At 45.6% G+C, this 922,746-nt stretch carries 826 protein-coding genes, 20 tRNA genes, 6 rRNA genes, 1 other RNA gene, 13 pseudogenes, 1 CRISPR repeat array and 1 riboswitch (2 of these 868 cut by a window edge); of the genes and pseudogenes, 395 read left to right on the top strand and 471 right to left on the bottom strand.

Annotation, left to right across the window (positions count from 1 at the left end):
• From U0021_RS08375 to U0021_RS08340, 8 genes are all read right to left on the bottom strand, one after another.
• A protein-coding gene (locus U0021_RS08375) for a phenol hydroxylase subunit P4 (protein ID WP_114800174.1) crosses the window boundary here: on the bottom strand, positions 1-244 show its 5' portion. The gene continues 119 nt to the left of window position 1, outside the view; 244 of the gene's 363 nt are visible here — the first part of the coding sequence; its start codon is at positions 242-244; the stop codon falls past the left edge of the window.
• Positions 245-316: 72 nt separating this feature from the next.
• Positions 317-1,837 (bottom strand): aromatic/alkene/methane monooxygenase hydroxylase/oxygenase subunit alpha, encoded by a 1,521-nt coding sequence (locus U0021_RS08370; RefSeq protein WP_114800173.1) that lies wholly within the window; start codon positions 1,835-1,837, stop codon positions 317-319.
• Between the two features lie 20 nt (positions 1,838-1,857).
• Positions 1,858-2,124, bottom strand: coding sequence for an MmoB/DmpM family protein (locus tag U0021_RS08365; RefSeq protein WP_114800172.1), 267 nt, complete (start codon positions 2,122-2,124; stop codon positions 1,858-1,860).
• A 13-nt stretch (positions 2,125-2,137) separates the two neighbouring features.
• Entirely contained in the window at positions 2,138-3,124 is a 987-nt protein-coding gene (locus U0021_RS08360; protein WP_114800171.1) for an aromatic/alkene monooxygenase hydroxylase subunit beta, read from the bottom strand.
• 24 nt (positions 3,125-3,148) lie between these two features.
• Complete coding sequence (locus tag U0021_RS08355) at positions 3,149-3,397, bottom strand: phenol hydroxylase subunit (protein ID WP_114800170.1); 249 nt, start codon at positions 3,395-3,397, stop codon at positions 3,149-3,151.
• A gap of 118 nt (positions 3,398-3,515) precedes the next feature.
• Positions 3,516-4,439: a catechol 1,2-dioxygenase gene (gene catA / locus U0021_RS08350; RefSeq protein WP_114800169.1), complete on the bottom strand. Its 924-nt coding sequence runs from the start codon at positions 4,437-4,439 to the stop codon at positions 3,516-3,518.
• Positions 4,440-4,568: 129 nt separating this feature from the next.
• On the bottom strand, positions 4,569-4,859 hold the full coding sequence (gene catC / locus U0021_RS08345; RefSeq protein ID WP_114800168.1) for a muconolactone Delta-isomerase: 291 nt from the start codon (positions 4,857-4,859) through the stop codon (positions 4,569-4,571).
• Positions 4,860-4,897: 38 nt separating this feature from the next.
• Positions 4,898-6,007: a muconate/chloromuconate family cycloisomerase gene (locus tag U0021_RS08340; protein ID WP_114800167.1), complete on the bottom strand. Its 1,110-nt coding sequence runs from the start codon at positions 6,005-6,007 to the stop codon at positions 4,898-4,900.
• Between the two features lie 148 nt (positions 6,008-6,155).
• Between U0021_RS08340 and U0021_RS08330 the strand changes: the two genes are divergently transcribed.
• On the top strand, positions 6,156-7,085 hold the full coding sequence (locus U0021_RS08330) for a LysR substrate-binding domain-containing protein (RefSeq protein WP_114800166.1): 930 nt from the start codon (positions 6,156-6,158) through the stop codon (positions 7,083-7,085).
• Positions 7,086-7,295: 210 nt separating this feature from the next.
• On the opposite strand, the gene U0021_RS08325 is transcribed toward U0021_RS08330, so the two are convergent.
• The 3 genes from U0021_RS08325 to U0021_RS08315 form a co-directional block, all read right to left on the bottom strand.
• A complete protein-coding gene (locus tag U0021_RS08325) occupies positions 7,296-8,384 on the bottom strand; it encodes a type I glyceraldehyde-3-phosphate dehydrogenase (protein ID WP_114800165.1) in 1,089 nt (362 codons plus the stop codon).
• The gene (locus tag U0021_RS08320) at positions 8,371-10,245 is read right to left on the bottom strand and encodes a helix-turn-helix domain-containing protein (RefSeq protein ID WP_264756295.1); all 1,875 of its coding nucleotides are present in this window, start codon (positions 10,243-10,245) and stop codon (positions 8,371-8,373) included. Before U0021_RS08320 ends, U0021_RS08325 begins: the two co-directional genes overlap by 14 nt.
• Positions 10,246-10,361: 116 nt before the next feature.
• Positions 10,362-12,113 carry a glutamine--tRNA ligase/YqeY domain fusion protein gene (locus tag U0021_RS08315; RefSeq protein WP_114800163.1) on the bottom strand — a complete coding sequence of 584 codons (1,752 nt, stop codon included), beginning with the start codon at positions 12,111-12,113 and terminating at the stop codon, positions 10,362-10,364.
• A 203-nt stretch (positions 12,114-12,316) separates the two neighbouring features.
• On the opposite strand from U0021_RS08315, the gene U0021_RS08310 reads away from it, so the two are divergent.
• Together U0021_RS08310 and U0021_RS08305 are read left to right on the top strand one after the other, a co-directional pair.
• Positions 12,317-12,826 carry a peptidylprolyl isomerase gene (locus tag U0021_RS08310; RefSeq protein WP_078255124.1) on the top strand — a complete coding sequence of 170 codons (510 nt, stop codon included), beginning with the start codon at positions 12,317-12,319 and terminating at the stop codon, positions 12,824-12,826.
• The gene (locus tag U0021_RS08305) at positions 12,774-13,625 is read left to right on the top strand and encodes a UDP-2,3-diacylglucosamine diphosphatase (protein WP_227538680.1); all 852 of its coding nucleotides are present in this window, start codon (positions 12,774-12,776) and stop codon (positions 13,623-13,625) included. The genes U0021_RS08310 and U0021_RS08305 overlap by 53 nt, the downstream gene beginning before the upstream one ends.
• Positions 13,626-13,686: 61 nt before the next feature.
• On the opposite strand, the gene U0021_RS08300 is transcribed toward U0021_RS08305, so the two are convergent.
• Complete coding sequence (locus U0021_RS08300; RefSeq protein WP_049236190.1) at positions 13,687-14,265, bottom strand: YceI family protein; 579 nt, start codon at positions 14,263-14,265, stop codon at positions 13,687-13,689.
• A 269-nt stretch (positions 14,266-14,534) separates the two neighbouring features.
• Positions 14,535-15,122 (bottom strand): oligoribonuclease, encoded by a 588-nt coding sequence (gene orn / locus U0021_RS08295; protein WP_078255127.1) that lies wholly within the window; start codon positions 15,120-15,122, stop codon positions 14,535-14,537.
• 152 nt (positions 15,123-15,274) lie between these two features.
• On the opposite strand from orn, the gene U0021_RS08290 reads away from it, so the two are divergent.
• From U0021_RS08290 to U0021_RS08280, 3 genes are all read left to right on the top strand, one after another.
• Positions 15,275-15,952 carry a DUF2062 domain-containing protein gene (locus U0021_RS08290; protein WP_114800161.1) on the top strand — a complete coding sequence of 226 codons (678 nt, stop codon included), beginning with the start codon at positions 15,275-15,277 and terminating at the stop codon, positions 15,950-15,952.
• 337 nt (positions 15,953-16,289) lie between these two features.
• Positions 16,290-17,450, top strand: a complete 1,161-nt coding sequence (gene metK, locus U0021_RS08285) for a methionine adenosyltransferase (protein ID WP_114800160.1) — start codon at positions 16,290-16,292, stop codon at positions 17,448-17,450.
• 90 nt (positions 17,451-17,540) lie between these two features.
• Entirely contained in the window at positions 17,541-17,876 is a 336-nt protein-coding gene (locus U0021_RS08280; RefSeq protein ID WP_078255130.1) for a DUF3144 domain-containing protein, read from the top strand.
• Positions 17,877-17,919: 43 nt separating this feature from the next.
• On the opposite strand, the gene lolD is transcribed toward U0021_RS08280, so the two are convergent.
• Complete coding sequence (lolD, locus tag U0021_RS08275) at positions 17,920-18,597, bottom strand: lipoprotein-releasing ABC transporter ATP-binding protein LolD (protein WP_114800159.1); 678 nt, start codon at positions 18,595-18,597, stop codon at positions 17,920-17,922.
• An 8-nt stretch (positions 18,598-18,605) separates the two neighbouring features.
• Entirely contained in the window at positions 18,606-19,847 is a 1,242-nt protein-coding gene (locus U0021_RS08270; protein ID WP_114800158.1) for a lipoprotein-releasing ABC transporter permease subunit, read from the bottom strand.
• A gap of 184 nt (positions 19,848-20,031) precedes the next feature.
• Here U0021_RS08270 and U0021_RS08265 point away from each other — a divergent pair, with 184 nt between their 5' ends.
• Entirely contained in the window at positions 20,032-21,006 is a 975-nt protein-coding gene (locus U0021_RS08265) for a hypothetical protein (protein WP_114800157.1), read from the top strand.
• 78 nt (positions 21,007-21,084) lie between these two features.
• On the opposite strand, the gene U0021_RS08260 is transcribed toward U0021_RS08265, so the two are convergent.
• Complete coding sequence (locus U0021_RS08260; protein ID WP_114800156.1) at positions 21,085-21,753, bottom strand: alpha/beta hydrolase; 669 nt, start codon at positions 21,751-21,753, stop codon at positions 21,085-21,087.
• Between the two features lie 264 nt (positions 21,754-22,017).
• Between U0021_RS08260 and ypfJ the strand changes: the two genes are divergently transcribed.
• Entirely contained in the window at positions 22,018-22,911 is an 894-nt protein-coding gene (gene ypfJ, locus U0021_RS08255) for a KPN_02809 family neutral zinc metallopeptidase (protein WP_114800155.1), read from the top strand.
• A gap of 16 nt (positions 22,912-22,927) precedes the next feature.
• Positions 22,928-23,797: an ATP-binding protein gene (locus tag U0021_RS08250; RefSeq protein ID WP_114800154.1), complete on the top strand. Its 870-nt coding sequence runs from the start codon at positions 22,928-22,930 to the stop codon at positions 23,795-23,797.
• Positions 23,798-23,823: 26 nt separating this feature from the next.
• On the opposite strand, the gene U0021_RS08245 is transcribed toward U0021_RS08250, so the two are convergent.
• The 5 genes from U0021_RS08245 to U0021_RS08225 all read right to left on the bottom strand — a co-directional run bounded on the left by U0021_RS08245 (position 23,824) and on the right by U0021_RS08225 (position 27,267).
• Positions 23,824-24,873, bottom strand: coding sequence for a ribonuclease Z (locus U0021_RS08245; RefSeq protein ID WP_114800153.1), 1,050 nt, complete (start codon positions 24,871-24,873; stop codon positions 23,824-23,826).
• A 114-nt stretch (positions 24,874-24,987) separates the two neighbouring features.
• A complete protein-coding gene (locus U0021_RS08240) occupies positions 24,988-25,236 on the bottom strand; it encodes a hypothetical protein (RefSeq protein WP_114800152.1) in 249 nt (82 codons plus the stop codon).
• Entirely contained in the window at positions 25,236-25,535 is a 300-nt protein-coding gene (locus U0021_RS08235; RefSeq protein ID WP_114800151.1) for a hypothetical protein, read from the bottom strand. Before U0021_RS08235 ends, U0021_RS08240 begins: the two co-directional genes overlap by 1 nt.
• Positions 25,536-25,752: 217 nt before the next feature.
• Positions 25,753-26,520: an alpha-ketoglutarate-dependent dioxygenase AlkB family protein gene (locus tag U0021_RS08230; RefSeq protein WP_114800150.1), complete on the bottom strand. Its 768-nt coding sequence runs from the start codon at positions 26,518-26,520 to the stop codon at positions 25,753-25,755.
• 129 nt (positions 26,521-26,649) lie between these two features.
• A complete protein-coding gene (locus tag U0021_RS08225) occupies positions 26,650-27,267 on the bottom strand; it encodes a Fe-Mn family superoxide dismutase (protein ID WP_078255138.1) in 618 nt (205 codons plus the stop codon).
• A 278-nt stretch (positions 27,268-27,545) separates the two neighbouring features.
• On the opposite strand from U0021_RS08225, the gene U0021_RS08220 reads away from it, so the two are divergent.
• The 5 genes from U0021_RS08220 to U0021_RS08200 all read left to right on the top strand — a co-directional run bounded on the left by U0021_RS08220 (position 27,546) and on the right by U0021_RS08200 (position 32,095).
• On the top strand, positions 27,546-28,256 hold the full coding sequence (locus U0021_RS08220; protein ID WP_114800149.1) for an FFLEELY motif protein: 711 nt from the start codon (positions 27,546-27,548) through the stop codon (positions 28,254-28,256).
• A gap of 148 nt (positions 28,257-28,404) precedes the next feature.
• Complete coding sequence (gene ubiE, locus U0021_RS08215) at positions 28,405-29,262, top strand: bifunctional demethylmenaquinone methyltransferase/2-methoxy-6-polyprenyl-1,4-benzoquinol methylase UbiE (RefSeq protein ID WP_049236218.1); 858 nt, start codon at positions 28,405-28,407, stop codon at positions 29,260-29,262.
• Complete coding sequence (locus U0021_RS08210; protein WP_227538679.1) at positions 29,259-29,906, top strand: hypothetical protein; 648 nt, start codon at positions 29,259-29,261, stop codon at positions 29,904-29,906. Before ubiE ends, U0021_RS08210 begins: the two co-directional genes overlap by 4 nt.
• 12 nt (positions 29,907-29,918) lie before the next feature.
• A complete protein-coding gene (locus U0021_RS08205; protein WP_114800148.1) occupies positions 29,919-31,559 on the top strand; it encodes an ABC1 kinase family protein in 1,641 nt (546 codons plus the stop codon).
• 29 nt (positions 31,560-31,588) lie between these two features.
• Positions 31,589-32,095 (top strand): adenine phosphoribosyltransferase, encoded by a 507-nt coding sequence (locus U0021_RS08200; protein ID WP_114800147.1) that lies wholly within the window; start codon positions 31,589-31,591, stop codon positions 32,093-32,095.
• Positions 32,096-32,204: 109 nt separating this feature from the next.
• On the opposite strand, the gene U0021_RS08195 is transcribed toward U0021_RS08200, so the two are convergent.
• Positions 32,205-32,495 carry a YeaC family protein gene (locus tag U0021_RS08195; protein ID WP_049236223.1) on the bottom strand — a complete coding sequence of 97 codons (291 nt, stop codon included), beginning with the start codon at positions 32,493-32,495 and terminating at the stop codon, positions 32,205-32,207.
• 15 nt (positions 32,496-32,510) lie between these two features.
• Complete coding sequence (locus U0021_RS08190; protein ID WP_049236224.1) at positions 32,511-33,485, bottom strand: NAD(+) kinase; 975 nt, start codon at positions 33,483-33,485, stop codon at positions 32,511-32,513.
• A 183-nt stretch (positions 33,486-33,668) separates the two neighbouring features.
• Between U0021_RS08190 and U0021_RS08185 the strand changes: the two genes are divergently transcribed.
• Positions 33,669-34,391: a Bax inhibitor-1/YccA family protein gene (locus U0021_RS08185; RefSeq protein WP_114800146.1), complete on the top strand. Its 723-nt coding sequence runs from the start codon at positions 33,669-33,671 to the stop codon at positions 34,389-34,391.
• Positions 34,392-34,455: 64 nt separating this feature from the next.
• Here the strand turns inward: U0021_RS08185 and U0021_RS08180 are convergent, their stop codons facing one another.
• Positions 34,456-35,001: a hemerythrin domain-containing protein gene (locus tag U0021_RS08180; RefSeq protein WP_162816797.1), complete on the bottom strand. Its 546-nt coding sequence runs from the start codon at positions 34,999-35,001 to the stop codon at positions 34,456-34,458.
• 39 nt (positions 35,002-35,040) lie between these two features.
• The gene (locus U0021_RS08175; RefSeq protein WP_114800144.1) at positions 35,041-35,274 is read right to left on the bottom strand and encodes a DUF896 domain-containing protein; all 234 of its coding nucleotides are present in this window, start codon (positions 35,272-35,274) and stop codon (positions 35,041-35,043) included.
• Between the two features lie 136 nt (positions 35,275-35,410).
• Here U0021_RS08175 and U0021_RS08170 point away from each other — a divergent pair, with 136 nt between their 5' ends.
• Complete coding sequence (locus U0021_RS08170; RefSeq protein ID WP_114800143.1) at positions 35,411-35,761, top strand: winged helix-turn-helix transcriptional regulator; 351 nt, start codon at positions 35,411-35,413, stop codon at positions 35,759-35,761.
• A gap of 55 nt (positions 35,762-35,816) precedes the next feature.
• On the opposite strand, the gene U0021_RS08165 is transcribed toward U0021_RS08170, so the two are convergent.
• Complete coding sequence (locus U0021_RS08165; RefSeq protein ID WP_114800142.1) at positions 35,817-38,435, bottom strand: heavy metal translocating P-type ATPase; 2,619 nt, start codon at positions 38,433-38,435, stop codon at positions 35,817-35,819.
• Between the two features lie 215 nt (positions 38,436-38,650).
• Between U0021_RS08165 and mrcB the strand changes: the two are divergent.
• Positions 38,651-41,066: pseudogene (gene mrcB / locus U0021_RS08160) on the top strand (penicillin-binding protein 1B).
• 68 nt (positions 41,067-41,134) lie between these two features.
• Here mrcB and U0021_RS08155 read toward each other — a convergent pair.
• On the bottom strand, positions 41,135-43,957 hold the full coding sequence (locus tag U0021_RS08155) for a phosphatase PAP2 family protein (RefSeq protein ID WP_114800140.1): 2,823 nt from the start codon (positions 43,955-43,957) through the stop codon (positions 41,135-41,137).
• A gap of 236 nt (positions 43,958-44,193) precedes the next feature.
• Between U0021_RS08155 and prmA the strand changes: the two genes are divergently transcribed.
• From prmA to U0021_RS08130, 5 genes are all read left to right on the top strand, one after another.
• A complete protein-coding gene (gene prmA, locus U0021_RS08150; RefSeq protein WP_078255148.1) occupies positions 44,194-45,120 on the top strand; it encodes a 50S ribosomal protein L11 methyltransferase in 927 nt (308 codons plus the stop codon).
• Positions 45,121-45,207: 87 nt separating this feature from the next.
• Entirely contained in the window at positions 45,208-45,465 is a 258-nt protein-coding gene (locus U0021_RS08145; protein WP_114800139.1) for a helix-turn-helix domain-containing protein, read from the top strand.
• A gap of 183 nt (positions 45,466-45,648) precedes the next feature.
• Complete coding sequence (gene purH / locus U0021_RS08140) at positions 45,649-47,247, top strand: bifunctional phosphoribosylaminoimidazolecarboxamide formyltransferase/IMP cyclohydrolase (protein WP_114800138.1); 1,599 nt, start codon at positions 45,649-45,651, stop codon at positions 47,245-47,247.
• A 280-nt stretch (positions 47,248-47,527) separates the two neighbouring features.
• On the top strand, positions 47,528-48,331 hold the full coding sequence (gene phhA / locus U0021_RS08135) for a phenylalanine 4-monooxygenase (protein WP_114800137.1): 804 nt from the start codon (positions 47,528-47,530) through the stop codon (positions 48,329-48,331).
• Between the two features lie 9 nt (positions 48,332-48,340).
• Positions 48,341-48,679, top strand: coding sequence for a 4a-hydroxytetrahydrobiopterin dehydratase (locus tag U0021_RS08130; RefSeq protein WP_114800136.1), 339 nt, complete (start codon positions 48,341-48,343; stop codon positions 48,677-48,679).
• Positions 48,680-48,750: 71 nt separating this feature from the next.
• On the opposite strand, the gene U0021_RS08125 is transcribed toward U0021_RS08130, so the two are convergent.
• Positions 48,751-50,610 (bottom strand): SurA N-terminal domain-containing protein, encoded by a 1,860-nt coding sequence (locus U0021_RS08125; RefSeq protein ID WP_114800135.1) that lies wholly within the window; start codon positions 50,608-50,610, stop codon positions 48,751-48,753.
• A gap of 202 nt (positions 50,611-50,812) precedes the next feature.
• Positions 50,813-51,085 carry an HU family DNA-binding protein gene (locus U0021_RS08120; RefSeq protein WP_078255154.1) on the bottom strand — a complete coding sequence of 91 codons (273 nt, stop codon included), beginning with the start codon at positions 51,083-51,085 and terminating at the stop codon, positions 50,813-50,815.
• A 512-nt stretch (positions 51,086-51,597) separates the two neighbouring features.
• On the opposite strand from U0021_RS08120, the gene U0021_RS08115 reads away from it, so the two are divergent.
• The 9 genes from U0021_RS08115 to U0021_RS08075 all read left to right on the top strand — a co-directional run bounded on the left by U0021_RS08115 (position 51,598) and on the right by U0021_RS08075 (position 60,561).
• Positions 51,598-52,275: a phage tail tape measure protein gene (locus U0021_RS08115; protein ID WP_114800134.1), complete on the top strand. Its 678-nt coding sequence runs from the start codon at positions 51,598-51,600 to the stop codon at positions 52,273-52,275.
• A 194-nt stretch (positions 52,276-52,469) separates the two neighbouring features.
• Entirely contained in the window at positions 52,470-52,976 is a 507-nt protein-coding gene (locus U0021_RS08110) for an Rrf2 family transcriptional regulator (RefSeq protein WP_114800133.1), read from the top strand.
• A complete protein-coding gene (locus tag U0021_RS08105) occupies positions 52,973-54,196 on the top strand; it encodes an IscS subfamily cysteine desulfurase (protein WP_114800132.1) in 1,224 nt (407 codons plus the stop codon). The genes U0021_RS08110 and U0021_RS08105 overlap by 4 nt, the downstream gene beginning before the upstream one ends.
• 120 nt (positions 54,197-54,316) lie before the next feature.
• On the top strand, positions 54,317-54,700 hold the full coding sequence (gene iscU / locus U0021_RS08100; RefSeq protein ID WP_049236252.1) for a Fe-S cluster assembly scaffold IscU: 384 nt from the start codon (positions 54,317-54,319) through the stop codon (positions 54,698-54,700).
• 64 nt (positions 54,701-54,764) lie between these two features.
• A complete protein-coding gene (iscA, locus tag U0021_RS08095; RefSeq protein WP_049236253.1) occupies positions 54,765-55,085 on the top strand; it encodes an iron-sulfur cluster assembly protein IscA in 321 nt (106 codons plus the stop codon).
• Between the two features lie 26 nt (positions 55,086-55,111).
• On the top strand, positions 55,112-55,636 hold the full coding sequence (hscB, locus tag U0021_RS08090) for a Fe-S protein assembly co-chaperone HscB (protein ID WP_114800131.1): 525 nt from the start codon (positions 55,112-55,114) through the stop codon (positions 55,634-55,636).
• Between the two features lie 150 nt (positions 55,637-55,786).
• On the top strand, positions 55,787-57,646 hold the full coding sequence (gene hscA, locus U0021_RS08085; protein WP_114800130.1) for a Fe-S protein assembly chaperone HscA: 1,860 nt from the start codon (positions 55,787-55,789) through the stop codon (positions 57,644-57,646).
• Between the two features lie 54 nt (positions 57,647-57,700).
• Positions 57,701-58,039: an ISC system 2Fe-2S type ferredoxin gene (fdx, locus tag U0021_RS08080; protein WP_114800129.1), complete on the top strand. Its 339-nt coding sequence runs from the start codon at positions 57,701-57,703 to the stop codon at positions 58,037-58,039.
• Between the two features lie 200 nt (positions 58,040-58,239).
• Positions 58,240-60,561, top strand: a complete 2,322-nt coding sequence (locus U0021_RS08075) for a YgiQ family radical SAM protein (RefSeq protein WP_114800128.1) — start codon at positions 58,240-58,242, stop codon at positions 60,559-60,561.
• A 76-nt stretch (positions 60,562-60,637) separates the two neighbouring features.
• Here U0021_RS08075 and U0021_RS08070 read toward each other — a convergent pair whose 3' ends face one another.
• From U0021_RS08070 to ispF, 5 genes are all read right to left on the bottom strand, one after another.
• Entirely contained in the window at positions 60,638-60,988 is a 351-nt protein-coding gene (locus U0021_RS08070) for a hypothetical protein (RefSeq protein ID WP_162816796.1), read from the bottom strand.
• 63 nt (positions 60,989-61,051) lie between these two features.
• Positions 61,052-62,827 (bottom strand): gamma-glutamyltransferase, encoded by a 1,776-nt coding sequence (gene ggt / locus U0021_RS08065; protein ID WP_114800127.1) that lies wholly within the window; start codon positions 62,825-62,827, stop codon positions 61,052-61,054.
• Between the two features lie 137 nt (positions 62,828-62,964).
• Positions 62,965-63,300: a Grx4 family monothiol glutaredoxin gene (gene grxD, locus U0021_RS08060; protein WP_049236267.1), complete on the bottom strand. Its 336-nt coding sequence runs from the start codon at positions 63,298-63,300 to the stop codon at positions 62,965-62,967.
• Positions 63,301-63,335: 35 nt separating this feature from the next.
• Entirely contained in the window at positions 63,336-63,920 is a 585-nt protein-coding gene (locus U0021_RS08055; RefSeq protein ID WP_264756294.1) for a cysteine hydrolase family protein, read from the bottom strand.
• Positions 63,913-64,404, bottom strand: a complete 492-nt coding sequence (gene ispF / locus U0021_RS08050) for a 2-C-methyl-D-erythritol 2,4-cyclodiphosphate synthase (protein WP_114800125.1) — start codon at positions 64,402-64,404, stop codon at positions 63,913-63,915. The genes U0021_RS08055 and ispF overlap by 8 nt, the downstream gene beginning before the upstream one ends.
• Before the next feature lie 152 nt (positions 64,405-64,556).
• Here ispF and mnmA point away from each other — a divergent pair, with 152 nt between their 5' ends.
• Together mnmA and U0021_RS08040 are read left to right on the top strand one after the other, a co-directional pair.
• Complete coding sequence (gene mnmA, locus U0021_RS08045) at positions 64,557-65,717, top strand: tRNA 2-thiouridine(34) synthase MnmA (RefSeq protein ID WP_114800124.1); 1,161 nt, start codon at positions 64,557-64,559, stop codon at positions 65,715-65,717.
• A gap of 18 nt (positions 65,718-65,735) precedes the next feature.
• Positions 65,736-65,948: a hypothetical protein gene (locus U0021_RS08040; RefSeq protein WP_114800123.1), complete on the top strand. Its 213-nt coding sequence runs from the start codon at positions 65,736-65,738 to the stop codon at positions 65,946-65,948.
• A gap of 24 nt (positions 65,949-65,972) precedes the next feature.
• Here the strand turns inward: U0021_RS08040 and U0021_RS08035 are convergent, their stop codons facing one another.
• Positions 65,973-66,407 carry a hypothetical protein gene (locus U0021_RS08035; protein WP_114800122.1) on the bottom strand — a complete coding sequence of 145 codons (435 nt, stop codon included), beginning with the start codon at positions 66,405-66,407 and terminating at the stop codon, positions 65,973-65,975.
• A gap of 176 nt (positions 66,408-66,583) precedes the next feature.
• Between U0021_RS08035 and purB the strand changes: the two genes are divergently transcribed.
• Complete coding sequence (purB, locus tag U0021_RS08030; protein ID WP_114800121.1) at positions 66,584-67,972, top strand: adenylosuccinate lyase; 1,389 nt, start codon at positions 66,584-66,586, stop codon at positions 67,970-67,972.
• Positions 67,973-68,070: 98 nt separating this feature from the next.
• Here purB and U0021_RS08025 read toward each other — a convergent pair whose 3' ends face one another.
• Positions 68,071-68,286: a hypothetical protein gene (locus U0021_RS08025; RefSeq protein ID WP_078255169.1), complete on the bottom strand. Its 216-nt coding sequence runs from the start codon at positions 68,284-68,286 to the stop codon at positions 68,071-68,073.
• 301 nt (positions 68,287-68,587) lie between these two features.
• Between U0021_RS08025 and alaS the strand changes: the two genes are divergently transcribed.
• The 11 genes and pseudogenes from alaS (at position 68,588) to U0021_RS07970 (ending at position 79,456) form a co-directional block, all read left to right on the top strand.
• Positions 68,588-71,239: an alanine--tRNA ligase gene (alaS, locus tag U0021_RS08020; protein ID WP_114800120.1), complete on the top strand. Its 2,652-nt coding sequence runs from the start codon at positions 68,588-68,590 to the stop codon at positions 71,237-71,239.
• A gap of 62 nt (positions 71,240-71,301) precedes the next feature.
• A complete protein-coding gene (locus U0021_RS08015; RefSeq protein ID WP_327037448.1) occupies positions 71,302-71,658 on the top strand; it encodes a PT domain-containing protein in 357 nt (118 codons plus the stop codon).
• Positions 71,552-73,114, top strand: a complete 1,563-nt coding sequence (locus tag U0021_RS08010; RefSeq protein WP_327037562.1) for a DNA methyltransferase — start codon at positions 71,552-71,554, stop codon at positions 73,112-73,114. The genes U0021_RS08015 and U0021_RS08010 overlap by 107 nt, the downstream gene beginning before the upstream one ends.
• A 2-nt stretch (positions 73,115-73,116) precedes the next feature.
• A complete protein-coding gene (locus U0021_RS08005) occupies positions 73,117-75,894 on the top strand; it encodes a DEAD/DEAH box helicase family protein (protein WP_114800118.1) in 2,778 nt (925 codons plus the stop codon).
• Positions 75,895-76,103: 209 nt separating this feature from the next.
• Entirely contained in the window at positions 76,104-77,387 is a 1,284-nt protein-coding gene (locus U0021_RS08000; protein WP_114800117.1) for an aspartate kinase, read from the top strand.
• Between the two features lie 212 nt (positions 77,388-77,599).
• Positions 77,600-77,767: pseudogene (gene csrA / locus U0021_RS07995) on the top strand (carbon storage regulator CsrA); the annotation flags it as partial.
• 98 nt (positions 77,768-77,865) lie between these two features.
• Positions 77,866-78,213 carry a HopJ type III effector protein gene (locus tag U0021_RS07990; RefSeq protein WP_078255179.1) on the top strand — a complete coding sequence of 116 codons (348 nt, stop codon included), beginning with the start codon at positions 77,866-77,868 and terminating at the stop codon, positions 78,211-78,213.
• Positions 78,214-78,463: 250 nt separating this feature from the next.
• Entirely contained in the window at positions 78,464-78,700 is a 237-nt protein-coding gene (gene rpmB, locus U0021_RS07985; protein ID WP_049236285.1) for a 50S ribosomal protein L28, read from the top strand.
• Between the two features lie 40 nt (positions 78,701-78,740).
• A complete protein-coding gene (gene rpmG, locus U0021_RS07980) occupies positions 78,741-78,896 on the top strand; it encodes a 50S ribosomal protein L33 (protein ID WP_049236287.1) in 156 nt (51 codons plus the stop codon).
• Positions 78,897-79,071: 175 nt separating this feature from the next.
• A non-coding RNA gene (gene ssrS, locus U0021_RS07975) (6S RNA) lies at positions 79,072-79,264 on the top strand.
• A gap of 116 nt (positions 79,265-79,380) precedes the next feature.
• Positions 79,381-79,456: transfer RNA gene (locus tag U0021_RS07970), tRNA-Asn, on the top strand.
• A 143-nt stretch (positions 79,457-79,599) separates the two neighbouring features.
• Here U0021_RS07970 and purN read toward each other — a convergent pair.
• On the bottom strand, positions 79,600-80,268 hold the full coding sequence (gene purN / locus U0021_RS07965; protein WP_114800116.1) for a phosphoribosylglycinamide formyltransferase: 669 nt from the start codon (positions 80,266-80,268) through the stop codon (positions 79,600-79,602).
• A complete protein-coding gene (gene purM, locus U0021_RS07960; protein ID WP_114800115.1) occupies positions 80,268-81,314 on the bottom strand; it encodes a phosphoribosylformylglycinamidine cyclo-ligase in 1,047 nt (348 codons plus the stop codon). Before purM ends, purN begins: the two co-directional genes overlap by 1 nt.
• Positions 81,315-81,574: 260 nt before the next feature.
• Between purM and U0021_RS07955 the strand changes: the two genes are divergently transcribed.
• The 3 genes from U0021_RS07955 (at position 81,575) to U0021_RS07945 (ending at position 84,351) form a co-directional block, all read left to right on the top strand.
• On the top strand, positions 81,575-82,684 hold the full coding sequence (locus tag U0021_RS07955) for an AI-2E family transporter (protein WP_327037447.1): 1,110 nt from the start codon (positions 81,575-81,577) through the stop codon (positions 82,682-82,684).
• 161 nt (positions 82,685-82,845) lie between these two features.
• Complete coding sequence (locus tag U0021_RS07950; protein ID WP_114800114.1) at positions 82,846-83,625, top strand: DnaA ATPase domain-containing protein; 780 nt, start codon at positions 82,846-82,848, stop codon at positions 83,623-83,625.
• Positions 83,626-83,703: 78 nt separating this feature from the next.
• The gene (locus U0021_RS07945) at positions 83,704-84,351 is read left to right on the top strand and encodes a DUF2057 domain-containing protein (protein ID WP_114800113.1); all 648 of its coding nucleotides are present in this window, start codon (positions 83,704-83,706) and stop codon (positions 84,349-84,351) included.
• 47 nt (positions 84,352-84,398) lie between these two features.
• On the opposite strand, the gene zupT is transcribed toward U0021_RS07945, so the two are convergent.
• From zupT to U0021_RS07905, 8 genes are all read right to left on the bottom strand, one after another.
• Positions 84,399-85,205, bottom strand: a complete 807-nt coding sequence (gene zupT, locus U0021_RS07940) for a zinc transporter ZupT (RefSeq protein ID WP_205276503.1) — start codon at positions 85,203-85,205, stop codon at positions 84,399-84,401.
• 145 nt (positions 85,206-85,350) lie between these two features.
• The gene (gene rpmA, locus U0021_RS07935; RefSeq protein WP_003659274.1) at positions 85,351-85,608 is read right to left on the bottom strand and encodes a 50S ribosomal protein L27; all 258 of its coding nucleotides are present in this window, start codon (positions 85,606-85,608) and stop codon (positions 85,351-85,353) included.
• 64 nt (positions 85,609-85,672) lie between these two features.
• Positions 85,673-85,984: a 50S ribosomal protein L21 gene (rplU, locus tag U0021_RS07930; protein WP_049236325.1), complete on the bottom strand. Its 312-nt coding sequence runs from the start codon at positions 85,982-85,984 to the stop codon at positions 85,673-85,675.
• Positions 85,985-86,163: 179 nt separating this feature from the next.
• Positions 86,164-86,562 (bottom strand): hypothetical protein, encoded by a 399-nt coding sequence (locus U0021_RS07925; protein WP_114800112.1) that lies wholly within the window; start codon positions 86,560-86,562, stop codon positions 86,164-86,166.
• A gap of 133 nt (positions 86,563-86,695) precedes the next feature.
• Positions 86,696-87,799 carry an RNA-guided endonuclease InsQ/TnpB family protein gene (locus U0021_RS07920; RefSeq protein WP_327037442.1) on the bottom strand — a complete coding sequence of 368 codons (1,104 nt, stop codon included), beginning with the start codon at positions 87,797-87,799 and terminating at the stop codon, positions 86,696-86,698.
• A 104-nt stretch (positions 87,800-87,903) separates the two neighbouring features.
• Positions 87,904-88,422 (bottom strand): TPM domain-containing protein, encoded by a 519-nt coding sequence (locus tag U0021_RS07915; RefSeq protein ID WP_114800300.1) that lies wholly within the window; start codon positions 88,420-88,422, stop codon positions 87,904-87,906.
• Complete coding sequence (locus U0021_RS07910) at positions 88,422-89,540, bottom strand: TPM domain-containing protein (protein ID WP_114800301.1); 1,119 nt, start codon at positions 89,538-89,540, stop codon at positions 88,422-88,424. Before U0021_RS07910 ends, U0021_RS07915 begins: the two co-directional genes overlap by 1 nt.
• A gap of 22 nt (positions 89,541-89,562) precedes the next feature.
• Positions 89,563-90,207 carry a LemA family protein gene (locus U0021_RS07905; protein ID WP_049236332.1) on the bottom strand — a complete coding sequence of 215 codons (645 nt, stop codon included), beginning with the start codon at positions 90,205-90,207 and terminating at the stop codon, positions 89,563-89,565.
• Positions 90,208-90,240: 33 nt separating this feature from the next.
• On the opposite strand from U0021_RS07905, the gene U0021_RS07900 reads away from it, so the two are divergent.
• Together U0021_RS07900 and U0021_RS07895 are read left to right on the top strand one after the other, a co-directional pair.
• Positions 90,241-90,651 (top strand): hypothetical protein, encoded by a 411-nt coding sequence (locus U0021_RS07900; RefSeq protein WP_162816801.1) that lies wholly within the window; start codon positions 90,241-90,243, stop codon positions 90,649-90,651.
• Between the two features lie 135 nt (positions 90,652-90,786).
• Positions 90,787-92,298, top strand: coding sequence for an alanine/glycine:cation symporter family protein (locus tag U0021_RS07895; RefSeq protein ID WP_407666557.1), 1,512 nt, complete (start codon positions 90,787-90,789; stop codon positions 92,296-92,298).
• Positions 92,299-92,484: 186 nt separating this feature from the next.
• Here U0021_RS07895 and exaC read toward each other — a convergent pair whose 3' ends face one another.
• The 20 genes from exaC to serS all read right to left on the bottom strand — a co-directional run bounded on the left by exaC (position 92,485) and on the right by serS (position 116,572).
• Positions 92,485-93,996 (bottom strand): acetaldehyde dehydrogenase ExaC, encoded by a 1,512-nt coding sequence (gene exaC, locus U0021_RS07890; protein ID WP_114800304.1) that lies wholly within the window; start codon positions 93,994-93,996, stop codon positions 92,485-92,487.
• Positions 93,997-94,226: 230 nt separating this feature from the next.
• The gene (gene dsbD, locus U0021_RS07885) at positions 94,227-96,224 is read right to left on the bottom strand and encodes a protein-disulfide reductase DsbD (protein ID WP_205276513.1); all 1,998 of its coding nucleotides are present in this window, start codon (positions 96,222-96,224) and stop codon (positions 94,227-94,229) included.
• Between the two features lie 162 nt (positions 96,225-96,386).
• Entirely contained in the window at positions 96,387-96,512 is a 126-nt protein-coding gene (cydX, locus tag U0021_RS07880; RefSeq protein ID WP_049236336.1) for a cytochrome bd-I oxidase subunit CydX, read from the bottom strand.
• An 11-nt stretch (positions 96,513-96,523) separates the two neighbouring features.
• Positions 96,524-97,660 carry a cytochrome d ubiquinol oxidase subunit II gene (cydB, locus tag U0021_RS07875; RefSeq protein WP_264756298.1) on the bottom strand — a complete coding sequence of 379 codons (1,137 nt, stop codon included), beginning with the start codon at positions 97,658-97,660 and terminating at the stop codon, positions 96,524-96,526.
• A 14-nt stretch (positions 97,661-97,674) separates the two neighbouring features.
• Positions 97,675-99,279: a cytochrome ubiquinol oxidase subunit I gene (locus tag U0021_RS07870; protein ID WP_114800306.1), complete on the bottom strand. Its 1,605-nt coding sequence runs from the start codon at positions 99,277-99,279 to the stop codon at positions 97,675-97,677.
• Between the two features lie 246 nt (positions 99,280-99,525).
• Positions 99,526-99,654 carry a methionine/alanine import family NSS transporter small subunit gene (locus tag U0021_RS07865; RefSeq protein ID WP_078255201.1) on the bottom strand — a complete coding sequence of 43 codons (129 nt, stop codon included), beginning with the start codon at positions 99,652-99,654 and terminating at the stop codon, positions 99,526-99,528.
• 12 nt (positions 99,655-99,666) lie between these two features.
• Complete coding sequence (locus tag U0021_RS07860; RefSeq protein WP_114800307.1) at positions 99,667-101,157, bottom strand: sodium-dependent transporter; 1,491 nt, start codon at positions 101,155-101,157, stop codon at positions 99,667-99,669.
• A 339-nt stretch (positions 101,158-101,496) separates the two neighbouring features.
• A complete protein-coding gene (gene lpxA, locus U0021_RS07855; protein WP_114800308.1) occupies positions 101,497-102,270 on the bottom strand; it encodes an acyl-ACP--UDP-N-acetylglucosamine O-acyltransferase in 774 nt (257 codons plus the stop codon).
• A gap of 41 nt (positions 102,271-102,311) precedes the next feature.
• On the bottom strand, positions 102,312-102,839 hold the full coding sequence (fabZ, locus tag U0021_RS07850) for a 3-hydroxyacyl-ACP dehydratase FabZ (RefSeq protein ID WP_078255205.1): 528 nt from the start codon (positions 102,837-102,839) through the stop codon (positions 102,312-102,314).
• A 70-nt stretch (positions 102,840-102,909) separates the two neighbouring features.
• Positions 102,910-103,923: a UDP-3-O-(3-hydroxymyristoyl)glucosamine N-acyltransferase gene (gene lpxD / locus U0021_RS07845; RefSeq protein ID WP_114800309.1), complete on the bottom strand. Its 1,014-nt coding sequence runs from the start codon at positions 103,921-103,923 to the stop codon at positions 102,910-102,912.
• Entirely contained in the window at positions 103,923-106,364 is a 2,442-nt protein-coding gene (gene bamA / locus U0021_RS07840) for an outer membrane protein assembly factor BamA (RefSeq protein ID WP_114800310.1), read from the bottom strand. Before bamA ends, lpxD begins: the two co-directional genes overlap by 1 nt.
• A gap of 173 nt (positions 106,365-106,537) precedes the next feature.
• Positions 106,538-107,914, bottom strand: coding sequence for an RIP metalloprotease RseP (gene rseP, locus U0021_RS07835; RefSeq protein ID WP_114800311.1), 1,377 nt, complete (start codon positions 107,912-107,914; stop codon positions 106,538-106,540).
• Positions 107,911-109,155 (bottom strand): 1-deoxy-D-xylulose-5-phosphate reductoisomerase, encoded by a 1,245-nt coding sequence (dxr, locus tag U0021_RS07830; RefSeq protein WP_114800312.1) that lies wholly within the window; start codon positions 109,153-109,155, stop codon positions 107,911-107,913. The genes rseP and dxr overlap by 4 nt, the downstream gene beginning before the upstream one ends.
• 51 nt (positions 109,156-109,206) lie before the next feature.
• Positions 109,207-110,055 (bottom strand): phosphatidate cytidylyltransferase, encoded by an 849-nt coding sequence (locus tag U0021_RS07825; protein WP_114800313.1) that lies wholly within the window; start codon positions 110,053-110,055, stop codon positions 109,207-109,209.
• A gap of 59 nt (positions 110,056-110,114) precedes the next feature.
• On the bottom strand, positions 110,115-110,867 hold the full coding sequence (gene uppS / locus U0021_RS07820) for a polyprenyl diphosphate synthase (RefSeq protein ID WP_114800314.1): 753 nt from the start codon (positions 110,865-110,867) through the stop codon (positions 110,115-110,117).
• Between the two features lie 102 nt (positions 110,868-110,969).
• Positions 110,970-111,524, bottom strand: a complete 555-nt coding sequence (gene frr, locus U0021_RS07815; RefSeq protein WP_049236355.1) for a ribosome recycling factor — start codon at positions 111,522-111,524, stop codon at positions 110,970-110,972.
• Positions 111,525-111,572: 48 nt separating this feature from the next.
• Complete coding sequence (gene pyrH / locus U0021_RS07810) at positions 111,573-112,298, bottom strand: UMP kinase (protein WP_078255212.1); 726 nt, start codon at positions 112,296-112,298, stop codon at positions 111,573-111,575.
• A gap of 202 nt (positions 112,299-112,500) precedes the next feature.
• Complete coding sequence (tkt, locus tag U0021_RS07805; protein WP_114800315.1) at positions 112,501-114,489, bottom strand: transketolase; 1,989 nt, start codon at positions 114,487-114,489, stop codon at positions 112,501-112,503.
• Positions 114,490-114,556: 67 nt separating this feature from the next.
• The gene (locus U0021_RS07800) at positions 114,557-115,213 is read right to left on the bottom strand and encodes an NAD(P)H-binding protein (protein WP_114800316.1); all 657 of its coding nucleotides are present in this window, start codon (positions 115,211-115,213) and stop codon (positions 114,557-114,559) included.
• Positions 115,214-115,303: 90 nt separating this feature from the next.
• On the bottom strand, positions 115,304-116,572 hold the full coding sequence (serS, locus tag U0021_RS07795) for a serine--tRNA ligase (protein ID WP_114800317.1): 1,269 nt from the start codon (positions 116,570-116,572) through the stop codon (positions 115,304-115,306).
• 224 nt (positions 116,573-116,796) lie between these two features.
• On the opposite strand from serS, the gene U0021_RS07790 reads away from it, so the two are divergent.
• Complete coding sequence (locus U0021_RS07790) at positions 116,797-117,450, top strand: YcxB family protein (protein WP_049236363.1); 654 nt, start codon at positions 116,797-116,799, stop codon at positions 117,448-117,450.
• 96 nt (positions 117,451-117,546) lie between these two features.
• Here U0021_RS07790 and U0021_RS07785 read toward each other — a convergent pair whose 3' ends face one another.
• Positions 117,547-119,055: a M48 family metalloprotease gene (locus U0021_RS07785; protein ID WP_114800318.1), complete on the bottom strand. Its 1,509-nt coding sequence runs from the start codon at positions 119,053-119,055 to the stop codon at positions 117,547-117,549.
• Positions 119,056-119,269: 214 nt separating this feature from the next.
• Between U0021_RS07785 and U0021_RS07780 the strand changes: the two genes are divergently transcribed.
• From U0021_RS07780 to oppF, 6 genes are all read left to right on the top strand, one after another.
• Entirely contained in the window at positions 119,270-120,949 is a 1,680-nt protein-coding gene (locus U0021_RS07780) for an ABC transporter substrate-binding protein (protein WP_264756296.1), read from the top strand.
• A gap of 172 nt (positions 120,950-121,121) precedes the next feature.
• Positions 121,122-122,702, top strand: a complete 1,581-nt coding sequence (locus U0021_RS07775; RefSeq protein WP_264756297.1) for an ABC transporter substrate-binding protein — start codon at positions 121,122-121,124, stop codon at positions 122,700-122,702.
• Positions 122,703-122,896: 194 nt separating this feature from the next.
• Entirely contained in the window at positions 122,897-123,817 is a 921-nt protein-coding gene (gene oppB / locus U0021_RS07770; RefSeq protein WP_049236371.1) for an oligopeptide ABC transporter permease OppB, read from the top strand.
• A gap of 13 nt (positions 123,818-123,830) precedes the next feature.
• On the top strand, positions 123,831-124,730 hold the full coding sequence (gene oppC, locus U0021_RS07765) for an oligopeptide ABC transporter permease OppC (protein ID WP_049236373.1): 900 nt from the start codon (positions 123,831-123,833) through the stop codon (positions 124,728-124,730).
• A 45-nt stretch (positions 124,731-124,775) separates the two neighbouring features.
• Positions 124,776-125,753 carry an oligopeptide ABC transporter ATP-binding protein OppD gene (gene oppD, locus U0021_RS07760; RefSeq protein ID WP_064620133.1) on the top strand — a complete coding sequence of 326 codons (978 nt, stop codon included), beginning with the start codon at positions 124,776-124,778 and terminating at the stop codon, positions 125,751-125,753.
• Positions 125,754-125,756: 3 nt separating this feature from the next.
• A complete protein-coding gene (gene oppF, locus U0021_RS07755; RefSeq protein WP_114800320.1) occupies positions 125,757-126,740 on the top strand; it encodes a murein tripeptide/oligopeptide ABC transporter ATP binding protein OppF in 984 nt (327 codons plus the stop codon).
• A gap of 86 nt (positions 126,741-126,826) precedes the next feature.
• Here oppF and U0021_RS07750 read toward each other — a convergent pair whose 3' ends face one another.
• From U0021_RS07750 to U0021_RS07740, 3 genes are all read right to left on the bottom strand, one after another.
• On the bottom strand, positions 126,827-128,314 hold the full coding sequence (locus U0021_RS07750) for a porin family protein (RefSeq protein WP_114800321.1): 1,488 nt from the start codon (positions 128,312-128,314) through the stop codon (positions 126,827-126,829).
• A gap of 65 nt (positions 128,315-128,379) precedes the next feature.
• Positions 128,380-131,223, bottom strand: coding sequence for a lactoferrin/transferrin family TonB-dependent receptor (locus U0021_RS07745; protein ID WP_327037441.1), 2,844 nt, complete (start codon positions 131,221-131,223; stop codon positions 128,380-128,382).
• A 16-nt stretch (positions 131,224-131,239) separates the two neighbouring features.
• Positions 131,240-133,060, bottom strand: coding sequence for a transferrin-binding protein-like solute binding protein (locus tag U0021_RS07740; protein WP_114800323.1), 1,821 nt, complete (start codon positions 133,058-133,060; stop codon positions 131,240-131,242).
• A 311-nt stretch (positions 133,061-133,371) separates the two neighbouring features.
• Between U0021_RS07740 and U0021_RS07735 the strand changes: the two genes are divergently transcribed.
• From U0021_RS07735 to U0021_RS07715, 5 genes are all read left to right on the top strand, one after another.
• Positions 133,372-133,713, top strand: a complete 342-nt coding sequence (locus U0021_RS07735; RefSeq protein WP_114800324.1) for a sulfurtransferase TusA family protein — start codon at positions 133,372-133,374, stop codon at positions 133,711-133,713.
• A gap of 425 nt (positions 133,714-134,138) precedes the next feature.
• Positions 134,139-134,993: an RNA polymerase sigma factor RpoH gene (rpoH, locus tag U0021_RS07730; RefSeq protein WP_205276515.1), complete on the top strand. Its 855-nt coding sequence runs from the start codon at positions 134,139-134,141 to the stop codon at positions 134,991-134,993.
• A gap of 70 nt (positions 134,994-135,063) precedes the next feature.
• Positions 135,064-135,447: a DUF423 domain-containing protein gene (locus tag U0021_RS07725; protein WP_114800326.1), complete on the top strand. Its 384-nt coding sequence runs from the start codon at positions 135,064-135,066 to the stop codon at positions 135,445-135,447.
• A 24-nt stretch (positions 135,448-135,471) separates the two neighbouring features.
• The gene (thiS, locus tag U0021_RS07720; RefSeq protein ID WP_114800327.1) at positions 135,472-135,672 is read left to right on the top strand and encodes a sulfur carrier protein ThiS; all 201 of its coding nucleotides are present in this window, start codon (positions 135,472-135,474) and stop codon (positions 135,670-135,672) included.
• A gap of 242 nt (positions 135,673-135,914) precedes the next feature.
• On the top strand, positions 135,915-136,769 hold the full coding sequence (locus U0021_RS07715; RefSeq protein ID WP_114800340.1) for a carbon-nitrogen hydrolase family protein: 855 nt from the start codon (positions 135,915-135,917) through the stop codon (positions 136,767-136,769).
• Between the two features lie 39 nt (positions 136,770-136,808).
• Here U0021_RS07715 and U0021_RS07710 read toward each other — a convergent pair whose 3' ends face one another.
• Both U0021_RS07710 and ccmA read right to left on the bottom strand, forming a co-directional pair.
• Positions 136,809-137,483, bottom strand: a complete 675-nt coding sequence (locus tag U0021_RS07710; protein WP_049236386.1) for a heme exporter protein CcmB — start codon at positions 137,481-137,483, stop codon at positions 136,809-136,811.
• Positions 137,480-138,133, bottom strand: a complete 654-nt coding sequence (gene ccmA / locus U0021_RS07705) for a heme ABC exporter ATP-binding protein CcmA (RefSeq protein WP_227538687.1) — start codon at positions 138,131-138,133, stop codon at positions 137,480-137,482. Before ccmA ends, U0021_RS07710 begins: the two co-directional genes overlap by 4 nt.
• A 194-nt stretch (positions 138,134-138,327) precedes the next feature.
• Here ccmA and U0021_RS07700 point away from each other — a divergent pair, with 194 nt between their 5' ends.
• The 3 genes from U0021_RS07700 to U0021_RS07690 all read left to right on the top strand — a co-directional run bounded on the left by U0021_RS07700 (position 138,328) and on the right by U0021_RS07690 (position 140,712).
• Positions 138,328-138,891: a lipocalin family protein gene (locus U0021_RS07700; protein WP_114800328.1), complete on the top strand. Its 564-nt coding sequence runs from the start codon at positions 138,328-138,330 to the stop codon at positions 138,889-138,891.
• Between the two features lie 243 nt (positions 138,892-139,134).
• Positions 139,135-139,773 (top strand): type III secretion system chaperone family protein, encoded by a 639-nt coding sequence (locus U0021_RS07695; protein ID WP_114800329.1) that lies wholly within the window; start codon positions 139,135-139,137, stop codon positions 139,771-139,773.
• A 36-nt stretch (positions 139,774-139,809) separates the two neighbouring features.
• Positions 139,810-140,712 (top strand): histone deacetylase family protein, encoded by a 903-nt coding sequence (locus U0021_RS07690; RefSeq protein ID WP_114800330.1) that lies wholly within the window; start codon positions 139,810-139,812, stop codon positions 140,710-140,712.
• On the opposite strand, the gene U0021_RS07685 is transcribed toward U0021_RS07690, so the two are convergent.
• From U0021_RS07685 to U0021_RS07670, 4 genes are all read right to left on the bottom strand, one after another.
• A complete protein-coding gene (locus U0021_RS07685) occupies positions 140,702-141,568 on the bottom strand; it encodes a hypothetical protein (RefSeq protein WP_078255231.1) in 867 nt (288 codons plus the stop codon). The two genes, U0021_RS07690 and U0021_RS07685, sit on opposite strands and share 11 nt — an antisense overlap.
• A complete protein-coding gene (locus tag U0021_RS07680; RefSeq protein ID WP_227538688.1) occupies positions 141,565-142,239 on the bottom strand; it encodes an OmpA/MotB family protein in 675 nt (224 codons plus the stop codon). The genes U0021_RS07685 and U0021_RS07680 overlap by 4 nt, the downstream gene beginning before the upstream one ends.
• 1 nt (position 142,240) lies before the next feature.
• Complete coding sequence (locus tag U0021_RS07675) at positions 142,241-143,347, bottom strand: hypothetical protein (RefSeq protein ID WP_078255232.1); 1,107 nt, start codon at positions 143,345-143,347, stop codon at positions 142,241-142,243.
• Positions 143,348-143,433: 86 nt separating this feature from the next.
• Positions 143,434-146,316, bottom strand: a complete 2,883-nt coding sequence (locus U0021_RS07670) for a valine--tRNA ligase (RefSeq protein WP_114800331.1) — start codon at positions 146,314-146,316, stop codon at positions 143,434-143,436.
• A 292-nt stretch (positions 146,317-146,608) separates the two neighbouring features.
• On the opposite strand from U0021_RS07670, the gene U0021_RS07665 reads away from it, so the two are divergent.
• Positions 146,609-148,066 (top strand): DASS family sodium-coupled anion symporter, encoded by a 1,458-nt coding sequence (locus U0021_RS07665; RefSeq protein ID WP_205276520.1) that lies wholly within the window; start codon positions 146,609-146,611, stop codon positions 148,064-148,066.
• Between the two features lie 104 nt (positions 148,067-148,170).
• On the opposite strand, the gene U0021_RS07660 is transcribed toward U0021_RS07665, so the two are convergent.
• Positions 148,171-149,022, bottom strand: a complete 852-nt coding sequence (locus tag U0021_RS07660; protein ID WP_114800332.1) for an NAD-dependent epimerase/dehydratase family protein — start codon at positions 149,020-149,022, stop codon at positions 148,171-148,173.
• A 1-nt stretch (position 149,023) separates the two neighbouring features.
• Positions 149,024-150,871 (bottom strand): Lnb N-terminal periplasmic domain-containing protein, encoded by a 1,848-nt coding sequence (locus tag U0021_RS07655; RefSeq protein ID WP_114800342.1) that lies wholly within the window; start codon positions 150,869-150,871, stop codon positions 149,024-149,026.
• A gap of 123 nt (positions 150,872-150,994) precedes the next feature.
• On the opposite strand from U0021_RS07655, the gene ampD reads away from it, so the two are divergent.
• From ampD to U0021_RS07630, 5 genes are all read left to right on the top strand, one after another.
• Positions 150,995-151,612 (top strand): 1,6-anhydro-N-acetylmuramyl-L-alanine amidase AmpD, encoded by a 618-nt coding sequence (ampD, locus tag U0021_RS07650; protein ID WP_114800333.1) that lies wholly within the window; start codon positions 150,995-150,997, stop codon positions 151,610-151,612.
• 150 nt (positions 151,613-151,762) lie between these two features.
• Positions 151,763-153,313, top strand: coding sequence for a murein biosynthesis integral membrane protein MurJ (gene murJ, locus U0021_RS07645; protein ID WP_114800334.1), 1,551 nt, complete (start codon positions 151,763-151,765; stop codon positions 153,311-153,313).
• 276 nt (positions 153,314-153,589) lie between these two features.
• Positions 153,590-154,093: a hypothetical protein gene (locus U0021_RS07640; RefSeq protein ID WP_078255238.1), complete on the top strand. Its 504-nt coding sequence runs from the start codon at positions 153,590-153,592 to the stop codon at positions 154,091-154,093.
• 254 nt (positions 154,094-154,347) lie between these two features.
• A complete protein-coding gene (fdxA, locus tag U0021_RS07635; RefSeq protein ID WP_049236408.1) occupies positions 154,348-154,671 on the top strand; it encodes a ferredoxin FdxA in 324 nt (107 codons plus the stop codon).
• Between the two features lie 52 nt (positions 154,672-154,723).
• Positions 154,724-155,233 carry a protein disulfide oxidoreductase gene (locus U0021_RS07630; protein WP_162816803.1) on the top strand — a complete coding sequence of 170 codons (510 nt, stop codon included), beginning with the start codon at positions 154,724-154,726 and terminating at the stop codon, positions 155,231-155,233.
• A 76-nt stretch (positions 155,234-155,309) separates the two neighbouring features.
• On the opposite strand, the gene U0021_RS07625 is transcribed toward U0021_RS07630, so the two are convergent.
• The 4 genes from U0021_RS07625 to U0021_RS07610 form a co-directional block, all read right to left on the bottom strand.
• On the bottom strand, positions 155,310-156,659 hold the full coding sequence (locus tag U0021_RS07625) for an MFS transporter (protein ID WP_114800336.1): 1,350 nt from the start codon (positions 156,657-156,659) through the stop codon (positions 155,310-155,312).
• Between the two features lie 63 nt (positions 156,660-156,722).
• On the bottom strand, positions 156,723-157,544 hold the full coding sequence (locus U0021_RS07620; protein ID WP_114800337.1) for a thioesterase family protein: 822 nt from the start codon (positions 157,542-157,544) through the stop codon (positions 156,723-156,725).
• 78 nt (positions 157,545-157,622) lie between these two features.
• Positions 157,623-159,323 (bottom strand): AMP-binding protein, encoded by a 1,701-nt coding sequence (locus tag U0021_RS07615; protein WP_327037440.1) that lies wholly within the window; start codon positions 159,321-159,323, stop codon positions 157,623-157,625.
• Positions 159,324-159,399: 76 nt separating this feature from the next.
• On the bottom strand, positions 159,400-160,050 hold the full coding sequence (locus U0021_RS07610; protein ID WP_049236415.1) for a TetR/AcrR family transcriptional regulator: 651 nt from the start codon (positions 160,048-160,050) through the stop codon (positions 159,400-159,402).
• A gap of 292 nt (positions 160,051-160,342) precedes the next feature.
• On the opposite strand from U0021_RS07610, the gene U0021_RS07605 reads away from it, so the two are divergent.
• The 5 genes from U0021_RS07605 (at position 160,343) to U0021_RS07585 (ending at position 167,011) form a co-directional block, all read left to right on the top strand.
• A complete protein-coding gene (locus U0021_RS07605; protein ID WP_064620927.1) occupies positions 160,343-161,515 on the top strand; it encodes an isovaleryl-CoA dehydrogenase in 1,173 nt (390 codons plus the stop codon).
• 151 nt (positions 161,516-161,666) lie between these two features.
• Positions 161,667-163,268 carry a carboxyl transferase domain-containing protein gene (locus tag U0021_RS07600; protein ID WP_114801218.1) on the top strand — a complete coding sequence of 534 codons (1,602 nt, stop codon included), beginning with the start codon at positions 161,667-161,669 and terminating at the stop codon, positions 163,266-163,268.
• 26 nt (positions 163,269-163,294) lie between these two features.
• A complete protein-coding gene (locus tag U0021_RS07595; RefSeq protein WP_327037439.1) occupies positions 163,295-164,083 on the top strand; it encodes an enoyl-CoA hydratase/isomerase family protein in 789 nt (262 codons plus the stop codon).
• 35 nt (positions 164,084-164,118) lie between these two features.
• Positions 164,119-166,095, top strand: coding sequence for an acetyl/propionyl/methylcrotonyl-CoA carboxylase subunit alpha (locus U0021_RS07590; RefSeq protein ID WP_114801186.1), 1,977 nt, complete (start codon positions 164,119-164,121; stop codon positions 166,093-166,095).
• Between the two features lie 13 nt (positions 166,096-166,108).
• Complete coding sequence (locus U0021_RS07585) at positions 166,109-167,011, top strand: hydroxymethylglutaryl-CoA lyase (protein ID WP_114801187.1); 903 nt, start codon at positions 166,109-166,111, stop codon at positions 167,009-167,011.
• Positions 167,012-167,062: 51 nt separating this feature from the next.
• On the opposite strand, the gene U0021_RS07580 is transcribed toward U0021_RS07585, so the two are convergent.
• Both U0021_RS07580 and U0021_RS07575 read right to left on the bottom strand, forming a co-directional pair.
• Entirely contained in the window at positions 167,063-168,565 is a 1,503-nt protein-coding gene (locus U0021_RS07580) for an alanine/glycine:cation symporter family protein (RefSeq protein WP_114801188.1), read from the bottom strand.
• A 145-nt stretch (positions 168,566-168,710) separates the two neighbouring features.
• Positions 168,711-170,021, bottom strand: a complete 1,311-nt coding sequence (locus tag U0021_RS07575; RefSeq protein WP_114801189.1) for a solute carrier family 23 protein — start codon at positions 170,019-170,021, stop codon at positions 168,711-168,713.
• A 203-nt stretch (positions 170,022-170,224) separates the two neighbouring features.
• On the opposite strand from U0021_RS07575, the gene U0021_RS07570 reads away from it, so the two are divergent.
• From U0021_RS07570 to U0021_RS07540, 7 genes are all read left to right on the top strand, one after another.
• Positions 170,225-170,821: a class I SAM-dependent methyltransferase gene (locus tag U0021_RS07570; RefSeq protein WP_114801190.1), complete on the top strand. Its 597-nt coding sequence runs from the start codon at positions 170,225-170,227 to the stop codon at positions 170,819-170,821.
• A 196-nt stretch (positions 170,822-171,017) separates the two neighbouring features.
• Entirely contained in the window at positions 171,018-173,801 is a 2,784-nt protein-coding gene (gene ileS / locus U0021_RS07565) for an isoleucine--tRNA ligase (RefSeq protein ID WP_114800949.1), read from the top strand.
• Positions 173,794-174,315, top strand: a complete 522-nt coding sequence (gene lspA / locus U0021_RS07560) for a signal peptidase II (protein WP_114800948.1) — start codon at positions 173,794-173,796, stop codon at positions 174,313-174,315. The genes ileS and lspA overlap by 8 nt, the downstream gene beginning before the upstream one ends.
• A gap of 205 nt (positions 174,316-174,520) precedes the next feature.
• Positions 174,521-175,012 carry an FKBP-type peptidyl-prolyl cis-trans isomerase gene (locus U0021_RS07555; protein WP_114800947.1) on the top strand — a complete coding sequence of 164 codons (492 nt, stop codon included), beginning with the start codon at positions 174,521-174,523 and terminating at the stop codon, positions 175,010-175,012.
• Between the two features lie 68 nt (positions 175,013-175,080).
• A complete protein-coding gene (gene metX, locus U0021_RS07550; RefSeq protein ID WP_114800946.1) occupies positions 175,081-176,316 on the top strand; it encodes a homoserine O-succinyltransferase MetX in 1,236 nt (411 codons plus the stop codon).
• Positions 176,317-176,371: 55 nt separating this feature from the next.
• A complete protein-coding gene (gene metW, locus U0021_RS07545) occupies positions 176,372-176,989 on the top strand; it encodes a methionine biosynthesis protein MetW (protein ID WP_114800945.1) in 618 nt (205 codons plus the stop codon).
• 259 nt (positions 176,990-177,248) lie between these two features.
• Positions 177,249-177,818, top strand: a complete 570-nt coding sequence (locus tag U0021_RS07540) for a tetratricopeptide repeat protein (protein ID WP_049236434.1) — start codon at positions 177,249-177,251, stop codon at positions 177,816-177,818.
• Positions 177,819-177,917: 99 nt separating this feature from the next.
• Here U0021_RS07540 and U0021_RS07535 read toward each other — a convergent pair whose 3' ends face one another.
• Together U0021_RS07535 and guaB are read right to left on the bottom strand one after the other, a co-directional pair.
• Positions 177,918-180,053, bottom strand: coding sequence for a TonB-dependent siderophore receptor (locus U0021_RS07535; protein ID WP_114800944.1), 2,136 nt, complete (start codon positions 180,051-180,053; stop codon positions 177,918-177,920).
• A gap of 290 nt (positions 180,054-180,343) precedes the next feature.
• Positions 180,344-181,816 carry an IMP dehydrogenase gene (guaB, locus tag U0021_RS07530; RefSeq protein WP_049236437.1) on the bottom strand — a complete coding sequence of 491 codons (1,473 nt, stop codon included), beginning with the start codon at positions 181,814-181,816 and terminating at the stop codon, positions 180,344-180,346.
• Positions 181,817-182,043: 227 nt separating this feature from the next.
• Between guaB and U0021_RS07525 the strand changes: the two genes are divergently transcribed.
• The 5 genes from U0021_RS07525 (at position 182,044) to U0021_RS07505 (ending at position 186,604) form a co-directional block, all read left to right on the top strand.
• Positions 182,044-182,820 (top strand): DsbC family protein, encoded by a 777-nt coding sequence (locus tag U0021_RS07525; RefSeq protein WP_114800943.1) that lies wholly within the window; start codon positions 182,044-182,046, stop codon positions 182,818-182,820.
• A 330-nt stretch (positions 182,821-183,150) separates the two neighbouring features.
• Positions 183,151-184,452 carry a homoserine dehydrogenase gene (locus tag U0021_RS07520; RefSeq protein WP_049236440.1) on the top strand — a complete coding sequence of 434 codons (1,302 nt, stop codon included), beginning with the start codon at positions 183,151-183,153 and terminating at the stop codon, positions 184,450-184,452.
• 156 nt (positions 184,453-184,608) lie between these two features.
• Positions 184,609-185,295: a ribosome biogenesis GTP-binding protein YihA/YsxC gene (yihA, locus tag U0021_RS07515; RefSeq protein ID WP_114800942.1), complete on the top strand. Its 687-nt coding sequence runs from the start codon at positions 184,609-184,611 to the stop codon at positions 185,293-185,295.
• Positions 185,292-186,137, top strand: coding sequence for a 16S rRNA (cytidine(1402)-2'-O)-methyltransferase (rsmI, locus tag U0021_RS07510; RefSeq protein ID WP_114800941.1), 846 nt, complete (start codon positions 185,292-185,294; stop codon positions 186,135-186,137). The genes yihA and rsmI overlap by 4 nt, the downstream gene beginning before the upstream one ends.
• 20 nt (positions 186,138-186,157) lie before the next feature.
• Complete coding sequence (locus U0021_RS07505; RefSeq protein WP_114800940.1) at positions 186,158-186,604, top strand: GatB/YqeY domain-containing protein; 447 nt, start codon at positions 186,158-186,160, stop codon at positions 186,602-186,604.
• Between the two features lie 37 nt (positions 186,605-186,641).
• Here the strand turns inward: U0021_RS07505 and U0021_RS07500 are convergent, their stop codons facing one another.
• From U0021_RS07500 to trhP, 3 genes are read right to left on the bottom strand one after another with little or no spacing between them, the layout of a single operon-like run.
• The gene (locus tag U0021_RS07500; protein WP_114800939.1) at positions 186,642-186,899 is read right to left on the bottom strand and encodes a YfhL family 4Fe-4S dicluster ferredoxin; all 258 of its coding nucleotides are present in this window, start codon (positions 186,897-186,899) and stop codon (positions 186,642-186,644) included.
• 4 nt (positions 186,900-186,903) lie between these two features.
• Positions 186,904-187,635 carry an NYN domain-containing protein gene (locus tag U0021_RS07495; protein ID WP_114800938.1) on the bottom strand — a complete coding sequence of 244 codons (732 nt, stop codon included), beginning with the start codon at positions 187,633-187,635 and terminating at the stop codon, positions 186,904-186,906.
• A 9-nt stretch (positions 187,636-187,644) separates the two neighbouring features.
• Positions 187,645-189,066, bottom strand: coding sequence for a prephenate-dependent tRNA uridine(34) hydroxylase TrhP (gene trhP / locus U0021_RS07490; RefSeq protein WP_114800937.1), 1,422 nt, complete (start codon positions 189,064-189,066; stop codon positions 187,645-187,647).
• 204 nt (positions 189,067-189,270) lie between these two features.
• On the opposite strand from trhP, the gene U0021_RS07485 reads away from it, so the two are divergent.
• From U0021_RS07485 to U0021_RS07475, 3 genes are all read left to right on the top strand, one after another.
• Positions 189,271-190,665, top strand: coding sequence for an FAD-binding oxidoreductase (locus U0021_RS07485; protein ID WP_114800936.1), 1,395 nt, complete (start codon positions 189,271-189,273; stop codon positions 190,663-190,665).
• A gap of 176 nt (positions 190,666-190,841) precedes the next feature.
• Positions 190,842-191,510: a TerD family protein gene (locus U0021_RS07480; RefSeq protein WP_114800935.1), complete on the top strand. Its 669-nt coding sequence runs from the start codon at positions 190,842-190,844 to the stop codon at positions 191,508-191,510.
• Positions 191,511-191,601: 91 nt separating this feature from the next.
• On the top strand, positions 191,602-192,201 hold the full coding sequence (locus U0021_RS07475) for a DUF2939 domain-containing protein (RefSeq protein ID WP_114800934.1): 600 nt from the start codon (positions 191,602-191,604) through the stop codon (positions 192,199-192,201).
• A 46-nt stretch (positions 192,202-192,247) separates the two neighbouring features.
• On the opposite strand, the gene U0021_RS07470 is transcribed toward U0021_RS07475, so the two are convergent.
• From U0021_RS07470 to U0021_RS07455, 4 genes are all read right to left on the bottom strand, one after another.
• Positions 192,248-194,398, bottom strand: coding sequence for a M3 family metallopeptidase (locus U0021_RS07470; RefSeq protein ID WP_205276569.1), 2,151 nt, complete (start codon positions 194,396-194,398; stop codon positions 192,248-192,250).
• Positions 194,399-194,497: 99 nt separating this feature from the next.
• Positions 194,498-196,102 carry an efflux transporter outer membrane subunit gene (locus tag U0021_RS07465; RefSeq protein WP_327037438.1) on the bottom strand — a complete coding sequence of 535 codons (1,605 nt, stop codon included), beginning with the start codon at positions 196,100-196,102 and terminating at the stop codon, positions 194,498-194,500.
• A gap of 9 nt (positions 196,103-196,111) precedes the next feature.
• Positions 196,112-199,267, bottom strand: a complete 3,156-nt coding sequence (locus U0021_RS07460; RefSeq protein WP_114800639.1) for an efflux RND transporter permease subunit — start codon at positions 199,265-199,267, stop codon at positions 196,112-196,114.
• 13 nt (positions 199,268-199,280) lie between these two features.
• On the bottom strand, positions 199,281-200,696 hold the full coding sequence (locus U0021_RS07455; RefSeq protein WP_114800641.1) for an efflux RND transporter periplasmic adaptor subunit: 1,416 nt from the start codon (positions 200,694-200,696) through the stop codon (positions 199,281-199,283).
• A 363-nt stretch (positions 200,697-201,059) separates the two neighbouring features.
• Between U0021_RS07455 and U0021_RS07450 the strand changes: the two genes are divergently transcribed.
• Positions 201,060-201,133, top strand: a tRNA-Cys gene (locus tag U0021_RS07450).
• A 9-nt stretch (positions 201,134-201,142) separates the two neighbouring features.
• Positions 201,143-201,229 (top strand) — tRNA-Leu (locus tag U0021_RS07445).
• A 100-nt stretch (positions 201,230-201,329) separates the two neighbouring features.
• On the opposite strand, the gene tsaA is transcribed toward U0021_RS07445, so the two are convergent.
• Positions 201,330-202,055 carry a tRNA (N6-threonylcarbamoyladenosine(37)-N6)-methyltransferase TrmO gene (gene tsaA, locus U0021_RS07440; RefSeq protein ID WP_114800638.1) on the bottom strand — a complete coding sequence of 242 codons (726 nt, stop codon included), beginning with the start codon at positions 202,053-202,055 and terminating at the stop codon, positions 201,330-201,332.
• 146 nt (positions 202,056-202,201) lie between these two features.
• On the opposite strand from tsaA, the gene U0021_RS07435 reads away from it, so the two are divergent.
• Positions 202,202-202,975, top strand: a complete 774-nt coding sequence (locus U0021_RS07435) for a ferredoxin--NADP reductase (protein ID WP_078255265.1) — start codon at positions 202,202-202,204, stop codon at positions 202,973-202,975.
• A gap of 51 nt (positions 202,976-203,026) precedes the next feature.
• Here the strand turns inward: U0021_RS07435 and U0021_RS07430 are convergent, their stop codons facing one another.
• Positions 203,027-203,452: an HIT family protein gene (locus U0021_RS07430; protein WP_064618640.1), complete on the bottom strand. Its 426-nt coding sequence runs from the start codon at positions 203,450-203,452 to the stop codon at positions 203,027-203,029.
• Between the two features lie 116 nt (positions 203,453-203,568).
• Here U0021_RS07430 and U0021_RS07425 point away from each other — a divergent pair, with 116 nt between their 5' ends.
• A complete protein-coding gene (locus U0021_RS07425; protein ID WP_114800637.1) occupies positions 203,569-204,213 on the top strand; it encodes a hypothetical protein in 645 nt (214 codons plus the stop codon).
• 4 nt (positions 204,214-204,217) lie between these two features.
• Here U0021_RS07425 and U0021_RS07420 read toward each other — a convergent pair whose 3' ends face one another.
• Positions 204,218-205,459: an AI-2E family transporter gene (locus U0021_RS07420; RefSeq protein ID WP_114800636.1), complete on the bottom strand. Its 1,242-nt coding sequence runs from the start codon at positions 205,457-205,459 to the stop codon at positions 204,218-204,220.
• A gap of 136 nt (positions 205,460-205,595) precedes the next feature.
• Complete coding sequence (locus U0021_RS07415; protein WP_114800635.1) at positions 205,596-207,299, bottom strand: BCCT family transporter; 1,704 nt, start codon at positions 207,297-207,299, stop codon at positions 205,596-205,598.
• 589 nt (positions 207,300-207,888) lie between these two features.
• Here U0021_RS07415 and ilvD point away from each other — a divergent pair.
• Together ilvD and U0021_RS07405 are read left to right on the top strand one after the other, a co-directional pair.
• Entirely contained in the window at positions 207,889-209,787 is a 1,899-nt protein-coding gene (gene ilvD / locus U0021_RS07410) for a dihydroxy-acid dehydratase (RefSeq protein WP_078255270.1), read from the top strand.
• A 136-nt stretch (positions 209,788-209,923) separates the two neighbouring features.
• Entirely contained in the window at positions 209,924-210,325 is a 402-nt protein-coding gene (locus U0021_RS07405; protein WP_114800634.1) for a hypothetical protein, read from the top strand.
• 59 nt (positions 210,326-210,384) lie between these two features.
• Here the strand turns inward: U0021_RS07405 and hpt are convergent, their stop codons facing one another.
• From hpt to U0021_RS07385, 4 genes are all read right to left on the bottom strand, one after another.
• The gene (hpt, locus tag U0021_RS07400) at positions 210,385-210,921 is read right to left on the bottom strand and encodes a hypoxanthine phosphoribosyltransferase (RefSeq protein WP_114800633.1); all 537 of its coding nucleotides are present in this window, start codon (positions 210,919-210,921) and stop codon (positions 210,385-210,387) included.
• Between the two features lie 88 nt (positions 210,922-211,009).
• Positions 211,010-212,269 carry a serine hydrolase domain-containing protein gene (locus U0021_RS07395; protein WP_114800632.1) on the bottom strand — a complete coding sequence of 420 codons (1,260 nt, stop codon included), beginning with the start codon at positions 212,267-212,269 and terminating at the stop codon, positions 211,010-211,012.
• A gap of 76 nt (positions 212,270-212,345) precedes the next feature.
• A complete protein-coding gene (locus tag U0021_RS07390; protein WP_114800631.1) occupies positions 212,346-213,242 on the bottom strand; it encodes a MaoC family dehydratase in 897 nt (298 codons plus the stop codon).
• A 94-nt stretch (positions 213,243-213,336) separates the two neighbouring features.
• Positions 213,337-214,704 carry a 3-oxoacyl-ACP reductase gene (locus tag U0021_RS07385; RefSeq protein ID WP_114800630.1) on the bottom strand — a complete coding sequence of 456 codons (1,368 nt, stop codon included), beginning with the start codon at positions 214,702-214,704 and terminating at the stop codon, positions 213,337-213,339.
• A 328-nt stretch (positions 214,705-215,032) separates the two neighbouring features.
• On the opposite strand from U0021_RS07385, the gene U0021_RS07380 reads away from it, so the two are divergent.
• A complete protein-coding gene (locus U0021_RS07380; protein WP_114800629.1) occupies positions 215,033-216,316 on the top strand; it encodes an acetyl-CoA C-acetyltransferase in 1,284 nt (427 codons plus the stop codon).
• Positions 216,317-216,423: 107 nt separating this feature from the next.
• On the opposite strand, the gene ruvB is transcribed toward U0021_RS07380, so the two are convergent.
• On the bottom strand, positions 216,424-217,413 hold the full coding sequence (gene ruvB / locus U0021_RS07375) for a Holliday junction branch migration DNA helicase RuvB (RefSeq protein ID WP_114800628.1): 990 nt from the start codon (positions 217,411-217,413) through the stop codon (positions 216,424-216,426).
• Between the two features lie 298 nt (positions 217,414-217,711).
• Between ruvB and U0021_RS07370 the strand changes: the two genes are divergently transcribed.
• The 6 genes from U0021_RS07370 to U0021_RS07345 all read left to right on the top strand — a co-directional run bounded on the left by U0021_RS07370 (position 217,712) and on the right by U0021_RS07345 (position 225,613).
• Complete coding sequence (locus U0021_RS07370) at positions 217,712-218,197, top strand: MCR_0457 family protein (RefSeq protein WP_227538711.1); 486 nt, start codon at positions 217,712-217,714, stop codon at positions 218,195-218,197.
• A 64-nt stretch (positions 218,198-218,261) separates the two neighbouring features.
• On the top strand, positions 218,262-219,260 hold the full coding sequence (gene hemB / locus U0021_RS07365) for a porphobilinogen synthase (RefSeq protein WP_114800626.1): 999 nt from the start codon (positions 218,262-218,264) through the stop codon (positions 219,258-219,260).
• A gap of 268 nt (positions 219,261-219,528) precedes the next feature.
• The gene (locus U0021_RS07360) at positions 219,529-221,859 is read left to right on the top strand and encodes an NADP-dependent malic enzyme (RefSeq protein ID WP_114800625.1); all 2,331 of its coding nucleotides are present in this window, start codon (positions 219,529-219,531) and stop codon (positions 221,857-221,859) included.
• Between the two features lie 102 nt (positions 221,860-221,961).
• Positions 221,962-223,134, top strand: coding sequence for a tRNA nucleotidyltransferase (locus U0021_RS07355; RefSeq protein WP_114800624.1), 1,173 nt, complete (start codon positions 221,962-221,964; stop codon positions 223,132-223,134).
• Between the two features lie 25 nt (positions 223,135-223,159).
• The gene (locus tag U0021_RS07350; RefSeq protein ID WP_114800623.1) at positions 223,160-223,927 is read left to right on the top strand and encodes a pteridine reductase; all 768 of its coding nucleotides are present in this window, start codon (positions 223,160-223,162) and stop codon (positions 223,925-223,927) included.
• Between the two features lie 297 nt (positions 223,928-224,224).
• On the top strand, positions 224,225-225,613 hold the full coding sequence (locus tag U0021_RS07345) for an APC family permease (RefSeq protein ID WP_114800622.1): 1,389 nt from the start codon (positions 224,225-224,227) through the stop codon (positions 225,611-225,613).
• Positions 225,614-225,730: 117 nt separating this feature from the next.
• On the opposite strand, the gene U0021_RS07340 is transcribed toward U0021_RS07345, so the two are convergent.
• The gene (locus tag U0021_RS07340; RefSeq protein WP_167366897.1) at positions 225,731-226,444 is read right to left on the bottom strand and encodes a TetR/AcrR family transcriptional regulator; all 714 of its coding nucleotides are present in this window, start codon (positions 226,442-226,444) and stop codon (positions 225,731-225,733) included.
• Between the two features lie 388 nt (positions 226,445-226,832).
• Between U0021_RS07340 and U0021_RS07335 the strand changes: the two genes are divergently transcribed.
• From U0021_RS07335 to U0021_RS07320, 4 genes are all read left to right on the top strand, one after another.
• Entirely contained in the window at positions 226,833-228,011 is a 1,179-nt protein-coding gene (locus U0021_RS07335) for an acyl-CoA desaturase (protein WP_114800621.1), read from the top strand.
• Between the two features lie 90 nt (positions 228,012-228,101).
• The gene (locus U0021_RS07330; protein ID WP_114800620.1) at positions 228,102-229,598 is read left to right on the top strand and encodes a protein adenylyltransferase SelO; all 1,497 of its coding nucleotides are present in this window, start codon (positions 228,102-228,104) and stop codon (positions 229,596-229,598) included.
• A gap of 98 nt (positions 229,599-229,696) precedes the next feature.
• Complete coding sequence (gene ccoS / locus U0021_RS07325) at positions 229,697-229,873, top strand: cbb3-type cytochrome oxidase assembly protein CcoS (RefSeq protein ID WP_078255285.1); 177 nt, start codon at positions 229,697-229,699, stop codon at positions 229,871-229,873.
• Positions 229,870-230,700 (top strand): sulfite exporter TauE/SafE family protein, encoded by an 831-nt coding sequence (locus tag U0021_RS07320; RefSeq protein WP_114800619.1) that lies wholly within the window; start codon positions 229,870-229,872, stop codon positions 230,698-230,700. Before ccoS ends, U0021_RS07320 begins: the two co-directional genes overlap by 4 nt.
• Here the strand turns inward: U0021_RS07320 and U0021_RS07315 are convergent.
• From U0021_RS07315 to U0021_RS07295, 5 genes are all read right to left on the bottom strand, one after another.
• On the bottom strand, positions 230,683-232,467 hold the full coding sequence (locus U0021_RS07315; protein WP_114800618.1) for a zinc ribbon domain-containing protein: 1,785 nt from the start codon (positions 232,465-232,467) through the stop codon (positions 230,683-230,685). The two genes, U0021_RS07320 and U0021_RS07315, sit on opposite strands and share 18 nt — an antisense overlap.
• Positions 232,468-232,522: 55 nt before the next feature.
• Positions 232,523-233,179 (bottom strand): IS607 family transposase, encoded by a 657-nt coding sequence (locus U0021_RS07310; protein ID WP_114800617.1) that lies wholly within the window; start codon positions 233,177-233,179, stop codon positions 232,523-232,525.
• A 172-nt stretch (positions 233,180-233,351) separates the two neighbouring features.
• Entirely contained in the window at positions 233,352-234,191 is an 840-nt protein-coding gene (gene fghA / locus U0021_RS07305; protein WP_114800616.1) for an S-formylglutathione hydrolase, read from the bottom strand.
• 12 nt (positions 234,192-234,203) lie between these two features.
• The gene (locus U0021_RS07300; RefSeq protein ID WP_456152524.1) at positions 234,204-235,313 is read right to left on the bottom strand and encodes an S-(hydroxymethyl)glutathione dehydrogenase/class III alcohol dehydrogenase; all 1,110 of its coding nucleotides are present in this window, start codon (positions 235,311-235,313) and stop codon (positions 234,204-234,206) included.
• 97 nt (positions 235,314-235,410) lie between these two features.
• Complete coding sequence (locus tag U0021_RS07295; protein ID WP_327037437.1) at positions 235,411-236,514, bottom strand: RNA-guided endonuclease InsQ/TnpB family protein; 1,104 nt, start codon at positions 236,512-236,514, stop codon at positions 235,411-235,413.
• Positions 236,515-236,558: 44 nt separating this feature from the next.
• Here U0021_RS07295 and tnpA (U0021_RS07290) point away from each other — a divergent pair, with 44 nt between their 5' ends.
• A complete protein-coding gene (gene tnpA / locus U0021_RS07290) occupies positions 236,559-236,984 on the top strand; it encodes an IS200/IS605 family transposase (RefSeq protein WP_114799900.1) in 426 nt (141 codons plus the stop codon).
• 180 nt (positions 236,985-237,164) lie between these two features.
• Here the strand turns inward: tnpA (U0021_RS07290) and gdhA are convergent, their stop codons facing one another.
• The 4 genes from gdhA to U0021_RS07270 form a co-directional block, all read right to left on the bottom strand.
• Positions 237,165-238,505 carry an NADP-specific glutamate dehydrogenase gene (gene gdhA, locus U0021_RS07285; protein ID WP_114799899.1) on the bottom strand — a complete coding sequence of 447 codons (1,341 nt, stop codon included), beginning with the start codon at positions 238,503-238,505 and terminating at the stop codon, positions 237,165-237,167.
• A gap of 305 nt (positions 238,506-238,810) precedes the next feature.
• Positions 238,811-240,241 carry a C13 family peptidase gene (locus U0021_RS07280; RefSeq protein WP_227538662.1) on the bottom strand — a complete coding sequence of 477 codons (1,431 nt, stop codon included), beginning with the start codon at positions 240,239-240,241 and terminating at the stop codon, positions 238,811-238,813.
• Positions 240,242-240,422: 181 nt separating this feature from the next.
• Complete coding sequence (gene htpG, locus U0021_RS07275) at positions 240,423-242,357, bottom strand: molecular chaperone HtpG (RefSeq protein ID WP_114799897.1); 1,935 nt, start codon at positions 242,355-242,357, stop codon at positions 240,423-240,425.
• Between the two features lie 98 nt (positions 242,358-242,455).
• On the bottom strand, positions 242,456-242,920 hold the full coding sequence (locus U0021_RS07270; protein ID WP_114799908.1) for a pyrimidine dimer DNA glycosylase/endonuclease V: 465 nt from the start codon (positions 242,918-242,920) through the stop codon (positions 242,456-242,458).
• Positions 242,921-243,093: 173 nt separating this feature from the next.
• Here U0021_RS07270 and U0021_RS07265 point away from each other — a divergent pair, with 173 nt between their 5' ends.
• Entirely contained in the window at positions 243,094-245,454 is a 2,361-nt protein-coding gene (locus tag U0021_RS07265; RefSeq protein ID WP_114799896.1) for a penicillin-binding protein 1A, read from the top strand.
• Between the two features lie 43 nt (positions 245,455-245,497).
• On the opposite strand, the gene U0021_RS07260 is transcribed toward U0021_RS07265, so the two are convergent.
• The 3 genes from U0021_RS07260 to U0021_RS07250 form a co-directional block, all read right to left on the bottom strand.
• A complete protein-coding gene (locus U0021_RS07260) occupies positions 245,498-246,274 on the bottom strand; it encodes a lysophospholipid acyltransferase family protein (RefSeq protein WP_114799895.1) in 777 nt (258 codons plus the stop codon).
• 173 nt (positions 246,275-246,447) lie between these two features.
• Positions 246,448-248,346, bottom strand: coding sequence for an ATP-dependent zinc metalloprotease FtsH (gene ftsH / locus U0021_RS07255; RefSeq protein WP_114799894.1), 1,899 nt, complete (start codon positions 248,344-248,346; stop codon positions 246,448-246,450).
• Between the two features lie 119 nt (positions 248,347-248,465).
• Complete coding sequence (locus U0021_RS07250) at positions 248,466-249,098, bottom strand: RlmE family RNA methyltransferase (RefSeq protein WP_114799893.1); 633 nt, start codon at positions 249,096-249,098, stop codon at positions 248,466-248,468.
• A gap of 140 nt (positions 249,099-249,238) precedes the next feature.
• Here U0021_RS07250 and U0021_RS07245 point away from each other — a divergent pair, with 140 nt between their 5' ends.
• From U0021_RS07245 to U0021_RS07235, 3 genes are all read left to right on the top strand, one after another.
• A complete protein-coding gene (locus tag U0021_RS07245) occupies positions 249,239-249,556 on the top strand; it encodes a YhbY family RNA-binding protein (RefSeq protein WP_114799892.1) in 318 nt (105 codons plus the stop codon).
• Positions 249,557-249,603: 47 nt separating this feature from the next.
• Positions 249,604-250,209 carry a DOMON domain-containing protein gene (locus tag U0021_RS07240; RefSeq protein WP_227538661.1) on the top strand — a complete coding sequence of 202 codons (606 nt, stop codon included), beginning with the start codon at positions 249,604-249,606 and terminating at the stop codon, positions 250,207-250,209.
• 138 nt (positions 250,210-250,347) lie between these two features.
• Entirely contained in the window at positions 250,348-250,833 is a 486-nt protein-coding gene (locus tag U0021_RS07235; protein ID WP_114799890.1) for a hypothetical protein, read from the top strand.
• An 87-nt stretch (positions 250,834-250,920) separates the two neighbouring features.
• On the opposite strand, the gene U0021_RS07230 is transcribed toward U0021_RS07235, so the two are convergent.
• Entirely contained in the window at positions 250,921-251,598 is a 678-nt protein-coding gene (locus U0021_RS07230; protein ID WP_114799889.1) for a CHAP domain-containing protein, read from the bottom strand.
• 277 nt (positions 251,599-251,875) lie between these two features.
• Between U0021_RS07230 and U0021_RS07225 the strand changes: the two genes are divergently transcribed.
• On the top strand, positions 251,876-252,424 hold the full coding sequence (locus tag U0021_RS07225; RefSeq protein WP_114799888.1) for a hypothetical protein: 549 nt from the start codon (positions 251,876-251,878) through the stop codon (positions 252,422-252,424).
• Positions 252,425-252,801: 377 nt separating this feature from the next.
• On the opposite strand, the gene lpxC is transcribed toward U0021_RS07225, so the two are convergent.
• Both lpxC and efp read right to left on the bottom strand, forming a co-directional pair.
• Positions 252,802-253,707 (bottom strand): UDP-3-O-acyl-N-acetylglucosamine deacetylase, encoded by a 906-nt coding sequence (gene lpxC, locus U0021_RS07220; RefSeq protein WP_114799887.1) that lies wholly within the window; start codon positions 253,705-253,707, stop codon positions 252,802-252,804.
• A 265-nt stretch (positions 253,708-253,972) separates the two neighbouring features.
• A complete protein-coding gene (gene efp, locus U0021_RS07215) occupies positions 253,973-254,548 on the bottom strand; it encodes an elongation factor P (RefSeq protein WP_049236523.1) in 576 nt (191 codons plus the stop codon).
• A 129-nt stretch (positions 254,549-254,677) separates the two neighbouring features.
• Here efp and epmB point away from each other — a divergent pair, with 129 nt between their 5' ends.
• The 6 genes from epmB to fic all read left to right on the top strand — a co-directional run bounded on the left by epmB (position 254,678) and on the right by fic (position 258,507).
• The gene (gene epmB / locus U0021_RS07210; RefSeq protein WP_114799885.1) at positions 254,678-255,718 is read left to right on the top strand and encodes an EF-P beta-lysylation protein EpmB; all 1,041 of its coding nucleotides are present in this window, start codon (positions 254,678-254,680) and stop codon (positions 255,716-255,718) included.
• A 61-nt stretch (positions 255,719-255,779) separates the two neighbouring features.
• Positions 255,780-255,856, top strand: a tRNA-Val gene (locus U0021_RS07205).
• Positions 255,857-256,009: 153 nt separating this feature from the next.
• Positions 256,010-256,456 (top strand): Arm DNA-binding domain-containing protein, encoded by a 447-nt coding sequence (locus U0021_RS07200; protein WP_114799884.1) that lies wholly within the window; start codon positions 256,010-256,012, stop codon positions 256,454-256,456.
• Between the two features lie 244 nt (positions 256,457-256,700).
• A complete protein-coding gene (locus U0021_RS07195) occupies positions 256,701-256,937 on the top strand; it encodes an antitoxin (RefSeq protein ID WP_078255307.1) in 237 nt (78 codons plus the stop codon).
• 56 nt (positions 256,938-256,993) lie between these two features.
• The gene (locus U0021_RS07190) at positions 256,994-257,311 is read left to right on the top strand and encodes a type II toxin-antitoxin system VapC family toxin (protein WP_327037436.1); all 318 of its coding nucleotides are present in this window, start codon (positions 256,994-256,996) and stop codon (positions 257,309-257,311) included.
• A gap of 122 nt (positions 257,312-257,433) precedes the next feature.
• Entirely contained in the window at positions 257,434-258,507 is a 1,074-nt protein-coding gene (gene fic / locus U0021_RS07185) for a protein adenylyltransferase Fic (protein WP_114799882.1), read from the top strand.
• 319 nt (positions 258,508-258,826) lie between these two features.
• Here the strand turns inward: fic and U0021_RS07180 are convergent, their stop codons facing one another.
• From U0021_RS07180 to U0021_RS07160, 5 genes are all read right to left on the bottom strand, one after another.
• Positions 258,827-259,270, bottom strand: a complete 444-nt coding sequence (locus U0021_RS07180) for a YbjQ family protein (protein ID WP_407666551.1) — start codon at positions 259,268-259,270, stop codon at positions 258,827-258,829.
• 6 nt (positions 259,271-259,276) lie between these two features.
• The gene (locus U0021_RS07175) at positions 259,277-259,639 is read right to left on the bottom strand and encodes a YbjQ family protein (protein WP_114799881.1); all 363 of its coding nucleotides are present in this window, start codon (positions 259,637-259,639) and stop codon (positions 259,277-259,279) included.
• A 104-nt stretch (positions 259,640-259,743) separates the two neighbouring features.
• The gene (locus U0021_RS07170; RefSeq protein WP_049236527.1) at positions 259,744-260,265 is read right to left on the bottom strand and encodes a UPF0149 family protein; all 522 of its coding nucleotides are present in this window, start codon (positions 260,263-260,265) and stop codon (positions 259,744-259,746) included.
• Positions 260,266-260,357: 92 nt separating this feature from the next.
• Positions 260,358-260,585, bottom strand: a complete 228-nt coding sequence (locus tag U0021_RS07165; RefSeq protein ID WP_049236529.1) for a PA3496 family putative envelope integrity protein — start codon at positions 260,583-260,585, stop codon at positions 260,358-260,360.
• Between the two features lie 95 nt (positions 260,586-260,680).
• Complete coding sequence (locus U0021_RS07160; RefSeq protein ID WP_114799880.1) at positions 260,681-261,931, bottom strand: hypothetical protein; 1,251 nt, start codon at positions 261,929-261,931, stop codon at positions 260,681-260,683.
• A 288-nt stretch (positions 261,932-262,219) separates the two neighbouring features.
• On the opposite strand from U0021_RS07160, the gene serB reads away from it, so the two are divergent.
• From serB to hemJ, 5 genes are all read left to right on the top strand, one after another.
• Positions 262,220-263,335, top strand: a complete 1,116-nt coding sequence (gene serB, locus U0021_RS07155) for a phosphoserine phosphatase SerB (protein WP_114799879.1) — start codon at positions 262,220-262,222, stop codon at positions 263,333-263,335.
• 28 nt (positions 263,336-263,363) lie between these two features.
• Positions 263,364-263,873: a hypothetical protein gene (locus U0021_RS07150; protein ID WP_114799878.1), complete on the top strand. Its 510-nt coding sequence runs from the start codon at positions 263,364-263,366 to the stop codon at positions 263,871-263,873.
• Positions 263,874-263,952: 79 nt separating this feature from the next.
• Complete coding sequence (gene bioB, locus U0021_RS07145) at positions 263,953-264,993, top strand: biotin synthase BioB (protein ID WP_114799877.1); 1,041 nt, start codon at positions 263,953-263,955, stop codon at positions 264,991-264,993.
• A 115-nt stretch (positions 264,994-265,108) separates the two neighbouring features.
• Positions 265,109-266,986 (top strand): autotransporter domain-containing protein, encoded by a 1,878-nt coding sequence (locus U0021_RS07140; protein WP_114799876.1) that lies wholly within the window; start codon positions 265,109-265,111, stop codon positions 266,984-266,986.
• Positions 266,987-267,091: 105 nt separating this feature from the next.
• Entirely contained in the window at positions 267,092-267,517 is a 426-nt protein-coding gene (hemJ, locus tag U0021_RS07135; protein WP_114799875.1) for a protoporphyrinogen oxidase HemJ, read from the top strand.
• Between the two features lie 20 nt (positions 267,518-267,537).
• Here the strand turns inward: hemJ and truC are convergent, their stop codons facing one another.
• Positions 267,538-268,272, bottom strand: a complete 735-nt coding sequence (gene truC / locus U0021_RS07130) for a tRNA pseudouridine(65) synthase TruC (RefSeq protein WP_114799874.1) — start codon at positions 268,270-268,272, stop codon at positions 267,538-267,540.
• A gap of 175 nt (positions 268,273-268,447) precedes the next feature.
• Between truC and U0021_RS07125 the strand changes: the two genes are divergently transcribed.
• The 7 genes from U0021_RS07125 (at position 268,448) to epmA (ending at position 275,216) form a co-directional block, all read left to right on the top strand.
• Entirely contained in the window at positions 268,448-269,404 is a 957-nt protein-coding gene (locus U0021_RS07125; RefSeq protein WP_114799873.1) for a metallophosphoesterase, read from the top strand.
• A gap of 66 nt (positions 269,405-269,470) precedes the next feature.
• Positions 269,471-270,010 carry a 5-(carboxyamino)imidazole ribonucleotide mutase gene (gene purE, locus U0021_RS07120; RefSeq protein ID WP_114799872.1) on the top strand — a complete coding sequence of 180 codons (540 nt, stop codon included), beginning with the start codon at positions 269,471-269,473 and terminating at the stop codon, positions 270,008-270,010.
• A gap of 91 nt (positions 270,011-270,101) precedes the next feature.
• Positions 270,102-271,223, top strand: coding sequence for a 5-(carboxyamino)imidazole ribonucleotide synthase (locus U0021_RS07115; RefSeq protein ID WP_114799871.1), 1,122 nt, complete (start codon positions 270,102-270,104; stop codon positions 271,221-271,223).
• A 39-nt stretch (positions 271,224-271,262) separates the two neighbouring features.
• Positions 271,263-271,712, top strand: coding sequence for a YaiI/YqxD family protein (locus U0021_RS07110; RefSeq protein WP_114799870.1), 450 nt, complete (start codon positions 271,263-271,265; stop codon positions 271,710-271,712).
• Between the two features lie 256 nt (positions 271,713-271,968).
• Complete coding sequence (locus U0021_RS07105) at positions 271,969-273,159, top strand: AI-2E family transporter (protein ID WP_114799869.1); 1,191 nt, start codon at positions 271,969-271,971, stop codon at positions 273,157-273,159.
• Positions 273,159-274,223: a 4-phosphoerythronate dehydrogenase gene (locus U0021_RS07100; RefSeq protein WP_114799868.1), complete on the top strand. Its 1,065-nt coding sequence runs from the start codon at positions 273,159-273,161 to the stop codon at positions 274,221-274,223. Before U0021_RS07105 ends, U0021_RS07100 begins: the two co-directional genes overlap by 1 nt.
• A 27-nt stretch (positions 274,224-274,250) precedes the next feature.
• Entirely contained in the window at positions 274,251-275,216 is a 966-nt protein-coding gene (epmA, locus tag U0021_RS07095; RefSeq protein WP_114799906.1) for an EF-P lysine aminoacylase EpmA, read from the top strand.
• Between the two features lie 10 nt (positions 275,217-275,226).
• Here the strand turns inward: epmA and U0021_RS07090 are convergent, their stop codons facing one another.
• From U0021_RS07090 to U0021_RS07075, 4 genes are all read right to left on the bottom strand, one after another.
• A complete protein-coding gene (locus U0021_RS07090) occupies positions 275,227-276,039 on the bottom strand; it encodes an HpcH/HpaI aldolase/citrate lyase family protein (protein WP_114799867.1) in 813 nt (270 codons plus the stop codon).
• 99 nt (positions 276,040-276,138) lie between these two features.
• Positions 276,139-277,296, bottom strand: a complete 1,158-nt coding sequence (locus tag U0021_RS07085; protein ID WP_114799866.1) for a dihydroorotase — start codon at positions 277,294-277,296, stop codon at positions 276,139-276,141.
• 50 nt (positions 277,297-277,346) lie between these two features.
• Entirely contained in the window at positions 277,347-278,021 is a 675-nt protein-coding gene (locus U0021_RS07080) for a tetratricopeptide repeat protein (protein ID WP_114799865.1), read from the bottom strand.
• Positions 278,022-278,074: 53 nt separating this feature from the next.
• The gene (locus U0021_RS07075; RefSeq protein WP_049236561.1) at positions 278,075-279,076 is read right to left on the bottom strand and encodes an aspartate carbamoyltransferase catalytic subunit; all 1,002 of its coding nucleotides are present in this window, start codon (positions 279,074-279,076) and stop codon (positions 278,075-278,077) included.
• Positions 279,077-279,410: 334 nt separating this feature from the next.
• Here U0021_RS07075 and U0021_RS07070 point away from each other — a divergent pair, with 334 nt between their 5' ends.
• From U0021_RS07070 to U0021_RS07055, 4 genes are all read left to right on the top strand, one after another.
• On the top strand, positions 279,411-280,409 hold the full coding sequence (locus U0021_RS07070) for a class 1 fructose-bisphosphatase (protein ID WP_114799864.1): 999 nt from the start codon (positions 279,411-279,413) through the stop codon (positions 280,407-280,409).
• A 127-nt stretch (positions 280,410-280,536) separates the two neighbouring features.
• The gene (locus U0021_RS07065; RefSeq protein ID WP_205276489.1) at positions 280,537-281,391 is read left to right on the top strand and encodes a hypothetical protein; all 855 of its coding nucleotides are present in this window, start codon (positions 280,537-280,539) and stop codon (positions 281,389-281,391) included.
• 26 nt (positions 281,392-281,417) lie between these two features.
• A complete protein-coding gene (locus U0021_RS07060) occupies positions 281,418-282,197 on the top strand; it encodes a TrmH family RNA methyltransferase (protein ID WP_114799863.1) in 780 nt (259 codons plus the stop codon).
• A 56-nt stretch (positions 282,198-282,253) separates the two neighbouring features.
• On the top strand, positions 282,254-283,039 hold the full coding sequence (locus U0021_RS07055) for a metallophosphoesterase (RefSeq protein ID WP_162816781.1): 786 nt from the start codon (positions 282,254-282,256) through the stop codon (positions 283,037-283,039).
• A 70-nt stretch (positions 283,040-283,109) separates the two neighbouring features.
• Here the strand turns inward: U0021_RS07055 and U0021_RS07050 are convergent, their stop codons facing one another.
• Together U0021_RS07050 and U0021_RS07045 are read right to left on the bottom strand one after the other, a co-directional pair.
• A complete protein-coding gene (locus tag U0021_RS07050) occupies positions 283,110-284,039 on the bottom strand; it encodes an electron transfer flavoprotein subunit alpha/FixB family protein (protein ID WP_114799861.1) in 930 nt (309 codons plus the stop codon).
• Positions 284,040-284,070: 31 nt separating this feature from the next.
• A complete protein-coding gene (locus tag U0021_RS07045) occupies positions 284,071-284,820 on the bottom strand; it encodes an electron transfer flavoprotein subunit beta/FixA family protein (protein ID WP_049236567.1) in 750 nt (249 codons plus the stop codon).
• A 217-nt stretch (positions 284,821-285,037) separates the two neighbouring features.
• Here U0021_RS07045 and U0021_RS07040 point away from each other — a divergent pair, with 217 nt between their 5' ends.
• Positions 285,038-285,958: a DMT family transporter gene (locus tag U0021_RS07040; RefSeq protein ID WP_114799860.1), complete on the top strand. Its 921-nt coding sequence runs from the start codon at positions 285,038-285,040 to the stop codon at positions 285,956-285,958.
• On the opposite strand, the gene hutI is transcribed toward U0021_RS07040, so the two are convergent.
• The 6 genes from hutI to U0021_RS07010 form a co-directional block, all read right to left on the bottom strand.
• Positions 285,945-287,183 (bottom strand): imidazolonepropionase, encoded by a 1,239-nt coding sequence (gene hutI / locus U0021_RS07035; protein WP_205276488.1) that lies wholly within the window; start codon positions 287,181-287,183, stop codon positions 285,945-285,947. The genes U0021_RS07040 and hutI overlap by 14 nt on opposite strands.
• Positions 287,184-287,291: 108 nt before the next feature.
• Complete coding sequence (hutG, locus tag U0021_RS07030; protein WP_114799858.1) at positions 287,292-288,296, bottom strand: formimidoylglutamase; 1,005 nt, start codon at positions 288,294-288,296, stop codon at positions 287,292-287,294.
• Between the two features lie 46 nt (positions 288,297-288,342).
• Positions 288,343-289,899 (bottom strand): histidine ammonia-lyase, encoded by a 1,557-nt coding sequence (gene hutH / locus U0021_RS07025; protein WP_114799857.1) that lies wholly within the window; start codon positions 289,897-289,899, stop codon positions 288,343-288,345.
• A gap of 18 nt (positions 289,900-289,917) precedes the next feature.
• Positions 289,918-291,237, bottom strand: coding sequence for a YjiH family protein (locus tag U0021_RS07020; protein WP_114799856.1), 1,320 nt, complete (start codon positions 291,235-291,237; stop codon positions 289,918-289,920).
• A 114-nt stretch (positions 291,238-291,351) separates the two neighbouring features.
• The gene (hutU, locus tag U0021_RS07015) at positions 291,352-293,079 is read right to left on the bottom strand and encodes a urocanate hydratase (protein ID WP_114799855.1); all 1,728 of its coding nucleotides are present in this window, start codon (positions 293,077-293,079) and stop codon (positions 291,352-291,354) included.
• A 162-nt stretch (positions 293,080-293,241) separates the two neighbouring features.
• Positions 293,242-295,866, bottom strand: a complete 2,625-nt coding sequence (locus tag U0021_RS07010) for a bifunctional aconitate hydratase 2/2-methylisocitrate dehydratase (protein ID WP_114799854.1) — start codon at positions 295,864-295,866, stop codon at positions 293,242-293,244.
• Positions 295,867-296,279: 413 nt separating this feature from the next.
• On the opposite strand from U0021_RS07010, the gene U0021_RS07005 reads away from it, so the two are divergent.
• On the top strand, positions 296,280-296,702 hold the full coding sequence (locus U0021_RS07005) for a pilin (protein WP_114799905.1): 423 nt from the start codon (positions 296,280-296,282) through the stop codon (positions 296,700-296,702).
• Positions 296,703-296,803: 101 nt separating this feature from the next.
• Here U0021_RS07005 and rplS read toward each other — a convergent pair whose 3' ends face one another.
• From rplS to rpsP, 4 genes are all read right to left on the bottom strand, one after another.
• The gene (rplS, locus tag U0021_RS07000) at positions 296,804-297,175 is read right to left on the bottom strand and encodes a 50S ribosomal protein L19 (protein WP_049236582.1); all 372 of its coding nucleotides are present in this window, start codon (positions 297,173-297,175) and stop codon (positions 296,804-296,806) included.
• 124 nt (positions 297,176-297,299) lie between these two features.
• Positions 297,300-298,052, bottom strand: a complete 753-nt coding sequence (gene trmD / locus U0021_RS06995) for a tRNA (guanosine(37)-N1)-methyltransferase TrmD (RefSeq protein ID WP_114799904.1) — start codon at positions 298,050-298,052, stop codon at positions 297,300-297,302.
• A 60-nt stretch (positions 298,053-298,112) separates the two neighbouring features.
• Positions 298,113-298,664: a ribosome maturation factor RimM gene (rimM, locus tag U0021_RS06990; RefSeq protein ID WP_114799903.1), complete on the bottom strand. Its 552-nt coding sequence runs from the start codon at positions 298,662-298,664 to the stop codon at positions 298,113-298,115.
• Positions 298,665-298,760: 96 nt separating this feature from the next.
• A complete protein-coding gene (gene rpsP / locus U0021_RS06985; protein WP_049236583.1) occupies positions 298,761-299,009 on the bottom strand; it encodes a 30S ribosomal protein S16 in 249 nt (82 codons plus the stop codon).
• Between the two features lie 232 nt (positions 299,010-299,241).
• Between rpsP and U0021_RS06980 the strand changes: the two genes are divergently transcribed.
• On the top strand, positions 299,242-300,660 hold the full coding sequence (locus U0021_RS06980) for an ATP-binding protein (protein WP_114799853.1): 1,419 nt from the start codon (positions 299,242-299,244) through the stop codon (positions 300,658-300,660).
• On the opposite strand, the gene U0021_RS06975 is transcribed toward U0021_RS06980, so the two are convergent.
• The 12 genes from U0021_RS06975 to U0021_RS06920 all read right to left on the bottom strand — a co-directional run bounded on the left by U0021_RS06975 (position 300,647) and on the right by U0021_RS06920 (position 311,890).
• Positions 300,647-302,347 (bottom strand): ATP-binding protein, encoded by a 1,701-nt coding sequence (locus U0021_RS06975; protein ID WP_205276487.1) that lies wholly within the window; start codon positions 302,345-302,347, stop codon positions 300,647-300,649. The two genes, U0021_RS06980 and U0021_RS06975, sit on opposite strands and share 14 nt — an antisense overlap.
• Before the next feature lie 80 nt (positions 302,348-302,427).
• Positions 302,428-303,120, bottom strand: coding sequence for a response regulator (locus tag U0021_RS06970; RefSeq protein ID WP_407666588.1), 693 nt, complete (start codon positions 303,118-303,120; stop codon positions 302,428-302,430).
• 107 nt (positions 303,121-303,227) lie between these two features.
• The gene (locus U0021_RS06965) at positions 303,228-303,647 is read right to left on the bottom strand and encodes a F0F1 ATP synthase subunit epsilon (protein WP_078255360.1); all 420 of its coding nucleotides are present in this window, start codon (positions 303,645-303,647) and stop codon (positions 303,228-303,230) included.
• A 75-nt stretch (positions 303,648-303,722) separates the two neighbouring features.
• Positions 303,723-305,144, bottom strand: a complete 1,422-nt coding sequence (gene atpD, locus U0021_RS06960) for a F0F1 ATP synthase subunit beta (RefSeq protein ID WP_114799851.1) — start codon at positions 305,142-305,144, stop codon at positions 303,723-303,725.
• 30 nt (positions 305,145-305,174) lie between these two features.
• A complete protein-coding gene (gene atpG, locus U0021_RS06955; RefSeq protein WP_114799850.1) occupies positions 305,175-306,047 on the bottom strand; it encodes a F0F1 ATP synthase subunit gamma in 873 nt (290 codons plus the stop codon).
• Between the two features lie 84 nt (positions 306,048-306,131).
• Entirely contained in the window at positions 306,132-307,676 is a 1,545-nt protein-coding gene (atpA, locus tag U0021_RS06950; RefSeq protein WP_049236596.1) for a F0F1 ATP synthase subunit alpha, read from the bottom strand.
• Between the two features lie 34 nt (positions 307,677-307,710).
• Positions 307,711-308,259 carry a F0F1 ATP synthase subunit delta gene (locus U0021_RS06945; RefSeq protein WP_078255362.1) on the bottom strand — a complete coding sequence of 183 codons (549 nt, stop codon included), beginning with the start codon at positions 308,257-308,259 and terminating at the stop codon, positions 307,711-307,713.
• A gap of 12 nt (positions 308,260-308,271) precedes the next feature.
• A complete protein-coding gene (locus U0021_RS06940; RefSeq protein ID WP_049236599.1) occupies positions 308,272-308,739 on the bottom strand; it encodes a F0F1 ATP synthase subunit B in 468 nt (155 codons plus the stop codon).
• A gap of 87 nt (positions 308,740-308,826) precedes the next feature.
• Positions 308,827-309,072 carry a F0F1 ATP synthase subunit C gene (gene atpE / locus U0021_RS06935; RefSeq protein WP_003658962.1) on the bottom strand — a complete coding sequence of 82 codons (246 nt, stop codon included), beginning with the start codon at positions 309,070-309,072 and terminating at the stop codon, positions 308,827-308,829.
• 48 nt (positions 309,073-309,120) lie between these two features.
• Entirely contained in the window at positions 309,121-309,990 is an 870-nt protein-coding gene (gene atpB, locus U0021_RS06930) for a F0F1 ATP synthase subunit A (protein ID WP_114799849.1), read from the bottom strand.
• 549 nt (positions 309,991-310,539) lie between these two features.
• Positions 310,540-310,938, bottom strand: a complete 399-nt coding sequence (locus U0021_RS06925) for an ATP synthase subunit I (protein WP_078255364.1) — start codon at positions 310,936-310,938, stop codon at positions 310,540-310,542.
• 61 nt (positions 310,939-310,999) lie between these two features.
• A complete protein-coding gene (locus tag U0021_RS06920; RefSeq protein WP_114799848.1) occupies positions 311,000-311,890 on the bottom strand; it encodes a metal ABC transporter solute-binding protein, Zn/Mn family in 891 nt (296 codons plus the stop codon).
• 311 nt (positions 311,891-312,201) lie between these two features.
• Between U0021_RS06920 and U0021_RS06915 the strand changes: the two genes are divergently transcribed.
• The 6 genes and pseudogenes from U0021_RS06915 (at position 312,202) to gluQRS (ending at position 316,560) form a co-directional block, all read left to right on the top strand.
• Positions 312,202-312,717, top strand: a complete 516-nt coding sequence (locus U0021_RS06915; protein WP_049236605.1) for a transcriptional repressor — start codon at positions 312,202-312,204, stop codon at positions 312,715-312,717.
• Positions 312,695-313,471, top strand: coding sequence for a metal ABC transporter ATP-binding protein (locus tag U0021_RS06910; RefSeq protein ID WP_114799847.1), 777 nt, complete (start codon positions 312,695-312,697; stop codon positions 313,469-313,471). Before U0021_RS06915 ends, U0021_RS06910 begins: the two co-directional genes overlap by 23 nt.
• Positions 313,468-314,271, top strand: coding sequence for a metal ABC transporter permease (locus U0021_RS06905; protein ID WP_078255368.1), 804 nt, complete (start codon positions 313,468-313,470; stop codon positions 314,269-314,271). Before U0021_RS06910 ends, U0021_RS06905 begins: the two co-directional genes overlap by 4 nt.
• Positions 314,264-315,123 (top strand): annotated as a pseudogene (locus tag U0021_RS06900) (metallophosphoesterase). Before U0021_RS06905 ends, U0021_RS06900 begins: the two are co-directional and overlap by 8 nt.
• A 95-nt stretch (positions 315,124-315,218) precedes the next feature.
• Positions 315,219-315,638 carry an RNA polymerase-binding protein DksA gene (gene dksA, locus U0021_RS06895; protein WP_049236611.1) on the top strand — a complete coding sequence of 140 codons (420 nt, stop codon included), beginning with the start codon at positions 315,219-315,221 and terminating at the stop codon, positions 315,636-315,638.
• Between the two features lie 4 nt (positions 315,639-315,642).
• Positions 315,643-316,560: a tRNA glutamyl-Q(34) synthetase GluQRS gene (gene gluQRS / locus U0021_RS06890; RefSeq protein ID WP_114799845.1), complete on the top strand. Its 918-nt coding sequence runs from the start codon at positions 315,643-315,645 to the stop codon at positions 316,558-316,560.
• A gap of 107 nt (positions 316,561-316,667) precedes the next feature.
• On the opposite strand, the gene U0021_RS06885 is transcribed toward gluQRS, so the two are convergent.
• Entirely contained in the window at positions 316,668-317,213 is a 546-nt protein-coding gene (locus U0021_RS06885; protein WP_114799844.1) for an outer membrane protein, read from the bottom strand.
• A 526-nt stretch (positions 317,214-317,739) separates the two neighbouring features.
• On the opposite strand from U0021_RS06885, the gene U0021_RS06880 reads away from it, so the two are divergent.
• Positions 317,740-318,423 (top strand): phosphoglycolate phosphatase, encoded by a 684-nt coding sequence (locus U0021_RS06880; protein WP_114799902.1) that lies wholly within the window; start codon positions 317,740-317,742, stop codon positions 318,421-318,423.
• A 37-nt stretch (positions 318,424-318,460) separates the two neighbouring features.
• Here U0021_RS06880 and U0021_RS06875 read toward each other — a convergent pair whose 3' ends face one another.
• Positions 318,461-318,970, bottom strand: a complete 510-nt coding sequence (locus U0021_RS06875) for a DUF4442 domain-containing protein (RefSeq protein WP_162816780.1) — start codon at positions 318,968-318,970, stop codon at positions 318,461-318,463.
• Positions 318,971-319,063: 93 nt separating this feature from the next.
• Here U0021_RS06875 and uvrC point away from each other — a divergent pair, with 93 nt between their 5' ends.
• Positions 319,064-320,914 carry an excinuclease ABC subunit UvrC gene (uvrC, locus tag U0021_RS06870; protein WP_114799842.1) on the top strand — a complete coding sequence of 617 codons (1,851 nt, stop codon included), beginning with the start codon at positions 319,064-319,066 and terminating at the stop codon, positions 320,912-320,914.
• A 68-nt stretch (positions 320,915-320,982) separates the two neighbouring features.
• Here uvrC and U0021_RS06865 read toward each other — a convergent pair whose 3' ends face one another.
• The 8 genes from U0021_RS06865 to U0021_RS06830 all read right to left on the bottom strand — a co-directional run bounded on the left by U0021_RS06865 (position 320,983) and on the right by U0021_RS06830 (position 332,445).
• Positions 320,983-322,527 carry a pyridoxal phosphate-dependent decarboxylase family protein gene (locus U0021_RS06865; RefSeq protein ID WP_114799841.1) on the bottom strand — a complete coding sequence of 515 codons (1,545 nt, stop codon included), beginning with the start codon at positions 322,525-322,527 and terminating at the stop codon, positions 320,983-320,985.
• A 66-nt stretch (positions 322,528-322,593) separates the two neighbouring features.
• Positions 322,594-323,175: a restriction endonuclease subunit S gene (locus U0021_RS06860; RefSeq protein ID WP_114799840.1), complete on the bottom strand. Its 582-nt coding sequence runs from the start codon at positions 323,173-323,175 to the stop codon at positions 322,594-322,596.
• Between the two features lie 34 nt (positions 323,176-323,209).
• Positions 323,210-323,821 (bottom strand): restriction endonuclease subunit S, encoded by a 612-nt coding sequence (locus U0021_RS06855; RefSeq protein ID WP_114799839.1) that lies wholly within the window; start codon positions 323,819-323,821, stop codon positions 323,210-323,212.
• Entirely contained in the window at positions 323,821-326,976 is a 3,156-nt protein-coding gene (locus U0021_RS06850) for a type I restriction endonuclease subunit R (RefSeq protein WP_114799838.1), read from the bottom strand. The genes U0021_RS06855 and U0021_RS06850 overlap by 1 nt, the downstream gene beginning before the upstream one ends.
• Positions 326,977-327,012: 36 nt before the next feature.
• Entirely contained in the window at positions 327,013-328,137 is a 1,125-nt protein-coding gene (locus tag U0021_RS06845; protein WP_114799837.1) for a Fic family protein, read from the bottom strand.
• Positions 328,138-328,307: 170 nt separating this feature from the next.
• The gene (locus U0021_RS06840) at positions 328,308-329,420 is read right to left on the bottom strand and encodes a restriction endonuclease subunit S (RefSeq protein WP_114799836.1); all 1,113 of its coding nucleotides are present in this window, start codon (positions 329,418-329,420) and stop codon (positions 328,308-328,310) included.
• 7 nt (positions 329,421-329,427) lie between these two features.
• On the bottom strand, positions 329,428-330,966 hold the full coding sequence (locus U0021_RS06835) for a type I restriction-modification system subunit M (protein WP_114799835.1): 1,539 nt from the start codon (positions 330,964-330,966) through the stop codon (positions 329,428-329,430).
• Positions 330,967-331,080: 114 nt separating this feature from the next.
• Entirely contained in the window at positions 331,081-332,445 is a 1,365-nt protein-coding gene (locus U0021_RS06830) for a diaminobutyrate--2-oxoglutarate transaminase (protein ID WP_114799834.1), read from the bottom strand.
• A gap of 587 nt (positions 332,446-333,032) precedes the next feature.
• Here U0021_RS06830 and queE point away from each other — a divergent pair.
• From queE to U0021_RS06815, 3 genes and pseudogenes are all read left to right on the top strand, one after another.
• Positions 333,033-333,752, top strand: coding sequence for a 7-carboxy-7-deazaguanine synthase QueE (queE, locus tag U0021_RS06825; RefSeq protein ID WP_114799901.1), 720 nt, complete (start codon positions 333,033-333,035; stop codon positions 333,750-333,752).
• 103 nt (positions 333,753-333,855) lie between these two features.
• Positions 333,856-334,821: pseudogene (locus U0021_RS06820) on the top strand (multidrug resistance efflux transporter family protein).
• Positions 334,818-335,462 carry a trimeric intracellular cation channel family protein gene (locus U0021_RS06815; protein WP_114799833.1) on the top strand — a complete coding sequence of 215 codons (645 nt, stop codon included), beginning with the start codon at positions 334,818-334,820 and terminating at the stop codon, positions 335,460-335,462. Before U0021_RS06820 ends, U0021_RS06815 begins: the two are co-directional and overlap by 4 nt.
• 3 nt (positions 335,463-335,465) lie before the next feature.
• On the opposite strand, the gene recJ is transcribed toward U0021_RS06815, so the two are convergent.
• Together recJ and ispH are read right to left on the bottom strand one after the other, a co-directional pair.
• Positions 335,466-337,217, bottom strand: a complete 1,752-nt coding sequence (gene recJ / locus U0021_RS06810; protein ID WP_114799832.1) for a single-stranded-DNA-specific exonuclease RecJ — start codon at positions 337,215-337,217, stop codon at positions 335,466-335,468.
• Positions 337,217-338,158, bottom strand: a complete 942-nt coding sequence (gene ispH / locus U0021_RS06805) for a 4-hydroxy-3-methylbut-2-enyl diphosphate reductase (RefSeq protein WP_078255383.1) — start codon at positions 338,156-338,158, stop codon at positions 337,217-337,219. Before ispH ends, recJ begins: the two co-directional genes overlap by 1 nt.
• Positions 338,159-338,330: 172 nt before the next feature.
• On the opposite strand from ispH, the gene gmk reads away from it, so the two are divergent.
• The 7 genes from gmk to U0021_RS06770 all read left to right on the top strand — a co-directional run bounded on the left by gmk (position 338,331) and on the right by U0021_RS06770 (position 345,786).
• Positions 338,331-338,960 carry a guanylate kinase gene (gene gmk / locus U0021_RS06800; protein ID WP_114799831.1) on the top strand — a complete coding sequence of 210 codons (630 nt, stop codon included), beginning with the start codon at positions 338,331-338,333 and terminating at the stop codon, positions 338,958-338,960.
• A gap of 87 nt (positions 338,961-339,047) precedes the next feature.
• Positions 339,048-339,320 (top strand): DNA-directed RNA polymerase subunit omega, encoded by a 273-nt coding sequence (gene rpoZ / locus U0021_RS06795; RefSeq protein WP_049236634.1) that lies wholly within the window; start codon positions 339,048-339,050, stop codon positions 339,318-339,320.
• Positions 339,321-339,569: 249 nt separating this feature from the next.
• Positions 339,570-341,759, top strand: coding sequence for a RelA/SpoT family protein (locus U0021_RS06790; RefSeq protein WP_114799830.1), 2,190 nt, complete (start codon positions 339,570-339,572; stop codon positions 341,757-341,759).
• 83 nt (positions 341,760-341,842) lie between these two features.
• On the top strand, positions 341,843-342,022 hold the full coding sequence (locus U0021_RS06785; RefSeq protein WP_049236638.1) for a hypothetical protein: 180 nt from the start codon (positions 341,843-341,845) through the stop codon (positions 342,020-342,022).
• 28 nt (positions 342,023-342,050) lie between these two features.
• The gene (locus U0021_RS06780) at positions 342,051-342,431 is read left to right on the top strand and encodes a RidA family protein (protein ID WP_049236639.1); all 381 of its coding nucleotides are present in this window, start codon (positions 342,051-342,053) and stop codon (positions 342,429-342,431) included.
• Positions 342,432-342,581: 150 nt separating this feature from the next.
• Complete coding sequence (locus tag U0021_RS06775) at positions 342,582-343,487, top strand: Dyp-type peroxidase (protein WP_049236640.1); 906 nt, start codon at positions 342,582-342,584, stop codon at positions 343,485-343,487.
• A gap of 10 nt (positions 343,488-343,497) precedes the next feature.
• Entirely contained in the window at positions 343,498-345,786 is a 2,289-nt protein-coding gene (locus tag U0021_RS06770) for a primosomal protein N' (protein WP_114799829.1), read from the top strand.
• A 20-nt stretch (positions 345,787-345,806) separates the two neighbouring features.
• Here the strand turns inward: U0021_RS06770 and U0021_RS06765 are convergent, their stop codons facing one another.
• The gene (locus U0021_RS06765) at positions 345,807-346,535 is read right to left on the bottom strand and encodes a TraX family protein (RefSeq protein WP_114799828.1); all 729 of its coding nucleotides are present in this window, start codon (positions 346,533-346,535) and stop codon (positions 345,807-345,809) included.
• A 51-nt stretch (positions 346,536-346,586) separates the two neighbouring features.
• The gene (locus U0021_RS06760) at positions 346,587-347,525 is read right to left on the bottom strand and encodes a DUF2628 domain-containing protein (RefSeq protein WP_114799827.1); all 939 of its coding nucleotides are present in this window, start codon (positions 347,523-347,525) and stop codon (positions 346,587-346,589) included.
• 119 nt (positions 347,526-347,644) lie between these two features.
• Between U0021_RS06760 and trmB the strand changes: the two genes are divergently transcribed.
• Complete coding sequence (trmB, locus tag U0021_RS06755; protein ID WP_114799826.1) at positions 347,645-348,475, top strand: tRNA (guanosine(46)-N7)-methyltransferase TrmB; 831 nt, start codon at positions 347,645-347,647, stop codon at positions 348,473-348,475.
• 72 nt (positions 348,476-348,547) lie between these two features.
• On the opposite strand, the gene ribF is transcribed toward trmB, so the two are convergent.
• Positions 348,548-349,534, bottom strand: coding sequence for a riboflavin biosynthesis protein RibF (gene ribF, locus U0021_RS06750; RefSeq protein ID WP_114799825.1), 987 nt, complete (start codon positions 349,532-349,534; stop codon positions 348,548-348,550).
• Between the two features lie 14 nt (positions 349,535-349,548).
• The gene (locus U0021_RS06745) at positions 349,549-350,187 is read right to left on the bottom strand and encodes a UPF0149 family protein (RefSeq protein ID WP_114799824.1); all 639 of its coding nucleotides are present in this window, start codon (positions 350,185-350,187) and stop codon (positions 349,549-349,551) included.
• A gap of 280 nt (positions 350,188-350,467) precedes the next feature.
• Here U0021_RS06745 and U0021_RS06740 point away from each other — a divergent pair, with 280 nt between their 5' ends.
• Positions 350,468-350,827, top strand: a complete 360-nt coding sequence (locus U0021_RS06740; protein WP_049236648.1) for a hypothetical protein — start codon at positions 350,468-350,470, stop codon at positions 350,825-350,827.
• Between the two features lie 36 nt (positions 350,828-350,863).
• Positions 350,864-351,211 (top strand): cell division protein ZapA, encoded by a 348-nt coding sequence (locus U0021_RS06735; RefSeq protein ID WP_049236649.1) that lies wholly within the window; start codon positions 350,864-350,866, stop codon positions 351,209-351,211.
• 61 nt (positions 351,212-351,272) lie between these two features.
• On the opposite strand, the gene U0021_RS06730 is transcribed toward U0021_RS06735, so the two are convergent.
• A complete protein-coding gene (locus U0021_RS06730) occupies positions 351,273-351,548 on the bottom strand; it encodes a hypothetical protein (protein WP_049236651.1) in 276 nt (91 codons plus the stop codon).
• 249 nt (positions 351,549-351,797) lie between these two features.
• Between U0021_RS06730 and U0021_RS06725 the strand changes: the two genes are divergently transcribed.
• From U0021_RS06725 to U0021_RS06710, 4 genes and pseudogenes are all read left to right on the top strand, one after another.
• A complete protein-coding gene (locus tag U0021_RS06725; protein WP_114799823.1) occupies positions 351,798-353,489 on the top strand; it encodes an NAD+ synthase in 1,692 nt (563 codons plus the stop codon).
• Between the two features lie 162 nt (positions 353,490-353,651).
• Positions 353,652-354,047: a hypothetical protein gene (locus U0021_RS06720; RefSeq protein ID WP_114799822.1), complete on the top strand. Its 396-nt coding sequence runs from the start codon at positions 353,652-353,654 to the stop codon at positions 354,045-354,047.
• Positions 354,048-354,205: 158 nt separating this feature from the next.
• Positions 354,206-354,738 (top strand): annotated as a pseudogene (locus U0021_RS06715) (IS1595 family transposase).
• Positions 354,739-355,195: 457 nt separating this feature from the next.
• Positions 355,196-355,897: pseudogene (locus tag U0021_RS06710) on the top strand (IS1 family transposase).
• A 299-nt stretch (positions 355,898-356,196) separates the two neighbouring features.
• Here U0021_RS06710 and U0021_RS06705 read toward each other — a convergent pair.
• Entirely contained in the window at positions 356,197-356,907 is a 711-nt protein-coding gene (locus U0021_RS06705) for a YggS family pyridoxal phosphate-dependent enzyme (RefSeq protein ID WP_114801250.1), read from the bottom strand.
• Between the two features lie 117 nt (positions 356,908-357,024).
• Between U0021_RS06705 and U0021_RS06700 the strand changes: the two genes are divergently transcribed.
• The gene (locus U0021_RS06700; RefSeq protein WP_327037435.1) at positions 357,025-358,071 is read left to right on the top strand and encodes a type IV pilus twitching motility protein PilT; all 1,047 of its coding nucleotides are present in this window, start codon (positions 357,025-357,027) and stop codon (positions 358,069-358,071) included.
• A 69-nt stretch (positions 358,072-358,140) separates the two neighbouring features.
• Here U0021_RS06700 and fur read toward each other — a convergent pair whose 3' ends face one another.
• Positions 358,141-358,581: a ferric iron uptake transcriptional regulator gene (gene fur, locus U0021_RS06695; protein ID WP_049236655.1), complete on the bottom strand. Its 441-nt coding sequence runs from the start codon at positions 358,579-358,581 to the stop codon at positions 358,141-358,143.
• 224 nt (positions 358,582-358,805) lie between these two features.
• Between fur and U0021_RS06690 the strand changes: the two genes are divergently transcribed.
• Positions 358,806-359,180, top strand: a complete 375-nt coding sequence (locus U0021_RS06690) for an outer membrane protein assembly factor BamE (protein WP_114800869.1) — start codon at positions 358,806-358,808, stop codon at positions 359,178-359,180.
• Positions 359,181-359,265: 85 nt separating this feature from the next.
• On the opposite strand, the gene U0021_RS06685 is transcribed toward U0021_RS06690, so the two are convergent.
• On the bottom strand, positions 359,266-359,898 hold the full coding sequence (locus U0021_RS06685) for a DedA family protein (protein ID WP_114800870.1): 633 nt from the start codon (positions 359,896-359,898) through the stop codon (positions 359,266-359,268).
• Between the two features lie 221 nt (positions 359,899-360,119).
• Here U0021_RS06685 and U0021_RS06680 point away from each other — a divergent pair, with 221 nt between their 5' ends.
• Positions 360,120-361,007 (top strand): LysR family transcriptional regulator, encoded by an 888-nt coding sequence (locus U0021_RS06680; protein WP_078255453.1) that lies wholly within the window; start codon positions 360,120-360,122, stop codon positions 361,005-361,007.
• Positions 361,008-361,047: 40 nt separating this feature from the next.
• Here U0021_RS06680 and cobS read toward each other — a convergent pair whose 3' ends face one another.
• From cobS to tsaD, 6 genes are all read right to left on the bottom strand, one after another.
• A complete protein-coding gene (gene cobS / locus U0021_RS06675) occupies positions 361,048-361,776 on the bottom strand; it encodes an adenosylcobinamide-GDP ribazoletransferase (protein WP_114800891.1) in 729 nt (242 codons plus the stop codon).
• Between the two features lie 8 nt (positions 361,777-361,784).
• Positions 361,785-362,372 (bottom strand): histidine phosphatase family protein, encoded by a 588-nt coding sequence (locus U0021_RS06670; RefSeq protein WP_114800871.1) that lies wholly within the window; start codon positions 362,370-362,372, stop codon positions 361,785-361,787.
• A complete protein-coding gene (cobT, locus tag U0021_RS06665; RefSeq protein WP_114800872.1) occupies positions 362,369-363,406 on the bottom strand; it encodes a nicotinate-nucleotide--dimethylbenzimidazole phosphoribosyltransferase in 1,038 nt (345 codons plus the stop codon). The genes U0021_RS06670 and cobT overlap by 4 nt, the downstream gene beginning before the upstream one ends.
• A gap of 82 nt (positions 363,407-363,488) precedes the next feature.
• Complete coding sequence (gene cobU, locus U0021_RS06660; RefSeq protein WP_114800873.1) at positions 363,489-364,004, bottom strand: bifunctional adenosylcobinamide kinase/adenosylcobinamide-phosphate guanylyltransferase; 516 nt, start codon at positions 364,002-364,004, stop codon at positions 363,489-363,491.
• Positions 363,998-364,642 (bottom strand): 2'-5' RNA ligase family protein, encoded by a 645-nt coding sequence (locus U0021_RS06655; protein ID WP_114800874.1) that lies wholly within the window; start codon positions 364,640-364,642, stop codon positions 363,998-364,000. Before U0021_RS06655 ends, cobU begins: the two co-directional genes overlap by 7 nt.
• Positions 364,643-364,646: 4 nt before the next feature.
• Complete coding sequence (tsaD, locus tag U0021_RS06650; protein ID WP_114800875.1) at positions 364,647-365,681, bottom strand: tRNA (adenosine(37)-N6)-threonylcarbamoyltransferase complex transferase subunit TsaD; 1,035 nt, start codon at positions 365,679-365,681, stop codon at positions 364,647-364,649.
• A 644-nt stretch (positions 365,682-366,325) separates the two neighbouring features.
• Between tsaD and U0021_RS06645 the strand changes: the two genes are divergently transcribed.
• Positions 366,326-368,551: an NADP-dependent isocitrate dehydrogenase gene (locus U0021_RS06645; RefSeq protein ID WP_114800877.1), complete on the top strand. Its 2,226-nt coding sequence runs from the start codon at positions 366,326-366,328 to the stop codon at positions 368,549-368,551.
• Positions 368,552-368,681: 130 nt separating this feature from the next.
• On the opposite strand, the gene U0021_RS06640 is transcribed toward U0021_RS06645, so the two are convergent.
• The 8 genes from U0021_RS06640 to U0021_RS06610 form a co-directional block, all read right to left on the bottom strand.
• On the bottom strand, positions 368,682-369,791 hold the full coding sequence (locus U0021_RS06640; protein WP_114800878.1) for an AOC03_06830 family ribosome hibernation factor: 1,110 nt from the start codon (positions 369,789-369,791) through the stop codon (positions 368,682-368,684).
• A 369-nt stretch (positions 369,792-370,160) separates the two neighbouring features.
• Entirely contained in the window at positions 370,161-371,126 is a 966-nt protein-coding gene (hemH, locus tag U0021_RS06635; protein ID WP_114800879.1) for a ferrochelatase, read from the bottom strand.
• 86 nt (positions 371,127-371,212) lie between these two features.
• Positions 371,213-371,458 (bottom strand): zf-HC2 domain-containing protein, encoded by a 246-nt coding sequence (locus U0021_RS09980; protein ID WP_162816819.1) that lies wholly within the window; start codon positions 371,456-371,458, stop codon positions 371,213-371,215.
• A gap of 45 nt (positions 371,459-371,503) precedes the next feature.
• Entirely contained in the window at positions 371,504-372,097 is a 594-nt protein-coding gene (locus tag U0021_RS06630; protein WP_114800881.1) for a sigma-70 family RNA polymerase sigma factor, read from the bottom strand.
• A 3-nt stretch (positions 372,098-372,100) separates the two neighbouring features.
• A complete protein-coding gene (locus U0021_RS06625; RefSeq protein WP_227538729.1) occupies positions 372,101-372,733 on the bottom strand; it encodes an HvfX family Cu-binding RiPP maturation protein in 633 nt (210 codons plus the stop codon).
• Between the two features lie 8 nt (positions 372,734-372,741).
• Complete coding sequence (locus tag U0021_RS06620) at positions 372,742-373,488, bottom strand: HvfC family RiPP maturation protein (protein ID WP_114800883.1); 747 nt, start codon at positions 373,486-373,488, stop codon at positions 372,742-372,744.
• 5 nt (positions 373,489-373,493) lie between these two features.
• Positions 373,494-374,414 (bottom strand): HvfB family MNIO-type RiPP peptide maturase, encoded by a 921-nt coding sequence (locus U0021_RS06615; RefSeq protein WP_078255414.1) that lies wholly within the window; start codon positions 374,412-374,414, stop codon positions 373,494-373,496.
• Between the two features lie 81 nt (positions 374,415-374,495).
• Positions 374,496-374,819, bottom strand: coding sequence for an HvfA family oxazolone/thioamide-modified RiPP metallophore (locus U0021_RS06610; protein ID WP_114800884.1), 324 nt, complete (start codon positions 374,817-374,819; stop codon positions 374,496-374,498).
• Between the two features lie 189 nt (positions 374,820-375,008).
• On the opposite strand from U0021_RS06610, the gene U0021_RS06605 reads away from it, so the two are divergent.
• The gene (locus U0021_RS06605; protein WP_114800885.1) at positions 375,009-376,550 is read left to right on the top strand and encodes an alpha/beta hydrolase; all 1,542 of its coding nucleotides are present in this window, start codon (positions 375,009-375,011) and stop codon (positions 376,548-376,550) included.
• A 205-nt stretch (positions 376,551-376,755) separates the two neighbouring features.
• Here the strand turns inward: U0021_RS06605 and U0021_RS06600 are convergent, their stop codons facing one another.
• Genes U0021_RS06600 through U0021_RS06590 form a run of 3 tightly spaced genes read right to left on the bottom strand, consistent with a single transcriptional unit; the run spans position 376,756 to position 377,378 of the window.
• Complete coding sequence (locus U0021_RS06600) at positions 376,756-376,953, bottom strand: hypothetical protein (RefSeq protein WP_078255417.1); 198 nt, start codon at positions 376,951-376,953, stop codon at positions 376,756-376,758.
• Positions 376,954-376,993: 40 nt separating this feature from the next.
• Entirely contained in the window at positions 376,994-377,185 is a 192-nt protein-coding gene (locus U0021_RS06595) for a zinc ribbon domain-containing protein (protein WP_114800886.1), read from the bottom strand.
• 19 nt (positions 377,186-377,204) lie between these two features.
• Complete coding sequence (locus tag U0021_RS06590) at positions 377,205-377,378, bottom strand: hypothetical protein (RefSeq protein ID WP_162816820.1); 174 nt, start codon at positions 377,376-377,378, stop codon at positions 377,205-377,207.
• Between the two features lie 302 nt (positions 377,379-377,680).
• Between U0021_RS06590 and lipA the strand changes: the two genes are divergently transcribed.
• The 3 genes from lipA (at position 377,681) to dapD (ending at position 380,763) form a co-directional block, all read left to right on the top strand.
• Positions 377,681-378,745, top strand: a complete 1,065-nt coding sequence (gene lipA, locus U0021_RS06585; RefSeq protein WP_049236677.1) for a lipoyl synthase — start codon at positions 377,681-377,683, stop codon at positions 378,743-378,745.
• Positions 378,746-378,898: 153 nt separating this feature from the next.
• On the top strand, positions 378,899-379,831 hold the full coding sequence (locus tag U0021_RS06580; RefSeq protein ID WP_114800892.1) for an alpha/beta fold hydrolase: 933 nt from the start codon (positions 378,899-378,901) through the stop codon (positions 379,829-379,831).
• 110 nt (positions 379,832-379,941) lie between these two features.
• Positions 379,942-380,763 (top strand): 2,3,4,5-tetrahydropyridine-2,6-dicarboxylate N-succinyltransferase, encoded by an 822-nt coding sequence (gene dapD, locus U0021_RS06575; protein WP_049236679.1) that lies wholly within the window; start codon positions 379,942-379,944, stop codon positions 380,761-380,763.
• A gap of 128 nt (positions 380,764-380,891) precedes the next feature.
• Here the strand turns inward: dapD and U0021_RS06570 are convergent, their stop codons facing one another.
• The 6 genes from U0021_RS06570 to U0021_RS06545 all read right to left on the bottom strand — a co-directional run bounded on the left by U0021_RS06570 (position 380,892) and on the right by U0021_RS06545 (position 385,693).
• On the bottom strand, positions 380,892-381,674 hold the full coding sequence (locus U0021_RS06570) for a tRNA threonylcarbamoyladenosine dehydratase (protein ID WP_114800887.1): 783 nt from the start codon (positions 381,672-381,674) through the stop codon (positions 380,892-380,894).
• Positions 381,667-382,506, bottom strand: coding sequence for a TatD family hydrolase (locus U0021_RS06565; protein WP_114800888.1), 840 nt, complete (start codon positions 382,504-382,506; stop codon positions 381,667-381,669). Before U0021_RS06565 ends, U0021_RS06570 begins: the two co-directional genes overlap by 8 nt.
• Positions 382,490-382,621, bottom strand: a complete 132-nt coding sequence (locus U0021_RS06560; RefSeq protein ID WP_264756307.1) for a hypothetical protein — start codon at positions 382,619-382,621, stop codon at positions 382,490-382,492. The genes U0021_RS06565 and U0021_RS06560 overlap by 17 nt, the downstream gene beginning before the upstream one ends.
• Positions 382,618-383,667 carry a 5'-nucleotidase gene (locus U0021_RS06555; protein WP_114800889.1) on the bottom strand — a complete coding sequence of 350 codons (1,050 nt, stop codon included), beginning with the start codon at positions 383,665-383,667 and terminating at the stop codon, positions 382,618-382,620. The genes U0021_RS06560 and U0021_RS06555 overlap by 4 nt, the downstream gene beginning before the upstream one ends.
• 81 nt (positions 383,668-383,748) lie before the next feature.
• Positions 383,749-384,291, bottom strand: a complete 543-nt coding sequence (locus U0021_RS06550) for a GspH/FimT family pseudopilin (RefSeq protein WP_114800890.1) — start codon at positions 384,289-384,291, stop codon at positions 383,749-383,751.
• Positions 384,275-385,693, bottom strand: a complete 1,419-nt coding sequence (locus U0021_RS06545) for an FAD-binding oxidoreductase (protein WP_327037434.1) — start codon at positions 385,691-385,693, stop codon at positions 384,275-384,277. Before U0021_RS06545 ends, U0021_RS06550 begins: the two co-directional genes overlap by 17 nt.
• A gap of 833 nt (positions 385,694-386,526) precedes the next feature.
• Between U0021_RS06545 and recA the strand changes: the two genes are divergently transcribed.
• Entirely contained in the window at positions 386,527-387,576 is a 1,050-nt protein-coding gene (gene recA, locus U0021_RS06540) for a recombinase RecA (protein ID WP_049236691.1), read from the top strand.
• Positions 387,577-387,585: 9 nt separating this feature from the next.
• Positions 387,586-388,560, top strand: a complete 975-nt coding sequence (locus U0021_RS06535) for a regulatory protein RecX (RefSeq protein WP_227538753.1) — start codon at positions 387,586-387,588, stop codon at positions 388,558-388,560.
• 61 nt (positions 388,561-388,621) lie between these two features.
• Here the strand turns inward: U0021_RS06535 and U0021_RS06530 are convergent, their stop codons facing one another.
• From U0021_RS06530 to U0021_RS06515, 4 genes are all read right to left on the bottom strand, one after another.
• Positions 388,622-389,524, bottom strand: a complete 903-nt coding sequence (locus U0021_RS06530) for a PHP domain-containing protein (RefSeq protein WP_114801167.1) — start codon at positions 389,522-389,524, stop codon at positions 388,622-388,624.
• 87 nt (positions 389,525-389,611) lie between these two features.
• Positions 389,612-390,733, bottom strand: a complete 1,122-nt coding sequence (ftsZ, locus tag U0021_RS06525; RefSeq protein ID WP_049236694.1) for a cell division protein FtsZ — start codon at positions 390,731-390,733, stop codon at positions 389,612-389,614.
• Positions 390,734-390,926: 193 nt separating this feature from the next.
• On the bottom strand, positions 390,927-392,225 hold the full coding sequence (gene ftsA, locus U0021_RS06520; RefSeq protein ID WP_114801168.1) for a cell division protein FtsA: 1,299 nt from the start codon (positions 392,223-392,225) through the stop codon (positions 390,927-390,929).
• Positions 392,226-392,286: 61 nt separating this feature from the next.
• The gene (locus tag U0021_RS06515) at positions 392,287-393,009 is read right to left on the bottom strand and encodes a cell division protein FtsQ/DivIB (RefSeq protein WP_227538754.1); all 723 of its coding nucleotides are present in this window, start codon (positions 393,007-393,009) and stop codon (positions 392,287-392,289) included.
• Positions 393,010-393,379: 370 nt separating this feature from the next.
• Between U0021_RS06515 and U0021_RS06510 the strand changes: the two genes are divergently transcribed.
• Positions 393,380-394,006, top strand: a complete 627-nt coding sequence (locus tag U0021_RS06510; protein WP_114801169.1) for a DedA family protein — start codon at positions 393,380-393,382, stop codon at positions 394,004-394,006.
• Positions 393,996-394,799, top strand: coding sequence for a Cof-type HAD-IIB family hydrolase (locus U0021_RS06505; protein WP_114801170.1), 804 nt, complete (start codon positions 393,996-393,998; stop codon positions 394,797-394,799). Before U0021_RS06510 ends, U0021_RS06505 begins: the two co-directional genes overlap by 11 nt.
• Before the next feature lie 143 nt (positions 394,800-394,942).
• Here the strand turns inward: U0021_RS06505 and rrf (U0021_RS06500) are convergent.
• The 7 genes from rrf (U0021_RS06500) to U0021_RS06470 form a co-directional block, all read right to left on the bottom strand.
• Positions 394,943-395,056, bottom strand: a 5S ribosomal RNA gene (rrf, locus tag U0021_RS06500).
• Between the two features lie 145 nt (positions 395,057-395,201).
• Positions 395,202-398,055 (bottom strand): 23S ribosomal RNA (locus U0021_RS06495).
• A gap of 245 nt (positions 398,056-398,300) precedes the next feature.
• Positions 398,301-398,376 (bottom strand) — tRNA-Ala (locus U0021_RS06490).
• 4 nt (positions 398,377-398,380) lie between these two features.
• Positions 398,381-398,457, bottom strand: a tRNA-Ile gene (locus U0021_RS06485).
• Positions 398,458-398,518: 61 nt separating this feature from the next.
• A 16S ribosomal RNA gene (locus tag U0021_RS06480) occupies positions 398,519-400,047 on the bottom strand.
• A 424-nt stretch (positions 400,048-400,471) separates the two neighbouring features.
• On the bottom strand, positions 400,472-401,281 hold the full coding sequence (pssA, locus tag U0021_RS06475; protein ID WP_049237884.1) for a CDP-diacylglycerol--serine O-phosphatidyltransferase: 810 nt from the start codon (positions 401,279-401,281) through the stop codon (positions 400,472-400,474).
• Positions 401,282-401,346: 65 nt separating this feature from the next.
• On the bottom strand, positions 401,347-402,234 hold the full coding sequence (locus U0021_RS06470) for a 23S rRNA (adenine(2030)-N(6))-methyltransferase RlmJ (RefSeq protein ID WP_114801022.1): 888 nt from the start codon (positions 402,232-402,234) through the stop codon (positions 401,347-401,349).
• 156 nt (positions 402,235-402,390) lie between these two features.
• Here U0021_RS06470 and U0021_RS06465 point away from each other — a divergent pair, with 156 nt between their 5' ends.
• The 3 genes from U0021_RS06465 to dapE all read left to right on the top strand — a co-directional run bounded on the left by U0021_RS06465 (position 402,391) and on the right by dapE (position 405,157).
• On the top strand, positions 402,391-402,996 hold the full coding sequence (locus tag U0021_RS06465; protein WP_227538738.1) for a 2OG-Fe(II) oxygenase: 606 nt from the start codon (positions 402,391-402,393) through the stop codon (positions 402,994-402,996).
• A 19-nt stretch (positions 402,997-403,015) separates the two neighbouring features.
• Positions 403,016-403,894 carry a DUF4300 family protein gene (locus tag U0021_RS06460; RefSeq protein WP_114801020.1) on the top strand — a complete coding sequence of 293 codons (879 nt, stop codon included), beginning with the start codon at positions 403,016-403,018 and terminating at the stop codon, positions 403,892-403,894.
• Positions 403,895-403,975: 81 nt separating this feature from the next.
• Positions 403,976-405,157, top strand: a complete 1,182-nt coding sequence (gene dapE, locus U0021_RS06455; protein ID WP_114801019.1) for a succinyl-diaminopimelate desuccinylase — start codon at positions 403,976-403,978, stop codon at positions 405,155-405,157.
• Between the two features lie 75 nt (positions 405,158-405,232).
• Here dapE and U0021_RS06450 read toward each other — a convergent pair whose 3' ends face one another.
• Positions 405,233-406,228, bottom strand: coding sequence for a Fe(3+) ABC transporter substrate-binding protein (locus U0021_RS06450; protein ID WP_114801018.1), 996 nt, complete (start codon positions 406,226-406,228; stop codon positions 405,233-405,235).
• Positions 406,229-406,449: 221 nt separating this feature from the next.
• On the opposite strand from U0021_RS06450, the gene U0021_RS06445 reads away from it, so the two are divergent.
• Positions 406,450-408,051 (top strand): ABC transporter permease, encoded by a 1,602-nt coding sequence (locus tag U0021_RS06445; RefSeq protein WP_114801017.1) that lies wholly within the window; start codon positions 406,450-406,452, stop codon positions 408,049-408,051.
• A gap of 28 nt (positions 408,052-408,079) precedes the next feature.
• The gene (locus U0021_RS06440; RefSeq protein ID WP_114801016.1) at positions 408,080-409,114 is read left to right on the top strand and encodes an ABC transporter ATP-binding protein; all 1,035 of its coding nucleotides are present in this window, start codon (positions 408,080-408,082) and stop codon (positions 409,112-409,114) included.
• Between the two features lie 46 nt (positions 409,115-409,160).
• Here U0021_RS06440 and iscX read toward each other — a convergent pair whose 3' ends face one another.
• From iscX to ahpF, 3 genes are all read right to left on the bottom strand, one after another.
• Positions 409,161-409,358 carry a Fe-S cluster assembly protein IscX gene (iscX, locus tag U0021_RS06435; RefSeq protein WP_114801015.1) on the bottom strand — a complete coding sequence of 66 codons (198 nt, stop codon included), beginning with the start codon at positions 409,356-409,358 and terminating at the stop codon, positions 409,161-409,163.
• 51 nt (positions 409,359-409,409) lie between these two features.
• Complete coding sequence (locus U0021_RS06430) at positions 409,410-409,880, bottom strand: DMT family transporter (RefSeq protein WP_114801014.1); 471 nt, start codon at positions 409,878-409,880, stop codon at positions 409,410-409,412.
• A 115-nt stretch (positions 409,881-409,995) separates the two neighbouring features.
• The gene (gene ahpF / locus U0021_RS06425; RefSeq protein WP_114801013.1) at positions 409,996-411,552 is read right to left on the bottom strand and encodes an alkyl hydroperoxide reductase subunit F; all 1,557 of its coding nucleotides are present in this window, start codon (positions 411,550-411,552) and stop codon (positions 409,996-409,998) included.
• Positions 411,553-411,787: 235 nt separating this feature from the next.
• Between ahpF and U0021_RS06420 the strand changes: the two genes are divergently transcribed.
• Complete coding sequence (locus U0021_RS06420; protein ID WP_078256662.1) at positions 411,788-412,021, top strand: YdcH family protein; 234 nt, start codon at positions 411,788-411,790, stop codon at positions 412,019-412,021.
• A gap of 167 nt (positions 412,022-412,188) precedes the next feature.
• Here U0021_RS06420 and ahpC read toward each other — a convergent pair whose 3' ends face one another.
• Complete coding sequence (ahpC, locus tag U0021_RS06415) at positions 412,189-412,755, bottom strand: alkyl hydroperoxide reductase subunit C (RefSeq protein WP_049237867.1); 567 nt, start codon at positions 412,753-412,755, stop codon at positions 412,189-412,191.
• A 224-nt stretch (positions 412,756-412,979) separates the two neighbouring features.
• Between ahpC and U0021_RS06410 the strand changes: the two genes are divergently transcribed.
• A complete protein-coding gene (locus U0021_RS06410) occupies positions 412,980-413,885 on the top strand; it encodes a hydrogen peroxide-inducible genes activator (protein ID WP_064618527.1) in 906 nt (301 codons plus the stop codon).
• Between the two features lies 1 nt (position 413,886).
• Here U0021_RS06410 and U0021_RS06405 read toward each other — a convergent pair whose 3' ends face one another.
• From U0021_RS06405 to U0021_RS06360, 10 genes are all read right to left on the bottom strand, one after another.
• On the bottom strand, positions 413,887-414,609 hold the full coding sequence (locus U0021_RS06405; RefSeq protein ID WP_227538737.1) for a M48 family metallopeptidase: 723 nt from the start codon (positions 414,607-414,609) through the stop codon (positions 413,887-413,889).
• A complete protein-coding gene (locus U0021_RS06400; protein WP_114801012.1) occupies positions 414,576-415,499 on the bottom strand; it encodes a D-alanine--D-alanine ligase in 924 nt (307 codons plus the stop codon). Before U0021_RS06400 ends, U0021_RS06405 begins: the two co-directional genes overlap by 34 nt.
• Positions 415,500-415,537: 38 nt before the next feature.
• Positions 415,538-416,983 carry a UDP-N-acetylmuramate--L-alanine ligase gene (murC, locus tag U0021_RS06395; protein ID WP_114801011.1) on the bottom strand — a complete coding sequence of 482 codons (1,446 nt, stop codon included), beginning with the start codon at positions 416,981-416,983 and terminating at the stop codon, positions 415,538-415,540.
• 32 nt (positions 416,984-417,015) lie between these two features.
• Complete coding sequence (murG, locus tag U0021_RS06390; RefSeq protein ID WP_327037433.1) at positions 417,016-418,104, bottom strand: undecaprenyldiphospho-muramoylpentapeptide beta-N-acetylglucosaminyltransferase; 1,089 nt, start codon at positions 418,102-418,104, stop codon at positions 417,016-417,018.
• Between the two features lie 134 nt (positions 418,105-418,238).
• The gene (gene gshB, locus U0021_RS06385; protein ID WP_114800824.1) at positions 418,239-419,213 is read right to left on the bottom strand and encodes a glutathione synthase; all 975 of its coding nucleotides are present in this window, start codon (positions 419,211-419,213) and stop codon (positions 418,239-418,241) included.
• Positions 419,214-419,278: 65 nt separating this feature from the next.
• Complete coding sequence (gene pyrE / locus U0021_RS06380) at positions 419,279-419,926, bottom strand: orotate phosphoribosyltransferase (protein ID WP_114800823.1); 648 nt, start codon at positions 419,924-419,926, stop codon at positions 419,279-419,281.
• A 143-nt stretch (positions 419,927-420,069) separates the two neighbouring features.
• On the bottom strand, positions 420,070-420,948 hold the full coding sequence (tsf, locus tag U0021_RS06375; RefSeq protein WP_049237855.1) for a translation elongation factor Ts: 879 nt from the start codon (positions 420,946-420,948) through the stop codon (positions 420,070-420,072).
• Between the two features lie 77 nt (positions 420,949-421,025).
• On the bottom strand, positions 421,026-421,841 hold the full coding sequence (gene rpsB / locus U0021_RS06370) for a 30S ribosomal protein S2 (protein WP_049237853.1): 816 nt from the start codon (positions 421,839-421,841) through the stop codon (positions 421,026-421,028).
• 238 nt (positions 421,842-422,079) lie between these two features.
• Complete coding sequence (gene smc / locus U0021_RS06365; protein ID WP_114800822.1) at positions 422,080-425,706, bottom strand: chromosome segregation protein SMC; 3,627 nt, start codon at positions 425,704-425,706, stop codon at positions 422,080-422,082.
• A gap of 130 nt (positions 425,707-425,836) precedes the next feature.
• Positions 425,837-426,334, bottom strand: a complete 498-nt coding sequence (locus U0021_RS06360) for an RNA pyrophosphohydrolase (RefSeq protein WP_049237851.1) — start codon at positions 426,332-426,334, stop codon at positions 425,837-425,839.
• Positions 426,335-426,645: 311 nt separating this feature from the next.
• Between U0021_RS06360 and U0021_RS06355 the strand changes: the two genes are divergently transcribed.
• Together U0021_RS06355 and U0021_RS06350 are read left to right on the top strand one after the other, a co-directional pair.
• Positions 426,646-427,059, top strand: a complete 414-nt coding sequence (locus tag U0021_RS06355; RefSeq protein WP_114800821.1) for an OsmC family protein — start codon at positions 426,646-426,648, stop codon at positions 427,057-427,059.
• Positions 427,056-427,478: an MAPEG family protein gene (locus U0021_RS06350; RefSeq protein ID WP_114800820.1), complete on the top strand. Its 423-nt coding sequence runs from the start codon at positions 427,056-427,058 to the stop codon at positions 427,476-427,478. The genes U0021_RS06355 and U0021_RS06350 overlap by 4 nt, the downstream gene beginning before the upstream one ends.
• A 17-nt stretch (positions 427,479-427,495) precedes the next feature.
• Here the strand turns inward: U0021_RS06350 and U0021_RS06345 are convergent, their stop codons facing one another.
• Both U0021_RS06345 and U0021_RS06340 read right to left on the bottom strand, forming a co-directional pair.
• Positions 427,496-428,206 carry a pantothenate kinase gene (locus tag U0021_RS06345; protein ID WP_114800825.1) on the bottom strand — a complete coding sequence of 237 codons (711 nt, stop codon included), beginning with the start codon at positions 428,204-428,206 and terminating at the stop codon, positions 427,496-427,498.
• A gap of 30 nt (positions 428,207-428,236) precedes the next feature.
• Positions 428,237-429,127: a biotin--[acetyl-CoA-carboxylase] ligase gene (locus U0021_RS06340; RefSeq protein WP_114800819.1), complete on the bottom strand. Its 891-nt coding sequence runs from the start codon at positions 429,125-429,127 to the stop codon at positions 428,237-428,239.
• A 77-nt stretch (positions 429,128-429,204) separates the two neighbouring features.
• Here U0021_RS06340 and U0021_RS06335 point away from each other — a divergent pair, with 77 nt between their 5' ends.
• Complete coding sequence (locus U0021_RS06335) at positions 429,205-430,005, top strand: sulfite exporter TauE/SafE family protein (protein ID WP_078256650.1); 801 nt, start codon at positions 429,205-429,207, stop codon at positions 430,003-430,005.
• Between the two features lie 92 nt (positions 430,006-430,097).
• Here U0021_RS06335 and U0021_RS06330 read toward each other — a convergent pair.
• A tRNA-Phe gene (locus tag U0021_RS06330) sits at positions 430,098-430,173 on the bottom strand.
• Between the two features lie 291 nt (positions 430,174-430,464).
• Here U0021_RS06330 and U0021_RS06325 point away from each other — a divergent pair.
• Positions 430,465-430,623: a DUF1328 family protein gene (locus U0021_RS06325; RefSeq protein WP_049237842.1), complete on the top strand. Its 159-nt coding sequence runs from the start codon at positions 430,465-430,467 to the stop codon at positions 430,621-430,623.
• Between the two features lie 138 nt (positions 430,624-430,761).
• On the opposite strand, the gene U0021_RS06320 is transcribed toward U0021_RS06325, so the two are convergent.
• The gene (locus U0021_RS06320) at positions 430,762-432,936 is read right to left on the bottom strand and encodes a carboxy terminal-processing peptidase (protein ID WP_114800818.1); all 2,175 of its coding nucleotides are present in this window, start codon (positions 432,934-432,936) and stop codon (positions 430,762-430,764) included.
• A gap of 234 nt (positions 432,937-433,170) precedes the next feature.
• Here U0021_RS06320 and nagZ point away from each other — a divergent pair, with 234 nt between their 5' ends.
• Positions 433,171-434,247: a beta-N-acetylhexosaminidase gene (gene nagZ / locus U0021_RS06315; protein WP_114800817.1), complete on the top strand. Its 1,077-nt coding sequence runs from the start codon at positions 433,171-433,173 to the stop codon at positions 434,245-434,247.
• 149 nt (positions 434,248-434,396) lie between these two features.
• On the opposite strand, the gene gorA is transcribed toward nagZ, so the two are convergent.
• From gorA to U0021_RS06215, 20 genes are all read right to left on the bottom strand, one after another.
• Positions 434,397-435,767, bottom strand: coding sequence for a glutathione-disulfide reductase (gorA, locus tag U0021_RS06310; RefSeq protein ID WP_114800816.1), 1,371 nt, complete (start codon positions 435,765-435,767; stop codon positions 434,397-434,399).
• A 106-nt stretch (positions 435,768-435,873) separates the two neighbouring features.
• On the bottom strand, positions 435,874-437,106 hold the full coding sequence (gene serA, locus U0021_RS06305; RefSeq protein ID WP_227538725.1) for a phosphoglycerate dehydrogenase: 1,233 nt from the start codon (positions 437,104-437,106) through the stop codon (positions 435,874-435,876).
• A 209-nt stretch (positions 437,107-437,315) separates the two neighbouring features.
• The gene (gene rpoC / locus U0021_RS06300) at positions 437,316-441,554 is read right to left on the bottom strand and encodes a DNA-directed RNA polymerase subunit beta' (RefSeq protein WP_114800814.1); all 4,239 of its coding nucleotides are present in this window, start codon (positions 441,552-441,554) and stop codon (positions 437,316-437,318) included.
• 81 nt (positions 441,555-441,635) lie between these two features.
• A complete protein-coding gene (gene rpoB, locus U0021_RS06295; RefSeq protein WP_114800813.1) occupies positions 441,636-445,727 on the bottom strand; it encodes a DNA-directed RNA polymerase subunit beta in 4,092 nt (1,363 codons plus the stop codon).
• Positions 445,728-446,148: 421 nt separating this feature from the next.
• Entirely contained in the window at positions 446,149-446,523 is a 375-nt protein-coding gene (rplL, locus tag U0021_RS06290; RefSeq protein WP_049237832.1) for a 50S ribosomal protein L7/L12, read from the bottom strand.
• A gap of 57 nt (positions 446,524-446,580) precedes the next feature.
• Positions 446,581-447,084: a 50S ribosomal protein L10 gene (rplJ, locus tag U0021_RS06285; protein ID WP_049237830.1), complete on the bottom strand. Its 504-nt coding sequence runs from the start codon at positions 447,082-447,084 to the stop codon at positions 446,581-446,583.
• 309 nt (positions 447,085-447,393) lie between these two features.
• The gene (rplA, locus tag U0021_RS06280) at positions 447,394-448,095 is read right to left on the bottom strand and encodes a 50S ribosomal protein L1 (RefSeq protein WP_327037432.1); all 702 of its coding nucleotides are present in this window, start codon (positions 448,093-448,095) and stop codon (positions 447,394-447,396) included.
• Positions 448,095-448,526, bottom strand: coding sequence for a 50S ribosomal protein L11 (gene rplK / locus U0021_RS06275; RefSeq protein ID WP_049237827.1), 432 nt, complete (start codon positions 448,524-448,526; stop codon positions 448,095-448,097). The genes rplA and rplK overlap by 1 nt, the downstream gene beginning before the upstream one ends.
• 101 nt (positions 448,527-448,627) lie before the next feature.
• Positions 448,628-449,158 carry a transcription termination/antitermination protein NusG gene (gene nusG / locus U0021_RS06270; protein ID WP_064618493.1) on the bottom strand — a complete coding sequence of 177 codons (531 nt, stop codon included), beginning with the start codon at positions 449,156-449,158 and terminating at the stop codon, positions 448,628-448,630.
• A gap of 21 nt (positions 449,159-449,179) precedes the next feature.
• A complete protein-coding gene (gene secE / locus U0021_RS06265) occupies positions 449,180-449,653 on the bottom strand; it encodes a preprotein translocase subunit SecE (protein ID WP_114801243.1) in 474 nt (157 codons plus the stop codon).
• Positions 449,654-449,716: 63 nt separating this feature from the next.
• A tRNA-Trp gene (locus U0021_RS06260) sits at positions 449,717-449,792 on the bottom strand.
• 148 nt (positions 449,793-449,940) lie between these two features.
• Positions 449,941-451,131 carry an elongation factor Tu gene (gene tuf, locus U0021_RS06255; RefSeq protein WP_049237885.1) on the bottom strand — a complete coding sequence of 397 codons (1,191 nt, stop codon included), beginning with the start codon at positions 451,129-451,131 and terminating at the stop codon, positions 449,941-449,943.
• A 290-nt stretch (positions 451,132-451,421) separates the two neighbouring features.
• Positions 451,422-451,496: transfer RNA gene (locus U0021_RS06250), tRNA-Thr, on the bottom strand.
• A gap of 14 nt (positions 451,497-451,510) precedes the next feature.
• A tRNA-Gly gene (locus tag U0021_RS06245) sits at positions 451,511-451,584 on the bottom strand.
• A gap of 27 nt (positions 451,585-451,611) precedes the next feature.
• Positions 451,612-451,695, bottom strand: a tRNA-Tyr gene (locus U0021_RS06240).
• A 78-nt stretch (positions 451,696-451,773) separates the two neighbouring features.
• Positions 451,774-451,849, bottom strand: a tRNA-Thr gene (locus U0021_RS06235).
• Positions 451,850-452,104: 255 nt separating this feature from the next.
• The gene (locus U0021_RS06230; RefSeq protein WP_264756311.1) at positions 452,105-452,653 is read right to left on the bottom strand and encodes an RNA-guided endonuclease TnpB family protein; all 549 of its coding nucleotides are present in this window, start codon (positions 452,651-452,653) and stop codon (positions 452,105-452,107) included.
• Between the two features lie 40 nt (positions 452,654-452,693).
• Complete coding sequence (locus U0021_RS06225; protein ID WP_162816823.1) at positions 452,694-453,338, bottom strand: transposase; 645 nt, start codon at positions 453,336-453,338, stop codon at positions 452,694-452,696.
• A gap of 57 nt (positions 453,339-453,395) precedes the next feature.
• Entirely contained in the window at positions 453,396-453,965 is a 570-nt protein-coding gene (locus U0021_RS06220) for an IS607 family transposase (RefSeq protein WP_114800987.1), read from the bottom strand.
• 281 nt (positions 453,966-454,246) lie between these two features.
• Positions 454,247-455,758, bottom strand: coding sequence for an anthranilate synthase component I family protein (locus tag U0021_RS06215; protein WP_078255469.1), 1,512 nt, complete (start codon positions 455,756-455,758; stop codon positions 454,247-454,249).
• A 167-nt stretch (positions 455,759-455,925) separates the two neighbouring features.
• Here U0021_RS06215 and U0021_RS06210 point away from each other — a divergent pair, with 167 nt between their 5' ends.
• Positions 455,926-457,677 carry an alpha/beta-hydrolase family protein gene (locus U0021_RS06210; protein ID WP_162816824.1) on the top strand — a complete coding sequence of 584 codons (1,752 nt, stop codon included), beginning with the start codon at positions 455,926-455,928 and terminating at the stop codon, positions 457,675-457,677.
• A 78-nt stretch (positions 457,678-457,755) separates the two neighbouring features.
• On the opposite strand, the gene U0021_RS06205 is transcribed toward U0021_RS06210, so the two are convergent.
• The 9 genes from U0021_RS06205 to U0021_RS06165 form a co-directional block, all read right to left on the bottom strand.
• A complete protein-coding gene (locus tag U0021_RS06205; protein WP_049237912.1) occupies positions 457,756-458,076 on the bottom strand; it encodes an NGG1p interacting factor 3 protein, NIF3 in 321 nt (106 codons plus the stop codon).
• 39 nt (positions 458,077-458,115) lie between these two features.
• Entirely contained in the window at positions 458,116-458,826 is a 711-nt protein-coding gene (purC, locus tag U0021_RS06200) for a phosphoribosylaminoimidazolesuccinocarboxamide synthase (RefSeq protein WP_064611342.1), read from the bottom strand.
• A 51-nt stretch (positions 458,827-458,877) separates the two neighbouring features.
• Positions 458,878-459,150 carry a hypothetical protein gene (locus tag U0021_RS06195; protein WP_114800989.1) on the bottom strand — a complete coding sequence of 91 codons (273 nt, stop codon included), beginning with the start codon at positions 459,148-459,150 and terminating at the stop codon, positions 458,878-458,880.
• 72 nt (positions 459,151-459,222) lie between these two features.
• Positions 459,223-460,128, bottom strand: coding sequence for a 4-hydroxy-tetrahydrodipicolinate synthase (dapA, locus tag U0021_RS06190; protein WP_078255472.1), 906 nt, complete (start codon positions 460,126-460,128; stop codon positions 459,223-459,225).
• Between the two features lie 181 nt (positions 460,129-460,309).
• Positions 460,310-461,713, bottom strand: coding sequence for a Do family serine endopeptidase (locus U0021_RS06185; RefSeq protein WP_227538734.1), 1,404 nt, complete (start codon positions 461,711-461,713; stop codon positions 460,310-460,312).
• 160 nt (positions 461,714-461,873) lie between these two features.
• Positions 461,874-462,494: a dTMP kinase gene (gene tmk, locus U0021_RS06180; RefSeq protein ID WP_114800990.1), complete on the bottom strand. Its 621-nt coding sequence runs from the start codon at positions 462,492-462,494 to the stop codon at positions 461,874-461,876.
• Between the two features lie 11 nt (positions 462,495-462,505).
• A complete protein-coding gene (mltG, locus tag U0021_RS06175; RefSeq protein WP_114800991.1) occupies positions 462,506-463,645 on the bottom strand; it encodes an endolytic transglycosylase MltG in 1,140 nt (379 codons plus the stop codon).
• Between the two features lie 106 nt (positions 463,646-463,751).
• Positions 463,752-464,576, bottom strand: a complete 825-nt coding sequence (locus U0021_RS06170; RefSeq protein WP_114800992.1) for an aminotransferase class IV — start codon at positions 464,574-464,576, stop codon at positions 463,752-463,754.
• A 6-nt stretch (positions 464,577-464,582) separates the two neighbouring features.
• Entirely contained in the window at positions 464,583-465,182 is a 600-nt protein-coding gene (locus U0021_RS06165; RefSeq protein WP_114800996.1) for a hypothetical protein, read from the bottom strand.
• Between the two features lie 123 nt (positions 465,183-465,305).
• Between U0021_RS06165 and aroE the strand changes: the two genes are divergently transcribed.
• The 4 genes from aroE to trxB all read left to right on the top strand — a co-directional run bounded on the left by aroE (position 465,306) and on the right by trxB (position 469,412).
• On the top strand, positions 465,306-466,097 hold the full coding sequence (gene aroE, locus U0021_RS06160) for a shikimate dehydrogenase (RefSeq protein WP_114800993.1): 792 nt from the start codon (positions 465,306-465,308) through the stop codon (positions 466,095-466,097).
• Between the two features lie 36 nt (positions 466,098-466,133).
• Entirely contained in the window at positions 466,134-466,277 is a 144-nt protein-coding gene (locus tag U0021_RS06155; protein ID WP_205276573.1) for a hypothetical protein, read from the top strand.
• 232 nt (positions 466,278-466,509) lie between these two features.
• The gene (locus U0021_RS06150) at positions 466,510-468,330 is read left to right on the top strand and encodes an acyl-CoA dehydrogenase C-terminal domain-containing protein (protein ID WP_049237893.1); all 1,821 of its coding nucleotides are present in this window, start codon (positions 466,510-466,512) and stop codon (positions 468,328-468,330) included.
• Between the two features lie 131 nt (positions 468,331-468,461).
• Positions 468,462-469,412, top strand: coding sequence for a thioredoxin-disulfide reductase (gene trxB, locus U0021_RS06145; RefSeq protein ID WP_114800994.1), 951 nt, complete (start codon positions 468,462-468,464; stop codon positions 469,410-469,412).
• 157 nt (positions 469,413-469,569) lie between these two features.
• Here trxB and tuf (U0021_RS06140) read toward each other — a convergent pair whose 3' ends face one another.
• The 5 genes from tuf (U0021_RS06140) to U0021_RS06120 form a co-directional block, all read right to left on the bottom strand.
• Positions 469,570-470,760 carry an elongation factor Tu gene (gene tuf, locus U0021_RS06140; protein ID WP_078256771.1) on the bottom strand — a complete coding sequence of 397 codons (1,191 nt, stop codon included), beginning with the start codon at positions 470,758-470,760 and terminating at the stop codon, positions 469,570-469,572.
• A gap of 122 nt (positions 470,761-470,882) precedes the next feature.
• Positions 470,883-473,009, bottom strand: a complete 2,127-nt coding sequence (gene fusA / locus U0021_RS06135; RefSeq protein ID WP_114801179.1) for an elongation factor G — start codon at positions 473,007-473,009, stop codon at positions 470,883-470,885.
• A 151-nt stretch (positions 473,010-473,160) separates the two neighbouring features.
• Entirely contained in the window at positions 473,161-473,634 is a 474-nt protein-coding gene (rpsG, locus tag U0021_RS06130; protein WP_003656378.1) for a 30S ribosomal protein S7, read from the bottom strand.
• A 119-nt stretch (positions 473,635-473,753) separates the two neighbouring features.
• Positions 473,754-474,128: a 30S ribosomal protein S12 gene (rpsL, locus tag U0021_RS06125; RefSeq protein ID WP_003656377.1), complete on the bottom strand. Its 375-nt coding sequence runs from the start codon at positions 474,126-474,128 to the stop codon at positions 473,754-473,756.
• A 216-nt stretch (positions 474,129-474,344) separates the two neighbouring features.
• Positions 474,345-476,582 (bottom strand): EcsC family protein, encoded by a 2,238-nt coding sequence (locus tag U0021_RS06120; protein WP_114801178.1) that lies wholly within the window; start codon positions 476,580-476,582, stop codon positions 474,345-474,347.
• Between the two features lie 359 nt (positions 476,583-476,941).
• On the opposite strand from U0021_RS06120, the gene U0021_RS06115 reads away from it, so the two are divergent.
• Both U0021_RS06115 and U0021_RS06110 read left to right on the top strand, forming a co-directional pair.
• Positions 476,942-478,174: a beta-ketoacyl synthase N-terminal-like domain-containing protein gene (locus tag U0021_RS06115; protein WP_114801177.1), complete on the top strand. Its 1,233-nt coding sequence runs from the start codon at positions 476,942-476,944 to the stop codon at positions 478,172-478,174.
• A 186-nt stretch (positions 478,175-478,360) separates the two neighbouring features.
• Positions 478,361-479,743, top strand: coding sequence for an anthranilate synthase component I family protein (locus U0021_RS06110; RefSeq protein ID WP_327037431.1), 1,383 nt, complete (start codon positions 478,361-478,363; stop codon positions 479,741-479,743).
• 15 nt (positions 479,744-479,758) lie between these two features.
• Here U0021_RS06110 and U0021_RS06105 read toward each other — a convergent pair whose 3' ends face one another.
• The 9 genes from U0021_RS06105 to U0021_RS06065 all read right to left on the bottom strand — a co-directional run bounded on the left by U0021_RS06105 (position 479,759) and on the right by U0021_RS06065 (position 491,274).
• Positions 479,759-481,555, bottom strand: a complete 1,797-nt coding sequence (locus tag U0021_RS06105; RefSeq protein ID WP_327037430.1) for an aminopeptidase P family protein — start codon at positions 481,553-481,555, stop codon at positions 479,759-479,761.
• Between the two features lie 182 nt (positions 481,556-481,737).
• Positions 481,738-482,121: a hypothetical protein gene (locus tag U0021_RS06100; RefSeq protein WP_114801242.1), complete on the bottom strand. Its 384-nt coding sequence runs from the start codon at positions 482,119-482,121 to the stop codon at positions 481,738-481,740.
• 182 nt (positions 482,122-482,303) lie between these two features.
• Entirely contained in the window at positions 482,304-483,659 is a 1,356-nt protein-coding gene (locus U0021_RS06095) for an RNA-guided endonuclease InsQ/TnpB family protein (protein WP_327037429.1), read from the bottom strand.
• Positions 483,652-484,290 (bottom strand): IS607 family transposase, encoded by a 639-nt coding sequence (locus U0021_RS06090; protein WP_162816818.1) that lies wholly within the window; start codon positions 484,288-484,290, stop codon positions 483,652-483,654. Before U0021_RS06090 ends, U0021_RS06095 begins: the two co-directional genes overlap by 8 nt.
• 74 nt (positions 484,291-484,364) lie before the next feature.
• Entirely contained in the window at positions 484,365-485,966 is a 1,602-nt protein-coding gene (gene lnt, locus U0021_RS06085; protein WP_227538727.1) for an apolipoprotein N-acyltransferase, read from the bottom strand.
• 263 nt (positions 485,967-486,229) lie between these two features.
• On the bottom strand, positions 486,230-486,526 hold the full coding sequence (locus U0021_RS06080; protein ID WP_114800847.1) for a hypothetical protein: 297 nt from the start codon (positions 486,524-486,526) through the stop codon (positions 486,230-486,232).
• A gap of 170 nt (positions 486,527-486,696) precedes the next feature.
• Entirely contained in the window at positions 486,697-489,501 is a 2,805-nt protein-coding gene (gene secA / locus U0021_RS06075; RefSeq protein ID WP_114800846.1) for a preprotein translocase subunit SecA, read from the bottom strand.
• 102 nt (positions 489,502-489,603) lie between these two features.
• Positions 489,604-490,896 carry a glutamate-1-semialdehyde 2,1-aminomutase gene (gene hemL, locus U0021_RS06070; protein ID WP_114800845.1) on the bottom strand — a complete coding sequence of 431 codons (1,293 nt, stop codon included), beginning with the start codon at positions 490,894-490,896 and terminating at the stop codon, positions 489,604-489,606.
• A gap of 39 nt (positions 490,897-490,935) precedes the next feature.
• Positions 490,936-491,274 carry a zinc ribbon domain-containing protein YjdM gene (locus U0021_RS06065; protein ID WP_049238225.1) on the bottom strand — a complete coding sequence of 113 codons (339 nt, stop codon included), beginning with the start codon at positions 491,272-491,274 and terminating at the stop codon, positions 490,936-490,938.
• 184 nt (positions 491,275-491,458) lie between these two features.
• On the opposite strand from U0021_RS06065, the gene ygfZ reads away from it, so the two are divergent.
• Entirely contained in the window at positions 491,459-492,163 is a 705-nt protein-coding gene (gene ygfZ, locus U0021_RS06060; RefSeq protein WP_114800844.1) for a CAF17-like 4Fe-4S cluster assembly/insertion protein YgfZ, read from the top strand.
• Between the two features lie 53 nt (positions 492,164-492,216).
• Here the strand turns inward: ygfZ and U0021_RS06055 are convergent, their stop codons facing one another.
• Together U0021_RS06055 and U0021_RS06050 are read right to left on the bottom strand one after the other, a co-directional pair.
• Positions 492,217-493,086: a CBS domain-containing protein gene (locus tag U0021_RS06055; RefSeq protein WP_049238222.1), complete on the bottom strand. Its 870-nt coding sequence runs from the start codon at positions 493,084-493,086 to the stop codon at positions 492,217-492,219.
• A gap of 159 nt (positions 493,087-493,245) precedes the next feature.
• Positions 493,246-493,710 carry a YcgN family cysteine cluster protein gene (locus U0021_RS06050; RefSeq protein ID WP_114800843.1) on the bottom strand — a complete coding sequence of 155 codons (465 nt, stop codon included), beginning with the start codon at positions 493,708-493,710 and terminating at the stop codon, positions 493,246-493,248.
• Positions 493,711-493,896: 186 nt separating this feature from the next.
• On the opposite strand from U0021_RS06050, the gene U0021_RS06045 reads away from it, so the two are divergent.
• Entirely contained in the window at positions 493,897-494,634 is a 738-nt protein-coding gene (locus tag U0021_RS06045) for a dienelactone hydrolase family protein (protein ID WP_114800842.1), read from the top strand.
• A 79-nt stretch (positions 494,635-494,713) separates the two neighbouring features.
• Here the strand turns inward: U0021_RS06045 and U0021_RS06040 are convergent, their stop codons facing one another.
• The 4 genes from U0021_RS06040 to U0021_RS06025 form a co-directional block, all read right to left on the bottom strand.
• Positions 494,714-496,219, bottom strand: a complete 1,506-nt coding sequence (locus tag U0021_RS06040) for an aminoacyl-histidine dipeptidase (protein WP_114800841.1) — start codon at positions 496,217-496,219, stop codon at positions 494,714-494,716.
• Positions 496,220-496,338: 119 nt separating this feature from the next.
• Positions 496,339-497,463, bottom strand: coding sequence for an aminotransferase class V-fold PLP-dependent enzyme (locus U0021_RS06035; protein WP_114800840.1), 1,125 nt, complete (start codon positions 497,461-497,463; stop codon positions 496,339-496,341).
• 256 nt (positions 497,464-497,719) lie between these two features.
• Positions 497,720-498,058 (bottom strand): hypothetical protein, encoded by a 339-nt coding sequence (locus U0021_RS06030; protein ID WP_114800839.1) that lies wholly within the window; start codon positions 498,056-498,058, stop codon positions 497,720-497,722.
• Positions 498,059-498,131: 73 nt separating this feature from the next.
• Positions 498,132-498,368, bottom strand: coding sequence for a DUF2788 domain-containing protein (locus U0021_RS06025; protein ID WP_049238211.1), 237 nt, complete (start codon positions 498,366-498,368; stop codon positions 498,132-498,134).
• 196 nt (positions 498,369-498,564) lie between these two features.
• Between U0021_RS06025 and U0021_RS06020 the strand changes: the two genes are divergently transcribed.
• Entirely contained in the window at positions 498,565-499,287 is a 723-nt protein-coding gene (locus U0021_RS06020; RefSeq protein ID WP_114800838.1) for an SPOR domain-containing protein, read from the top strand.
• Between the two features lie 71 nt (positions 499,288-499,358).
• On the opposite strand, the gene U0021_RS06015 is transcribed toward U0021_RS06020, so the two are convergent.
• The 3 genes from U0021_RS06015 to cmoA all read right to left on the bottom strand — a co-directional run bounded on the left by U0021_RS06015 (position 499,359) and on the right by cmoA (position 502,230).
• Complete coding sequence (locus U0021_RS06015; RefSeq protein WP_114800837.1) at positions 499,359-500,276, bottom strand: DUF808 domain-containing protein; 918 nt, start codon at positions 500,274-500,276, stop codon at positions 499,359-499,361.
• Positions 500,277-500,361: 85 nt separating this feature from the next.
• Positions 500,362-501,399 carry a tRNA 5-methoxyuridine(34)/uridine 5-oxyacetic acid(34) synthase CmoB gene (cmoB, locus tag U0021_RS06010; protein ID WP_114800836.1) on the bottom strand — a complete coding sequence of 346 codons (1,038 nt, stop codon included), beginning with the start codon at positions 501,397-501,399 and terminating at the stop codon, positions 500,362-500,364.
• A gap of 69 nt (positions 501,400-501,468) precedes the next feature.
• A complete protein-coding gene (gene cmoA / locus U0021_RS06005; protein WP_114800835.1) occupies positions 501,469-502,230 on the bottom strand; it encodes a carboxy-S-adenosyl-L-methionine synthase CmoA in 762 nt (253 codons plus the stop codon).
• Between the two features lie 55 nt (positions 502,231-502,285).
• Here cmoA and msrA point away from each other — a divergent pair, with 55 nt between their 5' ends.
• Both msrA and U0021_RS05995 read left to right on the top strand, forming a co-directional pair.
• Positions 502,286-502,819, top strand: a complete 534-nt coding sequence (gene msrA / locus U0021_RS06000) for a peptide-methionine (S)-S-oxide reductase MsrA (protein WP_114800834.1) — start codon at positions 502,286-502,288, stop codon at positions 502,817-502,819.
• Between the two features lie 88 nt (positions 502,820-502,907).
• Positions 502,908-504,332 (top strand): lytic murein transglycosylase, encoded by a 1,425-nt coding sequence (locus U0021_RS05995; RefSeq protein ID WP_114800833.1) that lies wholly within the window; start codon positions 502,908-502,910, stop codon positions 504,330-504,332.
• A 74-nt stretch (positions 504,333-504,406) separates the two neighbouring features.
• On the opposite strand, the gene U0021_RS05990 is transcribed toward U0021_RS05995, so the two are convergent.
• From U0021_RS05990 to U0021_RS05980, 3 genes are all read right to left on the bottom strand, one after another.
• Positions 504,407-504,592, bottom strand: a complete 186-nt coding sequence (locus U0021_RS05990) for a hypothetical protein (protein WP_227538726.1) — start codon at positions 504,590-504,592, stop codon at positions 504,407-504,409.
• Between the two features lie 149 nt (positions 504,593-504,741).
• A complete protein-coding gene (gene murI / locus U0021_RS05985) occupies positions 504,742-505,599 on the bottom strand; it encodes a glutamate racemase (RefSeq protein WP_114800832.1) in 858 nt (285 codons plus the stop codon).
• Between the two features lie 58 nt (positions 505,600-505,657).
• Positions 505,658-506,293 carry a DUF1285 domain-containing protein gene (locus U0021_RS05980; RefSeq protein WP_114800831.1) on the bottom strand — a complete coding sequence of 212 codons (636 nt, stop codon included), beginning with the start codon at positions 506,291-506,293 and terminating at the stop codon, positions 505,658-505,660.
• Positions 506,294-506,663: 370 nt separating this feature from the next.
• Here U0021_RS05980 and U0021_RS05975 point away from each other — a divergent pair, with 370 nt between their 5' ends.
• Complete coding sequence (locus U0021_RS05975) at positions 506,664-508,325, top strand: electron transfer flavoprotein-ubiquinone oxidoreductase (RefSeq protein WP_114800830.1); 1,662 nt, start codon at positions 506,664-506,666, stop codon at positions 508,323-508,325.
• A 99-nt stretch (positions 508,326-508,424) separates the two neighbouring features.
• Here the strand turns inward: U0021_RS05975 and hemA are convergent, their stop codons facing one another.
• Entirely contained in the window at positions 508,425-509,768 is a 1,344-nt protein-coding gene (gene hemA, locus U0021_RS05970) for a glutamyl-tRNA reductase (RefSeq protein ID WP_114800829.1), read from the bottom strand.
• 330 nt (positions 509,769-510,098) lie between these two features.
• Between hemA and U0021_RS05965 the strand changes: the two genes are divergently transcribed.
• The 6 genes from U0021_RS05965 (at position 510,099) to U0021_RS05940 (ending at position 515,117) form a co-directional block, all read left to right on the top strand.
• A complete protein-coding gene (locus U0021_RS05965; protein ID WP_114800828.1) occupies positions 510,099-512,090 on the top strand; it encodes a tetratricopeptide repeat protein in 1,992 nt (663 codons plus the stop codon).
• Positions 512,091-512,160: 70 nt separating this feature from the next.
• Positions 512,161-512,736 (top strand): lipoprotein insertase outer membrane protein LolB, encoded by a 576-nt coding sequence (gene lolB / locus U0021_RS05960; protein ID WP_114800827.1) that lies wholly within the window; start codon positions 512,161-512,163, stop codon positions 512,734-512,736.
• 3 nt (positions 512,737-512,739) lie between these two features.
• Complete coding sequence (gene ispE / locus U0021_RS05955; RefSeq protein ID WP_114800826.1) at positions 512,740-513,612, top strand: 4-(cytidine 5'-diphospho)-2-C-methyl-D-erythritol kinase; 873 nt, start codon at positions 512,740-512,742, stop codon at positions 513,610-513,612.
• Positions 513,613-513,710: 98 nt separating this feature from the next.
• Positions 513,711-513,786: transfer RNA gene (locus U0021_RS05950), tRNA-Gln, on the top strand.
• 100 nt (positions 513,787-513,886) lie between these two features.
• Positions 513,887-513,962: transfer RNA gene (locus U0021_RS05945), tRNA-Gln, on the top strand.
• Positions 513,963-514,163: 201 nt separating this feature from the next.
• Positions 514,164-515,117, top strand: a complete 954-nt coding sequence (locus U0021_RS05940) for a ribose-phosphate pyrophosphokinase (protein WP_078255801.1) — start codon at positions 514,164-514,166, stop codon at positions 515,115-515,117.
• A 47-nt stretch (positions 515,118-515,164) separates the two neighbouring features.
• On the opposite strand, the gene U0021_RS05935 is transcribed toward U0021_RS05940, so the two are convergent.
• The gene (locus U0021_RS05935; protein WP_114801176.1) at positions 515,165-515,680 is read right to left on the bottom strand and encodes a cytochrome b; all 516 of its coding nucleotides are present in this window, start codon (positions 515,678-515,680) and stop codon (positions 515,165-515,167) included.
• Positions 515,681-515,988: 308 nt separating this feature from the next.
• Between U0021_RS05935 and U0021_RS05930 the strand changes: the two genes are divergently transcribed.
• The 6 genes from U0021_RS05930 (at position 515,989) to U0021_RS05905 (ending at position 522,535) form a co-directional block, all read left to right on the top strand.
• On the top strand, positions 515,989-516,993 hold the full coding sequence (locus U0021_RS05930) for an HlyD family efflux transporter periplasmic adaptor subunit (protein WP_078255803.1): 1,005 nt from the start codon (positions 515,989-515,991) through the stop codon (positions 516,991-516,993).
• A 194-nt stretch (positions 516,994-517,187) separates the two neighbouring features.
• Positions 517,188-517,910 carry a response regulator transcription factor gene (locus U0021_RS05925; protein ID WP_049238189.1) on the top strand — a complete coding sequence of 241 codons (723 nt, stop codon included), beginning with the start codon at positions 517,188-517,190 and terminating at the stop codon, positions 517,908-517,910.
• 132 nt (positions 517,911-518,042) lie between these two features.
• Positions 518,043-519,641, top strand: coding sequence for a sensor histidine kinase (locus tag U0021_RS05920; protein ID WP_327037428.1), 1,599 nt, complete (start codon positions 518,043-518,045; stop codon positions 519,639-519,641).
• Positions 519,642-519,791: 150 nt separating this feature from the next.
• Positions 519,792-520,838, top strand: a complete 1,047-nt coding sequence (metN, locus tag U0021_RS05915) for a methionine ABC transporter ATP-binding protein MetN (protein WP_114801174.1) — start codon at positions 519,792-519,794, stop codon at positions 520,836-520,838.
• Entirely contained in the window at positions 520,828-521,517 is a 690-nt protein-coding gene (locus U0021_RS05910; protein WP_114801173.1) for a methionine ABC transporter permease, read from the top strand. Before metN ends, U0021_RS05910 begins: the two co-directional genes overlap by 11 nt.
• Before the next feature lie 187 nt (positions 521,518-521,704).
• Positions 521,705-522,535: a MetQ/NlpA family lipoprotein gene (locus U0021_RS05905; RefSeq protein ID WP_078255806.1), complete on the top strand. Its 831-nt coding sequence runs from the start codon at positions 521,705-521,707 to the stop codon at positions 522,533-522,535.
• A gap of 61 nt (positions 522,536-522,596) precedes the next feature.
• Here the strand turns inward: U0021_RS05905 and ccmE are convergent, their stop codons facing one another.
• The 3 genes from ccmE to U0021_RS05890 all read right to left on the bottom strand — a co-directional run bounded on the left by ccmE (position 522,597) and on the right by U0021_RS05890 (position 524,195).
• The gene (gene ccmE, locus U0021_RS05900) at positions 522,597-523,118 is read right to left on the bottom strand and encodes a cytochrome c maturation protein CcmE (RefSeq protein WP_114801244.1); all 522 of its coding nucleotides are present in this window, start codon (positions 523,116-523,118) and stop codon (positions 522,597-522,599) included.
• Positions 523,119-523,185: 67 nt separating this feature from the next.
• The gene (gene ccmD / locus U0021_RS05895) at positions 523,186-523,386 is read right to left on the bottom strand and encodes a heme exporter protein CcmD (RefSeq protein WP_049238179.1); all 201 of its coding nucleotides are present in this window, start codon (positions 523,384-523,386) and stop codon (positions 523,186-523,188) included.
• Positions 523,386-524,195 carry a heme ABC transporter permease gene (locus U0021_RS05890; protein WP_114801245.1) on the bottom strand — a complete coding sequence of 270 codons (810 nt, stop codon included), beginning with the start codon at positions 524,193-524,195 and terminating at the stop codon, positions 523,386-523,388. The genes ccmD and U0021_RS05890 overlap by 1 nt, the downstream gene beginning before the upstream one ends.
• 196 nt (positions 524,196-524,391) lie before the next feature.
• On the opposite strand from U0021_RS05890, the gene U0021_RS05885 reads away from it, so the two are divergent.
• Both U0021_RS05885 and U0021_RS05880 read left to right on the top strand, forming a co-directional pair.
• The gene (locus tag U0021_RS05885) at positions 524,392-524,949 is read left to right on the top strand and encodes a hypothetical protein (RefSeq protein ID WP_327037427.1); all 558 of its coding nucleotides are present in this window, start codon (positions 524,392-524,394) and stop codon (positions 524,947-524,949) included.
• The gene (locus U0021_RS05880; protein ID WP_114801077.1) at positions 524,946-526,097 is read left to right on the top strand and encodes a glutathionylspermidine synthase family protein; all 1,152 of its coding nucleotides are present in this window, start codon (positions 524,946-524,948) and stop codon (positions 526,095-526,097) included. Before U0021_RS05885 ends, U0021_RS05880 begins: the two co-directional genes overlap by 4 nt.
• A gap of 303 nt (positions 526,098-526,400) precedes the next feature.
• Here U0021_RS05880 and U0021_RS05875 read toward each other — a convergent pair whose 3' ends face one another.
• The 3 genes from U0021_RS05875 to U0021_RS09975 form a co-directional block, all read right to left on the bottom strand.
• Positions 526,401-526,601 (bottom strand): Rossmann-fold NAD(P)-binding domain-containing protein, encoded by a 201-nt coding sequence (locus U0021_RS05875; protein ID WP_078255810.1) that lies wholly within the window; start codon positions 526,599-526,601, stop codon positions 526,401-526,403.
• Between the two features lie 305 nt (positions 526,602-526,906).
• A complete protein-coding gene (locus U0021_RS05870; RefSeq protein ID WP_205276583.1) occupies positions 526,907-527,383 on the bottom strand; it encodes a DUF4405 domain-containing protein in 477 nt (158 codons plus the stop codon).
• Positions 527,384-527,555: 172 nt separating this feature from the next.
• Positions 527,556-527,666 (bottom strand): hypothetical protein, encoded by a 111-nt coding sequence (locus tag U0021_RS09975; RefSeq protein ID WP_407666587.1) that lies wholly within the window; start codon positions 527,664-527,666, stop codon positions 527,556-527,558.
• A 77-nt stretch (positions 527,667-527,743) separates the two neighbouring features.
• Between U0021_RS09975 and U0021_RS05865 the strand changes: the two genes are divergently transcribed.
• From U0021_RS05865 to U0021_RS05850, 4 genes are all read left to right on the top strand, one after another.
• Positions 527,744-528,028, top strand: a complete 285-nt coding sequence (locus U0021_RS05865; protein WP_005612104.1) for an IS1 family transposase — start codon at positions 527,744-527,746, stop codon at positions 528,026-528,028.
• 83 nt (positions 528,029-528,111) lie between these two features.
• Positions 528,112-528,297, top strand: coding sequence for a chromosome partitioning protein ParB (locus U0021_RS05860; protein WP_227538741.1), 186 nt, complete (start codon positions 528,112-528,114; stop codon positions 528,295-528,297).
• A gap of 674 nt (positions 528,298-528,971) precedes the next feature.
• Complete coding sequence (locus U0021_RS05855; protein WP_114801078.1) at positions 528,972-529,427, top strand: DUF411 domain-containing protein; 456 nt, start codon at positions 528,972-528,974, stop codon at positions 529,425-529,427.
• Positions 529,428-529,441: 14 nt separating this feature from the next.
• Positions 529,442-530,998, top strand: coding sequence for a multicopper oxidase family protein (locus tag U0021_RS05850; RefSeq protein WP_114801079.1), 1,557 nt, complete (start codon positions 529,442-529,444; stop codon positions 530,996-530,998).
• 320 nt (positions 530,999-531,318) lie between these two features.
• Here U0021_RS05850 and U0021_RS05845 read toward each other — a convergent pair.
• From U0021_RS05845 to U0021_RS05810, 9 genes and pseudogenes are all read right to left on the bottom strand, one after another.
• Positions 531,319-532,652: pseudogene (locus U0021_RS05845) on the bottom strand (IS3 family transposase).
• 53 nt (positions 532,653-532,705) lie between these two features.
• Positions 532,706-532,870 carry an alcohol dehydrogenase catalytic domain-containing protein gene (locus U0021_RS05840; protein ID WP_013746103.1) on the bottom strand — a complete coding sequence of 55 codons (165 nt, stop codon included), beginning with the start codon at positions 532,868-532,870 and terminating at the stop codon, positions 532,706-532,708.
• Between the two features lie 453 nt (positions 532,871-533,323).
• A pseudogene (locus U0021_RS05835) lies at positions 533,324-535,420 on the bottom strand (copper-transporting P-type ATPase); the annotation flags it as partial.
• 99 nt (positions 535,421-535,519) lie between these two features.
• Positions 535,520-535,570: pseudogene (locus U0021_RS09995) on the bottom strand (hypothetical protein); the annotation flags it as partial.
• Between the two features lie 90 nt (positions 535,571-535,660).
• Positions 535,661-535,777, bottom strand: a pseudogene (locus U0021_RS09970) (DUF2933 domain-containing protein); the annotation flags it as partial.
• Between the two features lie 63 nt (positions 535,778-535,840).
• Positions 535,841-536,053, bottom strand: a pseudogene (locus U0021_RS05825) (heavy metal-binding domain-containing protein); the annotation flags it as partial.
• A 301-nt stretch (positions 536,054-536,354) separates the two neighbouring features.
• Entirely contained in the window at positions 536,355-537,839 is a 1,485-nt protein-coding gene (locus tag U0021_RS05820; RefSeq protein WP_327037426.1) for a multicopper oxidase family protein, read from the bottom strand.
• A 135-nt stretch (positions 537,840-537,974) separates the two neighbouring features.
• Entirely contained in the window at positions 537,975-538,460 is a 486-nt protein-coding gene (locus tag U0021_RS05815) for a DUF411 domain-containing protein (protein WP_078255814.1), read from the bottom strand.
• A 70-nt stretch (positions 538,461-538,530) separates the two neighbouring features.
• The gene (locus U0021_RS05810) at positions 538,531-538,677 is read right to left on the bottom strand and encodes a hypothetical protein (protein ID WP_005612067.1); all 147 of its coding nucleotides are present in this window, start codon (positions 538,675-538,677) and stop codon (positions 538,531-538,533) included.
• Positions 538,678-538,867: 190 nt separating this feature from the next.
• Between U0021_RS05810 and cueR the strand changes: the two genes are divergently transcribed.
• Complete coding sequence (gene cueR / locus U0021_RS05805) at positions 538,868-539,257, top strand: Cu(I)-responsive transcriptional regulator (RefSeq protein WP_078255815.1); 390 nt, start codon at positions 538,868-538,870, stop codon at positions 539,255-539,257.
• Positions 539,258-539,421: 164 nt separating this feature from the next.
• Positions 539,422-539,478, top strand: coding sequence for a hypothetical protein (locus U0021_RS09965; protein WP_407666586.1), 57 nt, complete (start codon positions 539,422-539,424; stop codon positions 539,476-539,478).
• On the opposite strand, the gene U0021_RS05800 is transcribed toward U0021_RS09965, so the two are convergent.
• On the bottom strand, positions 539,463-539,633 hold the full coding sequence (locus U0021_RS05800) for a hypothetical protein (RefSeq protein ID WP_208609382.1): 171 nt from the start codon (positions 539,631-539,633) through the stop codon (positions 539,463-539,465). The genes U0021_RS09965 and U0021_RS05800 overlap by 16 nt on opposite strands.
• A gap of 172 nt (positions 539,634-539,805) precedes the next feature.
• Between U0021_RS05800 and U0021_RS05795 the strand changes: the two genes are divergently transcribed.
• From U0021_RS05795 to arsB, 3 genes are all read left to right on the top strand, one after another.
• Complete coding sequence (locus tag U0021_RS05795) at positions 539,806-540,108, top strand: ArsR/SmtB family transcription factor (RefSeq protein WP_014550505.1); 303 nt, start codon at positions 539,806-539,808, stop codon at positions 540,106-540,108.
• A 64-nt stretch (positions 540,109-540,172) separates the two neighbouring features.
• Positions 540,173-540,577 carry an arsenate reductase (glutaredoxin) gene (arsC, locus tag U0021_RS05790; protein WP_114801247.1) on the top strand — a complete coding sequence of 135 codons (405 nt, stop codon included), beginning with the start codon at positions 540,173-540,175 and terminating at the stop codon, positions 540,575-540,577.
• 3 nt (positions 540,578-540,580) lie between these two features.
• The gene (arsB, locus tag U0021_RS05785) at positions 540,581-541,597 is read left to right on the top strand and encodes an ACR3 family arsenite efflux transporter (protein ID WP_078255816.1); all 1,017 of its coding nucleotides are present in this window, start codon (positions 540,581-540,583) and stop codon (positions 541,595-541,597) included.
• 83 nt (positions 541,598-541,680) lie between these two features.
• Here arsB and U0021_RS05780 read toward each other — a convergent pair whose 3' ends face one another.
• Positions 541,681-542,295: a cation diffusion facilitator family transporter gene (locus tag U0021_RS05780; RefSeq protein WP_114801249.1), complete on the bottom strand. Its 615-nt coding sequence runs from the start codon at positions 542,293-542,295 to the stop codon at positions 541,681-541,683.
• Positions 542,296-542,367: 72 nt separating this feature from the next.
• Here U0021_RS05780 and U0021_RS05775 point away from each other — a divergent pair, with 72 nt between their 5' ends.
• Complete coding sequence (locus U0021_RS05775) at positions 542,368-542,766, top strand: Cd(II)/Pb(II)-responsive transcriptional regulator (protein ID WP_078255818.1); 399 nt, start codon at positions 542,368-542,370, stop codon at positions 542,764-542,766.
• Positions 542,767-542,816: 50 nt separating this feature from the next.
• Positions 542,817-542,951 carry a hypothetical protein gene (locus U0021_RS09990; RefSeq protein ID WP_327037425.1) on the top strand — a complete coding sequence of 45 codons (135 nt, stop codon included), beginning with the start codon at positions 542,817-542,819 and terminating at the stop codon, positions 542,949-542,951.
• 247 nt (positions 542,952-543,198) lie between these two features.
• On the opposite strand, the gene U0021_RS05765 is transcribed toward U0021_RS09990, so the two are convergent.
• Positions 543,199-544,020: a zinc-dependent alcohol dehydrogenase family protein gene (locus tag U0021_RS05765; RefSeq protein ID WP_114800911.1), complete on the bottom strand. Its 822-nt coding sequence runs from the start codon at positions 544,018-544,020 to the stop codon at positions 543,199-543,201.
• On the opposite strand from U0021_RS05765, the gene U0021_RS09955 reads away from it, so the two are divergent.
• Positions 543,926-544,171: an efflux RND transporter permease subunit gene (locus tag U0021_RS09955; RefSeq protein ID WP_005653491.1), complete on the top strand. Its 246-nt coding sequence runs from the start codon at positions 543,926-543,928 to the stop codon at positions 544,169-544,171. The genes U0021_RS05765 and U0021_RS09955 overlap by 95 nt on opposite strands.
• A 49-nt stretch (positions 544,172-544,220) precedes the next feature.
• Here U0021_RS09955 and U0021_RS05760 read toward each other — a convergent pair whose 3' ends face one another.
• The 7 genes from U0021_RS05760 to uvrA form a co-directional block, all read right to left on the bottom strand.
• Complete coding sequence (locus U0021_RS05760) at positions 544,221-544,631, bottom strand: hypothetical protein (RefSeq protein ID WP_078255820.1); 411 nt, start codon at positions 544,629-544,631, stop codon at positions 544,221-544,223.
• A 1-nt stretch (position 544,632) separates the two neighbouring features.
• A complete protein-coding gene (locus U0021_RS05755; RefSeq protein ID WP_114800910.1) occupies positions 544,633-546,669 on the bottom strand; it encodes an integrase in 2,037 nt (678 codons plus the stop codon).
• A 2-nt stretch (positions 546,670-546,671) separates the two neighbouring features.
• Positions 546,672-547,448 carry a tyrosine-type recombinase/integrase gene (locus tag U0021_RS05750; RefSeq protein WP_205276568.1) on the bottom strand — a complete coding sequence of 259 codons (777 nt, stop codon included), beginning with the start codon at positions 547,446-547,448 and terminating at the stop codon, positions 546,672-546,674.
• Between the two features lie 14 nt (positions 547,449-547,462).
• Positions 547,463-548,191, bottom strand: a complete 729-nt coding sequence (locus U0021_RS05745; RefSeq protein WP_205276566.1) for a hypothetical protein — start codon at positions 548,189-548,191, stop codon at positions 547,463-547,465.
• The gene (locus U0021_RS05740; protein WP_205276564.1) at positions 548,178-549,464 is read right to left on the bottom strand and encodes a site-specific integrase; all 1,287 of its coding nucleotides are present in this window, start codon (positions 549,462-549,464) and stop codon (positions 548,178-548,180) included. Before U0021_RS05740 ends, U0021_RS05745 begins: the two co-directional genes overlap by 14 nt.
• A 142-nt stretch (positions 549,465-549,606) precedes the next feature.
• Entirely contained in the window at positions 549,607-550,314 is a 708-nt protein-coding gene (gene ssb, locus U0021_RS05735) for a single-stranded DNA-binding protein (RefSeq protein ID WP_114800909.1), read from the bottom strand.
• Between the two features lie 138 nt (positions 550,315-550,452).
• Positions 550,453-553,350, bottom strand: a complete 2,898-nt coding sequence (gene uvrA, locus U0021_RS05730) for an excinuclease ABC subunit UvrA (RefSeq protein ID WP_114800908.1) — start codon at positions 553,348-553,350, stop codon at positions 550,453-550,455.
• A 300-nt stretch (positions 553,351-553,650) separates the two neighbouring features.
• Here uvrA and U0021_RS05725 point away from each other — a divergent pair, with 300 nt between their 5' ends.
• The 3 genes from U0021_RS05725 to rsfS are packed head-to-tail and all read left to right on the top strand — an operon-like array spanning position 553,651 to position 555,063.
• Positions 553,651-554,001: a hypothetical protein gene (locus U0021_RS05725; protein ID WP_114800907.1), complete on the top strand. Its 351-nt coding sequence runs from the start codon at positions 553,651-553,653 to the stop codon at positions 553,999-554,001.
• Between the two features lies 1 nt (position 554,002).
• Positions 554,003-554,665 carry a nicotinate (nicotinamide) nucleotide adenylyltransferase gene (nadD, locus tag U0021_RS05720; protein WP_227538730.1) on the top strand — a complete coding sequence of 221 codons (663 nt, stop codon included), beginning with the start codon at positions 554,003-554,005 and terminating at the stop codon, positions 554,663-554,665.
• A 32-nt stretch (positions 554,666-554,697) separates the two neighbouring features.
• Positions 554,698-555,063, top strand: a complete 366-nt coding sequence (gene rsfS, locus U0021_RS05715) for a ribosome silencing factor (RefSeq protein WP_049238169.1) — start codon at positions 554,698-554,700, stop codon at positions 555,061-555,063.
• 10 nt (positions 555,064-555,073) lie between these two features.
• On the opposite strand, the gene U0021_RS05710 is transcribed toward rsfS, so the two are convergent.
• Positions 555,074-555,856 (bottom strand): NUDIX hydrolase, encoded by a 783-nt coding sequence (locus U0021_RS05710; protein WP_114800905.1) that lies wholly within the window; start codon positions 555,854-555,856, stop codon positions 555,074-555,076.
• 128 nt (positions 555,857-555,984) lie between these two features.
• Between U0021_RS05710 and U0021_RS05705 the strand changes: the two genes are divergently transcribed.
• The gene (locus tag U0021_RS05705; protein WP_114800904.1) at positions 555,985-556,560 is read left to right on the top strand and encodes an NUDIX hydrolase; all 576 of its coding nucleotides are present in this window, start codon (positions 555,985-555,987) and stop codon (positions 556,558-556,560) included.
• A 35-nt stretch (positions 556,561-556,595) separates the two neighbouring features.
• Here the strand turns inward: U0021_RS05705 and dtd are convergent, their stop codons facing one another.
• From dtd to U0021_RS05675, 6 genes are all read right to left on the bottom strand, one after another.
• The gene (gene dtd, locus U0021_RS05700; RefSeq protein ID WP_114800903.1) at positions 556,596-557,048 is read right to left on the bottom strand and encodes a D-aminoacyl-tRNA deacylase; all 453 of its coding nucleotides are present in this window, start codon (positions 557,046-557,048) and stop codon (positions 556,596-556,598) included.
• Positions 557,049-557,060: 12 nt separating this feature from the next.
• Positions 557,061-557,765 (bottom strand): dethiobiotin synthase, encoded by a 705-nt coding sequence (bioD, locus tag U0021_RS05695; RefSeq protein WP_114800902.1) that lies wholly within the window; start codon positions 557,763-557,765, stop codon positions 557,061-557,063.
• Positions 557,762-558,550 carry a methyltransferase domain-containing protein gene (locus U0021_RS05690; RefSeq protein WP_114800901.1) on the bottom strand — a complete coding sequence of 263 codons (789 nt, stop codon included), beginning with the start codon at positions 558,548-558,550 and terminating at the stop codon, positions 557,762-557,764. Before U0021_RS05690 ends, bioD begins: the two co-directional genes overlap by 4 nt.
• Entirely contained in the window at positions 558,547-559,740 is a 1,194-nt protein-coding gene (locus tag U0021_RS05685; protein WP_114800900.1) for an aminotransferase class I/II-fold pyridoxal phosphate-dependent enzyme, read from the bottom strand. Before U0021_RS05685 ends, U0021_RS05690 begins: the two co-directional genes overlap by 4 nt.
• Complete coding sequence (gene bioA, locus U0021_RS05680; RefSeq protein WP_114800899.1) at positions 559,733-561,043, bottom strand: adenosylmethionine--8-amino-7-oxononanoate transaminase; 1,311 nt, start codon at positions 561,041-561,043, stop codon at positions 559,733-559,735. Before bioA ends, U0021_RS05685 begins: the two co-directional genes overlap by 8 nt.
• A 105-nt stretch (positions 561,044-561,148) precedes the next feature.
• Positions 561,149-561,574, bottom strand: coding sequence for a YbaN family protein (locus U0021_RS05675; RefSeq protein WP_114800898.1), 426 nt, complete (start codon positions 561,572-561,574; stop codon positions 561,149-561,151).
• Positions 561,575-561,743: 169 nt separating this feature from the next.
• Between U0021_RS05675 and asd the strand changes: the two genes are divergently transcribed.
• Complete coding sequence (gene asd / locus U0021_RS05670; protein WP_114800897.1) at positions 561,744-562,577, top strand: archaetidylserine decarboxylase; 834 nt, start codon at positions 561,744-561,746, stop codon at positions 562,575-562,577.
• A gap of 170 nt (positions 562,578-562,747) precedes the next feature.
• Here the strand turns inward: asd and U0021_RS05665 are convergent, their stop codons facing one another.
• Positions 562,748-565,723, bottom strand: coding sequence for a hybrid sensor histidine kinase/response regulator (locus tag U0021_RS05665; RefSeq protein ID WP_114800896.1), 2,976 nt, complete (start codon positions 565,721-565,723; stop codon positions 562,748-562,750).
• Positions 565,724-565,840: 117 nt separating this feature from the next.
• Between U0021_RS05665 and cysM the strand changes: the two genes are divergently transcribed.
• A complete protein-coding gene (cysM, locus tag U0021_RS05660; RefSeq protein WP_114800895.1) occupies positions 565,841-566,770 on the top strand; it encodes a cysteine synthase CysM in 930 nt (309 codons plus the stop codon).
• 8 nt (positions 566,771-566,778) lie between these two features.
• Complete coding sequence (locus U0021_RS05655; RefSeq protein WP_114800894.1) at positions 566,779-567,552, top strand: 3'-5' exonuclease; 774 nt, start codon at positions 566,779-566,781, stop codon at positions 567,550-567,552.
• A gap of 45 nt (positions 567,553-567,597) precedes the next feature.
• Here U0021_RS05655 and U0021_RS05650 read toward each other — a convergent pair whose 3' ends face one another.
• Positions 567,598-568,320 carry a sulfite exporter TauE/SafE family protein gene (locus U0021_RS05650; RefSeq protein ID WP_049238145.1) on the bottom strand — a complete coding sequence of 241 codons (723 nt, stop codon included), beginning with the start codon at positions 568,318-568,320 and terminating at the stop codon, positions 567,598-567,600.
• 218 nt (positions 568,321-568,538) lie between these two features.
• Here U0021_RS05650 and rlmD point away from each other — a divergent pair, with 218 nt between their 5' ends.
• Entirely contained in the window at positions 568,539-570,029 is a 1,491-nt protein-coding gene (gene rlmD, locus U0021_RS05645) for a 23S rRNA (uracil(1939)-C(5))-methyltransferase RlmD (RefSeq protein WP_114800893.1), read from the top strand.
• 52 nt (positions 570,030-570,081) lie between these two features.
• On the opposite strand, the gene U0021_RS05640 is transcribed toward rlmD, so the two are convergent.
• On the bottom strand, positions 570,082-571,899 hold the full coding sequence (locus tag U0021_RS05640) for a DEAD/DEAH box helicase (RefSeq protein WP_114801217.1): 1,818 nt from the start codon (positions 571,897-571,899) through the stop codon (positions 570,082-570,084).
• A gap of 683 nt (positions 571,900-572,582) precedes the next feature.
• On the opposite strand from U0021_RS05640, the gene U0021_RS05635 reads away from it, so the two are divergent.
• Both U0021_RS05635 and mutM read left to right on the top strand, forming a co-directional pair.
• The gene (locus tag U0021_RS05635) at positions 572,583-574,949 is read left to right on the top strand and encodes a RelA/SpoT family protein (protein ID WP_327037424.1); all 2,367 of its coding nucleotides are present in this window, start codon (positions 572,583-572,585) and stop codon (positions 574,947-574,949) included.
• A gap of 7 nt (positions 574,950-574,956) precedes the next feature.
• On the top strand, positions 574,957-575,862 hold the full coding sequence (gene mutM / locus U0021_RS05630; RefSeq protein WP_114801075.1) for a bifunctional DNA-formamidopyrimidine glycosylase/DNA-(apurinic or apyrimidinic site) lyase: 906 nt from the start codon (positions 574,957-574,959) through the stop codon (positions 575,860-575,862).
• Positions 575,863-575,904: 42 nt separating this feature from the next.
• Here mutM and U0021_RS05625 read toward each other — a convergent pair whose 3' ends face one another.
• From U0021_RS05625 to pheS, 5 genes are all read right to left on the bottom strand, one after another.
• Positions 575,905-576,867 (bottom strand): cell division protein ZipA C-terminal FtsZ-binding domain-containing protein, encoded by a 963-nt coding sequence (locus U0021_RS05625; protein WP_114801074.1) that lies wholly within the window; start codon positions 576,865-576,867, stop codon positions 575,905-575,907.
• A gap of 333 nt (positions 576,868-577,200) precedes the next feature.
• Positions 577,201-577,461 carry a type B 50S ribosomal protein L31 gene (locus U0021_RS05620; RefSeq protein ID WP_049238136.1) on the bottom strand — a complete coding sequence of 87 codons (261 nt, stop codon included), beginning with the start codon at positions 577,459-577,461 and terminating at the stop codon, positions 577,201-577,203.
• Between the two features lie 212 nt (positions 577,462-577,673).
• Positions 577,674-577,970, bottom strand: a complete 297-nt coding sequence (locus tag U0021_RS05615; protein WP_049238135.1) for an integration host factor subunit alpha — start codon at positions 577,968-577,970, stop codon at positions 577,674-577,676.
• 152 nt (positions 577,971-578,122) lie between these two features.
• Positions 578,123-580,519, bottom strand: coding sequence for a phenylalanine--tRNA ligase subunit beta (gene pheT / locus U0021_RS05610; protein ID WP_114801073.1), 2,397 nt, complete (start codon positions 580,517-580,519; stop codon positions 578,123-578,125).
• A 54-nt stretch (positions 580,520-580,573) separates the two neighbouring features.
• Entirely contained in the window at positions 580,574-581,605 is a 1,032-nt protein-coding gene (pheS, locus tag U0021_RS05605) for a phenylalanine--tRNA ligase subunit alpha (RefSeq protein ID WP_114801072.1), read from the bottom strand.
• Positions 581,606-581,993: 388 nt separating this feature from the next.
• On the opposite strand from pheS, the gene U0021_RS05600 reads away from it, so the two are divergent.
• A complete protein-coding gene (locus tag U0021_RS05600) occupies positions 581,994-583,046 on the top strand; it encodes a porin (protein WP_162816835.1) in 1,053 nt (350 codons plus the stop codon).
• 162 nt (positions 583,047-583,208) lie between these two features.
• Here the strand turns inward: U0021_RS05600 and rplT are convergent, their stop codons facing one another.
• Together rplT and rpmI are read right to left on the bottom strand one after the other, a co-directional pair.
• The gene (gene rplT / locus U0021_RS05595; RefSeq protein WP_114801070.1) at positions 583,209-583,565 is read right to left on the bottom strand and encodes a 50S ribosomal protein L20; all 357 of its coding nucleotides are present in this window, start codon (positions 583,563-583,565) and stop codon (positions 583,209-583,211) included.
• Between the two features lie 30 nt (positions 583,566-583,595).
• Complete coding sequence (rpmI, locus tag U0021_RS05590; RefSeq protein WP_049238129.1) at positions 583,596-583,790, bottom strand: 50S ribosomal protein L35; 195 nt, start codon at positions 583,788-583,790, stop codon at positions 583,596-583,598.
• Positions 583,791-584,106: 316 nt separating this feature from the next.
• On the opposite strand from rpmI, the gene hisIE reads away from it, so the two are divergent.
• Genes hisIE through U0021_RS05565 form a run of 5 tightly spaced genes read left to right on the top strand, consistent with a single transcriptional unit; the run spans position 584,107 to position 586,829 of the window.
• Positions 584,107-584,895 (top strand): bifunctional phosphoribosyl-AMP cyclohydrolase/phosphoribosyl-ATP diphosphatase HisIE, encoded by a 789-nt coding sequence (gene hisIE, locus U0021_RS05585; RefSeq protein ID WP_114801069.1) that lies wholly within the window; start codon positions 584,107-584,109, stop codon positions 584,893-584,895.
• 54 nt (positions 584,896-584,949) lie between these two features.
• Positions 584,950-585,171 carry a Sec-independent protein translocase subunit TatA gene (gene tatA / locus U0021_RS05580; RefSeq protein ID WP_114801068.1) on the top strand — a complete coding sequence of 74 codons (222 nt, stop codon included), beginning with the start codon at positions 584,950-584,952 and terminating at the stop codon, positions 585,169-585,171.
• Positions 585,172-585,179: 8 nt separating this feature from the next.
• Positions 585,180-585,728 (top strand): Sec-independent protein translocase protein TatB, encoded by a 549-nt coding sequence (gene tatB / locus U0021_RS05575; RefSeq protein ID WP_114801067.1) that lies wholly within the window; start codon positions 585,180-585,182, stop codon positions 585,726-585,728.
• Positions 585,725-586,486 (top strand): twin-arginine translocase subunit TatC, encoded by a 762-nt coding sequence (gene tatC, locus U0021_RS05570; protein WP_078255847.1) that lies wholly within the window; start codon positions 585,725-585,727, stop codon positions 586,484-586,486. The genes tatB and tatC overlap by 4 nt, the downstream gene beginning before the upstream one ends.
• A 19-nt stretch (positions 586,487-586,505) precedes the next feature.
• Positions 586,506-586,829: a DUF4298 domain-containing protein gene (locus tag U0021_RS05565; protein WP_114801066.1), complete on the top strand. Its 324-nt coding sequence runs from the start codon at positions 586,506-586,508 to the stop codon at positions 586,827-586,829.
• A gap of 64 nt (positions 586,830-586,893) precedes the next feature.
• On the opposite strand, the gene U0021_RS05560 is transcribed toward U0021_RS05565, so the two are convergent.
• A complete protein-coding gene (locus U0021_RS05560; RefSeq protein ID WP_327037423.1) occupies positions 586,894-588,594 on the bottom strand; it encodes an FMN-binding glutamate synthase family protein in 1,701 nt (566 codons plus the stop codon).
• A gap of 306 nt (positions 588,595-588,900) precedes the next feature.
• Here U0021_RS05560 and U0021_RS05555 point away from each other — a divergent pair, with 306 nt between their 5' ends.
• The 3 genes from U0021_RS05555 to U0021_RS05545 all read left to right on the top strand — a co-directional run bounded on the left by U0021_RS05555 (position 588,901) and on the right by U0021_RS05545 (position 592,341).
• Positions 588,901-589,632, top strand: coding sequence for a UTRA domain-containing protein (locus U0021_RS05555; RefSeq protein ID WP_114801229.1), 732 nt, complete (start codon positions 588,901-588,903; stop codon positions 589,630-589,632).
• A 210-nt stretch (positions 589,633-589,842) separates the two neighbouring features.
• On the top strand, positions 589,843-591,363 hold the full coding sequence (locus U0021_RS05550) for a UvrD-helicase domain-containing protein (protein WP_114801230.1): 1,521 nt from the start codon (positions 589,843-589,845) through the stop codon (positions 591,361-591,363).
• A 3-nt stretch (positions 591,364-591,366) separates the two neighbouring features.
• Positions 591,367-592,341 carry a tRNA dihydrouridine synthase gene (locus U0021_RS05545; protein WP_327037422.1) on the top strand — a complete coding sequence of 325 codons (975 nt, stop codon included), beginning with the start codon at positions 591,367-591,369 and terminating at the stop codon, positions 592,339-592,341.
• On the opposite strand, the gene U0021_RS05540 is transcribed toward U0021_RS05545, so the two are convergent.
• From U0021_RS05540 to U0021_RS05520, 5 genes are all read right to left on the bottom strand, one after another.
• Positions 592,338-593,096 carry an iron ABC transporter ATP-binding protein gene (locus U0021_RS05540; protein ID WP_114800380.1) on the bottom strand — a complete coding sequence of 253 codons (759 nt, stop codon included), beginning with the start codon at positions 593,094-593,096 and terminating at the stop codon, positions 592,338-592,340. The genes U0021_RS05545 and U0021_RS05540 overlap by 4 nt on opposite strands.
• 9 nt (positions 593,097-593,105) lie before the next feature.
• Positions 593,106-594,113, bottom strand: coding sequence for an iron chelate uptake ABC transporter family permease subunit (locus tag U0021_RS05535; RefSeq protein WP_114800379.1), 1,008 nt, complete (start codon positions 594,111-594,113; stop codon positions 593,106-593,108).
• A 3-nt stretch (positions 594,114-594,116) separates the two neighbouring features.
• Positions 594,117-595,121: an ABC transporter permease gene (locus tag U0021_RS05530; RefSeq protein ID WP_114800378.1), complete on the bottom strand. Its 1,005-nt coding sequence runs from the start codon at positions 595,119-595,121 to the stop codon at positions 594,117-594,119.
• 60 nt (positions 595,122-595,181) lie between these two features.
• Positions 595,182-596,189 carry a siderophore ABC transporter substrate-binding protein gene (locus tag U0021_RS05525; protein ID WP_227538691.1) on the bottom strand — a complete coding sequence of 336 codons (1,008 nt, stop codon included), beginning with the start codon at positions 596,187-596,189 and terminating at the stop codon, positions 595,182-595,184.
• 264 nt (positions 596,190-596,453) lie between these two features.
• Positions 596,454-597,002: a DUF11 domain-containing protein gene (locus tag U0021_RS05520; RefSeq protein WP_227538690.1), complete on the bottom strand. Its 549-nt coding sequence runs from the start codon at positions 597,000-597,002 to the stop codon at positions 596,454-596,456.
• Between the two features lie 309 nt (positions 597,003-597,311).
• Here U0021_RS05520 and argA point away from each other — a divergent pair, with 309 nt between their 5' ends.
• Positions 597,312-598,643 (top strand): amino-acid N-acetyltransferase, encoded by a 1,332-nt coding sequence (gene argA, locus U0021_RS05515; RefSeq protein ID WP_114800376.1) that lies wholly within the window; start codon positions 597,312-597,314, stop codon positions 598,641-598,643.
• A gap of 66 nt (positions 598,644-598,709) precedes the next feature.
• Here argA and U0021_RS05510 read toward each other — a convergent pair whose 3' ends face one another.
• The 3 genes from U0021_RS05510 to U0021_RS05500 form a co-directional block, all read right to left on the bottom strand.
• Entirely contained in the window at positions 598,710-599,981 is a 1,272-nt protein-coding gene (locus U0021_RS05510; RefSeq protein WP_114800375.1) for a sodium/glutamate symporter, read from the bottom strand.
• Between the two features lie 362 nt (positions 599,982-600,343).
• Positions 600,344-604,288, bottom strand: a complete 3,945-nt coding sequence (gene purL, locus U0021_RS05505; RefSeq protein WP_114800374.1) for a phosphoribosylformylglycinamidine synthase — start codon at positions 604,286-604,288, stop codon at positions 600,344-600,346.
• 214 nt (positions 604,289-604,502) lie between these two features.
• Entirely contained in the window at positions 604,503-605,726 is a 1,224-nt protein-coding gene (locus tag U0021_RS05500) for a multidrug effflux MFS transporter (protein ID WP_114800373.1), read from the bottom strand.
• Between the two features lie 156 nt (positions 605,727-605,882).
• Here U0021_RS05500 and pilB point away from each other — a divergent pair, with 156 nt between their 5' ends.
• The 4 genes from pilB to coaE all read left to right on the top strand — a co-directional run bounded on the left by pilB (position 605,883) and on the right by coaE (position 610,413).
• Positions 605,883-607,580 carry a type IV-A pilus assembly ATPase PilB gene (pilB, locus tag U0021_RS05495; RefSeq protein WP_114800372.1) on the top strand — a complete coding sequence of 566 codons (1,698 nt, stop codon included), beginning with the start codon at positions 605,883-605,885 and terminating at the stop codon, positions 607,578-607,580.
• Positions 607,581-607,586: 6 nt separating this feature from the next.
• A complete protein-coding gene (locus U0021_RS05490; protein WP_114800371.1) occupies positions 607,587-608,873 on the top strand; it encodes a type II secretion system F family protein in 1,287 nt (428 codons plus the stop codon).
• Positions 608,873-609,643 carry a prepilin peptidase gene (locus U0021_RS05485; protein WP_114800383.1) on the top strand — a complete coding sequence of 257 codons (771 nt, stop codon included), beginning with the start codon at positions 608,873-608,875 and terminating at the stop codon, positions 609,641-609,643. The genes U0021_RS05490 and U0021_RS05485 overlap by 1 nt, the downstream gene beginning before the upstream one ends.
• Before the next feature lie 134 nt (positions 609,644-609,777).
• Entirely contained in the window at positions 609,778-610,413 is a 636-nt protein-coding gene (gene coaE / locus U0021_RS05480; protein WP_114800370.1) for a dephospho-CoA kinase, read from the top strand.
• Here the strand turns inward: coaE and U0021_RS05475 are convergent.
• The 3 genes from U0021_RS05475 to U0021_RS05465 all read right to left on the bottom strand — a co-directional run bounded on the left by U0021_RS05475 (position 610,405) and on the right by U0021_RS05465 (position 611,955).
• Entirely contained in the window at positions 610,405-610,950 is a 546-nt protein-coding gene (locus U0021_RS05475; RefSeq protein ID WP_114800369.1) for a DUF924 family protein, read from the bottom strand. The genes coaE and U0021_RS05475 overlap by 9 nt on opposite strands.
• Before the next feature lie 129 nt (positions 610,951-611,079).
• Positions 611,080-611,322: a DUF2789 family protein gene (locus tag U0021_RS05470; protein ID WP_049238104.1), complete on the bottom strand. Its 243-nt coding sequence runs from the start codon at positions 611,320-611,322 to the stop codon at positions 611,080-611,082.
• A 30-nt stretch (positions 611,323-611,352) separates the two neighbouring features.
• Positions 611,353-611,955: a glutathione S-transferase family protein gene (locus tag U0021_RS05465; RefSeq protein WP_114800368.1), complete on the bottom strand. Its 603-nt coding sequence runs from the start codon at positions 611,953-611,955 to the stop codon at positions 611,353-611,355.
• A gap of 291 nt (positions 611,956-612,246) precedes the next feature.
• On the opposite strand from U0021_RS05465, the gene U0021_RS05460 reads away from it, so the two are divergent.
• From U0021_RS05460 to U0021_RS05450, 3 genes are all read left to right on the top strand, one after another.
• Complete coding sequence (locus U0021_RS05460; protein WP_114800367.1) at positions 612,247-614,385, top strand: circularly permuted type 2 ATP-grasp protein; 2,139 nt, start codon at positions 612,247-612,249, stop codon at positions 614,383-614,385.
• 3 nt (positions 614,386-614,388) lie between these two features.
• On the top strand, positions 614,389-615,219 hold the full coding sequence (locus U0021_RS05455) for a transglutaminase family protein (RefSeq protein WP_078255864.1): 831 nt from the start codon (positions 614,389-614,391) through the stop codon (positions 615,217-615,219).
• Positions 615,220-615,334: 115 nt separating this feature from the next.
• The gene (locus U0021_RS05450; protein ID WP_114800366.1) at positions 615,335-616,069 is read left to right on the top strand and encodes a peptidase; all 735 of its coding nucleotides are present in this window, start codon (positions 615,335-615,337) and stop codon (positions 616,067-616,069) included.
• A gap of 15 nt (positions 616,070-616,084) precedes the next feature.
• Here U0021_RS05450 and U0021_RS05445 read toward each other — a convergent pair whose 3' ends face one another.
• From U0021_RS05445 to U0021_RS05415, 7 genes are all read right to left on the bottom strand, one after another.
• Positions 616,085-619,144, bottom strand: coding sequence for an efflux RND transporter permease subunit (locus U0021_RS05445; RefSeq protein WP_114800365.1), 3,060 nt, complete (start codon positions 619,142-619,144; stop codon positions 616,085-616,087).
• Positions 619,145-619,153: 9 nt separating this feature from the next.
• The gene (locus U0021_RS05440; RefSeq protein ID WP_162816806.1) at positions 619,154-620,359 is read right to left on the bottom strand and encodes an efflux RND transporter periplasmic adaptor subunit; all 1,206 of its coding nucleotides are present in this window, start codon (positions 620,357-620,359) and stop codon (positions 619,154-619,156) included.
• Positions 620,360-620,424: 65 nt separating this feature from the next.
• Positions 620,425-621,072 carry a Crp/Fnr family transcriptional regulator gene (locus U0021_RS05435; RefSeq protein WP_078255868.1) on the bottom strand — a complete coding sequence of 216 codons (648 nt, stop codon included), beginning with the start codon at positions 621,070-621,072 and terminating at the stop codon, positions 620,425-620,427.
• Positions 621,065-623,161: an ATP-dependent DNA helicase RecG gene (gene recG / locus U0021_RS05430; protein WP_114800363.1), complete on the bottom strand. Its 2,097-nt coding sequence runs from the start codon at positions 623,159-623,161 to the stop codon at positions 621,065-621,067. The genes U0021_RS05435 and recG overlap by 8 nt, the downstream gene beginning before the upstream one ends.
• A 110-nt stretch (positions 623,162-623,271) precedes the next feature.
• Positions 623,272-624,573: a sulfate adenylyltransferase subunit 1 gene (locus U0021_RS05425; protein WP_114800362.1), complete on the bottom strand. Its 1,302-nt coding sequence runs from the start codon at positions 624,571-624,573 to the stop codon at positions 623,272-623,274.
• 114 nt (positions 624,574-624,687) lie between these two features.
• Complete coding sequence (gene cysD / locus U0021_RS05420) at positions 624,688-625,611, bottom strand: sulfate adenylyltransferase subunit CysD (protein WP_114800361.1); 924 nt, start codon at positions 625,609-625,611, stop codon at positions 624,688-624,690.
• 87 nt (positions 625,612-625,698) lie between these two features.
• Complete coding sequence (locus U0021_RS05415) at positions 625,699-626,430, bottom strand: phosphoadenylyl-sulfate reductase (protein ID WP_114800382.1); 732 nt, start codon at positions 626,428-626,430, stop codon at positions 625,699-625,701.
• A 338-nt stretch (positions 626,431-626,768) separates the two neighbouring features.
• Between U0021_RS05415 and U0021_RS05410 the strand changes: the two genes are divergently transcribed.
• Positions 626,769-627,920: a patatin-like phospholipase family protein gene (locus tag U0021_RS05410; protein ID WP_114800360.1), complete on the top strand. Its 1,152-nt coding sequence runs from the start codon at positions 626,769-626,771 to the stop codon at positions 627,918-627,920.
• Positions 627,921-627,970: 50 nt separating this feature from the next.
• Here U0021_RS05410 and U0021_RS05405 read toward each other — a convergent pair whose 3' ends face one another.
• The 3 genes from U0021_RS05405 to fadB all read right to left on the bottom strand — a co-directional run bounded on the left by U0021_RS05405 (position 627,971) and on the right by fadB (position 631,887).
• Entirely contained in the window at positions 627,971-628,432 is a 462-nt protein-coding gene (locus tag U0021_RS05405; RefSeq protein WP_114800359.1) for a hypothetical protein, read from the bottom strand.
• Between the two features lie 100 nt (positions 628,433-628,532).
• Positions 628,533-629,705, bottom strand: coding sequence for an acetyl-CoA C-acyltransferase FadA (gene fadA, locus U0021_RS05400; protein WP_078255874.1), 1,173 nt, complete (start codon positions 629,703-629,705; stop codon positions 628,533-628,535).
• A 28-nt stretch (positions 629,706-629,733) separates the two neighbouring features.
• Positions 629,734-631,887, bottom strand: coding sequence for a fatty acid oxidation complex subunit alpha FadB (gene fadB / locus U0021_RS05395; protein ID WP_114800358.1), 2,154 nt, complete (start codon positions 631,885-631,887; stop codon positions 629,734-629,736).
• 276 nt (positions 631,888-632,163) lie between these two features.
• On the opposite strand from fadB, the gene U0021_RS05390 reads away from it, so the two are divergent.
• From U0021_RS05390 to U0021_RS05380, 3 genes are all read left to right on the top strand, one after another.
• On the top strand, positions 632,164-633,285 hold the full coding sequence (locus U0021_RS05390; RefSeq protein WP_114800357.1) for a J domain-containing protein: 1,122 nt from the start codon (positions 632,164-632,166) through the stop codon (positions 633,283-633,285).
• A 25-nt stretch (positions 633,286-633,310) separates the two neighbouring features.
• Complete coding sequence (locus U0021_RS05385; protein ID WP_114800356.1) at positions 633,311-633,760, top strand: surface-adhesin E family protein; 450 nt, start codon at positions 633,311-633,313, stop codon at positions 633,758-633,760.
• Positions 633,761-633,825: 65 nt separating this feature from the next.
• Positions 633,826-634,383: an acyl-CoA thioesterase gene (locus tag U0021_RS05380; RefSeq protein WP_114800355.1), complete on the top strand. Its 558-nt coding sequence runs from the start codon at positions 633,826-633,828 to the stop codon at positions 634,381-634,383.
• A gap of 21 nt (positions 634,384-634,404) precedes the next feature.
• On the opposite strand, the gene clpX is transcribed toward U0021_RS05380, so the two are convergent.
• The 5 genes from clpX to U0021_RS05355 form a co-directional block, all read right to left on the bottom strand.
• A complete protein-coding gene (clpX, locus tag U0021_RS05375) occupies positions 634,405-635,706 on the bottom strand; it encodes an ATP-dependent protease ATP-binding subunit ClpX (RefSeq protein WP_114800354.1) in 1,302 nt (433 codons plus the stop codon).
• Between the two features lie 9 nt (positions 635,707-635,715).
• On the bottom strand, positions 635,716-636,369 hold the full coding sequence (gene clpP, locus U0021_RS05370) for an ATP-dependent Clp endopeptidase proteolytic subunit ClpP (RefSeq protein WP_049238075.1): 654 nt from the start codon (positions 636,367-636,369) through the stop codon (positions 635,716-635,718).
• Between the two features lie 88 nt (positions 636,370-636,457).
• Positions 636,458-637,792 (bottom strand): trigger factor, encoded by a 1,335-nt coding sequence (gene tig, locus U0021_RS05365; protein ID WP_049238073.1) that lies wholly within the window; start codon positions 637,790-637,792, stop codon positions 636,458-636,460.
• Between the two features lie 192 nt (positions 637,793-637,984).
• Positions 637,985-638,587: an RdgB/HAM1 family non-canonical purine NTP pyrophosphatase gene (rdgB, locus tag U0021_RS05360; RefSeq protein ID WP_114800353.1), complete on the bottom strand. Its 603-nt coding sequence runs from the start codon at positions 638,585-638,587 to the stop codon at positions 637,985-637,987.
• Between the two features lie 40 nt (positions 638,588-638,627).
• A complete protein-coding gene (locus U0021_RS05355; RefSeq protein WP_114800352.1) occupies positions 638,628-639,380 on the bottom strand; it encodes an endonuclease/exonuclease/phosphatase family protein in 753 nt (250 codons plus the stop codon).
• A 152-nt stretch (positions 639,381-639,532) separates the two neighbouring features.
• Between U0021_RS05355 and U0021_RS05350 the strand changes: the two genes are divergently transcribed.
• From U0021_RS05350 to U0021_RS05340, 3 genes are all read left to right on the top strand, one after another.
• Positions 639,533-641,659: a M3 family metallopeptidase gene (locus U0021_RS05350; RefSeq protein WP_114800351.1), complete on the top strand. Its 2,127-nt coding sequence runs from the start codon at positions 639,533-639,535 to the stop codon at positions 641,657-641,659.
• Positions 641,660-641,661: 2 nt separating this feature from the next.
• Entirely contained in the window at positions 641,662-641,895 is a 234-nt protein-coding gene (locus tag U0021_RS05345; protein ID WP_078255884.1) for a YheV family putative metal-binding protein, read from the top strand.
• Positions 641,896-642,016: 121 nt separating this feature from the next.
• The gene (locus U0021_RS05340; protein WP_114800350.1) at positions 642,017-642,661 is read left to right on the top strand and encodes a hypothetical protein; all 645 of its coding nucleotides are present in this window, start codon (positions 642,017-642,019) and stop codon (positions 642,659-642,661) included.
• Positions 642,662-642,705: 44 nt separating this feature from the next.
• Here the strand turns inward: U0021_RS05340 and lpdA are convergent, their stop codons facing one another.
• The 7 genes from lpdA to sdhC form a co-directional block, all read right to left on the bottom strand.
• Complete coding sequence (lpdA, locus tag U0021_RS05335; protein WP_078255885.1) at positions 642,706-644,154, bottom strand: dihydrolipoyl dehydrogenase; 1,449 nt, start codon at positions 644,152-644,154, stop codon at positions 642,706-642,708.
• 96 nt (positions 644,155-644,250) lie between these two features.
• Positions 644,251-645,483 carry a 2-oxoglutarate dehydrogenase complex dihydrolipoyllysine-residue succinyltransferase gene (odhB, locus tag U0021_RS05330; protein WP_049238065.1) on the bottom strand — a complete coding sequence of 411 codons (1,233 nt, stop codon included), beginning with the start codon at positions 645,481-645,483 and terminating at the stop codon, positions 644,251-644,253.
• Between the two features lie 95 nt (positions 645,484-645,578).
• Positions 645,579-648,425, bottom strand: coding sequence for a 2-oxoglutarate dehydrogenase E1 component (locus tag U0021_RS05325; protein ID WP_049238063.1), 2,847 nt, complete (start codon positions 648,423-648,425; stop codon positions 645,579-645,581).
• Between the two features lie 567 nt (positions 648,426-648,992).
• The gene (locus U0021_RS05320; RefSeq protein ID WP_078255890.1) at positions 648,993-649,703 is read right to left on the bottom strand and encodes a succinate dehydrogenase iron-sulfur subunit; all 711 of its coding nucleotides are present in this window, start codon (positions 649,701-649,703) and stop codon (positions 648,993-648,995) included.
• Between the two features lie 65 nt (positions 649,704-649,768).
• The gene (gene sdhA, locus U0021_RS05315; protein WP_114800348.1) at positions 649,769-651,619 is read right to left on the bottom strand and encodes a succinate dehydrogenase flavoprotein subunit; all 1,851 of its coding nucleotides are present in this window, start codon (positions 651,617-651,619) and stop codon (positions 649,769-649,771) included.
• Positions 651,620-651,685: 66 nt separating this feature from the next.
• The gene (gene sdhD / locus U0021_RS05310) at positions 651,686-652,021 is read right to left on the bottom strand and encodes a succinate dehydrogenase, hydrophobic membrane anchor protein (RefSeq protein ID WP_192831320.1); all 336 of its coding nucleotides are present in this window, start codon (positions 652,019-652,021) and stop codon (positions 651,686-651,688) included.
• Between the two features lie 17 nt (positions 652,022-652,038).
• Entirely contained in the window at positions 652,039-652,428 is a 390-nt protein-coding gene (sdhC, locus tag U0021_RS05305) for a succinate dehydrogenase, cytochrome b556 subunit (RefSeq protein ID WP_078255892.1), read from the bottom strand.
• 724 nt (positions 652,429-653,152) lie between these two features.
• Here sdhC and gltA point away from each other — a divergent pair.
• Both gltA and copM read left to right on the top strand, forming a co-directional pair.
• Positions 653,153-654,442, top strand: coding sequence for a citrate synthase (gene gltA, locus U0021_RS05300; RefSeq protein WP_114800346.1), 1,290 nt, complete (start codon positions 653,153-653,155; stop codon positions 654,440-654,442).
• 207 nt (positions 654,443-654,649) lie between these two features.
• Entirely contained in the window at positions 654,650-655,348 is a 699-nt protein-coding gene (gene copM / locus U0021_RS05295) for a CopM family metallochaperone (protein ID WP_049238052.1), read from the top strand.
• 60 nt (positions 655,349-655,408) lie between these two features.
• Here the strand turns inward: copM and U0021_RS05290 are convergent, their stop codons facing one another.
• The gene (locus U0021_RS05290; protein WP_114800345.1) at positions 655,409-657,775 is read right to left on the bottom strand and encodes a Tex family protein; all 2,367 of its coding nucleotides are present in this window, start codon (positions 657,773-657,775) and stop codon (positions 655,409-655,411) included.
• 265 nt (positions 657,776-658,040) lie between these two features.
• Between U0021_RS05290 and ompR the strand changes: the two genes are divergently transcribed.
• Together ompR and U0021_RS05280 are read left to right on the top strand one after the other, a co-directional pair.
• Positions 658,041-658,775, top strand: a complete 735-nt coding sequence (gene ompR / locus U0021_RS05285; protein ID WP_078255896.1) for an osmolarity response regulator transcription factor OmpR — start codon at positions 658,041-658,043, stop codon at positions 658,773-658,775.
• Between the two features lie 63 nt (positions 658,776-658,838).
• A complete protein-coding gene (locus tag U0021_RS05280) occupies positions 658,839-659,864 on the top strand; it encodes a CobW family GTP-binding protein (protein WP_114800381.1) in 1,026 nt (341 codons plus the stop codon).
• 52 nt (positions 659,865-659,916) lie between these two features.
• On the opposite strand, the gene sstT is transcribed toward U0021_RS05280, so the two are convergent.
• The 13 genes and pseudogenes from sstT to U0021_RS05215 form a co-directional block, all read right to left on the bottom strand.
• Positions 659,917-661,128, bottom strand: a complete 1,212-nt coding sequence (gene sstT / locus U0021_RS05275) for a serine/threonine transporter SstT (RefSeq protein WP_078255897.1) — start codon at positions 661,126-661,128, stop codon at positions 659,917-659,919.
• A 713-nt stretch (positions 661,129-661,841) separates the two neighbouring features.
• A complete protein-coding gene (locus tag U0021_RS05270) occupies positions 661,842-661,991 on the bottom strand; it encodes a DUF7336 domain-containing protein (protein WP_167366919.1) in 150 nt (49 codons plus the stop codon).
• Between the two features lie 76 nt (positions 661,992-662,067).
• A complete protein-coding gene (locus U0021_RS05265; protein WP_114800343.1) occupies positions 662,068-662,325 on the bottom strand; it encodes a type IV secretion protein Rhs in 258 nt (85 codons plus the stop codon).
• Between the two features lie 62 nt (positions 662,326-662,387).
• Positions 662,388-663,043 (bottom strand): annotated as a pseudogene (locus U0021_RS05260) (IS1595 family transposase).
• Between the two features lie 103 nt (positions 663,044-663,146).
• A complete protein-coding gene (locus U0021_RS05255) occupies positions 663,147-664,352 on the bottom strand; it encodes an MFS transporter (protein WP_162816839.1) in 1,206 nt (401 codons plus the stop codon).
• A 23-nt stretch (positions 664,353-664,375) separates the two neighbouring features.
• Positions 664,376-664,885, bottom strand: coding sequence for a hypothetical protein (locus tag U0021_RS05250; protein ID WP_114801119.1), 510 nt, complete (start codon positions 664,883-664,885; stop codon positions 664,376-664,378).
• Positions 664,886-664,926: 41 nt separating this feature from the next.
• Positions 664,927-665,679: a helix-turn-helix transcriptional regulator gene (locus U0021_RS05245; RefSeq protein WP_078255902.1), complete on the bottom strand. Its 753-nt coding sequence runs from the start codon at positions 665,677-665,679 to the stop codon at positions 664,927-664,929.
• Positions 665,676-666,263: a DMT family transporter gene (locus tag U0021_RS05240; RefSeq protein ID WP_114801118.1), complete on the bottom strand. Its 588-nt coding sequence runs from the start codon at positions 666,261-666,263 to the stop codon at positions 665,676-665,678. Before U0021_RS05240 ends, U0021_RS05245 begins: the two co-directional genes overlap by 4 nt.
• A gap of 336 nt (positions 666,264-666,599) precedes the next feature.
• Entirely contained in the window at positions 666,600-667,475 is an 876-nt protein-coding gene (locus tag U0021_RS05235; protein ID WP_227538748.1) for a 2OG-Fe dioxygenase family protein, read from the bottom strand.
• A gap of 282 nt (positions 667,476-667,757) precedes the next feature.
• A complete protein-coding gene (gene rraA, locus U0021_RS05230; RefSeq protein WP_049238040.1) occupies positions 667,758-668,261 on the bottom strand; it encodes a ribonuclease E activity regulator RraA in 504 nt (167 codons plus the stop codon).
• A 152-nt stretch (positions 668,262-668,413) separates the two neighbouring features.
• Positions 668,414-669,310 (bottom strand): pseudouridine synthase, encoded by an 897-nt coding sequence (locus U0021_RS05225; RefSeq protein WP_114801116.1) that lies wholly within the window; start codon positions 669,308-669,310, stop codon positions 668,414-668,416.
• The gene (locus tag U0021_RS05220) at positions 669,310-669,636 is read right to left on the bottom strand and encodes a TraR/DksA family transcriptional regulator (RefSeq protein ID WP_049238037.1); all 327 of its coding nucleotides are present in this window, start codon (positions 669,634-669,636) and stop codon (positions 669,310-669,312) included. The genes U0021_RS05225 and U0021_RS05220 overlap by 1 nt, the downstream gene beginning before the upstream one ends.
• Before the next feature lie 414 nt (positions 669,637-670,050).
• Positions 670,051-670,641: a YigZ family protein gene (locus U0021_RS05215; RefSeq protein WP_114801122.1), complete on the bottom strand. Its 591-nt coding sequence runs from the start codon at positions 670,639-670,641 to the stop codon at positions 670,051-670,053.
• Between the two features lie 162 nt (positions 670,642-670,803).
• Here U0021_RS05215 and U0021_RS05210 point away from each other — a divergent pair, with 162 nt between their 5' ends.
• From U0021_RS05210 to U0021_RS05195, 4 genes are all read left to right on the top strand, one after another.
• Positions 670,804-671,508: a pseudouridine synthase gene (locus tag U0021_RS05210; protein ID WP_049238036.1), complete on the top strand. Its 705-nt coding sequence runs from the start codon at positions 670,804-670,806 to the stop codon at positions 671,506-671,508.
• 17 nt (positions 671,509-671,525) lie between these two features.
• Positions 671,526-672,515 carry a thioredoxin fold domain-containing protein gene (locus U0021_RS05205; RefSeq protein ID WP_114801114.1) on the top strand — a complete coding sequence of 330 codons (990 nt, stop codon included), beginning with the start codon at positions 671,526-671,528 and terminating at the stop codon, positions 672,513-672,515.
• A gap of 210 nt (positions 672,516-672,725) precedes the next feature.
• Positions 672,726-673,883: a molecular chaperone DnaJ gene (dnaJ, locus tag U0021_RS05200; protein WP_114801113.1), complete on the top strand. Its 1,158-nt coding sequence runs from the start codon at positions 672,726-672,728 to the stop codon at positions 673,881-673,883.
• A 143-nt stretch (positions 673,884-674,026) separates the two neighbouring features.
• Positions 674,027-674,974 (top strand): bile acid:sodium symporter family protein, encoded by a 948-nt coding sequence (locus U0021_RS05195; protein WP_114801121.1) that lies wholly within the window; start codon positions 674,027-674,029, stop codon positions 674,972-674,974.
• 13 nt (positions 674,975-674,987) lie between these two features.
• On the opposite strand, the gene U0021_RS05190 is transcribed toward U0021_RS05195, so the two are convergent.
• Complete coding sequence (locus U0021_RS05190; protein WP_327037421.1) at positions 674,988-676,091, bottom strand: RNA-guided endonuclease InsQ/TnpB family protein; 1,104 nt, start codon at positions 676,089-676,091, stop codon at positions 674,988-674,990.
• 245 nt (positions 676,092-676,336) lie between these two features.
• Between U0021_RS05190 and U0021_RS05185 the strand changes: the two genes are divergently transcribed.
• Together U0021_RS05185 and dapB are read left to right on the top strand one after the other, a co-directional pair.
• Complete coding sequence (locus U0021_RS05185; protein WP_114800695.1) at positions 676,337-677,530, top strand: PLP-dependent transferase; 1,194 nt, start codon at positions 676,337-676,339, stop codon at positions 677,528-677,530.
• A 44-nt stretch (positions 677,531-677,574) separates the two neighbouring features.
• Positions 677,575-678,372: a 4-hydroxy-tetrahydrodipicolinate reductase gene (gene dapB, locus U0021_RS05180; RefSeq protein ID WP_114800696.1), complete on the top strand. Its 798-nt coding sequence runs from the start codon at positions 677,575-677,577 to the stop codon at positions 678,370-678,372.
• Between the two features lie 117 nt (positions 678,373-678,489).
• Here the strand turns inward: dapB and U0021_RS05175 are convergent, their stop codons facing one another.
• From U0021_RS05175 to U0021_RS05155, 5 genes are all read right to left on the bottom strand, one after another.
• Complete coding sequence (locus U0021_RS05175; protein WP_114800697.1) at positions 678,490-679,344, bottom strand: alpha/beta hydrolase family protein; 855 nt, start codon at positions 679,342-679,344, stop codon at positions 678,490-678,492.
• 94 nt (positions 679,345-679,438) lie between these two features.
• Positions 679,439-680,542 carry a metallophosphoesterase gene (locus U0021_RS05170; RefSeq protein ID WP_162816814.1) on the bottom strand — a complete coding sequence of 368 codons (1,104 nt, stop codon included), beginning with the start codon at positions 680,540-680,542 and terminating at the stop codon, positions 679,439-679,441.
• A 2-nt stretch (positions 680,543-680,544) separates the two neighbouring features.
• Positions 680,545-681,531 (bottom strand): YheT family hydrolase, encoded by a 987-nt coding sequence (locus U0021_RS05165; protein ID WP_114800714.1) that lies wholly within the window; start codon positions 681,529-681,531, stop codon positions 680,545-680,547.
• Between the two features lie 93 nt (positions 681,532-681,624).
• Entirely contained in the window at positions 681,625-682,464 is an 840-nt protein-coding gene (locus U0021_RS05160) for a J domain-containing protein (protein ID WP_114800715.1), read from the bottom strand.
• 7 nt (positions 682,465-682,471) lie between these two features.
• The gene (locus U0021_RS05155) at positions 682,472-684,412 is read right to left on the bottom strand and encodes an ATP-binding cassette domain-containing protein (protein ID WP_114800699.1); all 1,941 of its coding nucleotides are present in this window, start codon (positions 684,410-684,412) and stop codon (positions 682,472-682,474) included.
• A 186-nt stretch (positions 684,413-684,598) separates the two neighbouring features.
• Here U0021_RS05155 and U0021_RS05150 point away from each other — a divergent pair, with 186 nt between their 5' ends.
• On the top strand, positions 684,599-685,144 hold the full coding sequence (locus U0021_RS05150) for a carboxymuconolactone decarboxylase family protein (protein WP_078255916.1): 546 nt from the start codon (positions 684,599-684,601) through the stop codon (positions 685,142-685,144).
• 103 nt (positions 685,145-685,247) lie between these two features.
• Here U0021_RS05150 and ggt (U0021_RS05145) read toward each other — a convergent pair whose 3' ends face one another.
• Positions 685,248-686,993 carry a gamma-glutamyltransferase gene (gene ggt, locus U0021_RS05145; protein WP_114800700.1) on the bottom strand — a complete coding sequence of 582 codons (1,746 nt, stop codon included), beginning with the start codon at positions 686,991-686,993 and terminating at the stop codon, positions 685,248-685,250.
• Between the two features lie 593 nt (positions 686,994-687,586).
• On the opposite strand from ggt (U0021_RS05145), the gene U0021_RS05140 reads away from it, so the two are divergent.
• From U0021_RS05140 to U0021_RS05120, 5 genes are all read left to right on the top strand, one after another.
• Complete coding sequence (locus U0021_RS05140) at positions 687,587-688,756, top strand: acyl-CoA dehydrogenase family protein (protein ID WP_114800701.1); 1,170 nt, start codon at positions 687,587-687,589, stop codon at positions 688,754-688,756.
• Entirely contained in the window at positions 688,753-690,132 is a 1,380-nt protein-coding gene (locus tag U0021_RS05135) for an FAD-dependent oxidoreductase (protein ID WP_114800702.1), read from the top strand. Before U0021_RS05140 ends, U0021_RS05135 begins: the two co-directional genes overlap by 4 nt.
• An 84-nt stretch (positions 690,133-690,216) precedes the next feature.
• Positions 690,217-691,629 carry a CmpA/NrtA family ABC transporter substrate-binding protein gene (locus U0021_RS05130; protein WP_114800703.1) on the top strand — a complete coding sequence of 471 codons (1,413 nt, stop codon included), beginning with the start codon at positions 690,217-690,219 and terminating at the stop codon, positions 691,627-691,629.
• A 1-nt stretch (position 691,630) separates the two neighbouring features.
• Positions 691,631-692,515, top strand: a complete 885-nt coding sequence (gene ntrB / locus U0021_RS05125) for a nitrate ABC transporter permease (protein WP_049238018.1) — start codon at positions 691,631-691,633, stop codon at positions 692,513-692,515.
• Positions 692,505-693,365: an ABC transporter ATP-binding protein gene (locus U0021_RS05120; protein ID WP_049238017.1), complete on the top strand. Its 861-nt coding sequence runs from the start codon at positions 692,505-692,507 to the stop codon at positions 693,363-693,365. Before ntrB ends, U0021_RS05120 begins: the two co-directional genes overlap by 11 nt.
• A 237-nt stretch (positions 693,366-693,602) precedes the next feature.
• Here the strand turns inward: U0021_RS05120 and U0021_RS05115 are convergent, their stop codons facing one another.
• Positions 693,603-694,721: an RNA-guided endonuclease InsQ/TnpB family protein gene (locus tag U0021_RS05115; protein WP_114800704.1), complete on the bottom strand. Its 1,119-nt coding sequence runs from the start codon at positions 694,719-694,721 to the stop codon at positions 693,603-693,605.
• 97 nt (positions 694,722-694,818) lie between these two features.
• Between U0021_RS05115 and erpA the strand changes: the two genes are divergently transcribed.
• The 4 genes from erpA to mpl all read left to right on the top strand — a co-directional run bounded on the left by erpA (position 694,819) and on the right by mpl (position 698,983).
• Positions 694,819-695,151 (top strand): iron-sulfur cluster insertion protein ErpA, encoded by a 333-nt coding sequence (erpA, locus tag U0021_RS05110; RefSeq protein WP_049238016.1) that lies wholly within the window; start codon positions 694,819-694,821, stop codon positions 695,149-695,151.
• 161 nt (positions 695,152-695,312) lie between these two features.
• Entirely contained in the window at positions 695,313-696,863 is a 1,551-nt protein-coding gene (gshA, locus tag U0021_RS05105; RefSeq protein ID WP_049238257.1) for a glutamate--cysteine ligase, read from the top strand.
• Positions 696,864-696,977: 114 nt separating this feature from the next.
• Positions 696,978-697,487 carry a disulfide bond formation protein B gene (locus tag U0021_RS05100; protein WP_114800705.1) on the top strand — a complete coding sequence of 170 codons (510 nt, stop codon included), beginning with the start codon at positions 696,978-696,980 and terminating at the stop codon, positions 697,485-697,487.
• Between the two features lie 95 nt (positions 697,488-697,582).
• Positions 697,583-698,983, top strand: coding sequence for a UDP-N-acetylmuramate:L-alanyl-gamma-D-glutamyl-meso-diaminopimelate ligase (mpl, locus tag U0021_RS05095; protein ID WP_114800706.1), 1,401 nt, complete (start codon positions 697,583-697,585; stop codon positions 698,981-698,983).
• A gap of 89 nt (positions 698,984-699,072) precedes the next feature.
• Here mpl and U0021_RS05090 read toward each other — a convergent pair whose 3' ends face one another.
• Positions 699,073-699,555 carry an acyl-CoA thioesterase gene (locus U0021_RS05090; protein WP_114800707.1) on the bottom strand — a complete coding sequence of 161 codons (483 nt, stop codon included), beginning with the start codon at positions 699,553-699,555 and terminating at the stop codon, positions 699,073-699,075.
• 70 nt (positions 699,556-699,625) lie between these two features.
• Positions 699,626-699,916 carry an oxidative damage protection protein gene (locus U0021_RS05085; RefSeq protein ID WP_078255927.1) on the bottom strand — a complete coding sequence of 97 codons (291 nt, stop codon included), beginning with the start codon at positions 699,914-699,916 and terminating at the stop codon, positions 699,626-699,628.
• 120 nt (positions 699,917-700,036) lie between these two features.
• Here U0021_RS05085 and U0021_RS05080 point away from each other — a divergent pair, with 120 nt between their 5' ends.
• A complete protein-coding gene (locus U0021_RS05080; protein ID WP_114800716.1) occupies positions 700,037-700,600 on the top strand; it encodes a cob(I)yrinic acid a,c-diamide adenosyltransferase in 564 nt (187 codons plus the stop codon).
• On the opposite strand, the gene cas6f is transcribed toward U0021_RS05080, so the two are convergent.
• The 7 genes from cas6f to U0021_RS05045 all read right to left on the bottom strand — a co-directional run bounded on the left by cas6f (position 700,601) and on the right by U0021_RS05045 (position 720,210).
• Positions 700,601-701,191 carry a type I-F CRISPR-associated endoribonuclease Cas6/Csy4 gene (gene cas6f / locus U0021_RS05075; RefSeq protein ID WP_114800708.1) on the bottom strand — a complete coding sequence of 197 codons (591 nt, stop codon included), beginning with the start codon at positions 701,189-701,191 and terminating at the stop codon, positions 700,601-700,603.
• Positions 701,191-702,195, bottom strand: coding sequence for a type I-F CRISPR-associated protein Csy3 (csy3, locus tag U0021_RS05070; protein WP_114800709.1), 1,005 nt, complete (start codon positions 702,193-702,195; stop codon positions 701,191-701,193). Before csy3 ends, cas6f begins: the two co-directional genes overlap by 1 nt.
• 33 nt (positions 702,196-702,228) lie before the next feature.
• Complete coding sequence (gene csy2 / locus U0021_RS05065; protein WP_114800710.1) at positions 702,229-703,164, bottom strand: type I-F CRISPR-associated protein Csy2; 936 nt, start codon at positions 703,162-703,164, stop codon at positions 702,229-702,231.
• On the bottom strand, positions 703,161-704,531 hold the full coding sequence (gene csy1 / locus U0021_RS05060) for a type I-F CRISPR-associated protein Csy1 (protein WP_114800711.1): 1,371 nt from the start codon (positions 704,529-704,531) through the stop codon (positions 703,161-703,163). Before csy1 ends, csy2 begins: the two co-directional genes overlap by 4 nt.
• A gap of 186 nt (positions 704,532-704,717) precedes the next feature.
• Positions 704,718-708,119 (bottom strand): type I-F CRISPR-associated helicase Cas3f, encoded by a 3,402-nt coding sequence (gene cas3f, locus U0021_RS05055; protein WP_114800712.1) that lies wholly within the window; start codon positions 708,117-708,119, stop codon positions 704,718-704,720.
• Position 708,120: 1 nt separating this feature from the next.
• Positions 708,121-709,074: a type I-F CRISPR-associated endonuclease Cas1f gene (gene cas1f / locus U0021_RS05050; RefSeq protein ID WP_114800713.1), complete on the bottom strand. Its 954-nt coding sequence runs from the start codon at positions 709,072-709,074 to the stop codon at positions 708,121-708,123.
• A gap of 284 nt (positions 709,075-709,358) precedes the next feature.
• A CRISPR array of direct repeats spans positions 709,359-719,599; the repeat unit is 28 nt; unit sequence CTTCACGACCGCATAGGTCGCTTAGAAA.
• An 11-nt stretch (positions 719,600-719,610) separates the two neighbouring features.
• The gene (locus U0021_RS05045; protein ID WP_162816841.1) at positions 719,611-720,210 is read right to left on the bottom strand and encodes a helix-turn-helix domain-containing protein; all 600 of its coding nucleotides are present in this window, start codon (positions 720,208-720,210) and stop codon (positions 719,611-719,613) included.
• 380 nt (positions 720,211-720,590) lie between these two features.
• On the opposite strand from U0021_RS05045, the gene U0021_RS05040 reads away from it, so the two are divergent.
• The 5 genes from U0021_RS05040 to nqrM all read left to right on the top strand — a co-directional run bounded on the left by U0021_RS05040 (position 720,591) and on the right by nqrM (position 725,806).
• Entirely contained in the window at positions 720,591-721,844 is a 1,254-nt protein-coding gene (locus U0021_RS05040; protein ID WP_114801131.1) for a putative DNA modification/repair radical SAM protein, read from the top strand.
• A gap of 14 nt (positions 721,845-721,858) precedes the next feature.
• Positions 721,859-722,659 (top strand): TIGR03915 family putative DNA repair protein, encoded by an 801-nt coding sequence (locus tag U0021_RS05035; RefSeq protein ID WP_162816842.1) that lies wholly within the window; start codon positions 721,859-721,861, stop codon positions 722,657-722,659.
• 99 nt (positions 722,660-722,758) lie between these two features.
• Positions 722,759-723,283, top strand: a complete 525-nt coding sequence (grpE, locus tag U0021_RS05030; protein ID WP_114801133.1) for a nucleotide exchange factor GrpE — start codon at positions 722,759-722,761, stop codon at positions 723,281-723,283.
• A 203-nt stretch (positions 723,284-723,486) separates the two neighbouring features.
• The gene (gene dnaK / locus U0021_RS05025) at positions 723,487-725,394 is read left to right on the top strand and encodes a molecular chaperone DnaK (RefSeq protein ID WP_114801134.1); all 1,908 of its coding nucleotides are present in this window, start codon (positions 723,487-723,489) and stop codon (positions 725,392-725,394) included.
• A gap of 154 nt (positions 725,395-725,548) precedes the next feature.
• Entirely contained in the window at positions 725,549-725,806 is a 258-nt protein-coding gene (gene nqrM, locus U0021_RS05020) for a (Na+)-NQR maturation NqrM (RefSeq protein WP_049238003.1), read from the top strand.
• Between the two features lie 83 nt (positions 725,807-725,889).
• Here the strand turns inward: nqrM and rlmB are convergent, their stop codons facing one another.
• The 3 genes from rlmB to hemC form a co-directional block, all read right to left on the bottom strand.
• Positions 725,890-726,747 (bottom strand): 23S rRNA (guanosine(2251)-2'-O)-methyltransferase RlmB, encoded by an 858-nt coding sequence (gene rlmB, locus U0021_RS05015; protein ID WP_114801135.1) that lies wholly within the window; start codon positions 726,745-726,747, stop codon positions 725,890-725,892.
• Positions 726,748-726,811: 64 nt separating this feature from the next.
• Positions 726,812-727,576: a uroporphyrinogen-III synthase gene (locus U0021_RS05010; protein ID WP_114801136.1), complete on the bottom strand. Its 765-nt coding sequence runs from the start codon at positions 727,574-727,576 to the stop codon at positions 726,812-726,814.
• 3 nt (positions 727,577-727,579) lie between these two features.
• Positions 727,580-728,539, bottom strand: coding sequence for a hydroxymethylbilane synthase (gene hemC, locus U0021_RS05005; protein ID WP_114801137.1), 960 nt, complete (start codon positions 728,537-728,539; stop codon positions 727,580-727,582).
• Positions 728,540-728,765: 226 nt separating this feature from the next.
• On the opposite strand from hemC, the gene argH reads away from it, so the two are divergent.
• Positions 728,766-730,169, top strand: a complete 1,404-nt coding sequence (argH, locus tag U0021_RS05000; protein WP_114801138.1) for an argininosuccinate lyase — start codon at positions 728,766-728,768, stop codon at positions 730,167-730,169.
• An 80-nt stretch (positions 730,170-730,249) separates the two neighbouring features.
• Here argH and U0021_RS04995 read toward each other — a convergent pair whose 3' ends face one another.
• The 3 genes from U0021_RS04995 to thiC form a co-directional block, all read right to left on the bottom strand.
• Positions 730,250-730,624, bottom strand: a complete 375-nt coding sequence (locus U0021_RS04995; protein ID WP_114801139.1) for a NirD/YgiW/YdeI family stress tolerance protein — start codon at positions 730,622-730,624, stop codon at positions 730,250-730,252.
• Positions 730,625-730,759: 135 nt separating this feature from the next.
• Positions 730,760-732,598, bottom strand: a complete 1,839-nt coding sequence (locus U0021_RS04990) for an ABC transporter ATP-binding protein (protein ID WP_327037420.1) — start codon at positions 732,596-732,598, stop codon at positions 730,760-730,762.
• A 109-nt stretch (positions 732,599-732,707) separates the two neighbouring features.
• Entirely contained in the window at positions 732,708-734,576 is a 1,869-nt protein-coding gene (thiC, locus tag U0021_RS04985; protein WP_327037419.1) for a phosphomethylpyrimidine synthase ThiC, read from the bottom strand.
• Between the two features lie 59 nt (positions 734,577-734,635).
• Positions 734,636-734,769: riboswitch (TPP riboswitch) on the bottom strand.
• Positions 734,770-734,895: 126 nt separating this feature from the next.
• Here thiC and U0021_RS04980 point away from each other — a divergent pair.
• Both U0021_RS04980 and U0021_RS04975 read left to right on the top strand, forming a co-directional pair.
• Positions 734,896-736,152: a D-amino acid dehydrogenase gene (locus tag U0021_RS04980; protein ID WP_114801222.1), complete on the top strand. Its 1,257-nt coding sequence runs from the start codon at positions 734,896-734,898 to the stop codon at positions 736,150-736,152.
• 13 nt (positions 736,153-736,165) lie between these two features.
• Entirely contained in the window at positions 736,166-736,519 is a 354-nt protein-coding gene (locus U0021_RS04975; RefSeq protein WP_078256125.1) for a RidA family protein, read from the top strand.
• A gap of 38 nt (positions 736,520-736,557) precedes the next feature.
• Here U0021_RS04975 and U0021_RS04970 read toward each other — a convergent pair whose 3' ends face one another.
• From U0021_RS04970 to dnaA, 10 genes and pseudogenes are all read right to left on the bottom strand, one after another.
• Entirely contained in the window at positions 736,558-737,838 is a 1,281-nt protein-coding gene (locus U0021_RS04970) for a valine--pyruvate transaminase (RefSeq protein ID WP_114801162.1), read from the bottom strand.
• A gap of 39 nt (positions 737,839-737,877) precedes the next feature.
• The gene (locus U0021_RS04965; protein ID WP_049237981.1) at positions 737,878-739,053 is read right to left on the bottom strand and encodes a type III PLP-dependent enzyme; all 1,176 of its coding nucleotides are present in this window, start codon (positions 739,051-739,053) and stop codon (positions 737,878-737,880) included.
• A 141-nt stretch (positions 739,054-739,194) separates the two neighbouring features.
• Positions 739,195-739,554 (bottom strand): FKBP-type peptidyl-prolyl cis-trans isomerase, encoded by a 360-nt coding sequence (locus U0021_RS04960; protein WP_114801161.1) that lies wholly within the window; start codon positions 739,552-739,554, stop codon positions 739,195-739,197.
• Between the two features lie 13 nt (positions 739,555-739,567).
• Positions 739,568-740,062 (bottom strand): septal ring lytic transglycosylase RlpA family protein, encoded by a 495-nt coding sequence (locus U0021_RS04955; RefSeq protein ID WP_078256121.1) that lies wholly within the window; start codon positions 740,060-740,062, stop codon positions 739,568-739,570.
• 266 nt (positions 740,063-740,328) lie between these two features.
• A pseudogene (locus tag U0021_RS04950) lies at positions 740,329-741,462 on the bottom strand (esterase-like activity of phytase family protein); the annotation flags it as partial.
• A 224-nt stretch (positions 741,463-741,686) separates the two neighbouring features.
• Positions 741,687-743,246, bottom strand: coding sequence for a glutamine-hydrolyzing GMP synthase (guaA, locus tag U0021_RS04945; RefSeq protein ID WP_114801159.1), 1,560 nt, complete (start codon positions 743,244-743,246; stop codon positions 741,687-741,689).
• A 173-nt stretch (positions 743,247-743,419) separates the two neighbouring features.
• The gene (gene gyrB / locus U0021_RS04940) at positions 743,420-745,879 is read right to left on the bottom strand and encodes a DNA topoisomerase (ATP-hydrolyzing) subunit B (protein WP_114801158.1); all 2,460 of its coding nucleotides are present in this window, start codon (positions 745,877-745,879) and stop codon (positions 743,420-743,422) included.
• Positions 745,880-746,015: 136 nt separating this feature from the next.
• On the bottom strand, positions 746,016-747,224 hold the full coding sequence (gene recF, locus U0021_RS04935; protein ID WP_327037559.1) for a DNA replication/repair protein RecF: 1,209 nt from the start codon (positions 747,222-747,224) through the stop codon (positions 746,016-746,018).
• Positions 747,225-747,227: 3 nt separating this feature from the next.
• Positions 747,228-748,385 (bottom strand): DNA polymerase III subunit beta, encoded by a 1,158-nt coding sequence (gene dnaN, locus U0021_RS04930; RefSeq protein WP_114801008.1) that lies wholly within the window; start codon positions 748,383-748,385, stop codon positions 747,228-747,230.
• A 37-nt stretch (positions 748,386-748,422) separates the two neighbouring features.
• Positions 748,423-749,826, bottom strand: coding sequence for a chromosomal replication initiator protein DnaA (gene dnaA, locus U0021_RS04925; protein ID WP_114801007.1), 1,404 nt, complete (start codon positions 749,824-749,826; stop codon positions 748,423-748,425).
• A 602-nt stretch (positions 749,827-750,428) separates the two neighbouring features.
• Here dnaA and rpmH point away from each other — a divergent pair.
• The 13 genes from rpmH to U0021_RS04860 all read left to right on the top strand — a co-directional run bounded on the left by rpmH (position 750,429) and on the right by U0021_RS04860 (position 763,454).
• A complete protein-coding gene (rpmH, locus tag U0021_RS04920; RefSeq protein WP_003662232.1) occupies positions 750,429-750,563 on the top strand; it encodes a 50S ribosomal protein L34 in 135 nt (44 codons plus the stop codon).
• A gap of 85 nt (positions 750,564-750,648) precedes the next feature.
• On the top strand, positions 750,649-751,089 hold the full coding sequence (gene rnpA, locus U0021_RS04915) for a ribonuclease P protein component (RefSeq protein WP_227538736.1): 441 nt from the start codon (positions 750,649-750,651) through the stop codon (positions 751,087-751,089).
• A gap of 17 nt (positions 751,090-751,106) precedes the next feature.
• Positions 751,107-751,427: a membrane protein insertion efficiency factor YidD gene (yidD, locus tag U0021_RS04910; RefSeq protein WP_114801006.1), complete on the top strand. Its 321-nt coding sequence runs from the start codon at positions 751,107-751,109 to the stop codon at positions 751,425-751,427.
• A 169-nt stretch (positions 751,428-751,596) separates the two neighbouring features.
• Positions 751,597-753,240 (top strand): membrane protein insertase YidC, encoded by a 1,644-nt coding sequence (yidC, locus tag U0021_RS04905; RefSeq protein ID WP_114801005.1) that lies wholly within the window; start codon positions 751,597-751,599, stop codon positions 753,238-753,240.
• Between the two features lie 165 nt (positions 753,241-753,405).
• On the top strand, positions 753,406-754,806 hold the full coding sequence (gene mnmE / locus U0021_RS04900; protein ID WP_114801004.1) for a tRNA uridine-5-carboxymethylaminomethyl(34) synthesis GTPase MnmE: 1,401 nt from the start codon (positions 753,406-753,408) through the stop codon (positions 754,804-754,806).
• Positions 754,807-754,905: 99 nt separating this feature from the next.
• Positions 754,906-755,376 carry a transcriptional regulator NrdR gene (gene nrdR, locus U0021_RS04895; RefSeq protein ID WP_049237963.1) on the top strand — a complete coding sequence of 157 codons (471 nt, stop codon included), beginning with the start codon at positions 754,906-754,908 and terminating at the stop codon, positions 755,374-755,376.
• Positions 755,373-756,425: a bifunctional diaminohydroxyphosphoribosylaminopyrimidine deaminase/5-amino-6-(5-phosphoribosylamino)uracil reductase RibD gene (gene ribD, locus U0021_RS04890; protein ID WP_114801003.1), complete on the top strand. Its 1,053-nt coding sequence runs from the start codon at positions 755,373-755,375 to the stop codon at positions 756,423-756,425. The genes nrdR and ribD overlap by 4 nt, the downstream gene beginning before the upstream one ends.
• A gap of 286 nt (positions 756,426-756,711) precedes the next feature.
• Positions 756,712-757,380: a riboflavin synthase gene (locus U0021_RS04885; protein ID WP_114801002.1), complete on the top strand. Its 669-nt coding sequence runs from the start codon at positions 756,712-756,714 to the stop codon at positions 757,378-757,380.
• Positions 757,381-757,511: 131 nt separating this feature from the next.
• Positions 757,512-758,537, top strand: coding sequence for a methionyl-tRNA formyltransferase (gene fmt, locus U0021_RS04880; protein ID WP_114801001.1), 1,026 nt, complete (start codon positions 757,512-757,514; stop codon positions 758,535-758,537).
• Positions 758,527-759,870: a 16S rRNA (cytosine(967)-C(5))-methyltransferase RsmB gene (gene rsmB / locus U0021_RS04875; RefSeq protein WP_114801000.1), complete on the top strand. Its 1,344-nt coding sequence runs from the start codon at positions 758,527-758,529 to the stop codon at positions 759,868-759,870. Before fmt ends, rsmB begins: the two co-directional genes overlap by 11 nt.
• A gap of 319 nt (positions 759,871-760,189) precedes the next feature.
• Positions 760,190-761,605: a threonine synthase gene (gene thrC, locus U0021_RS04870; RefSeq protein ID WP_114800999.1), complete on the top strand. Its 1,416-nt coding sequence runs from the start codon at positions 760,190-760,192 to the stop codon at positions 761,603-761,605.
• A gap of 3 nt (positions 761,606-761,608) precedes the next feature.
• Positions 761,609-762,853 carry a DNA-processing protein DprA gene (gene dprA, locus U0021_RS04865; RefSeq protein ID WP_114800998.1) on the top strand — a complete coding sequence of 415 codons (1,245 nt, stop codon included), beginning with the start codon at positions 761,609-761,611 and terminating at the stop codon, positions 762,851-762,853.
• Complete coding sequence (locus U0021_RS04860) at positions 762,840-763,454, top strand: L-threonylcarbamoyladenylate synthase (protein WP_114800997.1); 615 nt, start codon at positions 762,840-762,842, stop codon at positions 763,452-763,454. The genes dprA and U0021_RS04860 overlap by 14 nt, the downstream gene beginning before the upstream one ends.
• A gap of 68 nt (positions 763,455-763,522) precedes the next feature.
• On the opposite strand, the gene U0021_RS04855 is transcribed toward U0021_RS04860, so the two are convergent.
• The 3 genes from U0021_RS04855 to U0021_RS04845 all read right to left on the bottom strand — a co-directional run bounded on the left by U0021_RS04855 (position 763,523) and on the right by U0021_RS04845 (position 766,380).
• Positions 763,523-763,783: a GlsB/YeaQ/YmgE family stress response membrane protein gene (locus U0021_RS04855; protein ID WP_049237950.1), complete on the bottom strand. Its 261-nt coding sequence runs from the start codon at positions 763,781-763,783 to the stop codon at positions 763,523-763,525.
• 154 nt (positions 763,784-763,937) lie between these two features.
• Complete coding sequence (gene ribBA, locus U0021_RS04850; RefSeq protein WP_114801209.1) at positions 763,938-765,032, bottom strand: bifunctional 3,4-dihydroxy-2-butanone-4-phosphate synthase/GTP cyclohydrolase II; 1,095 nt, start codon at positions 765,030-765,032, stop codon at positions 763,938-763,940.
• A 109-nt stretch (positions 765,033-765,141) separates the two neighbouring features.
• Positions 765,142-766,380, bottom strand: a complete 1,239-nt coding sequence (locus U0021_RS04845; protein ID WP_114801210.1) for a replication-associated recombination protein A — start codon at positions 766,378-766,380, stop codon at positions 765,142-765,144.
• A 78-nt stretch (positions 766,381-766,458) separates the two neighbouring features.
• Here U0021_RS04845 and U0021_RS04840 point away from each other — a divergent pair, with 78 nt between their 5' ends.
• Positions 766,459-766,956: a type IV secretion protein Rhs gene (locus U0021_RS04840; protein WP_205276601.1), complete on the top strand. Its 498-nt coding sequence runs from the start codon at positions 766,459-766,461 to the stop codon at positions 766,954-766,956.
• A gap of 18 nt (positions 766,957-766,974) precedes the next feature.
• On the opposite strand, the gene U0021_RS04835 is transcribed toward U0021_RS04840, so the two are convergent.
• From U0021_RS04835 to U0021_RS04805, 7 genes are all read right to left on the bottom strand, one after another.
• Positions 766,975-768,345: a deoxyguanosinetriphosphate triphosphohydrolase gene (locus tag U0021_RS04835; RefSeq protein WP_114801211.1), complete on the bottom strand. Its 1,371-nt coding sequence runs from the start codon at positions 768,343-768,345 to the stop codon at positions 766,975-766,977.
• Between the two features lie 13 nt (positions 768,346-768,358).
• Positions 768,359-768,964: a class I SAM-dependent methyltransferase gene (locus U0021_RS04830; RefSeq protein WP_114801212.1), complete on the bottom strand. Its 606-nt coding sequence runs from the start codon at positions 768,962-768,964 to the stop codon at positions 768,359-768,361.
• Between the two features lie 43 nt (positions 768,965-769,007).
• Positions 769,008-770,114: an RNA-guided endonuclease InsQ/TnpB family protein gene (locus U0021_RS04825; RefSeq protein ID WP_327037558.1), complete on the bottom strand. Its 1,107-nt coding sequence runs from the start codon at positions 770,112-770,114 to the stop codon at positions 769,008-769,010.
• A 341-nt stretch (positions 770,115-770,455) separates the two neighbouring features.
• Entirely contained in the window at positions 770,456-771,622 is a 1,167-nt protein-coding gene (prpF, locus tag U0021_RS04820; protein ID WP_114801232.1) for a 2-methylaconitate cis-trans isomerase PrpF, read from the bottom strand.
• A 26-nt stretch (positions 771,623-771,648) separates the two neighbouring features.
• Positions 771,649-772,449 (bottom strand): cation transporter, encoded by an 801-nt coding sequence (locus tag U0021_RS04815; protein WP_064602420.1) that lies wholly within the window; start codon positions 772,447-772,449, stop codon positions 771,649-771,651.
• A gap of 157 nt (positions 772,450-772,606) precedes the next feature.
• Positions 772,607-772,939 carry a type II toxin-antitoxin system RelE family toxin gene (locus U0021_RS04810; protein ID WP_114801231.1) on the bottom strand — a complete coding sequence of 111 codons (333 nt, stop codon included), beginning with the start codon at positions 772,937-772,939 and terminating at the stop codon, positions 772,607-772,609.
• Positions 772,929-773,195, bottom strand: coding sequence for a type II toxin-antitoxin system Phd/YefM family antitoxin (locus tag U0021_RS04805; protein ID WP_078256726.1), 267 nt, complete (start codon positions 773,193-773,195; stop codon positions 772,929-772,931). Before U0021_RS04805 ends, U0021_RS04810 begins: the two co-directional genes overlap by 11 nt.
• Positions 773,196-773,443: 248 nt before the next feature.
• Here U0021_RS04805 and U0021_RS04800 point away from each other — a divergent pair, with 248 nt between their 5' ends.
• Positions 773,444-774,619, top strand: coding sequence for a S1 family peptidase (locus U0021_RS04800; protein WP_114801239.1), 1,176 nt, complete (start codon positions 773,444-773,446; stop codon positions 774,617-774,619).
• A complete protein-coding gene (locus tag U0021_RS04795; RefSeq protein WP_114801238.1) occupies positions 774,609-775,085 on the top strand; it encodes a hypothetical protein in 477 nt (158 codons plus the stop codon). Before U0021_RS04800 ends, U0021_RS04795 begins: the two co-directional genes overlap by 11 nt.
• Before the next feature lie 105 nt (positions 775,086-775,190).
• Here U0021_RS04795 and U0021_RS09950 read toward each other — a convergent pair whose 3' ends face one another.
• The 18 genes from U0021_RS09950 to U0021_RS04715 form a co-directional block, all read right to left on the bottom strand.
• Entirely contained in the window at positions 775,191-775,478 is a 288-nt protein-coding gene (locus tag U0021_RS09950; protein ID WP_407666582.1) for a DUF1810 family protein, read from the bottom strand.
• On the bottom strand, positions 775,454-775,603 hold the full coding sequence (locus U0021_RS04790) for a hypothetical protein (protein WP_327037557.1): 150 nt from the start codon (positions 775,601-775,603) through the stop codon (positions 775,454-775,456). The genes U0021_RS09950 and U0021_RS04790 overlap by 25 nt, the downstream gene beginning before the upstream one ends.
• 149 nt (positions 775,604-775,752) lie before the next feature.
• Entirely contained in the window at positions 775,753-776,673 is a 921-nt protein-coding gene (locus tag U0021_RS04785; RefSeq protein ID WP_114800968.1) for a DMT family transporter, read from the bottom strand.
• The gene (locus U0021_RS09945) at positions 776,666-776,860 is read right to left on the bottom strand and encodes a fatty acid desaturase (protein ID WP_407666581.1); all 195 of its coding nucleotides are present in this window, start codon (positions 776,858-776,860) and stop codon (positions 776,666-776,668) included. The genes U0021_RS04785 and U0021_RS09945 overlap by 8 nt, the downstream gene beginning before the upstream one ends.
• Positions 776,766-777,611 (bottom strand): fatty acid desaturase, encoded by an 846-nt coding sequence (locus tag U0021_RS04780; protein ID WP_264756310.1) that lies wholly within the window; start codon positions 777,609-777,611, stop codon positions 776,766-776,768. The genes U0021_RS09945 and U0021_RS04780 overlap by 95 nt, the downstream gene beginning before the upstream one ends.
• Positions 777,612-777,718: 107 nt before the next feature.
• Positions 777,719-780,304, bottom strand: coding sequence for a Fe/S-dependent 2-methylisocitrate dehydratase AcnD (gene acnD, locus U0021_RS04775; protein ID WP_205276571.1), 2,586 nt, complete (start codon positions 780,302-780,304; stop codon positions 777,719-777,721).
• A gap of 33 nt (positions 780,305-780,337) precedes the next feature.
• Entirely contained in the window at positions 780,338-780,832 is a 495-nt protein-coding gene (locus U0021_RS04770) for a hypothetical protein (RefSeq protein WP_114800966.1), read from the bottom strand.
• Positions 780,816-781,442, bottom strand: coding sequence for an O-methyltransferase (locus tag U0021_RS04765; protein WP_114800965.1), 627 nt, complete (start codon positions 781,440-781,442; stop codon positions 780,816-780,818). Before U0021_RS04765 ends, U0021_RS04770 begins: the two co-directional genes overlap by 17 nt.
• A 30-nt stretch (positions 781,443-781,472) precedes the next feature.
• Entirely contained in the window at positions 781,473-782,243 is a 771-nt protein-coding gene (gene tam, locus U0021_RS04760; RefSeq protein WP_114800964.1) for a trans-aconitate 2-methyltransferase, read from the bottom strand.
• A gap of 11 nt (positions 782,244-782,254) precedes the next feature.
• Positions 782,255-782,710: a DMT family transporter gene (locus U0021_RS04755; protein ID WP_049237931.1), complete on the bottom strand. Its 456-nt coding sequence runs from the start codon at positions 782,708-782,710 to the stop codon at positions 782,255-782,257.
• 34 nt (positions 782,711-782,744) lie between these two features.
• Positions 782,745-783,338: an RICIN domain-containing protein gene (locus U0021_RS04750; protein WP_114800963.1), complete on the bottom strand. Its 594-nt coding sequence runs from the start codon at positions 783,336-783,338 to the stop codon at positions 782,745-782,747.
• Positions 783,339-783,419: 81 nt separating this feature from the next.
• Complete coding sequence (locus U0021_RS04745) at positions 783,420-784,283, bottom strand: DMT family transporter (RefSeq protein ID WP_114800962.1); 864 nt, start codon at positions 784,281-784,283, stop codon at positions 783,420-783,422.
• 47 nt (positions 784,284-784,330) lie between these two features.
• Positions 784,331-784,771, bottom strand: coding sequence for a thioesterase family protein (locus U0021_RS04740; RefSeq protein WP_114800961.1), 441 nt, complete (start codon positions 784,769-784,771; stop codon positions 784,331-784,333).
• A 79-nt stretch (positions 784,772-784,850) separates the two neighbouring features.
• Entirely contained in the window at positions 784,851-786,002 is a 1,152-nt protein-coding gene (prpC, locus tag U0021_RS04735; protein WP_114800960.1) for a bifunctional 2-methylcitrate synthase/citrate synthase, read from the bottom strand.
• A 125-nt stretch (positions 786,003-786,127) separates the two neighbouring features.
• Positions 786,128-786,901, bottom strand: a complete 774-nt coding sequence (locus U0021_RS04730) for a sulfite exporter TauE/SafE family protein (RefSeq protein ID WP_114800959.1) — start codon at positions 786,899-786,901, stop codon at positions 786,128-786,130.
• Positions 786,902-787,040: 139 nt separating this feature from the next.
• On the bottom strand, positions 787,041-787,931 hold the full coding sequence (gene prpB / locus U0021_RS04725; protein WP_064610757.1) for a methylisocitrate lyase: 891 nt from the start codon (positions 787,929-787,931) through the stop codon (positions 787,041-787,043).
• A gap of 260 nt (positions 787,932-788,191) precedes the next feature.
• Positions 788,192-789,145, bottom strand: coding sequence for a LysR family transcriptional regulator (locus tag U0021_RS04720; RefSeq protein WP_114800958.1), 954 nt, complete (start codon positions 789,143-789,145; stop codon positions 788,192-788,194).
• Positions 789,146-789,259: 114 nt separating this feature from the next.
• Positions 789,260-790,495: an anhydro-N-acetylmuramic acid kinase gene (locus U0021_RS04715; RefSeq protein ID WP_114800957.1), complete on the bottom strand. Its 1,236-nt coding sequence runs from the start codon at positions 790,493-790,495 to the stop codon at positions 789,260-789,262.
• Between the two features lie 163 nt (positions 790,496-790,658).
• Here U0021_RS04715 and tyrS point away from each other — a divergent pair, with 163 nt between their 5' ends.
• From tyrS to yczE, 3 genes are read left to right on the top strand one after another with little or no spacing between them, the layout of a single operon-like run.
• Positions 790,659-791,867 (top strand): tyrosine--tRNA ligase, encoded by a 1,209-nt coding sequence (gene tyrS / locus U0021_RS04710; RefSeq protein WP_114800956.1) that lies wholly within the window; start codon positions 790,659-790,661, stop codon positions 791,865-791,867.
• Positions 791,868-791,886: 19 nt separating this feature from the next.
• The gene (locus tag U0021_RS04705) at positions 791,887-792,720 is read left to right on the top strand and encodes a Holliday junction resolvase-like protein (RefSeq protein ID WP_114800955.1); all 834 of its coding nucleotides are present in this window, start codon (positions 791,887-791,889) and stop codon (positions 792,718-792,720) included.
• Between the two features lie 42 nt (positions 792,721-792,762).
• Positions 792,763-793,425: a membrane protein YczE gene (gene yczE, locus U0021_RS04700; protein ID WP_114800969.1), complete on the top strand. Its 663-nt coding sequence runs from the start codon at positions 792,763-792,765 to the stop codon at positions 793,423-793,425.
• Here the strand turns inward: yczE and U0021_RS04695 are convergent.
• From U0021_RS04695 to U0021_RS04680, 4 genes are read right to left on the bottom strand one after another with little or no spacing between them, the layout of a single operon-like run.
• Positions 793,411-794,253, bottom strand: a complete 843-nt coding sequence (locus tag U0021_RS04695) for a metal ABC transporter permease (RefSeq protein ID WP_227538732.1) — start codon at positions 794,251-794,253, stop codon at positions 793,411-793,413. The two genes, yczE and U0021_RS04695, sit on opposite strands and share 15 nt — an antisense overlap.
• Before the next feature lie 3 nt (positions 794,254-794,256).
• Positions 794,257-795,114, bottom strand: coding sequence for a metal ABC transporter permease (locus U0021_RS04690; protein WP_114800953.1), 858 nt, complete (start codon positions 795,112-795,114; stop codon positions 794,257-794,259).
• Complete coding sequence (locus U0021_RS04685) at positions 795,111-796,025, bottom strand: metal ABC transporter ATP-binding protein (protein ID WP_114800952.1); 915 nt, start codon at positions 796,023-796,025, stop codon at positions 795,111-795,113. Before U0021_RS04685 ends, U0021_RS04690 begins: the two co-directional genes overlap by 4 nt.
• Positions 796,025-796,954: a metal ABC transporter substrate-binding protein gene (locus U0021_RS04680; RefSeq protein WP_114800951.1), complete on the bottom strand. Its 930-nt coding sequence runs from the start codon at positions 796,952-796,954 to the stop codon at positions 796,025-796,027. The genes U0021_RS04685 and U0021_RS04680 overlap by 1 nt, the downstream gene beginning before the upstream one ends.
• Before the next feature lie 665 nt (positions 796,955-797,619).
• Between U0021_RS04680 and U0021_RS04675 the strand changes: the two genes are divergently transcribed.
• From U0021_RS04675 to U0021_RS04645, 7 genes are all read left to right on the top strand, one after another.
• Positions 797,620-799,148, top strand: a 16S ribosomal RNA gene (locus U0021_RS04675).
• Positions 799,149-799,209: 61 nt separating this feature from the next.
• Positions 799,210-799,286 (top strand) — tRNA-Ile (locus U0021_RS04670).
• A gap of 4 nt (positions 799,287-799,290) precedes the next feature.
• Positions 799,291-799,366 (top strand) — tRNA-Ala (locus tag U0021_RS04665).
• Positions 799,367-799,611: 245 nt separating this feature from the next.
• Positions 799,612-802,465, top strand: a 23S ribosomal RNA gene (locus tag U0021_RS04660).
• Positions 802,466-802,610: 145 nt separating this feature from the next.
• A 5S ribosomal RNA gene (rrf, locus tag U0021_RS04655) occupies positions 802,611-802,724 on the top strand.
• Between the two features lie 72 nt (positions 802,725-802,796).
• Positions 802,797-803,054 (top strand): DUF6804 family protein, encoded by a 258-nt coding sequence (locus U0021_RS04650; protein WP_114800613.1) that lies wholly within the window; start codon positions 802,797-802,799, stop codon positions 803,052-803,054.
• A gap of 184 nt (positions 803,055-803,238) precedes the next feature.
• Positions 803,239-804,303: a hypothetical protein gene (locus U0021_RS04645; protein ID WP_114800612.1), complete on the top strand. Its 1,065-nt coding sequence runs from the start codon at positions 803,239-803,241 to the stop codon at positions 804,301-804,303.
• A gap of 75 nt (positions 804,304-804,378) precedes the next feature.
• Here U0021_RS04645 and U0021_RS04640 read toward each other — a convergent pair whose 3' ends face one another.
• The gene (locus tag U0021_RS04640; protein WP_407666584.1) at positions 804,379-804,648 is read right to left on the bottom strand and encodes a DUF1289 domain-containing protein; all 270 of its coding nucleotides are present in this window, start codon (positions 804,646-804,648) and stop codon (positions 804,379-804,381) included.
• Between the two features lie 146 nt (positions 804,649-804,794).
• Here U0021_RS04640 and U0021_RS04635 point away from each other — a divergent pair, with 146 nt between their 5' ends.
• Together U0021_RS04635 and parE are read left to right on the top strand one after the other, a co-directional pair.
• Complete coding sequence (locus U0021_RS04635) at positions 804,795-805,415, top strand: YqiA/YcfP family alpha/beta fold hydrolase (protein WP_114800610.1); 621 nt, start codon at positions 804,795-804,797, stop codon at positions 805,413-805,415.
• A gap of 184 nt (positions 805,416-805,599) precedes the next feature.
• Entirely contained in the window at positions 805,600-807,489 is a 1,890-nt protein-coding gene (parE, locus tag U0021_RS04630; RefSeq protein ID WP_114800609.1) for a DNA topoisomerase IV subunit B, read from the top strand.
• A 25-nt stretch (positions 807,490-807,514) separates the two neighbouring features.
• Here parE and U0021_RS04625 read toward each other — a convergent pair whose 3' ends face one another.
• Genes U0021_RS04625 through hisB form a run of 3 tightly spaced genes read right to left on the bottom strand, consistent with a single transcriptional unit; the run spans position 807,515 to position 809,126 of the window.
• Positions 807,515-807,880, bottom strand: a complete 366-nt coding sequence (locus U0021_RS04625) for a hypothetical protein (protein WP_114800608.1) — start codon at positions 807,878-807,880, stop codon at positions 807,515-807,517.
• A gap of 19 nt (positions 807,881-807,899) precedes the next feature.
• A complete protein-coding gene (hisH, locus tag U0021_RS04620) occupies positions 807,900-808,526 on the bottom strand; it encodes an imidazole glycerol phosphate synthase subunit HisH (protein WP_114800607.1) in 627 nt (208 codons plus the stop codon).
• A gap of 9 nt (positions 808,527-808,535) precedes the next feature.
• Complete coding sequence (hisB, locus tag U0021_RS04615; RefSeq protein WP_049235602.1) at positions 808,536-809,126, bottom strand: imidazoleglycerol-phosphate dehydratase HisB; 591 nt, start codon at positions 809,124-809,126, stop codon at positions 808,536-808,538.
• A 230-nt stretch (positions 809,127-809,356) separates the two neighbouring features.
• Between hisB and def the strand changes: the two genes are divergently transcribed.
• The 11 genes from def (at position 809,357) to U0021_RS04560 (ending at position 818,907) form a co-directional block, all read left to right on the top strand.
• Positions 809,357-809,878, top strand: a complete 522-nt coding sequence (def, locus tag U0021_RS04610; RefSeq protein ID WP_114800606.1) for a peptide deformylase — start codon at positions 809,357-809,359, stop codon at positions 809,876-809,878.
• Between the two features lie 90 nt (positions 809,879-809,968).
• The gene (recN, locus tag U0021_RS04605) at positions 809,969-811,702 is read left to right on the top strand and encodes a DNA repair protein RecN (protein ID WP_114800605.1); all 1,734 of its coding nucleotides are present in this window, start codon (positions 809,969-809,971) and stop codon (positions 811,700-811,702) included.
• Positions 811,699-812,256 (top strand): YqgE/AlgH family protein, encoded by a 558-nt coding sequence (locus U0021_RS04600; RefSeq protein ID WP_114800604.1) that lies wholly within the window; start codon positions 811,699-811,701, stop codon positions 812,254-812,256. The genes recN and U0021_RS04600 overlap by 4 nt, the downstream gene beginning before the upstream one ends.
• Positions 812,256-812,732, top strand: coding sequence for a Holliday junction resolvase RuvX (gene ruvX, locus U0021_RS04595; protein WP_049235606.1), 477 nt, complete (start codon positions 812,256-812,258; stop codon positions 812,730-812,732). The genes U0021_RS04600 and ruvX overlap by 1 nt, the downstream gene beginning before the upstream one ends.
• Before the next feature lie 17 nt (positions 812,733-812,749).
• Entirely contained in the window at positions 812,750-813,205 is a 456-nt protein-coding gene (locus U0021_RS04590) for a hypothetical protein (RefSeq protein ID WP_114800603.1), read from the top strand.
• Positions 813,206-813,320: 115 nt separating this feature from the next.
• Positions 813,321-813,560, top strand: coding sequence for a sulfurtransferase TusA (gene tusA / locus U0021_RS04585; protein ID WP_114800602.1), 240 nt, complete (start codon positions 813,321-813,323; stop codon positions 813,558-813,560).
• A 22-nt stretch (positions 813,561-813,582) separates the two neighbouring features.
• Entirely contained in the window at positions 813,583-814,506 is a 924-nt protein-coding gene (gene xerD / locus U0021_RS04580) for a site-specific tyrosine recombinase XerD (protein WP_049235609.1), read from the top strand.
• 132 nt (positions 814,507-814,638) lie between these two features.
• The gene (fabF, locus tag U0021_RS04575) at positions 814,639-815,958 is read left to right on the top strand and encodes a beta-ketoacyl-ACP synthase II (RefSeq protein ID WP_114800601.1); all 1,320 of its coding nucleotides are present in this window, start codon (positions 814,639-814,641) and stop codon (positions 815,956-815,958) included.
• Between the two features lie 147 nt (positions 815,959-816,105).
• The gene (locus U0021_RS04570; protein ID WP_114800600.1) at positions 816,106-817,341 is read left to right on the top strand and encodes an MFS transporter; all 1,236 of its coding nucleotides are present in this window, start codon (positions 816,106-816,108) and stop codon (positions 817,339-817,341) included.
• 222 nt (positions 817,342-817,563) lie between these two features.
• Positions 817,564-818,013: an NfeD family protein gene (locus tag U0021_RS04565; RefSeq protein WP_114800599.1), complete on the top strand. Its 450-nt coding sequence runs from the start codon at positions 817,564-817,566 to the stop codon at positions 818,011-818,013.
• A gap of 36 nt (positions 818,014-818,049) precedes the next feature.
• The gene (locus tag U0021_RS04560) at positions 818,050-818,907 is read left to right on the top strand and encodes an SPFH domain-containing protein (RefSeq protein WP_078255965.1); all 858 of its coding nucleotides are present in this window, start codon (positions 818,050-818,052) and stop codon (positions 818,905-818,907) included.
• A 68-nt stretch (positions 818,908-818,975) separates the two neighbouring features.
• On the opposite strand, the gene U0021_RS04555 is transcribed toward U0021_RS04560, so the two are convergent.
• Positions 818,976-820,394, bottom strand: a complete 1,419-nt coding sequence (locus U0021_RS04555; RefSeq protein WP_227538709.1) for a phosphohexomutase domain-containing protein — start codon at positions 820,392-820,394, stop codon at positions 818,976-818,978.
• Positions 820,395-820,602: 208 nt separating this feature from the next.
• On the opposite strand from U0021_RS04555, the gene cysK reads away from it, so the two are divergent.
• From cysK to yjgA, 9 genes are all read left to right on the top strand, one after another.
• Positions 820,603-821,532: a cysteine synthase A gene (gene cysK, locus U0021_RS04550; RefSeq protein ID WP_078255967.1), complete on the top strand. Its 930-nt coding sequence runs from the start codon at positions 820,603-820,605 to the stop codon at positions 821,530-821,532.
• A 68-nt stretch (positions 821,533-821,600) separates the two neighbouring features.
• On the top strand, positions 821,601-822,440 hold the full coding sequence (mazG, locus tag U0021_RS04545; RefSeq protein ID WP_114800598.1) for a nucleoside triphosphate pyrophosphohydrolase: 840 nt from the start codon (positions 821,601-821,603) through the stop codon (positions 822,438-822,440).
• Positions 822,430-822,768 (top strand): ComEA family DNA-binding protein, encoded by a 339-nt coding sequence (locus U0021_RS04540; protein WP_114800597.1) that lies wholly within the window; start codon positions 822,430-822,432, stop codon positions 822,766-822,768. Before mazG ends, U0021_RS04540 begins: the two co-directional genes overlap by 11 nt.
• A gap of 202 nt (positions 822,769-822,970) precedes the next feature.
• Positions 822,971-824,782, top strand: coding sequence for a polynucleotide adenylyltransferase PcnB (pcnB, locus tag U0021_RS04535; RefSeq protein ID WP_114800596.1), 1,812 nt, complete (start codon positions 822,971-822,973; stop codon positions 824,780-824,782).
• Positions 824,779-825,273 carry a 2-amino-4-hydroxy-6-hydroxymethyldihydropteridine diphosphokinase gene (gene folK / locus U0021_RS04530; RefSeq protein WP_114800595.1) on the top strand — a complete coding sequence of 165 codons (495 nt, stop codon included), beginning with the start codon at positions 824,779-824,781 and terminating at the stop codon, positions 825,271-825,273. The genes pcnB and folK overlap by 4 nt, the downstream gene beginning before the upstream one ends.
• Positions 825,274-825,488: 215 nt before the next feature.
• Complete coding sequence (gene panB, locus U0021_RS04525) at positions 825,489-826,319, top strand: 3-methyl-2-oxobutanoate hydroxymethyltransferase (RefSeq protein WP_049235620.1); 831 nt, start codon at positions 825,489-825,491, stop codon at positions 826,317-826,319.
• 95 nt (positions 826,320-826,414) lie between these two features.
• Positions 826,415-827,275, top strand: coding sequence for a pantoate--beta-alanine ligase (gene panC / locus U0021_RS04520; RefSeq protein WP_114800594.1), 861 nt, complete (start codon positions 826,415-826,417; stop codon positions 827,273-827,275).
• A 28-nt stretch (positions 827,276-827,303) separates the two neighbouring features.
• Positions 827,304-828,209, top strand: coding sequence for an RNase adapter RapZ (gene rapZ / locus U0021_RS04515; protein ID WP_114800593.1), 906 nt, complete (start codon positions 827,304-827,306; stop codon positions 828,207-828,209).
• Between the two features lie 16 nt (positions 828,210-828,225).
• Entirely contained in the window at positions 828,226-828,729 is a 504-nt protein-coding gene (yjgA, locus tag U0021_RS04510) for a ribosome biogenesis factor YjgA (RefSeq protein WP_049235623.1), read from the top strand.
• Positions 828,730-828,879: 150 nt separating this feature from the next.
• Here yjgA and tnpA (U0021_RS04505) read toward each other — a convergent pair whose 3' ends face one another.
• Positions 828,880-829,290 (bottom strand): IS200/IS605 family transposase, encoded by a 411-nt coding sequence (gene tnpA, locus U0021_RS04505; protein ID WP_114800592.1) that lies wholly within the window; start codon positions 829,288-829,290, stop codon positions 828,880-828,882.
• A 60-nt stretch (positions 829,291-829,350) separates the two neighbouring features.
• Here tnpA (U0021_RS04505) and U0021_RS04500 point away from each other — a divergent pair, with 60 nt between their 5' ends.
• From U0021_RS04500 to U0021_RS04490, 3 genes are all read left to right on the top strand, one after another.
• Positions 829,351-830,478, top strand: a complete 1,128-nt coding sequence (locus U0021_RS04500; protein WP_114800591.1) for an RNA-guided endonuclease TnpB family protein — start codon at positions 829,351-829,353, stop codon at positions 830,476-830,478.
• A 164-nt stretch (positions 830,479-830,642) separates the two neighbouring features.
• Positions 830,643-831,854 (top strand): low temperature requirement protein A, encoded by a 1,212-nt coding sequence (locus tag U0021_RS04495; RefSeq protein ID WP_114800590.1) that lies wholly within the window; start codon positions 830,643-830,645, stop codon positions 831,852-831,854.
• 375 nt (positions 831,855-832,229) lie between these two features.
• Positions 832,230-832,667 (top strand): acyl-CoA thioesterase, encoded by a 438-nt coding sequence (locus U0021_RS04490; protein WP_114800589.1) that lies wholly within the window; start codon positions 832,230-832,232, stop codon positions 832,665-832,667.
• Between the two features lie 17 nt (positions 832,668-832,684).
• On the opposite strand, the gene U0021_RS04485 is transcribed toward U0021_RS04490, so the two are convergent.
• The 4 genes from U0021_RS04485 to U0021_RS04470 all read right to left on the bottom strand — a co-directional run bounded on the left by U0021_RS04485 (position 832,685) and on the right by U0021_RS04470 (position 837,136).
• Entirely contained in the window at positions 832,685-834,676 is a 1,992-nt protein-coding gene (locus U0021_RS04485; protein ID WP_114800588.1) for a TRAP transporter permease, read from the bottom strand.
• Entirely contained in the window at positions 834,642-835,163 is a 522-nt protein-coding gene (locus tag U0021_RS04480; protein WP_114800587.1) for a DUF1850 domain-containing protein, read from the bottom strand. Before U0021_RS04480 ends, U0021_RS04485 begins: the two co-directional genes overlap by 35 nt.
• Before the next feature lie 73 nt (positions 835,164-835,236).
• A complete protein-coding gene (locus U0021_RS04475) occupies positions 835,237-836,247 on the bottom strand; it encodes a TAXI family TRAP transporter solute-binding subunit (protein ID WP_049235627.1) in 1,011 nt (336 codons plus the stop codon).
• 268 nt (positions 836,248-836,515) lie between these two features.
• Entirely contained in the window at positions 836,516-837,136 is a 621-nt protein-coding gene (locus tag U0021_RS04470) for a thiol:disulfide interchange protein DsbA/DsbL (RefSeq protein ID WP_049235628.1), read from the bottom strand.
• A gap of 350 nt (positions 837,137-837,486) precedes the next feature.
• On the opposite strand from U0021_RS04470, the gene ubiG reads away from it, so the two are divergent.
• From ubiG to U0021_RS04435, 7 genes are all read left to right on the top strand, one after another.
• On the top strand, positions 837,487-838,281 hold the full coding sequence (ubiG, locus tag U0021_RS04465) for a bifunctional 2-polyprenyl-6-hydroxyphenol methylase/3-demethylubiquinol 3-O-methyltransferase UbiG (protein WP_114800586.1): 795 nt from the start codon (positions 837,487-837,489) through the stop codon (positions 838,279-838,281).
• 9 nt (positions 838,282-838,290) lie between these two features.
• Entirely contained in the window at positions 838,291-838,986 is a 696-nt protein-coding gene (gph, locus tag U0021_RS04460) for a phosphoglycolate phosphatase (protein WP_114800585.1), read from the top strand.
• 44 nt (positions 838,987-839,030) lie between these two features.
• Positions 839,031-839,804 carry a YciK family oxidoreductase gene (locus U0021_RS04455; RefSeq protein ID WP_078255985.1) on the top strand — a complete coding sequence of 258 codons (774 nt, stop codon included), beginning with the start codon at positions 839,031-839,033 and terminating at the stop codon, positions 839,802-839,804.
• A 157-nt stretch (positions 839,805-839,961) separates the two neighbouring features.
• The gene (locus U0021_RS04450) at positions 839,962-841,278 is read left to right on the top strand and encodes a hemolysin family protein (protein WP_114800584.1); all 1,317 of its coding nucleotides are present in this window, start codon (positions 839,962-839,964) and stop codon (positions 841,276-841,278) included.
• Positions 841,279-841,338: 60 nt separating this feature from the next.
• Positions 841,339-842,418, top strand: a complete 1,080-nt coding sequence (locus tag U0021_RS04445) for a calcium:proton antiporter (RefSeq protein WP_049235633.1) — start codon at positions 841,339-841,341, stop codon at positions 842,416-842,418.
• A gap of 133 nt (positions 842,419-842,551) precedes the next feature.
• Positions 842,552-843,475 (top strand): LysR family transcriptional regulator, encoded by a 924-nt coding sequence (locus tag U0021_RS04440; RefSeq protein ID WP_114800583.1) that lies wholly within the window; start codon positions 842,552-842,554, stop codon positions 843,473-843,475.
• 141 nt (positions 843,476-843,616) lie between these two features.
• The gene (locus U0021_RS04435; RefSeq protein WP_114800582.1) at positions 843,617-844,813 is read left to right on the top strand and encodes an amino acid aminotransferase; all 1,197 of its coding nucleotides are present in this window, start codon (positions 843,617-843,619) and stop codon (positions 844,811-844,813) included.
• 156 nt (positions 844,814-844,969) lie between these two features.
• On the opposite strand, the gene U0021_RS04430 is transcribed toward U0021_RS04435, so the two are convergent.
• Positions 844,970-846,481 carry a leucyl aminopeptidase gene (locus tag U0021_RS04430; protein WP_078255989.1) on the bottom strand — a complete coding sequence of 504 codons (1,512 nt, stop codon included), beginning with the start codon at positions 846,479-846,481 and terminating at the stop codon, positions 844,970-844,972.
• Between the two features lie 221 nt (positions 846,482-846,702).
• Here U0021_RS04430 and lptF point away from each other — a divergent pair, with 221 nt between their 5' ends.
• Together lptF and lptG are read left to right on the top strand one after the other, a co-directional pair.
• Positions 846,703-847,902 (top strand): LPS export ABC transporter permease LptF, encoded by a 1,200-nt coding sequence (gene lptF / locus U0021_RS04425; RefSeq protein WP_114800580.1) that lies wholly within the window; start codon positions 846,703-846,705, stop codon positions 847,900-847,902.
• The gene (lptG, locus tag U0021_RS04420; protein WP_114800579.1) at positions 847,899-849,011 is read left to right on the top strand and encodes an LPS export ABC transporter permease LptG; all 1,113 of its coding nucleotides are present in this window, start codon (positions 847,899-847,901) and stop codon (positions 849,009-849,011) included. Before lptF ends, lptG begins: the two co-directional genes overlap by 4 nt.
• Before the next feature lie 80 nt (positions 849,012-849,091).
• Here lptG and U0021_RS04415 read toward each other — a convergent pair whose 3' ends face one another.
• The 4 genes from U0021_RS04415 to U0021_RS04400 form a co-directional block, all read right to left on the bottom strand.
• Positions 849,092-850,255: a DUF1615 domain-containing protein gene (locus U0021_RS04415; RefSeq protein WP_114800578.1), complete on the bottom strand. Its 1,164-nt coding sequence runs from the start codon at positions 850,253-850,255 to the stop codon at positions 849,092-849,094.
• A 191-nt stretch (positions 850,256-850,446) separates the two neighbouring features.
• Positions 850,447-851,802 carry an RNA-guided endonuclease InsQ/TnpB family protein gene (locus U0021_RS04410; RefSeq protein ID WP_327037429.1) on the bottom strand — a complete coding sequence of 452 codons (1,356 nt, stop codon included), beginning with the start codon at positions 851,800-851,802 and terminating at the stop codon, positions 850,447-850,449.
• Complete coding sequence (locus tag U0021_RS04405; protein ID WP_162816818.1) at positions 851,795-852,433, bottom strand: IS607 family transposase; 639 nt, start codon at positions 852,431-852,433, stop codon at positions 851,795-851,797. The genes U0021_RS04410 and U0021_RS04405 overlap by 8 nt, the downstream gene beginning before the upstream one ends.
• 146 nt (positions 852,434-852,579) lie before the next feature.
• The gene (locus tag U0021_RS04400; protein ID WP_114800717.1) at positions 852,580-853,542 is read right to left on the bottom strand and encodes an acyl-CoA thioesterase; all 963 of its coding nucleotides are present in this window, start codon (positions 853,540-853,542) and stop codon (positions 852,580-852,582) included.
• Between the two features lie 219 nt (positions 853,543-853,761).
• Here U0021_RS04400 and plsB point away from each other — a divergent pair, with 219 nt between their 5' ends.
• The 12 genes from plsB (at position 853,762) to galE (ending at position 872,421) form a co-directional block, all read left to right on the top strand.
• Positions 853,762-856,335 carry a glycerol-3-phosphate 1-O-acyltransferase PlsB gene (gene plsB, locus U0021_RS04395; protein WP_114800718.1) on the top strand — a complete coding sequence of 858 codons (2,574 nt, stop codon included), beginning with the start codon at positions 853,762-853,764 and terminating at the stop codon, positions 856,333-856,335.
• Between the two features lie 155 nt (positions 856,336-856,490).
• Complete coding sequence (gene wecB, locus U0021_RS04390) at positions 856,491-857,609, top strand: non-hydrolyzing UDP-N-acetylglucosamine 2-epimerase (RefSeq protein ID WP_114800719.1); 1,119 nt, start codon at positions 856,491-856,493, stop codon at positions 857,607-857,609.
• Positions 857,610-857,624: 15 nt separating this feature from the next.
• Positions 857,625-858,887 carry a UDP-N-acetyl-D-mannosamine dehydrogenase gene (gene wecC, locus U0021_RS04385; RefSeq protein WP_114800720.1) on the top strand — a complete coding sequence of 421 codons (1,263 nt, stop codon included), beginning with the start codon at positions 857,625-857,627 and terminating at the stop codon, positions 858,885-858,887.
• Between the two features lie 85 nt (positions 858,888-858,972).
• Positions 858,973-861,879 (top strand): DUF6270 domain-containing protein, encoded by a 2,907-nt coding sequence (locus U0021_RS04380; protein ID WP_114800721.1) that lies wholly within the window; start codon positions 858,973-858,975, stop codon positions 861,877-861,879.
• A gap of 64 nt (positions 861,880-861,943) precedes the next feature.
• Positions 861,944-863,932: a hypothetical protein gene (locus U0021_RS04375; protein WP_114800722.1), complete on the top strand. Its 1,989-nt coding sequence runs from the start codon at positions 861,944-861,946 to the stop codon at positions 863,930-863,932.
• 4 nt (positions 863,933-863,936) lie between these two features.
• On the top strand, positions 863,937-864,914 hold the full coding sequence (locus U0021_RS04370; RefSeq protein ID WP_114800723.1) for a CgeB family protein: 978 nt from the start codon (positions 863,937-863,939) through the stop codon (positions 864,912-864,914).
• Complete coding sequence (locus U0021_RS04365) at positions 864,915-866,084, top strand: nucleotide sugar dehydrogenase (RefSeq protein WP_114800724.1); 1,170 nt, start codon at positions 864,915-864,917, stop codon at positions 866,082-866,084.
• Between the two features lie 86 nt (positions 866,085-866,170).
• Complete coding sequence (locus U0021_RS04360; RefSeq protein ID WP_114800725.1) at positions 866,171-867,565, top strand: glycosyltransferase family 2 protein; 1,395 nt, start codon at positions 866,171-866,173, stop codon at positions 867,563-867,565.
• The gene (locus tag U0021_RS04355; protein ID WP_114800726.1) at positions 867,562-868,428 is read left to right on the top strand and encodes a UTP--glucose-1-phosphate uridylyltransferase; all 867 of its coding nucleotides are present in this window, start codon (positions 867,562-867,564) and stop codon (positions 868,426-868,428) included. Before U0021_RS04360 ends, U0021_RS04355 begins: the two co-directional genes overlap by 4 nt.
• A 32-nt stretch (positions 868,429-868,460) precedes the next feature.
• Positions 868,461-870,080 carry a glucose-6-phosphate isomerase gene (pgi, locus tag U0021_RS04350; protein WP_114800727.1) on the top strand — a complete coding sequence of 540 codons (1,620 nt, stop codon included), beginning with the start codon at positions 868,461-868,463 and terminating at the stop codon, positions 870,078-870,080.
• Between the two features lie 3 nt (positions 870,081-870,083).
• On the top strand, positions 870,084-871,349 hold the full coding sequence (locus U0021_RS04345) for a UDP-glucose/GDP-mannose dehydrogenase family protein (protein WP_114800728.1): 1,266 nt from the start codon (positions 870,084-870,086) through the stop codon (positions 871,347-871,349).
• A 22-nt stretch (positions 871,350-871,371) separates the two neighbouring features.
• On the top strand, positions 871,372-872,421 hold the full coding sequence (gene galE / locus U0021_RS04340) for a UDP-glucose 4-epimerase GalE (protein ID WP_114800729.1): 1,050 nt from the start codon (positions 871,372-871,374) through the stop codon (positions 872,419-872,421).
• Positions 872,422-872,445: 24 nt separating this feature from the next.
• Here galE and U0021_RS04335 read toward each other — a convergent pair whose 3' ends face one another.
• The 3 genes from U0021_RS04335 to glmS form a co-directional block, all read right to left on the bottom strand.
• On the bottom strand, positions 872,446-873,447 hold the full coding sequence (locus tag U0021_RS04335; protein ID WP_162816815.1) for a M48 family metallopeptidase: 1,002 nt from the start codon (positions 873,445-873,447) through the stop codon (positions 872,446-872,448).
• 8 nt (positions 873,448-873,455) lie between these two features.
• Positions 873,456-874,529 carry a YjgN family protein gene (locus U0021_RS04330; RefSeq protein ID WP_327037555.1) on the bottom strand — a complete coding sequence of 358 codons (1,074 nt, stop codon included), beginning with the start codon at positions 874,527-874,529 and terminating at the stop codon, positions 873,456-873,458.
• A gap of 367 nt (positions 874,530-874,896) precedes the next feature.
• The gene (gene glmS / locus U0021_RS04325) at positions 874,897-876,735 is read right to left on the bottom strand and encodes a glutamine--fructose-6-phosphate transaminase (isomerizing) (RefSeq protein ID WP_114800732.1); all 1,839 of its coding nucleotides are present in this window, start codon (positions 876,733-876,735) and stop codon (positions 874,897-874,899) included.
• Positions 876,736-876,984: 249 nt separating this feature from the next.
• Between glmS and hslO the strand changes: the two genes are divergently transcribed.
• Positions 876,985-877,893 carry an Hsp33 family molecular chaperone HslO gene (gene hslO, locus U0021_RS04320; protein ID WP_114800733.1) on the top strand — a complete coding sequence of 303 codons (909 nt, stop codon included), beginning with the start codon at positions 876,985-876,987 and terminating at the stop codon, positions 877,891-877,893.
• Positions 877,894-877,948: 55 nt separating this feature from the next.
• On the opposite strand, the gene U0021_RS04315 is transcribed toward hslO, so the two are convergent.
• The 5 genes from U0021_RS04315 to hisF form a co-directional block, all read right to left on the bottom strand.
• Complete coding sequence (locus U0021_RS04315) at positions 877,949-878,524, bottom strand: phosphatidylglycerophosphatase A family protein (protein WP_114800734.1); 576 nt, start codon at positions 878,522-878,524, stop codon at positions 877,949-877,951.
• 51 nt (positions 878,525-878,575) lie between these two features.
• Complete coding sequence (thiL, locus tag U0021_RS04310) at positions 878,576-879,514, bottom strand: thiamine-phosphate kinase (RefSeq protein ID WP_114800735.1); 939 nt, start codon at positions 879,512-879,514, stop codon at positions 878,576-878,578.
• 6 nt (positions 879,515-879,520) lie between these two features.
• Positions 879,521-880,063, bottom strand: coding sequence for a transcription antitermination factor NusB (nusB, locus tag U0021_RS04305; RefSeq protein ID WP_114800736.1), 543 nt, complete (start codon positions 880,061-880,063; stop codon positions 879,521-879,523).
• A 186-nt stretch (positions 880,064-880,249) separates the two neighbouring features.
• Complete coding sequence (gene ribH / locus U0021_RS04300; RefSeq protein ID WP_049235667.1) at positions 880,250-880,744, bottom strand: 6,7-dimethyl-8-ribityllumazine synthase; 495 nt, start codon at positions 880,742-880,744, stop codon at positions 880,250-880,252.
• Between the two features lie 113 nt (positions 880,745-880,857).
• Positions 880,858-881,631: an imidazole glycerol phosphate synthase subunit HisF gene (gene hisF / locus U0021_RS04295; RefSeq protein WP_064611063.1), complete on the bottom strand. Its 774-nt coding sequence runs from the start codon at positions 881,629-881,631 to the stop codon at positions 880,858-880,860.
• Positions 881,632-881,830: 199 nt separating this feature from the next.
• On the opposite strand from hisF, the gene U0021_RS04290 reads away from it, so the two are divergent.
• The 4 genes from U0021_RS04290 to U0021_RS04275 are packed head-to-tail and all read left to right on the top strand — an operon-like array spanning position 881,831 to position 885,598.
• Positions 881,831-882,832, top strand: a complete 1,002-nt coding sequence (locus tag U0021_RS04290) for a homoserine kinase (protein ID WP_114800737.1) — start codon at positions 881,831-881,833, stop codon at positions 882,830-882,832.
• 46 nt (positions 882,833-882,878) lie between these two features.
• Complete coding sequence (locus U0021_RS04285; RefSeq protein WP_114800738.1) at positions 882,879-883,787, top strand: AEC family transporter; 909 nt, start codon at positions 882,879-882,881, stop codon at positions 883,785-883,787.
• A 39-nt stretch (positions 883,788-883,826) separates the two neighbouring features.
• The gene (locus tag U0021_RS04280) at positions 883,827-884,711 is read left to right on the top strand and encodes a class II glutamine amidotransferase (protein WP_114800739.1); all 885 of its coding nucleotides are present in this window, start codon (positions 883,827-883,829) and stop codon (positions 884,709-884,711) included.
• The gene (locus tag U0021_RS04275) at positions 884,708-885,598 is read left to right on the top strand and encodes a DUF3025 domain-containing protein (RefSeq protein WP_114800740.1); all 891 of its coding nucleotides are present in this window, start codon (positions 884,708-884,710) and stop codon (positions 885,596-885,598) included. The genes U0021_RS04280 and U0021_RS04275 overlap by 4 nt, the downstream gene beginning before the upstream one ends.
• Before the next feature lie 39 nt (positions 885,599-885,637).
• Here U0021_RS04275 and U0021_RS04270 read toward each other — a convergent pair whose 3' ends face one another.
• From U0021_RS04270 to gltX, 4 genes are all read right to left on the bottom strand, one after another.
• Positions 885,638-886,318: a metal-dependent hydrolase gene (locus U0021_RS04270; protein ID WP_078256018.1), complete on the bottom strand. Its 681-nt coding sequence runs from the start codon at positions 886,316-886,318 to the stop codon at positions 885,638-885,640.
• A gap of 109 nt (positions 886,319-886,427) precedes the next feature.
• Positions 886,428-886,503 (bottom strand) — tRNA-Glu (locus U0021_RS04265).
• Positions 886,504-886,599: 96 nt separating this feature from the next.
• A tRNA-Ala gene (locus tag U0021_RS04260) sits at positions 886,600-886,675 on the bottom strand.
• Positions 886,676-886,810: 135 nt separating this feature from the next.
• Positions 886,811-888,307, bottom strand: coding sequence for a glutamate--tRNA ligase (gene gltX, locus U0021_RS04255; protein WP_114800667.1), 1,497 nt, complete (start codon positions 888,305-888,307; stop codon positions 886,811-886,813).
• Positions 888,308-888,607: 300 nt separating this feature from the next.
• On the opposite strand from gltX, the gene rsmH reads away from it, so the two are divergent.
• From rsmH to infB, 13 genes are all read left to right on the top strand, one after another.
• Positions 888,608-889,609, top strand: a complete 1,002-nt coding sequence (gene rsmH, locus U0021_RS04250) for a 16S rRNA (cytosine(1402)-N(4))-methyltransferase RsmH (protein ID WP_114800666.1) — start codon at positions 888,608-888,610, stop codon at positions 889,607-889,609.
• A 30-nt stretch (positions 889,610-889,639) separates the two neighbouring features.
• Positions 889,640-889,990 carry a cell division protein FtsL gene (ftsL, locus tag U0021_RS04245; RefSeq protein ID WP_114800665.1) on the top strand — a complete coding sequence of 117 codons (351 nt, stop codon included), beginning with the start codon at positions 889,640-889,642 and terminating at the stop codon, positions 889,988-889,990.
• A gap of 3 nt (positions 889,991-889,993) precedes the next feature.
• Positions 889,994-891,952: a peptidoglycan D,D-transpeptidase FtsI family protein gene (locus U0021_RS04240; protein ID WP_114800664.1), complete on the top strand. Its 1,959-nt coding sequence runs from the start codon at positions 889,994-889,996 to the stop codon at positions 891,950-891,952.
• A 35-nt stretch (positions 891,953-891,987) separates the two neighbouring features.
• Positions 891,988-893,550, top strand: coding sequence for a UDP-N-acetylmuramoyl-L-alanyl-D-glutamate--2,6-diaminopimelate ligase (locus U0021_RS04235; protein WP_114800663.1), 1,563 nt, complete (start codon positions 891,988-891,990; stop codon positions 893,548-893,550).
• Positions 893,551-893,572: 22 nt separating this feature from the next.
• Positions 893,573-895,057, top strand: coding sequence for a UDP-N-acetylmuramoyl-tripeptide--D-alanyl-D-alanine ligase (locus U0021_RS04230; protein WP_114800662.1), 1,485 nt, complete (start codon positions 893,573-893,575; stop codon positions 895,055-895,057).
• A gap of 16 nt (positions 895,058-895,073) precedes the next feature.
• Entirely contained in the window at positions 895,074-896,171 is a 1,098-nt protein-coding gene (gene mraY, locus U0021_RS04225; protein ID WP_114800661.1) for a phospho-N-acetylmuramoyl-pentapeptide-transferase, read from the top strand.
• A gap of 187 nt (positions 896,172-896,358) precedes the next feature.
• A complete protein-coding gene (gene tpiA / locus U0021_RS04220) occupies positions 896,359-897,111 on the top strand; it encodes a triose-phosphate isomerase (RefSeq protein ID WP_114800660.1) in 753 nt (250 codons plus the stop codon).
• Positions 897,112-897,150: 39 nt separating this feature from the next.
• Complete coding sequence (gene secG, locus U0021_RS04215) at positions 897,151-897,450, top strand: preprotein translocase subunit SecG (RefSeq protein WP_049237214.1); 300 nt, start codon at positions 897,151-897,153, stop codon at positions 897,448-897,450.
• A 55-nt stretch (positions 897,451-897,505) separates the two neighbouring features.
• Positions 897,506-897,590 (top strand) — tRNA-Leu (locus U0021_RS04210).
• Positions 897,591-897,766: 176 nt separating this feature from the next.
• Positions 897,767-897,843: transfer RNA gene (locus tag U0021_RS04205), tRNA-Met, on the top strand.
• Between the two features lie 254 nt (positions 897,844-898,097).
• A complete protein-coding gene (rimP, locus tag U0021_RS04200) occupies positions 898,098-898,595 on the top strand; it encodes a ribosome maturation factor RimP (protein ID WP_114800659.1) in 498 nt (165 codons plus the stop codon).
• A gap of 98 nt (positions 898,596-898,693) precedes the next feature.
• Complete coding sequence (gene nusA, locus U0021_RS04195) at positions 898,694-900,175, top strand: transcription termination factor NusA (protein WP_114800658.1); 1,482 nt, start codon at positions 898,694-898,696, stop codon at positions 900,173-900,175.
• A gap of 156 nt (positions 900,176-900,331) precedes the next feature.
• Complete coding sequence (gene infB, locus U0021_RS04190; RefSeq protein ID WP_114800657.1) at positions 900,332-903,070, top strand: translation initiation factor IF-2; 2,739 nt, start codon at positions 900,332-900,334, stop codon at positions 903,068-903,070.
• A 234-nt stretch (positions 903,071-903,304) separates the two neighbouring features.
• Here infB and U0021_RS04185 read toward each other — a convergent pair whose 3' ends face one another.
• Complete coding sequence (locus U0021_RS04185; RefSeq protein WP_227538714.1) at positions 903,305-903,802, bottom strand: YsnF/AvaK domain-containing protein; 498 nt, start codon at positions 903,800-903,802, stop codon at positions 903,305-903,307.
• A gap of 133 nt (positions 903,803-903,935) precedes the next feature.
• Positions 903,936-904,784, bottom strand: coding sequence for a DUF2382 domain-containing protein (locus U0021_RS04180; protein ID WP_205276545.1), 849 nt, complete (start codon positions 904,782-904,784; stop codon positions 903,936-903,938).
• 477 nt (positions 904,785-905,261) lie between these two features.
• Between U0021_RS04180 and U0021_RS04175 the strand changes: the two genes are divergently transcribed.
• The 4 genes from U0021_RS04175 to pnp all read left to right on the top strand — a co-directional run bounded on the left by U0021_RS04175 (position 905,262) and on the right by pnp (position 909,384).
• The gene (locus tag U0021_RS04175) at positions 905,262-905,669 is read left to right on the top strand and encodes a ribosome-binding factor A (protein WP_114800655.1); all 408 of its coding nucleotides are present in this window, start codon (positions 905,262-905,264) and stop codon (positions 905,667-905,669) included.
• On the top strand, positions 905,669-906,601 hold the full coding sequence (gene truB, locus U0021_RS04170; protein ID WP_114800654.1) for a tRNA pseudouridine(55) synthase TruB: 933 nt from the start codon (positions 905,669-905,671) through the stop codon (positions 906,599-906,601). Before U0021_RS04175 ends, truB begins: the two co-directional genes overlap by 1 nt.
• 217 nt (positions 906,602-906,818) lie before the next feature.
• Positions 906,819-907,085, top strand: coding sequence for a 30S ribosomal protein S15 (gene rpsO / locus U0021_RS04165; RefSeq protein ID WP_049237758.1), 267 nt, complete (start codon positions 906,819-906,821; stop codon positions 907,083-907,085).
• Between the two features lie 202 nt (positions 907,086-907,287).
• Positions 907,288-909,384, top strand: a complete 2,097-nt coding sequence (pnp, locus tag U0021_RS04160; RefSeq protein ID WP_227538715.1) for a polyribonucleotide nucleotidyltransferase — start codon at positions 907,288-907,290, stop codon at positions 909,382-909,384.
• Positions 909,385-909,487: 103 nt separating this feature from the next.
• On the opposite strand, the gene rlmH is transcribed toward pnp, so the two are convergent.
• Entirely contained in the window at positions 909,488-909,970 is a 483-nt protein-coding gene (rlmH, locus tag U0021_RS04155) for a 23S rRNA (pseudouridine(1915)-N(3))-methyltransferase RlmH (RefSeq protein WP_114800669.1), read from the bottom strand.
• A gap of 142 nt (positions 909,971-910,112) precedes the next feature.
• Between rlmH and U0021_RS04150 the strand changes: the two genes are divergently transcribed.
• From U0021_RS04150 to U0021_RS04105, 10 genes are all read left to right on the top strand, one after another.
• Positions 910,113-910,586, top strand: coding sequence for an RDD family protein (locus U0021_RS04150; protein WP_227538713.1), 474 nt, complete (start codon positions 910,113-910,115; stop codon positions 910,584-910,586).
• A complete protein-coding gene (locus U0021_RS04145; protein ID WP_227538712.1) occupies positions 910,586-911,005 on the top strand; it encodes a YraN family protein in 420 nt (139 codons plus the stop codon). Before U0021_RS04150 ends, U0021_RS04145 begins: the two co-directional genes overlap by 1 nt.
• Positions 911,006-911,072: 67 nt before the next feature.
• The gene (locus U0021_RS04140) at positions 911,073-911,825 is read left to right on the top strand and encodes a BON domain-containing protein (RefSeq protein ID WP_114800651.1); all 753 of its coding nucleotides are present in this window, start codon (positions 911,073-911,075) and stop codon (positions 911,823-911,825) included.
• A gap of 131 nt (positions 911,826-911,956) precedes the next feature.
• Positions 911,957-912,199, top strand: coding sequence for a BolA family protein (locus U0021_RS04135; protein WP_049237754.1), 243 nt, complete (start codon positions 911,957-911,959; stop codon positions 912,197-912,199).
• A gap of 15 nt (positions 912,200-912,214) precedes the next feature.
• The gene (murA, locus tag U0021_RS04130) at positions 912,215-913,477 is read left to right on the top strand and encodes a UDP-N-acetylglucosamine 1-carboxyvinyltransferase (protein WP_114800650.1); all 1,263 of its coding nucleotides are present in this window, start codon (positions 912,215-912,217) and stop codon (positions 913,475-913,477) included.
• A 77-nt stretch (positions 913,478-913,554) separates the two neighbouring features.
• Positions 913,555-914,211, top strand: a complete 657-nt coding sequence (gene hisG / locus U0021_RS04125) for an ATP phosphoribosyltransferase (protein WP_078256064.1) — start codon at positions 913,555-913,557, stop codon at positions 914,209-914,211.
• Positions 914,212-914,216: 5 nt separating this feature from the next.
• Positions 914,217-914,561 carry a gamma-glutamylcyclotransferase family protein gene (locus tag U0021_RS04120; RefSeq protein ID WP_114800649.1) on the top strand — a complete coding sequence of 115 codons (345 nt, stop codon included), beginning with the start codon at positions 914,217-914,219 and terminating at the stop codon, positions 914,559-914,561.
• Positions 914,562-914,759: 198 nt separating this feature from the next.
• Entirely contained in the window at positions 914,760-916,067 is a 1,308-nt protein-coding gene (hisD, locus tag U0021_RS04115; protein WP_114800648.1) for a histidinol dehydrogenase, read from the top strand.
• 83 nt (positions 916,068-916,150) lie between these two features.
• Positions 916,151-917,248, top strand: coding sequence for a histidinol-phosphate transaminase (gene hisC, locus U0021_RS04110; RefSeq protein ID WP_114800647.1), 1,098 nt, complete (start codon positions 916,151-916,153; stop codon positions 917,246-917,248).
• Positions 917,249-917,380: 132 nt separating this feature from the next.
• Positions 917,381-918,907 carry a fumarate hydratase gene (locus U0021_RS04105; RefSeq protein WP_114800646.1) on the top strand — a complete coding sequence of 509 codons (1,527 nt, stop codon included), beginning with the start codon at positions 917,381-917,383 and terminating at the stop codon, positions 918,905-918,907.
• Between the two features lie 145 nt (positions 918,908-919,052).
• Here U0021_RS04105 and U0021_RS04100 read toward each other — a convergent pair whose 3' ends face one another.
• The 4 genes from U0021_RS04100 to trxA all read right to left on the bottom strand — a co-directional run bounded on the left by U0021_RS04100 (position 919,053) and on the right by trxA (position 922,233).
• On the bottom strand, positions 919,053-919,466 hold the full coding sequence (locus U0021_RS04100) for an Ohr family peroxiredoxin (RefSeq protein ID WP_078256068.1): 414 nt from the start codon (positions 919,464-919,466) through the stop codon (positions 919,053-919,055).
• Between the two features lie 211 nt (positions 919,467-919,677).
• Complete coding sequence (locus tag U0021_RS04095) at positions 919,678-920,046, bottom strand: hypothetical protein (protein ID WP_114800645.1); 369 nt, start codon at positions 920,044-920,046, stop codon at positions 919,678-919,680.
• Positions 920,047-920,409: 363 nt separating this feature from the next.
• Positions 920,410-921,678: a transcription termination factor Rho gene (gene rho, locus U0021_RS04090; protein WP_078256070.1), complete on the bottom strand. Its 1,269-nt coding sequence runs from the start codon at positions 921,676-921,678 to the stop codon at positions 920,410-920,412.
• A 234-nt stretch (positions 921,679-921,912) separates the two neighbouring features.
• Complete coding sequence (trxA, locus tag U0021_RS04085) at positions 921,913-922,233, bottom strand: thioredoxin (RefSeq protein ID WP_049237741.1); 321 nt, start codon at positions 922,231-922,233, stop codon at positions 921,913-921,915.
• 181 nt (positions 922,234-922,414) lie between these two features.
• Here trxA and U0021_RS04080 point away from each other — a divergent pair, with 181 nt between their 5' ends.
• A protein-coding gene (locus U0021_RS04080; protein WP_114800644.1) for an RluA family pseudouridine synthase crosses the window boundary here: on the top strand, positions 922,415-922,746 show its beginning. Its footprint extends 397 nt past the window's final position; 332 of the gene's 729 nt are visible here — the first part of the coding sequence; it begins with the start codon at positions 922,415-922,417; its stop codon lies off the right edge, out of view.

Raw genomic sequence — 922,746 nt, 5'->3', positions numbered from 1 at the left:
CCAACATAAATTTCGCCGCTGCCCAATCAATATTAGCAAAATCCGGATGTTGAGAAAATCCTGCTGGCATAAGTGTATCTAGCAACTCCTGAAAAGTAGCTTTTGGGGAAATTAAAAATGCTTTAGCTGAACAAAATAACAAATGATGATCCCAACCGATATAAATCAGTAAATTATCACCGTAATTAGCTTGTGTATCTCTCGGGGTGAACCGATAATTATCATTAATAGCTTTAACTGGCATAACAAATTCCTTCTGTCTATTAGAGGCTAGCATTGACTAGCCCTTTTATATTTTTATGTAATTAACCTAAAATTAGGCATATCCCTTATATTGTCTCCATAGTTTTTGATCTGGTGAATCATTAATATCAAAGTTATCAATACCAGGTTTAATATGAAAATACTCAGCAAGAATAGTTTCCAAATCAGGGCCCCCACAATTACCTTGCAGAATTTGATTGACAGGTAGCCATGCTTGTGAAAATTTTTCAGGCTCTCGATTAAATATGTCACAACAACCATCCGAGCAGAAATGGTAACGTTCACCATTATAAATTGCATCTCGATAGCTGAAGGTTGTTGGATCGCCATCCATTTCAGTAAAAGTCATTGGAATTTGGCAAACTTGGCATAATTGTGGCAAACCATCAGAGTAAAAGCGCTTACCTTCCGCCTCCATCTTTTTCGCCATCTCCCACCGTGGGCGATAATATTTATCAAAAGTATCTGGATATTTTTCGGACAGCCAATCCATCTCTTCATCAGTTGGTATCCATGTATGGAAACCTGCAGCATGGCCAAAATTATAAAAAATCCACCATGCCTGATGAGAGACATGCTCTTTTTCTTTTAAGATGACATCACTGTATTTTGGCATACGGATACCATAACGAGATAAATCTTTAAACAATGCGCCACCCGCTTGCTCAAAATACACCTCCCAGGCCTCCTTCCAAGACATGACTTTATTTGGAAGCATATAGTCCATCATCATGCCGACAATTGACAGCAGACGAGTCCCACGCCAAAACCATTTGTCAATCCATTCTTGAACGATTGGCACATTATCTTCATGTTGTTCCAGGAGAAATTTTACAATTTCAAGCCCTAAGGTCATGTGACGAGCTTCATCAGATTGGGCGCTAAAACCAAATGTAACGGTTGCCATATCGCCATTATGTGCTGCGCCTGACATGAAAGGCACAAATAATAAATTCGTTAAAACATACTCAAATGCAAAGCTAATCGCCAACAAAAACTCAAAAGGACCAGCAGAACGAGCATCCTCAAAAAAAGACTTTGGTACGGATAAATACCAGACGCGGTCATGCATATGTGACCAATCGCTAAAACCATTAAAAAATTTATTATAATGACTCATGGCATGAATTTGAGTCTGTACATGACGCAGCTCATCTATAGACTGCATTTGTGATGCAATGCGAGCACCAATACCGCTAAATTGTCTTCCCACATGAGCATAGCCTTGAAAGGCTTGATATTCTAATGGCGTTACTGCAGTCAAAAATAGCTTGATGGCATTTAAATATCGTTCATTACTAACATTCATCTGGCCATTATTTTGGGCAAAAGCATCAAAAATCGCATAGAGCTTCTTCTCTTTTTCAGCCTGATATTTCCAATAGGCGTCCATTGTGAGACGAAATGGATCCTCCCATTTTGACCAGTCCGTAATTTTAATACCTTCAAATTCTTCATAAGGAAATGCTTTTTTGCGATCAACATATGAAAACTCCCAATCTAAATCTCGAGTTAATAAGCGATAGCGCTCCTTGGCATTCATTTTTTTATTAGTAGCTTGGACATTTGCCATGATTTTACTCCTTGTTTTATTTAGTTCCAACATAATGTAAAGGTGTCGTCATCTTCATCTACATTACCACCTAAAGTAATCAGATTGAGCTGCAGCTCCTGAATATCCCAATCTTGTCCCATTTTCTCTGAGACGGTTTCGGCTCGCACTACAAGCCTGCTCTGGCTTTCTATACGGATCATCGCTGGTTGATAAATAATAGTTACTTCTGGATTATCTTCCTCAATAGCTTCAACAATATAACGAGAAGTATCATTATCCTGCAAAGCTAAATATACGTTTGACATACCAACTCCTTTTTTAAACTGTTAATCCAATACGTTTGGCTCTTTCTTCAATAAGCGCTACACCAATATCACTATTATCTACTCCCATTGCCATAGTAGACCAAGCACCAAAAGCTTCTTTAACTTGTGGTAGATATTCATCCAAGCAAGATTGTGCAAAAACTTTATTTTTCTCATTATCAGCAACAATTGATTTTAAGACGCTATCAGACCATTTGCGCAAATCAGAGAGACATTCACTCATAAATTCTGTAAGCATAGCAATATCTCGAACCCCTCTATCCCCCAAATGGCTATCAAAACACTGATAAACCAAAGCAATCATCATGCTATCTATCAACAAATTTTGATACAAGAACAACTTAAACCAATCATCTTCAGTCAAACTAAATTCACACAAACGACGAAGAGGCTGCCAGGCTTCATCATTTAACCAAACTTCTTTGGCGGTATTGAGTGATTTGGCGGTATTGGCATCTAGCAATAAGCCTATTCTGGACAGATACTGCGCCATACCTAATCTATCCATCGCTCCAAAAATGCAGGCTTGAGTCAATGTTGTACCATAGCCATAAGCACTGCCAGACATCATATGTAGATTTGCGGTCTGCTCCACATAGCGAAACGGCACTAAAGCTTTAATGATAGTCTGTTTGACATCTTCATTAATATTATCTACCAAATGACGTTTTTCGAAAAAAGCATAACTATTTTCTGCCAAGTCCTGCATTTTGGCACGATTTTGTACATACGCGCCATAATAAAACTGACGCGGATCCTTTAGCGCATACCAGTCTTGCATACCAATCTGGCTATGCGTGGGGTCATTTAAGGTTTTTTCTGGCTTCCATAATGGACGGTAATGAAAATTCGTGGTTCCTTGTATATCAAAGCTAGCCTCTTGATAACGCGTTGCTGGCTTTGGACCAAAACGTCTTTCTATATAAGCATAAGTGTGACGAACAGGTTCTAATGTGGCGGTTTTAATTTCTAAAGACATGACAATTCCCTTATAGCAAAATTATTATTCCTTGAGAGCTTGACGAACAATTGTGGGCTCTATACCATAACGCCATTTATCTTCTAAGGCATCATTGATTTGTTCTTGCTCTTTGGTCATATGAATGACCTGATTATTCTTACAGAATGCTTCAAAGGCCTCCTTAGGCAAAACTAGCTCAACGAACAACGTAGGATCGCCGATAGCAAAATCAAACTCCACAAATCTATCATCAATCCCACCCGTGACTCGGATATATTTGTTTAATTGCATTGTTCATCCCTGCAATGATTTAATCAAACTGAATGCGATATGAAATATCAATATTTAGTGTTCTTACATAGGATAAGGAAATATTTTGTAAAAACACTAAATATTTTATGTTTTAAACTCAGCCCTGAGCTCGTCTTCTCTCAACTTGCGTATCAGGTGAAGTTGAGGTATCTTTAGTGAGTTTAAAATCAAAATTGATATATTTAAATGGCTTATCTAAATTATACTCTGCTAAATCTTCAGGGCTAGACTTATCAGCAACAGTCGCAATCAAACCTTCTCGTGTCGCAAATGCAAAATCATCCCATAAATATTCATCGCCTTCGATATTAAACTGAGTTGTCAGTTTGCGAAAACCGTCTGCAGTAATAAAGTAATGAACATGTGACGGACGTTGACCATGACGACCTAACAAGGTTAACAATTTTTGAGTTGGTCCATCTGGAGGGCAGCCATAACCTACTGGCATAGTGGTTAAGGCTCTATAACGACCATTTTCATCCGTATAGATGGTACGACGCAAATTAAACTCTGATTGTGTTTTGTCAAAGAATGAATAGTTGCCCTGACCATTAGCATGCCATATTTCTACCTTAGCGTTGGGCAGAACATTACCATCAACATCACTTACCACGCCTTCAATGATCAGCGTATCCATAATACCCTCTTCTGCACCGTCATCCATACGGGCAAAACCAACAGATTCTGGTGCTCCTGCTACATACAATGGACCTTCAATGGTACGTGGCGTACCACCTTGCTCCACACCCGCTTGCGCATCTTTAGCATCCTCTAGCAGGTCCATAAAGTGCTCCAAGCCAAGGCCTGGCACAAGCAACCCTACTTCATTTGCTTGTCCTAAATCAGCGATATACTCTAGACCCTTCCAAAGCTCGTTTTGGGTGATATTCAAATCGACAATTGCTTCAAATAAATCACCCAACAGCCGCACAACAATCTCTTGCACACGGGTATTTACCTCGCCTGTGGCATTGTCCACATTCATTTTCTTAACTAGGGCATCAATTTCTTGACGATTCATACATAACTCCTTTTATACCGACGGGGACTTATAGCTAGCTTTTAGCTAGCTATGATTGATAGAACGACAATCTTGTCGTTTGCTATGTAAGTGCATAGCCACATTGTTTTTACAACAATTTTTCTATTCCTAGCTATCATCATCACGAATGGATGATGGATGGCGATTAAGAGGCATCACCTCAATATTCATAAAAGGGTAAAGTGGCAGTCCCTGCAAAATGGAGTGTAACTCCTCATTATTCTCTACATCAAAAATGCTAATGTTGGAGTATTGACCGGAGATTCTCCACAAATGTCTCCATTTACCCTGTTTTTGCAGTTCCTGAGAATAGGCTTTCTCGGTCGCCTTGATTTCCTCTGCTTTTTGCTTGTCAATATCAAGAGGTATATTTACATCCATTCTGACATGGTAAAGCATAATATCTCCTTATTTTTTGGTTGCACAAAATCTAATGATCATCGAGTGAGCGCTAAAACCTTTTCTTCGTCCAGTGCGATACCAAGCCCTGCGCTTTTCGGAACCTTTAATTCAAAGCTCTCATAAACCAAAGGCTCTTTTAAAATCTCCTCTGTCAAAAGTAGCGGCGCAAAAAGCTCTGTTCCATAAGCCAAACTCTCAAAAGTACTAAAGACATGGGCAGATGCAATCGTCCCTACTGCACCCTCTAGCATGGTACCACCATACAAGTCAATTCCTGCAAGGCTGGCGATTTTACCAATGTCACAAGCTTCCATTAATCCACCTGCTTGTTCAATCTTCACTGCAAACACATCAGCACTATGTTTTTTGGCAAGTTGATACGCATTTTTAGGATACATGACCGCTTCATCTGCCATGATTGCCACATCAAAACGACTGGTAAGTTCGGCAAGCAACTCAGTATTATCAATAGCACAAGGTTGTTCGATCAGATCAATATTACCATCTTGCAGAGCCTTAATGCCTTTCATACATTGCATCTTACTCCACGCACGATTAACATCCACTCGGATACTAGCATCTTTGCCTAACGCTTTTTTGATCGCAATCACATGTTCTACATCTTCCTCTACAGAGCGAGAGCCGATTTTTAATTTAAAAGCATTGTGACGCTTCAACTCAATCATTTTTTTCGCTTCAGTGATATCTTTTTGTGTATCACCCGACGCCAATACCCAAAGTACAGGCAAACTATCACGTAAGCGACCACCTATTAACTCACTGATAGGCAAATCCAGTTTTTTACCCAAAATATCAAACAATGCTGTTTGCACCGCACACTTAGCAAAACGATTGCCAACGATATTTTTGTTCAGCATTTGCATGATTTGGGCAATATTCATCTCGCTTCTAATATTAGTCAATAAGGGGGCGAAATAGGCATCTAAATTAGCCTTGATACTCTCTGGACTTTCCTCTCCATAAGATAGTCCACCAATAGTAGTTGCCTCACCCCAACCAACAATCCCTTCTGCAGATGTTATCTTAACTAAAACAAGGGTTTGTTTTTGCATGGTAGCCACCGACATCTTATGTGGTCGAATGGTTGGTATATCCAAAATAAAGGTTTCAAGCGATTTATACACAATATTTCCCAAATGTCTTTATAAATGTACTGTTTTATAATTCGGTGTATTTATACTTTAAAAGAATGTTAATAAAAAAACAAATATTATTTTTGCATCTTTTTATACTTTTAAGGTATAATTATTTCAAATCAAGAGTGGGGGAACTATGGATCTTCGTCATCTTAAATATTTCATCGCTGTGGTAGAAGAGCAAAGTTTTACCAAAGCATCCAAACGCTTATTTATCGCTCAGCCGCCTCTCAGCCGGCAAATTCAAAGCTTGGAAGATGAACTGGGCTTGCCTTTATTGGAGCGTGGCAGCCGACCCATCCAGACCACTGAAGCAGGTCAGTTTTTTTATCAATATGCCAAGCGGATTTTAAGCAGCATGGAACAGATGGTTTTGATGACAAAGAGAGTGGGTCAAACAGCTCAGACATTAAAAGTGGGGTTTGTAGGCTCACTGCTTTTGGGATTGCTGCCACAAATTATTTATGAATTTAGAAAACTACTTCCAGGCATCAATATTGAGCTCATTGAAATGGGTACTTTGGAACAGCTAGAGGCTCTTAAATCAGGCAAGATCGATGTTGGTTTTGGTCGGTTAAAGTTTAGCGACCCTGCGATTACACGTATATTGCTTAGAGATGAACCTTTGGTACTGGCAGTGCATGAACATGATCCGCGTTTTATGGGATTTGATGGGGTGTATTTAAGTGATATTGTTGATGAAGCACTTTGGTGTTATCCAAATACTGGTCAGCAAACTTTTGCCAATTACATTAAAAATATCTTTGCCGAGCATGGTCTTAACCCAAAAAACATTAAGTATGTCTCTAACATTCAACTTGCGCTTGGCATGGTGGCCTCAGGTGAGGGAATGTCTATTGTTCCACAAAATAGCAGAGCTATTTTGATGACTAACTTAAAATACTTACCCATACTAGATGCGGGAGTGGCCAGTCCTATATTTTTGTCATTTAGAAGTGGTGATGATGGAGAGTTTATTCAATTGTTATTAAAAACCATTGAGTTCATTTACCAAAAAATTGAGCTTAATGAACAGATTAATTTAAAGTCTTGTTCTGATAGTTAGAATGTTTTGAATTGTAGCAAGAGACGATAAAAATGCACTCAATTAACATCTACTAAATAGTTATAACAAAAATTTATATTTTTTTGTTTAACCACTTATTTTAAAAAATGGACTATCTAATAGCTATAAAATTAGGTTTATAGTAAATTACATACCATGATGCCCTAAAACCTATTACCATTTCAATATCAAAGATGATGCAAGCTAAGCTTATCTTAAACCTGCCAGCTTTTGGCACATATCCAAAAGCCGATTGGCGTAGCCCCACTCATTATCATACCAAGCATAAATCTTGGCAAGCTCACCTGCCATCATCAGCTGCTGACCATCAATGACCAAAGAGTGGCTATCACCGATAAAATCACTAGACACCAAAGGCTCATCACAATAATCCATGATGCCAAAAAGATACCCTTGGCTTGCTGTCATCAGCGCGTCTTTGATCTCATCTAGCCGAACCGCTTGCGCAAATTTGACAGTCAGATCAATCGCTGCGACATTGATGGTGGGAACTCGGATGGAGTGTCCGTTGATTTTACCGCGCATCAGTGGCAGGACGCGTTCGGTGGCATTGATACTACTGGATGTAGTGGGAATGATATTATGACCGCTGGCTCTGGCACGGCGAAAGTCGCGATGCGCTTGATCAAGCACGCTTTGATCTGCTGTTACGGCGTGGATCTCAGTCATCATGGCGCTTTGGATACCAAATTTATCATCAAGCACCGACAATAGCGGCACCAAAGCTTGGGTGGTACAAGACACCCCAGATATGATCGGCAAATTAGCGTTTAGCTCATCGTCATTTACCCCGATGACGATACTGGCATCAACGCTATCAAACGGCGCTGCGCCAATGATCACTTGCTTTGCGCCTGCTGTACGATGGCGATTGGCATCGGCATAGGAGCGAAATTGACCCGTACACTCAAGCACGACATCGACATCCAGATCCTTCCAAGGCAAATTCTCTGGCTCATCACAGCTTAGCAAAAGAATGCGGCGTGACGACCCGCCTTTAGTGATCGTCAAATATGAGGTATCTTGATCGGTGGTTAATGAAACCTGCGCGGCATTATCCCCTTGATCGAATCGCCCATGCGTACTGTCAAATTTTAATAAATGCAGCAATACTTCGTTGTCGGCGATATCATTGATCGCGACAATGTCAATATTGTCAAAGACCCCCAACTTTTTGATGTACGCTCTTAATACATTTCTACCAATACGACCAAAGCCATTGATGGCTAAGCGTAATTTGGGCGTATCGGCTTGGCGGTGTGAATTATTTGGTATCACGATCAGCGTCCATCTTTGAAGTCTCTATATACGCCAAAGCCAAGCGTATTTCATTATAAGTATAAGTTTCTCGCAGTTCATCAAAGATCGGTCTGATCTTGATGCCATCAGCAAATTCACCTTGAGCATCCAAATCGCGTATCGCACCTTCGATCTTAGTGATCGTCTCATCATCTGGGCGATAGTCTTGGATGGCATCAACGCCCATGATTTTGCCAATATCCGCCACATGACCGATAATGGTTGAGACAGCCAAACTGCGTTTGGCGGCAATCTCTTCTAAATCCAGCTTTTGCTGAACGAGTTCATAAGTTTCATTGACGGTGCTGGTCAGTCCATTGGCTTGGATTTGTCCTGCTTTTGCTTGATTTTGGGCTTTGGTTTTTTGGCTGAGCGCGCCTTGCTTTTTGAGCGCTCGAAATTTTTGGTTGCTGGCGATAACTTCAGGATTGGTCGTGCCGCCACAAGCATGGATAAAGGCTTTATAAATCTCATCGAGCATCGACTCATCAAACACTTCAAAAGCCTTGGCGTGCTCAGAAGACAGCTCAATGAATCGCTGATCAATGCGCTGCACCCATTCATCTAGCAGCAAGCTTTTGACATTAAAGCCAAGCAATTTTAGTCCATCTAGCGAGCGCAGGCGTGACAGCGCCACATAACCCTGACCCATCTCAAAGGTCTTGGACAAGTCAATCTCAGCTGCATCCAAGGTCATGCCTTGGGATTTGTGTACCGTGATCGCCCAAGCTAAGCATAAAGGCACTTGGGTATAGCTTGCAAGCACAGTGCCATCCTTATCCTCAACTGTCCACTCTTCAGGCTCAGCAGCCACTTCGCCGCCAGTATTGAGCCGAACCAAAGGATATGCCGTTTCGGTAATTTCATCATCTGCATTTTTATAGGCTTTGCCCGATACGCCAATAAAGCCGATCACTTCACCCATCGTACCATTATACACGCCCAAAAGCGGCAGATTTTTGACGAACATCACCTTAGCGCCGATCGCAAGCGTCAGCTCATCAGGGGCGCGGACACTCTTTGACAGTGAGTCTTGCAAGGGTTTTTCGCCCATTTTGGCGGCGCTATAGGTAATGGTCTTGGCGGTCAATTCATTGAGCTGCTTTTGATTGATACTATCAACATCGGCATTATGCGTATAAAGTCTTGTGCGGTTCAAATCAATGGTATGAGCTTGGGTTGATGTCAGCACATCGATCGCCTGCTGCGTCACTGTTTGACTGCGGATTTGGTTTAAAATCTCATTCAAAGATAAACCAAAGCGCTGCTTTTCATCGCCGCCCGTTTGGCGATGCTGCTCGGTGAGATAACAAATTTGAAATTTACACTCAAGCCAGGCCTGCGACATAAAAGCGTATTTTTCTTTCGATGTTTCGCCTTTATCGCCAATCGGTGGTAGCTGAAAAAAATCCCCCGAAAAAATCACCTGAACGCCCCCAAAAGGCATCTCGTTTTTTCGAAAATGCTTTAAAACTTGATTGATCGTGTCAACTTGCTTGGCATGCAGCATGGAGATTTCATCAATGATAAGCACCTTAGTATTTTTGATGCGCTCAAGGTAGTCATCACGCGTGGCAAGCCTTTGGACATTGACTTTATCAAACTCATTTTGGATACCGATACCCGACCATGCATGAATTGTCATGCCATTCATATGAGTTGATGCGATGCCCGTGCTGGCAGTCACCGCCACAGGAATTTGGCGCACTCGCAAATACTCAATGTACTGGTTGAGCACATAGGTTTTACCTGCGCCTGCTTGACCCGTCAAAAAAACATTTTGCCCTGTCTTTAAAATCGCAAGGGCGGTCTCTTGTTTCATAGCATCAACTTGATTGATTGAATTTGATTGAGTTTGAGATGATTTGTTTTCTGCATCCGTGTCTCACCCTCTCTACCAAAGCGCAGTCAAATCCTGGCGCTTTGGTAAACTGTGGGCGACTGATGAGCGTGCAATCACTCAGGCTTAAAGCTGTCTTTAAGCCCAACGATTTGATTAAATACTGGCAACGCTTGGGTATGCTCGGCGCTGTCAGCCACAAAATAACTTTCGCGCTCAAATTGGAATCTATCACCTGGATTGGCTTTTACCAAATCAGGCTCAATCACAGCTTCATAAACCGTCAGCGAATTGGGATTTAGGTGCTTGCGAATCCACAGCTCATCAGCATCAGCACCAGAGTCATCGACATCCACAGCGTCTGTTATTTCATCATCTTCTAGTAGCAAATGCTCATACAAGCGCACCACCGCATTCACCCCGTGGCTTGCCGATACCCAATGGATCACGCCTTTGACTTTGCGACCTTCTGGATTATTGCCCAGTGTATTTTCATCGATCGTCGCGATCAGTTCGACCACAGCGCCGCTTTCGTCTATCTTATGCTCTTCTACCTTGAGCACATAGCTGTTGCGCAAGCGGATTTCTGGATTACTTGGCGACAGACGCTTATAACCTGCCGGCGGCTCAATCTCATAATCTGTGGCATCAATATAAATAGTTTTGGTGAACGGAATTTGGCGCATGCCCATGTCCAAATGCGGATGCTTAGGCTGGGTCAGCCAAAGCACGTCACCATCAAATTCTGCCACTGTTTTTTCATTTTTAAGCTCATTAAATTTGGCAACAGCGCTATCAAAATTGGTGATAGTCACTTTCAGTGGGCGTAGCACTGCCATCCCGCGCGCGGTGGTCTCTTCAAGCGACTTACGCACGCTAAATTCCAGCATACGATGATCAACCAAGCCATCGGATTTGGTGACGCCCACGCGTTCACAAAAATCTCTCAAGCCTTCGGGCGTATAGCCGCGGCGACGCATACCTGCGACCGTCGGCATACGTGGATCATCCCAGCCAGACACCACACCCATATCCACCAAGCGCTTGAGCTTACGCTTAGAAGTTAAGGTATGATCAATGTTCAGACGGCTAAATTCATACTGACGCGGTGGAACATCGAACCCAACTTTTTCGACTACCCAATCATAAAATGGTCGATGATCTTCAAATTCAAGCGTGCACAGCGAGTGTGTGATTCCTTCATAAGCATCTGACAAAGGATGCGCAAAATCATACATCGGATAGATGCACCATGTATCGCCCGTTTGGTGATGATGTGCGTGCATGACACGATAGATCACAGGATCGCGCATGTTCATGTTTGGGTGTGCCATATCAATCTTAGCACGCAAAACCGCTTCGCCATCGGCATATTTGCCCTGCTTCATATCCTCAAAACGAGCCAAATTCTCCTCAATGCTCGCCTCTCGCTGCGGTGATGGCACGCCTGCCTCGGTGAATGAGCCACGATTGGCACGGATCTCATCAATGCTTTGTAGATCCACATACGCATCGCCCTGTTTGATCAGCTGAACTGCCCAGCCATACAGCTCATCAAAATAGCCTGACGCATAGCGCACATCGCCCGCCCACTCAAATCCAAGCCATCGAACATCTTGTTTAATACCATCAACAAAATCTTGTTTTTCAGCGGTGGGGTTAGTGTCATCAAATCTTAAATTACAAGCACCGCCGAATTCATTTGCCACGCCAAAGTTTAGGCAGATCGATTTGACATGCCCAATGTGTAAATATCCGTTGGGTTCAGGCGGAAAGCGCGTCAAAATGCTGTCATGCTTACCCGATGCCAAGTCATCACGGATAATTGCGCGAATAAAGTCATTTTTTTCAGTTGGTTGTGTGCTCATAACTTATTGTCCATGGTGATCAGTTTTAAATGTCATAATTGAATTATTTTAGCATAATTTTAGGTCTTTAAGCATGATTTTTATAAATCTAACACGCTTGGCAAATCATCATGCCCTTTAAATTTGCACAAGCACACCCCATGAATGTTATGCTATAATAAGCAAAATTTCATTCCATTCATTAATAGTTATAAGGATACTTCATGGATATGCCAGTTGTAGAATTTGATACCACATTTGGTCAAATCAAAATCGAGCTAAACGCTGAAAAAGCCCCTGTTACCGTTGCCAATTTCCTTGATTATGTGGAGTCAGGTCATTATGACGGACTGATTTTTCATCGTGTGATCGACGGCTTTATGATTCAAGGCGGCGGTATGGACGCACAGATGAACGAAAAACGCACTGGCACCCCCATCAAAAACGAAGCCGATAATGGTCTAAAAAACACCGTCGGTAGCATCGCGATGGCGCGCACTTCTGATCCACATTCTGCCACGGCACAGTTTTTTATTAATGTCAAAGACAATGACTTTTTGAATTATTCAAGCCCAACACCGCAAGGCTGGGGCTATGCCGTCTTTGGTCAAGTGATTGATGGCATGGATGTGGTCAATCAAATCAAAGGCGTGCCAACAGGTCGTTTTGGCTATCACGCTGATGTACCAACTGAGCCTGTCGTCATCAACAGCGCCAAAGTCATCAATAAATAATATGCTGAGTGCTGATTATTTTTTTACCACAAGACCGTCTGAGATTCAGGCGGTTTTTGTTAGCGATTTGCATCTATCGCCAATGACGCCTAAGCTTGGTGCGGCTTTTATCCAACTGCTTGGTGACCTAAAACAGCTGCCAAATTTAGATTCGCTTTTTATTTTGGGAGATTGGTTGGATGCTTGGCTGGGTGATGATACTTATGTATCGCTATCACAGGCTGACAAAACCAAACATTGGCTTCATCCTGTGATTATTGCGCTGAATGCTTTGGCAGATCATAAAGTGCAAATTTTTGTCATGCAGGGCAATCGTGATTTTATGATTCGTCAGGCGCTTTGTAATACGTTCAAAGGCGCACTGATCCAAGAGCCTTATCCCATTCGCACCACCCGCCATCGCATTCGCTTGGAGCATGGCGATGCACTGTGTACAGACGATATGAGCTATCAGCGTTATCGGTCTGTCATTCGCCATCCTGTGACGGGATTTATCTTAAATAGATTGCCGCTATCTATGCGTAAAAAGCTCGCTGGCAATATTCAAGATACTTCCAAAAACCAGAAAACCACCAAAGCTTTTGCCATCATGGATGTCAATGAAGACGCAGTATCCGCTGCACTCAAAGAGTATGATATTTTATTACATGGGCATACCCACCGCCCACATGTGCATCATTATGGTCATCAAGCGCGCATTGTGCTTGGGGATTGGCGCATGGAAGGGACTCAAGTCTGCGCAGAAATTGGCTTGATGATCGGTGAAGATCTACAGCTTGTGCAATTTAAGCATGGCTAATCTTTGAAGTTTCAATAAAAAAGAGCGCACTACACGCTCTTTTTTATTCGCCAGGTAAGGATTAATTCCCTTTTTTGCTGGCTTCTACCTGAATGTCGATACGAACATCTTTAGGAATGCCCACATCCACCAAATAATTCATGCCCCACTTGGTGCGATCAACTGTCGCGGTAAAATCGCCACCACAAACTTCAGCATTCAAAATTGGGCTGTTATAGCAATTAAACTTAGTCGCTGTTAAAGTCACAGGATGGGTTTGACCAAGTAAAGTTAGGTTACCTGACACAGACTGCAGTTTACGATTTGCGCCTGTCCCTGTGAAATAAAATTGATTTGAAACAAAACGCATGGTTGGATGTTGTTCAACATTGAACAAATTAGCGGCTTTTAGGTGCTGTGTAAATAGCGATGAAGGGGCTTTTAGGCTACCAACAGGAATACTGATATCGATTGAGCCTGTGCCTGCCGCACGGTCAAATTGCATCACGCCTGATAGCTCATAAAAGCCTGCCATGTTGGTTGAGGTGCCAAAATGGTCAATGCTAAAACGTGCGTTGGTGTGATATGGATCCAATTCATAAGTAGCCGCATTGGCAAAACCTGCCACAGCCAATAACGCGATTAAAGATAATTTTTTCATAACATACTCCATGTGACTAGTCATTAATTTAGTGCAATCAAGGTAAACCCTGCAATTTCATCTTAACCAAAATCATATTAAATGACAAGTATCACTTTGGTGAAAAAATTGTTGCCAAATCTGCAAATATTTACGCAACGGTTGTTAATGTTTTAACATTTTAAAATTTTTGAAAATGAGCATCTGACTTATTGATACATTCAAATTTCATCTAGCTTTCACATTGAATCAAATTATAATAAAAAAGCAGGTCAAATCCTGCTTTAAAATCAATCCAGCAATTTAAAAAAATGCTCGCGATAATGGCGCAATTCACGAATCGAATCTCGGATATCATCAAGCGCCAAATGTGTGCCTGTTTTTTGATACCCAGAGGCGACATCGGGACGCCAGCGGTAACAAAGTTCTTTGACGCTTGACACATCCAAGTTGCGATAGTGAAAATATCGCTCAAGCTTTGGCATTTGACGCGCCAAAAATCTGCGATCTTGGCAAATGGAATTACCGCACATCGGAGAGATACCTGCATCCACCCATTTTGATAAAAACTCGATCGTCTGCGCTTCGGCTTCGGCAAGCGTCGTCGTGCTACGGCGCACCCGATCAATCAAGCCTGACTGACCATGCTGATTTTTATTCCAATCATCCATACGATTTAAAATCACATCACCCACTTTGATCGCAAATACTGGTCCTTCGGCAAGAATGTTCAGATCATCATCGGTCACGATGGTGGCAATCTCAATAATCTCATCGTGCTGCGTATCCAGACCTGTCATTTCTAGGTCAATCCAAATGAGTGCTTTTTTGGCTTTTGCAGAAGGTTTTGGGTGTTGAATTTTAATTTTATCAGTCATAAGTACATCCTAAGTGATTTCAAGCATTCTATCACAGTACGCCTAAGCCTGCTATAAGCTCTTAAAAATTCAACAAAAATAACGGTGTTTGCGTCGTTTTATCAATAAAAGTTTGCTATAATTTAGGCTTTATCTACACGATAGCCACCTCCATGCCCAAGAATAAGATTAAAGCCTGGTTACCCACGCCCGAAAAATTGCGCCAAAATCGTTTGATTGCGATATTTGCGCCTTTTTTGGCGGATCCTCGACTGTGGCAAATCAATCGCAGCTCGCTGGGTCGAGCGGTTTATGTGGGTGTGCTGGCGGCTTTTTTTCCTTTGCCTGGTCAGATGCCACTTGCATTGATTGGTGCATTATTGGTCAGAGCCAATATTCCAATGGCGATTGCATTGACTTGGATTACCAATCCTTTGACTGCCATTCCTGTTTTTTGGTTGGCGTATTCACTGGGAGCGATATTGCTTGGAGAGCCTACCATTGGGCTTAGGGCGATTGGTGTGATTTTGACCGATTTTACCCTTTGGATGACCGCCGACGGCATCAATCCACTTAAGGCGCATCGGCATATTTTTTCGTGGCAAGCGATGGCGGTTGGGCTACTTTTATCCGCCATCATCACCAGTATCGTGCTTGGCTTGGCATTTCGCGCTTTTTGGAATTATCGGACTGTCAGAGATTGGCAGGCGCGCCACGGTTACAACGCCAAAGCCCCTAAATTTAAACAGCAAAAAGGTCATAAAAAGCGCGAGCAAGACCTGCAAAAACAAAATCTGCAAAATGAGCACGATCACACAAAAGTCGATAAAGGCGATAATTTTTCCATCTAAACAGATACTTTATTATATTGACGCATTGTCACTTAACCAAAACATAACTTCTCAAAGATCACTCCACTTAAGCAGATTTTACCCATTTTAAAGAAGTATATTCCACCACTCATTTTAATATGAATAATTTTCATTGGTATTTATGGGCATTTTGGCGTATAATTTTCCACCAAATACCTTTTATTAATGATCACTCTACAATCATTGCCCCACTCTACAGTCGCAGACTGCACCGTGATTTATTTTTACTTGTGTGAGCGGTATTTATTCTGTCAAGCCTAAAAAAGCCACCAGAATTTACACAATTTTTATTTTATTTTTTATTAAGTGAAACCTTATGAACTACTCAGTATTTACTTCAGAATCAGTGAGCGAAGGTCATCCAGATAAGATGGCAGACCAAATCTCTGATGCCTTGCTTGATGCCATCTTGTCTCAAGATAAAGATGCGCGCGTTGCCTGCGAGACCTTAGTCAAAACAGGCGCTGTCGTCTTAGCAGGCGAGATCAGCACTCATGCCAATATTGATGTCGAAGCGATCGTGCGCGATACCGTCAACAAAATCGGCTACAATCACTCAGATTTGGGCTTTGATGGCTCGACTTGTGCGGTGATTAATATGATTGGCAAGCAGTCACCTGAGATTGCCCAAGGCGTTGACAGACAGCGCCCAGAAGACCAAGGCGCAGGTGACCAAGGTTTGATGTTTGGTTATGCTACCAACGAAACCGATGTGCTGATGCCTGCTCCGATTCAGCTGAGCCATCGTCTGATGGAGTGTCAAGCTGAGCTGCGCAAAAATGGCACTTTGCCTTGGCTGCGTCCTGATGCCAAAGCACAGGTGACTATGCATTATGACGATCAGTTCAAGCCTTTTGCTGTTGATGCACTGGTGCTATCGACGCAGCATGATCCTGAGATCAGCCAAAAGCAGCTGCAAGAAGCCGTCATGGAAGAAATTATCAAAAAAGTCATTCCATCTGAGCTACTGCATAAAGACACGCTTTACCACATCAATCCAACGGGTAAGTTCGTCATCGGTGGACCTGTGGGCGATGCAGGTCTGACAGGTCGCAAAATCATCGTGGATACTTATGGCGGCATGGCGCGCCATGGTGGCGGTGCATTCAGTGGTAAAGACCCTTCCAAAGTCGATCGAAGCGCTGCTTATGCTGGACGCTATGTCGCCAAAAACATCGTCGCCTCAGGCTTGGCTGAGCGCTGTGAAGTACAGGTGAGCTATGCAATCGGTGTGGCTGAGCCGACATCCATTTCGGTGAATACTTTTAATACCGGTAAAATCAGCGATACCGACATCGTCAAGCTGATTCGAGCGCATTTTGACCTGCGTCCGTATGGTATTACGCGTATGCTTGACTTACTACAGCCCATGTATGAAGTAACGGCAAGCTATGGTCATTTTGGTCGCCAAGGCTCAGATACTGCCTTTACTTGGGAAAAAACAGACAAAGCCGACTTGCTGCGCGCGGCGATCTAAATGACTCAGATAAGCCTTGAGCAAGCCAATCTCAAGGCTTATCACACACCAAATAGCCCAAAATCATCAAATCACCCAAAAGGATAGCACATGAGTGACACTAAAGAATTTAATGAAGAAGAATTCCAAGCGCAAATGAATGCGTTTTTTGAGCGTGCCGATGCTGTCATCACGCTTGCTAACAGCCAGCTTTCGCCATCATCACACGCTGGTCAAGTGGCGGCCAGCCTCAATTATGCTGCCGCAAGATTTGCTGTCTCGGCGGCGACCATTGGCTTTGTTAAGGGTAGCGATCTTGCCAAAGAAAAAGATGACATCATCAAATTCTACACCGAAAAATACCAGCAAATGCTCTCTGAAAATCTAGAACAATATATCGAAAACTTTGACCAGTACACTCAGCTTGCCAAAGGGACACAGGCTTAAAACTTCCATAAAAAAAGCAGGAAATCTTCCTGCTTTTTTAAGTTTAGCTCGCCCATTGACCACTTTTCATCTCAAGAATTTTGTCAGCTTGGGCTGCCAAATGCCGATCATGGGTCACCATCAAAAGCGCCATGCCAATAGACGCTTGAAGCTCACTTAACAGCCCAAAGATCGCTTGTGCATTTTCGTCGTCCAAGTTGCCCGTCGGCTCATCTGCCATCACCAAGGCAGGCTCTGTCACCAAGGCGCGCGCAATGGCGACACGCTGACGCTCACCGCCTGACAGCTCACTGGGACGATGATGCAGTCGATGCCCAAGTCCGACGCGCTCAAGTAAATCATTAGCGCGTTTTGTCGCCTCTTTGATACTCACATCGCGGCGCATGAGCAGTGGCATGGCGACATTCTCGGTGGCGCTAAACTCTGCCAACAGATGATGAAATTGATAAATAAATCCCAAATGGCGGTTGCGCAGCTCGCCGCGCTTGGTTTCATTCAGATTGGTCAAGCACTGCCCTTTTAGCCAAACCTCGCCTGTCGTCGGCGTATCTAGTCCGCCAAGCAAATGCAATAGCGTGGATTTGCCCGAACCGCTACTACCCACGATGGCGACGCGCTCGCCTGCTTGTATTTGCAAATCAAGCCCTGACAAAACAGTGGTTTTGATTTTGCCTTCGTCATATACTTTGCTGATATTTTTGGCATGTAAAATGGTCGTCATACTGATCCTTATTCGTATCGCAAAGTTTGCGCAGGTTCGATTTTTGAGGCTCTGAGCGCAGGATAAATGGTCATTAAAAAACTCAGTAAAAATGAGGCTGTCGTGATGAGTAGCACATCAGATGCTTTGACTTCAGAGGGCAAAAAATCCACCGGATAGACACTACCATCAAATAAACTGACCCCAAATACTCGGCTGACAAACAGTAAAATATCATTGACCGATAAAGCAAGTACCACACCAAGCACCGTTCCAACCACTGTGCCAATCACCCCGATGATCATGCCTTGCACCATAAATACTTGCATGACAAGCTTTGGCGATGCCCCAAAGGTCTTTAAAATGGCGATGTCTGATTTTTTATCCGTCACTAACATGACCAAGCTTGAAACGATATTAAACGCCGCCACTACCACAATCAAAAACAGCAAAAGTCCAATCATAGCTTTTTCCATTTGGATGGCGCTAAATAAATTACCATGCGTCGTTGTCCAATCGCTAGGATATAGGCGTGGGTCGAGACTGGCAGCTTGATTTGCCACTTGCGGCGCTTTAAAGATATCATGAAGCTTCATGCGCAGACCTTGTGCACCTTCGGGCAACCGAAGCATGACGCCTGCATCACGCATCTGCACATAGCCCATTGTACTGTCAATTTCACTGCTGATGTGGTACACACCCACCAAAGTAAACCGCTTAAATCTTGGAATCACGCCTGCGGCAGATGGTGAGGCTTCTGGTAGCACCAAAGTGACCTTATCACCCAGCTGCAGACCCATATTAAACGCAATCGACTCACCCAAAACGATGCCAAATTCGCCAGGACGCAAGTCATCGAGACTGCCTGCGATCATGTGCTCATCAATGATCGAAACTTGTTTTTCGTATTCAGGTTCGATGCCAGAGACAATGATGCCAGAGACCTGACCTTCGGCGGTGAGCATGCCTTGTAACTGAATATAAGGGGCGACTGCGTCCACTTCCTGATTTTGAACTTTGATTTGTTCGGCGACGGGCTGCCAATCCGACAAAATCTCTGTCGAGGTGACCGCCGCTTGAGGCACCATACCAAGAATGCGCGATTTGATCTCACGATCAAATCCATTCATGACCGATAAGACGGTAATCAGCACCGCCACACCAAGCGTAAGCCCAATGGTTGAGATAAATGAGATAAACGAGATAAAACCGTTTTTGCGTTTGGCTTTTGTATATCTAAGCCCAATAAATAACGCTAAAGGACGAAACATAAGCGGTGTTCCAGACGTTAAATCATGCTAGTTTAGCATTTTTTATGAATAAATACCAAATAAAGCCGCCAATACCATCCGCCCAATTCATCAATCACACAAATTCATCAAGGATATTGGGTCAAATGCTTGATATTTTTTGGTGCATCCCCATGTAGATGGCAGTTATCTATGAGTAATGATTATGAGCAGTCAGACCATTCGTTATAATTATACGCACGAAAGCGCACCCATTAAAGTCGATTTGCCCCATGATGAAAATGCCAGTCATGGCGATCATTGGGCGATTTTGACAGATAATATCGCCCAAGATGTGCCTAATTGGCTACATGCCATGCTAGATCAGGCGACCTTACCCAAGGGTCTGTCCGCCCAAAATAGTACGGATAATGCCAAGCTATTATTAGGTATGAATGACACTTGCCACATCAAGCAGATTTTAACCATCAAAGATGGCGCGCCCAAGGCTTTTATTAATGCGTTTCCTGCTGTAAATAGCCCTTATGGCTTGACTTGTCAAATTGAGCGCATCATTCGCTGTGATTCGACTTCCGATGCGATTTTGTGCCTAAAAACGCCTGATGGCGCGACAATTTATGCTTTTGATCAGCTATACGCAGTCAATCGCACCGATTATCGCACACCAAAAAAATACTTTGTCAATTTTAGTGCTTGGGCGTATCACATCGAGCCAAGCAACCAAGAAGAAACCATCGTCGTTGAAGATCAAGAAGCCATCCGCCATCATCGCGCCTTTAATGACATTGTGGCAAAAAATGATGGTCAAATTCCTGATGATATCGACGAGCAAATCCGCACATGGCAGCCTGAAGACCACGAAGCAGGCAAGCCCTTTGCGCCCGTTGAGATTAATTTGGGGCATATGTGTGCGTATTTGTATGGCGAAACTTTTGGTCAAGAAGATGAAGCGTGGTGCCAAGGTCAAGTCTTAGGCAAATCAAAAACCGAGTTCTTTGGCAAAGACATCACGCTGTTTGATGTGGTGATTTTGCGTGAGCCGGACGCTGATCCATTTGTGGTGCGTATCGCAACACCAACCACGGATCAGACCGATGCCATTTTGGTTCATGATTATATCCAAGCCAATATTTGGCTACAAGCCGCCATTTATGAAGCCAATCAACGCTCATCTATGTGATTGATTCCTAAAAATAAACCACCCCAAGTGCTGGCATTTGGGGTGGTTTATTAATGTCTTACCGTGATTGAGCTTATATTATGCGATCAAGTCATTAAGCCAATCACCAATACTTTTGATTTGTGCTAAGCACACTTGATGCGCCATGGGATAGGTACGATAAACAGGGTTTAGTCCAAGCTTTTTTAGGGACTCTGCAGCTTGCACGCCCAAGGCGGCAGGTACAACATCATCAAAATCCCCATGGTCAATTTTAACCGCAATATCATCATTGACTGTAACAGACTTGATCTGCTCAGCAGTCGCAAAGTAAGTTGATAGCGCAAGCAGTCCGCCAAGCTTTCGTGTATTAGTCAAGACGGTATGATACGCCACAGCGCCACCTTGTGAAAAGCCTGCGATGATGATATTTTGGCTATCAATACCTTTGGCAATCTCGCCATCAATGATCTCATTGATCAGCTCACTAGAAGCGGCGATCTGCGCCACATCAACTTTACGATTTAGGCTCATCTCCAAAATATCATACCATGCTGGCATGACATAGCCCCCATTAATCGTCACGGGAATCTGCGGGGCATGCGGAAAAATAAATCGTACCGCCGCATCTTTGGCCAGTCCAAGCTCAGGGACAATCGGCTCAAAGTCATGACCACTTGCGCCTAAGCCATGCAGCCAGATCACCGAATGCGTGATGGGCTGATCAGATGGATTGTGTTCAACAATCACTGAAGCTAATTTTGACATCGTTAATTTCCAACATTCATCAAATAAGTCAAATTATCATACGACGATCACGGATAAATTGCAATCTAATCCACATATTCATTATCCAAGCATCATGACAAGTCGCAAGTACATTCATAAATTATTGGGCGATAAATTGATGATCCTGCCAGATAGTGATATTATATGGGCATCTGACCTATGGGTGATGCGCGCTGGCAGTTCTTAGGATGGCTTAGCGGGTGTATTAGGGTCAATGTTATGGTTTATTATTTAGGATAACTTATGCAGTGGCGTGGACGCAGACAAAGCAGCAATATCGAAGACAGGCGCGGCGGCGCCAAAAAAGTCGGTGGCGTGAGTATTTTTGGCTTAATCATCGCCGTCATCTTATGGCAAGTGTTTGGTATCAGTCCAGAGACCACGCTGGGCGTCACTCAGCAGATTCAAGGACAAACTCAAGCATCAGCGCCCGCTAACGAAACCGCAGATATGGCAGAATCCAGAGAATTTGTTGCCACGATTTTGGCTGATACTGAAGATGTATGGACGCCGATATTTGCTCAGGCAGGACATCGCTATCAGCCGCCAAGCTTGGTTTTGTTCAGTGGTGCTGTCCAATCCGCCTGTGGATCAGCCACGTCAGCGAGCGGTCCATTTTATTGCCCTGCTGACCAAAAAGTTTATTTAGACACACAATTTTTCCGTGATATGCGCACTCAAATGGGCATCACAGGCGAACGCAACCAAACCGAGCTATCACGCCAAGACCAAGCCGGCGACTTTGCTCAAGCATATGTGATTGCGCACGAAGTCGGTCATCATGTGCAGACCTTGCTGGGTATCTCTCAGCAAGTACGCCAAGCTCAAGCACAAGCAAGCCCTGCCGCTGCCAATAATTTATCAGTGCGCCAAGAGCTACAAGCCGACTGCTTTGCAGGCTTGTGGGCGCGTCATAATCATGAGCGCACACAGTTTTTACAAAAAGGTGACATCGAAGAAGCTTTAGATGCTGCCGAGAAAATTGGTGATGATTATCTTCAGCATAAAGCTCGAGGTCATGCCGTCCCTGACAGCTTTACCCACGGAACCAGCGCTCAGCGCAAACAATGGTTCTATAAAGGCTTTGAGACAGGCGATGTCAATCAATGCGACACATTTGCCACTCGTGACATCTAATCTGACGGAAATCCCTATGCAGTTGCCTGATCATCTTATCCAGCTACTCACTCAATATCTGACCGAACGCACCCATCAGCCCATCAGCATCGATCCATCTATCCTGGCTTATCGCTGGGTGGGCGGTATGCTTGGCAAGCTTGAGCCGATTGAGGTCAGTTTTGGAGGTGGCTTGGAGGATTTGCTTGGTATCGATACCCAAAAAAATAAACTCATCAATAATACTGAGCAGTTTCTTGCTCGCCTGCCAGCGAATCATGTGCTGATGACAGGCACTCGCGGTGCCGGCAAATCATCGCTGGTGCGTGCCCTACTTAAGGCATATCACCCTCAAGGGCTACGCGTCATCGAAGTTGCCAGAGATGATTTGCTGCATCTAGATAAAATCCGCAAAGCCATCAAAGCCTCTGCAGATCACGGTAATCAGAATCGTTATATTATTTATTGTGATGACTTGGCATTCAATACTCAAGATGAAAATTATCGCACCCTAAAATCAATCTTAGATGGTGCACTTGACAGTGAGCACAGTCAGCTGCTCGTCTATGCGACCAGTAATCGCCGCCATCTCTTGCCACAGATGATGAAAGATAATGTGGATATCTATAATGGGCAAACCGATGAAGTCAATCCCTATGAAGCCATTGATGAGACGGTATCTTTGTCCGATCGTTTTGGGCTGTGGCTGTCATTTCAGCCGATGAATCAGCCTTTATATTTACAAATCGTCGAGCACGAACTTAAAAAAGCCAATCTGCCCTTCGATGCACAGGCGCAAAGCCAAGCGCTTCAGTGGGCAGGCACGCGCGGCGGTCGCTCTGGTCGTATCGCGTATCAGTTTGCTCAGCATTGGATTGGTCAAACTCGCCTCGCCCAAAGCCCTTAGCCGATTGATCTATCCCACTGATAAGCCTACATCTTCAAGCCATCAGGTGCGCCATGTACACTCATGATGCCTTCTTTGGTAATGGATACCGTCATCAGATCCTCAGCCAAGATGAGTCTGCCGCCATACACTGATTCAGTTTCGGCGCGGATATGTCCCATATTTGGCTTAGGGCTGTCAGGATCATCAAAATTTAAAAATCTGGCGCTAAAATGCGTCAAAATCAAATTTGGCACTTGCATCTCATCTGCAAAGCTGCCTACCGCCTGTGCACTGCTATGCTGCGGATCAAAAACCCCTTTGGCTAAAATCTTATCCATCACCGCCTGCGTATAGGTCGCCTCATGAATTAATAAGCTTGCGTCTTTGACCGCATCTGTCAGGCGTGTGGGTGCGTCATTATCGCCTGCGATGACGATTTTTTGGGTGATGGTCGATCGATGAAGATAATCAGATGGGTAAATGGTTTGGTTTTGGATGCAGATTTTGGGCTCGCCGCTTTTTAGAATGCGTCGCCAATATGAGCGGTCAATGCCATCTTGGGTGAGTCGCTCGGTATTGAGCTGTAATTTATCAAGCTGTTGGGTGATGGCAAATCCATAGCAGTCAATGCGGTGACTCATCGGATAAATCGCCACATCCGCACGCCACTGCTCGCCCATCTCTAGTCGCACGCCCTGCGATAACACCGCCTCAATCTCAATCATCTCAAGAGCGTAGCTAAGATTCATCTGAGTCAGTGCCTGCCCTGCCCGCACAAACGCCAGCACCGACGCTGGCGCAATCAGCTTAAGCGACTGTTTTCGTCCATGCATCGCAAGACTTGACAATAAGCCAAGCAAGCCATAGCAATGGTCGCCATGTGCATGCGTGATAAAAATCGCCCTAAGCATCGACGGCTTATGATGCGTATATAGCAAGCGATGCTGCGTGCCCTCACCACAGTCCATGAGTATCCAAGGCGTTGATTTGCCAGCTCTGAGCTGCTCACCTAGTAAAGATATCGCAAGCCCTGAGACATTGCGTGATTTGGTAGGTACACCGCTTGATGTGCCCAAAAAAGTCAGCTCAAACATATCTACCGCCCCACCGTTGCCTATCAAGATGTAAAGGGGGTTGATTATAGCAGGTTTTGGCAAGGCTGTGAGCTTTGATAAGGCGTGGTGAGGATTGTATTAAAGGCGATTTTATTAAAGACGACTTGCAACTTTACCAGTTTTGATATGCACAGGTATAAATTGATCGCTAAACCCTTCTGACGGATAAAAATCAATAGACAGCTTATAATCTGGATGGGCAGAGTCTCCGCCAACATACATCCAGCCATATGGCGACAAACTGGTATCATCACCCTGAGTGTAGACGCGATTACTATTTTTATTAAAGACTATCTTGCCTGCCTGATTATCATTTAGCGAATTTTGAATCGCATAAGGCATTAAAAAACTTGTTTTTTAACTGAATTGTTTGCAACAAAACTGGTGTTATACATCTTGGCTAAGACATACTTATTCGCAAAATTGATATCTTTGGTGCCAAACTTTTTATAAGTAGATGCCGCTTTGTGATTACAAAAATCCCTATTCAAATCTTCTTTAACATTATCCTTGCCTTCAATTTCTGCTGGTTTGTAGATATCCACAGAATAGCCCTGGAGTTTACCACTATTAGCGTGTGCAACCATTGAAATAGCAGCATCAAAGATACCAAGATACGCTGTCAAATAAATCGATTTCATTCTCCTTCCATCGTCGCTCAAGATGTCTATTAACAGGTCATGCATCGTCAAATATAAGCATGATGAGCTTATCATGACAACCACTGTCCGCTCGCATTCTTGGATACACCCATTAATTATTAAATTTTAAAATTATGATAACAAAAGTGTTATGGCTAAAACATATCCATATAGCAATTTTTACACTGTAATTGTTTAATACATAATTAAAAACTGCTTAATCAGATGGATTTTTAATATTTCTAAAAGTCAGGTTTATCCGACTGCTTAGGACCTTTTTTTGCTTAGGAACGCTGTGCTGCCAGTGGTGCTGCAGCCCACCTGCCATCACCAAAATACTACCATGGTGCAGTGGCAGCTCAAGCTTGACGGCATGATCGTCACATAAGCGCAGTAAAAACCGCCGAGATTCACCAAAGTTCACCGAAGCAATCAAGGGATTATCACCCAGTTCTTTTTCGTCATCTTGATGCCAGCTGATATGATCCTCACCGGAACGGTACCAGTTGAGCAATACGCTATTAAATCGTCTTTTGCATATCTTAGCCAATTCATCATTGAGCATGAGCAGTCGCTCTGTCCATGGATTTGGATTTAGGGTGATCCCAGAGTAAGTATAGGGACAGTCATTATCGCCATACCATGCCGAGATGCGTGGCAGCTTGTGTGTTTTGCCGTACATCTTGATGGTGTCTTGGCGCCAATGAATGTTGGTAAACTGCACGGTGTCCAGATCGGTATCGCGCCAGTCGTGCGCGCGGTGATTAATCGGCTGACCATCCCGATGACTTGCCAAAAAATAATCCAAATACGCATCCGCTGCCTGCTCATCAAAATAATGCGGCGCATAGTACAACCTGCCATAAGGGACAGCGATGACAATGCCTTTGCCGTCCTCGTGACGATGAGCGTCAAACTGCGTATCCATAAACTTGCCTTGACAAATCAAAGCATCCAAATCAGGCGCAGTATCAAAAAATTGCATGAATAATCAATTATGGGGTAGCAAACGGATAAACTTATCAATTATATAATAAAAAGAAATAAGCCATAACTGACCGTTATGGCTTATTTTGTTTGAGCAGTTTATATCATCATAACTGCCGATTTTTTATTATTTGGCTGAATCAAAGCGCTTTTGAGCTTCATCCCAGTTTACCACTTCCCAGAACGCTTTGATGTAGTCTGGGCGTTTGTTTTGATATTTTAGGTAGTAGGCATGTTCCCACACATCCAAGCCAATGATTGGGAAGCCTTTGCAGCCTGCGACTGCTTCACCCATCAATGGGCTGTCTTGGTTAGCAGTAGACACGACTTTTAGTGAACCTTCGTCCAATACTAGCCATGCCCAACCAGAACCAAAACGGCTTGCCGCTGCTTTTTCAAATTGACGCTGAAATTCTTCAACAGAACCAAAGTCTTGCATGATCGCATCTTTTAGCGAACCGCCAAGCTCAGTGCCAGTTTTTAGGATTGTCCAAAATAGGCTGTGGTTAGCGTGACCACCCACATTGTTTCTTACGCCTGTTCTTTTTTCTTCAGGAATTTGGTCAAGATTTGCGATCACTTCTTCGGCTGACTTATCTGCCCACTCAGTGCCTTCTAGCAAATCATTAGAATTATTAACATAGGTTTGATGGTGGCGTGAATGGTGAATTTCCATAGTTTCTTTATCAAAATGTGGCTCTAATGCGTCGTAGCTGTAGCCTAGCTCTGGTAGAGTAAATGCCATTGCGATTTTCCTTCTTTTGTGGATTATAAATGTCAGTATAATAGGACAAGTCATAAAATCATCGTCCACTATCACTATAAAGCCATCACTGGATAAATTCAAGCAAATTTACAAATTTCACAGTAATTTCATAATCGAGCAAGTTTTGGTCAAGCTATCCTTGTTTGCTGTGATTAACCATCAAAGAATCTTCAGCTTTTGGCTGCAAAATTCCCAAACTCACCCAAAAACTGCTAAAATACCAACACACTCTTCACACTCACTATCAAGCCCACGCTATGACACACATTCAAACACTGGTCAATCAAATCCATCATTATTATCGCCTGCCGCACCATACAGACACCAAGCTATCGGCTGCCTTAGATGCCATTCAAGCATGGCAGCGCGATCGCATTCATCGCGCCAATGCACCTTTGTTTGATCATCCAAAAACCGCACCGCTTGCCCATTATTTGATCGACCGCATCTATAATCATGCGACATTTGACACCATCGCCGAGCAGCTATTAACCGCAGGTAACAATGCCCTAAACGGCTCAGGCAAATTAGAAAAACTTGTACCAAAAAATGCGCTGTCAGCAGGCTTGGTCAGCGTGTCGGCTGCCATCACTGCCATAGAGCTAGACCTTGAGCTTGCCAAGGCTTATCTTGAGCACTTTGATGGGCAGCCTTTGGATGATGAGCTGATGGGCGCACTGTATCGAAAAGTCGATGCCCAAGATGCCAGAGTTGCCCAAATTGCTGAAGTTGGGCAAGTGTGCCACACCTGCTATCAAAGCTTTAATTCTTATTTTTTGTATAAAGCCTTTAAGCTTGCCAAATCCACCGCCTATAATAACGGCTACCAAGCGCTGTATGACTTTATTCATGATGGCTTAAGCGCCATTCAAGCCATTGATAAAATTGAACATTTTAGTACGCCATTCATCGAAACCGAAACCCAAATTATCGAAAAAATTCACGCCCAAATGCCGATTTTTGATTAGGTTTTATTGATTAATTATTCATATAATTAAGACATTGAGCGGATAAATTGGGTAAAAATTTGGTAAAATTTACCCAAAAATCCCTAAAAATGGTGTATTATTAACCATTGCATTGACATATTTTTGAAAATTATTTGAGCGGATCAGCATGACAACCAATAGCCAAAACGACCAATTCACCAACCCAAATATCCTACCCACTGGCACCCCACAAGGTCAAAGTGAGCTACAACGCCCCCAAGGCGAAACGCCAGTCGATGACGAGACCACACATTTTGGCTACCAAACAGTGCGCAAATCAGAAAAACAAGCTAAGGTTGCTGAAGTTTTTACTTCCGTTGCACGCAAATATGATGTGATGAATGACTTGATGAGCTTTGGCATTCATCGCTTATGGAAGCGCTATGCCATCAGCTTGACAGGCGTCAGAAGTGGTCAAAGCGTTCTTGATATCGCAGGGGGTACAGGCGATTTGGCGAAGGTATTTAGCCGCGAAGTGGGACGCTCTGGGCGCGTGGTGCTCTCTGATATTAATGAAGCGATGCTTGAAGTGGGGCGTACTCGCTTGATCAATGCAGGCTGTAATAATGTGGATTTTGTACTAGCCAATGCTGAGACGCTTGAGCCTTTTGAAGATAACTCATTTGATTTGGTAACGATCAGCTTTGGTCTGCGTAATGTTACGGATAAAGATAAGGCACTGGCTGCCATGCACCGCGTCCTAAAGCCAGGTGGTCGTTTGCTTGTGCTTGAGTTTTCAAAGCCTGTATTTGAGCCACTGTCCAAGGCTTACGATTTGTATTCATTCACCGCTCTGCCGATCATGGGTAAAATTGTCGCCAATGATGCCGAAAGCTATCAATATCTTGCTGAGTCGATTCGCATGCATCCTGACCAAAAAACCCTCAAGCAGATGATGGAAAATGCTGGCTTTGTCAATTGTGATTATCATAACTTAACGGGCGGAATTGTCGCTGTCCATCGTGGATTTAAGGCGCGTTCATGAATATGATTGGTGTGCTGTCGCTTGCGATGGGCGAAAAACTGATTAATACAGCCATCAGCTCAGATCCATCGGTGAAATCTGATCTCAAAAACTTATCAGGCAAGACCTTACGCGTGATCATGCGGTCGCCAAGCTTATCGATTGATGTGCTGTTTGGTGATGAGCGGGTGCGTTTTGAGCCTGTTTTAGAGCAGATTTTTGAGCCGCAAGGCAGCGCACCTGCTTTGCCTGATTGCACTTTGAGTGTGGATAATCCAAGCCATCTGATCTCACTGATCAAGCATCCGATGGGAAATATCCCTCTACGCGGTGATCATCACGTGTTGATGCACGCCAAAACAATGTTTGAGCAATTTCATCCTGATTTTTGGATGCAGATTGAAGGACTGATCGGACCTGACGCTACCAGTCATTTATATCTCTTAGGTAAAGAAATTACGCCCCTGTTTTCGCCTGCGGTGCAGATGGTCAAAAACTCGTTGGAGCACCTAATCGCAGGCGCCGCCAATCATGATTTGATCGATCAAGACATTCACCACAAAAAACAAGAGCTGTTACGTCTTCAAAGTGAGATTGAGCGCAATCAAGCCAAATTAGAAGAAATTCAAAACGCCCTTAAGCAAAATCACTCAAAAAACCCTTAATCGACCACTGATATGCTCATCACTCACCGCAAACGCCTGTTGTCGTTATACCGCATCGCAGCCAAACATCGTCTGGATACGCATTTTGCTGATGTGCCAGAATTTGCTCCCATCGCTCGTCTGCTTCGCGCGCATCCTGCCAGCTTCGGTCGCTCGCATCAGCCTTTGGGTGTCAAGCTTGCTCTTGAAGAAATGGGGACGCTGTTTTTAAAGCTTGGTCAGCTGTTATCCACCCGCTCGGATCTCTTACCGCCGCAGATCATCGCGCAGCTGTCCTTACTCCAAGATAAGGTCGCCCCATTCGATGCCAAGACAGCCATTGCTGCCATTGAAGATGCCAAGCATGGATTAGGTCGTCCGATTGGTGAGCTGTTTGCACGTTTTGATGAGATTCCTTTGGCGGCAGCCAGTGTTGCACAGGTGCACACCGCCGCATTACATGATGGGCGCGAAGTGGTCGTCAAGGTTGTGCGTCCCAACATCAAAGAAGGCATCATTTCAGATTTTGAGCTGCTGCGTCAAATGGCAGCATGGGCATCTGCCCGCCTTGAGGCAGCACGCGCTGTTCATCTGATCGACGTGGTCGAGGATTATCGCCAAATTATGCTCAATGAGCTAGACTTGACGCTTGAAGCCGCCAACAGCACCAAGATGCGTGATAATTTTACTGGCTCTCGGCTGATCTATGTGCCCGAGGTGTACGCAGCCGCCAAGCAAGTGATGGTATCTGAGCGCGTCTTTGGTGTGCCGATCTCACAGACTGACTTATTTGATGCGCTTGGCTATGACCGCGCCGTGCTCGCCGAAAAAGGCTTGACGATTTTTTTCACTCAAGTATTTCGCGATAACTTTTTTCATGCAGACATGCACCCAGGCAATATCTTTGTTGAGACCATGCCTGATGGAAGCGCTGTCGCCGCGCCGCGCTACATCGGTCTGGACTGCGCCATCATGGGTGAGCTATCCAAGGAAGATCAGCTCATCGTCGCGCGCATGCTATTATCGGTGATGAATGGTAATTACACAGCACTCGTTGATATCATCTCACAGGCAGGCTGGATCCCACCATCAGCAGATAAACACGCCCTAATCCGCGATATGAGCCGCACAGTCTCACCGATGGTGCTAAAGCCGATTGATGAAATTGACTTTGCAGGCGTGCTGTTTGAGATTTTATCCATCGCGCGTCGTCATCGCATGAGCATCCCGCCGCAGCTTATGCTGCTACTAAAGACCTTAGTCCATGTTGAGGGGCTGGGACGTGAGCTATATCCTGATTTGGATATTTGGTCACTTGCCAAACCGATCTTGACCAGCTGGGTCAAATCCCAGCTCGATCCTGTCAAAAATATGCAGGACATTCAAGCCCATCTGCCTGAGATTTTATTATCGTCAACAGATTTGCCTAAGATGCTACACCAAAGCCTTCAAAGTCTAGCGACCTCAGGCGCGCATCAAGATGCCATATTACGTGAGCTGCAGTCAATCCGAGCAGATGGGCTAAATGAGCGTCGCCATGATTGGATTGCTTTGGCAGGTTTTGTAATCATGCTTGGTATGGCGTGGTGGTCAGCACTGACCATTCACTTGTATGTGGCGCCGCTGTTTTTTGTGTTGGCGCTGGGATTTGTTTTGTGGCGCGTGCTTCTATAACCGATTGATATCAATATGAAAGGAAATTTATGAGCCAAGATCTTTGGGCGCATGTTCGCACTGTTCCAGATTTTCCAAAGGCAGGTACTGAATTTTATGACATCAGCCCCCTGCTAAATCAACACCTAAATCAGCTGATTGATGCATTAATTCATGCGCTGCCAAGCGAAATACTGGCGGCTACTGAGGCATTTGTTGCGATTGAGTCTCGCGGATTTGTGCTTGCAAGCCTTTTGGCCACCCGCCTCGATAAAGGCTTGATTCTCATCAGAAAGGCAGGCAAGCTTCCTCCCCCTGTCCACCGCGAAAGCTATGGTTTGGAATATGGCAGTGATACGCTTGAAATCAGCTGCGATCTTGATCCTGCTAATGTCTTACTGGTAGATGACGTGCTTGCCACTGGCGGTACTTTGGTGGCTGCTGACAAACTATGCAAAGCGGCGGGCTTAACCACCCTTGGATCATTGGTGTTACTAGATTTGACTGAGCTACATGGTGATTTGGGTTTGGACTATTGGAGTGTTTTAAGCAAATAACCCTCCGTCAACAAAAGCCTACCAAAATCCTACCCATAAAAACTGCCTGTATGACGACACAGGCAGTTTTTAGTTCAGGCTTTATCAACCCAGCCCTTTATTAGCAAATTTATTGCTTAAATTTTACAACCTGCTCGGCATTGGGGTAGTGATGATCATGCTCAACATCACATTCTTCACCCACCACAGAGCCATCTTCTTTTATGGGTCTATGAATATAGCCTGTGCGCTCAGTGACAGGCAAATATTCATGCTCCCAAACCATGACTGCCTGCATACAGGTTTGGCGCTGCGCATCGGTGAGCTTCTCACCATTCTCCCAACGACCAATCTCAATGGCGGTACGAAATTTATCAACAATTTCAGGCGTAAGACTATTAAGAATATCTTGTTTATTCATCAGTGATTTTTCCAATTATTTATCAAGTGAAAACTCTTCACTATATAAATTCCAATGCAGTTTTGTACGGCAGGCTTCATAAAAACTATAACTGTTTGGATGTAATAATAAAAGCGTCTTATCGTGCTTAGCAATCATGAGCGTTTGACCATTATCCAGCGGCGCCGACGCCTTACCATCAGCGCCAACCATCGGCTGCGTGCGGTTGTCTTTATGAATATTAATCATAATTTGGCTGCTACCAGCAACAACAAGCGGACGGCTAGACAGCGTGTGTGGATGCATCGGCACCAGACAAATCGCGTCCAAAGTTGGGTGAATGATAGGTCCCCCTGCCGATAATGCATAGGCAGTCGAACCAGTCGGTGTCGCCACGATCAGACCATCGGCATGCTGGCGATACACTTCATTATTATTAATTTTTAGTTTAAAATCGATGGTATGTACCGACTTGCCTGCATGTAGCACAATGTCATTGAGCGCCACATCTTCATGAATGATCTGATCGGTAGGATTGCCATTAATGTCATTTTGAACAATTTTAAACTTAATTAAAAAGCGTTCAACAAGCCAATACTGCCCATCAAGCACTTGGATGACTTTTTCGGTCAGCTCATCAGGATTGACATCTGCCAAAAATCCCAATCTACCACGATTAATCCCCAAAACTGGCACATCTGTACCTGCCATCACAGATGCAGCCTGAAGCATTGAGCCATCACCACCCACAACGATGACCAAATCGCAGTGCTCGCCCATTTTTTGGCGCGGCACAATCTTAAGAGTCACCCCGTCAATTTGATCAAAGTCAATCAACATACCATCAATCGCCGCCGTCTCTGTATCGATGATGATCGATAGCTGGCGACTCTGTAGCAGATTGATGAGCTCATTCAAGGTCTCTACAATACTGGCTTTACCTGCACGCCCCATGACGCCGATGCGCTGAAATGGTGGGCGTTTTGGGTGATTGTTGATAAAATTTGACATGGCTTAGTTTGATCACAAATAATGCGTATCATACCAAAAAAACGCCTATAAGCACAACAAACGAGCCAAGCTTTGCGATTAATTTTTTATACACAAAGTAGTGTGTGATTAACTTGACAAATTTACTTGGTTTTAAGATAATCGGTGCTAGGTTTATATTTTATTAATTTTTAAGGAATGACTATGGCTAATCCAATCGTCAGCCGCACGACGCTCATGACTGGCGCCGTCGCCATGAGTGTGCGCGGTGTTGTGGCTAAGACGGCATTCTTGCTGAGCTTGGCAGCTGTTTCAGGATTTGGCGTATTTTTCTATGCGCTATCCATCAATTTATCGTCATCGCTATTATATGGCATGGCATTGGTTTCACTATTTGCTGGCATGGGTTTGGGATTGGCAAGCGCCATGAAGCCACACCTTGCCAAATCTCTTGCCATACCATACGCACTGATTGAAGGGGTGCTGCTTGGTGCATTTAGCCTGATCATGTATCGCTACTATCCTACGGTACCGTTATCAGCACTGTCGGCGACATTCATCACCGCTGCCGTCATGCTAACCCTTTATGTGACAGGTGCAATCAAAGTCACCGAAAAATTCCGCTCTATCATCATGTCAGCGATGATTGCGATCGGTATTTTGTATTTGGTGCAATTAGGCTTTCGTTTATTTGGCTCAAGCCTGCCGCTTTTATTTGACGGCGGTATGATTGCCATTGGGTTTAGTATTTTTGTGATTTTTATTGCGTCGTTTAGCTTATTGATTGATTTTGATAATGTCGAAAAAGGTACGGCGTTTGGCGTCGCGCGTGAATATGAGTGGGTGTACAGCATCGGTATTTTATCGACATTGGTTTGGATGTACATCGAATTTCTGCGTTTGATTGGTTATTTACAAGGTGACTAATCATCGCATCAAAAAACCCGCTAGTGATTAGCGGGTTTTTTATCGGCTGTCATGAATTAAAAAGTTAATAACCTAAACCCATGATCGGCACAACCAAATCTTCTTCGTCGGACAGATGTCGATACAGCCATTGACCGCTGTCAGCCATCGCTTTGGCAAGTTTTTCAGCCAACACCATATCCGCCGCTTCAGCTTGACGAAGCTTAGCGATCAAAGCACGGATATCATGTATCTGCGCATCGATCGTGTGATGATCATTATCCAAAATGGCAAATCCGCGCGCAAGCTTGGGATGATTTTTGCGCATTCTTGGGAAGATGTGCAAATCTTCTCGTTCGTGGTGTCCTGTCAGATTTTGGTATTGGGTACTGGTTTCACGCAGTAGCCGCTGCTTGTAGCGATCCCACTGCATACGCCCTTCCAAAAATTCAGTATTGATATAATTAAGCTCTTTTTGACCACGTCTGAGACTAAAATGCCCACCAAGCCAACTTGAAGCAGGATGATGACTTGGCAATTGATCCCATGTCTCAGGCGGCATCAGCTCATGTAAGTACAAAAGTTCGCTGTCAAGCAAGCTGTGTTTATGAGCAGGCATAAATTGGGTCATCATCTTCTCCTAAATTGGTGTGGCGATGGGGCTTGCGGATTAATTGACCAATACGCTGTGTTTTTGGGCATCGCGAAGCTTGGTTGGGGTTACGTCATTGCCTGCTTCATCCAGTAGGGTCACTGTGCTCAGTGAGTTTAGCACTTGACCGCGGATTTGTGCCAAATAACGCTGTCTTAGCTCATCGCGTTCGGTCAACTCATCTTGGGTTAAGCCAGTGGTTTTTGCGATACGCGCCAATTCATTGATACGATCCAGTTCTACAATACGCATCATTTTCTCCTAATTACTGCCTTTGATCAGATTTTACTAGGCATTTTATTGATATAAGTGTATTATAAGGTGTACATAGTATTTTACAAGTACGCACATTTTTTATACTATAAATTATTTAATAAATAATTAAATTATGATAAAAGAAACGAATTATGAGACTTGCTGCCCTGTGGTGACCACCCTAGACATCATCGGCGGCAAATGGAAAGTGCTGATTTTATATCATCTTAGCCAAGAGACGCGCCGATTTAATGAGCTTCAGCGCAGGCTTGGGGCTGTTACCCAACGGATGCTGACTTTGCAGCTCAGAGAGCTTGAGCGTGATGGCATCGTACACCGCGAAGTCTACAATCAAGTACCACCCAAGGTGGAGTACTCATTGACTGACTTTGGGCGCACACTACTGCCAGTCATCGAAGCGATGCACGACTGGGGGCAAACTTATGCCAAGGCATCTTGGATGCACCAAACAGCCAAAACATAAAACCTGCGCTCATCAAGGCGCAGGTTGAGTTGGGGGCTATATTCAGGCGTTAGTATTAAGCGGTTTTGATGCGCATGGCATTTAGGACCACTGCAAGGCTTGATAATGACATCCCAATCGCCGCAAGCCAAGGCGGTACATAGCCAAGCGCCGCTGGCAAGAGCACCGACGTATTATAAATCAGCGCCCATCTTAAGTTTTGGCGAATAATGGCTTGGGTTTTGGTGGAGACCTGCATGGCTCTAGGGATAGCTAATAGCCGACCACCAAGCAGCACGCTATCACTTGAGACTTGCGCCAAATCTGCCGCCCCTGCGATGGCGGTCGAGACATTGGCAGCTGCCAAAACGGGCGCATCATTGATCCCATCGCCCACCATAAGCACGATCTTACCTTCGTTCTGCAAGCGTTTGATATGAGACACTTTATCCTCAGGCGTCAAGCCATAGTGCGCCTCATCAATGCCAAGCTCGCCTGCTACCTTAAGCGCATTTGGGTTGGGATCGCCGGTGAGCATGAGCGGTGTGATGCCCGCTGATTTGATTTGCTCAATCATCTGATGGGCGTCTGCACGGATCGAATCATTAAAATAAAATCGCGCCACCAGTTGCCAAGCACCATCTTGCCAAGCTGATAACAGCACCGACATATTGGCTTGATATTTTTCCAGATTTTCTTGAAATTGACCATAATCAAAGTCAGGATGGCTACTTGCTTGATCAGTCACAAAGCTGCCATGCCCAATGCGATAACGCACACCATCACAGACCGCCTCGATACCGCCAGCGATATGATGACTGATCTCTTCGGTTTTTGGTAAATGCAGTCCATGCGCCGCAGTTAGCAGCGCCTTAGCGACAGGATGGCGGCTGCCGATCTCCAGTGCCGCCGCCAGTGCCAGCACCTGTGTTTTGGGACGCTCAGAAATTACCGCCAACAAATTTGCTTGTCCAACAGTCAGCGTCCCTGTTTTATCAAATGCCACGTGCGTAACATCTGCCAAGGTCTGCACTGTATGTCCACGCGTCGATAAAAAACCAAAACTTGCCAAACGATTGGTCGCCACCGTCAGCGCAATCGGCGTGGCAAGCGACAGCGCACAGGGACAAGTTGCCACCAATACCGCCACTGTCGCCCATAAAGCTTCGGTTTTATCAATAAAATACCAAACCGCAAACACCAACAAAGACAGCACCAACACGCGTGCCACAAACCAACGCGCCATCCGATCAGCATCCTGGGCGATTTTGGGTTTTTCGCTCATGGCGCGATTCATCAGCCGATCAATGAGCGCAATTTGACTATTATCCACATCACTTGTAACCAGCATGAGTAAAGGCTGGCTGTCGTTTTGTGAGCCGCCCACCAATGTCTCACCGCACGATTTGACGATCAAATCACTTTCACCGGTTAATAAACTTTGTGAAACGGTTGCCGTCTCTGACAACAGTATGCCATCGGCGATGATCTGAGAGCCAGGCTCAATCCAGATGACATCACCAACTTTGACGCTTTGAGCCAAGATTTTATCGTCGCTTGGATCTTTAGAAGGCGACGAAGCATCGCTTTGGCTTGACTTAGCCAGCCAAGTGGTGATCTTAGATGAGCTTAGCTGTCCATCCACTGATGCCTGAACCAAATCAGGCGCTTCATCAACTTTGGTCACCAGTATCGGCTCAATCACCACCAAGTCTGATGCCATATTTGACGCTTTTAGGCGCGCGTTTTGCTCAATGTATCGCCCTGCCAACAAAAAGAAAATAAACATGGAGACCGAATCAAAATACGTCTCTCCAGCACCAATAATGGTCGCGTATAAACTGGCAAAAAATGTCAAGATCAGAGCAATCGATACTGGCACATCCATGTTAATTTGCCGAGCACGCAGCGCATTATATGCCGATACAAAAAACGGCACGCCTGAATAAAAAAACACAGGAATACTCACAAACAGCGACACATAACGCAAAAAATCCCGATGCTCAACCAACATCCCGCTATAAGCACCAAAATAGATGCCAATCGAAAACATCATCGCCTGCATCGCACCGAGTGCAGCCACGCCAAGCCGTATGAGCATTTGTTTATTTTGCCGCTTGAGCATGGCTTCGTGAGTATCTTGGCGATAAGGCTTGGCATCATACCCCACCGAATGCACCGCTTTTAGGATATCGCCGATTGGCAAAATGCTGTCATCCCAATTCACCCGCATCCGCTGCTGAGTTAAATTCACCTGACAATCCTTGACGCCCTGAAGCGATCTGAGACGCGTTTCAATCAGCCAAGTACATGCCGAGCATTTTAGATTACTGACGGAAAGCTCTGCGGTGCTGCCGCCATTTTCAGCATACACAAACTGCTCTTTGATGTCTTCATGGTTATAAGCCTCAAAATTCATCGCCTCAGGCAGGCTTGCCGTCGGGCTGATCTCGCGGCGGTCAAGGTAATACTGCGACAATCCCGACTCAACGATGCTTTGTGCTGCCAACTGACAGCCAAGGCAGCACATCGCTCGCGGCTTATCAAATACTGGCGTAAAAAAAGGCTCTTTTGGCAAAACTTCCCCGCAATGAAAGCAGCTACCTTCAGGCGGCAGGATGAGGCTTTGTTCGATGACATCAAAGTCAGCAGAGGAAGAAGATGGAGAATCAGGCAAAATATCAGATTGGCTCATATTCAGGCATAAAAGACAAGACAATTGATCATTATACCACATTCCAAAACGACTCAGATGACTGAAGCCCATCAGATTTTGGCAACACTATTACGGCTGTAGAAACAAACAAAGCAAGCACACACAGTTGTGTATAAATATTTGTAAAATTTCAGCAGTTTATCTAAAATAGCGCAACGTTTCGCCTTGAAAAATCATAAAAATTAGGCGATAGTATAACCTTTTCGTTTTGGGGTTTTTGTTGTGTCCAAATCATCGCCTTGCCCTAATCATCGCCAGTCAGGTTTTGTTGCCACAGGTCTTTTGCTGATTATCATACTTGTCATGATCGCAGCGTTGGTGGTGTATGCCATGTATCTGAATGCAGCGGTGGTCAGCAAATTTGAAAAGCGCAAATGGGATATTCCTGCCACATTATATTCACGCCCCCTAAATCTACATCAAGGCGCCAATTTATCCGCATCAGAGCTTGAATCTTGGCTAAAGCTGCTCAGATATAGTAGCGGCAGCACCGATCAAACTGGACGCTATCAAAAAAATGGTCAAACTTACACCATTTATACGCGCGGTTTTAATTATGGTGACACCGACAAAGACCCAAAACAGCTGATTGAGGTTCGCTTTGAAAACAGCACCATCAAAAGCCTAAAAAGCACTGTCCCAAACCCCCATGGCATATTACGCCTAGAGCCCATCAAAATCGGTAGCATCTATCCTGATAATAATGAAGATCGCCTGCTCATCACCGCCGATCAAATGCCCAAACCGCTCATTGATGCTCTGATCGCAACTGAAGATCGTGCGTTTTATCGGCATTATGGCATCTCGGTGCGTGGCATTACGCGTGCATTGATTGCCAATTTATCAGGCGGTCAAGTGCAGCAAGGCGGCTCAACCATCACCCAGCAGCTGATTAAGAATTTTTATTTAAATTCTGAGCGCACATTTAAGCGTAAAGCCAATGAAGCTTTGATGGCGCTGTTACTTGAGCTGCATTACGATAAAGACGAAATTTTATTGGCTTACATGAATGAGATCAATCTGGGTCAAAATGGCAATCAGTCGATCAATGGCTTTGCGATCGCCTCGCAATTTTATTTTGATAAGCCGCTTGGTGAGCTGTCACTGGATCAATATGCGTTATTGGTTGGGTTGGCGCGCGGACCAAGCCACTACAATCCGCGCAAAAATCCTGAGCGTGCGCTAGATCGCCGAAATACGGTGCTCAATAATATGCTTGTCACTGGCAAAATTGATGAAGCCACTTATCAAAAAGCCATAGAGCAGCCCCTGGGTGTGGTCAAAAGTCCTGCCATTGCCAAACCGCAATTTCCTGATTTTTTTGATGCAGTGCAGCGCGAGCTAAAAACTCATTATCGCCAAGAAGACTTGCAAAATCGTGGTCTGCGCATCATCTCAACACTAGACCCCTTAGCTCAACAGGCTGCCAATACCGCAATGGCGAATAAACTTGGCGAGCTTAGAAAAAAAGGCACCCACACGCGCGACCTACAAGGTGCCCTGGTGAGCGCTCACCCAGCGACAGGTGAGCTGGTGGCGTTGGTGGGTTCTGGCAGTGAGTTTACAGGCTTTAACCGCGCCATCGATGCCAAAAGACAAGTCGGCTCCTTGCTAAAGCCTGTCATATACCTGACCGCCTTTCAGTCAGGCAAATATAACCTCACCACCCCAGTGAACGACAATCAAGTCACCTACACCGTCGGCGGTCGCTCGTGGACGCCAAAAAATTACGGCGGCAACTCACATGGCAGCGTGCCACTACTCACCGCATTAGCAAATTCATACAACCAAGCTGCGGTGAATGTCGGCATTGAGCTTGGTATGAATGCCTTTAAGGCGCAAATGGGTAATTTGTCCATCACCGCTGACATTCCTCCCTATCCTTCGGTCATGCTGGGGGCGATTGATCTATCGCCCATGCAGATGCTTGGCATGTATCAGATTTTTGCCAATGGCGGGGCTTATACACCCATTCACACCATCCGCACCGTGATGGATGATAAAGGGCGTATCTTGCAGCGCTCGCAGCCAAATCATCAATTCCGTGCGCCGCCCCAAGCCGTCTATCTGCTCAATCGCGGATTACAAGAAGTCATCAAATCAGGCACCGCTAAAGCTGCTAACAGCATCAACGGTCAGCTGGGCTTGGCAGGCAAAACAGGCACAACCAATGATAATCGTGATGCTTGGTTTGCAGGTTATAGCGGCAACTATGTCAGCGTGGTTTGGGTGGGTCGTGATGATAATAAGCCCATTGGTCTGACAGGTGGCACAGGTGCCCTGCCGATCTGGACGGATTATATGAAGCGCCTGAATTTAACGGCTGTCAATCTGCCATTGCCCGCTGGCGTGACTTGGCAGTGGATGGATGGCAATTCAGGCTTACCCACCCTACAAGCTTGCGCGGACGCAAAATGGTTGCCGGTGATTGATCTGTATCGCCCCCATCAGATGAGCGCGTGTGCCGCCGAAGTTCAATATCAAAATCAAAGATATCAGCAGATGCTTGAATATGGTTCACAAGGCATCGCCGACACAGGAGATATCTATATCGAAGATGCGCCCATTTATGATGAGCCTGCCGAAGATAGCGATAATCCTTGGTGGTGAACATAAGTTAAGATAAATGCCATTAAAATCTGTTTGATTTTAATGGCATAAATTAAATTTATGATAATTTAGAATTGGTAGTTGAGCGACAGCTTTGCTTCAATTGGCGTTTTTACCTCCTCTTGATATTGAGCAGATGCCTCTCCTGAAATAGAGAACCTAGAGTTGATTTGACTTGTCACGCCCAAAGCACCTGCGAAACCAAATCCCGATAAATCGGTTGACCACTGAGATACTTCATTATTCATATCAATAATGTTCAAATCTTGCTTGGCATCTTGATAGAACACTTTAGCTTTTAAATAAGGCTGCAACAACCCATAACCCTTGGAAATTTTTGTACCGATATTTACCGTGGTCATAGTTGCCTTTTCTGGATTAATTTGCAAATTAGGCATCTGATCATATCTAAACGATTTTGGATTTGTTTGAATATGACTAATTTCAAAAGAAGGTTGGAAATCCACATTGTGGAGTTTCATCTGCTGCTGAGCACCCAACGCAATCGCCCAGGTATTATCCTTTATACTTGCTGTTAAATTATCATGATTGGCTTGTTTAGCATGTATTTTTTGCCTGACATTTTGCCACGCGCCTTGGATAAAGATCTCTCGTTGATTTGGTAATAAGCGATTAAGATAAACCCCAAAGCCTGTTGCATCAAGATCATTTTTACCACCAAAAGCATGATCAACATCGCCTTCACTCTTGTTAATATAGGCCCCAAGATATGTTTGCCCAATTTTAGAACCTGCTCCCAATGTCGTTTGATTAAGCTTTAAATCAAACTGGGTATCGCGACTTTCAATATTATTTTCTTGGTAACGATGATTTAGCCAAACACTTTGTCTGTTATTCATCGAGCCTAAATTATTCATCTGGCTACTTAATGTATACAAACTCCCCATGCCGGTATTTAAGGCGGTCTTAGTCATTGACGATGCAATGGGGCTATTGTCATTGGCAAATTGGCTAAGCTGCAAAGTGTTATTTGGTCGCATTACTAATTGATAAGCATATGCTCCTTGCTCAGCTGCATCAACAACATTGTTATTTGTGTCAATCAAATAAAAACTGCCTTGATTGTTATCGACTTTCAATAAGCTTTGATGATTTTTATCTTTTGATATATGGCTGGGGATGCTAACACCATGCCTACCTTTTAGCTCATTTATCTTGACAGGTGCATCGCTTGGATTGATGGAAAATCTCGTCTCACCAGACAACTTATCAATATGTAAATTAGAATGGTCTTCAACAATCACATGACCTACACCAGACAATGTTTGAATGCTGATTTGAGAATCGGTGGTGGTGTTATTTTCTTGGGAATTTGCATTGACTTGATAAACACCCTTTGGGGCAACATAAATCCAGCTGTCTTTGGCAGACAGTTCAATCTCTTGAACAGTAGTTGGTTGATCACTCTGACCAAAAATCATCATCTTAGCATCATTGTTAAGCACCACTTTTGATTGGAATTGACCTGTAACGCTCATTGTTCCTTGATTGATATAACTATCATCAGTCAATGCATTATTGCCCGTAAATTTAAGGTGGCCTTGCTTAACGGTTGCGCCAGCAAAAGTATTATTACCAGATAAGGTTAATTCGCCTGGATGATTTAAAATCAGTCTACCAGTACCTGAGATGTCATTTTTCCAGGCGTCTTTCAGGGAAAATCCTGCGAAATCCAAATGCTGATCCTGAGTCGTTGTCTCTATATCCTTATAAATATGAGAAATACCATCATAAGCTTTCGGCAAATTTATTAGGCCCCATGTGTGATTTTTATTATCTAAATCGCCCATGTGAGCATGGGAATTTTTGGGATAAGCGGTAGAAGCTAATATTTGACGTCGCGCATCGCCATCTAGATAATTAAAACGCAACCTTAATAAAGCCTCAGATGCATCAGGCATTTCCTCTGGTTTTAAACGACTTGCTTTTTCATCACTTTTTAGCGCACCATAATAGCCAATTTGATAATCAGAAGCTTTGTATTGCTCATGCAAATCTTGAGGAAGCATCTCTAGACAGTTTTTTAATGGTGCATTCTGACAGCCTTCTTCAAATGGCTGTCTGGTTTGTTTAATGCTCCTAACTAATCCTTGAGCAATCTCATCGTCATTTAACAACTGCGCCATATAATAATAGCGTGATAGTCGAGAAGTCATAGTATCTGTTGGAAAATGCGCACCCACAATGACTCGGCTTTCTCCATACTGCAATGCGCGAGAGAATACCTCTTGACCTCGCTCAGGAAATGCCATCGCCATAACAACTGCTTGACCAAAGCCATTGGAGGTATGTCCACTCGGATAAGATGAATTTTTTCTTTCTCTGCCTTGGCTGTCAATATAGGTTTTGAGATTTTCATAACCCTCAATATAATTACCTTCCTTATCCATAACTTGATAAGGGCGGCCACGCAGATATTTGTCTTTCAAAATAAAATCATAAGCTCTCATTCTACCCGCATTAGAATCATAGCTATAAATAGCATCAGCTGATAAATATTCTAAATTTTTAAAGATATTTAAAAACTGTTCATCAGTTATATGCGGAGCAAACTCCTTTAAGGCAGATTTTCTAAATTCATGACTAACATGAGCAAAGCTTTGATTTTTATCCTCTTCTGCAAGGGCTAGCCTTTCTGCTGTTGTATTGTTTTGCATATCCCAAGAAATTTGACGATCAACTTCTGCTTCCAGAGTGCCCTTTTGAGGAAAAGGTGTAACAACCTGGGCATCAAGATGCTGAAACCAATTCTGACTTTGGCTAGCTATCTTTGTAGACAATTTATCAAATTCTTCATCACTAGCATAAGCTTGATGGCTCATCAATAATGAAAAAGCGATGCTGGCTGACAACAGCTTATATTTAGGCATAACAAACCCTTAAGTTAACAAAATTAGGTTGCATTTTAAGTTGTAACTGTGACAAAACAGTGATAATTTTGTGACAATTTGACACAATGTGGAAAATTATTAATATCTTAATGTTGCATTATAACTATTTACTTAAGGCGATATTAGGCCCGCCATTTAGCCACAAATTCTTCAAAAAACTTTGCTATAATAAAGCCATTCAGCAAACACATATTTGAATTTTTAGGATGGTTTTAATGTCTTGGCAACAACTTCATCTACAATGCCCACAATCCGCCGTAGAACTTGCCGAAGCCTTATTTTATGAGGCTGGCGCTGTGTCTATTTTACTTGAAGATGCTGGCGATGAGCCTTTATTTGAGCCCATGCCTGGTGAAGAGCCTTTGTGGAGTGATGTGGTCATGACTGCCATCTTTGACACCAACAGCGATGACAGCTGGGTAGGCACCAATTTTGAAAACTTAGCTTCTGAGATCGCAAGTGAAGTCAATGCCACGCGATTTTGGCTGACGCGCTTAGATGATAAAGACTGGACGCGTGAGTGGATGACTTATTATCAGCCCATCAAATGCGCAGGCAATTTATGGATTGTGCCTGAATGGCTTGATGCGCCAGATCCTGATGCCACCAATCTAATCTTAGATCCAGGTTTGGCTTTTGGGACAGGGTATCATGCCACGACGCGGCTTTGCTTGGATTGGCTGTCTGAGCAAGACTTAAAGGATAAATTGGTCATTGATTATGGCTGCGGTTCGGGTATTTTGGGTGTGGCAGCACTACTGTTGGGCGCGCGTCAAGTATTGGCGGTTGATATCGATCCGCAGGCGGTGCTTGCAACTCGCCAAAATGCCGCTTTAAATGGCGTGTCTGAGCGCTTGATGGCATTTTTGCCCGAAGAATTTATAGAATATCGCAGTCAAAACCCACAATTAGCCGATACCATCACCGCCAATATCTTAGCCAAGCCGCTGATCATGTTTGCGCCAACTTTTAATCAATTGCTCAAGCCAGGTGGCTCAATTGTACTGGCAGGCTTGATCCAAAATCAAACCCAAGATGTCATCAATGCTTACGCGCCGTATTTTGACATTGAGGCACCGTTTAATTATCAAGACGCCGAAGATCACCATTGGCACCGCCTAAGCGGTATCAAAAAAGCATGATCCGCCAAAAAAGCATTGAGTAGCGCCATACATTCTCATATTAATGATTTGCCACTGGGTTAAAGCTGCACAAATTAGAGTCTAATTATGACAGATGAGCACAATGACATTGACACCATCCCTTTACATGTTCATGTAGAGCGCGCCGCTGAGCGTTATTTTGAGGCGCTTGGCGACGCTGAGGCGCATAATTTATACGACATTTTTTTGGCAGAATTTGAAAAGCCTTTGTTGATAGCGACCTTGAAACACACTCGCGGCAATCAATCCAAAACCGCCCAAATTCTCGGTCTAAATCGTGGAACTTTGCGCACCAAGCTCAAAGCCTATGGGCTGCTTGAGTAGAGATTATTGACACCCAACACTGTTTTGGGTGTCAATTTTTTGGGGCGTGAAATCTGCAATTACTCTTTATAAATGCTGTAATAAATGGTATCATTTTGTTTTTTATTGTTACGCAAAGCGGCTTGGTATGCCATCTCTGTGGCAATCAAACCAAATTATAATTTTCAATGATGGTGAGTGGTTATGACAAAAAGTTATGCGCTGTTATCTGTATCGGATAAGACGGATATTGTTGAATTTGCCAAAGGTTTGGTAGAAACTGGTTTTGGCATTTTATCAACAGGCGGCACTTTTAAATTATTAAAAGACAATGGCATCGAAGCCATTGAAGTGTCGGCACATACTGGTTTTCCCGAAATGATGGATGGTCGAGTTAAGACGCTGCATCCTAAAATTCATGGTGGTATTTTGGGTCGCCGTGGTACTGACGACGGCATCATGCAAGAGCATGGCATTGATCGCATTGATATTGTCGCGGTTAATTTATATCCTTTTGCAGCGACCGTTGCCAAGCCAGATGTCACCATGTCTGATGCCATTGAAAATATTGACATCGGCGGTCCTGCCATGGTGCGCTCTGCTGCCAAAAACCACGCCCATGTTGGTATCATCACTAGCCCAAATGATTATCAAACGGTCCTAGATGAGCTAAACTCTCATGGCGCACTTAGCCACAGCACGCGTTTTGATTTGGCAGTCAAAGCCTTTGAACACACCGCCGCTTATGATGGTATGATTGCCAGTTGGCTTGGTGCGCGCCTGCCTAAAGATGACAGCGCTGCCCCAAGTGATGATGCGACCGCAACCACCATCTTCCCGCGCACGTTTAATAGTCAATTCACCAAAGCCCAAGATCTAAGATACGGCGAAAACCCGCATCAATCCGCAGCGTTTTATGTTGAAAGCGGCTCAAAAGAAGCATCGGTGGCGACTGCACGCCAGCTACAAGGCAAAGAGCTGTCTTATAATAACATCGCTGATACCGATGCTGCGCTTGAGTGTGTCAAATCATTTGCCAAGCCTGCTTGCGTCATCGTAAAACACGCCAACCCTTGTGGTGTCGCTGTTTCTTTAGATGGTATTTTAGAAGCTTATAATTTGGCTTATGCGACTGACCCTGAGTCTGCGTTCGGCGGTATCATTGCCTTCAACCGTCCGCTTGATGTTGATACAGCGCGCGCCATCGTTGAGCGTCAATTTGTCGAAGTCATCATCGCACCAAGTATCGAAGATGGCGTTTTGGAAGTGACTGGCGCGAAGAAAAATGTACGCGTGCTGGTTTGTGGTGAGCTGCCAAGCATCGACAAGCGCGCTGCCCAGTTTGATTTTAAACGTGTCAATGGCGGTCTGCTTGTCCAAGACCAAGACCTTGGCATGGTGGATAAAGCCGATCTAAAAGTCGTCACCGATCGCGCACCATCCGATGAAGAGCTTGATGATCTGATCTTTGCTTGGAAGGTCGCCAAATATGTCAAATCAAACGCCATTGTCTATGCCAAAAATCGCCAAACCATCGGTGTTGGCGCAGGTCAGATGAGCCGCGTAAACTCTGCACGCATTGCCGCGATCAAGGCCGAGCACGCAGGCTTAATCGTGGAAGGGGCAGTGATGGCATCTGATGCTTTCTTCCCATTCCGTGATGGTATCGACAATGCGGCAGCAGCAGGCATCAAGTGCATCATTCAACCTGGTGGCTCGATGCGCGATGAAGAAGTGATCGCTGCTGCCAATGAGCATGGTATCGCCATGGTCTTTACCGGTATGCGTCACTTCCGCCATTGATTGTATGGTGTTTAATAGTGTAACTTAATAAAAATCCTCAAAAGCGGTGCTAATATTTAGCACCGCTTTTATTTTCATCATTAAAACTATGGGAATTTCCGATAAATTAATTTTATTTTTAAATAAATTTATAATTAATAACAAATAGTTTTATATCATTAAGTCTTGGCAATGATTTTTCATTAGACAGATCCGGTCTTTTTACTTATGATAAAAAAAATAAAAGTGCACAATAATTCACTTAATAATCTATCATATAAAAGTTATGCAAAGGAATGTTATGAGTCAAAACACACGCTATCAGGCTCGTATGCCGGATGAATTTGGTGTCATTCACTACAGTGATGAAGAGCATCGGATTTGGCAAGATTTATTTACCAGACATCAGCACAGCATCCAAAATCGCGCCTGCCAAGATTATCTGGATGGGCTTGATCAATTGTCTTTATGCGCTCAAAAAATCCCTCAGCTCAATGACATTGATCAAGTCCTACAAAAGCACACAGGTTTTGCGACCGCTATAGTGCCTGCTTTGATTTCTTTTGCTAAGTTTTTTGAGCTGTTAGCCGCGCAAAAATTTCCGGTAGCGACCTTCATTCGCTCTCGTGAAGATTTTGATTATATCCAAGAGCCGGATATTTTTCATGAAGTTGTCGGACATTGCCCTTTACTCACCCACCCTGCTTTTGCCAAATTTACCCATACTTATGGAAAACTTGGCAAAAAAGCCGATCAAAAGACGCGTGGTTTTTTGGCGCGCTTATATTGGTTTACGATGGAATTTGGGCTGATGGAAACAAAGCAAGGTCTGCGCATCTACGGCGGCGGTATTCTAAGCTCGCCCAAAGAGACCCTATACGCCTTAAGCGATGCGCCAGAATATCGAGAATTTCGCCTCAATGATGTGCTTCGTACGCCATATCGCATTGATAAGCTGCAGCCCATTTATTATGTCATCAAAAACCCTGATGAGCTTTTTTATTTGGATGAAAATCAGCTACTATCCGCCATCGAAACAGCCAAAATCAATGGCATGTATCCGATGCATCCAAGCTTAATGGACAATGAATCACCCATCACTTAAGGAGAAATGATGTCAACATCACTAAAAAATCAGACCTGCCAAGCCTGTAGTGTCGGCGCGCCGCTCATACAAGCAGAAGCATACCAAAGCTTTCTCGATCAGTTATCAGACTGGCGCATCATCACTGTTGATCATATTGATCGGCTGACCAAAGTATATTCATTTAAAAATTTTAAAAAAGCACTTGATTTTGCCAATCAAGTTGGCGAGATCGCCGAAACCACAGGTCATCACCCTGCTTTACTAGTCGAATGGAGACAGGTGACGGTGACGTGGTGGTCGCACGAAGCAGGCGGCCTACACCAAAATGACTTTATCATGGCGGCAAAAACCGATGCACTATTTTAGAATCGTATAAAGTAAAAGCCCAAAATTTTGGGCTTTGATTGATTCAATACAGCTTAAGCATGAAAGCTTGGTTAAAACTGCTGTGCCTTGAGCGCATCTTGGTTGATAACAAGCTCGCTGCTTTCACGTAAATAATGCACATAGTCCTCTAACTGATCGGCACCGACATTATCGCGGATCACTGCCACAGCACGCAGACGATCAGCGGCTGACAGCTGAGATTCGCTGCTTTGATTCACTGGACCGCCCACAATGACGCTCGCACCCTCTTCGGTTTGTGTCGCCCAAACATCATGACCCTCTGCGCTGCGATTTAGGAACAAACTGGCAAGCTCAAGCGGGCTTAATAAAGGACTCATGCGTGTCACCAAACCAATATTGGCAGCGGTGGTCGTCAAAGCAGCCACACCCGAAGTTTTAGCCTCATCGGCGACTCTTTGGGCATCTGCCATCGCAAGCTCAATGGCTTTTTGTTTGGCTAGCGTTTGTTTGATCTGCGCCTTGGCTTCCTCAAATGTCAATGGGCGCTCTGCTTCAAAATTCGTCGGCTGTACCCAAACATTTTTCTCACCCAAAACAATATTTGGGCTTACGCCTTGATCTTGAATGGTGAAATCATCAAAAGCGGCGGCGATCACTGCCGGCTGCGGCAATGCTGTTGTATTATTGGTTTGTGGGTAGGCGGTGATTTGCTTTACTTCCACACCAGCCTCTTTGGCAATATCAGCCACACCCATGCCATCAGTTGCCATGGTGTTAATCCGAGCCGACAGATCTGCAAATGCTTGATCGCGCTTAAGTTTGGCGGCTCTGTCCATCAAGTGATCGCGCATACTGGCGATATTCGGCGCATTGTCGCTGACTTTAGTCACCTTAAAGATATGATAACCAAATCCTGTTTGGACAGGCTGACTGATCTGACCAACACCCAACCCTGACAAAGCCCGCTCAACCCCAGCGGCATGCTCTCCAAATACCGAAGGATTAAAGCTGCCAATCACGCCACCATTTGAGCCACTTGGGTCATCAGAATGGGCTTTGGCCAACGCCTCAAAAGACTCTCCAGCATCCAGTTTAGCTTGGATTTCAGCAGCGCGCTTTTGAGCATCTGGACCTGTCAATAAAATCTGTGCCAACTCTCGACCGTCTGTCATGCCATTTTCTCGAAGATAGGCGGCGTGCTGTGCACTGATTTCTTGTTCGGTTGGCGTCTCAACATTCAGCACATTTGGATCCAATTCAATGTAGCTTAGATCCACTGTCGCAGGCTTGATCAGCTTATCTTGGTGTTCATCAAAATAAGCTTGGATTTGCGCATCGCTGATTTGTACTTGATCCACATAATCCTGCCAATGATATCGATGCACCCAAACCTCGCGCGCCTCCAATTGTAAATCAATCAATTTTGAGACTTCGCTGTTTGGATAAATTGCGGTGCCAACGATACTGGTAACCAGCTGACGCAAACTCAATCGCAGTCGTTCAATGGCAAATAAAGCATCTTTGGTCAGACCATTTTGCTGGAGATAAGCAGCAAAACGATCATTTGAAAACTGTCCATTATCATGAAAAACTTCATAGCGCTGCAAAATCTGCGTTAGCATCTCATCAGAAACCGTCATGCCCAAATATGACGCCTGATTTTCAAGCAGTGCTTTATCAGTTAATCGCTTTAAGATCAGCTGCTGTAGTGCTTGCTCATTGATCAAACTGGCATCGATGCCCTGCTCAATCAAGGCATTGCGTTCAGCATTAACCTCAGCTTGAAAAGTTGCGACATCCACCACTTGATCGCCCACCTTAATCAGCTCATTGGGCTGGATTGATGGACCGCCAAACGTGCCCACGCCCAAAAAAGCCATCGGTATCAAAGTGCCTACCAAAAGCAGCCGACCTGGCCAGCTTTTTAAGAAGTTGCGCATATTTTCCATAGGTTTGCTATACTCTACAAATCAGTCGGTGTTACAAATAAAATAGTGACAATAAAACTTACATATCATACGCTAATTTATAAGATTTCTCAAAACACTTTTTGTAATCCAACAAGATGGGTTATTTATTTAAAATATCTTTTATGCTTGACATAAAAAAGCCGCCCAAATAGAGCAGCTTTTTTTATCATCACTAAGTCAATCAGTTCACTGATTCTTTTAGACCTTTACCTGCTTTGAAGCTAGGTACTTTGCTGGCTGCGATTTGGATTTCTTCGCCAGTTTTTGGGTTACGGCCTACGCGAGCAGCACGCTCTTTGACGCTGAAAGTCCCAAAGCCAACCAATACAACGTCATCACCACGCTGTAATGCGCCTTGAACGCTTTCAGTAAAAGCACTAACCGCTTTGGCAGCTTGCTCTTTGGTTAGGCCAGCACTTTGTGCAATGCTATCTACCAATTCAGACTTATTCATAAGATATCCTCTTTACAATGAATGAAACTTTTTCAAATGATTCTGCTAAGTTACCAAAGCATCTTTATAACAACGCATTTTAAAAGCATCCCCGAGCTTTTACAAGTGCTAAATACAAAATTTTGCAGAAAAATTGCAAAAATTTTATGGTTTAATACCCAAACCTAACAAAAATTTATAAATCTAAGGCAAAATCATGCAAAGCCATGGCTACCTTTATAACAAGCACAGTAACAATAAGCAAGTAAAATTACATATTTTTATGTAAAAGCTGTAAAAAAATGCTATTTTTATGCCGAAATATACAGTAATATGAACAAAATTTATTGATCACACCAGGCAGTCATTCAGGGTTTGGGTTAGCGGTAACATTTGCAATATTGACACCCACTCCAAGCGTCGGTATCTTAAAGCTTGAAAATCTAGGGCAGCGCATCGGCTTTGATGATATTTTAGGTGTGTTCGACTGGTAATGTGCGATTAAAATTAGAGTTATATTTTAGGAAAATCCAATGACAACTGAGAATTCAACTACAGTAAACACTCATTCTAGTGGAGGCATCGTCTCAAAAAGTCTATTGAGCATTGTATTAATTTTTGTTGAGTCTGCACTGACATTAATGTTACGCTTTGACCCAAAATTACGCCAATTGGCTTATCCGCTTGCCAAGGCAGGTACGGTTGTCTGCATTCGCTCGTATTTACCGCACATCACCATTTATGCCACCTTTGGTTATCGTGGGATTTTATTAGACAGCGAATTACCCGAAGATAAACCTGCAGCTGATGTCACCATCAATGGTTATAGCTTTCAGCTGATCAATGCCTTAATCAATCACAATCCTGATCATGTCGATGCCCTGCAAATTCGTGGCGATGCAGCATTGGTTGAAAATCTAAAAGCACTGATGGTGCGCATGGGCATTGGCGGCGCGATCCATAATGCCTTAGCTAAATTCACAGGGGGCAACAAACAAAAACCCACTCCCGAAGAAAAAGCGGAAAAAATTGCCAATTATCAATTAAAAATCAATGAGCAAGCTGAGCGTATCGATGCATTATCTATGGAAAATAAACGCTTAGCCATACAGTTAGCTGAACAAAAAAGCAAAAATAAATCCACAGTCATTGCCATGATCGTTGCGATCGTTGTAGCGGTGGTGAGTATCGTTGCCCATTTTTTCATTTAACCTGATCGGCTTAGTTTTTGTTATAATATAACAAATTGAGTAAAATCAATCCATTGGATTAAAATATCTGATGGATTTTTTATTGCTTTAATCTTGACCTATTTACTCGGAATTATTATAATACTGCCATTCACCACCCAAATTCTGATGCATGATTGTATGGATCAGAATTAGGCAATTATGGAAGTATTCAAATGCGTTTAACAACTCGTGGACGGTATGCCGTCACTGCCTTATTGGATTTGGCTGTCCAAGAGAGTCGCCATCAAGGCGCAGTGTCTTTATCAGACATTGCCAAACGCCAATCCATCTCCATATCTTATTTAGAGCAGCTGTTTTCGAAGTTGCGCAAAAAAGGGTTGGTTAATAGTACTCGTGGCGCTTCAGGCGGCTACCATCTAGCAAAACCGCTTGAAGATATTGATATTATGAGTATTATTACTGCAGTCGATGAAAGCATCAATGCCACTCAGTGTGGCGGTAAAGGCGACTGTCATGATGGTGCGATGTGCTTAACTCATGATTTATGGCATAATTTATCCAATCATATTGAAACATATCTAAGAAAAGTGACGCTCGCTCAACTCTTAGAAACCAAAAACACTCAAGCCATTGCAGACATTCAGGTGAGTCGTTTGAATGGCTATGAAAAAGACAAATCACAAATCACAACAATTAATTTAATCGGGAATCCAGCATGAGCCAGACTTCATTGATATATTTAGATTATGCCGCTACCACACCTGTCGTTAAGGAAGTGGCAGACAAAATGGTTAAGTACCTTACTTTTGATGGTACTTTTGGTAACCCTGCTTCACGCTCGCACGGTTTTGGTTGGCAAGCAGAAGAAGCGGTTGAAAACGCACGCTTACAAATCGCCGAAACCGTTGGCGCTGACCCAAGAGAGATTGTGTTTACTTCAGGTGCGACCGAGTCGGATAACTTGGCGATCAAAGGCGTGGCACATTTTTATGAAGGTCGTGGCAAGCACATCATCACCAGTAAGATTGAGCATAAAGCAGTGCTAGATACCTGCCGTCAGCTTGAGCAAGAAGGCTTTGAGATCACTTATCTTGAGCCTGAAGCAGGCACAGGCTTGATCCACCCTGAGCAAGTTGAGCAGGCGCTGCGTGATGACACCATTTTGGTGAGTCTGATGGCGGTCAATAATGAGCTTGGTACCATCACCGATATCGCTGGCATTGGCGAGATCACGCGCGCAAAAGGTGTGCTATTCCATGTAGACGCTGCCCAAGCGGTCGGCAAAATCAAGATCAACTTAGGTGAGCTAAAAGTGGATCTGATGAGCTTTAGCGGTCACAAAATCTACGGACCAAAAGGCATCGGCGCTTTGTATGTCGGTCGTAAGCCGCGCGTTCGCATCAAGGCTGAACAGCACGGCGGCGGTCATGAGCGTGGTATGCGCTCAGGTACATTAGCGACTCATCAAATCGTTGGTATGGGAGAGGCGTTTGCTCTGTCTGTACAGCGTTTTGATGAAGACCAGGCGCATATCAAGGCACTGCGTGACAAGCTTTGGAATGGCTTACAAGACATCGAAGAAGTTTACTTAAATGGCTCAATTGAACACGGTGTGCCCAATGTCCTAAATGTCAGCTTTAACTTCGTTGAAGGCGAAAGCTTGATGATGAGCCTTAAAGACTTGGCAGTGTCTTCAGGTTCAGCCTGCACCTCAGCCACCCTTGAGCCTTCGTATGTGCTGCGTGCGATTGGACGCCCTGATGAGCTGGCTCATTCATCGATTCGTTTTAGCTTTGGTCGCTATACGACCGAGGCAGACATTGACTTGGTATTGACCCAAATTCACGAAGCCGTGGATAAGCTGCGCGAATTATCACCGCTTTGGGATATGTTCAAAGAAGGGATTGATCTAAATACCGTAGAATGGCAAGAACACTAAGATAACGGCTGGCTGGGCGGATTAAAGGATAGACGCTCAGCTCATACAAGCTTAATTTCGACATAAAATCCAGCAGACGCAAGGTTTTATGCATGAACCTAACTTTTAAGAGAGAAATTTATGGCATATTCAGACAAAGTCATCGATCATTATGAAAATCCACGTAATGTGGGCAATTTAGATAAAGCCGCTAAGAATGTCGGTACTGGCATGGTAGGCGCGCCTGCGTGTGGCGATGTGATGCGCCTACAAATTCAAGTCAGCGATGACGGCATCATCGAAGACGCGAAATTTAAAACCTATGGCTGCGGCTCTGCGATCGCTTCTAGCTCATTGGTTACTGAATGGCTCAAAGGCAAGACACTGGATCAAGCCGCTGCCATCAAGAATAAAGACATCGCCGAAGAGCTTGCTCTGCCACCTGTCAAGGTGCACTGCTCTGTCTTGGCAGAAGATGCCATCAAGGCAGCCATTGAAGATTATCAAACCAAAGCGCAAGCATAATTTGTTTGATTATATTGAATTTAATTGAGCAAACTTGCCAATTTTGGTTAATTAAGGAGTCACTATGATCAGTTTAACCACACGCGCCGCACAACATGTCAAGGATTTCCTTGAAAATCGTGGCAGCGGCGTGGGCATCCGAGTCGGTGTGCGTACGGCAGGATGTTCTGGTCTTGCTTATGTACTTGAGTTTGTTGATGATCCAAACGGTACCGATGAGCGTTTTGAATCTCAAGGCGTTTCGGTATTCGTTGACCCAAAAAGCTTGGTATATTTAAATGGGCTACAAATGGACTATGTGACAGAAGGTCTCAATTCTGGCTTTAAGTTCACCAATCCCAATCAAACGGGCGAATGCGGCTGCGGCGAGTCATTCACTGTTTGACCGCCAATCTTGATAAGGAGCTTATGATGAGTGAGGCTAATTTTTTTGGTTTATTTGGATTGCCTATCGAATTTGATATTGATAAAAACGCCTTAAAATCCGCATTATTATCACTACAAAAACAGCATCATCCCGATCGCATAGATGCCAATAAGACCAGTACCAGCCAAGCTTCACTCATCAATCACGCTTATCAAATTCTCTTTCATGACGACAGCCGAGCGGCATATATGCTTGAGCTGTCCGATCAGACGGTGGATCTGTCACAATCCATTGATGATTGGGATTTTTTGGATGAGATGATGGACTTGCGCATTCGCTTGGATGCGACAAGCGATAGAGCTGCCTTGGATCAAATCTCAAGCCAAGTTCAGGCACTGAGCAAAGATCAAGCCGCAAGATTTGTACAAAATTATCAAAATCAAGCCTGGGCAGAAGCCATGGATGCGACGCGTAAGCTTCAATTCCTTGGTAAGCTATTGGTTGATGTCGACGCCAAAGTCACCGACTCATTATCTCAAAGTAATGATGACGATGATTTGTATGTATAGTCAGACCGCTTTTATCAAACTTTTGGCATAGCAGGATTTTAAAAGCTTAGTAATTACCGTATAATGCACACATTTTAAGTGACTTTTAGGCTAACGTCCAATCACTTAAGCTCTTATTTTTAGCCATATTAGCCAGTATAAGAATTCATCATGTCTTTATTACAAATCAGCGAACCCAATCAAAGCAAAAACCCCCACCAGCACCGTTATGCCCTTGGCATTGATTTGGGCACAACACATTCTTTGGTGGCGGTCGTGCGCTCAGGTCGCGCCAATGCCCTGCCCTTTGGCGATTCGCCACTGCTACCTTCCGTGGTTTATTATGGCAATAAAAGCAGCGTGCCTGTGGTGGGTAATGCTGCCTTGGCTTATGCTGATGATTTGAAAAACACCATCATCTCCGCCAAGCGCTTTATGGGGCGTGCTAAGTCTGACATTAAATTTTCTCATTCTTATACGCTTGCTGGTAATGACAAGACCATGCCGGCGTTCGTGACCGCTCAAGGTGAAAAATCACCTGTAGAAACTTCAGCGCACATCCTAAAGCACCTAAAAAATCATGCCGCTGCCGCCCTGCCACCCGACAGCATCCAAGGTGCGGTCATCACAGTACCTGCCTATTTTGATGATGCACAGCGTACTGCCACCAAGGATGCCGCCACCGCTGCAGGCTTGACCGTGCTTCGCTTGCTCAATGAACCCACCGCTGCAGCGATTGCTTACGGGATCGATAAAAATACCGCTCAAGGAAACTATCTGGTCTATGACCTTGGTGGTGGGACTTTTGATGTATCACTCCTTCGCTTGTCCGATGGCGTTTTTGAAGTGCTTGCCACAGGCGGCAACTCGGCACTTGGTGGTGATGATATTGACCGTCTAATCGCGAACTGGCTGATCAAAACCGCCAATCTCAATCCAGCGGACATCGATCATTCAGAAAAATCTCGTTTAGCAAAACTTGCCAAAACCTATAAACAAGCTTTAAGTGAGCAAGATAGCGTTTTGATTGAGCTTAATATTGCCAATGTACCAGTATCGGTCAGCTTGGACAATGCCACTTTAAGCCAGATCATCGAGCCTGTGATTCGTCGCACCCTGCAGTCTTGTGAGCAGGTGATGCTAGACGCCAAAGTGGATAAATCCGCCTTAAATGACATCATTTTAGTGGGCGGCTCCACACGCATGCCTGTGATACGAGACGCTGTGGAGGCGCATTTTGGGCGTGTGCCTTTGTGCAGCATCAATCCAGATGAAGTCGTGGCGATCGGAGCTAGTATCGCTGCCGATCAGCTGATCAACCAATCCAAAGATGCCCTGCTATTATTAGATGTCACGCCGCTGTCACTTGGTATTGAGACCATGGGCGGACTGGTGGAAGTGATCATTCCGCGTAACACGCCCATTCCTGTGACTCGCCGCCAAGTTTTTACCACACATCAAGATGGTCAGACGGGTATGATCATCCAAGTGGTGCAAGGTGAGCGTGATACGGTAGCGGATTGCCGAGGATTGGCACGCTTTGAGCTACATGGCATTCCGCCGATGAAGGCAGGCTTGGCGCGCGTTGAGGTAACCTACGCCATCGATGCCAATGGACAATTGACCGTGTCTGCCCGCGAGACCACAACTGATATCGTCAGCCAAATCCAGGTCAGTCCAAGCTACGGTCTGTCTGAAGAGCAACAAGAGCAGCTTTTGCAAGCAGGTTTCATTCATGCCGCTGAAGACAAAGCCGCTCGTATGCTGATCGAAACCAAAGTCGAAGCCGAAAGAGAGCTGCTTGCTCTGCAATCAGCCTTGGCTGAATTTGCCGATCTGCTGAGCGATGAAGACCAAGCCAATTTGCGCCATCACATGCAAGCGACGACAGATGCCCTTACCACTGATGACAAAGCAGTCATTGATCAAGCCATCAAAGCCTTGAAGGTGCATAGCGACCATTTCGCCAGTGTGATCATGGATAAAAATGTCAAAGATGCCCTTGCTGGCACACGCACCAGCGATTGGTAAGTGATCGTTGATTTGATTCATTTTAAAATTTTAATGCATTAATAAGAGAAGCTCATGACCGTTGTAACCATTTTACCGCATCACGAAATCTGCCCAGAAGGCACAACCATTGAAGTTAATCCCGGCGAAAATCTGTGTGAAGCCATGCTTGATCGCGGCATTAAAATTGAACACGCCTGCGACATGTCCAAAGCATGCACCACTTGCCACGTCGTCGTCCGCCAAGGCTTTGATAGCCTAGAGGAGATGGACGATATCGAAGCCGACTTATTAGATCGCGCTTGGGGGCTTGAGCCAGATTCACGCCTATCTTGCCAATGCATCGTTGCTAATGAAGATCTGGTCATCGAAATCCCAAAGTACACTCTAAATCACGCCAAAGAAAACCACTAAGCCATCCATCCATAAAACGCCTGCAAATTGACAGCAGGCGTTTTATTGCATCACAAATGGGCATCAAGTCTATCTTATGATTTGGCGGATGCTTTATTGTCAAATGGTGTATTTTAGTTGATTAAAACCCATAAACTTAAGCATTTGAAATTTATTCATGTTAAAATGAGAAATTTTCAAGTCAAAATTTTGGGTTAGTCATGTCCACCGCCTACAAACACCGTCAAACCGCCAAGAATATTTTAGATTATGACAAATATTGGGCGTCTTGCTTTGAACCTGCGCCATTTTTACCGATGAGCCGAGAAGAAATGGACATGCTCGGCTGGGACAGCTGTGATTTTATTTTGGTGTGCGGTGATGCTTATATTGATCATCCATCGTTTTGTTCAGGCGTGATTGGACGCACCCTTGAAGCCCAAGGCTTTCGCGTCGGCATTATCGCTCAGCCAGACTGGACATCACCAGACGCTTTTCGAGTGCTTGGTAAGCCTAACATTGCCTTTGGGGTCACAGCGGGCAATATGGATTCGATGATCAACCGCTATACCGCCGATCGTAAAATCCGCTCCGATGATGCGTATTCGCCAAATAATGAGCCTAATAAGCGACCTGATCGCGCAGCAACGGTGTATTGTCAGCGTTGCCGCGAGGCTTATTCAGATGTACCGATCATTCTTGGCGGTATTGAGGGCAGTCTAAGACGGATTGCGCATTATGACTATTGGTCAGACAAAGTGCGCCGCTCGGTGCTGATGGATGCTAAGCCTGATCTTTTGGTGTATGGCAACGGTGAGCGCGCTTTGATCGAAATCATACATCGCTTAGCACGGGGCGAATCCATCAAGAACATCGTCGATGTGCGAGGCACAGCGTTTATTTTGAATAAATCCAATCGCCATCTAAAAGCAAATTTTATAGAAATTGCCAGCAATGATGTCGATACCATCGGTCGCGTCGATCCTATCATCAATCCTTATGTGATGACCGAAGATGTCGCCGATTGTGACATCGAAAAACAAAAATCCTCTCAGTACACCAATTTTAATAAAGACATTGTCAAAAATATCATCGTCAAAGCAGGCGATGACCTGCCTGATGACACACAGGTGGTTCAATTACAATCCTCCAAAGCCATCAAGCATAAGCTGCCGCCACGCGAGCTTTCAGTGATTCGTATGCCATCGTTTGAAGAAGTTGCCAACGATCGCGTTCTTTATGCGCATGCCAACCGTATTTTGCATCTTGAGACCAATCCTGGTAACGCCCGAGCGCTTGTACAGCGTCACGGCGATCGCGATGTTTGGCTAAATCCACCTGCACTGCCATTATCCACCGAAGAGCTAGACGCAGTTTTTGATCTGCCTTACGCGCGCCTGCCTCATCCAAGCTACGGTGACGCGCGCTTTCCTGCTTTTGATATGATTAAGTTTTCGGTGAATATCATGCGCGGCTGCTTTGGCGGCTGTACATTTTGCTCAATCACCGAGCACGAAGGACGCATTATCCAAAATCGCTCCGAAGAATCCATCTTAAGAGAAATTGAAACTATCCGTGATACTGCGCCCAATTTTACAGGCATCATCTCTGATCTTGGCGGTCCGACCGCCAATATGTATCGCCTGCACTGTAAGGATCCTGAGATTGAGCGTAATTGCCGCAAGCCATCTTGTGTCTTCCCTGGTGTCTGCCAAAATCTGCACACCGACCATGCGCCGCTCACTCAGCTGTATCGCAAGGCACGCCAACTCCCAGGCGTCAAAAAAATTCTCATCAGCTCAGGTCTGCGCTACGATTTGGCAGTCTTAAGTCCTGAATACGTCAAGGAACTGGTAACGCATCATGTTGGCGGCTATTTGAAGATCGCCCCTGAACACACCGAAGCTGCACCTTTATCCAAAATGATGAAGCCTGGCATTGGCACTTATGATCGCTTTAAGCAGATGTTTGAGCGCTACAGCCGTGAAGCGGGCAAAGAGCAGTATTTGATCCCCTATTTTATCGCAGCCCATCCTGGCACCAGTGACTATGATATGATGAATTTGGCAATTTGGCTGAAGAAAAACGGCTTTCGAGCGGATCAAGTACAAACCTTTTATCCATCGCCCATGGCGACAGCCACAGCGATGTATTATAGCGAGAAAAATCCGTTATCTAAGGTGGCGCGTCACAGCGAAGATGTTGATATTGTCAAAGGTGAAAAGCGCCGCCGCCTACATAAGGCATTTTTGCGCTATCACGATCCCAATAATTGGGAGCTACTTCGCCAAGCCTTAAAAGACATGGGACGCAGTGATTTGATCGGTAATTCCAAACGCCATCTCATCCCGACTTATCAGCCAGCAGGTACTGGCGGCAATTATACGTCGGCGCGTAAGAAAAACTCATCTCAGCAAGGCGATAGCGTCAAAAGACGCACTCAAAAGCCTCAGGCTCATCACACCAATAAACCGTCTGGGCAGCCCAAAAAGGGGCAAGTGCTTAGCCAGCATACAGGTTTGCCCCCACGCCGACATAAATAACATAAAAAATCACTCATCAGGCAACCGATGAGTGATTTTTTATGAATGGTTTTTGACCAAAAAGATATTTTAAAAACTAAGACATATAGCCCATGATGCGCAAGTTTTCTTTGGCGTCATCAGGCAGTTTGTTTAGCATGGCAGCTTTGAGTGCGTCATCCCCCTTTTCTAACACAAGACTGATCAAAGGCAGCACATCAAAGGGTAAGTTTTCGGCAGTCTGTGCAAAATCAACCAAATAACTGGCACCGATCACATCTTGATCAGCCATCACGCGATTATACACCACTTGCCAAGACAACTCACCTGCGCCGCCATGTTGTAATATCAGATGGATGGCTTGCAGTGCAGTGTTGGGCGTCTCACAAATTGTCAAAATCTGCTCAGAAACTTGCTTGATGGCTTGTACTTTTGTTTGATTTGTCATAATTTTCCCCATGTTTGATTAGTTACTTAATGAGGTCAAATTCACAAAATACAAGCCTAGTCCCTAATCACCCATCACTCGACCTTCTCGGCGTGGATCAGCGCCACCCACCAGTCTGCTTGGCTCAATAACGATGGCTTGAACGCCTGAGTTGAGCTCACGCACATCAGTCTTATAGCCTAGCTCAGTTAAGGCTTGTTGCCACTCGGTGGCAGCTGTGCCTGCTTCTAGCTCATAGCTACCAAAGCGGTTTAATAAATTGGGTGCACTGATGGCATCTTGGATGGGCATATTCCAGTCACTATGCGCCACGATGGTCTTAGCGACATAGCCGATGATTCGACTGCCACCTGGAGATCCAATCGCCATATAAGGTTTGCCTTCTTTGAATACAATGGTTGGTGCCATTGAAGAGCGTGGTCGCTTACCAGGCTCAACACGATTGGCAACCTGTCTGCCCTGCTGTGTCGGCTCAAAACTAAAGTCCGTCAGCTCATTATTGAGCAGATAACCATTTGCCATCAAGGTTGAACCAAACGCATTTTCAATAGAAGTCGTCATAGACAGCACATTCCCCGCCTTATCCACAATTGAAATATGACTGGTGGAAGGCAGCTCAATCGCTTTTGCAGATACCCATTCACGAATAAAATCACCTGCAGATACGCTGGGCAGCGCTTTATCCGACTGCTCAAGCAGCTGGCTACGCTGTTTTAGGTAATCTTTGGAAATCAGCTGGTGAGTCGGTACAGGGACAAAATCAGGATCGCCCAAATAGACATCACGATCTGCAAAGGCAAGCCTAGAGGCATCACCCAAGCGGCGCAAGCCTTCGGCGTCATATCCCACCTGATTGGGTGAAAATTCATTTAAAATACCCAAAATCTGACCCACCGTAATCCCGCCTGAGCTCGGCGCACCCATGCCGCATACTTCATAAACACGATAAGTCACACAAACGGGCGGACGCTCTACCACTTGATAATCAGACAAATCTTGTAAGGATAATTGACCTGGATTATCCTTAGCGTTTTGGACAGCCGACACGATATTTTGGGCGTATTTGCCCGTGTGTAGAGCTTTTGCACCTTGGGTTGCCAATGCCTGAACACTGTCAGCAAAATCTGGATTTTTTAGTAAACTGCCTGCTTTTAGCGGCATACCATTTGGCAAAAAATAAGTAGCGGTTTCTGGATAGCGGGACAAATATTGCTGATTTTGCTCAACTGAAATGGCAAGCCTTGGCGATACCTCAAAGCCTTGCTTTGCCAAATTGATCGGTGTGTCAAATAGCGCTTGCCAAGGCAATACGCCGTAGCGCTGATGCACTGTCTCCATCAGCTTAGGAATGGCAGGCGTCCCAACCGAGCGACCGCCCACCACCGCTTCCATAAATTTCAATGGCTGACCTTCTTTATCCAAGAACAGCTCTGGCGTCACGCGCATCGGTGCCGTCTCACGCCCATCAAAGGTGGTCAACGTTTTGGCGCTATTATCCCAATACAGCACAAATGCACCGCCGCCCAAGCCTGACGATTGTGGCTCCACCAAGCTTAGCGTGGTCTGCACTGCTACCATCGCATCTGCAGCACTGCCGCCTTGCTTTAAGATATGATAGCCTGCTTGCGTTGCCAGTGGATTGGCTGACGCCACCATAAAATCACTGGCGATCACCTGTCTTTGTTCGGTCAGTCCTGTTGCACGCTCAGGGGCATGCGCATCAGCGCCTATGATGCCAGTAGGCTGATCATCAGTCTTTGCCTGATTACCACCGATGGCTTGGCATCCCGAGATCGCCATAGAGATTGCCAATACGGTCAATAGATAAGTTTTGGTCATACGCACTCCTTCGCTTTAGTTGATTGATCTTAAAAAAGTGTGCTTGTCATTGTAGATAATACCAGTCAACAATTCAATCTAATTTAAAAAACGACCGCCAATTTCCTCAGCGGTCGTTCATTAGCATGCTTCAGTCATCAGACTTCTGGGCTGTGCTCTTCGATCAGTGGCTTAAGCTCGCCAGCTTGATACATCTGTAAAATGATGTCGCTACCGCCGATCAGCTCGCCATTCACCCAAAGCTGTGGGAAAGTTGGCCAATTTGCGATCAGTGGCAAAGTTGAGCGAATTTCAGGATTTTCCAAAATATTCACAAATGCAAATGGGCGACCAATTTGTGTTAGCACTTCCACCGCGCGCGCCGAAAAGCCACACTGTGGAAACTGCGGCGTACCCTTCATGTATAACAAAACGGCATGATCTTTGATTTGATTTTCGATCAGTGTTTTAATTTCTGGATTGATCTGAGTCATAATTTCTCCAAATGGTTTGATAAGCGGTTGTCTGATTATACGCTATTTTCAAGATTTTGCCAAAATTTATCACTCAAAATCAGTTGGCTGTTCATGACGGTGGCAAATTCACCATGTAAATTGGCAAGGCTAATCTGATGCACTGTCTGGCTGTCATACTGCCTGCCATCAAAACCCACCCTATCAAAAGTCGCCGTTGCATCTTCGACCACCACTACCTCAAACCCTAAATTGCCCGCCATTCGTGCCGTAGTAGAGACGCAGTGATTGGTTGTCAGCCCTACCAGCACCAGTTGGGAGATGTTATTATCGGTTAATAATTGATGAAAATTGGTGCCAATAAATGCAGAATTAACCGTTTTTTCAATGACAATTTCATGGGCTAATGGCGCAGTCAATGCTTTGAATTGATTACCTTGATGGCTGGGATGTAACGCAGAGTCGGGATTGGTGGAATTATGGCGGATATGAAAAATCGGCAGATCATAGTCGCGCCACTGCTTTAAAAGCTGATAACACACCTTTTCGCAGTCAGGATTATTACGATTGCCGCCCCAACGGCTCGCCTCATCAAAACCAAGCTGCAAATCTATTAAAACAAGTGCCGTATTTTTATTCATCATCAAACCTCACTTTTTGTAAAAGCACCACACTGCTGGCAAAAATCCCCTCACCGCGCCCCAAATAACCCATTTTCTCATTAGTCGTGGCTTTGATGCTGATACAGTCCACAGAAACATCCAAAACGCCTGCGATGCATTCGCGCATGGCAAGATTATGCGGTGATAGTTTTGGCAATTCACAAATCACCGTCATATCAGCATTGATCAGCTCATACCCTTTTGATTTGACCAGCTCATACACATGCTGAAGCAGCACTTTACTGTCCGCACCTTTATACGCATCATCGGTATCAGGAAAATGCTGTCCGATATCCCCAAGCGCCAACGCTCCAAGCAGCGCATCTGATAAGGCATGTAAAAGCACATCGCCATCAGAGTGCGCCTTGATGCCGTGCGTGTGCGCAATCTGTATGCCACCAAGCGTCACAAAATCACCGTCTGTAAATGCGTGTACATCCAACCCTTGACCAATTCTTAGCATAAAAACCTTTGATTTAACATTGAAATTCACCAATTATAGCACAAATAAATGCTATAATAATGCAAAGCTTTGGCAGTCAAATTTGCCAATTTTGATCATTTTAGCCAGTTTATTTTTGGCGTCACCCATTTTATTTCAGTATTTTATCATCTATGACAACTACCCCATTTACGCTACTCGATGTCGCGCCCAGCCTAAATAAATCCCCAAAAGACATCAAAGTCATCGTCGGTATGTCTGGCGGTGTCGATTCTTCGGTTTCTGCCGTATTATTAAAGCAAGCAGGCTTTGATGTTGAAGGCTTATTTATGAAAAACTGGGAAGAAGACGACGGCACAGAGTACTGTACTGCCATGACCGATTTGGCGGATGCGCAGGCGGTGGCGGATAAGATTGGCATTGTGCTACACACCGCTAACTTTTCGATGGAGTATTGGGATCGGGTTTTTGAGCATTTTTTGGCAGAATATGGCGCAGGTCGCACCCCAAATCCTGATATTTTGTGCAACAAAGAAGTCAAATTCAAAGCGTTTTTGGATTATGCCATCACCTTGGGGGCAGATTTTATTGCCACAGGTCACTATACTCGCAGAAGTCACGCCACCGAGGGTGTCGCTAAGCTCATGCGTGGATTGGATAACAATAAAGATCAAAGCTATTTTTTGCACGCTGTATCAGGGGATAAGATCGCACGCACGCTATTTCCTGTCGGCGAGCTTGAAAAACCCGAAGTGCGCGCCATCGCCGAAAAATATGATTTGGCAACCGCCAAGAAAAAAGACTCAACAGGCATTTGCTTTATCGGTGAGCGTAAGTTTAAAGACTTTTTACAAACTTATCTGCCTGCCAAAAAAGGTGATATCTACACCGATGACGGTGTGCGGATCGGCGCACATGATGGCCTCATGTACTACACCATCGGTCAGCGCGGCGGTATTGGCATTGGTGGTGTGTCGGGTCGTCCTGAAGAGCCTTGGTTTGTGCTATACAAAGATTTGGTGAATAATCGCTTGATTGTCGGTCAAGGTCATGACCATCCTTGGCTACAGAGCACCGAGCTGACCGCCTATAAGCTTGACTGGGTGACAGGTGCGCCGCCTGAGATTTTTGGTCAGGGTCTAAAATGCACCGCCAAAACTCGCTACCGTCAGCCTGATCAAACTTGCACCATTTTTCAAAATGGTGATAAAGTCAAAGTCGTCTTTGATGAGCCGCAACGTGCCGTTACTTTGGGGCAATCTGTCGTGTTTTATGATGGTGAAGTCTGTCTTGGTGGTGGTGTGATTGACTGGTGCAATGCAAAAATTGGATAAGTCATTATTGGAGCGTTTATGAACGATAAATTTAATCAAAACCTGCAAAAAATAAGCACAAAAATTAATGCCCCACGAGAAGCTTTAATTGAAAAATTAGCACAGAGCTTGCAAGACAACACCACCTTAACTTTAACTTTGGATGAAATGCAGTTCTTGCATAAAGAGCTATCAAAAACAGTTTTCATACCTTTACTGGAATTGGAAGATATTGCCAAAATGTCAAAATAATTTGGCAGCTTCACAGACCATTCATTACAAGCGTTTTTGCTGATAAATACTGTGATAAAAATCCATCGCTGCTGTCACGCCAACTTGCTCAATCGGAATGATGGCAGTGGATGCACCAAGTTTAATGGTCAAATACCGCTCATCAAGTGCAAAATCACCCACCTTATGCCACGCCCACTGTTTGGTCTTTCCATTCATGGTTTCACGGATGCCTATATTGGTGATTTCAATCACCGCAGGCTTGCACCAAAACGACAACAAGCCGACGATTAGCGCATACACCAATACAATGGTCGTAACAAATACAGCCATCCCAATCCAAGGAAATCCCATTCCTTGATTGACCGACTGGAAACCCACAACAAACACACAGACGATTATCAGCATAACCATCCAATCAAATTTATAAGTAAAATATCGGTTAAGCTCTTTAACTGTCAAATGATATTCAAGTTTCATGATACATCTCCTTTGATTTTATGCATCATACATTCACCTTATCAGCCAAGTCAAACTCTCGAACAATTCCATAAAATTTGTGTAACATCGCTACTTTTGGGTCATAAACCGCCAAAACTGTATCAACTTTTGTTATAATGACTCAAACCTTTTATTAATCACTTTAAGGATTGTACATGACCTTATCTGCTCTTACCGCCCTGTCACCGCTTGATGGTCGTTATGCTTCAAAGTGTGATGCACTGCGTCCTTTTTTGTCAGAATTTGGCTTGATTCATGCGCGCGTCACTGTTGAGGTGCGCTGGTTACAGGCATTGTCTCGCCACCCACAGATTGGTGAGCTGCCAGCTTTTTCAGACCAAACTAACGCGCGCTTAGATGCCATTGTTGCCAATTTTAGCGAACAAGACGCCCTGCGCATCAAAGAAATTGAGCGCACCACCAATCACGATGTTAAAGCAGTAGAGTATTTTTTAAAAGAGCAAATCGCTGACATCGACGAGTTGGCAAATGCTGGCGAATTCATCCATTTTGCGTGTACCTCTGAAGATATTAATAATCTGTCACACGCCCTGATGCTAAAATCAGGTCGTGATACGCTGGTCTCATCCATGCAGCAGATCATTGATGAGATTGCCAAACTTGCCGATACCCATGCCGCTCAGCCCATGCTATCTCGCACACATGGACAAACCGCAAGCCCAACCACGCTCGGCAAAGAAATGGCAAACGTCGCCTATCGCCTACACCGCCAAATCAAGCAATTCCAAGCGGTCGAATTATTGGGTAAAATCAATGGCGCGGTAGGTAATTACAATGCTCATCTGTCAGCTTATCCTGAGATTGACTGGGCAAAGCATTCTCAAGACTTTGTCGAAAGCTTAGGCTTGACCTTCAACCCATACACTACACAGATTGAGCCGCATGACTATATGGCAGAGCTGTTCGATGCGCTGCGCCGTTTTAATACCATTTTAATCGACTTTAACCGCGATGTTTGGGGCTATATCTCGTTGGGATATTTCAAACAAAAACTCAAAGAAGGCGAAGTGGGCTCATCCACCATGCCGCACAAAGTCAATCCGATTGATTTTGAAAATTCTGAAGGCAACTTAGGTATCGCCAATGCCGTGCTTGCGCATCTTGGAGAAAAATTACCGATCAGTCGTTGGCAGCGTGACTTGACTGACTCAACCGTTCTACGCAATATGGGCGTAGGCTTTGCCCAAAGCTTAATTGCTTTTGATGCTTGTTTAAAAGGCATTGGCAAGCTTGAGCTTAACGCTGAGCGCTTGGCTGAAGATTTGGACAATGCTCAAGAAGTATTGGCAGAGCCTATCCAAACTGTCATGCGCCGCTATAATGTTGAAAAACCTTACGAAAAACTCAAAGCGTTAACTCGTGGTCAAGCCATGACACGCCAGATGATGGTAGATTTTGTTGATGGCGATGAGCTAAACGCAGTGCCTGCCAACGACAAAGCGCGCCTGCGTGATCTTAGTCCTGCCACCTACATCGGCAATGCTGACGCTCAAGCCAAAAATCTGAAAGATTATTTAAAATAAACAATCATTAAAAAATCACCGCTGATCAATTCAGCGGTGATTTTTTAGCTGGCTTTTAATAACATTGGCGCGCTAACTGCTGCCAAAGAAGTAATTGGTTAGGCTTTTGGCGCCTTATTGGGACCGCCTGTCAGCTGACTTACTCTTTTGGTGACGACCAAAGCCACAGGCAGGCTTACGACCGCACCAACCACTGCCGCACCAATGATATGCACACCTTTATCAAAACCAGTCACAAACGCAATAATCATCAATACACCGATAATCACCGTAAACGCAATTGTAAAAATTACACTAAATAATGGCATATTCATATCAAAACCCCATAGTTATTGTGGAATACTATATTTATACACTTTTTTTGCACAAATGTTAAGCGATTTTTCAAAAATTTCTATGAAATTTTTATGACGCTTGGTTTTATGTACAAAAATTGCACCAAGCCTGCATAAATCACTTACATTTACCATCATTTATGCTAAAATTAATCGTTTGCGGCGACTATGACGAGTAATTTTTGACAAGTATTTTTGTCTATCTAAGCCCACTTGGTTGCCCTATCAATTTAGCCCATAAATACAAAACACCCGCCGCCTTTGGTCAAGGATTTTTTATATGAAAACCATGCAGTTAAATGAAGTTCGTAAAGCATTCATTGACTTTTTTGTCTCAAAACAGCACACCCATGTGCATTCATCTAGCCTAATTCCCCATGACGATCCGACACTGTTATTCACTAACGCAGGCATGAACCAGTTTAAAGACACCTTTTTGGGTCTTGAAAAAAGGGACTATGTCCGAGCGGTATCATCTCAAAAATGCGTGCGTGCCGGCGGTAAACACAATGACTTAGACAATGTGGGTTACACCGCGCGCCATCATACATTTTTTGAGATGTTGGGCAATTTTTCTTTTGGGGATTATTTTAAGGCGAGTGCCATCGCTTATGCTTGGGAGTTTTTGACTTCGGATGAATGGCTGGGCTTACCCAAAGACCGACTATACGTCACCGTTTATCACACTGATGATGAAGCCTATGACATCTGGCGCAAAGACATCGGACTTGAGCCTGAGCGCATCATCCGCATCGGTGACAATAAAGGCGGCGCGTATCAGTCTGATAACTTTTGGATGATGGGCGATACAGGTCCTTGCGGTCCTTGTACAGAGATTTTTTATGATCATGGTGAGCACATCTGGGGCGGACTGCCAGGCACGCCCGAAGAAGATGGCGACCGCTATATCGAGGTTTGGAACTGCGTTTTTATGCAGTTTAATCGCCAAAAAGATGGGACAATGGAGCCACTGCCAAAGCCATCAGTGGATACAGGCATGGGTCTTGAGCGCATCAGCGCCATCACCGGTAACCTGCATAGCAACTATGAATTGGGCATTTTTGTCAATTTAATGAACGCAGCTGCTGAGATTTTGGGCATCAGTAATGACGGTCAAGCGTCGCTCAGAGTCATCGCTGATCACATTCGTGCGGTTTCATTCTTGATTGCAGATGGTGTCCGCCCAAGTAATGAAGGTCGCGGCTATGTACTACGCCGTATCATTCGCCGTGCCGTCCGTCATGGTAATAAGCTGGGTGCTGATGGTGCCTTTTTCTATCACATGGTGCCTGCATTGGCTGCCGAGATGGGTGAAGCTTATCCACAGCTGAACGAAAAACTAAACGAAATCCAAAGCGCCATCAAAAAAGAAGAAGAACAATTTGCCAAGACACTGGCACAAGGTCTGCGCCTGATTTCAGCTGAGCTTGACAAGCTTGGCGCCGGTGAGACGTTGGACGGTGAGACAGTATTTAAGCTTTACGATACTTACGGTTTCCCAACCGATTTGACTGCCGATATTGCTCGTGAGCGAGAGATTAGCATTGATGAGCATGGATTTGAGATCCATATGCAAGCTCAGCGTGAACGCGCCCGCGATGCAGGTAAATTTGACATTGATTACACTGCTGCGATTAAAGTTGATGCCCCAACTGAGTTTTTGGGTTATGAGTCACTGGCAGCACAAACCACCATTGTCGGCTTGTATCAAGAAGGTAAAGAAGTTGATCAACTCAGCGAAGGCGATCAAGGCGTTATCGTGCTGTCTGCCACACCGTTTTATGCCGAAGGCGGCGGACAGGTTGGTGAAACAGGCGAAATCAGCACAGCATCGGGCGTCTTTGCTGTCGAAGATACCAAAAAATCAGGCAATGCCGTCATTCATCATGGCACTGTGAAAATGGGTCAAATTTCCAATCACCAAGATGCCGCTGCACAAGTAATTGACGATGTACGCCGCGCCTCTGCCAAGAACCACTCTGCCACCCACCTACTACATGCAGCACTGCGCACCGTATTAGGCGATGGCGTCGCCCAAAAAGGCTCTTTGGTGTCCAGTGAAGTGTTGCGTTTTGATTTTTCTTATGATGGCTCAATCAGCGCTGATGATTTGATCTTAGTTGAACGCTTGGTCAATGAGCAAATTCAAAAGAACACCGAAGTTAGCATTGAGCATATGGACATCGATTCAGCCATACAAAAAGGCGCCATGGCTTTGTTTGGTGAAAAATACGGCGACACTGTGCGCGTACTGACCATGGGCGAAAATCAGGACCGCTCTGCGTTTTCTATTGAGCTATGTGGTGGTCTACATGTCCACAGAACTGGCGATATCGGTCTGTTTAAGATCGTCTCAGAAGGCGGTATCGCCGCTGGTGTTCGCCGTATCGAAGCCTTGACAGGCATGGGCGCACTTCGATATATCCAAAATGGCGAACGCACACTAAGCACTCTGGCAGGTAACCTAAAAGCTAAGCGAGATGAGATACTGCCGCGTATCACAAGCTTAAGTGATAAACAGCGCGATTTGGAAAAACAGCTTGAGCAGCTCAATCAAAAACTGGCAAGCCTAGAAGCCAAATCATTGATGGATAAAGTTATCGCCATTAATGATACTCAAGTTTTGGTTGCCAAGCTTCAAGGATTGGATGCCAAATCGCTGCGTTCACTGGCAGATGATATCAAATCAAAACTACACGATGGCATTGCCGTATTAGCCAGTGTCTCAGATGGCAAAGTCGCCCTGACAGCAAGTGTTGGTAAAGACTTGACCGCCAAAGTTAAGGCAGGCGATATCATCAAACAGCTTTGCCAAGACCTTGATGGTAAAGGCGGTGGCAAGCCTGACTTTGCCCAAGGCGGCGCCAATGACGTTGATGGCACCGATAAAGCATTGGCATCTTTGCTAGATGATTTAAAGCACAAACTATAACCACCTACCATTAAATAAGGACGTGTCAGGCGTCCTTATTTTTAACCATTCAGGAATAACCTATGTCAGACAATTCACTCACCAAAGGTAATTACACCCGCCACAGCAACAAAATCGGACTGTTCACCACCAACGATGCGCGTACAGGATTTTTGATGCATAACGATGACGTGGTGCTCAGCTTCCCATTCAAAGATACTGTGCTAGAAGCAGGCATGAGTAAAGAAGACACCGCACGCAACGAACGCTTTTTGCATTTAGAGGTGGACAGACAAGACATTGATGTACTTTTTGAGCCAAAAGTATTGACAAATTATCAATATTTTTCACCAACCAACCAACCAACCAACCAACCAACCAACCAACCAACCAACCAACCAACCAACCAACCAACCAACCAACCAACCATTATCACCTGATTTTTTAGACAATCAAGCATTTTTTGATAAAAATGGTGACCTACAACAAAACCTACTCATCAAAGGCAACAATCTGCTTGCCCTACACTCACTCAAAGAACGCCTAGCGGGAAAAATCAAACTTATCTATATAGACCCACCGTATTATTTTAAAGAAAAGAAACCGCACGATACTTTTAATTATAATTCAAATTTTAAATTGTCATCTTGGTTGGTTTTTATGAAAAACCGCCTTGAAATTGCAAAAGAATTGTTATCCAAAAATGGCATTATCCTAATTCACATCAATGAAGACGGTAATGCTTATTTAAAGATTCTAATGAATGAAATTTTTGAAGGTGAAAACTTTGTAGAAACATATATATGGAAAAATACAGACAATCCAGATAGCCTATCCAAAAAATCACGCTCATCAGTTGAATATATTATTGCTTTTGAAAAGAAAATAAACAAATCTATATCTTATATTGGGAAAGATACTGAAAATGGAGATGCCCCTTTACTGCATACTGGTAATAATTATAAACCACTGACTTTTCCAGCAGGTTCCATTAAATTCAAATTAGCAGATGGAAAAATAAGCAAAGGTAAACCTGATAGAGTAGAGATTGTAAATGACTTTGATATCATAAATGGTATTAATGCACAGGAAGTTACTTTAATAGGAGAGTTTGTATGGTCGCAAGAAACTGTTTATGAAGAGATTAAAAAAGGAACTTATTTTTTAATAAAGTCCCATAAGTTCTCCATTCGCTTTCAGAGAATGGAATCTAATTCGATGGCGCCTGAAAAATATATTGATGAAATTTATTTGTCAAAAGCAATCGGCGTTGGTACAAATGAAGATGCTACATCACACCTAAAAAAATTAGGGCTGACCTTTTCTAATTCAAAACCTGAAAGTGTTGTTTCATTCTTTATTAAAGCTGTAACCAATCCAAGCGATATTGTTTTAGATTTTTTTGCAGGTTCTGGCACTACCTGTACGGTGGCTCATAAAATGGGACGGCGCTGGATTGGTATTGAGCAGATGGACTATATTGAGGATATCACCAAAGTACGCTTACAAAAAGTCTTAGATGGTGAGCAAGGCGGTATTTCTAAGGTGGTAAACTGGCAAGGCGGTGGGTCATTTGTCTATCTTGAACTCAAAAAATACAATCAATATTTTATCGATAAAATCCTGCAAGCTCAAACTATGGGCGAGCTGGACACCGTCTATAATGACATGGCAAAAAACGCCTTTTTTAAATTTTGGTTTGATAAAGACGATTTTCAAAAGCAATATAAAAAAGATGCCGATGACAAGCAAATAAGCCTAGATGAGCGTAAAGTCATTTTAATCAAGGTGATGGATGAAAATCAGCTGTATCTCAATTATGCCGACATGGACGACACACGCTTTAATGTTAGCGATGACGAAAAGGTATTGACTCGTGCATTTTATGGAGAATAATCATGGCAAAAAATAAAACCAAATTAAAAGACACCTTGGGCGAGTTTTTATTTCATCAAATCAAGCATGACCCTGATTATAGACAGTGGTCGCTTGATTTTGAGATGCCAAATTATATTACCGATAATCTGTCTCGGAACTTGCGTGATTATCAGACAGAGGCAGTGAAGCATTTTATTTATCTGTATGAAAGCGGGCAGATAGACAAAGCCAAACATGTGCTATTTAATATGGCGACAGGCACGGGCAAAACCCTGACTATGGCGGCGATCGTGCTGTATTTATATGAATGGGGTTATCGTAATTTCGTGTTTTTGGTACACCAAACCCAAATCAAAGAACAGGCGATAAAGAACTTTACCGATAGTAATTTTGATAAATATTTATTCAAAAAACAAGTGAAATTTAATGGCAAAAGCATACCCATTAAAGCCATAGAGCGCTTTGAGGACAGTAAACGAGCGGGCATTAATTTTATGTTTTTTAGCACACAAATGCTTTATGAACGTATCAAAACCGCCAAAGAAAACAGCATCAGCAGTGATGACTTTGCAGAGCATGATACAATTATCATCGCCGATGAAGCTCACAGACTTAATGTCAATACTAAGAAAAAAACCGAAGTGACGGACGAAAACAACTGGGAGACAGCAGTACAATCGGTACTACACGCCAATCCCAAAAATCTACTCTTAGAATTCACAGCGACAGTGGATTTAAAAAATGAAAATATTCATAAAAAATATAAAGACAAACTGGTCTATAAGTACGACTTTTTGCAATTTAATAAAGACGGATATAGTAAACAAGTGGCGTTTTTATACAACACTGAAACGCAAATCGCCGACCAAAAACGCCTACTTATCGTTAATGCCGTAGCACTTAGTGAATATCGCCGACTGCTGGCGGAGCGTGAAATGGGCGTGGTTATTAATCCAATCGTGCTGATCAAATCTACCAAAATCGCCCAGAGTGAAACGGACAGAGCGTTTTTTCATCATGTCATCAGCTCACTTAGGGCAGATGATTTTGACCATTTACAACGCATGGCGCAGGACAAAAAAGATTTGTTTGATGATAAGGTCAATGTCATCTCACAAATGTTTTCTTGGTTAAAATCAAAACAAGCCAATCTCGCCACCCAAAAAGACACCACAGGTATTTATGCCTTTATCAGCCATATCAAAGAACGATTTGCCGAAAATCACACCATGATTTATAACAGCAAAAGCAAAGAGCGTGCCGATTTGTTGCCGCTGCTTGATCACCCAAAAAATACCATTCGGGCGATATTTTCGGTCAATGCACTCAACGAAGGCTGGGATGTGCTTAGTTTATATGACATTGTTCACTTTGACATTTCTGCTAGCAAAAAAGTCTCATTGCAAGACATTCAGCTCATCGGACGTGGGGCAAGGCTATGCCCCTACGCACTACCCAAGCGATATCATCGTGATGAAGATTTGTTTGGCGGGACGGAGTATGGCAAAGACCCATTTCGGCGTAAATTTGATCAAAACCCAGAGGATAATGGGCGATTGTTAGAAACGTTTTATTATCACTTTGTCAAGACAGGCGTTTTTTTGGAAAATCTGCAACAAGAGTTATTGGGCGAAGGTATCATCAACGAAGGCGTAGAGAAAAAAACGATTTATCTAAAGCCACAGTTTCTCCAAAGCCAAACCTACCAAAAAGGCTTTGTGCTAATCAACCGTCAAGAATACCGCTCAAAAAATACACAAGATGAGATCAATTTGACTTTTGATAGGCAAATTAATGCCAGCAGTTACCAGCTTCATGCACGCACACTGACCGACAAAGAACAAAACAAGGCGTTAGCCACTGTCAGATATAAATCCATAAAAATCCTGCCAGAGTATTTTTCAAGGCAGTTATTGTACAAGGCGTTAATTCGGGCAGAAAATGGTTTTTTTAGATTAAATAACCTAAAAAAACACATCATTGGCATTGCCAGCATTGATGAGATGATTGATACCTATCTGCCCATGTATGACATCAAATACAGTCATGAACAAGGCAAGGATATTGACAGTTTATCTGCTGATGAAAAACTACAAATGCTGGTTGGTAGTATTTTGCCAGAAGTCAGAAAAGCCATTGATAAATATCTACCGATTATCAAAGGCAGCAGCACATTCACGCCCAAGCCTTTATCTGAAGTATTTCAAAAGCAAAAAAATATCTATCTGACCGCTTATCCCAGTCTAGATGAGCAGGGCAAAAAAACTTACATTGCTCCTGATGAGCGAGCCAGAGCCCAATCTTGCCATGAGAACAGTGAGCTACAATACGCCGTTGATATTGCCAAATGGTATGCTTATAGTGAAAACTATGGCACCAGCGAAGAAAAACGCTTTGTCAAATATATCGCAGGCTTCATTGATGACTTGCAAATCACCTATCAAGGGGCGGAGATCTATCTGATACGTAATGAACTGGATTATTATATCTTTGATATAAATAGCGGTCGTAGGTTTAGCCCTGATTATATGATGATTATCAATGATATAGTCAAACAAAAAGTGTATTATCAATGCTTGTTTGAACCAAAAGGCGGACATTTGCTTGACAAAGACCAATGGAAAGAAGATGCTTTGGTCGAATTATCAGAAATAATTAAGATTCATAATCAAAATATCATAAATAGCAATAACAACCAAAGCTATCATCACATTAAATGTTTAGGCTTTAAATTTTACAATAGTGAGGCACAAGACGATTTCACCTTAGATTTTCAGCAAAAATTATTAAACCAATGAAATAATCATGCTAGGGCATTAAGACATATCGATCATCTTGACCAAAAACTGTCGCAGCATTGGCATTGTCAAGGCGAGCAATAAAAACGCTTGTCACATGTCATGCAATCCGTTAAAATATTTAAGTTTTTTGTATCGTAACGAAGTTCGACACTGTGTATTGTCACATTCAGATAAGCAGTTGTTATTTTATTTATAAGGCATCATTCATGGCACTAATCGTACAAAAATATGGCGGGACTTCGATGGGCAACATCACTCGCATCAAGAATGTCGCTCAGCGCGTCAAGCGTTGGCATGACAACGGTCATCAAGTCGTTGTTGTTGTTTCTGCTATGAGTGGTGAAACCAATCGATTGATTGGATTGGCGCGTGACATTACCACCGATCCAAACCCTCGTGAATACGATCAAATGGTCTGCACAGGTGAGCAAGTTTCTATCTCACTACTTTCAATGGCACTAGAAGCCATCGGCGTAGAAGCCAAATCTATGACAGGCGGTCAAGTTGCCATTCGCACTGACAACACTCACACCAAAGCGCGCATCCAAAGCATTGATACAGATCCCATTTTCAATGAACTCAATGCAGGTCGCGTTGTTGTGGTTGCTGGCTTTCAAGGGATTAATGAACATGGAGATGTGACCACTTTGGGGCGCGGCGGGTCGGACACCACAGGCGTTGCTTTGGCGGCGGCTCTCAAAGCGGATGAGTGCCAAATCTATACAGATGTTGATGGTGTTTATACCACTGATCCGCGCGTCACCCCAAAAGCCAAAAAGCTTTCTAAAATCACTTTTGAGGAAATGCTAGAAATGGCAAGCTTAGGCTCAAAAGTGCTACAAATTCGCTCTGTTGAATTTGCAGGCAAATACCAAGTGCCACTGCGTGTATTGTCTAGTTTTGATGACAATGCCGACGGCGTTTTCGATGATAATTTTAAACAAAATGTGGGCACACTGATCACGATTGATGAAGGAGACGATATGGAACGTGCAGTTATTTCTGGGATTGCATTCAACCGAGATGAAGCAAAAATTGTGGTTCGCGGCGTGCCAGATCGCCCAGGCATCGCATCAGCCATTTTAAGCCCTGTCAGTACCGCCAACATCGAAATTGACATGATCATTCAAAACGCATCAGATGAAGGCTTTACTGATTTTAGCTTCACTGTTCAGCGTGGCGATTATGAAAAAACATTGAAAATTTTAAATGAGCGTGTCAAAGATGAAATCGGCGCCAGCGAGATTTTTGGTGCAAACGATGTCGTCAAAGTCTCTATCGTTGGCGTGGGCATGCGCTCACATGCTGGTGTGGCAAGTAAAATGTTTGATACCTTAGCCAGCAATAACATCAATCTACAAATGATCTCGACCAGTGAAATCAAAGTCTCTGTCCTGATTCAAGAGCAGCACCTTGAAAAAGCTGTCAAAGAGCTACACACTGCTTTTGGGCTAGATCGTCAAGATGGCGAAAGTAAAGTGGCGGGCTAATCATACGCCTACCACCTGATTTCAAAGGTGATGACACAAAAAATAACGAAATCTTCGCAAAAACTACTGACAATCTGCTTAATGCCCCTTATAATATTGCATTAAGCAGATTTTTTTGGGGTTAATCCGCCCTGCAACCACACCGATTTGCGATAATGATGGATTAAAATGGGACAATAACAGTAAATCGGTGGCATCAAAGGAGCATAATAATGCTAATTTTAACTCGCCGAGTTGGCGAAACTTTAATGATCGGCGATGAAGTGAGTGTCACCGTCCTAGGCGTCAAAGGCAATCAGGTTCGTTTGGGTGTGAACGCACCAAAAGACATCGCTGTTCATCGCGAAGAAATCTATCAGCGCATTCAGCATGAGCGTTCTATGCAAATGCACATGAGCCATCTTGAGCAAGGTGGTAACTTTGCTCCGCCATCATTTGATGATGACGATTATTTCAATCGCTAAGCTATAGGTGGGTCATGAAAACAACGGAAATTTCTCGCATATTGGCAGGCATTGAGTCAAATCAGCTGAGCTTTAATGATGTGCTTGCTTTTATTGATGCGCATTACAGTTATCAGCCGATTGATTTTTCAAATGGTGAAGTTACCAACCCTGCTGGCATCAATGAAGGCAGCGCCAAAGTACTAAGCCTGGCTAAGCTTCATGGGCTCAATAAAGTGGATACGCTAAAGTTATTTGCTGAGCATTATCGCGCTGTTCAAGCTACCCCGCAAGGCGTAGATCACGCCAATATTCGCAACTTTATGCGCTATGGCTGGGCAGGTGTGGGTATGCCAACCAATGCTCTCACACCAAAAGCTTAATTCTTTTTGTGATGACACCCAAAGGCTTGAAAATACCTTGTCAAGCCTTTTTAATTCGTGTATAATTCGGGTTTTAATTTTTCTGCTACTTCTTGATTGTCGTCGCCTTTAACGGTAAGAAAGAAATGGCCTAACCATGAAAAGTCCTGCTTTATTTGTGCTGTGTCCATACCACAAATAATAAGCACCCAAGCATGACTGGCACACCCGATACCGCTCAATATCCGTGCCACCAGATTAGGAGTTCACCATGTCTCGAGTATGTCAAGTGACTGGAAAGCGCCCACAAGTGGGTAACAATGTATCGCACGCTAACAACAAAACTCGTCGTCGCTTTTTGCCAAACCTACACAACCATCGTTTTTGGGTAGAGTCTGAGAACCGTTTTGTTCGTTTACGCGTTTCATCGAAAGGTATGCGTATCATCGATAAGCAAGGCATTGACAAAGTGCTTGCTGATTTACGTGCACAAGGTCAAAAAATCTAATCGATTTTTGCCAATTACCGAATAGATAAAGGATACGATCATGAGAGATAAAATTAAACTAGTTTCTACCGCTGGTACTGGTTATTTCTACACCACCACTAAAAATAAGCGTACCATGCCTGGCAAAATGGAAATCAAAAAATTTGATCCAAAAATTCGCCAACATGTGATTTTCAAAGAAGCAAAAATCAAATAATTGCTTTTTGAAATATCAAATGCCCATTGAATTCAATGGGCATTTTTAATATCTTTTAATATTCAACATTAAGACTGTTTGAAGATATTTTCATTTAAAATCAATTACTTAACTTAACTAACTCACTCAAATCTTTAGAATTTTACTTGAAAAATTCGCTCATTTTGTTATAATAAAACTACTGAAGTACTCGCCAGTAGAGCGTATTCCTGAGCCGATAATCTTATCTTAGGATTTGAGCGACAGTGCTTTGTTGAGCAGGCCTGCATCTTTTAGATGAATCAGGAAGCCGTAATAAGCATGGCTCTCATCCGCCTTGAACTTCACGGTTCATGGTAACCCCTTTACAGCGGTACTTTGGTTTTTTCATTTTTATGACAGTTTCCTGAAAATTTTTTGAAAAATTTACGAAAATCTGTTGACAGCTTAATATATTCTGCTATAATAGCGCACATCTTAAGCGAACTGCTTAAATAACCGACATTCCCCAATAGCTCAGTCGGTAGAGCATCGGACTGTTAATCCGTGTGTCCCTGGTTCGAGCCCAGGTTGGGGAGCCATATTTAGAAACCCTTAGTGAATAACTAAGGGTTTTTCTTTTGCTTATGAAGTGCTTATTTTTAAGTTACTCAATAAAAAAACCAGCTGTTTATGGCTGGGTTTTTACTGTTTTAGAGTGCTGCACCAAATCAACCAAAGCCTATTAGGGCTGATCTAGCCATAATTTCAATGGTAGTGGCATCATGCTGCTGCTCTTTGCTGTTTTGGCATCTTGAATGCTAATAACACCTTTAATGATCAAATCAATGGTAAAGGGCACCAGCTGATGCTCAAGCACTTGTACGCGCTTAGCCAAGGTTTCGGCACTATCGCCAGTGCGAACACTTAGCCATGCTTGGGTCAATACCTGCCCAGCATCCAGCTCAGCTGTCACTAAATGCACGCTGCAGCCATGGCGGTTATCGCCGGAGCGCAAGACTCTTTGATGAGTATCCAATCCCTTATAATTAGGTAATAAAGAAGGATGCAGATTGATCATTGGGCAAGGCACGCTATGAATAAACTGAGCAGACAGCACGCGCATAAAGCCTGCCAACACCACCAAATCAGCTGACCACTGCTGAATTTGCTCAAGCGCATGTTTTTCAAAAGTGCTGATACTCATGCGTTTGCCATTTGGCACATGAGATAGCACTGCCACTGGGATACCCGCCTCTTTTGCTCGTGTAATAGCATAAGCATCTTCTCGATTGCTGATCACACCAACAAGATCGATTTCAAGATCACCCGATTTGACCCGATCAATTATAACCTGCAAATTCGAGCCGCTGCCTGAGACCAACACAGCCACTTTCATGCGTGCTTGACTCATTAGGCGTACACCACCGCATCACCAGTGCGCTCAACGATTTCACCAATTCTCCAAACTTGCTCACCTTGAGCAGTAAGTTCACTCATCGCCAGTTCGGCTTGATCGGCAGGAATAACCAGAATAAACCCAACGCCGCAGTTAAAGGTGCGATACATCTCTAAAATTTGGATGTTTCCGCCCTGTTGCAGCCATTGAAAGACTTCAGGCAGCACCCAACTTTGGGTGTCAATTTGCGCTGCCAAATGATCAGGCAATACACGGGGCAAATTCTCAGTCAAGCCGCCGCCGGTGATGTGCGCCATGGCGTGGACATTGGCATTGCCCAAGGATTTTTGTAGGGCATTGACAGACTTGACATAAATGCGTGTTGGTGCCATCAGTGCATCTGCCAAGCTAGTACCATCAGCCAAAGTGTGAGTATTAACATCAGTATTGGTTACTTCAATCACTTTGCGAACCAAAGAATAACCATTTGAATGCACGCCGCTAGATGCCAAGGCAAGCAAAACATCGCCCTTTTGAACATTCTCACCGGTGATCACTTCTGACTCTTCAACCACACCGACACAAAAGCCTGCCAAATCATAGTCTTCATCTTGATACATGCCAGGCATTTCTGCGGTCTCACCGCCAATCAGTGCGCAGTTTGCTAATTGACAGCCCTCACCAATACCTGTAATAACAGTCGCGGCGGTATCGACATCAAGCTTACCTGTGGCGTAATAATCTAAGAAAAACAGCGGCTCGGCTCCACAAACCAACAAATCATTCACACACATTGCCACCAGATCTTGACCAATCGTTTCATGGCGGTTAAGCTGTAGCGCAAGCTTAAGCTTGGTGCCAACGCCGTCCGTGCCTGACACAAGCAGTGGTGATTTATAGCCAGTCGGAATGCGGCATAGCGCCCCAAATCCTCCCAAGCCACCCACCACTTCAGGACGACTGGTCGCTTTGGCAACCGATTTGATACGCGCAACCAGCGCCTCGCCTGCGTCAATATCTACGCCTGCATCTTTGTAGCTGAGTGAGGTTTGGTCTGTCATGTTTTACCCTTATTAAAAATGAGATGTTACTTAAATTTGAATAATTATATCAAATTTTAACCCAAAATATTAGATTTGCCCTGAATTTATTTGGCGATCTTGTATGGTTAAAATTAAGCCATTTTGCGCTTTTGATGACAGCTACCAAGTTTCATCAAAAGTAATGATTGATTAAAATATACATAAAATTACGTGTAAATTTAAATAAAATCACCTACAATATCAGGCATCATCTTCCCCCTTTCATGCTTTGAGTTTTCATGTATCCAGCCAAAATTGATCCTTTTTTTCGCCGCTTGTTTATTTTAGCGGCGCTGTGTGTATTTTTATATGCTTTGTTCTTGATGAAGGCGGTTATCGCGCCCTTCATTGCAGCATTTATTTTGGCATATTTTTTAAATCCTTTGGTTAGCCGCCTTGCTTTAATCATGCCAAGAATTTTGGCGATCTCGGTGGTTTATATCAGCTGCGTGATTGTCGCCAGTGCGCTGATCATTTGGTTGGTGCCGATGATGTGGGCTCAATTACAGCTTCTTTGGGAGTCGTTACCCAAAATCATCGCTTGGTATAATGACGTGGGTAGAAGCTGGATTGCTCGGTATACCGATAGTGAACTTTTACCGCTGGATATTGATTTGATTTCTAACACGGCATTAACCTATTTTCAAAATAATTATCAAGTTAATGATGTCCAAGACTTGATTAAGCAAGTATTTAGCTCAGGTCTTACGGCAGCCAATAATATTGGCTTGATAGTCATGGTGCCAATTTTGACATTTTATTTTTTATTAGGTTGGGATCAGCGACTGCACACTTGGAAGCTGTCTGTGCCCAAGCCTTATACCCATAAGGTTGTTAGAATTGCTCGTGACTGCGATGCCGCTTTGATGAATTTTGCCAAAGGTCAGTTTTTAGTGATGCTGCTGCTTGGAGCCATTTATGCCATTCAGCTGCAGCTGATTGGTCTGCAACTGGGATTGATCATCGGTATCACAGCAGGCATTGCAAGCTTTGTGCCTTATTTGGGTTTTGGCATTGGTATTATCGCGGCGCTGATCGCAGGACTGTTTCAATTTGGGTTAGATTGGATCTATTTGGGTCTGATTTTTGGCGCATTTATGGTTGGGCAGGCGGTTGAAGGCTACATTCTACAGCCTTTATTATTGGGTGATAAAATTGGCTTATCGCCTTTATGGGTAATTTTTGCCGTATTGGCAGGCGCATCCTTATTTGGATTTGTAGGTATGTTAATTGCCTTGCCTGTTTCTGCCGTGATCAATGTTTTGTTTCATTATGCTTATGATGCCTATTTATGCAGTGATTGGCACGAAGGTCAAAGACAGCTGCCTTTATGGAAAGAAGACGACTGAACTCGTATTTGGTATAAATCACTTGCGCAAAATGCACAAAATATGGTATATATAGCCACTAAAAAACACAAGAAGTGTCATTTTCACTCATTATTTATAGGCTTTTGAACCATAACGATAAAAACCAAAATGCGCTATGAACACCCATCAAGGCTGTCATCATGACTGAAGCAATACAAGATTCATTGAATTTGGACATTCGCCCCGAAGCATCGCTTGATGATTTTCGATCCTCAAGTTATCGCCCGATTTTGGACGCTGTTGATAAATTGGTACAAGGCAGTTTGCGCGAGCTGTTCATTGTTGGTGCTTCTGGCTTTGGCAAGACGCATTTGGCAAGCGCCATCTATGAGCATTATACCTCTATGACCTCAAAGATGGTCATCAGCTTAAATTTAACCGAGCTGATAGAACAAGATCCGCATGCGAGCGCTCTTGTTGGGCTTGAGATGTTTGATTTGATCATCGTGGATGGTCTACAAATGGTTCGGCACAGCTACGAATGGCAAGAAGGCTTATTTCATCTGATTAACCGCATTCGTGAGCACCAAAAACAGATACTCTATCTGGCAGATGATCCGGCGCGTGAGCTACAAATTGGATTACTGGATCTGCATACTCGGCTGTCGCTTGCGCCGATGCTGACTTTGCCGGATAATGATGATATTAATGATCGCCGCATCTTGCTTGAAGTCATTTTAAAGAAAAAAAACTGGAAGCTGCCTGAAGAAATTTTTGAGTATTTGCTTGAAGAAGGTCCTAGAAATGCTGGGGACATTAACACCGTTCTCGATCACATTCGACCTTTGCTAACACGCCTGTCACGTGTACAAATTCCCAAAAAAACCATCACAGAAGCCAAGCAAATTATCTTACACGAAACATTCATGCTTGAAATCAGCGATAATACCGATTCCGATTTTGGTCATCCGCTGATTTAAAATTAAGGGAAATACTAGCAATATCGCCCAATTAATGGTATGTTATGCCACATATATCGCCAACAAAAAGGATATTTTATGAAAAAAGTCAGCCTAGGCTTGCTCGCTAGCGCCCTACTCAGCACCGCTGCCGCTGCTCAAGTTCAGCTTAATGTTGATGATAACATTAAGGTAACCGCGATTAACGGTCAAGAAATTCGTCATGGGTTGTTACAGCCTCTACAACGAAATTTCACCTTGGAACCAGGTCGTCATGTGATTACAGCGCGTTATGATCGGTTGTTTGAGCTGCGTAATGATGAGCACGATTATCTTAAATCAGGCAATATCACCGTGACCGCAAATTTTGCTGATAACCAAACGTATCAGCTGGTCATGCCAAATCAGCCAAGAGAGTATCAAGCTGCGAAAGAATATGCCAAAGCACCCAGCTTAGCAGTGTCACACAATGGTCAAATCATCGCTCAAGAAGATGCAAAAGAAGGTGAGCGTCAAGGTCTTTTGAGCGGCATTACAGGGGCGATCGGTGGGATGTTCAGCCGTGGTGATTCTGCTGTTGTATCCAATCAAAAAGCAATCGCTGCAATCGATAATAGCCAGTCTAATAACACGCCGACCTCAAACACATCGCCGCGTGCTAATAACAATTTGGATGGCTTTATGCAAATTTGGCTGAATGCTAGCGATGAAGAGCGTGAAAAGATCCGTCGGTGGATTGAACAATAATTAGCCCATAAAAAGCTCTGTAAAAGCAGAGCTTTTTTAATGCTTGATCATAAATTAAAGAGCGCCAAACTGATGGCAATCATACCCATGCCACCCACCAGTCCATACACTGTTTCGTGTCCATCAGAATAACGCTTGGCAGCGGGCAGCAGCTCATCCATCGCCAAAAATACCATCGCCCCTGCAATAATCCCAAATACCCACCCAAAGACATTGGGTGATAAAAATGGTGCCAAAATGACATAACCCAAAATGGCGCCCATCGGTTCTGCAAGCCCTGAAATAAAGCAGCATAAAACGGTCAAGCGCTTGTTTTGAGTGGCGAAGTAAATGGGGGCGGCGATTGAGATCCCTTCAGGAATATTATGTACAGCGATCGCAAATGCCAAAGGCGCGCCAAGCGTTGGGCTTTCTAAAGTAGCAAAGAATGTCGCCAAGCCCTCAGGGAAATTATGCGCAGTAATCGCAAATGCCGACATCAGCCCAATTCTTTTTAAATAGCTTTGGGTTTTGTCTTGAAACTTTGGATCATTGACATCAAGCGTCTCATGCGGATTTGGGATCAGGCGATCTAAAAGTAAAATTGCCAACAATCCTGCCAAAAAGGCAAAAGTTGCCCAAGTAAACCCAATTTTACTCATTTCATCAAAACTTTGAACCGACTTTGAGAATATTTCAGTCAAAGAAACAAAGACCATCGCCCCAGCCGAAAATGCCAAACCAAAAGCCAAGATGCGCGGGCTGGGCGTTTTTTGAAAAAAAACCAAGGCGCTACCGAGCACCGTCGCAAGACCTGCGGCAAGCGTGATCAAAAACGCGATTGCTACATTATCTACAATCATAAAGCCATTCATCGCATAGGTATAAAAATAGTCAGTTACCAATTGAGCAAGATACCACTGACCAAATCAAAAATCCAGTAAAATCATTCACTCATTCATAAAAAAAGCTCATCACGTATATATGATGAGCTTTTTTAGTGGATCTATTTATCGCAAATTATTTTGCTAAAACAGAAACGTAACGACGGTTAAATTGACCTTTGGTTTCAAATTTAACTACGCCCTCAGTCAAGGCAAATAGCGTATGGTCACGACCCATACCTACACCTTCACCAGCATGGAATTCAGTACCACGTTGACGAACGATGATGTTACCAGCAACAACATCTTGACCACCAAATACTTTTACGCCAAGCATTTTTGGGTTAGAATCACGACCGTTACGAGTAGAACCTGCGGCTTTTTTATGTGCCATGAGAATATCTCCTGTTAAAATACCGATGGGCAATGCCCTAGGTATCAAATACTAATGTGGTGAATTAAGCGTTGATGGCTTTGATTTTTAGCTCAGTGAACCATTGACGGTGACCTTGCTCTTTGTGGTAGTGCTTACGACGACGATGCTTTACGATGCGCACCTTCTTGCCACGACCATGCTCAACCACTTCAGCTTCTACACTCGCACCAGCAACCAAAGGCGCACCGATTTTGATGTCAGCGCCATCAACAACCATTAGCACGTCTTCAATGTTTAGCGTCTCGCCTTTTTCAGCTTTTAGTAGTTCAACTTTCAAAGTTTCGCCAACGCTAACACGGTGTTGTTTACCGCCGCTTTTAATTACTGCGTACATCTTGAATTCTCCAGATAAACCTGTGTGCCGTGGTCATCCCTTTGATGACTCTTGATAACGAACACGACAAGGATGCAAAATAAGGCGGTATTATATAAAATTCTGCCAAAAAACGCAAGATAATTTTCAAAATTTTGTTCATTATTAGACAGCTTGCATAGACTGCCAAATAGCTGTCGTCAATCCATCACCTGATCAGCATGCGCGCGTATCTTGATCATTAGATCTGCCACCATTTGCGCTGTAAAGCGTGTGTTTAGATTCAGGATGAGCACATCGCCAAGCTGACGCTCTGCCATCACCGCCTGATCGTCAAGCGTAATAATCGCGACTTGATTACCTTGACGGCTGATGAGCAGGCGATTGGATTTGGGCACAATATCAAAGCCAGGCAGACTGGCTGATAGCATATGATAGAGCTTTTGGCGCTGAGATTGAAGCGGATCGGTGTTTGATAATGCCAAGGTATTACCCAAAGATCGCTTTGATGGGCGCTTTAGAGCAGGCTTTATAAGCGCCAACAAAAACAGCACCCCTAACAATAAACACAGTCCAATCAACCAACTTAACGCGCTCACAGATTTTTCCTAAAAATTGGACGATCCATCAAAGGATCATTCTCGCCACATTTTACGACATCAACTCCCAACATACCCTTACTTCAAAATGATCGCAGTGGATGTAGATGTCATTATTGACTTCCTCCCCGCCCTAAAGTGCGGGGATTCCTACAGCTAGACGGTCAAGCCCGACCGCAAGAATGTTCCGACTGGCGTTAATATCTCTATCATGCCATGTGCCACACTTTGCACAAGTCCATTCTCTTATTCCAAGACCTGTCCTACCTTTCGGACTACTGGACATATCGCCACAGCACGAACAAGTTTGGGTAGTGTATCGCTCTGATACGATTACAAAACGGCAACCTGCATTCTTACATTTATAGATCAGTTGCCGTTTGAGTTCAAACCAACCTGCATCATAGACGCTTTTAGCCAGTTTGCCTTTTTTGCTGTTAAATTGGGTGGTTTTCACATCACCGACCACGATTAGGGCGTTATCCTTGACTAATTGGGTGGTGAATTTGTGAATTAAGTCTTGGCGTGTATTTTTGATTTTGGCATGGATTGCCTGTACACGCTTGTTTTTACCTGCACGCTGAGCAATCGCTAAGTCTTTGGCGTATTTAAGCGTTTGCTTAATATGCAGTTTATCCCCGTTTGAGGTAGTGGCACTGTCTTTTAAACCAAGATCAATACCAACCGAACCTGTGCCACAAGTGGTTTTAGGATGGTTTTTGACAGTAATGCAGGCGTACCAGCGGTGACGGCTGTCTTGCACAATCTCACAGGTGTTAATTTGATATAGTGATAGGTTGTAGCTGTCCCATAGGTCAATGACTAGCTTTTGTCCTTTGGCTAGGGATAGTTGCAAGGTGGATTTTAAGCCTTTTTTACCGCTTTGTCGTGTCGCTAGGTGTTTGATGGCTGATTTCTTAAAGGGTATCCAGCCCAGTGATTTGCGTTTTGCTGTTGGGCGATTGGTTCGCCAATTAAGTTTTGCCTTCTTAAACTGCTTACGACTTTTAGCATGGGTTTCATTGATGGCTTGAATGGTTTGAGAATGTAAGCCTAGTAGCTCACCACTGCCTTTGGTGTAGTCGTTTAGGTCGTAGGCTGAAAAGAATTTGCCAGTTTTTTGTAGGTGTTTGTAACTCAAGTCATTAACATAATTCCACACGAAATTGACTAAACCGCTTAGGTGGTTTAGTTGGTCTATGTGTTTATCTTTGATGCGTAGCTTGAGTGTTTTCATGGGTTTATTATATCATTTTATTAAGCTAAGAGATTAAAAAGTGAGATTTACCGCCTGATATCCACCGCCTGAAGTCGGTGGTTTTACGGCGGTGATGGATAAACTTATTTAAGATAAGTGACTTGATTGGACAGCTCATTACCCATGTCGTCATCACTTGGATAGTGCATTTTTAATAATTCACCAATCTGAGTGATCAGCGCCGTCAAGCCCAGTTGCATCTTACCCTGGCGAAATTGAGCCACTGTGTCATCGCACATTTTTTGCCAATAATCCATATGGGCTTTTTGATCAATGCCACGATCAGCGATGATCTCAAGGTCATGCTCGCATAAATTAACATAGACTAGCACGCCAGAGTTATGCTCGGTATCCCAAACCTTATGTGTGGCAAACAAATATAAGGCGCGCTCGCGGCAGTCTTGGCTATAAGCATTGGCGATGGGCAAATGATTTTCGATAATCAGGTAAATCTCACCACGATGACCCAGCTCTGCCTGCGTAATCGCTTGCGTTAATGCCGCTTTGACAGTTTTGGTGAGCCAGCGATTATGCAGCGAGGGAATGTAAACCATCTGACGAAACAGTCGTGCCAAGCTTTTGGTTGATTGAATCGTTTGCATTACCAAGAACCTCCTGCGCCGCCGCCACCAAAGCTGCCACCGCCACCGCCAAAGCCGCCACTACCAAAACCACCGCCGCCGAAGCCGCCGCCTCGCCCGCCGCTACCAAAACCACCGCCACCAGTGATGGGCACTGAGATACCGCGAGCCAATAAAAATACCCATAATATGACTGCAGCAATTATCGCCACAAAAAACCCAGTACCGCTCATCAGTGCTATAACAACAAATCCGCCTGCGCCAATAGTAGCGCCCAAGAATCTTCCAAGAAGCGCTCCCAAAAAAGAGCCTACAATCAGTGCAATGATAAATAAGCCAATGATATCTACATCCACAGCATCATCAGCTTGAGCTTTGGCTTGAGCATCCGCACGAGCCAAGCTTTCAGGGTCGGCTCTTAGGCGCTCATCAATGCGCGCAATCCCTGCCGACAGACCTTGAGCATAAGCCCCTGAGCGAAAAGCTGGAGTGATGTCCTCACGAATAATGCGATTCAATGCTGCGTCAGGCAGAACACCCTCAAGCCCATAGCCTGTCAAAATATACATATTACGATCATTAACCGCAACAGTAATCAACAAACCATCGTCTGCATCCGCCTGACCCAGCTGCCATCGCTCAGCGACAGCGAGTGAATAATCAAAAATATCCACGCCATCAGTGCTTGGAACGATCACCAAGGCAGCCTGAGCTAAGTTATCTTGATAGATACGCTGCAGCTGCTCTGTCAAATGCAGATATTCTGATGGTGTCAATATTTTGGCAGCATCAACCACAGGCGTATTTAAAATCAGCTTATCATGACTGACATTTTGGGCATTCGAGGTGGGTTTATTGACAGGTGCTGACTGGGCTTGGGCATCTGCCGACTCAGACAAATCAGCCATCTGCCCAAATTCGCGAACAGACTCAGCCAGCGGTGAATCAGGATCACTTTGAGATGCGCGATTGGCGCTAATAATCAAAGCGGCTAAGTCATCTTCGGAGGCAGATGCTGTTACAGTATTCGATGCAGGCTCAGAAGCCCAAGCAGACGCACCTAAAACCAAAAAAATTGGTAATAAAAGCGCCATTATGCGTCGCTGTATCGCCTGAGTATGAGCGTGCATTTTTTGCATTGACTTAACCACGCTGAGCCAATTACTGCGCAGTGCCAGTATTTGAGTTAGCACTGCCTGTATTGGCGTTATTACCAAAGTTTACCGTAGGTGCCGTTGAGATCGCCGCTTCGTTTTCGACACTAAAATTAGGCTTAGGCTTCATGCCAAACACCATTGCTGTCAAATTTGTAGGAAATTGGCGTACAGTTGTATTATAAGTACGCACATCTTCGATATAGCGATTACGAGCAACAGCAATACGGTTTTCAGTACCTTCTAGCTGAGCTTGTAGATCTTGAAATAGCGCGTCTGCCTTCAGATCAGGATAGCGCTCAGAGACCATCATCAGACGAGACAGCGCCGAGGTCATCTGACCTTGAGCCTCTTGATACTGCTGCATGGCTTGAGGATCGTTAAGCGCTTCAGGCGTCAGCTGCACACTACCCACACGAGCTCTGGCTTCGGCAACTTCACTAAAAACCGCTTGCTCATGCGACGCATAGCGCTCAACGACCTGCACCAAATTGGGCACCAAATCAGCTCGGCGCTGATATTGGTTAACGACTTCAGACCAAGCAGCTGCCGTTTGTTCATCTTGGGCTTGCAAGGCATTATAGCCACAGCCAGACAGTGTTAAAGTTGAAGCCAGCATTGCGCTCATAAGCAGATGTTTTTTCATAATCATTATCTCCAAGATAAAAGGCGGTATGCCGCTAATATGTCTGAATGTGTATTAAAATACAGGCTTTATACCGCTTTTTCAATAACGCTTACCAAAAACCGACAAAACAATTTTGTTTTGACTCTATTTATCAAAACTCTTAAAAATAATTTAGGATTTGGTTATTGGTTAGATTCAAGTGTTGATGAAATTAACATTAAAACTTTTATAAACTCCCTGCTGGGTAAGCTTTTGCTTATCTCTGTCGTCATTGTATCAACAAACCAATATGGACTTAGTCTAAAATCCATTAAAATCGCAAATTGGCTAATGCATTTATCATTGATTGGTTTAAATTTACCCAAAATTCATAATTTTTTACGAAAAATTTCAATTTTTACTAGCTTTTATCGGCATTTTATGGCAAATTGCAACAATCTAAGACAAAATGTTGCATGTTTTCGGTAGAATGTGGCATTTTTGTATCTCTTAGGGCAAATGGATTGGCTATCAATTATCCAACATCCTAGATTGAGATGGATTGATAGCATAATTGTGGTCTGATCATCCCAATGATCAATTTCTTGGGATAAACGAAGGAATATGCTTATGGAAAGCATGATTGACACCCTCAATGGTATTATTTGGAGCCCTGCACTGATTTATCTGTGCTTGGCTGCTGGTCTATTTTATTCTATCCTTACTCGTTTTGTGCAGCTGCGTCATTTTAAAGAAATGATCCGCCTGCTTTTTTCTGGCAACGATTCACCCGAAGGCATCAGCTCATTTCAAGCACTATCAGTCTCTTTGTCCGGTCGTGTGGGTATGGGTAATATCGCTGGTGTTGCCGCTGCGATCGGCTTTGGTGGTCCAGGTGCAGTATTTTGGATGTGGGTGGTTGCTTTCTTGGGCGCCGCCACTGCGTATACCGAATCAACCCTAGCTCAGATTTATAAAGAAACCGACCGTGGTCAATATCGCGGTGGTCCTGCCTACTACTTTGAAAAATTCTTTGGCGGCGGTTTTGGTAAGTTCTATGGCATTTTGGTTGCCGTATCCTTTATTATTTCTTGTGGTTTATTCTTGCCAGGCGTTCAGTCAAACGGTGTTGTCAAAGCCATCACAGGTATTACAGGTGAAGGTAATATGGTGAACACCGCTTTTGGTGCTGTCGGCATGAATACCTTGGTCGTCACGCTGATCATGGTGATTATCTTAGGTTTGATTATTTTTGGCGGAATTAAGCGCATTGCTCGTGTTGCCGAGTTTGTGGTACCGTTTATGGCGCTTGGCTATATCTTAATGGCGGTATTGATTATTTTATTTAATATCAATCAATTACCAGGCGTCATCAGCCTAATCGTCGGTGATGCCTTTACTGCTCAAGCAGGCTTGGGCGCTGCCATCGGCTGGGGTGTAAAACGCGGCGTATATTCAAACGAAGCAGGTCAAGGTACAGGTCCACACCATGCCAGTGCTGCTGAAGTTGAACATCCTGCACAGCAAGGCATGGTACAGGCATTTTCGGTCTATGTGGATACTTTATTTGTCTGCTCGGCGACCGCTTTCATGATTTTGATGACTGGTATGTATAATATCCAAGGCACGCTGCCAGATGGACAGTTCTTGGTTCAAAATGTCGATGCAGCAACCATCATCAGCGGACCTGCATTTACCCAGATGGCTGTCTCAAGCATGTTCGGTGGATTTGGTAATCTCTTTGTGGCGGTGGCGGTTTTCTTCTTCTCATTCACCACCATTATGGCTTACTATTATATCGCAGAAGTAAATGTGGCATATTTGACGCGTTCAATGAAAACCACAGGCGCTTTGTTTGTCATCAAACTGGTACTGATCTTCGCTGTGGCTTATGGTGCCATCAACAGCTCAGGCTATATCTGGAACATGGGTGATGTTGGCGTAGGCTTGACCGCTTGGCTAAACATCGTCGGTATTTTGGCCATCTTCTTTATGGCTAAGCCTGCTATTTTGGCGCTCAAAGACTACGAAGCCCAACAAAAAGCTGGCGTAACCAAGTTTACTTTTGACCCTGTCAAACTGGGCATCAAAAATGCAACTTTCTGGGAAGAGCGCAATAAAAAAGAACAAGGCTGATTTATTTCAAGCCAATAAAAGCCCCATGATATCATGGGGCTTTTATTATATTTGCTAAGTACCTAGCGAATGCCTAGCGATTCTGTGTCTGATACCAATATAACCAAATATCAATTAATCAGCTTTAAGTTAAGTAAAAAAAATTTGACCCACCAATGGTAGGTCAAATGTACCGATCTTAGATAATTAGAAGAAACCCATCGCTTTGGGCGAGTAGCTTACCAATAGATTTTTGGTTTGCTGATAATGCTCAAGCATCATTTTGTGGTTTTCACGACCAATGCCCGACTTCTTATAGCCACCAAAAGCAGCATGGGCAGGATAGATATGGTAGCAGTTTGTCCATATGCGGCCTGCTTGAATAGCACGGCCTGCACGATAAGCGGTCGTGCCATCACGAGACCACACGCCTGCACCCAAGCCATAGATGGTGTCATTGGCAATTTCCATCGCCTCATCAAAGTCCTTAAAGGTGGTGACTGCCAACACAGGACCGAAGATTTCGTCTTGGAAAATCTCCATGCTATTTTCGCCTTTAAAGATGGTCGGCTCAATATAATAACCACCGTCCACATCATGGCGCGCGCCACCGCCTGTCAAGACTTCGGCACCTTCGGCCTTGCCTTTATCGATATAGCCCAAGATCTTATCTTGCTGCTCTTGAGAGGCTTGCGCACCAACCATGGTCTCAGTATCTAGCGGATGACCTGTTTTGATTTTCTTGACACGTTCAACCGCCTTTTTCAAGAACTCTTCGGCGATACTTTCGTGAACCAAGGCACGTGATGGGCAAGTACATACCTCTCCCTGATTCAGAGCAAACATGGTAAAGCCCTCCAAAGCTTTATCCAAGAATTCATCGTCTTTATCCATAATGTCAGCAAAGAAAACGTTCGGTGATTTGCCGCCCAATTCCAAAGTCACAGGAATGATATTCTCTGTGGCATACTCCATGATTTTTTGACCCACTTCTGTTGAGCCCGTGAACGCAACCTTACCAATCCGTGGATTGGTCGCCAAAGGCTGACCGACATCAGGTCCAAAGCCATTAACGATATTGAGCACGCCTGGTGGTAATAAGTCTTCAATCAGCTCAACAAGTACCAAAATACTAACTGGTGTCTGCTCAGCAGGTTTTAAGACAATGCAGTTACCCGCTGCCAAAGCTGGGGCTAGCTTCCAAGCCGCCATCAGAATCGGGAAGTTCCATGGGATAATTTGCCCAACCACCCCAATCGGCTCATGATAATGATAAGCAACCGTATCTTCGTCGATCGGAGAAATGCCACCCTCTTGAGCTCGGATACAACCAGCAAAATATCTAAAATGATCAATCGCCAAAGGAATATCCGCCGCCAAGGTCTCACGCACAGGCTTACCATTCTCCCAAGTCTCAGCGACAGCCAACAGCTCAAGATTTTCCTCCAAACGGTCGGCAATTTTTAATAATAGGTTAGAGCGCTCAGTCGGCGAAGATTTATTCCAAGTTTTTTTGGCTTCATGAGAGGCATCTAAGGCAAGCTCAACATCTTTGGCATTGGATTTGGCAACTTTTGCAAACGGTTTACCATCGACAGGTGAAATATCGTCAAAATACTCACCACTGACAGGGGCGACCCATTTACCGCCGATGAAATTATCATATTTTTCTTTGAAAGTAACTTTACTGCCTTCAGTATTTGGATCGGCATAACGCATAATACAACTCCTTTGCTATCATAAATATCAATAAAAACCGAGCCTAATTTGAGTGTACAAGTTTACTCGGTAAATTCATCATGCCTGAATTTGACTCAATAATCAAGCATATTTTAAAAAATTAACGATGCCTTAACACTTTGTAATGGTCACTGTCAATTCATAAGCGATACTCAAAAATCCATGCAATAAAAAAGCTCAACTTAATGAGCTTTTATGATAATAGACCTTCATCGAGACAGGGCATCTTTGAGCGTGTCAAGTTTAGTTTCACCCAATAATACCTGATCCAGCTTACCTTGACGATAAATCAATAGCGCTGGCGGTCCGAATAGTTGATAGCGCGCCAAAATGGCTCGGCTATTTTCTGTGGTCTCAGAGACATCGAGTTTTACCACTTGATAATCATCCATCTCACTGGGTCGATTGGTGAATAATGTCCGCTCCATGATGCGACATTCAATACACCAATCCGCTGTCACATCCACCAAAACTTTATCATGTGCCGCCAAGACACCATCAAGCTCAGCTAATGTATCAATTTTGATATCTTGATGGGCAGACGATGCAAAGCTTGGTACATGCCAAGGTCGCCAAGCGTCATTTGCGCCAATGATCATTCCATAAGCTAATACTGCTGCCCATGCTGCTGGGATGATGGCAAGTAATTTGAAAATTTTTCGGCTTTGCCCCACCGACACAAATAGCCAAGCCGCCAAAGCAACAAACCACACCATCCACAGCCCCAACATCCATGTGGATAAGACAATGCGCTCAATCAATAACAAAGCAACCCCAAGCAGCAAAAATCCGCCCAAGCTACGAATGTGCTGCATCCATGCGCCTGATTTTGGTATCCATTTGCCTTGCGCTGTACCCATGACAATCAATGGCACAGAAATACCGATACCCAATGCAAATAACGCCAAAAAGCCAAAAATCACATTACCGCTTGCCGCAACGACCGTCAGTGCACCAGCCATGGGTGCTGAAACACATGGGGACACTACCAATGCTGACAACAGACCTGACAAATAACTACCGCCAATGGTGCCAAGTCGGCTATCGGCTGCTTGCGATTTGGCGGATAACGTGTTTGACAGTACGCTTGGCAGGCGCAGCTGAATCCAACCAAACATAAAAAGTGCAAAAAAGACAAATAAGAGTGCCGCAACCAAAAGAACTTCAACGCGCTGCAACCAGGTAGCGATGCCAAGCGCCTGCCCAAACCAAGCTATGAGCGCCCCAAGTAGCCCATAAGCGGTTGCCACACCCACGCCATAAGCAGAAGACAAAACAAAGCCTCGCTTAGCACTGGATTTGGCGTGCTGACGCGCTACGATATTGGCAACAATGGGAATCATCGGATAAACACAAGGCGTAAACGCAAGCAAAATGCCCGCCAAAAACAAAAAGCCAATCATCAAAATCGGAGACAGATTTTTATCATTCACTTCAGGCAATGTGTGATCGAGGGCAAATTTTTGATCAACATCATTGGCTATCGTAGCTTGAGTAAGGTCATCTGTTCCATCATCAGAAGCCTGAATATCAGAGGCTACTCGCTGTTCATCAAGCTTGCTTTGGTCATCCAAATGTTCACTATTTGTGTCATTTGCAGCCGATTGATCACTTGTTTGGGCAGCCAAAGTCGGTGTTTGACTTAAATTTTGCTCAGCGGATACAGATGCTTTGGCAGCTGGGCTGGGCTGGGCTTTAGCGGTGGGTGCAACTGACTTGTCTGCTTCTAAGCTGATTTGGGCGGTCGTGATCTCTGGTGGATAACAAAGTCCTGCTTTGGCGCAGCCTTGCCAACGCACCTCAACTGGCTGTTTGTCAATGGTCGTTTGGCTAGACAGCTTAACGCGTGCACTCACATTCTCCTCAAAAACAGGCACGACACCAAATGTGGGATCATCGATGATCGTAGGCGTTTTATCAAATACCCATTGCCCAGCGCTGACACCATCGGGCAGCTTGAGTGACAGCCGCTCTTGGTAAATATAGTGCTTGGGCGTAACCTGAAAACTGACAACAAGCTCATCCCCCGACTGAGAGGCAGACACTTGAAATGCTTCATGCACGGGCAAAAATTTTGGCTGACTTGCACCGCCAAATAACGACGCCAAATTATTGGCGGCGGCAGGCATAGCGGCGCCCACCGACGCCGTACTGACTATTGACGCTCCCAAAGCAATCGAATACATGCAATTTTTTAGTTTTGACATGCCACACCCAAATTAAAGATTACTGCATTATTTGATCAAATTTGGCAAATTATACCACGCTTGTATTGCTTGAGTTTTGCTAAATCAAAGATACTAATCGTTAAACCAGCATAAAAGATCACCCCAAACGCACTGGCTTGGAGTGATATTGATCGATGCTCTTTATTTTTTATTGTCAAACTGCTTAAAAGAGTCATTACGGCTGTCTTCAAACTCAACCCAAACCGCACTGACAATGGCGAGCAGTACTGCAAAACCCAATCCTAAGATCCAAGCAAAATACCACATAATTTACCTCATTAATAAAGTGTTTTTTCGTTTTCTTTGATATAAGCCTTGGTGACTTTTCCTCGCATCACTGCATAGCCCCAGCTGGTATAAGCCAACACGACAGGCAACAAGAAAATCACCACAAAAAGCATAATTAACAAAGTAAAATGGCTTGATGTTGAATCCCAAACGGTCAGGCTTGAGCGCGGATCGGTAGAAGATGGCATATAAAATGGGAATAATGCCACGCCTGCCGTTCCGATGATGCCAAGCAAGGCTAGGCTTGAGCTGACAAATGCGGTCAATGTGCGACCCATTTTTAGTAAAGTAATGGTCACAAGTGGCATCAGTGTACCTAATGCTGGTAGCAGCCATAGCCCAGGATGATTATAAAAATTAGTCATCCAAGCGCCAGATTGGATTTGTACTTGTTTTGATAGTGGATCAATCACCGCACCACCATCTACAGCACTTACCAAAACATAGCCATCCAATGTCTGCACCCAAAACCCTGCGATGACAAAAAGCACTGAAGTGATGACCGCGGCAACGGTTGCCGAGTTTTTGGCGCGAGATTGCACATCTTCAATGGTGCGGTGCGCCAAATACACACCGCCTTGCATGGTTAGCATGGCAACACTGACCAAGCCACATAGTAAGGCAAATGGTGCCAAGAGTTCAAAAAATGAACCAGAATAAGTAGACACCAAATTTTGGTCAAAACTAAACGGTGAGCCAAGCAATAAATTACCGAAAGCCACACCAAAAATCAATGCAGGCACGCTCGATCCAACAAATAACAGCCAATCCCACGTATTGCGCCATGTGTCGTTTTTGATCATGCTGCGGTATTTAAAGCCAACAGGACGGAAAAATAATGCCCACAATGCTGCCATTAATGCCCAATAATAGCCACTAAACGCGGTCGCATACACCAAAGGCAGTGCCGCAAAGATCGCCCCACCAGCGGTAATAAACCAAACTTGGTTACCCTCCCAGTGCGGTCCAATCGTATTGACAATGATGCGTCTTTCGGTATCGGTACGACCCACAAAAGGCAATAGCGTACACACGCCCATATCGTGGCCATCCATGATGGCAAAGCCGATCAGCAAAACACCGACAAGCAGCCACCAAATCAGCTTTAATAATTGATAGTCAAACAATTCATACAGCATGGTTATACCTCCTGCTTATCGGATGGCTGAATTAAATGCTCTGATGCCGTTTCTCCGAAGTACTTACCCGTCCCAAGACTTGCAGGACCAAGACGCACATATTTAAGCATCAAATACACCTCAACGATCGCCAATAGGGTATAAAAAATGACAAACCCCGCCATGGATAAAATCACATTACTCACATCGATATTAGAAACCGATAAGTGTGTCGGTAAAATCCCGTAAACTGTCCACGGCTGACGACCATATTCTGCAACAAACCACCCTGCTTCTGCTGCGATCCAAGGTGCAGGAATCATCACCAATGCAAATTTTAATAGCCAAGGCTTGCTCATAAAATTACCTTTCAAAGTAAAGAATAAGCACAAGCTATATAAAACAAGCATCAGCACACCCATGCCCACCATCACACGGAATGTCCAAAACATCGGAGCGACACGCGGTACACTGTCGTCCACGGCTTTTGAGAGCATTTCTGGAGTGACATCGGCCATGTTATCGGTGTATTTTTTGAGGAGCAGTCCGAAGCCCAAATCTTCTTTATGCTCCTCAAAAACGTCAATCAAGGCTTGCGGATTTTCAACGCCATTTAGCTTATTTTCACGCATCAAATCCAAGGCGCTAACAGCAGTCATGCCGTTCACGATGCGATCGGCATTTAGCTTTTTGATATCATGAATGCCTAAAATCTCAGTATCAAATGAACGCGTACCTAAAACCCCCATGACATAAGGGACGTGAAGCGACCAGTCATTTTTTTGTTCAGCTTCATTAATACCGGCAATGACATTAAAGCCAGCTGGTGCAGGTTCAGTCTCCCACATGGCTTCCATGGTTGCCAATTTGGTTTGTTGAGCTTGTCCGATCGAGTATCCAGACTCATCTCCCAAAACAATGGCGCTACAGATGGCAGCAAAGCCAAATGCCGCCGCAACATGAAAACTGCGCTTAGCAAACGCAATATCCCGCCCTTTTAGCAGATACCACGCTGACACCCCAAGCACAAAAGATGCGCCTGTCACATAGCCTGCCGAGACAGTATGAACAAATTTATTTTGGGCATCAGGATTCAAGAAAACTTCAGCGAAGCTGACCATTTCCATGCGCATGGTTTCATAATTAAATTCAGCACCAACTGGATTTTGCATCCAGCCATTCGCTACCAAAATCCACAATGCTGATAAACTGGTACCCAGCGCCATCAGCACCGTTGTTGTGAAGTGCTGTAGCCGAGACATTCTATCCCAACCGAAGAAAAATAGCCCAACCATGGTGGACTCAAGGAAAAAAGCCATCAAGCCTTCGATGGCAAGCGGTGCGCCAAAGATGTCGCCCACATAATGCGAATAATATGCCCAGTTTGTACCGAATTGAAATTCCATGGTTATGCCTGTGGTTACCCCAAGCACAAAATTAATTCCAAATAGCTTACCCCAAAACCGGGTCATGTCTTTCCAAATTTCTTTGCCCGTTGTTAAATAAACGGCTTCCATGATGACCAAAAGCCATGTCATCCCAAGCGTTAACGGCACAAATAAAAAATGGTAAAGTGCAGTCACAGCAAACTGCAGACGTGACATATCAACCAGATGCTCGGTAATCATACCAAAAATCCCTTAAAAATGACAAAAGCTGTCATTCTCCCAATAAACAGCTTTATATTTTGATGACATCAGTCAAGGCAACCCATCCATGTGCGTTGTCAGCGTAAAACTCAAATCATTATAGCCAATATCTCTAACAAACACCATGGATAATTGATGAAAGCTAGAGTCACTTTTTAAGATTGAATAAACCAAACAAAAACCCGTCAAGTCGGTAGCTTGACGGGTTTTTTGAGCGGTGCATCATCAATGATGAGATGGCACTTTATCCATATCGATATCAGGATGTTTGGCAAGATGCAGCGCAGAGATGATCAGACCACCCCAAATTACTGTCATTGCAACAATCATAATGATCAGTGCTAAAGTTCCCATTTTTAAATCTCCTTATTGTTCTTCATGAGACGAATGACCTTTGATGCGCGGTAACACCAGTGCCAATATGGCACAGATAATGATCACACCCCATCCAAAGATAAACTGCACATTAACCGGATAACCGCCATAGCCTTCGGTAAGCAATGATTTAAGCGTCAAACCCAAGGTGACAATCAAAGCGATTGGTGTCACAATCGTCAGCATGAATGACCAAACCGCGCCCACTTTCACACTTGAGATGGCATTGATGTGATTGATCAATTCAGGCAATTTATTGCGATTAAACCAAGTGACCCAAATGATAGACAAGATCGCGCCAAAGACGATGCCGATATTATTCACAAAATTATCGATCACATCCACAAATGTGATGGCATTTTGAGAACCAAATAACGCAATCGAGATGATCGCTGAACCCAATCCAACAACGGTGACCGATTGCTGTTTTGACCAGCCAAACTTATCTTGGACAGCTGAAATAGGCACTTGCAGAATTGATACCATTGAAGTCACGCCAGCGACAAATAAAGATCCAAAGAACAAAATACCCACCAAATTGCCTGCATCGCCCATGGTTGAGATGATTTTTGGGAAGGCAATGAATGCAAGACCGATACCACCTGAAACTACTTCAGAAACTGGCACGCCTGATGCCTGCGCCATGAAGCCCAAAACAGAGAAAATCCCAATGCCTGCCAAAAGCTCAAACGATGAGTTGGCAAAACCAACCACCAAGCCTGAACCAGTCAAGTTGGCATTACGCTTAAGGTATGAGGCATAAGTCACCATGATCCCAAAACCAATCGACATCGAGAAAAACACGTGTCCATAAGCAGCTAGCCAAACCTTAGGATCCGCCATTTTTTCCCAGTTAGGCGCAAAGAACGTATCCAAACCCATCGTTGCGCCTGGCAAAGTGACCGCGCGCGCAACCAATACGCCAAACATAATTACCAATAAAGGAATGAAAATTTTATTAGACAGCTCCACACCTTTTTTGATGCCGCCGTATAAAATCAGCAATACGATCGCCCAAACAACCACCAAGCCGATTAACAGCTGTGATGAATAAGCCATGGTTAATTCACTGGCATTTTGTAGATAGGTATTAAAGAAAAACCCTTCGGTATCTTCACCCCACTGCTGACCAACTGCAAATAGCGTGTAGTTACCTGCCCAGCTCAACACTGACGCATAATAAATACCAATAATGGTACAAACTATCACTTGCCACCAGCCAATGCCTTCGGCTGATTTGATAAAACGGCGATAAGCCGTCGGTGGTGCACCTTTATATTTTTGACCCATCACATAATCTAAAAACAGCAAAGGGAATCCTGCCGTCGCAAGTGCGATCAAATACGGTAAAAAGAATGCGCCACCGCCATTTTCATAAGAAACATAAGGGAAACGCCAGATATTACCCAAACCAACAGCCGATCCGATGGCTGCCAAAATAAAGCCAGAGCGTGCTGACCAACTTTCTCGTTGCGCCGACATAATAGCTCTCCTAAAATCCTATCACTCTTTTGAGAGAATCAAATATTCTTGCGTGTGACATATCCTAAAGTCTAAGTGTCGAACTTCAGTCATATAGTCACCGCGCCCACTTTTTATTTTGGTGTTTTATCCAAACTTTTTAAGATAAGTTTTAAAATGATAAATGCACCACTATAGTTTGTATGAACTTACAAAAAAAGTCAAACAAATCCTATAATTAAAAGTAAAAAACCTGCAACAAATCGTTACAGGTTTTGCAAATGCGATAGATTATTTAAATAAATTGATCATTATTTAAGAATAAATTAAAAAATTCAATAACTTTTCATCTTTTTCAATTTATCGAACCAAGCCACGCTTGCTATTAGTGATTGAGTCAATCAAAAGCTGCACTTTAGGCTCTGCTTCGACCAATTTTTCAAGCTCAGTCAAAGCCTCGTCACGCAGCAATCCTGAGCGAAACACCAATCGATACGCTTGATCCAGCGCTTTGATGGTTTCTTGCGACCACCCTTTTCGGCGCATGCCTTCTTTATTTATGCCATGCGCCTTGGCAGGATTGCCTGACACCGTCACATATGCCGCCACATCTTTGACAATTAAGCTGGCACCGCCGATCATGCTATAGTCATCAATTCGACAAAATTGGTGGACGCCAGATTGACCGCCGATAATCACATGATTGCCAATATAAGCATGTCCAGCAATGCCCACATTATTTGCCAATACATTGTGATCCCCAACCAAACAGTCATGAGCAATGTGCACGTTGACCATAAACAGGTTTTGGTTGCCGATACGGGTCACGCCTTGATCTTGGGCGGTGCCACGATGGATGGTGCACGCTTCGCGAATGCGATTATAATCACCAATCTCAAGATAGGTTGGCTCGCCTGCGTATTTTAAATCTTGGGGATTCTCACCAACACTGGCAAATTGATAAATGTCATTATGTGCACCAATGGTGGTATTCTCACCAATGATGACATGGCTACGAAGCACAGTATGTGCGCCAATCTTACTGTTTTTGCCAATGATACAATAAGGTCCGATGATGGCTGAATCATCTATGATTGCAGACTCATCAATAATCGCCGTAGGATGAATCGTCATGGTTACCTCTTAAAAATTTATCTCAAATGATTGCATGTTAATCATTTGATGCCATCCACCTTTTGGCGAGCGATCATAATTTCAGCACTGCATGTCAGCTGACCATCAACATGGGCAGTGCACTCAAATTTATAAATGTCTCGTTTATTCATCAAAACTTTTGAGCGAATCACCAACTGATCACCTGGCGTGACAACTTTCTTAAAACGAACCTTATCCACACCTGCAAACAAGTACAAATAGCCATCATCAGATGTCTGCCCTGCGCTGATAAAGCCCAAAATGCCTGAAATCTGCGCCATGGCTTCGACTTGTAGCACGCCTGGCATGATCGGATTATCTGGAAAATGCCCATTAAACATCTCTTCATTGATGCTGATGTTTTTATATCCAGTGATCCATTCATTAGGCCTGCAAGCGGTTACCCGATCAATGAGCATAAACGGATAACGATGGGGTAGATAATGCTTAATTTGATCATAGCGAAGTGGCAGCGTGATGCCTCGCTCACTGAGCGCTGTCAGATCAGTATCATTCAGTAACTCAAAATCAATACTAGAAACGGACATAAATTTCCTTATATATCAAAGCTTTAACAAAGCAAATCAGATGATCGGTCAATCATCCAAAATCTTTGGTTTATTTTTCGCCCATTTGACGGAATCTGGATGCGGCACGTCGCCATTTTAAAGAAGGCATCGCAACCGTACCCGACGAATAGCTACCTGCCTCACGAATATCACTAATCACCATACTCATGCCTGTGATGGTCACACCATCGGTAATGGTGAGATGACCACTAATACCGACTGCACCGCCAATGATACAGTTTTTGCCGATTTTGGTACTGCCTGCAATCCCGCATTTTGCGGCGATGGCGGTACCGCTACCAATCTGTACATTGTGAGCAATCTGCACCAAATTATCAATAATCACATGATCGCCAATGACGGTATCATCCACAGCACCACGATCAATACAGGTATGACTGCCGATACGCACATGATTGCCAATGATCACACGTCCAAGCTGAGCGATGCGTTGCCACTGCACTTGACCTTCAGCCAATGCCGGTGCAAATCCAAAGCCTTCAGAGCCGATGTTAGCATGGCTATGAATACGCACCTGCTCACCAATGACACAGTCATGATGAACGATAGCACCAGCATCAATCAAACTACCACGACCAATCTGCACACGCTCACCAATGATAGCACCTGCACCGATGATCACGCCATCAGCGATGTGCGCCCCTGCCCCAATGACAGCATGCGCACCAATGGTTACTTGCTTGGAAATGTGCGCTGAGTCATAGATGACCGCCGTCTGATGAATACCCGATGGGTCATTAGGCGCAAATAATGCGCTAACACAAGCATAAGCCAAATAAGCATCTTTCACCAAAAGATAGGGTGCTGACGCATTGACTGCGTGTGCTTTATCGGCAAATTTATCTGACAATAAAACCAGTCCTGCTTTGGTATCAGCCAATTCATTGATGTATTTTGGCTGTGCTAAAAAGGCAATTTGTCGATCATTTGCACCGCCCAAATTAGCCACTCCAATAAAGATGGCATTATGATCTAATGCTTCTTTGTTTAAGACTGGCTGGCGCTTTTCAATGGCTGTGATAATGTCATGAATGCTGAGCATTAAAATACGCTACCAATTTGGAATTGTACAGTATCAGTTTCGTCAGTGTCTTTTTTGTTCAAGGCTTTGGCATAACTGATGGATAAAGGACCGATCGGTGTATACCAAGTTGCACCAACGCCAGCACTATAACGCAATTCTTTATCTTGAGTGAGCAGCGGATAGTTATTCGCTCGAGCATTTTGTTCAGTCGTCGCTTTTGGATCTTCAAAACGTGTCAAATCAATGGTTTCTTTATCCATACCCGTGGTGTCAAACACCTGACCACCTTCAATAAAGATGACTGGACGCACTTGATCCACCCAGTCGCCCTTAAATGGCAATGGTAAAATTAACTCAGTGCCAAAGGTTGCCAAGGCGTTACCGCCAACAATTTCACCACGTGGGAAAGCCTGACCACGGCGTGCTGCCAAATATGCTTGAGAGCGCGGACCCAAAGAAGATTGGTCATAGCCACGCACCGAACCATAGCCCCCAGCATAAAAGTTTTCATAAAATGGCAGATCATTACCATAGCCAAGCTTGGCGTAGCCGCGTAGCACAGAGTCCTTAATAAATGGACGATAAATATTGCCTTGATAGACAGCTTTTTGGTAGGTTTTATCACCAAAACCGAATGTCAAATCCACATTATGACTCATGCCTTTGGTTGGGAATACTGGTCGATCTAGGCTTGAGTAACTCCAGCCTAAAATGGCATTATAGCTGGTATAGTCATTTTTAAAATCAGGGACGCCATTGGCATCAACTGAGATTTCACCGCCATCATCAATCAGCTGCTTAACATTGCTGATACCCATGAAGCGACCACCACGCACTTCAGTTTTATCGATATTTACACCTAGGCTTAATCGCTGATTTTCATCGATCGGATAGCCATAGCTTAATGAGCCGCCATAAGAGTCAAGCACATAGTTACTGATGTTCTTATCATCATACTTGGTTTTGCGATAATAACCATTTAAGCTTTGAGAGACGCCATTGACGGTAAAATATGGATCAGTCATGCCCAAGCTGTAAACTTCTCGCGTTTCAGAACGAGAAAATGACGCGTTAACACGATTACCTGTACCCATAAAATTACTTTGTGACACATCAAACTGGAAAGTCACACCGCCACTTTGAGAGTAGCCAGCAGCGATGGTCGACGAGCCTGATGGCTGTTCTTCTACCACAAAATTCACATCAATTTGATCCGGCGAATTCGGCACTGGGCGAGTATCTACGGTCACATTTTTAAAGAAACCTGTGCGCATTAGGCGTGCGCGTGACAGCTGAATCTTTTGGTTGGATGCCAATGCACCTTCAAGCTGACGCATCTCGCGGCGAAGCACTTCATCTTGGGTTTTAAAGTTACCCGTAAAATTAATCCGTCGTACATAAACAGGGCGCACCGGATCAATATAATAATCCACATCTACCGTGCGTGTCTCATCATTAATGCGCGTCACAGGACGAATTTGGGCATAATAATAGCCATCATCTCCAAATTTAGCACTGATACCGCCTGTTGAGCTATCAAGTTTGGCTTGTGAGAATCCTTCTCCAGGCTGAAACTCTAGCAGCTGCTGCAGCTCATCTTGGGTGTAGGTAATATTTCCCATAAACTGCGCTTGACCGAAACGATACTGCTCACCTTCGTCTAACGAGATCTCGATAAAGACGCGGTTTTTGTCTTCGTTAATGTTAAGCTTGGCATCCTTAACCTCGAAGCGCACAAAGCCAGCATTCAGATATTTGGCGCGCAAGCTCTCCAAACTTGCAACCAATTTTTCTTGGGTGTAGCGGTCAGCTTTTGATAGTGGATTGATTTTGTTATCTTTGATGGCAAGTTCATCAATCAAATCTGCATCGCTAAAATGTCGATTGCCAATGATATTAATATCAACCACGCGCGCAGGCTTACCCTCAGCAAACGTCATATCAAGCTTGACACGATTGCCATCCATTAAGGTCTGTTTGACTGTGATTTCGGTATTATAGTAGCCTTGCGACATGTATTGATTGGCAAGCTCAGTTTCGATCATCTGCACTGTGGCTTGCTTGAGCGGCTGACCGACAGCCAAGCCTGCATTTTTAAGACCTTCTTCCAAGCCATCTTTTGGGATCAAGCGATTGCCTTCAAAATTGATCTCAGCGATCAGCGGTCTTTCGGTGACTTGATAGATAATACGCCCTTCTTGATGATAGACCTGCACATCCGAAAAATTGCCTGTTGCGTACAGCGCTTTGACACCTTCAGCGAGCTTCGCTTCACTCACCACTTGCCCCAAGCGAAACGGCAACACGGTTTGTAAGCTTTCAATAGTCACTCGCTGCAAACCTGTGATGGCGATATCATTCGCCACAAAATCCGCCGCCTGCGCCTCAACCGACATCACCATCGTGACGGCGATTGCGATTGCGCTGACCTGAAAACCTTTAAAATATGAATTACGCATAAGTCTATCCAAACTTAATTTTTAAAATTTCTAAAAATAAGGCATAAAAATGTATCAAAACTTTTCTACACCCAAATTTATATTGTGTAAAGGTAAGCCAAAAAGTTAAATTTGGCAAGCATTTCAGCTTAAAAAATTCAAAATTTTTTGTTAAATGTTTGAAAAATCAGGAATCAGCCAAATAATCGCATGATATCGTTACTGATTGCAAGCAACATGAAACAAAAAAGCAAAAGCGCGCCAAACTTAAAAGCACCCACCTGAATGGACTCACTCATCGGTTTACCCATGATCAGCTCATAGGTGTAAAATACCAAATGACCACCATCCAATACCGGAATGGGCAGCAGATTGAGCACCGCTAGGCTTAAGCTGATAATCGCTGCCGTCGATAGCACTTCTTTAAATCCAAGCTCAAAACTGGTCTTAGATACCTCAGCGATGGTGATTGGTCCTGATAAATTCTCAATGCCAATCAGCCCTGTGATCATCTTACCCATGGCATTCAGCGTCATGGCTGACAGATCATACGTTCTTCGGATGGCTTGAGTGAATGCCTCGCGAGCGCCATAGTGGATCGTCATACGGTATTCAGACGGGATAAGCTGATCTGAGTCGACTTTTGGACGAATACCTAACTGCCCAACGACGCCGCTACGCGTCTCAACAGCGCGAGGCATTAGTTTTAGATTAAGCGGCTCACCTTGACGCATGACTGTGACATGGAGCATGGTTTCTGGATTTTTTTGGATGATCTGTGCGGCGCTCAGCCAGTCATTGATCGGTTCACCATTAATGGCGGTGAAGGCATCACCGACCTGTAGTCCCATCATGGCACCTGCGCCATCAGCGACCACCTCACCGACAATGGGCGCAATCACCGGCTGATAAGGCAGGACACCTAAACTGCTCAAAGGATCATTAGGCTCACGGCGACCATCTGTCTGCTGCATAAATCTTGCAACTTCAACCGACTCTTGGGCAATTTGACCGTCTCGCTCAATACCCACATGAATGGCAGTACTTTCACCCATCCGAGCAGCTAAGGCGTATGCGGTCTCTTGCCATGTATCGACTGGCTTATCATCAATACTAATAATCTTATCGCCAACCACCAAACCACTGGCAGCAGCGGGCGAATCATCGATAATCTTACCGATACGCGTATTAAGCTGCTCGCTGGGAAATAAAAACAATACCCAAAATAAACCAATAGCAATTAAAAAATTCATCACAGGACCAGCTGCGACGATGGCAATTTTCTTAAGGGGATGCTGATGATCAAACGCCACAGATTTTAGTTCATCAGACACAGTCTCACTGCGCCCATCTAGCATTTTGACATAACCACCAAGCGGAATGGCGGCAAGTTGATACTGTATGCCTGATCGTTTAGACGTCCACCCAAACAGCTTGGGTCCAAATCCAATAGAATAAGTCTGCACCTGCACGCCGCACAATCGAGCAACGATATAATGTCCAAACTCATGTAAAGCAACCAAAGGACCAAGCACACAAATTGCCGCAAAAATCATGTACAAAGCAGTCATAGATCACCGCCTTTATTAAGCTCGTTTACTTTGGCTTCGGCGACTTTTCTTACTGTGTCATCCATCGAGAGTATACGCTCAAGCCCAAATTTTTCATCGGCAAAATCTTGTGAATATTGCTCAATAATCAAAGGATCATTCAGGCAAGCTTCGACAATAAGTGCGATGTCGGTCAAGCGTATGCGCTCTGCCAAAAACGCCGCCACAGCGATTTCATTGGCTGCATTGAGTGCGATACATGCACCTGTACCAAGTTTTGCCGCTTGTCTTGCCAGTTTTAAGCAGCCAAATTTTTCCAGATCTGGCGCCAAGAATTTAAGTTCGCTTAATTGATATAAATCAAGACTACTAACCCCCGCATCAATGCGCTCAGGATAGGCGAGCGCATGCGCAATGGGCGTTTTCATATCTGGGCTGCCAAGCTGAGCCAAAAAACTGCCGTCTATGTACTCAACCAAGGAATGCACGACGCTATTAGGATGAATCACCACCTTGATTTGATCTTCTTTAAGATCAAATAAATGACACGCTTCAATCAGCTCAAGCCCTTTATTCATCATGGTGGCAGAATCAATGGAAATTTTTTGACCCATTGACCAATTAGGATGGCTCACCGCTTCTTTGACGCTGGCATTTTGCATTTGTTCGATTGATTTATCCAAAAATCCCCCACCAGAAGCGGTCAGCCAAAGCTGCTTAATGCCATACATCGGCTCATGTATGGCAGTGTTATCATCTTGGATGGCGGCAGGCAAGCACTGATAAATGGCATTATGCTCTGAATCGATCGGCAAAATGGTTGCGCCATGTTTTTTTGCCGTTTTCATCACCAAATCACCTGCCATCACAAGCGACTCTTTATTGGCAAGCAAAATTCGCTTACCTGTGCGTGCAGCCGCCAATGTGGACGACAGACCGGCTGCGCCGACAATGGCTGCCACCACCGTATCCACCGAATCATCACTGGCAATCTCAATCAAACCATCATCCCCTGAAAGCACAATGGTGTCCAAGCCTGCCTCGGCAACTTTTTGACTGAGCAGAGCATGATTATCAGGCGAAGTGCAAATTTTGGCAGGGTGAAACTCAAGCGCCAAATCCAGTAACTTATCGGCACGCCCAAACCCTGTCAGCGCATGAATGCGATAACGATCGGGATGCTGACGGATAATCTGTAGCGTACTATCACCGATTGAGCCTGTCGCTCCCAGCACTGCCAAAGATTGAGGGGTGCTATTCATTACCATCCTTAAATTCTGCTTTGATTATTAAAAGTGATTCGGTAGAAAAGATCAAAAAGGAATGCGCATGGCTGCAAAATGCATTTTTACCCAAATTTCTGTAAAAATACCAAGCTTTAATAATAGCCAAAAACCAAAAGCAAACACCGGCGTGGCTGAAAGCAGCGAATCAATCCGATCCAAAACACCGCCATGCCCCGGTAGAATCGTTCCAGAATCCTTGATACCTGCGCGGCGCTTGAGCATGGATTCAAACAAATCGCCCAGTACACTGGCAAGCACAGTCAGCCAAGATAAAATCAAGAACAGCGCCAAAGTCATGCCAGACAGCTGCAGATAGTTACCCACCAAAATGGTGACCACGCCAGAGACTGCCAAGCCGCCATATAAGCCTTCTATGCTTTTATTTGGTGATACATTTGGCGCCATTTTTCGTTTGCCAAATTTTCTGCCAACAAAATAAGCCCCGCTGTCTGCACACCATACCAATAAAAATACATACATCAGCCACCAAGGCGACATCTGCCAAAGCCCATACATCGCAGTGATGGCAGCGGTGAGAATGATTGCGCCCATGTACACCAGTCGCCTACCATACCATTTTTCTTTATCAGGATATTGAAATACCCAAGCAGTCGCCATCACCCAAATACCCAGCGATGCCGCCCACCAAAACACCCAAGTCCAAGGCACCAAAATCGACAGCATCGTAATGAGTAATACCGCCAAAATAAACTGTGCTGGCTGCTTCCACTTTGGCATGAGTTTCGTCCATTCATGTGCAGCGATCAAGACGCCGATCGCCAACAGCGGCAACACAAAAATCGGCATTGAGCTTGCAAATAACGCAAACCCAACAATCACAACCAAAACAATCGCCGTTTTTATTCGTTGCCACATAGCTAAAACATCCTTGCAAAGGGTTATTAATTTTAAAGCGCTTAAAAAATCACTTCAGCTTAGCGCTCGGCTTTTTGGACCTGTTCACTGGTCATACCAAATCGGCGCTCTCGACCAGCAAAAATATGGATCATCTCATCGAGCTCATCACAGCCAAACTCAGGCCACAATGTGGGCGTAAAAAACAACTCAGCATACGCCGCTTGCCACAGTAAAAAATTTGAAATGCGGTACTCGCCGCCTGTGCGGATAAGCATATCCACTGGTGGCAAATCAGCCAATTCCAGCTGCGCGCCGATCGTCTGAGTGTCAATACTATCAGCGCAAAGCTTGCCTGCCTCAACTTGTTTGGCAACTTTTTTAGCGGCATTGGCAATGTCCCACTGTCCACCGTAGCTGATGGCGATCACCAAAGTCATCGCATCAAAATGCGCAGTCTTTGCTTCTGCTTCTGCCATAAGTTTTGCCAAATCATCAGAAAGCTGGCTACGATCCCCAATAAAACGCAAGCGAATGCGATACTGATTCATGCGTGGTAGCTGCTCATAAATGGTCTGAGACAAAAGTCGCATCAAAAGATCCACCTCATCTTTTGGACGCGCCCAATTCTCGCTTGAAAATGCAAACACCGTCAGAGCCTGAACCCCTATAGCCAAACAATGCTCAACGATCGGATCAAGCGCATCTTTGCCTGCCACATGACCTGCACCTGTTGCCAGCTGTTTGGATTTACCAAAGCGGTTGTTACCATCCATAATGATGGCAATATGCTTGGGAATGGTGGGCAAAGAGGCACAAATTTGGGTTGTCATGGTGTTACAATTACCGTCATTTAAATCTAAATTTAATCCAAATAAATGAATAACATGGATAAAGAAAACTCCTTATCCATGCCATATCTCACTTATGATCAATCACACTTCCATCAGCTCGCTTTCTTTTTTCTCAAGACGGCTATCGATGGTTGCGATAAATTTATCGGTCAATTTTTGAACATCGTCAGCGGCGCGGCGCTCATCATCTTCTGAGATCTCTTTTTCTTTTAGAAGATCTTTAATATCGCTTAACATATCGCGGCGAATATTACGCACCGATACGCGCGCTTGCTCAGCATCAGCACGAGCAATTTTTTGCATATCGCGGCGAGTTTCTTCGGTCAATGCCGGCATCGGAACGCGGATCACATCGGCAGTCATCGGATTTAGACCCAAATCTGCTTCACGGATTGCTTTATCAACCGCTTGCACCATTGAGCGGTCGAAAGGCTGTACCAATAAGGTGCGGCTATCTTCCACGTTAATGCTCGCCACTTGGTTTAGTGGTGTGTCAGAGCCATAATAGCTCACCATCACACCTGACAAAACGCCAGGGTGTGCGCGTCCTGTGCGAAGTTTACCAAAGGCACCTTCAAGGGCTTCAATGGATTTTTGCATACGGCTTTCGCCGTCTTTTTTAATATCATTAATCATAAAATTTCCTTAACTATCAAACATTCAATCAGTACAAACCACGGTCAATCAGTGATACACTCGTGTACCTTCAGCTTCGCCCATGACGACATTAAGCAGTGCATTGGGTTTATTCATGTCAAAGACTTGCAGCGGTACATTGTGTTCACGGCACAAAGCAATCGCGGTGAGATCCATCACGCCCAATTTTTTCTCGAGCACTTCATCAAAGCTTAGGCTATCGAATTTTATTGCATCTTCATGAGTAGATGGATCTTTATCATACACACCATCAACTTTGGTTGCTTTTAAGATCAAACCTGCTTCAATCTCAATGCCACGCAAACATGCTGCAGTATCAGTGGTAAAAAATGGATTGCCCGTGCCTGCCACAAAAATACATACCTCGCCATTGTTCAGATGGCGAATGGCATCACGGCTAGAATACGATTCTACCACCGTATCAATGGCGATCGCTGACATCAAGCGAGTTTTGATATTGCGGCGCACCAAGGCATCACGCATCGCCAGACCATTCATAACGGTTGCAAGCATCCCCATCTGATCGCCCGTAACACGACCAACCAAGCCTTGCTTTTGTAGGGTGCTGCCACGATACAGATTACCGCCACCGACGACGATGCCCACTTGCACACCCAACCCACGAAGATGGGCGATGGATAGGCTCATTTGATCCAAAATATTAGCATCAATACCCATATCACGACCGCCAGCCAGCGCCTCACCCGACAGTTTTAATAAAATGCGTGAAAATTGTGGATTTTTATCAGACATACAGCCCCCAAGCTGATTAAAGTGGCTTATTTAGCCTTTACAAAATTAGGACATATTGCCCTAATTTTAACATATTTCATCAATCTTTGATACTGATAAATCATGAGCAATCTGATCTTATCATTACTTAAACTACCTTCCAAAACAAAAAAAATCGGGTGCATCAACTCACCCGATTTTTAAATGTCTTGCGATTAAATGGTTAAAGCAAAGAATTTACCGCCTCTACCACCGCTTGCGCTGTGATGCCGAAATGCTCAAACAGTGCCTTGGCAGGTGCAGACTCCCCAAATGTGGTCATGCCAATGACCTTACCATCTAAGCCGACGAATTTATACCAATAATCAGTGATCGCCGCTTCGACAGCAACGCGCGCACGAACATCAGATGGCAGCACGCTTTCGATATAATCGCGATCCTGCTTCACAAAAATTTCAGCACATGGCATTGAAACCACACGCACGCCTTCTAGCTGCTCATACGCTTGCATCGCAAGCTCAACTTCAGAACCTGTTGCAATGATAATCGCGCGCAATTCGCCTTTTTCGGGCGCTAAAACATATCCGCCTTTTTCGATGTTTTTAATTTGTTCATCGCTGCGTGCTTGGAATGCCAGATTTTGACGAGATAAAATCAGTGACGATGGCGCGGTGTCTGTTTTTAGTGCCATTTTCCATGCTACCGCTGTCTCAACCGTATCACAAGGACGCCACACAAAATGATTTGGGGTCATGCGTAAATTGGCAATCTGCTCGACAGGCTGGTGCGTTGGACCATCTTCACCCAGACCGATGGAGTCATGAGTATAGACATTAATCACGCGCTGCTTCATCAGCGATGACATACGCACGGCATTACGCGCATATTCCATGAACATCAAAAATGTCGCTGTGTAAGGGATAAATCCGCCATGCAGTGCCACGCCATTGGCAATCGCTGTCATGCCAAATTCACGCACGCCATAATGGACATAGTTACCATCAGCGTGATCTTGAACGCCCTTGGCACCTGACCACAAGGTCAGATTTGAGCCTGCAAGGTCAGCTGAACCACCCAAGATTTCAGGCAAGTTCGGCGCAAGCGCTGCAATGGCATTTTGGCTGGCTTTACGCGTGGCGATACTTTCTGCTTTTTGGGCACAAGTTTGGATAAACTCGTCCGCCAATTGATCAAAATTCTCAGGCAGTTCACCACTTAAGCGGCGTAAAAGCTCGGCAGCTTCTGCAGGATATTTGGCTTCATAATCATTAAATTGCGCTCTCCAAGCAGCTTCTTCGGCTTCGCCTTTGGCAGTGGCATCCCACGCCTGATAGACATCATCAGAGATGATGAACGGTGTGGCATCCGCCCAACCAATCTCGGTGCGCGTCAAAGTAATCTCATCTAAGCCCAAAGGTGCGCCGTGACTGATTTCTTTGCCTTGTTTATTCGGTGAGCCCAAGCCAATGATCGTTTTACAAATGATAAGCGTCGGCTTGGCTGATTCAGCTCTGGCTTCTTTGGTGGCTTCGCGGATGGCATCTGAATCATGTCCATCGACTTTTAATACTTGCCAGCCATAGGCTTCAAATCGCTTGGCAGTGTCATCTGAAAACCAACCTTCAACCTCACCATCAATTGAGATGCCGTTATCATCATAATAAGCAATCAGTTTGCCAAGCCCCAAAGTACCTGCCAATGAGCACGCTTCATGGCTGACACCTTCCATCAAGCAGCCATCGCCCAAAAACGCATAGGTAAAATGATCGATGATGGCGTTGTCAGGTTTGTTAAATTGCGCTGCCAAAGTCTTCTCAGCCAAAGCAAAACCTACCGCGTTGGCAATCCCTTGACCCAAAGGTCCTGTCGTCGTCTCGATGCCATCAGCATAACCGTATTCAGGATGCCCTGCTGTTTTTGAATGTAGCTGACGGAAATTTTTAAGATCATCAATGCTCAAATCATAGCCAGTCAAATGCAGTAACGCATACAGCAGCATAGAGCCATGACCATTAGATAGCACGAAACGGTCACGGTTTGCCCATTTGGCATTCTTTGGGTTGTGGCGCAAAAACTCTCGCCACAGCACTTCTGCGATATCCGCCATACCCATCGGTGCGCCCGGGTGACCTGAGTTGGCTTGTTGGACGGCATCCATCGCAAGAATACGGATGGCGTTGGCGTTATGGCGTTGGTTAAGTTCGATTGGCATCAGCGAAGTTCCTAACAAAAAATTTGCTCAATTATATCATATTTTCAGTATTTTTGGGTTCTGAAATTTAGCCATTTTGGCGATCAAGTGCTGACAGTTGCCATAGCATCTCTTTGGCGATAATGCCTGACTTGCCTTGCTTAATTGCTTGTCTCATGGCGCTTGCCAAATCCGCCACAGGCATGGGTTTTAGGCTGCCAAACGGCTTTATTTGGCTGATTGTGCCGAGGACAGTTTCGCCAATTTTTTCGGCGACACGATCGGTGTTAGGGCGCTTTAATAAGGGCGGTCTGACAATCACACATCGCTCAAAAGATAAGTTTGACACCGCCCTTTCTAGAGCCCCTTTTAGGCGTGGATAAAACAGCCAAGAGTTTGCATCGGCGTTCTCAGCCGATATCAGTACATAATAAGGCACGCCATTGATCGCAGCCGCTTTAGCAACGGCAAGCTGATACTCATAATCAACCTGCCACTGACGATCTTTTGAGCCTGCTTGCTTAAGCGTCGTACCTAAGCATGAATACAGCACATCGCCCTTGATGGTATCCGCCCAAGTTTCAGACCGATCAAAATCAATCAGATGCACTGTCAGCTTATCATGACAGATATCCATATCTTTCCGCACAAAAACATGCACGCTGTCATAATCAGGATCGGTCAGTAGCTGCTCGGTAAGTGCTCGACCGGTGGCACCTGTGGCGCCGATGACTAAGGCTTTCATTATCACATTCATCCAAGATATTTGATGGTTTGATCCTATTTATCATGGCACCTAATCAAAAAATGCCGCTATAAAAACGGCATTTTGGTCTTAGGCAATCACTTCAAGTCCGCCCATATAAGGCTGTAAGGCTTTGGGAATGGTGATCGTGCCATCGGCATTTTGATGGTTTTCCAAAATCGCCAACAAGGTGCGACCAACCGCCAAACCTGATCCATTCAGCGTATGCACCAATTCACTGTGTTTACCATCTTTTAGTCGAGCCCCCATGCGGCGCGCCTGAAAATCGCCACAGTTTGAGCAGCTTGAGATTTCACGATAGGTGTTTTGAGATGGCAGCCACACTTCGATGTCATAGGTCTTCACCGCGCTAAAGCTCATGTCGCCTGTACAAAGCGTAACGACGCGGTAAGGCAGCTCAAGCGCCTGTAAGATATCTTCTGCTTGTGCAGTCATATTCTCAAGCGCCTGCATTGAGTCATCGGCACGCGTGATTTGCACCATTTCGACTTTTTCAAATTGATGCTGACGAATCAGTCCGCGCGTATCTCGCCCTGCACTGCCCGCTTCGCTACGAAAACAAGGTGTGTGCGCCGTCAGCTTGATGGGTAGATTTTTGGGTGCAACAATGGTGTCACGCACACTGTTAGTCAGTGGCACTTCTGATGTGGGGATCAGGTAATACTCTTTTTCGCCGCGCAGCTTAAATAAATCTTCTTCAAACTTCGGCAGCTGCCCTGTACCTTGCAAGCTGTCAGCATTGACCATATAAGGGACATACATTTCGGTATAGCCATATTTTTGGGTGTGCGTATCAAGCATAAACTGCACAAGCGCGCGATTAAGCTTGGCAAGATGCCCTTTTAGGACACTAAAGCGTGAGCCAGTTAATTTGGCTGCCAATTCAAAGTCAAGCTGACCCAAATTCTCGCCGATATCGGTATGATCTTTGATCTCAAAATCAAACTCGCGCGGTACGCCCCAGCGGCGCACTTCGACATTGTCACTTTCATCACTGCCGACAGGCACGCTGTCATCAGGCAAGTTTGGGATTTGTAGTGCAGCAGTCGTGATGGTATTTTGAAGCTCTTTAAGTTCATTTTCGGCAGCTTTCATGGCTTCACTGACCGCCTGCATCTCGTTCATCAGCTCACTGGCATCTTCACCGTTTCTTTTGAGCTCACCGACTTTTTTGGCGCCTGCATTTTTTTTGGCTTGCAGCTCTTCGGTCTTGACTTGGATAGATTTGCGCTGATTTTCAATTTCCTGCCAAAATGCCACATCCAACTCATAGCCACGCGTGGCAAGTTTGGCTTTTAGCTCTTCTAAGTTACCACGCAAAAATTTAGGGTCTAACATATAAAATCCTATCAAGCACAAAAACGCCCCAAATGGCGCTTGGCGTGCTAAAATGATTAACAATAAAAATTTATTCTTATAATAGCAAATTTTCCCCCAAAACTTAAGCCAATTTCAAATCAAAGCCGACAAAAGCCAAAAAATTTTGGCAAATGTGAACTTTGGGTTTATTTTTTTGGATAAAATGGGTAATATAGGCAAATTCATCGTTAGGATTCATCTCAATGACCAAAGCACTTTATCCCTATACGCTAAAGCCTGTCGCTTTAAACATGAGCGAAACTGAATTTCGTGCAGCACAGTTATCATTGTTTGAAAAAGGCGCAAGCAATTTTACATTAAAGTCCTTAAAGCGCACAGAGTGGATTGTGATTGCCTTGATGGTTGTTGCAGCGATCGCAGGCTTGGTGCTTGTCAGTGGCTATTCAACCATCATTTTTTGGCTTATGCTGATTTTGGTGGGTGTATATCTGCTTGCTCGTACTTTGGGCATGAAGTGGTATATGAAGCGTGAGTATGAAAAACAAGTGGCAGATACCCAAATGCCTGAGCAGCTTCATGATCTACAATTAGGCGTGCAGTCACATGGGCTTGTCATGGCGATGCCTGCGCCGACCGATCTGATGAAATCGCCGCAAATGCGCGGTATGCAAATGCGCGCGGGTGCCACGCAGTCAGCGACCATTCCTTGGAATGCGGTCAGCAGCTGGGATGAGACAGATGAATATTTGTTCATGATGTTTGACATGAAAGGTCAAAAAGGTAGCCAAATCATCCCAAAACGCCTCGAAAAACAAGGCTTGCCCATCGATACCATCAAAAAACACCTAAGCCAAGTTAAGCCAAAGGGCTTGGAGTCGATGATCCAAACGCCTTAATCAAGATAACCACGATAATCGAGACCAAATATGACACCAAATCGGCAGAAACACTCTGCCGATTTTATCATTTGACTTTGCAGTATTAGCCACCCATCAAGGCTTAAAATCTCTGGCAGCAAGCACACTATTTTTATCATGATTTAGCATGGCAAGCAGCGCATGGTGATTTGACGACCGCGCCACTTGCTCAGCTTGAGCGAGCGACTGTAAGGCTCGATCATATTGAGCCTGCCAAAGCTCGACTTGGCTGCGAGTGCGCAGCGCATGAATTTGTGCCATAGCTTTGGCAGCAGGATCAGCGGCTTGATTTGCCATCTGCTCATAAGCGCGAAAACTGATTTGCCAAGCTTGAATGTCAAATGAGCCATCTTTGGTCAACTCACCCAATAAGCCCAAAGCAGGCACAGGCTGATCTTGATCAAGATAAACCTCTGCCAGCGCCAAGCGCAGATCGCGCCGTTCTGGATAAATGCGCTGACAAGGCTCCAACGCCGCTAAAGCATCATCATACTGCCTAGCTTGGCTGTGTACATAAGCCTGGGTGAGACACATGATCGGGTCGTATCGATCAAGCTGGATGGCGTCAAAGACATGAAGCGCCTCTTGATGACGACCTTGGTCTGACAAATTCATCGCAAGGCTCAATTTGGCGCCATCGCTGTGCTTGGCATTGGCGAGCAGCTCAGCATGGGTGGTTTGTTCGGTTAAATATTTGATGCGCCAATACAGCTGATCAAACAGCACCGCCTGAGACTGTAGCGCCGCTTGATTGGGCTTGGCATAGGCTTGGGCGCGCGCCGTGGACTCGGACAACCGCTCAGCGGTAAACGGATGCGACTGCACAAAACTTGGGATGAATGCGTTTTTGGATTGATTTAAATTCAGCTGCTTTTGCATCCGCCCAAAAAATCTTGGCATCGCTCTGGCATCAAAACCTGACTGCGCCAAAATCTGCATGCCCACACGATCTGCCTCTCGTTCATGCTCACGACTGAATTTGGCAGCATTTTCGGCGCTTGCAGTTTGTGAGCTTGCCATCACAGCCAGTACGGCATCGCCGCCACCTGCTGCCGACGCAGCGATCGCCGCCAATAAGCCGCCAAGCTGTAGCGCAAGTAGGCGTTTATTATTATCAAGCCGATGCTCGTAGTGTCTTTGGCTGATGTGCGCGATCTCATGCGCGATCACGCTTGCCATCTCATCCACCGCTTGGGCTGCCATCACTGTCCCAGCATTAATCCCAATCAAACCGCCCGGCACTGCAAAGGCATTGATATTATTATCAGCGATCACGACCGTGTGATATAAAGGCACCGTGCGCACTGTGGCATTCATCTGAGCGCTCATCTGAGCGATCACCTGATTAACCCAAGGATCGCGAATCAAAGGCAGGCTTGCATTGATCTGCCGAAGTGACCAAGCGGCGATTTGCTCATTGCGATGCTTGTCATAAAACCCTTGGGTGGTTGCAGCTGGCATCTGATAGGCTGACTGTCCCTGATATACCGGTCCACTACTCTGGGCAAATGCTACGGTAGCCCCAGCCCCACTGCCCACCAAAGCTACCATAATGGCACATCGAATGACTTTTGGATGACCCATGACTTATCCTTTTAAAAGTTCATTCAAATTATACCCCATAACTTTGGTAGCGCACGCCTAATTTTAGGTGTTTATGTTGCTGCTATTGACATCAAGGTTACATTTTGTCAAAATAAGCTGCCCCCAAGTCATTTTATGAAACATTGAAGTTACATAAGTCTTGAATGGACGGCAGTCTCTACTTGGGAATCTTCACACATTTTAAGGATAAAAAATGCAATTACCGATGTTTACTCATACTCGTTTAGCGCTTGCTTTTGGTATTGGCGCTGCTTTGACCGCTTGTGGTGGCGACAAGCCTGCCGACACCGCCGCTACTACTGCTGGAGCCGCTGCGCCAGCGCCAGCACCAAGCGCTGATGAGCTTTCGGATGTTCAAGAGCTGACAGTGAATAATGGCGCAGAGCCTGAATCACTCGACCCACACAAAGTCTCTGGTGTACCTGAATCAAATATTCTACGTCAAATGTTCGTGGGCTTGACCACTACCGACCCAGAAGGTAACACCATCCCTGGCATGGCAGCTGAATGGTCAAGTGAAGACAACAAAGTTTGGACATTTAAGCTGCGTGATGCCAACTGGTCAAATGGTGACCCAGTGACCGCGCATGACTTCGTTTACAGCTTCCAAAGATTGGGTGATCCAAATACCGCATCACCTTATGCAACCTATTTGGCAGATGCCAAAGTGGTGAATGCTCAAGCCATCGTTGATGGTCAAGCTGCCCCAGACACGTTGGGCGTTAGAGCCATTGATGACAAGACGCTTGAAGTCACCTTGTCTGAGCCTGTCCCATATTTCCCGCACATGCTGATTCATACTTCTGTCAAGCCAGTGCACAAAGCGACTGTAGAAGCCTTCGGTGATAAGTGGACTTCTCCTGAAAATATCGTGGTCAATGGTCCTTATAAAATCAGCCAATGGCAGGTCAATGAGCGCATCGTTTTGGAGCGCAACCCTGCTTATTATGATGATGCCAACACCACCATTAATAAAGTAACGCTGCTTGCCATCCCTCAAGCCACCACCGATGTACAGCGCTATAAAGCGGGTGAGATTGACATGACAGCAGATGCTCTACCACCTGAACAATACGACAAACTCAAGCAAGAGCTTGGCGCACAAGTCATTGAGCCGCCAAAACTTTGTACTTACTATTTTGAATTTAACCACACCAAAGCTCCGTTTGATGATGTACGCGTGCGTAAGGCTTTGTCATTGACGCTTGATCGTGACATCGTGGTTGACAGCATCCTAAAACAAGGTCAAAAAGTCGCTTATCAGTTCACCCCAGAATCTGCCCAAGGCATCAATAACTTTGAGCCTGAATGGAAATCTTGGGATAAAGCCAAGCGCATCGAAGAAGCCAAAAAACTGCTCAACGAAGCTGGCTATAATGAGTCTAATCCGCTAAGATTTGAGCTACTTTATAACACCAACGAGCAGCACAAAACTTTGGCGGTAGCATCAAGTGCGTTCTGGAAAGAAAACTTAGGCTTTGTTGAAGTGAGCCTAAATAACCAAGAGTGGAAAACTTATCTAGAAACTCGCCGCAAGCAAAATCACCAAATGGCGCGCGGTGGCTGGTGTGCTGACTATAACGAAGCTTCTACCTTCTTAAATACCTTTAAGTCAGACAACTCAAGCAACTATGGTAAGTATAACAATCCTGAGTTTGACGCATTGATGAACAAAACGCTCTTGGCTGATGTATCTGACGCTGACCGCGCCAATATGTATCAACAAGCCGAAGCCATCTTGGATAAAGACAGCGCAACCATCTTTGTTTATCAATATACCGCGCCGCGCTTGGTCAAGCCTTATGTTCACGGCTTTACCTCAAATCCTTTGGGATCTTGGCAAGCCAAAGACCTAAGAATCACCAAGCACTGATCACCCAATCATGCGCTTGAATGATTGATCACACAGGCGGCAGTCGAGCACCCAAGCTGGACTGCTGCTTTTGCATTCACCGACGATGGATAAAGCTAAACCGTCACTTTTATAAAGGAATTTTGTAATGCATCTTAAACCCACCCTATTAACACTTAGCCTGGCGCTGGTTTTGAGCGCTTGTTCAAATGATACAGGCTCAAACCAAGCAAGCACTGCAGCTGCCAAAACCAATCAGCAAGGCATCACCATCAATAATGCCAGCGAACCTGAAACGCTAGACCCACATCAAGCCAAAGGCGTCCAAGAAGCCAACATCATTCGCCAGTTCTCTGAAGGCTTGGTGAGCACGGACAATGATGGCAATATCGTTCCTGGTATCGCAACCAAGTGGTCTTCTGAAGATAATAAAGTTTGGATTTTTGAGCTGCGTGACGCCAACTGGTCAAATGGTGACCCAGTGACCGCGCACGATTTTGTGTATAGCTTTCAAAGATTGGTGGATCCAGCCACAGGCTCTGCGTATGCCAGCTACCTTGATGACGCCAAAGTGCTCAATGCTCAAGCAATCATTGATGGCAATATGAAGCCTGAGACCTTGGGCATACAGGCTTTGGATGATAAAACCTTACAAATCACCCTGTCTGAGCCTGTCCCTTATTTAGCAGATATGATGATTCATTCCGCCGTGCAGCCTGTTCACAAAGCGACGGTCGAAGCCTTTGGAGATAAGTGGACAGCGCCTGAAAATATTGTGGTCAATGGACCATTTAAGCCAGTTCAGTGGATTGTCAATGAAAAAATCGTCCTTGAACCAAACCCAAATTATTATAACGCTCAAATGGTGACATTACCCCAGTTGACCATTTTACCCATTTCACAAGCCACGACCGATGTCATGCGCTATGAAGCTGGCGAGATTGATATCACCGCCAGTGAGCTGCCGCCTGAACAGTTTGATGCCCTAAAAAACAAACTGGGCGATGAGCTAAAGACCGCGCCAACCTTGTGCACATATTATTATGATTTGAATCACAGTAAAGCACCTTTTGACAATCCTAAGGTACGTCAAGCGCTGTCATTGGCGATGGACAGAGAAGTCATCAGTGAACAAGTCATGGGGCAAGGTCAAATCGCCGCTTATCAGTTCACCCCAACCGCCATCAAGGGCAGCGTCAATTATACGCCTCAATGGAAGGCTTGGGATAAAGCCAAACGCCTTGAAACTGCCAAAGCACTACTGGCAGAAGCAGGCTATGATCAGTCCAATCCGCTAAACTTTGACTTATTATATGACACCAACGAAAGCCACAAGAAAATCGCCGTGGCTGCCAGCAGCTTATGGAAAGAATCGCTCGGCGTGGTGAATGTCAATTTGGTCAATCAAGAGTGGAAAACTTACCTAGACAGTCGCCGTAATGGTGATTATCAAATGGCAAGAGCGCGCTGGTGCGGTGATTATAACGAAGCGTCGACTTTCTTAAATTTGCTTAAATCAACCAACACCAATAACTGGTCTCGCTATAACAATCCTGAATATGACCAAGTCATGCTACAAACGCTTGCTTCAGGCATCAGCGACAGCGAGCGCACCAAGCTGTATGAAAAAGCCGAGCAAATCGCCGATCGCGACCATGCGCACATCGACATCTTTTATTATGCCAATGTCCGCTTGGTTAAGCCACATGTGGCAAATTACTCCAATAAAGATCCCTTGGATCAGTGGCACGCCAAATATTGGTCGGTCAAATAACCTGATGACATCTGATGGCAGGCGCGGTTTGGCGTCTGTCATTTGCTTTTAAAAATCAGGGGGTTTTGGCTTATTAAAAATCAGCCAAACCGCCTTTGACTTGATTTTTAAGAATTCAAAACAGTATAATACCTTCCTTTTTGCATAATTTCAGGGAAGCTTTTTGCCACCGCAAATTAAAAGGTCATTTTTTTATGTTTAAACTCATCTTACGGCGTACTTTAGAAGCCATTCCAACGCTGCTTTTTTTGATTACCATTTCGTTTTTTATGATGCGTCTTGCGCCAGGCAGTCCTTTTACAGGTGAGCGCAACCTGCCACCTGCTGTGATGGCAAATATCGAAGCCAAATACAATCTTAATGATCCGCTGTGGCTGCAATATTTAAATTATCTAAAGCAGCTACTGCATGGCGATTTTGGACCTTCTTTTAAATATAAAGACCATACCATCAATGAGCTATTGGCTCAGCAGCTGCCAATCTCTGTCGAGATCGGCTTGTATGCGTTTATCATTGCGGTGGTATTTGGGGTGTTATTTGGCATCCTTGCAGCACTCAAACAAAACAGCTGGATTGATTATACCCTGATGACCTTTGCGATGGCAGGGGTTGCCATTCCTAGCTTTGTCAAAGCACCGCTGATGGTTTTGATTTTTGCGGTGACGCTCAAATGGTTTCCTGCAGGCGGCTGGAACGATGGCGCGTTCATGAACCTTGTGCTGCCCGTCACAGCGCTGTCTTTAAGCTACATTGCCAGTATTGCGCGTATCACCCGTGGATCGATGATTGAGACCATGAATTCACCATTTATTCGTACTGCGCGCGCCAAGGGATTGCCGCTGCATTATATCGTCACCAAACACGCGCTGCGTCCTGCGATGCTGCCTGTGATTTCTTATCTTGGTCCTGCATTTGTGGGCATTATTACAGGCTCGATCATCATTGAGATGATTTTTGGCTTGCCTGGTATTGGTCAATTATTTGTCAATGGCGCACTCAATCGCGACTACAGCTTGGTGCTGAGTTTGACAATTTTGGTAGGCACTTTGACCATTTTATTTAATGCCATCGTTGATATTTTATACGCCGTCATCGATCCAAAAATTAAGTACTAAGTAAGGGATTTTTATGTCAAATCAAATGCAAACGGCAGCCATGCCGACGACGATCAAAGAAGTCAAAGGACGCAGTTTATGGCAAGATGCATGGCGACGCTTTTCACATAATAAAGCTGCCTTGATCAGCGGCTTTGTCCTGCTACTGATCACGCTATTTGTGATCATCGTGCCGATGGTCGCCCCTTATGGCTATGCCGATACCGACTGGGCAAATATGGCGGCGGCACCTTCCATCGAAACCAAGCATTATTTTGGTACTGATAATTTGGGTCGTGATTTATTGGTGCGTGTGGCGGTCGGCGGTCGCATCTCGCTGATGGTGGGGATTGCTGGCGCACTTGTGGCGGTACTGTTTGGGACAATTTACGGTGCCATCTCAGGCTATGTCGGCGGTAAGGTTGATATGCTGATGATGCGCTTTGTGGAAGTCTTAAACGCCTTTCCGTTTATGTTCTTTGTGATCTTATTGGTGACCTTATTTGGGCGCAACATTATTTTTATCTTTGTGGCGATTGGCTTGGTATCTTGGCTTGACATTGCGCGTATCGTCCGCGGTCAGACCCTTAGCCTAAAAAACAAAGAATTTATCGAAGCGGCTCATGTTGGCGGCGTGTCAGGCTGGAAAATTGTGACTCGTCACATCGTCCCCAATGTCTTGGGTGTCGTGGTGGTCTATGCGTCTTTATTGGTGCCTGGCATGATTATGTTTGAATCTTTCCTAAGCTTTTTGGGCCTGGGCGTCCAAGAGCCGATGACCAGCTGGGGTGCACTACTTCAAGAAGGCGCTCAAACCATGCAGGTGTCACCCTGGCAGCTGATCGTGCCTTCGGTATTTTTGGTGATTACGCTGTTTTGTTTTAACTTTATCGGTGATGGTCTGCGCGATGCGCTGGATCCAAAAGATCGCTAATTTATGGATAAATATCAAGGTACACGCCTACCTTAGGAGAATTATATGGCATTATTAAAAGTTAATGATTTAAAAGTAAAATTTGCCACCGAAGAAGGCTTGGTCACCGCCGTCAATGGACTTAATTTTAATTTAAATCAAGGCGAAACCCTGGGGATCGTCGGTGAGTCTGGCTCTGGCAAATCCCAAACTGCCTTTTCCATCTTAGGACTGCTTGCCAAAAATGGTCATGCTGAAGGCTCTATTAAGTTTCGTGATAAAGAGCTGGTGGGATTATCCCAAAAAGAATTCAATAAAATTCGTGCCAATGAAATCGCCATCATCTTCCAAGATCCGATGACAAGTCTTAATCCCTTCATGAAAGTTGGCGATCAGCTGGCGGAAGTGCTCATCTTGCACAAGGGTATGAGTAAAAAAGAAGCTTGGGAAGAATCCATTCGGATGCTTGACGCTGTCAAAATCCCAGAAGCTCGTAAGCGTATCGGCATGTATCCACACGAGTTTTCAGGCGGTATGCGTCAGCGTGTCATGATTGCGATGGCACTGTTGTGCCGTCCTAAGCTTTTGATCGCCGATGAGCCGACCACCGCGCTGGATGTGACGGTACAAGCTCAGATTATGGCGCTATTAAATGAGCTTAAGCGCGATTTTGAGACCACCATCATTATGATTACCCACGATTTGGGGGTCGTTGCAGGTACCTGTGATCGCATTTTGGTGATGTACGCTGGCCGCACGATGGCATATGGTAAAACCGAAGAGATTTTTTATAATCCAACGCATCCTTACACCATTGGGCTGCTAGGCGCCATTCCGCGCCTAGATGGTCATTCCGAGCGCTTGACCACCATCCCTGGCAATCCCCCAAATTTATTAAACTTGCCTGCCGGCTGCCCATTTGTTGAGCGCTGTGAATACGCGATGGACATCTGCCGCACGACACCGCCAGAGCTAAAATTTCTACCCAATGAGCGTCAGCGCGCCTGCCATTGGCAACATCCCAACTTACCTGCCGGAGAATAATGCATGAGTACCCCATTATTACAAGTTCGCGATGTACAAACGCATTTTAATATCCATAAAAAAGGCGCGTTTTTTTGGCAAAAGCCTGCCACGCTTAAAGCAGTCAGCGGCGTGTCATTTGATCTGAATGCTGGCGAGACCTTGGGTATCGTGGGCGAGTCAGGCTGCGGAAAATCTACTTTGGCGCGCACGATCATTGGACTTGTCAAAGCCAAATCAGGCAGCATACGCTTTAATGGAGAAGAGCTGGTTGGCATCTCTGAAAATGCTTGGAAAACCAAACGCCAAGAAATTCAGATGATCTTCCAAGATCCGCTGGCTTCTTTGAACCCCAGAATGACCGTCGGCGACATCATCGCTGAGCCACTGCGCACACACCACCCCGAGCTCAAAAAAGACGAAGTTCAGGCACGCGTGCGTGAGATGATGTCCAAAGTCGGTTTATTACCCAACTTAATTAACCGCTATCCGCATGAGTTTTCGGGCGGTCAATGTCAGCGTATCGGGATTGCACGCGCACTGATACTACGCCCTAAGCTGATCATCTGTGATGAGCCTGTATCAGCGCTTGATGTCTCCATCCAAGCCCAAGTCATCAACTTACTCCAAGAAGTCCAAAAAGAGATGGGGCTTGCGCTGATTTTCATTGCGCATGATCTTTCGGTCGTCAAACACATCTCCGACAGAGTGCTTGTCATGTACTTAGGTCACGCTGTTGAGCTAGGGACTGATCAAGCTGTGTATGATAAACCCACCCATCCATACACCCAAGCTTTGATGAGCGCGGTGCCACTGCCTGATCCAGAAGCCGAACGCAATAAAGAAATTCAGCTGCTGCCAGGTGATCTGCCAAGCCCCATCAATCCGCCCTCAGGATGTGTGTTTCGTACGCGTTGCCCAAAAGCCACCGACGCATGCGCACAGACCGAACCTGTGCTAAGCGGACGTGATGATCATCAAGTCGCCTGCTTATACGCTGAAGTTTGATTCCATCGCCTCGAGATGCTAATTTCGAGGCGATTTTTGATGACCGGTCGGCTGCTTTAAGTGCCATTTGCAGTCAGCATAGTTTGCTAAAACCGCTTATTTACCTGTATAAAAATATGGTTTTTATCATAATTATACAGCGCAATATTACTACTCACTTTTTGGTGCTGCCAAGTAAGCCGAGGGGTCATTCCAAAGAGCTGTATTTTGCGATGCTCAAACGATGCTGATAAGCTTTTTTCTTGATTGTGCTGAATTTTACCAAAAAATCCTGCACCGCGATATGATTTTTTACCAAAAGATGCCGATGCTGTCACCACCCAATCGTCCCAAGATTGACTGATGCCCGTCTTGATCTGCCGCTTAATGAATGAGTCTTCGATATCTTGGGTATCTGTCCGATGATACTCGCCCCCCAAAAACCAATAACGCTTAGCATTAGGCGTATGCACAAATGTAATGCCTGTTTGGCGCGCTAAGCCATCCAGATGAGGGCGAGTGTGATATGTTTGTGAGGCAATTTGAGTGTGTAAATTACCTTGCCATTTTGGGGTTAACCAATAGTTGGTGTTCAAAGACAGACCTTTGGAGGTTGAGAATTTAGATAATTGACCACGCTCATCGCCATCAGCGTAATGGCTTTGTTCAATAAACGGCAAAGCCGATAATTCAAGGCGTGCATTATGGTATCCCAGCCCCGCCGATGTCGTCACTGTCAGTTCATTGTAGCGTTTATTGTCCCAATAATATTTGGCATTAGTGCCAGCCTGCGTTTTAGCATACCATCCGTTTTTGAGCGACCAATGTTTACTTGCCCCCGCCCAAAGCCCCACACCTGTTGCAGATTGTTTTTGGGGCGCTGTCCATCCACCACCCAAATCATGGTTGTCAGGCGCATTATTAATATTTTTATCTTGTAAAAAGTTTGCGCCACCATAAGTTTGCCACTGATGATAGTGATGGATTGCTTGCAGATGGGCTTTAACGACTTCGGCGGCATGACTTGGCAGATCCAAAGCAAGTAATTGATTAAAGTACCGCTCAGCTTCTTTGAACTGCTTATCATTAAACAGCATAATTGCTAACTGAAAATACAAAGCGGGTATGTGGCGATCATCACGACTTGCGCGCTCATAATACTCGATGGCGCGCTGATACTGACCTTGATACTCTGCAATCATCCCAGTCGCCCAATGGACAATCATCATATCTTGATTGTCCATAGGTTGATTTTGATATATCGGCAATAAAAACATCACATCTTGAACATTGTGATTCAATAACGCTGCAAGCAGTCCTCGAAAAACCAGCTGAGGATATGCTCCTAATTCTTGTTCGTTCGTCAAAAAGATCGTTTGATTGCCTGTTGATTCATCATTTAAGCTAAAAGATTTGGGCGTATTGATCGCCTCTGGTATATTCATGACACCTGTATCTAAGGACTGTATGCGCCTGTCATCTTGCTCGGTGATGAGTTTTTGATCGGCGGCGTTTTGTTGAGCGTGCGCAGCCGTTGTCATCATAGCGATCAAAATCTTAACTACGGTAGCAGCGTATGGTTTGGTAATCTGCATAAATATTCCTACATAATAAAAAGCGCCAGCTGTTCTCTGGCACTTTGTATCAATATTCACTAAACTTAAAACTTCATTTCAAGCGCAACATTAAAATTACGACCTGGTGCTGCATATCGAGCCACATGATTACTAGTCTCTGGATTGACGGCATTAACTGAAGACTGGCGAATCGCCTCCCAAGTACTGTATTTTCTATTAAGTAAATTATAGATTCCAGCACGTACCGTAAAATTATCATTCAAATTCCAAAATCCAGTCAGATCATAAGTATACCAATGTTTGCTGGCAAATTTTGTCGCCGCGACATGGTTTTTGTAGCCGCCTTTTTGCCGACCCAAAAGCTCTTCGGTATCTTTTGACTCCGAATAAGTAGCCATCAGATTAATGCCCCATTTGTCATCAGGGTCGTCATAACCCACACCAGCCACATATCGGGCAGGTTGCAGCGTGTCTAATAGCGGCGTAGACGTAAAGACAAAACCTTCTTTTGCATTGGCATTTTTTACTTTTATTTTGTTGTAAGCAAATGTGCTGTATAAGCCATCTGGTAATCTATTCCAAACGCTATACCAATCAATCTTGCCCAAAACATTAATGCCTTTTAAATCAATGTCATGCACATTATGGTAGCCATCGTCAGTGGCTGGCTGGCTAAGATCAGGTCGGCGTGATGCCGCCACAATCAAATCTTTATATTTATTTGTAAAATGGCTAATCTCTAAATAGCCCAATTCTGACATAAGCCCAATGCCAAACTCTCGATTGGTAGCCTTTTCTGGCTTTAAATTAGACACATATTGCTGTTCATGACTGATAGGATTACTTGGGTCAAATGAACCTCGTCTGCCAAACAGCTCATAAAATGCCGGAACTCGAAACGCATTAGAATAGCGATAAGATAACGCAATATTATCCGTTGGATTAACGGTCAAACCTGCATTATAAGACCAATTACTGAATTTACCAGTGCCCGTGTATTTGTCATCGGATTTAAATGTATGATGATCATAGCGCGCACCTAAGCCAAGTTTTAGGTATTTATTCATCTCAATATGATCTCGCAAGGCAATAAATTGATTTTGCCCTGTGATGGTTCTGGTGCCACACTGCGCCAAACCAATACCTTTTGCTTGACAGTAATTGGTCGCGACCACTTGGGTAGGGAGCCTTTCATAAATATCAGGATCCTCATAAGTGCCATTACCACCCAAAGATTTCCATTCGCCATTGGCTGTGATGCCCAAATAATCGCCACGATACAGATTGGACTTAAAATCATCAACCCCTGCCAAGAAATTAAGCTCATGCGCCATATTTGCAAATTTTAGGCGTTTGTCAGCCGTCAGCTGCCACACATTGTGTATCTCTTCGTATTGATTGCGATGAGAGTAATAAGACGACCAAGGCTTATCCGCGCTCGGCAAACAGTCCTTATCAAAATTAGGATAGTCAGAACATCTATGTTCATGCAAAAATGTATCTAAAGAAATATCCTGTCGATCAAAGCTCAATGATAAGTTATCCATCACTCCTTGTTTATCAGAGTTTTTGTAGCGATAAGTTACTCCATAACGAGATTTATCATGGTTCTCATCATAATACACACCGTGGGTATACATTGCCGTACGCCTAAAAGGCAAGATATCTAGCACAACGCCTTCGTGGATATTATCTTTTGTATATAACCCTCTTGCTACAGAGCCACGACCATGGTTGTCTTTAAGCTCCTTTAGGCTTAGATAAGCAGGCTTAGTTTTATCTTGAACATCATATTCTTGTTTGGTTCGCTCAATAACAGCACCTAGATAATGCTTGTCATCGATGTGATATCCACCTTTAAAAAATAGCGATTCTGACTCATAATCCATTGGGTTGGGCAAAGCTCGATTTTCGCCTGTATACTGCTCACTACCCACCTGCTCTACGATATGTCCCATGCTGTCATAGATAGCTTGCTCCTTAGGCGTATAAGGCGGCTCGCTGCGAGGCGTATGGCGTGTATTAATCTCTTGGGTCATCTCAGCCTTTGGTTTTGGCGTGCAATTTGTCAAAGTTGGACATTCTTCTTTTAGCACAAACCATCCCGCAGATTTTAGTATTTCTGCCTCACCAGCACTATTCCAAGGTGCAGGTCTTAGCTCATACGGTGTGGCAAATGCGCCCACGCGAGTGATGGACTGTGGGATATCTTTGACATCTTTATGTGCTTCGATTTCATTGCCTTTACGGTGAGTAAATTGTAACAAACCTTCAAAACTACCCACTCTACCAGCAACACCGACCGTATTAAGGTGCTGATTATTTTTGCTGCTATAAGCCGTTTTGGCATTGATACCCCAATTCTGACCTTCTTTGATAATATCTTTGGACTCTTTGGTTCGAAAGCTCACCGCACCGCCCAAAGCACCGCTACCAAATTCAGCAGAAGCAGAACCTTTACTAAGCTCAATTGAGCGAACATTTTCATACTCAATTTCATTGATGGCGCCACCATTGGCATCTGAATGTTCAGTGATATACGACTGCGCTTGAACCAAGCCATCTACTTGCAAGCCGACACGATTTTTATCCACACCTCGAATGGAATATCCACTGGTCGCACCCCTGCCTTGCTCCACCACCGAAATACCTGGGTCATATCGCGTCAAATCTCGCATGCCCATGATTTGCTCTTCATCAATATCTTTGGCATGCTTGACAATTTTACCCAATCCCGTAATTTCTGTGCTTTTACGCCCTAATCGACTGAAGTTTTCAACAGTTACCGCCTCCAAAACTACTGTTGGCTCCTCAGACTGATTGGTTTCATCACTTTGCTGGGCGTAGGCCGCTGTACTGCTTAGTAGCGCTGTCATCACCGCAAGATAGATGGTGTTCACTTTAAAATTGATTGATTGTTGTTTCATGATCATGCCTTTGTATTTATTGACTTGCCACTTGTTTTCTTGCCCCAAAAACGCCCTGAACCTTATCTTGGCTGTCAGCGTCGCTCATAAAATGGCCGCCAAGCTCAATGGCGTTTGGTCCATAAAAACCGCCCAAAACACGTCCAGATACATGAGCCGAATCACCTGTCACCCTGTCTAATACGATGCCGGTAGGGCTGCTGTTAAATTTGGCGTCAAAGCCATTACCACGGATCACACCCTCTTTGATCATGATGGCTGGCGAAGCGCCATTTTCTTGAAATAAAGACCCCGTCAAAGCTTTACTATCAAAATCTACTTCAAATTTGGCTCGGCTGCCTGCCGCTCCTTGACTGGGGCTGATTGCGCCCACTTTTTGACCTTGGGTTAAGATATTTGCCTCCCAAGTGCCCGCATACTCAAACTTACCTGAGTTTGTCATTTGTGCCAACGGCGTACGCTCTCCAGTCAAAAATAAATAGCTATTTTGTTTATCACCTTGTTGTTCAAGATAATAATTACCAAATTTCAGATAATCCAAATTCTGGCAGCAAACATTAATGTTTAAAGTTTTGTCATCACCTAAGTGGTATTTTTTATATACCATAAACTGCTGGGCATCTTCATCAGACAATAATGAAAAAGATCGCCCATTGATCACCAGTTTATTAGCATTACCAAAGGTGTCTAGATTTGATTGTAAGAAATCTTTCATATCCATTTGAACGGCATCGTACATTGGGGTTGCCTCAGCGATATTATCAAAACTACCTTCATTAAATTGACGTGCGCCAAATACGCCAAACAGCGAATTATCATCAGTCAAAAATTTACCCGCCAATTCTTCGGCATTACTCCCAAAAAATCCCCCTTCTAACGTGCTTGAGCTTGCCCCAAAATAAGGGTCGTCTGCATTAACTGCCGTAGCACTGCCTCTAAAGCGGTTGCCATGCAGCTTGGCATCAATGGTATATCTGTCTTGGGTTTTGGTCGCTTGAGCAGCTTGATCGTATTTATTATATTTCAAGGCACCTGTCAGGGATTTCTTATCAAAATCCACGATAAACTCACTGCTATGACTATGCGGCTGACTGCCATCTTGATGCTTGCCTGCTTGACGCAATTTAGCATCGTTTACCACCGATTCATGATAAGACAAGGCGCTATGGCGCTGACCTGGATATGTTCTGACTTCTGAAGTAAATTCAGAAGAGGGTTCACGAGATTTGACTGCGTTCGTCGCATAATCCCAATCACCTTTATAAGTAATTACTTGACCTATTGGCAAGGCCGTGGCAGGGTTTTTTCCCAAGTAAAATACACTGCCATTAATACCACGGTAAACTTGATTTTCTGCAAAATTGAACTTGCCTTTGGTTTCTAAGTCTGCAATCCACCCTGATTTCACAAATTTTAGATAATCACGATTGCGGCTGGCAAAAAATCCGTTACCATCATCATGCGTACCAGAAATGGTGGCGGCGCTACGTCTGGGGCTGGCATTTAATTCCTTGATTTGACGCTCGGTCAGTTGATCAAGCTCATCATGAATGGCAACGATGCTCTCAGCATCAAAAGACAGCTCATAATCACCTTGACTTGAATGAGTGTTAGGCTCAAGCAAAGACACTTCCACCCCCAATGAAGGCTCAAACATCACATCAATCTGCTCTTGAGTGCGCGGCTCTCTGGGGGCATCTTGCAATTTCGGTCGATCGTTTTTTATATTAGCAGGCGGTTCAACAGCCGCCAAATCAAATCCACCTTTATTGGCGGCACATGCTGTCAAAAGCAGCGCCCCAGCAACCATTAAGCCATATTTTGATAGCTCTTTCACGAAGACTCTCCCATATTTACTCAATACATAAATAACAAGAAAAATTACAGATAAGAATTTAAATATAAATAATAACAATTATCATTTTAATAAATTTTGTAAAAAGCGTCAATAATTTTACTGATGAAAAATAAATTAGAAACATTAAGACATTTTCATACAAAGCAGATAGTATCGAGACGCATGTGACCAACCATTGCATCTAATCTAGTGTCTTATAAAGTCACTTTTTGGAATAAGGACAGAATCCATCCTTGTAAAATCTGCCGCTACCCCCATGTTTATATCACTTTTATTCGGTGGCACAGATTATGACTCACATTTTTGACACACTCACAGCAGCAGAAAGACCCACTTTCAAAGATCATTTAACCGACAAACTACACGAACTAAACCTCCCCTCAGACACAGTAGAGGCATTTTATGATGCTCGAAATCTGCCTTGTCCAATGCCCTTATTAAAAGCTAAAGTCACGCTGCGTCAAGTCGCTGACAACCAAGCGCTGTATCTGATCGCCACCGACCCAAACTCCCAAAAAGACTTGGTGGCTTATTGCACCAAAAACGCCCTTATTGTACACACATGGCACAGTCTTGATGTGATCAGTGATGCGCCTGTTTATCACTTTATCATCATCAAGCCTACAAACTAAGATCAAACTGCATTGATAAAAGATCCACCTAAAGAAAATCAAGGTTAGTCAAATTTTACAGATTGTAAAATTTATGTGATTCAAAGATTAGAGACTAGCTAATTTTTAGAAAATTGCCTACAATAGCACTAAGATTTTGAGAATAATACAGGGACAAAATGGCACCCAAACGCACCCAAGATAACGATAATGATTATGATCAGGACTATGACGGCTATGATGATGCGTATGATGATGAGCTTGATGAGGATTTGATCGAAGCGCTTGATGGCTTTCATGAGGTTGATGATGAAGAATACGCCGAAGTCATCGAAGACATGGATGATTATGGCGATATCGATGCACCCAAAGATGCTACCACCCCTAAGACTCAACGCACGCCATCTGATACAGATACTATCGCCACGCGTGATTTGGTGCCTGCCATGCCGACACATTTGGCGGCGCCTGGGGTGAATTTGGGCGCGTACATCAATACTGTGCACCAGATTCCTATTTTGACGCCTGAAGAAGAGCGCGCCTTGGCGGAGCGTTATTATAATGATGGCGACGTTGAAGCAGCTCGACTGCTTGTGATGAGCCACTTAAGATTTGTCATTCATATTGCACGCAGTTATTCAGGATATGGCTTATCCCAAGCTGATCTGATCCAAGAAGGCAATCTTGGCTTAATGAAAGCCGTCAAGCGCTTTGATCCTAATAAAGGGGTGCGCTTGGTCAGCTTTGCGGTGCATTGGATTAAAGCTGAGATTCATGAATTTGTGATCAAAAATTGGCGCATCGTTAAGGTTGCCACGACCAAAGCGCATCGTAAATTGTTTTTTAATTTACGCAGTCTAAAAAAATCCTCTAATCAGCTGACCTTAGATGAAGCAACCGCCATCGCCAATGACCTAAATGTGACCGTCAAGCAAGTTTTGGAGATGGAATCACGCTTGACCAGTTATGATGCCTCTTTTGAGGCGCAAGATTCGGATGATGACGAAGGACGCTATGCTCCGCAGCTGTTTTTGGAGGATGCTGTCAATCCTGCCGATGTCGTGGAGGAGGCAGATTGGGAGGAAAATACCACCACGGCACTCAAAGACGCGATGGAGAGTTTGGATGAGCGCTCTCGTGATATCATCACGCAGCGTTGGCTCGCTGACCAAAAATCCACCTTGCATGAACTTGCGGCAACTTATAATATTTCTGCCGAACGCGTCCGTCAAATCGAAAAAAACGCCATGAATAAAATCAAAGAAGCCATCACCCTTGATCGTATGATCATTGATGAATAAAAGGCTTGATTTGGCTGATTTATTTTGACTAATTTGTTGTATTTTAATTATCATCATATAGAAGACTGTTATGACTCCTAAGATCAATTGGCTTTCGGTGGCTGCGCTTAATCTTGCCTTAGGCGTCGGCTTAGGGGCATTTGGGGCGCATGGGCTAAAGCGCATCGCGGATGAGTATGCGTTGCAGATTTGGCAAACTGCAACGCTATATTTATTCATTCATGCTTTAGGGTTATTAGTCATTGGGGTTTTACATCATATCGGACGCTATCGCTCCGCTTTGGCAGCGTTATTATTACAGGTAGGGATTGTGATATTTTCAGGCACGCTGTATGCCATGGCGCTTGGTGCACCTCGTTGGCTTGGTGCGATCACGCCCATCGGCGGAACTTTATTAATTATCGGTTGGCTAGTATTTGCCCTGCAAATCGCCAAAAACACTCGCTCTATTTAAGTCAATTTAATCAAAATTTAGACCATGAAACAAGTCACTTTAAACGGACAACCGACCGAATCGGATCATTCAACGGTATTTGAGCTACTTGATGCCCAAGGCTTGACCCAAGGGCGCTTTGCGGTAGAAATCGACGGGGTGCTCGTGCCAAAATCGCGCTTAACTGCCACAGAGCTAAAGGACGGCATGAGTATCGAAGTCGTGCAAGCCGTTGGCGGTGGCTGATACACCTGATAGAGAATAAGCCCAGTCTAAGCAACTTTTAAATGCACCAAAAAATACCCAATGATGATCAAATGCCTGTTAGAGATCGTCATTGGGTATGTTTTTAATATCGCACAGCTTGCCTAATTTTGCAAGCAGTTTTGTTGTAATCTTGTATTAATGTGCCTGATGCCGCCTTGACAATTCAAACAAATATCGATAAGTTAATAAATAAAAATCATCTGAAAAATCAAGGGGATGTCATGACCATTCGCATTGCCAGTATTCAGCTAAATAGCCAAACCGACATTGATGCCAATCTAAGCACGATCAATGATGCCGTCAGCGAAGCCGCCCATCATGGTGCTAAGTTCATCACATTACCCGAAAATGCTTGCGTCATGGGTCGGCAGACTGAGCTTGCTGATCGCTTTGATGAAGTTTGCCAGTTTTATCAATCGCTAGCCAAGACGCACGGCGTGCATCTGTTGGCAGGCACTTTGCCTTGCCCGACTCGTCCTGATGGCAGCGATGTGCGTGACGATCTTGTCAGACAAGTCAGCCTGCTGATCGATGATCAAGGTCATATCAAGGCACGCTATGATAAAATTCATCTGTTTCGAGCGACCGTTGATGACAGCACAGGCAGCTATGATGAAGGTAAAACGTTTGAGCATGGCGTCAAGTTGGTGTGTGAGCCATGCGTCATTGATGGGAAGGTAGTGAATGTTGGCATGATGATTTGTTTTGATGTCAGATTCCCTGCTCTTGCTCAGAGACTAAGGCAAATGGGGGCGGATATTATTACTGTGCCAGCGGCTTTTACGCATCGCACAGGCGAGGCGCACTGGCAGATGCTCCTGCAGGCGCGCGCTTTAGACAGCCAGTGTCTGATCGTCGGCTCAGCCCAAGGCGGCACCCATCAGATCGGCAGTCGCACACGCGAGACTTGGGGTCACTCTATGATTGTGGATGCGCATGGGCAAATCATGGCAGACAGTGGCAGCACTGATGTCGCAGACAGCGGATATTGTATTGTTTATGCCGATTATGATGCCGATCACCAAGCCAAAATCCGCGCCGGCATGCCGATTTTTGATTGTCATCGCTTGGCGTAGTACACCTGCTAGCAGCTCACTTTAGGATGCTTTGGTGGGTTAGTCCGCCCATGCCATTTTGAGCACCGAGGCGACCACCCATGGCGTCACCAACACCGTGATGATACTGCCTGCCGCCAATAATGCCAATGTCGGCAAGCCATTTAACCCTGTGGCATATAAATCCACTGCACCAGTAGCAAATATCAGCACAGGCAGCTGCATGGGTAGCGCAATCAATGGCACAAGGACTGCGCCATTTTTAAGTGTCAAAGTCAAACTACTGGCGATGGCAGATAAGCCAAGCAAAATCGGAGAACCCACAAGGATCGAAACCATCAAGATACCCGCTTCGCCAAACGGCATCTCAAACAGCACAATCACCAATAAGGATAAGACTGCCACCACGCCTGCACTAAAGAGCCAATGCACCAAAAGCCGCGCCAAAACCCAAATGGTCAAGGGTGCTTTGGCGACCACCATCTGTGCTAAGGTGCCATTATCAAATTCACTGCGGAATAAATCATCCACGCCAATCACCAAGGCAAGCAAGGCAGCAATCCACACCGCCGACGGTGCCAATCTGAGCAAAAGCTGTGGCTCATTACCAATCGCCAAGGGAAATAGCGTAATGATCAATAAAAACAGCACCAAAGGATACAGCCACTGAACTGCGCCTTGTCGTTTGATTTGCCACTCGCGGGCGATCATGGTCAAAAAAGGATGAGTCATCATAACGCAAATTCCGCCAAATTCAGCTGTCGATTTGCAGCTTTTGTCGTCTGATGACTGGTCATCAGCACCGTCCCGCCCGCCTTTGCAAATGCCAAAATACGCGCCTCAAGCCCCTGAACCATGGCAGTATCCAGTGCCGTCAGCGGCTCATCAAGCAGCCAAAATGGCGCCTCATTTGGTGTCAAGACAAATAAGCGAGCCAATCCCACTCGGCGCATCTGACCTGCCGACAGCTGAACGCTTGAGACATCTTGCAGCCCCTCAAGCCCCACTTGCCATAGCGCCTCATCAATCAGGTCATCATCTGCATCCACACCATATAATGACAGCAAAAAACGCAAATTTTGTGCTACGGTCAGCGCCGTACTGATGCCAAGCTGATGCGAGACATATACCATGCTGCCAGTACATACACAAGTGCCATTAACAATAGGTAATAGCCCTGCTATCTGAGACATGAGCGTCGTTTTACCCAAGCCATTTTCGCCGATCAGATGGCACACATCGCCCGCACCTAAGGTCAGTTGCACCCCTTGGCACAGCACAAAATCACCGCGCTGCACATCCAGTGCCTCAATCCTAAGGATTGGCTTATGATCAGTCTGATAAGGTAAAGTCGCTGTGGTCATGGTATGGTCAGGGTTAATCATGAAAAAATGCGATCCGCTGAATGTCGCTGCATAAGGCTAAACCTAAATTTTACCATAACCACACCAAATAAAGCTATGCCAAGCCGATACGATCGCCCACTATTAAGTAGCACCGTTCCCACCGACTCATAAATACACACAAGCGCACTGTAAATTTATGGTACAATGAACTTTCATACATCTTGGAGCTTATCATGCGCCTAAAAACCTCATTAATCTTGGCTTTGGCTATTGTGACTGTTGGCGTGAGCGCTTGTGCGACCACCGCATCACAATCCGCTCAAACCCCGCAAACTGTCGATCATGTGCGTCTAGATGATTATTTGGGCACATGGTATGAAATTGGGCGCTTGCCAATGAGCTTTCAAAATAAATGTACGCACAATGTCACTGCCAATTATACTCTCAAAGACAATGGCAAAATCAAGGTCTTAAACACTTGCCAAACTAAAGATGGTCAAATGTCAGCAGATGGCGAAGCTTACCCGATCGATGATACCAATGCCAAGCTTAAGGTCAGTTTTTTACCAAGCTTTCTCAAAAAACTGCCAATCGGTCAAGCTGACTATTGGGTGCTGGCTACTACAGAAGATGCCCAAAACTACTCGTCTGCCTTGGTTGGTACGCCTGATCGCAAATATCTATGGGTGTTGTCACGCACGCCAAGCCTTGATGAGCGCATTTATCAAAACTATCTGGATATCGCGCGCCAAAATGGCTATGATTTGAGTGCATTTAGCAAAACGCCTCAAAAATAAGCCAAAGTGACATTTATACCAACTTTCAGTTTGATTAATGGTAATGATGCTCTGCCTTAAAGATTGACAATCTACCGATCGCCAGCCGAAGATCGGTATCTTTGGTTTGATAGCTTGATTGGCTTTTATTAATTTATTAAAATTTAAACCGAGTTAGTCCAAGCTATCACACTGCCAAAAAGTTTGTTATGCTATCTATAATAGCCCTTCAAATTTTGCTTATGGATCAACTTGCTGAACGCGATGAAATTATTAAAAAAATTAAAATCTTTACTCAAGACATCAGATGCCAAAGGCTCAAAAAAGCACACTCAGCCCATCGCCGAGCCTGAATCAGAAGTAAGCCAGCAGCCCATCACCGATCGCCTCATGCAGTATTTAGAGCGCCATAGTTGGCACTATGAAGCACGCTCAAGCAACAGTTCGATAACGCCACAAGTTCATCATCTGATTTTATTGTTTAGTGATACTGAACACCAGTGGACCTGCGTGTTTCGGATTAATGAAAAAAGCCAACTTGTTTCTATCTTTGGCGTTTTACCTGAGGTGGTGCCGCACAGTCATTTTGCGATGATGCTGATGGCGATCGCGACAGCGAATCTATCAATGCCATTTGGCAGCATTGAGCTTGATCCAACTGATGGCGAGGTGCGCGCCAAAGTCAGCCTAGATGCTGAATTTACGCCACTGAGCGATAAAGCTTTGGGCGTGCATTTGCAAGGCGTAGCAAGCCTAACTGAGCTTGCCCAAAGGCTGTATGATGATGTGCTTTATGAGCCCGACCCTAGCCCCATCGCTACCGATTACCTGCAGCACCCTACCGATGTCCACACCCAAGACCCCTCAGAACAATACTTTGAGCCTACCGATCAATATCAGTGATCGGCTTGATCGTATTTTATGTATTTTAGTTAAGTCATGCTAAAAATTGCTTACTCGCCCCTGTTTTGCCATGCTGTGCCAGATAGTCATCGTTTTCCGATGGCGAAATATGAGCTCATCCCCAAAAAACTGCTTGCCGATGGCATCATCACGCAGGATAATTTATTTCACCCGCAGCTTTTGTCCGAAAATGAAATACTCACCACCCATACGCCCAATTACTGGCATAAGCTCAAAACAGGCACATTAAGCCCCCAAGAAATCCGTAAAATCGGACTGCCAATGTCAAAAGAATTGGTCAAGCGTGAGCGATATATCGCGCATGGGACTTATGAATGTGCTTTGTACGCCAAAAAATACGGCATATCCTTGTCGGTATCAGGTGGCACGCACCATGCTTTTGCCGACCATGGCGAGGGCTTTTGTGTGTTTAATGACATTTGCATTGCCAGCCATCTACTCTTAAATCGCAAAGAGGCTCGGCGAATTATGATTGTGGATTTAGATGTTCATCAAGGCAATGGCAATGCGTCTATCATGGCAAATCATCCTTGTGTCTTTGTGTTTAGTATGCACGGCAAAAAGAATTATCCGTTTTATAAACCGCCGTCTGACCTAGATATAGAGCTCGATGACGGCACGGGTGATGAGATGTATTTGGCGATACTAGGTGAGACCCTACCTAAGATTATCCATGAGTTTGACCCTGATATGCTGTTTTATCAAGCAGGCGTGGATGTGCTGGCGACGGATAAACTGGGCAAACTGTCGCTTAGTATGGCAGGTTGCTATGAGCGAGACAAACTGGTACTCACCACCGCTCACAAGGCAGGTATCCCTGTGGCGGTGGTCATGGGTGGTGGCTACTCACCTGATATTGAGACAGTGGTGGAGGCTCATTGTGGGGTGTTTGGGGTGGTTTGGAAAATCATAAAATGATACCCTGCTGCTTTTTTATGATTTTAACTTGCTCAATTCTTGTATGTGTCATTGGGTTATTTAGCATATGACTATGCATAGGTCTCTTTGAGTGACAGTCTACACACAGCGCTTCTAGGTTGCTGTCATTACACTCATATTTATTACCATTTTTATGATTAGTTTCTAATAGACCTTGATTATTTATCAAAACCACGCCACATTGTTCACACGTCCAATTTTTTCCTTGTCTATAATTACGACTAATTTCAGTCCAATGTGGGGGATATACATTCAGTGGTGATTTAGAGCTTGAAAATCCATCGTTATCTGATAGGAATTTTGGGTACTCTTCAAAAAATTTTGAAATTGTAAATCTTGCAACACAATCATCTTTTTGTGCCTCAGTCCAAGTATTAACAGAATAACCTTCCCAACCTAACACATCTAAACAATTTTTACAAACATTTAATCGCACTTCTTTTTTGATTGGTTTGTTTCCACTAATAATATTAACAAAAAATATGCCTGTTTCATTTTGAGTACGAACGTATCTACCTTTTCTGTTATTTGTAAACATATTTCGCAAGGTTGAACATTTTGCGATATGAAATCTAGGTAAGTTATAATGACCATAATTGCTAACGTCTCTAATATAGACAATAATTCGTTCATTATTGTAAGTTAGTGTATGGTCGCTTAATGGTGTAATTTCTGAAATATTTTCAAAATCCTGACCTTCGCCATTTAGTAAGTCCCTAATACCTTGAATTTGACTATCACCAAAATTTCCATAAGTATATCTGTCAATTCCCATTTTTGCTTTTAGGGAATTGAGTTTATTGTCTTGAAAGAAATTTGGTAAATTAATTATCATTTATTTTGCCCTAAATCATTGATGATTTGTTGAATATGCTCATCCGCATTGGTTCTTACTTTAAACTCAACACGTTGCGAACCTTGTTGGTTTTCTGTACCGTCATCATTGTATATAAGTTTAGATGACGATAAACCATTCGCGGTTAAAATTCCTTTTACCCAATCTTTATTTTGTGTGTTTGTGCTGACAAGAGCATATTGCAAGACACTTAATGTACGAGCTTGTGATAATTGCATATTTAAAAAATAGGCTTGATTATCATTTATACCAATTCTCCATTTACTTGATGTATGACCTTCTATGCGGATTTCTTCAATATTATCTTTATACTTATCTTGACTTAATATTTTAATGTACCTAGGAAAGAAATCATTTAATATTATGGCAAATTGTGGTTTTAGAGTAGATTGACCTGTATCAAATAGTACATCAGGAGATTTAAAGCGAATAACCAAATTTTTGCTATCACATTCGGCATGCCATTTTATTAAATCCTTGGAAAATTCTGCACATAAATCTCTACCTAGTTCATCTTTTGAAGCAGTATAGCTTGATACAGCATTACTTACTCTGAGCATATATAGTACAGCTATAAGCATAAACATCATCATCAAGCCTGTCATCAGGTCAGCAAGTGGTATCCAATGTTGTTCAGAATTTTTAGCCATGTTATCTACCATACTGTCTTGTGATTTGAGATATTTGTGCTAAGGCATTTGATAGCTCATTATAATCTCTTACGAATTTCTCTGTCATGGCTCCAAGTTGTCCACCAAGTCCCGTCAAAGATTCGGTGAGAGCTTTTTCAATACCTTGCTGTAAAGCACCGGTCTGCCTTTCAGTATTGGTAGCTAACTCACCAATTCTTCTATGAAATTCTTCATTTGAATTTTTCATGGTGTTTGCAATACCAAGTATTTGATTTTCTATTTGTGGCAAATTATTGGAGGTCTGATTTACTAAATTAGATAGTGTGGTTAATTGATTTTGGATAGATTCTCTCTGCGTATTTAAATTGCCTAACGTCTTTTCTAAATTATCAGCTATTGATTGGAAGTTTTTAGCTTGCTCAACGAATACATTAAAATCCTTAATTATTTGATCTGAATTATTTACTACGCTATTCAAATTATTACTTATTTTATCAAAATTAAAAATAATATTATTTAATGAAGCTGTACTTGTATCTATGTAATCAGTATACTGTTTTTGCCAAACTAGAATTTTTCCAACAGCTTCATTAAGTTGTTTAAAGTTTTCACCAAACTGCTCGTTAATTTTGGCATTAAAATCTTTAATCACATCCTCTAAGGCTTTTACCAACTCATCAGACGAAGATTGTGCAATATTTTTTAACGCTTCATTTTGTGATTGTATGGATTGTTCCAAAAGGCGGTTATTATCTTCTCTAAGCTGTCTAATTTCCTCAATTAAAATCCTATTAAATTCTTCGTCATAATCTTCATCATAAAAAGGCAAGATTATATCTCTAATTTTAAAAGTTAAAGCACCGCCCACACCAAAGACAGAAGCCCAAAAAGCAGTTTTTAGACTATCTAACAATGCAGGTACGCTATCTTGTATATTTGTAACATTAAATTGTAGCAAACCAAATGCAATCGCAAAGAAGGTTGCAAAAATTCCAAAAGTTGTTAAAAGCGTTGGAGCTTTATCAGAAATATTTTTATCATATCGCACATGAAAGATAAAGCAGAGAATTACAATAACTATTATGAAAAACAATGTTTCAAGTGGCAAAGAAGACATAACATTCATAAAAACTCATACAAATTATAGTTGCGGATTTGTGGTAATCAATAGCGTATCAAAGAATACGCTATCTTTAATGCAATGAATGAGAATTACAAATTCCCAAGCTCCCCCAACTGCTTCTCCACTTCCCCAATCTGAGCTTCTAGCTCAGAGAGTTTGGTTCGCTCGACTTCTACCACAGCCGCAGGCGCTTTGGCGACAAAGCCTTCATTGGACAGCTTTTTGGCGATGCCGTCTGCTTGGGCTTGCAGTTTATCGCGCACTTTTTGTAGGCGGGCGATTTCGGCGGTCGGGTCAATCAGTCCTTTCATTGGCACCAGCACTTTGAGTGAGCCAATCAAGGCTTGTGATGACAGTGGCACTTCATCATTTTCGCCCACAATCGTCAGACTCTCCACCTTGGCAAGGGCTTTGAACTGACTGTCAATGCGCACTAGACTTGCTTGTTGTTCATCGCTCGCCCCTTGAATCAGCACAGGCAGACGCACAGCATTACCCAGCTTCATCTCGCCACGGATATTACGCACCGCACCGATGAGGCTTTGTAGCCATGCCATGTCGCTTTCGGCTTGTTCGTTGATTTTGCTGTCATCACATTCAGGATAAGCACTTAGCATGATACTCTCACCACCCTTACCCAGTAGCGGCGTCATGGTCTGCCACAGCTCTTCGGTGATAAAGGGCATGATAGGATGAGCAAGGCGTAGAGCGACTTCTAGCACGGACAGTAGCACACGGCGGATTTCTGACTTTTGTTCACTGCTGACAGCAGGGTCATTTAGCACAGGCTTGGTCAGCTCCAAATACCAATCGCAATACTCATTCCAAATAAAGTCATAAATCGCCTGTGCCGCCAAATCCAAGCGATAGGTCTCAAACGCCAGTGCCACCGCTTTTTCACACTTTTGTAAGCGACTGACAATCCATTGCTCAGGCAAGCCCCATAAATCTGGGCGAGGCTCTGTACCAATGGCTTGCTCTTGGCAGTTCATCAGCACAAAGCGAGTGGCGTTATAGATTTTATTACAAAAATTGCGATAGCCTTCCACACGTTTTAAATCAAAGTTGATGTCTCGCCCTGTGCTGGCTAGACTGGCAAAAGCAAATCTCAGGGCGTCCGTACCAAAGGCAGCGATGCCGTCAGCAAACTCTTTGCGAGTGGCTTTTTCAATTTTGGGGGCGTCTTTGGGGTTCATGAGTCCCGTGGTGCGTTTGGCGACCAGACTTTCTAAGTCAATACCATCAATCAAATCCAGTGGGTCAAGCACATTGCCCTTAGATTTGCTCATTTTTTGCCCTTCGCCGTCACGCACAAGCCCATGCACATAGACGGTTTTAAAGGGCACTTGTGGCTTGCCGTCTTTGTCTTTGACAAAATGCAGCGTCATCATAATCATACGAGCCACCCAAAAGAAAATGATGTCAAAGCCAGTTACCAAGACGCTCGTTGGGTGGAATTTTTGCAAGATGTCATTGTCAAAATCTTTGTTGGTGCCTGTCCAGCCAAGCGTGCTAAATGTCCACAGTGCCGAGCTAAACCACGTGTCTAGCACATCATCATCTTGGCGTAAGGGGGTGTCGCCTAAGTTGTGTTTTTGGCGAACTTCCGTCTCATCACGCCCCACGTAGATGCCGCCTTTATCATCGTACCACGCAGGAATGCGATGACCCCACCACAGCTGACGGCTGATACACCAGTCTTGGATATCACGCATCCATGCCATGTACATATTGGTGTACTGTTCAGGCACAAATTTAATGTCGCCGTTTTGTACCGCTTCTATGGCAGGTTTGGCAAGGGGGGCGATTTTGACATACCATTGGTCGGTCAAAAGTGGCTCAATCACCACACCAGAGCGGTCGCCTTTGGGGACTTTTAGGGCGTGCGGTTCGATTTTTTCAAGCCAGCCTTCATTTTGGGCTTGTTCGATGAGTTTTTTGCGGGCGACAAAGCGGTCAAGCCCTGCATAGTCGCTCGGTGCCGGTGGATTTTGACTGATTGGCTCGCCTGCTTTGGCTATGTAGTCAAAGTGATTAAGCACGCAGCCATGTAAATCAAAAATGTTGATAAGCGGCAATTCATGGCGTTTACCCACATCATAGTCATTAAAATCATGGGCAGGCGTGATTTTGACGCAGCCTGTACCAAAGTCTTTTTCCACATAGTCATCAGCGACAATCGGCACTTCACGCCCTGTAATGGGCAAGACAATCATTTTGCCAATCAGATGCTGATAGCGTTCATCATCAGGGTAGACAGCAACGGCGGTATCACCAAGCAAGGTCTCAGGGCGAGTGGTTGCCACCACCAAATAATTTTTGCCGTCCGTGGTGGTGAGATTTTTGTCAGCAAAATAATACTTAAAATGCCACAGCGAGCCTTGTTCGTCATGGCTTTCTACTTCTAAGTCAGATAAGGCGGTTTGAAGTTTGACGTCCCAGTTTACCAAGCGCTTGCCTCGATAAATCAGACCGTCTTCGTGCAAGCGAACAAACACTTCTTTGACCACGTCCGACAGCTCGTCATCCATGGTAAAGCGTTCACGAGACCAGTCCACCGATGAACCCAGACGGCGGATTTGGCGAGTGATGTTGCCACCAGATTGACCTTTCCACTCCCACACTTTTTCAATAAACTTCTCACGCCCCAAATCATGGCGGCTAAGCCCTTGCTGCCCCAGCTGACGCTCCACCACCATTTGTGTGGCGATGCCGGCGTGATCGGTGCCAGGCTGCCATAGGGTGTTATAGCCTTTCATGCGATGATAGCGAGTTAAGGCGTCCATGACGGCATTGTTAAAGCCATGCCCCATGTGCAAAGAGCCTGTGACATTTGGCGGCGGCAAAACGATAGAAAAGGAGTTTTCTTTATCAAAAGTGGGCTTAAAATAGCCATGATTTTCCCAAGTTTCGTACCATTTTGATTCGATATTTGCTGGATTATAATTAGTGGATAAATTGTCTGCGCTCATGGGATCACTCTCTGATGCTTTATAATAAAAAGTGGCATTTAACAGGCTATTTTACCGTAAATTCACCAGTTTGTGGGGATTTTCATGGCAGAATTTACGGCGGATGGCATTTATTTACTAAATGGTTTGACTTGTGTAATTTTAATTCATGACTTTTTATAAAACTGTCATTATCGTATAATAAAATCAAAACAAGGTTAATTTGACTGACTCAAATATAATGAAAGCGCCTGCATTGGGCGTCTTTTATTTTCATTCCTCCAAATAAATAGGTGTAAAAATGTCTATGAAAATCGGCTTTAAACCTATACCATTCGTCATCGCCATCGTACTTGCGGTGATCATTCTCTTAATTCCGACACCTGAGGGCGTGACTGATCAAGCATGGAATTTGCTTGCGTTATTTGTTGGGGTTATCGCGGCGATTATCGGTAAAGCGATGCCCATTGGCGCACTTTCTATTTTGGCGATCACTTTGGTTGCTGTCACAGGGATCACGGTGGCTGATGGCGGCAGCGCCAATGATGCCATGAAAGATGCGCTGTCAAGCTTCGCCAATCCATTGATTTGGCTGATCGGGGTGTCTATCATGATCTCTCGTGGACTGCTAAAAACAGGCTTGGGCGCGCGAATTGGTTATTTATTCATTGCCATCTTTGGCAAAAAAACCTTGGGCATTGGCTACAGCTTGGCTTTTAGTGAGCTTATCTTAGCGCCTGTCACGCCCAGTAATACCGCACGCGGCGGCGCGATCATGCATCCCATCATGCGTGCGATTGCAGACAGTTTTGATTCATCACCAAGCAAAAACACCCAAGATACCATCGGTAAATATCTTGCTTTGGTGAATTATCACAGCAACCCCATCAGTTCAGCCATGTTCATCACCGCCACAGCACCAAACCCATTGGTGGTGAATCTGATCGCCGAAACCTTGGGCAGTGAGTTTCGCTTAAGCTGGAGTCAGTGGGCTTGGGCGATGCTGATTCCAGGCTTAGTGGCATTTGCGCTGATGCCGTTGGTGCTTTACTTTGTCTATCCACCCAAAATCAAAAACACGCCCAATGCCGTGACATTTGCCAAAGAAAAGCTGTCTGACATGGGCGCGATGAGCCGTGACGAAAAAATTATGTTGGCGATTTTTGCCATTTTGCTACTGTGCTGGGCAGGCGTGCCAAATTTATTGTTTAATTTTCCCATTGATGCGACCGCGACTGCCTTTATTGGTTTAAGCTTGCTGTTATTGACAGGCGTGCTGACTTGGGAAGATGTGACTTCCGAAAAAGGCGCTTGGGATACGATTGTATGGTTTGCTGCTTTGATCATGATGGCGACATTTTTAAATAAGCTTGGATTGATCGCATGGTTTTCATCCAGCCTTGAAACAGGCATCGCAAGCTTGGGTCTGGGCGGCTTGTCGGCAGGTCTGTTGCTGCTGATCGCCTATATGTACGCACATTATATGTTTGCCAGTACGACAGCGCACATCACCGCGATGTTTGGGGCGTTTTTGTCGGCAGGCATTGCCTTGGGTGCTCCACCGATGCTTTTTGCCCTATTGATGGCAGCAGCATCAAGCATCATGATGACTTTGACGCACTACGCCACCGGTACTTCTCCGGTGATCTTTGGCTCAGGTTACACCACTTTACCAGAATGGTGGAAAGCCGGCTTTGTGATGAGTGTGGTTAATATCGTGGTGTTTACGCTGATTGGCGGTCTGTGGTGGAAGGTTTTAGGCTATTGGTAACCTTAAATAAAAAAGCGGATATTGATCCGCTTTTTTAATGTATTTTTTATGGAAAATGGGTGATCGTTTTAGATGCTAAAGCAAGATAAACCCTGATGAACAGCCTAATTCGACCTGCCCAAATGTACGATCACAGCATCATATCCTATCTGATAATTGGGATAGCTTAGCCAGTCACCATCAATGTTTGCGATGATTCGCTTACCACTAGGCGGCGCAAGGATGGGCGCTGGAGATGGGATGTTTAGACTCTTTGCGATATGGCTGAGCACCTCAAAGCTTGTGGCGGGTGTGTTATCTGTCGCAAGGTACAACGGCTTAGGACGATCACTGACCAAAATTTGATACAAGCAATTCACCAAATCGCTATCCATGATGCGATTGGTATAATGATGGCGTGGGATGCCTTCTAGGTGAGCTCTGCGCGCCTGCTCAATGAGCCTTGTGCTGTTTTTATGATAAATTCCACCGGCGCGTACGATAATGGCGCGATCACCAAACGTCTGCCAAAGCAGATCTTCAGCATCTTTTAATACTTGAGCGGTATCGGTCGCAGGCAGTGCAGCCGTGGTCTCATCAACCCACTCGCCTTGATTTTGGCCGTACACAGAGGTGGATGACACGAATAATACCTGCTCAAGCTTTTGGTGCCATTCGCACGACTGATTCGCCAAATCTACAATGTGCTGACACACCGCCAAATAGCTTTCTTGATAATCCAAAGCCGACGCTCGTCCTGTACTCGATGGCGTGACAATGATGGCAAGGTGGGTGATCTGTTTGACATCATCCAAAACCAAATCCCTGGCATCTTTTTGTAAAAAATAAATACGCTCAGCCAAAGTGTCGTACTCATGCAAGCTTCTGGCGACTGTTTTAACGGTATGAGATTTTGCCAGGCTTTTCGCCAACGGCTTGCCAATACTGCCTTGACCGATAATTAAATAAGTTGCCATCTTAAAAATACCTTTGCACCGACAGCATGGCTTGTGTCGCATAATCGCTGTTGAGTTTTTCGCGCTTGGCGGTCAGACGCACGGCATGATAACGCGCGACATCTGCCTGCATACCGACACTCACAGCAGGCTGTAGATAGCCTGAGCGCATGCCTGGTGCGTCATCAGAATGATAATAATAAGGCAATGATACCTCCACCAAGCCGCGCAACCGGTCTGTGGCATAATGTACGCAGCCCAAATCAGCACCAAGCCCAATGCGATAGCCTTGATTGATCCGCCCTGCTTGGACACCTCCTCCTGCCAATGCATAGCAGGTGGTGTCAGCGATCTCACCGCTGCCTGGACGCGGCTGACCAAAATTCCAAGCTTTACCTTTTTTGATGTGTGCATCAAATACCAAGTGATCGTTATTGGCCTGATTTGACGCATCAATGACCTGCGTCAAGCCCACACGAAGTGCTGAGGCTTGACCCACACCTTTTTTGGCAGTGGCGTTATTTTTGGCGGTATTTGCCGGATTCAGGCTTCGGGTTGAAAAGATGGTAAAATCTTTGATCTTAACCTTTTGATCATCAGCGATCACCTCAAGTGACATCGCTTGCAGATCAAGCAAAGGACGCACTCCATGTGGATTATCCAGCCAGTCTTGATACGCAGTGTTTAATTGAATGCCATAAACCGCGCGATCATCCAGCCGAGTATCCATCCCAGCACCGACACCGATACGATGCACTGGCATTGAGTGGACGGGATTATTACGGCTAGGGACGATATGAGCAATATCAAAATCTTCGCCATTATTCAGTTTAGCTTGACGGATGGTTGAATTTGAGGGGATAAATTTTTGGTCTGTCACCATGCCTGCCTCGCTCAAGATCGCTGCGATGCGCGAGGGAATGACGACATTGCCGACTTCCGCTTGCACACTGCCTTCAGGACGAACCACATCAATCAGCCTGACAATTTCGGTCGCGCAATTATCATGGGTAAAAAAATACGGACGCTCCATATCTTTGACTTCCCAAATATGGCGGACAATTTGCGTTACTTCTTCGGGAGTAAGATCCAAGCTAAATTGCCACAAATCTCGCTCATCTTTGACCAAATAATCATCTGCCTTTTTTTGATAAGGCATGATTTCCATCACACCCGGATAGCCGCCAGAGATGGATTTGAGCGTCGAGACGATAGCGCCATCAGGGCTGTTAGACTGTACGGTGTAATTGATCGCGGTGGCAGCTTGGTCTTCGTCTTGTCCATTATCAGCGCGCATCAGCACATGCGCAAAGGCAGACGCGATGTTATTGGGGTGCTCTTCAGCAAAAATCAGCGACAAACGCTTGGCATTCAGCGCATCAGCAAAGGCTTGAAAATCGCTGCACATCGTCTCATCAATACCACTATCAATGCCGTGCGCCGCCAAAGCCTGACTTAAAAAATGTACGCGTGCAACAAAACGACAAATCGCATCGCCATCACCTTTTTGCATGGCAGAAAGTGTGGCGATAAGTTCAGCATGCGCATCTTGCCGCCCCTGATCAGATAAGAAAAACTTAGGATGATCAATACTGCTGACATCGCGCCTTGACGGCTGATCTTTGAATAGCAGCAGTCGTCGCCAGCCTACGGATTGACTGATGCTTTGTAAGGCTTGATCACTGAGCCCATAAGGTGTCATCGCCTGACTGGCTGCTGCGGTGGCTAACTCATCTTGCATGGTTAGTGCTTTTGACTGGATTTGGGTGCCGTCAGTAATGGCATTGGCAGCATAAGTCGGCAAACTCATCGCAAATGGCAGTGTAAAGACACCCAAAGAGATGGCGCTAAATTTCGTGGCGTGCTTCATGGTATTTTCCAACAATCCAAATAACATGGCTCATTGTAGCACAGCTTAAGCTGAGTCATTGACTGTTTTTGGTGTGATAAACTGTGCTAAAATGAGGGATTATCAGTCAAATCGGTATGTCTTATGTGTTCAGCTTTTGTGATACAAGATGGCATCTTACAAGGTGCAACATTCATCAAATCTGAAAATTTCAATGCGCGCCCTGCCGATAAAACAGGCTTAATTACCGGCATTGTTATCCATAATATCAGCCTACCCCCGTCGCAGTTTGGACAAGTCAATGCCGACGGGCTGCATCATGTGAAGGCTTTTTTTCAAAATCAGCTAAACCCCAATGACCATCCTTATTTTCAAGACATCCACACCCTGAAGGTCTCAGCACATTTATTCATTGAACGCGGCGGTAGTGTCACACAGTTTGTCAATTTTAATGATCGCGCTTGGCATGCCGGCAGATCATGTTATTTGGGTCAGACAGAGTGTAATGACTTTACCATTGGCATTGAGCTTGAAGGCTCAGATGATAAGGCTTTTGAGGAGGTTCAATATCAAGTGCTTAGCCAAATCATTGCTGCCATTTATCGCGCCTATCCTACCACACGCCGTCATTTGATGGGGCATAGCGACATCGCACCAGGACGCAAAACCGACCCAGGCACCTATTTTGATTGGCAAAAGCTGCGTGCTTTGGTCGCTCAAATGATGACTGATTCGCCCATTGAGTCAGCCAAAACTGCCTAAAAAAACTGCCTAAATTGATCAAGTCATGGTCGCTTGACATGTTAGCTTACAAAATTTTTATAACTTTTATTGACAAAGTATCCAAGAAAACTTAGCAAATTACTAAAAAACCAAGTAAAATAATGCATTTTTTGGCAAGTGCGTACTACTATGGCAAAATCTCGGCTTTTTCGCTCCACCATGATCGTCAGCTCCATGACCATGCTCTCTCGCGTTTTGGGTTTGGTCAGAGACATGGTTTTGATGGGCGTTTTTGGTGCGGGCGGGTTGATGGATGCGTTTTTGGTCGCCTTCAAGATTCCCAATTTTTTGCGTCGCTTATTTGCCGAAGGGGCGTTCTCTCAAGCCTTTGTTCCTGTATTGACTGAATACAAAGAAGCACGCACCTTAAATGAAGTTCAGCTACTCATCAGCCGCGTCTCTGGCGTGCTATCCTTGGTGCTGCTTGTATTGACGGTTGTGGTCATCGTTTTGGCACCGCAAGTGGTGTATTTATTTGCGCCAGGTTTTGCCGATGATCCTGAAAAATTTAACACCGCCGCTGAGCTTCTGCGCTTGACCTTTCCGTATTTATTATTCATCTCGATGACGGCGTTTTTTGGCAGTATTTTACAAAGTTATGGGCGGTTTGCTGCCCCTGCTTTTGCGCCTGTCTTGCTCAATTTATGTATGATTGGCGGCGCCTTGCTTGTCTCACCGATGCTAGATAAGCCGATCATGGCACTTGGCTATGCGGTGGCGATCTCAGGCGTATTACAGCTACTAATACAGCTGCCACAGCTTTGGCAACAAAAACTGCTTGTGCCGCCCACGATGGGCTTTAAGGACGAAGGCGTCAGACGTATTTTAAAGCTGATGTTGCCTGCGATTTTTGGTGTGTCAGTCACCCAAATCAATCTGCTGTTAAGCACTGTCTTTGCATCGCTGATGGTGGCAGGCTCAGTATCGTGGATGTACGCTGCTGAGCGCCTAAGCGAGCTGCCACTTGGACTGATTGGCGTGGCGATTGGTACGGTGATTTTACCAAGCTTATCTTCTAGCCGTGCCAAATCTGATGACGCCACTTTTCGCCAGACACTTGATTGGGCGGCGCGCCTGATCATCGTCATCGGATTGCCAGCCAGTCTTGCGATGTTTGTCTTGTCGGATGTCTTGATGGATGCTTTGTTTGTGCGTGGTCAATTCACCCACCAAGACGCTCTGATGAGTGGCATCGCCCTAAAGTCGCTGTCAGGTGGGATCTTAGGATTTATGCTGATCAAAATATTTGCGCCAGCTTTTTTTGCTGGTCAAGATACCAAAACGCCTGTCAAAATTGGCATCATCTCCGTATTTGCCAATATGATTTTTAGCGTCGTGTTCATTGGGCTATTTTATGTGGCGCAGCTGCCTTTGCATGGCGGCTTGGCTTTGGCGACAACGGCTGCAAGTTTTGTGAATGCTGGGCTGCTTTATGCCATCTTACACCGTAAAGGCATCTACCGCTTTGGCGCTCACTGGAAAAAGATGATGATCCAATTTGCCACCGCCAGCATTGCCATGATCATTGCACTTTATGCCATCTTGCCCTACTATCCATTTGATGGCGGTCAATGGCTAAAAGTTTTGATTTTATTGGGCATATGCGCCTTGGGTGCAGCGGTGTATGGCGTAGTACTGCTTGCCACAGGGTTTCGTCCGAGTCAGCTGCGCCATGGTTGAATTGGGTTTATTAAGCCTTTAGGCGTTATTGACACAAGCGATACAAAGCGCACACAAAAATTACTTGTAACTTTTCATAATCACCGTAAAATATTAATTATAGTATGAAATGCTCAAAGATCGCCGACTAGGCTTGATTATTTATGATAATTATTTAGTGTCAGGCAGTCAGATTGATCTTTAGCATTTTTATGAATTATTTGCTGTGATTCATGGTTGCAGGTGATAATTTAATCAGTACATTTAATTAAATTTAATTGAAAAAAGGAAATAATTATGCCAACTTCTGTCAGTCAGCCTACTGCCACTCGCATTGACCCTAGCCTAAATCTTGAACAAATCCGCGCCGAATGCCAAGCTATGGTCAAGTCTCGCGCCAAAATCTCAGCAGGCGTGGCGGTGATTCCTTTGCCATTTTTAGATGTGGCTGTCGACGTGGCGATGTTGACCAAGCTATTGCCTGAGATTACTGCACGCTTTGGCTTAAAAGACAAAGCTAATCTGGATGCCTCAACCGAAGAAGCACGCAAACAAAACATCAAAGATCGCATTATTGCTGTCGGTGGCTTAGTGGCGGCGCGCGGCGTTGTGAATAAGACGGTTCAAGGCTTTGGCGGACGCTTTATCGGCAAGCAAGTCAGTAAGTTTATCCCATTGGGCGGCTCGATGGTTGCAGCAACTTTGGGCTATATGATTTTTAAGAAAATTGCTTTTGATCATATCGAAGAGTGCTATAAAATTGCCAAACAATCTCAGCGTCAAAGCGTTTCTAATCACTAAAATCAGCCATTAAGAGCTTTAAAATTTGATTCTTTGAGCGAACTTAATCCCTGAGCGATTTTCATTTGCGATTGCTCAGGGCTTTTGCGATTTTTAGGCATCTTTTTTCACTTTTGGCATAATAAATGCATGACTTTTGTTTGAGAAAATTTCACAAACAAGCTAAAATAGCACAGGTTTTGGGCATCTGCCCATGTTGACTTTTCATTGACGGGTAATCACTCCCCGCCCCAGCCAATCGCTAAGGTAAGAACATGACTTTTGTTGTAACTGATAACTGTATCCGCTGTAAATACACCGACTGTGTTGAAGTTTGCCCTGTTGATTGTTTTTATGAGGGTCCCAACTTTTTGGTCATCAATCCTGATGAGTGTATCGATTGCGCCTTATGCGAGCCTGAATGTCCTGCCAATGCCATTTTCTCTGAAGACGAGATTCCAGCAGGTCAAGAAGAGTTCTTGAAGCTCAACGAAGAGCTGTCTGCGGTTTGGCCAAACATCACTGAGAAAAAAGACGCCCTACCCGATTACGAAAAATGGGACGGCGTTGAAGGTAAGATTCAGTATTTAGAGCGCTAATTCACCTAACACTCATGCCTAAAACATGGGTGTTTTTATTTTCAGTGATTTGATGAAGCCATTCAAATTATTACGCACAACCCTTGGCTATTTGCTGATTTTTATTATCCTATATACCGCAGTCAATGCGTGGCGAGCACCTGATGTGCCCAGCTCTGATCATCTGCAGCTCAATGCTACTTTTATTGAGCAAGATCAAGCTATGGATGTGATGACACAAAGTTTTGATACGCCAGTTTTGGTATATTTTTGGGGGACGTGGTGCGGTATTTGTAGCCTGACCAGCCCAAGCATCCAAGCGCTCAAGGATGAAGGATATGCTGTCATTTCTGTTGCCATCTCATCAGGCAGTGATCAGACGATCAAGCAGCATATGCATGCTAAGGGCTATGATTTTGCCACGATGAATGATGATGACGGCAAGATCTTTAAAAGGTGGCAAGGTCAAGTGACACCTTCATTTGTCATTATCAGCCAAGGTAAACCTGTACAGCGGTTTACAGGTATCGCACCGCTTTGGTCACTGAAGCTAAGAATGCTTTGGGCTCGTATTCAACAATAAAATCCCTAAAACACTTAAAAAGACATAAAAAAAAACACCCCAAAATCGATCTTTGGAGTGTTTTTTGACGATCTGATTAAGCGCGTTTTAGGACTGCCATCGCCAAGGTAGCGATCAAAGCAGGAATACCGATTGCCAAGAAGTTGTACGCATGAGGCAAATTCATCGCCAATAGCATACCTGTGAGAATCGGACCAACAATAGCACCGATGCGGCTCACCGCTGAAGCACACCCAATCCCTGTCGTGCGAATATTGAGCGGATAAAACTGCGCCAAGTAGCTATATAACAAAATGGAAGTACCAATCGTCGTCGCGCCTGCTACAGCCACCAAAGAGTATAGAATGATCGGAGGTGAGTTGATCGCCAATGCTGAGATAGAAAGCGCAGCCAAGGCACACATGGTCACGATGACAGGCTTTAAGTGGAATTTATCAGCCAAAATACCACCGCCAATCGCGCCGATCATCGCGCCGACATTCAAAGCAAACAAGAACAAAATACTTGCACCCAATGAATAGCCTGCCGATAACATCAGTTTTGGTAGCCAGCTTGACAAAGTATAGGTCATGAGCAAGCACATAAAAAACGCAATCCAAAACATGAATGTCCCAAACGCACGACCTTCAGTGAATAGCATTTTGAATGACGATTGACTGCCCGACCCTTTGGTGACAGGCGCAGCTTCATTTAGAACAAGCTGAGTGTTGTCCGTGATCGGTACATTGGGTGCCAGCTTTTTCACGATATGGCGTGCTCTGCCCATCTGGTTATCTTTTACCAAGTAAGTTAGCGACTCTGGCAAATATCTCCAAATGATCGGAAAGCCCACGAGCGGAATGCCTGCCAGATAGAACATGATCTCCCAGCCATAGTCCTTGACCAAAAAAGAGCCTAATAATGCCGAGATGATACCGCCAACAGCATAGCCACTGAACATGATCGAAACCATGGTAGCACGCGATTTTTTGGGAGCATACTCTGAGGTCAAGGCGACCAAGTTTGGCATCACACCGCCAATGCCCAAGCCTGCCAAAAATCTTAAAATCGCAAACTCAATCGGCGACGGTGCAAATGCACCCAAAAAAGTAAATCCACTAAAAAATGCCGTACAGGTCATGATGACTTTTTTGCGTCCGATGCGGTCAGCCAAAGTACCAAAGAACATCGCACCAAACATCATCCCTGCCAATGCCGAACTTGCCAGCATACCTGCTTCAGTGGGAGTGAGCGACCACTGCTCCATCAATAATGGCAACGCCACCCCATAGATCACCAAATCATAGCCATCAAAAATAATGACCAATAAACACCAAAACAGCACTTGCCAATGAAATGGCTTAAACGTTGCGTTATCAATCACGTCATTGACATTAACCGTGTCCGCGTGATCGACCTCTTGCGCCTGATAACTGACATTCGTCATACACATCTCTCCTTGTCCATGTGACGATTTTCCATAAATAAATGCGTCAGGCAATTTGGCGATTTATTTTACCAATTGCCGTACCGTTAATATTTGTTCGCTGTGACCAAATACCCCTTTTTCATCATGTAATACACTACTGGTAAGACCTACGCCATCTTCACTGATCTGCTGCGTGCTCTCAAGCCCAAGCCATCTCCCCACAGGGGCTCTGAGCAAATGAATCTGCAAATCCACATTGGGAAATACCCACTCAATGCTATCAGGCTGATAAATTTTGGGCGCAATGCCGTTGGCGGTGTCAACCAGACCCATCAGGTGGGCAAAATCTGAAGTTGGCAGTACTTGACCTTGATCACTGACCAGCTCCACATCAGTATTGATCCACACGATCCCTTGACCGCTACGATTATTAGGATCGGCTTTGGTATAGATCGTATTGATATACCCCCCACCCCAGCGGCGCATACCATCCCAATCAGGCAGCTCATTAGGCTTTAAGATATCAGCATCTTCAAGCCCTGCAACCGCCTTGGTATCACGAGTCTGTAAGCGCCATGCTCGAGCGACGATACAGACTTTGTCTGGTGTATGCAAGGTCGATTCGATCAATTCAATGGTACGCCCAGGGCGAATGACTTTGGTGGTGATGGTAAATTCACCAAAATGGATGATGCCAAAAATATCAAGGCTGATACGCACAATGCGCATGTCCTGCCTAGGCATGAACGCTTCAAGCTCGGTCGTCAAAAGCCCTGTGGCAGGCGCCATATGCTGCTCATTTGGGTTCCAAGCGCCTTGGGCATGGATATGGCAATCATAGTGCGCCACCACTTTATCATCAGTGATTTGGCGGGATTTTAGGGTGTAATAACTTTCGGTCACAACATCTTCCTATTGAGTGATAAAACACTCAGCCATCAAAGCAGCGCCTTGATATGGCTGAGTTTGACTTAATATGAATTATTCGTAATCAGAATCTGTGCACAGATTCAACACTTCACACATCTGCTCTCTGAGTTTGAATTTTTGGATTTTGCCAGAGGCGGTCATCGGGAACTCGGTGACAAATTGCACATAGCGCGGGATTTTGTTGTGCGAAATTTTGTCTTTACAAAATGCGCGGATCGTGTCGCTGTCACAGGTGGCGTGTTCATTTAGGATAATACAAGCGCACAGCTCTTCGCCATATTTAGGGTCTGGCACGCCCACGACTTGCACTTCACCAACCGCAGGATGCTTGTATAAAAAGTCTTCAATCTCTTTGGGGAATAAATTTTCACCGCCGCGGATCACGATGTCTTTGATGCGACCTTTGATTTGTACATAGCCATCGTCATCGACTTTACCGATATCGCCTGTGTGCATCCAGCCATGATTATCAATGACTTCGCGCGTTTTTTCGGGTTCATCCCAGTAGCCTGCCATCACCGAATAGCCGCGCACACAAATCTCGCCCAACGCACCCACAGGGACGATACTGCCATTTTCATCAACAATCTTAATCTCAACATGCGGATGGATGTGACCCACAGTACTGACGCGCTTATCAATCGGATCGTCCACTCGGCTTTGTAGGCTGACAGGCGATGTCTCGGTCATGCCATAGCAAATGGTAATCTCGCTCATGTGCATACGCTCCATGACGCGGGTCATGATTTCTTTAGGGCACGGTGAGCCTGCCATGATGCCTGTACGCAAGGTCGATAAATCAAACTGATCAAAATTTTCTTGCTCAAGCATATTAATAAAGATGGTCGGTACGCCATACGCCGCTGTACAGCCTTCATTTTCAATGGCTTTTAAGGTGTCTTGAGGGTTGAAGACCGAGCTTGGATATACCATGGTCGCCCCATGCGAAACCGCCGCCAAATTTCCCATCACCATACCAAAGCAGTGAAATAGTGGTACCGCGATACAGATTTTATCATCTTCAGTCATGCGGATGCCTTCGCCCACAAAATAGCCATTATTTAGGATATTATGATGGGTGAGCATGGTGCCTTTGGGATTACCTGTAGTGCCTGAGGTGAACTGAATGTTGATGACTTCGTCAAATTGCAGTGAGTTGGTCAGCATATGCAGCTCATTGATCTGCTCGCGCGTCGGCGTATCTAGCAAATCATAAAACGAATAGCAGCTTGGTAAAGGATTTTCTGACAGCTTAATGACTGTCTTAAGCTTAGGTAGGCGTGCACATTCCAAAGACTTATTGGTCTGCTCATAGATTTCAGGTGCAATCTCGCCAAGCAGTTTTTCATAATCTGTGGTCTTAAAGGCATCTGCGATGATCAAACCTTCACAGCCGACCTTGTTCAGCACATATTCGATCAGCTCGGTAGATTTGTAAGAAGGGTTTAAATTCACCAAAATAATGCCAGTTTTAAAGGCGGCGAACTGTGCCACCGTCCACTCCCAGCAGTTCGGCGACCAGATGCCCAAACGCTCGCCTTTTTTAAGCCCAAGCTCAAGCAGTTGGCACGCCAGCGCATCCACTTTTTCTTGAAGCTCATGATAAGACAGGCGCTTGTTTTGATGGCAGCTGATCAGTGCTTCTTTATAAGCATAGCGCTGGCAAGCATCATCAAAAACCGCGCCGATGGTCTGACCGATCAGCGGCTGGCTGCTGGTGCCTGACAAATAGCTGGATTTAAATCTTTGCATGAATCACACTCCTTTGACTCTATTGACCGATTTTGATCGGCTCAGCACTTCCTTGATACTGCTAAAAAAGTCGGTTTTAGGTGACCAAAACCTTCGCTGAACTCAAACAAAAATCAGCAACTTCTTGGCTAAAATACGCTCGATACCCTTCTGGATTTTGAGTAATATTAGGGGTATCAAGCGAGCTATTTTGATTGGCGTTTAATGGCTCAATCACTGAATACGTCATCGCGCCAACAATACACAGCGCCCCAATTTTAATGTCATTGACCATAAACACGCCTGCACGCTTGCCTTCGTGTAAAATGCGCTCAATCGGTTTTGCGATATTGGCTTTGACGACCATGCGAGCTTGGATAAATTCGGCATCATCCACAGGCTCAAGCATCAACGAATACGCCATGTGCGGATCATTGAGCGCACGCTTGACAAACACGCGCACTGCATTATGTAGCTTATCTGCCACCGCCAAATCGCTGTCGGCGATGTCGTTTAAGATCTGAACCTCTATGCTGGCAACTTCATTAAGCACATTAATCATCAGCTGGCTTTTGTTCTTAAAATAGCGATAAAGCAAACCATTGGAGACGCCAGCAGTCTCTGCAATGGTCGTAATTTGGGCGTTCTTAAAACCACCTTCGCCGATCAGTTGTTTGGCTGCCCCAAAAATGGCTTTTTTATTTTGCTCGATGCGGTGCTGCATCAGCTCAGATCTTTTGTAGGTCATGATTCATTGTACCACTTTAAAATGACTTGTAAACCATTTTTTGAATTTTTATTCACTTTTTTCAAAAAAGGGTGTATGATACTCACAAGCCACCCAAAAATGGGTCGCTTGGATGGGTATATTATCGCATAAATCGCAAGTTATGTATGCCAAACATACTAATAATGCGCCATCTTTATGCACCGCCCAAAATTCATCACTGATGGGGCATATATCAGATCATCAAGCCAATGAAATTGAATTGATTGTATGTGCCAAGCATGATCTACAAACGTTTGAAAAAGGAATTACGATGAGCTACAAAACCTTAGATTTTGGATTGGATGATACTTTGGTCGCACTTCAAGATGCGGTGCGTGCATTTTGTCAAAAAGAGATCGCCCCCCTTGCCGAAGAGATTGACAAAGAAAACCATTTCCCTGCCCACCTTTGGAAAAAACTTGGCGACATGGGCTTGCTTGGCATGACTGTTTCTGAAGAATACGGCGGCGTGAATATGGGCTACTTGGCGCACATGATCGTCATGCAAGAGATCTCTCGTGCTTCGGCGGCGGTCGGTCTGTCTTATGGTGCGCACTCGAATTTATGTGTTAACCAAATTTTCCGTAATGGTAATGATGAGCAGCGTCAAAAATATCTACCAAAACTGATCAGTGGCGACTATGTGGGTGCGCTTGCCATGAGTGAACCTAATGCCGGCTCAGATGTGGTAAGCATGAAGCTAAAAGCCGAAGACAAAGGCGATCATTATGTGCTTAATGGCTCAAAAATGTGGATCACCAACGGTGGTGATGCTGATGTCTTGGTGGTCTATGCCAAAACTGATATCAATGCAGGTCCTAAGGGTATCACCGCATTTTTGATCGAAAAAGACATGGCAGGATTTAGCCACGGTACGCACTTAGATAAGCTTGGTATGCGCGGCTCAAACACTTATCCGATTTTCTTTGATAATGTTCAAGTGCCCAAAGAAAATGTCTTAGGCGGCGTCGGTAATGGTGTCAAAGTACTGATGAGCGGCTTGGACTATGAGCGTGCTGTGTTGTCGGCAGGTCCATTGGGCATCATGGATGCGTGTATGGATGTGGTGATTCCTTATATCCACGAGCGCAAGCAGTTTGGGCAATCTATCGGTGAGTTTCAGCTGATCCAAGGTAAGATTGCTGATATGTACTCAACCCATCTTGCGTGTAAGGCTTTGGTGTATGCCGTGGGTCAAGCGTGCGATAAGCTTGATCATGACCGCAGCTTGCGTAAAGATGCTGCCAGCGCCATTTTATATGCTGCCGAAAAAGCCACTTGGATGGCAGGTGAAGCCATTCAAATTTTGGGCGGCAATGGCTACATCAACGAATTCCCGACAGGTCGTCTATGGCGCGATGCCAAGCTGTACGAAATCGGCGCGGGCACCTCTGAGATTCGCCGTATGCTGATCGGTCGTGAGCTATTTAGCGAAACGGCATAAGGTCTGCTTAAGCTGGTTTTGCTTACTTCAAAATGACTTAAGCAAAACCACTTTTATCAGCCTTTAAAGGACAGATTTAAAAGACATATTTTACAATAGCCAACCATCATTTAAACGTCGTCGAAAGCATTGCTATATAAAAGGGAGATTTATGAACATCATCAGCAATCAACTCAACACGCGCAGCGAATCTTATCAGCAAAATTTTGCTCAGATGCAGGCGCTGGTGGATGATTTAAAGCAAGTTTCAGGCAAAGTCAGTTTGGGCGGTTCAGAATCAGCGCGCCAAAAACATCTTGAGCGCGGTAAATTATTGGCTCGCACACGCATTGACAGACTCATCGATACAGGCACCGCTTTTTTAGAAATTGGTCAATTGGCTGCCTTGGGCGTCTATGAAGATGACATCCCATCAGCAAGCATGGTCGCAGGCGTGGGCTTGGTCAACGGCATCGCTTGTATGATCGTGGCAAACGACGCAACGGTCAAGGGCGGCACCTATTATCCTTTGACCATCAAAAAACATCTGCGCGCCCAAGAAATCGCACGCGAAAATCATCTGCCCTGTATTTATATGGTGGATTCTGGGGGTGCTTTTTTACCCTTACAAGATCAAGTTTTCCCTGATAAAGAGCATTTTGGACGCATTTTTTATAATCAAGCCACCATGTCAGCCATGGGTATTCCCCAAATCGCGGTCGTCATGGGCAGCTGTACAGCGGGCGGCGCTTATGTACCTGCCATGAGTGATGAGACGATCATCGTGCGCAACCAAGGGACGATCTTTTTGGGTGGTCCACCGCTAGTCAAGGCAGCCACAGGTGAAGTGGTCTCAAGCGAAGACTTAGGCGGCGGTGATGTGCATACGCGCTTGTCAGGGGTGGCAGACTATTTGGCGGATAATGATGAGCACGCCATCAGCATCGCCAGAGACATCGTCGCCAATCTGGGTAAAGATAAGCAAAAACTGCCCACCGACTTTGCCGAACCTTTATATGATGCCAAAGAGCTGTACGGCGTGATCCCAACAGACAGCCGCCAGCCTTTTAACATCAAACAAATCATCGCTCGCTTGGTAGATGGCTCTGAATTTCATGAGTTTAAAGCACGATTTGGCACGACGCTCATCACAGGCTTTGCCAAAATCTATGGCATGAATGTTGGCATCATTGCCAATAATGGGATTTTATTTTCAGAATCCGCCCAAAAAGGCGCGCATTTTATTGAGCTTTGTTGCCAACGAAACATTCCATTGATTTTCCTTCAAAATATCACAGGCTTTATGGTCGGACGCCAGTACGAAAATGAAGGTATCGCCAAGCATGGTGCCAAGCTGGTGATGGCGGTCGCCAATGCCAAAGTGCCCAAAATCACGCTCGTGGTCGGCGGCTCGTTTGGGGCAGGCAACTATGGCATGTGCGGACGCGCTTATTCGCCGCGTTTTATGTGGACTTGGCCAAATTCGCGGATTTCGGTCATGGGCGGTGAGCAGGCTGCCAGTGTACTCTCCACGATTCGCCGCGAACAAATAGAAGCTAAGGGCGGCAGCTGGTCTATGGAAGAAGAAGAGACTTTCAAAGAACCCATCCGCGCACAATATGAGCGCCAAGGTCATCCTTATTATGCCTCAGCCAGACTTTGGGACGATGGTGTCATCGATCCTGCCGATTCGCGGCGCGTGCTTGCTTTATCGCTCATGGCAGCCATGAATGCACCGACCGAAGAGACGAAGTTTGGCGTCTTTAGAATGTGATTTTGAATAATATAAAAGGATTTATCATGTCATACGAGTATTTACACATTGAAAAAACAAATCAAGTTGCGACCGTTTGGCTCAATCGTCCCGAGGTGCATAATGCTTTTAATGAAGGGGTAATCAGCGAGCTACAACGCGCATTTGAGGATTTGGGCGCGGATGATGAGGTGCGTGTGGTGATGCTGGCTGGTCGCGGCAAGAGCTTTTCAGCAGGCGCAGATCTTAACTGGATGAAAAAAGCAGGCGAGGCTGATTTGGATGAAAATATCGCGGACGCTGAACGCTTGGCAAAAATGCTACAAACCTTAGCCACCCTGCCTAAACCGACGATTGCACGCGTGCATGGCGCAGCGCTCGGCGGCGGCATGGGTCTTGCCAGCACCTGTGATATCTGCATCGCAAGTACTGAAGCTAAGTTTGCCACCAGCGAGGTTCGCTTAGGTCTTGCACCTTCCACCATCAGTCCCTATGTCATTCGTGCCCTCGGCGAAAGACAGGCGCGCCGATACTTTTTGACCGCTGAGCGCATCGACGCCCAAACCGCTTATCACATCGGACTTGCGCATGAAGTTTGTGCGCCTGATGAGCTGGATGCCACCGTTGATAAGATCATCCAAGCCATTTTGCAAGGCGCGCCTAACGCTCAAGCCGATTCCAAGACACTGATTGATATGGTTGCCAAAAAGGCAGTGGATGAGGCGCTGCTCACTGAGACCGCCAAACACATTGCCAACATCCGCCAAGGCATCGAAGCCAAAGAAGGTCTGCAAGCTTTTTTAAATAAACGCTCGCCTGCTTGGATTGCCAAATAATTCATGCCGCATCAATTTTTAGAAGGATTTTAATTATGTTTACCAAGATACTGATCGCTAACCGTGGGGAAATTGGCTGCCGTGTGATCGCTACCGCAAAAAAACTGGGCATCTCAACCGTGGCAGTCTATTCCGATGCCGATAAAAACGCCCAACACGTCAAACAAGCCGATGAAGCTGTATATATCGGTGCCAGCCCACCTGCCCAAAGCTATCTTCAGATTGATAAGATCATCAACGCCGCCAAAGCCACAGGCGCTCAGGCGATTCACCCTGGCTATGGTTTTTTGTCCGAAAATGATCAATTTGCCCAAGCGTGTGCTGATAACGGCATCGTGTTCATCGGTCCGCCAGTATCTGCCATCTTGGATATGGGGCTAAAAGCAACTTCAAAAGCCTTGATGGAAAAAGCAGGTGTGCCGCTGACGCCAGGCTATCATGGCACCAATCAAGATGCTGACTTTCTAAAACAGCAAGCAGATACCATCGGCTATCCACTGCTTATTAAAGCCAGTGCAGGCGGCGGCGGTAAAGGTATGCGCCTGGTCGAAAAATCAGAAGATTTTGCTGAGCTGCTTGACTCATGCCGCGCCGAAGCTAAGTCAAGCTTTGGCAATACCGATGTGCTGATTGAGCGCTATGTCATCAATCCGCGTCATGTCGAAGTTCAGGTTTTTGGTGATACGCATGGCAATTATGTACATCTGTATGAGCGCGACTGCTCAGTGCAGCGCCGCCACCAAAAAGTCATCGAAGAAGCCCCTGCCCCCAATATCTCAGAAGATAAGCTTGCCATCATGCGACAAGCTGCCATCGATGCAGCGCGCGCGGTCAATTATGTTGGCGCAGGTACGGTGGAGTTTATTGTAGAGCAAGACGGCACTGCCTATTTTATGGAGATGAATACCCGCCTGCAAGTTGAGCATCCTGTGACAGAGATGGTGACTGGTGTGGATTTGGTTGAGTGGCAATTGCGAGTCGCGTCAGGAGAGCCTTTACCAAAATCTCAAGATCAAATCACCTGCCAAGGTCATGCGATGGAAGCGCGTATTTATGCTGAGATTCCTGAAGATGGCTACCTGCCTGCCATCGGCAAAATCACCCATTTATCACCCCCTGCCCTAAACGCGCGTGTTCGTGTGGACAGTGGTGTCATCGAAGGTGATGAGATCAGCACATTTTATGATCCGATGATTGCCAAGCTGATCACTTATGGCGATGACCGCACTCAGTGCTTGGTGCAGATGCATCATGCCTTGAATGACTTTCATGTCGGCGGTTTGGGAAATAATATCGCGTTTCTTGATCGTATTGTGCGCTCAGAAGCGTTTAGCAGCGCGACGCTTGACACAGGATTGATCGCCAAAAACGAAAGCGAACTGCTCACGCGTGATGAAGTGCGCAGCGAAGAAGTGGCAATGGCAGCCGTCATCAGCTTTTTGTTGCAGCTTGATCAAAGCAAAAGCCCATGGCATGACCGCCCACTTTGGCGCTCAAATATCGCCATGACGCAAACTGTAGAGTTTGAACATGCCGATCAGTCATTAGTGATTGAAATGAGACATGCAGGCGATGATTATGAAGTGCATGTTAATGGCGAAACTATCCATCTTGACGCCACGCTGCTATCAAATACAAGCGCTGAAATCATCATCGATGGCAAGCGTCAAATCGTAACATTTTATCATGACACCACGCACCATAAGGGCAATTTGACCTTATTTCGTCGCGCCAATGCCTTTGTGTTTGCACCAAAAGCCGTCAATTATGGTGCAGATGATGACGCCGATGCGGCAGGCGGCTTAAAAGCAATGATGCCAGGCATGGTGACTGCTGTCATGGTTGAAAAGGGTCAAAGCGTCAAAAAAGATGAAACCCTACTCACCCTTGAAGCCATGAAAATCACCTACACCATCAAAGCGCCTGCCGATGGCATCGTCCAAGAAGTATTCTTTGGGGTAGGCGATCAACTGGCAGCAGGTGATGAATTGGTCGCCTTTGAAAAAGCATGATAGGAGTATGAGGATGGATAATTTTGTCAGAATTGTCGAGGTTGGCGCACGAGATGGACTTCAAAATGAGTCGGTCGTGCTTGACATGCAAGACAAGATCACTTTGATTGAAAATTTGATCAAAACTGGTCTAAAAGATATTGAAGTGGGTTCTTGTGTTTCGCCAAAGTGGGTGCCACAAATGGCGGGCAGCACTGAGATTTATGAAAAAATCTCAAAACCTGACGGGATTAATTTTAGCCTGCTGACGCCTAATTTACGCGGCTATGAAGCTGCCCGCGCTGTAGGTTGCCAAGAGGTGGCGATTTTTACAGGAGCCAGCGAAACTTTCACCCAAAAAAACATCAATTGCTCAATCGCCGAAAGCCTTGAGCGCTTTGAAGATATCATGAGCCGCGCCAAATCTGACGGCGTGCGGGTGCGCGGCTATGTGTCATGCATGGTCGACTGCCCTTATGAAGGCGCGATCGACCCAAGCGCTGTCGCCGAGGTGACAGGTCGGCTACTGGATATGGGCTGCTATGAAGTCTCACTGGGCGAGACGATTGGCACAGCCACACCAGACCGCGTCGAGGCGGTGTGGGATGCCTGCCTTGAGCGCTTTGACGCCGGTCAGTTGGCCGGGCACTTTCACAATACGTATGGGATGGCGATCGCCAATGTTTATGCGTCGCTTAAAATGAGCATTCGCACCTTTGACTCATCGATTGCTGGATTGGGCGGCTGCCCTTATGCCAAAGGCGCTTCGGGTAATGTTTCGACCGAAGATTTGCATTATCTACTCACCCACATGGGTTATGACACAGGCATTGACGAAGAGGCGCTCATGCAGGCAGGCAAAGCAATCATGGAGCGGCTTGGCAGACCGACGCGCTCAAATGCTGCCATTGCCTATTGGAAAAAACGAGAAGCCTAATAATAAAAATCCAGTTTATCTAAACTGGATTTTTATTATTAGGTGGTTAAATTACCAAATATCTGATTTTACTTTTTGCTTGAGTTCAGGGTAGTTATCCAGCTTAAATACAGGATGCGCCACGCCTGATTTTAGCTGTGATTGATAATCACGAATCAACACAAACACATATCGCGAAAGCAGCGTAATGGCGATCAAGTTAATAAACGCCATCGTCCCCATGGTCAAATCACCCATATCCCAAACGACATCGACTTTCACCACCGCACCAAAATACACAAACCCCAATACCGCCATGCGAAACAGCGTCAAAACTGTGGTATTGTTTTTCAAAAATTGCATATTTGACTCAGCATAAGCATAGTTACCGATGATTGTAGAAAAAGCAAAAATAAATAAAATCGTCGCCAAGAAGTACTGACCCCAGCTGCCCACATGACTTTCAAGTGCTGCCTGTGTCAGCTGAATGCCAGATAAATTGGCTGCATTTTCAGGCATTTGTGCCAGCAAAATGATAAACGCTGTGCATGAACAGACGATCAAAGTATCCACAAATACCCCAAACATCTGGATCATGCCCTGATCCAAAGGGTGTCTTACGCTAGCAGCGGCAGCGGCATTGGGTGCCGAGCCTTGACCTGCTTCATTGGAATACAAACCGCGCTTAATGCCCTGCATCATGGCGACAGACACCATCGAACCAAACAGTCCACCACCTGCCGCCTCAAAGGCGAATGCCTGCTCAAAAATCAGCGCAATCACTGATGGCAGTGCACCAATATTCATGACAATGATCACCAAGGCTACCAGCAGATAGATCAGCGCCATGATCGGCACGACCACTTCTGCAATCTTAGCGACGCGGCGAATACCGCCAAAAATGATCGGTGCTGTCAAAACCACCAACAGCGCGCCAACCATATGTTTATAAATTTGCCACTGACTTTGGCAAGTCGGATCTTCAGCGGCACAGCCTGAAGCTGATTGCATGGCGAGCGTAATGGTGTTTGATTGAATCGACTGATACACAAAACCAAAGCACACAATCAGCGCCGACGCAAATAAAAGCCCCAGCCACTTTTGACCAAGCCCCTGCTCGATATAATACGCCGGTCCACCGCGAAATTGACCAGTGCTACCATCACGCACCTTAAATAGCTGCGCCAAGCTTGACTCCGCCAATGCCGAACACATACCGATCAAAGCAATCAGCCACATCCAAAACACCGCCCCTGCACCGCCGATGCTGATGGCGATCGCAACGCCTGCGACATTACCCACGCCTACACGGCTTGCAAGCCCTGTCACGAACGCTTGAAAGCCTGAAATGCCCGCGTCATCGTCATGATTGGCGCGGCTGCCCAGCATAGATTTGATACTACGACCAAACAATCGAAACTGCGCCACGCCCGAAAACAGCGTAAAAAACAAACCAATGCCAATCAACATCCAAATAAGCACATCCCAAAGCGGCGCACTCACAGTTGTCACAACACAATGCAGCCCATCAACAAATCCAGGCTGAGCCAAACAAGATATAGGATTATCGTACATATTTTTTCAATCCAAAAAAAGGATGGCGAAATCACCATCCTTTGTTTCATTACCACTCTTTTAAATTGCCTTACTTGGCAAATTGTATAGATTATATGACAAATTTTCTCATAAATCACGAAAATTTTACTTGATGTAACCGTTTTTACACCAGTGATTTGCCATTATCTGGCTCTCTCAGACTCAAAAACCAGTGCAAAATGATTGCAGCAAAAGTCGCAGTTCCAATCCCGCCCAAATTAAATTCGCCAATCATCAAGCCAAAATCACCCGTACCCAAAATCACCGTGATGGCAGCGACCATCAGGTTTTTGTTATTGGCAAAATTCACTTTGTTATCAATCCAAATCTTTGCGCCAGCAATGGTGATCAAACCAAAGACCACAATGGATGCTCCGGTCAAAACAGGACCAGGAATGGTCTGAATCATGGCACCAAATTTTGGCGAGAACCCCAAAACCATCGCAAAGACCCCTGCAATCACAAAAATCAGCGTCGAGTACACGCGCGTTACCGCCATCACACCGATATTTTCGCCATACGTGGTCATACCTGTACCGCCCACGCCTGCTGATAATGCCGTCGCCACACCATCAGCGACAAATGCCTTGCCAAGATGCGGCGTCAGATTTTCGCCTGTCATTGCACCCACAGCCTTGATGTGCCCAAGGTTTTCAGCCACCAAGATGAATGCCACAGGTGCGATGATCAGCATAGCGTTAACATCAAAAGTTGGGCTACTAAAATTTGGCATTCCAAACCAAGCCGCATCTGCGATCAGGGCAAAGTTAATCGGCTCACCCAAGCCTAAAACATTGGCAGCGATTGCATAAATCACATACGCCATCACAAGACCAATCAATAAAAGCAGGCGCTGTAAAAACCCGCGCGCAAAAACAGCAATCATGCCCATACATAAGACGGTAATTAGCGCCATCCATAGCTCAAAGGGCTTGCCTTGTACACCGCTCACGGTAACGGGGGCTAGGTTTAGACCGATGATCATCACCACCGCACCTGTCACCACAGGCGGCATGAGTTTTTCGATCCACTGCGTGCCTGTCGCCATGACCACAAAACCGATGGCAGCATATAAAATACCGCAAGCAATGATACCGCCCAATGCCACCGACAGATTGGGGTTCGCGCCGCTGCCAGTTGCGTGTGCTGTGGCTGCCGCGACTACGCCAATAAACGCAAAGCTTGAGCCCAAATAACTGGGGACTCTACCACCTGTCATAATAAAAAATAAGATGGTGCAAATCCCGCTCATCATAATCGCAAGATTGGCATCAAAGCCCATCAATAAAGGCGCAAGGACCGTCGCCCCAAACATCGCCAAGACATGCTGCAAGCCCAACATAATACTCTGCCCGACTGGCAGATACTCATTTGTTGCGACGGGCTGTGTGTTGATATCACCTGTATAAGGTTGCCATTTTGGGAACCAGCTCATACTCACTCCAAACTGCGCTTTGGCAGATTTATTGCCAAGTTTAACGTCAAACCGAACTATTGTACTACACTTGCGTAATAAAATTGTAAGAAATTTATCTCTATGGATTGCTTTAATCAACCATAAAAAGTCGCCTAGATTTTATACCTCAAAGATGTTAAAATTTTTTAAAACGACATGAAAAATCCATCAGGAAGATGCTAATGACTGTTTCGGCGGTAAATGATCCTGCGTACTGGGAAGCACGCTATTTGGCTAATCAAACCGGCTGGGATGCCAAAAATATCTCCACGCCCCTAAAAGCTTATTTTGATCAGCTCACCGATAAATCTGCCAAAATTCTCATCCCCGGCGCAGGCAATGCCCACGAAGGTGCGTATCTGCACGAGCAAGGGTTTGAAAAGGTGTTTATTTTGGATTTTGCCAGCCTGCCACTGGAACAATTCGCCAAACGCCATACTGGTTTTGATTCAGCGCACTTATTGCACCAAGACTTTTTTGAAGCAACAGGGCAATACGATTTGATCATTGAGCAAACCTTTTTTTGTGCCATCGATCCCAGTCGCCGCCCTGAATATGCCAAACAAATGTACGAGCTTTTGGCGCCCAAAGGCAAGCTTGTTGGGCTGCTGTTTGGCATTGAGATGCCTAATGGTCCGCCATTTGGTGGCAGCATGGATGAGTATCGCGCGCTTTTTGAACCGTATTTTGACATTGATGTCATGGCGCCTTGTTATAATTCAATCAAGCCCCGCGCAGGCAAGGAAATTTTTATCAAACTCATTAAAAAAAGCGGCTAAGGCGCCCATTTACCTTGCCTACTGCCTAGTCACAGTTTGCCATCAAAGGCGCTACTTTGGTGGCAAAATAATCTTATGCTGATCATTTTTGGTATTTTGATAATATTCTGCTCGCCCCCACCAAATGCTTTGTAACTTTCTTTATTTTGTCTTATAATAAGCAGTTTACAAAAATTAGCCAACAGCGAGAGACACCATGACTGAGTCCATCGACTACAAGAACACCCTAAATCTTGCCGACACCGCTTTTGCCATGCGCGGCGATCTTGCCAAGCGCGAGCCGATTTGGTTGGAGCAATGGGAAAAAGATGATGTCTATGGGCAGATTCGCAAGGCGCGCCAAGGTCGTAAAACCTATACCCTGCACGATGGACCTCCTTATGCCAACGGTCAGATCCACTTAGGTCATGTGGTCAATAAAGTCCTAAAAGACATCATCGTGAAATATAAAACCTTGGATGGCTACGATGCACCTTATGTGCCTGGTTGGGACTGTCATGGTCTGCCCATCGAGCAAAAAGTCGAAGGCATTCTTGGTAAAGTTGGTCAACAAAAAGACGGTCAAGTGATCAGCGCAAGACAGTTTCGCGGTGCGTGCCGTGAGTATGCCAAGAGCCAAATCGCTCTACAAATGGCTGATTTTAAGCGCTTGGGCGTGCTTGGCGATTGGCAAAATCCTTATCTGACCATGAATTTTCAGCAAGAAGCCGATACCGTGCGCGCTCTTGCCAAGATTTATGAAAACGGTCATATTGTGCGCGGTCTAAAACCTGTCAATTGGTGCCTAGACTGCGGTTCGGCTTTGGCAGAAGCTGAAGTTGAATATGAAGATAAAACCTCTGACGCCATTTATGTGGGCTTTGATATTGTCAATCGTGACGCACTGCCTGCCACCGCTGACATTCAAGGCACGCTTTTGGCAGTGATTTGGACGACGACGCCTTGGACCTTGCCTGCCAACCAAGCCATCAGCGCACATCCTGAGCTTGACTATGTGATCGTCTCAAGTGATGAGCGTCACTTTATCTTAGCCAAAGACTTGGTTGAAGCCTTCGCCGAAGCGATCGCTTTGGATAATTATCACACTTCTGACGCCATCAAAGGTGCACAGCTTGATGTCTTAAAAGCTCAACATCCTTTGATTGCCGAGCGTCAAGTCCCTATCATTTTGGGCGATCATGTTACTGCCGATAGCGGTACAGGTCTTGTGCACACTGCCCCTGCGCACGGTGTCGATGACTATAGCATCGGTCTAAAATATCACCTAAATGTCGATAATCCTGTGGCAGGCAACGGCGTCTACTTGCCTGAAGCCAAAGTATTTGTGGGCGAGCACATTTATAAAGCTCAGCCCAAAATCATCGACACGCTAGCACAGACAGGACATCTGCTTGCTCATAATAAAATTCGCCACAGCTATCCACACTGCTGGCGCCATAAGACGCCGATCATCTTTCGGGCGACGCCGCAATGGTTTATCAGTATGCAGGCGCGTGGTTTGCGCGAGCAAGCACTCAATGACATTCCAAAAGTGACTTGGACACCAGCTTGGGGTCAAAATCGTATCGAATCCATGATGAATGGTCGCCCTGATTGGTGCATCAGTCGTCAGCGTACCTGGGGTGTGCCGATTCCATTTTTTATTCATAAAGATTCAGGTGAGCTACATCCACGCACCAGCGAGCTGATGGAGCAAGCCGCCAAGCTGATCGAAGAAGGCGGCGTTGAAGCGTGGTTCGATACCGACGCTGAAGCCTTCATCGGTGCAGATATTGATACTTATAATAAGTGTAATGACACCTTGGATGTGTGGTTTGACTCTGGGGCGACCAACTTCGCTGTCCTAAATCGCCGTGACGAGCTATCCAATCCTGCCGATTTGTATTTAGAAGGCTCTGATCAGCATCGCGGCTGGTTTCAGTCGTCTTTATTGGTTGGTGAGTCCATTTATGGGCGCCCACCTTATAAACAAGTACTGACGCATGGCTTCACGGTCGATGCCAAAGGGCATAAGCTTTCTAAATCTAAAGGTAATACCAAAGGTTTTGAGCCATCGGACATTGCCAATAAAATGGGTGTGGATATCTTGCGTCTGTGGGTAGGCTCATCGGATTATCGTTATGAGATGGCGGTATCAAAAGAAGGTTTTGATCGTACCACTGATATGTATCGCCGCATTCGTAACACCATCCGATTCTTGCTTGCCAATACGGACGACTTTGATCCTGAAACTGACATGGTTTCAGCTGATGAGCTCATCAGTTTGGATAAATATATCTTGCATCGCACCAAGTCCATCCAAGATGAGATCGTCCGCTCATATACCAACATGGACTTTCACCAAGTCTGCCAAGCGGTGATGGGTTTTTGTTCTCAAGATTTGGGTGGTTTTTATCTTGATATCATCAAAGATCGTACTTACACCACCAAGGCAGATGGCTTGCCGCGTCGTTCGGCTCAGACAGCGCTGTATCACATTGCGCACGCTCTGCTTCGCTGGATTTCGCCAATTTTATCTTTCACCGCTCAAGAAGCTTGGCAAGTGCTCAAAGGCACACAAGGCTACATTTTTACCGCCGAATGGTACGAGCTGCCAAGCTTTAGCATGGATGACATCAGTAGCGAAGATTGGGATCAAGTTGCCTTAGTCAAAGATTTGGTCAATAAATCCATTGAAGATGCGCGCGGCGAGAAAATCGTCAGCAGTAACTTGACCGCCAAAGTCGCCATCACAGCACCACAAGACATCGCCGATATCCTAAATAAATTTGGTAATGAGCTGCGCTTTGTATTCATCACTTCTGATGCGACGGTTGAGTCAGGCGACGCGCTATCTGCGACCATCACGCCTGCTGATGGCACCAAGTGCGTACGCTGCTGGCATGTGCGCACCGATGTCGGCACACATGCTGACCATCCAGAGATCTGCGGTCGCTGCGTACAGAATTTAGGCGAAGGGGAGGCGCGCTTATATGCCTAATCCACAACCGATTTTGGTTTCAAATGGTAGCAAGGCGATGGGATATTATCTCATCGCCATCGTGGTCTTGGTGATTGATCAGCTCACCAAATATTATTTTAAAACTGCCTTAAATCTTGGTGAGAGCATCGCTGTCATTCCACCTGTGCTTAACTGGACTTTGGCGTATAATTACGGCGCAGCTTTTAGCTTTTTGGCGGATCAAGCTGGTTGGCAAAAATGGTTTTTTGCGATTTTAGGCTTGGTGGTTTCAGGCTACATCATTGTCTATCTAAGAAAAGTCCCAAGAATCGCAAGCACGCTTAGCTTAGGCCTAGCGCTTGTGCTTGGCGGTGCAATTGGTAATGTGATTGACCGTATTTTGCGTGGTCATGTGATTGATTTTATTCATGTGCATTATGCTGATGTGTGGCATTATCCAATTTTTAATATCGCAGATATAGGCATCTGTATCGGCATGGCGATGGTGGTCTATGACATGTTATTTTTAGAAAATAAAAGGCAAGTCAGCTAGCATCTGTATCTTTTTGTCTGATTGATCACCCTGCCAAAGCCAAAAGTAGATTTTGGCTTTGGTGCTTTTAAAGATGGTTTAAGGCAATTTAGATCATAACGCTTTTGGCATTGCCATAAACACAGATCCAGTTTTGCTCGTGCTTGTCAAACGATACTGTGCTAAAATATTTTAACCTTTGAATCAAAAATCCCAATAAAAACTTATGAATACACCCATTTTACCTAACGAAGAAATCCGCATTACCCAAGGCAGCCGCGTTTCTTTGCATTTTGAGGTCAGTTTGATGAGCGGCGAGGTGATCGACTCTACTTTTCATCGTGAGGATCCCGTGACACTCACCATTGGCGACGAAAGCTTACTTGCAGGATTTGAAAAAGTCTTGATGAACCTAAAAGCAGGTGACACCCGAACAGCAGCACTGCCAGCAGAAGATGCGTTTGGGCAGTGGAATCCTGAGAATGTTCAAACCTTTACGCGCGCACAATTTGCCCTATCCGAGCCCAATCCTGTCGTCGGCATGATGATGGAATTTGCTGACAAAGGTCAAAATTCTTTGGTTGGCGTCATCAGCTCAGTGACCGATGATGAAGTTTTGGTTGATTTTAACCATCCTTTGGCGGGTCAAGAAGTCCTCTTTAAAGTGCAAATTTTTAAGGTCACGCCCCAAGGTCAGACCGCCTTTGAATTAAAATAATGCCGTCAGCTTGATATGACACCTCCATCATGCTTCATCAGAGCCATTAATAAAGTTTAGGAAAATTTGTGCATCAAAACGACCAAATCACACCACATCTTGATCCAAGCTCAGTCGGTATTGTTGAACCGCAGACGCTGTTTTTTGACGAACCTTTGACTTTAGAATGCCAAAGAGTGTTGCCAGCCTTTGAGCTTGTGATCGAAACTTATGGCACGCTCAATGCCGATAAATCTAATGCCATTTTAATTTGTCATGCGCTTTCAGGCAGTCATCACGCGGCAGGCTATCATGCTGCTGATGATGCCAAACCAGGCTGGTGGGATAATTTGATCGGAAATGGCAAAGCGATTGATACCTCTAAATTTTTTGTCGTCTGCTTAAATAATATCGGCTCATGTCATGGCTCAACAGGACCCACCACGATCAATCCCCAAACTGGCAAAATCTACGGCGCTGACTTTCCTTTGATCACCATCAAAGACTGGGTCAAAACTCAAGTCATGCTCTCTGATCGATTGGGTATCCAAAAATGGCACGCTGTCGTCGGCGGCTCTATGGGCGGCATGCAAGCCCTGCAGTGGTCAGTGGACTATCCTGATCGCTTAAGCCGCGCGGTGATCATCGCCAGTACGCCCAAATTATCCGCACAAAACATCGCCTTTAATGAGGTGGCGCGCCAGTCAATCTTATCGGATCCTGATTTTCATGATGGGTGGTATTTAGAGCACGGTACGTATCCGCGGCGCGGTCTGATTTTGGCTCGTATGGTTGGGCACATCACCTACATCACCGAAGATGCCATGAAAGCCAAATTTGGACGCGACTTAAAATCTGGCAAATTTATGTATGGCTATGATGTGGAGTTTCAAGTTGAGAGCTATTTACGCTATCAAGGTGAGCGCTTTAGCAAAAATTTTGATGCCAATACCTATTTATTGATGACTAAGGCGCTTGATTATTTTGATCCGACACGCGGCTATGCACCTGACGGCTTGTCTGATGAAGATGCCCTGAAACTGACCTTGGCGCGTACCCAGTGCCAATTTTTGGTGGTGTCTTTTACGACCGATTGGCGCTTTAGCCCCGAAAGGTCGATCGAATTGGTCGATGCCTTGATTGCCAATCAAAAGCCAGTCAGTTTTGTCAATGTGGACGCCCCGCACGGTCATGATTCTTTTTTATTTGATATTCCTCGCTATAGCGATGCACTCAAAGGCTTTTTATCTGCGCCCGTCATCGAAGCCAATCCTGTCTCAGAGCCCATGAGCCCCACACAAATCTCTAAATTAGCAAGGCAATAAACATGGCTGCATGTCATCTTATCGTCATTGCGCCATCATATAATAAGGATCATGCATGAATAATATTGATCATCAGCTGGCAGAAAAGTGGATTTTGCCCAAATCTCGTGTGCTAGACTTAGGCTGTGGTGATGGCACCTTGCTTGAACACCTCCAAAAAAATCTTGGCGTGACTGGTTATGGGCTTGAGATTGATGAATTTAAAATCAATCAAGCCATTGCCAAGGGCTTAAATATCATTGAGCAAGATCTCAATGAAGGCTTGGCGCGTTTTGCTGATAATAGCTTTGATACGGTCGTCATGGCGCGTGCGCTTCAAGCGGTCAAATCACCCGATCAGCTACTGATTGATATGCTGCGAGTTGCTAAAGAAGGCATTGTCACTTTTCCAAACTTTGCATATTGGCAAAACCGCGTTTATTTGGGCATCAAGGGCATCATGCCGATGAGCGAAACTTTGCCGCATGAGTGGTATAATACGCCCAATATACATTTGTGCACATTTAAGGATTTTGAGCGGCTGTGTGATGACAATAACATTCGCATTCTAGATGCGGTTGCCATCAGCGATAAACCCAATCCCAAGCTGCCTTCGGCGTTATTAAATCGCATGGTCAAGCGCGTGCCAAACTTGCTTGCTGATGTTGCTGTTTATCGCATTGCCAAGAACTAAAAACCTTAAAAAAGTTATTTAAGATTCACCCAATTTTTAAAAATAGTGGTAAAATGTCACTTGCAGTTACCGTTTGTTTACTGATTGTTCGTTATAATCACGGTATAATAAATTGTTTAGCTGCGCGATAAGATGCGTGTGGCATATTATCATGCCATACTTTTTTATAGCCGCCTGCCTGCAACAGCCTTTGAGATACGAGTGAGCTTTTGCAGGTCTACTTTTAACTCCTTTTTATTCTTTGCCATAGGACAGCGTCATGAAATTGTTTAAAATCGCCCTATTAGCCAGCGTACTAGGCACCACCACCTTAACGTATTCTCTGACCTCTTTGGCTAATAATCGCTTTGAAACAATCGATATCACAACCTTGACTAATCAAGCTGCAAGCGGTGATTATCATGCTCAGTTCTTTCTTGCCAAACGCCTACAAAAAGGCGAAGGTGTCGCCAAAGATGCTGCAAAAGCTGTCTATTGGTACACCCGCGCTGCCGAAAAAAACATCGCTCCAGCCCAGCTAAACCTTGGCATCATGTATCTGCGTGGTGAAGGCGTCAAGGCAGACATGGCAACAGGTCGAGCGTGGCTAGAAAGAGCCGCAAATTTGGGTGATAATCGCGCCAGCTATGCTCTAGCGATGATCGATGAGCAGCAGCAGCGCTTGGTCGATGCTTATAAATGGTATGATCTATCCACGCGCGAAGGCATGCTCGATGATAATGTACGCAATCGCGCCAAAGCCAAAGTCAGCCAACTTGCACTCAATTTATCTTCTAGCGAAATTGAGTCCGCCAAACGCAGTGCCAATGCTTGGTTCTTAAATCAATAATTCAAGCAAATAAAGCCAATCTTTTTGATTGGCTTTTTTATTACCCAAAAAAAAAGAACACTTAAGCCTAGACTTAAGTGTTCTGTAAGAATTTCAAAATCAGAATTTGTAGTTGATGCCAACACGGAAGTCACGCCCTTGCGCAGGGTTGACGTTTATATTATTGGCGCGCTGTGAATGTGGATAGTAGTATTTGTCTGCCACATTATTAACCGCAAAATTCACATTCATCTTATCATTGCCATAAGGTTTCCAATTGGCATAAATGTCAGTAACATTATAGCCTGGTCGAACAGGATTGGCTGTGGAATTGACATTGACCGTTCCAACCACTTCAGCCACATCTCGGTTTCGCACACCAATTTCTAAATTCGGTTCGGCAAATCGGTAAGCCAATGAGCTTGTAATTGTACGACCAACCTTAAAGGCAAATTCAGGGTTTAGCTCATTATCAAAATCCAAACCATGGAATTCAGGATCGCTATCAGCCACACCAATACGAGCAGAAAAGCCTCCAATCTGATAACCGGCGTTCAACTCATAGCCGTCGTTAGTGATATGACCTTTGTTAATCACATCTCTAATGGTTGCGACATCATGGCGGTTTTGTGGATTTACAAGCGCGTCATCAATTCTTTGCCAAAAATAGCCGCCATCCAAAGTAATCTTACCTTTATCAGCCATATCTTGACTAAAATTAAAGCCAAGTTCGGTATTGCGCGCTCTTTCTGCTTTGGTGCCGTCAGCAATTGATACCATGCCACGATGTCCTTGAGATAAAAGTGCATCATACAAACGTGGGCTACGTGTCGCATAGTTATGACTTGCATTCAAACTGAGTGATGGCGTGGCTTGCCAAATCAGACCCAAACTTGGGTTAAGTGAATCGTCTGTATTTTTCTTACCGTCCATACCATGATATTCATAATGATCATAACGCAAACCTGCTGTTACCGTGACAGGTCCAATGTCATTAATGGACTCTACATACACGCCAACATCCTGCTTTTCCATCATCTGCACATCACTTTGCAAAGACGCTTTGATTTTCTTTGGCACTCCTGGTGTTGCTTGCTCACTGATAAAACCAGGGTTTGGGATCTCGATATTGGTTAAGTCGCCTTTTTTGAGCATACGCTCTGGTTCAACTTGTTGGTGACGATAATTAACGCCATATTTCAGCAATGAATCTGCCGTAATATAAGAGTCAAAATTAATATTCGCCCCTTTGGTCTCGATAACAGTGGTGGTCGGACCTTCAATATTTCCGCAGTATCCACAGCCGCTATCGTCGGCAGAATAGCGTTTATTTTTCAAAAGATATACGTTAGCCGTCACATCAGCAAAACCCAAATCTTTGCCAACATATTCCAAATTAGTCAAAACTTGAGAAGTCTCACGATAAGCAGGATTTTGACGATCATTTTTACCACCAAACGCGGTAAACTCCTCACGCACAGTGCGCACACCTTTATGCATATCGTGCATGTGACTAAGAACGAAACGGTGATTGTCTAAATTGGCGCCTACTTTAGCCAAGTAGCCTCGCTTATCTAGCGCACTGTATAAAATTTCATTACTGCCATTGACGTTATTTTTATAATCTTTGCTAGCCTCATAATTATTCTCATCAGCGCGATTGGCAGAAATCAAAAAATCAAAGTTATCAGATTTACCATATGCTGATACCCCATAATTGAAGGAATCTGAGTTCTCACTATAGCCAGTGTTGACTTTTACACCCCAATCTTTATCACTGCCTTTTAAAAGATCGTCAGCATCTAAAGTCTTAGCGATGATAGCCCCATTCGTCGCCCCAATACCTGCTGATGCCGAACCTGCCCCTTTTTGGACGCTGACGATTTTAACCAAGGCAGGGTCGAGCATAAACTTGCCTTGATGATACAAAATTTGTGAATCGCTATAGGCGTTGTCAATTTTCAAATCAACTGAGTTATGGCTCATGCCGCGAATACTGACATATTGAGAAGTACCATTACCCCCACCAAAATCAATCGAAGCCTCTGATTTTAGCAAGCCACGCATATCTGTCTCGGTACTTTCATCTTTATCTGCCGTTGTTACGACATTGGACTTAACTTTTGCGCCTTGACGATCGCTGACGACTGTATCGCCTGATAAGACAACGGTTGGCTCACCATCAGCTGCATAAGCCATGGTTGTAAAAGCAGCACTGACTGCCAATGTCAGCGGTAATAATTGAAACTTTTTCATAATAACTCCGATTATGGCGTTTTAAACTCTAACTCATTGAGACTACCTTGTTGCCGACTTACCAAAATCAACGAAACTACCGACAAATGTGACAAAGAAGCAAAAGCAGCAAGGTACAGGCAGGATTTTACCAAATGTTTTTTCTTTTGTAAATGATAATTAATATTATTTGATAAAAGAAATAGGAATTATTTATATTTAAAAAAAATAAGTTATTTTTCACCTTTTGAATTATATAAAAAAAACGCTCATCATGAGATGAGCGTTTTTGACTGATACTAGGGTGTCAATCAGTTTTGGCGATAGTTTGGCGCTTCTTTGGTAATTTGTACATCATGGACATGAGACTCTTTCATGCCTGCTGATGTCACCTTGACAAAGGTGGTATTCTTACGCATCTCTTCGATGGTGCGGCAGCCAGTGTAGCCCATGGATGATTTTAACCCGCCTGCCAACTGACCGATGATGCCAGTGACTGGACCTTTATAAGGCACGCGGCCTTCGATACCTTCTGGTACCAGTTTTTCAACACCATCTTTGGCATCCTGAAAATAGCGATCTGATGAGCCATTTTGACCACTCATCGCACCTAGACTACCCATGCCACGATAGGCTTTGTAGTAACGACCTTGGAACAGCTCAACCTCGCCAGGTGCTTCTTCGGTACCTGCCAATAAGCTACCCACCATGATGCACGACGCACCCGCTGCGATGGCTTTGGCAATATCACCTGAGAAACGAATGCCGCCATCAGCAATCAAAGGAATTTGGTCTTTTAGAGCAGTTGCGACACTGTCAATAGCACTAACTTGCGGGACACCGATACCCGCAACGATTCGTGTTGTGCAGATAGAGCCTGGACCGATACCCACTTTGACAGCATCTGCACCTGCATCTAGCAGCGCCAAGGCAGCATCACCAGTGGCGATATTTCCGCCAATGACTTGGATGTTTGAGTAGTTTTTCTTAATCCATGCTACGCGGTCGATCACGCCTTTTGAATGACCATGTGCGGTATCTACGATGATCACATCGACTTGCGCATCAATCAATGCCTCTACGCGAGCTTCGGTATCTGCGCCTGTGCCGACCGCCGCACCTACCAATAGACGACCTTTGCTATCTTTGGCAGCATTTGGGTTGTTTTCTGCTTTAGTAAAGTCATTGACAGTGATTAAGCCTTTGAGCTGATAATCATCATCAATCACCACCACTTTTTCGATACGATGGCGATGTAATAGCTCTTTGATGCGCTCTTGGGTTTCGCCTTCTTTGACAGTCACTAGCTTGTCTTTTGGCGTCATGACATTGGTCACAGGCTGTGACAAATTGGTCTCAAAGCGCAAATCTCGGTGCGTCACAATGCCAACGACTTTATTAGTGCCTGCCTCAACCACTGGTACGCCGCTGATTTTATGCTCGCGAGTCAAAGCAATCAAATCCCCCACCGTAGCATCGGCATTAACGGTGATTGGATCTGCAACCGTCCCAGCCTCAAACTTCTTAACATGACGAACACGGCGTGCCTGATGGGCGATGTCCATGTTCTTATGAATGATCCCCATACCGCCAAGCTGCGCCATAGCGATCGCCATCTTAGATTCGGTCACGGTATCCATCGCCGCAGAAATGATCGGCAAATTTAAATTAATATCTTTGGTTAAGCGAGTGGTTAGGTTGGTTTCTTTTGGAAGGACTTCAGAATAGGCAGGCAAAAGCAAGACATCGTCAAATGTCAAGGCGTCGTAGGCAATGCGTAGCATAGGTTATTTCCTGTATGAGCGCCTAATTGGGCTTTAAATCGAGTGATAAAACACCAAAGGCAGGTTTGAAATAACGCCGTATTGTATCAAATAATTATGACAATTTGCAAGCAGATTTGTAAAATTGTACAGCGTTTTATTTGCTAAAAATTGGAGGATTGAAATAAATTTCTTGGCGCTATCATAAAATTTTGGCATAATAGCAATTTTACCAATCAAAACACATCATGCGCCAATTACTGCCAATCATGCTTGCAAGCACAGTATTCATCAGTGCTTGCAGCACTGCCAATGATTCTGCCCAAAATCATACTAAGATCAATCAGCCTGCCGCTGCCCAAAGCAGTGACGAAGTCGTCAAAGCGCTTCAAGAACATCTGACCAAGTCAGGTGCTCAAATCACCGCCGTGAGCGCCCTGCCAACAGCGATGCCTGATATTTATTGGGTCAGCTTTGAAGATGCGCCGGCGATGTTTACCAATAAGACGGGTGAGTATCTGATTCAAGGTCAAATTATCAAGCTTGGCGACGGTCAGCCTGTGGATATCACAGCAGAGATTCAGGCTAATCTAGCCAAGGAAAATTTGGCCAAAGTCAGTCTTGATGAGATGATTATTTATCCTGCCAAAGGTGAGCACAAAGCAGCCGTCTATGTCTTTAGCGATCCGACTTGCCACTATTGTCAGCTGTTACACAAAGATATTGACGACATTACCGCAGGCGGCGTAGAAGTACGTTATTTGGCATGGCCACGCGCCGAAAAAGACATTCCGCTGACGCAAGCCATTTGGTGTAGCCAAGATCGACACGCTGCTTTGAGCGCCGCTAAGCTTGGTAATATGATCACTGCCAATGATTGCGACAATCCTGTCCAAAAACACCTAGCACTTGGGCGCAGTCTTGGCATTTCAGGAACGCCAGCGATTTTTACCGAATCTGGTGAGCATATCGGTGGCTATATACCCGCCAAAGAGCTGATTCAAGCTGCCATCGAGCGCCGATAAGCGCTTGTGTGACACCTTTAAGTTAAATCAGCTAAATTCATCTTCTTGGAATGAAATGGGCAGATTTTGGGCGATAAAATTCGCCCAATTTCGCCAAAAAAGCCTAGCACAAAGCCTCAACTTATGGTAACTTAGGCAACTTATTAAACACTTAAATTAGACGCTTAAATGGGTTGGTGATTTGACCTTCATTTGGCAAGATTGTCTTCTTTATCCAAATCAAACCAAGCAGCGCTTGGATTGATCATTTAACCATTTTTAATTTTTGAATTTTGGCTATGGATTGATTAGCCAAACACTTAAGCAAACATTCCGATCACGGAGCATCTTGTGAATAACACCATTAATCTTGCCGTACTGGGTCTAGGCACTGTCGGCACTGGCGTACTAAATCTCATCAAAGATAACATCAATGAGCTGACTCGTCGCAGCGGTCATCAGCTTGTCGTCACGCACGCGGGCACTCGCCGCCATCGTGATGACATTGATCCAAGCATCCATCAAACTGCAGATCTGATGGCGATTGCAGAAGCTGAAGATGTGGATATCGTCATCGAAGTGATTGGTGGCACAGATGTGGCTTATGAAGTCATCACCCACGCCATCCGCCACAAAAAACACGTGGTCACCGCCAATAAAGCCCTACTTGCCAAACATGGTAACGAAATTTTCAGACTTGCCGAAGAGCATGGCGTACAGGTGCGTTATGAAGCTGCGGTGGCAGGCGGCATTCCAATCATTAAGATCGTTCGTGAAGCATTGGCAGCCAATAAAATTGATTGGCTGACAGGCATCATCAATGGTACAGGCAACTTTATCATGACCGAGATGCAGCAAAAAAATCGGAAATTTGGTGAGGTACTTGCCGAAGCTCAAGCACTGGGCTATGCTGAAGCTGATCCGACTTTTGATGTTGAAGGTATTGATGCAGCACACAAATTATCTCTGCTTGCGTCGATTGCCTTTGGTATTCCTGTGCAGTTTGATAAGGTCTATTGTGAAGGGATTACCAAAATCAGCCTACAAGATGTGATTTATGCCAAAGAGCTTGGCTATACCATCAAGCACTTAGGCTTTGCCATTCGCCGCGAGCATGGGATTGAGCTTCGCGTGCACCCTGCCTTGATTCCATCTCAAGCGCTATTAGCCAATGTCAATGGCGTCAAAAATGCGGTGATGATTGACGCCCATCCTTTGGGTCAGTCTTTATACTACGGCGATGGTGCTGGTGCTGGTGCGACAGCATCGGCGGTGGTGGCTGATGTGATGGACTTGATTTATGTGATTGATGCGGCTACCCCAAGCGATGTGCCGCACCTAGCATTCATCCCTGAAGAGCTGTCTGACATTGGTATTTTACCAAGTGATGAGATGACTTCTGGCTTTTACTTACGCTTGACCGTCAAAGATGAAGTGGGCGTTTTGGCGGATACGACGCGTATTTTGAGTGATAATGGCATTAATATTGATGCCATCTTGCAGCGCGACGCCCATAAGTCGGGACTGGTGCCGATCATCATTTTGACATTGCCTGTCCTTGAAAAGCAAATGAACACCGCCATCAGCCAGATTGAGGCGCTTGGTGCGGTAGTTGAGCCTGTCGTGCGCATTCGCTTAGAAAGCTTAGAATGACTAAAAATAGTAAAACAAAAAAGGATGGCAAATACCGTCCTTTTTTGATAAAAAGTTAAATCTGCACTGATATAATCAATCAAACAAAAGCTGTCATATCGCTATTTTTGGTCTTTCATGATACACTTAGCTCATTATTTATGATGATGATACGATATGAACAGCCAAGAGATATTAAAACAAATTCACCAAACCAAATTCTTGCTTTCGGCGCCGACTTTTAAGCTGTGTCCTGAAGACACGGGCTTTGAAGTGGCGTTCGCTGGTCGCTCAAATGCTGGCAAATCCTCAGCCATCAATACCATTACTCATCAAAAACAGCTTGCCCGCTCATCAAAGACGCCCGGGCGCACTCAGATGATTAATTTTTTTACCGTCGGCGATGAGCAAGCGCGTATTGTGGATTTGCCAGGCTATGGCTATGCTGCTGTGCCCGAGAGCATGAAAATCAAATGGCAAAAAGAGCTTGAAGAATATCTGGTATCTCGCCAATCCTTAGTAGGACTGGTTTTGATGACCGACATTCGCCATCCGCTTAAATATTTTGATGAGCAAATGCTGCACTGGGCAAAAGATGGCAGACTGCCTGTGCATGTTCTGCTCACAAAGGCAGATAAGCTCAAGCGCGGCGCACAAAAAACGGCGCTATTATCCACCAAAAAACAATTAGAGGCGCTGGAGCTGCCCTTTAGCATTCAGCTGTTTTCTGCGCTTAAAAAAGAAGGTGTCGATGATCTTGCCAAAGTGCTTGGTGAGTGGCTACACTTGACCGATCGAAGTCAGCAAGATCATGATGCTATCCTTGACACCCAAGACCAGAAGCAGCCTGAGGTCGGTTCATGATGAGCAAATTATACCTCGTCAGCACACCGATCGGTAATTTGTCAGACATGACAGAGCGTGCGATCACCACCCTAAAATCTGTGGATGTCATCGCCTGTGAAGACACTCGCACCTCCGCCAAGCTGCTTAAACATTTTAATATCACCACGCCAACAAGCGCCTATCATGAGCATAATGCCGACGCCCAAACACAGCGGCTCATCGAAAAACTCAGCACCGGTCAATCCATCGCCCTGATCAGCGATGCAGGTACGCCGCTCATCTCCGACCCTGGATATCGCTTAGTCAAGGCAGCTCACGAACATGGCATCGATGTGATTCCCATTGTAGGCGCGTGTGCGGTGATCGCTGCCCTGTCGGCAGCAGGACTGCCTTCAGACCGATTTACTTTTGCAGGATTTTTGCCTGCCAAGTCGCATGGTCGCCTAAAAACACTGGAAGCTTGGCGCGATCGCACAGAGACATTGATATTTTATGAAGCGCCGCATCGCATCACCGAGAGCCTAAGCGACATGGTGTCAGTCTTTGGGGCAAGCCGTGAAGCGACACTTTGCCGTGAGCTGACCAAGACCTTTGAAACCATCAAAAAGCTGCCCCTTGGCGAGCTGCTGCAATTTGTTCAAAATGACAGCAATCAACAAAAAGGTGAGATTGTTTTGGTGGTGGCAGGCTGTGATGATACAGCACACCAAAGCACAGACTATGATCAGTGGCTACTTGCCATCGCCAAAGAATTGCCACCAAAAAAGGCTGCCGGCGTGGTCGCTGATGTGCTTAATCTCAAAAAATCAGAGATTTATGACAGATTACTCACCCTTCAAAATCAACAAAAATCCGTTTAAATGACTAAAAGGAGCACCAGATGAATTTAAAAGACTCTCTATCAGAAGCCATCAAATCCGCTATGAAAGCTCGTGAGATGGACGTGGTTAAAATCCTGCGCAACGTCCAAGCGGCGATCAAAAAAGTAGAAATTGACAGCCAAACAACTTTGGATGATAAAGCAGTGCTTGAGCTATTACAAAAGCAAATCAAACAGCGCCAAGAATCGCTTGATATTTATGAAGCGAATGGTCGAGATGATTTGGCTGCCAAAGAAAAATTTGAGATTGAAGTGATTGGGCAATTTCTTCCAGCACAGCTTGATGAAGCGGCGCTAAATGATATCATCATTGCGACCATTGCCGATCTTGAAGCTGATAGCATGAAAGACATGGGACGCGTGATGAATGCGGTCAAAGAAAAGACCGTCGGTCAAGCTGATCCTGCGGTCATTTCAGGATTGGTTAAAAAGGCGTTGTCCGCCTAATCAAACACCCCAATCAAAAGCGCGCCAACAGGTGCGCTTACTTATTCCAAATCTTTTTATATTTTTGGAGAAGCTCATCTTCTGATTCGATACGGTCAGGGTCTTTGATGATACAATCAATCGGACAGACCTTATCACAAGTAGGCTCATCGTAAAATCCCACGCACTCGGTGCATAAATCAGGGTCGATGACATAGGTTTTTTGACCTTTTTGGTCATAGCTGATGGCATCATTGGGGCATTCAGGCTCACAAATGTCGCAATTGATACAGTCGGTGGTGATTTTTAGTGCCATAGTTTTAGGTATTAGCTGAATTTTTAGGCGATTTTTTGTTTTTAATGATGTAATGACCGTCGTTTAGTTGAACTTCAAACAAATCAATGGCTTTCACCAAATCGCTCAATTGTTTATAGCCATAATTTTTACTATCGAACGAGGATTGATTTTTGATGATACTGCCCACTGCCGATAATGAAGCCCAGCCCTCTTCATTTTGGGCTTCTGAAATGGCGTGACGCAGTAAATTCATCAGCTTGGCATCTTGTTTCAGCTCATGACTTGACTTTTTGGACATGCCTGTATGATTTTGATTGGTATTTTCGCCATCCAAATATAAAAATCTTGAACATGCCTGCACAAGTGATTTTGGCGTTTTTTGTTCACCAAACCCAATGACCACCTTACCCTCATGGCGCAGTCGCATCACCAGTGGCGTAAAATCGCTATCTGACGATACAAGACAAAACACATCAGCTTTATTTTCGTGCAAGATATCCATGACGTCAATCGTCATCGCCATGTCGGTGGCATTTTTGGATTTGGTGTAGGCAAACTGCTGAACTGGCTTTAAAGCATTATCCAACAAGACATCCTCCCAGCCTTGCAGACCGTGATTTTTCCAATCCCCATAAATTTTACGGATATTGATTGTGCCAAATTTTGCCAATTCACTTAAAATAAATTCAATCTTTTTGGCAGGGGCGTTGTCAGCATCGATAAACAAAGCCACGTTCTTATTTGCAAAATCCATAAATCCTCATCAAGTATAAATCGGTTCGCTCACGCTTTTCATCACTAGGGCAAATTTTAGCACGTCTTTATCCATATCCTTAAATGGATTGGCAATTTGACACACCCAACCAGAGCCTAACGCACCATCAATCGCCTCGCCTTTTTTATCCCACATCTCCGTTAGTGTGTAGCTAACATTCCCCTGCGGAGTCATGATTTCAATGGTATCGCCCACCATCAGCTTGTTTTTGACGGTCAAAGTCAAACGCTCATCGCTGATGCCCGCCACTTCAGCGACAAACTGCTGATTGTCGGTCTTAGATGAGCCATAGTCATAATTTTGATAATCAGAATGCACATGACGGCGTAAAAAGCCTTCGGTATAACCACGATTAGCAAGCCCATCAAGCGCAGTGATGAGACTGGTATCAAAGGGCTTGCCCGCCAAAGCATCATCAATGGCACGGCGATAGACCTGAGCGGTGCGCGCCACATAATAATGCGACTTGGTACGCCCCTCGATCTTGAGCGAATGCACGCCCATATTGACCAAATCAGGCACCAGCTCCACCGCACGCAAATCCTTGGAGTTCATGATATACGTGCCGTGCTCGTCTTCATACATCGCCATGAGCTCGCCTGGACGGCCTTGTTCTTCTATCAAGACCACGTCATCGGACGGCTGCTCCACATAGTCATCGCCCATCACCACATCGCCGTTAAGGTTCACGCTACCAATAGCATTGGCATCTTGGGCTTGATTTGGCACAAATACTTCTGGCGTGGCAGGCACGATGTCGCCAGTTTCGTTTTCTGTCGCTTTATAAGTGTTATACGACCAACGGCAGGCATTGGTACAAGTGCCTTGGTTGGCATCACGCTTGTTGATATAGCCAGACAAAAGACAACGCCCCGAATACGCCATGCACAACGCCCCATGCACAAACACTTCAATCTCCATGCCAGGGACTTCTGTGATGATTTGCTCAATCTCTTTTAAGGACAGCTCACGGCTGACAATCACTCGAGTCACGCCCATTTGTTGCCAAAATTTGACGGTCGCCCAGTTGACCGCATTGGCCTGTACCGACAGATGAATGTCCTGCTCAGGAAAGGCTTCACGCACCATCATAATCATGCCAGCGTCCGACATGATAAGCGCATCAGGTTTCATCTCAATAATGGGGCGAATATCTTCAATAAAAGTTTTAAGCTTGGCGTTATGGGCTTGGATATTGACCACCACATAAAACTTTTTGCCAAGCGAATGGGCGTATTCAATACCCTTCGCCAAATTTTCTTCATCAAAATCGTTATTACGCACCCGCAATGAGTAACGCGCCTGCCCTGCGTACACCGCATCCGCCCCATAAGCAAAGGCGTATTGCATGTTTTTAAAGGTGCCAGCAGGGCAAAGAAGTTCAGATTTTTTGGTGATTGGGGAATTCATAAAGCTGCTCTATTTTTATAGTCAAAATTGCTCCATATTATAGCAAATTTTTCGGCATTGATGGTGACTATCCTGCCTTAAATGAGCGATGATACTGGTTTTAATGTTGCACAAAAATCACACCATCTTGCCAAAAGCCATTAAAAAATTCTCAATAATCTGCTATCATAAGGCAATTATTTTTTTGAAAATTTTGAGACCACTATGAACCCACATCACGCATTTTTACAGGCGCTATCAGACGCCCTGCCTGCTTTGAGCATCAAAACCGATACCGAATCTACGCAGCACTGGGGACGCGATTGGACAGTGCACTTTAGCACCGATTGCCAAGCAGTGCTATTTCCAAAGAGCACCGAAGAAGTGGCAACCATTGTCCGATTGGCTAATGAGCATGGCACGCCCCTAGTCCCTAGCGGTGGTCGCACGGGTCTGTCGGCTGCGGCGGTGGCATCCAAAGGTGAAGTGGTGGTCAGCTTCGATAAGATGAATCACATTGGGCAGTTTTATGATGCCGATCGCATGGTAGAAGTCGAAGCAGGTGTCGTGACCAAGGCTTTGCAAGAGTTTGCCGACAGTAAAGATCTGTACTATGCGGTGGATTTTGCGTCATCTGGCTCAAGTCAAATTGGCGGCAATATTGGCACCAATGCTGGCGGCATCAAAGTCATTCGCTATGGCATGACACGCAATCAAATTTTGGGCTTGACCGTCGTCACTGGCAAGGGTGATATTTTAGAATTAAACGGCGGTATGCTCAAAAACGCCACAGGCTATGATCTTCGCCATCTGTTCATCGGTGCCGAAGGTACACTTGGCTTTGTCACCAAAGCTTTGATCAAGCTTGAAAAACAGCCAGTAAACTTGACCGCCATGGTGCTGGGCGTGCCTGAGTTTAATAGCGTTGTGGCGCTGCTGGATCGTTTTGGGAAGGCGCTGAACTTAACTGCTTTTGAATTTTTTGATCAAATTGCCGTTGATAAAGTCATCGCAGCAGGTCATACCAAAGCACCTTTTGACAGCCAAACACCCTTTTATGTGTTGCTAGAATTTGAAGCGATGACAGAAGAAGTGCTGGATTTGGCGATGAGCGTATTTGAGCAATGCGCCGAAGATGGCTTGATCATTGATGGCGTGATGAGCCAAAGTGTCGGTCAGCTTCAAGAGCTTTGGAAATTGCGTGAAAGCATTTCCGAAACCATTTCAGTGTTCACCCCTTATAAAAATGATGTGTCAGTACTGATCAGCCATTTGGCAAACTTCATCAGTGATATCGAACAGATCGTCAAAGACAATTATCCAGATTTTGAGATCTGCTGGTTTGGACACATTGGTGATGGGAATCTGCATTTAAATATCCTAAAGCCTGCCAATTTAAGCAAAGATGAGTTCTTTGAAAAATGTCAAACGGTCAATACCTATGTGTTTGATACCGTCAAAAAATACAAAGGTTCCATCTCAGCTGAGCATGGCGTGGGCATGACCAAGAAACCTTATCTGACCTACACACGCACCCAGACCGAGATTGACTATATGAAAGCCATCAAAGCCGTCTTTGACCCCAATGGCATCATCAATCCTGGGAAGATTTTTGATTGAGCTTGGATAAGTGGCGCATAAGCTCGTCGTACTCAAGGCTTATGCGTGCATTTGTACAATGTATTTAGGTGTTTTGTTAAAATCACTGATTTTGGGCGCAAATCTTAAGATCAGCACTCGAAAATCTTATCAAGATCAGGTATGATGACGGTTCATTTCATGGATAAAATTGATTTATGTCTCGCAAAACTCATGTGTTAAAAGAATATTTTGATCCGGTTAAGCTGAGTGAACATCAGCTTGATGGCACACTAATCGCAGGCGTCAGTTACCATTTTACTAGCCTTGAAAAACAAGGACTGGCTGCCTTACTTGCCAAATTACCGCTGGTAGATGATGCGCCTGTTGCGATGGATCTTGATCTGTCATGTTTTGTTTATGATAAAGGCTTTAATATCATTGATGTGATTTGGTATGGCAACCTGCGCAACGCCGACGAATCTATTCGCCATCAAGGAGATGCTTTGGTGGGCGCCAAAAGTTTTGAAGACAGTTTGATCCAGCAAGAACAAATCCAAATCAAGCTTGATCAGCTGCCTGATACTGTCCATCATCTGATTTTTGTGCTAAGTAGCTACCATAATCAGCCGCTTCGCAAAGCCCAAAAAGGCGTGATCTATTTTGGTGATAAAGAACTACCCAAGGCATATCATATCAGCTTTGACCAGATCGAGCCTGATTGTCAATCTTTGGCGATATGGCAGCTGTCTCGCTATCGTGGGGATTGGGAGCTGAGCTCACCGATGGCTGACGTCAAGCTCACTAAGCTTTCTAATAAATCGCTTGATAAAATCACAGACGCGGTGACGACTCGCATTCAGGCTGCACAATCTAAGCGGTGGTAAGCATCAAAAAAAATTAGGCGCCAATCAGTTGTGCGTCCTTTGGTAATGCGCCTACTTTCCTTGACTGTCAAATCTTAACAGGTCTTTTATAATGCGTAAATCTCTTACGGCGCTCATCGTTATTTTTTTGGTTCTTTTTGGCGGCTACTATGCCGCATCGCCTTATCTAAAATTGTACCAATTCAAACAAGCGATTGATGCGCAAGATGTAGCGCCGATCATTGAGTCGGTTGATTTTGTCAGAGTAAAGGCAAGCGTCAAGGAACAAATCAAAACCCAAATGATCGCTCAATCGCCAGAACTGAGTCAAATGCTGGTGATGCCCCACGAGCCAACCACTACCAATTTTGAAGATGGCTTTGCGATGATGGGGGCGATGTTTGCAGTTGCGATGGTCGATGGCTTGGTTGATACGCTGCTGACTCCAAGCATGATCGAGATGGTCATGCAAGGTCAAGAGCTGAATTTGGGCGAACAAGCTCAGCTATATGGCGCCAATCCAAATGAGCTCTCAGAATTATCAAGCAATTTTCGGGCTGATGCTTTTGACTACGACACCGCCTACCGCGGTTTGGATGAATTTCATGTTACAATCACAAAACCCGATAATCAAAAAGCCACCACTTTGGTGCTTGAGCGTGATGGATTATTTGACTGGAAAGTGGTTGACGTGATTTTACCGCTGAATTAAATTTATATACCTTGGCTTAAATAGTTAAGCCAAGGTATCATTTGACTCATTCGATGCCATAATTGGCAAGCAGTGCCTTTAGGCTAGGCTCTCGACCTCGATAAGCCACATACAACGCCATTGGTGAGCGTGAGCCACCTTGACCCAAAATGGTATCCTCCAATCGCTTGCCCACCACTGGGCTTAAGATACCCTCTTCTTCAAACTTAGCAAATCCATCATTAGCAAACAGCTCTGACCACAGATAGCTATAATAGCCTGCCGCATAGCCGCCCGAAAAGACATGGGAGAATGTGTTCGGTCGGCGGACAAAGTCGGGCAAATCGATGACGCCAATTTCTTTATTGACTTTTAAATACAGCTCTTGGGCATGCTGCTTTGTCTGAGCTGTGCTGTCGCTGTGCAAGCGCATGTCAAAAATACCAAATTCAAGCTGACGAATCAGGCTCATCGCACCTTGATAATGTTTGGCTTCAATGACTTTATCTAGCAGATCAGCAGGCAGCGGCTCACCAGTCTGGTAGTGCGCCGAAATGAAAGGCAGCGTCGTACGATTAAAGGTAAACCCTTCCATTAATTGGCTTGGCACTTCGACAGCATCCCAAGGCACACCTGAAAGACCTGAGACCCCATACACATCCATTTGGGTGAGCATCAGATGGATGGCATGTCCAAACTCGTGGAAAAGCGTGGTTACTTCATCATGCAATAATAATGACGGCTGACCTTCTGCCGGACGGCGAAAATTCGTCACGATCACTGCCACAGGCAGCTGAACACTCTCATCGATACGGCGAATGCGATTGATCGCTGTGGACATCCAAGCCCCACCACGCTTATTATCACGGGCATACATATCCAAATAAAACGAAGCTTTATGGCGGTTTTGGGGATCATAAACCTCATAAAATTTCACCGAGCTGTCCCAAACATCTGCCTGTCCACGGCGAATGGTAATCCCAAATAAGCGCTTGGCAATTTCAAATAAACCTGATAGCACTTTTTCTTCAGGAAAATATTCTCTGAGTAATTCTTTATCAAAAGCATAAAGTGCGCTTTTGTGTTTTTCGGTATAGTACGCCACATCCCACGCATTGACTTTATCCACGCCATAAGTCTGCTTGGCAAACTCGCTTAGCTCTGCAAACTGCGCCTGTGCCTTGGGTCGGCTGCGTACGCTTAGATTGGTCAAAAAATCCATCACTTGCTTTGGGCTGTCTGCCATCTTGGTCGCCAAAGAATATTCAGCAAAATTATCAAAACCAAGCAATTTTGCCTTTTGATGGCGCAGTGTCATGATCTCAGCGATGACTGGCGTATTATCCCAAGCAGTATTATCCGCCAATGGTGATGCCTTGGTCGAAAATGCCTTATAAACGGTGCGGCGCAAATCGGCATCATCGGCATAAGTCATGACCGCCATATAGCTTGGGATATCAAGCCCGATGCGATAGCCGCTCTCCCCTTTATCTTCGGCGGCTTGTTTTGCACTTGCCAGTGCCGCATCATTGAGTCCTTTGAGTGCATCCGCCGTTGGGAAAGTGCGATGCCAACCATTGGTGGCGTCCAAAGCATTATTCCCAAACTGCGTGCTAAGCTCGGATAATCGCTGATCGATCTTCGCCAATTGTTCCTGTTTATCTTTGGGTAAATCCACGCCAGACAGGCGAAACTCAAGCACAACATCATCAATCAGCTTTTGTTGGGCGGTGGTCAAAGTAGCGTATTCTGGTGAGTTTTTGAGCGCCAAAACCGCGTCAAATAATGGTCGATGCATGCCGCGCCAAGTATAAAATTCGCTCACCAAGCTGCGCGCTTCATTATAAGCTTTACGCAGGGCGTCATCATTGGCGACCGCATGCAAATTTGAAACAGCCGACCATGCTCTGTCGATTTTGTCATCAATTGCAGCAAGCGGAAAGTAGAAATTTTGCCAAGTGATATCAGGCTCATTGGCGACGGTTTCGATGGTTTTTTTGGCTTCTTCAAACAAAAACATCATCGCAGGCTTGATATGCTCAGGCTTAATTTTTGAATATTTTGGCAAACCACTAAAATCAAGCAAAGGATTGTCCATCAGCTCTTTGGGGATTTGCAATGATACATTGGGCACCACACCCAAAGCAAAATTAGGCAGACCAAAAATACCCATCGCTGTCATGCCAAGACTACCAAACAAAAAACGACGTCGATTCATCATCCATCCTTATGACTGATTAAAATTAGGGTTTTTCATTCTATCATAAGCCAAAAACAAAAGCACCCATGCTGATGGGTGCTTTTGTGACCTAAAGAATCACTGAGCCGGATGTGCTGCCGGTATGGTGGCTGGCTCAGGCTGTGCAATAACAGGTGATGTGACAGGCACAGCTAAAGGCGCAGCCATCATCTCATCACTGGCAAGTTCGGCGGTGCGCATGGCTTCACGCTGACGATTCAATTCTGTGATTTGCTCAGCGGTTAAGCTTGCACCGCCGCCCAATGCTTGGTACAGCTGGATTTGACTGACCAGTTTGGCAAGCTCAAGCTGCAGGATATTCTGCTGATTGGCAAACAAAGACCGCTCAGCGTCCAGCACCGTCAGATAATTATCCAACCCAGAACGAAACCGCGCGTAGGCGATATCATAAGTCTGACGATAGTTATCTTGAAGGCGAAGCTGAGCATCAATGCGCAAGCCCAAAGTCGCACGCTCAGCTAAGACATCTGAGACTTCTTTGAAGGCAGTTTGAATGGCTTTTTCATAATCCACCAATGCCGACTGCTGAGCGACTTGCGCCATCTCGTGATTGGCGCGGCGACTGCCTGCATCAAAGATGGGTAAGCTGATCGAAGGTCCAAAAGACCAACCCAACGCGCTTGATTCAAACAAGTTATTCAAACTATTACTGCTAAAACCCACATTCGATGACAAACGAATCGATGGAAAATAAGCCGCGCGTGCTACATTGATATTCGCGCCTGCCGCTTTTAGGCGATGCTCAGCCTGCACGATGTCTGGGCGATAATATAAAAGCTCGCTGGGCAGACCTGCACTAAACAGTGTCTGTGCAGTGATATTCCCCATGTGCATACTAGCGTCTATCACTGGCAGTAGCTCATTTGGGACAGGGCGACCGATGAGTAGCTGCAGCGCATTTTTAGCTTTCAAGATACTGGTATCTGCTGCATATACCGCCAAACGCGCTGATTCAAGCGAACTTGCCGCTTGTAGGCTTGGCGACTTAGAATCAATTCCTGCCTCAAACCGCTTTTGGGTAATCATCATCGCATGTTCGCGAGTTTTTAGCGTCTGGTCAGCCAGCTGTCTTTGAGCCAAAGCATGGGCTAAGCTCACATAGCCTTGAGCAACACTTGAGATGATCGAGATTTGAGCAGCATCTTTAGCGGCGTTAGTTGCCAGATACTGATGTAGCGCCTGCTCTTTTTGACTGGCGACTTTACCCCACAAATCCAGCTCATAGCTACTCATTGCAAGCCCAACATTATAATTGGTTGAGGCATTGGCATCGACGCGGTTATTGGCTTGGCGTGTCACGCTGGCATTTGAGCCGACTTGCGGCACGCTGTTGGCTTCGGTGATTTGATATTGGGCGCGCGCTGACTGAACGGCCAAGACTGCCGATTGCAAGTCTTTGTTATTTTGCAAAGCAAGCTCAATCAAGGCTGCAAGCTTAGGGTCTGTATAAAACTCCTGCCAGCGCAGCGATGCCACACTTGGCGCCTGAGCGACACTGATGGTGTCAGCATCATAGACTTGATAGCCATCCTTCATAGGCACATTGGGCACCGCCAGAACGGGTGCCGATGTGTCAATTTTCTTTGGAATGCTACTACAAGCTGCCATGCTGATAGCCAGCGCTGAGAGCGTCAAGATACGCGCAGTTGTAGAGATTTTCATAATCCATCCTTAAACATGTTCATGAGGTTCAGCACCAGTCACAGGCTGAGCTTTTGGCTTGTAGGGAAATAGCGTACGCACCCAGACATAAAACATTGGGATAAAGAATATTCCCAAGAACGTCGATGTCAATACTCCGCCCAAAACCCCTGTACCGACAGCGTTTTGACTGCCTGAACCTGCGCCTGTGGCAATATATAGTGGCACAACACCCATACCAAAAGCAAGTGAGGTCATGATAATTGGGCGCAAACGCATACGCGCCGCCATCATGACCGACTCTTTGAGAGTTTTACCAGATTCTTGGATTTCTTTGGCAAATTCAATGATCAAGATGGCATTTTTTGCCGACAGACCCACTACGGTCAATAGTGCTACTTGCAAGTACACATCATTGGCAAGACCATGGATTTTGGTGAGCAATAAAGCACCAATCACGCCCAAAGGAATGACCAAAATCACCGCAAAAGGCACAGACCAGCTTTCGTATAGTGCCGCTAAGCACAAGAAAACGACCAAAATCGATAAAGCATACAGCATCGGTGCTTGACCGCCTGATTTTTGTTGTTCAAGCGATAATCCCGTCCATTCAAAATCAATACCAGCGGGCAGCTGTGATGCCATTTGTGCCATCGCCTCCATGGCATCACCTGTGCTCAGACCTGGAGCAGCTGCGCCTGTCAGCGCCATCGAAGACACGCCATTATAGCGCGCCAAGCTTGGGCTACCATATTCCCATTTGCTGCTAGAAAAAGCACCAAAGCTCACCATCTCGCCAGATTGATTGCGCACATACCAGCGATTGATGTCCTCAGGCACCACGCGGCTGTCCGCCTCACCTTGGATATAGACTTTTTTGATGCGTCCGCGGTCAATAAAGTCATTGACATAACTGCCGCCCCACGCCTGTGCGATGGTGTTATTGATCGTCGCCAGAGGTACGCCATAAGCTGCTGCCTGCGCTTGATTGATATCAACTTTTAGCTTAGGAGCGTCCTCTTGACCACCTGGACGAATCGAAGCGATCGCTGGATTTTGCATCGCCATACCCATTAGCTGATTACGCGCATCTAGCAAGGTTTCATGACCGACGCCGCCGACATCTTTTAATTGTAGATCAAAGCCGCTGGCATTACCAAAACCTTGGATTGGCGGTGGTGCCATCGGGAAAATCAAGCTTGCTTCTGGGATCATCATATTCATCGCCATCGCTCGGCGCGCGATACTCTGAGCGGTGTTCTCACCACCTTTTCGCTCATCCCAATCTTTGAGCTTGATAAATGCCATCCCAGCATTTTGACCACTGCCCATAAAACTAAATCCAGAAATCGTAAACACCGACTCGATGTTATCCACTTCTTTATCATGATAATAATTGGCAAGCTTATCCATCACGCTATTGGTTTTATCTAGTGTTGAACCTGCTGGCAGCTGCACCAAAGTCATGACCGAGCCCTGATCTTCTTCAGGCACAAATGAGCTTGGCAGCCGCATAAAGACAAATGCCATGACCGCCACAATGCCAGCATACACCGCCAAATATACCAATTTAGAGGCGTAAGTTTTGCCAACAAAGTTTTCATAACGGCGACTGGTTTTATAAAAAAAGCGGTTAAACCAACCAAAAAATCCAGTTTGGGTATCAATGTCTTTATGTGCTTGACGCTTTAAAATGGTCACACACAAAGCTGGCGTAAAGACAAGCGCAATGAATGCAGACAGTGTCATACTGGTAATCAAAGTCACCGCAAACTGTCGATAAATCACGCCTGATGACCCACCAAAAAAAATCATCGGCACAAAGACCACCGATAAAATCAGCGCAATACCAATGACAACTTTACTAATTTCATTCATCGACTGAAGGGTGGCATCCATCACCGAGATGGCAGGATTTTCTTCCAAAATACGCTCAACGTTTTCAACGACGATGATCGCATCGTCCACCAATAGACCAATGGCAAGCACCATCGCAAACATGGTTAAAATATTAATACTATAACCAAGCACCGACAGCACAGCAAAAGTCCCCAAAATCACCACTGGCACTGCCAATGTCGGGATAATCGTCGCTCGCCAATTTTGTAAAAATAAGAACATCACCAAGAAAACCAGCACCACCGCTTCTAACAGCGTATGCACGACCTGTGTGATTGACAGCCTAACAAATGGCGTCGTGTCATAAGGCACGACCATTTTTAGCCCTGACGGGAAGCTTTGTGATAGCTCATCTAAGCGTACACCCACAGCTTCACGCACTTCAAGCGCATTAGCACCCGGCGCAAGCATGACAGCCAAGCCAGATGCTGCTTGACCATTATACTGGGTTCTAAATTGATAATTTTCACTGCCAAGCTCAACCCGAGCTACATCTTTGATGCGCACTTGAGCGCCTGATGTATTTGTTTTTAATAAGATATCTTCAAACTGCTCCGGCGTTTGCATATAGCTTTGTACACTGACAGTGGCGTTAATCACCGCACGATCCGTATTGGTGGGCAAAGTACCTAACTGCCCTGCCGACACCTGGACGTTTTGGGATCGGATGGCGGACGAGATATCCGATGGCATCAAATGATAGGCGCGCAATTTGGCAGGATCAAGCCAAATACGCATGGCATAAGATGATCCAAACACATTAGTACCACCAACACCTTCCACACGGCTTAAAGGATCAACAATATTCGTTGAAACATAATCAGCAATGTCCGACTGATCCATACTACCATCTTCAGACACAAAAGCTGCCACCATCAAAAAGTCACTGGCGGATTTTTCGACATTCACGCCCATACGCTGCACCGTCTCAGGCAGCGAGCTCATGGCGGACTGTAGCTTATTTTGGACTTGTACTTGAGCGGTGTCTGGATCGGTATCATTTTCAAATGTCAATGTCACAGAAGCAGACCCAGTGGCTGATGAATTTGATGACATATACATCAATCCATCAATCCCTTTCATCTGCTGCTCGATAACCTGTGTGACCGAGTTTTCGACTGTCTCAGCATCAGCACCTGGATAGATGGCGCGCACCGTCACTTGAGGCGGCGCAATTTTTGGATATTGTTCAATTGGCAAACCATTAATTGCCAAAACACCGACCAGCATGATGAGAATTGCAATCACCCAAGCAAAAATCGGTCTATGTATAAAAAAACGAGACATGATATACCTTTATTTACTGGGTTTCGTCAGCAGCATTCATCGCTGCTTGTTCTTCTGCGGATGGCTCAGAGGCGGTCGCATCGCTTTGTGGTCTTGCCATCGGCACATTGGCGTTAGCAGCGCTTGGCTCAGAAGGCGGCGCGCCGTTAGCATTTGCTTCACTGCTGGCAGCCGGCAGTTCTCGCACATTGACCTCTTGGTCTGGCTTGACTTTGGCACCACCAATAATCACAACACGGTCACCAGAATTGATGCCACCTGTCACAATCCAATTACCATGATAAGTGCCTGCTGTCGTTACCGTACGAATCTCGATCTTGTTGTCTGCATTGACGATATAAACTTGGGTTTCACCTTTTGGCGTGCGCGTGACAGCCGACTGGGGCAATAAGGCAGCTTGATGAACGACCGTTTGGATCAATCGAGCATTAACAAACATACCCGGCACAAGCTTGCCCTCAGGATTTGGGAACACAGCACGTAAGGTCATACTGCCCGTGGCTGCATCCACTTGTGCATTGGCAAGCAGTAACTGTCCTAGGATGGGATAAGTTTGACCATCTTCAAGCACCAGCTGAACCTCTGCACTGCCTTGACCTGCTTGACCAGATTCTATCTGCTCACGCAATCTTAGCATTTCGGTTGAAGATTGGCTAATGTCTACATACACTTCATCTAGGCGATTAATCGTCACCAGTGGTGTTGGCTGATTGGCGGACACGAGCGCACCTGCTGTCACCGCCGAGATGCCCGTCACGCCACTGATGGGCGCTTTCACGATGGTACGACCTGCATCCAACTGACTGGCGTTTAGATTGGCGCGCGCACTTTGCACGGACGCAGTAGCACTTTGGATGTTGGCGTCTGCCTGTGCAACTGCAGCTCTGGCAGCCGACACATTGGCTTCAGCGGTGCGCATGGCTGTCACTGCTTGATCAAAAGATTGGCGAGAGATTGCCTCCACATCCAATAAGCCCTCAAGTCGCATCACATCTGCCCGCGCCTGCGCCAAATTGGCTTCTTGGGCGGCTAGATTGGCTTGGGCTGATGCTCGCGTGGCTTGGGCATTGCCAACAGCTGCCTCGGCGTTTTGGACGGCTGCTTCACCTGCCTGCACTTGGCTGGTATAGCTATCGACATTAATCCGATATAAAGGCTGTCCTGCCCGCACCATACTGCCTTCGCGGAACAATACTTCATCAACAATACCTGTCACCTGCGGACGAACTTCCGAGGTCTCAATGGCGGCAACACGCCCTGCAAAGCTTTGGATCACTGGCACAGTTTCAAGCGTGATAGTCTGCACATCTACCGTCGGATTTGGCATTTGTTGCTGCGCGCCGGCATCGTCCTGCTTACTGCACGCCGTCATCACGCCCACACTGGTCATCAGCCCAATGATCAGAGCTGCTCTTAGATTTAATTTCATGATAACCCACTTTAAAACTGAATGAATAATTTTATGGATTTGCTGACTTGGCATTTATCACTGCGATAACTGCAAAATTCCCTCAGACACAAAATCAAGCAAACCCTTAAAACCACCATGTCTTTGACTAGGATTTGCCTTGTATTTAGCATAAATACAAAAGGACTAAATTTCTTATTATAGCTGATTTTGACTTCAAAACATTGAGATTTTTTTGAGATATTTTTGGGTAAGTTGTCAAATTTGCGTCTTGCAATTTGTGCTTTTTTATGAGCAGCTATGCACACTTGGCAGATTTTTAAAAATTTTTGAAAATTTTGCTTGTAATTTTAAAATTTTTTGGTAAGATAGCAGGACTTAAATGGCTGGATGGCAGAGTGGTCATGCAGCGGACTGCAACTCCGTGTACGCCGGTTCGATTCCGACTCCAGCCTCCAAGTATTCTTGCCCGAGTGGTGAAATTGGTAGACACAAGGGATTTAAAATCCCTCGCTCTTACGAGTGTGCCGGTTCGAGTCCGGCCTCGGGCACCATCATTCGCTTTGGCATTGCCAAAGTCAGCAACTGACCGCTAAACCCAATCAGGTTTCAGCGGTTTTTTGTTATCTTGGTGGTGAGTAGTGCATGATAAATTTAAGACGCATCACGCTTAATCAAACGCACGCCTGCGATGATCAACCTGCCTGTTTCATCCATCAAAAAATCGACATCTACGCCATCGTAGCGTAAAGCAAAAGATGTACCAACTTCCCCTTGGCGATAAGCAGGTCTTGGGTCTTGAGCGATGAGACTTTGAATGATTTGAACATCCGCCTCATCTAGCATCTCTTGTAGAATCAATCCATCAAATGCCTGCTTAGCCTTGGCATCTATGATAACTTCGCGCGTGGACGGTGTGTCTATGTGAGTACTGATCGCATCATGGATACAGTCTGAAAAGCTCAGATACGGCTTGATATCCAAAATTGGCGTGCCATCCACCATATCCGCCCCAAGGAGGTGCAGCACGACCTTATAATCAATTCGCTCAATACGCTCAAGGCGCACCACCGACAGCCCCAAGGCAGATGGGCGATACATACTACGCGTGGCAAAGACGCCCATCTTAGCATTCCCCCCAAATCGCGGCGGTCTGACCTGTGGTCGAAAATTAGCCTGAGCGCGGTTATGATGAAACTGCCAAATGACCCAAAGATGACTATAATTTTCCATGCCCTCAAAAGCGGCGACCTGATCATAGGGTGGCACAAATTCAATCCGACTTGAGACATTCACCAGATTCGGCTGTCTGGGCGCGCCAAATTTTTGGATCAGTGGAGAGCGGTGGTAGCCAATGATGGGTAAATTTATCACAGTCATAGAGAATTTTTCTCGTTTATGCTAAAATGAACGGCACTTATTCCAAAATTACCCTAAAATCATGGGGTAAAACTCGTTATTATACGCAAAAATAACTTCATTTGTCAGCAGTCGTCCGTCTGCCGACACCAAAATCAGAGAATGCTATGTCAAAGTTTATCACAGAAACCGTTACTTATGTGCATCACTGGAATGACAGCCTATTTACCATCAAAACCACGCGCGGTGACAGCTTGCGCTTTCGTAATGGTGAATTTGCCATGATTGGCATTATGGTTGATGGCAGACCCTTGGCGCGTGCTTACTCGATTGCTAGCCCAAATTGGGCAGAAGAGCTTGAGTTTTTCTCAATCAAAGTGCCCGATGGTCCACTAACTTCTCGCCTGCAGCACATCAAAGTCGGTGATGAACTACTGATCAGCAAAAAGCCAACGGGTACTTTGGTGCTTGATGACTTATTGCCAGGCAAACATCTGTACATGCTTGCCACAGGTACAGGGCTTGCGCCGTTTTTATCACTGTGCCGCGATCCTGAAGTGTATGAGCGTTTTGAGAAGGTCATTTTGGTACACGGTGTACGCCATGTTGATGATTTGGCTTATCGTGATTTCTTTGAAAACGAGCTGCCTAATGATGAAATTTTTGGCGAATGGGTTCGCGAAAAATTCATTTATTATCCGACTGTCACCCGCGATGAGTTTCACAACACTGGACGTGTGACTGATTTGATGAAATCAGGGAAGCTGTTTGAGGATATTGGCTTGCCGCCGATGAACAAAGACGACGACCGCGTGATGATTTGTGGCAGCATGGCGATGAATGCCGATACTGCCGCCATTTTAGATGGCTTTGGCTTGACGGTCTCACCGCGCATGGGCGAGCCTGCTGACTATGTGGTTGAGCGTGCGTTTGTTGGTTAATTAGCCGTCATCCAAAATAAAAGCCAAATCCGAGTGATTTGGCTTTTATTTTTACTCATCAATCGCTTTGGATAATTGTGCGGCTAATTGCGCCAGCTCATCTTGATCAGCAGATGCCGATTCATGCTTAGCAAAGGCGCTAAAATGCGCTGGCACAAGGTGCATGTGATAATGAAATACCGACTGCCCTGCTTTGGCGTGGTTGAGCTGCATTTGGGTGATGCCTTGTGTTTGTAGAACTTGCCGTTGGGCTTTGATGACTTTTTGGGCAGTGGCGATGACCGCTTGGGCGTACTCTAAGGGCAGATCAGACAGCTCTGTGGCAGGATATTTTGGAATCACTAACACATGCCCTTTGGCAACTGGCATGATGTCCATAAACGCCAATGTCTGATCATCTTCATATACCTTATGACAAGGGATGTCCCCTGCTAGAATCTTGGCAAAAATATTGGCGTCGTCATAATGCGTTGTCATCAGATGCTCCTTATTTGGTGGTGTAATGGCTCATTTTAGCACAGCTTGGCTGATGAAATGCTCGGATTTTGTTGTGAATTTATGCTATAGTATGGATTTTAAATTGATGCGCTCACATGGATACTGCCGATACACTCATCCTCCAAGAAGTTCTTTTTGATGCCAGCTACTCATTTCGCGTTCATAATGTTAAGCTTGGCACGTTAGAAGCTATCCATGATTTGCCGCAGATGTTTTTGGCGCATTATGATCAATTAGATGATGATCTAAAAGTCAACATGCCTTTAACGCCGCAGCTGCTAAAACATCTAAATACGCCCATGACCACTGACGAGACCATCACTCTGCTTGGTCTGCCACCCAAGAGCATTGCTGCGCCTTGGCACATTAAGCTTGGTGGTACGGCGGTGATCGCTTGTGATGCGCTGTCTTTGGCAGTCCATGTGAATTTCACCAATACCGCAAAATCCCATCAAGCTGTCTATGGCGATAAACAGACGCTCATCAAGCAAGAAGCCGAACGCTGGCAGCTGGCGGGCAATGTCAATGTTTTGTTCAAAAATCCAGCCCATCATCTGTTCAGTGTCGATCTTGAGGACAACAGGCTAGTCATCGAAGCGCACGGCAGCTATGTCCGTTTACCAAACAGTCATGCGCTTGCCACGACTCATGCAATCAATACGCTGAAAAATACGCATCCAGATGCTTTGGATTATCTGCATCAAGCAATCATCGAAAAAGTAACAGCAAGCGCCATTTGACGACTTATTCATCAGTCTTTTTGGGTTCTACCGTTTGAGCGATGCGACCTTGTTTTCTTTGGCGCAGTAGCTGAAGTCGGCGTTTAAGTGACGGATTTTCTTCGATACTTTGCTTTTTTTGATAAGTTTCCCAATCTCCAAAAGGGTCAGCTCGCATCTGATCTTCATTTTGATCCAAGATACGCACCGCATAATCCCCTAAAGTAAATTTAATATAAACCACCTGCACCCATACGATCGCCATGACCATCAAAGGCGCCGCCAAAGCAATGCCCAAAATACCTGTAATGGATCCCATGATCACCTGTGATAATAGCAGCGCCACCGGCGGCAAATCAACCATGCGATTTTGGACAATTGGGGCGATCACATAGCTTTCTAGCTGCTGCACCACAACAATCATAACCCCCACCCATAACAGCATGTCAGGCGCAACAATCAAAGTTAGCAGCATGATGGGCACCGCTGACAGCCAAGGACCAAGTACCGGCACAAAATCCAGCAAAAACGCAATAAACCCAAGCGCCAATGCAAATGGAATTCCCATCAGCCAAAGCGCCACACCTGTGGTTACGCCAACAAATGCCATCACGACCAATTGACCCAATAGCCACTGCTGCATTGAGCGATAACTGCGATCAAGTAAATATTCTGCTTTATCGCGACTATCTTTGGGCACCATCGCCACAAAGCTGCGACGATAAATCGACGGCGAGATCGCCAAAAACAGCCCAATAATCATGATCACCACAAAAGTGCCCATACCGCTGACCATACCACCCAAATAGCTTGGCAAATGTGCCATTGCACCATCACTGAATCTTGCCAAAAACAGCTGCGGATCATGTCTTAATTCGCGCGCCCAGTCTTGATTGGCGAGCCATTCATAAATGGCAGGGTAACTTTGTAAGTATTGGTGCATATACTCAAATGCCTGCGGCACCAACTGCTTTAAGTTTTCTAGCTGCAGCGCCAATTCATGCCCAAATAAAGCAATGAATCCTGCAAAGACCACCATCAGTCCCAAGATAACAACTGTCAATAAAATGCCATGTGGCAGTTTTTTAAGATGCTTACCCATCCAAGGCAGCTTAGTCAAATACTCAACCAAGCTCAACAAAAAAACTGCCGTCAAAATCGACGCAAAAATAATCAGCCAAACATGCACCAAATAATAAAAGCTCAGCAGCAATAAGACGACTGCCACCACCATAAAAATAAACGACTTTTGTGCTTGTATATTCATATCTTTGCCATCAAACTCAAATCTTAACCAAAGTTTTTATCAATCTTTAAAATTGTGTTCATCATATCATTATTTACCGACATTAAAAAGACGGCGTGACACCTTCATCAAGCCGTCCATAGGTCTGTCAAGCTAGCTATGACTGAGTGGATTCATCCGACTCAGGCAGTGGCAGCGGTCCTTTGAGCAGATGCTCATCGGTCATCTCATTTTGAGAGTTATGCTCAGCTGACTCTTCGGTGATGTACCATTGGCTATTGCGATACAGCGTCAAGCGGTCACGACCCAAGCCACGCCATAAACAATACATCATCACAAAGACCACAAAGGCAAATGGCAAGCCTGCCACGATCGCTGCCGCTTGTAGTGCACCAAGTCCACCAGCCGCCAACAAAATGGCGGCAATCATGCCTTCTGAAGTCACCCAAAACAGTCGCTGGATTTTTGGTGGGTCGGTCTCACCGCCAGCGGTTAGCGTATCTACCACCAAGCTTGCGCTGTCTGCCGATGTCACAAACCATAGCACAATCATTATCATGATCACAACGATCAAGCCTTTGGTGAATGGATAGTGCTCAATGAGTCTAAAAATGGCACTGCCATAATCAGCCTGTACTGCTTCAACGAACCCATATGACCCTGATAGCTCCATATGAATCGCCACGCCGCCAAAGGTTGTGAACCATAAAAATAACAGCAGCATCGGCACAAACAGCACCCCAAATAAAAACTCACGAATCGTCCGACCCCGAGAGATACGGGCAATAAAAATCCCCACAAATGGCGACCAGCTCACCCACCACGCCCAATAAAAGATCGTCCAAGCCGATTGCCAATCTGTATCAACATAAGCTTCATTCCAAAGCCCAAGTGTGATCAGATTGCCTGTATAATTACCAATATTTTCAACAAAACTATCAAAAATAAACTGCGTCGGACCTGCCAAAATCATAAAAGCAAGCATCACCAATGTCGCTAAAATGGTAATATCGCTTAATCGTTTTACGCCCTTATCAAGCCCTGCCATCACTGACAGCGCCGCACAGACCGTAATCCCTGCGATCAGCCCAAGTTTTAGCGTAAGACTAGGTGTGATGCCCCATAGCTGCGCCAAACCTGTCTCAAGCTGCATCACACCAAGACCCAAAGAAGTCACGACGCCAAACATCGTCCCAAATACCGCCAAAATATCGACCGTATGTCCCCAGCCGCCATAAATGCGCTTACCAATCAGCGGAAACAGCACCGAGCGCACAGACAAGGGCAATCCACGGCGATAATGAAAATACGCCAAAGATAACGCCACCACTGCATATATCGCCCACGCATGCAACCCCCAATGCAAAAATGAAATTTGCATGGCTTCAACGGCTGCCTCTACCGTCTCAGGCTCAGCTCTAGGCGGAGCAGCAAAATGATATAAAGGCTCTGCCGTACCCCAATATAAAAGCCCAATCCCAATCCCCGCCGAAAACAGCATCCCAATCCATGAGCCAAAACTGTATTCAGGCACCTCAGTTTGATGCCCAAGCCGAATATCTCCATAACGGCTCAATGCCAAATACACGCAAAACACCAAAGCGATATTCATCAAAATCACCAGCCCAAAGCCAAACTTTTGACCGATGAATTGCTGCATCTGCCCAAATACTTGCCCTGCTTGCTCACTGAATATTGTGCCGTATAACATAAACGCTATGACCAAAAAGGCAGAAACGGCAAAGACAGGCACGCTGACCTTCGGAAAAATACCAAATCGGCTGATCTTCACACCTTCGTTCATGATTTGCGTGTCATTTTTATGACTCGTTTGATGAGAAGGTGGCTGTGATGCACTCATAAATCCCTCAATTTTCGTAAAATTTTAATGAAATCCATTCAATCGCTTGGTTTGTTTGTAGTTGATAAATGACAAGTCACACAAACACAAGTGGCATAATAAGCCTGCTTTATTTGAACACTTTTAAGCTTTTAAATCTGATCTAAACTTTTTTAAATGACAAAATACGATTAAATATCAATCCGTTGCAGCCATAAGCCTAACAAGAATGATGCTTTATTGCAAATCTACAGAGACATCCTTGCCCAAGTTTTGAGCGATGTTTGCTCAATTCTTACTCAAATGGGTGAATAAAATTTTGTTTTTATTACAGTTTTTTAAGTTTAGTGGGTGTGTTTGGCTTTTGTAATTTTATGATAAAATCTGATAAATCAGCCAAAATTAGTCATTTGATCAATGATTGATAACTAATAATGATTGATAACTAATATTTATGTGTATTACAAAAAATCAAACAGGTTTTTGGCTATAAAAAGTGCTAAAATAACAACAATTAGCCAAACAAAAAGCTGCCTCGTGACTGTCAAGCCCTAATACGCAGGCAAACTCTGTCACCAGGCAGCTCAAAGCCATCAGATAAGGAATTGTTATGCCAATTTATCGCTCAAAAACTTCTACCGCAGGTCGTAATATGGCAGGTGCGCGTGCGCTATGGCGCGCCACAGGCATGACCGATGGCGATTTTGATAAGCCGATCATTGCCATCGCCAACTCATTTACGCAGTTTGTGCCAGGTCATGTGCATCTAAAAGACTTGGGGCAAATGGTCGCTCGTGAGATCGAAGCGGCAGGCGGTGTCGCCAAGGAATTTAATACCATCGCTGTCGATGATGGGATTGCGATGGGACATGGCGGCATGCTGTATTCGCTGCCAAGCCGTGATTTGATTGCCGATAGTGTTGAATATATGGTCAATGCCCATTGTGCGGACGCATTGGTCTGTATCTCAAACTGCGATAAAATTACCCCAGGCATGTTGATGGCAGCGATGCGTCTAAATATCCCCACCATCTTTGTGTCTGGCGGTCCGATGGAAGCTGGCAAGGTACTCGCTGGCGAAACCAAAGATGGTCACATGGCACATGAAACCATCACCAACGACTCTGGTCAAAAAGTACGCAAACTGGACTTGGTCGATGCGATGATCGATGCGGCAGATGATCTGATCAGCGATGAAGATGTGGCACATGTGGAGCGCTCTGCCTGCCCAACCTGTGGGTCGTGTTCGGGCATGTTTACTGCCAACTCAATGAACTGCCTAACCGAAGCGCTAGGCTTATCTTTGCCTGGTAACGGTTCGTTATTGGCGACGCACGCCAAGCGCAAGGACTTATTCTTAGAAGCAGGTCGAATGATCGTTGAGATCACCAAGCGCTATTATGATAACGATGACAGCTCAGTACTGCCAAGAAGCATCGCCACCAAAGCCGCCTTTGAAAACGCCATGAGCTTAGATATCGCGATGGGCGGCTCGACCAACACGATCTTACACCTGTTGGCAGCAGCCAGCGAAGCAGGCGTGGACTTTAAGATGGCGGACATTGACCGCCTATCTCGATCAGTGCCCTGCCTATCAAAAGTCGCGCCTGCGACCCAAAAATACCACATGGAAGATGTACACCGTGCAGGCGGCGTGATGGGCATTTTAGCAGAACTTGACAGAGCCAATCTTTTGGACACCTCTGTGCCAACTGTCCACGCCCCCACTATGGCAGCGGCGCTGGCGCGCTGGGATGTGATGAATCCTGATAATACAGAAGCGCGCGAACGCTACATCGCTGCGCCTGGTGGTGTACGCACCACCGAAGCCTTTAGCCAAAATAAAGTTTGGGGCAATCTTGACCTAAACCGAGAATCAGGATGCATCCGCTCAAAAGAGCACGCCTATTCTCAGGACGGCGGTTTGGCGGTATTATTCGGTAATATCGCTGAACGCGGCTGCGTGGTCAAGACTGCAGGTGTTGATGAAAGCATTTTAACTTTCACGGGTCGCGCCAGAGTGTTTGAAAGCCAAGACTCAGCTGTCGAAGCCATCTTAGCCGATCAAATCGTCGCAGGGGATATTGTGATCATCCGCTATGAAGGTCCAAAAGGCGGACCTGGTATGCAAGAGATGCTCTACCCAACTTCTTATCTTAAATCAAAAGGTCTTGGCAAAGCCTGTGCGCTTTTGACCGACGGTCGATTCTCAGGCGGCACCTCAGGCTTATCCATCGGGCACGCCAGTCCTGAAGCTGCCGAAGGGGGTGCGATTGGCTTGGTCGAAGAGTTTGACACCATTCATATCGACATCCCAAACCGCCGCATTCACTTGGATGTCTCTGATGATGTGCTTGCCGAGCGCCGCAGCGCCATGATCGCCAAAGGTAAAAACGCATGGAAACCTGTGAATCGTGAGCGCTATGTCTCTCAAGCGCTGCGCGCCTATGCCGCGATGGCGACCAGTGCAGACACTGGCGCGGTGCGTGATGTCAGTCAAGTAGAATAAGCATTCAAGCATTTAATCACTACAGGAATGACTCAATAAAACCAAATCCTGACTGGATTTGGTTTTATTTTTAGGTGTGATATTTTGGTTGAGAGCTATCCGTGTTAAGATAAGCTTATTTAAAGGAGAGATGTTTATGAAAGTTTTACATTTTGCCGCCGCGATGATAACTGCCTTTGCCTTAGCAAGCTGTGCCAGCACCTCTGATGACAGTCAGCAAAATAGCTCTGCCAATTTAGGAACCAGTTTAATAAAGCACGCAGTCAAACAAACTTGCCAAACTCAGCTGACCAATCATCAATATTGGAAAATTGCCACCATGAAATTGTCTTTAGAATCTCAAGCCAAGATTTCAGAGACCACATGTGGCTGCGTCGCTGATAAAGCCCCTGAAGCGGTCAGCTTGACTGAACTTAGCACAGCTGCCATTGATCCAAATGCGCGCGCTGAAGTTGCCCAAAAAATCGTGCTGCACTCGCTCAGACCCTGCATGCTAGAAACCGTCAATGCCCTGATCATGCCAACCACCACACGCTGATCAATAAAAAACCATCTTAAATTAAGATGGTTTTGGTTTTTAAATGCGCTTTTACTGATTTACAGCCCAATTTCACCGATAAATGGTAAGTGGCGGTATTTTTGATCATAATCCAGACCATAGCCCACAATAAAACGATCTTCAACCTCAAAGCCGCAGAAACTCACCGCCATCGGAATCTCGCGGCGCGATGGCTTACTTACCAAGGTACAGATTTCAATAGAGTTCGGCTCGCGCGTTTGTAGGATCTCAACCACTTTTGATAAAGTGCGTCCTGAATCGATGATATCCTCAACGATCAGTACATCTTTACCCTTAATCTCGCTGTCCAAATCTTTGATAATCTTGACATCGCCGCTAGATACGGTGGTCTTATTGATATAGCTTGAAACGGTCATAAAGTCAATTTCGTGCAGCTTATCAATCGCACGGCACAAATCCGCCATAAAAATTACCGAACCGCGCAACAGACCAACCAATACCAGCTCTTTGTCGCTGTCTGCATAGCGCGCGTTGATCTGTGCGCCCAGCTCTCTGACCTTGGCGGCGATTTCCTCGCTTGAAATCATGACATTTAATTGACGTGGTTCGTTCATGACGACTCCTGATAACAATGATTAAAATAATTTAATAAAAGGCAGCCGATTGTGTTAAGTCAGCCAAAGACGACTGCTAGCTTTTTATTCATAGATTTGCCAAAGCCATCTCGGATAATGCAAATTGTCGCACATCATTGAGCATGGTGGTATCAAAATTATGGATAAACACAAACGCCAAACGACGACTAGGATCACAAAAAGCAACCGAGCCATTATAGCCCATATGCCCATAGCCCTCTGGAGCAGCCTGCAAGCTAAACACTCGATGAAATCCCATCCGCCAGCGCATATTTGCCGGCATGACCGCGTCATAGCCATCTGTCTGGATTGTGCGCATTTTGGATAATGTATCCGCTCCAATGATCGTGCGCCCTTGCCAGACGCCATCAGCTGCGTGCATGGCATAGATGCGCGCCAAAGCATTGGCAGTTGAGACGCCATTTGCGGCAGGCACGGTGGCTGTCAGCACATCACGGCGATGGTACTCTAGCCCATCTTTGGCATTTGGCATGAGTGCATTTTTATAATTAGCAAGGTTCATGTAAGCCGTATCAAAATACAAGCGATTGATATTGGCAGTGCTGATCGGCTTATCGCCCAATGACTCACGCCATAAATGACTGACTGGTAGGTTTGCCAAAGTGTTTAGGACTTGATCACTGTCAGGCTTCAGAACAGGCTTACGGCGAGGGGAGTTTTTGCTGGGCTGTTCATAAAAATAGCGCTCAGGTTTGGCAATTTGATGAACCAAAGCATCATCCACACCAAAATACAGCTCACCAACCACCCCTAAGGGCTGAGCCAAATACTCCTTCAGCGCTTCATTGAGCGTCATGCCGGTGACGCGTTCGATTAGCCCACCAAGCACCCAGCCTGAAACCAGCGCACTATAAGCACTGGCATACTGGTGCTCTTCTTGCGACTTAGGAACTTTCGTAGGCATGGCTGCGATGCGCTCTAGCATCCCATCCCAATCAAGCAGTAAATCAGCATCCGTCGTCACTGAGCTGATATCAAATAGCCCTGCGGTATGCGATAAAATTTGCTTAAGGCGAATATCGTTCTTACCATTTTGGGCAAACTCTTGCCAATAATCGCTCACAAGCGCTTCATAATCCAGCAGACCTTGATGGACAAGCGCAGCAACCAAAGTTGCCAGCACCCCTTTACCGATCGAGAAATTTACCGATAAAGTTTGCGATGACCACGGCAAATCTGGCAATGCAAGCCCCGTGGCAGTATTAACCACCTCTTGACCATCTTTATAAATGACCAATGCCCCACCAGCAGGCGCATCATCAAACTGTAGTGCCTTTAGCACCTGTGTAAAGTCTTGTTCAAGCATAGCTGTGATAGATATCAATTTTTATGAACCAAAGCGCTTAAATGAATGTAAATCAAGCGCTTAGATGAATCACTCATCATAAATAGGCAAGCGTGCCCACCAAGTGCACTTTTTCGCCGTCTTTGGCATATAGCCCAAATTCGATGCCAAGCTCATCAGGCGTATCGGTCATCAGCTCAATTTTAGATGGCAAAAATACAGGCAATTTAAATGACACATCCACGCGATATGCTGCAGGCAGCTCAAAATGACGACTCATGGCAGCCAGTGAGCGCGCCTTAGTCCACATACCATGAGCGATCGCCTTGGGAAAGCCAAAAGCACGCGCCGACAGAGGGTGTAAGTGAATCAAGTTAAAATCACCAGAGACAAAGGCATATCTACGACCGATATCCTCTTCAACATTGATCGCCAAAAACAGCCCCTCATCCGATTTGTCAGGCTTTGAAAAAACAGGCTTGATAGCCTCTGGCTTGGCAGCTTGTCTTTGCTCTTTGGATTTTTTTTGACGAGATAGGTAAGTGGATACGCCTTCCCAAACCATTTCTTCATCCACCCAGACAGTCGTCACAAAATCAAACTGCTGCCCTTTATCATGCGCACGCAAATTATCCAAGCGCACTGACAGACGCACCGTTTCTGTATCAAAAATCACACGATGCTGAGTGACGCTGTTTTCGACATGCACCAGTCCAAGCATGGCAAAAGGAAAATCTGGCTTTGCCATCATGTTCATTTGCAACGTTTGTGACAGCACTGCAAAATAAGTCGCTGGCACACGCCCATCATCCAAAAAGCCACAAATCTTACGATAGTCGCGCAAGTTATTTTGATCAATGGCAAGCTTATCCACTGTATAGACTGAGCTTGGCAGATCTTTTGCCTTGGTGTCCGAAGACGGCAGTAAGCTTTTGATGACATTGGCGTAGGTCGTGTGCATTTTTGGCAATTCGCTAAAATGTTTGTCCGACATAATTTTTTCCTTCATGACCTATGATGGCTTAATAAATGATAAATTAGCAAGGCATTGGATGGTCAATACCCTCCAATGCCAAGCTTAAGGCAGGTTAAGCACCAAGTACGCTTTGACCACAGACGCGCACCACATTACCGTTGAGACCGCCAGCCTTAGGTGACAATAGCCAAGCGATGGTTTCTGCCACATCCACAGGCTCACCGCCTTGACTCATGGAGTTCATACGGCGACCTGCTTCACGGATGGCAAATGGGATTTGACCTGTCATTTTGGTCTCAATAAAGCCAGGCGCCACCGCATTAATGGTGCGTGCTGAGTCTTCAAATACCTTGGCAGTCGCCTCAACCAGACCAATAACGCCTGCTTTACTCATGGCATAATTTGACTGACCCAAGTTGCCGGCGATGCCTGAAATGGACGATACGCACACGATACGCGCAGCGTCACTCAGCCCATTGTGATTGATCAAATAATCGTTCACGCGGTGAATGGCGCCTAAGTTGATGTTCATGACCAAATTCCATTTATCTTCGGTCATCTTAGCCAAGGTCTTATCACGAGTAACACCAGCATTATGCACCACGCCATCAAGCACACCGCAAGCACGCACGATCTGCTCACCGGCATCTTCAGCTGTAATGTCCAGTGGCAGCGCATGACCACCAATCTGACCTGCGACTTTTTGTAGATTGGCGAGACTGGCAGGCACATCTAGGCAGTACACCTTGGCGCCATCACGAGCCAGCACCTCTGCGATCGCCTGACCGATGCCACGGCTTGCGCCTGTGACTAGGATTTTTTTACCCTGAAGAGACTCCTCAGTCTTGGCAACAGCCTTGGTCAAATAAATCGGCTGACCTGAGACATAGGCAGATTTGGCTGACATAAAAAATTCAAGCGTATGCGCAAGCTCGCTTTCAGCGCCCTTTTGCACATAAATCACTTGTGCAGTGATACCACGCTTAAATTCTTTGGCGATAGATTTGACAAAGCCAAGCACCGCACGCTGCGCCAAGCTAAAGCCAATATCATCACCTGTGCAGCAGTCAGGACGCGCAATCACAAGGACTCTGCCCGACGCCTTGATACGGCGAGCAATCGGATGAAAAAAGTCATACACTTGCTTAAGCTCATCAGTGCTTTTGATGTTCGTGGCATCAAAGATCGCCACCTTAAAACGAGCATTGTCATCTTTTAGGCGATCGCTGAGCGAAGTGGTTTTTAGGTTGGTGAAAGTGGCATCGGTATTGACTTTGGCTTCATAACCACCCAAAATCTCAGCCAATGCACTCTGCACAGCGGTATCATCACCGCTTGCCACACCCAAGGCAACTTCGCCGCGCACCACAGGCTGACCGGCTTCATAACGGTCAAGCTTCATCGGCATCGGCAAACCTAAATTTTTGGCAACTTTTTTACCCAATGGTGACTGAACCAATTCTCCATAACGATCGCTCATCAGCGGACTCCTAATTTTAATGTTTAATGAATGATATGATCGCTCGGTCGCGGTGGCACATTGTGCTCACAGCGTAACGAAACGATAGAATATGACAATTTATTGTACCATAAAATCATGAATTTGAAGAAATCGGTACAAACTTAATACTCAAAAACTGCCATTTATTTATATTTGGTTATACAAAATATTTTTTGTATAATAATTTGTAATTAAAACCCGAAAATTTCCCACAGGGCGCGCTAATAATGCTAAGCTAAGCCGTGAATTGCTCAAGCTTCGATATGATTCGGCTTTTCATTTTTATTAACGATCTTAAGGATATTTTATGAGCTTAAATAAAGTTGCCGTTTTGGGCGGTAATCGCATTCCTTTTGCACGCAGTAATGGCGTGTATGCTGATGCCAGTAACACAGATATGCTGACCGCCGCTTTAGATGGTTTGGTCGCGCGTTTTGATTTGGCAGGTAAAGAAATTGGTGAAGTCGTGGCAGGTACTGTGCTTAAGCACAGCCGAGACCTAAACCTAACCCGTGAAGCGGTACTTAATACCGATCTGCCTGCGACGACGCCTGCCTATGATCTGTCTCAGGCGTGTGGCACTGGACTACAAGCAGCGTTTGCGGTGGCGAATAAAATCGCGCTTGGTCTGATCGACAGCGGCATTGCAGGTGGTACCGATACCACGTCTGATGCACCGATTGAGCTAGGTGATGGTCTGCGTAAGCCGCTACTTCGCTTAGGTAATGCCAAAACTGCCAAACAACGCTTATCTGCAATCAGCACAATCAATCCAAAAGATTTATTAGCCTTTCCTCAAAATGGTGAGCCGCGCACTCGTTTATCGATGGGTGAGCATCAAGCCATCACCGCCCTTGAGTGGAACATTAGCCGAGCTGATCAAGATGAACTTGCTTATAAAAGCCATCAAAACTTGGCGCGCGCATACGAATCAGGCTTTTTTGATGATTTGATCACACCATACAAAGGCTTGACCAAAGATAATAATCTGCGTCCTGATACCACCCTTGAAAAATTAGCAACCCTAAAACCTGCTTTCGGCAAGAAAAACGCCAACCCAACCATGACCGCGGGCAACTCTACGCCGCTGACCGATGGCGCCTCTGCGGTACTGCTATCAAATGAAGCATGGGCAAAAGAACATGGCTATGAGCCGCTTGCTTATATCACTCATCAGCAAACAGCGGCAGTGGATTTTATCGGTAAAGAAGGTTTGACCGAAGGTCTATTGATGGCGCCTGCTTATGCAGTGCCTAAGATGTTGGCGCGTGCAGGTTTGACTTTGCAAGATTTTGATTTTTATGAAATCCATGAAGCCTTTGCCTCTCAAGTGCTGTCAACTCTAGCCGCTTGGGAAGATGAGACTTTCTGTAAAACTCGCTTGGGCTTAGATGCACCACTGGGCAGCATCGATCGCAGCAAGCTCAATGTCAATGGCTCAAGCTTAGCGGCAGGTCATCCATTTGCAGCGACAGGCGGACGCATCTTGGCAAGTGCCGCCAAACTACTGGCTCAAAAAGGCTCAGGTAGAGCGCTGATCTCTATCTGTGCCGCCGGCGGTCAAGGCGTCGTGTGTATCTTAGAAAGATGATTGATTAATATTTAAATAAAGCCCCCATTATCTTGCTGGATAGTGGGGGTTTTATTGATAAAAAATTGATCTAATAAACCATGATTTCATAGCGATTTTAAACAATCTTACTCAAGCACATCCATCTGCACCACCTTATCTGAGATAATCCGCCCTTTACTGGTGCGCTGGATATAGCCTTGCTGCAACAAATATGGCTCAATCACATCCTCAAGCGTTCCACGATCCTCAGCCATCGCCGCTGCCAAAGCTTCCACGCCTGCAGGACCACCATGAAATCTTTGAGACAGCACCGCCAAATAACGGCGATCCAGCTGATCTAGACCCTGCTTATCCACAGCCAACATATCTAGCGCCGCAGAAGCAATATCTGCCGTCGCCACACCATTACCCTTGATCTCAGCATAGTCGCGTACGCGTCTTAGCAAGCGATTGGCAATGCGCGGCGTCCCTCGGCTACGATGCGCCACTTCTAACGCCCCACCGTCATCCATCAAAACCCCCAAGAGTCTGGCTGAACGCTTGACGATCGTGGTCAAATCCTCAACATTATAAAATTCAAGCCTTTGCACAATCCCAAAGCGGTCAAATAAAGGTGCCGACAAAAGCCCTGCGCGTGTGGTGGCAGCCACCAAAGTAAAGGGCGGCAAATCCAGCTTAATCGATCGAGCGGCAGGACCCTCACCGATCATAATATCCAGCTGATAATCCTCCATCGCAGGGTATAATATCTCCTCAATCACAGGGCTGAGTCGATGGATCTCATCAATAAATAGCACATCGCCCGCCTCAAGATTGGTCAAGATCGCCGCCAAATCCCCTGCCCGCTCAAGCACAGGTCCTGAAGTTGAGCGTAAATTACCGCCCATCTCGCGCGCGATGATATTTGCCAAAGTGGTCTTGCCCAAGCCTGGCGGACCAAAAATCAGCGTATGATCCAGCGCCTCTCCGCGCGCTCTGGCAGCAGGAATAAAGACCTGCATCTGCTCACGCACTTTGGGCTGTCCGATGTATTCATCCAAGCTGCCAGGACGAATGGCGCGGTCGGCGGCGTCGTCTTTTTTGGCATTTGGGTCAATTAAGCGATTTTCTAACATAATTTTTATTTTAAATGAGAATATAAAAGCCTATTTTAGCACAAATCCTTATCCAAAACCGATCCACCAAAATGTCAAAAATCAGGCATTTTTATCAAAAAATTGAAAAATAAGCGCATCAAGCGAAAGAAATCTCCCCAACTTTTGCCAATGTGTTACCAGATCGGGCGATATGCTACAATACACATACATATTGTGTGGGATTTTTTTACTAAAAAAACTTATCATAGGCACTTATCATAAGCCAGCCCAAAAATTGATTGATTTGATAATGAAAGTGCTTTTTAAAGCCCCTCTTATGACGATAACGCCTCGGCTTGAGGTCGCAGCGCTACGAGATAACGCTCGTTTGTTTTTGAGCTGCGTACAAAGTAGCGCTCACAAACTTGGGATGATGCTCATTGTGATGCTAAGTTTGGGTGTGTGTGCTGCTGCGTCGGCAAATAATACCACGCCTCGCTATCAGCGCATCTCAAGCCCTCAAGCCGTCAGTACCCAAGAGATTTATCTGACAGCGACACAGTATGAGCTGGCATTGATTCAAGTTCTCTCCGAGATTTGCCCACCTGTGCTCAATGCTCGCCAAAAAGCCAATTTCAATCGTGCCTATGACAGACAGCTGCGCATTTTTATGCCGCGGTCAGCCGATCCTTACCAAAGCTTAAGACAGCTGAGCGCTCAGCGTGAGTATCGCATGGTTTTGCATAATGTGCGTGCCTGGACAGCCAGTTTTCCCGCCAGTGAAAATCGAGCGCTTTGCTATGAGTTCGCTGCGTCTGCTTAAGAAGTCGCCCCACTGTTCTTAATTTGATATAATCACCAAAACACGCTAAGATTTGAGGGCTTTTATGTATACTTTTAATCGTCAATTTCCCCATACTCGCCTGCGCCGACTACGCGTCTCTGATGGCATTCGTGAGATGGTGCGTGAGACGCATTTGGCGCCTTGTCATCTGATAGCGCCTGTCTTTGTCATCGAAGGTATGAGCCAAAAGCAGCCCATTGGCAGTATGCCCAATGTTTATCGCTACTCGATTGATTTGTTGATTAATTATGTGCGCGACTTGTATGCTGCTGGCGTGCGCATGATTGATATTTTTCCTGTCATTGACCCCAAGCTAAAAACTGTCGATGGTCAAGATGCCTATCACGCTGACACTCTCGCTGTGCGTGCGGTGCGTGCCATCAAAGACGCGGTGCCACAGATGATCGTGATGACGGATGTTGCGCTTGATCCTTATACCACACATGGTCAAGACGGCATCATCGATGAGTCAGGCTATGTCATCAATGATATCACCACCGAAGCGTTGGTTAAGCAGACCTTAGCACACGCACAGGCTGGCGCCGACATCATCTCTCCAAGTGATATGATGGATGGGCGCATCAAAGCAATGAGACAGGCGCTAGAAGATGGCGGCTATGTCAATACTGCCATCATGGCGTACTCTGCCAAATATGCTTCGGCATATTATGGACCATTTCGTGATGCCGTCGGTTCATCAGGCAATTTAAAAGGTCATAAAAAACAATACCAGATGGATCCTGCCAATCGTGCAGAAGCCCTACACGAAGTCGCGCTAGACATCCAAGAAGGCGCGGACATGGTGATGGTCAAGCCAGGACAGCCGTATTTGGATGTCGTGCGCGAAGTCAAAGATACCTTTGGCGTACCGACTTATGCTTATCAAGTCTCAGGTGAGTACGCCATGCATATGGCAGCCATCCAAAATGGCTGGCTTACCGATGCGGTCATCTTAGAAAGTCTGATAGGCTTTCGCCGTGCTGGCTGCGACGGTATTTTGACATATTTTGCGCTCGATGCTGCCCGTATGCTAACTGACTGATCTTACCCAATATGATCTTAAAATCGCTTCAGCGCCACTGAAGCGATTTTTATTTATATGCAATTTATTCATAATCAGTATGCAAAAGATAAGTTTGATATCACCTGAAAATTTTTCATGTAATCGGCTGGGTTTCGCCTACCGCAAGTCCAAAAATCATGCTAGAATAACTAAAATTTACCAAGCAATCGTGATATTTGGCGGCGAGAATGGCAACTGCTAACGCCAATCAAATCCGCCAAATTGACCCAATTATGATGGATATATTATGACTTCAGCAACCCGAGATCAAAAAGTGGATGACACCGCTTTTAGCACCAATGCCGACCTACAAAAACAACAATTTGAGCAAGCGGCGCTACATTATCATGAGCATCCACGCCCAGGTAAAATCTCCGTCACTCCCACCAAAAAAATCGCCAACCAGCGCGACCTTGCTTTGGCTTATTCGCCTGGTGTTGCTGTGCCTTGTATCGAAATCGAAAAAGACCCGAAACTTGCCGCCAAATACACCGCGCGCAATAACTTAGTCGGCGTCATCACCAATGGTACGGCGGTACTGGGCTTGGGTAATATCGGTGCACTCGCCTCAAAGCCTGTGATGGAAGGTAAAGGGGTGTTGTTCAAAAAATTTGCCGGCATCGATGTTTTTGATATTGAAATCAATCAAAACGATCCTGATAAGTTCATCGAAGCCGTGGCAAGCCTTGAGCCTACTTTTGGCGGCATCAACCTAGAAGACATCAAAGCGCCAGAGTGCTTTAAGATCGAGCGTGAGCTGCGTGAGCGCATGAATATTCCTGTGTTTCATGATGATCAACACGGCACTGCGATCATCGCCGCTGCTGCTTTATTAAATGCCCTAAAACTGGTGAATAAAGACATCGCCAACATCAAGGTAGTCTGCTCAGGTGCAGGCGCAGCAGCGATCAGCTGTCTTGAGCTGATCATCGCGCTGGGCGTCAGCCGCTCAAATATCTATGTGCTTGATTCACGCGGCGTCATCACCACGCGCCGTGATAATCTGGATGCCTCAAAGCAGCTATTTGCTCAAGATACCGATGCCACCACTTTGGATCAAGTGATTGATGATGCTGACTTTTTCTTAGGTCTATCAGGTCCAGGTATTTTAACCCAAGACATGGTTAAGCGCATGGCGACAGACCCGATCATCTTTGCGTTAGCAAACCCAACGCCTGAGATCATGCCAGAGCTGGCTCACGCTGCCCGCCCTGACGTCATCATGGCGACAGGTCGCTCAGATTATCCCAACCAGGTCAATAATGCTCTGTGCTTCCCGTACATCTTCCGCGGTGCGCTAGATGTGGGTGCTACCATCGTAAACGAAGAAATGAAGATCGCGTGTGTGTATGCCATCGCTGCTATGGCTCACACTGAAGTGTCGCTCTCTGAAACCGATAAGAGCACTGAAAACAAGCAGTTTGGCCGTGAGTATCTGATCCCTGGACCACTTGAGCCAAATTTGATCATTAATATCGCCCCTGCTGTGGCAAAAGCTGCCATGGATTCTGGCGTGGCAACCCTGCCCATCGAAGACTTTGATGCGTATCGCCAAACGCTGTCTGAGTTTGTCTATAATTCAGCCTTGGCGATGAAGCCTGTCTTTACCCAAGCCAAGCAATCACCAAAACGCATCGTCTATGCCGAAGGCGAAGATGCTAATGTTTTACGTGCGGTGCAGGTCGTTGTTGATGAAAATATGGCAAAACCGATCGTCATCGGTCGCCCTGATGTCATCGCAGCCAAAATCAAAGAGCTGGGGCTGCGTCTGACGCTTGATGACAGTATCGAAGTCGTCGATATTAATAATAATCCAAAATATGAGCAATACTGGCAACACTACCACCAAGCCAACCATCGCTTGGGCGTGTCTGCTGAACTTGCTCGCCGTGATATGCGCCGTAAAAGCTCGCTACTAGGTGCGATGATGGTTGAGCAAGGCGATGCCGACGGTCTATTGTGCGGTACATTTGGTTATTATGACCTACACTTAAACTATGTCCGCCGCGTGATCGGTAAGCGTGAAGGCGTAAGCGACTACTACGCCATGAGCGGTGTCATTCTCCAAGATCGTACGCTGTTTATTGCAGATCCTTATATTCACGAAGATCCAACGGCAGAGCAGATCGCCGAGATGACTGTGCTAGCAGCCCAAAGCGTGCGCCGATTTGGTGTTGAGCCACGTGTTGCGCTGCTGTCGCACTCTGATTTTGGTACTTCTCAGCGCGCCTCAGCGGTCAAGATGCGTGAAGCTTATCAGATCCTGCGTGGCATGAATGTAGATTTTGAGTTTGATGGTGAGATGCATGGTGATGCCGCTTTAGATGTACGCGTCCGCGAACAAAGCCATCCGTTTAGCACCCTGCAAGGCTCAGCCAACCTATTGATCATGCCGACACTGGATGCAGCACACATCACCTTTAACCTGCTTAAATCAAGCAGTGGCGGCTCAGCCATCGGTCCGATCCTGCTAGGTGCAGATAAGCCTGTGCATATCCTGGTACCTGCATCGACAGCGCGCCGTATCGTCAATATGACCGCCGTCGTCGTCACAGATGCCCAAAAAGCAGATGCCTAAACTGCTTAGCACCAAAATGCCAGCTGAATTGCTGGCATTTTTTATTGGATTTTTGGAAAATTATTGCTATATTTAATTTTTTCATCTTTATAAGGATTATCCATGCAAGTATATTTAGTTGGTGGTGCCGTGCGTGATGGCGTGCTTGGATTACCCGTCAAGGATAAAGATTTTATGGTTGTGGGTGCCACGCCTCAGATGCTGCTTGATCTGGGTTTTATACAAGTTGGGGCGGATTTTCCTGTATTTTTACATCCAAAGACGCAGACAGAGTACGCTTTAGCCCGCATTGAAAGAAAGTCAGGCACAGGGCACACAGCTTTTAAGGTGCATGCTGACCCAAGCGTCAGTCTTGAGGAGGATTTAATTCGACGAGATTTGACCATCAATGCACTGGCGATAGAGGTCAAAGACCTGTTCGATGATACACCCATGACAGGTGAAGTGCTTGATTTTTATGGTGGGCTAAAAGATGTTCAAGATCGCACCCTTCGGCATGTCTCACCTGCATTTAGTGAAGATCCGCTCAGAGTTTTGCGTGTGGCAAGATTCTTTGCCCGCTTTGCACCACTTGGCTTTAGTATTCATGATAGTACCGCTGCCCTCATGCAGACGATCGCAAGCTCAGGTGAGATGAGCAGCTTGAGCCGTGAGCGGCTGTACTCCGAATTTGCCAGGGCACTGATGGAAAATCAAGGCGACCAGTTCATTCGCTGCCTGCATGACCTTGATATTTTATCATCCGTGCTACCTGCGCTCTCTCAGCATTTTATCAATTTCGATAATTATCAAGCCGCTATGACGCGCCTAACAAAAGCATGCCAGCTTAATCTACCACTAGCATCGCGGCTGGCGGTACTTTTAAATAACTTACCAGCAACAGATGTGGCAGATTGTCTGACACGGCTTAATGCGCCAAAGCACATCTGCCAATTTGTAACAGCTTTTCAAAACCTGCATGATGCGCTCATCGCTCTGCCAGCGATTGACAGTAAAGCGCTGCTGACTTTGATCGAACGCACGCAAGCACATAAGGACAGCGCCCAGTTCATACAGCTTTATGATACTTGCCATGCGCATCAAGGCAGTCCTTTGACCTATCCCAAGCAGTGGCTATTTGACGCCATCGCGCGCTATCAAAGTGTGACGATTGCTGACATTGATCCTGCCTTGACAGGCAAAGCCATTGGCGATGAGCTATCACGTCTGCGCGCCCAAGCTTTGCATGGGCTTTTGGGGAATTTTCAGACGGCATCTGCACTGACCGATTTTTAAATATGACAATCATCAAGGAATCGACATGACCAAAATTGCTCTGATCACAGGCGGTGCAAAACGTATTGGTGCTGCCATCACGCGCCTTTTGCACCAAGAAGGATTTAATGTCATCATTCATTATCACCAAAGCCAAGCCCAAGCAGCTGCATTAAATGATGAGCTAAACCGCTTGCGCCCTGATTCAGCCGCCATCATTTGTGCTGATTTGAATATCGTTAATCATCCCAACGATTTATCACACTTTGCCGAGCAATGCGCTAGGCGGTTTGGACGGATTGATGTACTCATCCATAATGCGTCCAGTTTTTATCCCAATGATTTGGGTGATACACATGACGCTTTGCTTGCAGCGTGGGAAGATTTGTTATTAACGAACGCCAAAGCACCGCTTTTTTTGACTCATGCGCTACTACCTAAGCTCAAAGCCGCCCAAGGCTGCATTGTAAGCTTGCTTGATATTCATGCCGACGCCAAGCCTTTTGTTGGATATCCAATCTATAATATGGCAAAATCTGCGCATCAAATGATGGTGCAGAGCTTAGCGCTTGAGCTTGCCCCAGGCATTCGGATTAATGGGGTCGCACCTGGGGCGAATATTTTCCCCGACAGCCACAATCCCCAATTAAACCACCAAACCAAAGCCGCCATCAGTGCATCCATCCCGCTTGAACGGATCGGCACGCCAGATGATATCGCACAAGCTGTGTTATTTTTGATTCAAAGCAGCTATATCACTGGTCAAATTCTTGCTGTGGATGGCGGTCGCAGCCTGACCTTAAAGGGCGGCTGATGTCTAGCCTTGGGATATTTGCCTTAAAGTTAAGATAAGATTTTTAACAATTCACTGCCAAAATAACGCAAAAAATTGCTGACAAATTAAAGATTTTAGGCTAAAATTCACACGTTCTTACATGGTTATCAGTTTGCCGTTACATTTGGTCAAATTGGTAGCCTCTTTATTTTGTTTAACCCTTAAATTTTCGGAGCAGATAGCCTAATCGAACAGTCGCCAAATCCTTTGGCACGATGAAGCTTAGTTCCCTTTTGTGTTCGCTGCATTTATGCACACTTAAAAGGAATACCATCGTTGAATACTTCTCCCACTTCAAATGTCGCTCGTCTACAGCGAAACCTTGGTTTATGGCATGTAATCATTATCGGTCTTGCCTACATTCAGCCCATGACCTTGCTTGATACCTTTGGTATGGTATCTCGTGATAGCGGCGGTCATGTGCCTATGTCGTATATTTTTGCTTTGATTGCGATTTTGTTGACTTCGGTGAGTTACGGTCATATGATTCGTGCTTATCCTTCATCAGGTTCTGCTTATACTTATACCCAAAAATCTATTAACCCATCAATGGGCTTTATGGTGGGTTGGTCAAGTTGGCTTGACTATTTGCTGTCGCCACTGGTGAATATCATTTTGGCGGTGATTTATTTAGAAGCGCTTTTCCCTGCAGTTAATCACTGGGTATGGGTCATCGGCTTGACAGCGATCATGACTGGCGTCAATTTATTTGGCTCAAAGGTTGTGGCGTATTTTAACAGCTGGATCGTCTTTGTGCAGTTAGCGGTGATTGCCGTTTTTGTATTCTTGACTTATGATGCGCTATCAGCAGGACAAAATGCCGATGGCATCATCAGCCCTGAAAACGCCTATCATCTGTGGAGCATGGCACCATTTTGGGACAGCATGACTTCGGTGGGCGCGCTGATCACTGGTGCGACGATCTTGTGTTTTTCTTTCACAGGGTTTGATGCGCTCTCAACACTTGCTGAAGAGACCAAAGATGCCAAACGCGTTTTACCAAAAGCGATGATTTTGACCACCTTAATCGCTGGTATCGTGTTTATCATCAGCACCTATTTCATGCAGCTGTACTTCCCAAATCATCCAGAAACCTATTTTAAATTGGTGGATGAAACGCAGCCTGAAATCCTAGAAGCTGTCGGCGGCGCGGTCTTTAAGGCAGTTGTGCTTGGCTTTGCAATCGTGACGGTTATGGCTTCGGGCATCTCGGCTCATGCAGGCGTCTCTCGCTTGATGTACGTGATGGGTCGTGATGGCGTGATTAGTAAAGACATTTTTGGTAAAATTCACCCTACATTATTTACGCCTGTCAATAACATTTTGATCGCAGGTGCTGTTGCCTTGACTGCTGGTTTTGTGACGCTTGAGTCGGTGGTGAACCTGATCAGCTTCGGTGCCTTGACTGCATTTAGCTTTGTGAATATCTCTGTGCTATTCCATTATGTCTTTAGAAATAAACACGTGCATAATGCAAAAGATGTCTTAAGCTATATCATCGTACCAACCGCTGGCTTTATCAGTGTGTTCTTGATGTGGCTAGAAGTTGACGCGCTGACCTTCAAAGTAGGTCTGTTCTGGGCGGCAATGGGCTTTATTTGGCTTGGTATCAAGACGCGCGGCTTTAAAGCACCTGTACCGCAGTTCAGAGAAGAAGACGTTTAATACTTTGCACACAAAAATATCCCAAAGACTTTTGGGATATTTTTTATCTATGTATGAGCCAAATCGTCATCTTTTGGTCTTCATCAGGTAGTGATTTGGCAACCTTTAGATAAGAACTTAAGGCGTGATGGTCTGCCCGATCGCCTCTGCCAGCTCAAGAATCTCTTCTTCACTCATATCTTGGCTGGCTGCCAATAGCCTTTGGGAAATCTCATCTGCTGGCTTATCATCAGCCTTAGGATATAGCTTTGGCAAATCCAGCATCTGACGCACCAAAGCACTCTTTAGGGTGTCACGCCGACCCAAATAGCGCTGATAAAAGCTTGAATTCAGTAAGCTTGCACCGCCTTGCCCAACCGCATATAGTGTCGCCATATAGTCACGAATATTCATATCGCTGTTTTGTTCAGTCAGATAAACCTGAACGATCTTAGACATGCGCACCATGCGCTCTCGTCGCACGCGGTACAATTCAGCAAACATCTTGTTCAGTCCAGAAGTCGTCGATGACAGGCGCTCTTCGATATGATTGAACAAAATCGCGCGATGCGGCAAATTGACCAACTGAAGCACCAGTCGAGCCACGCCAGCCCCAGCACCATCTTCAACGATGATCATATCAAGTTTACGTTTTTCATAATCAATCAAAATTCGCAAAAGCAGCTCATCTTTACTGGCAAAATGCTTATAAAGCGTCCCTTTTGCCAAATCCAATGTCAAAGCAAGACTATCTAGTGTCAAATCCCCCTCGCCAGACTCAAGCAATAACTGCTCAGCCGTCTGCAAAATGCGCATCTCCCGCAGCTCGAATTGCTGCTTGCGATTGGTCATGCTGTATCCTTTTTTAACGATGAAAATAAATATCAAGATTATAACAAAACACAATAAAAATTGGTGAGACTTTTTTAAACTTACCATATTGTTAAACCATTCTTGCTGATGACTGAATGATGCAGGAGGCGCGAAACATGAGGCAGGATTTGGATCATGGTTGTTACAATTTCATCCCAAAAATATGTGAATAATTGTTCACATTTAGCAGGTTTTGTGTTAGCATATTTTATTATAAAAATTCTTCTGAATGCATTGAAACTACTTGTTTTGCGAAATTGGTTTATCATAAATTTTGCATAAATATTTGGAATGAATTTACCGTTATTTGCAAAATTTTTCTAAACTGTGTCAGTTTGCCACCTTTACTATAGGATCCATACCATTTATGAGTATCGAACGCAATCCTGAAGCTTTTGACAAAGCGCCCATCAACTGGGTGCCTGCAGTCGTGCTTTTATCTACTTTATTTTTGGCGGTCGCCATTGTGCCTTGGTATCTGTGGACGCACAGTGTCGGCATGGGCGTGTGGGTCGCTTTTGCCATTTTGATGGCGTGGACAGGGCTTTCTATCACTGCAGGCTATCATCGCTTGTGGGCACATAAGTCTTATGATGCCCACCCTATCGTTAAGTATGTGCTGCTGCTTGGCGCAACTTTGGCGGTTGAAAGCTCAGCATTTGACTGGTGTTCAGGACATCGCATTCACCACCGACATGTCGATGATGAATATGATGACCCATATTCAGCCCGCCGCGGGTTTTGGTTTAGCCATATCGGTTGGATGCTTCGCAAGTACCCCAGCGGTCAATATGACTACAAAAACATCCCTGACCTAAAAAAAGATAAACTACTTACCCTTCAGCATAAATATTATGGGTTTTGGGTGGTTGCCACGAATGTCGTTGTTTTAGCGATCATCGGTCTGATCACAGGGGATATGCTCGGGACATTTGTGATCGCAGGTCTGCTTCGCTTGGTCTTGACACATCATTTTACTTTCTTCATCAATTCACTGTGCCATATGTTTGGTACACGCCCTTATACTGATGAGAATACGGCGCGTGATAATGGCATACTTGCGTTATTGACCTGGGGTGAAGGTTATCATAATTATCATCACTATTTTCAATATGACTACCGCAATGGTGTCAAATGGTGGCAATATGATCCAACCAAATGGATTATCGGTCTGCTTGCCAAAGTTGGCTTAGCCAGCAACCTAAAGCGCGTGGATGATCTGACCATCAAACATGCCGAAGTCACCATGCAGTTTAAGCGCGCCCAAGAGCGTATCGCCAAAGGCGGTGAGCTAAGCCTTGATGAGCGCTTGAGCGCATTCAAAGAGCGCATCAGTGCAGAATATGATGACTTTACCAAGACTGTGGAAGAGTGGCATGCCCTGAAAGCCAAAGCCATAGAGCTTAAGCGAGCAGAATTTGCCGATCGCCTCAATGAAGCAGACGAAAAGCTCAAGACTCAGTTTGCTCAAGTAGAAGCGAAAATCTTCGAACACAGCCGCCGCATTGAGCAAGCCTATCTACACCTTAAAGGTAAAGCTGTTTAATATCCAAGCCTTGTTTTCTCCGCCCTTTATCTGTATAGTTGGATAAAGGGTTTTCTTTTATATAATAATAAAATAAATAACGGATCACTTATGAAATTTGTGCATGACTATCTTAAACACGACGAGCGGCTATACCGCCACATCTCACCCACACCACTGGATAATCCAAAACTCATCGCGCTCAACCATCCGCTTATTGATCAGCTGGGATTGACAGCACTTAGTGACGATGATTGGCTGTCGGTGATTTCGGGTCTTTTGGCACCACTCAGCGACATCGCACCTCATGCGCTACAGCCGATCGCCATGGCGTATGCAGGGCATCAATTTGGTCAATGGGCAGGTCAACTGGGCGACGGTCGCGGTTTATTGATCGCTCAATTACAAGACGAAAAAACGGGTCGATTGATCGATTTACATCTTAAAGGTGCAGGACTTACGCCCTATTCACGGCGCGGAGATGGGCGTGCGATGATGGCAAGCTCTATCCGTGAGTATTTGGGTGGTCATGCGCTCAATGGCTTAAATATCCCTGCTTCAGATGCCATCGGCGTCATCGTGTCTGACACCCGCATTCAGCGCCAATATATCGAACATGCCGCCGCCCTGCTTCGTGTCAGTGACTGCCACGTGCGCCTTGGTCATTTTGAGTGGGTATCGATGTATGCGGCTGATTATTTTGAAGAATTTGTCATTAAAATTATCCAAAGTTATTACCCGCATTTGTATGATAAAGGGCAAAATACTGCTAATATCGCTGAATTTTTAACCGAAATTGCCGCCAATACCGCACGCATGATTGCCAAATGGCAGCTGGTTGGCTTTTGTCATGGCGTCATGAATACTGATAATCTTAATATCACGGGCTCTACGCTGGACTTTGGACCGTTTGCCTTTATGGAAGGTTTTAACCCAACTTGGATCAATAACCACTCAGACCATACAGGTCGTTATGTTTATCAAAATCAGCCCATGATCGGACGCTGGAATCTATCAACGGTCTATCGCACTTTTGGTCTGCTTACTACCCAATATGATATCGATCACGCCTTGACCACCTATAAAACAGTCTTTACCGACACTTATCATGATGGGCTGTGTCAAAAGCTTGGTCTTAAGAAGTCCGAGCCTGCCATACAGCTTGGCTATCGCTTGCTAACTTTGATGCAGGCGCACCGTTTGGATTACACCAACAGCTTTCGTGCGCTGATTGCTTTGCTGGATCAAGACGATCATAGCAAGCAATTTGAGCATGAGCATGGGTTACTTATCAATCTGATGCACAGCTTGCCCCATACTGCACATAGCCATTGGCATGAGTGGGTACATGATTATTTAAGTTATGTTCAGAAAACCACCACCAAAGCTGATGCCATTTCGCTCATGCAGTCGGTCAATCCCATCTACGTTCTTAGAAATCACATGGCAGAGCGCGCCATTGAGTCTGCGCATCGTGATGATTTTTCTGAAGTGGCACGCTTATTTAGACTGCTGAGCGATCCTTATCACATTCAGGACATCGCCACTTCTGATGACACTCGTATGGCTTTGGCAGAAGAAGCGGTGGCGGTCAGCTGCATGTCTTAATTAAAGCCAGCACCAAGCTTCATCCAAAAAATCACAAAGTCTGCCTTTATGGGCAAATTTTTGGTAGAATATACCCAATTTTTTAACCAAGGCTAGCCATGCTCAGTATTTATCTACTAATCCCCCTAAGCCTCATGCTGTTTGTGGTGGCGATTTGGGCGATTTATTATGCGGTGAAGTCCAATCAATTCGAAGATTTGGACAATGCCCCCGAGCAGATCATTCTAGATGACCGACAAGCTCGCCGAAAGAATATTTCTAAGGATCATCAATGACTGCTGCGCTGATTTTTGCTGCTTTTAGCATGGGCTTGCTTGGGTCACCACATTGCCTGGGCATGTGTGGTGGGATCGTGGCAGCTTTTGGATTATCAATGAAAGATGCGGCGCCTGCCAAGCGCACCTTATTGATGCTTGGCTATCATACTGGGCGCTTGGGCAGTTATGTTATCTTGGGGCTTTTGGTGGCGACATTTGGCAAGCACATCTTAGCGCCTTTGATGGCAAATGGTGCGCTGCCTAAATATCTGCTCGGCGGCGCACTCATTTTTGCCGCTTTATTGATGCTAGGCTTACCAGTACTTAATCGCATTGAAAGAGTTGGCTTAAAATTTTGGAACACCCTTGCACCTTTGCGCGCCAAAGTTCTGCCCATGGACAGCTTGCCAAAAGCGCTTGCCGCAGGGCTGCTTTGGGGATTTTTACCATGTGGATTGGTGTATGGGGCGCTTGGGGTTGCACTGGGGCTTGCTGCCGATGGTCAAGCAGGGTTGACCGCGACGGCATTCATGGTGTTTTTCTGGCTTGGCACCCTACCGATGCTGCTGGCGACAGGTACAGTGGTCGCATGGCTCAAGTCTAAGATTGCCGTCTTCAATCTGCGTAAGTTTAGCGGCGTGGTGATGCTCATCTCAGGCTTTGCGATCGCCTTTAGTATGCCGATCATGCAAGCCATGCACGGTGGGCATGGTCACGACCATCATGGCGAACCATCTACCCATCATGCTCACGATCATTCAGCGCATGAAGGACACGGACAAGCAGATACTCATTCAGGTCACAGCCATTCGGAACACTGTTCCATTTTATGTGAGCATTTGTGAGTCAAGGTGAGTTTTTACCTTGACTCTAATACTTTGGTCAAGCAGAACACTGTCATAAGAGGTATCAAGATGTTTGATAGCCTCATATAATTGCAAGAGCTTGACTTTTACTTTCTGCTTTGGCGTATGGTTGTTAATCCCAAGCAAAGCATCGACGCACATATATCGATTTAATAGGTTTACTGCGGCTGCATAATCTGATTGACTGGCTTGTGCGCCATCTTTCGGAGGTATGACCTGACAACTAGCAGTAGGCTGTGGTACATGACCACAAGCTACACAACAAAACACATCCCCATTTCGTGAACGACTGTCCACAAAACCACAAGCGGGGCATGTTTGAGAGCTGTACGCTGGATTAATCGCAACAGCAGTAAACCTAGGATGATAAAGTTTGGTCTTATCGCTCACTTGCTCGATGAAATCATGTAGTGTCATCAAGTTTAATAAGCGTTTAAAATGACGGCTACGGGTTCTTACAGGACCGTCTTGTTTCATTAAATTCGTATCGGCATTTTCATACACCAGTACATCCGCTTGGTTATCAATCAAGTAGTCCGCCAAGTCTTTGGCTTGGGATAGCTGATGCTGTTGGATTTGCCGAGTGAGTTTCTTAAAGTCTTGATTGGATTTTGCTTTGATTGCCAAATAGTTGCTTGGATTGGTGTTGGCAACCAATTGATAAATCCCGTACTCAATAGGACGCTTGTTCTCACGGCGTTTTAATTCAAGTCGGCTTAGCACTCGCTGAAGTTCAAGCTGTTTATCAGCGCATTTCTTGTAAAACACACCGTTATTTGGATAGAACACATCGCCATTTGAGAAAGTAAATAGCTCTGTTGTTCCCCAGTCAGCGGCTAGGATGTTTGGTTTACGAGTGGTATTCTTGGTTTCCTGTTGATCTGACTTGGCGTTAACCTTATTCGGCTTAACATCAAATCCTAAATGCAAATAAAACACAGGCTTGCATAAGCCATCTTTGATGTCATAATCAAAACTCATGATCAGGCTTTTACTGTATCCCATCTTGCTAAAATTGGCGATATGGTGATAACCTGATAGCGTGATACCTGTAAACCGCTTGCACCCATCAAGATTGACCAAGGTGAGGTGATGCTGGTATCGCTTACTGGCTTCATCAAAGACGCTTTTGATGGTATAGTAGTTTTCATCTAATCGGATGGTTGGTTGATATACCGCTGCTAGGTTATTAACATTGGTTTGTTTGATATGCTTTTTACACAGTGAATTGACCTTATTGGCATAGGTGCTGATATTAAGCTTGGTTGGGAACTTAGCTTTCTTTACATGTTGGGAAATAAACTGTTTAAAGCCCTCAATGATGCCATGTTCACGCCATAGCTGTTCAAGCTTTAAGTACTTACCTGTCTTAGCTATCACAAAGTTAATCAGCATCAGAGGGTGGCGTTCATCATCGCTGAGTGTCTGAAACAAGCTGTGATTGTACACATAGGCATTAAGACGGTCTTTAACACGCAATAAACCACCCGCAAAGGTGCGTTCTTGAAGTAGATAGGCTTCTTCCAGTGCATTCTTCCACATTCTTGCGGTCAGCGGTGTGTCCCACTCAAGGCGACCATGCTTCATGAAGTGGTTACGCACATCGATGTACGAATAACCGTTTTTAAAATTGATGCCATCATTAAAACTGGCATCATTTAATGAACGAGAGAAGTATAATCTTGCTGTCTGATAGGCGTAGAAATAATCCACCATTGCCATTGCAGTGGCGTCATCAGCAACCACTCAGCGGTGCTTGGTGGTGCGTATGGCTGTGTTGGTGGATTTATTCATTTCAAATTTACTCTTCGCTCTGTGTATCTACAGACTCATCCAGCTTTAAATCACGGCTTAGCTGAGCGGTGTTCTTCTTGTACTTGCGAAGTCCATACAGTCTACTTGAAAAGCAATGTACGATTGAGATTAAATCTTGGGTAAACTCCTCTTCCGGTGAACAAGATTCCAAGTTAATCACGGTTAATTTAGTGTTGTGCTTTTGGCATAAGCGCTCAAAATACTCAAAGCCAAAACGAACCAAGCGGTCTTTATGAGCAACGATGAGTTCAGAGACTTCATCATTCTCAACCATATCCATCAGCTTTAAGAAGTTCTTACGGTTGTAGTTTAAGCCTGAGTCGACATCGGATAGGTGTAAATCCACAGCAATACCACGACTGACCACAAAAGTTTCAATAAAGGCTTGTTGGCTTTGTAAATCAACCTTTTGTCCCGAGGATGATACCCGAGTATAGGTCACTACCTTACGGGGCTTATCTCGCAGTTCCGCAAACGCTGGATTGAACTGTTGTAAGAACAACAACACATCTTCTTCAGTGTAATAACGACGACCAGCACTGTTCTTTTTAGCGGGAAAGCGACCATCTCTATCAAAGATTTGAATCGTCTTAGGATGATAACCAACCCGCTTGGCAAATTCACTGAGTTTTAAAATACGCATAGGGGAAAATAGTAATTTAGGTTACTTAGTATACTAATAAATAACCATAAATAAAGCAAGTGATATTACTAATATTCATTGGATATTACTGTTATTTGTTGCTAGGTGAAACTCTCATCATTGATGGGGGTTTGTGATATCAAGCCAATGATCATAATGAGTCTGATCTTGCTTAGACATCAGAATCATTCAGATACTTTGCATGAAATTTAATATGTGCCTCAATAAAACTTGCAACAAAAAAGTAGCTGTGGTCATAGCCATCATGCAAGTGTAAATCTACCTCAACGCCATTTGCTTGGGCGGCGGCAACAAACTGCTCAGGCTGCAGCTGATTTGGATAAAAATCATCTGCCAGACCTTGATCGATACGAATGGGCAAAGATTTTGGCACTTTTGCGACCAAATAAGTACTGTCGTACTCCTGCCAATCGGATTTTTGTTCCCCCAAATAAGCAGTGAATGCTTTTTGACCCCAAGGTGTCATGGATGGATTGACAATCGGCGCAAAGGCAGAAATACTGGTATAAGCGTCAGGATTTTTTAGCCCGATTTGCAAGGCGCCATGACCGCCCATGCTATGTCCACAGATCGCTTTTGAGCTAACCTTAAAGTTCACCTCAATCAGCATTGGCAGCTCATGGACAACATAATCATACATTTGGTAATGAGCCGACCAAGGGCTAACTGTCGCATTAACATAAAATCCAGCACCTTGACCCAAATCATAAGCCTCATCATCAGGCACGCTCTCGCCGCGCGGTGATGTGTCAGGCATCACCAGAATTATCCCGTGCTTGGAAGCATGCTGCTGAGCGCCCGCCTTAGTTGAAAAATTTTCATCATTACACGTCAAACCTGACAAATAATACAACACAGGTAAGCGCGCTCCTTCAAGCGCCTGCTTCGGCAAGTAGATTGCAAAGATCATATTGCCTTGAGCAGCTTTAGAAAAGTGGCGATAACGGCGATGCTCACCATCAAACATCTTATGACAACTGATCAATTCCATAAATCACCCAAATCAAAAATGAATCACACTGCGAATCGACTTACCTTCATGCATCAGATCAAAGGCAGTATTGATTTGCTCAAGCGGCATGGTATGGGTAATAAAATCATTCAGCGCAAAATCACCTTGCATATATTGATGCACAATACCAGGCAGTTCGCTACGACCTTTGACACCACCAAACGCAGATCCGCGCCACACACGCCCAGTTACCAGCTGAAATGGGCGCGTAGAAATCTCAGCACCTGCTGGCGCCACACCAATAATAACGCTCTCACCCCAGCCTTTGTGACAGCACTCAAGCGCCGCTCGCATGACATCGACATTACCGATACACTCAAACGAAAAATCCACACCGCCATCGGTCATCTCGATGATGACCTGTTGAATCGGTTTGTCAAACTCATTAGGATTGATGCATTCTGTCGCCCCAAGCTCTAGCGCTTTGGCAAATTTATCTTCATTAATATCAATGCCAATGATGCGGTCAGCGCCTGCCATGCGAGCACCGATCACCGCAGCAAGTCCGATGCCACCCAAACCAAAAATCGCCACCGTATCACCTGGCTTAACTTTGGCTGTTTTTAGGACTGCGCCCATGCCAGTGGTCACACCACAGCCAAGCAAACATACTTCTTCCAAAGGGGCATCTTTTTGAATCTTTGCCAATGAATACTGAGACACCACGGTATATTCTGAAAAAGTCGATGTACCCATATAATGATAAATCGGCTCACCTTCTTTGAAAAACCGAACAGTACCGTCAGGCATCAAACCCTTGCCTTGTGTTTCTCGTACTGCCGAACATAAGTTGGTTTTTTGAGATAAGCACATTTTACATTTGCCACACTCAGCTGTATATAGCGGGATTACATGATCACCGACCTCAAAATCGGTCACACCCTCACCGACAGCCTCAACGATGCCCGCACCTTCATGACCAAGCACACAAGGAAAAACACCTTCAGAATCTGCGCCTGATAAAGTATAAGCGTCTGTATGGCACACGCCTGTTGCCACGATGCGTACGAGCACTTCTCCAGCTTGTGGCGGCATTAAGTCCAGCTCTTCGATCACCAGCGGTTCATTAGGCGCCCAAGCAACAGCAGCGCGCGTTTTGATAAATTCCATCATTGACTCCTTTGGTTGGCACATCTATCACACCAAAAATATTCATTGGCGACGTGCTTTTATTGTACTAGTTGACTTCCTCCCCTTCCTATCGTTCGGGGATTCCTACAGCTAGACGGTCAAGCCCGACCGCAAGAATGTTCTTACTGGCGTTAATATCTCTATCATGCCATGTGCCACACTTTGCACAAGTCCATTCTCTTATTCCAAGACCTGTCCTACCTTTCGGACTACTGGACATATCGCCACAGCACGAACAAGTTTGGGTAGTGTATCGCTCTGATACGATTACAAAACGGCAACCTGCATTCTTACATTTATAGATCAGTTGCCGTTTGAGTTCAAACCAACCTGCATCGTAAACCGATTTGGCGAGTTTGCCTTTTTTACTGTTAAATTGGGTGGTTTTAATATCGCCTACCACGATTAGGGCATTGTCTTTGACTAATTGGGTGGTGAATTTGTGGATGAGGTCTTGCCTTGTGTTTTTAATCTTGGCATGAATGGCACGCACACGGTCTTTTTTGCCTGCACGCTGTGCAATAGACAGTTTTTCAGCCCATATTTGAGTTTGCTTAATATGCAGTTTATCCCCGTTTGAGGTGGTCGCACTGTCTTTTAAGCCAAGATCAATACCAACCGAACCTGTGCCACAAGTTTGTTTTGGATAGTCTTTGACGGTAAGGCACGCATACCAACGATTACGGCTGTCTTGGACAATCTCACAGGTGTTAATTTGATAAAGGCTAAGGTTGTAGCTATCCCAGACATCAATGATAAGTTTTTGTCCTTTGGCCAGACTTAGTTGCAGGGTTGATTTCAAGCCCTTTTTGCCTGTTTGGTGAGTAGCGATGTGCTTAATAGCCGATTGTTTAAACGGTATCCAGCCAAGCGATTTTCGTTTAGACTTTGGGTTGTTGGTTCGCCAGTTAAGTTTTGCCTTCTTAAACTGCTTACGACTTTTTGCATGGGTTTCATTGATGGCTTGAATGGTTTGAGAGTGCAAGCCCAGTAATTCACCGCTACCTTTGGTGTAGTGGTTTAAATCATAGGCAGATAAGAATTTGCCTGTGCGCTGTAAATAGTTATAACCCAAGTCATTGACATAATTCCACACGAAATTGACTAAACCGCTTAGGCGGTTTAGTTGGTCTATGTGTTTATCTTTGATGCGTAACTTGAGTGTTTTCATGGGTTTGGGTATCATTGGATTTTTATATTTTAAAGTTTAGTCTAATGATATGTCAAGTCAAAAAAACCGAGTTAAGACGGGGTCGCCATGTGGTATTTAATCTTCATGTACATTTGGTCTTTGTGACTAAGTACAGACGAGAAGTATTTACCAAAGAGATTTTAGATGAGTTAAGAGGTATCTTTGAGCAGGTGTGTATAGAGTTTGAGAGCGAATTGGTGGAATTTGATAAGGAAGATGACCATGTTCATTTGCTTGTACACTATCCACCAAAGGTGAGTATTTCTAGGTTGGTAAACTCTCTTAAAGGGGTATCTAGTCGCAAAATCAGAAAAAAACAATATCCGAGCATCAAAGAGAAGCTATGGGGAGGTGCGTTATGGTCGCCAAGTTACTTTGCAGGTAGTTGTGGTGGCGCACCTATTGGGGTTATTAGGCAGTACATTGAACAGCAAAATACACCACATTAAAAAACGTCCATGCGTAATTGTGATTGTGGGGTTGCCTTATATCCACCGACTTTAGGCGGTGGATATAAGGCAATGACAGATAAAAATTCAAAAGAAAAACCGTCAGTTACATTCATCCAAAATAAAAACAGCCTGTATTGACACAGGCTGTTTTTATAAAATTCATTATAAAATGATCAATCACAAGATACCATAAGCCACCAACGCATTGGCTACTTGGATAAAGCCTGCCACATTAGCACCCGTCATGTAGTCAACTGTGCCTTCGGTTGAGCCATATTTTTGACCTGCTGCCAGTGAGTTGTCATGGATATTTCTCATGATATTTTGAAGCTTATCATCAAGCTCTGAGAAGCTTTTATATTGGCGCACAGAGTTCTGACTCATCTCAAGACCCGAAACTGCCACACCACCAGCGTTAGCTGCTTTGCCTGGTGCGTATGTGATGCCATTATTACGCACCACATCAATCGCTTCGGCAGTCAGCGGCATGTTTGCCCCTTCTGCGACATATTTGACGCCGCCTTTGACCAGCTGCTCGGCTTCTTCTTTATTAACTTCATTTTGGGTAGCGCATGGTAAAGCCACATCAGCGTCAAACTGCCAAGGTTTGGCACCAGGCAGCCATTCGCCGCCAAATTTTTCGACATAGTCGCATAATGGCTTACGTGCATCTTTTTGAGCTTTTACCCAGTCAATTTTTTCTTGGGTAAAACCTTGAGCATCATGTAGCGTGCCTTGAGAATCAGAAAATGTGATCACTTTGCCACCAAGATGTAGTGCTTTTTCGGCAGCGTACTGTGCCACATTGCCCGCACCTGATACTAGGACAGTTTTGCCGACCAAGGTGTCATTGTTGGCTTTGAGCATATTATCCAAGAAATACACCAAGCCGTAACCTGTCGCTTCGGTACGAATCAAGCTGCCGCCAAAGCCCACGCCTTTACCAGTCAGCACGCCTTCATATTCACGTGTCAAGTTTTTGTACATCGCAAACATATAGTTCACTTCACGACCACCAACGCCGATATCCCCTGCTGGGACGTCCATGTCTTTGCCGATGTTTTTGTGCAATTCGCGCATAAACGCATAGCAAAAACGGCGAATTTCAGCATCTGATTTGCCTTTAGGATCGAAATCCGAACCGCCTTTACCACCACCCATCGGTAAACCGGTCAGCGCATTTTTGAAAATCTGCTCAAATCCCAAGAATTTTAGTACACCTTCATTGACCGTCGGGTGGAAACGCAAGCCGCCCTTATATGGACCGATGGCATTACTAAACTGTACGCGCCATCCACGGTTTACTTCCACTTCGCCCTTGTCATTTTCCCAATTCACGCGGAAGCTGATGATGCGATCTGGCTCACAAAGACGCTCAAATACTTTAAATTCTGCAAACTTAGGATTGTCTGCATACACTTTTTCGATTGTCATGGCGACTTCTTGAACCGCTTGGATAAATTCTGGTTGGTGGGCGTAGTTTTTTTGAACTTGTTCAACAGTAGATTGGATACTCATGTGATACATCCCTTAAATTGGTGGAAGCAGGGTTTGCCTAATGTGATTTGGCGAACAGTTTTTCAGCTTTTATTGATAAATATAGAACTATTTATCAGTGATAAATCATAAAAAATTGTGATATTATAAGCAAAGGTAATATACCGAAATTTCGGGCAAATTACAAGCGGTTTTTGGGGGAATACTCGCCATTTTAAACAAAAATAGTTGGTCAAATGCTCCGCTAATACCGCCTTTGAATGACAAAAAACCGCTGCTTGCTTTAGCATAACAGCGGTAGTTTAAGACATGATGAAAATAGCCAATTAATTTGGGGCAGGCTCAGTATCAGGCGCTTTATTGATCAGTCCATAAGGAATGCTGATGCTTGGATTGTCTTGATGATGAAATAAAGCTTTTTGAAGCTCAGGCAAGGCAAGCTGCATGGCTTCACCAATGACCATTTGCGGCTCAGAAGGCTCAAAACCCATCAAAATTTCACGCTCTTTGATCATTGGGGCGGCATCATAAAATGCCTCCATCAACCCCTCTGAGCGTGGCAAGCTTTCATTAAAAAACGCTCGACCAAAGTAGGTCATGTCAGCATCATCAGTACAGCCAAAAGAAGCCTTGTCAGATTTGGATGCGGTGATAACCATGGTATACGGATCTTTCAGCGCATTAATAAATGTGCCTGAATAACACGCCGAAACCACAATCACACGCCAGCGAATGCCTGATCTGTCCAAAGCGGCTTTTAGCCAAAAAGGATCAATTTGGCGCAAATTCATGGGCGGATTTGTCACCGCCAATTCACCAATCGGCTCGCCGCGCCTATCCACCGATCCGTGTGAGCTTAACACCAAAAATAAAGCATCTTCATCAGGGTTCATCAGCCCGCCGATGTGCTCAAGGCTTCGCTCAATGCTGGTGCGTGTGGCAATGGGATACTCACCCCAAGTGTTTGGATTATTAATCAAGGCAATCGAACGCCCTGCCGTATCAAATCTAGCATCAAATAATTGGCGAGCTTGGATAATCTCACTGGCAAAGACATTTTGCTCACTAAAGCTTGCTGCCCCCAAAAAATACCACTCATGCCGACCCTTACGACCTGCAGTCATGGCTTGCAGCTGATCAGGCAGGAGTGCTGCTTGCTCATAAAATGCCAATTCATCAAGCTCAACCACCACCTCATCCATTTTAAAGATGGGCTGATTGATGGTATTTTTTTGCCATACCACCAATAAGATGATACTGGCAATGAGCATGAGCGCTGCTTCATACCAAGGACAATCAAAACGCTTAGCAAAAATCAGCAAAAGTGCCGCTGTCTGCCACACAAATAGCAGCAAAAATAAAGTGGGCAAAATACTGTGCAGCCAAAACGGCAATAGACTTTCATTTTCAAGAAACTGAATACCACTTTGAAATAGCACAAGCAAGGTATCCGCCGCCAACCATAAAATTGCCGGTACAAACAACAATGAGTAATTCAGTGAACGCTGAGCAATAATGATGCCTGCGGCGACAATGATGGTTGGCCAAACCAAGTAACTGATCAGACCTTGTTCATTAAAATAGCTGTCACTTGGTGCGGCAAGCCAAGCAAATAAAATATTTGCCGATAACGCCACCACCATAAAAGCAGCCGCTTGCGCAAATGTTGGCTTGGCAAGCTTAAATGCTCGCTCGCTGCCCACAAGCATCCATAAAGACGCGCCCAGATTTGAGAAAAAATTTGAGAAAAAACCCATTGAACTCTCGAAAGTCAGTTTCAAAAAGTCTGACCATTGTAGCATATTGCAAATTTACACTGGGCAGAAATTTTGTATCTTATCCGACATGTTTTTGGCTTAGCATTTGTTGATTTAATGACTAAATATGCACTAAAAAACTGCCATGGTATTCCACAGCAGTTTGGTAAATCAACTTTAATTAGCCCATCAAAAGCTTATTAACACGCTTTAGATAGCCTGCGGGATCTTCAAGCTGACCGCCATCAGCCAACAATGCTTGATCAAAGATGACTTGTGCCAAGTCGTCAAAATCGCCACTGGTTTCAAGCTTATTGATCAGCGGATGATTCGGATTAATCTCAAGTACAGGCTTGACATCAGGCACGCTTTGACCCATGGCTTTGAGCATTTGAGCCATCTGTGGCGTAAGCTCACCATCACCGACGACCAAGCATGCCGGGCTATCCACCAGTCGGCTTGACACTCTGACATCTTTGGTGCGATCGCCTAGCGTAGTTTTAAGTTTTTCAACCACAGGCTGCATTTTTTCTTCCGCTTGTTTGGCTTCTTGCTTTTCATTTTCGTCTGTTAAGTCGCCTAGATCAACCGCACCTTTGGCGATATTTTGGAGCGGCGTGCCGTCAAACTCATGCAAAAAGTTCATCGCCCACTCATCGACGCGCGCAGTCATCAAAATCACTTCGATGCCTTTTTTATTAAACAGCTCAAGCTGTGGGCTGTTTTTGGCAGCAGCCAAATTATCAGCCGTCAGATAATAGATGGCTTTTTGACCATCTTTCATGCGGGCTTTATAATCAGCAAAACCTGTCGCGACCGCTTCATCGGTGCTGGTGGCGTAGCGTAACAGCTTGGCAATGCGTGCTTGGTTGGCTTGATCTTCACCCAAACCTTCTTTGAGCACATCCCCAAATTCTTGATAAAAATCGGCAAACTTTTGCTGCTTATCGGCATCTTCAGAGTTGGCAAGGCTTGATAATAGTGTCAGCACTCGGCGAGCATTACCATCACGGATGGCTTTGACATCGCGAGATTCTTGAAGGATTTCGCGGCTGACATTCAGCGGCAGATCAGCGGTATCAATCACACCTTTAACAAAACGCAGATACATCGGCAACAGCTGCTCAGCATCTTCCATGATGAAGACGCGCTTAACATACAGCTTCAAACCATGCTGCTGCTCGCGAGCGTACAGATCCATCGGTGCTTTGCTTGGAATGAATAACAGCTGCGTGTACTGAACACGCCCTTCGACGCGATTATGCGTATATGCCAATGGATCAGCGTAATCATAGCTAAGATTTTTGTAAAACTCGTGATACTCATCATCACTGATCTCGCTTGGACTTTTTGTCCACAGCGCATTGGCTTGGTTTACCGTCTCGTACTCATCGGTAGCGATGTATTCGCCTTTGCCCGTTGGTTCGCCATCATCACCCAGCTCGTCTTGCCAAATTTCTTTAGGCATTTGGATTGGTAGGCTAATGTGATCTGAGTATTTATTGACCAGTGTTTTGATCGTGTGGCGATTAAGATAGTTGGTATTTTCCTCGCTGTCACCTGCGTATTCATCTTTTAGGTGTAGCGTAATCGATGTGCCGCGATTTGGCTTGGTGATGGTTTCGGTGGTGAATTTACCTGTACCATCAGATACCCAGCGCACGCCTTGGTCAGCAGGCTCGCCCGCTTTACGGCTTTCAACGACGATCTTATCTGCAACAATAAATCCTGAATAAAAGCCCACGCCGAATTGACCGATCAAATGACCGTCTTTTTTATCGCTTTCTGATAATTTTTCCAAAAAGGCTTTGGTGCCTGATTTAGCGATCGTGCCCAAATGCTCAATGGCATCATCTTCATTCATGCCGATGCCATTATCACTGAATGTGATGGTCTTGGCGGCTTTATCAATATCAATACGAATCGCAAGCTCACCATCATTTTCATATAAGCCATCCTCTGTGGTCGCCAAAAATCTCAGCTTATCACAAGCATCTGATGCATTGGACACCAGTTCACGCACAAAAATATCAGCATTTGAGTATAAAGAGTGCGTCACCAAATGCAAAAGCTGCGCAACTTCAGCTTCAAAGTGATGGGCGGTCGGATTAGTCATAGTTGTCTCCCTATCAAAGTTTCATCTTTCAAGATAGGGATGACGCTTATTTTTTCAAGCACTGATTGTACAAAGTTATTTGAACGGATGACTTAATTTCAATCAGTGATTAAATTTTTAAGCCCCTCTTGATACACTGTATCGTCAATCACATTGCCTTGCTTGCGATACCACTGTGGTTTGGCGGCGATTTTTTCAAGCAGCCGCTCAATGGAGAGTGTCAAATCCGCTTTGGTGGGCGTATAGTCTTGATAAAACCTTGAATCAATGCTTTGGCGAAATCCCACGATGCTGTCTTTGGGCGTCAATTGATAATCGCGCGCGATCAGCTCCTCTTTGAGCGCAAAATAACGCTTTTCAATAAAATTAAGCTTATCATAAAAAAACAGCACATGACCTGTGCCCAATCGATAGCTTGAAGGAATCTTTTTGAGCGTGTCGCTGATCCCATGTTTGGCGACAGATGATTGTACAAGCGTAAAAATACGCGTAATTTCTCGAAATTCGGCAAACAAATGCTGGTCTGTCAAATCATTTGGGGATATCAAATTAATACGAGTCATAGGGTGTTGGCACATCTCAAGCATTGATAAAGTGGCTTTAGCATAACACAAAATGGTAAAAATTTATCCAACACACACATAATCATCTCTACACGAAATTACCAATAAAAACTAGCTATTCTATCTACAACCTAGTAAAATAAGAGATTAGGTCTATAGCAAGCAAAGAATTTATGTCTAAAAACACTTTTTCTGCGTCACTACTCGCCATACTATCTAAAGTGATCTTAAGCGTTTTGGCGCTATTTGGGATTTTGGTTTTGGCGTTTCCAATCGGGTTTTATGGGATGGCAATGTATCTTGAGCCAACCTTACCTGACGTCAAAAATCTGGACAACTCCCGTTTTGAGATGCCGCTGCAGATTTATACTGCCGATAATAAGCTAATCGGACAATATGGCAATCGCTATTCTTTGCCTGTAACCTTTGATCAAATTCCTGAGCGTATGATTCAGGCGTTTTTGGCGGCAGAAGACGATACTTTTTTTGAACACAGCGGTATCAGCGTTAAAGGGATGGGACGCGCACTGACCGAAGTTGTCAGTGATAACGATACTCAGACTGGTGGCTCAACCATTACCATGCAGGTAGCGAAGAACTATTTTTTAAGCCCTGAGCGTACCATTAATCGTAAGCTGACCGAGCTTTTCATCGCCCGCAAAATTGAAAATGAGCTCACAAAAAACGAAATCTTAACGTTATATGTCAATAAAATTTATCTAGGCGAAGGCACTTATGGCATTCAAGCAGCTGCGCGCCGTTATTATTCTAAAAGCTTAGAGAATCTGACGATTGCTCAAATGGCGATGATTGCAGGCTTGCCCAAAGCCCCTTCAGCCTATAATCCTGTGGTCAATCCCGATCGAGCCATGGAGCGACGCAACTGGATTATCGGTCGTATGCACCAAGAAGGCTTCATTACCGCATCTGAGCGAGACACCGCCATTGCTGAACCCATGGGACTAAATATCTATCAAGAAAAACTTGACTTAAACATGCCCTATGTTGCCGAGATGGCTCGCACCGCTTTGGTGGAGCGCTATGGCGAGGCGGTGATGGATTCGGGGTGGCGTGTTCAGACTACCATTGACAGCGACTCTCAGTTGGCTGCCGATGCTGCTTTGGTCGGTGGACTGCGCAATTATGATCGCCGTCATGGTTGGCGCGGTGTCGAAGCAGAAGAAGGAACGCTTGAAGGTCGTAGAAATTTTGACAATATTTATCCTGCCAAAGTCACTAAGGTCAATAACCAAAGCTTTGAAGCCAAGCTTCAATCTGGAGAAACTGTCACCATCGGCTGGTCAGGCATGAATTGGGCGCGTCGCTACTATGATCCTAACCGTGTCGGCGGTGGTTACAGTAATGCTCATCAAATGGTCAAGGTCGGTAATATCGTCCGCATCTCTCCGCTCAATGAATCTAAAACTGCTTGGCGTATGGAGTCCATTCCTAAGGTTCAAGGCGCACTAATCTCTTTGGATCCTGAAAATGGCGCCTTGCGTGCTGTTGTTGGCGGTTTTCATTTTAATCACAGCAAATTTAACCGCGCCATCCAAGGATATCGCCAACCAGGGTCAATCATTAAGCCTTTTGTTTTTGCTGCAGCTCTTGAGTCAGGCAAACACACGCCAGACAGTTTGGTCTCTGATGCAGCGATTCGTGTTGGTAGTTGGCAGCCAAAAAATGCTGATGGGCGATACACAGGTGATATGACACTGCGCCGTGCGCTGGCTTTATCGCGCAACACACCTTCTATTCGCCTACTGCGCTCGGCGGGCGTCGATGAGACTCGCCACCTGATGAATGCGATGGGCGGACTTGAGATGGAGCGCATGCCATCCACCTTGGCATTGGCACTGGGGGCTGCCGACGCCACACCGCTACAAATGGCAACGGGTTTTGCCACCATCATCAATGGTGGACATCGCATCCAGCCTTATTTTATCGAAAGAATCTATGATTTTGGCAATGACATCATTTATCAAGCCAATCCACAGCAAGCCTGCGCACTTTGCTTTAATGAAAATCTATCGGCAACCAATGCCGAGCTCATTGAATCTTTTGAAGCCAATAGATCACAAGAGCCAGCAGGCGAGCTTGGCACACCAGCTGGCGATAGACTACACCCAAGAAGCGCGCCACAATATGTGGCTGCCACCCAAGCGCCTCGTGTACTTTCTCACCAAACAGCTTACAATATCTCCAATATGATGCGTGAAGTCATCACCAGCGGTACAGGTCGTAGAGCTCGTGCTTTGGGTCGTAGTGATGTTGGTGGTAAGACTGGTACGACAAACCTTGCCAAGGATGCTTGGTTTGCAGGGTTTCATCCGACCAATGTGGCTGTAGTTTGGGTAGGTTTTGACACGCCATCAACTTTGGGAAATAGTGAGTACGGTGGCGTCGCTGCACTGCCAATTTGGGTGAACTTTATGAGCCATGAGCTTCGCGGCACTCCTTCTCAATGGATCAGCCAAGAAGATCGATCAAAAGCGGTTAAGGCAACCCAGCAAGTCATTGATTTAAAAGATTAATAAAAAGCCCCAATGGTCATCATTGGGGCTTTTTATTAATGGATTAAGCTGTCAGTACACGCTCATGTAAGTCTTTGAGACCTTGTTGCATCACTGCTTGCAAAACTTCGGTCAATTCGCGCTGATCACGACCTTCAGGATAAATGGGCTCAAGTGGCAACACATACGCAGTGATCCCTCGAGCATCTGCCACCGACTTTAAGCTTTGTACCATGGTTCGCTCACCATAATAAGCGGCTTTATCAGACAGTTTACCCTCTTTATCCACATAAGCAATCACCATCGGGCAGATTGGTAAGTCGGTGTCGATCGCAGCTTTTAACAATTTACCGTATATTTTCTTAATCTGCTTACCGTCTGTGGTTGTCGCTTCAGGAAAGAAAACGACCGATGACCCCTCACTCAAAAACTCTGCAATTTGATCACTCACTGAGCCTACATCCCCTGAGCCGCGCTGAATAAAGAGTGTACCGCCTGCTTTTGCCAAGCGTCCAAAAATTGGCCATTCACCAATTTCAGCCTTAGATAAGAAAAAAACAGGCGCAACGCTGCCAACGACAGGAATGTCTAGCCAAGAGACATGATTGCTAACCCAAAGCCCGTGCCTTTGTGGAACTGGCTCAACTTGAACGACGTTTACGCCAAATGAATTCGCCAACTTTCGACAAAATTTTTGTACATAAGGCATCAATCGATTGCGTGGTACATCGGAACGATATGCCTTTGCTTCATAAACCATCTTAAAACCATTCAATAAAGTATTTGTCAATCCAACTGCTGCTTTAGTACGATGATATTGATTGCTAATGAAATTTGACATAAAAAAACTCAGCGTATTTCTTTGCCATACAGACTAAACCCAAATGCAAAAAAAATCAAGTGATTTAGTGAACATTTATAAACCAATCTCAAAATAAAGAACCTATAAAAAATCTCCAAAGCGTACACCTTGGAGATTTTTTATGATTTAATTAGACATGCGTATGGTACTAATCAAACTGGCAATGGCGGCGGCAACGCATCGTCATCAGCAGGTTCCTCTGCTACCACAGGCGTCTGCACGATGTGCTGATAATTCTTAGGCTCACGCGGCGCCTCACCTGCCATAATTTGCAAGAGCTGCTCACGATCAATGGTCTCCCATTTCATCAGCGCCTCAACCATGGCATGCATTTTGTCTTGATTTTCATCAATGAGCTTATAAGCCACATCATACTGAGCTTCTAAAATATGACGAATCTCATCATCGACTTTTTGCTGTGTTGCTTCTGAGATGGTGCGAGTACTGCCACCAAAATAGCCACCATGCTCTTCGGCTTCATAGACCATCACACCAAGCTCATCTGACATGCCATAGCGAGTTACCATGGCACGCGCCATTTTGGTAGCACGCTCAAAGTCATTGGATGCACCAGTCGATTTACGATTTACAAAGATTTCTTCGGCGATACGCCCACCAAACAAAATAGAAATTTCATTGAGCATTTTGTCTTTATAATTGCTGATCGCATCTTGCTCAGGCAGCTGCCAAGTCACACCCAAAGCCCAACCGCGCGGCATGATGGTGACTTTATGCACAGGATCCGTACCTGGCAGAAGCTCTGCTACCAACGCATGTCCTGCTTCATGGTATGCTGTTGCACGGCGTTCTTCTTCACGAAGTACCATTGATTTACGTTCAGGACCCATAAACAGCTTATCTTTGGCATCTTCAAAGTCGTTCATATCAACGCTATTTTTATTTCGGCGAGCCGCAAACAACGCAGCCTCATTGACCAAGTTAGCAAGCTGAGCGCCACTAAATCCAGGCGTACCTCGCGCCAAAGCATTGATATCCACGCCGATGGTCGCAGGGAGTTTTTTGAGGTGCACCATCAAGATTTGCTCACGACCCTTGATATCAGGTAAGCCGACAGATACTTGACGGTCAAAACGACCTGGACGCAGCAGCGCCTTATCAAGCACATCCACACGGTTGGTGGCAGCGATAACAATCACGCCATCATTACCCTCAAAACCATCCATCTCAACCAACAGCTGGTTTAAGGTCTGTTCGCGCTCATCATGACCGCCGCCCATGCCACTACCACGGTGGCGGCCTACAGCGTCAATTTCGTCGATGAAGATGATACAAGGCGCATTTTTTTTGGCTTGATCAAACATATCACGCACACGAGAGGCACCCACACCCACGAACATTTCAACAAAATCTGAACCAGAGATGCTAAAGAAAGGTACTTTGGCTTCACCTGCGATTGCCTTGGCTAGCAAAGTTTTACCTGTACCTGGCGGACCAACCATCAAAACACCGCGAGGAATGGTCGCGCCAAGTTTGGTAAATTTACTTGGATCTCTTAAGAAGTCAACAATCTCAGCAACTTCCTGCTTTGATTCTTCCACCCCAGCGACATCAGCAAAAGTAACCTTAACCTGATCTTCTGACAGCATTTTGGCTTTGGATTTACCAAAACTCATTGGGTTACGACCGCCCATACCGCCGCCGCCAGCACCGCCGCCGCTCATGCCACGCATGATCAGCCAAAACAAACCGACAATTAATAAAATTGGGAATGCGGCCATCAGAAGCTGCATACCAACGCCTTGACGCTCAGGTGGGATACCTTGAACTTCAACATTATTCTCACGCAGTAGCGGCATCAATTCATTATCAGTAATTTCAGGGCGCACTGTCTCAAATTGAGAGCCATTGACCTTAGTACCAGTAATCTCTTCGCCACTGATTTTTACATCTTTAATTTCGCCTTGTGACACTGCGGTCACAAATGCCGAATAATTCATCGTATCGGCATCAGCTCTACCGCTATCAAGATTGCTAAAAATCACAACCACGATACCGATGATCGCCAGCCACAATAAGGTATTCTTCACCATGTCGCTCAAACTTTTCTCATCCTTAGCTTATGGATATTGGGAGTAATCCGCCCAATGCTGATTAACTATATATAATATATTGATGAATTTAGCTATTTCAAGTAAACTCTATGATTGATTTATTTAATCGCTACCCAAAACATCTCTTTTGAGCGCGGTCGGGATGCGGCAGGTTTGATACTTTTGATTTTGCTAAATTGCTTTTGCATCTGAGCGCGCAGCTCTTGAGAGCCCTCGCCTTGAAACACCTTCATGATCAACGCACCGCCTTCTGGGAGCACTTTGAGCGCAAAATCCACCGCAAGCTCACACAAATACATCATGCGCGGCTGATCGACAGCAGCCATCCCAGAAGTATTTGGCGCCATATCTGACAATACCACATCCACACGGCGCCCGCCAACTTCGCTCATAATTTGGTTAAATACTGCCTCTTCTCGAAAATCACCTTGAATAAAGGTCACATTTTCTAGAGTATCCATGGGTAGAATGTCCGAAGCAATCAATGTACCTGAATCACCCACAAGCTGACCTGCCACTTGCGACCAACTGCCCGGCGCAGAGCCTAAGTCCACGACCGTCATGCCTTTTTTGATCAGTCCTGTTTTTTCATTAATCTCAAGAAGCTTATAGGCAGCTCGCGCACGATAGCCTTCTTTTTGAGCTTTTTGAACATAAAAGTCATCAATGTGCTCTTTCATCCAAGCACGGCTTGACTTCGACAGTTTTTTGTTTTTAATTCGGGTTGCCATGAATTTTAAATTGCGCCTAATTAATAAATCTAATCCAATCAATTAGTTTACCATTAATGAGAACAAATTTGGTGAAATTCTGCTATAATAGCGTAATTATTTATCACCGCCATCTATCTTTTGGCAATTTTGGAACGCTTATGAATAAAAAAGCAAAACTACAAGACATCAAAGCCCTGCGTGGCATTGGTCATCAGCTGAGCCCGATTGTGACGATCGGTGGTCATGGCATCACACCAAATCTCGTCGAAGAAGTGTCGCGTGCGCTTCATGACCATGAATTGATTAAGATCAAAATCCCTGCTGGCACAGCCGATGAACGCAAAGATTGTGCGGCTGCCATCGCGGAGGCAACCGAGTCTGAGGTCATCCACCACATTGGGCGTATGGTACTACTTCTGCGCGCCAATCCTGAGCCAAATCCTAAGTTGTCCAATTTGGCGCGATTCGGATTTTAATCGATTTGATGAGCTTTAAAACATTACATCAGGCTATGGAGGCTGTTGTGCAGCTTTCGCCTGATGATTTTTTTGTGTATGAATTACTGCCTGTCACTGATAGCAGCACCTGTGATCGTGATACCATTTATTCAAGCAAAGCCTTCACTCCGCCCAAGATATACGCTCACATTGCTCAAGATCGCGATGGTATTAAAATCAGTTTTTTTATTGAGAAAACCACGCACACCCAAGAGATTTTTGATAAACACATCAAAAGTACCTCAATACAGCGAGCTGATTATTTGTGGTTGTCTGATTGTTTTGAGTGTTTCTTAGCAAACAAAGAGTCTACAGAATATATCGAAATCAATTTTGCCCCCGATGGGCGTTATAACATCTACCGATTTGACAGCTATCGCAAGCCTGATCAGATGCCTCCCATCTCAGACACTGAGCACGCTCTATCCATGCACCAAATAACCGCGCTGGATGATGGCTATGTTTTAGCATTTCATATTAATCATCACAGTCAGGCGCTTAGATTGAGTCAATATCAATTTAATTTAACTGCCATTTTATATCCAACCATCCACTCAACGCCCTTGGCTATTTATTATGCCGTTAAGCACGCAAGCCCGCCTGATTTTCATAACCGAACATATTGGTTATAAACGCATCCATCTTAGCCATTATTAATATTAAGCATATTTATTACTATTTTAAGCTTTACCTGCCTATTCATAAAATCATTTTAAAATAAAAAATATATGCTATGATAAGCATATCTTAGCGATCATTTAGGATGAATTATGAAAAAGGTACTTAAAAAGACAGCTTTTTTATTAGCGCTCGCACCACTTGCCATCACATACAGCCATGCTAATCCATCAGACAACCAAAGCAAAATCGCCATCGCCAAAAAAGTCATCAGTAATTTAGATCAGCGAATTCCAACCATCTTAAGTCACGCCGATAACGATTTTTCCACCATCGCTAACTACGCCGAATTCGTTGCCGAAAGGGATAACTATATTTCATGCGCGCCTTGGGATTGGATCGGCGGTCAAGATTATGTCCAAAGCCGCATTAATCGTTCGGCAAATTACACCCTGCTAAAAAACGGTCAGGTTAGAGCACGGTTTAATGTGGGTATACAGGGTGGTAAACCAGTCGAGATTGTTGATTTTGCATTTATCAAACAAAATGGTCGTTATGTCATTTCCGATATCATTGTGGATGACACATCATTCATTCAAGCAACGATCGAATGCTTACAAGAGTCTGACTATATTTAATTCGCTCAGATAAGTTGGACTCTTTTAAACAAAAAAACTAAGCCCAGTTTAACTTAACTGGGCTTTTATCATGTCTAAACGTACAGCTTACTGTTCGTTCAAAGCAAGCATAATACCTGTATTTGCAGACGCATCATTATAACGAGCATCTCGCCATACGCTGTAGCCATTGTGTTGGCTATATGGGCTGAATTTTGGCTGACGGAAATCTGATACCCACTGGCTGCCGTCATAAATTTGGATATGACCATGCGGATTTTTTGACGTGCGGTTGAAAACAGCAATATCACCAACTTGTGGGACGTAGTTATCATTGCTGATTTTCACAAAGCCTGCGCTTGCCAATGTACCGTTCGCATATTGATAAGCAGATGGCTGCGGTGTGAATTCATAGCCTGCTGACTGAAGCGCACGGCGCACATAGAGTGCACAGCGACCAATCGAACGACCTAGTGCAGCACGCGATGCCGCCGCCGCAGCGACACTTGGAGCGCTGCTGGCTGTCAAGCGCTCAACTGCCGAAACTGGCGACTGAAAATTAGCGCTAAAGTTTTGGATGGTGGTTGTACTGGTGGGCTGATGATAAGTACGAACTTGAGCGTTTTGACTGCTTGCTATCAAGCCATTAATGACGCTGTCAATATCGTCTGGAATACTAGCCACATAAGGGGTTTGGATAGAGCTATTTGAATACGCACTTTGTGCCGCACTTGATTGTGCAACGGTCAGACCGACGGCTGACAGCAGCCAAAATACTCGTTTCATTTAGATTCCTCACACCTCAAAAGCTTGCTTTGGCATTGCTATCACAGACAGCGCTCATCCTATGGGTTGGTTGGTGGATGATTAGCCCCATTGCATCACTTCATCGGCGTACAATTGATTGGTTTTGATTAAAGCTTGTGGCACACAGCGCACATCCTTGGTGCACTAGCAAAATGGTAATCTCGATAAGGCTGAAATTACCATTTTCTCAAAAGGCGTGATACACTTGCTCTGCGGACACCATGTCCATAGATCTTTTTATCATTTTAGGTGAGCCATGTCTGATCATACAAAAACCACGCCAATCAATGATTTGGTCGCCAAAGTTCGCAAACCCAATCATCTTGCAAGCCGTGTCGAAAAACAAGCGGCTGCCGGCGCTGCTATTCCAAAACATTTGTTGTATCGATATCATCATCTACAACACCACACACAGCTCGTTCGTCAAGCATGGGCAGGTTTATTGCCCAATGACATACTTTTGACCTGTCAAGTGGTTAATGTCTCGCCGGTGGAGATAACTCTAGCAATGAGCTCGCCAACCGCTGCCAATCACGCACGATATATGATGGAAAATTGTGTTCAAGCTTTACGTGCTTATGATCAGCGTTTTTGCCAGTTACAATCAATCAAGCTGATCATCTCATCAAAGACAACTTCGCCAAAATCGGTGCAATCAGACGCTCGCCCAGATGATTCAAAAAAGATCCTAAGCGAAAACACAAGACAAATGATAACACAGACAGCACAATTTGTCACACAAAATGAACGGCTAAATCAAGCTTTAACGCAGCTTGCAAGCTCAAATAAAGATCAAAAAAAATAATTTTATTAATTAAATTTAAACAGTCTATCTGAGTAAATTTTGTATGATCTCAGGGCGTGATTCGTAATAAAACACTTATTTTTGTAATTTTTTGTAATTTTAAATGAATAACTTTAGTCAGGTGGCAGATTTTAACCGATATAATTTTGGTGATGCGAGATGATTAAGACTCGTATTAATCCGCCGCCTTAATCAATCCGATCATAAGCTTTATTTTCCCAACCCAAAAAAAATGTACCCAATCAGTCGTTTGTAATTGGGTGCAATGACGAGGCTAAGATCGACATTATGCAAAAACTAAAATATGTCTGTTACCTTACAAATACTTTGCCAAAAAATTAAATGCTTTAGTTTTTGCTGACTAAATTACACTTTAGCTAAACAGCTTCGACATAATCAATTGGGCAAGATTCTTTGTCATAAAATGTTACAATTTTATAGCAACTTTTATCTGCTAGTACCGCTCGGATGAGCGCATTGTTGAGTGCGTGTCCCGATTTATAAGCAGAAAACTTGGCAAGCAAAGGATGCCCAATCACAAATAAATCACCCACAGCATCTAGCATTTTATGGCGCACAAACTCATTGGGATAACGCAAGCCATCTTGATTGACCACAGAATCTTCATCAAGTACGACAGCATTATCTAAGCTGCCGCCCAATGCCAAATTATTTTTTTGAAGATATTCGATGTCTTTTAAAAATCCAAAAGTACGCGCCTGCCCCACTTCTAGTGCAAAATTTGCGGTATTAAAATCAAGCTGTGTCGTCTGCTCGGTAGCGGCAATGGCAGCATGATTAAAATCAATCTCAAAATCCATCAAAAAGCCATCATCATAAGGCTCAAGGCGTGCCCATTTGTCGCCATCAGTCACTTCGATCGGTGAGATGATTTTAATGAATTTTTTCAGCTGATCTTGCTCAACGATGCCTGCTTGATCAATCAAATACAAAAAAGGCGCCGCTGAACCATCCATGATCGGTATCTCTGGTGCATCCACTTGAATGATTAAATTATCCAGCCCATAAGCTGCAATGGCTGACAACAAATGTTCAACTGTACCAATTCTGGCATCGCCCAAAACCAGATTAGATGACATCATGGTATCTTGTACAAGCTCAGCTGCCATCGGAACCGCTGCGCCCAGATCGGTGCGCTCAAAGACGATGCCTGTATCAGGCTCGGCTGGCGCCAAAGTGAGCGTCACTTTTTTGCCGCTGTGTAGTCCGATGCCAGTTGCTGTGATCGCTTTGGCTACCGTTCTTTGGTAGAGTTTTGTCATAGTTATTCTCGTTATAAATTTTCAGTCAAAACTGACAAAAAGTATTTCAAAATGTGTCATGGTAGTTTAACATTATGCACGTTTTTTGTCATCTGTTGTCATGAGCAGATTATCAATCATTCTGTTTAATTTATCTGATGATTTGTAAGCTGTGTCAAATTTTAGTGATGACAGATAATACAAAAGCAGCAAAGATTCAAACTTAAAGCTATTCAAATAAAAAAAGCAGTGCTCAAAAGAACACTGCTTATCATAGGGCGATCTATCAGGCGGTGACACGCGTTTGATATTCGCCAGTACGCGTATCTACACGCACCACTTCATTTTGTTGAACAAACAAAGGTACACGCACCGTCGCCCCTGTTTCAAGGCGTGCTGGCTTGCCGCCGCCGCCTGAAGTATCGCCGCGGACGCCTGGATCGGTTTCAACGATTTCAAGCTCGACAAAGTTTGGTGGTGTAACCGACAGTGGCGCACCATTAAACAGCGTCAAAGTACACAAAGCATTTGAATTTTCTTTGAGCCACTGTGCAGCATCGCCCATTGCAGTTTTGTCTGCTTGTAACTGATCAAAAGTCTCAGGATGCATAAAATGCCAAAATTCACCATCGTTATACAGATAGTTCATTTCCACATCCATCACATCAGCACCTTCAAGCGAATCGCCTGATTTAAAGGTCTGCTCAAGCACTTTGCCTGTGCGTAGGTTGCGCAGCTTAACGCGGTTGAAAGCTTGACCTTTACCTGGTTTTACATATTCATTTTCAAGGATGGAACATGGGTTACCATCCAACATAACCTTCAAACCTGCTTTAAAGTCGTTTGTAGAAAAACTTGCCATTATTTACCTGCCAGTTGTCAATCGGAGCATCGCTCAGTTAAAATTCAAATCGTTATTTAAAAAATGCGCTATAATGCGGCGCAACACTTCATTATATAAAGTTTTAGTAATTTTTGTCAAAACAAAACCATGATTTCTACAAAAAAAATTTATCACTCCGCATTATCTGATGACTTTCAAGATTGGCAAGCTGAGCTATCAGGCGCGGTCAGCGATCTAGACACTTTATTTGACTTGCTTGATTTGCCAAAACAAGCTCAGGTACACACCCCCAAGCAATTTGGCTTACGAGTGCCACACGCCTTTATCAAAAAAATGAAAAAAGGCGATATCAATGACCCACTACTTCGCCAAGTCCTACCGGATACCAAAGAAACGTGGACGATCGGTGGCTACAGCACCGACCCTTTGGATGAAAATAATCATAATCCCATCAAGGGCTTATTGCATAAATATCAATCTCGTGTGCTGCTGACCGTCACAGGTGCGTGTGCGGTGCATTGCCGCTATTGTTTTCGTCAGCATTTTGATTATCATACCAATCAGCCAAGCACGCACGAGATGGATGCGGTCATAGGTTACATCACCAAGCATACAGAAGTTGATGAAGTGATTTTAAGTGGTGGTGATCCTCTGAGCCTAAGTAACAAGCGACTTAAGCTTTGGCTAGATAAGATTGGCGAAATCGCTCACATTCGCACGGTGCGACTTCACACTCGGCTGCCGGTGGTGCTACCCAATCGTGTGGATGATGAGCTGATTACGCTGATCCGCCACTATCAAAAAAATATCGTAATCGTGCTCCACATCAATCATCCCAATGAAATTGACGATCAGCTGATCGCCAAAACAAAACAGCTCAAAGATGCCGGCGCAACTTTATTAAATCAAAGCGTGCTACTTGCCGATATTAATGATGACATTCATACTTTGAGTAAGCTTAGCCAAGATCTGTTTGGTGCCGGGATTTTGCCCTATTACCTGCACATCCTTGATAAGGTGCAAGGTGCGGCACACTTTGACATCGCTATTAGTGACGCCATTCGGCTATATTGGCAGCTGCTTGAAGTCTTGCCGGGTTATTTGGTGCCTAAATTGGTTCAGGAGCTGCCAAACCGCCCATTTAAGACACCGATTGATATTTATCAGCATTCAAATGAGAAAAATTAAATTAATGATAAAAAATGCTTGCAATCTACAAAAAATTTGGTAAAATAGCGTCCTATTACACAGGCGTATAGCTCAGTTGGTTAGAGCACCACCTTGACATGGTGGGGGTCGATGGTTCGAGTCCGTTTACGCCTACCAAACATGAGTTTAAGGGTGTCCATTTCAGTGCGACACCCTTTTATTTTCAATGCTTTAAGCCTTTTTTCTTGTCCTATATGGTATCATTCAATCCCTTTAAATCCAATTAATTTGTTGGTATCATAAAAACCGATACCAACAAGGGGTAAAAAAATGCTCACCGATACCCAAATAAAGAAACTTAAGCCATCCAACAAATGCACACATGGCAAGGTAGATAAATACACGGACGGAAACGGCTTACAACTTTGGGTAAGACATACAGGCGTCAAGTCTTGGGTGATTGCCTATCGTTGGCATGGTAAACAGCAAAGCATGACCATTGGCACATATCCAAGTATTAGCCTACAACAAGCACGCCTGCACGCCCTAACCATCAAAGAGAAAATCAAACAAGGTATCGATCCAAAGCACACCAAGCCATCAGCGGTGCTATTTGGTGATGTGGCTAATGACTATCACGCTAAACGAGATCCGAACAATCCAGCCAATGCAGGCAGGCACACCGTCACTATTGGCACATACAATAGAGATTATCGATCGTATATTAACGACATAGCCCCAAAGATTGCACATATTGATATAAATATAAAAACCTAAAAAAATGGGGAAAGTAAGGGAAAGTTAGCCCAGCACCTTTTAAAATCCGCTACACCGCTACATTTTGACAGGCTGATTTGTGGACTAGATCGCTTTAGATCGACAAAATCTAAATTAGACAACGACAATCTAACGCCATCTAATGCTTGCCTTTGGGCAGATCTAGCCACTTTGATAAACCTTGTTATGCTTGATAAAAGCCCTTATAATGTAATTACAAATAATCATGACTTAGGGGATCATCATGCCAACCATACACACCAAGCCGATCATGGCGGGTAATTCTCAAGCGGTAAGATTGCCCAAAGAGTTTGCCTATCCTGCCAACACCCCATTAATTCTTAGCAAAGAAAATGGCGTAATCACTATTAGACCCGTCACCACCTTAGATGAAGTGCCACAGATTTTTAAAGCCTTGGGCGATAAGATGAGTGATGAATTTGAGCGCATGGAGTTAGATGATGTGGGGCGTGACTGGTGAAATATCTGCTTGATACCAATATTTGTATTTATCTTTTAAAACACCAGCCAAAAAGCGTGCTAGATCGTTTTGCCAGTTGTCATGTGGGCGAAGTGGCCATTAGTGCGATCACATGGGCAGAATTATTAAGGGGCTTGGATAAATATGAGCCTAAAGCAGAGTTTGAGCGTTTGCGTGGCTTACTTCAGGTGTTGCCGTTTGATGAAAAATCTGCCGTATGTTTTGGTGAATATATGAAAACCGCCAACCACAAAGCCAGTTTTGACACACTGATCGCTTGTCATGCCAAAGCTCACCAATTAACCCTAGTCACCAACAATACCAAAGATTTTGAGCGGTATGGGGTGAGCTTGGAGAATTGGATGCAGGCATGATTAAGGCTTAATGTTAAAAAAATCCAATTTTCTTAACATTCAATCGGTGCAATGTTAAATGATTTAACATAGGTATGGTATAATGTTAAAAAAATCCAATTTTCTTAACATGGGCTAGAACAATGACCTTTGACGCAGAAAAACCATTTAATGATCTGCCACGCCTGCCACCTGCCAAAGATATAGAAACACGCACCATCTTAAAAATGTGCGTCGAAGCACGGGCAAGCCTAGCAGGACTAAAACAAGCAGGTGAACTAATCCCAAACCAAGCCATGCTAATCAATGCCATTCCCATGCTAGAAGCCAAAGGCAGTAGTGAAATAGAAAACATTGTTACTACCACGGATAAGCTATTTCAGCACGCATTTGATGACGATCATGCAGATAATGCCACCAAAGAAGCGTTAAGATACCGAACAGCGCTTTATGATGGCATACAAGCAATTAAGGATAGACCCTTGTCAAGTCAAACCGCCTTGCAAATCTGCCAAACAATTAAAGGCGTATCGCTTGGCGTAAGAAAAACCACAGGCACAAAGCTACAAAATAGCCTAGGACAAACCATTTACACGCCACCAGATGATCCCATAGCTATTAATGAACTTTTGGCGAATTGGGATAATTTCTTACACACTGATGATGATTTAGATCCATTGGTTAAAATGGCAATCGCTCATTATCAATTTGAAGCCATTCATCCATTTTTTGATGGAAATGGACGCACAGGGCGGATTATCAATATTTTATATTTGATAGATAAAGGGTTATTAGATCTTCCGATATTGTATCTTAGTCGCTATATCATTAACCATAAAGCGGGCTATTATGATGCGCTTTTAACTGTCACTACAAAAGGCGATTGGGAAACATGGCTAGTATATATGCTAAATGCCATCAAAGATACCAGCGATTGGACAACCGCCAAGATATTAAGCATTAAGCAACTACACCAAGATACAGGCGAAACCATCAAGGCGGAAGCGCCCAAGATTTATAGCCGTGATTTGTTGGATGCTATCTTTGAAATGCCATATTGCCGTATTGCTAATTTGGTACAAAAAGGACTTGGCACACGCCAAACGGTGAGTAATTATTTAAAAAAGTTATGTGATATTGGTGTGCTTGAGATGGTGACAGTTGGTAATGAAAAGATTTTTATCAATCCTAAATTAATGGATCTATTAAAAACATAAAACAGTTTTAGCAGGCTAGGAATGTACAGCCGAACAGCGGTTATTTTTGCACCTTAGACCGCCACGCCTGCTACCTTTTATTTGGCAGGGCATGAATAAGGTATGAGAGATGGGACTTTTGGATAAAATCAAAAAGCCATTAGATGATTATATTACAGTCGGACACTTTATTAAAAAATTGTCAGAAACAAATAATTTTCCAGTTTATGATGTTATCTCCTACCTTAATCATTATGATTTTGTGGGGAAAATAAGTGCAAGCAGAGTGTATCTTTAGTGATTTTGTTTGGACTTCACCAACACTAACTGAACCTAGGCATTACTTGACTGCCACGCCGTAAGCCAACACCTCAACGCCCCCTTCTACCTCGGTCATCTCAAATCTTAAACCGTACAATGCCCGGCAGCCGGCATCATCCGCCTGACGCTTTGCACGCACCACTGCTTCTCGGCGAGCACGATCAAGCAGCGTCTCATAGACGGTTAAATTTTTGCCAAATAAGCTTAAAATCGACGCTGCGACGCTTTTGAACTGATCTTGAGCGATTACCACACTGCCAACCACTAAGGCTGACTCATTGACACCTTCGGGCTCATAAAACCGCTCACTAGAGACTTGTATGTGCTGATATTTGTGCTCATCTGCCGCTAGGCTTTCTAGATGGCGACGCTCGGCACGCGTGCCAAAATACCAACCAACCGCAATCAAAACAAGCCCAATAATCCAGTCAAGGCGCTGCATCAAAAACTCTTCAAGGCTCATAAACACTCACCCTGCCGGCAACTCATCTAAGCTTTGCCCAAAAGGATTAAACTTCTTTTGTATCTTGACCGCCGTACCATAAACAAAAAGTTCTGATGCGCCCGCTGCGATATTTGATGTCGAAAAACGAATACCGACGATCGCATCAGCGCCTAACGCTTGGGCTTTGGCGATCATACGGCTCATCGCTTCTTGGCGCGCCTCTTCAAGAAGCTCTGTGTAAGCGGTCAATTCTCCGCCAACGATGTTTTTTAGTCCCGCCAAAAAATCCTTACCCACATGCTTACTGCGCACGGTGCTGCCATAAACCACATCAAGTCTTTCGGTGATGATGTAGTTGGGCAAGTGTTCTAAATTTGATAATTGCATAACCATTCTCTTTTTGGTTTAGTGTCATTATAGTAATTTAATCATCCTAAGATAAAACAGGGCGAAGACACTCGCCTCCACCCCGCCTAACTTTTTAATCACACTCAATCATCGGTGTGAAAAAGTAAAAACAGCTCAGTGATATTATCTTCAAGCGTATTTGCCATCTGCGCCAAGGTTTCATCATCGCGCATCTCATCCATCTCTTCATCAATGCCTGATAATAGCACCATCGGCAAAGTTAGCATTGCCACATCTTCTTCGGTGTTTTCATCATCAAACCAATCCACATTTTCATCTGAATACATGGCATCAACAAAACCGATTGCCCATGCTGCTAAGTCGCCATCTTCGCTAAAATCTTCGGCTTCTTCGCTAGCATCAAAAGGCAATTCGATGGGCTGCTCTGCTTTTAGGGTATCGATCAGCTCTTGCTGCCAAGCCTTTAAAGCTTCTTTCACCTCAGCGGGAACTTGGGCATCGGCACCCTCAAAAAACGCCGATATCCAATTAGGCAGTGGCTTACCCACCACAGTCGCTGTCAAAAATCCATGTGCGGCAATTGGATCTAAGCCCATTTCGTTGGCAGGAGATTCTAAATACTCAAACAATTCTTGTTTATTCATAACAGACTCATTACTTTTGTGGGTCAAATGTTAGCTACGCCCAAAGATCACTATGACAGCTTAATCCAATATCCAAAAGCGATCTTCAGACTTTAAAAATCATCATCCAGATCGTCAAACTCATCATCCAGATCATCAAATTCAGCAAAATCATCGCCATCTTCTAAGGCGCGCTTTAGCTTATTTAAACGCTGCTCTTCAAGCAAAGCATCGATTTTTAGGCGTTTTTCAAGGGGTTTTGCCTTGCCTTCATCAGCAAGGATGGCATCAGCATCTTCGTCAAAATTATCATCATCAAAATCATCATTAATATTACTCATAATGACTCCTTGTGCGTTGAAATTTGCAGTTGACCTGACTCTTTGCTAAAAATCAGGTCTTTACTGTAGCCTTATAAAGCCAATTGAATATTTTGTCAAGCATTATCATCACCAAGAAGCGCTTTATCTCGTGCACTTTTCAGTCGATCAGCGGTGGCACTAGTCATACCAACGACTTTGCGACCATCTCGTTCATGCACCGTGCTTGGATGTGTGATGGCAGCCAAAGTCATATACATGGCGGCTTGATTGCGACCTGCCTCCCCAAAGATGATCAGTGATTTTTCTTTTCGCATGGTCAAGATGGATTTGGCAACATCTGACAGCTCTGAATCACTGGTGACGGTCTTGATAGGCAAGGCAAAACGTTTTAGCTCACGATGCTTTTGATACACCACTTCATTGACCATCAATAGCAGCTGAGAAAGTAGCGCTGCCGCTGCCGCTGTTTTGGCATGATCATCGGTGGCATAGAGCGTAACCGATGCCCCTTGATCGGTAAATGGGTTTTGGTCGGTCATTGCCACGCCTGCAAATAAAGGCAGCTCAAGCAGCGCATGACACGCTCTTTCAAACAACTGATCACACAAAGCAAAGTAAGCCTCTTTAGACTCAATGCTAACCGCCGTCAATAAATTGTGCGGATCTTGGAACTTAACTTGAACCGTATAAGCGGCAGCAAGTTCAAGCTTGGCATCATCTGGATTATGATGATTTTCGGTTGATGCCTGCACCTCTTCATCAGGCGCTGCCTCGCTATCTTCGGCTGCTTGGGTGTGTGCAGCAGGCGCGGTGGTGGCTTGCTCGGTCAAAATCCCTTTAGATAATAGCTCGGTGCGCACATCTTTGGCAATTTGAGCCTTAAGATCCTCAGTTGGGCGCGCCACATAGCCATAAATCAGCCACAATATGATATGTAGCCCAATCACGCTCAATAAAAACACCCAATTGCCTGATAAAATCTCTGCACGGCTCACCGTCTTGGCTTGCACGACCACTTTACCAAGCACCTGTTCCCCTGATGTCACCACTTCTTCGGCGCGATAGCCTTCCGCCGACTCTCCAAGCGGTACCAACACTCCGCCTTGACTGTCATAAATCCCCACATAAGCGATCATGGGCTCATCAACATAAGGCTCTGCAATGACACTCATACTCACACGATCATAAGCCGCCAGCGGTGCTGCGATTTCTTGACTTAGCATCATGACACTGCGCTCAACCGCCTGTTGATTTTGTGCGCTGATCCCTCGCTCGGCACTGATTACAAAAAATAATAAATGCAAAACCAAGCTCGCCAAAACGATTGCCGCAAAAATACCCTGTCTGGGTGCTAAGTATGTCATGAGAATTGCCAAATCATAAAAATTAAATCTTATTATTATAGCATTAATTATTTCAATAGCTATGGGCTAGACAGGATTTTATCCGCTTAACAGTAAAAATTTGGGGGACATGATCTAGACTGCCTGAGTATTTTTTTAAAACTAAGTATTTTTTTAAAATTCAAATGAGTTTGATTGATCAAACCCTCTTACACCGACAAAATCCGCTTTAAGTCTTTTAAAATGCTTGATTAACTGCTAATATGGTAAAATTCCATTCAATAATAACAATCGCCTCAAAGGTTTGATATGTCTTTTACCTATGCTCTACCCAAAAATAGCCAAGCATGGCAAACTGCCCTAAATACCGTTGCTCATCATTTACCAAGCGAAGTGGTGGGTGAGGATTTTACCGCTAATGATATCGCCGCCAAGCTATCGAAGCTGCCTTTATTTGCCATCATCGTCATCACGCCGGCAGATCAAAATGCTGACATTGATACATTGATGCAAGCTTGGGTGGATACTCAAGCCAATTGGCAACTGGCGGCGGTTCAAGATGATGAGATCGCCAAAGCTCAAGCCCATCTGATCACTACCGACACCCCATTAACCAAAGTCGATATCCATCGCTATCTGCTGACGCCCAAGCATGATATGGGTCAGATCAGTAAAACAGCGGCGGCGCATATCATCGATGACCAAATCACCAGTCATTTATCAAGCGCGATTACTGCTGATGTTCATATCTTGTCAGCAGATAAGATGCTCACGCGCCATCGCTTGGCGTGTTTTGATATGGATTCAACGCTGATCGAAGAAGAAGTGATTGTTGAATTGGCAAAGTTTTGTGGTGTCGAAGAGCAGGTTTCTGCCATTACCGAGCAAGCCATGCGCGGTGAAATTGATTTTGCCACAAGCTTTGCACGCCGTGTATCTTTGCTAGAAGATGCACCAATCAGCATTATCGATGAGATCATAGCCAAGCACATCCACATCCAACCAGGCGCCCAAGCCACCATCCGCGCGCTCAAAGCCATCGGCTATCACACAGTGCTCGTTTCGGGGGGATTTGAGCCATTTGCTCGATATGTCAGCCAGACTTTGGGCATGGATGAATACTATGCCAATCCCTTACTTGATGATGGCAGCCGCTTGACAGGCATGGTTGATGATAATATTTTAGATGGCAACCAAAAAGCCGCCATCGCTCAAAAAGTAGCTGAACGCTTGGGCTTGCCGATGCAGCAAGTCATCTGTATCGGCGATGGCGCCAATGATCTGCCCATGATGGCGTTAAGCGATCTTGGCATTGCCTATCATGCCAAGCCCATCGTACAAGCCAAGGCATCAGCTGCCGTCAATATCACAGGACTTGAGGGTGTGATTTATGCCCTAGGTCACCGTTTGGATCTTAATTCTTAATTTACCCCACTCATTTCAAGGATACGCCATGTTTACCCTTCCGATTATCAATGTCAAGACAGATCCATTAGACGCACTTTTGGCGGCGATCGGTCTGCGCCTGCAAAATCTTGCCAAAACTCGTGATAACGATTCTTTTAATCATCTTGTCAAAGACAAATCCGTTTGTATTCAATTCACCGCGCCAGATGTTGAGCGTTATTATCGTTTTGAGAACGGTCATTTTGGGCAAACCATGGGTAAAGCACAGCATCCTGATTTGACGATTGATTTTAAAAATTCCATGACTGGCGCCAAGCTTTTGACCAAAGGCGATGTTGCCGCTTTGATGACCGCTATTCAAGATGGCGATGTCAAAGTCACTGGCGATTATAAATTGGTGCTTTGGTTTGCAGGTATCGCCAAACAAGCCGCCACCATCCCTGAAGAATATCGCGGCTATATTGAGCAGGCCAAGCCTTTGGTTGAAGCAGCCAAGCCCTATGCTAAGACTGCCAAAGACTTTATCGGCAGCGTCAAGCAAAAAATCTCCAAATAATCTGCCTTGAGAGATGCGGTTGCCATTTGGCAAATTTTTGGGTACAATCGTTTACTAAATTCAAGCGAGACTCACAACAATGATGACACATATTTCAAAGGAAGAAATTACACGCTTATTTGATCTGCCTTTGATGGATCTGCTGATGCAGGCGCAAACGGTGCACCGCGAGCATTTCAATGCCAACGAAGTGCAAATCAGTACGCTATTATCCATCAAAACAGGCAATTGTCCCGAGGATTGCGGCTACTGCTCTCAATCAGGTCATTATCGAGACAAAACAGGTCTGACCGCCGAAAAGCGCTTGGAAATCCAAAAAGTACTGGCTGCTGCTCGCCGAGCCAAATCGCAAGGGTCATCGCGCTTTTGTATGGGGGCTGCTTGGAAACATCCTAGCGACAAAGACATGCCTTATTTGGTCGATTTGATCAGCGAAGTCAAGGCAATGGGTCTTGAAACTTGTATGACTTTGGGCATGCTAAAGCCTGAGCAAGCCAAGACTTTGGCGGATGCTGGGCTTGACTATTATAATCATAATCTTGACACCTCACGCAGCTATTATGACACGGTGACCAGTACGCGCACTTATGATGAGCGCTTACAGACCATCGCCCATGTGCGCGACGCTGGGATCAATGTCTGTTCAGGCAGCATCGTCGGCATGGGCGAGAGCCGTGAAGATCGCATCGATTGGGTGTATGAGCTGACCCAAATGCCCATTCCGCCTCAGTCCATTCCGGTTAATTTACTTGTGCCGATTGCTGGCACTCCGCTTGGTGATAAAGTGATTGCCGAAGGTCGCTTATCGGTGATTGAGTGGATTCGCACTATCGCAGTGACACGCATTTGTTGCCCAACAAGCTATGTCAGACTATCAGCTGGACGCGAAAGCTTGAGTGACGCAGAGCAGGCTTTGGCATTCATGGCAGGCGCCAACTCTTTCTTTTACGGCGATAAACTTTTGACCACTGGCAATCAATCAACCTCACATGACGATCGACTGATGGCTGAACTTGGTCTTAAGCCCGCCAAGCCCACTCCAAAGCCCAAAATCATCGATGCCATGAGCGGCGCGGCGGTTAATACTGATTTGCCGGCAGAGTGTCCGCTATCAGCATAAGCGATATACAGAATGTCGGCAATATGGCAGGATGCCAGTGATATTTGACTGATTGGACTGACAAGATCAGTCAAACATCACATAAAGTTTCATTTTAATCACACAAGGACGTTATATGACCAAGCATTTTTATACTCCTAAATGTTGCTCTGTCGCTACCAAGCTTCGCCCCTTATCTGTCGCACTTGCACTGCTAGGGGTTAGCACGATCGCATCCGCGCAAGAGTTTAACCAAACCCTATTTTTTGGCGACAGCCTGACCGATTCAGGCAGGTTGGCACAAATTGGCAAAAACAGCTTGGCAGCGCCCCTATTTCAAGATGCCCAAGCTGCTTTCACCACCAATCCTGATCCCGCTTGGGCGGGAGTGCTCGCTGATGCCTATGGACACAAAGCCGATCCCAATGATGGCAAGACGCTTACAGGTACCAATTATGCTGTCGGCGGTGCCAGAACGGCGACAGAAGTTGATCGGCTGGTTTTTAAGATTCCCTCTACCCAAACTCAAATTAAGAACTACTTAGCGCTTACCAATAACCAAGCCGATCCTAGCGCGCTTTATACTGTGTGGACAGGGGCAAATGATCTGTTTGCAGCGACAGAAGCACCCAACCCAGAACAAGCCCTTGGCATCATCACTACTGCCGCTGCCCATCAAGCCGCCTTGGTTAAGCAGCTTGGGCAAGCAGGCGCAAAGTATGTCTTAGTGCCTAATATTCCTGATGTTGGTCTGACACCTGGATTTGTCAGCGATCCTGCCAAATCCAGTAGCGCAACTTTGGCTGCTAACATATACAACCAGACTCTATATCAAGCATTGAATGATCAATCGGTTAATGTCATTGCGGCGAATACCTTTGGACTGCTTCAAGAAGCCACCCAAAACCCTACGGCTTTTGGATTTAAGAATGTGACCGAGCCTGCCTGCCAAAACCTAGATCCCAACTTGTCTTCGTTAGGCTGTAAAGTAAGCGATTGGCAAGCCACTGCCGCCGACGCCAATGAAACCTATGCCTTTGCTGATGGTATCCATCCGTCAGGTCGCACCCATCGTATTTTGGCTCAGTATTATCGCTCTTTGATTGATAGTCCAGTCCAAATGGGACAATTGCTTAAGCTCATCATCCAGCAAGGCAATCAAAACACCCAGCAGCTGTCACGCCGCTTAAATGGCTTAAGCAGTGACCAGTCATCTGTATGGATTGACGGCGCTATCAGCAATCATCAGCTTGATGAACAAAATAAATCTGATCAGCCCAATGTCATGCTTGGCTTTGATATCGCCAATCAAAATCGGCATTCAGGGGCATATTTGACTTATCAAAAGCAAGATCATACGCTTAGCGATACCATCAATACCGATGTCAAACAAGTGGGTGTTGGTCTATACCACCGTCATGACTTGGATCGTCTGCGCATTACTGGCAATATCGGACTTGATCGCTTAAGTGTAGACAGTGATCGGCGCATCGCTTGGGATGGCGAAAGCCGCAATCATCAAGCTCAAGCCACAGGTAAGCGGATTTATGTAGGACTTCAAGGCAGCTATGACTTTATCCAGGGCAGTGTCACCTATCGCCCTTATCTTGGCATCCGTGCCCAAGAAGTTAAGCTCAATACGCTGATTGAAAATCAGCCTACGCTGTCAACTGCTCTAAGCTATGAGCTACCCAAGCAGCAATCCATCCAAGGCGACATCGGTATCATGGTGGACTATGCGATGAATGATAAAGTCAAAGTTTTGGCGGGATTGGCCTATCAGCACGAATTCAAGGATGGTGATAAAACCGTACATTCAACCATCTTATCCAATCAAAGTTATCATCAGAGCTATGCCATGCCTGTGTCATTTGATCAACAAAATAGCACACACGCCCATCTGGGTGCGACGGTCAAACTTGGCAAAACCAACTTAACTACTGGCATCAATGCCACGCATCAAGATGGCGATACCAATGTCGGCGGCTTTGTGGGTGCGCAGATGGCATTTTAAGCTTAATACCTACATAAAAAGACGATATTTTATATGTCGTCTTTTTTTTATAATGGGTGGTTTGGTGGTAAAATAAGCTCATCAAACATCTAACAAGGTAGCACCATGTTTTTATACATCAAAGCTTTTCATATCATTTCGATGGTCTGCTGGTTTGCAGGGATTTTTTATTTGCCCAGGCTGTTTGTTTATCATGCCATGAGCACTGATACCCCAAGCCTTGAGCGATTTGCCATCATGGAGCGTAAGCTGTATCGCGGCATCATGACGCCTTCGATGATCGCCACTTGGTGCTTTGGGCTTTGGATGATTAGCCTTGCGCCCAGCGTGTACTTGTCCCAAGGCTGGCTACATGCCAAGCTGTTATTGGTGGTTTTATTAAGCATTTATCATCTGATGTGTGGCAAATTTCGCCTAAAACTGATCGAAAATCCGCACTATAAAAGCCATGTGTATTGGCGCTGGTTTAATGAAATTCCTGTGATTATTTTACTGATCGTGGTGATTTTGGCGGTCGTCAAGCCCTTTTGATGTGCACCTTTAAAGTAAAATCACTTCGCCAACTCAAGCTCATCCCAACCAAATGCGCGCATCACTTGACCAAACGCATCATCCAATGGCGCTGTCACGCAGATCGATTCGCCTGTCAAAGGATGGCGAAAGGTTAATTGATGCGCGTGTAACAGCAGTCTTTTGGTGCCGATGTGTGCTGTAAACGCTCGGTTTTGCACCTTATCGCCATAGGTCGTATCCCCGATGATCGGATGAAAAACATGTTTCATATGCCGGCGTAGCTGATGCATCCGTCCTGTGATGGGAGTGAGCCGAACCAAAGAATAACGAGATGTCTCAAACCGCCGACAAGAGACAAAGGGCTGCTCAGTGGTCGCAAGATTTTGATAATCTGTGATCGCAGACTCAAGCACTTTGTCAGGGCTGGTGAATTTATCGGCGATCTTATCAAGTCGTGGCTTGTACGCATAATCAATCCGTCCGCTGCCGATGATACCGCGCACAACCGCCAAGTAGACTTTTTGGACATGATGATGCTCAAACTGCTCTGTCAATAATCGCGCCATTTCACTATCTAGCGCAAAAACCAAAACGCCTGAGGTCGGTCTGTCAAGCCGATGCACAGGATACACATGCTGATTGATCTGATCGCGCAAGGTTTGCATCACAAATGTGGTTTCATGCTTATCCAGCCAAGAGCGATGCACCAGCATACCAGCAGGCTTATTAATGACAATGATGCGCTCATCTTGATAAAGAATCGGTAGGGTCACAGGTCAAATCCTGGATAAAATTTTGGCAAATATACCAACTTGACCAAAAAAAGTCTAGCAATGTTGGTCAAAATTTTATAAGACAGCTCAGTCGTTTTTAGTGGATCACAGCTTGGCTAAGCTTTACCCATTTTTTGTCAAATATGCTATAGTAATTGGCATTAAGGGGAATGCTATGATTTATGATATTATTGGGGACATACACGGACAAGCAGACAAGCTGATTGGGCTGCTTGAGCAGCTTGGCTATCGGCATGATGGGCAATGCTATCAGCCGCCGAGCGGTCATCAAGCGATTTTTATTGGTGATTATATTGATCGCGGCGCTCGTCAGCTAGACACCTTGCAAATCATCTTTGATATGCTAGATCACGGTGCTGCACTCGCTGTGATGGGCAATCATGAATATAACGCTATCGGCTATGCCACACCGCATCCTGACGGCGGCTATTGTCGCCCTCACACCAGCCGAAATACCAAGCAGCATCAAGCATTTTTGGATGAAGTGCCGATCGGTTCTGACAGCTATTATTATTGGCTGTCTCGCCTTTATGAGCTGCCGTTGTGGCTTGAGCTGCCTGATCTGAACATCGTACACGCCTGCTGGGACGCCAAGGCACAAGCAGCACTTGCGCCCTATCTCACCCCAGATCATCGCATCACCCAGCGCGGTATCATCGCAACCTCCATCGGTGACTCCACCGAATTTTACGCGCTTGAAAGACTCCTAAAAGGCATCGAAAGCCCCTTGCCTGCAGGCGTGGTGCTCGTGGATGGGCATGACATCGTGCGCAAGCGTACTCGCGTCAAATGGTGGCAAAAAGATTGGCAAAATCGCCCGCTGTCTGAGATCGCACAGCTTGGCACCAGAGCGACGATGAATCTGCCCAGCGACTCAGACATCAAGCCTTTGCCGATGGATTTTGAGCTGACCACCCATAAGCCGATTTTTATTGGTCATTATTGGCTCAATGGCACGCCAAGCATCTTATCACAGCAAGTGGTTTGTACTGATTATTCCGCAGGCATGAATGGCTATCTGACTGCTTATCAGTTTGACACCCAAAACCCCAAGCTGTCAGATGAGCATTTTGTGCAGTATATTCACACCAAAGATACGCCCAAAGAATAAACCCAAAAATTGCCATTTTTTAGCAAATGTGCTAATTTATTCGTTTACTCTTTTTAAGGAAAAATTATGTCTCACCCAACTCAGCCTGCGCCCATCACTTCACCTGCTGGCACCCCAAAAGTCGGTATCATCATGGGCTCTCAATCAGACTGGGCAACGATGTCTGAAGCGGCGCAGATTTTGGCAGATTTTGGCGTGGCGTTTGAGTGTGAAGTGGTGTCAGCGCACCGCACGCCTGATAAGCTATTTGATTACGCCAAAGCCGCCAAAGACAAAGGCTTGCAAGTCATCATCGCAGGCGCTGGCGGCGCAGCACACTTACCAGGGATGTGCGCCAGCCAAACCCCACTGCCTGTACTTGGCGTGCCTGTCAAATCCAGCACATTGAGCGGCTGGGACAGTTTATTATCCATCGTACAGATGCCAAAAGGCGTGGCGGTTGGTACGCTTGCGATCGGCACCGCTGGCGCATTTAATGCTGGCCTGCTTGCCCTGCAAATTTTGGCGCTGCATGACAGCCGCTTGGCACAGCGGCTTGATGAATTTCGCACCAAGCAAACCGAGACCGTGCTTGCCAGTCCAACGCCTGGAATCATCAATCCCTGATGGATCGGTATTTGGCAAATTAACGCCCATTTTTTATTAAAATATGCGATAATATCCGAAATTTTTTTTGTAGATTTTTCGGATATTTTTTATGACTGATTCCATCAAAACCATCGGTATTCTTGGCGGCGGTCAGCTTGGGATGATGCTTGCTCAAGCTGCCCTAAAGCTCGGCTATCGCTGCGTCTTTTTAGAAGATGCTGACAATGCGCCAGCTGCTTTATATGGGCAAGTGTTTACATACAATGAGCTTGATGATTTTATTGCTGCCAGCGATGTCTTTACTTTAGAATTTGAAAATACGCCTGTCAAGACAGCCAAATCACTGGCAAGCCTTGAGCATAAAGGCGGTTTATTCCCGCCCACCAATGCTTTGGAAGTCGCCCAAAACCGATTGGCAGAAAAAGCCTTATTTAATGAGTTAAACATCGACACCGTACCATTTATGGCAGTAGAAAGCTTGGATGAGTTACACACTGCCGCCAAAACCCTTGGACTGCCTTTGGTCTTAAAGACCAGCCGTGGCGGCTATGACGGCAAAGGACAATTTGTCATAAAAACTGTCGATGAAATCGGTGCGGCTTGGGATGAGCTTGGCGGCGCGGTCACTGGCGATGGTGGTCTGACCGATACACCTGCACCACTGATTGCCGAAGGGTTTATTCACTTTAGCCGCGAAGTCTCGATCATCGCCGTACGCACTCAAGATGGCGACATCAGCTATTATCCACTGGTTGAAAATCATCACACCAATGGCATCTTATCAAAGACCATCGCGCCTGCTGCCGATGTCGATCATCTGACCGAGCAAGCCCAATCCAACATCGGTAAAATTCTAAGCCATCTTGATTATGTGGGTGTGCTAACGCTTGAGCTATTTGTGACTGACTCAGGCTTAATCGCCAATGAGATTGCGCCGCGCGTGCATAACTCTGGTCACTGGAGCATTGAAGGCGCTCATTGCAGTCAATTTGAAAACCACATTCGCGCCGTCGTTGGCTTGCCGCTGGGCGACACCCAAGTGATCAAGCCATCGGTCATGCTAAATATCATTGGCACTTATCCAGATGCTCATTTGGTGCTGGCGCACTCTGGGGTGCATTTGCATCATTATCATAAAGATGAGCGCGCAGGACGCAAAATCGGGCACATCACGGTGATGACCGATGCACTTGATCAAACCGTCGCAAACATCGAGCAGCTGCTTTCATAGCACCCGCTTGTCTGTCATCCACTGCCGCACTGATTTACCATGAAAATACTCATTGATGCCGACGCCATTCCCAACATTGCCAAAGCGCTGATTATCAAGACCGCCAATCGCACTCAGACGATGGCGGTATTCGTGGCAAATCGGATGACCAAACTGCCGCCGTCACCGTTTTTATCGTCTGTGGTGGTCGGCACAGGGTTTGATGTGGCAGATGAGTATATCGTACAGGCGGCAGAGGCTGAAGACTTGGTGATTACAAGCGATATTCCGCTTGCCAATGATATCTTAAATAAAGGCGCTAAAGTCCTCACAGCACGCGGAGAAGAATACACCCTTCAAAACATCAAGCCCAAATTAAATGCACGTGATTTTATGGACACGCTGCGTGGTACGGGCGTGCTCGATCCTGCCCAAATGGGCGGTCAAAAGCCCTATGGCGATAAGGATAAAATCGCCTTTGCCAACGCCTTAAATCGCTTGGTCAAATAAGCAACTGCCGCCACGACCGCTCATTTAAGATGATTAAACTCAAACTTGCGCCTGCGATCTTGATCAGCACAACTACAGCAAGAAAAATCTTTAAAAATCATCCAAATCCGACGAGATATTTTATTAATTTTGGTGCATAATAAGACTATTTATGACAGCCAAAACTAATAAAGCATCCAAACCATTTCACACTTGGCTGTATGATGTGTCATCAAACAACAACTAAAAATCGTTTTATGGGGATTGGCAGCGCGTCATGATCGAACAGTGGACCAAAGAGCTTGTCGTACAGCGTTTACTTGCGTTTATCTTATTAACGATACTTATCATACTGTGTCTACAGGTGGTGAAATTCTTTATCTCGCCTGCCATTTGGGCGGCAATTTTGGCATATGTCACCTTTCCTTTGTATCGATTTTTTCATCAAAAAGTCCGCCTAAGTCCCACCATCAGTGCCTTAATCATGACCGCTGTCATCTCTTTGATCATCGGTATTCCTTTGGTGGTTGGGGTGTTTTTTTTGCAGCAAGAAGTCATCAGCTTTTATAGCATCGCGGTCAGACGACTGCAAGCAGGCTATGTGGATTTGCCTGAGAGCATCAAAGATCTGCCTGTGATCGGTGAGCAAATCAAGAACATCTTATGGGAGATTAATAAAGACCCCGAAAGCTCTATGGCAGCGGTACGCCAGTGGGTGCAGTCGCATCTGTATTATGGCAAAATCGCTTTCGATGCCGCCCTAAAAAATCTCGCCAAGCTCGGTATGGCGCTGATGACAGTATTTTTCTTTTATCGTGATGGCTTAAGCCTGATCAGACAGATCCGCCAAGCGATGCGTAATATCATCGGTGATCGCATCGACGACTATATCAATGCGGTCGCCAGCACCACCCAAGCGGTCGTCTATGGCATCGGCTTGACGGCGCTGGCGCAAGCCCTGCTGGCTGGGATCGGCTATGTGGTGGCAGGTGCGCCAAACCCCATTTTACTGACCCTGATTACCTTTATCATTGCCATGATTCCCTTTGGCACGCCCTTTGCTTGGGGAGCGGTGGCGCTTTGGCTGATCTCTCAAGGGCAGATGACCGAAGGCATCGGGCTTGGACTTTGGGGGATGTTGGTGATCAGCTGGGTGGATAATTTGATTCGCCCCATCGTGATCAGCGGCGCCACAAAGATTCCTTTTATTATCATTTTTATTGGCGTGCTCGGCGGCTTGACCGCATTTGGCTTTGTCGGTCTGTTTATTGGTCCTGTGGTGTTGGCGATTGCATTGGCTGTGTGGCGAGAGTGGATCAGCCAGCATAAAAATGAAATTTTTGCCAGTCGGCGCAGCGGCTTTGCGGTTGCCGATGGCAGAGCATTATTAGCCGATACCGACCCCACCCCTGTACTCAATCACGACGCCATCATGGGTGCAGACGATCATTGTACCAAGGTGAAATAATGCTGACTGTACTTGCTGATGAAAATATCGCCAACCTTGATGACTATTTGGCTCATCATCCCATCAAAGTCATCAAAATGGCAGGACGCGCCATTAACCATCAAAGCCTTGCCGATCATCGACCAGATGCGCTGTTTATACGATCGGTCACTCAAGTGACCGCAGAAAATCTTGGTGGCTTAAAAGACACCCCGCTTAAGTTTGTTGGCTCTGCCACCATCGGCACCGATCATGTGGATAGTGCATATTTGGCTGAGCATCAAATCAGTTTTGCCAACGCCGCAGGATGTAGTAAGCACTCGGTTGCCCAATATGTGGTCACCGCCATTTTAAATACCTGCCTACAATTCAACCAAAAACCGATCAAGCTGGGCATCATCGGACTTGGGAATATCGGCAGCACATTGGCGCGCTATGCTGATCAGCTCGGCTGGCAAATCGCTGGATTTGATCCTTTTTTAAGGGCGTCAAAGATCAATAACGCAAGCTTTGAAGAAGTGCTGACCGCTGATGTCATCAGCATTCACACCCCCTTGACGCACTCAGGCGCACATCCAACATATCGGATGTTTAACGCGCAAACCTTTGAAAAATTATGCCCAAATACCTTGCTCATCAACAGTGCTCGTGGCGAGATTATCGAAGAAGAGGCATTGATCGACGCGATCAATCATAAAAATTTGCAAGTGGTTTTGGATGTCTTTCCCGATGAGCCGACGATCAGCGCGCCCTTGTTTGACGCCCTAAGCATAGCCACGCCGCACATCGCAGGCTATACGCTTGAGGGTAAAATTCGTGGCACTGATATGATTTATCAAGCCTTTTGCCGCAAGTTTGATTTGCCAATCATCCAAAGATTTGACGCTTTATTGCCGCCCAATCCGTATCATCTCTCCAAACTTTTGAGTGATCAAACCTTAGAGAATCTGAGACAGTTTTATGACATTGCTGCTGATTATCACGACCTAACAGCAGTCAATCAAGCAGGCGTGTCAGGCGCTGATTTTGATGCTTTGCGCAAACATTATCGCCTGCGCCGAGAGTGGATTTTTGACTGTGAATAATGTCTAGATATGCTGAGTGATGATACCATGAGTAGTGACTTTACCCCTACCTTAACGCTGGCGGACGCCAAAAAAAGAGCCAAGCTTTTACAAAATATTCGTGCGTTTTTTGATGAGCGGGGCGTGATGGAGGTGACCACGCCGATTCTGTCGCACGCTGGCAATACCGATGTATATATCGAGTCGGTTCAGGCGCACTTTCACGCTCAAGGCGGTAAGGTCACAGGCTATCTGCACACTTCCCCTGAGTTTGCCATGAAACGGCTGCTGGCAAGCTATCAGGTGCCTATCTATCAGCTATGCCAAGTGTTTCGTGATCATGAAAAAGGCGCTCGGCATAACATCGAATTTACCATGCTTGAGTGGTATCGCCCACATTTTAGCTTAGATGAGCTGGCACAAGAGCTGGCAGCTTTATTGAGCACGGTTTATGACAGAGCCATTGAGCTTATTCATATGAGCTATGCCGAGGCATTTATAAAGCACACAGGCGTGCATCCTTTTAGCAGCAGCATAGATGAGCTGCGCGCTTGTGCTTTGGCGCATGGGATTCACCTTGATATGGCAGATGATCAGCAAGGCTGGCTAGATTTGTTATTCAGTCATTTGGTTGAGCCGCATCTGGGGCTTGATGCGCCCACGCTGATTATAAATTATCCGCCTGCCACAGCCGCCCTTGCCAAGATGACCACCGATGCTGATGGGCATCAGGTAGCCAGACGCTTTGAGCTGTACATTGATGGCATCGAGATCGCCAATGCCTATGATGAGCTTGCCAACAGCCAAGAGCTGCTAAAGCGTTTTGAAGCGGATAATGATGAGCGCAAGCGTTTGGGGCTGCCCATCATACCCATAGACACTCGCCTGCTTGATGCCTGTGATGCGCTGCCTGAGTGCTCTGGCATCGCACTTGGGGTAGATCGGTTATTTATGGTGCTCAGCGGTCATCACAGCATCAGCCAAGCCATCGCCATCACCACAGACCAAGCTTAATTTCTCAAAGTTAGTTTTTGGCGGTTTTGAGTAAATGAGTTGCCCAATGAATCAGCGGCAGATCCACCATTTTACCATCGATGGCAAAGACCGTATCGCCTGTTTCTTGATGTTTTTGATAAATCGCTTGGGCAAATGCGAGCTCATCTTCGTCCATCTTAAGCACTTGGCGTACGGTCGTGATTTGTTTGGGGTGTATCAAAAGCTGCCCCCCAAAGCCAAAGTCGCTCCAATGACGCACGCACGCCCTTAAGCCTGACTTATTATCAAACTCAGCAAAAATCGTCTCAATGGGCGGATTTAAGCCGTTTGCCACAGAATGGATCAATAAATCAGCGCGAATTTTATCAAAAATCAGCTCCGATGCTTGCGACCCTAGTCGCACGCCCAGCTCATGCATCAGATCCAGCCTACCAAAGCTCATCGCCCACAAGCCTTTAGATGTAGCGATATTGGCGATATTGGCTATCCCCACTGCTGTCTCGATCATGGCGATCACAGGCGTGTTGATTTGATGATGCAGGCTTTCGACCTGCAGAGCGTTTTGGCATTTGGGTAGTAGCACGCCTGCCAAATTGTTTAGCTGTTTGATGCAGGCGATATCCAAGTGATACTCTGCAGTATGACTGGCATTGATCCGTAGCCAATAGCTGTGCTGAGCAGTAGCATCAAACGCCCTCAAAGCGGTACGCACATCTTGCTTTTGGTCGTCCGCCACCGCATCTTCTAGATCGATGATGATCTTATCTACCCCAGAATCGCGCGCCTTTGGCACTCTGTCAAGTCGTGTTGCAGGCACAAATAAAAACAGTGTTTTTTGCATCGTTTACCATCCTTAGTTTTTTTCACTATAGCACCAATTTTCTGTCCGCTCAAGACAAAAAAAGACCTGCAAAACAGGTCTTGATTTTAAGATCTACACTTAGCCCTCAAAAAACATGCGCTCAACCTTACCCACCAGCGTCTGACCCATAAACGGTGTATTTTTGCCTGCTGATAGCATGGTGTCCTTGGTCACCGTCCAAGTCGCTTTTGGATCGATAAGCACCGCACCGCCGATGACTTGATAATCCTTAATGCCAGCGATTTTGGCAGGATTTAGGCATATTTTTTCAACCAATTCTTCTGGCGTCAAAACACCGTCCGCCACCAGTTTCACCCCAAGCGACACAAAGGTATCAAAATTACTAATCCCTGGCGCACTCTCAGCAAATGGCGCCTGCTTAGCGCTCGATGACAGCGGCTCATGATGGCTACAGATGGCATCGATGGTGCCATCTTTTAGACCTGCGATGAGTGCTTTTTGGTCGGTATTAGAGCGTAAAGGTGGCAGCACATAGACATTGGCATCATAGCCTTCGATATCATCATCGGTCAGATGCAGCTGATGCATCGCCACATCACAGGTGACTGGCAAGCCTTTTTGCTTGGCATGACGAATCAGCTCTACCGAAGTGCGGCAAGTGATCTGGCTAAAATGCACGCTGATGCCTGTCTCTTCAGCCATCAAAATCTGCTTAGACAGCGCAATGGTCTCAGCCAGCCAAGGGATACCCTGCAAGCCATGAAATGACGCAATGTAGCCTTCATGCGCCACGCCGCCTTTTGATAGGCTTGGCTCATCAGGATAAAAAAACACTTTTAGCCCAAAGGTCGCCGCATACTCCAAGCAGCGCAGCAGCACCAAATCATTCTCAAAGCCTGCGCCTGCATTCGTCACTGCGATCGCATTGCCCTGCTTAAGTCCTGCCAAGTTGGCAGGCTGCTTACCTTCCAGACCCTGAGTCAATACCCCCAATACATGCAAATGAATACCGCCATCCGCCCACGCCTTCTCACGCAGACCCTTTAAGAGCGAGCCGTTTTCGAGCACAGGATCTGTGTCTGGTGGCAGCACGACATGTAGGATACCATTTTGGCGCGCGGCTCGCCCTTCGCTTGCCAGCGTACCATGTGACTGATGCCCAGGCTCCCTTAGGCGCGCACACAGATCCACGATGGGCGGTATCAGCCATTTATCCGCAGTGTCCGTCTCTGAGATGTGGGGCTGCTGCCAGTCTTGGGGAAGTAGGTTTTTCATAACAATCTCTTTATTTGCTTGATTTAGGATAAACTGGGTACGCATCAGTGCTAATAGCCCTGCTGATGAAGTATTCGATAGTTATCACAGCCTTTTTGCACCCCATGATCACAGGCTTGACCAAAGTAAATTTTGGCGGTCGTTTTATTTTGGCGCACACCTTTACCCTCATAATACATCACACCCAGATTATATTGAGCCTTTGCACGACCTTGATTGGCGGCTTTGGTGTACCATTTAAACGCTTGATAATAATCTTGGCGGACGCCTCGACCTTTCTCATACATAAACCCCAAATTAGTTTGAGCCTGAGCATACCCTTGATTGGCGGCTTTGGTGTACCACTCAACGGCTTTATGATAATCTTGGCGCACGCCTTGACCGTTCTCATACATCCAGCCCAGATTATGTTGGGCATCTGCAAGCCCTTGATTGGCGGCTTTGGTGTACCATTCAACGGCTTTTTGATCATCTTGGCGCACGCCTTGACCTTTATCATACATCACACCCAGATTATTTTGAGCCATTGCATCGCCTTGATTGGCGGCTTTGGTAATCCATTCAGCGGCTTTTTGATAATCTTGCATATCATAATAATACCTTGCAAGCACCATCTGGGCTGCCGCATCACCTTGTGCGGCTTTTGACAGCTGTGCTGGATCTGCCGCCAGCGCACCGAGTGATAAAGCCGAGACGGCTATCAAGAGGGTCAGTTTTTTTAGCATGATTGGTAGTCCCTTAGTGTATTAATTTGGTCAAATGACGGATTAGCATGGCGTTATCGAGCTTGCCCTGCCATCGCCATCGCCATCACCGCCATACGCACCGCGATGCCATTATTGACCTGCTTTAGGATGACCGACTGCTCACCATCTGCCACGCTTGAGGCGATCTCCACACCGCGGTTCATCGGACCTGGGTGCATGACCAGAGCATTGGGCTTGGCAAGCTTAACACGAGCATCCGTAATGCCATACATCTTAAAATATTCACTGGTGGACGGTAGAAGTGGCGAGCCGATGCGCTCATTTTGGATGCGCAGACCGATGATCACATCAGCATCCGCCAGACCCGCCTCCATCTGCTCGTAGACACTGACGCCATAGCGCTCGATCCCTTTGGGCAATAAGGTCTTAGGCGCAATCACACGAATGTCCTTGACCCCCAGCGTCTGCAGCGCCGAGATGTCCGAGCGTGCGACGCGGCTGTGCTTGATATCACCGATGATCGCTACCGACAGATCATCAAAGGATTTTTGCTGCTTTAGGCACGCCTCTTTATGAATGGTGAGCATATCAAGCATCGCCTGCGTGGGATGCGCATGCCAGCCATCGCCGGCATTGATGATGGCGACATTGGGCGTGACTTGGGTCGCCATAAAGTGTGCAGCGCCTGATGCACTGTGGCGCACCACAAACATATCCGCGCTCATCGCCTCCAGATTCCACAGCGTATCGCGCAGCGTTTCGCCCTTATTGGTGCTTGAGCGTGCGATGTCTAGATTTAGTACATTGGCGCCCAAGCGTTTTTGAGCCGCCTCAAATGTGGTGCGCGTGCGCGTTGAATTTTCAAAAAACAAATTCATCACCGTCTTACCAGACAGCTCTGTGGTGTTAATCAGCCTGCCATCTTCATCAAAATATCCCATCGCCTTATCGATGATGCTCTCAAGCTGCCGTCTACTCAGCCCCTCCACCCCAATAAAATGACGGATACCGCCATCATCAGCGAGCTGAGGCTGTGCGAGCTGAGCATTTAGGCGAGCTTGAATGGTGATCATGGCGGTTTTCCTTATCAATTATCTAAAAAGTTTCATTTAAAATTTGATACCTAGTGGCGAGGCAGAGCCCCTGATATACACTCGATCAAATAAAAAAATAAATTAAGCCATTTTAGCAAATTTCTTGGCTTGAAAACAACGATATTTTTCTTTGATACATCCTTAGGATCGATTTTTGGTGGTTGAGCTATTTATTAATTTTACTAACAATAAAATTATTTATTTTTATCACGCATCGCCTGACACAGCCCCCAAAAATCATGTTAAAATAGCACAAAATCACAGTGCGCTCTTAGCCTTTTGCTAAGCCATGCCGCCACCCAAGGATACATTTATGATAACTTTGACTCAATATTTACAATCACAGGCAAGCAGCGAACTTGCCAGTACTATCGACACCTTGGCAAAGAGCAGTATCGCCATCAGCGCACTGCTCGATAAAGGGGTGCTGGCAGGCATTCATGGCGAAGCTGGCAATGAAAATGTACAAGGCGAAGCCCAAAAAAAGCTCGATGTCATCTCTAATGATCTGCTGCTTGATGCACTCACCAAAAACCCGCACTGTGCAGGCGTCGCCTCCGAAGAGCTGGATGAGATCAGCCCTGCCAATGATCAAGGCACACTGCTTGTCACTTTTGACCCTTTGGATGGCTCTAGTAATATTGATATCAATATGACTGTGGGCACAATTTTTTCTATTTTGCCGCATCCGCGCGTGGGCAGCCAAGCCACCGAAGCTGATTTTTTACAACCAGGTGTTCAACAAGTAGCGGCAGGCTATTTTATTTATGGCACCAGCACCATGCTTGCGATGACGCTGGGTCAAGGTGTCGTGATGTTCAGCTTTGATCCAACCAGTCAAGAGTATTTACTGATTAATGATCAGGTCACCATCAGCCAGACGGCTGCCGAATACGCCATCAATGCGTCGAATTATCGCTACTGGCTTGATCCGATCAAAGAATACATTGATGGCTTGGTCGCAGGTGATCTGGGCGTGCGTAATAAAGATTATAATATGCGCTGGGTGGCGGCGATGATTGCTGATGTGCATCGCATTTTGATTCGTGGCGGCGTATTTATGTACCCATTTGACACCAAAATCGCAGGTAAGGCAGGTAAGCTGCGCTTGATGTATGAAGCCAATCCGATGAGCTTTATCATTGAGCAAGCTGGCGGCGCAAGTACAGATGGCGTTGAGCGTATCATGGAGATTAAGCCTAGCCACATCCATCAGCGCATCCCTGTGGTGCTTGGCGCCAAAGAAGAAGTCGACTATGTTAAAGATCTGCACGCCAAGGCAGGCATTTTGGCGAATGGCGATCCAGCATAACCCATCCAAAAAGTCGCCATCAAGGCGGCTTTTTATTCAGTGCAGTTTGTCGCTGCTTTGATGTTATTAATGTTGGCATTTTATGGTGTCATGACGCCCCTAACTTTTGAGTCAAATTTATCATACCATGATCATCACCTCTCCCACCAATCCCACTGTCCGCCACGCCCAAGCCTTACTCACGCAGCACCGCGCCCGCAAAAAAAGCGGGCAGACGGTCATCGAAGGCGTGCATTTGTTAGTAGAGAAATTTATCATGCAAGACCTTAAAGAAATATTATCTAGCAACAATAATTATTTTGACTTATTGCGGCTAAGCTGTCTCTTTGGCACTCTTTTATCTTTTTCTATTTTCTACATAGGTTTAGGTCTTACAATAACATTTTTGATCATATTTTTTGTCGCTACTTTAATCTTTCTGCTTTTCAAAGAAGATGATGAAACTGCTATTAAATTATTTCTATTTGCTGTTGCCGTCCTTATCCTATGCTTCTTTTTTAAAATTCTAGCAAATGTATTGCTTTTTCTTTATGTATTTTGCACTATTTGTTTTTTAATTCTGCAAGATTGGACTTACAGAATTGGTCACAGAATATTTCATAATGACGATTTTAATCACCATATAAAAGACAACTTACTTAATTCCAACGATATCAAAAAAAGAATATTAACATCAATCACTTTTATATCATACATACTTATGTTTATCTTATCTATAATTTTTGCATATAAAAATTTTGATATTCAAAATTATGAAAATTTAAAAATACAAAAAATTAACATCCTTTCAGAAAAAGATTTTATTAAACAAGTCATCAATAATGAATTTACAGTAAAAATGCGAGTACAAAATTGGCTTAACAGTAAACAGCAAGCCATTACCGCTTTTAAAGGAGTTTTTGGAAAACTTGGCTTTATATTCACCATCTGCACCTTTGTTGGTGCTGGATTTAGTTTTCTTGAAAGTAAAGCAAACAGATAATATTTCATTTAAAGAAGAACACCTCCATGACCCCAATTACCTCTCCCACCAATCCCACTGTCCGCCACGCCCAAGCCCTACTTACTCATCACCGTACTCGCAAAAAAAGCGGGCAAACGGTGATAGAAGGCGTGCATTTGCTAGATGCTTATGTTAAGCAAGGGCTCACGGTTAGTAAGCTTTTGGTTAGCCAAAGTGCCGCAAGCCACCATGAAGTCTTGCCTTTACTGAATCATGCCGAGCATAAGGATATTATTGTCATTGCCGATACTCTCTACAAACAAATCCGCACCCTAGGCGATGGCATCGACATGATGGCGATTGTTGATATTCCTGATCTTGATTTGGTCAATATTCAGACAGACTGCTTGATTTTGGATGGGCTACAAGATACTGGTAATATCGGCACGCTGCTGCGCACCGCTTCTGCTGTCGGCATCCAATCGGTGATCACCACGCCACACACCGCCCACCTTTGGTCGCCTAAGGTGCTGCGGGCAGGCATGGGGGCTCATTTTTCTTTATCGATTTATGAGCACATCACTACCGATGATATCTTACAAAAAGTGCAAACGCCCTTTTATGCCACCAGCTCTCACACCGACACGGTCATTTATGATCATGATTTGACTCAGCCCATCGCCTGGGTGCTTGGGCACGAAGGTCAGGGCGTGAGCGATGACTTTTTAAAACAGGCAACGCCGATCGCCCTGCCACAGCCCGGCGGACAAGAAAGCCTGAATGTCAGTATTGCAGGATCGGTATGCTTTTATGAAATGCTGCGCCAGCGGAGATACTCAAGATGAGTGTTGTCAAACAGTGGCAGTTTTGGGTTCTTATTCTCTTTATAATTGGGGTTTTTGTGATTGCCAGTAGTACCAAAATTCTGGTGCAAAAATACACTTGGCAAGGCGCATCCAGCTCGGCGACCAAGACTTTATCCGCTGCGATCATCACCGATTTGCACAGCTGTTTTTATGGTGATCATCAGCAAGAGATCATGGATATCTTAAGGTTACAAAAGCCTGATATCATTCTTTTGGGCGGGGATATTTACGATGATGATTTGGCGCACACCCACTCCGATATCCTACTGTCACAGCTTGGATCGGTTAGTCGCCATATTTATTATGTCAATGGCAATCATGAGCTGTATATGCCTAGCTTGGAGTACCAAACCGTCCTCGATAAAATCCAAAGCTATGGCATCCAAATTCTCCACGGAACGGGCGTTCAGCGATTAAACGATTCGCCAATCTCGGTCTGGGGTGTGGCTGATCCAGTCAGTGGCGAATTTGACACTCAGCTAAACACTGTCGGCACGCTTGCCAATCCAGATCACATTAATATTTTGCTCAGTCATCGCCCTGAGCGTGTGAGCGACTATGTCCAATATCCCTTTGACATCGTGGTCAGCGGTCATGCCCATGGCGGTCAATGGCGATTGCCACCTTTGATAAATGGGCTGTTTGCGCCCAATCAAGGACTGTTTCCAGCCTACGCTGGCGGTCAATATCAACTTGATAATACAGACCCCAACCGATCAAGTGAGCTCATTGTCAGTCGCGGCTTAGCAAAAGAATCAACCCGATTTGTCCCACGCATTTTTAATCGTCCAGAAATTGTATTTTTGGACATTCATTATTGATATTTTATATCAAAAAAAATACATCCAATCAAATGATTGGATGTATTTTGGCTGTGAAAGATATGTTGAATTATAATTTTTCAATCAGCTCAGGAACGATATTGTACAAATCGCCTTCCAAGAAGTAGTCAGCAACTGACGCAATTGGCGACTCTGGATCGTTGTTGATTGCCACGATGGTTTTTGAGTCTTTCATACCTGCCAAGTGCTGGATCGCACCAGAGATACCGATTGCGATGTATAGATTTGGGGCAACGATTTTACCCGTCTGACCAACTTGCATATCATTAGGTACAAAGCCTGCGTCAACCGCAGCACGGCTCGCGCCCACCGCTGCACCAAGCTTATCAGCCAAAGGCTCGATGTATTTGGTGAAGTTTTCACCACTGGCAAGCGCACGACCGCCTGAAACGACGATATTAGCTGAGGTTAGCTCTGGGCGATCAGACTTAGCCAACTCTTCTTTCACAAAGCTTGACTTACCAGCATCTTCGGCGATGTCCACTGCTTCAACAGAAGCACTGCCTGTCAATTCTGCCGGCTCAAATGCGGTACCACGCACCGATACCACCAATACATTTTCGCTTGATTTAACGGTAGCAATCGCGTTACCTGCATAAATTGGGCGCTCAAAAGTATTGGCATCTACCACAGCGGTAATGTCTGAGACCATGCTCACATCCAAAAGCGCTGCCACGCGTGGCAAAAAGTTCTTGCCAGTAGTCGTCGCAGGTGCCACGATATGGCTATAATCACCTGCCAAATCTTTGACTAGCAAGGCAACATTTTCTGCCAACTGATTGGCATAGGCAGCGTTATCCGCGACCAATACCTTGCTTACGCCTGCCACTTTGGCAGCTTCTTCTGCCACAGCTTGGCAATCAGCACCTGCTATTAGCACATGGATATCACCGCCCATCTTCGCTGCAGCGGTTACGGTCGACAAGGTCGCTGACTTTAGTTCTTTATTATCATGCTCTGCATATACTAAAATTGTCATAATTTTTTATCCTTAAACTTTGTAATGGGTATTAAATAACGCGCGCTTCATTTTTTAGCTTGTCGATCAACTCATCAACCGATGACACCTTAACGCCTGCTGAACGCTCTTTTGGTGCAGATACTTTGATGGTTTCAAGCTTAGAAGTCATTTCCACCCCAAAGTCTGCAGGTGATTTGGTATCAAGTGGCTTTTTCTTAGCTGCCATGATATTTGGTAGCTTAGGGAAGCGTGGTTCATTCAGACGCAAGTCAGTAGTGATCACTGCAGGTAGTGATAGCGCCACCGTCTGAAGACCGCCGTCGATTTCGCGCGTGACATTCACTTTATCACCTTCAACCACAACTTCAGAAGCAAAGGTACCTTGACCCACGCCCATCAGCGCTGCCAGCATTTGACCTGTTTGGTTGTTATCGTCGTCAATCGCCTGCTTACCTAGTAGTACAATCTGTGCACCTTCAGCTTCTGCCACACCTTTTAGGATTTTGGCGACTTGTAGTGGCTGTGCTTTGGCGTCAGTTTCAACCAAAATACCGCGGTCAGCGCCCAATGCCAATGCTGAGCGGATTTGCTCTGAAGACTGGCTGGTGCCGATAGAGACAGCGATGACTTCGCTTGCGACGCCTTTTTCTTTTAGGCGTACCGCTTCTTCGATAGCAATTTCACAAAATGGGTTAACGCTCATCTTAGCATTGGCAAGCTCTACACCTGACTCATCAGCTTTTACACGCACTTTTACATTGTGGTCAACGACACGTTTTACCGCGACTAATATTTTCATAGAATCCTCTTCTTTTGTTACATTAAATAAAAACACAGACCCTAATACAATACACATTCCGCGCGGTTTTGTAAACTACAGAACGTAAATTTTCGTTCAAAAAATGATAACTTTGACCAATGGGTCATTTTTGTAACAATATTTTGCTCCTTTGCAGTTCAGGCTTAAATATTTTATAATGATTCATCGCTAGGGTTTATGGATACCACATGATACAATAGCGTTTTTGCCGTCTGCGCGGTGGTTTATGACTGTATTTCGCTCTTTATCTGATGAACAACAAGGCTATTTATTTACCTTTATCACCATGTGTATTTGGGGTGCGTTTGGGCTGATGGCTCGAATGAATGCCTATTGGCAGATTCAGATTTGGGATGTATTACTTCTTCGATTTGGTATCGCCGCCGCTGTGCTTTTGCCCATTTTATGGTGGAAAAAAGACTATCGCTTTCTTTTTGATTTTAAAATGGTCGTACTGGCTTTGACCGGTAGTATTGGCTATTGCGTGTTTGTTTATAGCGGATTTTTTTATGCCCCTGTGGCGCACGGCGTGGTGTTTTTGAATGGTACATTTCCGCTATTTGCTGCGCTCATCGGCTATCTGATGCTAAGACAGCCGATCGACAGACAGACTGGCATAGGTTTATCCATCATCGTGATAACTTTGCTATTTATGACCGTCAGCATGATCATTGGCGATGGGCACTTTGGGCGCGGCGATTTGATGTTTATTGCCAGTGGTCTATGCTGGGGGCTGTTTTCGGTACTGCTGCGCAAATGGAGCTTTTCTGCCTGGCATATCATGTGCGGCGTCGCCATTTGGTCAGCGATCATTTATACGCTGATCTATGTCTGCTTTGTCACGCCCGCCTTCGATCAAGTCAAGCCTTTACACTTGGCATTTCAAGGGATATTTCACGGCATTTTTGTGGTCATCATCGCAACCTTAACCTATGCCAAAGCGGTGGCGCAAATCGGCATCTTTAAAGCAGGCAGTATCGCCAACTTAGCGCCCTTTATTGCCAGTATCATTGCGGTGCCACTGCTTGGAGAGATGCTAAATACCACTCTAGTCATCGGCTTGATTGGCATGGCATTGGGCGCTTTGCAGCCTTGGCGCTGGTTTATTGGGCGCTAAGATTATAACCCTTACCACCCACCAAAAGCGTTTGTAAGGTATTTTGCCCAATCAAATAACTCAAATCTGCAGGGCGGCTGATATCCCAAAAGGCGATGTCTGCATCAAACCCCACTTTGAGCTGACCTTTCTGATGCTCAAGTCCCAATGCTTTGGCGGCGTGGCGTGTCGTCCCTGCCAGTGCTTCTTCTGGCGTGAGCTGAAATAAAGTACACGCCATGTTCATCGCAAGCAGTAAAGAGGTGGACGGTGATGTGCCAGGATTGCAGTCGGTTGAGACTGCCATAGAGACGCCCTGCTGACGCATACGATCTATCGGTGGCAGCTTGGTCTCACGCAGAACATAAAACGCTGTCGGCAAAAGCACGCCCACCACGCCTTTATCCGCCATTTTTTCAATATTATTGTCATTAAGATATTCAATGTGATCAGCGGACAGCCCCTCATAAGCTGCCACAAGACCTGCACCGCCCATATCTGATAGCTGCTCGGCATGTAATTTGACAGGCAAACCCAAGGACTGCGCCACATCGAACACTTTTGATACCTGCTCTGGGCTAAACGCGATATTTTCACAAAATGCATCCACCGCATCCACCAAGCCTTCTTCATATAAAATTGGCAGCCACTGGCAGACTTGATCGATATACTCATCAGGCTGATCTTTATACTCTGGTGGCAGCGCATGGGCAGCCAGATAGGTTTTTTTGACTGTGATACCGTAGTTTTTACCCAGTGCTTGGGCGACTAAGAGCATTTTTCTTTCATTTTCCAAATCCAGACCATAGCCAGATTTGATTTCAATGGTTGACACACCTTGGCTGATCAAAGCTTGCAAGCGCTTTTCGCTGGCTTGATACAGCTCATCAAAACTCGACTGACGCACCGACTTGACCGTTGAGACGATGCCGCCGCCTTGGTTAGCGATGGTCTTATAATCCACACCATTTAAGCGCATCTCAAATTCATTACTGCGATTACCTGCATAGACCAAATGTGTGTGGCAATCAATCAACGCAGGGGTGAGCCACTGATGATTGGCGTCTATCACCTGATCAGCCGTCAGCCCTGCAGCCGAATGGGCGATATGCTGAATCTTGCCTTCGCTGATTCCGATTGCGCCATCTAGGATCTGTCCATAAGGCACCTGCCCACCAAAACCAAACTCATCATTCATGGTCGCCAAATTTGCATGAATGATCAACGTATCAAAATGAGTCATCATCTCCCCTTTATTACCATCTTTTTAGATTTAAAATTTGTAAAATAACTAACCAATCACGCATCAGACCATTTAGCTTAATTTATTTATCCATACCAAATAAATTAAGTATCAGATTGTGGGATCATGCGCTGTCAGCAATAGCTGTTCTACGCATACAGCCAATAGACGAGCAGCCACTTTTGCGCCTCGATCATCAATGTCATAAGCAGGATTAAATTCCGCAAAATCAAGCACCTTGACTTTATGTGTGTCAATGATCTTAGCAAGTAAAAATTCAAGCAAATCCAAGTCAAGGCCCTTTGGATTAACAGCGCTGACCGCTGGCATCTCACCCGCTGGCAAGCAGTCCAAATCGACGGTCACATACAGCACATCCACAGCCTCGATAAACTCCGCCAAGCGCTGCCAAATCTCATCATACGACAGACGATGGCACTCATCATCACTGATGATGCCGACACCAAGTTGATTGGCTTTATCAAACAAACTTGCGGTATTACCAAAACGGCTGATACCTACACAAAAATACGCAAAATCACGACCCAATATCTCGCTGATTTGTAAAAATGGCGTACCTGAAGTGGCATACTCATCAGTGCGTAAGTCAAAATGCGCATCAAAATTAATAATACCAATCTTTTGGGAGGTATCTTTGAGTTTCAAAAATTGATACAAGCCCAAAAAACTACCAAAAGCAATCTCATGCCCACCACCCAAGCCAATGGCGACCGAGTTTTGAGCCAAAATTTCGGTCACTTTGTCAGCATACAGTGCTTGGGCGGACTCCAGACTATGCGGCATGATTTCTACAAAATCTTCACAAACGACCTCGCCTGCATCCCCGACCAAGTGATTTAATTGACCATACGCATCTTGGATGGCTGGCGTTATGGGAAGCTTGGCAAAAAATTGGCGGATTTTGGTAGGTCCAGAGTTTGCCCCAATGCGTCCAAGATTGCGCTTCACACCTTCATGACTGGCAAAACCAATCAATCCAATGCGCTGATAATCAAAACCTTGCACCATCTGATGCCAGTATAACGACCTGTCCGACTCTAAAGGATCGCTGCGTCCAGTGTAGTTACTGGCAACAAAAGAAACAAAATCCGCCATGATAAATTTTTCCAAATTCAATTATAAAATGATCACACGCATCAAATCATGCATTCACATACCAATCCGATCTTAGCTCCGACCAGCTCTCTAACAGCTCGCCTGATAACACCATTTGCTTGGCATGTTCGATATCACTGGCAAAGTAGCGATCTTTATCATAAAAATCAACCACAGCACGCAGCTGACTGTGCACCTGAGAGATTTTTTGTGATGTTGATAAGCCATTTTGGATATGAAAATCCACACCTTGAGCAGCGGCAAGCAGCTCAATCCCCACCACTGTGGCGGTGTTGTGTGCCATCTCATACAGACGGCGAGCAGCAAAAGTCGCCATAGACACATGGTCTTCTTGGTTGGCACTGGTGGGTATGCTGTCCACGGAGGCAGGATGCGCCAAAGATTTATTTTCACTGACCAAAGCCGCTGCCGTGACATGAGCAATCATAAAGCCTGAGTTCAAGCCTGCATTTTTCACCAAAAATGCTGGCAACCCGCCCGACAATGTCTGATCAATCAATAAAGAAACACGGCGCTCACTCATCGATCCGATCTCACTGAGCGCCAGCGCCAGCATATCAGCAGCAAAAGCCACTGGCTCCGCATGAAAATTACCCCCAGAGATCGCCACGGGCTCATCATCATTGAAAATCAGCGGATTATCAGTGATGGCATTGGCTTCAGTGAGTAAGGTTTTGCCTGCTTGGTTGATGACATCAAGGCACGCGCCCATGACCTGAGGCTGGCATCTTAAGCAATACGGATCTTGCACACGCTCATCATCTTGTGCGTGAGATTCTCGGATGGCACTGCCCTCAATCAGCCCTCGATGAGTTTTGGCGATTTGAATTTGTCCGTAGTGCCCACGCACTTCGTGTATGCGCGCATCAAAAGGCGCATCTGAACCACGCGCAGCATCGATAGACATACTGCCCACAACCGTCGCCGCTGCCAACAGATCTTGCGCCATAAAATAACCGCGTATCGCCAAAGCTGTCGAGACTTGCGTTCCATTAATCAGCGCAAGCCCTTCTTTGGCTGCCAGTTTGATTGGTGTTAAGCCAGCTTGAGCCAGTGCCTCTTTGGCAGATATGGTTTGACCATTAACCACCACTTGCCCTTCACCCAAGATTGCCAATGTCATGTGCGATAAAGGCGCCAGATCGCCACTTGCCCCCACCGAGCCCTTGGCTGGGATGATTGGCATGATGTCATGATTAATCAAGCCCATCAAAGCATCAATCACCTCGCGGCGCACGCCAGAGCAGCCTTGGGCTAGGCTTGATAATTTCATCACAATGATCAAGCGGACAACATTATCGGGCAGACGCTCGCCTGTGCCCACGCAGTGACTTAAAATCAAGTTTCTTTGTAAGAGTTCAAGCTCATCATCGGCGATGCGTGTTTTGGCAAGCAGACCAAAGCCTGTGTTAATGCCATAAGCGGCTTTGTCTTTTTTGATAATTGCCTGAACCGCTTCATGCGATCGATCAATTTGAGCATCATTGTCAGGATCAAGCGTGATAGTCACTGGATTATTATAAATTTTGCGAAGCTGATCAAAAGTTAGCCGACCTGCTGAGAGAAACACGGTGTTTTTCATAAGACTATCCTTAATCAATTAATAAATCCAGCCCAAATGTATCGCCAAATGACCAAACGCACAAGCAAATAAAATACTCAATGCAACGCGTATGAACCAGATTAAGACCATTTTAGCGACAGACAAAGGGATTTTGGTTGCCAATACACAAGGCACCATGCCCGAAAAAAAGACCACCGAAGAGACCGACACTACTGCGGTCACATAACGGGTCAAGACATCGCTTTGAGCCAATAAAAGCGCAGGTAAAAACATCTCTGCCAGACCAGAAGACAAGCCTTTGGCAGCGCCCATAGGATCGGACAATCCCCCCAGCCAAGTAAACGGCACCAAAGCCAAACCAAGAATGTCAAAAACGGGCGTGTACTTTTCTAATAATAACCCAAATAAGCCAATGGCAATGATGGCAGGCACGACCGCTGCAGACATTTGGATGCCATCCCAAAGATTTTGTCCCAAAACTCGATACAGCGGCGGCGCACTTTTGGCGGTTTGGACACCTGTTTGCCATGCGTGACTTAGGCGTGAATGATTAAACTCAATTTCATCAGCAATAGTTTTTTGATCATCCATATTTCTAATGGGCGGCAGGCGAGCTGTGATCGCTGTCACCAAAAAAGTAATGACCAGACACGACCAAAAATACACATTCCAAAACGGCATCAATTCCAAAGTCTTAGCGACAATCACCACAAATGCTGTCGAAACCGTCGAAAATCCAGTGGCGATGATCGCCGCTTCTTTGGCAGAGTACGCCCCTTTGAGATACACACGATCCGTAATCAACAGACCAACAGAATAGCTGCCCACAAATGACGCCACAGCGTCTATCGCCGACGATCCTGGAGTCCGCCAAATCGGTCTCATCACAGGCTGCATGATCACGCCCATCATCTCAAGCAAGCCAAAAGCAATCAAAAAGGACAGCATGAGTGCGCCAATGGGAATGATCATACCAACTGGCAACGCTAATTTTTCAAACAAAAATGGCAGCATGTCTTTGGTCATCAGCACATCAGGCGCAGTGCCTGTCACATACATGACCGCTAAGACCAAACCCAATACTTTAAACGCACTTAAAATCATATTGGTCGCATTTGAGCGCCATGTCCCAGAAACAAACGGCTTGGCAACGCCATAGATCATGAGTAAAAATAACAAAATGACAGCCAAGGTGCGCTGCTGGTTCACCAAGTAGCCAGCCATATGATCAAAAGCAATGGTGCGCTTGCCACCGATGGTGATCGGCACAAAAAACAGCGCGATGCCCAATAGGCTAAATCCAGTCATTTGTATGACGGCTAAGGTGTTAGACTTAGAATGGTGGTTGTTATTCATTTTTTTCCTTAAAACAGACAATTCCTTTGAGCAATTTTTATAGATCAAAACACATCAGGGCAAAAGGCAATCGATCGCCTTTTGCCCTGATTTTTATTCATCCAAAGATAAAGATTAAGGCTCTAACATCGGCAACTTTAAGCCATAATTTTTGGCAGTTTCAATGGCAAGCTCATAGCCAGCATCGGCATGGCGCATCACACCACTGCCACAGTCATTCACGAGCACATTGGCTAAGCGCGCGGCGGCTTCATCCGTACCGTCAGCGACAATCACCATGCCAGAATGCTGAGAGTAACCCATGCCGACACCGCCGCCATGGTGCAAAGACACCCAAGTGGCGCCACCTGCCACATTCAGCATACCATTTAACAAAGCCCAGTCAGACACCGCATCCGTGCCGTCTTTCATCGATTCGGTTTCTCGGTTGGGGCTTGCCACAGAACCCGTATCTAGGTGATCTCGACCAATGACGATCGGACCTTTTAGTTCGCCGTTTTTCACCATTTCATTAAACGCCAAGCCTGCTTTGTCTCGCTCGCCAAGACCAAGCCAGCAGATACGCGCCGGCAAGCCCTGAAAATGAATGCGATCTTTTGCCATATCCAGCCAGTTATGCACATGCTGATTATCAGGGAACAGCTCTTTGATCTTTTGGTCAGTCTTGTAAATGTCTTCTGGATCGCCAGACAATGCAACCCAGCGAAATGGACCTTTACCTTGACAAAATAACGGACGGATATAAGCAGGGACAAAGCCAGGGAAATCAAAGGCATTTTTCACCCCTTCATCAAAGGCGACTTGACGAATATTATTACCATAGTCAGTGGCAGGCACGCCCATGGCTTGCAGATCGAGCATGGCTTGTACATGCACCGCACACGACTTGGCAGCTGCTTGGGTCAATTTTTCGTGTTGGCTTGGATCGGCTTGTGCTGCCTTCCACTCCTCGACCGTCCAGCCGATTGGCAAATAGCCATTGATCAAATCGTGGGCGGATGTTTGGTCGGTGACAAAGTCAGGCTTAAAGTGCTTGTTGTCACCAGCGTTTTTGGCGCGCTCAACAATTTGTGGCAAAATTTCGGCGGCATTGCCAAGTAAGGCAATCGATACCGCTTCGCCTTTGTCGGTATGCTCTTTAATGAGCTCATAAGCGTGGTCAAGGTCACGAGCTTGCTTATCCACATAGCCTGTGCGCAAGCGAAAATCAATGCTGGATTGCTGGCATTCGATATTCAGTGACACAGCCCCTGCAAAGGTCGCCGCCAGCGGCTGAGCGCCGCCCATACCACCAAGCCCTGCGGTCAAAATCCAGCGACCCTTCCAATTATCAGTGCTTTTATCTTGACCATGACCAAAATGCTGTCGTCCTGCTTCAGCAAAGGTCTCATAAGTGCCCTGCACAATCCCTTGTGTGCCAATATAAATCCAGCTGCCTGCGGTCATCTGCCCATACATAAACAAATCTTTGCGGTCAAGCTCATTAAAATGCTCCCACGTCGCCCAGCGTGGCACAAGGTTTGAGTTGGCGATCAGTACACGCGGCGCATTCGCATGCGTATTAAACACACCCACAGGTTTGCCAGATTGGATCAGCAAGGTTTGGTTATCTTCAAGTTCGGTGAGTGTCTCCAAGATTTTGTCATAACACTCCCAGTTGCGCGCAGCACGTCCAATGCCGCCATACACCACAAGGCTCTGGGGGTTTTCGGCAACATCAGGATGTAGGTTATTTTGGATCATGCGATATGGCGCTTCGGTCAGCCAGCTTTTGCAAGTCAAGCTTGTGCCTGTGGGCGCTTGGATGACACGGCTGGTGTCAGTACGAGTGAATTTGGTCATAATAATATCCTTTTTACTAGAATTTAACTTAATGAAAATGGCGTTAAGTTGTATATACTAATAATAGCAAATAATAATTATCTATGCAAATTATTTTTAAATTTTAAACACAAAAAAATACCGTCATCATCAGATAACGGTATTTTGGATGGTTATGATATCTTAGCTAAGCTGAGCAACGTCAATTTTATCAGCTTTGCCAGTATAGTCAGCCATCTGATCAAAGTTCAGATAGTTATATACCTCTGCTTGCATATTATCAAGCTTGCCTGCATATTTTTGATATTCTTCAACTGTTGGCAGCTTACCGATAACCGCTGCTACAGACGCAAGCTCTGCAGACGCCAAGTAAACGTTAGCACCTTGACCTAAGCGGTTCGGGAAGTTACGTGTCGAAGTTGAAACCGCTGTTGAGTTTGGAGCGATACGCGCTTGGTTACCCATACATAGCGAGCAGCCTGGCATTTCAGTACGTGCACCGGCTTGCGCATAAGTATTATAGTAACCTTCATCCATCAACTGGCGCTCATCCATCTTAGTTGGTGGCGCAATCCACATACGAGTCGTCAAGCTACCTGCTGGTACTTCTGATAGAAGCTTACCTGCAGCACGGAAGTGACCGATGTTAGTCATACATGAGCCGATGAATACTTCATCAACCTTATCGCCTGCCACTTCAGACAATAGCTTAGCATCATCTGGGTCATTTGGGCAGCACAAGATCGGCTCTTTAATTTCAGATAGATCGATCTCGTAAACTTTAGCGTATTCAGCATCTGGATCAGCTTTCATCAGGCTTGGGTTATCAAGCCATTTTTGCATGTTTTCAGCGCGGCGAGACAAGGTACGCGCATCACCATAGCCTTCAGCGATCATCCACTTGAGCATGACAATGTTTGAGCGCAAGTATTCAGCGACTTTTTCTTCTGATACCGTGATGGCACATCCTGCAGCTGAGCGCTCAGCCGATGCATCAGACAGCTCAAATGCTTGCTCAACAGTCAGGTCATTTTCCATTTCGGTCAGATCGATCTCAAGGATACGACCTGAGAAAATGTTTTTCTTACCTTTTTTCTCAACCGTTAGATCGCCTTCTTGGATGGCATAGTAAGGAATGGCATGAACCAGATCACGCAAGGTGATGCCAGGCTGCATTTTACCTTTGAACTTAACCAAGACAGACTCTGGCATATCCAATGGCATCACACCTGTTGCTGCCGCAAAGGCGACCAAACCTGAACCCGCTGGGAATGAGATACCGATCGGGAAACGAGTATGAGAGTCACCGCCAGTACCCACAGTATCAGGCAGTAGCATACGGTTTAGCCATGAGTGGATGACGCCGTCACCTGGACGCAAGCTCACACCACCACGATTCATGATAAAGTCAGGCAAGGTATGATGCGTGACAACATCAATCGGCTTAGGATAAGCAGCAGTATGACAGAAAGACTGCATCACTAGGTCAGATGAAAAGCCCAAGCAAGCCAAATCTTTTAGCTCATCACGAGTCATTGGACCTGTGGTATCTTGTGAGCCAACTGTTGTCATCTTAGGTTCGCAATAGGTGCCTGGGCGGATACCTTGACCTTCTGGCAAACCGCAAGCGCGACCGACCATTTTTTGTGCCAAAGTAAAGCCCTTACCTGTGTCAGCAGGTTGATCTGGTGTGCGGAACAAGGTAGAAGGCTCTAGACCCAATGATTCACGAGCTTTGGTCGTTAAGCTGCGACCGATAATTAGGTTAATACGACCACCAGCACGCACTTCGTCTAACAGCACAGGCGTTTTAAGTGGTGATTCAGCGATTTGCTGACCCTCTTTAAAAGCAGTCACTACAGCGGTTTCGTGATTGATTTTCAGGGTAACTTCATCACCCATGTTCATCTCGGTAACATCAATCTCAACAGGCAGCGCACCTGCATCTTCCATGGTATTAAAGAAAATTGGTGCAATTTTTCCGCCTAAGCACACGCCGCCATCTTTTTTATTTGGAATGTGAGGGATTTCATCACCAAAGAACCATAGCACTGAGTTGGTTGCAGATTTACGGCTTGAGCCTGTACCCACAACATCACCCACATACGCCACAGGATTGCCTTTAGCGATCAAGTCTTTAATTTGGGTAAGCGGACCTACAACACCTGGCTGCTCAGGCTCAATGCCATCACGCTCATTTTTGAGCATGGCGTTGGCGTGCAATGGAATGTCAGGACGGCTCCAAGCATCTTGTGCAGGTGATAGATCGTCAGTGTTGGTTTCGCCAGTCACTTTAAATACAGTGATGGTGATTTCTTCTGGTACTTCAGGACGGCTTGTGAACCACTCTGCCTCTGCCCATGATTCTAGCACGGCTTTGGCGTTGGCATTACCTGCTTTGGCTTTTTCTTCGACATCATGGAAAGCATCAAAAACCAACAAGGTTTTTTTGAGTGCTTCAGCTGCCAAACCACCCAGCTCTCCATCTTCAAGCAATTCTACCAGTGGCGCAACATTATAACCGCCCAGCATAGTGCCCAATAGATACACGGCACGCTCTTTTGAGATCAGAGGAGAGGTGGTCTCACCTTTTGCAATGGCAGATAAAAACGCAGCTTTGACATAAGCGGCTTGGTCAACGCCTGCTGGAACTCGATTTTCAAGCAAGTCCACCAAATAGTCTTCTTCGCCTGCTGGTGGATTTTTTAGCAGCTCAACCAAATCGGCAGTTTGTACATCAGTCAATGGCTGTGGTGGCACGCCTAATGCTGCACGCTCTTCAACATGAGCTCTATATTGTTCTAACATAGCATATCCTCTTTTAAACTAAACAATCTTAATCAGTGCTTATAAGTCAATGACTGATCATTATACTTACAAGTGCCTAAAGATAACCTTACTTGTTTTTGAACATAAACAAGTGTTACTTCTCCACTTATAATAATAGCCCAAAACCGCGATAATTACAAAATATATCCCAAGATAATCGACATTTATTTAAAAAATATCCCATTAAACTAATAAATATGTCTAAATACCTGATACAGTATTGTAGATTTGATGGATGATGTATCTTTAAGGCGACACCTTATTACTATTAAACTGATGATGCGGCTTGCAATATCATATTGATGACCAAGCAATTCATTTTTAATAATTTTTTATTGTATATTCAAAAATGATATGGCACAATGAGCACTTTTAATGTTTTGGATAAGTTTATGAAGGCACAGCAAGGTTTTACCCTGATAGAGCTGATGATTGTCGTATTGATTATTGGCGTTTTGGCGATGTTTGCCATACCTCAATATCAAAAGCACACCATTACCGCTCAAGTTAATCGTGTGATGATGGAAACCAGTCAGCTACGCACCGCTGTTGAGATGTGTGTATTGCAAGGTATTACCGAAGAAAACCAATGCGATGCAACTAACATTAAAAGCGACTTAATCAAGGATGACAAACCCACTATTACCCTACCAAAGCAAAATGGTGATGAAAGCACCATTAAAGCTGTTTTTAGTGGTAACGCCGCCAGCGCCCTACATAATAAACAGCTAATCTGGAAGCATTCATCTGAAAATGGTTGGATATGCGAAACCGATGTAGATGATGATTTTAGACCAAAAGGCTGCAGCAAATAAAGCACGACGCCATCCGAATGCACTCTAGAAATTAAAGAAGACAATAAATAAAAAATCCCCAAGCTTGAACTTGGGGATTTTTGGATATGGTAGAGAGCAGGTTATTCTGCGTCTTTACGCGCACCCAATTTTTCTTTGATACGCGCAGATTTACCTGAACGCTCACGCAAGTAGTACAATTTGGCACGGCGAACATCACCACGACGCTTCACTTCGATGCTAGCGATCAATGGTGAATGCAGTTGGAATGCACGCTCAACACCAACACCGCTTGAGATTTTACGAACGGTGAATGCAGAGTTTAGACCGCGATTACGCTTAGCGATGACAACGCCTTCAAAAGCCTGTAAACGCTCACGATCGCCTTCACGAACCTTCACTTGAACAACAACAGTGTCGCCTGGTGCGAAAGCTGGGTGGTCTTTTAGTTGTGCATTTTCAACAACTTGTACTAAAGGATGTTTATTACTCACAAGATTTCTCCTGATAATCATGGCAGAGGCTAAAACTTTTTTGCTAATGCAATGGTTAAAAAGTCGCATACCATCGTTAATAAAGCGGCATCACGCGCGCTGTCTCTGAACCATACAGATTTAATTAATCTTCCAAGTCTTTGAGCCACTTGGCTTGCTGTTTACTGGGTTGAAAATCTTCCCAAAGCTCTGGGCGACGTGCCTTGGTACGCTTAACTTGTTCTAAAAAACGCCATTTGGCAATATTGGCATGATGCCCAGAAAGTAAGACAGGCGGCACCGCCTCACCATGAAACTCAAGTGGCTTAGTATAATGAGGGCAATCTAAAAGCCCATCCACAAAAGAGTCTTGCTCAGCCGACAGATCATCACCCATGACCTTAGGTAGTCTACGAATCACGCTGTCCATCAAGACCATGGCAGGCAGCTCACCGCCCGTTAGCACATAGTCGCCAATGGAGATTTCTTTGTCCACATAGCGCGCAATGAGCCGCTCATCAATCCCTTCATACCGACCGCATAACAATATCATGCCATCCAAGCTTGGCATGTTAGCCACCAAAGGCTCGCTCAAAGTCTCTCCTTGCGGTGAGAGATATACCACAGGGCATTGACCATTTTGAATGTCGCAGCCTGCTTGCTTAGCCAAATCTTGAGCATGCATGATCGCTTTTTCAAGTGGCTCTGCCATCATGACCATACCAGGACCACCGCCAAATGGGCGTTCATCAATCCGACGGTAATTATCGGTGGTAAAGTCCCTTGGGTTGATCACATGGATAACCACTTGTTCATTTTTGACCGCGCGACCTACCACGCCAAAGTCTTTGATGGCGCTAAACATCTCTGGCAGAATACTGATCACCGCAAAAAACACAGCAGCCACCCCAAATGCTGATCAGTTTCAATCCCCAAAAAGGATTAAAACGACAAATAATTAATAATCAGATCCCCAAGCGACAAGCATGGTTTTATTAGGTAGATCAACCAAGAGCACCACATCACTATGCCAAGGAATCAAGCGTGCCTCATCATCAATGCTTTGAGGGGTTGGCTTTAGCGAGATAATTTCGTGCGCACCCGTCTCAAACATCTCTTTGATGATGCCAAGATTTTCACCTTGTTCATTAATGACGGTAAGCCCGATCAAATCCGACCAGTAATACTCATCTTCCTCAAGCTTAGGAAAGCTGTCTTTAGAAACCCAAATGGTTGTACCATTCATGGTTTCAGCGACATTACGATCAGCAATCTCATGAAAACAAGCCACCAACCCCTGACCTTGCACACGCCAATCTTTCACGGTGATCGGCTTAAAGCCTGTGGCAGTTTTCATCCACCAAGGCTGCATCTCAAAGATGCTGTCTCTTTGATCCGTCTCACTAAAAACCCAAAGCCAACCTTTGATACCATAAGGCTTTTTTAAGGTGGCAATCTTAACCAGTTCTGAAGCCTCAGGGGCAACGGTTTTAGAAGAGTTTGCTTTTATAGTCAAGGTGGTGATCGCTTACTGTAAAATCGTGATAATAAATAACACAAAACGGTTTACGCTCCCATGAACGCAAACCGTAAAATCAAAGCGCGATTAAGCTGCTTTGTTCAATGCTTTAACAATTGAAGCAACACGCTCAGTTGGCTGTGCGCCTTTAGCAATCCACGCATTGTAAGCTTCTAGATCAATGCGAGTTTCAACTTCTTGACCACGTGCCATTGGGTTGAAAAAACCAATCTTTTCGATAAAACGACCATCGCGTGAAGCGCGCTTGTCAGCAACAACAACTTGATAGAATGGACGCTTTTTTGAACCGCCACGAGCTAGACGAATAACTACCATGATAACTCTCTTTTGTAAAATAAAAATCTAAAAATCATTTGCAAGAATTAGAGCATGATACAGATTCGATAAAGATGAGGATGAGCCGTTCGAACCTGAACCACTAAAAGCGTAATTATAGCAAGAAATTACTCAAGTTAAAAGCAAAAAATGAATTTTTACAAAAATTTGCTCAAAAAGCTCAGCTCAAGCTGTGCTAAAATAACTTTGGGAAAATCACAGGCTGCTCACCATGAATAAAACTTTTCGACTTTTTTTATCCAAATTGCATTATAAGCTGTATTCTAACACCTTACAAACCTTGATTATGGTGTGTTTTATTGTGTTTGTCAGTGTGACGCTATCCATATGGTTGTTTTGGCGCAGCCTATATTTGCCTGAGCTAAAAAACCATGCCAGTTATTTATCAACAGAGATCAAATTATTAACTTCCATTGAAGATGATTGGCAAAATAACCCTGAGTTTATGCACTGGCTAAAAAGCAATACGCACATTGAGATTATTGATACCCCAAGTGATTTTCCTGATATCAATGATAAACCCGTCGTGACTCGCCTGACTGATATTATGGCAGAAGAAATATCAAGGTCGCTTGGTCGAGAAGTTAAGGTTTATTTTAAGTTCAAACCCACGCCCAAGCTTTGGATTCATGATAGCGCCCATCCCGATATCTGGATTCGAGAGCCGATGATGCACTACTCTCAATACAGTACCGGCGTTATTTTTGGATTTTTGTTTGGCATTCCTTTGCTGACCATTTTTACCATTTGGGTATTGGTACGGGGGCTCAATCGTCCGCTCAAAAAACTTGAGCGAGCGGCTAATGACTATATCACCCATGGGCACGCGACCACCCTACCTACCCAAAAAGGACCCAACGAAATTCGCAAAGCCAATACGGCATTTAATCGGCTGTTTACCACACTCAATCAAGCTCAAAAAGAACGTACAATTATGCTTGCAGGGATCAGTCATGATCTGCGCACGCCTTTAACTCGCATGCGATTGACTGCTGAGATGCTGCCAGATGAGTTTTTTCGTGAAGGACTGGTTTATGATATTGAAGATATGGACGCCATTTTAGAACAATTCATATCTTTCATGAAAGATGGCTCAGATGAGCCCGTCAAGCCAACCAATTTAGATGCCATATTCAAAGAAATCATGGTGCAGTTTGATGGCGTAAGATTTTTATATGAATCTACAGTGACTCAATCGGTTCCTGTCAGACCCCTGTCAATCAAGCGCCTCATTGTCAATTTGGTCAATAACGCCATTCGCTATGGGGAGCCGCCGATACATCTGATGGCGACTATCACACCGCCACCTCAAGACCCTCAAAACGAGAGCATCTTTGATCGCTATCCGACACTGATTTTATGCGTCAAAGATGAAGGCGAGGGTGTGGCTGAAGATCAGCTTGAGCGGATCATGCAGCCTTTTGAGCGCGGTGAGTCTGCTCGCACCACACAAGGTAGCGGTCTGGGCTTGGCGATTGTCAGCCGTATTGCCCATCTTCATCAAGGCGTGGTTGAGGCCATCAATCACCCCAATGGCGGATTGCAAGTTTGTGTCAAAATCCCTTTGATGACTCAAATTAATGATGCATCAAGCGAGGATATTGACGCTACGCCAATCAATCCAGCGTAGCGCCTTTTTGATGAATGGTTTTTTCTACTCTGTCTTGGGTTAGCTCATCGGCTGCGACCACGACGCCCACTTGTTTAACAGGCCATGTCATGATAAATCTTGCGCCATGTAAAGTTGGGCTTTCGTCTACCGATAGATTTGCATTGAACCAAAAAGCAATTCGGCTAACGATGGACAAGCCCAAGCCATATCCGCCCGATGCCCGAGTTCTGCTATCGTCCAATCTGGCAAATGGGATAAAGACTTTTTCACGATTTTCTTCTGCGATGCCATGCCCATCATCTTCAACGCTGATAAACGCTTCACCCTTGATAACGCCAGCGCTTAGCATGACAGTTGATTGCGCGTAGCGAAGCGCGTTACCCACCAAATTCTGAACCACGCGATGCAGATATCTACGATCAGCCATGGCAACCGCTTTAGCAGGTGGTAATTTACAAACAAGCTTGATAGGCTTACCCAAGGCATTGGTTTCACGCTCAATCTGCCCAATCAGATCACGCAAATTCACCATTTCCCAATCAAGCTTTGGGGAACCTTCTTCAAGCTTTGCATAGGTCAAAATCTCATCAATCAGTTCATTCAATGACTCGATATCTTCATCAATAAACTTCTTTTGAAGCTGCCGAGAGTCTTCGTCGTCTGTATCAGCAAGCATATCGACAGCAAAGCGGATGCGCGCAACTGGTGTGCGTAATTCATGCGAAACGGCACGAGTCAATTCCCTTTGTGCCTCAATCAAACGCTTAATATGCGCAGTCATGGCATTAAATGTCATTGAAAGCCTAGCAATGTCATCCTGCCCCACCACTTGAACTTTGGTATCAAGATTGCCTTGGGTTACCCGATTTACGCCAAGCTGTAGCAGCTGAAGTCGTCTTTCTAAAGGGAAAATCAGCGCATAGACACCAAGCGCAATCAGTAGAACGCAGATCAGCGCGACGCTTGCCAAAAGATTCAGCGGAAACCAATTAAATAAAGTCACAGGACCGACCACGATCACCTCATCTTCAACTTCTGAAGCAACAATGAATGAGATGGTCGAATCTTGACCTCGAATCCCATCTTGGTAAGAAATGACCAACTCATCCCGTTTTAGTCTGGCAATTTGATCATGATCAAGACGTAAATTATTGATGGACTGCTGATATATCGGGTAGCTGAATTTTTCGCTCAGATATTCAAGGCGAGCTTTTTTTTGCTCATAGCCATGAAAATGAGACAGATCATCTAACAAAAAAATCGTCATTGCGCGCACTTGGCGCTCACCCACCTGAGCCAATTTGACCGTCAAAACTTCATCAGTACCCTCAAGATGATGGTAAAATGTCGATTGATTGGTATGAGGATCATACCGTACGACAGTTTTTGCCTCTTCGATGCGGCGCATTTCTCTGGCTTTAAATTCAACGGAATTCATGGGAATGATTTCAAAATTACTCCCAAACAAAGCACTGATGTCATTTAGCCAATAATTTTTTTGAGCTTCAGTTTCCTGATGGATGGCGCCTTGACCAATCAGATAAAACACGCCCGTTGCTACTGTTTCTCGGTAGGATTGGGCTCGCTCTTGGTTGATGGTATCTACCAATAGATACGCAAAAAAAGCGATAGATAGGCAGACAAGCAAAAGCCCTGCATAAATTCTAAAAAAGATACTTCTTTCTGCAAAACTAACCAAAGTCATATCAAACAGCGCCTGATAAAATGAAAGCCAGCAACAGCTGGCTTCACACGAATCACTCCGTCGAAACAAAATGCCATGAATTAATTGCCTTCTTTGACAAACAAATAGCCCTTGCTACGAACAGTTTTAATCCGCTTAGGATTTTCAGGATCATCGCCAATTTTCGGACGAATACGAGAAATTCTAACATCAATTGAGCGATCTTGGCCATCGTATTCAATGCCACGCAGACGCTCAAAGATATCTTCACGCGATAAAATTCGACCCGCGTTAGACGCCAACAACCATAATAGATCATATTCAGCACTGGTAAAGTCAACCAAATCGTCATTCAAAGTCACAGAACGACCGCCGTTATCAATGACCAAATCGCCAAATTCTAAGCGCTGTGGAGAGGTCTCAGATGGCGCAGTATCAGAACGGCGCAATAAAGCGCGAATGCGCGCTAATAGCACACGTGGCTGAGCTGGTTTTGCGACATAATCATCCGCACCCATCTCTAGTCCTAATACTTGATCCATGTCATCGGTTCGTGCAGTCAGCATCAAGATAGGCTGCTGATAATGCGCACGCACTTCACGGCAGACTGTCAAACCATCACTTCCAGGCAGCATGACATCCAACACAACCAAATCAGGCTGTTCACTGATAATGCGACGAATAGCACGAGTGCCATCAGTCTCAATGGCTACATCAAGCCCGTTTTTTCGCAAATAATCTTGCGTAAGCATCGCCAATCTTTCATCGTCTTCGACGATTAAGATTCGGGGCATATCTTCTTTTTCAGGGGTAGCAGTCATAATTATCCTAAAGTGATGTCACCACCACAATAACCTAAACTGATTTTATTTTATCACAATTTAATCATATAAATCGCGCATTAAGCACGATTTTTATATTTTTGAATGGTTTGTAGCTGAGCTACCGATTCTGCCAATGCAGCCAATGCAGCATTTGTTTGCAGGGTATCTGTTTGATTAACAAGCATCTGCTCAGCAGCACGACGAGCCTCAGCGATTTTAGCTTCATCTAAATCATGTGCGCGTTCTGCAGAGTCAGCCAACACTGTAACTAAATGAGGCTGCACTTCAAGCACGCCACCCGACACATAAACCACTTCTTCGCTTGATCCGTCGGCAGATTTCATACGCATAGGACCTGGTTTTAGCAAAGTAATGAATGGTGTATGGCCTGCCAAAATGCCAATCTCGCCAGAGTGACCATTTGCAATCAACATGCTAATGTCACCAACATATAACTCTTCTCTAGCACTCACAACTCGGCACTTAAAAGTTGCCATATCATTCTCCCAATAGATCAGCAGTCGTTAGATCATGCCACAGCCAGATCCCTATCTGACTGTGGCTGCAACAGTTTATGCTTTAAGCTTTTCAGCTTTTGCAACAACTTCATCAATACCGCCGACCATATAGAATGCTTGCTCTGGCAGATCATCGTACTCACCTTCAATGATCGCTTTAAAGCCAGCAATAGTATCACGAAGTGCCACATACTTACCTGGCGCGCCAGTAAAGACTTCAGCAACGTGGAATGGCTGAGACAAGAAGCGCTGGATCTTACGAGCGCGATAAACCACAAGCTTATCTTCTTCTGACAACTCATCCATACCCAAAATTGCGATGATATCTTTTAGCTCTTTATAACGCTGTAGAACTTCCTGTACGCCACGAGCGACTGTATAGTGCTCTTCGCCAATGACCTGTGGATCTAGCTGACGTGAAGTAGAATCAAGTGGGTCTACGGCAGGATAGATACCTTGTGATGCGATGTCACGGCTAAGTACAACAGTTGCGTCTAAGTGAGCAAATGTCGTTGCTGGTGATGGGTCAGTCAAGTCATCCGCTGGTACATAAACAGCTTGAACAGAAGTAATCGAACCTGATTGGGTAGATGTAATACGCTCTTGTAGCAAACCCATTTCTTCTGCAAGGGTTGGCTGATAACCTACAGCTGACGGCATACGACCCAATAGTGCTGATACTTCGGTACCTGCCAAGGTATAACGATAAATATTATCTACGAAAAGTAGAACGTCACGACCTTTACCAGTTGCTTCGTCTTTTTCATCACGGAAATATTCAGCCATTGTCAGACCAGTCAAAGCAACGCGCAAGCGGTTTCCTGGTGGCTCATTCATCTGACCATAAACCATGGCTACTTTAGACTTTGTAAAGTCATCAGTATTAACAACGCCCGCTTCTTGCATCTCGTGGTAGAAGTCATTACCTTCACGAGTACGCTCACCCACACCAGCAAATACTGACAAGCCTGAGTGTTTAAGAGCGATGTTGTTGATTAGCTCCATCATGTTAACGGTCTTACCAACACCTGCACCGCCGAACAAACCAACTTTACCACCTTTGGCAAATGGGCAAAGCAAGTCAATCACCTTGATACCTGTTTCTAACAGTTCGGTTGAGTTTGATTGTTCATCATAGCTTGGTGCTTCACGGTGGATAGACCATTTTTCAGCAGCGTTTACTGGACCAGCTTCATCGATTGGGCGACCCAAAACATCCATAATACGACCAAGCGTAGCTTGACCTACTGGCACCGAAATTGGCGCACCTGAGTTAGAAACCGACAAGCTGCGCTTCAAGCCTTCAGTTGAACCCATAGCAATGGTACGAACCACGCCATCACCCAATTGTTGCTGCACTTCAAGTGTAGTTTCTGTACCATCGACACTCAATGCGTCATAAATTTGTGGCACTTGACCACGGTCAAATTCAACGTCAATAACCGCGCCAATAATCTGTACAATACGACCGCTCATTGCGTTCTCCTATTATCTAAAATTAGTCAATTAAGAAACAGCGGCAGCACCGCCAACGATTTCCGAGATTTCTCGTGTAATCGCCGCTTGACGCAGCTTGTTATAAACCAACTGTAATTCTTTAATTAAGTTACCAGCATTATCTGTCGCCGCCTTCATTGCTACCATACGAGCCGACTGTTCAGAGGCAACGTTTTCACGAACGGACTGGTAGACCACAGATTCAATATAGCGTAGGAGCAAGCTATCAATGAGCGTTTTAGTATCCGGCTCATAAATATAATCCCAACTGTGCGCCTGAAGCTCACTGTCATTAAACTCGCCCTCTGCCAATGGGACAATTTGATCAACTACTGGTTTTTGCGCCATGGCGTTGATAAACTGGTTATACACCAAGTAAATGCGATCTAATTTTCCATTCAAGTAGTCATCAAGCATGGCTTGAACTGGCGTGTTGATTTGCTCAAGTGAGGGATTGTCACCATAATCAGTTACAGCTGAGGTTACTCTACCACCAAAGTTCTTAAAAAAGCCTACGCCTTTTGCGCCTATCACTGCAAATTCAATTTCAACTGACTGCTCTTGATAGCTTTTGACTGTTTTTAACAAGTTTTTGAATAGGTTGATGTTCAAACCACCTGCCAGACCACGGTCAGAAGTTACAACCACAAAACCAACACGATTGACCGGACGGTTAATCATATAGGGATGCTTATAATCTGATTGCGCTTGCACTAAATGTGAAATGACACGGCGCATACCGTCCGAATACGGACGACCCGATTCCATTCGCTCTTGGGCACGGCGCATCTTACTGGCAGCCACCATTTGCATTGCACGCGTAATTTTTTGCGTACTTTTAATGCTGGTTACTTTAGCACGAATTTCTTTTAAGCTTGCCATAATTATTCCAATACTGGACTTATTATAAAAAGGGTTATGGTGCGTTAAAACAAACGCTTAACACACCATATTTCTTTGCTACAATTAGTAGCTTGCTGATGCCTTGAATGACTCAACCGCAGCTTTTAGACGACCTTCGATGTCATCGTTATAGTTAGCAGTTTCATCAATTTCATTCATCAATGCAGCGTGTTCTGTGCGAAGATAGCGCAAGAAAGCTTCTTCAAACGCACCAATCTTCTCTACAGGCACATCAGACAGATAGCCTTCGTTTGATGCATAAATAACTGCTGCTTGATCAGCAATAGACATAGGTGCATATTGCTTTTGCTTCATCAACTCAGTAACACGTACACCATGCTCTAGCTGCTGCTTAGTAGCATCATCTAGATCTGAGGCAAACTGAGCAAACGCAGCAAGTTCACGATATTGAGCAAGTGCTGTACGAATACCGCCTGATAGCTTTTTGATAATCTTTGTTTGAGCTGCACCACCAACACGAGATACCGAAATACCTGCGTTGACCGCTGGGCGAATACCTGAGTTAAACAAGTTTGACTCAAGGAAAATCTGACCATCGGTAATAGAAATAACGTTGGTTGGTACGAATGCTGATACGTCACCAGCTTGAGTTTCAATGATTGGCAATGCTGTCAAAGATCCAGTTTTACCTTTCACTTCACCATTGGTAAATGCTTCAACATAATCCGCATTAACTCGTGACGCACGCTCTAGAAGGCGTGAGTGTAGATAAAATACGTCGCCTGGATAAGCTTCACGTCCAGGTGGACGGCGTAGTAGCAAGGAAATCTGACGATAAGCTACAGCTTGTTTTGATAGATCATCATAAACAATCAGTGCATCTTCACCACGATCACGGAAGTACTCACCCATCGTACAACCTGAGTATGGTGCGATATACTGAAGCGCTGCAGGCTCAGATGCAGAAGCAACCACAACGGTTGTATAAGCCAATGCGCCTGTTTCTTCCAGCTTACGTACTACGTTAGCAATGGTAGAACGTTTTTGGCCAACCGCAACATAGACACACTTAATGCCTGAGTTTTTCTGAGCGATGATCGCATCGATTGCTAAGGCAGTTTTACCAGTTTGACGGTCGCCAATGATCAGCTCACGCTGGCCACGACCGATAGGAATCATGGTATCTACTGCTTTATAGCCAGTCATTACAGGCTCATCAACAGATTGACGAGCGATAACACCTGGTGCAATCTTTTCGACTTTATCAGTCAATTTTGCATTAATTGGACCTTTACCATCGATTGGGTTACCTAACGCATCAACGACACGGCCTAATAGTTCAGGACCTACTGGTACTTCCAAAATACGACCTGTGCAATATGCTTTTTGACCTTCTTGCAAGCTAAGATATTCACCCAGTACAACTGCACCGACTGAATCTTGTTCAAGGTTTAGTGCCATACCGTACACACCACCTTCAAACTCGATCATCTCGCCATACATAGCTTCTTCTAGGCCATGGATTTGCACAATACCATCAGAGACACTGACGATAACGCCTTCAGTTTTTGCAGTTGCGCTTACGTCAAGGTCTTGAATACGCTGCTTAATCAGATTGCTGATTTCGGCTGGATTCAATTGTTGCATTGCCTTGTTTCCTTTGATTTAGACAGCTCACTACTTACGCAGTTAGCTGAGTCTTTAATTGTTTTAACTTGCCACGCACTGAGCCATCAGTAAACTTGTCACCCACCTTGATCGTAGCTCCACCCAACAAGCTTGGGTCTACAGATTCATGCAAAATAACGATAGAACCTGTTGAGAGCGCTAATCGCTCTTGAAGCTGCTTACTTTGAGCTTCGGTTAGTGGAAAGGCTGAAGTTACGTAAGCATCAACCTGTTTAAGCTCTTGTGATTTTAGCTTGGTGTAATGAGCATTGATCTCAGGCATCAGTGCCAATCTGTCATGCTCTGCCAACTGTTTTGTAAAGTTGGCCAACGCTTGAGATGCTTGCTCTGCTGTTAATTTGCCATAGGCATCCATCAGAATATCTGCTTTTTGTTGTGCAGAAATGGCTGGATTGTTAAGCAGTGAAGCAAAATCTTCATTGCGTACAACATCGCTTGCAATCGACAAAAAGGCTTCCCAATTGCTGATTGCATTATGCTCTTTAGCGTAATCAAATGCTGCTTTGGCATATGGTCTAGCTAAGGTAGTAAGTTCAGCCATGATATCCTCTAATTACAGCTTAGCCGCCAACTGTTCAAGCATGCTGGCGTGTTCTTGTTCATTGATTTTGTCTTGCAAAATCTTTTCAGCACCGAGTACAGCAAGACTGGCCACTTGTGAGCGAAGTTGTTCACGAGTCTGGGCAGCTTCTTGCTCTACAGCTGCATGAGCTGCGGCGATGATGCGCTCGCCTTCAAGACGGGCTTGTTCTTTGGCATCTTCAATCATTTGGTTGGCGGTTTTATTCGCACGCTCAATGATAGATGCAGCTTCGGTCTTAGCAGCTGCAAATTCCGCTTCTACTTGCTTTTCAGCAGAAACCAAATCCGCTTTTGCTTTTTCTGCGGCATTTAAGCCTTCTTCGATTTTACGTTGACGCTCATTAATCGCGCCGATCAGTGGTGGCCATACAAACTTCATGCAAAATAGCACAAAGATTGCAAAAGCAATCAGCTGACCGAAAATGGTTAAATTGATCATCCAATCACCTCGTTGTTAGTGAAAGTCAGGTGATGCCCACCTTTGTTTCTAAGACCCAAAGGTGGTCGTTAAACTGACGGTTTCAGCTTATGCGAATGGGTTGGCGAACAATAGAAGCATTGCGATACCAACACCGATCATTGGTACGGCGTCAAGCAGACCTGCAACGATGAACATTTTGGTCTGTAGTTGTGAACCAAGCTCTGGTTGACGAGCAGTGCTTTCTAGGAATTTACCGCCTAGGATAGCAAAACCGATACCTGTTGCTAGTGCGCCTGCACCGATTAGTAGAGCGACTGCAAGTAGTGTGTACTGTGCGATTACTGGATCCATGATGTCTCCTTATGACCTAAAATCAAGGGTTATTAAAAAAGGTTCAAATTAATGTTCGGATTCTGCTGAGATTAACGATAAGTATACAATCGTCAACATCATAAACACGAACGCCTGAAGAGTAATAACTAGAATATGGAAGATTGCCCAAGGCACACTCAGCGCCCACTGAATCCAGAATGGCATCAGTGCAATCAAGATGAAAATTAGCTCACCTGCGTACATATTACCGAATAGACGCAGACCCAATGAAATAGGTTTTGCTAATAAGGTAACAATTTCAAGTACTAGGTTAATCGGGATTAAGATAGCTTGCAAAATTGGATTTTTTGCACTAAACGGATGCAAGGTAAATTCTGCAATAAAGCCACCAACGCCTTTATATTTCAAACCAAAGCCAATGATTAGGAAAAATACGCCAATCGCCATACCCAAAGTGATATTCGGATCTGTGGTTGGTACAATTTTGAAATATACATGTTGTGGATCATGACCCATTAATGAACCGATCCATTGAGCTGTGGTTGGAATCCAGTCAATAGGCACCAAGTCCATCAAGTTCATCAAAAAAATCCACACAAAAATCGTCAATGACAGCGGTGCTATCAGCTTTGATGGACCATTGTAAGATTCGCGAACACTGTTGTCTACGAAATCAACAATCATCTCAATAAAAGCTTGTAGCTTAGTTGGAACGCCTGAAGTCGCTTTACGACCAACCGCCCAAAAAAGCGCCAAAAAGAAAATACCCAAACCAATAGACCAAAGCATGGAATCCACGTGGATCGCCATAAATCCCATCTGCTGAGCTTCAGCGGCGTCATAAGCCACTTTCCAGCCTAATTCAGGGTGGCGTCCAAATGTCCAGTTGGTCAAATGGTGAGCAATATATTCTGTAGATGTCTGTTCGGCTGCCATAATAAGCTTCTTATTTTTAACTCAAAAAAGAAAAATTGGTGATAAACGCCAAATCAAAAAACGAAGTTACCATTTAACTCTTTTCAATCCATTGTTAGCAGCTTGGTTGATCAATAGTTCATCAACCGTACTTCCCTTGTCCATTACTTCCGACAAAATCCATACTTTTGCATTGATTTAAAAAATCAATGAATTTCATAACTGCTTATGAAATCCATAACAATAAATTGCACTTGTAACTAACAGAGTATCTTACTTTAGTGTTGGCAATATGTAAAGAGCAAATCGCCATTTTATTGCCGAAATTTTGCAAATTTATGGGAAAATTGCATAATTTTATGATTTTCTTAAGCATAAATAATTTGTTATCAAACTATTTTCAAGAGTTTTATCAATGATAGCTAATATTACTACTATATTAAAATAATCTAATGTTTCACAAAAGCTACAGATAAATTACTCAATTGCCATCTTGGGCGCCATGACTCATCTAGGATGATTGATTGATAATTCTGATACAAATGATGCAAGTAGGGATTTGATGGAGAATCATTTCATCTTTATGAGTGCCAAATTTTGGCTGAGAATCAAGATGATATACCCCACAATCACTGACGCTGCGCTGATTGGCTGAATCTTTAAAAATACAAAGGCAAATAAAACCAAGGTGACCGCCCATTTGATGGCAAAGCCCAAATAAGTATTAAGCATGATTTGGCGTGAGTGCTTAGCACCTACGGTATGATAAGCGATTCGAGTAAAAATTGACTGCCCAATAAAAGCAATCAAAGCACCGATCGACAGACCTTTGGCGATCAGTCTATCGGCATCTGCCATCACATAGCTTAGCACCAAGCCAAAGATCATGACGCCCAAAACTGCCCAAATTTGGCGCATTTGGGCTTTATAGATGGCAGATTTTTTATTACGTTGGGCAGGACGGCTCATAATCTTAAAGATGTTGGTTGAAAGGCTTGATTATAAAGAGCCGCCTTCTGCTAAGCAAGAATTATTTAATGCCAGCACATTTTTGAAGCGCATCCACCTGAGCTAGCCACGCACTGACAAAATCCTCGCCCATCCCACTCATGTCTTCTTGGATGACTGCCACGCTCACATTACCAAGCTTATTTTTAATGCCATCTGAGACCGCCCCTTGAGACGCAAGGCACATGGACGGCTGCGGTCTTGTTTCATTCAGTCGCTTAAATTGACTGGCTGTTGGATTGAGATGATGGTCAGGCGTCAGCGCCCCTGCAAATTTCAGCCCTGCCGCCTGTTCGATGTACTGAAACGCATCATGATACGCCCAATAAGGTGTCATGCCATTTACCTGTACGCTTTGAGCTGCCTCATCCATACGCCGTTCAAAATCTGCCGCATTTTGGGCATATTTGGCTTTATATTCTGGGTTGGCATGACCGTGCACCACAGCCAATGCACGCACGATGGCTTTGGCATTTTCTGGATCAAGCCAAATATGTGCATCTTCTGAATCTGGTTTTTGGCTGCCGTCAATATTTCTTAAGGGCAGGCGATGAAAGGCATTAAATTGCAGCAATGAAATTGCATTAGGCGCATCTGCCAGTGTTTTCACCAAATTTTGCTCAAGCGATTCCCCAAACCAGATGACATAATCACTGTCTTCAACCAGTTTGACTTTGCTGGGTGACAGCGAGCCATGATGCCCCACGTCTCCAGCGCTCAGCAGCACTTCGGCATCGTGCTGACCTTGGGTCACTTCATGACTTAAGAGCGCAAGCGGATAATTGCTGACACTGACCACGCCAGCCATCGCAGAGACTGAAAAAATCGCAGTAATAGGCAAGGCAATCACCGCTTTTAAAGATCGATATAGCATAGAGTTTTTAAACAGCGTTAGTGTTTTGAATGTCATCATTAATAAGCATCCCAAATTCTAAAAACGATTCAATTATAGCACAGCTGATATCAAAATGTTATTTTATAACATGAAATCTGCCATTAAAAGTGTTAGATAACATCTTGGTTTTATTTGAAATATGACCTGAAATGATGGTCTTCATTGACAATTACTGCTATAATATAACTGATAAAGTTAAAGTCAATCAACGGTCAAATTGATAAATTTATGGACGAAATCAATTTGCTGGGGTGGTTGGCTTATTTTATACCTATTGATCGGATATGATTTACGATTATTGACTTTACGCCTAATTTTAAAAGGTTATTATGCATTCAGCTCATCATCATTGCCATAGCCATCATCATAGCGGCTATCATCAAAATCCCGAGCAGCGCTTGGCTGATGCTAAAGCCTACTGCGCCAAACGCGGAGCCAGATTTACACCGCTGCGCGAAGAAGTGTTTAGGCTGATTTTGCAGGCAGACAAACCGATGGGGGCGTACGACCTGATCAGCGCACTTCAGCAAAGTCGCTTGTCTGATGTCAATGCAAAAAAAACCAATATTGCACCACCGACCGTATATCGCTCATTGGAGTTTTTGATTGAAGAAGGTTTGATTCATCAGCTTAGCTCCATAAATGCGTATGTGCCTTGCTGCCATCCCAGAGACCAACATGCAGCAGCGTTTTTGATCTGCCAACAGTGTCAAAAAGTGGAAGAATGCAGCAATCTTCCTGTTGATAGCATGATGAATTTTGCTGCTAAAGATGCAGGGTTTTTGGTTGAGCGCAGCATCATAGAACTCAAAGGCATCTGCCGTGACTGCCGCAGCAAGTTATAACACCCCCCTTATCTTACAGTTAGACCAAGTCAGCTATCGTGTGAGCGATGGCGATTTGATCAGTGGCGTCAGCATGAGTATTCATGCAGGCGAGATGATCAGCTTGATCGGTCCAAATGGTGCAGGCAAGTCTACCTTGGTTAAGCTTATTTTAGGTTTATTGACGCCTACCAAAGGTAAAATTACCAAAAAAGTGCGTCAGATCAGCTATGTGCCGCAGCGCTTTAATGTACCAACCATCCTGCCCTTACGCGTCATCGATTTACTCAGACAAGCCAATCCAAAGCGGTTAACTCAAGCTCAAAAAGATGACATTTTTGACAAGCTGTCCATTACATCTTTATTACCCAAACAGATGCATCATTTATCAGGTGGTGAGACACAGCGCGTACTACTTGCTCGTGCTTTATTGGATAAGCCTGAACTCTTAATCCTTGATGAGCCCATGCAAGGATTGGATCCCGAAAGCGAAAGCTGGCTGTATCAGTTTTTGGATCAGCTGCCCGACTTTTTACAGTGTGCGATGCTTGTGGTGTCACACGATTTACACTGGGTCATGAAAGGCTCTCGCCGCGTCATCTGCTTAAATAAGCATATCTGCTGTCAAGGCGTGCCAAGTCAAATTGCGATCGCGCCTGAATTTGTGCAGCTTTTTGGTTATCAAGCACCTTATATACATCAACACACCCACTGCGATCACCATCTGGATCATGAGCATCTTGAGAGCGGTCATAAACATCGAGATACCGCATGAGTGACTGGCTACCAATTATCGCACCTGCTTGGATCGCTGGTGTATTGATTGCATTATTATCCGCACCCTTAGGCTGCTTGGTCTTATGGCGGCGTATGGCTTTTTTTTCGGACACCTTGGCGCATGGTGCACTGCTTGGCGTGGCGCTCGCCGTATGGCTAAAACTGCCTGCCGATTTGGGCATTGGTATGATTAGCATTGCCGTCATCATCGCCTTAACGCTGCTCAAAGATAAAAGACTGCCCAATGACGCCACTTTGGCAGTACTGGCGTCCACACTGCTTTGTTTGGGACTGCTGACGCTGACTCAGCTGACTCAGCAGCAAGCCAATGTGCTTGGATTTTTGTTTGGTAGTTTGCTTGATATTGATTGGTCGGATTTACCAAGGCTTGGCGCGCTGATTGCAATCGGTTTGATCATTTTAAAACTCATCTGGCAGTCTCAAGTCAAACTGGCAACTTCTGAAGCACTGGCTCAAATTCAGGGCATCAATCCTATGCATCAGCACCTATTTTTTATGGGGCTTTTGGCGGGCTTTTGTGCTGTAGCGCTGCAGGCAGTTGGCAGCTTATTAATCAGCGGTCTGCTGATCTTACCCGCCTTGATCGCCCGTCTGTTTGCACGATCACCAACGATGATGGTATTTTTATCGATCGTATTTGCCCAAATTGCTGTTACCGCAGGGGTGTGGGGAAGTGTATGGCTTGATATTCAAACAGGCTTATCAATCGTACTGATGCTTGCCATTGGCTTTTTTGCCACCTTTGCTTGCAAAAAAATACTGAGCAAATATGCCTAACATCACCGACAATTACACTTTTAAGATCATTCAATTATCCGATCTGCATTTGACAGGCAGAATTGGTCAAGCGCCCAGTTATCAGCGTTTTTTGGAAGTTTTTGGGGCAGTAAAGCACCTAAACCCAGATTTATGGCTTTTGACAGGCGATTTGGTGAATGACGGCAATAGCAATGCCTATGACTGGCTGTTTGATCGGCTGCAAGCAACCAAAACGCCCTATTTGGCTGTCGCTGGCAATCATGATGTGACCCACGAAATTGGCATTCATTTGGCGCACCACGAGCGGATACATGTCCCGATTTTGCCCGATCAGCGCCTAAAAAACTGCTATCGATATACTTTTCAAGCAGGGCATCACTGGCAGCTTTTATTACTCAACTCCAGCGTGCCAGGCGAAATATTTGGCGCATTAGATCATCAAACTTTGCTATGGCTTGATCAAACATTAGCCACTCACCCTGAACACACCCTCCTCGCCCTACACCACCATCCCACAAAGGTTGGCTCAGCTTGGATAGACGACTATTTGCTCCAAAATCATCAAGATTTTTGGCGCGTGATTAAAAAGCACGCTCATGTTCACACGGTTTTGTGTGGGCACGTGCACCAAGTCCACACTCTAAAGCCGCTACTTGCGCACCAAGTTCAGCTTCTTAGCTGCCCCTCGACAGACCGTCAATTCATGCCTTTTGTCGATGATTTTCAAATTGCTAACACGCCTGCTGGCTGCCGCGTGATACAGATTGATAACACAGATACGGTATCAAGTTACATCCAAATGGTGCAAAATACGCGCTAATTTGTCTTAATGATTGCAAATTAATATTAGCTATTTTAATCATCTTTTGATATAGTAATTGCAATTTTTTTTGCCGTAAGGCAGTTTAACGACCCGCAAGCTTTAATTCATCATGAACGCTTGCCACCCATAAGGATGAAACGGGATGACAAACGAAGCCACCTTTACCCCTTATCAGCCCACTGATGGCGAAGACTACATGTCTGATGCACAGTTGGCGCATTTTCGCACCATCTTAAAAAACTGGCGCGAAGAGTTAGTAACGGAAGCTGAGCGCACAAAGGCTTATATCCACGAAGAAACCAATACCATGCCAGACATCAACGACCGAGCCACTCAAGAAGAGGAGTTCGCACTGGCACTACGTACACGTGACCGTGAGCGCAAGCTGATCCGAAAAATTGACAAATCTTTGGTTGAAATTGAAACTGGGGATTACGGCTTTTGTGAAACTTGCGGCACAGAAATTGGTCTGCGTCGCCTAGAAGCTCGTCCAACTGCGACACAGTGCATCGACTGTAAGACACTCTCTGAAATCAAAGAAAAACAAAATCACGGTCAATAACCCATTGATACCAAAACCAATTGGACGATTTGCCCCCTCACCGACACATCATCTTCATTTGGGCTCGCTGACGACAGCGGTGGCGAGCTTTTGTCATATCAAATCATTGGGCGGTGAGTGGCTGTTACGCATCGAAGATGTGGATTTTGAACGCTGTCGACCTGAGTACACAGACAGCATTTTACATGATTTGAATAAACTTGGACTGCATTGGGATGGGGAAGTTGTGTACCAATCCGAACGCACAGACATTTATAATGATTTTTTATCCGATAAACTGTCTGACCTCACCTATGCCTGCCAATGTTCAAGAAAACAGCTCGACGCCCACCGAAATCACATCGCCGAACCCCACGCACTCAATCAGCCCATCCTATATCCACGCTTTTGTCTGCATAAAAATTTGGATAAATCTCATCCCAAAAGTAAACTTCGCTTACAGCTACCCAATGTTGTGACAGCTTTTGTCGATGGGCTGCAAGGCGTGATTTGGGATAATCCAGCTTTGAGCCTGGGTGATGTTGTGGTCAAGCGCCAAAACCAAATGATTAATTACATTTTAGCTTGCGCGATTGATGACGGCTTACAAAACATCACGCACATCATGCGCGGACTAGATATCATGCCCATGACAGTGTCTCAAATTGATATTCTGCACAAATGCCGCTTACCGACACCGAGCTATTTCTATCATTTGCCTTTATTGATGAATTCAGATGGTCAAAAGCTGTCCAAACAAAATCTTGCGACGCCAATAGATACAAAACAGCCCAGTGAAACACTGATATATGCACTAAAGCTCTTAGGTCAGCGCACCACCGAGGAGATGCGTGGTGCCAAACCTCATGAAATTCTTAATCATGCCGTTGAACATTGGGATAATAGCCCTTTAAAGCAGCGTCATACTTTGGCTGTCATCTGACCAAGCCTCAGTTTGGCATGTTTATCGCCAAAAATTTTTACTACTAGTAAATAGCCATAAAAAAAGACCCTTATTCAAGGATCTTTTTTTGTTTGTTCAATTGGCAATTAGAAAGCCAAATGAGCACCTAGACCAAACATATCAGCATCTTTTGACAAGTAGTTGTAGCTTGCTTCGATACCAAAGTTAGCTGCTGGTTTGAAACCAACACCCACACCGCCTGCTAGACTTGTCTTATCACTGTTATCAGTGTAAGGGATGGCATCACGGCTGGTCACATCGACTTCAGTCTTAGCAACGCCCAGTTTGCCTTTGGCATAAAATGGGGTGTTGACAAAATTGTAGCGATATGTACCATAAGCGCCATAAGATTTCACATCACCTTCAACTGGACGAGTACCAACATTGAAGTCTTTTGTGTCAGAACCGACATACTCGATTTCAGCACCGAAGTTTTGGTCAAAGTTATAACCTGCATACACGCCATAAGCAGTGTTTTTGCCGTCAATTTGATCAGCATCAATTTGACCAATCTTCACACCCACATAAGGCTGTGCTTCTGCTGATGTGCCATAGCTGATCGCTGCATTAGCGCTGACAGCCAATAGTGACGAAGCAGAAAGAGCAAGTAAAGTTTTTGATAGAGTTTTCATCGTTTTTCTCCTTAGTAGTTAATCAATTTTTAGACTTTGGATGGGTTTTTCCGCTGTCTAAGAAGATGGTTCTATAGTAACAAAATATTTCATTTTGACTGTGCGTGTTTTATAGGCGCTGTGTAAAGTTTTGCAAAAAATTCCCTGTTTTGGCAAAATTCAGCCAAATATTGCAATGAAATGTTGCCATGATTGCTTAAGCGGGCGAATTTTTACAGGCATTTGACAAATATGATGAAATCTTTGCGCCGCTGACCACGCCATCATGACAACAATTTGTCAGTTTTAGCTTAAAGTGGCTATGATCCGTGCATAAAGATCCAAAAAGCAACTTTATTTTTGATCATTATAAAACTTTAAATAAAAAATCGTCATTTGTAGCAATCAAAAACAGATGATTTGACCATGATTGACGCCAATTATTGCTGTGGATATCAAAATTCCCCAAAGTTTATGAGCTGTGTTACAATTCATTGATGATGCTTTGATTGCTCTGCACTATTGATTAGCCCCGATGAGACATATTATGACAAATTCTGCACCACACACTAAAAGCCTGATTATATTTGATTTGGACGGTACACTGATCGACAGCGCCCTTGACTTGGCGGCGGCTGTCAATCGTATGTATGCTCAGCTTGAGTTGCCCGTCATGCCAATTGACACCATCAAAAGCTGGGTCGGTAATGGATCGCTTAAGCTTGTTGAGCGTGCGTTGGCTGCACATAAGATTGATGATAATAAGGTGCTACATTTGGCGCATGACATATTTTTGGCGGAATATGCTCGCCAAACGATTGATAAAACCAAAAGCTATATAGGGGTTAGCCAAGGTCTTGAGCGCTTAAAGCAGGCAGGGTTTGTGCTTGCCATCTGCACCAATAAGCCATCTCGCTACCTGCCTGAGATTTTGGCGCACTTTGGATGGGTAGATGTGTTTGAGTTGGTCATCGGTGGTGATGCGCTGAGTGTCAAAAAACCCGATCCCGCCCCATTGCTGCACATCTGTGAGACGCTAGGCATCACGCCGGCGGCAGCGATCATGGTCGGTGACTCAAAAAACGATATTTTGGCAGGTCAAGCTGCCGATATGACCACGCTTGCGCTGCGTTATGGTTATAATTATGGCGAACCGATTGATCTTATGAACCCTGATGCCGCTTTTGATGATTTTGATACTTTGACAGATTATATTTTAAATCATCAATAACAATGGTTCACACTCAAAGCAATCTGTTGGATCTTGGTTAATTTTTCGGTGTGATGACGACAGCTTTGGTGATGGTCGCCACGACTTTTTGATGAGCATCGACGATGTCAATGTCGTATTCTCGGATAATTTCACCAGTTTTGGTCAGCTCAATGATTTCAAGGATTTCGCTGGTGTCTACTCGAATGCGTGCTGTCACTGCTGAGCCTGCTTGCGCAAAAAATTCAATGTGAGCGGATTTGTCTGTGATGGTATAATCCTTACCCAAGCGATGCGCCAAGATCACCTTGATAAATGGTTCAGTCATCATCATCAGACTGCCGGTAAACTGCTTATCATCAAAATAGCGATTCAGGCGAGTCAGTGGCATCACGATGACACAAAGCCCATTATCCAAATCCATCGTCTGCACACGAATGCCCGCCCCAACAAACGGCGCAAAGGCATTCATACGCTTTTTGATGAGATAAGGCAGTAGCTGTGGATAGGTGCTTTTTTTGCCTTGTTTGATAAGTTTATCCAATTTTGATTTGGTATGAGCAAACATAAACACACTCCCGACTTGAAAAAGCCATTTTGCCACAGATATATTTGAAAAGAAAGTCAAATACATGATATGACACGAGCAATTCATCCAAGAATGACCATAACCATCTTAGAAAACGAAACACCCGCACAAAGACGCCAACGGCTCAAAACCTTGGTACAAACCCTGCCCAATCGACCAGGCGTCTATAAAATGCTTAACAAATCAGGCGAGATTTTGTATGTGGGTAAAGCAAAATCGCTCAAAAATCGCGTGAATAGCTATTTTGCCAAGACGATCGAGCACCCCAGAACTCAAGCCTTGGTGCAGCGTATCCACGATGTCGAAATCATCATCACACGCGGCGAAACTGAGGCGCTTTTGCTTGAGCAAAATCTCATCAAAAATCATCGACCGCCTTATAATGTCCTGCTCAGAGATGACAAATCCTACCTGTATATCTATGTCAGTACGGATAAATTTCCTAGGCTGTCGATTGGGCGGGGTAAGGGCAAGCATGTCCAAGGGCGGTTTTTTGGTCCTTATCCATCGGCGCGTAGTGCCAAAGAGTCACTACAGCTGATGCAAAGACTTTTTATGCTCAGAAGTTGCACGAACAGTTTTTTTAAGCTTAGAAAACGCCCTTGCCTAGAATACCAAATCAAACGGTGCAAAGCGCCCTGCGTCGGCATGGTCTCCGCTGAAGAGTATCAGTCCGATGTGCGCGCTGCTTTGGCGTTTTTGCAAGGCTATTCTAATGAAGTGCAAGCCATTTTGGTCGAAAAAATGGAGACAGCGGCGGCTGAGCTCAACTTTGAGCAGGCGGCATTTTATCGCGATAGACTTACCATGATCAGTGAGCTACAAGCCAGACAAGCAGTGTTTCGCCTAAAAGGCGAGGCGGATGTCTTTGCCATCGCGGTACGCTCTGGCGTGGTGGCGGTGTGTGTCCTGACAGTGCGTGGCGGTCAAGTCTTGGGCGGTAAAAATTATTTTCCTGATGACATCGAGCCTGATATCAAGACTGATGCTGAGCGTCTTAAAGAATTTTTGTTATCCTTTTATTTTCAGGTGAGCGATGATCTGCCTGATGAGATCATCACATCTGTCGCTCTCGAGGATGCGCCTGTATTGGCAGATATTTTACAAGCACAGTTTGATAAGCGCACGACAATTAAGCACAGGGTGACTACACATCGTGATGACTGGCTTTCCATCGCCAATTTAAATGCCAGTAACGCTCTGACCACCAAACTCAAAGATGGGCAAGAGCTTGGCTCGCGCTTTGATCAGCTTAAAGAGATTTTAAAGCCCATTACCGAGGATACCATTGATCGCATCGAGTGTTTTGACATCAGTCACACCATGGGCGAGGCAGCCATCGGCTCTTGTGTTGTCTTTGATCAAGGCGGACCTAGAAAGCGCGACTATCGCCAATACGCCATCCATGACATCACCGCAGGCGATGACTATGCTGCCATGCGCCAAGTTCTAATGCGCCGATATTCTAAGCATCCTTTGCCTGATTTATTATTGATCGACGGCGGCAAAGGGCAGCTGAACATCGCCATAGAAGTACTGACCGAGCTTGGCAAATTAAATGACACCTTACTTGTCAGTGTCGCCAAAGGTGAGGGGCGAAAAGCAGGCTTGGAAGTGCTGCACTTTGTAAATCACGAACCATTGGATTTGCCCGCTGATAGTAAAGCGCTGCATCTTATTATGCAAATCCGCGACGAGGCGCACCGATTTGCCATCACCGCTCACCGTAAAAAAAGGGACAAAAAGCGCTCAGGCTCGGTGCTTGAGGTCATCCCTGGTCTTGGGCAGGTACGCAGACGAGATTTATTGAATCATTTTGGGGGCATACAGCAGCTACTTGGCGCATCCCAAGATGAAATCGCCCAGGTCAAAGGCATCGGTACGGTGCTTGCCGGCACGATTTATAAGGCGCTGCATGAATAATAACATAAATAATAAAAAGCCGCTGAGTCATCAAAGCGGCTTTTTATTAAGTCAAATGAATTCAAATATCAATCAATTGGCGGTGTATAAGTGCCATTTTTGATGTCATCACCGATTCTATCTGCTTCAGCGAGCACTTGACCCAATAACGCTTTGACATTATCTAGCGTGGCAATGGGGCTTAATGTGGTCATCTTTAATGATTGAACATTTTGCTTACTATCAATGACTCGCGTTACGCCGATATTGGCTTCTCCGCGGGCAAATAGCTCATCAGCGACGTTTTGATTTAGGCTGTCGATAAACTCATCAGGATAATCTTTTGGCACAACACGAAACAACACAGACGCAAACTGTGGCTCAACTAATAGCTCCAAGCCATCGGTGGCACGAATATACTCCGCCACTTCACGAGTGAGTTTGACACCGTGGTCAATCATGGAGCCATACAGCGCTTCACCCAAAGCTTCTACCGTAAACCACAGCTTTAAGGCATCAAAACGGCGAGTAGTTTGTAGGGATTTAGACACCAGATTTGGCACGCCATGCTCTTCATCATAGGCAGAATTTAGGTATTCAGCTTCATAGTGCATAAAGCGATAATTGGCTTCGTCTTTTAACAAAAACGCCCCACATGAGATGCTTTGAAAATAATGCTTATGAAAATCAAGCGTGACCGAGTCGGTCAGCTCAATGCCATCAAGCATATCCCGATAGTCGTTCGACAGCAGCAAAGCGCCGCCCCACGCAGCATCCACGTGTAGCCACGCCCCAAATCTATCGCACAGCTTGCGAATGGCTTTGATGTCATCGATCGCCCCTGCATCTGTCGTACCAGCAGTCGCCACCACGCACGCCACAAGATTGCCCTGATTTTGTAGATCGGTCATGATACTTTCAAGTGCGGCGGTATCCATTTGGGCATGGTCATTGACAGGTACTGTCACCACGGATTGAAAGCCCATGCCCATCATTGCCATGTTTTTTTGGACGCTAAAATGGGCATTTTCTGAGCAGATGACCTTGACCTTTTGCATGGCATCGCTAGGAATGCCATCACGCTGCACTGACCACGGCTTGCCCTCTTTGTCTGTATAATGCTTGGCAATGCACCAATCACGAGCCAAAAGCACGCCCATCAGATTGGACTGTGTGCCCCCTGAGGTAAATACGCCTGCCGTACCACTGCCATAACCGACTTTTTGACGCAGCCAATCAATGAGCTGAACTTCCATCAGTGAGCCCGCTGGCGACTGATCCCATGAATCCATGGATTGGTTAGTGGCGTTAATCAGCACTTCGGCGATTTGACTGGTTACCATGGTTGGGCAATGCAGATGAGCCAGCGAATGCGGATGATGGACTTTTAGGCTTTTGTTTAAAAATAGCTCAACCAATCGCTCCAACGCCTTATCCACGCCCAAGCCATCTTTGGCAGGAGTAAAGGCAATCTGAGAGCGCAGCTCGCTGATACTGCCGCCGGTGTACATTTTATCGTTTTGTAGCCATGCTTTGACGGCTTGCACGGCATCGGTCATCGCACGCTCATAGTCGGCGATGGATTGGCTATCGTTACAAAGGAGTGCTTGTCTGTGTTGGTCAAAAGTTGGCATAATGCAGGATTTCCTAGTTGGTGGAGATGTCATTATTGTAGCACAATTTTGGCAGTGCTTAGACTGTTAAAACGACAACAAAATTTCCCGATAATACTCATACTGCTTTTGACGCAGTTCAATCTCATGCGGTAAGCCGTCACTGATGGACTGGGTCAGCGTGTCAAATTTATCCAAAATGGCAACGATTTTGGCTTGGGTGTCAAGGGGTGGGATTGGGATCTGGAATTTTCTAATATTTTCCATAGTTAAGTTTTTCATTGATGAAGAGCTTAAATATTTCCCCATTTGCTTGTTTAAAAAATAATTTGTTTGAAAATAGTAAAATGCAAATCTAGGTAAAATAAAATCTTTATTCTTAAATCTAATTCTGGCTACATTGGGAGCTAAATAATATTTGTCATTTTCAGGAATTAAAGCAACATTTCCCACAGTGCCAACATAAGTAAAAAGCATATCATCAATAAATAGTTTGCTTCGGCTTAATTTAGAAAAGTCACTATCATCTATATATTTAACATCGGTTAAATCTAACTCGCCTTTCACATTTAAACCACGTAATGCAATAATATTGCCATTATCGCTATAATTTACATAATTAGTAAATTCAAATCCTGCAAGTTTGGTAACTTCGCCGACCTCCCCCAAAGTCCTCCATACCAAATTTTCACCAAAGAAAGGATTATTCTCCCCCCCCCCTGCTATTTACATCATCAAAGTTTAAGAGCAACTCTCGATAATATTCATATTGTTTTTGTCTCATATCAAGCTCGGCGTTCAGCTTGGCGGTCAGTTGGGTAAATGCGTCTAAAATCTGCACAATTTGATTTTGGACGGATAGGGGTGGGATGGGGATTAAGAATTTGTCTGTATCTGGTGTTGCAATTTGCGGCATTTGCATTTTTGAGCCAATTTTCTGAAAATAAAGTTCATTTTGTTTCAGAAAATAATAAACAAACTTAATTTCTATATTTTCATTTTGTGAATGATAAGACCACATTTCATTTTTATGAGAAAAGGGTTTGTCATAAAATTCAAACTCAATGATTCCTCTTGATTTCACAATAATTGATGGTTCATTGTTAATATCTTTTTGGGGAATATCATCGAAATCTACCAAAGCAAATGTCTTACCACCTGCAAATATTTTAATGGGTGCATTTTCTTTATGCAGCTCTTTCATTTGACCTGCAGTGATTTTTGTTCCTTTGGTTCTGACCAAAATCTCCCCCAATGGCTTCCACTCCACCGCCTGCCCATTGAGTAAGTTTTCCAAAAATAAATGCGGTGCCATCAGTCACTTTCCTTATTAAATAACCCTGCCAAATTACCAATGCCCTTAAACTTCTCCACAAAATGAGCGATCTTTTGAAAAACGCTTTGTTTTTTGGTGAGATAGTGTGGATTGAGCGGACTCATTTTTGGCAGAATATCGTTAAGCTCTGTGCCGTTTTCGCTGGCATATTCACGCTTTAGCGATGTGGCGATATAACGCAAGGCAGCGTCAGTATTGAGATTTTCGTCAATGATTAGCGCATCGGCTTCTTTTTTTTGTTCGCTCTGAGCGTATCGATAAAACGCTTCTATCACGCCTGCTTTATCAGGCAGATTGTCAAGATCGGTTTGATTGATAAAATCCACAATCAAGCTTTCTTTGGCACGATGATCCAAGCTTGAGCGGATCAGACGACGAATTTCATCAACAATGATGGTCTTATCCTTGGTTTTTTTGTTGTGTTCAAAAATCAGCTCTAAGATATAATCCAAATTAATCTCTTGGGATTTTAATAAATCCACCTCAAAGACGACATCATCCCAACTGATGGTAGATTTGGCTTGCTCTTCGCCCTGCTTTTGCTGACGACTCCAGTCACGAATATCGTTATAAGTAGAACGATAATCCTGTATCATACGCTCGCTTGGCATAGGAATGGCTTGTAGCTTACTCAGGGTTTCGTCATCAAGCTGATATTTATTTTGGATGTCTTGGATACTTTGGCTGATTTGAGCTGCTGTGGCTTCTTCCATCTCATCAGTGATCTGTGGCAGGCGCTTGAGCTCTGCCATCGCTTGATATTCATCAAAGTTTTGTAGCGCGTTTTCGGCGCGCAGATATTCGCCGAACAGTTTGGCAAACTCTTTTTTGTCTTTTTCGGTGATGATATTATCAGGCTCGCCAAAGCGTTCGTTCAGCTCATTGACGATATCCACAAAGCCACGATGGGCACGCCCTGACAGCACATCAGTATAGCCATCCAGATAGCTATCTAGTGGCTGCTCTAGCACCACTTGGCGAGTACTGCGATTACCAAATAAGGTAATGGCTTCAATGGTTGGCTTCTCTAGATTGCGAAAGGTGACGATATTACCAAAGGTCTTGGTAGCATTATAAATGCGGTTGGTACGGCTATAGGCTTGGATCAGCCCATGATAGCGTAGATTCTTATCCACAAACAAGGTGTTCAATGCTGGGGCGTCAAAGCCCGTCAAAAACATACCGACGACGATCAGTAAATCAATCTCTTGGTCTTTGACCCGCTTTGCCAAATCTCGGTAGTAGTTCTGAAATTCCTTACTATCCACACTAAAATTGGTTGTAAACTTAGCATTATAATCATCAATCACCTTTGCCAAAAACTCTTTAGCACTGGCATTCATCGCCGTCACCTCAAAGCCCTCATCTTCAATCTCACCGATGGCGTCTTGTTCTTCGTTAGCGGCATAAGAAAAAATCGTGGCGATGTTTAACTGCTTGGCACGGTCTTTTTGGAGGTCATTGAGTGTTTCATAATACAGTTTGGCAGCGTCCACACTACTGACTGCAAACATGGCATTAAAGCCCTTACCTGTGGCGTTGTTACGGTGAGTTTTTTGATGAAATCTGTCCAAAATATAGCTACTGACTTCACGAATTCGCTCAGGATGCATCAGCGCCTTGCGGTTCTCGGCGGCGGATAATTTGGTTAAATCCTGCTCGTTTTCATCGGTTTTAAACTTTGGTAAGACATTGTGATAATCCACCTTAAACTTAAGCACCTTTTCATCACGGATGGCATCGGTGATGACATAAGAGTGCAGCTGTTCGCCAAAAACGCTGGCGGTCGTCTCAGCACCGATGGCATTGGCGGGGAAAATAGGTGTACCTGTAAAACCAAATTGACAAAATTTCTTAAATCGCTTGGTCAGATTTTTTTGAGCTTCGCCGAATTGCGAGCGATGACATTCATCAAAAATAAACACCACAGGCTCGCTATAAATCGCCAAACCCTGCTCTGACTTCATGAGATTATTGAGCTTTTGGATGGTGGTGACGATGATTTTATTGTCGTCTTTTTCAAGATTTGCCTTGAGTCCCTTGGTGCTGTCCGAGCCATTGACACTATCAGGGCTAAACCGCTGATACTCTTTCATGGTCTGATAGTCCAAATCCTTTCTATCCACCACAAAAAATACTTTTTTGATGAATGGTAGCTGTGTCGCAAGACGCGCTGTCTTAAAGCTCGTCAAGGTCTTGCCTGAGCCTGTGGTATGCCAAATATAACCGCCACTGCTAGGGTCGCTGTAGTTTTTGGCGTTGTGCGAACTGTTGATTTTCCATAAGATCCGCTCCGCCGCCGCGATCTGATAGGGGCGTAAAATCAGCAAGGCATTATCTTTATCAAAAACACAGTATTTGATCAAAATGTTCAGCAAGGTATTTCTGGTAAAAAAGGTCGCCGTAAAATCTTTTAAATCCTTAATTGGGACATTGTCCGCCCTTGCCCAGTTCATCGTAAATTCAAAGCTACCCTTTTCTCGCTTAGTAGTATTAGCAAAATAGCGGGTATTGGTGCCATTACTGATAATAAAAATCTGCAGATATTTAAACAGTGAGTTTTCTTTATTAAAGCTTTCTTTAGAATAGCGATGAATTTGGTTGAAGGCTTCTCGGATAGCTACGCCCCGTTTTTTTAATTCAATCTGCACCAAAGGCAAGCCATTGACCAATATGGTGACATCGTAACGATTCTTATGACTGCCCGTCTGCTCAAACTGATGAATGACTTGCAGCGTATTATTGCCCAGATTCGTCTTATCCAGTAGATGAATATTTTGGATACGCCCATTATCAAACACAAAATCATAAGCACTGTCATCATGCAGCTTACGAGTTTTTTCTATCATATGCTCACTGGGCTTATCCAAATATTCAGCCACGAAGCGATGCCATTCTGAATCAGTGAACATTGTATCATTCAGCTTCTGTAACTGCACGCGGACATTGGCAAGTAATTGATCATGCGTCTTTAGATCAGTGCGATATTCGTAGCCTTGAGCCGTAAGGTCGGTGATGAGCTCCTTTTCCATTTCACTCTCGGTCTGATAGCTACCGACCTGATCCATTTTGTCGTATTTATCCAGTACGATAAAATGATTGGTTTCAGTGACAGGGGTGGTTTGGGTGGTCATGGTTTTTTCCTTAAATACATTTGTAAATATCATGCATCACACTCGCACTAAATTCATTAATCGCTCAAAGCTGTAGCGCGTCGATGTTCTACCGCTTGCCTCTTCACTAATCATCAAAATACCTTGCTCATGCAGCGCCTTGGTGTATCTATTGGCTGTGGTTGGGGCGATATTTAGCTTTTGTGATAGGCTACTGTTACGAAATACAGGATTGGTAAAGACATAATCAAGCACAGAAATGGCATGTTTGCTTGAGATAATATCACTAAACACCGCTTTCATCTCTTCATACAGCTCTACGATACTTTCGGCAATGTGTAAATTTTTGGCAGATTGATGAGCGATCGCCTCCAAAAAAAATATCACCCACTCATTCCAATCGCCCGTCTGTGATACTTGACGCATCAAATCCACATAGCGATTTTTATGCTCTTCAAAATAACCACTAATATAAAAATGCGGTGCCGAAATCACTCCAGCCGACCACAACATCAGCGTGATGAGCATACGCCCAATGCGCCCGTTACCATCTTGAAATGGGTGCAATGCCTCAAATTCCAAATGACTGACCGCCGTTTTTAGCAAAATCGGATTGCTGTCGTGATTGATGTATTCAAACAGACGCTCCAACCCATCAGGCAGCTGCTCAGGCGAGATAGGCACAAATAAAATATGGCGAGAAATCGTATCCGCCAGATAATTTTGCTCTTTTTTAAATTCGCCTGGGGATTTATTCGCACCACGACCGTAGGATAATAGCTGTTCATGCATGGTTTTTAGTAGCGATGTACTCAGTGGGTAGCCTGCCATCATCGCTTGTTGTGCATTTTTTAGCGTCCGCTGATACAAGAGTGTTTCAATAATATCCGAACGCACTTGGGGAGAATATTCATCATCAGCAAAATCCGCTTCATACTGCAAAATCTCATCCATGGTACTAATCGTACCCTCCATGCGTGATGAAATCACTGCCTCTTGGTTGCGTAGTGGTGCAAGTAGAATTTCATTATTATGCAAATTTTTGAGCATTTGGTCATAACGAGAAATCGCATCGGTGGCAGAGAGCAGTGCAGGCAAGATTTTTTGCAAATCAATAGACTGAGGCGGAAATTTACCATCATGATAATAAATAGCATGTTCAAAATTGAGTAATTTTTTCATTTTGTGAACCATTTTTAATGATTTTTGGTTGATAAATCACATTGTCGCACATTCATGGTTCACAAACAAGTTTATCAACCAATTTTACCATTTTTTGGTTTACAAATAAGTTTGTCCACCATTTTTGGTCAGCAAAATGGCTTATCAACCATTTTATGCAAATTTTTGGTTTACATACCAAACCCCAAAAGCAGCTCCCGATAATACTCGTATTGCTTGCGTCTTAGCTCAATTTCCTTTGGCAAGCCGTCCGTGATAGAACTCGTCAAATGGTCAAATTTATCCAAAATGGCAACGATTTTGGCTTGGGTGTCAAGGGGCGGGATTGGGATTTTAATATTTTCAATAGAATTTCTTCCTAATCGTGGCACACTTGCTTTCCTAACCTGTCCCACAATTTTTTGTTTTTGATTCATTAAAGCATGATAAACAAACCTATCATTTAACTTGTCTTTCGGACACTGTAAATAATAACAATCGTCAGCAGCCCAAAAATCAGTGTAGCTATAACCAATTTCGCCTGCGGCGCCAGCTGTAATTATAAATGTTGAATTTGATGGGCAATTTGCTTGATGATAATATCCTAAAGGTTGTAAACTATTTTGGTAAACAGCATATTCTCCTGTTTCTTCTAATTCGCTACGCACCAATCTTTTACCACGTTTTAGATTGACAATCTCGCCCAAAGTCTTCCACTCAAACCCCACCTTTGCCAATTCATTTTCGGACAATAAAAAATCCCGATAATAGTGATATTGTTTTTTTCGCAAGGTAAGTTCAGCTTCTAGCGTAGCTTCTAGCTCTGTCAAAATGTCAAGTCTTTTTACAATTTCTTTTTGTAATTCGAGTGGGGGAATGGGGATTTGGATTTTCTCTATTTGATGGCTCATTAACTTCGGATTTCCCATTCCTGAATAAACATACTTTTTAGCTTCAATTACTAGCCAATAATATAAGAATTTATAAATAATAATTGAATTAGATTTAATTTTAATTAATCCACTCACATTTGTAATTGAAAATTTACCATTTCTGTAAAAAATTGTACCTGCGTTAGCTCCATCAGTAGTCCAGTTTAAGAATTCCCCGTCAAAATCAAATGTATTTATTCTACCAATTTCTCCATTATTTTGGGTTTGAGAACTATAGACAGGATAAATACCTTTATTTTCTTCCAAATATGTTTTTGAAATAACTCTCCCTCTTTGTAGAATAGCTATACCCCCCAACGGTTTCCATACCACTTCCGCCCGCTCAATCATTGTTAAGATATTGGTTTTCATTGTTTTGCTATCTCCCCTCAATCCCTGCTACGATCTCATCAATCTCAGCTCGTAAGCGGTCGATTGTGGCGACAGTTTGGCGAATGTCGGCATTTAGTACATCAATATCAATCACTTCTCTGGTATCTTTGGCTTCTACATAAGAGCTCACCGCCAGATTATAATCATTGGCTTTGATGGCGTCATACTCCACCATCACCGCTTGATGGGCGACATCTGTTTTATCAGCAAATAAAGTCATGATGGCGTCGATGTGCTCATCGGTTAGGATATTATTATTGGTTTCTTTTTTAAATAATTCACTTGCATCAATAAACTGCGTGCGGTTATCGGTTTTATGCTTGGATAGCACCAGAATATTCACCGCAATAGATGTCCCAAAAAATAAATTGGGTGCTAAGGCAATGACTGTTTCCACATAGTTATTATCCACCAAATACTGACGAATCTTAGCTTCCGCGCCACCGCGATAAAAAACCCCTGGAAAACAAACGATCGCTGCGCGTCCTTTGGCAGATAGATAATTCAGCGCATGTAGGATAAACGCAAAATCTGCCTTAGATTTTGGCGCCAATACTCCAGCTGGCGCAAAACGCTCATCATTAATCAGCACTGGATCATCAGAGCCAATCCATTTAATCGAGTATGGTGGATTAGAGACAATCGCATCAAACGGTTTGTCATCTTTGAGCTTTGGATCGATGAGCGTATCACCCAGCTCAATATGAAACTTGTCGTAATTAATGTTATGCAAAAACATATTCATCCGAGCTAAGTTGTAGGTCGTATGGTTAATTTCTTGCCCAAAAAACCCTTCTTTAATGACATGTTCATCAAACTGCTTTTTGGCTTGCAATAGCAACGAACCCGAGCCACAGGCAGGGTCATAGATTTTATTAACTTCACTCTGTCCATATAGGGCGAGTTTTGCAATCAATTTTGAGACATGCTGTGGTGTAAAGAACTCACCGCCTGATTTGCCCGCATTAGCAGCATAATTTGAAATCAAAAACTCATAAGCGTCGCCAAATAAGTCAATTTGACTGTCGCTAAAATTACCAAAATCAAGTTCAGCAACGCCTTTTAACACAGCGGTTAGTCGTTTGTTTTTATCCGCCACGGTATTACCCAAGCGGTTGCTGGTGGTATTAAAATCAGCAAATAAACCTTTGATATCATGTTCAGACGCGTAGCCACTGGCAGATGATTCAATATTCATGAAAATATTTGCCAAGTCAGTATTTAAATTAGGATTGCTATGAGCAGTTTTGGCGACATTGACAAATAACTGGCTTGGATAAATAAAAAATCCTTTGGTTTTGATGGCATCATCTTTAATACCATCAGTGATGATATTATCGTTTAGCGTTGCGTAATTGGTATCTTCATCATCAAAAAAGGCAGCAAAATTTTCACTGATAAAACGATAGAACAACGCCCCCAAAACATATTGCTTAAAATCCCAGCCATCCACTGAACCACGAACATCATTGGCAATTTGCCAAATGCGGCGGTGAAGTTCGGCACGTTGTTGCATATTCGTCATGATAACTTCCTTAGATTGATTTCATTGATAAATTAAATAGCATTAGTCTAACATAAAATAAGGCTTAGTATGTGATACTAAGCCTTATATATCAAGCTCTATAAATTAATAATATCAGCCACGCACTGCTTTTAGGGCTTCATCGACAGCTTTTGTAAAGCGTGCGATGACTTCCTTGCATTCATCAGCGGTGATGGTGATTGGGCAAAGTAGGCGCACCACCGTACCACCACGACCACCGCGCTCTAAAAGTAGCTTATTATCAAAGCACGCCTTTTGGATGGCGGCAGCTAGCTCGCCATCAGCAGGATAAGAGCCCATGTGATCGGCAGGCTGACGCTCATCCACGATCTCAACGCCCGTCATCAAACCGCGTCCACGCACATGACCGATACAAGGGTACTGTTCCGCTGCTTTTCTCAATTCACCGCGCAAAAACTCACCTTGAATGCGTGAGTTTTCGGCAAGATTATTTTCGGTGATTTCGGTCAAAACATTATAGCCTGCCGCCATGGCAAGCTGATTGCCACGGAATGTGCCTGTATGTCCAGCAGGCGCCCATGCGTCAAACTTTTTGTTAATAGCAAGCACACATAAAGGCAAGCCGCCGCCCACCGCCTTACTCATCACCACCACATCAGGGACAATCTCGGCGTGCTCAAAGGCGAACATCTTACCAGAGCGAGCAAAGCCTGCCTGCACCTCATCCAAAATCAGCACGATGTCATGCTTGGCGGTGACTTCACGGATTTTTTGTAGCCATTTTTTGGGGGCTGGCACCACACCGCCCTCACCTTGAATGGCTTCTAGGATAACAGCAGCAGGTTTGACCACGCCAGACTCTACATCTTCAATAAAGTTTTCAAAATAATAAGTCAAAGCATCCACGCCAGCTTCACCACCTAAGCCCAAAGGACAGCGATACTCATGCGGATAAGGCATAAACTGCACGCCCGCCATGAGATTACCGACTTTTTCTTTGGCGGAGAGATTGCCCGTCATCGCAAGCGACCCATGCGTCATCCCATGATAGCCACCACTAAAGGCAATCACATTATCACGACCTGTATAAGTTTTGGCAAGCTTAATCGCCGCCTCGGTGCCATCTGCCCCTGTCGGACCACAAAACTGCAAAACAAAATCTTTGGGGAAAAACGACAGCAGTTTTTCGGTAAAGGCATCTTTGATGGGTGTGGTGATATCAAGCGTATGCAGTGGCAATCCGCTGTCTAACACATCTTTGATGGCGTTAATGGTCGCAGGGTGATTGTGACCCAGTGCCAAAGTACCAGCACCTGCCAAACAGTCAAGATATTCATTACCCTCCACGTCTGTCACCCAGCAGCCTTGAGCTTTGGCGATGGCTAGGGGTAGCTTGCGGGGGTAGCTGCGAACATTTGACTCCATCTCATTTTGGCGAGTTAGGTAGTAGTCATTGGTTGCATTTTGTGGGGGAATTACAGGGGTGTGAACGCTCATATCGGATTACCATCTCAGATAAGGGTTGAAGAAAAAAGCACAGATGCTTAACGAAAAAAACCTATACTGCCTGTATAGGTTCTAAGATTTATCAGACCACTCCATAAAGAGCTGCCTAAATAAAAATGGCAGACAAACTCATGCGCACACCGCGTCATCAGTTTGATATTGGGTTATCTGTTTTTGATAAAACAGCAAACTTACTATCAGATTTGTCTTTGATTTATTATCTTAAAACCTTTTTTGAAATTTACCATGAATTAATGAAAATTTATTGACAATGGTAAATTAAATTTATTACGCTGTTAAGTTCTTATGAGCCGATCGATAAGATACCTTTCGGCTCAGCAGGTATCATACACGCTTATTGAAAAATGTAAAGACTTTTTGTCCAAATTTGATCATAACTTTGGTCAAATCAGCTTAAGTTTGCCGCAGCGATTCTCAATCCTGCCAAAAGCTTGATCAAAGCACAAGGATAAATTGAGCCAAGATTCACCGATATATACAAGATAATTCGCCACGCTGAGTGATTGTTTGGTACAATATTGGCATTTTATCAGCCATTTTTGAAAGCCAGATACATCGTGAATCAAGCAGACACTCTTAGAAATACCAAAATCCCAACCACCGATCCGCAAGCTGGATTGAAGCTTACGGAGATCTTTTATTCACTTCAAGGTGAGGCGCTGACTTCTGGGCTGCCGACCGTTTTTATTCGTTTGACAGGCTGTCCGCTACGCTGCACCTATTGTGATACCACCTATTCATTTTCAGGCGGTGAGCGCTGGGGGCTTGATGCTATCATGGCGCACATTGCCCAATATCCTTGCAAGCGCGTCTGCGTGACAGGCGGTGAACCACTGGCTCAGCCGAATGCCATCGCGCTGATGCAGCGCCTGCTTGAGGCAGGCTATGAGATCAGTCTTGAGACGGCTGGTGCTTTATCTGTGGCTGATGTGCCGCGCTCGGTTTCCAAAGTCATGGATCTAAAGACGCCTTCGTCAGGTGAAGCCGATAAAAATCTTTGGGAAAATTTGGCACATCTCACTTCTCACGATCAGATTAAAATTGTCATCGCCGATCGTGCCGACTATGACTGGGCAAAACAAATGATCGAACACCATGCACTACATGAGCGGGTTGGTACGGTTTGGCTGTCGCCCATGTTTAATATTAATGAAACTACCAGTCAAGCACCCACCATCGCAACCAACCTTGCTGAGTGGATCTTGGCAGACGCTTTACCAGTGCGATTGGGGCTACAGCTGCACAAGATCATTTGGGCAGACGCCAAAGGCAAATAGCTCATCCATTATCACAGTAGATTCACTCAATGACAAAGGCAGCTTTGATACACCAAAAACTGCCAGCTCATCACAGTGATAACGCATCAATCAGGAAACATCCATGCTAAAGCTGATCATTTTAGGTGTGATTGCTGGCGGCTTTTTTAGCTCAACATTTGTGCTTAATGAACTGATGGCAAGCCAAGGCGGTCATTGGTTTTGGTCGGCAAGTTTACGCTATGTATTTATTTGTTTGATCATCAGCATCTTGGTGATGATCACAAGTGGCGTGCGCACTTTGATGGATTTGTGTCGATTGTTTTGGGCAAATTGGCGTTTTTATTGTGCCGCTGGCAGCGTTGGATTTGGTGGGTTTTATGCACTGTTATGCTTTGGTGCAGATTATGCGCCTGGTTGGGTCATTGCCGCCACATTTCAATTCACTGCTGTGGCAAGCTTAATCATCCTTGGATTATTGGGTGAGCGTTTGGGCGCTGCTACCATTGGTACAAGTTTACTGATCTTTGCAGGCGTGGTACTCACCAACGTAGGTGAAGGACTGCATTCATCAAGCAATATTTCTTTGAGCACCCTGCTGCTTTATGGCGCACTACCTGCTTTGGCGGCTGGGTTTTGTTTTCCTATCGGCAATCAAATGCTATGGTACGCCACTAGAACGCCTAGCGATCATGCGTGGCGGCGACACATTCCCCATCTAACACAGGCGCTGGTCGCAAGCCCCTTACATAAAGTGTGGCTTTTGTCGGTGGGTTCGCTGCCGTTTTGGGCAATATTGGCTTTATAGGTGCAGCCACCCACACTAAGCATCTTCCAAGCCTTTAATGCGCTTTTGGTTGCACTGTTTGCTGGCGTGATTGCCACCAGTATTTTTCTACTGGCACGCTCCCAAGCGAATAATAGCGGTCAAGTCGCTGCAGTCGATGCCACGCAAGCCACCGAAGTTATTTTTTCGCTCGTCGGTGGCATGATACTGCTGGGTACGCCGATACCGCCCATACTCAGCTGGGCTGGGATTTTGATGGTGACAGCAGGACTTGTATTATTTTCAAGGATGCGGCAACAATGACATTTTTAGGTAATTTTAATACCGAGATACTGATTTATCTGCTGGATATGATCGGCATCATCGCTTGTGCCATCGCTGCGACCACTTTGGCGATGTATAAGCGTTTTGATTTATTTGGCGGTATTTTGGTGTCGATGGTCAATGCCATCGGCGGCGGCACCATTCGTGATGTCATGCTTGGTCGCCACCCACTGTTTTGGATGACGGATTTGACTTATGTCGTGGTCATCACCATCACATCCATCTTATGCCAGATGTTTTTTCATCGCCATCAGCACATTGATGGCGCACTGAAATTTTTTGATGCCATCGGTCTTGCCGCCTTTAGCGTGATTGGCTTGACGGTGGCGCTGTCGTTTGATGCCCATCCACTGATTGCGGTGATGATGGCGGTGCTAACAAGCATTGCTGGCGGCATCATGCGTGATATGATTTGTAATGAAATCCCTTTAGTGCTCCAAAAAGAAATCTACATCAGCGCCAGCATCATAGGCTCTGTATTATATCTGGTTTTGGATCATCTGACGGTGGCAGATTGGATTAAGCAAAGCTTAACACTTACGACCATTTTTGGGGTACGCATGATGGCGATAAAATTTGATTGGCATCTGCCATCCATTCAATTAAATAAAGACAAATAACACTTATCCCATCAACGCCGCTGTGCTAATCACCGCCAAATCTTTAATGATCAGTTGCAAACTTTGGCTGCCTTGCCACTCATTAATATCCAAAGTATATAAAATATGCACGCCAAACGCTCGATAATCCCAATCATCTGCCCGATAATTGAACCAAATCGCATCAATCGGATATTGCACACCTGCCATCTTTAGGGTGAGTTTTAGGTGCTTATCTTTTAAGATGCGCTGATTGATGACTTCAAATTCGCCATCAAATACAGGTGGCACAAAGCCATTACCCCAAACACTGATACTTTTAAGCTTATCTGCAAAATTTAGACTGAACTCTTCAGGCAAAAGCGCGCCATCGGTGAACTTTTCTTCATAAAATAACGCCTCATCAAAGCCTGCCAGCTCATCTTGGAATGCTTGTGCAAAGCGCTCAAAATTTGCTTTTTTGAGCGTCAAGCCTGCCGCCATCGCATGACCACCAAAGTGCTTGATCAAGCCAGGATGAGCGACCGCCACACTTTCGATGACATCGCGAATATGCACGCCAGCGATAGAACGCGCGGAGCCTTTGATGTCATCTTCATCACCCAAAGCGTCGGGATCTGCGGGCGCAAATACAATGCTTGGACGATACAGCGTTTCTTTTAGGCGACCTGCAACAATACCAATCACGCCTTGATGCCAGTCATCTTGATACAGCACAATTCCCTTAGGCGGCGCATCGTTAAAAAGTGGTAAAGAGTCTATGATGGCGACTGCATCATCTTTCATGGTCATCTCAACGCTGCGGCGCGCATAATTAAGCTTATTTAGCTCAATCGCCAATCGGTGCGCCTCCCCCCAGTCATCGGTGAGTAAGCACTCAACGCCGATACGCATATTATCCATGCGCCCAGCAGCATTAATCCTAGGCGCGATGGCAAAGCCAAAGTCTTCACTGGTGATCATCTGAGCCTGCCTACCTGCCTGCTCTAAGATGGCTAACATGCCGATCACGCACTGACCTTGACGGATGCGATTGAGCCCATGAGTGACCAAAATGCGATTGTTTTGATCGAGCACCCCAAGATCAGCAACGGTGCCAAGCGCGACCAAATCCAGATATTGAGCGACACTTGCGCTCATCTTACCAAGCTGCCGCCGATGCTTGGCAAGCCTGCCCATCACATAAAAAGCAACGCCCACGCCCACCAGCCATTTGCTGCCAAAGTCGCAGCCCAGCTGATTGGGATTGACCACTGCATCAGCAGGCGGAGAAGGCTTGGTCGTTAAGTGATGATCGGTGATAACAACCTTAATCCCCATCTGATGGGCAGCTGCCACGCCATCATGGCTTGAGATGCCGTTATCGACCGTGATGATTAATTTGGGGCTATACAGTGCAGCGCCGTGCTCAACAATTTGCGGTGTCAGCCCATAGCCAAACTTAAAGCGATCAGGCACCAAAAAATCCACCAAAGCGCCCATTTGGCGTAGCACACGCACCATCAAAGCGGTACTGGTGGCGCCATCACAATCAAAATCGCCAATGATCAAAATTTGATCGCGCCGATCAATCGCCTCATCGATGAGCGCTATGGCATCATCGATCCCCATCAGATCTGCCGCCGCAAGCAGCTGAGAGATATCGGTATCCATTTGGCTAAGATCATGCACACCCCTAGCCTGTAGAACGCGTGCAAGCGCCAAAGAACCAACCTGATGATAAAGCTGCTCATCGACAGACTCAGTCAGCCTTGGGGTTAAATTAAAATGCGCCATCAGCCTGCCTTGGTCAATGACTTTGGCAAGCTGAAAGTAACATTTTCTTCAATACCCGACAGCTCCGTGGGCGCATCAGCCCCCCACTGCTGTAAGGTGTCAAGTACTTCTTGGATCAAGATCTCAGGCGCCGATGCCCCTGCGGTCACGCCAACTGACCCAACCCCATCAAACCACGATCGATCCATCTGACCTGCATTATCGATCAAATACGCTCGTCTGCCCATGCGTTCGGCAAGCTCGCGCAGACGGTTTGAGTTAGAGGAATTTGGACTGCCCACCACCAACACCACATCGCACTCATTAGAGAGCATCTTGACAGCGTCTTGGCGATTTTGGGTAGCATAGCAAATATCGTCTTTTCGTGGGGCATTGATGGCAGGAAAGCGATCTTTGAGCGCATCGATGACATTAGCAGTATCATCCATTGACAGGGTGGTCTGTGTGACAAATGCCAAGGACTTATCACGCTCAAAGTCAAGCTTAGCCACATCCTCGACATCTTCAACCAAATGGATGCGTCCCCCAAAACTGGTATCAAAACGCCCCATTGTCCCTTCAACTTCAGGATGACCTGCATGACCGATTAAGATGGCGTCCATGCCTTCTTTGGCAAATTTACCCACCTCGATATGCACTTTGGTCACCAATGGGCAAGTGGCATCAAACACAGTCAAATCGCGTCTTTTTGCCTCATCTTCGACCGCTTTTGAGACGCCGTGCGCCGAAAAAATCACAATCGCCCCATCCGGCACTTCGTCAAGCTCTTCAACAAAAACTGCCCCTCGGCGCGCCAAATCCTCAACCACAAATTTATTATGAACCACTTCATGGCGAACATAAATCGGCGGATTAAACCGGCGCAAAGCCTCATTCACAATCGCGATCGCTCTGTCCACGCCCGCACAAAATCCGCGCGGATTGGCTAGTACTATTTTCATCTCGTTACTCAAAATCCATCAAAACATCCACTCATTTTAGCAAATTTTAGCCAATAAACCTAGCACCCACCCCCAAATCCCTCCACCGATCAGCGTGCGCCAAAGCGATTATTTTATATTCAAACTGTGCTAAAATATGGCAATATTTTTATCTCACGTTTAAGGACATGTCATGACAGGCACACTCTTTATCATCACGGCTGCATCCGGCACCGGCAAAACGTCACTGGTCAAAGAACTACTTGGCAGCACAGACAATCTTAGCGTCAGCGTCTCGCATACCACGCGCGCGCCAAGACCGGGCGAAGTGGATGGCACGCATTATCACTTTACGGATAAACAAAGCTTTCAGGCGTTGATTGAGGCATCGGCGTTTTTAGAATATGCCCAAGTGTTTGATAATTATTATGGTACATCCAAACAAGCTGTCATGGATTTGTTAGCCCAAGGGATTGATGTGATCTTGGAGATTGATTGGCAAGGCGCGCTACAAGTCAAAGCACAGTTTACCCAAGCGGTGATGATTTTTATTCTGCCGCCCACCCGTCAAGCGTTGGCAGAGCGTCTGTCAAATCGTGGTCAAGACAGCCAAGAAGTCATCCAAAAACGCTTGGCAGGCTCGCTTGATGAGATGCGCCAATACGATCAATTTGACTACATCGTGATCAATGACCACTTTGAGACAGCGCTTAGCGATCTACAAACGATCGTAAAGAGCCATCGGCTCACCCTGCGCGCGCAGCAGTCTCGCCACGCTGCTTTGATTGCTGCGTTATTTGATGATGCGCCAATCCACTCATGAATTGACAAAAATCATCAAAAGGCACTTAAAAAACCCTTAAAAACTTGATATAATAGAAAATTCACCATTTAGTTTAAGAGAATATCCATGGCACGAGTAACCATCGAAGACTGTCTAGCAAATGTCGATAATCGTTTTGAGTTGATTTTGGTGGCAAGCAAGCGCGCTCGCCAACTTGCCAATGGTAAAGTTGAGCCGACGGTCGCGGTTGATAATGACAAGCCGACTGTACTTGCACTGCGTGAGATCGCAGCAGGTAATGTCGGTCGCGCCATCTTAGATGAGCCTGATGAAGATTTGTTCCCAAAGTCGAATCAATCTTATGAGATCACGCCTGAGCAGCTAGGCAATACCCTATAATCTGCTTCGGTTCCTAAAGCCATGTTTTCATGGCTTTTTTTTATTTTATATTTTTAAACTGATGATCGGTGGTGCCGTGCACTGTATTATTGATTAATAAAAATCTTAAAATTAATCAATTCAATGGTGAAGATATTGACAACACCCCTACAAAGTGATTTATTATAGGGCTTAAATTCAGGGCTTTAAACCCAAACAAGCCAAGTCATTTTTTAGTTATTGATCAGATTTAATTTGTGCGAGCCGTCCATGCTAGAAAGCTATCATCCACATAATATTCCGACCACTCTTAGCCACCCGCTTGTGGATGAAGCTCGTGACAGTCTGATGCGCGCCGTCGCCTATCTTAAGCCTGATGAGCGCGCTGATGTCTTGCGTGCGTGTCATTTTGGTGATGTCGCACACATCAATGATAAGCGAAAATCTGGCGAGCCTTATATCACTCATCCGATCGCGGTGGCGGAGATTTTGGCAGGCTTTCGCTTAGACCGCGATACCATTGTCGCTGCCATTTTACACGATACTGTCGAAGATACCGAAGTGACCGATGAGCTGGTGACACAAGAATTTGGTCAAATGGTCGCTCAGCTTGTCGATGGTGTCACCAAGCTTAAATCCTCAGGGATGAGTAAGCAGCAAAGCCAAGCCGCCACTTTTCATAAGATCTTAACAGCCACCTTATCCGATCCGCGCGTTCTCATCATCAAGCTGTCTGACCGTCTGCACAATATGTCCACGCTTGATGCTGTCAGCGAAGAAAAACAAAAACGAACCGCTCAAGAAACGCTGGATTTTTATATTCCTTTTGCGCGCCTGATGGGGCTAAATAACATCGCCGATTATATTGAGCTGTTATGCTATCGCAATTTAAATCCTGATACGTATAACAAATTTACGGATAAATTATTACAGCATGGCTTGGGGCGTAATTTTCAAAAAACTGAGATCAGTACTTATTTGCAAAGCTTACTGTCGCACCTCAACCTAGATGGTAATGTGCAAGTGCTCGACAATCGCACCTCAATGTATCGACAGTTTTTCAAAAATCGTGGTCAAATCAGCCGACTGATTCGTCAGTATGATTTTGAAGTCATCTTAAAAGACATTGAGTCTTGTGATAAGCTTGCCACTTATCTGATCCAAAAATATCAAATCGGCGATCGCCAAATCCATGATAATATTCGCAAACCTCAAGCCGGCGGTAACCAATCTTTGACGCTGTTTTATGATCGTGATTATAATCACATCAAGATCACGCTGATGACTCGCCGTATGCAAGAAGCCTCTCGCCTAGGCATTATCAGTAGTGACCGAACTGGCGTCAGTCAGTCAGTCATTCAAGCCAGTCTGCGCAATATGCAAGATCTGGCAAATGCCAGCGAGACCGAAGGTGATGATTCGCACATCGCCATCATCGAAGAGCTGATCAGCTATTTGCACGAACGAAAAATCGTCTGCTACAGCCCCAAAGGGCGCGCCTACGAACTGCCACGCGGCTCAACGGCGCTAGATTTTGCTTATGCAGTCGGACCTGCGATCGGCAATATCGCAACTGGCGCTGATATCAACAATGAGCATGGCAAGCTTGGTCTGGTGCTCGCCGATGGCGATACCGTCAGTATCGACACCGACAAAAACGCCACCCCGCGCGCCGAATGGCTCGGCTTTGTCGCCACCAACAAAGCCCGCACAGAAATTTTAAAATTCTTAAAGCGGCTACCTGAAGACCAAAAGATCCATTATGGTAAGCAGGCGCTTGATCGCGCTTTGAACACTTACGGCAAAAGCATCACCGATTTGAACGATGATGACTGGGCTGACATTCTAAAATGGCGCGGTATCAATACGCCAGATGAGCTATTTATGCAGCTATCGACAGGCATGTTATTGCCGCAATTGGTCGTCTCTCGCCTATTTAGTGAAGAGATTGATACTGCTGATGGTCATGAAATTACTCGCTCTAAGCATCTGTTGGCAGGCATCAAGGGCGTGGAAGTGGATTTTGCGCGCTGCTGCAATCCAATCTATGGCGATCAGATTGTTGGGCATTTGTCTCGCCAAGGCTTGGTTGTGCATCGTCATAAGTGCTACTCTTTACAGGCGGTTCGTGCTGATTCGCCTTATCAGATTATTCAGCTGAATTGGAAATCTGATCAGTCTTTACAAGATCAGCCAGACGCTTTGCGCTTCCCGGCGATGCTGCGTATTTATGCCATTTTAAATGAAGAACAAATCAGCCAAGTGATCTATGAGATGCGCGCGCTGAATATCGGTGTCGAACAAACCTATGTCAAAACAGACACCAAGTCAGATCAAGACGGCAAAGTCGGTACAACCACGCTACACATTGTGGTGCGCTCACGCTCTCACTTGGCAGAAGGGATTGAAAAATTGCGCACATTGCTTGGCTATCCAAACATCATGCGCCTGTATCAGTGATGATTATGCGCGCCAAAAAGCTTGAATTTAGATGGTAAAATGGTCTATTATAATACTAACTTCAGTCAAAGTAAGGATGTCTTATGTGCTGTAAAATCGATCTGAATGACCAAAAAGATGCTGCACATTTCCTTGGTAAAGTTGAACCCAACCTACTGCCAAAGACAGCGGATAATGTCGCACCATCTAACACCGTCTATACTGGCGAAGCGATGAGCCTGTTTGATAAATTATGCGCCTATTTTCGCGCCAAAAACATCTAATGCATCTATTTTGGGATTTTTAAGTATCATGAGCAAACAAATCATTCATACAGATAATGCACCTGCCGCTGTTGGCACCTATTCTCAAGCGGTCAAGGTGGGCGATACCGTTTACATCTCTGGACAGTTGGGCTTAGACCCAAAAACCATGACGCTCAAAGAAGGATTTAAAGCGCAAGCAGAGCAAGCCATGGATAATTTACAAGCCATCGCTGAAGCGGCAGGTGGCAGCTTGGCTGATACGGTCAAATTCAATGTCTCACTGACTGATTTGTCAGATTTTGCGACGCTCAATGAAGTGTTTAATGCTCGCTTGAGCGCACCTTATCCTGCTCGTGCTGCTGTTCAGGTAGCTGCACTGCCTAAGGATGGTGTGGTTGAGATTGAAGCCATCTTACACTTGTCATAAGCTGTGTGCCAATTTTGGTCAATAAGCCTTTGGATGTCCAAGGGCTTTGTGTTTTTAAGACTTACAAACTGCCCCATCTAAAATGGGGAATAATGTTTAAGCTTAGTGTTCATTCATCATTTAAAATCATTGATATCATAAAGGTAACTCATGTCTAAAACGCCACAATCCGCCATCATTCCTGACCATTGCCGCGCCGGCATCTTTATGGAAGGTGATTTTACCACCACCAACACGCCTGCCATCGCAGATGCCTGCCGCCGAGCCTTGAGAGCTTTGGGCGACTTGCAAACCAAGTTTCCCGGCGAGTCTTTGGGGCTGACCATCGGCTTTGGCGCACAAGCTTGGCAAAACTTTGGCTACGCCGAAGAAGGCGGTCAAATCAAGCCATTTCGTCCATTGGGTGGCGGCTTGGCACCTGCCACACAGCATGATGTGATGTTCCATATTCAATCCATGCGCCACGATATCAATTTTAGCTTAGCCAAAGAATTGGTGGCGATATTTAAGGATATCGTAGAGATTCAATCAGAAACGCATGGCTTTCGCTGGGTCGAAAATCGCGGCTTAGAAGGCTTTGTCGATGGCACAGAAAATCCCCAAGATGATGCAATCAGCGGCGTGGCTGCCATCGCAGACGGTGCGGATGCTGGTGGCAGTTATGTGCTTTTACAAAAATACCGCCACGATCTGAATAAATGGGATGAGCTGCCTGTGTGCGACCAAGAAGACTGCATTGGACGCTCAAAAGTTGATAATATTGAATTTGATAAAGCCAAGCGGCTATCGGACTCTCATTTGGGTCGCACCAATTTAAAAGAAAATGGCAAGACTTTGGAAGTTGTGCGCAGAAGCTTACCGTTTGGCACAGTCACCGGCGAGCATGGCTTAATGTACATCGCCTATGCTGCCAGACTATGGAATATCGAAGCCCAGCTGCTCAGCATGTTTGGTGAAACAGACGGCAAAATTGATCTACTTTTGAAACATGTCAGCACGGCGGTTTCGGGTGCTTATTATTACGCGCCTTCGGTTGAGCGCTTAGAAAATCTATAATTTGCCAATCATGACTACGCACCCACAGCAGACGCCCAAATTTGTTGCACAGGTTGCATTGGCGGTTCCTGTGGGTGATTTTTTTGATTATATTTGTCCCAGTGAGTTACCGCTGCCCGAAATTGGTGCTAGGGTATTAGTGCCGTTTGGTCGTAGGTCAATGGTAGGGGTGGTGGTTGGGCTGATTTTGGCAAGCCAAAGTCAAGTTCCACCCAATAAACTCAAGCCCATCAAGCAAGTGCTGGACGAGCGCGCCATCCTTGATGAGGAATTATTAAAACTGGCTCGCTGGCTGTCGGATTATTATCACCATCCCTTGGGTGAAGTGTATTCGGTGATGCTGCCGACGCTCATCAACCAAGGCAAGCCCATTCATACCAAGCAGCGATATTATAAAGCCATATGTGATGATCAAGTCATAGATCAGCTGCCAAAGACTGCCAAAAAACAGCGGCAAATTCTCAGCGATCTACTCATGCATCCTGATGGGATCAGTGAGTCAAATCTCAGTGCGATCGGTGCGACGCGTAGCGTTTTAACCACTTTAATCAATAAAGACCTTGTCAGTGCTGATGAGCGCTCATTCACGCCGATTTCGGCGCCGCCTGTGACACTGCTAGAGCCCAAGCTTGATGCCAATGATGAACAAAAAGCGGCGCTAGATGCCATTAAGACCGCGTTTGATCTGGGTAGATATCAAGGGTTTTTATTGGATGGTGTCACAGGCTCAGGTAAGACTGAGGTATATCTTCAAGCCATGCACCATGTGCTCGCCCAAGGCAAGCAGGTGCTGATACTGGTACCTGAAATTGGGCTGACACCCCAAACCAAAGGCAGGTTTGGCTCACGGTTTCATGCCAATATCTGCGTTCTACACTCCAAGATGAATGACACCGAACGCCTTCAAGGTTGGCAAGATTGCCGCTTGGGTCAAGCACAAATCATCATCGGTACACGCTCAAGTGTTTTATATCCGTTTGCAAATCTTGGTATGATCATCATCGATGAAGCGCATGATGCTTCTTATAAGCAGCAAGACCACCTTCGCTATCATGCCTGCGATGTGGCGATGATCCGCGCTTTGTTTGCTCGCATTCCGATCATTTTAGGGACTGCCACGCCAAGTCTTGAACAGCTCAAACTCATCCAAGATGGCAAATTGACGCCCCTCATCCTCAAAAATCGTGCTGGCGGCGCTCAGGCAGCCTCCATGCATTTGGTGGATATGCGACTGGGTGGCTATCATGCTCAGCATACCGATGGGACGATCAGCGACACTGCCTTTGCACCCGCGACGATTCAGGCGATGCGTGATTGTTTGGCCAAAGGTGAGCAAGTGCTTGTGTTCTTAAATCGCCGAGGCTATGCACCGATCTTGATTTGCCGAAGCTGCGGTCATCAAGCTGACTGCCCCAATTGCGATGCACATTTGACCATCCACAAAAGCAGCCTTCAGCCCATGCATGGCGAACTGCGCTGCCATCACTGCGGCTATCGTGCATCCATACCGACGACCTGCCCTGAATGCCGCAGCCCTAACATGGACAGTTTTGGTGCAGGCACGACCCGCCTGGTGGAGCAGCTGCACGCATTGTTTGCCAATCCACAAGTCAGCCGCACAACGTATCCGATTTATCAGATCGATAAGGACACCATGCAAAAAAAAGGCGCATGGGAGGCGATGACAAAAAACATCAATACTGGCAACCCTGCGATCTTAGTGGGGACACAAATGATCGCCAAAGGTCATCATTTTGAAAATGTCACTCTCGTTGTCATTGCCAATGCGGATTTGGGATTTTTATCGGCTGATTTTCGCTCACCTGAACACACCGCACAGCGCATCATACAGGTGGCAGGTCGAGCAGGTCGTGCCAAAAAACCAGGCAAAGTATTGATCCAAACGCTTCAGCCCGACAACGCCCTACTCACTCAGCTTGTACATCAGGGCTATCATGCCTTTGCCCACGAACTATTACACGAAAGATCGCAGCTGGGGCTGCCGCCTTTTAGCCATGCTGTACTCATTCGTGCTGAAAGTTTGCACTATCAACGAGCCAAAGACGCCATCTTGGCTGCCAAGGGAATGATACCGACCAATCATCCTTTTGCTATCAATGCGCCCATAGACGCACCCATGACCAAAAAAAATAACCGCTATCAGGTGCAGATGCTCATTTTGTCAAAAACTCGCCCCGTGCTGCATGAATTTTTAGCGACATGGTGGTCGTCACTACAGTCATTGCCAAGTACAAAGGCGGTGCGTCTGAGTATTGACATTGATCCAATGGGCTGGTGATTTGTCAAGCAGCGGCACAATCAAACGACCCAAGCCAAGCAAACGATCGCCAATAAATGCAAAGGATAAAAAAGATAGAAAAAATATCGACCACCCAGCCGTCGTCCCTGCCGACCTGTATGATAATAAATCAGCGGTAACGCTAAAAACAGGCCTACATTCATCCAACCAAGACCGACTGTCAAAGCCCATCCATAAATCAAATAATGTGCCAAAGGGACGCTGAGAGCATAAGCGATCAGTTGTAAGAGTTTGTCATGTTTAAAAATCTCAAACACCATCACCCACAGAATCATCGCCGCCCCGTACTCACCAATCTCAGCGATCATTGCCATCGCCAGCACCCCGAGCACTCTAAGAGGTGCAGCGGCATTCATCTGCCAAATCATCAATGCGACCAAACTTGCACTCAGTGTAAACAGCACATTACCCCAAAGCACTTGTGTCAATGAATCGACACTACCGATGACATACTGAAACACCATAAAAATCGGCTGCGAGAGAATAGCAAAACCCAAAAGCCGCCCCAAATACGCCCATTTATCCTGCGTATGCCCAAGCCCCATCACCAAAAAATACGCCATCATCGGAGCGACCACGCGCCCCACTGTGTGCATCATCTCAGCTGTGAGGCTGTCGGTCTCCACAAACGCCCAACCGATGTGATCGATCAGCATGGCGATCAGCGTAATAATTTTTAGGTGAAAAGTGGTCAGCTGTCGCCGATCGGTGAAAGTGCCATCTGTCATGCTAGAGTCAATTTTATCAGATGCTTTGATCTTGCTGATAAAAGGTTAAGATCAGCCAATGCATCGTTTTGGGGTTTGTTTTTTTGATAAAGAAGTTTGACAGCGCCACACCAGACCGCTTTGGGTGGGCGTGCTGTATATTGTCAAGGTTCGCCCTTTGAGATAGCCAAGCGGATATGATGCCTTCAGGACTGTGGCAACGACAGCGCACTGGGTATCAATGCCGTCAGCTTGTGCGACCACTTTGATATCTGCGCGGTGATGGGTACTGGTTACGGGCAAATTGACTGGGCATTGACCTGTGTTCGCCATAATCACATCCACCCGCTTAACCACCGCATTGGCTTCACTATAGACATCAAACAAAAGCTTTTGCTCGGCTTGTTTGACATACATCGGCACAAACTGCCCTACGATGATTGATAAAATCACCCCAAACATCGCAAATGCCACCGACAGACCAACCAAGCTTACGCCGCCTTCACGCTTAAGATGCTGTTTTTGTGCATCTTCATCCCGAGGATAAAGCTCAATGGCGTCGGCAATTTCTCGGCGAGCCATGCGATAATAATAAGCATCCGCCCATCTTGCTACCATGACCGACCAAAACAGCCAAACCCCCAAGCCAATCAAAATACGCGCAGGCCACTGCATGGCATCCGCCAAAAATCCAATCAAGGCATATTCTGCCACTGCTAGGATGATGACAATATTAACCTTAATAAATGACCAGCCTGCCACGCAATACACCACACAATCTAAGTAGCGCTTACGATACAAAAGCCAGCCAAATGTCATAAAAAATGCCGCCCAATGCCATCGCGCGTGCAGCCGACCTGCACGATCAAACTCAGCAAATCGTCTCAAATAATACGCTTGGGAGCGATGACCAATGAACCAACGATCCAATTGGGTGCGCTCATCATCACTCAGGTGGCTTTGATAAAATGGCGGCGGGGTCGTATCTTCCAAAAAAGGTAGGCGAAACATGGCGACTCTTTGGCTAAATGCTATGAACAGCCACTCAAAAAACGAAGCTGCTGGCTTGTGGTTAGGTCAGTTATTCTTTATAATGACCGTTTTTAATATTAGCTATTGTACGCCCTTTTATGACAAATTCAACACCCCAAGATACCCAAAATGTCTTGGCAGACACTCACGCTTCACAAACCATCGATAAAGACGAAATCAGTACCCGCCTTGCCAAATTGGCACAAACCCCTGAGCAATTTCGTAAAATCAATACCTTTATGAAGCGTCGCACGCACATGAGTCAGCACCATGAGCAGGCATTGCTTGATGAGCGTTTTGGTGACATCTATGTCAATCCTACTGGCGAGCTTGGCAAGCTTGGCGATGTATCAGCAATCACTGATTTACGAGCTTTATTTGCAAACACGCCCAATGGTGAGCACGCGCCTTTGACGCTTGAAATTGGCTTTGGGATGGGTGATAGCCTGTTTGAGATGGCTAAAAATGCCCCTGAAACGAATTTTGTTGGCATCGAAGTCCATGAGCCTGGCATTGGGCGCTTGACTGCTCTCGCCGATGAGGCAGGGCTTGCCAACCTAAAAGTCATCAATGGCGATGCCATTGCCCTGCTTGAGAATCTGCCTGATCAGCATCTTGACACCGTTCAGCTGTATTTTCCTGATCCTTGGCAAAAAAAGCGTCACTATAAACGCCGCTTCGTCACCCATGATCGCATGGCAAAAGTCGCTCGCGTACTGAACTCTGGCGGCAAGTTTCATGCAGCGACCGACTGGGAGCATTATGCATTTTGGATGCTTGAAGTGCTAGATGGTATGCCTGAATTTATCAACAGTTGCGAAAAAGGCAACTTCACGCCGCGCCCTGATTTTCGCCCTTTGACTAAGTTTGAAAAACGCGGCATCACTCATGGTCATGGCGTCTGGGATTTGATTTATCTAAAAGCCTAAACTCCAGTAGCGTTATTCAAGCGGCTGCTTTGGTTGAGTGATGCTGAGAGATTAAAGCCTTGGGCGTTTGATTCAATCCAGGATCAAACGCCCTTGATCCTCTCGCCACTTCAATAGATCCGCCACATCTTTGGCAATGCCTACTTTCAGTGCCTCGATGCCCTCATACTGCCGCTCACCATGTAAAAAGTGAGTAAACACCACCTTGAGTGTCGATCCGTATAAGTCACCTTGAAACTTCGGCAAATGCACCTCAAGCCGCCAGTCTTTACCTTGAATACTTGGTCTAAGCCCAACACTCACCGTGCCAAATAAACTGCCCTGGCGCAGACCTTGCAGCCCACCATGACCGACAGACGCCCAGTCCAAAGGCTTGCCATCTTGGCAAATAAAGACATCAGCAGCAAAAATACCGTGCAGTGCAGGCTTTAGGCGCCCCAAAGACACATTCGCTGTCGGAAAGTCCAATGTTCGCCCAATTTTATCGCCATGCTCGACCACGCCAGTCATGCTATATGATCGACCCAGCATGGATTTGGCAGAGTCAAGATCACCCACCACCAAAGCGTCACGCACCAAAGATGAGCTGATGCGTACGCCATTTTGGGTAATGCTGTGCAGATCATCTACGCTAAATCCTGCATTTTTCAAAAATACTTTGTCGCCGGCGCGATCTTGACCAAAACGAAAATCATCGCCAAGCACCAGATGGCTCACATTCAAGCTGCGCAAAAGATCGACAAATGCTGCCGCTGACAATGAACGAAACGCATCATCAAAGCTTGCAACAATCAGATATTGAACGCCTAATTGCTCGATCTGCTCTGCTTTTTCGGTCAAATTGGTCAATCGAGCCGGCGGATTATCAGGCGAAAAAAACTCTCTAGGCTGCGGCTCAAATACCATCACAGCAGATGACAGATCCATCGTCTTGGCATCATCAGATAGCGCCAATAATAACGCTTGATGACCCAAATGAACACCATCATAGTTACCAATGGTCAGCGCAAGCGGCGGCAGTGGTGGTAAATTATGACTGTCTAAAAAAATGATTTGCATGAAAACTTTATCGCCTATTGCTTGCTTGCCATTGCATCAATGACTGGCACCGCCAATTTTTCTGCCGCAAGCTCATTTGCCGTCTTCGCTTCGGGCGCCAAGCCTTTTAGTAGTGCCAAGTTTTTGACATCTTGGCGCTGACGAGTGGCTAGGCTCACCGGCACCATACGAGCAAATTCAAATAGCTGCAGCCACATCTCCTCACCACCTTCTAGGCTTTCTTCATCGTCCAATCGGATGGCAGCAATCTCCATCAAAGTGCGAATCAGCTCATTTTCATCAGCGCTCAATGTCACGCCCGCCACGCCGATGCCAGTGATATAACCGCCCGCCCAATCTTTGAGCGCCAATACACGCTCATACAGCTCGTGCTCATCGTCAGGCACCAAAGGCTCATAGCCATACGCATCATCTTTATCTTTGAGCGCAAAGCTGACATCTTCGGCGTATTCGGTCAATAGCTCAAGCGCCGCTTCGCTAGGCATCACAAAGCTCATCTCCTCCAACAAGCGCACCCAACCGTCGGTATCGGGCGCATGACACGCGGTCATGATGCCAGTCATGATGCCGTGCAGCTCACTGATCGATACATCCGTCCAATCACCAAATGCTGACGACCAATCATCCCAACCTGATAAATAATCTGTTGTCATATTTTGCCTTTTATTCGTGCGATTTTGATATGATTTTACACATCCAGGCTCATCAAGCCTTTGCCAAACAGTGTTCTTTAAATAAGCGATCAAAAACAGACTATTATAACACAGCCACACCAGTTTATGCGCCTGTTTTGATCAACCAATGGCAGCATCAAACCGTTTATCGCTGTGATGCTAACTTTGATGCAATTTTTACAAAAAATTTGACAACACACTCCAAAGCCATGCTAAGATAAGCTCAGCTAAATTTTGTTTGATCAACTTAGGATATCTTATGTTAGCTCAATTACAAGCCTTAGAGCAGACGATCATCGCCATGAAAAAGCAATACGCGGTCACTGCGACAGAACTTGCCAATCTCAAACAGCGCATCGCCAATGACGACAGCGCCAAACAAATCGAAACACTGCAAGACAAGCTCAATCAAGCACTGATTGATATTGAGAATTATAATGACCGCGTGGATGATCTACAACAAACCCAAAATGCGCTAGAGCAGCAAGTTGATGAGCTTTATCAAGCCAATCAAGCGTTAATCACTCAAAATCAAGATCTAAAAGATAAAAACGCCTTAGCCATCTCACGCGCTGAAGTGATTCGTGATTGGCTGTCAAAAATCGATCGCTCTAACTAAAGACGCGCCATTCAACAGTTTTGCTAAGGAATTATTATGAGTCAAGACACCCAAAATTCACCATCATCCGCCATCATCGCCAAAGAAGAATTTCGTCCGATTGATATCAGTATCGCCGGCACGCCGCATCGCATTGTCTGCCCAGTGGACGAAATTAAAAACCTAGAAAATGGCGCTGAATACATCAACCACAAAATCCGTGATCTGCGCCGCGAAATCAAACACAAAACGCCGACCAATGAAGAGTTTTTGGTGTTGGTTTGCTTGGAGCTGTACGATGAAGTCCAAGCCCTAAAAACCCAAATCGCCGATGCTGATGACGAAAAAGCCAAAGTAGCCGCCATGATAGAAAAAATCAATCAACAAGCAGGCTCAATGCTTTGAATTCAACATATAAAAAACGGTAGCCTTTATGCTACCGTTTTTTATGTAAACTTAAAAGTTTTTATTCCGCGACACTTGGTAAATGTTCTTCTGGATGAGCATCGGCATAAGCGCTCAGATGTTCGTCATTACAAAAAAACCGTTCGTTATGCTGCTTTTCATTCAATAAAATACCGCGATAGGTCGCCAGCTCATGCCCACAGTGGTGGCAGTGCCGCAGGCTTGTATCATCGCCTTCTTTGGGGAAGAATGCCTTGGGCGGCTTAGGATACATGAATTTAAAAAACAGCCACATCACCACGCCGATGATCACGATATTTAAAATAAAAGCAAACATAAACTCTCAATTCACCACAAATTTTTAGAAACCTAAGATTACTATATCACAAAGTTTGGGGGTTTATGCTATACTATTTGCAGGTTTGTCACTATTTTGATAAGCCAGAATTTTTGGCGTATTTGCCACTTTTACAAAATTTGTTGATGAAATTTGCGACGACAGTGAAGTCATTGCAATTTTTTATGACATCAATTTAAAAGCACTTGGCATGATGCACCAGTGCTCAAAAATTTAAGGATATTACAAATGTCAAAAGCTAAAACCGATGCCGTCAACGGCACACAAACCAGTTTTCATACCGCAGATGCCACGACAGGTCAAATTACTTTTGCGATCATTCAGACCAATTTTTGGGTGGGGGATATCGCAGGTAATGTCAAAAAAATGCACGCCTTAACCCTAGATGCCAAAGCTCGCGGTGCGGATATTGTCATCTTTCCTGAGCTTGCTTTGGTGGGTTATCCGCCTGAAGATTTGCTTTTACGCCCAACCTTAGGGGAGCGCGTCCGTGAAGCGATGGCAAAACTTGCCGAAATCGAAGGCATTGTGGTGATTTTGGGCTATCCGCACATTGATCATCATGGCACATTCAATTCAGCCGCCATCTTGCAAGGTGGCAGCCAAAAAGGCTTTTATCATAAGCAGCGCCTACCAAACTACGGCATCTTTGATGAGCGTCGCTATTTCCAAAAAGGTCGCAATCAAGTCTTATTTGATTATAAAGGCGCGACGATTGGTCTTTTGATTTGTGAAGATATTTGGCATGATGAACCCATTCAAGCGCTGAAACAAGAAGGCGCTGATTTGGTGGTGGTGATCAATGCTTCGCCATTTGAAATCGGTAAGCAAACCGCCCGAAAAGCGCTTTTAACCAAACAGTCTTCCGCCCATAATCTGCCCATCATTTATGTAAACACCGTCGGCGCCCAAGATGACATCGTCTTTGATGGCGGTTCTTTGATCATGCAATCAGACGGCAGCGTCGCACATGAAGGCGTCAGATTCTTAAATCAGCTGATGATGGCGCAGTTTGATACCCAGACTAAGACTTTTGATACACAAACCAAAGCGCCGCTTGTGCTGTCTGAAGAATCTGAGATGTATCAAGCGCTTGTGGTGGGTCTGCGCGATTATGTCAATCGCTCAGGCTTTAAAGGGGTGATTGTTGGCTTATCAGGCGGTATTGATAGCGCACTCACGCTTTGTATTGCTGTCGATGCTTTGGGTTCTGATCGGGTGTATGCAGTGATGATGCCCTATGAATACACCGCTCAAATCAGCCTAGAAGATGCCGAAGCCCAAGCCGCTCGCTTAAATGTTTCTTATACCGTTTGCCCGATCCATGATGCCGTGGCAGGCTTACGCTCAGCCTTAGCGCCACTGCTTGCCAATAGCGAGCCTGATGTGACCGAAGAAAACTTACAAGCGCGCGCCCGTGGTACCATCTTAATGGCATTGTCTAATAAGTTTGGGCATATGGTCATCTCAACAGGCAATAAATCTGAAAATGCTGTCGGCTACTCAACGCTTTACGGCGATATGGTTGGCGGATTTGATGTCTTAAAAGATGTCTACAAAACCGATGTCTATCGCTTGGCAAATTATCGCAATCGCTTAGAAGACAATCCAGTGATCCCTGAGCGCGTCATCACCCGTGCCCCGAGTGCTGAGCTGCGTCCTGACCAAACAGACCAAGACAGCTTGGGCGATTATGAGACGCTTGATAATATCCTAAGAATGTATATTGATGAAGATTTGGGCTATAAAGCCATTGTGGCGGCAGGTTTTGAGCCCCAAACGGTTGAAAAAATCTTAGGCATGGTGGATCGCTCTGAATATAAACGCCGCCAAGGTGCCATCGGTACCAAGATCACCAAAAAATCATTTGGTCGCGAACGCCGATACCCACTGGTCAATGGTTGGTCAATCAAAGGCTAATCAGCACTTTTAAAACGCTCACATCGGTGGGCGTTTTAAATAGTAACCGTTACCGTAGGTAAATTTAATTAACTCTAGCCAATCAAACCTTATCTTCTCAGAAGATAAGGTTTGATTGGATATATTTTAAAATAACTTGGCTATTAAACTGGTTATAATAATATGATTATTGAAATAAAACCCCACAAACCTATTGGTAAAAATTCTTTATATTTTAATAGACATTATTTAGGAAAAAACAACGAGAGAAATGCTTTTATTTGTGCAGCACATGAAATATGTAGCAGTGAAGTCGTAATCGATAATGAAAAAATAAATGGTTCATGGCTACAACAGGTGCAGGAAATCAAACGCAACAAAAATGCCATTGTTAATTATTTGTTGACAAAAGAAGGAAGTGATTTATTACAGTCTGTTTTTGATAAATTTGGGACATTCGATCTTGCTTTTTTTGAAGACAATGAAGAAGCCGCAGAGGTATCCAGTCATGTATCCATTAATGACTTGAGGGAAAATATGCTTTTAAATATAAATACAACAATTAGTGTACATAAATAGCTAGAGGCTAATAATGAAAGTATTTGGATTGACCGTTTTAGCAAAAGATACAGTAGGACTTCATTATATCAATCATACTGTTGCAGCTATGAGTTTGGCGGAAGCTGATAATATCGTAGGCTCCAATCTAGCAACCTAACCTAGGCTAGACTAACAATATGAAGTATAACAGTAATTTAAGTGTCTATAAACTCAAGAAAATCATAAAATGCTTTTGTATTGACATAGATGCAACAAGAACAGCACTTTTGCTTGAGCTAAATCGCAATACAATTCATCATTGGTTTGGTATTTTTAAACAAGAAATCTATGAGTATCAAACCAACCAAAAACGCTTATTATACGGTGCAATTGAAGTGGATGAAAGCTATTTTGGGGCAAAGCGACAAAGGGGCTTTCATAGCAAGTTAAAGCCAGGTTGTGGTACATTAAAGCAACCTGACAAGCTGTGATACTTGGTAAAGATGTAGGTTATGACAAACAGTTTAGAGTAAATCACGGCAACAATGAATTTGCTTACGGTAGATGTCAAATTAATGGCATTGAGAGCTTTTGGAGTTTTAGCAAAAGACGGCTTGCTAAATTTAACGGTGTTACTGACAAATTTGAACAACACTGAAAAGAATGTGAATGGCGTTGGAACAAAGATGTTAATGAGTTACAACGCCATTTATGGAGTTTGATTAAGTGAGATTTTTAACTTTGATAGTCTAGAGTCCAAAGTTATTGGTTTATCCATACACTATGATAGATACCCAAATATGCAAATGGGAACTGTTATAATGGCACTTTGCTATCCTTTTATGAGATACTTAGCCTTAAAAAAGACTAAGCACAAAAGTGAAAAGTAATGGAGTTATTTAACAGTATTTCCATGTGGTATCTGTTTATAGTAGTGGTAAGTTTTTTTTGCTGCTATTACTCGCATTTATAGAAATGAATGGTTGAAAGTATTTTGTATAGGGATGACAGTAATATTTATTAATATATTTCTAAATCATTTAGAGTATTTGCAAAAGCCACAAAATCTAATAAAATCTTTGGTAGTTTTTTTGTTTTCAGGATATTCATTCTATTTTTGGCATTGTTAAACAAAAATACATCAGTTAAAATACCACACACTCAACCACATGTAAAACAACCACCCAATGAACCAAACATTTACCCATTGTCCTAAATGTCAAAATACACACTTTGTTAAAGCAGGGTTTAACAATGGCAAACAACGCTACAAGTGCAAAAACTGTCATTATTATTTTTTAAGTACACAAACACAGCTCTCATAAGAGCGATGCCATTAAGAAAATGGCAATAGATATGTATTTAGAAGGTCTAGGGTTTCGCTCCATTGGTAGAGTATTAAACATTAGTTACGGTACGGTCTATCAATGGGTTAAACATCTTGGGGAGCAACATCAAATCAAACCCAATGACAGTCAAGAAATTGACATTGTAGAGCTTGATGAAATCCACAGTTATACCAAACACAAAAAAACTACTGCTGGACTTGGATTGCCATTGACCGACAAACAAAACACGTTTTAGGTTTTGTTTGTGGCAAACGAGACAGTAAAACCTTTGCAAGGCTATACAACACCCTAAACTCAAACAATATTAAGCTGTTTTGTTCTGATTATTGGAAATCTTATGATGAAATTATTCCAAAACACAAGCACCTAAAAAGCAAAGCTCAAACTTTTACCATTGAGAGTTATAACAGCCTTATTAGACATTTTACTGCAAGATTTAGGAGAAAGACCAAATGTTATTCTAAATGCAAGAAAATGATAGAAAATACGCTCAATTTACTGTTTGCTAAATGGAATGGGGGTTTGAGTTATGTATTTTAAATTAACAATGCCCTATTTTTTATCCAAAAAATAGAATGAATCGGATTGATTGTTAAATATGATTTGGTAGACAAATATTAGGGGCGTGTAATGATTAATGGTAAGTTTGTTTATTTCATACTGACGATATTTGCATTAACGATGCAGTATATGTCGCCACTCCATTTCACTTAGACCATCAAGTATTACACACCAAAAATATCAGCATACAGTCATGGAAAGAGAAAAAAGACAGTAGTGTCATCAAAACAGAATCTGGATTATCCTTGTTCAGTGGGCGTTTTTTAATGGCGCTACATTTACTGATATGATCGCTCACCAAAAATTGCCGTCCCAACACGCACCATCGTCGATCCATGCGCCACAGCTTCTGCCATATCACCGCTCATGCCCATGCTGATGCTATCCCAATGAGGCAGATCAAATTGAGCCGCCATCGCATCGAATAATGCTTTTGTGCGAGCAAAAGCATCTACTCCTTGCTTACTTGGGATTACCATTAGCCCCCGTAAATTCAGATTTTCATAATGCATGACCTGCTCAATCAAGGCAGGTACTTCCTCAGGCTGACAGCCGGATTTGCTGTTTTCATCATCAATATTGACTTGGATCAAGACATTAAGCGGCTTCATACCTGCGCGCTGCTCATTGAGACGCTTGGCGATGACCTCACGCTCCAAGGTGTGCACCCAGTCAAAATACTTGGCAATGTCTCGCGTTTTATTTCTTTGGATGCTGCCAATATAGTGCCATGTGATCGGCAAATCAGACAGTGCCATGATTTTGCCAAGCGCCTCTTGCAGATAATTTTCACCAAAATCTTCTTGACCTGCACGGTATAGCGCCTCAATCATCGAAGCAGGCTTTGTCTTTGACACCGCAAGCAGCGCCGCTGAGCAGTGTTCGTCGTTTGTTTCGATAGCTTTGGCATTAGCTACAGCTAGCGCATCACTCACTGCTTGATAATTAGCCAATAATTGCGCTTCATCAAAATCGGTCACGGTCTGCATAATCTACCCTTTATCATGTGGCTGTATTTCATCAAATTATTGTAACACTAAGAAGATCACTTGTGAAATCCGCCTAAATTTGATTTAATGTGGCAAATATTTGGAGTCAACATCCCCATGCTCAATCTTAAAGACCTGTTGGTTTTTGCACACAATCAAGGCGCATCAGATTTGCATTTGTCTGCGCATCAGCCCATCATGATGCGCATCGATGGCGAGCTGATGCCGATGAGCCTTGCGCCCATCGATGCAGACGGCGTCACACAGATGCTCAGATCTGTGATGGATGAGACAGATTACGATCACTGGCAACAACATCTTGAGCATGATTTTGTGATTGACCTTGATGGCGTCGCTCGCTTTCGGGTGAATGCGTTTTTTCAGACACATGGTGCTGGCGCCGTTTTTCGGGTGATCCAAGCCAAAGTGCCCACGCTTAGGCAGTTAATTGATGATGATCGAATTTATGACAGCCTGCGACAAATCACGACACTGCGCGCAGGCTTAGTACTTGTGACAGGCGCGACAGGCTCGGGCAAATCAACCACACTTGCCAGCTTGATCGATCACATCAATCAGCACAGCAAGGCGCACATTTTGACCATCGAAGATCCCATTGAGTATGAGCATCAATCAAAACTATCATTGATCAATCAAAGGCAGATTGGCAAAGATACCATCAGTTTTCATCGCGCGCTACGCTCGGCGTTGCGTGAAGATCCTGATGTCATTTTGGTCGGTGAGCTGCGCGATCTTGAGACCATCAGACTGGCTCTGACTGCCGCTGAGACAGGGCATTTGGTATTTGCCACCTTACACACCCTAAGTGCACCAAAAAGCATTGATCGGATCATCGATGTGTTTGATGCTGCTGAAAAGCACATGATTCGCACGATGCTCGCTGACTCACTTCAAGCAGTGATCGCCCAAAGACTACTGCCGGCACAAGGTGGCGGTCGTGTGGCAGCGTTTGAGATTCTCACTCACACGCCTGCGGTCGCCAATCTTATTCGCGAAAATAAAATCTCGCAGCTGTCTTCTGTCATCCAGACCAGCTCAGCCCAAGGCATGATCAGTCTGAGTCATCATCTATCACGCCTAGTCACATCTGGCAAGATCAGCGCAGATATCGCCAATCATCATGCCCAAGAGCGGCTATTTTAAGCCTTGATTTAAAAAATGCCCAATATCATCTATTGGGCATTTTGGATCGCACCGTATACGGAGCTTGGCTTATTTATTTTCGCTGTTTGATTTTAGGCACTCTGGACTGTCACAGACGCCATACAGCACCAAAGAATGACCTGACAGCTTAAAGTTGTGCGCCTGTGCCACTTTGAACTGCTCTTCTTCGATGATCGAATTATGAAATTCAACAATTTTGCCACAAACATCACAAACCAAATGATCGTGATGCTCATCTTGGACAATTTCAAACACCGATAAATTATTTTCAAAATTATGGCGCTCAACAATGCCTGCTTGCTCAAACTGAGTCAGCACGCGGTACACCGTCGCCAAGCCCACATCTTCGCCCTGCTCAGCCAAAGCGCGGTACACATCTTCGGCACTCATGTGGTGATGCTCTGCGCTCTCAAGCAGCTCCAAAATCTTAATGCGCGGCAGCGTGACTTTTAAGCCTGCTTTACGCAAATCTTTATTGGTAAAAGCCATAGTTTATTGATCCTAAAATTATTATAGATAGCTGATAATTTACCATAAAATTGAAAAGCTTGCACCCCAAAATCACAAATACGCGCCAAAAGTCAATGATTGAGTTATCCAATCATCAAAAGCGGTCATAACCACAAAAACTTAGCCAAACACCAAAAGATACTTGCATAATGCCAAGCCTTTGGTTTAATATGGTCACACTCCATCACTATATGGGAATAATAATGAAAAAGATGACATTAAAAGCAGCAAGCTTAGGCTTGGTTGCGATGCTTGCTTTGACTGGCTGTAATGCCTTTCGGGTCTATACGATCGATCTACCCCAAGGCACGCCCCTGTCTGCCGCCCAAGCAAGCCAAGTGCAAGTGGGCATGAATGCCAATCAAGTGCTGTATTTGCTCGGTTCACCCGCTCTGCGTGATACTTTGGCGCCCAATCGCTGGGATTATATTTACGACTACACCGCGGGCACCGATGGTAAGCGTCACAAAAAACCAGACATCAAAGATGCATCGCAGTATTTGAGCATCTACTTTAATAACCAAGGCATCGTCACACGCATTGAAGGTCGTGACAGTCTGCCTGCCAATCGCCATTAGTCGCAATAGCCCAAGTCTAGGCGAATTGAAAAAGCCGCTTATCAGTATATAAGCGGCTTTTTGTATTTAAATAATCAATCAAAAATCAGGCGGATTTATTGAGTTTTTGTTTAATAAAACTAAAAATAACTGGCAAGATACTAAAAATAATAATGCCAAAAATCACATAGGTAAAATTGTCTTTGACGACAGGCTGATTCCCAAAAAAATAGCCCAGCATCACAAATGATGTAATCCACAAAAACCCGCCAATCACGTTATAGCTTAAAAAATAACGATAATCCATGCTGCCCGCCCCTGCCACAAATGGCGCAAATGTGCGAGCAAAAGGAATAAAGCGCGCAAAAATAATCGTCTTTCCGCCATGAGTGGCAAAAAACTTTTGTGTATTAATCAGGTGCTGATGATTGATCCAGCGCGAATTTGTGACAAACACCTTAGGTCCGATATATTTACCAATATGGTAATTGAGCGTATCGCCCAACACCGCCGCCAAAAATAGCAGCGCAATCAATAAAGCAGGGTTGAGCGCACCCGTAAAAGCCGCCAAAGCACCTGCAGCGAACAGCAGACTGTCTCCAGGCAAAAATGGCATCACCACAAATCCAGTTTCAACAAAAATGATCAAAAACAAGATGCCATAAATCCACATCCCATAATCTTGTAAAAACACCGCCAAATGCTGATCGATATTCAAAATAAAATCCACCAGCTGCATGATCACATCCATAGCCACCCACTTTTTGCCAAATAAATAGCCCCTATGTTATCAGAAATTGATCCCAACCAGGGAGATTTTTGTGTCACTAAGACATTTTTCATTGAGATAGTGATCGTCATAGCCAAAATTGCACTCATCTTACAAGCCATAGGTGCAACATGAATATGATTTCATATTATGATAAAATAATGAAAAATTTTTAACCAATGGCTTTTGATATGCTAGAAATTCGCCACCTACAGATGATGAGCGCCCTTAAGCGCCACGGCTCACTTGCCACCACTGCCGATGAGATGAACCTCACTGCATCCGCCATCAGTCATCAGCTCAAAGAGCTTGAAAATTATTATGACATCACGCTCGTCAATCGGCGCACCCGCCCTGTCAGCTTCACGCCTGCAGGGTTGATTGTTTTGGAATTGGCTGACAGTATTTTGCCCCAAGTGGCACGCACCAAATCAGACATCAAAAGGCTGGCGCATGGTCAAGCAGGTAGGCTGCGTCTAGCAAGTGAATGCCATAGCTGCTTTGATTGGCTGATGCCCATCTTGAATGTCTATCGCAGTAGATACAGCGATGTGGAGCTTGATTTTACGACAGGTTTCGATCCTGAGCCACATCATATGCTGGTGGAAGGCGAGATTGATTTATTGATCACCTCCAGTGACCTGCCCATTGATGGCATCAGCTATTTGCCACTGTTTACTTATGAAAGTCGGTTAGTGCTCGCCCCAGCGCATCGCTTGGCAAGCCAAGAGTTTATCAGCGCTTCTGACCTAAGTGATCAGACCTTGATCGCCTACCCTGTCGAAGAAAGCCGCTTGGATGTCATCGCCAAATTCCTTGCGCCCCAAGGTGTGGCACCTGCCAATATTCGCACCACCGAGCTTACTGCCATGCTGATTCAGCTGGTCGCCTCTGAGCGTGGCGTGGCGGCGCTGCCTGATTGGGTAGTGGCAGAATATGAGCGCAAAGGCTGGGTGGTGTCTCGTCCGCTTGGCACAGGTGTGCACTGTCAGCTGTATGCCGCCATTCGTGACAGCGACGCACGATTGGATTTTATGAAGGGATTTTTAGGCTTATTAAAAGACATTAAAAAGCCTTAATCTTAAGTTTTGGCTTGGTATCAGTCCAATCATACCAAACTTAGGATAAATACCAAGCCATCATAATAAGCGCAAATACTTCCGCAATCTCAACGCCTGCACCCAGGGTATCGCCAGTCACCCCACCGATTCGGCGCACAAATACATGACGCAAGTAGCCAATAATGGCAATCAGCCCTACCACCAAACCTGCTGCCAAACCTGCTGGCAGCAGCCCCAAAGTGATCATATAGCTCATAATTACGATCATCAAAATTGTTTTGTTATGATTAATCAAGGGCGAGCCCAAGCCTTGTGGTCGTATATAAGGCGTGGTCAATAACAGCATCAAAATACCAAGCCGCCCAAGCATGGGCACAAACATCAAGCCCATAGGCAGATTGAGCGACAAAAGACTATAAACGCCCGCCCATTTAAGCATGACGATACTAACAATCGCCACCACACCCATCGCACCTGTATGCACATCTTTCATGATATCAAGCGTGCGCTGTCTATCACCCAAGCCTCCCACCCAAGCATCTGCCGTATCCGCCAAACCGTCTAAATGTAGCCCACCTGTCAGGTACACCCAAGCCGCCACGATCAGCGCACTTAAGAGCATGAGTGGCAAGCTTATCCATGTCATACCAAATAAAACTAGCCCAATCAGCAGCCCCACCAAAGGATAAAACAGCAGTGATGCTGCATTTTGCTGATGGCTTGGCATCACAGGCAGTGTGATTGGCAAAGTCGTCAAAAACTGCACCGCGATCAGCAGTGGCATCATTAGGCGGATCATATTTTGAGCCTGCCTTGATGGTAGCCAAAGTGGTGCAGCTCGCCCAAGTCAGCAGGCATGGTCAAGATGCTGTCTAATGGCAAACCCTGAGCACGGCAATACAGATATTTGATCACGCCGCCATGACTGATCATACACACTTTTTGGTAATGATGCGTTTGGCAAATTTGTTCAATCTTAGCCAAACCTTCATCAATCCGCCGAGCAAAGCTATATACCGATTCTCCATTGGGTGGTGTGAAGGCAGTTGGCGCCTGCCACCATGTTGATAAGTCATTGGGGTATTTTTGGTATAAATCTGCCGTACGCTGCCCTTCCCACTCCCCAAAATCCATCTCTTGGAGCTCATCAAGCACCACCAAGCCCAGCTCATATTGCATAGCTTTTATTTTTGCAAAATCTAGGCAGCGAGATAGCGGCGAAGTGATGATCACTTGCCACTGATTGCTCAAAAAATTATCATCAAAGCTGGCGTGCATCTGCGCCCAGCCTTTTTGGGTCAAGGCATCATCAGTGCGACCCCGCAATACTCCGCTTGTGAGCAGCCGAGTCTCGCCATGGCGTAAAACAGACAAGCTGATCATGAGCGGTCACTGATGCCTGCTTCATCGAAGGTCGCCATATCGCGATGCACCGCACACGCCAGCTGAATGATCCCAAATGCTGTCATCGCGCCCGTCCCCTCACCAAGCCTTAGCCCAAGATCAATCAATGGTCGTGCTCTTAAGGCATCAAGCACCAGCTGATTACCGTATTCTGCCGATTTGTGCGAAAATAGCATATAGTCACGGACACTAGGATTGATACGCACAGCGCACAAGGCACAGACCGCAGAGATAAATCCACCAATGATCACAGGCATTCCTAACTGAGCAGCGCGCAGATATGCCCCCACCATCGCTACCATCTCAAAGCCTGCCACTGATTGTAGACAGGTCAGTGGCTCATTATGTTGGTATAAGTCAATGGCTTGGTCAATGACGGTTCTTTTAAAGGCGAAAGTGGCTTCATCAATACCTGTACCAAGACCAGTTAATTGATCCGCGCGCTCACCCAAAAGCAGCCCCGCCAGAACCGATGATGACGTGGTATTACCAATACCCATCTCACCTGCAATATAAATATCTGCGCCCAATGCGACCGCCTCTTCCACGCTGTTTTTGCCGATAACGAGTGCACGCTGACAATCATCATCACTCATGGCAGCGCGCTCCAAAAAATTATGCGTACTTGGCGCGATCGGCTGCTGATCGATGCCATGCGCCTCATACGCACCGCCCAAAGTGCCGCAGTCAATGACTCGGCTAATCGCCCTATAATGGCGTGCCATCACACTGATACACGCCCCGCCCTGGGCAAAATTATAGAGCATCTGACGGGTCACAGTCTGCGGATACGCTGACACGCCAAGACTTGCGATGCCATGATCACCGGCAAACGTACACATATACGGCTTATCGGCAGTTGGGCATACCTTACCTTGCATACCTGCAAGCTGAATCACCACAGTTTCCATCTCGCCCAAAGAACCTGCCGGCTTGGTTAGCTTATCTTGGCGTTTTTGAGCCTGCGTGCGCATATATTGGTTGATTGGCTTGGTTTGATCAAGATACCACATATTTCCTCGATAAATCAGTCGCTCAAATCAGTGAGCATAATATGTCAAAAAATTCAAATCATCCTAAGATTCAAAAGCCAAATCAGCCTTTTAGGGTCATCGGTAAACCCGCCACACAAAAAATCACCTGATCTGCTTTTGCCGCTATGGCTTGATGCAAAAATCCAATCTCATCCACAAATCGACGCGTCAGCTCACCCATCGGAACGACGCCCAAACCTGTTTCATTGCTCACCATGATCACATCGGCTGTTGTTGATGTTAAATAACCTAAAAAGTCATTTTTATATTTATCAAATAATTTAGCATCAAGCATCAATAAATTAGACATCCACAGTGTCAAGCAGTCAATCAAAATCACAACCTGATCATCAAAATGCTGTAAGTAATGCGCCAAATCTACAGGCGTCTCGAAGGTCTGCCAATGGCTTGGACGGTCGTTTTGATGGCGCAAGATTCTATGGTGCATCTCATCGTCATCAGCTTTGGCGGTCGCCACATATATCACGCGCTTACCAGTTTGTTCAAGCTGTTTGGCAAGCGCTTCAGCGTGGCGAGATTTACCTGATCGAGCACCGCCCAAGACAAGCGTTAGCATGAGTCATTCTCCAAAGTTGGCGACAAAGATATGCGGTACAAGGCTGTTAATTGACCTTGCAGCTGATTGGGATCATAGTAGCCCACAGTCAGCGTCTTGACCCTAAAATCGATATCTCGGGTCTGAAGCGGTGTCAGCAGCGGTAATACATCACCGCTACTAAAGCTGCTGCGATAAAACCCCAAAGTAATGTGTGGATGATAGTCACTGGGAGCGATCTCGGGCTTAATGGCACTGAGCGCTTGACGGATTTTTAGTAGCGTGTCGGTGGGGTGAATGGCGATGAATAAGCTGTTTAAAAATCCATCAATGCGATCTAGCGTCAATCCAAAAGGCGACAGGTTTAGCGCTTGGACAGCTTGGATCTGTGCATCGATTTGTGATGCTGTGCAGTCATCATCATAGTATGGCTCATCCACCAAAAACCCATTAACAAATAGCGTGATATGCCACTGCCTGTGATAGCCTGGAGTTAAAATATCATCAAACAGCCGCTGATATTCTTGGCAGCGCTGTGACACCGCCTCGTCATCAATTTCGATATACCAAACAACATAACGGCGGCGACCTTTGTGCCATGCTTGATAATCAGCACAGACATCCAAGCCAACCAACTGGGTATCAGCAGGCAGTAGCATATATTCAGACGCAGAGCGTGGTCATATCCCAGCGCGGCACGCAGCGCACCGACAGATCATCGGCTTGACCTTGCTGAAGCCTACAAAAGCCAGCATACGCAATCATTGCGCCATTATCCGTGCACAGCTCAGTTGGAGCGTAGTACACCGATGCATTGATTTTTTGAAGTTCAGATTCTAGCGCTGAGCGTAGCGCCTGATTGGCAGATACACCCCCTGCGATGACCAACTGATCTAAGCCCGTCGTCTTTAATGCTTTAACGCATTTTTTGACCAAAGTATCTACCACCGCAAATTGAAAGCTGGCGGCGATGTCCGCACGGATGCTTGGGTCGCTGTCAGAGCCTGGGGTATCTTTGATCAAATTATGCGCTGCGGTTTTCATGCCGCTGAATGAAAAATCAAGCCCTTTGTGTAGCATTGGTCTGGGTAGCTCGTAGGCATGTGGGTTACCGACTTTGGCTAATTTTTCAACATTTGGACCGCCAGGATAGGGCAAGCTTAGCATTTTAGCGGTTTTATCAAAGCATTCGCCCACCGCATCATCAATGGATTCGCCCAAGATCTGGTAATCGCCCACCCCATCAGCGCGCACAAGCATGGTGTGACCGCCTGAGACAAGCAGGCACACAAAAGGAAAGCTCGGCGGATGATCACCAGCTAACAGCGGTGCAAGCAGATGCCCTTCCATATGGTGCACCCCGATCGCTGGCACATCAAGTCCATACGCCAGCGTTCGCCCAAACAGCGCCCCCGTCATCAAAGCCCCAATCAGACCAGGTCCTTTGGTATAGGCAACCGCATCAATCTGTGACTGATCAATCCCTGACTGCTCAAGCAGCTGCTGATATAGCGGCACCAGTTTGCGGATATGATCACGACTCGCCAGCTCTGGCACCACGCCGCCGTATGTTGCGTGTAGCTCAATTTGACTGTACAGCACTTGTGCAAGCACGCCGCCCTTACCGTCATTCAGCTCGCTGTCATAGATCGCAAGCCCTGTCTCATCACACGAGGTCTCAAGCCCCAATACCTTCATAATTCATTCTCAATTGTCATTATTTTGCTTGCTATTATAGCACAGATCCGCCCAAATATCGGCAGATGCCATCAAGGCAAAGCTTCGCCATCGTTGATAGGTGCCCCTTATTTTTCATCACGCCAAACCTTTGAAAAGCTGCCAAAAAGTGAAAGTATTATTAATGAGTTTATTTTAGGAATATCGTATGATTTTTGGCATTGCTGTCGCCAAATGTTAGATTTTGTGATTGATTTTTATGATTATTTTTTTAATTTATGGAAAATTGCATTTCATCATGATTTGATATTTGAGTTTGTGCCTATAAAGTAGTACATTTGTAGTCTATTAGAAGTGTTTATTAGACCAAATGGCGCGCAAATCGCATTTTAGATATCTGTCTTAAAATATGTGCCCGCCATGAAAAACAAGGCTTTGAGCATTTTAACCAAAATATTCTTGTTATTATTTGGGATTGAGCGCTCAAACAAACTTGATGCACAAAACAGCATTTTTATTCAAAATATTAAAATTATCTGATGATCTAATAATTTTTTATGATGAATAGGCTGCTGCAGCCACTTTTGCAAGTAGGCAAAACAAGGAAAGTATGGCATAATACCGCCGATTTTAACCAAACCCGACATTGACAACCAGGAGTCTATATGAGCAAATCTACCATTGTCTATACTCACACCGATGAAGCCCCAGCATTAGCCACCTATTCTTTACTTCCTATCGTTCGTGCTTTTAGCAGTATCGCTGATGTTGATTTTGTGACCAGCGATATTTCTTTGGCGGGTCGTATTTTGGCAAGCTTTCCAGAGTATTTGACCGAAGAACAGCGAATTACTGACGCATTGGCTGAGCTGGCTGAGCTGGTGACCAAGCCTGAAGCCAACATTATCAAACTGCCTAACATTTCAGCCTCTGTGCCTCAGCTGTTGGCAGCCATCCAAGAGCTACAAGACCAAGGCTATAAGCTACCAGACTACCCAACCAATCCACAGACCGACGAAGAAAAAGACATCCAAAAGCGCTACGACAAAATCAAAGGCAGCGCTGTCAATCCTGTGCTGCGCGAAGGCAACTCTGACCGCCGCGCACCAAAAGCCGTCAAAAATTTTGCCAAAAAATACCCACACAGCATGGGCGCTTGGAGCAAGGATAGTAAATCACATGTCGCGACGATGGACGGCGGTGATTTCTTTGCAAATGAGCAATCCAAAACTGTGGCGGATGCCACGACAGTTTCTTTTGTGTTTACAGATGCTCAAGGCAACCAAACTGAGCTGCGTAAACCATTGGCACTAAAAGCAGGTGAAATCATCGACGCCACCATGATGAGTAAAAAAGCCTTGCTTGCATTCTTAGAAGAACAAATCAAAGATGCCAAAGAAAAAGATGTGCTCTTTTCGCTACACATGAAAGCCACCATGATGAAAGTCTCTGACCCTATCATCTTTGGTCATGCGGTGCGTGCATTCTTTGCGCCTGTGTTTGAACAATATGGCGAACAGCTGGCAGCTGCTGGCGTCGATGTCAATAACGGCTTTGGCAATCTGCTAGCCAATCTTGATAAGCTTGATGCCGAAACTCGCGCAGGTGTTGAAGAAGCCATTTCACAAGCTTACGCCGCCAATCCAGATATCGCCATGGTCGACAGCGACAAAGGCATCACCAATTTACATGTGCCAAGTGATGTGATTGTCGATGCCTCTATGCCAGCGATGATTCGTAACTCAGGTCGCATGTGGGATAAAAATGGCGACGCCAAAGACACCAAAGCGGTCATTCCTGACAGCAGCTACGCGCATGTATACCAAGCGGTGATTGATTTTTGTCGTGAAAATGGCGCATTTGATCCAACCACGATGGGTAGCGTGCCGAATGTCGGATTGATGGCTCAAAAAGCTGAAGAATACGGCTCGCATGATAAGACTTTTGAAATCCAAAACGATGGTAAAGTGGAAATCATTGACGAAAATGGCAATGTACTTACCTCTCATGCTGTGGAAGCTGGCGATATTTGGCGCGCTTGCCAAACCAAAGACGCCCCTGTCAAAGACTGGGTGGGCTTAGCCGTCAATCGTGCTCGCTTGAGCAGCACGCCTGCGATTTTTTGGCTAGATGAAAAACGCGCGCACGATGCTGAACTGATCAAAAAGGTCAATCAATACCTTGGCGATCTAGACACCGAAGGCTTGGACATCCAAATCCTTGCACCTGCCGATGCTTGCTTGGTCAGTCTTAAACGCATGAAAGAAGGCTTGGATACCATTTCTGTGACAGGTAATGTGCTGCGTGACTATAACACAGACCTATTCCCAATCTTAGAGCTGGGCACTTCTGCTAAGATGCTATCGATTGTGCCTTTGATGAATGGCGGCGGCATGTTTGAAACAGGCGCAGGCGGTTCAGCACCAAAACATGTGCAGCAGTTTAATGAAGAAAATCATTTGCGCTGGGACAGCTTGGGCGAGTTCTTGGCACTGGCAGTATCGTTTGAGCATTTGGCGCAGACCACCGACAATGCCAAAGCACAAGTGCTTGCCGAAACGCTTGATCGCGCGACCGAAAAGCTTTTATTAAACGACAAATCGCCAAAGCGCAAAGTCGGCGAGCTAGACAATCGCGGCAGTCATTTTTATCTAGCGATGTATTGGGCGCAAGAATTGGCATCACAAGACAGCGACGCCATGATCGCAGAGAAATTTGCACCTGTGGCAAAAGCCCTGACCGATAATGAAGCAAAAATCCTTGATGAACTGAATCAAGTTCAAGGTCAATCTACCGACATTGGTGGCTATTATGCCCCTGACTTTGATCAGGCTTCAGCGGCAATGCGTCCAAGCCAAACGCTCAATCAAGCACTTGAACTACTTAAATAAAGACAAGCCTAAAAAAAAATATCCCAAATCTTTGGGATATTTTTTATTTAGCCTTCCTAAAATAAAAAACCACGCCTATCAAGATAGGCGTGGTTTTTTAGTCATTGATCTGATCAATAAATCCAATCAATTAATAGCGAGTAATCAATGCGATTGGCTCTTTTTCGTTCATCTGATCACGCGGTACAAACACAACTTCACCACCATTATGATCAACCAATTCAATGATTTCTGCCACCGCATCATCATTCACGCCTTCATCTGAAGCATTCTCAGCAACCAACAAAGTTGCATTTTGTTCATCAATCGTCGCAGGCACGCTATGACCTTGGCGAACCAATAGCATCACAGCATTGCCTTCAACTGCAGAGCGATAGATTTGCTGAAGATCCGTGCGTACCATTTTTTCGTTACGCGCTTTTTCAAGCTCGCCTTGGGCATGTTCGTAGCGAGTTTTGCGCTTGTCTTCAACCAATTCTTGAACGCCGTCAATGATTTCTTGGGCGTTGCCATCTTTGAGATGTGGCAAGTTATCAACCTTACCCAAAATGATTGATGGATTATCACACACTTGCTCATAAAAACCCAATGTACGCGAATCACCGACCAAAATCACAGGCAGTGGCGATGCGTTATGGATACGCTGCAAGCTTTTATCAACACGATTCATAAACTCTTTTAGATAGCTATGATCGTCTGATGATCCAGTACGATCCGATTTACTGCCTGTCGGTAGGGTGGTGTTTTTGATTGGGAAAGACAGCTCATCTTGATTTTCTTGGCGTGGACTGCTGCCAATGACTTCTTTAACCAACACATTATTGACACCGACAAGTAAGCGGGCGTTTTCGCTAGTCACAACCAGCACATAGTAATTCACCGCTTCTGACAGATCACGCATCAGATCGCGCGTCGCAAATTTCTTACCGATGATCACGCGCTCTTTGGCGTCAAAAGGCAGGCGAAGCACTTCAGCGCTAGAATCTGTCGCAAAAATCGCCAACATATCCAAATTATAGTTATGATCAAGCTCATCAGTTTGGGCAGTGATGTTAGCTAAGATGGCATCTGCCGTGCGTTTGTCATATTCTTCCGTGATACGATCTTCAGCAATTTTTAACTGATTTTTTAAAGCGATGGCATCTTGCTCATTTTCAGGGTGCGTGCGATGGGTCTTAACAAAGATACTGACCGCAGGATTGGCTTGGGTTTGTCTTAATTGCTTTAGTGTCGTTTTCATGTATTTCTCCTATAAATGTTTCCGTTCATCACTCATCGCTTTATTTGCTGATTAATCCCAAAAACTCAGTTATAAATTGATATAAGTTCATGAATTAACAGATCAAATTGTGATGTGATGATTTGAGTATAACAACTTTCACCCAGCCTGCGTAGGCGATTTTGTGCGCTTTTTACCTTTGATGCGTTATTTTATGTTAGTTTCTTACCCCCATGAAACATTATGTACCTTAGCGGTGATCAAAGTGATATATTGATTAAACATTTTAAATAATCTAATCACTTAACTATGGCTGAATTTTGCTCATAAAAATCCCCAAAACCAAAAGGCTTTGGGGAAATAGCAAGTTTCTGCAATAAACTTTTAGAGTTATAAATATTTTTTAATGACATTTGCCATCATCTGAATGTGCAACGCATCCGTATTTAATGCAGGAATATAGTCATACGCTCGCCCCCCTGCCTCTAAGAAATTATCCCTATTTTCAACGGCAAGCTCTTCGAGCGTCTCAAGGCAGTCAGCAGAAAATGCTGGACTCATGACCTGTACAGAAAGTCCTGATGCACCCCATTCAGCAAGCAGCTCATCAGTGTACGGCTTTAGCCATTCTTGAGCACCAAAACGCGACTGGAAACTGATCGCCCATGCATCCATCGGCAACCCCAAGCGATCTGCCAACAAAACTGCCGTGGTTCGACATTGTTCAGGATAGGGATCGCCTTTATCTGCATAGGGCTTGGGGATACCATGAAAACTCATCAAAAGCTTATCAGCGCGCCCATGCTCCGCCCAGTAGCGCTCAACAGATTGCGCCAATGCTTCGATATAATCAGGATGATCGTGGTAATCCTTGATAAAGTTTAGCTCAGGTACATTTCTGGTGTTTAATAGCAGCTTGGCAATTTTATCAAAGGCGGCAGCCGTTGAAGTGGCTGAATACTGCGGAAAAAGCGGCAAAACAATAAAAGACTCCACGCCCTGCGACATCAAATCCGTCATCACCGATTTGGCAGAAGGATTGCCATAAGTGGTTGCAGGATAGACAGGTATATCAATGCCTTGCTGGGTAAGAAGATCCTGCAGGTCTTTAGCTTGATTTTTGAGTATCACAAATAACGGTGAGCCGCCGTCCATCCACACACTTTGATACGCATGGGCGACACGCTTAGGTCTGGTCGTCAGCACAAAGCAATTTAAAATCACCTGCCAAATCACTTTGGGGATTTCGATCACGCGCGTATCGCTCAAAAATTCACGCAAATAACGACGCACCGCGTCAGGCGTTGGGGCATCTGGCGTGCCCAAATTAACCAGAAGTATGGCTGTTTTTTTCATAAGGCAAAACAAATTAAGCAAAGTTTGATTTTATCATTTTTTTAATAAAAAATCTCAGCCAAACTTAGGATTTATCATTAACTTTATCAATCATAGCTTTTGGATGTTTTGGTTTGTGCGCTTGTCTGATCGGGCGATGCTGTCTTTGTGATTGAGGTTTTACCAGCTCTATGATGACGCACAAGCTGCCTAATCAGTTGGTTGTTTTGCTCAAATGTCCGACACTTTTTACAAATCATCAAATGTGTCTTAACCGCCAATTTTTCTGAGGCGCTCAATGATTCTTCATATGAGCGGCTAATCAGCTCTGTTGTTTTTTGGCAATTTGCCATAAATTTTATCATAAATTTAAGCACTTTATTAAAATCTTGGAGCAACTAACAGTCTAGCCATTTGATCGACAAACAGGTCTGTAGTCTCAATCTGGCACGATGCATGAGCACATAATAATTCTGACGGCTGATGTTTAATTCTTGGCAGATAACCTCTGTGTCAAGCTCAATATACTCTTTCATCAAAAACGCGCGAGCCTGCTCTTTGGGTAAATTATCCAAACACAACTCAAGCACCGCCCAAAAATCATCTTGCTCTACACAATCAGCAGGGTTTACCAAGGTTTGGTTTAGTGCTTGAATTTGGCTATCAGCGTGCCAATGCCCATTGGCATCAAACAAATATTCAAGAAATGAAGCATCATCTTGCTCATCATTTGAAAAGTCGCACAAAGGTATGTATTTTTGGGTTTGGCGAATATGATCACTGATCTTATTTTTTAAGATGGCAAACATCCAACTTTTTAATGCCGATCTGCCCTGAAAGCTGTCGGCGTATTTTAAAGCATTCATCAAAGCTTCTTGTACCACATCTCGTGCGCACTGCTCATCGCCCAATTGATTATAGGCAAACCGATACATAGGTATATAAAGCTCAGCAATGACATCGTCATCAATTATTGTATTGATATCAGCCATGATTTATCTTTTCTTAATAAAAATCAGACGATAAAACCAATCATCCACGCTCAAATAACGCCCTGCGCCAAACACCAATAACACCAGTAGCATGATCAAATAAGTAACACCAAATTCTACGCCATTATTAAGTATGACAAAATTCCCTGTTTGAGTCAGCCACTCAAAATCACCCTGAGATTGTAAAATTTCATTGGCTTTCGCCAGTCGCTCGCCAGCAGCAATCGAATTTTGTAAACTTGCTTGACCTTCAGGCAGGTAAGAAAACAGCTGAGAGATGTTCGTTGTAGGGTCTGTGGGCGTAATGGCGTACCATCCATTTTTCAAATGTACCTTAACAATTGCAACCATCATGGTCACTGACAACATCAAGGCAAACCACCGAGTTAACACACCAAATAATAATGCTGCACCGCCGATCAATTCTGCAAAAATCACCAAAATAACCCAAAGGGGTGCAAATGGCAATCCAAGCCCCCATGACGCATCCCCAAACCATGAGACCATACTATCAAACTGCGTCAATTTTTGCCAACCTGCCACAATAAAAATAGGTGCTAGATATAAACGCAGCGCCAATAAAACAACAAAATCAAGTTTCGGCAGCATCTGGGCGACAGCTAGATATGAGTTCATTATCTTGTTCATCGTTTGACCTCGATCATGACTTGAGCGTCAAATAAAGTTCGGAATAATTCCTCAGTCTGATCCATCAAATCAGCCTTAAGCCCAAAATAATTCACAATATCGACAATCAAATCAGCTGGGCTTGGATACACCTTATCAGTCTCTTGGATAAAAGTTAATACAATAAAGCTGACGATATTTATCTGCATAAAAGCCGTCTGATAACCCTCATCTAGGGAGCGATATACCAACACAAAGGTATCTTGTGGCTTCGTCGGCAAATACTCACTACCAATTTGATGAACCTCCCAAGAATACTTCAGGACCTGCAAGGTGCTGTTGATAAAAATCTGCCGATTACCCTCTTCCAAAAAAAGCTTCGGCGGGATGTTGGGCAAATTATCAACATATAGCTCTATCCATTCATAGTGAGCAAGCTCTGCAACGCACGGATGAAGATCAAACGCAGTGATAATATCCTCATCCAAATAATCCACAAACTGCTTATTAATTTCACTAAAATACGGGCTGGACATATCGCCTTGCTTTATAAAAGACAATAAAAGCCTATGCCAAACTGGCTCATCAATGATCTTGCGACAAACAGGAAAGCATTGATTGACAAAACCTGCCACTGCACGAAAAATCAAAGTTTGGTAAAGCTCTCCGACGCGCTTTGGGATAGTGTCACAGCTTTCATGGGCTTGCTTGCGAATATAGTCGCCAAAATCTTGTTGGAAATGTTTTAAATTTGGTGCTTTCATACCGATCAAATGGTCTTAGTTTTAGATAAATTTTCCACTTGGGCAGATTGTAGCCAGCGGATATGATTCACTTCGTCTATCAGTTGCTCGAGGCTTGGAAAGTTAAAATCTCGCTCCAGACAAGTTGGAATCATATCAGCAGTTTTTGCGGTACGCTGATAAATCTCATCATAAGTAGATTCAAGCAATGCCCATACTTGATTAACAACACTTTCACCATGCGTGTCAATAATCAATCCATCATGATCAGCATAATGACCAGCGACATGCAAATAACAGACTCTCTCCAAAGGCAGCTGGTGTAGATATTCCTGCGCATCAAAACCAAAATTTTGGCTATTAACAAAAATATTATTAACATCTAAGTGTAGCAAACAGTCAGCTTCTTCAATCACCGCTGTGATAAATTCACAATCGGACATTTCACTTTCTTTTGGGCGATAATAATAAGATGCGTTTTCTAAGCCAATTTGCCGACCAAGAATATCTTGCACTTGACTAATCCTGTCAGCTACCCATGTAACCGCCTCAGATGTGCAAGGCATAGGTAGTAAGTCATACAAATATCCCTTGGAATCGCCACACCACGCCAAATGCTCAGTAAATAACTCAATCTCATGACGCTGCATAAACTGCTTAATATTTTTGACATGCTGAACATCCAGCTGTCTTGTACCGCCTATGGATAACGACAACCCATGGCACACAAAATCAAAACGCTCACTATAAGAGCGAAGCAAGGCATCAAATCTCCCGCCCATGACACCTTGTGAATTCATCCAATTTTCAGGTGAAACCTCAAAAAAATCAATCTCATGGGATAATGAGTAGCGCCCATCCATCTGCGCCATCATCTCACGTCGAAACCCCATGCCAGCGCCCATCGGCACGACTGACTGACTTTTGACCTGCTTGATCGTTGACATGATTTACACCCATCAATCTTATGTCATACCACTTTACGATGATAAAGCATTGCGTCTTTATCATCGTAAATCTCGGTTTATTTACTTAGAAGCACCGCAATTGGCGTTGGCATTTTTATTTGCGCTGGCGCCACAGTTGGCACTGCCCATTTTCTCAGCACTTGCGCCACAATTGGCATTGGCGTTTTTGCTTGCTGGGGCTGGAGCGGCGGCGCATTTACCTTCGCCGCATTTACCTTCGGCATCTTTGGTCATCATGCCGCCCATCGGTTTTGTGCTATTTTGATAGCCTTGCTCCATTGATTTTGCTTGCGGCTTGGGCATGGCTTCTGATTTGCAAGCCACCAATCCAGTTGCAAGTAATGTCGCAACAGCCAGCCCAGTAATTTTCTTTGAATTTGACATAACATTCTCCTTTTGAATAAAAACTCAATCATCATCACAGCATCACAAAACCATTTGTGACACCTATTAGACACATCTCAATCCCAAATTCTTACACAAATTTTTAAAAAATTGCGTTATCATTTTCATCCCCTATGAATGCTCATCTAAGCTATAATAAGTGCTTAAAATCATTGATGTGGTCATCTTATGAAATATTTATCAAAAAACGTATTAACCAAAACCCAACAATCACTCATCGCCTTAATGATCGGGGCGGCGGTATTAACGGCTTGTTCTGAGCCAAATCGCACGGCACAGCAAAACAGCTCCGAGCCCAGTCAAGCCATTAACACGGATAGCGCCAAAGGCTATCATGTCCATGAAGTGACTTTGGGTGACATGGTTGTTGGCGAGATGACCGCTCCACAGCGCGGCTTGATTGTCCTGCCCAGCACAAAAGCCGACACCAAATATCCCTTGGTGATCATCAGCCATCTGCGTGCACCGAATTGCAGTGGTGGTGAGTTTGCTTATCCTTGCCCCGAAGGTCAGACCGAGCTGCGCTTTGACCAGGGCATGCAGTATCTGGCAGAGCATCTGGCAGATTCAGGCTATGCGGTGATTGTGCCTGATTATAGCGTTGTGTTTAGTGGTGATATGGTGACAGAGCCTTATGACCAAGCCGCATTATGGCGCGAAACCATCCAAGCATTGATGACTCACATACAGCAGTCGCCACAAATGAGCAGCTTGGTGGATTTTGAGCATGTGGGCTTGTTTGCGCATTCTCGCTCAGGCAATATGCTAGATGCTGCCCATGCGCTTTTTGGTGAAAAACTCAAAGGCGTGCTGACCTATGGTCCATCGCCAGACACCTATGATATCGCCGAGATCTCTGCTGCGCCCGTGGATGTGCCGTATCTGTCGATCTTAGGTGATCTTGATAAAGATGTCGACCAAGCCGTCAATCAGTGGATTGGGCACTGGATCAGCACACCACGCCAGACGCCAGCCACCGTTGCCACGGTGCCAGGGTTTGGTCATAACTACATCAACCGTGCGCTCAGCTCAGCAAAGATTGATGAGCGCATCGGCTGTGATGTGCTAGATTGCCCTGATGCCAATGCCCACGAACAGCTGGTGATGCAAACCGCCGCTCAGTGGTTTGATGCTACTTTAAAAGGCGCCAAGACCACTTTACCCATCAAGGCAGCAGACGCACTTCCCACCACATTAGCCGATCATGAAGTCAGCTGGCTTGCCGCCACGCCAAAAGCGATCAGCACCGTCAATTTTGATGACTTCAAACCTTTTCAAGGCAGCGAAGTGACGCTCTGTCGCTACGAAGATCCGATGAATCCATTTCAGCCAAAAGATGCCTGCCCACGACCAGAGCTTGGTGTGATAACCACGATGACTTATATCGCACAATTTAGCCAAGCTGCTGCGGACACGGCAGTCAAAGGCGCACAAGGTTTGGCGGTTCATCTGTCGCCATGGGGCAGCCAGACCAAGCCCACCAATGTGACGATAACCCTACATGCTGACGACGGTCAGCAGCTGGCACTGCCCATCGCTGCAGATCACCCTGCCATCAAAAGCCGCTTAACCGAATTTGACAACGGCGTCTATCAGCTATCCACCGTACGCCTGCCCCTACCGACTGAGTGGCAAAATCACACAATCACCCATCTCACCATCACGACCGACGGAAACAAGATCGAAGTTCGCAGTGTGGATTTTTATTGATACTAAAAACTGCCTGACATTGGGTCAGGCTTTTATAGGATAAATGTGACAAATGTTAATTGGCATGTCGATGCGATTATCCCAATCCGCAGAATATGGATGATTTAGAAAATTTATTTATCAAGCATACCCTTTCTGTGGTCAGGGCGTCGGTGAGCGTTTAGAGCGTGTTTATCGGTTTACTGGTTTAAATGCTAAAAAATCATCATCCCTTAGGCTGCTCGATGCCATAATGCTTGTATAGTAGCGACAAAGCTAGCGCCGTGAATGGTGTATCATCCGCATCAATGGCGGTCAGAATATCAGCATCTGCATCAACAGAGAAGGTGACAATTTTTTTAACCAACCTTTCTTCATATTTTTTGATGGCTCGTCTGGTGTATTCTGGGGTAATATTGCTCATGGTTTATTTTTCCTAATTTGACAATTAACTTCCATTATTCTTAAGATAAGAGGATTCTTCCTAACAGACGGTCACCGACCGCAAGAATATTTTTACTGCCATTCATACCTCTATCATGCGGTATGCCATGCTTTGTACAGATCCATTCTCTTATTGCCAAACCTGCTCTCCCTTTCGGATTACCATACCTATCGCCACAGCACGAACAAGTTTGGGCAGTGTATTTCTCAATAGATTTTTAGCAAGTCAAATTATGAATATTTTTGACTATCTGAAAGTTGATAATGCTCTCTGAGCAGTTGGCGCATCAATGCACTAAAAGCAACAGATTGATCATTTTGCACTGCTTGAATTAATGCTTGATCTTTCTCTTTATGAAAAACCACACTTTTTTGTTTGCGCGCTGATTTCTTTGGTTGGCTCATGATAATATTCTCATTCAAAATTCAATACATTATATAATAAATAATATACCATCTACCGTTCTTAATCCAAATATTTTGAATCCATGCCACATGCCGCACAAGCAGCAAAGGCACCGCCACCCCCCAACAGAATTAAGCCATCTACGGTCGTTTGCATTGGCACCCTCTAAATCCATCCCATACAATCCAATATTAGCATAAGATTTTTCACAATAAAAGAATTCTTGCATTTTGTTATTTATGCCAATTTGGCGTATAATAAGATGATTTTTGCAGAATTTTTATGACATTTAGGATAAGCCATGACTGTCCAAACCTTTACCCCCGATACTCGTCCTGCACCCAAAAAAGCAGTGCAAGGCGAGAAACTGCGCGGCTATGATAAAGTCGCTCGCATTCCCATCAAAGTTATCCCAAGCGTCGACACTCCCAAAAAACCCGACTGGATTCGCGTGAAGCTCTCAAGTCCTGCCGAAGTTGAGCGCATCAAATCCACGCTACGCAAACAAAAGCTCTACACCGTTTGCGAAGAAGCCGCCTGCCCAAACCTGCCACAGTGCTTTGGTGATGGTACAGCGACTTTTATGATTATGGGCGATATCTGTACTCGTCGCTGCCCGTTTTGTGAAGTGGCGCACGGTCGCCCAAATCCTTTGGATAAAGATGAGCCGCGCCATACCGCTGAGACCATTTTAGGATTGGGGCTAAAATATGCCGTCATCACTTCGGTGGATAGAGATGATCTCAAAGACGGCGGTGCAGGTCACTTTGTGGAAGTGATTAATGAATCCAAAGCACTAAGCCCCAATTGCTTGATTGAGATTTTGGTGCCTGACTTCCGCGGGCGCGAGCAGGTTGCACTTGATTTATTGACCGAAACTGCGCCAGATGTGTTTAATCATAATATCGAAACTGTGCCGCGTCTTTATAAAGCGTTTCGACCTGGCTCTGACTATCAGCACTCACTGAATCTACTCAAAGACTACAAAGCCCGTCGTCCTGATGTCGCGACCAAATGCGGCTTTATGGTGGGTCTTGGCGAAACTGAAGAAGAAGTGTATGCACTGCTTGACGACCTAAAAGCACATGATGTTGACATCGTCACCATCGGTCAATATCTCGCCCCAAGTAAAAACCATGCCCCCGTGGACAGATATGTGCATCCTGATGAGTTTGCGCGCTACACCGAATACGGTAAGAAATTGGGCTTTTTTAACATCTGGGCAAATCCAATGGTGCGCTCAAGCTACTTTGCCGATCGTCAATATTATGGTGAAGACTGCCCGCCGCCAGCTCGCAGTGCCAAAGCACTTGCTGAAGAAAAGCTTGCCAAAGCTCAAAATGGTGAGAAAACTGGCTGTTTTTGATTGCGCTGAGATTATCCCTGTTAAAGTGGCGTATAACATAAAGCTTTACGCCACATATTTTAAGACATATGGCTTGTTGGCGGCTGATCAGTGATGCGCTCACTTGGCAGTTTGACCTTGGCCATGTTTAATTTTTTATCCAAAACCACTACCATGACTCAAACCATCCTTTCATCCAACGGCATCCACCGTCTGCACCATACTTTTTTTGTACCAAAAGGTGAGATCAAATCCACCCTGCTTATCGTACATGGCATGACTGAGCATGGCGGCCGATATGCGAGATTTGCCCAATTTTTGGCAGATCATGGCGTACTGGTGGCGACTTATGATCAGCTTGGGCATGGTCAGACGGTCAAAGATAAGTATGAGCTTGGGTATTTTGATGACAAGCATCCCGTGCAAGCACTGTCAAAAGATGTCATCATCATGGCAGATAAGCTCAAAGAGCACGCGCCATCAGTGCCGCATTTTATCATGGGTCATTCGATGGGCTCGTTTATCGTGCGTTCGGTGCTCATTCATCACAGCACGCGATTTGATGGCGTGATTTTGATGGGTACAGCGGATAATTTTGGTCTGTTAAGCCGTACCACTTATGCAGCGCTTAGCCTACTCAACAGACTCTCCCCCAAGCAGGTCAATCAACGCGCCGCTGAGCTGATGAATCATATGTTATTAAATCAGCTTCGCTCGCCCATCAGCGCTTCTGCATTTGCTTGGCTGTCTGAAAATCCTGAGGCAATTCAAGCGTTTGAAGCAGATCCGCTGACAGGGTTTGCTTTTACCAATAATGGGCTTATGACTTTATTTGCCTTGATGCAGCGCGCCATGCGCCCTGATTGGTATGTGAATATGACCAAAGATTATCCGATTTTATTGGTCAGTGGCAAAGATGATCCTGTCGGCAATATGGGGCAAGATATCATTCAGCTTCAAGACAAGCTTTTGCGTGCCAATCGTGATGTTAGCGTGCATCTTTACCCCAATATGCGCCACGAGCCACTACATGAAAAAGCAGCACAAAAAGTGTTTGCCGACATCTTGGCTTGGATCGAACGCCACTCTAACGCTGATAAAATGTGATGATGTTGGATGACTGATTTTAATGAATAAATTGTTGGCTTGGGCGGTTTTTGCTCTTTAAATATGCTAAAATTATCAAACAATCTATGATGACTTTTTAAGGATTTATTATGTCAAATCTTGCAACGATTATTGAAGCGGCTTTTGAAGACCGTGCAAATTTCACCGCCGAAACTGTGTCGCCAGAAATTCGTGCGGCTGTTGATGAAGCGATTGAAGCTTTGGATAATGGCTCTTTGCGCGTTGCCGAAAAAATTGACGGCGAATGGGTGGTGCATCAATGGCTCAAAAAAGCAGTGCTGCTGTCATTCAAACTCAATGACAATAAGCCCATTGAATCATGCGATTTGCGCTTTTATGATAAGGTAGATACTAAGCATGCCAACTGGAGCGAGGCGCAATTCAAAGCAGCTGGCGTGCGTGTCGTACCGCCTGCGGTTGCGCGCCGTGGCAGCTTCTTGGCAAAAAATGTCGTGCTCATGCCGTCTTATGTCAATATTGGCGCCTTTGTCGATGAAGGAACCATGGTGGATACCTGGGCAACTGTCGGCAGCTGCGCTCAGATCGGCAAAAATGTACACTTGTCAGGCGGCGTTGGTATCGGCGGTGTGCTTGAGCCATTACAAGCCAACCCAACGATCATCGAAGATAACTGCTTTATCGGTGCTCGCTCTGAGATTGTTGAAGGTGTGATCGTTGAAGAAGGCTCGGTCATCTCAATGGGTGTCTATATCGGTCAGTCCACTCGCATCTATGATCGTGAGACAGGCGAGATTCATTATGGTCGCGTGCCAGCAGGCTCGGTGGTAGTACCAGGTAACCTGCCTAGCAAAGATGGCACTCACAGCTTATATGCTGCCATCATCGTCAAAAAAGTAGACGCCCAAACTCGCGCCAAAACCAGCCTAAACGATTTGCTACGCGCTGAATAATACCAGCTTTAGTCAAACCAAATAAAAACGACCGCTCATTGACTTGGCGGTCGTTTTTTATCTAGCATCTTTATGGTGATTGATGATTGACATTTGAGATAAAATTAAGGGTATGGATGATCCAGTGACTAGGTGCGGCTGATCATTTTTAGTGCTTCGCTGACCATCACCATGCCCATCGTCGCTGTCACCACCACAGTGGAGCCAAAGCCGCCACAGTTTAGACCAGTTTGACATGCCTTGGCTATCTTTGGCGGCTCGTCTGAATAGACACATTTTAGATCAAATTTTGCCTTACCGCCTTTTGCGATGCCTCTTTCACGCAATTTTGAGCGCAGCTTGGCAAGCAGCGGATCTTGAGTGGTGTCTTTTAGGTCAGCTACTCGAATCTTTGTCGGATCGATCTTCGCGCCTGCACCGCCAGCGACCACACATTTGATTTTGTTAAATCGGCAATGTAGCGCAATGGCAAGCTTAGCAGACATATCATCCACACAGTCAAGCACGATCACCGTTTTACCTTCATCTTGCATCTGTGCGACATACTCACGAGTCGGCATAAGCTCTTTGACATTTTGCGCCGTCAAAAAGTCATCCACGCATACCACATCCGCCTTAGGATTGATACTGTGAATGCGCGCTGCCATCACATCGATTTTAGTCTCGCCAAGCGTTTCGCTCAAAGCAGGCAACTGCCGATTGATGTTACTTTCGACGAGCACATCCATATCAATCAAAACAATACGCCCTATCGCTGTACGCGCCAAACTCTCCGCCGCCCATGATCCGACGCCGCCCACGCCAATCACATACACTTCAGCATCAGCAAATCTATCAAGGCTTTGCTCGCCATACAGCGCACTCACGCCCATAAAGCGGCGGTTATAATCCATCTGTGTCGTATCAGTCATATTTCCAATCCACACGCAGCGCATCACAGCTATTTTTCCAAAGCTGATTTGCTAATAATTGTTTATCATAATTAAATAATTTAGACAGCTCATCTAGCACAAAATGCAAGTGTGCAGGCTCATTTAGCTGTCCTAAATGCTGACAAGGCAGCGGCATCATGTCAGGGCAATCTGTCTCAATCACAAAAGCCTCAACACCATACTCATCAAAAACCGTCTTAACAGATCGGCGCAGTTTTTTGGCATTAGGATTGGTGATCTGCCCTGTAATGCCAAGCTTAAAGCCGCGTTTGACAAAGGCAAGCGCCTCTTGTTCCCCGCCACTAAAGCTGTGAGCGATGCCGCCTCTGTCATCAGCAAAATAGTTTTGTTCAGCCAAAATCTTCAAAACATCGCCATGATTTTTACGGATATGTAATAAAATGGGCAACTCATACGCTTTGGCAAGCTCAATTTGTTCCACAAAAAATCGCTTTTGTTTTTGAAAAATGGTGGGTTCTTTGAGTGCTTTTGGGTAAGTATCCAGCCCGATTTCACCAATTGCAATCGACGAATGAGTTTTAAGATATTCTTCTAAAATATCCAAATCTGTATCAGACTGCTCATCAATGTATAATGGGTGCAGCCCAAACGCCAAATGCGATCTTGGTGAGTCTGCCAGTTGATTAGTGGCTGTATTTGCCAACACCATGCGCTCAAAATACTGAGCCAAATAGCCAATCATCAATATATGCCGCACGCCTTGCTCATACGCACGACTGGCAAATGCCGCGCGCTGATCATCATACTCAGGCAAATCAAAGTGGGTGTGTGTATCAATCAGAGTTATCATGATGCTTTGGCGAAACTGTCTTATTGGCGGCAGGCTGAGAACTGCGTCTTAGTAGGGCTGTCATCGCAGCGATGGCAGTAAGCTTGATCAAAAAATGCTGATGCGACTTTCTCATGATGGTGTCTTGGATTTTTTGGGTTTGACAGGGGTAAATGCCTGATCTTCCATATCAGGGATCGCTTGAGGCGCCAAGATATTCAGCTGAGATTCGGAGTGATAAGGCACGAGCGCCGATGGCACCACGGAGCGTGCAGCATCAATGTGCTTGATTGAGTCATCAAAAAAGATATGCGGCGCAAATGTTTTTAAGACATTTGTCTTATCAAGACCTCCCAAAAAGAACGCCACATCCACCGTCACACCCCACTCTCTTAGGGTTTTGATGGCGCGCATATCAGCAGGGGCATTACGCGCCGTCACCAGTGCGATGCGAATTGGATTGTGCGGCGCGTCGGTCGATTGGTTGGGTAATTTGGCTTGCAGTTTGGATAATTTGATCAAAAAATCGGCATAAGGACCTTTTTCAATCGGCAAATCCGCCATTTCGTTTTCACGCGCATGAAAAGCATACAGCCCTTCTTGCTTAAAAACCAACTCCCCTGAATCATCAAACAACACCGCATCGCCATCAAACGCAATGCGAAGCTGATCACTGTCAAGCTGATCGACACTGACTGGCGTGGCATCCAAAACCGCACAGGCACAAATTTGACCATCGGTGACTTGCTGAGCATCCTCATGATTTGTCGTCAAAAATAAATCGACATTAAAATCCTTAATATAATTTGCAACCGAATCCCCAGAAATAAACGCTGAGCGAGTGATGCCCAGACCATGCGCACGAATTGAGTTGAGCACCTGAATGCCGATATCTGGTGAGGATTTGGAGACGATCACCACTTCCACATAAGGCGATTCAATGTGATATTCCATCGGTGGCTGATGTTTGTTGAGATTGAGCAAGGCTTCAATCAAAGGATAGCCCGATCCTTTATTTAAGATCTCATTTTCGCGCGCCTGCTGATACGCTTGAAATTTGCGCGCGGCGGTGTCTTTATTTTTTGAGATCAGCTCAGATAATTTGGCTTCATTTTCTGCCAAATCAAATAAAGCCGTCGCCGAAATTGCGACAATCAACGTATTTGAAAAATCGACCGCCATAAATTGCCTTATTGGTTGCAGTTTCTTTGTCATTTTAGCACAGTTTTGCTCAGAATTTGGCGAATGATTACATGTCCTAAGCTAGCAGCTTATCTTGATGACATCGCCATGTTCGATTCTGCTCAAACCATGCATATTAATTGTCGTTTGATGGCTTAACGCAGCATCGCCATTGAGTGCGCAGTAACGCACATTGCCCATGTGCCCACGCGGCTTAGCGTTATCGCCCATGAACTTAATGTAATGACGATGCAGCGCCACGGTCATCGACAGCATGCCATAGTTTAGCTCAAATGATTCTTTGAGCACCAAAGGATCGCTGTCGTCTTTGCGATTGTTTTTATTTTTATCAATGAACACCATCAAGCCAGATTGCCCGAATCTGTCACACACTTCTGAAGCATTGATAGGGCAGATGATGACATCTTTTTGATGCAAAGCCGCCTCGATCTTGGCTCGTCGAAGCGCTTCTTGCACATGTCGCCCCACCATTTGAGACTCATATCGGCGCATGAGCGAATCATAGGCTGGCACAGCGATCATACCGATGAGCGCCAAGATACCAAGAACAACCATCGCCTCAATCAGTGTAAAGCCTTGCTGAGTGTTAAGCCTTTGATTCATGGGTAGCCGCAGTAGTATCGCCGTGATCGAACCAAATCTTGCCAGGATTCATAATACCGCGCGGATCAATGGCTTGTTTAATCGCCTGCATGACACCGATGGCACTGCCGTGCTCTTTTTGCATATATTTACGCTTACCTTGACCGATACCGTGTTCGCCTGTGCAGGTGCCACCCATTTCGATCGCGCGCTCCGCCAAGCGCCCAAGGATTTCTTCAGCCTTTTGCAGCTCTTCTTCATTATTTGTATCAACAAGCAGTAGCACATGAAAATTGCCGTCACCCACATGACCTACAATTGGCGCCAGCATACCTGACTTTTGGATATCAGCTTGGGTTTGTGTCACACACTCCGCCAATCGGGAAATCGGCACACAGGCATCGGTTGACAGTCCGCGCGCCTCAGGTCTGAGCGCACAGGCAGCATAATAAGCATTATGGCGCGCACGCCACAGTTTTTTGCGCACCGCTTCATCACTACCCCACTCAAAATCACTGCCGCCAAAGTCTTCAATGATCTGCTCAAACAAAGCTGCCTGCTCTGCCACGCCCTGCTCCGTACCATGAAATTCTACAAATAAGGTGGCTTTTTCGGGCAAAGTCAATTGAGAATACTGATTGCATGCGCGAATCTGAATCGGGTCAAGCAGCTCAATACGCGCAATCGGCAAGCACATCTGAATGGTGGCAATGGTCGCCTGGCACGCCTGATCAATGCTTGGAAAATGACAAATGCCACTGCCAACCACTTCAGGTTGTCCAAACAGCTTAACCGTCACCTCTGTGACAATGCCCAGCGTTCCTTCTGAACCAACAATCAGACGCGTCAAATCATACCCTGCTGACGACTTTTTGGCACGAGTCCCAGTTTTGATGATTTCACCAGTCGGCAACACCACTTCCAACGACAAAACCACATCTTTCATCGTCCCATAGCGAACGGCATTCGTACCCGACGCTCGAGTGGCAACCATACCGCCAATAGTCGCATTCGCCCCTGGATCAAGTGGGAAAAATAATCCCGTCGCACGCAAGTAGTGATTGAGCGCTTCTCGGGTGACCCCTGCTTGCACAGTCGCCGTCAGATCCTCTTCATTGACCGCCACCACTTCATCCATCTGCGACATATCAATACAAAGCCCGCCATACGGTGCGTTTAGCTGACCCTCCAGTGATGAGCCAATACCAAACGCGATGACAGGCATATGATGCTCATAACAAATCTTGACCGCCTCTGCCACATCATACTTCTTTTTGGCGGTCAAGACCGCATCGGCAGGCTGATTGATCAGCCAAGTTGTCGTATGCGCGTGCTGCTCACGCGTGGTCATATTGGTCGAAAGCTGATCGCCAAATCGTGCTTTGAGCGCACTCATCGCTTCTGCGAATCTTGTCTGTGTCATTAAATTTATCCCATATTACAAGCGCTTTGCTATCAAACGCTTTTACTGCCATCAAAATTTCAAAACGATTGTACCACATTTCCGATTTTGAGTGAGACTCACACATTTGACAGCGGTGATATTCAAACCACAGAATTTCCCTAAAATGACTTTAACAATTATGACAAACTTGTGAAACTTATACATTTATTAAAATAATATCCTAAAAATTTTCTTAACAAATTTGACGACAAAAATTGTTTGCCAAAGCCCCAAAAATTTCTCTGACCTTGCCAAGCCTTGCCACTAAAAGGCTCAAAAACTTTTCCACACAAGCTGTGGATAACTTTTAAAAACACTCAATATATCACACCTAGAAGCGTGTATTTATCAAGCCTGCATAAGGATTGATCAAAATTTGAACAATAATAAATCTATATATTTTTATAATAAAAATCAATAACTTATAAATATAAGAACTTGAAAGTTATTTAAATAAACCAAAGTTATATAGATAATTTTTATAGTCATAGAGTCGGTTTGGTGTTCCACAATGATCTGACATATTTTGTGGATAAGATTGTGGATAAGTTTTTATCGGGTCAAATTTTGGCTCAAAAATCATCTTTTTTTATCATTGCTTTTTGATTGAATTTTGAGATTAAAAAGCGATTGGTTTAAACACTGAGTTTTAAAAAATTCATTTAAAATGACACAAATTACTGACAAAATATTTCAGGATAACCCCCTATCAAAAAGGCAGTTATGCTATAATTGACGGTAAATTTAGTGACATGATTGCCAAGTTTGTGAGCATAATTGCGGTGGGCAATCGTATTGATTTAGGAAATTCTATGGACGAAAATAAAGAAAAAGCACTCAAAGCCGCCCTGGCTCAGATTGAAAAACAGTTTGGTAAAAACACCATCATGCATTTGGGTGATGAGACCGCTAAGCTTGATGTGGATGTGGTCTCTACTGGCTCGCTTGGGCTTGACATTGCGCTAGGTATCGGCGGGTTGCCAAAAGGTCGAATTATTGAGATTTTTGGACCTGAAAGTTCAGGTAAAACGACGCTGACCTTACAAACCATCGCCGAATGCCAAAAACAAGGTGGCACTTGCGCCTTTATTGACGCTGAGCATGCGCTTGACCCAATCTATGCCAAAAAGCTTGGCGTAAATATTGATGATTTGCTTGTTTCGCAGCCTGATAATGGTGAGCAGGCGCTTGAGATTGCTGATATGCTCGTGCGCTCAGGTGCGATTGATCTGATTGTGGTGGACTCTGTGGCTGCTTTGACGCCAAAAGCTGAAATTGAAGGCGAGATGGGTGACAGTCACATGGGTTTGCAGGCTCGCTTGATGAGCCAAGCGCTGCGCAAAATTACCGGCAACGCCAAACGCTCAAATTGTATGGTGATTTTCATCAACCAAATCCGTATGAAAATTGGCGTCATGTTCGGTAGTCCAGAGACGACGACAGGTGGTAACGCCCTGAAATTCTATGCTTCTGTGCGTCTTGATATTCGACGCATTGGCTCTGTTAAAGATGGCGATGAAATTGTTGGCTCAGAAACGCGCGTCAAAGTCATCAAAAACAAGATGGCACCGCCATTTCGTCAAACCGAGTTCCAAATCATGTATGGCGAGGGCATTAACCGCCTAGGCGAAGTGATTGATTTGGGTGTGGATATTGGTGCGGTTGGCAAATCAGGCGCTTGGTATAGCTATGGCGACGGTAAAATTGGTCAAGGCAAAGCCAATACTGTCAAATACCTGCAAGAAAATCCTGCCATCGCCAGTGAAATCGAAGCCAAAGTCCGCGAGGTCAAATTAGCTACAGTGGCGCCCATTGAGGGGGCGGATGAGCCTGAAGAACATTTAGAAGACGATAACTTCTAATCACTCATCATGAAAATCAAGACGTTATCTGAAGTCCTAGCAGAAATGGGCGAGTCGCCTGTTTCTGCTGATTCTTATCAAGTTCAAGTGCTTGACGAAACTAACTTTGAGGAACTGACGACCACGCAGCCACCGCGATTTAACCAATTGCCCAAATCCAAAACATTTAAAAAATCTGTTAATCCTCCCAAAAAAACCTCCAAAACCCAGAATGCTTCGCCAGATCAAGTCAAGCATTTGCCCATCTCCAAGCGGCAGCACTCTACACCCACGAAGACAGTTAAGAGTGGTTCTGTAGCGCAGTCAAGCTCTCAGTCAAAAAATCCTTCGGTAATTTCTGAAGTGTCGGCACTATTAAAACAAGTTAATGATGGCAAAGACAGCGCCGCAGTGCCGCCAGAGCTTGCCAAGCGACTACAAAATGTCGCCATTGAACCTCTGGCACAGACTGACAAAGCCACCAATTATCTGCGCTGGCTTGCGTTTTACTACTTATCGCGGCGAGAGATGTCACAGCATGAATTACAAAAAAAACTTCTTGCCAAAGGCTGCGAGCCCCAAGCTGTTGAGGATTTGTTGCAGGAATTCGCTCAAAAAGGCTATCAATCAGACGAACGCTTCGCCATGATGCTCGTTCGCGAAAGCATTCGAAAAGGTCGCGGGAAAAACCATATCTTACAAGCTTTAAAATCCGCCAAAGTCACACTGCCTCAGGGTTTTGGCGGCATTGAGCAGTTGATACAGCAAGCTGGGGTGGACTCACTGACTGATGATACCATCCTTGCCGATGACGAATCAGGGACAGTCGATTGGCTGAAGCTAGCTGTCGAGGCGCGAACACGCAAATATGGAGACACCATCCCAACAACGCCCAAGGACAAAGCCAAACAGCTAAGATTCTTGCAGTACCGAGGGTTTGAGATGTCAGTCAGCTTAGAGGCTTTAAAATACACCTTAGCGGACTTAGATGAGCTGATTGACTAATCATGTCAAGCCCAAACCTCTACTGCGTTGATATGATACACCGCTTGGACTGTGTGGGGAATTAGTATATCTGATCAAAACGCTCCCATATCCCAACCTGATCCTTCTGCATGGCTGCCGTTGAGCCAAGCTTTCGCCATGGCATGTTACTACCATGAAAATCACTGCCAAGCGATACCGCCAACTCATGTTTGGCGATCGCGCGGCTGACCATCTCAACGCAGCTTAACGGCTCATGATTGGGCAGCTCGCAGCCGTCGCCACCACATTGAGCAAAGTCACTGATGAGTCTTTGAGTGCGTGTCGCAGACAGTTTATATCGCGTTGGATGAGCAAGCACAGCCAGTCCGCCACACTCATGAATGAGCGCTACCGTATCTGCCATATTGATGGTCTGTATGGGCACATAAGCAGGTTTATTATCTGCCAAATATTTATCAAAGGCAGCCTGCACACTGGGCACATACCCCAATTCATGTAAAACTTGACCAATATGTGCACGCCCAACAGCGCGAGCATTACCACTCACCTTGGTCAGCACCTGTTGCCACAAATTCTCAAACAGTGCAGCAGCTTCATCAGGATGATCCATCAAAGAATCAGCAAGTTTTTGGATTATTTGTCGTCCGCGCAGATGTCGGCTGTCTTGTAGTGATTGCAGCGCTTCGTTCATCTTCAGTGAGTCTGAAAAATTAAGCGCAACAACATGGATGATTTTATCAATCTCTTGGTGCTTGCCATAGCCACCAGATAAGGTGTGGGTGCAGCTGATTTCCACCCCTCGGATCAGCTCAACTCCGACCATTTTGGCAGCTTTTTTGGCTTCATCAAGCCCCTTGATCGTATCATGATCGGTCAATGCCGCCATCTCAATACCTGCCAAAGCGACTTTTTTAATCAATTCTGTGGGCGTATTGGTACCATCAGAGCAAGTGCTGTGCATGTGCAGGTCTATTTTTTTCATGATCTAAATTTCCGATTCATCATTGACTGGCATTATCAACATTAAAAAAGCCCCACCGCATGGGTAGGACTTTAGTTTTGTGGTGAATTAACTGTTTTTTTGCTGCTCTCTTTGTAAGAAAGTCCCAACGCTGATCGGCTTTGGCGCACCTTGACGTGGCGCAGGCGCTTGTTGGCTTTCTTCTGCCAATGCGCTGGTATGTGTTTTTAGCGTTTCTTGCTTATTTTCTGGCAGCTTGACTGGTGCTGGCTGATCATTAACCGTCAGACCTGTTGCCACCACGGTCACATGAATCTCATCTTCCATGTCAGGATCTTCAACTAAGCCGTAAAACACATGGGCATCTTCATCCATCATACCTTCGCCAATAGCAACGATAGACATCACCTCATCCATGCTAACGCCAGAACCGATAATATTAATGATCAAGCCTTGGGCATTGCGTAGATTTAGATCATCGAGTAGCGGAGAGCGAATGGCTTTTTCCATCGCTTCAGAAGCACGATTGGTACCACTAGCACGGCCAATACCCATCATCGCATGACCCTTAGCACTCATTGCAGTACGCACGTCTTCAAAGTCGATGTTAATCATGCCAGGGTTTACGATAGTTTCGGTCAAGCCGTTTACCGCATGCAATAAGACATCATCTGCCTTTTTAAAGGCATCTACCATGGTCAAATTGCGATATGCTTGAGTCAGCTTATCGTTAGGAATGGTGATGATTGAATCCACATGTTGGGTCAATGCATCGATACCATTACGCGCAGCGGCAGCGCGGCGCTTACCCTCAAAGCTAAATGGTGTCGTGACCACTGCAACCGTCAAAATACCCATTTCTTTAGCGATACGAGCAACCACAGGGGCTGCGCCCGTTCCTGTGCCGCCGCCCATACCTGCAGTGATGAACGCCATATTATAACCCTCAAGCATTGCACGAATTTCATCTTCGTTACTTTCGGCAGCATTACGACCAACTTCAGGATTGGCACCAGCGCCTAGCCCACGAGTCGCATCCGCGCCGATTTGAATTTTATTTGGAGCTGATAATTTATTCAGTGCTTGTAAGTCAGTATTGGCACAAACGAAAGTAATGCCTGAGACATTTTGACGAACCATATGTTCAACGGCATTACCGCCGCCGCCGCCAACACCAAAGACAATGATGCGTGCTTGACCATTAGTTTCTGGTTGAAATTCATCAGCCATTCCGTATTTCATAACCTAACTCCAAAAAAAATTGTTTAAATAAAAAGTATAGCACCATTGTACGCACAAACAGTACTTTTGGCAAGCTGCGCAAGGCTTGTATCAGTTAATTTCACTAAAAAAGCTAGACATTTTTTATCTTAAATCTAGATCAATATTTTAGTAAATTGGTTTGCTTTCGTCAGCCCAAAACTTAAAAAACTCGCTTAATCCAAGCAGTAAATTGTCCAAAAAGCTGGCTGATCATACTCACGCGCTCAGTCACCCAAGAATTATCAAGCTCATCAACTTCTTGGGTTTGCTGATCACGGGCGTATTGGGCACTACCCACGAATAAAAGTGCGCCGATCGCGGTATGCAGCGTATTATCGGACAGATGTTTATTAAGCAGCTTAATATTATCATCAGATAAGCGCGCAGGATCCAGTTTGACTCTAGGATTATTGGTAATTAACCGCGCTTTCATACCAATATGGTTGCGCGCAAAATCAAGCAGCCCATCCATAGACGAACCACCGCCCGCCAAGACGATGCCGGCATCCAAACTGACCAATAAAGAGGCATCAATCGCATCAATGACTTTGTCAAGCAGCTTACGATAGCGCGCCTCAATCACTTGATTAAGCTCACGTCTGAGCATGGTTTTTTCATGCTTGGTGTGTCGCTTATAAGTCACCACAGCGCCTGGCGAATATTTATTACGATTCAATGTGCCTTCTTGTCGCTTAAAGCTGTCCGTGTCTGCAAGTGCAATGCCACACTCTTTGGCAATGTCCATGTCGACAGTCACGCCGCCCATATCCAAGCAATGACTATAAATCAACACACCATCTTTATAGATGCACACCTTAGTCATGCCCGCACCGATATCAATAAAACAAACTCCTGCTTGTTTTTCATCTTCAGACAAGGCATACTCAGCACCAGCAATCCCATCAAATAGACAAGATTCGACATGCAAATCGTCTTGTTCGACCAAACTGATCATCTGGTTGAGCTGAGTGGTTGGCATATCGATCACATGACTTGCAACACAAATTTTATCTGTCATCAGCCCTTTGGCGTCTTGGACATGATAGTCTTCCAAGAAAATTAATTGGCGATTCATCTGAAATGGCGCGCGGTCTTGACTTGCGATTTGACTAGACATCGCTTGGGTCGCTTGGTGAATATGCTCTGGCATCACCATACGGTCAGCCGTATCGATAATCACCTCATGACTCATATTCTGCATACTCATCATAGGAGATGCCATGCACAAGACAGGTGAAATGATCTGCAAACCCGCCATATCACTGGCTTCGCGAACAGATTTATGAATTGCTGACAAAAGATGCTCACGATTATCAACACGACCGCCAAAGAAAGCATCCGTGTGCGCCAAGCCGACAGCCGAAACCTTAAGGTGCTTTTCCAAACCTTTGGTTTCAAAATGCCCGACCGCTGTACAGACAGCCGTGGAGCTAATATGTATTACCGCTTGAAGAGTCACACGATTTCCTTAACCTACCTCGATGCCCAAAGTAAGTATGGGCACAAATCTATCAAAAATATCAAGCTTGATTACGCCAAGCAATTGCAAAGCCGTTTTTATACCTAAGATCCACAGAATCAATGCGTCCAAAATCATTAGCCAACGCACTTTGTAGCTGTATCGCCAAAGTGTACAACTTTTGCTCTGTGTCTTCATGATCAACCATGATACGCATGCCATTATTAAATCGAATGATCCAAGTTTGGCGTGGTGTCAAAATCAAGTCCTGAACCCGAACATCCAAAGGTGCATACCAACTATTGATCCGCTTAAGCTTTTGCATAATCTGCTGAGATTCGGTATCGCGCCCATGCAGATTAACTAAATTAGGGTTCATAAGCTGACTGTTTTCGGCAGGCTCATACACCACTCCATTGGCATCAAGCAATCTGTCGCTACCAAAGTTGGCAATGGGTCTGCGCGCAGTGACCGACACAACCACACCATTATTCCAATCGCGCTGCACATTCGCCGATTCCACCCAGGTCAGCTGGGTGATATGTTGGTGAATTTTTACCAAATCTGCACCAAAAAATTGCACTTCGCCAATCGGTTCGACAGCCTGCTGAATCGCACTTAACTGCGCTTGGGTCAGCTGATTTGATTCTATGACAATCGGTTTGGCTGTTTCATTATTTAATAAATAGTTGGTCAACAGCCCAAAAATCGCAATCAATACAATGATCATCAATGCAGAATGCCATGGCTTGACAGTGATTTTCTTCATAGAGATTTTAGTCATGAATTACGCCATTGATTATTAAATTTTTATCATCAATAAATTTTTGAATATGCTATTAAAGTATCCTAGAGACGCTCATTAAGATCAAATCTTTAGCAGCAAAAACACTGACTACTACGGTCGCAGTCTGTTTTAGAATAACATTGAGATAAATCAGTATATGTTAGCGCATTTTATCGATAAGTGAAAGTAATAAATTCAAAAAATACCCGAAAAATTTAAGAGTGTTACATATGATTACAGTTTTTTTATAAACAAGTAAATTTAAAAATGATGTACATAAATCAGCAACTCTTCATTGCACATGCCAACAACATCATTGTAAGAAAAAATGTTAAAATTCATATTTTAATGGTTGTGAATGAGCATTATGGAACACTTGAGTGAATGGATTTTGGCTGTGATGGACAAACTAGGTCTGATTGGCGTCGGTTTAATGATGTTTTTGGAAAATGTCTTTCCGCCCATTCCATCAGAGCTGATTATGCCTGCAGCTGGATTTGCTGCAGCAATGGGTCAAATGAACTTATTTGCCGTTATTATTGCCGGCACAATTGGCTCAATGATTGGCGCCCTACCTTTGTATTATATTGGCACAAAACTAGACGAAGAGCGCTTGCGACATTTGGCGAATCGTTATGGTCAGTATTTTTTGATCACCGCCAATGATGTAAGTAATGCCCAAAAATGGTTCGATCGGCATGGTAAATCTGTCATATTTTTTGGGCGAATGATCCCTGCGATACGCTCACTGATATCCATTCCGGCAGGTATGGCGCACATGCCCTTAGTGCCTTTTTTGATATTGACTGGGTTAGGATCTTTGATTTGGAGCGCGATGTTGGCTTATGCTGGCTTTGTGTTAGGAGCTAATTATCATAAAGTAGCCAACTATGTTGGTGCCATCAGTCATTATATCGTTATAGGTGCTGGGCTTCTGATTTTATTTATCATTTATAAACGCGTCAAAAAAGTTTGGGGTACTCATGCTAAATAACTCTTATCCCTTGCCTAAAATTATTTTCTTTGATATTGATGATACTTTGTATATCAAAGATGAAGGGCGCATTCCTAAAAGTGTGAAACCTGCTTTACTCACCCTAAAAAATCAAGGTGTATTGCTCGCTATTGCCACAGGCCGCAGTCTTGGGATTATGCCGTTAGCGGTACGAGAGCTGATTGATGAAATTGGTATTGACTACCTATTAACTATGAATGGTCAATACAACGAATACGCTGGTAAAAAATTATTCGATTTTCCCTTGAAAAATCATCAAGTCAAGGAGATATTGGCGGTATTTGAACGTCGTAATATTGCTACTGCAATTATGACAAAAACCGAGATCTTTTGCTTTAATCAGAGTGAACAGTTAAAAACTGCTTTAGGCTCATTAGGAATCTCACCGATATTAGCCAATAAATCAGGGTTTGATTTTGATCAGCCCATTTATCAAATCTTAGCATTTTATGAAGACCATGAAGCTCAAAACATCGCGCTGCCACCTGATATTAAAACAACTCGCTGGCATCAGTGCGCTGTAGATGTATTGGATCATCAAAGCTCAAAAGCGCGCTCAATAGCAAAATTATTAAATGAGTTAAATATCTCCAAATCAGATGCGGCAGCTTTTGGAGATGGCTTAAATGACATAGAGATGTTTAAGTTGGTGGGTGCTGCTATTGCTATGGATAATGGACATCCCGATTTAAAACAGCATGCTGATATTATTTGTCCACGCCACGATCAAGACGGCATTGAAAAAATTTTAAAAGCACTAAAATGGAATTGATCTCAAATCACCTTCAACACCCCCAAAAACCAAAACACTTGCCCAATCAGCAAGTGTTTTTTATTTCCCAATGGGCATCACTCCTTTCACCCCCCAAACAAAACCCCCTCACATCTTCCAATGCAAGGGGGATTGAATAAGGGTGCTGACGATGACCTACTCTCACATGGGCGAACCACACTACCATCGGCGCTAAGACGTTTCACTTCTGAGTTCGGGAAGGGATCAGGTGGTTCCATCTTGCTATTGTCGTCAGCGTAAAAGGATTAACAACGCGGTATGAGTCTGTTATAGTTTGGTTTCAAGATCATCATTTGTGATGGTTTGACTTAAATCAAGCTAAGGTAAAATCTTACACTTTACACACAACACTGTCAGTGGGTAAAACCACTTGGGTGTTGTATGGTCAAGCCAAACGAGCAATTAGTATTGGTTAGCTACACACATCGCTGTGCTTCCACACCCAACCTATCAACGTCGTCGTCTACAACGGCTCTTTAGGGAAATCTCATCTTGAGGTGGGCTTCCCGCTTAGATGCTTTCAGCGGTTATCCCATCCGAACGTAGCTACCCGGCAATGCTTCTGGCGAAACAACCGGAACACCAGAGGTTCGTCCACTCTGGTCCTCTCGTACTAGGAGCAGATCCTCTCAAATTTCCAACGCCCACGGTAGATAGGGACCGAACTGTCTCACGACGTTCTAAACCCAGCTCGCGTACCTCTTTAAATGGCGAACAGCCATACCCTTGGGACCTGCTTCAGCCCCAGGATGAGATGAGCCGACATCGAGGTGCCAAACACCGCCGTCGATATGAACTCTTGGGCGGTATCAGCCTGTTATCCCCAGAGTACCTTTTATCCGTTGAGCGATGGCCCTTCCATACAGAACCACCGGATCACTAAGACCTACTTTCGTACCTGCTCGACTTGTGGGTCTCGCAGTTAAGCGCGCTTTTGCCTTTATACTCTTTGAACGATTTCCGACCGTTCTGAGCGCACCTTCGTACTCCTCCGTTACTCTTTAGGAGGAGACCGCCCCAGTCAAACTACCCACCATACATTGTCCTTAGATCTGTTAATCTCAAGTTAGAACCCCAACATAACCAGGGTGGTATTTCAAGGATGGCTCCATGGCAACTGGCGTCGCCACTTCAAAGCCTCCCACCTATCCTACACAAGTTAGGTCAAAGTTCAATGTAAAGCTGTAGTAAAGGTTCACGGGGTCTTTCCGTCTAGCCGCGGGTACACAGCATCTTCACTGCGATTTCGATTTCACTGAGTCTCTGCTGGAGACAGCGCTGCCATCATTATGCCATTCGTGCAGGTCGGAACTTACCCGACAAGGAATTTCGCTACCTTAGGACCGTTATAGTTACGGCCGCCGTTTACTGGGGCTTCGATCAAGAGCTTCGCATACGCTAACCCCATCAATTAACCTTCCAGCACCGGGCAGGCATCACACCCTATACGTCCACTTTCGTGTTTGCAGAGTGCTGTGTTTTTAATAAACAGTTGCAGCAGCCTGGTATCTGCGACTCCCATTCGCTTACATCGCGAGGATTTCACAAACAGGAGCGTACCTTCTCCCGAAGTTACGGTACCATTTTGCCTAGTTCCTTCAGCAGAGTTCTCTCAAGCGCCTTGGTATTCTCTACCTGACCACCTGTGTCGGTTTCGGGTACGATTCATTTATGACTATGCTTAGAAGCTTTTCCTGGAAGCATGGTATTTGCCACTTCGCTGATCAATCAGCTTGCTATCAGATCTCATTAATAACCGAGCGGATTTGCCTACTCAGTCTAACTACATCCTTCCACCTGGACAACCATCGCCAGGCTGGCATAACCTTCTCCGTCCCTCCATCGCATCATAAACAAGTATCGGAATATTAACCGATTTCCCATCGACTACGCCTTTCGGCCTCGCCTTAGGGGTCGACTCACCCAGCCCCGATTAACGTTGGACTGGAACCCTTGGTCTTCCGGCGAACGGGCTTTTCACCCGTTTTGTCGTTACTCACGTCAGCATTCGCTCTTGTGATACCTCCAGCACACCTTACAGTGCACCTTCACAGGCTTACACAACGCTCCCCTACCACTTAATTGAAACAATTAAATCCGCAGCTTCGGCTCCTAGTTTGAGCCCCGTTACATCTTCCGCGCAGGCCGACTCGACTAGTGAGCTATTACGCTTTCTTTAAATGATGGCTGCTTCTAAGCCAACATCCTAGCTGTCTGTGCCTTCCCACATCGTTTCCCACTTAACTAGGAATTTGGGGCCTTAGCTGGCGGTCTGGGTTGTTTCCCTCTTGACGACGGACGTTAGCACCCGCCGTCTGTCTCCCGGATATCACTCATCGGTATTCGGAGTTTGCATCGGTTTGGTAAGTCGGGATGACCCCCTAGCCGAAACAGTGCTCTACCCCCAATGGTGTTCGTCCGAGGCGCTACCTAAATAGCTTTCGGGGAGAACCAGCTATCACCGAGTTTGATTAGCCTTTCACCCCTATCCACAAGTCATCCCCTGGCTTTTCAACGACAGTGGGTTCGGTCCTCCGGTGCCTGTTACGGCACTTTCAACCTGCTCATGGATAGATCACTCGGTTTCGGGTCTATACCCTGCAACTATGCGCCCTATTAAGACTCGGTTTCCCTACGGCTCCCCTAGATGGTTAACCTTGCTACAGAATATAAGTCGCTGACCCATTATACAAAAGGTACGCCGTCACGGAATAAATCCGCTCCGACTGCTTGTATGCACACGGTTTCAGGTTCTATTTCACTCCCCTAACAGGGGTTCTTTTCGCCTTTCCCTCACGGTACTGGTTCACTATCGGTCAGTCAGGAGTATTTAGCCTTGGAGGATGGTCCCCCCATCTTCAGACAGAATTTCTCGTGTTCCGCCCTACTTAATATGTCGCTTAAACAGTTTCGCATACAGGACTATCACCTACTACGGTTGGCTTTCCCACGCCATTTTGCTACTGTAAAATTGATCGGCTCCTCCCCGTTCGCTCGCCGCTACTTGGGGAATCTCTATTGATGTCTTTTCCTCGGGGTACTGAGATGTTTCACTTCTCCCGGTTCGCCTCATAAAATAAATTATGATACCTAAGTTATCTTAGGTGGGTTTCCCCATTCAGAAATCGCCGGGTCACAGGATATTGCCACCTCACCGACGCTTATCGCAGGCTATCACGTCTTTCATCGCCTCTGACTGCCAAGGCATCCACCATGTGCACTTCATTACTTGACCATACAACCCCAAGGGGTCTTATGGGTAATGTGTAACGATTTACCTATGTTTACGCTTGATTCAGTTCTCTTTACTTTGGGTGATTGTATTGGGTACAATCACCCTGGTTAATTATTACGTTGGATAATAATTAACCCAGACTCATACTATGTTGTTAAATAATGTTATAAACTTCGTCAGTTTATAAAATAAAAGCATAAATAAGAAATCTTATTTAAATTGCTTATGTATGCTTTGATGTTTAGTGGTGGAGCCAAGGAGAGTCGAACTCCTGACCTCCTGCGTGCAAGGCAGGCGCTCTACCAACTGAGCTATGGCCCCAAAATGGTGGGTCTAATAAGACTTGAACTTATGACCCCCGCGTTATCAACACGGTGCTCTAACCAACTGAGCTATAGACCCGTTTTAAACATCTTACCAAAGAACAACTTGTTGTGAATTCTTGCCAATCAGATAACTTCGTTAAGGAGGTGATCCAGCCGCAGGTTCCCCTACGGCTACCTTGTTACGACTTCACCCCAGTCATCGACCCCACCGTGGTGAGCGCCCTCTTGCGTTAGGCTACCCACTTCTGGTGAGATCAACTCCCATGGTGTGACGGGCGGTGTGTACAAGGCCCGGGAACGTATTCACCGCAGCATTCTGATCTGCGATTACTAGCGATTCCGACTTCATGGAGTCGAGTTGCAGACTCCAATCCGGACTACGATAGGCTTTTTGAGATTGGCATCACATCGCTGTGTAGCAACCCTTTGTACCTACCATTGTAGCACGTGTGTAGCCCTGGTCGTAAGGGCCATGATGACTTGACGTCGTCCCCGCCTTCCTCCAGTTTGTCACTGGCAGTATCCTTAGAGTTCCCACCCGAGGTGCTGGTAACTAAGGAAAAGGGTTGCGCTCGTTGCGGGACTTAACCCAACATCTCACGACACGAGCTGACGACAGCCATGCAGCACCTGTATGTAGATTCCCGAAGGCACTCCCGCATCTCTGCAGGATTCCTACTATGTCAAGACCAGGTAAGGTTCTTCGCGTTGCATCGAATTAAACCACATGCTCCACCGCTTGTGCGGGCCCCCGTCAATTCATTTGAGTTTTAACCTTGCGGCCGTACTCCCCAGGCGGTCTACTTATTGCGTTAACTGCGTCACTAAGTCTTTAAAAGACCCAACGACTGGTAGACATCGTTTACGGCGTGGACTACCAGGGTATCTAATCCTGTTTGCTACCCACGCTTTCGCACCTCAGTGTCAGTATGATGCCAGGGAGCTGCCTTCGCCATCGGTATTCCTCCAGATCTCTACGCATTTCACCGCTACACCTGGAATTCTACTCCCCTCTCACCTACTCTAGTTACCCAGTATCAGATGCAGTTCCCAGGTTAAGCCCGGGGCTTTCACATCTGACTTAAGTAACCACCTACGCGCGCTTTACGCCCAGTAATTCCGATTAACGCTTGCACCCTCTGTATTACCGCGGCTGCTGGCACAGAGTTAGCCGGTGCTTATTCTGTGGGTAACGTCAGGGCTAATGGGTATTAACCATTAACTTTTCCTCCCCACTTAAAGTGCTTTACAACCAAAAGGCCTTCTTCACACACGCGGCATGGCTGGATCAGGCTTTCGCCCATTGTCCAATATTCCCCACTGCTGCCTCCCGTAGGAGTCTGGGCCGTGTCTCAGTCCCAGTGTGGCTGATCATCCTCTCAGACCAGCTACAGATCGTCGCCTTGGTAGGCCTTTACCCCACCAACTAGCTAATCCGACTTAGGCTCATCTAATAGCGAGAGCTTGCGCCCCCTTTCACCCGTAGGTCGTATGCGGTATTAGCTTGAGTTTCCCCAAGTTATCCCCCACTACTAGGCAGATTCCTAAGCATTACTCACCCGTCCGCCACTAGGTATCAAAAGCAAGCTTTCTAACCTCGTTCGACTTGCATGTGTTAAGCCTGCCGCCAGCGTTCAATCTGAGCCATGATCAAACTCTTCAGTTTAATCTTGATTTGCCAGTCAAACAAAGCTGTTTGATTGGACTTTAATGTTGGCTCATTTATCGTACTTACTAGCAAATGATATATATTTCAATATCTGCTCATCGTGTTAATGAATTAACTTTGAGTATTTTTGCCGTACTTAAGATAAGTAAACAGTATCAATAAATGATTATCTTTTTAAGTATCTTGTATTGACAAAAATCCACACAAGTTGTTCTTTAGTTTGGATTTTAAATAGTGTGTTAATCATCGTCTGATTAACCTGAGCTGACCATTATAACATGGCATGTTTTGAAGTCAAGCTTTTTGTTTGTTTGTTTTGCATGATGATTTTTAATTAAGAAGTCATCATGCAATCAATGAGAGCTATTATACGCTAAATTTTCTTAGCGTCAAGCACTTTTTTCAAAAATTTTGAAAATTTTTAGAATTTTTTACGCAGTGTGGTCACAAACCCTGATAATGCATAGGCTACGCCAATTGCAAGCAAGCCTACAGGAATGTCATAAAGCACAATACCAAAGACCAATACCGCCAATAATAGCACCACAAAAGGCACTTTACGCTTGTCAAATTCTTTAAAGGAGTAATATTTGATATTACTGACCATCAATATGCCACATGCAATGACCCATAAAGCAAAAAACCAAGTCAAGGCTGTCGCCGTATCTGTGATTGGAGCGGTATATTTTAAGGCGACCAATACCGAGCAGGCGACCAAAAGCGCTGCCAATGGGCTTGCCAATCCAATAAAGTATTTTTTATCGACAACATCAATTTGGACATTAAATCGCGCCAAGCGAAATGCTGCACAAGCTGCATACACAAATGCACACGCCATGCCAAATCGGCCCAGCGGCTCCAAAGCAAAACTATAGATTAAAATTGCTGGCGCCAGACCAAATGCAATACAATCTGCCAATGAGTCATATTGTTCACCAAAGGGGCTTTGGGCGTTGAGCAGACGTGCGGCTCGTCCATCCATGCCATCTAAGAAAGCAGAAACGAAAATCGCCAAACCGGCACGATGGTAATCTCCGCTAGTGCTTAAGAGAATGGAATAAAATCCTGAAAACAATGACAGTGTCGTGATGAGGTTTGGTACTAAATAAACCCCAGATGTCATGGTGCGCTTGCCACCTGAATGTTCAGGCTCAATCACCTCAAAGGTGATGCCATCGTGTTCAGGCTCATTTGATACAGTATGCGTTTCAGGCTTTTGAATTTCTGACATAATCGCCCTTTTAGTTATTAGACATCCAACGTTGTTTTACAGATTGGATGGGTTTATGATCAACATCATTCTGAAATCAACCATTTAACAACTGCCATCTCACCCAGAGACATTTGAGGGGCGTCTTGAGGCTTTAAGATCGGCGCCAAAAATTCAATGATCTCTTGGGCATGATCGGCAAATTGCCATGGTGGATTGATGACTAGTAAACCCGTGCCATTTAATCCTACCGCGATATCGTTTGGATATAAATTTAGCTCACACACCAGTTGTTTTTTGATGCCAGTACGCTTCATTTTTTTATAAAATAGCTCGACTGCATCGATATTTTTGATCGGATACCACAGTACAAATGTGCCAGTACCAAACTTTTTATGGCCTGCCACCAACAAATCTACCAAGCGGCTAAAATCCTTATGCTCTTGCTCAAAGGGAGGATCTAATAAAATGATGCCACGCTTTTCTTTGGGAGGTATGACAGCAGGCACACCCTCAAACGCATCACGATGATGAATACCGATCGGCAGCTGATAAAGCTGATAATTAAGCGCATCATATTCATCAGCGATCGCCTCAAAAGCTTCCGCGCGAAGCGGTGCATCCTCGGAGTGATATTCGCCATGATGCGCGATCCACCAAGGCGAGCCAGGATAAACATGCTGATCATATTTTTGACGGGCAAATGCTAAGTCTGATAAATATTGGCTGACAGCTTTTGGCAATCCGTCCAAGCCTGCCCTAACAGCTTGCTCAAGCGCAATAACGCCTCGCTGCGCTTCTTGGGTTTTTTGGGTTTCGGCACTTGCCAATGAATACAAGCCGCGACCGCCATAGGCATCAAGCACATAAAATGGTTTGGCTTTGGCGCTAAATTGGCTTAATAACTGCAAAAGTAAAATATGCTTGGCAACATCAGCAAAGTTACCCGCATGATAGGCGTGTTTATAGTTCATAAGTGAAAATTATTAGATGGTTAATTATTTATGGTATCATAAATAGGTATATTGCGCTATGCATATTTATTTAAGGCTTGGTCAGCAATCCTGAGTATGGCAGCGGCTTTTGATACGGCAATAATCATAAAGGTGATGATGGTGGATGCTTTGAGCATGTCAAAAAAAGGGTTTTGTGTTGATTGGTCAGGGCTGATCGATGATCGGTTGGATACTTTTTTGGAAACAGGCGTTTTGGTATTGGATGAGGTATTTGACCACCAAGATGTTTTATCGCTTCAAAAAGAAAGTGGTTTTATTGAATATAAAGCAGCGACCCTGACGCAAGGCGAGAGACTACAAAGCGTTCGTGGCGATGAGATCCGCTGGATTGATGAAGACTGCCCCATCGGCATGGATTATCTGGGCAGTATCATGTCACTGGCTGAATATTTTAATCAAACGCTATATGCAGGGATTCGCCGCAGCGAGGCGCATTATGCTTGCTATCCTACAGGTTTTGGCTATCAGTGGCATGTCGACAATCCCAAAGGTCGCGATGAGCGTGTTATTTCTGCGGTATTTTATTTAAATGACAACTGGTCTGACACTGATGGCGGAGAGATTTTGGTCATCGATAAACAATCTCAGCAGCAAATCCTCACCCCCAAAGCCAATCGCTTAGTGATATTTGACAGCAACCTTAGACATCAAGTCAATATCACCAATCGCCGCCGCTTTTCGATCGCCACATGGATGAGAAAAGACGATCAGATTTTATGAATTATTATTGAGAATATTTATGAAAAACACACCGTTTGTACTGATGACAATTTGCGCTCTGATGGTCGCCTGCGCGCCTGCCAAGTCGCCTGCTGAGTCTAGTGCGCCGACCGACCAAAACCCAAAAGTCAGCACACCCACCCAAGACACGATGCTTATCTCAAATATTGCCGATGGCGCCAGCGAAGCACAGGTGAGATCAGCGCTTGGTCAGCATTTATCGCACGATCAGGTAAATCTGGTCATGTCTTGGATCAAAGATTATAATCAAACGATCCAAAAGGTCAGCCTAACAGACGGATTTAGTGCCAAACCGCCTGATTATGATACACTAGCCATGGATACCCTGTGGGCGGACGCCAAAGGTGACTTTATTGGCACAAATTGCCGAATTAATACTTTTGCCTTACTAAAAGACACCATCCATATCTCAGAAGACCCCACAAAATCAGACGCGCAAATGCTTTTTCCTGATCATGATGCGATTGAGGTGGGCGGCTTGATTGATGATACAGACTTGCCAAAATACAACCGTTTATATGCACGTGTCAAAACTCAAGCCACCAAAGATGCCAAAATCCATGCCAAGCACATGAAATCGCATTTTGAAGGCATTGAGTTTGATGATCAAGCAACCATGCTGTCGGTAGTTTTTCATGATGATCAAGATGGCGAGTATCTGTTTATCGGTCATGTCGGCGTGCTTGTTCCTGCTGACGATGGCTATTTATTTATTGAAAAATTATCGTTCCAAGACCCATATCAAGCCATTAAATTTACCTCAAAACAGGATGCTTATACTTATCTACTGACCAAATACGCCACACATTATAATCAGCCGACGGCACAGCCTTTTGTGATGGAAAACGATACACTCGTAAAATGGGTGGAAGAATAATCCGATTTTTTTAGATGAAAATTTTAACAACATATTATTTAACAACATATTAATCATCAATTCATTATTTTGGAGACATCCATGCACACTCCGACACTTGCGCTATCTATTGATTTAATTCGCGAGCCTTCCATCACACCTGATGATAAAAATTGTCAAAATATCCTTGCCAAACGCTTATCTGAGATTGGCTTTGAGTGTGAGTTTATGCATTTTGGCGATGCGCATGATACTGGCAAAAATGCCCAAATCAAAAATCTTTGGGCGATCAAACATGGCAAAGATCCAAAAGCGCCGGTGCTATGTTTTGCGGGTCATACCGATGTTGTACCCACAGGGGATGAATCTCGTTGGAGATTCCCCCCTTTTTCTGCCACCATTCACGAAGGTAAGCTTTATGGGCGCGGCGCATCGGATATGAAAACGGGCGTGGCAAGTTTTGTTGTCGCTGCCGAAAACTTTATCAATCGCCATCCTGATCATTTAGGCAGCATCGCCCTGCTCATCACCGCTGATGAAGAAGGTCCTGCCATCAATGGCACTATCAAGGTCGCCGAAACCTTAAAAGCGCGTGGGCAAAAAATGGATTTTTGTTTGGTGGGCGAGCCATCTAGCACGCAAAGTCTAGGCGATGTCATCAAAAATGGTCGGCGCGGCTCTTTGAATGCCAAACTGACCGTCACAGGCAAGCAGGGTCATATCGCCTATCCACATCTGGCGGTCAATCCCATTCATGCGGTGTCAGCTGCACTGAGCGAGCTGATTGCGACGCATTGGGATGACGGCAATGATTATTTCCCCGAAACCTCTTTGCAAATCTCCAACATTCACTCCGGCACAGGCGCAACCAACGTCATCGGCGGCACTTGTGAAGTGCTGTTTAATTTTCGGTATTGCACCGAGAATACTGCCGAGAGTCTCATGGCAAAAACTCATGCCATTTTTGATCAGCATTTTCAAGATAGCAAAGCAACTTATGAGATCGAATGGACGCTTTCAGGCGTGCCTTTTTTGACTGAAAAAGGCGAGTTTGTCTCGGCGTGCGTCAATGCCATCAAAACTGTCACTGGCACCGACGCTAAGCTATCGACTTCAGGCGGTACTTCAGATGGGCGGTTTATTGCACCGATCATGGGCGCGCAGGTGGTTGAGTTAGGCGTACTCAATGCCACCATTCATCAAGTGGATGAACATGTTGATATTGATGACTTAGAAAAACTCACCCAAATTTATGAAGAAATTTTAGTCAGTTTAATCAAATAACCTAAAAATATATCACCCAATCAAAAAGCACTTTGATCGATCAAAGTGCTTTTTGATTATCTAAACATAAACAGATTATTTATAACCGGCGCGCTTCATCAGCATGATGGCTTTTTGTTGGTTTTGACCTGCCACTGAGACATTGATGAAATCTTGCTTAAATGTACCCCAGCGCGCTACCGAGGGTGCCGCGGTTACACGTGGGCTGGCTGGATACTCAAAGTTTCGATCAGCATACAGGCGCTGAGCTTCGGTGCTTGACATCCATTCAATGAATTTTTGGGCTTCGACTGGATTATCTGAGTGCTTCACCACACCAGCACCCGAGACATTGACGTGAGTCCCTTTGCCTTTTTGATCAGCAAAAAATACTTTGACATTATTTGCCACCGCAGGTTTAGAGTTTAGTAGTCGTCCATAATAATAAGTATTGGCGATACCCACATCACAGCGACCTGCATTGATCGCTTCTAGCAGCGCTGTATCATTTGAAAATGGTGCTGTCGCTAAATTTGCCACCCAGCCTTTGACCGCTTTTTCTGTCGCTGCTTGACCTTGGTTGGCGATCATGGTCGCAACCAATGACTGGTTGTAAACATTGTTTGAAGTACGCAAACAAAGCTTGCCTTTCCATTTTGGATCTGCCAAATCAGCATAGGTTGATAGTTGGCTAGGATTGACTTTATTTGGGTTATAAAAAATCGTGCGTGCACGCACAGATAAGCCAAACCAGTGATTTTTTGGGTCACGCAGGTGCGATGGGATATTATTTCTTAAGATCGAAGAGTTGATCGGACGCAATACGCCGGCTTGAGTTGCTTGCCATAAGTTGCCGCCATCCACGGTAATCAAAACATCCGCTTGAGTATTTTTACCCTCAGCTTTTAATTTTTCCATCAAAGGACCGGCTTTATCGCTGACGACAGTGACCTTGGTGCCAGTTTTCTTTTGATACGCTTCTGCAATCGGCTTTAATAGCTCATCAGCGCGCGCTGAATAGACAACGATTTCATTGGCAAATGCTGGCGCTGCTGCTGCCATTGCCAGTGATGCGATCAATAGCTTTTTCATAACTCATCCTTTTATAAACAAATCAAATCCACAAATCATCTGCCATAAGCTGACTTTATCGCAGAAAAATTGCGTCAATTTGCAAGTTTTGTAAATAAACCTGCCACATTTTGTGCTATTATAATAGAATATTTTGCAAATAGAAACAAGAAGAATTATCATTATCGCTAAATTTTTAGTAGATATCTGATAACTCTTTGATTTATCTCACTTTTGATCTCATGAACTCATCTTCTGTTTTATCCCGCCTATGGCTTGGTCTTTGTGCCTTATTGGTATTGGTGCCGTTGGCGGTCATTGTGTTTGCTTTACATAGCTTTGATGCTGAGATTTGGCAATTTTTATTAGAATACGAACTGCCATTATTACTAAAAAACACACTTTTTCTTGTGCTTGGCGTTGGGGTTGGGGTGACCGTCATTGGCACAACAACTGCTTGGCTGACTGCCATGACCGATTTTCCCTTGAAGCGATTTTTTGCTTGGGCGATGATGCTGCCCTTAGCGGTGCCGGCATATGTGCTTGCCTTTGTGCAGTTGGGCATTTTTGATTATACAGGGATGATTAGCACTTATTTGAGGCAGGCTTGGGGTCTTGAGCAGGGACTGCCTGATGTTCGAAATGGCTTTGGCTTGACTTTAGTGATGAGCCTGACTTTGTATCCTTATGTGTATTTATTAGCAAAAAATGCCTTTGGCAGTATGGGTAATCGTGCGCTTGAGGCGGGGGCGTCATTGGGTCTTTCTTCAGCACAAGCATTTGTAAAGCTCGCGCTTCCCATGGCAAGACCTTGGATTGCAGGCGGTACGATTTTGGCGCTCATGGAAGTTTTGGCGGACTTTGGGGCGGTGAGTGTCTTTGGGTATGATACTTTTACGACAGCCATTTATCAGGCTTGGTTTGGGTTTTATTCTATTGATACTGCCAAGCAGCTTGCCAGTTTATTGATTGGCTTGGTGTTTGTGTTTTTATTGCTTGAGCAAATCAGCCGAGGACGCCGCCGCTTTGAGGTGACAGGGCGCGCCAGCCACCACCGCACCATAACCTTGATAGGTTATAAAAAATGGCTTGCCACCTTATACTGCAGCCTAATCTTATGCTTAGCTTTCATCGTTCCGCTCATTCAGTTGACCGCATGGGCGATCGCAAGCTGGCAAGAAGTCGTACTCACTGAGCTTATGATACAGATTTGGCATTCGGTGAGTATCAGTCTGATGACCGCCTTGGTCGTTGCAGCGACCGCGTTATTTATTGTCATCGCCGCTCGCTCAGACAAAAGCCGTTATGCTTTAGCCGCCACCAAAATATCTACTTTGGGCTATGCCATTCCTGGTACTGTCTTGGCGGTCGGTGTCTTTGTGCCTGTGGCATGGCTTGATAATTGGCTAATTGCAAACATAGCTGCATTTTCAGATACCGATGCGATCTTTAAGGGGACGATCTTTGCCATGCTCATTGCGCTATTGATTCGCTTTTTGGCGCTCGGCGTACAGTCGGTCGATGCAGGCATGAAACGCATTCGCACGACGCACATCGAAGCGGCTGCCTCTTTGGGGTCGACGCCTTTTGGCACAGTGCGCCGCGTTTATTTGCCGCTGATCAAAAGTGCGCTGGGCGTGACCATGCTGATGGTCTTTGTGGATACCATGAAAGAGATGCCGATCACATTGATGATGCGTCCTTTTAATTGGGATACGCTGTCGGTGCGGATTTTTTCTTTCACCAGTGAAGGCTTGTATGACAAAGCCTCTTTGCCAGCACTGGCGATCATTTTGGCTGGACTGATTCCTGTCATATTATTTGCTAAGATGGACCAAAAGTAGCCTTTATTTTCCTATCATCGAGACACTCATGCTAAGTATTAAAAACCTCTCCATCAGTTTTGATCAAAGACCCATTTTGAGCGATATCAGCTTTGATCTACAATCAGGGCAAATCGCCTGCCTGCTGGGCGCGTCTGGCTGCGGTAAAACGACGCTACTACGCTGTATTGCAGGATTTGAGACGCCTGACAGTGGCAGCATCCGCATTCAAGATCAAACGCTGCATGACAGCCAAATTCATATCCCTGCGCATGAGCGACAAATCGGCATGGTATTTCAAGACTATGCCCTATTTCCGCATCTGACTGTGAAAGATAATATCGCCTTTGGGCTTTCTAAAATGGACAAAACCGCCAAGTCTAAGCGCGTGGAAGAAATGCTTGAGCTGATTGGTATGAGCGAGTATGCCAATTACTACCCTCATGAATTGTCAGGCGGTCAGCAGCAGCGTGTGGCGTTGGTGCGTGCGCTTGCACCGCGTCCGAGCTTGATTTTACTTGATGAACCGTTTTCAAATCTAGATGTTGAGCTAAGAACCAGTCTGTCCAAAGAAGTGCGCCGCCTGCTCACCTCCCAAAATGTCTCTGCCATCTTGGTGACACATGATCAAGCCGAAGCCTTTGCGATGGCAGATGTGGTTGGGCTGATTACCCAAGGCAAACTGCAGCAATGGGATGCACCAAATGCCCTGTATCAGCGCCCTGCCAATGAATCGGTGGCGCGCTTTATTGGTGAAGGTGTGATTATTGACGTGCTCACTATGACAGATGATGGATTTGATAGCCCAATCGGCTTCATTCCTATTCCGCTGTCTGCTCACGCCACCAAAGCCTTGATCCGCCCTCATGATGTGAAGCCTAGCCAAGACCCCAACGCCATCGCTGTCACAGTCATTGATAAAGACTTTCGCGGCGGCTATTGGCTATACACCCTGCGCTCTGCCCAAGGTCAGACGCTACTGATGCAAACCTCAATGGCTGCCAATCACAGTAGCCATGAGATTGGCGATCAGATTAACGTGGTGATACGCCGAGCGTCTGGCATCACTGCAAGCGATTCATGACTGATTAAGCGCAATAAAAAACCCAAGCAAGTACTTGGGTTTATTTTTATAGCTCATCAAGCCACGCCATCTGAATGGCTTCTAAAATTCGCTCATTAGACTTGTTGGGATCATCATCAAAGTCTTCAAGCTCACACACATAGCGGTGCAAATCGGTGAAACGGATATATTGCACATCCTCATCAGGATATTTTTCAGCCAATGCAATGGCGATATCTAAAGTGTCATGCCAAGTTAACTTCATGATTTTCTCCCATATTTTTTATATTGTATCACACGCGCTGATACGCGCCAATTATTTCATCATACTACTTAATTTATCACCAAACATAAAAATCAGCAAACCTAAAAGCATCACCAAAATGCCGATATATTTTTGCCAAGATAAGGGGCGGGTGGGCATTTGGATTAGCCCATAAGCATCAATCGCCATACCCGCTGACAGCTGACCTAATATGATCAAAAACACCATATTGACCAAGCCGATCTTAGGTGCAAGCAAGACGGTAGAAAAAACAAATACTGCACCAATCAAGCCGCCCAGCCAGCGCCACCAAGGCTGCTCCGGCAGACCAGCCCAGGCAAGTGTTAAATTGCTTTGGCTGATCATGATCACGCCCAAAAATATCGTCCCAATCAAAAACGAGATAAATGCTGCAATGACAGGCTGATCGCCTAGACCAGCTGCCAATCGTGAATTGATGGCTGCCTGTATGGCTGCGCCTGCGCCCACAAAAAACGCCAAAAGCCAATAAAAATACTGCATGATCGCCCCCTCATATCATGCCACCATCATACACCATCAGGCGGCAGTGACCAAGCCTGTGACATAAAAATTACGCGCTATTTTTGTAGCGCGTAATTTGGGGTAATTGGCGTTATTAACCGTTCATCATCAAATATTCAAAGGCTGATAAGCCGGCCTTAGAGCCTTCGCCCATTGCGATATTGATTTGCTTATAAGGCACTGTCGTCACATCGCCACATGCAAAAATACCTGGCTTATTTGTACGGCACTTAGCGTCAATCTCGATCTCACCTTGAGCCGTGGTTGCGACCAACGCTTTGGCAATCTCTGAATTTGGCACCAAACCAATTTGAACAAATACCGCGGATAATGGCAAAGTTTGATTTTCACCACTGGTACGATCTTGATAAACCAAAGCATTGACTTTATTACCATCGGTGGTGATCTCGGTCGTTGCTGCCGATTTAATGATCGTAATATTGTCGCGCGCTTCGGCTTTGTCGATCAATACCTGATCGGCGCGCAGCGCATCACCAAACTCAAGCACCGTCACATGCTTGACAATACCCGCCAAGTCTAAGGCAGCTTCGATACCCGAATTACCACCGCCGACGACAGCAATATCCTTACCCTTAAAGAAAGGACCATCACAGTGCGGACAGTACGCCACGCCATTACCGATATTTTCATCTTCACCTTTGACGCCAAGCTTACGCCATTTGGCTCCCGTCGCCAAAATCAAAGTGCGAGAAGTCCAAGTTGCACCAGTGCTTAGGGTGACTTGATAACCACCTTCGACTTCTTCTAACTTGGTTACGCTGACATGCTCTTTGACGGTGATATTATACTCTTTGATATGCGCTGCCAAATTGGCGGCAAGCGTATTACCATTGGTCAAAGGAATGGAGATTAAGTTTTCGATATCTTGAGTGTCTTTGACTTGACCACCGATGCGATCTGCCACCATCGCAACACGCAAGCCCTTACGAGCGGTATAAATCGCCGCCGCTGCACCCGCTGGTCCACCGCCGATGACAGTGACATCTTGGGTCTCAAGCTGCGGCTCATCACCTGCTGACAACAGATCTGGGTACTGCTCTTGCAGCTTTTCGATGATCTTGGCGGTATCCACTTTACCATTAGCAAATGGCTTACCGTTTAAAAAGACTGCTGGCACGCCCTGAATTTTCTTTTCGGCTACCAATTCAGGAAATACGCCACCATCAATCATTTCATTTTCGATATGATCGTTCAAAATCGCGAACTGATTGAGCGCTTGAACCACATCTGGGCAGTTATGGCATGACAATGAAACAAAAGTCTGGAATTTAAGCGGCTCTTGAATACGCTTAACCAGCTGCTGAATATCTTCATCCAGCTTTAATGTATGCCCGCCTGCCTGCAAGATGGCCAAAATCAATGAAGTAAATTCGTGCCCCCCTGGAATACCGCTAAACACAATGCCTGTTTCGCGATTTTCTGTGGTGATTTTAAAGCTCATTGGTGATAAGTCACTGTCCACCGCCGAAGCGTCAAATTGGATTTTGTCAGTTGTGCCTGCAATTTTACTCAAAAAATCAACCAATTCGGCACGCTTATCATGTTCGCCCGCGCCGATCACCAGCTGAATTGGGCGCGTCATATTGGCGCTGTATGATTTGACGGCGTCTAATAAACCTTGATCTAACATATTTCCCCCTATCGTGTTATGAAATTATCGCTGTTTGAACAGCTCATATTGTTATTATAACTCATTGAATCGCATTCAAAAAATTAGGAATTTCAAACATTGTCATTACTAACATTAAATCATCAAAATGCGCTGTATTTAACTTGATAATCAGCGTCAATCTTGATAATATAATCTTAAGATTACAACTTGGCACTGATACTAAAATCGGTCCACGCATCTCAAGGAGAACACCATGCTACCAGAATATCGTGAACTTATGACACAACTAAAAGCCGAAGGTGATAAGCACTTTTTGAAGCTATTTGATGAGCACAATGATCTAGATACGCAAATTGATAATCTTGAAAAAGATCCTGTGGCTTCAGCCAGCCGTGTTGGCGAAATTGATGAAATGAAGCACAAAAAACTTCATCTAAAAGACGAACTAAAAGCCTACTTGGATAAAGTATCAGCTGAGCGTGGTTAATCAATCACCTAAAAGCCTTAAATCTCAAAAAATCAGCCATTCAGTGGCTGATTTTTTATTGATAAATTTTTAAAATTGCAAAATCGAATGAATAAAAATCCCCAAAGCTTGATGCTTTGGGGATTATTGATCTGGTGCTATTGAGTTACTCAATATGGCAGCAGATCTTAGATTTTACCAACTAGGTCTAGGCTTGGCTTCAATGTCTCTTGACCAGCTTCCCAAGCTGCTGGGCACACTTCGCCATCGTTGTCACGTACATATTGAGCTGCTTTAACTTTACGAACCATATCTTTGGCGCTGCGACCAATGCCTAGGTCATGGATTTCAGCAACTTTGATCACGCCATCTGGGTCTACCAAGAAAGTACCGCGTAGTGCTGCGTTGTCTTCTTCGATCATCACATTGAAACCGCGAGTGATCTTACCAGTGCCATCACCAAGCATTGGATATTGTACTTTGCTGATCGCAGGTGAAGCGTCATGCCATGCTTTGTGTACAAAATGCGTATCAGTAGATACAGCGTACACTTCAACACCCAAGCCTTTTAGCTCATCGTAATGTGCTGCCATGTCTTCAAGCTCAGTTGGGCAAACGAATGTAAAATCATGTGGATAAAACATGAAAATCGCCCAATTGCCTTTCACATCGTCAGACGTGATGGTTTTAAACTCACCATTAACATATGCTTGAGTTGAAAATTCTGGAATGGTTTGGTTAATAATTGCTGCCATAATATTCACCTTTCTTTGGTTGATTTATTGGATTATACACCATAACTGCAAGCAAAAATTGCGATCCTATCGCGTCTTCGCTGCTGTAGTTTCTTAATTATAATACAACAAAATCATAGGTTTTCTACAGTTAAAACTTCCAAAGATATTGTTTTATTTTATCAAACTTAGGTACAATAGGACTGTCATTAAGTGATGATAAAATTACGTTTTTAAGGACTGACATGATCACACTACGCCAATTAGAATTTGCGCTTGCAGTTGCCAAACATCGTCATTTTAAGCGCGCGGCTGAAGAATGTAACATTTCCCAATCAGCCTTAAGTTTGGGTATCGCCGAACTAGAAAAGCAGCTTGATACACAGATTTTTGAGCGAAATAATAAGCAAGTGCTCATCACCCCAATTGGCGAAGAATTGCTAGAGCGAGCCCAAAGAATTTCTAGTGAGATCAATGACTTGATGACACGCGCGCACAGTCACCAAGTCCCACTTGCCTATCCGATGACCATCGGTATCATTCCGACGATTGCCCCTTATTTATTACCAAAAGTCCTGCCATCTCTTAAGCAGCTACATCCACATTTTGAGCTGTCAGTGGTCGAAAAACAGACCGAGCGGCTCATCGATCAGGTGCGCTATGGTCATATTGATACAGCGATCATCGCCCTGCCTTATCCGCTTGATGGCTTGCATGCGTTTGAGTTTTGGGCAGAAGACTTTTTTGCAATTTTACCTGAAGATGACGAACACATCCACAGCGGTAAAATTAACAGCGACGATTTATCCAAGACCAATTTATTACTGCTCGGTGAAGGGCACTGCTTGACCGATCAAGTGCTGTCTGTCTGTGCGCTGAGTAAAAGTGAGATCCAGTCAAGCTTTTCTGATGCCAGTTTAAACACATTGATTCAAATGAGCTTGGCAGGCATGGGAACAACCTTGGTACCCAAGATGGCGCTAGAACAAATCAAAGACACCAAAGCAGTCCATGCCGTCCCTTTGGCTGAGCCAGGTCCTCATCGCCGATTGGCTTTCATTACTCGTCTCAATTATGCGCGCGTCAATGATGTGCGCCTACTGAGCGAAATTTTTGGTCAAGCGCTTGCGACGGCAGAAAACGAAGCGTAATTCATCGTTTGGATTTTTTTAATAAGCCATGCCAATATTGATAATCTGGCATGGCATTTTCGACACTTCTCCAAAAATCGGCGCTGTGATTGGCATGATGCAGATGACAAAGCTCGTGAACAAGCACATACTCCAAACATCCTAAAGGATAAGACGCAAGATGAGTGTTTAGGGTGATTTTTGCAGATAAAGTATTGCAGCTCCCCCAACGACTGGACATCTTTCTTAGGCGGATGGCGGAGGCTTGTTTGCCCAATTTGGGCTGCCATTTGGCGAGCAAACTGGGCATGCGTCGGCGGATTTCATCTTGATAAATCCATGTGATCAGCGCCTGTTTGGATAATTGTTTTAGGCGCTCCAAGGTATGGGTGGGCAACTCTTTATGATGAATTGTTAGCCATTCTGCCACATCCAAGTACTCGCCCCAAAGTGTCTCATAGTGCGCCTGCTCCATCATCAATGCGCGATGGCAGCGTATCGCCCAATCTATCTTAGCGCGAATGGCATCTGTCAGTATTTGATCGCGAACATGCTTGGGCGCACTGACCTTCAACGCCGCTTGAGTCATGCGAAAGTTAATATGTATCACTTGCTTTTTTTGGACAGACAACACAATACCATGGCTAGCAAATTCGTCAATCAGCTTAGCCATGGCATCGGATATCTGATGAGATGTGGCAGAACGTTCAGCTATGCCAAAGTTTCGCTGAGAATCTGTAGGCATAATTCATCAAATGCCATGCCGCGAGCGCGCGCTGCCATCGGTACAAGGCTATGATCGGTCATGCCCGGGACAGTATTTAGCTCCAACAAATACAGCTTACCTTCTGTATCTTTTAAGAAATCCACGCGCGCCCAACCCTCGCCGCCAATGGCTGAAAACGCATCTTTGGCAATTTGATGCATCTGCTTTTCTTGCTGCTCAGTCAAATCTGATGGACATTGATAGATGGTATCATCACGCAAGTATTTGGCTTCATAATCATAAAACTTGCCTTTAGGGATAATGCGAATGCTAGGCAAAGCCTCACCACCAAGCAGCGCGCAGGCATATTCGCCGCCAGTCAAAGCCTTCTCTGCCAAAATGGCGCCGTGATATTGCTTAAGCTCAGGATACGCCTTGGCAAGCTCGCCTGGATGTTCAATCATCATGACGCCCACGCTTGATCCTTCTGCGGCAGGCTTGACAAATAATGGCAATCCCAGCTTTTGTTCCACAGCATCAAAATCGGTCTCATCATCCAAAACCACATAAGGAACATTTGGCAAATCAAGCGCCTGCCAAATCAGACGACAGCGAAATTTATCCATGGCGATGGCAGAAGCAAGCACACCACAACCTGTGTAAGGAATATTAAAACCGTCAAGCACGCCCTGAAGACTGCCATCTTCGCCAAATGTGCCATGCAGCACATTAAATACCCGATCATATTGGCGCAGTGCCATGATATCGGTCTGCTTAGGATCGAAATGATGCGCATCAACACCTTTTGACAGGAGCGCTTGTAGTACTGCTTTACCGCTATTGAGTGATACTTCACGCTCTGTACTTGTTCCGCCGCAAACAACAGCCACTTTACCAAAGCGATTTTGATCAATAGTTTGGGTGCTCATGTATTTTCTCTTTATTAATGATTCAATCAATTTTGGTCTTAAACTTTATTATTTAAATATAACTGGTTATCACGCAGATCCAAGCAAATTTGTCCCACATTACCCGCACCTTGGGTGATGAGCACATCTCCCGCCTGCAAGATCCGCTGCATGACAGGTGCCAAATTATCTTTATTAACCAAGGTGGGCTCTACTTCACCGCGAAGTCGAATGCTGCGCGCCAGTGATTTGGTATCAGCACCAACAATTGGCGCCTCGCCAGCAGCATAGACATCCAATAATAACAGTTCATCAACACCCGATAGCACTTCCACAAACTCATCAAAACAATCACGCGTTCGGCTATAACGATGTGGCTGAAACATCAGCACCAAACGGCGCTCAGGATAGCTTTGACGGGCGGCTTTGATCGTTGCAGCTACCTCTGTCGGATGATGCCCATAATCATCAATCAAAAGCACATCACCATCATCAATCTGTACCGTTGCTTGATGTTCAAATCGACGACCTACCCCGGCAAATTTTGACAAAGCCTGCATAATGGCTTCATCATCCACACCTTCATCAGTTGCCAATGTGATTGCCGCCAAAGCATTATAAACATTATGCTCGCCAGGGACATTAAGTGTCAGGCGTAAGGGCTCGTGATCTTTTCTTAAAACCGTAAAATGTGTCTTGGTGCCATCAGCCACCAAGTCGATCGCCTGCACATCATTATGTCCTTTTAAGCCGAAAGTCAGCACAGGACGGGCAATTTCATCAATCATGCCGTACAGCTCTTTGTCATCGCCACAAACGACCGCCAAACCATAAAAAGGCATATTATGTAAAAACTGTATATAAGCTTGCTTTAATTTATCAAAGCTGCCTTCGTAGGTATCCATGTGATCTTCATCAATATTTGTCACAATCGCTGCCATCGGGCGCAATGATAAAAATGACGCATCGGATTCATCAGCTTCCGCTACCAGATAACGACTCTTACCCAAAGACGCATTCGTTCCTGATGCATTCAATTTGCCGCCAATCACATAGGTTGGATCAAAGCCAGCTTCGGTGAGCATCATGGTCAGCATACTGGTTGTGGTGGTCTTGCCATGCGCGCCTGCCACAGCGATACTATGACGATAGCGCATGAGCTCGCCTAACATGTCTGCGCGTCGAACGACAGGTAAGCGGGCTTGTAAGGCTGCTTGAACCTCAGGATTTTTTTTATCAATGGCTGATGAGACCACCACCACATCTGCCATTTTGATATTACTGGCATCGTGACCGATATACACCGTCACATCCAAGCTTTCTAGGCGCTCAGTGACTGCGTTTGCCTTAATGTCTGAGCCAGTTACTGCATAGCCTTGGTTGGCTAATACCTCAGCAATACCACACATACCAGCGCCACCAATACCAACAAAATGAATATTTTGAATTCGTCGCATTTCTGGAATTTCTATTAAGCGTTTTGGGAGCGTTGTTTTGGTTGGCATTTAAAAATTATCCTCAAAAAGGTAGTAAAAAATTAATTAACTGATTGCTCAATCACATCAGCCACGATGACATCAACTCGATCTTTTGCTTGACTGCGGGCGATGCTAGCCATGTACTGACAGTGTTTGCGATCCAGCTCATCAAGTGTTATGGCGAGTAATTGACCAGTCAATGCAGACTGAGGCATCAAGATTGCGGCGCCAGCATCCACCAAAACGCGGGCGTTGGCAGTTTGATGGTCATCCACAGCATGCGGCAGCGGCACAAAAATCGCAGCAACGCCAGCATTTTGAATCTCCGTCACCGTCAAAGCGCCAGCACGGCAAACAATCACATCCGCCCAAGCATAAGCCGCTGCCATATCCTCGATAAATGGCTTGAGCTCTATGACATGTTTGGTATTATCAATGCCTGCTTGAGAGTACGCCACCAGCATCTGATTATGGTTATCTTTACCACATTGATGCTGCAGCGACAGTGGACGATTGACAAGTTTTAGCATTTCAACGACTGCTTGATTGATTGCCATCGCGCCCAATGATCCACCCACCACCAACACTTTGAGTGGTGAATTGTCATTCAAATAGCGCTCTTGTGGTGGCGCAATATTGGCGATAGATTGGCGTACTGGATTGCCCACAGTCAACACTTTTTTACCATCGCCATCAAACGCACCATCAAAGGCTTGTAGTACCTTATCGGCATGACGAGCCAAATTTTTATTACTCATGCCGGCAATGGCGTTTTGTTCATGAATGATAAGTGGGAGTTTGCACAGCTTAGCTGCCAAGCCGCCTGGCGCGGTAACATAGCCACCAAATCCAACCACAGCATCTATTTGATGCGTCTGGATAATATTGCGTGCTGCCATGACAGATTTTAACAGCATGAAGGGCAGCTTTAACATACGCATCAACCCTTTACCGCGCAGCCCTTGCATCTCAATTTGATGCATCTGATAGCCGTGTTTTGCCACCAGGTCATTTTCCATGCCATATGGCGTGCCTAGCCAGTGAATGGTCGCTCCACGCCGCGCAAGCTCATCTGCCACCGCCAATGCAGGAAAAACATGACCGCCAGTACCAGCCGCCATCATCAGCACATTTAATTTTTTTGACATAAAATTATCCAATCAATCATCCACAGCGATAAAGGCAGTCATTTTGGATGACTTTTTACACGAACTCAAGTAGTTTTTTGCGACATTTTGTCAAGCAAGTTTTGCGCATTCACTGCTAATAACATCAAAAATTATCATTCAGCGCTTGGCGTTGTATGATGTTTGAGATTCGTTTCAATAAATTCAATAAAATCAACGGCAATCTGCGTGCCGCACTGATCATCAATCTCACGCACGCAGGTTGGACTGGTAACATTGATCTCGGTAATATAACCACCAATGACATCCAGTCCGACAAAATACAAGCCTTTTTTCAATAAAGTTGGCGCCACTGCATTAGCCAATTGGCGTTCACGCTCCGTCAGTGGCATTGCCACACCCCTACCGCCTGCCGCCAAGTTCCCCCGCGTTTCACCCTGGGAAGGAATGCGCGCCAAGCAATATTCGACAGGCTTGCCGCCTACGATCAGTACACGCTTATCCCCTTCAACAATGGCAGGGATGTATTTTTGTGCCATGATGGGCAACTCGCCCATCTGTGTCAGCATCTCAAGGGTGGCGCCGATATTAGGACTGTCTGCCGTCAAGCGAAAAATGCCCATACCGCCCATACCATCTAAGGGCTTGACAATCACATCTTGATGTTCAGCGATAAAAGTGCGAATATGCGCCTGCTTATTGGTGACGATGGTCGGTGACATCAGTTCGCTAAACTGCGTGGCAAACAGTTTTTCATTACAATCTTTAACAGACAAAGGATCATTGACCACCCAAACACCTGCCCGTTTGGCATAATCCAGCAGATGCAGCGCATACAAAAACTTCATATCAAATGGTGGATCTTTACGCATCAAAATCACATCAAAATCCGTGGCAGGATGGGTTGATGTTTCACCAAGCTCATAAAACTTTTCAGGATTTTTAAAAACTTGTAATGGCTGAGCGTCCACATTCAGCATACCTTGACTAAGCCACAGATCATGAATCTGACAATAATACAGCTCATGCCCACGCTCATCTGCCGCCCACATCATCGCAAGCGTGGTGTCTTTTTTATAATTCACTGTGGCGATGTCGTCCATCACGATCAAAAATCGAAGCTTTTTCATCTCATCATCCCGATATTTTAATTATTTATGCTATTCATATTAGCCAAGTTTGATTGCATCAGGCTTTAGCTGACACCATACTCGGCACGATAAGCCTGCATCTGAGCCAGCTCATCTTGAGATCCGTGTTTGGCGACATACTCAACAATATCATCCATCGTCACCAAAGCAAGCACTGGCACTTGCAGGCTTTCGGCAAGCTCTTGAATGGCTGATTGATCACCTTGACCTTTTTCTTTACGATCAAGCGCAACAATGATACCCGCAACGCTTGCGCCGGCTTTATCCAGCAAGGCGATCACTTCACGCATGGCAGTGCCTGCAGTCATGACATCATCGATCACCCAGACAGATTTACCTTTTAAATCAGCACCCACGAGCATGCCACCTTCGCCATGATCTTTGGCTTCTTTACGATTATAGCCCCACTCAGCATTGATTTGGTGCTCACGCCACAGCGCTTGAGCGGTCGCCGCCACAAAAGGAATGCCTTTATAAGCGGCGCCAAAGATAACCAGATCATCTTGATTGGCATGTTTGGCAAGGGCATCTGCATAACCTTCTGCAAGCACACTTAATAATTCACCTGTCGACAGTAAACCTGCATTAAAAAAGTAGGGACTTTTGCGCCCTGACTTTAGGGTAAACTCACCAAAGCGCAAAACTTGGTTTTTTAAGGCAACTTCAATGAACTGCTCAGGATGAAATGACATAAAGATTCCTCAATCTTATAAAAGGCAATAAGTTAAACTATTTTACTCTGTATGATCGATTTTTACAATTAACGGCGGATAATTTCAGGCAAAATAAAAACCCAATAGGCAAGCCATATTGGGTTTTTATGAACAGCTTAAAATTAAGCTTTGGCAGCAGCTTGAGCGGCAGCAACTTCAGCAGCGAAGTCTTCTTGCTTTTTCTCGATGCCTTCGCCAACTTCTAGGCGCTTGAAGCTAACCACAGTGGCGTTTTCTGATTTTAGAACATCGCCAACTTTTTTATCGTTGTCCATGACATAAGGCTGATTCACCAAAGTCACTTCGTTCAGATATTTTTGTAGACCGCCAGTGATCATCTTCTCAACGACCGCTTCTGGCTTGCCAGATTCTTTGGCTTTGGCTTCGATGATGTCTTTTTCGCGGGCTAGGATATCTGCAGGCACATCAGCTTCGTTCACAGCCAATGGATTGAACGCCGCCACTTGCATGGCAACCGCCTTACCCACTTCTTCAGAACCGCCTTCATAAGAAACCACAACACCAATGCGTAGACCGTGGCGATAAGCAGCAAGGTTAGCGCCTTCGATCACTTCAGCACGGCGAACTTGGATGTTCTCACCGATTTTTTGAACCAATGCAACACGCGCTTCTTCAACTGATGAACCGTCACCATAAGGTAGCTCGGCAATGGCTGCCACATCTGTGGTATTATTTTGAAGTGCAAGCTCAGCAACTTTATTGGCAAATGCAGTGAAGTTATCATCTTTGGCAACGAAGTCAGTTTGGCAGTTTACTTCTAGTAGCAATGCTTTGCCTTCGCCTTGAGCAATGATGATCGCACCATCAGCAGCGATGTTACCTGCTTTTTTGGCAGCTTTAGCTTGACCTGATTTACGCAGATTATCAATCGCAAGTTCGATATCGCCGCCTGCTTCTTCAAGTGCTTTTTTGCACTCCATCATGCCAAGACCAGTACGGTCACGCAGCTCTTTTACTAACTTTGCAGAAACTTGAGTCATGTCAATTACCTTAAGTTTTAATTGAACAAAAATTTGGGATAAACTCGGCATGACCCCGCCATACCAAGTTTACTAAATTAGTAGTTATTTACAACTTGACCAGCTTGATCAATTTTGTCTTCTACAGGTGCAGTCGCGTTTTCGCGGTTCGCTTGCTTATCAGCATCAGTAGCATCAGCGGCGCCTTGAGTCTTCGCATACTCTTTACCCGCAATGATGGCATCTGCCATTGCAGTCACATACAAATTAACAGCGCGGATCGCGTCGTCGTTCGCTGCAATCACATAGTCAACATTGTCTGGGTTTGAGTTAGTATCTACGATACCGATCACAGGAATACCAAGGTTTTTGGCTTCTTTGATAGCGATCGCTTCGTGGTCAACGTCAACAACAAACAACGCATCAGGCAAACCGCCCATCTCTTTGATACCACCCAAAGCGCGCTCTAGTTTTTCCATTTGACGAGTACGCTCAAGCGCTTCACGCTTGGTCAACTTTGCAAATGTGCCATCTTCAGCTTGCTTTTCTAGCTCTTTTAGACGAGTGATTGACTGGCGAAGGGTTTTCCAGTTTGTTAGCATACCGCCCAACCAACGATGGTCAACGTAAGGCATGCCTGCACGCTGTGCTTGCTCGCGGATTACCGCGCTTGCTGCACGCTTAGTACCAACAAACAAAATCTTATTGCGAGCTGCTGCTTGCTTGTTCACGAAAGTTAGTGCTTCGTTGAACTGCTTAACAGTATGCTCAAGGTTGATGATATGAATGCGATTACGAGCACCAAAGATGTACTGGCTCATTTTTGGATTCCAAAAACGAGTTTGGTGACCGAAGTGAGCACCTGCTTCTAGCAAGTCGCGCATTGAGATTTGAGTTGGGTTTTTATCTGACATAAAAAAATCCTAAAAGGTTGGGTTACGCCTCCACGAAATCAAAATACCGAATCCATTGGCACGCATTCGCCACGATGACGAATTATTCAAACCAATGGACACCCCGATATTTCAGCGAATTTCGTGTGTGTAGTTTAAGTTAAAATGAATCATTGCCCATTGATAAAAATGGACGCATTATTATACCAAATTTTTATCACTAAATCCAAGTAAATATTAGCCAATTGACAGTTTTTATTTAGTAATTTGGTTCTAAATATTTTTCGGCTTCTTGTAAATCAACCGTCACCAAGCTTGAGATGCCGGCAATCGGCATGGTGATGCCTTTTAATTCGTCAGCGATCTGCATGGCAAGCTTATTATGACTGATAAAGATGAATTGAACCTCATCGGCAAGCTCTTGGATCAAGCTGGTGAATCTTGCGACATTGGCATCATCAAGCGGCGCATCGACTTCATCAAGCACACAAAAAGGCGCAGGGTGCTGCTTAAAAATGGCAAAAATCAAGCTCAACGCCGTCAAGGTCTTCTCGCCGCCCGACAGCACGGCAAGCCTTGAATTTTTCTTACCCTTGGGCTGTGCCATCAGCACCAGTCCCGCTCGCCATTTATCTGCCTTAGACAGGCTGTCATCTGCCATCAAGGTTAAGCTTGCTTGACCGCCGCCAAAGACTTTTGAAAATAGTGCATTTAGCTCTCTATTAACCGCCTCAAGCGCTGTCAAAAACAGCGTTTTGGTTTTTTCGTCAATCGCGCGGATGGCATCTTGAAGCTTTTTCATGCTTTGGGTGATGTCGTTGATTTGCTCATCCATGGGTGAGACGCGCGCCTCAAGCTCGGCAAGCTCAGCCGCTGCTGCCAAATTCACCGCGCCAAGCTCGGTAATTTTGGTCTTGATTTGATTTTGTTTTTCTAAGTTATCGGTAAAAATTTGATTGGGATTTGCTCGAAAATCTGCCAATTTGGATGGCAAATTAAACGATTCATCCAAACGCATCAGCTCATCACCAATATCTTGAAGGCGGCTTTCACCGACCGCTGCGTCCGCGCTGATCTGCGCCAAAGCTGCTTGAGCGGTGGCAAATTTGGTGTGCGCCTCGGTCAGCGTTTCTTGTAATTTACTTTGGGCAATTTGCTGTGCTTTGGCTGCCGATTCATATTCATCACTGGCGATCTTAAGCTCATGACTCACCGCTTTGGCAGCTTTAAACGCCTCTTCAAGCGCCGGCAGCTTTTGGCTCAATGCCTGCTGTGTGCTTTTGGTGGTTTCAATATCTGCTTGGGTTTGTGATGCGCTGTGTTTTGCCATCTCAAGCAGGCGCTCGGCATGGGTTTTGGCTTGCGTGAGCGTGCCAAGCTTGATTTGTAAAGCCTGATACGAGTCATTTTGGGCTTTAAGCTTGGCAGCAGCCTCTTCGATGCGCGCCGTCTGTATTGTCATGGCTTGATTTGCCTGCTCAAATTTAGGCTCAAGCTCGCTCAAGCTAATTTCGCAGGTGTCGATCTCTGCCTTCAGCTCTTGCAGCTCATTTTTAATACTGTCATTTTCATCATCGAGCTGCTTGAGCTGATTGTCAATACTCTCGCGGCGCGATTTTTCAGAATCAAGCTTGGCGGTTAGCGTTGTCACGCTTTGTTCTAATTGGTGCAGCTGCTGAGTGGCGGCGTGTTTTTGGGCAATGATTTCTTCAAGCTCAATTTTACTGCTTTGAAGCCTTGTCATTGCTTGTTTGAGCTGCTTTTGATCTTTTTCAAGCGAGTCTTCAAGCGTATTTAGCTCATCTTCTAACACTTCTAGTCGCTCAAGATGCTTTTTTCGATCACTCAAGAACTGACTGCTGGTATCGCCAAGTTTTGAAAGGTGCATCATACCAAAACTGCCCACCAGCCAACCAGCCTTGGTAACAATCATCACACCAAGCAGCGCACCTGTCTGTAGATCTGTGAGCGGCTCATCACCCACATATAAATAGCAGCGCCCAAATAACTCAAGCGTGGGCGCACTAAACAGCCGATCAAAGCGCACCAGCTGCTGTTGTAGTGATGTGGGTAATTGGGAGATCACCTCATTGGCATGGATTGATGAAGAGACAATGCCTGTATCGCTTTTTTTGCCTGACTTTAAGATGACATGATCATTATCATCCATCGCATGATCCAAAAAAGCCGTTGGCAGATCATCGCTCAGACGCGCACTGAGCCAAAATCCCAAAAACTGATCCAAAATGTCTGCATGTGCCAAACCTGCCCCTGTCAGCGCTAAACTTTCTTTTAGGCTTGGTAGCGCACTCAAGGTTGTGAGCGCATCCGCATCAGGCGACATCGTGATTTTATTAGACTGCACTTTGGTGTGCGTCAGTTTGTGCAAAATTTCATATTCACCCATCAAGCTGGCATGGCGTTTTTCTTGGCTTTGCACATGAGCTTGGGATGTTTGAACCGCTACTCTTAGCTCCTCTACGACTGATTTTAGGGCGTCATCATCATTAAGATGTTCAAGCTTTTGTCTCAGCGCTGCAGCTTTTAGGGTATCGGCAGACAGCTGCTTTTGCGCCTCGGTGGTATCGCTGAAGCGGTTTTTGGCAGCGATGAGCTCGTCATATCGAGCCTGCCACTTGGTCAATCCTGCCTCCAAGCGCTGATGCTGAGACTGCGCCAATTTCTTGAGATTTTCAAGATGATTTTTTTCTTGTATTAAGCCATTAAGCTCATCTCGGCGCGACTGCCAAGCCATCTGCGCCTCGCTTTGGGCTTGCTTGGCATTGGTGAGCTCATGTGTCATCGCCTCTGTTTCAGGCAAGATAAGATCCAAGGATTGATTGATTTGTAACAGCTCATCTTGCGCATGCTCGATATTGGTCAAAGCGTCATGGTGCTGCGCATTTAGGCGGGCGATTTTTTCATCATTTTGGGCAATTTGGCTGTTGACTGTATAAAAATTATGCTGCGCGGTCTGCTCTGCCATCTGCGCATTGTGATAGTTATCTTTGGCTTCATCTTTTAGCCACTGCGCCTCAGCGACGCGCGCAGACAGCACATCAAGCTCGCGGCGCACTTGATTGGCTTCGGCTTCTAGTTTGGCAAGCGTCTCACTTGATTTGCCCTGCTCGCCCTTTTTTTGTTCATGATGGCGCCACGCTTCAAATAAACGCCTGATCAGATCGTCTTTTTGTAGCACTTTTAATTCATCAGTCAAGGTTTGGTACTGCTTGGCAGACTCCGCTTGACGGATCAGCGTTTTGTGCTGCTTTTTGAGCTCGCCTTGTAAATCTGAGAGCCGTTTTAGGTTGTCTTGGGTTTCGCTGAGTTTTTTTTCGGTATCAGCTCGGCGTACCTGATAGCGAGACACGCCTGCCCCTTCTTCGATAAATTCTCGAAGCTGCATGGGGCTTGACTCAACGATGCGCCCAATCATGCCTTGCTCAATCACCGCGTAACTGCGCGCGCCGAGCCCTGTCCCCAAAAACACATCTACCACATCACGGCGGCGCACTCTCTGACCGTTGATAAAATAATCAGACTTCCCTTCTTTGGTGACTTGACGGCGCAGTGACAGCTCTTGATACAGATTAAGCTCATGGCGAATGCCGTGCGTTTCGTCTTGAGTATGCTCAAAAATCAGCTCAACACTTGCCAAGCTTTTAGCGGCACGCCCTTCCACGCCTGCAAAAATCACATCACTCATCGCACCGCCGCGCAGCTGCTTGGCGGAAGTCTCACCAAGTACCCAACGAATCGCATCGATGACATTGGATTTGCCGCAGCCATTGGGTCCTACGATGGCGGTAATATCATGTCGAAAGGTAAATGTTGTGGGATTGGCAAAGGATTTAAATCCTGCCAGTTTTAAAGATTTTAGGCGCATGAAAACTAAGACAGATGGTGGCAAAAGGAGAGTATTTTAGCAAATTTTACCTAAGTATGCTAATCACAAAACCCAAATCGCCCTCAAAACAAAAACCATCACCAATGTGGTGATGGTTTTTGATGGCTCATCATGTTTTCGTTGCCAAAGGCTTTTGTCTAGGCACGGCGTCAATCAGTTCAAGCAGCGCCCTTTGATAAACATTGCGCTTAAAGGGCACAACCCCCGTCAAAGGAAACCAATAACTCACCCACTGCCAATCATCAAATTCTGGAACACCCACATCAAAACGGATGTGTTTGGTGTTGGCTTCATCAAGATATAACAAAAACCATTTTTGCTTTTGTCCAATGCACAAAGGCTCTTGCCCTGCGCGCACATAGCGTTTGGGCAAGCGATAGCGCAGCCAATCGCGGGTCACTGCGAGCACTTTGACGTGCTCAGGATGTAGCCCCACTTCTTCATACAGCTCGCGATACATCGCATCCAGCGGTGTTTCGCCGCGGCTAATTCCCCCTTGCGGAAATTGCCAACTGTCATGTCCGATACGCTTTGCCCACAAAAGTTGCCCGTGTGCATTTACCAAGATGATGCCGACATTTGGACGAAACCCGTCTGCATCAATCATACTTAAACTCTTAATTTATAAATTAATTTAAATTTCATCAAAGACTTTTGATGAATCACTTGATGTCTATTAAACCAAAAAACAGCGCAAAAGTATAGGGTTTTATCCAAGTGCTCCTGTGATCAAATTACTGTTTGTATGATGTGATGATGGCTTAATTTGGCTCATGATTTTATGATAAAAAGTTTTTTACACCGTTAAAAAATCAATCGGCTAAAATCGGCAGCGGCTCAAATGGTTTGCCAAAGACTGCCAAACCAAGTAAAATGAATTTGATAAAAAAGTTGAATGTTACATAAAAAGGTTTTGATATGGCACAATTAGATGCAGAATTGATTTGGGAAGATGGCGTGCATTTTGTGGGTACTTCACCATCAGGACACACCGTCCATCTTGATGGAGATAAAACCGCTGGCGCAAGTCCGATGGAGCTGATTTTATTAGGGCTTGGTGGCTGTGCCAGTTATGATGTCGTGAGCATCATGAAAAAATCTCGTCAAGACATCACCGATGTCCGCTGCCAAATGCGCGCCCACAGAGCAGATACCATCCCTGCAGTGTTCACCGACATTCACTTACATTTTGTAGTGACAGGCAGCAATATCAAAGAATCACAGCTTGCCAAAGCCATTGAGCTATCCGCCGAAAAGTACTGTTCAGCCTCACGCATGTTGTCAGCAGGCGGGGTGAATATTACGCATGATTATGAGATCGTTGATGTATGATGTATGCACTCTTTGCTAATACAGGCATCAAAATGACCATTATTTTAATGGTCATTGCCTGTTTGTTGCCGTATCTGTGCGCCTCACTTGCCAAATATGTGGGCGGTTTTAATATGAAGGACAATCAGGCGCCGCGTGAGTTTTTGGCAAATACTCAAGGAGCTGCCGCAAGACTCAACCATGCTCAAACCAACAGCTTTGAGAGTCTGCCAATTTTCTTGGCTTCTGTATTGGTTGCCATTTATGCTTTTGTACCTGCAAGCATCATTAATATGCTTGCGACAGGCTTTATCATCTTTCGGATATGTTTCATCATCAGTTATGCAGCAAATTTAGCCATTTTGCGCTCCGTGACTTGGATGCTGTCATTGATTTGCTGCATCATGCTATTTATTTTGGCATATCAAATGGGCGTGTAAGCGTGATAAGTTAACACTTAACAAAAATATCTTTGCAGTCCCTTTAGTAGCAGATCTTCATCGACTTGGATATGGCTTAGGTGCGGTTTTAGCATTTGTGCGCCGCCACCTGTGAGTATCACTTCAAAATTTGGATAGTTAGCTTGCACACTGGCGACAGCGCCCACCACCCCAAATAGCACCCCATGATTGACAGCATCATCAGTGGTCGTACCAAGGCTTAAGTCATCAAATCGCCCTTGCTTGACGCCGATTTGCTGCGTGCCTGCGTACAGGGCGTGGCGCTGCATATACACATTGGGTAAAATATAACCGCCCAAGTGCGTATCTTTATCAATAATATCAATGGTGAGCGCCGTGCCACACCCAACCACGCACTGCTGACGCATCGGATCAACTGCGCCAAGCATCTGCAGCCATCTATCCACGCCCAATTGTGATGGGTCGTAGCGGCTCGTGAGCATGGGATGCTTATCATTGACTTTGGCAAATTCAAAAGGGACGCCAAGCTCATCTAAAGTTGCCGCGATGGCATGGTTAATTTTTTCGCCCAAGACACTAGAAATCCCCACAAAACTTGGCTCAAACTGCGCAAATGTTCCAAGTAGCCCCATCAAAAGCTCATTGGGTGCTTTTAGGTGCTCTTTGGCATCAGATAAGATGATTTGATCATCTTGGATCATCCAATATTTTAGGCGAGTATTTCCCAAGTCAAGCCATAACACCATCGCATTTTCCATAACACCAATCCCTTAATTTTAACTTTTTAATTGAACCATGCCAGCAAACAGACTTTGCTCGCCTTGCTGAGTTTGTAAGACCAACGCCCCTTGATCGTTGATGCCGATACAGCGCCCCGCGTGCGTGATCTTTTCTCGATCATCCTGTAAAAACACTTGCACCTCTCGCCCTGTGAGTACATGCACCTGATTAAATTCATGAACAAACTCAGTCAGCGCCTGATGATGAGCCAAAGTCAGCTGATTATGATGGGCGACAGCTTGGCAAATCGCCTCACAAATCGGCTGATACAGTGTCGCAGCGGCTGGTAACTCATCTGCCTGCCAAAGATCGCTAAGACTCGTGGACTCATACAGCGAATTTTGGATCATTGGGCTATTTTTTACATTCAACCCTACACCAATCACCAATCCCATCAAGGTTCTGTGATGATTGATGGGTTTAAATATTGGCTCTATCAAGATACCTGCCAATTTATGAAATTTAGGATGCGCCTGATCAATAAATCCCAAATCATTTGCCCATTTGACGCCAATAGTGGGTAGGTTTTTGGTCATGCGCATTTGGTTTATTTGCTCAATGATGGGCATTTTTACCAAATAAAAACCCACCAACAGTGAAATCAATCCCGATAACTGATCAATGCCAAAGTCATGAGCTTGTGTGCTCATTGGTACATATAAAGACAAAAAAACATTACCTTGGGGGCTGATCCAAGAACGACCATGCTGTCCGCGCCCAGCGCTTTGTTGATCAGCGGTATATAAATGCAGCGTCTGATGTGCAATTTGACCTTGAGTGAGTGCATCCATCAGCTCAGAATTGGTACTTTGGGCAAGCTTAGCATGGCGATGGTTGGCTGTCATGGTTTGCCACAGCTTGCTAAGTTCAGTTTTACTCAAGTTCATTGTATTACAATTCAACACAAACAAAATAAAATTGCGTTATAATAGCATAAATTTAAAGAAATAATGGATGAATGTCGATGATTTATCTTTGGTTTGCGACAGCAGGCATTGTTGCTGGGCTGTGCGCAGGATTATTTGGTGTGGGCGGAGGCATGGTGATTGTGCCTGCATTGATCTGGATTTTGGCAGCATATGGCATGCCAACCGACATCGTACCTCATGTTGCCGTTGGCACAGCACTTGCGACGATTATTTTAACTTCCATCAGCTCAATGAGCGCACACCATAAGCGCGGTGGGGTGCGTTGGGAAATTTTTAAGAATATGGCAAAAGGGCTGGTGCTTGGCAGCTTGGTGGGGGCATGGATTGCCACCTTGATTGACGGCGCAGTTTTGCAAGCCATTTTGGGTGGCGGGGCGGTTTTAGTGGCAATAAAAATGCTATTTTTTCCCAACCAAGAACGCCCAGGCGTGCCACCACCGCCACCGTATCAACAAGGACTTGCTGGGATTATCATTGGGATTTTATCCGCCATCTTCGGCATAGGGGGTGGCAGCCTAACAGTTCCTTATCTGAGCCAAAACGGCGTACCGATGCGTCAAGCTGTGGGTACTTCGGCGGCGTGTGGCTTGCCGATCGCCATCGCCGGTGCGCTTGGATTCATCTGGTTTGGTCATCGCGGTGGCGCGGTTGCGGATGTGGACGGCTTGATTGGCTTTGTACACATTGGCGCATTTGTCACAATCAGCATTCTCAGCTTTATCATGGCAAAAGTCGGTGCCAAATTGGCTCATGCTCTGCCTGCCCAAACCCTTAAGCGAGCTTTTGGTGTGCTTTTGATGATTGTAGGCGTGCAGCTGATTGTCAGCGGATTGTAATATTGCTTATAAAAAGCATCAGCGATAGACTGATGCTTTTTAATGTACTGAACAACCAAAAAACCCCAAGCATTTGCTTGGGGTTTTTAATATGGTGGCGAGAGGCAGGATCGAACTGCCGACACACGGATTTTCAATCCGTTGCTCTACCAACTGAGCTATCACGCCGAATTGCTGCATATTAAACCAAAATTTCATCAACTTGTCAAGAAAAATGTGTGCAAGATTGCACTTTGTATTATATTGTCAGGTTTGTGCACTGATACGCACAAGTTATTACACAATCTTTGTTTAATTTCACACAGCTTACAATTTATCAGTATTTATAATAAAACGATTCCTCTAAAATAACTTCTAAGAATACAAGAAAGCATGCCTCTTTTTTTCTTTTTCATCAAAACCCCAAACTGGCAACGATACACTTATTGGACAAATGCCAGTCATTATAAGGAGAATCATATGTTTCGCTGGGCTATTATTTTTGCTATTATCGCTGTCATCGCAAGTTTCTTAGGATTTGGTAATATCGCAGGTTTAACCAAAGAGTTTGCCTATATCTTCTTGATCATCGCTGTCATCTTGTTTATCGTTGGCTTTATCGGTGGTCGCCGCAGATAATTGCTATATAAACCATTATCTTAAAGATAGTTAAAATAAAAAAGATAGTTAAAATAAAAAGTCTGTCATTGCGGCAGACTTTTTATTTTTGATTCAATTTTTTTGATTCGCCAAAATTGGCAACCTCATACCAGCAAATTATCGATCGGCATCAAACATCAGGCGCGCCGCCTCAAGCACATAAACCTCACTTTCAGGCAGCTTTGGGCGCTCGTTTTCTTTCATGGCGCCGCGTTCTTCAGCCATCGCCTCTAGGTTGGCTTGATATGTTGACCAATTGGCAAACGGCGTCTCGCCTGTGGCTTGTCTGCGCGCATTTTCGGCAGCCAAAGTACGGTTTTCGATCAGCTGTAATTTGGCACGACGTTTTTGTAAATTGATCTCGGTCGGTTGTTTGTCATCATCAAGCGCACGAATGGCATTGAGTTCAGACAAATATCTAAACTGTGGATCGCTTGCTTGGCGCGCTTTTGACTGCTCATTGAGTGAGCTTAACAGGCTTGGCGAATATTTGCCAGCAGCTTGATAATTCGTTGACTCAATGGTATCCCAAGGCAGCGGATTTTTATATTCACGCTCGCCAAATTCAATGCCTTCATAGATATTGACCAGTTCAACATCAGGCACCACCCCTTTGGTCTGAGTGCTGCCGCCATTGACACGATAAAATTTACGCTGCGTCAATGTCACCGAACCAAGCGCCACATCGTCACGCTGAGTCTGAGCAGTCCCTTTACCAGTAGTCGTACTACCTACCACCAAGCCTAGTCCATAGTCTTGGATCGCCGCAGCAAAAATCTCACTGGCAGATGCCGAGCCAAGATTGACCAGTACAGACAATTTACCATCATACAACTGGCGACCGCCGTCTTTATCTTCAAAGACTTGTACATTGCCTCGATTATCACGAATCTGCACCAAAGGACCTTCTTTGATAAACATACCAAGCATTTTTGCCACTTCATCGAGCGAGCCACCTGGATTATGGCGCAGATCGACCACCAAGCCGTCGATACCTTGAGCGGTCAGGGCTTTGAGCGCTTTTTCGGTGTCGTTGCTGACACTGCGATACTGACTGGCGTCTACACCTTCGCGGCGCGCTTTAAAGTTCAGATAAAAACTTGGAATCTCAATGACACCGACTTTTTTTATGCCGCCATCATAAGGCATCTCAATCACCCGATGCTGCACGCCCGATTCTTCTTGCTGAATGACATCACGCACCAAGGTGACGGTTCTGGCTTGTGAATCTGGCGTATTAGGCTGTTTGACCTTGACGGTCACTTCAGTACCGCGAGCGCCGCGGATCAAAGCGACGATCTCTTTGGTGCTATAGCCGATGGTATCGACCATTTCACCTTGGGCTTGTGCCACGCCGATGATCAAATCATTGGCCAAAATTTGACCTGACTTGGCAGCCGGTCCACCATCTACAAGGCTGACAATGCGAATGTAGTCCGGATTTTTACGATCAGGGCGAATCGAAACGCCAATCCCTTCAAGCTGTAAACTGGTCTGAATTTGGATGTCTTGGGCTTGAACTGGAGCATAATAATTACTGTGCGGATCATAGGCTGTGGTCGCCGCATCAAGAACTGCTTCCATGATTTCGTCATTTTTAAGTCGCTCAAGCTGCTCTTCTTGGCGCTTAAGACGATTTAATAAAATCTCTTTGGGTGTGCGACTTTCTGCCTTGACCAAGTCTTGACCGCGCGCCAATTCAGGATTGTCTAGATACGCTTGGTCTTTGGCTTTGTCGTCTTCTTGATTGAGCATGATGGTAATCAGTGATAGCGCTGTCTGATTTTTCCAATAGTCAAGCTGCTCTTGTTTGGTTTGAAAACGTGGCGCATTTTCGCGATCAAGTGTGATGCGCTTATCGGTATATAAATCAATGTCGGTATCCAAATATGATTTGGCAGCGCTAAAGTATTCAAAAGATCGCGTGCGAAAACGCTCAAAAATCTCAATGCCTGGTGTCATATCACCGCGCATCAGATAAGCGGTGTAAGTGTTGCCGTATTTATTGGTAAATTCGTCCACATCAGATTGCAAAAACAACGTACGATTTGGGTCAAGCTTATCAAAATACATCTGTAAAATGACTTTGCCCATATCCGCATCCAGCCGTTGATCATTATAATGCGCTCGATCAAGCAATATGGCAATCTGACGAGCCGTCACTCGCTGCTCAGGTGTCTGCATAAATGCGGCACGATCGGATGCTTGAGCAAGCGAAGAAAAACTGCTTACAAACAACGCACATGCCACCGCGCCAGCCACGCCTGATAAAAGATATTGTTGTTTTGACATATCCACATCCTGATGTTAGATGATTAAAAAAAACAGGTAAAAAACCCAAAATATCCGCTATCTTAACACAAAAAACACAAAGTTTTTTTACCTAAGTGCTAGTTTTTGTGCAACTGCCTTAAGCAATCGTTACAAAGTCACTACTTGGGTATGAAAATTGGCGCTCCCTTCTCTTTTCATCTTAATTTCATGGCATAATAAGCACCAGACGACTGATTAAGCAAGGAGTTTTTTGTGGCAAAAGGCGTGATTATGGCGGATGTCACCGCCAAGACATTGGATGATCAAGATCGTGCGTTATTATCGCATCCAGAAGTTGGCGGTATTATTTTGTTTGCGCGTAATGTTGAGTCACCTGCGCAAGTGCGTGCGCTCACCGATTCGATACGACAAATTAATCCAAGCGTGCTCATCGCAGTGGATCAAGAAGGCGGGCGTGTGGCACGATTTCGCTCTGGATTCTCACCCCTGCCTGCCATGGGCAAATTGGGTGAATTGCATGATCTAAATCCTGCTGATGCTCTATCATTGGCGTATGACTGCGGCTATTTGATGGCGTGTGAAGTTTTGGCAGTCGGTGTGGATTTTAGTTTTGCGCCAGTGCTTGATATAGACGGGGCAAGCCTTGTGATCGGTGATCGTGCTTTTCATGCAGATCCAGATGTCATCGTGGCGTTATCCAAGCAATTTATGAAAGGCATGAAAGATGCTGGTATGGCAACCACTGGTAAGCATTTTCCAGGTCATGGCTCCATCGCTCCTGACTCACACGTTGCCGATGCGATCGACGACAGAAGCTTTGATGAGATTATGCATCACGACACCCAAACCTTTATCCAAACCTTAGATCAGCTTGATGCGCTCATGCCTGCCCATGTGATTTTTAGCCAAGTTGATGATAAGCCTGCAGGATTTTCCAAACTCTGGATTCAAGATATCGTGCGTAATCAACTTGGGTTTGATGGCGTGATTTTTTCGGATGATTTATGTATGAAAGCAGCGCACATCGCAGGGGATGTGGATGCGCGTGTGCTTGCTGCGCTAGAGGCAGGTTGTGATATGGCGCTGGTGTGCAATCATCGAGACGGGGCATTGCTTGCCATCAAAGCCGCTCAAAGCTTGGCAGATCAGCCGCAACATCGATTTGGGCGCATGAAAGGGAAAATCCCAGATTGGCAAGGCAGCTTGGAAGCCACTTGCCGCCAATTTCCGCTTTGGCAGGCTGTCAAAGATCGTGTGCAAAAAGCCTTTTTTGAAGACAATCAAGAAAGCTTAGCCAAAGACCCAACAGCTTATACCAAGACTTTTTAATCAGCCTTTAAACTTTAAATATCAGTCATTAATATTAAAGGATGAAATTTTTAGGCATTTAAAGACAAGCACTTAAAATAGTTATTGAAAATCGCCATCAAAAAGCCCATGGGCGATACCCATGGGCTTTGATCATTTGTAAAGCATCATCAGCGCATGGTCACAAACTCTTCAGCACCTGTTGGGTGAATGGCGACGGTATTATCAAAGTCCGCCTTGGTTGCACCCATCTTCATTGCAACGGCAAATCCTTGGATCATCTCATCCACCCCAAAGCCAATGCCATGTAGTCCGATGATCTTTTGCTCATCGCCTAGGCACACAAGCTTCATTCGGCACGGCTCACGATGTGCCGTCACCGCACTGTACATGGGCGTAAAGTTTGAGGTATAGACTTTGATGTTGTCAGCACCATAGTGCTCAATCGCCGAAGCTTCGCTTAAGCCTACCGTCCCAATCGGTGGATGACTGAAAATCACCGTGGGCACTAAGCTATAATCCAAATGCTCATCTGGCTTTTGATTAAATAGTCTTTCTGACAATCGACGCCCTGCTGCCACTGCCACCGGCGTCAGCTCAATGCCATTTTCGATGATATCCCCAACTGCATAAATGCCTTCAATGTTGGTGTTTTGAAATTTATCGACAATGATTTGGCCTTTGGCATTGGTCTTGACACCAACACCATCCAGATTAAGCTGATCTGTGGCAGGCTTACGCCCCACCGCCCAAATCACACAGTCTACGGTCTGCTCACGACCATCTTCTAACACCACAGTCAATGAGTTGTCGTCATTTTGGATGATCTGCTTTGGATTGGCTTGGGTGTGTAGCGTGATGCCGTCTTTTTGCATGACATCGACCAGAACTTCAACGATGCCCGCATCAAATGAGCGTAAAGGTTTATCGCCACGAACCATCAGATGCGTTTGGACGCCCAAGCTATTTAGCACGCCTGCCACTTCCACCGAAACGTAGCCTGCACCGATCACCGCGACGCGCTTTGGCAATTCATTCAAAGCAAAAAAACCATCCGAATCGATGCCATATTCTGCACCAGGAATTTGGGGCTTAACTGGCTGACCGCCTGTCGCAATCACAATATGATCAGCGGTAATTTGCTCTGTTGTGCCATCTTCATAAGAAACTTCGATGGTGTTTTTGTCAATAAATCGTCCAAATCCTTTAATCAGATCCACACCGTTTTTGGTGAAAACATTTTGGTATGACTGGTGAATGCGCCCAATATAAGCTTGGCGCGATTCGATCAATCGCCCAAAATCAAATTGCTTAACTTCGACATCAAAACCATAATCCGGTGCGTATTTATGAATCGCCCCAGACACTTGGGCAGCATACCACATGACTTTTTTTGGCACGCAGCCGACATTGACACAAGTACCGCCAACTTGATGCGCTTCAATGATGGCGCATTTTTTGCCGTATTGAGCGGCACGGTTGATAGAAGCAATGCCACCAGAACCCCCGCCGATGGCGATATAATCATAATGTTTGCTCATAATTTCCCCTTAATAACCCTTATTATGATGCCATTGTATCATAAAAACACAAAGCCGCTCTATCAAAAAGCGGCCTTGTCATTATCACTACTATTGATAAAATCAATCAAAACAGAACGCGAACTCGGATGGTCTCCGGCACAGCACGCAGGCGCGCCAAAGCTTTTTCGGAATCGTTATCATCCACATCCATCACCAAGTAGCCCACATCTCCTTTGGTCATCAAAGACTGTGCCGCGATGTTGATGCCTGCATCAGCAAACGAAGCATTGACTTGCGACAAGACACCTGGAACGTTGCGGTGAATGTGCAGCAAGCGATGCGTGCCATCAGTAAATGGAATGGAGACATTCGGGAAGTTGACGGCACTGGTGGTGTCACCCTGATCAGAATAGCGCACGAACTTTTCGGCGACTTCAAGACCGATATTGGCTTGAGCTTCTTGAGTTGAGCCACCGACATGCGGCGTCAAGATCACATTATCAAAGGCGCGTAGTGGTGATTCAAACTCTTCGTCGGCTGATTTTGGCTCTTTTGGGAATACGTCAATTGCCGCACCAAGAATCTTTTTACTCTCAAGCGCCGCCGCCAAAGCATCGATATCCACACATCCGCCGCGCGCAGCGTTGATGAAAAACGCCCCATCTTTCATTTGCGTAAACTCTTTGGCAGTCATCATGTTGCGCGTACTTGGCAAATCAGGCACATGCAGGGTAACGACATCCGCCTTAGATAATAGTTCTTCTAGACTACCAACTTGCACTGCATTACCCAGTGGCAGCTTAGTGATGACGTCATGATAAATAACTTTCATACCCAAACTTTCGGCAAGCACTGACAACTGAGAGCCGATTGAGCCATACCCGACGATACCCATGGTCTTGCCACGCACTTCATAGCTGTCTTTGGCAGACTTATTCCAGCCGCCGCGATGCACGACAGCATTTTTTTCAGGCACGCCGCGCATGAGCATGATGGTTTCAGCAAGCACCAGTTCCGCCACAGAGCGCGTGTTTGAATAAGGCGCATTAAATACAGGAATACCCAGCTCAAGTGCCGCCTCTAGATCAACTTGGTTGGTGCCGATGCAGTAGCAGCCGATGCAGATCAGTTTTTCAGCAGCTTCAAGCACCTTGCGCGTCAGCTGAGTGCGCGAGCGGATACCAATAAAATGTGCGTCTTTGATCTTCTCGATCAACTCAGCCTCATCAAGCGCTGATTTGATGTATTCAATATTTGTATAGCCGGCGTCATTGAGTACTTTTAGCGCATTTTCATGAACGCCTTCAAGTAGCAAAAAGCGGATTTTATCTTTATTTAACGATAAGGTCATGAGAATATCCTTGCAGGTGACAGTCAAAAGTATAGTTATACACCCATTAATACAAATTTGCAATATATTCACAAACTTGCAAATGTAAATTATCAGACAATTTTTGGACTGTATGACTGAAAATACCGATAAGGGCTTTGGCTGGATTATACAGCTTCATTTTAGCCCAAAAAACAAAAGCCCGTTCCTAGAAACGAGCCTTTGAACATATACGCTTACTCTTGAGAGCCCAGCTCATCAGCGAATGCTTTGGCAAAACTGTCTTCAACACTCAAATTATCTTCTGAAGTCGCAGACGGCTCAGCTGCCATGGCTGACAACAGCTCATCAACCTGAACGGTTTCGCTACTGGCATTTTGAGCTTTACGCTGGCGAGCTTGATGATACGCCAAGCCAGTACCTGCTGGGATCAAGCGACCCACAACGACGTTTTCTTTCAAGCCAGACAAGTCATCCACTTTACCCATCACCGCAGCGGCGGTTAAGACACGGGTAGTTTCTTGGAACGAGGCTGCCGAGATAAAGCTTTCGGTCGCCAAGCTTGCTTTCGTGATACCCAGAAGCTGACGCTCATATTGCACAGGGAATTTGCTATTAGCAACCAATTCTGCATTCAACGCGCGAATCTTTGAGTATTCAGCTTGATCGCCTTTGAAGTAGCTTGAGTCACCACCATCAATGACTTCAACTTTGCGCAGCATCTGACGCACGATGACCTCAATGTGCTTGTCGTTGATTTTTACACCTTGTAAGCGATAAACTTCTTGCACTTCATTGACAATGTAATTTGCCAGTGCTGTCTCACCTTTTAGGCGTAAAATATCATGCGGGTTTTGAGGTCCATCAGAAACCACCTCGCCACGCTCAACAGTTTCACCCTCAAAGACGTTGATTTGACGCCATTTTGGAATCAGCTCTTCATGAACATCACCATCTTCATTGGTGATGATAAAGCGGTTTTTACCTTTGGTTTCTTTACCAAAACTGACCACACCACTCATCTCAGCCATAATGGCATGATCTTTTGGACGTCGTGCTTCAAACAAGTCAGCAACACGCGGCAGACCACCGGTAATATCTTTGGTACCTGAGGTTGCCTGTGGGACACGGCCAAGTACCGAACCTGCTGTGACATGCTCACCTTCAGAGACGCGGATGATGGTTTCGTTTGGTAAGAAATAAACCACTTCTTTACCTTCATCGGTATCCAAGATGATCGCAGGACGCAAATCTTTGGCAACGCTTGGGCGATCTTTACTGGTCAAGATTTCAAATGAGCTCACACCCGTCATCTCATCCACCTTAACTGTCGCGGTCATACCATCGGTAATGTCGCTAAAGCGTGCGGTACCTGAGAACTCTGTAATGATCGGATGGGTGTGCGGATCCCATTTGGCGATCACTTGTCCTGCTTCAACGGCATCTGTGTCGCGCACCAAGACGCTTGAGCCATAAGGTACTTTATAGCGCTCACGCTCACGACCTTGATCATCAGCCACACCAATCTCTGCCGAACGAGAAACCACAACCAAATGACCATCGGCATGTTCAACTGTTTTCATATTATGAAAACGAACCGAACCTGAATTACCAACCGATACGCTGTTATCAACAGAAGCCGCAGACGCCGCACCACCAACGTGGAACGTTCGCATGGTCAACTGAGTACCTGGCTCACCAATTGACTGTGCTGCCATCACACCTACAGATTCGCCAATATTGACCAAATGACCACGAGCCAAATCACGACCATAACATTGGGCACAGACGCCCTGAGTGGCTTCACAAGTAATGACCGAGCGCACATACACTTCATCAATTGCATTGGCATCTAGCTTTTCAACCAATCGCTCGTCAATCAAAGTACCTGCAGGCACGACCACTTCGCCATCTGTATTCACCACATCTTTGGCAGCGACACGCCCAAGCACACGATCACCCAAGCGTTCAACAATTTCACCACCATCAATCACGGGTGTCATGCGCTGACCTGCATCCGTACCACAGTCATCTTGGGTGATGACCAAATCTTGCGCCACATCAACCAAACGACGGGTCAGGTAACCTGAGTTTGCTGTTTTCAAGGCGGTATCTGCCAAGCCTTTACGGGCACCGTGCGTTGAGATGAAGTACTGAAGTACCGTCAAGCCTTCACGGAAGTTGGCTTTAATTGGTGTTTCGATAATCGAGCCATCTGGCTTAGCCATCAGACCACGCATACCTGCAAGCTGACGAATCTGCGTTGCACTACCACGAGCACCTGAGTCAGCCATCATATAAATTGAGTTAAATGACTTTTGAGTTTCGGTCTCACCGTCTGCGTTGGTTACCTCGTCTTTAGACAAGTTATCCATCATCGCATTCGCAATTTTATCTGAAGTACGCGCCCAAATATCAACAACTTTGTTATAGCGCTCACCTGCAGTCACAAAGCCCTGCTCGAACTGCTGCTCAATGTCACGGACTTCGGCATCGGCTGTATCCACGATTTGCTTTTTGGTTGGTGGAATAACCATATCTTCCATACCAATCGAAATGCCCGACAAAGTCGCTTGAGCAAATCCCAAATACATCAGATGGTCAGCAAACATGACCGATTCTTTAACGCCCAGTTTGCGATAGCATGAGTTTAAAAGCTTAGAGATGTTTTTCTTGGTCATCTCAGTATTACATTCGCTAAACGCCATACCATCCGGCATGATATTCCAGATCAGCAAGCGGCCAGCTACCGTATCTTGGATGCTGGTACGGCTGGTTTTTTCGCCTGTTTTTTCATCCAAAATCGTCTCAGCCACGCGAACTTTAATCTTGGCATTGACTGACAAATCATCTGAACCAATCGCTCTTAAGGCTTCGTTCACGGTACTAAATACCATGCCTTCACCTTTGGCGTTGACACTGCCGCGGCTGATGTAATACAAGCCCAAAACGACGTCTTGAGAAGGTACGATGATCGGCTCACCGTTTGCAGGCGACAAGATGTTGTTGGTTGACATCATCAAGGCACGAGCCTCAAGCTGAGCTTCCAAAGTCAGTGGTACGTGAACCGCCATTTGGTCACCGTCAAAGTCGGCGTTAAACGCAGCACACACCAAAGGATGTAGCTGAATTGCTTTACCTTCAATCAGCACAGGCTCAAACGCTTGTAGACCCAAACGGTGAAGCGTTGGCGCACGGTTAAGCAGCACAGGATGTTCACGAATGACCATTGCAAGCATATCCCAAACAGCTGGCTCTTCGCGCTCAACCATTTTCTTAGCAGCTTTAATGGTGCTGGCAATGCCGTTTTGAAGCAGTTTGGCATAAGTAAATGGCTTGAACAGCTCAAGTGCCATTTTCTTTGGCAAGCCACATTGATGCAAACGCAGTGTCGGACCAACCACGATCACCGAACGTCCAGAGTAGTCTACGCGCTTACCAAGTAGGTTTTGACGGAAACGGCCTTGCTTACCTTTAATCATGTCAGCAAGTGATTTTAATGGGCGCTTGTTAGACCCTGTAATCGCGCGACCACGGCGACCGTTATCTAGTAGTGCATCGACCGCTTCTTGCAGCATACGCTTTTCGTTACGCACAATGATGTCAGGCGCATTCAGCTCAAGTAGGCGCTTCAAACGATTATTACGGTTGATCACACGGCGATACAAATCGTTCAAGTCTGACGTTGCAAAACGACCACCTTCAAGCGGCACCAAAGGACGCAAATCTGGTGGTAACACAGGTAATACGGTCATCACCATCCATTCAGGCTTGTTGTTTGAGTCGCGGAAAGACTCAAGCAGCTGCAAACGCTTGGACATTTTTTTGAGTTTGGTCTCAGAGCCAGTTTGTGGAATTGCGGTGCGAAGTTCATCAATTTCGCCATCCACATCGATATCACGCAGCAAGTCTTGAACCGCTTCAGCGCCCATCTTAGCAATAAACTCATCGCCATATTGCTCAAGCGCATTAAAATACTCTTCATCATCCAATAGCTGATATTTTTCAAGACTGGTCATGCCAGGATCGGTCACGATGTAGCTTTCAAAATAAAGCACGCGCTCAATGTCACGCAACGTGATATCTAATAGAAGACCGATACGGCTAGGCAATGATTTTAAGAACCAAATATGAGCAACTGGAGAGGCAAGCTCAATATGACCCATGCGCTCACGGCGAACCTTAGCCGCAGTCACTTCAACACCGCAGCGCTCACAAATAATACCTTGGAATTTACGGCGCTTATATTTGCCACACAAGCACTCAAAATCTTTGACAGGGCCAAAGATTTTGGCACAGAATAAGCCATCACGTTCAGGCTTAAAGGTGCGGTAGTTAATGGTTTCTGGCTTTTTAACCTCGCCATGCGACCAAGATTTGATTGCCTCAGGTGATGCCAAAGAAATTTGAATGCTATCAAATTCTTTTACACCATTGTCAGCAGGGCCTTTCATGATATCTAATAAATCTTTCAAAAGGTTTCTCCGTTGTATTCGTCGTAATCTTTACGCCCAGTGATCATTTGATCACTGGGTAGTTTTGGTCTTGGGCTTTGGTTACTTCTTTTCTTTTAAGTCAATGTTGATACCCAGCGAGCGGATCTCTTTGGTTAGGACATTGAACGACTCTGGCATACCAGGATTCATATACTGCTCACCATCGACGATGTTCTTATACATGCGCGTACGACCTTCAACATCGTCCGACTTAACTGTCAGCATCTCTTGCAGGGTGTAAGTTGCACCATAAGCTTCAAGTGCCCAGACCTCCATCTCACCAAAACGCTGACCACCGAATTGCGCTTTACCACCCAATGGCTGCTGAGTCACAAGCGAGTACGAACCTGTCGAACGCGCGTGCATCTTATCATCCACCAAGTGGTTTAGCTTCAGCATATACATATAGCCAACTGTAACAGGGCGATCAAATTTCTTACCTGTGCGGCCATCATAAAGCGTTTGTTGGCCTGTGGTTGATAGATCAGCTAAGCTTAGCAGCTCTTTGATTTGAGTTTCTTCAGCACCATCAAATACCGCTGTGCCCATAGGTACGCCATCTTTTAGATTTTGGCATAGCGCTAACAAATCTTCATCAGACAAGCTGTCTAAATCCACTTGCTCACCGCCAACTTGGTTATAAATCTTATCTAAGAATTCACGCAGTTGAGCGATGCTGGCTTGAGCACGCAGCATGCCATTAATCTTATCACCCAGACCTTTGGCTGCCATACCCAAATGGGTCTCTAGCACCTGACCGATGTTCATACGCGATGGTACGCCCAATGGGTTTAGCACGATGTCAACAGGATTGCCATTTTCATCATAAGGCATGTCCTCAACTGGCATGATGCGCGAGACAACCCCTTTGTTACCATGGCGACCTGCCATCTTATCACCTGGCTGGATACGACGCTTAACCGCCAAATAAACCTTAACGATCTTTTGGACGCCATGCGCCAAGTCATCACCTTGGGTTAATTTGCGTTTTTTCTCGGTAAATTTGTTATCGATGTCTTTTTGCTTATCACTTAAGAATTCAGCAATCTGACCCAAACGCTCCGATACCTCCTCTTCAGCAGGCTGGATATCTAGTAAGCTTTCAAGTGGCAAGTTTTCGATATCTGCAGCGCTTAGAACTGTACCCGCTTTAAAGCCTGCACCGCCGCTGACTTTTTTGCCTTCTAGCAGGCTCAAAATACGGCCTTTTGCTGCTGCTTCAAAAATCACCAATTCTTCTTTTAAGTCTTTACGATAATCGTCAAGCATGGCTTTTTCGATAGACTTAGCGCGGCTGTCTTTTTCAAGACCGTCGCGTGTGAAGACTTGCACATCAATCACCGTACCTTTGGTTGATGATGGCACACGTAAAGATGTGTCTTTAACGTCGGCAGCTTTTTCACCAAAAATGGCACGAAGCAGCTTTTCTTCTGGAGTGAGCTGACTTTCGCCTTTTGGAGTCACTTTACCAACCAAAATGTCGCCAGCATCTACTTCCGCACCGATATACACGATACCTGCTTCATCAAGATTTGCCAGCGCAGCTTCACCGACGTTTGGAATATCGCCTGTGATTTCTTCAGGACCAAGCTTGGTATCACGAGCCACACAAGTCAGCTCTTGGATATGAATGGTAGTAAAGCGATCTTCTTGAACCACGCGTTCAGATAATAAAATCGAGTCTTCGAAGTTATAACCATTCCAAGGCATGAACGCCACGCGCATATTTTGACCCAGTGCAAGCTCACCAAGATCGGTTGACGGACCATCTGCCAAGATATCGCCACGTGCGATTTCATCGCCTTCATTGACAATGACACGCTGGTTAATACAGGTGTTTTGGTTTGAGCGAGTGTATTTAATCAAATTATAAATATCAATACCTGCCTCACCTGCCGTCATCTCGTCTTCATTGACACGCACAATGATGCGGCTGGCATCAACTTCTTCAATCACACCGCCACGCTTAGCAACCACACAAACACCTGAGTCACGCGCCACGTGACGCTCCATACCTGTTCCCACAAGCGGCTTATCACTGCGCAGTGTTGGAACTGCCTGACGCTGCATGTTTGAGCCCATCAAGGCACGGTTTGCGTCATCATGCTCCAAGAATGGAATCAGACCTGCTGCTACCGATACTACTTGACGCGGTGAAACATCCATATGAGTGACTTTATCAGCACTCATACGCACAAATTCGCCGTCATGACGGACACTGACCATCTCTTCGGTCAGCTCACCTTGATCATTCATCGGTGAGTCAGCTTGTGCGATCACCATGCCCACTTCTTCGATGGCAGAAACGTATTCGATCTCATCGGTCACACGACCATCAACCACGCGTCTGTACGGTGTCTCTAGGAAGCCAAAGTTATTTGTTTTGGCAAAAGTCGCCAGAGAGTTGATCAAGCCAATGTTTGGACCTTCAGGAGTTTCAATGGGACAAACACGTCCATAGTGGGTGGTGTGAACGTCACGAACCTCAAAGCCTGCGCGCTCACGCGTCAAGCCACCTGGACCCAATGCTGACACACGGCGCTTATGCGTGATCTCAGATAGCGGGTTGTTTTGATCCATAAACTGCGATAGCTGACTTGAGCCGAAGAACTCTTTGATAGACGCTGCCACAGGTTTTGAGTTGATCAAATCTTGAGGTGACAAATTGTCAGAATCAGCAGTCGTCAAGCGCTCTTTAACAGCACGCTCGACACGCGCCAAACCGATACGGAACTGGTTTTCAGTCATTTCACCCACAGAACGAATACGGCGGTTACCCAAGTGGTCAATATCATCAACTTCGCCGCGACCATTACGGATCTCGATCAACTCTTTTAAGACATCAACAATATCTTGATTCGATAAAACGCCTTGCTCGCGCTGCACATCCATATCGTCAGTGTCAATGAACTCACGACCCAAACGACGGTTGAATTTCATACGACCCACATTCGACAAGTCGTAGCGCTCTTGACTAAAGAACATGGATTCAAAAAGCTTTTCAGCAGTCTCAAGCGTTGGCGGCTCACCTGGACGCATCACTTTATAGATTTCGATCAGCGCCTCTTCACGAGTCAAAATGGTGTCAGCGCGTAGTGTATCGGCGATATACGCACCATGATCGATATCATTGGTAAATAAAATCTTAAATGATTGAATATTCTTTTCAGCAAGTTTTACCAAAATTTCATGGTCAATCAAGGTATTGGCACGCACCAAAACCTCATCCCCAACCACGATATCCTCGCCAATGATACGCTCATACAAGTATTCATCAGGCACAGCCAGCTTAGTCATACCAGCATCTAGGATTTGCTTAACACGGCGTGCGTTGATACGCTGACCTTGTTCAACAATCACCTTACCATCAGGACTTACGATGTCAAACTGAGCCATCTCGCCTTTTAAACGATCAGCAATCAGTTCAATTTCAAACGATTCAGCACCTTTAAATACTTCTACTTTTTCAAAGAATTGGTCTAAAATTTGAGCGGTATCCATGCCAATGGCGCGTAAAATAATGGTTGCCAATAGCTTACGACGACGGTCGATACGCGCATACACCAAATCTTTGGCATCAAATTCAAAGTCAAGCCAAGAACCACGATAAGGAATAATGCGCGCGTTATAAAGTACTTTACCGCTTGAGTGGGACTTGCCTTTATCATGATCAAAGAAAACGCCAGGTGAACGATGCAGCTGAGAGACGATGACACGCTCGGTACCGTTAATAATGAAAGTACCATTGTCCGTCATCAATGGGATTTCGCCCATATAAACACTTTGTTCACGGACGTCTTTAATGGCAGTTTTGTTTTCTTTATCCTTGATAACAAGGCGAATTTTTACACGCAAAGGTGCTGCAAAGGTTGAGCCGCGCATGATACATTCGCGCTCATCAAACTCAGGCTCACCTAAGTAATACTCAACGAATTGTAATTGAGCATTCCCAGAGTGGCTTTCTATCGGGAAAATTGAAGAAAAAGCCGCTTGTAAACCAATATTGGCACGAGCTTTTGGTTTTTTATGCTCTTGTAAGAATTGCTCATAAGAATCCACTTGGATGGCAAGCAGATAAGGCACATCCATGACATCTGGAAGCTTTGAAAAACTTTTACGAATACGTTTCTTTTCGGTATAAGAATATGCCATTAAGATTCCTTAGATTAACTTAAAAATATGCTGCCAAAAAGGCAAACACTGCCAAAGAATTTCTCTATTTAGATAGATAAATTCAAAAATATGAAAGAATCATTGCGATTCTTGAGATAAGCACCCATTTTTTTGAACTCTACAAAGGAAAATCGCACAGAAATAAAACAGACAGACACAACAAATCGCCAAATACCGTTCAGTATCTAGCAAGTCACTGTTAATGATAGGTAAGTCGTTCAGCTTGCATGGGTGCGTTTGTCCTTTTGGAATGTGTTTCTATTCCGCTGGAAGAACAGATACACAAAAGGTCAAATACTTAATTATAATAAAAAAAAGCCAATAATGCAATACATTATCGGCTTTTTTGAAAAATAATTTTTAAATAGCTGTCTATATAACTGGCAGCAATTTAGGGAAATTATTTAAGGTCAACGCTTGCGCCAGCTTCTTCAAGCTTCTTCTTAAGCTCTTCAGCTTCAGCTTTAGATGCCGCTTCTTTAACAGTTTGTGGCGCACCTTCAACTAGGTCTTTGGCTTCTTTTAGACCTAGACCAGTAACTTCACGCACAACTTTAATAACAGCAACTTTCTTATCGCCTGCGCTGGTTAGAACAACGTCAAACTCGTCTTTTTCTTCAGCCGCACCGCCAGCATCGCCGCCAGCTGCTGGAGCTGCTGCTAGAGCTGCTGCAGATACGCCGAACTTCTCTTCCATCGCAGAGATAAGCTCAACGATTTCCATGACTGATTTTTCCGCGATTGCGTCTAAGATTTGTTCATTAGTTAGTGACATAGCAATTATTCCTAAATAAAGGTATGAGAGTAAATAAATTTAAAATGTTACGGTAAATTAAGCCGCTTCTGATTCCATCTTATCACGAAGTGCAGCTAAAGTACGTGCAAGTTTGCCTGCTGCTGCTTCTTTCATAGTACCCATCAGACGTGCGATAGCTTCGTCATAAGTCGGTAGGGTAGCTAGGCGATCGATAGATTTTGCGTCAATAAATTCACCTTCAAAAGCTGCGCCTTTGATTTCGAACTTGTCATTGGTCTTTGCAAATTCTTTGAACAAACGTGCTGCTGCACCTGGATGCTCATTTGAAAATGCGATTAGTGTAGGACCAACGAATACATCGTTCATGCACTCAAAAGAGGTGTCAGCTAGAGCACGACGCAACAAAGTGTTACGTACAATGCGCATATCAACACCTGCTTCACGAGCAGCTTTACGAAGTTCGGTCATCTTTGCTACTGTAACGCCGCGCGAGTCGGCAACTACAGCAGAGAGCGCACCTTTGGCAGCTTCATTTACTTCAGCAACAATTGCTTGTTTGTCTTGAAGATTTAGTGCCATGGGTTGTCTCCAAAATTATTGCTTAAAATACCACATAAGCAATAAGCCAAATTCACAAACACCTAAGGATGTTTGAACCATTACGGCGACAATACAGTCTCACCGTCTGCGTAGGCAGGTTTCCCTATTAGATTGCCGAGCAATACCTACGGTCTTAGACAGCACAACCCGTTGTGCTGAACTAATAAATATTAAATTGTTAAACTTTTTTGATGGCTAAAATCGATTTTAGCCATCAAAAGTTGCATTATTATAATCAATAAAATTTTAAAATCAAGTTAAATATTAGAATTTAACCCAACGCATTGATTACTTATTAACGCGGTGTGGTACTGGATCAATTGCGATACCAGGACCCATGGTGCTAGACAGTGTGATCTTCTTGATATAAATACCTTTAGAAGTTGCTGGTTTAGCACGCTTAAGATCATTTAATAAAGCTGTTGCGTTTTGCTCAATTTGCTCAGCAGTAAAGCCAACCTGACCGATAGAAGCATGAATAATACCTGCTTTATCAACACGATACTGAGCCTGACCTGCTTTAGTATTTTTTACTGCAGTAGCGACGTCAGCAGTGACAGTGCCAACTTTTGGGTTTGGCATCAAACCACGTGGACCAAGAATGGTACCCAACTGACCTACGACACGCATCGCATCAGGTGATGCAATCACAACATCAAAATCCATGTTGCCAGCTTTGATGCTTTCTGCTAGGTCTTCAAAACCAACGACATCAGCACCTGCTTCTTTAGCAGCATCAGCGGCAGCGCCTTGTGCAAATACTGCAATACGCTTAGTTTTACCAGTACCCGCAGGTAGATTGGTTGCGCCACGAACAACTTGGTCAGATTTACGTGGATCTACACCCAAGTTAATAGCGATGTCAATTGACTCTTTGAATTTTGCTGCTGGCAAATCATTCAAAATTGCAACGGCTTCTTCGATGGTGTATAGCTTGTTGCTGTCCACACGATCTTTAATTAATTGTTGACGCTTAGTTAGCTTAGCCATTACACACCCTCCACAGTAATACCCATTGAGCGAGCAGTTCCTGCAATGGTACGGATTGCCGCTTCAAGTTCAGCAGCGGTTAGATCTGCTTGCTTGGTTTTTACGATTTCTTCAAGTTGATCACGGTTAACAGTACCAACTTTCGACGTGTTAGGAGTGCTTGAACCTTTTGCAATACCTGCTGCTTTACGCAATAAAACCGCCGCAGGAGGAGATTTCATCACAAAAGTGAATGACTTGTCATTAAAAACGGTAATTACAACAGGAATAGGCAAGCCTGGCTCAATATTTGCAGAAGCAGCGTTGAACTCTTTACAGAATGCCATGATGTTCACGCCTTTTTGACCCAATGCTGGACCAATTGGTGGCGATGGATTTGCCTTACCGGCAGGCACTTGTAGCTTGATGTAGCCATCAATCTTCTTTGCCATGAGAATCTCTCCAATAACGGGTAATAACGCTAAATAGCTCCCCAGGTTAATAACAAGCTCTAGACCAGTACCCAGAGCCGAAACCGCATATTATACGGTAATTAATTAATCTTTTCAACCTTATTAAATTCAAGTTCAACTTCAGTTGGGCGATTAAATACGCTGACGGTCAGATGTAATTTTGACTTATCATAATCCACTTTCTTAACAAGTCCTTTGAAATCTGTAAATGGACCGTCAATGACCAACACCTCTTCGCCAGGCTCAAACATGGTTTTTGGACGTGGTGCATCACCAGTTTTATTAATACGATTTAAGATTCGATCCGCTTCAATCTGAGTAATTGGTGCAGGATGCTCTGGTGTACCACCGATAAATCCTGTGATATTTGGGCAAGATCTGACAATATGCCAAGTATCTTCGTTCATTTCCATATTGATCAGGACATACCCTGGGAAAAGTTTTTGCTGCGTTGTGCGCTTTTTGCCTTCACGCATTTCAACAACTTCTTCAGTCGGTACAAGCACATCACCAAACTTATCGGCAAATTCACTGCGCTTAATGCGCTCAATCAAAGAACGCTGAACTTGATTTTCATAACCAGAGAACGCTTGAATGATATACCAACGCATTTTATACCCTTTTTTAATTACTTAAATAACAAAGCCAACAACGTAGCTAAAGAACATATCCAACAACCAAATGATAATTCCAAAAACAATCATCATCAAAATCACTTGCCAAGTATAACGAACAGTCTCATCTTTGGTTGGCCATGTCACACGGCGCAGCTCAATACCCGCATCTTTTAACAATGTTTTGAAAGCCGATCCTTGATTGGTAAATGCCAGACAAATAAAGCCAAATACAACCAAGCTTACCGTAATAGCAATCTGCGTCCAAACATTATTGGCAGGCGCCCAATACCTTGGCAAATATTGAGACACCAAAGTTGCTGAAATCATGGCGATGATGGCAACCAACCACAAAAGCATATCTTTTGGTGAACGCTTTTTAGCAACCTCTACCACACTCTCTTTTGAAACGGTGATTGGGGTTTTGGTATGTCGTGAGCCAGATGCTGAAGTTTCAGATTGGATATCCAAATTGTCTTTATTATCGCTCATGCAGGGACTTGCCTTGGAATGACCAATTTTTATGAAGTTAAAAGAATGGTATGAAGAATAAGATGGCAGGCGATGAGGGACTCGAACCCCCAACCCTCGGATTTGGAGTCCGATGCTCTACCAATTGAGCCAATCGCCTAGGGTGTTAAGGACTGCTATTATAGCAAACTTTTTATTTTTTGCAAGTATTTTATCTAAAAAAATCCAACCACTCCTCCATAAGAAAAACCAAACCCTTTCGAGTTTGGTTTTTGTGGCAATTGCCTGGTTAATGACTGGAAGATAAATCAGTCTTTAACGTTAGCAACAACACCAGCACCAACAGTACGGCCACCTTCACGGATTGCAAAGCGTAGACCTTTGTCCATGGCGATTGGGTGGATCAGCTCAACGCTCATCTCAACGTTATCACCTGGCATAACCATTTCAGTGCCTTCTTGTAGGGTGATGGCACCAGTTACGTCTGTGGTACGGAAGTAGAACTGTGGACGATAGCCATTTAGGAATGGGGTATGACGACCACCTTCTTCTTTTGATAGCACGTATACTTCTGCATCAAACTTGGTGTGTGGGGTGATTGAACCTGGCTTAGCCAATACTTGACCACGTTGAACTTCTTCACGCTTAGTACCACGTAGTAGGATACCACAGTTCTCACCTGCACGACCTTCGTCTAGCAGCTTACGGAACATCTCAACACCAGTACAGGTAGTTTTTGCAGTTGGTTTGATACCGATGATTTCGATTTCATCACCAACACGGATGATACCTGACTCAACACGGCCAGTTACAACAGTACCACGACCAGAGATTGAGAATACGTCTTCGATTGGCATTAGGAATGACTTATCGATGTCACGCTCAGGCTCTGGGATATATGAATCTAGCGTGTCTAGTAGTTCTAGAACAGCAGGCTCACCATATTTACCATCTGAACCATTCAATGCTTCTAGCGCTGAACCTTTGATGATTGGGGTGTCGTCACCTGGGAAATCGTAGTCAGATAGAAGTTCACGAACTTCCATTTCAACCAATTCTAGTAGCTCTTCGTCATCTACCATGTCACATTTGTTCATGAATACCATGATGTATGGTACACCAACCTGACGAGACAGCAGGATGTGCTCACGAGTTTGTGGCATTGGGCCGTCAGTTGCAGAAACAACCAAGATTGCGCCGTCCATCTGTGCAGCACCTGTGATCATGTTTTTAACATAGTCAGCGTGACCTGGGCAGTCTACGTGTGCGTAGTGACGAGCTTCTGTGTCATACTCGATGTGAGATGTGTTAATAGTAATACCACGTGCTTTTTCTTCAGGGGCAGAGTCGATAGCAGCGTAGTCTTTTGCTTCACCACCGTGGTGCTTAGCAGCAACGGTTGCGATAGCAGCAGTTAGAGTGGTTTTACCATGGTCAACGTGACCGATGGTACCAACGTTTACGTGTGGTTTTACACGTTCAAACTTGGCCTTTGCCATGATGGTTTCCTCATTGTTAATTAAACACCACGATTTTGAAATATATAAATAAATTCAAAACCATATCCTGACACATTATAGCATACAAGATTTTTGATTGAAATACATTTAAATCCTTTTATTTCATCATAATGTCTTAATTAAGCCATCTTAATGAAATAATCAAACTAGCCGCTGCTGACCTTTATTGCGACATAAACCAAATCATGTTGACTATGTACGCCATATGATCATAAACACCAAAAAATCCCCAATAAAAAATCCTTAGAAGTATCTAAGGATTCTAAATATGGAGCTCTTGGCGAGAATTGAACTCGCGACCTCTCCCTTACCAAGGGAGTGCTCTACCCCTGAGCTACAAGAGCAAACTTGAGTGATATGGAGCGGGTGGCGGGAATCGAACCCGCACCATCAGCTTGGAAGGCTGAGGTTCTACCACTAAACTACACCCGCAGGGTAGTATACCTAGGTAGGGAATAATGGTGGTGGGGGAAGGATTCGAACCTTCGAAGCTTTCGCGACAGAGTTACAGTCTGTTGGGTTTGACCGCTCCCCAACCCCACCAAGTTTGATAGGTATTCTTTTACTGGTCTGGTAAAAGATGAAGCCCATTTTATGGGCTTAACCTAATATTTTTAGGAATGGTGCCGGCTGCCGGAATCGAACTGGCGACCTACTGATTACAAGTCAGTTGCTCTACCAACTGAGCTAAGCCGGCGGTGTATTTCCTAAGTGGTGCATATAATAGCAAATTTTTGAGAATGTGCAAGCTTTTTTTTAAAATTTTAATCCAAATCACCGAGAATTTTTATAACTTATTGATTTTTATAAATTATTTATGTTCAAATAATCCGATCGTTGCTCATACTTAAAATAACGCATAAAAATTGAATCATTTTATTCAAATGGACACAACCTGTCCCATTAAGTATTTATAGTTCCAAATTTCACGGAAAAACACGGAAATTTAAGTTTAAGAATTAGCCTTTAATGGATTAATCATCTTAGGCGTACTACACACCACTATTGGGTTGTAATCAAACTTCCCAATTACTTTTCTTAAAATATTGTAAGCACCATTGACATCAGCATTGATAAGCGTGTTATTGCTTGATTTAAATAAACCACGCTTAACACGTTTACCTTGATAATTAACTTGTTTAGCAATGGGTTCATCATCAAGAAAGCTACATTTACTTGTATAACTTTCTTCAGCAACAATCACATCAATGCCTTGTAATTTAGCTTTATACTGTATCATTTGTACCAATCTTGCAAAAGGCACACTGACAAAACTTTGATTGTTTCTTTTACCAATATTTATCCCTTGTTTCCAATCTTGATTATAACCGATAACAATCGTTGTTATCTCGTTGGCAACTGCGTGGTTGATAAGATAATGGCTTGCTTTATGTAAATAATCATTGATTTGATTATTACGTTTAAATGATAACTTATTTAATTGTTTGTTAATGCAGTTAATCTGTGGAATGATTTTATTGCTTTGCTTGGCAAGGTGAATAAATTTGTCTTTTTCACCCTGTAGCTTAGCTTTGATTTTATTAAAAAAATTGATTAACAGATTTTACAGTCTTACCTGTAACAATAAAAGGCGTATTGTTTGTGTTGCTAACAGCGGTTATAAGATTATTTAAACCTAAATCAACCGCTAAATAACGCCCATTATTGGGTTTAGGCATTGGCTTGTCTGTTTTGTAAGTGATTTTAATATCATAACCATTGGCAATCTTGACAACTTTGACTTCTTGTATGTTGTCAAAATTGATGATGTTTTTAAGTTTGCCAAGTTCAAAAGACAATGGTGTATCAAAATAGCTTGAAAGGGTTAAAATGCCTTTTTGCAAATCACGTTTAGAAACTGCTTGTTTGGTAAAAATAATGTTAGCTCGTCCTTTGGTTTTATCTAAATATTTTGGTAATTTAGGACGAGCTAAAAACTTGGATTTGTCTTTATGATAGGCTTTAATAACCGCCCAAAAAGACCCAAAGTTTTGAGAAACTTGTTTAATTACTTGCTGTGCAACTTTGGCAGGCATAGCAATATAATCACCTTGTTTTTCTTGAGTGAGTTGATTGATGAGATTAAAAGCGGTTGGCGTTTTGTTATTTGTAATGATGGCTTGTCTGTTGTGATAGGTTGCTACATTGAATAGGTTTTTACACAAAAACGCATAGTCATCAAGCATTTTGTAATGCTTGTGGTTTTGTTTAATGCGGATTGTGTGAGTTAAGTACATGGCAGTTTATTTGTCCTGCAATTTTTTAATAAGTTGTTCGGTTTTGCGTTTGGTTCTTCTTTGTCCGTAAATCCTAGCATAAAATGAAGTGATGATTGAAGTAAAATCAGCAATTAAGTCTTCTCTTTCATCGATCACTTGATTAACCACTTCTATTTTACGGTTTTGCATAGCAAGCAAGGTTTTAATGTAGTTAAAGCCAAAGCGTGTTAATCGGTCTTTATGTTCGACAATAATGACATCGACTGTTTTGTCATTGAGTAGGTCTATGAGTTTCTTACGACTGTCATTTAAACCACTACCCACTTCTTTAATTACCTTATCAACTTTATAGCCACGAGCATTGGCATAAGCAATCATTCTATCGGCTTGACTATCAAGGTTGCTTTTATTTTCGCTTGATGAAACACGGCAGTAGATACAAACAACGGTTTGTTTACGCACCTCATTATCAACAATCAATATCCATCCAGTGGTTGTTAGTTCGGATTGTACCTTGCCACTTTTTACCCATGCCCATACAGTGCGATAGGTTACTTTGTTGAGTTTTGCATATTCGGATATTTTGTATTTCATTTAATAATTGATGATGTGGCAATAATTATTTACCCTATCAAAAATGGAAATATACAAGTGTTTTCCGTGTTTTTCTGTTATTCAAATGAAGTTAAATTATACTAAGTCAAGCCATTGTGAAACTGGTAGAAGATGATCAAATTATTGAGCAATTACCAGGTAAGTTATGGCGGTCAACGCAATCAGGAAACTTTTTAGAGCCTATAGAAACTGTACATATTGAAATTTAAAATTTAGGGTCGGAATTAACGACCCTAAATTTATAGAAATTATGCCAGGCTCTAAATCTCAAGCCCTCTACACGCCATTTCTACTGCTTTAACAAGGGCTAAAGCTTTTTTGTTGGTTTCATCCCATTCAGCCATAGGATCCGAATCTGCCACCACACCTGCACCAGCTTGTACGTGGATTTGACCATCTTTCATGACGGCTGTACGTATCGCGATGGCAGTATCCATATTACCATGCCAGCCCAGATATCCAATCGCCCCACCAAAAACGGTGCGGCGCACCGGCTCAACCTCATCAATGATTTGCATGGCGCGGATTTTTGGAGCGCCGGACAAGGTGCCTGCTGGAAAAGTCGCGCAAAACACATCCAAAGCATCCACATCTTGGCGCACACGTCCCTCGACATTACTGGCAATATGCATGACTTGTGAGTAGCGCTCAATGAACATCTTATCCGTCACCTTAACCGAACCGATCTCACAGACGCGCCCAATGTCATTACGTCCTAGATCAATGAGCATCAGATGTTCTGCGATCTCTTTTTGATCGTTTAATAACTCATGCTCAAGCGCCAGATCCTCATCCATATCACTGCCACGCCGGCGTGTACCTGCCAATGGTCTGACCGTCACTGTGCCGTTTTCGATGCGCGATAAGATCTCAGGGGAAGCGCCAATGATATCAAACGGAGATTTGGCTGCACCAAAAGTTTCACCATGCAGCATAAATAGATACGGCGATGGGTTTAAATAACGCAGCGCTCGATACACGCTGAGCGCATCTCCTTCAAAATCGGCTGACAATCTTTGAGCAGGCACGACTTGCATCACATCGCCTGCCAAGATGTAGTCTTTGATTTTTTGGACATCATCACAGAATTTTTGCTCGCCTGTGGCTGACACAAACTTTGGTATCGGTTGCACTTTGGTGGTCAGATCTGGCTTTTGATTCAGGGCATTTTCGATATTCGTTAAGCGACTGAGCGCATCTTCATAGCCGTTTTCAACATCACAGTTGGCATAGACCACAATAGAAAGTGTGTGCTCAAGATTATCAAAGACCACCACCTCTGTAGAAAGCATCAGCCAAAGATCAGGTAAATTCAAAGGATTGGGTGCGCCAGAATGCCCAACTGTTGGCTCAATCGTGCGTATCAAATCATACCCAAAATACCCCACCAAACCGCCACTAAAGACTGGTAAATTTGGCACATCGTCTTTGGTGGGCATTTTAAATTGCCCCATAAAGCGTCGAATCTCATCAAACGGCTGATCGGTCTTGGTGCTTGATACCGTACCCACAAGCTCCGACCCTACACGCATGACGCCATCTTGGTATTCAAAATACACCCCCTTGCCCAGACCAATCATCGAGTAACGCGCAAACCGCTCACCGCCAACCACCGACTCGAACAAATATGCCTTGGGATTGAGCTGTCTGATATTGGCAAAAACCGATACAGGCGTGGCGTCATCCATAAGACGTTTTTTGATCAAGGGTACATGACTAAAGCCCTGACTTTTGAGGCGAAGATACTCGTGATGACTCAGCAAAGTTGACATGATACTTCCAAAATTTTTATAAAAATTGGTCTATCATAGCATAAAAAATTGGGCTTAAAAACCTAAAATTCATTAACGCTTTTACAACAAAGTTTTTTATTTCTTTTATTTTTTATTTAATTAAAATGATAAAATCTGTGTCTTTATTTTGTCATTTTTGGGTTATTATGAAGCTGCCATCCAGTGCCAACGTACCATCCCACCATCCCATCGCCTCACCTTGGTTGTTTTTTCATACATTGAGTATTTTTGGGCTCATTTTGGGGTTTGTCTGTTTTTATATCTCCATGACGCCCATGTTACTGCCGCGCTCATGGTTGATACAAGCCGTTTGCTGTGCGGTCTCTGGATCGGTTGGCTATGCTGTGGGTAAATTTATTCATCATGTCATCAATCTGATTTGTCTTGCACTAAATCGCCCAAAGATCACCGTTTTGAGCAAATACCGTTTACCCATTACTTTCATTGGACTGCTGAGTTTGGTTGCCATGACATTTTATCAGTGGCAGATCATGCAAACCATGCGTGACTTGATGGATATGCCCAAAGAGCCGCTGTACCTTACGGCTCTTGGCGTGGTGATTGGGGTGTTGGGCTGGCTTGGGATCATTGTATTAGGTCGATGGATTATTGTTTTGATTGAGTGGCTGGTGAATCTGATTGCTCCAAAACTTGCATTGCCGATTCGCGTGATCACCTGGGTTTTGGTCACTGCATTGGTCGGCTCAGTTTTGATAGGGCTGACGCGTCATTATGTATGGCGTCCCGCCTTGCAATTCATCTCCCAAAAAGCCCTTGAGCTTGATTTGACAGAGCCTGAGTCTTTGAATGCACCCACCACGCCCAACCGCTCAGGCGTTGATGGCGTCTCAACTCAGCCATGGCAGGCGCTTGGACATTATGGTCAGCGTTTTGTCTCACTTGGTCCAAGTGCAGCTGACATTTCTTTAGTCACTGGCAAGCCTGCTTTGGAGCCCATCCGTGTCTTTGTTGGGCTTGATCATGAAGAATCCGTCACCAGTGATGCAGACGCACTGGTGGCATTAGCCCTTAAAGAGATGGACAGAACAGGTGCATGGCAGCGATCACACTTGGTCATTCATGGCGCGACAGGTCGTGGCTGGGTTGAAGAATACAGCAGCTTAGCGGCAGAATATCTGACCGATGGCGATATAGCCAGCATCTCCATCCAGTATTCTTATTTACCAAGCCAAATTTCATTCATTGTTGATAGGCAAGCCTCCAGTGATGCCAACCAGCGATTATATCAAGCCATTCAAAATAGACTGTCCAAACTCGATCCCAAACACCGCCCCAAGCTTTATTTGGCTGGTGAATCGCTGGGCGCCTTTGCCACCCAAAGCAATTTTCAAGATTACAATGAACTGATATCAAGCATTGATGGTGCTGTCTGGGTCGGTACGCCACGACTTAGCGAGCTTTGGTCAAATTTGGTTAAGATGCGTGCAGATAGCACCCCTGAGAATTTGCCCATTATCGATGGGGGACGGCATGTGCGGTTTATGGATTATCCAGAAATGCTAAGTGCGCAAGGTCATCCTCAAGGACATCTTTATGAAAATTGGCAGCCGCCGCGCATTGTCTTTGTGCAATATGCATCTGATCCGATTGTCTGGTGGTCGCCCGAGATGCTCTATCGCCGTCCAGATTGGATGAGCGAGCCGGCAGGGCGAGATCTTGCTCGTATGCCGCTTTGGCTGCCTATTTTGAGCCTTTGGGAGCTGAGCTTAGATATGCCAGCATCAAGCAACACTCCGCCAGGGCATGGTCATATCTATCGCCATGATGCGATTCACGCTTGGCAAGCCGTGCTAGACACCCAAAGCCCTACTTATGAAATATTAGCGCAAGTCATCGAAGATCGCGTGCAAGAAGGTGTCACTGAGCGCAGCGATTAACAGGGTCATAACAAATAAGCCTTTGAAAATTTCCAAAGGCTTATTAAAGATTGGCTGAACAATGTTAATTTGACAGGCTTAATCGCTTTCAATATCTACCGTCTGATAGACTTCATAGGCAGGTACTTCATAAGGATGTGCCTGTTTATAAGCCTCAACAACATCATACAGCTTATTTTCAGGTACCATCATCTCCACTTTCCATTCAGAGACTTGACTGACCTGACCGATTTCGCCCACTGCTGGATTAGCGCCTTCTAAGGGGCGAAACTGACCCACGCCCAATGTCTGCCAGCTGCAGTGCTCATATTGACCAAAATGACCAGCCCCAGCTTCAAACATCGCGGTTTTTACCGTTTCTAGATCGGATTCTGGGATATAGGTGACGATTTTATACATCTGAAAATACATGGCTTTGTCTTCAAAATCTTCAAATGATCACAAAGGCACACCGATGCGGCGAGCAACTTCTTCATAGCCTTCAACCACATCGCCCAAACCTTGGCGGAAGCGATCTTTATCAAGTTTTTTCTTGGTTTGTTTATCCCACAAGCGGCAACCATCTGGCGAAAATTCATCACCAAGCACCACACGACCTTGGAATAGTCCAAACTCCAATTTAAAATCCACCAACATCAAATCAGCTTCATCAAATAATTTTGATAATACTTCATTAACCTTTAAAGTTAGGCTTTGCATTTGGGCAAGCTCATCAGCTGTGGCATAGCCTAGTGCAATGGCGGTTGATTCACTCAGCATTGGATCACCAAGCGCATCATCCTTATAGAACAGCTCATAAGTTGGTGGCAATAATGGCAAACCTTCGGACAATCCCAAGCGCTTCATCAAACCGCCAGCGGCATAGTTACGCACAACGGCTTCTACAGGAATCATTTTCAGGCGCTTTACCAAAACTTCGTCATCAGAAAGCTGCTTTTCAAAGTGCGTTTCGATGCCTGCATCGGCAAGCTTTTGCATGATATAAGCATTGAAGCGATTATTCACCATGCCTTTACGATCAAGGCTTTCCATTTTTTCGCCATTAAATGCGCTGGCATCGTTGCGAAAATGTAGAATTAAATAGTCAGGATGATCAGTTTCATAAACTGATTTGGCTTTTCCGGTATAAAGTAGCGCTTGTTTTTGCATGGTAATCTCGTTTGATTAATAAATAAAAGTCATCCAAAGCTTTGAGCTATATTACCTAACGCTCGGTGGTCTTGGCAGTTGGTACTGCTTGCCTGAGTCATTGATAAAATCTGGCAACTGACTCACCGAATCTGGCGTATGATATAAAGGGGTGAATTCTGCAGCTGGCTGCTGAGCTGGCAGCTGAATGGGCGGCAATTTTTTTTCATCGCGATAATCTAAGCTGCCATTATCACGCTTTGACAGAATATTTTTGGTTGCTGTACAGCCTGTCAGCACGACGCTCGCCATCAACACACCGGCAGTAATTTTTAAAAATTTCATAAACATTCCACTTTTGTCTTGTGTCTGGGCATTGCCCCTATTTATTCGCAGTTAAGCAAGCATTGGCTCAAACTAAAGCAAGCCTGCTTTTTTTAGTGCATTATCAATGGTTTCGTGATATTGTTCAGAAAGCCATACCATCGGCAAGCGGATGCCTTTATCAATTTTACCCATCTTATTCAAGGCGTATTTGACAGGCTGTGGACTGGATTCAATGAATAAATCACGGTGTAGATGAACGACTGTGTCATGAATTTGGCAGGCTTCATCAAAACGACCTTCAAGCGCCAGCTCAAACGCCTGACTCATCGCCTTAGGTGCGATATTAGAAGTGACAGAAATATCGCCTTTTGAGCCATATTTAATCAGCTCAAGCGCGGTTGGATCATCACCTGATAATACCACCAATCGCTCGCCCACTCGGCGAATCAAGCTAATGCCACGCTCAAGATCGCCCGTGGCGTCCTTGATTGCCACGATATTATCAATATCCGCCAAACGGCTCACTGTCTCTTCAGATAAATCAGCAACCGTGCGACCAGGCACATTGTATAAAATCTGAGGAATATCCACCGCCTCAGCAATCGCCTTAAAGTGCTGATACATCCCTTCTTGGGTTGGTTTGTTATAATATGGCACAACCAATAAAGCAAAATCAGCGCCTGCTTGCTTGGCAGCAGCGGTCAGAGCAATCGCCTCATGGGTTGAGTTAGCGCCAGTGCCTGCGATGACTGGGACACGCCCTGCGACTTGTTTCACAAAAAAGCGAATCACATCGATGTGCTCATCCATCGCAAGGGTCGCTGACTCTCCAGTGGTGCCCACCGCTACCAAGGCATTGATTCCTTCATCAATCTGCCAATCTATCAGACGGGCAAGCGTATCATAGTCCACCGAGCCATCTGGCTTCATGGGAGTCACCAAAGCGGTCATTACACCTTTTAATGTTGATTTGATTTGTTGATACGCATCTGTCATAAGACACCTTGCTGAATACTTTTAGTTATGATGAAGATGATTGGAGCTGCTTTAGCTAAGATTTTAACAAGCAGAATAATCTTTTGTAGTTTATCACATTTAGATGACATTTTTACAGTTATTTTATGATCTGGCTTGGTCGGTTTAAGTCATTGATCGTCAGGCACACTTTAAACATCGTTTAGTCATCGATACGCAGCCCAATAATAGCAGGCGTACCTTGGCGAATCAGCTGCACTGCTACCACGCCCGATTTTGGCAGCTGGGCGACAACAGCGGCAAACTCTTCAATATCGCGGATGGGTTGATGATTTAACCCAACAACCACATCACCAGGACTGATGCCAGCGCGCGCAGCTCGGCCCACCAGATCCACCGAAGTAATCATCACGCCGCCATTAACGCCATAGCGACTCAATGTACGCCGCTCGGCTGCATTAAGCGATCTTAAGCGCACACCCAAACGCACGCCATCAGTATTTTTTGATTTGGATTCGGAGGCAATGTCATTTTGAGCATCACCAAAATTGCCTGATGCGGTATATTGGCGCCCTTGACGCTGATAGGTCAGCACAAAAGAATCATTGGGTTTGGCGCGATTGATTTGATTTAATAAATCATGGGCATGGACAATCGGAGTGTCATTAAAACTTAGCACCACATCCCCAGCTTTAAGCCCTGCTTGACTGGCGGGATAATCTGGATTTACGCGAGTGAGCAGCGCCCCTTGGGGTCTGGACAATCCATATGCTTCAGCCAAATTGCGATCAACATCCTGAACAGAGATGCCTAAATACACTCTGGTGACGCGTCCATGTTCGCGAATTTGGCGATAAATGTCCATAGCAGCATCAATAGGAATGGAAAATGACAGCCCCATATATCCGCCAGTGCCACTAAAGATCAAAGAATTGACCGCCACCACTTCTCCGTGCTGATTAAACAACGGTCCGCCTGAATTACCAGGATTTAAGGCGACATCACTTTGGATAAAGGGGACGGCTGCCTCACGGCTGACATTACGAGATTTTGCCGAGACAATCCCTGCTGAGGCTGAATAATCAAAACCAAACGGAGAGCCAATGGCAAGTACAGGTTCGCCAACTTTTAGAGTATCTGTTTTAGCCACAGGTAAGGCAGGGAAATGAGCGCCTGAAACTTTCAGCACCGCGATGTCTGAGCTTTCATCACTACCGACCAAAGTCGCATCAAGCTCAGTGCGATCATGCAAGGTAACGGTGATGGTTTGAGCATTTTCGATCACATGATGATTGGTCAAAATATAACCATCTTGGGTAATAAAAAATCCCGTGCCATAACCATGCTCGATCACTGGAATATCAGGCAGCTTGGCTTGATTGCCCAAAAATCCTTTGAGTAATTCAACAGCGCGTGCCTGCGCCAGCGTCTCTTGATCAACATTTTTAGTGATGCTGATACGCACAACCCCTGGCGAGACGCGCTCAACCAAGTCTGAAAAGTCCACTTGATGAGCGGCATGTGCTTGGGTAGCGTGTGTTAGCGTAAGCCAAGCAGGCGTCGATACCATCATGGCTGTGCACAGCGCCAGAGCGATTTTGCGCATAAAAATTCCTTAGCGTAGCGAGCGGTGATTTTGCCAAAGTATCATCAATTTTTATCTTACCGTCAAGATTGTTTTGGCGACAAAATCTTACCAAAACTTTACAAAAGCTGATGATAACGGTCAATAAAGCGCCACAAAAGCAGATCAAGCCATGAGACGATCAATCAAGACCCAAAGCAGCATCTATCCGTGCCGCCACATCTGCCACGGTACCATTTGCGTCAATACGGTGAATGCGATTGGGGTGCTGACTGTGCTGATATGCCAAGCCTTGATGCACACGCTCAAAAAAAGCGATGTCGTTGGCTTCCAATCGGTCGGCAGCACTGCGTTTGGCGGCGCGCCGCATGCCTGTGGTCACATCCAAATCAAGCCAAAGCGTCACATCAGGATGGATGGGCACAAACTGCTCAATCAAAAGCTCAATCTTAGCCAGTGCCGCTTGGTCTCCTTGGTAGCGCCCAAAGCCTTGATAAGCCACCGTACTATCAAAAAATCGGTCACTGACCACCCATTGACCTGACTTGATCGCAGGTAAAATCACCTGATGCAAATGATCGCTACGCGCAGCAAACATCAGCAAAATCTCTGTATCGGCATTCATATCCGTATCAGGATTTAAAAATAATTGGCGCAGCTGCTCAGCCAGCTCACTACCCCCAGGTTCGCGCGTGCGCAAGACTTGAATACCACGATCTGCCAGCCGATCAATCAGCGCTTCGATCGCCGTGGTCTTGCCCACGCCTTCAGTGCCTTCAAAACTGATAAATCGCCCTTGCATATCCCTTCCTTTTATTGAGTACTGCTGCGCATGACAGCGCGATATTCTGCCACAGCTTTTTGGTGTTCTTGGTAGGTGCGGCTAAACGTATGGCCTCCATTACCTGTCGCCACAAAGAAAATCACATCGGTATCCGCTGGATGCATGGTTGCCTTGATAGAAGCCGCCGAAGGCAGCGCAATGGGCGTAGGCGGCAAGCCATCAATTTGATAGGTGTTATACTCTGTTTTTTCAGCAATATTACTTCGATAAATCTTGCCATCATAACGATCGAATAATCCATAAATGATGGTTGGGTCGGTCTGTAGTCGCATGCCTTGACGCAGGCGATTGACAAACACCGCCGAAACCATCTGCCGCTCTTGTGCAACCCCCGTTTCTTTTTCAATGATGCTTGCCATGATCAGTGCCTCATACGGCGTCTCATAAGGCAAGTTCTCATCGCGAGACTCCCAAGCTTCATTTAAAATATTCAGTTGATCTTGATATAAGCGCTTTAAAATCGCCAAATCCGTTGTGCCATGCGCAAATTTATAAGTATTTGGCGCAAACATCCCTTCTAAATTTCCGTTGGGTGATTCAATCTCAAGTGCCTTTGCCACCGCCTCATTATCACGCGCCACATCCGTCCAGCCATAACCATCTGCAGGTGGGGTCAGCACTTCTAAAGCCACGCCGTCGGTTGTCTTAAGGGCATGATACAAATCCTTAACCGTCTTCCCTTCAATGATACGCAAGCTAAATTCAGTCGCCGTTCCGCCCTCGCTTAAAATACGCACCATCTGAGCAAGGCTGGCACCTGCTGGCACCTGATAACCGCCAGCCTGTAGCGGCTTATCTGTGGCAAGAGCCACATATGCCTTGGTCACAAATGCCGAGCTCAAAAACGCATCCGACCAAGGCTCTTCACTCAAAAGACTGTGATAAGTCTCGCCTTTGTCAACTGTGATCACATGCTCTGGGTGTCCAGTGGTCGCATAAATCGACTGATACACGACAAACAGCACAAGCAGCGTGGCAACCAAAGCCATCATCAAAAGTACAGTTTTGATCGGGGAATTGTGCGAAGTGGCGTGAGTTTTTGGGCGTCTTGATGCACGCCTATGGTTTGGTGTTTTTTGGGGTTTTTGGGGGTTTTTTTGAGCTGTCATAAGATTTCATTGCGATAAATTTTGTTCATTTTAGCAAAAATTTATGACAAATAGCCACTAAATTTAGCTCACATCTCAAAGCGCATCTCATGACAGATCAATAAAATCAGCCAAAAGTATGAGCAAGTTTGCGCCCGTTCAACATTGACATGGCTGTCATGCCGCGAACCGCGTTGGTCGTGATTAAGCCGTCAATCAAATCAAGATCTGCATCGGATAATACACGCTCTTTGACATCACCAAGCAGACCGCTTTGGATGACGGCGCGTCGCATGACCCCCAACACGCCCGATTTATCAACCAAAGGCGTGTACCAATCTTGTCCAAGGCGATAAAACACATTCCCCATCGTGGCACAAATCCACTCGCCATGCACATTGGCAACCAAACCATCCAAGATGCTGTCATCTGCTCGCTGACGATGGAGTAGCTCTGCATGCCCAAACACCTGCTCGATCGAGCCAATCAGCTTCATCCCGGCAAGGTGCGGTGGACGGTGGGATAACTTGTGCGTCAAGCAGACCATTTGGCGCGCCATTGTGGGCTGAATGGGTATGCCTTTGACAAATGATACGCCTGGATAAATTGCCGATGGCATGACTTTAATAAACACTTGGGCAGGCTGCGGCGCCAAAAACCCATAGCCGCGTACGCTTTGCTTGGGTCGAGTGATGATGATTTTGATCATGCCTTCTGTCATGTGATGGGCAAGCTGACATAAAGCCGTCATCATCTCATCAGTTTCTAAATTAAGCTTAAAAATACTCAAACCATGCGTGATTCTGTCGCGGTGTAATTCAGCAAAAAGGATCTCACCTTGGTGCACGCCGATGGTACTAAAAAATCCATCCCCAAAAGCAAAAGCTCGCTCATCCATGCGATCATCTGTCGCCACCAAAGCATGATCTAGATATCGATAAAAATTTGGCATAGACAGTTATTTATGCAAAATAATTTGGCAGCGGTAGTCTTGGCAATCCGCCTGCTCAAGACCAAGTGCACCAATGCGCTGCGATCCCATGGCGACGCCTTGGAGTATTTGATGCACCACATGAGCGCCTGTATTTGGATCAAGCATACTCATCATGCGATAGCCACGCTTGGCAAAGTCGATGGACTGCGCTTTGGTTGCCTCATCATCGGTAGGGGCGGCATAATACCAAACCACCTCCAAAAACTCCTGCGACTCAATGACATAAAAAGGCGATTCGTGCGGTGCGCTAAAGCGGTAGCGAGTCGCACGCTTACCATGAAAATCAAGCGCCTCTTCTGTTGTGGCAGTGCTGCCAAGCTGTGCTTTTAGCTCTTCAATATCGCTGCTTGTATCGGCAGCCTTTTGCCATGTGGCAGTATCATAGACGACAGGCTCATAGACCTTGACCTCACCATCATCTTCGACCAATTCTTCATCAGCGACTGGACGAAACGTCAAAAACAGCACCACCAAAACTGCCAATAAAACTGCCCATATCAGCCAAGTTTTACGGATTTTTTTGGGAGAAGCACTGGGGGTTTTTTTTGGTTGGTCGCTTGCCATGACATTACCATCAATCAAAATTTTAATAATTTTAACACAAAAGCCCATAGACACCACCCCATCAGTAGCGAATTTTGATAAAATTAGCTTTTGATCATTTTAGCCTACCGGAAACTCCGCCCCATGCAGCACTTTATCGTTATTGGCAATCCCATCAATCACTCAAAAAGCCCCCAAATCCATGCTGCGTTTGCGCGCAGTGTTGGGCTGCCTATCAATTATCAAAAACAATACTGCCCCAATGACGCCGAAAGCTTTGCTGCGGTTGTGTCTGCATTTTTTGCAGGCGGCGGTGTGGGTGCAAATGTCACGCTGCCTTTTAAAGAAATGGCTTATCAGCTGGTTAAAGATGGCGGTCAGCTTAGCAGCTACGCCGCCAGTGCCGGTGCGGTGAATACCCTGATGCAAAAAGACGGTCAGCTGTATGGTGATAACACCGACGGGCGGGGACTGGTGGCTGATCTGCGCTCCCAGCATGTGGATTTGGCACATAAAACAATCGCCATCCTCGGTGCTGGCGGTGCGACTCGTGGCGCGATCTTGCCACTTTTAGAAACTGGCTCACAGATCACTGTTTTTAATCGCACTTTATCAAAAGCCCAAGCCTTGATTGATGATTTTAACTCTGATCGTTTGAGCGCAAAGCCGCTATCGGACTTAAACAACGCCGATGCCTTCGATGTGATTATCAATGCCACGTCTGCCACCACCACAGGGCAAGTGCTTGATTTGGGCGGCTGCTCGGCTAGCTTTGCCTATGATATGATGTACGGCAAGCCATCGGAATTTTTGGCGCATTTTGAAAAACAAGGCGCTAAGATATCCGATGGTTTTGGTATGCTTATCCATCAAGCAAAACTGTCTTTTGAGCTGTGGACTGGCGAGACGATTGATTTATCCCAAGTGGAATTTTAAATTGACTGTTTATTTAACTTTAATTGGAGAAATGACATGACCGAAAAGCTTCAAAATCAAGCCGATGAGATGTTTGATGATTTAGAGGATTTATTTGATGACTTTGATGGCGTCGCGGTTGAAGGTGGCGTCGATAGCATCAACGATGAAGGCTGCGAAGGCGGTGCATGTAAGCTGTGATCAGACAGATTAAGAAGTCATTGAAGGGACTGTGGATAGTTTATGGTTTGTTTTAAGGGTATTTCGTACAGTTGAATAACTAATCATTATAATAAATCTTAGTTATTATGAAAATAAGTTATCTATACCATTTTAACCCTTTAATAAACAGCAAAATCTCTGTATAGTGAAAGCATCTCAAGCAGTTTTTGAGTGCTCACATGCCCTATAAATTGAAATAAAAGGATATTTCATGTTAACTTATAAAGCCCCTTTACGCGATATCAAATTTTTGATGAACGAAATGCTTGACTATCAAGCGCATTACAAAACATTGGACAATGGCGCCGCTGCAGATCCTGAGTCGGTGGATATGATTCTAGAAGGCTTTGCAGATTTTGCCGAAAATGTGCTATCGCCTTTATATCAGCCTGCCGATGCCGAAGGCTGTACTTTCAAAGATGGCGAAGTCACCACACCAACTGGCTTCAAAGAAGCGTATCAGCAGTTCGTTGAAGGCGGCTGGCAAGGCATCAGCTATCCTGAAGAATTTGGCGGCATGAATTTGCCGATGTCTTTAAATCTGATCAAATCAGAAATGATGGGTACGGCAAACTGGCCATGGGCAATGTATCCTGGCCTTACCACAGGCTCTGTTAATACGATTCTACAGTATGGCGACGCCGAACAAAAATCTACCTATCTGCCAAAACTAATCTCAGGTGAGTGGTCAGGTACGATGTGTTTGACAGAAGCGCAGTGCGGTACTGACCTAAATCAGATGAAAACTCGTGCGGTGCCAAACGATGATGGCAGCTACGCAATCACTGGCAGTAAGATTTTTATCTCTGCAGGTGAGCATGATTTGACCGAAAACATTGTTCACATTGTCTTGGCAAGATTGCCTGATGCGCCTGCTGGCACCAAAGGCATTTCACTATTTATTGTACCGAAGTTCCTACCAAATACTGATGGTGAAGTCGGCGAGAGAAACGCGGTTGTCTGTGGTTCAATTGAGCACAAAATGGGCATTTCATCATCTGCCACCTGTGTCATCAACTTTGATGCTGCCACTGGTTTCTTAATTGGTGAGCCGAATAAAGGCTTAAAAGCGATGTTCACCTACATGAATACGGCGCGTATTGGTACTGGTATTCAGGGTCTGGCGCATATGGAATTATCTTTCCAAAATGCCCTACCTTATGCCAAAGAACGCCGCTCTATGCGAGCACTATCGGGCACCAAAGAGCCAGATCAGCCGGCAGATGCCATCATCCATCACGCTGATGTCCGCCGTATGCTACTAACCCAAAAAGCATTCGTGGAAGGCGCTCGCTCAATGATCTATCACACCGCGCGCTATGCAGATAAACTGGCTGAGGCGGTTGCCAAAGGTGATGAAGCTGCCATCAAAAAGTGGGATGATAAGATGGGCTTTTATACGCCAATTTTAAAAGGCTTCTTAACAGAGCTTGGCATTGAAGCCGCTAAGCATGGTCAGCAAATCTATGGGGGTCATGGCTACATCAAAGAGTCAGGCATGGAGCTGATCGCTCGTGACGCGCGCATTGCGACACTGTATGAAGGCACTACAGGCGTACAGGCACTAGACCTATTGGGCAGAAAAGTACTGCTGCATGGTGGCGGTAAAGCAATTCGTGATTATACCGCGAGCATTATGAAATGGTGCGGTGAGTATGCCCTAGATAAAGACATGCGCAAATATGTCTGGGTACTGACCAAACTGTGCGCTGAATGGAACATGCTAACCGCGCGCCTACTACTGACCGCGCGTAAAGATCGCGACATCGTGTCAGCAGCTTCTGATGACTTTTTGATGTATTCAGGCTATGTGATGATGGCATATCATTGGGCACGCATGGCAGCCGTTTCATTTGATAAAATCAAAAATGGCGGTGAGCAGCCTAAAGAGTTTTATATCGCCAAAACTCAGACAGCTGAATTCTACTTTGAAAAACTTCTACCACGCAGCTCAGCCCATGCAGAGAGCATGACCGTACCAAGCGAGACCATGATGCAGATGGACATTGATCACTTTGCATTTTTAGATTAATCGTTGCATGATCTAAAGTAAGTCGTGTTGTATCAAAAGCCCAAATCCCAATGATTTGGGCTTTTTACTTGCAATTATGGGTGGCAGCCTTATATACTTATAAAATCGTTGTTTAATTAGGAAGTGAAATTATGTCAAAGCATCATCGCCTTATCATCTTAGGCTCAGGCCCTGCAGGCTACTCTGCTGCAGTCTACGCTGCGCGCGCCAACCTAAATCCTGTCATCATTACAGGCTTACAAGTTGGTGGGCAACTGACCACAACCACTGAGGTGGATAATTGGCCAGGCGATGCGCATGGTCTGACTGGTAATGGTCTGATGGATCGCATGAGAGCACATGCCGAACGCTTTGGCACAGAGCTCATTTATGACAGCATCAATCAAGTCGATTTACAAAATCGCCCTTTCACATTGGTGGGAGACAGCGGTACTTATACCTGTGACGCGCTGATCATTGCTACTGGCGCTACTGCTCAGTATTTGGGACTCGATTCTGAACAAAAGTTTATGGGTCAAGGCGTATCTGCATGTGCCACTTGTGATGGCTTTTTTTATAAGAATCAAAAAATTGCCGTGGTTGGCGGCGGTAACACCGCTGTTGAAGAAGCGCTGTATCTTTCCAATATCGCCAGCGAAGTCATCTTGATACATCGCCGCGATAGCCTGCGCGCCGAAAAAATCCTGCAAGATCAATTATTTGAAAAAGTTAAAAATGGTAATATTAAGATTGAATGGAATCATCAGGTCAAAGAAGTGACTGGGGATGACATGGGCGTTACTGGGCTTACCATTGAATCAACCCAAGACGGATCGGTTAAACAGTTAGACATTATGGGTCTGTTTGTTGCTATTGGCCACAAGCCAAATACTGGGCTATTTGAAGGTCAGCTTAAGATGCAAGACGGCTATATTATTGTTAATAGTGGATTGAATGGCAATGCAACTGCGACCAGTATTGAGGGCGTGTTTGCTGCTGGGGATGTGGCTGATCATGTCTATCGCCAGGCAATTACATCCGCTGGCACTGGATGTATGGCTGCACTTGATGCCGAAAAGTATTTGGATGCCCTCACTATCTAAGATCAAACTTCTAAATAAAAAATGTGTTGGGTTAACCAGCACATTTTTTATTTAATACTCAAATCTAAAAAAAATCTACCACCCCTCCATAAAAAAAACCAAACCCTTTCGAGTTTGGTTTTTGTGGCAATTGCCTGGTTAATGACTGGAAGATAAATCAGTCTTTAACGTTAGCAACAACACCAGCACCAACAGTACGGCCACCTTCACGGATTGCAAAGCGTAGACCTTTGTCCATGGCGATTGGGTGGATCAGCTCAACGCTCATCTCAACGTTATCACCTGGCATAACCATTTCAGTGCCTTCTTGTAGGGTGATGGCACCAGTTACGTCTGTGGTACGGAAGTAGAACTGTGGACGATAGCCATTTAGGAATGGGGTATGACGACCACCTTCTTCTTTTGATAGCACGTATACTTCTGCATCAAACTTGGTGTGTGGGGTGATTGAACCTGGCTTAGCCAATACTTGACCACGTTGAACTTCTTCACGCTTAGTACCACGTAGTAGGATACCACAGTTCTCACCTGCACGACCTTCGTCTAGCAGCTTACGGAACATCTCAACACCAGTACAGGTAGTTTTTGCAGTTGGTTTGATACCGATGATTTCGATTTCATCACCAACACGGATGATACCTGACTCAACACGGCCAGTTACAACAGTACCACGACCAGAGATTGAGAATACGTCTTCGATTGGCATTAGGAATGACTTATCGATGTCACGCTCAGGCTCTGGGATATATGAATCTAGCGTGTCTAGTAGTTCTAGAACAGCAGGCTCACCATATTTACCATCTGAACCATTCAATGCTTCTAGCGCTGAACCTTTGATGATTGGGGTGTCGTCACCTGGGAAATCGTAGTCAGATAGAAGTTCACGAACTTCCATTTCAACCAATTCTAGTAGCTCTTCGTCATCTACCATGTCACATTTGTTCATGAATACCATGATGTATGGTACACCAACCTGACGAGACAGCAGGATGTGCTCACGAGTTTGTGGCATTGGACCGTCAGTTGCAGAAACAACCAAGATTGCGCCGTCCATCTGTGCAGCACCTGTGATCATGTTTTTAACATAGTCAGCGTGGCCTGGGCAGTCTACGTGTGCGTAGTGACGAGCCGCAGTATCATACTCAATGTGAGATGTGTTAATAGTAATACCACGTGCTTTTTCTTCAGGGGCAGAGTCGATAGCAGCGTAGTCTTTTGCTTCACCACCGTGGTGCTTAGCAGCAACGGTTGCGATAGCAGCAGTTAGAGTGGTTTTACCATGGTCAACGTGACCGATGGTACCAACGTTTACGTGTGGTTTTACACGTTCAAACTTGGCCTTTGCCATGATGGTTTCCTCGAGTATATGCGATCATACGAAAAAATCGCAACATTGTTAAAATTTGATTTACGATACCATCTGACCATCAGATGGTATCTGGTGATACACTACCGCTAACAGATGATGAATTACTCGTCATCGTCCTTAGCTGTAAACTTCTTAATAATCTCGTCAGCAACGTTCTTCGGAGTTTCTTGGTATTTCAAGAATTCCATTGAATAAGTTGCACGACCTTGAGACATTGAGCGCATTTGTGTTGCATAGCCGAACATCTCAGCCAATGGTACTTCTGCACGGATCGACTTGGTGCCGCCTGGCAGATCATCCATGCCTTGAACCATACCGCGACGACGGTTCAAGTCACCCATGATGTCACCCATGTAGTCTTCAGGAGTTTCTACTTCAACTTTCATGATAGGCTCAAGCAGCGCTGGGCTTGCTTGTAGGAAGCCTTTTTTGAACGCCATAGAACCTGCCATTTTGAACGACAATTCGTCAGAGTCAACGTCATGGTAAGAACCATCATATAAAGTGGCTTTGACGCCAACAACTGGGTATCCTGCGATAACGCCGTTTTTCATACGCTCTTGGATACCTTTGTCAACTGCTGCATGGTATTCTTTTGGAACCACACCACCGACGATTTCTTCGCTGAATTCATATTCAACATCGCCAGTAGGATCAAGCGGCTCAAGACGCAACCAAACGTGACCAAATTTACCACGACCACCAGTTTGACGGACAAATTTACCTTCAACTTCTACCGATTGGCGAATCGTTTCACGATAAGCAACCTGAGGCGCACCAATATTGGCTTCAACATTGAATTCACGCTTCATACGATCAACAATAATGTCAAGGTGAAGCTCACCCATACCTGAAATGATCGTTTGACCTGATTCTTCATCTGTACGTACACGGAATGAAGGATCTTCTTTCGCTAAGCGACCCAACGCAACTGACATTTTTTCTTGGTCAGCTTTGGTTTTTGGTTCAACCGCCAAAGAAATTACTGGCTCTGGGAATTCCATACGCTCTAGAGTGATGATGTTATCGTTATCACACAGCGTGTCACCAGTAGTAACATCTTTCATACCTACCAAGGCTGCGATGTCGCCTGCACGGATTTCTTCAACTTCTTTTTGTTCGTTTGCGTGCATCTGTACGATACGACCGATACGCTCACGCTTCATCTTAACAGGGTTATAGACACTATCGCCTTGCTTAACAACACCAGAATAAACGCGAACGAAGGTCAAGTTACCCACGTACTTGTCATTCATGATTTTGAATGCTAGTGCAGAGAAAGGTGCTTCATCAGACGCTTCACGTGAAGCTTCAGTTTCAGCTTTATCATCCAAAATACCTTTAATTGCTTCAACATCATTAGGCGCTGGCAAGAATTCAATCACAGCATCTAGCATGCGCTGTACGCCTTTGTTTTTGAACGCTGAACCGCATAGCATTGGCTGAATCTCGCTCGCCAAAGTACGAATACGCAGACCTTCAAGGATGTCTTCTTTTGATAATTCACCTTCTTCAAGGTATTTATCCATCAGCTCTTCAGATGCTTCTGCAGCAGCTTCAATCATGTTGGTGCGCCACTCTTCGGCAGTATCAACCAAGTCTGCTGGGATTTCACCATATTCAAACTTCATGCCTTGAGAAGCTTCATCCCAAATGATAGACTTCATCTCAATCAAGTCGACCACACCAGTAAAGCTTTCTTCTGCACCCACTGGAATAACGATAGGTACAGGATTGGCGCCCAAACGCGTTTTCATTTGCTCAACAACGCGGAAGAAGTTTGCGCCTGTACGGTCCATTTTATTCACGAACGCCAAACGAGGCACTTTATATTTGTTAGCCTGACGCCATACGGTTTCAGACTGTGGCTGTACACCACCAACTGCACAGTAAACCATGCAAGCGCCATCAAGGACACGCATAGAACGCTCAACTTCTACAGTGAAATCAACGTGACCTGGAGTGTCAATAACATTAATACGGTGTTCTTTAAATTGGCTAGCCATGCCCGACCAAAAAGCTGTGGTGGCAGCAGAAGTAATGGTAATACCACGCTCTTGCTCTTGCTCCATCCAGTCCATGGTGGCAGCACCATCATGCACCTCACCAAGTTTGTGTGATACACCTGTGTAGAACAAAATACGCTCAGAAGTAGTAGTCTTACCTGCGTCAATGTGTGCCGAGATACCGATGTTACGATAGCGGCTAATAGGGGTTGTACGAGCCATAATTTTTCCTAGAAAAATTCTGTTTAATTTGGTAAATCTGTTGGCTGCTAATGATCACAGCCACACAGATTTTTGAGTATTGTTTTTGAAATAAATTTTCATAAACAATCGCAACAGAGAATGTATCAAAAAATCTTTGATCAATTCCCAATTAGAAACGATAGTGTGAAAACGCTTTGTTTGCGTCCGCCATACGGTGAACATCATCACGTTTTTTAATGGCTGCGCCTTTGCCTTCTGAAGCATCATTTAGCTCACCAGCTAAGCGAAGAGCCATTGATTTTTCAGAACGCTTTGAAGCAGCATCGGCTAACCAACGCATAGCCAAGGCAGTACGACGGGATGGGCGTACTTCCATAGGTACTTGATAGGTAGCACCACCAACGCGGCGAGCTTTAACTTCCACGGTTGGGCGAACATTTTCTAGCACTTCTTCAAAAAAAGCTACAGGATCTTGGATGTTCTTTTTGGCAACAACTGCCTCAAGCGCACCATAGACGATTTTTTCTGCAACTGATTTTTTACCATCAACCATCACATGGTTGATGAATTTAGCGATTGTTTGGCTGCCGAATTTAGGATCTGGTAGAATTTCACGGGCAGCGACGACACGACGTCTTGGCATAATAGTTTCCTTATCTCTTCAGGATTATCTGGTATAAAGCTAGGTTTAACCAGCCTTACTGCATGATTGGGTTTGACACACCAAACCCTGATTCACGCAAAAATGTCTTAGGCAAATGATTAGGCCTTAGGACGCTTAGCACCGTATTTAGAACGGCCTTGCTTACGATCTTTCACGCCTGCACAGTCAAGTGCACCACGTACGGTATGATAGCGCACACCTGGCAAGTCCTTAACACGACCGCCACGGATTAGCACAACGCTATGCTCTTGAAGGTTGTGACCTTCACCACCGATGTAGCTAGAAACTTCATAACCTGAAGTCAAGCGTACACGGCAAACTTTACGCATTGCTGAGTTAGGTTTTTTTGGTGTGGTGGTGTAAACACGAGTACACACGCCACGACGCTGTGGGCACGCTTGCAACGCAGGAACTTTTGATTTTTCCTTGATGGTTGTGCGACCCTTGCGGATTAGCTGGTTTGTAGTTGCCATAGGGCAATTTTCTCCCGTTGTTGTTAAAAATTCGCCATCAGCAAAGCGCCAATCTAAGTTGGCACTTTTAACCAATAACGTAAATCCCCATTTGGGGCAATATATTATAGGGCTAAATCAAGAAAACTTCAAGCAGCCCTATAAAATAAGTTAGGTTTTTGATGAGAATAATTCAAATCGCTATCAAAACATAATTCTCTGATAGCGATTTTTATATTATTCTTCAGTGGTTGATTCTTGGTTTTCAGTATCTTCAGCTGAGTCAGAAATCAAGGGGTGACTTTGATTAAAACTATCTGAAAAGGTTGCCATCGCTGTACCAATCACTTCATCAATCAGCTCATTATTATAATGAGCGCCCACTGCCACTGCTGAAATTGGTAGAATCTTGTTTAACCAATTTGGATTGAGATTATCTAAATTGACATATTTATCCAAATCCATAAATTGCTTGGCATAAGGCTGACTTTCGCGGTAACGCTCAGCCAACGCATCAAGCTGCGCTTTGATTCCAGTATGCTGAGCATTGGCAAGCATACTACTTCCCAGAGCCAAAGCTGTCAAAATCACTTGCTTTTCTTGAAGTTTTTCAAGATTGGCGCCTGATAGCACACCATAAGCCTTCTTGGCACCTTCTTTACCAGTCAATGGCTGATCATAAATTGCTGATAGCTGATAAACAGTGCGCAAAGACACCATCAATAGCCATGCTGTGTCTGCGACGACGCCTTTTAAACCTGCCAAGCCTGCGACACCGCCAAGGGTAGCAAGCGCACGGTTTTGATTAGCGACATCTTCAGCAAAAGCCTCACGCTCTTGAGCACTCATGGTATCGATTAAATCAAATCTTGGATCGTTTTTAAGGTCTTTGATTGCCCATGTGTTCGACCATTCAGCCACTTTGTTATAGACAGATTCACTGATGGCTTCAAATTTAGATTGCGGAACGACTTTGGCTGCGACATTCTTAGCCGCGACTGCTTTAGCACCAAATACTTGTCCTGCAAAAAAGCTACTTTGGGCATGAAACGCATCTTCATCAAAACTTCCGCGATCCAAGTCAACGCCTTGATAATGCTTGGTTTTATTTTGGCTAACGCCATACATACCAGATAAATAAGCGCCCACTTTACCAAGTTTGGCAGTCAAGCCCTTGTCTTTATGCGTAGCTTCATACTCTTCGCCAGCAGCTTTGGCGGCTTGCAGGGATTCTTGAGCGCTAACTTGTAGCGCCTGTGCTTCTTCTTTGATGACTTGAGTCGCCAAATCGACATTTTCGGTGACTTCATTAATTTTATCAGTGGCACCAAATTTCTCGCCCAATTCTTGAACTTTTTCATCCAAGGCAGATTTACCTTGTTCAAAAAGCTGATTGAGTTTGTCTTTTGCGCTTTGAGCTGTTGATTGCGCTGAATCAGCAGCAGCGACCGAACCACTGACGACGGCAGCTTGAGCTTCTGTAATGGCGTCGTCAGCAGCCGTTTGGGCGTTTTGTTTGAGCTCTTCGCCTGAAGATTTTAAAGCATCTGCTTTTTGGCTCAGCTGAGATTTAACTTCTTCTGTTTTATCCAAAGCGGCTTGCTTAATCTCATCGATTTTTTCGCTCACGGTATTTTTGAAAGATTCGGTGGTGTGCTTGACATCATCGACGACATCTTCAACTTTATGTTTAGCCGCTTCAACCGCATGCACAGCCTTATCTTTAAGCGCTTCTTTTTCTTGATCAGCACTGTCTTTTAGGGAGTCGACCTGATCGAGGACTTGCTCTTTGATGGTTTCTACCTTGTCTTCAAGCGCTTGTTTGGCTGAGTCAAATTTTTGAGCAGCGTCATCTTTTAGCGATTCAGCTTCAGCTTTGGCAGCCTCGACTTTATCAGCGGCAGCTTCTTTTAACGCTTCAACTTTATCGGCAGCATCTGCTTGCAAAGACTCAGCCTGAGCCTTGATGTCTTCGACTTTATCCTCAACCAAGTTTTGAGCTTCCTCTACCTTATCTTGGGCTTGAGCTTTGAGGTCTTCAGCTTTTTCTTCGGCAGTTTGTTGTAAAGATGCTGCTTGTTCCTTAGCTTGATCGACATTATCTTGAACAGCCTCTTTGGCAGACTCAAGTTTTTCAGACGCTTTGTCTTGCAGATCTTGTGCTTTATTCTCAGCATCTTCTTTGACTTCTTCGGCTTTTTGCTTAGCATCATCCACCAAAGTCTCACCTGCTTCAGAGACGTCCTTCTCTTGATCCGCTTGGTCATTGGCTTTAGTATCGGCATCGTCGCTCGTATCAGTATCTCGAATGATCAGCACATCAGAGACGGCTTGATTTTCGATATCTACCTCAGCCACGATTTCAACATCGTCATGCTCAGCCACTTCTTGAGCCAATTCTTTGACTTGATCATCATAGCTGTGCTGTGTTTTTTTGGCGGCTTTGTGGGCGGATTTTTTATTTGATTTTGCCATCAGTGACATCTCCATAGTTGTGGCGCTGAGATCAGGGGATTTTTATAAAAGACTAAAGTCATTTGCTTTTATCTATCGTATGCCCGTCTCATTAAATTGTGTGAAAATTATCAGAAATCATACTCTAAAGACTATCACAAAAACCAAACGACGCCTAGTAATAATATATAACATAAATGTTATTAAATGTTCATAAATACCACCGCCAACTGACACAATAGTGAACGTTTGGTAAATCCTTGCCCATCTTTGCTCATTTTCACCTATTTTTATGAAAATTTTGGGAAAAATTCCCTAAGTTTTAAAGAATTTGTTACAATAGCAAGCATTACAACTGTAAACTTTTTTAGGATTAAATTATGAAACGTGTTGTCATCACAGGTGCAGGGATTGTATCTTGTTTGGGTAATGATTTGGACACTGTCAAGCAAGCCTTAGAAAATGGACGCTCAGGCATTCGCTTTAAGCAAGAATATGCCGATTTGGGATTCAAATCATGCGTGGCGGGCAGTATTGATCATGATAGCTTGGACACCACAGGCATCGATCGTAAATTAAAGCGATTTATGAACGACGCTAGTCTTTATGCGTATATCAGCGCTTTATCAGCCATTAAAAACGCGGATCTTAGCATCGATGCCGTCGCTGACAATCCTAGGGTTGCGGTGGTTGCCGCGTCAGGCGGTGCTTCTACTGCAGATGTCATGGCGGCTGTGGATGCCATGCGCGAAAAAGGTCTGCGCGGCGTAGGCGCGATGGCAGTTCCCAAAATCATGGCAAGCTCGGTGTCTGCCACCTTGGCAACAGGACTAAAAATCAAAGGCACGTCTTATTCGCTGTCGTCTGCCTGCGCTACATCAAGCCACTGTGTTGGGCATGCCATGGAGCTGATTCAACTTGGCAAAGCTGACATCGTACTGGCAGGTGGCAGCGAAAGTGAGCATTGGACGCAGTCGTGTATGTTCGATGCCATGGGGGCGATGAGTACGCAGTACAGCGATACCCCGCAAGCAGCCAGTCGCCCATACGATCAAGATCGTGATGGCTTTGTGATTGCGGGCGGTGGCGGCATGGTCGTCGTTGAAAGCCTTGAGTCGGCACAAGCCCGCGGAGCGACGATCCTAGCAGAGATCACAGGCTACGGCGCAACATCTGACGGTGCAGAGATGGTCGCACCAAGCGGCGAAGGGGCGGTACGCTGTATGCAGATCGCGCTTGCTCAATCCGGACTGACAAGCGTCGATTACATCAATACCCACGGCACCAGTACACCGCTTGGGGATATCACAGAACTCAAAGCAATCGCAGCCGTCTTTGGTAGTTCAGATCGGACGCCACCAATCAGCTCAACCAAATCCATGACTGGTCATAGCTTGGGCGCGGTGGGTGTCCAAGAGCTGATCTATTGTCTGCTCATGATGAATCATGGGTTTATCGCGCCGACCATTAATGTCCAAAATCTCGATGAAGGTGCCAAAGAGTTTGATATTGTTACCCAAACTCGCCAAACAGCGCTTGATAGCGTGATGAGCAATAGCTTTGGCTTTGGGGGCACCAACGCCGCTTTGGTTATCCAAAAATTTAAAGGCTAAGACAATCAGGTCATGGGGCAGCATCCCCATGACCTGATCAAATTTAAAACCAACTATCTAAATCTGACAGCTTTTGATTGTCTAAGCTTGGCTTAACATTCTAATCTCAGCTTAAAAGTCGAACCACTCCCCTTTTTCTTTTGTGCAATTTGTTTTACAATTTGCCTTTTTACTTGCCATTTTATAATGCTAAAACATCACATCGCCACCGCCTACACTCCAAGCCAAATCACCGCACTTATCGCCACACATCAGCCAGATTGGCAAGTATGCTTTTTAAATAATGTGCATTGCCCTGTGATTGGGATTTGTCCTAAGGTTGCATGGACGGCTAGTTTTGATGATGGACTATCCCTTCACAAAAAAACACGTCAAGACGATGAGATGGGCAGCTTGGATGAGCGCTACCCATCTACTTATGACGACTGGCAGCATGAGCTGATCATGTATGCCGATCAAGCCAGTGCCGATGCTTATGGCGATGACAGTACAGATCATGGCAGCTATGTGCATGGCTTGATGGGCTTTATTGGCTATGATATATCAGCGCATCAGTTGAATCATCAGATTACCATCAAGCCCCATCAGCCTTGCGGCTATTTGGCGCATTATGACATGTATCTTCAGCCTGTCGAAGGCGGCTATGACTTCGTTGGTATGGGCAGCTGTTCTGAATTTTTTCAGCAGATTTATCATCAGCTGTGTAAGTTATTATGCCGCCCCTTGCCCACCGCATCACCTGTGGACTTTCAGCCCACTTGGACACAGGCAGAGTATGTCAAAGCTTTTGAGCGCACCCAAAACTATCTCAAAGCAGGCGATACTTATCAAATCAACCTCACCCAAAAGTGGCACGCCGATGCTTGTGATTTGGCAAGCCATTTACCCAATCTGCATCATGCCATGAATGCACCTTTTGCAGGGTTTTTAAAATTGGGGGAATTTGAACTACTGTCTATCTCGCCAGAGCTGTTTTTTGAATTTCAAAAAACAGACGGCAAAATTCATCTGACTACCAAGCCCATCAAGGGTACGCGTCCACGTCATCCCGACCCCATCATGGATGACAAGCTTAGACAAGCGCTTATGAATAGCGAAAAAGACATCAGCGAAAATCTGATGATCGTCGATTTGCTCAGAAATGATTTGGGTAAATATGCAAAAATCGGCACAGTCAAGACGCCCAAGCGCTTCGCCATCGAAAGCTTTAAAAATGTGCATCACATGGTCAGCACCGTCACAGCCACGCTGAGCGATGCGCACCCCATCACAGTATTATTTGGCTCGCTGCCAGCAGGCTCCATCACAGGCGCACCCAAAAAACGTGCGTGCGAGATCATCCATGAGTTTGAAGCCTCACCTCGTGGCGCGTACTGTGGCACGATGGGCTATCTGAATTTTAATGGTACAGGCAATTGGAATGTCCTGATTCGCACACTGCAAAAATGGCAAAAATGTGAGATTTGGGCGGGTGGTGGCATCACCATCAAGTCTGATGCCAGCGAGGAGTATCAAGAATGCCAAGATAAAATTGGCACTATTTTGGCGCAAATATCCACACCAAAATAGTGCTTGATTTAAGGCTCAGATGGCTTTGGTTCTTTCGATCAGCCAGTCTTTGGCTGCGCCACTGACACGATCAATCAGCTCATCATGCACGCGCTGGTGATACTGATTTAGCCACACCTTTTCACCGTCGGTCAAAAGCTCAATCAAAATCAAGCGTGTATCAAAGGGGCATAAGGTTAAATCTTCGAATTTTAAAAATGAGCCAAACTCGCTTTCGGCTGCCGAAACACACGCCAAGCAGTTTTCCAAACGAATACCCCATTGACCTTCGCGGTACAGACCTGGTTCATTGGTGGTGACCATACCACGCTTTAGCACACGCTCTGGCGATGGCGGCGCAAAAACAGAGATCACCTGCGGACCTTCGTGTACATTCATAAAATAGCCGACGCCATGCCCTGTACCATGACGATAATCCAAGCCCTGCTGCCACAGATGCACTCGAGCCAGTGCGTCGACTTGTGATGACGCCACGCCATCAGGGAAATGCGCTTGAGCCAGTCCAATATGCGCCTTCAGCACATAAGTGACATCACGCTTTTCATCATCACTCACCTGACCGACGCTTGCCATGCGGGTGATGTCGGTTGTGCCATTATAATATTGTGCGCCTGAATCAATCAGTAAGAGCCCATCGCCTGTGATGGCGCTATGACTGTCTTCAGTGGCTCGATAATGCACAATCGCCCCATTTGCTCTAAAGCCTGCGATGGTATCAAAACTGGGTGACACATAGTGTTTTTGGCGGCTGCGTGCTTCGATGAGCATGCGATCGATATCCAGCTCAGTTAAGGGCTCGCCAAGCACTGTTTTGGATTCAAATTCAGCAAAAAATTCACACAGCGCCGCGCCATCTTGACGCATCGCTTCTCGGATGTGCTCAAGGTCTGCCTCGGATTTGATGGCTTTTAGTAGTGTGCTTGGATTGACTGCATAAATCAGCTTGGCAGATTCAGGCAGCTGCTTTAGTGTGCCTATTGCCACGCGTGCAGGATCAATCAAAAGCTTGCCTAAGATCGCAGATACTGCGTCGCCGATCGCTAGATAGTCAGCAACTTGAACACCGATTTGCTCAAGCGTTGAGCGAATTTTTGGACTTAATTTCTCCAAATCAACAAACAAAGTCGCCTTAGTATCATCAATCAATAAATGCGCCAAAAATACAGGATTAAACGCCACATCCGAGCCGCGCAAATTCAAAAGCCATGCAATGTCATCCAAACTACTTATCAGATGCGCATCTGCCTGTTTTTGCTGCATTTGTGTGCGCACTTGTTTAAGCTTATCCAAAGCGCTTGTATCCACAAATTCGGCAGGATGTTCATAGATCGGTGCCGTCGGTAGGCTTGGGCGATCTGTCCAAATTTTTGATAAAATATCCAGCTGTGTGACAAGTTCAATGCCTTTGTCCAAAAAAGCGGTTTTTAGATGATCATATTCATTGACCGATAATACATTACCATCAATGGCAACTTTGGCACCAGCAGGCAGCGCATCTGCCAAAAACTGTGCAAAGGTCGGCTGACCGATTTGCATTTTTTTAAGTTCGATGCCTGTACCTGCCAGCTGAATGGGCGCCTGCACCCAATAGCGACTGTCTGCCCATAGCCCTGCGAAGGTTTCGGCGATCACCAATGTACCCACCGACCCTGTAAACCCAGATGCCCAAGCCCGACCCTGCCAATACTCAGGCAAATACTCAGACATATGCGGATCGGCTGAAGGGATAATCAGTGCGTTTATGCCTTCGGCTGCCATTGTCTGACGGGCAAGCTGGACGCGCTCTTGATGTTTATTTGTTGAATCTAACATAGCTCTTCCTTATTTTATCGTGATAAATCTGCATGAATCGATATGACCAAAGTCTCTAATTTTAGCATAAGTTTGGATATTTGCTCTATTATAAGACATCCGATCCAGCCAATCTTAAGATCTCAAATAATAAAATAAAAAACCCTTGTGGAACACACAAGGGTTGAGAGTAAGAAAAAGAATTAGTTGCTCTGTGGTGCAGCCGCTTCCGCTTCAGTCGCTGCGGCTTGATCGGCAGGCACGGCTTCGGCAGCAGGCGCATCGCTCGGTGCTTCTGCTTCTGTTTGAGCGTCAGTTGCTGGCTGTGCCGCTTCAGGTGCAGGCTCTGCTGCTTGAGCTTCAGCCTCTGGCTGCGCTGATGGCTCTGCGTCAGCAGCGGCTGGCTGAGCCACTTCAACTTCGGCAGTTTCTGCCATTGCTTGCTCTGCCTTTGCAGGATGCTCGCCTGCAGGACGTAACCACGCCGAAATCGCAATACCTGCGATCATCACAAGCAAAAGCACAATACCGATCAGTGCTGTTAACGATTCTTTAAGTGGGTTATTGTTTGAAGCATCATGTGCCATGGTTACCTGCCTAATCGAATAAAATGGGGGTTAATTAATTTGGGATTTAACCTGAAATAAATTTTCCTTATTATATACCAAATTCTGTGTTTTTGTACAATTCCTTTTATCAATTAAGGAATTATTACAGTAACCCAATAATATAAAAAACATACCATCAGGCTTTATATCCTTAATTGACCTCAGCAATCTGGGGTGAATTTGGGGATATTTGGCGTACTGCTCGCCTCTACAAGGTCTAACCGTAATTGGTCATTCCAAGCTTCTTGTGTGATTAAGTGCTTTTTAATGATATTCAATGAGCCATTGACATCCGCATTGACTTTTTTACCACTGGCGGTTTTAAATAGTCCACGATGGACACGACAACCTGCATAATTGTCATGTTTTTGGATGGCTTCATTGTCAAAGAATGAGCATTTACTGGTGTAGCTTTCTTCTTGATATATCACCTCAACGCCAACATTATGAGCTTTATACATCACCTGCTTAATAAAATTGGTGAATGGGATTGCTACAAAGTTCTGATTGTTCCGCTTACCGATGTTAATGTCTTGTTTCCACCCAATATTCTTACCAATCACTAAGGTATCAATATTGTTGGCAACTAAATAATTCACAACATGGCGACTTGATTTGTGCAGATAATCAGCGATTTTGTTTTTACGGACGAGTCCTAATTGTTGTTTTCTTGCTTTACTGGTCTTTTGTCCAGTATCAAGCTTAGAATCCTCCACAGCTTTATGCTTATTATAAAACTGGTTGATAGACTTAAGCGGACGACCATTGACAATCATAGGTGTTGCGACATTGCTTGTCAATGTGGCAAGGTTATTTAACCCGACATCCAAACCAGCAATACGACCAGCTTTATCTTTTGGTTTTGGAATTTCATGCTCATACCCAATCTCAACAGTAATATGATTGCCTTTTGGTACTAGGCGCACAAAAGCGACCTGCTTTTTAATAAGCTTGGTTTTGATGTAAAAATCCAACCCTGATAACTTGATAAACCCTGGTTTTTTAAAAGACAATGCGCCTTTTTCATAATGCACAACTTGACGACCTTTGGTTTTATCAAGATATTTTGGGAGTTTGGCATTAATCTTTGGATGTTGTTGTTTGGTTTTTAGCAGACCAAAGAATGAGCGGTAGGCTTGGTCAACCAACTGTTGGGTATGTTTAGCCACTTTTGCAGGCAAAGCGATATAATCAGCTTGCCTGTCATGGGTAAATTGTTTGTTGACCTTGGCATATTCCAAGAAGCTCTCATCAGCAAAGAACTGTTGTCTGACCGCATATAAGGTGGCGTTATACAGATTCTTGCTTAAAAAGGTGACTTCGTCCAATACTGAGAACTTGGGATGTGTGTGCTTAATGATATGCCTTTCAATTTGATACTCTTTTTTGATGCGTGGTTTTGTTGGTCCTACAAGCTCTTGCATAGGACCGACAAAGTCAGATTTAGGTCTTTTTGCTAAGAAATATTTAATTTTGGGAACCTTAGGCTGTTTTACTTGCTTGTCAGATTTACTCATCTTGGATGCTATCTTTGATGGTTTTTCTTAAACCATACATCTTACCACTGAAAGAATGAATGATGGATATGATATCTTCAGCCAATTCTTCCGATAGGCTTTTATCCATAATCTCATCAGACACAATGATGATTTGAGTTTGGTGATGCTCACAGATGGCTTGCAAATAATTGAAACCAAAGCGGGTCAGACGGTCTTTATCATTGATAAAAATTCTGTCAACTTGGTCATCTTGCACCAGTTTAATTAGGCTGAGTAGACCAGGTCTGCTATCATTTAAACCTGAACCGAGATCAGTGATGGTTTTTAAATTCTTGGGATTTTTACTGATAGCAAAGCTTTGGATGTTCTCTATTTGTCTTTGGAGGTCACCGCGTGTCTTTTGTTTATGTGTCGATACTCGAGCGTAGATAACATCCATACGCTCATCTTGATCTACTAAGTAACCAATCGCACGCAAATACTCAATTAAGCTTTGCTTGGGGATGTAGCGTCGTCCCGTCTTAGACCAAACAACATCCAAGCGACCGTCCTGAGTCATATTCTGGACGGTACGCAAAGATACGCCAAGAAGTTGGCAAACTTCTTTAGGCTTGTAAAGCTCTTTATTGAGTTGGTTGACGCTAATCATGGGGTATATAATGTATAAAACATTGTGTTTATGTAATGTTTTATACATTATTTGATTTCTGTTGTCAACACCAATCAGCGATCAGCAACACCCTCAGCGGTATAATATTTTTCTCGTTTGGCACTGGTGTTTTTGAGTTTATTTGCCCAAATACTGAGCAAAATCAGCACAATCGCTAAACCCAAGACCGGATAGTGACCCCAAACCATATAAGGCGTGCGACCCACATAACTCGGCACCTCACCTCGCAGCACGCCTCGCTCAAACTGCGGTATCTGACTGACCACCCGCCCTTGATGGTCGATCAACGCAGTGACACCATTATTGGTTGCACGCACAAACCAACGCCCATTCTCCAAGCTTCTCATCTGCACCATTTGTAGATGCTGTATCGGTCCTGCCGTTGTACCAAACCAAGCATCATTAGAAACGGTTAAAAGAAAATCGCTGCCGAGCGCATTTTTGCGTGTCGTATCAGGATAAGCCACTTCATAACAAATCGCTGCACCAATTTTCTCGCCGTGCTCACCACCTAACATCAGCGGATCTTGGTCATCATGGCCACGGCTTAGGCTGACCATGCCTTGCATCCCTTCAAGTCCTGGCAACACATCTAAAAGACCGCCCAGCGGAATGTACTCACCAAACGGTACCAACTGCTGCTTTTTGTAAACCGACACTTCATCGCGATCATGTAACATCACGCTATTATATAAAATTGGCATGACGCCCTCAACAGTTGGCATCAAGCGATACATGATGCCAGTCATCCAAGCGCTGCCAGCTTGGGACGCCTGCTGAGCAATGGCCTGAATTTGCCAAACCGCCTCATCTTGAAACATCGGAATCGCTGTCTCTGGCCACACCACCAAATCACGCCCCCATTCGGACTGTGAAAGCCCTGCATAGATGCCAATGGTCTGTAAGCCTGAGCCTTCTTGCCACTTAAGATCTTGGGGAATATTACCCTGTACGAGCGAGACGGTGGTGGTAGAGCCTGTTGGCTTCGTCCAATTTATCCCAATCACCGAAATAATCACAGCAGTGCCTGTCAAAACACCGCCAATGATCACATGTCCAATATTACGGCGAAATAGCTCTATGATGGCCGCCCCGATAAATACTGCCAAAAATGACAGTCCAAACACGCCAAAAATCGGTGCAATGCCATTAAGCCAGCTGACTTCTGTAAAAGCATAACCCACAAAAAGCCAAGGAAACCCAGACAAAAACCACGTTTTAAGCCACTCTTGAACTACCCAAAATCCTGCAAAAGACATGGGCTGCTTGGCACTAAAGCGTACAAACGCCCATGCCATCAGCGCATGAAACAGCCCCATGACCAGCGACATCACCCCGATGAGCACGAGCGCCATCGCAGTAGGTACGCCGCCATAATAATGAATGGAGTGATACAGCCAAAATGCGCCCACCGCCCAAGTGCCAAAGCCATACAGCTCCCCCAACCAAAAAGCCTGCTTGGCACTTTGACAGTCCTTAAGCACCACGTATAGTAGCATGGGTGACAAAATAGCGACCGGCACCCAATAATATGGCGCCAATGCCAAACTAAAGATTGCGCCAGAAAATAATGCAATCATCGCTGCAGCAGCAAACGGCAGGCGTGATTGGGTGTTGGCTTTGGTTCTAAATGCAGCGGTGGCGATTCGGGTCATGAGATAATGATGATATTAAGAAATGATAAAACACCATTTTGCCCAATCGGTTGTATTCACAACTTAGGCAAAATGGCAATTGAGTAAACTGGCTATTAAAGAGCCTTTAGTCAAGGTGACATATTGGATTCATGCAACCGTAAGATAAATCCATGCAGTCATCACTTAAATGATTCAAAACACTCAAACACGCAGCCCGACCTTGATACGTCATAAACCAAGGCTGCCAATAACAGCGTCTGAATCAACAAGTCAAACCAAGATCAGCGACCTTCTTGGACCTCAGCGTCTTGTGTGGCGGTCTCTGCCGTCTCGTCAATTTCTACCACTTCAGCGATCTGGGTGGTATCGCCGTCAGCGAATGCTTCAGGTACCACCTGCTCAATCGATGACTCAGACGAATCACTGGGCACAACAATTACTGGTTCGGCAGGCTCAGCCGACATAGGGACTTCTTTTTCTTCGACTGGCTCAGCGGTAGATTCTTCAGTTTTTTGTGCACAAGCAGACAACGCCAACACAGCAGATATTGCCACGACTTGCCAAATGGTTTGTTTCATGGTGTCACTCCCTTACTTTTTCAGTAAATAGCCAACCTCATGACGCGACATGCGCTTTAAATGAGAGTGGTTTACAATTAGCTTAGTATAGCACAGTTTTTTTATAAAACCCTAATCTTAGGCGCAAGCTTAAACAGTCAACACCCAAAGTCCGTCACCACCGATAAAGACTAGCTTAGCTTGCCATGGCATTGTTTGTATTTAAGACCAGAACCACAAGGACAAGGCGCATTTCTGTTGATATGCTCAGGAATCACCAGTTCCTCATCAGGTATGATGTGAGCATCTTCTACCACCACGGGTGCGGCGCCGCCCAACGTCAGGGTCATACGCTGAGTTGGGCGAGATTCTGCCTGATCCAGATCTGTATCTGGCGTTTGGCTGCCATCGAGATTTACCTCATTGTGCTCAAACATCATACGCATCTGCTCAGCCTGCTGACGACGCTGCTCCTCTAAGGCAGCAAGCTCTTCAGGCGTCGGCACATGTACGCGCGCCAAATCTTGGATCAAATCTGATTTGATCGCACCAAGCATCGACTGAAATAACTCAAATGATTCACGCTTATACTCTTGTTCTGGATTTTTTTGAGCATAACTGCGCAAATGGATTCCTTTTCTTAATTGATCCATTTGGGTCAAATGCTCTTTCCAGTGACGATCTAGGCTTGATAGCATAAAATGGCGCTCAAGCTGCGCTGCTGTTTGTTCGCCCATCTGTTCACGGCGCGTCTGGTAGCGCTCAATGGCAGTTTCGATGATTTTGGCGCGCAAGCCGTCTTCATCCAAGCGACGGTCGGCATCAAGCCAATCATTAATCGGCATATAAAAACGGAACGCCTCTTCGATTTCATCTTCTAAGCCATCAATATTCCACTGATCATCGATCGAACCTGGTGGCACAAACTGGTCAATCAGTGCATTATACACCTCGTGATGCATGGCTTTGATGCCTTCTTGCAAGTCCATCTCTGCCAACAAATCATCGCGCTGTGAGTAGATGACCTTACGCTGCTCATTGGCAATGTCATCATACTTAAGCAAACTTTTACGAGCATCAAAATCTCGTGCCTCAACCTTGCCTTGAGCGCCTTCGATAGAGCGAGAAACCATTTTATGCTCAATGGCTTCATCTTCTTTTAAGCCCATGGCGCGGAACATATTCGTAATGCGGTCGCCAGCAAAAATGCGCATCAAATCATCTTCAAGCGACAAGAAGAATCGTGACTGACCCGGGTCACCTTGACGACCAGCGCGTCCGCGCAGCTGATTGTCAATGCGGCGTGATTCGTGACGCTCAGAGCCAATGATATGTAAGCCGCCCGCCGCCAGAACCGCATCATGACGCGCCTGCCAAGCCGCTTGTGCCTCACTGCGCATCTCATCGGTGACGACTTCATGCGCATCAAGCTCTGCTTGCCAATTACCGCCCAAAATGATGTCCGTACCACGACCTGCCATATTGGTGGCAATCGTTACAGCGCGTGGTCTGCCCGCCTGTGCGATGATGTCTGCCTCACGCTCATGCTGCTTGGCATTTAGCACATTATGAGTAATGCCTTCTTGATTTAATAAATATGACAACTCCTCGGATGCCTCAATGGTGGCAGTACCCACCAAAACTGGAGCGCCTTTTTCGGTGATTTGCTTAATCTCACGAATGATGCCTTGATATTTACCGAGTTTGGTCAAGAAAATCTGGTCATCCATGTCAATCCGCGCAATCGGACGATGGGTTGGGATGATCACCACATCCAAATCATAGGTAGACTTAAGCTCCGCAGCTTCGGTATCTGCCGTTCCTGTCATACCTGACAATTTATCGTATAAGCGGAAGTAATTTTGGAAAGTGGTGGTCGCCATTGTTTGGTTTTCGGCTTGAATTTCTACGCCTTCTTTGGCTTCGACCGCTTGATGCAGACCATCCGACCAGCGGCGACCTGGCATGGTACGACCTGTATTTTCATCAACAATAATCACTTCGCCATCTTGAACGATATAATGAATATTTTTGACAAATAGATGATGCGCGCGTATGGCGGCTTGAGCATGTGCCAATAAAGGCAAGCGTGCTGGGCTGTACAAGCTTTCATTTTCGCCAAGCTCACCGACTTCCACCAAAAAAGCCTCGATCTTTTCATAGCCTTTTTCGCTGATCTCAATGGTACGGTTTTTTTCATCGATCCAAAAATCGCCATCAGTGTTGTTTTTATTTTCTTCTTCGTCTTTGGAGCGCACCAAACGCTCAACGATCTTATCAATCAAAGCGTACAGATGCGCTGAGTCTTCGGCTTGTCCTGAGATGATCAGCGGCGTACGTGCCTCATCGATTAAGATTGAGTCGATTTCATCGATGATGCAGTAGTTCAGCGGACGCTGCTTTTTTTCACTTAAGCTAAATACCATATTATCGCGCAGATAATCAAAGCCGTATTCGTTATTGGTGCCATAAGTGATGTCAGCACGATAAGCGGCAAATTTTTCTTGGGGCGGCTGCTGACTGTAGATCACGCCCACCGTCAAGCCCAAAAAGCTAAATAACGGACGGTTCAACTCGGCATCGCGGCTTGCCAAGTAGTCGTTTACAGTCACCACATGCACGCCTTTGCCACTGATGGCGTTCAGATAAATCGCCAAGGTCGCCATCAGGGTCTTACCTTCCCCAGTTTTCATCTCGGCGATCTTGCCTTCGTGCAGGGTCATACCACCGATCAACTGCACGTCGTAGTGGCGCATGCCATTGACGCGCTTAGATGCCTCGCGGCAAACGGCAAAAGCTTCCGGCAGCAGCTTATCCAAGCTTTCGCCAGCTTGGTGACGCTGCTTAAATTCCTCAGTTTTTTGGCGCAATTCTTCATCGGACAGTGCCTGAATGCCTGCTTCATAACTATTGATTTTGGTGACCACTTTGCGCATACGCTTAAGCTCGCGGTCGTTTTTTGTGCCGATGACTGTGCTGATGATTTTTGTAAACATACTTAATTTTCCGTCAAGAATAGATCACTTATCTATTCCAATGGGCAAAGGGTTTTGTCAGCTTAAACCAGTGAACCAAACTGTCAAAAACGCCCAACCAAATTATAATTGTGAAAATACTTGATCTGCCGCTTCGATGGTTTTATCCAGATCTTCATAGGTGTGTGCTGCGCTCATAAATGCCGCCTCAAAGGCTGATGGCGCCAAATAAACGCCCAAATCTAGCATCCCATGAAAGAATTTGGCGAATTTTTTGGCGTCGCAGCGACTTGCAACATCATTAAAATTCTTCGGCAACTGATCGGTAAAGAAGATACCAAACATACCGCCCACCGCGCACGTCTCAAAAGGTACGCCATGCTTATCAGCGGCCGCTTTTAAGCCCTTGATCAGATAGTCGGTCTTTTTGCTAAGCGACTCATAGAATCCTTCACCAGTCAGCTCATCAAACATCGCCTTGCCTGCACGCATCGCCAATGGATTGCCTGATAAAGTCCCTGCTTGATAGACGCCGCCAAGTGGTGCGATACATTCCATAATCTCGCGCTGACCCCCAAACGCACCAACCGGCAAGCCTGCGCCAATGATCTTACCAAAGGTCGTCAAATCAGGCGTGATGCCAAAATGCGCCTGTGCGCCGCCCAATCCAACACGAAAGCCTGTCATGACTTCATCAAAAATCAGCACCACGCCATGCTCGGTGCACAGACGGCGCAGCGCTTGATGAAACTCATGGCTTGGGATTACCATGTTCATATTGCCAGCGATCGGCTCTAAAATCACGCAGGCAAGCTCATCGCCAAATTTCTCAAAACACGCGGTCAGCGCTTCGATGTCATTATATGGTAAAGTCACCGTATGCTTGGCAAAATCTGCAGGCACACCCTTTGAAGTCGGCTCACCGATATCAAGCATCCCCGAGCCTGCCTTGACAAGCAGACTGTCAGAGTGCCCATGATAACAGCCTTCAAATTTGACGATCTTATCACGACCTGTATAGCCACGCGCCAATCGAATCGCGCTCATCGTCGCTTCTGTGCCTGAGCTTGTCATGCGTAGCAAATCAATGCTTGGGACGATTTGACAAATCAAATCCGCCATCGTCGTCTCAGAAGGCGTCGGCGCACCAAAAGACAATCCATCTTCTGCGGCAGCTTTCACCGCATCGATGACTTTATCATGCGCATGACCCAAAATCATCGGACCCCATGAGCCGACATAGTCAATATAAGCATGACCTTCGGTGTCATAAATATAAGCGCCTTTTGCACGCTGCACAAACACTGGCACACCGCCCACGCCGGCAAAAGCACGCACAGGCGAGTTAACTCCCCCTGCGATGTGGCGTTTGGCGTCATTGAATAATTTTTCATTGGTTGGGCGAATGTGTGTCATGGCTGCGTCCTTATGATACATTAAATGAAGTTGAGACAATTAAGCTTTTTTGACGACCGAAGATTTGAGCTTCATGGCACCAAAGCCGTCAATTTTACAATCGATATCGTGATCATCAGGGGCATCATAAATCAGGCGAATGGATTTGACTTTTGTGCCAACTTTGATCGGCGTGCTTGAGCCTTTGACCTTTAAATCCTTGATCACTGTCACCGCGTCGCCATCCTGAAGCACGTTACCGACGGCATCTTTGATCACAGCAGCTTCATCGGCTTCATCACCCTCTTGCCACTCATGAGCACACATGGGGCAAATCAGCAGCGCGCCATCAGCATAAGTATAAGATTCATGACATTTTGGGCAGGCAGGTAGGCTCATGATATCACCTTAAATTGATTCTCAATAAAAAACTTAACTGCTTATTGTAACCGATTTTAGGGGTTAATTGTTATGTTCACTGGTATTTTGTACAAAAATTTAACATCTGCCATCAAATTTATCCTATAATTTGATCAAACAATCCCTATATTTATGATGATAACTATTTAAAAAGAGACAAACCATGACTGATTTTTGTTATTTTGAGATGACAGGCGCTGACAGCGAAAAATTTTTGCAAGGACAGATCACAGCAGATATCGCTGATATTGGCGAGCAGTTTTTGCCGACAGCGATATGTAACCTTAAGGGTCGTGTACAATTTGGACTTTGGATTGTGCGTACTTTGGCAGGTTTTGGCATTGTTGTGAGCGCCGATATGGCACAGGCTTTGGCAATGCACATCAAAAAATTTGGCGCATTCTCCAAAATCACCCTATCGTCAGCCGAGCCAATCTATCCGCATATCATAGACGGTCAGCCAACCTTTGACCATCACCAAAAAAGTGATGTTCAGCAATGGGAGCAATTAAGTATCCAGACAGGCAATTATTGGCTGACTGCCAATACCAGTGAGCTGTATCAGCCCCAAGAACTTCGCCTGCACCAAAAAGGAGGGGTGGCGTATGATAAAGGATGTTATTTGGGTCAAGAGATTGTCGCGCGTCTGTATTTTAAGGCTCGCCCAAAGGCTTATCTGCACCGTATTTTAGGCAAAGGAGAGATGCCAGATGCGGGCAGCAGCTTAGGGTCTGTCGGTGTGGTTAATGCCACAAAAGCCGATTTGGGCTATGAAGCCTTGGTCATCGCACGCCCTGCAGATTTGGTAGATTTTGAGATTTTGCCGCTGCCAGAAGCTCTACAGGCAGATGTGGGACGATCAGACTAAGCTTTATGATTACATCAGGCTAATAAAAACGGAAGTAAACAACTTCCGTTTTTTTAAGCATTCTCCACCTGCGGTATGAGCACCAGCTCCAGCAAATGGATAAATCGCGCCTCAACATCAACCACGGTGATTTGCCACTCATCAATCTGCACTACCGCCCCCTGAAGGTGGCTGACAAACCCAAGCGCCTGCATCACAAGTCCGCCCATGGTATCAACATCAGCATCATCAAAATGACTGCCCAGAATCTCATTACAATCACTGATCAAAGTAGATGCCTGCACAAGCCAAACACCTGGCTTGTCAGGATGCGGGATGATGTTATTAATGTCGCTGTCTTCATCAATATCATCATGCTCATCGACGATATCTCCGACAATCTCCTCTAACAAGTCCTCCATCGTCACCACGCCCGACACCGACCCAAATTCATCCACCACGATCGCCATATGCACTTGGGCTTTTTGTAGAGAGCGCAACAAAGTATCTGAGCGTGCGGTCTCACTGATATATAGCGGCTTTCGTACAATATCAGCCAGTTTGAGGGGCTGCTCTTCACCGTCAGCTTTGGCTTTTAGGTACGGTATCAAGTCCTTAATCAGCAAAATCCCGACCACGGCATTATCATCCAAACTGTCAAGCACAGGATAGCGAGAGTGCTCGGTCTCTAAGACTACCGACAAGATGTCGGATAAGTCATCGTCGCTTGCCACAGCATGAACCTGAGGGCGCGGCGTCATAATCTCACGCACTTGGGTTGCCGGCAAGTCAAGCACCCCCTCAAGCATATCCACCGTATCCGGCTCCAAAAACTGGCGAGAGTCTTGAACCAGTTTCAACAAATCGTCTCGCGTTTCGGGTGCGGTGGACAGCCAGCGCTTAAGCCCGCGCATAGACCAGCCGCTCGAATTGTCATCAGACATAGACGGTATAATTTAACCTCGTGTTATCATTAAAATCATGGCGCATTGATTGCCTTGCTACAATTTAGCGTATCATCAGGTTTTATTCAAGTGCTTTTGACAAAATCACAGACATTCACCAATTTTATCAAACTTGCCAATTTTTTTCTTTCAACAATGTTAAGGCTTAACCCATTTAACCACTCGCCTTTCGATGTCTGCATCGCTCATCCCAAGCTCACTGACACAGCGACCTGCAACAGACACCTTAGCAAACCCTGCGCCATGGTTTTGAGTGCCTTTAAGCAGTCGATGCCAAGGTGGCAATCCTTGACCAAGATAAAGCCGCTTATAGGCGCAGTGGCGCGGCAGCCAAAGCATCTGGGGCATCATCTGCGCCGTCAGACGGATACAGTCAGGCACAAAACGCTGCCGTTCTGCATAGTTTTGGCAATGCCCCGTTTTGGTATCCAAAAGTTGGCACGCCACATCGGTGTACTCTGTGTATTTGGCATCGTCATCGTCAAGAAATTTCACCAAACAGCATGCGCCGCACCCGTCGCACAGCGCCTCCCACTCTGCATCCGTCAGCTCATCAAGACAATAATTTTCCCAAAATTTAGGTCTAAGCTCATCACTAATCATGACACCATCATATTTTTATAAAATTGACTTTATTGTACCGTAAAATTTGAGAAAATTGGCATAAAAACCTTGACTTGACGAAGGCAGCTTGTTAAGTTAAACAAACCAAACGCCGTTCTAGAGGTCGCAAAATGATGCAGCTTTGGGGCGTTTTTGTGATACCACCAAACCAATAAGGATATTTTTATGACAATAACGACTCGCACGCTTACCACCACCGCGCCCGATGGCACACCATTACTCAGCTACATTGCCCTACCAGAAAATACTGACAACACAGGCAAGGCGCGGACAGTTTTGGTAGCGCCTGAATGGTGGGGCGTTGTCGAACACCCAAAAACAGTTGCTGAGCGCTTGGCAGCTGAGGGGTTTGTCGCGGTGGCAATGGATGTCTATGGTGAGGGTAAAATGACCACAGACGCACATCAAGCCAATGAATGGATGACTCAAATGCTTGAGCATTCTGATGAGCTGATGAATCGCTGCCAAGCCATCTATCACGATGTGGCTAATCTTAGTGAAGTGGATAAAGAGCGTATCGGCATCGTAGGATTTTGCTTTGGCGGTAAAATTGCCTTAGACATGGCACGACTTGGCTTGCCCCTAAAAGCGGTAGCGACCTTCCATGGTAATCCTGCGCCCATCACGCCTGCCACCAAACAAAAGTTCGTCGCCAAAGTCTTGGTTGCGCACGGCAAGGCTGACTCTATGGTCTCAATGGAGGCGATTGACGGTCTTAAAAAAGAGCTTGAGGCAGCCGAGGTTGACTACCAAATCGATATCTACGAAGGCGCAAAACATGGCTTTAGTAACCCACACGCCGATGAGCGAGCTCGTGAAAACGGTGTTGATTTGGGCTACCATCCACAAGCCGCCAAAGACAGCTGGGCAAAAATGATCGCGTTTATGAATGATACTTTATAAACGAAATGCCTTAGCACAATCAAAAAATAAAACCATCTGCTTAAGATCAAGCAGATGGTTTTATGAATTAACGATGGCTTTAGCGCTTGAGTGGCGCATTTGCCAAAATCTCAGTCAAAAGTCGCCAATACACCGCCACCGACTCAATGTGCACCATCTCATCAGGCGAGTGGGCATTTTTGATGGTTGGACCGATTGAGACGATGTCCATATCAGGGTGGCTTTGCTTGATCAAACCACACTCAAGCCCTGCATGGATGACCTTAATATCAGGCTGATGACCTAAAATCTGGGCATAAAGCTGGGTGGTGATCGGCGTGATCACTGAATTGGCATCTGGATTCCAGCCCACATAATCACCAGCAAACGCGATTTGTGCCCCTGACAGATGGGCAATGCTTGAGAGCGTATCACAGACCGCATCTTTGCCTGAATCAACCAAAGAGCGGATAAGCAGCACACACTTAAGCGCATCATCATCCATCTTAAGCTGCCCAAAGGACAATGACGTCTCCACCGTGTCTTTGGCAAGATCGCTTTGGCGCACCACACCGCTAGGCAGCGCATTGATGAGATGAATGGCTTGAAGAGATGACGCCCAAGTCAGCGCCTTTTGATCAGGCTTAGCAGTCTCAATGATCGCAGTAAAGCTTGGCTCGACTTGCTTAAACTCTTCAAAGATTTGAGCGGTGGCGTGATTGATGGCGTCTGTCAGCGCGGACAAGGACGACTGAGGGCAGCTGATCACGACTTGGGCTTCACGTGGAATGGCGTTTCTTAGCGTGCCACCTTTGATGTGGCTGATGGCAAATTGTCCGTCAAAGTCGCCCAACAGCTTAGCCAATACTCTTGCCATCAGCTTGATGGCATTGCCACGGTTTTTATCGATATCCAGTCCTGAATGTCCTCCGCGCAGCCCTTTGATGGTTAGGCTTAGCGCAGCATCAAAGGAATTTTCTTGCCATGTCAGTGGCAAGCTGAGATCCGCATCGATACCGCCCGCACAGCCAATATATACCTCACCGATTTCTTCGGTGTCGGTATTGACCATGATTTTTGAGGTCAGTTCATTGGCTTTTAGCCCAATCACCCCAACCATGCCTGTCTCTTCGGTCATCGTCAGTAGTACCTCAAGCTCAGGATGCGCCAGTGAATCATCTTCAAGGACTGCAAGACAGCTTGCCATACCAATGCCATTATCCGCCCCCAAAGTCGTGCCTGTCGCCATCAGCCATGCGTCATCATCAGGATGAAGACGAAGGCGAATCGGATCTGTGGCAAAGTCATGCAGCGTACCTTCGTTGGCTTGAGGCACCATATCTAAGTGCGCCTGCAAAGCGATCGGCTCACGATCTTCGTAGCCTTTGGTCGCTGGTTTTTTGATGATGACATTACCAATGCCATCTCGGCGAGCAGACAGCCCATGCGCCGTCGCCCACTCGATGATATCAGCCACCAAAGCTTCTTCATGAAAGCTTGGATGCGGTGTCGCACTGATGCGACTAAACCAGCGCCACAACAGCATGGGATCAAAATCTTTGACAACATTTAAGTTATCTTCATAAGCCGCCAAATTAACAGTCATCTTATTTCCTTACCATTACAATTAAAAAATATCAAAGAATCTCATTTAAATCATCCAAACTACCAAAAACAAAAACAGGCTAGGCATCAAGCACATAGCCTGTTTTATGATGATTTGGATTATACGAACACTTGATCAGCCGCACCCTTAAAGCGCTCAACCGTCCCTTCAATATCGGTCAATTTATCAAGCCCAAACAAGCCAATGCGGAAGCTCTTATAATCGCTTGGCTCATCAACCTGAAGCGGCGTGCCAGCAGCGATTTGGACGCCCACTTTGGCAAAGGCGGCACCTTTATGAATCTCATCACTTGAAGCATGGCAAACGATCACGCCATAAGCTTGGGCGGAAGGGTCGGCGACACTTTGGACGCCTTTGGCATTTAGCACCGCCAAAATCTCTTGACCAAGGGTAATTTGGGCTTGTTTTAGGGTGTCATAGCCGATCTGTTTTGCTTCAAGCAAAGTATCACGCAGCTGCTTTAGGCCATCGGTTGGCATGGTGGCATGATACGCATGTCCGCCATTTTCGTAAGCACTCATGATATTTAACCATGCTTTTAGGTCCAAAGAAAAGCTTGATGGTGTGCTTGCCAAAACAGCCTCTTTGGCAGCCTCCGACAGCATCACCAAGCCGGCACACGGCGTACTTGACAGACCCTTTTGAGGTGCTGATAAAAGCACATCAATGCCCAGCGCCTTCATGTCAAGCCAGATGCATCCAGAAGCAATACAATCAATGGCAAGCAGCCCACCGACCGAATGCGTCGCCTCAGCAAGTGCACGAATATACTCATCTGACAGCATCATGCCAGAGGCGGTTTCAACATGAGGGGCGAACACGATGCCTGGGCGGTGTGCTTTGATATAGGCGGTGACCTCGTCAATATCGGCAGGCACAAACCCATTTTCACCCTCTTGGATATGCGCCTTAAATACATGGCTAGATTTAGCAACGCCAATCGCTTCTAGTATCTGCGTCCAGCGGTAGCTAAACCATCCATTTCTGACGATCACAGTATCTTGACCAGCCGCCAAAGCTCTGGCAACCGCTTCCATGCCTGCCGTGCCCGAACCTGGCACGATGGCGACCGCATCGGCTTGAAATAGTGACTTTAACTCAGATGACAGATCCTTCATCACCTGCTGAAACTGCGCCGACATGTGGTTCAGCGCGCGATCAGTATAAACAACAGAAAACTCCAATAATCCTTCAGGGTCAATATCTTTTCTCAGTGCTGGCATGATCATTTCCTTATTTTATTCAATCAATAGCCACTAATGTACCAAGCCAAGCTCAAAAAATCAAGCCACTTCCGCTGATTTAAGGCAGGTCTTTTGATCTTCTAAGCACCTAAGTAAGTACCCAAGCTGTCGCTTGATTTAAATACCCAAACTGCCTTTATAAACAAAAAACCTTGGCTTTTATCAGCCAAGGTTTTATCACTCATATAAACTGCCTAATTTCAATCAAATTCAGAGTTGATCAAAGCGCATCAGATCAGTTGGTGGTTTGAGCTTCAGCAGAATCTTGAGCTTCTGCGACAGGCTCTTGAGCAGGTTCTGCAGCCGCTTCGGCATCTGCCACTTGGGCGTCCTCTTGAGCGACTGGCTCTTGGGCGGCAGCATCAGCGCTTGTGTCCGCTGCGGCTGTCTCGGTAGTCATGGTAGGCGCACCTTCATCTTCAAACACCACTTCTTCAGCTTTTGGAGCATTAGCCAAAGCAGCTGATTGCGCTTCTTCAACACGATCCACGGCGTATACTTTTTCATGGTTGTTACCACAAGCGCTCAATGCCAAAACAGCAGCCATTGATGCAGTCACTGCAAAAAACTTCATACCTTTACTCCAAAATTAAAGACTGTTTAAAATAATCAAGTCAACCGCTAAGTTTAAAATGCTCAAATAAAGCTTACAACACCCATTTTTCAAGCACAAATTCGATCACAAGCTTGGCAATAAAGCCAAAAAAACCCATACCCAATGCAACAAAGATCCAAAAAGTCCCCGCTTTACCGGCATTTGATTTTTTAGAGATATCCCACATGATAAAAATCAAAAACCCAATAAAAATAGGCAATAAAACGTACAAGCCCAAGGTGGTAATCGTCTCAGCGGATACCAAAAACAGCGTCGCCATCGCAGACATATTAAGTACCTTTGTGATTATTTATCCACACATTATAACAATATTTATCCCAACTACCAACCTTCGCGCAAGAATAAGCACGATATTTTTATAAAAATTTGCTAAAATAGCCTTTGTTTAGGCTTATTAAAAATCTCACCTAAGTTTACATTTTTCATCACCGCCCCATTTTGCTAAAATCACACAGGATATCGCCATGGCTCAAAGACCCCAAAAACAGCCTTCCGCCGTCTATAAAGATGAAGTGCGCAATCGCAGCTTGGGTCTAAGTAGCTTGCTTTGGATTGTGGTGGGGCTATTGGTGGCAGCGATGTTGGTGGTTTTTTTATATCTATCGCCTTTATTTGATGGCTTTGGTCAACGAGTGGATCCTGAGCCTGAAGCGGCGGTTGAACCCATCACCGCCAATGAGCCTGACATTGAATTTGAATTTTATGAAGTCTTACCCGAACAAAAATTTCAAAGCATCCCTGAAGGCGTGAGTATTCAAGATCGGGGAGAAGATAGCCTGCCCAAGCCATCGACCGATGTGGTCCTCAATCAAAGCACGCAAGCTGACACCAGCCAGCCAGCGAGCATTTCAATCGTCGAAGAAAATACCACTTATGATGAACCCAGCAATCCTTTGACCACCAATGACCCCGCCCAAACGGGCGAAACAGCACCATCCAATCGCCAAAGCCAATACATCCTACAAATCAAAAGCTATGAAAAAGCCGAAGATGCCGACCTAAAACGTGCCGAAGTACTCATGGCAGGCGTGGATGCCATCGTGGTGCGTCAAGATACAAAAGATGGCTATGTGTATCAAGTCATCTCAACGCCCATGACTCAAAAAGAAGCTTCCACCGCCAGCGTACGCCTGCGTAATAACGGCATTGACGCTTTGCTGATCGAGCAGCGCCCCAGCCCCAGATAACCTCACAGTCATCATAAATAAAAAGCGCCCCTTGGTGAGCGCTTTTTATTATTTCAACTAAGTTAATTTGGCTATTTTTTGATGATTTTTTTGATACCAATCACACCTGCCAAAATCACCAAGCCTGCAATCAAGCCTACCACACCATTATATAACGCTTCGGTCAAGCCGCCAAACACGCCCGATAGCGCCGCCAAATCCTGAGCTTGATGATGCAAGATGGCAACACCATGCACCAAAATCCCGCCACCGACTAAGAACATGGCAAGCGTGCCAGCAAAGGATAAAAATTTCATGAGCTTTGGGGCAAAAGCCAATAAGGCGCGTCCCAAAGCTTGGCGAGACGCCGAAGGCTGATTGACAAGATGCACACCCAAGTCATCCAGTTTGACGATCAAAGCCACCAAGCCATACACCCCAACTGTCATCACAACAGCGATGGTGGACAGCGCCGCCGCTTTTGTTGTAAAAGTGGCTGCCGTCATCACACCCAGTGAGATTACCACAATCTCAGCAGATAAAATAAAGTCCGTGCGAATGGCGCCGCGGATTTTATCTTTTTCAAAGGCGACCAAATCAATCTGCTCATCGGCATTGGCTTTGAGTCTTTCGGTATGTGCTGCTTCATCGTCCATCTCGTGCGGCAACAGATTGGGCGCAAATTTATGCACCACCTTTTCGGCACCTTCATAGCACAAAAATGCGCCGCCAATCATCAATAAAGGCGTGATCAGCCAAGCAGCAATGGCGCTGATCAGCAGTGCAGCCGGCACTAAAATCAGTTTATTGACAAATGAACCTTTAGCGACCGCCCAAACCACTGACAGCTCTCGGTCAGCACGCACACCCGTGACCTGCTGAGCGTTCAGTGCCAAGTCATCGCCCAAAACGCCTGCGGTTTTTTTGGCTGCCATTTTAGTCATTACCGAGACATCGTCAAGTATCGTTGCGATGTCATCAAGCAGCATTAATAGACTACCACCTGCCATAGTTTCACCTTTTTATTGAATGCCTCACACATCATGTAAAGCGATTAGCCAGTATTATATATTATACGCCAGTCAGACGCATGGATTAAGGTTTTTTGGCGACCATCACTGCACGCTTGGGTCTGGGGTATCCCTCAGCAGTTTTTGAAGAATCCTTGGCATCCAAAAAATCATCCAAAGAATGATAAGTCATCCATTCGGTGGCACGCTGTTCTTCATTGGTTGTGATATTGACATCGACACAGCGAACCTGAGCAAAGCCTGCTTTTTCGAGCCACAGCTGCAAGGCGGGCACCGAAGGCAAAAAATACACATTATTCATCATCGCATAGCGATCTTTGGGAACAAGCACAGTATTGTCATCACCATCTACCACCAAAGTCTCCAGTATCAGCTCACCGCCTTTAGTCAGCTGATTTTTTAATTGTAATAAACAATCAAACGGTGAAGCACGATGATACAGCACACCCATACAAAAAACGCTATGAAATAACCCTGGCTGATTTGTATCTTGGGGCAGCTCTTCTAGACCCACAGGAATAAAATGGATGGGCGACTGCTCATAGCGGTTTTTGATGTCGCCAAGAAAATGCCGAGTAGCCATAAACTGATGATAAAATAGGCAAGACGGATCAATGATAATAACCGTGCTTGCACCTGCCCCAACCATACGAAAACCGTGATAGCCCGAACCGCCACCGACATCCAGCACTCGCTTGCCAGTCAAATCGCTAATATGCGGTAGCACTCGCTCCCATTTTAGATCACTGCGCCACTCAGTATCAATATGGATCAACCGATCGCCTTGCCCAAATTTAAACCCGCCTTTTCGCCATGGCATGAGGTTTTTTAGTAATGCTTCGCTACGCCGATAGTCGCTGTGTTCAAAGTCAATCCATGAAGTGACACAAGCAGCATTCAGATCAATAGCAGTAGGCACAGCATTAGGCAGCTTATTGATGATTGAATCATAATACGGAGCGTGTGCATAGCGATCCTTATTTTTAATGGCAGCCAACCAATCTGGGAGTAATTTGAGCCATTCATACGCCATCGGATGATGCTGCGCTAGGTCAAACAGGGTCTGATAAAGGTCTTTTTCGGCACGAGTGATCGTATTCATAAGGTCATCGGTCTTCGTCGTTGGGCAAAATTGTCATTAAAAGCTTGGCAGCTGATGATCAGCTTATACTCATTTAAAAGCCACAATGGACGCAAAATTTAAAAACATAAACCAAGTCAAGCTACGCTCAAAGCCTGCTTGCGCCAAGCGTTCATGGTGCTTGTGCAGCGTGTCGGTGATGAGCACATTTTCAAGTGCATTGCGCTTACCGCTGATCTCCATATCACTGTAGCCATTGGCGCGCTTAAAATCATAATACCGCTCCACTCGCCACGCATCGTCTTGTTCATCGGTTAGGTGAGTTTTTTCGGTCAAGATCAAGATACCGCCTTCTGCCAAGGCTTGATGGCATTTTTGGAGCAGTGCCAGTCTCTGATCTGGTGGTAAAAATTGCAAAGTTAAATTGATAATAATCAAATCACATGGCAAAAAATCCACTTCACAAACATCATCCAACCGAAAGCGAATGTCATGATCGGGATAATGCTCACCCACCACTGATTTGGCTTGCTCAATCATCGGCGCTGAGATATCAATGGCGTGAATCTCAAGCTCATCAGGGGCAAATTTATCTGCCAAAGCAAAGCTCACCGCCCCAAGCGACGTCCCCAAATCATAGACACGGCTTACACGCCCCCCGTGATCGCCCACTTGTCGAAATAAGCAGTGGCGGCGCGCCAAAATCGGCAGCATCGCAAGCACTTGCCCATAGCCTGGCACGCTGCGGCGAATCATATCAGGAAAACACGCCACCACTTCTTCATCAAAACTAAAGCGAGCCGACTTATCAAGCGGTGTGGTAAATAAAGTGTCGTGTTTGGTATTTGGCATGAGTTATGATAGACTTAAAAAATGGTGTTATTATAGCATTGATTAGGATGAATATATGAAAACTATTTTATTAGGCGGCGGCTGCTTTTGGTGCACCGAGTCGGTATTTGATTCGTTAAAAGGTGTCAGCTCTGTCATCAGTGGTTACGCCGGCGGTGCAAGTGATACGGCAAACTATCACGCTGTCTGCACGGGCGAGACGGGACATGTTGAAGTCATTGAAGTCAGCTATGATGAGTCAATAGTTGGTATTGATGAGATTTTGTCGGTATTTTTTGCCACGCACGATCCAACAACCCTAAACCGTCAAGGCAATGACATCGGAACGCAGTACGCCTCAGCGATCTTTTATACCGAGGATGAGCAAGCAAAAGCAGCTGAGGCGATGATTGAGTCGTTACGCTCAGAGGGTGTGGATGTGGTCACAAGACTTGAGCCTGCACCAACATTTTATGCTGCTGAGGACTATCACCAAAACTACTATGCCAACAATCCCACTCAAGCCTATTGCAATTTTGCCATTCCGCCCAAGCTTGCCAAACTGCGCGCAAATTTTGCACACTTATTAAAAGACGATCAAGACACATGATAGCTTGGCTGTGCTTTGGGATAACAAAAGATGAGATAACTCACTGAGCGACCAAACACACGACATTCATCAAACACTAAGGAGATTTATGAAATTACGCCTATCCGCCCTAGCACTGGCTGCTGCCGGCATCACGCTGTCACAAACGGCATTGTCTAATGATCTACCTACCCTAAGTAACAGCGAATTTCAGCAGTGCCTGAGCAATTTAAAAAACAGCAGCACTTTTCGGGGTGTTTCTGAGACGACATTTGAAAGATATCGCCCATCGCAGCCTGATCCTAGCGTCATTCGCTCACTCAATTATCAGCCTGAATTTAAAAAGGATGTTTGGGATTATTTGGCATCTTTGGTGGACAGTGAGCGCGTCCAAGACGGTATCCGCGCCAAGTATGAGCAAGCTGAAGTCCTGCGCCGCATTGAGAGCCGCTATGGCGTCAAGCCTGAGCATGTGCTTGGGGTGTGGGGTGTTGAGAGTAATTTTGGTCAGACACTTGGTAAAAAGAATTTATTTGACAGCCTAGCGACCTTATCTTGTTTTGATCGTCGCCAAAGTTATTTTCGCGGTGAGTATGCCAGTGCGCTCAAAATTGTCCAAAATGGTGATATTCGCCCCGAAGATATGACCGGTTCTTGGGCGGGAGCGTTCGGTCAAACGCAATTTATGCCAAGTACCTTTTTGGAGCTTGCGGTAGATTTTGATGGTGATGGGCGTAAAGATTTGGTGAATTCAAAAGCCGACGCACTGGCAAGTACCGCCAATTTCTTGGTCAAGCGCGGCTATCGTCCAGGTGAACCTTGGGGCTATGAGGTGCGCCTTAATGGCTACAACGGCTCAAGCGGTCGCCGTAATAAGCAATCAATCAGCCACTGGCGCGCTCAAGGCATCACTTTGCCAAATGGTCAGCCCATTCCAAACAATATGGCATCAGCAGGCTTGCTACTGCCTGCTGGCAGACAGGGTCCTGCTTTCTTAGTGGGTAAGAACTTTGATACTTTTTATTCTTATAATGCTTCAGAAAGCTATGCGCTAGCGATTGCTCATTTGTCCGATCTTGTGCGTGATGAAAATATGAATACCAACTTTGCCACACCTTGGCCAACAGACGATCCGGGTATCGGTCGCCGCGAATCCAAAGAGATTCAGCAGGCGCTCATCAATGCCGGCTATGACATCGGTGCGGTTGATGGCATCATCGGCGATAATACGCGCCGAGCGATCATGGATTATCAGCGAAAAGTTGGCGTCACGCCTGATGGTCGCGCAGGGCAAAAGTTTCACCGATTGATCACCGGTCACACTGCTTCTATCCAGCCCGCCCAAACACCGGTTCAATCTATCACCATGCCTGCACCTCAGTATCAGCCAGTGCAGCCAACCATCAGCACACCAGCTGCTGGTGCGGTGGGGACGGTGACGATAAAACCTGCAACCACGCCATCCAACACAGGGACAACCTATCGGCGTGTCATCAATGCCGACGGCAGTTCATCATGGATATTGGTTGAATGATCCAAATAAAAGCCCAAGAAAATCTTGGGCTTTTTTATTAAGTTTGTACTTTGATGCGAACAGTCAATTAAAAATCACTCTTCTTCTTTATCATCATCCCATTCGGCATAAGTTTTTGAAGGATTGATGCCTTGGCTCTTTAGATACTCCACCTGTTCTTCTAGCGTGCGTTTTTTTTCGGCATCATGCATGGTATCGCTTAATTGATCGAATTGTTCAATTTTTTCACGCAAAGTACTTTTTTTGGTATCCGTTGTCATCACAATCTCCATTTTGGTGGTGGATTTAGTCATTAAATTCTTAATATCATTACACCAAATTTTCATCACAATTGCAAATCTAGCGAGCGCCTTTTAATGATTCTTCACACAAAACCCACACTTGGATAAAGCTTTAATCAAAAGCCTGATTAAGCATCGATGGGCAAAAAGTCACTATCAACAAAGCTGATTGGCACCTGTGAGAGTCTGCGCGCGGTGGCAGGCACATCACCTGCCAAGCTAGATGCATAGAATTTGAGCGGCTCATCAAGCACCTCGCCATCAGCACTCACCCCAAAAAACTCAAGCAAAGACTTGACCCTTTGAGCGATAGCAGCGCCCGAATCAAGCAGCGTCATCGAAATCTGCTGCTCATCAATCCAATCCTGCAAAAATTGCCGAAAAAATGGATAATGCGTGCAGCCCAAAACGATCACATCCACGCCCTGCTGATACCATGCTTGAGTTTGTTTGATCAGAAGATCGGCGACATGATGATCGATCGGCATCCCTGACTCTACCCACGGCACAAGCATCGGCTCAAAGTGCTTATGCACTGTCACACCTTTTGGCGCTGCCACTTCATGAATGACTTGGGCAAGCAGCTGCCCTTGAAGCGTCGCCTGAGTCGCAAGCAAGGCGATTTGGCGTGTTTGGCTCATCTCACAAGCAGGCTTAACTGCAGGCACCAAGCCCACAATGGGAATACTACAGCGAGCTCGAAGCGCTGTCAAAGAGTGCGCCGAAGCGCTGTTACACGCGATGACGATGAGCTTACAGCCTTGGCGACACAGCCAGTCCACCGCCTGTAAGGTCAAAAATAAAATCTCATCACCTGACTTATTGCCATAAGGCAGATTTTGGGTGTCTGCATAGTACACATATCTCTCTTTAGGCATCAGTTGTGACAGATGCCGATACACCGATAAGCCACCAACCCCAGAATCAAAAATGCCAATGGGTGCAGATTTTGGGGAATTTATTGAATCAAAATGCGGATGTATCATGTTGGGAGCCTTATAACTTTAGGCTCATCAAAGACGCTTTTAAAAGCACCAAGTAAGCCTAACCGTGCTGTTCAATCTGATAGATTTTACCACCACTGCTCAGTTTTAGCACGGTTTTGTTCTGCCCATTTTCTTGGATTTGGCTAAGCTCACCCATTTGGATCAAATGATGCATGGCATTATTCATCAAGCGCGCGGTCAGCCCAAAGCGCGTGTCGATATATACCCGCTCTTCTTCACCAAACTGCTTAAAATACAACGGATGATCCTCATCCAAGCGAATCACATCGCCATTTGTCGTACCAAATTCTATCCACTCACCATCAGCATCCGTCACTTGGGTGACTTGATTGATAAATAATGGGACATCGGTCACATGGATTTGATACTTATCGGTCGGAGTTTTGAGATAATGAATGGCTTGCCCATCATGCCACTCCACCCACAGCACACTGGCGAACAGATCCACAAGTGACTGACGAGTCACTTTCTCGCCCTCATGCCACCACTCGCCATTATCACGGATTTCGATATTCAGGGGTGACGTTCGTGTGGGCTGCCACTTTTGCAGCGGTGGAATTTTGCGTATCTTGCCGCCCTCGCCTGCTTCCTTAGTTTGTATGGCTTTAAGATCTTGGATCAGTGAATTGGATAAGTCTTTGTTTTTATTATTAATATCATCTATATTTGTCATGATGCTCTCCCTGTAATTTGACCAAAACCATGCCAAATGATCAAAAAATTAGCCTGATTTTTTGCTGAATTATTTTACCAATTTAGCTTATCATGGCGTTTTTTAGGGGGAATTGCAAGGAGTTTTTATACAAGGCGTTGATAATAATTAAAGCCATTTTACGAAGATTTCTCAAAATTTTTGGGAGATGAGCGGTCTTTTACTTCAAATTGGTCAATACAAACCTTTCAAAAAAACTTGCCTAATTAGCGAAGATTGCTACAATAGACACTGTTGAAATGTTTTGGCAAGAATTTTGCCGCCTGATTTGCCAGCTGCTTTTGCTGCTCGCCTGTTTTTGATATTTGACCTATTTTTTTAAGGATACTTCATGCAAATCGAACGTGAATCTATGGAATTTGATGTCGTGATCGTCGGCGGTGGACCTGCAGGTCTATCCGCTGCAATCCGATTACGCCAATTGGCGATCGCTGCTGGGATGGATGAGTTCACTGTCTGCGTCATCGAAAAAGGCTCAGAATTTGGAGCACACACCCTATCAGGCGCCGTGATGGAAACGCGCGCGCTTGACGAGCTGATTCCTGACTGGAAAGAGCGCGGCGCACCGATCACGGTACAAGCCAAAGAAGACCGCGTATATATGCTTACCAGCGAAAAGGACAGCGTCACCTTACCTAGCTCAGTTGTACCAAGCAGCATGCACAATGATGGCAACTATATCGTATCGCTTGGTAATGTGGTTCGCTGGCTTGCCGAACAAGCAGAAAGCCTAGAAGTGATGATGTTCCCAAGCTTTGCAGCAAGCGATGTTTTGTATCATGAAGATGGCTCGGTGCGCGGTGTGGTGACAGGCGATATGGGTCTGAACGCTCAAGGCGAACCAAAAAACAGCTTTGAGCCTGGCTATGAACTACTTGCCAAATACACCATCTTTGCCGAAGGCTGCCGTGGACATCTTGGTAAGCGTCTGATCAGCCGTTTTCATTTGGACAAAGACAAAGATCCGCAGCACTATGGCATCGGTCTCAAAGAGCTTTGGGAAATTGATGCCGATAAGCATGAGCAAGGCGTCATCATGCATGGTTCAGGTTGGCCACTGTCAGAGACTGGCACCACTGGTGGCTGGTGGCTGTATTTTGCCGAAGACAATCAAGTCAGCTTTGGCTTGGTGGTTGATTTGTCGTATCATAATCCACATGTCTCACCATTTGATGAGCTTCAGCGTCTTAAGCTGCACCCAACCATTCGCCCGATCTTAGAAGGCGGTAAGCGTCTGTCATATGGTGCACGAGCCCTAACCAAAGGCGGTCTGAACAGCTTACCAAAATTGACTTTTGCTGGCGGTGTGCTGGTGGGCGATGATGCAGGCTTCCTAAACCCTGCTAAGATCAAAGGCACCCACACCTCTATGAAATCAGGTATGCTCGCTGCCGAAAGTATCTTTAATGCCATTCAGGCAGGGCGCAGCGCTGATGAAGTGACCGAATACCAATCTGCTTTTGAGAACTCTTGGCTGTTTGAAGATGCTTATCAAGCTCGTAACTTCTCGCCATCATTACATCGCATGGGCACTTGGATGGGCGGTGCATTTACTTTTGTTGAGCAAAACTTATTTGGCGGCAAAATGCCATTGACCATTCATGACAACACCCCAGATTACTCAACGCTTGATAAGGCTGATCATGCCTACAAGCCTGATTATCCAAAGCCTGATGGCAAGCTCACCTTTGACAAGTTATCAAGCGTGTTTATCTCAAATACAAACCACGCCGAAGACCAGCCAAACCATCTGCGCCTGACAGATCCAACGGTGCCTGTTTCGGTCAATTTACCGCTTTATGCTGAGCCAGCGCAGCGCTATTGCCCAGCAGGCGTCTATGAGATCGTCCAAAAAGAAGGTGAGGCACCTAAATTTGTGATTAATAGCCAAAACTGCGTCCATTGTAAGACTTGCGATATCAAAGATCCGTCGCAAAATATCACCTGGGTGACTCCTGAGGGCGGCGGCGGTCCTAACTATCCAAATATGTAATCCAAATACAATAAAAGACTAAAAAGCGCTTCATCACATCATGAAGCGCTTTTTATTTTGGGGACATGGTTAAGACAACATCATGTATTGATAAAACAGTTAGACTGGCTTACGATAGCTGTGGATCAGCTCATGGGAGATGGAATCTAGAGTGTCTGCATCAGACGTTTTGGCAATTTGACGAATCAATCTTGAGGGGCTGTGCATGAGGGTTTGGCTGAGCGCATGAGAAAATTCGCTCAGTACCGCTTTGGCATCCTCACCTTGATCAATCTGCGCCATCGCCTGACTGAGCAAGGCTTGAGTGCGCGCTTCGGCCATTTGACGATAATCTTGAATGTGCGTACGAGCAACCTGCGCCTGCATCTGCGCTTCGATGTCTGCCACCAGCTGACCCACCAAAAGCTCCGCTTCAACCGCTGCCTGCTTACGCTCAGCGATATTACCTGCGATGACATGCTGCAGATCATCCACCGAATACAGGTAGATATTATCCAGCTGCCCAACCGAAGGCTCGATATCTCTTGGCACCGCCAAATCCACAAGCAGCATCGGCTGATGGCGGCGTATCTTGAGCGCATGCTTGACCATCGCGGTATCGATGAGCGCCTGCATACTACCACTGCAGCTGCTGACGATGTCCGCTTGTGGCAACACTTCGCCCAATCTATCCAGACCTGCAAGCTCAATCTCAAGAGCACGCCCTGCCTGCTTAGCCATCTCGGACAGCTCATCAGACAGCGCCTGAGCTCTGTCAGGACTTCGGTTACAGATGATGATTTTTTTGACGCCTAAGGCAGCGACATTATGTGCCACCAAGCGATTCATCTCGCCTGCCGCCACCAATAAAAACGTCAATTTGCTTGGCGTATCAAAAATCTGCGTAGCAAGACGAGCAGTTGCAAATCCTAAGGTCACCGCTTGCTGACCGACTTTGGTGTCACGGCGCACCGTCCGCGCCGCAGCAAACACCTGCTGCGTCAGCCACCCAAAATCACTGTCCACACCGCCATACTCTCGAGACAGTGCCACCGCCTGACGAATCTGACCCAAAATCTGCGGCTCGCCAAGAATCATTGAGTCCAGACCTGCCGCCACTCTCAGCCAGTGATTGAGCGCGCGTGAGTCTTCATAAGTGTACAAATAAGGGGCGATCTCATCAAATGACACGCCCTTGAATTCTGCCAACCATTCGCCAATCGCCTGAAGCTTAGCAGATGTCAGAGTGCCTGATTGCTCGTCTTGAGACTCGTGCTGACCGCCCACATCATCACTGATGCCAACATAAAGCTCGCTGCGATTACAGGTTGAAACGATGGTGCAGCCATTTGCCAATGTTGATAACTGCCCGATTGCCTGAGGCATATCCGAGCCAAACGAAAGCCGCTCCCGCAGTGAAACGGGGGCAGTCTTATGATTGACTCCGATGACAGCTAATTTCATACAAATGACCAAACAGCCCAAGCTGTTGCTATAATTTAAAAATTCACTATTATAACAGCTTTGATGCCATCACCGCCAACAAATTACAAGTTTATTTTGTTGAATATTTTAAATTTCAGTCTTTTATATAAGTTGTTAATGACGCTCTTTGATGAAAAGATTGGGAAAATAAAGGCGTGATCGTCGATTTACACAATTTCATGCCATTTCGTTTTGGTTATTTTGATGGTTTTGTTTGCACTTATCAAAAATACTTTTATAATAGAGCGTATTGCACCTTGAAATTTAGGTTATTTAATCATCTCACCTTCAGGAGGTGTTTGGCAGGTTATGAATTGGCTTGGGCGTAAACGGCGGTATCACTCAGACGATGTCTCAAAATCGGCACATCAAGGTACACCTGCACCCAAAAATTCTGTCAAAACTTTCAAACTATCCAAACCCATCCTGACCGCTTCAGTGCTCGCAGGCTTGATGGCAGCCACTACTCTGCCTGCGCATGCCAATGTTTTTGATCCTTTGCTGCGCATTTTATTGCCATTTTATAAAGACACCCCAAAAGCCGAGGCAGAACCTGAAGAGTCTTTAGAGGATATTGCTCAGACGCCCCCCGGCATGGCTGATATAGGCGAAGAAGCGTCCCCGATCACACATCAAGAAAATATATCGCTGCCAGATGCCAGCATTCCTGAGATTTTGTTAGGGGATACGCTGATCGCCGAAGACATAGAGCCTGTGCTGAATACGCCTGATTTATATGCGCTGATGGATGCTGAATTTGCTGCTGATCGTGGTGATATTGAGCGGGCTTTGAATATTTATAAGACAGAATCCTTTAAGCAAAATGCCACCAATGTGTTTGAGCGGGCTTTGTCTTTATCGATTGAGTATGAAGCGCCTGCTCAGTCGCTGGCATTTGCCACCGCTTGGCAAGATCATAATCCTGATCATATTCCTGCTTGGTTTTATGTCACTCATTTGGCACTCAAAGCAGGTGAATACAACCAAGCTGCTGCGATGCTATCAACCATCTTGCATTACGATCCGCGCTCAGACTTAGGACAAATTTTGACTGGCATCATACCGCCCAAGCGAGAAGATAAGCGAGCTTTATTATACGCCTTACAAGGGCTTGGTGAAAAAAATGCATCCATCTCGGTGCTCAGAGCGGGGATCTTGATGGGATTGGCAGATTATCAGGCGGCGCGTCTGCATGTCAATCAAGCTCTAAGCATTGAGCCAAATAATTTGGCATTTATCACCCTGAAATTAGACATCTTGCGTGCCGCCAATCAGATGGATGAACTTTGGCGCTATCTGCATCAAGTGCGCAAAAAGCTCCCCAAAGAAAAAGAGCTTTATTTGTACGAGGCGCGTCATCTGATCGAAGTGGGTAATCTTAGCCAGGCTTGGCAGCTGCTCACACAAGCTGTCAGAAACACTCAAGATAAGGACATTACGCTCTTGGCAGGATTAGTTGGGCTTGATAGCGGTCGCTATGCTGCTGCCATCGAGATGCTCAGCCCCTTGACCAAAAATCCAGATATGGCAAGTCAGGCGCATTATTACATCGGTATCGGCTATGAGCGCTTAGGCAACCCCCAACAAGCGCGCGAAAACTTTGAAAAAGTGCATCATTATGAACATGTGCTTGATGCCACCAATAAAGTCGTTGGCTTTTATTTGGCGGAAAATAACACCGCTGATGCCATCAAAACGCTGATCCGCTTGCGTGATGAATTTGAAAGCTATGCCACTGACAGCTACATCCTTCAAGCTGAGATTTATTTGCGTCAAGGCGATGAACAAAAAGCCAAGGATCTGCTCACTGTGGCAAATCGTGAATATCCTGACGATGATCGCTTATTATATGCCAGCTTTCAGCTGCTTGAAAATGAACTTGAGCCCCAAGATAAGCGCCAAGCCATTGATCGACTGCTTGAGATTGATGAATACAATCCCTACTATCGCTTGGCAGATGCCAAACTTCGCCTGAGCCAAAACGCTAATGACACTGATGCACTCAACACCGCCGAAGAGATCAGCAACATCAGCTTTGATGATCCAGAGTATGACAGTCAGCTTCAGCTAGATGCCCTACTTGTTCTTGGCAATCATGCTTTATCTGAGCAAAATTATGAAGCGGTGATTGATTATCTACAAGCCCCTTATGAAGTGATGCCTAATCTGAACGTCGGCATTACCCTACTTCGAGCATATCAAGGACTTGGGGATGAAGAAGCAGTGGCAAATCTTTTGGCTGACTTACAGTCTCGTTTTGCTGGTTCTGGCGCCATGGCTGACGACAGTCAAATTTATTAAACGATTAACCAGTCTTAAGTGCTGACCAAGCATTCTCATCTGGTCCACTTAAGCTTCTAGGAGATAGATTGTGAAAAAAATCGCATTTGCCGCTTTGAGCGCCTCCGCACTTTTATTAAGTGCTTGTGCCAGTACACAGTCAAGCACCCAAACACCCATCACGACCCTGCCCACTGCCGATACACCCCTTAAATTTGCGATTACAGGCAAAATCGGCGTGGTCACTGCCACTCCCAAAGGCAGGCAAGCAGGCAGCGCCTTTTATGCTTGGGCGCAAGAGGACAATCGATTCAGCATTGATTTGACAGGTGCGCTCGGTATTGGCGCAACTCAAATCCGCTATAACGGCACGACCGCCACCTTGGATAGCGAGCGCACAGGCACGATGACTGCCGACACGCCAGAAGCGCTTTTATTGACTGCGACAGGTTGGCAAGCGCCGATCTCTCAGCTACCACACTGGATCTTGGGACGCAGCGCCCCTGATGATAGCGTCGCTGACTATGATAGCTCGGGTCGACTGGTACATGCTGCTAATGGCGCATGGCGTGCCCAGTTTGATTATGATAAAAGCGCTCTGCCCTCGCGCCTGCGCATCACGCATACCGATCAGCACAGTGTCACCATGACCATGGTGCATCAATAACACATGGCTTTGAAGATTTTTTCTCCAGCAAAAATCAATTTATTTTTGCACATCACTGGCAAGCGTCCTGATGGCTATCACGACCTACAAAGCGTCTTTCGAGCGCTGGATTTTGGGGATTGGTTAAGCTTTGATCTGGCGGACACAAACAGCCCTTTGGTTACGCTGACAGGCGCCGAGGGCTTGACCGAAAATCTTGATCAAAATCTCATTGTCAAAGCTGTCACCTTACTTGCCAATCACTTTCCAAATCACGCCAAGCCTTTGGTGATTGATTTACAAAAACGCATCCCCACAGGCGCAGGCTTGGGCGGCGGCTCAAGTAACTGCGCGATGACGCTCATTGCGCTCAATCAGCTGTGGGCGCTTGATTTATCGCTGCAAGCTTTGATTGATTTTGGTCAGCAGCTTGGGGCGGATGTACCGTTTTTTATTTTTAGCCACTTTCATCAGCAAGATGCGATCGTCTGTGGCATTGGAGAGATTTTGACGCCGCTTAAGCTACCCTCAGCGCGTTATTTACTGTTATTTCCTCAGGCGCATCTGTCCACAGCCCAGTTTTTTGCCCACCCTGATTTACAAAAAAACTGCCTACCCATATCAGATATCGGCAGCCACTATGATGACTACGGCGATGCCATGACCGATACATTTATCAATGTCTTTGAGCCAATTGCTGTTATGCACTCGCCCGCCGTCGCCTCGGCGCTTGACTATCTAAAATCACTACAAGCATCCACAGGCACGACCGCGCGCTTGACAGGCACTGGCAGTACGGTATTTTTGCCCATTCCTGACGGTACAGATGAAGCAGTGCTCAAACAGTGGCTGACTGATGCGCCCTGCCCTGCAGCCATTGCGCAGAATTTATATTAAAAATCATATAATTTTCAATAAGTTATATAAATTTTGATCTAAATCATGCAAAAATAGTTGCATTGATTTTAAAATTTGGTATAATCTTTGCCCTATACAGGGGTATCGCCAAGTTGGTAAGGCATCAGGTTTTGATCCTGACATTCGTTGGTTCGAGTCCAGCTACCTCTGCCATATTTTGTCTGATGCATTGCATCAGACACTCGGTCATAGTACCGAACCAAAGAATCCGATCAAAAGGTTTCTTTCGCTGATTGCTTAATCAGCATCCCACAGGGGTATCGCCAAGTTGGTAAGGCATCAGGTTTTGATCCTGACATTCGTTGGTTCGAGTCCAGCTACCTCTGCCATATTTAAATTGGGTCAGTCATTCGTGATTGACCCAATTTTTTTTATTCTGTCGGCTTAGATTTTTCTACCAAATACTCATAAAATTTTATAAAAACGTTTCAAAAATCGGCACGCCCCCTGCAAATTATGGTTCAAAAATGCTAAAATATAGCCTCCATTGGTTATGTTAGCTTTCGATTCGCTTTTATAGGATTTTTACCATGTCATATATGGCTGTCTTTTCAGGTAGTGCCAACCCTAAACTTGCCCAAACTGTCGCCGATAATCTGCACATTCCTTTGGGTAAGGCAGACATCAATCGTTTTTCTGATGGCGAAATCGCTGTTGAAATCAGAGAAAATGTTCGCGGTAAAGATGTATTCATTCTCCAGCCCACCTGCGCGCCCACCAATGACAATTTGATGGAAGTCATTTTGTTGGCAGATGCATTGCGCCGCTCAAGCGCTGGTCGTATCACAGCAGTGATTCCTTATTTTGGCTATGCGCGCCAAGACCGTCGCCCACGCTCTGCGCGTGTCCCTATTTCTGCCAAAGTGGTTGCTGATATGCTGTCGATTGCTGGCATTGACCGCGTGATGATGGTGGATCTACATTCAGATCAGATTCAGGGCTTTTTTGACGTGCCTGTCGATAACTTATACGGCACGCCTGTGCTCTTGCGTGATCTTAAGCAACAAAACTATGAAAACTTGATGGTCGTTTCACCAGACGTTGGCGGTGTTGTACGTGCTCGTGCCATGGCGAAGCTGCTTGGCGAAGCTGACCTTGCCATCATTGATAAGCGCCGTGCTCGCGCTAATGAATCGCAAGTGATGCATATCATTGGTGATGTCTCTGGTCGAGACTGTGTCATTGTTGATGATATCGTGGATACTGCAGGCACGCTGTGTAAAGCCGCTCAAGCCCTAAAAGACAATGGCGCGCGCCGTGTCGTTGGCTATATCACCCACCCTGTCTTATCAGGAAAAGCGATCGAAAATATCCAAAATTCTGCCTTGGATGAGCTGGTGGTGACTGACACCATTCCATTGACTGAAGAAGCAGCGGCTTGCGCGAATATTCGCCAAGTGAGCATCGCATCTATGATTGCTGAATCATTGCGCCGCATCAATAACGAAGAATCGATCAGCGCCATGTTTGAGTATGACGTTTGATCCGTTTGTTACTCATAAAAATTCCGCCAAGCAGTGGCGGAATTTTTTTAACGCATACGCGATAAAATATTATCTTTTAAGACAAATTGATGGTACAGCGCTCCAATGATATGCGCCGCCACCAAAGCAAGCAATATCGGCCACACAAGATCAGTATGCCAATCCATCAGCCGACCTGCCAGTTCATCATTGATCGTCTCAAAGCCAGAAATATTCATCACGCCAAAAATATTAACACCGTAGCCGCCATACATGGATGCCAAAAACGCCGTCAAAGGCATCGCAATCATCGCGGCATACAAGGCAAGATGAATGACGCTTGCCGTGATGGTGTGGATTTTTGATACTGGCAGTGGCGCAGGATCTTTGGTCAACACCCGATTGGCAATACGAAGAATCGTCCAAATCAAAAAGCTTACGCCAATGGATTTATGCAAGCTAAGATAATCCTCGCCTTGCTCAACCAAAAACCAAGCCATCACAATCAATAGCGCGCCAATCCAATGAAAAATGCGCGCCGCCAAATTGTATTTTATCGCATGAGCAGAGGTCATCTGAGTCATGGTTAGTACACCCTAATAATTGAATAATTCAAGCCATTTTTTGGTTAGTCATTTAATAAGCAGTTAAATATAAACCAATTAAAAGGCTCGATTGAAAGACTTAATCAATAAAATTTAATTTTATAAAACTTAAAAATAATTCCATTTTATCAAAATTCCTTAAAGCCGATGTCCTTTTAACTGTTTATGTTTTGTATCCATGCCTGCTGAGAGTGTTGCTTTGATTGATTGAAGGAATTGCTATCACCCTCATCAAAAATCATGCTAAGATGAGTGCATACAATACACTAACTCGGATAAGGATCGGCATGACCGCTCATAAAGATCAGTCAACCAAACCCCCAAAAACACGCTTAAAAAACCCCTTTACCACCCTAAGTGTCATCGCTGCATTGACAATGGGTGTGGCGGTGAGCGCCTGTAGTGATGATCGCCCAAATCCGCCTACCCTCAAAGCTGCTGATGACGGCATCACGCTTGATAAAGACAGCATCATGACTGTCAAGATGTCCAAATATCAGCCAAGTTTTGCCTTTGATGGCAAAATCATCCCAGCCAATCAAGCATCGTTAAGTCTTGATACTGCTGCGACAGTTGAGCATATTTTTGTGGATGCAGGCGATGATGTCTCTAAAGACGATGTACTGCTCAGCTATTTGACCCATTTAGAATCCTCGCCCAGCGAAATCACTGCCCTACATGCGCCATTTGATGGGATGATTCATGCCATCTTTGCCCACGCAGATGAGCACTACGATGCCAAGACGCCTTTGGTTGAGATCTATGATATCTCTCAATTAAAATTCATCAGTCATCTGTCTTCGGCACTGATGGATTATATTAAGTTGGGTGATGCGGTGACTTTTGGGATTGATGGCGTGGCTCATGTCGGACAGATTAGCCAAGTCAATGTCAATGAGCAAAACCCCCAACTGATCGAAGCGCACGTCATCATCGCACTCAATCCTGATGAAACACCCAAAGACCTGCTTGGGCGGCGCGTGGTTGGGCACATTGATTATGGGCAGATCCAAGTTGGGGTGATGATGCCTCGCAGGGCTGTCTATGATCGCCAATTGAACATCTTAGCTTTAGATGGGTTTGATGAGCCGCCGCACAAGCCAGATGCGCCGATTGATGGCTATGTTTGGGTGGTAAAACAAGATCATCGGCTGTCTTTATCACCTGTTAAAATTTTGGAATACCACCCTAAGACTGAGCAGTTTTTGGTGCAAGGCATCACCGAAGATAGTCTTGTGACCACAGCGACGCTGCCCAAGGAAGCACACGATAAGCAAGTGACTGTCCGCTAAGCACCTAAGCGTAAGGTGTTGGCATCCATCTAGCCGGATAAATGTTACACATTTTTGAAATTGTTTGCTAAAATTGAGAAAATTGACCAATGTTTATGCAATTTGGCTACAAATATACACTTGCCAACACCTATAAAACTTGGCAAGATAGCCTTATATATGAATCACTATAATTTAAATTTAAGGGCATTAAAATGAATAAACAGATCCTACTGATTGAAGATGATCCAGATTTAGCGGAGCTTATCAGTGATTATCTTTCTATGAATTATTACGAAGTGCATCATGCTTCCACCGGTCAAGGCGGCTTAGATATTTTGGACGCCAAAGAGCGTGATATCAGCTTGATCGTTTTGGATTTGATGCTCCCAGATATGGACGGCATGCAAGTTTGCCAAAAAGTACGCGGCTCAAAAAATGCCATGATTAATAAAGTGCCTATCGTGATGCTCACCGCCAAGGGAGACACCACTGACCGCGTTTTAGGGCTTGAGATGGGCGCTGATGACTATATCGCCAAGCCATTTGAGCCGCGAGAGCTGTTAGCGCGTATCCGTGCTGTCTTGCGTCGTCATGAGACGCCAAATCAAGCAGACACCAATTCAGGCAGCCTTACTTTTGGTCGCTTGACGGTTTATCCAGACAGTCATGAAGTGACGATTGATGATAAGACTGTGCGTCTGACCACGCATCAGTTTCAGCTGCTGCATTACTTTGCCACTCATGCCGGTAAAGTGCTCAATCGTGAGCAGCTTTGGCAAGCCATGCCAAACGATGACAGCTCAGAAAATATTGATCGCGCCATCGATGTTCACATCTCAAGATTGCGCGCCTTGATTGAGGACAATCCACGTCAGCCCAAGCGCATCATCACAGTGCGAGGCGTTGGCTATCAATTTGCCACCGATCAAGTTTAACGACAGTATTATCCAAAACCATCAGGCGATAGGCTTGATGGTTTTTTCTGCATTTTATTGGGGTGTTTCGCCGCTTAGTAGCTCATATCTGATGTGAGCGTGGGTCATCATTTAATTAACAATTGGAGTCTTATGAGCTCGGTACATCATGGTAAATTTGGTTTTCGCTCCATTTCGGCGCGATTATTTATCAGCGTTTTTTTGGCGCTTTTAACCTTTACCATTGCTTTTGTGCTGCTGTCTCAATTTGCGCATAACAATTCTGATCATGCAAGAAACCGAGCTGTCGCCAGTCAAATCATGAATCAAATTGAGCCGTTTTTGGCGGAGGCGCACACCTTATCAGCTCAAAATAATTTGCTGCAAGCGCGCTTTTCTTTGGTTGTTATCAAAAAAAGTTTTGATATTTTTGATGAAAGCTTGAACGCCAAAATTGGGCTGTATGACCCACAAGGGCGGCTGATGCTACAAACCGAGAATACCGATTTGCCCGAAACGCTTTTGCCTGATCCGCCGTGGATTAGCCAAATTTTTGCGCCGTCGCCCCCACACATTGTGGTGGAGAGCGCGCTTGGGTATTCTTTATGGTATGAAAATCGCATTCCCAGTCCTGAGCGCCCTTTGATGGCGTGGTTTAATCTATTTTCAGGAACGGTTTTGTTATTTACCATCATGTCGGCGGTGCTTTGGTGGATTTCGCACAGCATCACTTGGCGGATCAATCAGCTGAGCCGACAGATGAGCCGCTTGGGTGAAGGTGATTTTAGTGTGCGCGTCAGCGAAGAGGGTAATGATGAGATCGCAGTGCTTGCGCATGGCTTTAACCAATCTGCCCAAAAAATCGAACAGCTGATCAATGCCCACAGCCTTTTGCTTGCACACGCTTCACACGAGTTTCGCACACCCATCACTCGGATTCGCCTACAAATTGAAATGATGGATATGCTCACAAGTCAGCTTGATGAAGCCACCAAAGCCAAATTTGACAAACGGGCTTCTGCGGTGAATCGTGATTTGACAGGGCTTAATGATTTGGTTGAAAGCATTTTGTTGGTATCTCGGCTAGACGCAGGGCACGCTCTGCAAGCCACTGAGCAAGTCGATTTGTATGAGCTGATTCGCTCAGAAGTTCAGCATTATCCTGAAGCGACATTGATCGGCGAGGTAGTGAGCGTGATGGCTCAGCCAAAATTACTTACCCATCTGGTGCGCAACCTGCTTAATAACGCCATGATTCATGGCATACCACCTGTTCAAGTTTATCTGTATCACGCTGCCGATATCCAAGAAGCCAAATTGATCCCCCAGTGCCTACTGGACAGTTTTTGTGACATTGGGGATAGCGATATTCTACACTCAAAGTCAGATGAGGCGCTCGCCCCAGAAAGCAAAACGCCCACTGATTTTTTGAAGCGATTGACGCGCCCCAAGGAAAAAGACAAGCCAAAGTCAGACAAGCCAAATTTTGCAGTGCTTGCCTTTATTGATCAAGGCTTGGGCATCCCTGAAGATAAGCGCGAGGATATTTTTAGCCCTTTTGTGCGCTTGAAACAAGAAAAAAAGGGATCGGGGCTTGGACTGTCATTGGTCTCACAGATTGTTGAAGCACATCAAGGGAAAATCATCACAGATACCTGGCAGGGGCATACGCGCTTTTTGGTAATTTTACCGCTCACCGCCAAATCAAAGCCACTGGCTTACGAAACGAAAAATGAGCCTGCCAATCATTGATCACTCATTGAGGCATTCATGAGTCGTGGTAATGCTAGAGCAGGTGATCATTTTGACATCATTCCAAACTCTGGTGCGTCTATGATATAATATAGGGTTTACTTCATTGACCAAGACAATTTAACGATGTCCACACACTCCCCCTCACCCATGATCGCCCTCTCAGGCGTTAGCAAACGCTTTATTATTGAAAAAGAGGGTAAAACCACGAGTTTTACTGCGGTTCAGCCAACCGATTTGATCGTTCAAAGCGGTGAAATCTACGGTATCATTGGTGCTTCCGGCGCCGGCAAGTCCACCTTAATTCGCTGCGTCAATCTGCTTGAGCGCCCAAGCGAAGGTTCTGTCGTGATCGATGATGTGGATTTGACGGCGTTGTCTGAGCGTGAACTCATCGCTCAGCGCCGAAAAATTGGCATGATTTTTCAGCATTTTAACCTGCTGCACTCACGCACCGCCTTTGAAAATATCGCCTTACCGCTTGAGCTGTCAGGGACGCCCAAGTCGGTGATCGCAAGTAAAGTGGATGATCTGCTTGAGCTTGTTGGCTTAAGCGACAAAAAAGATGTCCACCCTGCCAATCTGTCAGGCGGACAAAAACAGCGTGTCGCAATCGCACGAGCCTTGGCATCTGACCCAAAGGTGTTATTGTGCGATGAAGCCACTTCTGCGCTTGATCCTGCCACTACTCAGTCCATCTTAACTTTGCTCAAAAAAATCAATGAAGAGCTTGGCATCACCATTTTATTGATCACCCATGAGATGGATGTGGTGAAGCGCATTTGTGATAAAGTGGCAGTGATGGATAGGGGCGTGCTGATCGAGCAAGGCACAGTCGCTGAAATTTTTGCCAATCCCCAAACTGAGCTTGCCAAATCTTTCATTCGCTCTACATTTCATATTGGTCTGCCAAGCAGCTATCTTAGCCAACTAAAATCAGAGCCTGCGTTGGGCTTATCCCCAGTGATTCAGTTTGAATTCACAGGAAATTCAGTGGATATGCCGCTATTTTCACTTGCCTCAAAGCAGTTTGATGTGGATTTTAATATTTTGACGTCACAGATGGATTATGCAGGTGATGTCAAATTTGGCTTTACCATTGCTGAGCTGATTGGTGAGGGCACTTCGGTCATGCAAGCTATAGAGTTTTTAACCGCCCATCGGGTCAATATTGAGATTATCGGCTATGTGGAATGAAATCGTCACAAAATTTGTCAGCGAAATGCACCCAAAAATGTGGGAGATGGTCGCCCAATCGACTTGGGAAACCATCTATATGGGTCTTGCTGCGACTGCCATCGCTGTCTTGGTTGGGCTGCCGATGGGCTTTTTGGCGTTTTTGACTGACAAGGGGCGCATTCTTCAAAATCGCAGCGCTTTTGCCATCTTAGATGTCGTCATCAATGTGGGTCGATCCGTGCCATTTATTATTCTGCTGATCATCTTGATGCCGGTGACACGGTTTTTGGTGGGTACAACACTTGGAACCACCGCTGCCATCGTGCCATTGAGCGTGGCGGCGATTCCGTTTTTTGCACGCTTGACCGCCAACGCTTTATTAGAAGTGCCCACAGGGCTGACCGAAGCCGCCAAATCTATGGGCGCAACGCATTGGCAAGTGGTGAGTAAATATTATTTTGCCGAAAGTTTGCCCATTTTGATTAATGCGGTGACTTTGACCTTGGTGTCTTTGATTGGTTATTCTGCAATGGCAGGCGTCGTTGGCGGCGGCGGCTTGGGAAGTCTTGCGATTAACTATGGCGAGCATCGCAACATGGTGTATGTCAAATGGATTTCAACCATCATCATCGTCGCGATTGTGATGATTTTCCAAAAAGCTGGCGATGTCTTGGCTGCCAAAGTCGATCATCGATAACAACCTTGACTCTGATTATTCATGGGTTGAAAATTTTTCATAAGTTTTTATATCAAATATTAAAATTGGTGCTTGCCCTGAGATTGGCTTTTGTGATTTAATATGACAGCTTTCTGACACTCCGATTTGTCAGCGCAGGGCATGCGCCTTTGGCATGTTTATTGACTCTATTTTTAAGGTTTTTTTTATGAATTTTGGTAAAATTTTTGGTATTTGCGCGCTGGCGTCTGGCATCGCATTGGCAGGCTGCAGCAACCAATCAAACGATCAAGCAGCGACCTCTGATGCAGCTGCACAGACCATCAAAGTTGGCGTCATGGCAGGTCCTGAACAAGCCGTGGCTGAAGTTGCCGGTCAAGTCGCTAAAGACAAATACAATCTAACGGTTGAATTGGTTGAGTTTAATGACTATGCCATGCCAAACTCAGCAGTCTCAAAAGGTGAGCTTGACGCTAACGCCATGCAGCACAAGCCTTATCTTGAAAAAGACAGCCAAGAAAAAGGCTTGGATAACTTGGTCATCGTCGGTAACACTTTTGTTTATCCATTGGCAGGTTATTCAACGAAAATCAAGACATTGGATGAGCTACAAGATGGCGCCACCATCGCTGTTCCAAATGATCCATCAAACTTGGCTCGTGCGCTGATTTTGCTAGAAAAGCAAGGCTTGATCAAGCTAAAAGACAACACCAACCTATTCTCAACCACACTTGATATCGTAGAAAATCCAAAGAATCTGGTGATCAAAGAAGTCGATACTTCGGTTGCTGCTCGTGCGATTGACGATGTTGATCTGGCGGTGGTGAACAATAACTATGCCGGTCAAGTCGGCTTAACTGCAACAGAAAATGGTGTTTTTGTTGAAGACAAAGACTCACCTTATGTCAATATCATCGTCGCTCGTGCAGATAATAAAGACTCTGAAGCGATCCAAAACTTCGTCAAAGCCTATCAAACAGACGAAGTGGAAGCTGAAGCCAAAAAGCAATTCAAAGATGGCGTTGTCAAAGGCTGGTAATCCAAACCATAAAAAATCCTCCAATATTTGGAGGATTTTTTATGAGATCAAGAATTTATCTTTAACGCTCACTGACTTGAGCGGTGTTACGCTCGTCAATTTCACTCATTGGCGTTGCAGGTACAAACTGTCCATTATTAACATCCGTTCCGCGTGCGGCATGTTCTGTTTTAAGCGACCTGGCAACTTCAGGCGGCATATAGTTTTCGTCATGCTTTGCCAGTACTTCACTGGCAACAAACACGCCATCTTGTAGCTCACCTGTCGCGACGATACCTGAATTTTCGGCAAATAAATCTGGCAAAACACCCCGATAACTGACCGGTACAACAGCTTTATAGTCGGTGATTTTAAATTGTATGTTCAGCTGATCGCTTGGGTCTCGCTGAACACTGCCTGCAACCACCATGCCGCCTGCTCGGATGCGCTTGGCTTCAGGCGCTTGACCTGCAGCGATCGCCGTTGGGTCAAAATAATAATCCGTCTGATTGCGAATGGCATATAAAATCAAACTGACCGCCACGACAGCACCCAGCAGCACTGCCAGCACCCAGATCAGTTTTTTTTGTCGTACAGAATTCATAGTTCCCCACATCATACCTACATCGCCATACTCACATATGATCGTATGGCGATCAAAATTCGAGCACCTACTGGCGGCGCTGTTTATTGGTTAATCGTCCGCGTGCATGCTGACGACTGAGTTTTTGGATGGTGGCTTTGCGCTCTTTTTTGGTATAAATGATTAACCCCAAAATGGCAATCAAAGTCAGCGCATAGCACAGCCACACGTAATAACCGTGCCCGCCCATCGCGATAAACTCGCTCATTGACTTAAAATATGGCGTCATCACACATCTCCATGACGTTGATTAATCAAACGCGTCACCCAAGCTTTATTGGCTTCACGAGCCAAAATCAGTGAATTGGTGCGATAAATGGCAATCGCCGCCACCATAAAATACATCCCCAAAAGCATGATCAAAAGCGGTACCCACATGGATGCGCTCATTTTTGGTGCATTGGTGACGGTAAATGTTGCGCCTTGGTGTAGCGTATTCCACCACTCAACGGAGTATTTGATGATGGGCAAATTCACCGCACCTACGATGGATAAAATGGCGGCTGCTTTTCCGCGGTTGCTACTATTTTCAAAAGCAGAAAACAGCGCAATCACGCCAGCATACAAAAACGCCAAAATCAGCATGGAAGTCAGGCGCGCATCCCACACCCAATAGGTGCCCCAAGTTGGTTTAGCCCAAATTGAGCCAGTCAATAAGCTTAGCACACAAAAGATAAATCCGATGGGCGCAATGGCTTGGGCGACGATGTTGGCGGTCTTAATTTTCCAAACCAAAAAAATTATCCCAAGCACACTCAAAGCAAAATAAATGCTCATCGCAAGACTTGCTGCGGGCACATGAATAAAGATAATGCGATAGCTGTTACCTTGCAGATAGTCCGGCGGTGCAAAGCCAAGCGCCCACACCAGACCAACGCCAAGCAGCACAGCAGCGATTGCAGCCAAATACTTTACCCAAGGCGAAAAAATATGAAAAAATCGCTCAGTACCAACGGTAGTCAAAAACCCTTGCCACAGACGGTCAAAAAACCCGCCATTTTTGGGAGCTGTGTTTGGGGCTGGGCTGTGTTTTGGCATAAATCACCTAGCTATTTAATGCTTATCAATCATTAAAAAGAATATAAACATCTTATTATATCACATCACCCCCATCACTCATATACAATTTGCTGATAAACTGGGTATTTCAGGGGCTGTTTTACTGATCCTGACTTGTAAAATCAAGCGTTTGTCGTCATAATGAAAGACAGTGTCTTTATTTTTAGGTAGCTTTATGACAAATTCTGTAAAAACTCGCAAATCGTCTCGTCAAATCTCTTTGGTCTTGCTTGGTGGTGCAGGACTCAGCTTAGCGGCATGCTCATCTGAAGCTCCGCAAGCGGCAGCACCTGCCGAGCCGCGCGAGCAGCCTGCACAATATACCAGTGCTGAAGCACAAGCACTTCAAGAACAAGCCGCCGCCTTGCAAGCGCAAGCTGCCGAACTTGAAATGCAGGCGCAAGAAGCACAAATGGCAGTCAGCCAGACCGAAGATGGTGGTGAAGCAGTTGCCACCGATGGCAATGGTACAGGCAGCTTATTGGCAGCGGCAGCGGCAGGTGCGGCGGCAGGCTATGTGGCAAGCCGAGCAGCTGGCAACCGAGCTGCCACTGCTCAAGCCTCACAAACTGCTCAAGCGCCTGCCACCACGCAGCAGCCGGCACAGAGCGCTCAGCAGCAAGCCACCAATGGTAATCGCCAAAGCTTGGCACAAGCCACTCAAGATAACAAAACTGGCACCAGTCGCCAAGGGTTTGGTGCGACGGGCGGCTCGACGGGCGCAGCCTCATGAGACGCATTGCCGTCACACCGCGTCCAGATTGGCAAGACGAGATGGCACGCATTGGCTTTAATTATCACAGCATTGATGGCAATTATTGGCAAGAAGACGCCTGCTATGTGTTTACCGAGGGGCAAATTGACCTCATTGAGGATGCGACCAACGCCTTGCACCAAATGTATGTGCAAGCGGTCGCCCATGTGGTGAAAACTGGCGATTATGCAAGACTTGGCATTGATGATGCCATTGCCAAACAAATCGAGGACAGCTTTCGCACCCAAGCGGTAAGCTTGTATGGACGCTTTGATCTGTGCTTTGATGGTTTCAATCCGCCCAAGCTTTATGAATACAATGCCGATACGCCCACTGCCTTATTTGAGGCAAGCGTCGCACAGTGGTATTGGCTTCAGGCTCAGGGCGGTATCTTGAGCGGTGCTGACCAATTTAATAGTATTCATGAGCGTCTTTTGGTAGAGTTTGGCGCACTCAAATCCACCATCAACCAAGACACGCTTTACTTGGCAGCGGTATCAAACAGCATGGAAGATCTGACCACCACGCAATACCTCCAAGATGTCGCCATTCAAGCGGGATTAAAGACAGAATATATTGACATTGGAAGCATTGGCTATCGCGCTCGCGATGGTCAATTTACCGATTTACAAGATCGTGTTATTCATCATCTGTTTAAGCTGTATCCATGGGAGTGGCTGCTGGCAGAAGACTTTGGCAAGTATATTGCCAGTAGCGGTATTCGCCTGATTGAGCCTGCCTATAAGCTTTTAATGAGCAATAAAGCACTGCTTGCCATTTTGTGGGAGCTGTTTCCAAATCATCCCAATCTGCTGCCAGCCAGTCTAACTGCGGCTGACATGACAGGTAATGTGGTCAAAAAGCCCTTTTATTCTCGTGAAGGCGCCAATATCAGCCTAATCCATGAAGGTCAGACGCTTGCGACCGATGGACAGTATGGTCACGAAGGCTATGTCTATCAAGCATCTTCACCTTTACCAAAATTTAGCAACAATCAAGGGCAGGATGTGTTTGCGGTGATTGGCAGCTGGATCGTCGGGCATAGCGCCGCCGGCATCGGCATCCGAGAGGACAGCACGCTCATCACCAAAGACACCAGCTTATTTGTCCCGCACGCCTTTATCTAACTGAGTGATATCCATAAAAAATCTCAAGCAGAACACGGCTTGAGATTTTTTATTAAAAACATTGATCACGCTAATGAAGCTTAAAAAGGTTGTTTCTATATCACTTAGGAATGTAAATTATAAAATGCTTTAAAATCAATCAATTAAATATTAACTTGTCAAAATTGAAGTGTGAATATGTAAAAATAAAGAATAAAAAGACTAGATTTCAGATTTTATTTTTACACAATGTACTTACTATAAAATACCAAACAGATAATATTTGTCCATAAATTCATTGGGTTGATTATGCCATTTTTACACTTATTGACTAATCACGATTAAATCCACCTCATCAGTCAGTAACTTTTCAAAATTTGACACAATATCAATGTTGGGGAACCATGCTAATGCCCGAGTGGTTGAACGCTCAATAAATTTTATCACGTTAAACCGAAAAAAGGGAACATGGAAAATACGGGTAGAATACCCACTCCCCACAATGGCAACATTAATTTTCTTCATATTTGGCTATCCTTAATTAATAAAATTGTGGCGAGTATAAGATCGTTTCTATCTATCCGCCATTTAGGTTATTTATACAGAATATCTAAATAGATTTAACTTTTGACATCTTTTTTCCTAAATAAAAAATACCAAACCCAAAACCTTGTGCTGTAAGCCAGTGCAATTAAAATCGCAAAAAAGTCAAAATAAAAGACCGCTTGTGGTTCATCATAATTGAAATAGGCAAAATCCACTTTCAGCAATAAATAGGGCAACAACTCTCGTTGCACAAAAACGAAAATACCATAAGCGGCAATAATCAGCTAACAAGCTGGAATAAGCCTGCATGCAAGCCAATGTTCAAGATCTAAACGGTAGCCATTTGCGAATAAATTAGCAATAGGTTTCCAATGTAACCCCAAATGTACACCCACTAAAATTTGCAACCAATGGGTGTTGGTCATATGAATTTTTCGCATTAAATCTGTGGTAGAGTGGAATAGCATTTCCACCAATAGATGTTTAGAAAGCATAATACCACTGATACAAGCGGTTAAAAATAACAAAAAAGTTGCAAAATTGACCGCACTTTGCAAAATGCGATAGCTGTTATAACTGCCTGAAAAGGTCTTTTTGAGCCACCAGATATTCAGTGAAAGATGTGAGATAATCAAAGCAAAAAAGACCAAGCCGAGCCATTCGTGCGTGATTTCTTCGTAAAGATGATAGCCAAAAAGAGAAAGCAATATTGCCGTTAGAACCAAATCTTGAGCGAGTTGGAAGAGATATTTTTTCTTCATAAAATTGAAATTTAAATGGTAGAGACATACGCTGTGTGTCCCTACATTTTTATTTTGTATAACCATTTTCGGTTAAGAATTTAGCTAATCGTTTTTCCACTTGTTGTTCAGCCCTTACCGTTTTATGCAAATACGCCTCAAAACCGTTTTTTACGTTGGCTTGTGGTTGAAGTTACTGAATATCTTTATCCGTTCCACCCAAACGACTGCCTCCGTGACCAACCACCGGCACAATATTTTTCCCACTAAAGTCTACTTGCTCGAGCAAAGAATAAAGCGCCATTGGCATTTTGTACCACCAAATCGGATAGACCAAAATACCGTATCTGCATCGGTTATCATGCCAAGACAAGTGAAATCATGGCATTTGTTTGGGGCAAACGTGATTTGCAAACCGCTTTGGCTTTAAAGCAGCGTTTAAAAGCACTCAAAGTAAGCTATGAACGTATTGCCGGCGATAATTGGGATGCTTTTGTAAATGCGTTTTCTGATACCGGTGACCAATGGGTGGGTAAGCAACATACTAAAGCGATTGAGGGTAATAACTGTCGGATTCGGCACAGATTAAGTAGAGCCGTCAGGCGCAGTTGCTGTTTTTCCAAATCAATGTTTTATCATGTTAAATCTTTTAATATTGGATTTTAGGCAATCAATCATCCCAAACAAATTTAACCCAGCACACTTTTCAGGACACCACCAATGTTTTAAATAAATAAGGAAATATGCAAATGAATAAATTAACAGCAGGTCGCCCAAGCGCAACTAAAAGCAAACTTTCTGTTGCTGATGTCAGCGAGCAAGAGCGTATTAAGCGGATTAGCTTTGATATGACAGAAGCCAATCATCGTGAACTAAAAAAAATATGCGGCGGAACAGGGCGTAACCATTCGGGAAGTGCTGAATGGTTTAATTGATGAGTTATTGGCGAAAAAGAAAAAATAATTGAAAGCAGTGTTGATGGGTAACAACACAGCTTAAAAATTTTACAATATAAAACAATGTTATATGAATAATTTGTAAAAAATCTTCAAAATTATGCAGGATTTGGGTGTTTGCAAATTAAAATAACTTATTTTGCCTTCAATTTTTAACCAGTCAAATTTACCATTTTTGCGCCGTAAAGCCCCGTTCTTCAGGTTGGGGATATAGCTTTTTTGACTTTTTCTCTTGCCCACTCTTCGTATTGGGAAGTTTGATTTTTAACTGGTTTTAAATTCATTTTGCTATGATATTCTGTTTAAGTTTTTTATTATTATACCTAATGAATGTTTAAATTGGGGTGTTCACGCAAAAACACATTGACTGCTTTAAATCCGTATGTGGTACTGTGGTGATGGTTATTTTATTTTTTGATATTTCAAAAGCTTGCGGCTCTCTTGTCCAGACAAGTGATTGGGGATGGAATGTGTGCATTATTACTCCTGAGTAATGAGACTGTATTATAGTAAAGATTTCATACATATTGAAAAACAAGCGGTAGGATTTTGAGAAAAATTTGCAAATTATTTTTTTCAAATCCCTTGACCTTAACCCTAGGTTAAGCTTTAACATGATGTCCATTCAATCTCAATAAAAATAAGGACATCTTATGAAATTACATAAATTCACCCGCTCATTGTTGCTTTTAAGTTTAGGCATAACCGCTTTTGCTCAAGCACAAACACTTTCTATGGAAGTGTGGAAAAGCCCGACTTGTGGCTGTTGTAATGAATGGATCAGCTATATGCAGAAAAACGGTTTTGAGGTTAAAGTCAACGAAACAGGCAATTATGATGCTCATAAGCGCTTTAACATTAAATATGAACATGCTTCTTGCCACACAGCCGTGATTGATGGCTATGTGATTGAAGGACATGTACCTGCTGAGGATATCAAACGTTTACTCGCAGAAAAACCCGATGCAATAGGCTTGTCTGCACCGGGAATGCCAATTGGTTCACCAGGTATGGACGGTGAAGCATACGGCGGACGCAAAGATCCTTATAATGTTGTTTTGATTAAGAAAAACGGTGAAAGTGAAGTGTTTAAATCCTATAACCAATAGGGGGGGGTGAAAGAATGAAACGTCGAGATTTTTTACGTTATGGAATTGGAATTAGCTTAGCTAGTAGCTCGCTTTATAGCCTTTATAGCCTTGCGAATATGATGAACCACGCACAACATGGCAATATGGCGATGATGCATTCAGTACCTACTGGCCTAATGCCAACTGAGGCAATGCCTTCAGGTTTATCGCTTAATGGGATATTGCCAAAACTTGCTAATCAATCGACTCAAGCTGGGCTATTCAAAGCCACTTTAAAAGCAGAGCCAATTAAAATTCGCCTCGCAGACAATAAAGAAACGGAATTTTGGGCTTATAACGGACAACTACCAGGGCCACAAATTGAAGTATTTGAAGGCGATACCGTAGAAATTGAATTTATCAATCACCTACCACAACCCTCAACAGTACATTGGCACGGCTTAGATGTACCAAATGAGGCGGATGGTAACCCGATGGATATGGTTGAACCGCAAGGGAAAAAAGTCTATCGCTTTACGCTACCTCAAGGCAGTGCTGGGACATATTGGTACCACCCTCATCCACATGACCATGTTTCCGAACAAGTCTATAAAGGCTTAGCAGGCACTTTCGTTGTTAAAGCGAAAAATGATCCGCTTGCACACCTTCCTGAACAACATTGGGTGATTTCCGATCTGCGTTTAAATGCCGATGGCACCATTCCAGCAAACACGATGTTAGATTGGATGAACGGTCGTGAGGGTGAATTTGTGTTAATCAACGGTCAATATCAGCCCCAGATTCAAGTGAAAACGAATGAACGAATCCGTCTTTGGAATGCCACTAGCGCTCGTTATTTTCGTTTAAACATTCCAGGGGTGAAATGGATTGTGGTGGGTACCGAAGGTGGTTTACTTGAAAAACCTCGCTCGCCTGTTGATGAACTGCTACTTACACCAGCCGAACGCGTTGAAGTGATTATGGTGGGTGAAACGCAAGGAACAGTCAATTTACAAAGCGGTTATTATGATCGCCGTAAGATGATGGTGCAAGAACAGCCTAAAGATCTCACTTTAGCCACAATTCAGGTGAAATCAGAACCTGTTCAGTTACCTGAAAGCTTAAGGTCCTTCCCTAACTGGGATGAGCCAAAGCAGGTTCGCCAAATTCGCTTTAGTGAAAAAATGATGAACCATACGAATATGCCAATGATGAATCACGGTACACATCACGCTACTACAACACCAACGGACAACCCTATTCCACCAATGATGAATGGTATGTTCTTAATCAACGGTCAAACCTTTGATATGAACCGTATTGATTTTGTTGCCAAATTGAATGAAGTGGAACAGTGGGAAATTTTCAATGAAAGCCATATGGATCATCCGTTCCATTTGCACGGCACTCAATTTGAAGTGATTCAACATACATTAAACGGCAAAACCTTCAAGCCAGAAGGCAGGGCGTTAAAAGATGTAGTCAATTTGCGCCCTTATGAAAAAGTGATTATTCGCTTTAAGCAAGGACACACTGGGTTGAAAATGTACCATTGCCATATTTTGGAACATGAAAATCTCGGTATGATGGGGATGTTTAAAGTGGAATAGTGGTATCTAACCATAAAAAACAGAGGGATTTTCGTGAAAATTTGTAAATTGCGAAAATCCCACTGCTTATCACTGCCTATTCCAACGGTTTAACAATGCAACAAGTGAGAGTATCACAGGCACTTCAACCAATACACCGATAACAGTGGCTACATATGAACTTATTTAATAACCTATCTGGTAATTCACTTTCCGGTTATATAGATAATATTTTATGGTCTTGATGCTTTAATAAAAGTGAGTATTTTCTTCTCTTGGTTTTTTATGATTTATTTTTACAAAATTTAATTATTGATCTGCCCCCAAAAAGTTAGACTACGTTAATTCAAGGACTGAGTTCTGTATTGCACAGGGCTTAGCCCTTTTAGTCTCACTTGAATACGCTCGTGATTGTAATAATGAATATATTTGTGAATAGTTTGTTCGAGTTGCTCAAATGTTTCAAATCGTTTACCAAAATAACATTCCGTCTTCAATCGCCCGAAAAAGCTTTCCATCGCACTGTTATCCAAGCAATTTCCTTTTCTTGACATACTTTACACGATGCCATTTTGTTTCAATATCGCCTGATAACCTGCCATCTGATATTGCCATCCTTGGTCGGAATGTAAAATCGGGCTTGCTCCTTGCGGGAGCTTTGCGACAGATTGTTTCATCATTCGCATTATTTGCTCAAAGTTTGGGCTTCGGGCAAGGTCATAGGCGATAATTTCGCCATTAAATAAGTCCTTAATCGGCGAAAGATAAAGTTTGCCTTCCGCACATTTAAACTCGGTAATATCCGTGACGAGCTTTTCATTTGGAGCGTTTGTGTGAAAATCCTGTCGCAATAAATTCTCGGCAATTTTACCCACTTCGCCTTTGTAAGAACGATATTTTCTCTGCTTACATTTTCCTTTTAAATCAAGCTGTTGCATTATCGCTTGCACACGCTTATGGTTAATTGCACCGAACATTTTTCGCAATGCTAACGTAATACGACGATAGCCATAATTGCCGTCATTTTTGCGATAAATCTCAACAATTTCCTGCCTAATTGCCACATTTTTATCAATTTTAAGCTGTAAATGATAAAAGAATGAACAGCGTTTTAAACCTGTCAAATGGAGTAATATTTCCAAGGAAAAATTTACCCTCAACATTTTCATGATGGCTACTTTTTCCGCATTTTTGCTTGGTTGAGTTCCCGCAACTTTTTTAGGTAAGCATTCTCCGCTTCCAGTTCCAAAATCCGATAACGCAAGCGTTCTTCTTCGGTTTTGGGTGGGGGAGGCATTTTCGGGTATTTCGGTTTCATTGCTGGTCGTCCTTTCGGCTTTGGAAATAAGCCGTTTATACCTTGTTTTTCAAAGGCTTGCAACCACTGGCTAATCACCCCTGAATTAGCAATACCAAAATGCAGACAAGCACTTTCTGCAGAAAATTGCCCCTTTTTGACCGCTTGTATGACGGTTAATTTAAATTCTGGGGAATATTTTTGCTTCTTACCCAGTACGGCTAAACTATTGATTCCATTATAGTTATATTGCGAAATCCAACGACGTAGCGTGGAGGCTTTAAGCTGAAATTGCTGGCGAGTGAGTGAGCAATTTTTCCCGTTTTGGAGAAAAAATGCGATCACTTCTTGTTTGAAAGATTGGTTGTATTTCGTCATAAAAAATCTGCACCTTAATCAGTTGGTTTTTAGTCCAACTTTTGGGGTGCAGATCAGACGCTCACTTTGTCGCCGATTTGAAATTCGCCAGCGTCATCGCCCACCGCCACGACCACGCCTGCCCCTGCATAACCCAAAGTCGCAGGGAACACAGGGTCAATCACATACGCCCCTTCCCGATACATCATCTCGGCACGGTTTAGTCCCAAAGCGTGCATTTGGATTTGCACTTCGCCCGATTTTGGGCGGGGATTTGTACATCAACGATTTGCAGGACATCAGGCGAACCTGTTTTTGTAAATTGGATTTGTTTGCTCATTGTTTTGACCTATATTAAAAATGGGCGTATTTTAGCGTTTTAAAATAACAATAAGAATGGCGAAAAATGGGAAGTTGGTTTTTAAAAATGGAAAGATTGGGCGTTTTAGTCCGTCTGAAAAAAATGCCGTCTTAAAAAAGCATCAAAGATGTAGGGTGCAACTTGTTGCACCATTTTCCTGATGAAATATTGGGTTGGTGCAATGACGCACACTGCGAAACTGTTTGAAAAACACAATGCCGTCTGAAAAAGTATTAAAGACCTTTTCAGACGGCATAAAAAAACACCGCTTTATCAAAAGCGGTGTTTTTGAGGTCGTTTTGTCATTGGAAGAAGCCTGCGGAGCTGTGGTCTACAACTTGCTTTTGCGCAGCCGCAGTGCGTTGCCGACCACGGATGCCGAGCTTAGGCTCATCGCCAGTGCGGCAATCATCGGCGAGAGCAGCCAGCCGGTAAAGGGGTACAGCACGCCGGCGGCAACAGGAACCCCTAGGCCGTTGTATAAGAAGGCAAATAACAGGTTTTCCTTCATATTGCGCACGGTGGCCTCAGACAATTTGCGTGCGGTGGCAATACCCCGCAAATCGCCTTTGACCAGCGTGATTTGCGCACTGCTCATTGCCACATCGGTGCCGGTACCCATTGCGATGCCGACATCGGCTTTGGCCAGTGCGGGGGCATCGTTGATGCCGTCGCCTGCCATTGCGACCACCCGCCCTTCGTTCTGAAGCCGCTCGATCAGTGCCAGTTTGTCGGCGGGCTTGACTTCGCCGTGCACTTCGTCGATGCCCAGTTTTGCGCCCACGGCGTTTGCCGTGGTCAATCCGTCGCCGGTTGCCATAATGATGCGCAGGCCGGCTGCTTTGAGCGAGGCCAATGCTTCGGGGGTGCTGTCTTTTACAGGATCGGAGACGGCAAGCAGTCCCGCAAGATGTTCGTCCGCAGCCAGATATATCACGCTGGCACCTTCACTGCGCAGGGATTCGGCCTGCTCGATCAGTGGTTCGACGCTAAGCCCGTTCTGCTGCATAAACGCCGTGTTGCCCAGTGCCAGCGCACGCCCTTCAACCACGCCGCTCACGCCGATGCCGCTGCCTGAATCAAACTGTTCGGGTTTGCTCAGCTTCAGCTGTTGTGCCCGTGCGGCCTGCACAATGGCGTCGGCCAGCGGGTGTTCGCTGCCCTGATCCAAGCTGGCGGCCAAACGCAGCACTTCTTCGGCGGAAAAGCCTGCTGCCGCAACGGCACGATCAAAGGCGGGTCGGCCTTCGGTGAGTGTGCCGGTTTTATCAATCACCAAAGTGTCTACTCGCCGCAAGTTTTCGATAGCGGCGGCATCACGGAACAATATGCCCCTGCCTGCCCCGCGTCCTGTGGCGACCATCACCGACATCGGAGTGGCCAGTCCCAGTGCACAGGGGCAGGCGATAATCAAGACCGCAACGGCGTTGATCAACCCGAACACCCAAGACGGTTGCGGGCCGAACACGCCCCAGACAAAGAAAGTGGCAACGGCAACGGCGACAACCGCCAGTACGAAATAGCCTGCCACCCCGTCGGCCATACGCTGCATCGGTGCTTTGGAGCGCTGCGCCTGGGCCACCATCTGGACAATCTGCGAAAGCACGGTTTCCGAACCGATGCGCTCGGAGCGGATGACGAGCGCACCGCCGGTGTTGAGCGTGGCGCCGATGACTTTGTCGCCGGTGGCTTTGCGCACCGGCAGCGGTTCGCCGGTCAGCATCGATTCATCTACCGAGCTTGCGCCCTCAACCACCACGCCATCGACAGGCACTTTTTCGCCGGGGCGCACACGCAGAAGGTCGCCGATGTGGATGTGGCTGAGCGGCACATCTTCTTCAGCACCGCCCGGGCCGATACGCCGTGCGGTTTTGGGCGCCAGTCCGAGCAGGGTCTTGATTGCCGCCGAAGTCTGCGACCGGGCTTTGAGTTCGAGCATCTGGCCGAGCAAGGTCAGCGAGATGATGACGGCCGCCGCCTCAAAATACACGCCGACCCGCCCCATCGATACAAACGATGCCGGAAAGATGCCGGGTGCAGCGGTGGCAACAACGCTGTAAACGAAGGCTGCACCCGTTCCCAGTGCAATCAGCGTCCACATATTGGGACTACGGTTTGCCAGCGACTGCCAACCCCGTGAGAAAAACGGCAGCCCCGCCCACAGCACGATCGGCAGCGACAGCACCAGCTCTACCCAGCTTTGTGCGGCCATATCCATCAGGTTCAGACGCTCGCCGAACATCGCCAGCACCAGCACTGCCGCCGTCAGGGGCAGCGTGTACCAAAAGCGTCGGGAAAAATCACGCAGCTCCGGATTGTCGTCGTCCAATTCAGGCATCAGCGGCTCCAATGCCATACCGCAAAGAGGGCAGTTGCCGGGATGATCCTGCTGCACTTCGGGGTGCATGGGGCAGGTGTAGATGGTGCCGGCCGGCTCGGGCGCGGTGTCCTCGGGTGCAGTAGATACAAGGTATTGCAGTGGGTTCGCTGCGAACTTGCCTTGGCACTTGGCGCTACAGAAATAGTAGGGCCGCCCTTCGTGCGTCAATTTGTGTTCAGACTGCTCCGTAACGATCATGCCGCACACCGGATCCTTTAGATCCTTTGGCGAGGCTGGCTCGGCAGGGGGGTGACTGCCGTGATGGTGGTGTGAATGTATGTCCATTGCTTACTCCTTGTTGTTGGTGCGCCGTGGCGGCTGCGCATGGTTGCCGTGCCCACCATGGCCGCCGTGGCCGTGCATCAGGTGCATTAGCGGACAGGCGAGCAGCAGCAGGTAGGGCCAATAACCCAGAACATGGCCCCAGTGCTCTCGCAGCAGATAAAAACCAGCGATCACGGCAGCCGTTGCCAGCACCAGCACTGCCGCCGTCAGGGGCAGCGTGTACCAAAAGCGTCGGGAAAAATCACGCAGCTCCGGATTGTCGTCGTCCAATTCAGGCATCAGCGGCTCCAATGCCATACCGCAAAGAGGGCAGTTGCCGGGGCGGTCTTGCCGGATTTCCGGATGCATCGGGCAGGTGTAGCCCGAAGCAGCCGCTGCATCGGACGGTGTCTGCACAGGGCGGTGCTGTCCGTGTCCGTGTCGGCACTCGTGGTGTTTGGGCGGTTTGTGTGTTTCTTGCTTCATCACAATTTCTCCTGTTGGGTTCATAGGGTCATCACCGGTCGTTTACCGAAAAAGCAGGTACGCATTGGGCCGGTCAGAATGACGGTTTTTTCAGGCTGCCTGCAAATACCGATGCCGTCTGAAAAAGCAGAAGGTTCAGAACATCGCTTGCCGATGTGTCCGACAAGTCGGCATCATCATTTCCTTGGGGCTTGTTTTAAAGGCTGCCTGAAAGCCGCCTTGGCAAACCCGGTTATGCTTTCACTTCCAGCATGCCCATCATGCCGAGGTTTTCATGTTCGAGAATGTGGCAGTGGAACATTTTCAGGCCGGGATGGTTTTGCCGGGTGCGGATCCATACCGTTTCGTTGGGGCGCAGGTTGACGGTGTCTTTCAGGGCGCGATACGCGGCGTTCTCGCGCTTGCCCTGCCATTCGCGGCGGATGATTTCAAACTGGGTGCCGTGCAGATGGAAGGGGTGATCCATATGGGAGAGGTTTTGCAGCATCCATTCTTCGCTTTGCCCCGCCCGGGTGTGCAGATCAATGCGCTTCATGTCGAAGGTTTTGCCGTTGACCAGAAACATGCCGGTCATCATCGGCGGCGGGGTGTCGGCGCCTACCGTGCCCGTTGCCGTGCCGTGGTTCATGCTGCCATGGTTCATGCCGCTGTGATTCATCATGTTCATCACTTCGCTGAATGCCACGGTCTGTTGCGCTTGGATGTCTCCCCATGGTGGCAGGGTGCGCAGTTTGGGCGGGATGTCGGCCTGCTCCCCGGCAAAACGGACGTGGGCCAGGGTGAGCGTGGACGGTGTTTCCTGTACCATCATTTTCTGGCGATCGTAATACAGGCTGTGCAGCGCCGCCCGGGTTGGCGCCGTGCCCTGCAAAATCACTTCCACCCGTTCGGCGGGCGCCAGAAACAGTTCGCTGACCGCAGGCAACGGTTGTTCCAGCAATCCGCCGTCGCTGCCCACCACGATCCATGAGATGCCGGGTATCTGCAAACGCAGGTAACGGGCGCTGGTGGCGTTCCAGATGCGGATGCGCTCGTTTCCCTGCACACGGATGTCGGGGCGGTATTGGCCGTTGATGAGCACAAATTCGCCTTCGCGTCCGTTCATCCAGTCGGTCGGGGTGTTGGGCGGAATGCTGCCGTCTGCCGCCAGCCGCAGATCGGAAATCAGCCAATGCTGCTCCGGCCTGCCGGCCAAGGGATCATCTTTGGCCCGGACAATCAGTGTGCCAGCCAATCCCCGGTATACCTGCTCCGATACATGCTCGTGCGGATGGGGGTGATACCAGTAGGTGCCCGCGCTGCCTTCCGGCAGGGTGAAGCGGTAGACGCGCTGGCCGCCCGGCGGCACCGGGTCTTGCGGGTTGCCGTCCGCCTGCGCCGGGACATCCAGCCCGTGCCAGTGGAGGGTGGTTGGCTGCGGCAATGCGTTGCGAAAACGGATTTCCACCGTGTCGCCTTCCTGCACCACGATTTGCGGGCCGGGCAATTGGCCGTTGTAGGCCCAGATTTCGGTTGTTTTGCCGCCTGCCAGCACGGTGTGCGTTACTTGCGCGGTCAGCTCGGCCTGAAAATGAGCGCTTCGGGCAGAACGGTTGGCCAGCAGCGGCAAGGCAGACAGGGCGGCGCCGGCGGGCATGGCTTCGGACGGCATCAATGCCGTTGCGCCTGCCGGCGCCGATCCGGCGCTGGCCGGCGTGCCGTGCATGGCGTTGCGCATGTCATGTCCCTGGTGTGCGCCGCCCGGCATCTGCTGCGTTTCACTGTTGCGCGAGCAGGCGGCCAGCCCAATGCCAGCCCGATGCCGTATTGCAGTATCCGACGTCTGCTGATGGGTTGCATATGACGCTCTCTTTCAGGGTTGGGCCGGGTAGGACTGAAAAACCTGATTGCCGCCGTTGGCTTGCACCAGCAGCACTTGATACGCCATGCGGCGGTTGCCGTAGGCGGGGCCGTCCATGCCGGGAGAACCCAAGGGCATGCCGGGCACGGCTAGGCCGACGGCGTCAGGTTGTTGCTGCAACAGCCGCCGAATATCGGCTGCCGGCACATGGCCTTCGATGACGTAGCGGCCGATTTTGGCCGTATGGCAGGAGGCGTGGCGATCGGGCATGCCCAGACGGCTGCGCGCTTCGCGGTTACCGGTTTGATGAACGGTGACTTTGAAGCCGTTGGCTTCCATGTGTTTGATCCAGTCGCTGCAACAGCCGCAGTTCGGATCTTTCCACACTTCCACGTCCGCCGCTTGTGCGGAAACGGTCGGAATCAGCGCCGCCAGACCGGCAGCGACCAAGGCGGCCGGCAGCAGCAGGCGGACGGCACGGTTTTTGATGAATGTCATTGGATTCTCCTTGTCAAAATGGGCATTGATAACATTGGGCAAATGACAGATTCGCCCAATGTCCATTTCACTATTTGGTTTTACGATTCACACGCACAGCCGTTGCAAGTGCAGTCATCACAAATGCAGGGCTTGCCGTTTTGGCATTGGCAGTCCGGACGGCAGTTTTGCCCCGTGCAAGACTGGCAGCCGCAATGGGCGTGTCGGTTTTGAACAAAATCAACGTTCATAACAGTTTCTCCGAATGTTAAGTTAAAGTGGATTATTAAAACAAAGTGCTTTTAAGCGATTAAAAGCATTGATTTTTTGTTTTGATGTGTGTATCATAAACCATAACCTTGCGTTAGGGTCAAGGGTTATTTTTACTTGATAACATTTTTTTACACACCACTCAATAAGGAGCAACAATGAACATCGGACAAGCGTCTAAATCTACCCAACTTTCCGTCAAACAAATCCGTGATTATGAGAAAGCAGGCTTATTAATTAACCCATCACGCAGTGAAGCAGGTTATCGGATTTATAACTCCAATGACATCGCTCGGCTAAAATTCATCGCCAAAGCAAGGGGCGTGGGCTTTTCGCTTGCACAGATTGGCGAGCTTTTGGCACTGCAAGACAATCCACACCGCACAAGTGCTCAGGTCAAAACGCTCACCGCCAGTCATATTGATTTTTTATCCAATAAAATCAAAGAATTAAAATCAATGCAACACACCCTGCAAGTGTGGAGCGATGCCTGCGGGGGCGATGACAATCCCGACTGCCCCATCTTAAAAGGCTTGGGCGATTTTTAACCACCATCAAAGCAGATGAATGCCATAGCTTGATAACAGACTTTTACGATGGCACTTGTGGGCTGGTTGTTTTTTAAGGTGTTTTTTGCTGGCTGGGTAGATGAACAATCGGCAGGCGAGTACATTGCAGGTATGTTTTGCTTGGGGTGGCGCCTTGTACGGCAATGGTGTTTGTGTGGTCGCAACTGGTCAAAGGCGACCCCAATTACACGCTGGTGTAAGTGTACTTAAATGATGTGATTATGATTTCTGCCTTTAGCCCCAAAGCGTGCATTTGGATTTGCACTTCGCCCGATTTGGGGGCGGGGATTTGTACATCAACGATTTGCAGGACATCAGGCGAACCTGTTTTTGTAAATTGAATTTGTTTGGTCATTTTTTTTACCTTATTTATGAAATGGAATGAGCGTATTTTAATGTATTGAAATTAGGATAAGAATAGCGAAAAATGGGAAGTGGGTTTTTGGATTTGGAAAGGTGGCTTCGGACAATTAAAAAACATTTCAATCATACTTGAAATATTGAAATTTCTTGTTATAATTACGCCTATGAATACGATACAAGCAAGCAAACTCTTTGAGAGCCTGTCTTCTCCGATAAGACTGGCGATTTTTCAACAACTTACCGCCGCAGGCAGTACTGGCATGATTGCTGGCGACTTGGCAAAACAGCTTAACCTTGCCCCGAATAATGTGTCTTTTCATCTAAAAAGCCTGTTGCATTCGGGGCTTGTGCGTGTGGTGCAGGAAGGACGGCACATGCGTTATTTTGCCGAGCTGGATTTGATGATGGCATTGACCCATTTTCTGACCCAAAACTGCTGTTCTCAAACAGGCGAATCTTGCCAGTGATTTTCAGGCAGCCTGAAAAATTATTGCCAAATATTTCTATATTTCTTGAAAGATTGAAGTAACTATGAACATTACCATTTATCACAACCCAAACTGCGGTACTTCACGCAATGTGCTGGCACTCATCCGCCACGCTGGTATTGAGCCACAAGTGATTGAATATTTGAAAAATCCGCCAAGTGAAACGACCTTGCGTAATTTAATCAAACGCATGGGCATCACGCCCCGCCAGTTACTTAGGACGAATGTAGTGCCGTATGAAACGCTTGGTTTGCAAAACGAAAAGTTAAGCGATGACGAACTCATTTCCGCCATGCTTCGTGAACCGATTTTAATCAATCGTCCGATTATGGTGAGCGAAAAAGGCGTGAAATTATGCCGTCCGTCCGAAACAGTTTTGGCATTTTTACCGCCTTTTGCGATCCCGTTTGTCAAAGAAGACGGCGAAATTATTAATCATAAGGAGTAAATCATGGGGTTGTTTGAACGTTTTTTAAGCCTTTGGGTGGCGTTGGCGATTGTGCTGGGCGTGGTTTTGGGTGTTTGGTTGCCCAATGTATTTCAATGGGTTGCATCTTTGGAAGTGGCTCATGTGAATTTGCCTGTGGCGATACTGATTTGGCTGATGATTTATCCGATGATGATTCAGATTGATTGGTCGGCAATCAAAGACGTGGGCAAAAAACCAAAGGGCTTATTTTTAACCTTATTTATCAACTGGTTGGTCAAGCCGTTTACGATGGCGGTGTTCGGCTGGTTGTTTTTTCGGGTGTTTTTTGCAGGTTGGGTGGACGCACAGTCGGCACAAGAATACATTGCCGGCATGATTTTGCTGGGTGTGGCACCGTGTACGGCAATGGTGTTTGTGTGGTCGCAACTGGTCAAAGGCGACCCCAATTACACTTTGGTGCAGGTTTCGGTCAATGATTTGATTATGATTGTGGCGTATGCTCCGATTGCAGGCGTATTGCTCGGCGTAAGCGACATAGAAATTCCGTGGAATACCTTGATTTTAAGCACGGTTTTGTATGTGCTGTTGCCCTTGCTGGCAGGCTGGCTTACCCGCTCTTATTTACAAAAATCGGGTAAATCGGTGGCACAATTTTCAGGCAGCCTGAAACCTTTTTCCATTATGGGTTTGATTTTGACGGTGGTGTTGCTATTCGCCTTTCAAGCCCAAACCATTATTGCCAATCCCTTGATTATTTTGCTGATTGCCATTCCCTTGCTGGCACAGACTTACGGCATTTTTGCCTTGGCTCACGTTTTGGCAAAATGGCTCAAATTACCACACGAAATTTCCGCCCCTGCGTGCTTGATTGGCACGAGTAATTTTTTTGAATTGGCGGTGGCGGTGGCAATTTCTTTGTTCGGTTTGCATTCTGGGGCGGCATTGGCAACGGTGGTCGGTGTGCTGGTGGAAGTGCCTGTGATGCTCTCGCTGGTGTGGTGGATAAACCGAAAATCGCTGGGGAATAAAGGGGTGTAGGTTTTTCAGGCAGCCTGAAAGTTATTTTGCAAAATTTAAAAATAAAAACACCGCTTGAACATCAATCCAAACGGTGTTTTAAATTAACTGACTTTTAATTCCACCCAAGCCCTTTTGATGATTTCTTGACTGGCTTGTAATGCTAAAAATGCCAAAATAAACGCCACAATTAAATCAGGATATTTTGATTGAAAAAAATAAACTGCTATACCAGCCAAAATCACTGCCACATTACCAATCGCATCATTGCGAGAACAAAGCCACACACTGCGGACATTGCTGTCGCCATCACGAAATTTTAATAATATCAACACCGCTGACACATTCACCAACAACGCCAAAAATCCCACAATGCTCATTTCAGAATAACTGGGCATTTCCCCATAAAACACACGATAAATGGTTGTCATTAAAATAAATAAACCAAAAACGCCCATCGTTAGCCCCTTAACCATAGATGCTTTGGCTCGGTAACTTAACGCCATTGGCAAAACAATCAAACTTATCAAATAATTGGCACTGTCGCCCAAGAAATCCAAACTGTCCGACAACAGCGAAGTTGAACCTGATTTAACCCCCATCACAATTTCCACAAAAAACATTGATAAATTTAATATCAAGACAATCCACAAGGCTTTTTTGTACTTGGGCGATTGATGAATGGGCTGATTTGAACCACAACAATTTTGGCACGCCATTTTTTTTGATCCTGTTTTAAGATGAAATTTGCTATACTATAAACTCCGTAGTCATTACAGGGTCAAGCCAAAATGTCAAAATTTTTTAAAATAAAACAAGCCAGTGAACAAACAGGCGTACATTTGGAAACCATTCGTTATTATGAAAAACAAGGCTTAATCGCCCCTACACATCAACAAAACGGCTATCGTGTGTTTGATGACAATCAGTTAGAACAATTACGCTTTATTAAAACTTGCCGTAATATCGGTCTTTCTTTAAGTAACATCAAAACGCTGTTGCAATTACAACAAACGCCTAACAAACAATGCAATGAAATCCATGCACTTGCCGAGCAACATTTGGCATATTTGGACGAACAAATCACAGAACTACAACAAGTTAAAACTTTTCTAATGCAATTTGTGGGTTGTGAAAATAAAACGGTTGATAAGTGTCAGATTATTCAAGGTATTAAAGAAAAAGAATAGCGGAATATTTTTCAGGCAGCCTGAAACCTTTTTCCATTATGGGTTTGATTTTGACGGTGGTGTTGCTGTTTGCCTTTCAAACCCAAACCATTATTGCCAATCCCTTGATTATTTTGCTGATTGCCATTCCCTTGCTGGCACAGACTTACGGCATTTTTGCCTTGGCTCACGTTTTGGCAAAATAGCTCAAATTACCACACGAAATTTCCGCCCCTGCGTGCTTGATTGGCACGAGTAATTTTTTTGAATTAGCGGTGGCGGTGGCAATTTCTTTGTTCGGTTTGCATTCTGGGGCGGCATTGGCAACGGTGGTCGGTGTGCTGGTGGAAGTGCCTGTGATGCTCTCGCTGGTGTGGTGGCTTAATCGGCAGGTAAAATAACGATGTGCCGTCTGAAACTTATTTTTCAGACGGCATATTTACCTTAAAACAATCAAACCTTTACCAAAATCTTCCCAATCTGTGCATTGCTTTCCATATAACGGTGAGCTTCCGCCATTTCATCAAAAGCAAAAACTTTGTCAATTTCTGGTTTTAATTGACCGCTTGCTAAGCCGTCAAACACGAATTTTTTCGCTTGAGCGAGTTTTTCTGGTACGGTAGTGATTTCAAACAATTCATAGCCTCGCACGGTTAAGTGTTTGCCTAAAATTGGGAACACAGGCACGGCGATATCATCGTGGCTTAATGCACCGTAGATGATGTATTTGCCGTCTTGTGTCATTGCGTTGATAATTTTTGCTGCTTCTTTGCCACCCAAAGGGTCGAACACCAAATTCACGCCTTTGCCGTTTGTAATTTCTAGTAATTTAGCCGTAACGTCATCTTCTTTGGTGGCAATCACAAAATCCGCCCCTTTCTGTAAAAGCACATCGCCTTTGGCGTGCGTGCGAGACAGAGCAATCACGTTTGCCCCTTGCATTTTGGCGATTTGAATGGCGGCAATGCCTACCGAGCTGGTCGCTCCGCCCAATACAACAAAATCGCCTTTTTGCACCTTGCCAAATTCAATCAAACCGCCGTATGCGGTTACAAACATCATCCAACTTGCCGCAGCTTGTTCCATTGTGAGGTTTTCAGGGTGTTTTACCACAGCGTGAACGGGCATATTTACGATTTCGCCATAAGTGCCGTATTCGGAACGTGTCCGCCCGATTTTAATGACCACCATTGCAATGGTAGCGGGAATGATCCCGGCCGTGTTTGCCAGCGGTGCAGGCGCGGCATTTAGAGCACCTATGGCAATCGCTGTCATTTGTGGTTTAATCGCCTCAACCTTGTTGAGCCTAGTATTTGTGCCTGTAGTTTATTCCTTAATGGATGACCTCAGAGAATGGCTAGCCCCGAAATTAGCCAAATTAACATCAGTAACACCGGAGGATAGAATCCCAAGAAGAGAAGGATAATCTTTTTGAAAAAATACTGTTTGAAATTTAAATTTCAAACGGTATCTCTTTATCGATGCTGGCGATTAACTGCAATAAGTGGCTTATTTAGCTTATCTTCTGTCATCCCATGCATATATGCATTATATTGCCATACAATAAATTGCTGTTTATATCGCTCATTAATTTCTTCCAAACGTTGTACTTGAGCTTTTAAATTCTTAACTTGCTTTTGCAGATAATCCATTGTTACATTCGGTTCTGGATTAGCTTTAGTACTTTCTTTTATTTTTTGTTTTCGTCTAGTAAAGGCTGTTTGAATATCTGAATAATTTGCAAGAGACTGTCTCTCAATACTTTTAACATTCAGTAGTTCTGCCACTTTATGACAGAGTAAATCCCATGTTAATTTACCCTCCCAAGTATTAATCAACATGATTATATCTTCTAAATTTTCTTCTGTAATAAGAATTTTAGGCATACTATAACTCCATTAGTTTATATAAATCATCGTCTAACTTAGCTGTTTCTTTCTTCTGTATATCTAGATCCATTCCTCTTTCCAACAAAGCTAATTTAATAGGGGAAGGATCATACTCATCAGGCATCCTTAATAATGAACCATTTGGGATGCTCTCATCTTCTAAGAATTTAATTTTAGTTTTTATGTGAGTTAGTCTCCATCCTAAATTACTTATCCAGCGATCTGCACCAAAAACACCTATTTTATGGTGCTCTTTAGCTTTATTAAATTGTTCGGTTATCTGGGATTCACGCACCTTTAAGATTTCTAAGGAGTGCTCTAAACCTTTAATACAAACAAGCTCTTTACATGTTTCACAATCTCCATGACGAGAACATGGAGACATTGCATAATCATGTTCACAGATCCCTATTTCTGTTACCGTTGCGATTCCAATTCTATCTTTCCCTAAGTCTTCATAGGTAATAGGAAGATTCAAATGAATTTTATCTAAGATAGAAATATCTTCGGGAATGAGTAAATTCCTAACTGATTCACTTTTTTCTTCTTCTGTTCTGTGATCATAAGCCTTGTTATCTGCAACTCTTGCTCGTCCTGCCCAATTAGCTAAAGTTAACTCATCCATTCCTCCTCGTTCAGCTTTTGTACTTAACCAATGTCTTGCATTGTGTGATGGTAATCTTATGAATTCTCCTTTGGATGTGCCTATACAATGTTTTTCCCATAATGATGTTTTAGGACGAGTTTCAGAATAGCAAAACCTATCATTAATTTGATTCACCGTTGGTAACACAAAAGAAAAACTTTTAGGGGAAAAGTCATCATGAAATTCATTTTCTCTAAATAATAATAAAGCTTCAGAAACCTTAACATTTTTATGTTTATCGACATAAGGCCAATTATGAAATTTTGATGTATATTTTTTATATAAAAATTTTCCTAACACCTCATAAGTTATAATTCCATCATTTTCACTTATTAAATTTTTAAACCATTTAGTATTAGTGCTATTTTTGTCAATATCTAGTACTTCAGCAATTTCACTTTTAGTTAAAGGCTTTTGGTATAAAGAATGGGATGGCGAAGCCTCTTTATTGGATAACATCAATATATTAGGATTTTTTTCTGCAAATTTAGCAACTCCTCTTGCTAGGGTGCCTATATTTGTTAAGCGTTTAACGGCCTCAACAACAATATCTTGCATACAGCTAGGAACCCATTTTAATCCCACTTTACCATTTTTTGCGGGTATCCATCGAATACCTAATTGCTTATTTCCTAAGCTATCATTCTCCCATTCTAAGCAATTAACAGATAACGACATTAACTCAGAACAACGGGATGGAGCAACCATAAGTAGAGCCATAACAGCTGTGTAATATTCAGTTTCTTTGTCTAAATTGGGGGCATCATGAAAGAGTTTAGCAACCAGCATCATTTCTTCATCAGTTGGCATTTTACTTGAACGGTATTCTTTTCCTTTTTCATCCAGTAATATAGTCAAATCTCTAGGGCGTTTGTAAGGACTTTTCCATAAAGGTAGTTGAGGTGTAATTTGATTTTCTCTACAAAAATCAAATAATTTTTGAATTTGATAACCTAATTTATTGACTGATTCCGTACCTTTTTTATATTTTTTTGATACGATATTTTCTACTTCATGAATAACTAAATAATCAAGCTGAAGTATGTCAGCTTTTCCTTTAATATTGTAGAGAGCCATTTCAACTATACGTAAAGATTCAGTATGTCGGGCTAAATTCCGAATAGGATTTAGAGAATAAGTATAACGAATATAGGCTTTGGCAAATTCAATGAATGGTGCAGCTAATGGCTCATATTTATAAGCTGTAGATTTAATTCTTTCTGTGGAAAAACGAACCTGAACTGGATAAATGCTGAATGTTGTTTTCCATTGGTTGTTTTCCCAGCAATCATTTCCAAAGGTAGTAAGCTGATTTTTACTGAAATTAATAAATTGCTCTAAATTAGATTTAGGATTATTATCTTGTGGAGTAAAAATTAGATTATTCATAATTAGTGGCTCCCAATAGTTCTTTTCATATCATTGCAAGCTTGAACAACATACTCAACAGCTAAAATAATACGATCTTTGGATGATGCATAATCTATGCTTTTGGTTTGTTTTAAACGCTCTTCCTTTTCCTTATACAACTTATTTAAGATTTGTTGATGAGGACCATCAACGAGCGGTCTAAACTTAGGACATAAATAACAAGTTTCATAGCCAGTTATACAAAAATCATTTGTACCACAAGCACCTATTGTATCTATTCCGTTATTGGTTATTAAAGATGTTGGATCGTACCCCCTCTCGCTTTCATTTAAGTTAGAAATAATTCTACCTGTAAATGCTTGAGCTAGTTTTCCCATTTCAGCACCCATAACACGATCAATGTATTGCACTGTATCAGCTGTATTTTCAGTATAAACTTTAACGTTTTGTGTATCTGTATGATCTAGGAGCTCTGCTATAATCGTTGCCCCAACCCCTTTTCTTCCTAGATTTGTTCCTCTAGTATGGCGAAAACGTCTTGCTGTTACATGAATAATTTCACCTGTTCGTTCTGAAATTGCTTTTTGGTGAATACAGAATTTTCGTAATGCGTATAGCTCCAACGAAGAAGCAGAATAATGAAAAATATCTTTGTTTAATAATGAAAGATCAAAATTCCTATTTTTGATATTCTTCTTTAAACAATTCCAATCAATAAACATTGGTAATTTCATTTTATAACTAGAAATAAAGGTTTCATCAACCAGACTAAGCAATTTCTTATATTGATGTTCCATAAAGTTTAGGAGAATTAAATATAAGTCCTCTGTGATAGCAAGCTTTTTAAACGTTTCTCTAAATAGCCCTCCTCTTTTTTTGCACTAGGGATATTTAGAAAATAATTCCATGTTCCTTGAGAGATTTCCTTTCTTAGGTCTTCAAATTTTAAATGGCGTATTTGAATGGGTCTTCTAGCTGTAGATTGAAGTAAGTGAATATATGCATATGTTTCAAATGAAATAAGATCTTCTCTCCAAAGTCTAGCAAGTTCAGCCATTAAAGCCAAAATTTCATTTTCGGTAAATGCTCCTGTATAAGGGCATCTCATTAATACCGATTTACCTTTATCATTTCCACTCAACGTAAAGCTTTCTAGCAATGACACAACAGATTTATCAACTCCACAATAGCCATACTCATGCCATGACAGTAAAAAACCCTTTAATGCTCCTAAATGCCACTCACGCTCTTTACCTAAAGTAGCTTTCCAATTTATTATCACAGATGTATCAATAATATTTGAGTTAGTACTTATTACGAATTCTTGGAATCGACGATGCATATTAAAAGTATGGTAGCTAGAATATTTTTCAGCATAAATAGCAAGTGTTTTTTTAAATCCTGCTAGTGTTTTATGATCTATATCTAATACAGCTTGAGAGAAATTAATTGTAATATCTTTACTTATATGCCAAGAGTTTTCATTTTCATCAAATACATACCCATCTCTTGACTGTCTAAGACGTTTATTCTGATTCATAATTATCAACCTTTTTTTGAAACTCAATCTGAAGATCTAATAATATCTTGTTAGCTTTTTCTCTTATATAACGTTGATTATAAATATTTCCTGATTTCTCGGATGTATGTCCCATAAGATGTTGTCTCATCTTTGCTTCTTTTTCGGAAGAAATAAAATCTTTATGAGAGAAATCATGATTTATATTTTGATTATTTTTATCCACCTTTCGTGAAAAATCTAAGTTCCATTCATGACGAAAAATATGCGGATGAATAATAGAAAATTTAGGATCTATCTTTTTCATTGTTGGTACAATAACGTTATCAAAAGAACTGGTACTAATTGGGTTTCCTTGCGTTTTTCCTTTTCGATGGGTTACAAATAAATATGGATGTTTATTAGCGTTAGGAATCTTAGAGCGATAGTTCATAATATAGTCATTGATAAGTTGAGCTATATTTTGTGAAATAGGAAGTCGCCTTTCTTTCGTTTTACTTACAGCTTGCTTCTTCCTTGTGTCAAATTTATCATCATGTGTTCGTCTAATTGTAATTGAGGATTTAGCTGTTCCTATATCAATAAATGGGATTTGAATTGATAATAGCTCTCCTCTTCTAATCCCTAATTCCTTTAATAAGATAAACATCAAATGGTTTCTTTTTCTAATTCCAATATCTTGAAATGGATTATTAGGATTAGAAAAGTTCGCAATAGACATAAACTCATCTAACAATCCATCAGGTAGCTCACTTTCTGGTTTGATAGATAATGTTTTATGATTTTTAGGTCTTGACTCTTTAATTAACGCAATTAGTTTCGTCAATTTTTCAATATATTCATTAGGTACATTAATTACTTTAGATAGAAATAATATGTATTCTGAAAGCGTTGTTAGTCTATTATATTGATGACTAAGAGATACGGCAGAATAAATATCAATAAATTGAGTCCTACCTTTCATTAACACACTTTTTTTTGTATTGATTACATTCTTTCGCTTTTTTATATTTATTCTCATATGTTGGATAAGAGATTCTAATTGGTTTTCTGTTAAGAGTACTTTGTTATGAATTAGATCACTAATAACAAGATTATTCTGTTTTTCCCAATTCATTATCCACTGTATAGTTCCCAGCTTATTTCTAATTGTGTTTACTGCGGATTGATTACGTAGTTCTACAGTTACCCATAAGGTTGAATAAAAATCAGGAATACCAGTTTTAACATTAACCAATATAGGAAAACGTTCTCCATTTGAAAAAAGAACTGTTTCTAATCTATGCATATTCATTTAATTTACAAAAATATCATATATAAATACTATCAAATTAAAGATGTTTGTCAAAAATAATGTAAAAAAGAGAACCCTTTTAAAATAAAGGGTTCTCTATATTTATATGGATTTTATTTTACAGTTTTAAATTATATGTAACTCAAAAAGGCATATCATCATCCGACAAACCTTGTGATGGCGTGATCACGGGCTTATTCGCTGGTGGCGTATTTGGCTTTTGGGTAGACGGTGCGTCTGTATTTTGCTCAATGTGCGCTGGCTGCCCAAAAGAGTGGTTTTGTGCCATCGGGTTACCCTGAGCCTGAGGCGCTCGCTCTTGGGGATAGCCTGAATTTGGGTAAGCTTGGTTTGGCTGAGGCGGCGCATATCCTGATGAATTTTGACCACCAAATTGATTACCTTGTTGATAGGCGTTATTTGGATATTGCCCACCTTGATTTCTTGGATTTTGATATGGCTGATTACCAGTGTAGCCACCTTGAGGATTGGCATAGCCGCTATTATCACCGCTGGCACGGCTGCCAAGCATTTGCATATTATCAGCGCGGATCTCTGTTGTATAACGCTCTTGACCTGTCTGGGCATCTTGCCACTTGCGTGTGCGCAAACTGCCCTCAACATAAATCTGTGAGCCTTTACGAAGATATTGTGAGGCAATCTCCGCCAATCGGTTGTTGAATACCACACGGTGCCATTCGGTATGCTCTTTACGCTCGCCCGTATTTCTGTCCGTCCAGCGCTCAGAAGTAGCGATCGATACCGTTGCGATCATGCCACCATTATCAAAATTACGAACTTCTGGGTCGTTACCTAAATTACCCACAAGAATGACCTTATTCACACTCATAAGATTTCCTTTGCTAGTTTTTTAATAAATTTTAATCGTTAAATGGTTGGAATTAAGCATACTTTACGCAATTTTTGGATAAATTGCCATCAGTTTTTGGCAAATTTACAAAATAATTCTGTAAAGTCTAATCCTTGGCTAATCTTCAGACAGTGACTGCGCCTGCTCAAGCATGGGCTTTAAAAATCTGCCCGTATGTGAGCGATCATCTTGGGCGACGGTCTCAGGCGTGCCAGTAGCGACAATCTCGCCGCCGCCGCTGCCACCTTCATAGCCCAAATCCACAATCCAATCTGCCGTCTTAATCACGTCCAAATTATGCTCAATCACGATCACCGTATTGCCGCGGTCGCGCAGCGTATGCAAGATATGTAACAGCTTGGCGATATCATGAAAATGCAGACCTGTCGTCGGCTCATCCAAGATATATAAAGTTTTGCCAGTATCTCGCTTGGCAAGCTCTTTGGCAAGCTTGACGCGCTGAGCTTCACCGCCTGACAGTGTGGTCGCCGACTGACCCAAGCGGATATAATCAAGACCCACTTCGTGTAGCGCTTCTAAGCGGCGATGGATCGCAGGAATGGCTTCAAAAAACACCATCGCCTCTTCGACAGTCATATCAAGCACATCGCTGATGGATTTACCTTTGTATTTGACCTCAAGCGTTTCGCGATTATAACGCTTGCCATGACACGCATCGCATGGCACATACATGTCTGGCAAAAAGTGCATCTCAACCTTAATCAAACCATCACCTTGGCACACCTCACAGCGACCACCTTTGACATTAAAGCTAAATCGCCCTGCTTTATAGCCGCGCGCTCTGGCTTCTGGCGTTTGGGTGAATAGATCACGTATCAAAGTAAATACGCCTGTATACGTCGCAGGATTTGAGCGTGGTGTCCGACCGATGGGACTTTGGTCAATATCGACCATCTTATCCAAATGCTCAAGCCCTGAGATTTTTTCATATTTTTCAGGGACAAGTGTGGTGGCGTTATTTAAGGCGGTGGCAGCCAGTGGCATGAGCGTCCGATTAATCAGCGTCGATTTGCCCGAACCTGAGACACCTGTAATACAAGTCATCACACCGATCGGGATTTGCAAGCTGACATTTTTAAGATTATTGCCGCTAGCGCCGTCCAAGCAAATGTGCAATGGCTCTTGAATGGTTTTTTTGCCTTTGGTTTTTTCGATGGTCTTAGGCGAATGGCGAGTGCTTGGCACCTCGATGCGCCGCTTCCCCGACAAATACTCACCCGTCAGCGACCCTTTGGTTTTGGCTACTTGGGCTGCCGTACCCGACGCCACAACGCGTCCGCCATGCACGCCTGCGCCGACACCAATATCAATGATATGATCAGCTTGTCTGATGGCGTCTTCGTCATGCTCGACAACCACCACCGTATTGCCCAAATCGCGTAAGTGCATCAAGGTGGATAATAAACGGTCATTATCGCGCTGATGCAGACCGATGGATGGCTCATCAAGCACATACATCACGCCCATCAAGCCTGCACCGATTTGGCTTGCCAAGCGAATGCGCTGCGCCTCACCGCCTGACAGCGTCTCAGCCGACCGCGCCAAGGTCAAATACTCCAAACCAACCTTTGTTAAAAAGCCTAAGCGCTCTTTGATTTCCTTAAAAATCTTGTCAGCGACCTCGCCTTTTGCGCCCTTAATTTTTAAGTTTTCATAATATTGCCAAGCCTCTCCAATCGGCAAGTGAATGATATCGCCGATCGCTTTATCCTCAACGCGTACATGGCGCGCGATGTCATTAAGGCGCACGCCATGGCACACATTACACTCGGTATCCGACAGATATTGTGCCAATTCATCTCGCACCAAATTGCTCGTCGTCGTGGCATAGCGGCGCTCTAAATACGGTAAAATCCCTTCAAATGGCGCAGTTTTAGTCGTTTTGCGTCCCCGCTCATCGGTGAAATTAAACTCAATTTTTTCTTTGCCTGAGCCTTTTAAAATCAGGGCTTGCTGCTGAGTTGGCAGGCTTTGCCAAGGGGCATCCATATCAATCCCAAAATGGCGGCAAACCGTCGATAGCAAGCCAAAATAATACGCATGACGCTTATCCCACCCATGGATCGCACCTTGATTGAGTGACTTTTCAGGGTGAGTGACAATGCGCTCAGCGGCAAAATACTGGCGCTTGCCCAAGCCATCACACGCAGGACACGCACCAGCAGGATTATTAAAACTAAACAATCTGGGCTCAAGCTCACTCACCGCACGATCGCATACAGGACAAGAATGCTTGGCAGATAATATCTGCTCATCTTCGCCCCCAGGATTGCCGTCCATGTGATATAATATGGCGATGTCATGACCCAATTTAAGTGCCACCTCTAAGCTTTCGGCGACGCGATTACCCAAGTCCTCACGCACTTTAAAGCGATCAACGACCACCTCGATGCTGTGTTTTTTGTTTTTTTCAAGGCTGGGCAAATCATCAGTTTCATAAATCACCCCATCAATACGCACGCGCGTAAAGCCCTGAGAAGGCAGCTGTTCAAGCAGCGCAGTGTGCTCGCCTTTACGCTCACGCACCACGGGCGCCAGTATCATCAGCTTAGTATCCACAGGCAAGATCATCACCCCATCTACCATCTCACTGACGGTCTGTGCGACCATCGGCTCGCCATGCTCAGGGCAATACGGCACACCCACACGCGCAAACAACAGGCGCAAATAATCATACACCTCGGTAATGGTGCCCACCGTTGAGCGTGGGTTATGGTTGGTGGATTTTTGTTCAATGGCGATCGCAGGTGACAAGCCTTCGATGCTATCGACTTCAGGCTTCTCCATTTGACTTAAAAATTGGCGGGCATAGGCTGATAAGCTTTCTACATATCGGCGCTGACCTTCGGCATACAGCGTGTCAAAAGCAAGCGACGACTTGCCAGAGCCTGACAAACCAGTAATCACCACGAATTTATCTCGGGGGATATCCACATCAATATTTTTTAGATTGTGTGTGCGTGCACCGCGGATACTGATTTTGTCGTGCGCCATAGACTTGCCTTTTGATATGTTAAACAGATAGTATAAGACATAATGGGGTAGTTTTAATGGATTTTAAAGTGAGAAATTGTAAGGGTTTTATGATCTTTGCAATATTGATTTTACATCTTTCCGTAGTAAGCCAATACCGACTTTTTATATTACAGCGATCATTAAGCAATAACCTAGATAGGGTTTTAAGTGAGACATTGTAAGATGTTACAACAAATTTTATACCATAAATTGTCGTGATTTGTGGCAAATTTGGGTAAGATAATGACACATTTTTTTCAATTTTAAGCATGATTAATTATGTTTTTTATCGCCGTTGATCCCAATGATTTTTCAGTCACTTATGCCAAACGAATCGCCGAACGCATCATCGACTACGACCAAAAGCACGCTGTACTAAGTGATGAACAGCGTCAGACGCTACACACCATTACTCGTCCGACGATGGGTAATCATGAAGATGAAATTAAACAGTTGTGTGAGCATTTGATCCAGACTTTGGTCATCACCGATTCCAAGGGCGAGACTCTGAAATTTTATCGGGATGATGAACAAGGCTTGTTGTATTTTGGTGATGAGGCGGGTTGGCACGCTGGACGAGCACTGCATAAGCACCCCACCCTTGATCCAGACCATCTCAATCAAGACTAAAATGACCCACCGCATTTATCTTGGTGGTTCATTTGACCCCATCCATCGGGCGCATCTTCAGATGGTGCTAAGCGTACATGACGCCATACGCCAAAAAACTGCTGACAAAGTCTGCCTTCATCTGCTACCGACCGCCGGCAACCCCTTTAAGGGCGCGCCGACATTGCACGCGCACCGCGTCGCCATGCTCAAGCTTGCCATCGCACCCTTGATAAGGCAAGGCATGGATGTATCAATTGATGAGCGTGAGCTGTCTTTGACACCCCCTGTGTACACCATCGACACCATACGACAGCTTAAGACAGCTTATCCTGACGACTCTTTGATTTTTATTATTGGGGGCGACAGTTTGGCGAGTCTGCACCGCTGGAAGGCGTATGATGAGCTCATTTGCCAAGCCAAATTGTGGGCATTTGACCGCGCTGATACTACGCCAGCTGATGAGACCGTGGCAACAAAATGCACCACCGATTTGGATGAATTTTTGGCAAATGACAAGACCATCTATCTGGATCCGACGCCCATCTTAAACATCTCATCCAGTCAGATCCGCGCCCTGATCGGTGCTGGTCACCCTAAGCTTGCTGCACCACTGCTGGATGAGCGCGTCTTGGCATATATCCATAAAGAAGGCTTATACCAAAGCCCTAAAAATATGCTATAATCAAAAGTTATCCATTAAATTATCAATCAATTATGACCACATTGAATTTAGACCAAACGCTGTCACTTGTCACCAAAACGCTTGATGACTTAAAAGCAAAAAACATCACCACCCTTGAAATCGAACATCTCACCGAAGTCGCCGAACGCATCATCATTTGTGAAGCCACCAGTAAACGCCATGTCAAAGCTTTGGCGGACAAATTGGGTGCTGCAACCAAAGAAGCGGGGCTGATGCCGCTGGGTCGCGAAGGGGATAAAGACAGCGATTGGACACTGGTGGACTTGGGCTCGGTGGTAGTACACATCATGACCCCACAAGCACGAGAATTCTATGATTTAGAAGGCTTGTGGTCATCTCCAGAAGCACTAAAAGCCTTAGTAGCCCAAAGAGACTAAGCCCGCTTAATTAGCGGTGTGCCTGCAAGTGATAATACCACTGATAGCGCACCCCATAGCCGATGTGCAGTAGATTGGCGATGATACGCCCTGTCAATCCCCACACCACTTCAGGCTTGCCAATCTGCCGATCATCGATCAGCCATGCTGGGGTGTGCAAGTGCGTGTGCCCAAGCTCAGGACGCTCAAAGCGATAGTCCATAGGCGGCGTTGTTTTTAGGTAGGTCAAATCAGCCCAAAATAACCGCTGAATTTCATCTTCGCTGGCGATTAAACTGTCCGCTGTGGCAGGCGTGATACTGGCAACGACAGGGCGCACCAATAAGCCTTTTTTGGAGATTTGCATCGGCAAAAACCCAAGCAGCGTACTGGCATCATTCACCAATCCTACCTCCTCAAATGCCTCTCGTATCGCCACCTCATAAGAAGATCGATCCGTCTCATCGCGCTTACCTCCCACCAGTGACACCTCGCCTGCATGGCTTGATAAATTACTTGCGCGGCGAGTTAATAACAGCCTTGGGCTTGGCTCGTCAGTGATGGCAACAAGCACGCAAGCATGGGGCAGCGGCTTGTCAATGAGCAGCTGCTCATAGGCTTGATTCAGCTGCTGTCTATAAGCCCCTTCAATCAGATCATTATTCTGCGTCAAAGACAAAATATCCACGCCTTGATAACCAGATAATGAGCGGCTAAGCGTAGAGAACCGATGCTCCGATGGCAGGTAGACTGCTGTTTTATCGACAAAATTTGGATCAGTATGCGCCTTAATTTGGCTTGAAAAATAGTTCATAAAGTTTGTATTTTTGGTGAAATTGGCTTAAACTGAATCAGTCACGACAATCAAAGCTATCCTTGCCAATAAGGTTTGGGTAGTATTTACTTAATTAGCCAGTTTATTATAGACCTATGCCCTACTGTATGCAATGCGGACATACCGCCACCTACACCATCCCTAAAGGCGACAGCCGTCAGCGCCTCGTCTGCCCAGCGTGTGGATTCATTCATTATGATAATCCCAAGATGATTTGTGGGGCTTTGGTGCGCCATGAGAATAAAATTTTACTGTGTCGCCGCGCCATTGAGCCTCGGCATGGCTACTGGACGCTGCCAGCAGGATTTATGGAAATTGGTGAAACGATGATGGAAGGTGCGCTGCGCGAAACCATCGAAGAAGCCGCCGCGATCGCCACCGACGCCAAGCTGTATTGCTTATTTGACATTCCGTATTTGGGGCAGATCCATGCCATGTACTTGACCAATTTATCTCGTGATGGGCGATTTGGGGTTGGCGTTGAAAGCTTAGAGTGCGCCTTGATTGATGAGCAGGATATTCCGTGGCAAGATTTGGCATTTCGCACGATTCGCTTGACGCTTGAGCGCTATCTGGCGGATAAAGCTGCGATCATCGCCCAAGGCAAGGATGCTGATGAGTTTGCCAATTATCCGATCCATCAAATCACTTTGGACGAAATTGTCGCGGACGAATTACAATAAAAGGCGCACCCCATTTTATCCCAACAGCTGCCGATTCATACTTCTAGGATAAAATTGATCGGACCGTCATTATGGGCGATCACTTGCATATGAGCGCCAAATTGACCTGTCGCCACAGGCGTATGGCGCTGTTTGGCGTACTCAACCAGCTGCTCAAACAGTAGCACCGCTTGATCGGGTGGCATCGCTGGTCCAAAGTCAGGACGGCGACCTTTGTCGGTTAGTGCCATGAGTGTAAACTGCGACACCAAAAGCAAACCGCCGCCCACATCAGCCACGCTTTTATCCATCTTGCCAAGCTTGTCTGCGTCGGTGGTATTTTCAAAGATGCGATAGCTTAATATCTTATCCACCAAGCGCTTTGCTTGCTCAAAATCATCCGACTTGCCAATACCGATATAGGCAAGTATCCCACCATCGATCTTACCGACCGCCTCCCCTTGTACTTCGACGCGCGCATGGTGCACTCGCTGTATCAATGCTTTCATGATTGCCCCTTTTTAAGAGTGTTGAAGACCAAAACTATGCTCATCCACTCTAGGTATTTCCCACCAAAGGGCGTCACTGTGGTGCGTTTTTAGATAAGCTTGTAAATACTGCTTGGTATCAGCGGCGATCACCTCATCGCTGCTGTCATCGGCTTGATTATACGCCAATGCATGCAGATGTATGCCGTAAGACTTTAGGGCGCTCAAGCTAAGCAAGGTATGATTGATGCTGCCAAGCCTGCCTGATGTCACCAAAATGACAGGGTAACCTTGGCTTTGGATGTAGTCGATGATCAAACCATCGTTGGTATCAGCCTTGAGTGGCACCATCAGACCGCCTGCACCTTCGATCAGCACAACATCATGACGCACCAATAATTGCTCAGTGCAGGCTGTGATGTGGTCGGTATCTACAGCGATGCCATCAATGCGACTTGCCAGATGCGGTGAAGCAGGATAGCTGAGCACCAGTGGCATCGTCAAGCGCGCGTCATCATCAGGCAGCATACCCACGCCCATCATTTTGCGATGCTTTTCGATGTCTTCACTGATCTTTGCATTGCCAGTTTGGATCAGTTTTTGGGTGATGACTTGCTGGTGATTATCCAAAAGCCTGCGCGCAATATAGCCTGTTACGATAGTTTTGCCGATGTCGGTATCGATACCGCTGATGAAATAAGCGCCTTGCATTTGGTGAAGATTGGGTAATGTATTCATAAAGGTGAGGTTTTTGGTTTATGAGCGACAAAAAGTAGCGGCTGATAAGTTAAAGTATAGCCGCTTTGGGTATTAAATTGTTGATACTCTTGACAAAACGTCGCCAAGCGCTGTTTTGTCCAAAAAGCTTTTTGTGAGCCTGTGGCTGTTACGCCTGTAGCCTGCAGATGGCGAAGTACTGCCATCGGAGAATCAAAAGTCAGCACGCAAGCCTGAGTCTCGATGACATCAATCACAAAGCCTGCTCGGTGCAGACGCTCACTGAGCACTTGGGGCGTATCATAACAGAGCCCCTGCCCTGTCAGCGCTCGTATTTCGTGCAAATTGCCTTGAACAAAAGTACCGACTGCCAAAAATCCACCTACCTTTAGATGCTCAAAAATTTTGGCAAACAGCACATCGGGTGGATAAATCCACTGAAATACCGATGAAGAAATCACGCCATCTAGCGCCAGCGGCAAATCAAGCGTCTGAATATCGCCGATCAGATATTCAGCACAAACACCTGTCGGCAGTGCATTGGCTTGAATGCCTGCATATAAGTCATTCAAATAAAGCTGATCCACACTAAAATGACTCAGCAAAGCATCGGTCAAAAATCCGCTACCCACCCCAATCTCAAGCAGTCTTGGGATGTTTTTATGTGTGTAAATGGTCTGTAGATGCGCAATGAGCTTGGTAGCCATATCGGCTTGGACGGTGGCGTGCTGCCGATAGCCAAGATGTGCTCGGCAAAATCGCTGGGCAACCGTCGTCAGATCGGGTGTCAAAACAGGCTGAGTCACGCCTCACCCCCAACGACTTGCTGCAGCGCTTGGATAAACCCTACCATCTCATCATCACTGATTGCTTCGGTCAAGCAGACGCGCAGGCGCGACTGACCTTTTGGTACTGTCGGCGGACGCACCGCCAACACATAATAACCTTGCTGCTTTAGGGCATCGGCTGCCTTGAGCGTGCGTGCGTTTTCTCCCAAGATCACTGGCACGATCTGACTGGCAGACGGGCAGGACAGCTGCATGGCGATCAGCGCTTGTGATAATTGATCACTCATCGCCGCCAAGCGCAATCTTGCTTGGGTCATATTGACTATTTTTTCGAGCATAAACGCCGTCCAAGCCATATTGACAGGCGCCAAAGCCGTACTAAAAATCAGCGGACGCATCGTATTAATCAAATAATCGCGCAAAATCTCATGGCAAATACAGTAGCCACCCACAGACCCCATCGCCTTACCAAAAGCACCGACAATAAAATCAATCTGCTCAATCACGCCATACTCTTCGGCGCAGCCCAATCCACGAGCGCCGCGCACACCAATGGCATGAGCCTCGTCAACATACAGTATGACTTTTTGAGATGCCGATTTTAAGCTGACAAGCTGCACCAAATCGGTCACATCACCATCCATGCTAAAGACACTCTCAGTGGCGATGACGATGCGCTCAATACGGTCATCCGCGTGATATTTTTCGATGAGATGTTTTAATTGATCAAAATTTTGGTGCTGATAGCGGACAGTTTTGGTGCCATTTTGGGCAGCCAGTCGCATCCCATCAATGATACTGGCATGAACCAATTTATCCGCCAAAATCACCGTCTTGGTGTCACAAATGGCAGGCAAAATGCCGATATTGGTATGATAGCCGCTATTAAACAGCAGGCATGGGCGACCAAACAGCGATGCCATCTGAGCCTCCAAGCGCTCAAAACTGTCAAAATTCCCTGTCAACAGCCTCGATGAAGACGACCCAAACGGCTGACGCTGCTCATGCAAAACATCCAAAAATTCCTCATAAAGCTGCCGATCTTGAGCAATGCCTAAGTAATCATTGCTCGCTAAATTGAGTAAAGGCTTGCCGTCATTAACACAAATAAAGCGCCCGCGGTGTTGCAGTGCTTGAAATTGGCGGTGGTTATGGCAAGATTTTAGGGCAGACAGTTTATCGGCATAATGATTTAATAACTCACTCATCGCACGCCTCGGCACTGTCTTTGGGCGTGGGCGCAAGTGTGGTGCGCACCAAGTCTGCCACCTCATCAAGCAAAGCTGCAAGCTCATCATCACTGATAATAAATGGCGGCATCAAATACACCAGCCGCCCAAATGGTCGAATCCAAATTCCGCGCGCCACACATTCGCGTTGAATGGTCGGCATATCAACCAGGTGACGCATCTCAATCACCGCAATCGCGCCCAAAATACGCACATCTTGGACATACCAAAGGCTCTTAAGATCGCCAAACGCCGTGCGGCAAGCCTGAGCGATACGCTCAACATGATGCTGCCACGGGCTTTGTAATAACAGCCGAGTGCTTGCCAAAGCCGTCGCGCACGCCAAAGGATTTGCCATAAATGTCGGACCGTGCATGAACACGCCAGCTTCGCCCTCGCTGATGGTATGTGCAACCTGAGCGGTCGTCAGCACTGCCGACAGCGTCAGATAGCCGCCTGTCAGCGCCTTACCCAAGCACATAATATCAGGCACAACATCAGCATGCTCGCAAGCAAACAGCTTACCTGTGCGCCCAAATCCTGTGGCGATCTCATCAAAAATTAATAACACACCATAGTGATCGCACAATTTGCGCAGATGTTTTAAATAATTGACATGATAAAAGCGCATACCGCCTGCACCCTGAACGACAGGCTCAATAATAAACGCCGCCAAATGCTCATGGTGCTTTTCAAATGCCGATCGAATGCCGTCCATCGCTGCCTCATCCCAAGGCTCATCCATGCCAATGGTAGGCGCCTCAACAAAAATACGGCTTGGCAGCGCATTTCCAAAAATCTGATGCATGCCCGTCACAGGGTCGCAAACACTCATGGCATTCCAGGTATCGCCATGATAGCCTGAACGAGTGGTCATGATATTGTGCTTCGCAGGCTTGCCTAAGGCGTGTTGGTATTGGATCGCCATTTTTAGCGCCACCTCAACCGCCACCGAACCTGAATCAGCATAAAAGATATGCTCAAGGGGTTTTGGGGTGATGTCAAGTAGCACTTTGCCAAGCTCAATGGCAGGCTGATGGGTCAGCCCCCCAAACATAATATGAGACATTTTGGTGAGCTGATCGGTGATGGCGTCATTTAAGACAGGATGATTATAACCGTGAATCGCACACCACCACGACGACATGCCATCAATGAGCACCGTACCATCCATCAGATGAATACAGCAGCCCTCAGCACGCTCAACCGGGAGCGCCGGCAAAGGGCGTGTCATAGAAGTATAAGGGTGCCACAGGTGTTGGGTATCAAATGCGTCAATCATCAGCCAACTCTTTCGTCAAATATGGCTTATCATAACGAATTTAGACAAAAAATGATAGGGCTTGAAGGCGTTAGAGTGATCGCTTAGGTAAGGCACGCTAAATCATCATGCGTCAGGTAGCCTTGCCATCCAAACGCCCACAGCAAGACAAAAAATCGCCACAAGCCAAGCCACCCAAAGCCATTGACTTGACAGCTGCAAAAAAAGCGCCACCGTTGATACAGTCATCATCAGCCAAGCCAAATATTTGGCAAATCTTGGCATGGCGCGGCGAGTCTGCCAATCAACAATCATCGGTCCAAAAATACGGTGCGCCAACAGCCATGCATAAAACCGACGCGAACTTTTTGCCCAAAAATAAGCACAAAGCAGAATAAATACCGTCGTTGGCATACCTGGCACCACCACACCAATCAACCCCAAAATCAAGCACACCAAACCCAACACAAAAAACAGTGCGCGCATAAGACTGCTTTGGTGAATGGGCTGATCAGGCGATGAGGTCATGGCTTTGGGAGTTGGGTGGTTCATGATAGCGCATTATAGCGCATTGTCCTATAAGTTTACATTTGAAAATATAAATCATTCTCATTATAGCAGTTGATTGTCACAACCAATGCTGCCGCTTTTTCAGAACTTAAACGGTTTTTGATCAGGCTTTGTGCTAAAATAAAAAATATTTATATTCTTAGGCGGTCTTATGAATCCTTTTGCACTCATCCAAAATCTCGTTCCGCAGCAAGCATTGAGCGAATTTGCAGGCAATTTAGCGGCGAGCGAAAATAAGTATGTTAAAAAAGCGCTCATTCAAGCTTTTGCCAAGGCGTATGACATTGAACTGGATGACTATGCGCGCGGTCGGTTGAATGACTATGACAGTTTTAATGATTTTTTTACGCGCGAACTAAAACAAGGCGTGCGCCCCATTGATGATCAAAAAAACCATCTCATCTGCCCTGCTGATGGCACCATTTCGCAAGTTGGTCATATCCGTCATGGGGCGATTTTGCAAGCCAAAGGTCGGGATTATGATGTCGGTCAGCTACTGGCTGATTATGATGATGGTCAGTATTTTATGGACGGCAGTTTTGCGACGATTTATTTGGCGCCAAGCAACTATCACCGCGTCCATATGCCATTTGATGGCAAATTGGTGGCGACGCGCTATGTGCCAGGGACGCTGTTTTCGGTGAATAATACTACCGCAGAGCATGTCCCTGATCTGTTTGCTCGTAATGAGCGCTTGGTGTGCTTATTTGATACCAATTTTGGGCGCGCGGCTGTGGTGCTGGTTGGGGCGATGATCGTGGCAGGCATTGAGTCGGTCGCAACAGGCAAAATCCGCCGCACACCATACATTCAGCATCGTAAACATGATTTGGCACTGGCTAAGGGCGATGAACTTGGGCGCTTTTATTTGGGCTCAACTGCCATCGTGTTGTTACCGCAATCAGCAAATAATGACTGGCTTGCACACATCAGCCACGGCGAAAAAGTCATGATGGGGCAAGCGATTGGGAACATAGCGCAATGATTTTTTGACTCATTCGTCATTAGGGCAGTGGTGTACGGCACTTAGTTTTAAAAAGTCATTTAAGCGCTTGCCCGCCAGATTAAGCCTGGTCTTCTATAATGACCTAAAAATGATCAAAACCAACTTGATGCTAGCCACAAGTTGGTTTTAGTATTTATTGATATGCGCGGCTATTGTGTTATCTCAACATCGGCAGGTACGATCTTGGATAAATCCACCGCTTGCAGCGCATCAAGTGCATCAATCAAAGCGCGATAAGTTGGGCGCATGGCGATGAATTGACTGGCGCTGACCGCGCTAAGATCACGCCGACATTCTGATTCAAACCGCTCTGATACCGCTCGCAATCTTGGCACGCCTGCATAGCGCGCCGCCCCGACCATGCGATGGCTGATGTCTGCCAGACTCTGCCTGTCGCGATCCGCCCAAGCACGCTCAATCGCTTGCCGCTCGCCATCGGCGCTGTCAATGATCATCTCAAGCAGTTTATAAGCCAGTTTGGGCTTATTGGCTGAACGCTCAAGCGCATCTTGCCAATCCACATCAATCAGCCCATCTGCCGCATCGCTTGGCTGATCGGCGACATCGACCACAGGTAGCGACTCAAACACAGCGCTGACATCAAGATCATCAGCTGACTCACCGCTGCGACCAAGCCACTTTTGCAGCGTCTGCACCAGTTGCATCTCTCCGATGGGCTTGCTGACATAATCATTCAGCCCTGCTGCAACCAACCGATCTTTTTCATCCGACAGACCGTGCGCTGTGAGTGCCACGATTGGCACAGGCTCTACCAGATGCGTCTCTTCAATTTTACGGATCTCAATGGAAGCTTCTAGCCCTGACATTCTGGGCATTTGAACATCCATAAAAATCATATCAATCGGGGGTATGGCGCCTGTGATGCTTTGAGTCATTTTTTCTATGGCGTCAAATCCGCTGTTGGCTGTCACCACTTCAACACCCAACTCCCCAAGCAGCGCATCCAACACCAAAAGGTTTGGTAAATGATCATCCACCGCCAAGATACGCCGCCCCACAAATTTGGCTTGGCGTGATGACTGCATCGTCATGATGTTTTGCTGATTTGACAGCATGGCGTACAGCTGCCTTTTGTCCATCGGCTCGTGCAAGGCATGGGTTTGATAGCGTGAGATGAGCTGCTCATTGATACCCACTTGATAACCAAAACTGGCAAGCTTACCCTGATAACGCAAGCGAATTTGGCGTAAAATGGCGCCGACATCATCCTTGGCGGCATCTTGACCAAAATTATCTACGATAACCCAGTCATATTCCGTGTCTTTTTTATCAAGTTTTTCTAATAAGTCTGCAAGACCGATGGCGATCGTTAATTGCACTTTGGTGCCCATCAAACTGGCTCTGAGCACTTGCAGTGCTGGTGCATGGTTAATCCACACCAATAGATGCATGGGCAGGTTTAAGGTTTCAGGAATCTGAATCGATGCCTCATCAAATGACGCTTCATGCACACCTGTGGGCATCTCAAACCAAAATGTCGCACCAGCATTTGCGATATTTTCGCTGCGATTATCAAAAAATCCAATCGCCCCACCCATCAGATGCGTCAGCTGCTTTGAGATGACCAAGCCCAAGCCTGTGCCGCCATAGCGCCGCGTTACACTCAGATCACCCTGACCAAAGCTTTGAAAGAGCTGAGCTTTATCGCTTTCACTGACGCCTTTACCTGTATCTTCAACTTCGATGCGCAGATAGCCTGATTGATCTGCTAAGCTTGCGCGGACGACCACCCCACCTGTATCCGTGAATTTAATGGCATTGCCGACTAAGTTTGTTAGAATTTGCTTAACTCTTAGACTATCTCCGACCACGCGCGTTGGCACATCATCATAATACAAAACCGCCAAACGCAGCCGCTTCTCAAGTGCTGCAGGTGAGAGCATATCGACCACATCGTACACCGCCGCATACAGATCAAAATCATGACTGTCCAAGATCAGCTTACCCGCTTCCATCTTAGAAAAGTCAAGCACATCATTAACCAGTGCTAATAAATGCGCGGATGATTTTTTGATGGTTTGTACATATAGGTTTTGTTCGCCCGTCAGCTCGCCTTTGCGCGCAAGCAAATTGATAAAGCCATCAATGCTATTCAAGGGCGTGCGAAGCTCATGGCTGATATTCGCCAAAAATGCGGATTTGGCTTGACTGGCTGAAATCGCTGCATCACGGGCATTGCGGATAGAGATGTTTTGCATCTCCATCTCATCAAACGCTTGCTGCAAGTCGCGTTCGGTCTCGTCGGCATGATTTTTAAGCTCGGTAAAACTGGCATGCAGCCGCCGAACCGCACGCGCAAAATCATCTCGCAGCAGGGCAAACTCGCCGTTGGTTCTGAGCTGAGGCACGCGCGATAAATTGTCGGTATTGAGCCTTTGTAGGTACAGACGCATCTCATACAGCGGCGCGATCCAGCGCTTAGAATATATATTTAAAATCAAAAGCAGTAATAAAATGGTCGTCAAGCCAATGATGGTGAGCGCCAGCGCCACCCGATACGAGGTAATGGTCAGCGGCGTATTATCCATATCAACCACAAGCCAGTAGCGCTCGTTATCAAATATAAACGACTTGCCATAGGCAGTGCCTACAGCGGTAGGCACACGGTAGATTTGTTCGGCTTGTAAATCAAAATCCCCCCACGACAAATCCGTCTGCATCCCCGTACTAAACAGCACTCGCCCAATGCCATCCATCACCGCAACCCGAAGCACATGCTGATTACGCGACTGCTGAAGCTGCACAAACCAATTTTCATTAAAAAACCGCGAGTCATCTTCATTGCTGCGAATGATCACACCATTTAGGGCAGGGGCGTCGTGTGGGGCGATGGCGCTTAGAATCTCATCTTCATTCATCTGAGCCACGCGCTCATCCATGCGACTTTGGCGATGCTGAATGTCAGTCAATAAAGGGCGCACCATGGCATCATAGCGCACCAAAGCCGCTTGCGCCATCGTGTCTTGCTCAGCAAGAATGGCACGGCGTATCTCGCTCATCACCAAATACGACCCCACAAATGCCAATACGACGATTGGCAAGAACACCAACAAAATCAGCTGCCCATAAGCGCTTTTTATGCCAAATGCTTTATTTACCTGCATGGATGATCACCCCAAGATTTTGTAGCACTATACCAAAAACCTTACCATAAGTACACCAAACCCCGTCGAACAATGCTGATGGCGTGGTTTTAATTATGCTATAATTTGGCATAATCAATGATTCATGAGACACCCAAAATGACCAAAGATTTTATCCATCAAACCACCACACTCTCCGACTGCGTGGGCAACACCCCGCTTGTCAAACTCAATACACTTGCCAAAGACACCCAATCTGTGCTACTTGCCAAACTTGAGGGCAATAATCCAGCAGGCTCGGTCAAGGATCGCCCTGCTTTTAATATGATTTATCAAGCTGAAATGCGTGGACAAATCACGCCAGGTGATACACTCATCGAAGCCACCAGTGGCAATACCGGCATTGCTTTGGCGATGGTTGCAGCGATGCGCGGCTATCAGATGACGCTGCTGATGCCTGCCAATTCTACCCAAGAGCGTAAAGACGCCATGGCAGCTTATGGCGCAACACTCATCGAAGTGGCTGACGGCATGGAAGCGGCGCGAGATATGGCGTTAAAGATGCAGGCTGACGGTCAGGGCATTGTGCTTGATCAATTTAATAATACTGATAATAAACAAGCGCACTATCTGACCACAGGTCCAGAGCTTTGGCAGCAAACTGACGGTAAAATCACGCATTTTGTGAGCAGTATGGGTACGACAGGCACCATCATGGGTGTCAGCCAATATCTCAAAGAACAAAATCCAGCCATTCAAGTCATTGGACTTCAGCCAGATGAACATTCATCCATCGCCGGCATTCGCCGCTGGCCGGCTGAATATTTGCCAGGGATTTTCGATGCCTCTTTGGTCGATACGATTATGGATGTCAGCCAAGCCGATGCCGAGCGTTATATGCGCAAACTGGCGCGCGAAGAGGGGATTTTTTGTGGGGTATCCTCTGGCGGTGCGGCGTGGGCAGCCCACCAAATTGCCAAAAACGCACCTGAGGCGGTCATCGCCTTCATTGTCTGCGACCGCGGCGACCGCTATTTATCCACTGGGTTATTTGGTGTTATTGACTAAGGTTTGGTATGATTTCTACTCCTATTTTGGTTTTTGATATTGAGACCATTCCTGATATTGACAGCGGTAAGCGGCTGTATCCAAATTTGCGCACCTTAAATGATGCTGATGCCTTGAGCGCACTCATCGCCCTGCGCCAAGCAGAAGCAGGCACAGAATTTATGCGCCTACCTTTACATAAAATTGCTTGCTTATCATTTTTATGGTTTGATGGCGATCATTTTCATCTAAAATCATTGACGCTACAGACGATGGATGAGCGTCAGATTTTGGTCAATTTTTTTAGAGCCTTTGACAAAAAGCCCACGCTCGTCAGCTGGAATGGCTTAAACTTTGATTTGCCTGTCGTCATGTACCGGGCCATGCATCATCAGCTGTCAGCGCCTGCGCTGTTTAACAGCGCCCAAAAACCAGATTATTTATATCGCTATGGTGAGATGCACATTGATTTGATGGACAAAACTTCCCTATATCATCACCAACAAAAGCAGTCGCTTGACACCGTGGCAAGCCTGTGTGGTTTTGCTGGCAAAGGCGATATCGACGGTGCTCAGGTTCTACCGATGGTGCAGGCATCTGAGTGGCAAAAACTGGGGACTTATTGTGAATCTGATGTGCTCAATACTTGGCTGATTTATTTAAGATGGCTGACTTTGACAGGCAAATCTTCTGCCGATGAATGTCAAATGCTCATCGACAAAACCGACCAATTTATACAAACCTTGACCAATTCAGATGGCAAACTGCGCCATCAAAGCTTTTTGGATGCTTGGGTGCGCTAGGAGTTAGCTGTTTTTGGTTTTAAGATTGTCGTTGATATCAAGCAATCAGCCCATTTTCACGATAAATCGGATGATGATCTGCACAGCAATGAGCGTCAAAATCCAAGGAATGGCTGTTTTTAGCCACGGCATGGGCAAGCGCTTGCGCAATTTGACGCCCAGCCAAGACCCTGCTGTCGCTGATACCGCCAAAATGGCAATGATCTGCCAGTATTCCATAAACACAAAACCAAGCATCACATAGGCGATGATTTTGAAAGTATGAAAAAAGGTCATCATCATCGAGGCGACCGTCACGACCGTGTGCGTATCTTCGTATTTTTTGGTCAATAGTGGCATGTGTAAAGGTCCTGGACTGCCCACAAACATGCCTACGCCCACTTGAATAAAACCAATCAAATAAAAATTTTCACGGTGTTTGAGCCAATGATTGACTGGACGCACCCATAAAGTTATCAAAATATACGCTGCGATAAATAAAGGCACCCACTCAAGATTGATAAATCGCACAACAAGCCAAAATGCCGCCACGCCTGCCAGCGCACCGACCACATAAGGCGGAATGTATCGCCAATCCATCTGTTCCCGCCCAAACCAAGTGCGACTGGCGTTGCTTGCCAGCTGTGCGGTGGCGTGCACAGGCACAATCACCGCCGCCGGTAAAAATAAAGGCAACAGCCCCACCAAAATCATCCCACCGCCCATGCCTGCGATACCCGACATCACCGAAGTCAGCAGACTGGCCAGTGCAAGCAGCATCTCATTCATGGGGCATTCCTTGAGTGTTGATAAAAGATGGGATCATTATAACCGCTGATCGTCCTTTTCCCAATCAAATTCACAGCCAAAGCGCGCTATGGTATAATATGCGTTTAACTAAAGTTTATCATGGCTTAGCTTGGTGCTTATGATTGAATCATTTTGCCAAAATCGCTTTCATGATAACCCAAGTCCAATACCCATCTAACGACAGGCATATTTTTCATATGACAGCGCATTCACTCATCGCAAGTCCCAGCAAAAAAGGCAAACCCACCGCTCGCGCGCGCAAGCGTTTGGCGGATGCGCCGCCCCTAGAATTTCATATCACAAACTTAGCGCACGATGGGCGCGGGGTGGCGGTGTATGATGCCGATAACACCGCTCATAATCCCGATAAAGCAGGCAAAAAAGTCTTTGTCAGCTTTGCTTTGCCGGGCGAAACTGTCTTGGTGAAGATGACCAATTCTAAGAAGAATTTTGAAGAAGGCGATGCCTTACAAGTCATCACTCATCCCCACCCCCAGCGCCAAACGCCGCCTTGCCCGCATTTTGGGGTGTGTGGCGGATGCAGCCTGCAGCACTGGCAAGCAGATGCGCAGATCGCCTTTAAGCAGTCCGTACTCAAAGAGCTGCTCATACACCAAGCAGGCGTAGAGCCTGATGAGTGGCTTGAGCCTTTGGTTGGTGACCGTCTTGGCTATCGCACTAAGGCGCGCATGGGTGTTCGCTATGTCGCCAAAAAAGACTCGGCACTGGTGGGCTTTCGCGAACGCGCCAGCAATTTTTTGGCAGAGCTTCATGAGTGCCATATCTTAGATGAGCGTATCGGCTTTGAGATTGAAAATTTAAAAGTGCTTATCACCAGTCTGAATGCACGCGACAGCATCCCACAGCTTGAGGTTGCGATGGGGCAGACGCTGTCGCACGTGCCTGACAGTGCCAAGTCAGTTGCGGTCATCGTGCGTCATATGGTCGAGCTTGATGATGAAGATTTGGCTAAGCTGCGCCAATTTTTTGCAGCTCGTAACTGGCAGCTGTTCTTACAGCCAAAAGGGGCGGACAGCGTGCATCGCATCGATACCGAAGGCGCGCGCCCAACTTCGCTGACTGTGCCACCTACAGGCGGTTTGTTTTATCACTTGCCAAATTTTGATTTGACTTATGAATTCTCGCCTTTGGATTTTACGCAAGTCAATCTTTCTGTTAATCAAAAAATGATGGATGTGGCAAGTAAGCTTTTAAATCTACAAAAAGGCGAGCGTGTACTGGATTTATTCTGCGGTTTGGGGAATTTTAGTTTGGCTTTGGCAAGACAAGTTGGCGAAAGCGGCTTTGTGGTGGGTGTTGAGGGCAGTCAAGAGATGACCGAGCGCGCCAAAATGAACGCGGCAGCCAACGGCATCGCCCATACCGAATTTTATGCCAAAGATTTGACCCAAGATTTGAGCGATCAGCCGTGGGCGACGGGTGATAATCGCTTTGATGCGCTGTTGATCGACCCACCGCGCTCGGGTGCTTGGGAAGTCATGGCATACTTACCCAAATTCAATGCCAAGCGTATTGTCTATGTATCGTGCAATCCTGTCACGCTAGCGCGAGATACCAAAGCGCTCATAGAGGCCGGCTATCGGCTGACACACGCTGGCGTGATGGACATGTTTAGCCATACAGGTCATGTCGAGAGTATCGCGCGCTTTGAGCGCAGTGACGCTTAAGCCAAAAAACACCCTCAAAGATATCTTTGAGGGTGTTTTTTAGAGTTAAGGATTAAAAGTCGCCAAATCTGCGCTTGGCTTTTTTGTCTTGGCGCTTGGCAAAAAACACTTCTTCAACCGCCTTTGGACGAGATTTGCCACCAAATTTATCAAATCCTGTATTTGGCTTGGCTTTATCACCAAAGGCTTTGCTGCGTCTTGGGCGATCAAAGTCAGCTTGTGTGCCAAATTTGGCAGGCTTATCAGATCGAGTATCGCGGCGATCGTTGTCGCGGCGGTCAAAATGACGCAGACGATCTTCTTTGTCTTGGCGGCTCATGCCATCGGCTTGATAATAACCTTGTCTATTTTTATCAAAACGGCGATCAGAGCGAGTCTCAAAACGGCTGTCGCGGCGCTCACGATTTTCATGATTTTCGCGACGACTAAAGCTGCGTTCACGATCCTCAAAGCGTCCTTTACGGTTGTCAAATTGATCAGCTCTTGACTCATGACGCGGCTCACTACGACCCTCGAAACGCTCACGCTTGCCCTCAAATGGGCGCTCATGGCGATGTTCGTGGCGAGTACGACCACCAAATTTATTGTCAGTGCGATCAAAGTTTTGTCGTCCTTCTTGACGCGTACGACCTTGAGGCTTACCACGACCACGGCGACGCTCTTGTGATTGAGCACCAAAATTACGGCGCGGCTCTAGACCTTCGATGGTCGCAACGCTCATCTGACGCTTCAGATAGCGGTTGATGTGCTCAAGCTGACGATTGTCATCAAGACTACATAAGTTCACCGCCACGCCAGTACGGCCTGCTCGGCCACAGCGGCCAATACGGTGCACATAATCTTCAACTTGACGTGGTAAGTCATAATTCACCACATGGCTGATCGCCGAAATATCAATGCCTCGCGCGGCAACATCGGTGGCGACAAGCAGATCACATTTGCCTGATTTCATGTCGCTTACGATGCGATTACGCTTGCCTTGTGGCAAATCACCGTGCAAATAGCGTGCCTTATGGCCTGCTTCGACAAGCTGCGCTGCCAATTTTTCTGTGGACATTTTTGTTGCCGCAAAGATCACTGCTTGCTTAATTTCAGGGTTATTTAATACCTCAAGCAAGATTTTGTTTTTGTGGTTAAAATCATCACAATAATACACACTTTCATCGATGTGCGCCGACTCCACCTTGATGGCGACTTTTTCAGGGTTGACCGTGAAGCTTTCGGCGATTTTGCCGACTGCGCCATCCCAAGTGGCCGAAGACATCACCGTTTGGCGTGTCTCAGGGGTATTTTGCAGGATTTCTTTGATATCATCTGCAAATCCCATGTCAAGCATACGATCAGCTTCATCCAAAATCAGCATGTCTAATTTTGATAAATCCACGCGGCCTTCGCGCATGTGGTCAATCAAGCGACCTGGCGTTGCGATGATGACTTGCACGCCTTTTTTTAGGGCGCGCAGCTGACCGCCATAAGGCGCGCCGCCTACCAAAGGCACGCTAAACATATTGCGCATACCATCACCATAGCGTCGAACGCTGTCTTGAACTTGCAGTGCCAGCTCACGCGTTGGCGTTAAGATGAGCGCTTGTACATGCTTTTCGATGGTTGGCTTGCGGCTCATTTTATCCAAAACAGGCAAAACAAACGCCGCCGTCTTGCCAGAGCCAGTTTGAGCTGACAAAAGCAAATCACGACCATTTAGAGCGTGCGGAATGGCTTGGGCTTGGATGGGCGTAGGTGTGGTATAGCCACTTCTTGCCAGTGCTTTTAAGATGGGTTTATTCAGTCCTAAATCACTGAACTGTAGCACAAAATTTTCGGTGGTGCCGTCAGTGGTTTGGGCAGTTTGGGTGGTTGACTCGGTCATAATTATCTCAACTGATACGCCCCACTGATGAGCCAATGCAATTGTGTTTATTGAATAAAAAACACAGACCGCCGAAGTCGCCAAGCCGATGGGCTTAAGCCTTGGGTCTTATCAATGGCATTTTGAATGTGGTGGCAGGTTTGTCGCTGTTGCTTGACTACTCAAAAAAGGGCTGATCCCCAAGTCTTACAAGCCAAAATCATCGCGACAGTAAATTAAGATAATCAATCAAAAGCTGATTGTATTGAACTTATCAAAAACTGATAAAAATCTAGAATGATCGGGAAATCCCGCATCAATATCGGTGCGATGTCATCAAATAGCGAGTGTGAACGATTCACGAAAGATGAGAGTATAGCATACATTTTGGGCAAATGCTCGTTTTATTTCATCAAAATTCAACATATCCCGTTTATGATATACAGCCGTAGATTTGCGTCGATATGGATGCGGTCGGCTTATCTTGATGTTGGCTGAGTGGATTCTTTTGACGGTTGAGATTTTAAGTCATTTTAAGGGCGTGATCGTCTTTTTTGGAATAACGATTTGTTTGAAAATTACGCTTTTGTTCTTTAAAATTTGATGACAAGGTGCGATAATAGCCTAATACATCAACGATTTATAAAAATACACACCCAGAAGTAATTGAAATTATTTGATTTTTAGATTTACAAGGATTTGCCGTGGTTCAGATACGTGACAGCCTGCCTTTATTGGGCGGTAACACTAGCAGCATGGACAGCGCAACTTTGGCAGCAAGTCTGGTTGCCAAGCAGCTGCATCCGGATTTCAAGGCGCAGCTTGCCAATCACAAGCTTATCAGCGCAGTTGATCACAGTAACGGCACCACCAATCCTTGTGATATCAATGTGTCAGATATCGATATTGAGGCTTGGATTTGTAATGTTGCCGCCCGCATTGGCAAAGAAGATCTGCCCATCTTGCGCCAAGCCTGCCAGTTTGTACAAATTCATGCTAACAAGCCCCATGTCACCCGATCAGGCGCCTATATCACTGGCATCGGCATGGCAGATATTTTGGCGTACCTATTCCAAGACGAAAATGCCTTGGCTGCTGCCATGCTCTATCGTGCGGCGCGCCGTGAGTTGGTCAGCATTCAGACGATTCAGGCAAATTTTGGGGAGGATATCGCCCATTTGGTGATGGATGCGCTTGCCATGGGTCGGTTGTCTGAAAGCATTGAAAGCAATCAAAGACTTGAAGATTATTTTGAATCCAATCAAAGAGAGCAGCTGTCTAATATCTATAGCATGCTCATCAGCACCACCAATGATGTGCGTGCGGTACTCATCAAGTTGGCTGAGCGCACCTTTGCGATGCGCGAACTGTCCTTTGCGCCCCCTGATCGCCAAAAACGGGTCGCAAGAGAGGTGATGACCATTTATGCGCCGCTTGCACATCGGCTCTCTATCGCTCAGCTCAAATGGGAGCTTGAGGACTTGGCATTTCGTTATCTTGCCCCTGATGAATACAAGAAAATCGCAAGCCTGCTTGCCGAAAAACGCAGCGAACGCGAAGCTTATATTCAGCTGGTCAAATCCAAGCTCAGCGAAGAGCTTGAGCGTGCGGGTATCCAAGGCGAAGTATCAGGGCGTGTCAAGCACATTTATTCTATTTGGCGCAAGATGAAGTCAAAGAATCTTTCTTTTGATCAGCTTTATGATATTCGTGCTTTGCGTGTGATGGTCAATACGAACGCTGAGTGCTACTATACGCTAGGGATTGTGCATGGTTTGTGGCGACATATTCCTGAGCAATTTGATGACTACATCACCAATCCTAAGCCCAATGGGTATAAATCACTGCATACAGCAGTCATCGCCGAGCAGCGCACGCTTGAGGTTCAGATTCGCACCTTTGATATGCACTTTGAGGCGGAGCTTGGCAAGGCATCGCATGTCAATTATAAAGAAGGTCTCAAAGCCAAAAAGGATGACTATCTCACCCAAAAAATCAGCTCGCTGCGTCAGCTTTTGGGCAATGAAAAAACAGACAACGAAGAAGATGTCGAGCTAGATATCGATAATGCCGAGCGGATTTATGTGTTTAGCCGTGATGGTGACATCACCGAGCTGCCAAAAGGCGCAACGGTGCTCGATTTTGCGTATTATGTGCATACTGAAGTGGGTAACCGTGCTCAAGGTGCGCGAGTCAATGGCCGCTATGTGCCACTGACTCATCAGCCAAAAACGGGCGATCAAATTGAAATCATCACCAAATCCAATCGTGAACCAAATCGCGATTGGTTGATGCCGTCGCTTGGGTATATCCATACCGCACGCGCCAAATCCAAGCTGCGCCAGTGGTTCAATAAACAAGATCGCGATAAAAACATCGAGACAGGCAAGGCGTTATTGCTCAAAGAATTTGATCGTTTATCAATTTCACCCAATCAAGTCAGCCTGTCAGAATACTTCGCTGATCTGAATGTCAAAACTGAAGACGATCTGTATGTGGCACTGGTCATTGGCGATATTACCGTCACTCAAATCAGCAATTTGGTCGCCCAAAAGCTCAATTTGACCGCCCCAGTACCTGATGAAGCCGAAATTGAAATCAAAAACCCAATTCGTCCCAATAAATATAAGATTGAGCTTGAAGGCTTTGATAATGTTGAGATGCATCTGGCAAGGTGCTGTAACCCTGTGCATGGCGAGCCGATTGCAGGATTCATCACCTTATCAAGCGGCGTCAGCATTCACAATGAAGGCTGCCCTGAGTATCTACGCCTGATTGAGCGTGAGCCGGATCGCTCCGTGGTCGCACGCTGGCAAGAAAGCTTTGGTCGCTATCAGCCTGTGGTCATCCATGTCGAAGCCCAAAATACCAACGGGCTGCTGCGTGATTTGGTGCATGTGATTGATCGTGAGAAGGTAAACATTCACCGTGCCGAAACTCTCTTTAACGATGGTGCGATCAGCCATATGAAGTTTTATGTTGAAGTGGCGGGCATTGCACATTTATCGCGCTTACTCAATAAAATTGAGCAGCAGCCAGGCGTGCTCCATGCTCGCCGCGCAACCGCTTAGGAGCATCATGCCAGAGTTACCCGAAGTTGAGACGACAAAATTAAGTTTAGAGCCATTGATTGGTCAAACTGTCACGCGCGTTCAGGTGAGACATCCGCGCCTGCGCTATGACATTGCCAAAGATTTGGACAGTTTGGTCGGCTTTGTATTAACGAAAATACACAGGCGCGCCAAATATCTGCTGTTAGAGTTTTATCACGCCCATGACAATCGCCAAAAAACTTTGCTGATTCATCTGGGTATGTCAGGCAGCTTACAGCAGCACATCGATGAGCCACCTCGTAAGCACGATCATGTCTTGATTGATTTTGCTGATTCTCATGGTCAAATCATGACCTTACATTATCACGATCCCAGACGCTTTGGGATGATTCTTTGGGTGGTTAATGATGATTATATCGATCAGCCAGATACCCAAGCGCGATTTTTGGCGCACTTAGGACCTGAGCCTTTGAGCGATGATTTTGATGCCGACTATTTGATTGGGCACATCATGCGACCCAAATCCCATAAAAAGCCCTTAAATAAGCCCATCAAATCCCTGATTATGGATCAGTCAGTTGTGGTTGGCGTGGGGAATATCTATGCAGCTGAAAGTTTATTTTTATCAGGCATACATCCGCTCACGCCTGCTTATTTGGTTGATGAAGATAAGCTTACGCTGCTGACCCATCACATCAAACAAATATTGGCGCGCGCCATCACCCAAGGGGGCTCAACCCTTCGGGATTTTACTGTTGGCGGTGGTAAGACTGGCTATTTTCAGCAGACTTTACTGGTCTATGGCAGGCAGGGAGAATCATGTACCACTTGTAATAGCCCCCTTGAAAATGTCAAGATCGGCGGTCGGGCAAGCGTCTATTGTCCAAACTGCCAACCTTATCACACTCACCCAAACCGTGATCAAAATTAAGTTTTAAAAAGTAGCCCGTATTGGGCTATTTTGGATAAGTCATCAATTGGCGTTATACTCTGCGACCACCGAACGAAGCTTGGCAAAATAAGTATCATCAAACAAATTGCCCTGTTCATCAAGCATATCTGCTGACAGATCCTGAGCAATCATGTGCGCTACCGAAACCATGCTGTCAAATCCGCGCAGTGCATGCGGATGCGGTAGTGCCAAAAATACTGTCAATCCCATAAAATGCGATTCTGGCAAGCTGTTGAGATCAAAAGCACAAACACCTTCATGCCCAACACCCATCATGCTAAACCACAAGTCACCTGTCCCGTCTTCATTTTCGTAGCGATGAAACAGATTCATCACCCCATATTTCATGCCATAGGTGCGCACAATATCAAGCACCGTACGACCTGGTAAGCCAGCAAACGAGTTACGCGGCATGATGGTAATGCTCACCGTTTCTGTTGCATGAAGCAAAGGGTCGTTATTTTGATCAAAAGCTCGGCGTTCGTCCAAATGTTCATCAAGTACAGCTGAGTGCTTATCAAATGTCATATCAATCACATGCTCAGCATCTTGACTTTCATCACCATGATCTTGCCAGTCTTCATCGTGCGACGGATTATCACTTGGATTATTGATGTTTGCGCTGTTTTGATCTTGTGTATAGTCATTCTGCGCCTGCGCATCAGCCTGATCCTGCTTATCATCTTCTGTCACAGGCTGATATGCAGCTTTTGCTTGCGGTGTTTGTGTCATCACAGGTGCAGCCGCCACGGCAGCAGCCATGCTAGATAACGCATCTTCCTCTGCGCCTGCATCTAGATGCTCCACCTTGGGCGGTATCACCCTTTCATCTCTTGGAATAATTGGCAGTCCATATTTGGTTTTGACACCCAAATCTTCAGATTCTAGCGCCAAATTGTTGCGGCGCAAACTGCGCATCACAAAAAATACGCCAAGAATCACCACGATCAGCGCCAAAATTAACCAAAGACCACTCCACTGCATAGCTACCCCAAATCATTCCCAGCCATCTCATTCCACTTGATGGGCAAAAATTGTACAAAAATCGAAAAACCATTCAAAAACTACAGAAAAACATCCCTAAAGTTGACACAAAACAAGCGCAATCTGGGTATTTTATGTTAGTTTAGCAGACTTACACTATTTCGTCATCCTTTGCGTGAATAATCCTAGAAATTTGTTACAATTTAACGCTTAGGCACCTGCGTATATTTTCATAAACATAGACTATCTACCCAGCCTCATCTCAATTCGCCTTAGTTTAGACATAAAAAAATCGCCCAATAAGAGCGATTTTTAGCAATAGCTGACAAAGGCTTATTTTTTGCCACGGCTTGCAAATGCGCCGAAACGCTTGTTGAAGCTTGCCACGCGACCTTCGTTAGCTGTTTTACGTTGCTCACCTGTGTAGAATGGGTGAGAAGCACTAGAGATATCTAGTGGGAAATATGGGTATTCTTGACCTTCGTATTCACGAGTTGTTTTGGTTGCAACAGTTGAGCGAGTCAAAAAGTACACATCAGCATTGGTATCGTGGAACAATACTTCGCGGTAATCTGGGTGAATGTCTTTACGCATGATAACTCTCTATCCAATAAACCTAAGCACTAACAAGCATCGCTGATCACGCTCACACGATGGAACATAGCCACGCCATCACCAACCAACTTTGGCATCGCGCACCATGCTGTTCTATGTTATTAGCCAACTTAAGTGGGAAAATAAAGCAGGTATTCTAACAAAAAGCGATTAGGCTTTCAAGTCAGATCGATGAAAAATATCCAAGCGACTCAGCCTTCATTTTGGCTATCTATCCAACCACGCAGCTTCTGACCGGCTTTAAAGGTGACAACTCGGCGCGCCTCAACAGGAATGCTTTCGCCAGTTTTTGGGTTGCGACCAGGACGGGATTTTTTATCTTTTAACTCAAAATTGCCAAAACCTGACAATTTGACCTCATGTCCTTGGGCAAGACTCTGACTGATTTCCTCAAAAAAGCCATCGACCAATTTCCTTGCCTGCTGGCGCGTCAATCGCAGTCGAATGGTCAATTCATCAACCATATCCGCCTTTGTCAGTGCACTCATGATTTATCCTTATTTATCAATCAGCTACCGAAAATACTTTATCATTTTATAGCAGATTTATTATTTTACACTTGATGATATACTTAATGCAAATTAATTTGTGTTAAAACTCAAAAACCGCCATAAGTCGTCATTATGGCGGTTTTTTTAGGTTAGTCGCGCAAATGGGCAGCGTGTTTATCTGCCAAATTTTGGATCACCTTATCAACTGCCGCTTTGATTTGCTCGTCTTCAAGTGTGGCATTTTGATCCTGAAAAACCATCGCAAAAGCAAGCGATTTTTTGCCTTCGGGCAGTTTGTCGCCGACATAGACATCAAACAGCCAAACATCTTGCAAATATTTGCCCGCTGCTTTATGAATGTCTTTTTCAAGCGTTTGCCAAGCCACATCTTGATCCACCAACACCGCCAAATCTCGGCGAACCGATGGGAATTTGCTAGGCGCTGTGATGGCGTTAGATCGACGGCTGAGCGCAATTAGCTTATCCAAATCCATTTGAGCAGCCCACACCGTTGGCAAGTCCAAAGCCTTACAGATGCTAGGGTGCAGCTGACCAAACCATCCCAAATCTTCGCCGTCAATCATCAGATGGGCGCTTTGACCTGGGTGCAAGAAAGTCAAAGCGGTACGCTCATAGGTCACTTTAGTTTTATCCAAAGTGCTTGGTAGCAGGCTTTCAATGTCGCGCTTTAGATCATAAAAATCCATCGGGCGCGCGCCATGACTTTGTTCAGCGGTCAGATCGCCTGTCGCAACAATAGCAAGGCTTGGTGTCTGAACCAAATGCTCAACATCACCACCAACGAAACTTAAGCCAGTTTCAAACAGACGGACACGCGACTGCTGACGGTTAAGGTTATGGCTGACAATCGGCAAAAGACTAGACATCAAAGTGCGGCGCATCACCGCAAGCTCACTTGAGATCGGGTTGGCAAGTGGTAGTACCGCGCCAAGACTTTCGTCATCAAAAAGCGCCTCGATTTTGGCATCACTAAAGCTAAAGCTCACCGCCTCATAGTAGCCTGCATTTGCCAAGGACAGCTTGACCAGATGAATCAAATCCGCCGTATCATCATAGCGCATATCCACAGAAAGCTCTGGCAAGGCAGCAGAAATATTGGCATAGCCGTACATTCGAGCAATCTCTTCAACGATATCTTGATAAATCGTCAAATCAAATCGGTGGCTAGGCACCTGACACACCAAACTGTCTTCTTCCACCGTGGTGGCAATCTCAAGACGATTAAGCATCTCTGCCATCTGCTCGGGTGCGATGCTTACACCCAAAAGCTTTGAAACCTTATCCACAGGGACAGTGATCTTGTGTCTGACAGGCAGCGCGTCTGGATGTTCGACAGTGGTAAGTTGACTGACCTTGCCGCCTGCGACCGAAACAATCAAGCTTACGGCGCGATCCATGGCAAGCTTTGGTAGCTCAAAATCTACGCCACGCTCAAATCGCTGAGAAGCGTCTGTATGCAGACCAAAACGACGCGCGCGTCCTGCGATGGTGAGCTGATCAAAATGCGCGCTTTCTAGTACGATGCTGGTTGTCTCATCGCTCACCGCTGAGCGCGCCCCGCCCATGATGCCTGCCAATGCCAACACACCAGCATCATCTGCGATCACCAACTCATCCCCGCTGAGGGTGATGACTTGTTCGTTTAATAATTCAACCGTCTCGCCAGAGTGTGCCAAACGCACGATGATATCGCCTTGAATTTTATCAGCGTCGAACGCATGTAGCGGCTGACCCAGCTCAAGTAATACAAAGTTGGTCACATCCACCAAGAAATTATGACTACGCACCCCAGATGCCACTAACGCATCGGTCATCCACTGAGGCGTCGGCTGGCTGCGGTCAATGTCATCAATGCGCTGCGCCAAATACCTAGGGCAAGCATGAGTATCCAAAACGCGTACGCTCGGAGCGGTATCAGTGACCGCATCGGCAGCTCGGATGGCGGGACGATCTAGCGGCATCTGATTGATGGCAGCGATCTCACGCGCCAAACCCAATACGCTTAAGCAGTCACCGCGGTTAGGTGTAATGGCGATCTCAAAAATCTTAGCATCTAAGTTCAAATAATCACGCACATCCACACCGATCGGCGCGTCATCGTCAAGCTCTAGTAAGCCATCGATTTTATCTTCAAGTCCCAGCTCCGAAGCGCCGCACAGCATGCCTTGTGATTCAACACCACGCAGCTTGCCTTTTTTGATTTTAAAGCCCTTATCATCCTCACTAGGTAGCACCGCACCGACGGTCGCTACGGCAACTTTGAGCCCAACACGCACATTGGGCGCGCCGCAGACGATTTGCAGCTGCTCGCCACTGCCGATATCAACCTTCGTCACACGTAAGCGATCGGCATCTGGATGCTGCTCACACTCAGTCACCACGCCTGTCACCACACCACTAAATGGCGGCGCGACGGTCTCAACACCATCTAGCTCAAGCCCTGCCATGGTCAGCTGCTCGCCAAGTGTCTCACTATCGACGCTTGGATTTGCCCACTGTCTTAGCCAATTTTCACTGATTTTCATTTGCTATCTCTGTACTAAATTCATCAAAATTAAATAATAATACGTTAAATAATATTAACTAAATTGCTTTAAAAAACGCAAATCATTCTGGAAAAATAGGCGTAAATCATCAATACCGTAATACAGCATGGCAAAGCGTTCGACACCCATACCAAAAGCAAAACCAGTGTATTCATCAGGATTAATGCCGCAGTTTTTGAGCACCTGTGGATGCACCATGCCGCAGCCTAATACCTCTAGCCATTTACCGCTGTCAGACAAAATATCCACCTCAGCAGACGGCTCAGTGAATGGGAAAAACGACGGACGAAAGCGAACCGTCATTTTCTTACCAAAAAAAGCATCCAAAAATTCATGGATTAGCCCTTTGAGCTCTGCAAAATTGCTTGATTTTGAGATCATCAAACCTTCCATTTGATGAAACATCGGCGAATGCGTTTGATCTGAGTCGCAGCGATACACACGACCTGGGCAAATGATGCGAATCGGTGGCTCGGTCTTCTCCATCGTGCGAATTTGCACACTTGAAGTATGCGTACGCAGCAAATAATGTGCATCAAAATAAAAGGTATCATGCATCGCACGCGCAGGATGATGGCTTGGAATGTTGAGCGCTTCAAAATTATAATAATCACTCTCAACCTCTGGACCTGTCGCGACGCTAAAGCCAGCTTGAACAAAAAACTGCTTCATACGCTCAGTGGTTTGGGTAATCGGATGCAAGCCCCCTGGCAAAACACCGCGCACAGGTAGACTGATGTCAATTTGCTCGCTGGCAAGCTTGGCATTGAGTGCAGCTGCAGCAAGCTGTTGCGCCTTGGCATCTAAGGCTTGATTGATACGCGTGCGCAGTTCATGTAGATACGCGCCATATTGTTTTTTGGCGTCAGCATCAAGCGCGCCCATCTGCTTTGAAAGCGCAGTCAAGGCTGATTTTTTGCCGCTTAAGCTAACGCGCAATTCTTGAAGTGTACGTTCATCGGCTGCCGTCTCAATCACTGCAATCGCACTGTCTGCAAATGCCAAAAAATCCTGTTCGCCAAGCGTTGCCAAAGGCTGATCTAAAGTGGGTATGGTGGTCGTCATAAAAAGCGCAACTTTCTTTAATTTGCTAAGAATATAAGGGACTCATTGTAAATAATTCACCCAAAAATGTAAACAAGCGATTCAGATTATTCACACCACTGCCCCAAATATTTTGCGATCTTCATTGTTTATCGCTATCAAGCTCATGGCTATTTTTAAATAAAAATCTGATAAATATACCCAAAAATACATGACAATTTGATGACTTTCTTGCCAATAACTATAAAATTTTTGAAAAAATGTTGTCAAATGTTAATAAATTGTGTATATTTACTTTCCGCTTATGACATGTATTACATAACTGCATAATGATATAGCGTATTCATCATACTACCGTTCGGCAGGCATGATGTTTCTATGGAATCACAACCAAAAGGAAGAAGTCTTTATGAAGAAGTCATTTTTAGCGACCGCTGTGAAAGCTGCAACTTTACTCACCCTAACAGCGCTATCCTCAACCGCATTTGCCGATCCTAAAATTTATGGTCAAATTCGTCTGAATACAGAACTGGTTGACACTGAAACCAAAGAAAATGGTGTCGTTACTGAAAAGAGCGATCGCCCAACCATGAATAGTCGTAACTCTCGTATTGGGTTTACAGGCACAGAAAAAATCAGTGATAAAGTTGAACTTGAATACAAGCTTGAATACAAGATTGATATTGCTGAGAGCACCGATAGCAACTTCTCTGCCCGTCATGGTTATTTAGCACTCAAACATGAAGATTATGGTCGCTTATTGGCAGGGCGCACCATCACAAATGATGATAACATCATCACAGGCAATGCATGGCTATGGGGCACAGGTATTGGTCCATTTTCTGGTCATGAAACCGCTTGGGCAAGCAATGGCTTCCTTTATACCACCCCAAAATTCAACAACGGTACAACTACCGCCTTTATACAATATGGCATGGATGAGGGCAAAGCGGAAATTAAAGATGGTAAATTGGTGGACAATAAAGGTTCACGCACTTTTACAACTTTTAAAAACGGCGAGCTAACAGATATCAGTCGTGATTTTGTTATAATTGGTGCTCAGTATGATGGCGACAAAACAACAGGTGGTGTCGCCTATACTCGTGCAGGCGACGACCTAAATGCGCTACTTGTTGCAGCAGACTACCAGATTAACGACCAGTGGTCTGTCAATGGTACCGCTCAATACACCGACTTCAATAGCAATGACAATGAGTTGGCACTGTTTGGCGGCGTCGCCTACAAAGTAAAAGACCCTGTGCTTGCCTGGGTGGAGGCGTCTTATACCGATAACTACAAAGGTTATGGCAATGGCGAGGCAGTCGGTGTCAATGTGGGTGCATCCTACGACTTTAGCAAAACTTTCAAGGCTTTTGCGAATGTCGGTTTCCTAAAAGAGGAATTCAATGACACCGAAATCGATTCCAAAGGTATCGAGTTAGGAGCGGTATATCGTTTCTAACCCCGCCCCTCCTAAGGCAAATAAAATAACCTGCTCATTAAGCAGGTTATTTTATTTAAAGCAGCGAAGCAAAGTCAATTTATAAATATGATAACCAATAAAAAACCGTAATACACAGTGCGTATTACGGTTTTGGTTTAGTCATTAAACTGACTCATCAGCTTATACCAAAGCAGCCTTTGCTTTTTCTGCGATTGCAGTGAAAGCAGCTGCATCATGCATTGCGATGTCAGCTAAGATACGGCGGTCGATTTCAATGTTTGCCTTTTTAAGGCCATTGATCAGACGGCTGTAGCTTAGACCATTTAGACGAGCACCAGCATTGATACGAGCAATCCACAGACGGCGGAAAGAGCGCTTTTTGTTACGGCGGTCACGATAAGCATATTGACCAGCTTTCATAACAGCCTGTACTGCAACACGATACACACGAGAGCGTGCACCATAGTAGCCTTTTGCACGAGCTAGAACTTTTTTATGACGGCGATTTGCTTGTACACCACGTTTTACACGAGCCATGTTATTCTCCTAAAATATCCGAAAAGTTGATTAGATGTATGGGCACATACGACGGATTGCAGCCACGTCTGATGCATGAACCATAACGCAACCACGCAATTGACGGATACGCTTTGGAGATTTTTTGGTCAAAATGTGACGCTTGAATGCTTGCTTACGCTTGAAGCCATTGGCAGTTTTTTTGAAACGCTTCGCGGCACCACGTTTGGTTTTAAGTTTCATAATAACCTCTTAAATTAAAGTTGGTATCCCAACAATGAACCTTTTTGCCTAATGCCATACGGGCACTGACGGAAGGTGGGACGCAAATTATAGCAGATTAAACTTACCAAAACAAGCACCCTTTGCCTTTACTTAGCTCTTAGCAAGCGTTACAATAGCACTATCATCTCAATGTACGAATCGAAGTGTCCATAAAATACTGATTTTATTGTGCCTAAGCTCATTCGTCATTAGATTGACACATTTTTGGCGTAAGATTTGTCATAATTTTGATGACCAATTTTAATGCCGTCATACTTAAACCTTGGCATAAACTGATATGAACTGGCTTGAAACCCTAAAATTCAATGATGACGGACTCATTCCTGCCATCGCACAAGACCGAGAAACAGGGCGCGTGATGATGGTGGCTTGGCAAAATAAAGAAGCGCTCAAGCTCACTTATGAGACCAAAGAAGCGGTGTACTTTTCGCGTTCGCGCGGCAAGCTTTGGCATAAAGGTGAAACTTCAGGTCATACGCAGATTGTTCATGGCATTTTTACCGATTGTGACAGTGATGTGATCATTTTGTCCATCACTCAAATCGGCGGTATCGCTTGTCACACAGGGCGCGAGTCGTGTTTTTTTAAACAGCTTGATGATCAAGGTGAATGGCAAATCATCAGTGATGTCATCAAAGATCCCAGTCAAATTTATGGGGAAAATCAGCCGACAGCCGCTGATGATGACAGTAAAGCTGTGACACATCAGTCGTCATCTGATGTTCTGGCAAGTCTTGATGCGATATTAGATGAGCGTAAATCCGCCGATAAAGACAGCTCGTATGTGGCAAGCTTATATCACAAAGGATTAAATAAAATCCTAGAAAAAGTGGGCGAAGAAGCAGTTGAGAGTATCATCGCCGCCAAAGAACTTGAGCGTGCCAAAAACGCTGATGAAAACTGCGATGAGATGGCACATGACTTGGTCTATGAAGTGGCAGATACTTGGTTCCATCAAATGGTGGCATTATCAGCATTGGGGCTGTCTGCTCAAGATGTCATCAATGAGCTGGCGCGCCGCTTTGGCGTTTCAGGCATTGACGAAAAAAATAGCCGTACAAAATAGCGCTTAATATTTAAGCTTGGCTTACTAATTTTAACGACGATTAAGGGGTAGTTTATGGGTTCACTTTCTATCACACATTGGCTGATTTTGCTTGTGGTGGTGGTCATTGTCTTTGGCACCAGCAAATTAAAAAATGCTGGTAAAGATTTGGGCGGTGCGGTTAAGGGCTTTAAAGATGCCGTCAAAGAAGAAGACAAGCCAAAAATTGCTAATAATGATGAAAAAGTCATTATTGCCGAAGAAGTCAAAGTCGAAAAAACCAAAGATAATAGCTAAGTTTTACTATGATTGGAAGCCTTGGGTTTTTTGAGCTGACCTTATTTGGTATCATTGCCTTGATTGTTTTGGGTCCTGAAAAACTGCCTGTCGCTGCACGCACGCTTGGGCGATGGTATGGCAATTTTCGCCGTGCCAGTCAAAGACTACAAAGCGAGATCACCAACGAGCTGCAACTGCTAGAGACCCAAGAACTCCTCAAAAAAGAGCTTGATGAGATTCGCCAGTCTGAAGCACGTATGAAGGCTCAGATGGATGCTTTACAGCAGTCGCTCAATCGCACCGAAGCGACTTTGCAAACCTCCAAACGACAAACTATGGACGCTTGGCAGAGCGATTCACCAACACACGATGCCTCGCATCAGCACAATCTGGCATCATCTGACGACAAAAATCGTCAAGAAGCCCATGCCATTGCCACAGCGATCACGCTGCCGATGACCAACCGCTGGTTTTTGTTGAGCGACTATGATCGACGTCGTCGCCTACCACCTGCGCCTCATCTGCCCAATTACGCTGCCGATCCTCTATTGAATCAACCTAACCAAACCTTATGAATCAAGCTGACTTACCCACAGATGACACGCCGCTGATGTCACATTTTATCGAACTGCGTGGGCGATTTATCCGCATATTTTTGGCAGTTTTGGTTGTTTTTTTGGCATTGGTTGGTTTTAGCCGCGAGCTTTATGATTTTATCTCAGATCCTTTGGTGGCTCTTCTACCCAGTGAGGCAAGCTTAATTGCGACTGATGTTGCCTCTGGATTTCTTGCACCGATTCGATTGACGTTTTTTATTGCGCTGTTTGTGACCGTTCCGTTTATCTTAGCTCAGCTTTGGGGCTTTATCTCACCGGGGCTTTATAAACATGAAAAGCGCGCCGCCTTACCCTTATTATTTTCGTCCATCGCTTTGTTTTATATTGGTGTGGCTTTTGCGTATTTTGTTGTGCTTGTGCCTGCGCTTAAGTTTTTTATCATGTTTGCCCCTGATAATGTCCTACCGATGACCGATATTGACAGCTATCTTAGCTTTGTGATGAAGCTGTTTTTGGTTTTTGGTATCATGTTTGAGATTCCGGTCGTGACGCTGATTTTGGTGCTGATGCGCCTTGTCACTGTGACAAGCCTTGCAGATAAGCGCCGCTATATCATCGTGGGCTGCTTTGCGGTGGCTGCTGTGGTAACGCCGCCTGATGGCGCTAGTATGCTCATGCTTGCCATTCCGATGTGTTTGTTATTTGAATTGGGATTGATGATGGCAAGAATGCTAGTAAAAGACAACCCAGACAACACCGCTATAACTCATTCTTAATCGCCTAAAAGAGTCTACCATGTCAGACATTCAACATCTACAAGAAAAACTTGACCACATCCAATCGCTGTATCGCCAATGGCTGGCTGCCAAAGAAGTACTCGAACGCTCAAGAAACGAGCTACAGCAAGCCCTTAAAATCATGGGTGAGCTTGAAGCTGCCTATTATAGCCCAGAGTACTCCGACCTACTTCACGCTGATGCCCAAGGCTTGCTTGACACAAAAACGCCTGGCGAGTACAGCGTCATGAGTGAAGATACCATTTTTGATGAGCTGATTGATAAAGATCAAGCCCTGTGGGCGACGCTCAGACTGTGCATTGATCATTTAGATCGCCAATAATTTTCAAAAAATAAAGCCAAGGAAATTCCTTGGCTTTATGACTGGTTCCACGTGAAACCTGTTATCATTGGCAATTTTCTGCCAAACGATTACGCTCATTGACCGCATCCACAATTTCATCTGCGATCGTCATCGCCTGAAAACTATTTGGGTCGGCAAGCTTCCACATGTCATCCAAAATGCGTCTCCCGCAGTTTCCCGTCAGCAGCGAGCCTGATTCAATGAATTGGTAATGCTCTGATAAAAGCTTGATCCATCCGTCGGGCTGACGGCGCACAATGTGATGTGGCTTGAGCTCTGATGGATGCCAAAGCCCTGCAGAGCCGACGATTTCGGCGAGCGCCTTGAGTGTGTTTTGATGGAAATTTGCCACGCGTCGTGATTTATCAGGAACATCAATGGCTTTTTGGCGGACGGGGTCTTGGGTCGCCACGCCAGTTGGGCATTTGTTGGTATGGCATGAACGCGACTGAATACAGCCAACCGCAAACATAAAGCCGCGCGCTGAATTACACCAATCAGCGCCTAAGCTCATCATTCTTGCGATGTCGAATCCTGAAATTACTTTACCGCTCACACCGACTTTGATCTTGTCACGAATACCTGCACCAACCAGCGTATTTTGAACAAAAATCAAAGCGTCCACCAAAGGCATGCCAACTGAGTCCATGAACTCAACAGGTGCTGCACCTGTGCCGCCTTCCGCCCCATCGACGACGATAAAATCTGGGTAGTTGTCTTCTTTGATCATCGCTTTGACAATTGCCATAAACTCCCAAGGCATGCCGATACACAGCTTAAACCCCACAGGCTTACCGCCAGACAGCTCACGCACACGCTGCCAAAAATGCACAAGTTCAGTGGGCGTGCTAAATTCTGGATGAGTTGGCGGTGAAATGCAGTCAATCCCCATCGGAATGTCACGCGTCAAAGCAATTTCTTGGGTAATCTTTGAGGCAGGTAATACGCCGCCTTTACCAGGCTTGGCGCCTTGTGACAGTTTAATTTCAATCATTTTGACTTGGGGCAATGTCGCTCTTTGGCGAAAAGTCTCAGGATTAAAGCGTCCATTGTCATCACGGCAGCCAAAATAAGCTGTACCCAATTGCCAAATCAGATCGCCGCCATGCTTTTGGTGATAAGGGCTAATACTCCCCTCGCCTGTATCATGCGCAAAACCGCCTTCTTTGGCACCTTTATTGAGCGACTCAATCGCCGCCGCTGACAGCGCGCCAAAACTCATCGCCGAGATATTAAACACCGATAAGTCATAAGGCTGCTCACAGCGATCACCGCCCACGCGCACACGAAAATCATGATCGCTGATCTTGTGGCTTCTGCCTGAATGCAAAAACCAATCCGTACCAGGCTTGGTCAAATCATTCAAACTACCAAACGCAGTCGTGCTATCGACATCTTTGGCGCGCTGATACACAATCGAGCGCTGCATCCGCGAAAATGGCACTTCTTCACGATCACCTTCGATGAAATATTGACGCACTTCTGGACGAAAATTTTCAAACAAAAAGCGAATGTGTCCACTGATGGGATAATTACGCAAAATCGCATGACGCTTTTGGTTGATATTATAAATACCAAGACAAGTCAAGCAGGTGGCGATAAAAAGCAGCCACCAAATTTTAAATAAAATCGAAACAGGAATCAGCGCCACACAGACCCAAAGGAGCGCAAAGCGTGGCAAGACCAAAAATAGATAATTGGCTGAATCTTGAGAAGGTTTTGAGGGTGTCTTTGATGATGTCATGAGGCAATCAGGTTATTTGTGATATAAAACGAGGTACAGATTAAATACATATACTCTGTCAGTCGCTGATATTTGGCTATTATAACATAGCTAATTTATCATAATCATTTGCCAATAGTAATAAAGTCATCAAAGATTTTGATAAATCTTAATCCAAACAATCCAACGTTTTAGCACGCGATTTTAAATTATGATAAAAATCAGCATTTAGCCGCTTTCTTTTTAGTCAAATATTGGCTACAATGACAAGAATTTCAGTGATTTATCATCACGCATCACTCACCTCATTTGGTTCATTAGCCGATTATGTCAAACAAAACCCCTGCTTATTTGCGCATCAAAAATGCCATTTTGGACAATATTCATGCTGGCACTTGGGCTTCTGGTACTGCCATTCCTGCTGAGATTACGCTTGCTGAAGATTTTGGCGTATCACGCATGACAGTCAATCGCGCGGTCAAAGAACTTGAAGCTGAGCGTGTGTTGGAGCGTCGTCAAGGTTCGGGCACCTATGTGGCTCAGCAAAAGTACAATAATGCCCATATTGAAATTCGCAATATCGCCAAAGATATCAATGAGCGATTTAATCGCTATCGCGCTCAAGTAATCGCACAAAAGACGCTTGATTTTGAGGCATTGAATCAACCTGAAAATCATTGGCTGAATGCGCTGTTTTTTCACAGTCAGCCTGCTCACACTGACAAACTCTATCAGGTGTGTATCGTGCATTATGGCGACGACCTGCCCATTCAGTATGAAGATCGCTGGGTGAATGCTGCCATCATTCCTGAATTTATCAATCAAGATTTTAGCAGTATTAATACCAGTGATTATTTGATTGACCATGTGCCACTTGAGTATGGCGATTATCAAATCCAAGCCAAGCTTGCACCCATCAATGTCTGTGAAGCGCTGCAAATGCAAGCGCATGAGCCAGCACTCTTACATGCTCGGCACACCAAATCCCAAGGGCAGCCTGTCACTTTTGTGAATATGTGGCACCCTGGTAGCCGTTTTTCATTTGGCGGTCGGTTATAATTCATCAAATACCCAACCACTGCTGAGATGACGCCGATCATCTCAGCAGTTTTTATTAGTCTTAAAATTCGTAAGCCGTTTAGCTTAAATATGCACCGACGCCTAATGGCTTAGATCAATCCTAAACTGCAGTTTGACTTAGGCAGATGAAATCTGCTCAGCGATCATAAGCTATGGTATAATAAGCTTTTGTCAATCTTTTGCCCCATGATGCACAGCGATTACCAAAGCCCTGCGATATACGGGGCAACTCAAGCCCACGACCGTCCAACGCCCACCGAAGAGCAGTTGGCAGCACTTGATATGGCAAAAACAGGGCAATCTTTCAAAATCGTTGCTTATGCTGGTGCAGGTAAAACGACGACGCTGAAGCTCATCAGCGAAAATCTGCGTGGTCGGGGGCTGTATTTGGCATTTAATAAAGCCATCGCTACCGAAGCACAGCAAAAATTTCCGCCCAATGTGCGCTGCCAAACGTTTCACTCTTTGGCATTTCGTCATGTCAGCCGCGATGTGACTGCCAAAATCAGCTTGCCCAGACTGACGCCATCACGCTTGGCAAGCGAGCTTGGGCTCGGTGCCATCAGCACTGAGCGCCTCGTGGATGGCATCAAAAAACCTGTTACGCTCACGCCTGCCAAGCTTGCTAATATCATCAGTGAAGCCATCACCACTTTTTGTAAGACCTCTTCTGCCTATCCTGCACCGCGTCACATCACTGCGCCGAGTTGGATGAGCGAATCTGATGCCGAAGCGCTTCAGATGACTTTATATCCTGCTTTTGAGCAGCGGTGGCTTCAGTCGATCGATCCACGCCATCAAGCGGGTATCAGTCATGATATTTATTTAAAATTATGGACGCTGTCAAACCCGATCATTCCCGCTGATTTTATTTTATTTGATGAAGCCCAAGATGCTGACCCTTTGATGATGGGGGCGTTGATTCGCCAAGATAAGCAAACCATCTATGTTGGTGATGCTCATCAGCAGATCTATGAATGGCGCGGTGCGCTCAATGCCATGAAGCGCCTGCCCTATCCACAGACGCTCTTGACGCAGTCGTTTCGTTTTGGTGAGCCGATCGCCGAGATAGCCAATGTGTTTTTAAAGGCGCTTAACGAAGATATCCCGCTTAAAGGCAATCCCAATCAGCGCTCGGTATTAGCCAAAAGTCTCGTACATGGCGCCAAAGATGCCATCTTATGTCGCACCAATGCCACTGCGATGAGTCATTTGCTTGACGGTTTAAAGCTTGGGCATAAAGTTGCGCTGCAAGCAGACAGCCATCGGATTTTAAGATTTTGTCAAGGTGCTGAAAGCCTTAGAAATGGCAAATCGGCATACGGCATCCCTGAGCTTGCTTATTTTAATCACTGGGCAGAAGTTCAAGAATTCAGCGAAACTGGCGAAGGCGGCGATCTTAAGACTTGGGTAAGGCTCATCGAAGAGCATGGCACCGCCACCATCACCAAAGCCATCAATAGCCTAACCACACCAAGCCATGCCGACTATGTCGTCTCAACTGCGCACAAATCCAAAGGGCTTGAGTGGAATCGTGTGCAGATTAGCGATGATTTTTTGTACGACATCAACCCCATGGCGGTCAAAATTACGCCTGAAGAGCTGCGCCTATTATATGTGGCTTGTACGCGTGGCAAAAATCTTTTGGACATTCACCATATCACCGACCTGATACACAGCTTGCAGCACAAAAAGCTGATTATTGGATAACACATGAGCTTTAGACATCTGTTTCACACGCCGGTGCGCTTGCTTGCGCCGATGGAAGGATTGACCGATCCTTTGATGCGCCGAATCCTAACCCAAATCGCGCACGATCTGGGCACACCTTATGATTGGGCGGTCAGTGAATTCATACGAGTGACGCATTATCCGCTGCCTGCGCACGTGTTTTATAAATATGTCCCGGAGCTGCACACCCAAGGCTGCACCGCCAGCGGTACGCCTGTCCATGTACAGCTGCTGGGCAATAATCCTGAAACGATGGCAGCCAGTGCTGTGGTGGCAGCAAACCTTGGTGCTAAGGCGATTGATCTAAATTTCGGCTGCCCTGCCAAAACAGTCAATAATCACAAAGGCGGCTCGGTGCTGCTTGATGAACCCAAAACGCTGTATGTCATCATTCGGGCAGTGCGTGAAGCGGTGCCAAGCCATATTCCCGTATCTGCCAAAATTCGCCTTGGCTATACCGATACCAGCAAATCTGGTGAGATCGGTCAAGCTGTCGCGGACGCTCGTGCAGACTGGCTGACCATCCATGCACGCACCAAAGTTGATGGCTATAAGCCGCCTGCTTATTGGGAAAAAATTGCGCCCTTTAATGACTTGGGATTACCGATCATTGCCAATGGCGAGATTTGGAATGATGAGCACGCCATGCGCTGCATCAGCCAAGCCAACACCCCGCATCTGATGCTTGGGCGCGGTGCAGTCACTCGCCCTGATTTGACTGCGCTGATTGCAAAGCGGACAGGCTTGGATTGGTCAAAGCTTTGTGAGCATCAGTTGGCATTTTTGGCAGATCAAACAGACAATCAAAATGGGCTTATTGGACGCTATAAGCAGTGGCTTGGGATGCTCACCAAAGGCTACGATCAAGCCGACAAGCTTTGGCACAGCGTTAAAAAACTCAAAACCAGAAGCGACATCGAAGCGCTGATCACTCAAAGCGCCAACGATCACACCTAAATGGCATCAATGATGACAGGCTTACCCTGATGCTGTATGACAGTGACATCCACTTGATACAGCCTACGGATATTATCCGCGGTCAGCACTTCTTTTGGCGCGCCGACTGCAGTGATTTGTCCTGACTTCATCATGACCACAGTATCAGCAAACTGCGCTGCTTGATTGATGTCATGCAATACGATGACGATCGTCTTGCCTTGGGCGGCGAGCGATTTGAGCTGTCGCATCAGCTTGCCTGCATGGTACATATCCAGATTGTTGAGCGGCTCATCAAGTAGCACATAGGGGGTATCTTGGCAAACGATCATCGCAATCAACACACGCTGACGCTGTCCGCCTGATAAATCCGATAAAAATCGCTCTGCCAATGGCTCAAGCTCAAATGCCTGAATGACTTGTGCCACTTTGTCATGATCAGCTTGGGTGGGACGACCTTGATGATGTGGATAACGCCCAAACATCAACAGCTCTTTGACCCTAAGCCGACCTTGAATGTGGTTTTCTTGGGTGAGCATCGCCAAAGTCTTGGCAAGCTGTCTGGACTCGGTATGGGCAACCGATGCCCCGCCAAAACACACCTGCCCTGTTTGTAGAGGCAAAATTCGCGCCATCAGGCTAAACAATGTCGATTTGCCAGCGCCATTAGGTCCGATCAATGCGATGATCTGCCCCGCCGATAAAGACAAATTAATATCATCTAAAATCGTAAAATGCTGCCCTACTTGATACGATACGCCTGACACTTCTATCATGCTGCTGCCTTATCTTGCTTTTGCATATTGATGAAAAATAATCCATAAAAAGACCAAACCGCCCACCAATTCGATGACGACTTCAAGGACGCCTGCCATTTTAAAGACTTGCTCAAACATCAGCTGACCGGCCACCAAGCACAGCATCGCCACCAAAGCCACCAAGACCAAGCGAATGCCGTGGTGCATACTTGGGGCGATGCGGTTGGTCAAAGCACAAACCAATAATCCAAAAAAAGTCACAGGACCCACCATCGCTGTCGAAACTGCCACCAAAAGCGCGATCATCGCAAGCAAGCCAAATCCCAGCCGCTGATAATCAATACCCAGATTGATCGCAGGCAGCTTACCAAGCAGTAAAATATCCAACTGATGACGCAGCCGATACATGACCACAGCGCACAGCACGCACAGCACGACCGCCATGCCGAGCACTTGGGTGTTAATGGTATTAAATCCCGCATAACTCACCGCCTGAATGGTCACAAATTCTTCAGGATCAATCATGCGCGCGACCAAATAAGATAGGCTACGAAATAAAAGCCCAAACACCACTCCCACCAAGATCAAGCGTGTCAAATCCTGTGTCTGCCGACCAAATAGCAGCCGAAACATCGCCAAGGACAAAAGCAGCATGATGACCACTTCCAAAGCAAACTTACCAATGGCAGGAATTGCAGCCATGCCCACTGAACCTAGCACAAATACCATCAAGCTTTTGATCAAGATATATAAGCTATCAAAACCTAGCAAAGCAGGCGTCAAAATGGGATTGTGAGTGAGCGTTTGAAATAATAAAGTAGACGTACCAATCGCAAATCCCACCGTCATCAAGGCAAGCAGTTTCTTACCGCGCAGCGATAAAATAAACTCCCAACTGCCTGACGCATTGAGGGTCAAAAATAAGACGCTTGCCGCAATCAGTAGCATACCCATGACAATCGCAGGATAAGATTTCATAGTCTGTGTAAATGTCGATAAATGCATGGGCTTATTAATCAATGAACGATTTGGCATGGGTTATTTTTGTTGATACAGCAGCCACAAAAACACGCCTGCACCAATCACGCCAAATATGACAGTCACAGGGATTTCAAAAGGATAAATAATCAGCCGCCCAATGATATCGGACAGTAGCACCGCCGACGATCCAAGCAGCGCCACTGCCGGCAAAGACAGTCTCAGCCGATCGCCCACCAGCCGACTGACGATATTTGGAACCACAAGCCCCACAAAAGGAATCATGCCCACCGTCGCCACGACAACTGCACTGGTGAGCGCAATCATCACCACCGAAAGCTTGAGGACAGTCTCACGATTGACGCCCAGATTGGTGGCAATATGATCACCAAGTCCGATAATTGTCAGCTTATCTGCCAAGACATACGCCAACACAGACACACCGCCAACCAACCAAAGTAGCTCATAGCGCCCTGCCAAAATCGCCGAAAAATCACCAAATCGCCAGACATTTAAAAGCTGGAGCATCTCGGTCTGATAAGCGATAAAAGTGCTCACCGCCTCGATGATGCCACTAAATACAATCCCCACCAAAGGCACCATCAGATAATCTGTGGCAGGCAGGCGCTGAACCAGCTTCATAAAGATCATCATGCCGATCATCGCACAGACTGTCGCCATGGTAATTTTTATGCCGACAGCAGCGCTAGGAAACATCAAGGCAGTGATCAGCATGCCCAGCGCCGCACTTTGGGTTGCGCCAACCATGGATGGCTCAACGAAGCGATTTTTTAGCACAACTTGCATCATCATGCCGCTGATCGCCATCCCTGCGCCTGTCAAGATGATCGCAGCGGTACGCGGAATGCGGCTTTGGATAAGGATTTGGGCATCGCTGGCAGTCGCTGAAGTTCCAAATAATCCAGACACCAGACCCTGCCAGCTAAAATCCGCCACACCAACAGATAAACTGATGACAATCAGCACTCCTAAGATTACAAGGCTTAGGAGATTGGCAAAGACAGCCTTTTGCCAAGGTGCACGATGGGCTATGTGCTCAGTCATTACAGGCCCATACCAATTGCATCATCATAAAACAACACAGCTTATCTGGGGTAGTTTTATTTATTGTGCGTGCTTGGCAGCGAACGCATCACGCACCAGCTGAGCGTCGGTCAGCCATTGATAATAACCACCAAATGCCAAGTAGCTGTCAGCACTCAAATAAACGATTTGCTGATTTTTCCATGCTTTGGTACCGTGCATTAGCGGGTTATCTAGCACCGCTTCAGCCGATTGACCTTCTTCACCGATGGCAGCGCCGCGATCTAGCACAAATAGCCAGTCTGGATCGACTTTTTGTAAATATTCAAAACTGATCGGCTGACCATGGCGTGCCTCCTCAATATTACTATCTGCCATCGGAATGCCAAAAGTGGTATGCAAAAAGCCATAGCGTGAGTTTTGACCATAGGCAGACAGCTTATTACCATTCACCAAAATGGCAAGACCGTTACCCTTACCAGCGACTGCCGCCTGAGTTTCAGCGATCGCAGCATCAATCTCACTGATGGCTGCCTGTGCTTCGGCTTGCTTACCAAATAATTGACCAAAATCGGTAAGCTGCTGCTTGGTGGACTCATAAACATTTTTGGTATCGATCGTCAAATTCACCACAGGCGCCACCTTGGCGATCTCTTCGGCTTTTTCTGCCATACGCGAACCTACAAAGACCGCTTTTGGCTGCAGGGCATTGAGCGCTTCTAAATCAGGCTCAAATAGCGTCCCAACCTCCGTCGCTTCAGGCGTGTTGGCAGCCTTTAAATTGGTCAAGCGCAAATTAGTAGGCATCCCTTCTACTGGCACGCCCAGCACCGCCAAATTTTGCATCGCGGTCATATCATAGACTGCCAGCGGATGCGGATTGGCTGGCAAAGTCTGCTCGCCTGTCGCGGTCTGAATCGTCACAGTATCATTAGACATCGCAGTATCAGCAGTTTGGGTAGGCTGAGCGGTGGGCGCCATCGGCTCTTCGGCGACAGTTTCAGCGGGTTTTTCGCTACAGGCTGCCAGCCCAATCGCTGCCACCAAAGACGCCGCCAATGGCAGCATTTTATTTTTAGACAATGTCATAATCATACCTCAAATTTTTATCATTTATCTTTACCATCGCATCTTATAAGTGCATGGCTCAAGCAGGCATCTATTATAAAGGAGGCTACACAATGATTCAAATTAAATGCGAATATTTTTTATTTGCAAATGATTAATAATACAAAAATAGTACACGGGGGAGATGTTTGGTAAGTTTAAGTCATGGAGTCGCTTTATCATAAAAAACACCAAATCAAAGCGATTTGGTGTATTCAGTCAGCAAAAATAACGGGCAGATTTTATTTACTTAATGATTGCTCGATATTTGACAACCGCCGTTGCGCCAATGCCAAGCTCTTGGATATTCCAGCGCAGGGCTTGATATTGATTAAAAGGCAAGTTTTGGACAGAGCCATCAGCGGCGGTGGTACGAATTGGCATGAACACAAAGCGTGAACCATCAGCACTGGCTTGGGTGCCCATACTTGGTGAGACCACACCAGTAAATTCAGCCCCTTGAGGCAAGCTCAAAGCCACACGCATATCACGCACGCGATCTTTACCATTATTGGTGAGCAGCACTTGATATTCGATCAGATCGCCTGCCTTGATGGTGCTCTGAGCGGTCACAGGCTCAAGCACCTCTTGACCGTTATCCATGCGCACGATGAATGCATTCATCACGGTGCCAACCTCGTTACTCGTTACAACTGTCGGCGTGGTCTCAGGCAGCTGAACGGCTGACGCTGTCGGCTGAGTAGTGGTCGATGGCGCTGTGCCCATAGGCGCTGTCGCACACGCAGACAATGCCAAAGCCATCACACCCAAAGAAAAAGCAGCAGAGATTTTCATAAATTCATCCTTTATTTGTCAAATTTTTATGCGCCCATAAGCATAGCACAGCTGATCAGCGGTGTGAATTTCTCGACTGTTTAATTATGGTAACCGCCGACAAATGCTTAAGATCGTAGCCGATGATGACAGATATCACCCTATGTCAATCTTATCAAAAAGCAGATAAATCACTTGGCATCCGCCCAAAACTTTGCTATGGTATCTTGATAAGTATTCATAGGACATTTGACCAAAATCAGGCGCCCTAGCCGCATATATTTTCCGCCACTTATTAGTTTATCAGCCATTGAATCATTTGGAGCATTCATGAATTCTGTTAGCACCTCCGAGAACGCGCCTGCACTAACACCTGTGCATTGGTTTCGTAATTCTGCCCCTTACATCAATACCCATCGCGGCAAAACCTTTGTGGTCATGTTTGGAGGTGAGGCGGTCGCTCGTGATAATTTTAGCACGCTGATTCATGATTTTGCGCTGCTGCACAGCTTGGGCATCAAATTGGTGCTCGTGCATGGCGCGCGCCCACAAGTAGAAAAAAACTTGCAAGGTCGCGGATTGATGTCAAGCCTCCATGAGGATGTGCGCGTGACACCGCGTGAATCTATGCCTGCTATCTTGGAGGCAGTCGGCTCAATTCGCCTACAAATCGAAGCTCGGCTGTCGATGGGGCTTGCCAACTCCCCCATGTACGGCTCTCGCATTGATGCCATTTCAGGCAATTTTGTGACCGCGCGCCCTTATGGCATCAGAGGCGGTGTAGATTATCAGATGACAGGTGAGGTGCGCTCGATTGATGTGGATGCCATCCGCCACAATTTGGATAATGACCACATTGTCCTACTTGGACCGACGGGTTTTTCGGTTACGGGTGAAATTTTTAATCTACTGGCAGAAGATGTGGCGCTGACGACGGCGGTTGCCTTACAAGCTGATAAGCTCATTTTCTTAGGTGAGCAAGATGGCATCATCAGCCGTGATGGTCGCTTGCTGCATGAGCTGATCCCTAATGAGGTCGATCGCCTGCTGCGTGATCGTGATGATCATGAAGAGATTGCGCATTTTCTGCGCTGCGCTGCCAGTGCCTGCCGTCAAGGCGTACACCGCACTCACATCATCTCGTATGCCAAAGATGGCGCGTTGATTGAGGAGTTGTTCACACGTGACGGGTCGGGCACTTTGGTCAGTCATGATCCTTATGAAGAGATCCGCCGCGCGACCGTCAACGATGTCATCGGTCTGCTTGAACTGCTAAAACCTCTTGAAGAGCAAGGCATCTTAGTGCGCCGCAGCCAAGAGCGGCTAGAGCAGGAGATCGAGTTTTATAATGTGATTGAGCGTGATGGCACCATTTTGGGCTGTGCGGCGCTTTATCCATTAGATGCCCAGTCGGCAGAAGTGGCAAGCCTTGCCATTCATCCTGATTATCGCAAAGGCAGCCGCGGCGCTGATTTGCTGGCGTTTTTGGAGCAGCAAGCCAGAAGTCATGGACGCCATCAGTTATACGCTTTAACGACTCATACCGCGCATTGGTTTGTTGAGCAAGGGTTTGGCGAAGTGTCGGTAGATGAGCTGCCAAAAGAGCGCCAAGACAGCTATGATCATAGCCGTAACTCAAAAGTGCTCAAAAAACTATTATAATTTGGGTATCAAAAAATCCCAAGCAATGTGCTTGGGATTTTTATTGATGGGTGGTCAGCGGTCAACTCAGCCAAGCACACCGATGAAGGTTTGTAGAATTGCCACGTTCATGATATCAACAAAGAACGCACCGACCATCGGAACGATCAAAAATGCTTTATGAGAAGGCATATAGCGGTCTGTGATCGCCTGCATATTGGCGATGGCAGTTGGCGTCGCGCCCAAGCCAAAGCCGCAATGACCAGCCGCAAGTACCGCTGCGTCGTAATCTTTACCCATCACACGGAATGTCAAGAAGTACGCATAAGCAATCATCGCAACCGTCTGTGCAGCTAAAATGATCAAGATCGGACCTGCCAAGTCGGTCAGCTCCCACAGTTTTAGCGATAATAAAGCCATCGCCAAGAACAATGACAGCGCCGCGTTACCAAAGACATCGATGGCACGATCAAACATATCAAAATTAAAAATCGTGGTCAAAGTATTACGAATCACCACACCACCAAACAGCGCCCAAACAAAGGTCGGTAGCTCAAACCAAGTATCTTTTGCCACCCCAGTCATAATATCAGCAAATGCCAAACACGCCGCAAATAGCGCCAGTGTCTCAATCGCCGATGATGCCGTGATCAGACGGATATTATCAGGTCTTTCAAACATCTCTTTATGTGCGGTATCGTCATCAAGATCATGCTTGGTGCTATAAAGTGAGTGCTTGGCGGCAAGCTTTTCAACTTCTGATTGATCGGCTTTTTTGGCAGTTGGTTCAATCCCTAACTGATTGGTCAATCGCTTGGCGACAGGACCGCCGATGATACCGCCTGCTACCAAGCCATAGGTAGCACAAGCAATGCCCAAAGTCGTCGCACCCACTAAGCCATATTTATCTTCAAAGGTCGATCCCCAAGCGCCTGCCGTACCATGACCGCCTGTCAGCGATACCGAGCCTGCTACCAATCCCATCAAAGGATCTAAGCCCAGCACTGTCGCCAAACCGACGCCAACGGCATCTTGCAGCAAGATAAAGCCTGATACGACAAATAGGAAAATGAATAAAGGTTTACCGCCTGCTTTTAGTCGTCCAAAATCTGCCGACAAGCCAATAGAAGCAAAAAACATCAGCATACACGCTGTCTGCAATTCTCTTTGAAAGGTAAAACTGTAGCCAAAAAAGAAATTCAAACAATACACGATGATGGCAGCAATCAGACCGCCTGCCACTGGCTCAGGGATGTTAAAATCTCCCAAAAATTTAATTTTCTTGACCAAAAAACGCCCCAGCAACAATACCAGTGTCGCCAAGATCAGCGTATAATAGCCGTTTAAAGTAATTTCCATAAGTGCTCCTATCAGGGCAAATTTCACACCTTATCATGCACATTCATACTGCTGCACCAGCCAGTCATGATAATCCCAAGTTGTTTAGTCAATTCAATAGACGCGGGCAATTATAAGGCATATTCTTTGCAGTCATCAGTGTATTTAAAGAATTAAAGCATTCATTTGTTACAATATATTTCAAAAACGGCAATTTGTCACTGTTTAAAACCTATGAAAGTCCATCAAAAAGATTCAGCCAAGCCATCACCAACTGCCAAATACCAAGCCAAAAACATCTAAAAAACCCCAAATCGCACAGATTTGGGGTTTGGGGTTTGGGTCATGATCATCATAAGCTAAATTTAGCTTACCACATTTAATCAGCGCAAAAACGCACGCGCATTGCGGAACAGTCGCATCCAAGCACCATCTTGAGCCCACTCATCAGGCTTCCACGAGTGATTGACCGCACGCAGAGTACGCTCAGGATGCGGCATCATCAAAGTGACACGACCATCGTTACTACAAATGCCCGTTACACCTTCTGGTGAGCCATTTGGGTTTAAAGGATAATATTCGGTAGGGTTGCCTTGACTGTCAACATAACGCAGCGCAATCTGACCATGGCGAGTCAGCTCTGCCAGGGATTGATCATCCAAATTGGCATAGCCCTCACCGTGCGCGATCGCAATCGGCAAAATGCTGTCTTGCATGCCTTTTAGCAGTACCGACTTGGTGCGCTCAACTCGCACATTGACAGTACGCGCCTCAAAACGGGCTGATTTATTGGCAATAAAGCGTGGGAAATGTTCAGCGCCAATCATCAGGTCTTTTAGCTGACTCATCATCTGACAGCCGTTACACACACCCAACGCGAAAGTCTCAGGGCGATGGAAGAATCTGGCAAATTGCATCCGTAGCTCATCGTGGAACAGCACTGAGTTTGCCCAACCAGAGCCCGCCCCCAAAACGTCACCGTAACTAAAGCCGCCACACGCCACCAAGCCTTCAAAATCACGCAAATTAATGCGTCCGCTCATCAAGTCGCTCATATGCACATCAATGGCATCAAAGCCTGCACGCACAAAGCCTGCGCCCATCTCTAGGTGTCCATTCACCCCTTGCTCACGCAAAATGGCAACTTTTGGTAAGCTGGTGCGACTGTTCACATACGGCGCTTCTACCGCCAAATCCAAGTCATAATTGGCATCAGCAATCAAGCCATGATGAGTGATATCATCGATGAGTGCAAATTCTTGATCGGCGCATGCAGGATTATCACGCAGACTTTGGATGGCATGGCTGACTTTTGACCACTGCTTTTGAAGTTCGCTGCGGCTAAATGACCATGATTGGCTTGGCGTTTCGATGCTTAATACATCGATGCCAGCGCCGCCTGCAGGCGTCGTTTTGGCTTGACCGATCAAGCTGACAAACTCGCTCACCTGATGGGTTTGGGCTAATTCAACAAACGCTGCCACATCTTCGGGCAGGACTTGAACGACGGCGCCCAATTCTTCGGCGAACAGCTGACCTAGTAGATTATCATCGCTCAGCGCAAGACCAATCGCCATGCGACTGGCGAACTGCATCTCTGCAACCGACGCAATCAAACCGCCATCACCGATATCATGATAAGCTTGGATGATGCCTGCTTTTGCCGCTGCTTGAATGAAAGCAAAGAAATTGGCCAAATCCTCGGGACGCTCTAAATCTGGACACTGGTCACCAAGCTGACTTAAAGTCTGCGCCAAGATTGAGCCGCCCAAACGAAGCTTGCCTGCCGACAGATCAATGCGATATAGCACCGAATCGGTATTTTTTAGAGCTGGGGTGAGTGTGCCTGCCACATCTTGGACAGGCGCAAATGCGGTGATGATCAAGCTCATCGGTGACGTGACCGACTTGTCCGTACCATCGTCATTCCAAACCGCTTTCATAGATAAGCTGTCTTTACCCACAGGGATGGTGATGCCAAGCGCAGGACACAGCTCCTCGCCTACAGCATGAACGGCGTCAAATAACGCTGCGTCTTCTTTTTCGTCGCCACATGCCGCCATCCAGTTGGCTGACAAGGTGACATCACTGATTTTGGCAATCCGAGCTGAAGCGATGTTGGTCACCGCCTCACCAACTGCCAGACGTGCCGATGCCTTAGGATCGATGAGCGCAACTGGCGCACGCTCGCCCATTGCCATGGCTTCGCCTGTGATGGCGTTAAGTGCGGTGCTCGTCACGGCACAGTCTGCCACAGGGACTTGATAACGCCCAACATATTGATCTTGGGTCACCATACCAGTAATCGAGCGGTCGCCAATAGAAATTAGGAATGACTTACTGGCAACTGTCGGATGGCGCAGAACATCTTTGATGCTGGTGGCGATATCCACTGATGCAGTATCAAGCGGCTTGAGATTTGGTGCTGTACGGCTAAAGCTTCGCTTCATCTTTGGCGTACCGCCTAACAATACCTGCATCGACATATCCACAGGCTGCTCTGGCAATAAACTGTCATCTACCGTCAGCTGGCGCACTGTAGTCGCTGTGCCCAAAATGGCATAAGGGCAGCGCTCACGAGCACAGATACTATCAAATAACGCCTCACTTTCTGGACGGATGGCAAGCACGTAGCGCTCTTGAGCTTCGTTTGACCAAATCGCCATCGGTGACATACCTGCCTCAAGCGAAGGCACCTTACGCAGATTCAGATGCGCGCCAAGCTCATGATCATCGACCAGCTCTGGCATGGCATTTGATAAGCCGCCAGCGCCGACATCATGGATAGAGACGATTGGGTTATTATCCACTCCGTCTTTGGTCATCGCCCAGCAGGTATCAATCACCTCTTGGCAGCGGCGCTCCATCTCAGCATTGTCACGCTGCACCGACGCAAAATCAAGCCCTTCATCCAGCTCACCGCTATCAACTGAACTGGCTGCACCGCCGCCCAAACCAATCTGCATGGCAGGACCGCCCAACACGATCAGCAGATCGCCTTCTTGGATGGTGTTTTTTTGGACCAAATCACGCTTGATATTCCCATAGCCGCCTGCGATCATGATGGGTTTATGATAGCCACGCATTTGGCTGCCATCTTGGGCATCGGAGGTGTCTAGCTGAAAAGTACGAAAATAGCCATTTAAATTCGGACGACCAAACTCGTTGGCGAACGCAGCGCCGCCCAGTGGTCCTTCAATCATGATATCAAGTGCCGATGCCATGCGTGCAGGCTTGCCATAGTCGGCAGCAGAGACTTGACCTGAAGTTTCCCATTTTTCAGGCATATCAGGCAGATGCAGATGTGAGACGCTAAAGCCTGTCAAGCCTGCTTTGGGCTTACCGCCGCGACCTGTAGCGCCTTCATCACGGATCTCGCCGCCTGCGCCTGTCGCTGCGCCTGCAAATGGTGCGATGGCAGTTGGGTGGTTGTGGGTCTCAACCTTCATTAGGATGTCAATTTGCTCATTATGAAAGCCATACTGAGCCTCGCCCTCGGCGTTTTTAGTTGGATAAAAGCGCTCCGCCACGAAGCCTTCCATGACCGCAGCGTTATCCTTATAAGCCGATAAAATGCCGTCAGAGTTTTTTTCGTGCGTATTACGAATCATCTTAAACAAAGATTTAGGCTGCACATCACCGCCGACTGTCCACTCAGCATTAAAGATCTTATGTCGACAATGCTCGGAGTTGGCTTGGGCAAACATCATCAGCTCCACATCGGTTGGGTTGCGACCAAGCTTGGTGAAATTATCCACTAAATAATCGATATCTTCAGCCGACAGCGCAAAGCCGTATTCGGTATTTGCCGCTACCAAGGCATCTTTACCAAAGCCCATGATATCCACCGCGCCCAAATGCGCAGGCTCGCCATCAATAAACAGCGCCGACACATCCGCCAAATCATACACCAAGCTTTGGGTCATACGATCATGCAAAATGGCTTCGGCAGCTGCAGGCAAGCGCTTGGGCAAGTTTTCACCTGTCAGCGTGTACACGATCACACGCTCGACACGCCCAATCGCCACGCCGCAGTTATTAAAAATATCGGTCGCCTTAGATGCCCAAGGGCTAATCGTCCCAAAACGCGGCGCAACCACCACCTGCACTTGTCCGTCGTCAGCACCGTTTAGGCTTGGTGCTTGACCTTGATTTAATAAATCAATCGCTTTTTTGTGGTCAGACTCTGACAGCGGTTCATCAAACACATAAACCTGCTGACTGCTCAAGGTATGAATAGCTAGCCCAGCTTTTTGTTTGAGTTGGTCGGCTAATTTTTGTGCTTGGAAATCGGTCAAAAACCCTAAGCCTGCGATGGTGCTCATCATGGTGGTTACCCTTTGCTAAAGACGCCAAAAAGGTGGCAATATCATCAAAAATAAATGTTTTTTATTATAACAGATTTTAAGGCGATGTTTTCATGAAATCAAAAAAGGGATGAAAATTTCATCCCCCTTTCATGGCATAATCGGCTTGATCATTGATCAAAAAATCGGTCTTTATCAAGATCATTTTGGGCTTGGTGGCGCCCAAAAGAAGTGCTCAGTCCATGCTAGATAAATCAAGCTTTGGATCAATCAAAAACACCATAAAAGTACCAATCGCCACCAAAATACTGGTGGTGATGCCAAGCTTAGTGACAGGATCCAAATCAAACAAGCTGATGAGTAGACCGCCAAAAATACCTACCGAAAACTGAAGCGCGCCTTGTAGCGCACTTGCCAAGCCTGCACGCTTTTTTTGAAATGCTAACGCAATGGCGGTCGCGTTCGGCTGCGTAAAACCTAGCCCTGCAATACAAATAAAGATACTGGCAAATACCCAATAAAAATTCGCCGCACCGCCAAAGCTTAGACCCAGTATCAGTAGCGCCGCAGCAGCGATCAACTGAATCAGCGCCCCAGTGCGTAGCAAATTCACCAAATGAAAACGCTTGGTCAAGAACTGATTCACTTGGGTTAGCGCAATGAATCCAAAGGCATTCATCCCAAAAGCGATGGCAAACTGATGCTCGGTTAGGCGATAATTCACCATAAACAGCTCACTTGAGATGGACAAATAAATAAAAAACGCACCTTGCAGCAGCCCTGCCGCCACTGCAGGCAGCATAAAGGTACGATCTTTCATCAAGCTAAGATACTGCCCAAAGCTTTCGGACATTGGGCGGGTATTGCGATTTTCAGGCTTTAGAGTTTCTTTTAAGAAAAATTTGGTCAAAAGCAGGTTGAGCACCCCAAAACCTGCCAAAAACCAAAATACGCCGTGCCAATCTGCCACTCTTAAAATCAGCGCACCCAAACTGGGTGCCAAGATCGGCGCAATGCCCATCACCAGCACCATCAAGCTAAAAGCACGTGCCGATTGGACTGGATTAAGGGTGTCTCTGATGGCAGCTCGGGTTACGACTGCGCTCACGCAGGCACCTAATGCTTGCAAGGTTCTTGCAGCAAACAGTACATATTCGTTATTGGTCGTGGCGCAGATGATCGATGCAATGATAAAAATGGTCATGCCCAAGTACATGGGCTTAACCCGTCCAACACGGTCGCTGAACGGTCCATAAAACAGCTGACCGAACACCAATCCCAAAAAATATGCCGGCACAGATTTGGCGATGGTGCTGACACTGACGCCAAAATCTTCTGCCATGCTCGGAAAAGCCGGCAAATACATATCAATTGATAACGGTCCGATGGCAACCATCACGCCTAGCATCATCACCCAAAGTGCGGGAAACTTTGTATCGTGGTTATTTGTTGTTGTCATTTTAATCTATAATTATGTATGAGTTTGTCGTAAAAATCGTTATTGTATCACAGCTGTGTTAATTTTAATTTTTAGAAACTGTCAAAATACCTTGCGCACAGTTTGCGTTTTCGATGATAATAAGCCCTTTATGATCCAATCAAGCTAAGCCATCTCATGACCACCGCCCTGCCGCCCCTTGCCCGCCTTATCTTACAACATCAGCTGATGGCAGAAGACGACTTATCAAAAGCCGCCGCCGACGCCAAGCAGTTGCAGCGCTCATTTGCCCAGCATTTGGTCACAAGCCAGCTTATGGACGCAGCCCAGCTGTCGCGCCTCCAAAGCTTAAGCCAAAATCTGCCCATTTATGAGCTGCCCAATCAGCTTAACCAAGCCATCGAAACTGGCCTGGACCCTGCGCTGTTTATCAAATATCGGATGCTGCCTTTAAGCTATGATGAGCACGCGCTGACTCTAGCCATGAGTGATGTGACCGACAAAGATGCCATCGCTGCTATTCGCTTTCATGCGCGCCGTCAGATCCGACCTGTGCTTGTCGAAGAAGATAAGCTCTCCGCCTTATTAGATGGGCTGTATCTGGGTGCAGGCACGTTTGATGACGCCCAAAAAACAGCGTCAAACCCCCAAGCTCAAGCGGACGACGCCCCCACCGTACGCTTTGTCAATCAGCTGTTCGCCGACGCCATCCGCCTAAAAGCCTCTGACATTCATTTTGAGCCTTATGATGCCAGTTATCGCATCCGCTTTCGCATTGATGGCGTGATGCAAGTGATACATAGTCCGCCCAAATCTTTGGCTGCCAAGATCGCCTCTTATATCAAAGTGATGGCAAATCTTGATATCGCTGAGCGTCGCCGCGCTCAAGACGGGCGCTTGAAGTTTGATACTCAAGACGGGCGCTCGGTGGACTTTCGTGTCAGTACGTTGCCCACTTTATATGGTGAAAAGGTGGTGCTAAGACTGCTTGACTCTGCTCATGCGCTCATTGGGCTAGATGCGCTTGGGATGGATGACACCCAAAAACAGCTATTCATTCATGCGCTATCACGCCCTCAAGGCATGATTTTGGTGACAGGTCCCACAGGCTCAGGCAAGACAGTTACGCTATACACCGCTTTGATGCGTCTCAATCAGCCTGAAATTAATATTTTAAGCTGCGAAGACCCTGTCGAGATTAATTTGCCTGGTGTCAATCAGGTTAATATCAATCCCAAAGTACAGCTGGATTTTGCCGATGCGCTCAGAGCATTTTTGCGTCAAGATCCCGATGTGATTATGGTCGGAGAAATTCGCGATACTGACACCGCCCAAATCGCCACCACCGCTGCCCAAACAGGGCATTTGGTCTTATCAACACTGCACACCAACTCAGCCAGCGATACCATCACACGTATGCACAGCATGGGCGTGCCATCTTTTCATTTGGCAAGTAGCTTAAGCCTGATCATCGCCCAAAGGCTGGCTCGCCGACTGTGCGACGCCTGCAAACAGCCCACCACCTTACCAGATGATGTACTCAGATCGGCAGGATTTAGCGATCAAGACATCGCTAAGCGTCCAACGCTTTATACGCCTGTCGGCTGCCATAAATGCAAGGACGGTCATCAGGGGCGAGTGGGTATCTTTGAAGTGCTGCCCATCACACCGCCCATGGCTGAACTGATTTTGGCACAGGCATCCGCTACCAAAATCGATGCTTGGGCGCGTGCTCAAGGTCATGACAGTCTTAGACAAGCAGGCATCAAAAAAGTCATTGCCGGTCAGATCAGCCTCACTGAGATGCATCGCGTCACTTCTGAATCATGGCAAAGCCCTTCAAGCTCTGTGGATAATCCTGTGGATAAAGTATAATTTTTAATGAAAAAATTAAATAAACCTTTGATTAATCAAGGCATTAAGAATAAGATCATCTCAGATCGCCCTTCTGTGGATAACTTATCCAAATCGCCAAAAATGCTCACATTTGATTACCGTGCCAAGTCTCATGATGGTAAATCGGTCAGCGGTCAAATCAGCGCCCATAACACAAGCCTAGCCAAAGCGCGTCTGCGCAAACAAGGCTTTTATCACATCCATCTGACTGCCAAGCGGACACGGTGGCACTTTGAGCGCCCCATTGCCAATAAGCAGATTTTGCTTAGTCTTCGCACTTTGGCGACGCTGTTAAAATCAGGGGTCGTTTTGACCGATGCGCTAGATATCGCTGCCAACACCACGACGAACCGCCGCCTATCAAACAAACTGATTCAAATTAAGCAGCGCATCGAGCAAGGAGAAAGCTTCGCCCAAGCGATCAGCGCTCATCCAGAATTCGGAAGTCTCACATTGGCGCTCATTGACGCTGGCGAAAAATCTGGTGCGCTTGATATCATGCTTGAGCGAGCCGCCGAACACGCCGAACACCAAGCACTTCGTCAATCTCAGCTCAATCAAGCTCTACGCTATCCTGCCGCCATCGCATTGACCGCGATCATCGTCAGCACCGTGATGCTTTTAAAGGTTGTGCCAAGCTTTGCGGCAAGCTTTGGTAGCATGGGCGATGAGCTGCCAACCGTGACGCTGTGGGTGCTGTCGCTGTCGCAGTGGCTGTCAGCGCATTTTTGGCAACTGCTTTTGGTGCTGACAATGAGCATCGGGCTATTTGTTTATGTTTATAAGACCAGCGCCCGCCTAAGACTTTGGTGTGCCAAAACTGCTTTTGGCTTGCCGATTTTTGGTAAGCTGATCCAAGCGGTTGGTAGCGCGCGTTTTGCACAGACATTGTCCACCACCTTTGGCTCGGGCGTGCCTTTGGCAGAGAGTATTTTATTGGCGGGGCGAGCCTGTGATCATGTGCTGTTTTTAGATGCAAGCGAGAAGATCGCAAAAGCTGTCAAAACTGGCACACCTTTGGGGCAAGCCATGTCAGATGCCAAACTATTTTCACCCATGAGCGTGCAGATGGTGACGGTGGGTGAAGCCTCAGGTCGGCTGTCTGAGATGCTTGATCAGGTTGCCAAGCACCATGACAAAGAAGTCAAGGATAACACCGATGCCTTAATTGGCATGATTGAGCCTGCCATCATCCTTATCATGGGCGTGCTAATCGGCGGGCTTGTGCTGGCGATGTATTTACCAATATTTAATATGAGCATGGGCGTATGATGGCTTTGATATTGGCATCTTTGCCTGACTGGGCGTGGTATGCCCTAGCCGCACTGCTCGGCGCAGGGGTGGGCGGATATCTGACACATTTGATGTATGCCCTGCCCCATCGAATGATGCTTGAGTGGCAGGCAGAGACGACGCAGATGATCGATCCTGTCGTTTCAACAGACGCTCAAGATAAGCTTTTGACAGGCTTTGGGTCGCCTTATCATCAAAAAGTGGCACCTGCTTATTTATATACCATCATGATCCTGCTCAGCGCCTTGCTCAGCGTAGGCACACTGGCTATTCAAGGCATATCCATTACTGGTGCTTTGTCGGTGATTTTTGTGTGGTTTGGTCTTGGGCTATCAAGCATCGACTATCGCGTGCAGCTGCTGCCCGATCGCCTTGTACTGCCGCTTGGCATGATTGGCTTGACGGCAAATGGCTTTGGGGTGTTGACCACGCCTTCGGATGCCATCTTTGGGGCGGTGGGTGGGTTTTTGGTGCTTTGGCTCATCAATGCCTTGTATCGCTTGGTGCGCCGACAAGATGGCATGGGGCTTGGCGATGCCAAACTCTTGGCTGCTTGCGGGGCTTGGCTTGGCGCATGGCAGCTGCCTATGATTGTGTTTATTGCCGCAGCGCTGGGCGTGGTGGCAGGCATCATCACTCAACGACATCAAGGCAAGGCATCTGCTTTTGCTTTTGGACCCTATCTGGTGATAGCAGCGTGGGTGGTTTTGCTCTTTGGTGAATACTTAAAGTCTGCTGGGATCGGATAAGGGCTTTGATCAAATCTTTTTCACTGCTTTAGCCAGATATGCTACACTTTTGGTCGCAGGGCTTTTGTTCATTTATTTCAAATGATAACGACAGTGAATTTAGCATAAATTTAGACATATCATAAGGAGAAAGGATGTTCATATTAGGTTTGACTGGTGGCATTGGCAGTGGCAAAAGCGCTGTCAGCGACTATCTTGGCAAGCAAGGCATCACAGTGGTCGATGCCGATATCATCGCTCATCGTTTGACGGCGGACGGTAGCCCGCTTTTGATTAGCCTAAAAGAGGCGCTCGGGGACTGGGTGCTTGATGGTCAAGGACGATATGATCGCGCGGCAGTGCGGGCGCGGGTATTTAACGACCCACAGACTTTGGATCGGCTAAATGCCATCATACACCCTGCCATTCATCAAGCCATCTTAGATGAGCTTAACGGTTCGCAGTCTGCTTATACGATACTTTCGGTGCCGCTGTTGTTTGAGGGGCGACATAAATCGCCTAATCTTTTGTCGCTTTGTGATCATGTGCTAGTCGTGGATGCCAGTGCTGAGACTCAAAGGCAGCGTGCCGCCAAGCGCGATGGTCATGATCCTGCTCAGATCCAAGCCATCATCGATAAGCAAATCAGCCGAGCACAGCGACTGGCGCTGGCACAAGACATCGGTGCAGATATCTTAGTCAATGATAAAACGCTGGATGACTTACACCAAGCTCTTGATACGCTTCACCAAAACTATCTGGCGATGGCAGCACAGCATGGCTCAAAATGACGTATTCGGCTTTTTTAAGAACGCCTGCTCTTGTGCGGTAGAGGGTCGCCCAAGTATCGCATTTCGATGAGGATATCGCCCAAATTCATCAATGATCACCTTATGCTGACGCTCATAGTCTACTGTTGTCGCATCGGTAAATTGCTCAAACAGCGTCATGGCTTTTTCGTGAATCTGCTTAGACTCTGAATGCATATACGGCATGAGCATAAACCTGCGCTGATCTGGGTTTAAAGACTTAAACTCAGGTAATGCGATCGCTTCTTGCGCCAGTACCAGTGCCATACCATCGGTCTCAAAGGCTTTGGGTGTGTCTCGATGGATATTGCGTGAAAACTGATCAAGCACAATGATCTCAGCCAGCCGACCCAACATCTCACTGCGCCAATCCGCGCATTCGCCCGCTGCCGCCGACTCTAGCACTTCACCAAACTGATCACGAATCTTTTGATCAAATTCAGCAGATTTGGCGAACCACAGCGGCTGAGCGTCTTTTGAAAACCAAAATTCCAATACCGATTGTGCCAAAGGATGCATTATCTTCTCCTTAATAGTACAGTATGGCTGATCTAATAGGCGTTACACTAAAAGCCTATATAAAATAAAAAGATGATCATAACGACCATCTTTTTATGGTGAAGAGTCTTAGCAATGACGATGAAGTCATTAATTGCCATGAATGCGTGCGTTCAGCTCTTCTACAGCCATCACAAATACCGCATCCATTTTCCACGCTTCAGAAATAAAATTGCGCTGCGACTCATTAAAAAATGGCGCTTCATTCAACGGCACATCTTCTGGCAGCTGATTGTCTGCGATAAACTGCTCGATGGCTTCATCGCTACTATCCAAGCCCAGCTGTTCAAACAGCTCATTGATGGTGTGGTGATCGCCGGTATTTAATAACATATTTTCTCCTTGGGTTGATTTTAAGCCGTCTTAAGCGTTTTTAAGCACATATTGTGTCGCTTCGTCGTCATTCATGGCGTGCATAAAGCGAGCGATGTTTGGATATGCTTCCCAAGATTTTTCTAAGTTTCTTGACCAGCGCACCATCACAAATGCCAAGGCATCGGCGACCGTTTTTTTATCTTGAAATACATGCGTGCCATCACCGATGAGCTTATCTAAATGCGTCATCGCACGGTCAATGCGCGCATACGACGCTTCTTTTGCCTTAGCGATGTCAGCGTCGCTTTCGCCTGTGGTATAACGCTGTGGACCAAAATATGGCCAAAATGCAGGGTGCAAATCAGAGCTTAAAAAGCTCATCACTTCATCAAATTCAAATTTATCCAAAGGATCAGCGCCTGCGCCCAAGTCTGCCTGCGGATAAGTATCCACGATATATTGCAAAATCGCGCCTGCTTGCCCAAAAATGCGGCCATCAATATCTACCGCTGGCACTTGCGCCAAAGGATTGATTTTGGTGTATTCATCAGAATGCGGATCGACCTTTTGGACGGTGTAGTCAGCACCCGCCCACTCAAGCGCAATCCAGCAAGCCATCGCACAGGTGCCTGGGGCATAATACAGTTTCATGTTTCTTCCTTTGTGTTGTTGAAATCAGTTTGTCAGTTAGATGGTTTCATTGTAACAAGATTTAACGGTCGGTGGCAGGGTTTATTGTGTATTTTTATCAATAAATGTTGGCAAATGTTACCAAAAAATTAAGCAGTGTTTGGATAAATTTTAATCAGGCATTCGTTGGTCATTTTCGTAAAACAGCACAAAACTCGATCAGATAGTAATTTTGAATAAAAAGTTTTCATTATTTGGCTCAATGTATGCTAAACTCAAAATAACCCGGTCGGTACGGACAAGGATGATAAGATGACACCCAGTTTTGATGAATTACTCAACCCAGATGGTAGCTACAGAGCAGGCGCTCAAGGGCTTGGTGAATGGCTGTCTGCCACCAATAATGACACACTAAACGGGCTCAATGAGCAAGCGGCAAATATTTTTTATCGTAAGGGCGTGACTTTCACGGTCTATAGCGATGCCAATAACATCGAGCGGATGATTCCTTTTGATATCATCCCGCGCATCATCGAGCTGTCTGAATGGCAGACCATTGAGGCAGGCTGTCAGCAGCGTATTCGTGCGCTCAATCATTTTTTGGATGACATTTATCATCACCAACAAATCATCAAAGATGGCATCGTGCCCGCCAAATATGTCTATGCCAGCGGCTGCTATGAGCCTTGGATGATGAATATTTCGCTTGCCAAGCCCATCTACTCTCACGTCAGCGGCATTGACTTGATCCGTGATGAGCAGGGTCAATATCGCGTTTTGGAGGATAATTTGCGCACGCCTTCGGGAGTGTCTTATATGCTTGAAAGCCGCGGCATCTCTGAAAGCCTGATGGGTGAGATTTATCATAGTATGGCGATCCAGCCAATCTCTGACTATCCGCAACGCCTAAAAGCGTGCCTGACCAGCGCCACCGACAAATATGATCCGCAAATCGTTGTGCTGACGCCCGGTCGATTTAATTCCGCCTACTATGAGCATGCTTTTTTGGCGCGTGAGATGAATGTGCCATTGGTGCATGGCTATGATTTGATCGTTGAAGACAATAAAGTCTATATCCAAGGCGTGCGCGGTAAGGTGCAGGTGGATGTGATTTATCGGCGCATTGATGATCCTTTTTTGGATCCCTTGGCGTTTCGCTCAGATTCCATCTTAGGCGTGTCAGGACTGATGAGCGCGTATCGCTCCGGCAATGTTGTGATCACCAATGCCCCCGGTACAGGCGTGGCAGATGATAAAAGCATGTATCCGTTCGTACCTGAGATGATTGAGTATTATTTGAACGAAAAACCCATTTTGCCCAATGTTGAGACTTATCAATGTCGCAATCCTGATGAGCTGGGTTTTGTGCTGGATAATTTGGCTGATCTGGTGGTCAAAGAAACCCAAGGCTCGGGCGGCTATGGCATGCTGATCGGACCTGCCGCCACCAAAAAAGAAATCGATGCCTACCGAAAGCGTCTGCTTGACAATCCAGAAGGCTTCATCGCTCAGCCGACGCTGGCGCTGTCCACTTGTCCTACCGTCACAGAAGACGGCATCGAGCCGCGTCATATTGATTTGCGTCCATTTATTTTATCGCATGGCGATGGCAGCGTCGATATCACACCAGGCGGCTTGACTCGTGTGGCGATGATCAAAGGATCTCTGGTGGTCAACTCCTCCCAAGGCGGCGGCATCAAAGACACTTGGGTGGTGGATACCAAGGCATTGCCAAGCAGACAAAATCGTGCAGATGCGCACCTGACTTTAACGCGCGTCAGCCAAGCCATCTTGGATGAAACCTATCACAAAAAATCACTGATCTTACTGCTATCAACTGCCAGCTGCTTGGTGTGGCTTGGTCGCTATACTGAGCGGCTACGGCATTATGACAACTTGATCAATCGCCTCAAAAATAACGAGCTGACCTTGGCTGAGATTGAGCATATTAACACCCATCTTGGATTTGGGCTGGAGCACACTGGTCATCTACAAGACAGTGCCGAGCAGCTGTATCGCTGCCTACTGGCACACAAAATACCCGAAACTACCCAGGCCATCGACCAAAATGTCCAAGAAGTCACAGGCGTCATCGGCAAAGACAGCGCCGAGCTGTATCAATTCATCAAGCGACTGGCAAACGCCACCAAGTACCGTGCTGCCACCTTGCAGCTGTATGCGTGCAACCAGTCCATGAGACAAGAAGACGCGACCGTTGTGCTGTTTTGGCGGTTGGGTCGCTGTTATGAGATTTTGGAGCGCCATATTTTACTCCAAGAAGATTGGCAAGACGCCTCCAATAACTTCCGCGAGCTGGTGAGTGCGCTGCCTGAAAACACGCGCTGGCGTGAGCTTGAGCGCTTGGCAAATCAGCTTGCCAAATCCCAAAAAGTGGTGAACTTTTGGCAAATGCGGGATGAATTTGCCGCCATTTTAGCACAGGGGGTTTAAGCCATGAGATTACAAATTACCCATCAGACCAATTATTTTTATCATGATTTGGCACAGCGCAGCGTGCAATACATCCGTATGACGCCGCTGTCATTGGCGCACCAAACCATCGAATATTGGCAAGTGATGCTGCCTAAGGTCGCCAAATCGCAAGTAGACGGCTTTGGCAATCAGTGGCTGGTGCTAAGCCGCAGCGAGCCGCACGACAACCTACAAATGCAAGCCTCAGGCGTGGTGAACATCAATCCTGACACCCCTTATTTGGCTGATGACCCAAAAGTGCCGTATTTGCTATATACGGTACCGACACCTTTGACGGCGTGCAGCGCTGCCATGCGTCAGTTTTATGAAAATCATCTGACAGACTATCATCACTCAGATAGCAGCACAAAACGCGCCTTACTAGAGCAGTTTGCAGCGGCGCTACTGAATCATGTGCCCTATTACCAAAATGTCACTCATGTCGGCACCACCGCCCCCGAAGCCTTTGAGCTTGCCCAAGGTGTGTGCCAAGATCATAGCCATATTTTTATCGCCTGCTTGCGTGATTTACAGATTCCTGCACGCTATATTTCAGGCTATCTGTATGAGCCGATGGGACAGCACATGGCAAGTCATGCTTGGGCTGAGGCTTGGATTGATGGGCATTGGTACACTTTTGATGTGTCAAATCAGCATTTCACACCGCAGGCGCATGTCTATGTCGCCATCGGGCGGGATTATTTAGATGCCGCACCCGTGCGAGGTGTGCGCTTGGGCGGCGGCTATGAAAATTTGCACAGCCAAGTGTGGATTCATCAATTAAACGATGAAGCCGCCCAAAGCCAACCTTAGCTACCAAGCGATCTATAAAAATGATTCACAAATACCCTTTGACAGGCGTATAATAGCACTGCCATCAGCGCGGCGGTGCTTGGTTGGCTTAGATTTTTGTATTTGGAAAATTTGTATGACTTATTGTGTTGCCCTGCGTCTAAAGGATGGGATGATTTTTGCCAGTGATACCCGCACGAATGCTGGCATGGATAACATTGCCACTTTTCGTAAAATGTATCAATACAGCATCGAAGGCGAGCGTTTTTTGACCTTACAAACGGCGGGGAATCTGGCGACTTCTCAAGCGGTGTTCTCCAAGCTTCAGCAAAATATCAATCTTGGCATCCCCCAAAACCTGCACAACGCCGCCACTTTGTTTGATGCAGCGCAGATGGTCGGTGAATGCGTCCGCCAAATCACCACTTATTCGCAGACGCTCGCCCAAGATACAGGCGGTTTTACTAGCAGCTTTATTTTGGGTGGTCAAATCAAAGATCAGCCGCCAGAGATTTTTATGATTTATCCTGAAGGCAATTTTATCAAAGCGACGACGGATACGCCGTTTTTTCAGTTAGGCGAAAGCAAATACGGCAAACCCATTTTGGATCGCTCCATTGATTATCATTCCAGCCTGCAAGATGCGCTGCATGCGATTTTGATTTCTTTTGATTCGACCATGCGCTCAAATTTATCGGTGGGTCTGCCGATTGATTTGGTCGTCTATCATAACGACAGCCTAACCATCCCAGTAGGCAAGCGCATCGATGAAAACGATGCGTATTTTGGCTCACTGCGTGATCATTGGGCAGACGGGCTTAGACACATCTTATCACAGATGCCACGCTCGCCCGATGACTATTGGCAGTGAGTCTTGAGCCGCCAGTTAGGCGGCTTTTGTTTTGAACCATTTTCCCAAATCATCCATCAGTGCATAAAAGACGGGAATGACCACCAAGCTTAGCAGCGTTGAGGTCATCAGACCGCCAATCACTGCTACCGCCATCGGACGGCTGAATGTTGAATCCACGCCCCCAAAGCCAATAATCAAAGGCAGCATCCCCGCTCCCATGGCGATGGTCGTCATGATGATGGGCTGAGCACGCTTGCGACAGGCATCGATGAGCGCATCAAAGCGGCTTAAGCCTTGTTCATCTTGGGCGATGATGGCATAATCAACAAGTAAAATGGAGTTTTTGGTGGCAATGCCCATCAACAAAATAAATCCAATCATCGCAGGCATCGACATACTGCTGCCTGTCACGATTAGACCTACAAATGCCCCACCAATGGACAAAGGCAGCGCCATCAAAATGGTCAATGGCTGAAGCACGCGATGAAACAGTAGCATCAGCACCGCAAAAATACAAAACACCCCAACCGCCATCGCAAGCACAAAGCCTGAAAACAGCTCCGCCATGTTTTCTGCTTGCCCTTCATCGATAATACGAACGCCATTAGGCAAGTTCTGCATGATTTGGGTGGATTTGACGCTGTCAATCAGATCTCCTAAAGGCGCATCATTGACAGGCAAGACGGTGATTTTGATAGCGCGCTCTCGATTTAGGCGGCTTACGCTAGCTTCACCTGTGGCAAATTTTAAGCTCGCCACATCTTTGACCTGCACAGGCATCCCAGTTGAGCTTGGCACATACAGATTGGCTAAATTGGTCAAGTTTTGTTTATCGCGATTATTTAGGCGAATCAAGATGGGCACTTGGCGCGTGTCTAGGCTAAGCTTTGGCAAGGCTTGATCATAATCGCCTTGGGTGGCGATGCGCAGCGTATTGGCTAGGTCAGTGGTGGTCACGCCTTTGTCCGCCATCGCCAATTCATTGGGGATCACAGACAGCTCAGGTCTGGGCAAAGAGCGATTATTGATGACGCTTGCCACTGTCGGCAGCGCGCGGATTTGGCTGATGATGGCTTGGGTGGTGGCGTCAAGCTGCGCTTTATCCGCGCCCGTCACCGAAAACACATACCCTGCCTCGCCGCCGCCTGTCGAGATACCGACATTAAAGCGCGCGGACGGCACTGTCAATAATGCTTGATTGATTTGGGATTCGATGTCCACTTTGCTTGCGCGTAAAGTGCGGTCAGAAAGCTTAATATCCAGATTTGCGGTATTGACCGACGCGCCGCGCATACTGCTTGGGTCACCTGTGTTTTGTTCAGCGCCGACCGCCATGAGCACACTTTCTACTCCATCAATGGCTTGGACTTTTTGGGCAGCCAGTTGGCTGATGCGCAGCGTATCATCGATGGTTGCATCTGGGGTCAGCTCAATGGTGACTTGGGTCTGGTTCATCTCATCAGGCGGAATGAACGCCGATGGCAAAAGCCCTGCCAACATGAGCGAACCCACAAAAAATCCCACCGCCATCAGCACCGTCATGGCACGGTGCTTGAGCGTCCATGCTACGACTTTCAGATAATTTGTCATCAGCTTGCCGGCAGGCTTTTCGGTATGTTTAGAAGGTCTCAACATATATGCTGCCATCATCGGTGTAAGCAGACGCGCCACCAATAATGACATAAAAATAGAAATGACCGCCGTCCAACCAAATTGACTAAAAAACTGTCCAACCACCCCACTCATAAACGCCGTCGGCAAAAACACCGCAATCAGCGTAAAGGTCGTCGCCACTACCGCAAGTCCGATCTCATCTGCCGCTTCGATTGCAGCTTGCATGGGCGGCTTACCCATATTTAAATGGCGCACGATGTTCTCGATCTCAACAATCGCATCATCCACCAACACCCCAATCACCAAGGTCAGCGCCAAAAGCGAGATCATGTTCAGACTAAAGCCAAATAAATACATGATAAAAAAGGTCGGAATGATCGATAAAGGCAATGCCGTCGCCGCCACAAAAGTCGCGCGCCAGTCCCTTAAAAACACAAACACCACGATCACCGCCAAGATGCAGCCCTCGATCAGCATGCGCATGGTGGCTTGATAGCTTTCTTCGATGGGCGCGGCATAATCGACGATTTTTTCGATTTTTAGACCACTCATTTGTGCCTGCATCGCCTCTAGGGCATCATCAACCGCTGCCACCACTTCGACCTCACCTGCCCCTTTTGAGCGCGTGATGCTAAATGCGACGACCTGCTCACCATCAAGCTCTGCCAGTGATGCGATGTCTGCATGCGTATCTTCGATGACAGCTAAGCTGTCTAAGCGCACGGCTGTGCCCGTCGGCGTGGTAATTTGTAAGCCATTTAAATCTTGGACTCTTTGACCTGAACCGAGTACGCGTATGGTTTGGGTTTGATTGCCGATTTTTGATTCGCCGCCGGCAGCGTCTTGCCACTTGGCATAGACTTGTCCTGACAGCTGACTGATGGGCATGGATAAACTGGTCATCATATCAAGCTTTGGCTGCACCAAAATCTGCCGCTCAACCCCACCGATGCGGCTGATATTACCCATCCCCGGGATGTTAGACAGCTGCTTGGTGAGCGCATCATCGACAAACCAAGACAGCTCAGCCTCGCTCATCCCATCGACAGACACCGAGTAAGTCGCCACAGGAAATCCCGCCGTCGAGACTTTAGAAATCACCGGCGGATTGGCAGCAGCGGGCAGATCGCCCTGTACTTCACTGACCGCCGATCGCACATCATCAAGCGCCTCGTCGTTGGGTTTTTCAAGCTCAAATTCAGTAAAAATCGTCACCGCGCCCGTTTGTAGCGTGGTGCGGATGTTTTTTACGCCTTCGATGTTCGTGATTTGATTTTCAACTTTTTTGGCGATGTCGCTTTCAAGCTGATCTGGCGTCGCACCAGGTAAAGTAATGGTGGTAATGACGCCCGGCAAATCAATGTCGGGGAATTGCTGAATTTTCATTTGAGAAAATCCATAAATCCCCAAAATCGTCATTAACGTAAAAAATAAAATCGCAACCAGCGGATTTTTGATGGAATAGGCTGAAAAATTCATCACACCACCTTAGCGCACACTATTGGCGCTAGGCGATGCGCCCAAAGCATCAGATGGTGCGCCATTGATGGTAGCAACCGTCACCAAATCGTTATCATTCAAAAAACTGGCACTGGTTGCGACGATCAGCGCATCCGCAGGTAAGCTGACCGCGATTTGATCGTCTTGTTGGGCAATGATCGTGATTTGTTCACGCTGAACCCGATGATACGCTTGCCCATCGCCACCTGTTTCTGGCACGAGCTGCCAAACATAATCATAGCCATCAGATGTCATCAATGCGCTCAATGGCACAGCATTATGTCTTTGGGCATCAAATAAAAACTCGCCAGACTGATACATGCCAGCACTGGCACCGCTGCCACTTGGCAGACGCACATGCACTGTCATATCTCGGCTATCATTGGCGACAGGACTTAGACGCGTGACTTGTCCTATCACCTGCTGACCTGCGATCTCAACGGACGCCGTCTGCCCCACACGGATATTGGCTGCATCGGCAGGTGGCAGCGCAGCTTGCCATTCAAGCGCGCCATCTATGATGATGCTAAACAGTGGAGCGCCTGACACCACCGCACCGACTTGGGCATTTTTGGCGCTGACGATACCGCTGACTGGTGCGGTGATGTTTCCGCGCTGCTGATTGGTGCGAGCGCTGTCGACATTAGCTTTGGCGGCAGCAACATTCGCCTCGGCTTGTCGAAGCGCAGTACGATAAGCATCGACCTCTTGGCGGCTCACCGCATCAATGGCTAATAATGGCTCAGTGCGCGCCAAATCGGCAGCCGCTTTTTCTTGAGCAGCGACTGCTGTGGCAAGATCGGCTTCTGCTGAGCGCACTTGCTGAGCAAAAGTTCGCGTATCTAGCGTGGCGAGCACCTGCCCAGCTTTGACAAAATCACCAACTTCTACAAGCACCTGCTCAATGGCAACACCGCTGATCTGACCGCCAACTTCTGCCGTCTCAACCGCAGCCACGACGCCATTAGCCGCCAAGCGATTTTCGATCATTATCGGCGTAGGATAAACCGCCTCCACTGCCATCACGACAGCGCTTTGGCTTTGGTCAGATGACTTATCCAAAGCCTGCTCTTGGCTTGGTGACAGCATAAATCGCCCAATGAGCGCACCAATGATAATGCCCGCCCCAAAAAGCACAATCCATTGCCAAAGGGGTCGAGCAGTTGGTGACTTGTAATTTTGATTAGCAGTCATAAAAATACCATTTTCATCCATTTAATTAATGCTTATTTGCTCAAATCAAGCCGACCAAGCTTTAGTCATGCGCGCCGATGACCCAGTTTTTTGCGGATACGAGTGAGCATTTGGCGAGACATACCCAAATAAGAGCTCAAATCAGAAACCGAAAGCCTAGCTGCAAGCTTTGGATTTGTTTCAATAAATCTGACATAGCGCGATTGACCATCAGTGATGAGCAGGCTGTCGATACGAGCGATGTTTTGCGCCAAGACTTGGGTCAGGTTTTGGCTGATGTATCGATAAAAAATCGGATAGCGCTGACAGCAGTACTCATAATGCGCCAAATCCGTTGCAATGATGACGCTTGGTTCAATGGTTTGCAGGCTATAACGACACAGACCTTGTTCGATAAAAGCTTGATGTTCACCGACACCATCACCTGCTTGTATAAAATGAACATTAACCACATTACCATGCTGATCTTGATATTCAAGCTTACACAGCCCAAACACAAGCACGCCAATTTGATCTTGCACCCGACCTGCCACCTGCCAGTAGCTTCGCGCAGGCAGCCGCTGTATCTGAAACCCTCTTACCACATCTTTGACTTGCTCATCGCTCAGTTCAGGCATGGTATACGCCCAGTGCTGCATCCATCTGCGGATAATCTCGCTATCGGTTAAGCGATCGCTATCAGCAAATAACGCCAAGCTGTAATCATCAAACATTGACATAGTCTTTGGATTCCGGTAGCCAAGTGTTCATGATTGCCGTAGCTTTTGGCAGTTTATCGGGAGTGGCGATTAATTGGCGTGCAATGTTGCCTGCCGCTTCAAGCAGCGACTCATCTCGCACAATATCCGCCAAATAATAGCCCATGTCCCCCGTTTGGCGCTTGCCCAAAAGCTCGCCTGCGCCTCTTAGTTCTAGATCCTTTTGGGCAATGACGAAGCCATCAGTACTGTCTTTGAGTACATTGAGCCGCTCAATGCCTGTCGGCGATAACGGCAGCTGATATAGCAGCACACAAAAGCTTTTGGCATCGCCGCGCCCAACTCGCCCTCTGAGCTGATGCAGCTGTGACAGCCCCAAGCGTTCGGCATTTTCGATCACCATCAATGATGCATTAGGTACATCCACGCCCACCTCGATCACCGTCGTGGCGATCAGCAGGTCGATGTCACCCGCCTTAAAGGCTTGCATCACCGCCTGTTTGTCAGCAGCTTTCATCTTGCCATGCACAAGCCCCGTGCGGATATCAAGCCGATTGGTCAGATCCTCATAAGTCAGCTCAGCCGACTGCACATCCAAAGCCGACGACTCCTCAACCAGTGGACACACCCAATACGCCTGTTTGCCGGCTCGGCAGTTGTCTTGAATGCGCTCAATCACCTCGTCTCGGCGATCTCGGTTAATTGTCACTGTGGTGATCGGCGTGCGGTTGGGTGGCAGCTCATCGATCACTGAGACATCCATATCACCGTACATACTCATTGCAAGCGTCCTTGGAATGGGTGTTGCGGTCATTGTCAGCTGATGCGGCGTTCCGCCTGACACGCCTTTACTCGTCAAGCGTAGGCGCTGCTCCACCCCAAATCGGTGCTGCTCATCAATGATCACCAATCCCAATTTGGCAAAAACAACCGTATCTGAAAACAGCGCATGGGTGCCGACCACGACTTGCACCTGATTTTCGCTGATGGCATCCAGCGCTGCTGCACGCTCTTTGGCGGTTTGCTTACCTGCCAGCCACCCAACTCCAATCCCGAGCGGCTCAAACCACTTTTGAAAATTGATCAAATGCTGCTCTGCCAAAATCTCTGTCGGTGCCATAACTGCCACCTGCCAGCCACTATCTAAAGCATAGCATGCCGTCATCGCAGCCACCAGAGTCTTGCCAGCGCCGACATCGCCTTGGATGAGTCTGAGCATGGGGCGCGATGTCGCCATATCAGACACCGCCTCGCCGATGACTCGCTTTTGGGCATTTGTCAGCTCAAAAGGCAGGCTTGCCGCCAGTTGCTTGGCAAGTGGGCTGATTTGATCGCATTTAGGCGCTTTGTGCTGATAGACGTTATTGCGCCGAAATAAAAAACTCAGCTGATGCGCCACCAGCTCTTCGATGATAATACGGCGGCAGGCAGGATGAGTGCGGTCTTTGAGTCCTGTCAGTAAGGCAGTTTGGCTAAAAATATCAGCATGGATCGCCGGCAGATGGATCGCTTCTAGCGCCGGCAGCAGATCACCTGTCAGTCCTACGCCTGCCGCCTTCAGCTCCGCATCCGATAGGCAGTGGATGCCATCTTGCTGCACCGCTGCCAGTGCCAGGCGTACCAGCTGCCTAAGCTTATTTTGATTGACGCCTTTGACAGCAGGATAAATGGGCAAAAGCCCAGAGTCAAACTTTTTTGTGCCTGTCAGATGATAGTCAGGATGGGGCATCTGTGTGCCATAGCGACTGACCTTTATCTCACCAAATGCGGTAATCTTCGCCCCCACCGTCATGGTGTTCAATAAACCAGGATAAGTATGAAAAAACCGAAGCGTCATCACCCCTGTGGCATCCTCCAAGGTCACCGACAATCCTGTGCGGTTTTTTTCAACCCAAGTCACGACGCCCGCCACCAAAGCGCTCATGCCATGACTGACATCCTTGATCGAGATAATACGGCTTCGATCCTCATAATCTCGCGGCAGATGCATCAGCATATCAAAGATGCGATGAATCCCAAGCTCAGCCAATCGCCCAGCCAATGCCTGACCCACACCAGACAGTGCGGTCACTGGCAAATGAATGGTCATGACAGACTTGGTCATAAATTTATCCAATAATTATAAAAACTCATCATGATTGTAAAATAATTCCTCCAAAAAAGCAAAAAGCCGACCATTTTAGTCGGCTTTTTACAGATTTATCCTAAACTGGCTTAAAAATCTTCACTCTCTTCTACCAAAATCATCCCGCCTGCCACCGTATGATAGGTCGCCTCATCAATCAAAATAAATGAGCCTGTGGCGGTGTTTTGGGCGTAAGCAGTTGCCATAATCGGCTTTTGTAAACTAATACTCACCTCGCCGATGTCATTCATATTCAGCGTCGATTGATCACTGAAATTTGACAAAGTATGCACATCCCACACATGGTCAATCCCACTAACCTTAGCAAAAACGGTTTGGGTGGTGTGTTTCAATAAATATTTACGAGCAGGATTCAAAGCACGCTCATCAAACCAGCATAATGTGGCGCGCAGACGCTTGGTCGGTAGGGTCTGAGACGCTGCCGAGACGATACTATCACCACGAGAGATGTCGATGTCATCGGTAAGCGTGATGGTGATTTGTTCGCCCACAGAAGCTTGGCTGACTGCGCCATTGGGGCTGATAATCTCTTGGATGCGGCTGATGCGACCTGACGGCTCAATGCGCACCTCATCACCAACCGAGATGCTGCCTGATTCGATACGACCTTGATAACCACGAAAATCATCTTTTTTGTCGCCATCAGCGCGCAGCACATACTGAACTGGCAAATGAAACGCTGCCGCCTCAGTCTGAACCGCCTCACCCACTGGCAACTCTTCTAAGATCTCAAGCAATGCGCCGCCTTGATACCACGGCGTATTTTGGCTTTTGTGGACGATATTATCACCATTTAGGGCAGAAACAGGTACAAATTTGACATCTTGCAAATTCAGCTGTGCCGCCAACTTTTCATAGGCGCGCACGATGGCGTTAAATTTATTTTCATCAAAATTCAATAAATCCATCTTATTGATCGCCACCAAAATATGCGGGCAACGCAAATGCTTCAGGATCGCTGAGTGGCGCTTGGTTTGTGGCAAAAGCTGAACTTCATCTTGCTCAAAATCAATCTGCGATGCATCAATGAGCACCACCGCAGCATGAGCGGTCGACGCACCTGTGACCATATTACGCGTGTACTGCTCGTGCCCTGGAGTATCGGCAATGATGAATTTGCGCTTAGCTGTCGAAAAGTAGCGATACGCCACATCGATGGTGATACCCTGTTCACGCTCCGCCAAAAGCCCATCGGTCAGCACCGAAAAATCAATGACATCGCCTGTGGTTTTGGTTTTATTTAGGTTGGAGATCTGATCGGCAAGCAGCGCCTTACTGTCATAAAGCAGGCGACCGATCAAGGTGCTTTTGCCGTCGTCGACGCTGCCTGCGGTGATAAATCTCAGCGGCTGGGTATTTAGATGACTCATCTGACTATCCTTTATGTTAATCTTTTACTAATTTTTGTTTGGAGACATTGATTGGCGATGATCTTGATATCGCTGACTTCGCCAAAGATCATGTCTCGGCGTTTATTCAATTTATTAAAAATAGCCTTGCTTTTTGCGCGCTTCCATCGCCGCTTCACTGACCTGATCGTCCAGGCGAGTGGCGCTACGCTCTGAGATCTCTACCACAGCAGTCTCTTGGATGATCTCCTCAGGCGTGGCTGCGCTGCTTGCCACAGGGCAGGTGCATGAGATATCACCCACAGTACGAAAACGCACCGAACGAATTTCGCTGACATCGCCATCAGCTTTTGGGGTCAGTGGCGTGACAGGCACCAAAAGCCCACCTTTTTCGACCACTTCACGCTCATGAGCATAATAAATCGAAGGCAGCTCAAGGTTTTCGCGCGCGATATACTGCCAAATGTCAAGCTCCGTCCAGTTTGAGATCGGAAATACGCGCATATTCTCGCCTTGATGGTGCTTGGCATTATACAAAGACCACAGCTCTGGGCGCTGAGCTTTGGGATCCCATTGACCAAACTCATCACGAAATGAGAAAATCCGCTCTTTGGCACGCGCCTTTTCTTCGTCTCGGCGTGCACCGCCCATCAGGGCATCAAATTGGTGCGCCTCGATGGTTTCAAGCAAAGTCACCGCTTGAGCACCGTTTCTTGAGTCGGTTTCTTTGCGCAGTACGACTGTGCCTTTGGCGATCGAGTCTTCGACATGACCGACCACCAAGCGAGCATTGAGCTTTTTGACCTGCTCATCACGAAATTCAATCACTTCAGGATAATTATGTCCTGTATCGATATGCACCAAAGGAAATGGCAGCGCCACATCACGACCTTCGATGGCAAATGCCTTGCGCGCCAGTGCAAGTAGCACCACAGAGTCTTTACCACCTGAAAACAGTAAAGCAGGGTTACGGCACTCAGCGATCACTTCGCGGATGATGTAGATGGATTCTGCTTCAAGCCAATCCAAATGCTCATTTTGTAGGGTAGTTTTTGTCATGATAATTACCTGTCAATCTCAATAAAATTTGTCTAAATCCTAGGCTTGTCTTATAAAATGCTTAAAACCAAACGCACTCGCCCAAAGTCATTTGTGCAGACCACACTCTTTACTGTCTTTATGCTCCCACCACCAGCGCCCTGCGCGGATGTCTTCGCCTTGTTTCACAGGCATGGTGCATGGCTCACAGCCGATAGAAGGATAGCCTTGGCGATACAGCTCATTAAAAGGAATATTTTTGGTCAAAATATATGCCCACACATCCGCCTCCTGCCAATCAAAAATCGGATTGTATTTGGCGATACCGCGTTCTAGATCCGCTTCTGCCAAATTCAGCTCAGTGCGAGTGACTGACTGCTCGCGGCGCTGCCCTGTCAGCCAAGCATCAGCATCGACCAAAGCACGATTTAAAGGCTCAACTTTACGAATAAAGCAGCACGATTTGCGCAGATCGACGCTTTCATAAAAAGCGTTTAAGCCATGATTTGCCACATAGTCCGCCACCGCTTGAGGATCTGGCTCATAAGTTTTGAAATTCAGTGCAGGATAGCGCGCCTTGACGGTATCAATGAGGCTGAGCGTCTCGGCATTGAGCCTGCCTGTCTGCAAAGTAAATACTTCAGTGCTGGGATGGTGATTAGCCAATGCATCGGTGATGACCATATCTTCTACCTGCAAGCTGCTGGCAAACTTGACGGCATGATGCTTGGCGTGGATGTCTGCTAAGCGCGCGTGCAGGGTGTTGATTTTGTCATCAAGACTTTGAATGGTCTCATCACTTGGCGCTGGGATCTGCCAAAGTACAGGTTTGATCATCATGATTTTGGCTCTCAAATTGGCTAAATAGATGGCTAGATGATTTGATCTGCGGATCGGTTCATTTGGATACTGCACAAAGTACCACCACCACCAAAAAATCGAAAATAACTTTTTGTACAAAGTAAATCACTTTTTGGCATTAGTAATCTCATTTGAGCCAATCTTAACCTATCAGCGCCCAAAATAAGGCTTGCAAGCCCCTTTAACTTCGATCATAACCACCGAATGTCTGTACAATTTCTACATAATCCTTACATAAAATAGCATTTGCCAAATACCCTTGCACCAAAGATATGATATAGTTCACAGTTATTTTTTTGTGAGTTTTAGGAGTTGTCATGAGATTGGCTGTCGCAGCTGTACCTGTCTTTGCACTGATACTGACGGCTTGTGGTAGCACCACGCCGCCATCCACCGCCCAAGTGTCAGCCACACCAAAAGCCGATGAGGCGCGCCCTGTCGTGGCTTTGGTGCTTGGTGGGGGTGGCACACGCGGCTTTGCGCATATTGGGGCGATCGAGTCGCTTGAGGCGCATGGCATCCGCCCTGATATGGTGGTCGGCACCAGTGCTGGGGCGTTGGTGGGCGCGGTTTATGCCAGTGGTAAGACGCCCTCTGAGCTGATCGATCTTGCCGATGCTGTCAAAGAAACAGATTTGATCGAAATCACACCCTCTCAGCAAGGCTTGATTGATGGGACACGCCTGCGCCGCTATGTCAATGAGCAGGTGAATCATCGCCCTATCGAAGCCTTTCCTATGCGCTATGCGGCGGTGGCGACACAGATGCACACAAATACGGCAGTGACTTTTAGAACTGGCGAAGCAGGGCTGGCAGTCCAAGCCTCATCCAGCGTCCCAAAATTATTCATCCCACCGCGCATTCCTGAAACAGGTGGCGAAAAATATGTGGACGGCTCACAAGTGGCGTTATTACCCACACGCATCGCCAAAAGTTTGGGCGCTGATGTCATCATCGCTGTCGATGTCATGGGCGAAAGACAAGCACCTGATTCAAACACTCCGCACACGCAAGGCAGTAGTATCAATATCCAACGAAATGAGACAGGCATCAGCGCCAAATGGGGCGATAAGACCATGACTGTGCCAATCGATATCGATAAGCTCAATGACGCTGCCAAAGGCTTGCCTGTCGATATGCCACTGGGCGATCTGCTTGGTGCGGTCATGCAGTCTATCCCTGCCAATACTGACATTTCTTTGCCAAGACAGCTGCCTGCCAACGCCTCTGAATTTTCTCGATGGTTTGGTAATTTGGGCGCCAATTTGACTGCCGAGCCTGAAGATGTCCGCGCCGCCGATGTCTTGATTCGCCCCAAAACGACAGGCGCTGCGGTGTTCGACAGCACCGACCGAACGCGGCTTATCAATGAAGGCAGGCTCGCTACAGACGCGCAAATCACCGCCATCAAACAAGCCATCGAAGATGCTCGCGCGCTTAAACACGCCCAAATACAAACAACTCAATAATAAAATACCGCCAAGTATGAGCATCTTGGCGGTATTTTTTATTAGATTTATTAGAATTGACAAGAGGGTGAGGCGGTCGGGGTATGGGTGTAATTAAACAGCATACCATTAGGAAAGGCGATAGACAAAACCTCATCATCAAAACTTTGTCTTAAAGTCAGGCTTTGCTTAGGTGTAAGACTCACAACTTGCAGATAAGAAAATTTTTCTTTGGTTTTAAGATCTGTCATTGCCATCTTATCGCCTTCGGGCATCAAAGTGTTGATGCTTGAGTCAAGCTGCTGATATCTGCCATGCGGCAAGCAGCGAAAATCAACTTTTTGGGTGATGACCATGCCGTTATCAGATCGGCGAAAGCTCACCATCGATACCATGGGCTGATCTTTGGGCGTCATCAGCCAATAGCCATCATAAATCTCATGAGGCAGCTGATAAGATTTGGACTCTAAAGCAAAACTGCTTTGAATGCCGATTGCCGTCAAGATGACAGCAAAATAAAAAGGTGTTTTCATAACCCATCCTAATACAGTTAAAAACCCAAGCACAAAGTCATGCTTGGGTTTTTGTTGTGGCTGTGTGTCAATTCACACACATCGTCATCTTAATCACGCTTTAGACACGCTCGATGATGGTTGAGATGCCCTGACCCAAGCCGATACACATGGTGGCAAGCCCAAGCTGCGTATCTTGCTGTTCCATGACATTCAAAAGCGTGGTCGTGATACGCGCGCCTGAGCAGCCAAGTGGATGACCCAGTGCGATCGCGCCGCCGTTATGGTTGACGATGTCTTGCTTGTCAAGTAGATCCAAGCCCTTAAGCACTGATAGACCTTGCGCCGCAAATGCTTCGTTAAGCTCAATGGTTTGGATGTCAGATAGGTTTAGACCTGCGCGCTTAAGTGCTTTTTGGGTAGCAGGTACAGGACCATAGCCCATGATCGCTGCGTCACAGCCTGCCACCGCCATGCTGCGAATGCGCGCGCGTGGTTTTAGACCCAAGTCTTTGGCTTTTTGGGCTGACATCACAAGCATTGCAGACGCACCATCTGACAGCGCTGATGATGTGCCTGCTGTCACCGAACCGCTCTTAGGATCGAACACAGGTCGTAGCGCTTGGAATGCTTCTAAATTGGCATCAGGGCGAATCACTTCATCGACAGTGCATAGCTGCAGATTGCCTTCAGCGTCATGACCTTCGACGCCAACAATTTCATTGTCAAAACGACCTGCTTGGGTAGCTGCCCATGCTTTTTTGTGAGAATTTACCCCAAAGACATCTTGCTCTTCGCGAGTAATGCCATTTAGGCGACCTAGCATTTCAGCAGTCAAGCCCATCATATTAGAGGCTTTGGCGTAGTGCTTAGAGGCTTTTGGGTTTGGATCAACGCCATGCATCATCGAAACATGACCCATATGCTCAACACCACCGATGATGAACATATCGCCTTGATTGGTCATGATTTGAGCGGCAGCGGTGTGCAAAGCTTGCATGGATGAACCACACAGACGGTTCACAGTTTGAGCTGCCACAGTTTTTGGCACGCCTGCCAACAAGGCAGCATAGCGACCAATGTTCCAGCCTTGCTCAAGCGTTTGGTTCACACAGCCCCAAATCACATCTTCAAGCTCGCTTGGGTCAATGCCATTACGCTCAATCAACGCCTTGATCAGCTCTGCTGACAGATCATCCGCGCGCACATTGCGAAACATACCATTTTTGGTTTTACCCATCGCCGTGCGCACGCCATCGACGATCACCACATCTTTTGGACTTAGAATTGTCATTGTTTTTCCTTTATAATTTGAGCAATAATTAGTAGAAAGTCTCGCCATTTGCAGCCATGTCACGCAGTTTGGCCGGCGCTTCGTATGCCTTGCCTAGGTGCGCGTACTTGTCGCATAATGCCACATAGTTTTTCACGCCGACTTGGTCGATATATCGGCATGGACCACCACGGAATGGTGGGAAGCCTACGCCCATGATCATCGCCATGTCAGCTTCTGCAGGGCTTGCTACGATATTATCTTCTAAGCAGCGCACCGTTTCATTACAGAACGCGATCATCATGCGGTCGATGATCTCTTGCTCATCAAAAGTCTGATCGCCAGTTTGAACTGAGTTTAGCAGCTCATAAGTGGTGGTATCGGCGGTTTTCTTAGGCTTGCCGCGCTTATCGGTTTCATATTTATAAAAACCTACGCCATTTTTTTGACCCAAACGGTTGTTTTCAAACATCAGCTCCGTTGCGCCTTTATAATCTGGCTTCATGCGGTCAGGGAAGCCTTCTGCCATCACTTTGGCAGCATGCACGCCTGTATCCATACCCACCACGTCCAGCAAATACGCAGGACCCATCGGCCAGCCAAATTTTTCCATGGTCTTATCAACAGTCACAAAGTCTGCGCCGTCTTTGACCAACAAATCAAATGCACCAAAATAAGGGAACAACACACGGTTCACCAAAAAGCCTGGGCAGTCATTGACAACGATAGGGGTTTTACCCATTTTTTGTGCCAACGCAACTGTCGTTGCGATCGCGGCATCACTGGTTTTTTCGCCGCGGATCACCTCAACGAGTGGCATACGATGCACTGGGTTAAAAAAGTGCATGCCCACAAAGTTTTCAGGGCGTTTTAGGGCTTTGGCTAAGCGAGTGATAGAAATGGTTGAGGTATTAGAAGCCAAGATGGCATCTTCTTTTACCAAGCCTTCAACTTCAGATAAGACCGCTTCTTTGACTGCAGGGTTTTCGACCACCGCTTCGATGACAATGTCAGTTTCGCCAAAGTCGCCATAGTTCAAGGTTGGGCGAATGCGACCAAGTGTCTGACCCATTTTAGCTGGCGTTGATTTACCGCGCTCAACTTCTTTAGACAACAGCTTGCTGGCTTCATTCATACCCAAATCCAGCTGCTCGGTCTTGATGTCTTTCATGATGATCGGCAAGCCCTTGCTGGCAGCTTGATAAGCGATACCACCGCCCATGATGCCTGCGCCAAGCACAGCAGCTTGTTCGATGTTTTGTGCATTTTTGCTGTGCTGTTTGGCAAGTTTTTTGACCGCTTGATCATTTAAGAATAAACCTACCAAAGCAGCTGCTTGCGGAGTCACCGCAGCTTTTGCAAAGCCTTTGGCTTCAAGTGCAATCGCTTGATCACGGTTTAGATTGACATGCTTTTCGATCGTCTCAACAGCGATCGCCACCGCAGGGTATTGCTTTGGATTGGCTTTGGCAAAAATCACGCCTTTGGCTGAATTAAACGCCATCGCCTGCTCAAGCTGATTAAGCTTAACTGGTACTTGCTTTTCTTGGCGTTTGGCTTGCCAATCAAAGTCGCCTGCCAAGCATTTTTTGACCAAATCAACCGCCGACGCTTCCAAAGACTCATCAGCGACCACCGCATCCACCAAGCCAAGCTTCAGTGCTTCAGCAGGTCGATAAGCCTTACCTGTCGCGATGGCTTCTAGCGCATTGTCAATACCGATCAGGCGCGGCGTACGCACCGAACCACCAAAGCCTGGGAAAATGCCAAGCTTAGTTTCGGGCAAGCCGATTTGGGCAGATGTGCCTGCCACGCGGTATTCACACACCAAAGTCATCTCACAGCCGCCGCCAAGTGCCGCGCCATTGATGGCTGCCACTTTTGGGAAAGGCAAATCCTCAAAACGGTTAAAGATGCGATTAATATCAAGCAGCCAAGTCTCAAGCTCGCTTTCAGGACGATTGAAATATTCGGCAAATTCAGTAATGTCCGCCCCAGCGATGAACACAGATTTGCCCGAAGTGACGATCGCACCTTTGACATCATCGCGACCTTCAAGTGCTGCCACCGCTTCGTCAAATTCTTGGGTGGTCTTTTTGTCAAACTTATTTACGCTTTCCTCTGCGGCATCAAAATGAAATTTGACAATACCTGCTGCTTGGTCGAGAAACTCAACCTGAATGTTTTTTCCTTGATAAATCATGAATACCCCTTATGGTGTTAGTCAATCGCGCTGCCTTGTTTTTGGCAACCGTGCACCTAATATAGCACACCGATCATGCTATTTCATCTGTCATTTGACTGATCAAATATGACCGATGGGTCACCAATTTTTGGGTGATACGCCTTGCAGCGTCAAGCGGTCTTGGCTCTCTAAGTTGGCTCAAATTTAGCGACTGGATAATAATTATTTACAAAAATTCGCTATTTTAATAAGATATGCGTAATAATCCACTTCTTTAATTGATTAAGCATTCTTATGGCACAGCAAACTTATTATGATATTTTGGGCATCTCCCAAAATGCAGGCATCGAAATCATTCATGCCGCTTATCAAGCACTCAATCAAAAATACCAAACCGCGCCCAATGCCACCGAGCAGCTGATACAGATTCGCCAAGCCTATGCGGTGCTGTCTGATCCGATCAAGCGTGCAGAGTATGACTCATGGCTGCGGATGAGTCGCCAATTTGGGCAGAGCACGCCGCCGCCTTTTGGTGCTCACCCTGCCAACACGCCGCCCATTGGCACTGCTGGCTATCGCACACAGTCGTCCAAAGCCAAAGGCTCATCAGCCGCTGCATGGGTGATCGGAATACTGGCGGCGCTGATTGCGGTGGCGGTTTTAGCGTATGTTTTGGTGTCGTCGTCTGGGTTTTTTGGGGATCAAGATGAGCCAGTGACGCCCCTTGAGCAGGCGCCCTCTCAGGCGACCCAAGCGCCTGAGCTACACCCCATTGAGCCGATCGCCCCGCCGACACCTACCGCCACGCCACAGCAGCAAGCCGCGCGCGATCAAGCGCACGCTGCGTATCTGGCGGCAGTCGGTCGCATCAATGCCGTCTGGAAAAGCCTGCCCAAGACCACCCAAGACTCGCTGCGTGACGAGCAGCGCAGCATCAATAACGCACGCGAACAAACCTGTAAAGCCCAAGCTGCGAGCCAATACAGCCATCCGCTAGATATCGAAGCGGCACGCTATCACTGCGAAGTGCCCATGCTTGATGAGCGCACCCAAACCCTGCGCGTCTATGCTGCCAGCATCGCCAGTCAGCCGACCATCGTCCGCGAGCCGATCTATGTCCCAACGCCTGTCTATGTCGATAGCGATGATCCTGTCAGCCACACCACGCCAAGTGAAGCGCGCGCCTTGTATGATGACGCCGTGGCGAATATCAACGCCGTCTGGAACAGCCTGCCTGACGAGATGCGCCAAATACTGCGCGATGAGCAGCGCGCGGTGAATGCCGATCGCGAACGCCGCTGCAAGACTTACGCCCAAAGCGTCTATCAAAGCCGTAGCGACCAGACTGTCGCGCGCTATCTGTGCGAAGTGCCTGAGCTTGACGAGCGCGCTGCTGAACTTAGCCAGTATTATTGAGTTTTAGCCATTAAAAGGAGTTATTATGACCCGTGTCTATCCCATCGCCCTGATGCTGATGACAGCACTCACCGCCTTACCTGCTCAGGCAGCCGACTGGCGCTATATGACCACAAGTTCTGATAATACGACCATCTATGTTGATTATGACAGTCTAAAGCGGCACAGCTTTACAGGGGGTGGACGGTACTACACCGCTTGGATAAAATCGACTTTTCCAAGTGCCCAAAAACTATCTAATGACAAGCTATACCGAGAAATCAAAGCCTTTGAATATTTTGACTGCTCAAACCAAAAGTGGGATCTTGATGCTGAATACCTCTACACCAGCACAGGTCAGCCAGTGGATAGTGGGACTTGGACAATTTCAACCACTTCATCAGCCACTTGGCAGCGTATAGTACCTGATACCGTAGGTGCGGACAAGCTTGATAGCGTCTGCAGTCTGGCGAGACAGAAGTTTGGCAGTATCTAGCATCTAGCATCATCTATCCGCCCAAGGCAGGGCGGGGAGATGAGCGATCTTATTAAGGATTAATTATGTACCCATTTATTCGTTTGGGCGTATCCATCACCAAAAGCACGCTCAGCGCGCTGCGCGGTGAGCGCCTGCCCATCACAGGGACGAGTGTCATCCACTATACGTGTCATATCAATGATATCGATAATTTTCTTGAATTGAATAATGGTCGCGTGCTGACCTTATTTGACTTAGGTCGTACGGATTTTGCGATCCGCACAGGGCTTGGCAAAGAGCTACTTCGCCAAAAATGGGGCTTGGTCGTGGCGGGCAGCAGCGTGCAGTACCGTAAGCGCGTGCGCCTGTTTCAAAAGCTGAGCATCCAAACCCACCTGATCGGTGTCGATGAGCGCTGGTTTTATATTGAGCAAGTCATGACAGTCAAAGGTCAAGCCACCTCCCAAGCCCTACTACGTACTGGCGTCACCAACATCAAAACTGGCAAGACCATCCCCACCGAGCAGGTGCTGGCTGCGGTGGGTTATGCCAATTTTCAGCTGCCGCCGCCTGAGTGGGTGCAAGCTTGGATCGATGCCGACAAAATACGTCAATTCCCCAAAAAACAATCCGCTGAGTGATATCAGCGGATTGGTTGGGTTTTAGGGTTTGGTGATCGGTGCTTCGCCACCTTCGATGACGCCTTTGGTGACGATGACTTCTTTGACATCTGTCATGCTAGGCAGCTCATACATGGTATCCATCAGCACATTTTCGATAATGGAGCGCAGACCACGCGCGCCTGTCTTACGCTCTTGGGCGCGCTTGGCGATGGCGGTGAGTGCTTCAGGCTCAAAAGTCAGCTGAACACCTTCCATCTCAAATAAATACTGATACTGCTTGACCAGCGCATTTTTGGGCTCAGTCAAAATCTGCACCAGCGCCGCTTCATCCAGCTCTTCTAGACTTGCAATCACTGGCAGACGACCGATCAGCTCAGGAATCAGACCAAATTTAATCAAATCTTCGGCTTCAACTTCACGAAACAGCTCAGTGATGCTCGATTCATCCTGGGCTTTGACATCAGCATTAAAGCCGATGCCTGTCTTTTCGGTGCGCTGGCGGATCACTTTATCAAGCCCAGCGAATGCACCGCCCACGATCATCAGGATATTACTGGTATCCACCTGAATCATCTCTTGGCGTGGGTGCTTGCGACCGCCTTGGGGTGGAATATTTGCCACAGTGCCTTCGATGAGCTTGAGCAGGGCTTGCTGTACGCCTTCGCCCGAGACATCGCGCGTGATTGATGGGTTTTCGCTTTTGCGAGAAATTTTATCAATCTCATCAATATAAATGATGCCTTTTTCGGCTTTTTGGACATCATAATCCGAGGCTTGTAGTAGCTTTTGTACGATATTTTCGACATCTTCGCCCACATAGCCTGCTTCGGTCAGCGTAGTGGCATCCGCCATCGCAAATGGCACATCCAGCATCTTGGCAAGCGTCTGCGCCAGCAGTGTCTTACCTGAGCCTGTCGGTCCGATGAGCAAGATATTTGACTTTGACAGCTCAACGCCATCAGCATCAGGCTGATCTGCCGCAACTTTTAGGCGCTTATAGTGGTTATACACTGCCACAGACAGCGCCTTTTTGGCAGCATCTTGCCCGATCACATAGTCATCTAAGTGAGCGCGCAGCTCTTTTGGCTTGGGCAGCGCTTTGTTTTGCCACTCATCTGCTTGATCATGACTCATGCTTGGCTGAGCGCTATCGGCGGTTTTGTCGGTCGTGACAGTTGTGGCTCTGCGTGATTTGGGTTTTTGGGTCAAATCACCCAACAAATCACCGCACACCTCGATACACTCATTGCAAATATTGGCGTCATTGCCAGCGATGAGTTTTTTAACTTCGGTTTTTTTCTTACCACAGAATGAGCAGCTTGGTATCTCTTTGGTTGTCATAATAGCCCCTTATAGAGTTTTTGGACGCTTATCAAGCACCACATCCACCAAGCCGTATTCGCGCGCTTGTTCGGCGCTCATGAAATTATCACGATCGGTATCGCGCTCAAGTTTTTCGATCGGCTGACCGGTGTGTTCTGCCAGCAGGCGGTTTAGTTTGGCTTTGAGTTCAATGATTTCGCGAGCGTGGATCTCGATATCTGACGCCTGACCACGAAACCCACCCAAAGGCTGATGGATCATCACGCGCGAGTTTGCCAGCGCATAGCGTTTGCCTTTTTCGCCCGCTGATAATAAAAACGAGCCCATCGATGCCGCCTGACCCATGCAGATTGTGGAGACATCAGGTTTGATAAAGTTCATCGTATCATAGATCGCCATGCCTGCCGTCACGACGCCGCCTGGTGAGTTGATGTACAGATGAATGTCTTTTTCAGGGTTATCCGCCTCCAAAAACAACAGCTGAGCGACGATCAAATTCGCCATATTATCTTCGACTTGTCCTGTCAAGAAAATCACCCGCTCACGCAAAAGACGCGAGAAAATATCAAACGAGCGCTCACCGCGACCCGACTGCTCAATCACCATCGGTACTAGCGCATTTTGCGGCGCATAAAAAGCATCAGCAAGCTGATCGTAATAAGGATTTTGTTTCATGTTCATCATCATTCCAAGGTTTATTTTTAGAACAAAAACCCCACGCATAAGCCTGGGGCATTTGTAAAATCATCAATCAATCCAACTGGCAAGATTAGATGGCTTGCTGCTGGGCTGCCGCTAATAGCTCTTGATATTTGACTTCTTTGTCGCTTACCTTAGCTTGGCTTAGCAGATAATCAACCACTTGATCTTCTAACACCACAGATTCCACTTGAGCACGCTGTGCTTGATCGTTGGTGTAGTATTCGATCACTTCTTCTGGATCTTCATAGTTTTCGGCAGCTTCTGCGATAAAGGCGGTCACACGCTCTTGATCGACTTCAAGTTTTTGGGCATCGATGATTTGGCTTACCAAAACGCCCAGACGCACCGCGCGCAATGCTTGATCTTCAAACAGCTCATTTGGCAGCATATTTGAATCAAAAGTCGCAGGATTTGCGCCGAATTGCTGCGCAAAGCGATTGAGCATCAGCTGACGCTGACGGTCAATTTCTTGATCTAGCATGGCTTTTGGCACATCAAATTCATTTTTTTCAAGCAGTGCATCAAACGCAGCTTGCTTAACTTGATTGCGACCAGCGTGCTTAACTTCGCGCTCCATGTTTTTGCGGACATCCGCTTTTAGCTTATCTAGCCCGCCTTCGGTCACACCAAACAGCTCAAAAAATTCTTCATTCAATTCAGGCAAAGTCGCTGCTTTGACTTCTTTGACAGTGATCACAAACTGTGCTTCTTTACCCGCCAAATGCTCTGCTTGATAATCTTCTGGGAAAGTGACGGTGATGGTTTTTTCTTCACCGGCTTTCATGCCTTTCATGCCATCTTCAAAGCCTGGGATCATGCGACCTGAACCGATCACCAAAGTGTAGTTCTCTGCGCTGCCGCCTTCGAATTTCTCACCATCAATCGAACCTTCAAAATCAAAAGTCGCTTGATCGCCTTCTTCTAGCTCGCCTTCTTTGGTTTCAAAAGTTTGGCGCTGCTTTTGTAGATTATCAATCATCGCATCTACATCTTCGTCAGAGACGCTAGCAACTTGACGCTCAACTTCGATTTCGCCCAAGCCTTGAACTTCTACTTCTGGGAAAGTCTCAACAGTGGCTTGATACACCAAAAAATCATCTTCAAGCTTCACATCGTCAATGTTTGGCACGCCAACGACGCGGATTTTTTCGTTGCCAAGCGCTTCAAATACGGTATCACGAATGACATCGTTAATCACTTCTTGCTGAATGCCTGCGCCATACTGTGAGCGGATGTGTGATACTGGCACCTTACCTTTACGGAAACCATCAATTTTAGCTGTCTTAGCCACGCTGCGGATGCGGCTTTCAACTTTGCTTTGAATGTTGCCCACTGGTACTTTGACAGTCAGCTGCGTTTCTTTATCAGAAACCACATTCACAGATACTTGTAAATCACTCATAACTCACCTTAATTCGTTTAAAAATAAAAACAGTCGGTCAAAAGACCAAAATCTAGTTGTGAAAATATACTAATATTCCAATTAAAGAATATTTAATTATAACCACATAAATATATTAAAAGCAATACAGTATAGCCAATCATTGTGAAAAATACAACTATTAGCCTTAGTAAAGCCCCAAAATCAAGCCAGCTATTCTGCTCTTAGCTGAGCCAATAACTCTTTGAGAGCCTGCGCTCGGTGGCTGATGGCATTTTTTTCGGCTTTTTGAAGCTCGGCAGATGATTTTTGAAGATTAGGAATATAAAACAAAGGATCATAGCCAAAACCATGCTCGCCCACAGGCTTGTTGAGTATCTCGCCATGCCATTTGCCAATCGCAATGAGTGGCATCGGATCATCGCCATGTCGCACATATGCAAGTACGCACACAAAAAACGCTTGGATGGGCGCATCACCGCGATGCACCTTTAGAGCGTCAAGCAGCTTAGCGTTATTGGCGGCATCATCGCCATGTCGCCCAGCGTAGCGCGCCGAGAGAATTCCAGGGGCATTACCAAGCACAGGCACACAAAGCCCCGAATCATCCGCCACAGCTGGCAGCCCGCTTTCTTTGGCAGCATGGCGTGCTTTGATAATGGCATTTTCGATAAAACTTGCCCCATTTTCAATGGCATCCCCGATACCCAAACTGCCTTGGGTGATGATCTCAACGCCCAAGTCAGCGTCATCAAATAACGCCTGAAATTCTGCCAATTTACCCTGATTATTACTGGCTAATACCCACTGTTTCATCTGATATTCCTAGATTAAGTGATTAAGATGTCATCCAAGCTTATGATTCATTGCTCAATGAGACCACAGCACTGATCGGCAAATGGTCGGATAAATTTGACCAAGGCACGCCGCCATGCACCATCGCATTATGCACTTCAAGCCCACGCACATAAATGCGATCTAGGCTCAGCACAGGCATTTTGGCAGGAAAAGTGGCAGGATACTCTCCATGCGACCGCAAAAACACCTCGCTTAGCCCCAGTGATGATAACGCTTGGCAAGATTTTTTTGACCAATCATTAAAATCCCCTGCCAAAATCAGCGGCACATGATCAGCCAAGGTGGTAATATAGTCACGAATGGCTTGATATTGCTTGAGGCGATCTCGGTGTAGCAGATTCAGATGACAGCACAGCACCACCAAAGGGCGCTCCCACCCTTCAGGATGCACCTCGCAATGTAGCACGCCGCGTTTTTCTAGGCGATTGACGGTGATGTTCAAATTATGCTTAGGATCAAGCGGATGGCGCGATAAGACCGCATTGCCATGATGTCCGTGCTCGTATTCGGCATTTTTGCCATAGCTTGCCGATACGCCCAAAAACTCGCCAAACCACTCATGCTGACCGCCATCAGGAAATTCAGCAAAATTAAGCGCGCGTTTGAGATTTTGCCCTTGGACTTCTTGTAGGCATAAGATATCAGGATCGATTTTTGATAGGGCATCTTTCATGCCCATCAATCGCACCAAACGGTTGGTCGGCGACATGCCTTTATGGATGTTATAACTGGTGATGGTAATGGTTTTCATGCAATTTCATTGACTGACTTTGAGCGATATTGTAGCACGATCATGGCTCATTGGTGAGGATTGATTGATGAAATACGCTTGCAAAACCCAAAACCGTACACATTTATATCTTATATTTTTATCAATAAATTCACACTTTAAGGGAAACTATCATGCCAACCGATCTTCTTTTACGCGACACTGTGCTTGATCCGCGTCTGCACTTGGTGGATTTTGATCAAGCCACGCCTGATAAGCTTGAACAGCTGACCGAGCAAGCTTTGGAGGCTGCTACTAAGCGCCTTGATGAGATTGAGACAATGCAGGCGGTGAGCGATGCGACCAAGGCATTTGAAATTATCCAAGAATTTCATGACTTGGGCGAACAAGTTGAGCGGTATTTTGGCGTATTATCACATCTAAACAGTGTGACAAGTACTGATGAGATCCGACAAGCGCATCATCACATTTTGCCAAAGCTGTCTGCTTTTGGGACGCGCCTTGGACAATCGGTTCAGTTATTTTCGCTGTATCAGCTGGTCGAGCAGAATTTTGATCAGCTGCCCAAAGCGCATCAAAGCATCGCCCAAAAGCGCGCCATCGAAAAAGCCTTACGCAGTTTTCGTCTGTCAGGCGTGGCTCTAGAAGCGGACAAAAAAGCCGAGTTTGCCGATATCCAAAGCAAGCTGTCTTTGGCTTCGGCAAAGTTTGCTGACAATATCATGGATGCGACGCGTCATTTTGTCAGACCGCTACGCGCAGATGAGCTGTCAGGCATCAGCGACAATGGCTTGGCGCTACTAAAATCGGCAGCGCAGACTTACCGCGCCGCCCATCCAGATGCTAAGCTTGAGACGGACTATGTGGCGACACTAGACCTCCCGATGTATCTGGCGGTGATGCAGTTTGCTGATGACCGAGCGCTGCGTGAGGCGCTGTATCATGCTTATAATACGCGCGCCTCCGACCAAAGCCCAGATACCACCGAATTTGACAACGCGCAAATCATGGTGGATATCATCAATCTGCGCACTCAAAAAGCCAAGCTGCTTGGCATGCAAGATTATAGCGAGCTGTCACTTGCCACCAAGATGGCTCATGACAGCGATGAGGTTGAGCAGTTTTTGTTGGCATTAAGCCAAGCTGCCAAGCCGCAAGCTCATGCCGAGTACCAAGAGCTCAAAGAATACGCCCAAAGCTTGGGTCTAGATGAGCTTAAGCCTTGGGATGTGGCTTATGTCAGCGAAAAAATTCGTCAAGCCAAATTCAGTCTGACCACCGATGAGCTTCGCCCTTATTTTCCACTGCCGGTCGTGCTAGAAGGCTTGTTTGAGATTTGCCGCAGATTATTTGGCATTAACCTATCAATCGCCAAGCCAAGCAGCTATTCAGCTTGGCATCCAGATGTGCTGTTTTGTCTGATCCACGATGCAGACAGCGGTGAGCTGTTGGGCGGTCTGTATCTTGATTTGTTTGCCAGAGCTGGCAAGCAAGGCGGTGCATGGCTGGACGATTTTCAAAAGCGCCAAGTCAAAGGCGATGAGATGCGCCTGCCTGTTGGATTTATTGTGGGCAATTTTGCGCCGCCGATGAATGATAAGCCAAGCCTGTTATCTTTTGATGAAGCCAATACTTTGTTTCATGAGTTTGGTCATGCCCTGCATCACCTGCTGACGACGGTGGATGTCGCCGATGTCGCTGGCATCAGCGGTGTGGAGTGGGACGCAGTGGAGCTGCCCAGTCAGTTTATGGAAAACTTTGCCATCACCGATGAGGGTCTGCGCTTAATCAGCCGTCATGTGGATACGGGCGAGCCCTTGCCAAGCGATAAAAAAGAAGCGCTCATCGCCGCCAAAAATTTTCAAACCGGTCTGCAAACGCTGCGCCAAATGGAGTTTGGTCTATTTGATCTTAGACTACACACCGCCAAGATGTTAAATTTTGGACAAATAACTTATCCTGACATCTTATCGGTAGCAGACACAGTGCGCGATGAGGTCGCTGTGGTTATACCGCCTGAATATCAGCGCTTTGCCAATGGCTTTAGCCATATCTTTGCTGGGGGTTATGCGTCGGGGTATTATTCTTATATTTGGGCGGAAGTGCTCTCGGCAGATGCTTTTGGCAAATTTGAAGAAGACGGGGTGTTTAATCCCACCACAGGTCGGGCGTTTCGCGATGAGATTTTGGCACGAGGCAGCGCTCGCGACGCTCAAGATAATTATGTGGCATTCCGCGGCCGTAAGGCTACTCAAGATGCGCTGCTGCGCCATCGCGGTCTGATAAGCCAAGGAAGCTGATCATGCGTTATCAATCCAATCGCCCAAAGCGGCAATTTTTGGCTGGGGTAGCCTGCCCAGCTTGTAAAACAATGGATGTCATCGTCCAAATCCAAGTATTTGAGCCTGACTATGATGAGTACATCGAATGCATCGAGTGTGGGCACCATGAGCGCCGCCCCACGCCTGATGAGACCGCCATCATCCAAGCTCAAAATGCCAAAGCCGATGGTGTGGGCGTGGTGAAGTTTAAATAGTTTTCAACCCTAAAAACATCCCAGCCTTAAAAACTGGGATGTTTAATCAATTTTGGATGTTTAATAAGTTAATAGTCATAGCATAGAAAGGAGGCTGTTATGCTAAGCAAAGTATCAATCATTGGGTTTTTTATCACTGTTAACCATCGCTTGCACTGATACAAGCGCCGCCAAAACCAATAGTGACCCTAACGCAATTTCTGGATCATCAAATATTTCTTATAACAAACAAAATTTCAATTCGCTAGACCCGGAAGATGATCCAAAAATGGTTGGTACAAATGTGCTTGGCTTTAAAATGCAAGATTCAACTTTTGAATCCGTTAAGAAACGTCTTCCAAACTACCAATTTAATGAACATCATCACTCTTATGCTGACGGGTATATCTTAGAAAATGACGGATCTGGTTTTGAATTAGAAGGGTTAAGCCATACACAATTTGGCTTTGATAGCGATCAAAAATTGGTCTATGTATTTATGCAAATTCATGAAGCTGATCATTTAAATCACACAACTTACAATAAAATTGTTTCTTATATTAAGAAGAATAACTACAAAATTATTCGCACAATCGATCCTTTTGTTGGCGATCGAAAAACCGAATTTCAGACACCTAATAATGAAATTATTGTTGTGGAATCGCCGCACATGGGTAATTTTAATGTTTATGTTGAATATTATACAAAGGAATTTGGTAGAATGCGTCAAGAGGCGCAACAACTCGAAAACACTCACCAAAGCCAGACAGAAGCCAAAAATTTCTAAACTAAAAAACCGAGCCACATAGCTCGGTTTTTTATTGATCATAATTACTTACGCTTCTTACGCTGAATCGCATGGATCGCACGACCATCAGCAGACAATGCCGCTTCATGAACCGCTTCAGACACGGTTGGGTGTGCAAATGTCATCAGCTGCAGATCTTCGATACTCGAAACAAATTCCATCGCGATCATGCCTTGGTGGACGATGTCGCCTGCACCAACACAGACTGCGTGCATACCAAGCAAGCGATCAGTCTTGGCATCAGCCACTACCTTGATCAGACCCACGCCTTCGCCCTGCGCTAGCGCACGACCATTGGCTGACAGGCTGAACGAACCAGTTTTCACCTCATAACCTTGCTCGGTGGCTGCCTGCTCAGTCAGACCCACCCATGCAATCTCTGGATGAGTATAGATAACACTGATGATGGTGTCATAATTGACTTGAGCTTTTTCGCCATGAATACGCTCAACAGCCATCATGCCTTCTTCCATGGCTTTATGAGCAAGCATAGGACCACGCACTAAGTCGCCGATGGCATACACGCCGTCTAGATTGGTTTTGCATTGATCATCGACCGCTACCAAGCCACGCTCAGTCAGCTCAATACCACATCCTTCTGCCAACAATTTTTCGCTATAAGCACGGCGACCCACACAAACGATCAACTTATCAAAGGTATCTGTTTGGGTTTCGCCTTTGACATCAGTAGTCACTACCACTTCACCATTGACCACTTCGGCATTGGTCACTTTGGTATCTACACGGATATCTAAGCCTTGTTTTTTAAGCAGTTTGGCTGCTTCTTTTGAGATGTCTTTATCAGCTGCTGCCAAGAACTCTGGCAAGGCTTCATAAACGACAACTTCTGCACCCAATCGACGCCATACCGAACCAAGCTCAAGACCGATCACACCAGCGCCGATCACGCCCAGACGCTTTGGCACTTCGCTGAATTCTAGTGCGCCTGTTGAATCGACGATGTATTCGCCATCAGTCTTGGCAACAGGGATTTCGATAGGCACAGAGCCTGCCGCTAGGATGACATATTTGGCAGTAATGGTGGCTTCATCACCTTCAAGCGGTGTGAATTTGACTTGCTTTTCGGCGCCTTTACCATCAACCAATGTGCCTAAGCCTTGTAGCCAATCCACACCGTTACCCTTCAAAAGACCTGCCACGCCTTGGGTCAGACCTTTGACAATGCTGTCTTTACGCTCAAGCATTTTGGCGATGTCGATATCCACTTCACCTGTAGTAATACCATGATCAGCCAATTCATGCTTAGTAGCTTCGTAGCGATGCGAGCTGTCAAGCAATGCCTTTGATGGGATACAACCAACGTTCAAACAAGTACCGCCAAGCGCAGGCTCACCTTTGTGCACACGCTTTTCGATACAGGCAACGCTAAACCCCAATTGAGCGCCGCGAATTGCTGCTTCATAGCCACCTGGACCACCGCCAATTACAACCAAATCATACGAATTTTTCATCATCTTCTCTTTTTTCTAAATTTCTAAATTTTAAAAACGCGCAAAGAATTGTCAGAGCTCATCCAACAATCCTTTGCAAAAACCATTTATGAAACCTTATAGGTCAAGTAGTAGCATTGCTGGATCTTCGATCAATTCCTTAATTGTCACTAGGAATTGAACCGCTTCTTTACCATCGATCAAGCGGTGGTCATAAGACAGCGCCACATACATCATCGGTAGGATAACCACTTCGCCATCAACTGCCATTGGGCGCTCATTGATTGCGTGCATACCTAAGATAGCTGTTTGTGGTGGGTTAATGATCGGCGTTGAAAGCAATGAGCCGAATACGCCACCATTAGTGATGGTAAATGTGCCGCCTGTCATCTCTTCGATGCTCAGCTTACCTTCGCGAGCTTTGGTCGCATAATCACGGATGCCAGCTTCAACATCTGCCATGCTCATACGGTCCGTATCACGCAGCACTGGAACAACCAAGCCACGATCTGATGATACTGCCACACCCACATCATAATAACCATGATAAATGATGTCGCTGCCATCAATCGATGCGTTCACTGCTGGGAAGCGTTTCAAGGCTTCGGTAGCTGCTTTAACAAATAATGACATGAAGCCAAGTTTTACGCCATGACGTTTTTCAAAACGATCTTTGTACTTAGCACGCAAGTCCATCAAAGGCTTCATATTAACTTCGTTAAACGTTGTTAACATGGCAGTTTCTTGAGTGGCTGACAAAAGACGCTCAGCGATACGCTTACGCAGACGAGTCATTGGCTCGCGTTTTTCGATGCGCTGCCCAACAGCTGTGGCGATAACTTGACCATTATCAGATTTTAAGGTTGGATTGACCATGTCAGACTTGGTCACACGGCCACCACGACCTGAACCTTGCACGTCGGCAGGGTTGACACCTGTTTCTTTAGCAGCTTTGCGAACTGCTGGGCTTTGATCTTTATATTCAGCTTCTGATGCTGATGCTGCTGACTCATCTTTTGGCTGCACTGGTGCTGCTACTGATGCTGGATCGACAGTGGTATTGCCATCAGCATTATCTTCACTTGCCACATGCGCTTCGCCTGCTGGCGCAGCTGCACCTGCCTCAAAAATCGCAACCACTTCCGCCGACAATACGGTATCATCAACATTCTTAACAATGCTGGTAATCACGCCATCATCTGGCGCTACGATTTCAAGAACCACTTTGTCAGTTTCAACTTCAGCCAAAAGTTGGTCACGGCTAACGGCTTCACCTTCAGCAACATGCCATTCAACGATCGTGCCATCTTGGACTGATTCTGGAAATACGGGGGCTTTAATTTCAGCCATAATAAACTCCTTCAAGTTTATAAATCAAAAATGTGTTATTTTAAAATACGAAATGGTATTAGCCAAAACGCGCGCAGCACTTTGGCTAATGAATATTACTTCAAGGCTTCAACTGTCACGCCCAATGCTTCAGCAATTAAAGCTTTTTGTTGTTCGGCGTGCAGTTTTGGTGAGCCTGTCGCAGGTGCAGCGGCGGCAGGACGCGCCGAAGGTGGAATGATTTTTGCCTTCGTCGGTGCAGGTACCACCATGCGGAACAGCTCAGGCGCCAAGTAATACCAAGCACCTTGATTCAGCGGCTCTTCTTGCGCCCACATGATTTCTTCTAGGTTTGGATACTTATCAATCTCAGCCAAAATACGCTCTTCAGGCAGCGGATACAGCTGTTCAATACGAACGATGGCAATGTGCTCTTGACCCAGTTTGCGACGCTGATCAAGCAGATCATAATATACTTTACCACCACAAAGCACCAAGCGAGTGACTTTCTCATTGTTAATTGAGTCAATCTCAGGCAAGACAGTTTCAAATTTGCCTGATGCCAATTCTTCTAAATTAGAAGTCGCAAGCGGATGTCTGAGCAAGCTCTTAGGCGACATCACGATCAATGGCTTACGGATTGGGCGTACGACCTGACGGCGCAGCGCATGGAAGATTTGGGCAGGTGTCGTTGGTGTGATCACTTGCATATTATCTTCAGCACACAGCTGTAAGAAACGCTCTAAACGTGCTGATGAGTGCTCAGGACCTTGACCCTCAAACCCATGTGGCAATAACATCGTCAAACCACAGACACGCTGCCATTTGGTTTCGCCAGATGAAATAAACTGATCGATCACCACCTGCGCACCGTTCACGAAGTCGCCAAACTGCGCTTCCCAAATGATCAGTGCATTCGGTACGGTGGTGGCATAGCCATATTCAAAGGCAAGTACGGCTTCTTCTGATAGCAGTGAGTTATAAGTAGCAAAGCGAGCTTGGTCTTCGGTGATGTGCTGCAAGGGGATATACATGCTGCCATCATTCATGTTATATAGCTCAGAATGACGATGCGAGAATGTACCACGCCCTACGTCCTCACCAGTGATACGCACCAATGAGCCTTCAGCGGCGAGACTGGCATAAGCCAAAGTCTCAGCAGCACCCCAGTTCAGCGGCTCTTCGCCAGTCTGCATCGCCAAACGCTGCTCAACAACTTTCGCCACTTGACGCTGTAGAGTAAATCCTTCAGGGATTTTTGCCATCGCACGACCATAGGATTTGAGCTTTTCGATATCGACACCCGTTTCCCAGTCGTCTTCTAGATCGTGACCCAAATAAGGCTTCCAATCAACGAACAGCTCAGTATTCGGCTCACTGACCAAACCGCCGGCAACAAACTCGCCACGATCAAGTGATTCACGGTAATCATCTTCAAACTGAGCGCCCTGCTCATGGGTGATGATGCCTTCTTGAACCAACTGCTCGACATATTGAGTACGTGTGGTCGGTAGTTTTTTGATAACCGCATACATTAGTGGCTGTGTGGCAGATGGCTCATCAGATTCGTTATGACCATTACGGCGATAGCAGAAAATATCAAGCATGACATCTTTGCCAAATTCACGGCGATAATCAACAGCCAATTGAGAAGCAAATACTACCGCTTCAGGATCGTCGCCATTGACGTGCAAAATTGGCGCATGAACCATCTTGGCGACATCAGTACAATATTCTGTCGAGCGCGCATCTTCAATACGAGAAGTGGTAAAGCCGACTTGGTTATTGATGACAATATGAACCGTGCCACCAGTCTTATAGGCGCGTGTTTGAGACATCTGGAAAGTCTCTTGGTTCACACCTTGACCTGCCAGTGCAGCATCTCCATGCACCACTAGAGGTAGCACAGTGCTGTTATCAATTTCTAAGCCGTATTTTTCAGAACGGCGTGCTTGACGTGCGCGCACCGAACCTTGAAGTACTGGAGAGACGATCTCAAGATGCGACGGGTTAAATGCCAATGCCAAGTGCATCTCACCGCCTGGTGTCATCACGTTTGAAGAAAAGCCGTTGTGATATTTGACGTCCCCTGAGCCATTGACAGGCTGAACCTTGCCATCAAACTCATCAAACAAATCACCTGGGTTTTTGCCCAAAATGTTCACCAATAGGTTCAAGCGTCCGCGGTGCGCCATGCCGATAACGACTTCTTTTGAGCCTTGACCGCCCGCGCGCTGTACGATTTCATGAACCGCAGGAATGAAGCTTTCGCCGCCTTCTAGACCGAATCGCTTAACGCCTGTGTACTTACGCGCTAAGTATTTTTCTAAACCTTCAGCAGCTGTCAGACGCTCTAAGATTTCTAATTTTTTGTCTTTGCTAAATTTGATGTGACCGTGATTTGATTCGATATAATTTTCGATCCAACGCTTTTCAGCCGCTTTAAATACGTGCATGTATTCATAGCCGATACTTTGACAATAGACGCGCTCTAAGATCTCGATGATTTCACGAAGCTTTGCTTCAGATTTACCGATTGCTAGATCATTGGTTGGAAATACGGTGTCTAAATCTGACTCCGAAAGTCCGTGGAATTCCAAAGTCAAATCTTCAACTTCTGGACGTGGATGCAGTCCCAAGGGATCAAGATTCGCCTTACGGTGACCGCGGCGGCGATAGGCAGAAATCAAGGCTTGAACTGCCATTTGTTTCGGGTTGCAATCGCTTGATGGACCTGCTTGGCCCGCAGCTGCCTGATTGCGCGCCAACAATAAAAACTGCTCTTTGATCGCATTGTGCGGCGCATCAGTGTCTTGGCGATAAGTTTCAAAGTACTTTTGCCACTCCTCGCTCACGCTTTGGCTGTCTGCCATATATTGTTCATACAGCGCTTCGACATAGGCTGCACTGTCTGCTGCCAACTCGGTGTTTGAAAAAGCCACCGTATCTTTACTGTTTGTCATTCGTCTTTCGCCATTTTATTAGTAAAAGTTGGGTCTGCCATGTCGTCGATTATTATCGACGGCGACGGCTGTCAATTCGCATCAAAAATTGACGCATACTCCCGTATAGTGTACGCCATTTGGTTAAAGATAACAAGGGCGAGATGCCGCGTTGGGGCATAATTATCTTAGTAAAGATACAAATGAATCTTGCGCTTTTGTGTCAGAAAACAAAACCCTTATTTTTCGTGGTACAAATGTGCTCTATTATAGTTTTTTGGCATAATTTATTATAAAATTTGATATAGTTACCGATCCCTTCTTTACTTAATTTACGCAACGCATCTTGCCAATCATTCACCTGATTTTTTATATCTGTGCTTTGACAGACCAAATATCATTCAGCTGCATCATCTACCGCGCTTACCGCATCGGTGAATACACTGATTTATCAAACAACGGCTCAAGGCGTGCGCCTAAAAGTGGCAATGACATTGATTTGACCACCGTTTATATAATTACTATTTTGGCATATAAAAAGCCGCACCCAATCAGTGATCAGATGCGGCAGTCAGATCAAGCGCTCAATTAGCCTGCTTGATCCAATAGCATATTACGGATATGACCGATTGCCTTAGTTGGGTTTAGACCTTTAGGGCAGACGCTCACACAGTTCATGATACCACGGCAGCGGAATAAGCTAAATGGGTCATCTAAGCGTGCTAGGCGTGCTTGAGTATCGGTATCACGGCTATCAATGATAAAGCGATAGCCGTTCAATAGCGCCGAAGGACCCAAGAATTTTTCAGGGTTCCACCAAAATGATGGGCACGAAGTTGAGCAGCACGCACAAAGAATACACTCATAAAGACCGTTCATTTTTTCGCGCTCTTCAGGAGACTGAAGACGCTCTTTTGGTGGCGCAGGCTGATTGTTGATCAAGTATGGATGTACTTTTTCGTATTGCTCATAAAATTGGTTCATGTCCACAACCAAGTCTTTGATCACAGGCAAGCCTGGCAATGGGCGAATGGTAATTTTGTTTGGCAAAGTGTTCATGTTGATCAAGCACGCCAAGCCATTTTTACCATTAATGTTCATACCATCAGAACCACAGATACCCTCACGGCATGAGCGACGGAAAGTCAGTGTTTCATCTTGGCGCTTTAGGCGAAGTAGCACATCTAGCAACATACGATCAGAATCAAGCAGCTCTACTTCGTATGACTGCATATAAGGGGCTTTATCTTTGTCTGGGTCGTAGCGATAGATCTCTACGATACGGGTGCCTCGACTCATTATTTTTCTCCAGTAATTGTTGGTTGGGTTGGCAACACGCCAACCCGCCTAATTAGGCTAATCTATTAGAAAGTACGAACGCGTGGTACGCAATATTCAACCGTCAGTGGCTGCTTGCGAACTGGCTTATACACCACTTTATTGCCTTCTGAATACCAAAGCGTGTGCTTCATCCATTCGCTGTCGTTACGACCCAGTGGCGCTGGCTCATAATCTGCTGGATGTTCATAATCAACAACCATGTGCGCACCGCGGCACTCGTGACGAAGTGAAGCAGAGATCATTGTCGCTTTTGCCACTTCGTATAAGTTGGCGACTTCTAGCGCTTCGATACGCGCGGTATTAAACACTTGTGATTTATCCGCCAAGTGGATTTGGTTGATTTTTGGCTCAAGTGCCAAAATACGCTCAACACCTTTATCCATGAGCTCTTGGGTACGGAATACACCAGCGTGATCTTGCATGATTTGACGAATTTCATCGCCAATTTCTTGCGCATTGTAGCCTTCGGTTGAGTCTTGTAGTTTATTTAGGCGAGACATGGTAAAGTCTAGCACGCGTGGGTTCAACGGCTTGTAGCTGTGGTCTGCTTGCGCAAAATCATCAATGATATGCTGACCTGCTGCGCGACCAAACACAACCAAGTCAAGCAGCGAGTTTGTGCCCAAACGGTTAGCGCCATGCACAGAGACGCACGCACATTCACCGATAGCATAAAGACCTTTGATGATACGACCTTCGGTATATAAACCTTGCTCATCAACTGGACCTTCTAGATTTGGTACAGTGACTTGACCGTGGATGTTGGTTGGGATACCGCCCATCATATAGTGAATGGTAGGCACAACCGGTACTGGCTCTTTGGTGATGTCTACGTTACCGAAGTTTTTACTGATTTCAAAAACTGACGGCAAGCGCTTCATCAAAGTTGCAGCGCCTAAGTGCGTCATGTCCATGACGATATAGTCGCCATTTGGACCGCAGCCGCGACCTTCTTTGATTTCTTGGTCCATAGAGCGAGACACAAAGTCACGCGGTGCCAAATCTTTAAGCGTCGGGGCGTAGCGCTCCATAAAGGCTTCGCCATGCTTATTACGCAAAATCGCACCTTCACCACGGCAGCCTTCGGTCAATAGAACGCCTGCACCTGCTACGCCAGTTGGGTGGAATTGCCAAAACTCCATGTCCTGCAAAGGAATGCCAGCGCGTACCGCCATGCCCAAGCCATCACCTGTATTGATATAGGCGTTGGTAGATGCTTTGAAGATACGACCTGCACCGCCAGTTGCCAAGACGGTTGTGCGTGCTTGGAATACTGAGATATTGCCTGTTTCTTGTTCTAAAGCGATGACACCGTTGATGTTGCCTTCGTCATCTTTGATCAAGTCAAGCGCAATCCATTCAACAAAAAATTGTGTGCCTTTTTCAAGGTTTTTTTGGTACAGCGTGTGTAGTAGCGCATGACCTGTACGGTCAGCAGCGGCACACGCACGTGGCACGGCTTTTTCGCCGTAGTTTGAGCTGTGACCACCGAACGGACGCTGATAAATTGTACCATCTGCGTTACGGTCAAATGGCATACCCATGTGCTCAAGCTCATAGACGACTTTTGGTGCTTCGCGGCACATGTATTCGATGGCGTCTTGGTCGCCAAGCCAGTCAGAACCTTTTACGGTGTCATAAAAGTGAAAATGCCAGTTATCGTTGCTCATATTACCCAATGACGCACCGATACCACCTTGAGCAGCAACGGTGTGCGAGCGCGTTGGGAATACTTTGGTGATGACAGCGACTTTCATACCGCCATTGACCAATTGCAAAGATGCGCGCATGCCTGAGCCGCCACCGCCAACGATGACTGCGTCAAAGTTTAGCGTTGGGATATTATTAATTGTGTTATCTTGGTTTGTTGCCATGTTAGTTCCTAATTATTTCACTTGGTGTTCATGCTGTGGGTGGCTGATGCCACAAATTTTGGTCAATTACCAAAAAATCATCACACCCCAGAATAGATATACCAAAATAGCGATAATCACCAAAGATTGGATGACCAAACGCAGACCTGATGACTTGACATAGTCAGTCAATACGGTCCACATGCCTACCCAAGCGTGGAATACCAATGATAAAATCGCCACCAAGCTAAATAGCTTCATTGGTAGGCTTAGCATAAAGCCTTGCCATGTTTCAAAATTGACATCATTGAATAGGAAAAAACCTACCACAACAACGCTATAAACCGCCAAAACAACAGCACTGATGCGCTGCAAAATCCAATCACGTGAGCCTGAACCAGTTAAGCCAGTCGCACTTTTAATACTAGAATTATTTCTCATTAGAACATCACCCATACAAACGATGCGACAATCAGCACAGCCGCGATTACAAAGCTAATCACCGCAGCGGTACGCCCAGAGTTGAGCTCTTCATTCATACCAGCGTCAGCAAGTAGATGCTTTACACCCATCACAAAGTGGTATCCGGTCGCTGCGACAAAGATCCACGCCACAAAACGTAGCGCCATATTATCAAATACAGCCGCAAAACCTTCAGCTGACGACAAAGAAGTCTGAAGAATATACAGCATCACCGGCACGAGCACAAAAAGGACGATACCAGAGATACGATGCAAAATAGAAGCCATAGCGATCGGTGACTTTGAGTTCACAGCGATGACTTGGCTTAACGGTAGGTTAATCGGTCGGTTGCTTTTCACAGCGGGCATCCTTATCTAATTTAAGCCGAAAAATGGCAAGGAGTAGCTGGCCGGCTTGTCAGTACCCTTGGGCGGTCAATATCTATCAATCAAGCGCCGCCCAATGAATACTCACGACTCATACAGTGATGAGGTCAGCGAGCACCACAAAAAAAATTGCAAAATTTCATCACGATAGGCACTGATCAAATCTTTTGCGCGCTGCCAAACTGAACAACCGCTCAATTTTTTGATAACTGTCATTGATTATCGTTTAGAAAAATGCACACATAAATAACATAAATTATAAAACGCTTGTTCAATAATTACAAACAAAATCCTAAACTTTGTGTAAAATTTCCGAAATTTCTCCAAAAAATACCCCCACAAATGCGTGAATTAATTGTTACAAACAGTGTCAGGCTTTGAAAACTGCTTGCCAAGCAAGCTGATTGCCCCTAAAATCAAAGTTGAGCCAGTGGGTGGATGTTCACTAAATTTTGCTATTGATGTGAAAAAGGCTTGTAACTTTGTCAAAGTTTTTGTATTATCCAAAAGGCTCACTGTTGAGCGTGTCTGTGCGCAGATGCGAATGTATAACAAAACAAGGATGCCGCACGATTTAGGCTGAAGGCTTAGCCAATTCGTGTGAAATTATTCGTCTGATTGTATGGTGCATCGCTGGCACCCACAAGGAAGTATGGTGACTGTTGTCATGTGCAATACAAGGTTTTCAGACGTTCTTTAACCCCAAATGAGGTCAATTATGTCAAAGAAAGTTACTCTTACCGTTGACGGTACTGAATACGAAATGCCAGTGCTGGAGAGCACTTTGGGTCGTCCAGTATTGGACATCAGCGCCGTTGCCAAAGCAGGTTTATGGACTTATGATCCTGGCTTTATGGCGACTGCGCCAGTAGAATCTGCCATTACTTATATTGATGGTGAAAAAGGCGAGCTTTTGCATCGCGGCTATGCCATTGACGACTTGGCTTCAAATGCTGAATACTTAGAAGTCTGCTATGCTCTACTTTATGGCGAGCTACCAACCGCTGAGCAAAAAGAAGCTTTCTATGAGCGTGTTTCTGATCATATGTCAATTCATGATCAATTGCGCAAATTCTTCGAAGGCTTTCGCCGTGACGCTCACCCAATGGCAATCATGGTTGGCGTGGTGGGTGCGCTGTCAGCATTCTATCACAACCACCTAGATATCTCTGATCCTCAGCACCGTGATAATACTGCTGTTGATTTGATCGCAAAAGTACCTACTCTAGCTGCCATGAGCTACAAATACTCAATCGGCGAACCGTTCATGTACCCACGTAAAGATTTCAGCTGCGCTGAAAACTTCCTATACATGATGTTTGCAACACCAGGCGAGCCAGATTATAAAGTCGATCCTGTGCTAGTCAAAGCGATGGATAAGATCTTCACACTTCACGCTGATCACGAACAAAACGCCTCAACCTCTACTGTACGTCTGGCTGGCTCAACAGGTGCCAACCCATACGCATGTATCGCAGCAGGTATCGTCGCTCTTTGGGGTCCATCACACGGCGGCGCTAACGAAGCTGTTCTTGAGATGCTTGACGAAATCGGCTCTGTTGAGCATGTCGAAGAGTTCATGGAGAAGGTTAAGCGTAAAGAAGTTAAATTGATGGGCTTTGGTCACCGCGTCTATCGTAACTTCGATCCACGTGCCAAGGTCATGAAAGAAACTTGTGATGAAGTTCTAGGCGCTTTGGGCATCAATGATCCTAAACTAGAGCTTGCGATGAAGCTTGAGAAGATCGCTCTAGAAGATCCGTATTTTGTTGAGCGTAAGCTATATCCAAACGTTGACTTCTACTCAGGCATCATCCTAAAAGCAATCGGTATCCCAACGTCAATGTTTACCGTCATCTTTGCTTTGGCGCGTACTGCTGGCTGGATCAGCCACTGGACAGAGATGCACTCAGAGCCATTCAAAATCGGTCGTCCACGTCAGCGCTACACTGGCGAGACGCATCGTGAGTTCGTACCTGTGGACAAACGTAAATAATCCGCTTCATACGGATTTACTATAAAAATTTCCCCAAGTGATCGCTTGGGGAAATTTTTTGTGTTATAGATGTCACCATCCCTAGCACCATACTGACCAAATCGCCAGAGTGTAAATCCTAGCAAGAAAGTGTTACACACAAACACTGGCTCTACCCAAAAGCATGGGTTTATAATAATACGATCAATCACCACCAATGAGCCTGACATGATCATCAACAAATCTCTGCTTGCCATCGCTTTTGTTACTGCCTTGAGTGCTTGTAGTCAGCCCACCACTGGCACCGAGCAAACAGCTGCACTAAGTACACAAAATGCACAAGAGACGCAGCACGCAGCACACGCCCATCACGATACTACCATGCCGATGGCTGCACACACTAGCGAGTACATGCAGTCGATGAACACCATGCACGATGCGATGATGGCAGCTGCCACCAAAGCTCGTGCCGATGTCGCTTTCGTTGAAGGTATGATCCCACATCACCAAGGGGCGATACAGATGGCACAGATCGAGCTAAAATACGGCAAAGATGCCGCCATGCGTAAGCTTGCCCAAGACATCATCGATGCACAACAAACCGAGATTGAATTTATGCAAAATTGGCTGACCACCGCCCAAGATAAAGATGCCATCGATGCCAATAGCGAGCACGCCAAAGCCTATCTTAGCGACATGAGTATACATGATGCGATGATGACAGGGGTACATCACGAAGATGCTGACATCGCCTTTGCCCAAGGGATGATTCCGCATCATCAAGGGGCAGTCGAGATGGCAAAAATCCAGCTCAAATACGGTCAAGATGATCAAATCAAAAACCTTGCCCAAGGCATCATCGACGCCCAAAACCCAGAGATTGCACTGATGAAACAGTGGCTTGGCAGTCGTGGTATCAGCCAATAATCAAACAAAAAACCCATCAAGCAATTACGCTTGGTGGGCTTGGCAAGTCAGATGAGCGAATTATTTGCCCAATCCTGCCTGCTGTAACAGCGCACCAAAGCTGCCCATCGTTTTGGCAGGTTTGGCGGTAGATTTTGGCTTGTCTTGGCGAGCAGGTTTGCGATCTGCTTTGGGCTTATGATTTGCCGATTTGTCTGCTTTATCCGCCTTGGCTGACTGATTAGCTTTGGCAGATTTTTCAGATTTCATGCTAAAGCCGATGCGCCCGCGTGCTTCATCCACTGAGATGACGCGTACTGTGACGATGTCTTGGGGCTTGACTACATCGGCAGGATTGGTCACAAAGCCATCGGACAGCTCAGAGATATGCACCAAGCCATCTTGATGGACGCCCACATCCACAAAGCAGCCGAAAGCGGTGACATTTGTCACGACGCCCTCAAGGGTCATACCTACTTTTAAGTCCTTGATTTCATTAACATCATCACGGAACTTAGCCGTGCGAAACTCTCCACGAGGATCGTGTGCAGGCTTGGCAAGCTCATTCAAAACTGTCGCCAATTGGCTAAAATTATCTGAGCTGTCATTGAGCGCTTTGGTCAATTCTTCGTTACCCAAAACCTCGTCCAAAGACTTGTTATGCTTGGTTAAGATTTCATACACCAATCCATAACTCTCTGGGTGGACGCCAGTGGCATCCAGTGGCTCATCGCCGTCTTTGATGCGCAAAAACCCTGCTGCTTGCTCAAAAGTCTTAACCCCCAAGCGTGGTACATTTTTTAGCTCGTCGCGGTTGGTGAAAGCGCCATGTGCGCGGCGATACTCAACGATTTGTTGGGCGACGTTTTTATTGAGTCCTGAGATGTGCGCCAAGATCGCTGGACTTGCTGTATTGACATCCACCCCTACCGCATTGACGCAGTCTTCGGTGACTTTATCTAGGCTGCTTTCAAGCTCGGTTTGATTGACATCATGTTGATACTGACCGACACCGATCGCCTTTGGCTCAACTTTGACCAATTCTGATAATGGATCTTGTAAACGACGCGCAATCGATACAGCGCCGCGCACCGACACATCCAGATCGGGCAGCTCTTGGGAGGCAATCTCACTGGCTGAGTAAACCGACGCGCCTGCTTCTGATACCACCAGCGCCTTAGCAGGTAGCGAAGCTTCGCGAATGATTGACTTGACCAGCTCCTCGCTTTCGCGGCTGGCGGTGCCGTTGCCGATGGCTACCAACTCAACCTGATGCGCCTGAATCAGCGCCTCAATGCTGGCTTTGGCTTCGTCCAGTTTATGATGCGGCTTGAAAGGATAGACCGTGTCGGTTGCCAACACTTCGCCCATGCCATCAATCACCGCCATCTTGACGCCATGACTATAGCCTGGATCCACCCCCAAAATCACCTTTCGACCCGTTGGGGCTACCATCAGCAGATGCTTAAGATTCTCTGCAAAAACGGCGATGGCATCCGCTTCCGCTGCCAAGCGACGCTCAGTTAAGAGGCGGTGCTCAATCTGTGAACGCCATTTGACCAGCCAAAGTTTTTTGGCGGTATCAGTCAAAAAATCGCCATTGGCAGCATTCGGATCGATCTCAAAATGACGCATGATCATCTCAACAAATGGCTCATCTTCGCCATCAACATGCAGCACCAGCACATTTTGCTGGCGCCCACGCAGCATGGCAAGCAGGCGATGGTTTGACAGCTTGGCAAATGGTTCAGTGTGCTCAAAATAATCTTTAAATTTCTCGCCTGCCTCGCGCTTTTCTTCGCCGATCAGCTCAGAGCGAATGCTTGCAGTGGCATTAAATCCAGTGCGCACCTTATCTAATAAGTCTAGCGCTGTCGCCCATTCATCCAAAATGATCGCCTGAATGCCATTGATTTGTTTATCAAGATCGCCAAAATCAGCCTCAAACGTTTCGCCTTTATCATCGGTGAGCGTCTCAGGTGGCACATAGCCTTCGAGCGCTTCTGCTGGGTTTTGACCTGCCAAAACCGCATGCGCGATCGGCTCAAGCCCTGCCAATTTTGCGCGCGCAGCGACAGAGCGGCGGCGCGGGCGATAGGGCTGATAAATCTCTTCAAGCTCAAGCTTGGTTGAGGCAGCATTCACACGCTCGCCAAGCTCATCAGTCAGGACATTTTGAGCAGCCAATAGCCCTAGGATTTTTTGGCGGCGCGCTGCCAAATCTCGCTCGGCGATGAGCGATTTTTCAAGTCCGCGCAAAATCTCATCATCCAAGCCGCCCGTGTGCTCTTTGCGATAGCGAGCAATAAAAGGCACGCTTGCTCCTTCATCATACAGCTTGGCAAACGCTTCAACCTGCGCACTTTTGATGGCATGAGTTGCAGCCAATTTGGCATAAATGGCTTGATGGTCGATTTGAATATCGGTATCAGTCGTTGAGTTGGTCATATAGATTCTTTCAATGGCGCCGATTGGCAGGAAATGTTTCGCCTATTATACCAACTTTCGCTCAAAACACCAAAGCCTAGCGCTCAAAGTCTGCCAATCATCTTTGAAATATCCTTTAAAAATACTACCAAAAGTTTAAGGCAGTTTTGACTTGCTCTCAAAGAAAATTAACATAAAACTAGTGACATTTTGCTGTGCAATATTGTACACTAAGAGTATCAAGCCGACTTGACAAAGTGGGTATATAACGATAAGGAAAGATGATATGACAGAAACTTTAGACACGATGACGCACCGTATTTTGGTGGTGGATGATGATGCTCGGCTGCGCACACTGTTGCAGCGCTTTTTGGAAGATGATGGCTATGTGGTGCGTGTTGCGCACGATGGCAAGCAGATGGATAAGCTGATCGCGCGCGAGATGTTTTCATTGATCGTTTTGGATTTGATGCTTCCTGATGAAGATGGTATCGCGATCTGTAAGCGTCTGCGTGCAGAAAATTCAGGCATTCCCATCATCATGCTCACTGCCAAAGGCTCCGATGCCGATCGCATTGCGGGGCTTGAAGCAGGCGCAGATGATTATTTGCCAAAGCCTTTTAACCCAAAAGAGCTGCTTGCGCGCATCAAAGCGGTACTGCGTCGCCAAAACAGAGAGCTGCCAGGCGCCCCAAGCCAACAATTGGAAGTGGTTGAGTTTGGACCTTGGACGCTAGATTTATCCACACGCACGCTCAAGCGTGATGGCAATGTCGTTACCTTGACCACTGGTGAGTTCAGCGTTCTAAAAGCATTGGTTCAGCATCCAAGAGAGCCGTTGACGCGTGATAAGCTGATGAATCTTGCGCGTGGTCGTGAGTGGGGTGCGATGGAGCGCTCTATTGATGTTCAGGTGTCGCGCCTGCGTAGATTGATCGAAGACAACCCGTCTCAGGCTCGCTATATCCAGACCGTTTGGGGTGTGGGCTATGTATTTGTGCCAGATGGTGCTGAAGGCTGATCGTAAACCTATGCTATAATGGGGCAGTTTTGTCCCATTTTTATTTTGATAAGTCAAGTCATCATGATACCGATTCGCCAAATCCCAACCACGCTTGTCACAGGCTTTCTTGGTGCTGGCAAAACCACGCTCATCAATGCCCTAATTGCTCACAAATCCCATCAAAAATGGGCATTGCTGATTAATGAATTTGGAAAAATAGGCATAGATGGCGCTCTGGTGACTGGTGATGACATCGCCATCAAGGAAGTCAATGGCGGCTGCATTTGCTGCACAGGTCAGCTACCCTTGCAGGTGGCACTGGTCAGACTCATTAACGAGCATCATCCTGATCGGCTGATCATTGAGCCCACGGGACTTGCGCATCCTGATGAGCTGCTAGATCAGCTGTCAGAACCGCACTGGCAAACGACACTTAGGCTCAATGCGGTCATCTGTGTGCTGAGCGCGACTCAGTGGCAACAAGAAAAATATCGCACTCATGATGGCTACATCGCCCATGTGCGCCACGCTGATATTGTATTTATCAATCGCCATGACGCTCTTTCAGATCATGAGCGACAAGCTTTGAGAGCGTGGATCACAAGCATCAATGAACGGGCCGTCATCATCGATGAAGCGCCTCTAAGCCAAGATACTGCTGGCATGTTATTATCCACACCACACGACGCTCAAAAGGCGACTCAGCGCATCTCTTTAAGAGCACCAAATTCGGCGATGACTCAAACTGCTGACGAAACGATCAAGGGGTTAAATGAGTTACCCTATCGGTATCATGAGCAGATGGCAGGACATCAAGTGGGCGGCTGGCGACTGCCTAGCACGTGGCAATTTGACAGCTATCATCTACAAAAATGGCTGCTATCTCGCCCAAATTATTTGCGTATTAAAGGGGTGGTGCATACTTTAGAAGGCTGGCTTTTGATCAATATCACACCCGAAAGCATCAGCATCACAGATACTACCGCCCGAGATGATAGTAAGATTGAGCTGATATTTGATGCAAAAGACGCCAAAGATGATGACTGGCAGGCTTGGGATGATGAACTGATGAATCTGGTGCAAACTATGGATCACACAGCTCAATAATGACAAAAAAATGCCTTGCACCAGCAAGGCATTTTAAGCATTGACAAAAGTATTAGCCGTAGTGGGCGTATTTTGGATCTGCCGCTGCTGTGAATAGTACGTCGGTGGATGAATTGAGCGCCGTTTCGGCAGAGTCTTGGACGACGCCGATGATGAAGCCGATGGCAACCACTTGCATGGCGACATCATTTGGAATGTTAAATAAATTACACGCCAAAGGAATCAATAAAAGCGATCCGCCCGCCACACCAGAAGCACCGCAAGCCGACAAGCTGCCAACAATCGCCAACAGCACCGCCGCACCAAAGCTGACTTCAATACCCAAAGTGTGCGCCGCCGCCAAAGTCAAGATATTGATGGTGATCGCAGCGCCCGCCATGTTGATCGTCGCACCCAGTGGAATGCTCACAGAATATGTGTCTTCGCTCAGACCCAATTTGCGCGCAAGGTTCATATTCACAGGGATATTCGCTGCCGATGACCGCGTGAAAAATGCCGTCACACCAGACTCACGCAAGCAGGTAAAGACCAAAGGATAAGGGTTTTTGCGAGTCATCGCTGCAACGATGATCGGATTCATCACCAAAGCAATGAACAGCATCGAGCCGACCAGTACCGCCAATAATCGCGCATAGCCCACCAGTGCCTGCACGCCAGTTTCTGCGACAGTCGACGCCACCAAGCCTAAAATACCAAAGGGCGCCAAAGCAATGATCCATTTGACCACACTGGTCACTGCTGTGCCCAGATCTGACACCACACGCAAAGTGGTCTCCGTCACATGACGAAGGGCAAGACCAATCAGCACCGCCCAAGTCAAGATTCCCATATAATTGGCATTGGCAAGTGATGCCACAGGGTTGGCAACCAAATTCATGAGCAGATTGGTCAAAACTTCACGCAGGCTTTGGGGTGCAGCTTGCTCGACACTTTCGATATTGTTTAAGACCAATTCTGTTGGGAACATAAAACTTGCGCCCACAGCCACTAATGCTGCTGAAAAGGTACCGACCAAATAAAGAAAAATGATCGGCTTGATACGGCTGTCTGCACCGATACGCTGATTCGAGACAGCTGCCAGCACCAGCACAAATACCAGCACTGGTGCAACCGCCTTAAGCGCGCCCACAAAGATTGAGCCTAAAATACCCAAACTTAAGCCAAAAGATGGGGCAACTACCCCAATAATCGTCCCGATCACCAGCGCCAGCACAATCAGCGGCACCAAACCCAGACGCAAATAAGCATCTACAATCGAACGCATAATCACTCCTAAAATGATAAGAATCCGTTCACGGTGATCTGTCTAAGAGCCCAAGGGATGATGGTATAATCCAGACGGCTTAGTTTTGGTTGAGTATCAAAAGGATCACATCTGTCACACCAAATGCATTGATCAACTGTTTGACAGTCAGCAAATCTCATTTAGAAGCATATCATGAACGGTTCAAGCGCAAGCCAAGACTTACAAAACTGATCTACTATACCACTTTTTTATCATAAAGTCAGAATTTGTTGCGGTACTATTACAAATTGATGTGTATTAGATGAATTCTTGCCAAAGCCAATAAGTCAATCGCTTACTTGACCAATAAATCGCTTACAGGTGCATTCTGATAACCTAAAAGGGGTTGTTGATAAGACTGATAGAGCCAAAAGAGATTTAGACTGGCGTAACAACCTTTGGTATTTTGGCGGTTTTGCGGTGTTTATGGCGTGCTGTATGGGTTTTATGTTGTGGTTTGTGCCTAGCTTGGACGACATAGGGGCTAGACAAGCCGAATTAGACCACTTAACCGCCCAAATTGAGAAAGCCCGAAACCTGCAACGCCTACAAACCAGTAATTGCGATAAGCGGTTATGCGTAAAAGTCATTGAAAGTAAATGCAATTACGGCAGTAAGAGCGATAGGTATTATGTGGCGGAGTTGAAGTAAAAAATGCGTTACCTTGTATTTTCAAGGTAACGCATTTTTTGTTAATCGCCAAAACCTTCCAACCATTCCTGCTTGTTGATTTCATATTCAACAGCAGAAAAGCCGTCTGGATAATCCTTAAAGCCTTTTTGTTTTAGGGCATACTGCTTGGCTTTTTCCACTTCTTCCAAGCTAGAAAACACTCCTAACATTTATCGTTATCACAACCAAAGCTATCTACTCTTGTGTGATAAAGAACATAAACTGAATTTTTCATATATATTCTAATTATTTAAATGCTCGGTCGCCATATTTCTTAATTTGATTGTGTTCGGTTCCTGGTCCAGCTTTCCAGTTTCCAGCACCATATTTTGCATCCAAAATACGTTTAGCAAATTGGTTTCCGCTTTTATTTGGATTTTTACAAGGTTTATGTCCAGCTTGTTTTACCCAACTTGGGGCATCTTTAGCCGCTTCTTTCCCAGTTTTGTTGCTAACAAAAGTTTTGTATTCGGTACAAGAAAAAGCATAGCTAGGAGTAACCATTCCCAACAAAGAGAAAGAGAGAAAAATAGGCAATATTAATTTTGGGGCTGTACCAGATTAGCCTAAATCCCACACCATCTTCTCAATACTTTAAGCTGATTAGATGGTGTACCATAGTTAAAACGACACTCACATGCTTTGATAAAAAGATGAAAGTGTTTCTTGTCAATGTCATTGTACTTTCTTAAAACACGCTTGGCTTGCGACCAAAAGTTTTCAATGCCGTTGATGTGATTATGGTCTTTTGCAAATTCTTTGGAATGGTTAATTCTAACATGCTTAAAATCACTGACATCAAGAGCATTGTCACTACGATAGCTATCAGTATGGACAATGCTGTCAGGCTTGATTTTGCTTGTGATGATAGGCATGAGTGTGTTAGTCTTGGTGTCTTTAACCACAACCACAAAGACTTTACCGTTGCGTTTTAAAAGACCGAAAACAGCTGTTTTACCACCAGCTCTGCGACCACGCTTGCCTTTACGAATACCACCAAAATAGCTTTCATCAAGCTTTATTTCGCCATCAAACAATTCTTTAGCCTCAAGATTAAGATGGTATTCCATCACAAGTCTGATTTTATGGTAGAATAAAGCTGCTGAATTTGGGTGTATTTGTAGCAAATCAGCTGCCGAACGAGCAGTCACTTCAAGTACAAAAAAAATTCAAGCAGTCTTTTTTGTACTTTTTTACTGAGTTTACAATAGGTTATCTTCATAAAACTAGTATAACATGAGAGTTATTCTAGTACAGCCCCATTTTTTCAAATAAGGCTATTTGATTACGCCTGTACTAATGCTCATCATTAAAACAATCATCTCTCACTGTTCTATATATGTAGTAAGCCTATTACTTTCTTTTAAAGTCATGAGTAAAGGAATTAATAAAAACAGACTTGCTAAAATAATTATAAAATTAAAATTTTTATAATTTAAAATTAATCCAGCTAATAGCGAGCCTGTTATTAATCCTAATGGCGGAAATACTTCAACAATACCCCGAAATTTTGGATACATTATGCCATAGGGATTAACTGCAATTATATTTGAAGCAACTGAATAACCAAACGCCCAAACAATGCCTGCAATTAACATAGCAACTAATAAAATATTATAATTTACATCCTGATTCCAAATCATATAAGCAGAGATTAAAAAGGCTATGATGCTAATAAATAAACTAGCTTTTAAAACAGATGCTAAATGAAACTTACTCATTAGTATTGGTACTAATATTATAGGCAAATACATTGTCACCATATGCCACTGAACTAGGTTAGATATATTTGATGCTGTCATCTTTCTTGCTGTTGCTTCTAATGGAACAGAAGTCATTACTAAGGTCATAGTCACATAACTACAAAATCCTATCAAACCACCTAAATATAATAATGATTTATATACACCAAGATTTTTCTCTATCTTACTGATTGCTAAGTTTGGATTTACTCTATTGATAGAATATTTTGTTGGTAAAGTCAAACTCAAAATTAATGCTAAGACTCCAAAAATGGCAACTGCAATGTAAGCTTTATAAAATAGTTCAGGACTAGGTGCTATTTGTTTAGCAATCCAAGGTCCTACAATTGCTCCAATAATTCCACTAACTAAGACCAAATTAGTGTTCCAAGGTGATTTAATTTTCGCCATATCTTGTACTAAGAGACGATGATAGTTAGATAGCCCCATAAATATGCCTACTAGCAACAAACTAAAAGAAAAAATATAAAATAAATTATGTTGCACCGAAAATGAGGAGGTAAGTCCTGATATGATACAAAGAAGGGCAGATATAGCATAGGTTTTTCTTAAACCAATGAGGTTAATCAATGACATGCCACAACGAGAACCAACAATCATCCCAATGCCTATCATAGCATAAGAAGCAGTACCTCCAAGGTTGCTATGAGTGAGCAATTGCCCCGACCTCACTGTAATACTAAGGTCCAAACTAGCAACAGAAAAGGATATAGCGTAAAGAATTGCAAATCTTAGCGTGTTCATATTTAGCGAATTAATAATACTCATCTCGTTTCTCAACTTTTGGTCTGTTAGGCAATGTAGAAATCTGAAAAATTATAATTATTAATGTAGCGTTTAACTCCTGTCTGCGAAGCGGCATTAATTTCAGGCTGAATTAACATACAATCATTTCCATCTAGTGTTTTTAACACTGCAATTCCATGATAAGGAAGCAATTTAGAAGCTTTTTTATACTCAGGATAAATTCTTAGACCTAATATATCTTGTTGCTTTTGATGGATTGTTGCTCTAATAGAATTAGGGAAATATTTTTCTTCCCATGAAAGTTGAGACATTGCATATTTCAAGGAACGGTAATCAATAAATGCCCGTTTAGTTCTTCTTAAAACCTCCTTACCAAATGTATTTGAAAAGTCATTATATGTAGAATATTTTTTCAGTAATAATTTTTTATCCCCTTCATATTTGATGTTTGGTGAAAGTGAGGACAAATTAGGAAATTTCTCAGACCAAGTATAGTTAGAGGTGGGTAGTGAATCAGCCAATAGACTTTCTATTGTGACGATATTGTAAGACATCCGTGTCTCCTTTTCATGTTGTCGTTAAAAATATGAATAATTTATCTTTTGTGAGCCAAAGACCGTCCTTTAGCTCGAAACTTCTGGGGTGTTTCATGGTAACAAAGAGAAAAACGCCTTATAAATGCTGAAAGATTTTGATAGCCACATTTTTCGGCAATAATAGTGATAGGCATATCCGTATTAATAATCAAACCTCTAGCCATTTGCATACGAAGCTCAGTAATATAAGCTTTGGGTGTATATCCAAATTGTTTTTTGAAGGCTTTTTTAAAATGACTCTCACTAAGACAAGCAGCCTTTGCAAGCGAATCTAGTGTATGTTCTGCACTAATATCATTTTTTATAATGTTTAAAACATTAATAAGCCGACTATCAATTCTTTTATTAGAACTAATTTTTTTCAAAAACTCCATTAGCAATTTTAACATGTAATCATTCATCACTTGGTCAAAATCTGTTAGTAATTGCCTTTCAACAACCCCAATAAATGCTAAGAGTTTATCATCGAGCGAAAAATGCAACTCATTAACTGGGTCTAATGCAACGAAATCTATATTGTCAGTATTAATTACCAAGAAACGAAAGTCTGTCCTAGCGGTAAATTGGTGATGAACACCTTTTGGGATAATACAGACCTCTCCATAGCTAACAATAATTAATTTGCCATTTATTATCAGGTTGATATTTCCTAGTAATGGGATAAGTATTTGATGATAGTTATGGCTATGCCCAATTAAATTTGTATTATAAGTTCGTATGAACAAATTATCTAAATGGTCTTGATTTATCATTTTCTACTGGTCTTATTTAATATAAATGGCTTAAATTGGTAGATAAAAAGAACGACACAAACCATAATACCACCAAAAATAGTTAACAAATTTAAGTGTTTATGAAAAAAAATACTTTCTAAAACCATTGTCAATAATGGCAATAAAAAAAATAATGTACTGACCTTCTCAGCATTACTATGTCTTAGCATTCGCATTAATAATAAAAATGCCCCTACAGAAACTACTGCTCCCATCCATAATAGTGCTGAAATAAAGTAAAAATTAAAGTTGAAGCTCAATCCTTTCATGACAGTGGTAGCTCCAAATATCATAAAAGCCACAATAGTTTGGAGTAATAAAGTTAAAATTGGATTGCTTGTAATTTTGGACTGAATGATAGTTCCAAAAGTGATAGAGATTAAGGCACAAGCTGCCATCACTATTCCCAATAGATTAATTTGTTCAATTTTATGATATCCTAAGGTAGCAATAGCCAATCCTATAAAACAACCACCGAGCAAAGCAATATCATAATAGTTGACATTATTTGAAGTTGCTAACTTCGTAATAATAGGTTGCATCCCTAGAATTAAAATAATCATCCCTAACGATAAATGAGTATTAATGGATAAAAAATAGAAAACTAGATACAGAACTTGGAGCAGTAGCCCTGAAGCAATGATACGAACAAAATCATTTTTTTAAGTGTAGGTATTACAGCAAGATATTCTTTATTGGATAAAAATATCATGGTAAGCAGAGATAGTGCCAAAGCTGACCTTAAAAAAAGAAAACTCCAAACGTCTGCATACTGTAAACCTAGCTTAGAAAATAGAGCCCCTCCACTCCAAATTATTAAAAACACAAAAGGTACAAATTTATTTACTAGACTTTCTACTCCTAGTTTATTTGAATTAGTTAAACTCATAATTGGTACTCTAACTTAAAGTCAACTGGATAATCAGGGTGTGGATTAGTAGAATCGTAAGGAAAAGATATATGCTTCTGTAAGCAAGGTTTTCTTGTAAAAAAATCAACATATCCCTAGTTGCTCGCTCTGTTGGATTAATTTGAAAAACAGGGCTTAAGCTATGTTTAAATTCGTTATCCTTTATCAAGAGACTATCTAAGAATTTTTTATGCTGCATTGAGTTTACAAGATTTTCATTTTTTGTTTCTTCAAAACAAATGCCACTTTTTTCAAGATTGGAATGTATATTTGTGATAGCACTATTTTCAGTCATGTTATGATGCCCTAACATGATAGTCATTGTGTGGTCAACACCATCAGAATGTACGCCTTCTAAAGCAGGCTCACCTAATAAATCCTCCTGTGTTATAGTTCTTAAATGAAACACCGTGGTAACCCAATTGACCGAACTATAATCAAGGTTTTTACGAGGTAGTATATCGATGTTAGAAATAATAGGGTTTTTTACTTTAAGCATTCCTTGAAAGGCTAAATTTCTTGTTAGTCGTTCTTCTAAGCCAACAAAATATCTGATTTTTCCTGAATCATGACGAATAAAGTCCTCATCTACTGAAAGCACAAATGGTTGAAATGCCGTTCTGTAGATTACTTTGCTTAAATTATTATGAAAAAATCTACCATTTCTGCTTTCTCTAAATTCTAAAGTTGGGTCTGAAGGAAGATTATCACTCATTTCCTTCAAATGATTAATTTCTTCAATACTGATACCCATATCTTGTAGCAACTCAATCATCTGTTCACTTGAAATAAAGAGATAACCATCCTGCTGATATAGTTTTTTAAACTTACAAATATTTTTCAGAAATCGCTCATTGTTCTTCATTTTATTACTCCTCAAAAAATTAAAGAGTAATCAATAAAACAAACGAACTGTAACTAGAAAATATTCAAAAATGTGCTAAAAAGATTTTTTATGCTGAAAAAACTGGATATGGTTTAATTCATTATTTTCGTAAGTGAGATGAATTTAATTGATAAGATTTAGCTTTATCTTTATATTGAAGAATACATGAGTGTTCATGTTAATAGAGAACGACTGTTTATGAGAGGTAAGAATAAAAAAGCGCAGGTGATGCCTGCGCCTTTCTAAGCTGATGATATAAGGTTAGATTAATGGCTCGCCACTGACGATGATGCCATTATTATCAGCATAAATATAATCGCCTTCATGAATGACCACACCGCCAAAGCTGATCGTAAGCCCTGTCTCACCAACGCCTTTTCTGGTTGATTTTTGGGGAATGCTGGCAAGTGCTTGGACACCCAGTGGCATCTTTGACATCTGATCGACATCACGCACACAGCCATAAACGATCACACCTGCCCAGCCATGCTTAACTGCCGATTCAGCAATCATATCACCAAGTAAAGCGCAGCGCATCGATGCACCGCCATCCACGACAAGCACACGCCCCTTGCCTTCGGTGGCGAGCAGCTCCTTGACCCTAGAATTATCCTCAAAACACTTCACCGTCACCACTTGACCGCCAAAGCTGTGATGACCGCCAAAATTACGAAAGCTTTTACCATCAATCGATGGGCTCACCACGCTGATGGCCTGATCGCTATGATCGTCCAATAAATCACAAGTAACAAAATCGGTCGCCATAAACACTCCTTTGCTGAGTTGAGTTGATTAAACTTGATCAAAATTGTGATTGATCACACTATAACTGTGCATAAATTTTTTGTCAAACCAACTTTGACTGGATGGCATAACCTACCGCACTAAGATCCATGCGCTTGGCAATGCCTTTAAACTTACACTTTCGAAAAATCCAGCTCAAAGCTTGATTCAAATGACATTGGCTCATGAGTGATCGGATCGGTGAATGACAGACGCTTGGCAAGCAACTGCAAAGGGTGATCAAAGTCATCTTCCGCGCGATGCACCACACAAGGATAATAGCTGTCATGAGCGATAGGGATGCCCAAATGATTCAGATGCACTCTGAGCTGATGCAGCTTGCCTGTGGTGGGTCGCAGCTCATATTTTGCCCATTTGCCATCGTCACTGACAGCCAAGACATCCATATCGGTGTGCGTGTTTGGCGCACCTTTACCCACCGCCATGGTATAAAAAGGCTCGCCGCGCTCAAGATGTAACTCGATCGCCAAAGGAAATCGGTGCGCCTGCGTCATGGGCGCGATGGCATGATACACCTTAGTGATCTGCTGCGTGGCAAACAGCGACTGATACAGCCGGCGTGCGGCACTGGTCTTGGTAAATAGTATCAGCCCTGCCGTTTCTCGATCCAGACGATGCACAGGCGACAGATCGCCATTGGCTGTTATGCGCTTTAAGCGAGTCAAGAGCGTCTGCTGGACATAGCGTCCTGCCGGCGCCACCGTCAAAAAATGCGGCTTATCCACCACCATCAGATCTTGATTTTCATAAATGATATGATGCTCAAAAGGCACCACCGTCTCATCAGGCAGATGCCGATAATAGCTGATGGTCTCGCCATGCCGATACGGACTATCTATCCTAAGGGCGATGCCTTGGGAGTCGGTGACCAAGCCATCTTCAAATCTGGCTTGCCAAACAGCCAAGCCAACATGCGGAAACTTTGAGTACACATACTCAAAAATGGTCGCAGGCTGAGCGGCACTCTTTGGCAGATATAGCTGGCTTGGTGAGACGCCATCACGCATCATCAGCGCGCGTGTTCGATACAGTATGCCGTATATGGTACCGCTTTTAGGCGATTTTCATTGATTAGCTCACCACATTCGACACAGGTGCCATATTCGCCTTCTTCGATGCGGCGCAGTGCGGCATTGACGTACACTAAACCTTGTTCAGCTTCGATCAACAGCGCTTTACGCATCTCATCACGACTGGCGGCGACGGCTTGGTCATCCCAGTGCTGCTGCATCTGATCTTGGGGGTGAGCGATGTGATCACTGATTTTATCAATGCGCGCTTGGTATTCTGCTTTTAGGGTTAATAAGGCGTCTTTATAAGTGTCGATATTTTGCATAATGCCTCCTGTTTTTTAGAGTTTTGTTTATTTTCATTATTCATGAATTATTCAAAAAAGGCAATAGCGATTTATGCTCTTTATCGTTTTTATTTGAGTGGGTTCAGCATTGCGTGGTAGTGTTTGAATTAAGTCTCGCCAAAGCCAATGAGACCAATTTTTATCGCTGTGGTTTGTACGATATTTCTTACATGGATTGATGACATTTGCCACTATTTTTGTATAGTCAGCTTTGGCATAATACACCCAACAGCACAGGAAATGGGTACAGGTAAGTACCACTGCGACGGATAGCATGGCTGTTACAAGGACGACCATAGGGAAATATGCAATGATTGCACTAAAAAACCACAAGTTTCGGCTTGTGGTTTTTGCTATGTGCGGCTTGATATTCTAAATTTCTAAGGCTAAATTCTAATCTTCAACCGTCGCATAAACTCCCAAACTCTCCACAAAAGCCGTCAAAGCACCACTTTCAAGCTCAGCGGTGATGCGGACATTGGCATCATAATCAACCTGCAAGATCTCGCCACCGGCTTTGGCGATCAGATAGCGAAGCTGCGCTTCGTGCGCAAATGTGGTCTGAAGCTTGATCGACGCTTTGGGTAAGAATGTTTCAAGCGTCATGGCATCTACCGCCATCTGTGCAGCGGTCGCATAAGCGCGCGTCAGCCCACCCGCCCCAAGCTTGATACCCCCAAAATAGCGTACCACGATGATGATGCAGTTGCCGATGCCTTTGTGCTGCAGCACAGCTAAAATCGGTCTGCCCGCCGTTCCATTGGGCTCGCCATCATCATCAAAGCCTGCACTGGTGGTGTTATGCGGATCGCCTAGGATGTAGCCATAGCAGTGGTGGCGCGCATCAGGATAGCGAGCGCGCAACTCCTGCACATATGCCATCGCCGACTCGCGCGTGCTAATCGGATAAGCAAAAGCCAAAAATTCGCTTTTTTTGATTTCATACAGCGCTTCACAAGGGGCGCTTGGGGTTTGATAAGTCACTTGATATTTTCCATGATGAATGGGGTCATTTTCCCACATTTTGGCAATTTGCACAATTTTGTACATCATCAAGCCATCTCACCCAACATCAAAACTACAAATCACCCAAGCAAACTGTGCTAAAATTGGGGCAATTTATAGGAATAATTTCTGAGACTGATTATGCGTTTGGATAAATTTTTGAGTAAAGCCACAGAGCTGTCGCGTAAAGACGCCAAAAAAGTGCTCCATGCCGGCGAGATTACCGTCAATGATGTCATTATCAAAGACTCAAGCCATCACATTGATTTGACAAATGATGAAGTGCTGTGGGCAGGTGAGCCGTTAAGCGTCGCTGATGGCAATCGCTATATTTTATTGTATAAGCCTGATGGGTTTGAGTGCACGCTTAAGCCCAAAGAATATCCGATCGTCACTGATTTGATCGCGGTGCCTGAAGTGGCAGCGCTTCGTATTGCGGGGCGACTTGATGTGGACACCACAGGCGCACTGCTGCTGTCAGATGACGGGGCGTGGCTACACCGCGTTACCAGTCCCAAGCGCCATCAGCCCAAGCGCTATGAGCTGACCCTTGCCGATCCGATGGATGCAGATGCCCAAGCGCACGCCATCAAGCAAGTGGCAAACGGTATCTTATTAGAAGGCGAAACCGAAAAAACTCGTCCTGCTGAGCTGTCGTTCATTGATGAGACGCACGCGGTGCTCATTCTCACCGAAGGCAAATATCATCAAGTCAAGCGCATGATGGCATATTTTGGTAATAAAGTCATCGAACTGCACCGCGCAAGTATTGGCGATATCTGCCTAGATGGGCTTGAGATGGGCGAATGCCGCTTCTTGACAGCTGATGAGATCGCTCAATTTTAAGAATTACTATAAGATTTATGAAACTGATTGTTTGTGTGTTGGCTTTGGTGTTCAGCTTACCCTTAAGCTTAAGCGCATCTGCCAACACGCTTGATACCCATGACGCCATCAGATCAAAGCTTACCCATTTAGGATTGACAACGCCGATCACTGCCATCGAGCCAAGCCCTGCCTTAGGCTTTCATCAGATCACTTTGGCAGATGGCAATCATCTGCTGATCAGCGATGGGCTAGACTATATCATTCAAGGCACGCCAAGTCCCAACCCAAGCCCCCTCACGCCCATTGATCATCATATCCAAAAGCCCCTTGCCATGGGCACACCCATCAGCGACGCGCACCGCACCGCTTTATTAAACAACTTGAGCGCCATGAACGACATGCAGGACGCCGCCTTTTATCATACTGGCATCCAAGGGGTGCTTTGGGGCATCTCAGGCATGGGCGACACCACATTTTTGATCACTGGCGATGGGCGGTATCTGATGGATGGTGCGATGGCGAGCCTCAAAAACGGTCAGTTCATTGAGCACAGCCCCGTCTTTGAAGCAGCGAAAAATCGCCATGTCTTTAGCACACTCAACGATACGCATCTGACCATCTACCCTGCCAAAACTGCACAAAAATCTGTGCTGTATATCGCCAGCGATATCAACTGCCCTTATTGTAAAGTGTTACACGAGCGCATCGATGAGCTGAATATCCATGGCATCACGGTCAAAATCATCGGCTACCCCATCTATGATGAGTCTTTGAAGCCCATGCAGCAAATTTGGTGCGAGCAAAACAATGCCAAGCGTGCCGTCTTATTGTCCGCCGCCATGAAAGGCATGACTTTAAGCGCTCGCTCTGCTTGCCAAAGCAGCCAAAGCACGCTTTTTGCTACTCAAAAGCAGGCGCTGCCACTTGCTATCATGGGTACACCTGCCGTTTTTGATGCTCAAGGCAGGCTGTTTATGGGTGATTTGACCAACCATGAAATTTACGAATTTTTATCGCTTGAGTAATTCATGCTCGGCAGCAGTTATATTAGCTTCGATGATCTAAGTATCAGTCAGGATGTTTCATGTGAAACATCCTGATGCCGTTTTGCGACTGTAGTGGTTGATTTGATGGCAATTGATGGGATTTTGTGCTTTTTTTAATGTTACAGCTTGATAAATCAGCTTGGCAACTCCATATTTAGGCATATTTTTGTATTTTTTATGGATGTTGACATGAGTAAAGATTTTTATAGCATTTTGGGTGTCGATCGCTCCGCCGACGAAAAAGAAATTAAAAAGGCGTTTCGTAAAATTGCGATGAAATATCACCCTGACCGCAACCCCGACAATCCTGAAGCCGAAGAAAAGCTCAAGGAAGCCACCAAGGCATACGAAACGCTGAGCGATGCTGAAAAGCGCGCCACCTATGATCGGATGGGACATGATGCCTATGAGCAAGGCATGGGCGCAGGCGGCTTTGGTGGCGGTGGTTTTAGCGGGGGTGATTTTAATGACATCTTTGGCGACATCTTTGGTCAGGCGTTTGGCGGTGGTGCAGGCTTTGGCGGTTTTGGGGGTGGTAGCTCACGCAGACAGGCTCGTCAAGGCGCCAATTTATTGTACAACATCACCCTAACGCTCAAAGAAGCGGTCAAGGGCTGCAAAAAACAAATCACTTACCAAACCAGCGTCACTTGTGATACCTGCCATGGCAAAGGCGCGGTCAAGGACAGCGACATCGTGACTTGTAGCACCTGTCATGGTCAAGGTCAAGTGCGTATGCAGCAAGGATTCTTTGTGATGCAGCAGACCTGTCCGGACTGTCATGGCACAGGTAAACAGATCAAAAACCCCTGCCCTGACTGCCATGGCGAAGGCAAAAAAATGAAGCAGCAAACGCTTGAAGTGTCTATCCCTGCCGGCGTGGATGATGGCGACCGCGTACGCTTGGCAGGCAAAGGCGAGGCAGGCGACCAAGGGATGCCAAATGGCGATTTGTATGTCGAAGTGCGCGTAAAACCGCACGAAACTTTCACCAGAAATGGTGCAGATCTACATATGGATGTGCCGATTTCGATGGTGTCAGCGGCGCTGGGTGATGAAATCGAAATCCCAACTTTGGATGGCAAGGTGAAAATCAAAATCGCTGAGGGTACGCAGTCGGGCAAGCTGTTGCGCGTACGCGGTAAGGGTGTTACTACCGTTCAAGGGCGGATGCAAGGCGATTTGATTTGCCGTATCATCGTCCAAACCCCAGTGAATTTGACGGGCGAACAAAAAGACCTGCTGCGTCAGCTCCAAGGCACGCTCAGCACCGAAAACAGCAGCGAATCTAAGAAAAAAGGATTTTTTGATAAAATCAAAGACGATGTCAAAGACTTATTTGACTAAATCTTGTTAATTTAGGAAAGCTCCGATCACTCGGGGCTTTTTTGTGCTTTAGATTTGACAGCTTGATTGATAACATTTATGATGCAAAAAATCTTAAAACCAAACTTTTTTGTATAGTGGCTGTGACATTTGGAGCATTTTTTATGGATGGATTATTAAAACTCACCAACTTTGTCAGTAGGACATTTGCCGTTTGGGTGGTGGTTTTTGCGCTGATTGCTGCGCAGTTTCCTGATGTGTTTAAGCAGTTTGTGCCGTGGATTCCGTATCTGCTCGGCATCGTCATGCTAGGCATGGGCTTGACCTTGACTTTCAAGGACTTTGGAGAAGTCACCAAAAATCCCAAAGCGGTCATCATCGGCGTCATCGCTCAATATGTGGTGATGCCTGTGATTGCCTTTTTGTTGGTGCAGGCATTTAGGCTACCGCCTGACTTGGCGATCGGCGTGATCTTGGTCGGCTGCTGCCCGGGTGGCACTTCGTCAAATGTCATGACATTTCTTGCCAAGGGCAATACCGCTTTATCGGTTGCTTGTACGACACTCTCGACACTTTTAGCGCCTGTTTTGACGCCGGCTGTGTTTTATTTATTTGCCAGTCAATGGCTGCAAGTCGATGCAGGCGGTATGTTTGTTTCTGTACTAAAAATGGTGCTTTTGCCAGTTTTTATTGGGCTGATCATCCGCTCGGTATTCAAACAAAAAGTCCAAAGCGTGAACCAAACCATGCCTTTGATCTCTGTCATCGCGATCGTGCTCATCGTCGCGGCGGTCGTAGCGGTGAGTAAAGATCGCATCATTGAGTCTGGTTTGTTTATCTTTTTTGTGGTGGCGCTGCATAATGGATTTGGCTATTTGGTGGGCTATGCTGCCGCCAAACTCTTTAGGCTGCCCATCCATGACAGTAAGGCGATCGCCATTGAAGTGGGCATGCAAAATTCAGGCTTGGGCGCAGCACTGGCTGCCGTACACTTTAAGATGAATCCATTTATTGCGGTGCCGAGCGCGATTTTTAGCTTTTGGCATAATATTTCTGGACCCATCTTGGCGATGATTTTTAGTCGCATGCATGATGATAAAGCCTCCAATTGACTTCCTCCCCGCCCTAAAGTGCGGGGATTCCTACAGCTAGACGGTCAAGCCCGACCGCAAGAATGTTCCGACTGGCATTGATATCTCTATCATGCCGTGTGCCACACTTTGCACAAGTCCATTCTCTGATTCGCAAACCTGCTCTACCTTTCGGACTACTGGACATATCGCCACAGCACGAACAAGTCTGGGTAGTGTATCTTTCTGATACGATTTCCAAGCGACAGCCTGTCTGCTGACATTTGTATTCCAGTTGTCGCTTTAATTCAAACCAACCAGCATCGTAAACCGATTTGGCGAGTTTGCCTTTTTTACTGTTAAATTGAGTGGTTTTAATATCGCCTACCACGATTAGGGCGTTATCCTTGACTAATTGGGTGGTGAATTTATGAATTAAGTCTAACCTTGTATTTTTAATCTTGGCATGGATTGCTTTCACGCGTTGTTTGTTTTTGGCTCTTTGGGCTATCGCTAATTGTTTTGCATATTTGAGCGTTTGCTTAATGGTTAGCTTGTCACCGTTTGAGGTAGTGGCACTGTCTTTTAAACCAAGATCAATACCAACCGAACCTGTGCCACAAGTTTGTTTTGGATAGTTCTTGACGGTGAGACAGGCATACCAACGATTGCGGCTGTCTTGCACAATCTCACAGGTGTTAATTTGATATAGTGATAGGTTGTAGCTGTCCCATAGGTCAATGACTAGCTTTTGTCCTTTGGCTAGGGATAGTTGCAAGGTGGATTTTAAGCCTTTTTTGCCTGTTTGGTGAGTAGCGATGTGCTTAATAGCCGATTGTTTAAACGGTATCCAGCCAAGCGATTTTCGTTTAGACTTTGGGTTGTTGGTTCGCCAGTTAAGTTTTGCCTTCTTAAACTGCTTACGACTTTTTGCATGGGTTTCATTGATGGCTTGAATGGTTTGAGAATGTAAGCCCAGTAATTCACCGCTACCTTTGGTATATTCGTTTAGGTCGTAGGCACTCAAGAATTTGCCAGTTTTTTGTAGGTGTTTGTAACTCAAGTCATTGACATAATTCCACACGAAATTGACCGAACCGCTTAGGCGGTTTAGTTGGTTTGTGTGTTTATCTTTGATGCGTAGCTTGAGTGTTTTCATAGGTTTATTATATCATTTTATTAAGCTAAGAGATTAAAAAGTGAGATTTACCGCCTGATATCCACCGCCTGAAGTCGGTGGATATAAGGCGGTGATGGATAAACTTATTAAAACTCGATAAGCCGCCCCGACACGCTCGGGGCTTTTTGGTGATAAAAATAATACTTTGGTTTGGCATTTGACAGCACCACGCGCAACCTTTACAATCGCTGAATCTGATGATTAATCTGTATAAAGGCTTATCCATGGACAAACATACTCAGCTCATTCACGATCCCCGTCTAGCACCCATACAAATCAACAGCCTGCAGCCACCTGTGTACCGCGCATCAACGATCATCTTTGATAATACTCAGGCGCTGTTTCAAAGACACTGGAGTGATCGCTATGATTATAGCTATGGCACGCATGGCACGCCCACGACTTATCTACTGGCGGATCAGATGGCAAGGCTTGAGGGCGGTAATCATGCGCTTTTAGCGCCCAGCGGTCTTGCTGCCATCGTATTGGTGAACACAGCGCTGCTTGGGCAAGGTGATGAGGTGTGGGTCACTGAAAATATGTACAGCCCCAATCTTGAGCATCTGCGCGAACTTCAAAAACGCTACGGCGTGGTGATCAAAATATACGACCCACTGGATGCCAAAAGCTTTCAGCCCACGCCTGCTTGTAAGCTGATATGGCTTGAGGCGGCGGGGTCTGTGACGCTTGAATTTCCTGACTTACAAGGACTGATCAAGATCGCCAAAGAGCATCATGTCTGCATCGCTTTGGACAGCACTTGGGGCGCGGGGCTGGCTTATTCGCCATTTGATCTTGATGGCGCGTCTGTGGATATTTGTGTTCATGCATTGACCAAATATCCTAGCGGTGGTGGTGATGTCTTGATGGGCAGCATCGTAACCCAAGATAAGGCTCTGCACAAGCAGCTGCTGCGTATGCATGCCGTCTTGGGCTTTAGCGTCTCAGGTGATGACTGCGCGCGTGTTTATCGTAGCCTGCCCACCTTAGCCTTACGCTACGAAACACAAAGCAAAAGCGCCATTGAGCTGATGGCACACCTAAAAGATGAGCCTGCTTTTGCTCAAGTGCTTCATCCTGCCAATCCTGATACTTTGGGTCACCACTTTTGGCAACAAAACTGCCCAACTGGGCTATCGGCAGGCTTGGTGAGCGTGGTTTTTGATGAGCGCTACTCTTGGGCGGATGTTTGCCGTTTTTGTGATGCTCTTAAGATATTTAAATTGGGCTTTAGCTGGGGCAGCGCAACAAGTTTGGTCATGCTGTACGATCTGACTAAGATACGCACTCTGCCAAGCTTGCATCTACAAGGTCGCTATGTGGTGCGGTTTTGTGTTGGACTTGAAGCACCCAAGGATCTGATCGATGACATCAAGGCAGCTTTGGGGAGCTTAAATTATGATGAAAAATCAAAATAACCTTGCTATAATCAATTAATTATCATCCAAACAAGGACATCGTTATGAGTAAGCTTAAAATTGGCATCATGGGAGCATCAGGGCGCATGGGGCGGATGCTCATCGAAGCAGCCATGACCCACCCAAAAACTGAGCTTGGCGGGGCTTATGTGCGCAGCATCTCAAGTTTGATCGGCGTGGATGCTGGTGAGTTTATTGGTGCCGATAAATCAGGCATCGCACTCTCCACATTGGATGCTGCAGGCTTAGGGGCGATGATTGATTTTAGTTTGCCCGAAGCTTTGGATGACGTACTCGATCAGTGCGTTACGCACAAAATTCCGCTCGTGATGGGCGTGACAGGTCTTAGTGATGACCAAGAAGCCAAGCTCAAGGACGCCGCCAAACACATTGCCATCGTCTATGCAGGCAACTACTCAACTGGTGTCAATCTGTCGCTTAATTTGCTTGCCACTACCGCACGCGTACTGGGGCTAGATGCCGATGTCGAGATCATCGAGCACCACCATAAGCACAAAATCGATGCGCCATCAGGCACTGCCTTGATGATGGCGCGCGCTGTCGCCGAAGCACGCGGACAAACGCTGAATAATACTGCCATCTATGGTCGTGAAGGTGCCGCCAAGCGCCAAGCGGGCGATATCGGCATCCATGCTGTGCGCGGCGGCGAAATTGTCGGCGAACACACTGTGGAATTTATCATGGATGGTGAAATCATCGAAATCACCCACAAGGCACAAAGCCGCGCCACATTTGCCACAGGCGCGGTAAGAGCTGCGCTGTGGGCAGCAGATCAGCCTGCGGGTCTGTATGACATGCAAGATGTCTTAGGACTTAAATAGGTATAAAAACCAGATTTAACTAATTTGTAGCTAATAAAAAAGCCAAGAATTGCTTGGCTTTTTGTTTGACCGCTAGCAGCGGCGGCATCAGCGTGAGTGATTAACTTAGCCTATCTGTCAGTCTTCCCTAAGTGCATCAACCAGCAGCGGCCATAGCGTCTGATAAGAGCGTCTAAATATATTCATGTGACCGATCTCATCAAAACCATAGTCGGCAGGATGAAGTTCATGATAGTGTACTTGAGCGTGCGGATATAAGGCAAAAAAATCAGACACATTCTCACGCGTTGCGATCTCATCATCCGTGGCATAAAAGGCATGGATCGGGCAGCTAATCTTGTCATGATAATCATCAAAGATGGTTTTGCCGATAGAGTATTTGATGTATTGACCGGTGTTACAAAACTCGCGCCATTGGCGAGCGACATGTTTGGGTAAGTTTTCGCCCATGCCGATGATTTTGGTCGCGCCATAGCCAAGCGTGCGACTTGACACCCGAAACAGCACCTCAAACATCAAAGGCGCCAAAAGCTTGGTGCGTCCGCTAAGCTTAGGCACATAGCCTGTTGAGCCTGCGACACTGATCAAGCGCGCCACTTTGTGATAATTATGCGCAACGCCCAAAAGCTGTGCGCCGGCACTGTGTCCGATGATCGCGACCTGCTCGGCACCGGTCATATCGGTCAGCTGATCAATCGCCGCAGGCAAGTCATACACGCCCCAATCGTCAATGCTTGCCTGACTGTCCTTAAGCGCACCGTGTAAAGATGCGCCAATGCCCCGAAAATCAAAGCAAAGCACATTATAGCCTTGGGCGCTCAGATGCTCAGCAAAAGCATAATAAAACCCTTGCTTAATGCCTGTGGCAGGGGCGATCAGCACAGGATAGGGTTGGGTTAAGCCCCCTGATCGATTAAAAAACGTGCCACCCAAAGTATAGCCGTCTTTGGCAGTAAATGTGATCTTTTGCATTATTTTTTCCATCCGTCCGCTGATCCATCAATCCATTAATTCACCAAGGTTAATCCATTCAGTCAGTTTATTATGACAAGTTGTTTATTAAAATCTAGGGCGATGATTGACCTGATAAGTCAATGATCCAAATCTCAGCTTGAGAGCCGATTCTAAGCGGCACGCCCCAAAACCCGTAGCCTGATGTCACCACTGCGTGCATATCACCCACTTTATCATAACCATATCCAATGCGATTGATGGCAGCGACGATCAAATTGGCAGGAAAAACCTGCCCTCGGTGCGTATGCCCCGAAAGCTGCAAATCAATCGGCAAACGGCTATTGATCTCAAGCTGACTTGGGCGATGATCGAGCAAAATCACAGGATGGCTGACATCTGCCATCGCCACCAACTCTGCCGTCGTTGCCCTGCTTTTATCGTGATCATCGATGCGTCCGATGATGGTTAGAGGCGTGCTTAGACCCCCTTTTGAGACGGTGATGGTCGTCACTTTATCATCCAGTAGGATCGAGCCTGCTTGCTGTATGGCTTGGATGATGTCATCTTGGGCGTGCGCACGATAAATGTCATGATTCCCCAAAGATGACACCGCCGCTGGGGCGCTGGCCACCACATCAGCAAAATGGCTCTCCATGCCTTCTTGGTGATAATAAATGACATCATCATCCATGATATCGCCAGGCATCAGCAGGACATCGACATGCTCATCTTTGAGCAATTTGGCAAGCTTATCAAGCTGCCGACTGCCCACCATCGCACCCAGGTGCAAATCACTCACCAGCGCAATGCGCACATCAGTTGGCATGGGCTTATCCAAAGTCAAGGAGAGATATTTGACTGTCGGGGTGTAAGCATGATAAACCCCTGACAGTATCAGTCCAATAAACACCAGTGGCGTGATGATTTTTGTGGGGCGATCGGCAGGTTTTTTTAGTGCCTTGAGCAGGCAATACACGCCCAAACCCACCGCCATCGCCATCATCAATACCCATAACACCGCTAAATACCCGATCGTCAGGCGAAAAATCCCAACAAACAATCCCACCAAAAACAGATTGCTGATCACAAAACACGCAATCATCAGACGGCGGCGCGGCTTGGGTGATAAAGACAGCCACCACCCCAAGCCACGCGCGGTAAGATGGGTAAAGATCTGAAGCAAAATTACAATGGTCGTTAAAAATACAATTCGCATCATCATCCCTTATGATAGCCGAAAAACTCAAGTGCTGTACGCGGTATAAATCCCAAATCAAACTGTCTTTTTTGATAATCATAATCAACAAAGCCAATGTGTCCGCCATGGGGCGTATCTAGTAGCACCACATCTTCTGAGACATCCGTCGGCTCTGCTGTCACGCCCAAAAATGGATCGTCTTTGGCGGTGATGATCAAGGTCGGGTGCTGTATGTGGCGCAGATGAGGCAGCGCAGAAGCTTGTCGATAATAGTCATTTTTTGAACGAAAGCCGTGACGCGGCGCGGTGAATACATTATCAAAATCAGCCATGCGCTTGGCAGACTTAAGCGCTGTGATCTCCTCGCTACTCAGCCGATTATCTAACGCTTTTTTGATGATGGGATTGAGCAGATAAGGGGTGTAGATGTGCCGCCCAAGTAAGCGCTCCATAGCAATCGACGCACTCGCCAAATCCACAGGTGCAGACACGACGACAGCACGCTTTGGGATGGCATCCACGCCGTATTCGCCCATGTATTTTGCCAAGGCGTTACCGCCAAGTGACACGCCGATGGCATAAATTGTGGTAAATTTTTGTTGTAACACTTGTAAATAATGCGCCAATTCAGCGGTATCTCCGGCATTATAAAATATCTTGCCTGATACCGCCACCCCGCCACAAGAGCGAAAATGCGCCACCACAAAATGCCATCCTTTGGCATGGATATGACTTGCCAATGTGCGTGCATAGTGGCTTTGGCTTGAGCCTTCCATGCCATGAAACAGCACCACGATGGGCGTGGTGTCCCTGCCATCCGCGCCCTTTTGTTCATCAGCCATCACATAATCAAACGCCACATCGCTTTGAGCGAGCGAATCTTTGATCAGTGTACGCTCATACTCAGGCATATTTTTGGCGACATAGCGCGGTAAGATGGTCTGTAAGTGTGCATTTCTAAGCCAAAGTGGTGGCAAAAAATCAGTTTTTGAAAATTGTACGGTCATAAAACACTCAAATGATATATCAATGATCCATTTATCAAGGACGAAGTTAAAAGTATTGCCTAAATCAAGCATCCCATCAGGCGGCAAAGGATGTTAAGCAACGCTTAGATGCACGATGACATCTCCTACGCCTGTCGCCTGCCGAAGTCCTTGGTTGCTTAGCACGATCTTGGCAGGGTATGTGCCATTGGGCGGGATTGTCAGCGTCAGGTCAATGGGCTCTGGCAGCTCAATGGCAGAGCCCTCTGATGCCTGCTTAGGGCTCAAAAAAATCACATAATTAACATCCAAGCTTTTAACATAAATACTCACAGGCTTGGTCTGGATGCCGACGCGCACCGGCGACCCATGACACTGCACAGTGATGATATCGCCATCACTAAGCCCCGATGGCAGGACTGCCTTAAAGTGCGTGCCCTGCCAATGGATCAATACCTCACCACCGTCATACACCGTATGCAGACCGATGGCGCAGGTTGTGTCATAGCCAATCTTAGCAGGCGCATCAGCAAACCTTTGCCATACGCGCCCAAAGTGCGCTGCTGCTCGCTGCGCCAGTTGACCCATGTGCTTGGTGCGATGCGCATCAAAGATAATGCGGTCAAATTTTTGCTTACCAAAATTCACCAGCGCGGCATTGGCAAGATGCCCAAACTCATGCCTAACTTCAGAAAATCTAGCGCGCTGCTGTGATAGCCACTGCTTTTGGCGAATTCTTGGCAGCTGTCTGTCGTACTGACGGCGCGCTTTGTCATCTTTTAAGACAGCATAGGCGGTGTTTAGCTGACGCACCATATCCTCATCTGAATCCACCTGACGGTCAGGGTGATGACGCGCGATCTGTTGGCGATAAGCACGCTTAATGGCAGCAGTATCGGCATCATCAGCCACGCCAAGTAAGCGATAATAATCCTGACTATGCACCCCTTTCATGATGATCTCACCCTGACAGCTCATCTTCTAGCACTTCAAGCTCAGCCATCGCCGTCAAAAGCTGCTCTTCGATATCGTCGATCTGTGACTTAAGTGTGCTTTGATGAGTTAATTTGTCTAATAATTCCGACTTATAAGCATCTTCGTACAGACGGGTATCAGACAGCTCATTTTCTATGATCACTAATGTATCGCTCAGCTTACCAAGCTGATCTTCAAGCTTGGTGATCTGTTTTCTTAGCGGCGCTGTCTGTTCGCGAATCTGCGCATTTTTTTTGCGGCGCTCTTCTTTACTTAGACCATCATTGACTGGCGTGCTTTGGCTGATATCGGTGCTTGGTGAGGGTGGTTTGTCTTGTTTTTGAGCGACTTGGCGCTCTTTTTTGGCTTGACGCAAATGCTCAGCATAATCCACCATATCCCCCACAAATTCTTCGGCGCGACCATCAGAAACCAGCAGCAGCTCATCGCACACCGACATGATCAAATCTCGATCATGCGACACCAAAATCAAAGCTCCCTCAAAGTCCTGCAGCGCCAGCATGAGCGCATTACGCATCTGTAGATCCAGATGGTTGGTTGGCTCATCAAGCACAAGCACATTGGGTCTTTGCCAAACAAGTAGCGCAAGCATTAATCTTGCGCGCTCACCGCCCGAAAACAAACGGCTTGGGGTGTCAATGCGCTCACCTCGAAAATCAAAGCTGCCCAAAAATGCGCGCAGATCGGCATCAGAGGTCTGACCCGCCAGTCGTCTTAGCATCACCATCGGCGTGGCATCGTCATCTAGGCTGTCCATCTGATGCTGATTAAAATAGCCAAGCTTTAGGGTTTCAGAGGCTTTATGTACACCACTGATGAGCACAAGCTCACCCACCAATGCCTTGATGAGCGTGGATTTGCCTGCGCCGTTTGCCCCCAAGATTCCCAAGCGCGCATTGGGCGTGATTTGTAGATTTACCCGACTGAGCATCGGCACGCCGTCATAGCCGATGACGGCATTATCCAAGCGAATCAGCGGAGATGCCATATGCGACGGTTCATAGAAGCGAAAACTAAACGCGCTGTCTGCCATCACAGGTGACAGCTCTGTCATGCGATCAAGCTGCTTGATGCGGCTTTGGGCTTGTTTGGCTTTGGTGGCTTTGGCGCGAAACCTGCGAATATAATCCTCAAGGTGTGCGCGCATCGCTTGCTGTTTTTCGTAGGCTTGCTGCTCTTGGGCGAGCCTGTCTGCGCGTGTGCGTACAAATTGGCTATAATTGCCTGTGTACATCGTGATGCGCCCCTGCTCAATGTGCAAAATATGCCCGCACACCGTATCCAAAAATGCCTGATCATGACTGATCAACAAAATCAGCCCCTCAAATTTTAATAACCATTCCTCCAACCAAAGAATGGCGTCCAAATCCAAGTGGTTGGTCGGCTCATCAAGCAGCAGCACATCAGCACGATGCATGAGCGTGCGTGCCAAATTTAGCCGCATTCGCCATCCACCGGAGAACATCGCCACTTGCCGATCATGATCAGATTCAGCAAAGCCAAGACCTGCCAAAATCATCGCCGCCTTAGCTCGCGTGCGATAGCCGTCAATCTCCTCAAAGCGCTGATAAATCGGGGCAATCTGCGCCTCACTCAGCTTGGCTTGGTTTTGGATCTGCTCATTGAGCTGCCACCATTCTGCATCACCTTCAAGCACATAGTCTAGTGCGCTCATGGCAGTTGCACTGACTTCCTGTGCCATGTGCGCAATCTGCCAAGACTCAGGCAGGCTGACACTGCCAACATCCGTCCCATGCTCACCCAAAATGGTCGCAAACAGCGTGGACTTGCCTGTGCCATTATTGCCTGTCAGACCAATTTTTTGACCCTTATGCAGCTGCAAAGTCACATCGCTAAATAGCAGCCTGCCGTCTCGGCGCACCGCCACATCTTTAAATTCTATCATCACAATTCATCTTGTAAAATTTCAGTCATTTTAGCATATTTTAGGAATTGCCCTTGTAAAAATTACACAGAATACCTATACTGTTAGTAAGCAAACTCAAGGATTATGGCTTGGATGATATCTTAATTTACCGAGCTTCTTAGCCAACATTCTTGAATGATGATTTTAAAAACTAAGGAAAAAATTATGGCACGTTTAACCGTAAACACCGTTGATTCAGCGCCCGAAAAAGCCAAAGAGCGCATTGAAATGGTTCAAAAAGCCAATGGCTTTGTCCCAAATCTGATCGGCGTCTTGGCAAACTCTCCGCAAGCGCTTGAGATGTATCAAGAAGTCGGCAAAATGAACAGCCGCAACAGCTTGACTGCCGAAGAAATCGAAGTGGTGCAGATCACGGCTGCTGCGCATAATGGCTGTGATTTTTGTGTGGCAGGTCACACCAAAATTGGCACCAAGCTTAAGATGCCTGAGACTGTACTCACTGCTTTGCGTGGTCGCACCGCCATCGATGACAATGAAAAATATCAAGCCCTAGCCCAGTTTACCATGCAGCTGATTGACAATCGTGGCAAGGTTTCTGATGATGAGCTTGCCGCTGTCAAGGCAGCTGGCTATACTGACCAAAATATCTTAGATGTAGTCATGGGCGTGGCACTGGCAACACTATGTAATTACGCCAATAATGTCGCCCAAAATGACATCAACCCAGAGCTGCAAGCATTTGCGCCGTGATTTATGATAATTTCTCAGCGCTGACCGATGGTGATTAGCGGAGACAAAAAGACCCTGGATGACATCCAAGGTCTTTTTGTCTCGGCCAAGCAATAAGAACAATTTAATAACCTGCTGCTAAGCCATCACTTCTTGGGTCAGTTGCCGCAGAAATCACACCGCTTTTACGATTAATATAAATCGCTCCAGCATGACCCATAGTGTCAGTATAATCATCCAAAACTTCTACAGGTTGACCCCGATCAGATAAGGTTTTTATCACATCATCCTTGATGCGACCTTCTAGTTTCAAAGAATTAGATTCTGCACCCCAAGTACGACCATACAGCCAGCGAGGAGCAGCAACCGCATCTTGCACACTCAATCCATAGTCAATAACACGAGTAGCAACTGCAGCTTGTGTTTGTGGTTGACCTTCTCCACCCATTGTACCATAGATTAGCACAGGATTTTTTGATTTATCCAAGATCATGGCAGCGTTCAAAGTGTGAAAAGTGCGTTTATTTGGCTCAAGATGATTAACATGGTTTGGGTCTAACGAAAAGAAGCTTCCACGGTTTTGCAACAGTACGCCTGTATTTTTAGCAACAATACCAGAACCAAAATCATGATAAATACTTTGGATTAATGAGACTGCATTACCATCCTTATCAATCACCCCAAGCCAAACCGTATCACCTTTGGGCTCTAGTGGTGGATTTTTACCAGCGGCACGTGTCATATCTATTCGAGCTGCTTGAGCTTTGCCATGATTGCTAGACAAAAGTTGTGCTGTAGGTATGGATGAAAAATCAGGGTCTGTTAAATAAGTATCACGATCAATAAACGCTTCCTTAGTCGCCTCAACCATCAAATGATAATAATCCGCTGATCCCTCTTCTACCTTTGATAGGTCAAAATTATTCAAGATATTCAAAATTGCCAGAGATGCCATACCCTGCGTGTTTGGTGGCAAATTATAAGCAGTATAACCTCTATAGGGCACAGACAATGGCGTAACCCAGTCAGCACGGTGATTAGCAAAGTCATTCAAGGTTAGGACACCGCCATTAGCTTGCAAATCAGCGACAATGTTTTTGGCAATACTGCCAGTATAAAATGCCGAAGCACCTTCTTTAGAAATGGTACTCAACGTGCGTGCCAAATCAGGCTGACGATGAATATCACCGATTTGATAAGAGCTACCATCTGGCTTTAAATATACACGTCGAAACTCATCAAAACGCTGTAAATTGCGAGCAACTTGATCCGTAGTATCAGTATTGATCTCTTGCCAGCGAGCAACAGATGGTGTTACAACATAGCCATTTTGAGCATAGCCGATCGCCTTATCAAATAACTGACTCCATGCCAATCCCTTATTATTAAAATGGCTTTGGGCAAAAGTATGAGCAGCATCCCAACCAGAAACGATTCCAGGCACAGTATTGGCAGCCAAATACCCTCTGCTAGGGATCTTGTCATAACCTTTAGATTTGTAAAAATCGATAGTTACTCCCTCTCCCGAGCGACCACTCGCATTGAGTGCATGTATCTGTTTGTTTTTAGAATCATAAATCAACCAAAAATTATCGCCGCCAATAGTATTCATTTGAGGATAAACCACGGCCAAAGTGGAAGCTGCCGCAATAGCAGCATCAACTGCATTACCACCCTTTTGTAAAATCTCAAGCCCTGCCTGCGTCGCTAAATGATTTGGCGTGGTGATGGCGGCGTTATTGACCATAGGGTTTTTGCAAGCAGATTCGGTTGCGCAATATTTACCAGTCGGTATCTCTGCCCATGCATAAGAAGCCGATAAACTTGCAGCAACAACACTCACTGCAAATAGTGATGAACTATTTTTCATACATACTCTCCAGTTGACTGAGCGTGTTTAGATTAATCATCAAATCAATCTTGATAATTATTGTTTATTCATAAGAATATATTTATATATCATAAAATTATCTTATGAATAATGCTTATTATAATAAATTATTCGAATTATTCAATATTATTATTAAAAAACATTATATATAATTTTAATAACCATCATAATTATGAAATTATATACGATAAATAAATTTAATAAATTCAATAAATTAAATAATTTATTTCTATTAATAATGAAAAAAAATTACTGACTTGTTAAATTTGTCAATATTTTAAAATGCCAATAGAAATAGAAATAATTATTCGTATTTAGAATAATTATTTCTATTTCTATTGGCATTATTGCGATGATTAGATAATTAAATTTCTAGACACTCGCTTATCACCATTAGAACAAAAAACAGACTACTAAAGAATGCAGTTAATATATCAAGCAATACATCTCTCTATATCATATATCACTTCAAACTCTATATATTCAAAATTAGAATAAGAAATTTGCCACTCATCTGCCTATAATAATCTATTTATTTAAATTTTTAAGCTTTTGCACCATTTGGGCTTTATATGCATTCGTTCGACTTGTGTTTTACCAATACTTTGTCTATTAATCCTGCTACCAACACCATTTTGGCGTGGCAATCACCCGATTTTCTTGATAATATCAGCCAATGCGCCGAACAACTCCTTGATCCCATCGCCATTGATAAGGGTTATTATCCTGTGGCTGAGATGGGTCAATTGGCAAAATTGGGGGCTTTTTCGGCGCATCTGTCAGCACAAGGCAGCCGCTTTGGCGATGCCATCCTTGCAACCGCTAAGATCTCTGAGACTTGCGGCACGACAGGGTTTTTGTCATGGTGTCATCAGGTATGTGCTTTGTATCTTGATCAATCGGATAATCACACCTTAAAATCTGAGATCCTAAACCGCCACGCACTGGGCGAAAGCTTCGGTGGGACAGCTTTGTCCAATCCGATGAAAACTTTTGCCAATATCGAATCGATGATTCTGCGTGCTCAGCGCGTCGATGGCGGCTATGTGGTGTCGGGCACGCTGCCGTGGATCAGTCACATTGCACCCAACCAATATTGCGGCGCGATTGCCAGCGTCGAGCATGGCGGTCGGGTTGAAAAAGACATTTTTTTCTTATTATCGTTTGATGAAGCGCGCAAAGGCAGCTGGCAGCTCAATCCTTGCCCAACATTTAGTGGTATGGAAGGCTCAAGCACTTGGCAAATCGCCTTAAATGACTACTTTGTTCCTGATGACAGCTTGATCGCTGACCCTGCCAAGCCTTTTATTGAGCGTGTGCGCGGGGCATTTGTGCTGATGCAGCTGGGCATCGGTGCCGGCATTATCCAAGGCGCGATCCATGATATCACGGCGGTAGAAGCTCAGCTTGGACATGTCAATCAGTTTTTGGAAGACCAAGCAGGGGCGCTACAAATTAAACTTGATGCTTTGGTTGAGCGGACTTTGACGCTTGCTAAGACACCTTTTGAGACCCACAAAGACTTTTTCTTAGAAGTGCTAGACACTCGTATCCAAGGCGCTGAGCTGTCACTACAAGCCACCCAAGCATCACTTTTACATCAAGGCGCCAAAGGCTATCTGATGAGCGCCAATCCGCAAAGACGCATTCGTGAAGCGCACTTTGTGGCGATCGTCACGCCTGCCATCAAGCATTTGCGCTATCTATCCCATCAATTATTGACCGAGAAATCTCCAAAATGAGCGATACACTTTCACATTCAGCCAAGCCAAATATGGATTCAAATAGCAATCCCACCGATGGGCGAGGACCTTGGAAGCAGTTTTTGTGTCGTGCGTGCGGCTGGATTTATGATGAACAATTGGGCGATCCTGATGGCGGGCTGCCTGCTGGCACGCGTTTTGAGGATATTCCCGAGGACTGGATGTGTCCTTTGTGCGGCGTCACTAAGCGAGACTTTGAGCCATTTGTCAGCCGAGACGAAGTAGCCGCCCCCTTGATCAGTCGCCACGGCGAGACTGGCATCATCGTCATCGGCGGCGGCACGGCAGGCTGGACAGCCATCGAAGCGCTAAGAAAGCTAAATGACACCCTGCCCATCACCTTAATCACAAGCGACTCAGGCGATCGCTATATGAAGCCGCAGCTTTCTATTGCCATCAGCCAAAACAAAACGCCTGATGTGCTCATCACCAAAAAAGCTGCCGATTTGGCACAGGCGCTCAATGTCACTTTGGTTGCCCAAACCTTTGTACTAAGCATCGATACCCATGAGCGCACAGTGCGCACCACGCGCGGTAATTTTGGCTTCCAAAAACTGATCCTTGCCACAGGGGCAGCGCCGATGTTGCCACCAAGCCTGCCTGCTGAGTATGTGTGGCGCGTCAATCACATTGATATGTTTGCCAAACTCCAAGCAAAACTCATCGCCAAACCCAATCAGCGCATCGCCATCGTCGGTGCAGGCATGATCGGCACAGAGATCGCCGAAGACATCGCCAAAGCAGGTCATCAAGTGACACTGATCAATCGAGACAGCCTACCGATGGCAGAGATTTTGCCTGCTATCGGCGGTGAGCGCCTGCGTGATGCGCTCTTGGGGATTGGCATTGACTATATTGGCGATGCTCATATCACAGGCATCAGCCCCCAAGATGATGGCTATGTGATTACTTACAATAATCAAACGCTCTACGCCGATGAGATCATCGCAAGTACAGGTCTTGTATTGGATGATCGTCTTGCCAAAGGTGCAGGCATCGAGCACATTCGCTGCGGTATCGTGGTCAATCCAAAGACACTACAAACCTCTCATCCTGCCATCTATGCCATCGGCGACTGTATCGCCATTGATGATAAGCCGTGCCGATTTGTCGCGCCCTTGCGTGAGCAGGCTGCCGCCATCGCACATCACATCAGTGATATGGCGCACGCAGGCTATCAGCATAAGTCGCCTTTAATACGCCTAAAAACCAAGTCCATCATCGTCTCTGCCACTGGTGAGATTGATCAAGCCAAAGACTGGCAAGTACAAGAAGATACCAACGATCAGCTGATTCTCACCCAAAGCAGCGATGGCATCATCACCGCCAAAATCGAAATGAAAACATCGCCCTAAACCAATCAAACATCAGATCAAGCCATCTGCCGCCCAACCAAAAACGGCGCGGCGCTTGATCTTCTTATGAGTTTATAGTGTATCATGTCAAATATTTTTCACCCCGACGACGCCGACAAGCCGCTCAATTTTGGCTGCCGCTGCGGCAAACATAGCAGCCAAAGCCAGTGTGATGACATGCTGTCTTTGGATGATCGCTTTGAGCGTGTCTCTGATCACAGCCGTATTGAGCATACCCAGACCGATTTTATTGAAGCGGTGGCGATCAAGGCTTTATTTCCCCATGAGCCGACGCGCCGCGCGTTTTTTAAGACCGTCGGTAAAGGCACCGCTTTGGCAGCGATTGCCAGTGTCTTACCCATAGCAGCGCTCCAAGAAGCCGCCGCCATTGACACGCTTAAACCCGAAAAAAAGTCGGTGGATATTGGCTTTTTGCCCATTTTATGCTCAACGCCGCTCATCATGGCAGATCCACTTGGCTACTATGAAGAACAAGGTATCAAAGCCAATTTATTAAAACGGGCAGGCTGGGCGCTGGTACGCGATCAGATGATGAACCGAGAACTGGACGCTGCGCATTTTTTGGCACCGATGCCAATCGCCATCAATCTTGGACTTGGTTCAGCCAAGCAAGATATGAAAGTTGCCGCCATCCAAAACACCAATGGTCAAGCGCTCGTCATGGCACTAAAGCATAAGGACAACCGCGATCCAAGAAACTGGAAAGGCTTCACCTTTGCCATCCCATTTGAGCACAGCATCCATAATTATCTGCTGCGCTACTTTTTGGCAGAGCATGGGCTAGATCCTGATAAAGATGTCAAACTGCGCCTGACCACGCCGCCTGATATGATCGCTAATCTCAAAGCAGGTAATATTGATGGGTTTTTTGGTCCTGAGCCATTCAATCAGCGCGCGGTTTGGGATAAGGCAGGCTATATCCATACGCTGTCACGCGATATTTGGAATGGTCATCCGTGCTGCTCGTTTGGAACATCTCAAAGCTTTATTAATGATCATCCCCAAACTTTTTTGGCGATGTATCGCGCCATCATCAAAGCCAATGTGATGGCAAATGAGCCAAGCATCCGTAAAGACTTATCCAAGCTGCTCTCGCCTGCCAATTATCTCAATCAGCCTGAACTGGTGCTGCGCCAATCCATCATGGGGCGTTTTGCTGATGGGGTGGATAATGTCCAAGATGTGCCTGATCGCATGGGCTTTGATGTGATGCCGTGGTACTCGGTGGCAGCTTGGATGATGACTCAGATGAAGCGATGGGGCTATGTCACGGATGATATCAATTATCAAGACATCGCAAGCCAAGTATTTATGCTCACCGATGCCAAACAACAAATGCAAGCCATGGGCTACACCGTCAAAGCAGATGAACCAAAAATCATCGTCATGGGCAAAGCGTTCGATGCCGCCGATCCTGATGCGTATTTGGATTCATTTGCCATCGGGCACAAATCCACAGCATCTATAGGGGAATGACATGGCGCATAAACCGTTATCCACCAAAGCCAAAGGCTATCTGCTATCATTACTCATCGTCTTGAGCGTGATTGGCATTTGGCACGCCGCCACCTTGCCGAAGCAGATCACCGCACCCACCGATCCTTTGCGCTTAGAGTACAGTATTTTGATGGGTGATATTCCTGAATTTACCGAGCCTGGGGCGGTGGTCGCCACCCAAAAAAGCGAATTTCCAAGCCCAACAGACTTTGGCAAGACCGCATGGGGGCACATCTCCGACCCATTTTATGACAGAGGCTTGAATGATAAAGGCATCGGCATACAGCTTGGCTACTCCATTGGGCGTGTGCTGCTTGGATTTTTCTTAGCGATGGTGGTGGCGATTCCTTTGGGCTATGCCATCGGTATGTCGCCTGTGCTTGGCAGTGCCGCCACACCTTTTGTGCAGATCTTAAAGCCCATCTCGCCACTGGCGTGGATGCCGATTGCGCTTTATACGATTAAAGATTCTAACGCATCGAGCATTTTTGTGATTTTTATTTGTTCGATTTGGCCAATGCTCACCAACACAGCCTTTGGCGTGGCGTCCGTTCGCCGAGAGTGGCGCAATGTCGCCAAGACACTTGAGCTATCGCCCCTAAAGACCGCCACCAAAATCGTCATCCCTGCCGCTGCGCCCACCATCGTCACAGGCATGCGCATCTCCATGGGGATCGCATGGCTTGTGATCGTGGCTGCTGAGATGCTTGTCGGTGGCACGGGGATTGGTTATTTTGTGTGGAATCAGTGGAATAATTTATCGCTTGCCAATGTGATTTTTGCGGTGCTGCTCATTGGTCTTGTGGGTATGATTTTGGATATGTTGTTTGGGATATTACAAAAAAAGGTGAGTTATGTTGAATGATCAAACCACATCGCCGCTGATTGAGGTCAAGGCGCTCACCAAACGCTACGGCGATGGCGAAAATGTCTTTGAAAATGTCAATTTTGACATCCAAAAAAACGAATTCATCTGTCTTATCGGTCATTCAGGCTGCGGTAAGTCCACCATCTTAAATGCTTTGGCAGGGCTTGAGACGGCAAGTTTTGGTGAGATTTTGATGTATGATAAGCCAGTCACCCAACCTTCGCTTGAGCGTGGTGTGGTGTTCCAAAGTCATGCGCTGCTGCCTTGGCTGACTGTCGGTGAGAACATCGGTTTTGCACTCAAAGCCAAAACGCCAAATCTCTCAGCTACCCAAATGAACGATCAAATCGACTTTTATTTGGGCATGGTTGGGCTTGCCAAAGTCAAAGACAAAAAACCAAGCCAATTATCAGGCGGTATGAAGCAGCGCGTGGGCATCGCGCGCGCTTTTGCGACCAAGCCTGAGCTTTTGCTGATGGATGAGCCTTTTGGGGCGCTTGATGCGCTGACTCGCGGTGTCATTCAAGATGAGCTTGTCAATATCGTTGAGGACACCCATCAGACAGTGTTTATGATTACACATGACATTGACGAGGCGATTTTATTGGCTGATCGCATTTTTTTGATGAGTAATGGTCCTCGGGCATTTTTGGCAGAAATTGTTGAAAATACCATTCCCAAGCCGCGCCACCGCGATAACATTCACCACCACCATCAATATTACAAAATTCGCAATCATTTGCTTGATTTTTTGGTGCATCGCAGTAAGGCGCTGCAGCAGTCGCCTGAACGCCCCGAAAGACCCAAAGTGATTAATTTTAATCATGCTGAGTGGGATGGTCTGTAAGTCATCCTTTGGCTTGGTGTGGGCTTGGATCGCTCGGCGACTTTGACAGATATTTATGAATTAAGGTTTATTTTCACCCTCAAAACCTTGTATAATCGACAGTCGGTCTTATTTAAATAGACACCCTCTTTCACTTGATAAGGTTAATTTGACCTCCTCCCCTAGCTAAAGCAAGGGGATTCCCAATATCGCTACTGGGTGTTTCCTAATTCAACGAGATTGGCTTATGCAGACTAACTACACAAGACTGACATTCTCTCCAAAGGCAAGCCCCGCAAGCCCTGCGGTTAATATGTTTTTGGCGGCATTGACATCACGGTCATGGGTAGTCTTGCATTCAGGGCAATCCCAATGGCGAGTATCAAGGCGTAAAAAAGGCAAAGTGTATCCACAATTACAGCAGCGTTTAGAGCTTGGAAAGAATTGGTCAATTTTGACCACAGTCCGCCCAGCCCAATCAGCTTTGTATTCTAATTGTTGGATAAGCTTACCCCAACTTGCATCCACAATATGCTTGGCAAGCCTGGGATTGTTAATCATGTTTTTTACACGCAGCGTTTCAACACAAATCACTTGGTTATCGTTGATTAATTTGCAAGATAACTTGTGCAAGTTATCTAATCGACAATCTAAGATTTTGGCATGAATACGAGCTACTTTCATTCTTGCTTTGGCGCGATTAGCCGAACCGAGTTTTTTGCGACTCAAGGCTTTTTGAGCCTTAGCAAGTTTGGTAGCGTATTTGGCTGTCAGACGAGGATTGTCAATTTTAAGACCACTGTCGGTAACAAACATATGTTTAATGCCAACATCAATACCAACGGCGGTATCAGATTTTGGCAAAATTTGATTATCAAATTCACACAAGCACGACACAAAATATCGTCCTGCACAGTCTTTAGTGATTGTGATGGTACTTGGCTTGCTTGGCAGATGCCTAGACCAACGAACATGAAGCGGTTGTTTGCTTTTGGCAATAAAAAGCTGACCGTCTGTGTATTTAAAAGCACTTTTGGTAAATTCAGCCGATTGCTTGTGAGTTTTCTTTTTGAATGTTGGGTATTTAGCACGACCCTCAAAGAAGTTTTTAAAGGCGGTTTGTTGATGTCTAAGTACTTGCTGGATGGGAACACACGAAACATCATTCAAAAAAGCAAATTGAGGTTGTTTTTTAAGCCAAGTCAATCTGGCATTGGCTTGAATATAGCCAATTTTAGTTTTGCTTTGGTCGTATTCATCAGTACGCCAACGCAAAATCGTGTTATAGACAAACCGCACACAGCCAAAGGTTTGAGCAAGCAGTTTGGCTTGTTCATCAGTTGGGTAAAAGCGAAATTTGTAGGCACGATGTTTCATAGCTCACATTTTATCATTAAAATGTGAAATATCAATTTAACAACACAGCGTTTCCTCCATGCCTTAAAGTGCATGGTTTCCACGCTAGGAGGATTTGATGAATACAGGTCTTACCCTCACGGATAATGCAGCTGCCAAGCTTGCCAAGCTAAAACACGCCGAAGGCAACGATGCCTTGATGCTACGCGTCTATGTGACAGGTGGCGGCTGTTCGGGGTTTAGCTATGGGTTTGATTTTGCCGAAGAGCTTGGCGAAGATGACGCGACTTTTGATAATGGGTCAGAGATTTTGGTCGTGGATGCCTTAAGCTATCAATATTTGGTCGGCTCAACCATCGACTACACCGAAGGCTTGGAAGGTTCGCGCTTTATTGTCAATAATCCAAACGCCACCACCACTTGCGGCTGCGGCTCATCGTTTTCTATTTAGCCGCTTAAGTCCAGTGGCTTTGCCGTCTTTATAGATGGCGCACCTGCCTGCTTGGCACAAATAATTTTGCCAACTTAGGCGCTTGGATTTATAATACCAGTATCATGCGCTCATGCTGAAGATTCAGCAGGGCGCTCCCTGACACCAATCAAGTATCCGCCATGACACCTACTTTTACACTACCTTCTTGGTTTACACCCAATCTTGTTGCAGGGATGCAGCGTGGCATCGAAAAAGAAGGGCTAAGAATGCAGCCTGATGGCTATTCTGCCAAGACTTTTCATCCCGCTAAGCTCGGCTCAAAGCTGACACATCCTTATATCACCACCGACTATTCTGAAAATCTTTTGGAGCTGATCACCGACCCCATGCCATCGATCAAAGAGGCGCTGGACATGCTGCGTGATCTGCATGTTTTGGTGCATCGCAGTTTAGAAAATGATGAGCTGATGTGGCCGCTATCTATGCCGTGCATGACGTCTGATACCGACAGCGACATCCCATTGGCGGACTATGGCTCATCCAATATCGGCAAGCTCAAGACATTGTACCGATCAGGGCTTGGGGTGCGCTATGGACGCAAGATGCAGACCATTGCAGGGCTTCACTACAATTTGTCTGTGGGCGATGATTTGTTTGGGGCGTGGCAGCGTGCCGAAGGTGCAGAGGATTTGAGCGCCTTTAAAAATGATAAATATTTGGCATTGATTCGTAATTTTAAGCGATTGACGCCTTTGGTGCTGTATCTGCTCGGCGCAAGTCCTGCGGTGTGTGGTACTTTTGTGAGTGGACGCGAACATCATTTGATTCCGCTTGGCACCACTTGTAGCTACCATCAGCCAAACGGCACCAGTCTGCGCATGGGCAAGCTTGGCTACACCAACAGCGTCCAAGAAGACTTAGACATTCGCTACAATCATTTGGATGAATACATTCAAGGCTTAAGAAAAGCCATCGGCACACCGTATGCTGATTTTCAGAACATCGGCGTGGATGATGCCGATGGCACACCGATTCAGATTAATAGCCACATTCTGCAAATCGAAAATGAGTACTATAGCCCCATCCGCCCAAAACAGACCACTCAAGGATCCGAAACGCCCACCCAAGCACTTGCTGCGCGCGGCATCGCTTATGTGGAATTTCGTGCCATTGATCTTGATCCTTATTCTGACATCGGCATCACGGTCGCGACGGCGTGCTTTTTGGAAATATTGGCGCTGTATTGCCTGCTGACCGACTCGCCTTATCTGATGCCCGAAGAAGAAAAGCGGCTAAATCAAAACATCGACACTGTGGTCAATCATGGCAGACAAGCTGGCATCACCATCACCACTGATCTTGGCGAACAAAATCTGCATGACTGGATCGTGCATCATCTCACCCAAATGCAAGTCATCGCTGACGCCTTTGATGCGCATCATGGCGGCAATGAATATCGCACCGCCTTGACGATGATGCAAGGCAAGGCGACCAATACAGACTTTACCTTATCCGCCCAAATTATCGCTGACTCGCATCGAGTCGGTGGTACATGGGCACTGGGTAAGCTGCTTGCCCAAAAGCACCACCGCGAACTGCTGTCTCATGCGCTTAGCTGTGCTGATGAAGCAAGATTTGATGAAATAGCACAAAACTCCCTCGTAGAGCAGGCGCGATTGGAAGCGGCAGATACGATGAGTTTTTATGAGTACATTCAAGCCTATCGCTAAACCCCATTACTGATAAGCTTGGCGCGATCATCAGGCATGAGATGCAGATTGTACTGATCTTTTGGATGATTTGCCAAGCTTTAATATGACATTGACCAACAGGACGAGCTTACCATGAATACGCTCAGTTACCGCCTATTGAATTTGATCTTATCGCTGATGATGATGGTCGGCAGCGTCTACGCCATCGGCTATCTACAAAATCATTTGATGCTAGACCCTTGTCCTTTATGCATTTTTCAGCGGATTGGACTTTGGGTGATGGGTCTGTTTGCCCTGCTGGCTGCGATCATCAATCCAAGACAAAAAGCGGTGCGCTTGATACTTTGGCTTGGGAGTATGGCAGGCACGCTTTGGGGGCTTGGCGTGGCGGCGCGCCATACTTGGATTCACTATGTCCCCTCAGCTGAGCCGCCCGCCTGCGGACCAGGGCTTGAGTACTGGGTGCAGACCATGCCCATGTCAGAGGTACTCACGACCGTGCTTAGAGGCAACGGCGATTGCGGGCTGATTGATTGGACCTTTATGGGACTGTCTATTCCTGCACAGGCGCTGATTTTATTCACTGTCATTGCTTTGATTCAATTGGTTATTTTGAATAAAATTTTAAATAATCATCGCTAAATACATAGTTTATATCAAATGTTTGGGCTTTGAGGCATTCACACGGCAGCGCCCGAGGCTTTGGTATAATAAAAATATTGCTACTAAGGGTTATCATGCACATTCATATTCTAGGCATCTGCGGTACTTTTATGGGCTCGCTGGCGCTATTGGCTCGAGATTTGGGTCATACGGTGACTGGCTCTGATACCAACATCTATCCACCGATGAGCACTCAGCTTGCTGAGGCTGGCGTGGAGATTTTGGAGGGTTATAAAGCAGAGCATTTGATGCCTGCGCCTGATTTGGTCGTGGTGGGTAATGCCTGTAAGCGCGGCATGGAGGCGGTGGAGTATATGCTCAATGAGCGCCTGCCTTATACTTCAGGTCCGCAGTTTTTGTATGAAACAATTCTCAAAGATCGTCATGTCTTGGCGGTGGCAGGTACGCACGGCAAGACCACCACAACCACCATGCTGGCTTGGATATTGCAGTTCTCAAAGATTGATACGGGTTTTTTGATCGGTGGTGTGCCACTGGTAACTACCGCCGATGATTGCCTGAAGACAGCTTTTGCGCACAGTGCTCACTTGGGCGAGCGGTATTTTGTGATTGAGGCAGATGAGTATGATTCTGCATTTTTTGATAAACGCTCAAAATTTGTGCACTATCGACCAGTGACAGCGATTTTAAATAATTTAGAATATGACCACGCGGACATCTTTGCAGATCTTGATGCCATCCAAACCCAGTTTCATCATATGATTCGCATGATACCGGCAGACGGTCAGATCATCATGCCAGCAGACACCCCAAGCCTAGAGGAGACGCTGGATAAAGGCGTGTGGACGCCTGTGGTGCGCACCCGCCTAAATGGCGATAATGACGACAATGGCGACGCTGAGTGGCAAGCCAAACTTGGTGCTGAGGACGGCTCATCTTTTGAGGTGCGTCATGGGGATGACTGCGCGTCCGTGACTTGGTCGATGAGTGGGCTGCATAATGTCAATAATGGTCTGGCTGCCATCGCTGCAGCGCACCACATCGGTGTGTCGGTTGAGGCGGCTTGTCATGCGCTGTCACAGTTTGGAGGCATTAAGCGGCGCATGGAGCTGATCGGTGATGTCGATGACATTTTGGTGTTTGATGATTTTGCACACCACCCAACCGCCATCAGTAGCACGCTTGATGGTGCCAAAAAGCGCTATGGTGATCGGCGCATTTGGGCGGTCATCGAACCGCGCTCAAATACAATGAAGCTTGGCAGCCATCGCCCACATTTGGCACCTTCGGCTGCCGTAGCAGATCAGGTCATCTGGTATGAGCCCAAAGGACTGACTTGGGGGCTCAAAGAAGCGATCGGTGATGCGCCAAATCAGCTTGTGCTAGACAGCGTCGATGCCATCTTAAGCCACCTAAAAACGCACGCCAAGGCAGGTGATGCGATCATCATCATGTCTAACGGCGGCTTTGAGGGTATCCACGGACGCCTGGTGGATACTCTTAGCCAGCCTTGATAGCCAAGGCGGACTAATAACCAAGCCCTGCATCAAAAGGCTATCAGATCTTAGTGATAAAACCTGATAGCCTTCGCGCAATATAATCATCAAGACTGATCAAAGATGCGTCCTTCAAACTGCTCAATCAAAGCACGCTCTTCATCAGACCACGGCATCTTCACCATGGCTGTATCTGTGCGTACGATGACCGCCTCACCGCTTGCGACCAAGGCTTGCTGGGCTTGGCTGTACATGACGTATTCTTGGACGACGCTGGTGCTGCCCAAATGCTTGATGCGCACGCCAACCAGCAACGTATCAGGATAGACCACAGGGCGACGGTACTGCATGGACGACCCTGCCAAAATCGTCAATAAATCCTCGCGCGCTGCCATAAAGCCAATCGCACGCATATAAGCGATACGCGCCGATTCAGCATAGCGATAATAAGCCACATTATTGACATGATTAAAGCCATCCATCTCACCCCAAGCGATCGGCTGCACATGGATGACAGGATAGTCGCGCAGTGGCTCGGGTCGGTCATCACCCGTCAATATCGGCTCAAACGCACCTTCAACTTTTAGCATCTTATTTCCTTATCATTTGGTTAATGAATTACTACAAAGTAGCTGCAATGTGTGATCAATACTAGGTCTATCAAGCCTGCGGCGGCTTATAACCTGCTGGCTGTTCATACTCACCATTATCCAAAAACTTCTCGCGCTGCTCATTGAGATATTTTTTGGCTTCTGGGTCAATCATGCTCAGATGCTTTTCATTAATCAGCATGGTCTGCAGCTCAAGCCATTCATTCCATGCTTTGGCAGAAACTGTATTTTGAATTTCTTCACCTTTGGCATTGGGAAAGGGTGGATTGGGGAGCTTTGGCAGGTTTTGTTGGTATTTACGACAAAACACCATGTGGTCAGCAGGATTAAAAGTTTGCATAATGTTCTCACTTATCAAAGGGATATGAAAGATTATAGCAAATAATCAGCGATGATCGCCAAGGATTTTGTGAAGCTTTTGCAAAGATGCTATGATACGCTTTTATGTTTGGAGAATATCATGGGAAATCGCTTATCAAAAATCACCACACGCACCGGTGATGACGGCACGACAGGCATGGCGGATGGCTCAAGACTGCCCAAGACGGATTTACGATTTGATGCGATGGGCGTGGTTGATGGCTTGAATGCGCATCTTGGGCTATTGCAAGCCTATGTCAAGGAGGCTTCTGCTGAGATTGACCGACAGATCAGCGTCATTCAGCACAAATTATTCAATATCGGCGGTGAGATCGCTCTGCCGAATCATGCTGACATGGGCTATATCGCCATCACAGAGGCGGATGTGCAGGCGCTTGAGGCATGGATAGAGGCGCATAATGAGACATTGCCTTTTTTAAAGGAGTTTATCCTACCGGCAGGGTCGGTCGCCACCGCCCAAACACATGTGGCGCGCGCGGTGTGCCGTGATGCCGAAAGAGCCACACTTCGCCTCGCCAAACGCGACGGTAACATCAGCCCAAACACCCTTAAATACCTAAACCGCTTATCGGACTATTTGTTTGTGCTTGCGCGCGTCATCGCTCGCATAGATGGTGGCAGCGAAGTGCTGTGGCAAAAATAATCAAAACTCAGGCACGCTGCTTTCGCGGCTCAAGCCATAGGTACCAAAGCTTGTGCCAGTCAGCGCCTGCGCTGTTTGTCTGCCGATATATAAAGGATAGGACTGCTGATTGGTTTGGCTGATTAATTGGACATAAGGATGGGTAAACGGCTGCTCTTGATAATTTTCAAAGCGCTTAGCCGCCTTATCATAAGAGACGCCATGCCGTTTGGCTTGATGGGCAACGCGCTCATCAAGCGTCATTTTGGGAATGGCGCGATAATAGTGCGCATACCCTTGGATGTCGCTTGGCACAGCGCGAATGCGACTGATATGGATATAATCCGTCAAACGCTCAAGCCACTTGCCTAAGTTCAGCGCCTGCAGCGCCTGCTCAGTCGGTGCAAAAATACGGCATTTATACCCCAAATATGCGATGTTTTTATCAGCGATCGCTCGATACTGTGGAAATGACACGCCATACCCAACCTTGTCTTGCTCGTCTTTTTGCTCAACAAAAGCCAGATGAAGCTGGGTGTAGAGCTTGCTCCACACCGCATAAGGGGAGATGTCCGCCTGAGGAATTAAGGTGATTTCTTGATAAAATTGCATTATTCTTTTCCACTTGCACCAAAGACACCGCCACGAACCAAAACTGCCATGACATAATGCTGATTTTCTACGCTTGGCTTATCATCTTTTAGCACCCAGCCATCAAACAAGGAATAAAAATCTTGCTTTTGCTTAGGCTGACGAAACGCCACACCCATCGTAGTCACTGCACCATATGGCTCAACTGCAATAGGAAATTCAGCTTCTGGGTACCATGTATCAATCGTACGAATGGCATTGCCAATTTTTTGGGAATGGATGCCTGCTTTGTCATTAATACTATACAAAATCTTGCTTTTGGTTTTGCCTGTATCCAAAATCAATTCTTGCGATGGATACACTTCTTGACCAAACCCGACAATCGCTTCTGCTTTGATATTTAAAATAATAAATGCTTGATTGGTTAAACCTTGTTCGATCCAATCGGCTAATGTGCTCAATTCTTTGCTTTGTGTCTCAAAATTATGAATCGAGATACTTTTTGCATCAAAAGTTAAAGTCTGCTCTTGATCTGCCAATTGACATGTGACACTGACCGTAATTTTTTCGGCACCGACACGGTTACGCCACAACCAGCGTGCGTTAGCGATGTTGGTTGCATAGCGGTGCGCCAATTCACTCACTCCATGTTCTTCTAGATACCCTTGTACCACCCCCAAAAGCTTGGCTTGATAAGCTTGGTCATTACAGACATTGGGCTTGCCATCAAACGGTAATACCTTACATGTCCATGACACAACCAAAGTATCATTTTCTTCCAATAAAGAGGCTGAGTCCACTTTTTGTAGATTGGCTTTTTCGATTTCGGCATCCAGCTTGGCAGGATCATTGGTAATGGTGTTTTTCAGGCGGTTGCTGATTGTGCCACGGACAGATTTTTCTTGGATACGCACAGGAACGACCCTGCTTTGTTCGTCTTTGCTATTTTTTTGTGCCATAAAGCCGTCAGAAATATCCAAATTACGCTCAAATGCCAGTACGCTTGCAGTCGTTAATTTACTCATAAGATAACTCCATTTCATTAATTAAGGTTAAAATCATAATGATTCATTTTGTGTCAGCAGATATAGACCTGTTTCGTCATACTGTTGTCGCCAAAAGGCAGTTTCGATGTCGTCTTTTAGGTGATGTGGGTACACCCACTTACCCAAGCCATATACTACTTCGACATACTGACTTGGGTACTCTGGGTTGCGCACATGAGCCATTTTGCCAGCTTCGAATTTTTCACTGATCGCCTGATAACCCATCGGCATGGGCACAATCCAGCCATGCCCTGTCTTGATCGACTGGGTATGCCATTTGGTATTGCCATCCCTATCCATCTCAGGTAAATGATGTAATGTACACACATCAAGCAGCACATCTAGCGGTGTGGCTTTTGGATTTGAGATTTGAGCTTCATCAATCATTTCGCTGAATTCAGAGCTTGCATCCAGTAACACAAACGCAGGCATCAAAAGTGGTACCATCTGATGCATATTTTCAAGAGCAAAATACTGCACAGGATGGGTTTTGGCGATACCCATCACATTACCGCCGGCAATACGCTGCCTAAAGATCGCTTGCGACAAGAACTCGGTTAGCTCTTGACTTAGCTTGTCCGAAATCAAGTCCGACGCTATCACTTCTACAGCAAAACTCATCACCAGATTACACTTGCCTTCTTCCACAATAGACGCTGTACTGCCATCTTTTTTGAGCGGATTGCGGGTTTGATTAAAGGTATAATCACGAAATTTACTTGCTCGATAAGTTTTGGGTGTGCATTCATAACAAGCAACTAACACGCCGCCCAATGCCAAATCAGCAAATCGCTCATCTGCCATCAGGGTGCGTGATAAGGCATGAAATGCCCCTGTGATGCCCGTCACTGAAGGAAAACCGTAAGTCAAAGGACTAGAAATCGCATTGGCATCACAAATCACCACTTTGTGAAAATACACGCATCCCACCACGAATTTATCACTCATAAAAACACCCCTTTACCTGAGCGTTCATAAAATTTTTGCATCTCTTCGATTTCTCGTTGCCATTCACTGTATTCTGCGTCAGCAAACTCAAATTTTAGCTCCTTTAATGCCGTACGCAATGATTGATTAAACCACGACGCAAAATCTTCTAAAATCATCTTCTGCCAGTCATTCTTAGCTTTTTCGCTGGCAAACTCAGCTTCACCGTCCAAATCGCCACGATAAGGATCTAGCCATATTTTTTGAGCAAGTGGCAGAGCATACTCCTTTGACCAACCGGCTGGTTTATTTTGTAATTGATGAGCGATGGCAAAAATAGTATGTAGCATGCGGTCTATGGCATCTTTGCGCTTATCTCGCACAGTGACAATATTTCTGGTATCTTTAACCACTTGAATGACATATTCAAAATCATCTTGGGTAGAATGTCTTAAAGCTTTGCTATCAAAAAAGTTTTCACAAAACTTGGATAAGGCAAATTCGCGACCTTGGCTAATTTTGGGTGGCAGCGATGGCAATAAATAATTACGCCCGCCTTGTCGGCTCATCAGCTGACTGATGTTTTGAGGTTTTGAACCACCCAATTGTACGGTCGCCAAATTCGGTATGCTCACATAAGGTGTGTGCACAGCATTGGGCTTAAAACGATTTTCTAATGCTTTTTTATTTTCTTCAGAATATCTTAATTCGTTAATTTTTAAATAGACCGCATAAGTCAATGCTGATGGGTACAATGGGATGATATTGATGTATTGCAGTTCATCTAAATGATTAACTGTATTATCATTAGTTAACCAAAGCATTTGTTTATTGCGTTCATGGGTCGCTGGATTTTCCATTGTGCTTTGTAAAACGTGTTTAAAGCATGCATGATAATGACCTGCCATCTCTTTATCATCAGACAAAGATGCGATAAATTGCTCATTATCGGCTAAAATCAAATCACGCACTTTTACGCCTTGCCCCACATCAAAATCAAAAAATGATGCCAGCGGCAGAGCTGCTGCGTTGCCATTCGCATCTAATGCAGGATTGGCAAGACTATGTGTACCAACCAAGGTATTAGGTCGTTGTTGTTTTGGGATAAAATTGACATTATCACCTTTGGCATCAGGATGAATGCCTTTGGAAATGTGCGTTCCAAATTTAAGCTGTTTTGCCATCGTACCTGCTGCTAGATCAAGCCAGGCAATTTTCTCAAATTTTTGCTCAATTTCTTGAATCTGCGCTTGAAGCTCGATCGCCGTAGTCGTATCGCCATCTTCTTGAGCTCTGGCAAGCTGTTTTTGCAATTTTTCTGTCTTGATTTCAATTTGCTTTTGCAGAAATCGACTGACTGAGGTTTTGGCAAGGTCGTCTGTTATCATCACGAAAACTTCCTTATGTTTATTTATAATATAAATTAAATCACACTTAAAACATAAAATCAACCGTAATATCTTAATTTAATAAATACCAGATAAAAGGTTAAAATACTCATCTCTACCGTAAAGGTGGCTTAGAAAGTAATATCTTAAAGCAAACTTTTCAACCGCACAGGTTGCTTAATGTGGTTAGGAGCCAAGCCGCTCTGACACCACACCTAAAAATGGGCAAAAATACCATTGAGCCTGATTGCTATCTAGCACCACTTTGCTAAATTGTATTGCCACATAAGACAAACTATGCTCTGGCAAATGTGTATGCAGCCGCTGAATTTCATCGTACACATCTGCCACCAGCCAAGTGCTGATTTGCGCATGGTTATAATCAAACTTCAGGGATTGAATATAGCTATTGTGCTGATTGGCATTTGCCAAACCTTTTTTGTGAATATCTTCCATAGCGTAGACATTCAATTCATCACCTGGCTCATCTGTGGCCTGATGGGGTATCACCACCCACGTATCGTCTTGGTGCGCGCTATGACGAAATGGCGATACTTGCTGCAAATGAGTATGTATCCGATTAGACGCTCCCGCTTCTCGCCAATAAGCATTGACATAATTGGTTTTACTTACCCCAAATAAACGATGCATCAAACCATGCTCCAGCTGCTCCAAGCTTTCAGGCTTATCCTTGATGGTATCTGCCCAAATACGGGAGCAAGCGTCAATGCAAGATAAGCTATTATCACTCATCAATGCGGTCATTTCGTGTTTTGTCAGCTTATATTTTTCGGTTTCAAAGCCAGGCTTGGTAAATATAAGCCCATTGGTATTTTGTAACGCACGAATATTTTTATTCAGTATTAAGATATTGGCATCGGCTGCCTGTTTTTTGGGTCGATGGCGCCATACTCGACCAGCCAACTGGATGATTGATCGCATTGAGCTTGGCTCAACAATCGCCCAATCATAATCATGGTCGCGCCCTACTTCTGCCACAGGTGTCGCTAGCACCATAAAAAGATGCTGTTTGGCATGACTTTTTGCCATTTGTTCACAAATCTCATCATGCGTAAAAAGCAGCTGATCATCTTGTTCACTGCGTTTTAGGATTTTATCCAAGGCATATTCCAAACGGTTTCGCAAAATCAAAAGCTGGCGCGCGTGATAGCATGCCACATGGATGTGCGTATCTTCATCCACTTGCGCCTCTTGTAAATAAAAGGCAATGCGTGTGAGCTGTTTGATATTGGCAATGCGCACCAAGCCAATACTGGCGCTTTTGCCTGTTATTTTATCAAGCGTATGATGTCTATGATGGAGCCGAGTGGCTCCGTCGATGATGTTTTGTGCCAATTTGCTATAAAATTCGGCTTTTTTATCTTGATGATATGCGATAGCCAGCGGCAAAATCTCAGCTTTACGGCGGATGGGCTGCTGCTGCAAAAATTTCACGCGCTTTTTGACAAAGGCTTGGTGCTGCTGCCTAAAGCTGTCTATCTCGCCACATGAAGCGACCACCGTGCCATTTTTTTGTTCATCAAACCATGCGCATACCACTTGGGGCGTGGGTTTGTTTTGGCTTTGATTGAATATTTTGCGCCCCGCCAAATAACTTTCAAACAATCCAGCAATCAAATCAGGGGGCAGCGTCGCCGATGATAGCAGCACCTTTGAACCAAACACGCCTGCCAAATGTACCAGTCGCGCCAATGCAGGCAGATCATTATGATCAAAATCATCAGGCTCATCCAAGATCAAATCACTGCTCAGCAAGCGAAGCATGGGAGCAATGTAGCCACCGCCTCGCTGACACTCGCTTGCTTGCATCAGATGATCGATGGTGCAAGTCACGATCGGCGATAACAGCAGCTTGCTTGCTTTATGATCAGCCAACAAAGTATCCATATTCAGCTTCGCCAATCCAAGGTGAGTAGTATGATAATCGGGCGAATAATCCACAAAACCCTCTACCAGATCATCTGCCGATTCGCTACCCCAAGCTGTCCTTGAGTCATCTTGATGTTTTTGCTGCTCATTGATTTCAAATAATTGTCGGACGCCACCACCGCCCACCAAAATCGCCAATTGCTCATCATCCAGCTGCAAATCCTGACGTAAGCTTAGACCTGTTTGTAAGGTCAATACGCGCAATCCTAATGCAATGGTAAATCTCGCCCCTTTTTTACTATCTGACAATCCATACATAATCCGAGCATTGCAAATTGTCTTACCGCAGCCAGTTGATGCCATATTGACCCCAAAAAATCCGTGTGTATCACTGTCAACTTGCACACTTTTGGCGGTTTTAAAGGCATGATTTTGCCAAATAAATCGGTCAATATTGATATTTTTGCTTAATGGGCGATGCTCTAGTAGGGTCGGCAGCTGCTCACCAATAATCGGCAAATGGCGTGCAAAATGAGCAGTAAATGAAGCCACCCCCACCAAATGCTCATCCAAAAACTGCTTGGGCTGTCTTGTTTTACGGTCAGTATTGGCAAGCAGATCCAGAGTGGATTTTGTGATAGCACGGCGTTGGTCGTTGTCTTTTAAGGATGAATAATTATGGTCACCCACCATTAAGCACAGCCGAGATAAATATAGCAAAATGGCATTATCGATCGGCTTATTTTGAGCGGATAGCTGCTGCAGGCTTAGATCTTGTCTGGCTTTTTTTGACCAGCGTTTTAGACTACTTTGCCAAGCTTTACTGTCAATCACGCATTGGCTAAATTGCCAAAAGTCAGTCAAAGACTTGCCGCCAGTTTCAAGTGTTTTGGGATTTTTTACCCAATAATCATGGGCTTTTAATTCAGCATACACTTTGCTCAAAGACCGCTCAAAATACAGTCGTGATGTTGGGTTATATTGAAATTGATGGCGCTCTTTTTGACCTAAAAACATATCCGTCAAAGGCGGTAAACGGTGGTGACTGACAACAAGCCAAGCCAGCCATTGACCTAATGGCGGTAATCGAGATAAGTCGGCGTATTCTAACTCATTGGCTTTTAGATAAGTGTTTAATGCGCCTATTTTTTGGGCACTCAGCCATTCATCAATGCGCCCAAAGCGCTCTAGCCACTCATGATCGGTTTGGCAATCTTGGGTCAGCCAAAGCAGGATTTTTAGCGATATCCATTCATGGCGATAAGGGTCACCTTGCGTACTGCCTTGTCTTAGCTTATGCTGAAATCCAAGCGTGGATTTGCCCAAATCATGCAATAGCGCCGCCAAAGTCGCCATAATCTGAATAGCGCTGATATATTGCCAGTCATTTTGCCATTCACTGTGTAGAATATTACGGCGTGTCCAATTCACAGGCACCCAGCCCCATTCATTAAACTTATGACGATTACCCACGATCCATAACAGCTCGCTGTGCTTGCGCGTATGGAAGCGATAGCAGCTGACGGCGGTGTTTTTACTTGCCGTGCGCGCTAGTAGCTTTTTGACCATGGCAAGCCCATCTTGGGTGATGACCGTCTGCCATGTGTTATCGCCAATCCGATTGGCAAAGGCATCTAGCACAAGGCGTGTACGCGCCAGCGCCTTTTTTTCACATTGGGAAATAAAGGTGACGATCATTTTATTGCCCTTGTTTAAAAAATTGCGACGCCGATTTGACTTGCTCGAACATAAAATCCAGTGCTTTATGCTCCGTGAATTTTTGTAAGACTTTTTGACGAAATTCTTGTTCGCTAAACTCATCTTTGGCGCAGACAAATGCCCACGGCAGCACGATGGCATCTTTGACCAAATCCGCCACATCAAAGACGAGTGCCCCGCGCCGAGTCTTGCCATGCATCACCGCAAATCCATGCGGAATGCCAAGCACCCACAAAGTACATGCACCAAGCCCGTACGCCAGATAATTACCATGATTCAAAAAGTTATTGGCGTCGTCACCTGCATGAAAATTCCGCTCAAAAGACAATCCGCAATGGGTCGCTGCGTATTTATACAACTGCTTGGTCAGCAGCGCTTCAGCCAGCAAAAGGTCAGTGACGCTGGTGACTTGGTGAATTTTGTGGTCAAACGCCACAAATGCCTGTGCCAGATCACGATCACTGACATCAAACCCAGCCTCTTGCAGCTGTTTGTCTTTTGACCAGATTTTTTGGATGAATGCTAGACGCTTTTGTTGAAACTCTTTGGCGATGATCAGCCGCTTTTGGTCATCAAACCAAAAAGACAGCCAACCTTGGACATAGTCGGTCGGGCGATATTCACTTTGAGGACTTAGCCATTCAATTTCTGCTCCTGAAAATAATGGCGTCGCCCCACCACCACAAAACCCCACCAAAACCCCTGCACTGGCAAGCATTCGCATGGCGGCTTGGGTGATGGATGTCCCTGTGCCAAGCAAGATGACTGTGGTATTGGCGATGGGGATATTATAATAGTGGTTTTCGTATTTGGTTTCGGTGAGATACAGGATGCGCCCATCTTTTTGCATGACTCGGCAATGCTCAAGATAAAATACGTTGGCGCGCTTGGAGTGCAAAATTGCCTTAAGATCCGTGGGTTTGAGCGTATCCATGACGTCAATTTCCTTAATGATGAATTTAATTTAATCACACCCATTATAGCCTGTCAAGCGATGATGCGACCAAATTATAAGCTTATATTATCCATCTGCCATATCAGTTATGCTATACTAAATTTGACATCAGATGATGATGGGTGTAAAAAACCTTTATTTTTTTAACTATTTAAAAACTTAATAAAATCAATAAGTTATAACTAGTCAACTTTTGATTGGATAAAAAGGGTCAATCCATCATAAATGGCTGTTATTTCTTAATTTTTTCGGTTATAATTACTCTTCACGACCGCATAGGTCGCTTAGAAAATGGTTTCTGTGTGCGCTCTGATTGCTCGCTTCTTCACGACCGCATAGGTCGCTTAGAAATTGTATTTATACTTTAGAAACAAGGGAACTATCTTCACGACCGCATAGGTCGCTTAGAAATGTCACTAGCTTTAGGTAGTGACAGGTGCAAACTTCACGACCGCATAGGTCGCTTAGAAATTGTATTTATACATTAGGGATAACTGGCGGATCTTCACGACCGCATAGGTCGCTTAGAAAGTGGCGAGCATTGGGAATATCGCGAGCAACTTCTTCACGACCGCATAGGTCGCTTAGAAATCCAGATAGTCTCCGAATTCGCTGATGTGTAATCTTCACGACCGCATAGGTCGCTTAGAAAATGATCTTCTCAATCTCCTGTTTACCGAATGGCTTCACGACCGCATAGGTCGCTTAGAAAACCATCTTTCGCGCATTGGGGATAGCGTAGTCCTTCACGACCGCATAGGTCGCTTAGAAATTTAGTTTAAAAAAGATCTTTACCTTGTTCTACTTCACGACCGCATAGGTCGCTTAGAAAAACTCTTCGCCTGTCAGTTCATTTAGTGCAGACTTCACGACCGCATAGGTCGCTTAGAAATACCATCATTTTATGGCAAAAATACGCCAAAACTTCACGACCGCATAGGTCGCTTAGAAAACTAAGCGATTTCATCACATAGAAAAATCAAACTTCACGACCGCATAGGTCGCTTAGAAATGAAGTTCCTGCGTCTGCTCTGTCAAGTACTGCTTCACGACCGCATAGGTCGCTTAGAAAATAATGTTCGGTAAAGGCGATTAAGCAGATTTCTTCACGACCGCATAGGTCGCTTAGAAATAATACCCACGCACACCCCCATTTTCATTGCCCTTCACGACCGCATAGGTCGCTTAGAAAAAATCTTGATAAATGCTCAAGCGTAATTTTTGCTTCACGACCGCATAGGTCGCTTAGAAAATCAACCACAATCATAAATTTCTTACGCTTAACTTCACGACCGCATAGGTCGCTTAGAAAATCAACCACAATCATAAATTTCTTACGCTTAACTTCACGACCGCATAGGTCGCTTAGAAATTTGCAATCCCCCAAAAAAAACCGCCAAAGGACTTCACGACCGCATAGGTCGCTTAGAAAAAGAGCGGTTCGGCTAGCTAAATTTTGAAGTGCTTCACGACCGCATAGGTCGCTTAGAAAATTTGATTTAAACTCACCTTCCAAAATGCAAGCTTCACGACCGCATAGGTCGCTTAGAAAATCATTTGTAGCATTAACAACATTACTAACTTCCTTCACGACCGCATAGGTCGCTTAGAAAAGTGGCGGATTTTTTTAGGCGAATTTAAGCGACTTCACGACCGCATAGGTCGCTTAGAAATACGCAAAATGCCAAGTATGTCGAAGCAGAAGCTTCACGACCGCATAGGTCGCTTAGAAAAAAAAATCTTGGAATGCTGTCAAACGCCGAAAACTTCACGACCGCATAGGTCGCTTAGAAAAAAGATCGCCATCACGAAGTCATACACCCATTCTTCACGACCGCATAGGTCGCTTAGAAATCATAGCCCCAAGAACAAGTAAAAATATCGTCCTTCACGACCGCATAGGTCGCTTAGAAAAATGGAATCGTTCTTATTGCGGCGGCTAAGCTCCTTCACGACCGCATAGGTCGCTTAGAAATCGTCTTTTGACCAAGGCATTAACTTGTCTTTCTTCACGACCGCATAGGTCGCTTAGAAATGTGTGTGGCTGTGTGTAAATGTGTGTGTAAACTTCACGACCGCATAGGTCGCTTAGAAAAGTAAATCAAAAACAAAACCTTTGAAAATGTTTCTTCACGACCGCATAGGTCGCTTAGAAAAAGAGAAATTTTTTGAAAGATTTAGTGAGATTCTTCACGACCGCATAGGTCGCTTAGAAATTGTGTATCGCCCGGGTTAACCTTCATTTGCACTTCACGACCGCATAGGTCGCTTAGAAAAAAACGCCATGACTTGCGCCAGTAACAGGCATCTTCACGACCGCATAGGTCGCTTAGAAATGTCTGACGAAAAGTCAAGCCAGAGATGTGCACTTCACGACCGCATAGGTCGCTTAGAAAGTTTACCCTTGCTGTTTTGCCTAAATAAAGACCTTCACGACCGCATAGGTCGCTTAGAAATAACTTGGCAATTTTTTGCCAGAAATGGTAAACTTCACGACCGCATAGGTCGCTTAGAAAAGTGGCGGATTTTTTTAGGCGAATTTAAGCGACTTCACGACCGCATAGGTCGCTTAGAAATACGCAAAATGCCAAGTATGTCGAAGCAGAAGCTTCACGACCGCATAGGTCGCTTAGAAAAAAAAATCTTGGAATGCTGTCAAACGCCGAAAACTTCACGACCGCATAGGTCGCTTAGAAAAAAGATCGCCATCACGAAGTCATACACCCATTCTTCACGACCGCATAGGTCGCTTAGAAATCATAGCCCCAAGAACAAGTAAAAATATCGTCCTTCACGACCGCATAGGTCGCTTAGAAAAATGGAATCGTTCTTATTGCGGCGGCTAAGCTCCTTCACGACCGCATAGGTCGCTTAGAAATCGTCTTTTGACCAAGGCATTAACTTGTCTTTCTTCACGACCGCATAGGTCGCTTAGAAATGTGTGTGGCTGTGTGTAAATGTGTGTGTAAACTTCACGACCGCATAGGTCGCTTAGAAAAGTAAATCAAAAACAAAACCTTTGAAAATGTTTCTTCACGACCGCATAGGTCGCTTAGAAAAAGAGAAATTTTTTGAAAGATTTAGTGAGATTCTTCACGACCGCATAGGTCGCTTAGAAATTGTGTATCGCCCGGGTTAACCTTCATTTGCACTTCACGACCGCATAGGTCGCTTAGAAAAAAACGCCATGACTTGCGCCAGTAACAGGCATCTTCACGACCGCATAGGTCGCTTAGAAATGTCTGACGAAAAGTCAAGCCAGAGATGTGCACTTCACGACCGCATAGGTCGCTTAGAAAGTTTACCCTTGCTGTTTTGCCTAAATAAAGACCTTCACGACCGCATAGGTCGCTTAGAAATAACTTGGCAATTTTTTGCCAGAAATGGTAAACTTCACGACCGCATAGGTCGCTTAGAAAAGTGGCGGATTTTTTTAGGCGAATTTAAGCGACTTCACGACCGCATAGGTCGCTTAGAAATACGCAAAATGCCAAGTATGTCGAAGCAGAAGCTTCACGACCGCATAGGTCGCTTAGAAAAGCATTGGCACACTTACGCACCAAATGACGCGCTTCACGACCGCATAGGTCGCTTAGAAAAATCAAGCATTTGCGACCCCCTAAAAAATAAACTTCACGACCGCATAGGTCGCTTAGAAAATCAGCTCTAGCCATCAAATCAAAGCAAGCAGCTTCACGACCGCATAGGTCGCTTAGAAATGATGATGCCACTCATCAGCTTTTGCAATCATCCTTCACGACCGCATAGGTCGCTTAGAAATCTAATATTTGCGACTACAAATTTTCAATTATCTTCACGACCGCATAGGTCGCTTAGAAAAAATCCCAAGGCATGCACCCGCTGGTCGTCGACTTCACGACCGCATAGGTCGCTTAGAAAATCACGCACCATACGCGCATAATCAAGCTTTTCTTCACGACCGCATAGGTCGCTTAGAAATACAATTATTGATACTCAATCTGAAAAGTCTGCTTCACGACCGCATAGGTCGCTTAGAAATGACGGTGATATTAAGGAGTTTGACTGATGCACTTCACGACCGCATAGGTCGCTTAGAAAATAGGTATTTGACAGCATTGCCAATGTTGAAACTTCACGACCGCATAGGTCGCTTAGAAAGCGCATGGCTTGCCAGATAATGGGCTAGTACTCTTCACGACCGCATAGGTCGCTTAGAAATGAGTAAGTCAAAAAACTACTTAACTAACGCTCTTCACGACCGCATAGGTCGCTTAGAAATACGCCCTCATGGGTGCTATGGTCGGCTCCAGCTTCACGACCGCATAGGTCGCTTAGAAAAATATATCGCAGAGCGAATAGCGTATCGCCTACTTCACGACCGCATAGGTCGCTTAGAAACGATTTGGCAAATCGGCAAAAACGCGCGTCTTTCTTCACGACCGCATAGGTCGCTTAGAAAAGCACCAGCGCCAAAAGAACCAACGCCCAAACCTTCACGACCGCATAGGTCGCTTAGAAATTTAGAGCGTTGGACTGCTTTAACCGAACAATCTTCACGACCGCATAGGTCGCTTAGAAACCAGTTCACAAGCTATCAGCCCCAGTGGTACACTTCACGACCGCATAGGTCGCTTAGAAATTTGGAATTTACTTTACAACCGCTTTGTGATTCTTCACGACCGCATAGGTCGCTTAGAAAACTCACAGAAGTTAGGAAATTGAACATACATACTTCACGACCGCATAGGTCGCTTAGAAATTCAAAAATAGCGAAAATAAGCGTTTTTAGCGCTTCACGACCGCATAGGTCGCTTAGAAATTCAAAAATAGCGAAAATAAGCGTTTTTAGCGCTTCACGACCGCATAGGTCGCTTAGAAATACAGGGTCAGTATAGCCCTTATCCCACCCATCTTCACGACCGCATAGGTCGCTTAGAAAATGCTTATGATTATTATCACCAAGATTTTCTACTTCACGACCGCATAGGTCGCTTAGAAATGGCATTAATCAAAGCTATACGATTCGATCAGCTTCACGACCGCATAGGTCGCTTAGAAACCGCCTGATAACTCAAAGCAATGGCGGTGGGTCTTCACGACCGCATAGGTCGCTTAGAAAATTATCATTCATTGGGTAACCATGACTAGAATCTTCACGACCGCATAGGTCGCTTAGAAATTTTGATGCCATTGGTTGCCCAGCGCCTGCGCCTTCACGACCGCATAGGTCGCTTAGAAATGTCTTGCCCATTGCCACGCGCCTTTTTTCGACTTCACGACCGCATAGGTCGCTTAGAAATAAAACGGGTATGTTTGTTGTTTTTGAGAACACTTCACGACCGCATAGGTCGCTTAGAAATAGGCACACCATTAGAAACGGTGTACGTGTGTCTTCACGACCGCATAGGTCGCTTAGAAATTATAAAATCGCAGAAAATCACCAAAAATCATCTTCACGACCGCATAGGTCGCTTAGAAAAAATCGCCAAAGATGCCTTTGATCAATTAAAACTTCACGACCGCATAGGTCGCTTAGAAATTATAAAATCGCAGAAAATCACCAAAAATCATCTTCACGACCGCATAGGTCGCTTAGAAAAAATCGCCAAAGATGCCTTTGATCAATTAAAACTTCACGACCGCATAGGTCGCTTAGAAACCAAAATCGCACCCACCAAGCAGATGATAAAACTTCACGACCGCATAGGTCGCTTAGAAAATCTGCATTTTTATACGCTGCGTCAAGCTGAACTTCACGACCGCATAGGTCGCTTAGAAAGCGCATGGCTTGCCAGATAATGGGCTAGTACTCTTCACGACCGCATAGGTCGCTTAGAAATGAGTAAGTCAAAAAACTACTTAACTAACGCTCTTCACGACCGCATAGGTCGCTTAGAAATACGCCCTCATGGGTGCTATGGTCGGCTCCAGCTTCACGACCGCATAGGTCGCTTAGAAAAATATATCGCAGAGCGAATAGCGTATCGCCTACTTCACGACCGCATAGGTCGCTTAGAAACGATTTGGCAAATCGGCAAAAACGCGCGTCTTTCTTCACGACCGCATAGGTCGCTTAGAAACCAGATCTAATGCGATCTTAATTTCCTTGACACTTCACGACCGCATAGGTCGCTTAGAAAGCTGAAGTGAGCTTTACGATCCAGCTAAGGGGCTTCACGACCGCATAGGTCGCTTAGAAACCATGCAAACGACACCGTCCATTTGCCATAGGCTTCACGACCGCATAGGTCGCTTAGAAATGACAGACGAGCGGATTATAGCAAAGTGATCACTTCACGACCGCATAGGTCGCTTAGAAAAGTATGTGCGTCAGTGGCTTTTTTTATCTCTTCTTCACGACCGCATAGGTCGCTTAGAAAATCAACGACAACGTCCAAGGAAAGTTTAATCTCTTCACGACCGCATAGGTCGCTTAGAAAACGATTCTTCTGAGATTCTTTCTGCTGCTCGACTTCACGACCGCATAGGTCGCTTAGAAAGTTTACCCTTGTTGTGTTGGTGTTTAGATAAACTTCACGACCGCATAGGTCGCTTAGAAAGTCTTAAAAAAAGGGGAAGTGGAATTGAGGGGCTTCACGACCGCATAGGTCGCTTAGAAAGAAATGATTACCGCAGGCGATACAGAGCAAGACTTCACGACCGCATAGGTCGCTTAGAAATATAAAAATTTACTTATTGCTAATGCCCGCTTCTTCACGACCGCATAGGTCGCTTAGAAACCGTCAATCTTTGCTCCGTCCTTACTGTAAATCTTCACGACCGCATAGGTCGCTTAGAAAAAAAAGCCCTAGAATTGATGGTGTCGAATCCTTCACGACCGCATAGGTCGCTTAGAAAATCCGTCAATTTTTTTCTATCAGATCTATCAACTTCACGACCGCATAGGTCGCTTAGAAAACACAGGTGGCAGCATGAACGATCGCGATTATACTTCACGACCGCATAGGTCGCTTAGAAAATGTTTTGTCTCCTTAAGTTAATCCGTGATTGCTTCACGACCGCATAGGTCGCTTAGAAAACGCAAAGCCTTTATCTGTAAGGCTTTCAGACCTTCACGACCGCATAGGTCGCTTAGAAAACACAGGTGGCAGCATGAACGATCGCGATTATACTTCACGACCGCATAGGTCGCTTAGAAAATGTTTTGTCTCCTTAAGTTAATCCGTGATTGCTTCACGACCGCATAGGTCGCTTAGAAAACGCAAAGCCTTTATCTGTAAGGCTTTCAGACCTTCACGACCGCATAGGTCGCTTAGAAAATTGCGCCCGTGCGTTACTTCTAAAGCCCGAACTTCACGACCGCATAGGTCGCTTAGAAATTTGGCGAGCAGGGCTAAAAGACGGCAATAGTCTTCACGACCGCATAGGTCGCTTAGAAACTGAAGGCATGGTTGGTATTGTGCTGCAAACGCTTCACGACCGCATAGGTCGCTTAGAAAAAGATGAGATGGCGCAGCTTGAGGATGAATATCTTCACGACCGCATAGGTCGCTTAGAAAATTATGTTGGTGATGACGGAGCGATCATACTACTTCACGACCGCATAGGTCGCTTAGAAAATAATGAATTTGACAGTAACGGGGATGTCATCTCTTCACGACCGCATAGGTCGCTTAGAAATTGGCGGTTTGGGTTGCCTAAGCGTTATTGCTCTTCACGACCGCATAGGTCGCTTAGAAATATTTGGGGCGGTTAAAAATCAGTACTCAAGGCTTCACGACCGCATAGGTCGCTTAGAAAATAATCGTCGGTCCATTTCTCGCTGACTGCGACTTCACGACCGCATAGGTCGCTTAGAAAAATGACCCTGATAAACCACGCAACGGCATTTACTTCACGACCGCATAGGTCGCTTAGAAAGTCTTCATCAGCAAATGCCCCTGCGTACAAACCTTCACGACCGCATAGGTCGCTTAGAAAAAGCAAGGCGGTGTGTGGGTATATGCAGAATACTTCACGACCGCATAGGTCGCTTAGAAATTTCTTAAAGTCACCATCATTTTGATAATATTCTTCACGACCGCATAGGTCGCTTAGAAAACCGAGGGTGCGCTAAGCTTGAAAGAGCGTAACTTCACGACCGCATAGGTCGCTTAGAAAATGATTACTTTTAACGCCTTATCTAGCGTCGGCTTCACGACCGCATAGGTCGCTTAGAAAAAAGCCGTGTCATTTGTCGTAGAAAGCGAGCTCTTCACGACCGCATAGGTCGCTTAGAAAAATGACCCTGATAAACCACGCAACGGCATTTACTTCACGACCGCATAGGTCGCTTAGAAATGTGCGTTCATCATAGACCATTGTAGCGGAACCTTCACGACCGCATAGGTCGCTTAGAAAAATCAATACAAAAGCTTCTGTAATGATTGAGTCTTCACGACCGCATAGGTCGCTTAGAAACAATGCTTTGTTTAATCTAAAAAGAAAACCAGCTTCACGACCGCATAGGTCGCTTAGAAATTTGCGTTCCTATAAGGGCGTTACTCTTATAGCTTCACGACCGCATAGGTCGCTTAGAAAATGAGCTTTACGCTATCATTGACCTGCTCGCTCTTCACGACCGCATAGGTCGCTTAGAAAATTCTGCTTGTTTAATGTACCCCTTGCCAAAACTTCACGACCGCATAGGTCGCTTAGAAATTAGCAGGGGGCTGTAATGCTGATATACGTTTCTTCACGACCGCATAGGTCGCTTAGAAAGATCTGGTGACTTCAATGGTTCGGACATGGCCCTTCACGACCGCATAGGTCGCTTAGAAACTTTGCAATCCCCCCCAAAAAAAACCGCCCAACTTCACGACCGCATAGGTCGCTTAGAAACCCCGAAACCCCCCATTCATCTGTCACTAGTTCTTCACGACCGCATAGGTCGCTTAGAAAATTGAGTGTCTCAACAATCATATACAAGGTTTCTTCACGACCGCATAGGTCGCTTAGAAATAGAATGTCACGCACAGGCTGCCAGAGATTGACTTCACGACCGCATAGGTCGCTTAGAAAAAGATGATGAGCGCAGTTTCGCAATTGTGCGTCTTCACGACCGCATAGGTCGCTTAGAAATCTTCAAGCTTTGCTTTGGCTTCTTCAATTTGCTTCACGACCGCATAGGTCGCTTAGAAAAATGTATGCCGTTGAGCGTGGCAAGGGTAACTCTTCACGACCGCATAGGTCGCTTAGAAAAAAGACTGGCACAAGAATTTTGAATACAAAGACTTCACGACCGCATAGGTCGCTTAGAAAGTTTACAGACGCAGATAAAACCGCCCTTTTTTCTTCACGACCGCATAGGTCGCTTAGAAATCCCATATTAAAACGTCGTTTTGATAAATCGACTTCACGACCGCATAGGTCGCTTAGAAAAAAAAATAGCAAAGACCCCCGCCAAGCCTATCTTCACGACCGCATAGGTCGCTTAGAAAATTTTTACGAAGTCTTTGTAAACGAAGTAGGGCTTCACGACCGCATAGGTCGCTTAGAAAATTCTAGGCGCTATGCCGAAGCCTTTGGAGTGCCTTCACGACCGCATAGGTCGCTTAGAAAAGTGGCATTTTCGCACCATGCCCTAAGAAAGACTTCACGACCGCATAGGTCGCTTAGAAAAGAACGCTCAGACAATGCTACAATGATCTATCCTTCACGACCGCATAGGTCGCTTAGAAATCTGACTGTCTGCGCCTTTGATATCGCTTAAATCTTCACGACCGCATAGGTCGCTTAGAAATTGAGTACCAAGCAATAAGAAATGATGATGCGCTTCACGACCGCATAGGTCGCTTAGAAACATCATTGCACCAATGCCACCATCCGCCACCACTTCACGACCGCATAGGTCGCTTAGAAAAATCCGCTTTCACCTATGCCAAACTTCAAATACTTCACGACCGCATAGGTCGCTTAGAAAAGTCTTGGGCGGTTAATGTTTTTTTAGATAAACTTCACGACCGCATAGGTCGCTTAGAAAACGACGGTGTGCTGACGCACTAGCCAACACGGCTTCACGACCGCATAGGTCGCTTAGAAACACTGCCACAATCAACCAAGGGTCAATCATCACTTCACGACCGCATAGGTCGCTTAGAAATTTTGAGTTAAGTGCGTTTAAATGCTTAAATACTTCACGACCGCATAGGTCGCTTAGAAATCGATAACCCCCTGTCACCGCCCAATGGCAGGCTTCACGACCGCATAGGTCGCTTAGAAAACCAACGCTAGGTGCGCTTGAGCTGTTAGTTACTTCACGACCGCATAGGTCGCTTAGAAAACCAACGCTAGGTGCGCTTGAGCTGTTAGTTACTTCACGACCGCATAGGTCGCTTAGAAATCTGGTGCGTGCAATCTGGCCCAACGCTTAGCTTTCACGACCGCATAGGTCGCTTAGAAAATGCCAAATGATCTGACAGACTCTCTCAAGCCCTTCACGACCGCACAGGTCGCTTAGAAAGTTACGAGCACGATAAAACACCTTATCATCCGCTTCACGACCGCATAGGTTACTTAGAAATATTGCAGGCATTATTGGTGATTTTTTTGATAAAAATCTAAAAAAATCTGCCATTTCTCAGTCGGCATATCCTGTTCGCCGTTTTCCCAGCGCCGTACTTGGCGATTGCCGGCCACGCCAACAATGTCGGCGGTTTGCTGCTGCGTCAGCCCCAATTGCGATCTCATGCTTTTTAGACCTTGTGGCGTAAAGCCAAGATTTGCCTGCTGCGACTTGGCTTGTGCGTAGTGTGTCAAAATTGGCATCAGATACTCAAGCTCATCATTATACATTTGCACAAAACGGCGGTTATCCTTTGGATAAAACCAGCCGTCAATACGGCTACTGGACAACTCAAGCTCACTACCTTTAATCAGCGATTTGACTTCCGGAAAGCTTAAATCAAGCGTCTTGACCAGTGTCATTAAGACATCATTCACTGCGGCGCCGTCAGGGTGCTCCAGCAGCATCAATCCGCTCGGCTTTTGGTGCAACAACTCTTCATCAATAAATAGCTGTACATGATTTGGCTTATTTTCAAAAAGTCTGGCTGTCGCACGATATAAAGACCATGCAACATTAGATTTTTCGGTTTGCTTGATGGTATTGCCGTTAATTTTAATGCTGTACATAATGTGTGGCCAAAAATAATTTGGCTTGATTGTAGCACAAAACATCATTTCTTCACACCTCGCCAATTATCCACCTCATTTGCCCACCACTGGAGCAATTCACGGCGTTCATCGAGCTTCACGACCGCATAGGTCGCTTTTATTGCCTTTTAAATACAAAAACTATCATCACCCCAATTACTTAAAAACGGATTATTTTAAGAGATTACCCAAAGCCAATGGGCACTTCAATACCACGCCATCAAAGATATTTAAGCCATTTAACAGTTGATAGGCTTTTTGTAAAACTTGGCTCAAAAATCTTGTTTTTGGTCTTAAAATCCCTAAATTATCAATTAAGATTAAACGGTTTAAAAAGACAGATTTCCAAGAGAAAATTAATGAATTTTGAGCGCATTCAAGACAAATTAGCCATTTTGGCAGATGCTGCCAAGTACGATGTTTCTTGCTCATCAAGCGGTGGCAAACGAAAAAACCAAGGCGGGCTTGGTAACTCATCGGCTTCTGGCATTTGCCACAGCTACACCGAAGATGGCAGATGTGTATCTTTACTAAAAATTTTATTCACCAATCATTGTATCTATGACTGCGCGTATTGCACCTCCAGACGCAGTAATGACACGCCGCGCGCGGCTTTTACGGTCGAAGAAGTCGTTGAGCTGACCATGCAATTTTACCGGCGTAATTATATCGAGGGGCTGTTTTTAAGCTCTGGGATTTTTAAATCTGCCGATCACACGATGGAAAGGCTGATCAAAGTTGCCAAAACTTTACGCGAGGAGCATAAATTTTTTGGCTACATTCACCTAAAAACCATTCCCGGCGCCTCTCCCGAGCTTATGAAAGAAGCGGGTCTTTATGCCGATCGTTTGTCGGTCAATATGGAAATCCCAACCAAATCCGGGCTTGCCTTATTAGCGCCCGAAAAAGACCACGAAACCATCAAAGCGCCGATGCAGACTGTCCAAGAGCAGATCATTGAATTTAAAGACAGTAAAAAACACCACAAACACGCGCCCAGTTATACCCCTGCAGGTCAATCCACGCAGCTGATCATCGGTGCCGCCGGCGAAAATGATCACCAAATCGTGCGCTTATCGAGCCATTTTTATCAAAAATACGACCTAAAGCGTGTGTACTACTCAGGCTATGTGCCGATGCTGTCTGACAGTCGCCTGCCCGACATCTCAACGCCAGTGCCGTTTGTGCGCGAGCATCGACTGTATCAAGCCGATTGGCTGATGCGCTTTTATGGATTTGCACCTGAGGAGATCGTCACCAAAGACAATCCGTTTTTGGATTTAGAATGCGACCCAAAACTGGCTTGGGCAATTCGTCATCGCGAGCATTTTCCAGTCTTTATTCAGACCGCGCCTTATGAGATGATTTTGCGAGTGCCAGGCATCGGCGTTAAGGTCGCCAAAAAAATCATGAAAACACGCAGGCATACCCAAATCACCCTTGACCATCTCAAAAAGCTTGGCGCCATGGTGAACCGCGCGCGTTATTTTGTGGCAACCACCAGTCCAAATCCTTATTTGAATCAATTAGACAGCGCGAATTTTCGCCAAATCGTACTTGACCAAACCACCAGTAAATTCAAGCCAAGCAATCAGCCTGACTTATTTGGCTAAGATTGGTGCTTGATATGATAGATAGCTCAATGGATACTGTGCTGTGTTTTGATGGCAGCTTTGAGGGCTTTTTGAGCGCTGTGTTTGAAGGTTATGCGCTCAAGCTTTTGGGCGCTGATATTGTCAATCAGCACCGATATGTGCCAAGTTTTTTACAGACCGTCATCGACTGCCCGACCGATCCTGCCAAAGCTGTCCGAGTGATGACCAAGCTACAAGCGCTGTGCAGCAAAAAAGAGCTCAATGAGATTCTGTCAGCTTTTTTATCCGAAAACGAACAAGTCTACAGCAGCTTATACCGCTTAATTCAACAAAAAATCAAGCGTCCAAAACAAGCCATGCTGTCAAATCTGGGCGATCCAGATGCGCTACTGGTCTCAAATTTGGTTCAAAAAGTTCGCCGAGAGCGCCATCGTATGTGCGCTTTTGTGCGCTTTGAGCATGGCGATGACAACTTGTATTTTGCCAAGATCATTCCAGATTTTGATGTCCTGCCGCTGATTGCGCAGTTTTTTCGGCGCAGATTCGCCAAGCAAAATTGGCTGATTTTTGATGCGCATCGCCACTATGGCATCTACTTTAACGGCGCAGAAGCCAAGCCGTCTTTGGAGATGATTGTCGATATCGACCAAAAGATGATTCACGCCCCCAAAGTTTTTCATAGTGATATTGAATCCAAATACCAAAAGCTTTGGCAGGTGTATTTTAAACATGTCAGCATCGAGGAGCGTAAGAATATCCGCCATCATGTACAGCAGCTGCCCAAGCGCTATTGGCGCTTTTTGACCGAAAAACAAGGCATTGAGATTCCCTAACTTAGTCTGATCATTGAATATTTTTACGCCCATCCCTTGAAAATTTTATCCTTAACCATTATGAAGATGGGGAATTTATGTTAATTTTTTGGGGTAATTATGACCGAGCAAACCACCGAACAAACCGTCACAGAAGAGGTCGCGTCTGAGGCGACGACAGCCGATCAAGTTGAGGCACTTCAAAGTCAAATCCAAGCGCTAGAAAGTGAAGTCAAAGAAGCCAAGGAAGCGGCTGCCCGCGCAAATGCCGAAAGCTACAACGCCCAACGCCGCATGGAGCAAGAAACCGATAAAGCCAAGAAATTTGCGCTACAAAAGTTTGCCAAAGAACTTTTGGATGTGGTCGATAATCTTGAGCGCGCCATCGATGCCAGCCACAAAGCGGGTGCTGATGACGCCACGCTTGAAGGGCTACAGCTGACCCAAAAATCTTTACTGACCGTGCTAGAAAAAAATGGCGTGACTGTAGTGGGTAACATCGGCGATGCCTTCAACCCTGAGATTCATGAAGCGGTAGGCATTTTCCCAGATGCCGAAAAAGACATCATCGGTCAAATCCTACAAAAAGGCTACACCCTAAACGAGCGCACTTTAAGACCTGCGATGGTACTGGTCGGAGCGTAGCTCGGAGCTTGGGGATTTATTGAATAATTTCAATGGCTTAAAACAAAATAAATTTTTTGAAAAAAGTTCGACTATCCCCTTGAAAAGCCAAAAATAAAACAAATATAACACTCAAGCTTGGTAAGATTTTAAATTAAACTTTAAAGCTGAGCTAAGCACCAACAATTTTCAACATTAAAATAATTTTAAATCTGGAGTAAATTATGGCTAAAGTCATTGGTATTGACCTAGGTACAACCAACTCATGTGTGGCAGTACTTGAAGGCGATAAAGTAAAAGTCATCGAAAACGCAGAAGGCGCGCGTACCACGCCGTCGATTGTGGCATTTAAAGACGGTGAAACTTTGGTGGGTCAAGCTGCTAAGCGTCAAGCGGTCACTAACCCAAAAAATACGCTGTTTGCCATTAAGCGTTTGATCGGTCGTCGTTTTGAAGACAAAGAAGTCCAAAAAGACATCTCGCTAGTACCTTTTAAAATCGTTAAAGCTGACAACGGCGACGCATGGGTAGAAGTGAATGACAAAAAACAAGCGCCACCACAAATCAGCGCCGAAGTGTTGCGTAAAATGAAAAAAACCGCCGAAGACTATCTTGGCGAAACTGTGACCGAAGCGGTTGTCACTGTGCCTGCTTACTTTAACGATGCGCAGCGCCAAGCCACCAAAGATGCTGGTAAAATCGCAGGTCTAGATGTTAAGCGTATCATCAACGAGCCAACCGCAGCTGCACTGGCATACGGTATGGACAAAAAAGGCGGCGATAAGACAGTTGCTGTCTATGACTTGGGCGGCGGTACTTTTGACGTGTCTATCATTGAGATCGCTGACGTTGATGGCGAGCAGCAATTTGAAGTTTTGGCGACCAATGGTGACACTCACTTGGGCGGCGAAGACTTTGACTTGGCATTGATCGATTATTTGGTTGAAGAGTTCAAAAAAGATCAAGACGTTAACCTAAAAGGTGATGCCTTGGCGATGCAGCGCCTAAAAGAAGCTGCCGAAAAGGCCAAAATTGAGCTATCAAGCAGCCAATCTACCGAAGTGAACTTACCTTACATCACCGCTGATGCCACAGGTCCAAAACACTTGGTTGTTACCATCAGCCGCGCCAAGCTTGAAAGCCTGACTGAAGAGATGGTCGCACGCACGATCATTCCTTGCAAAACCGCTTTGGAAGATGCTGGCTTATCAGCAAGCGACATCGATGATGTAATTTTGGTCGGTGGTCAGACGCGTATGCCATTGGTCCAACAAAAGGTTCAAGAGTTCTTTGGCAAAGAGCCGCGTAAAGACGTTAACCCTGATGAAGCCGTTGCGATGGGTGCTGCCATCCAAGGTGCGGTATTGTCTGGCGACAAAAAAGACGTTCTACTGCTTGACGTGACTCCGCTGACTTTGGGTATCGAAACCATGGGCGGCGTGATGACACCGATCATTGAGAAGAACACCATGATTCCAACCAAAAAATCACAAGTGTTCTCAACAGCAGCGGACAATCAGCCAGCGGTATCTATCCAGGTTTATCAAGGTGAGCGTAAAATCGCCAACCAAAACAAACTTTTGGGTAACTTTGATTTGACAGACATTCCACCGGCACCACGCGGTGTGCCACAGATTGAAGTCACCTTTGACATCAACGCTGACGGCATCATGAATATCAGCGCCAAAGACAAAGGCACTGGCAAATCACAATCGATTCAGATCAAAGCAGACTCAGGTCTGTCAGAAGCTGAAATCGAAGAGATGATTCGCACCGCTGAAGCGAATGCTGCTGAAGATGAGAAATTTGCAAATCTTGCAAACGCTCGCAACGAAGCAGATGGTCGTATCCACGCTGTTCAAAAAGCCTTAAAAGAAGCTGGCGACAAAGTGACGGCTGAAGATACCGCTTCTGTAGAAGCTGCTATCAGCGCGCTTGAAGCTGCTGCCAAAGAAGATGATGCCGATGACATCAAGGCAAAACTTGAAGCGCTAGATAACGCATTCTTGCCAATCAGCCAAAAGATCTACGCTGATGCAGGTGCCCAAGGTGCTGAGCCACAGCCAGAACAAGCCAATCCTGCCGATGACGGTGTGGTTGATGCTGAGTTCACCGAAGTCAAAGACAAATAATCGCTGATTGCTTCACCAAAATAGCCCATCATAGATGGGCTATTTTTATTGAACCGGCAACACAAAAGCCCCAAAATCATTACATTCGACTTTGAATAAAGTGTTATACTATGACTTATTTGATTAATTTGCTACTTCATTGCACGGAGAAGCCATGAGCGATATTTTAAATCAATTCATTCCCATCTTTTTTGTGACTTTTGGGATTTTTATTTTATTTTTCTTATTTATGGGTGTTGGTTATCTCATCAAAAAAAAGCCGCTTAAAGGCTCTTGTGGCGGTGTGGCGACCTTGATGGGTGATAAATATTGCCAATTTTGTGGTAATGATCCCAATAAGTGCGAAAGCAACATTGATAAGATTGATGAAACAGCTCGCGAAAAACTCAATAAAATCGCCAAACAAGCTTAAACAGCATCAATAAAACCAGTCAAATGTATGATCATTTGACTGAGTTTATTTGGGTGGTGATTATCTCATCAAATAGGCGGCATCTACCCAAATCCTTGTCTTTGGCGCATCACTTCATACAGCATCATCCCTGTCGCTACGCTCACATTCAGACTTTGGGGACGATCAGCGATCGGCGCCATAGGAATATAGACCAAAGTATCACACAAAGTCTGCGTCAATCTGCGCATACCTTCGCCCTCTGAGCCCATGATGATGGCAACCTTGCCCCCAAAGTCGCACTCAAACGCTGGCTTGGCGGTATCATCAAGCGCCGTCCCAAATACGAACACGCCTGCTTTTTTGAGTTTCTCAAGGGTGCGAGCCAAATTGGTCACACTGATGACGCTGATGACCTCCGAAGCCCCCACCGAAACCTTCGCAACCGTCGGCGTCATCGGTGCAGATTGATGGCGTGGAATGATCACCGCATCTACGCCCATCGCACAAGCGCTACGCAAGCAGGCACCCAAATTATGGGCATCAGTGATCTGATCAAGCACCAAAAACAGCGCCTCGTCTTTGTCCATAAGCTCATCTAGTATCGCCTCATCTGCCATCGGCGTAGGGCGCGCCAAAGCGACAACGCCTTGATGCTGCGGACTGTCACAAAGCTCGGTCAAGCGCTCGCGCTGAGCGCTTTGGATACTGATGCCAAATTGCTCAGCAGACGCTGCGATACGTCGGTGTTCTTCGCTCATTTGACCATCATCGCGCATCTGAATAAATAAGCTTAGCACCTCTTCAGGGCGGCGTTTGAGCAGCATGCTGACAGCGTGGATGCCATAAAAATAAGGATTTTTGGGCTTGGCTGGCTTAGTTTGACGAGGTGGTTGATTTATCTTTTCTTTAGAGTGAGATTTTAAGGTGCGGTGATCTGATTTTTGACCGTGTTTTTTCATGATAGTATCTTTGGGTGGTTACATTGATTATCATACCAGTAAGATCGGTATGGCTTGGTTTGAGTTAAGCTAAAGAATGTTGGTGAATGACTTGGCGAATCTCATCAGGCTCAAGCGTCACAAGCTCATCAACCATCGCGTCAGGCTCATGAGCACGGATGATATTTTTAAGTCGCTCGCCCAATGCCAGATAGCGGTAGCGCCGATGATGCAAAAGCCCCCGCCATGCTTGATACGCCATCTCACTGCTGATAATGACAAAAATATCGGCTGTTTCGTTGATGGTTGTTAAATTTTGTTGAAAATTATCCGCCAAATCTGCGGGGATGAATCGCTCATACCAACGAATAACATCAATCTTAACGCCCCGCGCTTTTAATGTGTCGTTTAATAGCTTACGCCCACCAACACCCCGCCAAATCAAAAGCCTACTGCCCGATGTCAGCGCTTGGATCTCAGCCATAGCCAGCATGCCTTCATTATTAGCAATCTTTGGTAAAATGACAGGTATTCCACGATCAGTCAGCACTTTGGCAGTCGCCGAGCCGACAGCAACGATGGGCGCATCAGGTGGTGTTTGTTGCCAATCACTTCCACCATTTAGATTATCCAAATACTCAAGCGCACGCCGCGCCGACTCAACACTGGTCACCACAAGCGCATCGTAGTGATGATCAAGCCATGCGCGCATCATCGACGCTTCAGCTTGTGTCATGGGCAGCGTCTGGATGTCTAATAGCGGCAGATCAATGACCGTCACATCCGTCATTTGGCGAATGGCTTGTCCGCGGTGCTTAGGTCGGGTATTGATGAGTAACATGGGCATCATGGATTAGTGTGCGTTTTGATAAACTTGTTTTAAGATATCATCCGCGCCTTGGGATAGTAGCTCGTGCGCAATGTCCACCCCAAGCTGTTCGGCAGCTGTTTCATCCATTTGAGTTTCACCGGTCAAGGTGAGTGATTGCTGCGCTTTTAATAAAGTTTTACCATCCACCGAGCCGACGCGCCCGCGCAGGGTCAGTACACCACCTTCAATCACGGCAAACCCTGCGATCGGCACCTGACAGCCGCCTTCAAGCGCGCGGTTCATGGCACGCTCAGCCAGCACACACAGGCGCGTCTTAGGATGGTTCAGTGGGGATAGCAGCGACTTTATTTCTTCATCATCTTGACGGCACTCAATGGCAAGCGCCCCTTGACCCACCGCAGGCAGCGACAGCTCATCATCAAGCTCATGACGAATCCGCTCATGCAAACCCAAGCGCTCAAGACCACTGGTCGCCAAGATGATGGCGTCATATTCTCCTGCATCTAATTTACCTAGCCGAGTGCCAACATTGCCGCGCAGACTTTTGATGTCCAAATCAGGTCTAGCCTGACGCAGCTGACACTCGCGGCGCAAACTGGATGTGCCAAGTACTGCCCCTGTGGGCAAATCATCCAAACACTCAAAACGATTAGACACAAACGCATCTGTCGGCGCATGACGCTCACAATATGCCCCAAGCATCAGCCCTTCGGGCAACACCATCGGCACATCTTTGAGCGAATGCACCGCAATGTCAGCGCGCTTATCATACAAAGCCTGCTCAAGCTCCTTAACAAACAGCCCCTTACCACCAATTTTAGCAAGCGGCGTGTCCAAAATCTTATCGCCTTTGGTGACCATCTCAAGCAGCTCAACTGACAGCGATGGGTATAATTGCTCAAGTTTCGCTTTGATAAAATTTGCCTGCCACAGCGCCAATGGGCTTTGGCGTGTGGCGATGGTTAGGGTACGTGTGGTCATATTTGATCCAAATCTTTGATAAATTTAACCTATTATAAGAAATTTGGCGACCAAATACCAACACCTACCATGGATTTATTGATGATCTTTGTGCTGATTATTATTAATTAGATATTTTTATTAATTATTTTATAAAATTGATACAAAAGCACCATCACGCGCTGCCCAAAATTATGGTATACTTTGGGCACGTTTTTATCATTTGAAAGTCATACAAGGAATCACCATGAGCGAACAAACTTCAAGTATGTGGGGTGGTCGTTTTTCAGAGGCGACGGACAGTTTTGTGGCGGAATTTACCGCATCGGTCAATTTTGATAAGCGCATGGCGCGCCAAGACATCCAAGGCTCAATCGCCCACGCCACCATGTTGGGTGCGTGCGGCATCATCACCCAAGACGAATCCGATCAAATCATTCAAGGTCTTACTCAAATTCAAGCCGAGATCGACAACGGCGAGTTTGAGTGGTCGGTGGTGCTTGAAGATGTTCACATGAATATCGAAAGTCGCTTGACGGCGCTCATCGGTGATGTCGGCAAAAAGCTGCACACTGGTCGCAGCCGCAATGATCAAGTCGCTACAGATATCCGCCTGTGGTTGCGTGATGAGACAGATAATATCTTGGGGCTACTTGCCAAGCTACAAGCTGGGCTGCTTGATTTGGCAGCCAACCACACTCACACCATCATGCCTGGATTTACCCATCTTCAGACGGCTCAGCCTGTCAGCTTTGGGCACCACGTGATGGCATGGTTTGAGATGCTGGTGCGTGATAGCGAGCGTTTCGTGGATACGCGCCGCCGTATTAATCAAATGCCGCTCGGATCTGCTGCACTGGCAGGCACTACCTATCCGATTGATCGCACCATCACCGCGCGTCTGCTTGGCTTTGAGGGCATTTGCCAAAACTCACTGGATGCGGTGTCTGATCGTGATTTTGCCATCGAATTTACTGCCAATGCCTCTATCTTGATGATGCACTTATCGCGCATGAGCGAAGAGCTGATCTTATGGATGAGCGCTCAGTTTGGCTTTGTGCATATTCCTGATCGGTTCTGCACAGGCTCATCGATCATGCCCCAAAAGAAAAATCCCGATGTCCCAGAATTGGTACGCGGTAAGGCAGCGCGCGTGTTTGGGCAGCTCATCACATTGCTGACGCTCATGAAAAATCAGCCGCTTGCCTACAATAAAGACAATCAAGAAGACAAAGAGCCGCTGTTTGACTGCGTGGACACCTTAAGCGGTAGCTTGCTTGCCTTTGCCGATATGCTGCCAAATATCACCCCAAATGCCGATAATATGCGTGCAGCGACCATGAAAGGCTACGCCACAGCAACCGACTTGGCAGATTATTTGGTCAAAAAAGGCTTGCCATTTCGTGATGCGCACGAAGTGGTCGGTAAAGCAGTTGGGCTTGGCGTCTCAAAAGGCGTGGATCTGAGCGAACTTTCGCTAGATGAGCTAAAAAGCTTTAGCCCACTCATCGGCGACGATGTCTTTGAATGTTTGACGCTTGAAGGGTCGTTGAGCGCACGCGACCACATCGGTGGTACCGCGCCCAATCAAGTTTTGGCAGCGATTGAGCGCGGTCGTGAGCGGATCATCCATCCCACCAAAACCGCTTAAGAAAGCCATTTAAACTAAAAATCCCATGCCGTGCAGCATGGGATTTTTAGTTTCAAGATATTATTGCCAAATTCACTCAATTAACGCACTTGAAGGCGCTTGGCATCAATCTCAATGCGGCGGTCATCACGATCAATTTCACCGTGAATGATCACAGTTTTACCCACCAAAGACTGTGGATTATTTTGATAATAATCATCATCAATCTCAACGATGATACTACCTGTGCCGTCTTGAAGCTCAAATTTTTCGTCACCGACATAGCGTGTCAATTTACCTTGTACAGCGACTTTTGTGTCATCACGAAAGGTCTTAGCCTGTGCGATGGTGCTATTTTGGGCAGTAGGCATCACAGCGGGGGCTTTGGTAGCTTGAGTTTGGTTGTTGGCGTGCGCAGTGCAAGCACTTAAAGTAATTGCAGCCACTGCTGCCACAGCGATATGTTGAATTTTCATAAATACTCCAAATAAGATAAAAACGAGATTTGACGCTATTAAACCACAAAAATCTTAAGCAAATTTTAAGCAAAACGGTGGTATTGTAACTGTGTGTTTAAAGTTATCTTAACGATCTTAGACGAGCAGATCAGATCATTCAGCCAAAAACCCGCCGCTTTGGCGCGCCCAAAGCGAGGCATACACGCCGTCTTTGGCGATCAGCTCATCATGACTACCCATCTCAACAATACGCCCTTCGTCCATCACCACCAGTCTATCCATCGAAGCGATGGTCGATAATCGATGGGCGATGGCGATGACGGTTTTGCCTGCCATCATATCATCAAGACTTTGGGTGATGGCGTGTTCAACTTCACTGTCTAGCGCACTGGTTGCTTCATCAAGCAATAAAATCGGCGCATTTTTGAGCATGACGCGGGCGATGGCGATACGCTGGCGCTGACCACCTGACAGCTTGACACCGCGCTCGCCGACCTGGGTATCAAGCCCTGTATTACCCTGCTTGTCTTTTAGGGTCTGGATAAAGTCCCACGCATGCGCTGCTTTGGCGGCAGCGATGATCTCATCATCGGTGGCATCTGGGCGACCATAGGCGATGTTTTCACGCACCGTGCGATGTAGTAGTGATGTATCTTGGGTGACCATGCCGATATTTTGGCGCAAAGATTCTTGGGTGATGGCTTTGATATCTTGATGATCGATGCAAATTTTGCCGCCATCAACATCATAAAATCGCAAAAGCAAATTGACCAGCGTGGACTTGCCTGCGCCTGAGCGACCCACCAATCCGACTTTTTCGCCTGCTTTGATGGATAAGGTAAAATCGTCTAGCAAAGGATGGGTTTGATTGTTTTTGCCATAATTAAAGACTACCTGACTAAAGTCAATCTGACCGTGTTTCACGTGAAACTCTTTGGCATTGGGATCATCCACCACATGATGCGGCGTGGTCAAAGTCTTCATGCCATCTTGGACAGTCCCCAGATGCTCAAACAAACTTGCCGTCTCCCAAAGTACCCAGTGCGTCAAGCCCTGCAAGCGAATCGCAAGCGCTCCCGCAACTGCCACCGCGCCTGCGCCCACCACGCCAGACATCCACAAATACACGCTCATCGCAACCGATCCTGAGACCGTCAAAACCGCGATCACAGAAACCAAAATCTCAAGCAATGAGATGAGACGCATTTGGCTATGAACCTTACCCAAAAAATGCTGCATGGCTTCCTTGGCATAGCCAGACTCTCGGCGTGAATGGCTAAATAGCTTCACCGTGCCGATATTGGCATAAGCATCAGTGATCCGTCCTGTCATCAAAGCGCGCGCGTCCGCCTGAGCTTGACTGGTGCGCTGCAGCCTTGGTAATAAAAACACCAACAAACCAGCCACCGCCAACACCCAAAACACAAACGGCACCATCAGCAGCGGATGAATGCCTGTCAAAACCGCGCCAGCACCCATCAAAAATGTGATGATAAAGACAAACACGCCAATCAGCGTCATCACCACATCACGCACCGCCAGCGCTGTTTGCATCACTTTGGCTGACACACGACCAGAGAATTCATCTTGATAAAACTGCATCGACTGACCCAGCATATGCTGATGAAAAATCCAACGCAGACGCATGGGAACCACGCCTTGTAGGACCTGATGCTGAACGGTCGTCTCAAACAAAAGCACCAAAGGAATGAACGCGCTGATTGCCAGCATGATCAATAAATCTGACTTTTTTTGTGCCCAAAATTCACTGGGAGAATACAAATTGAGCCAATCAACAATTTGCCCAACCCACGCATAGACATATGCCCAATAAATCCCTGAAATCGCCGTCAGCACTGTAAATAATAAAAGCCAACCACGATAGCCATAAGTACAGGCATAAATAAAAGAAGCCAACGAATGGGTATGGGTAGGCAAGCTGATATTAGGAAAAGATTCTAAACGTTTTTCAAAATATGAAAAGAACGACATAAGTGACCAATTTTATGAATAAAGTCATTCATTATAGCAGAATTATAATGGCTTGCCGAATACCCATCCGACAAGCCATCTTGACAATGCGCCAAAGCATGCAGCAGGATCACACCTCGTGATACAGCTTACTGCCTTCTTCTTTATATTTCGCTTTCATTTCCGCCAAGCCTTGTTCTATGTCTAGCCCCTTGGCATAATCACGCACATTTTGGGTGATTTTCATGGAACAAAACTTCGGGCCACACATCGAGCAAAAGTGTGCCGACTTATGGGCTTCTTTTGGCATGGTCTCATCGTGCATGGAGCGAGCGGTGTCTGGGTCAAGTGCCAAATTAAACTGGTCTTCCCAACGAAACTCAAAGCGTGCCTTAGACAGGGCATTATCACGCACCTGAGCGGCAGGGTGCCCTTTGGCAAGGTCGGCTGCGTGGGCGGCGATTTTGTAGGTGATGATGCCGTCTTTGACGTCTTTTTTATTAGGCAGACCCAAATGCTCTTTTGGCGTAACATAGCAAAGCATCGCTGTGCCATACCAGCCAATCATCGCCGCCCCAATCGCACTGGTGATATGGTCATAGCCAGGGGCGATGTCGGTGGTGAGCGGACCAAGCGTATAAAACGGTGCTTCTTGACAGACTTCTAGCTGCAAATCCATGTTTTCTTTAATCATGTGCATCGGCACGTGTCCAGGTCCTTCAATCATCACCTGCACATCATGCTCCCACGCTCTTTGGGTCAGCTCACCAAGTGTGCGTAGCTCGCTAAACTGTGCTTCATCATTGGCATCTTGGATACAGCCAGGTCGCAGTCCGTCGCCTAAGCTAAATGACACATCATACGCTTTCATGATTTGACAAATCTCATCAAAATGCGTGTACAAAAAGTTTTCTTGATGATGTGCCAAGCACCACTGTGCCATGATAGAACCACCACGGCTGACGATGCCTGTCAAGCGACCCGCGGTCAGCGGTACATAGCGAAGTAGCACCCCTGCATGAATGGTAAAATAATCCACGCCCTGCTCGGCTTGCTCAATGAGCGTGTCCTTAAAAATCTCCCACGTCAAATCTTCTGCCACGCCGCCTACTTTTTCAAGGGCTTGATAAATTGGCACGGTGCCAATCGGCACAGGTGAATTACGGATAATCCACTCACGCGTTTCATGGATATTTTTGCCGGTGGACAAATCCATAATGGTATCCGCCCCCCAACGTGTCGCCCACGTCATCTTAGCGACTTCTTCTTCGATGCTAGACCCTAGGGCGGAGTTACCGATGTTGGCGTTGATTTTGACCAAAAAATTACGCCCAATAATCATCGGCTCACATTCAGGGTGATTGATGTTGGCAGGGATAATCGCACGTCCTGCCGCCACCTCAGAACGCACAAATTCAGGGGTAATCTCTGTTAAATTATTCGCCCCAAAATTCTGTCCTTGATGCTGACGCATGTCCACGCCATCACGCTGACGCTGATTTTCACGAATGGCGATGTATTCCATTTCAGGGGTGATGATGCCTTGGCGTGCGTAGTGCATTTGGGTAACGTTTTTGCCAGTTTTGGCACGGCGTGGATTGGTGATGTGTGCAAAGCGAATGGTCTCGGTGCGGATGTCTTTGAGCCTTTCACGCCCAAACTCTGAGGTCAAGCCGTCTAATTGCTCGGTGTCATCACGCTCGCTGATCCAGCCTTGGCGTAGTTTGGGTAAGCCTTGGTTTAGGTCAATCTTGACATCAGGGTCGGTATAAACGCCCGAGGTGTCATAGACCAAAATCGGTTCGTTTTTTTCAAGTCCATCTTGGGCAAGTCCTGTGGGGGTGTCCGTCAGGCTGATTTCACGAAAGGGCACTTGGATATCGGCTCGTGAACCTTGGACATACACTTTGCGTGATGCAGGTAAGATACGGGTTAAATCTTTGGCGTCTTCATCATGTTGGGCGATGATTTGGTCAAGATTCGTGGCAGATTGGCTCATAATGTGTCCTTAAATTGGCTACAAATCAAGCCATTTAAAGACCATGCCAGTAGCGGCTTATCTTTAATTAACTTGATTCCTACGCAGGTATTAACCTTACAGGTTCAACGGTATTTGTTTATAATTCTTATGAATCTCATCATAAAAATAAAACAATCTCAACAGCTGATTGGCTGTACTCCGTCAAGTTATAAAATCAGTATATCATAATTTTGCTTCAGTGAATATTTTAATCAATCAGCGTTTTTGGCTTGTCAGCGATTGCGTCCGCCTGTTATCATATGCAAGCATACATATTTTGCCTACTTAGGAACATCGCATGAAAGTTTTGGTTTTAGGCGGCGGCGTCATCGGCACTACGACGGCGTATTATCTTGCCAAAAAAGGCGTCCAAGTCACTGTCATCGAGCGTCAGCATACCGTTGCTGAAGAGACAAGCTTCGGTAATGCTGGGCAGATCTCGCCAGGCTACTCAACGCCTTGGGCTGCTCCACAAATCCCCATGAAAGCTGTCAAATGGCTGTTTCAAAAGCATGCGCCCTTAGCGATTCGTCCTGATGGGTCAAGCTTTCAGATGGCATGGCTTACCCAGATGCTCAAAAACTGCACCAGCGAGCGCTACGCCATCAATAAAGCGCGCATGATGCGAGTGGCTGAATACAGCCGCGACTGCTTTGGGCAGCTTCGTGAAGACACCGGCATCGGTTATGAGCACCGCACCCAAGGCACGCTTCAGCTGTTTCGCACCCAAGCACAGCTTGACCAAGTCGGCAAAGACATCGAAGTCCTTAAAGAATGTGGTGTGGACTATGAGCTGTTAGACAAAGACAGCCTAAGCCAAGCTGAGCCTGCTTTGGCGCATGCGTCAGCACAGCTGACTGGCGGTCTGAGGCTGCCCCACGACGAAACTGGCGACTGCAATTTATTCACCAAAGCCTTGGCTGACATCTGCAAACAAATGGGTGTGGAATTTCGTTTTAACACCACGATTGACAAAATCACTCACGAACATCAAAAAATCACTGGCGTCATTGCGGATGGCGAGCTGATTACCGCGGACAGCTATGTGCTTGCATTGGGCAGTTATTCACGCGCGATGGCAAAGTCCTTGGGGCTTGATTTACCGGTGTATCCGGTTAAGGGATATTCGCTAACCGTGCCCATCATTGATGAAAGCCGCGCGCCCATTTCTACCGTCATCGATGAAACCTATAAAATTGCCATCACGCGATTTGATCGGCGCATCCGAGTGGGCGGCATGGCGGAGCTTGGCGGTTTTGATCTAAGCCTCCGAAAGCAGCGCCGCGATACACTTGAGATGGTGACCAAAAGCCTGTTTGATGGCGGAGATTTGGCGAATGCAACTTTTTGGACAGGGCTAAGACCCATGACGCCAGATGGCACGCCCATCATCGGTCAGACGCATTTTGACAATCTGTATCTCAATACAGGTCACGGCACGCTGGGCTGGACCATGTCCTGCGGCTCTGGCAGCCTCATCAGTGATATTATTACCCATCAGACGCCTGACATCAGCCTTGAAGGGCTGTCATTGGCGCGTTATCAGTCAGTCTAAATAAGGAAAACTTATGAGCACAATCCAAAAATTTGACAGCAATGACACCTTAAGCGAAGTGGCGGTTCATGGCGGTGTGGTTTATTTGGCAGGTCAAGTACCTGACGATGATAGCCTTGACATCGTTGGGCAGTCACGCCAAGTCTTTGCTAATATCGATAAGGCATTGGCTTTGGCAGGCACTGATAAAAATCATCTGCTATCTGCTCAAGTGTTCATCAAAAATTTGGATGATTTTGAAGGCTTTAATAACGCTTGGAAAGAATGGATGGCAGGCTCAACTCCGCCAGTAAGAGCAACCATCCAAGCCAACTTGGTCAATCCAAACTGGCTCGTTGAGATCATGGTAACAGCCGCCCAATCATAACCCAAAAAAATACCGCAGCCGATGAGCTGCGGTATTTTTTAATTGTGATACAACTGCCTAACCACTTCACCAATCGTTTTGATGCCTTGGTCAAGCGTGTGGTCGTCTTGGGCGATCGACAAGCGGATACACTCTTTGGCGTGTGGATAATCCGCCGTCTGCATACCCACAAAAAAATGCTCGCTTGGGATGATCAGCGTGCCTTGCTCCTTTAAGATCTGATACAGCTTGGTCGTAGAAATCGGCAAACCCTCAAACCATACCCACAGAAAAATCGCACCTTCAGGCTGATGGATATAAACTGGATAATCTGCAAATTCTTCTTGGAGACGGCGGATGGCAAATGCGGATTGTTTTTTATAAAATGGGGAGATAAGCTCATCAGACAGGCGAATAATCTCATCATTTTCAAATAACGGTGTGGCAATCGCCGCCCCAAAGCGCACCGGCGATAGATTCACAATGGCGTTCATGTTACTGACAGCCTTAGCAATCTTTGGATGCGCAATGATAATGCCCGTGCGCACGCCCGGCAGACCAACCTTTGATAGGCTAAAGCATAAGATGGTCTCATCATCCCACTCAAGGCTTGCGCCGGTGTGGATGATATTTGGAAACGGTGCACCATAGGCATTATCAATGATCAAAGGCACGCCATGCTTTTTGGCAAGCTGTTTTAGATGCGCCATCTCACTGTCTGTCAGCACATTGCCTGTAGGATTGGTTGGGCGTGAGCAGCAAATTGCGCCAATTTGATTATTATTTAATTCTTCTAAATTTTCAAGAGCATCAAAATCAACTTTATATTTAAAGAATCCTTCACGACCTTCATGCGTGGTTTTTTCTATGATTGGCGGCAATGACACAAAATGAGATCCCTCAACTTGTACATCTGCATAGCCCACATATTCCGGCGCTAAGGGCAACAAGATGGATTTATGGCTGCCATCACAAAACTGCCCTGCAAATAAATTAAACAGATAAAAGAACGCGTTCTGAGAGCCGTTGGTCAGTACGATGTGATCAGAAGTCAGCCCCCAACCATAGCGACGATTGAAAAATTCAACAAGCACCTTGATAAATTTAGCATCACCTTGCGGCGACGCATAATTACTCACACTTTCTATCGCTGCGCCGCTGGCAGCGATCTGTTGGAGCGCTGCCTCATACGCTGCCGATACCTCTGGGATATTGGCAGGATTACCGCCGCCAAGCATATTGATCGGCGTATCACTGTTTAGCGCACTGCCCAAATCATCCATCAGCTGTAGGATGGGGCTATCTTGAATAAATTTTTCGCCAAATTTTGAAAATTGCATTTCAAACCTTATGATTATTTTAATGTTTCATGTGAAACATTATTCAATGTATTTGACTTTTAAAGGCGGAAAACCATTAAACTCAACCGATGAATAAGAATTGGTATAGGCGCCTGTCGTCAGCCAGTAGAGTTTATCACCGATTTCAAGGTCTTGAGGTAGCTTATAGGCTGCATCTTCATACATGATATCGGTACTGTCGCAAGTTGGCCCTGCCAAAATCACCGTACCTTTTTCGGTGGCGGTTTCCATTTTTGGCGTATAGACGGGATATTTGATCGCCTCACCCAAAGTTTCGATCAAGCCTTGGAATAAGCCCACATCTGTGTAGACCCATCGGGTCAAATCGGTGCGTGATTTACGACTGATCAAGACAACTTCTGAGACCAAAACGCCACTGTCGCCCACCATAGAGCGCCCTGGCTCTAAGATAATTTCGGGCATCTCATCTTCATCAAAGTCTTCGGATAAATAGCGGTGAATCTCTTCGGCATAGACTGAAATTGGGTTGACTTCACTGATGTAATTGGTTGGGAATCCGCCGCCCAAATTGATCATTTGAAGCTTAATCCCTTCTTCATATTTCATCCAGTCAAACATATATTTGACCTTAGCAAGCGCATCATCCCACGCTGCCACATCTTTTTGCTGACTGCCCACATGAAATGAGATGCCATAAGGGACAAGGCCTAGATTTTTTGCTTGCACAAGTAAATCGATCGCCATGTCAGGATGACAGCCAAATTTGCGTGATAGCGGCCATTCGGCGGTGTCAGCACCATGCACCAAAATGCGCACAAATACCTTAGAGCCAGGCGCGTTATTAGCGATATTAATTAGATCTGCTTTAGAATCTGTGGCATATAAAGTAATGCCTTTATTGTAGGCATACTTCACATGATCTGCTTTTTTGATGGTGTTACCATAAGAAATGCGATCAGGTGACACACCACAATCTAGCACACGATCCAACTCATAAATCGATGCACAGTCAAAATTTGAGCCCAGATCAGCCAAATATTTGACCACTTCGGTGGCCGGACTTGCTTTCATGGCATAATGGATTTTTGCCTTAGGAAATAGCGTGACCATCTCTTCGTATTTGGTCTTAATTCGACTCAAATCAACCACCAATAAAGGCGTCTCTTGACCTTCTGCCGCTTGGGTAAATTTTTGCCACTGAGCTTGGCTAAAATATTGATCAATCTTAATCACTAAGGCTTGCTCCTATAAAATTTTTTAAAGCTGTGTTGATGTGTTTATTTAAGCAAATAATAAAACGCATCAAAAAAGCTTGCTTAAGTTTATTATAGCAAGCTTTTGGCGGTCGGGCTATGCTTTTGAGCATCGATCTCATCAGTCATCACGAGTGCGCACTTCTAATAGCTCAATCTCAAAACGCAGCGGTGAGTTGGGCGGAATTTTACCCATCGTACGATCACCATACGCCAACTGCGCAGGCACGATTAATTCTCGCTTACCGCCAACTTGCATGGGCGCCACACTAACGCCTGAGTCATCAAAGCCTAGCACGCCCAAATCCCAACCTTTGATCACGCGACCTGTGCCGATCACGCACTCAAACGGACGACCACGGTGCGCAGAAGCATCAAACACCGTCCCATCCATCAGATAGCCGGTGTATTCAGTGACAATCAAGGCGCCTTTAACGGCAGTTTTGCCTATGCCAACCACAATATCTGTCGCTTTTATCATAAGCTTTCACTTCTTATTCGGTCACTGAAGTATTACTTGCCAAAGTGATGCGAGTGGTGTGTTCGGTTGACACTTTTTCAACTTGTGATAACGCTTCAGCCACTTTTTGGGCGCTTAGGCTGTCTTGTGCCAGTGTACTACTTTCGATGCCTTGAGTGTCTTGGGCGGTTGAGCCACTGACTTTTTCGATGGTGACGCGTGCACGACCTTGAGAAAGTGGTGCAATTTTAGCAAATGCGCCTTTTGACAAATCCAAGGTCACGCCATATTTACTAAAGCCGCCGCGGTCGTTCACTCGACAAACAACTGATTTACCATTGGCGGTATTGGTCACTTTAAGATGCGTACCAAATTTATGGCTGTTGCTGGCACAGGTCATCGCATTTTGGTTAAAACGCTCGCCATTTGCCGTTTTGCGACCATGAAATTTATCACCATAATAAGTGACGGTCGCCGCTTGAGCAGACAAGGCAGACAGCGCCAAAGCAGCTACAAAAATCTTTTTCATCATCTGATCCTTAGGCTTTTAGCCTTTGGTGGATTTATGTTGATTTCAGTGCAGTTTCACCGAAATCTCAAAAATAATGGCGTATCATAGCCAAATCCCATGATAATTACAAGGATTTACATATTCTTTGACAAATTTTTAACAATTGATATTTAATGTTACTAAAGTATTGCTAAGTCTGTCTTGTTTTTGATTGCCTTCAAATAAATAAGCTCAATATCTAAATTGAGCTTATTTATTAGGTGAGTTGCTATCAAGCGATCTAATCAGCGCAGGGGCTGATGTAAATTTAGACGAATGATTTCATTGTCATCCGCCAAATTTGCATTACGCCCTGACGAGCTTGGAAAATTATTATCATTAAGCACTGTAATAGTGCGATCATCTTCAATGATAATATCTTCGATGGTCACAAATGGAAAAGTAAATCTCTGACCCACACCCATATCACCTGCTCGAACAGGACCGTACAAATGATCAGGATTATCAATATTCATCAGATCAACAAGATCGGTGCGATCAACTGCTTGACCTGACTGGCCAAGTGTAATGCGGATCAATTTTTTATAGCCACTCCAATCGTTTTCGGTATCATCTCGCTCAATCACAATCCCTGATCGGTTATCAATCATCTGAAAATCACCAATCGCTGTCGCTCTTTCATCCAGCACAAACCAGTAATGGTTGCCTGTATAAGCTTTTTTCTGAACATCAAATTCAGAGATCAGCAACTGCTTGGTGCTTGCATCAGTTAATGGCTTTTCTAGCATGGGATATAAAAATTTGCCGTCAGCCGACAGCGCCATCCCTTCAAAGCCGCCACTGCGTTGCACGGTAGCAGGTGATGAGTGTTTAGTGTTCAAAGGGTTTTGAGGTGAGCGCAGCTGCTGATTTTTTTGATTCGGATGTGGCAATGCGATCGGCGGATCAATCAACACGCCTTGTTGATCAAAATGCAGCAAAAAGGGTCCAAACTCTTCACCGATCCAATAATTGCCGTCAGAGGTTCGCTGAATAGACTCAGGGTCAAAGTCTGCACCTGTTAAGAGTCTGTCAGCTGAGCTTTCATTGACAATTTCAAAGGGGATGAGCTTGTTAGGGTCGCGAAGCTGAATAAAATCCAATACTTTCACCTCGCCACCACCCCCTTCTTTGGAGCGAAAATCGACATCAAGATGATAAATCCGCAATAAAAAATCTGCCGAATTATCCTTGGCGCCATAACCATTATCTGCCAACACAGTATAGCTGCCATCATGGTTTTTCAGGGCGCCAGAAAACCCCTGAACCGGCTGTGCCTTAAAGGGCGCAACGATGCCATTGGCTGTCTTAGCTGCCCTACCTGAGATTGGACCTGTGGCATAAGTTTCGACATCCAGTTTGGCAAACCCTGTCAAAGTTGCCGCAGGATTTGCCCATGCCATAGATGACAAACCCGCCATCAGCGCTAAGAAAATATGTGTTTTGGCGATATACAGTTTCATTATAACTCCATAAATAGTACTTTTGATGGCATTGTAGTCAGCAATGATGACAATAAGACTTAGTTTTTATGACAATTTAAAGATCAAAAAAATCGCCCAACCAAGGCGGCTGAGCGATTAGGTCTCATCAGATGTACTGATTATTCCCATTCAATCGTCGCAGGTGGCTTGCTTGAGACATCATAAACCACACGAGAAACATCCTTGATCTCATTCATGATACGCGTTGAGATTCTATCCACCAACTCATAAGGCAAATGAGCAAAGCGAGCGGTCATAAAGTCCACGGTCTCAACCGCACGCAGAGCGATCACCCACGCATAGCGTCTGCCATCACCGACGACGCCCACCGATTTGACAGGCTGAAACACCGCAAAGGCTTGTGCGGTCTTATCATACCAGCCTGATTGGCGAAGCTCCTGCATAAAAATATCATCCGCTAAGCGCAAGATATCGGCATACTCTTTTTTGACTTCACCCAAGATACGAACGCCCAAGCCAGGACCAGGGAAAGGATGGCGATAAATCATATGATGCGGGATGCCCAGCGCAACACCCAATTTACGGACTTCATCCTTAAATAAATCACGCAAAGGCTCGACCAGCTCAAACGTCAAATCATCAGGCAGACCGCCCACATTGTGATGTGATTTGATCACATGGGCTTTGCCTTGTTTGCTGGCTGCTGACTCGATGACATCAGGATAAATTGTGCCTTGAGCCAAGAACTTAACACCATCAAGCTTACGCGCCTCTTCTGAGAACACTTCGATAAACTCGCGACCAATAACTTTACGCTTAGCTTCAGGATCAGTCACGCCTGCAAGCGCACTCAAAAAACGCGCCTCGCTGTCAGCGCGAATCACACGAATACCCATATTGTCGGCGAACATTTGCATCACTTGATCGCCTTCGTTTAGGCGCAAAAGCCCATTATCTACGAACACGCACGTCAGCTGATCTCCAATCGCACGATGTAGCAGCGCTGCAACCACAGAGCTGTCCACACCGCCTGATAGGCCAAGCAAGACTTTTTGATCGCCAATTTGATCTTGAAGCTGCTTGATGCGCATCTCGATGATATTTTCAGAATTCCACGCATTACCGCAGCTACAAATGATGTGGACAAAGTTTGAAATCAGCTCCACACCTTTTTGGGTATGTGTGACCTCTGGGTGGAACTGCACGCCATAAAATCCACGGCTTTCGTCAGAAGCAGATGCATAAGGGCAGCTTGGGGTAGATGATGTCACAGTAAAGCCTTCTGGCAAGCTGGCTACTTTATCCCCGTGGCTCATCCAGACTTCGGATTGATTTTTTTCGTCGCTGATTTTGCTAAGCAGCTTATCTTGATGTGTGATATCAATTTTAGCATAGCCAAATTCATGCACATCACCCGCTTCAACCTTACCGCCCAACTGCTCAGACATGGTCTGAAAACCATAGCAAATCCCCAAAACAGGCACGCCAAGCTCAAAGACCGCTTCTGGTGCTCGTGGTGAGCCTGCTTCATGAACGCTTTCAGGACCGCCAGACAAAATGATTCCTTTGGGATTAAATGCACGAATCTCTTCATCAGACATATCAAAAGCGTGCATTTCAGAGTATACGCCTGCTTCGCGGACACGGCGGGCAATGAGTTGGCTGTATTGTGAGCCAAAATCAAGAATAAGAATGCGGTCTTGGGTAATGTTGGTCATTGAGACACCTTACAGATAAGTAGAATAAACGGCATAAAATTTGCGCTATTTTAGCATTTTTTGAGTCTAAAAATAAGTGGCTAATGCGCTTGAGCGCTTAAATTATCATGCATCAAGCCATGTTTTTAGCGCAGTCTAAAAAACCGATGCTTTTTAGGCATCGGTGTTATGATTTAGGCATCAATATCGGCATTGAGTGCATTTTCTTCGATGAAGATGCGGCGCGGCTCAACTTCATCTCCCATCAGGCAGTTGAATAAATGATCAGCTTTGATGGCATCCTCGATGGTGATTTTGAGCATTCGGCGATTTTCAGGATCCATGGTGGTCTCCCAAAGCTGCTCTTTGTTCATCTCACCCAATCCTTTATAGCGCTGCACATCCACACCGCGGCGCGCAGCAAACATCAGCTGCTGCCAAAGATGATCAAAATTTTTGATTGCCAAATCTTTGTCACCACGGCGTAAAAACGCATCTTCTGACAGCACAGTATTCCACTCAGCAGTCAAGCGCAAAAGACGCGCATAGTCAGAAGAACCCAAAAACCCTGTATCCAACAAATACTGATGTGGCAGGCGGTGAATATGAACGGTAACGCGCGGCAACCACTGTCCACTGCTATCATCTTCGCCCAAGACTTGCACCGCTTCAACTTTGGCATCAAGCTTTGGCTCTAGGTCTTTGAGCTGATTTTCAAGCGCCAAAGCCCACTGGCTGACCGCCTGCTTATCACCGATCGCAGACACCTCAAGCTTAGGCAAGAAAGTCAGCGCATCCAGTAGATGAGACGGATATTTTGATTGCAGGCGTGTTTTGATCGCTTGGCTTTGACTGTAATCTTTAAGCAGTTTTTCGAGCGCCACACCCGTCACAGGCGGCGTGTCTTTACTCAAAAACAGCTGATGATCATCAATGGTTGATGATAATAAATAAGCATCCAAAGCTTCGGTATCTTTTAAGTACACTTCCTGCTTACCGCGCTTAACCTTATACAAAGGCGGCTGAGCGATATAAATATAACCGCGCTCAATCAGCTCCGGCATTTGACGGAAAAAGAAAGTCAGCAGCAAAGTGCGAATATGGCTACCATCCACATCGGCGTCGGTCATGATGACGATTTTGTGATAGCGAATTTTATCAGGATTATATTCATCAGGTCCAATGCCTGTGCCCAGTGCGGTGATGAGCGTGCCCACTTCAGCACTTGAAAGCATCTTATCAAATCGCGCTCGCTCGACATTCAAAATCTTACCTTTCAAAGGCAAGATCGCCTGCATTTTGCGATTACGCCCCTGTTTGGCTGAACCGCCCGCAGAGTCACCCTCGACGATGAATAATTCAGACAAAGCAGGGTCTTTTTCTTGGCAATCAGCCAATTTGCCTGGTAAGCCTGCGATGTCTAAAGTACTCTTACGGCGCGTCATCTCTCGGGCTTTACGCGCTGCATCGCGTGCTCTTGCGGCATCGATGATTTTACTTGCAATGGTCTTGGCAGCAGCAGGATTTTCAAGCAAATATTCTGATAAGCGCTCATGCATGGTGGTTTCTACCACAGACTTGACTTCGCTTGATACCAGTTTATCTTTGGTTTGCGAGCTGAATTTTGGATCGGGCACTTTGACCGAAATGATGGCAGTCAAGCCTTCTCTGGCGTCATCCCCTGTGATTTGAACCTTTTCTTTTTTGGTGATATTTTCAGAATCAAGGTAGTGGTTAAGACAGCGTGTCAATGCCGAACGAAAACCAGACAAGTGCGTGCCGCCATCTTTTTGGGGGATATTATTGGTAAAGCACAGTACTTTTTCGTTGTAGCTGTCTGACCATTGTAGCGCCACCTCAACACCAATGCCCTCTGCGCCATCTGCGCTGAAATGAAAAATGTCGTTTAAGGTCTGTTTATTACCATTAATATAGCCGACAAATTCAGATAAGCCGCCTTTATGCTCAAACACCTGAGAGGTGCCTGTGCGCTCGTCGGTCAAGACGATACGCACCCCTGAATTTAAAAATGACAGCTCACGCAACCGCTTGGCAAGGATATCATAGTCAAACTGCTGCACACCCTTAAAGATTTCAAAGCTTGGATAAAATCGAACCTGAGTGCCTGTCTGAGTGGACGGCTCAAGCTTAGACAGCGGAGCGTCAGGCACACCGTCAGTATAGCTTTGGGTGTGAGCATGACCATCACGCCAAATGTTTAAGACCAGCTTTTTGGAGAGCGCATTGACCACCGAAACGCCCACACCATGCAAACCACCAGATACTTTGTATGAATTGTCATCAAATTTACCACCTGCATGAAGCACCGTCATAATCACCTCTGCCGCCGATACCCCTTCTTCAGGATGGATATCAACAGGGATGCCTCGGCCATTATCCATCACCGAGACAGATTCGTCATCATGGACGATGATATTAATCTCATCGCAGTGACCAGCCAGCGCCTCATCAATGGCGTTATCCACCACTTCAAACACCATATGGTGTAAACCGGTACCGTCATCGGTGTCGCCGATATACATACCTGGGCGGACACGCACCGCCTCAAGCCCGCGCAAAACTCGGACATTTTTGGCAGTGTATTCAATGTCTTGTGCATCGACCTGTGGATTATTGTTGGTGCTATCGGTCATGAAACTTCCTTAAATGTGGCGGTTAATTTTTAAGAAAATTACCCACGATGATTCATAAAAAAACAGGGCTTATTATAGCATTTTTTTTATAAAAAGTCATTGTCATGCCTAGCTTTTGGCGGGTATTTTGTAGGCCTTATGAGGTGTAACACTCTTGAAATTCGCCTTGTTCCACATGAAACATCTTATAAGATAAATCTTCGGTGGCAGGCTGACTTGACACAGAAGACGCCGTAGAGATCTCAGGCTTAAGCGCTAAGATTTTTTGGTGCGTCTGTGCATTCAGACTGGTGATGATCACTTGACAAGGCAACGACAGCACTGTTTTAAGCAAAATTTCAATGGCATCATCATCAAGCTCAGCATCAAGATCATCAATCAAGACCACTGGCGGATGAGCTGTCTGCACCGATGCTTCCTGAATAGCATGGCACATCAGCTTGAGCTGAGACAGCTTCAGGGCGGTGATGAGCAGCTTTTTTTCACCGCGCGATAAAACATGCGTGGCTTGTTCGCGGATTTTTTGCCCTTGCTCGTTTTGAAAATGGATTTTGACATTAACATCCGCGCGGTGCGCACCGATGCGCGTATAACCTAAGTCGATGTCTTGATTAAGGCGCGCCTTTAGGGTTTGGCTCAGGGGTTCTGAGTGGTCAAAACCTGCCAAATATTGAAGTCTAAGCGACGAGTGATACTCAGGCAAAAGCTGCTTAATCATCTCATCAAAATACCCAACCCATTGATCAAAAACTGCCAAACGATGCTCGTGTAAAGCATGGGCATAAAATCCAAGCTGCTCATCCCAAGCAAAAAGCTCGGGCAGCTTATGATGAATGCCAGGCTGTTTTAATAGGGCATTTCTTTGCTTGAGTAGGCGCTGGTATTGTAGCCACTGATGATAAAACTTAGGCTGAATATGAAAAGCCAGCCAATCAAGCATCTGACGCCGAGAGACGCTGCCTTCATCCAATAAGCTCATGCTGACAGGGTCGATGAGCAAGGTTGGCAGATGAAAGCTTAGCGTACTTTGGGTTGGGACGGTGTGATCATTAAATCTTAAAATGGTGTCTGACTTGCCTGTCTCGTCGAGCTTTTTTTGGATGGCAAGCGTGCATGAGTCTTCAAATGTCGTGCGCGCCCACACAGTGCAAGCGCTTTGATGGTGGCGTATGTATCGCTTGGGCTCATGGTGGCGAAAGCTTTTGCCTCGTGACAACAAAAACACCGCCTCTAACAGCGATGTTTTGCCACTTCCATTAGCCCCCACAATCAAATTACACGCCGCAAGTGTCAAATTCACCTGCTTAAGATTGCGCAGCTCATGTATTTTTAACTGCTTAATCATAGATTACCGACGCATCGGCATGATGACATAGCGATGCAGATCATCGCCCGCTTGATAAATCAGCGCAGGTGAGCTTGGCTGATTGAGCTCAAGGCGAATCTCTCCTTCCAAGACATTGAGCACCGCGCGCAGATACGCCTCATTAAAGGTCAGCTCAATGGCGTGACCGCTATAATTCACCCCAAGCATTTCTTCAGCTTCACCAAGGGTTTTGTTGGTGACGCCTACTTTACAAAAATCTGTGGTGTCAAAATTCATCAAAACGCCTGGCTCATCTTTGGTATTTAGTACCGAGATGCGGCGCAGCACATCAACCGCTTCATCTTTATTAAATGAAACAATTTTATCATTACTGGTAGGAATCACGCGGCGATAGTCAGGAAATTTACCCTCAATCAGGCGTGCAGACAGCTTCACTGCGATCTCATTGCCAGTGTCTTCATCTTTTAGCACCAAGCCGACTTGTAAAAATTCTGTATCAAAACCAAGCTCAACGATATTAGACTCATCAACTGTTTTGGCAAGCTCAATCAGCAAGCGCTCCAATTCAGCCACTGCCTTACCCGGAATGATGACTTGATTGGGCGTATAAGTCTCGCCCAGCAATCGATGCGCCACTGCCAAACGGTGTCCATCTGTCGCAACTGCCGTCAGTGTATTTTCCCCAATATCAAACAGCATGCCCGTCAAATAATAACGCACATCTTGGGTCGCCATCGCAAAGCGCGTATGATGGATCAGGCTACTCAGATCACCTTGGCTGATTTTTATCACACTCAAAGGCGCCGCCGTGCCGATGCTTGGAAAATCATCCGCAGGCAGGCAGCTTAATGTATATCTGCCTGTACCACTGGTGATGATGCAGCGTGTGGTGTTCTCAGGCACATCAATCACCACCGTCTCTTCTGGCAGCGACTTACAAATGCTAAAAAACATCTCAGCTGGCAAGGTCGTGCTGCCTGGCTGGATACAGCCACCTTCAGGCAAAGCAAATCGTGTGGTCAGCTCAAGCTCCAAATCCGACGCTGTCAGTGTCAAAAATCCTTCTTCGAGCACCAATTTGATATTTGCTAAAATTGCAAAACGATGGCGCTTGTCTGCTGCCTTTACCACCAAATTGATGGCTTTGAGTAATAAGTCGCGATTGATTGATAATTTCATAAAAGCTCACTGAATGTGTTGGTTGCCAGGGCGGTGTTTAGACATATTCTAACATCATCTTCAAAGAATGATAATCCTTTTGAATTTTGGCATCTTGGGCGCGCAGCTCTTCGATCTTCTCACAGGCATGCATGACTGTGGTGTGGTCACGACCGCCAAACACCTGCCCAATTTCTGGGAAGCTGTCACGCGTCAATTCGCGAATGAGTGCCATCGCCATCTGTCTGGGTCTGGCGATGTGGCGCGCGCGTTTTTTGCCCATCAAATCCTTTGGGGAGATTTCATAATACTCAGCCACCAAATCACGAATGCTCTCAGCATTCAATGCCCGAGCGCGCGCTTGGACTTGGTCTTTGATGGCGTCTTTGACAAGTGGCAAGCTGACCGGTTCATTACGTAAAATGGTCGCAGACAGCTGCACACGTTTAAGCGCCCCTTCCAAGCCACGCACATCTGGCGGTAGGTTTTGCGCCATATACAGCGCACACTCTTTGGGCAGTAGCAAATTGAGCACTTGCGCTTTTTTTTCCAAAATCTGAACGCGCATCTCCATATCTGGTGGCTCAATCGACAGCTGCAAACAGCTTGATAAGCGAGAAATATAGCGCTCACCAAAACTGGTCATCTGTGAAGGCGGACGATCTGAGGCGAGCACCACTTGCTTTTGGGCGCCGCCGGCTGAAAACGCATCAAAAAGCTTCATCAAAATTTCGGTAACCTTGGGCGCCTTTGAGCCACTGACCATATGCACATCATCAATGATCAGCAAATCCGCTTGGCAAATTTCTTTTTCCATCTGTGCGATGTCATTGGTACGAAACGCTTCCAGCGTGATCTTATAAAAGTGATCTTTGGTAAAATAAAAAAACCGCTTGCCGTATTTTTGATAGCGATGCGCCATGGCGTGCATCAAATGCGTCTTCCCCAGACCTGATGAGCCATAGATAAAGATGGGACCGTAGTTATGTTTACTGTCTTTTTTAGAAAGTTCATTACAAGCGTTATACGCAGAGGCATTGGACTTACCTTTGACAAATACATCAAAAGTAAATCCTGGATCAATGGGCAGCCCTTCAACAATGCCCGGTTTTTTAGTGGCAGCTTTGTTGGTTTTGGTTTTTTTGAGCGCAGCGTCACTTGGCGTCGTGCTCACCACCATCTCGATACGAACCGATCCGATCGCCCCTTTGCCATGCTGACGAGCAAGATCGGTGATTTGGCTTAGATAATTGTCTTTGACATGCCGCACCCACATCATGTTAGGCGCAAGTAGCAAAAGCTCAGTCTCATTCACTTCTGCCTTTAGGGGTGCGATCCATTGACGAAAGTCTTTATCCACCATGGCAAACTGTAAATCAGGCAGGCACAGTTGCCACACACGCTCACCCAAATCATTTGGCGAGACGCTATCTTGCACTGGCAAATCTTCAAACAGACTCATGACTTATCCTAATTTAAAAAACAGCTCAAAGTGATTTTGTACTGCGCATGACCCAAATTGCGCTCAATCGGTGGAGTGAAATAGTATCATAATTTGCTCAAATTACAAGCGTTATTTTTGTGGATAACTTTATGAATAACCTTGTGGATAACCAAAAATACTGACTTTTCCACAATTTACGCACATTTTATAAACATTAATTTCCACAAGATAAGTCAATGAAAAATATAATAATATTGTGGTTATCCACAAAAATTTTTGGTTTATATTATTATTATAATTAGGTTTAAGATTAAATAATAAGGCGCTTTGGATTCTGTGGATAACTTTTAAAACTCGCCTTGAAAAAGCTTATCAAAGTCAATTATTTACCGCTCAAATATTAAACCTTTTGGGTGAAACAAAATTAAGTTTATGGCATAAAAATTTAAATTAGGCTCAATAATGAATTGACAACTCAAAAAATATTTGATAGTATTGTCAAGTTTTTCACTCATTTAAAGTGAAAACATTAACTAGTTAATTGTAATTTGAGTTGTTCATCAGTTTCACTTTTGACAACTTTTGGCACCCTTAGGTGCTGACATCTTTAAAGGTGATTTATGAAACGTACATTTCAACCAAGCGTTTTAAAGCGCAAACGCACTCATGGTTTCCGTGCCCGCATGGCAACCAAAAAAGGCCGTCAAGTTTTGGCACGTCGCCGTGCTAAAGGTCGTCATCGTTTGACTGTGTAATATCCAGTCAAATTAAAAGCACCGATCATACGGTGCTTTTTTATGCCAAAAATATACGATGCCATGGCTTAATTATGTTAAAATCATGCCTATTTTTACAAAACCTGCCATTATGACACCTGTCCTAACTCAAACCCCTATAGATATAGCCGCCTCTTCGCCAACTGCTTACAGCTTTGAAAAACGCCACCGCCTGCTGACACCTGCTGACTTTAAAGCAGTGTTTGACTCACCCATCAAAAAGGTGCATACCCCGCATTTATTGGCATTCATTGCTCAAAATCAAGGCATAGCGTCAAGATTGGGTCTGGCAATCACCAAAAAAAAGCTAAAAAAGGCAGTGGATCGCAATCGACTCAAGCGATTGTGCCGTGAAAACTTTCGCCATCATCACGCTTCTTGGATGGCGATTGATGTGGTTGTTATTGTCAAGGTCAGCTATCCTAGAGAGTTTGACATCGCTACGGAAGTGGCAGAATTATTTAATAAAATTAATAAATTATACTCTGATAAATCGGCTGATTAATTTTTAAATAGTTAGATATGTTAAAAAATATTCTAATACGCTTGATCGAGATTTATCGCCGATGGATCAGTCCGATGATGGCGCCAAGATGTCGTTATTATCCCACCTGTTCGGCTTATAGCCGTCAGGCCATTATCTGGCATGGCGCCGCCAAAGGGCTTGGATTGAGCGTCCGCCGGATCAGCCGCTGTCATCCTTGGGGCGGCAGTGGCATTGATTTTGTTCCGCTGCCTTTGGCTCGCTATCACTATCAGCCAAGCTATTTTTGCTTTTCTTATGTGCTCAAAGATGCTTTGAGTTATCGAGTGCGGCTTAATCATTTGATGAAAATCACTTAGTGCTAGGATTTATTCGCTCAAAACCTAAAAATCACCTTGTTAACCATGATTTATCGGTAACTTAAGCAATATTTTCTAGGATTTTACAGCTATTTTTAGTACAATAAAGGGTTTGAAAATCGATTTAGGCTAATGGCCTGTGTTGTTTATTGCTAATGGATTTGAATTTATGCAAAAAATTCTAAGAATTTTAATCATTGTGGCGATGCTGATCACAGCGTATTTGCTGATATTGGCGTGGCGTGATGACTATGCAGGAAAACCTGCAACCACGCAGCCAGTGGCAGCTCAAACCACTCATTCGGATGTGCCAACAACGCAGGCAACAGGCGACATACCCAGTCTGAGCGCAGGTTCTGTGGCGGATACGACCAGTGCAAACTTGATCAGTGTCAGTACTGATCGATATGAGATTAAGATTAATCCTGTGGGCGGTGATATTGTTTATGCTGCATTAAAGCAGTACAATGCCACCAAAGACAGTGCTGAGCCGTTTGTGTTGCTTGAGACGGATTCTCGCACTTATGTGGCACAGTCTGGATTGATCGGACGAGATGGCATTGATACCGCTGACGGTCGTGCGGTTTATCACAGTCCGCGCAGCAGCTATGTACTTAATCCAAGTGCTGGGTCTTTACAAGTACCGTTGACCTATCAAAAAGATGGCTTGACCATCACCAAGACCTATACATTTAATGCTGGTCATTACCCAATCAATTTAAGCTATAACATCAACAACAACTCTGATCAGCCATGGCAAGGTCAGATGTACGCGCAGCTAAAGCGTGACAGCAGCGAAGACCCTGGGTTGGATGATAAGGGCATGCTGAGCATGGCAACTTACCTGGGCGGTGCCTGGGGTACGCCAAGCGACCCTTATAATAAGCTTAAATTTTCTGATTTTGGCGATAATATCAATATCAGAAGTAAAGATGGCTGGGTTGCGATTGTTCAGCATTATTTTGTCTCCGCTTGGACGCCATCAAACAGCTTTGATGCCGAGTTCTTTGCACGCACGACCGGTAATGATTTTTATATCGGTTATAATAGCCCAGTGATCAATGTGGCATCCGGTAAACAGATTACCTTAAATAGCACGCTATATGCAGGTCCAAAAGTACAGTCTGAGATGGCACCGGTGGCTGAAGGCTTGAATCAAACCGTGGATTATGGACTGCTGTGGCCAATCTCAAAAGTGCTCTTTGCCATTTTGGATAATATCAATAAAGTGATTGGCAACTGGGGCTGGTCGATCATCGTTTTGACCTTGATCATTAAAATTGCACTATTTTGGCTGTCAAATAAAAGCTATGTTTCGATGGCGAAAATGCGCGCCATCGCCCCAAAACTGCAAGCACTTAAAGATAAGCATGGCGATGATCGCATGGCGATGAGCCAAGAGATGATGCAGCTGTACCGTGACGAAAAAGTCAATCCCATGGCGGGCTGTTTGCCAATTTTGATTCAGATGCCAATTTTCCTAGGGCTTTATTGGATGTTGGTTGAGTCAGTGGAGCTGCGCCATGCGCCTTGGATCGGCTGGATTACCGATTTGTCAGCGATGGATCCTTGGTTTATTTTGCCGATTTTTATGGGTGTGACGATGCTTGTGCAGCAAATGCTCAATCCGCAGCCAACCGATCCGATGCAAGCTAAAATGATGAAAATTTTACCCGTAGTTTTTGCAGTGTTTATGCTGTGGTTCCCAGCAGGTCTGGTGCTATACTGGACGGTGAATAACTTATTTAGTATGATTCATCAGCATCTTGTCAATAAGCGCGTGGAGCGCCAAATGCAAGCAAGACAAGCTTAATTTGATCTCTTAAAATCCCACAAATCCTAAATTTGTGGGATTTTTTATGGCTGTCGTCATGCTCTTATGAGGTAATAAATTTATGAGCCAATAACCAGTGCTAGCAATTTTTTGTGCAATGATGATAGAATAAAAGGTTAACTTAGCAAAAGATCTTATCAGTCTATGACAACCAATATCCAACAACTACCCACCATCGCCGCCATCGCCACCCCTATCGGTCAAGGCGGCGTTGGTATCATTCGACTGTCAGGTAAGGATGCTTATCGCATCGGCTGCTTGATTACCGGGCGCTCAACTCTGACGCCCAGAGTAGCGCATTTTGGCGGTTTTTATGGTCAAGAGGGAGTGATTGATGAGGGTGTGGTGATTTATTTTAAGGCGCCGCACTCATTCACTGGAGAGGATGTGGTGGAGCTGCAAGGTCATGGCGGCATGGTGCTACAAAATATGCTGCTAGCTCGAGTGTTTGAGCTTGGCGCGCGTCAAGCCACAGCAGGAGAATTTACGTACCGAGCTTTTGAAAATGATAAAATTGACCTGGTGCAGGCTGAAGCTATTAGTGATGCCATCTCAGCCACTTCAGTTGCTCAAGCAACCAGCGCCATTCGCTCTTTGACTGGTGAATTTTCCCAAAAAATCAATGAGTTATTAGATAAGCTTGTTCATCTTCGTTTGTATGTGGAGGCGTCGATTGATTTTCCTGATGAAGAAGATGTTGATTTTTTGTCAGATGGTGTCATAGAAAGCAAATTAACTGAGATCTTGGCAGGCATAGATCATATTTTGGCGACAGCAAAGCAAGGTCAGCTGCTACGCGATGGTGTGCATGTGGTGCTTGCCGGTAAACCCAATGCGGGTAAATCCAGTCTACTTAACCGCCTATCGGGCACTGAGCGCGCCATTGTCACTGATATCGCTGGTACCACGCGAGATACGCTTGAGGAAACCTTAGTTTTGGGTGGTCTGACGGTACATTTGACAGATACAGCCGGGCTTCGTGAAACCACCGATTATGTCGAAAAAATTGGTATCAAACGAGCATTTGATGCGATCCGTCAAGCGGATGTGCTGATGATGGTGTATGATGTCACAACAGAAACTGATCCGTTGGCATTGGCTGATCAACTGTTTTGCGAAGGTGTGAACGAGGATGTCAGCGATATGATTCGCCAAAAATTGATCTTGGTGGCAAATAAAAGTGACTTATTGGGATCAAAACCGGTTTTGCAGGTTTCATGTGAAACCAAATCAGCGCCAAAGCTTGTTTATGTTTCATGTGAAACAGGTGAAGGACTTGATGAGTTGATTGAAGTTTTAACCCAAAAAGTGGGCTTTCATCCCCCTGAGAACAGTTTAATTGCCCGCACTCGTCATATCGATGCTTTAAATCGCGCCAAAGCGTTCGCCATTGAGGCGCATGAGCAGCTTACCATATACCATGCTGGCGAATTGGTCGCAGAGAGCCTAAGGCAGTCGCAGAAAGCATTGGGTGAGATCACAGGTCAGATGAGCGCAGATGAGCTCTTGGGTAAGATTTTTTCTAGTTTTTGTATTGGGAAGTAGTGCCATCACCAGTAAATTTTAACAATCCTATTGGTGGATATTTTTAAAACACATTAGATTTGATTATTTTTAGTTAATAATAAAAATTCAGGAGTTTTGATGCATTGCCCATTTTGCAATAAAGCAGATACCAAGGTAACCGATTCTCGGTTAGCTGCCGAAGGTGCGCAAGTGCGCCGCCGTCGCCAATGTTCGGCGTGTGGTGAGAGGTTCACAACCTTTGAAATCTGTGAAATCGTGATGCCAAGAATCATCAAAACCAATAGCCGAATCGAACCTTATGACCAATCAAAACTTAGACGCTCAATTTCACTACCGCTCCAAAAGCGCCCCATCAGCGCCGATGAAATCGAAGCTTGTATCAGTCGCATAGAGCATGAGCTTAGAAAAACCGGTGAGCGAGAAGTATCAAGTAAGATCCTAGGTGAGATTGTGATGAATGAATTAAAAACGCTTGATGATGTTGCTTATGTGCGCTTTGCCAGTGTGTATCGTGATTTTCAGGACATTGGTCAGTTTCAGGCTGAGCTTGACAAGATTAATCTGCCAAAACACGGTGAATCTTCATGACTGACAAATCATTTACTCAGCAAGATATTTATTATATGCAGCTTGCCATCGCAGAGGCAAAAAAAGGCATTTATACCACCAGACCCAACCCTGCCGTTGGCTGTGTCTTGGTCAAAGATGGCATGGTGATCGGTCAAGGATACCATCCAAAAGCTGGTCAGCCGCATGCTGAGATTTTCGCCCTAGCTGATGCCAAAGCGCAAGGTTTTGACACCGAAGGTGCGACAGCGTATGTGACACTTGAGCCATGCAGCCATACGGGTCGTACACCGCCTTGTGCTGATGCGCTCATTGCCGCGGATCTTAAGCGGGTTGTCATCGCAAGTTTAGATACCAATCCCAAAGTTGCCGGTAATGGCGTTAAAAAACTTCAAAATGCGGGAATTGAGGTCTTGGTGGGTGTGTGCGATCAGCAAGCCACCAGGTTAAATTTGGGTTTTTTGAAGGCGATGAGGACAGGCTTGCCTTATGTGAGGCTAAAGACTGCAAGTAGTCTGGATGGACGCACAGCGATGGCATCCGGCGAATCTAAATGGATCACAGGATCGGAGGCGCGCGAAGATGTGCAGCGGCTGCGTGCTCGAAGTGCCGCGATCATTACAGGGTCTGGCACCATCATGGCGGATGACCCTGCGATGACAGTGCGAAGCAAGCAGCTTGGCGTGGGTCTAAAGATGATACCCAAGCCCAAGGTGGTCATTGTCGACCGTAGAGGCAGACTGTCAGCATCGGATAATTATCAAGTCCTAAATCAAGAGGATACCTTGATTTGGCGCGATGATTTACTTAGCCTGTTACAAACTTTGGTGTCACAATATGCTTGCTATGATGTATTGATAGAAGCGGGCAGTGAGCTGTCTGGGGCGTTTATCACAGAAGGCTTGGTCGATGAGCTAATCGTATATCAAGCGCCTTGTATTTTGGGTCAAGATGCCCGTCCGATGTTTGCATGTCAGCTCGATCAATTAGCGCAGCAGCATCGATTTGAGCTGCATTCTGTCGATAAAATTGGCAACGACATTCGGCTGATTTATCAAAGTTTAACTTAATTTATTTTAGCGAATTGGTTAATTAAATTTGGTTGTCCACAGCTTATTTTAATGAGTGTTTTATGATTGAGTAATAAGAAAACTGATTTCTTAGGCTTGTGGATAACTATGATTATTAAGGATTTTATATAATCCAAATTATGATTAACTCTTTGATTTTTATAAGTATTAATATTTACTTTGAGAGCAAATATTAGCCTGTGGAAAACTTAGTGACGTGATTGTACTTGTAATTTTTATCACTGTCATCATAAAAAAGTTTTCCACAATTTTATGAGAAATTATTATGTTTACAGGAATTATTGAAACCACAGGTAAGCTCAAATCTATCAATCAAATTGGCGGTGATATTCAGCTCGTGATCCATGCGCCGGAGATGGACTTTAGCGATGTTAATCTTGGTGATTCGATCGCATCAAACGGCATCTGTCTGACGGTGGTGGATATTGGTGATAAGACCTATGCGGTGGACGTATCGCGCGAAACTCTGAGCAAAACGGCTTTAAAAAATTGGCGTACTGGCGATACGATTAATCTTGAAAAAGCCATGCTGCCAACCACACGTTTTGGCGGACATATTGTGGCAGGACATGTGGATGGTGTGGGCGTGATTCGCCACATCTCAAAAGACGCCCGTTCGATTTATATAGAGATTGAAATTCCAAGTGATCTCATGCGCTACACCGCCGACAAAGGATCGATCACTGTTGATGGGATTAGCTTGACAACCAATGCCATTAAGCCCGAACGAAACATCGTGTGCCTTAATATCATCCCGCATACAGCCGAACGTACTAACATTGATCGGCATTGGTCGGTGGGTGGACTTGTGAACATTGAGGTGGATTTGATTTCTCGATATCTTGAAAGATTATTGCTGACCTCTAACCAAGCACAAAAATCTGCTGGTAATATTTCCGAAGAGCTGCTGAATAAGGCGGGATTTTATCTTTAATTATTAAATTTTTATTTATTAGAAAAAATTTATATTATTTAATATAACTGATATTATAATGATTTAAAATTAAAATATTAGTTATAAATAATAAAATTAAATTAATTAATAAATATAAATAAAGGAATTTTATGGAACATCTTACTCAACCAAAACTGCGTGTCATATTTGCAGGGACGCCCGAATTTGCTGCGGTCAGCCTAAGGCGTCTCATTGATCTAAAAGATATCTTAAATATGCAAATCGTCGCAGTTTACACGCAGCCGGATCGTAAGTCTGGACGAGGTCAAAAATTGACCGCTTCAGCGGTTAAGCAAGTGGCGCAGGCCTATGATATACCAGTTGAGCAGCCGGTGAGCTTTAGCCTAAAGTATCAGCCCGAAGATGGGATTAGTGGCGCTGTTTCACGTGAAACTTTGTCTAATTATCAGCCTGATGTGATGATTGTCGCAGCCTACGGGCTGATTTTACCTTTGGGTGTTTTAAAGATACCAAAATTTGGCTGCTTGAATATTCATGGATCGCTGCTGCCCAGATGGCGCGGCGCGGCGCCCATTCAGCGTGCCATCATGGCAGGCGATCCAGAAACTGGCATTACGATTATGCAAATGGCAATAGGTCTGGACACAGGTGACATGCTTTATAAGGTGGCGTGCCCGATTTTGGATACCGATACTGCTCAGACACTTCATGATAAGCTGGCAATCATTGGCGCTGATGCGATAACCACGGTATTACAAAATCTATCGCATTTTCAATCATTGGCGGAAACTCAAGACGACAGCTTGGCAAATTATGCCGAAAAAATTCACAGCCAAGATGGATTGATCAATTGGAATCAAGATGCTTTGACAATCCAGCGTCAAATCCGTGCGCTCAATGCTTATACTTATTATAAGTCAGAGCGTATCAAGGTGTTGGCGACGCTACCCATCAAATCTGATCAAACCACATCGGCGCCAGCTGGCCAGATTGTAAGCGTGGGCAAAAATGCCATTTTGGTAGCCTGTGGCGCTAATGCCAAGGGTGTTCAGCATCTGATTAATATTACAAGTATGCAATGGCCAGGTGGTAAGCCGCTGACAGCCGAACAAATCTGCCAAAGCAATAAAATCTGTGATGGCGACTATTTTGAGATGAATTCTAATGACAAATAATATAAAAAAACTACAAGATCATCAGCTTTCATCTCGAGCAAAAGTGATATTGGTTATTGAAGAAATTTTAAATGGTAAATCACTATCAGAGCTGCTCGATCCTTTACTAGAATCAACAGAGGTGAGCAGCCGAGGATTTGTGCATGAACTGCTGCTAAGCACCTTGCGCCAGTGGTGGGCATTATCTAGAATTTCTGAAAGCTTGATTGAAAATCCTGTGACGGATCAAGGGGTGCAGGCTGCCATAAATATCGGCTTGTACCAACTGATCTATATGAACACCCCAGAATATGCAGCGATTAATGACACGGTCGAGGCATTAAAGCAGCTTGGTAAAGGGCATGGCGCAGGGCTTGTCAATGCCATTCTTCGAAAAACCCAAAAGTCAAAAGCCAAATTCACCAAAAAAGTCAACAAAAATCACAGTTTGCCAAATTGGTTAGCTAAGCAGCTCAAACAAGACTGGGGTGAGTATTATAATGAGTTAGGCAGAGCACTTAGATTTGCTGCGCCTATTTTTTTAAGAGTCAATACTAAGTTTTCAGATGTCGCCTCTTATTCTCAGATTTTAGATGAGCATCATATCCAGCACAGCGTGGTATCGCTTGGATATGATCAGGCAGAAGCCATCAGGCTAGATGGCGGTGTGAAAATCAGTGAATTACCGTATTTTGATGCAGGATGGGTGTCTATCCAGGATGCGCATGCGCAGTTGGCAGGGTTTTTGTTAGCTCCTACTCTACAAGCACAAAGCGACAATTTATCAGTCTTAGATATGTGCTGCGCTCCAGGGGGTAAAACCACGCATCTGCTTGAGATGTTTCACATGAAACATCTGACCGCCGTTGATAGTGAAAGCGCTCGATTAAAAAGAGTCCACGAAAACATCAGCCGCCTTAAGCTTGATACACAAAATATTTCGGTGATCCCTGCTGACGGCACCTCTTGGCGCTCAGATCACTCATTTGATGTGATTTTGCTTGATGCGCCCTGCACCGCTACAGGTGTCTTGCGTCGCCATCCGGATATTGGACTATTAAGGCAGGCACAGGATGTTGAGACTACCGTTCAATTACAAAGAGCCATATTAGATAATCTTTGGTCGCAGCTAAAAGTTGGCGGCGTGCTTTTGTATGTGACGTGCTCGATTTTAAAGACTGAAAACGAGATGCAAATCAGTGATTTTATGGCAGCTCATAATGATGCGCAAGCCATGCCTTTTGACCTTGGCTTGCCACATCAAATCAAGCAGCACATAGGCTATCAATGCTTGCCTTTGGATACCAAAGGCGGCGATGGCTTTTATTATGCTTTGCTAACCAAAACCGCATAATAATGACCGTTTTATAAATGGCGACTAAGATAGGTTGGTAAATAATGACCATAAGGCTTTGGATGATCAATCAGACGTTGGATGTATCAATCCGTATCTTAAATAGCTTATTGCTCGGTGATCATAACACTTAAACAGATCAAATTAAATATTTTAAACATATGGCTAAATTGCCAGTATTTAAATTTGACGGTGTATTGGTGTTGATCATAAAAAAAGTGGCGCGATCATCAGTCCATCGATAGTTCGCCAATCGCTGAAAATTTGTGCTAAAATTAGCTCAATTTATCGTTAAGACATTAAGACAGTTGGAGTTTTTATGCAATATATCAGTACCCGCGGCAAGACTCAGCCGATGCAGTTTAGCGATGTGCTTTTGATGGGGCTTGCGCCTGATGGCGGTCTGATGCTGCCTGAAACTTATCCAAGCATTGATGAAGCCACTTTGGAAAAATGGCGAAAGCTTAGCTATACCGAGCTTGCCTTTGAGATCATGTCGCTGTTTGTGACAGATATCCCTTCAGATGATTTAAAAAATATTATTAATAAAACTTACAATAAAGCAGCATTTGGCAGTGAGGACATTACGCCTGTGACGCGTCTTTATGATCGGTTGGCACTGCTTGAGCTGTCAAATGGTCCGACGCTTGCTTTTAAAGACATTGCCATGCAATTTTTGGGTAATGCGTTTGAGTATGTGCTCAAACAAAAAAACGAGCGCCTAACTATCATCGGCGCTACATCTGGCGATACAGGCAGTGCAGCTGAATATGCGCTGCGCGGTAAAGATAATATCGAAGTTTTCATGATGTCGCCTGAGGGTAAGATGAGTGCTTTTCAGCGGGCGCAGATGTATAGCTTGGATGATGCTAATATTCACAATATCGCCGTGGAGGGGATGTTTGACGACTGTCAAGATATCGTCAAAGCCCTTCAAGAAGATGCAGAATTTAAGGCTAAATATAGCTTAGGCACAGTCAATTCGATCAACTGGGGTCGTATTTTGGCGCAAATTGTCTACTATTTTAAAGGCTATTTTGGTGCAACTACCGATAATAGCCAAAAGATCAGTTTTTGTGTGCCTTCTGGAAACTTTGGCAATATTTGCGCCGGTCATATCGCGCGCGAAATGGGCTTGCCGATCGATCGATTGATCGTCGCAACCAATGAAAATGACGTCTTGAATGAATTTTTTAATACGGGCAAATACACGCCGCGCACTTCAAGCGAAACCTATGTCACGTCTAGCCCATCGATGGATATTTCAAAGGCGTCTAACTTTGAGCGCTTTGTGTTTTTGCTGCTTGATAAGGACAGCGCACAGGTCGCCAAATTATTCGGTGATGTTAAAAGTGGCAAGGGGTTTGATTTGTCGGATAATCTAAACCTGGTGAATGAAAAATTTGGATTTATTGCCGGTAAATCTACGCACCAAGACCGCTTGGCAACGATCAAAAAAGTCTATGATGACACGCACCGATTGATCGACCCGCACACCGCTGATGGGGTAAAAGTGGCGCTTGAAGTACAAAAAGCAGATGAGATGATTTTGGTTGCTGAAACAGCATTGCCTGCCAAGTTCCAAGAAACCATCGTGGAGGCGGTAGGCGAGATGACCTTGCCGCGTCCTGAACACACCCAAGGCTTGGAAGACAAACCTCAGTATGTCACCGTGGTGCCGAACGATGCTCAGGCGGTGGCAGCATTGATTGAGCAACACGTCGCTGCGCGCTGATTGATGAGCTATTCATCACTAACGCCTAAGCAGTCGAAGCTTGCCTTGTGGTATGTGACCAATACTTCGTTGATCTCATATTATAAGCTTGTCAATCATTATGGCGACGCAGCGTCTGCATTGAACCAAAATCAAGCTGCTTGGCAATCGCTTGGCATCCATGCGGCGCATATCAAGCGCTGGCAAGATGCCAAAGATGTGTTGGCTTTTCTTGATAAAGTTCACCAAGATGTGGCTCTTAAGATATACGGCATCAGCTATGTGGGCGATGAAGATTATCCCGATGCACTAAAAAGTATCTACGATCCGCCGCCGGTACTGTTTTATCGTGGTCATTTGGCGCGCCTTAAAGACCGCCAGATTGCCATCGTGGGTAGTCGATCGCCGACTGAAGCCGCCCAAAAAATCACTTTTGATTTGGCGCAGTATCTTGTCCAGTCAGGGTATACCGTCACCAGTGGTCTGGCGCAAGGCGTCGATAAGCAGGCGCATCTGGGCGCGCTGTCTCAATTACCTGCCTTATCAGGTCGTACTGTTGGGGTCATGGGAACGGGCATCGATGTGTGCTATCCACGCAATCACAATGCGCTTTTTGCCCAGATCATCGAAGATGGCGGCTGCTTAGTCAGTGAGCTTTTGCCTGCGACACCAGCCAGCAAACACACTTTTCCCCGCCGTAATCGTCTGGTGGCAGGGCTATCACTTGCCACAGTGGTTACGGAAGCGGCGCTTCAAAGCGGCTCTTTGATCACGGCTCGTCTCTCGGCAGAACAAGGCAAGCAGGTGTTTGCGGTACCAAGCCACATTCACAATCCTAATGCCGAAGGCTGCCTGCATCTGATTCGTGAAGGGGCGACGCTGATATACCATCCTGATCAAATTTTAGAAGATCTAAGTCAGCAGGATCAAGAGTTTTTTAATGCTTTACCAAAAAGCTTTAGTCAAGGTATGTCAATATTTAGCGAAGAGTCAAGTCAGTTAAGCACTCGCTCATCTCAAGTCTCTGACACAGATACTTTGACAAACCCAAGCCCACAGGCGGCTATCAATAGTCTGCCGCCCACAGCTCACACTGCCTTTGTGCCAGAGCATTTGGCGGATTTGTATGCTTTGATTGGCGAGCCTTGCGATCTGGATCAGCTTGTTATTAGCAGTCAAAAAGAGACTGGCAGTCTATTAGCAGAACTGATGGAGCTTGAAATATTAGGCTTGATCAAGCAGGTAGGGGGACGCTATGGCAGGGTCTAAACCAATTTTTGTGGCTGATGAGCTGGATTTGGCTGCCAGTTATTTGCAGGCAGGCGGTGTGCTGGCATATCCTAGCGAAAGCGTCTGGGGGCTTGGCTGTGATGCACTCAATGCTGACGCCATTCATCAAGTCATCAATCTTAAGCACCGTGATATTGGTAAGGGTTTGATTGTGTTGACAGATTCTGCCGAACGCTTAAAATCTTTATTGAATGTTTCACATGAAACTTCTTTAATTGATCATATGCAAACATTCTCGGATGAGTTTGCGCGGCAACATTTCCGCGCCTTGACATGGCTTGTGCCCATTGAGCCGTCGGCATTACCCTCAGCGCTGATCGGCGCACATGACACTTTGGCGGTGCGCATCACCACACATCCTTTGTTAAAGGATTTATGCCAAGCCTTGATCTCACCTGCTAACCCTTATGGTTTTTTGGTATCAACCAGTTGTAATCCTGCTGGACAAGCGCCCGCCCAAAATTTGACACAAGCGATGGAATATTTTGGCGATCAAATCGCTTACTTGGATGTGGATGGATTGGGTTTTGATCAGCCAAGCTGTATTAAGGATCTGTTAACAGGCGATATCTTAAGATAGATAAGTCATGAAGGTCAGCCTAAAACAAAAAAGCACCCATAAGGTGCTTTTTCGCTGAACATCCAGGGTTATTTTAGACGGCGTTTTCCGACCAAAATTTCATAAATAAATAATAAGATCATCGCGCCGATCACAGAAAAGATCAAATAACTAAACCCTGATTGGGCGTTCACACCCACAAAGTCGGCGATAAATGCGCCCACATAAGCACCGGCAATGCCTAAGATCATGGTCAGTATCCAGCCCATGCCATCGGCACCAGGCTTAAGCGCTCGCGCCAATAACCCCACAACAAAACCCACAATCAACACCCAAATCATTGAAAACATCGCCATTTCCTTAGCTATAATAATTACTCTGACAACCATTATAGCGATTACTGCCAGCAAAATGGTTTATAATCCTGTAAATGAAGTATAGCGTGTGTGAGTATTCTTGCTTAAGCTTATCAAACAGCCCTCGATATCAAGGGCTGTTTGAGGATTATTTATCTACCGTTTCAACCACATTCAAATCAAATCCTGACAGGGCATTGAATTTGATTGGGCTTGATAACAGGCGCATGTCCTTGACGCCTAGGTGTTTGAGGATCTGCGCGCCAACCCCAATGGTCTGATAAGGCGCGCGGCGAGTTGGTGAAGCTGTAGAGTGTTTATCCTTAAGCGCCTCAAACCCATCACCAAGATTAAGCGCATCATCATGACCGATCCATACCAGCACACCATGCTCTGCGTTGGCGATCTCTGCCAATGCATTTTGGATATTCCAGCGGCTGCCACTGGTGTGAATCCCAAATAAGTCTTTCATGGGCGAAAAGCTATGTACGCGCACTGTGCTGACGCCGCCAGTAGGCTTGCCTTTGACAAATGCCAAATGAACATCATCTGAACCAAACTCACTGAAACGATAGGCGGTAAAGTCTCCATGTTCGGTTTGGACGGCAAAGTGCTCAACTTCGCTGACGGTTTGTTCTGTTGCCATGCGATATTGGATCAAATCAGCGATGGTGCCAATTTTTAAGCCGTGTTCTTTGGCAAATATTTCTAAGTCATCGCGGCGCGCCATTTCGCCATCTGGCTTGATGATCTCAACGATGACCGAAGCGGGCTCAAGCCCTGCCAGACGCGCCAAATCACAGCCTGCTTCGGTGTGACCTGCACGGTGTAGTACGCCCCCTTTTCGAGCCATGATGGGGAAAATATGCCCTGGTTGGACGATGTCGGTTGGCTTGGCATTGGCTGCGACGGCGGCTTGGACAGTACGCGCACGATCAGATGCCGAGATGCCTGTGGTGACGCCTTCAGCAGCTTCGATGGATAAGGTGAAATTGGTGCTGAATTTTGCGCCATTTTTATCGCTCATCAAAGGCAGCTCAAGCTGCTGACAGCGCGCTTCGGTCAAGGTTAGGCACACCAAACCGCGTGCGTGCGTGATCATAAAGTTAATCGCCTCAGGCGTGATGTGATTTGCCGCCATGATCAAATCGCCTTCATTTTCGCGGTCTTCGTCATCCATTAAGATGACCATTTTTCCTGCTTTGATGTCTTCGATGATTTCAGGAATAGTATTTAAAGCCATAATGTTCTCTTGTTGGGATTTGGGTTATCTTAGCATATTTGCCATCAACTATGGGGGCAGATTTGATTTTATAAAGGCACTGGGCTATGAAGATGGGCAGATTTGGCGTTTAAGATTTTAGCCAATTAATAAAGGCAAAACTGGCTTGCTCTTTTTGGTTATCGGCAAAGTCATAAAATCGCATGCCCATCAGTGCATCGGGCAGATACTGCTGCGGGTGATAATGATTGGGATAATCGTGCGGGTAGATGTAGCCTGCGCCATAGCCTTCAGCTTGCATGAGCTTGGTGACACCATTTCTTAGGTGTAGCGGGACGGGAGACTGATCGGTTTCGGCAAGCTTGAGCGCGCGATTGATGGCGTTGTAGCTTGAATTTGACTTTGGGCTAGTTGCCAAATAGATAATCACTTGCCCCAAAATAATGCGCGCCTCAGGCATACCGATGGACTGAACCGAGCGCAGCCCAGCATCCGCTAAGAGCAGTGCATTAGGATTGGCAAGACCGATGTCTTCGCTAGCTAAGATCACAAGCCTTCTTGCCACAAAGGCGGGATCCTCACCTGCCGCCAATATCCGAGCCATCCAGTACACCGCCGCGTCTGCATCCGAGCCGCGCACGGATTTGATCATCGCAGAGATCAAATCGTAGTGACCATCACCAGATTTATCATAGCGCACCAAGGACTGACCTGCCACAGCAGCGACAGAAGCGTTATCGATGATGATCGGCTCAGGCGCTGCTGCCACAAGTTCAAGCAAATTCAGCGCGCGCCTGCCATCGCCTTGAGATAAGTCAATGAGCGCCGTTAGATCATTGATTTGAATGTCTTTGGTTTTTAGCAGGGTGTCTTGTCGTATTGCACGCACGACGAGCGCGCGAATTTCATCATCACTCAAAGGCTCAAGCCGATATACCTGACAGCGTGACAGTAGCGCGTTATTGACGCTAAAAGAAGGATTTTCGGTGGTCGCACCGATAAAAGTGATCTCACCTGTCTCAACTGCTTGTAATAAAGCATCTTGCTGCGCTTTATTAAACCGATGAATCTCATCCACAAAGACGACAGGCGGCTCATGAAATAGCCCATCGTCCGATCTTAGCACTTCTCTGAGCTCTTTGACGCCGCTACTGACCGCTGATAAAGGGCGAAACGGACGACCAACAGCATCAGCCAGTAGCATCGCAAGCGTCGTTTTGCCAATCCCTGCCGATCCATGCAAAATCATAGATGGCAAAAACCCTTGGCGTACGATATTAAAAATCGGTGCGCCTTCACCGAGTAGATGAGTCTGACCGATGACGGCATCAAGGGTGGTTGGGCGCATGCGTTCGGCAAGAGGTGTCATGAGGGTCTCTTTGCTAGGTTGGATTTTGATTGGCTTTGTGCTATTTTAGCACAATCAATCCTGTCTTGACGGTCATTTATGAAGATCAGCTGCCCATGTCGTTATCCTGCCAAGTCTCGTCCCTTAAGCTTGGGCGAGCGGCAAATGGCGCTCAGCGTGTTTGGTGATGCGCTCAAACTGGATGATATTCGCCTAAAGACTGCATGGTGGGTTATCCAAGGCTATGCTGTCTCGCCTAATGGTCATATCTATTTTTATCCCAAAGATTTTTGTGAAGATTTTTCATCTCAAAGTTTGGTGATGCGCGCTTGGCTCATTCATGAACTGGTGCATGTCTGGCAGGTGCAGCAAGGCATCAGGGTGTTTTGGCGTGCGTTATTTAACCGACGCTATCGGTATCAATGGATACAAGGAAAGCCGTTTTTGACATACGGCATCGAGCAGCAGGCGCGCATGGTTGAGGATTTTTATATGCGCCGTGAGCGTGGCAAAGACTGCAGTGAATGGTATGCTTGTGTGCCCTTTTTAAAATCAGACCTAAATGACATGCACAAGCAAACTGATAAACAAGCTTAATTCATCTGATCAAATGGATTAAAAATTCAAGCCATGATCGTGCCCCATACTCACCCCTGAGATGTCTTTGGCAAGTCGCGCGGCGGTATTGTCGGTGAGTCCACAAATAAAATCAAGCACCATCATATAGTCCTCATAAAGCGAGCGCTTGTTTTGGGTGTCAAAGCCGATGAGACTCAGCGCCAAGGCATGCTTGGTTTGGGTTTTTTGATTTTGATGATGTGCATAGACCGCAGGAATTAATAAATCCAAAATGGAGCTTAAGCAACCAAAGGCGGCGATTTCGGTGGCAATTTTACTGTCATGACGAAAGATTTTATTGGCGGCAAGCTGCTTGGCATCTTGCAGGGTTTTTTTGATGGCGTCGTCGCTGACCGCCAACAAATCTTTATCCGTGAACTTGCCCATCATCAGTGCATCATGATGCTGCATAAAAGCATGGCTGACGCTTTCGATGGCTTTACCAATCGTCACGCCGCGCATGGCACCGCAGCGCTGTTCAGGATTGGGGATGTTTTTAAGCTTATCGATGCCGTCGATGTTTTGTACAATTTTATAAAAATCTTCGATATCAATCAGCCCCATCTCCACCGCATCTTCAAGATCAAGCAGCGCATAGCAAATGTCATCAGCTGCCTCCATGAGATATGACAGTGGATGGCGCGCCCAATGATCCTCTCCAAGCTTGGGCAGACCAAGCTGAGTGGCAATTTGGCGAATCAATGGCATCTCACTTTGATAAAAATTAAATTTGCCACCATCAGAGCGAGGATTGCTGCTCTCCCAAGGATATTTGAGCAAGGCACCGACGCTTGCAGCAGTCAGGCGCATACCGCCTTGATTTTGGTACATCTCAAGACGCAGCACGGTGCGCAGGCTGTGGGCGTTACCTTCATAAGTGCAAATATCGCAGCGCTGCTTATCGTCATCCAGTGCGTCCAAATAAATACGGTGCTTTGGGTCATTAAACCACTCTCTGAGTACCGCCTCGCCAGTATGACCAAAAGGAGGATTGCCCAAATCGTGGGCAAGACAAGCCACCTGCACGACTGTGCCGATGTTGCTTGGGCTGTAGCCCTCAGGTAATAAATTGGCGGACTGTAGGGCGGCACCCACCATATTACCAATGCTGCGTCCGACGCTTGCCACCTCAACGCTGTGGGTCAGCCGATTGTGCGTGTGGTCTGAGATGGCAAAAGGGTGGACTTGCGTTTTGCGCCCAAGTCTACGAAACGCACGACTAAACACCACCCTGTCATAATCCACATGAAAGCTGCTGCGAATGCTGTCCATGCCGCCAGTGGTTTTTGGGCGAATCTCGCCATTGATGACACTATAGCGTGTCTTTGATAGCCTATCTTGCCAATCTTGAGCGCTGACGGTGGTCATAATATCCCTTTAATTATTCCTTGACCGCCATGGTGACGGTATACGTTTTACCTTGTTTGATTTTATCAGCATTGCCAAAAACTTCGGTAAAAGAACGCTTCATAAAATCACGCAGCCCATTGATAGTGACCACATAAAACCTGCCACCGCTTGTCATGGCATTGTAAGCATCAAGCAAATACAGATAATGCTGCTCTTTACTGGCTTTGGCGGGCAAATTACTCATGACTAAGCTAAATTGACGCGATTTATCCACATGATAAAAGCCATTAGATAGCATGACTTCAGCGTTAGTTAGACCGTTATTTTTACAATTAAGCTTGGCGTATTCGACGGCGACAAAATCCTTGTCAATCAATAAATGACAACCTTCTGGGCACTCGCGTGCGGCGGCCATGCCAAGCACCCCATAGCCACAGCCAAGATCGATGGAGTGATCTGCTCGCTGAAAATCAATATAATCTAGCAGCATCAGGCTGCCGTCGTCCAATTTTTCGGGACTAAAAATCCCCCAAGTACTGGTAAACCCAAAGGGCTTGCCGAGCACTTCTTGGCGAAACTGAATATCGCTGCGCCACTGTTTGGATTTGGCGAGTAGATCGGGATTGATTTGGTGCATGGTTGACTCATTGTGTGATGGATTGATTGACTTCCTCTCCGCCCTAAAGTGCGGAGATTCCTACTGCTAGACGGTCAAGCCCGACCGCAAGAATGTTCCGACTGGCATTGATATCTCTATCATGCCGTGTGCCACACTTTGCACAAGCCCATTCTCTTATTCGCAAACCTGCTCTACCTTTCGGACTACTGTCGCTGATGGCGCCACAGCACGAACAAGTCTGGGTAGTGTATCTTTCTGATACGATTTCCAAGCGACAGCCTGTCTGCTGACATTTGTATTCCAGTTGCCGCTTTAATTCAAACCAACCTGCATCGTAAACCGATTTGGCGAGTTTGCCTTTTGTATTGTTAAATTGGGTGGTTTTCACATCACCGACCACGATTAGGGCATTGTCTTTGACTAATTGGGTGGTGAATTTATGAATTAAGTCTAACCTTGTATTTTTGATTTTGGCATGAATGGCACGCACACGGTCTTTTTTGCCTGCACGCTGTGCAATAGACAGTTTTTCAGCCCATATTTGAGTTTGCTTAATATGCAGTTTATCCCCGTTTGAGGTGGTCGCACTGTCTTTTAAGCCAAGATCAATACCAACCGAACCTGTGCCACAAGTTTGTTTTGGATAGTTCTTGACAGTGAGACACGCATACCAACGATTACGGCTGTCTTGGACAATTTCGCAAGTGTTGATTTGATAGAGTGATAGGTTGTCGCTATCCCATAGGTCAATGACTAGCTTTTGCCCTTTGGCCAGACTCAGTTGCAGGGTTGATTTTAAGCCTTTTTTGCCTGTTTGGTGAGTAGCGATGTGTTTGATGGCGGATTGTTTAAACGGTATCCAGCCCAATGATTTGTGCTTAGATTTAGAATTGTTGGTTCGCCAGTTAAGTTTTGCTTTTTTGAATTGTTTTCTAGCTTTGGCGTGTATTTCATTGATGGCTTGAATGGTTTGAGAATGTAAGCCTAGTAGCTCACCGCTACCTTTGGTGTAGTCGTTTAAATCATAGGCAGATAAGAATTTGCCTGTGCGCTGTAAATATTTATAACCCAAGTCATTGACGTAGTTCCACACGAAATTGACTAAACCGCTTAGGCGGTTTAGTTGGTCTGTGTGTTTATCTTTGATGCGTAGCTTGAGTGTTTTCATGGGTTTATTATATCATTTTATTAAGCTAAGAGATTAAAAAGTTAGATTCACCACCTGATATCCACCGCCTGAAGTCGGTGGTTTTACGGCGGTGATGGATAAATTGTAGCACATTTTATTTCACAAATACCATCAGCAGATTGGGTGAATGCCTGTCATCAGAGGTGATGACGAAAGGCGATATATCAAATGCCTATCAAAATGGGTAAAAAGTGTAAAGTATCAGGCGTGATGGCGGCACCTTCTCACCCAAACATTGATCACATGGTCATAAAAACAGTCGGCTACCAATAAGGCTTAGCCGACTGCCAAAAATGATCAGACTCAGCACCTAAGCGGTCTCAAAAGCTATCCGCTGGTACCCACACTTCACCGGTCATCAGACGGCGAGCGGAGCGGCTCATGGAGACTTTTTTGGCGAGCCATTTGCCGTCCACATAGTCAGACTGACCGCCCACCGTCAGCGTGCCTGACGGATGTCCAAAGCACACTTCGCTCATGTTCTTACCGCCTGCGGCTTGATTGACCACTGTTCCCACGATGGTCGCCGCCGTGCCAATCGCCACGCTTGCTGTTCCCATCATCGCATGGTGTAGCTGCCCCATGCTCATCGCTCGTGCCAAAAGATTGATTTCACTTGCTTTCACCTGTTTACCGCTAGACGCTGTATAGTCAGCAGCAGGTGCCACCCAAGCGATTTTGGGTGTGTGCTGGCGTGTTTGGGCTTCTTTGATATCGCTAATCAAGCCCATTTGTACTGCCCCATAGGCACGCACTTTTTCTAATTTGGCTAACAGCTCGCTGTCGCCATTGATGTCTTTTTGTAATTCTGTACCGGTAAAGCCCAAATCACGAGCGTGCAAAAAGATGGTGGGAATGCCTGCATTGATCAAGGTAACCTCAAACTCACCCACCTCAGGCACGACTAAGCGGTCGGTCAAATTACCGGTGGGGAACATATCGCCGTCGCTATCCACAGGGTCAATAAATTCAATCTTCACTTCGGCAGCAGGGAAAGTTACGCCGTCTAGCTCAAAATCGCCAGTTTCTTGTACTTGACCATTGGTGATAGGCACATGGGCGATGATGGTCTTGCCGATATTTTGTTGCCAAATACGCACCACGCAGACACCATTGTCAGGGATATGATCAGCATCCACCAAGCCATTGGCGATGGCAAAGGCGCCGACCGCCCCAGTCAGATTGCCACAGTTGCCAGACCAGTCAATCATCGGCTTGTCAATCGCCACCTGCCCAAACAGATAATTGACATCGTGGCCTGCTTGGTCTGACTTGGATAAAATCACCACTTTGGACGTACTCGATGAGCCATTGCCAAGTCCGTCAATCTGCTTGCCGTAGGGGTCAGGACTGCCGACAACACGCAATAAAAAGTTGTCTCGTGCCTGCCCTGCCACTTGGCAACGCTCAGGTAGGTCGGTTAAGTTAAAAAATGTACCTTTAGAAGTACCGCCGCGCATATAGGTGGCTTTGACTGATGTTTGCATGATTACTCCTTTGCTGGTGAAATGAATTATTTTGCCAATTTTAAAATATTTCTGGCACCAAATAATACAATGACAAAGATAATCATGCCAATGATTAAATCAGGATAGCTAGAATGAGTCAATAACGTCAATGCTCCCGCCGCTATCACACCGATATTGATGATAATGTCATTGGATGTAAAAATCATGCTGGCTTTGATATGGATTTCTTTATTTTGATTTTTGCTCAGTAGATATAAGCACAGCCAGTTTGCAATCAATGCCAAAAATGCCGTGCCAATCATCAGTTGATAATTGGGCAGCTGCTCAGCACCGATAAAACGCCTAATCACTTCTATCACCCCAAATAACGCCAATATTATCTGCGTTATCCCCGCCAAAAATGCCACACGTTTTTTATACGCCAGCGTCATACCAATGGCTGATAGCGCCAATATATAGACAAAGCTGTCCGCCAGCATATCTAGACTATCAGCAATCAGCCCCATAGAATTAGCAAAAATACCAACCGAACACTCTATGATAAAAAACACAAAGTTAATCATGAGCACTTGATATAATAATCTTTTTTCTAAGCGCTCATCAGGCTTATTAAACACTATCTTATCAACAATCACTTCGGTGGAAATGATATGACTATCAAAATTAAGTGGTTCAAGTACTTGTAAAATCGTTGTATCTTGATTATCGTGATAGACGGTTAAGCACCGCCCAGCAATATCAAACTGTAATTCATAAATATCAGATACATCTTTTAAACGCATGCGAATGAGTTGCTCTTCGGACGGGCAGTCCATTTTGGCAATGTTAAAAATGGTCTTTTTCATCTATTTAGCACCTTGTTTTGATCGGGTTGGCTCAAATAATCTGTGTTTATATTGCTGCTTGGTAATTTTTGGATGGTTTGAGTAAATTGATTAGGTTAAAATGTACCTTTAGAAGTACCGCCACGCATGTAGGTGGCTTTGACTGATGTTTGCATGATTACTCCTTGTCTTGTAGATTGTCATCTGAATTGGTTTCGTCTAACTCAAGCTCTCTTTGCGCCATCATATCATAGACATGATTATTTTCACGTTTACCCACAGCGATGACATAGACTATCAATACATCATCCACCACTTCATATACCAAGCGATAGCCAACCGCTCTTAATTTGATTTTGTAGCGATTGGTACTGCCTGATAATCGTGCTGATGGCACATGCGGATTTTCTAGGCGTTCAGCCAATTTTTTGGTAAATTGTGCCTTGATGGTGGGTGCTAACTTTCGCCATTCCTTTTTAGCTTGTGGTATAAATTTAAGCTCAAAAGTCATCGCTTAATAACTCATCTAGGGTTACCGAAACAGCTTTGTTCAAGTCCTTTGTTCGTTCATCGCACAAGCGGTTGAGTTTAACATCATCCAATAATTCCATCATTTTTTCAAAAGTTTCACTAGGAACAAGATAAGCTGATGGCGTATTGTGATTTAAAATGACAATCGGCTCTCCCATCGCCTGTTCAATCAATAAACTTGGGTTGCGTTTTAATTCTGAAATACTGGCAGATTGCCCAGCGTACAATGGTTGCATTTAGTTTCCCCTAATAATGGTCTAAATTAAGTGCTAAAATTTAGTTTTATTTTAGCACTTAATTTAGTACAAAGCTACCTAAAGATGGCTTTAAGTACCGCCACGCATATAGGTGGCTTTGACTGATGTTTGCATGGTTTTGTTCCTTGTCTAAAAGATTGTTTATAAAACGCTTGATTTATATTTTATAATGACATACATTTCTTTTATAGTAAAATACATTTTTATTCTACCGTGGAGGGATTTTTATGAAAAGATTTTTTATAGGTGCAGCATTATTATTCAGTAGCTATAATTTAGCTTATGCTAATGATGAATTAGAAGCATTTGCTCAGGAAGTAGCAAAAATTCAAAATATTTCCCCAGAAGTTGCTATGCAAGCTGTTAAACAGACAGATGAAATGGGCGAAATTGTTGCTGATATTCGTGATACGCTAAGGGGGCGTGTAGCAGGTATTTATACTGAGTATAGCCCTAAATTTACGGTTGTGGTTCGTCTAAAAGGTAATGGCAGTCCGCCCAAAAAGGCTTATGATTTAGCACAAAAATACCCAATTCGCTTTGAAACAGGTTCAAAATTTACTGTTGAAGAACTGGTAGAAAGTTATGATAGAAATTTTGAACAAATCAAAGCATTAGTACCAAGTGTGCAAGGGATTGGGGTTGATGAGAAAAATGGTCAAATTGTGATTTCTATTTTGAATAAAGATGACCAAAACAACCAAGCCAAAAATCAGATTAAAAAACTTCTTGGTAAACCTGTTAAATTTGAAGTGCAAGAAAGTGAAACAGTAGATGCTAATTTAAGGGCTGGTAGTAAAATTTTATCGAATAGTTACTGCACATCAGGTTTCATTGTTAAGCATACCAATGGCACGATTGGTATGTCCACATCTGCTCACTGTGAAGGTGTGCATACCTACATAGATACGGCAGGTAATAAGACGAAATTAACCTTAATTCCTAATACTGAACTTAAAAATAGTAGGCAAGATGTAGAGATACATACCAATGCCAATAAAACAGGCTTGGCTGAGTTTTATGGAGAAAACAATAAAATTACCAAAGTAACAGGTAGAATCTCACGAGCAAGCACTACGGCAGGTATGGCGGCTTGTCATCAAGGTGCTAAAACAGGATATAGTTGTGGCATAATAGATCAAACCAACTATAAACCAGCATATGGCGAAGCTTGTGGAAGGCAAGTATGTGATAGCACTTGGGTAACAGTTAAACCAGCTAGTGCCAATACCTTAGCCTGTTTACAAGGTGATAGTGGCGGACCTGTGTTCAATGGGACAAAGGCATTGGGTTTATTAAAAGGCACAAGTGCAAGTGGTGCAAATAAAGGTCAATGCAATTTCTTTATTTATATGACAATGGACTATCTACCAACTGGCTGGAGTGTTCTTTATGCTAAATAAGTACATGTTAGGTATTCTTTTGATGACGCTATTAGGTTGCCAACAGCCTAATATTGAAACTTCAAAAGAACCTATAAATACTAAGCCAAACCACGAGAAAACAGCCACATTATCTACACAACAAATACCTAACGACCAACACAACCCATCTGTTTTTGTTGCTCACTTAGAGAAGTTAGAAGAAGTGGGAGATGCTGCTTTTTATACAGGTATTCTTAATGAAAAAAATGGTTGTCTGTATATTGATGACCGTTTGATTTTTGTTACTGGTGTTTATGTTAAATGGCAAAATGAGCCATTTTGGATTGGAAATAATCACGGTGAAAAATTTAAACTTGGCGACACAGTCAGTGTTGGTGGTTCAGAAGCGAAATACACCAAAGATTTTATTGATGATATTAACAATCCAAATTGCGTAGCAGATAAAGTTTGGCTTACACTGAATATTAATAAGCCTTTTATGTAATAAAATAGCGTTAGTAAAAACTAACGCTATTTTTATTTTATTGACTCAAAAACTCCCCCGCTTAAGAGTGATTGCAATTTTACATCCCATCTCTTTGATGATCGACTAATCCATATTGGCGACAGTATCAATTTGAATGCTTTGCTTTTGTAAGATGAGCTTGGTTGTATCATCTGGTTTTGCATCAAAATATTTTGTCAAAACTTTCTCAAAAATAGGATCTGTGTTCGGTGTTAGCGAAAACAAAGTTAGGCTAGATAGTAGTTTTAATGAATCGGTGTTACCAAAAATATTCAAGGCTGTTCTATTGTCCAGATCTAACAGAATGTGACAGCACTCAATTAGTCTTGATCCAAGAATAGGGTGGTTTAGATAGGCTTGTGCCTCGTCCAAATCCTTGATGGCGTATTGTGATTTAAAATGACAATCGGCTCTCCCATCGCCTGTTCAATCAATAAACTTGGGTTGCGTTTTAATTCTGAAATACTGGCAGATTGCCCAGCGTACAATGGTTGCATTTAGTTTCCCCTAATAATGTTCTAAATTTAGTGCTAAAATTTAGTTTTATTTTAGCACTAAATTTAGAACAAAGCTACCTAAAGATGGCTTTAAGTACCGCCACGCATGTAGGTGGCACGGGTTGGGGTTTGCATTTTAAGCTCCTTTATTAAAATTTACTTTTGGATAGCCAATTTTGGTGCATTTGGTTAATTAAAATTATGCCAAAAATAATAAACACTGCTCCAATAAAAAACTGATAGCTAGGCAATTCACTTAAAAAAATCCAAGCCATAATAACCGCAAAAATAGGCTCCGATAACTCTGTTACTTGCACTTTTGCAGCAGTTAAATAGTTTAATGCTTTGGTTGTACAATAAAATCCCAATATGGTTGGTAAAATTGCTAATGCCAATATATTAGCAACAATAACTGAATTCCAATCAATGGTATGTATATTTAGCATATAAGGAAAAAATAAATATATACTACCAAATAGCATAAATAGTCTTGTTAAATAAATTCCACCATTTAATGAAAACCTCTTTACCAATACAGAAAAAATACCATAACCAGTACCCGCCAAAATAGCATTTAATAACATATTAAAATTACTACCGCCAGACCAAGAAATGGCAAATATACCAATAATTGCCAACAAAGTCCCCAATATTGCAGAAATGGTTAGTTGTTCATTTAACAAAATCTTACCAAAAATCAATGCAGACACCGAAGCGGAAGCCATCAAAACAACAACAACATTAGAAGCAAAACCATATTGATAAGCCGTAGTTTCAAAGAAAAACAAAACAAAAATTCCCAAAAATGCACAAATCGCCACTTTTAATAATATTGAAGTCCAACCAATAGTTTCAAAAGCATTTTCACCAACCACAACACTTTTTTGCTCAGAAAACGGTTTTTTAACTAAAATTAAACTTAATATTAAAAATGCCGATACTGTTTTAAAAAAGGCAATATCTTGTGGATTTAATCCATTTTGCAACAATATTTTACTGAAAATACCAATAGATGCGTTCAGAGCAGCCGCAGATAAAGCCAATAAAATCCCCAACATTATTTTAGACATACTCTTTTCTCAATAACTGTTGCCACATAGACGGGTTTTTATTGTTAGAAATAAAAATTCCACCAAATTGTGCATTTATAGAACGATATTCATCATCTTGCATTAAAATACAATGAGCTTTTTTTAAATTCCAAAACGGAATAGCAGGGAATAAATGATGGATAAGATGATAATTCTCTCCGTGCATTCCTGTAAAAAAAATGTTCTACACAATGACTAAAACGATTTCTAGAAATTTCTATGTTGCTTTTTGCATAAGCAATCACAGGATAGTGTTCTGCCAATTCAATAAACCAAGTTATCATCTGAAAAACAGTCAGATAGGGTAATAACCAATACAAAAAATAAAATTTATAACCAACCAGCTTTGTTCCTAAAATAAAAAACACTAAATGAACAAATAAAATTTTCAACAATTCTTTTTTGTTTGCATTAGACATTAAACGATTTATAACAAGGTACTTGATATTAGAAAATAATTTTAAACATAAAATTGGAGCGAAAAAGAATTTACAAAAAAATTCTTTTTTGCTATGGGTATGAAATACGCCTGAACTTTTATAATAATCATAATCTGGGTCTAAGTCTGTACCTATTTTGGGATGATGATTTTTAACATGAGATTGTGTATAGCTATCCCAACTTTGAAAAATAAGGTAACCAGAGAAATAAGTTCCGATTATTTTTCCAAATTTCTTATTCCGAGTAAGTGCAGAATGAGATGCCTCGTGCAAAATAGTTGCTAATGCTCTTTGCCAACTACCAATAATTAGCAATGCTAATGGTAAAAACCAATATGAATATTCAGCCAATATAATAGCAAAAATAATTAAGGCATAATCCATTAACAACGCAATAGGTGCGTGCCAATTATCGTAAACATAAAGATTTTTAATTTGTTTTAAAATCTCTCTATCAAATTTTTTATGGTTTATCATTCAAATTCCTCTCAATTTCAGTAGACTGACAATAATGTTCTATATTATTATATTAGATATAACAAATGTTTAATTGAAAGCTACAAAATTGTGTCTTTGTTAAGCTTCTAATCCTTCAAAAACTCCCCTGCAAACTGCTGTAACACCCCGCCTGCTTTATAAGTCTTGACTTCGGCGTCGCTATCTAGTCGGCAAGTCACAGGCACTTTGACTGTGTCGCCATTGGCTTTATTAACTACCAAAGTCAGCTCACCGCGTGGGGCAAGCTCACCAATTACATCATAGGTCTCCGTGCCGTCAAGAGATAGCGTGTGGCGAGTCGTACCGTCCTTAAACTGCAAGGGCAACACGCCCATACCAATCAAATTCGTGCGGTGAATCCGCTCAAAGCCTTCTGCCACAATCGCTTCCACACCCGCCAGTCGCACGCCTTTGGCTGCCCAGTCTCGGCTTGACCCTTGTCCGTAGTCCGCCCCTGCGATGATGATGAGCGGCTGTTTGCGGTTCATATAGGTCTCAATCGCCTCCCACATACGCATGACTTCGCCCTCAGGCTCCACACGAGCCAGCGAGCCTTGACGGGTGGTGCCGTCGTCATTTTTGACCATTTCATTAAACAGCTTGGGGTTGGCAAAGGTGGCACGCTGAGCGGTCAAATGGTCGCCGCGGTGCGTGGCATAGCTGTTAAAGTCTTCTTCGGGCAAGCCCATTTTGGCCAGATATTCGCCCGCCGCCGAGCTTGGCAAAATGGCGTTTGACGGCGACAAATGGTCGGTGGTGATGTTATCGGGTAAAATCGCCAAAGGACGCATGCCCTTTAAGGTACGCTCACCAGCGAGCGCCCCTTCCCAGTAGGGCGGACGGCGGATGTAGGTGGACATCGGACGCCAGTCATATAGCGGGCTGTCGGCTTTTTGGCTGCGGTCAAGGTCAAACATCGGGATATACACTTCACGAAATTGCTCAGGTTTGACGTATTTGCCCACGATGTCGTCAATCTCTTCATCTGTTGGGAAAATATCCGCTAGGCGAATCTCTTTGCCGTCCACCACGCCCAGCACGTCTTTTTCGATGTCAAAGCGAATCGTGCCTGCAATGGCATAAGCGACCACCAGTGGCGGACTTGCCAAAAAGGCTTGTTTGGCATACGGATGAATGCGTCCGTCAAAGTTGCGGTTGCCTGATAAGACGGCAGTGGCGTACAAATCACGGTCAATGATTTCTTGCTGAATGTCAGGGTCTAGGGCGCCGCTCATGCCGTTACAGGTGGTACACGCAAAGGCAACGATACCAAAGCCCAATTTTTCAAGTTCAGGTAACAAATCGGCTTCTTTTAAATACAGCTCAGCCACTTTTGAGCCAGGGGCGAAGGACGATTTGACCCAAGGTTTACGAGTTAAGCCAAGCTCGTTGGCTTTTTTGGCAAGTAGGGCGGCAGCGACGACATTGCGTGGGTTTGAAGTGTTGGTACAAGATGTAATCGCTGCGATAATCACCGCTCCGTCAGGCATCAGCCCGTCGGTGCGGTTTTCTACCACGCCTGCGATGCCTTTGGCTTTTAAGTCAGCCGTTGAGACACGAGCGTGTGGGTTACTTGGACCTGCGATGTTACGCGTTACGCTGGATAAATCAAAAGTCAGCACACGCTCATACTCGGCACCCGCTAGGCTGTCCGCCCACAGTCCTGTGTGTTTGGCATATGCTTCAACCAGTTTGACTTGGCTGTCTTCACGCCCTGTCAGTCTAAGATAATCAATGGTTTGCTGGTCAATATAAAATAACCCTGCCGTCGCTCCGTATTCAGGCGTCATGTTAGAAATCGTGGCTCTATCGCCGATGGACAAATCGCTCGCCCCTTCACCAAAAAACTCCACATACGCCCCAACGACACGCTCTTTACGCAAAAATTCGGTCAAGGCAAGCACAATGTCCGTGGCGGTAATGCCCGCCCCGCGTTTACCCGTCAAATGCACGCCCACAATCTCAGGCAGTCGCATCATGGACGGTAAGCCCAGCATGACGCACTCAGCTTCTAGTCCACCCACGCCCACCGAGATGACGCCCAGTGCGTCGGTGTGCGGCGTGTGGCTGTCTGTGCCGACACAAGTATCAGGGAACGCCACGCCGTCTTTGACTTGCACCACAGGCGACATTTTTTCAAGGTTGATTTGGTGCATGATGCCGTTGCCAGCAGGGATGACGTCCACATTTTCAAAGGCGGTCTTAGTCCAGTTGATAAAGTGAAAACGGTCTTCGTTACGACGCTCTTCAATGGCACGGTTTTTGGCAAAAGCGTCAGGGTCATAGCCGCCACACTCCACCGCCAAAGAGTGGTCCACGATGAGCTGAGTTTGTACCACAGGATTGACCTTGGATGGGTCGCCCCCTTGCTCGGCGATGGCGTCTCTTAGTCCTGCCAAATCCACCAAAGCGGTCTGCCCCAAAATGTCATGGCACACCACACGGCATGGATACCAAGGAAAATCAGATGTCCGCTCACGGTTAATGAGCTGCTTTAAGGCGGTGGTGAGTTCGTCTTTATCGCTCACTTTACGCACCAACTGCTCAGCTAGGATGCGTGATGTATAAGGCAGCTTGTCATAGGCATCTGGCGTGATGTCATTGATGGCTTGACGAGTGTCAAAATAGTCAAGCTCGGTATTAGGTAAGGGTTTACGGTATTGGCTATTCACTGTCATATTGGCTACTCCGTGGTTAAATTTAGGTTAAGTTTTATCATATTTACCAAGTATCACACAGATTTTATAGGCACGTGTGCGAATATCTGCATTGTCATGATGGCGAAGTTGTTCAAATTTTACTCGGTCTTGTAATAAATTTGTCCTTAGGTGTAAATGATGGGCTTTTTGTGGCTTGTCGTCAGTACAAACACGCATCGCAAAATCTAAAAACAAATCCAATAATTCAGTTTTAATCTCATCATCAAAACTCATCAACGCATACATTAAATAAGGATAAGCAGGCACGCTAGCTGATGACACATCAAGTCCTTGATGACACAGACCACTGTGCAATTGGTGTACAGCGTGCAACGCTCCTATCTTATCATCGCTAAACAACGCCTGTAATTGATTGGGCATATCATCTTTGGCATTGCCATAGGCAGTTTTAAAATAATGCCAATCAAGCGAGTGCATATTGGAAACAAGCCACTGTCGCAAGGTAGCAAAATTTTGGTGTTCGTTAGAGCAGTTTATCATAGGCATCTTTGGTGATGTCATTTTGGCGAACAGCCAATAACAAACCTGCACCCACAGGCACAATACTATGGGAAAATTGGTCATCACTAGCAACCAACTTTATAAAATCTTGCACTTGCTCAGCATGAGAGATGACATTATCCACAATCAATACGCCACCTGCTTGACTTAAACATTTTTTTAGATGACACCAATAATCACAATAAAATTGACGCTCGGCATCTAACAACACCACATCATAACATTGGTGATTATCCTGCAAAAATGCTAAGGCATCTTGGCAAATCAAAGTAACACAGTTGTCCAGCTTGATATGCTCCAAGTGTTTTTTGGCAATCTGCTGACGAGTATCATCAATATCTAATGATGTGATATGACCTTGCGTTCTTAGGGCGGCGTCTGCTAGCCACAAAGTAGAATAACCGCCTGACGTGCCAATTTCCAAAATGTGCTTGGCTTGCTTACTAAGTACAATAAAAGACAAAAGCTCAGCAGACACAGGCTCAATGCTCCGTAAGCGTTGCAAACGGTTGCTTTGGCTTTGGTCGTGAGCATGATACACTTGGTACACTTGCTCAATATATGATTTGCGTTTGGAATTACTTATCATTTGTTTATTAAATGTCTGTCAATGTTTATCTTAACGCTTTATCGCCACCACAAACAGCCTTGGCAATGCCAATAAAATACAGCCATCTGCTTGGCTAGGATAGGCTTGGCTCAGTGCCTGTATGTACTCATCAATAAAGGCTTGCTGTTGGTCATCATCAAGTTTTGCCAAATACGGACGCATTGCCGTACTGCCAAACCACTGGGCAATACTTGCCACACTCGGCAACACATGATAATACGTAGTGCGCCAAATATCCACGCCACAGCCTGCCTGTGTCAAAACACCATAATAATCATCAACGCCCAACATCACAGGACGCACCGCCACATCAGACAGCTTGGCACGCCAGTTGGGTTGCTTAGCAACATCATGCATCAAACGGTGCGATGACTCATTTAAATTATCAGGCATTTGTACCGCCAGCACGCCACCATCTGCCAAATTTGCCACCAGCCTAGGCAACAGTTCGTGTTGGTTGGGCGACCACTGCAAAGACGCATTAGCAAAAATCACATCTTGGGGTGTGTTTGCCTGCCACTGATGAAAATCGGCTTGGATAAAGTTAACTTGTGGCAATCTGGCTTGGGCAGTTTTTATCATGTCTGGCGAGCTGTCCACACCGACGATATGAGCATCTGACCAGTTTTTGTACAAAAGTTCGGTGCTATTGGCAGGACCACAGCCCAAATCCGTGATACAGCGTGCCTGATGATGAGCAATAAAAGCCAGTAGCTCCTTGGCAGGGCGAGTGCGTTCGTCTAAAAACTGCGCGTAGTTTTTGGCGTTCCAGTCGTTCATTGGCTTATCCTTTATTTTTCTGCCCAAATTAACACCCCGCCACCAATGGCAATCAATGCCAAACCAAATAGCTTAATTGGCTCAATTTTTCTTACTTCCAAGCCCAAAAAGCCATAATGAGCTAACAGCGTGGCAAATAGCATTTGCCCCAAAAACACCCACAAAAGCGTACTGGCAGAGCCAATTTTTGGGGCGGCGATAAACATAAACAAAATATAAAAACTACCCAAAAATCCTGTCAAATACTGCCACCACTGGGCATTTTGCATATTTGGTGGTTTAATCCCACCACTTATCACAAAAGACAATAGCAAAGAAGCGATAGTACCACCCAAATATAAATAAAAGGTCGCTTGAATTTGTGAAGCATTACTGCTTTGGCGAAAGCTACTGACCATCGCCAGTTGCAAGGGAATAATCGCTCCACCCAATAGGCTGATTAGAACATAGGGTAAACTGCTTTTCATCGTAACGCCTTGATTTAAACGCTAAGAAAAACTATTATTTCACTTCATAAAACACCCACTGCGACTGTGCCAAAGGGGCATTTTCACATTTTTGCATAGATAACGTCCGCCAGCGGTGCGTCTCATCAAAGGTAGAATCAGAATCCGCCCCTGCCGTCAAGCAAAGCCCAGAGCCGACAAGCTCAATACGCCCATCATCACGATAGCTAAAGTGCTGTAAATATTGGCTCTCCAAAAACGGACTGCGCTCACCGCACGCCCTTGGCATGACCGCCGCCCCTGCCAAGACGCTTTGATTGATCCCTGCGGCGGTGGCGCAGGCATTATAGGCAGGAAAGCGGATTTTGCCATCTGAAAGCCACTCAACGGCTTCATCATGATACAGTCCAGGTTTGCAGTTATGCACTGTCATTGGCATATCAAAACGAACATAATCACCAGAACCCAAAATATCCAAACAATAGCCATCATCACGGTCAAGATTGTCCGCCAAACGCAGCTGCCCCACTTGACCAATCGGCGGTGGTGCAAGCTTGGCGTTGGTTTGGGGCTGTTTGGCACACGCCATCAAAGGCGCAGTCAGCGATAGCACACACGCCATCAGTACAGGATAAGAAAAAGGTTTCATAGATTACTCATCAAACGGATTAAAAGTGCTGATTGTAGCAGGTTTGTTGGCTTTGTACTTTATTGTTTGACCACCATCAACTTAATCATGTTTGGTTTGATGTAATAGCCCCAATGCCGCTATCACCATCAATGTCCCCACCATGTCCCAAAGACCAAGTGATACATCAAAAAACCACCAAGCCAACACTGCTGCAAAAATAGGATTAAGCAAATGAAAAGCAGAAGCCTTTGCTGAGCCAAACCAACGCACCAAATAAAACCACATAAGCATTGCTATAACAGACACTACAATGACCTGATACCATACTGATATGGCAAATACAGGCTCGCTCATGGCAGACATCCACTGACTGGGAGTAGACACCAGCAACAATATCAATCCAGCTAATAAGTTTTGGACACCTGTCAAAGGTAAGACCCTATGGTCATGAGCTTTAAACTGATAAAACAATGTGCCAGCCGCCAATGCCAACATACCCAAGACCGTCCAAATCACCCCAATAGAAAAACTTGCATGTGGCATTCTGGTTGACAACACAACATACACGCCAACAAAGCCAAGCAAAATTGCCACCCATTGCAACCACAACCAACGCCGAGCAATCAGTGATACCACAAACGTAGTAACAAAAGGCATGGTAGAAACCAATAAAACCACCAATTCTGGTGAAACGGTCTGCAAACCTGTATAAGACCACCCAAGATATAACACATAATTAAATAGTGCCAAGATGAGTCCATGTACCCACAAGGTTTTATTACGCCACTGAACCAGTGAACCACGCTCCATGATAAAGCTGATGATAAAAATCAGCACGCCTGCCAATAAAAATCGCAAACTTAATCCATCTAATGGTGGCAGCCGAAGCACCATATATTTACCAGCAATAAATGCTGATGACCATAACAAACTAAACAATACACCAAATGCAAAACGAAACATAGAACTTCCTTTCTAACATTTCATTGCTAAATTTTTATGTTGTTTTTTTAACGCCATTCAATCACTTTGCCACCAATAACCGCTGTTTGGCTATTCACATGATTGGCAAATTTTTGTTTATCCACAATCACACGCTTGTGTTTGCCATGCCCCATCAAGACATCCTGACAATAAACTTCCACTTGCCATGTAACAGAGCGTTTGCCAATATCTATGCATACACAATTCACATCAAGCACCGCTCCTTCGGTGCAAGCAGCATCATGCACCATGTCAATTACTAATCCTAGCGAACCTTCGCCATCATCCAAATGTTTGGCGACATCAAGATGCTCAATGCACACCCATTCCATCAAGCCCACCAAAAATCCTGTGGCAAATACTGAGGGCATGGCAACAAAATGAGCAGATTCAGGATATAAATTAGGTACGCCTTTATTATGTGGTACCGTATAACACATCTGATGACGGTCGTTTAATACAATCATCTTGCAGTCTCCTGTTGTTTACCACTTAACAATAACTTAGCCAAAATAGGCTACCCTGTGTTGAGTAGCCCATTTTTTATTAACGCTCATCCATCGGTACAAATGCCAAATCATCAGGACCTGTGTAGTTGGCAGACGGACGGATGATTTTGCCATCTTGACGCTGTTCTAGCACATGAGCTGACCAGCCTGTGGTGCGAGCGATGACAAATAGCGGCGTAAACATGGCGGTAGGCACACCCATTTTTTGATAGGACACCGCCGAGAACCAGTCAAGATTTGGGAACATCTTTTTCTCATTCCACATCAAGGTCTCCAAGCGTTCAGCGATGTCAAACAGTCGCATATCGCCAGTCTCTGCCGATAGGTCTTTGGCGACTTCTTTGATGACGACATTACGTGGGTCGGACACCGTATAGACAGGATGACCAAAGCCGATGACGATTTCTTTTTTGGCGATACGCTCACGGATGTCAGCTTCGGCATCATCGGCGTTGCGATAGCGTTTTTGGATGTCGTACGCCACTTCATTGGCACCGCCGTGTTTTGGACCTTTGAGCGCCCCGATAGAGCCTGTGATGCACGAATAGATGTCCGAGCCTGTGCCCGCGATGACACGGCTGGTAAAGGTGGAGGCGTTAAACTCATGCTCAGCATATAAGATGAGCGAGATGTGCATGGCTTTGATGTGTGACTCGCTTGGGCGTTTGCCATGGAGCATGTGCAAGAAATGTCCGCCGATGCTGTCCTCGATGCTCTCTACAGTGATGCGTTTGCCGTTGTGGCTGTATTGATACCAATAAAGCAGCATAGAGCCAAGAGATGCAATGAGTTTATCGGCAATGTCTCGGGCTTCTGAGGCAGGCTGGCTTTCACGCTCAGGGAACACGCAGCCCAGCATAGATACGCCCGTACGCATGACGTCCATGGGGTGGGTGTGAGCAGGCAGGCTTTCTAGGACTTCAATCACACGAATCGGCAAGCCACGCAAGGATTTTAGCTTGGCTTTATAAGCGGCAAGCTCAGATTTGTTAGGCAAATGACCATGGATAAGCAAATGGGCAACTTCTTCAAACTCGCAGTGTTTAGCAAGGTCAAGGATGTCATAGCCGCGATAGGACAAGTCATTGCCTGAGCGACCGACGGTACACAAGGCGGTGTTACCAGCTGGCACGCCAGATAAAGCGACGGATTTTTTGGGTTTGAAAGTGGGGGTTTGAGTGTCTGCCATGTTAATCTCCTTATGAATGGCGTTACCGTCAGACGGTGATATGCTGCCAAAGACGATACGTGCTTTGGTGGCGGTTAAATCCTAAGTGTGAATTTTGGGCTATGATCGCCTACAAATTCATATCATCACGCAGTCAGTTGCGCGATCCCTGACTGTCCTATTTTTAGTGCTAATACCAATAAAATACCAAAAATCAGCAGTTTAAATACTGTTGTACTGATGATGGTACGCAGGCGAATACCGCCAAATAAACCAAGCATCGACACCGCGGTTAAGATGATCAGTAGCGCATATTCACCATAACCAAAGGCGCGATATTCACCTTGTAATAAAAATATCTGCACCAGTTTACCCAGTAAGTAGCACAGATTGCTTGCTTTGGCGATGCGGTTTTTATCATCGGTTTGACTGAATAAAAATATCAGTAAAATCGGCGACATGGCATTGGTTGCACCGCCGACGATGCCAGCAATGAGCCCAAAGGCTGCCATGCTAAACCGTCCTGTGGGCACTGTCAGCGCACCTATCTTGCCTGTCATCGACAAAAGCCCATGCCCAGCATAATACAGTGTCACCGCCGCCATCATCACATACAGCCAAGCGACTGGCAAAACCAGCAAAAGCTGAACACCGATGATCCCGCCGATCACGCTCATCATCGCAAGCAGTTGATAATGCTGAGCGTAATATCTCAGCTCATCAATCAGCGAGCCTTGATTATTAGTGCACAGCACCAATAGGCTCATGAGCAGGCTGGGTATCGCAACGATGGCGACTGCTTGCGATAGCGGCATCAAAAATGCCAAAGCGCTGGTCGCAATCATCGGAAATCCCATGCCAGTGATTCCGTGTAAGATGGCTGCGACACCAAAAATCAGCGCTTGAAAACTTTCAGACATCGATTGTGCCTTTTGTAAATAAGTGACATTACCCAAATGGCTAATATAGCTTATTTACTCAGCCTTGACCATAAAAATAAAAACTGTTTTTATGATCAAAGCAACTTAAAATTACCATCAAATCATGGTAAAGATTGGATTACTTTTGACGAAATAGCTCGTCTAACTTTTGTTCAAAAGCATGATAATTTAAGAAATCATAAAGCTCCATGCGCGTCTGCATGGTATCGACGACCGAAGTTTGGACGCCTTCGTCTTTGAGCGTTTGATAGACATTGAGCGCCGCTTTATTCATCGCGCGAAACGCAGACAGTGGATAGAGCACCATGTCCACGCCCACATTAAACAGCTCATCGGTGGTGTATAAATCGGTTTGACCAAATTCGGTCATGTTGGCAAGCACAGGAATATCCAGCACATCGGTAAATTTGCGATACTGATTGATGTCTGTCAAGGCTTCGGCAAAAATCATATCCGCGCCTGCCTCTTGGAATGCCACCGCACGCTCAACCGCCGCATCCAAGCCTTCGACAGCCAAGGCGTCCGTACGCGCCATCACCACAAAGTCAGGATCGACTTTGGCGTCCAAAGCCGCTTTTAGGCGATCGATCATTTCTGCTGTCGAGACGATTTCTTTATTTGGGCGATGACCGCAGCGTTTTTGGGCGATTTGGTCTTCGATATGCACTGCTGCGACGCCTGCTTTTTCCATTTGTTTGATGGTGTTGGCGATATTGAACGCGCCGCCCCAACCTGTATCAATGTCCACCAAAAGCGGCGTATCTACCGCATTGGTGATGCGCGTGGCGTCAGTGAGCACATCATTTAGGCTTGTCATGCCCAAATCAGGCAGACCAAATGAAGCATTGGCGACACCGCCACCCGATAAATAAATGGCTTTATGCCCAACTTGTGTTGCCATCATGGCAGTATAAGCATTGATGGTGCCGACGATTTGCAAGGGCTTGTTGTTGGCTTTTTCGCTAGTGATGGCGTCGCGGAAACGGCGACCGGCAGAAACTTGACTCATATCATTTTCCTTATGCTATTAATCAGTTGTAATCAGATGGCTATGATAAAATGGCTTTTGGTTAACTATACCCCAATTTTTGTTGGCTGTCAGCAAATACAGTACAAATGTTCAGTAAAATTTAAAAGGGTTCCTTCTTATATTATGCAAATTATAAATAATAATTTTAAAATTTCACATAATTAACCCAAAACTTATTTACAAAACACATAATTTTGCCCATTTTCATTTACAAAAACACAACAAATAACCCATTTGCCCTAATTTGGTTCATCTACCAAAGGGGTAGGTACTTGGATGTGATGGCGCTCATACACACTTAGGATGGCACCGTGCAAAGTGGCAAGATTGGGTAAGGGATTATGCGCCAAGGTGTTGATGTACATGGGCGATGTAAACTCATGCACCAAAGGCAGGTAGCTGATTTGGTCGGTGCGGACGGTTTTTAGGCTATCAGGCACAATGGTAAAGCCTTCGCTTGCGGCGACCATGGCGAGTGCCACTTGGATATCACGCACGCGTACATGATTTCTAGGCTGCGTTTGGGTCTGCTCAAACAGCTGTAGCAGCGGATCGGTTTCTGTCAAGCCGGCTTGGGGGTTGGGGGTTTTGTGATACAAAATCAGTGTATCGGTGGTCAGATCTGATAGGGCGATTGGTGCGGTAGCGTTTTTGGCTAAATAATGCCATTTTGGCACAGCCAACACAAACGGCTCATGGCGCAAAAATGTCTGATGAATCAAAGGGTCATGACAAACAAAACGACCAAAGCCCACATCGATCTCACCAGATTTTAAGGCGCTAACCTGCTGCTCAAAGCTCATCTCAATGACTTTGATGTCAAAATCAGGATGCGTGCCATCAATGTCTTGTCTAAGCTGAGAGATCACTTCTGGTAACAGCCCATACAATACAGACACCACCGAGCCGATGATCAGACGGTTTTGGCGACCATCACCAAAGCGGCGCGTCAGTGCCATGGCTTGCTCAAGCTCATGCAGTGGCTGCTTGATATGACGATACAAAAACTCTCCAGCATCAGTCAATGCCATCGGACGATGATGGCGCTCAAATAATTCAACTTGCAAGTTTTCTTCAAGCTGCTGAATCTGACGGCTCAAAGACGGCTGTGATAACCCCAAGACTTTGGCAGATTGGCTGACACTGCCTGTGCCTGCCAAATGCAAAAAATACCCCAATTGCCGAAATTCCATAAGTGCACCTTATTCAGCGTTGATTGATCCTATCAATCATAGCACCATTTGCTGTCATTTACCACCGCACGCACGCCGCTCATCGCATGAGCATTGGCAGCTGTATCTTAAAAATCAAAAACACACTTGACCAAGCACGACCGCTTTGGATGCGCCAGTGACGGCAGGAATATTGCCTGTGCGCCCTAAGATGTTTTGGCGTGCAAGCCAAGCAAATGCCATCCCCTCAACCAATGCCACATCGATGCCAAGGCTGCTGGTTGGCTTGACCGACAAACTGGGCAGATGTGCTTGCAGGCGAGCCATCAGATAGGCATTTTTTGCACCGCCGCCGCACACCAGCACCACGCCTGAATCAACCAAGCGAGCAATCTGCTCGGCGGCACTGACGGCGGTCAGCTCACATAAGGTGGTCTGTACATCGACAGGGCTGTAGCGTAAATTTGGGTGGCTGTGTCCAAGCTGACCGAGCATGGCATCTAGCCATGACAGATGAAAATCCTCGCGACCTGTGCTTTTTGGGGGTGGTTTGGCAAAAAAAGGATGGTCAAGCAGCAGCTCAAGCAGCGGCTCAATCACTTGTCCTTCTGCCGCCCATGTGCCATCTTTATCATAATTAGTGCCTGTGTGCCGTGCAATCCATGCGTCCATGAGCAAATTGGCAACGCCTGTATCAAAGCCTATCGGCGTGCCTTGACCGTCGTAGTCAAGTAAGGTGATGTTTGCGATACCACCCAAGTTGAGCACCGCTTTGATGCTCTGATCATTGCCAAACATCGCCTGATGAAACGCAGGCACAAGCGGCGCACCTTGTCCGCCGACCGCCATGTCGCGGCGGCGAAAATCACTGACCACAGCAATGCCGGTATGCTCAGCCAAGACATTGGGGTCTAAAAGCTGCAGACTGAACGACCACTCTGGGCGGTGGCGCACAGTCTGCCCATGACAGCCGATGGCGCTGACTTGCTCGTCACTGATTTGCGCTTTTTTAAGCAGCTCTAGCACCACTTGCGCAGCAAAGGTGGCATAATACACACTTGCCCAGCCATAGACATCCAGCTCACTTTGAAAGCTAAGCTGATGGGTTTGGATGAATTTGTCTGCACCATTGGGCGTGGTTAACGATAATAAAGCGTGCTGCAGATCCTCAGGAAAGGGCAGGCTATGACTGGCAACCATCTCAACCACACGCCCATCATCGCCCTCAAAAAATTGACACAGTACCGCATCCATGCCATCTAAGCTTGTACCGCTCATCATGCCAATAAAATAAGGCGCTTCATCTATGATCGTCGCGGCGCCCAAGTTTTCGCCAAAAATTTCTTCTAAAAAATCTGCTGATACCGTCATGATTTGCCAACATTTACATCATACAAAAACTTAAGCATAACAAATTTTTAACTTTGGTGATACGAATTTTTGATAAAAGGCGTGATGCAGGATGACTTTTTGGCGATTTTTGCTATAATCAAGGCGATTTTTTGAGTTTATGATTTGAATAAAGGCGATGACCATGAGCGATTTTTTACCCATTGAAGAACAGATGCAGCTGATCATGCGTGGCGTGAATGAAATTTATTCCAAAGAAGATTTGGTAAAAAAACTAGAACAAAACCGCCCATTACGCATCAAGCTTGGCATGGACCCCACCGCCCCAGATTTGCATTTTGGGCATACGGTGGTGCTCAACAAACTGCGTCATTTTCAGGATTTGGGGCATGAAGTGCTGTTTTTGATTGGTGACTATACCGCCCGCATCGGCGACCCGTCTGGCAAAAACGCCACCCGTCCGCCACTCACCGAAGCAGACGTCAAAGCCAACGCCCAAACCTATGCCGAGCAAGTCTTTAAGATTTTGGATAAAGACAAAACCAAAATCGTCTTTAACTCAGAGTGGTTTTCTAAGATGAGTGCAGGCGACATGATACAGCTGGCAAGCCAAGTTACTGTGTCTAGAATGTTAGAGCGTGATGACTTTGCCAAGCGATATGACAGCCAAACGCCGATTGCCATTCATGAGTTTTTGTATCCGCTGGTACAAGGCTACGACAGCATCGCACTAGATGCCGATGTGGAGCTTGGTGGTAATGACCAAACCTTTAACCTGCTGATGGGGCGTACGCTGCAAGGCCGCTATGGCAAAGAGCCGCAAGTATGTATTACCATGCCGATTTTGGAAGGTTTGGACGGCGTACAAAAAATGAGCAAATCGCTGGGCAACTACATTGGCATCAACGACCCCGCTGGCGTGATGTACCAAAAAATCCTATCCATGCCCGACACGCTGATTGCTCGCTACTTTGAGCTACTTAGCTTTAAGCCGATGAGCGAAGTCAACGCCTTGCTTGATGATATGGCAAATGGGCGCAATCCCCAAGAGATTAAGCGCATCTTAGCCCTAGAACTCATTGAGCGTTTCCATGACAAAGACGCTGCCGACAACGCCCATAAGTCAACAGGCAATCGCTTGGCGGATGGTGAGCTGCCTGTGGATTTGCCCGAAGTGAGCTTGTCTTTGAATGGTCAGGATAAATTGTTCATCACCCAAATCTTGAACCAAGCCAGCCTTGCCAAAAATTCTGCTCAGGCCAAAGACATGCTGTCTCGTGGGGCGGTCAAAGTGGACGGACAAGTGGTGGACGCAAGCTTTGCCTTAGAAGCAGGTCAGACGGTGGTGATTCAAGCAGGCAAAAAGGCGTATGCCAGAGTGAGTGTAGGGTAATAAGCTGAGAGAATTGGTGATGATGTTGACGTTAGATTGGTTGATGGTGTCTATCATTATTGTTGCCATTGTATTTATCGGTTTTTTAATTTTTAAATTAATAAATAATGGCAAAGATGATGAGGTTTATGAACAGCTCCGGCAAATGCAACAAGATTTAACGAATGCCAAAGCCCAATTCTTGCAAGAAAAGCTAAAAATGAGTGATGAATTTCACAAACAGCTTGAGCAAAAGATAGTACAAATTACCAACCTTGAACAGCAAATAGTACAGCTAAATCATCAACATCGATTGAATACGGAAAAGGCAATTATAACTGCTCAAAAACGCTCGGCTAATACACAAAGAAACGTAATAAAGGGTCAGATGGCAGAACGCTTTGCACCGTTCATGTCAGGCTTTGAATATTATCCAGCTGACTGCCGTTTTTTAGGCGAGCCGATTGATTATGTGATTTTTCACAATGTGCATGCGTGTGCTGATGACGCAGTTGATTTGTCAGAGGTTGCTATTGTATTTTTAGAAATTAAAACAGGGTCGGCAAAATTAAATAAAAGACAAGAAATTATCAAGCGAGCCATTATGAATGGTCAGATCAAGTTTGAAACACTGAGAATTAACAATGATAATCCAGTGGTATATAAAGACAATCACAATAGCACACCTTCATCCCATTGCTATGATCAAACACAAGATGATTTGAGAGTGGGGCAAAAGTGGACGGAAGAAGAAGATGAGCGATTGGTAGAAGCGTTTGATAAGGGCTTAGAAATTAAGGAATTAGCCCAATTACATGGGCGAAAATATGGTGGTATTAGAAGTCGTTTAAAAAAACTAGGTAAAATAGAGTAAATGAGAGTGTGACATATCATTATGGTTGGGGATAGTGATCTTATGAAAAAACGCGTTTTACCCAACACCCCATGGAGCAACACATCCTATTGGACGCTCAAAGCCAAACCCCTTGCCATGCTGTGTGTGTCGCTCAGCCTGTTTGGGTTTGGCGAAGCCTTGCTGCTCAAATCACAACTGGGCTCATCCCCTTGGACAGTATTTGCTCAGGGACTTGCTGTGCAGACAGGCTTAAATATTGGGATTTTGACCTTTATCATCAGCTTTGGTGTGTTGGCACTGTGGTTACCGCTTAAACAAAGATTTGGCTTGGGGACGATTTTAAATATCTGTATCATCGCCCTAAGTTTGGGGCTGTTTGATGTTTGGCTGTCTGTGGTGGATACTTTGGTGTGGCAAATCCTACTGGCTGTACTGGGCGTGGTCATCGTTGGTATTGCGTCTGCCCTTTATTTGACATCGCACATGGGGGCAGGTCCACGAGATGGCTTGATGGTGGGCTTGACGCAGCTGACAGGTCTGAAAGTAGGCGTGATTCGCACTTTTTTGGAAGGTACAGTGTGCCTGATAGGCTGGCTGCTTGGTGGCGTGGTGGGCTTAGCGACACTGATGTTTGCCTTTGGTGTGGGGTGGGTGGTGCAGGTGTCGCTGGATGTGCTGTTTAAAAAATATGCATCTATCAATCAAGCTCTAAGCAGAGCTTAAACGCCGTAAGCGAAGGTTGTCATAGATCATCGCACCCAAAAACACCAACGCCTGCATCAAAACAATCGTCGCGCCCGTTGCAGAGTCCAGATGATAGCTGATGATCACCCCAAAGACGCTCGTAAAACAAGAGCTGATCATGGCAACCATCAGCATCCTATCAAAGCGCTTGCACAAAATGAACGCCGTCATTCCGGGTGAGATCAGCATGGCGATCACCAAAATCACCCCCACTGCCTGCATGGCGATCACAATGGTTGCCGATAATAAAATCAGCAAACCGTAGTGTAATTTTTGTACAGATAAGCCTGCGACTTGTGCATGGAGACTGTCAAAACAATACAGCAAAAGATCGCGCCGTTTGATGAGTAGAATCATCAAAATCACCGACGAAATCGCCGCCGTTTGATACATCAAAGTGCGACTGATCCCAAGCAGATTACCAAATAAAATATGCGTCAGATGCTGGTTGCTGTCAATTTTGTGAAACATCACCAGCCCCACCGCAAACATGCCTGAAAATACCACGCCCATCAGGGTGTCTTCTTTAAGCCGAGTATGATTTTTTAGGTAGCCTACCGCACTTGCGCAGCACATCCCCGCCACAAACGCCCCAAGCGTCATCGGCACACCCAACCAAAATGCCAAAACCACCCCAGGAAATACCGCATGAGAGATGGCATCTCCCATCAAAGACCAGCCTTTTAGGACGATATAGCAAGATAAAATTGCACAGACCACCGCCACCGCCACCGCAGAGATGAGCGCATGTTGCATAAAGGTGTGGCTAAATGGTTCGGTGAACCACCACAAAACAGAATTTGACATAATTTAGCGAACCGATGAGTTGAATGACTGAGATCGTTTTTGGCTGAATCTGCCGTACTTTGGCGAAAATAAAAAGGCAATGATAAATAATAGTGTCTGCAAACATACAATAATGCCTCCAGTGGCACCATCCAAAAAATAACTCAAATACACCCCAAATCCACTGGTTATAACACCAATTGCGCCAGCGATCAAAATCAGCGCACGAAATTTATCAGTGAGCTGATAAGCGGTCGCCCCAGGTGTGATGACCATAGCAATGACCAAAATTGCACCGACTGTCTGCAAGGCAGAGACCACGCACGCACTTAGCAAGCTAAAAAAGAGCAATTTATAATATTTGGTCGATAAGCCCACTGCCTTGGCTTGAATCTCATCAAAAAAAACCAACAGCAAATCTTTCCAAAAAATCACCAAAAAAATCAAAGTGACGATCATGACAATAGTCACCTGCCACATATCTGTGTCAGCGATGCCCAAGATATTGCCAAAAATAATCTCTTGTACATTGACCGCGGTGGGATTTAGGGAAATGATAAACAGACCTAGCGCAAAAAAAGTGGTAAAAATAAATCCGATGACCGCATCTTCTGGCAGTCTGGTGACGGATTTTATCCATAAAATGGACAGCGCTGCCAAAATACCAGAAAAAAATGCCCCTAAGGCATAAGGCGCACCCAAGGCATAAGCAATGGCGACACCTGGGACCACAGCGTGCGATAAGGCATCGCCGATCAAAGACCACCCCTTGAGCATCAAATACGCCGATAAAAATGCACAGACTCCGCCCACCAACGAGCTTAAAAAAATTGCCTTGAGCATATATTCATACGCAAAAGGCTCAAGCAGTAGGGTAATCATGAGCCCTCCTGATGACCATCATCGCCATGGTCGGTAGGTTTGCTGGATTTGACATTCTTACGGTGATATGAGCTGCGATCTTGATGATGACCGTAAAATACCGCAGGTATCTCATCATCTGCCAAGATGGTCAAGCTGCGCTGATCGTCATCGTCGTGCAGATCTTCACCAGCGAGATGGAGCTGTCTTAGGACGCCACCGAAAACCTTTTCAAGATTGGCTTGGGTGAATGTGCTGTGCGTGTCGCCCATCGCCAAAATGGTACGATTGATCATGATGACTTGGTCACAAAATTCAGGGACTGTACCCAAATTGTGCGTTGAAATCAAAATCAAATGACCTTCATCACGCAGCTCATCCAAAAGCGTCATGATGGCTTTTTCAGTTTTTACATCCACTCCAGTAAATGGCTCATCCAGCAAAAGAATCTTACTTTCTTGTGCCAACGCCCTTGCCAAAAAAACTCGCTTTTTTTGACCGCCTGACAATTCACTGATTTGACGATCGGCAAGATGAGTGATTTGTAGTCGCGACAAAGCGTCATTGACCTTTTGCCGATCAGACGCCTTGGGTCTGCGCAAAAAATTCATATGACCGTACCGCCCCATCACCACCACATCATGAACCGACACAGGAAATTGCCAATCGACTTCTTCACTTTGGGGTACATAGGCGACGAGATTTTGTTTGAGTGCTTGGGTGATGGACAAGTCACACAGCTTCACCTGACCTGACTGGGGCTTGATAAGCCCCATTATTACCTTAAATAAAGTGGATTTACCGCTGCCATTGACACCCACTAAAGCGCAGGTCGTTCCGCCTTGTAGATTCAATGACACATCGGACAAGGCGGTATGTCCATTATTGTATCGGACCGAAACATCTGCGATATGAATGGTGGCTGCACTCATTATTCTTCAAATCCACTGACGATGGTTGACACGGTGGTTTGTAGTAAATCAAGATAAGTCGGAACAGGGCCACTGGCTTCAGATAGCGAATCGACATACAAGACGCCGCCGTATTTGGCACCGGTTTCTTTGGCGACTTGTTTGGCGGGTTTATCTGAAATGGTACTTTCGCTAAACACCACAGGAATGTGATTGGCGCGCACAGTGTCAATCAAAGATTTTACCTGCTGTGGTGAACCTTGCTGCTCAGCATTGATCGGCCACAGATAAGCTTCTTTAAAGCCATAATCTTTTGCCAAATAGCTAAAAGCACCTTCACTGGTGACCAACCAACGCTTATCTTCAGGTACTTCAGAGAGTTTGGCTCGTAGCGGTGCATCCATGGCTTTGATTTTTGCGCTATAGTCTTCAGCATTTTTGGTATAAATGGCTTCATTGGCAGGGTCTTGCTCAATCAGCGCATTTTTGATATTCTCAACATAAATCAGGGCATTATTTGGCGACATCCAAGCATGTGGATTTGGCATGTCTTTATAAGCGCCTTCAGTAATGTTAATCGGCGTGATGCCTTCGGTGACAATGACCGCAGGCACATCGTGAGTATCATGATAAAACTTTTCAAACCAAAGCTCTAGGTTTAGACCATTCCATAAGATCAAATTGGCGTTTTGGGCTTTTACCACATCCTGGGGCGTGGGCTCATATTCGTGAATCTCAGCGCCGGCTTTGGTGATGGATTGGACATCGGCAGCATCACCTGCCACATTTTTTGCGATATCAGCGATGACTGTAAATGTGGTGACCACATTGAGTTTGTCTGATGGATTTGATTCATCCTGTGCTGCGGTGCTGTCTTGGGATTGATTGCCGCATCCGATCAGTGCTAAGCACATTGTTAAGCAAGCGGTAAAACTTTTGAGTGATTTCATAAGGTGACCTTAAATTGATTAACTAAAAAATGATGAACAAATTGAAACGAACAGACCAAAATTTATTTAATATTAATGATAATCATTATCAAAATTAAAGTCAAGCCTAAAAATACAACCCTTTGTCAGTCTCTATAACTTCAGCCTATCCCAAAAATCCCCCATAAAATCAAACCCTTACCAACTTTCTCATCATTTTCCCAAAAAACCGCTTTACAAGCTGTCAAATCCTGCCTATAATACGCACCACTTAAGCAGCACAGCACAGTAAAAAACACTGCTAAATCAACAACTTAGCAAACAGTTGACTGAAGCTTCAACTCTTTAAAATCAATTAATTTTAAATTTTTGAAAAAAGTGCTTGACTTAATAAAATTTCAGCGTATAATACGCAACTCATTGAGCAACTGGACGACAGTGTTCAACACTATTTAAAATCCAAACTAAAGAACAACTTGTGTGGATTTTTGTCAATACAAGATACTTAAAAAGATAATCATTTATTGATACTGTTTACTTATCTTAAGTACGGCAAAAATACTCAAAGTTAATTCATTAACACGATGAGCAGATATTGAAATATATATCATTTGCTAGTAAGTACGATAAATGAGCCAACATTAAAGTCCAATCAAACAGCTTTGTTTGACTGGCAAATCAAGATTAAACTGAAGAGTTTGATCATGGCTCAGATTGAACGCTGGCGGCAGGCTTAACACATGCAAGTCGAACGAGGTTAGAAAGCTTGCTTTTGATACCTAGTGGCGGACGGGTGAGTAATGCTTAGGAATCTGCCTAGTAGTGGGGGATAACTTGGGGAAACTCAAGCTAATACCGCATACGACCTACGGGTGAAAGGGGGCGCAAGCTCTCGCTATTAGATGAGCCTAAGTCGGATTAGCTAGTTGGTGGGGTAAAGGCCTACCAAGGCGACGATCTGTAGCTGGTCTGAGAGGATGATCAGCCACACTGGGACTGAGACACGGCCCAGACTCCTACGGGAGGCAGCAGTGGGGAATATTGGACAATGGGCGAAAGCCTGATCCAGCCATGCCGCGTGTGTGAAGAAGGCCTTTTGGTTGTAAAGCACTTTAAGTGGGGAGGAAAAGTTAATGGTTAATACCCATTAGCCCTGACGTTACCCACAGAATAAGCACCGGCTAACTCTGTGCCAGCAGCCGCGGTAATACAGAGGGTGCAAGCGTTAATCGGAATTACTGGGCGTAAAGCGCGCGTAGGTGGTTACTTAAGTCAGATGTGAAAGCCCCGGGCTTAACCTGGGAACTGCATCTGATACTGGGTAACTAGAGTAGGTGAGAGGGGAGTAGAATTCCAGGTGTAGCGGTGAAATGCGTAGAGATCTGGAGGAATACCGATGGCGAAGGCAGCTCCCTGGCATCATACTGACACTGAGGTGCGAAAGCGTGGGTAGCAAACAGGATTAGATACCCTGGTAGTCCACGCCGTAAACGATGTCTACCAGTCGTTGGGTCTTTTAAAGACTTAGTGACGCAGTTAACGCAATAAGTAGACCGCCTGGGGAGTACGGCCGCAAGGTTAAAACTCAAATGAATTGACGGGGGCCCGCACAAGCGGTGGAGCATGTGGTTTAATTCGATGCAACGCGAAGAACCTTACCTGGTCTTGACATAGTAGGAATCCTGCAGAGATGCGGGAGTGCCTTCGGGAATCTACATACAGGTGCTGCATGGCTGTCGTCAGCTCGTGTCGTGAGATGTTGGGTTAAGTCCCGCAACGAGCGCAACCCTTTTCCTTAGTTACCAGCACCTCGGGTGGGAACTCTAAGGATACTGCCAGTGACAAACTGGAGGAAGGCGGGGACGACGTCAAGTCATCATGGCCCTTACGACCAGGGCTACACACGTGCTACAATGGTAGGTACAAAGGGTTGCTACACAGCGATGTGATGCCAATCTCAAAAAGCCTATCGTAGTCCGGATTGGAGTCTGCAACTCGACTCCATGAAGTCGGAATCGCTAGTAATCGCAGATCAGAATGCTGCGGTGAATACGTTCCCGGGCCTTGTACACACCGCCCGTCACACCATGGGAGTTGATCTCACCAGAAGTGGGTAGCCTAACGCAAGAGGGCGCTCACCACGGTGGGGTCGATGACTGGGGTGAAGTCGTAACAAGGTAGCCGTAGGGGAACCTGCGGCTGGATCACCTCCTTAACGAAGTTATCTGATTGGCAAGAATTCACAACAAGTTGTTCTTTGGTAAGATGTTTAAAACGGGTCTATAGCTCAGTTGGTTAGAGCACCGTGTTGATAACGCGGGGGTCATAAGTTCAAGTCTTATTAGACCCACCATTTTGGGGCCATAGCTCAGTTGGTAGAGCGCCTGCCTTGCACGCAGGAGGTCAGGAGTTCGACTCTCCTTGGCTCCACCACTAAACATCAAAGCATACATAAGCAATTTAAATAAGATTTCTTATTTATGCTTTTATTTTATAAACTGACGAAGTTTATAACATTATTTAACAACATAGTATGAGTCTGGGTTAATTATTATCCAACGTAATAATTAACCAGGGTGATTGTACCCAATACAATCACCCAAAGTAAAGAGAACTGAATCAAGCGTAAACATAGGTAAATCGTTACACATTACCCATAAGACCCCTTGGGGTTGTATGGTCAAGTAATGAAGTGCACATGGTGGATGCCTTGGCAGTCAGAGGCGATGAAAGACGTGATAGCCTGCGATAAGCGTCGGTGAGGTGGCAATATCCTGTGACCCGGCGATTTCTGAATGGGGAAACCCACCTAAGATAACTTAGGTATCATAATTTATTTTATGAGGCGAACCGGGAGAAGTGAAACATCTCAGTACCCCGAGGAAAAGACATCAATAGAGATTCCCCAAGTAGCGGCGAGCGAACGGGGAGGAGCCGATCAATTTTACAGTAGCAAAATGGCGTGGGAAAGCCAACCGTAGTAGGTGATAGTCCTGTATGCGAAACTGTTTAAGCGACATATTAAGTAGGGCGGAACACGAGAAATTCTGTCTGAAGATGGGGGGACCATCCTCCAAGGCTAAATACTCCTGACTGACCGATAGTGAACCAGTACCGTGAGGGAAAGGCGAAAAGAACCCCTGTTAGGGGAGTGAAATAGAACCTGAAACCGTGTGCATACAAGCAGTCGGAGCGGATTTATTCCGTGACGGCGTACCTTTTGTATAATGGGTCAGCGACTTATATTCTGTAGCAAGGTTAACCATCTAGGGGAGCCGTAGGGAAACCGAGTCTTAATAGGGCGCATAGTTGCAGGGTATAGACCCGAAACCGAGTGATCTATCCATGAGCAGGTTGAAAGTGCCGTAACAGGCACCGGAGGACCGAACCCACTGTCGTTGAAAAGCCAGGGGATGACTTGTGGATAGGGGTGAAAGGCTAATCAAACTCGGTGATAGCTGGTTCTCCCCGAAAGCTATTTAGGTAGCGCCTCGGACGAACACCATTGGGGGTAGAGCACTGTTTCGGCTAGGGGGTCATCCCGACTTACCAAACCGATGCAAACTCCGAATACCGATGAGTGATATCCGGGAGACAGACGGCGGGTGCTAACGTCCGTCGTCAAGAGGGAAACAACCCAGACCGCCAGCTAAGGCCCCAAATTCCTAGTTAAGTGGGAAACGATGTGGGAAGGCACAGACAGCTAGGATGTTGGCTTAGAAGCAGCCATCATTTAAAGAAAGCGTAATAGCTCACTAGTCGAGTCGGCCTGCGCGGAAGATGTAACGGGGCTCAAACTAGGAGCCGAAGCTGCGGATTTAATTGTTTCAATTAAGTGGTAGGGGAGCGTTGTGTAAGCCTGTGAAGGTGCACTGTAAGGTGTGCTGGAGGTATCACAAGAGCGAATGCTGACGTGAGTAACGACAAAACGGGTGAAAAGCCCGTTCGCCGGAAGACCAAGGGTTCCAGTCCAACGTTAATCGGGGCTGGGTGAGTCGACCCCTAAGGCGAGGCCGAAAGGCGTAGTCGATGGGAAATCGGTTAATATTCCGATACTTGTTTATGATGCGATGGAGGGACGGAGAAGGTTATGCCAGCCTGGCGATGGTTGTCCAGGTGGAAGGATGTAGTTAGACTGAGTAGGCAAATCCGCTCGGTTATTAATGAGATCTGATAGCAAGCTGATTGATCAGCGAAGTGGCAAATACCATGCTTCCAGGAAAAGCTTCTAAGCATAGTCATAAATGAATCGTACCCGAAACCGACACAGGTGGTCAGGTAGAGAATACCAAGGCGCTTGAGAGAACTCTGCTGAAGGAACTAGGCAAAATGGTACCGTAACTTCGGGAGAAGGTACGCTCCTGTTTGTGAAATCCTCGCGATGTAAGCGAATGGGAGTCGCAGATACCAGGCTGCTGCAACTGTTTATTAAAAACACAGCACTCTGCAAACACGAAAGTGGACGTATAGGGTGTGATGCCTGCCCGGTGCTGGAAGGTTAATTGATGGGGTTAGCGTATGCGAAGCTCTTGATCGAAGCCCCAGTAAACGGCGGCCGTAACTATAACGGTCCTAAGGTAGCGAAATTCCTTGTCGGGTAAGTTCCGACCTGCACGAATGGCATAATGATGGCAGCGCTGTCTCCAGCAGAGACTCAGTGAAATCGAAATCGCAGTGAAGATGCTGTGTACCCGCGGCTAGACGGAAAGACCCCGTGAACCTTTACTACAGCTTTACATTGAACTTTGACCTAACTTGTGTAGGATAGGTGGGAGGCTTTGAAGTGGCGACGCCAGTTGCCATGGAGCCATCCTTGAAATACCACCCTGGTTATGTTGGGGTTCTAACTTGAGATTAACAGATCTAAGGACAATGTATGGTGGGTAGTTTGACTGGGGCGGTCTCCTCCTAAAGAGTAACGGAGGAGTACGAAGGTGCGCTCAGAACGGTCGGAAATCGTTCAAAGAGTATAAAGGCAAAAGCGCGCTTAACTGCGAGACCCACAAGTCGAGCAGGTACGAAAGTAGGTCTTAGTGATCCGGTGGTTCTGTATGGAAGGGCCATCGCTCAACGGATAAAAGGTACTCTGGGGATAACAGGCTGATACCGCCCAAGAGTTCATATCGACGGCGGTGTTTGGCACCTCGATGTCGGCTCATCTCATCCTGGGGCTGAAGCAGGTCCCAAGGGTATGGCTGTTCGCCATTTAAAGAGGTACGCGAGCTGGGTTTAGAACGTCGTGAGACAGTTCGGTCCCTATCTACCGTGGGCGTTGGAAATTTGAGAGGATCTGCTCCTAGTACGAGAGGACCAGAGTGGACGAACCTCTGGTGTTCCGGTTGTTTCGCCAGAAGCATTGCCGGGTAGCTACGTTCGGATGGGATAACCGCTGAAAGCATCTAAGCGGGAAGCCCACCTCAAGATGAGATTTCCCTAAAGAGCCGTTGTAGACGACGACGTTGATAGGTTGGGTGTGGAAGCACAGCGATGTGTGTAGCTAACCAATACTAATTGCTCGTTTGGCTTGACCATACAACACCCAAGTGGTTTTACCCACTGACAGTGTTGTGTGTAAAGTGTAAGATTTTACCTTAGCTTGATTTAAGTCAAACCATCACAAATGATGATCTTGAAACCAAACTATAACAGACTCATACCGCGTTGTTAATCCTTTTACGCTGACGACAATAGCAAGATGGAACCACCTGATCCCTTCCCGAACTCAGAAGTGAAACGTCTTAGCGCCGATGGTAGTGTGGTTCGCCCATGTGAGAGTAGGTCATCGTCAGCACCCTTATTCAATCCCCCTTGCATTGGAAGATGTGAGGGGGTTTTGTTTGGGGGGTGAAAGGAGTGATGAGAGATGCCTAAAATAGTTTTATATATAGCAGTTGTGTTTCTAGTATTGGCGGTGTTGCCACTACCTTATGGCTATTACACCTTATTGCGTTTGATCGCATTTGGTGTTTTTGCTTGGGTAGCCTACATTAGCTTTGAAAGGCATGATAAAATTTTGCCTTGGATTTTTGTAATATTGGCTTTGGTATATAATCCGATCATTAAAGTTTATTTTCCAAAAGAAATTTGGACAGTAATAAATTTATTATCAGCAGCTTTTTAGTATTGAATCAAAGAAAGTTGTTAGAGTAATTCTGTCATCATCCTTATCTTTAAGTTGGCTATACATTTCCATTACTTAATTACCACTATAAACTTACTGAAGCTTACATAAGTTTTTCTTATAATTTTCATTCAAATTTCAGTTATTAATTTGTCCCTAATTTTTTTTTAATTTGAGAATGCTTATGAAAATTCATACGACAGCTGCCAGACGTCCTTCATGGCGTGGTATTTTTGCAGGGCTTTTGATGGGTCTTGTTGTGTCAATGACAATGCTTGCTTTGGGCTTGGTTTTAAGCTCATTTTTATCTTTGGACCTACGCGGTGCAGGTATTGCGGCAGGTATCTATGCTGCTGTTACGGCTTTATTAAGTGCTTTTGTTGCCGGGTTTTTTGCAGTCAAAGCTTCTGCTCCTGAAGCATTATTCGGTGATGGCACTGATATTTTGCCAAGAGATGCGGCTTTAACAGGCATATTAACCGCTGCCGCCATTGTGGTGATTAGCTCTATTTTTGCCATGAATAGCGTAACAGGTATCATGAGAACTGCAGGTAATGCGGTTGGCACGACTGCAAGCGCCATCGGAGGTGCAGCGGGTGCGGTTACATCGACTGCGGCAACCGTGGCGGGTATTGGTACCAGCGCAGCAGGTGCAGCTAATACAGATGGTAATGATATGGCTACTAAGGCACAAGAGCTTTATCAAAAAGCCACAGGCAATATCAGTCGTCAGGATATCGAAGCTTGGGTGGCTAAGAATAATGACACATTTAATCAAGCTCAAATTACTGCAACGGTGAATGTGCTTGAAGATATGCTCAATGAAACCAAAGCAGATCTTGGCGAAATGGACTTTGGCAGTATTGATACTTGGAAAAATATTGATGAATATGCCAAGCAGCGTGCTGATGAAGTACAGACCACATTGACCAGTGATGAGTTGATCCGTCGCCTTCAAGCTGAAGGCTTGAGTGAAGCGCAAGCATTGGAAGTGCGTGAAGAGGCGACCGCGTCTTATCATGAGTATCGTGCCCAAACTGAGCAAGCCATTGCTGATGCTAAGGTCAGTGTAGAACAGACCTTGCAAAGTGCCGAAGATACTGCACGTAAGGCGGCGCTTTACTCAGGTTTGTTTTGGTTAATCAGCACCTTATTGACTTTTGTAGCAAGTGTTACTGGTGCAAAAACTGCTGCAGCCAACTACCGCTTAGCAGCCCCTATGATCTCTCGTGAACGTGATCATCAGTAATGTGATCTGATTCATTAAGCTTAAAATCTGCCACAAAGTTGGCAGATTTTTTATTGACGTAGATTTAAACAAGATTTAAGGATCTGTGAGCTGTATTAAAGTTAACTGCGTCAATGATGTGATATCGTCGGTGGCATGTCGCTTCTTCAGGCGATGATCACCCAGCCTTTGACGGCGTTTGGCAAGCAAAACCAAGATTTTATGCTTATCACTGTCACTTAGACGATACCAATTTTGCCGCTCGCTGCGTTTACGCAGGCAGCCGATACAATATCCCTTTTTATTCATCTGACACACCCCGATGCAGGGATTGTCAATACGAAACAGTTCAGCTTGTAACATGATTGGCGTGGAATTAAGTTATCCCAAAATGAGCATAGCAAATATGGCAAGATTTGATACTATAATGGCATCTTAACACTTGCGTTATTTTGTAATATAAACAGTATTTCATCAATTTGCAATAATTCAAAGATCACCGAAGGAAAATTATGAAGTTAATTTATCTACACGGACTAGATAGCGACAGTAATGCAATAAAGGCGCAAATCACGCAAGCCTATTGCCAAGCCAATCATCCAGATATCGAAGTGGTTCGACCCAATCTTAATCGTGCGCCTGATGAAGTGGTCACGCTCTTACAATCGCTCATCACGGATGCTCAAAATACCGTCCTAATCGGCTCATCACTGGGTGGATATTTTGCCAATTTACTGTCTGATTTGACGGGTGTACCTGCGGTGCTACTCAATCCTAGTATTCGACCCGATATCAGTTTTCGCCGATTCTTGGATCAAAACTTCCATGGACATGCGTTATCTGATGAGACGGTGATTTATACAACAACGGGCGGTTGGCAGATCGCTTATGGCGATTTGGCGTGGTTTGAGCAGCATCGACTTGCTGCCAAAAACCCTGATCTGATCAAAGTGCTGCTTAAGATGGGTGATGAGCTCTTGGATGCGCAGGCGACTTATGATTTTTATGATCAAAAAGGCGTGCAAGTATTGGCGCAAGCAGGCGGCGATCATCGCATCAGTGATTATGAAGCGCAAGTGGCAACAGTCATCGACTGGGTCATCCAGCTGCATCAAGATAACCGATTCATATGAATTGCTCAAACCGATATTGAAAACATTTGTGTATTTAAACTTAGTGGATTAAGATAAAGCATAAGATTTGACTTCTAAAATACAGCATCTTTGATATAAATCATCACAGTGAACAAAATTTAAAGCCATTTCCCAAACTCATAGCTTTGGTGTACAATGGCTTATATTTTTATCTATAAAATTTATGAGTACATATAATTCACAAAAATTAGAAGTCTTAGAAGGTTTGGAGCCTGTTCGCCGTCGCCCAGGCATGTACACCGATACCACACGCCCCAATCATCTTGCCCAAGAGGTGATCGATAACTCGGTGGATGAAGCTTTGGCGGGGTTTGCTCGTCATATCATCGTCACCCTGCATAAGGATGGATCGTTGTCTGTTGAGGATGATGGGCGCGGGATGCCGACCGATATTCACCCTGAATTTAATCAATCAGGCGTTGAGCTGATTTTGACGCGCCTGCATGCTGGCGGTAAATTTAGCACCGAAAACTATCAAGTCTCTGGCGGTCTGCATGGCGTAGGTATCAGTGTGGTCAATGCGCTGTCCACACGCGTTGAAGTGACGGTGTGGCGTGATGGACTGATGCATACGATGGCATTTGAACGCGGCGAGCCTGTGACACCGTTGATTGCTGATAAGTCAGCCAATAAAAAAAAGCGCGGTACCAAAGTGCAATTTTGGGTGGATGGACAGTATTTTGATACGCCAAAATTTTCAATCAAAACCCTTAAGCATAATTTAAAAGCCAAAGCGGTATTAGCAGCAGGCTTACACATTGATTTTATCAGTGAAATTGAGCCAAATGACAGCGAAAGCTGGCAATTCACCGATGGCGTGGTGCAATATCTGACCGAGCAGCTTGAGGGCCTAGCCACTTTGCCCGAAGAGCCATTTTACTTTAGCCAAGAGCCTGCCAAAGGCGAGCGCGGTGGGGCGACTTTTGCGCTGTCGTGGCTTGCTGAGGGCGGCACACCGATTACCGAAAGCTATGTCAATCTCATCCCGACCGCTCAAGGCGGCACGCATGTCAATGGCTTGCGCACGGGTGTGCTTGAGGCACTGCGTGAATTTTGTGACATTCACAATTTGTTACCACGTCAAGTGAAGCTGTCTGGAGAAGATGTTTGGGATGGTGTCAACTACATTTTGTCGCTGAAATTTGTTGAGCCGCAGTTTAGCGGACAGACCAAAGAGCGCCTATCAAGCCGCGAAGCGGCGCCACTGGTTCAGACTTTGGCTAAAGATGCGTTTAGTCTTTGGCTAAATCAGCATCCAGATCATGCCAAAGCCATTGCTGAGCTTGCCATTTCCAAAGCCACCAAACGCCTAGCGACCGCGCAAAAAGTCGCGCGCAAAAAAGTCACGCAAGGACCTGCACTGCCAGGTAAGCTGTGGGATTGCCGCGGTGGGTTAAAAGAAGGCTCAGAGCTATTTTTGGTGGAAGGTCAGTCAGCAGGCGGTTCAGCAAAGCAAGCGCGTGACAATTCATTTCAGGCGATTTTACCTTTGCGCGGTAAAATTTTAAATGCTTGGGAGGTGTCATCGGACACTGTATTGTCCAGCCAAGAAATTCACGACATCGCCATCGCCATCGGCGTCGATCCTGCATCAGATGATCTATCGGAGCTTCGCTATGATAAAATCTGTATTTTGGCGGATGCCGATTCGGACGGTCTGCACATCGCGACGCTGATTTGTGCGCTGTTTGTGAAGCATTTCCCTGCGCTGATCGAGGCAGGTCATCTGTATGTGGCGGTGCCGCCTTTGTATCGCATTGATGCCGGCAAAGAAGTGTATTATGCGCTGGATAATGAAGAGCTTGACCAAGTGCTTGCAAGGCTTGGCAATAAAAAACCGCAAATCACACGCTTCAAAGGGCTGGGCGAGATGAATCCCAGTCAGCTGCGCGAGACGACCATGAATCCTGATACGCGTAAATTGGTTCGCTTGGATTTGGATGATGCCGCAAACACAAACAGTATCATGGATATGCTGCTTGCCAAAAAACGCTCGGCAGACCGAAAGCACTGGCTACAGACCAAAGGAGATTTGGCGGATATCTCAGTATAAGCCCATACCCAAAGCTCTTCGGCGATCAAGGGCGAAGCAGCCGCCAAGCTTGCCCGGTGTTGATGAGTCTGGTTTTGCCATCAGCAGACAGATAGCCGCCTTTGACCGCTTCTAGTACGATGCTTTGGGGTGAGTTGCCGATAAAGACTTCAGCAAATTGACGATCTTCTGAAAGTCGCACATAAACCATCTTACTGTCGGCATTCATAAAGGCAATATGCGCCTCTGTTGATGGCTGCACGCAGTGATGTGTTAAAAGTGACTGACGGTAGCCATCCTTGGCGCATGGTGATGGGCTTTGACCGCTTAGATGTTTGGCGCTTTGACAAGCCATCAAAAAAGTAGCAGCGCACACTACCCCTAAAATCCCAAAAGTGCGTATATTTAGCATCTCTTAAACATCCAAATCATTAAGGCTGCCAATTAATAAAGTTTGATAGCAGCTTTAGACCGGCTCGGTGGCTTTTTTCGGGATGAAATTGAGTGATGAATAAATTATCCTGAATGACGCTTGAGCAAAATTTCTGACCATAAGTGGTATGCGCCAAAATCAGCTGATCATTTGGCACAGGGTCGCAATAGTAGCTGTGCGTGAAATAAAAATACTCATGATTGCAGCCTTGCCATAGCATATGATCGGTATCTGCATCGACACGATTCCAGCCAACATGCGGTATTTTAATCGGCTCATCATGTTGCATCCATGCATCATCAAATCTGCGCACCGTGCCAGGAATGATGCCCAAACAAGGTACATTGCCTTCTTCTGAGACATCAAACATCGCTTGCATGCCCACACAGATCGCCATGACAGGTTTGGTGTTCAAAGCTTCTTTAACGGCGGTATCAATGCCGTGTTCAGCCATGTGTGCCATCGCATCACGCATCGCACCTACGCCTGGCAGTAGTATTTTATCTGCTTTTTGGATATCGTCAGCTCGATCGGTGGTGATGACATCAGCACCTGCCACTTTGAGCGCATTGGCGACCGAATATAGATTACCAACGCCATAATCAAGTAACGCAACTTTCGTCATAACAACCCCTTAGAGCATGTCTTTGGTGGAAGGTAGCTGATCTTTGGCGCGGTCATCATACTCAACCGCCATCCGAAGCGCACGCGCCAAAGCTTTAAAGACACTTTCAATTTGGTGATGGCTGTTTTTGCCTTTGAGATTATCAATGTGTAAGGTGATGAAGGCGTGATTGACCAGCCCATAAAAAAACTCAGAGAACAAATCAACATCCATCGAGCCTATGTGTGAGCGTGTGAATGGCACATCCATATGCAGACCAGGACGACCAGAGATGTCTACCACCACGCGAGATAAGCTTTCGTCAAGCGGCGCATAAAAATGCCCATAACGGCGAATGCCTTTTTTGTCGCCCAAGGCTTGTTTGAGCGCTTGACCGATGGCGATGCCGACATCTTCAACACTGTGATGGTCATCGATGTGGGTATCGCCCACACATTTGACATCCAGATCAATGAGTCCGTGACGCTTGATTTGGTCAAGCATATGGTCAAGAAACGGCACACCTGTATCAAGCACGCCTTGACCACTGCCATCTAGATTGATGCTGACACTGATTTGGGTTTCGGCGGTATTTCTGGTGATGCTGGCGCTGCGAGTCATAATAATCCCTTGAAAATGAAAAGATGCAAACAAATCAACACTCTATTCTTGCACAAAAGCCCATGCTTGCCAATAGGATTGGCTCAAAAAAGCGACTTTTACCGAATTTTAAGATAAATTTTTGCAAAAACTTTGAGGGATTGGGTGGTAGATTATCTTTTTGCCCCCATTTTCAAGTATAATAGTTTGATTAACATAATATTGTAATTACCACTGAGATAAGAAAAATTATGGCACGATTACCAATTTTGGCATATCCTGATCCCCGCCTACGCACTATTGCAGCACCTGTGACGGTCTTTGATGATTCGCTAAAGACCTTGATTGAGGATATGTTTGAGACGATGTATGACGCACATGGCATTGGGCTTGCGGCGACGCAGGTTGATCGCCATGTGCAGCTGATTGTGATGGACTTAGCCAAAGAAGATGAAGCGCCAGCACCTCAGGTATTTATCAACCCTAAAGTGACGCCACTGGTGGAGGAGCTTTTGCCTTATCAAGAAGGCTGTCTGTCAGTGCCTGAGGTCTATGACACCGTTGAGCGACCTCGCCGTGTACGCATTGAGGCACTCGATAAGGACGGTCAGCCGTTTGAGATGGAGGCAGAAGGGCTGTTGGCGGTGTGTATTCAGCATGAGATGGATCACTTGAACGGTAAATTGTTTGTGGATTATTTATCTACACTCAAACAAAGCCGTGCTCGCGATAAAGTCAAAAAAGTACTCAAAGCGCGTGAGAAAACCAATTAAACAGCGCGCTGATGTTCAATGTGCGTTATGGCGGTGTGACGGCTTTGGCGGCTAACATAAGACAATTAAGATTTGCTAACTGGATGATTTATGCTCACTTCTTTGACTTTAGAAAATTTGGCACTCATTGAGCAAAAAGAAATCAGCTTTGATGCGCGGTTTAATGTCATCACAGGTGAGACAGGCGCGGGCAAATCGCTGATCTTGGATGCCTTGTCGCTATGCGCAGGCGAGCGTGCCGATAGCGGCATGGTTCGTCATGGCTGCGAAGAAGCCAGCGTGTTTGGGGAATTTGATGTCGCCAATAACGAACACGTGGCGGCGTGGTTTGAGGAGCATGACAGAAGTCTTGATGATGATATTCTGCTAATTCGCCGAAAAATCAGCGCACAAGGACGCTCAAAGTCTTGGATCAATGGCGTGCCAGCCAGCATCAGTGAGCTTAAAAGCCTCGGTGCAATTTTGGTTAATATTCACTCGCAGCACGCAGGACTTGAGCTGCTCAAGCCGCAATTTGTCGTAGATTGGCTGGATCGCATCGGCGAGCTTGGCGATCTAAAATCAGCAACCAAGACCGCTTTTCATCACTATCAAACCCTAAAAAAACAAGCCGATGACGCACGCAGCCAGTCAGCTCAGCGAGCGGATCGGATGGCGCTTTTGTCAGCCAAGCTTGCCGACATTGAGCCGCTGCTTTTGGTGAATTTTGAGGAGATTGAGGCAGAATACGACGAGCTGTCCAATCTTGAAACTCTCATGCGTGAAGCCTTAGAGGCGGCGGTGCAGCTTGATAATGATGACGATGCCCCATCGGTGCTAAGCCTGCTTGGGCGGGCGATGCGGATTTGTGATAATAATGCTCAAGCCAGCAAAACATTTGGAGAGTGCAGTCAGCTGCTTGCGCTCGCCCAAGAGCAGATCATAGATGCCGCCGCTAAGCTCACTGATTATGCAGAGCGCGAGCTGCCTGATGAGGCGCGCCTTGATGAGCTAAACGGCTTATTAAGCCTTGCGCATCGCTTATCAAGCAAATACCACACGCCCATCACCGAGCTGATCGCTGACGCAGCGGATTGGCAAGATGAGCTGAATATGCTAAGCAGCCTGCCTGATAATGACACCATGGATGCCAAGGTATTAGAGGCTTATCAAGCTTATCTTGCGGCGGCAGATAAGCTTGATCAGGCACGCATCCAAATCGCCCCTGATGTGTGTGAGCGGCTTGAGGCACGGCTTTTGCCTTTGGCGCTGCCAAATGCGCGCTGCGAGTTTGCGTTTAATGAAAAATCTGCTGAACACTACACCGCCCAAGGCAAATACGACATTGCGCTACTATTTAGCGCCAATGTGGGCATGCCTCTTCAGCCCTTGCATAAAGTGGCATCAGGCGGCGAGTTGTCGCGTATGGCGCTGGTCATGCAGGTGATGGCGGCAGGCGACGGCGCAGGCGCGCACCCAACGCTTGTGTTTGATGAGGTGGATGTGGGTATCAGCGGTGGGACAGCCCAAGTGGTTGGTGAGCTTTTGCGCACGTTGGGTAAGCACCAGCAGCTACTTGCCATCACCCACCAAGCCCAAGTCGCTGCTGCTGCACATCGTCACATCTTGGTGCACAAAGAGCACGGCGAACACACCAAAAGCCAGATGCAAGTCATCACCGATGAGGCACAAATTGATGAGTTGGCGCGAATGTCAGGCGGCGTGAATATCACCGAGGCGACGCGCGCTCATGTCAAAAGCCTCTTGGCAGACATTCGTCATGCCGATGAGCTGACCGCCAATATCTCTGCCGATGAGATGGCTCAAAGAGGCAAGGATACATGACAAATCCCCAAAAACTGATCCATCATTTTTTGATCCCAAGTCCGCAGATGACCGATGAAAGATTTATGGATGCTGTCATTTATATCTGTCGCCACACCAAAGAAGGTGCGTGGGGATTTATCATTAATCAGCCCCTGCCAAATAGCGTGGGCGGTCTTTTGACCGAGCTTGAGGTGCCAGTCACCGCAAGCGCCATGCAGGTACCTGCCATGAATGGCGGACCTGTGCGTCCTGAGGCGGGGTTTATTTTGCACACAGGGCAGCCAGTTTATAAATCCTCTTTTGCCATCTCTGAAAATGTCTGCTTGACGACCAGCAAGGATATCTTAGAGCAGCTGTCTTATGATGGCTTGAAGTATTATTTATTATGCATGGGCTATTGTAATTGGGGTAAAGGTCAGCTGGATGCCGAAGTGGCTGCTGGCGATTGGTATGTCTGCCCTGCAGATTTGCCGACTTTGTTTTCGACGCCATTTGAAGACAGGCTTAAGGCTTGTTATGACAAACTTGGCATCGATCTTGATAAGCTTACAACCATGATTGGACACGCCTAATGACAAGCGAAACCTTGACACTTGCCCTAGATTATGGGGTCAAAAAAATGGGCATGGCGCTGGGCAACAGCATCACCTGTGACGCACGCCCGTTTGATATTTTGGCGATGAATAATGGGCAGCCTGATTGGGATAATCTGCTTGGCATCATTGAACATTGGGGCATTGATAAAGTGTTGGTGGGGCTGCCACTAAATATGGATGGCAGCGAGTCGATGCTCACCAAGCGCGCTCATAAGTTTGCGCGGCGATTGGCGCATCGGCTGGGCGAGCGTCGTCAGGCGGTTTCGGTGTTTATTTATGATGAGCGTCTCAGCTCAAAAGAAGCCAAGATGATCGCGCTTGATCACGGCTGGATTGCTTCACCGTCTGAACCGATTGATGACATTGCTGCCTGTTTATTGCTTGACAGCTATTATCATGCGCCTAACCATGCCATCTATGTCAGCGAGCGCAAAGACTCGCATAAGGACTGAGTTTGTCAGGAAACACTATGCAGCACCACGCTTTGATCGCTCATCAATTTGACCAAGCCATTCGCCAAGCGAACCTAAGTGTCCGTTTGGGCTTTGGGGCGATTTTATGCTTTTGTCTTTTTGGGACTTTGGCAAGCTTGCCTGCGCTCAAAGACAGCTCATGGATTTATTATGCGTTTCATTATTTGCCGTACGCACTCATCGCCATCACCATCCCCATCAGCCTGTATCATAGCTTTTTATTGAGGCGTTATCGGGTGATGGACGGCTCAATTTTGGCAGTGATTTTGGCAACTGGGATAGCACTGCTTGGATTTGCTGCGGTGTGGGGATTGAGCGTTGGCGCAGATACGGTGTTTTTTATGGCGCTGTTTTTGGCGATGATCGCTTGGTTTGGGATGCCGTTTTTGTTTCGGGTTAATCTCAAAAAATTCGCCAGTTTTTTGGAAGAAAAATCTTCAAAAGCACCCTAAACAGCCCATTTAAACTGCCCCAATCCAAAGACTGACCATGCAGATCATAGCTTTGCTAACTGTAGCTTTAGGTCAAGCAGTTAAAATTTATCCAAAACCAGAGTAAAAGACGACCATGACCACCATTGATCACACCTTAGACACCAAAGGGCTGATTTGTCCTGAACCTGTCATGATGCTTCATAAGACCATGCGCCAAGCCCTAGGTGGCGAGCACATTGAGATTTTGGCAACCGATCCTGCCACGACGCGTGATATTCCCAACTTTTGTCGTCATTTGGGGCATACGCTGGTCGATCAAGAAACGCTTGATGATGGCAGTTATCGCTACTTGGTTCAAAAAAAGCAAGTATAAAGCTCAGTGATTTTATCAATCCATGGCAAAATCTACCACACCCCGAGCCGATAGCGCGGTGATCTATGATGATGACCCAGAGTATCTGAGCCAATTTCGTGCAGCGATGCTGGCGCGCGGTCTGTCCACAGCCACCAGAAATGCGTACAGTCAAGATGTGCGCTTGTGCATTCGCTTATCAGACACCCCAGTGAGCTTGTGGCAGTCATCAGATGTGCGCGACCACTTGATGCGCCTAAAAGATGCCAATAAATCCGAGCGCTCCATCGCACGCGCTTTGGCAAGCCTGCGCCAGTTTTTTCTATGGCAAATTGAGTCAGGTCATCGAGAGGATAATCCTTGTGAATCCATCAAAACGCCCAAGCTTGGCAAAGCGTTACCCAAAACGCTCTCCGAGCAAGAAGTCACCGCGCTACTAGACGCGCCAGATGTCTCAGGCGTGCGAGGTCTGAGAGATAAAGCCATGCTTGAGGTTTTATATGCTTGCGGTTTGCGTGTCAGTGAGCTGACGAGCTTATCGCTTGAGCAGCTCAATCTGAATGCAGGCTGGCTGTCAGTGACTGGTAAGGGCAACAAAATGCGCCTGATCCCCTTGGGTGAATATGCCTTGTCTGCGCTCAATGACTATTTGGCTGTGCGTGGCAGTCTATTGATTGGCAAAAAAGACTGTCAAGCGGTGTTTTTGACTGAGCAAGGCGGCTACATGACGCGGCATAATTTTTGGCATTTGATCAAAAAATATGCCCTGATGGCGGGCATCAGCACCGCGATCTCACCGCACACGCTGCGCCATGCGTTTGCCACGCATTTGGTGAATCACGGTGCTGATTTGCGCAGCGTTCAGCTGTTATTGGGTCATAGCGACCTGTCCACCACGCAGATTTATACACATGTGGCGACCACAAGGCTACAAAATCTCCATGCCGAACACCATCCCCGAGGCTGATATTGTCACGACGCTGACGCTAGATGCAAAGACATTTATTTCCCATCAAATAAAATACAACTGTAAACTATAAATTCGCTGTAAATCATGCTAAGATAAAACGATCATAACTGAACTTAAGATGGATATGCCATGACACAGCCAGCAAAAACCAAGCCTGCTTATTTTGAAAAACCGGACGAGTCGCGCGTTGTGATTACAGGAATGGGGGCTTTAACCCCGATCGGAAACAGTTTGGATGACATTTGGGATAACCTCACCCAAGGCGTAAGTGGTATCACACGACTTGATGGCTTTGAGGATAAATCGGTCGCGATTGATGAATTTCGGTCTCAGATTGCCGGATTGGTCAAAAACTTTAATGCCAAAGACTACCTAAACCCCAAAGAAGCGCGCCGCTTTGATACGTTTATGCATTATGCGCAAGTGGTATCGGCGATGGCGCTGCATCATGCAGGCTTGATTGATGATATCAAAGGCGACGTCCTACCTGTCAATGTCGATGGTGAGCGCTTTGGGGTGGTGATGGGCTCAGGTATCGGTGGGATTCAGACGATCGAAGCAAGCCGCGACACGCTCAAGGAGCACGGCGCCAAAAAAGTATCGCCATTCATCATCCCTGGGGCGATCGTCAATATGCCAGCCGGGCTCATTGCCATGCGTCATCAATTAAAGGGCGCTAATCTTGCGACGGCGACCGCCTGTACGACATCTACCCATGCCATTGGACTCGGCGCGCGGCTGATCGCTTATGGCGACTGTGATGCGGTATTGGTCGGCGGCAGTGAAAAAGCCTCAACACCGCTTGGGTTGTCAGGCTTTGGGGCGATGCATGCACTTTCAACGCGTAATGATGAGCCGACGCGCGCCAGCCGACCCTTTGATAAAGACCGCGATGGCTTTGTGCTTGGCGATGGGGCAGGCGCGCTGGTGCTTGAAAGTTTGGCGCACGCCAAAGCACGCGGTGCTACCATTTTGGCAGAGTTGGTCGGATTTGGGATGAGTGATGATGCCAATCACATCACCAGCCCATCGACAGGCGGAGAGGGGGCGGCTCGTGCGATGGCAGCTGCGTTGGCTGATGCAGGCGTCAGCGCCGATCAGGTCGGTTATATTAATGCACATGGCACCAGCACACCCCAAGGTGATATTGCTGAAAGCCAAGCGATCGAGCGGCTATTTGGTCAAGATATTTTGGTGAGCTCAACCAAATCCATGACAGGGCATCTGCTTGGGGCTGCAGGGGCGATTGAAGCAATTTTTACCATCCTTGCACTCCAAAATCAGATTTTGCCGCCGACCATTAATTTGGATCACCAAGATGAAGCGTGCCGGCTGGATTACATCCCCCATACTGCGCGCCGTGTTGATGGGGTGGAATTTGCTTTATCAAACAGCTTTGGCTTTGGTGGGACTAACGGCTCGCTGTTATTCCGCCGATGGCAAGAATGATACTTGCTTTTGTAGTCACCTCAAGCAGATGCGCTTGGGGTTTTTTGTATTTAAGATAAAATCGTGGATGCAATGGTAAATGCGTGTCAATTTCACTATAATGGCACAATTACTCATTGACCTATTATCAATTCATTTGGATCACTCATGTCGAATCATGCCACGACACCGACGCCCAAGATGAGCACGACTGCCAAAACCTCATTATTGCTATTGATTGTTGGGCTGATTTTTGCGGCGGCGAACATGCGCTCGCCTTTGGTGATGATCGGCTCAATCGCGCCCATGCTGTCTGATGATTTTGGGTTGTCAGCGGCGCAGATTGGTTACCTTGGCGCGATGCCGATGCCGTTATTTGCGTTTGGCTCATTGATGGCGGCGGTACTGGCTAGAAAATTTGGGCTTGAGCGGATGATGATTGGCATGACGCTTTTGTTGGCGTTAGGGGTCGCGATGCGAAACTGGTTTGGGGTGATGGAGCTGTATGTTGGCACGCTGATTTTGTCATTTGCCATTGGGATGCTAAACGCGCTGACTGCCCCATTTATCAAGCAGTACGCCCCTGATAATATTTCGCTTGCCACAGGGGTGTTTAGTTTGAGTATGTCCACCTTGGCAGGCTTTGGTGCTTGGGTGGTGGTGCCGCTTGCCAATGATCTGGGTTGGCGGCTTGCGATGAGTGGCTGGGCGATCTTTGGTGTGGTCGCAGCGCTGGTGTGGTGGCAAATATATCGCCAAAGCCAGCCAAGTCTGCCCATGGCAGCGCCTGATTTGCCTGTGGCTGATACGCCCATCCGTCCACCCATCTTGATCAACCCTTGGCAAAAAAAAGCCGCTTGGCAGATGGCGGTGCTGCTTGGGCTTCAGTCGTTTTTATTTTATACCTTGGCAAGCTTTTTACCGTCCATTGGCATGGGCTTTGGGGCGACGCTGGATGAAGCAACGCGCTTGGCACTGGTGTTTCAGCTGATGGCGCCACCTGCCATCATACTGCTGACTTGGCTGATGCGCCGTGGTGCGTCTGCGCGAGCGTTTGCGTTGGCAGGCTGTCTGATGAATGCTGCTGGTGCTTTTGGGCTTTTGCTGATGCCTAGCTTGATGATGCTTTGGTCGGCACTGATGGGTTTTGGCTGTGCGCTGATTTTTACCTTAAGTCTGATGATGTTTTCTTTACGCACCTCAAGCACCGAAACCGCGCGCGATTTATCAAGCATGGTGCAAGCGGTGGGTTATAGTATCGCTTTGTTTGGTCCTTTGGTGATTGGCAAATTATATGAACATCAAGGCGATTGGCAGCTGCCCTTGACGGTGATGGCAGCGCTTATGCTGATCAATATCCCATTTGGGGTGTGGGCAGCCAGCGAAACCAAGATCGATCAGTGAGTCATTTGGCAAAACTTTGCAAAAAGTTAACAGCTGTTTTATAATCAAATAAACTGTGGTGATATTTTTAAGTAATCGACATTAAATATCAGCATCTTGGCTAAGCAAAAGCTTGGGATGACCATTCAATGACGCCACATGCCAATTCTTTAAAAGTGCTCAATGATTGCTTGCAGAATTTGAGCGGTGCAGTGCGTTATGATTCGATGAAAAGGGGTGAATATGGGATTGCAGCCATGGCATTGGGCGGTGATCGGAATGCTATTGATGATGGGCGAGATGTTTGTGCCAAGCTTCACCATGCTTTGGTTTGGGGTGGCAGCCATCATCACAGCCTTGATCGCTTGGTTGATGCCGATGGGCCTGTTGAGCCAAGTGGTCATTTGGCTAAGCTTGTCTATTGTGGCGTGCGTTTTGTGGTTTAAGCTCATACAGCCGCGGATTAAGATGCGAACCAAGGCAGGGCTAGGCGGCTCAGTGATCATCGGTGAGATCGGCATGATCATCTCGCCTGTGATGACAAATGGCGTGGGCGTGGTCAGATTTTCTGTGCCCAAAGTAGGCGCTGCCGAATGGGCGTGCCGCACGCTTGACGGTCATCCCATCGAAGTCGGCACGCGTGTGATCGTCACTGCCGTGATGGGTAATGAGCTGATTGTCATACCAAAATAACGCCAAATTTATTTTTACATAATAACAGGGGAAGCTATGGAATTTACAATCATTGTTTTGGCGCTCATCGCCTTGGTGGTATTCACCATCTATAAAGGCGTAAAAATGGTGTCGCAAGGCGAAAAGTGGATCATTCAGCGCTTGGGTAAATATCACCAAACGCTTGAACCAGGTCTGAATTTTATCATTCCTTATGTGGATAATGTGGCTTACAAAGTCACCACCAAAGACATCGTGCTTGATATTCCAAGCCAAGAAGTCATCACGCGTGATAACGTGGTTATCATCGCCAATGCGGTAGCATACATTAACATCGTGCAGCCTGAGCACGCGGTCTACGGCATCGAAAACTATGAGCATGGCATCCGTAACTTGGTACAAACCTCGCTGCGCTCCATCATCGGTGAGATGGATTTGGATGCAGCGCTATCAAGCCGAGATCAAATCAAAGCGCAGCTCAAGCATGCCATCAGTGATGACATCTCTGACTGGGGAATCACCCTAAAAACGGTAGAAATCCAAGACATCAAGCCATCAGCGACCATGCAGCTGGCTATGGAAGAACAAGCCGCCGCCGAGCGCCAGCGCCGCGCCACCGTCACCCGCGCTGATGGTCAAAAACAAGCCGCTATCTTAGAAGCAGATGGTCGCCTAGAAGCCTCTCGCCGTGATGCTGAAGCTCAAGTGGTACTTGCACGCGGCTCTGAAGAGTCGATCCGCCTGATCTCACAAGCGATGGATGGCAAAGACATGCCTGTGGTGTACCTACTGGGCGAGCAGTACATCAAAGCCATGAATGAGATGGCAAAATCCAATAACGCCAAAATGGTGGTGCTGCCTGCTGACATTCTAAATACAGTCAAAGGCTTGGTAGGTGATAAATTTAAAGTCTAAGACAAGCTTGATCAAATCATAAAAATAGCCACTAGAATCTGAGTGGCTATTTTGATGGCTAAGATGGATCAATGGTCGGCAGCGATTGCACCTTGACTGTGTAGATAGTCGATGATTTCTTTGATTTTTTGAGTTAGAAGATCGGCATCACCGCGCGCCTCGACATTCAGACGGATCAAAGGCTCGGTATTGCTTGAGCGCAAATTAAACCGCCAATCCCCAAAATCCAGGCTCAGCCCATCTAAGGTGTTTTTTTGGGGGCTGTGGTCAGCGTATTTTTGCTCCAAGCCTTGGCTGATGGCAGCAGCATCAGTTTCACCCAGTCTAAAATTAAGCTCACCTGAACTTGGAAAATCTTGAATATAATCATCCACCAGCTCTGCCAAAGACTTGCCCGTCACCGACAATAGCTCAATCAGCAGCAGCCAGGGAATCATGCCGCTGTCACAATAAAAAAAGTCTTTAAAATAATGGTGCGCTGACATCTCGCCGCCATAAATCGCCTGCGTCTCGCGCATCACTTGCTTGATGAACGAATGCCCTGATTTACTTAGGGCAGGCACGCCTTGCATCTTTTCGATGACATTTTGGGTATTATAAATTACACGCGGATCATAGACGATGGTCTGCCCGGGATGTTTTTGTAAAAATGCAGCCGCCAGCATCCCGACCACATAACTGCCATCAATAAAGCGTCCATTGGCATCAAATAAAAAACAGCGGTCAAAATCGCCATCAAATGCCACGCCAAAATCCGCGCCCGTGCTTAGCACCGCGTCACGGGTGGCGGCTTGATTGGCGATGATCATGGGGTTTGGAATGCCATTTGGAAAGCTGCCATCAGGCTGATGATGCACTTTGATCAGCTCAATGGGTGAGCTTGCCAAGCGCTCCTCAAGAGCATCGACCACAGGACCTGCCGAGCCATTGCCGCTATTGACCACGATTTTTTTGGGGATGAACTTGGTGATATCCACAAAGCTCATCAGCTTATCGACATAAGCGGTTTTATCGGGGTTTTGGGTGATGCTGCCTTTTTGGCTTTCAATAAAATCGCCGCTTTCAGCCAATGCACGTACTTCGATCAGTCCCGTATCGGCGCTGATGGGGCGCGAGTTTTCACGCACCATTTTTAAGCCATTATAATTGATGGGGTTGTGGCTTGCGGTCACCTCGATGCCACCGATGGCTTGATAATGACTGGTCGCAAAATACACCTCTTCGGTGCCTGTCATCCCAAGGTCAATGACATCCACGCCTGCATCGGTGATACCTTCGATGGCGGCGATTTTGAGCGCATGGCTTGAAGGTCTGATGTCTGAGCCGATGACGATGGCGGGGCGCTCGGTGGTGTTTTGGGATTTTAGGATTTGGGCAAAGGCGCGAGCGATGCGATAGCTGATATGCTCATCAAGCGTCACATCCAGCTCACCGCGCACATCATACGCCTTAAAACATGAAATGGTGATGGGAGAAAATGTTGTCACAATCGGTGTCCTTAAATCAGATAATATACTCAGTTTAATTGTATCATGGTTTTTAAGAAATGATAATCTGCGCTTATTCGACAAATCACAAAATGGCATAAAGACTTGGTTAAATGGCATAATAATTTGCGTACTCGTTCATACCAAAAACCTTAAAAATTTGTTATAGTGAAAGACATCAAAACTACATCGAAATCGGAGAGTGGGTATGAAAATTGCAAAAAACATCACACAGCTGATCGGCGGTACGCCTTTGGTTGAGCTGACGCAGTTGACGCAGGGGTTGGGCGCTCGCGTGGTGGCGAAGCTTGAGTATTTTAATCCTGCAAGCTCGGTCAAGGATCGCATTGCCCTTGCGATGATTGACGATGCCGAAAAGTCAGGGCTTTTGACCAAAGACACCACCATCGTCGAGGCGACCAGTGGGAACACAGGTATTGGACTTGCGATGGTGGCAGCAGCGCGTGGCTACCGTTTGGTGATCACGATGCCTGAGAGCATGAGCCTTGAGCGCCGTGCGCTGCTTCGTGCTTATGGTGCCGAGCTTGTACTGACGCCAGCTGCTGAAGGGATGGGCGGCGCCATCGCCAAAGCCAATGAGCTTGCTGCCCAAGATGGCTACTTTATGCCGCGTCAATTTGACAATTTGGCCAACCCACAAGTACACCGTGATACCACTGCCGAAGAGATTTGGGCGGACACAGACGGTCAGGTGGATATTTTTGTGTCAGGCGTGGGCACGGGCGGCACAGTCACAGGCGTCGGTGAAGCGCTCAAAGCCAAAAAAGAAGACATTCAAGTTGTCGCGGTCGAGCCACTGGCATCACCTGTCTTATCAGGCGGCGAAAAAGGTCCGCACCCGATTCAAGGCATCGGCGCAGGATTTATCCCATCTGTGCTTAATACCGACATCTATGATGAAGTCATCAAAGTGGCGAATGAAGATGCTTTTGGTGTGGCGCGCGATATGGCAGCCAAAGAAGGCTTGCTTGTTGGCATCTCATCAGGCGCGGCAGTGTCGGCGGCGCTTGAATTGGCAGCACGCGAAGAAAACGCAGGCAAGCTTATCGTCGTTATCATCCCTTCATCCGGTGAGCGCTACTTGTCAACAGCGTTATTTGCTGATTTGGCGCAATGATCATCTTTTTAAATTGACCAAACTCTCCTTGTTGTTATAATAACAAGGAGAGTTTTTTTGGAGGGCTTATGACGCCAACCGCCAATTTTGATGATTTACTTGCCCTGATGGCAAAACTTCGCAGCGATTGCCCTTGGGATGCCAAGCAAACCAACGCATCGTTACAAAAATATGCCATCGAAGAGGTGTATGAGCTCATCGAAGCCATTCAGACCGACGATGGCTCGGCATTTGCCACAGAGCAGCTCAAAGGTGAGTTGGGCGATGTGCTATTGCAGGTGGTTTTTCATGCGCACCTGTATCAAGAGGCGGGGCGTTTTGATATGTCAGAAGTGATCTTGGCGCTCCAAGATAAGCTGATCCGCCGCCATCCGCATGTTTTTGATCAAGAAAACTTAAAAACCGATGCTGATGTCAAACGGCGATGGGATGAGATCAAAGCCCAAGAAAAAGCCCATTTGGCGGCTTTGGGTCAGCCCACACGGCTTTTGTCCGATGTCAAGGCAGGCAGCGCGCTCATGCAATCTCAGCACCTGCAAGACAAAGCGGCAAGCGTTGGTTTTGATTGGGCAAATTTACAAGGCGTGCTTGATAAGCTCAAAGAAGAGCTTGATGAACTTGATGAGCTTTTGCCGACAGGCGAGTTTAATTATAAATCAGATAAGCTTAATAAAGAACAAAAACAAAAACTGTCTGATGAGCTTGGGGATGTGTTGTTTGTTTTGACCAATTTGGCGCGCCATTTGGACATTGATAGCGAGATGGCGCTACAAGGCGCTGCAGGGAAATTTCGCCGCCGCTTTGCATTTGTTGAGCAGTCGCTGATGGATCAAGGCAGATCGTTTGAGGACAGTGATCTGGCAGAAATGGATCGCTATTGGGAGATGGCAAAGGCAAATGAAACTTAACGCTTGGTCGCCCATCGCTTTATTGCTTGGCGGTCTTTTGTGTGTAGGCTTGGGATATGCCAACGAAGCCAAACAGTGCTATGCTGATGCCCAAAGCGCCTACCAAGCGCTGATGAGCACCCAAAAACCCAAACCCTTAAATATCAATACCGCAAGCCAAGCTGACTTTGTAAGCTTAGTAGGTGTGGGGCATAAGACCGCCCAAGCCATTGTGGACTATCGAAGTGAGCACGGCAAATTTGGCTCTGTTGAAGATCTGATGAATGTCAAAGGCGTTGGACCTGCCATTTTAAATAAGAACCGTCACCGCTTAAGCGTGGCAAATTAATCTTGAGCGATCACTGCTCATTAATCAAGCATTCATAGATTTTTTAACCGAAATTATCAAAAATATCCAAAACTGTACTGATAACCTTCAAGCTTTGGTGAAAATCTTGGTTTTTTATTCGCTTTTTTGTTAGATAAGCGTTAAAATAAAGGGTTTAATTATGATGAGTTTTGGGCAATGTCCCAGTAATCAAGGAGCAGGCATGGGCAAAGCGCCTAAAAAGCCAAAACAGACCAAAAAAAGCACCTGTACCACACATTCAGCCAAGTCGCTGCGATTACAAAAAGGCAGTTTGCCGCGCAGTATTGTAGAGGTCATCGGCACACTACAAAAAGCAGGATTTGATGCTTATATCGTCGGCGGCGGTGTCAGAGACAGCTTGCTTGGTTTGGCGCCTAAGGATTTTGATGCGGTGACCGATGCCAGACCGCATGAGATCAAAGCGATCTTTGGGGGTCGCTGCCGCATCATTGGTCGGCGCTTTCAGTTGGCACATGTGTATTCAGGTCGTGAGATGATTGAGGTGGCGACTTTTCGTGCGCCGCCTAAGGATGATACACACACCACCGAAGATGGCATGATCACCCGCGATAATGTCTGGGGTGATATTGAGCAAGATTTTGCACGCCGAGATTTTAGTATTAATGCGCTGTACTATCAGCCGATCAAAGCCGAGGTGCTTGATTTTTGTGGTGCGCTCAAAGACATCAAAAGTCGTACGCTTCGCTTGCTTGGTGATGCTCGAGTGCGCATCGAAGAAGACCCTGTGCGCCTTTTGCGTGCCTTGCGCTTTAAGGCGAAGCTTGACTTTGAGTTTGATGACTCGTTGGCTGAACAATTCAATCAAGAAAATTGGGCGCTGCTTGAGCAGGTTTCGGCGCATCGCTTGTATGACGAAACCCAAAAAATGTTCAGTGGCGGGTATTTGACGCCGCTGTTGCCGCTACTTTTTGACTATGGCGCGATGCCAAGTTTGATGAATTATGCACCCAATGAGCCGACGCCTTTGATGATGGCGGTCGCCCAAAATACCGATCGGCGTATCGCAGCAGACAAAAGCGTCAATCCAGCGTTTTTTTATGCGGCGATGCTTTGGGAAAATTATCTGTATCAATTGGCAAAATATAAAAAGCGTGGCTTGCCGTTTCATGAAGCGCAGATTAAGGCGGCCGAAAAAACCATCGACGCCCAGCGTATCAAAACCGCAATTCCTAAGTTTGCCGAACAATTCATCGCAGATATTTGGCTGCTTCAGCCTAAGCTTGTCAATCCAAGGGTGCGTGACATCGCCAATTTGGAGCGGTTACCAAAATTCCGCGCTGCATTTGACTTTTTGGTGCTCAGAGAAGGTCATGATGCCCATCCACTGTCTGAGCCGACCCAAAATATGGGTGCTTGGTGGCAGGCGTACCAAGATGCCAGCGCCGTTGATAAAGCGATTATGGTTGAGGAATTTGGTACGCAAGCAGGCACGCCAAAACGCCGACGCCGTGATCGTCATGCCAAAAAAGATGCCAAAGCTCGTGAGCTTGAGCAGCTCAAAGAGCTTTCTTTGCGTAGCGAAGATGAGGTGGTCAAAACGCGTCCTGAGCCCTTGTTTGTGGTGGCAGGGGCAGAAGATTTAACCAAAAAACCCAAAGCACTACCCAAATTGCCAAAGCCTATCGTACCGACGCCCGTCTTTGAGCCGGTGAATTTTACTGAGGCAGATTTTGAAAAACTGCTTGCCAATGATGAGCCTTATATCCCAGCGGCGCGCCACCGTAAGCGTAAGCCATCATCGACTTTGTCCATCAAAGAGCGTGAGCAGGGTGTGAGTGAAGATCAGGTAGCCCCTCAAGCACCAAAGCCTGCACGGCGCCGTACACGCCAGACTAAGGCGGCTGTTACTCAGAATACGCCCGCCGATCATGCTGATAAATCAGCTTCAAAAACGCATGCAGGCAGCCAGACCAAGCCGAAGCGGACACGCAGCCGCAAATCCAATGCCAAACCAAAGGCGGATAGCATATGATCAGCTGCTATATTGGACTTGGGGCTAATATCAGCAATGCACTGGGCACGCCCATTGAGCATATTGAGCGGGCGGTAGCAGCTTTCAAAGCTTCATCGGCATTTTATGAAGTGCGCATCTCGTCGCTGTATCGCTCAGCGGCTTTTGGTGTGACGGATCAGCCGGATTTTTATAATGCGGTGCTGTCAGCCAAAACCACACTGTCGCCCGTTGCTTTACTTGATTTTTGTCAGTCTTTGGAAAACGATGCCGGTCGCATCCGCAAGCGGCACTGGGGTGAGCGATCTTTGGATGTGGATGTGCTGCTGTATGGCGATGAAATGATCAATACCGATCGGCTGACCGTCCCGCATCCAGGCTTGTTTGAGCGAAACTTTGTGCTTGTGCCGCTATTGGAGCTTGAAGATGTTCATATCCAAGGGACACCAATCAGCCAAAGCCCTGTTGCGCATGACATGACAGGGCTTGAATTGTTGGATCAGTGGGCATGACAACGCCAAGCGATCGGATTTAAGTTTGCCGTTATGGGTAGAAAAATTGCTTAGCGCACCCATAAAGATTGGGCTTACCAACTTTTCATCGCTCGTATCAGCCGCTGACGATTTGGCGACATACCACAGGTCTTATGAAGCGGTCAAAAGCCGCTTATAAATTTATTAACAAGCGTCATGTGATCATCAATGACGCACAATCACAGTGAAAACAGATGACTTATTTAGCCGACAAGCCAAAAGCACCCATTACTTTGTCCACTTTGAATAAATACAAGGCAACAGGTGAAAAATTCAGCTGCTTGACTTGCTATGATGCCAGCTTTGCTGCTTCGATGCAGGCGGCAGGGGTGGATAGTATTTTGGTGGGCGACAGCCTAGGTATGGTTGTTCAAGGTCAAGCCTCGACATTGCCGGTGACGGTGGCAGATATGGTATATCACACCGCGAATGTTGCGCGCGCTAACACGCATGCGCTGATCATGACGGATTTGCCATTTATGAGCTATGCCACTTTGGATGATGCCATCGCCAGCAGCCGCGCGGTCATGCAAGCTGGCGCTCATATGGTGAAAATTGAAGGTGGTCGCAATCTGACTCAGATTGTCTCAACACTTGCAGATAATGGCGTCCCCACTTGTGTGCATTTGGGCTTGACGCCTCAATCGGTGAATGTGTTTGGTGGCTATAAAGTTCAGGGTAAAACCGACGAAGCTGCCAATCGGCTGATCGAAGATTGCCATGCTGTGACTGCGGCAGGGGCGGCGGTACTTTTGCTTGAATGTGTGCCAGCTGAGCTTGCCAAAACCATCACCCAAAGCGTCGATGTGCCTGTCATCGGTATCGGCGCAGGCGTGGATACTGATGGTCAAGTGCTGGTCATGCATGACATGCTTGGCGTCTATACGCGTAAGCCTGCCAAATTTGTCAAAGATTTTTTGACAGACCCTAAAAACGCCAGCCGAAGCATTCAAGGGGCATTTGAATTATACCACGAAGAAGTCAAGCAAAAAGCATTTCCAACACCTGCACACAGTTTTTTATAACGAGTTTGTCGGCATTAAGACTGCTATTTCATTCACCAACTAAATAACCAAAGCCTTTTAGTGACATATTTGCATCAATCATACCAAGGTTTGCCATGAAAATTTTTCATAACATCTTACAATTGCGCACGGCGCTTGATGAATATCGCAAAAACGATCAAAAAATTGCCTTGGTGCCCACCATGGGCAACCTGCACGATGGGCACTTATCGCTTGTTAATATTGCTAAGCAGCACGCCGACATTGTGGTTGTGAGTATTTTTGTCAATCCGACCCAATTTGGGGTAGGCGAGGACTTCGACAGTTACCCACGTACGCTTGAGGCGGATGTGGATAAATTATCAGGCGCTGCCGATTTGGTGTTTGCGCCGAGTGTCGAGGAGATGTATCCTGCTTATCCACCCAATGTGCAGGTGCTCTCAGGCGAGATCACCAAGATGCTGTGCGGTCAGTCACGCCCCACACACTTTGACGGTGTGGGCTTGGTGGTGAGTAAGCTGTTTAATATCGTCAAGCCGCAGATTGCTGTGTTTGGTAAAAAAGACTATCAGCAGCTTGCCATCATCAGACAGCTGAATGATGAGCTAAACTTTGGCGTAGAAATTATCGGTGCACCAATTGTGCGAGCGCAAGATGGTTTGGCGTTGTCATCACGCAATCAGTACCTAACCGATAGCGAGCGTGCCACGGCGCCTGTGCTACAGCAGACGCTACAAGCTGTTGCTAAGACGCTTCAGACCGCTGATTTGATGGATTATGATGCGCTGATTGATGTTGCCAAATCGAAGCTTACCCAAGCTGGTTTTGTGGTGGACTATTTAGAAATCTATAATCAAAAACTACAAAAAGTCAGCTGCGGTGATCAGGCGTTGGTTTTATTGGCGGCGGCGTGGCTTGGTAAAGCGCGGCTTTTGGATAATTTGGAAGTCGTTTTAGACAACCCAGTTTCGGTCTGAACACTCAGTTTGGCGGATAGGTGATCTCATGCAACCACAGACACCCAGCTGTATTATCATCGTCTCAGGGCGTTCAGGGTCGGGTAAGACTTCGATCCTAAATGTGCTTGAAGATTTTGGGTACTATGTCATTGATAATCTGCCGTTATCACTGCTTGCCGATGCGGTAGATTGTCTGACCGCAGAAAACAGCGTCGCTAAGATTGCGCTTGGCGTCGATGCACGTGTACCAGGAGCGGATTTATCTGACTTTCCTGATGTGTATGAACGCTTGGTACAGACATACGGCGAGCAGGTCGTCAAAGTGCTGTATGCCATCGCCTCAGAGGAGGTGCTCGTGGCGCGCTTTGGGGCGACGCGCCGCGTCCATCCGTTGATCACGATGGGCGTGGTGGGTAATTTGCCCAAAGCCATTCATAGCGAAATTGCGCTGCTTGAACCCATCGCAAGGCTTGCTGATGTCAAGCTAGACACCAGTTTGCTCAATACGCATGAGCTCAAAGAGCGAGTGCGTGATTATTTGGGCTTAGAGGTGGAGCTGACCATCACTTTATTGTCATTTGGCTTTAAATACGGCACCCCCAAAGATTCTGATTATGTGTTTGATGTGCGTATTTTGCCCAATCCGCATTGGCACCCCAATCTTCGTGAGCAGTCGGGCGAAGATAAGGAAGTTCGGGCGTTTTTTGCTAAGCATCCAGAAGTGGACGAGATGGCAACGGACATTGCCAATTTTTTACAAAAATGGCTACCTCATTTCATCCACAATAACCGCCACAGCGTCACCATCGCCATCGGCTGTACAGGCGGTAAGCATCGCTCAGTTTATATCGTCAGAGCGGTAGAATCAAAGCTCAAAAACAGTTTACCAAAATCGCTCAAAGTCACTGCCAAGCATCGTGAAAGACGATTTTGGACTGATGATAGCGTTTAATAATTAAGAGAATATCATGATTGATTGGTCAAAAATGGACATGCGAGTTTCTCGTACCGAAATCAAAAAATCCCACGAGCGCTTGCAGGCTTTGGCGGTGCCACTTGCCAATTTATCCAAAAAGCAACAAAAATCTTTGCCAGTCAGCGAGTATTTTTTGGATGAGCTGTCTCAGTTGGCGAGTATCAGCTCAGGCGGCGCCAAAAATCGTCAAATCAAGCGCGTGGGCAAATTGATCGTCGAAGAAGATCGCCATGCGCTGACGCAGGCTTTGTTTGAATGTCAATTTACGCCCGAACAAATTGCCAAAATTGAAACGTGGTACGCCCGCCTAAAGCTGTCTGATGAAAGTACTATTAAGCAGTTTGTGAAGCAATTTAACGCCAGTGAATTTAACAGCATCTATCAGCTGCTGCTTTGGATTGAATATGCCAAGCACTTACAAGACGATGAGCTTTTGGCTGAAAGCTTGGCAGATTTTGAAAGTTATGTCAAAGAAGTGGCGATTTTATCAACGTGATATATTCAGTATCACTTTGATCATAAATTAAGATTAATTAAAAAGTTAGCCATGTTCTTTATTTAATTTGGCTGTGAATACGCCGAATATCTTAAATATAGATTGTTCGAATGGCGTTTAACTTATCGTGCTGACATCTCCACTAATGCCCTAATCAGGGCGTTCTTGTTTTTCGATATACTGTCTAATGGTATCAATAGTAGCACCACCAGTCGTTAGCAAACAATACGCCCTAGTCCAAAGTACAGGTTTCCAGTAAAAGTAAGCCAAATGCTTTGCAAATTCCTTTCTCATGAGTCGGCTAGTCACTGTTTTTAGATTATTGATAAATTTACTTGGCATGATATTGGGGTGCATATCAAGCAGTAAATGCACATGGTCGACTTCTCCGTTGAATTCTATTAGCTCAACTTCCCATTTTTGACAAAGGTCGGTTACGATTTCTTTTAGCCTATCAAGCATGACTGCCGTAAAACATTTTTTGCGGTATTTTGTAACTAACACTAAATGATAGGTAAGTTTATAAACGCAGTGATAGTGTGATTTTAGCCTGTTGCTCATCATTGACACCAAATAAAAATAATGATAAATTATACCCATATTTCAATCCGCTAACAAGCCATGCTCAAAGCCTACAAATACAGAATTTACCCAAACAGTAAACAGGCCTTAGCGTTTGAACAACACTTTGGTTGTGTGCGTTTTGTATATAATTGGGCGTTGGCATTGCAAAAACGCTACTATGCCATGTTTGGCAAGTCGTTATCTCGTACCCAAATCCAAAGTCAGTTAGTCAAGAAAAAGAAAACAGGCAAGTTTGCATGGCTAAACGAAGTTAATAGCCAATCCCTACTTAATGCCTTGCTCAATGTCTATACCGCCTTTACCAATTTTTTCAAAGGTCGTGCCAAGTTTCCACGGTTCAAATCTAAAAAAATACTAGGGCGTAGCTACCAATGCCCTCAACACTGTACCGTAAACTTTGAACAAGGGATTATCAATCTACCCAAAATCAAAGGCATTAAAACCGTATTTAGCCGTGAATTTGTTGGCAATATCAAAACGGTTACGATTAGCAAAACCGCTACAGGCAAATACTATGCAAGCATATTGGTTGAAACTGCTGATATATTGCCAACACCAACAACAATAGAACCTGACCTTACTGTGGGTATTGATTTAGGTATCAGTCACTTACTCAATCTATCAGACGGTAGCAAATTTGATCATCCAAAGCATTTAGCCAAAGCCAGTCAAAGACTTGCGATACAACAAAGAATCTTTGCTCGCAAACAAAAACAAAGTAAAAACTATCAAAAACAAAAATTAGCCGTTGCTCGTATTCATGAAAAAGTACGTCACGGACGCCTAGACATACACCACAAAATCACGCATAGCCTTATCTGTGAAAACCAAGCAACAAGCTATGCACTTGAAGATTTAGCGGTGAAAAACATGGTGAAAAACCGAAAACTTGCCAAAGCGATTGCAGACGTGAGTTGGGGGCAATTTGTTACCCTACTCACTTACAAGGCAAATTGGTATGGCAAAAACATTCTAAAAGTAAATCGGTTCTTTGCCAGTAGTAAAATTTGCTCGCATTGTCATCACAAATTGGATAGTCTACCGCTATCTGTTAGAAATTGGACGTGTCCTAGCTGTCAAACACACCATGACCGTGATACCAATGCTGCAAACAATATACGCAAGCAAGCGTTAGCTGATGTAGCAGGACTTGCTACTGTGTAAAGAGTTCCTCCATGCCGATACTATTCAGCGATAGTGGTATGGCGAAAGATAGCAACTTAGGTTGTTATGGGTCGCAAAGATTCCCCCGCTATAGCCGCTAGGTTTGGTGGTGGGGGTATGTCAAATGGCGCCAATAACGGTGATTGTCACTGGAGTTTGCCTTTATGTCATTTTATATTCCACCCATTCGTGCACGAGATACCCAAGAGCCGCATCGCGTCTCAACCACTCTAGAGCTCTTGTTTGACTTGGTGTATGTCATTGCGGTCTCAGCTGCTGCCAGTGGTTTTTATGAGCGGCTGCGTGTGATGGAGTTTTCTGGGTTTTTGACGTTTACCTTGGCATTTTTTATCTTATGGAATGCTTGGACCAGTTTTACGTGGTTTGGTTCGGGGTATGATCCAGATGATGTGCCTTATCGCATTTCTGTCATGCTTCAGATGTTTGGGTCATTATTGATCGCGGTGAATATTCATCAGTTTTTTGATCAGGGGCTTATGTGGATTGGTGTGACAGGTTATGCCATCATGCGCTTGGCGGCGTGTTCTCAGTGGTGGCGCGTGTATCGTGATCTGCCTGATCACAGGCAAGTGGCGCGGCGCAGTATTATTGGGTTATTTACTTTGCAAAGCATGTGGATTATCTGGCTGTTTTTGCCAGATTATTTGCAAACGCCGTCATTGTTTGTTTTTATTTTTTTAGAATTATTCATGCCCATTTGGGCGCGTTCAGAGCAGCTGTATAATTGGCATCCGGGTCATATTGCCGAGCGTTATGGGTTGATGACGATTATTGTGCTTGGCGAAGGGGTGATTGGTGTCAGCGAGATCATCCGTTTTTATGTGGTGCATTCATCTTATAATGCCGCCTCAATTTTGATCTCAGCGTCAGGCTTGACTGCGTTGTTATTTGCGATGTGGTGGCTGTATTTTAAAATTCCTTTTGCGCACATACTGAGTACCCATCGCCATCGCGAGGATTTGCCGGTGTTTGGTTATGGGCACTTTTTTGTCTTTGCTGCCATCGCGGGGCTAAGCGGCGCCTTGAAATTGGTCAAAGATACTCATATGATAGCGCCCGCTCAAGTCACCGAGTCGTATGTCATGGCAACGATCTTGCCGCAGCTGGCAGTATTTTTATTGGCTTTGTCTTTGCTGCGGGCTTTTATGTGTAAGCATTCTGGGTCAAATTTACTGGCTTTTTGTGCGGCATTGGTGATTATTATCATCAGTTATATCGCGGTGAATGCAAGTTTATCTTTGACTTATGGCATTTGGCTGAGCGTGTTGGCGCCTGTGATTATGATTGTCATATTTAGCTTTGATAATAATCAATGGTATAAAAAACACCCTGAATTCAAGCAGCCTAGAACTTGATTTAGGATCAGTCTATCTAAGCCAATCGGCATCAGATCATCAAATGAGGTTGATTGGTATGAGCCGAAAGTTATGATAAGTCTAAAAGTAATAAAGCCACATGAAATTTGGGTTCATGTGGCTTTATTGCTCATCCATTAGCAAAAGGCTTACGCCTTATTTCCATGCAATCTTCCTAAATACAGCAGGTCATCCATGTGGCTCATCCATTTGCCCATTCCTTCGCTGTGTGGATAGTATCTCAAATTTGGCATCAGCTGACCAGTGGCAAAAAGCGGCAATCTGTGTAGGAGAATGCTTACAAGGCTTCATGAATAATTCTGGTAATTTATGATCCGATCAGCTAAGATGATCAAAAGTCACCAAGGAGCATCTATGGCACGAGTACGCCTAACCTCGCCTGAACCAGTGTTATTTAATACACCGCTGAAAGTACAAGTGGGCGATTTGAATTATGGCAATCATTTGGCAAACGATGCCGTACTTAGACTGGTGCACGAAGTCAGACTGCGCTGGTTGGCTTCGGGCGGTTTTTCGGAGATGGATGCAGGCGGGGCTGGGCTGATTATGGCAGATGCCATGGTGCAGTATGTTTCGCAAGCGTTTTATGGCGATGAGCTGATGTGTCAGATTAGCATCGGTGAGATTGGTCGTTCAGGTTTTGAAATTTATACCAAAATTCTCCATCAAAATGGCGCTGTGATTGCGATAATAAAGAATGGCATGGTCTGCTTTGATTATTCTGCACAAAAGGTGGTGAATATCCCTGAGGCGCTGCTGAATTTTATCCATAAAAAATCGGCATCTTCTTGATGCCGATTTTAAGAGTTTTAAGCAGCTTGCGCGTTTTTAGACAGTTTTAAATTCAAAGCAAACATCGCTAAAACCAATACTAGCCCAACCACATCGGTGAGCATTTCAGGCACGATTAAGCAAAACGCACCTATCGCCATCACAAGGCGCTGCCATGCGTTCATTTGTATCCTAAAGTAGCCTTCCACAGCAGCTGACAGCGCGATCACGCCAATGATCGAGGTGGCAGAGACCATCGCGATGGTATGCCAAGCAGGGCGCAAAAACTCTTTGGTGGTCACCATGGCGTCAGCAACATCAATCATGAGCATATTTGGGTTATAAACAAACATAAATGGCACAATAAAACCCGCCAAGGCAAGTTTTAGCGACTGCCAGCCTGTCTTCATCGGATCGCCACCTGAAATGCCCGCGCCAGCAAAGGCTGCTAATGCCACCGGCGGTGTGATATTGGCAAATATCCCAAAATAAAAGACAAACATATGCGCCACCAAAATTGGCACATCAAAGCTTGCCAAAGCAGGCGCTGCCATCGTTGCGGTAATGATATAGGCAGGAATGGAAGGCAAACCCATGCCTAAAATCATCGATGCGATCATGGTCAGTAGTAAGGTTAAAAATAGTGAACCTGCACCCAAAGTAACGATGGATGAAGTAACCACAGAGCCAAAACTGGTTAAATTAACCACACCAATGACCACACCAATCGCCGCACACGCCGCCATCACTGACAAGGACTGCTTGGCACCATCTTCAAGCGCTTCTAAGATGTCTTTAAAACCCATGCGTGTCGCTGGTCTTAGCCAGCTGATGACTATCGTAAACGCGATGGTATAGGCAGCAGCATAGCCCACAGGGATGTTATTTGCTAATAATGCAATCAAAGCGACAATCGGCAAGAGCATATGACCACGCTGCTTGAGCACTTCTTTGACGCGTGGCAAATCGGCTTTTGGTATGCCTTTTAGATCGCGGCGACCTGCACGAAAATGAACTTGCATGATTACCCCAAGATAATACAGCAAAGCAGGTAATACCGCAGCCAACGCAATGGTACTGTATTTAACACCTGTCGTCTCTGCCATAATAAATGCCGAAGCACCCATGATTGGCGGTAAAATTTGACCACCAACCGAAGCACTGGCTTCCACTGCGCCTGCAAATTCTTTTTGATAGCCGATGCGCTTCATCAAGGGAATTGTAAAGGCGCCTGTGCCCACGACATTGGCAACCGCTGAGCCATTGATTGATCCCATAAAGCCGCTTGAGATGACAGCCACTTTGGCAGGACCGCCTTGTTTGTGACCTGCTAACGCTAATGCCAAATCATTAAAAAGCTGACCCATGCCTGAGCGTCCCAAGAAAGCGCCAAATAGGATGAATAAAAAGATAAATGTCACAGAAGCGCCGATCGCTGACGAATAAAGACCTTCTGTTTTTAGGTATAATTGCCCAAAAATATCGCCCAAATCATAAGGACGTGTCAGCAGCCTGTCAGGTATAAAATCCATGTGGCTAACAAAAGGATAGACCAAAAAAATCAACGCAAAAATCGGTAAAATCCATCCTGTGATACGCCGAGCACTCTCCAAAACCACAATAACGGTAATGATAGAAAAAATCACATCTGTTTGATTGGCGATGCCGCCGCGTGTACTGGTGATGGCGCTAAATTCAAATATTAAATAGCCTGCCGTCACAAATGACAACAAAACCCAAATCCAGTCATACCAGGCGACAGAACGACGGCTGCTGCTTTTGCTGGCAGGATAAATCAAAAATATCAGTGCAGCACCAACAGCAACGTGAATCGATCGCTGCAGCAGCTCTGCCATGGGATTAAAAGTGATATAAACATGGAATAAAGAGTAAGCAATGGCAATGGCTGCAATCAGCCATTTTACTGTTTTGTTGGTGGGGTGTCTGGTGATAGATTCTCGGTCAAATTTTTCGAGTACAGCTTGCGCATTGGCATCAGCTGGAATGTTTTGTGTGTGCGTGTCGGTCATGACAGCTCTCCTTAATCAACCAAAACCATTTGGGATGTTCTTCACTGGATATTTGAATCTCGGTATAGTCCGCAACGCGTTCATAGATGGGTAATGAGCCGTGTTGACCCAGAATTGTCCCTTGCATATTCCGCGAAACAACCCAATGGATTTTGAGCAACAGCACATCGCTTGAAAGCCCAATGTAGCCTTCAGGCGCTGGAATGACAGCACCGACTGATGGCGTGCCAGCCCCAAAAGTTTGTATAAAAGTCTTGGTCAGACGAAGCTGTGTGCCATCCATGTGATAATACTCTTGCCAATATTGTTTTTCGACAGAGTGTCGCCATTTGAGCGTAAAATCAGGCTCAGACCACTGGCAATCAATATCACCGCCTTGAATTCTGATGGCTTGCTCGCTTTTATTAAGGTAGATGATCAGTAATGTTGCCAACACCAACAAAATCAGCCATATCCAAGGCGTGCTAACTGAGTTTAGCTTAAGCAATGCAACTTCCTGCTAAGACACATACGCAAAATGGTCGATAACATAACCGACCATTTTGCGACCTAAGAACGGATTATTTGCCTGCAACTTCATCATAGTATTTTTTGGCACCTGGGTGCAGATCAACGATCAGACCTTGCTGAGCGTTTTCAATGGTAATACCATTGGCAGCTTGGTGAGCAGTTTGCAATGTGGATAAATTGTCAAAAAATGACTTGGTCAAGTTATACACGTCATTCTCACTCAAATCACTGCGCACCACCAAAGTATTCATCACTGCAGCAGTCGAGACATCGGCATCATTGCCATAAGTACCCGCAGGAATGGTTTGCTCAACGAAAATGTTATTTTTGGCAGCAGCTTGAGCGACTTTATCAGCAGGAATGGCAACCAACTGTAAGTCAAATCCTTGTTGTAGCTCCATGAGTGACGAGTTTGGTAAACCACTGGTAAAGAACGCGGCATCCAGTTTACCCGTTTTTAGACCATCCGCCGCTTCAGCATAGCCCAAAAAGTCAGGTGTAAAATCATTATAAGTGATGCCCAGTGACTCAAGTAGGGCGCGCGCAGATGACTCAACACCTGACCCTTGGGCGCCAACAGCAACGCGCTTACCACGCAGATCATCAATGGTACTGATGCCTTTTTTGCTAGAGGTGGCGATCTGAACGTAGTTGGGATATAGTGTCGCCATAGTTTGGACATTGTCTACTTTTTGCTGAAAGCTGCCCACGCCATTGACAGCGTCGCTAAGAGCATCATTCATCACAAAGGCCATTTCAAGTTTCTTTTGATTTAAAAGATTTAAGTTCTCAACGGATGCGCCTGTTGTTTGAGTTTTTGAGTTGACGCCAAATTGCTGTGCATAGATTTCGGACAATGAGGTGCCAATGATGTTATAAGGACCTGAGGCGCCGCCTGTACCGATTGTGGCAAATTTGGTTTCAAGCGCATTGGCAGCTGTAGATGTTTGAGCGGTATCGCTATTTGCAGCAGGCGCATTGGCAGTTTGGTTATTATTCCCACAGGCGGCAAGTGTCAATGCAGCTAAGGTGGCGATGGCGGCTTTTGATGTCAATTTCATAATCACTCCTTGTTAGATAAAATATGAACTGTTTATCAAGAAAGTTAGATGCAAGTTTTTTTGAATCTAAACTCAGTTTTAGCTCCATATTAATTTATAATATCAGAAAAAGATGGCTTTTGACTATACTTTTGTATATTTTGGGGTGAGCTTAATAAAGAAATACGATGGCGTGGCAAGCCATCAATCCAAATCCTTTGCCTTCGCCATAAAAAATCGGCATCTTCGTGATGCCGATTTTAAGAGCGTTAAGGGTATTGCACGCTGCTTACTTTTTTTCTTCGCGAACTTTATTCACTAAAAAATCCACCACTTGCGGCACTTTGGCGCTTTCGCCTGATACCACATATTTACCATGCACAACCACCGCAGGCACGCCAGACAGACCATAGCGCGTCGCTCCTGCCTTGGCACGCTCAATTTTGGTGGTCACTGCAAATGAGTTATACAAGCTGTCAAACTTTGCTTTATCCACGCCTTGAGACGCATACCAGTTACCAAGCTCTTGTTGTGAGCTGATGATGTTGCGCTTGCCGTCTTTATGAACAGCATCAAACAGTGCCAAATGGGTTTGCTCTTGGGCGCCCAGCTGCTGAGCGGCATAAAAACCACGCGCGCCCACTTCCCACATTGGATTCATTGCCGCAGGTGTTTGGAAAAATGCCACATCACTGGCACGAGTTTTTGCCCATTTTTGCATGTGCGGCTCAAGATTATAGCAATGCGGGCAACCATACCAAAAAAATTCACGCACCACAATGACATCGCCTGCGATATTTTCAGGATTTGGCAAGACTTTATAATCTTGACCTTCCACAAAATTTGCATGAGCAAATGTCGCCAGACCCACTGCAGCCGTCAGTAATGTTGTTTTTAGTGCAAATTTCATAAAATTTCCTTGTTGCAATACACTTACAATAAAAAAGCAAAGACCACTTAGTAGATATTGGGGTCAAAAATCAGATGAGCTATAGTTTATCGCATTTTTAGCCCAATGTGGCAACTGTTTTCTTAAGGCTTCGTTGCAGATTGTGTAAATTTTTGTATGCATCAGGCGAAATTGAGTAAAATTTTATCCAAATTCTCTCAAGTTTTTCTTGGAGTTTGCACTCATTTCAAGATGTCTAAGGGGTTTATATTAAAGGTTTTTGGCTTGCATTGATGAATCATTCCAAAAAGTAGTCAAAGACAGTTAAAGATGATAAAATAAAAATATTTAGCAATAATTAGGACAATACCATGCAAAGTAATGATCACGCCGCCATCGATAGCACGCCGCATCCTGCTAGTAACGCTGATTTTGATGAAATCGGTAAATTCACCAAGCTGGCAGATGAGTGGTGGGATCGTATGGGGGCGTTCAAAGCGCTGCATGACATTAATCCGCTGCGTCTTAATTGGATCGAAGACCGCGTCAGCGAGCATTTTGGCTCATCTTTGGTGGATAAGTCGGTCGTAGATATCGGCTGCGGCGGGGGGATTTTGGCGCATTCGATGGCGGTACGCGGCGCCAAGGTCTTGGGCATTGATTTGGGTGATGAAAATCTAAAAGCAGCCAGCATCCATGCTGATAAAACGGGCATGGCACAGACGCTGCATTTTCGCTGTATTCCAGCTGAAGCGCTGGCGAGTGAAGGCGGTGAGTATGATGTGGTCACCTGCATGGAGATGCTTGAGCATGTGCCTGATCCTAGTGCGATTGTACAAGCGTGCTTTGATTTATTAAAGCCGGGCGGTGTGTGCGTGATGAGCACCATTAACCGCAATCCTAAGTCATATTTATTTGCGATCGTTGGTGCTGAATATGTGCTAAATTTGGTGGATAAAGGCACGCATGATTGGCATAAGTTCATCACGCCAGCTGAATTAGATCAGATGGCGGTCAGAGCCGGTTTTCAGCGATTTGATTTGACGGGTCTACATTATAATCCGATGACGCAGCATTATTGGCTGTCCAATAAAAATGTCGATGTCAATTATATGATGGCATTCACCAAACCAAGTGCGCAAACAGACGCACCAAAAAGTGCCTAAGGACGCGTTATGACACAGCCCATCCAAGCGGTGCTCTTTGATTTGGACGGTACATTGATTGATACCGCGCCTGATTTTGTTCGTATCATTCAGCAGATGTGCGCTGATGATGGGCAATCTGCCCCCAGTGAAGCGGCGATACGCGAGCAGGTGTCAGCAGGTGCCCGCGCCATGGTCAAGCTGATTTTTGCTGAGCAATTTGACCAGGTCAGCGATGACGATCCACAGCTATTAAGCCATCGCCAGGCATTTTTGGATCGTTATGAGGCGGATATTTGTGTCGATAGCCGAGTGTTTGAAGGGCTTGATGTGCTTTTGTCTGAGCTTGAGCGTCAAGGGCTGCCGTGGGGCATTGTCACCAATAAGCCGCGCTATTTGGCAGAAACTTTGTTGGACAAGTTAAATTTATCTGAGCGCTGCCAAGTGTTGGTTTGTCCAGATGATGTCGCCAACACCAAGCCCGACCCTGAGCCTTTGTATTTGGCGTGTGAAAAGCTTGGTGTTGAGCCATCCGCGTGTATCTATGTCGGCGACCACCATCGGGATATCGTGGCAGGGCGCGCCGCCAATATGCAAACAGTCATCGCAAAGTTTGGCTATTTGTCGGCGGAGAACTTGGCAAGTATGGATACTTGGGGCGCCGATGCCATCGCCGAGACGCCCAAAGAGTTGATAGATTGGGTGCTAACAAAGCTATCATCTTAAATATAGACATTAAATTATTAACCAAATCACAGATTGGATGATTCATGACAACCACGCTTTCACATGACGAGATACGTAAGTTTGACTATTCTAAAGACAGCCTAAAAGATAAAATCATCTTAGTCACTGGTGCCGGAGATGGGATTGGTAAGGTGGCGGCACTGACTTATGCCAAATGTGGCGCGACGGTGCTTTTGCTTGGTAGAACGCAGTCAAAGCTTGAGGCGGTGTATGATGAGATCGAAGAGCTAGGACTACCGACGCCTGCGATTTTGCCCATGGATCTTGAAAAAGCAAGCTTTGCACAGATGCAGGAGCTAGCAGGGCTGATCGAAAAAGAATTTGGTCATATTGATGGTGTGTTACATAACGCCGCCATCTTGGGGGCATTGACGCCGCTTGAGATGTACGATCCGATCACCTTTGAGCAAGTGATGAAGGTCAATACAACTGCAGTGTTTATGCTCACCCAGAGCCTGATTCCACTACTGCGAGCAGCCCAAAGCGGCTCTGTGGTATTTACAAGTAGTAGCGTTGGCGCTAAGCCAAGAGCATTTTGGGGGGCGTATGCGCTCTCAAAACAAGCCGTTGAAGGCATGGTGAGTATTTTTACCCAAGAAACCCAAAACATGACAGCGCTTCGGTTTAATTGTATTAATCCTGGTGCGACACGCACCAATATGCGTGCGCACGCTTTTCCTGGCGAAGACCCTTATACGCTCAAAACGCCCGAAGACATTATGCCTGCGTATGTGTATTTGATGACAGATGAAGCTTCTGGCGTCAAAGGTCAAGTGATTGACTGTCAGCCAAAATAAGCCGCTTTGAGTTGATACAGCGTTGTGGCTGCAGTGACTTAGCCTAAATTTCAGGCAAGCTGTCATACTAATTTTATAAACTAACCACAAAGCCCATTAAGCCTTGGTTTTGGGCGGCTGTTATCTGACTTTTAAAATTCACCAAATAGGTGCTATCGTGAGCTTATTTCAAAACTTCTTGATCATTTTGGCGCTGATTTTGACATCGAGTTTTTTCTCGATTTCTGAAATCGCCTTGGCAGGCTCAAGAAAAATCAAACTCAAATTATTGGCAGAGTCAGGCGATGATCGCGCTGATAAAGTACTAGCCTTGCAAGAAAACTCGGCTGACTTTTTTGCCACTTCTCAAATCGGACTTAATGCCGTTGCCATCTTGGGCGGTTCGGTGGGCGAAAGCGCGCTACGCCCTTATTTTGCCGAGTGGCTTGGCTTGGTGTATCAAGGACCTTGGCTTGACAGCATTGCCTTTTTTTCTTCATTCATCTTGATCACGCTGTTGTTTATTTTATATGCCGATTTGATCCCTAAGCGCATCGCGATGATCAATCCTGAACGCGTGGCTTTGGTGGTCATCAATCCGATGATTTGGACGATCCGTGCGGTCAAGCCGCTTGCGTGGATCATCAATACCATCGCTGATCTGACTTTTCGTCTGTTTAAGGTCAATACCGCGCGCGATGACAGCATCACTTTTGATGACATCTCTGCCATCGTCGATGCCGGTGCCGAAGCGGGCGTTTTGATGGAGCAAGAGCAGCATTTTATTGAAAATGTGTTTGAGCTTGAAGAGCGTACAGTGCCATCGTCGATGACGGCGCGTGAAGATGTGGTGTATTTCACTCTCAGCGAAAGCGAAGAAAGCATCCGCCAAAAAATCGCCGATTATCCGTATTCTAAATTTTTGGTGTGTAATGAGCACATCGATCAAGTCATTGGCTATGTCGATACCAAAGATATCTTGGTGCGCATATTAAGTGAGCAGCCGATTTTTCAGCTTAATGAATCCACCATCCGCAATGTGCTCATCATTCCAGATACGCTGACTTTGTCTGAGCTTTTGGATAAGTTTCGTGCAAGTAACGAAAAAATGGCGGTAGTGATTAATGAATATGCGTTGGTGGTCGGCGTCATCACGCTGTCAGATATCATGATGACAGTGATGGGCGACTGGGCAGCGGCAGAGCCTGAAGACTTACAAATCATTCGCCGTGATGAAAACTCTTGGCTGATCGATGGCATCACGCCCATCGATGATGTCAAGCATGCGCTTGATATTGATGAGTTTCCTGATTGGGATCATTATGAGACTTTGGCAGGTTTTATTATGTATCGCCTGCGTAAGATTCCACGCCCTGCAGATTGGGTGGAGCATGAAGGCTTTAAATTTGAAGTGGTGGATATCGATCATTATAAAATCGATCAGCTCTTGGTCACGCGCCTAGAACAACAGACCGAGGGGTCTGAAGAAAGCTAAAAGGCGCTTTGAATCAGCTGTTTGCCGTTAGAACATAAAAATTAAAAATAAGGAACTGATATGGCATCAAATGCACGATTTGGTTTGCCCATTTGGTCAATGCTGTTGCCATTGGTGGCTTGGGGATTGTTTTTTGTTGGGATTAAGTCAAATATATGGCTGCAGATTTTGGGCGGCATATTCTTAATTGGCAGCGTGTTATCGGCAGTTTATCATGCTGAAGTGGTGGCGCATAAGGTTGGTGAGCCTTTTGGTACCATCATTTTGGCATTGGCGATTACCATCATCGAAGTGGCGCTGATCATCTCACTGATGGTCGCAGGCGGTGATAATGCGCCTTATTTGGCGCGCGATACGGTCTTTGCGGCGATCATGCTGATCTTAAATGGCATTCTTGGGGTGTCTTTGATGATTGGCGGGCTTAAGCACCGAGAGCAGTTTTTTGGTCAAAAATCAGCCAGTACCGCACTCATCACCTTGGTGTCGATTTTGGTGATGACGCTGATTATGCCAAATTTCACCACATCCACCGCCCAAGGCACCTACTCAGCAGCGCAGCTGATCTTTGTGGCGCTGGCGTCTTTGGTGCTTTATAGCTCTTTTATCATGGTGCAAACTGTGCGACACCGTGATTATTTTTTGGCAGCAGATGATGACTTGGATCATCATGCCGAGCCGCCGAGTGCTCAAGTGACCGCAGCAAGCTTTGTGTTTTTGTTGATCTGTTTGGGCATCGTTGTGATGCTTGCCAAAAGCCTAAGCCCTAGCATCGAAGCTGCGGTGGTGGCGATGGGCGCACCAGCAGCACTGGTGGGTGTGATTATCGCTGCGGTGGTGCTGTTGCCAGAAGGCTTGGCGGCTTTGAATGCCGCGCGCCGCAACCGTTTTCAGACCAGCCTAAACCTAGCGCTGGGATCAGCCTTAGCAAGCATTGGTCTGACCATTCCTGCGGTGACGATCGTGTGTCTGATGTATGACATTCCGCTGGTGCTAGGCTTGGATGGCAAATCCATGGTGCTGCTTGGTTTGTCCACTTTTATTGTCATGCTGTCGCTCAATCAAGGGCGCACCAATATCTTGTATGGTATCGTGCTGTTGGTCAATTTGGCAGCGTATATCTTTACCATCATCGTGCCTTGATCGTTCGTGCTTAAGCTTAGTAATCTTTGTACAAAAAAATAATACTCAGCGCTGATTTGTCTTGCATTCTAAAAATTATAATTTATAATAACTGCTAATATGTTCATTACTATTTATAATTAAAGGAATTGCCGTGAGCACGACATTACGACAGCTAAGAGCCTTTGTGCTTGTCGCTGAACAAAATAGCTTCACTAAGGCAGCAGAGACGCTTTGCTTGACTCAGTCGGCACTGTCTGGGCTGATTAAGGAGCTTGAGCAGAATTTGGGCGTCAAGCTGTTCGACCGCACGACGCGCAAATTACACCTGTCTGATGCTGGTGTTCGGCTGCTGCCGCAGGCTCGGCGCGTGCTCAATGAGATGTCGGTCTTAAACGAAAAAGTCAGTAATCTGAAGTCGCTGCACCAAGGGCATGTGCGCCTAGCGGTCTCACAGCAGCTGTCCGCCAGTGCGATGCCAAAGTTTGTGGCGAAGTTTTGTGATATTCATCCTAATATCCAAGTGACGCTCACCGACTGCTCGGTCGATGATGTGGTGGGTCATATTGAAAACTTAGAAGCCGATTTGGGCGTTGCGCCTGAGCGTGCGTATTCTGATGATTTAGAAGCGGTTGTGTTATTTTCTTCGCCATTTTATTTGGTGCTGCCCGCCACTCACCCATTTGCCAAAAAAGACGTTTTGCGCTGGACGGATTTATTAAATGAACGCTTGATCACGCTCAATGGTCCTTTTATCAAAAGCCTACAAAATGAGCTGCCAACCCAAATTTCAAGCCGTATTTTTAATCCTGATTTTGAAGTTAATTTTTTATCGACAGCGCTGGGCATGACGCGTATGGGACTTGGTGTGACCTTGTGTCTGTTATACGCTGCTGAGTGGGTCGAACAAAATGGCTTGGTGATGCGACCGATCGCCGATCCTGTCGTTGAACGAAAATTTTTATTATACACCCATAAAAACCGCTCTTTGTCACCTGCGGCATTGGCATTTAAGGAGTTTTTGGAGCAAAATGCGCACGAGTTTTTGGTCAGCCACTCAAAAGCAGCTGGCATCTGATCAGATGCCAGCACTTGATTGGCGACCTTAAACGGTCTTAAAGGGTTTAAAAAACTTTTGCCAAATTTTCATCCAAAATATATTGGATTTGCGTTATACTAACTGTGTTTTGATCAACTTGAGAATGAAAAGGATAAGCCCATGTTTGAACATGTGACCCCCTATGCAGGCGACCCGATTTTGGGTTTGATGGATAAATATGCCCAAGACCCACGCGCTGACATCAAAGTCAATCTTGGCGTAGGCGTGTACTATACCGAAGATGGCAAATTGCCTGTGCTTGAGTGCGTGAAGACCGCCGAATCTCAAATCGTCAATCCGCCGCGTCCCCGTGGATACCTGCCGATGGATGGTCTGCCTGGTTATCGTCAGGCGTGCCAAGACTTGTTATTTGGTAAAAACCACCCAGCAGTTGTCGAAGGTCGTGTGGCGACCATCGCAACCTTGGGCGGTTCTGGCGCGCTCAAAGTTGGCGCTGACTTTATCCACGAGTGGTTCCCTGATGCCAAGTGCTATGTGTCGGATCCAACTTGGGCAAACCACATCGGTATCTTTGAAGGTGCGGGCATCGAAGTGGCAAAATATCCTTACTATGATCCTGCCACGATCGGCGTAAAATTTGATGAGCTGTGCGAGTTTTTCAAGACTTTGAATGAAAATGATGTGGTGCTCCTTCACCCATGCTGCCACAACCCAACTGGCGTGGATTTGACTCGTTCTCAGTGGGATGTGTTATTACAAATTGTCAAAGATCAAAAGCTGATCCCATTCATGGACATTGCTTATCAAGGCTTTGGCGATGATATGGATGATGATGCGTACGCCATCCGCCGTGCGGTAGAGATGGGCTTGACAGTGTTTGTGTCGAATTCATTCTCAAAAAATTTATCTTTGTATGGTGAGCGTGTCGGCGGTCTGTCTGTGGTCTCACCAACCAAACAAGAAGCCGATGTGGTGCTGGGTCAATTAAAATTCACCGTTCGCCGCATCTACTCAAGCCCACCTGCGCATGGTAATTATGTCGTGGATACCGTCATGAATGATGATGCGCTATTTAGACTGTGGGTGGGTGAGGTGTATGAGATGCGTGATCGCATCCGCGAAATGCGCGAAAAGCTTCAGGCTGCCTTGAGCGCTAAGCTGCCAGAGCGTGATTTTAGCTACTTTACCAAACAGCGCGGTATGTTCAGCTTCACTGGTCTGACCAAAGAACAAGTGATTCGTCTGCGTGAAGAATTTGCGGTCTATATGGTTGAAAATGGTCGCATGTGCGTGGCAGGTCTGAATAATGCCAATGTAGAGTACGTCGCCAATGCCATGGCAGAAGTGCTGAGATAAGTTGTATTATCCAAAAAACACCAAATCATGAAGGTTTGGTGTTTTTTTTAATTTAGTTTATGAATGGATAATAAACTGTTCCACGTGAAACGATCAAACAGAATATTAAGATAAAACGCCGCCCATCGGCAGCGTTTTACATGTTTGCAAATCTTCTTAGGCTTGGCTGCGCAGATACTGAGTCAGCAGGGCGACAGGGCGACCTGAAGCACTGGCGGTGCTGCCACTTTTCCAAGCGGTACCGGCAATATCAAGGTGCGCCCATGCCTGACCTTCTTTGATGAATCTTTTTAAGAAACAGGCTGCGGTCACAGAGCCTGCTTCACGCCCCCCGATATTTTGAACATCGGCGACTTTTGAATTCAGCTGCTCATTATACGTCTCATCCAAAGGCATGTGCCACACCAAATCTCCGGTGTATTCGCTGGCTGCTTCTAAAGCAAATAAAGTGTCTTCATCATTACTATACATGCCTGAGCGGACACTACCAAGTGCAATCACACAAGCACCTGTCAATGTGGCAGTGTCAATGATGACGCGCGCATCATAGTGCTCTTGGACATAGCACAGTGCATCACACAGCACCAAACGCCCTTCGGCATCAGTATTTAAGATCTCAACAGTCGTACCATTCATGGCGGTTACGACATCACCAGGGCGAGAAGCGCGTGCCGATGGCATATTTTCGGCGCAAGCAAGCACCGCCACCAAATCAATCTCAAGTCCAGCTTCGGCAACTGCACGAACCGTCCCTAAAATGGATGCTGCACCGCCCATATCAAATTTCATCTCTTCCATGCCAGCAGCAGGTTTCAAAGAGATGCCACCACTGTCAAAGGTCAAGCCCTTGCCAACCAAAGCAAATGGGCGCTCAAGCTTGGATTTCTTGGTGTTTTTGCTGGATTTGCCATAATACTCGATGACGGCGAGTTTGCCTTCTGCATCTGAGCCTTGTGATACGGCGAGAAAACATCCCATACCAAGCTTTTGCATGTCTTTTTCGCCAAGTACGCTGACTGAGATGGTGTCTTCGTAATCTTTGGCGAGCTGCTTTGCTTTTTGGGCAAGTTCGCTTGGATTCAGCAAATTTGGCGCTTCATTGGCGACATCGCGCGCGGTAGTCATACCAGCCGCTGTTGCCTTGGCGAAAGTTAAGGCATTGTCGTAGTCGTCTTGAGCGTCTTTATTGCTGATGATGATCACTTCTTCGAGCAAGTCGGCATCTTTTGGCTTGGCTTTATGATGCTCAAAACGATATCCTGCGCCAATCAAAGCGGTAACAAATTGGGTAAAGTGAATTTGGCAAATGGTATCGCCCCATAAAATTGCAGCGGCTGGGGTATTTTTGATGGCTGTATAGGCAGCTTGAGCAGCTTTGGCGATATTGTCAGCCAATTTATCCAATTTACCAATACCAACCACGGTGACCACAGGAAAATCCTTATCATGGATGGCATAATCAGTCACGCTATCGCCCATGCCGCCCTTGAAGTGACTGTGTTTGATCAAATCAGCGGCGCGCGATAGATATTCTGCATCGCCCAAATTACCCAAAATTTGACCTTGGTCATCAGCAAATACCACGATGGTGGGTAGGGATTTATTTTTTGTGGCTTTTTTGAGCGACAGTGCGTCTTTGACACTGATATGAAATGTGTGTGCTGGCATATCTTTTCCTTATTATATTGAGTGAATGAGTGAAGCTAATTGTCAGGTGATCCAAGCACCATATCAGCTCCCAAACTTAGTGTAGCATAAATGAAGGCACGAAAAAATCAAATTTGCTTCATCTGATCAAATTGTGATCAAATTCAAGCGGTCACCCAATCTTAGCTGCTGCAAAACTTGGCAACAAAATAAACTGAGCAAACCGCTTAAAACCGCCATGAATTTTTGCTATTATAAGCTATTTGCCACTTAATTTTTGGAAATCAAGCTTTGTGATTTTACGTCGCTATATCACCACACAAGTCGCTTCAACCACTGCCTTGGTTTTGGGTTTTTTGGTGGTCATGCTGCTTGGTGGTCGTCTGATTCGCTATTTTGGGATGGCGGCAGAAGGTGGGCTCAATGTCGGCGTACTGTTTCGTCTGATTGGCTATAATTTGCCTTATTTTCTTGAGCTGATTTTGCCATTGTCTTTTTTTATTGGTTTGATGTTGGTGTTCGGTAGACTGTATGCAGATCATGAGATGGCGGTCATGAATGCCAGTGGCATCAGCCGAGGGCGAATGGCGCGCCTACTCATTCCGCTGGTGGCGGTGCTGATGTGTGTTGAGGGTTGGGTTTCTATGGTGGCTAAGCCTTGGGGCATGGAGCGCGCTACCAATATTTGGCAAGAGCAGTCGGTGGCTCAGGTTTTTGATTTGCTTCGCCCCCAAGAGTTCATCAGTAGCGGTGATTATCACCTGTATGTGGGCGAGATGGGCGCCAATCGTGATTTTTTAAAAGATGTCATCATCATTCAGATGAATCCTGCCCAAACAAATAGCGCTAAGCCAAGCCAGACTGCTCAAAGAGATTCCATCATTTTTGCCAAATCTGCCACACATGTTGAGAATGCCAATGGGCAAATTCAGCTAGACTTGCAACAAGGTCGACGCTATGAAGTGGATCCGACCAGTCGCCAGTACAGTCAAATTGGCTTTGAGCGCTATCGCATTACCTTATCGGCAGAGCGCCCCGAAGGTACCAATCACATGCGCATCGAAGGCGTGAGTACCGCTGAGCTTTTGTCAATCATTCAAGGTCGCTCTAAGCGTGATAATCCGCAAGAAGCATACGCCGAGCTTGGTTATCGTCTGAGCATGCCTTGGCTGATCTTATTGGCGATCTTATTGGCGACTCCTTTATCTTATGTGCGACCGCGTCAAGGCAGATGGTACAAATTGGTGCCAGCGATTTTGATTTATGTTGCAGGCGTGCTTGTGGTGATTTCTTTAAAAGATACCATCATCAAAGGCAAATTCCCACCAGTGATCTATGCCGCTGCTCTGCTGATGATGATGGCGGTGGCGATCTATCTGAATTATCATGGGCGAGTGATGGCGCGTCTTCGTCTTGAGCGTCAAGGTGGAGATGTGGCATGAAATCGTGGATTTTACCAAAATATGTCATCCGCTCGGCGCTGCTTGCTATGACGGGCGCCGTGGTGGGCTTATGGCTTTTACAGATGATATTTGCCTATTTGGCTGAGCTTGATAATATCAGTGAGACCTATACGCTGACTGATGCGCTGCTGTTCATTTTGTATCGCTCACCTTATTTTTTGGTGCAATTTATCCCCACTGGTGCGCTCTTAGGTGCAGTCATTGGGCTTGGGCTGCTTGCCAATCACAGCGAACTGATCGTGATGCGAGCTGCAGGCATGAGTATCTATCGCATCATCAGCTGGGCGATGCTGCCTGCGGTCATTTTTGTTGTGATCTCACTGGGCGTGAATCAATTTGTGCTGCCTGTCGCCAATCAGCACGCTGCCGCCATCCGAGCAGATACCATTTATGATAAGCTTATCACCATTAATGGCTATTGGTCGGTGAATAATGATGGTGGTAATCAAGATGTGGTGTATATCAGCTATGCCGATAATGAAGGCAGGCTTGGGGAGGTTAAGCGTTATCAGCTCAAAGACGGTCAGCTGATCGCTGCACTCAAAGCACAGACAGGCATCTATGAGGGGCAGCCAAAAGGCGCTGCATCGCGCACAGATGACGCGCATTATACTTGGCAATTATCAGGCATTCATGAAGTCACCATTGATGCCGAGCGAGTACGGCAGCAGCATACCGACAGTCGGCAGCTGACCTTGCCGATTGCACCGACTGATGTGCATTTATTGACCAAAGAGCCTGAAGATCTATCGCTCAGCGATTTGTATGCGCACAAGCAGCTCATGACCCACCAAGGCACGCGCTCACTGCGTCATGAATTGGCATTTTGGCAAAAGCTGCTTTCGCCTTTTGCGGTGCTGTCGCTGGTGTTGGTGGCGTCATCCTTTGTCTTTGGTTCGCTGCGCTCCCAAGGCTTGGGGCTGCGCGTGGTCTTGGCACTTTTGACGGGGCTTTTGTTCAGTTATTTGACCGATTTGGCGGGCTTTGTGGCTTTGGCGACAGGTCTATCGCCACTGTTGATGGCGCTGGTGCCGATTGTGCTATCGGCTGTGGCGGGCATCTATCTACTGAATCGTAAATCAAGCTAAGCTGCTCACTATCAATTAAAGATCTTTAAAAAGCCATTATCAGCACAAAAGCTTAACCAAATCTTGAAAACAGCCAAGCTTTAGCCTAAGCGGTGGCGCTTGGCGGTGGTCATGCAGGTCTGATAACGCTTATCAACGCGCGTGGCAAACCAGTTGGTATCAAAGTCTTGGCTCAGCTTAGGTCCTGAAATCACAACCTTAGGCATGATGGCATAAGCAGGCGCGCGCCCAAATTTATCGGTAAACATCTCACCGACCGCACGATAAGTCGCCGTCTGTTCAAAGGCGCTTGTTTTTTCTTTTTTAAAGTCAGCGCGGATTTGGCGAGCGCTCACAGGCTTGGCAGCATTGGCAAGCAAGCGAATGGCGGCCGCTTCTGTATCAGAAGTTTTGCTCAGTGGGCTGCCATCTTTATACAGCAGTAAATCTCCATCAATCGCTAAGGTATCGCCGCTCAAAGTGGCGATTCGCTGCTGAAAGGCGGCATTTCGGCTTGAATATACCCCTGAATTATAATCAGCAAAGCGATACAAAGGCTTATCATACTCCGCGCGATACATCATCAGCCGATGTATGCCATAGTATAAGCCGCCGTAGCGTGTGTACAGATCGGCGCGCAGATCACGATCGCTCATACTCGCACGGCGATGCGCTCGCGCATAGTCGATGTGCACTTGCATAGAGCCCAAAGTGGTCACAGGATTGATGCGCTCATCAATGCCTTGACCTGACAGCCTGGTGATGTTGGTCAAGGGCGAGACTTTATAAGTTTTGGCAAAATAATCAAAAATCTCTCGGTAAAGCTCATCGAGCTGCTTTTCGGTTTTGACGGCTTTGATTTGTTTGATGAAATTATTTTCAGGTGTCGGGCGCGTCTCAAGCATGGTGCGAAAAACGCTCGCCATATTTTTGCCAAGCTTGTCCTCTAGCTTATCATCAATCGCTTTTAGGGCGGCATTGCCTAGATTAGGCACGCTTGGGTCGGCATGAAAATTGGATTCTTGGTCGATCACAGCGATGGCGGTGCAGATGTTTTGGGTGGTCTTGGGTAAAGACAGTTCATCAAAAATATCGCTGATATCAGCTGCCCACAGCTTAGCGTTTTTGACGCGTTTGGGGATCAGCTTGGTAATTTGGGCGTCACTGAGCGTCGGCTTGTCTTGGGTGATGGTCTGCTTGACCGCATCACAGCCTGACAAAATCACAGCGCACAACAAAATACTGGCAGGATACATTTTACGCATCTGATCTACATTCCAAACGATTTACTCAAGAAACGATAAAGACGGTGGGGCGAATGATGCTCAAAAAGCCAACATCGCTAAAGGCAGCTTATAGTAATTCTACAGCTGATTTTCGTCAAGCGCTGACACAAAAATACAGTAACCCAATAATATAAAAAACATACCATCAGGCTTTATATCCTTAATTGACCTCAGCAATCTGGGGTGAATTTGGGGATATTTGGCGTACTGCTCGCCTCTACAAGGTCTAACCGTAATTGGTCATTCCAAGCTTCTTGTGTGATTAAGTGCTTTTTAATGATATTCAATGAGCCATTGACATCCGCATTGACTTTTTTACCACTGGCGGTTTTAAATAGTCCACGATGGACACGACAACCTGCATAATTGTCATGTTTTTGGATGGCTTCATTGTCAAAGAATGAGCATTTACTGGTGTAGCTTTCTTCTTGATATATCACCTCAACGCCAACATTATGAGCTTTATACATCACCTGCTTAATAAAATTGGTGAATGGGATTGCTACAAAGTTCTGATTGTTCCGCTTACCGATGTTAATGTCTTGTTTCCACCCAATATTCTTACCAATCACTAAGGTATCAATATTGTTGGCAACTAAATAATTCACAACATGGCGACTTGATTTGTGCAGATAATCAGCGATTTTGTTTTTACGGACGAGTCCTAATTGTTGTTTTCTTGCTTTACTGGTCTTTTGTCCAGTATCAAGCTTAGAATCCTCCACAGCTTTATGCTTATTATAAAACTGGTTGATAGACTTAAGCGGACGACCATTGACAATCATAGGTGTTGCGACATTGCTTGTCAATGTGGCAAGGTTATTTAACCCGACATCCAAACCAGCAATACGACCAGCTTTATCTTTTGGTTTTGGAATTTCATGCTCATACCCAATCTCAACAGTAATATGATTGCCTTTTGGTACTAGGCGCACAAAAGCGACCTGCTTTTTAATAAGCTTGGTTTTGATGTAAAAATCCAACCCTGATAACTTGATAAACCCTGGTTTTTTAAAAGACAATGCGCCTTTTTCATAATGCACAACTTGACGACCTTTGGTTTTATCAAGATATTTTGGGAGTTTGGCATTAATCTTTGGATGTTGTTGTTTGGTTTTTAGCAGACCAAAGAATGAGCGGTAGGCTTGGTCAACCAACTGTTGGGTATGTTTAGCCACTTTTGCAGGCAAAGCGATATAATCAGCTTGCCTGTCATGGGTAAATTGTTTGTTGACCTTGGCATATTCCAAGAAGCTCTCATCAGCAAAGAACTGTTGTCTGACCGCATATAAGGTGGCGTTATACAGATTCTTGCTTAAAAAGGTGACTTCGTCCAATACTGAGAACTTGGGATGTGTGTGCTTAATGATATGCCTTTCAATTTGATACTCTTTTTTGATGCGTGGTTTTGTTGGTCCTACAAGCTCTTGCATAGGACCGACAAAGTCAGATTTAGGTCTTTTTGCTAAGAAATATTTAATTTTGGGAACCTTAGGCTGTTTTACTTGCTTGTCAGATTTACTCATCTTGGATGCTATCTTTGATGGTTTTTCTTAAACCATACATCTTACCACTGAAAGAATGAATGATGGATATGATATCTTCAGCCAATTCTTCCGATAGGCTTTTATCCATAATCTCATCAGACACAATGATGATTTGAGTTTGGTGATGCTCACAGATGGCTTGCAAATAATTGAAACCAAAGCGGGTCAGACGGTCTTTATCATTGATAAAAATTCTGTCAACTTGGTCATCTTGCACCAGTTTAATTAGGCTGAGTAGACCAGGTCTGCTATCATTTAAACCTGAACCGAGATCAGTGATGGTTTTTAAATTCTTGGGATTTTTACTGATAGCAAAGCTTTGGATGTTCTCTATTTGTCTTTGGAGGTCACCGCGTGTCTTTTGTTTATGTGTCGATACTCGAGCGTAGATAACATCCATACGCTCATCTTGATCTACTAAGTAACCAATCGCACGCAAATACTCAATTAAGCTTTGCTTGGGGATGTAGCGTCGTCCCGTCTTAGACCAAACAACATCCAAGCGACCGTCCTGAGTCATATTCTGGACGGTACGCAAAGATACGCCAAGAAGTTGGCAAACTTCTTTAGGCTTGTAAAGCTCTTTATTGAGTTGGTTGACGCTAATCATGGGGTATATAATGTATAAAACATTGTGTTTATGTAATGTTTTATACATTATTTGATTTCTGTTGTCAACACCATCGCGCAAGAAGTTTGCGCCAATTTTGATAAAAACGACTTTGGCGCATACGTTCAAGTAATGCTTAAGGCAGTTTAGCTATTAGTAAAGATGCTTGGATCATCATGCAGACGCATCAAGCCTTCTTGTTGTGTTGAGGCGATGAGTTTACCGTCTTGCCAAAATTGACCGTGATTGAGTCCTTTGGCGTGACTGGTGGTGTCGCTCCACATGTCATACAGTAGATATTCGGTGATATCAAACGGGCGATGAAAGTGCATGGAGTGATCAATACTTGCCATCTGTAAACCGCGCGTCATAAAGCTTAAACCGTGGCTCATCAGACCCGTCCCTGCCAAATAATAATCAGACACAAACGCAAGCAGAGCTTGATGAATGGCCACTGGCTGCTCGCCGATGTCATTAACGCGCACCCAACTGGCTTGGCGTGGACGCTGAGGCTCAGGCGCCACTGGATCTCTGGGCATAATGGGGCGAATCTCAACATGACGCGGACGCATATAGCGTGCTCTGAGCGGCTCTGGGATCTTGTGCAGATATTGAGTTTTGAGTTCTTGTTCGGTTTTGACACTGGTTGGTGGCGGATATTCGGGCATGGACTCTTGATAATCCAGACCGCCTTCCATCGGTGAGAATGAAGCAATCATCGAAAAAATCACCTGCTCACTGGTGGTGTCTTTGCCATCTTTGTCGGTGGTTGGCACATATTGCACCGCGATGACTTCGCGGGCTGATAGGCTGCGACCATCACGCAGGCGGCGTACCTGATAGACGATTGGTAGGCGAATATCACCGCCGCGCAAAAAATATCCATGCAGGCTATGACAAGGCTTGTCAATGGTCAATGTATTGGCAGCAGCCATCAGGGCTTGGGCGAGCACTTGCCCCCCAAAAACCCTAGGTCCGACATAGTCATAGCTAGGTCCTTCATAGACATTGTCGGCAATTTCTTTGAGTTTTAGTGTATCTAATAAATCTGCGATGTCGGCATGCGCCGCTTCAGGCGGCAAGGCATAACGGTCAAGAGAGTATTTCATAATCCGCTCAAAACATAGTCGTAAAGCGATGCTAAGACACAAATAGCTTGGCTAATCACATGGTAAATCATCCAAGTCATCAAGCTAAGCCCAAAAGGCTGCATCGCCTTTGATGTCAATTTCTAAATGCTGAAATTATACCACTTTTTTATCAATTTTTTAGGCAAAAAACCCAAACAATGATAGAATAAAAATTCACTTCTTTGTATTGATGGATTTATGCGAAAACTTGTAAATTTGCTCAAGAAAGCCAGCAGCCAACCCGACCAAAGCCCAACAGCTCACCCACAAAAAGACAGCGCCGCCCGTATGCCAAGCCCATATCGCCGAGCTTCAGCCAAAGGATTGTCGCTGGCAGTCAAGCCGACCTTGATCGGTGAAGTGCCAACGCTTGATGATGGCGTGCCTACCTTTTATGTGATCCGCGCTTATTCACGCTCAAACAGTTTGTTGGTTGGGATGCAGACAGATGCGCTTGGCTTGCCTTCGGCGCTTGCAGAAGTCGATACCAAAGACATCCACGAAACCTCAGCGATGATTTTTTTAAAGGATCGCCGCACAGAGTCTGCCAATGGACATGTGCCGCGCCTTGAAAGGCTGATTCAAGCATGCCTTGAAAATCCTGAGCTAAAAATCAATCTTGTGCCTGTCACGATCTTATGGGGACGCGCGCCGGACAAAGAAGAGTCGTTATTTCGCTTGCTGATGGCAGATGAATGGGAGTCGCCTTCTAAAGCCAAGCAGCTATTTAATATCGGTGTGATGGGGCGAGATACCTTTGTGCGTTTTTCAGAGCCTAAGGATCTACAAGTCTTGATCAATGAAGCTAAAGATGAGTCACCAGATCGCATCACGCCAACCATCGCCGCGCGCCTTCAGGGCTATTTAGACAAGCAGCGCACCAGTATCGTCGGACCTGATTTGTCCGATAAGCGTAATGTGGCAGGCGCGATCTTATCATCGCCTGAAGTGATGCGCGCCATCGAAAAACAAGCAGCAGAAACTGGCAAGCCCATCGCCGCCGTCAAAGCCGAAGCCCAAGGCTATCTGAGCGAGATTGCAAGCAATTATTCGCATTCGGTGGTGCGCTTTTTTGATCATTTTTTGACTTGGCTGTGGACGCGGCTGTATGACGGCGTTGAGGTACGCCACTTTGAGCGCGTGCGTGCGCTTGCGCCGGATTATCAGATTGTTTATGTGCCGTGCCATCGCAGCCATGTGGATTATCTGCTGCTGTCTTATGTGATTTATAAGCGAGGGTTACGCATTCCGCATGTGGCAGCCGGTGAGAATTTAAACATTCCAGTGCTTGGCGATCTATTAAGAAGCGGTGGGGCGTTTTTTATGCGCCGTAGCTTCAAGGGCAATGCGCTTTATAGTACCGTCTTTAAAGAATATGTACACAGCCTCATGCAGCGTCAGGCTCCGATCGAGTATTTCATCGAAGGGGGGCGCTCACGCACAGGTCGCCTGCTACCGCCTAAGCTTGGTATGCTTGCGATGACAGTGAACAGCTATTTGCGTGAGCCTGCCAAGCCGGTCGTGTTCATCCCAACTTATATCAGTTATGAGCGCATTATGGAAGGCGCCACATATGTCGGTGAACTCAAAGGCAAACCCAAAGAAAGCGAAAATTTATTAGGTCTACTAAAAACCGCACGTAAGATTGAGCGGATCTTTGGGACGGTGCATTTGGCGTTTGGTGATCCTTTGTATTTGACCGATTTCATGGCGAAATTTAATGTCAATCCTACCGACGCCAGTGATGACAATGTCAAAAACACGCACGCCATGGTACAAAACCTAGGCGTCAAGGTGATGCAAAACATCAATAAAGCCGCCGTGGTCAATCCTGTTTCGCTGCTTGCGCTTGCGCTCCTATCAACGCCAAACGCCGCGCTAGATGAAGCGCAGTGCCTTGAGCAGATCCGCCTGTATCAGCACATCGCCCAAGCGCTGCCATATGACGCGGACACCCATGTGACCGATATGACGCCAAGGCAGATTTTGGACTATGGCGTGCAGCTTAAGCTCATCGAGCGCACGCCGCACATCTTGGGCGACATGATCCGTGTGGCGGATAAGCAAGCGCCGCTTTTGTCTTATTTTAGAAATAATATTTTGCATGTGTTTATCATTGCAAGCTTTTTGGCGGCGCTTGTCCAAAGAAATGGGCGAATTCATCGTGATAGACTTGATGGGATTACCGAGCTTTTGTATCCATTTTTACAAAGCGAGCTGTTCTTAAAAATGGCGCTTAGAAATATCGCCGATCATGTGCATCAGGTACTCAATCTGCTGATCGAACAAGGTGTGATTGTGGACTTGGGGCAAGGTGTGGTCGGTAGTCCTGAGGGCAACTCTCAAGCCTATCAAAAGCTCATCGTGCTAGCAAGCCCCGCACAGCAAAGTCTTGAGCGTTATTTTATGGCGCTGACACTGCTGTCTAAGCAAGGCTCAGAGCGCCTGACGACCGAGCAAGTGGTCAATCTGTGCTATGTCGTCGGTCAGCGGGTGTCGGTGCTACACGCTGACGACTTGCCAGATATGTTTGATAAGGCGTTATTCACAAGTTTTATTGATACTTTGGTGCGCGTCGGTTATGTCAGTATCGATACAGACACGAGCCTATTATCCTTTGATGAGCGCATTGATCGCATTGCAGAGTTTGCAAAATTTGTGCTGCAGCCAGATGTGATGCAGGTGCTGACGCATACCGCAAGCCTTTCTGCTGATGAGCTTAGCCTAGCTATGGCAAGCATGGAGAAAAAAAGGAAGTTTGGGCGGGGGTAGGGTTTTAGTTAATATTAATCTAAGATACACAACTATTAACAATCTGGTAGTAAAATAATTTTTTGTAACTTTTTAGTCATTTTAATGTAGTATCATTTCCACAAATATGTCATAATTGTTTTTGACTTAATCCAATGAGTAAAGTGGGGATTTAAATGGATAATGAATTCAAGGCCTTAATTGTCTTTGGCACACGTCCAGAGGCTATTAAGATGGCGCCTTTGGTAGAGGGTTTTAAAAAAAGCGGCTTGGATTTTCGAGTCTGTGTCACCGCTCAGCATCGCCAAATGCTTGACCAAGTATTAGAGCTGTTTGAGATCAAACCTGATTATGATTTGGATATCATGAGCGGCGGTCAGACGCTTTCTACGGTCACTACGGCTATTTTGGAAAAAATGCAGCCAGTAATTGATGAGTATAAACCGACTACAATTTTTGTGCATGGAGATACCGCCACTACTTTAGCAACATCCCTTGTTGCTTATTATAACCAAATTGACATCGCCCATGTAGAAGCAGGTCTGCGTACAGGTAATATCTACTCACCTTGGCCAGAAGAAGGCAATCGAAAGCTGACAGGTGCTATCGCCAAATACCACTTTGCCCCCACGCAAAGCACCAAAGAGAATCTATTGCACGAAAATGTCGCTTCTGAGAATATCTATGTAACTGGCAACACTGTTGTTGATGCATTATTCTTGGCACTAGAGAAAATTGAAAGCAATCAGCAATTACTTTCTGAATATCAGAATAAATTTGCGTTTTTAAAAGATTCAAAGATCGTTTTAATCACAGGTCATCGCCGTGAAAACTTTGGTCGTGGTTTTGAAAATATCTGTTCTGCCATTTCTGAACTTGCGGATAAGCATTCTGATGTACAGTTTGTCTATCCTGTCCATCTAAATCCTAATGTTCGTGAGCCAGTTAACCGCCTACTGTCTAATAAACCCAATATCCATTTAATAGAGCCATTGGATTATTTTTCATTTGTTTACTTAATGAAAAGATCATATTTAATTTTGACAGATTCGGGCGGCATCCAAGAAGAGGCTCCCTCGCTTGGAAAGCCTGTCTTGGTTATGAGAGACACCACCGAACGACCAGAAGCAGTGCTGGCAAATACTGTCCGCTTGGTGGGTACCAATCAAGAGGTCATTTTTGCTCAGGCTGATTTGTTGCTGACGAATGAGGCTGCTTATCAGCGTATGTCCACTGCTCATAATCCCTATGGCGATGGCACAGCAGTACAACAAATTTTATCAGTATTTAAATAACAAGAAAGGTTTTATATGAATCATTTTAATACAGTTTCCGTGATTGGTTTGGGTTATATTGGCTTGCCGACAGCAGCAGCATTCGCTTTGCACGGGGCCAAAGTTATCGGCGTTGATGTTAATGAATATGCTGTTAATACAATTAATGAAGGCAAAATCCATATCGTGGAACCTGAGCTGGATGTGGCAGTACAGAAATGCGTGGCTAATGGCTCCTTAAGGGCGAGCTTAACGGCTGAAGTGGCTGATGCTTTTCTTATTGCGGTGCCAACGCCGTTTAAAGGTCAGGATTATGAGCCTGATTTAAGTTATATTAAGTCAGCAAGTCAGGCCATCGCTCCTGTGTTAAAACAAGGTGATTTGGTCATTTTGGAATCCACCTCTCCTGTGGGTGCGACAGAACAGATGGCCGAGTGGCTTGCAGAAGCTCGCCCTGATCTGACCTTTCCGCAACACGCAGGTGAAGACTCTGATATTCGTATCGCCCACTGTCCTGAGCGTGTGTTACCAGGGCATGTGATGAGAGAGTTGGTTGAAAACGATCGCATCATTGGTGGTATGACTGCCAGATGCTCAGAGCAAGCGGTAAAACTGTACAAAACCTTTGTTCAAGGCGACTGTATCGTTACCAATGCTCGCACTGCCGAGATGTGTAAGCTTACCGAAAACTCTTTTCGAGATGTCAATATTGCCTTTGCCAATGAGCTTTCTATTATTTGTGATCGTTTAGATATTAATGTTTGGGAGCTGATTGCTTTGGCGAACCGTCATCCACGTGTCAATATATTACAACCTGGGTGTGGTGTCGGCGGGCATTGTATTGCTGTTGATCCTTGGTTTATCGTCAATAAGACGCCTGAGCTGGCTAGATTGATTCATACTGCACGTTTAGTTAATGATGGTAAGCCAGAGTGGGTAATTGGTAAAGTCAATGAAGCGGTCATCAATGCGCTACAAAACACAGGCAAGGGTATCAATGATATCAAAATCGCCTGTTTAGGTTTAGCATTTAAGCCAGATATTGACGATCTGCGAGAAAGCCCTGCCCTGAAAATCACCGAGCAACTGGCAGAAAAATACCCCAACCAGATTTTAGCAGTTGAGCCGAATGTGAACGAGTTGCCAAACAATTTAAGCGATTTAGGAATTGCACATATTGGCTTAGAAGAAGCTTTGGTGCAAGCCGATATTTATGTGGTGCTTGTGGACCATAAAGAATTTAAAGAGATTGGTAGGGTAACTGATAAGGTTGTGGTGGATACGAAGGGTATTTGGTAAATCACCTTAGTTTTCGAAGTTGCTATATTTTGTGCTTGAGAATATTGGTTTGAATTATATAAAAATTTGAATTTGGAATAGTGATATGAATATATTAATTTTTGGCAGCTGTGTAACAAGAGATGCATTCACCTTTGATAAGGTGGATGCATTTAAACTCGTTCGTTATTTTGCACGCAGCTCCCTGGCAACCGCATTTGATTCTACTAAAGTAGAAGATAGTTATACGGAACAATTAAAATCACCGTTTCAACGAAAAATTGTTCATGCCGATTTTTGCAAAGAATTCACCGATGAGTTTGTCGGCAGACAATATAACTATTTGATTTTAGATTTTATAGACGATAGATATGATTTATTTAAATTTGACGATGGCGGCAAAGTTTTATTGACTGCCGAATTAAAGCAAACAGACTTTCTGAAAAGAAATCACAACAAAGGCCGAGTTGTTTCCGGTTGGTCGGAAGAGTGGTTTCAAGAATGGCAAAGAGGCTGTTTGGAGTTTATCAAAAAAGCTCAGAAATACGACTTATTACCAAAAATCCTACTTAACAAAGTGTATTGGACACCCCAACTCACTCATGGAGAGGTATTTTATGACGAAGCGAAAGTGATACAAGCCAATGAATTTCTCGAGCGACAATATCGCTTTATTGAGCAGTTTTTAGATAAAAACAATACCTTGAATTATACCCCTGATGTACTTTATGCCAATAAAGAACATATGTGGGGACTAAGCCCGTTTCATTATATAGACGAGTTTTATCTGCTTATGCTGGCTCAGCTTAAAGATGGCACATTGCGTGCAGAAATTCGCAAAGGATGTGTTTCAGCTTCAAGTAGAGCAGAATTTGTGCCGAACACAGGAATTACTAAGCCTCTTTCCAATATAGAACAAGGCTTTTCAAATGACCTTAATGACATTAAAGAGCAATTATCTGAGATTTGTAAAAACTTTGGTCAACAGTTACAACTAACCAAACAATTGCAGGATAGAAGTACAAAATATGAGCAAACCATTGATGAGCTGACTAAAAATTTGGCAAAATTGAAAGCGGAGCTTGACGCAGCAAACCAAAAAACCCAAAAAACCAAACAACAAGTGGAAAATACACTTTCGTTTAAATTGGGTTACACTTTAATCCATGCAACAAAGTCGATAGAGAATTTTCTAGGCTTACCTAGCGACTTGTATAGATTAGCAAAATTTGCTAAGGATAAAAAAGTTGGAGGGTTTGGGGTACCAAATAAAGCTAAAATTACAAATTTTCAAAAAATAGACAGTAAATTTAAACAACAATATAATTTTAAATTTATTTCTATTCTCGATGAAATATCTCACCTATCATTTGATAGCGAGTTTAAATTATTTCAACTTAATAAAGCTAATTTTGAAGCGCAAATTCAAGGCTCAACGTCTCTTGGGTTATTTATAGAGAGCTGCTGGAAAGGCAATTTTGGCGCTTGGGAATACGCATTTACATCACCAAATTTAAAACATCAAAATGCACAAAATTTATTAAAAGCACTTGATATAGCAAGAGGTCGTAATTTTCCAATTATCTTTTGGAATAAAGAAGACCCAATGCATTATGAGAAGTTTTTACCAATCGCATCAAAATGCGATATCATTTTTACAACTGATAGTAATAAAATTAAAGATTATCAGCGCGATATACCGAATGCTAAAGTAGAATCTTTGCTGTTTGCTGCAAATATTAATATTTGTAATCCAGCCAATCGCTTTCGACATGATCCTGAAACTATCTGTTTTGCTGGATCTTACTATGGTGTGGGACATGATGACCGTAAAAAACAAATGGATGCCTTGTTGCCTACAATTATTAAATTTAAAGGTGCTATTTACGATAGGATGTCAGAGGTAGGTAGTGAGCGTTATGCATACCCTTATCAATACCGTTCTTATATCAGACCAGCTGTGCCTTTTAAGGAAATTGTTGATATTTACAAACAATTTAAAATTTTTTTGAATGTAAATACCATCACTGATTCTCCAACAATGATGTCCCGTCGTGTTTATGAATTGCTGGCATGTGGCACCCCAGTGATTTCCACACCATCTATGGCTATCGATGAGCAGTTCAAAGGCATTGTCCAAGTTGCCAAAAATGCCAAAGAAGCTAATAAAATTGCCAAAAGATTGCTGGAAAATGAATGGGAATGGCTGAAGATCTCACATCTTGGCTATCGTGAAGTTATGCTTAATCATACTTACGAGCACCGTGCTGTTCAAATTGCTAATGCATTAGGAAAAAATATTGAGCCCCTAGAGCCTCTAGTCAGTATAGTCATGGCGTCAAATCGTCCTCAGTTTATAGAAAGGATCGTTCTAAACCTTAGCCAGCAGGTGTATCCCAATATTGAAGTGATTGTAATTGCTCAGAAATATACTGATGAGCAATTAGCTGAATTGGAACGTAAACTGAATAATAGCGGAAAAACATTTAAATCCATTCAGATAGTGCGTAACGACTCGGAAGATACATTGGGCAAACGGCTCAATCAGGGAATTTTGCTTTCGAAAGGTGAGTATGTCGCTAAGTTTGATGATGATGATTTCTACTTCCCTAATTACCTACAAGATATGCTCATACCTTTTAAATTTGGCGACTATGGTATTGTGGGTAAAAAAGAAATCTTTATTTATCTAGAGGGTCAAAACAAAACCTTTGTCCGTTACAAAGGACAACGCCATTTGGAAACCGATTTTCTAACAGGTGCAACCCTAGTATTTTCAAGAAAAGCTTTAGCACAGCTTTCTTTCGGTGATTTAAATCGGGGAGAGGACACAAATATTCTTGAGCAAGCCAAAAAATTAAAAATTAAAACATATGTTGCAGACCCGTTTAACTTTGTTGTTTATCGCTCCAAAGAGCTGTCTAACCATACTTGGCAGGTAGAAGATAAATTTTTCACTGATAAGGGTGTATTTATAGGAGAAGGTTTGGCTGAGGATATAGTTAAACTATAGTAACATATATATTCCATGAAATATACATAAATTTATTATTTTATTACCGTATGACTTAATTAATATGACACAATCAAACCCTTACGAGCCATCTATACATAATTTTCTTTATATTCAACGACCTATTATCAAAGAAAATACTGTGTTTTTTGAATGGAACCTTGATTATGATGACCAAAAATCGGTAAACAATATATATATTGATTATTGCAATTTGGATATTTCATTGGTTCCATTGCAAGTCCACTATAATACAATTATCGGATTACTTTTAAACAAGTTAAGAAGCTCTGCTATTCCCACTATCGTAGTAACCCAAGATACCATACTAGAAGATATTGCTAAATTTTGGGTGTCTTACCATAACCTGAAAAATGTTTATTTTTCCAATACTGAAAATGCTTTTTTAAGCAAATATCATATTTCTTCTTCGGAAGGTTCTGTCGGCATCTTATATGGCGGAGGGAAAGATTCTTATTGTGCTCTTGATATTTTGAGTAAAAATACCAAAATCAAACAAGTCAATTTAATCTCATTCGTTATCCCTGATACACATGTAAATATTCAGCGGTTGGAAGAACGCAGGGATAATTTGATTCTTAGCCCCATATCCAATCAATACAATATTAATGTTTTTAAAATAAAAACCAATGCTCGTGCTGTTATTAAAGGCTACCATTTAGAATTGTATTTTGCACCTCTTGGCGTATTGGCTTGGTTAAATTTATTTGAATACATTACGTTTAGTTATGAATACTGTCATTACTTTGTTCCTTTGAGCAAAGGTATGGGATTTGGTTTTGAACGCTCTCAGGTAGCCCACATTCAGAATATCAGCAACTTCTATTCATACCTGTTTTCACACCAGCCAGTAATCATCTTTAATGCCAACCAGCATCTATCCGAGCTTTCCGGTTTTGGCTATTTGTCAAAAAATAATGCCGATTTTTATAAAACGCTCGTAATGTGCGAGTCTACTGTTGATATCAACCAAAAATGGTGCTGCTCCTGTACCAAATGTGCAGAATTTGTTTTATTTTCGGAGTTTTATAATTTAGGACAATCCGATATTGATATAAATTGGTTTTTCAGTGAATCTTCATGGATAAACAAAGTCATTAACGAATTAAAACAATCGGAGAAAAAAGGTCCTTTCTTCAAAGGATTAACTTCTACACTTCATTTTGATTCATTCAAATTTGTGATTACCAAATTGAAAGACAGAGGCCTTACTTTCCAAAACCGCAAAGCACAAAACAACTTTGATTTATTGGTTGAGCATTATTACGATAGTAGTATTCGCTCTGAAGATTGCTTTTATACCGACATATTAAATCAGGTTTATCCACCAAGTCTAAAGCAAGAAACATTTGCCCTGCTTAAGGCTGTATTGCCTGATTCGTTGGCTCCCAACAAAAAATCTTCAGGAATAGGCACACTTAGCTTTAACGCTGATTTACAGCCGGAAATTTACCAAGGCAACGTTAAAATTTCATCGGCTGATTTTTATACCGTATTAACGAATAAAAACCGGTTTCCCAAGCTCAATAGCGACCCGTTGAATGCTTATATACAAAATTATAAAGTTAAAACTTTAGGCACTTTAGCTAAAGCCAATTTATCCGTTGACGTTCATTCTTCTTACTGCGATGTGTGGATTGATAAAAACCCTCCAATGAAAGACGAAGGTTATGAAATATCATTAACAATACCGGTAGCCAAATCATTTAATCACTGTAGATTCAGAATAGAAATACCCCATCTAAGTGCCGAATTGGATAGCAGGTTTTCTTTTTCTGTAACTGTAAACGGTAAAACCAAGCCGGTTTCTTTGGCTGAACATAGAAATGTAATTTGCCAATTTGCGATAGAGAATGCCGGCAAAACAAACGGCTTTATTTCTATTCAGTTTTCAGTACTGGCAGTGCGGAATTTAGAGCCGTGGAGATGGGGTGCTGCGAGTAGGATAATATTGAGTGATATAAAGTTATATGAAACCCAAATATTTTTAGATTATGAACATGATAAATTTATTTGTAACTTAAACTCATAAATTAATGAAAATATATTTAATTAGTGATGGATTAACTCAAAAATCCTTATCACTAGAACAAACTGAAATCAGCTTTAATTGGTTTTATCTTAGCCATCTCAAACAATCGTTTTTATTGGTTGAATCCGCTTGGCTCGGCTATAAAAATCGGTGGAAATACAAAATAGCATCATATCCTGATTATCCTGAGCGTACCAATGAAAAATTGGTACGCTTGGTTGAAAAGGCTAAAAAAAGAGGAATTCCCACTGTCTTTTGGAATAAAGAAGATGGTGTGCATTTTGATCGATTTATTGATTCGGCTCGGCATTTTGATCATATCTTTACGGTAGATGCTAACTGTGTAGAGCGATACCGAGCAGTGGTACCAGCGAGTACGACAGTTGATGTAGCGATGTTCCCAGTGCAGCCTAGGATTCACAACTATCAAGGAGTGAATTTTAAACACATGGAGGCGAATTTTGTGGGTAGTTATAACCTACATGCTGTCCGCCGTGAACGTCAAGCCATGCTATTTGCAGCGGCACATGAAGCAGGGTTACCAGTCAATGTCTTTGATAGGCATTCTGACAGTCATATCAGCAATTACAGGTATCCTGAACATGAATATGGGTTACGGATACACCCTGCTGTTAGCTATTCAGAGACGGCAAATGTTTATCGAGATTACCTGGTGTCGTTAAACGTCAATACCGTAGAGGATTCACCGACCATGTTTTCTCGTCGTGTGGTTGAGGTATTAGCCTGTGGCGGTATATTGGTCTCTACACCCAGCGTGTCGATGGAGCAGATCTTTAAAGAATATTGCCACATTGTCTATAGCCAAGAGGAGGCGGTCGAACTTTTCGCTCGCCTAAAACATGGCCCTACAAAGCAAGATTTGGAAATGGCAAGAGCAGGTTCTGATTTTGTGCTAAATCACTTTACATGGAAGCAGTTTTTGCAAAAAATCCAAGATACCATTGAGGCAAACAGAGGTTGAATGCAGAAAATCACAGTTGTAGGAATGGGTTATGTTGGACTGTCCAATGCCTTGGTGCTGTCACAATGTCACAGAGTGATTGCATTTGATATTAATAAAGAAAAAATCAATCAGCTTAAGACAGGTCAACTGCCTATTACTAGCCCTCAGATGGTAGATTTTTTAGGCACTCAATCATTATGCCTGGATGCCACTTCTGATAAACAATATGCTTATCAGTATGCAGATGTTATCATAATCGCCACACCTACGGATTATGACTCTTTAACCAATTTTTTTAACACTGATAGTGTTGAGTCGGTGATCAAAGATGTCATCTACATTAATCCTAGAGCTTTGATTGTTATCAAATCCACTGTTCCCGTGGGCTTCACCAAAAAAATTAGAGCTAAATATGGTGTAGATAATATCATTTTTTCTCCCGAGTTTTTGCGCGAAGACAAGGCGTTGTATGATAACTTGTATCCAAGTCGTATCATTGTAGGTGAGCAATCTGAGCGTGCAGGTATGATTGCAAACATGCTACTTGACTGCACTGTACATAAAGATGCCAAGATATTATTGACAGACAGTACCGAAGCTGAAGCGATTAAGCTGTTTTCAAATACTTATTTGGCATTGCGCGTCGCCTATTTTAATGAGTTGGATACTTTTGCCAGCACTCATGAATTAAATGCCGCGCAGATAATTCGCGGCGTTAGCTTGGATCCTCGTATTGGTGACTACTATAACAACCCATCATTTGGCTATGGTGGATATTGTCTACCCAAAGACACTCGGCAACTCTTGGCGAATTATCAAGACATACCACAAAATCTCATAGGGGCGGTGGTCTCTGCCAATAGCACGCGCAAATTATTTATTGCTCGTGAGATTTTAAAAAGACAGCCAAAAATAGTTGGTATCTATCGGTTGACTATGAAGGCTGGCTCGGATAATTTTCGCGATGCTGCCATTTTAGACATTATAAACCATCTTATTGAGAAAAAAGTTGAGATATGGATTTATGAGCCATCATTGTCAAATATTGACAATGATGACGTAAGACTGGTTGAAAATTTGGCAGTGTTTAAATCAAACACCGATCTGATCGTCGCCAACCGTATGGCAGATGAGCTGAAGGATGTGAAAGCAAAGGTCTATACACGTGATATATTTGGCGAAGGCTAAGGCTAAAGTTATCTAATCCGTCGTTTTATTGAGGGAATATCTGGCGAATATGCTACAATGAGTAAATTTCTTTCGTCGTATAGGCTATGACCACCACGCACCAATTTGTAAAAACTTCTAAGTCGATCTCATATTTTTTACCAAATCAGTTTTGGCAAGCGTATCAGCTTGGGCTGTATGAAAAGGTGCGCCAACAAAAATTTTATTTACCAATAAGGCAAATAAAAACCATTCGTCAGTTGGCAGCGCTTAAGCGCTTTGCTGTCAGTGAGCCGCGCTTTATGATCGATCAGCTCCTCGATCAGCATCAAAATGATAAATGGTTTAAGATTATCATCAAAGAGCTATCACCAGTTTATCCTAAGATTATTTTTGACTATTTGCAAAACCATTTTGATCAACTGCCAAGATGGTCTTGGCTTAGCCAAATTTATTTTGCCCTATCGCTTGAGTATGGCCAAATACGACAGGAGTTAATGACGGAGTTGGATAGCGATGAGCGCTTGCTGTTTTTGAGTAATCTTACTATTGATCGTCAGCAAAAGCGGACATTGTTTAATGAATATCTACAGCGCTTTGACTTATTGCCTTTGATAGATGGTGATGGCTTTGGTTTGGATGCGTTTGAGTTTTTACCGACAGACAGCATCAGCAGTCCGCATCAAGTGACAATTTTGGTCACTGCATTTAATGCTGCTAAGACCATCACATCTTGCCTAAAAAGCCTGCTTAACCAGTCTTGGCAAAACATACAGGTGATCGTCATTGATGATCATAGTAGTGATGATACGGTCAGTCAGATTAACTCTATTGAAGATGAGCGAATGATGCTGATTAGACTGCCAAAAAATGTCGGCACTTTTGCTGCCAAAAGTATCGGAGCGATGTATGCCACGGGCGAGTTTATGACTTGTCAGGATTCGGACGACATCGCACATCCTGACAAGATCAAACAACAAGTAGAGCCTTTGATCGACGATGCTGATTTGGTGGTGAGTAATTCTTACTGGCTGCGCATTGATGATCAGGCAAATTATTACGCTCGGCAATATTATCCTTTGTTGCGTCAAAATCCAGCATCGCCACTGTTTCGCCGCCAACAAGTACAAGAAGAAATCGGGCTTTGGCACGCAGTGCGTACTGGTGCAGACAGTGAGTTTTTTGAGCGGTTAAAATTAGCTTATGGCGAGAGGTTTATTTCTATCAAAAAACCACTGACCTTTGCTACCCATTCCCATGGCTCACTGATGAATTCGGAGGATTACGGCATCCATAATAAGGCATCAGCACTCGATCGCTTGGATTATTGGGAAGCTTGGCGTCTGTGGCACATTGACCGTATCAAACAAGGTCAGCTGCCTAATATGCCTGGTCTAGAACGGCAGATGCAAGAGCAATTATTTGATGTTCCCAATAAGCTGATGGTGAGTACTGACGACATTCGCTATAATTTAAATGATTTACAAGAGAGTAAACTATGAACACCCCCACCCACGCCATCATCCCCACCGCAGGCTTTGGGACGCGTATGCTGCCCTTGTCTAAGGCGGTGCCCAAAGAGCTTTTACCCTTAGGGGATAAGCCTGCCATTCATTATGTGGTTACAGAAGCGGTGCGTGCTGGTATCAAAAACATCGTGCTGGTCAACCACGCCCAAAAGTCCGCCATTGAAAACTACTTTGACATCAATGCTGAGCTTGACAGTCAGCTACGCCAAAAAGGCAAAGACGGTTTGGCAGACAGCCTAAACTTTTTGCCTGATGATGTGCGTGTGGTGAGTGTACGCCAAGGCAGACCATTAGGGCTGGGTCATGCGGTGCTACAAGGGCGTGCGGTGGTGGGCGACAATCCCTTTGCCGTGCTGCTGCCTGATGTCGTGTTAGACCCATTTACCACGGATTTTGGGGTGGATAATTTGGCGTATATGATGACTCAATTTGCCCAAACGGGTCGCAGTCAGATTTTGGTTGACCCTGTGGCGGACAGTGATGTGCATAAGTACGGCATCGCACGGCTCAGTGATAAATTAAGCATCCAAAAATCGGGCACCAATCAATCATTTGACGTGCTGGGTTTTGTAGAAAAACCCAGCCTGGATGTTGCACCGTCCAATTTGGCGGTGGTGGGGCGGTATGTGTTTAGTCCTGAGATTTTTGAGTATTTGACAAAAACTAAGCCGAGCGTGGGCGGTGAGATTCAGCTGACCGATGCCATTGACGCACTCATCAGCCAGCAGGGCATGGATGTGGTTACGATGAAAGGTCCAAGCTTTGATGCTGGTGATATGACGACCTATATACAGGCATTTGCTTATTTTGCCAGTCAAATGGGTCAGTCGTTTTAATTTTTTTTAAACCAATAAAATAAGGACGGCTGATGACGACTTGGCATGATTTACAGGCGCTGGCACGCACACCGATCGATTTGCAGCAGCGATTCGCTGACGATGAGACACGCGGTCAAAGGCTATCTGCTTTTGCTTGCGATATTTATATGGATTTTAGTAAGCAGGCGATCGATGATGAGGTTTTGGCAAAGCTCATTCAGCTTGCCGATACATTTGATTTATCCCAAAAAATCAGCGATCTTATCACTGGTGAAAAGGTCAATGACACCGAGCAAAGGGCAGCGCTTCATACCGCGCTTCGACTACCCAAAGGTGAAGCGCTTATCGTCGATGGCGTCGATGTAGGGCATCAGGTGCATGACAGCCTAGATAAATGCGAGATACTGGTCAATCGCATTCGCAGTGGTGTGTGGCGCGGCTATTCGGGCAAGGCGATACGCGATGTGGTCAATATCGGTGTGGGCGGTTCGGATTTGGGTCCTTTGATGGCAGCCACCGCGTTGTCTGAGTGGGCGGATACGGATATTTGCGTTCACTTTGTGTCTAATATGGACGGTACGCAGTTAGATAGCCTATTAAAAGTGCTCAATCCGCAGACGACTTTATTTATCATCTCGTCTAAGTCTTTTGGGACGATTGACACTTTATCCAATGCCAAAACTGCCCTAAGCTGGCTTTTGGCTGCCCATGATCATAAGCCGACGATTTTACGCCGTCATTTTATCGGCATCTCCACGCGACCTGATAAGATGAGCGATTGGGGCATCCATTCGGATAATCAGCTGCTTTTGTGGGACTGGGTTGGCGGCAGATTTAGTATGTGGTCAGTGATTGGGCTTGCGATCGCAGTGCGTATCGGCATGGCGAATTTTCGGGCGCTACTGGCAGGCGCGCATGAGATGGATCGGCATTTTGCCAAGGCGGATTTTTCAAAAAATTTACCAGTGCTCATGGGGCTGATTGGGGTGTGGAATGCCACTTTTTTAGGTATTAATGCACATACCGTACTGCCTTATGATGGCAGGCTTGAGTATTTTCCCAACTATTTGACGCAGCTTGAGATGGAGTCTAACGGCAAATCGGTCAAACGATGCGGCGAGTCGGTGGACTATGGCACTTGCCCGATTTTGTGGGGCGATATCGGCTCAAATGCACAGCACGCATTTTATCAGCTTTTGCATCAGGGCACGCAGCGGGTGTCTTGTGATTTTATCACGCCGATTCGCCGCTATAACGATGCACAAGTGGCAAATGCTTACTTGGCTGATCAGCACAAATTATCTTTGGCAAACTGTCTGGCGCAGTCGCAAGTGCTTGCTTTTGGCAATGCTGCTCTGCCCTCTAGCATGATAAATAGTACCGATGATTTTGCTAAATTTAAAGAATATCGGGGCAATCAGCCCTCAACCACGCTGTTATTAAGCGATCTAAACCCCAAGACTTTGGGTGCTTTGATTGCCTTATATGAGCATAAAGTCTATGTGATGAGCGTGCTTTGGCAAATCAATCCCTTTGATCAATGGGGTGTTGAAGTCGGTAAGGTCATGGCAAACCGTGTCTATGACGAGCTATCAAGCGTGCATGATGCAGATCAATTTGACAGCTCTACCAATACGCTTTTGTCTGTCATTAAGCGTATCCGAGGATAATTTATGAAACACATCTATGTGATCGGTCATCAGCATGAAGCCATCAATGCTTGCTTGTGGTTAGCAAGTTTGGATTATGAAGTTTGTCTGTTTGCAGATGAGCAAGATATCCAAGCAACGCTTGAGCATTATCAATTTGACCATCAAATGTCAGCGCTGTGGCAACTGTACCTTGCCCAACATAAAATCATCATTAGCGATAGTCAAATACAGGCATTTTTAGCATCTGCACAAGCCAAGCTTTTGTGGCTGTTTTTGGATGATGTCGATGAGGATCTGATTGATCAAGTCGTCCATGCAGTGCACAGTCCGCACAGTCAAGTGATCTTAAGCGGTGTGCGCTCAATTGGCGATGTCGGGGCACTGGCACAGCGGATGAAGTCATCTTGGGTGTATTATTTGCCCATCAGCTTTATGAAAGATGGGGCAAATTTTAATGCGTTTTATCATTCAGATTTGGTGATGATTGGCGAAAAAACCAAGGACAGTGTGGCGCATTGTGAGGTGTTATTAAGACTCAAGCAGCACGCCAAGGACTGCCAAATCGCTGATATCGTCACAATAGAATTTGCCCGAAGTGCCATGATGGCGATGCTCGCAACTCGGCTGTCCTTTATGAATGAAATGGCAAGACTGGCTGATAAGCAAGGGGTAAATATCAAGTCAGTTGAGCGGATCATCGCCCAAGATAGCCGTATCGGTCCTGCGTATCTGTCGGCAGGGTGGGGTTTTGGCGGTAAAACATTACCGCACGAGCTTGAGCTTTTGATGGATAAGTTTAAACAAAACCGTGTCGATACCTCGCTCATCAGCGCTGTCAATCACATTAATGACGACCAAAAAGAGTTGATTTTTCGCAAGTTTTGGCGATATTTTAATGGCTTTATTGAGCAAAAGTCAGTGATGATTTGGGGTACTGGCTATCGCAATGGCGCCTCTCGTATGACCCATTCTGCCATTCATCCTCTACTGAAGCTTTTGTGGTCTTATGGGATTCATACTCGTGTTTTTACGCGTAACACTGCCTTTGAGATGCAGTCAATTTATGGCGGGCATCCGCTGTTGACTTTGATCCATGATCCATATCAGGATTTATCAAAGGTGGATGCGCTGTTTATTGTCAACTGGTCTTTGCTGACTCAGCCAGACATTCATACGCTTAATCAGGTGAATATTCCAATTTTTGATGCCAAAAATATTTTGGATGATGACAGTGTTTTGGTGCTCACAGCGCCCTACTATGGCATTGGACGAGAAAAACGAGACTAATTTATCACAGAGGGGGGATACTATGCAAAATCACACAGTTAAAAAAATATTAGTCACCGGCGGGGCGGGTTATATCGGCTCGCACACGCTGATTGAACTGGTTAAATCAGGCTTTGAGCCGGTGGTGTATGACAATTTATCCAATTCAAGCCCTGTGGCGATTGAGCGGGTGGAGCAGATTGTCGGTCAAGCTATCGCCTTTATTCAGGGTGATGTGCTGGACAAAGACCACCTAAGCCGAGTCTTTTCTGAGCATGAGTTTTTTGGGGTGATACATTTTGCTGGCTTGAAGGCGGTGGGCGAAAGCGTGGCAAAGCCTTTAAAATACTACCAAAATAACGTGGCAGGCACGCTCAATCTTTTGGAAGTGATGACGGCATTTGGGGTCAAAAACTTCATCTTTTCATCGTCCGCCACCGTGTATGGCACGCCTGAGATGTTGCCGATTGTGGAGACTGCCAGACGCTCTTGCACCAACCCTTATGGGCAGTCCAAGCTTATGGTGGAGTATGTTTTAGAAGACTTGGCAAAGTCAGAAAATGTGCCGTCATGGAACATTGTCAGTTTGCGTTATTTTAACCCCATTGGGGCGGATGTGTCAGGCATGATTGGCGAAGACCCAAGCGACATTCCGAATAATTTGATGCCTTATATCTCACAAGTGGCGGTGGGTAAGCTTGAAACATTGTCGGTCTTTGGCGATGACTATGACACGCCAGACGGCACGGGGGTGCGCGATTATATTCATGTGGTGGATTTGGCAAAAGGTCATGTCAAGGCACTAGAATATATCGCCAAGCAAGCGTCGGCTTTTGGCTTTGAGCCGATCAATTTGGGCACAGGGCATGGCACCAGTGTGCTGGAGTTGGTTCGCGCCTTTGTCAGCACCACCGGTCAACAGGTGCCTTATGTGATTGCCCCAAGACGAGCTGGGGACATTGCGATGTGTTATGCCAGTGCCGATAAAGCCAAAGCTGTGCTTAATTGGGCGGCTGAGCTGGACATTGAGCGTATGTGCGTGGATACCTGGCGATGGCAGTCAAGCAATCCTGAGGGGTATCGCAACTCCTAACCAATAAGCCGCCATATGGATGGTTTATTGGTATTGATAAACTTGCTCAATTCGTTTGTCTGTTTTGGGGTGGGTGGACAATAATGACCAGTGTCCTTGCCCATCGCCTTGCTCTTGTTTCATTTTTTCAAAAAAATCAGCAAGATGTATCGCAGAGACATTCAGGCGTTTTAGTTCATTAATGGCGAATCTGTCGGCTTGCAGTTCTGCTTTTTGTGAATAGTCGACGACAGTCAGTAGGGCAGGCAAGGTCAGCAGCATGTCAGACGTATCGCCTGTGATGACTACGATGAGCACACTTATCCCGAGGCTGTTGATGGCTTGTTCTAGGCTGTGGCGATGCACCAAATGCCCTTGTTCATGAGCCAGTACGGCTAGAATTTGGTTGTCATCGTCCGTCAGGTGAATGAGCTCATCGGTGATGATGATGGTGTTGTTGGGTATGGCAAGGGCATTTGCACCGACATCGCCACCGCCTCGCACGATGATTTTGGCTTTTGGGTTGCCATCTAGCTTATCATACAAAGCGACAATGTCATCTTGGCGAGATTTGGGTAAGGTGCTGGGCGTGGTCATGTCCATCACATAGCTTTCGGCTTGGTCGCCCACCGCCATCATGATATCTGCAGGCAGTCTTTGAGCGATGTGGTGTGCCGCTAGGGGAATGGCAAATTTAAACATGCCAAATACCAACACACACATGATGACCACGCTTGTGCCAATCCACACCCATTGGCTCTCCATGTGAGCGATTTTGGCAAACAAAGACTGCTTTTCAAGCGTCAGCCATTCAGGCACACCATGGATGAATTCTATTCTAGACCCATCTTTCATCATCAACGCATGGGGCGAACCGCCTACCGCAGGCAGGTATTCGCCATCGTCGCTAAAATAACGCAGCTCATGACCGCCGTAGCTTATGATGAAGCCGTCTGTCTTGCCTTGATAAGACAGGGGCATGATGTCAGCTGTGTGAGCGGTGCTGATTTTGCCATCAAAATAGCGAACTTTTGTCGGTGTTGCCATCATTGTGATTACCATGAAATGTCAAAATCAAACACATCGCCAATTTCTTCTCCAAGCGGTGAGACATTGTCTGGGCTAGGCGTGGTCATCTGTGTAAAGTCGTCATAAGCAATCAAGCGAAGCGTGTGGGTTTTATAACGGTGAATGCGTACCGCTGCCCAAGGGTGAAGCAGCCCAAGGCTAAATATGATGGCGATGTAGTTGGTCAGTTGGATGAGTGCAAATTTTAAAGGGCTAAAATCTATCAGCTCAAATTCGTTATCCCCCAAGGTCAGATGACGCCAAATCGCCTGATGGATATAGCCTTGCATGAGTGGCACTATCAGCAGCATACAAAGATAGAACACCCCAATCATCACTAAAAAAGCAGAGCCCATGACCACATCGTTGTCTTGACCGACTGTGCCTGCCCCCGCAAAAAACACCCCACCCACGATGGCAATGACAAGTAGCAACAATATCGGCAGCAGCGTCGCTTTATAAAAATCCCAAATGCTGGCATGAAACCCAAAATTTAATTGCCCAAAATAGGTGTTGTCAAATTGATAGCGTTTAAACAGCCACCATACCAAAGGTGCAAGCAGACCGCCACTGATGGGAATGAGTATGACGCTAGCAATTAAAATCAGATACGCCGAGCCTAGCGAGCCTTCAAAGGCAAAGCGAACATTGTTGTACTGGCTGTTTCTTGCCCGAAATCGCATGGTAGAACGCACAATCCAGGGTATCACCATAAAGATAATCAAAGAGCCCATCGCTGCGATTTCAGGCGAAAACTGCCCAAACACAGCAATCACCAAATAAATGCCAAGGGCGATGAGACGCCCAACCAAGATACGCTTGGGATTTGCAGTAAAATCAAATACTTGCCCATCAATCTGTGTATGACCATAAAAATAACGAAGCCTGCGTACTTTTGCCCAAGGGGAATAAAACCCAAGCGTGATGATGGTCAGCACCAAATTGACAATCCAAATTTTAAAATACCCCATGCCCGTACCATGAAAATAAAAATCATGCACGTCAGGTGCTTGCTGATAAGAATGATGGCGATTAAGTGGTGGGGGCGTGGTGTGAGTCATAATACAAATAATTTTTAAAATGATAATATTTCGCCATTGTATCAAAAATGTAGTAAAAATAAAATATTCTTTATCTTGGTAAGGGTTCTATTGTCAAATGGCTGATCACTGCGGCTTGGAAGATTTGGGATGATTGATCTAGATCATCTTGATAAAGTATATTTAAAAGTTGAATTTGTCGTCTTTTGATGATTGAAAATATCAATGATATATTAAAAATTTTGTTAGTTATATAAAAAAGCCAACCTTGCTAAAGGTGATCTCTTTAGCAAGGAAGCTTGATTAAAAATAAGATGATTTAGCACCAAAGCTCAAGTGTAGGCGAGTAATTAGGTATCATACTCAATCGACGCTTGAGCTGGTTTGATTATTCAACTGTCACGGATTTGGCAAGGTTTCTTGGCTTGTCAACATCAGTGCCGCGCACAAGCGCCACATGATAAGACAGTAGCTGCACAGCGATCGTATGCACAATCGGCGATAAAATGCCGATGTGACGTGGTGTGCGAATCACATGGATGCCTTCGCTTGCGGTGTAATCGCTGTCCAAATCTGACAATACAAACAGCTCGCCGCCGCGCGCGCTTACTTCCTGCATGTTGGCTTTGACTTTATCAAGCATTCCATCATTAGGCGAGATCACGACCACGGGCATATTTTCATCGACCAAAGCCAGCGGTCCGTGCTTAAGCTCCCCAGCAGGATAAGCTTCAGCGTGGATATAAGTCAGCTCTTTTAATTTGAGTGCCCCTTCGAGAGCGATCGGATAATGGATGCCACGACCCAAAAACAGCGCACTGGGTTTATTGGCAAAGCTTTGTGCCCATGACGCAAGCTGCGGCTCTAGATTAAGCGCATGCTGGATACTGCCTGGCAGTAGACGCAAATCCTCGGCGTAGTTTTGCGCTTGTGATTCATCGACATGACCGCGCATGATGCCCAAGGTTACCGCAAGACCAAATAACACCACCAACTGCGTGGTAAATGCCTTGGTCGATGCCACACCGATCTCAGCACCGGCACGAGTGAAGATGGCAAGCGTGCTTGCGCGCGGCAGGGCAGATTCCATCACATTGCAGATCGATAAGCTGTAGCGATGACCTTGCGCCATGGCGTATTTAAGTGCTTCCATGGTATCCAGCGTCTCGCCTGACTGACTGATGGTGATAATCAGCTCATTGGGATCTGCGATCACATCACGGTAGCGGTACTCACTTGCGATCTCGACATCACAGCGAATCTTGGCGATGCTCTCAAGCCAATATTTGCTGGTCAATGCAGCATAATATGATGTGCCGCATGCCAAAATTTTGATGCTTTGGATTTTGGCAAAAATTTCAGGCGCGTCTTCACCGAAGTTATCGGCAATGAATCCGCCTTCTAAGAAAATCTCAGCGGTATCAGAAACTGCGCGTGGCTGCTCGTTGATTTCTTTTTGCATGAAGTGGCTGTATGGACCAAGCTCAAGCGACGCCAAAGACATCTCTGAAGTCTTGATGACGCGGTCGGCTTCATTGCCGTCTTTGTCAAGCAGCTTTTGGATGCCATCGGCTTGGAGTAGGGCGATGTCACCATCTTCTAGATACGTTACGCGGCGTGTAAAGGCAATGACTGCTGAGACATCAGATGCAATGAATACTTCATCATCACCGAATGCCACTAATAACGGACAGCCCATGCGTGCAATCACCATCTGATCTGGCGCATCATTGGCGATCACGGCAATGGCATAAGCGCCATGAAAGCGTGTGCATGCTGTTTGCACCGCTCGATACAGATCGCCGCCATTGGTGGTGTATTCTTGATGGATACTATGAGCGATCACTTCGGTATCGGTTTGGGATTCAAACTCATAGCCTAAACCCTCAAGGCGACTACGCTCTGCCTCAAAATTTTCGATGATGCCATTATGCACCACTGAGATCAGCCCTGCAGAGATATGCGGATGCGCATTGGGCTTGGTCACACCGCCATGTGTCGCCCAGCGCGTGTGACCGATGCCAGTCAGACCATAAATTTCTTTTTTCTTGGCGGCTTCTTCCATGAGCGCCACCCGCCCCACACGGCGTACGCGGCGAATGCCTTCATCGGTCTGCACAGCGATGCCTGATGAGTCATAGCCGCGATACTCTAGGCGTTTTAGCCCGTCTGTCAAAAAATCTACCACATTGTGATGCGTACGAATGGCACCAACGATACCGCACATAAGCTGTTCCTTAGTATCAAATTAAAAAATTAGCAATCAATGACACTGCCATGCCCCAAATCGTTAAGCAAAACAGTAGATGAAAATTGTCATCAATCCGATAAATTATAGCACATCAGATAGGGTCAAGATGTTGTTTTTTGATAAACAAACTGGCGGATATTTTGAATCAAGGTTTGGGTGATGTGGCAATTGCAAATGATCAATTGATCCCCATATTAGCCTAAATACACCAAAAACGGACATAATATGACAGCCCAAACTTTGCACGACTACCGCCAACGGTTTTTTATTGATGACTCGGTGGTGCGTGGCGATGTGGTGAAGCTCACCGACGCTTATCAGACGGTCATCGCCCAAAAAGAGTATCCTACTGCCATCAAAGCGCTGCTTGGCGAGATGCTTGTTTCGGCAAGCTTATTGATCAGCACGCTAAAGATAGACGGCAAATTATCCATTCAGCTACAAAGCTCTGATCCGAACGCTCGCCTTAGTTGGGCGATGGCGGAGTGTGATCACACTGGCGCTGTGCGAGGCTTAGCTGGCTTTGATGCCACAGGTGATCATGATGCAGTGTGGCAGCGCCTAACAACCAGTGATGAAGCCTTCGGTGAGCTTGGCAAAGGCGTGCTGTTCATCAGCATCCATCCTGAAAAAGGAGAGGCGTATCAAGGCATTGTTGAGCGAGTCAGTGACAATTTGGGGGAGTGTTTGGCGCATTACCAAAAGCAGTCTGCCCAAATCCCAACCATTATTAAGCTTGCCACTAATGATACGACCGCAGGCGGTGTTTTGGTGCAGCTGCTGCCCCAAAGCGATGCTGACAAAGAGGCTGACCCTGATTTATGGGATCGCTTAACGGCGCTCACCGATACGCTAAAGGCGGATGAGATCACCGATTTGGATGCCAACGAAATTTTGTATCGGTTATATCATGAAGAAGAAGTGGTGTTGCCAAGTCTTGCGCCGCTGCATTTTTCGTGTACTTGCTCAAGCGAAAAAAGCGAAGGCGCCATCTTGCAGCTGGGCTATGACGAAGCCAAGCAGGCGGTGACGGCACATGGCGGAGCGCTGACACTGGACTGCGGTTTTTGTGGTAGGACGTATCGATTTGATGATCAAGCGGTGGATCGCTTATTTGCAGATGCTCAAGCCTAAGTGCTCAACTTTCAAAGATTCCAAACCGACACCCACAAATTGCTTGGGTGTCGGTTTATAAAATAAAGCTATAAATCACAATCACCGTGATGATCCCTGCCATCACGCCTGCCAAAATATCATCCAGCATGATACCAAAGCCGCCAGACACTTGCTTATCTGCCCAAGAAATCGGAAAAGGCTTGATGACATCGAACAGGCGAAACAATACAAACCCAAGCCCAAACAGCCAAGCCATCAGTGAGGTATCACCATATAAACCCTTTAATAAGTCCATGTGATGCAGCACAAACAAAGTCGGCAAAAGCGTCAGCCACATGCCCACCCACTCATCCCACACAATGTGCGGGTCGTCATGCACATTCATCAGCTTAGAAGTTGTCTCACAAATATAATGCCCAAGCAGCAGGCCCAATGCGGTAGTCAGTACCAGCGCCCAAGCCCCAACTGCCAGCAGTAGCAGGGCGACCACTAAACCACCAACAGTGCCCCATGTGCCAGGCGCACGCTGCGGCAGTCCAGAACCAAGCCCAATGCCAAGCCAGTAGATCAATTTTTCTTGGCTGTTTGCGCTTGGCGGGCAGGGCGGGCAGGGATTGGCTTGATGGATATTGGGCTTTTGCTGTGTCATGAGTGTGGTTATTTAATGAGTTGATATGAGTGATTGACTGCTAATTAATGGCTAAAAATGCTGCCAACCTTTGATGGGGATTTCGACCGGCTCATGATGGTGCATCAAGGTTAGACCTTGAGCGTCAATAATCTTACCAATCGGATAAATCGCCAAGTCAGGAAAATCTCTTTGAAATGCCATAAAACGATCAGGCGATAAGGTAAAGCACAGCTGATAATCATCGCCACCATTTAATATATGCTGCCATTTTGACTGATTGGGCAACTCATGTAAGAGCGCATCAGTGGGAATTTTATCCAAATCCAGCCTTGCACCCACGCCGCTGGCACTCAGAATGTGCCCAAGATCTTGCCCAAGCCCATCTGAGATATCTATCATCGCCGAGGCATAGCCACGCAGCGCCTGCCCAAGAAGCACCTGCGGTGTCGGATAGTCAAGCGCTGATCGCAACGGCGTATCATTACCTTTTAAAATGTCTGACAAAGCAAAACTTGCCAAGCCGATCTTACCGCTCACGCAGATGAGATCGCCGGATTTTGCCCCTTGTCTTTTGATCGCCTGACCTTGGGGGATAAATCCAAGCGCCGTCACCGTCACCGCCAGAACATCACTGCCAGTGGTGTCACCGCCAATCAGCTCCACCCCAAATGGCTGACACGCTGCTTTGATGCCTTGAGCAAAATCGTGACAAAATGCATCATTGGCAAGATGATCTGGCAAAGAGACGCCCATCAAAATCGCATAAGGCGTTGCCCCCATTGCTGCAAGATCGGATAAATTGACCGCTACCGATTTATAGCCAATGGCGTGGGGCGAGGTCGTGTGCGGAAAATGCCTGCCTGCCACCAAAGTATCCAAACAGCTGACCAATTCACTACCTTCGGGGAGTTGGCTGATGGCACAATCATCACCAATGCCTAAGATGGTATTGGCGTGGGACGGTGTAGCGCTGCCAAAATGACGATAGATTAAGGAAAATTCAGACATTTTGAGCTATTGATCGTCTGTAGGCACTGAGCCTTTGGCTTTGGTGGCATTGACTTCTAAGCTGCGCGCTTGTTTGGCGTATTTATCCAACACCGCATTAATCAGCTTATGGGCATCGGTTGCGCCAAAATGCGTGTTTAGCTGCATCGCTTCATCAAGGACGACTTTATAAGGAATGTGTAGGCTGTATTTAAGCTCATAAGCGCCGATCAATAAGATCGCTTGTTCGACAGTGTCCAGCGATCCAAAACCACGGTCAAGATGGCTTGAGATATCAGCAATCAATTCATCCACAAGCTCAGGAATGCGGCGCATCATTTCATGATAATAGCCCAAATGCACCGTGTGCATGGCATTGTCAGCGCGAGTGCGTGCGACGATGGCGTGCGGCTCATTACCGCCGGCAAGCGCACGATCGATTTTGTTTAGGCGATAGTCTGTCGTGAGCCACTCATACAGACCTTGAAGGACAAATCTGCGTGCCTTACGCACAGCAGTGTGAGAGGTTTTGTAGCCTTGTTCGGCAAGAAGAATGTCATGATCAGTCATAATGTTCCTAGCTTTAGAGTGCTTTGGCAAAGATAGTCATATCATAAAATAAAACTTGCCAAAGTCCAAGATGAATTGATTGTTAAATAGTATTGGAAAAATCCAAAAGCACACCGCATAAGTGTGCTTCAGTGGTCAGCTAAATGGTGAATGCCATAAACGCTCAATCAGTCATGGCGTTTGAGATCATAGTGCTTTTAGCACAGAGACCATCTCAAGCGCAGTCATCGCCGCTTCATAGCCTTTATTGCCTGCTTTTGTGCCGGCGCGCTCAATGGTTTGCTCGATGTTTTCGGTGGTTAAGATGCCATTAATCACAGGGATATTGTGATGTAGCGCCACATGACTTAAGCCTTTAGCAGACTCACTGGCGACGATGTCAAAATGCGGCGTCGCACCGCGGATGATGGCACCGAGCACTACGATGGCGTCATATTTTTCAGACAGTGCCAGACGCTTGGCGACCAATGGCAGCTCAAAGGCGCCAGGCACACGCACCACATCAATGTTCTCGCCGGCGACGCCATGGCGCACCAAAGCGTCTAGCGCGCCTTCAACCAAGCTTTCAACCAAAAAGCCATTAAAGCGACCAACAGCGATGCCGATGCGTACTTTTTTATTACTGTCTAGCGCGCCTTCGATATGGGTGATGGCGGCTTTTTGTGCGGTATAAGTTGTCATAAGATGCCCTTAAATAAACGGTGTATTTTGCTTGTTATTCCGCCTATTTTACCACAATTTACCCAAAAATTTGCCCAGTTTATAAAATACTTCGCGATCACCACGCAGTCAGCTCAAATCGGACGGATGGGAATGCCTTGGGCTGCCATATATGCTTTGGCTTGTTGAATGGTATAATCGCCAAAGTGAAAAATGCTCGCTGCGAGCACTGCATCGGCTTTGCCTTTTAGGACGCCGTCGGCTAAGTGCTGTAAATTACCCACGCCGCCTGAGGCGATGACAGGGATATTGACCAAATCACTGATGGTGCGTGTCAATAACAAATCATAGCCTTGGCGCGTGCCATCGCCGTCCATGCTTGTCACCAACAGCTCGCCTGCACCGCGCTCGGTCATCTGCACCGCCCACTCGATGGCGTCGATGCCTGTGGCTTTGCGTCCGCCGTGCGTAAAAATCTCAAAACCAATACTGCCATCAGCTTTGGTAACGCGTTTGGCGTCGATCGACACCACGATGCACTGACTGCCAAACCGTGCGGCGGCATCATTGACCAAGTCAGGATTGGTGATGGCGGCAGAATTGATCCCAACCTTATCGGCGCCTGCATTGAGTAGATTGCGGATGTCTTCGATCTTACGCACCCCACCGCCGACCGTCAGCGGAATAAAAATTGAGCGAGCGATTTTTTCGACCATATCATAGGTGGTGTCTCTGCCATCTGAGGTCGCTGTGATGTCCAAAAAAGTAATCTCATCGGCGCCTTGGTCATTGTAGCGCTTGGAGACTTCAACAGGGTCGCCTGCGTCTTTGATGTCCACAAAATTCACGCCTTTGACGACGCGACCATTTTCGACATCTAGGCAGGGGATGAGGCGTTTGGCTAACATGAGTATCCTTTACTGTAAGCTAAGCAAGATGCCAAGCATTATAGCAAGTTTTGCCAAATTTTGTACATGATTTGGGCGCACCAAGCTTGCCAAAGATCGAAAAATGCCGTCATCATTCTTTAATAAATTGAGAAAAATTTTATCGCAACTGCCTTAAAATCCATTACAATACAGTTTTTATTTTGCGTTAGGATTGCTCATGTCTGTCTATACTCACTTATCCGATGATGAATTTTTTGCTTTTTGTGGTCTGTTTGGGGTCAAGTTTCGCCGCGCCATTCCGATTGTTCAAGGCATCAAAAACTCAAATTGGTTCATCCAAACCGACAGTGATGAAGGCGATGAGTTTAGCTATGTGTTCACCCTGTACGAAGAGCGCGTCCCTGATGATATCATCAAGATGGCGACCATCATGCACACACTCAAGGACAGATTGCCCATCGCAGCGCCGCTCATCAAGATGACCGCCAAGGGCAATCACATCGGCGAAGACTGTGTAATGCGCTATGAAAATAAAGCCATCTTAATCGTCCCAAAGCTGTCAGGCAGCCATCCTGCGCTGACAGATGCCGCCATGTGTCATGAGATGGGCAAGGCTTTAGCCACTTTGCACGACACCTTGACAAGCTTACAGCCGAGCGAAGACTACGGCGTGCCGCTGTATGACTGGGCGCGTGTCAAGGCGCGCGAGACGGCATTTATGCCGACCGATGAAGCCAAGCTCATGCATGACATTTGGGAAGCGCACGCAAATCTGCCCCAAGCGTTGCCCAAAGGCTTATGCCATTTGGATTTATTTGCTGATAATACGCTGTGGGATTTTTCAGGGGATGCTGCCAAATTGACAGGGCTTTTGGACTTTACCGAAGTCTCCACCGAGTATTATTTGATGGACATCGCCATCACGATCAATGATTTTTGTACCACATGGGGCACCGCTAATGATGGCGAGAGCGTGAATTTTGATACCCAAAAAATGACCGCCTTTATCGAAGGCTATCAAAGCGTGCGTGCTTTGACCTCAGCAGAAAAAGACGCCTTGCCTGTCATGTTGGCTTATAGTGCGACGATCTTTTGGCTTTTGCGTCTCAATGTCATTCACTATAACCGAGAGCAAGGGCGCACAGGCGATGACATCATGGTCAAAAATCCTGATCTGATGAAGCGCTTGGCGGCGTATCACTGGGGCAGGGTGGCTTGATGATAAGTAGGCAAGGATGGCGGCAGTGGTGATGGATAACTAAAAAATGTTTGCACCCATTATTAACAGTCTGATACCACTCAGCTTGTGCATTGCAACAGGCTATCTGATGAATGCGCGCAAGTTTTTGAGCCTAAAAACTTGGCAGCAGCTGGATAAGCTGAATTATTATGTGCTCTTTCCTGCGCTGCTGTTTTTAAATCTTGCAACTGCGCAGATGGATTTGGCTCAATTTTCGTTAGCAATCACAGTGGTGCTCTCGGTGCTGCTTGGGGTGAGCGCTGCTATTTTTATTGCTTATGTGGTGTTTAAAATTCACAGCGATCATATTGGCGTCTATATTCAAAGTGCCATTCGTTTTAATACTTATGTGGGTTTGGCGCTGGTGGCATCACTGTTTGATGAGCTTGGGATGGTGCTATTTTCGCTCATCATTGCGCTGTTTATTCCGCTGATTAATGTCATCTCGGTGATTTCGCTCACGCTCAAACAAGGCTTTGATATGCGTGTGCTTATCATGAATTTGCTCAAAAATCCATTGATCGTCGCTTGTATATTGGCGATGGCTTTTAATGTCTCGCCGCTCAATTTGGCGGTGGGGATTGAGCAGTTTTTGCGTCAATTGGCATCGGCAAGCTTGCCTTTGGGGCTTTTGTGCATTGGGGCGGCGCTTCAGTTTAGATTAAATGCAGGTGAATTTAGCGTCATTGTGGCAAATAGCCTGATTCGCTTGATGGGTGTGCCGCTGCTTGCGTATGGGCTTTGTACTTTGGTGGGGCTTGATGGGATTGATCGGCAAATTATCACCCTGTTTTTTGCGCTGCCCACCGCACCGACGGCGTATTCACTGACCCAAGCTTTGGGCGGTAATCACTTGCTCATGGCGAACATCATCAGTATGCAGACGCTGCTTGCGATGCTAAGCTTGCCTGTGATTTTGTGGCTTGTGCTATAATGCCGACTTATTTTATCATCGATTTATGAAGAGATTCTCATGTGTCAACTGCTTGGAATGAACTGTAATACGCCCACCGACATTGGCTTTAGCTTTGCAGGATTTAGAAAGCGCAGCGGACTGACCGACCATCACGAAGATGGCTTTGGGATTGCGTTTTTTGAGCGGACGGCGTCAGGCGATATTGGACTTCGTCAGTTTCATGATGATAAGCCAAGCCATCTGTCACCTGTGGCAGATTTGGTGAATCAGTATCCGATTCGAGCGATGAATGTGATTGCTCATATCCGTAAGGCGACCACAGGCGGTCATGGGCTTGCTAATATTCATCCGTTTGTGCGCGAAGTTTGGGGCGAGCAGTGGGCATTTGCGCATAATGGACAGATGACCGACAGCTTTATTCGCCGCACCCAAAGGCTTATGAATAATGGCAATGCAGAGCACTATGCGCCTGTCGGCACCACAGACAGCGAGCTTGCTTTTTGTTATCTGCTCAATCGCCTTAAGGCAACTTTTAAAACCCGTCCAACTGATGAGATGTTGTTTGCGTTTTTGACGGCGCAGTGCCGATATTTGGCGGCAAATGGGCTGTTTAACTGCCTGATTTCTAATGGCAATTGGCAATTGGCGTATGCAGGCAGCTTGCTATTTTATTTGACACGCAAAGCGCCATTTGGCGAAGCTAAGCTGTCAGATGGTGAGATGACGGTGAATTTTAGCGATGTGACCACCGATAAGGACAAAGTGACGATCTTGGTGACCATTCCTTTGACTGATAATGAAAAATGGCAGCAGATGGCGGTGGATGAGTGTCTGGTTTTTCAAGATGGTGAAGTGGTTTTCAAAGATACCCCAAGCAAAAAAACTTATCTAAGCATTGAAGAAGGTGTGGCGCTCGCGCGCAGTGTGGGAGCCAGCGTGTGAAAGACGCTCAAGACATTGCTCAAGCTGATTTGGGTTTTTGGCAAAGTTTTCAACACATCAACCAAACAGCGCCCCATCTTGCGCCTTATCGCAAGATCCATGCAGCATTTGCCACGAGTTATCAAGGCGGTCATCTGTCGGCATGGCTCAACGAGTATTTTTCTTCAAACGGCATTGTGCCATATTTGCATGGCACAAATACGCCGCTTCAATTCACCGCTCAAGACGATCTGCCACACGGCACGGCATACGAAGCATATATCCATCAGACCGCCAAAATCCCCACGCGTGATAATCTGCATGACTGGTTTGGGGCGTGTGTATGGTCGGTATTTGCCAAGTCAAAGGCGCTACTCAATGCCAAGCACATCGCCTATGATGACGATCAAAACAGTGGCAATGGTCGTAGCCGTGTGCGCGATACCATCACCGTTTTTGATGAAAATGGTGCCATCGTGGCGGTGAGCCAAGATGCCATCGGCGCGCAGATTGGTAGTGCTTTGGCGGCATTTGATTGGCAAAACTGCTTGGTCAAAACGCGCCAATATTGGGATCATCTGGCATCGAAAGATACGCATGCCAAAGTGTTCATCTTTGGGCATGCGCTGCTTGAACAACTGATATCGCCTTATAAATCTTTATGCGCTCACACGCTCATCTTACATGTGCCTCAGGCGTTTTTTGGGCTGTCGCAGCTTGAGCAGTTAAAGCATATTGACGAGATGCTTTGTGAACAACTCAATGACTTTTTGGTGGCAGGTGTGACCCCAAGGCAGCTGCACCCTTTACCCATCTTAGGTGTGCCGCATTTTTGGGATAATGCCGATCCAGGTTTTTATCAAGACGCCTTTGTTTTTCGTACAGGGCGCAAAAACTCTAAGCGCTGACGAGCATCTGGTTCATAAGTTAGGTAATGTGAGCACCGATCACCAAGTGCTGCCCACGCGCATCAGCGCTCGCACAAAGTCAGTTGATGGCGGCGCCAGATAAATCAGCGCCAAGATGGTCATATACAAGCACGCATAACCCACAGGTTTTTTCATTTCAAAAAATTTAAAGGCAGTGCCTGCGGATTTTTTGAGCTTTAAGCCATAAATATTGACGCTATAAATTTCATCTAAGATCAAATGAATCAGCGCGCCAATGAACAACACAGCGCCAAACAGCCAGCTGACAAATGCCGTTAATTTGAGCCCATAAAACGCCCCACAAACTACCATGAGCGCAAAGATAGCCATATAAGGCACCGAATGCACCATGCCACGATGCACCGTCAAGCGGCTAAATGTCTCAAACAGCCCAAGTCGCAACAGCAAAAATGCACCTGCCCACAAAATCAAAGAATCAATCAACAGCTTGTCGGCGTGATAGCGATTGGCATATAAAATGGTGATCAGCGTTGAGATGACCAATGAGGCGATCAAAAAGCCTTGAGAGGCAGGCTTTGAGTGATCAAGATCAATGTCAGGCAGCAGGCTACCTAATGTCCCAACAGCCAGACAAAGCACGGCGGTCGTCAAGCCATATAATTCAAAATAAAAACCAGCCGCCGCGATGATGGCGCTGCCAACAACCCCAGCGGTGAGATGTGTGTGAAAATTTGCCATAGTTTAATATAAACTGTGCTTTAAGCAAAATTATAAAGCAAAAATAGATCAACAAAAAAGCCAGTCATGCGATCAGACTGGCTATTTGCTTCTTTTTCAAGAAAGATATTGGCATCCCATAGGGGATTCGAACCCCTGTTACCGCCGTGAAAGGGCGGTGTCCTAGGCCTCTAGACGAATGGGACGCAAAGGGTTTTGCTTTTGCAAAATAGAATGTAAGAAAATGCCTAGGTGCTTACATTCTTGTATTAACACTTTCTGATGTTCTTGACGTCAGAATTTGGTGGAGCTAAGCGGAGTCGAACCGCTGACCCCTTGCATGCCATGCAAGTGCTCTACCAACTGAGCTATAGCCCCGTGCTAATGAGAGCGTATTATACAGAATAAATTTTAGCCGTCAAGCATTTTTTTTGAAAAATTTTCAAAAAATATCGCCGCCTGTGCTGCGACATAAAATCGGTCAAATCATTGCTACGGCACAGGCTTAAGCGTTTAGGCTAAAAAATCTGGCAAAGATTGATTTTTCTCTTCTAGTTTTTTGAGCTTTTTCTTGCCAAGTCCGCCGAGCACCTCACACGCATGACGCAGACGCGCCAAAGTCATATCCGCACCGATAATGTACATGGAATTCATGACGGGTGTGCTTGAAGTTGAGCCTGCGATCGCCACAAAGAACGGCTGCATAAAGTCTTTTAATTTGATGTCAAAATGCGCCGCCAAGCCTTTTAGGGTTTGATAAATGTTCTCTTCGCTCCAAACAGGCAGGCTTTCTAGTTGCCAAGTTGCCAAATATAAAATTTCCAACAGCTGCTCATGATCTAGGCTTTTATGCGCAAAATCTTCGGCTGTGATGGCGGGCAGATTTTGGAAATAAAACCCTGCCCAATTGACCGCATCGGATAGCAGATTAATGCGTGGCTGAATGGCACGAACGATGGCGGTGAGCTTGTCATCATCGCTTGCCCAGGTCAAAATCTTTGCCTTGAGATCATCAACGCTCATAGCGCGCAGATATTCGCCGTTTAGCCAATACAGCTTTTCGATATCAAATACCGGCCCACCTAGCGATACGCGCTGAATGTCAAAGCTTTCAATCATCTCATCTAAGGTGAATTTTTCTTGCTCATTTGGCAAGCTATAACCCATGCGACCCAGATAATTCATCAATGCTTCTGGCAGTACGCCAGCATCGCGGTAGTAGGTGATTGAGGTTGGGTTTTTGCGCTTGGACAGCTTAGATTTATCAGGGTTTCTCAGTAGTGGCATGTGGCACAGTGTCGGCATCTGCCAACCAAAATATTCATACAATAGCTGATGCTTGGGCGCCGAAGGCAGCCACTCTTCGCCGCGCAGCACATGAGTGATCTCCATCAGATGATCATCAACCACATTGGCAAGATGATAAGTTGGCAAGCCATCCGTTTTTAGGAGTACTTGCATGTCCACCTGCTCCCAAGGGATGATGACTTCACCGCGCAGCATATCATGGATAACGCACACACCTTCAGAAGGGACGCGCATACGAATCACATACGGTTTGCCTTGGGCGACCAATGCATCTGACTCTTCTCGGGATAACTTGGCATAGCGTCCGTCATATTTGACCGGCAAGCCTGCCGCCATCTGCGCTTCTCGCATGGCGTCAAGCTCTTCGGGTGTACAAAAGCAGCGAAACGCATGACCATCATCTAGAAGCTTTTCGGCATATTTTTTATAAATATCGGAGCGCTCAGACTGACGATAGGGCGCGTGTGGACCGCCCACATCTGGACCTTCTGCCCAAGATAGCCCAACCCACTTTAGCGCATCCAAAATCATTTTTTCAGATTGTTCGGTGGAGCGAGCTTGGTCGGTATCTTCAATGCGTAGGATAAACTCTCCGCCCATGGATTTGGCAAAGGCTAAATTAAATAAGGCGATATAAGCGGTGCCCACATGAGGAAAGCCAGTTGGGCTTGGTGCGATTCGGGTGCGTACAGGTCGTGTCATAATTTTCTCTAAAGGTGTCAATGGGGGTGATAAATGATTTATGCTATGATAACAAATCGCCACAATTTTTGGTAGACGGTGGTGTCAAGCTTCATGGAATTGTCAAAAATATCGTCAAATCGGCGAGATATGCAACAAAAGCACACAAAAAACCTTGACAAACTTCCCAAAAGCCTTTGATTTACTGCTAAAATAGTAAGGTTATGTTCCCATCTGATGATATTTTGTTCGGTGACCAGATATCATGAGCAAATATTCTGATACAGTCATCATTTTTGCTAAATAACCACAGTGAGCGCCATGTCAAACACCCCTTCCACTTCTGCTGAATTTAGCCATACGACAGTTTTGTTACATGAAACGGTTGCGATGGTGCTTGGCGTCAAACGGTTGGAGGATTTGACTGCAAAAGTTTCAGGCGTGTATGTGGACGCAACGTTTGGGCGCGGTGGGCACAGTCGGCTTTTGCTTGAATATTTGGCACCTGAAGCTACCTTAGTGGTCTTTGATAAAGACCCGCAGGCGATCGCTGCCGCTGAAGCTTTGGCAGCTCAAGATGCGCGCGTCAAAGTCGTGCATGACAGCTTTGCTAATTTAACAAACAATCTGCAGGCGCTCGGTATCGATCAGGTCGATGGTCTGATGGCGGATTTGGGCGTCTCAAGCCCGCAGCTGGACGATGGCGCGCGCGGATTTAGCTTCATGCGGGATGGCGCGGTGGATATGCGCATGGATACCACGCGAGGTGAGCCGGTATCTGAGTGGCTACAGCGTGTCTCGGCAGATGAGCTGGCTGATGTGTTATATCAATATGGCGAGGAGCGACATTCACGAAAAATCGCTCGGGCGATCAAAGCGATGGAAAGTTATACGTCCACGCTACAATTGGCAGAAGTCATCAAACAGGCGCACCCTGCATGGCAAAAAGGCAAACATCCTGCCACCCAAAGTTTTCAAGCGATGCGCATTTTTATTAATAATGAGCTTGGGGATGTGGAAGCGTTTTTGGCGCAAAGCATCGGTGTGCTAAAATCAGGCGGCATGCTTGCGGTGATCAGTTTTCATTCGCTTGAAGATCGTTTGATTAAGCAGTTTTTGCAGCGCCACAGCCGTGGGCAGTATGAAGAAGACGCACATCTGCCGATCATCCCCAAGCGTCCAAAATATTTTGGTAAGCCAAAGCGCGTCGGACCCAGCGATCAGGAAGTCAAAGCTAACCCAAGAGCTCGCAGCGCTTGGCTGCGTGGCGCTGAGCGTAGTGATGTCGCTTTGGCACAAGACAAAGCACAAGACGAAGATTGATACATTTTATTTTGACAGGCGGCGATTTTCATGAGCAACACTCCTTTGATGACAACACTCAACTCAAGCATGACTTGGGTTTTGCGTTTGGTGTTGGCGGTTTTGGTTGTGATGATTTTTGCAACCGCTTTGGGTATCGTCACCCAGACCCAAGAGCGACATGAAACCTACATTGAATTACAAAAACGCAGTCGTGAATTAAACGAGCTAAAAATTGAAGAGCAAAGGCTGATGATTGAGCAGCAGACCTTCAGTGCCACGCCGCAAGTCGCTCAGCGCGCCGTCAGTGAGCTTGGGATGTTTTTTCCGACCAATGAAAGCCGCCGCGTCATCACACCAGGCACTAAGCCTGACTCTGAGCCAAGCCAAGATAGCGAGTAAAGCATGACCAAACAAAGAAAAAACCCAAAAACTGGCTCAGCGACGGTGACAGCTCCTTTACGCCGTCCAAAGACTTCTGCCAAGACTTTTGGGATTTTGACCAAAAAACGCATCAAAAAATCTGGCGCTAATTTGGCTGGCGGCAAGCAGGATGCTTGGCGATATTTGATCATTTGGGGGCTGATGCTGTGCATCTTTGTGGCGATTTTTGCGCGCGCATTTTATTTGCAGATCATCAATCCGCAGTTTTTTATTGATAAAGGCGATGAGCTGATCACAGGTAAACGCACCGAGCCTGCCTATCGCGGCGTGATCACAGATCGCGAGGGTGCGCCTTTGGCTGCCAACGCCCCACTGTATACGGTCTTTTTTGATCCTTATGCCTATGCTGAGGAATACTATCGCTTAGACAATGAGATCAAAACCACCAAAAGCGACGCCGTCAAACAAAAAGCGCTTGAAAAGCTCAAAGAAATGGACTTGGTCAGACTGGCAGCAGCGGCAAATTATCCGCTTGAAAAACTCGAAGCAGCCGTCGGCATCGATCATACACTTGATACGTCTAACAGCCAAAAAGTCAAAGACGCTTTACCAAAAGGCGCAAGCTCACGCCGCTTGGTGCTGTTAAACCGTGTCTCACCCGAAGTCGCCAAGTCTGTCACGGATTTGGGACTGTTCGCCATCGGTCGTGAGCAGTATTTTCAGCGCTATTATTTACAAGCCGAGCCGAACGCACAGCTTTTGGGCTATATGGCTCAGTCAAGTGATAAATCTCAAGGCGGCTATATTGGGCGCGCAGGCATCGAGGCCAAATATAATGAGCGCTTGGCAGGTAAAGATGGCGTGGTGCGGATTTTGCGCGGTACTGGCAGGCAGCCAATTCAAGAGATTGAGCAAATCGAACCGCTCATCGAAGGCGAAAACATTCGCCTAACGATTGACTCGCGCTTACAATATGTGCTTTATAAAGAGCTTGAGCAGGTTGGGCGCTTGCAGTCGGCGCGTTCAAGCTCAGGCATGGTGGTGGATGTCAAGACAGGCGAAGTGCTGGCGATGGGATCATGGCCATCGTTTAATTCTAATAATCTGTCCGAACGCGATGGTGCTAACGAAAGAAACCGTCCTGTGCTTGATGTGTTTGAGCCAGGCTCGGTGATGAAGCCGTTCACGGTGGCAGCCGCGCTTGAATCGGGCAAATACACCACCAATTCTGTCATCGATACCAGTCCAGGCAGCGTGTCGGTGGGTGGATATACGATCCGCGACGGTGGTAATTATGGCGCCATCACGCTAGATAAGCTGATCCAAAAATCCAGTAACGTCGCCTCAACAAAAATTGCGTTAAATCTACCGACTGACGCCATCGCTAATACACAGCTTAAATTTGGCTTTGGTAGTAAGACGGCACTGGATTTCCCTGCTGAGGCATCAGGACGCGTTGGGATTCCAAAAGAGCGCGAGCTGTCACGCCGTGCGACACTCAGCTATGGCTATGGTCAGCAAGTCACATTGGCGCAGCTGACCCAAGCATATGCAGCGCTTGGCAATCGGGGGCTGATGCAGCCATTAAAACTTGTCAAAGATCAAGAAGTGCCTGAGCCCACCCAGGTCATTAGCTCAGGTCATGCTGAATCCATCGTGCGTATGATGGAGCTGGTGACAGGGCCGGGCGGCACAGGTCAGGCTGCTGCCATCAATGGCTACCGCGTCGCGGGCAAAACGGGTACCAGCCGCCGCACCAATCCCCAAGGTGGCTATTATACCGATCAGCATCGCACGATCTTTGTGGGCTTGGCGCCTGCGTCAGATCCGCGCTTTGCGGTGGCGATCTTGGTTGAAGATCCGCGCCGCCAGTCTTATGCCGGCCAAGTGTCGGCACCGGTATTCCACCAAGTGATGAAAGAGGCGCTGCGCTTATATAATGTGCCTTATGATAAGCCGTTACGGGTTTCGGCGCCCTAGTTTGACCGACCCATTTAGCTGATTGAGGATATGTGATGACGCCAATAAGTTTTCGTGAAGTGATCCAAAAAGCGGTTACTACTCCCCATACCGTGACGGCGGCACTGGGTTTGCCGGCGCTTGAGTCGTTATTTGCGCCGATTTTGGAGTACCAATTTGACCAATTTTGTTTGGACAGTCGTAAGATTGGTGCAGATGATGGGTTTATACTTTTAAAAAGTAGCAGCCAAGATGCTCAAGCAGCCTTAAGCAACGCCAATCGTTATCTGTTGTCGGTCAAAGACAGCGCCGCATTTGTTATCAGTGAGCTTGATTTGGGTGTCCTGGATTTGGAGGGCGTTCAAATACCTGTCATCAGTGTGCCAAATATTCGCACCTGTTTGGGTGACCTGATCGCCGCACGCCTTCAGCTGCATCATGCGGTAGCATTGCCAAAAGTCATCGCGGTGACAGGCACCAACGGCAAAACCACGGTCAGTCAGCTGATCGCACAGCTTTGCCAAGCATCCGGGATTGACTCTGCTGTCATGGGGACAGCAGGTAATGGGCGGTTGGGGCAGTTGGTGCAGTCCGCTAATACCACAGGCGATGTGTTATTGGTGCATCACTTTATCCATCAAATGGCGCAAGAAGGCGTGCAGATGGTTGCGCTTGAGGCAAGCTCACATGGGCTTGATCAGTATCGCTTACAAGGCGTGCCAATCATTGGCGCCATCTATACCAATTTATCCCGAGATCATTTGGATTATCATCCTGATATGGCATCGTATCGCGAAGCCAAAGCCAAGCTGTTTGATCAATCATTATTCCCGACGCTGCGATTTGGGGTGGTGAATTTGGATGATGAGACTGCTTTATTCGATTATGATGCTGTGGATTTTCAGCTGATTGGGTATAGCCAACAAAAGCCGAGTGCTGATTTTTATGCCAAGGCGGTACGACCGAGCCTTGAGGGTGTTGAGATTGAGGTGCAAACGCCCCAAGGTCAGATGAGCGTCATGAGCCCTTTGCTTGGGCTGTTTAATGTGGATAATTTGCTTGCCAGTATGGCAGCATTTGCCGCTTTAAATCCTGAAAAGCTCGCCGATTTACCAACTTTGATCACCAAGCTACAAGGCGCAAGAGGGCGTATGCAGCGTGCGCCATCTCAGACAGGCTCTTTTATTGTTGATTATGCGCACACGCCCGATGCGCTCAAGCAAGTCTTATCAAGCCTGCGCCGCCACTGCACAGGTCGGCTGATTGCGGTCTTTGGGTGCGGCGGTGATCGCGATCGAGGCAAGCGTCCGCAGATGACCCAAGCAGGTTTGGCGTATGCAGACCAAGTGATTTTGACCGCCGATAATCCGCGTTCTGAATCGCCATCTGCCATCTTAGCAGATATGCAAAAAGGGCTATCATGTGAGGATCATTACAAGATCATCATCGAGCCTGATCGAAAAAGCGCCATCGAATTGGCAGTCAAAACCGCAGGCGAGACTGACATCGTGGTGATCGCAGGTAAGGGGCATGAAACTTATCAAGAAATCCAAGGCGTGCGCCACGATTTCGACGATTTGGCAGTATTGGGCGAGTTTTTACAAAAATATCAAAAATAACAGTCATTAAAAAGGCAAGAACATGACAAATCCAAGTGCGTATCTGTGGCGCCAAGACACCCTAAAACAAGCCACGCAAGGACAATGGCACCATGCTGATGGCGCCAAGATTTGCGCCAGTCGTATCGTGACTGACACACGCCAAATCCAAGCCGGTGATGTGTTTTTGGCGATCAAAGGTGAGCGATTTGATGCGCATGATTTTATCCAAAGTGCGCATCAGCAAGGGGCGTCTGCGGCGATTGTTGAGCGCATTGTTGACTGTGATATGCCGCAGCTGTTGGTGGCAGATACCAAGCTTGCTTTGGGGGATTTGGGCAGATTTCGTCGAGAGGCGCACCCTGATTTGACGGTAGTTGCCTTGACCGGCTCTAGTGGTAAGACGACGACTAAAGAGATGATTGGGTCTATTTTGGGTCAGATTGCGCCCACGCTCATGACGCGCGGTAATTTAAATAACGATCTTGGCGTGCCGATGATGCTGCTTGAGCTGACCGATGAACATCGGTTTGCGGTATTGGAGCTTGGGGCAAATCATCTGGGTGAGATTGCCTATACTGCGTCGATGGTGCGTCCTGATGTGGCGCTGATATTGAACATCGGTACCGCACATCTGGGCGAATTTGGCGGTCGGGCTAATATTGCGCGTGCCAAATCGGAGATTTATTCAGCGCTGACAAATCAAGGCGTGGCAATTTTACCGTTTTCAGATGAATTTTATCCAGAGCTGTTAAACGAAGCGTCTCAATTTACAGAGCTGCAGTTGTCATTTGGTGAGCGCACTGTGCCCATTGAGCAAGCAGGACTTGAGCTAGCGGATCAAACGATGCTTGAAGCCGAGGGTGTCAGCTCTGTGCTCATGATGGGGGATTTATTTGCTGATGATATCGAAACTTTTGCCACTCATAGCACATTTAGCCTAAATACCAATATTGACATTGACCAAATCGACAGCTTGCCTGTGCATCTACCATTTATTGGCGAGCATAATGTGGCTAATGCTTTGGCGGCGGCTGCGGCGACTTTTGCTCTGGGTGTACCACTTGAGCAAATTGTCACAGGGCTTGAGCGTGCGACACCGCCAAAGGGTCGCTTGACGCGTCTGTCCGTGGATGGGCACAGCGTTATTGATGACACTTATAATGCCAATCCCACATCGATGCTTGTTGCAGCAAAAGTGCTCGAAGCTGAATTGGGCACCAAGATACTGGTGCTCGGCGATATTTTTGAACTGGGCGACGCGGCAGATGATGAGCATGCCAAACTGGGGCATCAGCTGGCTTTACTTGAGATTGATCATGTATTGACTTTGGGTAATCACATGGCGCACACCACCGCAGCCATCAATGAACAAAAGCCGATTGCCAAGCATTATACAGATAAGCCAAGTCTTTTGAATGATTTGCGTCAGCTATTATCAGGTGGTTCTGTCACCATGTTATTCAAAGGGTCTCGCGGTATGGCAATGGAGAGCCTGATCGCTGATTTGACCGCTTCTAACCATTGAAACTTAAGGATACTTCATGTTGTATTGGCTATTGCAGCAAACAGACATTGCCATTGGTTCATTGACCTTGCGTGCACTGCTTGCGGTGATCACATCACTGCTCATTGTCATTATTGGCGGTAAGCCTGTGATCAATTATCTGCGTACCTTAAAATACGGTCAAGCCGTGCGTGATGATGGACCAAAAACCCATCTTGCCAAACAAGGCACGCCTACGATGGGCGGTGTGCTGATCTTGGCGGCAATTGGTATCTCAACGCTGGCATGGGCAGATTTGAGTAATCCTTATGTTTGGATTTTGATGGTGGTGATGGTCATTTTTGGTGCCGTCGGCTGGACAGATGATTGGCTAAAAATCAAGCACAAAAACCCCCAAGGACTGATTGCGCGCAAAAAATATTTTTGGCTGTCGGTCGGTTCGCTGTTTGCTGGCTGTTCGATGTATTATATCGCCACACAGCAAGATGCTGCCACCATGATCGCCATGCAAGACATGCTGATCCCACTGTTTAAAGACATTGTCATTCCATTTTCGGCGATTCCACTGGGTTTGGGATTTATCATTGCGACTTATTTTGTCTTAGCAGGCTCATCCAATGCGGTGAATCTGACCGATGGCTTAGATGGATTGGTGATTTTGCCTGTGGTTTTGGTGGCGGCAGGCTTGGGCGTTTTTGCTTATATTTCTGGCTCGCCAAATTTCGCCGACTACATGCACGTGCCTTATATTGCTTATAATGCTGAAGTTACCATCGTCTGTGCTGCGATGATTGGTGCAGGCTTGGGCTTTCTTTGGTATAACGCGGCACCGGCAGATGTTTTTATGGGCGATGTGGGTGCGCTGAGTCTTGGGGGTATGCTTGGTACCATTGCTGTGATGACTCGCCAAGAGCTGGCATTTGCGATCATGGGCGGTATCTTTGTCGCTGAAGCGGTATCGGTAATTTTGCAGGTGGGCTCTTATCGTTTACGCAAAAAACGCATCTTTTTGATGGCGCCTTTACATCATCATTTTGAAGAACTTGGACTCAAAGAAACCAAAGTGGTGGCGCGCTTTTATATTGTGTGCATCATTTTGGTGGTGCTTGGACTGATGACCCTAAAACTACGCTGATTTGCCATCAATCACCGATGAACTGTGCCCCTTTTGAGTCGGTGTATTAGGTGATTTTGGTGGTATTGAGTTTATAAAATTTTAAAAATTCTTAGGGAAATTGATTAAGTTGGGCTATAATAGTAGGTTCGTTTGGGTATATTTGCTCATCGACTGTCTTATTTAAAGTGTTATAAGGATAACAACTATGAATGTACAAAGATGCGTCATCGGCAATTGGAAATTAAACCCAGCAACCAAGTCAGAAGCGCATGAACTGGCGCAGGGCTTGAGCGGCATAGCCTGTGATGCGGTCATGGTAGGCTGTGCACCGAGTTTTGCTCATCTATCGACCGTCTCAGGGGTGCTGGCGGGCACGCCGATCTGGGTGGGTGCTCAAGATATTTGCGCGCATACCCAAAGCATAGGGGCTTATACTGGTGATGTGTCTGCTGAGCAGCTGACTGATCTGGGCGCAGGCTTTGTCATCATTGGGCATTCTGAGCGCCGCAGCTATTATCGTGAAGACAATGCCTTATTGGCTGAAAAAATGAAGCAAGCCTTTGGTGCGGATTTGAGCGTTGTGTTTTGTATTGGTGAAACCAAAGAGCAATACCAAGCCAATCAGACCTTATCGGTACTTGATGATCAATTATCAGTATTGCAAGCCATTCATGCGCCGCGCGGTAAGCTGATCATTGCTTATGAACCAGTTTGGGCGATTGGCACAGGTCTTACGCCGACTGTCCAAGAAGTCATCACAACCCACAGGCACATCAAGTCAGTCTTAGCATCGTATCATCTTGAGGGCGTGAGTGTGCTTTATGGCGGGTCTGTGAATGAGCAAAATGCTGCTGAATTTGCTCAAGCTGAAGGTGTTGATGGAGCATTGGTCGGCGGTGCTTCTTTGAAAGTGGATACTTTTACACAGATCATTGCTGCATTTGAGTCAGCCTCATAGTTTGTTTTACTTCTTGCATACCACACGATTGAGAAATTTATGCTTACAGTTCTTTTAGCCATTCATATTATTGTTGCCATTGTCATGGTGGGTTTTATCTTGATTCAACATGGTAAAGGTGCCGATGCAGGTGCATCTTTTGGCTCAGGTGCAGCAGGCACAGTCTTTGGCGCAGCAGGGTCGGCGAACTTTTTGACACGCACAACCGCAGTGCTTGCGACGATTTTTTTTATTACCAGTCTGGCACTGGCTCACTTTGCCCAAAAACAAGCCGAAGATCAGCTGCGCTTAGATGTGCCAGCCGTGGTGAGCGAAGCACCGCCCACCCCTGCTAATTAAGCAATGATTTTGCTTGCACTTGGCAGGTTTTTTGGGTAGAATACACCAACATTTTGCGATCGTGGTGGAATTGGTAGACACGCTATCTTGAGGGGGTAGTGCTTCACGGCGTGAGGGTTCAAGTCCCTCCGATCGCACCAAATTTTAAATCTCCAGCTGAAGTCTTTGGAGATTTTTTATTTTTATCAATAGCCAAAACTACCGATAAACATAACTGATTCATAGTGTTGCTCGGCAACCAGATTACTCAGATAAAAATTTTCAAAAAACGCTTGACATTACCCAGATAATCTATATAATAAGCATTCTAAATTGATGCGGGGTGGAGCAGTCTGGTAGCTCGTCGGGCTCATAACCCGAAGGTCGTTGGTTCAAATCCAGCCCCCGCTACCACTTTTTAAAATCCTAAGCGTTGCCTGATGGTAATCTTAGGTAGCTTAATTCTTTAGATTAAGCTGTCGGCTGGTATTATGATTGCCCACCAACCTTGTGTTATGTGGGCTTTTTTGTATTTAAAACAAATTCATCACCGAAATAACGCTTCTTGCTCATTATGGGTTATACTATGTTATGACGGCGCTTTATTGGACTGTTGTGATGAGTGACCGCCGTTTTGTAAACATCATTTTAGGAATTATCATTCAATCATGAAACCATCAAGCAAAATTGCTGAGCTGACCGAATTGATTGCCCCTGCGGTAGCTGCCTGCGGTGTCGATTTATGGGGTATTGAGTTTATGCCTCAAGGTCGCAAATCATTACTGCGTATTTATATTGAATCACTGCCTGAAAATCGAGCGGCAGGCGAGCATGTGACCATCGAGGATTGTTCAGCGGTCAATCATCAGGTTTCTGGTGTGCTCGATGTTCACGATCCGATCGCTGGCGAATATGTCCTAGAAGTATCAAGCCCAGGTTTTGACCGTCCTTTATTTACGCGTGAGCAGGTGGCAGAGTATGTTGGCGAGACGATCAATTTGCGTCTGATCCACGCCATTGGCAGCGGCGATACGAAGCGCCGTAAAGTGGTGGGTCGCTTGATGAATGTGGGTGAAGATACTATGACAGTTGTCACCGAAGATAAGCTTGAATTTGACATTGCTTTTGATAGCGTGGATAAAGCGCATTTGGTGTACGAAGACTGATGTATTTGGTCTAATGCCTGCCGATGAGATTGCATGACTGAGCGATGCAATCATTGCATAAAAATTAATCAATATCAATTAACCCAAAGGATCTACAGATGAGTCGTGAAATTTTGACTGTGGTTGAGACCGTCAGTAACGAAAAAGGGCTAAATCCTGAAGATATTTTTGAGGCGATTGAGCAAGCGCTTGTCGTCTCAACCAAGAAAAAAGTCTATACCGAGCAGCCTGAAGTTGCCATCCGCGTACACATTGATCGTAAAACGGGCGACTATGACACGTTTCGTTATTGGACAGTGGTTGCTGATGAAGATCATGAGATGCCGGCGTGTCAGCTTGCGATCAGCGATTTGGACGAAAATGAATGGCAAATTGGCGATATCAAAGAAGAGCAGATCGAATCGATTGAATTTGGTCGTATCGCCGCCACGCAAGCCAAGCAGGTGATCATCCAAAAAATTCGTGAAGCCGAAAGAGCTTTGGTGGCTGATGCGTTTGAGTCGCGTATTGGCGAGCTGGTGACTGGTGAAGTCAAAAAACAAAGCCGTGATGCTTACATTGTGGATTTGGGTGAAGGCGGCGAAGGTTATTTGGCAAAAGATCAGACATTGCCACGTGAGACATTGCGTGTCAAAAGCCGAGTTTCTGCCATCTTATATCAAGTCAATCGCGATGGTCGTAGTCCTCAGCTGATGCTTTCACGCACTAATAATGAGATGCTGATTGCCTTGATGAACAAAGAAGTTCCAGAAATCAGCGAGCAGATCATTGAGATTCGTGATGTGGCTCGCTTGCCTGGTCTGCGCGCTAAAATCTCAGTAAAAACCAATGACCACCGTATCGATCCTGTGGGTGCGTGTATTGGTATGCGTGGTACACGTATTCAAGCAGTACAGCAAGAGCTAGATGGTGAGCGCATTGATGTCATCGTCTGGAATGAAGATCCGGCGCAATATATCATCAGTGCGCTTGAGCCTGCTGATGTGAGCGGTCTTGTGCTTGATGAAGATGCCAAAACAGCTGAAGTGATTTTTGCGACCAATGATCAATTAGCACGTGCTATTGGTTCTCAAGGTCAAAATGTTCGCTTGGCTTCTGAACTGACTGGCTATAAGCTGAACATGATTTTGGAATCTGAATACAGCGAGCGCCAAGCTTCTGAAAACCAAGCAGTGATTGACCTGTTTTATGAGCGCTTGGAGCTTGATCGCGATTTGGCGGAAGTGTTGGCGGAAGTGGGTTTTGCTGACATCGAAACCGTGGCATACGCACCAGTAGAAGAGTTCTATGACATTGATGGCTTGGATGATGAAACCATCGCCGCCATCCAAGAGCGTGCCAAAGAAGTGATCATCAGTGATGAGATTGCCAAACAGCAAAATATCAAAGAACCAAGCGCAGAGCTTTTGGCTTTAGAAGACATGACGCCAGCGATTGCTTATAAATTGGCTGAGCGCGATATCATTACGCTGGATGATTTGGCAGAGCAAGCCATTTTTGATATCGAAGATATCGAGGGCTTGGATAGCCAAAGCGCTGGTAAATTCATTATGGCAGCGCGCCAATCATGGTTCGAGTAATCATGGGCGCAGCAGTCGTAGGCGCACAGCAATGAGCGTGCAGCCATTAAAATAATTTTGCCAAGCCTAAAGGTTTGGCAGACAATACACAAAGTGGGCAATGTTTGGCAGCGATGCCAAGCCCACTTGCCAAACCAAAACAACTAGGTGATATGAATGGCAAAAACAGTTAAACAACTTGCACAAATTTCAAACACAACAACCGAAACCATCCTAAAACAGCTTGCCGATGCCGGTCTACCAAGTCGCAATGAAGACGATCTTGTCACCGATACCGAGCAAGATAAATTAGTGGCTTTTTTAAAGCAAAGCCACGGCGAGCAACCAAAATCTCGCATCAGCCTAAAATCTAAAACCACTTCAACTGCTCAAGTCACAGGAACGTCAGGCAAGGCAAAAACGGTCAATGTCGTGCGCACTAAAAAAGTGGTCTACGAAAAACCAGATCCTGCTAAGATTGAAGCAGAAATCGCCGCTCAAGCTAAGGCTGCCGAAGAAGCACGCCTAAAAGCCGCCGAAGAAAAACAAGCCGCCGAGCGTAGCAAGCAAGAAGCCGCCGAGCGTCAAGCAGCAACTTTGGCTGCGATGCGTGCAAGCAGTGAGCCTGCAAAAAATAGTGAAGCTAACGCCACAGTCGTCGTCAAAAAGGTGAAAAAGCCAGAAGGGGTCAAGCCTGCTGACAAAGTAGAAAAAACTGAGAAGAAAAAGACCGTCAAGCCAGTTAAGCAAGAATCTGCCGCTGATAAAAAAGCGCGCGAAGCACGTGAGGCTGAAGAAGAGCGTTTGCGTCAAATGGAGGCAGAAACGCGCCGTAAGGCTGCTGAAGAAGCCCAAAAACGCACGCTAGAGCAGATGAAACAAATGGCATCTCGCTATAGCGAGACTGATGATGGTACTACTGCCGCCATTGTTCGCACCAAAGATGATGCGCCGCTGGCTGATGGCTTGGTGGGCGCCGCTCTTGAAGAATCATTTGAAAAAGAGCGCCGCGAAATCAAGCGAGGCGCGGCAGGTACTGCTGGCAGAGGCGCCAAAAAAGGTCGCAAAGGTCAGCAAGAAGAGCGTGAAATCAAAACTCGCTCAAAAGGTTTGAAATCGTCTCAAGCCAATAAGCATAAGTTTGAGATGCCTGTTGAAAAAATTGTCCATAATGTCGAGGTAGGCGAGAGTATCGTTTTATCTGATTTGGCTCAAAAAATGGCAGTCAAAGTGCGTGAAGTCATCAAATCATTGATGAAAATGGGCGAGATGGTACGTGAGTCTGACACCATCGATCAGATGACCGCCGCACTGGTGATTGAGGAGTTTGGACATAATTTCATTCCAGTCAGCGACACGCAGCTTGAAGATGACTTACAAGTGGCGGTTGATGAAAAGTCAGGCAATGTTCAGACGCGCCCACCAGTTGTGACCATTATGGGTCACGTTGACCATGGTAAGACGTCGCTATTGGATAAAATTCGTGCCACCAAGGTTGCCAGCGGTGAAGCGGGCGGCATTACGCAGCATATCGGTGCGTATCATGTCACTACAGACCGCGGCGTCATTACTTTCTTGGATACGCCAGGTCACGCCGCCTTTACTGCCATGCGTTCGCGCGGTGCACAGGCGACAGATATCGTGGTGCTTGTCGTTGCGGCAGATGATGGCATGATGCCACAAACTGAAGAAGCCATCGACCATGCGCGTGCGGCAGGTACACCCCTGATTGTTGCGATTAACAAGATGGATAAAGACACCGCCGACCCTGACCGTGTGATCAATGAGCTATCAGTCAAAGAAGTGATCCCAGAAGAGTGGGGCGGCGATACACCTATGGTCAAAGTCTCTGCCAAATCAGGTATGGGCATTGATGAGCTCTTAGAAGTCATCAGCATCCAAGCTGAGCTGATGGAGCTTGAAGCGCCCGTTGATGGTGCGGCTCAAGGTGTGGTCATCGAGTCACGCTTGGATAAAGGGCGTGGTGCTGTGGCAAGCTTGTTGGTCAAGCGCGGTACGCTCAATCAAGGCGACCTTGTTTTGGCAGGCGAATACTACGGTAAAGTTCGCGCCATGACTGATGAAAATGGTCAGCGCATCAAGACCGCTGGTCCTTCGATTCCTGTTGAGATTTTGGGTCTGCCAGAAGCGCCTGCAGCGGGCAGCGAGTTTTTGGTGGTATCTGATGAGAAAAAAGCGCGTGAAGTTGCTGATTTTCGTGCTGCGCGTGAGCGTGAGCGTGTGCTTGAGCGCCAAAACAAAATGCGCCTAGATACCTTGTTTGAGAGCATGGGCAGTGCAGAGGCAGCGACTTTAAATATTATCCTAAAAACGGACGTCCGCGGCTCTTTAGAGGCGCTGTTAAATGCCCTAGATGAGTTATCGACAGATGAAGTCAAAGTGCGTGTCATCAGCTCAGGTGTCGGCGCGATCACCGAATCTGATGTGATCTTGGCAGAATCAAGTGAAGCGGTGCTGCTTGGTTTCAACGTCCGCGCTGATACTGCAGGTAAGCGTAAGGCTGATGAAGCTGGCTTAGACATTCGCTACTACAGCGTTATCTATGGACTCATTGATGATGTCAAGGCGGCGATGAGCGGTATGCTTGCGCCAGAGCATCGTGAACAGATCTTGGGTATTGCTGAGGTGCGCGATGTGTTCCGCTCAAGTAAGTTTGGTGCGGCGGCAGGCTGTATGGTTCAAGAAGGCACAATTTATCGCAACAAGCCAATCCGTGTCTTGCGTGACGATAAAGTTATCTTCACTGGCCATCTTCAATCCTTGCGCCGCTATAAAGACGATGTCAATGAAGTCAAAGCAGGCATGGAGTGTGGTCTTGCGGTCAAAGGCTACGAAGTTGCTGTCGGCGATAAGATTGAAGTCTTTGAAATCCATGAAGTTAAGCGTGAGCTATAATAATCACTGGTCAGCCAACACAACCTTAGCAGGGTCGGCTGATCAGCGGATCGTTCATTAATGCTTAAGCAATAAAAAAGATTGGTAGAAATGGCCAATCTTTTTTATTTTAGAGTTATGATTTGGGGTTTAATTAAATTTACTCATTGACCAAAGAAACTGTCAGCCATACAGATTGATCGCCTTCATCAAATAAAACAGATTGATCGCCTTCATCAGATAAAAGCTCGCTAATTAGTGATTGGCTTGATCAGTGGTATTGATGCTTTGCTTAAGCATGTCTTCACCTTCTTGAACATCAAGCACTTCTTTTTGAAGTTCCACACTAAAGATTTGCTCTCGACTGATGGTTTGGGTATCCAGGCGAATTTCTTCAATCGCATGAGCGGTTTTGGTGACTGTCGCCGTCTCACAAGATAGCATGATCTCTATCGGTGTTTGGGGTGTCAAAGTGTGCACTTGACCATTGATGGTGATTTGGACGTGCTCGCCTTTTGTGTGATCGATGATACTCACCAGATCATCTGCCGTCATCTCATCAAGTTTGGGCGGTGGATCATCTTGCTGATAGGTGATGACAAGATGCTCTTCGGTCAGTGTGATGGGAATGTCGACGGTACGCGTTTTAACTTGCTTGGATAAAACGACTTTCCCTGTATTCACTCGCTCTTTATGCACCTGTGCGCGCTCTTCTAAGAGCTCGAGCATTTGATCATTGTTTTGTGGATTCACGGATTGCCTCCTTGGAGTTATCGATTTTAGACCTTTTATTTTATGATGGCTTAATTAAGCATTTAAAAAAGTCAGAGTGAATACTCTGACTTTTTGGTTTTGACTGCTGGGTTAATAAGTCAAAGCGTGATCATCACAGTCCGCGAGCGCGGCGTACTTCATCAGCAGTGATACCTTCATAATTGACCACATTGCCATCTCTATCAACCACATTACCCAAGTCATCCACATTAAGCTCTTCGCGCTGAATGGTCTCCAAGATGGTCTCAGTGCGAGTCTCGGCAGTCTTGCCCAAAGTCACTTCTTCGGTGACATAAGTTTGTTTGCTCACATTCGCACGCTCTGCTTCTAACTCAACGCTGATGGTGTCTGCGCCTGTATCATTGATACGGCGGTCGGTCGGACGATCTACAGCCGTGCGCTCAATATGTGCGTGCTCTTCTTCTAAGTCCACTTCCACACGGCGCTCTTCGGTCACGACATGTTTGCCAAGGCTTACAATACCTGCCACAATGCGATCTTTATTAACTGTCAAGCGCTCTTCTAAAAGCTCAAGGGTATTTGGTGCATTATAGTGGCTTTCATCTAGGTCAAGACGGCTTTCTGCTGGCAAGGTGTCAGCGGTATAAAAAGCGCGATCTTTGTTGTACTGCTCATCATAAGAGTAGCTGTAATCACGGTCGTATGGCTCCATGGCTTCGACTTGCTCTTTGGTGAGACTGTCAAAATACACTTCATCACCCACGATGCGCGATAAGCCAGCTGGTACAAGCACTTCTTTTGAGAAGAACCAACCCCCTGCATTTACGACCAAATAGCGAATTTTGCCAGTATCGACTTCAACCAAGGCGTCTTCGACATTGCCGAGTTTTTCTTGATTGATGCCATAAGCGGTCTTGCCGATTGGATTGTAATAATCTTGACCCAAAACATCACGATTGGTCGTTTCAATGTCGTATAATCTTACTAATTTACTCATAATATTTTCCTTCCCTTAATTTACTCTTGTTTTGACATCAGTGTGATTCTTAAGTGATGTCTTGATCAGATGCAGCCGACTTCATGACTGACCGCATGTTGGCTTTGGATCGCTAGCTTAACAAGATTCATTTTAAGTTTGCATAGCACCTTAGCCATGAATTTAGTATGCAGAAATTTCGGCAGTTATACTAAGCGTTTTTTGTCAAGAATGATTGTAGTTCGATAAAACATTTCCCAACCAAGGTAAATCAATGTAAGTTTGAGTAAGTTTCATAATTGCTTAGACAATTATGTTGTGATGATGTTAATGACAGCCGAGTGCAGTCAAGATTCTGAATCAAAAGCTCATACAAGCCAATATGAATCATTGGTTTCATGGACGAAATAAGCTATACTAACGCCATTTACAGTAGGTTGGGAAACTGTCAGATCGACTGTTTGATAAAAGTCATTATTAAGAAAAATTAAGAGTATATTTATGAACCAAAGATTACAACGTCTTGCCGATCAGATTCAGCGCACTGTGGCGACTTTGATTCGTGATGAGATCAATGATCCGCGTTTGACGGGTTTTGTGACCATCTCAAGCGTGAAAGTCAGTCCAGATCTGGGCTATGCAGATATTTATGTGACGATTTTGGAGCCAAGTCAAGACGGTGGCATGAACCGTGAAGCGCACCAAGAAAGCCTAAAAGTACTTAATAGCGCAGCGGGTTTTTTGCGTACTGAGCTTGCACGCACCATGAAAACACGCACCACACCGCGTTTAAGATTTCATTATGACGAAGTCACCGCGTATGGCAATCATATGATGAATTTGGTAGGGCAAGCCATGCAAAAAACCCAAGAAAGTGAAAAAAACTATCTTGATGATGGCGATGAATGATGGGTCAGCCCAGTCAAAAGACGGTGGTTTCAGGCATTTTATTGCTGGATAAACCCGCTGATATCAGCTCACATAGCGCTTTGGCAAAAGCTAAGTATCTGTATAAATCCGATCTTCACGATTCCAAAAAGGCAGGTCATACAGGCACGCTAGATCCGATGGCGACTGGGCTTTTACCGATTTGTTTTGGTGATGCCACCAAGTTTGCGCAATACGGCTTGGACGCTGACAAAGGTTATACTGCGCTCATTCGGTTGGGCGCCAAGACGGATACAGGTGATCGTCAGGGATTGACCATCAAGACTGCTGCGATCTTAAGCTTTGATCAGTCAAGGCTTGATGAGATCGCCAACACCTTAACAGGTGAGCAAATGCAAGTACCGCCCATGTATTCTGCCCTAAAAAAAGACGGCAAAAAACTATATGAATACGCCCGTGAAGGCATAGATGTAGAGCGCGCCGCCAGACCCATTGTCATACGCCAACTGACGCTCACAAAACTAGATGATGAAACGGTCGAATTGTCGGTGATTTGCTCAAAAGGCACTTATGTGCGGGTGTTGGGCGAGAGCATCGCAGAGCAGTTGGGCACACTTGGATACCTGATTAGCCTAAGACGCACCGCCACAGGTGGTTTTGATGTGACTGCTGCGGTGAGCCTTGATCGCCTAAGCGAGCTATCTTTGTCCGAAAAAATCGATCGGCTACTGCCTGTGGATGCTTTGATGGCGCATGTGCCGATTTTAAGCGTTGATGATTGTGAGGCCGAGCGGCTAAAATTAGGGCAGAGGCTTAATGTCAAAGACCGTATTGACAGCTTGCCTCAGTTTATTGATACGCTGCTTGTGCGACTGTATGCAGAGCAAACGTTTATTGGACTGGCAGAAGTGTCCACAAGCGGACGACTGCAGCCCAAAAAATTGGTGGCATGATTGATGAAGTTTTAAACTTACTGAAGCCCTTAAACCAAACCCGCCGGCACTCCACACTGACGGGTTTTTTGTGAAAAATAATAAAAATCGGTAAAACAGCTGACAGTTGTCCAAAAAACTGTTATAATTTGCCATTAAACGCCAAAAAGGCATAGGTAAGCTTTAGCAATGCAATGCTTGCCTGAATATCTCTGCATTGCTTATTGAGGAATCCGTTATGTTGACTAACAAAGATCGTGAAGAAATCATCGCAAAATATCAGCGCGGTGAGAACGACACTGGTAGCCCAGAAGTTCAAGTTGCTTTATTGACTGCACGTATCAATGATTTGCAAGATCATTTCAAAGCACACAAAGCTGACCATCACAGCCGCCGTGGCTTGATCCGCATGGTTAACCAACGCCGTAAATTGCTAGACTACCTAAAAGGTAAAGACTTGAATCGTTACACTGATTTGATCGGTTCATTGGGTCTGCGTCGTTAATTCGCTTTTAGCGTTGGGTTGATTAACCTGTGTACGATACCGAAAACGGCGTGCTTTTGCGTGCCGTTTTTTATTCATTGTTTCATGATTTGAATCATCAAGCGCATTCGGCATGAATTTAGAACTCTAAGGCATGACATGACACGATGTTATGCCTTAGGGCTTTAGATTATGCCAATCAATGCCTATCATATAAAAGGATATATTTATGTTTAATACCATTCGTCAAGAATTTCAATACGGCAACCAACAAGTTGTCCTAGAAACCGGTCGTATCGCTCGCCAAGCCAATAGCGTACTTGTGCATATGGGTGGCGTGTCTGTTTTGGTGGCAGTGGTGGTACGCCCCGAAGCCGTTGCCGGTCAAAACTTTTTCCCTTTGACAGTGAATTATCAAGAAAAAATGTACGCTTCTGGTAAGATTCCAGGTGGCTATGGCAAGCGCGAAGGTCGTGCATCAGAGTTTGAGACACTGACTTCTCGCTTGATTGATCGCCCGATCCGCCCCCTATTCCCAGAAGGGTATTATAATGAAATCCAAGTGACTGCCACGGTCATTTCATCGGATAAATCTCAAGATGCTGACATTGCTGCGATGATCGGTGCGTCAGCAGCATTGGCGATCTCACCTGCGCCATTTAATGGTCCTATCGGCGCTGCTCGCGTTGGTTTTATTAATGGTGAGTATGTCCTAAACCCAACCTTGGCAGAGATGAAGCAAAGCGACTTGGATTTGGTGGTTGCAGGCACGCAGTCTGCGGTGTTGATGGTTGAGTCAGAAGCGCGTGAGCTATCCGAAGATCAAATGCTTGGCGCGGTGCTTTATGGACATGGTCAGCAGCAAGTGGTGATTGATAATATCAATGCCTTCGCCCAAGCGGTAGGCAATGCCAAGCAAGAATTTGTTGCGCCTGCCATTGATGAAGCGCTCAATGAGGCTTTGAAAGCTCAGTTTACTGATAAGGTCAGTGAGGCTTATACCATCACTGTCAAACAAGATCGCTATACTCGTTTGGATGAGATCAAAAATGAAGCCCTAGAAGCGCTGGTAGGTGAGCCTGAGAGCGAAAATTATGAAGAAAAAGCAGCAAGCGTTAAAGAATTGTTTGAAGAGCTAAAATATCGTACCGTGCGTGATAATATTCTATCAGGTAAGCCGCGTATCGATGGTCGTGACTTGGAGACAGTGCGCGCGCTAGATATTCAAGTGGGCGTGTTGCCTTATACGCATGGCTCGGCATTGTTTACCCGCGGCGAAACCCAAGCTTTGGTTGTGACCACTTTGGGTACGACACGTGATGTGAATTTGGTAGATACCTTGGCAGGCACCAAGCAAGATCACTTTATGCTGCATTATAATTTCCCGCATTATTCCGTCGGCGAAACAGGTCGTGAAGGTGCGCCAAAACGCCGCGAAATCGGTCATGGTCGTTTGGCACGCCGCGGTGTCCAAGCCATGCTGCCAGCTGCCGAGCGCTTCCCATATACCATTCGTGTGGTCTCTGAAATCACCGAATCGAATGGCTCATCATCAATGGCATCTGTCTGTGGTGCATCATTGTCATTGATGGATGCAGGCGTGCCTCTAAAAGCGCCAGTGGCAGGCATCGCGATGGGCTTGGTCAAAGAAGGCGAGCGCTTTGCTGTGTTATCGGACATCTTGGGTGATGAAGATCATTTGGGCGATATGGACTTTAAAGTGGCTGGTACCACCGAAGGCATCACCGCACTTCAAATGGACATCAAAATCGAAGGCATCACTGCCGACATCATGGAGCAAGCCCTTAAACAAGCGCATGCAGGACGCATTCATATCCTAAATGCCATGAATGAAGTGATTGCCTCAAGCCGCACTGAGATCAATGCGCATGCGCCTAATTATGCAACGGTCAATATCAACCCTGAAAAGATCCGTGATGTGATCGGTAAAGGCGGTGCAACCATCCGTCAGCTAACCGAAGATACTGGCGCGACCATCGATATCGATGATAATGGCACAGTGCGCATCTTTGGTATGGATAAAGCCTCAACACGCGCCGCTATCGCACAAATCGAAGCGATCACTGCCGAAGTTGAAGTGGGTGCAGTGTATGAAGGTACAGTTGCGCGCATCGTTGATTTTGGTGCTTTTGTGACCATCTTGCCAGGCACAGACGGCTTGGTGCACATCAGTCAGATCTCTGATGAGCGCGTCGAAAATGTTGGTGATTATCTCAAAGAAGGTCAATCTGTCAAAGTTCAGGTTCAAGACATTGACAACCGTGGTCGTATCAAATTGACCATGAAAGGCGTTGAATAAACAGCCTTAGTGTCACATCACCTTAAAAACCGCTCCATTGAGAGCGGTTTTTTTTTGATTTTAATCACAGATAGGGACATTGCCAAGCAAGATTTGAATGGCTTTAGCCACCGCGATGATAAGGATGGTTATTAATAATACTCATCGCACGGTACAGCTGCTCCATGACGATCACGCGCACTAAAGGATGCGGCAAGGTCAGCTCAGATAGCGACCATTTAAAATCTGCCGCTTGCAATATCTCAGATGAGACGCCATCAGCACCACCAATCACCAAAGCGATATCCACGCCTTCTTGCATGGCGACATCAAGCTTATCACTCAGGCGCTCGGTGGAGAGCATTTTGCCTTTCACCTCAAGCAGCCATAAAAGCTCTTTTGGGTGCTTGGCGTTTAAAATGGTCATCGCTTCGGCAGATTTATATTTTTCAATCTCGGCAGGCGATGGATTTTTGCTGCGCTTAGCAGGTGGCAGCTCCACCATCTCAACGCTCATCATTGGCTGAATGCGCTTAAAATATTCCTCAAATCCCGTCTGTACCCACTGGGGCATCTTATGCCCAACGCTTAAAATTCGTAATTTCATAAGAGTCTCATGCTGATTTGGTGTCATTTTACCCAAAATCTGCCAAAAATTCACCGTAAAATCACATAACTTATGGCGAAAATCTCAAAACTTTGTTATGCTAGAATTATTTTATTTAGGCATACAGGCATTTGAAACTATGATGGCAAACACTCACTCTTTAGCGCACGACCCACGCCATGACGACTCAGAGTTTGAGTATGCAGGATTTTGGATAAGATTTGCGGCATATGTTGTCGATAGCCTTATTTGTATGGTGGTACTGGTGCCTTATTGGTTTTACACCTATGGGCAAATGATGGATATGCCCGTTGATCAGATACAGCCTTATACCGCTTGGGATCTGATCGTGTCATTGGTGATGCTTGCAATCTTTATTTGGTTTTGGGTCAAAAAAGGCGCAACGCCAGGCAAAATGCTTTTTGGGCTGCAGATTCGTGATGCCAAAACAGGACAATTCATCACCGTGCCAAAAGCGCTACTGCGTTATTTGATTGGCTATACCATTTCAGGACTTGTTTTTGGCTTGGGCTATATTTGGATTGCTTTTGATAAAAATAAGCAAGGCTGGCATGATAAAATCGCCAACACTGTTGTGGTCAAGCGCATCCGCTGATGGATGAGGTGCTGTCCAAAACTGCCAAGCGTAGGCAAGGCGATGCTTTTGAAAAACTGGCTGCAGCACTCATTTCAAAAGCAGGATTAAAAATCGTTCAGACGAATTTTAATGTCCCTGGTATTGGTGAGATTGATATCATTGCTAGGGCGACTCTGCAATCGAATGTGTCGCATTCTAAAAGTGCTGCGCCAAAGTTCTGTACGGTGTTTGTTGAGGTGCGTAGCCGAACAAGTTCTGTGTATGGCACAGCGCTTGAGAGTATCACTCCAAAAAAGCAGGCAAAACTCTACCGAACCGCTGAGCAGTTTTTGAGGGATCATCCTGAGTATGCCGACGATGAGTATCGTTTTGATGTGATTGTGTTTGATTTGATGGATGATTTGGTTTGTCATGAATGGCTAACCGATGCCTTTTGATGAACCATAAAATTCAAGAAAAGTTGATTGACCGCGGGGCAAATCCGCAGCGATAGGAAAGGATGTTATGAAAAAATTACTGATCGTTTTGATGGCTACGGCAGCGCTTGGTTTGACAGCGTGCGCCACTCACAGTACCCAAAGTGTCGGCGCTGATGCGATGGGTCGCACCATTCCTGAGCGTATCAGTGACAGCAGTATCGAGCTTACCGCACGCCGCAATCTTGCTACCATCCCAGGGGTTAGCCCAAATGCAGTGCGCATTGATATTGCCAGTTTTCGCCGAGAAGTTTTATTGACTGGTGAAGTGCCAAGCGAGCAAATCAAGATTGAAGTTGGGCGCACGATTGACTCAATGAGAGACGTGGAAAAAGTCTTTAATTATTTGACTGTCGTTGAGACCCCAAAAAGCCAAAGCCATACCCTGCAAGAAAATTACTTACGCTCGAAAATCAATGCTCGACTTTTGACCAATCGAGACATTAAGTCTTCACAATACAGAGTCATCGTACGCGATCGCACCGCCTATGTCATGGGCTATTTGACCCCTGATCAGCAAGGCTATATTTTAGAAGCCATCCAGGCGACACCTGGCATGGAGGCTGCAGTGACCTTGACGACTTTGGTCAGTGCTCAGGAGCTTGAAAATTATGCCAATGAGGTCGCCGCAGAGGCATATGTCAGCGATGATGGCTATGGTGGCGTGGTGACCGAGCCTGATGTGGTGGAGGGTGGCTATACCTTGCAAGAAATTTATACACCCAACGCCAGTAATGCCGCGCCTGTCAATACAGCACCTGTGTTTGAAATTCCCCAATAGGTTTTGTATCACATCCAGTGGTCATTTGGCGACATATCTGGCAGCGTGTGATGATAAATTTTGCCAGACTTTGATATAATAACAGCAATTATTTAGGCGGCATTGACCGCTCTTTGACAACGAGAAAATCTATGAATGCACAAGCTTTAATTGAGCTACTTCGCCCACATTTTACCGATGCCCACATTGATGCGGTGAATGAAGGTAATAAATTTGAATTACTGATCGTTGATGATGCCTTTGAAGGTAAGCGTTTGGTGGCGCGTCAGCAGATGATTTATGCACTTGTTAATGAACATATCCAAAGTGGCGCTATGCACGCTTTGACGATTCATGCGCTTACGCCTGCAGAATACGCCGCCAAAAAAGCTTAAGCTAAGGGATCAGTTATGGATAAATTTAAAATCACAGGTGCAAGCCGTATCGCTGGCGAGGTGACCATTTCAGGTTCAAAAAATGCCGCGCTGCCACTGCTGGCAGCAATGCTACTGCCTAATGGTGAGACGGTGCTTCATAATGTGCCGACGCTCAAAGATACAGCCACTTTGATTGAGCTGATCGCAGGCACTGGCGTTAAAATTCGCAAAGAAGGCAGCACGGTCACAGCAGATGCCAGTGTCGTGACAGATTATTACGCGCCCTATGAGCTGGTGCGTACGATGCGCGCATCGATTTTGGTCTTAGGTCCGCTGCTTGCGCGTTTTGGTGAGGCGGAAGTCAGCCTACCAGGTGGCTGCTCGATCGGCTCGCGACCTGTGGATCAGCATCTTAAGGCACTAGAAGCCTTGGGTGCGACCATCGAAGTTGAAAATGGCTATGTCAAAGCCAAAGCGCCCGCAGGTGGTCGCCTGATCGGCTGTGATTTTAGCTTTGATATGGTGACGGTTGGCGGCACCGAAAACATCATCATGGCAGCAGCGCTCGCTCGCGGTACCACGCGCTTAGAAAACTGTGCCACCGAGCCTGAAGTGGTAGATCTGGCAAATATGTTGGTTGCCATGGGGGCTAAAATCAGTGGTATCGGCACAACGACGATGATCATTGAGGGGGTTGAGAGCTTATATGGGTGTGAGTACAGCGTGATCGCAGATCGTATCGAGACAGGCTCTTATTTGGCAGGTGCGCTCATGAGCCGCGGCGATGTGTTGGCGCTCAATACATCGGCAGAGTTTTTACATCCTGTGCTCAAAAAATTTGAAGCTATGGGAGCGACGATCACCACAGGGGATGACTGGATTCGTGCAGTGATGACCACGCGTCCAAAAGCGGTCGACATCCGCACTCAAGTACACCCAGGGTTTCCAACCGATATGCAAGCACAGCTGATGGCGGTGTGCTGCTTGGCAGAAGGTACAAGCACGATTATTGAAAATATCTTTGAAAATCGCTTCATGCACGTGCCAGAGCTTCAGCGCATGGGGGCAAATATTCGCGTCGATGGTCATACTGCCATCGTTGAAGGTGTCGAAAAGTTCATGCCAGCCCCTGTGATGGCAACCGATTTACGAGCATCTATGTCACTTGTAATGGCGGCAGCGTGTGCTGAAGGTGAGAGTATCATTGACCGTATTTATCATATCGATCGTGGTTATGATGATGTGGAAAATAAACTGCGTGGGTTGGGCGTGAATATTGAGCGTATCAAAGTCTAAAGTTATAAAGACTTTGACGCCATTTTCACCAAATCACACCCAATCTTTTACTATTTAAACGGTGGCACCGGCAATTGATGACAACCATGACAGAAAATTTTTCAGGCTTAACCATTGCCCTGTCAAAAGGGCGAATTTTGGATGAAACTTTGCCTTTATTTGCTAAGGCAGGCATTGTACCGCTCGAAGACATTAATAAGTCTCGAAAGCTTATTTTTCCTACCACGCATCCTAATGTTCGTTTACTGATTTTGCGAGCTTCTGATGTGCCAACCTATGTAGAGCATGGTGCGGCGGACATCGGCGTCGCGGGCAAAGATGTCTTGATGGAATACGATGCGCAGATTTATGAGCTGCTTGACTTAGACATCGCCAAATGCCGTCTAATGACCGCAGGTGTCAAAGGCGCGGTGCTACCCAATCGCCGCTTGCGTATCGCCACCAAATATGCCAATGTAGCCCGCAGCTATTTTGCGTCTCGTGGTGAGCAGGTGGACATCATCAAGCTGTACGGCTCGATGGAGCTTGCGCCTTTGGTGGGATTGGGTGATTTGATTGTGGATGTGGTGGATACGGGTAATACCTTGCGCGCCAATGGTTTGGAGCCTTTGGAGACCATTTGTCAAGTGTCATCGCGCTTGATTGCGAATCCTGTCAGCCATAAGCGCAAATTGGTGCAGATTGAGCCAATTTTACAGATTTTGGAAAAAGCAGTCCTGGAACAAGGCGCTTAAAGATCATGGAGCACCTATTTGTTTATGGGACGCTCGCGCCTGGCAAATCTAATCATCATATCATGACGCCGATTTTGGGTACTTGGCAGCAGGCAGCGGTCAAGGGGGTGATGGATGAGATGGGTTTTGGTCTGACAGGCGGCTATCCTGCTTTGGTGATTGATGATACCGCTGAGTTGGTGCAAGGATGGCTATTGAGTTCTGATGAGCTGGATGTGCACTGGGAACGTCTAGATGCTTTCGAAGGTGAAGCATATCAGCGTGATCAGGTAACTGTAGTGACTCAATCGGGTCGGTCTGTCATGGCTTATGCTTATACCTTGCATGACGCATTGCGTGGTAAGATTTAGCGATGTTTAGTTAGAAAATGACTAAAAATAGGTATTCAAGCTTAAGGCTTAGGTAAAATGCATCTTTAATAAAGCCATATGATTAGTTTGTGATTTAACCTGGTCTGGATTGGATCCAAGTTTTGCTTATTTCATCAATTGACCAAGCTTTGGACGTGATAAATTTATATTGATTTTATATGTATTAAATGAGTAGCCATGCCAAATATAAAAATTTTAAACAGCCAAGATGATAGCTTTGACAGCCAGTTAAAAGACTTACTTGCCTTTGAAACGGTAACCGACAGCACACTGATTGCCACGGTCAATAACATCATCGCTAAGGTGCGAGAAAGCGGTGATGAAGCGGTGCTAAGCTATACCCAACAGTTTGATAAGCACCCCGCTGTCAGCATGGATGAGCTGTTTGTCAGCGCTGATGAACTAAAAGCGGCATTTGATGGCTTAACCGATGATGTCAAGCACGCCTTAGAATACGCCGCCAAGCGGATTTTTGCTTTTCATGAATACCAAAAAGAAGACGGCTTTCGTTTTACCGACCATTTGGGTAATATTTTGGGACAAAAAGTCACGCCCCTTGACCGGGTGGGCATTTATGTGCCGGGGGGCTTGGCAAGCTATCCGTCCAGCGTGCTTATGAACGCCATACCTGCCAAAGTCGCTGGCGTTGGGCATATCACCATGGTCGTGCCCGCCCCAAGTGGTGAACTTAATCCCTTGGTACTCGCGGCGGCTCATCTGGCAGGCGTGGATAGTGTGATTACCATTGGCGGAGCTCAGGCGGTGGCAGCACTAGCTTATGGCACTGATAGCATAGCTGCGGTGGATAAAATCACAGGGCCTGGCAACAAATACGTCGCTGCCGCCAAGCGTGCGGTATTTGGGCAAGTGGGCATTGACATGATTGCAGGACCATCAGAAGTGCTGGTCTATGCCGAAGGTGAGCCTGATGATAATGCTGAGTGGCTGGCGATGGATTTGTTGTCGCAAGCTGAGCACGACACAGTGGCACAGGCGATTTTTGTGACCACGTGCCCCAAGCAGTTACAAGCGGTCAAAGATGCCATTGATGATGCCTTGGCGGTTTTGCCAAAAGCCGATATCGCCAAACAGGCGCTTGCCAGTCGCGGGGCATTGATTTTGGTCAAAGACCGAGCCGAAGGCATTGATGTCATTAATCAAGTTGCCCCTGAGCATTTGGAGCTGTCATTGGATAACCCCGAAGAAGTAGCGCACTATGTACGCCATGCCGGAGCGATTTTCTTAGGAAGACATACGCCAGAAGCCATTGGCGACTATTGTGCAGGCTCTAACCATGTCTTGCCGACATCAGGCACGGCACGATTTAGCTCGCCGCTTGGGGTTTATGATTTTACCAAAAAAACATCGCTCATCTATTGTACGCCAGATGGTGCCAAACCTTTGGCAAAAACGGCGGACATTTTGGCGGTGCAAGAAAACTTAGATGCTCACGCCCTGTCAGCGCGCTATCGCCATGATGGGTGAGATTTATTAATCATTGACATAATCAAAGTTTTAAAGCTGATTAAATCACAACTTTTAAAATCTAAGGGAAGCTTCGTATAATCATGAGTATTGACAATCGTTTGTGGAGCGCTAAGGCAAAAAGTCTTAGCCCTTATGTGCCTGGCGAGCAGCCCAAGCATGATAATTTGGTCAAGCTAAATACTAACGAAAATCCCTATCCGCCAAGCCCAAAGGCGGTGATGGCGATGCAGGCAGTACTCAGTGATGAGGCGCGTATGCTTCGCTTATATCCAGAGCCTGAGTCGGATGAGCTTTGTCAGGCTTTGGCAGGGTATTATGGGCTAAAGCCAGAGGAAGTGTTTGTTGGTAATGGGTCGGATGAAGTGTTGGCGTTGGTATTTGCGTGCTTTTTTACCAAAGAGCGTCCGCTGCTCATGCCAGACATCAGTTATAGCTTTTATCCTGTGTATGCCGATACCTTCGGCGTGACAACCCACAGCATCCCACTCAAGGACGACTTTAGCATTGATGTAGAAGACTATCATAAGCCTTGTGATGGGGTGATATTGGCAAATCCAAATGCACCGACAGGGCGCCTGTTATCCATCGAAGATATCAAAAAGCTCATCGCCATGCACCCTGATGCGGTGGTGGTGATCGATGAAGCATATATTGATTATGCCGATGATGTCAAAGAAGCCTCTGCGATACGCTTGATTCGCCAGTTTGATAATTTGGTGGTTACCCAAACCTTTTCAAAATCTCGTGCCTTGGCTGGCTTGCGCGTGGGTATGGCTTTTGCCGATCCAAATTTGATCGCGGCTTTGACGGCGATGAAAAATAGCTTTAATTCTTATCCGCTTGACCGCATCGCCCAAGCAGGCGCCAAAGCCAGTGTCGAAGATGTGACCTATTTTGAAGATCAGCGCACCAAGGTGATCAAACTTCGTCAGGCACTCACCCAAGACTTGCAGGCGCTTGGCTTTACAGTGCTGCCTTCAGCGGCGAATTTTGTCTTTGCCACCTTAGCTGCTCATGACGCAGCAGACATCAGCGATCGTCTGCGTCAAGAAGGCGTGATTGTGCGTCATTTTAAGCAGCCGCGCATCAAAGACTATCTGCGCATCAGTGTGGGCACACAAGCTCAAAACGAGCGACTGATCGAAGTACTGACACAGATTTTGTCAGTTGATAATTAATTACTGACCTGCTTGATCGGCTTGCCCATAAAGGCTTGCCAAGATTTTAAAATTTTAAAGCAGCTTAAGATTACTTAAGCAAATATTAGCCGTTTGCGTGCTTAGCACCAAATTAGCCAAAAGGAAGTCACCATGACCGTCATTAAGCAAGATGATTTTATTCAAAGTATTGCCGATGCTTTTCAGTACATCAGCTACTACCATCCTACAGATTATATCGAGGCGTTGGTTGAGGCCTTGGAGCGTGAAGAAAACCCCGCTGCCAAGGATGCCATGACCCAAATTTTGGTCAATAGTCGTATGTGTGCCGAAGGGCATCGTCCGATTTGTCAGGATACAGGCATCGCGACGGTATTTTTGAAAGTTGGCATGAATGTGACTTGGGATGCCACCATGAGCGTCGCCGATATGGTTAATGAAGGCGTGCGCCGTGCTTATAATCATGCGGATAACACGCTACGCGCTTCGGTGCTGGCAGACCCAGCAGGCAAGCGACAAAACACCAAAGACAATACGCCAGCGGTCATCCATATGGAGATTGTGGCGGGTGATAAAGTGGAAGTGACTTGTGCTGCCAAAGGTGGCGGCTCTGAAAACAAGTCAAAGCTTGCCATGCTAAACCCATCGGACAGCATCGTGGATTGGGTGCTTAAAACCATCCCGACCATGGGCGCAGGCTGGTGCCCACCTGGGATTTTGGGTATTGGTATTGGTGGCACGCCAGAAAAAGCAGCGCTGCTTGCCAAAGAGTCTTTGATGAGTCACATCGACATTCACGAGCTCAAACAAAAAGCCGACTCTGGTGCTGAGCTGTCAACCACCGAAGCATTGCGCTTGGAGCTTTATGAAAAAGTCAATGCTTTGGGCATCGGCGCGCAAGGTTTGGGTGGATTGACAACGGTGCTGGATGTTAAGATTCTTGATTGCCCAACACATGCCGCCTCAAAACCTGTGGCAATGATTCCAAACTGCGCCGCCACACGCCATGTAGAATTTGAGCTTGATGGCTCAGGTCCAGTTGAGCTGGTGCCGCCAAGTTTGGATGTGTATCCAGATGTGACTTACAATCCTGAAAATGGCAAGCGAATCAATGTCGATACATTGACCAAAGAAGAGGTGGCAACTTGGCAAACAGGCGATGTTCTGCTTCTGAGTGGCAAAATCTACACAGGTCGCGACGCTGCGCATAAGCGCATGACTGATATGCTTAATAATGGTGAAACGCTGCCAGTCGATTTCACCAATAAGATCATTTACTATGTTGGTCCGGTCGATCCTGTGGGTGATGAGGTGGTGGGTCCGGCAGGTCCTACGACAGCGACACGCATGGATAAATTTACCCGTCAAATGCTAGAGCAAACTGGACTGCTTGGTATGATTGGTAAGTCAGAGCGTGGCGAGGCGGCTTGTCAAGCGATTGCTGATAATAATGCCGTTTATCTGATGGCAGTGGGCGGCTCGGCGTATTTGGTTTCTAAAGCCATCAAAAATGCAAAAGTAGTGGCGTTTCCTGAGCTTGGCATGGAAGCGATCTATGAATTTGAGGTCAAAGACATGCCAGTGACAGTCGCCGTAGATAGCAGCGGCAGCTCAGTGCACGCTACCGCGCCTAAGATTTGGCAAGCCAAAATCGGTAAGATTCCTGTGGTGGAAGCTTAATTTTTTAAGCTGATTTTACTGTATTGCCCTAGGTGTCTCCTGGGGCAATTTTTTATATCTAAAATTATACATAAGCCAAAGATAAAACCGCTCAAATCAAGCGAATGATTTGAGCGGCATACCAAAGTCAAATTATTTAACCAAATTATTCCACCGAAGCACTGAGCTTCATGTCGATATTACCTTCAACCGCTTTGGAATAAGGGCAGACGGTATGAGTTTTTTCAACCAGTGATAATAGCTCATCTTCGGTAATGTCACCACTAGTTGCGACCACATGGATGGCGCCGGTTAAAAAGAAGTTGGAATCGCCTTCTTTATTTAGCTCAATGGTGACTTGAGTTTTACTGTCAAATGTTTTACCGGCAGATTTTTTGACCAAGCCCAATGCGCCATCAAAACAGGCGGCATAGCCCATGGCAAAAAACTGCTCAGGGTTGTTACCGTCTTTATTGCTACCCGGTTGAACCATATTATAGCTGTTATCGTCGTCTGATAAAGTCGCTGTACCTGTTCTAGCGCCGACAACACTTGCCGTAGTTTCATAAATTTTGCTCATTTGGCTCTCCTAACTCATTGTCCTTGGGTAAATTGGCATGACTCAAAAATCATGCTTTGTGTTTTGATTGTAGCAAAATTCTCTGCCAAGCCAAGTAAAAAAATGTACTGTTTTACTTACTGTTTTATGTTAAGCCAAAAAAAAGAGAACTCCGTAGAGCTCTCTTTCATCTGAAATCAGATAATTTGCTTCAGCGATCAGCTGTATCAAATTATTTAGATTGTTCAGTCGCTTCAGTAGCAGCTTCTTGAGCAGCTTCAGCGTTAGCTTGAGCTTGGTCAGCAGCAGCTTGAGCTTGAGCAGCTTCAGCAGCAGTAGCGTCGCTGGTCATAGCGTCAGTCGCTTCAGCAGAAGCTTCGTTAGCAGCTTCAGTTGCGTCTGCAGCAGCTTCAGCAGCAGCGTTAGCAGCGTCTGCAGTAGCTTCACCAGTAGTTGTAGCAGCTTCGTTAGCAGCTTGTTGTGCGTCTACAGCAGCTTCAGCAGCAGTATTAGCAGAATCTTGAGCTTGGTCAGCTGGCTTTGAGCAAGCAGTTAGAGCTAGAGCAGCGATCAATGCAGATGCGATTAGTTTGGTTTGCATAATAAACTCCAATGGGTCGGTATTTGACAGAAAAATACCTACGGAATATCAATTAAACATTTTTAATTTAAAAATGCCAATCTTCTATCCATAGGTTGATACACATTTGTATCAGTATACAACAATTTAGCAAAGATAAAAATAGAATTTTGTTAAACTATATATGAAATATGTAACAAAATATACTTATAACTTTGCTTATGCCACTCAAGCAAGCGGCAATAATATTGCATCAGGCTTCGGTGTTAAAAATATCTTAGCATACATTTTTTAATATTACAATTCAATGACACAAAATATTTTTAGGTTTACGCTGTGATGCGTGCCCAAAGCCTAGTGCTTGGTACATCTGTGCCTTTGGATTCAGCTTTGAGCCTTTTTAACCATTTGTTCAAAAAACTCTTCATTGGTTTTGGAGTCTTTTAGGCGCTCAAGCAAAAACTCTGTGGCTTGTGAGTCCTCCATTGGCTGCATCAATTTACGAAGGATCCAAACGCGGCGCAAAGTTTCTTCATCAAGCAAGCGCTCTTCTCGGCGAGTGCTGGATTTTTTGATATTAATGGCAGGGAAGATTCGGCGCTCAGCCAGCTCGCGCTCCAAGGTGATTTCTTGGTTGCCTGTACCTTTAAATTCTTCAAAAATGACGCTGTCCATTTTTGAGCCTGTATCAATCAATGCGGTTGAGATGATGGTTAGGCTGCCACCTTCTTCCACATTTCTGGCAGCACCAAAAAAGCGCTTAGGGCGCTCAAGTGCATGAGCGTCCACACCGCCTGTCAGCACCTTACCACTTGAGGGAATAACAGTATTATAAGCGCGTGCTAAGCGTGTGATAGAATCAAGTAAAATGACCACATCTTGCTTATGTTCTACTAAGCGTTTGGCTTTTTCGATAACCATCTCGGCAACTTGAATGTGTCGCTGCGGCGGCTCATCGAAGGTAGAGGCAACCACTTCTCCGCGCACGGTGCGCTGCATTTCGGTCACTTCTTCTGGGCGCTCATCAATCAATAAAACAATCAGATGGCACTCAGGATGATTCTTGGTGATGGCTTGCGCGATGGTCTGTAATAGCACCGTTTTACCTGCTTTGGGCGGCGCTACGATGATAGAGCGCTGACCTTTACCAATCGGTGCGATCAAGTCAATGATACGCCCAGTTAAGTCTTCGGTCGTGCCGTTGCCTGTCTCAAGCACCAGCTGCTTGGTAGGAAACAGCGGCGTCAAGTTTTCAAAAATCAGCTTGTGGCGACTACGATCAGGCGTATCAAAGTTAATTTCACTCACCTTTAACAGAGCAAAATATCTTTCTGAGTCCTTAGGTGGGCGGATCTGCCCTGCGATGGAGTCGCCAGTTTGCAAATTAAATCTGCGGATTTGGCTTGGGCTGACATAGATGTCGTCTGGCCCTGCCAAGTATGAACCTTCGCTTGAGCGCAAAAAACCAAATCCATCAGGCAAAATTTCAAGCACGCCATCGCCGTAAATTGCTTCGCCATTTCTGGCATGTGTCTTTAAAATGGCGAAAATGATGTCTTGTTTGCGACTGCGAGCCATATTGTCCAGACCCATGGATTCAGCGATCGCAAGTAACTCGCCAACGGATTTTCTTTTTAGTTCGGTTAAGTTCATAGATAGGTAAGATGTGTGAATGATCAGCCTAAAAAAGCAGAATGATAGATTTGCATGAGGTAGAAAAAGAAAAATGCAATCTGAGAAGGTGATTGCAGGTGCGCTCATATTAAGCGCAAATCAAGCGTTTGTCAAGAGTTGAGCGGCAAACTTAGGTCAAATTCTCAAAAATTTTATCCAAAAATAAACCTGATTTGAAAATGATCAAATCAGGTTTTAAGATGAATCGGTCTATTACAAATGCTTGTCAAGCAAAGCGGCAAACTCAGATTTTGGACGACCGCCCACCACAGTGTCAACACGCTCACCATTTTTAAAGACAAATAACGTTGGGATGCTGCGAATGCCAAAACGCGCTGCAGATTGAGGGTTGGCGTCGACATCAACTTTGACGATCTTGACACGACCGGCATAATCTTCGGCAAGTTCTTCCAGTACAGGTGCGATGGCTTTACATGGACCGCACCACGCCGCCCAAAAATCAACCAAAACTAATTCATCAGAACCTAAAACATCAGCATCAAAGCTGGCATCAGTGGCATTAATAATTGACATAATATACTTCCTTTTTTACAGTGGATAAATGGCGATTGCCTATGAAGCATTATGTGGTTTATTGCAAAAAAATTCAAGATGTCAGCTTGGGTGCTAAGTCATGATATAATAATAGCCTTTCTGCCCCAAGCCCTGAGTGGGCGATTGAATTTATCAAACTTACTGATTGAGCAAATAAAAGATGACCCTAACTGATGCTGATATTCTTCGCATGAATGCGCTAGAGCTTGCGCAAGATGACTTATTTTTTCACGAATTTGCCAAATCAATCACGATTTATGAAGATGAGGACATTTGGGTGCTAGATAAGCCAGCTGGGCTTTTGAGTGTCGATGGACGCGTGCTAAAGGTCAGTTTGCAGTCGCGACTTTTACGCGTTAATCCCAACATTAAGCTCATTCATCGACTGGATATGGATACCTCAGGGCTCATTATTTTTGCTAAATCCAGTGAGGCTCAAACGCACATCAGTAAGCAGTTCATTGACCGCATTCCCCAAAAAGAATATCAAGC

The organism is Moraxella canis, assembly GCF_034424565.1.
Lineage (GTDB): Bacteria > Pseudomonadota > Gammaproteobacteria > Pseudomonadales > Moraxellaceae > Moraxella > Moraxella canis.
Note: the sequence above shows the minus strand (reverse complement) of the source record. Positions and strands in the feature narration are given on the sequence as shown.

Coding starts and splice junctions, on each gene's coding strand:
- fur (WP_049236655.1), bottom strand. CDS start 358,581: ATGGCTTTTACCAATAAAGATTTGCGTAAAGCAGGCTTAAAAGTCACG.
- fdx (WP_114800129.1), top strand. CDS start 57,701: ATGACCGTTGTAACCATTTTACCGCATCACGAAATCTGCCCAGAAGGC.
- U0021_RS05010 (WP_114801136.1), bottom strand. CDS start 727,576: ATGATGCCCATGTTACTCATCAATACCCGACCTAAGCACCGCGGACAA.
- U0021_RS06745 (WP_114799824.1), bottom strand. CDS start 350,187: ATGACAACAGATTATTTATCAGGTTGGGATGATTGGTCGTCAGCATTT.
- U0021_RS04645 (WP_114800612.1), top strand. CDS start 803,239: ATGAAAATTCATACGACAGCTGCCAGACGTCCTTCATGGCGTGGTATT.
- U0021_RS05445 (WP_114800365.1), bottom strand. CDS start 619,144: ATGAATTTTTCAGCCTATTCCATCAAAAATCCGCTGGTTGCGATTTTA.
- dapE (WP_114801019.1), top strand. CDS start 403,976: ATGCACACTCCGACACTTGCGCTATCTATTGATTTAATTCGCGAGCCT.
- U0021_RS06845 (WP_114799837.1), bottom strand. CDS start 328,137: ATGAAAAAATTACTCAATTTTGAACATGCTATTTATTATCATGATGGT.
- U0021_RS04495 (WP_114800590.1), top strand. CDS start 830,643: ATGTCATTTTATATTCCACCCATTCGTGCACGAGATACCCAAGAGCCG.
- U0021_RS05475 (WP_114800369.1), bottom strand. CDS start 610,950: ATGCATCCTTTGGCACAATCGGTATTGGAATTTTGGTTTTCAAAAGAC.
- U0021_RS06625 (WP_227538729.1), bottom strand. CDS start 372,733: ATGAACTCATATCTAGCTGTCGCCCAGATGCTGCCGAAACTTGATTTT.
- U0021_RS05130 (WP_114800703.1), top strand. CDS start 690,217: ATGTCAAATATTTTTCACCCCGACGACGCCGACAAGCCGCTCAATTTT.
- U0021_RS08005 (WP_114800118.1), top strand. CDS start 73,117: ATGGCAAAAAATAAAACCAAATTAAAAGACACCTTGGGCGAGTTTTTA.
- U0021_RS05470 (WP_049238104.1), bottom strand. CDS start 611,322: ATGTTATTAAATACCGGCGATCACCACACCATCAATGAGCTGTTTGAA.
- U0021_RS07570 (WP_114801190.1), top strand. CDS start 170,225: ATGACTGTTTCGGCGGTAAATGATCCTGCGTACTGGGAAGCACGCTAT.
- U0021_RS06970 (WP_407666588.1), bottom strand. CDS start 303,120: ATGCCCCGAATCTTAATCGTCGAAGACGATGAAAGATTGGCGATGCTT.
- U0021_RS06360 (WP_049237851.1), bottom strand. CDS start 426,334: ATGATTGATGCAGACGGGTTTCGTCCAAATGTCGGCATCATCTTGGTA.
- U0021_RS06215 (WP_078255469.1), bottom strand. CDS start 455,758: ATGTCAACTTTGCTGAGTCATCACGAGTATCTTCGCCTCAAAAGTCAG.
- U0021_RS06150 (WP_049237893.1), top strand. CDS start 466,510: ATGTTAACTTATAAAGCCCCTTTACGCGATATCAAATTTTTGATGAAC.
- def (WP_114800606.1), top strand. CDS start 809,357: ATGGCACGATTACCAATTTTGGCATATCCTGATCCCCGCCTACGCACT.
- dapA (WP_078255472.1), bottom strand. CDS start 460,128: ATGACAGATGCGTATCAACAAATCAAATCAACATTAAAAGGTGTAATG.
- U0021_RS07575 (WP_114801189.1), bottom strand. CDS start 170,021: ATGAGCTGGTTCCCAAAATGGCAACCTTATACAGGTGATATCAACACA.
- U0021_RS07920 (WP_327037442.1), bottom strand. CDS start 87,799: ATGAAAACACTCAAGCTACGCATCAAAGATAAACACATAGACCAACTA.
- U0021_RS04855 (WP_049237950.1), bottom strand. CDS start 763,783: ATGTTTTCAATGATTTGGGTGTTGATTGTGGGTTTTGTTGTGGGGTTA.
- ruvX (WP_049235606.1), top strand. CDS start 812,256: ATGACAAGCGAAACCTTGACACTTGCCCTAGATTATGGGGTCAAAAAA.
- U0021_RS06080 (WP_114800847.1), bottom strand. CDS start 486,526: ATGAAACAAACCATTTGGCAAGTCGTGGCAATATCTGCTGTGTTGGCG.
- murA (WP_114800650.1), top strand. CDS start 912,215: ATGGATAAATTTAAAATCACAGGTGCAAGCCGTATCGCTGGCGAGGTG.
- U0021_RS07680 (WP_227538688.1), bottom strand. CDS start 142,239: ATGGCTAAAAATTCTGAACAACATTGGATACCACTTGCTGACCTGATG.
- cmoA (WP_114800835.1), bottom strand. CDS start 502,230: ATGCCAAATACCAAACACGACACTTTATTTACCACACCGCTTGATAAG.
- U0021_RS06530 (WP_114801167.1), bottom strand. CDS start 389,524: ATGAAAAAAATAGACCTGCACATGCACAGCACTTGCTCTGATGGTACC.
- rimP (WP_114800659.1), top strand. CDS start 898,098: ATGAAACCATCAAGCAAAATTGCTGAGCTGACCGAATTGATTGCCCCT.
- U0021_RS05860 (WP_227538741.1), top strand. CDS start 528,112: ATGAATAAATTAACAGCAGGTCGCCCAAGCGCAACTAAAAGCAAACTT.
- U0021_RS06100 (WP_114801242.1), bottom strand. CDS start 482,121: ATGGCACATGATGCTTCAAACAATAACCCACTTAAAGAATCGTTAACA.
- epmA (WP_114799906.1), top strand. CDS start 274,251: ATGAGTAGTGACTTTACCCCTACCTTAACGCTGGCGGACGCCAAAAAA.
- U0021_RS04355 (WP_114800726.1), top strand. CDS start 867,562: ATGAACACCCCCACCCACGCCATCATCCCCACCGCAGGCTTTGGGACG.
- iscX (WP_114801015.1), bottom strand. CDS start 409,358: ATGAAGTTAACTTGGCATGACACTTTAGATATCGCCATTGCATTGGCT.
- tkt (WP_114800315.1), bottom strand. CDS start 114,489: ATGCCAATCGAACTTAACCAACGCCATAACGCCAACGCCATCCGTATT.
- U0021_RS06945 (WP_078255362.1), bottom strand. CDS start 308,259: ATGGCTGAACTTACTACCTTAGCTAGACCATATGCCAAAGCAGCATTT.
- U0021_RS04860 (WP_114800997.1), top strand. CDS start 762,840: ATGGCAGGGTCTAAACCAATTTTTGTGGCTGATGAGCTGGATTTGGCT.
- U0021_RS07175 (WP_114799881.1), bottom strand. CDS start 259,639: ATGCAATTATCAAATTTAGAACACTTGCCCAACTACATCATCACCGAA.
- U0021_RS06420 (WP_078256662.1), top strand. CDS start 411,788: ATGCTACCAGAATATCGTGAACTTATGACACAACTAAAAGCCGAAGGT.
- U0021_RS06580 (WP_114800892.1), top strand. CDS start 378,899: ATGACTCAAACCATCCTTTCATCCAACGGCATCCACCGTCTGCACCAT.
- murG (WP_327037433.1), bottom strand. CDS start 418,104: ATGTCAAAAAAATTAAATGTGCTGATGATGGCGGCTGGTACTGGCGGT.
- U0021_RS04830 (WP_114801212.1), bottom strand. CDS start 768,964: ATGCACCAAATCAATCCCGATCTACTCGCCAAATCCAAACAGTGGCGC.
- U0021_RS05920 (WP_327037428.1), top strand. CDS start 518,043: ATGAGCTCGGTACATCATGGTAAATTTGGTTTTCGCTCCATTTCGGCG.
- prpC (WP_114800960.1), bottom strand. CDS start 786,002: ATGGCAGACACTCAAACCCCCACTTTCAAACCCAAAAAATCCGTCGCT.
- thiS (WP_114800327.1), top strand. CDS start 135,472: ATGAAACAAGTCACTTTAAACGGACAACCGACCGAATCGGATCATTCA.
- yczE (WP_114800969.1), top strand. CDS start 792,763: ATGAAAAAACGCGTTTTACCCAACACCCCATGGAGCAACACATCCTAT.
- hemH (WP_114800879.1), bottom strand. CDS start 371,126: ATGAAAAAAACAGCCATACTTCTGGTTAATTTGGGCACGCCAGATGCC.
- glmS (WP_114800732.1), bottom strand. CDS start 876,735: ATGTGCGGTATCGTTGGTGCCATTCGTACGCATCACAATGTGGTAGAT.
- U0021_RS04800 (WP_114801239.1), top strand. CDS start 773,444: ATGAAAAGATTTTTTATAGGTGCAGCATTATTATTCAGTAGCTATAAT.
- U0021_RS05240 (WP_114801118.1), bottom strand. CDS start 666,263: ATGATTATTTTAATTCTAGGGATGCAACCTATTATTACGAAGTTAGCA.
- U0021_RS06980 (WP_114799853.1), top strand. CDS start 299,242: ATGAATAAAACTTTTCGACTTTTTTTATCCAAATTGCATTATAAGCTG.
- U0021_RS07045 (WP_049236567.1), bottom strand. CDS start 284,820: ATGAAAATATTAGTCGCGGTAAAACGTGTCGTTGACCACAATGTAAAA.
- U0021_RS08315 (WP_114800163.1), bottom strand. CDS start 12,113: ATGAGCACACAACCAACTGAAAAAAATGACTTTATTCGCGCAATTATC.
- U0021_RS07540 (WP_049236434.1), top strand. CDS start 177,249: ATGAAATTGTTTAAAATCGCCCTATTAGCCAGCGTACTAGGCACCACC.
- tsaD (WP_114800875.1), bottom strand. CDS start 365,681: ATGAAGGTATTGGGGCTTGAGACCTCGTGTGATGAGACAGGGCTTGCG.
- U0021_RS08195 (WP_049236223.1), bottom strand. CDS start 32,495: ATGAATAAACAAGATATTCTTAATAGTCTTACGCCTGAAATTGTTGAT.
- U0021_RS06700 (WP_327037435.1), top strand. CDS start 357,025: ATGCTCAATCTTAAAGACCTGTTGGTTTTTGCACACAATCAAGGCGCA.
- U0021_RS07310 (WP_114800617.1), bottom strand. CDS start 233,179: ATGCGTATTTTAAAACTCAGTGAATTTGCCAAGCGGGTTGGTTATCAT.
- dnaJ (WP_114801113.1), top strand. CDS start 672,726: ATGAGTAAAGATTTTTATAGCATTTTGGGTGTCGATCGCTCCGCCGAC.
- fadB (WP_114800358.1), bottom strand. CDS start 631,887: ATGATTTATCAAGGAAAAAACATTCAGGTTGAGTTTCTCGACCAAGCA.
- U0021_RS08230 (WP_114800150.1), bottom strand. CDS start 26,520: ATGCAATTTTTTGATACTGCGCCTGATTTGGATGCTTTGATTTGTCAA.
- U0021_RS07455 (WP_114800641.1), bottom strand. CDS start 200,696: ATGAAATTAAATCTAAGAGCAGCTCTGATCATTGGGCTGATGACCAGT.
- ribD (WP_114801003.1), top strand. CDS start 755,373: ATGACTGACAAATCATTTACTCAGCAAGATATTTATTATATGCAGCTT.
- U0021_RS06035 (WP_114800840.1), bottom strand. CDS start 497,463: ATGCCAGCACTGAGAAAAGATATTGACCCTGAAGGATTATTGGAGTTT.
- cobS (WP_114800891.1), bottom strand. CDS start 361,776: ATGATGCCACTGCTGATCGCGGTGCAGTTTTTGACGACTTTGCCAATC.
- U0021_RS08205 (WP_114800148.1), top strand. CDS start 29,919: ATGCTCATCACTCACCGCAAACGCCTGTTGTCGTTATACCGCATCGCA.
- U0021_RS07725 (WP_114800326.1), top strand. CDS start 135,064: ATGACTCCTAAGATCAATTGGCTTTCGGTGGCTGCGCTTAATCTTGCC.
- U0021_RS05320 (WP_078255890.1), bottom strand. CDS start 649,703: ATGAGTCGAGGCACCCGTATCGTAGAGATCTATCGCTACGACCCAGAC.
- U0021_RS06760 (WP_114799827.1), bottom strand. CDS start 347,525: ATGTTTCGCCTACCTTTTTTGGAAGATACGACCCCGCCGCCATTTTAT.
- U0021_RS04765 (WP_114800965.1), bottom strand. CDS start 781,442: ATGATAAGTAATTCCAAACGCAAATCATATATTGAGCAAGTGTACCAA.
- U0021_RS06735 (WP_049236649.1), top strand. CDS start 350,864: ATGAGTCAAGACACCCAAAATTCACCATCATCCGCCATCATCGCCAAA.
- U0021_RS07105 (WP_114799869.1), top strand. CDS start 271,969: ATGATCGAACAGTGGACCAAAGAGCTTGTCGTACAGCGTTTACTTGCG.
- efp (WP_049236523.1), bottom strand. CDS start 254,548: ATGGCAAGTTTTTCTACAAACGACTTTAAAGCAGGTTTGAAGGTTATG.
- U0021_RS05685 (WP_114800900.1), bottom strand. CDS start 559,740: ATGAGTGAGTTATTAAATCATTATGCCGATAAACTGTCTGCCCTAAAA.
- U0021_RS07780 (WP_264756296.1), top strand. CDS start 119,270: ATGCAATTACCGATGTTTACTCATACTCGTTTAGCGCTTGCTTTTGGT.
- U0021_RS06320 (WP_114800818.1), bottom strand. CDS start 432,936: ATGTCAAAACAACAATATCTTTTATCAGGCGTGGCTGGCGCGGTGGCA.
- U0021_RS08000 (WP_114800117.1), top strand. CDS start 76,104: ATGGCACTAATCGTACAAAAATATGGCGGGACTTCGATGGGCAACATC.
- gorA (WP_114800816.1), bottom strand. CDS start 435,767: ATGAGCAAACATTATGATTATATCGCCATCGGCGGGGGTTCTGGTGGC.
- U0021_RS06345 (WP_114800825.1), bottom strand. CDS start 428,206: ATGGTGTTATGGCTTGACTTGGGAAATACTCGCCTAAAATATTGGATG.
- U0021_RS05380 (WP_114800355.1), top strand. CDS start 633,826: ATGTACCCATTTATTCGTTTGGGCGTATCCATCACCAAAAGCACGCTC.
- U0021_RS04230 (WP_114800662.1), top strand. CDS start 893,573: ATGACAAATCCAAGTGCGTATCTGTGGCGCCAAGACACCCTAAAACAA.
- recA (WP_049236691.1), top strand. CDS start 386,527: ATGGACGAAAATAAAGAAAAAGCACTCAAAGCCGCCCTGGCTCAGATT.
- tuf (WP_078256771.1), bottom strand. CDS start 470,760: ATGGCAAAGGCCAAGTTTGAACGTGTAAAACCACACGTAAACGTTGGT.
- U0021_RS06560 (WP_264756307.1), bottom strand. CDS start 382,621: ATGAGAAAGTCGCATCAGCATTTTTTGATCAAGCTTACTGCCATCGCT.
- U0021_RS05250 (WP_114801119.1), bottom strand. CDS start 664,885: ATGTCTTACAATATCGTCACAATAGAAAGTCTATTGGCTGATTCACTA.
- U0021_RS07225 (WP_114799888.1), top strand. CDS start 251,876: ATGTCTGATCATACAAAAACCACGCCAATCAATGATTTGGTCGCCAAA.
- nusG (WP_064618493.1), bottom strand. CDS start 449,158: ATGCGTTGGTATATCATTCAAGCGTTCTCTGGTTATGAAAATCAAGTT.
- U0021_RS07535 (WP_114800944.1), bottom strand. CDS start 180,053: ATGAAAAAGTTTCAATTATTACCGCTGACATTGGCAGTCAGTGCTGCT.
- U0021_RS05965 (WP_114800828.1), top strand. CDS start 510,099: ATGAATTGGCTTGGGCGTAAACGGCGGTATCACTCAGACGATGTCTCA.
- U0021_RS04785 (WP_114800968.1), bottom strand. CDS start 776,673: ATGTCTAAAATAATGTTGGGGATTTTATTGGCTTTATCTGCGGCTGCT.
- U0021_RS06725 (WP_114799823.1), top strand. CDS start 351,798: ATGTCAAAAGCTAAAACCGATGCCGTCAACGGCACACAAACCAGTTTT.
- U0021_RS07080 (WP_114799865.1), bottom strand. CDS start 278,021: ATGCTAAAAAAACTGACCCTCTTGATAGCCGTCTCGGCTTTATCACTC.
- U0021_RS07685 (WP_078255231.1), bottom strand. CDS start 141,568: ATGATAATTAATTTACCAAATTTCTTTCAAGACAATAAACTCAATTCC.
- iscU (WP_049236252.1), top strand. CDS start 54,317: ATGGCATATTCAGACAAAGTCATCGATCATTATGAAAATCCACGTAAT.
- U0021_RS04415 (WP_114800578.1), bottom strand. CDS start 850,255: ATGCGTAAAATGTATCCTGCCAGTATTTTGTTGTGCGCTGTGATTTTG.
- U0021_RS04290 (WP_114800737.1), top strand. CDS start 881,831: ATGTCTGTCTATACTCACTTATCCGATGATGAATTTTTTGCTTTTTGT.
- U0021_RS07895 (WP_407666557.1), top strand. CDS start 90,787: ATGCTTATGGAAAGCATGATTGACACCCTCAATGGTATTATTTGGAGC.
- U0021_RS06940 (WP_049236599.1), bottom strand. CDS start 308,739: ATGATCAATTTAACCATTTTCGGTCAGCTGATTGCTTTTGCAATCTTT.
- U0021_RS05880 (WP_114801077.1), top strand. CDS start 524,946: ATGAGACGCATTGCCGTCACACCGCGTCCAGATTGGCAAGACGAGATG.
- ahpF (WP_114801013.1), bottom strand. CDS start 411,552: ATGTTAGATCAAGGTTTATTAGACGCCGTCAAATCATACAGCGCCAAT.
- ccmE (WP_114801244.1), bottom strand. CDS start 523,118: ATGAATTCTGTACGACAAAAAAAACTGATCTGGGTGCTGGCAGTGCTG.
- U0021_RS07350 (WP_114800623.1), top strand. CDS start 223,160: ATGACCAAAATTGCTCTGATCACAGGCGGTGCAAAACGTATTGGTGCT.
- U0021_RS04270 (WP_078256018.1), bottom strand. CDS start 886,318: ATGGCAAATTTTCACACACATCTCACCGCTGGGGTTGTTGGCAGCGCC.
- U0021_RS06445 (WP_114801017.1), top strand. CDS start 406,450: ATGAACTCATCTTCTGTTTTATCCCGCCTATGGCTTGGTCTTTGTGCC.
- ccmD (WP_049238179.1), bottom strand. CDS start 523,386: ATGACGCCATATTTTAAGTCAATGAGCGAGTTTATCGCGATGGGCGGG.
- U0021_RS07415 (WP_114800635.1), bottom strand. CDS start 207,299: ATGAGTGCATCACAGCCACCTTCTCATCAAACGAGTCATAAAAATGAC.
- U0021_RS05280 (WP_114800381.1), top strand. CDS start 658,839: ATGATACCGATTCGCCAAATCCCAACCACGCTTGTCACAGGCTTTCTT.
- purM (WP_114800115.1), bottom strand. CDS start 81,314: ATGACAGACCAAACCTCACTCAGCTACAAAGATGCAGGCGTAGATATT.
- infB (WP_114800657.1), top strand. CDS start 900,332: ATGGCAAAAACAGTTAAACAACTTGCACAAATTTCAAACACAACAACC.
- U0021_RS08155 (WP_114800140.1), bottom strand. CDS start 43,957: ATGCCTAAATATAAGCTGTTGTCAGCCAGCATCGCTTTTTCATTATTG.
- rpsL (WP_003656377.1), bottom strand. CDS start 474,128: ATGGCAACTACAAACCAGCTAATCCGCAAGGGTCGCACAACCATCAAG.
- atpB (WP_114799849.1), bottom strand. CDS start 309,990: ATGGCAGCCGAACAGACATCTACAGAATATATTGCTCACCATTTGACC.
- ccoS (WP_078255285.1), top strand. CDS start 229,697: ATGCTCAGTATTTATCTACTAATCCCCCTAAGCCTCATGCTGTTTGTG.
- ispF (WP_114800125.1), bottom strand. CDS start 64,404: ATGCTAAGAATTGGTCAAGGGTTGGATGTACACGCATTTACAGACGGT.
- U0021_RS05045 (WP_162816841.1), bottom strand. CDS start 720,210: ATGTACAGCATTAAAATTAACGGCAATACCATCAAGCAAACCGAAAAA.
- secG (WP_049237214.1), top strand. CDS start 897,151: ATGCTTACAGTTCTTTTAGCCATTCATATTATTGTTGCCATTGTCATG.
- U0021_RS07430 (WP_064618640.1), bottom strand. CDS start 203,452: ATGACAACGCATTATGACGACGCCAATATTTTTGCCAAGATTCTAGCA.
- U0021_RS06050 (WP_114800843.1), bottom strand. CDS start 493,710: ATGATTAGTGATGAGCTTAGACCTAAATTTTGGGAAAATTATTGTCTT.
- uppS (WP_114800314.1), bottom strand. CDS start 110,867: ATGACAACCCAAATTTGTGCCTCTTTGCCCACCATTCCCAAGCATATT.
- rdgB (WP_114800353.1), bottom strand. CDS start 638,587: ATGAAACAGTGGGTATTAGCCAGTAATAATCAGGGTAAATTGGCAGAA.
- U0021_RS07605 (WP_064620927.1), top strand. CDS start 160,343: ATGAGCTACAAAACCTTAGATTTTGGATTGGATGATACTTTGGTCGCA.
- U0021_RS05115 (WP_114800704.1), bottom strand. CDS start 694,721: ATGAAACATCGTGCCTACAAATTTCGCTTTTACCCAACTGATGAACAA.
- U0021_RS05850 (WP_114801079.1), top strand. CDS start 529,442: ATGAAACGTCGAGATTTTTTACGTTATGGAATTGGAATTAGCTTAGCT.
- nrdR (WP_049237963.1), top strand. CDS start 754,906: ATGCATTGCCCATTTTGCAATAAAGCAGATACCAAGGTAACCGATTCT.
- catA (WP_114800169.1), bottom strand. CDS start 4,439: ATGAATCGTCAAGAAATTGATGCCCTAGTTAAGAAAATGAATGTGGAC.
- U0021_RS08370 (WP_114800173.1), bottom strand. CDS start 1,837: ATGGCAAATGTCCAAGCTACTAATAAAAAAATGAATGCCAAGGAGCGC.
- U0021_RS04380 (WP_114800721.1), top strand. CDS start 858,973: ATGAATATATTAATTTTTGGCAGCTGTGTAACAAGAGATGCATTCACC.
- tatA (WP_114801068.1), top strand. CDS start 584,950: ATGGGTTCACTTTCTATCACACATTGGCTGATTTTGCTTGTGGTGGTG.
- U0021_RS06915 (WP_049236605.1), top strand. CDS start 312,202: ATGCATTCAGCTCATCATCATTGCCATAGCCATCATCATAGCGGCTAT.
- rplL (WP_049237832.1), bottom strand. CDS start 446,523: ATGTCACTAACTAATGAACAAATCTTAGACGCAATCGCGGAAAAATCA.
- tuf (WP_049237885.1), bottom strand. CDS start 451,131: ATGGCAAAGGCCAAGTTTGAACGTGTAAAACCACACGTAAACGTTGGT.
- cas6f (WP_114800708.1), bottom strand. CDS start 701,191: ATGCAATTTTATCAAGAAATCACCTTAATTCCTCAGGCGGACATCTCC.
- parE (WP_114800609.1), top strand. CDS start 805,600: ATGAGTACATATAATTCACAAAAATTAGAAGTCTTAGAAGGTTTGGAG.
- U0021_RS07425 (WP_114800637.1), top strand. CDS start 203,569: ATGGATACTGCCGATACACTCATCCTCCAAGAAGTTCTTTTTGATGCC.
- U0021_RS04330 (WP_327037555.1), bottom strand. CDS start 874,529: ATGACTCACACCACGCCCCCACCACTTAATCGCCATCATTCTTATCAG.
- frr (WP_049236355.1), bottom strand. CDS start 111,524: ATGATTAATGATATTAAAAAAGACGGCGAAAGCCGTATGCAAAAATCC.
- U0021_RS06965 (WP_078255360.1), bottom strand. CDS start 303,647: ATGGCAACTTTTAAGTGCCGAGTTGTGAGTGCTAGAGAAGAGTTATAT.
- U0021_RS07340 (WP_167366897.1), bottom strand. CDS start 226,444: ATGACCAATCGCAAGCAGCAATTCGAGCTGCGGGAGATGCGCATTTTG.
- U0021_RS06565 (WP_114800888.1), bottom strand. CDS start 382,506: ATGATAACTCTGATTGATACACACACCCACTTTGATTTGCCTGAGTAT.
- U0021_RS07270 (WP_114799908.1), bottom strand. CDS start 242,920: ATGACTCGTATTAATTTGATATCCCCAAATGATTTGACAGACCAGCAT.
- U0021_RS04280 (WP_114800739.1), top strand. CDS start 883,827: ATGTGTCAACTGCTTGGAATGAACTGTAATACGCCCACCGACATTGGC.
- U0021_RS05235 (WP_227538748.1), bottom strand. CDS start 667,475: ATGAAGAACAATGAGCGATTTCTGAAAAATATTTGTAAGTTTAAAAAA.
- lnt (WP_227538727.1), bottom strand. CDS start 485,966: ATGACCCGAATCGCCACCGCTGCATTTAGAACCAAAGCCAACACCCAA.
- yjgA (WP_049235623.1), top strand. CDS start 828,226: ATGATTGATTGGTCAAAAATGGACATGCGAGTTTCTCGTACCGAAATC.
- U0021_RS06405 (WP_227538737.1), bottom strand. CDS start 414,609: ATGCCTACAGATTCTCAGCGAAACTTTGGCATAGCTGAACGTTCTGCC.
- fusA (WP_114801179.1), bottom strand. CDS start 473,009: ATGGCTCGTACAACCCCTATTAGCCGCTATCGTAACATCGGTATCTCG.
- U0021_RS05540 (WP_114800380.1), bottom strand. CDS start 593,096: ATGATAGAAGTGTCAGGCGTATCGTATCAAGTAGGGCAGCATTTTACG.
- dapB (WP_114800696.1), top strand. CDS start 677,575: ATGAGTAAGCTTAAAATTGGCATCATGGGAGCATCAGGGCGCATGGGG.
- U0021_RS04695 (WP_227538732.1), bottom strand. CDS start 794,253: ATGTCAAATTCTGTTTTGTGGTGGTTCACCGAACCATTTAGCCACACC.
- U0021_RS06680 (WP_078255453.1), top strand. CDS start 360,120: ATGCTAGAAATTCGCCACCTACAGATGATGAGCGCCCTTAAGCGCCAC.
- U0021_RS05800 (WP_208609382.1), bottom strand. CDS start 539,633: ATGACCAAACAAATTCAATTTACAAAAACAGGTTCGCCTGATGTCCTG.
- iscA (WP_049236253.1), top strand. CDS start 54,765: ATGATCAGTTTAACCACACGCGCCGCACAACATGTCAAGGATTTCCTT.
- U0021_RS07630 (WP_162816803.1), top strand. CDS start 154,724: ATGAAGCCATTCAAATTATTACGCACAACCCTTGGCTATTTGCTGATT.
- rplJ (WP_049237830.1), bottom strand. CDS start 447,084: ATGGCACTAAATCTTCAAGACAAACAAGCAATTGTTGCTGAAGTAAAT.
- ggt (WP_114800700.1), bottom strand. CDS start 686,993: ATGAAAAATAGTTCATCACTATTTGCAGTGAGTGTTGTTGCTGCAAGT.
- fic (WP_114799882.1), top strand. CDS start 257,434: ATGACCTTTGACGCAGAAAAACCATTTAATGATCTGCCACGCCTGCCA.
- purB (WP_114800121.1), top strand. CDS start 66,584: ATGACCTTATCTGCTCTTACCGCCCTGTCACCGCTTGATGGTCGTTAT.
- U0021_RS05345 (WP_078255884.1), top strand. CDS start 641,662: ATGCGTTATCAATCCAATCGCCCAAAGCGGCAATTTTTGGCTGGGGTA.
- hutU (WP_114799855.1), bottom strand. CDS start 293,079: ATGACCAAATTCACTCGTACTGACACCAGCCGTGTCATCCAAGCGCCC.
- U0021_RS04100 (WP_078256068.1), bottom strand. CDS start 919,466: ATGAGCAAAATTTATGAAACTACGGCAAGTGTTGTCGGCGCTAGAACA.
- U0021_RS07715 (WP_114800340.1), top strand. CDS start 135,915: ATGACCATTCGCATTGCCAGTATTCAGCTAAATAGCCAAACCGACATT.
- U0021_RS07050 (WP_114799861.1), bottom strand. CDS start 284,039: ATGACAATTTTAGTATATGCAGAGCATGATAATAAAGAACTAAAGTCA.
- U0021_RS08040 (WP_114800123.1), top strand. CDS start 65,736: ATGAACGATAAATTTAATCAAAACCTGCAAAAAATAAGCACAAAAATT.
- wecC (WP_114800720.1), top strand. CDS start 857,625: ATGAATCATTTTAATACAGTTTCCGTGATTGGTTTGGGTTATATTGGC.
- U0021_RS07640 (WP_078255238.1), top strand. CDS start 153,590: ATGCCAACTTCTGTCAGTCAGCCTACTGCCACTCGCATTGACCCTAGC.
- dnaN (WP_114801008.1), bottom strand. CDS start 748,385: ATGAAATTATCAATCAATCGCGACTTATTACTCAAAGCCATCAATTTG.
- U0021_RS04730 (WP_114800959.1), bottom strand. CDS start 786,901: ATGTCTGAAAGTTTTCAAGCGCTGATTTTTGGTGTCGCAGCCATCTTA.
- alaS (WP_114800120.1), top strand. CDS start 68,588: ATGAAAACCATGCAGTTAAATGAAGTTCGTAAAGCATTCATTGACTTT.
- U0021_RS04635 (WP_114800610.1), top strand. CDS start 804,795: ATGAAGTTAATTTATCTACACGGACTAGATAGCGACAGTAATGCAATA.
- U0021_RS04955 (WP_078256121.1), bottom strand. CDS start 740,062: ATGAAAAAGATTTTTGTAGCTGCTTTGGCGCTGTCTGCCTTGTCTGCT.
- exaC (WP_114800304.1), bottom strand. CDS start 93,996: ATGCGTTATGCCGATCCAAATACTGAAGGCAGTAAAGTTACTTTCAAA.
- rpsG (WP_003656378.1), bottom strand. CDS start 473,634: ATGCCAAGACGTCGTGTCGTCGCTGCCCGTGAAATTCTACCAGATCCT.
- U0021_RS07360 (WP_114800625.1), top strand. CDS start 219,529: ATGACTTCAGCAACCCGAGATCAAAAAGTGGATGACACCGCTTTTAGC.
- dsbD (WP_205276513.1), bottom strand. CDS start 96,224: ATGTCAAAACTAAAAAATTGCATGTATTCGATTGCTTTGGGAGCGTCA.
- csy1 (WP_114800711.1), bottom strand. CDS start 704,531: ATGATAACAGACGACCTTGCCAAAACCTCAGTCAGTCGATTTCTGCAA.
- bioD (WP_114800902.1), bottom strand. CDS start 557,765: ATGAATACATTACCCAATCTTCACCAAATGCAAGGCGCTTATTTCATC.
- epmB (WP_114799885.1), top strand. CDS start 254,678: ATGATTTCTACAAAAAAAATTTATCACTCCGCATTATCTGATGACTTT.
- U0021_RS05225 (WP_114801116.1), bottom strand. CDS start 669,310: ATGATGCGTGATGGCGTCTCACCAAGCCAGCTATATCTGCCAAAGAGT.
- metW (WP_114800945.1), top strand. CDS start 176,372: ATGAATAATATTGATCATCAGCTGGCAGAAAAGTGGATTTTGCCCAAA.
- U0021_RS05820 (WP_327037426.1), bottom strand. CDS start 537,839: ATGCGCAACGCCATGCACGGCACGCCGGCCAGCGCCGGATCGGCGCCG.
- tig (WP_049238073.1), bottom strand. CDS start 637,792: ATGAGTGATTTACAAGTATCTGTGAATGTGGTTTCTGATAAAGAAACG.
- U0021_RS04960 (WP_114801161.1), bottom strand. CDS start 739,554: ATGATAAAAGCGACAGATATTGTGGTTGGCATAGGCAAAACTGCCGTT.
- guaB (WP_049236437.1), bottom strand. CDS start 181,816: ATGCTACGCATTGCCTACGACGCCTTGACATTTGACGATGTCTTGCTT.
- U0021_RS06605 (WP_114800885.1), top strand. CDS start 375,009: ATGAAATATTTATCAAAAAACGTATTAACCAAAACCCAACAATCACTC.
- U0021_RS06555 (WP_114800889.1), bottom strand. CDS start 383,667: ATGGCGGTCGATTTTTCAAATACGTTGATTGTCGCAATTTCGGCGACG.
- U0021_RS08240 (WP_114800152.1), bottom strand. CDS start 25,236: ATGCCTTATGCGATTCAAAATTCGCTAAATGATAATCAGGCAGGCAAG.
- U0021_RS05170 (WP_162816814.1), bottom strand. CDS start 680,542: ATGCGAATTGTATTTTTAACGACCATTGTAATTTTGCTTCAGATCTTT.
- U0021_RS05755 (WP_114800910.1), bottom strand. CDS start 546,669: ATGAATAATCTAATTTTTACTCCACAAGATAATAATCCTAAATCTAAT.
- U0021_RS07990 (WP_078255179.1), top strand. CDS start 77,866: ATGAAAACAACGGAAATTTCTCGCATATTGGCAGGCATTGAGTCAAAT.
- zupT (WP_205276503.1), bottom strand. CDS start 85,205: ATGAATGGCTTTATGATTGTAGATAATGTAGCAATCGCGTTTTTGATC.
- serB (WP_114799879.1), top strand. CDS start 262,220: ATGTCTTTTACCTATGCTCTACCCAAAAATAGCCAAGCATGGCAAACT.
- U0021_RS06655 (WP_114800874.1), bottom strand. CDS start 364,642: ATGCTACTGCCTGCTGATACCCAGTTGGTTGGCTTGGATGTCTGTGCT.
- hutG (WP_114799858.1), bottom strand. CDS start 288,296: ATGGCGGATTTTGTTTCTTTTGTTGCCAGTAACTACACTGGACGCAGC.
- U0021_RS06090 (WP_162816818.1), bottom strand. CDS start 484,290: ATGATTAGCGTCAACCAACTCAATAAAGAGCTTTACAAGCCTAAAGAA.
- U0021_RS08105 (WP_114800132.1), top strand. CDS start 52,973: ATGAGCCAGACTTCATTGATATATTTAGATTATGCCGCTACCACACCT.
- U0021_RS07865 (WP_078255201.1), bottom strand. CDS start 99,654: ATGGGAACTTTAGCACTGATCATTATGATTGTTGCAATGACAGTAATT.
- bioA (WP_114800899.1), bottom strand. CDS start 561,043: ATGATTGACGCATTTGATACCCAACACCTGTGGCACCCTTATACTTCT.
- thiL (WP_114800735.1), bottom strand. CDS start 879,514: ATGTCTGAATTTTCCTTAATCTATCGTCATTTTGGCAGCGCTACACCG.
- cydX (WP_049236336.1), bottom strand. CDS start 96,512: ATGTGGTATTTTGCTTGGATCTTAGGATTGGGTTTTGCAGTACTGCTC.
- U0021_RS04815 (WP_064602420.1), bottom strand. CDS start 772,449: ATGAAAAAGACCATTTTTAACATTGCCAAAATGGACTGCCCGTCCGAA.
- rpmG (WP_049236287.1), top strand. CDS start 78,741: ATGAGAGATAAAATTAAACTAGTTTCTACCGCTGGTACTGGTTATTTC.
- rlmD (WP_114800893.1), top strand. CDS start 568,539: ATGACAGCGCATTCACTCATCGCAAGTCCCAGCAAAAAAGGCAAACCC.
- U0021_RS05555 (WP_114801229.1), top strand. CDS start 588,901: ATGTCAAACAAAACCCCTGCTTATTTGCGCATCAAAAATGCCATTTTG.
- uvrC (WP_114799842.1), top strand. CDS start 319,064: ATGACCATAACCATCTTAGAAAACGAAACACCCGCACAAAGACGCCAA.
- U0021_RS07500 (WP_114800939.1), bottom strand. CDS start 186,899: ATGGCACTAAAAATCACCACCGACTGTATCAATTGCGACATTTGTGAG.
- U0021_RS07860 (WP_114800307.1), bottom strand. CDS start 101,157: ATGTCGGCGCAACGAGAAAGTTGGTCAGCACGCTCTGGCTTTATTTTG.
- mnmA (WP_114800124.1), top strand. CDS start 64,557: ATGACAACTACCCCATTTACGCTACTCGATGTCGCGCCCAGCCTAAAT.
- U0021_RS06790 (WP_114799830.1), top strand. CDS start 339,570: ATGCTAGAAAGCTATCATCCACATAATATTCCGACCACTCTTAGCCAC.
- U0021_RS05135 (WP_114800702.1), top strand. CDS start 688,753: ATGAGCGATACACTTTCACATTCAGCCAAGCCAAATATGGATTCAAAT.
- U0021_RS06110 (WP_327037431.1), top strand. CDS start 478,361: ATGCTAAAACATCACATCGCCACCGCCTACACTCCAAGCCAAATCACC.
- recF (WP_327037559.1), bottom strand. CDS start 747,224: ATGATTAAGCAGTTAAAAATACATGAGCTGCGCAATCTTAAGCAGGTG.
- U0021_RS08190 (WP_049236224.1), bottom strand. CDS start 33,485: ATGTCAAATTTTATCAACAATCACCCAAAACGCCCACCATTTCAGCGC.
- gyrB (WP_114801158.1), bottom strand. CDS start 745,879: ATGACCGATAGCACCAACAATAATCCACAGGTCGATGCACAAGACATT.
- hisH (WP_114800607.1), bottom strand. CDS start 808,526: ATGACGAAAGTTGCGTTACTTGATTATGGCGTTGGTAATCTATATTCG.
- nqrM (WP_049238003.1), top strand. CDS start 725,549: ATGAGCGATATTTTAAATCAATTCATTCCCATCTTTTTTGTGACTTTT.
- U0021_RS05530 (WP_114800378.1), bottom strand. CDS start 595,121: ATGACTGAGCACATAGCCCATCGTGCACCTTGGCAAAAGGCTGTCTTT.
- U0021_RS05040 (WP_114801131.1), top strand. CDS start 720,591: ATGAATTTTGAGCGCATTCAAGACAAATTAGCCATTTTGGCAGATGCT.
- U0021_RS04690 (WP_114800953.1), bottom strand. CDS start 795,114: ATGATTACCCTACTGCTTGAGCCTTTTGCGTATGAATATATGCTCAAG.
- U0021_RS05750 (WP_205276568.1), bottom strand. CDS start 547,448: ATGGAACATCAATATAAGAAATTGCTTAGTCTGGTTGATGAAACCTTT.
- U0021_RS07110 (WP_114799870.1), top strand. CDS start 271,263: ATGAAAATACTCATTGATGCCGACGCCATTCCCAACATTGCCAAAGCG.
- U0021_RS06815 (WP_114799833.1), top strand. CDS start 334,818: ATGACATTTTTAGGTAATTTTAATACCGAGATACTGATTTATCTGCTG.
- pcnB (WP_114800596.1), top strand. CDS start 822,971: ATGGGCAAAGCGCCTAAAAAGCCAAAACAGACCAAAAAAAGCACCTGT.
- U0021_RS05175 (WP_114800697.1), bottom strand. CDS start 679,344: ATGCAAAAGATCACATTTACTGCCAAAGACGGCTATACTTTGGGTGGC.
- U0021_RS05245 (WP_078255902.1), bottom strand. CDS start 665,679: ATGATAAATCAAGACCATTTAGATAATTTGTTCATACGAACTTATAAT.
- U0021_RS05545 (WP_327037422.1), top strand. CDS start 591,367: ATGAGCTTTAGACATCTGTTTCACACGCCGGTGCGCTTGCTTGCGCCG.
- U0021_RS07625 (WP_114800336.1), bottom strand. CDS start 156,659: ATGACGAATGTCAGTTATCAGGCGCAAGAGGTCGATCACGCGGACACG.
- aroE (WP_114800993.1), top strand. CDS start 465,306: ATGCAGCACTTTATCGTTATTGGCAATCCCATCAATCACTCAAAAAGC.
- U0021_RS08110 (WP_114800133.1), top strand. CDS start 52,470: ATGCGTTTAACAACTCGTGGACGGTATGCCGTCACTGCCTTATTGGAT.
- U0021_RS07200 (WP_114799884.1), top strand. CDS start 256,010: ATGCTCACCGATACCCAAATAAAGAAACTTAAGCCATCCAACAAATGC.
- U0021_RS07320 (WP_114800619.1), top strand. CDS start 229,870: ATGACTGCTGCGCTGATTTTTGCTGCTTTTAGCATGGGCTTGCTTGGG.
- yidC (WP_114801005.1), top strand. CDS start 751,597: ATGCAAAAAATTCTAAGAATTTTAATCATTGTGGCGATGCTGATCACA.
- U0021_RS07465 (WP_327037438.1), bottom strand. CDS start 196,102: ATGAAAATCTCTACAACTGCGCGTATCTTGACGCTCTCAGCGCTGGCT.
- galE (WP_114800729.1), top strand. CDS start 871,372: ATGCAAAATCACACAGTTAAAAAAATATTAGTCACCGGCGGGGCGGGT.
- U0021_RS04345 (WP_114800728.1), top strand. CDS start 870,084: ATGAAACACATCTATGTGATCGGTCATCAGCATGAAGCCATCAATGCT.
- U0021_RS06410 (WP_064618527.1), top strand. CDS start 412,980: ATGATCACACTACGCCAATTAGAATTTGCGCTTGCAGTTGCCAAACAT.
- murJ (WP_114800334.1), top strand. CDS start 151,763: ATGGCAAAATCTCGGCTTTTTCGCTCCACCATGATCGTCAGCTCCATG.
- ampD (WP_114800333.1), top strand. CDS start 150,995: ATGTGTTCAGCTTTTGTGATACAAGATGGCATCTTACAAGGTGCAACA.
- hscA (WP_114800130.1), top strand. CDS start 55,787: ATGTCTTTATTACAAATCAGCGAACCCAATCAAAGCAAAAACCCCCAC.
- U0021_RS05160 (WP_114800715.1), bottom strand. CDS start 682,464: ATGAAAGGGGTGCATAGTCAGGATTATTATCGCTTACTTGGCGTGGCT.
- U0021_RS05355 (WP_114800352.1), bottom strand. CDS start 639,380: ATGAAAACCATTACCATCACCAGTTATAACATCCATAAAGGCATGTCG.
- U0021_RS04715 (WP_114800957.1), bottom strand. CDS start 790,495: ATGACGGTATCAGCAGATTTTTTAGAAGAAATTTTTGGCGAAAACTTG.
- U0021_RS05760 (WP_078255820.1), bottom strand. CDS start 544,631: ATGCCTAAAATTCTTATTACAGAAGAAAATTTAGAAGATATAATCATG.
- U0021_RS05410 (WP_114800360.1), top strand. CDS start 626,769: ATGAGATTGGCTGTCGCAGCTGTACCTGTCTTTGCACTGATACTGACG.
- U0021_RS04810 (WP_114801231.1), bottom strand. CDS start 772,939: ATGACTTTTGAGCTTAAATTTATACCACAAGCTAAAAAGGAATGGCGA.
- U0021_RS04405 (WP_162816818.1), bottom strand. CDS start 852,433: ATGATTAGCGTCAACCAACTCAATAAAGAGCTTTACAAGCCTAAAGAA.
- U0021_RS04315 (WP_114800734.1), bottom strand. CDS start 878,524: ATGACACAGCAAAAGCCCAATATCCATCAAGCCAATCCCTGCCCGCCC.
- cysK (WP_078255967.1), top strand. CDS start 820,603: ATGAAAATTGCAAAAAACATCACACAGCTGATCGGCGGTACGCCTTTG.
- U0021_RS05090 (WP_114800707.1), bottom strand. CDS start 699,555: ATGCTAAAAGTTGAAGGTGCGTTTGAGCCGATATTGACGGGTGATGAC.
- panC (WP_114800594.1), top strand. CDS start 826,415: ATGAAAATTTTTCATAACATCTTACAATTGCGCACGGCGCTTGATGAA.
- lpdA (WP_078255885.1), bottom strand. CDS start 644,154: ATGAAAAATTCGTATGATTTGGTTGTAATTGGCGGTGGTCCAGGTGGC.
- U0021_RS05890 (WP_114801245.1), bottom strand. CDS start 524,195: ATGCCAAAACACAGCCCAGCCCCAAACACAGCTCCCAAAAATGGCGGG.
- gltX (WP_114800667.1), bottom strand. CDS start 888,307: ATGACACGACCTGTACGCACCCGAATCGCACCAAGCCCAACTGGCTTT.
- U0021_RS07125 (WP_114799873.1), top strand. CDS start 268,448: ATGATTTATGATATTATTGGGGACATACACGGACAAGCAGACAAGCTG.
- U0021_RS07825 (WP_114800313.1), bottom strand. CDS start 110,055: ATGTGGCAACGAATAAAAACGGCGATTGTTTTGGTTGTGATTGTTGGG.
- U0021_RS06205 (WP_049237912.1), bottom strand. CDS start 458,076: ATGTATAAAATCGTCACCTATATCCCAGAATCCGATCTAGAAACGGTA.
- U0021_RS06030 (WP_114800839.1), bottom strand. CDS start 498,058: ATGAAGTTTTTTGCAGTGACTGCATCAATGGCTGCTGTTTTGGCATTG.
- U0021_RS07590 (WP_114801186.1), top strand. CDS start 164,119: ATGTTTACCAAGATACTGATCGCTAACCGTGGGGAAATTGGCTGCCGT.
- U0021_RS04795 (WP_114801238.1), top strand. CDS start 774,609: ATGCTAAATAAGTACATGTTAGGTATTCTTTTGATGACGCTATTAGGT.
- U0021_RS05910 (WP_114801173.1), top strand. CDS start 520,828: ATGTGGAATGAAATCGTCACAAAATTTGTCAGCGAAATGCACCCAAAA.
- U0021_RS07280 (WP_227538662.1), bottom strand. CDS start 240,241: ATGGGTTTTTTCTCAAATTTTTTCTCAAATCTGGGCGCGTCTTTATGG.
- U0021_RS05150 (WP_078255916.1), top strand. CDS start 684,599: ATGGCACGTTTAACCGTAAACACCGTTGATTCAGCGCCCGAAAAAGCC.
- U0021_RS05565 (WP_114801066.1), top strand. CDS start 586,506: ATGTCAGACATTCAACATCTACAAGAAAAACTTGACCACATCCAATCG.
- U0021_RS06570 (WP_114800887.1), bottom strand. CDS start 381,674: ATGACTGATACGACACAGATGGATTATAACCGCCGCTTTATGGGCGTG.
- U0021_RS07180 (WP_407666551.1), bottom strand. CDS start 259,270: ATGAGCCTTGAAGAGTTTTTGATGCAGCGCCTTGACTGGATTATTGGG.
- pilB (WP_114800372.1), top strand. CDS start 605,883: ATGACCACCGCCCTGCCGCCCCTTGCCCGCCTTATCTTACAACATCAG.
- dksA (WP_049236611.1), top strand. CDS start 315,219: ATGACAAACGAAGCCACCTTTACCCCTTATCAGCCCACTGATGGCGAA.
- U0021_RS05270 (WP_167366919.1), bottom strand. CDS start 661,991: ATGTTAGGAGTGTTTTCTAGCTTGGAAGAAGTGGAAAAAGCCAAGCAG.
- sstT (WP_078255897.1), bottom strand. CDS start 661,128: ATGCGTTCGATTGTAGATGCTTATTTGCGTCTGGGTTTGGTGCCGCTG.
- U0021_RS07020 (WP_114799856.1), bottom strand. CDS start 291,237: ATGAATAACAACCACCATTCTAAGTCTAACACCTTAGCCGTCATACAA.
- U0021_RS07170 (WP_049236527.1), bottom strand. CDS start 260,265: ATGAATAAACAAGAATTGTTTGAGTATTTAGAATCTCCTGCCAACGAA.
- U0021_RS07250 (WP_114799893.1), bottom strand. CDS start 249,098: ATGGCAACCCGAATTAAAAACAAAAAACTGTCGAAGTCAAGCCGTGCT.
- U0021_RS08130 (WP_114800136.1), top strand. CDS start 48,341: ATGTCAACATCACTAAAAAATCAGACCTGCCAAGCCTGTAGTGTCGGC.
- rho (WP_078256070.1), bottom strand. CDS start 921,678: ATGAACTTAACCGAACTAAAAAGAAAATCCGTTGGCGAGTTACTTGCG.
- hisB (WP_049235602.1), bottom strand. CDS start 809,126: ATGACTCGCAGCGCCAGCATCACCAGAAATACCGCCGAAACCCAAATC.
- hemJ (WP_114799875.1), top strand. CDS start 267,092: ATGTTTTTATACATCAAAGCTTTTCATATCATTTCGATGGTCTGCTGG.
- U0021_RS05405 (WP_114800359.1), bottom strand. CDS start 628,432: ATGAAAACACCTTTTTATTTTGCTGTCATCTTGACGGCAATCGGCATT.
- pssA (WP_049237884.1), bottom strand. CDS start 401,281: ATGTCAGAAATTCAAAAGCCTGAAACGCATACTGTATCAAATGAGCCT.
- U0021_RS07370 (WP_227538711.1), top strand. CDS start 217,712: ATGACGATAACGCCTCGGCTTGAGGTCGCAGCGCTACGAGATAACGCT.
- purN (WP_114800116.1), bottom strand. CDS start 80,268: ATGAGTCAAGCACGCATGAAAGTGGCTGTGTTGGTCTCAGGCAGCGGC.
- U0021_RS04750 (WP_114800963.1), bottom strand. CDS start 783,338: ATGAAACCTTTTTCTTATCCTGTACTGATGGCGTGTGTGCTATCGCTG.
- U0021_RS08125 (WP_114800135.1), bottom strand. CDS start 50,610: ATGGAAAATATGCGCAACTTCTTAAAAAGCTGGCCAGGTCGGCTGCTT.
- U0021_RS04485 (WP_114800588.1), bottom strand. CDS start 834,676: ATGACCGACACGCACACACAAAACATTCCAGCTGATGCCAATGCGCAA.
- U0021_RS06720 (WP_114799822.1), top strand. CDS start 353,652: ATGATTATTGAAATAAAACCCCACAAACCTATTGGTAAAAATTCTTTA.
- argA (WP_114800376.1), top strand. CDS start 597,312: ATGAATTCTGTTAGCACCTCCGAGAACGCGCCTGCACTAACACCTGTG.
- gdhA (WP_114799899.1), bottom strand. CDS start 238,505: ATGAGTATCCAATCTACTGTTGAACAAGTTCAAAAAAACTACGCCCAC.
- U0021_RS04410 (WP_327037429.1), bottom strand. CDS start 851,802: ATGAGTAAATCTGACAAGCAAGTAAAACAGCCTAAGGTTCCCAAAATT.
- U0021_RS05930 (WP_078255803.1), top strand. CDS start 515,989: ATGACCGCTCATAAAGATCAGTCAACCAAACCCCCAAAAACACGCTTA.
- clpX (WP_114800354.1), bottom strand. CDS start 635,706: ATGACAACCAAAGAGATACCAAGCTGCTCATTCTGTGGTAAGAAAAAA.
- U0021_RS08235 (WP_114800151.1), bottom strand. CDS start 25,535: ATGAAATCGATTTATTTGACAGCGTATCTTGGTATCTTTGATGCTGCT.
- U0021_RS08015 (WP_327037448.1), top strand. CDS start 71,302: ATGTCAGACAATTCACTCACCAAAGGTAATTACACCCGCCACAGCAAC.
- U0021_RS07750 (WP_114800321.1), bottom strand. CDS start 128,314: ATGCAGATTACCAAACCATACGCTGCTACCGTAGTTAAGATTTTGATC.
- panB (WP_049235620.1), top strand. CDS start 825,489: ATGACTTATTTAGCCGACAAGCCAAAAGCACCCATTACTTTGTCCACT.
- U0021_RS06040 (WP_114800841.1), bottom strand. CDS start 496,219: ATGACTGTTAATTTGGCGGCTTATGAAGATAACTTAAATGTTGTCAAA.
- U0021_RS06155 (WP_205276573.1), top strand. CDS start 466,134: ATGACCGAAAAGCTTCAAAATCAAGCCGATGAGATGTTTGATGATTTA.
- U0021_RS06105 (WP_327037430.1), bottom strand. CDS start 481,555: ATGTTAGATTCAACAAATAAACATCAAGAGCGCGTCCAGCTTGCCCGT.
- U0021_RS04445 (WP_049235633.1), top strand. CDS start 841,339: ATGGCATCAAATGCACGATTTGGTTTGCCCATTTGGTCAATGCTGTTG.
- dprA (WP_114800998.1), top strand. CDS start 761,609: ATGAGCTATTCATCACTAACGCCTAAGCAGTCGAAGCTTGCCTTGTGG.
- asd (WP_114800897.1), top strand. CDS start 561,744: ATGAATCCTTTTGCACTCATCCAAAATCTCGTTCCGCAGCAAGCATTG.
- U0021_RS04685 (WP_114800952.1), bottom strand. CDS start 796,025: ATGAGTGCAGCCACCATTCATATCGCAGATGTTTCGGTCCGATACAAT.
- U0021_RS07675 (WP_078255232.1), bottom strand. CDS start 143,347: ATGAATGTTATGTCTTCTTTGCCACTTGAAACATTGTTTTTCATAATA.
- rsmH (WP_114800666.1), top strand. CDS start 888,608: ATGTCAAACACCCCTTCCACTTCTGCTGAATTTAGCCATACGACAGTT.
- U0021_RS07405 (WP_114800634.1), top strand. CDS start 209,924: ATGAAAGTTTTACATTTTGCCGCCGCGATGATAACTGCCTTTGCCTTA.
- rpoZ (WP_049236634.1), top strand. CDS start 339,048: ATGGCACGAGTAACCATCGAAGACTGTCTAGCAAATGTCGATAATCGT.
- odhB (WP_049238065.1), bottom strand. CDS start 645,483: ATGGCTGAAATTAAAGCCCCCGTATTTCCAGAATCAGTCCAAGATGGC.
- U0021_RS06165 (WP_114800996.1), bottom strand. CDS start 465,182: ATGGCAAGCGACCAACCAAAAAAAACCCCCAGTGCTTCTCCCAAAAAA.
- U0021_RS05100 (WP_114800705.1), top strand. CDS start 696,978: ATGAATACGCTCAGTTACCGCCTATTGAATTTGATCTTATCGCTGATG.
- uvrA (WP_114800908.1), bottom strand. CDS start 553,350: ATGGCGCACGACAAAATCAGTATCCGCGGTGCACGCACACACAATCTA.
- oppB (WP_049236371.1), top strand. CDS start 122,897: ATGTTTAAACTCATCTTACGGCGTACTTTAGAAGCCATTCCAACGCTG.
- msrA (WP_114800834.1), top strand. CDS start 502,286: ATGAAAACTATTTTATTAGGCGGCGGCTGCTTTTGGTGCACCGAGTCG.
- U0021_RS05935 (WP_114801176.1), bottom strand. CDS start 515,680: ATGACTCAGATGACCTCTGCTCATGCGATAAAATACAATTTGGCGGCG.
- U0021_RS06430 (WP_114801014.1), bottom strand. CDS start 409,880: ATGCAGTATTTTTATTGGCTTTTGGCGTTTTTTGTGGGCGCAGGCGCA.
- U0021_RS05625 (WP_114801074.1), bottom strand. CDS start 576,867: ATGCAGTGGAGTGGTCTTTGGTTAATTTTGGCGCTGATCGTGGTGATT.
- U0021_RS04375 (WP_114800722.1), top strand. CDS start 861,944: ATGACACAATCAAACCCTTACGAGCCATCTATACATAATTTTCTTTAT.
- U0021_RS04825 (WP_327037558.1), bottom strand. CDS start 770,114: ATGAAAACACTCAAGCTACGCATCAAAGATAAACACACAGACCAACTA.
- U0021_RS07420 (WP_114800636.1), bottom strand. CDS start 205,459: ATGAATATACAAGCACAAAAGTCGTTTATTTTTATGGTGGTGGCAGTC.
- U0021_RS05875 (WP_078255810.1), bottom strand. CDS start 526,601: ATGAAGAAAATTAATGTTGCCATTGTGGGGAGTGGGTATTCTACCCGT.
- U0021_RS05725 (WP_114800907.1), top strand. CDS start 553,651: ATGTTTTTTATCGCCGTTGATCCCAATGATTTTTCAGTCACTTATGCC.
- U0021_RS07230 (WP_114799889.1), bottom strand. CDS start 251,598: ATGAAACGAGTATTTTGGCTGCTGTCAGCCGTCGGTCTGACCGTTGCA.
- U0021_RS04565 (WP_114800599.1), top strand. CDS start 817,564: ATGGGATTGCAGCCATGGCATTGGGCGGTGATCGGAATGCTATTGATG.
- U0021_RS06545 (WP_327037434.1), bottom strand. CDS start 385,693: ATGACACAGACAAGATTCGCAGAAGCGATGAGTGCGCTCAAAGCACGA.
- U0021_RS08185 (WP_114800146.1), top strand. CDS start 33,669: ATGGCTAATCCAATCGTCAGCCGCACGACGCTCATGACTGGCGCCGTC.
- rplA (WP_327037432.1), bottom strand. CDS start 448,095: ATGGCTAAGCTAACTAAGCGTCAACAATTAATTAAAGATCGTGTGGAC.
- U0021_RS04150 (WP_227538713.1), top strand. CDS start 910,113: ATGGCAAACACTCACTCTTTAGCGCACGACCCACGCCATGACGACTCA.
- metN (WP_114801174.1), top strand. CDS start 519,792: ATGATCGCCCTCTCAGGCGTTAGCAAACGCTTTATTATTGAAAAAGAG.
- grpE (WP_114801133.1), top strand. CDS start 722,759: ATGACCGAGCAAACCACCGAACAAACCGTCACAGAAGAGGTCGCGTCT.
- sdhA (WP_114800348.1), bottom strand. CDS start 651,619: ATGGCAACAAACCAAGATAACACAATTAATAATATCCCAACGCTAAAC.
- arsB (WP_078255816.1), top strand. CDS start 540,581: ATGGGGTTGTTTGAACGTTTTTTAAGCCTTTGGGTGGCGTTGGCGATT.
- U0021_RS07660 (WP_114800332.1), bottom strand. CDS start 149,022: ATGGCAACTTATTTAATTATCGGTCAAGGCAGTATTGGCAAGCCGTTG.
- U0021_RS06185 (WP_227538734.1), bottom strand. CDS start 461,713: ATGCGCAAAATCGCTCTGGCGCTGTGCACAGCCATGATGGTATCGACG.
- U0021_RS07615 (WP_327037440.1), bottom strand. CDS start 159,323: ATGCAAAGATTTAAATCCAGCTATTTGTCAGGCACCAGCAGCCAGCCG.
- U0021_RS06115 (WP_114801177.1), top strand. CDS start 476,942: ATGAAACGTGTTGTCATCACAGGTGCAGGGATTGTATCTTGTTTGGGT.
- U0021_RS08310 (WP_078255124.1), top strand. CDS start 12,317: ATGGATATGCCAGTTGTAGAATTTGATACCACATTTGGTCAAATCAAA.
- recJ (WP_114799832.1), bottom strand. CDS start 337,217: ATGGCGCATTTTAATTTAACCCCAAGGCTGACTGAGTCTGTCGATGAG.
- atpA (WP_049236596.1), bottom strand. CDS start 307,676: ATGCAACAATTGAATCCAGCCGAAATCAGCAATCTGATTAAGCAGCGT.
- rpsO (WP_049237758.1), top strand. CDS start 906,819: ATGTTGACTAACAAAGATCGTGAAGAAATCATCGCAAAATATCAGCGC.
- U0021_RS08360 (WP_114800171.1), bottom strand. CDS start 3,124: ATGTCTTTAGAAATTAAAACCGCCACATTAGAACCTGTTCGTCACACT.
- U0021_RS06045 (WP_114800842.1), top strand. CDS start 493,897: ATGACAATAACGACTCGCACGCTTACCACCACCGCGCCCGATGGCACA.
- U0021_RS06510 (WP_114801169.1), top strand. CDS start 393,380: ATGGAACACTTGAGTGAATGGATTTTGGCTGTGATGGACAAACTAGGT.
- pheS (WP_114801072.1), bottom strand. CDS start 581,605: ATGACGACCACCATACCCACTTTAGATCAGCCTTTGGCAACGCTTGGC.
- U0021_RS07060 (WP_114799863.1), top strand. CDS start 281,418: ATGACCCCAATTACCTCTCCCACCAATCCCACTGTCCGCCACGCCCAA.
- U0021_RS07245 (WP_114799892.1), top strand. CDS start 249,239: ATGAATAAAAAAGCAAAACTACAAGACATCAAAGCCCTGCGTGGCATT.
- U0021_RS08075 (WP_114800128.1), top strand. CDS start 58,240: ATGTCCACCGCCTACAAACACCGTCAAACCGCCAAGAATATTTTAGAT.
- U0021_RS05415 (WP_114800382.1), bottom strand. CDS start 626,430: ATGATGATCAAACCTGTACTTTGGCAGATCCCAGCGCCAAGTGATGAG.
- U0021_RS06610 (WP_114800884.1), bottom strand. CDS start 374,819: ATGTCAAATTCAAAGAAAATTACTGGGCTGGCTGTTGCGACATTACTT.
- U0021_RS04745 (WP_114800962.1), bottom strand. CDS start 784,283: ATGTTTCGTTTTGCATTTGGTGTATTGTTTAGTTTGTTATGGTCATCA.
- tsaA (WP_114800638.1), bottom strand. CDS start 202,055: ATGACTGTGATAAATTTACCCATCATTGGCTACCACCGCTCTCCACTG.
- U0021_RS08070 (WP_162816796.1), bottom strand. CDS start 60,988: ATGACAAATCAAACAAAAGTACAAGCCATCAAGCAAGTTTCTGAGCAG.
- U0021_RS08250 (WP_114800154.1), top strand. CDS start 22,928: ATGCAGTTGCCTGATCATCTTATCCAGCTACTCACTCAATATCTGACC.
- U0021_RS05435 (WP_078255868.1), bottom strand. CDS start 621,072: ATGTTTGATGATTACAGCTTGGCGTTATTTGCTGATAGCGATCGCTTA.
- U0021_RS08175 (WP_114800144.1), bottom strand. CDS start 35,274: ATGCGTATTGTAGAACTGGATCGTATCAATGAATTGGCGCGTATCGCA.
- U0021_RS08210 (WP_227538679.1), top strand. CDS start 29,259: ATGAATATGATTGGTGTGCTGTCGCTTGCGATGGGCGAAAAACTGATT.
- rpoB (WP_114800813.1), bottom strand. CDS start 445,727: ATGGCATATTCTTATACCGAAAAGAAACGTATTCGTAAAAGTTTTTCA.
- U0021_RS05815 (WP_078255814.1), bottom strand. CDS start 538,460: ATGACATTCATCAAAAACCGTGCCGTCCGCCTGCTGCTGCCGGCCGCC.
- pheT (WP_114801073.1), bottom strand. CDS start 580,519: ATGAAAATCAGTGAAAATTGGCTAAGACAGTGGGCAAATCCAAGCGTC.
- hscB (WP_114800131.1), top strand. CDS start 55,112: ATGAGTGAGGCTAATTTTTTTGGTTTATTTGGATTGCCTATCGAATTT.
- rlmH (WP_114800669.1), bottom strand. CDS start 909,970: ATGAAATTACGAATTTTAAGCGTTGGGCATAAGATGCCCCAGTGGGTA.
- U0021_RS08330 (WP_114800166.1), top strand. CDS start 6,156: ATGGATCTTCGTCATCTTAAATATTTCATCGCTGTGGTAGAAGAGCAA.
- U0021_RS04885 (WP_114801002.1), top strand. CDS start 756,712: ATGTTTACAGGAATTATTGAAACCACAGGTAAGCTCAAATCTATCAAT.
- mraY (WP_114800661.1), top strand. CDS start 895,074: ATGTTGTATTGGCTATTGCAGCAAACAGACATTGCCATTGGTTCATTG.
- rnpA (WP_227538736.1), top strand. CDS start 750,649: ATGCCTATTTTTACAAAACCTGCCATTATGACACCTGTCCTAACTCAA.
- U0021_RS08035 (WP_114800122.1), bottom strand. CDS start 66,407: ATGAAACTTGAATATCATTTGACAGTTAAAGAGCTTAACCGATATTTT.
- recG (WP_114800363.1), bottom strand. CDS start 623,161: ATGACCAAGTCTGTCATGACCATTCATTTGCCAGTGACCGCACTGTCT.
- cobU (WP_114800873.1), bottom strand. CDS start 364,004: ATGCTAACGCTTGTCTTGGGCGGTGCTCGATCAGGTAAATCTCGCCAC.
- U0021_RS04755 (WP_049237931.1), bottom strand. CDS start 782,710: ATGAAAAGCAGTTTACCCTATGTTCTAATCAGCCTATTGGGTGGAGCG.
- U0021_RS07485 (WP_114800936.1), top strand. CDS start 189,271: ATGAACCCACATCACGCATTTTTACAGGCGCTATCAGACGCCCTGCCT.
- wecB (WP_114800719.1), top strand. CDS start 856,491: ATGGATAATGAATTCAAGGCCTTAATTGTCTTTGGCACACGTCCAGAG.
- hisG (WP_078256064.1), top strand. CDS start 913,555: ATGACAACCATGACAGAAAATTTTTCAGGCTTAACCATTGCCCTGTCA.
- rplU (WP_049236325.1), bottom strand. CDS start 85,984: ATGTACGCAGTAATTAAAAGCGGCGGTAAACAACACCGTGTTAGCGTT.
- cueR (WP_078255815.1), top strand. CDS start 538,868: ATGAACATCGGACAAGCGTCTAAATCTACCCAACTTTCCGTCAAACAA.
- U0021_RS05460 (WP_114800367.1), top strand. CDS start 612,247: ATGACACCCAGTTTTGATGAATTACTCAACCCAGATGGTAGCTACAGA.
- U0021_RS05195 (WP_114801121.1), top strand. CDS start 674,027: ATGGATGGATTATTAAAACTCACCAACTTTGTCAGTAGGACATTTGCC.
- trhP (WP_114800937.1), bottom strand. CDS start 189,066: ATGAATTCCCCAATCACCAAAAAATCTGAACTTCTTTGCCCTGCTGGC.
- U0021_RS04770 (WP_114800966.1), bottom strand. CDS start 780,832: ATGATAAACTGCTCTAACGAACACCAAAATTTTGCTACCTTGCGACAG.
- ftsZ (WP_049236694.1), bottom strand. CDS start 390,733: ATGGCTGATGAATTTCAACCAGAAACTAATGGTCAAGCACGCATCATT.
- U0021_RS05155 (WP_114800699.1), bottom strand. CDS start 684,412: ATGATAGAATTTAAAGATGTGGCGGTGCGCCGAGACGGCAGGCTGCTA.
- guaA (WP_114801159.1), bottom strand. CDS start 743,246: ATGACCAACATTACCCAAGACCGCATTCTTATTCTTGATTTTGGCTCA.
- tnpA (WP_114800592.1), bottom strand. CDS start 829,290: ATGAGCAACAGGCTAAAATCACACTATCACTGCGTTTATAAACTTACC.
- U0021_RS06835 (WP_114799835.1), bottom strand. CDS start 330,966: ATGACGAATATGCAACAACGTGCCGAACTTCACCGCCGCATTTGGCAA.
- U0021_RS07915 (WP_114800300.1), bottom strand. CDS start 88,422: ATGCAAACGATTCAATCAACCAAAAGCTTGGCACGACTGTTTCGTCAG.
- U0021_RS04235 (WP_114800663.1), top strand. CDS start 891,988: ATGACGCCAATAAGTTTTCGTGAAGTGATCCAAAAAGCGGTTACTACT.
- U0021_RS07335 (WP_114800621.1), top strand. CDS start 226,833: ATGAGTATCGAACGCAATCCTGAAGCTTTTGACAAAGCGCCCATCAAC.
- ntrB (WP_049238018.1), top strand. CDS start 691,631: ATGGCGCATAAACCGTTATCCACCAAAGCCAAAGGCTATCTGCTATCA.
- ilvD (WP_078255270.1), top strand. CDS start 207,889: ATGCCAATTTATCGCTCAAAAACTTCTACCGCAGGTCGTAATATGGCA.
- U0021_RS05640 (WP_114801217.1), bottom strand. CDS start 571,899: ATGACCGAGTCAACCACCCAAACTGCCCAAACCACTGACGGCACCACC.
- U0021_RS05940 (WP_078255801.1), top strand. CDS start 514,164: ATGTCATATATGGCTGTCTTTTCAGGTAGTGCCAACCCTAAACTTGCC.
- serS (WP_114800317.1), bottom strand. CDS start 116,572: ATGTTAGACCCTAAATTTTTGCGTGGTAACTTAGAAGAGCTAAAAGCC.
- U0021_RS05995 (WP_114800833.1), top strand. CDS start 502,908: ATGAAATTACGCCTATCCGCCCTAGCACTGGCTGCTGCCGGCATCACG.
- U0021_RS06325 (WP_049237842.1), top strand. CDS start 430,465: ATGTTTCGCTGGGCTATTATTTTTGCTATTATCGCTGTCATCGCAAGT.
- U0021_RS07115 (WP_114799871.1), top strand. CDS start 270,102: ATGACTGATTCCATCAAAACCATCGGTATTCTTGGCGGCGGTCAGCTT.
- U0021_RS06690 (WP_114800869.1), top strand. CDS start 358,806: ATGAAAAAGATGACATTAAAAGCAGCAAGCTTAGGCTTGGTTGCGATG.
- U0021_RS07585 (WP_114801187.1), top strand. CDS start 166,109: ATGGATAATTTTGTCAGAATTGTCGAGGTTGGCGCACGAGATGGACTT.
- U0021_RS05190 (WP_327037421.1), bottom strand. CDS start 676,091: ATGAAAACACTCAAGCTACGCATCAAAGATAAACACACAAACCAACTA.
- U0021_RS04740 (WP_114800961.1), bottom strand. CDS start 784,771: ATGATTGTATTAAACGACCGTCATCAGATGTGTTATACGGTACCACAT.
- thrC (WP_114800999.1), top strand. CDS start 760,190: ATGCAATATATCAGTACCCGCGGCAAGACTCAGCCGATGCAGTTTAGC.
- U0021_RS07475 (WP_114800934.1), top strand. CDS start 191,602: ATGCGTAAATCTCTTACGGCGCTCATCGTTATTTTTTTGGTTCTTTTT.
- hemB (WP_114800626.1), top strand. CDS start 218,262: ATGTATACTTTTAATCGTCAATTTCCCCATACTCGCCTGCGCCGACTA.
- U0021_RS07910 (WP_114800301.1), bottom strand. CDS start 89,540: ATGCAAAAAATGCACGCTCATACTCAGGCGATACAGCGACGCATAATG.
- fdxA (WP_049236408.1), top strand. CDS start 154,348: ATGACTTTTGTTGTAACTGATAACTGTATCCGCTGTAAATACACCGAC.
- U0021_RS06630 (WP_114800881.1), bottom strand. CDS start 372,097: ATGGCTGATATCAATACAATAATTGATGACGATGTCATTGCTGAGCTT.
- prpB (WP_064610757.1), bottom strand. CDS start 787,931: ATGAGTCAAGTTTCTGCCGGTCGCCGTTTCCGCGACGCCATCACTAGC.
- U0021_RS08365 (WP_114800172.1), bottom strand. CDS start 2,124: ATGTCAAACGTATATTTAGCTTTGCAGGATAATGATACTTCTCGTTAT.
- U0021_RS06465 (WP_227538738.1), top strand. CDS start 402,391: ATGTCAAAAAAAGGGTTTTGTGTTGATTGGTCAGGGCTGATCGATGAT.
- U0021_RS05290 (WP_114800345.1), bottom strand. CDS start 657,775: ATGACCAACTCAACGACTGATACCGATATTCAAATCGACCATCAAGCC.
- U0021_RS08055 (WP_264756294.1), bottom strand. CDS start 63,920: ATGAATAAAAATACGGCACTTGTTTTAATAGATTTGCAGCTTGGTTTT.
- U0021_RS08200 (WP_114800147.1), top strand. CDS start 31,589: ATGAGCCAAGATCTTTGGGCGCATGTTCGCACTGTTCCAGATTTTCCA.
- grxD (WP_049236267.1), bottom strand. CDS start 63,300: ATGACTCAGATCAATCCAGAAATTAAAACACTGATCGAAAATCAAATC.
- U0021_RS05560 (WP_327037423.1), bottom strand. CDS start 588,594: ATGACATCATCAAAGACACCCTCAAAACCTTCTCAAGATTCAGCCAAT.
- U0021_RS06905 (WP_078255368.1), top strand. CDS start 313,468: ATGAGTGACTGGCTACCAATTATCGCACCTGCTTGGATCGCTGGTGTA.
- U0021_RS04370 (WP_114800723.1), top strand. CDS start 863,937: ATGAAAATATATTTAATTAGTGATGGATTAACTCAAAAATCCTTATCA.
- phhA (WP_114800137.1), top strand. CDS start 47,528: ATGAGTCAAAACACACGCTATCAGGCTCGTATGCCGGATGAATTTGGT.
- U0021_RS06450 (WP_114801018.1), bottom strand. CDS start 406,228: ATGAAAAAGCTATTGATCGCATCACTGGCAATGGCAGCAGCAGCGCCA.
- U0021_RS05390 (WP_114800357.1), top strand. CDS start 632,164: ATGGCACAGCAAACTTATTATGATATTTTGGGCATCTCCCAAAATGCA.
- murC (WP_114801011.1), bottom strand. CDS start 416,983: ATGCCAACCAAAACAACGCTCCCAAAACGCTTAATAGAAATTCCAGAA.
- U0021_RS05455 (WP_078255864.1), top strand. CDS start 614,389: ATGAGATTACAAATTACCCATCAGACCAATTATTTTTATCATGATTTG.
- U0021_RS06550 (WP_114800890.1), bottom strand. CDS start 384,291: ATGAATCAAAGGCTTAACACTCAGCAAGGCTTTACACTGATTGAGGCG.
- trmB (WP_114799826.1), top strand. CDS start 347,645: ATGACAAATTCAACACCCCAAGATACCCAAAATGTCTTGGCAGACACT.
- atpG (WP_114799850.1), bottom strand. CDS start 306,047: ATGGCAAGCTTAAAAGAAATTCGTGCTAAAGTAACCAGCATTAAAAGT.
- rlmB (WP_114801135.1), bottom strand. CDS start 726,747: ATGAAAAAACACGGTCAAAAATCAGATCACCGCACCTTAAAATCTCAC.
- U0021_RS08170 (WP_114800143.1), top strand. CDS start 35,411: ATGATAAAAGAAACGAATTATGAGACTTGCTGCCCTGTGGTGACCACC.
- U0021_RS04145 (WP_227538712.1), top strand. CDS start 910,586: ATGGATGAGGTGCTGTCCAAAACTGCCAAGCGTAGGCAAGGCGATGCT.
- dnaA (WP_114801007.1), bottom strand. CDS start 749,826: ATGAGTCTGTTTGAAGATTTGCCAGTGCAAGATAGCGTCTCGCCAAAT.
- fabF (WP_114800601.1), top strand. CDS start 814,639: ATGACACAGCCAGCAAAAACCAAGCCTGCTTATTTTGAAAAACCGGAC.
- U0021_RS07600 (WP_114801218.1), top strand. CDS start 161,667: ATGAACATCATCAGCAATCAACTCAACACGCGCAGCGAATCTTATCAG.
- U0021_RS06015 (WP_114800837.1), bottom strand. CDS start 500,276: ATGGCAGGTGGTAGTCTATTAATGCTGCTTGATGACATCGCAACGATA.
- U0021_RS04570 (WP_114800600.1), top strand. CDS start 816,106: ATGTCGAATCATGCCACGACACCGACGCCCAAGATGAGCACGACTGCC.
- mpl (WP_114800706.1), top strand. CDS start 697,583: ATGCACATTCATATTCTAGGCATCTGCGGTACTTTTATGGGCTCGCTG.
- sdhC (WP_078255892.1), bottom strand. CDS start 652,428: ATGCCCGCTGTGAAAAGCAACCGACCGATTAACCTACCGTTAAGCCAA.
- U0021_RS05450 (WP_114800366.1), top strand. CDS start 615,335: ATGACTTATTGTGTTGCCCTGCGTCTAAAGGATGGGATGATTTTTGCC.
- lspA (WP_114800948.1), top strand. CDS start 173,794: ATGCCTAATCCACAACCGATTTTGGTTTCAAATGGTAGCAAGGCGATG.
- U0021_RS05080 (WP_114800716.1), top strand. CDS start 700,037: ATGGGAAATCGCTTATCAAAAATCACCACACGCACCGGTGATGACGGC.
- U0021_RS05600 (WP_162816835.1), top strand. CDS start 581,994: ATGAAGAAGTCATTTTTAGCGACCGCTGTGAAAGCTGCAACTTTACTC.
- U0021_RS06730 (WP_049236651.1), bottom strand. CDS start 351,548: ATGTTTGCTTTTATTTTAAATATCGTGATCATCGGCGTGGTGATGTGG.
- lolD (WP_114800159.1), bottom strand. CDS start 18,597: ATGACGACCATTTTACATGCCAAAAATATCAGCAAAGTATATGACGAA.
- U0021_RS07785 (WP_114800318.1), bottom strand. CDS start 119,055: ATGGGTCATCCAAAAGTCATTCGATGTGCCATTATGGTAGCTTTGGTG.
- U0021_RS08220 (WP_114800149.1), top strand. CDS start 27,546: ATGACACACATTCAAACACTGGTCAATCAAATCCATCATTATTATCGC.
- hemL (WP_114800845.1), bottom strand. CDS start 490,896: ATGACACACATTCGCCCAACCAATGAAAAATTATTCAATGACGCCAAA.
- rpsB (WP_049237853.1), bottom strand. CDS start 421,841: ATGTCAGATAAAAACCCAACTCAAATCTCAATGCGCGACTTGCTAGAA.
- U0021_RS07790 (WP_049236363.1), top strand. CDS start 116,797: ATGACCAAAGCACTTTATCCCTATACGCTAAAGCCTGTCGCTTTAAAC.
- U0021_RS04840 (WP_205276601.1), top strand. CDS start 766,459: ATGAAGATCAGCTGCCCATGTCGTTATCCTGCCAAGTCTCGTCCCTTA.
- U0021_RS06645 (WP_114800877.1), top strand. CDS start 366,326: ATGAGCAAATCTACCATTGTCTATACTCACACCGATGAAGCCCCAGCA.
- U0021_RS07905 (WP_049236332.1), bottom strand. CDS start 90,207: ATGATTATGAAAAAACATCTGCTTATGAGCGCAATGCTGGCTTCAACT.
- rpmB (WP_049236285.1), top strand. CDS start 78,464: ATGTCTCGAGTATGTCAAGTGACTGGAAAGCGCCCACAAGTGGGTAAC.
- U0021_RS07945 (WP_114800113.1), top strand. CDS start 83,704: ATGAAAAAAGTCAGCCTAGGCTTGCTCGCTAGCGCCCTACTCAGCACC.
- atpE (WP_003658962.1), bottom strand. CDS start 309,072: ATGGATCCAGTAATCGCACAGTACACACTACTTGCAGTCGCTCTACTA.
- U0021_RS06440 (WP_114801016.1), top strand. CDS start 408,080: ATGCTAAGTATTAAAAACCTCTCCATCAGTTTTGATCAAAGACCCATT.
- U0021_RS05425 (WP_114800362.1), bottom strand. CDS start 624,573: ATGAGTCATCTAAATACCCAGCCGCTGAGATTTATCACCGCAGGCAGC.
- U0021_RS04105 (WP_114800646.1), top strand. CDS start 917,381: ATGACCGTCATTAAGCAAGATGATTTTATTCAAAGTATTGCCGATGCT.
- dnaK (WP_114801134.1), top strand. CDS start 723,487: ATGGCTAAAGTCATTGGTATTGACCTAGGTACAACCAACTCATGTGTG.
- U0021_RS05465 (WP_114800368.1), bottom strand. CDS start 611,955: ATGAAACTGTATTATGCCCCAGGCACCTGTGCGATGGCTTGCTGGATT.
- U0021_RS04435 (WP_114800582.1), top strand. CDS start 843,617: ATGTTTGAACATGTGACCCCCTATGCAGGCGACCCGATTTTGGGTTTG.
- U0021_RS06355 (WP_114800821.1), top strand. CDS start 426,646: ATGGCACAATTAGATGCAGAATTGATTTGGGAAGATGGCGTGCATTTT.
- U0021_RS04095 (WP_114800645.1), bottom strand. CDS start 920,046: ATGCAAACCAAACTAATCGCATCTGCATTGATCGCTGCTCTAGCTCTA.
- cas3f (WP_114800712.1), bottom strand. CDS start 708,119: ATGATCGTCACCTTTATTTCCCAATGTGAAAAAAAGGCGCTGGCGCGT.
- U0021_RS05185 (WP_114800695.1), top strand. CDS start 676,337: ATGGACAAACATACTCAGCTCATTCACGATCCCCGTCTAGCACCCATA.
- U0021_RS06065 (WP_049238225.1), bottom strand. CDS start 491,274: ATGAGCCTACCTGCCTGCCCAAAATGTCATGAATCTTATACTTATGCT.
- U0021_RS06470 (WP_114801022.1), bottom strand. CDS start 402,234: ATGAACTATAAACACGCCTATCATGCGGGTAACTTTGCTGATGTTGCC.
- U0021_RS04560 (WP_078255965.1), top strand. CDS start 818,050: ATGGAATTTACAATCATTGTTTTGGCGCTCATCGCCTTGGTGGTATTC.
- U0021_RS07460 (WP_114800639.1), bottom strand. CDS start 199,267: ATGTCTCGTTTTTTTATACATAGACCGATTTTTGCTTGGGTGATTGCA.
- U0021_RS05510 (WP_114800375.1), bottom strand. CDS start 599,981: ATGGAAATTACTTTAAACGGCTATTATACGCTGATCTTGGCGACACTG.
- rapZ (WP_114800593.1), top strand. CDS start 827,304: ATGCAACCACAGACACCCAGCTGTATTATCATCGTCTCAGGGCGTTCA.
- catC (WP_114800168.1), bottom strand. CDS start 4,859: ATGCTTTACCATGTCAGAATGGATGTAAATATACCTCTTGATATTGAC.
- tsf (WP_049237855.1), bottom strand. CDS start 420,948: ATGACTCAAGTTTCTGCAAAGTTAGTAAAAGAGCTGCGTGACCGTACT.
- U0021_RS05905 (WP_078255806.1), top strand. CDS start 521,705: ATGAATTTTGGTAAAATTTTTGGTATTTGCGCGCTGGCGTCTGGCATC.
- U0021_RS05440 (WP_162816806.1), bottom strand. CDS start 620,359: ATGACTGCTAATCAAAATTACAAGTCACCAACTGCTCGACCCCTTTGG.
- U0021_RS08245 (WP_114800153.1), bottom strand. CDS start 24,873: ATGTTTGAGCTGACTTTTTTGGGCACATCAAGCGGTGTACCTACCAAA.
- U0021_RS06740 (WP_049236648.1), top strand. CDS start 350,468: ATGTTAGCTCAATTACAAGCCTTAGAGCAGACGATCATCGCCATGAAA.
- ftsL (WP_114800665.1), top strand. CDS start 889,640: ATGAGCAACACTCCTTTGATGACAACACTCAACTCAAGCATGACTTGG.
- U0021_RS07735 (WP_114800324.1), top strand. CDS start 133,372: ATGACTCACATTTTTGACACACTCACAGCAGCAGAAAGACCCACTTTC.
- U0021_RS05975 (WP_114800830.1), top strand. CDS start 506,664: ATGCAAATCGAACGTGAATCTATGGAATTTGATGTCGTGATCGTCGGC.
- bioB (WP_114799877.1), top strand. CDS start 263,953: ATGATGACACATATTTCAAAGGAAGAAATTACACGCTTATTTGATCTG.
- U0021_RS06770 (WP_114799829.1), top strand. CDS start 343,498: ATGACTACGCACCCACAGCAGACGCCCAAATTTGTTGCACAGGTTGCA.
- ubiE (WP_049236218.1), top strand. CDS start 28,405: ATGACAACCAATAGCCAAAACGACCAATTCACCAACCCAAATATCCTA.
- U0021_RS05255 (WP_162816839.1), bottom strand. CDS start 664,352: ATGAGTATTATTAATTCGCTAAATATGAACACGCTAAGATTTGCAATT.
- U0021_RS05035 (WP_162816842.1), top strand. CDS start 721,859: ATGATAGATAGCTCAATGGATACTGTGCTGTGTTTTGATGGCAGCTTT.
- U0021_RS06055 (WP_049238222.1), bottom strand. CDS start 493,086: ATGTCTGATGACAATTCGAGCGGCTGGTCTATGCGCGGGCTTAAGCGC.
- U0021_RS06620 (WP_114800883.1), bottom strand. CDS start 373,488: ATGAAAGCACCAAATTTAAAACATTTCCAACAAGATTTTGGCGACTAT.
- U0021_RS07700 (WP_114800328.1), top strand. CDS start 138,328: ATGCGCCTAAAAACCTCATTAATCTTGGCTTTGGCTATTGTGACTGTT.
- U0021_RS07355 (WP_114800624.1), top strand. CDS start 221,962: ATGCAAGTATATTTAGTTGGTGGTGCCGTGCGTGATGGCGTGCTTGGA.
- purH (WP_114800138.1), top strand. CDS start 45,649: ATGACAAAAAGTTATGCGCTGTTATCTGTATCGGATAAGACGGATATT.
- U0021_RS06535 (WP_227538753.1), top strand. CDS start 387,586: ATGAAAATCAAGACGTTATCTGAAGTCCTAGCAGAAATGGGCGAGTCG.
- oppD (WP_064620133.1), top strand. CDS start 124,776: ATGGCATTATTAAAAGTTAATGATTTAAAAGTAAAATTTGCCACCGAA.
- U0021_RS06880 (WP_114799902.1), top strand. CDS start 317,740: ATGACAAATTCTGCACCACACACTAAAAGCCTGATTATATTTGATTTG.
- dtd (WP_114800903.1), bottom strand. CDS start 557,048: ATGAAAGCATTGATACAGCGAGTGCACCATGCGCGCGTCGAAGTACAA.
- ispH (WP_078255383.1), bottom strand. CDS start 338,158: ATGAAAATAGTACTAGCCAATCCGCGCGGATTTTGTGCGGGCGTGGAC.
- purL (WP_114800374.1), bottom strand. CDS start 604,288: ATGATGAGCACCATCGCAGGCTTAGGGTTTTTGACCGATTTCCAAGCA.
- U0021_RS06865 (WP_114799841.1), bottom strand. CDS start 322,527: ATGCCAACTTTTGACCAACACAGACAAGCACTCCTTTGTAACGATAGC.
- thiC (WP_327037419.1), bottom strand. CDS start 734,576: ATGAGCCAATCTGCCACGAATCTTGACCAAATCATCGCCCAACATGAT.
- fmt (WP_114801001.1), top strand. CDS start 757,512: ATGGAACATCTTACTCAACCAAAACTGCGTGTCATATTTGCAGGGACG.
- rpmA (WP_003659274.1), bottom strand. CDS start 85,608: ATGGCACATAAAAAAGCCGCAGGTTCTACTCGTAACGGTCGTGATTCT.
- U0021_RS07800 (WP_114800316.1), bottom strand. CDS start 115,213: ATGAAAGCCTTAGTCATCGGCGCCACAGGTGCCACCGGTCGAGCACTT.
- U0021_RS04990 (WP_327037420.1), bottom strand. CDS start 732,598: ATGTCGTTCTTTTCATATTTTGAAAAACGTTTAGAATCTTTTCCTAAT.
- U0021_RS08300 (WP_049236190.1), bottom strand. CDS start 14,265: ATGAAAAAATTATCTTTAATCGCGTTATTGGCTGTGGCAGGTTTTGCC.
- dxr (WP_114800312.1), bottom strand. CDS start 109,155: ATGAATAGCACCCCTCAATCTTTGGCAGTGCTGGGAGCGACAGGCTCA.
- U0021_RS05655 (WP_114800894.1), top strand. CDS start 566,779: ATGATTTCTACTCCTATTTTGGTTTTTGATATTGAGACCATTCCTGAT.
- U0021_RS07955 (WP_327037447.1), top strand. CDS start 81,575: ATGTATCCAGCCAAAATTGATCCTTTTTTTCGCCGCTTGTTTATTTTA.
- gmk (WP_114799831.1), top strand. CDS start 338,331: ATGACAGGCACACTCTTTATCATCACGGCTGCATCCGGCACCGGCAAA.
- U0021_RS06225 (WP_162816823.1), bottom strand. CDS start 453,338: ATGCTTGATGACTATGCGTTTTTGTGTAAAAACCTATTCAATGTAGCA.
- U0021_RS06830 (WP_114799834.1), bottom strand. CDS start 332,445: ATGAGCGTTCACACCCCTGTAATTCCCCCACAAAATGCAACCAATGAC.
- U0021_RS05210 (WP_049238036.1), top strand. CDS start 670,804: ATGCGTTTGGATAAATTTTTGAGTAAAGCCACAGAGCTGTCGCGTAAA.
- tam (WP_114800964.1), bottom strand. CDS start 782,243: ATGAACGACTGGAACGCCAAAAACTACGCGCAGTTTTTAGACGAACGC.
- U0021_RS04650 (WP_114800613.1), top strand. CDS start 802,797: ATGCCTAAAATAGTTTTATATATAGCAGTTGTGTTTCTAGTATTGGCG.
- U0021_RS04240 (WP_114800664.1), top strand. CDS start 889,994: ATGACCAAACAAAGAAAAAACCCAAAAACTGGCTCAGCGACGGTGACA.
- atpD (WP_114799851.1), bottom strand. CDS start 305,144: ATGAGCGGTCGTATTGTACAGATTATTGGCGCGGTTATTGACGTTGAA.
- lpxD (WP_114800309.1), bottom strand. CDS start 103,923: ATGCTCAGCATTCATGACATTATCACAGCCATTGAAAAGCGCCAGCCA.
- U0021_RS05265 (WP_114800343.1), bottom strand. CDS start 662,325: ATGGTTACTCCTAGCTATGCTTTTTCTTGTACCGAATACAAAACTTTT.
- U0021_RS04625 (WP_114800608.1), bottom strand. CDS start 807,880: ATGCTAAATATACGCACTTTTGGGATTTTAGGGGTAGTGTGCGCTGCT.
- U0021_RS05765 (WP_114800911.1), bottom strand. CDS start 544,020: ATGACAGCGATTGCCATAGGTGCTCTAAATGCCGCGCCTGCACCGCTG.
- trxA (WP_049237741.1), bottom strand. CDS start 922,233: ATGTCAATTATTAATGCCACTGATGCCAGCTTTGATGCTGATGTTTTA.
- ftsH (WP_114799894.1), bottom strand. CDS start 248,346: ATGGTGAAGAATACCTTATTGTGGCTGGCGATCATCGGTATCGTGGTT.
- U0021_RS08290 (WP_114800161.1), top strand. CDS start 15,275: ATGCCCAAGAATAAGATTAAAGCCTGGTTACCCACGCCCGAAAAATTG.
- U0021_RS04490 (WP_114800589.1), top strand. CDS start 832,230: ATGGCACGAGTACGCCTAACCTCGCCTGAACCAGTGTTATTTAATACA.
- gshA (WP_049238257.1), top strand. CDS start 695,313: ATGACACCTACTTTTACACTACCTTCTTGGTTTACACCCAATCTTGTT.
- U0021_RS04500 (WP_114800591.1), top strand. CDS start 829,351: ATGCTCAAAGCCTACAAATACAGAATTTACCCAAACAGTAAACAGGCC.
- nadD (WP_227538730.1), top strand. CDS start 554,003: ATGACCCACCGCATTTATCTTGGTGGTTCATTTGACCCCATCCATCGG.
- U0021_RS05665 (WP_114800896.1), bottom strand. CDS start 565,723: ATGCAGGTAAATAAAGCATTTGGCATAAAAAGCGCTTATGGGCAGCTG.
- metK (WP_114800160.1), top strand. CDS start 16,290: ATGAACTACTCAGTATTTACTTCAGAATCAGTGAGCGAAGGTCATCCA.
- U0021_RS07745 (WP_327037441.1), bottom strand. CDS start 131,223: ATGAAACAACAATCAATCAATTTTAAAGTGAACACCATCTATCTTGCG.
- U0021_RS05220 (WP_049238037.1), bottom strand. CDS start 669,636: ATGCAAAATATCGACACTTATAAAGACGCCTTATTAACCCTAAAAGCA.
- U0021_RS06775 (WP_049236640.1), top strand. CDS start 342,582: ATGTCTAAAACGCCACAATCCGCCATCATTCCTGACCATTGCCGCGCC.
- rseP (WP_114800311.1), bottom strand. CDS start 107,914: ATGACTGCTTTGTACATGATTTTTGCGGCAATTTGTGTGCTTGGTCCT.
- U0021_RS06885 (WP_114799844.1), bottom strand. CDS start 317,213: ATGAAAACTCTATCAAAAACTTTACTTGCTCTTTCTGCTTCGTCACTA.
- U0021_RS09955 (WP_005653491.1), top strand. CDS start 543,926: ATGACCACCATTGCAATGGTAGCGGGAATGATCCCGGCCGTGTTTGCC.
- U0021_RS04140 (WP_114800651.1), top strand. CDS start 911,073: ATGAAAAAATTACTGATCGTTTTGATGGCTACGGCAGCGCTTGGTTTG.
- U0021_RS06170 (WP_114800992.1), bottom strand. CDS start 464,576: ATGCCAAATTTTTATCGATATCTAGATCATGCTTTGGTGGCGACAGAT.
- purC (WP_064611342.1), bottom strand. CDS start 458,826: ATGCAAAAACAAGCGCTACTTTATACCGGAAAAGCCAAATCAGTTTAT.
- U0021_RS08305 (WP_227538680.1), top strand. CDS start 12,774: ATGTACCAACTGAGCCTGTCGTCATCAACAGCGCCAAAGTCATCAATA.
- tnpA (WP_114799900.1), top strand. CDS start 236,559: ATGATATGTCAAGTCAAAAAAACCGAGTTAAGACGGGGTCGCCATGTG.
- U0021_RS07480 (WP_114800935.1), top strand. CDS start 190,842: ATGTCTCGCAAAACTCATGTGTTAAAAGAATATTTTGATCCGGTTAAG.
- ribBA (WP_114801209.1), bottom strand. CDS start 765,032: ATGGCTTTAAATACTATTCCTGAAATCATCGAAGACATCAAAGCAGGA.
- U0021_RS06670 (WP_114800871.1), bottom strand. CDS start 362,372: ATGATCAGCTTGTCTGTTTTACGCCATGGCGAGACTCGGCTGCTCACA.
- U0021_RS04705 (WP_114800955.1), top strand. CDS start 791,887: ATGATGTTGACGTTAGATTGGTTGATGGTGTCTATCATTATTGTTGCC.
- csy3 (WP_114800709.1), bottom strand. CDS start 702,195: ATGAGTAAATTAACGACTGCAAGCGTACTGGCATTTGAGCGTAATTTG.
- U0021_RS07595 (WP_327037439.1), top strand. CDS start 163,295: ATGTCATACGAGTATTTACACATTGAAAAAACAAATCAAGTTGCGACC.
- U0021_RS05780 (WP_114801249.1), bottom strand. CDS start 542,295: ATGGCGTGCCAAAATTGTTGTGGTTCAAATCAGCCCATTCATCAATCG.
- rsfS (WP_049238169.1), top strand. CDS start 554,698: ATGACCACATTGAATTTAGACCAAACGCTGTCACTTGTCACCAAAACG.
- ispE (WP_114800826.1), top strand. CDS start 512,740: ATGGCTTTGAAGATTTTTTCTCCAGCAAAAATCAATTTATTTTTGCAC.
- rpsP (WP_049236583.1), bottom strand. CDS start 299,009: ATGGTAGTTATTCGTCTAGCTCGTGGCGGTTCAAAAAAGCGTCCATTC.
- U0021_RS08120 (WP_078255154.1), bottom strand. CDS start 51,085: ATGAATAAGTCTGAATTGGTAGATAGCATTGCACAAAGTGCTGGCCTA.
- secE (WP_114801243.1), bottom strand. CDS start 449,653: ATGAGCGATAATAAAGACAATTTGGATATCCAATCTGAAACTTCAGCA.
- lpxA (WP_114800308.1), bottom strand. CDS start 102,270: ATGACGATTCATCCTACGGCGATTATTGATGAGTCTGCAATCATAGAT.
- U0021_RS04365 (WP_114800724.1), top strand. CDS start 864,915: ATGCAGAAAATCACAGTTGTAGGAATGGGTTATGTTGGACTGTCCAAT.
- rplT (WP_114801070.1), bottom strand. CDS start 583,565: ATGGCTCGTGTAAAACGTGGTGTACAAGCAAATCGCCGTCATAAAAAA.
- U0021_RS07090 (WP_114799867.1), bottom strand. CDS start 276,039: ATGCAAAAAACACTGTTTTTATTTGTGCCTGCAACACGACTTGACAGA.
- U0021_RS08180 (WP_162816797.1), bottom strand. CDS start 35,001: ATGACCCAATTTATGCCTGCTCATAAACACAGCTTGCTTGACAGCGAA.
- U0021_RS04455 (WP_078255985.1), top strand. CDS start 839,031: ATGACAACCACGCTTTCACATGACGAGATACGTAAGTTTGACTATTCT.
- ccmA (WP_227538687.1), bottom strand. CDS start 138,133: ATGATTAACCCTGACCATACCATGACCACAGCGACTTTACCTTATCAG.
- murI (WP_114800832.1), bottom strand. CDS start 505,599: ATGATACATCCGCATTTTGATTCAATAAATTCCCCAAAATCTGCACCC.
- U0021_RS04970 (WP_114801162.1), bottom strand. CDS start 737,838: ATGCAATTTTCAAAATTTGGCGAAAAATTTATTCAAGATAGCCCCATC.
- U0021_RS04120 (WP_114800649.1), top strand. CDS start 914,217: ATGGAGCACCTATTTGTTTATGGGACGCTCGCGCCTGGCAAATCTAAT.
- lipA (WP_049236677.1), top strand. CDS start 377,681: ATGACTGTCCAAACCTTTACCCCCGATACTCGTCCTGCACCCAAAAAA.
- U0021_RS05385 (WP_114800356.1), top strand. CDS start 633,311: ATGACCCGTGTCTATCCCATCGCCCTGATGCTGATGACAGCACTCACC.
- U0021_RS09945 (WP_407666581.1), bottom strand. CDS start 776,860: ATGCACGGAGAGAATTATCATCTTATCCATCATTTATTCCCTGCTATT.
- U0021_RS07505 (WP_114800940.1), top strand. CDS start 186,158: ATGAATTTAAAAGACTCTCTATCAGAAGCCATCAAATCCGCTATGAAA.
- U0021_RS07525 (WP_114800943.1), top strand. CDS start 182,044: ATGCGCCAATTACTGCCAATCATGCTTGCAAGCACAGTATTCATCAGT.
- lptG (WP_114800579.1), top strand. CDS start 847,899: ATGAAATCGTGGATTTTACCAAAATATGTCATCCGCTCGGCGCTGCTT.
- U0021_RS04780 (WP_264756310.1), bottom strand. CDS start 777,611: ATGATAAACCATAAAAAATTTGATAGAGAGATTTTAAAACAAATTAAA.
- U0021_RS05865 (WP_005612104.1), top strand. CDS start 527,744: ATGGCATTTGTTTGGGGCAAACGTGATTTGCAAACCGCTTTGGCTTTA.
- U0021_RS04600 (WP_114800604.1), top strand. CDS start 811,699: ATGACAAATCCCCAAAAACTGATCCATCATTTTTTGATCCCAAGTCCG.
- U0021_RS06780 (WP_049236639.1), top strand. CDS start 342,051: ATGAGCAAACAAATCATTCATACAGATAATGCACCTGCCGCTGTTGGC.
- tyrS (WP_114800956.1), top strand. CDS start 790,659: ATGAGCGATTTTTTACCCATTGAAGAACAGATGCAGCTGATCATGCGT.
- U0021_RS08145 (WP_114800139.1), top strand. CDS start 45,208: ATGACAGATGAGCACAATGACATTGACACCATCCCTTTACATGTTCAT.
- purE (WP_114799872.1), top strand. CDS start 269,471: ATGTCTCACCCAACTCAGCCTGCGCCCATCACTTCACCTGCTGGCACC.
- U0021_RS07330 (WP_114800620.1), top strand. CDS start 228,102: ATGAAATTTGTGCATGACTATCTTAAACACGACGAGCGGCTATACCGC.
- hutI (WP_205276488.1), bottom strand. CDS start 287,183: ATGATGACTCATTTTGATACGTTGATCATTCATGCAAATTTGGCGACC.
- U0021_RS04720 (WP_114800958.1), bottom strand. CDS start 789,145: ATGGAATTTCGGCAATTGGGGTATTTTTTGCATTTGGCAGGCACAGGC.
- U0021_RS05165 (WP_114800714.1), bottom strand. CDS start 681,531: ATGACCGTACAATTTTCAAAAACTGATTTTTTGCCACCACTTTGGCTT.
- cas1f (WP_114800713.1), bottom strand. CDS start 709,074: ATGGATACGCTCAAACCCACGGATCTTAAGGCAATTTTGCACTCCAAG.
- tmk (WP_114800990.1), bottom strand. CDS start 462,494: ATGCAAGGGCGATTTATCAGTTTTGAAGGCACTGAAGGCGTGGGCAAG.
- U0021_RS06600 (WP_078255417.1), bottom strand. CDS start 376,953: ATGAGCAATATTACCCCAGAATACACCAGACGAGCCATCAAAAAATAT.
- ypfJ (WP_114800155.1), top strand. CDS start 22,018: ATGCAGTGGCGTGGACGCAGACAAAGCAGCAATATCGAAGACAGGCGC.
- U0021_RS05535 (WP_114800379.1), bottom strand. CDS start 594,113: ATGCCAAATCGTTCATTGATTAATAAGCCCATGCATTTATCGACATTT.
- bamA (WP_114800310.1), bottom strand. CDS start 106,364: ATGCGTAATTCATATTTTAAAGGTTTTCAGGTCAGCGCAATCGCAATC.
- U0021_RS04400 (WP_114800717.1), bottom strand. CDS start 853,542: ATGAAATACTCTCTTGACCGTTATGCCTTGCCGCCTGAAGCGGCGCAT.
- cobT (WP_114800872.1), bottom strand. CDS start 363,406: ATGTGGTATCTTGATCAAACCAAGCCAATCAACCAATATATGCGCACG.
- U0021_RS05870 (WP_205276583.1), bottom strand. CDS start 527,383: ATGAAGAAAAAATATCTCTTCCAACTCGCTCAAGATTTGGTTCTAACG.
- ruvB (WP_114800628.1), bottom strand. CDS start 217,413: ATGTTAGAAAATCGCTTAATTGACCCAAATGCCAAAAAAGACGACGCC.
- U0021_RS05840 (WP_013746103.1), bottom strand. CDS start 532,870: ATGCACGCTTTGGGACTAAACCGTGCCGAGATGATGTATCGGGAAGGG.
- U0021_RS04975 (WP_078256125.1), top strand. CDS start 736,166: ATGAGCACAATCCAAAAATTTGACAGCAATGACACCTTAAGCGAAGTG.
- pyrE (WP_114800823.1), bottom strand. CDS start 419,926: ATGTCATTTCATCCTGAGCAGTTCATTGAAGTTGCCTTAAAAAACCAA.
- nusA (WP_114800658.1), top strand. CDS start 898,694: ATGAGTCGTGAAATTTTGACTGTGGTTGAGACCGTCAGTAACGAAAAA.
- mazG (WP_114800598.1), top strand. CDS start 821,601: ATGACGCCAACCGCCAATTTTGATGATTTACTTGCCCTGATGGCAAAA.
- U0021_RS05140 (WP_114800701.1), top strand. CDS start 687,587: ATGCATTCGTTCGACTTGTGTTTTACCAATACTTTGTCTATTAATCCT.
- dapD (WP_049236679.1), top strand. CDS start 379,942: ATGTCAAATCTTGCAACGATTATTGAAGCGGCTTTTGAAGACCGTGCA.
- U0021_RS07100 (WP_114799868.1), top strand. CDS start 273,159: ATGCTGACTGTACTTGCTGATGAAAATATCGCCAACCTTGATGACTAT.
- mnmE (WP_114801004.1), top strand. CDS start 753,406: ATGACAACCAATATCCAACAACTACCCACCATCGCCGCCATCGCCACC.
- U0021_RS07900 (WP_162816801.1), top strand. CDS start 90,241: ATGTCTGAATGTGTATTAAAATACAGGCTTTATACCGCTTTTTCAATA.
- U0021_RS08355 (WP_114800170.1), bottom strand. CDS start 3,397: ATGCAATTAAACAAATATATCCGAGTCACGGGTGGGATTGATGATAGA.
- fadA (WP_078255874.1), bottom strand. CDS start 629,705: ATGACAATTCTAAGTCCAAAAGATGTGGTGATCGTCGATGGCGTGCGC.
- htpG (WP_114799897.1), bottom strand. CDS start 242,357: ATGACTAATCCGACCGCCCATCACTTTGAAGCTGAAGTTGCGCAGCTT.
- ileS (WP_114800949.1), top strand. CDS start 171,018: ATGACTGAGTCCATCGACTACAAGAACACCCTAAATCTTGCCGACACC.
- U0021_RS06210 (WP_162816824.1), top strand. CDS start 455,926: ATGAAGCTGCCATCCAGTGCCAACGTACCATCCCACCATCCCATCGCC.
- U0021_RS08165 (WP_114800142.1), bottom strand. CDS start 38,435: ATGAGCCAATCTGATATTTTGCCTGATTCTCCATCTTCTTCCTCTGCT.
- U0021_RS07385 (WP_114800630.1), bottom strand. CDS start 214,704: ATGAGCGATCGTTATGGAGAATTGGTTCAGTCACCATTGGGTAAAAAA.
- rraA (WP_049238040.1), bottom strand. CDS start 668,261: ATGGCGACCGATTTTGTTACTTGTGATTTATTGGACGATCATAGCGAT.
- U0021_RS05085 (WP_078255927.1), bottom strand. CDS start 699,916: ATGCAAACTTTTAATCCTGCTGACCACATGGTGTTTTGTCGTAAATAC.
- U0021_RS07695 (WP_114800329.1), top strand. CDS start 139,135: ATGAAATTATTAAAAAAATTAAAATCTTTACTCAAGACATCAGATGCC.
- U0021_RS05925 (WP_049238189.1), top strand. CDS start 517,188: ATGAATAAACAGATCCTACTGATTGAAGATGATCCAGATTTAGCGGAG.
- smc (WP_114800822.1), bottom strand. CDS start 425,706: ATGCGCCTAAAATCTTTAAAACTGGCAGGATTTAAATCCTTTGCCAAT.
- prmA (WP_078255148.1), top strand. CDS start 44,194: ATGTCTTGGCAACAACTTCATCTACAATGCCCACAATCCGCCGTAGAA.
- U0021_RS06120 (WP_114801178.1), bottom strand. CDS start 476,582: ATGGCAAAATCAAATAAAAAATCCGCCCACAAAGCCGCCAAAAAAACA.
- U0021_RS07235 (WP_114799890.1), top strand. CDS start 250,348: ATGAAAAAGGTACTTAAAAAGACAGCTTTTTTATTAGCGCTCGCACCA.
- pyrH (WP_078255212.1), bottom strand. CDS start 112,298: ATGTCTGATAAAAATCCACAATTTTCACGCATTTTATTAAAACTGTCG.
- U0021_RS07295 (WP_327037437.1), bottom strand. CDS start 236,514: ATGAAAACACTCAAGTTACGCATCAAAGATAAACACATAGACCAACTA.
- ubiG (WP_114800586.1), top strand. CDS start 837,487: ATGCAAAGTAATGATCACGCCGCCATCGATAGCACGCCGCATCCTGCT.
- U0021_RS04980 (WP_114801222.1), top strand. CDS start 734,896: ATGAAAGTTTTGGTTTTAGGCGGCGGCGTCATCGGCACTACGACGGCG.
- U0021_RS08115 (WP_114800134.1), top strand. CDS start 51,598: ATGACAACTGAGAATTCAACTACAGTAAACACTCATTCTAGTGGAGGC.
- ompR (WP_078255896.1), top strand. CDS start 658,041: ATGACAGAAACTTTAGACACGATGACGCACCGTATTTTGGTGGTGGAT.
- clpP (WP_049238075.1), bottom strand. CDS start 636,369: ATGAACATGAAACAAAATCCTTATTACGATCAGCTTGCTGATGCTTTT.
- U0021_RS05990 (WP_227538726.1), bottom strand. CDS start 504,592: ATGACAACGGATACCAAAAAAAGTACTTTGCGTGAAAAAATTGAACAA.
- U0021_RS07085 (WP_114799866.1), bottom strand. CDS start 277,296: ATGAAAAACCTACTTCCCCAAGACTGGCAGCAGCCCCACATCTCAGAG.
- mltG (WP_114800991.1), bottom strand. CDS start 463,645: ATGACAGCTCAAAAAAACCCCCAAAAACCCCAAAAAACACCAAACCAT.
- U0021_RS09980 (WP_162816819.1), bottom strand. CDS start 371,458: ATGGCAAATTGCCAAAAAACAACAGAGCTGATTAGCCGCTCATATGAA.
- prpF (WP_114801232.1), bottom strand. CDS start 771,622: ATGCAAACATCAGTCAAAGCCACCTATATGCGCGGCGGTACTTCTAAA.
- U0021_RS06875 (WP_162816780.1), bottom strand. CDS start 318,970: ATGTTTGCTCATACCAAATCAAAATTGGATAAACTTATCAAACAAGGC.
- U0021_RS05710 (WP_114800905.1), bottom strand. CDS start 555,856: ATGAACTATTTTTCAAGCCAAATTAAGGCGCATACTGATCCAAATTTT.
- U0021_RS04590 (WP_114800603.1), top strand. CDS start 812,750: ATGCAGCACCACGCTTTGATCGCTCATCAATTTGACCAAGCCATTCGC.
- plsB (WP_114800718.1), top strand. CDS start 853,762: ATGCGAAAACTTGTAAATTTGCTCAAGAAAGCCAGCAGCCAACCCGAC.
- U0021_RS07160 (WP_114799880.1), bottom strand. CDS start 261,931: ATGACATACTTAGCACCCAGACAGGGTATTTTTGCGGCAATCGTTTTG.
- U0021_RS06855 (WP_114799839.1), bottom strand. CDS start 323,821: ATGGCACCGCATTTATTTTTGGAAAACTTACTCAATGGGCAGGCGGTG.
- U0021_RS05885 (WP_327037427.1), top strand. CDS start 524,392: ATGACAAATTCTGTAAAAACTCGCAAATCGTCTCGTCAAATCTCTTTG.
- U0021_RS04285 (WP_114800738.1), top strand. CDS start 882,879: ATGTTTGCACCCATTATTAACAGTCTGATACCACTCAGCTTGTGCATT.
- hisD (WP_114800648.1), top strand. CDS start 914,760: ATGCCAAATATAAAAATTTTAAACAGCCAAGATGATAGCTTTGACAGC.
- coaE (WP_114800370.1), top strand. CDS start 609,778: ATGTTCATATTAGGTTTGACTGGTGGCATTGGCAGTGGCAAAAGCGCT.
- tatC (WP_078255847.1), top strand. CDS start 585,725: ATGAATCAAGCTGACTTACCCACAGATGACACGCCGCTGATGTCACAT.
- U0021_RS07435 (WP_078255265.1), top strand. CDS start 202,202: ATGTCAAAGTTTATCACAGAAACCGTTACTTATGTGCATCACTGGAAT.
- U0021_RS04470 (WP_049235628.1), bottom strand. CDS start 837,136: ATGAAATTTGCACTAAAAACAACATTACTGACGGCTGCAGTGGGTCTG.
- ygfZ (WP_114800844.1), top strand. CDS start 491,459: ATGACTGATTTTTGTTATTTTGAGATGACAGGCGCTGACAGCGAAAAA.
- mutM (WP_114801075.1), top strand. CDS start 574,957: ATGCCAGAGTTACCCGAAGTTGAGACGACAAAATTAAGTTTAGAGCCA.
- U0021_RS06615 (WP_078255414.1), bottom strand. CDS start 374,414: ATGTCAACGATCAAGCAGGTCAAAAGTCAGTCAGTCGTGCCGATGGGC.
- U0021_RS05650 (WP_049238145.1), bottom strand. CDS start 568,320: ATGAATGAGATGCTGCTTGCACTGGCCAGTCTGCTGACTTCGGTGATG.
- U0021_RS08280 (WP_078255130.1), top strand. CDS start 17,541: ATGAGTGACACTAAAGAATTTAATGAAGAAGAATTCCAAGCGCAAATG.
- U0021_RS08225 (WP_078255138.1), bottom strand. CDS start 27,267: ATGGCATTTACTCTACCAGAGCTAGGCTACAGCTACGACGCATTAGAG.
- U0021_RS06785 (WP_049236638.1), top strand. CDS start 341,843: ATGTGCTGTAAAATCGATCTGAATGACCAAAAAGATGCTGCACATTTC.
- U0021_RS07165 (WP_049236529.1), bottom strand. CDS start 260,585: ATGAGTAATATTAATGATGATTTTGATGATGATAATTTTGACGAAGAT.
- U0021_RS05745 (WP_205276566.1), bottom strand. CDS start 548,191: ATGAATCAGAATAAACGTCTTAGACAGTCAAGAGATGGGTATGTATTT.
- cmoB (WP_114800836.1), bottom strand. CDS start 501,399: ATGAATACGATCACTCGTGCCGAAAAAGACCTTTATCAGACCCTGTTT.
- fghA (WP_114800616.1), bottom strand. CDS start 234,191: ATGGAATTGATCAGTTGTCATAAGATGTTTGATGGTGAGCATCGCCGT.
- orn (WP_078255127.1), bottom strand. CDS start 15,122: ATGACTGATAAAATTAAAATTCAACACCCAAAACCTTCTGCAAAAGCC.
- oppF (WP_114800320.1), top strand. CDS start 125,757: ATGAGTACCCCATTATTACAAGTTCGCGATGTACAAACGCATTTTAAT.
- U0021_RS05500 (WP_114800373.1), bottom strand. CDS start 605,726: ATGACAACAACAAATAACCACGATACAAAGTTTCCCGCACTTTGGGTG.
- oppC (WP_049236373.1), top strand. CDS start 123,831: ATGTCAAATCAAATGCAAACGGCAGCCATGCCGACGACGATCAAAGAA.
- U0021_RS08265 (WP_114800157.1), top strand. CDS start 20,032: ATGAGCAGTCAGACCATTCGTTATAATTATACGCACGAAAGCGCACCC.
- hisIE (WP_114801069.1), top strand. CDS start 584,107: ATGAACTGGCTTGAAACCCTAAAATTCAATGATGACGGACTCATTCCT.
- U0021_RS06925 (WP_078255364.1), bottom strand. CDS start 310,938: ATGAGCCGTCCTGCCCAACGTAATAAAAAATCTGCCATCTATAAAGCC.
- ribF (WP_114799825.1), bottom strand. CDS start 349,534: ATGCAAATCATTTTTTTAGACAGTCATAATTTACCACCACTGCCGCCG.
- tatB (WP_114801067.1), top strand. CDS start 585,180: ATGATTGGAAGCCTTGGGTTTTTTGAGCTGACCTTATTTGGTATCATT.
- tpiA (WP_114800660.1), top strand. CDS start 896,359: ATGAATGTACAAAGATGCGTCATCGGCAATTGGAAATTAAACCCAGCA.
- U0021_RS04680 (WP_114800951.1), bottom strand. CDS start 796,954: ATGAAATCACTCAAAAGTTTTACCGCTTGCTTAACAATGTGCTTAGCA.
- U0021_RS07390 (WP_114800631.1), bottom strand. CDS start 213,242: ATGTCGGACAAACATTTTAGCGAATTGCCAAAAATGCACACGACCTAC.
- U0021_RS08025 (WP_078255169.1), bottom strand. CDS start 68,286: ATGAATATGCCATTATTTAGTGTAATTTTTACAATTGCGTTTACGGTG.
- U0021_RS05490 (WP_114800371.1), top strand. CDS start 607,587: ATGAAAAAATTAAATAAACCTTTGATTAATCAAGGCATTAAGAATAAG.
- U0021_RS07870 (WP_114800306.1), bottom strand. CDS start 99,279: ATGATTACCGAGCATCTGGTTGATATGTCACGTCTGCAGTTTGCTGTG.
- U0021_RS07395 (WP_114800632.1), bottom strand. CDS start 212,269: ATGCTTGAACAAGACTTTACACAGGTGCTAAAGGCACTACAGTTTGAT.
- ggt (WP_114800127.1), bottom strand. CDS start 62,827: ATGACCAAAACTTATCTATTGACCGTATTGGCAATCTCTATGGCGATC.
- U0021_RS05520 (WP_227538690.1), bottom strand. CDS start 597,002: ATGAAAATCTCTGCTGCTTTTTCTTTGGGTGTGATGGCTTTGGCATTG.
- U0021_RS04805 (WP_078256726.1), bottom strand. CDS start 773,195: ATGCAACCATTGTACGCTGGGCAATCTGCCAGTATTTCAGAATTAAAA.
- U0021_RS07070 (WP_114799864.1), top strand. CDS start 279,411: ATGATAACTTTGACTCAATATTTACAATCACAGGCAAGCAGCGAACTT.
- U0021_RS05120 (WP_049238017.1), top strand. CDS start 692,505: ATGTTGAATGATCAAACCACATCGCCGCTGATTGAGGTCAAGGCGCTC.
- U0021_RS07150 (WP_114799878.1), top strand. CDS start 263,364: ATGTTTACCCTTCCGATTATCAATGTCAAGACAGATCCATTAGACGCA.
- U0021_RS06505 (WP_114801170.1), top strand. CDS start 393,996: ATGCTAAATAACTCTTATCCCTTGCCTAAAATTATTTTCTTTGATATT.
- U0021_RS05980 (WP_114800831.1), bottom strand. CDS start 506,293: ATGACAAATATAGATGATATTAATAATAAAAACAAAGACTTATCCAAT.
- U0021_RS04995 (WP_114801139.1), bottom strand. CDS start 730,624: ATGAAAATTCAACATATCGCTGTGGCAGCAGTGGCTGCAATTACTTTA.
- U0021_RS06640 (WP_114800878.1), bottom strand. CDS start 369,791: ATGAAAACGACACTAAAGCAATTAAGACAAACCCAAGCCAATCCTGCG.
- U0021_RS06195 (WP_114800989.1), bottom strand. CDS start 459,150: ATGAAATTTTTAAAAATTACTGCCGGTGTGTTGATGGCGAGCGTCGTG.
- rpmH (WP_003662232.1), top strand. CDS start 750,429: ATGAAACGTACATTTCAACCAAGCGTTTTAAAGCGCAAACGCACTCAT.
- U0021_RS06515 (WP_227538754.1), bottom strand. CDS start 393,009: ATGACTAAAATCTCTATGAAGAAAATCACTGTCAAGCCATGGCATTCT.
- U0021_RS06705 (WP_114801250.1), bottom strand. CDS start 356,907: ATGCAGACCGTGACCGATTTTGATGAAGCGCAATTATTGGCTAATTAT.
- rsmI (WP_114800941.1), top strand. CDS start 185,292: ATGATGAGCAAATTATACCTCGTCAGCACACCGATCGGTAATTTGTCA.
- erpA (WP_049238016.1), top strand. CDS start 694,819: ATGAATACAGGTCTTACCCTCACGGATAATGCAGCTGCCAAGCTTGCC.
- U0021_RS05705 (WP_114800904.1), top strand. CDS start 555,985: ATGCAATGCGGACATACCGCCACCTACACCATCCCTAAAGGCGACAGC.
- U0021_RS07065 (WP_205276489.1), top strand. CDS start 280,537: ATGATCATCACCTCTCCCACCAATCCCACTGTCCGCCACGCCCAAGCC.
- U0021_RS08260 (WP_114800156.1), bottom strand. CDS start 21,753: ATGTCAAAATTAGCTTCAGTGATTGTTGAACACAATCCATCTGATCAG.
- U0021_RS05620 (WP_049238136.1), bottom strand. CDS start 577,461: ATGCGTAAAGACATTCACCCAGATTACCGCGAAGTATTGTTCCACGAT.
- U0021_RS06920 (WP_114799848.1), bottom strand. CDS start 311,890: ATGATGACATTCAAAACACTAACGCTGTTTAAAAACTCTATGCTATAT.
- U0021_RS06975 (WP_205276487.1), bottom strand. CDS start 302,347: ATGACTTTGGTTAGTTTTGCAGAAAGAAGTATCTTTTTTAGAATTTAT.
- U0021_RS09975 (WP_407666587.1), bottom strand. CDS start 527,666: ATGGCGCTTTATTCTTTGCTCGAGCAAGTAGACTTTAGTGGGAAAAAT.
- U0021_RS04835 (WP_114801211.1), bottom strand. CDS start 768,345: ATGACCACCGTCAGCGCTCAAGATTGGCAAGATAGGCTATCAAAGACA.
- U0021_RS04135 (WP_049237754.1), top strand. CDS start 911,957: ATGAATGCACAAGCTTTAATTGAGCTACTTCGCCCACATTTTACCGAT.
- ribH (WP_049235667.1), bottom strand. CDS start 880,744: ATGACAACTTATACCGCACAAAAAGCCGCCATCACCCATATCGAAGGC.
- U0021_RS07265 (WP_114799896.1), top strand. CDS start 243,094: ATGTCTAAAAACACTTTTTCTGCGTCACTACTCGCCATACTATCTAAA.
- gshB (WP_114800824.1), bottom strand. CDS start 419,213: ATGAAAAAGCTTCGATTTTTGATCGTGATGGACGACATCGCCACAGTG.
- ahpC (WP_049237867.1), bottom strand. CDS start 412,755: ATGGCAGCAATTATTAACCAAACCATTCCAGAATTTTCAACTCAAGCA.
- U0021_RS08270 (WP_114800158.1), bottom strand. CDS start 19,847: ATGTTTCGTCCTTTAGCGTTATTTATTGGGCTTAGATATACAAAAGCC.
- U0021_RS07950 (WP_114800114.1), top strand. CDS start 82,846: ATGACTGAAGCAATACAAGATTCATTGAATTTGGACATTCGCCCCGAA.
- U0021_RS07580 (WP_114801188.1), bottom strand. CDS start 168,565: ATGTACGATAATCCTATATCTTGTTTGGCTCAGCCTGGATTTGTTGAT.
- hutH (WP_114799857.1), bottom strand. CDS start 289,899: ATGAAAAACACCGTGTTTCTCTCAGCAGGTCGGCTAACTTTTGATCAG.
- hemC (WP_114801137.1), bottom strand. CDS start 728,539: ATGACCACACGTACCCTAACCATCGCCACACGCCAAAGCCCATTGGCG.
- U0021_RS07690 (WP_114800330.1), top strand. CDS start 139,810: ATGCTAAAAATTGCTTACTCGCCCCTGTTTTGCCATGCTGTGCCAGAT.
- fabZ (WP_078255205.1), bottom strand. CDS start 102,839: ATGTCCGTTTCTAGTATTGATTTTGAGTTACTGAATGATACTGATCTG.
- U0021_RS04790 (WP_327037557.1), bottom strand. CDS start 775,603: ATGCAACCATTGTACGCTGGGCAATCTGCCAGTATTTCAGAATTAAAA.
- U0021_RS07710 (WP_049236386.1), bottom strand. CDS start 137,483: ATGATGACTCATCCTTTTTTGACCATGATCGCCCGCGAGTGGCAAATC.
- U0021_RS07140 (WP_114799876.1), top strand. CDS start 265,109: ATGACCAAGCATTTTTATACTCCTAAATGTTGCTCTGTCGCTACCAAG.
- yidD (WP_114801006.1), top strand. CDS start 751,107: ATGTTAAAAAATATTCTAATACGCTTGATCGAGATTTATCGCCGATGG.
- rsmB (WP_114801000.1), top strand. CDS start 758,527: ATGACAAATAATATAAAAAAACTACAAGATCATCAGCTTTCATCTCGA.
- U0021_RS07075 (WP_049236561.1), bottom strand. CDS start 279,076: ATGATCACCATTCAAGCTCGCCTAAATGCTCAGCTCGCACAGCCTCAG.
- secA (WP_114800846.1), bottom strand. CDS start 489,501: ATGTTTACAAAAATCATCAGCACAGTCATCGGCACAAAAAACGACCGC.
- U0021_RS05615 (WP_049238135.1), bottom strand. CDS start 577,970: ATGAGTGCACTGACAAAGGCGGATATGGTTGATGAATTGACCATTCGA.
- U0021_RS05550 (WP_114801230.1), top strand. CDS start 589,843: ATGCACAGCGATTACCAAAGCCCTGCGATATACGGGGCAACTCAAGCC.
- rpoH (WP_205276515.1), top strand. CDS start 134,139: ATGCCGACACATTTGGCGGCGCCTGGGGTGAATTTGGGCGCGTACATC.
- recN (WP_114800605.1), top strand. CDS start 809,969: ATGCTCACTTCTTTGACTTTAGAAAATTTGGCACTCATTGAGCAAAAA.
- hisF (WP_064611063.1), bottom strand. CDS start 881,631: ATGTTAGCCAAACGCCTCATCCCCTGCCTAGATGTCGAAAATGGTCGC.
- U0021_RS04475 (WP_049235627.1), bottom strand. CDS start 836,247: ATGAAATTGACATCAAAAGCCGCCATCGCCACCTTAGCTGCATTGACA.
- cysM (WP_114800895.1), top strand. CDS start 565,841: ATGATTCATGAGACACCCAAAATGACCAAAGATTTTATCCATCAAACC.
- U0021_RS06350 (WP_114800820.1), top strand. CDS start 427,056: ATGATGTATGCACTCTTTGCTAATACAGGCATCAAAATGACCATTATT.
- gph (WP_114800585.1), top strand. CDS start 838,291: ATGACACAGCCCATCCAAGCGGTGCTCTTTGATTTGGACGGTACATTG.
- U0021_RS07010 (WP_114799854.1), bottom strand. CDS start 295,866: ATGTTAGAACAATATAGAGCTCATGTTGAAGAGCGTGCAGCATTAGGC.
- U0021_RS06685 (WP_114800870.1), bottom strand. CDS start 359,898: ATGCAGCTGGTGGATTTTATTTTGAATATCGATCAGCATTTGGCGGTG.
- trxB (WP_114800994.1), top strand. CDS start 468,462: ATGTCAAAGCATCATCGCCTTATCATCTTAGGCTCAGGCCCTGCAGGC.
- U0021_RS06020 (WP_114800838.1), top strand. CDS start 498,565: ATGGCTCAAAGACCCCAAAAACAGCCTTCCGCCGTCTATAAAGATGAA.
- U0021_RS06840 (WP_114799836.1), bottom strand. CDS start 329,420: ATGAAAACCAATATCTTAACAATGATTGAGCGGGCGGAAGTGGTATGG.
- U0021_RS05350 (WP_114800351.1), top strand. CDS start 639,533: ATGCCAACCGATCTTCTTTTACGCGACACTGTGCTTGATCCGCGTCTG.
- U0021_RS05795 (WP_014550505.1), top strand. CDS start 539,806: ATGAATACGATACAAGCAAGCAAACTCTTTGAGAGCCTGTCTTCTCCG.
- U0021_RS07610 (WP_049236415.1), bottom strand. CDS start 160,050: ATGACCTACAAAAGATCTGAGCTGATGCAGCACCGCATCGAGCAAAAT.
- U0021_RS05525 (WP_227538691.1), bottom strand. CDS start 596,189: ATGACATTGTCTAAAAATAAAATGCTGCCATTGGCGGCGTCTTTGGTG.
- U0021_RS07005 (WP_114799905.1), top strand. CDS start 296,280: ATGAAGGCACAGCAAGGTTTTACCCTGATAGAGCTGATGATTGTCGTA.
- U0021_RS07555 (WP_114800947.1), top strand. CDS start 174,521: ATGAATACACCCATTTTACCTAACGAAGAAATCCGCATTACCCAAGGC.
- U0021_RS07670 (WP_114800331.1), bottom strand. CDS start 146,316: ATGAGCGCAGACAATTTATCCACTAATTATAATCCAGCAAATATCGAA.
- gltA (WP_114800346.1), top strand. CDS start 653,153: ATGAGGTCAATTATGTCAAAGAAAGTTACTCTTACCGTTGACGGTACT.
- U0021_RS04845 (WP_114801210.1), bottom strand. CDS start 766,380: ATGACACCTCTTGCCGAACGCATGCGCCCAACCACCCTTGATGCCGTC.
- U0021_RS06765 (WP_114799828.1), bottom strand. CDS start 346,535: ATGACAGATGGCACTTTCACCGATCGGCGACAGCTGACCACTTTTCAC.
- U0021_RS06850 (WP_114799838.1), bottom strand. CDS start 326,976: ATGACCACCCAAACCACCCCTGTCACTGAAACCAATCATTTTATCGTA.
- xerD (WP_049235609.1), top strand. CDS start 813,583: ATGGCAAAATCTACCACACCCCGAGCCGATAGCGCGGTGATCTATGAT.
- U0021_RS04540 (WP_114800597.1), top strand. CDS start 822,430: ATGAAACTTAACGCTTGGTCGCCCATCGCTTTATTGCTTGGCGGTCTT.
- ssb (WP_114800909.1), bottom strand. CDS start 550,314: ATGAGTGTGAATAAGGTCATTCTTGTGGGTAATTTAGGTAACGACCCA.
- folK (WP_114800595.1), top strand. CDS start 824,779: ATGATCAGCTGCTATATTGGACTTGGGGCTAATATCAGCAATGCACTG.
- hisC (WP_114800647.1), top strand. CDS start 916,151: ATGAGTATTGACAATCGTTTGTGGAGCGCTAAGGCAAAAAGTCTTAGC.
- U0021_RS05775 (WP_078255818.1), top strand. CDS start 542,368: ATGTCAAAATTTTTTAAAATAAAACAAGCCAGTGAACAAACAGGCGTA.
- hpt (WP_114800633.1), bottom strand. CDS start 210,921: ATGAACGAACCACGTCAATTAAATGTCATGATTTCAAGCGAGGAAATC.
- U0021_RS06025 (WP_049238211.1), bottom strand. CDS start 498,368: ATGTCTGCGATGGCGACGCTGTTTTTGGTATCCGCTGAGACGATTACC.
- nusB (WP_114800736.1), bottom strand. CDS start 880,063: ATGACTGATCATGACATTCTTCTTGCCGAACAAGGCTACAAAACCTCT.
- cysD (WP_114800361.1), bottom strand. CDS start 625,611: ATGACAAAAACTACCCTACAAAATGAGCATTTGGATTGGCTTGAAGCA.
- U0021_RS04430 (WP_078255989.1), bottom strand. CDS start 846,481: ATGCCAGCACACACATTTCATATCAGTGTCAAAGACGCACTGTCGCTC.
- U0021_RS04175 (WP_114800655.1), top strand. CDS start 905,262: ATGAACCAAAGATTACAACGTCTTGCCGATCAGATTCAGCGCACTGTG.
- argH (WP_114801138.1), top strand. CDS start 728,766: ATGAGCGAACAAACTTCAAGTATGTGGGGTGGTCGTTTTTCAGAGGCG.
- U0021_RS05325 (WP_049238063.1), bottom strand. CDS start 648,425: ATGACAAACAGTAAAGATACGGTGGCTTTTTCAAACACCGAGTTGGCA.
- U0021_RS05740 (WP_205276564.1), bottom strand. CDS start 549,464: ATGAATATGCATAGATTAGAAACAGTTCTTTTTTCAAATGGAGAACGT.
- U0021_RS04360 (WP_114800725.1), top strand. CDS start 866,171: ATGACCACCACGCACCAATTTGTAAAAACTTCTAAGTCGATCTCATAT.
- tusA (WP_114800602.1), top strand. CDS start 813,321: ATGACCACCATTGATCACACCTTAGACACCAAAGGGCTGATTTGTCCT.
- U0021_RS05485 (WP_114800383.1), top strand. CDS start 608,873: ATGGCTTTGATATTGGCATCTTTGCCTGACTGGGCGTGGTATGCCCTA.
- csy2 (WP_114800710.1), bottom strand. CDS start 703,164: ATGAGTGATAAATTCGTGGTGGGATGCGTGTATTTTCACAAAGTGGTG.
- U0021_RS05675 (WP_114800898.1), bottom strand. CDS start 561,574: ATGAACCACCCAACTCCCAAAGCCATGACCTCATCGCCTGATCAGCCC.
- U0021_RS07260 (WP_114799895.1), bottom strand. CDS start 246,274: ATGTCAAATTTCATTAGCAATCAATATCATCGTACTAAAGCAGCAGTT.
- U0021_RS07380 (WP_114800629.1), top strand. CDS start 215,033: ATGAGCTTAAATAAAGTTGCCGTTTTGGGCGGTAATCGCATTCCTTTT.
- U0021_RS06095 (WP_327037429.1), bottom strand. CDS start 483,659: ATGAGTAAATCTGACAAGCAAGTAAAACAGCCTAAGGTTCCCAAAATT.
- lpxC (WP_114799887.1), bottom strand. CDS start 253,707: ATGACAAAACTCTACCAAAGAACGGTAGCCAAAGCGATCACAGCAACT.
- U0021_RS06400 (WP_114801012.1), bottom strand. CDS start 415,499: ATGAGCACCCAAACTATTGATCAAAATCGCTTTGGTAAAGTGGCTGTT.
- U0021_RS06590 (WP_162816820.1), bottom strand. CDS start 377,378: ATGAGCCAACCAAAGAAATCAGCGCGCAAACAAAAAAGTGTGGTTTTT.
- U0021_RS06220 (WP_114800987.1), bottom strand. CDS start 453,965: ATGAAATACAAAATATCCGAATATGCAAAACTCAACAAAGTAACCTAT.
- hslO (WP_114800733.1), top strand. CDS start 876,985: ATGACAGCCCAAACTTTGCACGACTACCGCCAACGGTTTTTTATTGAT.
- U0021_RS07470 (WP_205276569.1), bottom strand. CDS start 194,398: ATGAATCGACGTCGTTTTTTGTTTGGTAGTCTTGGCATGACAGCGATG.
- truB (WP_114800654.1), top strand. CDS start 905,669: ATGGGTCAGCCCAGTCAAAAGACGGTGGTTTCAGGCATTTTATTGCTG.
- U0021_RS06335 (WP_078256650.1), top strand. CDS start 429,205: ATGATTTATCTTTGGTTTGCGACAGCAGGCATTGTTGCTGGGCTGTGC.
- hemA (WP_114800829.1), bottom strand. CDS start 509,768: ATGAAATTAGCTGTCATCGGAGTCAATCATAAGACTGCCCCCGTTTCA.
- arsC (WP_114801247.1), top strand. CDS start 540,173: ATGAACATTACCATTTATCACAACCCAAACTGCGGTACTTCACGCAAT.
- U0021_RS06460 (WP_114801020.1), top strand. CDS start 403,016: ATGAAAAACACACCGTTTGTACTGATGACAATTTGCGCTCTGATGGTC.
- U0021_RS06340 (WP_114800819.1), bottom strand. CDS start 429,127: ATGAACTTGAGTAAAACTGAACTTAGCAAGCTGTGGCAAACCATGACA.
- U0021_RS07495 (WP_114800938.1), bottom strand. CDS start 187,635: ATGGATTTTGCAAATAAGAACGTGGCTTTGTTTATCGATGCTGACAAC.
- pgi (WP_114800727.1), top strand. CDS start 868,461: ATGACGACTTGGCATGATTTACAGGCGCTGGCACGCACACCGATCGAT.
- U0021_RS05855 (WP_114801078.1), top strand. CDS start 528,972: ATGAAATTACATAAATTCACCCGCTCATTGTTGCTTTTAAGTTTAGGC.
- copM (WP_049238052.1), top strand. CDS start 654,650: ATGATCATCAACAAATCTCTGCTTGCCATCGCTTTTGTTACTGCCTTG.
- U0021_RS07655 (WP_114800342.1), bottom strand. CDS start 150,871: ATGAAGCACGCCACGAAATTTAGCGCCATCTCTTTGGGTGTCTTTACA.
- rplK (WP_049237827.1), bottom strand. CDS start 448,526: ATGGCAAAGAAGATTGATGGCTACATCAAGCTACAAGTGCCTGCCGGT.
- yihA (WP_114800942.1), top strand. CDS start 184,609: ATGAACAGCCAAGAGATATTAAAACAAATTCACCAAACCAAATTCTTG.
- U0021_RS04335 (WP_162816815.1), bottom strand. CDS start 873,447: ATGGCAACACCGACAAAAGTTCGCTATTTTGATGGCAAAATCAGCACC.
- U0021_RS07195 (WP_078255307.1), top strand. CDS start 256,701: ATGCCAACCATACACACCAAGCCGATCATGGCGGGTAATTCTCAAGCG.
- U0021_RS05205 (WP_114801114.1), top strand. CDS start 671,526: ATGAAACTGATTGTTTGTGTGTTGGCTTTGGTGTTCAGCTTACCCTTA.